This is a genomic window from Streptomyces sp. 17_S59 (assembly GCF_056930295.1).
In genome coordinates this window covers 4,886,178-5,802,385 of sequence record NZ_JBXOWD010000001.1, presented here as the reverse complement: position 1 = coordinate 5,802,385, position 916,208 = coordinate 4,886,178, and the positions used below count along the sequence as shown (strand labels likewise).

Below are 916,208 nucleotides of genomic sequence, written 5' to 3'. Positions count from 1 at the left end.
ATGACGAAGGTGAGGGCCCAGACGAGCACCGTCACGGCCGCCAGCACGGTCAGCGCGCTGGGGAAGACGAACCCCCGCTTCTTCTCCTCCTGCGGTTGCTCCTCCACGGCGGCACACCTCTCGGCACTGACGGGTGGTTATGTGTGCCGATTGTCGCGTACCGCTGTTTTCGCCCCTAGTCGCCACGCGCGGAGCTGCGGCGTCCCCCGTGGTTGAAGGCGAGGTTGAGCAGCACCGCCGTCAGACAGCCCGCGCTGACGCCCGAGCCCAGGATCGTCCTCAGGGTCTGCGGTATGGCGTCGTCGCCGTAGAAGGTCCCGGAGACCACCGGGATCATGCCGATGCCGAGGGAGGTGGCGGCGATCAGCATGTTGTCGCCCCGGTCGAGGCCGGCCTTCAGCAGGACGCCGATCCCGCTGGCCGCGACCGTCCCGAAGAGCACGATGCCCGCGCCGCCGAGCACCGGCCGCGGCACGAGCGCGATCAGCGAGGCGAAGGCGGGGCTCAGGCCCAGCAGCAGGAACATCACCCCGCACGCGGCCACGACGAAGCGGCTGCGGACGCGCGTGATGGCCACCAGGCCGATGTTCTGCGCGAAGGCGCTGTTGGCGAAGCCGTTGAACAGCGGGCTCAGGGCCGAGCCGAGGGTGTCCGCGCGCAGCCCGGCGGCGATCACCCGCTCGTCCGCCTGCCGCCCGACGATCTCGCCGAGCGCGAGCATGTCGGCGGTGCTCTCGGTCATGCACACCAGCATCACGACGCACATGGAGACGATCGCCGCGGGTTCGAAGAGCGGGTGGCCGAAGTGGAAGGGCACCGGGAAGCCGACGAGGGCGGCGTGCCGGGTGGCGCTGGTGTCCACGGCACCGGCCGGGATCGCGAGGAGGGTCCCGGCGACCAGGCCGAGCAGGATCGCGATCTGCCGCAGGAATCCCCTGAGCAGCCGCCGCAGCACGAGCACGATCGCCAGGGTCGCCCCGGCCAGGCCGAGGTTGGTGAGCGGGGCGGGGCGATCGGGCCGGCCGCCCTGGATCCAGCCGAAGGCGACGGGCAGCAGCGTGAGCCCGATCAGGGTGATGACGGTGCCGCTGACGACGGGCGGGAAGAAGCGGACGAGGCGGCAGAAGTACGGGGCGAGCAGGAAGCCCAGCAGCCCGGCGACCATGACGGCCCCGTAGATGGCGGGCAGGGCGTCGTGGCGGTCGGCCCGGGCGTCCGCGACGGCCAGCATCGGTGCGACGCCCGCGAAGGAGACGCCGTTGACGAAGGGCATGCGCGCGCCGACCTTCCAGAAGCCGACGGTCTGGAGGAGGGTCGCCAGCCCCGCCGTGAACAGGGCGGCTCCGACCAGGAAGGTGATCCCGTCCGGGGACAGCCCCACGGCGGCGCCGACGACGAGGGGCGGGGCGACCACGCCCGCGTAGCTGGCGGCCACGTGCTGGAAGCCGCCTGCGAGCAGCTGTCCGGGCCCGGGCAACTGGTCCACGGGGTGGACTCCGGTGCCGTCCCCGGCCGCCGGTTTCCGGTCGGACGGATCTGCGGGCCCGGGCGGGGCTGCGGTCACGGCGGGTTCCTCCTGGGGTGGGGGCGGAGAAGGACCGGGGTCGAGCGGAGAAGGACCGGGGTGCGGTTCGCTGCCCGCACCCCGGTCCGGCCCGGCCGAGGGCCGTCCCCCTCGGCGGGTCTGTGACGGGCGGGGTCGCGGCCGGGTTCAGTCGCCGGCCGCGATCCGGGCCAGCCGGCGGGCCTCGCGCCGGGCCTCCCGGGCGATGGCGTCCTCGTCGGCCGTGACCAGACGGCCGTCCTCGACCACCACCCTGCCGTTGACGAAGGAGAGGGCGACGGGCGCGGGCGGGCCGAGCACGAGGGCGGCGACCGGGTCGGCGATGGTGGAGTGGCCGAGCCCGTCGAGCTTCCACAGCACCAGGTCGGCGAGCTTGCCCGGCTCGAGCGAGCCGGTCTCCGCCGCCCGGCCGAGGACCTCCGCGCCGCCGCGGGTGCCCAGCCACAGGGCCCGGCGCACGTCCAGGGCCTGCGCGCCGCCCGCGAGCCGGTGCACGAGCAGGGCGTTGCGCAGCTCGGTGCGGAGTTCGCCGGACTCGTTGGAGGCGGTGCCGTCGACGCCCAGGCCGACGGGGACGCCCGCCCGGAGCAGGTCGGGGACGCGGGCGGTGCCCGCGCCGAGCCGGGCGTTGGAGGAGGGGCAGTGCGCCACTCCGGTGCGGGTGCGGGCGAAGGCGGCGATGTCGGAGTCGGTCATGTGGATGCAGTGGGCCATCCACACGTCGTCGCCGAGCCAGCCGGTGGACTCGAAGTAGTCGGTCGGCCCCATGCCGAAGCGCTCCTTGCAGAACCGCTCCTCCTCCGCGGTCTCGGAGCCGTGGGTGTGCAGGCGGACGCCCTTGCGCCGGGCCAGCGCCGCGGCCTCGCGCAGGAGTTCGGTGGTGACGGAGAACGGCGAGCAGGGGGCGACGCCCATGCGCAGCATGGAGTCGAAGGACGGGTCGTGGTGGGCGTCGATGGCCTCCTCGGTGGCGGCGAGGGCGGCCTCGGTGGACTCGACGGCGAAGTCGGGGGGCAGCCCGCCGGCCGACTCGCCGAGGTCCATGGAGCCACGGGTGGGGCTGAAGCGCACGCCCAGTTCGCGGGCGGCGCGGATCTCGGCGCCGAGGAGGTCGCCGGCGCCGCGCGGGAAGACGTAGTGGTGGTCCATGGCCGTGGTGACGCCGCCGCGGACCATCATCGCCAGGGAGCCGCGAGCGGCCGCGTGGACCATGGGTTCGTCGATGCGGGACCAGGTGGGGTAGAGGGCGACGAGCCAGTCGAAGAGGCCGGCGTCCTGGGCCAGGCCGCGGGTGAGCCACTGGTAGAAGTGATGGTGGGTGTTGACGAGGCCGGGGGTCGCCAGATGGCCGGAGCCGTCGACGCGCCGGACGACTCCGGTGAGCCCGGCGGGTGCGCGGCCCGGGCCGACGGACTCGATGCGGTTGCCCGCCAGGACGATGTGGCCCGAGGCGTGCTCGGTGCCGTCGGCGTCGACGGTGGCGACGGCGCAGTTGTCGATGACGATGCGGTCCGGGGTCCCGGGGGCTTCCGGGGTTTCCGGCGGTGCGGCCACGGTGTTTCCTCGCTGTCGGTTCACGGGAGGTTCGTCAGGTCCACCGGGATGGCGGCCTCGGCGCCGTCGCGCAGGACGGTCGCCTCGATGAGTCCGTACGGCCGGTCGGCGGCGAAGTACACCTCGTGGGTGTTCTTCAGGCCGAAGGGCTCCAGGTCGACGAGGAAGTGGTGCTTGTTGGGGAGGGAGAGGCGGATCTCGTCGATGCCGGGGTCCTCCTCTATGACGCGGGCTCCCATCCGGTGGAGGGTCTGCTGGAGGGAGAAGGAGTAGGTCCCGGCGAAGGCGCTCAGCAGTGCGCGGCGCGTCCGGGCGTATCCGGCGTTCCAGTCGGGCCGCTCTCCCCCGTCGTCCCGGGCGTGCCGCCAGCAGGCGTGGACGCTGGTGGCGAGGACGCGGTCGCGGGTCTCGGGGAGGGTGGTGTAGCGGTCCTTGAGGTAGCCGTGGAACTCGGAGTCGGTGGTGTTCATCAGCACCAGGCCCTTGAGCCCCGAGAGGACGCGGGTGCGCTCGCCGTCGTAGGCGATCTGTGCGGTGCGGATCTCCTGGTTGGCGCGGACGAACGAGTGGCCGCCCCCGCCGGGGGACTCGATGCGGTCCCAGGCGTACTCCTCGATGCGTATCCGGGCGGTGGTGATGGGCTCCTGGCCGTCGACGAAGTGCCGGGCGAGCAGGATGCCGAAGTCCTCGGCCGAGGTGATGCCGTGTTCCCTGGCGAAGGCGAAGACGGTGTTCTTGGTGGTGTCGGTGGGCAGGACGTTGGCGTTGGAGCCGGTGAGGTGCACCTCGTCCATGGCGCCGGAGAGGGCGACGGAGACGTTGAGGTCCTTGACGTGGTGGGTGGCGCCGTCGCGGGTGACCCTCAGGACGCGGGTTTCGGCCTTGCCGTACTGGTTCTGGCCGAGAACGGTGGGCATGCGCTAGCTCCCTCGGTATACGGAGTAGCCGAACGGACTGAGCAGCAGCGGTACATGGTGGTGCTCGCCGGGGGCGACGGCGAGGACGATCGTCACTTCCGGGAAGAACGCCTCGTCCCCCAGGTATGGCCCGGTCGCGAAGCGCAGCCGTACGTGCGTGGTGCCCGGCGGCGCTGCCGGGAGGTCCGGGCAGCGCCCGTCCTTGTCGGTGGCCGACGCACCGCGCACCGACCAGTCGCCGTCCGGGCCGCGTGCGGACAGCTCGACGGCAACGCCCGTGGCGGGGCGGCCGGCCGCGGTGTCCAGGACGTGGGTGGAGACCGAGGCGGTGGCGGTCCCGGTGGTCATGGCCGGGCCTCTCCTTCCTGGTCGGAGCGTGCTGCGAGGTGGGCCAGCCGGATGCGGTTGATCCTGCCGAGTTCCCTGCGCACGATCTCGCGTTCGTGTTCCGGCGTGTTGTCGATCCTGTTGCGGGCGGCGTCATACAGCTGTTCGCCGGAGAGTCCGGTGGCGCAGATCAGCAGGACGTGGCCGAACTTCTCCTGGTAGGCCAGGCCGAGTTCGAGCATCCGCTCCCGCAGGGCGGCGGGGGCGTCCGCCATACCGCGCTGCTCGCGGGCGGAGGCCGGGTCTCCGGGCGCGGGCCGGCCGATCGGCGGGTGCCCGGCCATGGCCTCGGCGAGATCGTCCGGGCCGAGGCGGGCCACGGCGGCGTCGCTGGCGGCGAGCAGCGCCTCGGCGTCGGGATACGGGCGCCGGGCGAGGACGGCGTCCGCCCAGGCGGAGCTGGTGCAGATGGCATGGAGGACGGCCCGGGCGTCGTCGCCCGGGGCCGCGTTGAACCGGGAGAGCCCCGGCGTCGAACTCGCAGTCACGGCAACCTCCGTGGCGCTTTCGCGGCGCTCGGATGAGCATGAGCTGCGCATAGCTAACGCCCCGGGGGAACGTGACGTCAACAGTTTGTTGAAAATCCGGGCGTGGGTGTGCCGAAACAACTGTGCCCACCCCGAGCGGAGTTGTCCGGGGCGGGCAGCCGATGCCTGTCAGGAGCTGGTGCGCCGGGCGGACCGGGAGGTGTCGGCGACCTTGGTCTGCTTGCGCCACTCGGGGTACTTGTCGCCGAAGATCTGCTGGGTCTTCCCCTCGCGCATGACGACGACGTAACCGCCCTTGGACATCTGGAAGGGCTTCTTGACGTTGCCGAGCCAGTCGAGCTTCTCGTCCGGGCCGGCCTGGGGATCGAACCAGTGGGGGGTGACGAAGTTGGACACGGTCACCGGCCCGGCGCCGGGCACGTCCACCGGGTAGGAGTCGGACTCGACCTCGTCGCAGACCTCCAGGGCGTAGGACTCGCCGTTGCTGTTGGAGGCCCACAGGTTCACGTGCGGGTCGACCAGCGTCTCGAGCACTTCGTGGCTGAGGACGCTGGAGACGGTGAGGTCTCCGGTGAGCACCTGGCCGCCGTTGTCGAGCACGGGTGCGGCGAAGACCCGGCCGTAGATCAGGTCGCCCTGTTCCTCGGTGTGCCAGCCGAGCGCGTCGGCCTGGTCCGGGTCGTCGAGGACCGCGATGACCCAGGCACCGGGAGGAGCCTCCTGCTCGCTGGCGGCATAGACGACCGGAATGGGCACCTGGCCCCACGCCGGCGCCGCGTGCTGCTGGACCTGGGAGGCGCAGGCGCGGGTCATGGCGCGCACCTCGTCGTCGGTGCAGCGGGTCGACTTGTTCACTACCGTAATCACGATCAACCCTCCTTGGCTTGCGGGGCCCGCATGCTGATTCCATGATGGGCAGGAGGATTGCGCTCCGCATCTTGTCGTCATCGCATCTTGCCGTCATCCTTGCCGGTTCAAGTAGTTGTAGACCGTGAAGCGGCTCACCCCCAGCGCGGCGGCGACCGTCTCCACGCCGTGCCGCAGCGCGAACGCGCCGCGCGCCTCCAGGTTGCGGACGACCGACTGCTTGGCTCTGCGGTCCAGTTGGTCGAGCGGCATGCCGTGGCGGCGCTCGAGGTCGGCGAGAATGTGCTCCAGCGAAGCGGACAGGTGCGGCAGCCGCACAGCGACGACCGGGCGGCCCTCCCAGGAGAGCACGACGTCGTCACCCCCGGCCTTCTCCGCATCGAGCAGCTCCGCACCCAGGGCGGCCACCAGCGGCCCGATGGCCTCGCGGAACGCTTGCCCGCTCACGCGCCACCCGCTTCCACGACGTTGACCTGCAAGGACACCCTCGTGGCACCGGCTGCCAGCGAACTGCGCAGCAGCTCGCCCACCGCCGCCAGCACGGCGTCGGCCCCGCCCTCGGCGGTGTTGCCGAACGGGCCGACGTCCACCGCGTCCAGCCCGGCGGACTGGACGACTTCGCGTGCCACCACCGCGTGCGGCGGGGGCTCGTCGAGGTCGAACGGCTCGGTCGTGAACTCCACTCTCAAACGCACCATGCCCCCACAGTAGGGTGGGCGGCGCGTGATCGACCTGGTGTGCGCGGAGGGGGCAGCGGCGGCATGGACATACAGCAGGGCGGCGGGGACCGAGGGACGCAAGAGGCCGCAGTGCAGGCGTACTTCGAGCGGAGCGGGCCGGACGGCTACGTTCCGACCCGGCACACCCAGGGCCCCTGGGACCCCCGGCACCAGCACGCCGGGCCCCCGGTCGCCCTGCTGGCCCGCTCCGTCGAGCAGTGCCTGGCCGGGAGCGGCGGCGCCCTGGACGTCGCCCGGCTCACCTGCGAGATCCTCAACCCCCTCACCCTCGACCCGGTGGAGGTCCGCGCCCGGGTGGACCGGCCGGGCAGGCGCGTCCGGCTCGTCCGGGCCGAGCTGCACCAGCACGGCAGACCGGTGCTGCTCGCCTCCGCATGGGCGGTGGCGCACGCTCCGGAGGACCTGCCGGTGCGCAGCGCGCCGTCCGTGGTGCCGCACTGCCCGCCGGACCGGCTGCGCGCCGAGGAGCCCACGCTGCGCCCGGAGTGGGACTGCGGCTTCATGGCCTCGGTGGAGTGGCGGTTCGCCAAGGGCGGTATCGCCCAGCGCGGCCCGGCGGCCGTCTGGGTGCGGCCCAGGATCCCGCTGCTCGCGGGGGAACCGCTCTCGCCCCTCCAGCGGGTGGTGCTCACCGCCGACTCGGCGAACGGCGTCAGCGCCGAACTGCCCATAGACCGCTGGCTGTCCATCTCCCCCGAGCTGACCGTGCACATGGTCCGCCCGCCGCGCGGCCCCTGGCTGTGCCTGGACGCCGAGACGAGCGTGGCCCCGGGCGAGACCGGGCTGGCGGTGGCCCAGCTGTGGGACGAGGAGGGGCTGGTGGCGCGGTCCACCCAGGCCCTGCTGCTGGACGGGCACGGCGGCGGGTGACGGAACGGTTCCGCACTGCCCCGGAGCGGAACCGACTGATTGAGATTGACTATTGGACGACCCCGCCGGAGACGACGACAATCGGACGCGCGTTCCCGGCCAGCGTACGTGTCCGGCCGTCGGCGACCGATCCACCATTCCACTCCGGCACGAGAGTTGTGTGGTCCGATGTCCAGCAAGTCCGGCGAGACAACAGTCACGAACGCCCTGCACCAGTACCGAGCAGAGGTCCTCACCGCACTGGCCGCCATGGAGCGGGCGGCCCCGCCCTCCCCCGAGTTCAGCCCCGGCCACGCACTGCCCCCGGAGGGCCCGGAGCTGACCGGCTTCCTGGCCGCCTCCGGCCTCGCCTTCCACGAACTCGGCCGCTACCGGGGCCGGACGCTGCGGCTCCTGGACCTGATGCGCAACCCCCGCACCCGCACCACCAAGACCTTCGCCTCGCTGCTGATCGTGGCGCGCGCCGCCGGGTACATCCGCCGCACGGGCGAGCGCATCATGATCCTCTCGCCGTCCTCCGGCAACAAGGCGGTCGCCCTGCGCGACGCGGTGCTGCGCGCCCACGAGTGCGGCCTGGCGGGCCCCGAGCAGCTCAGCATCCTCACCGTGGTGCCCCGCGCTGCCCGCAGGAAGCTCTGGGGCTCGCGCCTGTCCGACGACGAGTGGCTGCGCGCCCGCAACCCGGTGGCGGTGTACGACGGCGTCGAACGCTCGGACGTCAAGCCGCTGGCCCGGGCCGTGGTCGACGGCCACGCCGCCGAGCTGCGCGAGCAGTACGGGGTCAACCTCTGGTACACCCTGGACATCGGCAACTACAAGGCCGCGGACGTCGTGCGCGCCTGCGCCGAGTACGAGTTCCTGCCGCGCGCCGAGGGCCGGTTGCACGTGCACGCGGTGTCCAGCGCCTTCGGCCTGCTCGGGCACGACCTGGGGGCCCGGCAGCTGGCGGCCGCGCACGGCGAGCCGAGCGCCCGCTACTTCCTCGTCCAGCACCTCGACACCCCGGACATGGTGCTGAGCCTGCACTTCGGCTCCACCTCGCGGGAGCACCTGCCCGCCTACCGCTACGACGAGGCCACGGGCCTCTACCACCAGGACGCCGACCCCAGGTTCCCCGGCACCGCCTACCACCCCTGCGAGAACCTGGACCCCACCTTCTACACCCGCAACCCCACGACCTGCGCCGAGATGGAGGCGATCATCGGCAGCCGGGGCGGCGGCGGGATCGTGGTCTCCCTGCCGGAGTGCATCGACCGCTACCCGGTCCTGCGCGCCATGCTCGCCCCGGCGGGCGTGGACCTGCCCGCCGACCCGCGCGAGCTGCGCGAATGGTCGCTGGTCATGGCCCTCACCGGCATCCTCAACGCGATCGACCGCGGGCTGGTGGACGGGGACGACATCCTCGTCCACGGCTCCGGCAGCTACCAGGAGGCGGACTACACGCCGCTGCCCGCCCACCGGCTGGTGCCGGTGGCGGACGCCGCGGAGCTGGCCGACCTCGCCGTCCGCGCGGCGCAGGGCAAGGCGGCGGCCGGGCACACCGGGCGGGCCGGGTGAACGCCCTGCACCGATTACGGGCCCACGCCGGATTCGCCTGGGACTACACCTCCAGCCCGCCCGCCATGGCCGCCCGCACCGCCCTGGACACCAGGGTGCGCCCCTTCGTCGCGGTCGCCTCGGCCACCGCGGGCGATGCGCCCATCGTCGGCTACGCGGGCGTCGCCCGCGGCGTGGCCCTCATCCACCAGCAGCTGGAATGGCAGCGGGAGGAGCAGTTCCGGCAGCCCGTCACCCACCGCGTGGCGCGCCCGGCCGACCGCGCGGCGCTCCTGGCCGGGCGCTGGCTGCCGCCCGGCGACCTGGTCGCGGTGGCCTGCGCCCGGCGCCAGGCCGAGCGGCTGCCCCGGGCGGCGGCACTGCTCCTCCCGTACCGGCTGCACATGGTCGTGGACCTGGGCGAGGGGGACGGCTCGTGGCGGTCCCGGACGTCCCGCAAGGAGCGCCAGTGGTTCTCGGCCAAGCGCGCCAAGCACGGCTGGCGGCTGGAGACGGCCGGCGACGACGCCTCCTTCCGGTACTTCTACGAGCGGATGCACCTGCCCCTGGTCCGGCAGCGGCACGGCGAGCGGGCCCGCAGCGAGCCCGCGGACCGGGCGCACGCCTGCCTGTTCCGGCACGGGCTGCTGGCCTTCCTCACCGACCCCGACGGCGAACGGCTGGCCGGCGTGCTGTGCCACTGGGACGGGCCGCGGCGCACCCTCACCATGCGGCTGCTCGGCCTGCTCGACGGGAAGCCCGCCCTGCACGCCGCCGGGGCCCAGCGGGCGTGCGTCCACCTCCTGCTGGAGTGGGCGGACCGGCACGGCGTGCGGCACGTCGACTTCGCCGGGACCGAGGCGTGGATCAGCAAGGGCGGCTACCAGTGGAAGCGGAAGTTCAGGCCGCGGGTCACGCCGCCCCCCAACCACACGGCCGGCCTGGCGCTGTGGTGGCACGCCCGCCGGGACACCCCGGCGGTCCGCGATTTCCTCGTGGCCCAGCCGATCCTGGAGGCCGACCCCGGGAATCCGGGCGGGCTGCGGGCCGTCTACTTCCACGACGACGAGCGGCCGCCCCTGCACACCCTGCCCTACCGGTGCGCGAACGTGCTGTCGGCCCGCAGCGTGCACCTCGACGGCTTTCTGCGGGGGGCGGGCAGCGCCCGGCCGCCCGCGCAAGCGGAAGGGAACCGCTGAATGTGCGGCATCGTGGGCAGGCTGGACTTCGCGGGCGACCTGCGGCTGGAGCACGAGCGGGCCGTGCTGGAGGCCATGACGGAGACCATGCGCAACCGCGGCCCCGACGACGGCGGCACCTGGACCGGCCCGCACATCGGGCTCGGCCACCGGCGGCTGGCCGTCATCGACCCCGAGGGCGGCCGGCAGCCGATGACCGCCCGCACCGGTCCGCACCGGCTCCCCGTCGTCCTGGTCTACAGCGGTGAGGTGTACAACTTCACCGAACTGCGGGCGGAGTTGACCGGCCTCGGCCACTCCTTCGCCACCCGCTCGGACACCGAGGTGGTGCTGGCCGCCTACCTCCAGTGGGGAGCGGGCTGCGCCGAGCGGCTCAACGGCATGTTCGCGTTCGCCGTGTGGGACGGGGCGCGCGAGGAGCTGGTACTGGTCCGCGACCGGCTCGGCGTGAAGCCCCTCTACTACGCGCCGCGCCCGCACGGGGTGCTGTTCGCCTCCGAGCCCAAGGGCATCCTGGCCGACCCGGGCTTCACCCCGGCCGTGCCCGAGGAGGCGCTGCCCGTCCTGCTCGCGCCGCGGCTCGCGCTGCCGGGCGAGACCCCGCTGCGCGGGCTGCGGGAGGTCAAGCCCGGGCATGTGGTGCGGGTCGACCGCGCGGGCTGCCACGAGTACCCGTACTGGCGGCTCGTCAGCCACGAGCACCCCGACGACCTGCCGACCACCGTCGCCACGGTGCGCGACCTCCTCGCCGACACCGTCGACCGGCAGCTGACCGCCGACGTGCCCCTCGCCACCCTGCTCTCGGGCGGGCTCGACTCCAGCCTGATCACCGCCCTCGCCGCGCGCCGCACGGCCGGCGACGCCGAGGGGCCGCTGCGCAGCTTCGCGGTCGGGTTCGCCGGGGACGACCGGCACTTCCGGCCCACCGTCCTGCGCCCGGAGCGGGACACCCCCTACGCCGCCCTGGCGGCGGCGCACCTGGGGACGCGGCACACGGAGGTCGTGCTCGACCGGGACGAGGTGGAGCGGGCCCACGCTGCCGTGCTGAGGGCGCGCGACCTGCCGGCCTTCGGCCACTTCGACGCCTCCATGTATCTGATGTTCGCCAGGATGCGCGAGCACTGCACGGTGGCGCTCTCGGGGGAGGCGGCGGACGAGGTCTTCGGCGGCTACCCGTGGTTCCGGGACCCGGCGACCGTGTGGGGCGACACCTTCCCCTGGCTGGGCGGCGCGCCCCGGCTCGCCGGCTGCCTCGCCCCGGACCTGCGCAGGCGGCTGCGGCCGGACGAGGACGAGCGCGACCGGTACGCGACGCTGCGCGCCCGGGTGCCGCGGCCGGCCGGCGAGGGGGGCCTGGAGGCCCGCATGCGCGAGGTGCTCTTCCTCAGCCTCCAGGGCCCGCTCGCCGCGCTCCTGGACCGCAAGGACCGGATGAGCATGGCGCTGGGGCTGGAGGTGCGGGTGCCGTTCTGCGACCACCGGCTGCTGGAGTACGTGTGGAACGTGCCCTGGGCGATGAAGACCGCCGACGGCCGGGAGAAGAGCCTGCTGCGCGCGGCGGCGGACGGCCTGCTGCCGAAGGAGGTGCTCGACCGGCCCAAGAGCGCCTATCCGGCCGTGCACGATCCCGCGCACGAGAGCGCGACGCGCGCGGCGGTGCACGGGCTGCTCACGGATCCCGGATCACCGCTGAGCGGGCTGCTGGACCCGGTGCGGGTGCGGGAGTTCACGGACGGCGCGGGCACGGGCGCCACCATGACGCACGCGGGCCGGGCGCACCAGCTGCTGCCGCTGCTCGAAGTGGACCGGTGGCTGCAGGAGTACGGGCTGAGCGTGGGGTGAGGCAGATGGGGTGAAACACGTGGGGTCCGGCAGGGGACCCTCACGACCGGCGGCCGGGCGGGGCGTCCCTTACCGACGGCCGTGAGGGCCTTCCTTCCACCAGCGGCGACCATGAGGGGGATATGCGGTCACCAGCTGACGACTCCGGACAGCCCGGTCACCCCGGCTATCGCGAGCAGCAGCACTCCGGCGACGCTGTTCAGCCGTTTGGCCATATTCGGACGGGCGGCGAATCGGTCACCCGCACCACCGGTGCCGAACGCGACCGCTCCGTACACCAATCCGCAGAGCAGAATGTGCGTGACACCCATGACGGCCATTTGCACGGTCTCCGGCAGCGCCGCGCCCTCCCGAATGAATTGCGGTAGCAGTGACAAATAGACGAGCAGTCCCTTGGGGTTGAGCAGGCTGGTCAGTGCGCTCTGCCGCAGCACGGTGAGCGCGCTGTGCACGGGGGCCGAGGCGGTGGCGTCGGGGCCGCCGCGTGCCGCCATGAGCAGGCGTACACCGAGATACAGCAGGTAGACCGCGCCGCAGTAGCGCAATACGTCGAGCGTGGCCGGATTCGCCGCGATGAGGGCGGCCAGTCCGGCGACGGCCAGTACGGTGTGGGTCAGGTAGCCGAGCAGCAGCCCGGCCACGGCGATCAGGGCCATTCGCCGCCCCTGTCCCAGACCGCGGGCTATCACATAGAGCCAGTCCGGACCCGGGACGAAGACCAGGGCGAGGTCGACGGCGACGAACGACAGAAATGCCTCGAGCGGCAAGCTGTGTCACCTTTCGTGGAAGCTGCATACAGCCTAGCGAAATCGGTTGCGCACAGGATTGCGTAATTATCTGGAGTACGGCTTGAGTTGAGCATAAACTCCGGGCATGGACCGAATCGACCGCATGATATTGCGCGAGCTCCAGGCCGAGGGCCGGCTGCCCAACGCCGAACTGGCGGACCGCGTGGGGCTCACGCCCTCCCCCTGCCTGCGGCGGGTCCGGCAGCTGGAGGCCGACGGCGTCATCCGGCGCTATACGGCGGTCGTCGACCCGGCGAAGGTGGGGCGGGGCTTCGAGGTGTTCGTCTCCGTCGAGCTGCAGGTGGAGGACCGCGCCACGATCACGGCCTTCGAGGACCGGGTGCGCGACCTGCCCGACGTCGTGGAGGCCTACCGGCTGTTCGGCGGCGAGGACTACCTGCTGCGTATCGCGGTCGCCGACCTCGGCGCCTACGAGCACTGCTACACCAACGAGTTGGCGACCCTGCCCGGCGTCGCCCGGCTGACCTCGCACCTGGCGATGAAGGCGGTCGTCGCGGAGCGCCCGCGGCCCATCGAGCACTAGGGCGTGTCCCCGGGCCCGTCAGAGGCCGAGCCGCATGCCCGACTGGGCGAGCTTGTAGCCGAGCTGGGCGCGGCTGCGGCTGCCGAGCGCCAGGGCCGTCCGCCGCACGTGCGCCGCGACGGTGCGCGGGCTCACGCCCAGCCGCCGGGCGATGACCTGGTCGGTGTGGCCCTCGACCATCATCCGCAGCACGGCGTGCCGGGTCTCGTCCACGGGCCGCCCGCGCGGGCCCTCCGCAGGGTCGGCAACGGGCTGCGCGCCGCGCCAGGCGGTCTCGAAGGCCACCCTCAGGTGCCGGACCATCGCCGGGTAGCGGACCTCCAGGGAGGGTCCGCGCTCCTCGTCGTGGGCGGGCAGGAAGGCGACCGTCCGATCGCAGATGATCACGCGCTCGAGCAGCAGGTCGGCGACGCGGACCTCGGCGCCGGCGGCCAGCGCGTCCCGCGCGTCCCCCCGACCGGCCGCACCGGCACGTGAACTCCCCTGCAGATAGCGGATCCTGACGCCCCGCTGCTGCAGCGACCCGGTGTCGGGCGGCGCCAACTCCGCCCACTCTCCCCGCGGCCTGCGGCCGACGGGCTGGGCGATCAGCAGCTCCTCCCGGCAGGCGCCGACGGCGTCCCGGAGCGCGGATTCCGCGGGGTGCCGCCCCTCGATCGCCGCGATCGTCGCCTCGCTCCGCCGCCCGGCCGGGCGGTGCTCCCCGGCGGCCGGCTCCAGCGCGGACTTGATGGCCTCGATCGCGCCCTTCTGCACGGCGATGGAGTACTCCAGCGGGGCGACCAGGGCGGCCGCGGGGTGGGCCGGGGACGCCCGGCCCACCAGGTCCTCCACGAAACGGGACAGCAGCTCCAGGTTCACGGCGTGCCGGGCGCAGCCGGACACTTCACCGTGCGCACGCTCCCCGCCACATTCATGCGTATTGTCCGGATCCATCGGCGCATCGGCTCCTTTCATGTTCTTGCAGGTGCAGAAACATGAACCCTGGTGGACCCTGCGGCTTCGCCTGGGGAGGATGGGATTCAGCGCTTTTCAGCGTCTTTGCAGTACCTGGTTACGGGGCGTCAGGGGGCTTTATGCAAGGTCGCAGCGACATATTCCAGCACTCTGGGCTCAAGCCCGGTGAGTCGCATTCCGGTCGTGGTCCGGGGCCCGCGGCGCACCGCATCCCGTTCGGCGCCACCGCACCGGCGACGCGTACGGCGACCGGCGGGTGAGCCCGGACGTGCATGAGGACGGGGGAACACAGCAGTCGATCAGCGTATCCAGCACCCGTCTGCGCTATTTCGTCGCCGTCGCGGAGGAGTTGCACTTCGGCCGCGCGGCCGCGCGCGAATACATCGCGCAGCCGACCCTGAGCCAGCAGATCAAGTCCCTGGAGAAGGAGGTGGGTGCCGTGCTCCTGGAGCGCACCAGGAGGTCCGTGGCGCTCACCCCCGCGGGGCACCGTTTCCTGGCCGGCTCCCGGGAGGTCCTGGCCTCCCTCCACCGCACCGTCCGGGAGGCCCGCCAGGTCGCCCGGCACCCGGTCACCGGCATCCGGCTGGGCTACACCTTCGCCGACGAGGCCGGGCTGCTGGCCGCGATCCGGCGGATCGGCGAGATCTCGGGAGGGGTCGAGGTGGCTCCCGTGAATCTCCACTACGAGGAGCACCTGGACTGCGTGGCGGCCGGCCAGGCCGATGCCGTGGTGCTCCACCCGGCGGCCGGCCCGGACTGCGTACGGGGCATGGAACTGCGGCCGCTGGCCCGGGAACCCCGGGTCGCAGCGCTGCCGTGCCGGCACCGGCTGTCCCACCGGAAGGAGATTTCCCTCGGGCAGCTCGACGACGATCCCTTCATCGCACTGGGCAGTTCTCCCGGCAGGGCCTGGGGCAGACCCGGGCCCGCGCCGGGGGAATCCGGGGACGATTCGCGGGAGTCGCCGCCGGGGCACTTCGCCGTGGGCATCCGGGACGCACTGCTGGCCGTGGCCACCGGGAAAGGGGTGACCGTGGTCCCCAGGTCCGCCGCGCGCGGGCTCCAGGACATCGCCGAGGCACTGGACGTGCATTTCGTGGAACTCGGCGGAGCGGAGACGGCCCGTGCCTATCTCGGCTGGCGCAAGGGCCAGCTCGCGGAGGCGACGGCCGCGCTGCTCGTCCGGGGACTGCGCGATGCGTACGCGGACTGATTGTGTTTCCCTATTGGACAGCCGTCCCCGCCGCTGCCAACGTGGAGGAAGTCCCGAAAGCGGCAGGACAGTTGGGGAGCGATGGACGCCCTTACATGTTTGACGACCCGCCGTAGCATTCATCAGGTAACGGGCGCAGGGCCTTCGGAGGACGAATTCCGCATCATGCTGGAAGCGGCCGCCAGGGCTCCGGACCACGGCGGCCTGCAGCCCTGGCGGCTCCTGGTCTTCCGGGGCGACGCACGCCGCCGCCTGGGCGACGTGTTCGCGCAGAGTGCGCTGCTGGACGACCCGGACGCGAGTGCGGCGGCGGTCGGGCGGCTCCGGGAGAAGCCGTTGCGCGCCCCGCTGATCGTGGCGGTGGTGTGCCGGAGCCGGGAGCACCCGAAGGTCCCGGCATGGGAACAGCTGGCGTCCGCGGCCTGTGCCGCCCACAGCATCTCCCTCGCGGCCCATGCCCTCGGGTACGGGGCGGTCTGGCGCACCGGAGGACTCTGCGGCCATGAATTCGTGCGGAAGTCCCTCGGGGTGGAGGACGACGAACAGCTCATCAGCTGGATGTACATAGGCCGCCCCGACCGGCGGCCGGGAGCGGGGCAGAAACGATCCGTCATGGGCCGCGTGACCCATTGGCGGCCCGCAGAGCCGTCAAGCGCCTCCCTCACACCTGGATTCGGCCGGTCCGGCGACCCCGGACCCGGCCACCACTGAATTTCTCGCCGGCATCGGAGGAAAGAGTGAGCACGAGCATCGACCAGCTGGTGACGCGAATCCGCGAACACCGCTGCTACAGCCACCCGGTATTCGACCACTGGACCTCTGGCAACCCCACCGCGGACGTCGTGGGCGCGCTGTTCCACCAGATTCAGAATTTCTGCTCCGTGACCCGGCCCGGCGGCAGGTTCCCGGAGGCCCTCACCTCGTTCGACTTCTCGCGGGAGAGCAAGCTGCTCCAGGAGATCGTGGAGAGCGAGGAGGACCACGGTCCGGAACTCGCCACCATGGCGGGCTACATCCTCAATCGCGCCGCGGGCCGCCAGGTCTTCACCGACCTGCACAACCAGGAGCGGGTCGAGGCGGGCCTCAAGGAATTCTCCGACAAGCTCCTCGGCAGCCTGCCCGGCTACGACCCCAGGACCGGCCTGCTGGTGCAGACGCGCAAGGCGATGGCCGTGTTCGACGGGCGCCAGAAGGCGGACAAGGAGTCCACGCTGCGCAACCTCGGCACCGCGCTCGCCCTGGAGATGATCTCGAACCGCCAGCTGATCCCCGGCGAGAAGCGCGCCCTCGTCGACAGCGGCCTCTACCGGGCCACGATGGACGACCCCGAGATGCACTACCTCCTGGAGCACTGGGGGGAGATCGGGGCCGAGCAGATGCACGAGGAGAACGCGATCGCCGCGGTCGGGTCCGTCCTCACCGAGGAGAACGAGGCCCTGATCACCGAGGGCGTGGACGCCTTCCTCGACAACCTCGCCAACCTGTGGGACATACTCGACTCCGCGCTCCTGGCGTCGGGCCACCAGGCCCCGGCGCTCGCGGGGTCCTGAGCCGGAACCCGCACCCGGGCACGACCCGGCTCACCACCGAGAGGCCGTCACGCGACCGCGTGGCGGCCTCTCCGCATGCGCCGGGCCTTGACAGCACGACGGCGGGGCGGGCAGCCTGCTTTCCGTAAAGCAGAATATTTCTTCCGTCATACGGAAGTCGTGAAGCATGAAGCAATCATGAAGCCGTAAGGGAAGCAGAGGAGGGGCCGCCCCATGAGGCGCTTCGCCGTGAACCTCTCGATGCTCTTCACCGAACTCCCGCTCCTGCAGCGCCCCGCCGCAGCCGCCGGGGTGGGCTTCCGGGCCGTGGAGCTGTGGTGGCCCTGGCCGGGGGACCCGGTGCCGGAGCCGACCGAAGTCGACGCGCTCCGCGGCGCGTTGGAGGACGCCGGAACGCAGCTGGTGGCCCTCAACCTCTACGCCGGGCAGCTGCCGGGCCCGGACCGCGGCGCCCTGTCCCTCCCCGGCGAGGAATCGGAGCGCTTCCGCGCCAACGTGCCCGTGGCCGCCGCCTTCGCCCGCTCGCTGGGCTGCCCGGCCCTCAACGCGCTCTACGGCAACCGCGTACCGGGGACCGACCCCGGCGTCCAGGACGCGCTCGCGCTGGAGAACCTGGCCTTCGCGGCCCGCGCGGCGGACCGGGCCGGCGCCCGGCTGCTGATCGAGGCGCTCAACTCCCGCGAGTCGCCCGGCTATCCGCTCGTCCGGACCGCGGACGCGATGGCGGTCGTGGACGAGGTCAACGGCACCACGGGGCTCGGCAACGCGAGCCTCCTCCTGGACCTGTACCACCTGGCGGTGAACGGCGAGGACCTGTACGAGGCCATCGCCCGCCACGGGGGCGCCACCACGGGCCACGTCCAGATCGCGGACGCACCCGGGCGCGGTGCACCGGGCACGGGCGCCCTGGACCTCCCCGGCCTGCTCGCCCGCCTGGACGAGACGGGCTACGACGGCTGGATCGGCCTCGAGTACCAGCCCGCCGGGGCGAGCGCGGACAGCTTCGGCTGGCTAGGGGGTGTCCGCAGCACGACCCGCGCGTGAACCCGGCACACCGTCACAGAAGCCCGTCCCCACCGGAAGGACATGCAGTGGCACTCCCCCGCGTCGCCTGGATAGGGCTCGGCATCATGGGCTCCCCCATGGCCGAAAACCTCCTCAAGGCCGGCTATCCCGTCACCGGATTCACTCTCGAAGCGCACAAGCTCGACCGGCTCGCCGCCGCGGGCGGCACCGCGGCGCAGTCCGTCGCCGAGGCCGTGCGCGGTGCCGACGTCGTCGTGACCATGCTCCCGGCCGACCCCCAGGTCACGGCGGTCGCCCTCGGCGAGGACGGCATCCTCGCGCACGCACGGCCCGGCACGCTCCTCATCGACATGTCCACGGTCGCCCCGCGCACGTCCAGGGAGCTGGCCGAGGCCGGGGCCCGGCACGGCGTCCGCGTGCTGGACGCCCCCGTCTCCGGCGGCGAGGCCGGGGCGATCGAGGGCTCGCTGTCCGTCATGGCCGGCGGCGACCCGGCCGACTTCGCCGCGGCCCGGCCCCTGCTCGAGGCCCTGGGCACAACCGTGGTGCTGACCGGCCCGCACGGCGCCGGACAGACCGTCAAGGCGGCGAACCAGCTGATCGTGGCCGTGACGCTGCAGGCGTGCGCGGAGGCCGTGGTCTTCCTGGAGAAGTCCGGCGTGGACCCGGCCGGTGCCCTCGACGTCCTGGGCGGCGGCCTCGCCGGCTCGGCCGTACTCGCCCGCAAGAAGCACAACTTCCTCACCCGCGACTTCACCCCCGGCTTCCGGATCGACCTCCACCACAAGGACCTGGGCATCGTCACCGACGCCGCCCGCGCGGTAGGCGCCGCCGTCCCGGTGGGCGGCCTGGTCGCCGGGCTGGTGGCCGCGCTGCGGGCGCAGGGCGACGGCGGGCTGGACCACTCCGCGCTGCTGCGCGGGGTGGAGCGGCTGTCGGGCGGTGCGGTCCGGTGACGGCCGTCAGGATGCCCGCGATGCAGGCGGTCGTGCACATCCTCAAGGACGAGGGCGTCGACATCGCCTTCGGCTGCCCCGGCGCCGCCATCCTGCCCCTCTATCAGGCGATGGAAGCGGACGGCGGCATCGAGCACCTCATCGTGCGGCACGAGGAGGGCGCGACCCACATGGCGGACGGCTGGGCCCGTACCAACGGCCGGGTCGGCGTCGCCCTCGCGACGTCCGGGCCCGGCGCCACCAACCTCGTCACGGGCCTGTACACCGCCTTCGCCGACTCCGTGCCGATGCTGTGCGTCTCGGGCCAGGCCGTCTCCACCAAGCTGCACCAGGAGGCGTTCCAGGCGGTCGACATCGTGGAGATCGTCCGGCCGGTGACCAAGTGGGCGGTGCAGATCAGGGAGGCGGCGCAGATCCCCTGGGTCTTCCGCGAGGCGTTCCGCGTGGCGCGCGAGGGCCGCCCGGGGCCGGTGCTGATCGACATCCCCGTCGACCTCGCCCGGCGCGAGATCCGCTACGACGCCGGGACGGACGCCCGGCTGCCGGTGCGGACGGCCGAGCCGCACCCGCCGCGCGTGGCGGCCGCCCTGGACCTGCTGCTGGCGGCCGAGCGGCCGCTGGTCCTCGCGGGCGGCGGGGTCGTGCTGGCCGGTGCGGCGGACGAACTCCGCGCGCTGGTGGAGCACCTGGGGGTGCCGTTCCAGGTCACGCTCATGGGCAAGGGCGTCGTCGAGGACGACCACGGGCTGAACATGGGCACCACGGGCATCCAGACCTCGCAGCGGTACGCCAACGCCTCTTTCCTGGAGGCGGACTTCGTGCTCGCCGTGGGCGCCCGGTTCGGCGACCGGCACACGGGCGCGGACACCGCCGTCTACCAGGGCGGCCGGACCTTCGTCCAGGTGGACGTCGAGCCCACCCAGCTCGGCAAGGTCATCGAGCCCGACCTGGGGATCGTCTCGGACGCGAAGTCCTTCCTCGCGGCGCTGCTGGAGGCGGCGCGGGCGCGCGGGGCGGTGCCGCGCAGGGACTCCTGGGCCGCCTGGGCCGAGCGCTGCCGGGAGCTGAAGCGCACCCTGACCCGGCGCGAGGACTTCGACACGGTGCCGGTGAAGGCACCCAGGGTCTACAAGGAGATCAACGAGACGTTCGGCGAGGACGCGTACTTCGTCACCGCCATCGGCCTCTACCAGATCTGGGGCGGCCAGCATCAGAAGGCCCACCGGCCCCGCCACTACCAGGTGTGCGGCCAGGCGGGCCCGCTGGGCTGGGAGGTGCCGGCGGCGATCGGCGTGAAGAAGGCGCTTCAGGGCATGGGCCGGGGCGATGCCGAGGTCGTCGGCATCGTCGGCGACTACGGTTTCCAGTACACGGCCGGGGAGCTGGCCGTCGCCGCGCAGTACGACGTGCCGTTCGTGCTGATCATGCTCAACAACGAGTACCTGGGCCTGATCCGGCAGGCCTCGCTGGGCTACGGCATGAACTACCAGGTGGACATCCACTACGACGAGACCGGTACGGACAACGTCGCCCTGATGAGGGCCTACGGCTGCGCGGGGCGGCGCGTGCTGGACCCGGCCGGGATCCGGCCCGCGCTCGAGTGGGCCCGCGAGGAGGCGGTGTCGACCTCCCGGCCGGTGCTCGTCGAGATCATGATCGAGCGCGAGGCCAACACGCCGCACGGCACGGACATCGACGCCGTCGAGGAGTTCGAGCCGCTGCCGCCGTCCTGTCGTGACCTGACCTGACCTCCGGGCGGCGGCCCCGCTTTCCCGTACCGTCGCGCCCGCGGGGCCGCCGCCCGGAACCTCCCCCGCCGCGCCTTCGCGATTCCCTGCACGGCCGGCTCCGCATCGGGGACGATGGGGTACCCCACAACCCCTACGGAACCCCTCGCTGGAGCCAAGATGGCCAAGAGCGTGCCGGTGCACTGCCCCACCTGCCACCGGGAGCACTCCTTCACCCCGCCCACCTTCCCCTGCGCCTGCGGCGCACCGCTGACCGTGCCCGTACTGCCGGACGCGGCCCCCGAGTTACTCGGCCACCGGACCTGGCGGGACTCCTGGGTCGCCGTGCGCTGCCCGGCCTGCGACCGCCAGGGCCAGTGGCCGCGGCCCGAGTTCGGCTGCTCCTGCGGGGCGGTGGTCCGGCTGCCGGTCCCTCCGGTGTGCGAGGCCGAGCCCGGCCTGCAGCCCGCCTGCGAGGGCGGCAACGGCCCGTCCCCGCGGCGCGGCGGGGCTCTCGCCCGCCCGCCGTTCCGCCCGGTGACCATCCGCACCGAGCGGGACGCGGTCATGGCCGCCGAGCGCTATCTGCGCTGGCTCGGCTTCACCGACGTGCGCCGCTCGGGCAGCTGCCCGGCCCCGGCCGCGTCCGGCGTGGACCTGCGGGCCACCGGCCTGGTCGCCCGGGTGGACCCGACCACCCTGCCCACGACGCTGCGCGACATCGAGTGCCTGTGGCTGCACGGCATGCTCGACTCGGCGACGGGCACCTGCTTCTCGCTGGCGGGGTACGCCCGCGATGCGCGCTGCCGCGCGGACGACCTGCGGCTGCCGCTGTTCGTGATGGACCTGACGGGCATGCCGCAGGCGCTCAACGACTGCGCGGACGAGCTGGTGCGGCGCGGCGCGGTGTGAGTGGGCGCGAACCTCAATTCTTGCTCTGAACTGAGCGGCCGGTGTGGCGATGTGACGGTCCGTCGGATGAAACTGATACCGGGCCCGCGCTGCACGGGGGAACGCGGGCCGCGACGGGGGATGTGCCATTCACGGGGGTACGGGGGGCAAGGGGCGGGGCTGGGGGTTCCTTTCCCCCACCCCCGCCCCTTCCCGGCTGTATCGATGTGCGGCTCCGCCGCGTGGGGGGCTGCGCCCCAGACCCCGGACCGCGCTGCGCGCGCCGCGCGGCGGAGCCGCACATCGGGCGGAGCCTCAAACGCCGGACGAGCTGGAAAATCCAGCCCGTCCGGGGGCACCTCCTGGGGGCACCCCCAGCGGTAGCTGGGGGAGGTAGCTGGGGGAGTTTGAGGACCGGGGGCTCGGGGGCAGCCCCCGAGCCCTGCCCCCGCGCGAAGCGCGAGGGGCACGGGGGGGGGGGGCAGGGGGGCGCAGCCCCCGTCCTCAACCCCCGGGGGTCCGGGGGCAGAGCCCCCGGTTACGGGAAGGGGCGGGGCTGGGGAGAAGAAACCACCAGCTCAGCCCCCTCCTCCCGCAGCTCAACCTTCCGCACCTTCCCACTCACCGTCATGGGAAACCCCTCCATCACCCGCACATACCGAGGAACCTTGTAGCGCGCCAACCGCCCCCGGCAGTACGCCGCCACCTCCTCCCGCGTCAGCGATCCCGCAGGGTTCCGCAGCACCACACACGCCATGACCTCCTCGCCGTACTTCTCGTCCGGCACCCCGACGACCTGCACGTCCGCGATCCCGGGGTGCGTGTGCAGGAACTCCTCGATCTCGCGCGGGTAGATGTTCTCCCCGCCCCTGATGATCACGTCCTTGATACGGCCGACGATCCGCACGTACCCGTCCTCGTCCATCACCGCGAGGTCCCCGGTGTGCATCCACCCGTCGGCGTCCACGGCCTCGGCGGTCCGTTCGGGGTCGTTCCAGTAGCCGAGCATCACGGAGTAGCCGCGGGTGCACAGCTCGCCCGGCTCGCCGCGGTCCAGCGTGGCGCCGCCGTCCGGGTCGGCGATCTTCACTTCGAGGTGGGGCAGCACCCGGCCGACCGTGCCGGTGCGGCGGTCGAGGTCGTCGTCGCGCCGGGTCTGGGTGGAGACCGGGGAGGTCTCCGTCATCCCGTAGCAGATGGCCACTTCGGCCATGTGCATCTCGGTGACGACCCGCTTCATCACCTCGGCGGGGCACGGCGAGCCCGCCATGATGCCGGTGCGCAGCGAAGAGAGGTCGTAGGTGGCGAAGTCGGGCAGGCCCAGTTCGGCGATGAACATGGTGGGGACGCCGTACAGCGAGGTGCAGTGCTCGCGCTCGACGGCGTGCAGGGTGGCCGTGGCGTCGAAGGAAGGCGCCGGGATCACGACGCATGCGCCGTGGGTGAGAGCGGCGAGATTGCCCATGACCATGCCGAAGCAGTGGTAGAAGGGCACGGGCAGGGCGACCCGGTCGGCCTCGGTGTAGCCGAGGGCCTCCCCGACGGACCGGCCGTTGTTGAGGATGTTGCGGTGGGAGAGCGTGGCGCCCTTCGCAAAGCCCGTGGTCCCGGAGGTGTATTGGATGTTGATGGGGTCGTCGCAGGTCAGCCGGGACTCGCTCGCGGCGAGCAGCGCGGGGTCGGTGCCCTCGCCGAGCCGGAGGAGATCGTCCCAGCCCGCATCGCCGATGTGGACAACCTCGTGCAGCCCGGGGCAGTCGGGGCGCACCTGCCCGGCCATGGCCCGGTAGTCACTCGTGCGGTACTCGCACGAGGCGATCAGCATCTGGGCACCGGACTCCTGCAGTACGTAGGCCAGTTCGTGCGCACGGTAGGCGGGATTGACGTTGACCATGATCGCGCCGATGCGGGCGGTCGCGTACTGAACCATGACCCACTCGGGGCAGTTGACGGCCCAGAGGGCCACCCGGTCCCCCGCGGCCACTCCCTTGGCGAGCAGCCCCAGCGCGACCCGCTCCACCGCACACGCAAACTCGGCGTAGGTCCAGCGGCGCCCGCCCTGGACGTCCACGAGCGCGTCGCGGTCGCCGAAGCGCCCGACCGTCCGGGCCAGGGTGGCGCCGATGGTGTCGTCGAGCAGCGGGGTGGCGGTGGGGCCCGCTTCGTAGGCGGGGACACCGAGCGAAGGACAGTCGCTCAACGGTGGTCCTCTTCCCGGTACTCGGTGCCGCCGCCCTGCACGGTGCGCTCGCGCAGCTCGACGCGGCGGATCTTGCCCGACACGGTCTTGGGCAGCTCGGCGAACTCCAGCCGCCGGATGCGCTTGTAGGGGGCGAGCACGGCCCGCGAGTGGGCGAAGAGGGCCTTGGCGGTCACCGGTCCGGGCTCCCAGCCCTCGGCGAGGACGACGTACGCCTTGGGCACGCACAGCCGCAGGGGGTCGGGGGCGGGGACGACGGCGGCCTCGACGACCGCCTCGTGCTCGAGCAGGGCGCTCTCCAGCTCGAAGGGCGAGATCTTGTAGTCACTCGACTTGAAGACATCGTCCCCTCGACCGACATAAAACACGTATCCGTCTTCGTCCCGTCGGCCGATGTCGCCCGTGCGGTAGTAGCCGCCCGCCATGATCTCCGCCGTGCGCTCGGCGTCCCCCGCGTAGCCGGTCATCAGGCCGACGGGGCGCTCGCTCAGATCCAGGGCGATCTCGCCCTCGTCGGCGGGCTCGCCGGTGTGCGGGTCGAGGAGGACGACGCGGAAGCCGGGGCTGGGACGTCCCATGGAACCGGCCTTGAGCGGCTGGCCGGGCGGGTTGGTGATCTGGACGGACGTCTCGGTCTGGCCGAAGCCGTCCCGGACGGTGAGCCCCCAGGCCCGCCGGACGGCCTCGACGACCTCCGGGTTGAGCGGCTCGCCGGCCGCGACGGCCTCCCGGGGCGGGCGGCGCAGCGCGGTGAGGTCGGCCTGGATGAGCATGCGCCAGACGGTCGGCGGGGCGCAGAAGCTGGTGACGCCGCAGCGGTCCATCTCTGCCATGAGCCGGGCGGCGTCGAAGCGCGTGTAGTTGTGGACGAAGACCGTGGCCTCGGCGTTCCAGGGCGCGAAGAGGTTGGACCAGGCGTGCTTGGCCCAGCCGGGCGAGGAGATGTTGAGGTGCACGTCGCCGGGGCGCAGGCCGATCCAGTACATGGTCGTCAAGTGCCCGATCGGATATGAGACATGGGTGTGCTCGACGAGCTTGGGGCGGGCGGTGGTGCCGGAGGTGAAGTAGAGCAGGAGGGGGTCGTCGGCGCGGGTGGGGCCGTCGGGGGTGAAGTTCTCGTCGGCCGCGGCGGAGTCCTCGTAGGCGAGCCAGCCCGGTCCGGCCGTGCCGCCCACCGCGATCCTGGTGTAGTCGCCGGGGACGTCGGCGAACTTGCCGGTGTCCGCGGCGCGGGTCACCACGTGGCGGGCCCGTCCGCGCTCGATGCGGTCGGCGAGGTCGGCGGGGCCGAGCAGCGGGGTGGCGGGGATGACGACGGCGCGCAGCTTCATCGCCGCGAGGGCCGTCTCCCACAGCTCGGCCTGGTTGCCGAGCATCACGACGATGCGGTCCCCGGCCCGTACGCCCCGGTCCCGCAGCCAGTTGGCGACCCGGGCGGAGCTGCGGCGCAGCGCGTCGAAGGACAGCCGGGTCTCGCTGCCGTCCTCCTCCACGATCCACAGGGCGGTGCGGTCGTTCCCCTCCGCAATCGCGTCGAACCAGTCGATCGCCCAGTTGAATTCGGCGGGCCGGGGCCAGACGAACCCCTCGCACGCCGCCGCGTAGTCCTCGCGGTGGGCGAGCAGGAAGTCCCGCGCCGCCCGGAACTCGCCCGCCGGGCCGGCCGTACCGGTCGCGCTGGTTGCCGTCACTTGTCCTCCAGGTTGCCTGGGAGCGGCACCGACCCGCTGGTCAGCGTCCTGCGACGTTGATCCTGGAGCCGGGGGCCGGGCCGGTCAAGGGCCCCTGTGTGCCTAGGGGGTGTCCGGGGTCCTCCCGGAGTGCCGTAAACGCCCCGTCAACGCGCCGTCAAGGGACAGCCGGATGGGGTCAACGTGCTGTCAAGGAGGCGCTCGGCGGGGCGTGGGCCGGGCATAGCGTGACCGACACACCAGCTCGGCTTCGTCAGCTTCTTCCCGATCCCTCCCGGCCCCTCCCGAGGGCCCGGGGGCCTCCCCACCCGTCTCCACGGAATCCCACCGAGGATCGTCATGCATGTGAGCCGTACTCCCGCCGAAGCGGCGGCCGTAGCAGCCGTCACCAGCCCCGCCGCCGATCGCGCGGACCGCACGGGCGGCCTGCGGGCCGACGACGGCGAACCTTCCCATCCCGGCCCGGCAGGCGCGCTGTACGTGCCCGTGCGGACCTGCCCGAGCGGCTTCGCGCTGCGTCTCTTCCACACCCCGCTGGGCACGCGCACGGCCGTCGCCTTCACCACCGGGCGGCGGCTCGCGGACTGTCTGGGCACGGACGTCCCCTCGGTCCGCCTCGCCCTGTCCGCGGTCCGTGCGCTGGCGGCTCCGCTGGGCGTCACCGAGGTCTCGGTGGACCCGCAGCTGACGGCGCCTCCGGTGCGGCCGGGCCCGGAGGACCCGACGGAGCTGCTGCGGAGCCTGCCGGGCTGAGCGATCCGCCCCACGGGCTGCCGGGGGCGTGTCCCACGCCCCCGGCGGCCGGTCTTCCCACCCGAGCGCCCGAGCAACCGAGCCCCCGCACCGCAGGAGTTCACCATGTCCGTCCCCCTGGCCCCCCTGCCCCTGCCGCCCCGCCCCGGGGATCCGGCGCCCTCCCCCGTGTGGCCCGCCTCCACCCGTGTGCTGCCCTCCGGCGACCTGGCCGTCGGCGGCGTCGCCCTCGCCGAGCTGGCCGACCGCTTCGGCACCCCGTCCTACGTCGTCGACGAGGACGAGGTCCGGGCGCGGGCCCGCGCCTGGCGGGCGGCGCTGCCGGAGGCCGATGTCGCCTACGCGGGCAAGGCGTTCCTCTCCCGCGCCATGATCCGCTGGGTCGAGGAGGAGGGGCTGAGCCTGGACGTGTGCTCGGCCGGCGAGCTGGAGCTGGCCGCACTGGGCGGCTTCCCGGCCGAGCGCATGATCCTGCACGGCAACGCCAAGAGCCCGGACGACCTGCGCACCGCGCTGCGGCTCGGCGTGGGCCGGATCGTCATCGACGGCACCGGGGAGATCGCGCGGCTCGCCGCCCTGGTCCCGCCCGGCGCCCGGCAGCGGGTGCTGGTGCGGGTGGTACCGGGGGTCGAGGCGGGGGCTCATGCGGCGGTGCGGACCGGTGTGGAGGGCCAGAAGTTCGGGCTCTCCGTCGCGGGCGGGGAGGCGGAGGACGCGGTGGCGCGCGTCCTGGGCCAGCCCAGGCTGGAGCTGGTGGGCCTGCACTGCCACCTGGGCTCGCAGATCGCCTCGCTCGACCCGTACGTCACCGCCGTGCGGCGGCTGGTGCCACTGCTGGCCCGGCTGCGTGACCTGCACGGCGTGACGTTCCCCGAACTCGACCTGGGCGGCGGCTTCGCCGTGGCCTACCGCGACGGCGACCCGGTCCTCGACCCGCGCGCGTACGCGGCCCGCGTCGGCGGCGAGCTGGCGCAGCTGTGCGCCCGTGCGGACCTGCCGGTGCCCCGGCTGACCGTGGAGCCGGGCCGCTGGATCGCGGGCCCGGCGGGCGTGGCCCTGTACCGGGTCCTCGCGGTGAAGTGCTCGGGGGACCGCACGTTCGTGGCCGTCGACGGCGGCATGAGCGACAACCCCCGGCCGGCGCTCTACGGCGTCCGCTACACGATCCGGCTGGTGGGCCGCGCCGCCGAGGCGCCCGCGCGCCCGGTCACGGTGGTGGGCCGGCACTGCGAGGCGGGCGACGTGCTCGCGGAGGACGTGCCGCTGCCGGGCGACGTCCGGCCCGGCGACGTGCTGGCCGTGCCCGCGTCGGGTGCGTACCAGGTGTCGATGGCGTCGGCGTACAACCTGGTCGGGCGGCCGCCGGTGGCCGCCGTGGCGGGCGGCCGGGCGCGGCTGCTCGTACGGCGGGAGACGCTGGCGGACCTGCGGAGCCGCGACGTGGGGGACTAGGGGGTGTCCGGTGGGTCAGCGGCGGCCGGCGCGCTCCGGGGCGAACGGGATGCCGGAGGCCAGTGCGCGGGCCCCGATCACCAGCGCCTCGCCGAGGAAGCCGGCGCCGATCGACAACTGCATGGGCCGCGCCCCCTCGTGCATGCCCAGCGCCGCCGCGAGCACCCCGAAGCCGCCCATGACCGCGAGGGACAGCCCGAGGACGAGGAACGTGCGGCCGGTGTAGCGCTGCCACAGCACGCCCTCCTTCTCGAAGATGTGGATGGTCGTGCCGCGCAGGGCCCCGAAGGCGATGCCGAGGACGGTGCCGGACACGGTCCAGGCGATGTCGGTACCCGTGAGGCCGTGGGCCTTGGCGACCGTCCAGACGCCGATGCCGGTGAGCACCAGGGGCGGGACGAACAGGTCGCGTGCGTTGAGCGGTTCGCCCGTCACCCTCTTGACGATCACGCCGACGGCGACGACGGCGATGATTCCGGCGGTCAGCCAGGAGTTCACTTCCCCACCCCTATCAACTCCCACAACAACTTTTATAGCTCGGTCGTGCCAAAAAAGAATTTAGCCTGGTCGTGCTATAAAAGGCAACATGCCAAAGATCGTCGACCGCGAGGCCCGCAGGCAGGCCGTGGCGGACGCGGTGTTCCGCGTCGCCGCCCGCGACGGCCTGGAGCACGCCTCGCTGCGCAACATCGCGGACGAGGCGGGGCTCGCCATCGGCTCGGTGCGGCACTACTTCACCGGCCACGGCGAGCTGATGATCTTCGCCATGGACGAACTGGCCCGCCGCATCACGGAACGCGTGCGCGCCCACGCCGAGCGCCTCCTCGACCCGGCCCTGCCCGGCGCCGACCGCCGGGCGGGCACCGAGGCGCTGCTGGCGGAGTTCCTCCCCCTGGACGAGGCCCGGCACGAGGAGGCCGCCCTCTGGCTGGCCTTCACCACGGCCGCCCGCACCCGCCCCGAGCTCCGCCCCCGCGCCGAGCAGTCGCAGCAGGGCATGCACGACCTGCTGACCCGGGTGCTGAGCGAGATGCGCGGCGCGGACGGACTGGCGGAGGGCCTGGACGTCGAGGTGGAGGCGCTGCGGCTGTCGGCCCTGCTGGACGGGCTGACGCTGCAGGCCGTCCTGCAGCCCGGACACGTCACGCCGGAGGCGATGCGCCGGGTGCTGGTACGTCACCTGGCCTCGTTGAGGCCGTAACCAATCGCCCCCGCCGCCCCCTCGTTGCACACGCCGCCCCGGCGGACTTAGGTTGATCTGTCTTCCATCGATCCACCAGGCGATTGAGAGGGACGGCATGACGACGAACGCGCAACCGCCACACGACGACTCGCAGGCCCGGGCAGTCATCGCCCAGCTCATCTGGGGTCACAAGAGTTCCTGCATCGCAAGCACAGCGGTCCGCCTGGGCATCGCGGATCACCTCGGCGACGGCGAGCGGACGGCCGACGAGATCGCGGCGCGCTGCGGCACCCAACCCGAGCCCACGCGGCGGCTGTTGCGGACGCTCGCCTCGTTCGACCTGGTCACCGAGGTACGGGCGGGAGTGTTCAGGCTCGCACCCGCGGGGCAGCTGCTGCGCTCCGACCACCCGGAGACCCAGGTCTCCTTGGTGCGGCACTTCACCGGGCCCGCCATGGTGCGGACCTGGGAGCACCTGGAGGACAGCCTGCGCACAGGGCAGCCCGCCTTCGACGCGCTCTTCGGCCACGACTACTTCAGCCATCTCAAGGAAAACCCCGAGATGTCGGCCGACTTCAACGCCGCGATGAGCGAGAGCACCCGCCTGGTGGCCGAAGCCGTCGCCGCCCACTACGACTTCGGCCGGTTCGGCACCGTGGTGGACGTGGGGGGCGGGGACGGCACCCTGCTGTCGTATGTCCTGCGGGCACACCCCGGGCCCCGGGGGATCGTCTTCGACACCGCGGAAGGACTCGCCCAGGCCGGGGCCAGACTGGCCCGGGAGGGCCTGACCGACCGCTGCGATCTGCGGGCGGGCGACTTCTTCGCGGGTGCCCCGGACGGCGGGGACCTGTACCTGCTCAAGAGCGTCGTCCATGACTGGAGCGACGCCCGGTGCACGGACATCCTGCGCGGCATCCGCCGCGTCATTCCCCCCGGCGGCCGGCTGCTCATCGTCGAGCCCGTCCTGCCCGACGTGGTGGACCCGGCCACCGCGCAGCCCCACCTCTTCCTCAGCGACCTCAACATGCTGGTGAACGTGGGCGGCCGGGAGCGGACGCGCGGGGACTTCGAGGAGCTGTGCACCGGAGCCGGATTCTCCGTCACCCGGGTCGTCCCCCTGCCGTCACCCAACGCCTACGCACTCGTCGAGGCCGAGCCGGCCTGATCCGGGCGCGCCCCGCCCCTCACCACCGGGTGAACAGGTTCCGCACCCGGCGACGGCCCTGGCGTCCCCCGCCGTAGCCGTTGCCCGGCGTGCCGTTGTCGTCATCGTCGTCCGGGCCGCGCAGCACCGTCCAGCTCACCGCGGAGACGGCGGGCTCCAGGGAGAGCCGGCTCACTGCCTCCTCCAGGAGGCTGTCGTCCCGCCGCTCCGTGGTCAGCTCGGCCGCGACGGTCACCTTGCCCGGCGTGTCCGCGTCGCGGCTGTGCACCGAGCGCAGCCGGAAGCCGGGGCGGCCCACGGCCTGGACGACGAGGGTGCGGACGTGGGCCTCCTCCGGCTCCGTGCACACCACCTCGAAGTGGTAGTCCGTGGACACCTCGACACCACCGTGCGGCCCCCGGTCCAGGCCCCGGGCCAGCGGCCGCAGCAGCGTGTTGGCGCCGACCACCCCGATGGTGCCCAGCCCGGCGAGCACGTACAGGCCCGTGCCCGCGAGGGCACCCACGGCCGCCGAACACCACAGCGTGGCTGCGGTGTTGAGACCGCGGACGCTCAGCCCGTCGCGCATGATGACGCCCGCGCCGAGGAAACCGATGCCGGAGACGATCTGCGCGGCGACGCGCGAGCCGTCGTAGCCGGTGGTACTGGTCGCGCTGCTGAAGCCGTACGTCGACAGCAGGACGAAGAGGGCGGACCCGGCCGCGACGAGCGCGTTCGTACGGAGTCCCGCCATCCGGGCCCGCCACTGGCGCTCCAGGCCGATGACCGCGCCGAATCCCAGTCCGGCGCCGATGTTGGCCGCCAGGTGCCACTCGTTGACGTATGCCATGGTCCGCTCTCCTCCGTCTCTGCAGTCGCTCTCTTATCGGCGGGTCACCGCCACGTGCTGAACCGGCGGACGGGCCGGGGGCGGCCGACTGCGTGAGGCCTGTACGGGCGCGACCGTCACGGGGCGCGAAGAGGCCCCAAGGGCAGCCCGGTGAAGACTGAAAACTGAATGCTGAATAAGGCCGGGAAACACGGCCGGCTCAGGGAAATGCGCGCGACAGCGCCACGGGCGTCACGGCCCGGCTGCGTCGGCTGCTCAGGAACTCAGAGCGAGGCGAGTGCGCTGAGGCGAGGACTTCCCTCGGGACTCCGACTGGTCATCCCGATCACCTCCTCGCTCGTACGGACAGCGCGGGTGCCGGACGGCGGGCAAGCCGCAGCGGGCCGGAACGGCACCTTCGGCCACCCAGCATGCCATAGCTCGTACGGGTGACCACCCTGGGCGGGTAACAACGGCATGAAACGCGTCGTGGGCGGCAACGGGGTTCGTTGCCGCCCACGACGGACGCCGACCGGGGCCTCGACGGGCCGCGGCCTGCAGTCAGTTGGCCGACTGGACCAGCGGGGTCCAGGCGCCGAGGGCATCGGCGGTCGTGCCCTCGTAGAGCGAGGTCTCCCCGTCGGACCAGCGCACCAGCAGGTCGTCCGGCCGCCCGCTCGCGCTGAAGTCGCCGGCGGCCATGGCGGAGGGCCGGCCCCAGGCGGGGTTGGGGCCTTGGAGGCGGCTACGGGTGCCCAGACCGGCGCTCGTCACACTCCAGGAGTCCAGCGAGCCGTCGGCCTGGCGGACCAGCAGACCGGCACGCGGCTGCCCGGCGTACCGGGCGCCCGCGAGGGCGACGGTGCCCTTCCAGGCCGCCGATCCGGACGGGGCCAGCCGGGTCTCCTTGCCGGTGCTGTTGGCGGTCACGCCGCTGTAGAGGGACAGCTCGCCGTCGGACCAGCGGACGACGAGGTCGGCGGCCTTGTCACTGGAGTTGAAGCCGCCCGCCGTGATCTGGGTGGCATGCTTCCAGATCGAGCCGGATCCGGCGAGCGTGTACTCCTTGCCGAAGCCCGCCGTGCCGTCGACGCCGGAGAAGAGGCTGAGCTTGCCGGTGTCCCAGCGCACCAACAGGTCCGAGCGGCCGGTGCCGGTGAAGTCACCCCCGGTGACGGCCTCGGCGTGGGTCCAGAAGCTGCCCTTCCGGGCCAGTTGCGCCGGGGCGCCGAAGCCGCCCTTGCCGTCGCCCGGGTAGACGGTCACGGTGCCGTCGGCGCCGACGGTCAGGAGATCGTCCCGCCCGTCTCCGGTGTACTCGCCGGTGGCGACGTGCCGGACGCCCTGCCAGTCCGCCGGGGTGCCGGGCAGGCGAGGGGTGTCGGCGGGGGGCTGGTACGGGGTGGTGCGTACGGGCGTGCGGCCGGCGACGGCGTCCTGGTAGAGGGCCTGGATCTCGCCGTCGTAGACGGGCGAGTAGCTCACCCAGTCGTCGTTGCCCAGGTCCCCGCCGCCGTGGAAGCCGCCTATGTTGCCGATGACGTCCCCGGTGCGGGACTTGGCGTCGTAGTTGGCGATCCAGGGACTGCCGGAGACTCCGCTGTAGTAGCCGCCGCACAGCATCTGCAGCTGGCGGAAGCCCGCGAGCCGCGTGGTGGGCACGGTACAGCTGATGGCCTTCTGCCCGGGATTGTGCGAGATGGGGTAGCCGACGACGGTGACGGTGTCGGCCCAGCGGGGCGTGGGGGTCAGCCGGAGGGCGCCGGTGCGGTCCTCGACGTTCGCGCCCTGGGTGTCGGGAGCGAGGCGGGCGAAGGCGAAGTCCAGGTTGCCGTCGGGGCCGGTGCTGTTGGCGGTGTAGCGGGGGTCGGTGAACACCTTGTCCACGGGGAAGACGCCGTAGGGCTGGTGGGCGGCGTCCTTGCCCTTGACGTACTGGGGCACGAAGATGCGCTGCCCGCCGCGGGCCATGGCCTTGCCGCAGTGCCCGGCGGTGAGCACGAGGTTGCGCCCGGCACTGTGCACGACACTGGCGGTGCAGTAGGTGGCGCCGAACTGGCCGCCGCTGCTGAAGAACGTCCCGACCATGGGAATGCCGTCGCCGTAGGCGCCCTGGGGCGTCCCGGCCGGAGCGGGGGCGGCGACGCCGACACGGGGCGCCCCGGCGAGCCCGCCCCGCGGCTTCCCGATGGGCGCCTGGGCGTGCCCGGCCTCGACCGGCTGGGCGGCGGCCAGGCGCTCGGCGGTCCAGTACTTCGCGGCGGCGCGGGCGCCGTCGCCCTTGGGCGAGGGTTCGGCGGCGGCCACGGTGGCGGTGGCGGTCGTACCGCAGGCGGCCATGCAGAGGACGATGGCGAGGTGGCGGGCCCGGGGCCGGGTCCGGCCGGATCTGGAAGGCAGCAAGGTGACTCTCTGGGGGCGGCGGCATCGGTTGAACGGTTCGCACATTTGACCATGTGCAGATCAACCATCCGCTCGGGGGTGCCGGGTGCGGCGGTCGGACCCCGGGAAGAACTTCAGGGCCGGTCGTCGAGAGATAGCAGAAGTTTGCGCAACAGGGTTCCGAGAAGGGCGCGCTCGTCCGGGCTCAGCCCCTCGATGAGGCTGAGTTCGTTGGCGAGATGACCCTCGATGAGGCCGTCGGCCAGGCGGCGGCCCTCGGCGGTGAGGGTGGTGCGGACGAGGCGCCGGTTGCCGGGGTCGGTGGCACGGGTGACCAGCCCCTTGGCGACGAGGCGGTCGATCCGGTTGGTCAGCGCACCCGGGGAGATCATCGCCGCCCCGGCCAGGTCGCTCATCCGCAGGGTGCTGCTGTCGCCGGCCCGCAGCAGGGTCGCGAGCACGTCGTACTCCCAGGACTCCAGGCCGTGGGCCGCGAAGTAGTCCTTGATGCCCTGTTCCAGCAGCCGGGAGGCACGGAAGATCCGAAGCACTACGCCGATGGGCGAGGTGTCCAGGTCGGGCCGGACGGCACCCCATCGCTCGACGATCTCGTCCACTGCGTCTGCGTCGTTCACGCCGCCACTCTAACAAAGCTTCGACATCGAACTGTTTGACATCGACACCGGGCGGACCTAGCGTTCACTTCGGCGCACTCATTTCGACGTCAAAACATTCTCCATCGAAGGGTTAGCTCAGCTCATGTCTCTGCCTCTGCCTCTGCCTCTGCACTACGTGGTCATCACCCGGACCGACGACACCCCCGACAGCGACCTCGGGCACTACCTGGCCAACGTGGGCCAGACCCTGGAGCCTTTCCGCGGCCGCCTGCTGGCCTTCGATGCGCCGCAACGGCTGGAGGGTGCCAGGGAGTTCACGAAGACGGCGATCCTGGAGTTCCCGTCCGAGGAAGCGGCCCGCGGCTGGTACGGCTCGGACGCCTATCAGGAGCTGGCGGCCTGGCGCATCGCAACCATCGGCAGGCCGGTGGACTTCAGCCTCGTGAGCGGCGTACAGGCGTAGCGGACCGGGCCTCCGAGGCCCCTGCGTACCGCCGTGGCCGACAATCGATCACCCCCTGCCGACCTGGTCACGACCCGGCCCGGGGTTCTGCGAGACTCCCGGCGCAAGGTCGGAATCAATCATTCATCCATTCAAGGAGTCTTCGTGTCGCAACGCGCCTTACGCCTCGGTCTGGCCGCTCTGACCGTCGTCGGTCTCTCGGCCTCCGTGGCACCCGCGGCGTCGGCCTCCGACACCTCTGCGGTGAAGTGCCGGAAGGGCGACTTCTGCCTGTTCAGCGGCCCGCACCAGACCGGGAAGGTGCTCTACCGCCTCGACGTGAAGGTCACCCGGACCGGCTTCAGCTTCCCCGAGGTCGACGCCCTCGAGCCGCCGCTCCGACCGCTGTCGGCGCACAACCCGATCCCCGACTCCTTCGGCTGCATCGTGCGGCTCAACGACAAGGCGCACTTCGCGGGCGACGAGCAGGAGATCGTCGGCTTCGGCGACAAGGAACTGACCGGCGCGCCGGTCGCGTCGATGACGCCCGACTGCGGCTGACCACCCCGCCGGGGGCCGGGCCGGGTGGCCCGGCTCGCCCGTTACTTGTCGGCGGTGAGCTTCCCGGCCGCGCCCCAGCTGTCGGCGGGCACCTCGTGGATCCAGACCTGCACGCTCTCGGCCGGGACCCCGAGGGTGTCGACGAACGAGTCGGTGATCTGCTTGACCAGCTCGCGCTTCAGCTCGACGCTGCGGGGGCCCTGCTGAACGGTGACGATGGGCATGACGCTCTCCTCTTCGACAGCGGCGGTTCCCGGCCGTTCCGGGCTGCTCACCGCGTGACTCGCATGACTCCATCTCAGCGGGCGGCGGCCGCGGGTCCCAGAAGCAATTCGCGATGGGACCGATCACGAATCGAGATGACGGGCGGTTGGCGTGCGGAGGCGCCAGTCGATCGACACGTGATCGGCCGACCGCCGGGCCGCGGCGACGAACGCCCGCAGCCTGCCCGGGTCACAGAGACCCTGTTCGCCCTCGGGCGGCGTGAGGACCCAGTACGTGCCGGGCGGGTCGGCACGGTGCGGCGCAGGGACGGTAGTGGCCGGGACCGAGACCTTCGAAGCCGGGCTCGTCCCATGCGGCAACGGTACCGGGCGGCACGAGCGCAAAGTACCGACGGCGGTACGGGTCGGCGATGACGGCCTCGTCGATGCCGGCCTGGCGGAAGACGCACTCGACGGACTCGCGACTGTCGCCACCGGCGAGTTCATACACGGTGTCCGCGGGCAGGCGGACTGCTTCCACGTGGATGCCCATGCGGATCATTGCGGGCTCGTCCCGCATCCAGGCTTCCTTCGCGTCGCGGGGGTGGAGTTGGCGGGAGACCAGCCATTGGGCGGAGAGCGTGTGCATTGCGGGCTCCAGGTTGTCGCCGGGCGGATCGGCCAAGAGGCCATCTCTCCCAGCTTCGCCCTCATGGGGTGCCGCTACGAGGACTTCAATGGGGCGTCAAAAGGACCTCGATAGGGCGTCCGATGCACCAAAGGAGTGAACAACGCCCGTGCAGCAGCGTACGGTTGGAACCTCGCCACCATGTCCCGTGGGAGGCATTCATGTCACGGTCGGCTGGAAACACACGACTCAAGGCCGCACGCCTCGCGGCTGGCTATACGTCACAGCAGCAGCTCGCCGATGCCATCACGCACGTGGCGCCTCAACTGGGCCTGCGTGGCGTGACGATGGGAGTCCGGCAGGTCCGTCGCTGGGAATCACCCACTCCTCCGTGGCCGCAGCCCGACATCGGCAGGGTTCTGACTCACCTGCTCGGCCAGAGTCTTGAGGAACTCGGCTTCACGCCGCCTTGGGGGCCGGGTGAGGACCGGCCTGACCCAGTGCGGCGCAGCCTTGTCGCGGGTACAGCCGCAGCAGTGGGCCTCGCCGCTGTTCCTGTCCGAGCTGCTGCCTCTCCGCAGCCCGAGACGGTCGGACGTGACTTCAGCAGTGTGACTCGGTCCCACCGGCGGATGTACTGGAGCGTCGCTCCCGTCACGCTCCATCCAGCCGTGCTGGGGCACGCCCGTCTCGGCTGCGCTCTGCTGCCGGAAACGACGGGTGGATGCCACCGCGTTCTCGCCGCCTCGTTGGCTGAGTCGTTCCTCCTGGCAGGACGGATCGAGTTCTTCGATCTGCAACAGCCGGACCAAGCGGGTGAGACGCTTCTTCGCGCGCTGCAGGCAGCCGGGGAAGCGGATGATCCGCTCCTCGGCAGCGCGATCCTCGCGCACACCGCCTTCATCCCCGGTTGGGCCGGCCAGCAAGACGAAGCCGCCGAGCGTATGGTGGCCGCGCGTGCCTACGCTCGTCGCAGCCACGCCTCGGCCGAGTTCCTCGCCTGGCTCGACGCGGTCGAGGCCGAATGCGAGACACGTTGCGAAAACCACCGAACCGCACTGAATCTCATCGCCCACAGCGAGGACATCATCGCGGCGGGGTCCGACGTCCCGTCCCCTCCATGGCTGGACTGGTTCGACGCGACAAGGCTTGCAGCGTTCAAGGGCAACACCCAGCTCAAGGCCGGGCACCTTCCACAGGCCCGTGAAACGCTCCTCCACGTACTCGGCGAATTGCCGGTGGAGTCCGACAAGCAGCGTACGGTCGTACTCGGCGACCTCGCCGCCGTGGAAGTCGCCGCCGGTCATCCGGAGAAGGCATGCGCATACGCGATCCGTGCCCTCGACCAGCTTGCGGTCACTTGGTACGCCACGGGCATGGATCGGGTCCGGGAGGTCAGACGCTTGCTCGCCCCATGGCAGCATGAGCGATGCGTCCGCGACCTGGACGACCGACTGTACGGATGGGGTACGACGGTCAGCGCTCTCCGGCGTTGAACTTGTCGATCTTCTCGGGAAGCTCGGCAAGGCTGTCGATGCGGAACGTCGGCAGTTCCGTCGCTGCCGGGTCGCACTGCTGGATGGTGCCCCAGGGACCACGTCGGATCAGAGCCGTTCGCATCCCTGCGGCGACAGCGGGCCGGATGTCGTTGTCGAGCCGGTCACCGACGTACAGCGTTTCGTGAACCTCGAAAGGCACGACCTCCGCCACGCGCACGAAGAACTCCGTGTCTGGCTTGCTCGCCCCCCAGTCGTCGGACGTGCCGATGAGATCGACGTCTTGCGCGAACAGTTCCCGCAGCAGACTGCCTGCGCGCACCGTCTGGTTGCCCGCGATAGCAAGCCACAGACCGGCGTCCCGCAGCTCACGCAGTGCCGGACGCACATCGGGGTAGAGGTCGTCCTCGCCGAACCATTCCGGCTGCCCCGTAGCGGCCCGTTTCTCGCGTTCCTCGTACAGATCGAAGCCAGGCCGGAACACCTGAAACGTTTCCCGGTAGTCCTGGCCCCGTGCAATGACAGCACCGAACATCGCGGCGAACGTGTGCCGGGGCACGCCCAGCCAGTCGGCCCAAGTCCCGTACTCGCGGGTCTCGTCCACAAGGCACTCGCCGACGTCGAACACCACAGCCCTGATCACGCTGGGCATGGTAGAGCAGTTTGCAGGCGCTGGGCCACCTACCGCTGCCTCCTGTGCGCAGGCGGTCAGTATGTGCCGCCGGACGCCGTGTCCGTTCGCATGTAGCAAGAGCTGGCAGCGCTGCGCCAGGTGATGCAACCGTGGCACGATGCAACGATCGGGCAGGACCTCGACGAGGTGCTGGCGCCGGTGAGCGAGAGGGGATGACGTGGCCAAGGGTCCGCTCACACCACTGACGAACGAAGAGATCAGCCAGCGGCTGCGGAGTTCACCGGGTTGCGGGAACAGGACCGGATCACAAGGACGTTTGATATCCGCTACCACGGTGATGTCGCACTGATCGTTCACGTCGCGGACGCCGAACGTCTCATCGGTCATCACGCCGACATCGACCTCCGGTGGGACCACATCCGCTTCTCGATCACCACGCACGACGCCGGATACAAACTCACGGTCGCCGACTTCGATCTCGCCGACCGGATCGACGCCATTGCCCAGGCGCACGGGGCACAGCCTCATTGATCAAAGGCCCCCGTGCTCGCGGTGCGCCCCGGGCGAGAATCGGGTCGGGAGGTCAGGTGCCCAAGCTCCAGTCCAGCCCGGGGTGGAAATGACAACGCAGCTGGTCCTCTGGGACATCGACCACACTCTGATCGACACACGAGGGGTGGGGCGCTCGCTCTTCGCCGAGGCCTTTCAGCGAGTCACCGGCATGCAGCTGGAGCGGCAGCCCCGCATCGACGGACTGACCGAACCAGTGATCTTCCGCGAGACAGCGAAGATGCACGGACTGCGCACCGGTCGCGAAGAGTTCGAGGCTTTCGCCGACGCGCTCGCCGAAGTACATCTCCGGCACGCTGCCGAATTGCGCGAGCGAGGGTGTGCCCTACCCGGAGCCCCAGCGGTGCTCGAAGGGCTGGGGCAATTTCCCGGTGTCACGCAAACGGTGGTCACCGGCAACATCCGCGTCGCGGCCGAGATCAAGCTCGCGGCATTCGGCCTCGACGACCATCTGGACCTTGGGCTCGGCGCCTTCGGCGAGGATGCCGACGAACGGGCCTGTCTGGTGACATTGGCCCTGCAACGGGCAGGCTGCCCGTCAACCGACGCCGTCCTCGTCGGCGATACGCCGGCCGATGTACGGGCTGGGCTGTCGGCCGGGGTGCGTGTTGTAGCGGTCGCCACCGGACGGAGTACTGAAGAGCAGCTGCGTGCTGCCGGCACGAGGACGGTCCTCGCAGACCTGGCCGCGGCCCAGCATGTCATCAGCCTGATCATCTGACACTGGGCCTACCGGCGGCATGACGTGCTGGTATCCGTGACCGAGAGGGGACGACGTGGCCGAGGTTCCACTCACACCACTGACGGACGAAGAGATCAGTCAGCGGCTGCGGAGAACACCGGGTTGGCAGCGTGAACAGGACCGGATAACAAAGACGTTCGGGATCCGCTACCACGGTGGTGTCGCACTGATCGTTCATGTGGCGGACGTCGAACGACTCGTCGGCCACCATGCCGACATCGATCTCCGATGGGATCACATCCGCTTCTCGATCACCACGCACGACGCCGGACACAAGCTCACGGACGCCGACTTCGATCTCGCCGACCGGATCGACGCCATTGCTCGGGCTCACGGGGCACAGCCCCATTGAACCAGGACTGCCGTCAGCACGCTCCGGCGTTGAGCTTGCCGATTTCCTCGGGAAGCTCGGCAAGGCTGTCGATGCGGAACGTCGGCAGCTCCGTGGCTCCCAGGTCACCCTGCTGGATGGTGCCCCAGGGCCCGCGCCGGATCAGAGCGGTTCGCATCCCTGCGGCGCCCCGGTTGACGCAGCCGGTCGGGAGCCACCCCGCGCGTGGCCGTAACCGTACCCACCCCGTGGACGATCACGATCAACATCGCTACGGTCCGCCTCCGGGGGCGACGGCGCCCCCTCCCCAGAGAGGACACCCATGACCGCGATCACCGGCTTCCACACCCTGACCTCCGTCAAGAGCGGCAAGCTCCTGGACGTGGCCGGGGCCAGCACCCAGGACGGCGGCAACGTCTACCAGTGGGAAGCCAACGGAACCGACGCGCAGGCGTGGGAGTTCCTGCCCGGCGGCGAGGAGGGCGTCTACCTGCTGCGCGCCCGGTGCAGCGGCAAGGTCCTGGACGTGCACGACGGCAGCACCGAGAACGGCGCCAGCGTCATCCAGTGGACGGCCAAGGACGACCGTCCCGGCCAGAAGTGGCGGCTGACCCCGCTCGGCGGTGACGTCTACACGCTCACCAACGTCCACAGCGGCAAGCTCCTGGACGTCTACGACAACGGCCTGGACAACGGAACGAACGTCATCATCTGGGGCTCCAACAACGGAGACAACCAGAAGTGGCGGCTGACGGCCGTCAAGTAGTCGAGACAGCCGCAGCCCGGGGCACCGTGCGCCGACGGTGCCCCTCTTGCATGCCACCCGGGCTCCGACGGCGGCCGTTCAACTCGCCGTGCCGACGAGGCCGCCGTTGACGTAAACGGTCTGTGCCGCGATCCATTTCGCCTCGGGCGAAGCCAGGAAGCGGACGACCGGCACGACGTCGTCCGGGTCGCCGATGTCGCCGTTGCTGCTCATGCTCTTCAGCCAGGCGATGTTCTCGTCAGCGCCGAGCATCCAGCCGCCTCGGAAGGGCGGCAGGGCTAGGCCGGCGCGCCGTCCGTGACAGTGCTCGCGGTCTGAGGTGTTCTGCAGGCATCGTCACCGCCGGATGCCAGGGCTCGGCGCAGCGGAAAAGCAGTGAGCAGGACGAGGATGCCGAAGAGGGTGATCGGCAAAAGCCCGACCGGCCGGAGAAACGCCGCAGGATGCGCCAATACGGCCCTCCATTCGAGGACCCAGTTGCCGACCAGGTCCGCGAGCATGACCACGGCAGCGAGTAGTGGTCCACCTGGGCGGGCTCGAATACTCAACAGGGCGACCAGAGGATCCATCAGTAGGAGCGCATGGAAGAGCAGTTGGACGGGCATGGGCGCGTAGCTGTAGGCATGCAGACCGCCGGCCGCCAGACAGTACGCATGCCATCCGGTCCCTTCAAGGAATCCGATCGCGTAGGCTGCCGCCACGCACCGGACCCATACCGGATAAACCCCCCACCGCATGATGGTCACCATAGCGTGTTCTTGAACGTGGGCCTCGACCGACGACCCAAACGTGATCACCCGGGCGACTCCTACGCGTGCCTGACCGCATGGGGTGATGAACTGTCCGAGCTTGCCGAACGAGTTGCTGTGCGCGGACTGCCATGTGCAAGTACGACTCGCCGACAGGGTTGAAGAACAAGCGAGCAGAAGCCGACGTCGGCAAGGCCGACGCAAGTTGACCTTGACCTTGGGGCAGGGCTCACACTCGTCGCATGGCCGCTCTCGAAGGGGCCGGCAGCCGCCGTTGTGCTTTCGAGGTGCGCCGAACACGTACTGTCGTGAGACAAGGAATGACCATGGGTGAGTCCCTCCACACCGTCAAGAGCAACAGGGTCCGGATGCCGCTGGTCTTCCTGCGACTGGGGGTCACGGCGGTGGCGGTCACACTGCTGGCCGGGGTGGCCGCACCCGGCGTGGCCACCGCGGACAGCAGCGTGACCGTGCCGAAGGCCGCTGCCGAGCAGGATTACCCGGAACTGCAGAAGGCCCTCCAGGAGATCATCGATTCCGGCTTCGCCGGGGTGCAGCTGCGCGTGCACGATGAACGGGGCGAGTGGGTCGGCAGCGCCGGGGTGCGCAAGCTGGGCGAGGCCGCGAAGCCGCCGACGAACGGGCGGTTCTGGATAGGCAGCACCACCAAGACCTTCACCGCGACCCTGATGTTGCAACTGGTGGCCGAGGGCAGGATCGGGCTGGACGCCCCGGTGGCCGGCTATCTGCCCCGGCTCGGGCTGGACCGTCGGATCACGGTGCGGATGTTGCTGCAGCACACCAGCGGGTTGTTCAACTACGCAGGCGGCGAGCACTACGACGACGGGACGTTCGTGCCGGGGATCCCCGCGGCGGACAAGGAGTGGGTGGACAACCGGTTCCGCACCTACCGGCCGGAGGAACTCGTGCGGTTCGCGTTGTCCAAGCGGGCGCGGTTCGAGCCAGGGACGGGCCAGAGCTACTCCAACACCAACTACACGCTGGCCTTGCTGCTGATCGAGAAGGTCACCGGCCGCTCGTACGCCGAGGAGATGCAGCGGCGGATCCTGCGGCCGCTCGGACTGCGGGGCACCACTGTGCCGGGCAGCCGGACGTGGATCCCCGGGCCGCACGCCCACGGCTACTACCGCTACCAGGACGCAGGTCAGTGGAAGGTGGTCGACGCCACCCGCCAGAACCTCTCCCTCCTGGCCGGCGCCGGTGACATGATCTCGACCACCCGGGATCTCCACACGTTCTTCTCCGCGCTGCTGGGCGGCAAGCTCCTGCCGGCCCCGCTGCTGGCCGAGATGCGCAAGCCACAGGGGAAGCTCGGCTACGGTCTCGGATTGTGGGTGCAGGACGTGGGCCCGGGCTGCGGCGGCACCATCGTCCACCACAACGGCGGTGCCCCGGGGGGCTATGGGGCGCTGATGATCAGCACGGCCGACGGCAGGAAGACCTTGACCGCTTCGATAACCACCGGGGACGCCGCAATCGACCCGAAGACGGAGTTCGGGAAGGCGACGCAGAAGCTCATCAAGAATGTGTTCTGCGATACGCACGCCCACGGAGTCCACTGACGACATGACAGACGGCATCACCATCGGCCAAGCTGCGGCATTCGCCGGCGTCACGGTGAAGACCATCCGGCACTATCACCAGCACGGCCTGATCGACGAACCCCGCCGCGACAGGTCCGGCTACCGACGCTACGGATCGGCCGACCTGCTGCGGCTGATCCAAGTCCGGACGCTGGCCGGCGCAGGCGTACCGCTGGCCGGGATCGCGGCCATACTGGACGCCGATCCGGACCGGTTCGCCGCCGCGCTCGTCGACGTCGAACAGCAACTCACCAGCCGGATCGACGAACTAATCGCACGGCGCGACATGTTGCGCCGACTCGCCAACGGCGACCGGGCCCTGCTGCCCGACCGCGCCTGCGCGTTCCTGGACCGGATGCCCGGCCTCGGATACACCGCGGACGACGTGACCACGGTCCGAGAGGCCCTGGTACTGGTCAGGGCCTTGGTACCAGAAGGCTTCGACGGCTATCTCGCCCGGATCGAGCGCGGCCTCGACGACCCCCTGTACGTCTCCTTGATCCAACGCTGCTGGCGCGCCGGCGATTGGGAACCCGACGACCCCCGGATCGACGAACTCGCCTCAGCCCTGGCCGACCACTTCCTGGCCGATCCCTCCCTGCTGCCCGTCCTGACCGGACTCCAGGACCGCGACGACGGCACGGTCCGATACGAGCTGCTCACCCACCACGGAGAAGACCGGAAGCCGGCCTGGGCCCGACTGGCCGTGTTGATCGAGGCACATCTTCGCTCGGCGGGCATCGAAATCGCGTACCGGACTCCGACCGGCTGAGCCCTGCAGCCGCGCCCCTGGCTCGTCTTCACATCCGGCCACGAGAGAGCCGGAGGGCGCCGGGGATCAGAGAAATGCCCTCTCAGTAGACTTCACGACGCCGCCCAACCGGCCCCTTCAGTAACCCCATTGACTCCGAGAGGGAACGACATGCCCGAGCTGCGCCAGGCCCGCGTCTCCGACCACAGCACGATCGTCACATGCGTGCAGCAGTGGTGGGGAGACTCGCGTACCCCCACGCAGGCCCGCGAGCTTTCGCTGCTGCTCCCCAAGCTGTTCTTGCAGTTCTTCTCCAGCACAAGCCTGGTCCTGGAGGACGAAGCCGGTATCAGGGCGTTCCTCGTTGGTTTCCATGCCGGCGACAACGACGAAGAGGCGTACATCCACTTCGTGGGAGTTGACCCGGATCTTCGTGGGCAGGGGGCAGCCCGCCGTCTGTACACGGCCTTCTTCCAGCGTGCCGCCGAGGCAGGCCGCACTGAAGTGCGTGCGATCACCTCGCCGGGAAACACCGGATCCATCGCCTTTCACCGCGCTATGGGGTTCACCTTCGAAAGCGGGGACCGAGTGATCGATGGCCTCCCCCTGCACAGCAACTACGACGGTCTTGGTCAGGACCGGGTGTGCTTCTACAAGAAGATCGCCCGCTGATCCACAATCACCACCTTGCCGAACGCGACAACGTCAACTTCGTTGCTACGCTGACGCGGTGAGCCTCCCGACGCCCCACGTCATCCGCGCACTGCATGAGAAGTACGCACCCACACAGGAAGCGTTCGACCTCGTCTACACGCACTGCGAAGTGATCTGGGGCATCGCAGAACAACTCCTCGCCGCCAACGGCCACCAGCTCGACACACAGCTGGTGCGCGCAGGAGCCCTCCTCCACGACATCGGCGTCTACCGCCTCTACGACCGCTCAGGCCGGCTCGACCAGACCCGGTACATCCAGCACGGCGTCCTCGGACACGACATCCTGCGCGCCGAAGGCCTCCCAGAGCGTCTGTGCCGCTTCTGCTCCTGCCACACAGGAGTCGGCCTCACCAAAGCCGACATCCAGAAGCAGCAACTCCCGCTCCCCATCGCCGACTACCTCCCCGAAACCCCCGAGGAGCAGCTGGTCATGTACGCGGACAAATTCCACACCAAGACCACCCCGCCGAAATTTCTGTCGGCCGACACCTACGCCACATACGTCCGGAAATTCGGTCAAGACAAAGCCGATATCTTTCAGGCGCTACGCACCCGATTCGGCGAACCCGACCTCAAACCCCTCAGCACCCGATACGGCCACGTCCAGACCTGACCCAAACACAGTCCGGTTTGCCTGACGCCCGTCGGGATCAGCTGGCACTGCCGACGAGGCCACCGTTGACGAAAACAGTCTGCGCCGTAATCCACTTCGCTTCGGGCGAGGCGAGGAAGCGGACGACCGGCACGACGTCGTCCGGGTCGCCGATGTCGCCGTTGATGCTCATGCTCTTGAGCCAGGCGATGTTCTCGTCGGTCTCGGCGGGGTAGAAGAAGCTGGTCTTCAGCGGGCCCGGGGCAACGCAGTTGACGGTGATGCCACGGCCGCCGATCTCCTTGGCCAGAGCCTTTGTGTAGTGCTCCAGCGGGCTCTTGCTCCCGGCGTAGCCGCCGTACGTGGGGGCGGTCACGGCCACGATCGTGGTGATCAGGTTGAGGATGCGGCCGTGGTCGGCCATCTTCGTGGCCGCTTCCCGCATGAGGAAGAACGGGATCTTCGCATTGATGGCGAACATCCGGTCCCACTCGTCCTCGGTGAACTCCGCGATCGGTTTGCGGACGATCATGCCGGCCGTGTTGATCAGGATGTCCCACCGTCCGAACTGCTCCAGGGTCGCGTCCACCAGCGCAGTGACCCGGTCCACCCGGGTCAGGTCTCCCTGCCACGTCGCGGCCTTCACGCCCAGGGCGGCAAGGCCCTCGGCCACTTGCTCGGCCTGATCCCGCTTGTGGTCACTGTTGTAGTGGGCCATCACGTTGGCGCCGTCCCCGGCCAGAGCGGTGGCGAATTTCTGGCCCAGGTTGGCGGATGCGCCCGTGACGATGGCGGTCTTGCCGTTCAGTGCACCGGTCACCGCGTTCTCCTCACTCGGGTCATGGCCGGATTCCTGCTGGCTGAATGCAGCCACTCATCCAGGCTGAGGCGCCTGCTGGAAGGTCGCAAACGCACATGTCACCAATTTTTGTGGAACTGATCGATCCGATGAGACGTCCTGACTCATACCCGAGCACAATCAGGAAGGAACGAACGAACTTGGACGCCACCGGAGCACGCCTCTCGCGCCGCACCATTCTGACCGTGGGCACCGGCACCATGCTTGCCGCCGCCTTCTCCGCCGGAGGGAGAGCAAGCGCTTCGGAGCCCAGCCAAGACGCTTTGGTCCGGAAATTGGCGGAACTCGAGCAGAAGCACTCCGTGCGCCTTGGCGTGTTCGCGTACTCCACGGCCACGAAACTGTCCGTGGAGTACAACGCGGACAAGCCTTTCCCGATGTGCTCCGTCTTCAAGACGCTCGCCGCCGCGGCAATCCTGCAGCGGGATCAGGACGGAGAACTCCTCCGCAAGCGCATCCGGTACACGGAAGCACAGGTCAACGAGTCCGAATACGGTCCCGTCACCGGACTGGCCGGGAATCTCGCGCACGGCATGACCATCGAGCAACTCTGCGCCGCCGCCGTCAGTCAGAGCGACAATGCGGCCGCCAATCTCCTGCTCCACGAACTCAAGGGCGATCGTGGCCCCGAGGCCGTCACCGACTTCTGCCGGTCGATCGGGGACGACACGACCAATCTCACGCGGTGGGAGCCCAAACTGAACCTGGTGGACCCGGACGGCAAAGCCGACATCACCAGCCCCCGGGCCATCGGGCAGACCTACCAGAAGATACTTCTCGGCAACGTGCTCCCCCATGCAGACCGCAAACTGCTGACCGGCTGGCTGCTGGCCAACACCACCAACATCGAGCGCTTCCGCAAGGGCCTCCCCGGCTGGACCCTGGCCGACAAGACCGGCGGAGGGAAGGACTACGGGGTCGCCAACGACGTGGGTGTCGTCCGGCCTCCGCACGGGGAGCCGATCGTGCTGGCCGTGCTTTCCACGGGGCTGACCGCCACCGCGCCGACGGACAACGCGCTGGTCGCCGAGACCGCCGCACTCGTGGGTGCGGCGCTCAGCTGATTCCCCCTGCTCACGCCCCCGGCTCCTCCTGCCGGGGGCGCGAGCGCGTACCCGGCGTTACCGTGAGAACGAGGGGTGTCCGGCCACGTCGCCCGCCGGAAGAAGTGTCGTCCTCCCCGGAGCGGGTGGTGCCGTGCGCGCGGCGCAGAGCGCGGACACCGTCACCGATCGCACCCATCGCGATGGAGGACGTGCCATGCCACGCCAGGACGACTCCCACTTCCCCACCTTCGCCAAATTCATGGACTCCCTCGCCTCGACCCGATACGAGGAATTCTCCGCCAGGGCAGCCGGCAGAGCAGTGCCCATGGCGGCAAGCGAGGGCGAATTCGCGGCGATGACGCAGCATCTCAGGAGCCTCTACGAGGGAATCGAGGTCCCCCACAGCTTCGTCGACGACAACGGGCAGGTATTCGACTGCGTCCCCGTCGAGAGCCAGCCCGCGCTCAAGGGCACCACCGCCGTGCCCGCCACCCCGCCCGAGGCGCCGTCCGTTCCCACGCCCGGGAGCGATGCTCCGACTCTCCCGGTCCAGTCGCAGCTGCGGTCCGACCGCGTGGACAAGTTCGGGCACACGATGTCGTGCCCGCCGGGCACGATCGCCGTGCGCCGGATCACCCTCGAGGAGATGGCCCGGCAGGGCAGCCTCCAGAATTTTTTTCAAAAGGTCCCGGTGGGGAGGGGACGCCACCCAAGGCTCAGCCCTCCTGAAGTCGCGGCAGGCGTCCACAAGTACGCCCACGCCTACCAGACGGTGGACAACCTCGGCGGTCACAGCTTCGTCAACATCTGGGATCCGAACGTCGATTCGCAGATATTCTCGCTCTCCCAGCAGTGGTACGCCGGGGGATCCCCTGTGCAGACCGTCGAGTGCGGATCCCAGGTCTTCCCCGGAAAGTACGGCACCACCCAGCCGGTTCTCTTCATCTACTGGACGGCCGACGGCTACCAGAACACCGGGAATTACAATCTCGACAAGCCCGCGTTCGTCCAGACGAACTCCGCCTGGGCCATCGGCGGCACGCTGAGCCCCGTGAGCACCCCGGGCGGCGCGCAGTACGAGGTCGAGGTGACCTGGTACCTCAACGGCGGGAACTGGTGGCTCTACCTCGGTGGCACCACCGCGGCCAATGCCGTGGGGTACTACCCCGCGTCGCTGTACGGAAGCGGCCCGCTGGCCGGAAGCGCAGGGGACATCGACTACGGCGGCGAAGTGGTGGACCAGACCGCATGGCCTCCCATGGGCAGCGGCGCATTCGCCGACAGCGGCTGGCAGTTCGCCGCCTTCCACCGTGACGTCTACTACTTCGGCGTGGGCGGCGGCGCCCAGCAGGCGTCCCTGACCCTGTCCCAGCCGTCCCCGTCCTGTTTCACCACGGTCGTCGGCAATGCGCCCGACCCGTGGAACGAGTTCTTCTTCTTCGGCGGCCCGGGCGGCACCGACTGCGCCTGAGAAACAGCCACCCGCGGACCAAGGAGGCAAAGATGCCCAAGGAGCGCGAGTTCACCGTCGGTGTGGCGCCGACAGCCGATTTCGGCGCGCCGTCCGACGAGACCGCCGGCCCGAAGTCGGTGAGTGTGGCCCACCGGCCGGGAAAGGCAAGCTCGGCCGAGTTCGCCCCCGATTGGCCGGCGCAGTCCCGCACGCCGACCGGACGCGGGCCCGCCGTACGGCCGTCGTCCGGCCCCTCGGAGGGTTGAGCAGGGGAAGGAAAGAGCTGATGCTCCAGTTCGTCAACAACTACCCGCAGAATCTGAGCGTGACCATCATGTGGTTCACCCCCAACTGCCCGGACGGTGGCGACTGGACGAAGGAGGGGTGGTGGAACCTCGCCCCCAACCAGAGCGCCATCGTCTTCGGGGGTGACCTGGACGACGTCAACCGGTTCTGGTGCTTCTTCGCCCAGGCGGCGGACGGCAGGTTCTGGGCCGGTGACATCGCCCGTGACGTCCCGCCCGGGGCGTTCGAGTGGTGCGAGTGGACGAGCAGCACGGACGCCATCCGGATCGGCTACCGGGTTTTCGATGTCGGCGACAGTGACAACGTCAACGTCCTGCTGACACCCTGATGACGCGCCGGGGGGCACTGCGATCACTGCGATCAGGCCACCAGCGCCCTCCCCGCCTCGCGGTGAATGGGCCCATCCGCCCCCGTCAGCGGACCCCCCGTCCCTCCCCTCCGCGCCGCCACGATCTCCGCGGCGATGGACAGCGCCGTCTCCTCGGGCGTGCGGGCGCCCAGGTCGAGGCCGATCGGGGAGCGGAGGCGGGCCAGCCCTGCCTCGCTCACGCCCGCCTCCCGGAGGCGGGCCAGCCGGGCCTCGTGCGTGCGCCGCGATCCCATCGCGCCCACGTACGCAACCGGCAGCCGCAACGCCCGTTCCAGCAGTGGCACGTCGAACTTCGCGTCGTGGGTCAGGACGCACACCGCCGTGCGGGCGTCCACGTCCGTCGAGTCCAGGTAGCGGTGCGGCCAGTCGACGACCACCTCGTCCGCCTCCGGGAATCGCCTCGGCGTCGCGAAGACCGGCCGCGCGTCGCACACCGTCACCCGGTAGCCGAGGAACTTCCCCGCCCGCACCAGCGCCGCCGCGAAGTCGATCGCTCCGAAGACCAGCATCCTCGGCGGCGGCACGCTGCACTCGACCAGCAGCCGCACCGGCTCTCCCCCGCAGCGCGAGCCGTCCGTGCCCAGCTCCAGCATGCCCGTGCGGCCCGCGTCCAGGAGGGCTGCCGACTCGGCCGCCGCCGCGGCGTCCAGCCCGGGGCCGGCGCCCAGCGTGCCGAGCCGCGGCCCGTCGGGGCGTACGAGCAGGGCGCGGCCGGGCAGCCCGGGCGGGCCCGACACCACGCGGGCCAGGGCCGCGGTGCCGCCGCGCGCGGCGGTGGCCAGCGCCTCGGCCAGCACGCCGCGCTCCGGCCCGCCGGCCCGTACCGGCGCCACGAGGACGTCCACGGTCCCGCCGCACGTCAGCCCCACCGCGAACGCATCCTCGTCCGAGAACCCGAACCGTTCCAGCACCGGCTCCCCGGTCGACAACGCCTCGCGGCACAGCTCGTACACCGCGCCCTCCACGCAGCCGCCGGAGACCGAGCCGACCGCCGTGCCGTCGGCGTCGACGGCCAGCGCCGCGCCCGGCGGGCGCGGTGCGCTGCCGCGCACCGCCGCCACCGTGGCCACCGCGAAGTCGCGGCCCTCCGCGCACCAGTGGTGCAGTTCCCCGGCGATGTCCAGCATCACGCCCTCCCGCTCGGCTACTTGACTACTCGGCTACTTGGCACCGAGCCAGTGCTCGATGGGGTGCAGGGCGAAGTAGGCCGCGAAGACGGCGCTGAGCACCCACATGAAGAGACCCGGCTCGCGCCACTTGCCCTGTGCGGCCTTGATCGCGGTGTGGGCGATGACGCCCCCGCCGACGCCCGCCGTGATGGAGTAGGTGAAGGGCATCAGCACGACGGTCAGGAAGACGGGGACGGCCACCGCGCGGTCGGTCCAGTCGATGTGCCGGGCGTGGCTCGTCATCATCGCGCCGATCACGACGAGCGCCGCCGCCGCGATCTCGCCGGGCACGATCCTCGTCAGGGGGGTGAAGAACAGGCAGGCGGTGAAGAACAGGCCGGTCACCACGGACGAGAGCCCCGTGCGCGCGCCCTCGCCCACGCCCGTCGCCGATTCGATGAAGACCGTCTGGCCCGAGGCCCCGGCCGCTCCCCCGATCGCGCCGCCCGCGCCGTCCACGAGCAGCGCCCGGCTCAGGCCGGGCATCCGGCCCCGGTCGTCGGCCAGCCCGGCCTCCGTGCCGACGCCGATGATCGTGGCCATCGCGTCGAAGAAGCCGGCGAGGACGAGGGTGAACACGGTCATGCCGACGGTGACCGCGCCCACCGAGCCCCAGCCGCCGAACTCCACCCGGCCGAAGAGGGAGAAGTCCGGCATGGACACCGCGCCACCCTTGAGCGCGGGTGCGCCGTTCTGCCACGTCCGCGGGGGCAGTCCGCCGACCGCGTCGACGACGATGGCCAGGGCGGTGCCCACGACGATGCCGATGAGGATTGCGCCGGGGACCTCCCGGGCCTGGAGCATGAAGATCAGCAGCAGGGTGATGCAGAAGAGCAGCACCGGCCAGCCGGACAGCTCGCCCGCCGGGCCGAGGGTCACCGGGCCGCCGCCCTTCGAGGCGTGCACGAAGCCCGCCTTGACCAGGCCGATCAGGGCGATGAACATGCCGATGCCCATGGTGATGGCGTGCTTGAGCGCCAGCGGGATGGCGTTCATGACGCGCTCGCGCAGCCCGGTGAGGACCAGCAGCACGATGACCGCGCCGTAGATCACGCACATGCCCATCGCCTGCGGCCAGGTCATCTCGGGCACGACCTGCGTGGAGAGCACGCCGGACACGCCAAGCCCGGCGGCCAGGGCGAGCGGTACCTTGCCGACGAGGCCCATGAGGAGGGTGGAGACGGCCGCGGCGAAGGCCGTCGCGGTGATGAGCCCGGCCCGGCCGAGCGTGTGCTGCGCGGCGTCCGGGCCGGACAGGATCAGGGGGTTGAGCAGCAGGATGTAGCTCATTGCCATGAAGGTGGTGATGCCGCCGCGCACCTCCCGCCCCACCGTCGAGCCGCGTTCGGAGATGTGGAAGTACCGGTCGAGCCAGGACCGGCCGGCGGGTTGGCGCGAGCCCGCGCCCGCGTCGTCCGCCGTGGTCTCCGGCCGTACGGATGGCTGGGTCATGGTGCCTGCTCCCAGGGTCTGCTGAGGATTCCCGAATACACGACCCGGGGGACGGCCCGAGGCGGATTGCGTGGCGCCGTCCGGCCGCTGGGGGGTGCGCGGCCGGGAGGGCGGTCCTCAAGAGGGACGGCGATCCTCAAGAGGTACGTGGTCAGGTGCCCGTCAGGTGCTCCGGGCGGATCGGTACGCGGGTGAGGGCCAGGCCCGTGGCCCGGCGGACGGCCGCCACGACGGCCGGGGTGGCGGACAGCGTGGGCGCCTCGCCGACGCCCCGCAGGCCGTACGGGGCGTGCTCGTCGGCGAGTTCGAGCACGTCGACCGGGATGGCCGGGGTGTCGAGGATGGTGGGGATGAGGTAGTCGGTGAAGGAGGGGTTGCGGACCTTCGCGGTGACCGGGTCCACCACGATCTCCTCCATCACCGCAAGCCCCAGCCCCTGCGTCGAGCCGCCCTGGATCTGGCCCACGACGGACAGCGGGTTGAGCGCCTTGCCGACGTCCTGCGCGCAGGCCAGCTCCACGACCTTGACCAGGCCCAGCTCGGTGTCCACCTCCACGACCGCGCGGTGGGCCGCGAACGAGTACTGCACATGGCCGAAGCCCTGGCCGGTGCGCAGGTCGAAGGGCTGGGTGGGGCGGTGCCGCCACTCCAGCTCCACGTCCACGCACTCGCCCTCCAGGACGTCCGCGAGAGCGGCCAGGGCCTCGCCCCCGTCAGTGACGACCTTGCCGTCCTCCAGCAGGAGTCCGGCCGTCGCCCACGCCGGGTGGTACATGCCGAACCGGGCCCGGCCCAGCTCCAGCACGCGCTCGCGCACCGCCTCGCAGGCGTGCTTGACGGCGCCGCCGGTGACGTAGGTCTGGCGGGAGGCGGAGGTCGAGCCCGCCGAGCCCACCTCGGTGTCGGCGGGGTGGATGGTCACCCGGGCGACGCCCAGCTCGGTGCGGGCGATCTGCGCGTGCACGGTGATGCCGCCCTGGCCCACCTCGGCCATGGCGGTGTGCACGGTGGCCACGGGCTCGCCGCCGACGGCCTCCAGGCGGACCCGCGCGGTGGAGTAGTCGTCGAAGCCCTCGGAGAAGCCGACGTTCTTGATGCCCACCGCGTAGCCGACGCCGCGGACAACGGATTCGCCGTGGGTGGTGTTCGACAGCCCGCCGGGCAGCGCCCGTACGTCGGGGGCGCCGCCGGCCGTCTCCCACTGCCGCTCCGGCGGCAGCGGCAGCGCCTTGACCCGGCGCAGCAGCTCGGCGACGGGCGCGGGCGAGTCGACGACCTGGCCCGTCGGCATCACGGAGCCCTGGGACATGGCGTTGCGGCGGCGGAACTCCACCGGGTCCATGCCGAGCGCGTCCGCGAGCCGGTCCATCTGGGCCTCGTAGGCGAAGCACGCCTGCACCGCGCCGAAGCCGCGCATCGCGCCGCAGGGCGGGTTGTTGGTGTAGAGGGCGAGCGCCTCGATGCCGACGGCGTCGACGACGTACGGGCCGACGGACAGCGAGGCGGCGTTGCCGACGACGGCCGGCGAGGAGGACGCGTAGGCGCCGCCGTCGAGCACGATGCGGGCCTCGACGTAGCAGAGCCTGCCGTCGCGGGTCGCGCCGTGCTCGTAGCGGAGCTTGGCCGGGTGGCGGTGGACGTGGCCGAAGAAGGACTCGAAGCGGTTGTAAACAATCTTCACGGGCTTGCCCGTGCGCAGCGCGAGCAGGCAGGCGTGGGCCTGCATGGACAGGTCCTCGCGGCCGCCGAAGGCGCCGCCGACGCCGGACAGCGTCATCCGCACCTTGTGCTCCGGCAGTCCGAGGACGGGGGCGATCTGGCGCAGGTCCGCGTGCAGCCACTGGGTGGCGATGTAGAGGTCGACGCCGCCGTCCTCGGCGGGCACGGCGAGGCCGGACTCGGGGCCGAGGAATGCCTGGTCCTGCATGCCCATCTCGTACTCGCCGCCGACGACCACGTCCGCGCGGGCCTTCGCGGCGGCGAGGTCGCCCCGGACGACGGGCTGGCGGTGGACGATGTTGGGGTGGGGGACGTGGGGGGCGTGGTGATCCTCGCGGCCGGGGTGGAGGACGGGTGCGCCCGGTGCGGTGGCGCTCTTCTCGTCGGTGACGACGGGGAGTTGCTCGTAGTCGACCTCGATCTTCGCCGCGGCGCGGCGGGCCGTCTCGGGGTGGTCGGCGGCGACGAGGGCCACGGGCTCGCCGTGGTAGCGCACGACGCCGTCGGCGAGGACGGGCGTGTCCTTGATCTCCAGGCCGTAGCGGGTCGCGGCGGGCAGGTCGGCGTACGTCATGACAGTCTCGACGCCGGGCGTGGCGAGGGCGGCGGAGACGTCGACGGAGCGGATGCGGGCGTGGGCGTGCGGGCTGCGGAGGGTGAAGCCCCAGAGCATGTCCTCGTGCCAGAGGTCGGAGGCGTAGGCGAACTCGCCGGTGACCTTGAGGGTGCCGTCGGGGCGGAGGGTGGATTCGCCGATGCCGCCCTTGGTGGTGCTGCTCTGGCTGACTCCGGCGGAGGTCGCGTCGTGCATGGTCACGTCGTGCATGGTCATGTCGCCGCCTCCCCGGTGCGGGCGGTACGGGCGGCGGCCAGGCGCACTGCGTCGAGGATCTTCTCGTAGCCGGTACATCGGCACAGGTTGCCGGACAGGGCCTCGCGGATGTCGGCGTCGGAGGGGTCGGGGCAGTGCTCCAGCAGCTCGTCCGCGGCGACGAGGAGGCCGGGGGTGCAGAAGCCGCACTGCACCGCCCCCGCGTCGACGAACGCCTGCTGGACGGGCGCGAGTCGGCCCTGCGGCATCCCGGCGCGGGCGGCCAGCCCCTCGACGGTGACGACGTCGCGGCCCTCGGCCTGCCCGGCCGCCACCAGGCAGGCGCACACCGGGACTCCGTCCAGACGGACCGTACACGAGCCGCATTCGCCTTGCTCGCAGGCGTTCTTGGAGCCCGGCAGGCCGAGCCGCTCGCGCAGGACGTACAGCAGGCTCTCGCCCTCCCACACGTCGTCGGCCTGCTCCGGGCGGCCGTTGACCGTGAAGTTCACGCGCACAGCGCGCTCCTCTCCCCCGTGGTGCCGGTGGTGTACTCCTCCCAGACCCAGCCGAGGGTGCGGCGGGCCATGACGCCCACGGCGTGCCGCCGGTAGGCGGCGCTGCCGCGCACGTCGTCGATGGGGCTGCAGGCAGCGGCGGCCAGTCCGGCGAACTGCCCGGCGACGTCCGGCGGGATCGGCCGCCCCGACTCCCAGAGGCCGCCGTCGCCGAGGGCGGCCTCCAGGAACTCCTCGGCGGCCCGGGCCCGGACGGGCGTGGGGGCGGCCGAGCCGATGCCGGTGCGCACGGTGCGGCTGCCGGGGTGCAGGGCGATGCCGAAGGCGCAGACGGCGATGACCATGGCGTTGCGGGTGCCGACCTTGGAGAACTGCTGGGGTCCGGTGGCCTTGCGGATGCGGACGGCGCTGATCAGCTCGTCGGGGGCGAGGGCGTTGCGCTTGACGCCCGTGTAGAACTCCTCGACCGGGATCAGGCGGGTGCCCCGCACGGACTCGGCCTCGACCTCGGCGCCCGCGGCGAGCAGCGCGGGGTGGCTGTCCCCGGCCGGGGAGGCGGCGCCGAGATTGCCGCCGACGCTGCCGCGGTTGCGGATCTGCGGGGAGCCGACGGTGTGCGAGGCGAGGGCGAGACCGGGCAGCGGTCCGCGCAGGTGTTCGATGATGCGGGAGTAGGGGACGGCGGCGCCGAGCCGGACGTACGGCCCGTCCTCGTCCCACTCGTGGATTTCGCCGATGCGGTTCAGATCCAGCAGGTACTCCGGACGGCGGTGGTCGAAGTTGATTTCGACCATGACGTCCGTGCCGCCCGCTATGGGCACGGCCGTGGGGTGCTCGGCCTTGGCGGCGAGAGCCTCCTGCCAGCTGGTGGGGCGCAGGAAGTCCATGGATGTTCTCTTCTCGGGGGGAGGTCCAGGGGGCCGGGGGTCCGGGGGTCCGGTGAGGGCGCGGTTCCGGACAGCCGTCCGGCGCGTGGAGCCAGTACAGCGACGCGCCGGAGGGCCGGTGCAGTCACCGAAAACATGAAGCGGTTGGCTGGCCAGGGCACATGTCTTGTAGATTCGAACGAAAGGCGGGGTTCAAAAACCTCACGGCATTCCACTGGTTACAAGAAGACAGATCGGCGGCGACGACGATGCGGTTGCGCGCACTCCTGGAGACCGAGGCGCTGGGCCTTCGCCTGCTCGGCGGCGAGGACGAGCTGGACCGCACCGTGCGCGGCGTGATGACCACCGACCTGCGCGACCCCAGCCGCTACCTCTCCGGCGGCGAGCTGGTGCTGACCGGGCTCGCCTGGCGGCGCGAGCCGGCGGACTCGGAGCGGTTCGTCCGCATCCTCACGGCCGCCGGGGTGGCGGGGCTCGCGGCGGGCGAGGCGGAGATCGCGTCCACCCCCGACGACCTCGTCGACGCCTGCGCCCGGCACCGGCTGCCGCTGTTCTCGGTCGACGAGACCGTGTCGTTCGCGTCCATCACCGAGCACGTCGTCCGGCAGGTCTCCAGCGAGCGGGCCGGGGACCTGGCCGCGGTCGTGGACCGGCACCGCCGGCTGATGACGGGCGGCCCCGCGGGCGGCGGCTCCGAGGTCGTCCTGGACCTGCTCGGCTCGGACCTGGACCTGCGCGCCTGGGTGCTCTCCCCCACCGGCCGCAGGATCGCCGGCTCCTCCCTGGCGGGCGCCGGGCCCGACCTGCCCGCCTCGGTCGGCGCCGCCCTGGCCGGCGAGCACCTGGCCGCCGCCCGCACGGGCCGGCGCGGCCCGCACCGGGTCGCGGCCGGCGGAAGCACGTACTCCCTGTTCCCCGTCCACAGCAGCGGGCGGGCCGCGGCGGCGCGGGACGTGCGCGAGACGGTCCTCTCGGACTGGCTGCTGGCAGTCGAGGCCGACGCCGGGGAGTGGCCGGAGGAGCGGCTGGACCTGCTCCAGGGCGTCACCCAGCTGATCGCCGTCGAGCGCGACCGGCGCGACGCGGCCCGCACGGTGCGGCGCCGGCTCGCCCAGGAGGTCCTGGAGCTGGTCCAGGCGGGCGCCGCGCCCGCCGAGATCGCCGCCCGGCTGCGGGTGGCCGCGCCCGTGCTGCTGCCCGGCCTGGGCACGGCCCCGCACTGGCAGGTCGTGGTGGCCCGCGTCGAGTGGTCGGACAGCGACATTCCGGGCGGTCCGGTGGCGCAGTCGCTGCTGGAGGAGGTCCTGGTCGACCCCGACGCCGCCGGCGCGGAGCCCTCCGACCGCATCGCCGTGGCCCACACCGGCGACGAGGCCGTCGCCCTGGTGCCGCTGCCCGCCGTGCTCACGGGGGCACCGGGCGAGAGCGGGGCGGCGGGCCCGGCGGGCCTGCACGCCGACACGCTCCTCGCCGCGGTCCGCGAACCCCTCGCCCGGGGACTCGCGGACGACGGCCGCCTCACGTTCGGCGTCAGCGCCGCCGTCCACTCGGCGGAGGGCCTGCGCGGCGCCCTGGAGGAGGCCCGTCACGCCCGCCGCGTGGCCGCGGCCCGCCCGGGCCCCGTCTGCGCGGCCGGCCACCAGGAGCTGGCCTCGCACGTCCTGCTGCTCCCCTTCGTCCCCGACGACGTGCGCCGCGCCTTCACGGCCCGCCTCCTGGACCCCCTGCGCGACTACGACCACCGCCACCGCGCCGAGCTGATCCCCACCCTGGAGGCGTTCCTGGAGTGCGACGGCTCCTGGACGCGCTGCGCGACGCGGCTGCACCTGCACGTCAACACGCTGCGGTACCGGGTGGGCCGGATCGAGCAGCTGACGGGCCGGGACCTGTCGCGGCTCGAGGACAAGCTGGACTTCTTCCTGGCACTGCGGATGAGCTGAGGAGACGTCGGGTCGGGCTACGGCTTGTTGAGGTAGGTGAGGACGGCGCGGACGCGGCGGTTGGTGTCGTCGTCATCGCTGATGCCGAGCTTGCCGAACATCGAGGTCGTGTACTTGCCGATGGCGCTGTCGCTGAGGAAGAGGCGGCGTCCGATGGCCTGGTTGGACAGTCCCTCGGCCATGAGGCCCAGCACGGAGTACTCGCGCTCGGTCAGTCGCTCGAGCCCCCGGTTCGGGGAGCTGCCGGCCAGCAGTTTCGCGATGACGCCCGGGTCCAGGGCGGTCCCGCCGTCCGCGACGCGCTCCAGGGCGCCGATGAACTGGTCGGCGTCGAAGACGCTCTCCTTGAGGAGGTAGCCGACGCCGCCGGAGCCGTCGGCCAGCAACTCCCGGGCGTACAACTGCTCGACGTGCTGGGAGAGGATGAGAACCGGCAGTCCGGGCATTTCGCCGCGGGCGGCGAGGGCCGCCCGCAAGCCCTCGTCCGACTGGTTCGGGGGCATGCGGACGTCGATGACGGACACGTCCGGGCGGTACGTCCGCAGCGCGTCGAGGGTCTCGGGCCCGGTGGCCGCAGTCGCCACCACCTGGTGCCCGTAGGCCTCGATGAGGCGGACCATCCCGTCGCGCAGGAGGTAAAGGTCTTCGGCTACAACGATGCGCATGGCACCGCCATCCTGACACAGGTCGGGCCGCCCGGCGGGCTGTTGATCTCCAGGGTGCCGTCGAAGACCGCGAGGCGGCGGCGCAGGCCCGCGAGCCCGCCGCCGGCCCGGGCGTCGGCCCCGCCCCGGCCGTCGTCCTCGACCTCGGCGACGATGCCGGTGCCGGTGCCGTCCCGCGAGAGGGAGACGTGCGCCCGGGACGCCCGGGCATGCCTGACCGCGTTGGTCAGCAGCTCGGCGATGCCGAAGTAGACGGCGGACTCGATCGGCGGGTCCAGGCGCAGCGGGGGGTCGGCGCTGACGGCCACGTCGAGGGGCACGTCCAGGGCGAGGGCGCGGACGGCGTCGACGAGCCCCCGCTCGTTCAGCACGGGCGGGCTGATCCCCCGGACCAGCTCGCGGAGTTCGGCCAGCGAGGCGGTGGCGCCGGCCCGCGCGTCCCGCATCAGCGCCCTGGCCTGCTCGGGGTTGGTCTCCATCAGCTTCTCGGCGGTCGCCAGGGAGAGCCCGAGCGCCACCAGGCGGGCCTGTGCACCGTCGTGCAGGTCCCGCTCGATCCGGCGGATCTCGGCGGCCTGCGCGACCGTCACGTCCGCGCGCTGGGCGGTCAGCTCGTCCACCCGGTCCGCCAGCGCCATCGCGGGCGACGGGCGCAGGAAGCGGACGGCCACCGGCCCGACGGGCCGCCAGGCGTACGGGGCGGAGGCGACGGCCACGACCAGGCCGAGCGCACCGGCGAGGCGCGCGGCGGGCCCGGACTGGCCGAGCCCGAGGACCGCCGCGGCGACCCCGGTCGGCGGGAGGGACGCGACGACACCCGCGGTGAACGGCACGATCGCGATGAACCGCAGGTCACGCCAGTTGGCGGGGTCCTTCCAACGGACCCGCCACTTCTGGTCCATGAGGGCGTCGCGACGGCTGCGCTCGTAGGAGAAACCGTTCCACCAGTACCCGGTGGACAACCGCGTCACCGGCCCCGCCTGCCGGTATCCGTCGGGGATGACGGTGGCGGTCCAGCGCGCGACGAGGAAGCGGACGATCCGGCAGACGGGGCGGGACAGGGCGAGCGTGCCCACGCACACCAGCACGACCGGCGCCACCCACGACCAAGGGTTCCCGGCCCCCCACCGGATCCCCAGCGCCACGGCGCCGGCCCACACGGCCGGTACCAGCATGCTGACGGCCGCGACGACACACGCCCGTACGAACCCCACGCCGACGCGCGCCGGCCACGATCCCAGCTGTCTCATGTCTGTTCTTTCTTCCTCCGCTTGCCGTTCGGTGCTCCCACTGTGCACCGCGCGGAACCCGCTGCCGCCCTGGTCAGCCGGGGAGTGGGGCTAGCCCCACCCATGTGTGCGTCCAGACGGATACCGGGTCGGCCGGGTGCTTCGTAGCGTCGGTGGCATGGAAACCAACACGCACAGCAACACGTACGGCAACACGCACACCGCGGCCGGGATGGCGCTCCTCAACGACCCCCGCACCCAGGGAATCTTCGACAAGGCGAAGAGCAGCCTCAAGGTCTACGGCGCACTCGGCGCGGCCGCGCTCGTGGCGGTCGTCGTGGTGGCGAGCACCGGTCACATGGTGAACACGTTCATGTGGGTGCGTGCGGTCCTGCTGCCTGTGGTCGCCGTGCTGCTTCACCGGATGACCGTCTCCGCTTCCGGGGGATCCCGGCGGACCTTCGAGCGCGTGAGCACTCTCGCCGTCGTCATGCCGGTCGCGATCATCGGCGTGGACCTGATCCCGGGTGTCTGTCCGCCGTGGTACGCCGTGATGCAGGTCGTCTGCATGCTGCCCGTCATCCGGGTCGCGTTCATCACTCGCGGCTCGGCGCTGCGGGGCGTGTTTCCCAAGGGGCGTTGATCGCCGGTACGACGGCGGTGCCACCGATACGAACCAGCGGACCGTCCTCGCCCTGCCATGCGACGGCAGTGATGGTGGACGGACTGCCGAGGGGGCTACTTGCCGACGACGGGGAATACGACATCGGATCCCGCGCCGTTCCCCTGGACGAGGGCGTGCAGGTGCTGGTCGTGCCATCCGTCCACGTGCAGCAGTGCGCTGTGCATGGTCCCTTCGAGCGAGTACCCGGCCTTGTCCGCCACCCGGCAGGAGGCAGGATTGCCCACCGAGTGGCACAACCGCAGGCGATGCAGACCAAGGTCGTCCAGTGCCCACTGGCTGAGGCGCTTCACGGCCTCGACGACGACACCGGCACCGCGTGCGGCGGGCAGAACCCAGTAGACGATTTCGGCGCTGCCGTCTTCGAGGTCGATGTCGTTCCACCCGATGAGCCCCATGGCCTCGCCACCGCCCGCCGGTGCGATGGCCCACCCCCTCTTCACCGTCTGTACACGACGGGTCGCTCTGCGGGTCTAGCATCGGGCACAGTGGACGCGATGCAACGGCCAGTTGTGCAGGGGGAGTCAGGTTATGGCCAGTGGCGGTGGAGCCGGGCGGTTCGGGCGGGCCAAGTTCGGGTGGGAGTTCTTCGGTGACGAGCTGAAGCAGCGACGGGAGGCCGCCGGGCTGACGCAGCAGGCACTGGGCGCTCGCGTGTTCTGCTCCGCTTCGTACATCGGGCAGTTCAAGACCGCGATCCGCAAGCCTCAGCTCGATCTGTCCCAGCGGATCGATGTGGAGCTGGGTACCGACGGCATCTTCGGTCGTACCGGCGCGAGGTCGGTGGATCCGCGGTCATGCACGAGCAGCTGTGTCACATCGTGGACCTGGCGCTGAGGCGCCGCATTGTCCTTCAGGTGCTGCCCTTTTGTGCGGGCGCCCCTGCCCTCTCCGGGATGCTCACTCTCATGACCTTCGAGGACGCTCCCCCTGTGGCGTACCACGAGGGACCGAAGACGGGAAACCTCATCGACGATCCGGCCGCCGTCAAGCACTGCGAGCTGACCTACGATCACATCAGGGCCGCCGCACTGTCGCCGGAAGAGTCCCTGGTCCTGATCCAGTCAGCAGCGGAAGGTTACGCAAGATGAGCGTCCTGCACGACCTCACCACGGCGGCGTAGCGCAAGAGTACGTACAGCGACGGCGAGGGCGGTAGCTGCATAGCGATATCCGACGCCCTCCCCGACACAGTCCCCATACGCGACAGCAAGGCCCCGGCCGGACCCGCCCTGGCGGTCCCGGCCGGGGCCTGGTCATTGTTCATCGCGGCCGTCAAGGATGGCGCACTCACCGCCCGGTAGGCGCACACGCCGGGCTTCACACGGCACACGACCGTGCGACCAGAACCAGCCAGCCTCCCGCCGAGGTATGTCGACGTGCGCTCGACCACACCTAGGGTGTCCACCGATATGCGGGCGACGGCGCCCGGAATCCGACGGAGGTGGCGTCATGAGAAGCAGACGCGAGGTGCTCAAGGCGGCTTCGGCCGCCGCCGGTTTAGCAGCGGCGGGCGTGTTCACCCGGGCCGGTACGGCCGCCGCGGCGCCTCGATCGGCAGCACCTCCCGCACTCGGCGCAGCGCGCAAGGTGGCGGGCTTCAGTGACGCTTCGGGCCTGGTGAGCGTTGCCGTCTTCTCCTACCACGGAAGCCCGGCCCAGCAGCACTGGATCGACCAGACCGTGCGGGTGGGCGACGGGGACATGGTCGCCATCGGCGGTGGCGCCGTCGGGGCGGAGTTCCCGAACGGGGCGCTCCTGACGGCCTCGTACCCCAACGACGACCTGTCGGGCTGGACGGTCTCCACCAAGGATCATCTCTACGCCCAGGCCCACGAGTTGACGGCCTATGTCATCGGCCTGAAGATCGCCGGCATGAGCCGCTCCCAACTGCTGCAGTCCGTCCACGTCTCGCGCTCGGACAGCGGCACCGCCCCGCATCCGGAAGCCGAGGCGGGCATCCCGTCGTCGGCCGACTACGCACTCGTGGGCGGTGGGTTCAGGGTGAACTGGTACGGCGCCGGGAACCTGGCTACGGCTTCCTTCCCCGCCACCGACTATTCCTGGAAGGCCCGTTCCAAGGACCACCTGGTCTCCGACCCGGCGAGCATCAGCTCCTTCGCCGTCTCCCTCCGGCGCAACCTGCCCGTGGGGCGGGTCGCCGGCACCATCGCCCGTGCCGAATCCGGCCAGGCCCAGCACCCGGCCGCCGCGGCCACCCTGCCGCCGGGGTACGCCCTTACCGGTGGCGGCGCCGAGGTGCACTGGCGAGGCGCGGGCAGCCTCCTGTGGAAGCTCGAACCGTCCACCGCCTGGGCGCCCACCTTCAGCGCCGCCTCCAAGGACCACGGCGTCGCGGACCCTGCCACCCTCACGGCGTACGCACTCGGCATCCGGATCATCTAGCCGGCCCGGCCGCCGCCTCCCGCTCCCCGCTCACGGGGGGGGACGGGAGGCGTGCGCCGTCTACTACGCCCTCCCCAAATGCCGCAAGTACTCCGCCCTGTTGAGCGGATTCCCGTCCGTGCGCGGACGCCTGGGCGGAAGGCCCCGGCAGGGGCGTTCGTCGGTCGGGGCCGCCCACCAAACAGCTTCGCCCCTTGTCAGGCCCGGTAGGCGCTGTTCCAGTGCCGGGGTCGCGCGGGCCGGGATCACACCCTTCAGGGTGCAGGTGTCCGGGCCGGGGAGGGTCTCGTGGATGCCTGCGTCGTGTTCGGCCAGGGCCGCCGCCACCGTGCCCAGCGTGTCCGGCGGCAGTTCCAGTTCGTAGGCCAGGCACGGTTCGTACACCCGCGTACCCGCTGCCGCCAGGGCGCTCATCAGGACCAGGGGTGTCAGGGAGCGGAAGTCGGCGGCCGTGCTGACGGGGCTGGCGTAGCCGGAGCGGGTGAGGGTGACCGTGCAGTCGGTGACCGGCCAGCCGTGCAGGCCCTGCGTGAGGGTGCGGTGGACCGTGTCCTCGATGGCGCGGTCCAGTGCGTGCGGGAGGGCGCCCAGTTCGGTGTCCCGGCGGAAGGTCACACCGGTGCCGTGGGCGCCCGGCTCCACGCGCAGGCCCACCGTCGCCCAGAAGACGGGGGTGCCGCGCCGGTAGTCGATCTCCTCGTGTGCCTCGCCCGTGCCGACCGGCCGCTCCCGGTGGACCGTGCTGCTCGGCTCGAAGACGGCTTTCACGCCGAACTCCTCGGCCAGCGTTGCCGCGATGATCTCCTTCTGCACCTCGCCGTAGAGGAGGACGGACACCTCGCCGCCCGGCAGGGTGCGGGTGCCGATGAGGGGGTCCTGGTCGGCGAGGGCGGTGAGGGCCGAGTGCAGCCGGGCCGCGTCCTGCGGGCGTGCGGGGCGTACGACCGTTTCGAGGGTCGGGGGTGCGAAGTGCCGGTCGGCCGCCGGCTCCCGGTCCGGTCCCAGGCGGTCGCCCACACGGATGCCGGACAGGCCCCGGAGGCTCGCGATGCCTCCGGCGGTCAGGCGGGGCGGGGTGCCGGGCGGGGCTCCGACGACCGTCAGGGCGGTGATCCGGCCTGTGTGCTCCGCCGCCGTTCCGTCGGATTCCCGTCGATGGAGGGTGATGCGTTGACGTTGCGTCAATTGGCCTGTGGCCAGGCGGAGGTAGGCGGTTTTTTCGCCTGTTCCGGGGTCGCGGTGCACTGCGAAGACGGTGCCGGTCGGGTCGGCTTTCTCCGCTGCCGGTCTCGTCCGCGGGAGCCAGTCGGCGATGCCCGCGGTCAGGGCCGCCACCCCGTCGCCGGAGACGGCCGAGCCGAAGTACACGGGGTGCAGGTCGCCGCGCGCGACCGCGTCGCGGAGCCGGTGCCACAGTTCCTCCGGGGCGGGGATGCGGTCCTCGACGACGGCCGCGAGCATGTCGTCGTCGGTGTCGGCCAGCGTTTCGGCCACCTGGGCACGGAAATCCGGGTCCGTGAGGGAGAACGGCTGCGTTAGGGCTTCGGGGGTGCCGATGCCGCGGACCGTGGCCATGGGGAGGGCGGTGCGGGTCAGGCGGGTGCGGATGGCGTTCAGGGTTCCGGACTCGTCCGCTCCGGGGCGGTCCGTCTTGTTGACGAACAGCAGCGTGGGCAGGCGCAGTCGGTGCAGGGTCTTCATCAGGACGCGGGTCTGCGCCTGCACGCCCTCCACCGCCGACAGCACGAGCACGGCGCCGTCGAGCACGCCGAGGGCACGCTCGACCTCGGCGATGAAATCGCTGTGGCCGGGCGTGTCGATGAGGTTGACCTGGAGGTCGCCGATGGTGAACGGGGCCACGGCGGTGCGGATGGTGATGCCGCGGCGGCGTTCCAGTTCGCCGGAGTCCGTGCGGGTGCTGCCTTCGTCGACGCTGCCGAGGCGGTCGATGGCGCCGTTGTCGAAGAGCAGTCGCTCGGTGAGGCTCGTCTTACCCGCGTCGACGTGCGCGAGGATGCCGATGTTGAGGGTGCGGGGAGCCTGGCTGGGTGTGGGCATGGGTGAAGGAGTCCTCGGAAGTGTTCAGCCGGTCGGGGCGCTGGGGGTATCCGAGGCTCTGGCGCATGCCTGTCCCTTTCTCTTCCTGTCATGGATCAGTGACGGCGGTTCGCCGTGTCGTGCCCGCGCCATCCTTTCAGGGCGGAGGCTTCAGTTCGAGCGATTTTCGGCGCAGCTGTGGCCTGGGGTTTCTTCGGTAGCCTGCCGCCAGCCTGCCCCTTCGCGAGGAGCCCGCGGGCCGGCGGCCCGCAGGAGTTTGTGAATTGCTTCACACCTGCCCCTTGGCCGCGCCCGGGTCCTCGTGCTGAGATCGAGGCAGGCTTCCAGCTCGACGGCGCGCTTGGGGAGGGCACTGTGGCGGACACCGCCATGCGGAATTCTGGGTTGTCGGAGCCACAGGAACCTCGGGGACGGGATCCCCTGGACGACGATCCCCTGGAGCGGGCCGTGTGGCGGCTGCGTTCCCGGGCCTGCTGGGAGGACGCGGCGGCGCTGCTCGCCCCGCGGGCCGCCACCGAGCCGGGGCAGGCGCTGCGGCGGACGGCGGTGCTGATCGAGCGGTGCGTGTTCACGGCGGACGGCTGGCGGGCGGCCGAGGACTCGCTGCGGGCGGCCGAGGCGCTGGCCTCGGACGACGAGGAGCGCGGGGCGGCGGCCTGCGAACGCGGCCATCTCGCTTATGCGTTCACACTTTTGGGGGTACGGGACCGGGCCGACGAGGCGCGTTCCGCGCTGGGCAGGGCGGCGGCGCTGCTGAGTCCGCACTCGCCGACCCGGCCGCTGCTGGACTTCCGGCGGGGGCTGATCGCCCAGCACCTGTCCGACAATCCGTCCGACGCGACGGCCGCGTTCCGGCGGGCGCACGCGGGGGCGACGGCGCAGGGGCACCGGCTGCTGCTGTCGTTCACGTGGCGGCACGTGGCGGCGATGGCGGAGCACGCCGGGCAGCCGGCCGAGGCGCGGCACGGGTACGCGGAATCGCTGCGGATCCGGGAGGAGTTGGGCTACCTGGTGGGCATCGCGCCCGCGCTGGCCTCGCTGGCGGCGGTGCTGCCGGACGAGGCGGAGGCAGCGCGGATGCGGGCGGAGGCGGCGCGGCTGGTGCGGCTGCTGGGCGGGGTGCCGGCGTGGCTGGCGGAGCGGCTGCCGGCTGGAGGTGGGGGGTGACTTTTCCCCTGACCCGCCCCTTCCCGAAACTGGGGGCAAGCCCCCAGACCCCCGGATCGCGCCGGCGCGCGGGGCGAGATGCCTGAGGGGCTTCGCCCCCAGGCCCGGGCTCGGGGCGCGGGCGCCGCGCGGCGGAGCCGCACATCGAGCGCAGCCTCAGACCTCGGACAGGCCCCCGCAGTGCCGCGTCATCAGGGCCTCCACCCCGCACAGGTCCTGGACCGCCAGCAGGTCCAGCAGGGTCAGGTGCTCCGCCGCGTCCGCGATCAGGTCGGCGGTGCCTCGTGCAGCGGGCCGGGCTGCGGGCCACTGGGCGCGGCGGTGCAGCTCGTCCGCGATCAGCACCAGCTGGCGGTTGCCCGTCAGGCCGAGCAGCTCGCGGTGGAAGGAGCGGTCGGCCTCGGCGTAGGCGACGACGTCGCCCTCCGCCGCCACGGCAGCCGTGGCCTCGGCCGCCGGGCGCAGCTCGGTCCAGCGCCGGGCGGGGATCGTACGGGCCAGCCGCAGCAGGGCGGGCACCACGAGGAGCGCACGGACCTCGGCCAGCTCGGCCAGGTCGCGCGGGGTGCGGCTGGCGACCCGGAAGCCCCGGTTGGGCACGACCTCCACCGCGCCCTCCAGGGCCAGCTGCTGCATCGCCTCGCGCACGGGCGTGGCCGACACCCCGAAGCGCTCGCCGAGCACGGGGCCGGAGTAGACCTCGCCGGGTATCAGCTCGCCGCTGACCAGCGCTTTGCGCAGGGCGTCGAGGATCTGGCCCCGGACGGAATACCGCTGGGGCACCCGGCCCGCTGGCGGGCGGGCGCACGCGTCCTCGTCGTGGGTGTGCTCCCCCCGCGCGGACGGCGTGGCCTGCGCGGGCACACCGGCGTGCGGCCGCGATACTGCGGTGTGGGGTCTGCCCTGCTCCATGTGCGGTCCTCCTGTGTCCACCGGAACCATAGGCGGCACTTTCGGCAGTTCAAACCCCGACAGATCCGGGTAAGGTAAGGCTTACCTGCTAACGATCGCGATTCGGTGGTCCTCGCATGTCCACTGCCCAGGCCGCCCCGGCCGCCGCCCCGCACTCGCCGGACCCCCCTTTCGCGATCGCCTACGCCCGGCTCGGCGAGGCCCTGCCCGCACTGACGGTCCGGTGCGGGGCGCCGCACGGCGGTGACGGCTGGGTGACGGGCGGGGCGCTCGCGGCGGGCGGCGCCGGACTGGACGCCTTCCTGGTGTGGGACGAGGAGCAGGTGCTGCGCGACTTCGGGCAGCGGGCCCGCCCCGACGTCGTGGCGAGCCTCGGCCTCCACCGCTACACCTGGCACTTCTGCCTGCTGGTCACCGTGCCCTGGTTCCTGGAGCGCCGGGTGCCCCTGCTGCCCGCGGAGGCCGTCGCCTTCCACCGGGCCTCAGGCCGGATCACCGCCGCGGCCACCGGGTTCGCCTGCCTGCCCGGCGACCCGGCCGCCGCGCTGCCGGGCGCCCGGCCCGTGCCGGACGAGGAGGCGCTGCGCGCGGCGGTGCGGGCATCGGTGGCCGCGCACCTGGCGCCCGTGCTGGAGGGCTTCCGGCCCCGCATGCGGCGCGGGGCGCGCGCCCTGTGGGGCATGGTGACGGACGAGACCGCCGAGGGGCTGTGGCACGTCGGGCGGCTGCTCGGGGAGGAGCGGCGCGCGCGGCACGAGCTGGAGCTGCTCCTGCCGGGGTGCACCGCCCCGTTCGTCGGCGGCGCCGGATTCCGCGAACTGACGGGCCCGCAGGGGGAGTCGCTGCCCACGCGCGACCGCGCGAGCTGCTGTTTCTTCTACACTCTGCGCCCCAGGGAGACGTGCCTCACCTGCCCGCGCACCCGCGATGCGGACCGCATCGACCGGCTGTCAGCCGCGCGAATCGGCTAAGCCACCCGATCCAGTGGATTGAATAGAACCCAAATTCCTTTCCACTGAGGGGCGTTCGAATTTTTTCGTCGCTCTCCGTATATCCTTGCCGTCCATTGGCGGCGAGTTGCCGCGAAACCCCTTGGCTTCCGGTGCGGTTCCGTCAGGATGGCGCGCGAAACCCCGTACTGCATGCAAGGGAACGCAAGATGAGAGTGACCGACATACCGCTGAATTGGGCGCTCCCCAGTGCCGTGGCGCTCATCGGGGCAGTGGTGGCGGTGACGGTGTACGCGCGCGGCCGGCAGTCCGGCCCGGAGGACACGGCGGCCGGCACGGACTCCTGGGAGCGCAACGAGGAGCGCAGACGCCGCAAGGAAGCCATCTACGGCAGCGCCTCCTACGTACTTCTCTTCTGCTGTGCCGCGGTCGCCGCGGCCCTGTCCTTCCACGGCCTCGTCGGCTTCGGCCAGCAGAACCTGGGGCTGACGGACGGCTGGGAGTACCTGGTGCCCTTCGGCCTCGACGGGGCCGCGATGTTCTGCTCGGTGCTGGCGGTGCGGGAGGCGAGCCACGGCGACGCCGCGCTCGGCTCCCGGATGCTGGTGTGGACCTTCGCGGGCGCGGCGGCCTGGTTCAACTGGGTGCACGCACCACGGGGGCTGGACCACGCGGGGGCACCGCAGTTCTTCGCCGGGATGTCGCTGTCGGCCGCGGTGCTGTTCGACCGGGCGCTCAAGCAGACCCGCCGGGCGGCGCTGCGGGAGCAGGGCCTGGTGCCCCGTCCCCTGCCGCAGATCCGGATGGTCCGCTGGCTGCGCGCTCCGCGCGAGACCTTCGGCGCCTGGTCGCTGATGCTCCTGGAGGGCGTGCGGTCGCTCGACGAGGCCGTCGAGGAGGTCCGCGAGGACAAGCGCCAGCGGGCGCAGCACCGGCTGCGCCGCCGGGAGGCGGGCAAGCTGGAGCGGGCCCGGCTCAAGGCGTACAGCCGGCAGAACCGGATGTGGGGCCGGGTGCGCGGCGGCCGCCAGGTCGAGGTGGCCTCCCCCACCGCGGTGCCGGGGGCCGCCCAGCCCGCCCAGATCGGTGCGCAAGCCGGAGCGGAACCCTCCATAGTCGAGCCGGGGCAGCTTCCGGTGCGGTCCCGCCCGCTGCAGGCGGTGGGCAGTTCCGGTCCGATCGACCTCACCGCCGAGGACGACACCCAGGCCATCCCGCGGCTCGACTCGCTGGAAGCCAAGCTCGCCCAGATCGAGCGTCAGTTCGGCTGACGCCCGTGCAGAGCCCCGGTCCACCGCCGTAGGCGATCGGCCGGGGCTTTTGCATGCCCCCGGCGCCTCCCCCTGCCCCTGGCGCCTCCCCTTTGGGCGCTCCCCTGGGCGCTCCCCCTTGGGCGCTCCCCTGGGCGGGCGCGGCTCAGGACTCCTGGGCGTCCAGCTCGAACCACACCGACTTGCCCACCCCGTGGGCCCGTACGCCCCAGCCGTCGGCGAGGGAGTGGACGAGCAGCAGCCCGCGCCCGGAGGTGGCGGCCGCGTCGACATCGAGGGCAGCGCCCGGCCCGCCGTCGCTCCGGCTGCCGGGCAGCGGGGCACGCAGTGTGGGCTGCCGGGCGAGGAAATCCCGCACCTCGACCCTCAACCGCCCCTTGACCAGGGCGGCTTCGCCGCCCGCGAGCCGCGCCGTGACGACCGCCCCGCCGTCGGTGTGCACCAGTGCATTGGTGACCAGCTCGCTCACCAGCAGCTCGGCCGTCTCCGCCCGCCCGGGCGCTCCCCAGTCGACGAGGAGCCGCCGGAGCCCGGCCCGCACGTCGCGCACCGCGGTGAGGTCCCCGCTCCGGAGCCGCCGTTCCCAGCCCGGCGCCGCACCGAGCCGTTCCCCCTCCCCCGCCCCCTCCGGGACCATGGCGTCCGCGGACCCTCCGGTGCCCTCGCGCCTCTTGGCGCCCGTCCAGTGTGCAGTCCGCCGTTTCATCCTTCGCCGCCCCGACCCCTCCCCGGCGCCCCGGCATCGAACACGCTCACGGCGGATGCATGCCCCGGAGCCGACGAAACGACGCCTGTTGACGCATCAACATGGTTATACGACCGGAGTGCGAGAGCCTCTTGTGCACGCGGAGAATTCCTGTCCACGGCCCATCCGGAACCGCATTTCACGGGCGCGGTGAAACATCGGGAAGACGGGAAATAGTCGCGCCGCGAACGCCTCGGGTCGCGCGCGGTTCGGTCGGCGTTCTCCGGGCGCGCCCTATGCCTCCCAGACCGTGCAGGCCGTGCGGTCGTCCGCGTACCCCTTCACGCGCAGCTGCGTGTCCGCGAGGAACTCGGCCAGCCCCGGCGGCCCGGCCTGCGTCCACCGCTCGGCCAGCCGGATCCCCAGCTCGGGCTCGCCCCGCAGCGGGTCGGCGAGGCCCGAGGTGCACAGCAGCAGCGCGTCCCCGGGACGGGCGATCGACGCCCGGAAGCGGAACGGCTCGCCGGGGACCTCGTCCGGGTCTATGACGGGCGCGGTGCCGGGCGTCGGAATACCCAGGTCCACGGTGGGCCGGTCCGCGGCGCGGTGGTCGGCGCCATAGCCCACGACGGGCTCGCCCGCCGGTTCGGGCCGGTGCAGCTCGGGGTCCAGGTCCTGCCAGGAGCCCGCCCGCAGCCGGAACAGGCCGCCGGTGCCGACGCCGAAGAAGACCCGGGTGCGGCACCGGACGTCGGCGGGCAGCAGCAGGCAGCGCAGTCCCGCGGTGTACTCGGCGGGCTCGAGGCCGAGTTGGGCGGAACGGGTGCGCAGCCGCCCGTACGTGCGGTCGGTGAGCCGGTGCAGGCCGGACTTCAGCTCGTCGCGGCGGCCCGCGTGCAGGTCCTCGGCCAGCCGGGCGTGGCTGCGCCCCACGGCGCCCGCGATCCACTCGCAGACCTCCCGCGCCGCCCGGTGCGCGCCCTCGGCCGCGCGGGCGCCGCTCGCCATGGCGACGAGCAGCAGCGCCTCGTCGCCCGCCCCGAACCGGGCGGCGAGCAGGGCGTCCCGCCGGGGCTCGCCGCGGTAGCGGGCGGAGTCCCCGCGCATCGAGACGGCCCGCAGCGTCATGGCGCCGTACCGGGCGCCGTCCAGCACCGTGTCCGGGACCAGGCCGGCCAGGCCGCCGGGGTCGGCGGGCGGCCAGGCGGTCGGCTCGGCGTCGTAGGTGGGCGGCCGCGGGCCGACGAACTCGGGCCCGCGGAAGCGGTTTCCCCGCCGGGGCTCGGGGGCGGGCCGGGTGACGGGCCCGGAGGGGGGCGCCTCGGACACCTCGGTGGTGTCGAGCGGGGCGGCCCGCCGGACGGGCCGGACGACGTCCGGCGCGTCGGGGGCATCCGCGAGATCGGGGACGTTCGCGAAGTTCTGGATCTCCTGGATGTCGGGGAGGGAGCGGAAGTCCGGGATGCCTGCCAGACCCGGCAGGTCCGAACGGTCCGAACGGTCCGAGTGGTCCAGACGGTTCGAACGGCCCGAGCGGTCCGAGCGGTCCGTGATCCCCGGGGTGTGCGGGACATCGGGGAGGCCCGAGGTGGTCGGGGCTTCCGGGCGGGTCCGGCCGCGGCCACCCGGGGAGTCCGGGGCGTCCGCGCTCCGGGGCGCCGCCGGACTGCTGGTGTCCGGGACTCCGGGGGCTCCCATGGCGCTGGTGACGTCCGGGACTTCGGTGACACCGGAGGCGGGCGGCCCGCCCGCTTCGCCCGCGCCTTCGGTGCGGTGCGGACCGGCGGCCGGGGGCGGGGGCGTGGCGGCGCCGGCCGTGGTCCCGTACTCCTCTGCAGGCCCGGGCGTTCCCGGGTCCACGGAGGCGGGCGGCGGGGGCGAGACCCGGGTCCTCGGGTCGGGGGGCGGCGGGCCCTCGGGCATCCGTCCCGGCCCGACGGGCGGGCGCAGTTCGGGAGGGATGACCGGATCCGGGGGCGGGGGTGGCGGGGGCGGCTTGGGAGCCGGTACCGGCAGGGCTCCGTCACCGGGCGGCACCCAGCGCTTGGCCTGCCGCGGCACCCCGCGGGACAGGGCGGGCGAAAGGCCGGAAGGCGAGGCCGACGGGGGGCCGGGCAGGCCCGTCTGCCCCGTCTGCTCGGCGGTTCTGGGCGGCCGTTTGGGATCCGGCCGCCTGGATTCCGCCCTCGAACGTGGCGATTCCGGCCCGACGACCGCCGCGGCGGAGGAGAATCGTTCGTCGAGGCTGTCGCCGACGGCGCCGGATCCCGTGTCGGGTTCGCTCCTGCCGTACAACTCGCGCCACCAGGCGTCCTCTTGTTCGGCCTGCTGGTCCCCCTGCTGACTCATGCCCTTATTGTCCACACTCCGGGGCATACGGGAAGAGTGCACGGCGAACACCACCCCAGGGATGATGTCCCGAGTCGTAACGCGGTCGTGGGGATGGGGAGGGAAGTCGCGTGCTCGGTGCCATGGGGCCGGCCACCGTCCGGGAGGCGGTGGAGGCGGACGGACCAGCGTCGCAGCGGCTCGTCGGCCAGGGGACGGTGGAGGTCGTCACGGGAGCGGAGGCGGTCGCGCGACGGCTGCGGGGGCTGCGGATGAGCGCAGTGGAAGAAGTGTGCGCGATGTTGACGGGCAGCACACGTGAGTTGACGGAGAGACCCGGTTGGACGGGCGGCCCCGGGCCCGCCGGCGTCCGGGACGGCGGGGGCGTCCGGGGCGGCGGGGGCGTTCGGGACGGCGGGGGCGTCCGGGGCGGCGGGGGCGTCCGGGGCGGCGGGGGCGGTGGCTGCGGAAGGCCCGTACCGCACCGGACCGTGGTCGAGCGCGCCGCGCCGGGGCAGGTGGCGGTGGCTGTGGGCGGGCGGATACGGGTGGTCGACCGCATACCCGCCGAACTGGTCGTGGCCGACCGGCGGGTGGCACTGCTGCCGCTGGCATCCGGCACCGCCGACTCCGCCGCGCTGGTCGTGCACGCCGGGGCGCTGCTGGACTCGCTGATCGACCTCTTCGAGGACGTCTGGTACGAGGGCCGCCCCGTCCGGCCCGGCACCGGCGGCACGGGTGCCGGGCCGGACGGCCCCGACGCCCTCGACCTGGAGGTGCTGTCCCTCCTGCTGGCCGGGCTGACGGACGCCAGCGCGGCCAAGCAGCTGGGCCTCGGGCTGCGGACCGTGCAGCGGCGCGTGAAGCGGCTGATGGAGCTGGCCGGGGTCACCACACGGCTGCAACTGGGCTGGTACGCGGCCGAACACGGCTGGACCGTGCGGCACTGACCGCCACCCCCGGGGCCCGGGTGGCGCGTACCGGCCACCGTGACCGCAAATGTGCGGAAGCGCCGCCGACTGCGTTCCGGCAACCTTGGGGCATGGGGACGTGGCAGCTGCTTCTGGTCGGCCTCGTGATGCTGCTCGGCCTGCTCGGCGTCGTGACTCCCGGCGTGCCCGGGCCGCCGATCGTCTGGGCGGGCACGCTCTGGTGGTCGACGGCCGCGCACACGTCCTCGGCCTGGGCCGTGCTGGCGGGTGCGACGGCGGTTCTGCTGCTGAACCAGGCCGTCATCTGGCTGCTGCCGCCCCGCCGCCTGAAGTGTGCGGGCGTCACCCGCCGGACCTTCCTGGTGGCGGGGGCGGCGGGCATAGCCGGCTTCTTCGTCGTGCCGCTGGTCGGGGCGGTGCCGGGCTTTCTGGCCGGGGTCTACGGGGTGGAGCGGCGGCGGTTGGGCGGGCACGGGGAGGCTTGGGCGTCTACGCGGACGGTGATGCGGGCGTTGGGGACGAGTGTGCTGGTGGAGTTGTGCGCGTGTCTGCTGGTAGTGGGGGGATGGATCGGGGCGGTGGTGGTGGCGGGGTGACGGTGGCTTGGGGGGGCGCCTGCGGCGGGCCTTTCCCCACCCCGCCCCTTCCCGGCTGTATCGATTTGCGGCTCCGCCGCGTGAGGGGGCTCCGCCCCCGGACCCCCGCTCCTCAAACGCCGGACGGGCTGGATTTTTCCATCGCCAGCAGCCAACGCTTGCGCTCCAGACCCCCCGCATAGCCCGTCAACGACCCGTCCGCGCCGATCACTCGGTGGCAGGGGCGCAGGACCAGGAGCGGGTTCGCCCCGATCGCGCTGCCTACCGCTCGGACCGCGGCGCGGGAGGCGCCGATGCGGGCTGCCAGTTCGCCGTACGTCGTGGTGGCTCCGTACGGGATGGTGTCCAGGGCGTCCCACACCCTCCTGCGGAACTCCGTGCCCTCGACCGCGTATTCCAGCGAGAACTCCTTCGTCTCCCCCGCGAAGTAGGCCGCGAGCTGCCGCTCCGCCTCCGCGAAGGCAGTCGGCTCGTGCCGCCACCCGGGCTGCACGGCCGGGGCGTTCTTCTGGCCGGGCACGGACAGGGAGGCGAGGGCGGTGCCACCGGGGGCGGTGGCCGAGGGGCGGCCGGTGAGGAGCAGCCGGCCGAGCGGGCTGTCGATCTCCGTGTGGAGCAGGGCGTCGGTGTCGGGCATGTCAGCTTTCCTTCGGGGTGCGGCCGGGCGCGGGGGCAATGGCCCGGTTCCAGAGGTGGTGCACGGCGTACGAGCGCCAGGGCGCCCAGGCAGCGGCGTCGCCGGGCGCGGCGCCCAGGGCCGCGAGGCCGTGGCGGACCCCGGCGTCGCCGGGCAGGAAGACGTCCGGGTCGCCGAGGGCCCGCATCCGGATGTAGCCGGCCGTCCACGGGCCGATGCCGGGCAGGGCGCGCAGGGCCTGTTCGGCGTCGTCCCGGTCGGCGCCGGGGTCGAGCCGGACCGTGCCGTCGGCGAGTGCCCCGGCGACCGTGCGCACGGCGCTGCGGCGCGAGTTCGGCATGCGCAGCTCGTCGAGGGCGGCGTCGGCCAGGGTGCCGGGTTCGGGGAAGAGGTGGGTGAGTCCGCCGTCGGGTGCGGCCAGCGGCTTTCCGTAGGCGGCCACCAGGGTCCCGGCGAGCGTGGCGGCGGCCGCCACGGACACCTGCTGGCCCAGCACGGCGCGCACGGCCAGTTCCTCGGCGTCGGCGGCGCCGGGCGAGCGCAGGCCGGGCCGGGCGGCCACGAGGGCGCGCAGCCGGGGGTCGGCGCCGAGCCGCTCGGCGACGGCGTAGGGGTCGGCGTCCAGGTCGAACAGGCGCCGCACGCGCTGCACGGCGGTCGACAGGTCGCGCGGGTCGGTGAGGTGCAGGCGGCAGTCGAGCCAGGTGCCGTGGTCCGGCCCGGCGGGGACCGGTTCGCGGACCTCGGCCACGCCCGTGCCGTAGGGAAGGCGCAGGGTGCGGCGGTAGGTGCGGGTGCCGGGGGTGCCCGTCATCTCCTCGATGCCGGGAATCGCCCGGCGGCCGAGGAAGTCGAAGACCTCGCGGGCGGCGTACGGGCCCCGGTGCGCCAGCCGCAGCGGGATCCCGGCGGGCGCCGGGGCGTCCGCGGGCCGCCCGGCGGCGGCCCGGCCGCGCAGTTCGCTGGGCGTGCGGGCGTAGACGGCGCGGATCGTGTCGTTGAACTGCCGGACGCTCGCGAAGCCCGCCGCGAAGGCGATCTCCGTGACCGGCAGCCGGGTGGTCTGCAGCAGGACGCGTGCGGTGTGGGCGCGCTGGGCCCGGGCCAGAGCCACGGGCCCGGCGCCCAGCTCCTCGGTGAGCTGGCGGTTGACCTGGCGGGAGCTGTAGCCGAGGCGGGCGGCGAGGCCGGCGACGCCCTCGCGGTCGACGACGCCGTCGCCGATCAGCCGCATCGCACGGCCGACGAGGTCGGCGCGGGCGTTCCACTCGGCCGAGCCGGGCGCCGCGTCCGGGCGGCAGCGGCGGCAGGCGCGGAATCCGGCCCGCTGGGCGGCGGCGGCCGTGGGGTAGAAGCGGACGTTCTCGCGCTTGGGCGTCACCGCCGGGCAGCTGGGCCGGCAGTAGATGCCGGTGCTCGTCACGGCGGTGAAGAACTCGCCGTCGAAACGGGCGTCCCTGCTGCTCACCGCCTGGTAGCGGGAGTCGTCGAGTCGGCTCTCGGTGTCCGTCATGCGTTCCAGTCTGCGTCACCGGAGGGGGCGGGACTGGCGGGAATCGGACATGGCCCTGAGCCCGTGACCGGCGCCGCCCCGCGGGCCCCCGGACACCCGGGCTCCGGCTCAGCGGCCGCCGCGCTTCCGGGCGGCCGTCTCGCGGCCGGCCGCCGTCTTCTGCTTCCAGTCGCGGCGGATCTCGGCCCGCAGGCGGGCGTCCGTACGGGCCGCGATCCACGTGTTCTCGCGCACCAGCTTGCGGTAGCTGTCGAGGCGCCGCTGCGACAGCGCGCCGGAGGCGACCGCGGCCAGGACGGCGCACCCGGGCTCCGTGCCGTGGGCGCAGTCGTGGAAGCGGCAGTCCGCCGCCAGCCCGTCGATCTCGGAGAACGTCCGGGCGACGCCGCTCCCGGCGTCCCACAGGCCCACGCCGCGCAGGCCCGGCGTGTCGATCAGCACCCCGCCGCCGGGCAGCGGCAGCAGGTTGCGCGTGGTGGTGGTGTGCCGGCCCTTGCCGTCGCGGTCGCGGATGGCCTGCACGAGCTGGACATCGGCGCCCACGAGGGCGTTGGCGAGGGTGGACTTCCCGGCACCGGACGGGCCGAGCAGGACGGAGGTGCCGCCCGCGAGCACGGCCGCCAGCACGTCGACGCCCTCGCCGGTCTCGGCGCTGACGGCAAGCACCCGGGCGCCGGGGGCGGCCGCCTCGGTGTCGGCGAGCAGGTGGGCGAGGGCGGCTGCGTGCGGTACGAGGTCGGCCTTGGTCAGCACGACCACCGGCTCGGCGCCGCTCTCCCAGGCCAGGGCGAGGAACCGCTCGATGCGGCCCAGGTCCAGCTCGGCCGAGAGCGGGACCGCGACGAGGGCGTGGTCGACGTTGGCGGCGAGGACCTGCCCCTCGGAGCGCTTGGAGGAGGTGGAGCGGACGAACGCGGTCCGGCGGGGCAGCAGGGCCCTGACGCATCCCGCGGCGAGGTCGACGGCCGCCCAGTCCCCGGTGCACATGATGTTCAGCGGGTCGCCGGTGGTGACGGGCGAGGTGTCGGCCAGGACGGTACGCACGCCGCCGTCGCCGTCGGGGACGACGAGGTCGCAGCGGCCGCGGTCGACGCGGGTGATGCGGCCGGGGGTCAGGCCCCGGTCGGCGAAGGGGGTGAAGAGGTCAGCGAACGCCGCGTCCCAGCCGTAGTGGGACAGCGGGTACGACGGGTGCGAAGCGACGAGCTCGGGCTCGGACAAGGGAGGGATCCTTCGGGAAGGAGGGGGAGTGGATGGACTTCCGAGTGCGGGCAGTGCCCGTCGTCGTGACAGTCATGGTCCCGACCTCCTTCCTGAGTGCGCGTCCGTCGCGCGGGGCGATCGTAGGCGCGGTGCGCGCGGGGCCGCCAGCGGTTTTCCGGCGGCCCGTGCGCACCCGCCCGTGCGCACCCGTGGAACAGCCCCTAGTCGCGCCGGTGGGGCTTCGCGTGCTTCGGTCGTCCCTCCTGCTTCTGGAGCCGGGAGCGCACGTCGTCGTGGGGGAGGAAGTGGGACCAGCGCTCGGGGAACTCCGAGGGCGGCTCGCGGTCCTGGCCCATCACGCCCTCCTCGGCGGCCTCGTAGGGGTCGTCCTCGAGTTCGTGCACCAGCGCCAGCGCGGCCCGCTCGGCGGCGGCCTGCGCGGCCGCGGCCTCGCGCTGCCGGTCGACCTCGGCGCGGGCGGCGGCGGTGGCGACGGACGGCCACACCCGGTCCAGCGCGGCGTTGACCGCGGCGCCGACGAGCACCGCGAAGGCCGCCACGCCGATCCACAGCAGGACGGCCACGGGCGCGGCCAGGGAGCCGTAGATGGTGACGCCCTCGACGGTGTGGGTCAGGTAGATCCGCAGCAGGAAGCTGCCGACGACCCACATCGTCAGGGCGACGAGCGCGCCGGGGATGTCCTCCGCCCACGGCGACCGCACCGGCACCGACACGTGGTAGAGCGTGGTGAGGAAGGCGATGGACAGGATGATGACGACGGGCCAGTAGAGGATCGTGACGGCGTCCGCGCTCCACGGCACCACGTCCACCACGGTCTCCGGCCCGGCCACTATCAGCGGCAGGGCCACCGCGCCGATGAGCAGGGCGACGATATAGAGGAGGAAGGCCAGCAGCCGGGTCCGGACGATGCCGCGCTTGCCCTCCAGCCCGTACATGATCGTGATGGTTTCGACGAAGACGTTCACGGCCCGGGAGCCGGACCACAGGGCGACGGCGAAGCCCACCGAGATGAGGTCCGGGCGGCCCAGCTTGAGCACGTCCGCCACCAGCGGCTCGGCGATCTCCTTGACGCCCTTGTCGGACAGGACGGTCGCGGAGGCGGTGAGGATGTTCTGCTGGATGCTGCCGATGGTGTCGGTGCCGGTCCAGTCGTCCAGGTAGCGCAGCAGCCCGAGCAGGCCGAGCAGCAGTGGCGGCAGCGACAGGAGGGTGAAGAAGGCGGCCTCCGCGGCGAGCCCCGTGACGCGGTACTCCATGCAGGAGTTGACCGTGTCCTTCAGGAGCAGCCACACCATCCTGCGTTTGGAGACATTTCGGTACAGGGCCCGAGCCCTGTGGAGCCGGCCGTTCCGCCGACCCGAATGTTCTTTTGCTGCCTGCACGACCCAACCGTATCCGCCGCGGAGGGGTCGGTTCATCCGGCGGCCCGGGTACGGCCGGGCAGGGGCCGGTGCCTGTGGAGAGGGTGCGGAGGGTGGTGCTGCGCCGACTCGGCACCACCCTCCGGCCGCTCACCGTCACCTTCGGTCCCGAGCGGGGTCGTTCGCAAAGGTTGCATCGCGTTGCAATGTTCCGGATGCTCCGGCGTGCGGCCGTGCCCGCCGGGCACCATGACAGCGTGAAGCGCATACCAATCGACGCGGGGCAGCTTCCGGCGATCCGGGAGAGGGCCCTGGCGGGCTCCGCGCCCCCGGCGCAGCCGCGCCCGCTGATCGGCGAGTCCTGGACCCGGGCGCTCCGGCACGGGGTGAATCCGGACGCCGGCCGTCCGGCCTCGCTGATCTCCGCCGAGGAGCTGGCGCACCGCCGGCACACCTCCCAGCTGGCCTCGCTGCTGCCGCAGCTGCGGGAGGGGCTGACCGAGGCGGCGGACGCGGTGCGGCACCTGATGTGCGTCACCGACGCCGACGGGCGGGTGCTGTGGCGGGAGGGCGGCGCGGGGGTGTGCCGGAGCGCCGACCGGCTGGGCTTCCTGGTGGGCGCCTCCTGGACGGAGGACCTGGTGGGCACGAACGGCATCGGCCTGGCGCTGGTGGCGCGCCGCCCGGTGCAGGTGCACTCGGCCGAGCACTTCGTCCGCACCCACCACGCCTGGACGTGCGCGGCGGCCCCGCTGCACGACCCGCGCGACGGCCGGCTGCTGGGCGTGCTGAACGTCAGCGGCCCCGCGCCCGCCTTCAACCCGGCGACGCTGGCCCTGGTAACGGCCGTCGGCAAGGTCTCCGAGGCGGAGCTGCGGTCCCGGCACTGGGCGTCCGTCGACCGGCTGCGCACGATCGCCGCGCCGATGCTGGCCCGGATCGGCGGACGGGCGCTGGCGGTGGACCGGGACGGCTGGACGGCCGCGGTGACGGGCATGGCCCCGGTGGGCCGGGTGGTGCTGCCGCGGTCCGTGCAGCCGGGCCGGACGTGGCTGCCGTCGCTGGGCCCGTGCATGATCGAGCCGCTCCCGGACGGCTGGCTGGTGCGCGTCGACGGCGAGGACGGGCCGCGCGAGGCGCCGCCCAGCCGGCTGGTGCTGGACCTGCGGCGCCCGCGGACCTGGACAGTCACCGTGTCCGGCGAGGCGGGCCACTGGTCGCAGGTGCTCAGCCCGCGCCATGCCGAGCTGCTGTACGTCCTGGCCCGGCACCCGGCGGGGCGCACGGCCGCGCAGCTGGCGGCGGACCTGTTCGGGGACGCGTCCAGGACCGTCACGGTGCGGGCGGAGCTGTCGCGGATGCGGCGCACGCTGGCCGGGGTGCTGGGGCACCGCCCGTACCGCCTCGCCGACGGCCTGGACGTCCGGCTGCTGGTGCCGTCCGACCCCCGGGACCTGCTGCCCGCCTCGACGGCTCCGGCGGTGCTGGCCGCCCGCCGGGGGTGACCCGTCGGACACGCCCCGGCTTCCGGATCCGTGATTGGCTTCCGGCCATGAGCGACAGCACGACGACGACCGTGACCACCTGGTCCCTGGCGCAGACCTCGCCGGCCGACCTCGTACCCGCCCGTATCCCGGACCCCTCGTCCGGGATACGGATAGAGCGGGCGGAGGTGCCCTCGCCCGAGTTCAGCCGCTTCCTCTACACGGCGGTGGGCGGGGACGTGACCTGGACCGACCGGCTGTCCTGGCCGTACGAGCGGTGGCGGGCGTTCCTGGAGCGGCCGGGCGTGGAGACCTGGGTGGCGTACGAGCGCGGGACGCCGGCCGGGTACATCGAGCTGGAACCGCAGCCCGAGGGGGTCGTGGAGATCGTCTACTTCGGGCTGATCCCGGGGTTCCGGGGCCGCCGCATCGGCGGCCACCTGCTGTCCCACGGGACCGCGCGGGCCTGGGACCTGGCCGAGCGCTGGGCGGGGCGGGAGCCCACCACGCGCGTGTGGCTGCACACCTGCAGCAAGGACGGCCCGCACGCGCTGGGCAACTACGAGCGGCGCGGCTTCCGGGTGTTCGAGACGCGGACGGCGGAGGAGCCGGACGTCGCCCCGCCCGGTCCCTGGCCGGGCGCGTACGCCGAGGCCGGGCCCGGGGCCGGCACCGGGCCCGCCACCGGCGCCGCCGCCTGATCCGCACGTCCCGGGAGAGGCCCTGAGAACGGGCGTCCCCGGCCACCGTTCACCCGCAGTCCGTCTCGCTCAATCTCATTGAGCGAGACGGGCTGTCTCGTCATACGGACAAGTATGGACTGGCGCAATGACGCCGTGCCACGCTTCCGTCATGTCCCGAGCTGGAATCGCCTTGGTGAGTCGGCGTCACGTCGACCTCGGCCGCATGTCCAGCGCCATCTGTCCGGCGGGCTGACAGTCACAGCACCACCGTTCCTCCCCCTCGTCGCCGCTGCCGCCGACGAGTCCTCTCCTGCACCCCACTTCCCGTGCGCCCGGTCTCCGGCACCTGCGGAAGTGCCGTCGCGCACGCGGATTTTCGCAGATCTCAAGGACAACTCCTCATGGCTGACACCACTTCCTCCCCTCCTGCCGCCCCGCCGCGGCGCAAGACCGGCCGCCACCGCGGCGAAGGCCAGTGGGCCGTCGGCCACTTCACCCCGCTCAACGCCAATGAGCAGTTCAAGAAGGACGACGACGGTCTCAATGTGCGGACACGCATTGAGACGATCTACGCCAAGGCCGGCTTCGGCTCCATCGACCCCGCCGACCTCCGCGGCCGGATGCGCTGGTGGGGTCTGTACACCCAGCGCAAGCCGGGCATCGACGGCGGCAAGACCGCGATCCTGGAGCCGGAGGAGCTGGACGACGAGTACTTCATGCTCCGGGTGCGGATCGACGGCGGGCGGCTGACCACCGCGCAGCTGCGGGTCGTCGGCGAGGTCTCGGAGGAGTTCGCGCGCGGCACGGCCGACATCACCGACCGCCAGAACATCCAGTACCACTGGATCCGGATCGAGGACGTCCCGGAGATCTGGCGCAGACTGGAGGCCGTCGGCCTCTCCACCACCGAGGCCTGCGGCGACACACCCCGGGTGATCCTGGGCTCGCCCGTCGCGGGCATCGCCGAGGACGAGATCGTCGACGGCACCCCCGCCATCGAGGAGATCCAGCGCCGCTTCATCGGCAACAAGGACTTCTCCAACCTCCCCCGCAAGTTCAAGTCCGCGGTCTCCGGCTCCCCGCTGCTGGACGTGGCCCACGAGATCAACGACGTGGCCTTCGTGGGCGTGCACCACCCCGAGCACGGCCCCGGCTTCGACCTCTGGGTGGGCGGCGGCCTCTCCACCAACCCCAGGATCGGGGTGCGGCTGGGCGCCTGGGTGCCGCTCGCGGACGTGCCGGACGTCTACGGCGGCGTCATCGGGATCTTCCGCGACTACGGCTACCGGCGGCTGCGCAACCGCGCCCGGCTGAAGTTCCTCGTCGCCGACTGGGGCCCGGAGAAGTTCCGCCGGGTGCTGGAGGAGGAGTACCTGGGCCGCGCCCTCGCCGACGGCCCGGCCCCCGAGCAGCCCGTCGAGCGCTGGCGCGACCACGTCGGCGTCCACCGGCAGCGGGACGGCCGCTTCTACGTGGGCTTCGCCCCGCGCGTCGGCCGGGTCGACGGCGCCACCCTGACGAAGATCGCGGCACTGGCCGAGGAGCACGGCTCGGGCCGCCTGCGGACCACCGCCGAACAGAAGATGATCGTGCTCGATGTGGCCGAGGACCGCGTCGCCCCGCTGGTGGCCGGCCTGGAGGCACTGGACCTGCGGGTCTCGCCCTCCCCGTTCCGGCGCGGCACGATGGCCTGCACCGGCATCGAGTTCTGCAAGCTCGCCATCGTGGAGACCAAGGCGCGCGGCTCCTCGCTCATCGACGAACTCGAGCGCAGGCTCCCGGACTTCGACGAGCCCCTCACCATCAACGTCAACGGCTGCCCCAACGCCTGCGCCCGGATCCAGGTCGCGGACATCGGACTCAAGGGCCAGCTGGTCCTGGACGACGCCGGCAGGCAGGTCGAGGGCTACCAGGTGCACCTGGGCGGCGCGCTGGGCCTTGCGGCCGGGTTCGGCCGCAAGGTGCGCGGGCTCAAGGTCACCTCGGACGGGCTGCCGGACTACGTCGAGCGGGTGCTGCGGCGCTACCTGGAGCAGCGCGCGGACGGCGAGCGGTTCGCGCAGTGGGTCGCCCGGGCCGCGGAGGAGGACCTGTCATGAGCGGACGAGCGGCTCCCTTCTACTGCCCGTACTGCGGCGACGAGGACCTGCGGCCGGGCGAGCAGGGCCACGGAGTCTGGGAGTGCGGGGCCTGCAACCGCGCGTTCAAGCTGTCCTTCCTCGGGCTCCTGGCCCGCGGCCTGGCCAAGGGGGCACCGGATGACCGGACTTGAGCAGCTCGCCGAGCGGGCGGGCCGCGAGCTGGAGGACGCGCCCGCGCTCGAGATCCTGCGCTGGGCGGCCGAGACCTTCGGGGAGCGCTTCTGCGTGACCTCGTCCATGGCGGACGCGGTCGTCGCCCATCTGGCCGCACGGGCCGCCCCGGGCATCGACGTGGTCTTCCTGGACACGGGCTACCACTTCCCCGAGACCCTCGGCACCCGGGACGCGGTCGCGGCCGTGATGGACGTACGCGTCGTCACCCTCACCCCGCGCCGGACCGTCGCCGAGCAGGACGCCGAGCACGGGCCGCGGCTGCACGACCGGGACCCGGACCTGTGCTGCGCGCTGCGGAAGGTGCAGCCGCTGGCGGACGGGCTGGCCTCCTACGACGCGTGGGCGACGGGCCTGCGCCGCGACGAGTCGCCGACCCGGGCGGACACCCCGGTCGTGGGCTGGGACGCCCGGCGGCGCAAGGTCAAGGTCTCCCCCATCGCCCGCTGGACGCAGGAGGACGTGGAGGCCTACGTGGCCGAGCACGGCGTGCTCGTCAACCCGCTGCTGACGGACGGCTACGCCTCCATCGGCTGTGCGCCCTGCACCCGCCGGGTGCAGGCGGGCGAGGACGCGCGGGCCGGGCGGTGGTCGGGCACCGGCAAGACCGAATGCGGGCTGCACGGATGACGGAACGAACGACTGGGAGCAATCGGATGACGGGTGCCACCGTCTGGCTGACCGGCCTGCCCAGCGCCGGCAAGACGACGATCGCCCGCGCGCTCGCGGACGAGCTGCGCAGCGCGGGACGGCGGGTGGAGGTGCTGGACGGGGACGAGATCCGCGAGTTCCTCTCCGCGGGGCTGGGCTTCTCCCGCGCGGACCGGCACACCAATGTGCAGCGGATCGGCTTCGTCTCCCAGCTGCTCGCCGCGCACGGCGTGCTGGTGCTCGTCCCGGTCATCGCCCCGTACGCGGACTCCCGCGAGGCCGTGCGCAAGCGCCACGAGGCGCTCGGCACCGGCTATGCGGAGGTGCACGTGGCGACGCCGGTGGACGTGTGCTCCGCACGCGACGTGAAGGGCCTGTACGCCAGGCAGGCGGCGGGCGAACTCTCGGGGCTGACGGGCGTCGACGACCCGTACGAGGTCCCGGACCGGCCCGACCTGCGGATCGCCGCGCACGAGCAGGGCGTCGGGGAGTCGGTGGCGGCGCTGCGCGCGCTGCTCACGGAAAGGGGGCTGATATGACGGACAGTCCTTTTGCGCTCTCGCACCTGGACGCCCTGGAGTCGGAGGCGGTGCACGTCCTCCGGGAGGTGGCGGGCGAGTTCGAGCGGCCGGTGATCCTGTTCTCCGGCGGCAAGGACTCGATCGTCATGCTGCACCTGGCGCTGAAGGCGTTCGCCCCGGCGGCCGTGCCGTTCGCCCTGCTGCACGTGGACACCGGGCACAACTTCCCGGAGGTCCTCGACCACCGCGACCGCACGGTCGCCGCGCACGGGCTGCGGCTGCACGTGGCGTCCGTGCAGGAGTTCATCGACGACGGGCGGCTGCGCGAGCGGCCCGACGGCACGCGCAACCCGCTGCAGACGGTGCCGCTGCTGGACGCGATCGAGCGGCTGCGCGCCGACGCGGTCTTCGGCGGCGGGCGGCGGGACGAGGAGAAGGCCCGCGCCAAGGAGCGGGTGTTCTCGCTGCGCGACGAGTTCGGCGGCTGGGACCCGCGCCGGCAGCGCCCCGAGCTGTGGCAGCTGTACAACGGCCGGCACTCGCCCGGCGAGCACGTGCGCGTGTTCCCGCTGTCGAACTGGACCGAGCTGGACGTGTGGCAGTACATCGCCCGGGAGCGGATCGGACTCCCGGAGATCTACTACGCGCACGAGCGCGAGGTCTTCGCCCGCGACGGCATGTGGCTCGCCCCCGGCGAGTGGGGCGGGCCCCGGGACGGGGAGCGGCTGGAGAGACGGCTGGTGCGCTACCGCACGGTGGGCGACATGTCCTGCACCGGCGCCGTCGACTCCGACGCCGCCACCGTCGAGGCCGTCATCGCCGAGATCGCCGCGTCCCGGCTCACCGAGCGGGGCGCCACCCGGGCCGACGACAAGCTGTCGGAGGCCGCGATGGAGGACCGCAAGCGCGAGGGGTACTTCTAGCCATGCACACCGTGACCGACGAGGCCGCGACCTCGCTGCTGCGCTTCGCCACCGCCGGTTCCGTGGACGACGGCAAGTCCACGCTGGTCGGGCGGCTGCTGCACGACTCCAGGTCGGTGCTGGCCGACCAGCTGGAGGCCGTCGAGCACGCCTCCCGGAGCCGGGGGCACGAGGCCCCCGACCTGGCGCTGCTGACCGACGGGCTGCGCGCGGAGCGCGAGCAGGGCATCACCATCGACGTCGCGCACCGCTACTTCGCCACCCCCCGCCGCCGGTTCGTCCTCGCCGACACCCCCGGCCATGTGCAGTACACCCGCAACATGGTCACCGGGGCGTCCACCGCCGAGCTGGCCCTCGTCCTCGTCGACGCCCGCAACGGAGTCGTCGAGCAGACCCGCCGGCACGCGGCCGTCGCGGCTCTGCTGCGCGTGCCGCACGTCGTCCTGGCCGTCAACAAGATGGACCTCGTCGGCTATGCCGAACCCGTCTTCGCGAAGATCGCCGGGGAGTTCGCGGCGTACGCGGCCTCGCTCGGGGTGCCCGAGGTGACGGCCATACCCGTCTCCGCGCTCGCGGGCGACAACGTCGTCGTGCCCTCCGCGCACATGGACTGGTACGGCGGACCGACCGTGCTGGAGCACTTGGAGACCGTGCCCGTCGGCACCGACCCGACCGCCGAACCGGCCCGTTTCCCCGTCCAGTACGTCATCCGCCCGCAGACCGCCGAGCACCCCGACTACCGCGGCTACGCCGGGCAGATCGCCTCCGGCGTGCTGCGCGTCGGCGACCCCGTCACCGTCCTGCCGTCCGGGCGCACGAGCACGATCGCGGCCATCGACGCGCTGGGCGAGCAGGTGGACGTGGCCTGGGCGCCGCAGTCCGTGACCGTGCTCCTCGCCGACGACCTCGACATCTCGCGCGGCGATCTGATCGCCCCCGCCGCCGGGGCCCCCGCGACCACCCGGGACGTCGGGGCGACGGTCTGCCACGTCGCCGACCGGCCGCTGCGCGTCGGCGACCGGGTGCTGCTCAAGCACACCACCCGCACCGTCAAGGCGCTGGTGAAGGCCCTGCCGTCGCGGCTGGCGCTCGACGACCTGTCCCAGCACCCCTACCCGGGCGAGCTGGCCGCCAACGACATCGGGCGGGTGGTGCTGCGCACCGCGGAGCCGCTGGCGCTCGACGCCTACGCGGACTCGCGCCGCACGGGCTCGTTCCTGCTGATCGACCCGGCCGACGGGACCACGCTGACCGCGGGGATGGCGGGGGCGGCCTTCGGGGCGCAGGCGCCGCGCGCGGCCGCGGACGACGAGGGCTGGGACTTCTGACATGGCCGACGACATGGCCGGCGGGGCGGCGGGCCGGGACTTCTTCTCCTCCTTCGACAAGGAAGGGGGCCGCATCGGCAGCGGCTCCCTCGGCAGCGGTCAGGGCGGGGTCGGCCGATGTGCGCGCTGACGCCCGTACCGCTCGCCCGCCCCCGCCCTCCCCTCGAACGAGAGGAACCCCCCTCGTGCCGCCTGCCGTTCGCCGGATCATCCCGGCACTCGCCACCGTAGCCCTCCTGACCGGCCTCCTGGGAGGCTGCGGCTACGGCTCCCAGCGGGACTCCGGCTCCCTCGCCGCCGGGACCGGGGCCGCGAGCAAAAAGCTCTCCGCGGACACCGTCCGGATCGGCTACTTCCCCAACCTCACGCACGCCACCGCGCTGGTCGGCGTCCAGGAGGGGATCCTGCAGAAGGAGCTGGGCGGCACCGCGCTGCGCACGACGGCCTTCAACGCCGGGCCGTCCGAGATCGAGGCGCTCAACGCGGACTCCATCGACATCGGCTGGATCGGCCCCTCCCCCGCGATCAACGGCTACACCAAGTCCAGGGGCAGGAGCCTGCGCATCGTCTCCGGCTCGGCCTCGGGCGGGGTGAAGCTGGTCGTCGATCCGAAGAGGATCGGCTCGCTCGAGGAGGTCAAGGGCAAGCGGATCGCCACCCCGCAGAAGGGCAACACCCAGGACGTCGCGTTCCTCAACTGGGCGGCCGGGCAGGGCTGGAAGGTCGACCCGCAGAGCGGCAAGGGCGACGTGTCCGTCGTGCGCACCGACAACAAGGTGCTGCCGGACGCCTTCGCATCCGGCTCGGTGGACGGCGCGTGGGTGCCGGAGCCGACGGCCTCGAAGCTGGTGTCCGAGGGCGGGAAGGTGCTGCTGGACGAGAGTTCGCTGTGGCCGGACGGCACGTTCGTGATCACCAATGTGGTGGTGTCGCAGAAGTTCCTCGACCGGCACCCCGACGTGGTCGAGGCCGTGCTGCGCGGCTCGGTGCGCACCAACGCCTGGATCGCGGCCCACCCGGAGCAGGCCAGGGCCTCGGCGAACGCCGCGCTGAAGAAGCTCTCCGGAAAGGAACTGCCCGCGGACGTGCTGGATCCGGCGTGGCAGTCCCTGCGGACGACGGACGACCCGCTGGCCTCGACGCTGCGGGCCGAGGCGGACCACGCCGTCCAGGCGGGGCTGCTCGACAAGCCGGACCTCTCCGGCATCTACGACCTGACCCTCCTCAACAAGGTGCTCACGTCCCTCGGCAGGCCCACGGTCGGCGCGGCCGGGCTCGGGAGGCAGTGACCGTGTACGCGGCAGTGGGGGCGCGCATGCCCGTCCGTATTCCAGGAGGTGACCGGATGACCCCGGCGCTGACCACCGAGACCTCCGGCACGGCCGTCGCCGACGACGCGCGGCCGGCCGTCCGGATCGACCACGTCCACAAGGGCTTCGGCCGGGCGGCCACGGAGCGGCCGGTGCTCGAGGACATCAGCCTCGACGTGCGGCCCGGCGAGTTCGTCTGCCTCCTGGGGGCCTCGGGCTGCGGGAAGTCGACGCTGCTGAACCTGGTCGCGGGGCTGGACCGGCCGAGCGCCGGCACCATCGAGGTGCCGGGCGGCCGGCCGGCGCTGATGTTCCAGGAGCACGCGCTGTTCCCGTGGCTGACGGCGGGCCGCAACATCGAGCTGGCCCTGCGGCTGCGCGGGGTGCCGCGGGCCGCGCGGCGGGCGGAGGCGGAGCGGCTGCTGGAGCTGGTGCGGCTGGGCGGCTCGTACGGCAAGCGGGTGCACGAGCTGTCGGGCGGGATGCGGCAACGCGTCGCGCTCGCCCGGGCGCTGGCGCAGGACAGCCGGGTGCTGCTGATGGACGAGCCGTTCGCGGCGCTGGACGCCATCACCCGGGACGTCCTGCACCACGAGCTGACCCGGATCTGGGCGGAGACGTCGCTGTCGGTGCTGTTCGTCACGCACAACGTCCGCGAGGCGGTGCGGCTCGGGGAGCGGGTGGTGCTGCTGTCGTCCCGGCCGGGGCGGGTGGTGCGGGAGTGGGCGGTGGACCTGCCGCAGCCGCGCCGGATCGAGGACGCGGCCGTCGCCGAGCTGTCGGTCGAGATCACCGAGGAACTGCGTGGGGAGATCCGCCGCCATGGCCGGAACTGAGACGACCGGTGCCGGGACCGCCCGGGGCGCCGAGCCCGACCTCGCGGGCCTGGAGGCCGGGCTGGACGCGCTGGACGCGGTCCCCGTCGGGCGCACGCCGCTGCGCCGGGTGCTGCTCCACAAGGTGCTGCCGCCGGTGGTCGCCGTGCTGCTGGTGCTCGCCGCCTGGAAGCTGCTGGTCCTGGCGCGGGTGACCGACGACTACAAGCTGCCCGACCCGTCGGCCGTCTGGCACAGCCTGCGCGAGCTGTGGCTGGCCGGCACGCTGTTCGACATCGTGTGGACCAGCGTCTCGCGCGGCCTGCTGGGCTTCCTGGTCGCGCTCGCGATCGGCACTCCGCTGGGCCTGCTGGTCGCGCGCGTGCCGTTCGTGCGGGCCGGGCTGGGGCCGATCCTGTCCGGGCTCCAGTCGCTGCCGTCGGTGGCCTGGGTGCCGGCCGCCGTGATCTGGCTGGGCATCACGGACTCGGCGATGTACGCGGTGATCCTGCTGGGCGCGGTGCCGTCCATCGCCAACGGGCTGGTCTCCGGCATCGACCAGGTGCCGCCGCTGTACCTGCGGGCGGGCCGCACGATGGGGGCGACGGGTGTGCGCGGGGCGTGGCATGTGCTGCTGCCCGCGGCCCTGCCGGGCTACGTCGCCGGGCTCAAGCAGGGCTGGGCCTTCTCCTGGCGGTCGCTGATGGCGGCGGAGCTGATCGCGTCCTCGCCGGATCTGGGCCTGGGGCTGGGCCAGTACCTGGAGAACGCGCGCACCGACTCGGACATGCCGGGGGTGCTGCTGGGCATCATCCTCATCCTGTTCGTGGGCATCGCCATCGACCTGGCCGTCTTCAGCCCGCTGGAGCGGCGGGTGCTGCGCACGCGCGGCCTGGCGGCGCGGTAGGGCCCCGCATGGTGCTGCTCATCGTCGCCCACGGCAGCCGCGACCCGCGGCATGCGGCCACGGTCGCCGCGCTGCGCGCCCGGGTCGCGGCCCGGCGGCCCGGGCTGCGCGTCGAGGTGGGCTTCCTCGACTTCTGCGCGCCGAGCGTGCCCCGGGTGCTGGAGCGGCTGGTGGCGGAGGGCGTCCGCGAGGTGACGGCCGTCCCCCTGCTGCTGACCCGGGCCTTCCATGCCAAGTCCGACATTCCCTCCGTCCTGGCCGCGGCTACGGCCCGGCTGCCGGGCCTGACGGTGCGCCGGGCGGCGGTCCTCGGTCCGTCCGGCCTGCTGACGGCGGCCTTGGAGCGGCGGCTCTACGAGGCCGGGGTGCGGCCCGGGGAGCGCCGTTCGACGGGGGTCGTCCTGGCGGCGGCCGGCTCCTCCGACCCGGAGGCGATCGCGGTGATCGCAGAAATCGCGCGGGAGTGGCGGCACACCGGTTGGTGCGCCGTGCGACCCGCGTTCGCCTCCGCTTCCCCTCCCCGCACCGAGGACGCGGTCCGCGCGCTGCGCGCCGAGGGCGCGGCGCGGGTGGCCGTGGCCCCCTGCTTCCTGGCTCCCGGCCGTCTCCCCGACCGCGTTGCCGCGGGAGCCGCGGCCGGGGGCGCGGACGTCCTGGCGGAGGTGCTGGGGGCAGCGCCGGAGGTGGTCTCGCTGGTGCTGCGGCGGTACGAGGAAGTGGGGGCAGTGGGGGCGGCGGGGGCGGTGGACGGGGTCGTCGCCGCACTGCCCGCCTGAGAAGAGAGGCATGCGAGTGGCCGCCGCGCCCCGTGGGGGTTGGGCACGGCGGCCGTTCGCACGGGACCGTACCAGGGGTTACGCCGAAGGCCGAAGTTCGGCCTCGATGAGGTCGGCCGCGTACGGGGTTCCGCCCTCCGCCGCCAGCTCGGCCTTGAGGGCGGCGCAGCGCTCCGCCACGGCCGGGTCGGCCGTCAGGGAGAGCACCGCCTCGCGCAGCGTGGCCGCGGTGGCCTCCTCCATCGGGACGTGCCGGGCGACGCCCAGGCCCTCCAGGATCCCGGCGTTGCCGAACTGGTCGAAGGCCTGCGGCACGGCGACCATGGGCACGCCGCAGGCGAGCCCCTCCTGGGAGCCGCCCATGCCGGCGTGGGTGACGAAGGCGTCGGCCCGGCGGAGGACCGCCAGCTGCGGGACCCAGCGGTGCACCTCGAAGTTGGCGGGGATTTCGCCCAGTTCGTCCATGCCGACGTGCCTGCCGATCTGGAGGACGACGTGCCAGCCGGGCAGGTCGCCGAAGGCCGCGAGGCACTCGCGGTAGAAGGCGGGCCGCGCGGTCAGGGCCGAGCCGAGGGAGATCAGCAGGACCTTCGCCGCGTCCGCAGGGCGCTCCCAGGCGCCCTGTTCGGTGCGGTCGCCCTGGCAGGGGCCGGTGAAGGTGGTGACGGTCTCGTCCACGCGGTCGGCGTTGGCCTGCATGGCCCGGGGGATGACGGCGAGGATACGGTCGGGGCGGCCGACGAAGCGGTCGGGGTCGGTGTCGATGCCGTTCTCCGCGAGCCAGTCGGAGAAGCGCCGGTAGTACGCCTTGCCGCGCGGGGTCTGCTTGATGGGGTCGGCCATGGGGGCGCCCACCTCCTCCTCGTACCCCTTCCAGGCGACCATGTGCGGGCTGAGCTGGACGCAGGGCACGCCCCAGCGGTGGGCCAGGACGGGGGCGGCGTAGACCGTGCTGTCGTAGAGCACCAGGTCCGGCTCGTCGCCCTCGTACGCGGCGGCCATCTGGGGCATCGAGTGGAGGGCGTTGCCGAGGAACGTCTCCCAGATGCCGATCAGTTCGGAGCCCCATGCGTCGCCGTCGTCGGCTGCGGGGAGCGTGGACTCGTAGACCTTGGGCTCGGCCCCGGTGGCGGCGACGAGGTCCGCCATGGCCTGGGGTATCGCATAGGTGACGCGGTGCCCGCGGGCGACCAGCTCGCGCATGATGTCGAGGGTCGGGTGGACGTGGCCGTTGGCCGCGATGCTGAACATGGCTATGTGAGCCGGTCGGTGACCGTTCGTGGACGTCATGCGAGCAGACTAGGCGAGACGGACCGTATCGTTCAATTGATTTACGGGACACCGGGGACCGGCGGTGCCGGAGGGATACTTGCGTCGACCGGTTCTGACGACCGGTTCTGACGACCGGCTCGGACGACCGGCTCGGACGAATGGCCCGAAAGGTACGACGGAGTGAACCCCGCATTCACGGAAGAGCGCGCTCGCGAGCTGCTCACCGCCTCGGGGGCGGGGCTGCCCGCCGATGCGCGGCTGCTCGCGCTCGGCGAGAACGCGGTGTTCGCCGCGGACGGCCTCGTCGCCAAGGTGGGCCGGGACGGCTCCCTCGCCGACCGCGCCCGGCGCGAGCTGCGCATCGCCGCATGGCTCGCGGACAGCGACGTCCCCGCCGTACGGGCCGCGGAGCCCGGCGTACTGCTCGCCGACGGCCATCCGGTGACCCTCTGGCACCGTCTCCCCGACCCCCTGCGCCCGGCCGAGCCCGCGGACCTGGCCGGGCTGCTGCGCCGGGTGCACGCCCTGCCGGCGCCCGGCTTCGGCCTCCCGCAGCGCGACCTGCTCGGCGGCGTCGAGCGGTGGCTGCGGCTGGCGGGGGGCGCGATCGACCCGGCCGACGCGGACTACCTGCGCGAGCGCCGCGACGGCTACGCCGCCGCGGCCGCCGCGCTGACGCCCCGTCTGACCCCGGGGCCGATCCACGGCGACGCGCTCCCGCGCAATGTGCACATCGGGCCGGACGGACCGGTGCTGGTGGACCTGGAGACGTTCGCCGGGGACCTGCGCGAGCACGACCTGGTGGTGATGGCACTCGGCCTGGACCGCTACGGTCTGGACCCCGCGGCCTACCACGCCTTCGTGCACGCCTACGGGTGGGACGTGCGGGAGTGGGAGGGGTGTGCCGTGCTGCGCGGCGCCCGGGAGACGGCGAGCTGCGCATGGGTGGCCCAGCACGCACCGGCCAACCCGGCCGCGCGGGCGGAGTTCCGCCGCCGGGTCGCCTCCCTGCGGGACGGCGACCCTACGGTGCGGTGGTACCCCTTCTAGCCCCTTCCCTGTCGCCTCATGGTTGCCTCATGGGGAAGGACGAGCGCGGGCCGTCGAGGGTGGCGTCCATGCGCGCCAGCTGGCCGCTGGTGAACATGAACATGGCCGCGTCGTCGACGTAGTCCATGTAGTTCATGAACATGTCGCCGTCGGGGCCGTTCTTGCAGGTGAGGCTGGGGAAGTTCGGCTTGCCGAAGTTGGGGCCGCCCTGGTTGGGGGTGTCGGCCACGAAGTCGGTGCCGTTGCAGGCGGTGCCGTCGTCGCCCCAGATGTGGAACAGGTTGAGCCAGTGGCCCACCTCGTGGGTGGCGGTGCGGCCGAGGTCGAAGGGGGCCGCCGCGGTCCCGTTCGTGCCGAACGCGGAGTGCAGGATGACCACTCCGTCGGTCGCGGCCGGACCGCCGGGGAACTGCGCGTACCCGAGCAGCCCGCCGCCCAGCGCGCAGCTCCAGAGGTTGAGGTAGCGGTCGGCGGGCCAGGCGTCGGCGCCGCCGGTCTTCGCCGACTTCACGGCGTCGTCGGTGTCGAAGCTCGCCACGGCCGTCTGCGTGCGGGTGATGCCGTTCGTCGCCGCCCCGGAGGGGTCGGTGGTGGCCAGCTCGAACTCGATGCGGCAGTCGGCGGCGAGCGCCTGCCATACGGCCGGGACCTGGGCGACGTCCGCGTTGGCCTTGCGGTAGTCCCGGTTCAGGGCGTCGATCTGGCTGGCGACCTGGGCGTCGGAGATGTTCTGCGCGCCGTTCTGGTGCACGACGTGGACGACGACCGGGATGGTCGTCACTCCTGTCCGCTCGCTCCGCTCGTGCCCTCTCTCGTACGCGAAGGCCCTGTTCTCGAGGGCCGCCCGTGCGGCCGCGTAGGGAGGGTGCTCGGTGAGCAGCCTGCGGTGGACCTCCATGGCCCCGCACAACAGGCTTTCGGGTGGCCTTTCGGCTGCGGTGTTCTGCCGGTCCTGGGGCATACCGCACCTCCTCGAACCGTCGCGAAACGCGACACGTACTGGTGGGAGAGTCGGGCCCGATGGCGTCTACGGTAGAGCCGTTCGACGCGGACAGTGATGGGTTCGCAGAAACCATTTCCAACCGTAGTCCACCCTTCCGGAACCCGCTATTCGGGTGATTCCCGGCAATCGCTGAGGTGTTTGAGGAATGAACGAGCCGCCTCCCGCTCTCTTCCGGCGCTGGGTGCACTCCTTCGAGGAGGACTCCCCGGGCGTCACGGTCTACCGGCCCTTCGAGTACGCCTTCCCGCCCGCGCGCGGCCGGCGCGGCATGGAGTTCGCCGCCGACGGCACGTTCACCGACCGCCCCATCGGGCGCGGCGACGCCCCCGATGCCGTGCCCGGCCGCTGGCGGACCGAGGACGGCACCCGGCTGACGCTCTCCTTCCCGGAAGGCGGGCCGCCCGACCGGGAGCTGGAGATCCTCTCCTGCGACGGGGAGGTGCTCAGGGTCCGGGCCTGAGCGCCTCCTCCGGCGTCGCCGGTCTCAGCGGAGCGGCCAGGTCCCGTCCACCACCGCGCCCGGATCCCCCTGGCGCCGCAGCCACTTCTGATAGCCGGCCGCCCACTCCCCGTACCACCGCACCTGCTCGCGGTGGAGGTCCCAGGCGTCCGCCTCCGCCACCCGGCGGTGGCGCCCGGCGACGGCGCGGGCCACCCGCACCGCGGCCAGGGCGTCCGCACCCGCCTCGTGGGCGTTGTCCAGGACCACGCCGTACTCCGCGCAGACGGCGCCCAGGGTGCGGCGGCCCTTGCGGTAGCGGTCGACCGCGCGGTCGATGGTGAGCGGGTCGACGACGGGGCCCACCTCCGTACCGGCGCCCGCCGCGGCCAGGCGGTCGGCGAGCGGGGGCAGGCCGTGCCGCCGCAGCTCCGCCGACAGCAGCGAGAGGTCGAAGGCGGCGTTGTAGGCGACGACCGGGCGGCCCAGCGACCAGTGGTCCACCAGGGCGGCCGCGACCTCCTCCGCGACCTCGCGGGCGGGGCGGCCCTCGGCGGACGCGCGCTCGGTCGTGATGCCGTGCACCGCCGTGGCCCCGGCCGGTATCGCCACGCCGGGATCCGCCAGCCACTGGCGGCGGGCGGCCACTTCGCCGCCCTTGGTCTCCACGATCGCCGCCGTGACGATCCGTGCCGTCGCCGGGTCGGTGCCCGTCGTCTCCAGGTCGAAGCCGATCAGCGGCTCGCCGTGCCAGCCCATGGGCGGTTCCCCCCTCAGGTAGTGCTCCCCCGTGTGGTCCCCAGACTGCCACGGGCCACTGACAGTCCGGCCGGCGACGGCCCTTGCGGGGGGGGTGTCTCAGGAGACCGGTCGCGAGTCGGACCAGACGCCCTCGAACTCCTCGCGGTAGGTCTCGAAGAGCCCGCCGTCCGCGCCGTCCGCCGGCACGCCCTGGCGCAGCACGTCCCGTCCCCGGCTGCGCAGCACCAGCACCGGGGCCTCCATGCCCCGCGCCTTGCGCAGATAGGACTGCACCACGGCCAGCCCGTCCGAGCCGTCGCCGTTGACGAGGTAGGCCGTGAAGCGCGGGGTCTCGTCGAAGACGCGGATCTCGAAGGCGGCGGGGTCGCGGAGCCGGTCGCGCACGCGCCGCATGTGGATGATGTTCATCTCCACGGAGCGGCTCATCTCGCCCTTCTTGATGCCCAGTTCCCGCTCGCGGCGGCGCACCGAGCTGCTGGCCGGGTTGAGGAAGAGCAGCCGCGCCCGGCAGCCGGACTCCGCCAGCCGGACCAGGCGGCGCCCGGAGTAGTTCTGAACGAGGAGGTTGAGTCCTATGCCGACGGCGTCGAGGCGGCGCGCGCTGCCGAAGAGGTCCTCGACGGGCAGCTGGCGCTGGAGCCGCACCCGGTCGGGATGGACGCCCACGACGTCGGCGTAGCGGTCGCCCACGAGATCCTCGACGGCGTCTATGGGAAGCCGGTCGGCGGAGGGGGAGCCGCCGCCGAGGATGTCCAGCAGCCGCGCCGAGGCCCGTTCGGCCTGGGCGAGGACGGTCTGGGAGAGCGCGCGGTTGCGGGAGACGACGTTGCGGGTCACCTCCAGCTCGTCCAGTGCGAGTTCGAGTTCCCGGCGGTCGTCCAGATAGGGCTCGAAGCACGGCCAGTGCTGGACGAGCAGCTCGCGCAGCTGCGGCAGGGTCAGGAAGCTGAGGACGTTGTCGTCGGCCGGGTCGAGCAGATAGCCCTTGCGGCGGCTCACCTCCCGCACGGCCACGGCCCGCTGCACCCACTCCTGGCCGGCCGGCCCGGCGGCGGCGACCACCCACTCCTCGTCGCCGTGCACCGGCTCGTAGACCGGGCGCAGCACGGCGGCCACGACGGCCCGCAGGCGCTGTTCGACGAGGTTCAGCCATATGTAGGCGCGCCCGGCCCGGCGGGCCCGGGTGCGCACCTCGTCCCAGGCTCCGGCGTCCCAGTCCAGTTCGGCCCCGATCTCCCTGGGACGCGCCAGGGACACCACGCCCGGCGGGGAGTCCGCCGAGCCGTCCTCCTCCGGACAGCCGTCTCCAGGGGGCAGCTCCAGCCCGCCCGAGCTCACCAGTGCACCGCCTTCCGCCCCCGTCCAACGATCAAGGCAGACTACTGTGCGCGCGGGAGGGCCTGCACCCGCGTCGGGACGGCCTCCGGCCAACTGGGGTCGGCGACGTGCCGGTTGGCCGACGGCCTTGTGGCGGACGTGAGCTGATTCATAGCCAGAAGGGTGGCGGTCACCCGGTCGGACGAGCGGCGGGGCCCGGTGTGGGCCCGCGGCGGGCCCGGCTTTCGGGAAGATCTGCGGAAAGGGCGGCCCGGGGTGGAACACTCGGACCCATGCAGGTCTGGCCGGGACAGGCGTACCCACTCGGTGCCACCTACGACGGCGCCGGCACCAACTTCGCGGTCTTCTCGGAGGCCGCCGAGCGCATCGAGCTGTGCCTGCTCCACGAGGACGGCTCGGAGACGGCGGTGGAGCTGCGCGAGAGCGACGCCTTCGTGCGGCACGCCTACCTGCCGGGCGTCATGCCGGGCCAGCGGTACGGCTTCCGGGCGCACGGCCCGTACGAGCCGGAGCGGGGGCGGCGCTGCAATTCGGCGAAGCTGCTGCTCGACCCGTACGCGAAGGCGGTGAGCGGCCGGATCGACTGGGGCGAGGCGGTCTACGGCTACCACTTCGGGCGGCCGGAGCGGCGCAATGACATGGACTCCGCCCCGCAGATGATGACTTCGGTGGTGGTCAATCCGTACTTCGACTGGGGGGACGACCGGCCGCCGCGCACGGACTACCACCGGACGGTCGTCTACGAGGCACACGTCAAGGGTCTGACGATGCGCCACCCGGCACTGCCCGAGGAGATCCGCGGCACCTATGCCGGGCTGGCGCACCCGGCGGTGCTGGAGCACCTGACGGAGCTGGGGGTGACGGCCATCGAACTGATGCCGGTCCATCAGTTCGTCAACGACCACCGGCTGGTGGACGCGGGGCTGGCCAACTACTGGGGTTACAACACCATCGGCTTCTTCGCCCCGCACAACGCCTACGCCTCGTGGGGCGACCGGGGCCAGCAGGTGCTGGAGTTCAAGTCGGCGGTGCGGGCACTGCACCAGGCGGGGATCGAGGTGATCCTGGACGTCGTCTACAACCACACGGCCGAGGGCAACCACCTGGGGCCCACGCTCTCCTTCCGGGGCCTGGACAACACCTCGTACTACCGGCTGGCGGAGGACCGGCGGTACTACACGGACACCACGGGCACCGGCAATTCGCTGCTGATGCGCAGTCCGCACGTGCTCCAGCTCATCATGGACTCGCTGCGCTACTGGGTCACCGAGATGCGGGTGGACGGGTTCCGGTTCGATCTGGCGGCGACGCTGGCGCGGCAGTTCCACGAGGTGGACCGGCTGTCGTCGTTCTTCGACCTGGTGCAGCAGGACCCCGTGGTCAGCCAGGTGAAGCTGATCGCCGAGCCGTGGGACGTCGGCGAGGGCGGCTACCAGGTCGGCAACTTCCCGCCCCTGTGGACCGAATGGAACGGGAAATTCCGTGACACGGTGCGGGACCTGTGGCGCGGCGAGCCGGCCACCCTGGCGGAGTTCGGCTCCCGGCTCACCGGCTCCTCCGATCTCTACCAGGGCGACGGCAGGCGGCCGCTGGCCTCCGTCAACTTCGTCACCTGCCACGACGGCTTCACCCTGCACGACCTGGTCTCGTACAACGACAAGCACAACGAGGCCAACGGCGAGCACAACGCGGACGGCGAGCGGTACAACCGGTCGTGGAACTGCGGGGTCGAGGGTGACACCGGGGACCCCGAGGTGCTGGAGCTGCGCGAGCGGCAGATGCGCAACTTCATCGCCACACTGATGGTCTCGCAGGGCGTGCCGATGCTCAGCCACGGCGACGAGTTCGCGCGCACGCAGCGGGGCAACAACAACGCCTACTGCCAGGACAGCGAGCTGTCCTGGGTGCACTGGCCGGACCAGGACGACGAGGTGTCCGCGCAGGCGCGGCGGATGCTGCGCTTCACCCGCTCGCTGGTCTGGCTCCGCCGCGACCATCCGGTCTTCCGGCGCCGCCGCTTCTTCCACGGGCGCCCGGTCCAGGGAACGCATGATGAATTGTCGGACATCGCCTGGTTCACTCCTGAAGGAGAGGAGATGCGGGAGGGCGACTGGCAGGCCGCGCACGCCAAGTCGCTGACGGTCTTCCTCAACGGGAACGCGATCTCCGAGCCCGGCCCGCGCGGCGAGCCGATCAGCGACGACTCCTTCCTGCTGATGTTCAACGCGCACCACGAGCCGCTGGACTTCGTCGTGCCGGTGAACCACGGCCTGCAGTGGCAGGTCGTCGTCGACACCGCGGGCAGCGAGGGGGCGACGGCGGACGGCCCGAAGGTCCGGGCCGGGGAGCGGCTGACGCTCACCGGGCGGAGCCTGGCGGTGCTGCAGCGCCCTGCGTAGCGGCCGGGGGCGGCTGGGGGCGCGCGGCCCGGCGGATCCGGCCGGACGCCGGAGCCGGGCCCGGCGAACCGCGCCCCGCATGCGGATTGACCGCCTCTGGCGGGTACGTATTTTCCCGTGAAGCGCGACTGCTCCGCCCCGCCGACCGCCACCTACCGGTTGCAGCTCCAGCCCGGCTTCCCCTTCGCGGCCGCCGAGCGGGCCGTGCCCCACCTGGCCGGCCTCGGCGTCTCGCACCTGCACCTCTCGCCGGTCCTGGAGGCCGCCCCCGGCTCCGCCCACGGCTACGACGTCGTCGACCACACGGCCGTGCGCGCGGAGCTGGGCGGCGAGGAGGGCCTGCGCGCCCTCGCCCGCACCGCCCACGGGCACGGCCTCGGCCTGGTCCTCGACATCGTGCCGAACCACATGGCCGTGCCGGTGCCCGAGCGGCTCAACGGGCCGCTGTGGGAGGTGCTGCGGGACGGACCGGCCTCGCCCCGCGCCCGCTGGTTCGACATCGACTGGGCCGAGCACGGCGGCAAGGTGCTGCTCCCGGTGCTGGCCGGGCCGCTCGGCGAGGAGCTGCACCGCTTCACGGCCGCCGACGGCAAGCTGCGCTACGGCGACCACGTCCTCCCCCTGCGGCCCGGCACCGAGCGGCTGCCGCTCCCCGAGCTGCTCGACGCCCAGTGGTACCGGCCCGCCTGGTGGCGGCTGGCCCGTACGGAGCTGAACTACCGGCGGTTCTTCACCGTCTCCGAGCTGATCGCGGTGCGCACGGAGGACCCGGAGGTCTTCGCCGCCACCCACGGCACGGTGCTGCGGCTGCTGCGCGAGGGCGTCCTCGACGGGCTGCGCGTCGACCACCCCGACGGGCTCGCCGACCCGCCCGGCTACCTGCGGCGGCTGCGCGAGGCCACGGGGGGCCGGTGGACGGTCGTGGAGAAGATCCTCAGCGGGGACGAGCAGCTGCCCGCCGACTGGCCCGTCGCCGGCACGACCGGGTACGACGCCCTGCGCCGCCTCGACGGGCTCTTCACCGACCCGGTCGGCGCGGGGGAACTGGCCGCCGCCTACCGCGCCTTCGCGGACCCGCCCCCGGACCGCGGCGGCGACTGGTCCGCGACCGCGCGCCGGGCCGCCCACCGGGTGGTCGTCCACGAGCTGGCCGCCGAGGTCGAGCGGCTGGTCCGCACCGCGGGCCGGCTCTGCGAGGCCTCGCACCGGCTGCGCGACCACGCCCCGTGGGCGCTGCGCACCGCCCTGCGCGAGATCCTGGTCCGGCTGCCCGTCTACCGGCCGTACGCCCTGCCGGGGCGGGCCGCGGCACCGGGCGACGCCGCGCTGCTGGAGGAGGCGGCGCGCGGGGCCCGCGCGGCCTTCGCCGTGCCCGCGGAGGCGCGGGCGGTCGAGGTGGTACGGGACGCGGCCCTCGGCCGGCTCGGGGACGGCCCGGACGAGCGGGACTTCTGCGCCCGGTTCGCCCAGACCGCCACGGCGCTGCGGGCCAAGTCGGTGGAGGACACCGCCTTCTACCGCTATGCGCCGCTGCTGTCGGCGACGGAGGTCGGCGGCACGCCGGACCGGCCCGCGGTCGGCCCGGAGGAGTTCCACTCCTTCTGCGCCCGGTTGCAGCGCGACTGGCCCGCCACGGGAACGGTGCTCTCCACCCACGACACCAAGCGCAGCGCCGACGTGCGGGCGCGCATCGCGGCGCTGAGCGAGTACCCGGCGGAGTGGGCCGCGCTGATGGACCGGCTGTGGGCCGAGGTGCCCGCTCCGGACCGGCATGTGGCGTGGACCGCCTGGCAGAGCGCCCACGGCCTGGGCCCGTGCGAGGCCGCCGGACGGCTGGGCCCGGCCGTGCTGAAGGGAGTGCGCGAGGCGGCGCTGCGCACGACGTGGACCGAGCCGGACGCGGAGTACGAGGCGGCGGTGGAGGCGTTCGTCGCCGCCGGACCGGGCGGCTCCGCCGCCTGCCGGGCGCTGCTCGCGGCCTTCGCGCGGGAGGCGGAGCCGTCCGTGCGGGCGCACACGCTGGGGGCGGCGCTGCTGCACCTGACGATGCCGGGGGTGCCGGACCTCTATATGGGCACCGAGTGCGTGTACGCGGCGCTGGTCGACCCCGACAACCGCCGACCGCCGTCGTTCCCGGCGGAGCCGGGTGCCGGGCTCTCCGCCGAGAAGCTCCGCCTGACGCGGGCGGCGCTGCGGCTGCGGCGGGCGCACGCGGAGTGGTTCGGCGCGCAGGGCACGTACGTGCCTTTGCCTGCCCATGGTCCGGCCGCGAACCACTGCGTGGCCTTCACCCGCTCCGGCGAAGTGATCACGGCCGTGACCCGCCTGCCGCGTCGGCTGGCGGCGGAGGGCGGCTGGCGGGAGACGGTGCTGGAGCTGCCGCGGGGTGGTGGGGGGTGGCGTGAGGTGCTGACGGGGCAGGTGTGGGAAGGGCGGCGGGTGGCGCTGCGGGAGCTGTTGGGGGTGAGGGCGGTGGGGTTGCTGGTGCGGGGCAATGTCAGCCCCTCCGGCGTTTGAGGAGCGAGGGTCTGGGGGCAGAGCCCCCAGTTCTTCACCCGGGGTCTGGGGCGCAGCCCCAGTTTCGGGAAGGGGCGGGATTGGGGAAGAGAACCAGCGTGCTGTTCGAGGTATGGGCGCCGCGCGCCCGGACGGTGGTCCTGCACGCCGACGGCCGGACGCACCCGATGGAGCGCGACCCGGCACGCCCGGGCGCCTGGTGGCGGGCCACCGCCCCCGCCGCCGACGGCACCCGCTACGGCTTCGCCCTCGACGGCGGCCCCGTCCTGCCCGATCCCCGCTCGCGCCGGCAGCCCGACGGCCCCGACGGGCCGAGCGCCGTCGTCGACGCCGGCGCCTTCCCGTGGCGGCACGACTGGGCCGGGCGCCCCCTGCCGGGTGCAGTGCTGTACGAGCTGCACATCGGCACGTACACCCGCGAGGGCACCTTCGACGCGGGCGCGGAACGGCTCGGCCACCTCGCGGACCTGGGGATCACGCATGTGGAGCTGATGCCCGTCTGCCCCTTCCCGGGCCGGCACGGCTGGGGCTACGACGGCGTGGCCCCCTGGGCCGTGCACGAGCCCTACGGCGGGCCGGACGGTCTGCGGCGCTTCGTGGACGCGGCGCACGGCCTGGGCCTGGGCGTCGTCCTGGACGTGGTGCACAACCACCTGGGGCCCTCGGGCAACCATCTGCCCGCGTTCGGACCGTACTTCACGGACACCCACCACACTCCGTGGGGCGCGGCCGTCAACCTGGACGCGCCCGGGTCCGCCGAGGTGCGGGCGTATCTGACGGGGAGCGCGCTGGCCTGGCTGCGCGACTACCGGCTCGACGGGCTGCGTCTGGACGCCGTGCACGCGCTGGCCGACAGCGGCCCGAAGCACTTCCTCGCCGAGCTGTCGGCGGCCGTCGACGGGCTGGCCGCGCAGCTGGGCCGGCCGCTGTTCCTGATCGCCGAGTCCGACCTGTGCGATCCGGCCACCACGACCCCGCGCGAGGCGGGCGGCCTGGGCCTGCACGCGCAGTGGAACGACGACTTCCATCACGCCCTGCACACCGCGCTGACCGGGGAGTCCCAGGGCTACTACGCCGACTTCGCCGCCGACCCGGCCGCGGCCCTCGCCAAGACGCTGCGGGGCGGCTTCTTCCACGACGGCACGTACTCGGCGTTCCGGGGCAGACGCCACGGCCGTCCGCTGGACCCGCGCACCACGCCCGCCCACCGGCTGCTCGGCTACGCCCAGACCCACGACCAGGTGGGCAACCGGGCGCTGGGCGACCGGCTCTCGGCCCGGCTCTCCCCCGGCCTGCTGGCCTGCGCGGCCGCGCTGGTGCTGTGCGCGCCGTTCACGCCGATGCTGTTCATGGGCGAGGAGTGGGGCGCCCGGACGCCCTGGCAGTACTTCACCGACCACACCGACCCGGGGCTCGCCCGGGCGGTGCGGGAGGGGCGGCGGCGCGAGTTCGCGGCGCACGGCTGGGCGGCGGAGGAGATACCGGATCCGCAGGATCCGGCGACGCGGGAGCGCTCGTGCCTGGACTGGACCGAGCCCGGCCGCGAGCCGCACCGCGCCCTGTTGGCCTGGCACCGGCGGCTGATCGCGCTGCGGCACGCGGAACCGGCGCTGGCGGATCCGCGGTGGGAGTACGGCGCGCTGTCGGTCACCGCCGGGGGCACCGTGTACTTGCGGCGCGGTCCGCTCCACGTCGCGGTGAACCTCGCCGACCGCCCGGCCGTCGTGCGCCTGGTGGGTTCGGTGACGGAGGTCGTGGCGGCCTGGGGGCAGGTCGGCGCGCCGGATCCCGGGGGCAGCCTGTGGCTGCCGCCCGAGACCGCGGCCGTGCTGCGATAGGGGGCGTCCGACGGGTCGGTGCGGGCCCCGCTTGCGGCCCCGCGGCGGCGGGGCAGACCCTGAAAGGGACGCGGCCGTGCCCGAGGAGCGCGGCCGGAACGCCCCGCGCGGTCGCGCCGGCGAAGGAGTGAGGGCCATGCGCACGCTACTCAGGGCCCGGCTGGACACCCACGCGTCGAACGCGCACATCAGGGACGGCACGATGCCCAAGCTGATCGAGGAGGTCCTGGAGCAGCTGAAGCCGGAGGCGGCCTACTTCACGACGCTGGACGGCGGCCGCACCTGCCTGCTCGTCTTCGATCTGGAGGACTCCTCCCAGCTGCCGTCCGTCGTGGAGACGTTCTTCCTGGAGGCCGACGCGGAGGTCGAGCTGCATCCGGTGATGAACGCGGACGACCTGCGGAAGGGGCTCGCCGCCCTGGGCGGGGGCTGAGCCCGTTCCTCCCCCGGTCGGTCAGCATGCCTCGCTCAGGTCCGGCAGCCGGCCGAACGGGACCGGGGCCGGGCACGGCGGCACCTCGGCCGGCTCTCCCGTGCCGGCCGGGGCGTCCTCCGCGGCCAGGACGGTCGCCTGGAGCCGCCGCAGCGGGGGCGATGGCTCGATGCCGAGTTCCGCCACCAGGTTGTTGCGCAGCCTCAGATACGCCTCCAGGGCCTGGGTGCGCCGCCCGGACCGGTGGAGGGCCGTGATGAGCTGTGCGTGGAAGTTCTCGCTGAAGGGGTGGCGGTCCGCCAGATTGACGAGTTCGGGGAGGACTTCGTGGTGCCTGCCGAGCAGCAGGTCGGCGTTGATCCGCTGCTCGAGCACCCCGGTCCACCGCTCGTTGAGCTGGTTGGCCTCCAGGCGCAGCATCGGGCCGGCGTCCACGTCCTCGAAGGCGTCGCCGCGCCACAGGTCGAGTGCGGTCCTGAGCAGGGGCCCGGCCATGCGGGCCTCCGCCCGGGCCAGGGCCCTGGAGCCGTCGTCCGCCAGCCGGCGGAAGCAGTCGACGTCGAGTGCGGAGACGTTCAGCCGGTAGCCCCGGGGCCGGGTCTCCAGCAGGTCCTTCGGGTCGGCGTCCAGCCCCCGGGCACAGGCGGCCCGCCCCAGGAGCTTCCGCAGGTGCATGACGTGGGTCTGCAGGGTCGTCACCGCCGTCTTCGGCGGCTCCTCCTCCCACAGCTCCTCCATGAGGCTCGCGACCTGGACGGACCGGCCGGACGCCATGGCCAGCAGGGCGACGATCTTGCGTAATTTCGGTGCGGTCACGTCGAACGGTTTCCCGCCCAGCCGCAACTCCAATGGGCCCAGTACCGACACTTCGAGCATGATGAATTCCCCCATCTGCGGTGCTGCCGACGCAATTGACTTTCTCGACGGGCTCCTCACCGCTACGGAATGGCCGACCGGAGGCATCGTCCGCCGCCGCTCGCCTCGCGGCGTATGCACGGGCCAACAGGAATCTCTCGCACTCGGAACACCCCCGTTAGAATTTTGCGGGGCCAGGCATGCCCATGGCCTCGCGGAGATCATCAGGGGGAAATATCGCGCGAATCCCGACCGTCATCGAGTGGCTCCGCTCGGCCACTCCGCGGCAGCGAACCTCGGCTTCCGCACTGACGCCCGATCAATTGCCTGGCGCTGGCTGGAGAAATCCGCACATCCCCCTGGTACCCGCCGCGCCGTTCGGCCGGAATCTTTCGTTCGACATGGCGGATGACCTGGCCCTAACAGTGTTTGCTGGCGTTCGTGCCGCTGTCAACACTTTCCGGCCCCGACGGCGCGCGAGAAGCGCAGGAATACGCCATCGGAGAACCGCCCCCTGTCCCCACAAATCGGGTGTGCACAACGACTTCTGAAAACCCCTTCCATATTGACTGGAGGGGGTCCGGCTCGGTTCCGGAGGGCTACCGGCGGGTCGACCAGGGCTTATCCTGCTCTCCGTCGGCGAATTCACCCGGGGAGCGTCCGACGGGCATGGAACGGATCGCATGGAACACCCGAGTTGGATCTCGGCGAAAAGGCATCGGCGGTCGGCGGCGACAGCCCGGCAAATGCCGAGCAGTCGAACACATTAGGCCCTGAACGAAACACGGACGAGGTCGACTATGAACCCGGATCGGCAGTGTGACAATGCGGCCGTCGATCCTGGCGGAATCTTTACCGAGAACGACGGGAAAACGAAGAAGGCAAAAGGCCCGCCCCGGCGCGATGTCACGCACCGGGGCGGGCCTCGAAGGGGCCGGCCTGCAGGAGTCACGGGCTATCTGCCGACCGGCTCCCCCCGCACGGGCACGGCCACGGGGCCGAACTGCCGCCCGGCCCGGTAGCGGCGCTCCGCCCGCAACAGCAGCAGGGCGGGGACGACGGTGGCGGCGGTCGCCCCGGCGATCACCCAGTTGGTGACGCCGAACGCGTGGATCTGCTGGGCGGGCGACGGTCCGGCCGCGGCGAGGCGCTTGGTGAGGATGACGGTGAGCACCGCGGTGCCGAGGCTGCTGCCGGTCCGGTTGAGCATGTTCAACTGCGGTGTGGCGTGCGGAATCGCCTCCCGGGGCAGGACGGCGAAGGCCGCGGACATGGCCGTCACGCTGACGAGGCCGATGCCCAGCCCCATGGCGAACAGCAGGAACTCCACGTACCAGAACGAGGTGTGCACCCCGACCGTCGCGATCCCCGCTCCCGCGGCGCTCGAGATCACCAGGCCGAGCGTGGTGACCGGCCCGCCGCCGAAGCGGTCGGTCGCCCGGCCGCCCAGGGGCAGGGCGATGACGGCGCCGAGACCGTCGGCCAGCAGGGCCGTCCCGGCCTCCACCGCACTCTGCCCCCTGATCATTTCGAAGAACAGGGGCATCACGAGGAGCGGGCCGAACAGTGCACCGCCCGCGCAGAACATCGTGATGCCCGCGCACGTGTAGGGCAGGTTGGCGAACAACCTCAGGTCGAGCAGCGGCTGTTCGGTCCTCAGCTCGTGCACGGTGAAAAGGGTCAGCATGACGACGGCGCCGACGACCGGCCACAGCACCCGGCCGTCGGTGAAGCTGCCGGTGATGCCGATCTCGGCGACCCCGTAGGTGAGCGCGGGCAGGCCGATGACGACGAGGCAGGCGCCGAGCACGTCGAGGCGGCCCGCACCGCCCTTGCCGCCGGGCGGCAGCAGCCGCCGGCCGAGCACGAGGGCCACGACCCCGAAGGGGACGTTGATCCAGAACAGCCAGTGCCAGGACAGGTGGGTGCTCACCAGGGCGCCCACGGTGGGCCCCAGGATCGGGGCCAGGACGACGGGCACGCCGACGACGCTCATCACCCGGCCGATCCGCTTCGGCCCCGCGGCGGCGGCGAGGATGGCCTGCCCCGCGGGCACCAGGAAGCCTCCGGCGAGGCCCAGGACGCCCCGGCAGACGATGAGCGTTCCGGCGTTCGGGGCGAGGGCGCAGGCCACCGACGCGGCCGTGAACAGGGCGAGGGTGCCCAGCCACAGTACGCGCGGCCCGAGCCGCTTGGCCATCCAGCCGGTCATAGGGATGCCGGCCGCGAAGGCGATCAGATAGACGGTGGTGACCCAGCCGACCGTGCTGTCGGAGACTCCGAGAGCGTCGGTCAGCATCTGCCGGCCGGCGGAGACGATCGTGGTGGTGAGGGCGGTGGTGAAGCCGCCTAAGGCGATGACGACGGCAAGGGCCCAGGTTCTGCCCGGGATGCGGTCGTCGGTCGGCACCGCCGGGGTCTCCATGCGCAGGGACAAGCTCGGTTCACCTCATCCGTAGGAGGGAGGAGACAATGATTATGGGTAAAGTCAACGTTGGGAATCCCAGACTAACAGAAGCGGGCGCGCAACGGCCCCTGGGATACGGGGGATTCCCAGGGGCCGTTGCCGTACGGGGCCGGGCTCAGCGGAAGTCGTCCCGGTGGATCGCCCGCGACCGGGTCAGCAGCTCCCCGTCCCGGCGGACCAGCACGTCCTCGGTCACGGTGCAGGCGTCGACCGCCGGCGCACCGCCCGGCGGGGTCGCGAAGACCAGGGCGTAGTACCGCGTGGCGATCGTGCCGTCGCCGCGCGGGGCGACGGACAGCATGGCGAACCAGTGGCGCCGGACGATGCGTTCGGGCCGGATGTGCGAGGTGCTGCGGAGGATGGCCCCGAGGATCCCCGGGCGGCCCTCGACGGGCCGGTCCAGGAAGCTGATCCAGAAGCTGCCGTCCTCGGTGAACGTCTCGGTCCAGCGGCGCAGCGCCTCGCGGTCGTGCAGACCGGTGTCGAGGAGCATGGCCTGCCGGGCGTAGAACTGCTCGATTTCGGCGCGCAGTTCACCGGAGGCGGGGGCGGCTCCGGTGAACTGCACGCCGGAGGGGGTGGTGGTGGTCACGGGTGACGCCTCTCTGCCGTCTCAGCGGATCTCGTCGTGGCCCACCTTGCGGGACCGGGTCAGCAGGCGGCCGTCGGCACCGCGCACCAGGGTGTCGTGCACGACGCAGCTGGGGCCGATGACCGGGGTGCCGCCGGGCCTGGTGGTGATGACCAGCGCGTAGAACGTGGACCGTACGACGCCGTCGGACTCCGGCTGGATGTGCACCATGTCGAACCAGTGCCGACGCTGCACCGGGTCGTTCTCGAAGCGCTTGTTGAAGCCCAGGACGCCCTCCACGATCGCGGCGCGGCCGTGCATCGTGGGCTCGCTCGGGTTGTGGGAGAACTCCCCGTCGTCGGTGAAGGTCCCGGCGAACTCGTGGGCCTTCACATCGTCGAGCAGGTGGATCTGGGCAGCGTAGAACTGCAGCACTTCGGCGTGGAGTTCGCCGGATGCGGCTGTGGGCATGGGGTGTCCTCCGGGTTGTGGGAACCGGCGGGAAATGCCGCCGGCGGGGCTCGTACTGCCATGGGTGCGGCAGGTGCTGCCACTGGACCGGCAGACAGTGCCCGCCGGTTCGGCATCACTCTTGCGCGGGGCGCTAGAAGCGCCCTCAAAGCCCGCCAGCAGGTGCTGCCCGTGCAGTTCGGCCAGGCCCGCGCGCCACACCCGCAGGCCGTCACCGCCCGGCACGGGCAGCATCGGCACGACGGTGCTGCGCCCGGCGCGCACGGCGGCGTGGCCGCGGGCCGCGACCGACAGCACCTGCCCCGGCCCGCTCTCCACGAGCGTGTACCCGCCCTCGCCGAGCAGAGCGCACAGCGCCGGCCAGAACCGTACGGGCGAAGCCAGTTGACCCGCCCAGAACGCCGGATCGACGGCCTCTGCGGGAGTGACGCGGCGGGCGGTGCGCGTGGACAGGACCGGCACGGCGGGCGGGCGCAGCTCCTCGGCGGCGAAGGCCGCCGCGAGCCGACGCGCCGCCGGGGCGGCGGCGGGGCTGTGGAAGGGCTGGTGCGCGGGCACCCTGCGGACCGTCAGGCCATCGGCCCGCAGGGCCTGTTCGACCCGGCTCAGGGCGGGCTCCGGCCCGGCGAGCACGGTCTGCGCCGGGGCGTTGTGAGCGCCCACCGCGACTCCGTCGGCGAGGTCGCGGGGGCGCAGCCGACCCTCGAGGTCGGCGGGCCGGGCCGCCACGGCGAGCATGCCGCCGGGAGGCATGGCCCCGAGCAGCCGCCCACGGCGGCGCAGAACGCGGACCGCCGCCGGGAGGCTCAGGACGCCCGCCAGCGCGGCGGCGGCCAGCTCCCCCACGCTGTGCCCGAGCAGCACCGAGGGGCGCAGTCCGCGGCTCTCCAGCTCCCGGCCGACGGCGTAGTCCAGGGCGAACAGCATCGGCTGGGCGTGCAAGCCGTCGTCGAGCCGCGCGGCGGGCCCGGGGTCGAGCCAGTCGCTCCGCAGCCGCCTCCCCTCCGGCCCCATCAGGGCGAAGAACTCGTCGAGCACCGCGGTCAGCACCGGGGCATGGCCGTACAACTGCACGGCCATGCCCCGGTGCTGTGATCCCTGGCCGGGCAGCAGCAGGACGACGCGGCGGGGGGCCGCGTCGCCGTCCGGGGTGTCCATCAGTAGTTTCCGAGCCCGCCGCAGACGTTGATCGCCTGTGCGGTGACGGCGGCCGCGGCGTCCGAGACCAGGTAGCCGACCATGCCCGCCACCTCGTCGGGGCGCGTGTAGCGGCCCAGCGGGATCCTGGCCGTGAGGCGGGCCCTGGCCTCCTCGGGGCCCACGCCCCAGATGCGGCCGTACTCCTCGACCACGCCGTCGGCCAGCGGGGTGTCCACGAAGCCGGGGCAGACGGCGTTGACGGTGATGCCGGTCCTGGCCAGCTCCAGGCCCAGGGCCTTGGTGAAGCCGACGACGCCGTGCTTGGCGGCGGAGTACGGGGCGCCGAGGACCACGCCCTGCTTGCCCCCGGTGGAGGCGATGTTGACGATGCGGCCGCGACCCCGTGCCAGCATGCCCCCTTCGTTCAGCACCGCCCGGGTGACCTTGAAGACGCCGTCGAGGTTGGTGGCGAGGGTGTCCCGCCACAGCTCGTCGGTGAGCTGCGCCGTGACGCCACCGCCGCTGCGGCCGGCGTTGTTGACCAGGACGTCGACCGGTCCGTAGCAGTCGACGGCTGCGCTCACCCAGGCGCGGACCCGGTCGGTGTCGGTGACGTCGCAGGCGGTGCCGTCCGCCTCGGCGCCCTGCTCACGGAGCCGGTCCACGGTCTCCTTCACCGCGGTCCCGCGGCGGGAGCAGAGGAAGACGGCGTGTCCCGAGGCCGCCAGGGCCTCGGCGGTCGCGAGGCCGATTCCGCTGCTCGCGCCGGTGACCAGCGCGGTGCGGCGTGGTTGCCGTGCCATGTCCTGCCTCCTCTCCCCCGGGCGTCAGACGGCCGGGGCCGGATCGTTGACCTCGTCCAGCAGGGCGCGCGGACTGTGCAGTTCGCCCAGCCGGTCGTCGGGTATCCGCACGCCGTACTCCTGGCCGATCCGGGCCGCGGTCTCGAGGAGGGCCAGCGAGTCGTAGCCCAGTTCCGCGAACGGGACGTCGGCGACGTCGCCGCTCAGGTCGACGGACTCGTCCTCCCCCGCGCACTGGGCCAGGACGAGGAGCAGGTCCTCCAGGGTCATCGTGGGCATGTGGGTCACTCCTTCGGGTTCGGGGCGGTGCCGTCGCGGAGACGGTCGGGTGCGGGTGGGGTGCGGCGGGCGTCCGGGCCGACGGGGGCGCGCACCACCACGGCGGCGTTGAAGCCGCCGCGGCCGCGGGCCAGCACCAGGGCGGCGCGGACCGCGATCTCCCGGGGTGCCCCCGTGACCAGATCGATGCCGTACTCCCCGGGTACGTCGCGGACGCCCGCGGTGGCCGGGACCACGCCGTCGCGGATCGCCAGCAGTGCGGTGACGACATCGAGGGGCGGGCCGCCGGACAGCAGGCGGCCGGTCAGTGCCTTGGGGGCGGTCACGGGCACGCCGCAGGGGCCGAAGAGGGCGCGGAGGGCCTCGGCCTCGGCGCGGTCGGCCGCCGGGGTGCCCGCCGCGTCGGCGAACACCACGTCGATGTCGCCGGGCGCCAGCCCCGCGTCGTGCAGGGCGAGTTCGGCTGCCCTGCGCAGTCCGGGCGGGCGGCCGGTGCCCGGTGCGGGGTCGAAGGTGGCCGCGTAACCGGCGATCTCGCCGTAGACGCGGTAGCCGCCGCGGCGGTACGCGGCCCCGGCCTCCTCCATGATCAGCACGGCGCCGCCCTCGCCCGGTACGCAGCCGCCCGCCGAGCGGTCGAACGGCAGGTAGGCGCGGTGCGGGTCGGGTTCCCGGCTGAGGTCGCCGGCGGCGATGTGGTTCACCCAGCCCCACGGGTCGAAGGACGACTCCACGCCGCCGGTGACCATCAGCCCGGTGCCCAGCCTCAGGGTACGGCGGGCGTGCCCGATCGCGTCCAGGCCGCCGGCCTGGTCGGCGACGAGCACCCCGCTGGGGCCCTTCAAGCCGTGGCGGATGGAGATCTGTCCGGTGTTCACCGCGTAGAACCAGGCGAACGACTCGTAGACGCTGACGTGCTCGGGGCCCTTGTTGTAGAGCTTGTCGACCTCCCGGTGGGTGAACTCGAAGCCGCCGGAGGCATTGGAGGTGACCACTCCGGCGCCGTACTCGGGCAGCAGGCCCGGGTCGGTGCCGCAGTCGGCGAGCGCTTCCTGGGCGGCCACCAGGGCCAGCCGGGTCACCCGGTCGGTCTGCGGCAGGAGCCTGCCGGGCAGGTGCTCCTCGGCCTCGAACCCGGCGACCTGGCCGGCCAGCCGCACCGGGTAGGCCGAGGGGTCGAAGCGCGTCAGGGGGGCGATGCCGGAGCGGCCCGCCAGCGCGGCCTGCCAATATGCCTCGGTGCCGAGGCCGTTGGGGGCGGCCACGCCGATGCCGGTGATCACCGCGGTGCGGGTACGGGTCGCCGTCGTCATCGCGCGCCGCCTCCCCGGGGTGCGGCGAGCACCATGGCGCTCTGGAAGCCGCCGAAGCCGCTGCCCACGGTGAGCGCCGTGGTCACCGGGTGCTCCCGGGCCTCGAGCGGCACGTAGTCCAGGTCGCAGGCCGGGTCCTTCTCGTGCAGGTTGGCGGTGGGCGGCACCACGTCGTTCTCGATGGCCAGGACGCAGGCCGCGATCTCGAGGGAGCCGATGGCGCCGAGCGAGTGCCCGATCATCGACTTGATGGAGCTGACGGGGGTGCGGCGGGCGTGGTCGCCGAGGGCGCGCTTGAACGCCGCGGTCTCGTGCCGGTCGTTCTGCACGGTGCCCGAGCCATGCGCGTTGACGTAGTCGACGGCGGTCGCGGGGAGCCGGGACTCCGCCAGCGCCGCGCCGATGGCCGCGGCCATCTCCTGGCCGTCCGGCCGGAGTCCGGTCATGTGGTGGGCGTTGGCGCGGGAGGCGAAGCCCGTGATCTCGGCGCGGACCGTGGCGCCGCGGCGCCGGGCGTGCCCCAGCTCCTCCAGGACGAACACGGCCGCACCCTCGGCGATGACGAAGCCGTCCCGGGTGCGGTCGAAGGGCCGGGAGGCATGCTCGGGGTCGTCGTTGCGCGGGCTGGTGGCCTTGATGGCGTCGAAGCAGGCCACCGCGATCGGGGAGATGGGGGCGTCGGAGGCGCCGGCGATCATCACGTCGGCGCTGCCCTCCCGGATCAGCTGGGCGGCGTGGCCGACGGAGTCGAGGCCCGAGGTGCAGCCCGAGGAGGCGACCGCGACGGGGCCCTCCGCCCCCACCTCGCGGGCGACCTCGGCGGCCAGGGAGCTGGGCACGAACCAGTCGTAGAGGTGGGGGGAGCGGTAGGCGTCGTCCACGGTCCAGGCGCGGCCGTTGTCGGAGAGCACCCGGTACTCCCGCTCCAGGCTGGTCGTGGCGCCGACGGCGGTGCCGATGGTCACCCCCGTGCGGTGCGGGTCGGCCGCCGCGAAGTCCAGGCCGCTGTCGGCGATCGCCTCCCTGGCCGCGACCACGGCGAACTGGGCCGCGCGGTCCATGCGGCGGATCTCGCGCGGGGTCAGCCCGTGGGCGGCGGGGTCGAAGTCGATCTCGGCGGCCATCCGCGAGCGGAAGGGGGCCGGGTCGAAGAAGGTGATGCGCCGGGTGGCGGTCCGTCCGCCGGAGAGCAGGTCCCAGAACTGCTTGACGCCCTGCCCGCCCGGCGCGAGCACCCCCATCCCGGTAATGGCAACGCGTTTCACTTCTCACCTCGCGGTGTCGTCCGCATTCGCGGTCCTCGTTTCTCGGCTTTCTCGGCTTTCTCGGCAACGATTCCGGCGCAGTTGCGAGGCCGATACTGACGAGCACGTCTCAAAGGCCCCTAGAAAACGGACCGTGACCGCCACCGGGCGGGCTTCCAGAGGCTCGTGAGCGGATTTCTAGGCGGCCCCGCGATGCTCCGGGCAGCAGATGACGGGACAACGAGGGTGGTAAGTCCATGAAATTCGGCGTCAACTTCTTTCCGACCGTGGGGCCGAAGGAGAAGGCCGCCTCGCAGTATTACGCGGAGAACCTCCGGCTCGCCGAGCTGGCCGAGCGGCTGGGTTTCGAGCACATCAAGACGGTCGAGCACTACTTCTTCGGCTACGGCGGCTACAGCCCGGACCCGGTCACCTTTCTCGCCGCCGTCGCGGCGCGCACCAGCCGCATCCGCCTGGTGACGGGCGCCGTGCTCCCCGCGTTCACCCACCCGGTGAAGCTGGCCGGGAAGCTGGCGATGCTCGACAACATCTCGCAGGGCAGGCTCGACGCCGGCTTCGGGCGGGCGTTCCTGCCGGACGAGTTCGAGGCGTTCGGGGTGCCGATCGACGAGAGCAGGGCCCGCTTCGACGAGGGCCTGGCGGCGGTGCGCGCGCTGTGGACGGAGGAGAGCCTGACGTGGGAAGGCGACTTCCACCGCTTCGGGCCGGTGACGCTCATGCCGCGTCCGTACCAGCAGCCGCACCCGCCGGTGTTCGTGGCCACGGCGCTCAGCCCGGAGTCCTGCGAGGCGGCCGGGCGGAACGGCCACAACCTGCAGCTCGTCCCCTCGATCGGGTCACTGGAGCGGGCCCGGGAGATGCTGGGGGCGTACCGCGCGGCGTGGGCCGGGGCGGGGCATCCCGCGGGCGCGGAGCGCGTCCAGCTCAGCTACTCCTGCTACGTGGCGCCGACCGATGCCGAGGCGCTGCGGATGGGCGCGGAGTTCGAGGCCAACTACCGGGAGAAACTGGCCGAGGCGGTCGGCGCCTGGGGCCGTACGCGCAGCACCTCCTACCCCGGCTACGAGCGGCTGGTGCAGGCCGTGGCGGCGCAGTCCTTCGACGCGTCCGTGCGCGACAACAAGGTGCTGGTGGGCAGCCCTGAGCGGGTCCGCGAGCAGCTCGCGGCCATCCGCGAGTGGTTCGGCCCGAACCTGTCGGTCAGCCTCTCGGTCAACACCGGCACCCTGCCGGTCGAGCTGGCCGAGCGCACCCTGCGCATCCTCGCGGCCGAGGTGGCCCCGGCGGCCGCGGAGTGACACACCGGAGGGCCGGTGGGCGGGGGTTTTCCCCCACCCCGCCCCTTCCCGGCTGTATCGATGTGCGGCTCCGCCGCGTGGGGGGCTTCGCCCCAGACCCCGGGACCGCGCTGCGCGCGGCCGCGCGGCGGAGCCGCAAATCGAGCGCAGCCTCAAACGCCGGACGGGCTGAATTTCAGCCCGTCCGGGGGCACCTCCTGGGGGCACCCCCAGCGGTAGCTGGGGGAGGTAGCTGGGGGAGTTTGAGGACCGGGGGTCCGGGGGCAGAGCCCCCGCCCTGCGGCGGAGCCGCATATCGGATACAGCGGGAAGGGGCGGGATCGGGGAAGCACCCCTCGGCCCTCCGGCGTGTCAGGCCAGGCAGGCCGGCAGACTGCCGCCGTTGTACTCGACGATCTCCCCGAAGACGGCCACCACGTCCAGCGGCGCCCCCTCGGGCAGCCCGGCCTCCTCCGCGTACGCCCGGTGGAGATTGCCCACCAGCCGCTCCGGGTCGAGGAGTCCGGCGAACTCGCCGGGCCCCAGCTCCCGCGCCGCCTCCAGCGGCGACAGCCCGGCCCGCAGGCCCTGCCGGGCCAGCTCGCGCACGTACCGCAGATAGCGCTCGCACTCGTCGATCACGTCGGGGCCGCCCGGTTCGCCGTGCCCGCCGACGACCACCGCCGGGGCCAGCCCGCGCAACCGCTCCAGCGCCCGCAGGCTCCCGGAGACGGAGCCCATCTGCACGTACGGGGTGACCCCCGGCATGATCACGTCGCCGGCGAACAGCACCCGCTCGTGCGGCAGCCAGACCACGGTGTCGTTGGTGGTGTGGGCGGGGCCGACGTGCAGCAGCTCCACCACCCTCTCGGCGCCGTGCCGCAGGGTCAGCGCGTCCCGGAACGTCACCGATGGCAGGACCAGGGGCGTGTCTCCCCAGGCGACGTCCGGCCACAGCGTCTTCAGTCCCATGCCGGCCTCGGCCATCTCGGCGCGGGCCAGCTCGTGGGCGATCACCATGGCCTGCGGGGCGAAGACCGCGTTGCCGAAGTGGTGGTCGCCGTGGTGGTGGGTGTTGACGACGATGCGCACCGGCCCGCCGCCGCGGGCCGCCACGGTGTCGCGCAGCCGCTCGGCGCGCGCCCGGGTGGCCACGGTGTCGACGAGGAGCGTGGCGTCGGCTCCGAGCAGCACCCCCGCGTTGTTGAGGCACCACCCGCCGTCCGGCTGGATGTAGGCGAAGACGCCGTCGGCGAGTTCGGTCAGGCGGGGCTCCGCTGTGCGGTGCGGCGCCGGGCCGGGTGCGGGCCTCATCGCGCGCCCCGGGCCCCGGCGGCCACGGCCGCCGCGGCGTGCCGCAGCGTCGTCCGGCTGTTCGCGCCGAGCGTCTCGCGCACCAGGGCGTGGGCCGCGGGCAGCGGGCGGCCGCCGGGCGGGGCCGCCGGGTCCAGCAGCACCCGGTGCCGCGAGGTCACCCGGCAGCCCCCGGGCACGGCCCGGAACAGCCAGGTCCCGCTGTGGCCCAGCAGCCCCGCAGGCAGTGTCGTCTGCTTGTAGGCGATGCGGGCCACGGGCCCGTCCGGCAGGCAGACGCGCACCGACTCGGTGCGGTGGGTGGTGCCGTCGGGCGCGGCGGTGTGCATGGTCATGCGCTGGACGCCCGCCTCCTCGGCGAGGGTCAGCGAGGCCACATGTGGCAGCAGCTCCGGCCAGCGCCCGGCGTCGCGGATGAACGCGTACGCGTCCTCGGGCGGGCCGGGGACGTCCACGGAGTCCTCGAAGACGGCGGCGAGGCCGGCGGGGCGGTGGCCGGAGTCCAGCAGCCCGGCCAGCGCGCCCAGTTCGGCGCGGCTGTTGGCGTCGAGGGCGGTCTCGATCCACCGGACGGCGTCGGCGGCGCCGTCCACGGCCGTGAAGTGGTGGTCCAGGTCGATCCGGGTGTGCCGGGGCCCGAGCGGCGCGAAGGCCCACTCGCCGCCCATGGAGGCCACCGGCGGCCGGCTGCGCTCCTGTTCGAAGCGGATGCGCAGGGCAGCGGTGTCGACCGTGCGCCGCGACACCCAGTCGCTGACGACGCCGTTGGTCAGCGCCCAGATCCGGAACCGCTCCTGACCGCCGGGCCCGCGCTCGTCCAGGTACTCCACGTGGACGGTCGGTCCGAAGACGACGGGCCACCGCTCGGCGTCGGCGACCAGGTCGAAGGCGTCCCGCGCGGCCGCGGCGACGTCGGCGGAGTGCCTCATGCCGCCGCCCTCAGCCGGCTCTCGACACCGGCCAGCAGCGTGCGCGGCGTGGTCATGGCGTCGATGTCCTCGTCCGGGATGGCCACGCCTGTCCGCTCCTGAATGACCGTCACGGTCTCGTAGACGGCCAGGGAGTCGAACCCCAGCTCGGCGAACTCCGCGTCCAGCTCCGCCTCCTCCAGCCGGCTCGCCGCCTCGCGGCCGAGGCCCTGCTCGACCGCCGCCCGCAGATCCTCGAGCGTGAATGCCTGCTGCTCCATTGCCTCTCCCTTTGCGTCCTTATGGTCCTTGTGCTCCTTGTGCGAGCTGTCACGGGAAAGGTGGCCCAGCGGCCTAAAAGCGCGCTCAAATTCCGGCGGTAGACGGGCTTCCAGCGAATTTCTAGGAGCCGCTCCTACGGTTTCACCCGGCATGCGGAAACCGGTCGAGGGGACGATGTGTGCGGTACACGACTTTCGGGCGCTGCTCGGGCCTGCTGGTCTCCGAGTACGCACTGGGCGCCGGGACCTTCGGCGCGACCGCGGAGGGCGGCACGGATCCGGCCGAGGCCCGCCGCATCTTCGAGCGGTTCGCGGCGGCGGGCGGCACCTTCGTGGACACGGCCGACGCCTACCGGAACGGCGAGTCGGAGATCGTGACCGGCCGGCTGCTGGCGGGCCGGCGCGACGACTTCGTCCTCGCCTCCAAGTACGGCCTGGGGCCACCGTCGGATCCGGCCGTGCCCGTCGCGGGCAACAGCAGGAAGAACCTGGCCCGGTCGCTCGAGGCCAGCCTGCGCCGGCTGAACACGGACCACGTGGACCTGTACTGGGTGCACATGCCGGACGCCGTGACGCCTATGGAGGAGATCCTGCGTGCCCTGGACGACCTGGTCCGGGCCGGGAAGGTGCTGTACTGCGGCCTGTCCAACTTCCCCGCCTGGCGCACCTCGCGGGCCGTGACGCTCGCCGAGCTGCGGTACGCGCTGCCGCTGGTGGGCATCCAGGTCGAGTACAGCCTGGTGGCCCGGGACGCGGACCGGGAGCTGCTGCCCATGGCCGAGGCGCTGGGCCTGGGCGTCGCCGTCTGGTCGCCGCTGGGCGGCGGCCTGCTGACGGGCAAGTACCGCAGCGGGGCCGCCGCATCGGGCACCCGGCGGGGCCGTGCCCTGCACCGGGAGGACGACGCGCGGACGACCGCGGTGCTGGACGCCGTACTGGAGACCGCCTCGGAATTGGGCGTTCCAGCGGCCCGGGTGGCCATGGCCTGGCTGCGCCGGAGCGCCGCCGGGCGGACGACGGCCCTGGTGCCGGTCACCGGCCCGCGCACGGCGGTCCAGCTCGGCGACTACCTGGGTTCGCTGGACGTCGAGCTGACCGACGAGCAGTACGCCCGGCTCTCGGCGGCCGGTGCCGTGCCGCCCGGGGCGCCGCACGAAGCCGCGGCGACCGTCCGCGACGCGCTGCTCGGCGGCGACGCCGGGCGCGTCAGGATGCCGGTGCCGCCGGTCGCCTGAACCCGCCGATTCCCCTGTTTCCCCTTTCCGTTTTCCCTTTCCCCGACCGAAGGAGAGAGACCGTGGCCGAGCGCGCCGCCACCCAGCGGGACCTGTACGACGAGGTGCTCCAGTTCCACTCCCGCCAGCTCCACCTGCTCGACGAGGGCCTCTACGACGACACGGCCCTGCGCGCCTGGGCGGACTCCTTCACCGAGGACGGCGAGTACTGGGTGAACTCCAAGAGCGGGCCCGCCGTGGGTCGGGACGCCATCTACGAGCGCGCCCGCACCAACGTCCTGGCGGACGAGCTGATCCGGGCCGACAGCATGCGCCGGCACGCCATCACCAACCTCGTGGTCGAAACCGGCGACGACGGCCTCGTCCACTCGCTCTACTACGTCCTGTTGATCGACACCCCGCGCGGCGGACCGGCGCGGCTCGGCCCGTGCGCCGTGGCGCGGGAGGTGCTCGTGCGACGGGACGGACGGCTGTTGACCCTGCGCCGCAAAGTCGACCGGGACGACCTCCGGTGACCCCGGCCGGGGAGCCGCCCCGGCACACCCCGGCCTGTAGGATGAACCAATATTGGTGAGGTCAACAGTGGATCCCGTGCTCCGGGCGCCAGGATCCCGGACGCATGTCGATGGGGTTGCTCCTTGAACGGTCCGTCACATTCGGAAACGCTCCACTCCCTGCCGAGCTGGCTGCTGGGCGAGGCGGCCCGGCGCGGCTGGCGGTTGCTCGGCGAGCGGCTGGCCGGCGAGGGCCTCAGCCGCCACCACTACCTCGCTCTCAGCTGCCTCAGCGACGAGAACGGCCTGGTGCAGGCCGAGGTCAGTCGGCGCACCAAGATCGACGAGAGCGATCTGGTCAGCCTGCTCAACGACATGGGCGAGCGCGGGCTGGCCACACGCAGCAAGGACCCCACCAACCGGCGCCGCAACCTCGTCAGCCTCACCCCGGAGGGCCGGGCGCTGCTCAAGCACCTCGACGACGTCGTGCAGCAGGCCAACGACGAGATCCTCGAACCGCTGGAGCCCGCCGAGCGGGAGCAGTTCGTCGCCTCGCTGCGCCGCATCGTCGACGCGCGCTGAGCGGGCCGCGGGCAGGTCAGCTGCCCGCGGCGGGCCGGGTCGGGACACCCCCCAGGACCAGTGACACGATCTCGTGGACCGCGAGGGCGCCCGCCCCCAGGTCGGAGAACCGCGGTGCGGACGGCGGCCGTTCGGCCGCCCCCGTCTCCCCGGTGCGCTCCGGTTCGGTTGCCGCCCGCGTCGGGCCGTGGAGCGGGAATGCGCGGTGTCCCATCGTCTCTCCCCCGGTGTGATGCCGATCGGCGCCGTGCGCCGCCGGGACCGTTCTTCCTCTCTTCCTCGTGAATGTCGCGCCGTCTCCTCAAGCCGCGCTAAAACGGCGCTCAATTCACGGAAATACCGTTCGGCTGCCGTCCTTCGATCCGGTTTTTAGCGGTGTCGGAGATTCTCGGTCCGGCTTTGGAGAGGAGAGCAGCACATGGCGACACATATTGCGGCGGGCTCCCGCCGGTACAGCCGGATCCGGGGCGTCGGCGCCTACCGGCCGCGGCGCGTCGTGACCAACTCCGAGATCTGCGCGCGCATCGACAGCAGCGACGAGTGGATCGTCACGCGCACCGGGATCCGCACCCGGTGCTTCGCCGCACCGGACGAGACCCTGACGGCGATGGCGGCGGCCGCGGCGGGCAAGGCGCTGGCCGCCGCCGGCCTCGACGCCGCGGACGTCGACTGCGTGCTGACGGCCAGCACGTCCAGCCCGGTGGAGGTGACGCCGCTGGCCCTGCGCACCGCCCGGGAGCTGGGCGCCGGCCGGGCGGGCGGCTTCGACCTGGCCTCGGCCTGCGCGGGCTTCTGCCACGGCCTGGGGCTGGCCTCGGAGATGGTCGCCTCGGGCGAGGCGGAACACGTCCTGGTCGTCGGCGTGGAGCGGATGACTGACCTGGTCTCGCCCAACGAGCGCGGCACCGCGTTCCTGTTCGCGGACGGGGCCGGTGCCGTCGTCGTCGGCCCCTCGGCCAGGCCCGCCATCGGGCCGACGGTGCGCGGCGGGGACAGCGCGTCCGCCGCGGCGGTGCGGATGGTCCACGACGCCGAGGGCGCCTGGGACGCGGAGCAGGGCGGCACCGAACGCCCGCACATGGTCATGGACGGCCGCCGGATCTTCCGGTGGGCCGTGGAGACCGTGCCGCCGGCCGCCCGGCGGGCGCTGGACCTCGCGGGCCTGACGCTGGATCAGCTGGAGGTCTTCGTCCCCCACCAGGCCAATCTGCGGATGATCGAGACCGTCGCCAAGCGGCTGGGCGTCGGCCCCGGGGTGCGGATCGCCGACGACGTCACGGAGGCCGGCAACACCTCGGCGGCGTCCGTCCCGCTCGCCCTGGCCCGGCTGCTGGAGGAGAACCCCGCGTACAGCGGCCGGACCGCGCTGCTCATGGGCTTCGGCGCCGGTCTCGGCTACGCGGGCCAAGCCGTCCTGCTGCCCTGACCACCTGCCCCCGACCGCGGCTCCTGGAGGACCGATGGCTTCCCCGATCCCGCCCGTCCTGGCCGCAGCGCCGCCGGGCTTCACCGATGCAATGGCCCGCTTCGCCTCCGGCGTCACTGTCGTCACCACCCTCGACGAACACGGCGGCCCGCACGGCTTCACCGCCAGCTCCTTCTGCTCCGTCTCCCTCGACCCGCCGCTGGTACTGGTGTGCCTGGCCAAATCGGCGAGCTGCCGGGCCGTGTTCCTGACCGCAGAGCGGTTCGCGGTGAGCGTGCTCGGCGCCGGGCACACCGCCCTGGCCCGGCGGTTCGCCACCCGCGGCGCCGACAAGTTCGGCAGCGGCGGGTTCACCGCGACCCCGCACGGCCTGCCCGCCGTGGCGGGCGCGCTGTCCACGGTGGACTGCCGGCTGTGGGAACGGCACGACGCGGGCGACCACACGATCCTCGTCGGGCTGGTCCGCCATGCCGCCTCGGCGGACGGCGAGCCCGTCGTCTACGCCGACCGGTGCTTTCACGGGCTGGCCCGGCTCGACGGCCCGGCATGAGCGCGGCGCTGCTGGTGTGCACGCTGCACGACCCCGGCGCCGAGGACGCGGCCCGCACCGTGCTCGGGCTGCTGGACCCGGCCGAGCGCGCCCGGGTGCTGCGCCACCGCCTGCCCGGCGACCGCACCCGGTCCCTGCTGGCGCAGTGGCTCGCCCGGTACGGGGTGGCCCGCCGGGCGGGCGTGCCGTGGACCGAGGTGGCGATCGGGCACGACGGGCGGGGCAGGCCGCTCGTCGTCTCGCACCCGGAGTTCTCGGTGAGCCTCGCGCACAGCGGCCCGTACGCCGCGGCGGCCCTGGCCCCCGGCGGGCGGGTCGGCGTGGACGTGGAGCGGGCGGCCCGCGCGGCGCGGCTGCCGGTGCACGCGTTCCTGACCGCGGTCGAGCGTGGCGAACTGCCCGCGCCGCCGTACGACGCCGAGCGCCGCGCCGCGCTGTGGACGCTGAAGGAGGCCGCCGTGAAGCTGACCGGCCACGGCCTGGGGGCGGGGATGGGCCGGGTCGGCTTCCGCTGCCGGGGCGGTGCCGTGCCCACGGCGGCCCGGACGCCCTACACCCCCGGGGCGTTCCGGGCCTACCGGCTGCCCGGCGGGTGGCTGGCGGCCCTCGGTGTCTCCCCGGGCGCGCCGCCCGGGGAGCCGGAGTTCGTCGCGCCCGCCCGCACCGCGGTCAGCCCGCCCCGGGGTGCAGCCGCAGCGAGATGGAGTTGATGCAGTAGCGCTGATCGGTGGGGGTGGGGTAGCCCTCGCCCTCGAAGACGTGGCCGAGGTGCGAGCCGCAGCGCGCACAGCGCACCTCGGTGCGGACCATGCCGTGGGAGCGGTCCTCGATCAGCTCGACGGCCGCGGAGTCCTTCGGGTCGTAGAAGCTCGGCCAGCCGCAGTGGCTCTCGAACTTCTCGGTGGACCGGAACAGCTCCGCCCCGCAGGCCCGGCAGGCGTAGACGCCCGCCGTCCTGGTGTCGGTGTACTCACCGCGGAAGGCGGGCTCGGTGCCCGCCCGGCGGAGCACCTGGTACTCCGCCGGGGTCAGCTCCGCGCGCCACTGCTCGTCCGTCTTCTCGACCTCGTACGCCATGTCGTGCGCCCTCCGCGGTGTGTCGGTCAGCCCTCCAGGCGGGCCAGGATCTTCGGGCCGAGGTCCGTGACGTCGCCCGCGCCCATGGTCAGAACGAGATCGCCGGGCCGGGCCATTCCCGCGATCACGTCCGGGATCGCGGCCATGTCGTGCTCGGCGCGCACGTCGGCGCCCGCGGCCTGCGCCGCGTCGATGATCAGGGTGCTGGTGATGCCCGGGATCGGGTCCTCGCGGGCCGGGTAGATGTCGAGGACCACCGAGGCGTCGGCGAGGGCCAGGGACCGGCCCATCTCCGTGCCGAGTTCCTGGGTGCGGCTGAAGAGGTGCGGCTGGAAGACCACGAGGACCCGGGAGCCGGCCGCGGCACCCCGGATGGCCTCCAGGTCGGCGGTCATCTCGGTGGGGTGGTGCGCGTAGGAGTCGATGACCTGCACGCCGTTCGCCTCGCCCTTGAGCTGGAGGCGGCGGCCCACGCCGGTGAACTTGCCGAGCGCGGAGGCGAGGTTGTGCGCCGGGATGCCGAGGGCCACGCCCGCGGCGAGGGCGGCGACGGCGTTGTGCGCGTAGTGGCTGCCGGGCACGGAGACGGCGAAGGTGAGCATCTTGCCGTTCAGCAGGATGGTGACCTCGCTGGACAGGCCGCGCGGGGTGACCTTCAGGACGCGCACGTCGGCGTCCTCGGCCGTGCCGTAGGTGACGATCTCGATGTCGTTGCGGGCTGCGTTTTCGGCGACTCGCTCCGTGAGCTCGCGGGCGCCCTCCTGGTCGGCGGAGACGACCAGCGTGCCGCCGGGGCGGACACGGCCGACGAACGTCTCGAAGGACTCGTAGATCTCGTCCATCGACGCGTAGTTCGCGTGGTGGTCCAGCTCCACGTTGAGGACGATCGCGACCTCGGGCGCGTACTTGTGGAAGCTGCGGTCGCTCTCGTCCGCCTCGGCGACGAAGATCTCGCCGGAGCCGTGCCGGGCGTTGGTGCCGGGGCCGTTCAGGTCGCCGCCGATGGCGTACGACGGGTCCAGGCCCAGGGCGTCCAGGGAGACGGCGAGCATCGACGTCGTGGTCGTCTTGCCGTGGGTGCCCGCAACGGCGATCGGGCGCAGCCCGTCCATCAGGCGGGCCAGGGCGTCCGAGCGGTGGACGACGGGGACGCCGCGCTCGGCGGCGGCGGCCAGCTCGGGGTTGTCGGCGCGGATGGCGCTGGAGACGACGACGCAGGTGGCGTCGGCCGCCAGGTGGTCGGCGGCATGGCCGATGTGCACCGTGACGCCCAGCTCGCGCAGGGCCGCGGCGGTGGCGGAGTCCTTGGCGTCGCTGCCGGCGACGGCCGCGCCGCGCTGGGCGAGGATCTTCGCGATGCCCGACATGCCGGCGCCGCCGATGCCGATGAAGTGCGGTCGGTCCATCGTCGTGGGGACGGCCGGTGCCATGTGCGGTGCTCCCTGCGTCGTGTTGCTTTGTTCTAAACGAAGCGATTCTCGCACCCGCGCCAGCCGCCCCGTCACACCGCCCGGATCAGCCCCGCCGCCAGGCCCGCCGCGACCGCCGCCGTGCGGCTGTCGACGCCCAGCTTGTCGTAGATGTGCACGAGGTGGGTCTTGACGGTCGCCTCGCTGATGAAGAGCCGCTTGGAGATCTGCCGGTTGGCCAGGCCCTCGGCCACCAGCCCCAGGATCTCCGTCTCGCGCGGGGAGAGCGCGGGCCGGCCTCCGGCCCGGACCCGGCCCAGCAGGCGGGCGGCGACGGGCGGGGCGAGGACGGTCTCGCCGCGGGCGGCGGCGTGCACGGCGGCGGCGACGTCCTCGGGCGGGGCGTCCTTGAGGAGGTAGCCGGTGGCCCCGGCCTCGACGGCGGCGAGGATGTCGGCGTCGGTGCTGTAGGTGGTGAGGATCAGCACGGCGGGCGGGGACGGCAGCGCGGTGATGCGCCGGGTGGCCTCCACGCCGTGCATGCCGGTGCCCATCTGGAGGTCCATGAGGACGACGTCCGGGCGCACCCCCTCGGCGAGCAGCCGCAGGGCCTCGGCGCCGTCGGCGGCCTCGCCGACGGCCTCCAGGTCGGGCAGGTCGTCGACCATGGCGCGCAGCCCGCGCCGCACAACGGGATGGTCGTCCACGAGGAGGACCCTGATCACCGGATTCATGCCGATCAACGGATTCATGCCGCGCCCGCCTTCGCCCGGACGTCCGCGGGCGCCGGGCGCAGCGGCACGACGGCCGCCACGGCCGTGCCCTCGCCGGGGGCGGACTCGACCGTGAAGGTGCCGCCGAGTTCGGCGATGCGCTCGCGCATGCCGTGCAGGCCGAAGGTGCGGCGGCCGGGGGCGGGGCCGGCGGCCGGGGCGAAGCCGACGCCGTCGTCGTAGATGTCCAGGGTGACCTGGTCGTCGAGGTAGGCGAGGGTCACGGCGGCGTGGTCGGCCCGGGCGTGCCGGGCGACGTTGGCGAGCGCCTCCTGGGTGAGGCGGAGCAGGGCGACCTCGGTCTCCACGGGGAGCGGGCAGGGCTCGCCGTCGAGGCGGAAGGCGGCGCCGGGGACCGTGCGGGAGGTGACCCTGCGCAGCGCCTCGGGCAGGGGCGCGTCCTCCAGGGCGGGCGGGGTGAGGGCCCGGACGAAGCGGCGGGCCTCGGCGAGGTTGTCGGCCGCGGTCCGGCCGATCTCGCGCAGGCGCCCGGGCGCGGCCGAGGGGTCGGCGGTCTCGGCGGCGCGGGCGAGCAGGACGATGCTGGACAGGCCCTGGGCCAGGGTGTCGTGGATCTCGCGGGCCAGCCGCTGGCGCTCGGCGAGCCGGCCGGCCTCGCGCTGGGCGGCGGCGAGTTCGTCCCGGGTGCGTACGAGGTCGTCGATGAGCTGCTGGCGCCGGCGGCTCTCCTTGTAGAGCGCGGCGTATCCGTAGCCGGTGAGGATCGCGACCGCCGCCCCGGCGACCGGGCCGACGACCTTGGCGGCGGTGAGGCCGCCGGGCCCGGCGGCCTGCGCGGCCACCACGGCGGCGGTGGCCGCGGCGATGGCGGGATGGGACCGGCGCACCGGCATGGCGTGCAGGAAGAGGAAGAAGAGCGGGAAGGCGAGGTAGCTGAAGCCGCGGTCCATGGCCAGCAGCACCAGCCACAGGCCGGTGACGGCGGCGAGCCAGAGCCCGGGCCGCGGGCTGCGCCGGACGACGCCGAGCGCGTAGGCCGCGCCGAGCGCGAGCGCGGGCAGCAGGAGGCCCGCGGCGGCCGCGCCGCTGCCCGCGCCGGCCAGGGCGGGGACGAGGGCGATGCCGAGCAGCGCGTAGAAGGCGACGTGCAGTGCGATGCGGACGAGCCGCAGCGAGGGCACGTCGGATCCGGCGCGCACGGGCAGGGCGGTCGTGCCGGCGGCGTCGGGAGGGCTCGCGGGTCTCACCCCATCGAGCGTACGGGCCGGTGGGCGGGGCCCCGGCCACGAGGGCCATCAACCGTTCGATTGATTTCGGGGTGCACCGGACGTACGGGCCGGGAACCGCTCCTTGCCCCGATGGCGGGCGCGCGTCCGCACGCGACCGTGGAGGGGTCCACCGCCAGAGCTTCCCGGGAGGGTCCGTCTTGTTCGTCGCGCTCCGCGACATCCGCTTCGCCCGAGGGCGTTTCGCCCTCATGGGCACGGTCGTCGCGCTCGTCACCACGCTCGTGGTCTTCCTCTACGGCCTGACCGACGGTCTGGGCCGGGAGGCGTCGTCGGCCGTGGCCGGACTGCCCGCGGACCGGATCGTGTTCGGGGCGCCCGCGGGGGCGGAGCCGGAGGTGTCGTTCTCGAACAGCACGCTGGACGAGCGGCAGATCGCCGCCTGGCGCGGGGCGCCGGGGGTGCGGTCCGCCGAGCCGCTGGGCGTGGCGATGACGCGGCTGACGGCCCACGGTGCGGCCTTCTCCGTGAGCGTCTTCGGCAGCGCCGGGCGGCTGCGGCCCCCGCTGGTCACCGGGTCGGCGCCGGACGACGGGCAGGTCGCCGTGGGCCGCCGGACCGCCCGCGAGAAGGCGCTGCGGATCGGGGACCGGGTCACCCTCGGCACCCGGGAGCTGACCGTCTCGGGCATCACCGCCGACCGCGGCCACGGGCACGCGCCCGCCGTGTGGACGACGCTCGCCTCCTGGGCGGAGGCCGTCCACCAGCGGCAGCCGACCGCGCTCGCCGTGACCGGCGGGGGCGGCCCCTCGGGGACGGCGGCGCGGACCACGAAGGCCGTCGGGCTCGCGGACGCGCTGGACGGCATCGACGGCTACGCCGCCGAGCACGGCACGCTCCGGCTGCTCCAGGGGTTCCTGTTCGTGGTGAGCGCGCTGGTGGTGGGGGCCTTCTTCACGGTCTGGACGGTGCAGCGGCAGCCCGAGGTGGCGGTGCTCAAGGCGCTGGGCGCGAGCAGCGGCTACCTGGTGCGGGACGCCCTCGGGCAGGCGGCGGCGGTGCTGGCCGCCGGGGCCGCGCTGGGGGCGGGGGTCGGGGCGGCGGGCGGGGCGCTGGCGGCCTCGGCGGTGCCCTTCGAGCTGGGCGCGGCCACGGTGGCCGTGCCGGTGGCGGCGATGGTGCTGCTGGGCCTGGCCGGCTCCGCGCTCGCCGTGCGCCGCATCACGTCCGTGGATCCGCTGACCGCCCTGGGAGCCAACCGATGAACGCAACGACCGCGAAAGCCACTACGACGACCGCCCTGTCGCTGGAAGGCGTCGGCCTCACCTACCCGGACGGCGACCGCAGGCTCACCGCGCTGGACGGGGTGTCCCTGGCCGTGTCCCCCGGCGAGCTGGTGGCCGTCGTGGGCCCCTCGGGCTCCGGGAAGTCGAGCCTGCTGGCGGTGGCGGCGACGCTGCTGCGCCCGGATGCGGGGCGGGTGGTCGTGGCGGGGCAGGACACCTCGCGGATGACCGGCGGGGAGCGCACGGCGCTGCGCCGCGAACGGATCGGCATCGTCTTCCAGCAGTCCAACCTGCTGCCGTCGCTGACGGCGGAGGAGCAGCTGCTGGCGGTGGCGCACCTGCGGGGCGGCACGGTGCGGGCCGCGCGGGCCAGGGCGGCGGAGCTGCTGGAGTCGGTCGGGCTGGACGGGGCGAAGCGGCGCCGTCGTCCGCACCAGTTGTCCGGGGGCGAGCGGCAGCGCGTGAACATCGCCCGCGCGCTGTTCGGCGGCCCGTCCGTGCTGCTGGTGGACGAGCCGACGTCGGCGCTGGATCACGAGCGCGGCGAGCGGGTGATGGAGCTGCTGGCCGAGGTGACGCGGACGCACGGCACGGCGACGGTGCTGGTGACGCACGACCGAGGGCTGCTGGGCCGGGCGGACCGGGTGCTGTCGATGGGGGACGGGCGGCTGCGGCGGTGACACGGCGGTGCGGCGATGCGGGCCTCGACCGGGGCGTGGTGCCGGTGCGACCCTCATGGGCTCGGCCAGAGCCTTACGAGCCGGACCTCGACCAGGGCATGGGCGGTACCCGGACCGCCAGGGGGCCACGCCGCGGTGCCCACGGTCGGGGCTCGACCGGGCGCGGTGCCGGTACTGCACCGGGCTCGGCCACCGCGGAGCCCTGCGGGCCGGACCTCGGCCAGAGCGCGGGCGGCACCCGGAACGCGGGGACGGCCGTACCCCGGTGCCCGCGACCGGGCGCGGTACCCCGGTGCCCGGGCCGCCGGGGCGACCGTGGCGCCGGGCTCGCGGCCGGGCCGTGACGGGCCCGGGGGCGCCGTCCGCGGGTGTCGGCGCCCTCGCGGGCCCGCGCTCCTCCTGCCCGTACGCGGGCGCCGTCACGCCTCCGCGGCCGGCTGCTCCGTCTCCTCGTCGGCGTGGGCGTAGAGCTTGAGGACGGGCACGCCGACCTTGTGGCGGGCGCGCGAGGCCCAGTCGCGGTGGAAGAACTCCTCGACCAGGTGCGGGGCGGTCAGCACGATCACCTCGTCGGCGTGCGTCTGCTCGACGACCCCGCGCAGCACGTCCAGCGGATGGCCGCCGATGAGCTGGCCGACCGCCTCGGCGCCCGCCTCGCGGAGGCTGCGCAGCGAGTGCTCCAGGGCCAGGGCGGCGGGCCGGACGGCCGCCTCCCCCTCCGGCTCGTCGGCCTCGTGGACGGCCTGCTCAAGCTCGCCGAGGGCGACGTCGTCGATGGCGCGCAGCAGCCGGTCCTCGTCGCCTCTCGGCCGCATGAGGACCACGAAGGACATGTCGTCGTCGTGCAGGGTCGTGACGAAATCGACGTCCGCCGCGGACAGCGGCTGCTCGATCATCAATACGCTCGTGAACACGGTGGGCGCCCTTCTTCTCCGTGGGCCACCGGCCCAACAGAAACCATCCTGCGCGTGCTCCCCGTGAGCGCGCTTGTTTTCCTCCTGTGCCCACGGGGGAGCGTCCGACTCAATTCTGCCCGCCGAGCGCGAACCGGAACGGTAAATTCCGCCGATTGTCAGATCCTTTGCCGGAAGCTCGCCGGATCCCTGCCCGTCGGCTAGGCCCTGCGGTAGCTGGTGAACAGGAAGCCGCCGTCCTCCAGCACGGTCCCGAGGGCGAACCGCTCCGGCACCGCCAGCGGCGGGCCCGCCATGATCCGCGGCGCCGTGCCGGTGGCGACCACCGGGGCCAGCGACAGACACATCTCGTCCAGCACCCGCGCCGAGGCGAACTGCCCCAGCAGCCGCGGCCCACCCTCCGTGAGCAGCCGCGTCAGCCCGCGCCCGGCCAGCAGCTCCGGCACCCGGGCCGGGTCGACGCCCCGCCCCTCGCCCGCCACGACCACCTCGGCGCCCGCCGCCCGGGCGGCGGCGACCCGGTCCGCGGGGGCGTCGGAGCCGGTCAGCACCAGGGTGGGCACCAGCGGGGAGGTGAACAGCGGCATCGAGAAGTCCAGGTCGAGGCCCGCGCTCACCACGGCGATCACCGGCGCGGGCCCCTGCCCGAGCGCCGCACGGCGCGCCGCGAACGCCTCACGGGCCCGCGCGGGGCGGTACCCCTCCTGCCGTACGGTCTCGGCCCCGACCACCACCGCGTCGGCGAGGCCGCGCAGCGTGCCGAAGATCCGCATGTCGGCGGCGCAGGACAGCGGCTGCGAGCGCCCCTCGTGATGAGCCGCGCCGTCGAGGGAGGAGACCATGTTGGCCCTCAGCCACGGACGCCCGGCACCGGTCTCCGCCGGGTAGGCGTAGAGGTCGGCCAGCTCGTCCAGCCCCCATTCGCGGTCCTCGAGGTCGGCGGGGCTGAGCGGGGAGGGGAACAGGCGTCGCATAGGCGGCAGTGTGACATGGCTCGCCCCGCGCACGACGGCCACTGCCCGTTCGCGGGGCTAGGCTGGACCGCTGTGTCGTCCCAAACCGCATCGTCCCCAGGCGCCGCCGGCTCCACCGCCCCCGGCCCGATAGCCGACCGGCAGCCCGTCGCGCTCACCTCGCGCGCCCCGCACGTCCCGGCCGACCGCCTGGTCGCCGAGATGGTGCCGCCGCCGCGCTTCGGCACGGTGCGCTTCGACAACTACATCCCCGACCCCAACCAGGCCAGCCAGGCCGAGGCCGTCAAGCTGCTCGGCGGCTTCGCCGACGGCCTCGGCGGGACGGCCGGGAGCGGCGCGGGCCGCAAGCGCTGGTTCCGCCGCGAGGCCCGCCCGGCCGCGCCCACGGGCCCGCGCGGCGTCTACCTGGACGGCGGCTACGGCGTCGGCAAGACCCACCTGCTGGCCTCCCTCTGGCACGCCACCCCGGCCGCGCCCGAGCAGAAGGCCTTCGGCACCTTCGTGGAGCTGACGAACCTGGTCGGCGCGCTGGGCTTCCAGCAGACCGTGCAGACGCTCAGCGGCCACAAGCTGCTGTGCATCGACGAGTTCGAGCTGGACGACCCGGGCGACACGGTGCTCGTCTCCACCCTGCTGGGCAAGCTCGTCGACGCGGGCGTGGCGCTCGCGGCGACCTCCAACACGCTGCCGGGCAAGCTGGGCGAGGGCCGCTTCGCGGCCGCCGACTTCCTGCGGGAGATCCAGGGACTCTCCGCCCACTTCCGGCCGCTGCGCATCGACGGCGAGGACTACCGCCACCGCGGCCTGCCGCAGGCCCCGGCCCCGTACGACGACGCGACCGTCGAGCGCGTGGCCCACGCCACGGACGGCGCCTCCCTGGACACCTTCCCCGCGCTCCTCGACCACCTCTCCAAGGTCCACCCCAGCCGCTACGGCGCCATGTGCGACGGCGTGCAGGCCGTGTGCCTGACGGGCGTCGAGCCGGTGCCGGACCAGTCGACGGCCCTGCGCCTCGTGGTACTCGCCGACCGGCTGTACGACCGCGAGGTGCCCGTGCTGGCGTCCGGACGCCCCTTCGACGAGCTGTTCAGCGAGGAAATGCTGAACGGCGGCTACCGGAAGAAGTACTTCCGAGCCATCTCCCGTCTCACGGCTTTGGCCCGCGACGCGAAGCCGCTGGTAACGGAGTAGCTCCCCCCTCCCCGCCCCTGTCCCGGGGGAAAAGCCCCCTGCCCCGCAGCCCGCACCCGACCGGCTGGCACACTGACCCGGTGACCAGCACCGACATCCCCGTCCCGGAATACGTCCTGCCCCTCGTCGTGCGCATAGAAAAGACGGCACCCCCGTCCCGCACCGACGCCCTGGAGACGGCCGCCCGCGCGGTGCTGGAGCTGCTGTCGGACGAGCGCGCGGCCGCGCCGGACGGCGAGTGGGCGCAGGTCGTACGCGACTGGGAGGACTCCCGCATCCGCAAGGTCGTGCGCCGCGCCCGCGGCGCGGAGTGGCGCAAGGCCACCACCCTGCCCGGCATCACCGTGACAGGCGGCAGCGGGACAGGCAGCAGCGAAATGGCCGAGGTACGGGTCTTCCCGCCCGTCCCCCTCGACGGCTGGCCCAAGGAGCTGGTCAAGCTCCAGGTGTCGGGCACGGACCTGGACGATCCCGAACCGCCCGCCGCCCCGGACCCCGCCCGCCCGGTGCTGTGGCTCAACCCCGCCCTGAAGATGTCGGCCGGCAAGACCATGGCCCAGGCCGGGCACGGCGCCCAGCTGGCCTGGTGGAGGCTGGACGACGCGGCCCGCGCGGCCTGGCGCGCGGACGGCTTCGGGCTGTCCGTCCGCACCGCCTCCCCCGAGCGCTGGGCGGAGCTGACGGCCAGTGGGCTGCCGGTGGTGCGGGATGCGGGGTTCACGGAGATCGCCCCCGGGGAAACTCTTGCAGTCGAAGGAGGCAGTCGCTTCTGCCCTCTCCCCCGCCTGCGACGAACGTAGAGCATGCCCCGTAGGTCAGGGCAGTCTCACGCCGATGCCTGCGAAGCGCGTCGCCCGGTGGCGCTCAGCCACACCACGCTCGCCACGATGACCACAGCGAGGACGAGACTGACCGGCCCGGTGCCGAGGTCCAGGCCTCCGCGCTCGCGGCTGACGCCGGCCCAGTCGGCGAAGCACGCGCCGAGCGGCCGGGTGAGTACATAGGCCCACCAGAACGTCAGGACCGAGGACAGGCCGGAGAGGCGGTGGGCGAACGCGGGCAGGGCGATCAGGGCGGCGAACAACAGTCCGGAGGGCAGATAGCCCCAGCCCAGGGTGGCCGCGGCCAGGTCTCCGACCGCTGTGCCGAGCGCGAAGGTGGCCATGACCGTGCACCAGTAGAACACCTCCCGGCGACCGCCCGCGACCGTCTCCACGGCGAGCGTCCCCTCCACCCGGCGCCACAGGACGAACACCAGGGCGAGGGCCACGGCGAATGCCGTCGCGGAGGCGGCGTACGGCACGCCGAGGGCGACGTGCGCGACGTCGGCGGCCATGGTGCCGAACACGCTCACCATGACCACCGCCGCCCAGTACACGGCCGGGACATAACGGCGGGTGCGGGCCTGCGCCATCAGCGTGGCAGCCAGCAGCAGGGCGGCCGAGCCGACCGCCGGGACGGGCCCGAGTGTCCGGGCGAGATAGTCGGAGGTGGTCTCGCCCATGCCGGTGGTGAGGATCTTGACGATCCAGAACACCGCTGTCACCTGCGGGACCTTGCTCATGACCGGCCGCGCCGGCACAGCCTGGCGGCGCCGGGCCGCTCGGGTGGGTGTCGTGGCGCCCAAGACGACGGCGCTCCCTTCTGCACGGCGCGGCCCGGCCGCGCCCGGTCGGTGGGTCAGCCGCCCAGGACGGTGTTGCCGGTGATCGTGTTGCCGGCTCCGTCAATGGTCACCGCGTGCCGCACGCCGTCGGCGCCCAGGACCACGACCCGCCAGGCCCGGCCGCCTCCCTGCTCGGCGACCGGCCTCAGCGACTCCACCTTGCCGCCGGGCACCGCCGACGAGGCCTTGGCCAGCGCGTCGGCCGCGTTGACCGACGGCAATGGCGCGGACGCTGCGCGGACGGCCCGCCCGCTCTTCTGGCGGCCCTCATGGCCCCCTCGGCCCTCACGGCCGTCCCGGCCGTCCCGGCCGCCGTGCCGTCCCCAATCACCCGCAGCCGTCCTGCGGTCGTGACCGTGGCCGTGGCCTTCCTCGCCCTCGTGGTGGTGGTGGGCCACCGCCGCCGCGCCACCGCCGATCACCAGCACGGCCGCCCCGGCCGCGGCCCAGCGCGCCGACCGGCCGCGCACCCACCGGCCGGCACGGCCCGCACCCGTACGCGTCCTGCCCGCGCCCGCGGCCTTCGGCTCTTCCTGCGGCAACGTTTCACCCGTTCCCATGGGCTCGCTCATGGCACACCCCGATCCTCGGCAGGCCCGGGCCGTCCCCGGGCGACACCGGCAGGATGTCCGTGCGTTGCTGAAGATCAGCTGAAGACCGGCAGACGCGGTCGGCTGTCCGGCGCGGCGACCTGCGACCCTGATGGGCATGCGTGTACTGGTGGTGGAGGACGAACGCCGGCTGGCCCTGGCGCTGCGGCACGGGCTGACCGCCCAGGGATTCAGAGTCGACGTCGCCCACGACGGCCCCTCCGGCCTGGCCCGGGCCATGGACCACGCCTACGACGTGGTCGTGCTCGACATCATGCTGCCCGGTCTCAACGGCTACCGGGTGTGCTCACGTCTGCGGGCCAGCGGCAGCGACGTCGGCATCCTGATGCTCACCGCCAAGGACGGCGAATGGGACGAGGCCGAGGCGCTCGACACCGGCGCCGACGACTACCTGTCCAAACCGTTCTCCTTCGTCGTGCTCGTCGCCCGTCTCAAAGCGCTGGCCCGCCGCATCGGCAGCCGCGCGCCCCGACGCACCGTCCTGGGCGACCTCGTAATCGACTCCGCCGCCCGCACCTGCACACGCGCCGGCACCGCGATCCCCCTCACTCCCCGCGAATTCGCCATCCTCGACCACCTCGCCCGCCGGGCCGGCGAGGCCGTCTCCAAACGGGAGATACTCGACGCCGTCTGGGACAACGCCCTCGACAGCGACCCCAACACCGTCGAGGTCCACGTCAGCGCCCTGCGGCGCAAGATCGACACCCCCTTCGGGCGAGCAGCGGTCCAGACGGTCCGCGGCGCCGGCTACCGACTGGCGGCCGACGGTGGCTGACCGGACCCCCGCCGGTGCACCCGCCGGCACCGCACGCCACCGCCTGCGCGCGACTGTGCACCGCCACCTGGCGCGCCACCCCCGCGCCGCAGCCCTCGTCGAGCGCCTGACACCGCGGTCGGTCCGTGCCCGCACCACCCTTGCCGCCTGCGCCAGCGTCGCCGTCGTCCTCTGCATCGCCTCGGCCGCCGTCGTCTTCCTGTTGCGCGTCAATCTGGAACGCACCGTCGAGGCCGATGCCCGCGAGCAGGCCCGGGCTGTGGCCCGTCTCGCCACCGACGGTCACCTCGCCGGCCCGCTTCCCCTCGACCACGGCACCGGCTTCATCCAGGTCCTCGACGCGCACGGCACGGTGGTCGCCGCCAGCCAGAACCTCACCGGCCACCCCCCACTCGCCCCAGCCCGCCGCCCCAACGGCCACAGAACCTTCAACCTCGACGCCCCGGGTCACACACACCACCACCGCCAGCGTGTCACCACCATCAACGCCACCACCCCCACCGGCCCCGTCACCATCTACGTCGGCGCATCCCTGCGCACCGCCGACGCCGCCGAAGACCTCACCACCGCCGCCCTCGCCGTACTGAGCACGGTCCTGCTGTTCACCGTCGGCGCCCTCACCTGGCGCACAACCGGCCGTGCACTGCGGCCGGTCGAGGCCATCCGCGCCGAGGTCGCCGCCATCGGAGACCGTGACCTCGACCGCCGCGTTCCCGAACCCCGCAGCAACGACGAGATCGCCCGTCTCGCCGGCACCATGAACGCCATGCTCGAGCGCCTCGAAGCCGCAGGCACACGGCAGCGCCGCTTCATCGCAGACGCCTCCCACGAACTGCGCAGCCCCCTGACCGTCCTGCGCACCCAGCTCGAAGTCGCCCTCGCCCACTCCGACCCCGAGGTGCACACGGACCTGGTGGCCGGCGCCCTGGAGGACACCGAGCGCCTGCAAGCACTCGCCGCCGACCTCCTGCTGCTCGCCCGCCTGGACACCACCGACCACGACTGGCCCGACGAACCCGTCGACCTCGCCGACCTGGTACACACCACAGTCGCGGACCGCGGCGTCGAACCCCACCCGGTCGCCGTCCACGCCCCGATGGCGATCACCGTCCACGGCAACCGCTTGTGGCTGCGACGGCTGCTGACCAACCTGCTCGACAACGCCCAGCGCCACGCCCACAGTCACATCACCGTCCGCCTCACCACCGACCGCGCCTCCGGCCACGCCGTCCTGGACGTGACCAACGACGGCCCGTCGATCCGGCCCGCCGACCGCGAGAAAATCTTCGAACGGTTCGCCCGCCTCGACGACGCCCGCAGCCGCGACGACGGCGGCACCGGCCTCGGCCTCCCGATAGCCCGCGACATCGCGGCCATCCACAAAGGCACCCTCACCGTCCTCGACGCCCCGGGAGCAACCACCTTTCGCACCCAACTGCCCATCCCGCCCGAACCGCCCCAAGACGCACAGGCCGGCCGTCGGTGATGCCGGCACACCGACCAGGTGCAGAGAAATCGCGCCCGGTTCGTGCACCGTCGTCGCGGACCACCCGTTGCTGCGGACTTGTCACACAAGCCTGTGATACTGGCGCCGGAACATTTGTACTGGCGCCAGGGGAGTACCAAGTTGTCGAAGAGGTCGGTGTACGGTGCGACCGCCCTGGGCTCCGCGTGTGTCGTGGCAGCCCTCGTCGTCAGCCTGACGGGCGGCGGGTCCGGCGGGAACGACCGCAAGGAGTCCGCCGGCTCGTCCTCCGCCCGCGCGAAGGACGGGGCGAAGGACGGGGCGAAGGAGGAGGCGCAGGGCAGCAAGAAGCCGGAAGAGGTGTGGGACGGCAAGGTCCACGTCCTCGGCGACGGGTCGACGTCCTACACCGGCCCGCAGCCCAACGTGGCGAAGCCGGAGAAGCTCAAGCCGGGCGAGAAGCCGCCGCAGTTCGTCGTGTTCTCCTGGGACGGCGCGCTGGAGAACGACGACAAGCTGTTCTCCCACTTCCGCGAGGTCGCCAAGGAGAACAACGCTCAGATGACGTACTTCCTGAGCGGCATCTACCTGCTCCCGAACTCGGACCGCAAGAAGTACCAGGCGCCGCAGCACAAGGCGGGCGCGGCGGACATCGACTTCACCTCCGACGCCCACATCAAGGACACCCTGGAGCAGCTGCGCGCCGCGTGGCTGGAGGGCAACGAGATAGGCACCCACTTCAACGGCCACTTCTGCGGCAAGGGCGGCGGCGGTGACTGGAGCACGGAGGAGTGGAAGAGCGAGATAGACCAGGCCTACTCGTTCGTGCAGAACTGGAAGACGAACACCGGCTTCAAGAATGTCGACCCGCTGCCCTTCGACTACAAGAAGGAGCTGGTGGGCGGCCGCGCCCCGTGTCTGGAGGGGCAGAAGACGCTGATACCCGCGGCGAAGGAGCTGGGCTGGCGCTACGACGCCAGCTCCCCCGGCGACTTCCAGCTGTGGCCGTCGAAGATCGACGGCATCTGGAACTTCCCGCTCCAGCTGCTGCCGTACCCCAAGAGCGACCGCCAGGTGCTCTCGATGGACTTCAACTTCCTCTACAACCAGTCCGGCGACAACACCAAGGCCGATCCCGCCAAGTACGCGGAGTGGCGGAAGCTGACCCACGACGGCTACATGAACGGCTTCAACCGCGTCTACAACGGCAGCCGGGCGCCGCTCTTCGTCGGCAACCACTTCGAGACGTGGAACGGCGGCATCTATATGAAGGCCATCGAGGACGTCATGAAGGACGTGTGCCGCAAGGACGGCGTCCGCTGCGTGTCCTTCCGGCAAGTGGCCGACTGGCTGGACGCCCAGGACCCGAAGGTGCTGGCGAAGCTGCGCGGGCTGGACCCCGGGCAGGCGCCGGACTGGAAGACCTTCATCAAGTGAGCCGGAGCCGCCACGGCGGCTGACCGGCCCCGGCGGCCCGCGGACCCGAGGCCCCGCAGGCCCGCCGCTGCCGTCAGCCGTCAGCCGTCATTCGCCCGGCTTGCCCATGTACGCCGTCCAGATGTCGACCGGCAGCGGGCTGCCGGTCGCGGACTTGGCGGCGCCGCCCAGCCCGTCCAGCGGGAGCAGCTCCTGGGACTTGGGCTCGATGCGGGTGAGGGAGACCGCGGTGGAGACCTTGCCGCGGTAGCCCGCGAACCAGGCCGACTTGTTGTCCGGGCCGGTGCCCGCCTTGCCGGCCGCGTCGTCGCCCGCGGCCTTCGCCGCCGTGGCGCTGCCGCGCTTGACGGCCTCGTGCAGCGCGTCGTCCACGGACCCGGCGACGTTCGCGGTCAGCACCCGTTCCGCGGTGGGCTTCTCGACCTCCACCGCGTCGCCGTTGCGGCTGAGCCTGTCGACGGAGTACGGCTCGCTGTGCAGTCCCTTGGCGGCGAAGGTGGCGTAGGCACCGGCCATGCGGATGGCGCTGGGCGTGCTGGTGCCGAGGGAGAAGGCGGGCACCTGGGGACCGAGGCTCTCGGCCAGCAGCCCGGTCCGGACGGCGGTTTCGCTGACCCGGTCCAGGCCCACGTCCATGCCCAGCTGCATGATCGGCGAGTTGACGGACTGTGCGACCGCCTCCTTGAGGGAGACCCTCCCCCAGGACTTGCCGTCGTCGTTCACGGCCTTGACGATCTTCCCGGAGCGGTCCCAGTAGGGGCCCTCGGGCGTGCGTATCGCCACCTTGTTGTCGCCGTTGTAGAGGGTGGCGGGCGTGACCGGCTTGCGGGGGGCGCCGCGCTCCAGCTGGACGCCGTCGCGCAGGGCGGCGGCGTAGACGAAGGGCGCGAAGGCGGTGCCCGCCGGGACGACGGTGGAGTTGGCGTCGTTGAAGCCCTGCTTGAGGTAGTCGGGGCCGCCGTAGAGGGCGACGATGCGGCCGTCGGTGGTGACGGAGGCGGCGCCGATGCGGACGTTCTGGTCGGCTTCCCGCTGGTCGGGGTCGAGGTGGCTGCGCGCGCTGTCGACGGCCTTGGCGAGGGCCTCGACCTTGGGCCGCTCGAAGGTGGTGCGGATCTGGTAGCCGCCGAGGTCGAAGTCGGCCTCGGAGATGCTGGTGTGGGCGCTGACGTAGGCGCGGGCGGTGTCGACGAGGTAGCCGGTCTGCCCGGTGAGCCCGGCCGGCCTGGGCGGCGCCTTGGGCTCGGGGAAGGTGGTGTAGCGGGCCCGCTCCTGCGGGGTGAGCTTGCCGATGACGACCATGCGGTCGAGGGTCCACTTCCAGCGCTCGACGGCGCGCTCGTGGTTCTTGGCGCCGAGCGCCGGGTCGTACAGGGCGGCGCCCTTGAGCAGCGAGGCGAGGAAGGCGCCCTCGCTCACGTCGAGCTGGGAGACGTCCTTGTCGTAGTAGGCGTGGGCGGCGCGCTGGATGCCGTAGGTGCCGCGGCCGAACCAGCTGGTGTTGAGGTAGCCCTCCAGGATGTCGTTCTTGCTCATCTTGTTGTCGAGCTTGATGGCGATGAACATCTCGGTGAACTTGCGGCTGAAGGTCTGCCGCTGGTTGAGGTAGGCGTTCTTCACGTACTGCTGGGTGATCGTCGAGCCGCCCTGGGTGTCGCCGCCGCCGAGCATCCGGCCGACGGCGCGGGTGATGCCGCTCACGGAGATGCCGCTGTCGCTGTAGAAGGTCTCGTTCTCGGCGGCGAGCACGGTCCAGCGCACCTTCTCGGGGACCTTGTCCAGCGAGGCGTCCTGGCGGTTGACCGGCCCGGTGCGGGCCATCTCGGTGCCGTCGGCCCAGTAGTAGACGTTGTCCTGCTGGGTGGCGAAGGCGTTGAGGTCGGCGGGTATCTCGGTGCGCGCGTAGAGGATCAGGACGGTGCCGGTGAGGGTGCCGAGCACGATCCCGACGAGCCCCAGCGACTGGCGCCACGAGGGGACCCAGCGGCGGAAGCCGGTGCGCCCGGGGCGCGGGTAGGCGGGGCGGAGCTTCCTCAGCAGGGGGCGGAACCGCTCCAGGGCGGCGGGGCCGCGGCGTGGCGCCGCCCTCCTGCGGCCCCGGCCCCCGCCCCGGCCCTCCGCAGGGGCGGAGTGATTACGGTCGCCCGCCCTGCCGTGCCGTCCGTCCACCGTCGTGTACCCCCGACCTCGCCCGAACACCCGTCGTTCCGTCTATCGCTCGAATAACAAGAATTTCCCGCCGAGTCTGCCACAGTCCGAATTCTGAAGATCTGTCAGCTTCTGGGAGACCCCCGGAGTCCTTTACACTCCTGTAGAGGGATTTCAAGATCGACAACAGCCGGGCACGCAGGCCGGGCACGAAGGAACGCCGAAGACATGGACGCCGCCACCTCCACCGCCACCCCCGCCGTCGCCGTGCACCGCGGCCGGCGCCGGGCGAACGGAGCGCTGGAGGGCGAGGTCCTGGCCGCGCTCCAGCGGGCGGGCACCCCGCTGACCCCCCGCGAGGTCCAGGCCACGCTCCCGGGCGAGCTGACCTACAGCACCGTCGTCACGATCCTCTCCCGGCTGCACGGCAAGGAGGTGCTCACCCGCACCCCGCGCGGCCGCGCCTACGCCTACGCGCCCCTCACGGACGAGGCCGGGCTCGCCGCCCGCCGCATGCACAAGATCCTCGACGAGCGGGCCGACCGGGAAGTGGTCCTGAGCCGTTTCGCCGACGGCCTCGGCGAGGCGGACGGCGCCCTGCTGCGCCAGCTGCTGGGCGGCGGCTTCCCCCTCCCGCGCTAGACACACGCCACGGGCGGCTACGCCCGGAGCCACACGCGGCGGTTGCGCGCCACGGTGTGGATCCGGTCGACCCGGTGCGGGTGCAGCACGCCGCCCAGCGCGCCCAGCCCCGCCACGTCGCCTTCCTCCAGCACCCGGACGTCCTCCAGCGAGGGCGCCACCTCGATGCTCACGGGCCCCACCAGCACCAGGACCGGCAGCACCCGCACCAGGAACCCGCACCCCCGCGAGAGCACCGCCGAGGCCCGCACCGCGCTCTGCCGGGCCCTGCGCACATACGGACGGGGATGCCGCTCCCCCGCGACCCGCACCGCGGCCTCCCCCACCTCGACGTGCGCCCTGCGGGTCTGCTCGGGGGCGACGCCGAAGACCCCGCCGGGGCCGATCAGCAGGTGGGGGATCACGGCGTCCCCGGGCAGCGCGATCGAGTGCACCACTTCCCAGCCGCCCGCCGTCAGCTCCTCCAGCTCGGCCCCGACGAGCTGTTCGGCCGCCAGCGCCCGGCGCCAGGAGTCCTCCACGGGCCGCCGGCCGAGCAGCCGGGCGAGCAGCAGGCCCGCGCGGCCGGTCGTGGACGCCTCCAGCCTGGCCCGCAAGGTCTCCCCGGGGCGGTTCGGGGCGAGGTCGTCGTCGGGTGGGAGGAAGAGCCTCTCGGGGTCGTAGGGCTTTCCGTTCGCGCTCCTCTTCGCTTCCGGCCGCTCACCCACGCCCATCACCCCCACCCGCCATACTGCCGCAGAAGCGCGGGAACCAACCCATTCGACCGCATCGGGATGCCACGGCGGCCGATACCCGTCCCTGCCGCCCGGGCCCATTCGTACCCAATCCCCCGACATCGCTGCTCAGTGCTTTACTTCATCAACTGCTGACCTAATTATCCCTTTTGCCGTATTGCATATGAAGGGACGGGTCAGTGAGAGCAGCAGCCCTGTACGGAACCATCGGATCCCTGATCCTCACCGGGCTCACCGGCCTCCCCGCCTCCCCGGCCGGCGCCGCGGACGACGACCGTGCCGAGGCGCGCGGCGTCGCCCAGGCCGCGCAGCGGGCCGCCGCCAAGGGCATCGACTTCGGCGCCTGCCCCGCCGTCGAGGGCCTCGCCGCCCCCATCGAGTGCGGCACCTTCTCCGTACCGCTGGACTACGCGCACCCCGGCGGCAAGCAGCTCCGCCTCACCGTCAGCCGCGCCCGGGCGCTGGGCGACAGCGACGACCGGCAGGGCGCCATCGTGTTCAACCCCGGCGGCCCCGGCGGCAACGGCATGTTCTACCCCCTGCTCTCCCGCCTCCCGCAGTGGCGCAAGGTCGCCGACGAGTACGACCTGATCGGCTACGCCCCCCGCGGCGTCGGCCGCTCCGCGCCGCTGTCCTGTGTGAAGGCCGCGGGCTTCGGCAAGGGCCCCACCCAGGCGCCCGAGCACCCCTCCGCCGCATACAAGAAGGAGCAGATCACCAAGGCCCGGGCCTACGCGCAGGGCTGCGCGCGCCGGAACGGCAGCGGCCTGCGGCACTTCACCAGCCTCAACAACGCCCGCGACCTGGAAGTCCTGCGAGCGGCCCTCGGCGAGCGGAAGCTCAACTACATGGGGGCGTCCTACGGCACCTACTTCGGCGCCCTCTACGCCACGCTCTTCCCGCGGCACGTGCGCCGCATGGTCTTCGACAGCATCGTCAACCCGGACCCGCGCAAGGTCTGGTACGACAACAACCTCGACCAGTCACGGGCGTTCGAGCGGCGCTGGGGCGACTGGCGCCGCTGGGCGGCCCGGCACAACGCCGTCTACCACCTCGGGCGCACCGCCGAGGAGGTGCTGGACTCGTACCACAAGGCCGTGCGCAGCCTGTCCCGGCGGGCGGCGGGCGGCACGGTCGGCCCCGGCCAGCTCCAGGGCGTCTTCCTCAAGGGCGGCTACTCCGACAGCTTCTGGGCCCGGAGCGCCCTGGTCCTCTCGGCCTACCTGCGCGGCGACGACAAGCCGCTGCTCGCGCTCGCCGGGCCGGACGGGAACGGCGCGTGGGCGGCCGAGAACGAGAACGCCGTCTACACCGCCGTCGAGTGCAACGACGCATCGTGGCCGCGGTCCTGGGAGGACTGGGACCGGGACAACGACCGGCTGGCCGAGCGGGCCCCGTTCGAGACGTGGAGCAACGCCTTCATGAACCTGCCCTGCGCGTACTGGAAGGCGCCCCGGCAGCACCCGCTGGACGTCCGCGCGGGCCGGAAGTCCGGGCTGCCGCCCACGCTGCTGCTGGCCGCCGAGCGGGACGCGGCCACGCCCTACCGGGGCGCGCTGGAGCTGCAGCGCCGGCTGGCCGGCTCGGCGCTGGTCACCGAGCGGGACGCGGGCACGCACGGCATCGGCGGCGGCCCCAACGCGTGCGTCAACCGCCACCTGGAGACGTACCTGCTGACCGGGCGGCTCCCGGCACGGCGCACCTACTGCGCACCGCGCCCGGAGCCGCGGGCCACGAGCTGAACCGTCTCAGGGTCCGCCGCCCGGCGGGCCCGGAACGGGTCTCAGGCGAGCCCGGCGACCAGGTCCGCAACGGCCTTGCGGCGGCCCGTGCTGCATCTCCCGGGGGACAACCCCCGGACCCCCGGCCGAGACTCAGGGTCCCCCCTGACCTCAGGCGAGCCCGGCGACCAGGTCCGCCACAGCCTTGCGGCGGCCCGTGTAGAAGGGGATCTCCTCACGGACGTGCATCCGCGCCTCGGAGGCACGCAGGTGACGCATGAGGTCGACGATGCGGTAGAGGTCGTTGGCCTCGAACGCCAGGATCCACTCGTAGTCGCCCAGCGAGAAGGACGCGACCGTGTTGGCCCGCACGTCCGGGTAGCCGCGGGCCATCTTGCCGTGGTCGGCGAGCATGCGGCGGCGGTCCTCGTCGGGCAGCAGGTACCAGTCGTACGAGCGGACGAACGGGTACACGCTGACGTAGTCGCGCGGCTCCTCGTCGGCGAGGAACGCCGGGATGTGCGACTTGTTGAACTCGGCGGGGCGGTGCAGCGCCATGTTCGACCAGACGGGCTCCAGGGCGCGGCCCAGGCTGGTGCGGCGGAAGAGGTTGTACGCGTCCTGGAGGGCGTCCGAGGTCTCGGAGTGCCACCAGATCATCACGTCGGCGTCGGCCCGCAGACCCGACAGGTCGTAGGTGCCGCGCACCGTGACGTCCTTCTCGGCGAGCTGGGCGAAGAGCTCCTCGACCTCGTCGGCCCAGCCGGCGCGGTCCTGCGGCAGCACGTCGCGCAGCTTGAACACCGACCAGAGGGTGTAGCGGATGACCTCGTTGAGGTCCTTGGCCTTCTTGCCCGCGTTCGGGGTCTTCTGCGCGTCAGTCATGGTTCCTATTCTCCCCTGTCGTCCCGTGCGCCCTCGGCCAGGGTCGCCAGAAGCCCGTCGGCCGCGCGGTGCGCGCCGGCGATGCAGGCCGGGATGCCCACGCCCTCGTAGACCGCGCCGCAGACCGCCAGGCCGGGCAGGCGGGCGAGGTGCCCGCGGATGCTCGCGACGCGGGCGAGGTGGCCGACCGGGTACTGCGGCAGCCCGTCGTCCCAGCGGGTGACCCTGGTGTCCACCGGGGCGGCCGCGAGGCCCACGGCGTCGCCCAGGTCCTTGAGGGACATCGCGACCAGGTCGGCGTCGGGGCGCATCAGGTCCTCCTCGTCGTCGTACCGCCCGATCGAGGTGCGCAGGACGAACAGGTCCGGGTCGGCGTCGGCGTTCCAGCGCCACTTGTTGCTGGAGAAGGTGGACGCCTTGATCTTCCGGCCGTCGACGGGCGGGACGAGGAAGCCGCTGCCGTGCAGCAGGCCCTCGACCTCGGAGCGGCGGAAGGCCATGGTGACCAGCGCCATGGAGGCGTACTCAACGCCGGCGAGGGCGTCGACGGCGGCGCCCGCTCCCGCGGCGCGGGCCGCACGGGCGACGAGACGGGCCGTGTCGGGCGCGGGGGTGGCCAGGACGACGGCGTCCGCGGCCAGGAAGCCGTCCGCCAGCTCGACGCGCCAGCCGTCGCCGGTGCGCCCGATCTCCACGACCGGCGCGCCGGTGCGGATCGTGCCGCCCTTCGCGCGCACCGCGTCCGCGACGGCGAGCGGCAGCCGGCCGATGCCGCCCTCGATGCCCATGAAGACGGGACCGGTCTGCTGCCGGGCGGCGGCGCGGGCCTGGAGGTCCCGTACGCCCTCGGCCAGCGAGCGGTGGGTGCGGGCGGCCTCGAAGAGCGGGGGCACGGCGGCGCGCATCGAGATGCGGTAGGCGTCGCCCGCGTAGACGCCGCCGAGGAGCGGCTCGACCAGGCGGTCGACGACCTCGCGGCCCATGCGCTCGGCGACGTACGTGCCGATGGCGACGTCCTCGCCGAGTTCGGCGGGCGGCAGCTCGGCCTCGTGCGCGACGCGGGCGAGGCCGTCCGCGGAGAGGATGCCGGAGGCGGCGAGCGGGGCGAGGTCGCCGGGCACGCCCATGCTGTGGCCGGTCGGCAGGGGCCGCAGCTCGCCGCGGGTCCACAGCATGGCGGTGGCGGCGGGCGGCCGGAGGCTGTCGCCGAGGCCGACGGCGCGGGCCAGTTCCACGGCCTCGGGGCGGCGCGCGAGGACGGACTCGGCCCCCAGGTCCACCGGCATGCCGGCGATCTCGCCCGCGTGCAGCTTGCCGCCGACGCGGTCCCCGGCCTCCAGCAGCGTGACGCGGACGCCCGCCTCCGTCAGCCGGAGGGCCGCCGCCAGCCCCGAGATCCCGCCGCCGACGACGACGGCGTGGGGGGCCGCTTGCTGCCTGGAGGAGTCCGCTGCGCTCATGAGGCCACTCTCTCAAATGCCGCCGCGCGGTCCGCCGCCCGGTGTCCTGTCCGGCGTCCCGTCCGAACGGTCGGCCGGTTACCCATTGACAGCAGGCGGCGGCGGCCCGAAGACTCGGCAGCGGCCGACCACGAGGAGCAGCAGCAATGAGCGACCGCATCCGGGATGTCTACATCGTCGACGCCGTCCGCACCCCCGTCGGCAAGTACGGCGGAGCCCTCGCCGGGGTGCGCCCCGACGACCTCGCCGCGCACGTGGTGCGCTCCCTCGTGGACCGCAGCCCCGCCCTCGACCCGGCCCGCGTCGACGACGTCGTGCTGGGCAACACCAACGGGGCCGGCGAGGAGAACCGCAACGTGGCCCGCATGGCCGTGCTGCTCGCCGGGCTCCCCGTGTCCGTCCCCGGCGCCACCGTCAACCGGCTGTGCGCCTCCGGCATGGAGGCGGTCGTGCAGGCGTACCGCGCCATCGCCCTCGGGGACGCGTCCGTGGTCGTGGCGGGGGGCGTGGAGTCGATGAGCCGCGCCCCCTGGGTGCTGGCCAAGCCCGAGCGGGCGTTCCCCGCCGGTCACCAGCAGCTGTACTCGTCCACGCTGGGCTGGCGGATGACCAATCCGGCCATGCCGGAGCGCTGGACGGTCTCCCTCGGCGAGGGCGCCGAACTCGTCGCCGACAAGCACGGCATCAGCCGCGAGCAGCAGGACGCCTTCGCGCTCGCCAGCCACGAGAAGGCTGCGCGGGCGTGGAAGGACGGCGCGTACGACGGGGAGGTCGTGCCCGTGCCCGGGGTCGAGCTGCCGCGCGACGAGTGCATTCGCGACACCACGTCGGCGGAGGCCCTGGCCGCGCTGAAGCCCGCCTTCCGGACGCCCGGCGGCACGGTCACCGCGGGCAACTCCTCGCCCCTCAACGACGGCGCGGCCGCGCTGCTGCTCTGCGACGAGGAGGGCCTGCGGGCGACGGGCCGCGAGCCGCTGGCCCGGGTACGGTCCTCGGCCGTCACCGGCATCGAGCCGGACCTGTACGGGCTGGGGCCGGTCGAGGCGGTGCGGCGGGCGCTGGCCAAGGCCGGGCGAGGCTTCGGCGACCTCACGCACGTCGAACTGAACGAGGCCTTCGCCGCCCAGGCCCTGGGCTGCCTGGCCGAATGGCCCGACCTCGACCCGGCCGTCGTCAACCAGCGCGGCGGAGCGATCGCGATCGGCCACCCCCTGGGCTGCTCAGGCGCCCGCCTGACGGGCTCACTGGCCCACCAACTGGCGGCCGCGGGCTCGGGGACGGGCCTGGCGGCACTGTGCATCGGCGTGGGACAGGGCCAGGCGCTGCTACTGGAACGCTGAGGTCAAAATTCAGCCCCTCCGGCGTTTGAGGAGCGGGGGTCCGGGGGCAGAGCCCCCGGTTACGGGAAGGGGCGGGGTGGGGAAGAACCGCCGGAGGCGCCCCCACCCACACCGGTACCCGGTACCGCTACCGCGCCGTGCGCTCGTGCACGTACTCCACCAGCCGCGTCAACGCATCCGGATCCGTACTCGGCATAACCCCGTGCCCCAGATTGAAGACGTGCCCCTCCAGCCCCCGCGCAGCCGCAAGCACCTCGTCCGCCTTGGCCTCCACCGCCTCGCGCCCGGCGAAGAGCACCGCCGGATCCAGGTTGCCCTGGAGCGCCTTCCCGGGCCCGACCCGCCGCGCGGCCTCGTCCAGCGGGACCCGCCAGTCGACGCCGACGACGTCCGCACCGGCCTCGCCCATGAGGCCCAGCAGCTCACCGGTCCCCACACCGAAGTGGATGCGCGGCACCCCGTACCCGGCGACGTCGTCGAAGACCTTGCGGGAGGCCGGCATGACGTAGCGCCGGTAGTCCGCGGGGGCCAGGGCGCCCGCCCAGGAGTCGAAGAGCTGGACGGCGCTCGCACCGGCCTCGATCTGGACGCGCAGGAAGGCGGCGGTGATGACGGCGAGCCGGTCGACCAGGTCGGCCCACAGCTCGGGGTCGCCGTACATCATGGCCTTGGTGTTCTCGTAGGTGCGCGAGGGCCCGCCCTCGATGAGGTAGCTGGCCAGCGTGAAGGGCGCACCGGCGAAGCCGATGAGGGGCGTGCCGCCCAGCTCCGCGGTGAGCATGCCGATGGCCTCGGTGACGTACGGCACGTCGGAGGGGTCGAGGGCGCGCAGCCGGTCGAGGTCGGCGCGGGTGCGGACCGGCTCGGCGACGACCGGGCCGACGCCCGGCTTGATGTCGAGGTCGATGCCGATGGCCTTCAGCGGCACCACGATGTCGCTGAAGAAGATCGCGGCGTCGACGCCGTGCCGGCGCACGGGCTGCAGGGTGATCTCGGTGACCAGCTCGGGCCGCATGCAGGACTCGAGCATGGGGATGCCCTCGCGGACCTTGCGGTACTCGGGGAGCGAGCGGCCCGCCTGGCGCATGAACCAGACCGGGGCGTGGGGCACGGGCTCGCGGCGGCACGCCCTCAGGAACGCCGAATCGTATGCCGCTTCGTGTGCCGCGGTGCGGCCGGTCTGCCGGTGGCTGCGCTCACTCATGCCCCAAATCTTCGCACGGGCCGAACGAGTGACCCGCCCGTGTGGTGTCCCTACCCGGAACCGGGGGTCGTTCCGCCTAGTCTTCCGGGCATGGCTGCGGCGCAGGGACACCTCTCGGACGGTCCGGACGACGCGGATGGGGAGGGCACCCCGTCCGTCTTCCGGCAGGCGGTCGCGGGGCTGCAAGGAGTGCGCCTGCGGCCCGAGATCGAGCTGGACGCCACCCCGCCACCGCAACGGCTCGCCCCGTACTCGTACGCGCTGGAGGCCGCGGTCGTCGTGGACGACGAGGAACTGGCCGACGGGCGGCTGATCCTGCTGCACGATCCGGCCGGGCACGAGGCCTGGGGCGGCACGTTCCGGCTGGTGACGCTGGTGCACGCGGAGCTGGAGCCGGAGATGGCGGCGGACCCGCTGCTGCCGGAGGTGTGCTGGTCCTGGCTGACGGGCGCGCTGGAGGCGCGCCGGGTGCCGTACGCGGCGCCCAGCGGCACGGTGACCCGGGCGGGCTCGCACTACTTCGGCGGGCTGCAGGAGCGCGAGCCGTCGACACGGATCGAGATCCGGGCCTCGTGGTCCCCGGTGCTGCCGGGCGCGAAGCCCGGCCAGGGCGCGGCCGGGGTGCCGGACACGGCGGCGCACCTGTCGGCGTGGTGCGATCTGCTCTGCCAGATCGCGGGGCTGCCGCCGGGCGGCGCGCCAGAGGCGGGGATCGTGCCGCTGCCCCAGCGGCGGGGGCCGCACGGCCGCTGAGCATGCCGGGCAGGGGGTGCCGGGTGACCGGTTGGGGGGAATTTATTCGGTGGTCCACCTAATTGCCCGAATTGTTACTCACCAATTCGTGATCATTCCCTAAAGCCGGGCCGTTCGGCTGCCGAAGGACCTTGTGACCCTTCCCATACGGATCGCCCCGGCTTATCCCCAAGTCGGCACCCGTCCCCGCCACACCCCCACTGGAGGCCTGGTGTCCGTTCTCCTCGAGCAACCCGCTAGCCTCGCCTACCGCCCGAACAAACCCACCGCCATGGTCGTCGTCGCCGACCCCCGGGTCCGCTCCACCGTCACCCGCCATCTGTGGGCGCTGGGCGTACGCGATGTGATCGAGGCGTCGTCCATCGCGGAGGCCCGGCCGCGGATCGGCAACCCGCGCGACATCTGCGTGGCAGACGTCCACCTGCCGGACGGCTCCGGCCTGACACTGCTCTCCGAGACCCGCGCAGCGGGCTGGCCCAACGGCCTGGCCCTGTCCGCCGCCGACGACATCGGCGCCGTGCGCAATGCGCTCGCGGGCGGCGTCAAGGGCTATGTCGTCACCGGCACCCGCACCAACCTCGGCCTGCCCGGCCGGCCCGGGGCCGCCCCCATCGGCTCCGCCGCCGCCCGGATGCAACGCCGCCCCCCTGGCGCCCCGGGACACCCCGGCGGCTACCGGGAGCTGTCCGGACGCGAGGTCGAGGTCCTGCGGCTGGTTGCGGAGGGCCAGTCCAACAAGGCCATCGGCGTCTCCATGGGCCTCTCGGCGCTCACCGTCAAGAGCCACCTCGCCCGGATCGCGCGCAAGCTCGGCACGGGCGACCGGGCCGGAATGGTGGCCGTGGCACTGCGCACCGGCATCATCCACTGACCGCCCCGAAGACGCGCCGCGCCCGTCGCCGGAACGTTCCGGCGACGGGCGCTTGCCATACACAGATACCCTTGACCGGTGACCGACGCCCAAGAGACCGCAGAAGACACGACACTGCGAACCACCGGGGGCGGCCCCCCGGACGACGTCGATTCGGCGCCGATTCCCCTGCTGGAGCCACGCGAGGGCATCCCGCCGGTCGTCGCCGACGCCGACGCCCTGGCCCGGGTCGTCGCGGCCTTCGCCGCGGGCACCGGGCCCGTCGCCGTGGACGCCGAACGTGCCTCCGGATACCGCTACGGCCAGCGTGCCTACCTCGTCCAGCTGCGCCGCGAGGGCGCCGGGACCGCCCTGATCGACCCGGTCGGGTGCCCCGACCTCAGTGCGCTGGGCGAGGCCATCGGCGACGCCGAGTGGGTGCTGCACGCCGCCACCCAGGACCTGCCGTGCCTGCGCGAGATAGGGATGTCGCCCGCCCGGCTCTTCGACACGGAGCTGGCCGGACGGCTGGCGGGCTTCGCCCGCGTGGGGCTCGGCGCCATGGTCGAGAACGTCCTGGGGTACGCCCTGGAGAAGGGCCACTCCGCCGTCGACTGGTCCACCCGCCCGCTGCCCGAGCCCTGGCTGCGCTACGCCGCGCTGGACGTGGAGCTGCTGGTGGACCTGCGCAACACGCTGGAGCAGGAGCTGAACCGGCAGGGCAAGCTGGAGTGGGCCCGCGAGGAGTTCGACGCCATCGCCTCGGCCCCGCCCGCCCCGCCCCGCAAGGACCCCTGGCGCCGCACCTCCGGGATGCACAAGGTGCGCCGGCGCCGGCAGATGGCCGTGGTGCGCGAGCTGTGGACCGTGCGCGACCACATCGCCCAGCGGCGCGACGTCTCGCCCGGCAAGGTGCTGGGCGACGCCGCGATCGTCGAGGCCGCCCTCAACATCCCGCCGAACGCCCACGCGCTCGCGGCGCTCCCGGGCTACGGGCACCGGATGGGCCGCAAGCAGCTCGAGCAGTGGATGGCCGCGATCGACCGCGCCAAGGCCCTCCCGGACGCGGAGCTTCCGCAGCCCGGCCAGCCCCTGACGGGCCCGCCGCCGCCCCGCGCCTGGGCGGACAAGGACCCGGTCGCGGCGGCCCGGCTGTCGGCGGCGCGCTCGGCCGTCTCCGACCTGGCCGAGCGGCTCACGATGCCGCAGGAGAACCTGATCACCCCCGACACGGTCCGCAGACTGTGCTGGGAGCCGCCCCGGCACGTCACGGCCGAGGCCGTCGCCGAGGTCCTCGCGGCGCACGGGGCCCGCGCCTGGCAGGTGGAGCAGGTGACGCCGGTGCTGACCAAGGCCCTGACCGACACGGCGGCCTGAGCCGCCCTCCGCTCCTTCCTCTCCGCCTGAACCTTTCTCCGGAACCTCTTCGGGCCCGGGTCCCGCCACCGGCGGGGTCCGGGCCCGAAGAGGTTCTTCCGCATGTGACCTTCGCCGCTCCCGGAGGGGGCTGGGCAGCGTGGTTACCCGCAAGTAGCATGACGGGTGTCAGCCCGCACCGCGGCGGAGCCGTCTCGGCATGCCCGCGCGCAGCGATCCGCACCTGGAGGAGAGCCAACGTGCCTCGTACCGCTAGGGACGTCGTTTTCGTCGACGGCGTCCGCACCCCGTTCGGCAAGGCGGGCCCGAAGGGCATCTACCACGAGACCCGCGCCGACGACCTGGTCGTCAAGTGCATCCGGGAACTGCTGCGCCGCAACCCGGACCTGGACCCGGCCCGCATCGACGAGGTCGCCCTCGCCGCGACCACGCAGATCGGCGACCAGGGCCTGACCCTGGGCCGCACCGCCGGCATCCTCGCGGGCCTCCCCCAGTCCGTGCCGGGCTACTCCGTCGACCGCATGTGCGCCGGCGCGATGACCGCCGTGACCGCCGTGTCGGGCGGCGTCGCCCTGGGTGCGTACGACCTCGCCATCGCGGGCGGCGTCGAGCACATGGGCCGCCACCCCATGGGCGAGGGCGTGGACCCCAACCCGCGCTTCGTGTCGGAGAAGCTGGTCGACGAGTCCGCCCTGTTCATGGGCATGACCGCGGAGAACCTCCACGACCGCCTGCCGCACATCACCAAGCAGCGCGCCGACGAGTACGCGGTGCGCAGCCAGGAGAAGGCCGCCAAGGCCTACGCCGACGGCAAGATCCAGGCCGACCTGGTGCCGATCTCCATCCGCCGCACCTCCCCCGAGGGCGGCGAGACCGGCTGGGGCCTGGCCACCGCCGACGAGCCGATGCGCCCGGGCACCACGCTGGAGAACCTGGCGAACCTCAAGACCCCGTTCCGTCCGCACGGCCGGGTCACCGCGGGCAACGCGGCCGGTCTCAACGACGGCGCCACCGCCTCGCTCATCGCCGCCGAGGACGTGGCCCGCGAGCTGGGCCTGCCGGTCAAGATGCGCCTGGTCTCCTACGCCTTCGCGGGCGTCGAGCCCGAGGTCATGGGCATCGGCCCCGTCCCGGCGACCGAGAAGGCGCTGGCCAAGGCCGGTCTGACGATCGGCGACATCGGCCTCTTCGAGATCAACGAGGCCTTCGCCGTCCAGGTCCTCTCGCTCCTGGACCACTACGGCATCGCCGACGACGACCCGCGCGTCAACCAGTACGGCGGCGCCATCGCCTTCGGCCACCCGCTGGCCTCCTCCGGCGTCCGCCTGATGACGCAGCTGGCCCGGCAGTTCGAGGAGCAGCCGCACGTCCGCTACGGCATCACCACCATGTGCGTCGGCTTCGGCATGGGCGGCACGGTCATCTGGGAGAACCCGCACTTCGACGGAGGCAGCAAGTGAGCACCACCGCTGAGCTTTTGAAGGGCGCCGCAGAGCTCTTCCCCGACGAGGTCGTCACCCAGGCGCACGTCCGCCACCTCGACCTCCCGGCCGGCGCGGGCCGCTTCGCCCTCATCACGCTGGACAACGGCCTGGACCACACCAAGCCGACCACCTTCGGCCCGCAGTCCCTCGCCAACCTCAACACGGCGATCGACCAGGTCGAGGCGGAGGCCGAGGCGGGCGGGATCGTCGGCGTCGGCATCACCGGCAAGCCGTTCATCTTCGCCGTCGGCGCCGACCTCAAGGGCATCGAGCTGCTCAAGCGCCACGAGGACGCGCTGGCCATCGGCAAGGGCGGCCACGACGTCTTCAAGCGCCTGGCGGCCCTGGCGGTCCCGACCTTCGCGTACTACAACGGCGCCGCGATGGGCGGCGGCGTCGAGGTCGGCCTGCACTGCACCTACCGCACGGTGTCCAAGGCCATCCCGGCCTTCTCGCTGCCCGAGGTCTTCCTGGGCCTGGTGCCCGGCTGGGGCGGCTGCACCCTGCTGCCGAACATCATCGGCGCGGACCGCGCGGTCTCGGTCGTCGTCGAGAACTCCCTCAACCAGAACCGGCAGCTCAAGGGCAAGCAGGTCTTCGACCTCGGGATCGCCGACGCGATCTTCGAAGGCGCGGACTTCCTGGAGCAGTCCCTGATCTGGACGGCCTCCGTCCTGAAGGGCGAGACCGAGGTCGTCCGGGCCGAGGTGGACCGCGGCGAGGCCTGGGACCGTGCCGTCGAGCGCGGCCGCGCGATCGCCGACTCCAAGGTGCACGGCGCCGCCCCGGCCGCGTACCGCGCGCTGGACATCATCGCCGCGGCCAAGAACGGCGACCTGCGCCAGGGCTTCGAGGCCGAGGACCGCGCCCTCGCCGACCTGATCATGGGCGACGAGCTGCGCAGTGGCGTCTACTCCTTCAACCTGGTGCAGAAGCGCGGCAAGCGCCCCGCCGGCGCCCCGGACAAGTCGCTGGCCCGCCCGGTCAACAAGGTGGGCGTCGTCGGCGCCGGCCTGATGGCCTCTCAGCTGGCGCTGCTGTTCCTCCGCCGCCTGGAGGTGCCGGTCGTCCTGACCGACATCGACCAGGAGCGCGTGGACAAGGGCGTGAAGTACGTCCACGACGAGATCGACAAGCTGCTCCTCAAGGGCCGCATCAACCAGGACAAGGCCAACCGCCTCAAGGCCGCGGTCACCGGCTCGCTGGACAAGGCCGCCGCCTTCGGCGACGCGGACTTCGTCATCGAGGCCGTCTTCGAGGAGATGGGCGTCAAGCAGCAGGTGTTCGCCGAGCTCGAGGCCGTCGTGCCCGAGCACACGATCCTGGCGACCAACACCTCCTCCCTCTCGGTCACCGAGATGGCGTCGAAGCTGCAGCACCCCGAGCGGGTCGTCGGCTTCCACTTCTTCAACCCGGTCGCGATCCTGCCGCTGCTGGAGATCGTCCGCGGTGAGCGCACCGACGACGCCGCGCTGGCCACGGCCTTCGGCGTCGCCAAGAAGCTGAAGAAGACCGCGGTGCTGGTGAAGGACGCCCCGGCGTTCGTCGTCAACCGCATCCTGACCCGCTTCATGGGCGAGATCCAGAACGTCATCGACGAGGGCACCCCGGTCGCGGTGGCCGAGAAGGCCGTCGAGCCGCTCGGCCTGCCGATGTCGCCGCTGGTGCTGCTGGAGCTGGTCGGCCCGGCCATCGGCCTGCACGTCTCCGAGACGCTGGCCGCCGCCTTCCCCGACCGCTTCAAGGTCTCGCCGAACCTGGCCGCGGTGGTCAAGGCCGGCAAGCGCGGCTTCTACGTGTACGACTCCGGCAAGCCGGAGCTGGACCCCGAGGTGCTCGCGCTGATGACGCAGGGCGACTCGGTCCTGACGGAGGAGCAGGTCCGCGAGCGCGTCCTGGAGGCGGTCGCGCAGGAGATCGGCCTGATGCTGGACGAGGGCGTCGTCGCCGAGGCCCAGGACATCGACCTCTGCCTGATCACGGGCGCGGGCTGGCCCTTCCACCTGGGCGGCATCACGCCGTACCTGGACCGCGAGGGCATCTCGGAGCGCGCCGCAGGCCGCCGCTTCCTGCCGGTGGGCATGGCGAGCGTCCCGGCGTAACCGCCGAGGCACGGTTCCGCTGAGGGCCGTGCGGAAGGACTCGTTCGAGTCTTCCGCACGGCCCTTCGGCGTTTCCGCACGGCGGAGCGTCCGTCACTTCGCGTGCCGCCGTGTGTGCTTCTTGTGCGCGGCCTGGCGCGAGATGCCGAGCGGCTCGGCGATGTCCGCCCAGGCCCAGCCGCGCTCGCGCGCGCGGTCGACCTGGTGCGCCTCCATCTCCTCGACGAGCCGGCGCAGCGTGCGTACCGCGGCCAGCCCTTCGTGAAGGTCGTCCGCCGTCGCGAGCGCGACCAGTCGATTCACTTCCGCCTCGTCCATGACGTCAACCCAAGATGACATGAACTCCGCCTGTCAAGGCGACCGAAGGCTTGTCATCCAAGGTTGACGCAGGCTCGCTTGTCGCCCTAGGTTGACAAGCCCCGGGCGTGCACCGCGCCCGTCGCAAAGGAGGGGATGCCATGCCGCGCACCCGGTCGGTGCCCACCGCTGGAGCAGCCGAGCCGACTCCGTTACCGCTGCCCCACAGACAGGCGGTTCCGGTCTTCGCCGGTCTGATGCTCGCCATGCTGCTGGGCACCCTGGACACACAGATCGTGGCCACGGCCATGCCGACCATCAGCGGCGATCTCGGCGGCGTCGAGCAGTTCGCCTGGGTCGGCACCGCCTATCTGCTGACGTTCAGCGTGGCCACGCCGCTCTACGGGAAGCTCGGCGATCTCTTCGGCCGCAAGCGGGTCTTCGTCTTCGCCATCGCGACCTTCCTCCTCGGCTCCGCGCTGTGCGGTGCAGCCGGGTCGATGAGCCGGCTCATCGCCTTCCGTGCCGTGCAGGGCGTCGGCGGCGGAGGGCTCACCGTTTCGATCTTTGCGATCCTGGGCGATCTGTTCAGCCCCCGCGAAGGAGCCCGCTACCAGAGCTACGCCGCGGGCACGTTCGCCGTCTCCGGCGTCAGCGGTCCGCTGCTGGGCGGTCTGATCACCGACCACCTCGGATGGCGATGGACCTTCTACGTCAACATGCCGGTCGGCGCGATCGCGCTGGTGATGGTGATCGCCTTTCTGAAGCTGCCGGAACGCCGGGCGACCCCGCGCGTCGACTACGCGGGCATCTTCACCCTCGGCGGCACGGTGGGCTGCCTCGTACTGCTCACCAACTGGGCGGGCACCAAGTACGCGTGGGGCTCCGCCGTCGTCATCAGCCTGGCCGTCGCCGCACTCGCCCTGGGGCTGCTCTGGTACGCGGCGGAGCACCGGGCCGCCGAACCGGTCGTCCCGCTCCGCATGTTCGGCAACTCCACCTTCACCATCTCCAACATCGTGGCGTTCGTCGGCGGGTTCATCTCCATCGGCGCACTGAACTACCTGGCGCTCTACCTGCAGATGGTCACGGGAACCAGCCCGCAGAACGCCGGTCTGCTGATGCTCCCGATGACCGCCGGAATGCTCCTGGCCACCATGACCACCGGCCACTTCATGGCCAGGACGGGCCAGTACAAGTGGTATCCGGCCGCGAGCATGGCCGTGTCCGCCCTCGCCCTGTATCTGCTGTCGACGATGACGGACGGCACCGGCCTGGCCGTCGCCTCCGTCTTCATGGCCGTTCTCGGCCTGGGGGCCGGCCTTTCCCAGCAGGTGACGATCGTCGCCGCGCAGAGCGCGGTGCAGGTGCACGACATCGGCCCGGCCACCTCGACCGTCACCTTCGCCAGGATGCTCGGCACGTCGATCGGCGCCTCGGTCTTCGGCGCGATCCTCAACCACGGGCTCGCCGACCGCACGGCGAAGCTCAGCCACGGCACGTCCATAGGCCCCGAAGCCGTGCAACGGCTGCCGGAAGCCGCGCGGGACGCCTACACCTCGGCGTACGCCGACTCCCTGTCCACGGTCTTCCTCACCGCCCTGCCAGTCACCATCGCGGGCCTGGTGTGCGCGCTCTTCCTCAAGAAGATCCCGCTCCGCTCCGGCCGCGGACCGGGCGGCCCCTGAAGCGGCGCCGTCAGGCCCGCTCCCAGCCCCCCAGCGCCAGCCCCGGCTGATCCGTCCGCTGCCGGGCGACGCGCAGGGAGCCGTCCGTGCCGATGACGGCCAGGACCACGCGGTCGTGGGCGTCCAGGGCCAGGGCCGGGGCGCCCACGCACTCCTCGCCCGTCTCCGACCAGGCCGCGTCGGCCGCGTCCGGCGAGCCGTCGGGGTAAGCCGCCACAGCGGGCAGGCCGTTGGCCAACCGCTGGGCGAGGACCGTGGTGGTGTGGCCGTCCAGCGTGGTGCGGAGCGCGGCCACCGGGCCCGCGCCGTCGCCGCCCAGGGAGGGCAGGGCCACCGGGGCGGCGGCCTCGGCGCCTTCCTGGCTGCCGGGGCCGGTGGGGGCGTCGGGGCACTGGGTCTGGAGGACGGAGTCGGTGGCGTCCCGCCAGAAGTGGGTGACGCGGCCGTCGCCGGTCGCGACCGAGGCCGCGGAGCCGGCCAGCGGCTTGGCCGGGGTGTTGAGGACCCGGCGCAGCGGGCCGCCGGGCTCGTCCTGGCGCCAGCGCAGGACGTACTCGCCGGCGGGGCCCAGGAGTTCGACGCGGCCGTCGGCGGTCGCTGCGGCCGAGACGGTGTCGAGGAGGTGGCTGCCCTTCATGTCCGTCCACGGGCCCCAGATGCCGCGGACGTCCTGGCGGCGCCCGCAGACCCCGCCGCCGGCGTTGCGCACGAAGAGGTGGAGGCCGACGCTGTCGCGGACCGCCGTGGGGACGCCGATCTGGTCCGCCCGCTGCCAGTCCTGGCCGTAGGGGGTGCCGACCGACCGCCAGACCGTCATGGCGCGGCCCGACTGGAACTGCGTGGAGTAGACGACGTCGGTCTCGGCGCGGCCGTCGTCGTGGGCGCGGCGGCGCAGGCCGGCCACGCTGATGTAGCCCTCGGCGCCCTGGGTTATGGAGAGGTAGGGCTCCAGGCCGGGCACGTCCATGTGCTCGGGGCCCGTCCACTCCGGGCCGCCGGGGCGGGTCTCGGTCCAGCGGAGGAGGCCGCCCGCGACGGGTGCGTAGGCCGTCAGCCGGCCGTCCTTGCCCCTCAGCAACCAGCCGGTGGTGGGGGTGGACGTCCGCACTGCCATGACTCGCGCCAGCCTCTCTCGGAACGTGTGCGCCGGCTCGACCCACCGGCTCTTTGTTGACTCTCGACAATAACATTGCGCCTGGTCAGCGCGGTCTGCCGGACGGCGGTGAACGCGACGAACACGGCGAACCGGGGGGCGTGCAAGGCTGTGGGCATGGATGACGCGCTGCTTGTCGTGGATGCCGCGAATGTCGTCGGCTCGGTGCCCGACGGATGGTGGCGCGACCGCCTGGGCGCGGCCGAACGGCTGCGCGACCGGCTGGTGGCGTACGCGGCGGACGGGCTGCCGGAGGGCGCCGTCGAGCCGCGGCTGCCGGGGCCGCTGGAGATCGTTCTCGTGGTGGAGGGGGCCGCACGCGGGGCCGGGTCGGTGCCCGGGGTGCGGGTGGAGACGGCCGCGGGCAGCGGGGACGACCATGTGGTCGCGGTGGTGGCCGCGCGGACTCCCGGGCGGCGCTGTGTGGTGGTCACCGCGGACCGGGAGCTGCGCGGGCGGGTGGCGGCGCTGGGCGCCGAGGTGACGGGGCCGCGCTCGGTACGGCCGTGAGCCGTACCGGGCGCGGCCCCGTCGGACGCCCCCTGAGGGTCAGACCATGGGCGGCGGGTTCCGGTGGGCCGCGCTCACCCGGCTGTTCCTGCGCCCGTAGACGAAGTAGACGACGACGCCCAGGCACATCCAGGCGCCGAACCGCGCCCAGGTCTCCGCGGGCAGGTTGAGCATCAGCCACAGCGAGGCGGCGACGGACAGCACGGGGACGGTGGGCACGAACGGCGTGCGGAAGGCCCGCGGCAGGTCGGGCCGCGTCCGGCGCAGGATGATCACGCCGAGCGCGACGACCACGAAGGCGAACAGCGTGCCGATGTTGACGAGTTCGGCCAGCACGTCGATCGAGGTGAAGCCCGCCACGATCGCGACGACGCCCCCCAGCAGGAACGTCGAGCGGTAGGGCGTGCCGAAGCGCGGGTGGACGACGGAGAAGAACCGCGGCAGCAGCCCGTCGCGGCTCATCGCGAAGAACACCCGGCTCTGCCCGAGCAGCAGGATCATGCAGACGGAGGTGAGCCCGACGACCGCGCCGAAGCTGATGAGCCCGGCCCAGAACGGGTGGCCCTGGCTCTTGAAGGCGTCGGCCAGGGGCGCGTCCTTGGAGAGCATCGTGTACTTCTCCATGCCGGTGACGACGACCGACACGGCCACGTAGAGGAGGGTGCAGATGGCCAGCGAGCCGAGGATGCCCCGGGGGATGTCGCGCTGGGGATTGCGGGTCTCCTCGGCGGCGGTGGCGACGATGTCGAAGCCGATGAAGGCGAAGAAGACCACGGCGGCCGCAGTGAAGATGCCCATGACACCGAAGTTGGAGGGCGTGAAGCCGAAGATCAGCTGGATGAGCGGCGCGGAGAGCCCGCTGCCGCCCTTGGTGCTCTGCGCGTGCGGGATGAAGGGGGCGTAGTTGGCGCCGCTGATGAAGAAGGCGCCCACGATGATGACGATCAGCACGACGGTGACCTTCACCGCGACGATGACGGCCGTGACCCGCGAAGAAAGCTTTATTCCGGCGACGAGGATGCCGGTGAGCAGCACGACGAGCGCACAGGCGAGGATGTCGAAGCCGAAGTGGCCGTGCTGCGGTCCGGTGAGCCCTGCCGGCAGGTGCAGGCCGGCGTTGTCCATGAGCGAGCGGATGTAGCCGGACCAGCCGACGGCGACGACGGCGCAGCCCAGCGCCAGCTCCAGCACGAGGTCCCAGCCGATGATCCACGCGGGCAGCTCGCCGAGCGAGGCGTACGAGAAGGTGTACGCGGACCCGGCCACCGGCACGGTGGAGGCGAACTCGGCGTAGCAGAGCGCCGCCAGCCCGCACACCACGCCCGCGAGGACGAAGGCCAGCGCCACCGACGGGCCGGCGTTGTCCTTGGCCACCTTTCCGGTGAGGACGAAGATGCCGGTGCCGATGATGACACCGACCCCGAACACGGTGAGGTCGAGCGCGGAGAGGGCTTTCTTGAGCGAGTGCTCCGGTTCCTCCGTGTCCTGAATGGACTGCTCAACCGACTTGGTCCGGAACAGTCCGCTCTTGCCGCGGCCGCTCCGGACGGGTTGCTCTGTGGTCATCGGCTCACCTCCACCTGTTCGGCGTCGCTCGTTCCCCCTGAACTGAGCGAGTGTCCGCGATGACACGGGCCGTGCCCTGTCGGGCACAGCCGCCCCGGACCAGGATTCACCCGATGGAGGGCAGTGACACCCCATGCGGAAGGGCCGACCGGACCACCCGGAAACGGATGATCGACGGCCGGCCCCTGCGTGGTGCGGAGGTGCGCTCCCGAGTCCGCGTCAGTCGCGGACGGCCTCGGCAGGCTCGGTGGAATTCGTGGCCCCGGCCGCCCCGGCAGGCTCAGCGACCTCCACGGCCTCCACGGCCTCGGTCGTCTCGACCCGCTCCTCGAAGCGGCCGTCCAGCTTGGCGACCAGTCCGGTGACCTGACGGGCGATGTCCGGGGCGGTGAGCCCGATCTCGGCCATGATCTCCTTGCGGGAGGCGTGGTCGAGGAACTGCTGCGGGATGCCGAAGTCGCGCAGCGGCAGGTCGACGCCGGCGTCGCGCAGGGCCTGGGCGACGGCGCAGCCGACGCCGCCCACGCGGCCGTTGTCCTCGACGGTGACGACGACGCGGTGCCCGGCGGCGAGGCCGGGCAGCGCCTCGTCGACCGGCTTGACCCAGCGGGGGTCCACGACGGTCGAGGAGATGCCCTGCTTGTCCAGGAGGCCGGCGATCTCCAGGCACATCGGGGCGAGGGCGCCCACGGAGACGATGAGCACGTCCGGCCGGACGGTGCCCTCGGCGGGCTTGCGCAGCACGTCCATGCCGCCGATCCGGCCGACGGCCTCGACGGCCGGGCCGACGGTGCCCTTGGAGTAGCGCACGACGGTGGGCGCGTCCTTGACCTCGACGGCCTCGCGCAGCTGGGCGCGGACCTGGTCGGCGTCGCGCGGGGCGGCGATCCGCAGGCCCGGGACGACCTGGAGGATCGACATGTCCCACATGCCGTTGTGCGAGGCGCCGTCGTCGCCGGTCACACCGGCCCGGTCGAGGACGAAGGTGACGCCGCACTTGTGCAGGGCCACGTCCATCAGCACCTGGTCGAAGGCGCGGTTGAGGAAGGTGGCGTAGACGGCGAAGACCGGGTGCAGACCGCCCGTGGCCAGCCCGGCGGCCGAGGTGGCGGCGTGCTGCTCGGCGATGCCGACGTCGTAGACGCGCTCGGGGAAGGCCTTGGCGAACTTGCCCAGGCCGACGGGCTGCATCATCGCGGCCGTGATGGCGACGATGTCCTCGCGCTCCCGGCCCAGCTCGACCATCTCGTCGGCGAAGACCGAGGTCCAGCTGGCGCCGCCGGAGGCGACCGGCAGGCCCGTGTCGGGGTGGATGGCGCCGATGCCGTGGAAGCGGTCGGCCTCGTTCTGCTCGGCGTGCTTGTAGCCGCGGCCCTTCTGGGTGAGGCAGTGGACGAGCACGGGGCCGTTGAAGCGCTTGGCGCGCTGGAGCGCGGACTCCAGGGCCTCGATGTCGTGGCCGTCGATGGGGCCGACGTACTTCAGGCCGAGGTCCTCGAACATGCCCTGCGGGGCGATGAAGTCCTTCAGGCCCTTCTTGGCGCCGTGCAGCGTCTCGTAGAGCGGCCTGCCGACGACCGGGGTGCGCTCGAGCAGGTCCTTGCCGCGGGCCAGGAAGCGCTCGTAGCCGTCGGTGGTGCGCAGGGTGGCGAGGTGGTTGGCGAGGCCGCCGATGGTGGGCGCGTAGGAGCGCTCGTTGTCGTTGACGACGATGACGAGCGGGCGGTCCTTGGCGGCGGCGATGTTGTTCAGCGCCTCCCAGGCCATGCCGCCGGTGAGCGCACCGTCGCCGATGACGGCGACGACGTGGTCCTTCCGGCCGAGCACCTGGTTGGCCTTGGCGAGGCCGTCGGCCCAGCCCAGGACGGTCGAGGCGTGGCTGTTCTCGATCACGTCGTGCGGGGACTCCGCCCGGGACGGGTAGCCGGACAGGCCGTCCTTGGCACGCAGCTGCGAGAAGTCCTGGCGGCCGGTGAGCAGCTTGTGGACGTACGCCTGGTGCCCGGTGTCGAAGAGCACCTTGTCCTTGGGCGAGTCGAAGACCCGGTGCATCGCGATGGTCAGCTCGACCACGCCGAGGTTCGGCCCGAGGTGGCCGCCGGTCTTGGAGACGGCGTCGACGAGGAAGGTGCGGATCTCCGCGGCCAGCCGGTCGAGCTGCTCCGTGCTCAGCCGGTCCAGATCGCGCGGTCCCCTGATGCGGGTCAGCAGCGCCACCCGTGCCTCCTTCATCGAGCTGTCGGGCTTGTCGAGCCGTCTCGGGCCTGTAGATCCGTCGAGTCTAATGTTCCGCTCGCAGTGGCGGTGAACGGGTGATGCGACCTATGTCACGCGATCGGCGTAGCGAGGTCCCAAACCGTACGAAAGGCCAGTCGCAGACAGGCCGCGAGCGCCGGGTGCTCGATGTAGAGGGCGGTGGTGGAGGCGGTGCCCGCCATGGTGCCCGCCATGGGGTCGGGCATGTCGCACAGGACGAGCGAGGCGTCGGCGATCACCAGCTTGAGCGGCAGCTCGTCCGTGCAGCGCGCCTCCTCCCCCGCCTGGCCGAAGCGCAGGGCGCTCGCCCGCAGCTCCGGGTCGTCGAGCACCTCCCGGGTGTAGAGGGCGCGCACGGTGCCGCCGGCGCGGCTGATGCGGCGGGCGGCCCGGATGCCCTCGGCGTTGTCGGTGGGGGCGACGAAGGGGGGCCGGCAGAAGGTGAGCAGCTCGCGGGCGGCCTGGGTCTGGATGTCGGCGAACCGCTCGGCGATGGCGCCGGGCTCGCGGAGCACCTCGATGTAGTCCAGCGGGTCGGTGTGCGAGCGGCCGTCGGCCCAGAGCGGCAGCAGGGCGGCGGCCAGTCCCTCCGAGACGCGCTCCAGCCGTTCCAGGGACTCCCGGCGGCGGGCCAGCAGCCTGGCCAGGGCGGGCTCGGGGGCGGTGGCGGAGAAGGTGGCCACCCTGCCCCCGTGGGCGACGGCCAGCCCGCCCCGGACGAGCGCGTCCAGGACGTCGTAGACCCGCTGGCGGGGCACCCGGGCCTCGCGGGCCACCTGGGCCGCCGTGAAGGACTCGCGCCTGACCAGGGCGTGGTAGACGCGGGCCTCGTAGCGGGACAGCCCGAGCGCCACCAGGTCGGCCACGGCTCCCTCGTCCGGCTCCATGGCGGTACACGCTATACGGCCGTGATCAGCTCCGGGTACGGGCGCGGGCGATTTCCCGCCCAGGTCCGGACCAGGCCCGGACCAGGTCCGGTCGGCCCCCGTGACCGATAACAAGCCTTTGCCATAAGGCGCTTGTCCCTTGGGAGCGGGCGTCGCTACGTTCGATTCACTGCCACCACCCACCGGGGTGGCACTTTTCCGAGGCCGATCTTGTCATGCACGCGCCATTGCCTCGGCCTGCCCGCTCACGGGCATTCCCGACCCCCCATGGAGGGCACTTCCGTGCAGAAGAAGAGATCCTTCCACTCCAGACGGCCCCTCGGCCGCGCCTCCACCGGCCTGCTGTCCCTCGCCGCGCTCGTCACCGGCGGCCTGATCGCCGCCGCCCCCGCCGCCACCGCGGCCCCCGGCCCGGCCCCGCACTCCGCCGCCGCGTCCCCCGGCGGCACCCAGGCCCAGCGGCTCTGCTCCCGCCCCACCGCACCCGGCCGGATGGCCTGCCAGGCCCTGGCCCGCACCGACGTCCGCCAGCACCTGGGCATCACCCCGGACGCCGCGCCCTCCGGCTACGGCCCCACCGACCTGCGCAGCGCCTACGCCCTGCCGTCGAACGCGGGGGCCGGCGCCACGGTGGCGATCGTGGACGCGTACGACAACCCCAACGCCGAGCAGGATCTGGCCACTTACCGCGCCCAGTACGGCCTGCCCGCGTGCACCACGGCCAACGGCTGCTTCCGGAAGGCCGACCAGAACGGCGGAACCAACTACCCCACCGCCGACGCCGGTTGGGCCGGGGAGATAGCCCTCGACGTCGACATGGTCAGCGCCGTCTGCCCGCAGTGCCACATCCTGCTGGTAGAGGCGAACAGCGCGAGCATGGCGGACCTGGGCGCGGCCGTGAACCGGGCCGTGGCCATGGGCGCGAAGTACGTCTCCAACAGCTACGGCGGCAGCGAGGACAGCACCGACCCCACCTCCGACTCGGCCTACTTCGACCACCCCGGCGTCGCGATCACCGTCAGCTCCGGCGACAGCGGCTACGGCGTGGAGTACCCGGCCGCCTCCCGGTTCGTGACCGCCGTGGGCGGCACCTCCCTCAGCCGTGCGAGCAACAGCCGCGGCTGGAGCGAGAAGGTGTGGGGCACCAGCGCGGGCGGCCAGGGCGCGGGCTCCGGCTGCTCCGCCTACGACGCCAAGCCCTCCTGGCAGACCGACACGGGCTGCGCCAAGCGCACCGTCGCCGACGTCTCGGCCGTCGCCGACCCGGCCACCGGCGTCGCCGTCTACAACAGCTACCAGGCAAGCGGCTGGAACGTGTACGGCGGCACCAGCGCCTCGGCCCCGATCATCGCGGGCGTGTACGCCCTCGCCGGCACCCCCGCCGCGGGCAGCACCCCGGCCTCGTACCCGTATGCCCACGCGTCGGCGCTCAACGACGTCACCAGCGGCGCCAACGGCAGCTGCAGCCCCGCCTACCTGTGCACGGCGGGCGCGGGCTACGACGGGCCGACCGGCCTGGGCACCCCCAACGGCACGGCCGCCTTCGCGTCCGGCTCCACCGGCGGCAACACCGTCACGGTGACGAGCCCCGGCGACCAGACCTCGACGGCCGGCAACGCCGTGTCGCTGCAGATCAAGGCCACCGACTCAGACACCGCCCAGTCGCTGACGTACAGCGCCACCGGGCTGCCCGCCGGGCTCGCGATCAACGCCTCGACCGGCCTCATCAGCGGCACGCCCACCGCCGCGGGCACCGCGAACGTCACCGTGACCGCCCAGGACGCCACCAAGGCGAGCGGCAGCGCCTCCTTCACCTGGACCGTCAACGGGCCCGGTGGCACCTGCCAGCCCGCCCAGCTGCTCGGCAACCCCGGCTTCGAGACCGGCACCGCGAGCCCCTGGACCGCGACCTCCGGCGTGATCGACAACAGCTCCTCGCAGCCCGCGCACTCCGGCTCGTGGAAGGCATGGCTCGACGGCTACGGCAGCAGCCACACCGACACCCTCGCGCAGACGGTGACGATCCCGGCGAACTGCCACGCCACGCTGAGCTTCTGGCTGCACATCGGCACCAAGGAGTCGGGCGGCACCGCCTATGACAAGCTCACCCTCCAGGCGGGTTCGAGCACCCTGGCCGGCTGGTCCAACCTCGACGCCAACACCGGCTACGCGAAGAAGTCCTACGACCTGTCCGCGCTCGCCGGGCAGACGGTGACCCTCAAGTTCACCGGCACCGAGGACTCGTCCCTGGCCACGGACTTCGTCATCGACGACACGGCGGTCGACGTGAGCTGAGCCCCTCATATTGAGCACGGCAGTGGGCCCGGACCGAAACGGTCCGGGCCCACCGGCAGGTGCGTACGCGTGCGCCTACGCACGCCCCGCCGTCTTACGCACGGCCCGCTTACGCACGCCCCGCCGTCTTCTGCGTCCGGCGGGACACCGAGTCGATCACCACCGCGGCCAGCAGCACCGCGCCCGTGATCATGTACTGGACGGCCGAGGCGATGCCCAGCAGGGCCATGCCCGAGGCGATGGACTGGATCACCAGCACGCCCAGCAGCGCGGACCAGGTGCTGCCCCGGCCGCCGAAGAGGCTGGTGCCGCCGATGACGGCCGCCGCGATGGCGTTCATCAGCAGGCTGCCGGCGCCGGAGGACTGGTTGGCGGCGTTGATCTGCGAGGCGAGGAACATCCCGCCCAGCGCGGCCATCGTGCCGGACAGCGCGAAGACCGAGATCCGGACCGCCGCGACGTTGATGCCGGCGCGGCGGGCCGCCTCGACGCTGCCGCCCAGAGCGAAGACCTTCCGCCCGTAGGAGGTGCGGCGCAGCACGAAGTCCAGCGCGACCACCACCCCGAGGAAGATCACCACGGCCAGCGGCAGGCCCTTGTACTCGTTGAACAGCCACGCCACCACATAGGCGGGCACCGCGAGCGCGGCGGTCCGCAGGACGATCTCGCTGAGCGGGCGGCTGGGCACCCCGGCCGCCTCGCGCCGCTTGCTGTCGCGCCAGGAGACCAGGAAGAACGCCACGACGCTCAGCGTGGCCAGCCCGTACGCGGCGGAGACGTCGTCGAAGTAGTGGTTGGTCAGGCCGGCGACCAGCCCGGAGTCGTCCAGGTTGATGGTGCCGTTGGAGCCGAGCACCTCCAGCATCAGGCCGTTCCAGCCCAGCAGGCCCGCCAGGGTGACGACGAAGGCGGGCACACCGATGCGGGCGAAGAAGAAGCCGTGCAGCGCGCCGACCAGGGCCCCGGAGAGGAGCGCCAGGACGAACGCCTGCCACTCCGGCATGCCGTGGTTGACGTTGAGCACCGCGAACACCGCGGAGGCCAGGCCGCTCACCGAGCCCACCGACAGGTCGATCTCGCCGAGAATCAGCACGAAGACGATGCCGACCGCGATCAGACCGGTGCCGGCGGCGGTGACGAAGAGGTTGGAGAGGTTCTCGGCGCCCAGGAAGGCGGAGTCCTTCAGCTGGAAGACCAGGCCGATGACGATCAGCCCGACGACCACCGGCAGCGAGCCCAGCTCGCCGCTGCGCATCTTGCGGCGGAACTCGTCCCAGTAGCCGGCGAAGCCCTTCTCGCGGACCAGCAGGCGCGGGTCGACGGCGGTGACGGCGGCCCCGGCGGGGGGCGGGGTGTCCTGAGGCTCCTCGGTGGAGTCCTTGGAGAGGTCGGTGGTCACTTGGCGTCCTCCGCGGTGGTGCGCGCCTTGCGGCGCGTCACGGCGTTGTCCGTGGCACCGGTGATGGCGGAGATGATCTCTTCCTGCGAGGTCGTCTTCACGTCGAAGGTGCCGTTGTTGCGGCCGAGGCGCAGCACCGCGACCCGGTCGGCGACGGCCTTCACATCGGCCATGTTGTGGCTGATGAGGATGACGCCCAGGCCGCGCTCGCGCAGCCGCTCGACGAGGTCGAGGACCTGGGCGGTCTGCTCGACGCCCAGCGCCGCGGTGGGCTCGTCGAGAATGACGACCTTGGGGTCGCCGAGCAGCGAGCGGGCGATGGCGACGGTCTGCCGCTGCCCGCCGGAGAGCGAGGCGATGGGGATCCGCACACTGGGGATGCGGATGGAGAGGGTGGAGAGCAGCTCGCGGGAGCGGCGCTCCATCTCGACCTCGTCCAGCACCCCGGCCCGGACGATCTCCCGGCCGAGGAAGAGGTTGCCGACGACGTCGAGGTTGTCGCAGAGGGCGAGGTCCTGGTAGACGGTCGCGATGCCCAGCTCCTGGGCGGTGTGCGGCCGGTCGAGGGTGACGGCCTTGCCCTCCCACTCGATGACGCCCTCGTCGGCCGGGCCGACGCCCGCGATCGTCTTGACCAGGGTGGACTTGCCGGCGCCGTTGTCGCCGACCAGGGCGACCACCTCGCCGGGGTGGATCTCCAGCTCCACGTCGGTGAGCGCCTGGACGGCACCGAACCGCTTGGAGATTCCGCGCAACGCCAGCACGGGCGCAGCGGTCACGTGAATCATCTCCTTCACCGCCCGGGGGGGGGCGGCAACCTAAGGGCTTGCTTCAGTCCGGTCCGGTCCGGTTACTTCAGCCCGGCCTGGTCGCACTGCGCCTTGTACTTGTCGGTGCAGATCTCGTCCAGGGTGAAGAAGCCCTCCTTGCCCACGTACTGGCCGATGTCGGCCTTGGTCAGTGCGAAGGGGGTGACGATGATCGAGGGGATCTTCTTCTGGGAGCCGCTGTCGACGGTGCTCTTGGCGACCGAGTCGACGCTCTTGCCCTTGGCCAGGGCGACGGCCAGCTCGGCGGCGGCGTCGGCCTCGGGCTTGTAGGGCTTGTAGACGCTCATGAACTGCTCATCGGAGAGGATGCGCTGGACGGCCGACAGCTCGGCGTCCTGGCCGGTGACCGGGGGCAGCTTGTCGAAGCCGGCGCTCTTGAGGGCGGTGATGATGCCGCCGGCCATGCCGTCGTTGGCGGAGTAGACGCCGACGATGTTGTCCTTGCCGAGCGCGGAAATGGCGCCCTTCATGTTCTCGTTGGCGTTCTCCGGCTTCCACTCCTTGGTGTCGTACTCCTTGCCGATCTTGACCTTGCCGTCGAGTACGGAGTGGGCGCCGTCCTTGTACATCTTGGCGTTGGGGTCGGTGATCGCGCCGTTCATCATCACGATCTGACCCTTTTCGGCGTTGTCGCCCAGCTCCTTGAGCAGCGATTCGCCCTGGATCTTGCCGACGCGCTCGTTGTCGACGGAGGTGTAGGCCTTGACCGGGCCCTCGGCGAGCCGGTCGTAGGCGACCACGGGAATGCCCTTGTCGGTCGCCTTCTTCACCGAACTCGCTATCGACTTCGCGTCCACCGCGTCGACGATCAGCGCGTCGACCTTCTTGGTGATCATGGTGTCGACCTGCTGCTGCTGGACGGAGGCGTCCTGCTTCGCGTTCTCGTAGAGGACGGTGACGTCCGTGCCCGCGAGTTCCTTGATCTTCTTTTCGATCAGCGGCTTGTCGAAGCGCTCGTACCGAGCGGTCTGGTTCTCCGGCAGGAGCAGCCCGATGGTCAGCGAGCCCTTGCTCTCCTTCTTGGAGCCACTGTCGCCGGACTCCTTGGCCTTGCCACAGGCGGCGAGTCCGAGAGCCATGGAAACGGCAGCAACGGCAACGGCCGTACGACGCAGATGAGAATTCATGTGCAATACCTCCCTGACGTGGCCGCGTCGTTGCGGCCGAGGTGGCTGGAAGTCAACTCGGCCGCCAAGGAACCGTCAAGAAGTAAATTCTTAACGAGATGGCAACGATGCCATTCGTTATAACCATGAACGCAAGGACCGTAACAGGGGCGCGCGCTCAGCCGCCCGTTACGCCCGTTACACCCATTACGCCCGTGGACATGTGAGCGTGCCCGGACTCGTCCAGCAGGGTCGCGTCACCCATCTCACTGAGGACGAGCGCCAGCGCGCCCAGCACCTCGGCCCGGCCGCCGAGCGCACCGGGTACGACCTGCAACTGCCGTGCGGCGCTGGGGATCGCGTAGCGCGAGACGGATTCCCGGATGGGCGCCAGCACCAGCTCGCCGCAGTCGGCGAGGTCGCCGCCGAGGACGACACGGCTGGGATTGAGCAGATTGCACAGGTTCGCCACACCACTCCCGATATGCCGCCCGACATCGGAGATGACGCGCCGGCACCCAGGATCGCCGTCCTTGGCGAGCTGCACCATCCGCTCGACGGTCAGGTCGGTGCCGTGGGCCGAATGGAGCAGCGGCAGGACGTACCGGGCGGCGGTGAAGGTCTCCAGGCACCCGCGGTTGCCGCAGCGGCAGACGGGCCCGGACTCGTCGAGGGTGATATGCCCGATCTCGCCGGCGGTGCCGCCGGGCCCGCGGTAGATCTGCCCGTTGATCACCAGCCCGGCGCCGACGCCGCTGGCGACCTTGATGTAGGCGAGATCGGCAGCACCGCGCCCCGCACCCCAGACCAGCTCACCGAGTGCACCAAGATTGGCGTCGTTGTCGACGTGGACGGGCACGCCAAGGCGGGCGGCCAGCTCGTCACGGGGGTTGGTGCCGGTCCAACCAGGCAGGATCGAGGTGGAGCCGAGCACGCCGGACTCCACGTCGATGGGCCCGGGCACGCCCAGCCCCACACCAATGATCTTGTCAGGGCTGATCCCCACCATCTTGATCAGACTGCTGACCAGATGCTCGGCCCGCGCGAGCCCCTGCGCGGCGGAGGCATCGACATCAAGCGGCTCCGCATCCTCGGCAAGGACCCGCTGGGCAAGATTCCCGATGGCGACGCGAAGGTGCGTATGCCCGAAATCAACGCCGACGACAATCCCGGCATCCCCGGACAAGGACACACTCCGCGCCCGCCGCCCCCCGGAGGAGGTAGGCGTGACCTCGACGGTCCCGCTGTCCTTCAGCTCCCGGACGATATTGGAGACGGTGGCCGCCGAGAGCCCCGTGGACCGGGCGATCTCCGCCTGGGTGAGCGACCCGGCCATGCGCACGGCACGCACGACCCGCTCGAGGTTGGCCCGGTGCAGCGACGACTGCGACCCCGGAGTCTCCACGCCCATCCACTCCCGCCTCGCCGGACCGGCACGACCACCGGGCCCGGGGGCCGGACTACAGCTCTGGAGCCCGGCCATTCGTACAACATATGAACTCTATGCTGCGCTGCCCGGGGGAGATCCCGTCAAGGGCTTGAACCGCATTGAGGCCCCATCGTACGGAAGGGGGCGGCGGGGAAGCGGCGGGGCGGGGCAAGGCGACAGCAGCCCAAGTCGAACCCGTCAGCTGCCCGTATCGCCCACCGGAATCTCGTAGGCGATCTCCCAACGGGCGTCGGGGACCACGATGTCCGCGGTCTCGACAGGACGCCCGCCGGTGTCGTAATACGTGCGCTCGATCTCGGTGACCAGGTCACCGAGGCTGATGCCCAGCAGGTTCGCCTGCGCCTGGGTGGCCCGACCGGGGCGGGGTACCTCGACGGCGGTTTCGATGACCACACCGATGGATCGCATGCGCTCGACGACTCCCATGCCGGCGAACGGGCCGAGTTCGGGCAGGACGATCGGGGTGTCTCCGGTGATGGCCATTGGTTCCCAGCTCTCGGAGAGCTGTACGGGCTGGCCGTCACCCAGGAATTCGTAGAGGGTGCGCACGCACGGATCGCCGGGCTCGATGGCAAGCCGCTGCGCGATGTGCACGGGCGCCGGGACGCGGGCCTCCGAGTGGGATTCCCATGAGCCGAGCCGCCCCTGCTCCCGCATGTCGGAGCGGAAGGGAGAGTCACCACGCCGCTCCCGATGCCGGGTGCGGACCATCCGGAACCGCTCGCGGGGCTTGCGCACATACGTGCCGGACCCGGCGCGCCCCTCCAACAGCCCCTCGACGATGAGCCGTTCCTGGGCCTTCTGCAGCACATTCGGGCCGACGCCGTAGGCGGTGGCGAGTTGAGCGCGTGACGGCAACCGCTCCCCCACGGACCACTCACCCGCGGCGATCCGGCGGCGCAGGTCATCAGCAACGCGCATATAGGGCGGTTGTTCGGCCATGGGCCCTCTCCGTGCTGCCCGTAGGGCTGGGGTTACGGCGAGTTGACAACCTAATGCATCAGGTAGATTCTAATGCATTAGCAATACGCAAGGTGATCGATTGCTCACCCGGGGGATCCGTGTGCCTCGTGAAAGCCCAGGCCAAGGCACTTGCCGCCCTGTTCGCCGCAGCGACCGGAAGCACACCACGCACCGACGAGACACACGAACGGACCCGCGTCGAAGTCGACCTGCCTCCCGACCTGAGCGAACAGGCGCGCCGCGCCGTCCTCCTCAGCCTCACGAACGCCGACCGCTACGGACACGACCGCACCAAACACGGAGCAGTCGTCTGGGCCGAACTGGACCACAGGAGCAGCAAGTGACAACTCACGCCTCAACACCCCACTGGCTCGCCCTGGCGGCCGCCGACCCTCAAGCACCACCCGCTTCTGGCAGTCCGGCCGAAGCACCCAACTCGTCGTGGGCCGGCAGTGGGACGTGATCCAGCTCAACTTCACCCTCGCCACTGCCGCCGTCACCCACCTCAAGGCCCGGAAGCACCACATCGGCCCTTACCTGATGAGCGGCACGGAACGCACCATGTGGTGGCTGCTCCTCCTCGGCACCAGCTACCGGCTCACCAACATGCCCGGCGTCATCGTCTGCCCAGCGGGCTGGTCGTTCGTTGCCCCACCGCCCATCAAGTACGCGGGCAATCGCGTATGGGCCCTTCCGGAGCACGCACGGGAGGTGAATAGCCCTCGCCCGACCCTCACTTCGCCGGAGCACCTGCGCAACGCCGTCCACGTCGCCTACTACAGGCCCAGTCAGAAAGCAGCGGCCATCTCGCGCACATGAGCTGGACTGCATCGGGTCACAAGCATCGCGCCGGACATCCACCGACGCTTCACCGACGGCAGTGGACGGTGGCAGAGGCTCTCGGTAGACGGGATCGAACTGTTCGACCTCCAGGCGGTGACGGTCACCCGCTACTGCTACAGAGGCAACACGATCTCCAACCCTCAACCACGCCTGAACGGCAGAATCCGTGGAGAGCCCGGTACTAGGAGACGGATACGCCGGGTTCGGCGAGCGGTACGGAGAAACGGACCGGTGGCAACACCGGCACTGCGCTCCGTGCCGACTCAACAGGCAACCCCCAGCAAATCCGCAGATGGGCACGCTCGCTGTATGTGGCTCAGGACCGGGTGGCGGTCCCGCACTTGCCTTGGCCGCCTTCTTGCATGCGGGTGTCCATCGGCTTGCTCCGGTCGTACGGGTCGACCCGTTGGCCGCTTCCTTGTCCCGAGGCGTGCTCGGAGCTGAAGGTGGGGATGAAGTAGCCGGTGGTGTTGTCGCAGCCGCCGTTGGTCGTGTCCGACTTGTAGGAAACAAGGGAGAACGTTCCCGGCTCGGTGACCACCTTGGCGGGGTCGTCCCAGCTCATCACGAGTTCGCGGCGCACGATGGTCCGCGCGACGTCGTCGCTGCCTGCCGTGGCGTGTACGACCGGATACACATAGGTGACATCGGCCGTCACCTCAAGCGCGCCGCGCCGACCCTCCCGGTAGGTGATCCGGCCCCGGGTCTTGACGATATCTCCGACCAGCCGCGCCTTCGCCGGGGCGAAACGGCTGAACAGCAACAGCGGGTCACTGTCCCGGCCGGGCGTACGGAACGCGGCCGCCAGGTAGTCCTGGACATCACGCTGGTGCGGATTGATCAATGCGATCGCCTCCCCGGGCCGCTCCCCGCGCAGCACGCCGGGATCCAGGTTGGCTGCGGTGAGGAAGTCCTGCGTCCGGGCGAGCGCCCGCGCGACCTGTTCCTGGCTCATCCAGCCGGTCGCCTGCGCCAACGGCAGATGCACCCCCTCCGCCCCGTTGGCCCACTGCGCTGCGGGGGAACCCCTGAACGGATCTGCAAGGGTGGGCAGTTCGCCCAACCCCTGCGCGGGCGGCCCGTTGGGACGGTCCGTCTCCGCGGCCAGTGGCGTATTGTCACTTCCCCCGCCACCGAACCAGCCCACCACGCGCTGCGGGGCGACCGCTGTGAGCAGCAGTCCGAGCACGACCAGCACCCCGACCACATACCAGGTTGTGCGCCGACGCCGCCGGGCCGGTGAGTACGTCCGCCACCCCTGCGGTTGGCCGCTCTCCCCGCGCAGTCGCTCCGTCACCATCCGGGCCCGCGCCGAAGGCTCCTTCGGCGCCCCGGACGTGCCCGCCTCGGCCTCCCTCAGGAAGCGTTCCCACTCCTCGTCCGGTATGGACGCTCCACCCTTGCTCACAATCTCTTCCTCATTTTCCTCTCCCGTCCCCTTTCTCAAGGACGGTCATCACGGGTCTACCCTGCTCGAGCGAAGTGGAGAGCTTAGAGGCTGTCTCACGTGGTGGTGCTGCAGCTACTCGACCATGCTCGTGAAAAACGTGTGTATCTCGGCGGCGAGGTTTCGCATCTCTTCGCCGGCTGCGTGCACGGTGGTGGTCTCAAAGTGCCACTCCTCGGACGGAGGCCGGTCGTGGATGCCCCACGTCAGGTGGACGTAGCCGCCCGGGCGGTGTTCCGCCGAGATTGTCAGGTCGTGTTCCAGAGAGCGCCAGACGCGCGCTCCTTCCCAGCCCCGGAAGTCCTCGGCCAGCGAGGAGAGGAAGGTGTCGAGGCCGTCGCCGTCCCATGTCCGCACCAGGGTTTCGACGCTCACCCATTGCCCGCGAGCTTTCACGAGGAAGTCGAGTGTGGGGTCGTCCCCGAACGGTCTGGTCGGCTCGGAGAAGAGCAGGTGGACCGGTCTCGGTCTGGGGTCTCCCACGCGTACCGCGGGGCCATCTTCGATCATTTGAGCAGGTTAGAAGTCGTGGGAGTCGATGACCAACTGCAATTCCCTGCGCTGCCCCGGGCACGGGCCACAGCCGCCACTCGGGGCATGATCGTCCGCTATGGCTGTGGATCTTGCGCGGGAACTTGTCCCCGACGGACTGTGGAAGATAGCTGGGCCGCTGATACCACCGTTCCGGCCCAGACGGCAAGGTGGCGGGACGGTGCCGGTGGCAGACCGGAAGGTGTTCACAGCGGTGGTGTACGTCCTGACCAGCGGTTGCGCCTGGCGTCACCTGCCGCCGACGTTCGGTACCTCGCCTGCCACCGCACATCGCCGGTTCACGGCGTGGACCAAGGCCGGCCTGTGGCGCCGACTGCACCAGGCCATCCTGGACGAACTCGGTGCCAGGGGCGAGCTGGACTGGACCTCCGCGATCACCGACGCAGCGTCCGTCCGCGCGAAAAGGGGGGCTCGCTGACCGGACCGCACCCGGTCGATCGCGGCAAGAGGGGCAGCAAGCTGCATGTGCTGTCCGAAGCCCAGGGCATCCCGCTGGCCGTCGCGGTCTCCGGCGCGAACCTGCACGACAGCCTGGCGTTCAAGCCGCTGCTCCTGGGCATCCCCTCCGTACGCTCCCGGCGCGGGCCACGACGACGGCGACCGGTCAAGGTCCGCGCCGACAAGGCGTACTTCTCCGCCGAACACCTCGCCTGGCTCCGCTCACGAGGACTCATCCCGCGCATCGCGCGCCCGGGCATCGAGTCCGGGGAGCGGCTCGGCCGGCACCGCTGGAAGATCGAGAGATCGATCGCCTGGCTGTTCGGCTACCGCCCTCTCACCGTCCGCTATGAACGCAAGGGCAGCTACTTCCTCGCCTTCCTGGGCCTCGTGCCGCAGCCCTCACCTGCTACAAGAAACTCGCGAAACTCACCACGTGAGACACCCTCTTAGCAGTGCTGACGTCCAGGGTTCAGCGGCAGGTCAGGCAGACCCCGAAGCAGAGTTCGCACCTCATCCTTGGTGGCCCCTACGCGCGTATCAAAATCTCGGTCATCTCCGGTCTCGAGCGCCTCACTCATGAGCGACTGCACGAGAAAGAATTCTTCTCGACCCATTGTGAGCACGATTTCCGGTCCGCGATCCTCGACCTGCATATCATTTTCTCCCATTTCGCGGTCTGGGACGGAGGCTGTGCAGACCGCCTTCGTGGATAGACCTGGAGCCCTGCCAGATGCTGACAGGGCTCCAGGTAGGTGCATCCGGCCTTTAGCCCTGGGCCTTCATGTCCTTCAGTCGAGCCTCGAACTGACCGTCCTGGATGAAGGCAACCCGATCTGCCGCAGTACCCAGCAAAGCCGCCTTGCCCGCAGCCTTCACCGAGGGGCCCCCGAAGTAGATGATCCGCGAGATGTGCTCCTCGTTGTCCGAGTCCCGGGCCTTAAACTGCCCGCTCTGCAGAAAAGCAACCCGGTCCTCCAGAGTTCCCTTCAAGGCCGTCTTACCGGCCTCCTTCACCCCGTAGCCGCCGAAATAGATGATCTGTGAGACCAGAACCTCGTTGTCCGAGTCGCGGGCCTCGAACTGACCGGTCTCGAGGAACTTCCTCATATCAGCGGGAGCGCCGTTGAGCGCCGCCTTGCCGGCCTCCTTCGTCGAAGGGCCCCCGGTGCTGATGATGCGCTGGATCTCGGCCTTGTCCTTCTCCACTTGCTGGTCCTTGCCAGCCGGATCTTCACCCTTCTGCCCGGGAACCTGCACCACTGGAGCCTGGGCCGACCGCGTGGAGGGGGCCGGGGCGGCGCCGTCCGCGAAGGCCGACGAGGCGAGAAAGACGGCCGGGGCGATGCCAGTCGCGGTGACCACTGCGGCGATCCGGGATAACTTCAAGGTAGAACCCGCCCTTTCAAGGACCTGATCTTCTCTTACGTGGGCCAACTATAGAGGCCGTGCCCCAGTTTGATCCACGGGTTAAATCCAAAGCTGGAAGGCCCGAGCCCGCCGGACAGGAAGGCCGTCGTGCCTATGTGAGAGGAGGAGCGGTGCAGCGGGAGCCCCCTTTGGCTGCAAGCCCTCGGGAACTCCCGCTATTTGGCGAATCGCGGCACAGTGATCAGGGAGCCGACAAATCCTCGCCAAGCGCGGATACCAGCGCATGCGGCTCACGCCCAGCCGCCGCCAGGCTAGACAGCCTCGGAGTACTCTGCGAGTCAGCCTACGAGCTGGACCTCGCCGTGTGTGCCCGTGGCATCGACGCCAGGGTAGTAGCTCAGCGCCCCGGCGCCCCAACGGACGAGAACGTCGTTGGGGCGGTTGGTCGATGCGCTGAATGCGCCTGTCGAGAGGACCTCGGCGTACTTCCATGGAGAGCCGACGGGCCGGATGCTGGTCCTGTTGCGGTAGCCGGAGGCGTCCAGTGCAGTGAAGAGAGTGACCGAGCCATCCGACCAGCGAATGACCAGGTCAGCGGTCTTGCTGCCGGTGAACTCGCCGGAGCTGATCTGCGTGGCGTCGGACCAACCCTTGTCCAGCTGCTTCTGCTTGCCGATGCCGTTGACACCCAGGTCGACGTACAAAGTGGTGGAGCCGTCATTCCAGAGAACGAATAGGTCGTCCCGCAGGGAGTTGTCGCTGTAGCGGCCTGTAGTGATGAGGCGGGCGCCCTTCCAGTAGCTACCGACTGGACCAAACGTCCTCTCATCGTGGAAACCGTTTTCGTCAACGCTCATGTAGGTCGAAAGCGCGCCGTTGTTCCAGCGGACGGTGATCCCGTCGCTACCGCCCTCGGTGAAGCTGCCACCCGTAATGATGTCGGCGTTGCCCCAGTAGCTTCCCGCGCCTGCAAGCTTGTATTCCCTGGCGAAGGGGTAGTTGGGGTCATTGTGGTCGGCACCCTGGAAGAGAGAGGCTGAGCCGTTCTTCCACACGACGAACAGGTCCATGCGGCGCTTGCTACTGACCGACTTGCTGGTGAAGTAGCCGGAGGTGATGCGGGCTGCGTTCTTCCAGTCCGACCGCGGCAGGATGTTGCGGGAAGCGGTCTGCTGAATCCAGCCAGCGATGTCGTCGATACGGGTATCGACAGCGCTCTTTCGCGTCTCTGAAGCGTCTGTTCCGAGACAGCCTCCCTGCCAGGAGCGGCTGTTGATTCCAACCAGCTCGTACTGCCCACCGATGTCACGGAAGGCGGGTCCACCGGTGTCGCCCGAGCACACGACTGCCTCGTTGTCCTTGCTGGTGAGGCTGATCGTGGTGTCCTTCAAGGCGCCTACAGTGAACTTCCCGTAGTGCAGGCGCTCAGGAACCCACTCGTCCTTCGTACGGCCGAAGCCGGCGACCAACAAGTCTTCGCCGGGAAGGGCTTTGTTGAAGCCGATGTTGGCTGGGGGCAGCCCGTCGACCGGTTTGGCAAGCCGTGCCATGACCAGGTCGCGGTCAGTGCGGGGCACCAACTCCACGACCTCCACCACTGTGCCGGATTCGCGAGTGAGGTCCGAACGACCGATCGTAGCCATGGTCGTCAACTGGGGTTTACCGGCAGTGACCTGGAAACTCTGCGCCGGGTTGTCGGCGAAGCAACTGGCAGCGGTAACCAACCACTCCTGCTCGACCAATGCGGCGGAGCAGCTGCGCTGACCGCCACCGATGTCGAGCTTGGCAACGAACGGGTATGAGCCGTCCTTGGTGCTGTTGCCCACGACAGCATGCGCTGGAGCGGCACTCAGCGCATTCGCCGCCACAAGGGAGACAATGAGGCCCGTCACCCACGCGGCACGTGGACGTATTACATGCATGAGGTGTTCCTTTGAGGCTATGTGAGGTGCTGGCCCCAAAGCGGGCCATAGCGATGGCATCAAGAGCAATGATCAGGAGGTGACACGGAGTTCAACAAGAAGAGGCGGCGTGTTATCAGCGTCGATACCCCGGCCTACGAACGTGTAGTCGTTCCTGTTCAGAGGGATGTTCTCCGTCTTGCCATCAGCCTTGAGGCTGGCCCATGCGGCGAAGTCTCCTGTCCTTATGTTGTATACCTTGGGGATCGACAACTCGAGGTAGCCGCTCTTGCCAGTGCCGGTGACCTTAAAACAGAAGCTGTCCGCCTCAGGTTCGCCTGGGCGCCGTATCGCGGTCGCCACCACGATGTCCTTGGACACCTTGCAGTCGGCAAGGACGATGTGCCCATCGCCCTTGCGTAGGAACACTCCCTTCTCCTTAAGGATCTGGGCCGCGTTCGGGTACTCGAATGTCTCCACCGCTACGGGCGGGATGTCATCATCCGCAGGACCGGGGGCTGCCGTGGCTACTCCGTACACGGAGGCTCCGGCTACAACGGAGGCCACTCCGACGGCGGCAGCGACTATGAGTCTGCGCACGCGAGGTATCACCAGTATTCCTTTCCAGCATCCACAACGAACCGCACGCACTTAAGTGCGAAATAAAACGGCCGGAGAGGAACCTAGCATCTGCCGCCGCCCATCCAAGACATGATTACGAATCAGCCATTGAATGGCTCATTCTCTGCCGTTACTCGAGGAAACATCTCGGTGTCCGCGCACGCATGGCTGCATATCCGTCCAGGCTTCAAGCCCTGGTTCGCGCCTGCGCATACTTCAAGCCAGGCTGGCTCCAGCTGTCGCAGGCAACCGTTATGCTCGCGACGCGATGCTCGGCAACACGCAGCCAGGAGAAGGAATCTGGTAGTGAGACATAACATTCACTTGACACGGCCTGGTAGAAGAAAGGTGCGCGCCATACGCGGACTCTTCATACGCTTACTCCCGCTGGCGCTTCTGACCGGCCTGCTTGGCGCAAGTCCGGCTGGGGCAGAGGAGGGACCCAAACCCGCAGCGAATCGCAGCGAGCTACTTGATCTTTGGGCCAGCGGCGGTCCCAACATCAAGGCCGCCGCTGAAGTCGCCCTGGCGGGTACGGACGATGACGTCCGTATGTTTTTTGAGGCGGAAAAAGAGTTCAACGAGCGCCTTGATGACCGCTTCGATGCCGGACAGATCCACAGTGTTGGCGGCCCGGAGATTCGAGAGGCGGCCCGCAAGGCCCTTGACGGTTCCATCGAGGACGTACGCGCCTTCCTGAAGGAAGGCTGGAAGGCCCCCTACGAGACCGATCAGAAGACGAGAGTCTCTCAGATTGCCTACGCCGGGGGCCCTGAGGTCAAAGAGGCCGCCAAGGCTGCGCTGGACAGCGGAAGCCCTGAAGACATCTCCAAGTTCCTTGAGAAGGAACAGTTTACGGTCCGTGATGTCGATGATCGGATGAAGGTCTCTCAGATCTCCTACGCCGGAGGTCCCGCGACCAAAGAGGCCGCCAAGGTCGCCCTGGACGGATCGATAGATGACGTCCGGGAGTTCCTCAAGGTAGGTCAGTACATTGCGCGCTCACGTGACCAAGAGAGGGCAACCGTCGCGCAGTTGGCCAATCAGGCCAAAGAAGCAGGCGAGGAAGCCAAACGCGAGACAGAAGCCGCCAAGGAAGCATCGGACAGAGCAGTAACGGCTTCAACAAAGGCGAAGGAAGCGGCGAAGACAGCCGCTGCTGAGACCAAGGCAGCTGGCAAGGACGCTGCCCGTGCCGGAGCTGCCGCTGGCCGAGCAGCGAGGGCAGCATCCGATGCGGCAGATGCTGCTCAGGACGCCATCAATGCGGCACGGGCAGCCAACTACGCGGCACGTATGGCCGCCAACGCAGCAGCCAACGCGGCTGCCGCAGCTGCTGCGGCTGCCGAAGCGGCCTCGCGAGCACGTAGCGCAGCCGCGGCTGCGGCGACGGATGCTGGTCAGGCCGCTACTGCCCGTCAGGCGGCAGACGACGCATACTCGGCCGTCCGGGCAGCTCAGACGGCCAAGGAAGCAGCTGGCCAGGTAGCGATCGCCGCGCGCGCAGCGAGTGAGGCGGCCGGTGCGGCATACAGCGCCAGCGAGAACGCCGATGCGGCGGCCGGTGCGGCCGATGAGGCCGGCGGCTACGCAGATGAGGCCGGTGCGCAGTCGGCCGAGGCCAGGGCCTGGGCGGCAACGGCCCGAGCCCAGGCGAAGGAGGCCAACCGGGCGGCGAGGGCCTCCCAGCGTCTGGCCAATGAGGCAGCTGACGCAGCCGACGAGGCACGCGATGCAGCTGACAAGGCAGCCGAGCACGCAGAGAAGGCCGCCAAGGCAGCGGAAGAAGCAGCCAAGCATGCGGGGGACGCTGCGACCGCAGCTGACCAGTCCGGCGAACATGCCAAGGCTGCCAGAGACGCCGCTGACAGGGCGCGCAAGGCAGTGGAGACCGCGGGAAAGGTCGAGGCGCTCGCTCGCAAGGTAGAGGCCGAGGAACTCACCGCCCGAACTCAGACACGGATGGTGCAGGCCGCTGCCCTCAAGCAGCAGAACGACCTGCGCCGAGAGAACGCTGCCCGTAAGGTCAAGGAACGCAAGGAAACCGACGACGAGGCAGCTCGCCTTGCAGCAGAAGCCGCCAAGCCCGGCACCGATCTCAAGGAGGTGGCGGCCAAGGGGCGCAAGGTTGCTCTCTGGGCGATGAAGAACCGCGGGCCCTGGAGTCAAGCCGCCGCCAAGATCGCACTTGCTGGTGACGACACGGCCATCCGCGACTACATCGCCACCGGCCGCCAGCAAGCCGAGCAGGACGACGAACGCGCTGCCGTCCAACGCCTCGCTGATGAAAGCAGCCTGGACGACGTCAAGACAGCCGCCAAGGAAGCCCTCAAGGGCGACGCCAAGCAGATCAGTGACTTCCTCCGCACTGGCCAGCATCGGGCTGCGCTGACCGACTACAAGATGCGCGTAAGCCAGATCGCCAGCCAAGGTGGTCTAGAGGTCAAGGAAGCCGCACGCGACGCACTGGACGATGGATCCACTGACAGACTCCGTCAGTTCCTCAACCAAGACCAGTACGTCGCCCAAGAGGTTGACGAACGCACTCGTGCCAGCCAGCTGGCCAACAGCGGAGGCCCCGAGCTGTCAGCCGCCGCCAAGGTCGCCATCGAAAGCCCGCCGCAACTCCTGCACGCTTTCATACAGACCGGGCAGTACAGCGCAGCACGCCGGGACCAGCTCACGGCCACCCACGTGGCCTCTGTCAAGCAGCTCATCGCTGAAGCAGCTGTAGCCGCTGCCAAGGCGCAGGAGAACGCTGCAACAGCATCGGCTGTCGCAGCAACCGCCAAGCAAGCCGCCAAGGAAGCCGACGACTGGGCCAAGGCGGCCAAGGAGTCAGCCGGGCAGGCGAAGAACTTCGCTTCTCAGGCGCGTGGATTCGCTGTGCAGGCTGCCGCATCGGCAGCAGATGCAGCACGCTCAGCTCAGACAGCCCGGCAAGCTTCGGAAGCTGCCATGAGTGCCGCTGATGCGGCTGATGTTTACGCGGCCCAGGCGGAAGAGTCGGCCACGTGGGCGCGAGCCTCTGCCGACACTGCCTATTCCGCAGCTGCTGCGGCATATGTTTCAGCCGTCAACGCTGGACAAGACGCTGAAGCCGCAAAAATCGCCTCCGCAAACGTGAAGGCAAGTATTGCAGCGCTGTGGATAGAGGAACATCAGAAAGAGCTGGACCGACAGTTCACTGAGGAACAAAAGAATGGTCAACCTGAAGCTGCTCAGCGAAAAATTCAAGACATAAAGGAAATAGCTCACGGTGAACTGGAGTGTTCCAGGTACGATGCGCGGTGCTACGACGGCGCCGCTGGCTTCATGCTGGATCTCTCTGGAACCAAGGACGGTATTGAGTGTCTCGATAGCGATGATTGGGGACCCTGCAAGGAGTTCGCGGAAAACTTCGTTCCATGGAATAAGGGCGCCAAGGTACTCAAAGGCGTAAAAAAGGGCGGGAAGAGCGTAATAGGCATTGCCCGCAAATGGTTCAAGCGCGGCGGCTGCAAGTGCTTCCTGGCCGGCACTAGAGTTCTCATGGGCGATCACTCTGTTCGGAATATCGAAGATCTCAAGGTGGGAGACGAGGTCCTCGCAACAAATCCGACCACAGGAGTAACGTCGCCCCACAGAGTCACTCGACAGATCTCCACTGAAGATGACAAATACTTCAACGAACTAACGATCGCAACCTCGAGCGGCCCAAAGAAGATCACCGCCACCTTCGAGCATCCATTCTGGAGTCCGTCGGAGCACCGTTGGGTCGCCGCCGGCGAACTCAGACCGGGATCCACGCTCCTGACTAGTGATCAATCCGTTGTGCGTGTAGATGCCAACCGTGCATACGAACAGCATGCGCGTACTTACAACGTTACGGTTGAAGGGCTTCACACCTACTATGTACTGGCGGGCGAAACGCCAGTCCTTGTGCACAACTCGGAATGCCCCATAAAACCCTTGGGGCGAGGTTCCACCGGCCGCACCACGCCCCACAGCCTCAACGAGAAGCTGGCTATGGAGGAGGCCATGACGAACCCCGAGGCTGGTCGACAAATCCGCGTACCAATGACGGACCCACGCTGGGATCAAAAGGACGGGTGGGTGAAAATGGCGCAGAACGTTAATGGTACCGAGATCCACTACACTCGCAATACGCTCACGGGCGAAGTGGATGACTTCAAGTTCAAGTAGGAGGTCCAGTGATCGTTAGATGCATTGCAAATAAGGGGTCGGAAATTGGACCCTACCGTCGCGGCCTGTTTTACACTCCTGAGACCAGGTTTGAACTGGTCGTGGGCAAGTGCTACGAGGCTTACGGAATGGAGCTTGTGAGCGGCTCCTTGGTGGTGCTCGTAGCGGACGAGTACGAAAAACCGGCCTGGCTCCCGGTAGAGCTGTTTGAAGTCGAGGACTCGAGCCTTCCTGGCCACTGGGAATTTTCTAAGGGGGACACTGGCACGGATGCCTCAGCACCTGGAGAATTGATTAGCCAGGCGCGATGGGGGTACCGGGAGCTAGTTGAGTCTGATGCCCATCGTTGCGGCCTTGAGGAACGTGACAGCGAGGCGCTTCGCGTATTTGACGAGGAGCGTGCAAGGAGATCGCGTGGCTAAATCCGACCTGGTGAAAGGCTGGGACTCGGGGAAGCAGATGGGCGGTCAGTCGATCTAGTACGACATGAGTTACTGCCTGTGCAAACGCTCGGCTGGAAGACCAGCCGAGCGTTTGCACAGCACGACAACGACACTTCGTGACTGCGCTCTGGGCGTCTCGTTGTTGCCGGTGTGACGGTAGGGGTGGGCGATGGTTGGTCGGGGCTGTTCGACAAGTTCGTGGGGCAGTTCGCTGGGCGGTTCGGTCGTGTCGAGCCTCAGCGTCGGATGCGGTCCTACCTGCGGGGATTGCTCAGCGAGGTCGAGCGGAAGAACGGCTGGACGCTGGCCGAGGTGGTTGGTGACACCGGCCCGCAAGGCATGCAGCGCCTGCTGAACTCCTACTGCTGGGATGCCGACGGCCTCCGGGACGACGTACGTGCTGTCGCAGTGGGCGAGTTGGGGGATGATGTCGACGGTGTTTTGGTCGTGGACGAGACAGGGTTTCTGAAGAAGGGACGGAAATCTGCAGGTGTAGCCCGGCAGTATTCAGGCACCGCTGGGCGGATCGAGAACTCACAGATTGGTGTGTTCCTCGCTTACGCCTCGGAGCCCGGACGGGCCCTGGTGGACCGGGAGTTGTATCTACCGAAGGAGTGGACCTCCGATCGTGATCGGTGTCGCGCTGCTGGCATCGGGGACGATGTCGAGTTCGCCACGAAACCCGCCCTCGCACGTCGCATGGTCGAACGCGCGCTGGCGTCGGGGATTCCGTTCGGCTGGGTAACCGCGGACGCGGTATACGGGGGTGACGGAAAGTTCCGTCTCTGGCTCGAATCGCGGGACATACCTCATGTCCTGGCGGTGACCAAGTCGCGGTCCGTCGTTTCATTCGGTCTTCTCAAGGAGCGGGCCCATCACGTCATCGCCCGGCTGCCGGAGGATGCTTGGAAGTCGCTGAGCTGCGGGAACGGCGTCAGAGGGCCGCGTATCTACGACTGGACGGCCGAGCCCATCCGGCCCCTGCGCCGCTCTGGCTGGGATCATTGAGCCTCTTCGAGCTAGCCACCGACCAGGTGACGGTTCCGGAGCGCAACGAGCGAGGCCCCCGAGCTGTTGATCGAGATGTCTGACGTCTCAACCACGCTGCTCGGGGGCCTCGTTGGTCAACTATCCTGCCGCACTCAACCTGCCGCATGCGCTCGTGGAGTGGGTGACCACGCTCGTCGTCACCCATGAGGGCGACCGACGCTGCAAGCTCCGCCCGTCTCAACGCGCGATGGTGGCACTGGTGTACCTGCGCGAGCACACCACGCCGGCGAAGATCGCTGCCGGGTTCGGGATCAGCGAGTCCACCGCCCACGCCTACACCAGCGCCGTCATCCACCTGCTCGCCGAACGCGCACCGGGTCTGCTGAAGATCCTCCGCGAGGCCGAGGCGGACTTCGTCCTGCTGGGCGGCACGCTCGCCGAATGCGACCGGGTCGGCGACGGACGGGCCGACTACTCCCACAAGCACCGCCGGCACAGGGTGAACGTGCAGGTGCTCACCGATCCGGATGACCGACTGCTGTGGCTCTCACCCGCGTTACCGGGCCGAGCCCACGACCTGACCGCTGCCCGCACCCACCGGATCATCCGCATCTGCGAGCGCCAGGGCCTTCCCATCCTGGCCGATCTCGCCTACCAGGGCGGCGGCCCCTGGGTGACCACGGGCATCAAACGCAGGCCCCCGCAGGAACTCACCCTCACCGAAAAGACCGTCAACCGGGCCCTGGCCGTGGCGCGGGCGCCGGTCGAGCGCGGCGTCGCGCGCTTGAAGTCCTGGCGGATCTTCCACAGATCCCGATGCAGCCCAAACCGCATGACGTCAATCGCCAAAGCCATCCTCACCCTGGAGCGACAACGCTGAAGAAGCTCAGTGAAGGATAAGGTCATTCATTGTCCGCGCTCCTTACCAGCGTTGGGCCGTGCCCCCCGGACCGGTCGCTCGGTTGCGGGGGTTCCTTGCGTTCCTGCGCCCACCTGCCGCTATGGGCAGGAGGCAGCCAAGTAACGCACCACTCACGGCGTGTAGTTGGACAGCGACAGACTGGCCTATGCGACGACCAATTGGCAAGCCGCACAGAGAAGTTGGCAAACTTGCCAAACCTCGGACTGGTTCGCCTGTACGAGCATGCAGCGAGGGTGCGGCTGGCAGGGCAGCACGAGCCTGGACAGCAGGAGCGATGGGAGGTGGCGCAGGATGACAGCACCAACCGTGCGGCGTCGGCGACTTGGGGCTGAGCTGCGACGCTTGCGCGAACAGTCCGGCTTGACTTTGGAAGAGGTTGAGTCCCGGTCAGGTATCAGCACTTCGAAGGTTTCGAGGATCGAAAGCGCAGCTCAAGGCGCAAAGCCAGGCGACGTTGAGCAATTGCTTGACACCTACGGACTCAAGGACCCCGACGTTCGGGAACTCCTCCTCAGGATGGCGCGGGACGGTGGCCGCCGCGGCTGGTGGCAGACCTACAACCTGTCTCCCGTGTACTCGGACTTGATCAGCCTGGAGTCCGACGCTTCATCGGTCTGCACCTACGAGCCCCTGGTGATTCCGGGGCTGCTCCAAACATCCGCCTACGCTCGGGCGGTGATCGCCGCGCACAGCATGACAGCACCTCCCGCAGACGTGGACGCGCTGGTCGAGGTGCGGGTGGCGCGGCAGTCCGTATTGACCAAGCCGAACCCGCTGCGACTCCGGGCGATCATCCACGAAGCTGCATTGCTGGCCAGCGTTCCGGGAACAGGAGTCATGCGGGACCAGCTCCAGCGCTTGCTGGATGTTGCCGTATATCCGCATGTGACCATTCAGATCTTGCCGTTGGACGCAGAGCTTCATCCCGGAGTAACTGGCGGGTTCACTGCGCTTGGGTTCGGACAGCCCGGCTTGGAGGTGGTGCTGCTGGAGAACCTGGAAAGCAGTCTCTATGTCGAGGAGCCGGCAAACGTGGCACGCTACGCGGAAGCTTTCGAGCGGCTGACTGCTTCAGCCCTGCCGTTCGACAGATCACTTGCCCTGGTCGCCCAACTGAAGGAACGTCAAAGGTGAGCAAGGATGTCCACACCCCGATGAGGGGTATCGCGTGGCTCAAGTCCAGCCATAGCGCAAGCAATAGCAATTGCGTTGAGGTTGGGTCACTGAACACAAACATAGTGGTCCGCGACAGCAAGGACCCGAACGGCCCATCCCTGCACGTCGCCGCGAGGGCATGGGAGAGTTTCATATCGACCCTAAGGGCTTGCCGATGATTAAGCGCCACTCGAGCCGGAGCGCCGAGGGTCTCGGTGGATCAGCAGCTTCTGAGACTGCCACTGCCCGGAAAAGCCTCGGGAGTCCCCGCCGACTTCATGCCCGCGGGGACTCCCGATGCGATGCCTCACGCAGCCATCAGCTGTGACGCCTGCGGCAATGCGCCCGTCCTCGCACGGTGGCGACAACCGGAGGGATGGCAGTTGCGCCTGTCAAGCCTGACCGCGCAATTATGAAACGACCTCCAGAATCGCTCGAAACCATGTGGAAAGCTCAGTACCGTCATTTCGTGGATCATAAGAGGAACCAGCTTGTTCAATCCAGATGGCAGCTAGCTGATCCTCCGACCTCCCGGATGAAAGCATCTCCCTGATTGCAAGCTGCAATGACTCCACCGTCTCCGCAGGCTCAGCTTGACAGAAAGCCTCTACCACCTTAAGCGGTGTCTCGCCTTCCAGATCATAATCCTGATGGAAGTACGCCTGGGCTAGGTAGGAGATGGGCTCGATTAGCATCATAGCTCCGGGTAAGACGTGACAATATGATACCCATCCGGCATGGACGGGTTACGCTGAATGACCGTTCGCACCGTAGCCGGGCTCAGGAAGCTTTGCGTGGCACGCTCCTACACTCTGCCATCTGCCGGATCCATCGCATGAACAATAACACATCGATTCGAATTTCCGGAGATGCACTTACTCCAATCCCCAGAGAGCCATTGATTAATCGCCCCCTGGTTCGCCGCAAGACTATCACCTGTAGCCCGCTCAGCCGCAGCCAGGTCAGTAAATGTCGAAGAGCGCGGAATGTTGCGCGCCATTAGCTCCGCATCAGTTTTCGCGACATGCCGACCAACTGCATGCCCTCCCGCCCTCTCATGCAAAGCCAAATTACAGCTCGCATTGTGAACAAGAACAGGAGTCTGTCCTGCCAGCACATAGTACGTATGCAGGCCATCGACGGTCAGATTGTACGTTTTGGCGGTCCTTGCGAACGCGCGATTAGCCTCCACGCTGACCGAGCGCCCGTCAACGGTGCGGAGGGTCATACCAGCGCGCAGATCTGCGGCCTTGACCCAAGCCAGCTCGGACGGAGACCAGAAGGGGTGTTCGTACGTAGCCGTGAGCTTTTCCACACCTTGCGGTGTAGCTATGGACAGCTCGCTAAAGAGTTTGTCGTGCTCAGTGACGATAAGGTCAGTCACTGCGCGCCTATCCGTCTTGCCGCTGAAGGGATCGGTGGCAACTACCAGATCTCCGACCTTGACGGACTCGATATCCTTTCGCGAGTTGTCCGCCATGAGCACCTTGGTGCCCGCGAGGAAACACTTAAAACAATCTGCCGCTCTTGCGGCCCGCGATCCCTTGGAAACGCCTTCGACCCCCTTCCTGGCTAGTTTGTAAAATCTCCCATAGGGAAGGGCCAGTGCGACGGATACAGAGCACTTACCTGCTGAAGGGTGCTCGACACAATCCTTAGCGACGTCGTCCAGTCCCCAGCTGAACAACGCAAGCTTCATCACGGACAGGTCGGGCGGCGAGGTGTCGATTGTCCATTCGCCCGGTCCGCGAGTGCAGGCCATCCCGCTAAGCTCGTTTCCGGGGCGGTCTGGGACTGCCCAAGTTGCCCGATTGGTGCTGGCCTGTCGAGTCATGGGGCTACGCGAAAATCGATCCTGTCGGAAGATCAGGGTTCGACGAAATCGTCAAAGCGTCGGAACTTACGAATTCGGTAGGCGAGCGTTGCGGCATTCTTCTGGAATTCTCTGCAGCATTGCTGGTTATCAGGTCTGGGGAAGTTGTAACATGGGAGATCTCATCTAAGTAACTGAAGCAGTTGAATACAGATTCAGCCGCGAAGCCCTGCCGGATGACCCCGGTCAGGGCTTCTGCGCCCTGTAACGGACGGCGGTGACGTTGTATGGAGGTTTCATTGGTCAGCTGAGAACTGGATCACCTCACCATTCGTCCTGGTGCGTGCGCAAGCCAATCAAGGTCACCTCGCCCCCACCCGCAGTGCCCTCAGCAGCGCCGCCCACCCCGCAGCCCCGCAGCTGAGCACCACGCCCGGCTTCTGCCCCTCCCGTAGGCGCACCCGCCCACCCGGACCCGTCGCAACCTCCACACAGTCCTGCCCACCTCCGCTCCCCGAGTGGCTCGACTTCCGCCACACGAAGCCGGCCCCGGGCCCGGCAGCGGGGCCGGGCACCGCTATCTCTCCCCGCCCGGAGGCCGCGCCGCCCGCTCCCTGAGCATGTCGAGCGAGCACGCCGGATCCAGTGCCATGGCAGACAGCCCCCGGAACAAGTCCTCGTACCGCCGGACGTCCTCGTCCTTGTCGAGGTACGCCGCCGCAGCCAGGCTGTCCATCAGCACCACGTCCATCCCCGGCGCCGGAAGGCTGTGCAGGACGAAGGAACCGTCCAGGCCGCCATGCGCGCCCGCGCCGAACGGCATGATCTGCACCACCGCTCGGCCCTCCATCGCCACCGCCGCGATGTGCTCCAGCTGCCGGCGCATCACGTCAACGCCCCCGACCCCGGAGCACAACACCGCCTCGTACAGCACCACCCGGTAAGCGGGCGGGTCGTCCTTCGTCAGTACCCGCTGCCGCGACATACGGGCCTCCACGCTCTGCTCGACCTCCGCCTCGGTGTACGCGAAGCGTCCGCCCCCGAAGAGGGCGCGCATATAGTCGGGGGTCTGGAGCAGGCCGGGAACCAGGACGGTCTGCCAGGTGCGGATCGCGACGGCCTTGGATTCCAGGTGCGCCAGATCGGCGATGCCCGGAAAGGCCGCCCCGTAGTGGTTCCACCAGCCCTGCCGCCGGCTTTCCTTCGCCATGTCCACGAGGGCCTCGACCAGGGACTGGTCCGTCACCCCGTACGCCTTGAGCAGGCCGCGTAGCTCGAACGGGCGAATTCCGTTCACTCCGGTCTCGATCCGGCTGATCTTGGCTTGTCCGCACTCGAGCGCCGCCGCTGCATGTTCACCCGACATGCCCGCGGCTTCCCTCAGCTTGCGCAACTCCGCACCGAGGCGCTTCTGCCGGATAGTTGGGGGCTTCTGCGGCACGGCGGACCCCTCCCTTCGGTCGGGCAAGAAGTCTGCCTGCGTCCACCCCGTGCGCACAGTCACCCACAGGGACCAACGCCAGCCGAATTTATGCAGTGCCAGCCCCCATCAGCCCACGAGCCCATCAGCGAACGGAGTCCAGCGATCATGAGCGAGGTCCCTCACGGAGTCCCTCACGAGCCCCTTCCGGAGGACCCTCACCCCACCGGCACCGACTGGTGGTACACCCTCCGGATCCCGGCCGAGCCCTGGATGATCGGCCTGGTGCGCAGCTCGCTGCGGCTCGCGCTCGACCGGCACGGCCGGCCCGATCTCGTCGACACCGCCTGCCTGCTCGTCACGGAGCTGGTGACCAATGGCGTCGTGCACGCCAAGTCGCCCGTCACGGTCAATCTCAGCAGCCGCTCGCGCACCCTGCGCGTCGACGTCCACGACACCGGCCCCGACGCGCCCGCCCGGCGCAGCGCCGGCCTCGACGACGAGTCGGGCCGGGGGCTGACCCTCATCGACAGCTGCGCCACGGCCTGGGGAGTGGCCCCGGCCGCGCGGGGGCGGGGCAAGGCGGTGTGGTTCACCCTGGCGTGAGCCTCCCGGCCACCCCGCGCGCTATTTCAGCGCCCCCGCCGTCAGCCCTGCCTGCACCTGCCTCTGGAAGACGATGTACGCGGCCAGTACGGGCAGCATCGCGATCACCAGGCCCGCGAACAGTCCCGACCAGTCGCCCTTGTAGCCCTGCGAGGCCGCAAGCGCCACCAGGCCCTGGGGCAGCAGCTTCTTGTCCTCGTCGCCCACGTTCAGGACCGTGGGCAGCAGGTACTGGTTCCACTGGCCCAGGAAGTTGAAGATGCCCACGCTGATCAGGCCCGGCTTCGCCATCGGCAGCATGACCTGGAAGAAGGTGCGGGTGTGCGAGGCACCGTCGATCAGCGCTGCCTCGGCCACGGACGTGGGCAGTGTCCTGAAGAAGCCGCTCAGGAAGAAGACCGTGAACGGGAGTGAGTAGGCGATATAGACGAGGATCAGCCCGGGGTAGGTGTTGAGCAGCTGCATGTTCTTCATCACGAAGAACAGCGGGACGAGGGCCAGGATGATGGGGAAGCTCATCCCGCCGACGAAGAGGAAATAGACGAAGCGGTTTCCGGGGAATTCGAAGCGGGCCAGCACATAGGCCGCCATCGACCCGAGCAGCATCGTGCCGAAGAGCGAACCTGCCACGATCACAAGTGAGTTGAGGAAGTACTGGCTCATATGGGCCTGGGACCAGGCCCGGCTCCACGCGCCGAAGTGCAGGCCGTGCGGCAGCGCCCAGGGCGAGGTGAAGATCTCCTTGTCCGTCTTGAAGGCGCTCATCACCGCCCACAGCAGCGGCAGGGTGACCATCAGGCCCCACAACACGAGGACGCCGTGCGAGAAGACGTTGAGGAATCTGCCCTCGCTCCCCATCCGTCCCTGTCCCTTAACCTGTTCCCGGCCCTGCCCCCGGCCCCGGCCCTTCGACGGTCCGGTGGCGGTCTCCGAGGGCTCGGTTTGCGCGGTCACGGTGCTACCCCCAAGGTCCCCAGGTCGGTCGAAGTGCGTACGGGCGTCGGGCATCGGCTTGGCCCTCCGGCATCGCGCATCAGTACTCCAGCCGCTCGCGTCGGCCCAGCCGCATCACAACACCCGCGAAAATCATGGTGACGATCAGCAGCGCAACCCCCACCGCCGTGGCATATCCGGCCTGACCGTCCCGGAACGCCTTCGTGTAGAGGTAGAAGGAGAGCACCTCGGTCGAATAGTCCGGGCCGCCCGGCCCCATCGTCATGATCTGGACGACGGCGAATCCGTCGAGCGCCATGATGCCCATGTAGACCCAGCCGGTCTGAACGGTGTCCCACAGCAACGGCAGCGTGATCCGGAAGAAGGTCTGGACACGATTGGCGCCGTCCAGCAGCGCGGCCTCGTAGAAGTCCTTGGGGACGGAGGACATTCCGGCCGAGAACAGCACGACGTAGAAGCCGACATTGCTCCAGACCATCACCGCTGTCACGCACCACAGTGCGAGCCGCGGATCCCCCAGCCACGTGGGCTGCACCGAGTCCAGGCCGATCGCGCTCAGGAAGGAGTTGAGCGCACCGCTGTTGGGGTTGTACGCGAACTGGAAGAGCAGGGCCACGATCGCGATCGAGAGCACCTGGGGGAAGAAGTACACGATTTTGTAGAAGCCCGAGCCGCGGACGCCCGCCACGGCCGCGTTCTTCCGCCGACGGCCGCCGACGTTGAGCATGAACGCGAAGAACAGCCCGAGTCCCAGCGTCACCAGCGGCAGGACCAGGAGCAGCAGGACGTTGTGGCCCACCGCCTTCCAGAACACGTCGTCGTGCCACAGCCGCTGGTAGTTCTTGAGCCCGGTCATCTTGAAGTCCGGGCTCAGTCCCGTCCAGTCCGTGAAGGAGTAGTAAATCGCCTGGACGAAGGGCGAGATGACGAAGACGCCGTAGATCGCCAGGGGCAGGACCAGGAATCCCGCGATGAAGCGGTACTTACCGTGCTGCATGGCCCCCGCTCACTTGTGCTTGTACTTCTTGACGGAGTCGTCCTTCGCGGTGTCGTCGGCGTAGCGCTGGATCTTGGCGATCGCCTCGTCGGGGGTCAGCCGGCCCGCCATCATCTCGCCGATCGCGCCGACGCCGATCTTCTCCTTCTGGAGGGCGACGTACCAGTCCTGGATACGGGGGTTGACGACGTTCTTGCCGGCCTTGGCGAGGGCTTCCTGGGAGGAGGCGAGGCCCGGCGGCAGGGTGAGGCCGTCGGTGCCGCCGTTGAAGGACGTCAGTGAAGACACAGACTTGATGAAGTTCTGGGAGGACTTCTTGCCGAGCATGGTGCGCAGGAGTTCCATGCCACCCTGCGGATTCTTGGCGTTTCTGGGCACGATGAAGGGCTCGCCGCCCGAGGCCCAGATGGTCCCGAAGGGCATCTTGTCGCTCTTGTCGAGGCTGGAAGGAGCCCCCACCGCCATCCGGAAGTCCTGCGGCGTGGTCTTCTTCGACTCGTTCTCCACCCAGGAGCCGTTCGGGATGAACAGTGCCTTGCCCTCGTTCCAGGCCGTCTGCGACTCGATGTGGGTCAGGCCCGGCGTGCCCTGGAGGATGTAGCCCTTCTTGTACAGCTCGTAGTACGCCTCGAAGGCGGCCTTGACCGCGCGGTCCTTCCAGGCGTTGGGCTCGAGGTTGTCGATTTTGTCGAGCACCTGCACACCGCCGATCTTGGCGATGAACGGGTAGAGGCTGAAGGGCAGGTAGTAGGGGTACTTGCCCGCGTAGGTCCAGCCCGCGATGCCCTTCTTCTTTGCCGCCTCGCAGAGCTTGAGCATGTCGTCCCAGGTTTCCGGGTACTGCGCGTCGAGCTTCTGCAGATTGGTCTTCGAGTACCAGACGCCGTAGACGGTGTAGGCGTAGTAGAGGATCCAGGTCTCCTGGCCTTCGAAGCGGCCCATCTCCACGACGCCGGGGCGCAGGGTGTCGCGGACCTTCTTGGCCGGGTCGTCGAAGGAGGGGGCGTCCAGGAGGGCGTTGAGATCGGTCAGCTGGTTCTTGCCGACCAGGGTGCCCATGTCCATTTGCTTGGCACCGGAGTTGTCGATGAGGTCAGGTGGCGTGCCGCCGTTGAAGCGGGGCTGGAGTTCGGTCTGGATGTCCTGGGTGGAGGAGTGCTTCACCTGGGCGCCGGGGAACGCCTTCTTGTATTCGGCCTCGGCGTCTTTCGCGTACTGGTCGCCGAATCCGCCGTTGAAGATGACGACGTCGAGGGGGGCGCTCTCATTGACCGCGAGCGGGTTCTTGTCGGTCTTCTTGCCCTTGTCGACCTGCTTGTCGCCGCCGCTGTCGCCGCTGCTCGCGCAGGCGCTCAGTGCGCTCATCGCGGGAACCGCGATCAGTCCCATCGCCGCGGCCCGCTTGATCAGGTCGCGTCGGCTGAATTCCGGGGTGGATCCCATGCTCAAGTCCTCGCCTTCTCCAGGACTCAGGCGGTGCGGCGGTCTCCCCTTGTGCATGCGCCGTGGACGAAGGGCCCGTCACCGCGGGTCAGTTGAAGCTTGGTGCTGAAGCAGTGGTGCTGAAACGTGGTTCGGATGCGTGGTTCGGATGCGTGGTGCAGAAGCTCTGTGCTGCAGAAGCCTTGGTGCGCTCGCGTGCTGGATATGCGCCGGGGACGACCGCCGAGACGAACGCGTACGGCTTCGCCGCCCGCCGTTCTCCCCCGGATCCACACGGCGGACAGAACCGCCCCGGACGCCGACAGGTATAGTCCACTCTTCGCCAACTGGGCAAGATCAGAAGCAGCTTTGGCCGTGAGTCTTTCCCGAGTTGAGACCTCGCGACGACCGCGCGACGCCCTCACAGCGTCCCCACGACGACCCCACCACGCCCGCACGTTATCGGCCGCCGGCCGGACCGCGACACCAGACCCGAGACCCTTGACACCACTGGCCTCCCAAGCCCTACTTAACATGCTGCGACTCGGGTGACAACGTTGTCTGCTTCGTGGAGAGGGCAGGGATGCGACACAGACTCGGATACCGCCGATGGCGTACGCTCGCCCGTCCCCTGGCCCTCCTCGCGGCCACCGTACTGATGACGACGGCTCAGGTCCCGCAGGGCGCGGCCGCGTCGGCGGCACCGGGCGGACCGGAGGCGGCAGCCGTCGGCGAGCGCTTCCACTCCTCCTTCGAGCCCGGCGAGCCGCAGCCCGATTGGCGCAGTGCCGTCGAGACCGGCCCCGACGGGCGGCCCCGGGCGGCCGGGGTCGACGGCGAGGACATCAGCGGCATCCCCGGCGGCGTCACCGACAAGGTCGTCGCCGTCCGCGCCAGCGGCGAGCACACCGAGGCGGGCGAGGTCAAGGAGAACCTGGTCGACGGCGAGAGTGCCACCAAATGGCTTGATTTCGAGCGGACGGCCTGGCTGGAGTTCCAGCTCTCCGAGCCCGTCAAGGCCGTGCGGTACGCCCTGACCTCCGCGAACGACGCCCCCGGCCGCGACCCGCGGGACTGGACCCTCAAGGGCTCCGACGACGGCCACGACTGGACGGTCCTGGACTCCCGCCAGGACGAGATCTTCGAAAGCCGCCTCCAGACACGGGAGTTCTCCTTCGCGGGCACCGCCGCCTACCGGCACTTCCGCCTGGAGATAACCCGCAACAACGGAGAGCCCATCATCCAGCTGGCGGAGGTGCAGTTCGCAACCGGCGACTCGGGCGGCCCTCCGCCCGCCGACATGCGCACCTACGTCGACCGCGGCCCCACCGGCTCGCCCACGGCCAAGGCCCGGGCGGGCTTCTCCGGCACCCACGCGCTCCGCTACGGGGGCACGCACCAGGCCACCGGGCGCGGCTACTCGTACAACAAGGTCTTCGACGTGCGCACCAGGGTCACGCCGAGAACCGTGCTGTCGTACCGGGTCTTCCCCGCCATGCCCGAGCAGGACCCCCGCTATCCCGCCACACACGTCTCGCTCGACCTCGCCTTCACCGACGGTACCTATCTGAGCGAGCTGCCCGCCGTCGACCAGCACGGCGCCCGGCTGACGCCGCAGGGGCAGGCCGCCTCGAAGACGCTGTACGTGAACCAGTGGAACAACAAGGAGTCGGACATCGGGACCGTGGCCGCGGGCAAGACCGTGGCGCGGATCCTCGTCGCGTACGACTCGCCCGTGGGCCCCGCGAAGTTCCGGGGCTGGGTGGACGACATCTCGATCGCCCCCGCCCGGCAGGAGCGTCCCCCGGCGCACCCCGCGGACTGGGCGCTCACCACGCGCGGCACGAACTCCAGCTCGAACTTCTCCCGCGGCAACACCTTCCCCGCCACCGCCGTCCCCCACGGCTTCAACTTCTGGACGCCGGTCACCAACGCGGGCTCGACCAACTGGATCTACCAGTACGCGGCCGCCAACAACGCCGACAACCTGCCCACCGTCCAGGCCTTCGCCGCCAGCCACGAGCCCAGCCCCTGGATGGGCGACCGGCAGACCTTCCAGGTCATGCCCACGATCGCGGCAGGTACCCCGGACGCCGCGCGCGGGACCCGGGCGCTCCCCTTCCGGCACTCCCGCGAGACCGCGCGGCCCCACTACTACGGCGTGACCTTCGAGAACGGCCTCCAGGCCGAGATCGCCCCGGCCGACCACGCCGCGATGATGCGCTTCACCTTTCCCGGCGACAACGCCGCAGTGATCATGGACAACGTCAAGAGCCAGGGCGGCCTGGTCCTCGATCCCGAGCACTCCTCCTTCAGCGGCTGGTCGGACGTGCGGAGCGGGCTGTCCACCGGGGCGGGCCGGATGTACGTGTACGGGGTCTTCGACGCGCCCGTGACCGCGAGCGGCATGCTCAAGGGCGACGGCAAGGGCGGCGACGACGTGACCGGCTATCTGCGCTTCGCCCGCGACGACGACCGGACCGTCACCCTGCGCATCGCCACGTCCCTGATCGGCGCCGACCAGGCCAGGGCCAACCTGGAGCAGGAGATCCCCGACGGCACCTCCTTCGACCGCGTCCACGACCGCGCCCGCGCCGCCTGGGACGCCCTCCTCGGCCGGATCCAGGTCGAGGGCGCGAGCCGCGACCAGCTCACCACGCTCTACTCCAGCCTGTACCGCCTGTACCTGTATCCCAACTCCGGCTCCGAGAACACCGGCACGGCCGGCCGGCCCGTCCCCCGCTACGCCAGCCCCTTCTCCCCGCCGGTCGGCACGAGCACCCCCACCCGCACCGGGGCGAGGATCACCGACGGCGAGGTGTACGTCAACAACGGCTTCTGGGACACCTACCGCACCGCCTGGCCGGCGTACGCGCTCCTGACGCCCCGCCAGGCCGGGCGGCTGGTCGACGGCTTCGTCCAGCAGTACAAGGACGGTGGCTGGATCTCCCGCTGGTCCTCCCCCGGCTACGCGGACCTGATGACGGGCACCAGCTCCGACGTCGCCTTCGCCGACGCGTACGTCAAGGGAGTGTCCTTCGACGCGGAGGCGGCGTACGAGGCCGCGCTCAAGAACGCGACCGTCGCCCCGGACAGCCCCGGCACGGGCCGCAAGGGCATGGACACCTCGGTCTTCCTCGGCTACACGAGCACGAAGACCCGCGAGGGCATGTCCTGGGCCCTGGACGGCTACCTCAACGACTTCGGCCTGGCGAAGATGGGCCGGGCCCTGTACGAGAAGACCCACAAGCCCCGCTACCGCGAGGAGTCCGACTACTTCTTCAACCGCGCCCGCGACTACGTGAAGCTCTTCGACCCGCGGATCGGCTTCTTCCAGGGCAGGGACGAGCACGGCGGCTGGCGCCTGGCACCCGACGCCTACGACCCGAGAGTCTGGGGCTACGACTACACCGAGACCAATGGCTGGAACTTCGCCTTCACCGCCCCCCAGGACACCCGGGGCCTGGCCAACCTGCACGGCGGCCGCGCGGGCCTGGCCAAGAAGCTCGACGCCTTCTTCACCGTCCCCGAGACGGGCGGCCCCGAATTCGCGGGCTCGTACGGCGGCCTCATCCACGAGATGACCGAGGCCAGGGACGTCCGCATGGGCATGTACGGGCACAGCAACCAGCCCTCGCACCACATCGCCTACATGTACGACGCCGCCGGTCAGCCGTGGAAGACCCAGGAGAAGGTCCGCGAGGTCCTCTCCCGCCTCTACCTCGGCAGCGAGATCGGCCAGGGCTACCCGGGCGACGAGGACAACGGCGAGATGTCGGCCTGGTACGTCTTCGGTGCGCTGGGCTTCTACCCGCTGGTGATGGGCCAGGGGGAGTACGCGATCGGCTCGCCGCTCTTCACGAAGGCGACGGTCCGCATGGACAACGGCCGGGAGCTGACCGTCAGGGCCCCGCGCAACAGCGCCCGCAACGTCTACGTCCAGTCGGTGCGGCTGAACGGCCGGGACTGGGACTCCACGGCGCTGCCGCACGCGCTCCTGGCGAAGGGCGGCACGCTGGAGTTCACGATGGGCCCGCGCCCGTCGAACTGGGGCAGCGGCGAGAACGCGGGCCCGACGTCCCTCACGCAAGGGGACGCGATCCCGACGCCCCGGACGGACGTCACGAGCCCGCGGACGGAGGTGGTGACGACGGGCGGCGAGGGCGACGGCGCACGGCTGGTCGACGACACGTCGGCGACGGCGGCGACGTTCGCGACGGCAGAGCTGCGCCTGGCGCGCTCGGCACGGGCGCTCCAGTACACGCTGACGTCCGCGGACCGGGCGAAGGCGCCGACCGGGTGGCTGCTCCAGGGCTCGCGGGACGGCGTGACGTGGCAGGACGTCGACCGCCGCTCGGGCGAGCAGTTCGCGTGGGACAGACAGACACGCGTCTTCACGGTGGCGCACCCGGGCCCGTACGCGCGGTACCGGCTGGTGCCGGACGGGACGGCGACGCTGGCGGAGATCGAGCTGCTTGCCGAGTAGGCCCGCGGGGCGAACGCGACGGAGGCCGCACCCCGGATCGGGGTGCGGCCTCCGTCGTGCATTGCCGTACCGCTTACTTGCGGATCAGGTTTCGCAGCACGTACTGCATGATGCCGCCGTTGCGGTAGTAGTCCGCCTCACCGGGGGTGTCGATGCGGACGACCGCGTCGAACTCGATACCGGTGTCGGTGGTGACCTTGACCGTACGCGGCGTGGTGCCGTCGTTCAGCTCGGTCACGCCAGCGAAGGAGAAGGTCTCCTCGCCGGTCAGGCCGAGGGACTCCGCCGAGGCGCCCTCCGGGAACTGGAGCGGCAGGACGCCCATGCCGATGAGGTTGGAGCGGTGGATGCGCTCGTAGGACTCGGCGATGACGGCCTTGACGCCGAGCAGCGCGGTGCCCTTGGCGGCCCAGTCGCGGGACGAGCCGGAGCCGTACTCCTTGCCGGCCAGGACGACCAGCGGGATGCCCTGCTCGATGTAGTTGCGCGAGGCGTCGTAGATGAAGGAGACGGGGGCGTCGGCCTTCGTGAAGTCGCGGGTGAAGCCGCCCTCGGTGCCCGGCGCGATCTGGTTGCGCAGGCGGATGTTGGCGAACGTACCGCGGATCATCACCTCGTGGTTGCCTCGGCGGGAGCCGTACGAGTTGAAGTCGCGGCGCTCGACGCCGTGCTCCGTCAGGTACTGGCCGGCCGGGGTGTCGGCCTTGATCGCACCGGCCGGGGAGATGTGGTCGGTGGTGACCGAGTCGCCCAGCTTGGCCAGGACGCGGGCGCCGGTGATGTTCTGGACCGGGGCCGGCTCCATCTGCATGCCCTCGAAGTACGGGGGCTTGCGGACGTAGGTGGACTCGGTGTCCCACTCGAAGGTGTTGCCGGTCGGGATCGGCAGGGCCTGCCACTGGGCGTCGCCCGCGAAGACGTCCTGGTAGGACTTGTTGAACATGTCCTCGCCGATGGCGTTGGCCACGACCTCGTTGACCTCGGCCTCGGAGGGCCAGATGTCCTTCAGGAAGACCGGGTTGCCGTCCTGGTCGATGCCCAGGGCGTCGCGCGTGATGTCCACCTTCATGGAGCCCGCGAGGGCGTACGCGACGACCAGCGGCGGGGAGGCCAGGTAGTTCATCTTGACGTCGGGGTTGATCCGGCCCTCGAAGTTGCGGTTGCCGGACAGGACCGAGGTGACGGCCAGGTCGTGGTCGTTGACGGCCTTGGAGACCTCCTCCGGCAGCGGGCCGGAGTTGCCGATGCAGGTGGTGCAGCCGTAGCCGACGAGGTTGAAGCCGACCTTGTCGAGGTAGGGGGTCAGGCCCGCCTTGTCGAAGTAGTCGGTGACGACCTTGGAGCCCGGGGCGAGGGTGGTCTTGACCCACGGCTTGCGGGTCAGGCCCTTCTCGACCGCCTTCTTGGCCACGAGCGCGGCGGCGACCATGACGTAGGGGTTCGAGGTGTTGGTGCAGGAGGTGATCGCGGCGACGGTGACGGCGCCGTGGTCGATCTCGTAGGTGGTGCCGTCGGGGGCGGTGACGGTGACCGGGTTCGACGGGACACCGTCGGTGGTGGCCGGGGCGTCGGAGGCCGGGAAGGACTCCTCGCCCGCCTCGTCGGCGGTGGAGACGTAGTTGAGGACGTCACGCTCGAACTGCGCCTTGGCGTCGGCGAGGACGATGCGGTCCTGCGGGCGCTTCGGGCCGGCGATGGAGGGGACGACCGTGGAGAGGTCCAGCTCCAGCTTCTCGGAGAAGTCGGGCTCGGCGGCCGGGTCCAGCCACAGGCCCTGCTCCTTGGCGTACGCCTCGACGAGCGCGACCTGCTGCTCGGAGCGGCCGGTGAGCTTGAGGTAGTTCAGGGTCTCGCCGTCGATCGGGAAGATCGCGGCGGTGGAGCCGAACTCGGGCGACATGTTGCCGATGGTGGCGCGGTTGGCCAGCGAGGTGGCGGCGACGCCCTCGCCGTAGAACTCGACGAACTTGCCGACGACGCCGTGCTTGCGCAGCATCTCGGTGATCGTGAGGACGAGGTCGGTGGCGGTGGTGCCGGTGGGCAGCTCGCCCGTCAGCTTGAAGCCGACGACGCGCGGGATCAGCATGGAGACCGGCTGGCCGAGCATCGCGGCCTCGGCCTCGATGCCGCCGACGCCCCAGCCCAGCACACCGAGGCCGTTGACCATGGTGGTGTGCGAGTCGGTGCCGACCAGGGTGTCGGGGTAGGCCTGGCCGTTGCGGACCATGACGGTGCGGGCCAGGTGCTCGATGTTCACCTGGTGGACGATGCCGGTGCCCGGGGGGACGACCTTGAACTCGTCGAAGGCGGTCTGGCCCCAGCGCAGGAACTGGTAGCGCTCCTTGTTGCGGCCGTACTCCAGCTCGACGTTCTGGCCGAAGGCGTCCTTCGTGCCGAACTTGTCGGCAATAACGGAGTGGTCGATGACCAGCTCGGCCGGGGCCAGCGGGTTGATCTTCGCCGGGTCGCCGCCCAGCTCCTTCACGGCCTCGCGCATGGTGGCGAGGTCGACGACGCAGGGCACACCGGTGAAGTCCTGCATGATCACGCGGGCCGGCGTGAACTGGATCTCCTGCGACGGCTGGGCCTGCGAGTCCCAGTTGCCGAGGGCACGGATGTGGTCGGCGGTGATGTTCGCGCCGTCCTCGGTGCGGAGCAGGTTCTCCAGCAGGACCTTGAGGCTGTAGGGCAGGCGGGCCGAGCCCTCCACCTTGTCCAGCCGGAAGATCTCGTACGACTCGTCGCCCACCTGCAGCGTGCTGCGGGCGTCGAAGCTGTTCGCCGACACGACAGTCTCCTTCATGCATGAATTCGCGTACTGCGGCCATCCTGCCGCCCCGACACCGCGCAGATCCGCTAAGGTGTGCCTAAGTTAGGTACGCCTTACTGGCGCGACAGCGGTACGCCTCTCGGCAGATATCTCGATGTCGAGATAACTCTAGTACATCGCTGCGGCCCGGTCATGCCCTGATGGGCCACTAGGGGGGCCGGGCAGCCGGGAGACGCAGGTCACATGCGGTCATGTCACAGGGGCTCGGGCTGCCCCGTCTCATGGGTGTAGCCACCGACAACCACGGAGGAGCACCCCATGAACGCGCGACTGAACCTTCTCGCCGACCCGGCCGCCGGCAAGGCCATCAAGCACCTCATGGCAGCGGGCAAGGCGATCAAGGAGATGCCGCTGCCGGCCGCCACGCAGGAGCTGGTGGCGCTGCGCGTGAGCCAGATCAACGGCTGCGCCTTCTGCATCGACATGCACACCAAGGACGCCGCCGCTGCCGGCGAGACCTCGGTGCGGCTGAACCTGGTCGCGGCGTGGCGGGAGGCCACGGTCTTCACCGAGGCCGAGCGCGCCGCACTGGAGCTGGCGGAGCAGGGGACCCGGGTCGCCGATGCGGCCGACGGGGTCAGCGACGAGGTGTGGGCGAACGCCGCCAAGCACTACGACGAGCAGCAGCTCGCCGCCCTGGTGATGCTGGTCTCCTTCATGAACGCGGCGAACCGGATGAACATCATCAACCAGCAGCCTGCCGGCGACTACGTGCCCGGTCAGTTCCACTGAGCGGTAGCGGCAACCGGCTGGGGGCCCGCAGCGGGCCCCCAGCCCCCGGGTGAGAATCCTTCGAAGGATTCGAAAGGGAGGGGATTCCGGCGTGAGCAAGGTCGAGGAGTTCGAGGAGCTGCGGCCGCTGCTGTTCTCGATCGCCTACCGGATTCTGGGCAGTGTGGGTGAGGCCGAGGATGCGGTGCAGGAGACGTGGCTGCGCTTCGACGGCTCGTCGACCCGGCCCACGTCGACCAAGGCCTATCTGTCGGCCGCGGTGACGCGGATCTCGATCGACGTGCTGCGTTCCGCGCGGGTGCGGCGGGAGGAGTACGTGGGCCCGTGGTTTCCCGAGCCGCTGCTGAGCGATCCGTATCAGGATCCGGCGCGGGCGGTGGAGCTGGCCGACTCGGTGTCGATGGCGGCGCTGTTGCTGCTGGAACGGCTGAGCCCGCTGGAGCGGGCGGTGTTCGTGCTGCGGGAGGTGTTCGGCTTCGGGTTCGACGAGGTCGCCGCGGCGGTGGGGCGCTCGGAGTCGGCGTGCCGGCAGCTGCTGGTGCGGGCGCGGCGGCACATGCAGGCCGGGCGGCCGCGCTTCGAAGCGGTCCGCAAGGAGCGGGACGAGCTGGCGTCGCGGTTCTTCGACGCCCTCCGCGAAGGCGACGTCGCCGGCCTCCAGGAACTGCTCGCCGCCGACGTGTCGATGGTCGGCGACGGCGGCGGCAAGGCCCCGCAGCTGGCCAGGGCCGTCGTCGGCGCCGAGAAGGTGGCCCGGCTGCTCGCCGCCTTCGTCCCCCTGCTGGCCCGGGTCGACGTGGCGTTCGAGCCGCACGAGGTCAACGGCCAGCCGGGCGCGCTCTTCCGCGACCGGGACGGCAAGGTGCTCCACGCCCTGGCGCTCGACGTCCTCGACGGGCAGGTCCAGACGATCCGCTCGGTGATCAACCCCGACAAGCTCGGGCACCTGGGCCCGGTCGCGGACGCCTGGGCGATTCACCACGAAGTACGGCAGGCACGCCGGTCCGGGGCCCCCAGGGATTGACTCACCAGTACAAGTGATGTGTGGGCCGAATGGGTCGGTCCGCGATGCCGATTGCTGTAGACCCTGGACGGTCGTCATGCTGCTGTCACGATGTCCACGGGAGGACCGATGAGCGCACAGCCCCACGATTACGCGGCTGACGACCCCGAAGTCGCGCTGAAGTACGCGATCAAGCACCTCGAGGTGGACCGGGTGCAGATCGTCGAGGGGGTTATCACTTTGATGTCGCCGAGCTGGGGCCATGAAGCCGCAGCGAACTCGATCCGCAGGCAGCTCGATTCCACAGTGGACAAGCTGGGTTGCATCATGGGCTCGGGCGACCTGGATCTTCCCGGCACCCCCAACTGGTACGTCCCTGATGTGGCTGTCGTACCAGAGGAATTGGCCGAAGATGCAGGGGCCCTGCTTCCCGACCAGACCCTGCTGATCGTCGAAGTCACCTCGAACTCCAACGGCGACACCGACCGGATCGTCAAGCGCCGCCGTTACGCGGAATACGGCGCTCCGTTGTACCTCCTCGTCGACCGCCAGGAGCGTTCGTGCACGCTTTTCAGCGAGCCTGGCAAGCTCGGCTACACCGAGGTCGACGGCCCCCACCCCTTCGGCGCTCCCGTCCACCTCCCCGCCCCCTTCGACCTCGACCTGGACACCACCAAGTTCTGACCGCGCGCGGGACCCGGCCGATGGGGTCCCGCCTACGCCCCCGCCAGCCCCGTCCGCACCAGCTCCAGCACGTCCTCGTCCGACATCCCCAGCGCCCGCGCGTCCGAGACCAGTTCGTGGACGCCCTCCAGCAGCCGGGCCCGGCCCGCGGACATGCCGTCGGCGTTCACCACCGCGCCGCGGCCGCGGCGCAGCTCGATCAGGCCCTCCTCGCGCAGCCGCTGGTAGCCCCGCAGCACCGTGTGGACGTTGACCCCCAGCGAGTCGGCCAGGGCGCGGGCCGCGGGCAGGCGTTCGCCGGTGCGTACGGTCGCGTCGGCGATCGCGCCGCGCACGGCCGCGGCAATCTGGTCGCCCAGCGGGACGGAGGAAGCGTGGTCGAGACGGATCAGCACGTCAGCCCCCGCTCCCGGTACGGGCCCGGTCCGCGAGGGTGTTGAGCAGCGCGGCCGCCGTCGCCGCGTCGTCGACCGTCACGACGAACTCGCTGCCGGTGGTCAGCCGCGCCACCACTGCCTCGCCGGAGCGGAATGCGATGCCGCTGCGGCCGGGCACGGCGCGGTAGCCCCAGCCGCCCAGGTCCTTGAAGGGATCGATGCGCCGGCTCTCCGCCGATGCGATGCGGGCCAGGGGGATCCGCACCCGGGGCCTGGGCAGCCAGGGCAGGCCGGTGGTCAGGCCGTGGCGGTCGACGGTGACCCGGGCGGCGGACAGAGCCAGCGTCAGCAGCCCGCCGCCGAGCAGGCCGAGACCCGCGCCCCACTGCACGAGTGCCGCAAGTGCCGCGCCCAGTACGGTCAGTACCGCGCCCACGATGCGGAGGGGGCGGGAGCCGACGGACGCGGTCCACACCGCGCTCTCCCCCGCGCCCAGCGGCAGCCGGGAGGCGGGCGGCGCGGCGGTCTTCGGACCGGCCTCCGACGGTGCGGCGCGGCCCACGAGCCCCGCCAGCAGCCACCCCAGTCCCGCCGCCGCCACGGCCACGACCAGGGCCGCGAGCAGTTCCCACAGGGGCAGCCGGACCTGTTCGGCCGTGGCCGCCCCGGCGTTGCTCACGACTATCGAGGTGTCGACGAAGGCCATGAGCCCGGCCATCGCGTACGCGATGGCGACCAGCGGTCTCGTGCGCCCGCTTCCCGTCGCACAGGCGAACGCCACGAACAGCGCACCCGGCACGAGCAGCAGGGCCAGCGCCGTGTACGGGAACGAGTCCAGCGCGGAGTACCCGTCGGCGGCGCCTCCGCCGGAGAAGTGCACCGCCAGCGGGTCCGGCAGACGGTCACGGGATTTATTAAAAACAGTCATAAACACGGCTGTACCGACCACATACGGGGCGGCTACGACCACAGGTTGACGTGCGTTCTTCGCGAGCGATGCGGACACGTTCATGACACCTCCGAGTTATTCGCATAGTAGTAGAACAAGTGGGTAGCCATGCGCCGGGGCGAAGAAATCTCATATCTGAGATACCGTCTGACTCATGACAGACGCCTACCTCGGCCGCATCGGCAAGCTCATCCGTGACGCGCGCCAGCACCGCGGCTGGACCCAGAGCCAGCTCGCGGACGCGCTCGGGACCAGCCAGAGCGCGGTCAACCGCGTCGAGCGGGGAAATCAGAACATCAGCCTTGATATGATCGCCCGCATCGGCGAGGCGCTCGACAGCGAGATCGTCTCCCTCGGTTACGCGGGGCCGATGCATCTGCGCGTCGTCGGCGGACGCCGGCTCTCCGGCTCCATCGACGTCAAGACCAGCAAGAACGCCTGCGTTGCCCTGCTGTGCGCCACGCTGCTCAACGCCGGCCGCACCACGCTGCGGCGCGTCGCGCGGATCGAGGAGGTCTACCGGATCCTGGAGGTGCTCGCGAGCATCGGCGTCCGGCACCGCTGGATCAACGACGGCAACGACCTGGAGATCGTGCCGCCGGCCGAACTCGACCTGGCCGCCATGGACACCGAGGCCGCCCGCCGCACCCGCAGCGTCATCATGTTCCTGGGGCCGCTGCTGCACCGCATGGACCACTTCAAGATTCCGTACGCGGGCGGCTGCGACCTCGGCACCCGTACGGTCCAGCCGCACATGACGGCCCTGCGCCACTTCGGCCTGGAGATCACGGCCACCGACGGCACGTACCACGCCCAGGTCAACCGTTCGGTCGCACCCACCCGGGCGATCGTGCTGACCGAGCGCGGGGACACCGTCACCGAGAACGCCCTGCTGGCCGCCGCCCGCCACGACGGCGTGACCGTCATCCGCAACGCCAGCTCCAACTACATGGTCCAGGACCTCTGCTTCTTCCTGGAGGAGCTGGGCGTGCGCGTCGAGGGCGTCGGCACCACGACGCTCACCGTGCACGGCGTGGCCACCATCGACCGCGACGTGGACTACGCGCCCTCGGAGGACCCGGTGGAGGCCATGAGCCTGCTCGCCGCCGCCGTGGTGACCGAGTCCGAGCTGACGATCCGCCGGGTCCCGGTCGAGTTCATGGAGATCGAGCTGGCCGTCCTCGAGGAGATGGGCCTCGACCACGAGCGCAGCCCCGAGTACCGCGCGGACAACGGCCGCACCCGGCTGCTGGACCTGACGGTGCGCCCCTCCAAGCTGGTCGCGCCGATCGACAAGATCCACCCGATGCCGTTCCCCGGCCTCAACATCGACAACGTGCCCTTCTTCGCGGCCATCGCCGCCTTCGCCCAGGGCCAGACCCTCATTCACGACTGGGTCTACGACAATCGCGCCATCTACCTCACCGACCTCAACCGCCTCGGCGCGGACGTCAAGCTGCTCGATCCGCACCGGGTGCTCGTCGAGGGCCCGACCCGCTGGCGCTCCGCCGAGATGATGTGCCCGCCCGCGCTGCGGCCCGCCGTGGTCGTCCTGCTGGCGATGATGGCGGCCGAGGGCACCTCCGTGCTGCGCAACGTCTACGTCATCAACCGGGGTTACGAGGACCTGGCCGAGCGCCTCAACTCCATCGGCGCCCAGATCGAGACCTTCCGGGACATCTAGCACTCAATCGCCGCACCTTCCTTCCCAGCGGCCCCTCCGACCTGCCGAACCGGCCCGGTCAGAGGGGCCGTTGTCGTTCTCCGGCGGACATGCCTAAACTGCGACTGACCGATCGGTCAGAGTACTGACCACTAGGTCAGTCATGGCCGTGCGCTGAGGGGAGTGAAAGGCATGGAACGCACCACGTGCTGCGTGGTGGGGGGCGGACCCGCCGGCATGATGCTCGGACTGCTGCTGGCCAGGGCCGGCGTCGAAGTGACCGTCCTGGAGAAGCACAAGGACTTCCTGCGGGACTTCCGCGGGGACACCGTCCACCCGTCGACGCTGCGCCTGCTCGACGAACTCGGCCTGGGCGAGCAGTTCGCACAACTCCCGGCGCGCAAGCTGGAGGAGGTGCGGATGCACCTCGGCGACACCGTCCTCACCATGGCCGACATGCGGCGCATACCGGGCCCGCACAAGTACATCGCCATGGTCCCGCAGTGGGACTTCCTCGATCTGCTCGCGGCCTCGGCGGCCGACGAGCCCTCCTTCACCCTGCGCATGCGCACCGCCGTCACCGGCCTGCGCACCGAGGGTGCCCGGGTCACGGGCGTGCGCTACGTGGACGAGGGCGACGAGAACGGCGAGCCCGGCGAACTGGCCGCGGACCTCGTCGTCGCCTGCGACGGCCGCGACTCGGCGGTGCGCGAGGCGGCCGGGCTGCGCCCGGACTACGCCGACGTGCCCATGGACGTGTGGAACATCCGCGTCCCCGTGCAGCCCGACGTCACCAAGGACGGCCGGATCTTCATGCGGTTCCGCGGCAACCAGTTCGCGGTCACCATGGACCGGGGCGACTACTACCAGACCTCCTACCTCATCAAGAAGGGCTGCGACGCGCAGCTGCGCGCCAACGGCATCGAGTGGTTCCGCGAGCAGTTGGGCGAACTCTTCGGCTGGGGAACGGAGGTGACGGACGCGATCCGCTCCTGGGACGACGTCAAGCTGCTGGACGTGACCATGGGCATGCTGCGCCGCTGGTACCGGCCGGGCCTGCTGTGCATCGGCGACGCGGCGCACATCATGTCGCCCACCGGCGGCGTGGGCGTGAACCTCGCCGTGCAGGACGCGGTCGCGGCCGCCCGGATCCTCGCCGCACCGCTGCGGGAGGGCACCGTCTGCGTGCACGACCTGGCCCGGGTGCAGAAGCGGCGCATGATGCCGGCGGCGGCCGTGCAGAAGGCGCAGCAGAGCGAGCACGAGACGCTGCTGCGCGCCGCCCTCGACGGCACCCTCGACCCCGAGCGGCTGCCGGTACCGTTCCGGCTGATGCGGAGGCTGCCGTTCCTGGCCAGTGTCGCGGGCTACATCGGCGGCATGGGGATACGTCCCGAGCGCGCTCCCGCCTTCGCGCGGGGCTGAGCGGGGCAGCGATCGGGGTGCCGGGACCGGACGGGGGTCAGTCCCGGCGCCCGATGGCGTTCAGCGTGAACGCCACCAGCTCGTCCGTCGCGGCATCGAGGTCGTAGTCCGGGTGGACGAGCCAGTGCGAGATGACGTTGTCGAGCGCACCGCCGATCGCGAGCGCGACCGTACGGGTGTCGAACTCGCGCAGCGCGCCGGCCTCCTGCCCCGCGGCCAGGAGGCCGGCCAGGTGCTGCCAGCGGCCGCCGGTGTCGTGGGAGCCCGGCGTCTTCAGCTCGGTGCCGCCCTTGTCGTCCAGGAGCATCTCGGTGATCACGCGGACGTGGCGGCGGTTGGCCTGCTGGTAGCCGATCATGGCGCGGACGTACGCGACGACGGCCGCGACGGGGTCGGACTCCCCCGCCAGGCGCTCCTCGACGTACGCCCGGAACCGCTCCAGGACGTGCTCCAGCGTGGCCCGGGTGAGGTTGTCCTTCGACGAGAAGTGGTAGAGGACGGCGGCCTTGGAGATGCCGGCCTCCTCGGCGATCGCCGCCAGCGAGGTCGCCGGATAGCCCCTGGTGGAGATCAGGTCGATGGTGCACTCGACGATCTGCTGCCGGCGGGCCCGCTCCGTGAAGGTGAGCGTGCCGGGGTCGGCACTCCGACGAGGAGCCATCGAACCGCCACCCTGCCTTCGCTCGTCCCGGCCGGCCCTTGCCGCCGCTGTTTGTTGCCCGTCCGCGCCCTGCCCCTACGTGGCCGTGGACGCGGACCGGTACCGACCGTACACCGGCCCGAACGGTCAGGGGAGCACGGCCACCCCGTCCAGCTCGACCAGGGCCGCCTCGTCCCACAGCCGGGTCGTGCCGATCACGGCCATCGCCGGGTAGTCCCGGCCCGCCAAGCGCCGCCAGACCGCGCCGAGTTCCCGGGCGTGCGCGCGGTACGCCGCCACGTCCGTGGCGTAGACGGTCACCCGCGCCAGGTGCCGGGGCTCGCCCCCAACGGCCCGCAGCGCGGCGAGCAGGTTGGCCAGCGCCCGCTCGAACTGCTCGGGCAGGCCCCCCGCCACGACGTCGCCGCGCTCGTCGAGCGCCGTCTGGCCGGCGAGGAAGACCAGGCGGCCGCCGGTCGCGGTGACGGCGTGGGTGAAGCCGGTGGGCGGCGACAGGTCCGGGGGGTTGGTGCGCTCGACGGTCATCGGCGCGGCTCCTCGCGCAGTTCCCCAGTCGGTCGCCCGCCTCGTTCCCGGTACAGCTCGCGGGCGATGATCGTGCGCTGGACCTCGCTGGCCCCCTCGTAGATGCGCGGGGCGCGCACCTCGCGGTAGAGGTGCTCCAGGAGGTGCCCGCGGCGGAGGGCCCGGGCGCCGTGGATCTGCACGGCCGCGTCGACGACGTACTGGGCGGTCTCGGTGGCGAACAGCTTGGCCATCGCGGAGCGGCGGGCGACGCGGGGCTCCCCCGCGTCGTAGGCCGCCGCGGCCGCGTGGACGAGCAGGGCGGCGGCCTCGGTGCGGGTGGCCATCTCGGCCAGCCGGTGGGATACAGCCTGGAGGTCCTTCAACGGGCCGCCGAACGCCCGGCGTTCGGCGGCGTGGGCCAGTGCCGCGTCGAGGGCGGCCCGCGCCATGCCGACCGCGAACGCCCCGACGCTCGGGCGGAAGAGGTCCAGCGTCGCCATCGCGACCCGGAAGCCGCCGCCCACCTCGCCGAGCACGTCCTCCGGGCCCACCGGGACGGCGTCGAGGACGAGCGTGCCGACCGGGTGCGGGCTCAGCAGCTCCAGCGGCTCGCCGCCGAGGCCGGGGCGGTCGGCGGGGAGCAGGAAGGCGGTGACGCCCGCGGCGCCGGGCGCCGGGCCGGTGCGGGCGAAGACGGTATAGAGGTCGGCCTCGGGGGCGTTGGAGATCCAGCACTTCTCGCCGGTGAGCCGCCAGCCGGGCACGCCGGGCTCCGGCTCGGCCCGCAGGTCGAGGGCCGCCGCGTCGGAGCCCGCGCCGGGCTCGCTGAGCGCGAAGGCGGCGACCGCCCGGCCGGCCGCGACCTCCGGCAGCCAGCGCGAGCGCTGTGCGGGGGTGCCGGAGCGGGCGACGGGGTGTGCGCCGAGGCCCTGGAGGGCGAGGGCCGTCTCGGCCTCCGTGCACTCCTGCGCGAGCGAGGCTCGCAGCAGGCACAGGTCCACGGCGCGTACGGGCCCGTCGGCGGGCAGGACCCGCTCCAGCAGGCCCAGTTCGCCGAGGGCCGCCACGAGCGGGCGGTTGACGCGGCCGGGCTCGCCCTTGCCCGCCAGGGGCCGCAGCCGCTGCGCGGCGAGCGTGCGCAGCTCGGCGCACCAGGCCAGCTGCTCGGGGTCCAGTGCGAACGGTGTGGTCACCGGCCCACCCCTCCCGGCGCGCAAGGCCGTGGCCTTGTGGCGATCACCCCTGCGCCCGTTATCGCGCTCTGTTGACTGCCGTCACCATCTCGCTACGCTGACAGCGGAGCCACGCCGCTGGCAAGACCCTGGTTCACCTCCCTCTTCCGCTCGGCTCCACGTGTTCTTGCTCGCCTCTGCTCACTTTCGCTCATTTCTGCCCGTTACCGCTCGTTTCCGCTCGGCTCCCGAAGCAAGGGGGCGCATCCGCGATGGAACTCAAGCCGTCGGCCCATGTCGACACCTTTCCCCGCGACCACCTCCCGCCCGCCGGGCAGTGGCCCGATCTCCGCTTCGATCTCGCGGGCTCGCCGGGGCTGCACTACCCCGACCGGCTCAACTGCGGCGCCGAGCTGCTCGATTCGACGGTGCGGCGGCTGGGGCCGGGCCGCCCGGCCGTGCTGGACGGCGCGGGCCGCGTGTGGTCGTACGGGGAGCTGAAGGCGTGCGCCGACCGGATCGCGCACACGCTGACCGGGGAGCTGGGCGTCGTCCCGGGCAACCGGGTCCTGCTGCGCGGCCCCACCACGCCCTGGCTGGCGGCCTGCTGGCTCGCGGTGATGAAGGCGGGCGGGGTGGCGGTGACCGTCCTCGCCGCGCACCGCCCGCACGAGCTGGCGGAGGTCTGCCGGCTGGCACGCGTCCGGCACGCGCTCTGCGACACCCGATCGGCCGACGACCTGGTCGCCGCCAAGGTGCCACACTTAAGGATTACGTTGTACGGCGGTATGACACCCGACGACCTTCTGCGACAGTCGGCAAACAAACCCGCATCCTATGTGGCGTTGGACACCTCCGCCGACGACGTCGCGCTCATCGCCTTCACCTCCGGCACCACCGGACGCCCCAAGGGCTGTGTGCACTTCCACCGCGACGTGCTCGCCGTCGCCGACACCTTCTCGGCCCGGGTGCTGCGCCCTCACCCCGAGGACGTCTTCGCGGGCAGCCCGCCGCTCGGCTTCACCTTCGGCCTCGGCGGGCTCCTCGTCTTCCCGCTCCGGGCGGGCGCCGCGACCCTGCTCACCGACTGGCGCGGACCCGACCGGCTCCTCGCCGACGTCCAACGGCACCGCGTCTCGGTGCTGTTCACCGCGCCCACTGCCTATCGCGCGCTGCTCGAGCGGCTGGGCCCGTACGACATCTCGTCCCTGCGAAGATGCGTTTCCGCAGGCGAGCATCTGCCCGCGGCTCTGTGGCACGAGTGGCGGCGGGCGACCGGGCTCCGCCTGATCAACGGCATCGGCGCGACCGAGATGCTGCACATCTTCGTCTCCGCCGCGGACGGCCTGGTGCGCCCCGGCGCGACGGGCCTCCCCGTGCCCGGCTACGAGGCGCGCGTCATCGGCCCCGACGGTGCGCCCGTGCCCGACGGCACCCCCGGGCTGCTGGCCGTGCGCGGCCCCACCGGCTGCCGCTACCTCGCCGACGAGCGCCAGCGCGAGTACGTGCGCGACGGCTGGAACCTGACGGGCGACACCTATGTCCGCGAGCCGGACGGCTACTTCCGCTTCGTGGCCCGCGCCGACGACATGATCGTCTCGGCCGGTTACAACGTCGCCGGGCCCGAGGTGGAGGAGGCGCTGCTGCGCCATCCCGACGTCCTCGAAGCGGCCGTCGTGGGCCACCCGGACGAGCGCCGGGGCCAAGTCGTCGTGGCGTACGTGGTGTTGCGGGCCGGAGTGCCGTGCACCTCAGAAACCGCTGCTTGCCTGCGGGAGTTCACCAAAAAGGAGCTGGTGCCGTACAAGTGCCCTCGCGAAATCGAGTTCCTGGCCGCCCTTCCCCGCACGCCCACCGGCAAAGTGCGCCGATTCCTGCTGCGCGCGGGCCCTTTACAGTTTCCCCGTGACTGACCAGCAACCGCCTCACACTCCCCGGTCCCTCATCGTCACCTTCTACGGCGCGTACGGACGCGGTGGCGTCGGCGCCCCCGTCGGCCCGGTGCCGATCGCGGCGCTGATCCGGCTGCTGGGAGCGGTGGGCGTCGACTCGCCGTCGGTGCGGTCCGCCGTCTCCCGGCTCAAGCGGCGCGGCCTGCTCGTCGCGGGCCGCACGACGGACGGGGCGGCGGCGTACGGGCTGTCGGACGCCGCCCGGCAACTGCTCGACGACGGCGACCGGCGCATCTACGGCCGCCCCGCCGCGCGGCAGGGCCACGGCTGGCTGCTCGCCGTGTTCTCCGTTCCCGAACAGGAGCGGCACAAGCGGCACTTGCTGCGCTCCCGGCTGGCGCGGCTGGGCTTCGGCACGGCGGCGCCGGGCGTGTGGATCGCCCCGGCCCACGTCCACGAGGAGACGCGGCACACGCTGGAGCGGCTCGGCCTGGACGGCTACGTCGACCTGTTCCGGGGCCGGCACCTGGGCTTCGAGCCGACTGCCGAGGCCGTGGCACGGTGGTGGGACCTGGAAGCCCTGGCGAAGCAGCACCGGGCGTTCCTGGAGACCCACGAGCCCGTGCTGCGCCGCTGGTCGCGCCGCCGCCCCGTGCCGCCGGAGGCGGCCTACCGCGACTACCTGCTGACGCTGGACTCGTGGCGGCGGCTGCCGTATGCGGACCCGGGACTGCCGGCGTCGCTGCTGCCGGCGGAGTGGCCGGGGAGCCGGGCGGCGAGGGTCTTCGCGGCGCTGCATGCACGGCTGCGGGATGCCGGGGCGCAGTTCGTACGGCCGGCGCTGGTGTAGGGCGGGGGGTCCTTTCCCCGATCCCGCCCCTTCCCGAAACCGGGGGCTCTGCCCCCGGACCCCCGGTCCTCAAACTCCCCCAGCTACCGCTGGGAGGTGCCCCCAGACGGGCTGAAGTTCAGCCCCGCCCCGTCGGCGGTCTGCGGCTGCCCGCCCCGTACGGCACCGGCCACCCCACCCCCGGCCCCGCATACCCCTGCTCCGCCGCCGCGTGCAGCGTCCAGTTCGGGTCGTACAGATGCGGCCGCCCCAGCGCGCACAGATCCGTCCGTCCCGCCAGGATCAGCGAGTTCACGTCGTCCCACGACGAAATCGCACCCACCGCGATCACCGGCATCCCCACCTCCCGCCGGATCCGGTCCGCGAACGGTGTCTGGTAGGAACGCCCGTACGCAGGGCGCTCGCCGAACACGACCTGGCCGGTCGACACATCCACCGCATCCACCCCATGCGCCGCGAAGGCCCGCGCCACGACCACGGCGTCCTCCGCGGTCATGCCCCCGTCGGCCCAGTCCGTGGCCGAGATGCGCACCGTCATGGGCCGCTCCGCGGGCCACGCGGCCCGTACCGCGTCGAACACCTCCAGCGGAAAGGCCAGCCGCCCGGCGAGCCCGCCCCCGTAGGCGTCCTCGCGGCGGTTGGTGAGCGGCGAAAGGAAGCCGGACAGCAGATAGCCGTGCGCGCAGTGCAGCTCCAGCAGATCGAATCCGGCCCGGGCCGCCGACTCCGCCGAGCGGACGAACTCGTCACGTATCGAGCCGAGTTCGGGGACGGTCAGGGCGTGCGGGACCTGGCTCACGCCGGGACGGTACGGCAGCGCCGAGGCCGCGGCGACCGGCCAGTTCCCGCCGGGCAGCGGCAGGTCGATGCCGTCCCACATGCGGCGCGTGGAGCCCTTGCGGCCGGAGTGCCCGAGCTGTACGCCGATCGCCGCGCCGGGCGCCTCGGCGTGCACGAAGTCGGTGATGCGGCGCCAGGCCCGTTCGTGCTCGGGGGCGTAGAGACCGGTGCAGGCGGGGGTGATGCGGCCCCGGGCGCTGACGCAGACCATCTCGGTCATGACGAGCGCGGCGCCGCCGAGGGCCCGCGCGCCGAGGTGGACGAGGTGGAAGTCGCCGGGTGTGCCGTCGGTGGCGGAGTACATGTCCATCGGGGAGACCACGACCCGGTTGCGCAGGGTCAGGCCGCGCAGCCGGAACGGCGTGAACATCGGGGGCGTGCCGGGCGGGATGCCGGCCTCGTGCTCGACGGCGGCGACGAAGCCCGGATCGCGCAGGCGCAGGTTGTCGTGGGTGACGCGGCGGCTGCGGGTGAGGAGGTCGAAGGCGAAGCGGTGGGGCGGCCGCCCGACGTGCCCGGCGAGTTCCTCGAACCATTCCAGGCTGGCGCGGGCGGCGCGCTGCGTGGACTCCACGACGGGGCGCCGTTCGGCCTCGTACGCGGCCAGGGCCTCGGCCACGGCGGGGGCGCGGTCCAGGTGGCCGGCGAGAGCCAGGGCGTCCTCGACGGCGAGCTTGGTGCCGGAGCCGATGGAGAAGTGCGCGGTATGGGCGGCGTCGCCGAGCAGGACCGTATTGCCGTGCGACCAGCGTTCGTTGACGACGGTGCGGAAGGCCGTCCAGGCGGAGTGGCCGGAGCCGAGCAGGGTCCGGCCGCGGAGGGTGGCGAAGTGGCGGGGGCACCGGTCGAGGGGGTCGCCCGCGTCGAGGCCGGCCCGGCGCCAGACCTCCTCGTGCATTTCGACGATGACGGTGCTGGCCTGCGGCCCGTAGGGGTAGGCGTGCAGCTGCATGACGCCGTGCGGGGTCTCGGCGATCTCGAAGCGGAAGGCGTCGAGGGCGAAGTCGGCGGCGAGCCATATGTAGCGGCAGCGGTGCATGGTGAGGGTGGGGCGGAAGACGTCCCGGTGGGCGTCGCGGGTGCGGCTGTGCACCCCGTCCGCGGCGACGACCAGGTCGTACGAGCGGGCCAGCTCGGCGGCGGGCGGGGCCTCGGTGCGGAAGTGCAGCGTGACGCCGAGGTCGCGGCAGCGCTCGTGGAGGATCTCCAGGAGCCGGTGACGGCCGAGGGCGGCGAAGCCGTGGCCGCCGGAGGTGAGCGTGCGGCCCCGGTGGACGACGTCGATGGCGTCCCAGCGCACCAGCTCCTTGCGCAGTGCGGCGAAGACGACCGGGTCGGCGCTCTCGATGCCGCCGAGGGTCTCGTCGGAGAGGACGACGCCGAAGCCGAAGGTGTCGTCGGGGGCGTTGCGCTCCCAGAGGGTGATGTCGCGGCCGGGGGCGAGCCGCTTGAGCAGTGCGGCGGCGTAGAGGCCGCCGGGGCCGCCGCCGATGACGGCGACGCGGGCGGCCGTGGGCGTGGTCACCGCCCCTGCCACTCGGGGGGCCGTTTCTCGGTGAAGGCGGTGTGGAATTCGGCGTAGTCGGCGCTGTTCATCAGGAGGGCCTGGGTGGCCGCGTCCAGCTCGATGGCGGCGGAGAGCGGCATGTCGAGTTCGGCGGTGAGCAGCGCCTTGGTCTGGGCGTGGGCGAGGGCGGGGCCGGTGGCGAGGCGGCGGGCGAGGGCCTGTGCGGCGGCGGGCGCGGCGCCCTCCGCGGCCAGCTCGCTGACGAGGCCGATGCGCTCGGCCTCGGCGGCGCGCACGGGCTCGCCGAGCATGAGGAGCCGGGTGGCGTGGCCGAGGCCGACGACACGGGGCAGGAGGTAGGCGGCGCCCATGTCGCCGCCGGAGAGACCGACCTTGGTGAAGAGAAAGGCGAAGCGGGCGGTCGGGTCGGCCACCCGGAAGTCGGCGGCGAGGGCGAGCACGGCCCCGGCGCCCGCGGCGACCCCGTGCACGGCGGCTATCACGGGGAAGGGGCAGTCGCGCAGGGCCCGTACGACCTGTCCGGTCATGCGGTTGAAGTCCAGGAGCCGGCCGGTGTCCATGGCCAGGGTGGCGCCGATGATGTCGTCGACGTCGCCGCCGGAGCAGAAGCCGCGCCCTTCCCCGCCGAGCACGAGGGCCCGTACGGAGCCGTCGCGGGCCAGCTCGGGGAGGAGGTCGCGGAGGTCGGCGTAGGCGCCGAAGGTGAGGGCGTTGAGCTTCTCGGGGCGGGCGAGGGTGACGGTGGCGACGCCGGAGTCGACGGCCAGTCGCAGGTGCCGCCATTGCTCGGTGCGGGACGCGGAGCCGGTGAACGGGCTCATGAGCACGGCCTCCTTCAGCCGGGAGGGGCTGGTGCCTGCCCGGTGAAGTTATCACCGCTCTGTGACTGTCGTCACGAGTGCGCGATAGGGAACGGGCAGCACGGTCCCGCGGGCCACCCGTCCCCTTGTCGCGCACTCACGCCGGGCGTCAGTCGGCCAGCGTCGCCACCAGCACGGCCTTGATGGTGTGCATCCGGTTCTCGGCCTCCTCGAAGACGACCGAGTGGACGGACTCGAAGACCTCGTCGGTCACTTCGAGGGAGGTCAGCCCGTGCCGCTCGTGGATCTCGCGGGCGATCGAGGTGCCGAGGTCGTGGAAGGCCGGCAGGCAGTGCAGGAACTTCACCGCGGGGTTGCCGGTCGCACGCAGCACGTCCATGGTGACGGCATAGGGCCGCAGCAGGGCGATCCGGGCGTCCCAGACCTCCTTGGGCTCGCCCATCGAGACCCAGACGTCGGTGGCGACGAAGTCGGCGCCGCGCACGCCCTCGGTGACGTCGTCGGTGAGGGTGATCCGGGCGCCGCTCGTCTCGGCCAGGCTCCGGGCCTGCGCCACGACCTCGGGCGCCGGCCAGAGGTCCTCCGGCGCCACGATGCGGACGTCCATGCCGAGGAGGGCTCCGGTGATGAGGTAGGAGTTGCCCATGTTGTAGCGGGCGTCGCCGAGGTAGGCGTAGGCGACGTGTTCCAGGGGCTTGGCGGTGTGCTCGGTCATGGTGAGCACGTCGGCGAGCATCTGGGTGGGGTGCCACTCGTCGGTGAGGCCGTTGAAGACGGGGACGCCGGCGTTCGCGGCCAGCTCCTCGACGACGTCCTGGCCGTGGCCCCGGTACTCGATGCCGTCGAACATCCGGCCGAGCACCCGCGCGGTGTCCTTGACCGACTCCTTGTGCCCGATCTGGGAGCCCGCCGGGTCGAGATAGGTCGTGCGGGCCCCCTGGTCCGCGGCGGCGACCTCGAAGGCGCAACGGGTGCGGGTGGAGGTCTTCTCGAAGATCAGGGCGATGTTGCGGCCCCGGAGCCGGGGCTCCTCGACGCCCGTCCGCTTGGCGGCCTTCAGCTCCGCGGCCAGCTCGATCAGGCTGCGGAACTCCTCGGCGGTGAAGTCCGTCTCCTTGAGGAAGTGGCGGCCCTTGAGGTCTGTCGCCATGGGTGGGCTCCTAGGTGCGTGCTCCGGAATTCTATACGAGCATTCGTATCATTATGCGAGGGGTGCTGGCTACGCCCCCGGTACGGGGTCCCGCTCGACCGGGCAGCTCATGCAGCGCGGCCCGCCCCTGCCCCGCCCCAGCTCGCTGCCCGGAATGGTGATGACCTCGATGCCGTGCTTGCGCAGGAACGTGTTGGTCGTGGCGTTCCGCTCGTAGGCGACCACCACGCCCGGCTCTATGGCCAGCACGTTGCAGCCGTCGTCCCACTGCTCGCGCTCCGCCGCGTGCACATCCTGCCGTGCGATGAGCACCCGGATCGAGTCGAGCCCCAGGGCGGCGGCGATGGCACGGTGCATGTGCTCCGGCGCGTGGTCGGTGACCTTCAGCTCGCGCTCGCCGGCCCCCGGCTCGATGGTGTACGAGCGGAGCATGCCCAGCCCCGCGTACTGGGTGAAAGTGTCGCCGTCCACCATCGTCATCACGGTGTCCAGGTGCATGAACGCGCGCCGCTTGGGCATGTCCAGCGCCACGATCGTACGGGCCGAACCGGCCGCGAACATGCCCCGGGCCAGCATTTCCACGGCCTGCGGGGTGGTCCGCTCGCTCATTCCTATGAGCACCGCGCCCTCGCCGATGACCAGCACGTCGCCGCCCTCGATCGTGGACGGGTAGGCCGCCTGCCCCTCGCACCAGACGTGGAAGCCGCCCTGCGCGAAGAGCGGGTGGTGCCGGTAGACCGCCTCGTAGTGGACGGTCTCGTGCCAACGGGCGGGCCAGCGCATGGCATTGATGGAGACGCCGTCGTAGATCCAGGCCGAGGTGTCCCGGGTGAAGAGGTGGTTGGGCAGCGGATTGAGCAGGAAGTCGTCCAGGTCCATGACGTGGAAGCGGACCGAGACCGGCTCGGCGTACCGCTCCAGGAACTCCCGCTTGGTCATCCCGCCGACCAGCCAGGAGGCCAGCTCGGCCACGGGCATCGCGTCGAACGCGGCCCGCAGGTGGCCGGTGGCGAGCGGCCCGTACTCCTTCTCCGAGAAGACGCGGTCCAGTACCAGCTCCCGCGCGGCCGGCACCCGCAGGCTCTCCTCCAGCAGGTCCTGGAAGAGGTACACCTCGACCCCGCGCTCGCGCAGCACGTCGGCGAAGCCGTCGTGCTCGGCACGGGCGCGGCGCACCCAGAGCACGTCGTCGAAGAGCAGGGCGTTCTTGTTGGACGGCGTGAGCCGCTTCAGCTCCAGGTCGGGGCGGTGCAGGATGACGCGGCGCAGCCGCCCGGCCTCGGAATCGACATGGAATCCCATTCCCCCATCCTGACCCCGATGCGCCGTGATCACTCGGCACGCGGGGCACGGAGTGCCGCCGCGCGCCGAGCGACCCGGGGCCGGGGCCGGGCGGCCCGGGCCCCGGGGACACCCCCTACAGGCGCGGGTCCACCGGCTCGGACTCCAGGGCGAGGACCGCGAAGACCGCCTCGTGGACGCGCCACAGCGGCTCCCCGGCCGCCAGCCGGTCCAGCGCCTCCAGGCCCAGCGCGTACTCGCGCAGTGCGAGCGAGCGCTTGTGGCCGAGGTGGCGTATGCGCAGCCGGGAGAGGTTGTCCGGGCGGGTGTACTCGGGGCCGTAGATGATGCGCAGGTACTCCCGGCCACGGCACTTGATGCCGGGCTGGACGAGCCGGCCGTCGGCCCCGCGCGTGTACGCCTGGAGCGGCTTGACGACCATGCCCTCGCCACCGGCGGCCGTGAGGTCCAGCCACCACTGGATTCCCTCGGCGACCGACGCCTCGTCCTCGGTGTCGACCAGCAGCCGCCGGGTGGTGGCGAGCAGGCCGGGGGTGCCGTCGGGACCGGTGGCGTCCTGCTCGACGAGCCGGTCGATCAGGGCGAGCTGCTCGTCGTGCGGCAGCGTGGCGAGGCTGCGGCCCTCGGCGGCGAGGATCTGGAACGGCGCCAGCCGGATGCCCTCCAGGCCGTCCGCCCCGCCGCCCTCGACGGGCCAGCAGTAGCGCCCGTACGCATCGGTGAAGGCCGCCGCGTCCGTGGCGCGCTCGCGCTGTCGGTCGAGCAGACCGGAAACGTCGACCCCGCGCGCTGCGGCCGACTCCAGGGCCGCGAGGGCGCCGGGGAAGACCGCGCGGGAGGCCGCGCCGACCGCCGCGTACTGGTGCCGCAGCAGGCCGGTGGCCTTGAGGGACCACGGCATCAGCTCGGCGTCCAGCAGCAGCCAGTCCGTGTCCTGCTGCTCCCACAGGCCGGCCGCGTCGACGCACCGGGCGAGCCGCTCGAGCATGCTCCGGGCCGTCCGGGGGTCGTCGAAGAACGGGCGGCCGGTGCGGGTGTAGACCGCGCCAAGCACGCCGTCGGCGGTGCCGAAGCGCTCCCCGGCCACGTCCGCGTCGCGGCAGACGAGGACGACGGCGCGGGAGCCCATGTGCTTCTCCTCGCAGACCACCTGGCGGACGCCGTCGGCGCGGTGGGCGGCGAAGGCCTCCGCCGGGTGCTCCAGGTAGCCCTCCTCCTTGGAGGTGGCGCAGGGGGCCATCGTCGGCGGGAGGTAGACCACCTGACGGGGATCGACGGCGAAGCGGCTCATGACCTCCAGGGCCGCCGCGGCGTTCTCCTCGCGGACGGCCACGCGGCCCAGGTGGCGGGTCTCCACGACCCGGCGCCCGGTGACGTCGGCGAGGTCGAGCGGCCGGCCCTCGGCGCCGCCCGGCGCCTCGGGCACCAGCGGCCGCACCGGCTCGTACCAGACCTGCTCGGCCGGCACCTCCACCAGCTCGCGCTCGGGCCAGCGCAGCGCGGTCAGCTTGCCGCCGAAGACGGCGCCGGTGTCCAGGCAGATGGTGTTGTTGAGCCAGGTGGCCGTGGGGGTCGGGGTGTGGCCGTAGACCACGGCTGCCCGGCCGCGGTAGTCCTCGGCCCAGGGGTAGCGCACGGGCAGGCCGAACTCGTCGGTCTCCCCCGTGGTGTCGCCGTACAGGGCGTGCGAGCGGACCCGGCCGGAGGTGCGGCCGTGGTACTTCTCGGGCAGCCCCGCGTGGCAGACCACCAGCCGGCCGTCGTCCAGGACGTAGTGGCTGACCAGGGCCGTGATGAACTCCCGCACCCGCTCGCGGAACGCCGGGTCGTGCTCGTCCTCCCGCGCCAGCTGCTCGATCGTCTCGGCGAGGCCGTGCGTGGCCTTGACCTGGCGGCCGCCCAGGTGGCGGCCGAGCTTGTTCTCGTGGTTGCCGGACACGCACAGGGCGTGCCCCGCGGCGACCATGCCCATGACGAGCCGCAGCACGCCGGGGCTGTCCGGCCCCCGGTCGACGAGGTCGCCGACGAAGACGGCGGTGCGCCCCTCGGGGTGCACGGCGTCGACGGGACGGCCGGCCTCGTCGCGGACGAGGTCGTAGCCGAGGCGGGCCAGCAGGCTCTCCAGCTCGGAGCGGCAGCCGTGGATGTCGCCCACGATGTCGAACGGGCCGGTGAGGTGCCGCAGGTCGTTGAAGCGGCGCTCCCGGACGACCTCGGCGGCCTCGACCTGCTCGACGCCCCGCAGGACGTGCACCTTGCGGAAGCCCTCGCGCTCCAAGTGACGCAGGGAACGGCGCAGTTCGCGCTGGTGGCGCTGAATGACCCGGCGCGGCAGGCCGGCCCGGTCGGCCCGGTCGGCGTTGCGCGCGGCGCACACCTCCTCGGGCACGTCGAGCACGATGGCGACGGGCAGGACGTCGTACTCGCGCGCCAGCCGGACGAACTGCTTGCGGGCGTCGGACTGGACGTTGGTGGCGTCCACGACGGTGAGCCGACCGGCCGCCAGCCGCTTTCCGGCGATGTAGTGCAGGACGTCGAAGGCGTCCTTGCTGGCGCTCTGGTCGTTCTCGTCGTCGCTGACCAGGCCTCGGCAGAAGTCGGACGAGATGGTCTCGGTCGGCTTGAAGTGCCGCGCGGCGAAGGTGGACTTGCCGGAGCCCGTGGAGCCGATGAGGACCACAAGGGACAGGTCGGGAACGCCGAGGCGACTGCGCTCGCCGGTCATGCCGCCATCTCCTTCTTCTCGTTCGCGGACTTCTCAGACTTCTCGGACTTCGCGGCCTCGCCGCGGTTCTCGCCGCGGTTCTCGCCGCGGTTCTCGCCGGACGGCTCGCTGCCGTTCCTGCTGTGCTTGTTCTCGTTCACGTCGTTCACGTCGTTCTTGCGGAAGACCGCCATCTGCGTGGGCGGCCCCACCTCGGGGTCGTCCGGTCCCACGGGCTTGAACTCCACTCCGTACCCGTGCCGCCCGGCAACCCGCCCGGCCCAGTCGCGGAACTCCTCGCGGGTCCACTCGAAGCGGTGGTCGGCATGGCGCACATGGCCTGCCGGGAGGGACTCCCAGCGGACGTTGTACTCCACGTTGGGCGTGGTCACCACCACGGTGGCGGGCCGCGCCGAGCCGAACACCGCGTATTCCAGGGCGGGCAGTCTGGGCAGGTCCAGGTGCTCTATGACCTCGCTGAGCACGGCGGCGTCGTACCCGGCCAGCCGACGGTCGGTGTAGGCGAGCGAACCCTGGAGCAGGGTCACCCGCGCGGACTGCCGCTCCGTCATCCGGTCCAGGCGCAGCCGGCGCGAGGCCTCCTTCAGCGCGCGCATCGACACGTCGACACCGACGATCTCGGTGAACCGCACGTCCTGGAGCAGCGCCCCGACCAACTGGCCCTGGCCGCAGCCGAGGTCCAGCACCCGCTCGGCCCCGGCCGCGCGGAGGACGGCGAGGATGGCCTCACGCCGCTGCACGGCCAGCGGCAGGGGCCGCTCGTCGGTGTCGTCCTTCTCGTCCACCGCGTTGTCGAGGTCCTCGGCAGCGCTGTCGTCGGTCTCGGCCAGCCGGGCGAGGGCGAGCCGGTCGAGCGCATCGCGGGTCAGGGACCAGCGGCGGGCGAGGTAGCGGTTGGTGATCAGCCGCTGCTCGGGGTGGTCCTCCAGCCAGCCCTCGCCGTGCCGCAGCAGCTTCTCCACCTCGTCCGGCGCCACCCAGTAGTGCTTGGCGTCGTCCAGTACCGGCAGCAGGACGTAGAGGTGCCGCAGGGCGTCGACGAGCCGCAGCTCGCCTTCGAGCACCAGCGACACATACCGGGACTCGCCCCACTCGGGGAACCGTTCGTCGAGCGCCACCGGCCGGGCCTCCACGGCCCAGCCCAGCGGCTCGAAGAGCCGCTCCACCAGCGCGGCCCCGCCCTTCGCGGGAAGCACCGGCACCTCGATGCGCAACGGCCGTGCCTTCCCGGGAAGTTCGGGACGGGCCGCACACTGCCCCTTGATGGCGCTGGAGAATACGCTGCCGAGCGCGACGGCCAGCAGCGAGGACGCGGCGTAGGGGCGGTCGTTGACGTACTGCGCCAGCGCCGAGTCGGGCGCTCCCCCGCGCCCCTTGTCCTTGCCCCGCCGGACCAGCGCCACGGGATCGACCTCCAGCAGCAGCGCCGCCGTGCAGCGCTGCGCATCCGCCTCGGGGTAGAGGACATGCGCGGTGCCGTGGGCCGTGGAGAACTGCTGCGCCTTGTCAGGATGCTTGTGCAGCAAGTACCCGAGGTCGGTGGCCGGGTTTTCCGGGGTGCCGGTCGTACTGATTGTCAGAAACACACTGAAGAGTATCTACCCCCTTGTGCCCCGATTCCTACTGGTTTTTGATCACTTTCGCCAGCTTGGCGATCGTTTCCGGACCGACCCGGCAGCAGCCGCCGATGAGCCGGGCCCCGGCGGCCCGCCAGCCCGCGACCAGGGCGGGGTCGAAGGTGGGCCGCCCCGCCCAGCTCCGCAGCCGTGCGTCCCAGCCTTCCCCGCTGTTCGGGTAGACCACAACCGGTTTCCCGGTGACCCGCGCCGCGATCTCCACGGCCCGGTCCACGTCGCCCGGCTCGCAGCAGTTGACGCCCACGGCGATCACCTGGTCGTTCCCCGCGGCGAGGGCGAACGCCTCCGCCAGCGACTGCCCCGCACGCGTGGTCTCCCCCACCGCGCTGTACGAGAGCCACACGGGCACCCCGCACCCCGCCACCGCCCGCAGCAGCGCCTCGCCCTCCTCCGCATCCGGCACCGTCTCCAGCGCGAGCACATCGGGGCCAGCCCCCGCCAGGGCCTCGATCCGCGGCCGGTGGAACCGCTCCAGCTCCGCCACGCTCAGCCCGTACCGCCCCTTGTACTCGCTGCCGTCCGCGAGCATCGCCCCGTACGGCCCGACCGAGGCGGCCACCCAGACCTCTCCCTCCCCGGCTTCGGCGGCACCACGGGCCAGGGCCACGCTGCGCCGGAGCAGCTCCTCCGCTTCGTCCCGCCCCAGGCCCCGGCGGGCGAAGCCCTCGAAGGTCGCCTGATAGCTGGAGCCGATGAGGACCTGGGCGCCTGCCCGGACATACGCCCGGTGGGCCTCCTCGATCTGCCGGGGATCGTCGGCCAGGAGCCGGGCCGACCACAGCTCGTCGGAGAGATCACAGCCCTGGGCGGCCAGCTGGTTGGACAGCCCGCCGTCCAGGACGAGCGGGCCCCGCGCAAGCGCGGTGGCAAGTGGGGTGCTGGGCGCGGACATCAGGGGCGCTCCCGTGCTCGTAGCAGTGCCGGTCTTGGTGCCGGTGTCGGTACCGGTCTCGGTGCCATCCTGCACTTTTCGAGCACACGTCAACCAATCGCCCCCTGTTCCGTACGAATCGGCCCTGCAGGGTGAAATTCCACCGCCCCGACCGGCCTACGGAGTACCGGCCAGTGTCCGGGCACGCCCGGTGATCGTTGGCTCGGGCGGAGCCGGACCGCCCGGCCCGCGCACCGGTTTCCCCTGCCGGAGGCGACGATCGCAACACCGCCCGCCCGCACCGGGAGGGCGAGGGCCGAGGAGGCCACCATGACGCAGGAAGCCGCGCCCGACGAGGCCGTGCCCACCCAGGCCGGCCCCCAGCAGCAACAGGGCGCGCCCAAGGGCCTGCTCCAGCAGATGGAGGAGCTGATGGCAGCACTCAACGCGGACCTGACCCAGCTCGACGCCGACCTCCAGTCGTCGGCCCAGTCGACCGCCGAGCGGCCGACCTCCCAGGGCGGAGACGGCAGCGCCTGACCTACCCGCCCGCTCCCTTCGGCGCCTCATGCCGCGCCTCCCCGCTCCCTCAGGGCGAGCCGTCTCAGCAGCCCGCTGACCCGGTCGCTCGTCTCGTCGGCGGCATCGATCGCCTCGATGCACTGCCAGTAGACGGTGTCCTCCTCGCAGGCACAGGCAATGCCCACCAGGGCTATGCCGACCTCGCCGAGCAGCTCGCCGAGATCCGTCAACGCCCCCCATGGGTCGCGCACTTCGGTGAGCTGCGCCGCCCGTAAGCCTCCGGCGCGCAGCGCGATCCGGCACAGCGCGCCGGAGGCCCGGCCGCCCGCCTCGCTGAGGCCGCGGGCCGCAGCCCGCGCCTCGAAGGGCCCGTGAAGTGCGAGATGGCTGCCGACGGCCTCCGCCAGAGCCTGTGCCTGCCATGCCTCGACGACGATGTCCTCCACCGCCCCGGCGCCTGCCAGGGCGTGCCTTGTGGCCTCGATCAGCCGCGCCGCGTCCATGCCCGTCCCCCATGTTTTCCGTCTGCCCGCTCTCACTACCCAGAGTGATGACTAACCGCCGGAAAAGCCAGGGGAATTCAGAAATCTGTGGATACCAAATGCGCTGTGGACAACTCAATCACTCCGGAGAGTGACGATCGTCCGGTTCGTGACGCCGGATGTCCGACTCGCCCGGTACCGGAAACCGCCGCTCGTTGCGGTCGATCTTCGCCGACAGCGCCGCCAGCGGGTCGATCCCCAGCACCTCGCAGAACTGGAGCAGGTACGCCAGCACGTCCGCGACCTCGTCCTCCACCCGTCCCGCCGTCGCGGGCGCGTCCATCACGCGCGCCGACTCCTCGGGCGTCAGCCACTGGAAGATCTCGACCAGTTCGGAGGCCTCGACGCTCAGCGCGGCGGCGAGGTTCTTGGGCGTGTGGAACGGCTGCCAGTCGCGTGCCGCCGCGAACGCGACCAGGCGGCGCTGCAGCCCCGCAAGATCGTGTGCGTTGCCCCGGCCGTCGGCATCCAGGTCGTTCTTGCCACTCTTGCTGCTCTTGCTGCTCTTGCCGTTCATATCGTTCATGTCTTCGGTCACGACCCCAGATCTACCATCGAGGCCCCCGCTACCTCCTCCACAGCCTCCGCCGCCGCACCGCGCACCGTCCCCACCAGTCTGATGTGCCCCCGCTCGCACATCCGCGCCGCGAGCCCCAGGAGTTCCCGGGCCTGACGGCCGTCCAGGCACCGGTCGAAGCCGTCCGCCAGGACGGTCAGCACCTGCCGGGCCGGCAGCACCTCGGCCGCCGGGTCGACCGCCAGGACTCCGGGCCCCGTCAGCAGCACCAGGCAGAGCGCGAGATACCGCAACTCCCCGTCGCCCAGCCGCTCCAGGGGCGTCGTCCCACCCGCGCTCCGCGTCAGCACGGCGCGTACGAGACCGCCGTCGAGACTCTGCACCCCCAGCCCCTCGACCTGTCCGCGGCATCCGGCACCCGCCGCCGAGACCAGCAGTGCGTGCCGCGTCACGCACTCGTTGCGTGTGCGCCCCAGAACCGCGGCAACGTTGTCACACGCGCTCCGCAGCAGCCCGTCGCGCGCGGCCACCGGGGTGCGCATCAGCTCGGGGCGCGGGTCGCAGGGGAAGACCGAGCGGAGTGCGACCACGACCTGTTCGGCGGCATCGAGCACCATCCGCTGCCCGGCCGTCTTGCCCGCGACGCGCAGGGGCAGCAGCGAGGTGCCGAGCCGGTCGTCGGGCAGCGGGGCGCGGGTGACGGGCACCGAGCCCGCGGTGTGCCAGGCGGCCTCGACCTTGCGCAGCCCCGGGTCCCGCAGCGCCGTGGAGAGAAGGGTGCACCCCGAACCCGTCAGCCGCTCGCCGACCACCCGCAGCTCCGGCTCGGCCTGCACGGCGACGTCCAGCCGGACCGGCCCCACCGGTCCCGCCACGGTGCAGCCGATCCGGAAGCCGCGCCGCCCCTGGGCGTCGGGCCTGGCCGACTGCGGTACGCACGCGTCGGCGCCGCCGGCCACGGGGGCGAGGGCCTCGTCGAGGGAGTCGCCCCCCGCGAGCCGTGCGAGCGTCTCGTACGCCTCCAGGGCACTGGACTTGCCGCTGCCGCTCGCGCCGCGGAAGAGGGTCAGCGGGCCGAGCGAGTAGACGGCGTTGCGATGCGATTTGAAGGCGGAGAGCCGCAGTTCGGTCACGACGGGGCGCTGGGGCTGGATGGCGGCGTCCATGCCCCGGACCGTATGCGGCACATCCTCAGCCAAACCGTTTCATCTGATCATTCTTCCTACGATCGGAGTACCCTGAGGCCACCTCCGTCCCTTCGGGGGTGAGGAGAAAGACATTGGTGTCGACGCGGTGCATGGCACTGCACAGCCCGAAGACGACGCCGCTGGAGAAGTCCAGGATCCGCTTGGCGACGTCGGAGTCGGCGCTGGTGAGGTCGAGCAGCACCGGGATACGGGCCATCAGATGCTCGGCGACCTCGCGTGCGTCCGCGAACACCTGGACGCGGAGCACGACCATGCGCCGCCGGCTCTCCTCCGGCTCCTCTTCCGGCAGGGCCCGGTGATCGGGCCAGGACGGCCAAGTCTGGTGGCCTCGCAGCGGGACGACCTCGGCCAGTCCCTCCCACTGCTCATCGGTGGCCTCGGACCTGTTCACCGGATCACCCCTCCGGGGAACGTGCTGGATATGTACATCCCGCGATTCTAGGGATAAACACGCACCGTTAGGCTGAATGACACGCGCGACGCACGTATCGGGCGACATCACCCGCACCCGTCCGGGGTGCCGGGCACGGCGACCCCTACCCCGCTCAGACCACACTCGAACACACGCTTTTACAAGCGAGCGCGCAAGCGATCGGCAAGCAGCCAATATGAGACACACGTCTCGGCTGTTTGCCGCTTTGTCGACCTCAAACCTCCAAGCCCAGGGCAGGTCGCACTCCCCCACCGAAGGTTTTCAGCCATCCTCACCAGTACATCCTCGGCCGGGGCGATTACCATCACCGCACGAAGCACTGGTCCGGCGGTGTCAGGGAGAGGGCAATGTCGCAGAGTTCACGCGTCCCCGAGGAACATGATCTCTCGCGTGGGCCCGGGGACGCGGCCGGGGCCCGGACCGCGGGAAGGGAGTAACCTTCCACCGTGGCCTCAGACTCCCGGGCGCAGCACCAGGTCCGCAAGGGAGACCTCAAGCGTCTGCGTCGGGCTTCGGAAGCGATCCTTGCCCGCCTGGACCTGCCCGACGGGTGCAGCATCGCCACGCTCACGGAACGCATCGGCAAGGACCGCGGACGCCCCATCCAGCTCGTACCGCTCCCGCTGGGAGCGGAGACGCCCTGCGGCATGTGGCTGGCCACGGACGTCGCCGACATCATCATCGTCGAGGCGAACACCAGCCGCCTGCACCGTGACCACATCATCGCCCACGAACTCGCGCACATGCTGTGCGAGCACTCGGACTCGACGGGCCCCGACCCCACGGGAATCGGGCGCCTGCTGCCCAACCTGGATCCACGGCTCGTCCGTGAGGTCCTCGGACGAACCAGCTACTCCACCGAGGAGGAGCAGGAAGCGGAGATCGTCGCCTCGCTCATCCTCGAACGCGTCACCCGCCCGCCCGTGGAATCCGTGTGGGCGGTACCGTCCACCGACGCCGACACCATCGCGCGTATTAACAATTCACTCAATCCGGGCTGAGGTTTCGCCGACCGCTGCCCTCTCGAAGCCGAGCGGCGAGGGCAGGAGGTCTCCAGGTCTCATGGGCGATGTGAAGGCCGTGGTGTTCCCGGCGTGCGCGATCCTGTGCGCGCTGGCCTTCCTCTACAAGCTGCGCGATCTGCGTCACCGGCGCGGCGACCCGTCGTTGCTGGCGCTGCTCGTCGCGTTCTCCTGCAAGGGGATCTCCTTCTCCCTCTCCACACCGAAGGTCTCGGCGTGGGTGGACGCCCGGCTGGGCGTGGCCGACCTGGGGGCTCTGGGCATCCACCTCTTCGGGGGCGTGGCCTCCAGCGCCGCCTTCCTGATCGCGATCGTCCACTGGGTGTACCCGCGCGAGGAGGCCCGCCGCCAGGCCCTCACCAGGCTGCTCGTCGCCGTTCTGGTGGCCGTCGTCATGATCGGGCTGTGGATCACAGCGAAGGCCGGAACGCACCAGCGCAGCGCGCACTATCTGCTGCAGAACGCGAACCGTCCCGTGGTGGCCGCCTACCTGCTCCTCTATGTCAGCGCCTTCGGCTCCGGAATGATCGAGATCATCCGGCTGTGCGTGCGGTACGGGCGGGTGGCCGGCCGGCAGTGGCTGCAGAGGGGGCTGTACACGACAGCGATCGGCGCGAGCGCCTGCCTGGTCTACGTCCTCAACAGGCTCCTCTCCCTCATCACGGTGCAGTGCGGCCTCGACCCGCTGGAGTGGGAGCTGCTGACCCCCGTGGCCAATGGCACGGGCATCTTCTTCCTGGTGGCGGGGCTGACCATGCCGTCGTGGGGCCCGCGGGCGTCCGATGCGCGGCGCCTGGTCCGCAACTTCGTCATGTACCAGCGGCTGCACCCCTTGTGGCGGGCGCTGTCCACCGCGCTCCCGGACATCGCGCTGACGCCCGCGCCCGCCAACCGCCTCGCCCACCTGGCGCCGGGCGACATCAACTTCCGGCTCTACCGGAGGGTCATCGAAATCCAGGACGGCCTGCTCGCGCTGCGCCCGTACACGGACCCGGCCGTCGTCGCGGCGGCGCGCCGGTCGGCCGAGGAGGCGGGGCTGACGGGCGACCGGCTGCGCGCGACGGTACAGGCCGCTTCGCTGGCGGCGGCCCTGCGCGCGAAGCAGGACGACCGGCCGCCGGCCGGGGATCCCCCGGCTCTCGGCCCGGACAGCACCGAGGGCGGCGACTACACGGCCGAGGTCGCATGGCTGCTGAAGGTCGCCCGGGCCTACGCCGCGCTACCACCACTACCGACTGCACCGACTACCGGACCGTCCGCCGGCCCATCCGCCGGACCGTCCACTGGGAGGACCACCCGATGAAGTACCGCAGACTCGGTGAGACCGGCCCCGAGGTCTCGGCGATCGGCCTGGGCTGCATGGGCATGTCTATCGCCTACGGAGTCCCGGACGAGGAGGAGTCGCAACACACGCTGGACCGCGCCCTGGAGCTGGGCGTCACCCTGCTGGACACCGCGGACGCCTACGGGCAGGGCGTCAACGAGGAACTGGTCGGCCGCTGGCTGCAGCGGCACCCCCGGGAGCGGGACGCGATGGTGGTGGCGACCAAGTTCGGCCTCCGCCACGACCCGGTGACCGGCCGGGTGGACCAGGTCGACACCTCCGCCTCCTACGTCCCGCAGGCCTGCCGCGCCTCCCTGCGCCGGCTCGGCGTCGACCACATCGACGTCTACTACGCACACCGCCGGAACCCGCAGACCCCCATCGAGGAGACGGTCGGCGCGCTGGCCGAGCTGGTGCGGGAAGGCCTCGTACGCCACATCGGCCTCAGCGAAATCAGCGCCGCCACGCTGCGCAAGGCGCACGCCGTCCACCCCGTCAGCGCGGTACAGGTCGAATACTCCCTCTTCACCCGGAACGTGGTGGAAGGGGAACTGCTGGCAGCATGCCGCGAATTGGGCGTGGCGGTAGTGGCGTACTCCCCGCTGGGACGGGGCATGCTCACAGGTTCCGTCACGTCCCGGGACGACCTCGGCCCGGACGACAACAGACTGCGGTGGCCGCGCTTCGCCGACGAGAACATCGACCGGAACCTGACGCTGGTGCGGACGGTGCAGGACGTCGCCGCACAGATCGGCTGCACACCGTCCCAGGCGGCCCTCGCCTGGCTGCTCGCCCAGGGCGACGACATCGTCCCGATTCCGGGCACCAAGCGCCGCCGCTACCTGGAGGAGAACGCGGGGGCGGCGGAGCTGGAGCTGAACGCCGAGCAGCTGGAGCTGCTGCGGGGGGCGGTGCCGGAGGAGGCGGTGGCCGGGGAAAGGTATCCGGTGCAGGCGCTGGAGAGGCTGGGGCATTGAGGGAAGGGCCGCCCGTCCGCGCAGAGAGCCGGAAACGGAGATAAACAGCTCTCACCCATTCCGCCCCCGTGCCCCGGACTTCGTAGCAGCATGTCCGGTGGCCGCCACGTCTGTGGGGCCGGGGGACTCAGGGAGCGGGGATGGCGCAGGAATCCGATGAGACGACTGAGACAACCGGAACGACGACGGGAACGACGACCGGAACGACGGCCAGACTGACGCCCAAGGATCTGGTGCCCGGCGCCGTGATCGCACAGTCGCTGGACAACCAGTGGGTGAGCGCCGAGCTGACGCAGCAGATGGTCACCGAGGGAAAGTCGCTCCAGGAGGTGGCGGGTTCACGGGACAAGGAAGTACGCGCCGAGTACTTCCGCAGCCTGATCAACACCCGGCAGCTCGTGGCGAACCGGGTGTTCTTCTACAACAACCCCGCCGTGAGCTGCGACCCTCTCGAAGGCGGCACGGCCCGCCGAGCCCTCCAGAAGCTGCTCGCGCAGGGGGTCGTCGTTCCCTACCTGCTCAACGAACGCGACCCGGGCGAACGTCCGCGTCCCGGCCTCGACTTCGACGAGACCGCATTCGCCGCCTGGCAGGAGACCCTTGAGGGAATGCGCTCCGGCGAGCGGGTGAAGTGCGTCCGGTTCTCCTGGGACGACCAGGAGAACCGGGATGCCACCAGGAGCGCGCTCTTCAACGCCTTCGCCGGCCGGGTGCAGAGTCTGACCGCCAAGGACATCCCCCTGCTCGCCAAGGACGTCGGCGTTCCCCCGCACCATCACCGGGCATTCGCCGAGCGGATCGGCGAAGTCGTCCAGCGCAGCAACGAACTCAGCGTCAGCGGCGAGTTCGTGACCCGGAACCTGCTCTACGAGGAGTTCGTCTCCGTCCCGGGCACGCCCGTCTCCGAGGGCCGCTACGACCGGAGCAAACCGTTCTCCGCGGAGATCAAACAGCTCCTCGACCTCATCTACAGCGTCAATCTCGCCGACGCCCTCGGCATGTACCCGCTCACCCCGGCCGACAGCCTGCGGAGGATCGCGCTCCAGGAGTGGCGGGACGTCCGTACGAACCCGTCCGGCACGGTCACGGACCCGGATGAGCTGATGAAGTTCCTGTGCAGACAGGTCTTCGACACCGTCCAGTCGCGGCTTCACCTCACCCCCGCCACCATCGACGCCCTCGCCCTGGGGGACATCTGCAGCCTCCGTGAGAGCGATCCCTGGCACGAATACATCCATGCCTTCGACAGACTGATCTCCCGGCCGGACGACTTCGCACAGCGCGTGGAGGACGTCTTCACGACCTACGTCGCACTCAACTCCGAGATCGTGCGCATCGCGGCCGCCCGCGGGGACCGGCGCGTGCGCGCCACCAAGTGGCTGCCGGTCGTGGAGGTCGTCGTCACCATAGGCGGGGCCGTCTTCACCGCGGTCACCGGCGAGGAGTTCTGGAGCATTGCCGGCAGCGTCGGGGGGATGACGGCCAACTACGGGGGTTCCGTCCGGTTGGTGCTCCGCAACCGGGTGGCGGGCAAGCGCGAGCAGAAGTTCGCCCGGGAAATGGCCGCCGTGCGGTTCGACAGCGTCCGTGAGTGGGCAAGGTTCCACGACATGGTGCGCAAGCTGCCCGGATACCGGGAGGAGGAACTCAGCGTCCCCGCCGCCGCCACCGGCTCGACCACCGTCCAGGACGCCCCGGAGGAGTACTGAGAACCGTGCCAGACCAGGCCCAGACACCGTACGACCGCCTGCGCGCCACCCGGCCCGAGCTGTTCGTCAACACGCCGGGCGGGATAGACATCCTCCTCGATCCCGCAGAGGTCGAGGAGGCACGGCGCAGCGCGGGGGGCGATGCACCGATCGGGGTCGTGTACGCCGATCCGTACGTCACCCTCGTCCGGGACGCGGTCCGGTTCCCCGGAGGATCCCTGGGCCTGTATGTACGGACGATCGCCAGCGCCGACAGCCCCGGTGCGGTCGTCCTGCCCTTGACGGCCGACGGCGACATCGTCCTCGTCGAGCACTACCGCCACGCCACCCGGGCCTGGCACTGGGAGGTGCCGCGCGGCTTCGGTGAGCCTGGCGCGACGGGCGCGCAGAATGCCGCCCGAGAGCTGGCGGAGGAAATCGGGGCGGAGGCCGCAGAGCTGATCCCGCTGGGACGGCTGCATCCCGACACCGGTCTGCTGGGCGACCACGTCGAGTTGTTCGCGGCCCGCGTCCGGGGAATCGGCACCCTGGACACCGCCGAAGGCATCCGCCGGACGGTCGTCCTGCCGGCACAGGCCGTGGAGGAGATGATCGCGACGGGGACGATCACCTGCGCGTTCACGATCGCGGCCGTCACCCGGGCTCGGCTGAAGGGCCTTCTTGCGGCCTGGTGATGTGTACTGCGCGCTGCCCGCTGCGACCATACGCGGACGGTCCGACCGGCCTCCCCCGGTCGGACCGTTTGCCCCGCATTCCCCCGATTACGGGGCGGCCTGGGTGGGGCTGTCAGGAGTCGTACCAGACGACTCCGTCACCCCCGTCGTGCCCGATGGTCTGCGTCATGACATTGCCGTCCTGCCAGTACTTGGGGTGCTGGTTCAGGAAGCCGCTGATGGACTGGAGTGAGGTGGCGTCGCACACGCCGTCGGTGCGGATGCAGAATCGCTGCACCGGGACGCCCTCGAGCTTTGCCGGGCCGGCGCCGGGCGAAGTGAATCCCAGGGCGCTCCAGCCCTTCGGGAGCTTGGCCCAGATGCCGGTGTCGGGCTGCATGGGGTCGGCGTACAGCATGCCGTTCACCTGCGAGCGGGGTATGTCGGTGCCACCGTTGGCTATCGTCTGAAGCACCTGGTCGGCCACTTGCGCGCCCTGGGAGTAGCCGACGATCGTGAAGCGGGCGCCGGGATCGCGGCGGTAGGTGTCCTCGGCGGCGGCCAGCAGATTGCGGTATCCCTCCTGCACGCTGGCGTCGAAGCTCGGTGCGCTCAGGTCCGGGAGGTTGTTGCCGTTGAGCCAGGGGCCAGCGCTCGCCGGGTAGCAGACCGGCACCGGGATGCCGCCGTTGAGGTGCTTGTTGGCGAATGCGAAGGTGCCGGTGCAGTCGGGTGCGGGCAACGCCGAGGCCGTGCCGCCGACCTCCAGGTAGTAGTGGTGCACCGGATCCGCGTGGGCGACGGCGGGTGCGACGGCGGTGACGGCCACCATGGCTGCCGCCGTACCGGCAAAACCGATCGCCTTCTTCCATCTGCTGACCAAAGTCATCGCTCTGCTTCTCCTCCGGTTGGAACAAGCGCACACAACTGCTGTGGTCGGCATGGACGTTAGCCACGGGTGTTGAAATAGCGATGAAACGGCCGGTCGACGCATTCAGATCATTCGACTCTTCGGCTCGTGTCGTCATGAGCACGCGCCGCCGCCGGTTCGAAGGTGCTCGACGAGTGCGCGGAAGACGAAGAGATTCGGGATCCCGGAGGCCCTGGGCTCCAGTTCGTGCCACTTCCCGGCGATGCCGAGCTTGATGACGTCATTCCGGATTTGCATCTGCTGCACCTGTGGCCAGCTCGCGGACACCTCTCCGGACCGGAGCCCCTCCCTGGTCAGCCAGATGTCCCCGAAGGTGAGTCGCAGGCTCTTGTCGAGCGCGGCCAGGGCAAGGGGCAGTTGGGCGTGGGTGACGGCCCGTTGGATCTCGGGGCCCCAGCCTTCCGCGTAGCTGTCCTCGTCCTCCGGCCTGGCGTGGAGTACGACCCGCTCCCCGTCGACGTCGGTGAGCGTGTAGACGGGAACAGTGGCCGTCTGGAAGACCGAAGTGGTGTCGTAGCGGACGACGTGGATCCGCCCCCTGACGGCAACCGTCATTCCGCGCTCGTACAGGTCCAGCCGCGCATCCGTGCCCTCCTTCGCGGCGTAAGGTCGCCAGTTTCGGGCCAGGGCCAGCAGGCCCTGGAGCCCCCGCGTCCGTCCGGCGTTCGCGTGGGGCGCCGGGTACGCGGCGGCCACCACGTAAGTGGCGCGTCGCCTGCCGATGTGCGCGCGGCCTGCCGCTGCGGAGATTCTCGCCAGCATCAGCTCCTCGCCGCGTCTGTGCGGCGTCGGCCCCGTCACGGCGCGGTACGGGCGAGGCCGAGGTCGGCGTCGTACCCGCGCAGGATCATCTGGTGCGTCCGCCGCAGCATCTGGCCCGGAGAGACCCCCAGGTCCTCGACCAGACGGCGGCGGGTGCGGTCGAACACGGTCAGCGCGTCGGCCTGACGGCCGCTCCGGTACAGCGCGCGCATGAGCATCGCAGCGACGGGTTCGTTCAGGGGCTGGGCCACGGCCAGGGCCCACAGCTCGGCGATCGCCTCGGAATGTCGCCCGAGCCGCAGCTGCCAGTCCAGCTTCCGCTGTACGAGGGCGATCCTGCGCTCGGTGAGCCGCAGTCGTTCCAGTTCGGCGAACGGCCCCGGTAAGCCGGACAAGACTTCCCCGCGGAACAGGTCCAGTGCCTGGGAGCAGACGCGGACGGCCTCGGCCGGTTCGCCGGCTCGCTCGGCCTTCCCGGCGGCCGTGACCAGTTCCTCCATGCGCGCCACGTCCACCTCGACCGCGCCGGGGATCAGCCGGTAGCCGCACCGATCGCGCTCGATCGCTGAATCACCAGGGCCGTCCCCGATGCGGAGGACCTTGCGCAGCCGGTAGATGTACACCGGCACGACCTTGGTGATCGGCGGCTCCATCCCCCATACCCCGTCGAGCAGTTCCTGCTGGCTGACCGTCCGGTCGGAGCACAGAGCCAGTGCTGCCAGTACGGCCTGCTGGCGGAGCGGCCCCAGGTCCACGGGCCGGCTGTCGCGCCATGCCTGCAGCGGACCGAGTACGGAGATCCGTAAGCGCGGCGGTTCCGGGTTCGGGTGGGCGGCGGTTCGCGGTACCGAGCCCGTCGCCTTCCTGCGGGGCCCGCGGCCGGGGACGACCAGGCCGCAGTCGAAGGCGTGGACGATGGCGGCGGCCCGGTCGCGCAGCCCGAGTTCGGTGAGGATCCGCGCGAGATGTCCGGCCACGGCCTCCTTGGGGATGGCGAGGGCGGCGGCGATCTCGGTGTCTTTCAGGCCGCATCCGACTGCGTAGAGCACCTCGCGCTCTTGCTGCGTGAGTGTGGTGACGGTCGGCTGGGCGGCGGTGGCTGTCGTCGGCATCGCGGCTCCCCGGGCTTCGGAGTGGTCGGTCTGACGGATGCCGTCGACGCTGTCCCCGGCGGCGGTTTACGGACAGGCCAGCGGACCGGCCGTATGCGGCCGGTTGCCGCGCTAGAGTCCCTCACCTGGGGAAATGGACAAGTCCGGGGGGAAGGCCGTGACCTGTGGCGAGTGAGTTCAGCGAGCTGTTACGGCGGCTGCGGCGCGCGGCGGGGATGACTCAGGAAGCCCTGGCGGAGCGCGCCGGAGTGGGGGTGCGCACCATCCGCGGGCTGGAGACGGGCGAGCGGGCCGACCCCCGGGTGACGACGGTGCGGCTGCTGGCCGATGCGCTCGGGCTGGGGCCCGAGGAGCGCGAGGAGTTGTTGGCGGCCGCCATTCGGCGGGACGGGGACGGGAGCGGGAGCGGGTCTGATGTCCCGGCCACGGACGGGAAGGGTCCGGACGGCCCGAGCTCGGACGGGAACGGTCCGGATGGTTCGACCGTCCACATCGAACCGGTCACCCGGCAGCCGATGCCGACATCGGCATTGAACGAAACCCTGGCCGACGTCGCCGAGCAGCTCGCGCAAGCAGTGACCACCCGCTGGCAGCGCGAGGAGGAGCAGCGGCAGGTCCACGATCCCTACCCGCTGCCCGTGCGCTGGCGATCGGTCCCCGAGGAGCTGACCGACCACTGGGCCAACATCCGCCGCCTGCCCGCCGGGGCTTCGCACGGCCCGCTGGATCTGGGCGGGCAGCTGGACGAGATCGTAGGCGTGTACCGGCGGATCCCGTCCGGGCGGCTGGTGGTGCTGGGCCGGTCCGGCTCCGGAAAAACGATTCTCGCGGTGCGGTTCGTCCTGGACTGTCTCAAGTCGAGGGCCCGGGCCGAGCCCGTACCGGTGATCTTCAGCATCGGCTCGTGGGATCCCACCGCCATCACGTTCCGGGACTGGCTGACGGCGCAACTGATACGCGACCACCCCGGACTTGCCGCCCCGGGGCCCGGCGGGTCGAGTCTGGCCGCCGCGCTGGTCGAGAGCGGCCGGGTGCTGCCCGTGCTGGACGGCTTCGACGAGATCGCCGACGGTCTGCGCCGCCCCGCGCTGGAGGCGCTCAACGCCACGACCCTCTCGCTGCTGCTGACGAGCCGGCCGTCCGAGTACGCCGCCGCAGTGGCGGAGACGGACGTGCTCACCTCCGCTGCCGCAGTGGACCTGACCGATCTCACCCTGGACGACCTGGCCGACTACCTGCCGCGCACCGCGCGCAAGGCCCGCGGAGGGGACCCCGCAGCGACGGCCTGGGACCCGGTGCTGAAGGAGCTGCGCGAGCGGCCGCACGGCCGGGCCGGTGCGAACCTCGCCGCGGTGCTGACCACTCCGCTGATGGTCACGCTCGCCCGCGCCGTCTACAGCGACACCCCCGGCCAGGACCCGGCCGCGCTCCTGGACACCCGGCGGTTCGCCGGCCCCGAGGAGCTGGAGGACCACCTCCTCGACAACTTCACCGCCGCTGTCTACCGCCCTCGCCCCGAGCACCGCCCGCCCGGCAAGCCGCGCAGCGGCTTCGACCCGGAACGTGCCCAGTACTGGCTCGGCTACCTGGCCCACCACCTGACCCGGCTCGACACCCCCAACCTGGAGTGGTGGCGGCTCGGTTGCGGACTGCGCCGCTCCACGCGCACGCTGGTGACGGCAATGGTGGTTTGTCTGCTCGTCGGGCTCGTCGACTGCGCCGTCGGCATCTTCAGGGACTCCTTCCGCTTCCAGCTCGTGGACGGGCTGGTGGCGGGTCTCCTCGCCGGGGTCATGTTCGGGCTCGCGTACTGGTTCATGTTCGCGGCAAGGGGCGTGGCAGTGGCGCCGTCCAGCATGCGTATGAAGATATTCGACAGGGCGGGCAGGCCAGGCAAGACGACGAGGACCTGGCGGAGGGCTACCCTCCGCCTCGCGCTCGGGATAGTGTGCGGGCTCGTCTTCGGCTTTGGCTTCGGCTTCGTGCGCGCAGTGTTCTTCGGCATCCTCTACAGCGTCAGCCTCCCGATCATCCTCCGCGGCGGCCTCGACGACGGCATCGTCTTCGGGCTCGTGTTCGCGCTGGGAGCCGGTATCGCCTTCGGCCTCCTGGCCGTCCTCGAAACCCCTCTCGACATCCGGTCCGCCGTCAACCCGGTCGGCCTGCTGCGCACGAACTGCCGAACGGTCGTCACCCAGCTCCTCGTCTGGGCACCCGCCTTCGGTCTCCTAGTCGGCTTCGGAGCCGGGGTGGTGATCGGGCTCCTGTCGGCGCTGCTGGGCCCGCTCACCTGGAACCTCACAGCCGCGATCAAGCTGGGCGTCACCAGCGGCCTCGGCGGCGGCCTCGGCTACGTGCTCACCCTGACCGCCTGGGGCCAGTGGGTGGTCTTCTCGCGGCTCTGGCTGCCGCTGACGGGGCGGCTGCCCTGGCCCGTTGTCGCCTTCCTCGAGGATGCGTACGAGCGGGGGGTGCTGCGTCAGGCGGGGGCGGTGTATCAGTTCCGGCATGCCCGCCTGCAGCACCATCTCGCCCGGGCCTACCGGGCACACCAGGCGCAGCCGACCGGACAAGGCGACGGCGCGCCCGCCCCGTAGTCGTTGCCCGCGTCCCGGGCTCAGGCACCCGCCGGGCCCCGGTCCACGGCTCCGACCCGTAGGCGCTCGTCCGGACAGGCACCGGTCCGCGTCGGACGGCGCGGGTCGCGGTGTCCGGGCGCCGACCGGACGAACTGCCCCACCAGCGGCGGAATCCGGTACCGGGGCAGTGCCCCCGGGCCCCTTTCGTCACGCTGCACCAGCCGCAGATCGCAGAGGTGGTCCAGCAGGTACTCGGCCCGTGCGGGCGAGAACTCCAGCAGCTCCGCCGCCTCGCGCGGGGTGAACCCCGCCACCAGGCCGGCAAGCTCGGCGGTGACCCGCAGGTCGCCGGGGCGGGCGCCGGAAAGGCCACGGGCCAGGCTCGCCGTCATGTCGAGCCCGGGCACCACGAGTTCGGCCAGGCCGTCCGGGCCCTCCAGGAGTTCCGCGAGTCGCATGAGCGACCAGTGCGGACGGGTCGCCAGGCGGGCGCCCGCTATGCGGACGGCCAGCGGCAGCAGGCCGCAGGCCCGTACGAGCCTGGCGGCAGCCGTCGGCTCCGCGGCCACCCGGCGCTCGCCCGCGACGCGGCCGAGCAGTTCCACGGCCTCGTGAGGACGCAGCTCGCCGACCTCCACCGCCCAGGATCCGCTGAGCCCGGCGAGGCGGGAGCAGCTGGTGACCACCGTGGCGCAGCCTCCGGTGGTCGGCAGCAGGGGGCCGACCTGGGCCTCGTCCACCGCGTTGTCGAGCACGACGAGGACCCGGCAGCCGTGCAGCCGCTCCCGGTAGAGCCGGATCCGGTCGGCCGGCGACTCGGGCACGGCCCTGCCCGGCAACCCGGTGGCGCGCAGCAGCTCGGTGAGCGCGTCGGCCGGCTGGCAGGGGGTGCCGACCGGGGTCCGCAGGTCGGCGTAGAGCAGGCCGCCGGAGTAGCGGTCGCAAACGGTCCGCGCCACCCGGTTGACGAGGGTGGACTTCCCCGCCCCGACCGGGCCGGAGACGACCGCGAGCGTCCAATCCCGGGGCGCGCCGCCGGGGTCCAGCAAGGCAGTGAGGCGGGCGGAGACGGCCTCCCGGCCCACGAAGTCGGCCGCGCCGGACGGCAACTGGCTGTCATTGCCCCGGAGCCTGACCTTCCGTGCCGCCGCGGCCGCCCCGAAGGACGCCCCGCCGAAGGCCGCCCCCGGGGCGTCGACCTCGCTCCTCCCCTCCAGCACGGCCTGCTGCAACCGCTGGAGGACGACGCCGGGTTGCAGCCCCAGCTCCTCGACGAGCATCCGCCGCACCGAGGCGAAGACGAAGAGCGCCTCCGCCTGGCGACCCGCCCGGTAGAGCGCGACCATCTGCTGGGCACGCAGGCGCTCCCGGAACGGGTTGTCCGCCACAAGCGGTTCCAGGTCGCGAAGGGCCTCGTCGTGGAGTCCGAGGGCGAGCCTGGTGTCGACGGCCGCCTCTGCGACCACCAGCCGCCGCTCGGCCAGCCGGATGCACTCCCGCTGTATCACGGGCGAGCACTCCAGCCCGTCGAAGGGGCGGCCCCGCCACAGGGCGAGCGCCCGCCGGAACAGCTCGTCGGCACGCTCGAGTTCGGCGCGGCGCACCGCGGTCGCCGCCTCGGACGCGAGCTGCTCGAAGCGGCCGACGTCGGTCTCCTCCCGGTCCGCGGCGAGCAGATAGCCGCCGGGTCTGCTCAGCACCCGGGGCCGGTCGCCGTCGACGCGCAGCGCCTTGCGCAGGTGGCACACGTTCACCTGGAGGTTCTTGGCTGCCGTGCGCGGCGGGTTCTCCCACCACAGCGCCTCGGTCAGGCGCCCGGTGGACACCGTCCGGTCGGGGTGGCACAGCAGCGCCGCCAGCAGGAAGCGGGGCTTGCCCCGGCCCAGTGCCACCCTTTCGCCCTCGGCCCGCACCTCCAATGAGCCCAGCACGCCGAACTCCATGGCCGCCCCCCTTGTTTTCGCAATTCGCGTGTAGATTCCGCGGATTGATGTGGTCAGTCAACGGTGGTGAAGGAACCGGAAGCGGCCTTCTCCGGAAGCCTTCGGCCACCGCGGGACGGTGGTGTGGGCACCGTCCCGGGTCAGGGCCCGGTCCGCAGTGCCCCGGCCAGTGCCTGCAGCAGGGTGCGGCCCGCCGCACGGCGGTCCGCCGGCAGCGCGGAGAAGGCCCGGACGACCTCCACCACCTCGGCGAGTTCGGCGGAGGTCTCGCCGTGCAGCACCCGGCGCGCCGTCCGGGCCCGCTGGACCAGCGCGAGGGCGTGCGCGGCCTGCGCCGCGAAGAGGCCCAGCCAGTCGAGGTCGCGCAGGGCCGACCGGTGCCCGGCGTCCCGGTCGAGGACCTCCAGGACCCCGAGGACGCGATCGCCGTGGACCAGGGGCGCTGCCATCAGGGCCCTCGGCACGTACCGGGTGGACTCCGCGAAGTCCCGGTCGAAGACGGCGTGATCCGTGAGGTCGTCGACGACCATGGGCTCCGCCGACGTCAGCACCCAGCCCGCAATGCCACGCCCGGCGGAGAAGCGCCCACCGACCAGGAACTCCTCGCCCTCGCCGGAGACGGCCTCGAAGACCAGCTCGTCCGTGGCGGGGTCGAGCCCGGTGATGGAGCAGGCCCGGGCGCCGAAGACGCCACGGGCGGTGTCGACGACCGAACGCAGCAGCTCCTGGTGGCCGGTGTCGGAGCCGGCCACGGCGAGTGCGGCGGCAAGCTCCTCCTGACGGTTCATGGGGTACTCCTGACGTTCGCCGACGCGAGGTGCAGCAGGCCCTTCACCTGGAAGGGCGTGAGGCCCGGATGGGCGCCGAGGAACCGGGCGCAGAGCCCGGCGACGTGCGGGGTGGCGAAGCTGTTGCCCGTGCATCGGCGGGTGGCGCCGTCCAGCCAGGCCACCGGGACGTCCGCCCCGCGCGCGAAGAACTCGACGGGCGGCACCGGGTTGTAGAGGATGTGCAGCGGATCCGGCAGGTCGTGGCTGCCCACCGAGACGACGGAGGAGAACCGCCACGGGAAACTCTCGACGCGCAGGTTGTGTGCCGAGGCGACCAGCACCGTGCCGGCGAAGTAGGCGGCGTCGGCAAGCTCGTGCAGCCGGGGTACGAACTCCCGGCGGGCCGTCGACAGGCTCATGTTGACCACGTGGAACCGCTGGTCGATCGCCCAGCGCAACCCGGCGAGCAGCGCTTCTCCGGTGCCGGAGAGGCCCGAGCCGAGCACCCGGAGGCCGACCAGCTCGCAGTCGGGTGCGAGCGAGCGGATGATGCCCGCGCAGGCCGTTCCGTGGCCGCAGGTGTCGCCGGTCCCGTCCGGCTCGACCACTTGCTGCCCGTCGGGCCCGGTGGTGACGGCGTAGGCGCCGTCGAGCCGCCCCACGGCCGGGTGGTCCGGCGCCACGCCGCTGTCCAGGACGCAGACCCGCACGCCCGCACCGCTGCTGACGACCGGCGGCGCGGGGGGCGGCGGGCCGGGCCAGGCGCTGTGGAGGGTCAGTGCCTCTCCGTCGGCCGGCACATCCGTCAGCCGCCAGGCGAGCCGCTCGCCGGGGTGGCCACGGTGCGAGGCGGTCATCGCGGCCCTGCTCCGTCCCGCAGCTCCGCGGCCCACCCCGCGCCGACCCGGTGGCCCTTTTCCGTGAAGGCGCGCGCGGCGCGGTCGGCCACCGCCCGCCCCTCGGCCCGGTCGCCGCCGGCCGTCATCACCCGGGCGAGGCCGAGCAGCGCGTGGGCCTGCCCCGCCGGGGAGTCGGTACGGGCGGCCGCCCCGACCGCCTCGGCGGCCAGGCGCCGGGCCCGCTCATGGTCCCCGCGCAGGGCCGCCAGCCGGGCCCGGACGGAGAGCCCCTCCGCCAGTTGCAGCGGTGACTCCAGGCCGGTCTCCCTGCCCGCGAGGCGGAGCAGTTCCGCGGCCTCCTCCGGCCGTCCACGGTCGAGCAGCACGGCGGCCGCGCCATTGCCGGCGGTCACGACGGCGTCCCGGTCGCCGGTCCGGGCTCCGATCTCGCAGGCGAGCCGCAGCCGTCGTTCGGCGGCCTCGTCCTCGCCGGCGAGCGTCTCCACGAGGCCCGCGAAGGTCTGGATCGCCGCCTTCGGCGCCGCCACCCCCAGCTCGTCGGCGATCCGCTCCGCCTCCGACACCAGGTCGCGGGCCTCCGTGAAGCACTCGCGCATGGCCAGCAGCACCGCGAGCGGGCAGCAGAGCGCCGCCCGGACCGCGGGCCGCTCCACCGCGTGTCCGGCCAGCAGGGCGCGGCAGCGGGCGATCGCCGCCGGGGCGGGCTCCGGTCCCAGCCACAGGGTCACCGCCAGCCCGCCGAGCGCGGTCGCCTGCTCGAGGACGGCACCCGAGCGGCGGGCCGCCTCCAGGGCCGCCTCGAAGTCGCGGGTCGCCTCGCCGTAGCCGCCGCCGGCCTGCCGCCCGTGCGCCACATAGAGCCGGGCGCGGGCCCGGCCCAGCTCGTCGCCGGCCGAGGAGAAGACCGGAAGCGTGCGCCGGGCGGTGGCGACCAGTTGTGCCATGCCCCGTTCGGGCACATCCAGGTAGGCCAGGAGCAGCCGGGCGTGCGCCGCCGGGCACGGGTCGCCGGTGGTCGTCGGGTCGCGGCGGGGTCCCGGTCCGGGGAGCGGTTCCACGAGCGGGGCCAGCAGTTCCCGGGCGCGGGCGGGCGTCCCGGTGGCGATCAGTGCCTCGGCCAGCCGCAGCCGGGCGGGAGCGTCGGGCTCCGCCAGCTCGGCCGCCTGGCCGAGGAGTTCCGCCGCCCAGGAGCACTCGCCGCGCGCCAGCGCCCCTTCCCCGGCGAGCCGCAGGTGCCGGGCCGCGTCCGCCCCGAGCCGCGCGGTGTCCTCGCCACCCGCCCCGTCCGGGTCCGGTGCCGGGCCCAGCGGGCCCAGGACATCCCCCAGTTCCCGGTGGTGGCGGTGCGCCTCGGCGAGGTGCCGCCCGATCAGCTCGTGACGCCCCGGTTCCGCCGTCTCCAGCCATCCCGCGTACCGCCGGTGCAGCAGGGACCGTTGACGCTTGGCGAGCCCCGCGTAGCAGACCTCGCGGACGAGCAGATGGACGAACCGGTACGCCGCCCCGCCGGGGCGCCGGCCGACCGGCTCCACCAGCCCGCGCCGCACCAGCGACTGCAGGAGCCGGGCGAGCCGGCCGCCGTCGGCGGGTTGCTCCAGGGCCCGCAGCCCGGCCACCGTGAACTCGCGCCCGACGACCGAGGCGCGCTCCAGCAGCTCCCGCTCGGCCGAGGGCAGTCGGTCCAGCCTCGCCTCCAGCAGTGCCTGGACGGTCGGGGGCAGTTCGTCCGGCGCACCGCCGTCCGTCAGCACCTCCACCAGCTGCTCGGCGAAGAGCGGATTCCCCTCGGCGACCTCCGCGACCCGGCGCACGGCAGCCGTCTCGGCTTGGGCCTCCCCGTGGAGCGCGACCTCCGCCCGGGCGGCCACCAGCGCTGCGCAGTCGGCGTCCGACAGCGGCCCCAGCACCAGCGAGGTCGCCGACAGCTTGCCGCTCCCCCACTGCGGGCGCAGGTCGAGCAGGTCGACCCGGGCCAGGCAGAGCAGGAGCAGCGGGGTTCCGGCGGTCCAGTCGGCGAGGTGGTCGATCAGGTCGAGCAGCGTCGGCTGCGCCCACTGCAGGTCGTCGAGGACGAGGCACACGGGGCGGTCCGCGCCGAGGTTCTCCAGCAAGCGGCCCGTGGCCCAGAAGATGTCGTCGGCGGTGGGGGGCTCGGCGGCGGGGGCGGCGCCGTTCAGCACGTCCGCCAGCAGCCGCGCGGCGGCCGCGCCGTCCCGGCCCGCCAGCAGCTCCCGCAGCGCGGCACCCGCGTCCACCGGCTGCCCGAGCAGCTGCCGTACCAGGTCGGCGAGGAGCTGCAGGGCACCACCGCCGCCGTAGGGCTGGCAGCGGACGACCGCGACGGACGCGCCCCGCTCCCGCAGTCCGCCCGAGAACTCCGCCGCCAAGCGCGACTTGCCCACCCCGGGGTCGCCGAGCAGCGTGAACAGGTGGCAGCCGCGCCGATCGTGGCAGCGTTCCCAGACGAACTCCAGCTGACGCAGCTCCTGTTCGCGTCCGATCAACGGGACCGCGGCGGCCCGCCGATCCCGGCGGGGGTCCGGGCCGGGGGCGACCAGCCGCCACACGGACAACGGCCGGGACTTCCCCTTGACGGTCAGCGGCGCCACCGGCTCGGTGGTGACGTACGGCGCGACCACCTGGTGGGTCACCTCGCCGAGCAGGATGCCGCCGTCGGGGGCGTGCTGCTGGAGCCGGGCGGCGACGTTGACCGTGTCGCCGGAGACCATCGCATGCCCCTCGCCGAACTCCCGCGAGTAGAGCACCTCCCCGGTGTTGACGCCGACCCGGAGATACAGGCGGGCCCGGAGCCCGGAGCCGAGCGCATCGTTGAGCCCGGCCATCGCGCACTGCATGTCCCAGGCCGCCCGGACGGCGCGCAGGACGTCGTCCTCCTGCACCCGGGGCACGCCGAACACCGCCATGACCGCGTCGCCGATGAACTTCTCCACCGTTCCGCCGTGCCGTTCCAGGCAGTCGCGCATCAGGGCGTAGTACCGCAGCATGACCTCGCGCAGCGCCTCCGGGTCGAGCCGTTCGCCCAGCACGGTGGAGCCCGCCAGGTCGCCGAAGACCACCGTCACCGTGCGGCGGCTGCGCACGGCCCGGTCGCCGGCCCCGAGCGGGCGTCCGCAGGCCGCGCAGAACCGGGCGCCGGCAGTGTGCGGTGCGTCGCACGCCGGGCAGACCATGGCCCCTCCAGAAAGCGTCGCAAGGGTCAGAAAGGGTCAGAAAGGGTCAGAATCGCCGCGAGGTCAGAAGAACAGGCCGCCGACCATGTGGTGGGCGACGACGTCGGGCTCGACCTCGTCGAGTCGCCGCTTGATGCCGGCGAGCACCGCGAGTTCCTCCGCCGACAGCGCGGCGAGCACCTCACACTCCTCGGCGGTCAACGCCTCGACCGGGAGTCCGGCGGCGATCAGCGCGCCGAACGTGGCGTCGGATTCCATCGGGGTCTCCTCCTGTAGTCCTCCGGTGCCGGGTCCGGCGCGGGGCAAGGCCACCACGCCGGACCCGGTGGGCCGGGCCTGCTACCAGACGAAGTAGCCGTCGCCGGCTTCGTGGCTGACGACCTCGCCGTTCAGCCTCGCCTTGACGGAGTTGAGAACGTCCACCTCCTCCGGAGTGAGCGCCGCGATGACGGCCATCTGCTCCGGGGTCGCGCCCGTGAAGTCGTGCCCCTGCTCGGTCAGTGCGTCGATCGGGTTGAAGGCCATGACGGTTTCGTCCTTTCCTGAGTGTTTTTCTGACTGTTTTCCTGGCGGGGCAGGACGCTCGGGCCGAGTCGGCCCGGCGTCGTCTGAGGGATCCGTGGCCGGCTCCGCCGGGCGCCGCCACAGGAAGAGGGCGCCCAGGGCGGCCAGTCCGAGACCGGCACCGGCGAGCACCCAGCCAAGGCCAATCCAGGCGGCGAGGGCGGCCCCCACCAGCGGCGCCGAGATCTGCAGCACCGTGGGCACCACGTTGACCACCGCGGTGACCCGGCCCATCAGCTCCTGCGGGGTCGACCGCTGCACGAGATAGCCGAAGACCACGAGGATGCCGGCCGAGCAGAGCCCGATGCCCACGGCGACCGGCGCCCAGAACACGGCGGCCGTCCGGAGGCCGGTCAGCGCTGCCACACCGACCAGAGCGACCAGCACACCGGTCGCCGCCTGGGAGACCGCGAGCACCGCGAAGACGTTCCAGCGCTGTCCCCACTGCCCCACCACCACGGTCCCGGTGACAGCGCCTACCGCCACCGCCGCGATGGCGGCCCCGTAGAGGGAAGGCGACACCCCGAGCCTGACGAGGACCAGGGGCGAGAGCGTGTCGAAGGCGAGAACCAGGAACACCGTGGCCGAGAGGCCGGTGACGGCGGTCCGCAGGGTACGGCTGCCGAGGACGAACGCAACGCCCTCGCGCAGTTCTCCGGCGAACCGGCCCCGCCGGGGATCGGCCGCCGCGGCCGGGCCCCGCCGGCCCGTACGGGGCGGCAGGGTGAGCCGGGAGAGGATCAGCGCCGAGGCGACGAAGGTCGAGGCGTCCGCCACGAAAGCACCGCCGGTGCCCGACACCGCGAGCAGCACCCCGCCCAGAGCCGGCCCCACCACCTTGCAGACCTGACCGGCGAAGCCGCTCAGCGAGTTGGCGGCCAGCAGGGACGACCGGGGCACGATCAGCGTGAGCGCCGACTGCTGGACGGGAGAGAAGAGGGTGCTGAGCGAGATCTTGGCGAACACCAGCGCCAGGAGCACGGGGAGGCCGGGGGCGAGCGGGTAGCACAGCACCAGCGCGGCGCGGAGCAGATCGCAGGCGATCAACGTGCGCTTCTGCGGCAGCCGGTCCGCCCAGACCCCCGCCACCGGCGCCACCAGGAGCCAGGGCGCCGCCGCGGCGGCCGCGACCGCTGCCAGCCCCCCGGCTCCGGCCTGCCACCCGTACGCGACGAGTGACACCAGGGCGACGAAGTCGGCCCAGTCACCGAAGCCGGAGAGCAGCTGACCGGCGAAGAGCAGCCGGTACTGACGGTTCCGGATTGGGGTGAAGAGTCCGGCGGCGCGAGGCTTCCGCATGCTCCGCCTCCCTCACACCGGCTCGGCCGAGGCGGCGAGCAGGTCCTCGACGAGCACCGACACCTTCTGGACCGTGTGGAAGGCGCTGACCCCGATGGCACAGTGGTGATCGGCGGTGAGCGGCAACCGGTCCAGGATGTGGAAGAGTTCGTCCCGGTGGCGGACGTCGAGCGCAGCGTGCCGGTGCAGAGTCCGGAACGCCTCGGCCGGATAGCCGGTCCGCTCCCGGAGGAGACCGGGGAGTTCCCTCGACGGCGGATAGCCCTCGAGCACCGCGATGTGGCCGAGGAGGCAGACGGGGTGGTGGTGGCGGATCCAGTAGTACTGCGCCCCCACCAGCTCCGCGACCATGGGCCCGGGCATCTCCTGCAGCAACGCGTCCGCGTCGCACCCCAGGACGCGCAGGTCCTCGCGGACCCATTCGTCGTGGCCCTGCTCCTCCCGCCGGTGCCGGGCGAGGTACTCGAGCAGTCCCTCGGCGACCGGATCGACGGAGGCCAGTGCCCGGGAACGCTCCAGGGCGAGGTCCATGAGCGGCACCGTGGCACGGATGGCGGTGTGCAACAGGCACAGATAGCGGGGGTAGAGTCCGCCCACTGCCGGGGAGTTCCACGCCTTTCTGGTGAGAGCGAAGAAGCGGGGCATCACCAGGTCGATCTTGCCGCGCACCAGCTCGCTGTTGCGGCGCAAGCCGTTGCTGTTGGCGTTGCCGTTGCCGTTGCCGTTGCCGTTGCCGTTGCCGTTGCCGTCGGAATTGTTGCGGTCGGAACCGTTCCGGTGGTACGGGCCTGCAGCCGCCCGTAACGCGTCCCCGGTCATGCGCGCATCCCCTTCTCCAGGAGTCCGATCGCCCGCAGCAGTGCGTCGTCCTCGGCGGCCCCGGCCCGGCGGGTCATCGTCCAGCAGAGCCCGCAGATGTCCGTGAACCGCCGGTCCGCCAGATCACCGAACCGGGGAAGAGCGGTCAGCGGTCCGCCGCCGACCGTACTCAGCGCCCGGAAGAGCGGGACTCGGCCGAACTCCTCGATCGCCGCCCTCACTTCGGGCCCACTGGCACAGTCCCGGCGCAGCGCCGCCGGACCGCCACCCATCAGCACCGTCTCGTTGCAGCAGGCGGTCACCCGCCCGTCGTAGCGGACCACCGGCGAGTCGACGGCCCCGCAGCGGCCCAGCTGCCGCCCGGCAACTCGCCGGTCCCGCGAGAAGAGCCCCGCCCCCCGCCCGTGCGGGAGCCCCTCGGTGGGCACCAGCTCTGCATGCTCCTGCCAGGCGGAGCCGAATGCGGCCCGCAGCAGCTCCTCGGCCCGCGCGAGCGCGCCGCCCTCGTCCACCACCTGCACGATGATCGGCAGTCCATGGCCGCCGATCGCGCGGGCGGCACCGACGAACCGGTCCGGTCCGGTGCCGGCTTCGTGGTAGGCATCCGTGCTGAGGTAGACGCAGCGGCAGCGGTCGAGGACCTCGTGGATCCAGCGGGGCGGGTCGGCCACCGCGCCCCACACGCCGCTGGTGTACACGACGAGGTCCTTTCCTGCTTCCGTGATCCGCCGGGCGGCAAACGAGAGCCCACGCCGCTCGACGAACGGCTCGCCCCCCGAGACACCGATCATGGTGCTGACGGGGTCGGCGCAGAGCAGGTCGACGATCTGCTCGAAGAGGACGAAGTCCGTGATCCTCGGGCTGTCCGGGCGGGAGTCCACCGAGCAGTGCGCACATCCGACGGGGCAGCGGTCGGTGATGAAGAGCAGCAACGTCGCCCCCGGCGTCCGCCGGATCCGCAGGATCTCGTCGTGCGTCAGCCGGTGCATGTCAGGTCCCGTTCGCTCGGGCCGCCCAAGGTGACGAGGTCGGCGTAGCGATCGATCCCCCAGCGCCGGGCGAACCCGACCGCCCCGGCGTCCGCCGTCATCCGTTCCACGGCCCCCCGCACCACCGCGGCAGACGGAAGCAGCACCAGCTCCTGTACCTTTTCCCGCATTCCGGGCGTCTTTGCCATCTTCCAGCAGCTGGCGCAGTACCCCTCACAGGTGCGCTCCCCGGAGAACCGTTCCATCAGGTGCTCCGGTCCGTACGTCCGGATCGCCTCCAGCATCGGCGAGCCCAGCGCCCGCTGTCGCACGGTCTCCCAGTCGTCACGGGCGATGTGGCCGAGGAAGAGATGGGGCGGCATGGGCACCGCCCCGTCCATCACGTCCTGGTTGCCGCAGGCGGTGACCTGCCCGTTGAAGCCGATGACGGGCCAGCAGGCCAGCGAACAGGGCGCGGCAGTAAGCGGGTAGGCCGCCGGTGGCCGCTGCTCCATCCACTCCCTGGCCCGTCCCATCGGCACGAGCGGCACCACCAGCATGGGGACGCGGTCACCGAACTCCCGGCGGAACGCCGAGGTGACGTCGGCGAGGTAGGGATCGTCCGGCCCCTCCCCGGTGATCTGCACGCTGACGTCCTTGCCGTCGTCCAGCAACTCGTGCAGCACCCGGAAGACGGCCGCCCGGTCCACCTCCTCCTCGTGGAACCGGTCGGTGCTCACGGAGAAGTGGTCCAGTGCATCAATGGCTTCCCGGATCGCCCGGGGTATGCGGGGCTTCCCTGCGAAGAACAGTCCCGACAGCGCTTGGCTGCGCGACCCCACCGCCCTGGCCCGCTCGGCGATCCCGCGCACCAGCCGGGGCCGGAGCATCACCTCGCCCCCCGACATCAGGGTGAGTTCGGGCCGGTTCTCGGGAGTGAAGGTGTCGGCGAACCGCAGGAACATCCGGGCCGAGTACTGCTCACTGTCCATCAGCGAGTCGGTGGAGCAGTGCCGACAGTGGAGCGGGCACCTGCGGGTGAGCCCGAAGTAGACCCCGGCGGCCGGGACCGGCCTGAGCCGAAGGATCTCCGTCAAATGCACGTGAGCACTCCCCTCCCGTCACCGCAACCGGTCTCTCCCGGCCGCACACCGATCGTGGCGCGGGCGGGTTGCGGTCCGGTTTGAATGGGGTTTGGGAACGGCTGTCTCCGGGGCGCGGGGCGAGGAACACCTCATCCATGCGAAAGGGAACGCGCCTTCAGGCCTGCCGCGCACGGTTCTCGCCGGAGCAGGAATCGGCGTTCCACAGGACTTGCAACGGGGGGGGACGGCGGGGCATTGCGGTGAGTCACAGGCGTTCGTTCCTAGCGCCAGGGATCGAGGGCGTGCTTGCCATGGGTCCGGCCCGCTTCGAGTTGCTGCAGCACTGCCGCCCCCTCGGCCAGGGGGTGAACCTGGGGAGTGCCGGGCGGGTACACGCCTTGGGCGATCAGTGCCTCGATCTCGACGAGCAACGACTGGTAGAGGGACGGGGCTGCGGCTGCCAGCGCACCGATGTGCAGGCCCTTGACCTGGACCTGGTGGGTGAAGACCAGGTCGTGCGTGGTCAGAGTGGCGTCGCCGGAAGCGGCACCGAACACGACGATGCGTCCGGTGAAGGGTTTGGTGACCGACAGGCTGACCCCGAACATGGCCTGTCCCACCGATTCCAGGACCAGGTCGACCCCGCCGGTCAGGCGGGTGATCTCTTCGGCCAGGTCGGGGCGCGCACTGTCCAGGACCTCGTCGGCGCCCAGTGCTTTGACGGTGTCGTGCTTGGCCGGTGACGCCGTGGCGATCACGCGTGCACCGTAGTGGCGAGCGAGGCGGACGGCGGCTTGCCCCACGCCTCCGGCCGCGGCATGAATGAGCACCGCGTCACCAGTTTTGATCTCGCCCAGCGGCTTCAGTGCCGCCAAGGCGGTTGCCCAGTTCAGCACAAGGCCGAGAGCCTCGGCGTCGCTCCAACCGTCAGGCACGGGGAGGACGCCCGCGGCCGGCATCGTCATGTACTGCGCGAAGGCGCCCGGGCCAGTGCCGACGACGTGGGTCCCGAGCGGAAGCGGGCTCTCGACGGCCGGGCCGACACCCACGATCTCGCCGGCGGCTTCGAAGCCCGCCACATAGGGCGCCGTCGGGCCGCCTCCATAGGTGCCATGGGTCTGCATGACGTCAGCGAAGTTGACCCCGGCGGCGCCCACGCGGATCAGGTACTCGCCGGGCCCCGGGGTGGGGCGGCGCCGATCGGTCGTGAGAGTCAGATCCTTCGGCCCCCGGTGCGACTGCTGGACCAGCGCTCGTACTGTCTGCTCGGCGGTGTGCTGCTGCTCGTTGATCTCCATGTGCTGAACGTAGGAGTCTCACACTTACGTCAAGGTCAAGTGACGGTCATTGATCAGCGCGGCGGGCCTCTCGCAGGTAGGTGTCGAGTGCCGCCTGCTGGTCGCTGAGAACGGCGATACGTGCAGCGAGTCGATCGCGATAGCTCTGCACCTCCTGCAGGAACTCCGCGCACACCGCATCAGTGTCGGCATCGGTGCCCGCACCAGGCCCGTCAGCAAGACGGGGCAGAACTTCCCTGATCAACCGCACGGGCAGCCCGGACTCCAGCAGCGAGCGGATGGCGAGCACCCGGTCGACAGTGGACTGGCAGTAGTCGCGGAACCCGTTGCTGCAACGACCAGGGACGATCAAGCCCTCGTCCTCGTAGTACCGCAACGATCTCGCACTCACGCCGCTGACTCTGGATGCTTCGCTGATCTTCACGCCTGGAGACAACGTCCAGGCAGACCCTGATCTTCCAGCACTCATTGCTACGACGACTCTGTTGGTACGCGGGCGACGATCCGCCGCCCTTCCACTTTGCGCCACCTGTCTTGTCGTGTACCCCACCAACCTCTACCGTTCCTCACCTTGATACCGCTGCCCGAGCCCCCGAACAACGGCGCAACCTGGACGACAGCGGGAACGCCGTTCAGCGGGATCACCGCGCCGTCGGGCAGGTACGCCAACACCACTTTCCGGGACGGGATCGAGAACACCTTCACCGTCGGCCCCAAGGCGGTGAACGGTCACTACCCGCTCTACACGGCGTACGAGGACTACAGCACCGGTGTCGGCAACATCCTGCTCACCGCGTCCTACGACGGCGGGGCAACCTGGAGCTCCCCGATCCAGGTGAACGACAATGCCTCCCCGGTGGACGAGTTCCAGCCCAGCCTGACGGCCGCCCCCGACGGCACGGTGAGCGTTGCCTTCTACGACCGACGCCTCGCTTGCCCTGTATCCGGAACCCCGGAGGCAAACGCGGCAGGCATTGCCCTCGACCGGTCCAACCCCAACTACTCGGGCAGCCTGCCCCCTTACGGCGCGACCAACTACTGCGTCAACACCGCGATCCAGTTCTACCGCCCTGCTCTCAGCCCGATCGGACACAACGTCCGGCTCTCGATGCACGCCTTCGATCCCCAGCTGAACGCGCCGAGCGAATCGGGCACCGGCAACCCCACCTTCATCGGTGACTACTTCGGCAACACGGTGGCGGCATCGGGTAACGGCCAGGTGGACTACACCACGTCGGTGACCACCTACGATGACGGCACCAACCCGTCCCACCGCCAGCAGCAATTGGTAACGTCCGTGCCTGTGCCGTAGCACCGACCGTACGCTCGGCGGGCAGATGTTCCCCGCCAGCCGCTTGGGCAACACGGCGTCATACTGACGTGATGCTGCTTTTGTTACCGGAACCCAAATCTGTGAGACTCCCAACTTCACCCGCCCACGCCACGGCTCATCGGCCAGAATGACCGTGCGATGTCCCCGACACCCGAGCCCCCGGCACCGACCCGGTACGCCCCCTTCGCCCACCTCACCGCGCCCAACTCCGCCCTCTACCGGCGGATAATGCGAACGTTCCTCACTGCCAAGGAGCGCTTCGCGGTGCATCTGCGCCCCGAGGACGTGCACGCCGCCCTGCCCGCCGACGGGCGTCCGACGGAACTCGACACCGTGGTCAAGGCGCTCGACAGCCTGGTCGAATGGGGAAATCTGCGCGCCGATCCCGATACGGCCCGCGTCACCGCTGTCGAGGACTTCTACCGCAAGCGGTTCGTCTATCAGCTCACCCAGGCGGGAGAGGCGGCGGAGGAGGCGCTTTCCGCATACGACGAGGCGCTCGGCCGGCGGGGCGCGCTCCAGGCGGTCGCGCTGCACGACATCGTCACCCAACTGCGTGCTCTCCTCGTCCTGGGGGCCGAAGAGATACCGGACCCGGCCAAGACCTACCTCGCGCTCGACGCGCTGACCAGCCGGTTCGCGGCCCTTGCCGACAACGCCCGGGCCTTCATGGGATCCCTGCAGCGCACCATCGACCTGCACGACGTCGAGGAGGAGGTCTTCCTCGCCTACAAGGACCGGCTCATCCAGTATCTGGAGCGGTTCATCCAGGACTTGATCACTCTCGGCGGACGCATCGCCCAGCTGATCCTGGAGCTGGAAGGCGGCGGCGTGATCGCACCGCTGCTCCGGACCGCCGCCGCTCGCGAGGCCGCCGACGCCTCGCCGGAGGACGCGGAGCACGCCGAGCAGGAGGCGTACGCGCGGTGGACCGGGCGCTGGGACGGGCTCGCCGCCTGGTTCATCAGCAGGAACGGACGGGAATCGCAGGCGCGGCTGCTGCGCGGCCGGGCTCTCGGGGCGATTCCCCAGCTTCTGGCGGTCGTACGGTCGCTGAACGAGCGCAGAGCCGGGCGCTCCGACCGTTCCGCCGACTTCCGTACGCTCGCCCGCTGGTTCGCCGAGGCACCCGACGACGACGCCCGGCACCGTCTGTGGCGCACCGCTTTCGGGCTCTACCCCGCCCGTCATCTCACCGTCGACGCCGACACCCTCGCCACCCGCACGGCCCGGCCGGTGCCCGCCGCCACCCCGTGGGCCGAGGCCGAATCCCTGTGCATCAGCCCGCAGTTGCGGCGCACCGGCAGTTATGAACGGCGCGGCAAGCCCCGCAAGGTCGAGGACCGCTCCGAGGCGCGCCGCCACCTCGCCGAGATCGCCGCCAAGCAGGCCGCCGAGACCGAAGCTGCGCGGGCGCGGCTCGCCACCGGCGGCGTCACCCGGCTCTCCGCCCTCGGTGACCTCGATCCGCTGGCGTTCGGCCTCTTCCTCCAGCTCCTGGGTGACGCCCTCGCCACGTGGCGGCCCGGCATGACGCACACGTCCGCCACCAGCAACGACGGCTCCATGGAGATCCGCCTCGCAGCGCTCGGCGACGGTACGACCGCAGAGATCACCACCCCCGGGGGCACGTTCCGGGGCCCCGACCACACCGTCGAGATCATCGACCTGGCCGAGAGGGACAGCAGGCGATGAGCACCCCGCTCGCCGAGATCCTGGAGGGGCAGCACTCCGCCGAGCTGCGCAGGGCCGCACGCGCGCTGCTCAAGGAGCCTCTCCTGCTCGCTCGCGGACCGCGCTCGGACGACTTCCGGCTCGTCCGCCGCCACGCCTCGGAACTGCGCGCGTGGTTCGACCGCAACACCGGCTGGTCCCTCCACGTGGACGCCGAAGCCGCCCGCCTGTGCAAGATCCCCGGCCTTCTCACCGACCCGACGCATCCCGCTCGTGAGGCCAGCCGGACGGGCGCCCCCTTCACCCGCCGACGCTATGTGCTGCTCTGTCTCGCCCTCGCCGCCCTGGAACGCGGCGAGGCCCAGGTAGCGCTCGGCCGCCTCGCCGATCAGGTCGTCCTCGACGCGGCGGACCCACACCTCACCGCCGCCGGCGTCCACTTCACCCTGGACCGCCGCGACGAGCGCCTCGACCTCGCCGCCGTCGTCAGGCTCCTGCTCAGGCTCGGCGTTCTGCGGCGGGTCGCCGGTGACGAGGAGGCGTACGTCAGCGGGGCGGGCGACGTCCTGTACGACGTCGAGCGCCGTGTGCTGGCCGGTCTGCTCGCCACCCGCCAAGGCCCTTCCACCGTGCGTGCCGGCACTCTCGACGAGCGTCTGGCCGAGCTGGTCACCGAAACCGCCCTGGACAGCGACGACTTGCGGTTCCGTGCGATGCGCCGCGCGCTGACCCGCCGCCTGCTCGACGATCCGGTGCTGTACTACGACGAACTGACCGACGCGGAACTCGCCTACCTCACCCGGCAGCGCGGCTTCCTCACCGCCCGTATCACCGAGCTGACCGGACTCGTCCCCGAGGTACGGGCCGAAGGCATCGCCATGGTCGACCCCGACGACGACCTCACCGATGTCCGCATGCCCGAACAAGGCACCCACGGCCATGTCACTCTGTTGCTCACCGAGCATCTCGCGGCAGCGGACGGGCCCGTCACCATCGGCGATCTCCAGCAAAAGGTCCGTGAATTCGCCGCTGCGTACGGCGGTTTCTGGGCCAAGTCCGCCAAGGAGCCCGGCGCAGAAGGCGAACTGGTCGAGCAGGCCCTCGCCAAGCTCACCGCGCTGGGACTGATCACCCGTCGGGGCGATCGGATCGCGCCACGTCCGGCCCTCGCCCGGTACGCCGTCGGCGAGACCGTCGTCCTCGAACCCCGCACCCCACACACCCCACGCATGCCCCAGCAGCGAAAGGCGAGCCGGCAGTGACCGCCCTCCCCGTCCCCACCCGCTCCCGCTGGCAACCGATGCGCATCGGGCTCGTCGACCTCTTCCACTACGACGAGGAGGAGTTCCATTTCCACGACGGACGACTGCTGCTGCGCGGCAACAACGGCACCGGCAAGTCCAAGGTCCTCGCCCTGACCCTGCCCTTCCTGCTGGACGGGGATCTCACCCCGCGCCGTGTCGAGCCCGACGGCGACCCGGGCAAGCGCATGGAGTGGAACCTGCTCCTCGGCGGCGAACACCCTCATCCCGAACGGCTCGGTTACACCTGGATCGAGTTCGGCCGACGGGATGCGACGACCGGCGAGGATCACTTCCGTACCCTCGCCTGCGGGCTCAAGGCCGTCACCGGGCGCGGTATCGCCCGCCACTGGTACGCGGTCACCGACCAGCGGGTCGGCCGGGACCTCAGCCTGCTCGACGCCACCCGCACTGCTCTGTCCCGTGACCGGCTCGCCGAGGCGATCGCCGGGCACGGGATGGTGTACGACCAGGCCAAGGCCTACCGAAGGGCCGTCGACGAAGCACTGTTCGGGCTCGGCGAGCAGCGGTACGCCGCCCTCGTGGACCTGCTCATCCAGTTGCGTCAGCCCCAGCTGTCGAAGCGGCCCAACGAGGCTGCCCTCTCCCGGGCGCTGACCGAAGCGCTGCCGCCCATGGACCAGGCGGTCGTCGCCGACGCGGCGGAGGCCTTCCGCTCCCTGGACGAGGAGAAGGAGGAGCTGCGGGCCGCCGCCGAGGCCGAGCACGCCGCCTCGGCGTTCCTGGACCACTACCGGCGCTACGCCCGCGTCGCCTCCCGGCGGCGGGCCCGCCTCCCGCGCAGCGAGCACTCCCGGTACGAGCACCTCCAGCGGGATCTCGCGGAAGCGCAGGCGCACAAGGCCCGCGCGGAGGAGGACCGGGCAACCGCCGAGGGACGCATCGGCGTTCTGGAGGAGACCGAGACACGGCTGCGGGCCCAGGACGCCGCCCTGCGCGCGGGACCCGAGATGCGCAGCGCCCGTGAGCTGGAGCAGGCGGCCACGGAGGCGGCCCGCACGGCGCGGGAACGGGAACGCGCGGAAGCCGACCACGGGCAGACCACGCGCCTCCACCGGCGGGCACTGGAGCGGCTCGGCGCGGCCGAGAACCGGCTCGCCTCGGCCCGGCACCAAGCCGGCACCATCCTCGCCCGGGCCCGGGAGGCGGCAGGCGATGCCCTGGTCGCCCTGCCGGACGAGCCGACCCGGCAGGCGGCCGAGGAGGCGACGGACCGCGGGCGGCGCAACCTCACTCACGTGGAACGCCTTGCCGACCGGGCCGACCGGACCGCGAGCGAGCGTCGAGCGGCCTCCCGGCGGCTCGACGAGGCCGAGTCCGACCTCGCCCTCGCGACCGAGGCGCAGCAGCAGGCGGAGGAGGCCGCGGCGGCAGCCGGCCGGGCACTGCTGGATGCCGTACGCCGGCACGCCGAGGAGTGCCACGAGCTGGCGTACCCGGATCCGGTCGGCCTCCTCGACGAGCTCCAGGAGTGGACGCGGCACCTCGACGGGCCCTGCCCGGCCCATACCCATGCCTCGCGTGCCCACCGGGCCACGTCGGCGCGGCTCGCCGACCATGCCGCCGGCCTGGCGCATCGCAAGGCCGGACTCCGGTCGCGGGTGCGGGACATGGAGCAGGAGCTGGCCGCGCTCGAAGCCGGCGGCCAGCGCGGGCCTAAGGCCCCGTACACCCGCACCCCGGGCCTGCGCGAGGGGGCGACCGGCTCCCCCTTGTGGCGGCTCGTCGACTTCCGGGACGGGCTCGGCGCTACCGAACGCGCCGGGCTGGAAGCGGCCCTGGAGGCATCCGGCCTGCTGGACGCCTGGGTGCTCCCGGACGGCACGGCCCTCGACGCCGACGGGCACGATGTGCTGCTCGCACCCCGGACCGGGCCCGTGACCGGGCCGTCCCTGGCCGATGTACTGCGTCCGGCCGTCGACCACGGCGACGCGCGGGCCACGGCGGTAGGTGAAGAGACGGTGACGCGGCTGCTCACGGCGATCGGGCTGGGCGAGGCGGGCGGCGGTGCGGACAGCTGGGCAGCGACTGACGGACGTTTCCGCGTCGGTGCGCTCACCGGCCGATGGGCCAAGACCTCCGCGGAATACATCGGCGAGGGCGCCCGTGAAGAGGCGCGCCGGTCCCGCATGGCCACCTTGCGCACCGAACTCGCCTCGCTTCACGATGATCTGGCCGCCACCGTGGCCGAGACCGAGGCCGTCGTGGCGCGCCGCAACGGGCTCGACGCCGAGCTGGCCGCCGTACCCGACGACGCGCCTCTCAGGCAGGCGTACGCCCGTGTGGCAGCGGCCGCCGACGTCGTGCGCCGGGACCGTGTCCGGCGCGACGAACGGACCGCCGATCTCACCGAGGCGGCCCAGGAGGCCGAGCAGGCCGCGGCGGAACTCGGCACGACCGCCGCCGACCTGGGCCTGCCCTCCGACCGGGCCGGGCTCGCCGCCGTACGTCAGGCCCTCACCGGCCTCACCCTCGTCCTCGCCGACCTGTGGCCCGCCCTGCGCGAGCGCGCCGAGGCGGCCCGTCAGACGGACGAGGAACGCGACGAGGCCGAGCAAGCGGGGCAGCGGGCCGAGGAGCACGCGCTGCGGGCAGCGGACGCAGCCCGCGAGGCCACCGTCGCCGCCGAACACCACAGCACCCTGCGCTCCACGGTCGGCGCGGCCGTCGCCGACCTCCAGCACCGCCTGGCCGAGACCACCGAATCCCTGCGCGAGTGCGGAGCCGAGCAGCGCCGAACCCGTGAGCGGCACACCGAGGCGGACCGGCGGGCCAGCAGGGCCGAAGGCCGCATCGAGCAGCTCGAACAGGGGATCATCGAGGCGGCCTCCGCCCGTGCCGAGGCGATCGCGGGTCTCCAGCGGTTCGCCGGAACCGGCCTGATCGCGGTGGCCCTGCCAGGTCTGACCGTACCGCCAGCTGGCGAAGGTCCATGGGCGGCCACCCCCGCCATCGCGCTGGCCCGTTCCATCGAGACCGAGCTGTCCGGGACGGATGACTCCGACGGGGCCTGGGAGCGGGTGCAGAGGCGGCTGAGCGAAGAGTTCAAGACCCTGCAGGACGCTCTGTCCCGGCATGGACACACCGCGTCCGCGCGCGTGATCGAGGACGGAATGGTCGTCGACATCGTCTACCAGGGCCGTGAACAGGCCGTACCCGAACTCGCCGAGGCACTGGCCACCGAGGTCGGTGAACTCACCCGCATACTGTCCGCACACGAGCGGGAGGTCCTGGAATCCCACCTCATCACCGAGGTGGCGGGCACCCTGCAGGAACTGATCGGGGCGGCGGAGCGGCACGTACGGGCCATGAACGCCGAGCTGGAGGAACGCCCGACCTCGACCGGAATGAAGCTCCGTCTGGTGTGGCGGGCCTCGCGCAAGGCCCCGGTGGGTCTCGACCGGGCGCGGGAACGCCTGCGCCAGTCCGCCGACGCCTGGACCCCTGAGGACCGGGCGGCAGTCGGCGAGTTCCTGCAGGCACAGATCGCCCAGCAGCAGTCCGGCGACGCCGCCGGCAGCTGGCTCGAGCACCTCACGACGGCCCTCGACTACCGCACCTGGCACGAATTCGGCATCGAACGGCAGCAGCAGGGCCGCTGGGTCCCGGCCACGGGACCGGCCTCGGGCGGCGAGCGCGTCCTCACCGTGTCTGTCCCCCTGTTCGCCGCCGCGTCTTCGCACTACGCGAGCGCAGGCAACCCGCACGCACCACGCCTGGTGACCCTCGACGAGGCGTTCGCAGGCGTCGACGACGACTCGCGGGCCAAGTGCCTGGGCCTGCTCCACGCCTTCGACCTGGATGTGGTGATGACCAGCGAACGGGAGTGGGCCTGCTACCCACAGGTGCCCGGCATCGCCATCGCGCAGCTCTCACGGACCGACGATGTCGCGGCGGTCCTGGTCACCCGCTGGGAGTGGGACGGCTCGGCGCGCGTGCGGCGTGAGGATCCGGTGTACGAGCGGGACCGGTCCGGTGCGGGAGCAGACGGGCAGGACCTGCTGTGGACATGAGCGCCCTGCCCCCCGGTGGGATACCCGGTGGGATCGACCTCGACCGCCTCCGCCGACTCCTCGGCGCCCCCGACCTCACGTGGCTGGTCGAGCGCGTAAGACGGCGTCTCGAACGCGAGCAGCCCCTCACCGGGCCCGTCTCGCTGACCGCCCCCACCGAAGCCCAGCGCACTGCCGTCGAACGCCTGCTGGGCCGCGCGCCGCGCCCCGGCCGGTCGCTGTCCCTCCGGCTCGACGCAGTGGATGACGTCCTGCGCCGCTCCGGCGTCAGCCCCGACGGTCTCGCCGTGGCCGTGGAAGCCCTGACCGGTCCCGTCATCCCCGTCCTACAGGCACGCCAGGACGAGTCCCGCGCATGGCAGGAGGCATATCAGCCGCTCCAGGCGCTGGCCCGCAATCGGCCCCGCCTCGCCGACTGGGCCACCGGGCCACGCACCGAGAGCCGTGTACGGCGCCTTGCCCGTACCCCCGAAGCCGCCGGTCGGCTGTCCTCCGACGCCGCGAAGGTGCTCCGGAAAGTCCCCGCCGAACCCGCCGTCTCCCTGCCCGCTTTCGCTGCCCGTGTACTCGGCAGCGCGCATGCCCTGGACGACGGAACACCCCTGGCCACGCTCGCTCTGTCCGGCATCCGGGCGCTCACCGGCTTCCCCGACGGCAACGGCGCCGCGTGGCGGCGAGACGCATGGGCATCGGCGGGACTGCTGCGCGACGATCTGTCCTCGACGGTCCTCACCTTGAACCTTCGCGGAACTCCCGCACTGGACTGGATGGCCGAAACCGGCGAACCATGTGTCCTAACCCTCCGGCAACTCACTCACCAACGCCCCCGGGCTACGCCTCCGGTGGTACGGATCTGCGAGAACCCGGCCGTCCTGGCGGCCGCCGCCGACACCCACGGCGCCAGTTGCCCACCCCTGGTCTGTCTCCAGGGCCAACCGTCCGCAGCCGCCCTTGCCCTCCTGCGACGCCTGCACGTCGGCGGAGCAGCCCTCCTCTACCACGGCGACTTCGACTGGGGCGGCCTCCGGATCGCGAACGTACTGCTGAGCCATGTGCCATGGCACCCATGGCGGTTCACGGCCACCGACTACCGCGCCCTGGCTGCCACCACGCTGCAGCTGCTACCCCTGACGGGCACGCCTACCGCATCCCCTTGGGATCCCGCACTGGCACAGGCCTTGACCGAGCTCGGAGTACGCGTCGAGGAAGAGGTGGCTTTGGCGGACCTTCTCGCGGATCTCGCCTGATCGCACGTGTCGGCTCCGCGCATCGCCATCGGGCGGGCGGATGCTCCCGGATGGGGTCTGGCGGCACATCCGGTCGAGCAAAGCGCAGGAGCCACCCTCAAGCAGAGCACGCATTCTTCGCTCAGGAGATCCGGTGAACGTGCGCATGTTCATTGAGGCGGAGAAGCAGGCGGGTCACGGCGTCAAACCGAATCAAGCCCAGGTCGAAATCATTTCTCGTAAGTTGGCCCGCTGCTACGGTCGCCCACATGACGGTCTCGATGCCTTCGGCGCGTGCCAGCGACTTGCGAGTCGAACCGGTTGACGACGTTCTCGATCGTGTAGAGCGATCCCTTCAAGTCAGTTTGGACCGGGACACGACCGTTCGTAAACGGCGCTCTGTCGGGGCGCGGACGGACCGGGACACCTGGGTGCGCATCGAGAGGCGGGTACTCGACAAGATCGGCGTTCAGGGTTGGAACGGCACGGAGTGCGCCGCGCGTCTGGAGGCGATCGCCCAGCCTCTGTGGCAGGCGTGTGTGGTCTGGCGGGACGCGGGCAAGCCAGTGATGTGGCGGGCCGACGAGACCGAGCTCCTACCGGGGACGCCAGTTGGTACCGCCGTACTGAGCGAAGACCCGGAGCTGCCGAATGAGTGGTGGCAGGCCTTCAGCGCATCACTGGACGCGCTCGCGGCACAGGACACGAGACGCGTCGCCACGCCGGACACCATCACCATCACGCAGGCTCTCGTCACCGAGTCCATCCGCAGCGTGTTCTCCGGTGACTTCGAAACGACTGTTGAGCGGTGGGTGCCGGCCCACGCGGATCTGAACTGGGCCAATGTGACCACGCCAACGTTCTGTCTCTTCGACTGGGAGGACTGGGGGAACGCGCCGCAGGGTCTGGACTCCGCTTCACTATGGGGAAGTTCCCTTGCTGTCCCGGCTCTGGCCGATCGCGTCTGGCAAGAGCGGCGCCGTGACTTCGAAAGCCGGGACGGCAAGCTGATGACGCTGTTTGTGTGCTCGAAGATCCTGGGGTCGGAATCACACCCCGAGGACCCTCGGCTGGAGCCCGCACGCCGCGTGGCGGAGCAGATCGTCTCGGAGCTTCAGAAGGACTGACCGCGCGACCGCTCTCGAAGGAGGCTCCGATACTGGTGGATGGTCTGCTCGTCAACCTCACCAGCCAGGGCGCCGATCAGTTCGCCCAGATGAGCGGGGACGTCGGTGCCCACGGCCACAGTGTCGACCCTGGGGAGGTGGTAGGAGGCCCGGAAGGCCGCCTGCACGCGGGAGAGTCCGGCGCTGCCCCGGAGGAAGACACGGGGGTCGATCCTGTCCCACACTGGGGCGCCTGTACTGCCCCCGAAGGGACTCATGCCCCACACCATGCCGCCGCTCATGCCCAACGCCTCAGCCAGGGCATCCACGGCGTCGAGTGTTCTGATGCCGACCAGCAGACCGGCTCGGGCCATGAGGACGGATGGCTTCAGCGTGACCTTGTCGATCATCTCAAGCAGCGGGGACGGGTCCCAGGACGTGATGCCCCAGGCCCCACACACCCCTTTCGCCTCGGCGTCGGCGAGGGCAGCGCATGCGAAGGCCAGGGCATCCCGGTTGTGAGGGGTGGACTCTTGGAGCGAGTGTTCCGGGTTGTGCAGGAAGACAACGTCCGGCTCGCGTCCGAGATCCTGGGCCGCTCGTTCTACGGCGCGGAACAGCCGAACGGGGTCCAGGGAGTGCTCCGCCCGGTCCGCCCTCGGGAAGTAGCCAACCTTGGTGGAGAGGGTGAACTTCGGCAGCAGATCGCCAGCTGTCCGCGCCAAGACTTCGTGGGAGCGGAAGCCGAGGTAGCTGGCGCTGGTGTCGATCGCGGTGATACCGACGTCCAGCGCCCCGGTCAGGAGACGGCGTTCGTGACGAGACCGGTATAGCCCGAGGACAACTCGGGGGTCAGCGCCGCGCATATCTCCTCCTTCACCAGAATCTCGGCGACCTCCGCCACTTCGGCCCCTACGACGGCCGCCGCCTGCTCCAGCGGGACAGGCCTACCGCTCAGCAGCAGACGCAGCGCGGGCATGGCCTTGGCCATGAGAGTGAGCTTCTTCCCCGGGGCCAGGATGTCGACGGTGTCGCCGTTCTCCCTGATCTGGGGAGGGAAGTGGGCGGTGCACACCACGGCGTCGAGCAGACTCAGGATGTCCAGGAATGGTACGTGCCGGGGGAGCGCCATTGCCTGCTCGTACGCGGCCAGGAAATCGGCCGGGGAGCGCTCGCCGATCAGCCTGACGGCAGCCTCGGTCAGGGCCTGAGTGCCGCTCCCGTGCACGCGATCCAGGTCGTGCCGGAAGATCTCGCGCTCACGGCACCAGTCGCCGAGCCATGCGAACCAGCTTGCTCCCGTGCGCTTGGTGATCCCGAACGTGACATGGAGGCTCTTCCCCGATCCTTGGCCGTTGCGGGTCGCCTGGTGCCAGTGACCTCGGGGGATGTGCATCACGTCGCCGGTCTTCATGACGCCGGCCCAGGCGATGTCTTCGGTCGGAATGCTGTTGGGGTCGGAGTCGCGGTACATGGGAACCTTGCGAGAGGTTCCGCGTACTTCCCATTCCTTCTCACCAGCGAGCTGGATGATCACAACGTCGTGGTCGTCCCAATGCAGCGGGAAGCCCGCGGCGTCGTTCGTCGTCAGGTACGCGTTGACCTGCACCCGCTCGTGTGACCACCACTGCAATGCGCGGCAGGCGACTTCCATCGTCGGGTCGAAGACGTTGACCTGATCGAGGATGAGCGTCGCGCCTTCTCCCAGCAGCCTACCCAGGCTGCGCATGTTGACCATGGGGATGCTCTGGCCCCGGGGGCTGACGGTGTCGGTGTAGTAGATGGCCGGGTGGACTTCCTCGCCTTTCTGGAAGCACCGGAACTGCGGGCGATTCAGGCTCCTGCGCATGGCGATATCGAGCAGACGGTTCGGGGTCAGAATGCGGGAGGTGAGAGCGGGGTCGTCCATGCTCCCCCATGCGAAACCCTTACCAAGCTCGTCCGCTCCGTTCCACCCGAGCGCCGTCTCGATGGCGTTGATCAATTGATGTTCCATCACTGCCTCCTTATGAGCTCGACCAAGTGACACAGCTGCGGCGGGGGCCCGCACAGTGGACTGCGCGGGCCCCCGCCGCCTGGTGCTACTCGATGTCGGTCAGGTTGCCGTCCCCGCCTGGCCACGGGGCATCGCCGGAACTCCCGGCGTTGTCAGACCGGAGGCTGTCGTACCGGTCTTGGACGGCGGTCAGTTCTTCTACCGCCACGAGTAGGCCGCTCGGGGCCTGCGACAGTGTCGTGCTATCTGCCACTTCGTGCTCCTTCCTTTCGGTCCTCCCGGCCATGCCCGGCCGGGTTCGGCTGGTGGAGCTACGCTGCGCATGGCGCGGGGGCACCTCGAGGGAAATGCCCCCGGCGCCGTTCCCGGCTGATGCTGTCCTTCAGTCGTTGACCGGGAGCCTGTGGGTTACAGGAAGTACGCAGGCCCTCCATGACACAGGGGAGAAGTGCCACGTCATGGGTGAGCGAGTCGACGACTGCCTGGCCCCCTTCGGACCACCAGCTGAGGAGTTGACCCCACGTAGCCTCGATGCGGAGGCCTTCCATGCGGACCGCGCCGAGCCAGGTCGGCCTCGTCCACTGCCGCCGACGCGGGGAGTTTAGGCCTTCCCGGCGACGCCCACGACCGTACGAGAGCCGTGGGATCGGGCTCAACGAAATTGCGGGTTATTGCGGAACGTCATCCGAGGAGGCTGATCGCCGAGTTGATAAGGGTGCGGGCGCGGGCGCCGTACACGGCCATCTTCGCGAGTTCGGCGAACGCCTGGCGGTAGTCGGCGATTTCGCGGGGCTGCCTGATGTTGATCTCGGCGGTCAAGGTCTCCACCACGGCGTGGGCGTCATCGAAGATGTAGAACGCCTCCAGGGGCCAGATGACGCGCTGGGCCGTGAAGGGGATGACACCGAGTGAGACCGAGGGCAGCGGCAAGACGTCAAGCAGGTGCCGGAGTTGGTTGGTCATCGTCTCCCGGTCACCGATCCGAGAGCGCAGAACCCACTCCTCCATCAACACGACGAAGCGGCGACCTCCCTCATACAGGAAGCGGTTACGGGCAAGGCGGGCGGCAACGGCCTCGGCGACGTCGTTGGGCGTTCCCTGGAAGTCGGTGATCGACTGCATGAGGGCAGTGGCGAAGTCGGCGGTCTGGAAGAACCCGGGAACAGCGTTGGAGGAGTACACACGACACACGGCTGCTTGCTCGTGGAGGGTGTAGAAGTCCTCCTGAACCTTGCGCATGCCGTTTTTGTGGATGCGCCGCCACTCCACATACATGGAGTCGACCGCCCGCGCCGTGGCGATCAGATCCTCTGTCTGGTCCTCCGCTCCGCAGGCCGCGCACCAGGCCCTGATGTCCTTGTCGGAGGGTGTGGTATCGCCTTTCTGGATGCGGGTCGTCTTCGCCGGATGCCAGCCGCACCGGGTGGAAAGCTCCTTCCCGGTGAGGCCGGCGTCCTGACGAAGGTGCTGCAAGCGCTTCGCGAGGGCTTCACGCGCCGCCTGGGCGCTGGAGGAGGGAGAGACGGGCATGGAGGTCGTGCGGGGATCAGACGGTGAACTTCTCGTGATCGATGGCGCGCTCCCACACAGTCTCGAACGCGGCAACGACCATCTTCACCACGTCGGGGGCCTCGGTGAACTCATGCCCTGCCCAATCGCCGTCACCGGTGAACCAGTGGAACATCACCCGCCGGTCGTCGATCAGCCATAGGTCGTTTCCGGGGAGAGCGATGTCGGAGGCGAGGCGGCGGGGTAGCCAGCGGACCTGCTCACCGACAGCGACGTTGACCGGGGTCAGGGCGTGCTCCCACCGGATGTAATCGGTCACCGGCTCGGAGACGACCCGAGCCCGGCGCATCTGGACGCCCCTGGCGATAGTCTCGCGCACCAGCGGGGTCCAGCCCTGCCAGAACGGCGAATCGGGGTCGAGGTCGGTCCTACCCGTCCTTAGGAACTCCTCGAAGCTCTCCTTCTCACCGCCGACGCTGTAAACGTCGCGCATCTCCAGGTGGACGGCGGTGCGCCGAGCGGACCGCAGCAGCTCAGCGAAGTCCGGCACGCCGTTCTGCGACATCACACGCCTCCCTCAGGATCGGCACCATACGGGCCGGGATGCGGATCACCGTCTCATGCGCGGGAATTCCCGTGTCGTGCCCAGCGACCCATTCCGTCTCGGACACTTGGGCCTTCAACAGCTTGTCGGCTTCCTCTCCTTGGAGGATGAGGTCGGCCGTCTCCTCCTCCACCCACACAGTCGGCGAGCCGCCCCCGGTGGTCTCCGGGTCGATTCCGACAAACTCTAGGGTCATGATGCCCTCCCGTTTCAAGTCGGTTGCGGATTCTTGCGTTGCAACGCTTCCGGAGCACTTGCGCCGGATCAAGGGATCGATGCGTTCTTTGTGCCAAAATGGCTTGTTCGCACAGATATACAGTGCGTCGATCACTCAGCCCGCGTCCCGGGTCAAGCCGCCGCGTCATCCAGCACCTCGTACCTGCCTACTGGCACCCGTCGTCCGGGCCGTCACGCCGTACAGCGGGCCCGACCTGCTGTCCGGAAGGTTCGCTCCGTAGCGGAGGACAAGGGCCTGGCGTAGACGCGGCGTCAGGGAGCGCCCCGGCAGGAAACCTGCAAATTCCGCAAATGGATTGCAGCGGCCTACATTTCGTTAAACTCACCCATGGTAGCGCCTCCGAGGAAAGCCTCCCACTCTTGCTTAGTAAAGCAAAGCGCTGCGCAATCAGGGTTCTTTGAATCACGTATCGCGACAGCACCCCCACCCAGGGAAGCAACTTCGACGCACTGCTGGTTGTTGGCGGTTAAGCTGCTCTTCCGCCAGTTCAGCGAGGCGGGGTCGATCTCGTAGAGGTCCTGCTTCTCCATCACTCACTCCTGTTCTTGATCTGCGCGATCAGGTCACGGCTCTCACCTGGGGCGAGAGCTACGCGTGAGAGGTTTTGGAACAGTCGGTGCAGGCGGCGTAGGTCACGCGGGTCATCCACAGTCAGGCTGCCAACGACGGACTCACTGAACGCGACATCCGGCATGTCGTCAGCGAACTGGAAGATGGTGAAGGCCGCGATGTTCAATCCCTCCTCCCCAGTACCGTAGGGGATCACCTGAAGCCGCAGGCTTTCACGCTCGGACAGCTCGATCAAGTGCTGGAGTTGCCGTCTGTGCGCCTCCGAACCACCCACTTGGAACTCAAGTGCCGCTTGAGTGATCACATAGGCACACCTCAACGGCTCCTCACAGTCCAGCCGATGGCGCTGACGCAGCATACGCACCTCTACCAGGACTTCCACCTGATCAGGGCTGAGCGATGCAAACCCGACGGCAGTGACAGCCTTGGCGTACTCTGCAGTCTGCAACAGGCCAGGCAAGATGCCCAGTTGATACTCACACAGACTCACTGCCGCGTTTTCGAAGCCAATGAACCTCTGATAGCTGGCTGTGACCGTCTCGCTGTACCGACCCCACCAAGGTTGCTTACGCTCTCTTCCCGCCACGAGCAGCTCTGCCAGCTCGTCACGCTCTTCCGAGGCGACCTTGTAGAGGTCCATGAGCCGGGCGAAGTGCTTCTGCGAGCACAGCCTCTTGCCGTTCTCGATTCGACTGATGAGCGAAGGGTCGCATCTTAGCTTCGCTGCGGACTCCGCGACGGTCAGCCCTTCTGCCTCGCGCAGCCTCCGCAGCCTTCGTCCAAGGGCCATGAGCGACATCAATGTGGTGCTGTGCGACATACCAGAGCTCTCCTCCCATGCACGAGCCCCGAGGCTATACCGACCGACACAGTCGGCGAACCACCCTCATCCGCACTCCAGTTCGCCGATTGCCACTTGCCTTGTCAATTGACATGGCAAGTGACTTGACGGGCTCTGAGGCCAGGCCCATGGTGGTCTTTGTCACACGACGTATCTGACGGGTGACACAAGACGACCAACTCTGCCCGGGCAGAGCCCTGTCCGGACTTGGAGGGGACATGGCGATCCACACACGGCACTCCGACCGTCAACTCACGATGGAACTCGTGTTGAGACCGGCAGAACTGGCCATAGCGCGCCGGATCGCACGCGCCCAACTCCACCGCTGGGGCTTGATGGCATACGCCGACGACGTGGTGACCGTGGTCAACGAGCTGCTGACCAACGTCCTGGATCACGTCCAGGGCGCCCATTGCGTCCTGACCATGGAACGCAAGGCGTACCTCCTGCACCTACGCGTGAGTGACAACTGCCGCGCCAAACCAGTCAGGCGGAATCCCAGAACAGGACGGACAACCGGTCGCGGCTTGACACTGATTGACGCACTCACTCACGGGTGCTGGAAAGTGGTGGTGCCGCCACCCGACCAAGGCCGGCTCAAGGGCAAAGAGATCCAGTGCCTGTTCGACGTCTCACAGGCGGTATCGCCGACATCCACGGTCAGAGGAGCGGACATCGTCCGCGAGATCTTCCGCTACGGGCTCACAAGCCCCGGAAAACTGGCGGGCGTCATCCGCTACACCCACGCCACGTGCGACCACCTGGCGACCGGGGAACCCTGCACCCGTCGCTGCCTCGCGGTCACCATCGGCTCAGTCCTGCACTCCAGCGGCCTGGTGCGTCTGCTCAGCGGGCCGCTGACACGACAGGACGACTCACCGGCGGCCGCGGCCCACAGAATCACCACCGAGCGGACCGGACTGCAGCTCGTCCACGAGGAGCCGACCCCACCGCTGTGGATCGAACAACGCCGGTCCGGCCCCCACGACGGATTGCACAGGGACCGGGTGCGCTTCTGGTACTTCTTCGAGGCCCCACCAGGCTCTCCGGAACTGTCGCCGGACCGAACCACGTGGATGCCCGTCACTGACATCCTGCCCACTCCCCTGCAGGACCTTGTCCCCACGGCTTCGTCGAGGGGGCGCCGATGTACGGCGTAGGCCGCCTCGTCAACAACTGCCCACACCTGTCGGGCTGGGATACGGCCGATGGCGAAGAACGCTGCCGCTCCTGCGGAACCCGCCGCTTCACCCACTACGGCGCCCTGCGCCCTCCGGGGCTGCCGGTGGCCCTAATGCCGCGACCTCGCGACGCGGCCAGGGCGGACCGCTCCGCCGCCGTCGCGATCTCGCGCGCGGTGTGTCGCCGCCTCGGCCGCTGGGCACTCGGAGGCCCGGGGCTCCGCCCGGTCGCCTGACGGACGGCTCGATGCCTCCAGGCCACACGGGCAGTCTGGCGGCATCGAGACCCGCACTCCTCATACATGATCCATGCCCTGTCCTAGGATGGCAGAGACCATCTCAGCGGCCCGACGGGCTTCCGCTCCACTTCCGTGGAACGTAAGGACATGCCCCCACCCGCACGAGTTACTTCGTGCTGCCTGGGGGCATTTCCTTGCTGTTCCGTGAGTCCGCGGCGTCGTTGGCCAACCGCACCCACCTTGAAGGACGGCTGGCAGAGCTCCTGACCGAGAACTTCTTGCACAAGCACGGCCACCGACCCCATCCGTCCGAGCAGCGTTCCTGGGAGCGAAGCATCCCGGCGCTCACCAACGCGCTGGTCGAAGCCGGGCTCGGGGACGTCGAGGTGCTGCTGGAATACGGACTGCCGCTGACCAGCAAGCGCGCAGACGTCATACTGGCCGGCGTCCACCCGACCACTGGTGGGCCGTCCTACGTGGTCGTGGAACTGAAGCAGTGGAGCAGCGCACACCCGGAGGACGACGACCCGCTGCGGTGCCGCATCGACGCGTATCCGGCCCCCGTCCTGAACCCCATCGAGCAGGTACGGGGTTACTGCGACTACCTGGTGTCGTTCAACGGAGCGCTGGAGCAGGCCCCGGAGTCGATCGCCGGGGTGGCCTACCTGCACAACGCCACCGAGTTCGGGGTCGCAGGGCTGCGGGCCGTCCCGGAGGATGACCGAGGCCGGATGTACACCGGTGAGCAGCGCGGCGCCTTTCTGAAGTACCTACGCTCGAAGCTCGCCCCGAAGCCCGGGGCCGACGCGGCTGACGCACTGTTGCAAGGCAAGGTCCGGCCGTCCAAGCAACTAATGGCCATCGCTGCCGAAGAGGTCCGCAACAGGGAACAGTTCGTCCTGCTCGACGAGCAGCGGCTCGCCTACGAGACGGTGATGGCAGCGGTCCGGAAGGCACGGCGGTCCAACCACAAGCAGGTCGTCGTGGTGGCCGGCGGGCCGGGCTCCGGCAAGAGCGTGATCGCTTTGTCCCTCTTGGGTGAGCTCTACCGTCGCGGGGTGCCCGCCTTGCACGCGACCGGTTCGCAGTCGTTCACCAAGACGATGCGCAAGGTAGCGGGCGCTCGTAAGCCCGAGGTCCAGCGGCTCTTCCGCTACTTCAACAGCTTCATGGAGGCTGAGCCCAACGACCTCGACGTGCTCGTCTGCGACGAGGCCCACCGGCTCCGCAAGACTTCCGCCAACCGCTACACCAAAGCCGCGCTGCGCACTGGCCGACCCCAGGTAGCAGAGCTGATCGACGCAGCCCGCGTGCCGGTTTTTCTGCTGGACCAACACCAGGTGGTGCGCCCTGGCGAGATGGGCAAGGTGAAGCAGATCCAGAAAGCCGCGACGGAGCTGGGGCTGGAGTGCACGGTGGTGGAGCTGGACAGCCAGTTCCGATGCGGTGGCAGCGACGCGTACCTGCGATGGGTAACCAGCCTGCTGGGGCTGGAGGGCGACGGCCCCACCATGTGGGAGCCTGACGGCAAGGTCCGGCTGCTGATGGCGGACAGCCCCCAGGAGATGGAGGACTTCTTGGCCGCCCGGCGCGCCGAGGACTACGGCGCCCGGATATCGGCGGGCTACTGCTGGAAGTGGACGACGAAGATCACCCCGAGCATGGCGTCACTGCCCGCAGATGTGACCATCGGCGACTGGGCCAGGCCGTGGAACCTCTACGGGGATCGCTCCCTCCTCGGTGCGCCACCGGCACCGCTGTGGGCCACCGACCCCGCCGGCTTCGGCCAGGTCGGATGCGTCTACACCGCGCAGGGCTTCGAGTACGACTGGTCGGGCGTGATCATCGGCCCAGACCTGGTCTGGCGCACCGACCGCTGGTTGGTCGACCGCACCGCGTCGAAGGACCCCGCCTTCACCAAGGCGACCCCGGATGACGAGATCGACCAACTGGTCCGCAACACCTACAAGGTGCTGCTGACCCGAGGCATGATCGGAACGATCGTCTACTCAACGGACCCGGAGACACGCGAGAAGCTGCACTCACTTATCTCTTCTGCAACGGAAGACCAGGCAGCCTCTTGAACAAGCTGACTACGACCACCAGGCGCGCGATATCGGACCACTGTTACGTGCACGGCCGGCCTGCTCCTGCAGATCTGGCCAGCGGATACAGATGGGCGTGAGGTGCCCAGTTCGGGGCCTCACAACCATGCCATACCAGAGCTGCGCGACCGCTTGTCACTAATCCGACATCGGAACAGGATTTGGCTCGTCGCCCGGCCCCGCCAACCTCCACCGCGTACCGGAAAGGAGAACCGACCGAACCGTCCCCTCTTCTTCTGTCACGGGTGCCAGGCGGACGCTGACCCATACCCCTTTTTCCGGAACCGGCAGCCCCAAAGTTCTGGCGACTTCCGGATGAGAGCCCTGATGGCCGAGGATGAGGATGCCCTCCAATGCCAGCGCCCTGCGCGCGTCTCGCACCCGCTTCGGCGCGTCCACCTGTCCCGAGACCGTAGTGACGGCGGTGCGCGTCACGAGCTGACGCTGCGCCATGCGGAATAGTTGGTTCACGCGCTGTTGTCCAGTCGCTTCGGCGAAGATCGCGCGTGCCGCATCGCTTGGAAGCCGATCAAGGGTGTTTACGAGCAGAGGGACGTCACGGTGGATCCATTCGATTGCCGCCTGCCCCGCTCGGCTCAGCATCCGCTTGCCATCGCGATTGCTACCGCTCGATAGCACCTCCTCGGTCGCCTTGACCACGCCCAAACTCCAGGTCTCCTTGTGGTGGTCGAGCCGTACCAATAGGCAAACGCCATCCTGTGATTCTCTCGGGATCATCCAGGTCCCGCTGGCCGTCGCCTTGATGTCCACATCAACCCCGGCGATGCGGAAGTCAAGATTTTGACCACGCTCGAACTGGAAGTCGTGCCGCAGCAAGTTCTCGATGACCTGTCCCGCCATTGTCTTCTCGGCCTTGGTAAGGTCGGTCCACCGAAAACGCCCTGTGTGCAGCCCGTCGAGCAGCCGATCCGTGGCCTCGTTAAGCACAGCTGTCATACGGCGCCCCTGGGGGTCAAGCCTCAGGAGCTCCTCTCGTACCACCGCCAATTCGTCCCTCTGGCTGGACCCTTCCTGCTCCAACTGGGGCTTCTCAGGCATCTCTTGCGCCGGCGTGGACCTGGCAGTGGCGACCAGCGCTTCCAGGACCGCGATCCGTTGTGCTGCCTCACGCGCTGATTGCCGTGCAGCATCTCGCTCGCCGATAACCTCCAGCAGCTTACGTTGCAAGGCCGCGAGTTCGTCGTGGCGAGCGTTCATGCGAGAGTCGAGTTCGGCCTCAGCCCGTTCCTTGTCCTGAACGGCTTGGGTAAGGGCTGTGGTGATTTCCAGCAACTGCTCTTGCACCTGGACCAGTTTTGAGAGGTGCACGGTGCAATCGCCGTCCGGTTCGGGCTCGGCTCTGACGGGCTGCTGACAAGCTCTTCGTAGGAGGTCGAGAGCCCTTTTCTTGGCCTTGGCCGCTTCACTCGCATCTACAACGCATATCTCGACCACGGCCTCCACCAGGGGGCGCTGAATCTTGAGGTTAGCTCCCCTCAGCCGTCGGTGCAGGGTCGACAGCGCCGGTTTGTCGGCAATCCCCAACTTGTCAGGGAGCAGAGCGTGCAGCTGTTCCACCGACAGGCCAGCAGCGTCCCGAAGGTCACGAAGAAACAAGACGAGCTGGTTCTCCGCGTCGGACCCACCGCACGGAGCGCCAGCAGGGCGCCCACCCTTTGCTCGTAGCCGTCCTTGCATCAGCACCTGTTCTCTCGTGAACATCGTGGTTCTCTCTGATACTACGAGAAAAGGATACCCGGATGATCGTCGGCACGGCACGCTCGATTCCGTCACCCAAGGCAGAAGAGGAGTTCAGCCGCCATGCGCCCACGCGCCCCGTTCCCCCGCCACTCCACGTACGACTTCGCAGCCCTTGTGGCCGTGCTCGCCACAGGCGTGGCACTCGTGGCCCTCGGCGTCGAACCTGAATCACTCGCCGCGGTAGCCATCGCCCTGTCGGGCCTCTACTCGACGTGGCGCATGGGGCCGGGCGGCAGGAGTTCAGAGCAGGAGACCGGAACGGAGAAGCAGCCGGAGGAGCTGAGCGATCGGGACCCGGGCATTGGAGCCGCAGAGAAGAAAGGGGCCTCGTCCATGCCTGTCGACTGAGCCAACAGGGACCCACGACTACTGGAACAGCGCCTTCCAGTGGACACACGGGGATGGCACCTGCCCCGAAGCGGCGGCTGGCTCCGCCAACGCCGTGCGGTGCATGGCCTCATACGGGCCCGCCCGCCATGTGTCGTACCCCTGCGACCTCAGCGCCGGATACAACCGCCCCTCGGTGAGCAGGCACAGGGCCAACCGGGCGGCTTCCGCCCACGCGGTCACGGACGGGTCCTGCACCGGCTCACCGGAGGCCACGCCGAGCAGTGCGGGCACCGCCACCGCGACCGCCACGGCCCAACCCTCCACCACGCGCTGACGTACGCCTCTCCCGTGCGGCAGGACCAGCTCGGCACAGGCGGGGGCGATCCCCTGCGGCAGCCCGCCCGACGGCGCTGCCCGGTGCGCCGAGCCAGGGCGCCACAGCAGCAGACGGCCATGGCGGGCAGGCTCCTCGGGCAGAAACACCACTGCCCAGCCGTCCGCCAGCAGCGCGCCCGCACGCCGCACGGCCGTCCGGCAGCGCCAACAGCGCCTGCTCTCCCGCTGATTGGCTCCTACCGCACTGCTGAGTACGCGGGCCATCACGCCAACGCCCCTCCCAGGTCCCGATTCCGGCGCCCCGCCCCATACACGTCGACGACGCCACCGCAGCACCTCACCCAGCGGAGGCAAACCATGGCCATGGCTCCGAAGCGAGTGGTGCCGAATCCCGTACACCACTTCAAGGCTCACGCCGATCCGGGCCCCGCGAAGCGGGCCAGACCGTCCAAGAGGGACGGCAGCCACGTGTTCTTCGAGGATCGCCGTGCCGCGCTCACTGAGGTCCGGTGACAGACAGGCGGCTGACGCGGTGTGCCCGGTAGCCCGTCCGGCGAGTCGAGTGTCAGGCTCCCCTGCGGATCGTTCCGTGGCCAGCTTTGCCCTGGCCTGTCGGGCCACCCTTGCCTAACACGGATTCCACAGCGCGCTCGGCTCATATCGCAACTGGTAGGAACGAACCCCAGCTCCGTTCATGCGGTAGATGGTGATCGCGCTCAGAAACTGTGTCTTGATCTCCGAGGTGCGCTGCTGCTCTTTTTCCTCAACCCCACTGATCCACTGCTCGATGTGCTCCGGCAACTTGAAGGTAAGCCGGTAGGCATCCTCCTCAGCGCCCCACGGAGACAGGGTCCACTCAGCAGCCTCACCGTGCCCAGTCCGCCGGAGCCGAACCGAGTGGTCCGGACTGACATCGGCGTACTTCAAGAACTTCTGTTTGTCATCGGCGGCCAGCGGCAGGATGAACGGAGCAGCGGGGAATCCCAACAGCAGCTCGGCCTCACTGTGCTCCTCGAGCACAGCAACGAAGTCCGCGAGGAGCTGGCTGGCCACGCCCTCGAACTGCGTCGCGCTGGTACCCACCTCAGGCAAGAGGCCGGCGGGGCCCATGCCCAGAGCTTTTCTCAGCTTGTTCCGCATCCAGGACACGGGGAAGGACCTAAGGTGGTACGTATTCTGGGCGTCGAACAGCGCACGCGCCGTTGCGTAGAGCGCGTTGCGGAGCCAGTCGAAGGACTCGCCCGACAGGTCCACGAGCGATATCTGGTGAGCCAGGGCGTACTTCTGGGCATCGGTGGTGAAACCGTTGGCCGAGAACAGAGCGTACGAATATTGATACCGCTGGCGAGGACGGGTACTCGGCAGAGTCATGAAGTTCTCGTTGACGTCGTGAAGCACTCCGTGGGCATTGCGCACGACCTCCAGCCGACACGGCGTACGGTAAAACTTGGCCTCCAGGAACAGTCGGACCGGCAGCGAAAAGGCCGGCGTGAAGGCGAACTCTCCCAGCACATCTACCTGATGCAGAGCACCACGCCCACGGACCCGGAGCGTGTTCCCTTCTGAAACGAGCTCTACCGGGTCCTGCCGAGCGTCAACCAACAGCCGGTAGCCGCTGTGCCGAAGCAACCACGCCAGCGACTCTTCCAACAGATAGCCCCTCAACGTGGCACGCGTGGCCATGCCGCCCTCCTCTAGTCAGCCTGCCGAGCAACGGGAAATCAGTCTGCGATCATCTCATTCAACTGCTCCTGAGCCGCGCCAACTTGTCCATTGATGCCGCCCTTTATCAGGCCACTGGCACTAGACCGCGCAATCCAAGCTGGACGCGTTCACAAGTTCAGTTCTGGGGCTCGATGGGGTACGGGATTGCCAACTCGTGCTCTTCCAGACTGCGCAGCACCGCCGTGTCATCCAGCACCTCCGGGCGTGTGGGTGCGGGCAGGCAATCGGAGCGCCGTAGCACGGTGAACGGCAAGGCAGCGCTGCCATATTCGGACGTCTTGGAGTCTCCGCGAAGAAGATCCGTGAGCGACCAGATATGCCTGGAAAGCTGCGTCCCCGAATCACTCATGGCGTTCCCCTCCGGCCACCCGGACCCTCCCACGCTCAAGGTTGATCTTCACACAGTCAACGGACCTTACGCCCGGAGGGCATCACCGCGACGGCCCGTTCCTGCCTGCCGCTCCCCCAGCAGCCGGTGGCGCATGGGCGCCGCTCTGACATCGCCGCGTCAGCCATCGTTGCGACACAAGGCATAACGTCACCGTGTACGGCGACACGATCGCCGGCCCCGCAACTCACCGCTTCATCCGTACATGCATCGGCTCGGCGCCGCCACGGCTGAAATCACTCTGGTCCGCCTGGCCGAATCCCTTCGCCGTGCGCTCCGCCCCGGTGCATCGCCGCCAGGTCTGGGCTGCAGGGCCTCTGCCGTAGCTAGCTCAGGCTGCCCTTGGCGTCAGTATCACCCTTTAAGATTCCTCCGAGGGTTGAGCCCGGGCTTTCTGACACCCTGTCAGGAAGTCGGCAGCACACACGCGCACAAGCAGACACAGGCGGGGGGCCGCATGCTGGAAGGCCGGTGGACAACGGTCACCGAGTCCGAGTACGAGCATGAGCGCCGCGGTCTTGAGGCAATCCGCAAGCGCCTGCCGGACGAGGAACCGTGGCGCGCCTGGGCGAACTTCCAGTTCACCGCGAACAGCGGGCACGTCCGTGAGGTCGATCTTCTGGTCGTGGCGCCGGCCGGAGTGTTCCTGGTCGAGTTGAAGGACTGGCACGGCTCGGTCCACGGCGGCGGCAACGACTGGGTGCAGACCACAGCCAGCGGGATCAACCGTCGGCACGGCAACCCGTTGCACCTGTCGAACCGGAAGGCCAAGGAGCTGTCGGGTCTGGTCAACGGTGTCTCCGGTCGGCCTGCGGACCGAACGAAGATCTGGGTGGGTGAAGCGGTCTGCTTCACCGACGACAAGCTTCGGGTGAACCTTCCGGCCGCCGATATGAACGGCGTGTTCACGGTCAAGCAGCTCGTGGAGATGCTGGCCGTACCGCCGGGTGACGCCCGGTACCAGACCACAGCCGCGACGTCCCGTCTTGTCGATACGGCCCTGAAGAAGCTCCGTATCGCGCCGATCCGCCGTCAGTACGAGGTGGGCTCCTACCTCTTGGAGGCGAAGGCGTTCGACTCCGGGCCCACCTGGGCCGACTATCTGGGCCGCCATTCCCAGCTGCACGATCTGGCGCGGGTACGGGTCTTCCTCAGCGAACGTGGCGCCTCCGAGGACGAGCGGCGCTCGGTGGAGCGAGCCGCCGCCCGCGAGGCATCGGTGCTCAGCCGGTTTCGTCATCCGGGCGCAGTGCAGCTGAAGAACTATCTGCCGTCGGGGCACCCCGCCGGCCCCGCGATCCTCTTCGACTACCACCCGGAGACGCTGCGCCTGGACGACTACCTGGTCCAGCACGGGGACGGTCTGGACCTGAAGGCTCGCCTCGCTCTGGTGCGGCAGCTTGCCGAGACGGTGCGCTCCGCGCACTCCCGGCGGGTCCACCACCGCACGCTCTCGGCACACGCGGTGCATGTGATGCCGCGCGACCGCGGCCCTCGCGGGCGGGAGCTCAGCGAAGAGCAGCGCTGGCTGCGCCCGTGGCCGCAGATCGCGGACTGGCAGATCGCCACTGGGGAAAGCGCCAGCCGCGGTCGGCCGCTGACCTTGGCTCCGACCAACGTGTCGGGGTTCCATGTCGCGGAGCAGGCCGATCCATATCTGGCTCCGGAGCTGAAGATCCCGAAGGCCGATCCGGTGCGCCTCGATGTATACGGGCTCGGCGTGCTCACGTATCTGCTGGTCACCGGGCAGGCGCCGGGCGCGAGCCAGAGCGAGGTCATGGCACGCCTGGAGGCCGGCGAGAGTCTGCGTCCGAGCGCGCTGGTCGACGGCCTCCATCCGGACGTCGACGATCTGGTGGAAGCATCCACTGCATACGAACCCGGTCGGCGTCTGTCCACGGTCGACGATTTCCTGGAGATGCTGGAGTACGTCGAGCAGGCGTTCGTCGAGGAGGTCCCGGAAGGCAGGGATACGGCTGCAGGTGCAGGCGGGGACGGTGGTTCGGCCACAGCCGGTGGCGAGGAGTGGTCCGAGCCGGAGAAGGATCCGCTGGAGGCGGTGTCCGGGGATGTGCTGGCCGGGCGCTGGGAGGTCCTGCGCCGACTCGGTACGGGCTCGACCGCGCGGGCGTTCCTGGTGCGTGACTTGGAGGGCGAGCCGCGGCGTAGCGGCGCTCTGCCGGTGGCGGTGCTGAAAGTCGCGCTGAGCGAGGCCAAGCACGCAGTCCTGGATCGGGAGGCGCAGGTCCTGGGCCGTATCCACCGGGATTCCAGCATCATCTCGCTGTACGAGCCCGAGCCGCTCACGCTGGCCAGGCGCCGGGTCCTGGCCCTGGAGTACGTGGGCGACAGTCGGGAGCTGAAGGACCAGGACGGCGGGACGGTCAAGGGGCCGCGACGCCGTGAGGACACCGTCGCCCGCCAGCTGCGGGACAACGGCCGCCTGGGCATGGACCAGCTGGAGGCGTACGGGAAGTACCTGTTCGGCGCGGTGGAGCACCTGGAGGCGGAGGGGATCTGGCACCGGGACCTGAAGCCGGACAACGTCGCCATCCGGATCCGCCCCAACGGCACCCGGCAGCTGGTGCTGATCGACTTCTCGCTTGCCGGATATCCGGCGAAGGAGATCGAGGCAGGCACCGAGGGCTATCTCGACCCCTTCGTAGGGATCATCACGCGCGGCTCGTACGACGGACACGCCGAACGGTATGCGCTGGCCGTGACACTGCACGAGATGGCGTCGAACGAGCTGCCCCGCTGGGGCGACGGCTCGGTCACGGCGCGGCAGACGGATCCGAAGGAGTGGCCGTACCCGCAGCTTGTGGCCGACGCCTTCGAGCCGGCCGTGCGGGATGGCCTCGTGGCGTTCTTCCGTAAGGCCCTGGCCCGGGACGTGAAGGACCGCTTCCCGGATCTGAAGCCGATGGAACGTGCCTGGCAGAAGATCTTCCTGGACGCACAGCAGACGACGGCGCCGAGCACCGGTCACGGTGAAAAGTCGGCGCGCGGAGCGAAGAGCGGCACGGAGACGGTTGCCGGGTCAGCGGCGGAGCCGCGGATCGGGCGGGAGGACGACGACGTCTCCGCTGAGCAGGTCCGCGACCAGCAGGCCGAGCGCGCCGACCGGAAGACACCGCTGTCGGTGGCCGGTCTGACGGTCGCGGCGCAGTCGCAGCTGTTCGCGATGGGGCTGAACACCGTCGGGGACGTCCTGGAGTACTCGGCGAAGAAGTTCCTCACTGCGCCGGGCATGGGCTCGCGTACCCGGGAGGAGATCCAGCGCCGACAGAAGGAATGGAACGCACGCCTGGGCAAGGCGGCTCCCGCGCCGCTCAGCGCGGAGGCTCGCAAGGCGGCGGGCCAGGAGCTCTCCGACCTGGAGCGGGCGGTCGCGGAGTCGATCGCCGCAGCCGACGGAGACGTCACCGACCCGCAGGTGCTGGGTGGCCTGAGCCTGGACGCGCTCGCCGCCCGCCTGGTGCCGAAGCCGTCCAGCGGCAGCGCCCGCTCCAATGCCAAGGAGCGCGAGGCGGTCCGGCTGCTGCTGCGGCTGCCCGACGAGGCGGGCACGCTGCCCGGGGGCCTGGCGTGGGTCCGGCAGCGGGACGTCGCCGATGCGGTGGGTCTCACTACGGGCCGAATCCCGCAGATCGTGAAGAAGGCGCGCGAGCGCTGGTACAACGACCCCGCCCTCGCGCTGTTGCGTGAGCAGGTGGTGGAGCTCCTCGCCGAGCGCGGCCGGGTGGCCCCGGTGATCGAGCTCGCCGACGCGCTCATCGCCCGGCGCGGCACCCAGCACGTGGAGCGACGCGACCGGCGCGCGCTCGCCTTGTCGCTGTTACGTGCTGTGGTGGAGCGTGAGAGTTACGACAATGAGTCCCCGCCGCTCTTCCGTTACTTCCACGCCCGGATGCCCAAGGGCGCCGATCCGGTACTCGGCCTGCTCGCCCTGGATGTCCGGGAGCACGTGGACGGCCCGGACACCCCGGCGCTGCCGGCCCTGCAGGAATACGCGCTGAACCTGGGCATGCGGGCCGACCGGCTCGCGGCACTCGAGTCCCTGCCGACGGCGAGCACGGTCCTCACCGACCTGGACGCGGTGCGACGGCCGCCGGGCAGCCTGGGCTGGGACGAGCGGCGCACCGCCGAGATCGCGGTTGCCGCGTCCACCCGGGCCGCTCTCACCCCGCGCCTGGAAATCTACCCGCGCGACCTGGACCTGGTGCGTGCGCTGCGGATCACCCAGGCCGGTGTGGTCGCCGTGCAGCCGGGCGTCGAGGAGGAGCGGCAGCCTGGCCTGACGGTGGACGCCCTGCACAAACGGGTCGCCACCCGCTTCCCCGACCTGGGCACCGATCCACTGGCTCCGCGCGAGCTGCCCACGGGCAGCGCCCTGGTCCGCGACCTGAAGCAGGCCGGCTTCGAGCTGAAGCTGGCGACCCGCTACGACAAGGTACTCCGGCTCGTCCCGGACCGCCTGTACGGAGACACCACCGCCGGGCTGACCTCGGCGAGTTGGGGTGCCTCGGCGGCGCGCCGCTCTGCTCCCACCCAGTACGACGCAGACGCGGCCGTCGCCGCTGCCGTCAAGGCCGAGCAGCGGCTCGCGCACTCGGCACGGCAGGACGGCTTCCGGGTCCTGACCGTGCCTCAGCGGCGTGCCGAGGATGCGGTGCGGTGGCTGGCCGACGAGCCGTACGGGGCTCGGCCGGTGTCGCTGACCGGACTGTTCGTGGACGAACTGCGTGGCGTGGTCGGCGAGGCGGCCCGTCCGACCTGGGAGACCGTCCTCAAGGCGGACGCCGCCGAGCCGGGCAGCCGGGCCCACCAGCAGCTACGGATCCGCACCGACAAGGCGTGGGGGCGGATCGAGCCGCGATTGCGGGAGCGGCTGGCGGAGGGGCATGGCCCGCTGCTGCTCACCGACACCGCGGCCCTGGCCCGGTACGACGCGCTGGACCTGCTCGGGCGGCTCGCGGAGGAGGCTCGGCAGGGCGGCAGCCCGCTGTGGCTGCTCGTCGCCCAGTCGGATCCGGCGCGGGCGCCGCGGCTGGCCGGGCAGAGCGTTCCGTACCAGGCGGGGTTCGACGAGTGGATCGTCGTGCCCGACGCCTGGGTCGCACGCAAACACATCACACCGAACGCCTGACTCATTTCCCTCTTCCGACCTTGCTTTCTTCCGTCCTCTCCCTTTTCTCCACAGGAGCCGTTCGTGATCGACCGCAAGAGCCTCCTCGCCGATCTGCAGAAGCAGGTCAAGGCGGCAGAGACCGACCTTGAGCAGCAGGTCAAAGCCGTCTCGGAGGTCGGAACGCGGCTGCGCGGCGAGTACGACCAGGCCCGGAAGCTAGGCCGCACGGCGGCGACATGGAATGCCTGGCTCGGCGAGCGGATCACCCAGGTCGCGGTGGCCTGGGTGCTCGGCACGGTCTTCGTGCGGTTCAGCGAGGACAACCTGCTGATCGCCGAGCCATACATCACCTCCCCCGACGTAGCGGGGCGGGAGACCGCGCAGGCTCGGTACGAGGAGTACCTGGAGAAGGACGCCGACCCGACGTACCGAGGGTGGCTGGAGACGGCATTCGCCGAGTTGGGCGCCGGACAGGCCGGGCGGCTGCTCTTCGACCGCGACCACAACCCGCTCTACCAGATCCCGCTCTCGCACGACGGAGCGGGCGCGCTGCTGGCGTTCTGGCGGGAGCAGCGCGCCGGCGAGGGCAGCGGGGACGAAGGTGAAGGCGGTCCGGTCCTCGTGCACGACTTCCGCGACCCGCTGAGCGAGGACGGCACCGAGGGCTGGGACACCCGGTTCCTGGGCGACCTGTACCAGGACCTGAGCGAGGCGGCCCGCAAAACGTACGCGCTGCTGCAGACGCCGGAGTTCGTGGAGGAGTTCATCCTCGACCGGACCATGACCCCGGCGTTACGGGAGTTCGGCTTCGAAGAGCTGAAGATGATCGACCCGACCTGCGGTTCCGGACACTTCGTGCTCGGCGCATTCCGGCGCCTGGTACGGATGTGGGCTGAGCAGCGGCCTGAGTTTGGCTCTTACGAGCGGGTACGAGCGGCCCTCAACTCAGTACACGGGGTAGACCTCAATCCGTTCGCGGTCGCAGTGGCCCGTTTCCGGCTGTTGGTCGCGGCGATGGCCGCGAGCAACATGCGGACCTTCGAGGAGGCGCGGCGCTACGAGTGGCCCATCCAGCTCGCAGTCGGCGACTCGCTGCTGCCGACGGAGCACCGGCAAGAGGGACTCTTCGGCGACGAGCAGCTGAGCCTTGGCGACAGTGTGGAATCGGGCGACGCCGAAGACCCGTACTACGCGCTGAGCACGGAGGACGTGTTCGAGTACCCGCAGATCCTGAACCGGGGCCGCTACCACGTAGTGGTGGGGAATCCTCCGTACATCACAGTCAAGGACAAAACACTCAACGAGCTGTATCGCAAGCTGTACGACGCCTGCGCGGGTACGTACGCACTGTCGGTCCCGTTCGCACAGCGCTTTTTCGAGCTTGCAGTTCGGGGCGAGGCCAAGTCCGTGCTCGGCTATGGCATGGTCGGCCAGATCACGGCGAACTCGTTCATGAAGAGGGAGTTCGGGACGAAGCTGATCGAGAGCTTTTTCCGGGATCAGGTCGAACTGACAGAGGTCATCGACACGTCGGGAGCGTACATCCCGGGGCATGGGACGCCGACGGTCATCCTCGTCGGCCGCCCACTGGATTACACGGGCCCTCGCCGGGCCACCATCCGCACGGTCCGGAGCGTTCAGGGCGAGCCCGCGGCACCGGTGAAGGCAGAGGACGGACTCGTCTGGCAGGCGATTACTCAGCAGACTGACCACCCAGGCTCCGAAAGCAATTGGATCAGCGTACGTGACACACCACGCGAAGACCTGTCAAAGCACCCATGGAGCCTTGTAGGAGGTGCCGCACCAGACATTCTGAAAGTGATCGAGAGTGCGGGAAAGCGACTGCGGGCCGCGTCACAGGAGATCGGGCTATCGATCGTTACCGGCGAGGATAATGCCTTTGCTTCGGCCAACACTGAGGCCGGGCGTTCGCGAGGCGCCAAGCCCACCGCTGTCGCTAATGGTGATGACGTACGGGATTGGGCACTGGCAGGCACGACGTGGCTCGCCTGCCCGTACGACCAGGAAATGAAGCTCCTCGAAGGTGAAGAGATCGAGGATTTGCTGCGCTTTATGTGGCCACTGCGCCACGTACTGGAACTTCGCAAACACTTCAGCATCACCATGCTGGAACGTGGAGTCCCCTGGATTTCATGGCGGGAAGTCTACGCCTCCCGCGCCAAGGCACAGAAGTTGCTCGTTTACGCAAAAGTAACGACGCACAATCACTTCTACCTCCAGACCGGTCCACTCCCGGTTAAGGACTCAGCACAGGTAATCAAGCTCCGCGAGGACGCTACGGAGCAAGAGCATCTGGAACTGCTTGGACTGCTGAATAGCTCCACGGCTGGGTTCTGGCTCAAGATGGTGAGCCACGCGAAGGGAGGTAGCGGCCTGGGGCGCGGAATTCAAAGTGAAGCCTGGGAGGAGCGCTACGAGTTCACGGGGAGCAATCTGGAAGATTTCCCTCTCCCCGCTAAATATCCCACCGCCCTCGCCATGGAGCTCGACGCTCTTGCCCAGCGGCTCTCCGCAACAGCCCCCGCCGCTCTCATCCACGAGGCCGTCCCCATCGCCTCCGCCCTCCGCGAAGCCCAAACCCACTACAGCTCCACCCGCGCTCGCATGATCGCCCTTCAGGAGGAGCTGGACTGGCAGGTGTACTCCCTCTACGACCTTCACTCCGAGGATCTGCGCCTGCCTGATGCCGCCGCTGTGCCCGAACTCGCCCTCGGTGAGCGGGCCTTCGAGATTGTGCACGCTCGGCGGGTCGTCGCTGGTGAGGCCAGTGACGTGTGGTTCAGGCGGCACGGGTCTATCCCCATCACGGAGATCCCCGCGCATTGGCCAGCCGACTACCGCGCCCTCGTGCAGAGGCGGATCGAGGTCATCGAGTCGAACCGTGCCATTGGCATGGTGGAGCGTCCCGAGTACAAGCGGCGCTGGGCCACCGAGGGCTGGGACGCAATGCGGCAGAAGGCGCTGAAGTCCTGGCTACTCGACCGGGTCGAAGACCGGGCGCACTGGTTCGACGCCAGCGGCAATCCCACCGTCACCACCCTCGCTCGCCTCGCCGAAAACCTGTCCACCGACGAGAACTTCGTGTCCGTCGCCGAGCTATACGCGCCCCGGCAAGACCTCGTAAAGACCGTACGGGAGCTGCTGTCCGAGGAGCACGTTCCGTTCGTATCCGCACTGCGGTACAAGCCCGCCGGGCTGAAGAAGCGCACCGACTGGGAGCACGTCTGGGACCTCCAGCGGGAGGAGGATGCAGCCCCCGACGAGCCCGCGAAGCGGAAGGTCCGTGAGCGGACGCCCCTGCCGCCGAAGTACACCTCGGCGGACTTCCTGAAGCCGAGCTACTGGCGTGCACGCGGCAAGCTGGATGTGCCCAAGGAGCGTTTCGTGTCGTACGGCACGGTCAACGCGCAGTCGCCGGAGCTGTACGGGTGGGCCGGCTGGGATCACCTGGAGCAGGCCCTCGCCCTCGCCTCGTACATCCAGCAGGCCGGGCTCAGTGACGAGGACCTCGTGCCCTACCTGGCCGGACTACTTGAGCTGCAGCCGTGGCTGGAGCAGTGGTACGGCGAGTACGACCCGGAGTTCGGGGCGTCGCCGGCCACCGAGATCCTGGCGTTCCGGCAGCAGAAGCAGGGCGAGCTCGGGTTGACCGACGATGTGCTTCGGGCCTGGCGTCCGTCTGCGGCCACGCGCGGACGCGGCGCGAAGAAGGCCGCTGTGCCGAAGCAGCGCACGAGCACGAAGGCCGCCGTCCAGACGTCCTTCACCGACGTCGACACGAACACCGTCACCGATGCCGCCAGCGGCACAGAGTCCGCCTGAACAGGCGAGGAGTTAAGACACCATGGCGTTCATGAGCAGGAACAACCCTCGCCCCGAAGACCGCCCGCTGCTGCGGGAGTTGATCGACATCCCGGAGTCGGTGTCCACCTCCGACTTCGTGTTGAAGCTGAACGAAGCGGTCACCCCTGAGGGGGCCGAGGCGGCACTGAAGGACTACGTCGTCACCGACCGGCTGCTCGGCAACTTCGACGAGGCACTCGACTTGATCAAGTCGGCACTGGACAGCCGCTCGTCGAAGGCTGCCTACCTGCACGGCTCGTTCGGCTCCGGTAAGTCGCACTTCATGGCGGTGCTTTACGCGCTGCTGTCGCGGAACCAGACCGCCCGGGCGCGCGGCGACCTCGACCCGGTGCGGGCCCGGCACTCCTGGCTGGATACAGACGACCGCAAGTTCCTGCTGGTGCCGTACCACATGCTGGGCTCCAAGTCCCTGGAGCAGCGCGTGCTCGGCAAGTACGTGGAGCACGTACGCAAGTTGCACCCCGGATGCTCGCTGCCGCAGGTCTACCGGACCGACGGACTCTTCGAGGACTTCGCCGAGCAGCGCCGTCGCAACGGCGACAACCGGGTGATCGAGCAGCTCGCCGACGCCGGCGACGGCCAGGAAGACGAGTGGGGCGACTCCTTCGCCTGGACCACCGAGCTGCTCGACCAAGCAGTGAACGCGCCGGAGGAGCACGAGAACACCAAGGACCTCGACCTGGAGAACCCCTCCACGCCACGGGAACTGCGGGCCCGCCTCGTGCAGGACCTCACCCAGACCCTGTTCCCCTCCTTCTCGCGCAGCGCCTCCGAGGATGCCGACGGGTTCGTCTCGCTGGACAAGGGGCTCGGCATCATAGCCGCGCACGCCAAGTCCCTCGGCTACGACGGTCTCGTTCTCTTCATGGACGAGCTGATCTTGTGGCTGGCCTCCCGCATCCACGACCAGAAGTTCGTCTCACGCGAAGCCGACAAGATCACGAACTTCGTGGAGGGCGGCGACGAGCGGCGCGCCATCCCGGTGGTGTCGTTCATCGCCCGCCAGCGCGACTTGCGTGAACTCGTTGGCGAGGAGATGTCGGGGGCCGCCGAGGCTGCCGTCCAGGACAGCCTGAAGCTCAGTGGCGGACGGTTCGACAAGATCGTCCTGGAGGACCGCAACCTCCCGCAGATCGCGCAGGCCCGTCTGCTCAAGCCCACCGCCCCCGAGGCCGAGGCGAAGGTGGAGGCTGCGTTCGCCGAGGCCAAGAGGCTCGGCCCGGACGTCTGGGACACCCTGCTCGGCCACGACAAGTCCACCACCGGCGCGGACGAGGACGCCTTCCGGCGGACGTACCCGTTCCCGCCGGCGTTCATGGACACCCTGGTGCACATCTCCGCCGCGCTGCAGCGCTCCCGCACCGGCCTGAAGCTGATGAGCCAGCTGCTCGTCGACCACCGCGACGACTGGCGGCTCGGGCAGCTCGTACCGCTGGGCGATCTGTACCCGGCGATCGCGGGCGGCGGTGACAAGGCGTTCAGCGGCGAGACCAGTGTTCACTTCGAGGCCGCCGACAAGCTGTATCGGGACAAGGTTCGCCCGTACCTGCTGAAGACCAACCAGCTCACCGAGGATCAGGTCGAGGCGTACCGGCGTCGCCCGGATGCCCTCGATGACCCGCAGCTCGCCGCCCGTTGCCGCGACTTCACCGGAGACAGTCGGCTGTTTCAGACCCTGCTGCTCTCCGCACTCGCGCCCAGCGTCCCGGCGCTCGCCGATCTCACCCTGGCGCGGCTGCACGCCCTGAACCACGGCTCCATCACCACCCGTATCGCAGGCACCGAGGTCGGTCGGCTCGAGCAGAAGGCGAAGGAGTGGGCGGCGACCTTCCCTGAAATCAAGGTGACCGGTACCGGGCCGGGTGCGGTGGTGCGTCTGGAGCTCACCGGTGTGGACCTGGACGCCGTCCTCGCGAACGCCCAGGTCCACAACAACCAGGGCAATCGGCGTGCCAAGATGCGAGGCCTGCTCAAGGAGGCGCTCGGCGTCAGCGATGGGCCCGGCGGCTTCGACGCGTACGACGTGCTCAACTTGGTGTGGAGGGGGACCGAACGGCAGGTTGAGGTGGTCTTCGGTAACGTCGCCGAGGTCGACTCGCTGCCCGAGGCAACGCTGCGGCCCAGCCAGGACGACGCTTGGCGACTCGTTGTCGACTTCCCGTACGACGAGGGCGAGTTCGGTCCGATGGACGACCTGCAGCGGCTGCGCGCTCTGCGGGAGAAGCCGGGCGGCGACTCGCGCACCCTGGCCTGGCTGCCCACCCACCTGACCGATGCCTCCCGCGGCGACTTCGAGCGCCTCGTCGTTATCGACAAGGCGCTCGCCGACGAGGTCCGCTTCGACTCCGACTTCGCGCGCAGCCTCAACTCCGACGACAAGGCACGCGCCAAGGGCATGCTTCAGTCGCAGCTGGCCATCCTTACCGAGCGCGTCACCCAGGCACTGCGGCAGGCGTACGGACTGGCGCAGAAGCAGGAAGGGGTCGTCGACCTCAGCTTCGATACCCATCTGGTCGCCCAGCAGGATGTCCCCGAGCTGCGGCTTCCGCTCGGCGCCTCCCTGGATGCCGCCGCCCGCGACTTGGCCGGCAAACTGCTCGCCCACCAGTACCCCGCCCACCCTGACCTGGACCCCGACGGCACGGGCAAACCTGTGAAGCCTGCCGAGATCAGGGCCGTCTTCGAATACGTGCGCAAGGCCGCCGAGGACCGCGACGGACAGGTCGAGGTCGACTCCAAGGACCGCAAGACCATGACGCGGATCGCGGGCGGCATCGGGCTCGGCGCCATGCGGGAGGCGTACTACCGGCAGTCCACGGCCTGGCCCGACCACTTCAACGCCCAGGCACGCCGGAACAGCATCGCCGAGCCGACCCTGGTCAAGCTCTCCGACTGGAGCGATCATCCCGAGCCGCGCGGACTGCCCGAGCCCCTGCGCCGACTGCTCGCCGCTGCGTACGCGGAGATGACCGACCGGGTGTGGGTGCGCGGCGGCGTTCCCGTCGAACCCGCGCCGGCACCGCACGAGCTGAAGCCGGACTACGCCCTGCGCGAGCAGCAACTGCCCGACGAGAGCGACTGGGCGGAAGCGCGCAAGCGCTTCGAGACCGTGCTCGGCGACCGGGCGCCGCAGCTGCGGCGCGGGCGGATCGTCAACCAGTTCGCCGGGCAGATCAAGCGAGCCGCCGCCGCGCTCGCCCAGGACGCCGGACGGCTCGTCGGGGAGCTGGAGAAGCATCGCGACTTCCTCCAGCTGAATGACGGTTCACCCCGGCTCGTCCTCGCTCGGCGGGCACAGGAGCTGGTCAAGGAGGTGACGGAAGCGGGCATCGAGGCGAAGACCGTCGTGGAGCGGCTCGCCCGCTTCGACCTCGGCGATTTCACCGCCCACCGGTGCGGCATGTCGTTGAAGAGCGCCGGGAAGGTCGCCAGCGCGCTGCAGAGCACCAGCTGGGACCAGCTGAGCCTGGCCGACACCCTCGGCGTGGACGGCGCGGCCGTCCTGGAGCGGGTGCGGGATGCCGCCGCCGGCGACCCGGGTGACTACCCCGACCTGCCGGGCGTGTTGAACGCCAGCGGCCGGGAGGTGCTGTCTTTGCTGAGGTCTCGCCAGAACACGGCTGACCCCCAGCCATCGCCCACTCCGCCGCCGAGCTCCGACAGCGTGGACTTGAACGGCGGTTCCGCCCACCCGCTGGTGCTGCCGGAGTCGACGCAGCGGCCGGGCCCGCGCACATCGTCGCCGCTCGCAGCCCGCTCCGGCGGCAGGCGGACCACCGCCGCACGGGCCGCCGCCGAACTGCAGGCGGAGATCGCGGCGCTCGCGGCCGAGCAGCCGAATGCCACCGTCGAGGTCATCTGGAAGGTCATCGACTGATGTCCGACACCGTCACCACAGCTTCCGCGACTGCCGGCCCCGCCCGACTGTCCGCGGGAACCGTCCGCCAGTACCTCGCCGCCCGCAGCCGGCTCGGCGACGGCGCGGTTCGCGTACTGCTGCTGCGGGCCGCTCCCATCTGGGACGGGCCCACCGTGCAGCGGACAGCGGGCGGGCTGCAGGCGCGGGTGGCCGTCGCGCCGTCGGTACTGGCCGTGCACGAACAGATCCTGGGCCACCTCGACGCGGCGACGCCTCCCGACCCCAAGGTCCTGGTCGTCCTCACCGACCGCGAGGACACCGACCTCGACCCGGGGCTGCTCGCCCGCGTCTACGGCGGAAGGATACGGTCCGTCGACAACTGGGAGGTCGTACAGGAGGCATTCGACGCGCGCGGTCTCGACGGGCGGCTGCGCAGCGAGACCTGGGCGGCCGAAGCGCTCCTCGACGCAGCGGCAACCCGCGGCTGGCCCTCGCTCGGCAAGGGACTACTCTCCCGCGACGAGGCCCTCACGCGGCTGGCCAGGCGACGGCTGAGGCTCGACCGCCACAACACGGACGCGTTGGGCAGGCCGGCCGCACACGACGACGGAGACCGCATCGACCCCGTCGCACTGTTCCGGTGGACCCTCACCTCCGGCGGCCCCGACCTCCTGCGTGACCTGCGCGGACCGGAACGGGCCGGCCTGACCCGCTTCCTCGCCGAACCCGAGCACGGAGGCTCCACCGGCAGGATCGTCACCGCCTTGGTGGCCGCCGAGCACGGTGCGGACGCGGCCGCATACGCGGTCGTCTGCGCGGCCCTGTGGGAGCACGCAGAGGCCGACCACGACTTGTACCGGGCACGCGGTCGCGCCGAGCGATGGCTCGGCGACCAGCCACCCGCCCAAGGCGACGAACTCGACAGACTCCTGACGTCCTTCGGGCGCAACGGCGAGGCTTACGTCCGCGGCCTCGTCGACCGGGGCGAGCACCGGCTCGCCGACCCGGTCCTGAGCCGGGCCGCACAACTCGTCGCCCAGTTCGGGGCGCAGACCGCCGCCGCTGCCAGCCCGCTGCTCACGGCCGGACTCGACGCCCGCTTCACCGCCGCTGGACGCGCCCTCGCCGCCGGCGGTACCGAGACGGTCACGGCCACCATCACCGCGCTGGCCGAGCACGCCCTGGCCGCCGACGGCGCCACCCACGCCCGTATCGAACGGGTACGGATGGCAGCGCGGCTGCGGCGGTGGCTCGCGTCCCAGCCTGACTCCGACATCGCCTCGGTGGCCGACGGTACCGCCCGCCAGATCCGCGAACTCGGCTGGGTAGACAGGGCATTGGAACACCTGGACGCGGGTGGCGACGCGGACAACGCACTCGCCGACGCCTACAGCCAGATCGGCGCGCAGGTGCAGGCCAAACGCCGGGAGCTGGACCGTGCGTTCTCCGAGCGGCTCGCAGTGTGGACTGCGGACGGCACCGTCCCCGGCGCCATGCTCACCGTGGAAAGCTTCCTGGACCGAGTCGTCGCGCCCGTCGTGGCCTGCCCCGGCCGGCGCGTCCTGCTCCTCCTCGTCGACGGGATGAGCGCAGCGATCGCAGCCGAACTGGGTGAGGAACTGCACGGACACTGGTCCGAGTTCGATCCGCTGCAGGACGCGGCCGGAGCACCGGCCCGGCGTGCCGTGGCCGCTGCGCTGCCCACCCTGACCGCCGTCTCCCGCACCTCGCTGTTCGCAGGCACCCTGATGAGGGGCGACCAGAGCGACGAGAAGCGCCTGTTCCCCCAGCACTCCTGCTGGAACGGGGCCCCGGCAGCCGTCTTTCACAAGGACGACCTGCGCAGCCCCGACACCGGTTCGCCCTTCTCCACCGCTCTCACCGAGGCGCTCGCTGACGGGCACACCCATGTCGCGGTCGTCCTCAACACCGTGGACGACCGGCTCGCCAAGGAGCAGAAACTCGGCGACGGCACCTGGGAGGCGAAGGAGATCGGCGGCCTGGAGCCGCTGCTGCGGGCCGCCCGCGCCAACGACATGACCGTGCTCCTCACCTCCGACCACGGCCACGTGATCGAGCGACGCAGCAGCAAACTCGATGTGACCGGTGCCACCATCGGCTCGGCCCGTCACCGCAACCCCGGTGGTCCCATTACACCGGCCGAGATCGAGCTGGCCGGACCGCGGGTGGTCTGGCCGGAGCCCGGATCACAGATCGTCGCGCTACGGGACCATGACACCCGGTACACCGCGCTGAAGGCCGGCTACCACGGCGGGGCAACCCTCGCCGAGTTCACCATCCCGCTGCTCGCCCTGCTGCCGTTCGGCGCCGAGCCGCCCACGGGGTGGCGGGAGTTGGGCGACCCGGCGCCCTCGTGGTGGGTGGAGAACGCTGAAGCCGGTGCCGAAGCGGAGACCAAGGCCATCGGAGCCGACGCCGGCGCCATGCCCGACACCTCTGTAACGCGGCCACGTCGCAAGCAGACCACGAAGGCAGCCCCGCCCGTATCCGAAGGAGCCATCAGTCTCTTCGGCGAGGACGAGGTTGCGCTCCAGGCAGAACAGGAAACTGCCTCCCCTGCGGTGGAGCCTGTGACCGTACCGGCGTCCGCCGCAGCAGAGAACGCGGCCGCCGCTCTGGTGGAACGCCTCATGGCCACCGAGCTGTACCAGGCACAGCTGGACCTGCTCGCCCGTAAGCCACGCGACAAGACGGCCCTCCCGAAGGCTCTGGCCGCGCTCGTCGAAGCGGGCACCCTGCCGATGACCGCCCTCGCCGAACGCGCCGGCCAACCCGCCACCCGCGCCCCTGGCTTCGCCGCGACCCTGGCCCAGCTCCTCAACTACGACGGCACCCAGATCCTGGAGATCCTCCCCGACAACCGCACCCTGCGCCTGCACCGAGCCCAGCTGGTCGAGCAGTTCGGGCTGTGAACCGGAGTTCTGCGACCGCGACGGGCGGGGCGGTTTGCCAGGCCGCCTGGCCCGCGTGCCGGCGACCCGGTGCTTGCATCGGCCTCCGGCCAGGTGGGCGGCCGGATGGGAGACTGTTCGGGTGAACGCGTTTGGATCTTCAGCATCGGGGGCCGCCGCCCCGGTCGGCGCCGTGCGGCGGAGGGCCGTGGTGGACGCGCTGCGGCGCGGTGCCGTCCCCGAGAGCGGCCTCGACCTGCTCGCCACCGGACTTGGCCGCTTCGAGCAGGCAGTCGACGAGGAACTGGACACCGTCGCCGCCGGCGGCTCGGTGTTCAAGGCCGTGCGCGGCGAATACGGCTCCGGCAAGACCTTCTTCACCCGCTGGCTCGGCGAGCGCGCCAAACGGCGCACCTTCGCCGTGGCCGAGGTGCAGGTGTCGGAGACCGAGACCCCACTGCACAAGCTGGAGACTGTCTACCGGCGACTCACCGAACGTCTGACCACCGCTAGCTTCCCGCCCAGCGCCCTGCGCCCGGTCGCCGACGCCTGGTTCTACGCACTGGAGGAGGACGCACTCGCCGACGGCGCGAGCGAGAGCGAACTGCCGGAGGCCGTGGACAGACTGCTCACCGCCCGCCTGGCCGAAGTCTCCCGACACGCCCCCGCGTTCGCCACCGCCCTGCGTGGATACAAGCAGTCGCTGGACGCGGGCGATGAGGCCACCGCCTCTGCGGTGATGTCCTGGCTCGGCGGCCAGCCGCATGTCGCCGCAGCCGCCCGGCGCAGCGCAGGCGTCCGAGGCGACCTCGACCATTTCGGCGCCTTCGGCTTCCTGCAGGGCCTGCTCACCGTGCTCCGGGACGCCGGGCACGCCGGGCTCGTCCTCGTCCTGGACGAAGTCGAGACCCTGCAACGGGTCCGCTCCGATGCCCGAGACAAGGCGCTCAACGCGCTGCGGCAGCTTATCGACGAGGTCCACTCCGGCCGCTTCCCCGGCCTGTACCTCGTCATCACCGGCACGCCTGCCTTCTATGACGGACAGCAGGGCGTACAGCGCCTCGCACCTCTCGCCCAGCGTCTCGCCACCGACTTCACCACCGCCCCCCGCTTCGACAACCCCCGGGCCGTCCAGATCCGGCTGCCCGGATTCACCGAGGAATCGCTGACCGGCCTGGGCGCCACCATCCGTGACTTGTACGCCGAGGGCTCCCAGTCTCCCGACCGGATCAAGCAGCTCGCCGACGACGCGTACCTCACGGACTTGGCACGGGCCGTGGGCGGGGCTCTCGGCGGAAAGGTCGGAGTAGCACCGCGGCTGTACCTGAAGAAACTGGTAGGCGACGTACTCGACCGGATCGACCAGTTTCCCGACTTCGACCCGCGCACGCACTACAAGCTGACCGTGGGCAGCGGTGATCTCACCGCCACCGAACGGAACTTCGCCGCGCGGGCACTGGCCGCCTCGGCGGACGACCTCGAACTCGAACTCTGAAGACCCATTTTCCAAAGTCCCGAACTCTGAAGACCAGCGCAGGAGTCACAGACGTGCAGGAGCAGCCGCGCGACACCGACCCGGTGGAACGCCTCGACCCGGTAGTCCTGCACCACATCGTCAACACGCTCGGCTGGCCCGATCTGCGCCCCCTGCAGAAGGCCGCCGTGCATCCGCTGATGGACGGCGAGGACGCGGTCCTCCTCGCACCGACGGCGGGCGGGAAGACGGAGGCCGCCACCTTCCCGCTGCTGTCCGCCATGCGTGAGAAGCGTTGGACCGGCACCTCCGTCCTCTACCTGGCCCCGCTCAAGGCGCTCCTGAACAACCTGGTGCACCGGGTCGACAGCTACGCCCAGTGGCTGGGGCGCCGAGCTGCCCTCTGGCACGGCGACACCTCCGAGTCCGTACGCCGTCGCATCCGCATCGAGTCCCCCGACTTCCTGCTCACCACGCCCGAGTCTCTTGAAGCCATGCTCATCAGCGTCAAGACCGACCACACGCACATGTTGGGCCGGGTGCGTGCCGTCGTCGTCGATGAAGTGCACGCCTTCGCCGGAGACGACCGCGGCTGGCACCTGCTCGCCGTACTCGAACGCCTGGAGCGACTGACAGGCCACCGCATCCAGCGCATCGGCCTCTCTGCCACCGTGGGGAACCCCGACACCCTGCTCACCTGGATCCAGGGCGCGAGCCCCGCCAAACGCCCCGGCCGGGTCGTCGCCCCCGGCGTCACTCTGCCCGCCGTTACCAACACCGTCAGCGGCACCGAACTCCCGCGGCCTGCAGGAGAGGTGGAGTTCGACTACGTCGGATCGCTCGCCAACGCCGCCAAGGTGATCTCCGCCCTGCACCGGGGCGAGAAACGGCTCGTCTTCTGCGACTCCCGCAAACAGGTGGAAGAACTCGGCGCGGCACTGCGCGTCCGCGACGTCACCGTGTTCCTCTCCCACGCCTCACTCTCCACCGACGAACGCGCACGCTCCGAGCAAGCATTCGCCGAAGCCCGCGACTGCGTCATCGTCTCCACCTCCACTCTCGAACTCGGCATAGACGTCGGCGATCTCGACCGCGTCATCCAGATCGACTCGCCCAGCACTGTGGCCTCCTTCCTGCAGCGCATCGGCCGCACCGGACGCCGCACCGGAACATCCCGCAACTGCCTATTCCTCGCCACCCGGCCCGACACCCTGCTCCAAGCCGCCGGCCTGCTCACCCTGTGGGCCCGCGGCTGGGTGGAACCCGTCACCCCGCCACCCGCGCCCCGCCATCTCGTCGCACAGCAACTTCTCGCCCTCACCTTGCAAGAACACCGCGTCGGCGACCGGCTGTGGCCCGAGCAGTGGAACGGCCTCGCGCCTTTCGATCAGTCCGCCGCCCCCCTTCTGTCCCACCTGGTCGCAGAGGGCTTCCTCGACAGCGACAGCGGCATGCTGTTCATCGGCCCCGAAGCCGAGAAACACTTCGGCCGCCGACACTTCATGGAGCTGACCGCTTCTTTCACCGCACCCCCCGAGTTCACCGTGCTCGCCGGGCGCACCGAGATCGGCACCACCGATCCCACCGTCCTCACGGAGGAACGCCAGGGCCCGCGCCGACTGCTCCTGGCCGGTCGCAGCTGGCAGGTCACCTTCATCGACTGGGCCCGACGCCGCGCCTTCGTGGAACCCGTCGAGGACGGCGGCATCGCCAAATGGCAGGGCAGCGAAGCCCGCGGCCTGTCGTACGTCCTCACCCGCGCCATGCGCGACGTCCTCCTCGGCACAGACCCCGACGTACGCCTCACCCGCCGCGCCACCGCGGCCCTCGCCGAACTTCGCATGGACCGCGCCCCCCACGAAGTACACCCGGCGGGCACCCTGCTGGTCCACGACGCGGACGCCGCCCGCTGGTGGACCTGGGCCGGGTACCGCGCCAACGCCACTCTCGCCGCCTCCCTCGGCAACCTCGCCGACCCCGTGCAGCGCCCAACCGACACCCACGTCCGGCTCCGCCAGGACCTCTCCCCCGCCGACTGGAAGACCGCCCGCGCCGAACTCCCCGACTCCCTCACCCTGCCCACCGTCGACCCGCGAGCCGTCCGCGGCCTGAAGTTCTCGGTGGCCCTCCCTCCCCGCATCGCCACCACCACCCTCGCCGAACGCCTCGCTGACCTCGACGGCGCCCTCGCCGCGGCCCACGAGCCCGTACGAGTGGAATGGAGTACCTGAACAACCAGGTACGCGGCTCGCCGGTCCTCAGCAACAACCACAGCCCACTCCCGCAAGAGCCCATCAGGGGGCGCCACTCCGGCCTCGCACTTCTCCGCCTGCGTCATCGGGCACACGTCGAGCGACACGCTCCAGTCAGCCGATCCACGTCTCGCGTAGGCGGTTGTTGAGTTCGTTCGACGGCGACAGCGCCAAGGTGGGGCGCGGGTACGGTCAGACAGGTTCGTTCCTCCGCCTGATCTACGCAGTCGGGGCACGAATGTCATAGCGAGACATCGGCCTTGCAGCGAGACCCTCCCGAAGCGGCACCACCAGACCTTTACCCCTGCTTTACTTCGCGCAGACGCTGGATGCGATCATGCAGGTCATGAAGGATGCACGAAGAGTAGTGGCTGCGGTGAGCCTGACGATCTCCGTGATGATGGTCGCTGGGTGTGGGAACGGTGATGGAGCAAGGGCACGACCATCGGAGTCAGCGGCTGCATCGACAGCATCTGTGACACGACCGTCGACGGAGCAGAGGGCCAGCACGTCGCCTCCAACTACACCGGAGGCGAAGCTGAATGCTGAGGCAAAGGCCAAGGGGTGGAAGGTGGCTTCCCTCTACCCGGAGCCGTCCGCCTACGTGAAGGACATGTGCGTTTCGATGGGGGACGACAACCCCGCGATGAAGCAGTCGACTCGGGGCCAGTGGCTAATGGAAGCCCAGGCACCTGACGAGGACGAGGCGAACGTGCTGCGAGCAGGGATGCCGACGCTGTGCCCGAGATGGTGGCCGGAGGTCAAGGAAGCTCTCGGTGGCAAGTTCGTGCGCTGGTATGGCAACGGCACATACAAGGTGGGGTCGGGAACGGGCACTGAAATCATCGCACCCGGCACCTATAAATCGCAGGGCGAGATCCGCAACTGCTACTGGGAACGTACCAGCAAGAGCGGGGACATCATCGACAATAAGGCGGCTACGGCCGCTCAAGAGATGACGGTGACCATCGCCGAGTCAGACGGCAGCTTCACGTCACGGAGCTGCGGTACATGGAAGCCCGCCGGCTGACGACGCACCCCTCAGGCAGTTGTTCCGAGCCGAGCCCCGGGCAGTTCCTTAAGCTCCTGGTCCTGCTACTGATCGCTCTGTGCATCCTGCTTCTCACCGGGCATTACAGCCCCGGGCAGCTCGGAGAGCTCTTGGGGGCACACTGGTGGCTGTTCTGGCCCCCCAGCGCGGTCAGGGTCAGGGCACGAAGCATGTAGCCATGCGGTGGTGGCCTTCGGGCCACCACCGCCAGCGACGCAACCAGCACGGCATCGGGCGTCACCCCGAGCACGCCGCCGTCGAGATCACCGTCGCCAAGATCATTGACACCGTGACGCCGCTGGCATATCGGTCCCCTTACCGATGATGACGGCGGGTCACCTGTGCCAGCTTCCACCCCATGTAGCGCGGGATCGCCGGTTAGCCAAACCGGTGAGCCGCTGGACCATGGAAGTCCACCGCCATCCCCATCGGCCACCACGAAAGGGTTCCGCCACAACACACCCACAACACCAAACAGGCGACGCCCACCCCTACGAGACACAGCCCCAGGGCGCGGTTGCGCTACGCGGCCTCGTAGCTCAGCCGGAACAGGTCTCCGGCGCGCTCCAGGTCCGCCTCGGAGCGCAGGCGCACCTCAAGCGCCCCGGTGCCATGGTGGCCGATCTCCCGTACGTCCCGAGTGAAGCCGGGGACGAGGTCGAGCGTGTCCGGGTCCGCCTTGAGGTAGACGACGACCTCGCGCTGCTGCGTGCGGCCGACACAGGCAAAGTTCTTCAGCCGCCGGTAGGCGAGGTACTGCTTGCGCTCCACCTGCGTCACGTCATCTCCGAGCGCCACCAAGACGTCGTCCAGGGCCGATCGCAGCTCCTCCAGCGGTCCGCCGGCGGCACAGGGCTGCACGCTCGTCATCTCGGCACGATCCCGCTTGCGCACGGCACGCCGCTCCTTGGGCGGCGACGTTACGGAGACGACCGTCTCCAGGGCGAGCAGCTCGTGGCCGAAGTAGCGGTAACGGACGAGGTCGATGTTGCGCTGGATCTCACGGACGGCGTGGACGTCGTACCGGGTGAAGCTCTCCGCGACGCAAATCAGCCTGGGCGCGCTCCACAGCACCTGAGCCGCCGCCGCTGCCCCGAGGCGTTCGCGGACCAGAAGCTGGAACTCGGCCCGGTGGTCGGCCAGCCAGGAAAGGTAGAAGAGACCCTGGGGGAGCACACCTGCGCTCTGTCCACGCTTGTATTCCACGATGACGGGCGAGCCGTTCTCATCCAGGCCCAGCGAGTCGATCCGACCACCGTGCCGGGGACCGGTGCTGTACTCGCTCGCGAGAAAGCGCACGCCCAGCAGCGCCTCCATGTTCCTCTCGACCAGCTCCTGCAGATGCCGCTCACGCACCGCCGTGGCCGATACCACCTCTGCCGCGCCACCACCCGCGACGTTGAACAACCTCAGACTCGACACCCGTCCCCCTTGTCCTCGCGGATCACAACGATCCGCGAGGGCAGGATTGTTTCCGGAGGCGTGAGCGCACGTCAAAGGACTTCGGGAACAGCGTCGTGCACCCTTGGGCAGGCCCTTCGCCCTGCCCAACACAACCGCCCGCCGACCGGACTCAAAGCCCAGTCGACGGGCGATTTTGTGCCCTCTGACCACCCTCCCGACGAGCGTCACACGAGCGTCAGGAGAGCGTCACGAGCGTCATTTCAGCGTCAGAAATTCGCCCCTAACGCCCATAGCGCACATAATGCACACCAGGTAAAACCGCAGGTCAGATGCGGTTTCCCGTGGGCTTGAGGATCGCGACGCACTCCACGTGATGGGTCATCGGGAACAGGTCGAACGCCCGCAGCTTCACCGGCTCGTAGCCCTCCTCCGCGAAGTACTTGAGGTCCCGCGCCAGGGCCGCCGGGTCGCACGCCACGTACGCGATGCGGCGGGCGCCCAGCGTCGCCAGATGCCGCACCGTCTCCTTGCCCGCACCAGCCCGCGGCGGGTCCAGAACAATAATGTCGGCGCTGTCGATGCGGGTGCGCGGGAGGACAGACTCGACCTTGCCCTGTTCGATGCGGACGCGGTCCAGGTCGCGCAGGTTGTGGCGGGCATCCTCCACCGCGCGCTTGCCCGACTCGATGCCCAGCACTGCGCCCTTCTCCCCCACGCGCTCGCCCAGGGCGCCCGCAAACAAACCCACGCCGCAGTAGAGATCGAGGGCCATGTCGCCCTTGCGCGGCATCAGGCCCTGCATGACGGCCTTGACCAGGGTGTCGGCGGCCTGGGGGTGGACCTGCCAGAAGCCGCCGGCGCCGACGCGGTACGTGCGGCCGTCCGAGCGCTCGCGGACGAAGGCGCGGCCGTGGACGGGGTGGACCTGCTTGTCGCGCTCGCCGATGCGCATGACGGAGACCGGCTTGTCGAGTTCGACGATGGGGAGGCGGCCGCCCGGCTTGGGGGTGAGGATGACCTGGCGGTCGTTGGAGCCCGTGGCGGCGATGGCCTCGACCGAGGCGATCTGGGGCCACTCGCGCTTCTCGATGCCGAGCTCGGTGACGCCCGGGGCCGCGATCATGCAGTGGTCGATGACCTGGACCTCGTGCGAGCGGTGCTTGCGCAGGCCCGCGTGGCCCTCGGCGTCGATCGCGTACTGGACGCGGGTGCGCCAGGCCGGGACCTGGCCCGCCGGGAGCTTGTCGCCCTCCGCCGGCATCACCGTACCGTCCCAGCCGGCCTCCTCCGGGGTGAGGCCCGCGAGGCGCATGAGCTGCTCGGCGATGACCTCGCCCTTGAGACGGCGCTGGGCGCCCGGCTTGGCGTGCTGCCAGTCGCAGCCGCCGCACTTGCCGGGGCCGGAGAAGGGGCAGGGGGCCGGGACGCGGTCCTTCGACGATTCCAGGATCTTCACCGCGTCCGCGCGGAGGAAGCGGGACGTTTCCTCGCCCTCCGTCACCTTCGCCACCACTCGCTCGCCCGGGAGCGTGTGGCGGACGAACAGGACGCGGCCCGAATCCGTGCGGGCCACGCAGTGGCCGCCGTGGGCCACCGGGCCGACCTCGACCTCGTACTCCTGGCCGACCAGCGATGCGTCGGTTTCGTGCTGCATGCGGGTCGACTCCAGAAAAGAAAAGGGGTGAGGCGGGACAGCCGTTCAGTTTACGTGCTGTCCCGCCTCATCAGCGACATCAGGTGACGTCACAAGTGCTTCACAAGCGCCTTGGCGCCCGTGTCACTTCTTTGTCGTCGCCTTTTCCTTCTTTTCCTTCTTCGGCTGCGTCACCGGGCCCCGCCGCACCGAACCCGGCGCGTTCCACTCCGCCCGCTTGCGGGCGCGTCGCTTCGCGGCCTCCGAGGAGTCCAGCTGCCAGGGCACCGAGGTCACCATCACGCCCGGCGTGAACAGCAGGCGGCCCTTCAGGCGCAGCGCGCTCTGGTTGTGCAGCAGGTGCTCGTACCAGTGGCCGACCACGTACTCGGGGATGTAGACGCTGACCGCGTCGCGCGGGCTCTCCTTGCGCAGGCCCTTGACGTACTCGATGACGGGCCGGGTTATCTCGCGGTACGGCGAGTCCAGGACCTTCAGGGGGATGTCGATGCCGCGCCGCTCCCACTCCTCCTTGAGCGCCTTGGTCTCGGTCGCGTCGACGTTGACGCTCACGGCCTCCAGCGTGCCGGAGGACCGCATCAGCTTGGCGTACGAGACGGCGCGCAGCGTGGGCTTGTGGATCTTCGAGACGAGGACGATGGAGTGCACGCGGGAGGGGAGCACCATGTCGTCGCCGCCGTCCTCCTCGGCTGCGATCTCCTCGGCGACCCGGTCGTAGTGGCGCCGGATGGCGGTCATGATCGCGTACCAGCCGACCATGCCGATCACCGCGACGTACGCGCCGTGCGTGAACTTCGTCAGCAGGACGACGACGAGGACGAGGGCGGAGAAGATCATGCCGAAGGCGTTGATCGCCCGCGCGCGGTGCATGCGGCGCCGGGCCGCGGGGTCGGTCTCGCCGGCCAGGTGGCGGTTCCAGTGCTTGACCATGCCGCCCTGGCTGAAGGTGAACGACACAAAGACGCCCACGATGTACAGCTGGATCAGCTTGGTGGAGTCGGACCCGAAGGCGTACACGAGCGCGCCCGCGAGCAGGGCGAGCAGCACGATGCCGTTGGAGAACGCGAGGCGGTCGCCGCGGGTGTGCAGCTGTCGCGGCAGGTAGCGGTCCTGGGCGAGGATCGAGCCGAGCACCGGGAAGCCGTTGTAGGCGGTGTTCGCGGCGAGGAAGAGCACCATGGCCGTGGCGGCGGCGAGGAAGACGAAGGCGACCGAGCCGTTGCCGAAGACGGCCTCCGCGACCTGGGCTATGACGGGGTTCTGGTTGTAGTCGGCGCCCGCCGGGCTGCCGTTGATCAGCAGGTCGGTGGCCGGGTTCTCGGCCATCTTGACCTTGGTGGTCATGGCGAGCGCCATGATGCCGACGAACATGACGATCGCCAGGACGCCCATCAGGGACAGGGTGGCGGCGGCGTTCTTCGACTTCGGCTTGCGGAAGGCGGGCACGCCGTTGCTGATCGCCTCGACACCGGTCAGCGCGGCGCAGCCGGAGGAGAAGGCGCGCAGCAGCAGGAAGACGAGCGCGAAGCCCGCCAGGCCGGCGTTCTCGGCGTGGATCGTGTAGTCGGCGGTGGGGGCGCGCATGGTGTCGCCCATCACCAGGCCGCGGAATCCGCCCCAGAGAACCATCAGGATCACGCCTCCGACGAAGGCGTAGGTCGGGATGGCGAAGAGGGTGCCGGACTCCTTGACGCCGCGCAGGTTCATGACCATCAGCAGGGCGATGATCACCAGTGCGCAGAGCACCTTGTGCTGGACGGCGAAGGGCCAGGCGGAGCCGAGGTTCTCCACGCCCGAGGCCACGGACACCGCGACCGTGAGGACGTAGTCGACGAGCAGCGCGCTCGCCACGGAGAGCCCGGCCTTCCGGCCCAGGTTCTTGGTGGCCACCTCGTACGCGCCGCCGCCGCCCGGGTAGGCGTGGACGGTCTGCCGGTAGGAGGCGACGACCGTCACCATCAGGGCGACGATGGCGAAGGTGATCCAGGGGCTGTAGTGGTAGGCCGACGCTCCTGCCACGGACAGGACGAGCAGCACCTCGCCCGGCGCGTACGCCACGGAAGAGAGGGGGTCGGAGGCGAAGACGGGGAGCGCAATGCGCTTGGAGAGAAGGGTCTCTCCCAGCTTGTCGCTGCGCAGCGCCCGGCCGATGAGGATCCGTTTCGGCAGGTCGGTCAGTTTGGACACGCAGAGGATCGTAAGCGTTTCGCGTGAACGTCGCCCAACCGGCTACCCGCGGGAGCCCGGATGCGTTAAGGGCTCGTTAAGAAGCCCCCTGATCGGCTCCGGCGGGTGCCGGGTGGGCGTATGGCCGGGCTCAGGGGCGCAGCCGGACGGGCAGCGAGCGGTGGCCGTTGGAGATGAAGGAATCCACCTGTTCCAGCTCGTCAGGGGCCACGGCCAGGGTCATGCCGGGGAACCGTTCGAAGAGCGCGGGCAGGGCGATCGAGGCCTCCAGCCGGGCGAGCGGGGCGCCCAGGCAGAAGTGGACGCCGTGCCCGAAGGAGAGGTGTTCCTTGGTGGCACGAGTCACATCGAATCGGGCGCCGTCGTCCCCGTACAGCTCGGGGTCGTGGCCGGCCGCGGCGTACGAGGCGAGGATCGCGTCGCCCGTGCGCAGCACCACTCCCCCGTCCAGCTCGATGTCCTCGACGGCGTAGCGCAGCGGGAGGTTGGCGACGGGCGCCTGGGCGCGCAGTGTCTCCTCGATCACATCGTTCCAGCCGGCCTTGCCGTCGCGGACGAGGGCGAGCTGCTCGGGGTGGGTGAGGAGGGCGTGGATGGCGTTGTCGAGGAGGTTGACGGTGGTCTCGTGGCCCGCGCCGATCATGAGCAGCAGGGTGTCGGTGAGTTCCTGCTCGGTGAGCTGGTCCTCCTCGTCACGGGCGGAGATCAGGACGCTGGTCATGTCGTCGCCGGGCGTCTCGCGCTTGTCGGCGACGATCGCGCCGAGGATCCGGTAGAGCTCGGCGTAGTTGGTGGTTACCTCCTCCGGGTCGGCGGAGGTGTGGAAGATCGAGTCGACGCAGCGGCGCAGGCCCTCGCGCGTGGTCTCGTCGTCCACGCCGAACAGCTCGCAGATCACCTGGATCGGGATGGGGTAGGCGTACTCCTCGCGCAGGTCGACGACCTCACCCGCGGGGACGGCGGCGAGGCCGTCGAGAAGATCCGCCGCCATCTTCTCGATGCGGGGGCGCAGGGCGGCGGTGCGGCGGGCGGTGAAGGCCTTGGCCACGAGGGTGCGCAGCCGCTTGTGGTCGCTGCCGTAGGCGGTGAACATGTTGGTCACCGCGACCCAGGTGTACAGCGGCCACTCCTGCGAGATCTCGCCGTTGATCCACGCGGGCCAGTGCCGGCGCGGGTCCTTGGAGACGCGGGGGTCGGTGAGCAGCCGCCTGAGGAGCGACTGGCTGGTCACCGACCATGCCACCACGCCACCAGGGAGTTCCACGGGGACCGCCGGCCCGTGGGCGCGGATGCGGGCGGCCTCGGCGAGGATGTCGCGGCCGGTGGGGTCGATGGTGACGGGGCAGGACTGGCGTTCCATCGGCTGTCTCCAGGGGTAGGGGCGAGGCCGGGACGGTGGTGGTCCGCACTCTGCTGCTGCGGGGTGCCGGGGTGTACGGGCCGGGGCGCCGGTACGGGCACGGGTACGGGCGGGAAGCGCACGGGGAGCGCGGTGAGCGCACGGTGGAAGGGGCCGGGGCGCCAGACGAGCCGGTCGGCGGGCACGGCCAGTTCCAGGTCGGGGAGCCGGTCGAGGAGCTTCTCCACGGCGGTGGAGGCGATGAGCCGGGCCGGGTCCTTGGCCGGGCAGTGGTGCGGGCCCGCGCTCCAGGCGAGGTGGGCGCGGTTGCCGGTGCGGCGGTCGGAGCGGAGGGTGGGGTCGGTGTTGGCGGCGGCGAAGCTGACGACGACGGGCTCGCCCGCGCGCAGCGGCACCCCGCCGAGGTCGGTGTCGTCCGTGGGGTAGTGGACGGCGTAGTTGGCCATCGGCGGGTCGAGCCAGAGGACCTCGTCCAGGGCGTCGTCGACGGGCATGCTGCCGCCGGCCAGGTCGCCGGCGAAGCGGTCGTCCGAGAGCAGCAGCCGCAGCGCGTTGGCGATGAGGTTCTGCTGGGGCTCGGTGCCGGCGCCGATGAGGACGACGAGCTGATGGAGCATCTCCTCGTCGGTGAGCTGCACCGGATGGGCCATCAGCCAGGAGGTCATGTCGGCGCCGGGCTGCTCGCGCTTGAGGGCGATGAGTTCCGCCAGGCAGCTGGTGATCAGCGCGTTGGCCCGCTCCGCGTCGACGCCGTCGAAGATGCCGGAGAAGCCCTGGACCAGGCGGTCGCCCAGCTCGGGCGGGCAGCCGAAGAGCTGCTGGAAGACCAGCAGCGGCAGCATCTTGGCGTACGAGCCGAGCAGGTCGGCCTCGCCGAGCGCGGTGAACCGGTCGATGAGGCTGTCGGCGCTGCGCTCGACGTAGCCGCGCAGGGCGTTGGGGTCGATGCGGGCGAGGCTGTCGTCGACAGCCTGGCGGTAGCGGTGGTGGTCGTCGCCGTCGGAGAACAGGCAGTTGGGCCGGTAGGCCATCATCGGCACGACGGGGTTGTCCGGCTCGACCCGGCCCTCGGCCAGGGCCCGCCAGCGGCGGGCGTCCTTGGCGAACCGGTCCGGGCTGCGCAGCACTTCGAGCGCGGCCCGGTAGTCGGTGACGAGGGTGGCCCGCACCCGGGGCGACAGCTCCACGGGCGCGGCGGGCCCGTACCGGCGCAGCCGGTGGTAGACGGCCTGCGGGTCGGCGGCGAAGTCGGGGCCGTAGAGGGGGGTGACGGGCCCCTGGTGCGCGGGGCAGCCCGGTGGCGGCGGGGGGCCGGCGTCGGGGCGGTGGGTCACGCGTACTCCTGGGCGGGGCGGGTCCGGAGGTATTCCACGAGGGTGATCAGGGCGCGGGTGGAGGAGATCCGGTCGCGGGCGTCACAGGTGATCAGCGGGGTCTCGGGGAGCAGGTCGAGGGCTTCGCGGATCTCCTCCTCGGGGTGCACGGGGGCGCCGTCGAAGTGGTTGACGGCGACCGCGTAGGGCAGTCCGTGCTCCTCCAGCAGGCCCATCACCTCGAAGGACTGCTCCAGGCGCCGGGTGTCGGCGAGGACCAGCGCGCCGAGCGCGCCCTGGGTCATGTCCTGCCAGAGCCGGGTGAAGCGCTGCTGGCCGGGGGCGCCGAAGAGATAGAGGACAAGGCTGTCGCTGAGGGTGAGCCGGCCGAAGTCCATGGCGACGGTCGTGGTGGTCTTGCCGTCGATGCCGGCCAGGTCGTCGACGAGCGCCCCGGCCTGCGTCATGGTCTCCTCGGTGCGCAGCGGACGGATCTCCGACAGCGAGCCGACGAAGGTGGTCTTGCCGACCGCGAAGTGCCCCACGACGAGGATCTTGGCGGCGGTCCGCACGGTTTGCGGCAGGTAGACGGCTCCGTCAGAGGCGAGCGCGGAGTCCATCGAGCACCTCCTGGAGGATCTGGGCCTCGGGCAGCTCTGCCGAGGGGATGGGGGCCCGGGTGGAGAGGTGGCCGCTGTCCACGAGATCGCCGAGCAGCACCTTGGTCACGCTGACGGGCAGCATCAGATGGCCGGCGATCTCGGCGACGGACAGGGCGCCGCCGAGGCAGAGTTCCATGAGCGCCTGCTTCTCGGGGCTGAGTCCGCCGAGGGGCCGGTCGCCGTGCGCCATGACCAGGGTGACCAGGTCGAAGGTGTTGCGCGTCGGGTGGGAGCGGCCTTCGGTGACGACGTACGGACGGACCAGCCCTTTGTCGCGTCGTGACGCCGGCGGGGTCACGCCGGGCCCTGCCAGCCGGCCTGCCGGGGCGGGCTGATCAGCTCCTTGCCGAGCCGGTCGACCGTCTTCTGCATGCGGTAGGTGACGGCTTCCATGTCGACGTTCTCGCCTGCGGAGACGGCGAGGTAGGCGCCGGGTCCGGCGGCGATGAGGAAGACGTAGCCGTGGGCGAACTCCACGAGCGTCTGCCGCCAGGGGCTCTCGTGGTGCTGGGGGTGGGTGCAGAACTCGGCCGTGGAGCGGCTGATGGACTGGAGGCCGGAGAGGGCGGCGGCCTGGCGCTCGGCCTCGTCGCGGTCGATGCCCTGGGAGTGGCCGCGGAGCATGCCGTCGGCGGAGAGCAGGATCGCGTGCCGGGCCTCCGGCATCTTCACGACCTCGTCGAGCATCCAGCCCAGCTCTTTGTTCATGTGGTCGTTCACGCGTGGGGGTTCCCTTCGTCTTCTGCGGGGGCGGGGCCGGGTTCTGCGGGGCCGGGGAGGTTCGGGAGGTAGTGGTTGCCGGTCCGGCCGGACCGGGTGCCGCGCGCGAACGCGCCCATGCGCCGGGCGGTCTCCTCGGCGGTGCGCTCGCCGGGGGTCTCGGCGGGCGGCGGGGCGGCGGGCCTGGCGTGCGGGCCGGTGCCGGCCTGCCGGCGGCGGCGCTTGGGCAGGCCGCCGACGGTGGTCCCCGTGACGGGTGGCGGGGGCGGAGGCGGAGGCTGAGGCTGAGGCGACTGCGGCGGAACGGTTCCTCCGGCCGGCGGGGCGGGCGGGGCCTGCTCCTCGGCGGGGTGCGTCCGCTCCGGGCGGGCGTGCGCGCGGCCCGCGCGGACGCCGCCGCCCGCGGCGTGGGCGCCGCGCCCGTGCCGGGCGCCCAGCGGCGTGGTGCTCGGGCCGTCGATATCGAGCTGCGTCAGCAGTGCGCTGGGGAGGAACAGGACGGCCCGTACGCCGCCGTAGGGCGAGCGGGTGTCGACGGAGACGCTGAACCCGTAGCGCGCGGCGAGCACGCCGATGACGGGGAAGCCGAACTGCGGGGGGTCGCCGAGGCGGGAGACGTCCACGGGCCGTACGCCGGACAGCATCGCGACGGCCTGCTGGATCTCCTTGCCGTCCATGCCCACGCCCGCGTCGTCGATGACGACGCAGGCGCCGTTGTGCACGGGCTGGAGGCTGACCTCGACGGTGGTGTTGGGCTGGGAGTGCCGGGCGGCGTTGTCGAGCAGCTCGGCGACGGCCAGCACCACCGGTTCCACGGCGCGGCTGACGACGGCCAGGCCGGCCGGGCCGCCGTGCACGCGGACGCGGCGGTAGTCGCGGATGCGGGAGGTGGCCCCGCGCACCACGTCGGTGAGCGGCGAGGAGACGCGCTGCCGGCCGGGCCAGGAGCCGCAGAGCACGGCGATGGCCTGGGCGCGGCGGCCGAACTGGGAGTTGGCGTGGTCGATCTCCAGCAGGTCGCGGAGCACATCGGGGTTGTCGTGCCGGTCCTGCATGTCGGAGATGGCCAGTTGCTGCTCGTGCGCGAGGCCCTGGAGGGCGCGCATGGACGCCTTGAGCGCGGCCTTGGCCGACTGGTCGGCGCGGGTCTGCGCCTTCTCCGCGGCCTGGGCGACGGCCTGGGTGAAGATTTCCGTCACGGAGCGGAGGTGGTGGGCGAAGGCGGTGCCGGTCAGCCGCTCGTCGAGCGGTCCGGGCACCGGCGTCTCCTGGCCGACGGCGTCCGCCACGGCGGGCAGCCGGACCCCTACGAGATGGGCCACTTCCTCGTCACGCGCCCGGAGGCTGTCCTCCAGCTGGGCGACGCGCCTGCGCACCCCGTTGGCGATCGTCCGCTGGCGCGCCAGCAGGACCGCGACGACGGTCAGCGCTATGGCCAGGCACCAGATCACCGCCTCCGATATGTGATGTGACATCAATTCCTCTTGGGCGAACGGGCATGCAGTGCGGAGGGACAGGTCGGCGTCCTGACGTCCCGTCCAGAAGCGGAATACTCAGATCATCCTAACCACGCACATGACTGTCTGTCCGATCTTCGTCACGAACACCGAACAGACTTGCGCATAGGGCCGGTACCGCGCACGACGGCGACTGGAGGCAAGGAGGAATTCAGCCGTAATTCCCCTGCGGGGCAAGCCTTTGTGACGGCCCGTTCGCCTGTCTTCTTGCCGGTCAGCCCACCGGCTCGTCCACCGGCTGATCGGCTGCGACCGTGCCGCCCAGTTCGATCGATCCGTCGGCGCACGGCCGGGTGAGGATCCGCGAGCCCGTCCCCTGCCGGATGTCGAGCGGGCGGCCCAGCTCGCGCGTGAGCACCAGGGCCGCGGCGCCGGTCGCCTCGTCCTCCGCGATGCCGTCGCCGCGCCGCGGGAAGCCGCGGGCCCGGACGATGCCCGCCCGCTCGTCCTGCCAGGCCCAGGCGTAGAGCCAGCCCTCCCCCGCGGGCGGGGCGGGCAGCGCCTCGACCTCGGCGACGGAGCCGAACCGCTCGGTGCGGCGCCCGGCGGCCCACTCGGCGCGGCCGCGGATCCAGGTGACGCCCTCCTCGTGGCGCACGGGCACCTCGCCGGCGGGCGGCCGCAGCACGGTCACACGGGGGCCGAGCAGCCAGGCCACGCCCACCAGCGGGTGCCCGGCGAAGCCGAGCCGGACGCTGGGCGTGTGGATGTCGACGACTCCGCGTTCGGCGTCGTCGACGAAGACCGTCTCGCTGAAGCCGAGCCGCGCGGCGAGCGCCCGGCGCGCCTCCTCGCCCGGGCAGGCGGCGCCGTCCGGGACGACGCCGAGCGGATTGCCGCCCCGGCCACCGGGGCCGCGGAAGACATGGAGGACACGGAGGGCGGGGGTGCTCTCGGCGGAGAGCCCGGAGGATGCCGTCATCGCGGCATTCAAGCATCTGGCACCCCCCAACCCCGGTCGGGCGGTCCGGGGGCCCGGTCGGTGAGGGGATGCGGCTACGGTGGTTCCAAGCGCGGCACGCGGACGGGGCCGGCCCGGCTTGCGTGGGCGGGTCGCGCCGTACCCGCGGGGCGAGCACCCCGTGGGGCCGCGATTTTCGAAAAGGAAGATGTGAGCAGGGTGTTTGTGCAGGTCAGCGCGGTAGTCCGGAGCATGGGGTAAGCGTCGTGCACATCGTGATCATGGGGTGCGGGCGAGTGGGCTCGGCCCTCGCACAGACCCTGGAGCAGCAAGGCCACACGGTCGCCGTGGTCGACCAGGACCCGACCGCCTTCCGGCGCCTGGGCTCCGGTTTCAACGGCCGCCGGGTGACCGGCGTCGGCTTCGACCAGGACACCCTGCGCGAGGCGGGCATCGAGGAGGCGGGCGCCTTCGCCGCGGTGAGCAGCGGCGACAACTCCAACATCATCGCGGCCCGGGTGGCCCGCGAGATGTTCGGCGTCCAGAACGTGGCGGCCCGCATCTACGACCCCCGCCGCGCCGAGGTCTACCAGCGCCTCGGCATCCCCACCGTGGCCACCGTCCGGTGGACCGCGGACCAGATGCTGCGGCGGCTGCTGCCGTCGGGCGCCGAGCCGCTGTGGCGCGACCCCAGCGGCGGCGTCCAGCTCGCCGAGGTGCCCATCGCCGAGGCCTGGGTCGGCCACAAGGTGAGCGTTCTCCAGGAGGAGACGGGCGTGCGGGTGGCGTTCCTCACCCGGCTGGGCGAGGCGATCCTGCCGACGTCCTCCACGGTGTTGCAGGAGGGCGATCTGGTGCACGTGATGATGCGCACCGACGAGGTCGAGAAGGTCGAGGCGGCGTTTGCGTCCGGCCCTGAGGAGGCGCACTGATGAGGGTCGCTATTGCTGGTGCCGGGGCCGTCGGCCGTTCCATCGCGGGCGAGCTGCTCGAGAACGGGCACGAGGTCCTGCTCATCGACAAGGCCCCGTCCGCCATCTCCGTGGAGCGGGTGCCGCTTGCCGAGTGGCTGCTGGCCGACGCCTGTGAGATCACCTCGCTCGACGAGGCCGCGCTGCAGCGCTGCAACGTGGTGATCGCGGCGACCGGTGACGACAAGGTCAACCTCGTCGTCTCGCTGCTCGCCAAGACCGAGTACGGAGTGCCCCGGGTCGTGGCCCGGGTGAACAACCCCAAGAACGAGTGGCTGTTCAACGAGTCCTGGGGCGTCGACGTGGCCGTCTCCACGCCGCGCCTGATGTCGGCGCTGGTCGAGGAGGCCGTGAGCGTCGGCGACCTGGTGCGCCTGCTGCGCTTCAGCCAGGGCGACGCCAACCTCGTGGAACTGACCCTCCCGCCGGAGTCCGCCCTGGCCGGCACCCGGGTCGGGGACGTGGACTGGCCCGAGGACACCTCGCTGGTCACCATCATCCGCGGCAACCGCGTCCTCACCCCGAACCGGGAGGACGCCCTGGAGGCCGGTGACGAGCTGCTGTTCGTGGCCGCCCCGGCCCGCGAGGAGCAGCTGGAGGACCTGCTGTCGGTGCGCCGCGAGGAGACGGCCGACTGAGCGACTGGCTGCTCGGCGACTGGCTGAGCGGGCGGCCGGGTTCGCGCGTATGAGTGAAGGGCCCCGGGATTCCTTCCCGGGGCCCTTCACTCTTGCGTGAACGCTTCTTTGAACGGATCAGGTCTCCGCCGTGGCCTTCGCCTCGCGCTCGGCGGCCTCGGCCGCCTCCATCTCGGCGAACACGTCGATCGGCGGCGGCGCCTTGGCCAGGAAGATCCAGGTCAGATAGACCGACAGCAGCATCGGCGGAATGCCGAGCGCCACCTTGACCCAGCCCAGCTGCGTGGCGTCCCCCCACCAGTAGAGGGGGAAGAGGACGGCCGACTTGGCCAGCAGGATCAGGCCCCAGGCCCAGCTGGCCTTGGTGTAGGCGACCTTGCGGCCGGGGTTGCGCGTCCGCCAGGAGAGGTTCTCCTTGAAGACCGGGCCGAGGATCAGGCCCAGCAGCGGGTAGCCGGCGATCGAGGAGACGATGTACGCCACGGCGAGCCCGAGCGTGTAGAGCATGCCCGGCAGGTAGAAGTTCTTGGCGTCGCCGGACATCATCGCGAAGACGGCGCCGAAGGCCACCCCGAAAACACCGCTGAAGGCGTGCTTGACGGTGTCCTTGCGCACCAGCCGGGCGACGCCGAGCACGAGGGACAGGCCCAGCGCGGCGATCGCCGCGAAGTGGATGTCCCGCTTGACGGTGTAGATGGCGACGAAGACCAGGCCGGGCACGGTGGTCTCCACCATGCCCCGCACACCGCCGAAGGCCTCGAACAGGGCGGCCTCGGTGGCCGCGCGCGAATCCGCGCCCTGTGTCGTCGCTGGATCCGTCGGCTTGTCGTAGGACGACAACGGCTACTCCTGTCCGAGCGGTCGGAGTTCGTATCGGGGGTTGAACAGCACTCGCCGGCCGCGGCTCATGGAGATCCGGCCGGAGGCGATCAGCTTACGGCCGGGTTCGATGCCGGCGATGGAGCGGCGCCCCAGCCAGACGACGTCGAGCGCCCCCGAGCCGTCGAACAGCTCGGCCTCCAGCGCGGGCACCCCGGCCCGCGGCCGCAGCGTCACGGTCCGCAGCGTACCGGTGACCTGGACGATCTGACGGTCGTCGCAGTCGCAGATCCGCGTGCAGCCCACGGCCTCCGTGTCCTGCTGGAGCTCGGCGTGGTGCAGCTCCTCCTGGGAGGAGGAGAGCCGGTCGAGCATCCGGCGGAAACGGCCGGTCGGCTTCTCGGAACGGGGTACGGCACTCATGCACCCAGCGTACCGGGGCCCGGTTACCGCCGGATCAGCCCCGACGGGCCCCGGAGCCAAGCCCCGGGGCCGGGCCCGGCAGCCCGCCGGTCACGCCTCGAACCGGTAACCCATCCCCGGCTCCGTGATGAAGTGCTTGGGGTGCGAGGGGTCCTGCTCCAGCTTCCGCCGCAGCTGGGCCATGTACACCCGCAGGTAGTTCGTCTCCGTCCCGTACGACGGGCCCCAGACCTCCTGGAGGAGCTGCTTCTGGCTCACGAGACGCCCCGTATTGCGGACCAGCACCTCCAGCAGGTGCCATTCCGTCGGCGTGAGGCGTACGTCCTTGCCGCCCCGGTTGACCTTCTTCGCCGCGAGGTCGACCGTGAACGCCTCCGTCTCGACGATCGCGTCGTCGCCCGCGGCCGAGGGCCCGGTCGGCTCCGCGCGGCGCACGGCGGCCCGGAGCCGGGCGAGCAGCTCGTCCATGCCGAACGGCTTGGTCACGTAGTCGTCGGCGCCCGCGTCGAGCGCCTCGACCTTCTCGTCGGAGGTCTGCCGGGCCGAGAGGACCAGGATCGGCACCCGGGTCCAGCCGCGCAGGCCCTTGATGACCTCGACGCCGTCCATGTCCGGCAGGCCCAGGTCCAGGATGACCACGTCGGGATGGCGCGCGGCGGCGAGCTGGAGTGCGGTGGCGCCGTCGGGCGCGGCATCGACCTCGTACTTCCGCGCCTTGAGGTTGATCACGAGCGCGCGGACGATCTGCGGCTCGTCATCCACCACGAGCACCCGGTTCATGCTGAACCACCTCTGCTGTTCGTCCGGGCCCTGCGACGGGGCCCGGGGTCCTGATCCGATTCGTTCTGTGCGGCGGGGGCGGCGGGGGCCGGTGTCACGTCGTGACCTGCGCCGGGAGGTCCGGTCGTACGGGCGGGCGGCCCGCGGCGGCCCGCAGGGTGAGCACCATGGTCATGCCGCCGCCCGGGGTGTCCTCGGCGGTCAGCGTGCCGCCCATGGCCTCGGCGAAGCCCCGGGCGACCGCGAGGCCGAGGCCGACCCCGGCGCCGCGCGGCGCGTCCCCGTAGCGCTGGAAGGGCTCGAAGATCCGGGCCTTGGCGCTGTCGGGGACGCCGGGCCCGCGGTCCGCGACGCGCAGCTCGACGCGGTCGCCGAGGGCACTGGCGGAGACGAGCACGCGCTGGTCGCCGGGGCTGTACTTGACCGCGTTCTCGACGATGTTCGCGACGCTGCGCTCCAGCAGGCCGGGGTCGACGGCGACCATGGGCAGCGTCTCGGGGATGTCCAGGCTGACGCTGCCCTCGGGGACCCCCACCAGGGCCATCGGGACGACCTCGTCCAGGTCGATCTCCCTGATCAGCGGGGTGACGGTGCCGGTCTGCAGCCGGGACATGTCGAGCAGGTTGCCCACGAGGTGGTCGAGCCGGTCGGCGCCCTCCTCGATGCCGGCCAGCAGCTCGGCCTCGTCCTCCTCCGACCAGGCCACGTCGTCGGAGCGCAGGGAGGTCACGGCCGCCTTGATGCCGGCGAGCGGGGTGCGCAGGTCGTGGCTGACGGCGGCGAGCAGGGCGGTGCGGATGCGGTTGCCCTCGTCCAGCTCCCTGGCCCGCTCGGCCTCGCCGACGAGGCGCTGCCGGTCCAGGACGACCGCGGCCTGCGCGGCGAAGGCGGCCAGCACGCGCCGGTCCTCGGCGGGCAGCACCCGGCCGGCCAGCGCGAGCGCCATGTTGTCGCCGACGGGCATGTCGACGTCGGCGTCCTCGGGGCGCAGCAGGGGCTTGCCGGAGTTGGTGACGACGCTGCTCGCGCAGGTCCACGGGTCGACCTCGCTGGCACGCTCCAGCAGGGCCACGGAGTCCATCGCGAAGGTCTCCCGGACCCGCTCCAGCAGCGTCTCCAGACTGTTGTCACCGCGCAGGACGCTGCCCGCGAGGAAGGAGAGGATCTCCGACTCGGCGCGGAGCCTGGCCGCCTGGTGGGTGCGGCGGGCGGCCAGGTCGACCACGGAGGCGACGGCGACCGCGACGAACACGAAGATCACGATGGCGACGATGTTCTTCGGGTCCGTGATGGTCCACTCGTGGACCGGCTCCACGAAGTAGTAGTTGAGCAGGAGCGAGCCGACAGCCGCCGACGCCAGGGCCGGGAACACGCCGCCGAGCAGTGCCGCGCCGACCGTGAGGCACAGGAACAGCAGCATGTCGTTGGCGAGGCCCACCTCCGGCACGACGGTCGTCAGCAGCAGGCAGAGCAGGGCGGCGCCGGCCACGCCGACCAGCCAGCCGGCCACGAGCCGCCCCCGGCCCAGCCGGGCGCCGCGCGCCACCGGCAGCCCGCGGCCCTTGGCTACCTCCTCGTGGGTGACGATGTGCACGTCGAGGTCGGGCCCGGAGTCCCGGGCCACGGTGGCCCCGACGCCGGGGCCGAAGATGTACTGCCAGGTCTTGCGGCGGCTGGAGCCCAGCACGATCTGGGTGGCGTTGACGCCGCGCGCGAACTCCAGCAGGGACGCCGGCACGTCGTCCCCTATGACGTGGTGGAAGGTGCCGCCCAGGTCCTCGACCAGGGTGCGCTGGACCGCCAGCTCCTTCGGGGAGGCCGAGGTCAGCCCGTCGCTGCGGGCGATGTACACGGCGAGGATCTCGCTGCCCGAGCCCTTGGCGGCCATCCGGGCGGCGCGGCGGATGAGGGTACGGCCCTCGGGGCCGCCGGTGAGGCCGACGACGATGCGCTCGCGCGCGTGCCAGATGGTCGAGACGTCGTGCTCGGTGCGGTACTGGCGCAGGTACTCGTCGACGCGGTCGGCGGTCCACAGCAGGGCCAGCTCGCGCAGGGCGGTGAGGTTGCCGGGGCGGAAGTAGTTGGAGAGGGCGGCGTCGACCTTGTCGGGCTTGTAGATGTTGCCGTGCGCCATGCGGCGGCGCAGGGCCTGCGGCGACATGTCGACCAGCTCTATCTGGTCGGCCCGGCGGACGACCTCGTCGGGCACGGTCTCGCGCTGCCGGACGCCGGTGATCGACTCGACGACGTCGCCGAGTGACTCGAGGTGCTGGATGTTGACGGTCGAGACGACGTCGATGCCGGCCTGGAGCAGTTCCTCGACGTCCTGCCAGCGCTTGGTGTTGCGGGAGCCGGGGACGTTGGTGTGGGCCAGCTCGTCCACGAGGGCCACGCGCGGCCGGCGGGCGATGAGCGCGTCCACGTCCATCTCGGTGAAGACGGAACCGCGGTAGGTCAGTTCCCGGCGGGGCATTTCCTCGAGACCGTGCAGCATGACTTCGGTGCGGGGCCGGTTGTGGTGCTCGACGAACCCCACGACGACGTCGGTGCCGCGCTCCATGCGGCGATGCGCCTCGGAGAGCATCGCATAGGTCTTGCCGACGCCCGGTGCCGCGCCGAGATAGATCCGAAGGTTGCCGCGTCCCATGGCCCCATTGTCTTTCATGCTGTGCGGCGGCGTGTCGGGCCGGTTCTCCGTCCTGAGATTGCGCACTGCCGCGTAGGGCCGACCTTACGGCCAAGGTTTTGGACAAATCGGGCGGTGAGCGGTCAGACCTCAGGTATTGACGCAGTCCTGACGCCCGTCGCCCGTAACACCCCGGATGACCTCGCGATTCTGTGAGGATGGGGACATGCCGCACATACGGACGGTCCACACCTCCGAGCTGACCCCCGCCGGACTGACCGCGCTCCGCGACCTCCTGGACGAGGCCTTCGAGGGCGACTTCACGGACGACGACTGGGACCACACCGTGGGCGGCATGCACGCCACGGCCTTCCGCCGCGGCAAGCCCGTGGCCCACGGAGCCCTGGTGCAGCGCCGCCTGCTGCACGGCGGGCGCTCGCTGCGCACCGGCTACGTGGAGGGAGTGGCCGTACGGGCGGACCACCGCCGCCAGGGGTACGGCTCGGCCGTCATGGCCGCCCTGGAACGGGTCCTGCGCGGCAGCCGCTGCCATCTGGGCGCGCTGTCCGCCTCGGACGGGGCGGTGCCGCTGTACACCGGGCGGGGCTGGCAGCGGTGGCGGGGCACGACGTCGGTCCTCGCCCCCTCGGGCATCGTGCGCACGCCGGAGGACGACGACTCGGTGTTCGTCCTGCCGGTGGGGGCGCGGCTGGTGCCGGAGGGGGAGCTGATCTGCGACTGGCGGCCGGGGGACGTGTGGTGACGCGCTCCCCCGGCCCGGCGAACGGCGCGCGCCACTGGGCGGGTTGAACGGCCGGGCCCGCTCACCGCATGTCCGGGTGCGGCACCGCGCGCCGGGCCAGCAGGTCGGCGAGGCCCTGCCGGGTGGCCGCCACCACCACGCGGACGCCGGGGCCGAGCAGGTGCCCGGGGTGGGGGTCCCACAGCAGCCCCGCGCCCGGCCCGGGCTCCAGCGCCAGCACCCGCCACGCGCCCGGCCGGAACGACTCCGCCACCGTGCGGCCCTCCAGGGCCGTGTGGCCGTCCGCCTCCAGCGCGGCGATGAGCAGCACCTTGCGCTCGACCGGCACGGCGCCCAGGATCTGACGGCCCATCATGGCGCCCGCGAAGGCCGGGGCGACCAGCGAGGAGACGCTCCGGCTGCGGGTCAGCGCCTGGGGGTGGGAGTCGCGCAGGGTGCGATACACCGCGCCCGCGAACCGGTCGTCGTACAGCCGCATGACCACACGGACGGCCGGCTTGACCGCCCGTGCGTACAGGGCCGCCTCCAGGTTCGTGGTGTCGCTGCTGGTGAGCGCCAGCAGGGTCTGGCTGTCGGCGATCCTGGCCGCCTCCAGCACGCCCTCCTCCGTCACGTCGCCGACGACCGTAGGGACGCGCAGCGAGCGGGCCAGGGCGACGCCCCGGGCCTGGGGGTCGCGCTCCACGCACACCACGGGAATGTTCAGCTCGCGCAGCCGCGCGAGCACGCGCGCCCCGATCTTGCCGAGGCCCAGCAGCACCACATGACCGGACATGCCGCGCGGCGGCCGCCTGAGCGTCGAGGCGGAGCGGAACGTGCCGAGGCCCTCCAGCGCCGCCGCCACCAGCAGCGGCAGCAGCAACAGGCCCAGCAGGCCGGAGAGCAGCTGGAGTATCTGCCGTCCCAGCGGCTGGCCGATCGCCGGGTCGTCGATGGCGAACAGGTCCAGTAGCGACAGGTACGCCGCGTGGACCGGGTCGTCGCCCGTCACCAGCCACGACGCCACCGCCAGTCCGAACACGGCCGCGGTCAGGCCCACCAGCGCCCAGCGCAGCCGCCGGGAGAAGAACGACCCCAGCGGGATGCTGCGGGCGGCCGCCAGGCGGGAGGCGGGCAGGGGCGGGGGCCCGGCGTACCGGACCGACTCCAGCACGATGCGGCCCCGCGTGCCCGCCCGTGCCGCCTCCGCCTCGTCGGGCAGCAGCACGGGCCCGTCGCCGTCGGACGACAGGAGCGCGAGGGTGCGGGTGCCCGGCGGCACGTCGCCGTCCGGGCCCGGTGCGGGCCGTTCGGCGGCGCGCAGGAGCAGGCCGCCCACGTCGATCGCCTTGCTGGTGCCGGTGACGGCCGCGGCGACCAGCGCCGGGGCCGCGGTGTCGGCGTCCGACAGGACGGTGGTGCTCGCGTCGGCGGCGCCCACCGGGGCGGCCTGGTCGAGGAGTTGCTCCAGGTGCTGGCCGAGCCTGCGGTTGTAGAGGCGGATCACCAGCCGCAGCCGGGGGTTGATGCGGCGCGCCCGCAGGGCCGCGTGGATGTTGGTGCCGTCGTCGTCGTAGACGAGCGCCAGTGCGGTGGCCCGCTCGATCCCGGCCTCGGCCAGCGCCTCGTCGTCCGGCTCGACCGCCTCCACCACGCGGACGGTCTCGGCGGGGGCGCCGTTCCGGTCGGCCGAGCGCCCCACCGCGCCCGTCATCCGGCCGAACAGCGCGGCGGCCCGGCCCGCCATGTCCGGGGGGCGGCGGCGGTCGGCGCGCGCGGGCGGCAGCACGAGGGTGACCCGCTCGCCGTAGACGCCGGACAGCTCGGCGGCGAGCCGGTGGACGAGGCCGTCGTCGCCGCATACGACCATATGAGGTGCGGGCGCGGCGACTTGAGGCTGCTGAGGCAAGGAGACCACGCACCCAGAGTGCCCTGCCCGGGCCCGTACGTCGCGTGAATACGCCGACGGCACAGTGCGCGGAAAAGCGCTGCGGGGACCCGGTCAGGGCCCCGCAGCGCTTCGGTGGGCCGGCGGCGGTCGGCGTCAGCCCTTGGCCGCCAGCTCCTTCAGTGCCACGTTGAGCTTGAGCACGTTCACGCGCTCCTCGCCCATGAAGCCGAGGAGACGGCCGTCCACGTGGTCCTCGACCAGCTTCTCGACCTTGTCCTCGGGAAGGTGGTTGGCCTTCGCGACGCGCTTCGCCTGGAGGCGGGCGTAGTCCGGCGAGATGTGCGGGTCGACGCCGGACCCGGAGGCCGTCAGGGCGTCCACCGGCACCGAGGACGGCGACACGCCGTTGAAGTCGGCGACGTCCTGGCGGCGCTGCTCGACCGAGGTCAGCAGGACCTTGCTGTCGGCGGCCAGGTTGGAGGCGCCGGACACCAGGAGCTTGTACTGGGTGTTCTCGGTGTTGGCGCCGGCCGCCGAGGGGCGCGGCTGGAAGAACTTCGGGTCCGGCAGCGGGTTGCCGTCCTTGTCCTTCTGGTCCTCGAGGTTGTAGCTCTGGCCCAGCAGTTCGGAGCCGACCGACTTGCCGTCGACCTTCACCTCGGAGCCGTTGGCCTTGTCGTTGAGGACCGCCTGCGCGATGCCGGTGACGACCAGCGGGTAGATCACCCCGCAGACCAGCGTGAGGACGAGCAGGGCGCGGAGCCCTGCACCCACCAGGCGGGCCGTGCTGCTTACGGAGTTGTTCATGACGTCACCCGATGCCAGGGATGAGGGAGATGAGAAGGTCGATGATCTTGATGCCGATGAACGGGGAGATCAGGCCGCCCAGTCCGTAGATCAAGAGGTTGCGCCGGAGCATGGCGTCCGCGCTCATCGGCCGGTAGCGCACGCCCTTGAGGGCGAGCGGCACCAGGGCCACGATGATCAGCGCGTTGAAGATGACGGCCGACAGGATCGCGGACTGCGGCGAGTACAGGCCCATGATGTTGAGCTTGTCCAGGCCGGGGTAGGCCACCGCGAACATCGCGGGGATGATCGCGAAGTACTTGGCGACGTCGTTGGCGATCGAGAAGGTGGTGAGCGCGCCGCGGGTGATGAGCAGCTGCTTGCCGATCTCGACGATCTCGATGAGCTTGGTGGGGTTGGAGTCCAGGTCCACCATGTTCCCGGCCTCCTTGGCGGCCGAGGTGCCGGTGTTCATGGCCACGCCCACGTCCGCCTGGGCCAGCGCCGGGGCGTCGTTGGTGCCGTCGCCCGTCATCGCGACGAGCTTGCCGCCGGCCTGCTCGCGCTTGATGAGCGCCATCTTGTCCTCGGGAGTGGCCTCGGCGAGGAAGTCGTCGACACCCGCCTCCTCCGCGATGGCCTTCGCCGTCAGCGGGTTGTCACCCGTGATCATGACGGTCTTGATGCCCATGGCACGCAGCTCGTCGAAGCGCTCCCGCATGCCCTCCTTGACGACGTCCTTGAGGTGGATGACACCGAGGACGCGGGCGCCCTTCTCGTCCTCCGCGGCCACCAGCAGCGGCGTGCCACCTGCCTGGGATATCGCGTCGGTGAGCTTCGTGGCGTCCTCGGCGACGCTGCCGCCGCGCTCCTCGACCCAGGCGACGACCGAACCGGTCGCGCCCTTGCGGACCTTGCGGCCGTCGACGTCGACGCCCGACATACGGGTCTGGGCGGTGAACGGGATCCACTCGGCGCCGACGAGCTCGCCCTCGTGGCGCTCGCGCAGGCCGTACTTCTCCTTGGCGAGGACGACGATCGAGCGGCCCTCGGGCGTCTCGTCGGACAGCGAGGACAGCTGGGCGGCGTCGGCCACCTCGGCGGCCATGGTGCCCTTGACGGGCACGAACTCGGCAGCCTGGCGGTTGCCGTAGGTGATGGTGCCGGTCTTGTCGAGCAGCAGCGTGGAGACGTCGCCCGCCGCTTCCACCGCGCGCCCGGACATCGCCAGCACATTGCGCTGGACGAGCCGGTCCATGCCCGCGATGCCGATCGCGGAGAGCAGCGCGCCGATGGTGGTCGGGATGAGGCAGACCAGCAGGGCGGCCAGCACGATCATCGTCTGCTCGGCGCCCGCGAAGATCGCGAAGGGCTGGAGGCTGACGACGGCCAGCAGGAAGACGATAGTGAGCGAGGCCAGCAGGATGTTGAGGGCGATCTCGTTCGGCGTCTTCTGCCGGGCCGCACCCTCGACCAGGTTGATCATCCGGTCGATGAAGGTCTCGCCGGGCTTCGTCGTGATCTTGATGACGATGCGGTCGGAGAGGACCTTGGTGCCGCCGGTGACGGCCGAGCGGTCGCCGCCGGACTCGCGGATGACCGGGGCCGACTCGCCCGTGATGGCCGACTCGTCGACGGAGGCCACGCCCTCGACGACGTCGCCGTCGCCCGGGATGACGTCGCCGGCCTCGCAGACGACGAGGTCGCCCACGCGCAGCTCGGTGCCGGGCACCGACTCCTCGGAGCCGTCGCCGGTCAGTCTGCGGGCGACGGTGTCGGTCTTGGCCTTGCGCAGGGTGTCGGCCTGCGCCTTGCCGCGGCCCTCGGCGACGGCCTCGGCCAGGTTGGCGAAGATCACGGTCAGCCAGAGCCACACCGTGATCGCCCAGCCGAACCAGTCGCCCGGGTGCTTGAGCGCCAGCCCGGTGGTCATCACCGAGCCGACCTCGACCACGAACATGACCGGGGACTTGACCATCACCCGGGGGTCGAGCTTCCGGAACGCGTCCGGCAGCGACTTGATCAGCTGGGCGGGGTCGAAGAGACCGCCGGAGACGCGGCCGGACTCCTGGTGACCGTGCGGATGCTGGTCCTCGGGGTCCTCGGAGGCGGTACGGACAGGTGTGGTCGTGCTCATGAGAGTCCCTCCGCCATCGGGCCAAGGGCCAGGGCCGGGAAGTAGGTCAAGCCGGTGATGATGACGATCGCGCCCACGAGCAGGCCGGCGAAGAGCGGCTTCTCGGTGCGCAGGGTGCCCGCGGTCTCCGGGACGGGCTTCTGCTCGGCGAGCGAGCCGGCCAGCGCCAGGACGAAGACCATCGGCAGGAAGCGGCCGAGCAGCATGGCGAGGCCGATCGTGGTGTTGTACCACTGCGTGTTGGCGTTCAGGCCGCCGAAGGCGGAGCCGTTGTTGTTGGCGCCGGAGGTGAAGGCGTAGAGGACCTCGGAGAAGCCGTGGGCGGCGCTGTCGTGCACCGAGTTGGCGGCCGTGTTGAGGATCGAGTTCGGCGGCGTCGCCATCACCATGGAGACGGCGGTGAAGCCGAGCACCAGGGTCGGGGTGATGAGGATGTAGCACGCGGCGAGCTTGATCTCGCGGGTGCCGATCTTCTTGCCGAGGTACTCGGGCGTGCGGCCGACCATCAGGCCCGCGATGAAGACCGCGATGACCGCCATGACGAGCATGCCGTAGAGGCCGGAGCCGACACCGCCGGGGGCGATCTCGCCGAGCATCATGCTCAGCAGCGCGATGCCGCCGCCCATTCCGGTGAAGGAGGAGTGGAAGCCGTCCACCGCACCGGTGGAGGTGAGCGTGGTCGAGGTCGCGAAGATCGCGGAGGCGCCGACGCCGAAGCGCTGCTCCTTGCCCTCCATCGCACCGCCGGCCGCCTGGAGCGCGGCACCGTGGTGGGCGTACTCGGTCCACATCATCAGGGCCGTGAAGCCCAGCCAGATGACGCCCATGGCGGCGAGGATCGCGTAGCCCTGCTTGACGTTGCCGACCAGCCTGCCGAACGTGCGGGTGAGCGCGAACGGGATGACGAGGATCAGGAAGATCTCGAAGAGGTTGGTGAAGGCGTTGGGGTTCTCGAACGGGTGGGCGGAGTTGGCGTTGAAGTAGCCGCCGCCGTTGGTGCCGAGTTCCTTGATGACCTCCTGCGAGGCCACGGCGCCGCCGTTGACCTGCTGGGTGCCGCCCGCGAGCTGGCCGATGTCGTGGATGCCGGAGAAGTTCTGGATGGCGCCGCACGCGACGAGGATCAGCGCGCCGACCACCGAGAGCGGGATCAGGATGCGGACCGTGCCGCGCACCAGGTCGGTCCAGAAGTTGCCCAGCTCGCCGGTGCGGGAGCGGGCGAAGCCCCGGACGAGGGCGACGGCGACGGCCATGCCGACCGCGGCGGAGACGAAGTTCTGCACCGCCAGGCCGAGCGTCTGCACGGCGTGGCCCATGGCCTGCTCGCCGGAGTACGACTGCCAGTTGGTGTTGGCGACGAACGAGGCGGCGGTGTTGAACGCCTGGTCCGGGCTGATCGAGGAGAAGCCCAGCGACAGCGACTTGGGCAGCGAGCCCTGGATCCGCTGGAGCAGGTAGAGGAAGAGGACGCTGACCGCGGAGAAGGCGAGGACGCCGCGCAGATAGGCGGGCCAGCGCATTTCGGCATTCGGGTCCGCACCGACCAGGCGGTAGATCACCTTCTCGGTGCGCAGGTGCTTCTCGGAGCCGTACACCCGGGCCATGTAGTCGCCGAGCGGGACGTAGACCAGGGCCAGCGCCGCTATGAGCGCGGTGAGCTGAAGAATTCCGGAGAGAACGGGGCTCATAACAGTGCTCAGAACCTCTCCGGGAAAACGAGGGCGAGGATCAGGTAGCCCAGCAGGGCGACGGCCACGACCAGGCCGACGATGTTCTCGGCGGTCACAGCTTGGTCACCCCCTTGGTGACGAGAGCCACCAACGCGAAGACCGCGATCGTGGTGACGACGAAGGCCACGTCGGCCATCGTGTGCTCCTAGAGAGGTGCGGATGAATGGACCCCTAGAGGAAACATCCGTTACCGACGGGTACGGCTCGCGTTGACGCCTCCCTTACGGCCATTAGCGCGCCCTTGACGGAATTCATACGCAGACGTCCCGGACCTGCGAAAACGCCACTGGGCCGGAACCCGCAATACGGGTTCCGGCCCAGTGAAACGGCCTATTCCGGCCGCTCGGCGGCCTTGACCGGGGGTCCGGCCAGAGGTCCGGCCGGAGGTCTGATCAGCGCACCTCGGAGATCTCGGGGCCGCGCTCCAGGCGGTCCACACCGCCCGCGAAGCGGGAGCCCGGCTCCTGCTGCTGGAGCCCCTCGGCCACCATCTGGGCGTCGTCGGGCAGCTTCAGGACGATCGGGTCGCGCGGCGCCATCGGGGCCGCGCCCCGCACCACGACGGTGTCCCGGAAGATCTGCTCCAGCAGCCCGGCGGTCTGCGGCTGCACCGCGCCCTGGCCGGAGATCACACCGCGCAGGAACCAGCGCGGCCCGTCACAGCCGACGAAGCGGACCAGCTGCACGCCCTGGGTGCCGTCCGGCAGCGCCACGGGCACCTGGGCCCGCAGCTCCCAGCCCAGCGGGCCCTCGACCTCGTCGACGACACCGCCCTGCTGGGTGATGCCGGACGCGATCTCCTCGCGGACCTCGCCCCAGATGCCCTCGCGCTTGGGGGCGGCGAACGCCTGGAGCTGGACGGCGCTGTCGCGCAGCACCACCGTCGCGGCGACGATCGCGTCCCCGGCGACCTCGACGCGCAGTTCCATGCCCTCGACGCCGGGCACGAACAGGCCGCCCAGGTCCACCCGGCCCTCGGTGGCGTCCCTGACCTCGGAGACGTCCCACGGCCCGTCGGGGCGCGGCTCGGGCTCCAGCCGGATCCGGCTCTCGGCCGCGCTGGCCCCTTCGGCCGGGGAATCCCCGGCCAACTCCTCGGAGGTCACGTCGTCGAGGCGATCGGCCTGATCGACAACGTCCTCGCTGCGCTTGCGGCGACGACCGAACACGTCACTGTCCTTCCCGGTCGGCTACGACCGAAGCGAATTCATTCCCCACGGCAGCGTGGCCACCGGTGGACCCGAAGCCCCCTTCGGCCCGCGCCGAGCCGGGAAGCTCCGCCACCTCGTGGAAGCGGACCTTCTCGACTTGCTGGACAACCAGTTGGGCGATGCGGTCGAACCGCTCGAACCGGACGCTCTCGCGCGGGTCCAGATTGACCACAATCACCTTGATCTCTCCACGGTACCCGGCATCGATGGTGCCCGGGGCATTCACCATGGAGACCCCGCACCGGGCCGCGAGGCCCGACCGGGGGTGGACGAACGCGGCGTACCCGTCGGGCAGCGCGATCGAGATGCCGGTGGGCAGCACCATCCGCTCACCGGGCGCCAGCTCGGCGGCCTCGGTGGTGACCAGGTCGCACCCGGCGTCGCCGGGGTGGCCGTAGGCCGGGACCGGCACTTCGGGGTCCACACGGCGGATGAGGACATCGACGGGCTGACGCACTAGGGGTTCACCTCGAATGCTCGCGCGACCCTCACCTGGTCGGGGTCGGCCAGTACCGCCTGGATCTCTTCCTTGCGGCCGTTCTCGATGAAGTGGTCGATCTTGACCTCGACGAACATCGCGTCCGCGTGCACCGCGACCGGCCCGTCGGGGCCGCCGATGCGGCCCGTGGCCGTGCAGTAGATCTTGCGTCCGTGCACCGCGACGGCCTCGGCGGCCAGGTGCAGCACCGTGCCCACCGGGACCGGACGCACGAAGTCCGTCTCCAGCCGGCCGGTCACCGCGATCACCCGCAGCATCCAGCCCAGCGACCCGAGCGTCTCGTCCAGGGCCGTGGCCAGCACACCGCCGTGCGCAAGGCCCGGGGCGCCCTGATGGGCCTCCCTGACCGTGAACTCGGCGGTGACGTTCACACCCTCGCCGGCCCGCGTCTCCAGGTGCAGCCCGTGGGCCACACCCCCGCCGCAGCCGAAGCAGTACTCGTAGTGCGACCCGATGGTCTCCCCGGGCGCGGGGGCATCGGGGTGCCGAACCGGTGGCCCGGCGTCCGCCGGCGGTGTCAGCGCTGTTGTTCGTCCACTCACAGGGGCTGACCTTACCCGCGACGGCGGCACCCGGTCCTGTCCGTGCCAAGCTTGTGCGCATGCAGCCTTACGAAGAACGCCTGACCGCGCCCCGTTCCTGGTGGTTCATCGCGGTTCTCACCGGGGTGGCCATGGCGCTCATCCTGCTGCCGCTGGGCACCCTGCCCATGCTCGGGGGCCTGATCGGCGGCAGCGCGCTCGCCGCGGTCGCGGTCAGCTCGTACGGCTCGGCACGCATCCGGGTGGTGGGCGGCGCGCTCGTCGCGGGTGACGCGCGGATCCCGGTGGAGGCGCTGGGCGCGGCCGAGGTCCTGGACGCGGAGGAGGCCCGCGCCTGGCGCAGCCACAAGGCGGACCCGCGCGCGTTCATGCTGCTGCGCGGCTATGTGCCCACCGCGGTGCGGATCGAGGTGACGGATCCGGCGGACCCCACCCCGTACGTCTATCTCTCCACCCGCACTCCCGAGCGCCTGGCAGCCTCTCTCGCGGCCGTACGGGCCTGAGGGGCGGGACAGGGGGCTAGGCGAGGCCCAGGCCCTCGTCGGGCTCGCCGGGGGGCTCGGGGAGGGCGTCCCAGGGCACCTGCCGGCTGCGCAGGTCGTCGCGGACCTTCCGGGCGAGCCGCTTGGTGTCGCGGCGGTTCATCACCGCGCCGACCGTCGCACCGATCATGAACGGGGCGAGGTTGGGCAGGTTGCGGAAGGTGCGCTTGAGGACGCGCTGGCGCAGCTCACGCCGCATCTGGACGCCGAGGGCGGCATTGACGGTCAGCGGGGCCGTGACGTCGATGCCCCGCTCGTCGGCCCAGGCGCCGAGGTAGGCGATCGCCCGCTCGCGGGCGCCGCCGGGCGCCGGCCGGCCGTACACCTCGTGCAGCTCCGCGATCAGCTTGAACTCCACGGCGGCGACGCCGACGATCTCCGCCGCCAGCTCGGCGGGCATGGCGGGCGGTACGGGCAGCATGGCCGCCGCCCCGATGCCGGCGCCCACGGTGGACGTACCGGCGGCGGCGCCGGCCACCAGCTTGTCCGCAAGCTCCTCCGGACCCAGGCCGGGGAACTGGGCACGGAGGGTCGCGAGATCGCGCACGGGAATGCGCGGGGCGTTCGCGATGATCCGGTCGGCGACGGCGGTCAGCCCCGCCAGCGCTCCCCGGCCGCCCTTCTTCGCCGTCTCACCGGCCAGGCCGGCGCCGCGGCCCACGACAGCGGCGAGCGAGGCCCGGCGGCCTCGCTCGACCGCGGAGTCGGCAGAGGCGCCGGCCTGGTCGCCGCTCCCGCTCCCGTCCCGCCCGCCGGTCAGCTCGGGCTGTCGGGAGTGCCGCTTCCGGAACGGGGTCGAGCCTGCCATGGCAGACCCTGCCTCATTCGCAGTCGCGGCAGATGGGCTGGCCGTTCTTCTCACGCGCCAGCTGGCTGCGGTGGTGCACGAGGAAGCAGCTCATGCAGGTGAACTCGTCGGCCTGCTTGGGCAGGACCCGGACGGCCAGCTCCTCGTTGGAGAGGTCCGCGCCGGGCAGCTCCATGCCCTCGGCGGCCTCGAAGTCGTCCACGTCGACCGACGACGAGGACTTGTCGTTCCGCCGGGACTTCAGCTCTTCAAGGCTGTCGCTGTCGACGTCGTCATCGGTCTTGCGTGGGGTGTCGTAATCCGTTGCCATGTCGCTCTCCCCCTCTGGGTGTCTGCGGTATCTCCAGCGCACGTAACGCGTGGGAGGCCGGACTTGTGCCCGACCCGAGGCGGAGATTTTGCCTCACATCAAGGTCTGTTACTCAATCGACACCCAACTGCACACCTGAAGAGGTGATCGGGTTGGGTGGCGAAGGGGACCGTACACGGCCGGAAAGCCGGGCGCGGCCATGCCATCCCGTGTACTTCCCGTGATCAGGACCCCTGGAAACCCCCATTTTTCAGGCGTTCCCCGGGGGTCTGTGGTCACGGAGAGTAGATGGCCGGAACTTGGCGCATGTGATCGATCACACAGATCCACAGCGCCGGGCGGACCGGATGAATTCCGCCCAAAGCGAACCAGCGGCCGCCATTGTCGCAGACTCCGCCGGAACCCGCTCGGTCCGCTCAGATGGGCAGCACCACCCGCATGACCAGGCCACCTCCCTCGCGCGGCTCCGCGGTGATCCGCCCGCCGTGCGCCCGGGCCACCGAGCGCACGATGGACAGGCCGAGGCCGACGCCCTTGTCGCTGCCCGTACGCTCCGTGCGCAGCCGGCGGAACGGCTCGAAGATGTTGTCCACCTCGTAGGCCGGGACGACCGGCCCGGTGTTCTCCACCACCAGCACCGCCTGGCCCGGCTGGGCGAGGGTGGTGACCTCCACCCAGCCGTCCGGGGTGTTGTAGCGCACGGCATTCTGCACCAGGTTCAGCGCGATCCGCTCCAGCAGGACGCCGTTGCCCTGGACCACCGCGGGCTGCCGGGTGCCGCGCAGCTCCACGCCCTTGGCCTGGGCCTCGGCACGGGTCTGGTCGATGGCCTGGGAGGCCACCTCGGCGAGGTCCACGGGCTTGCGGTCCACGATCTCGTTGTCGCTGCGGGCGAGCAGCAGCAGGCCCTCCACGAGCTGCTCGCTGCGCTCGTTGGTGGCCAGCAGCGTCTTGCCCAGCTGCTGCAGCTCCGGGGAGGCGCCCGGGTCGGAGAGGTGGACCTCCAGCAGCGTCCGGTTGATCGCCAGCGGGGTGCGCAGCTCGTGCGAGGCGTTGGCGACGAAGCGCTGCTGGGCGGTGAACGCCCGCTCCAGGCGGTCGAGCATCTCGTCGAAGGTGTCCGACAGCTCCTTCAGCTCGTCGTCCGGCCCGCCCAGCTCGATGCGCCGGGACAGGTCCGTGCCGGCCACGCGGCGGGCGGTGCGGGTGATCTTGCCGAGCGGCGAGAGGACCCGGCCGGCCATGGCATAGCCGAAAGCGAAGGCGATCACGGCCAGGCCGAGGAGGGCGAGGAGCGAACGGCGCAGCAGGCTGCTGAGAGCCATGGTGCGCTGATCCGCCATGCACTGTTCCAGCCCGTGCATGAAGGCGCTGCTGTCCGCCGTGCCCCGCAACTTGTCACAGCTGCCCGGAGTGACCTGCACCTGTGCGTTGAGAATCTGGAAGGGCAGCACATTGCCCTGGCGCAGCGCATCGGCCGCCAGCAGGTAGATGATCGTCAGCAGCAGCACGCCGGCCATCAGGAACATGCCGCCGTACAGCAGGGTGAGGCGTATGCGGATGGTCGGGCGCAGCCAGGGGAACGGGCGCACGACGGGCTGGCGCGGGTCCCAGCTCGGCTTGGGGGGCGCGGCGGGCGGTGCGGGGGTGGAGGCGGTCATCGCGCGATCAGATCCGGTATCCGGAGCCCGGCACCGTGACGATCACGGGGGGCTCGCCGAGCTTGCGGCGCAGGGTCATGACGGTGACCCGGACGACGTTGGTGAACGGGTCGGTGTTCTCGTCCCAGGCCTTCTCCAGCAGCTGCTCGGCGGAGACCACGGCGCCCTCGCTGCGCATCAGCACCTCCAGCACCGCGAACTCCTTGGGCGCCAGCTGCACCTCGCGACCGTCGCGGAAGACCTCGCGGCGGTTGGGGTCGAGCTTGATCCCGGCCCGCTCCAGCACGGGCGGCAGGGCGACGGTGGTGCGCCGGCCGAGGGCCCGCACGCGCGCGGTCAGCTCGCTGAACGCGAAGGGCTTGGGCAGGTAGTCGTCGGCGCCGATCTCCAGGCCCTCCACGCGGTCGCTGACGTCGCCGGAGGCGGTCAGCATCAGGACGCGGGTGGGGATGCCCAGTTCGACGACCTTGCGGCAGACGTCGTCGCCGTGGACGACGGGCAGGTCGCGGTCGAGCACGATGACGTCATAGTCGTTGACGGCAATACGCTCCAGAGCGGCGGCTCCGTCGTACACGACGTCGACGGCCATGGCCTCCCGGCGCAGTCCGGTGGCTACGGCGTCTGCGAGCAGCTGCTCGTCCTCGACGACGAGTACGCGCACGGCGCTGATCCTTCCTGTTGGGCCCCTGCGGGCAGCGTGAATGACCCCGATGGGTCCCTCCATCCTGCCTCGGATGTCGATAAACCGGCCGTAAGGGGTGCCGACCGGCCAAGCAGGGAAGGGATTCCGGATTGCTCGCGCATCGCAGGTTTCCCTCCGGACGGGGGTGGGGAAGACGACTGCACACCCGCGATCACGCCTCCCCGTACCTTCGCGTACGCGGAACACCCTGCGCGTGATCGTTTTCGCCGTGGCACACCCCCGTGCCGCCTACCCACGACGAGGGGGCGCAGCACCATGGACGCGTTCACCGCTGGCATTCTGCAGCGCATAGAGAGGACCCGTTCCGACCTCGACCACGCCCGCCGAACGGGCGACGACTTTCTCGCCGATGTGGAACAGGCGGAGCTGGACGACCTCCACCGCCTGGCCGCCGAACACGGCGTACGGATCAGCGCAGCCTGATCTCTGCAGTACGGCGCCCCGGTGCGGCCTCCGCACCGGGGCGTCCTGCGTTCCCCGCCGGGTCGGGTCTCCGGCTAGTCGTGCCAGGCCCCCAGCTCCTCCAGGCGGGCCTGCAGCGGCTCGAAGACGCCCTGCGGCGCGGCGACCGTCAGCTCGCCCGAGGCGGGGGCGCCGGGCCGTCCGCCCGTGAGCGCGCCCGCCTCCCGGGCGATCAGCGCACCGGCCGCGAAGTCCCAGGGGTTGAGGCCGCGCTCGTAGTACCCGTCGAGCCGGCCGCAGGCCACGTCGCACAGGTCGATGGCGGCCGACCCGCCGCGCCGGATGTCGCGCACCTCGGGCAGCAGGGACCGCAGCACCTCCGCCTGCGCGGCCCGGCGGGCCGTGAGGTAGCCGAAGCCCGTGCCGACGAGGGCCTGCCCGAGGCTCGCGGGCGCGGGCCGCACGGCCAGCCGCCGCTCGCCCTCGAACGCGCCCTGTCCCAGGACCGCCCGGTACGTCTCCCGCCGCATCGGCGCCGCGACGACGCCGACGACGGCCTCGCCGTCCACCTCGGCGGCGATCGAGACCGCCCAGGAGGGCAGCCCGTACAGGTAGTTGACGGTGCCGTCGATCGGGTCGATCACCCAGCGCACCCCGCTGGTGCCCTCGGTGCTGGCGCCCTCCTCCCCCAGCAGGCCGTCCTCGGGGCGCCGTTCCGCGAGGAAGCCGGTGATCAGCTTCTCGGCGGCGATGTCCATCTCGGTGACGACGTCGATGGCGCTGGTCTTGGTCGCGGCCACGCCCAGGTCGGCCGGGCGGCCGTCGCGCAGCAGCGTGCCGGCCCGCTCGGCGGCTTCCAGGGCCACGCTCAGGAGTTCGGCCTTGAGGGCGTCGGTGGCGGTCACGGTGGGGGGCTCCTTACGCATAGGGGCTGTCGGCTCCGGCCGCGGCCGGGCGCGGAGCCCGGGCAGGGCAGCAGCCGACGGGACAGAGGTCGTGGGAGGGACCGAGCGCACCCAGTGCGCAGCGCTCGGGGTGCTCGCCGCGCTCGGTCGCGGCGCGCTCCAGCACCAGCTCGCGGACGGCGGCGGCGAAGCGCGGGTCGGCCCCGACCGTGGCGGCCCGGGCCACCGGCAGGCCCAGCTCCGCGGCCTTGGCCGTGGCCTCGGTGTCGAGGTCGTACCTGACCTCCATGTGGTCCGAGACGAAGCCGATGGGCACCATCACCACGCCCGGTGCACCCTCGCCGTGCAGGGCCTCCAGGTGGTCGCAGATGTCGGGCTCGAGCCAGGGGATGTGCGGGGCGCCGCTGCGTGACTGGTAGACGAGGCGCCAGGGGCGGTCGATGCCGGTCCGCTCGCGCACCGCGTCCGCGATCAGCCGTGCGACGTCGAGGTGTTCGGCGACGTATGCGCCGCCGTCGCCGTGCGCCTCGGCCGGTCCGGAGGTGTCCGCGGCGGCGGTGGGGATGGAGTGCGTGGTGAAGGCGAGGTGCGCGCCGGCCCTGGCCTGCTCGGGCAGCGCGTCGAGTGCGGCGAGGGTCGCCTCGACCATGGGGCCCACGAATCCGGGGTGGTTGAAGTAGTGACGCAGCTTGTCCACGCGGGGCAGCGGCAGCCCCTCGGCGGCCAGGGCGGCCAGCGACTCGGCGAGGTTCTCGCGGTACTGGCGGCAGCCGGAGTAGGAGGCGTAGGCGCTGGTGGCCAAGGCCAGGACGCGGCGGTGCCCGTCGGCCACCAGCTCGCGCAGGGTGTCGGTCAGGTAGGGCGCCCAGTTGCGGTTGCCCCAGTAGACGGGCAGGTCCATGCCGTGGGCCGCGAACTCGGCGCGCAGCGCGGCCAGCAGCTCGCGGTTCTGGTCGTTGATCGGGCTGACCCCGCCGAAGAGGAAGTAGTGCTGCCCGACCTCCTGGAGCCGCTCGCGGGGGATGCCGCGGCCACGGGTGACGTTCTCCAGGAACGGGACGACGTCGTCCGGTCCCTCGGGCCCGCCGAAGGAGAGCAACAGCAGGGCGTCGTAGGGGGCGTGGGCTGGCTGATCCGACATGCGTCCGATCCTGCCACCCGGCACCGGCAGCCGGAAATTCCGGTGCGTCGTACGAAGGTTCCCTCGTAAGCTGTATCGGCCACCTACGTTCCTTACGGCACCCTCGATCCGTCGCCGTTTCCCGACCCCTCCGGGAGCCGTCTTTGTCCAGCCCGTCCAGTTCGTACGGCGCGATATTCGCCGCGCCCGGTGCCAAGCTCTTCTCCGCGGCCGGTTTCCTGGGCCGGATGCCCCTGTCGATGCTGGGCATCGGCGTGGTCACGATGATCTCGCAGATCACCGGGCGGTACGGACTGGCCGGTGCGGTGTCCGCGGTGCTGGCGCTCTCGGCGGCCGCGCTCGGCCCGCAGGTGTCCCGGCTGGTCGACCGGTACGGGCAGCACCGGATCATGCGCCCGGCGACGGTGCTGGCGCTCTTCGCCCTGGCGGGGCTGCTGCTGAGCGCCCAGCAGCGGTGGCCGGACTGGACGCTGTTCGTCTTCGCGGCGGGCGTGGGCTGCGTGCCCAGCGTGGGGTCGCTGGTGCGGGCGCGCTGGGCGGCGCTGTACGAGGGCTCCCCGCGCCGGCTGCACACGGCCTACTCCGCCGAGTCCGTCATCGACGAGGTGGTCTTCATCGTCGGGCCGATCCTGTCGATCGGCCTGTCCACCTCCTGGTTCCCGGAGGCGGGCCCGATGCTGGCCGCCTGCTTCCTGGCCGCCGGGGTGTTCTGGCTGGCCTCGCAGCGGGCGACCGAGCCGGTGCCCCGCCCGAGCGATGACCACGCGGGCGGCTCCGCCCTGCGCTCCCCGGGGCTCCAGGTGCTGGTGGTGACCTTCGTGGCCACCGGGGCGATCTTCGGCTCGGTGGAGGTCGTGACCGTGGCCTTCGCCGAGGAGCAGGGCCACAAGGCGGCGTCGAGCCTGGTGCTGGCGGTGTACGCGCTGGGGTCCTGCCTGGCGGGGGCGGTTTTCGGACTGCTGGACCTCAAGGGCGCCCCGGCCCGGCGCTGGGTTCTGGGCGTCTGCGCGATGGCCGTGAGTATGATCCCCCTCCAACTGGTCGGGAGCCTGCCGTTCCTGGCCGTGGCGCTCTTTGTCGCGGGCCTGTCCATCGCGCCGACGATGGTCACCACGATGGCCCTCGTCGAGCAGTACGTACCGCGCGCGAAGCTGACCGAGGGCATGACCTGGACGAGCACCGGGCTCGCGGTCGGCGTGGCACTGGGCTCGTCCGCCGCCGGCTGGGTGGTGGACGCCGCCGGTGCCGCGACGGGGTACACGGTGCCCGGCACGGCGGGGGTGCTCGCGGCCGCCGGCGCGTTCCTCGGGTACCGCCGGCTCCGGCCGGCGCCTGAGCGGGTGGGGGTTGCCACTGATGACGGCGACGACGCGGACGACACGGGCGACACAGGCGAGCGGTGCCTGGCGTAACTGGGCGGGGAACGTCAGCGCCCGGCCCTCGCGGACGGTGGCCCCGGCCACCGCGGAGGAGCTGGCGGCAGCGGTGGCCCGGGCCGCCGCGGACGGGCTCAGGGTGAAGGCGGTCGGCACCGGCCACTCCTTCACCGCGGCCGCCGCCACGGACGGCCTGCTGATACGGCCGGACCGGCTGACGGGCGTGCGGGCGATCGACCGCGAGGCCGGGACCGTCACGGTCGCCGCGGGCACCACGCTCCGCAGGCTGAACGGGACGCTGTCCGCGCACGGTCTGTCCCTGACGAACATGGGCGACATCATGGAGCAGACGGTCTCGGGCGCCGTCAGCACCGGCACCCACGGCACGGGCCGGGACTCGGGCTCGCTCGCCGCCCAGATCCGGGCGCTGGAGCTGGTGACCGCCGACGGCTCCGTGCTGACCTGCTCGGCGGACGAGAACCCGGAGGTCTTCGCGGCGGCCCGGGTGGGGCTGGGGGCGCTGGGCGTCATCACCGCGATCACGTTCGCGGTGGAGCCGGAATTCCTGCTCCGCGCCCGGGAGGAGCCGATGCCGTACGGGCGGGTCACCGCCGAATTCGACCAGCTGGTCGCCGAGAACGAGCACTTCGAGTTCTACTGGTTCCCGCACACCGACCGCTGCATCACCAAGCGCAACAACCGCAGCACCGGCCCCGCGGCGCCGGTCGGCCGTCTCGGGGCCTGGTTTGAGGACGAGTTGTTGTCCAACGGTGTGTTCGGAGCCGTCTGCGCGCTGGGCCGGGCCGTGCCGGCCGCCGTCCCCGCCATCGCCCGGCTGTCGAGCCGGGCACTGTCGGCCCGTACCTACACCGACATCCCGTACAAGGTCTTCACCAGTCCGCGCCGCGTCCGCTTCCTGGAGATGGAGTACGCACTGCCGCGTGCGGCTGCCGTGCCGGCGCTGCGCGAACTGCGGGCGGTGATCGAGCGCAAGGGGCTGGGGATCAGCTTCCCGGTGGAGGTACGGACCGCCCCGGCGGACGACATCCCGCTCTCCACGGCCTCCGGGCGGGACACCGCCTACATAGCGGTACACCTGTACAAGGGCACGCCGCACGGCGGGTACTTCACCGCCGCCGAGCAGATCATGCTCGCCCACGGGGGACGGCCCCACTGGGGGAAGCTGCACAGCCGGGACGCCGCCTGTCTGGCGGGGGTCTATCCGCGCTTCGCGGAGTTCGGCGCGGTGCGGGACCGGCTGGACCCGCACCGCGTGTTCGGCAACGACTATCTGCGACGTGTCCTGGGCGAGTGACCCGGGACGGCGGGCACCCCCGTCAGGAGGTCTTGCCCGTGCCGGAGCCGGCAGTCGTGCCCGCCGCCGCGTTCTGACCCTGCGGCGGCGGGGTGGACGAGCCACCGGAGCCCGTGCCGCCGGTGGTGCCGCCGCCCGTGCCGCCCTTGCCGTCGCCCTGCGACTGGCTCGGGCTCGGCGTCGGATTCGGCGAGGGCTTGCCGCCGCCCGAGGAAGGGGTCGGCGCCGGGCTCGGCGACTGCTTGCCCGCATCGCCGCCCTGCTGCGACCCGCCGCCCGTGCCTGCGGACGGGGTCGGGCCGCCGGGGGTCTCCTCCCCGCCGCTCCCGCCCTGGGAGTGGCCGGGCCGGGGCGAGTGCGAAGGAGCCCGGTCCTGATCCTGGTCCTGCTGCTTCTCCTCCTTGCCCGGCTGGAAGATCCGGCTGACCGTGATCCCGTCCTTGCTGCCGTCCGCGCTGGTGCCGGACACCAGCTCCACGACCGTCACCGTGCCCATCGCCAGGGCGAACACGGCACCGGCCGCCAGCAGCGGGCGCTTCCAGCCGCGCAGCCGGGTGCCGTGGGTGGTGCCCGGCGTGTATTCCTCGGAAAGCCCCGGGAAGCCGTCGAAGCGCGCGTGATCTTGCGCGCCGGTGTACGCACCGGCGTGCGCCTCCTGCTGCGCCGGATTTGCGCCCGGGTGGGACGCCTGGGGCAGCAGTTGCGTGGCGTCCTCGCCCTGCGACAGCTGCGGCAGCATCCGGGTCGCGTCGTACCGGCCGACCGGCTGCGCACGGTCGGGGTCCTGCCGGAGGCGCGGTACCGGCTGGGGAGCGGCCGCTTCCCGGATCTGCTCACCCGTACGTTTGAACAGGTGTTGAAAGACCGTGCCACCCGTGGTGGCCACCACGCTCACCACACCGGCACCGAGCACCGTGCCGTACACACCGAGCTTGCCCGCGAGCAGGGCGGCGATCACCGCCGCGAGGGCGCTGCTGGCGACTTGCACCACACTCAGGTCAAGGCGCCCGCCCTTGGGTTTTGCCTCGCTTTCGGCTTTGTCGTCCATCTCCAGCCTCTGTTGTTCCCTTCAGCCCCTCTTGCGAACAGAAGAGACATTCGATAGTGACGAACAGTTCCGAATCGGGCGATTGTGTGAACCACGCCACCCATGGGACGGTCGCTCGATCCGAGGGGCGCGTTTCAACTCCCTTGTCCCGGGTGAACTTCCCTGGCGTGCCGATCCACGTCCAGTGGCCCGAATGGAGTACTGTGGCGAGCCCTGGCCCCAGTAATCCCCGTCCGGCTGCCCGGATCCAACGGAGAGGGGGCCCGGGCGGCTCTCGCCCCGTCAACTCGGCAATGTTGTGGCAGGCTGCTACCCGGGCAGGCCACACTCGACTAGCGGAAGCAGCGACGCAGGTGACGTCGGCAGGCACCACCCGGGAGGTCCCCATGCCCGAACTGCGTGTCGTGGCAGTCTCCAACGACGGCACACGGCTGGTGCTCAAAGCTGCGGACAGCACGGAGTACACGCTTCCCATCGACGAGCGGCTCCGCGCCGCCGTGCGCAACGACCGTGCGCGTCTCGGCCAGATCGAAATCGAGGTGGAGAGCCACCTCCGGCCCCGGGACATCCAGGCCCGCATCCGGGCCGGGGCGTCCGCGGAAGAGGTGGCGCAGCTCGCGGGCATCCCCGTGGAGCGGGTGCGGCGCTTCGAGGGCCCCGTCCTCGCCGAGCGCGCCTTCATGGCCGAGCGCGCCCGCAAGACCCCCGTGCGCCGTCCCGGCGAGAACGCCGGCGGCCCGCCGCTGGGCGAGGCCGTCGCGGAGCGTCTGCTGCTGCGCGGCGCCGACAAGGACACCGCCCAGTGGGACTCCTGGCGCCGCGACGACGGCACGTGGGAGGTGCTGCTCGTCTATCGCACCGCCGGTGAGCCGCGCGCGGCGAGCTGGACGTACGACCCGCCGCGCCGGATCGTTCAGGCGCTGGACGACGAGGCGCGGTCACTGATCGGCGAGACCGACGACACGCCCGAGCCGAGCTTCCCGTTCGTACCGCGCATCGCGCGGCTGCCGCGGGACCGGCCGCTGGACCGCGTGGGCACGGACCGCCAGGCCCCCGGCGCCGACGGCGGCGATGCCTCCTCCACCGACTCCTCGCCGGAGGAGCCGGGCGGCAAGGAGAAGGAGCGCGACTCCCTGACCAGCCTGCTCGAGGCGGTGCCCAGCTTCCGGGGCGACATGGTCGTCCCGGAGCCCTCCTCGCCGATGCCGTCCGTGGCGCCGGACGCCTCGGCGGAGGAGCCGGAGGCGGTGGAGCCGCCGGCGCCTGCGGCGAGTGCGGGGTCGGCGTATGCGGATGTGCTCATGCCGCGGACGGTGGCCGGTCATCGTGACCGCCTGATCGGCACCACGGACCGGCAGGCCGAGGCGGACGGGGTCCGGCCCGGGCGGCGGGCGGCGGTGCCGAGCTGGGACGAGATCGTCTTCGGGACGAGGCGGAAGAAACAGGACTGAGGGCGGGGGTTTTCTTTCCCCACCCCGCCCCTTCCCGCTGTATCCGATATGCGGCTCCGCCGCAGGGCGGGGGCTCCGCCCCCGGACCCCCGGTCCTCAAACTCCCCCAGCTACCTCCCCCAGCTACCGCTGGGGGTGCCCCCAGGAGGTGCCCCCAGACGGGCTGGAAATCCAGCCCGTCCGGCGTTTGAGGACTTTCGGGAAGGGGCGGGGTGGGGAAAAGAACCCCCGGTCCTCAGCCCGGCAGCGCCCCCGTCGCCACCGGGCGCGCCGGGTCCGACGACCACTCGCTCCACGAGCCCGCGTACAGCGCCGCCGGGATGCCCGCCACCGCCAGTGCCAGCACCTCGTGCGCGCCGGAGACGCCCGAGCCGCAGTAGACGCCCACCTCCGTGCCGTCCACCGCGCCGAGGCCCGCGAAGCGGGCGGCGAGTTCCGACGGGGAGCGGAAGCGGCCGTCCTCCATCACGTTCTCGGTCGTGGGGGCCGACACCGCACCGGGAATGTGGCCCGCGACCGGGTCGATCGGCTCCACTTCGCCCCGGTACCGCTCCCCCGCCCGCGCGTCGAGCAGCACGCCCCGGCGCGCCAGCGCAGCCGCGCCGTCCGCGTCGAGGAGCGGCAGCGCACCCGGCGACGGCACGAAGTCACCCTCCGTAGGAGGGGCGGAGGGCCCGGTCACCAGCCGTCCGCCGCTCGCGGTCCACGCGGCGAGCCCGCCGTCGAGCACCCGTACGTCCGGGTGCCCCGCCCAGCGCAGCAGCCACCAGGCGCGGGCCGCGGCCCAGCCCTGCCCGCCGTCGTGGACGACGACCGCGCGGTCCGCGCTCACGCCCGCACGACGCATGGCGGCGCCGAACACGGCGAGGTCCGGCAGCGGGTGACGGCCTCTCTTCCCGGCAGGCCCGGCCAGTTCGGTCTCCAGGTCGACGTAGACCGCGCCGGGGAGGTGCCCGGCCTCGTACTCCGGCCGTCCGGGCGGGCCCCCGAGCTGCCAGCGGATGTCCAGCAGGGCCGGGGGCCGCTCGCCCGCCGACTCCTTCGCCCATTCCGTTGCGGTGATGATGGCGTCCATGCCCCCATCCTGGCGTAGTCGGCGTTGCGCCGGACGGCACCCTGGCCAGACGCCTCGATGCTGATCGATACTGGACCGCGACGACGCGGACACCGAAGCGGAACGCGAATTCGGGCATTCTCCTGCGGGAACGCACAACGCCCGGCGCGGCCGGGGGGCGTGTCACCTCCGGTGGTGCAAACATCTGCTCAGACACGTCCCGTACCACCCCGCGCGCGACCGGAGCGGGGCGCGTGGCCACCACGATGGTCCGAGGAGAGGCTGACGATGACCGAGGTATGGGGATCCTCCGAGCCGACCGAGGAGGAGGCCCGGCCGCAGACGCCGGGCACCCCTTGCTGGACCAGTCTCCTGGTGCACGACCTGGAGGCGATCACGGAGTTCTACAGCAGCCTGTTCGGCTGGTCCTTCTACAGCCCCGGGCCGCGCCAGCTGGGCCCGTACGTCCGTGCCGCGCTCGACGGCCACGACGTGGCCGGCATCGGGGAGCTGCCGCCCGACCGTCAACTGGCCAACGCCTGGACCACCTATCTGGCGAGCGACGACGCGGACGTGTGCGCGGACTGGATCCACTGCTCGGGCGGCACGGTGGGAGTGGGTCCGCTGGCGGCCGAGAATGCGGGGCGGCTCGTCCTCGCCTCCGACCCGGCGGGTGCGCTCTTCGGGGTCTGGCAGGGGCAGAAGTTGACGAGTCCTCAGTTGAGCGGCGCGCCCGGCACGCCGGTCTGGCACGAGCTGGTGACCCACGAGGCCGCCACCGTACTGAAGTTCTACCGCGCTTTGTTCGGGTACGACGCCAAGGCGGCCGGTGCGGTGGACTCGGACGCGCTCACGCTGTACGTGGACGGGCATCCGGTCGCCGCGATCAAGGGGGTCGGGCCCGAGCTGCGGAACCCGCACTGGATGACGTACTTCGAGGCCGCGGACGTCGACGCGGCGGCCCGGCGGGTGGCCGAGCTGGGCGGCCGGGTCGTGACCGCCCCGCACGAGACGGCCACCGGGCGGACGGCCACGGTGGCGGACCCGCAGGGAGCCGTCTTCGCCCTGCGGCGGACGGCGCGCTAGCCGGACCGGCGCACCGTTCCGGTCAGCCGGATTCCTCGGCGTCCACGGGCAGTACGTCCGGGGAGAGCGCGGCCGCCCGGGCCGCGGCCGCCGTCAGCCGGCGGCGGTGGTGGCGCCGGCACAGCACCTCGTAACCGACCACGGTCTCCGGCTGGTTGACGTCGCCGACGACGACCTGCTCGCCCTCCACGACCATCTGCCCGCCGATCGTACGGGCGTTGTGGGTGGCCCGCGCCCCGCACCAGCACAGCGCCTCGACCTGGAGCACCTCTATGCGGTCGGCGAGTTCGACGAGCCGCCGGGAGCCGGGGAAGAGCCGGGTGCGGAAGTCGGTGGTGATGCCGAAGGCGAAGACGTCGAGTTCGAGGTCGTCGACGATCCGGGCCAGCTGGTCTATCTGCTCCGGCGCCAGGAACTGGGCCTCGTCGCAGATCACATAGTCCGCGCGGCCGCCCGCCGAGAGGTGCGCGACGAGGTGCGCGTAGAAGTCGAACCCCTCCCCCGCCTCGACGGAGTCGGTCACCAGGCCCAGCCGGGAGGAGAGCTTGCCCTCGCCCGCGCGGTCGTTGCGGGTGAAGATCATGCCTTGCAGACCGCGGGCCGAGCGGTTGTGCTCGATCTGCAGAGCCAGTGTGCTCTTTCCGCAGTCCATGGTTCCGGAGAAGAACACCAGCTCGGGCATGGGAAGGCCAATGCCTTTCGTTTCTAGATCAGTCGACGTAGATCAGTCGACGGGGAGGTGGGGGCGGAGCGGGGGGGCGAGGGCGCGTCAGGTGCGCACTTCGAGGAGCGGCACCAGCTGCTCGACGGGCGTCATGGAGCCGTGGAGGCCGACCATCGTCGATTCGTTGGGCTCGGTCTCCGTGGCGACGATCGCCACGTCGTCGCGGGCCGCGGCCACGACGTCGCCGATCCGCCCGTACACCCGGTCGTCGACGCCCACGCCGGGCGGGCCGAACCAGCCCGCCTCGATCGCCTCGTCGCGCCCGGCGACCCACATCTGCTCCCCGAGCACCTCGCGCCACACGGCGAGCACGTCGTCGGCGGCACCGGGCACGGCGTAGACGTGCCGGGCGCGGGCCTCGCCGCCGAGGAGCGCCACGCCCGCGCGCAGCTCCCAGTCCTCGTCGAAGTCGATGCGCGACTCCGGGTCGAAGGGGATGTCGATCATGCCGTGGTCGGCGGTGACGTACAGCGCGGAGCGCGGCGGGAGCTGCTCGGCCAGGCGCTGGGCGAGCAGGTCGACGTACATCAGCTGGCCGCGCCACTCCTCGGAGTCGACGCCGAAGCGGTGGCCCTTGCCGTCCACCTCGCTGTAGTAGGTGTAGACGAGCGAGCGGTCGGCGGCGCCGAGCCGCTCGGCGGCCAGGTCCATCCGGTCCTCGCCGGAGAGCCGGCCGTGGAAGGTGCCGCCGCTCAGCGCGATCTGCGTGAGCGGGGTGTGCTGGAAGTCGGGGGCGGAGACCTGGCAGGTGGCGATGCCCGCCGCGTCCGCCAGCCGGAAGACGGTGGGGTACGGCTGCCAGACCTGCGGGTCGGTCCACGGCCGCCAGCGCAGCTGGTTCATCAGCTGCCCGGTGGCCGGGTCGGCGACCGTGTAGCCGGGCAGGCCGTGGGCGCCCGGCGGCAGGCCGGTGCCGACCGAGGCCAGGGAGGTGGCGGTGGTGGACGGGAAGCCCGCGGTCATGGGCCGACCGGTGCCGTTCATGGACGTCGGCAGCAGCGAGTGCAGGAACGGGGCCTCGGCCGGGTGGGCGCGCAGCAGCTCCCAGCCCAGGCCGTCGATCAGGAAGACGCACACCCGGTCGGCGGGCTCCAGCTCCATGGCGGAGGACAGCCCGGGGACGCCGAGGCCCGCGGCCACGGTGGGCAGCAGGTCGGCGAGCGACCCGGTGCCGTAGCGGGGCAGCGGCGCGGAGCGGGGGTCGAGCGGGGCCGGCTCGGGCCAGGCGTGGCCCGCCGCGGTGGGATGGGACATCAGCGGGCGGTCGCCACGGTCGCTTCGGAGAGTGCCTGGGCGAAGGCGAGGGCCTGCCGGACGGTGTCCGGGCCGTCACCGGCCTCGCTGACCCGCAGGCTCAGGTCGTCGGCGGTGGAGGAGCCGGTGTAGCCGTGGTCGGCGTCGCAGTTGGGGTCGCCGCAGGCGGCGGGCTCCAGGTCGATGCGGGAGACCGCGCCCCAGCCGATGGTGAGGACGACCTCGCGGGGCAGGGTGCCCGGGGTGTACGCCTCGGGGTTGGCGACGACCCGGCTGAGCACGACCGAGGAGATGCGGTCGAGCTTGACCGACTCGGTGGAGGTGGTCGCGTACGGCGAGGGGGAGGTGTTGTCGGCGGCCTGCTCGTCGGTGTGGCTGACGATGAATCGGGTGCCGGTGAGGACGAGGACCGTGACGTGGCGGCGGACCTCGTTCGAGTCGAAGGTCGTCTCCTGGTGGACCAGGTACGACACGACCGGCTCCCCGCCCACGGCGGCCTCCACCGCCTCGGCCACGAGAGCCGGGTAGTAGCCGCTGCGCTCGATGGCCGCTCGCAGCCCCTGGGTCGTCGTACCGGTCTTCGCCATACCCACCATCCTACGGGGCGTACGGAGCCCTGTTGCCGGGGCCGTCCGGCCGGGAGACCGGACTCGGCGGGTCCGGGCCCCTCTGTCCGGGCCCCTCTAGTAGAGGGGCAGGCTGCGCGGGCCGAGGTCGGTGCGGGCCGGGGGCGGGGCCAGGCGGATGGACGCGCCGAGGACGTGCACGCCGTGCGGGGCGACGATCACCGGCTCCAGGTCGGCGCCCACGACCTCGGGGTGGTCGTCGACCAGCCGGGACACGCGCAGCAGCAACTCCTCCAGGGCCGGGGTGTCGACGGGCGTGGAGCCCCGCCAGCCGAAGAGCAGGGGGGCGGTGCGGACCGAGCGGATCAGGTCGGACACGTCCCGGTCGGTGGCCGGGATCAGGCGGTGGGCGGTGTCGCCGAGGAGCAGGGAGGGCGCGCCCGCCAGCCCGAAGGAGAGCACGGCGCCCGCCGCGGGGTCGATCGCGGCCCGGACGACCGTGTCGACGCCGCGCGGGGCCATCGACTGCACGACGAGCCGGGTCTCCTCGGGCTTGCCGAGCAGCTCGGTCAACTCGGCGTAGGCCCGGCGCAGTTCCGCCTCTCCGCCGAGGTCGAGCCGGACGCCGCCTAGGTCGGCGCGGTGCCGCAGGTGGGGGGCGGTGGGCTTGAGCGCGACGGGGAAGCCGAGCCGGCCGGCGGCCCGGACGGCACTGTCGGCGTCGGGTGCGGGCAGCGCGGGCAGCGCGGCGATCCCGTACCGGGCGAGGAGGCGCTGGGTGTCGGCGGCGGACAGGGTGACGGCCCGGGGCGCGGCGCCGCCGGGCGCCGGGGCGTGCGCGCCGTGCGCCTCGAGCAGCACGTCGATGTCGGCGGCGGCGCCCGCCTCGTCGATGTCCTCGTACTCGGGCACCTTGCCGGGCTCGGCGGCCTGGCGGCGCCACTGCGCGTACCGGACGGCCTGGGCGAGCGCGCGCACGGCCCGCTCGGCGGCGGGGTAGGCGGGTATGCGGACGGCGGGCTCGCCCGCGGAGGGGGCGGCGGGGCCGGTGCGGTCGTGCGGCGGGAGGGCCGGGGGCTGTCCGGCGGGCCGGGGCGGGTCCTGCGGTGTCTGGTGCGGTGGATCGCAAGGCGGAGCATCACCCGCGTACTGGGCGTACTCGGGTGATGCGACAACGCGGCGAGGCGCCGTGCCAGGCGCCGCAGGACCCGTGTCGGCCCGCCGGACAGCCCCCAGGGCCTCGGCGAGGCCGGGGATCTCCAGGTGGACGACGACCACGGGCTTGGCGTTGCGGGAGCGGGCGACGGCGTCGCGGAGGGCGTTCGCGAGGTCCGCGGCGGAGGCGTCGCCGACCCAGGGGATGGCGGTGACGACGACGGCGTCGCTCGCCCGGTCGGCGAGGGCCTCGGCGAGGGCGGCGCGGAAGTCCTCCGGCGCCGCGGCCGTGGTCAGGTCGTGCGGGGGCAGGGGGCGGAGCCCGTCCGTGAGGCAGGCGTCGTAGGTGAGGAGGGCGAGGGACTCGGAGTTGCCGAGGATGGCCACGCGCGGGCCGGCGGGCGGCGGCTGGGTGGCGAGGAGCAGCCCGGCGTCGCCCAGCTCGGTGACCGTGTCGACGCGGATGACGCCGGCCTGGCGCATCAGGTCGGTGACGGTGGCGTCGGGGATCCGCGTGGTCGGGACGGCGTGCCCGGTGGGCGCGGCGACGGCGCCGTGCCGGGCGCCCTTGACCACGACCAGCGGCTTGCGCGCCGCCGTCCGGCGGGCAAGGCGGGTGAACTTGCGCGGGTTGCCGATCGACTCCAGGTACATCAGGGCGACGTCGGTGTCCGGGTCGTCGTGCCAGTACTGGAGGAAGTCGTTGCCGGAGAGGTCGGCGCGGTTGCCCGCGGAGACGAAGGTGGAGACGCCGGCCAGCCCGGCCGCGCGGCGGTGCAGGCCGCCCAGCAGGGCGATGCCGATCGCGCCGGACTGGCTGAACAGGCCGATCCGCCCGGCGGTGGGCAGCTCGGGGGCCAGGGAGGCGTTGAGCCGGACGCCGGGGGCGGTGTTGACGAGGCCGAAGGCGTTCGGCCCGATGACGCGCATGCCGTAGGAGCGGGCCTGGCGGACCAGCTCGCGCTGGCGGTCACGGCCGTCCGGCCCGCTCTCGGCGTACCCGGCGGAGAGGACGACCAGGCCCTGGACGCCGTGCTCGCCGCAGTCGGCGACCACCGACGGCACCTGCCCGGCGGGCACGGCGACGACGGCGAGGTCGACGGTGTCCGGGATGTCCAGGACGGAGCGGTGGGCGGGCACACCCTCCGGCTCCAGCACCGAAGCCCCTTCGGGAAAGGCGCGGTTGACCGCGTAGGTGCGCCCGGTGAAGCCGCCCGCGAGGATATTGCGGAGCACGGTGCGGCCCATGCCGCCGGGCTCACGGCCGGTGCCGACGACGGCGACGGAGCCGGGGGCGAGGAGGCGCCGGACGGAGCGGGCCTCGGCGCGCTGCTCGCGGGCGCGCTGGACGGCGAGGGAGCGGTCGGTGGGTTCGAGGTCGAGTTCGAGGCGGACGACGCCGTCCTCGAAGCTGCGCTTCTGGGTGTACCCGGCGTCCGTGAAGACTTTGATCATCTTTGTGTTGGCGGGCAGCACCTCGGCCGCGAAGCGGCGGATCGACCGCTCGCGCGCGACGGCCGCGATGTGCTCGAGGAGGGCCGAGGCGACGCCCCGGCCCTGGTGTGCGTCCTGGACGAGGAAGGCGACCTCGGCCTCGTCGGCGGGTGCGGAGGCGGGCAGGCCGCGGGCGTCGATGCGGTCGTAGCGGACGGTGGCGATGAACTCGCCGCCGACCGTGGCCGCCAGGCCCACGCGGTCGACGTAGTCGTGGTGGGTGAAGCGGTGCACGTCCCGGTCGGACAGCCGGGGGTAGGGGGCGAAGAAGCGGTAGTACTTGGACTCGTCCGAGACCTGCTCGTAGAAGCTGACCAGGCGCCGCGCGTCGTCGGGGGTGATGGGACGGATCTGTGCCGTGCCGCCGTCGCGCAGCACGACGTCGGCTTCCCAGTGGGCCGGGTACACATGCTCGGACTGCTCGGACGGCGTCTGCATGGGGCCAGGGTAAGGCCGGGCACCGACAGGGCGGCCTGGGCCGTCCGGCTCCCGTGGGGGCTGGATCTCCCAGGGCCGGGACCGGGCACGGGCATCGCGCACCGCGTGCCACAATGGTCTAGACAACCGCTTTCGATTCGAAGGGCAACACCATGGTTGAGCGCCGCGTAAACGTCGGCTGGGCCGAGGGCCTGCACGCCCGGCCTGCGTCGATCTTCGTCCGTGCGGCGACCGCCGCCGGCGTCCCCATGACGATCGCCAAGGCGGACGGCACCCCCGTCAACGCCGCCTCCATGCTCGCCGTGCTGGGCCTGGGCGCCCAGGGTGGCGAGGAGATCGTCCTCGCCAGTGAGGCGGAGGGTGCCGAGGCCGCGCTCGACCGGCTTGCCAAGCTCGTCGCCGAGGGGCTCGAGGAGCTTCCGGAGACCGTCTGATCCACCGGGCCCGCCTCTGACACAGGCCCGCGCTCGCTCCGGCGGGCCGAAGGATCCGCGGCGGGGCCGCGGCGGCTGACAGGTGCCGCCGCGGCCCTCTTGCGTTTCGCTCCGCGTTCCCGCCGCGCGGCATCGCGGATTACCCGCGTCATCCGCGCCCGTATGCGCAATTGCGCGTGCCGTGCGCGGCACCGCTGCCGCGCACGGCACGCCGACCGGAAACCGCCACGATTTCCCGGCCTATTTCCCCAGTAATAGCGGCGCGTTGTTAAGAGCGAAAACCGGCGGTGTTTACAGCGTGTTTCGGGTGGTCCGCCCGGCGCATCCGGTAGGTGCCGGGCGAGCGCCCGGCGCGCACCGCGGCGAGGGCGCGCGCCCGCTCCGCGTCCCGGCGGGCCACGGCGTCCACGAGCGCCCCGCACGTCTCCCAGTCCGCCACCGGGTGCAGCGGCGCCTCGGGCGCGTACACCCAGGCGATCTTGCGGCGCAGCTGGGTGAGCAGCGTGGCGAGGCTGGGGCTGCCGGAGGCCTGGGCGAGGGTCTCGTCGAACCAGTCGCCCAGGGGGCGCAGATCGCCCGTGCGGCCCGTGCGGGCCCGGTCCCGGCCCAGCCGGACCAGCCCGCGCAGGACCTTGAGGTGGGCGTCGGTGCGCCGCTGCGCGGCCCGCGCGGCGCCCAGCGGCTCCAGCAGGGCGCGAACGTCGAGCAGGTCGGCGGCCTCCTGCTCGGAGGGCTCCGCCACGCAGGCGCCGGCGTGCCGGCGGGTGGTCACGAAGCCCTCGGAGGCCAGGGTGCGCAGGGCCTCGCGGACGGGCACCCGGGAGACGCCGTAGCGGCGGGCGAGGAGTTCCTCGACGAGCCGGCTGCCGGGCGGGAAGACGCCGGAGACGATGTCGTCGCGAATCGCCGTGCACACGGCGTGCGTGGAAATCCGGCCGCCCTCACGCCTGTCTTCGCCCTCGCCGTTCACGCACGCGACTCTATGGCAAACTCCGGGAATTTCCGACGGCGCCTTATGGCCAAGGATATTTTCCGGCCAATGCGGCTGCCGGGCCGCTGGATATGAGCCGCCATCGGACAAGCCTGAGCCCGTACCGGACACGGACCGACGGAAAGGACCCCGGCCGGGGCCGGGGTCCTTCGCAAGCTCGTGTGCGGCTCCGCCGCGCGCCGGCTACAGGTCGACGCCGTGCGAGCGCAGGTAGGCGACCGGGTCGATGTCGGAGCCGTAGGTGGGGGCCGTGCGGGCCTCGAAGTGCAGGTGCGGGCCGGTGACGTTGCCGGTGGCGCCGGAGAGGCCGATCTGCTGGCCGGGGGTGACCGACTGGCCGACGGACACGTCGATCGACGACAGGTGGCCGTACTGGGTGTAGGTGCCGTCGTTCATCTTGATGACGACGTTGTTGCCGTACGCGCCGCCCCAGCCGGCCTCGACAATGGTGCCCATGCCCACGGCGTGCACGGAGGTGCCCGACTCGGCGTGGAAGTCGACGCCGGTGTGGCTGCCGGAGGACCACAGGCCGCTGGAGGCCTTGTAGCCGGTGGAGACGTAGGAGCCGTCGATCGGCATCACGAAGGTGTTGAGGCGCTTGCGCTCGGCCTCGCGGGCGGCGCGCTCCTTGGCGGCGCGCTCCTCCTCGATCTTGCGCTTGGCCTCTTCGGCGCGCTGCTTGGCGTCGGCGGCCTTCTGCCGGGCGGAGACCTCGGCCTGGTGGCGGGCGGCGGCCTCGTCGGCGGCGCTGCGCTGGGTCTCGGCCTGGGCGTCGACGTTGTCGGCCATGACGTCACCGATGACGATGGCCTGGTTGAGGCCGGTGTCCTCGGGGCGGTGGGTGTCGTCGGAGGCGGCGAAGGCCGGGGCGGCGACTCCGGCGACGACGCCGGCGGCCGTGAGGGTGGCTATGCCCGCCACGTTGGCGCCCACGCGAACGGCGCGGCCCGGACGACGGTGTTTCCCGGTGGGACGGGTGAACGACATGGCTGTCGCTATCCTTTCCTTCCTTCTCGCCTACCGGGTTAGCTGACGGGTTCGGAGCAGGAAGGTCTCCTACGGCTCCCTCGTGAAAGGGGGCCGATTCACCCCAGGGGACGTGTGGGTCCCCGGCTCCCCTTGCTCGCGCTCGGGGACTCGGCGATGACTGCCCGGGGCCGCGGTTGCGGCTCCGATCTGACGGACAGCCGCCCTGACGCTAATCCGCGTCAGATTCGAACGGCAAACAGAACGCAGCTTTTATGACGTACGCCACACGACCAACACGCAACCACTGCCTGAAATTGGACATAAGGGAGGCGCGTGGGACTCGGTGAGCCCACGCGCCTCCCTGGTGCGCCGGGGTACGGCTGCCGGCTTGAGCAGCCGTCAGGCCGTGACGACCGTCACGGGGCCGATGCCCAGCGCCTTGACCGGCTCCGTGATCTCGGCCGCGTCGCCGACGAGGACGGTGACCAGGCGGTCGGCCGGGAAGGCGCTCACGACGGCCGCGGTGGCCTCCACCGTGCCCGTCTCCGCGAGGCGTTCGTACAGCCGCGCCTGGAAGTCGTCCGCCAGGTGCTGCTCGACCTGGTCCGCCAGCGTGCCCGCGACGGCCGCCGCCGTCTCGTACTTCAGCGGGGCGACCCCGACCAGGTTCTGCACGGCCACGTCGCGCTCGGCCTCGGTGAGGCCCTCGGCGGCGAGCGTGCGCAGGACCGTCCAGAGGTCCTCCAGCGCCGGCCCGGTGTTGGGGGTGTCCACGGAGCCGCTGATGGCGAGCAGCGCGGTGCCCGTGCCCTCGGGGCCGGAGCGCAGCACCTGGCCGAAGGAGCGGACGCCGTAGGTGTAGCCCTTCTCCTCGCGCAGGACCTTGTCCAGACGGGACGTCAGGGTGCCGCCGAGGCAGTAGGTGCCGAGCACCTGGGCGGGCCAGACGCTGTCGTGCCGGTCCGGTCCGGTGCGGCCGATGAGCAGCTGGGTCTGGACCGCGCCGGGCCGGTCCACGATGACGACGCGGCCGGTGTCGTCGCCGCCGACCGCCGGCACGGGCCGGGGCTCGGCGGGGGCGCCCGTCCAGGCGCCCAGGGTGTCGGCCAGGACCTGGTCGAGGTCGATGCCGGTGAAGTCGCCGACGACCACCGCGGTCGCGGTGGCGGGGCGGACGTGCGCCTCGTAGAAGGCCCGCACGGCGGCGGCGTCGATGCGCTCGACGGTCTCCTCGGTGCCCTGCCGGGGACGGGACATCCGGGAGTCGGCCGGGAACAGCTCGGCGGACAGGGCCACGGCCGCGCGCCGGGCGGGGTTGGCCAGCTCGTGCGGGATCTCGTCCAGGCGGTTGCGGACGAGGCGCTCGATCTCGTCGTCCGGGAACGCGGGGGCGCGCAGGGCGTCCGCGAGCAGGCCGAGGGCCTTGGCCAGCCGGGAGGCGGGGACCTCCAGGGAGAGGCGGACGCCGGGGTGGTCGGCGTGCGCGTCGAGAGTGGCGCCGCAGCGCTCCAGCTCGGCGGTGAAGTCCTCCGCGCTGAGCTTGTCGGTGCCCTCCGAGAAGGCGCGCGCCATGATCGTCGCCACGCCGTCCAGGCCCTCGGGCTCGGCGTCCAGCGGGGCGTCCAGGCTGACCTCGACCGCGATGACCTGCTGGCCGGGGCGGTGGCAGCGGAGCAGGGTGAGGCCGTTGGACAGCTGCCCGCGCCCGGGGGCGGGGAAAGCCCAGGGGGTCGGCAGGCCGGGCTGGGGCTGGGGGTGGAATTCCATCGAGGGGCCTGCGGTCTCCGTGGTGCTCGGGGCTACGGCGTCGTTCACTGGGCCGTCTCCTCTTCCTCGTTCGTCTCGGCGGCGGTGGGGGCTCCGGTGCCCTCGGCATCGGTGTCCTCGGCGCCGTGGACGGCCTCGGCCTCCTCGGCCACGCCGTCGGCCGGCCCGGGCGTCGGCTCGTAGACCAGCACCGCGCGGTTGGCCGGGTGCAGCCGGGCCTTGGCGACCGCCTGCACCTCCTCGGGCGTGACCTCCAGGGCGCGGTCGACGGCCGTGAGGGCCAGCTTGGGGTCGCCGAACAGCACGGCGAAGCGGCACAGTTCGTCCGCCCGGCCGCTGACGGTGGCGAGCCGGTCCAGCCACTCGCGCTCCAGCTGGGCCTGGGCGCGCTCCATCTCCTGCGCGGTGGGCCCCTCGACGGCGAAGCGGGCCAGCTCCTCGTCCACGGCGGCCTCGATGGCGGGCACCTCGACGCCCCCGGACGCCTTGACGTCCAGCCAGCCGAGCGAGGGGGCGCCCGCGAGGCGCAGCAGGCCGAAGCCGGCCGCGACAGCGGTGCGGTCGTGGCGGACCAGGCGGTTGTGGAGGCGGGAGGACTCGCCGCCGCCGAGGATGGTGAGGGCCAGGTCGGCCGCGTCGGCCTCACGGGTGCCGTCGTGCGGGAGGCGGTAGGCGGCCATCAGCGCGCGGGAGGGCACCTCCTCGCGCACGACCTCGCGCAGCTCCTCGCCGAGGGTGTCGGGCAGCGAGCCGTCGCGCGGGGGCTGCTTGCCGTCGTGCGACGGGATGGAGCCGAAGTACTTCCCGATCCAGGCGAGCGTCTGCTCGGTGTCGATGTCGCCGACGACCGTGAGAACGGCGTTGCCGGGGGCGTAGTACGTGCGGAAGAAGGCGCGCGCGTCCTCCAGGGAGGCGGCGTCCAGGTCGGCCATCGAGCCGATCGGGGTGTGGTGGTACGGGTGGCCGTCGGGGTAGGCCATGCCGGTCAGCTTCTCGAACGCGGTGCCGTAGGGCACGTTGTCGTACCGCTGGCGGCGCTCGTTCTTCACGACGTCGCGCTGGTTCTCCATGGACTCGTCGTCGAGCGCGGTGAGCAGCGAGCCCATCCGGTCGGCTTCCAGCCACAGGGCCAGCTCCACCTGGTGGGCGGGCATGGTCTCGAAGTAGTTGGTGCGCTCGAAGCTGGTGGTGCCGTTGAGCGAGCCGCCCGCGCCCTGCACCAGCTCGAAGTGGCCGTTGCCCTTGACCTGGGCCGAGCCCTGGAACATCAGGTGCTCGAAGAGGTGGGCGAGGCCGGTGCGGCCCTTGACCTCGTGGCGTGAGCCGACGTCGTACCAGAGGCAGACAGCCGCGACGGGAGTCAGGTGGTCCTCGGAGAGCACCACTCGCAGACCGTTGGCCAGGCGGTGCTCGGTCACTGTCAGGCCGCCGGAACCGGCCTGTTGCATGGCCGTGTGTCCCATGGGCATGTACGTCCCTTCGATCGCTGGAGATCTCGCGGTGCCTCGCGACGACGCGCGTGATGAACAGTCGTGATGAACAGTGCTGTCACTGTATGCAAGCGCACTGACGTCTGGCGAAGTTCCCGGGCCGGTTTCGCGACCTGCGCGGGGCCCCCGGACGGGTCGCGGTCGGCGTTGTCGGTGGGGCGGGCCACAATGGTCGGCGTCAGTACCCGCCCCGGCAACCGATCGAAGGAGCCGCAGCCGCGATGGCCCGCCGCAGCACGAAGACCCCGCCGCCGGAAGAGTTCGAGGAGCGCATCCTCGACATCGACGTCGTCGACGAGATGCAGGGCTCCTTCCTCGAGTACGCCTACTCCGTCATCTACTCCCGCGCCCTGCCCGACGCCCGCGACGGCCTCAAGCCCGTCCAGCGGCGCATCCTGCACCAGATGAACGAGATGGGCCTGCGCCCCGACAAGGGCTATGTGAAGTGCGCCCGGGTCGTCGGCGAGGTGATGGGCAAGCTCCACCCGCACGGCGACGCCTCGATCTACGACGCCCTGGTGCGCATGGCGCAGCCCTTCTCGATGCGCCTGCCGCTGGTGGACGGGCACGGCAACTTCGGCTCGCTGGGCAATGACGACCCGCCCGCGGCCATGCGGTACACCGAGGCCCGGATGGCGGCGCCGACGTCGCTGATGACCGAGTCGATCGACGAGGACACGGTCGACTTCACGCCGAACTACGACGGCAGCGAGCAGGAGCCGGTGGCCCTCCCCGCCGCCTATCCGAACTTGCTGGTCAACGGCGCCTCCGGGATCGCGGTCGGCATGGCGACGAACATGCCGCCGCACAACCTCGGCGAGGTGGTCGCCGCCGCCCGGCACCTGATCCGGCACCCGGGCGCCGACCTCGAGACCCTGATGAAGTACATCCCGGGCCCCGACCTGCCCACGGGCGGCCGGATCGTCGGCCTGGGCGGGATCCGGGACGCTTACGAGACCGGCCGCGGCACTTTCAGGATCCGCGCGACGGTGTCCGTGGAGAACGTATCCACCCGCCGCAAGGGCCTGGTGGTGACCGAGCTGCCGTTCACGGTGGGCCCGGAGAAGGTCATCTCCAAGATCAAGGACCTGGTCGGCTCGAAGAAGCTCCAGGGCATCGCCGATGTGAAGGACCTCACCGACCGCGCCCACGGCCTGCGCCTGGTCATCGAGGTCAAGAACGGCTTCAACCCCGAGGCCGTGCTCGAGCAGCTCTACAAGCTGACGCCGATGGAGGAGTCCTTCGGCATCAACAACGTCGCGCTGGTCGACGGCCAGCCGCTGACGCTGGGCCTGAAGGAGCTGCTGGAGGTCTACGTCGACCACCGCTTCGAGGTGGTGCGGCGCCGCAGCGAGTTCCGGCGCGGCAAGCGGCGCGACCGGCTGCACCTGGTCGAGGGTCTGCTGGTGGCGCTCGTCGACATCGACGAGGTCATCCGAATCATTCGATCGAGTGAGAACGCAGCGGAGGCGAAAGCTTCACTCGTCGAGCGCTTCTCGCTGTCCGAGGTGCAGACGCAGTACATCCTCGACACCCCGCTGCGCCGCCTGACGAAGTTCGACCGGATCGAGCTGGAGGCGGAGCGGGACAAGCTCACGGCGGAGATCGCGGAGCTGACCAGGATCCTCGAGTCCGACGCCGAGCTGCGCAAGCTCGTCTCGGCAGAGCTGGCCGACGTGGCGAAGAAGTTCGGCACCGACCGGCGCACGGTGCTGCTGGAGTCGGCGGGCGCCCCGGCGACGGCGGTGCCGCTCCAGGTCGCGGACGACCCGTGCCGGGTGCTGCTCTCCTCCACGGGGCTGCTGGCCCGTACGGCCACGGGCGAGCCGTCCCCGCCCGGCGCGGGCGAGGCCAAGCGCGTCAAGCACGACGCGATCGTCTCGGCGGTGCCGGCCACGGCCCTCGGCGAGGTGGGCGTGGTGACCTCGGCCGGGCGGCTGCTGCGGCTGCGGGTGATCGACCTGCCGCAGCTGCCGGAGACGGTGGCCGCGCCGAACCTGTCGGGCGGCGCCCCGGTCGCGGAGTTCCTCTCGCTGGAGGAGGGCGAGCGGGTGGTCTGCCTGACGACGCTGGACGAGTCCTCGCCGGGCCTGGCGATCGGCACGGAGCAGGGCGTCGTCAAGCGCGTGGTCCCCGACTACCCCGCCAACAAGGACGAGCTGGAGGTCATCTCCCTCAAGGACGGCGACCGTATCGTCGGCGCGGTCGAGCTGCGCACGGGCGAGGAGGACCTGGTCTTCATCACGGACGACGCCCAGCTGCTGCGCTACCCGGCCGCGCAGGTCCGCCCGCAGGGCCGGCCCGCGGGCGGCATGGCGGGCATCAAGCTGTCGTCCGGCGCGAAGGTCATCTCGTTCACGGCCGTCGACCCCGCGGAGGACGCGGCGGTGTTCACGGTCGCCGGGGCCCGGGGCGGGCTGCCCGGCACCGAGTCCGCGGGCACGGCGAAGCTCACGCCGTTCGACCAGTACCCGCGCAAGGGCCGGGCGACGGGCGGCGTGCGCTGCCAGCGCTTCCTCAAGGGCGAGGACTGCCTGGTGCTCGCCTGGGCGGGAGCGGTCCCGGCCCGGGCCGCCGCCGCCAACGGCGCCCCCGTCGAGCTGCCGGACGCCGACCCGCGCCGCGACGGCTCGGGCACGCCGCTGGCGAAGCCGGTGGCCGTGGTGGCGGGGCCGGTGTAGGACGCAGGACCGCGCAGGCTCAGGCCTGCGCGTACCGCAGGACGCCCCACATGCTGTCGGCGGTGGCGTCCTGCGGTGCGAAGTCCCGGCAGGCCTCGAGCCCGTCCCGCAGGGCCCGGGCGTCGATCCCGCTGCCGATCATGACGAGCTGGGTGGCGCGCCGATCGGAGCGCGCCCACGGCGAGCGGTAGAAGCGCAGGAAGTCGCCGACCGCGTGCAGGGTGAACTTGTCCCGGTGCCCGGCGACGCCGAAGTGGACGAAGCCCTTGATGCGGTAGAGCCCCTTGGGCCTGCTGTCCAGGAAGTCCATCAGCCGGCGCGGGTTCATGGGCTCGTCGGAGGTGAACTCGACGCTGTCGTAGGCGGCGTGCAGATGGCCGTGGTGACCGTGGCCGTGGTCATGGCCGTGGTCATGGTCTTCGTCGGCGTCCGCCCGGCAGAGGTCCTCGAAGGACAGCTGGCGTATCGCCTCCAGGTGGTCCTCGCGCAGCTTGCGGTCGAAGAGCAGCTCCGGGTCGACCCGCCCGTACGACGCCGGGACGACGGGCGTGCCGGGCGCGAGTTCCGCGAGGGTCTCCAGCAGGCTCTCGCGGGCGTCGTCGGCGATCCGGTCGGCCTTGTTGAGGACCACGAGGTCGGCGATGCCCACGTGCCGGTCGATCTCCGGGTGCCGGGCGCGCGTCTCGGGGAACTCCGCCGCGTCGACCACCTCGACCAGCCCGCCGTAGACGACGCTGGCGTTGTCGCTGGCCAGGATCATCCGGATGATCTCCTGCGGCTCCGCCAGCCCGCTGGCCTCGATGACGATGACGTCGATGCGGGCCGCCGGGCGGGCCAGCCGGTCCAGGAAGCCGTCCAGCTCGCTGGTGTCCACGGCGCAGCACAGGCAGCCGTTGCCCAGCGAGACCATGGAGTCGACCTGTCCGGCGACGCTCATGGCATCGATCTCGATCTTGCCGAAGTCGTTGACGATCGCCCCGATCCGGCTGCCTCCGCTCCTGCCGAGCAGATGGTTGAGCAGGGTCGTCTTGCCGGATCCGAGAAAGCCCGCGAGCACGATGACCGGGATCTGTCGTTTGGCCAAGGGGGCGCCTCCATCGTCTCCGTCGTCAGTCTGCGCCGTCGGTCTCCGCCGTCGGCCGGAAGCGGGTGGACGACTGCCGGGGCCCTCCCGCCCGGTCCAGGATATGGGCGCGCTCCGACCACGCCCGGACGGTGTGCGATTGTCCTACGAGACGGCCGGTTCCGGCGTGCTGCACGGGGCGGGGTCAGGTTAGGCTCACCTATGTGAGTACGTGCGCGACCGCCTCCCGACTGTTGACCGAGCCCCTGGCCGGCACCGCCGCGACCGCGCGGACGTGGCTGCTGATCGAGCAGCCCGGCCCGTGGGGGGCCGACGCCCTCGCCTCCAGCCACCTCGACCCCGGCGTGGGCCGCGCCCTGGACACGGCCGCCGCGGGCACCGGGGTGCGGATCGCCCTCATCCGCCGCCCCGGCCGGCACGCCGACTGCCACGAGCCGGGCAGCCGGCGGATCTTCGCCGCCCACACCGCCCCCGGCCGCTCCTGGATCCGTACGACCCGGACGGCCGATCCGGCCTCGCTGCCGGAGCTGGACTTCGCGGCGCTGGGGGCCGGTGAGCACGGCGGCCTGTGGGACGCATACGACGGCGACCCGCTGGCCATGGTGTGCACCAACGGCAAGCGCGACCGCTGCTGTGCCCTGCTCGGCCGCCCGCTGGCCGCGGAGCTGGCCGCCTCGGGCGGCACCGAGGTCTGGGAGGTCACCCACATAGGTGGTCATCGCTTCGCGCCGACGCTGTTCGTCCTGCCGTACGGCTACGCGTACGGGCGGGCCACCGCGCAGGCGGTGAAGGAGGCGCTGGAAGCGGCGCGCGAGGGCCGGATCGCGACCGGCAACTGCCGCGGCCGGTCGGCCTGGGACCGCCCGGGGCAGGCCGCCGAGCTGGCCGTCCGCGCCCTCACCGGCGAGGAGGGCGCGGACGCGCTGGACGTGACGGCGACCGCGGGCGCGGCCCCCCGCTGGAGCGTGACCGTCTCCCACACCGACGGCCGCTCCTGGCGGGTGGAGGTCGAGCAGGGCAGGGCGGAGCCGCCCCGCCCCGAGAGCTGCGGCAGGGCGCTCGGCACGCCCGCCCGCATGGACGTCGTGGCCCTCACACGCCTGCCGTGAGGCGGCCGACCGTCGTCGCCGGTCCGGCCGGTCAGCCGGACTTCTTGACGAACTCGGTGGTGTAGGTCTTCTCCAGGTCCACCGAGGCGTTCTTCAGGGTGGGGTTGAAGGACTTGAGGACGTCGAGGACGGTCTTCGGGCCGTCCGCGGGCATCACGCCGTCCTTGGTGAACATCGGCAGCGTGCTCTCGATGGACTGCACGTAGAGGTCCTTGCCGCCCTTCGCGTAGTCCTCGGGCATCTTGGCCGCGATCTCCTGGGGCGAGTGCTCCGACATCCACTTCAGGGTCTTGACCATGGCGTTGGCAAGCTTCTGCACGGTTTCCCGGTGGCTGTCGACCCAGCTGCTGCTCATGTAGAGGCTCGACGAGGGGTAGAGCCCGCCGAGCGCCGCTCTGGAGCCCTCGGGGGTGCGCATGTCGACGAGCACCTTGCCCGCGCCCTTGTCGACGATCTGGGCGGCGGTCGGGTCCGTGGTCATGCCGGCGTCGATCGACCCCTGCTGGAGGGCGGAGATGAAGGTCTGGCCCGCGCCGACGGCCACCGGGGTGACGTCGCCGACCTGCACTCCGTTCTTCACCGCCAGGTACTTCGTCAGGAAGTCGGTGGACGAGCCCAGCCCGGTGATCCCGAGCTTCTTGCCCTTGAAGTCCTTGGGCGAGGCGATGTCCCCGGCCGCCTGCTTGGAGACGACCTCGACCTCGCCCGGCGTCTGCGCCAGCTGGACCACGGACTCCAGCTGCTTGCCCTTGGCCTGGATGTCGAGCGTGTGGTCGTAGAAGCCGACCACGCCCTGCACGTCCCCGGCGATGAGGGAGGTGGTGGCCTGCACGCCCGCGGGCTCGCTGAGGAGCTTGACGTTGACGCCTTCCTCCTGGAAGTAGCCGAGCTGCTGGGTGAGGATCGCCGGGAGGTAGATGACCTTGTCGAGGCCACCCACCATGATCTTCACGGTCTCGCCGTTGAGCGCCTCGTTGCGGGCGCTGGTGGCTTGCTTGCCGGACGAGTCGTCGGCGCAGCCGGAGAGGGCGAGGCACATCGCCCCCGCGGCGGCCGTCGCGGTGATCTTGGCGAAGGTATGCATGGTCCGTTCCTTACATTCGGTCCCCAAGTCGGGGGTGTCGGGGGGGGGAGTCAGTGGGTGCCGGAAGGAGTTGGCAGGTGTTGGCGGGCGACGCTCGGGCGATGCCCCGGCTGTCAGCGGTCGCTGTCGGCAGAGCCCGGCTTCCAGCGGAAGAGCCGCCTCTCCACGAAGGTCAGCAGCCCCTCCGCGAGGAGGGCGACGACGGCGAGGATGGCCATGGCCGCATAGACCCCGGCGGTGTTGAACGCGCCCTGGGCCTGGGAGACGAGCAGGCCGATGCCCTTGTCCGCGCCCATGTACTCGCCGACGATCGCGCCGATGAGGGCGAAGCCGAAGCTGATGTGCAGGCTGGTGAAGATCCACGAAGTGGCGGACGGGATGACGACCCGGAGCGTCACCTGCCGGTTGCTCGCCCCCAGGATGCGGGCGTTGGCCACCAGGTTGCGGTCGACCTCGCGGGCGCCCTGGAAGGCGTTGAAGAACACGGGGAAGAAGACCAGCACCACGGCCGAGGCGACCTTGGAGGCGGGGCCGAGCCCGAACCAGATGACGAAGATCGGCGCGAGCACGATCCGCGGCAGCGCGTTGAGGACCTTGACGTACGGGCCGAGAACCTCGGCGAGGAAGCGCACGCGCCCCAGGACGATGCCGAGCAGCACGCCGCCCGCCACCCCGATGCCCCAGCCCAGCAGGGCCTCGTACAGCGTGCACCAGATCTGCTCGCCGAGCGATCCCTGCGCAGTACCGTGCATCGTCCACTGGACGATCTGGTCCCAGACCTTCGACGGCATCGAGAAGTTGAAGGGGTCGATGGTCTCGGTGCGGGCGAGGATCTCCCAGGCGGCCAGCAGGGCGGCGAGCAGCAGGATCCGCGTGGCGAGGACCAGGAGCCTGCGCCGACGGGCGGCCTTTGCACGGGTTGCGGAGAGGAAGGTTCCCACGCGCAGAGCGGTGGGAGCGCCCACGGACTCGGCGGACTCAAGCGACACGGGACGCACCCCTCTCGCGGGTGATGCGGACTTCCTCGCCGAGGGAGGCCCAGATCTCCCGGTAGATCTCGATGAACTCCGGCTCCAGGCGGACGGATTCGACCTTGCGAGGCCGGGGCAGCCGGATCGGGAAGATTTCTTTGACGGTGGCCGGCCCCGCGGTCATGACCACGACCTTGTCGGCGAGCGCGATGGCCTCCTCCAGGTCGTGGGTGACGAAGACGACGGAGGCGGCGGGCTGGGCATCCGCGCCGTCGCCGGAGCGGAACCCGCCCCACAGCTCCAGGAGTTCGTCCGACATCAGCGCCCGGGTCTGCACGTCCAGCGCCGAGAACGGCTCGTCCATCAGCAGGATGCGCGGGTTGTTGACGAAGGTCTGGGCGAGGGCCACGCGCTTGCGCTGGCCGCCGGAGAGCTGGTGCGGATAGCGGTCCGCGAAGCCCGCGAGCCCCACCCGGCCGAGCCAGTCGCGGGCCCGCTCGCGCGCCTCGGCCTTCGGCACGCCGCGGAAGCGCGGTCCGGCCGTCACGTTGGACAGCACGGTCCGCCACGGGAAGACCGCGTCCTGCTGGAAGACGAAGCCGACCTCGGGCCTGATGCCGGTCACCGGCTCGCCGCCGATCAGCACCTGGCCCTCGGTGGGCTCCTCCAGGCCGCTCACCAGGGTGAGGGTGGTGGACTTGCCGCATCCGGTGGGCCCGACGACGGCGACGAACTCACCTTGCTCGACAGCGAGATCAAGATCGCGTACTGCCGTGTGCTCCGCGCCCGAGGGCGTACGGAAGGTCTTGCTCGCGCCGCGCAACTCGATCACCGGAACACTGGCCGGTGGGTTGCCGCGTGGGGTGCCGCTCTTCATCCGTACGCCTCCGCTGCCGATGTCTCCATCCGTTCCGGTCGCCGCCGCGGGGAGCGGGACGACCGGGCTGGAGGCTAGATCGGCACGGCGCGGCGGGCAGCCTTGTGATCGCTGTGCGGCTTCCGCGCGTGAAGCCTGTTCTGCTCGTTTTGCTCGCGATAAGGCAACAAAAGTGACACGGGAGCACCACAAGCGGGCACCGTCCGACTACGTTCGGTCCGCACCGGTGGCTCGGAAAGCAGCTGTCCGGCAATCGGCAACCGGTACTCCACGCATCGGAGTACGGCAGCCATGAATCGGCAGTCCGCACGACGAAGAAGACGAAAGGGACAGATATGCGCCCCCGGTGGCCCCGTCGCGTCTTCGCCCATGTCCTCTCCGCCCAGCTTCTGATCACCGCCGGGGTCACCGCGCTCACCACCGGCCTGTTCCTCGCGCCCCTCGGCGCCCAGCTCGACGACCAGGCCGAGCACCGGGCGCTGGCCATCGCCCAGGCCACCGCCGCCCAGCCCGGCATCGCCCACGACGTGCTCGCCGGACCGCCGAGCCCGGACGGCCCGGTGCAGGCCGCAGCCGAGCGCATCCGGCTGGCCACGGAGGCGAGCTACGTCGTGGTGGTGGACACCCGGGGCATCCGCTACTCCCACACCAACCCCGCGGAGATCGGCAGGCACGTCAGCACGGACCCGGCACGGGCGCTGAGCGGGCACGAGTGGACGGGCATCGAGAGCGGCACCCTCGGCCGCTCGGCACGCGGCAAGGTGCCGCTGCGCGACACCGAGGGCGCCATCGTGGGCGCGGTGTCGGTCGGCATCGCCTACGGCGACGTGCGCGACCTGCTGCTGCACTCCCTGCCCGGCATCCTGATGGCCGCCGGGGCCGCGCTGGCGGCCGGGGCGCTGGCCGCGTTCGCCGTCTCGTGGCGGCTGCGCAAGCGCACCCACGGCATCGAACTTTCCGAGATCTCCGCCCTGCTCGACGAGCGCGAGGCCGTGCTGCACGGGATCCGCGAGGGCGTGGTCGCCCTCGACCGGCGCGGGCGGGTGCGGCTGCTCAACGACGCGGCGCAGCGGCTGCTGGGGCTGGGCCCGGAGGCCGTCGGGCAGCCGCTGGAGGCCGTCCTCCCCGCGGGGCGGACCACGGACGTGCTGAGCGGGCGGGTGACCGGTACGGACCTGCTGATCGTCCGCAACGGCCGGGTGCTGGTGGCCAATCGGATGGACACCGCCGACGGCGGCACCGTCGCGACGTTGCGCGACCGCACCGAGCTGGAGCAGCTGGGGCGCGAGCTGGACGGCACCCGTGGGCTGACCGAGGCGCTGCGCGCCCAGGACCACGAGCACGCCAACCGGCTGCACACCATCGTGGGCCTGCTGGAACTGGGGCTGTACGAGGAGGCGGTGGACTTCGTCGCCGAGGTCACCGGCGCGCACCGGGCCACGGCCGAGCAGGTCACCGAGCGGGTGCACGAGCCCCTGGTGAGCGCGCTGCTGGTGGGCAAGAGCGCGGTCGCGGCGGAACGGGGTGCGGCGCTGCGGGTGAGCACGGGGACGCACCTGCCCGACGGCGTGGTGGACCCGCGGGACCTGGTCACCGTGCTCGGCAACCTCGTGGACAACGCACTCGACGCCGCCGGAGCCCGCCCGGACGCATTCGTGGAGGTCGAGCTGCGGACCGTGGGCACCACGGCCGTGCTAAGCGTCTCGGACAACGGGCCGGGCGTCCCGGCGGAGCTGCGGGAGCTGGTGTTCGCCGACGGCTGGTCCACCAAGGAGGCCGCGCCGCACCGCCCGCGGGGGCTGGGTCTGTCGCTCGTGCGGCGGCTGGCCGAGCGGTACGGCGGCTCGGCCCGGGTCGGTGAACGGCCGGGCGGCGGCGCGGTGTTCACGGTGGAGCTGCCGGAGGCGGTGCGTCCGGCGGAACTGCGAGCGGGGGAACCACCGGGGGAATCAGACTACGAAGGGCCGCCGCCCGCACCGAGATCGCTCGAAGGGGTGAACCAATGATCGAAGTCATGGTCGTGGACGACGACTTCCGGGTCGCCGAGATCAACGCCGCGTACGTCGCCAGGGTGCCCGGCTTCCACGTCCGGGCCCGGGCCCACAACGCTGCGGAGGCGCTGGCGGTGCTGGAGCGCGGCGGCATCGACCTGGTGCTGCTGGACCACTACCTGCCGGACGAGACGGGGCTGTCGCTGGTCCGCCGCATCCGCCAGCTCGGCCACCACACGGACGTCATCATGGTCACGGCCGCCCGCGATGTGGCGACGGTGCAGACGGCCATGCGGTACGGCGCACTCCAGTACCTGGTGAAGCCGTTCACCTTCCCCGGGCTGCGGGTGAAGCTGGAGGCGTACGCGCAGCTGCGCCGGACCCTGGAGGGGGCCGAGGAGGCGGGGCAGGACCAGGTCGACCGGATCTTCGGCGCCCTGCGCACGGCGGCCACCACCACTCCCCTGCCGAAGGGCCACTCGGCGCCGACCGCCGCCCTGATCCGCAGGGTGCTGTCGGACGCGTCGTGTCCGCTGTCGGCGCACGAGGTGGCGGAGCGGTCCGGGCTGAGCCGTTCGACCGCCCAGCGCTACCTCAAGCGGCTGGAGGAGTCGGGCCGGCTGAGCCTCACCCTCAAGTACGGCGAGACGGGCCGCCCCGAGCACCGCTACGCCTGGGCCGGGCGCTGAGCGCTGACGCCGAAGCGCCCTGTCCGGTGCCGGGCCGCTCCGGCGCCCGTGAGCGAGCGGCCCTTCACCCCGTCAGGTGACGGGCGCCTCCGGGGGCCGGGCGATCCCGTGCCGGAAGGCGTACCGCACCGCCTGGGCCCGGTCGCGCACCCCGGTCTTGGCGAACAGGTTGTTGATGTGCGTCTTCACCGTCGCCGTGCTCACCTGAAGCCGCCGGGCGATTTCCGTGTTCGACAGGCCCTCGGCGACGAGGGAGAGCACCTCGGCCTCGCGCGCGGTGAGCCCGTCCGGCAGCTCCCGGGGCACCGGGGACCCGGTCTCCGGCCGTTCGGCCCCGGGCGCGGAGAGCCTTTCCAGGAGCCGCAGTTGCACCTTGGGCGACAGCCCCGCCTCCCCCGACATCACATGCTCGACGGCCCGTACGATCTCCTCCCCGCCGGCGTCCTTGGTGAGGTAGCCGCGCGCCCCGGCCCGGAGCGCGGGGAAGAGCGAGTCGTCGTCGGCATAGGTGGTGAGGATCACGACCTGCGTACCCGGGTGCTCGGCGCGGATCCGCCGGGTCGCCTCCACTCCGTCGCAGCGCGGCATCCGGAGGTCCATCAGCACCACGTCCGGGGCTTTCTCGGCGACCAGCCGCACGGCTTCCAGCCCGTCGGCCGCCGCACCGACGACCTCGATGCCGGGCAGCAGCCCCAGCAGCATCACGATCCCCTCGCGCACCACGGTCTGGTCATCGGCCACAACCACCCGCGCGGGCCCGCGCCCCGCGCCGTGCGTGCCGTCGGCGCCCGCGCCGCCCCCTGCATCCACAGCGCTCCCTGTCACGCCGGCACCCGCAGACACACCACGAATCCCTCCTGGTCGGGGCCGACCGGCCCGGCCTCCAGTGTGCCGCCGAGCAGCTCGGCGCGCTCCCGCATCCCGAGCAGACCGTACCCGGCGCCGGAGGCCGCCAGACCGCCCGTTTCCCCGCGCGCCCCTCCGTCACGGACCCACAGCTCCACCTCTCGCTCCAGATAGGTGAGTCTTATGTCCACGAACGCCCCCGGCGCGTGCTTGCGCACATTGGTCAGCGCCTCCTGGGCGACCCTGCGCACCGCCAGCCCGGCCTCCGCCGGCAGTGTGCGCGGCTCCCCCGTCACCTCCAGCCGTGCGCCCTCCGTCGCCGCGACCTCCCTGAGGAAGTCCTCGACCCGCGTCATCTCCCCCCTCAGGGCGGACAGCGCCTGCCGGGTCTCGGCCAAGCCCTCGCGCGCCATGCCCCGGGCCGCCGCCACCCGCTCCAGGACCCGCTGCCGGTCCGCCCCGCTCTCGATCAGCAGCCGCGCCGCCTCCAGGTGGACGAGCTGTGCGGAGAGGCTGTGCGCGAGCACGTCGTGGATCTCCCGGGCGATCCGGGCCCGCTCGGCCAGCGCCGCGGACTCCGCCTCCGCCCGGCGGGCCGCCTGCTCCTGGGCCAGCAGCCGGAACCCGGCCCCCCGCGCCTCCTCGTCCAGCCGCAGTGAGTAGCCGATGAGCAGGACCCCGGCCACCGTGCCGAGGGTGGCCAGCGGACGCTCGGCGGCGACGGAGGCGTACGCCCCCAGGGCCACTGCCGCGAAGGCGAGACCGTAGCCCAGCGGGAGCCGCTCCACCGCGATGGCCGCAGCGACGCACCACAGCCCGGTCGCTCCCGCCCCGGAGCCCGCCCAGTGCGCGGCGGCCCCCACCGCCACCGGCACGGCCAGCAGTCCCAGCGACGGCCACAGCCGCTGGTCGAGCGTCGTCCGGTAGGCGCGCCACACCGCGCCGGCACAGAGCAGGAACCCCGCGGCGAGCAGGGCGTAGCCCCACCCGTGGAAGACGCCGTCCCGCAGCACCGTCCAGAGGAAGATCCCGATCAGGACCAGCCGCACCGTCCAGGTCAGCACCCGGCGGCGGCGCGGAATCCCCACGTGGGAGAGGGCCTCGCGGACGGGCCACTCGGTCAGGGTCTCGCTCGGCACGTACCATCCCTCCGCCCCGGCGTGGGCACGATCCGCTCGGGCGCGGATCAACGACGCATCCGACGCTACGGAATCGGTGCCCACCCAGGATCGGAGCACGGGTGGGTTCCGGGTGGAGAACGGGTGGAGATCCTCTCCCCGCCCCGCCTCCACCCGGGGGTGGAGACGGGCTCAGGCGTCGATGCGCGAGCGGTCCAGCATGGCGGCGGAGTTGGTGATGAACTCCTTGCGCGGCGCGACCTCGTTGCCCATCAGCAGGTCGAAGGCGCGCTCAGCCGCCTCCAGGTCGCTGATGTTGATCCGGCGCAGGGTGCGGTGGCGGGGATCCATCGTGGTCTCCGCGAGCTGGTCCGCGTCCATCTCACCGAGGCCCTTGTAGCGCTGGATGCCGTCCTTGTACCGGACGCCCTTGCGCTGCAGCTCCAGCAGCGTCTCCCGCAGCTCGCTGTCGGAGTAGGTGTAGATGTACTTGTCCTGCCCCTTCTTGGGGTTGATCAGCTCCACCCGGTGCAGCGGCGGCACCGCGGAGAAGACCCGGCCTTCCTCCACCATCGGCCGCATGTAGCGCTGGAACAGCGTCAGCAGCAGGCAGCGGATGTGTGCGCCGTCGACATCGGCGTCGGCGAGGAAGATGACCTTGCCGTAGCGCGCCGCGTCGATGTCGAAGGTGCGGCCCGAGCCCGCTCCTATCACCTGGATGATCGCTCCGCACTCGGCGTTCTTGAGCATGTCGGAGACCGAGGACTTCTGCACGTTGAGGATCTTGCCGCGGATCGGCAGCAGCGCCTGGAACTCGGAGTTCCGCGCGAGCTTCGCGGTGCCGAGCGCCGAGTCTCCCTCGACGATGAACAGCTCGCTCCGCTCGACGTCGTCGCTGCGGCAGTCGGCGAGCTTCGCGGGCAGCGACGAGGACTCGAGGGCCGTCTTCCGGCGCTGGGCCTCCTTGTGCTGCCGGGCCGCGATGCGGGTGCGGGCGGCGGCGACGACCTTCTCCAGCACGGCCCGCGCCTGCTGCTTGGCGTCGCGCTTGGTGGAGGTCAGGAACGCCTTGAGTTCCTTGGCGACGACGTTGGCCACGATCCGGGAGGCGGCCGAGGTGCCCAGCACCTCCTTCGTCTGGCCTTCGAACTGCGGCTCGGCCAGCCGGACAGTGACGACCGCCGTCAGGCCCTCCATGGCGTCGTCCTTGACGACGTCGTCCTCGGCGACCCGGAGCAGCTTGGCCGAGCGGAGCGCCTCGTTGACCGTCTTGGTCACGGCGCGCTCGAAGCCCGCCACATGCGTGCCGCCCTTGGGGGTGGCGATGATGTTGACGAAGGACTTCACCGCGGCGTCGTAGCCCGTGCCCCAGCGCAGCGCGATGTCCACGCCCAGCTCACGGGTGACCTCGGTGGGGGTCATGTGGCCACGGTCGTCGAGGACCGGCACGGTCTCCTTGAACGTGCCCTGGCCGGAGAGGCGCAGCACGTCGCAGACGCCCTTGTCCTGGGCGAGGTACTCGCAGAACTCGCTGATGCCGCCGTCGTAGTGGAAGACCTCCTCGGTGGCGCCCTCACCCTCGAGGCCGCGCTCGTCGCGGACGACGATCGTCAGGCCCGGGACGAGGAAGGCGGTCTGCCGGGCGCGGCCGTAGAGGGTCTCCAGGGAGAGCTTGGCGTCCTTGAGGAAGATCTGCCGGTCCGCCCAGTAGCGGACGCGGGTGCCCGTCCGGGCCTTGGGTACCTTCTTGCCCTTGAGGAGGCCGTTGGCCGGGTCGAAGGGGGCGTCCGGGCCGGACTCCGTGAAGATGCCCGGGACGCCGCGGCGGAAGCTGATCGAGTGGGTCCGGCTGTTCCGGTCCACCTCGACGTCCAGCCGCGCGGAGAGCGCGTTGACGACGGAGGCGCCCACGCCGTGCAGACCGCCGGACGCCGCGTACGAGCCGCCGCCGAACTTGCCGCCCGCGTGCAGCTTGGTCATCACGACCTCGACGCCCGAGAGCCCGGTCTTGGGCTCGACGTCCACGGGGATGCCGCGGCCGTTGTCGCGCACCTCCACCGAGCCGTCGTCGTGGAGGATCACCTCGATGCGGTCGCAGTAGCCGCCGAGGGCCTCGTCGACCGAGTTGTCGATGATCTCCCAGAGGCAGTGCATGAGGCCGCGGCTGTCCGTCGAGCCGATGTACATGCCGGGGCGCTTGCGGACGGCTTCGAGACCCTCGAGGACGAGCAGGTGCCGCGCGGTGTAGTTGGATCCGTCCCGGTCTGCCCCGGTCAGCAATGCAGTGGACGGCACGGACGTATCGGCGGTCACGCGGTTCGCTCCTCGCTGAATTTCTGTCTGACCCGAGTTCGGGCACATGAGTGGCTCGGTCGCCGTTCAGAGGGTACCGAGGCCAGATAGAGCCTTTGTGCCGCCACCCGTAAGAACAACCATGCTAATCGAGAGTCGATCAATTGTTCGATCCCCCGATGGGGTGACGTGCACATCACGTTCCCTTCGAGGCATGAACCATTTAGGCTCCGGGCACGTCCTCAAGAACAACCCGGCAAGCCGGCCGGGGAGGACGACAGCCCCCAGCGATGTGAAACCGTAAGCCCACGCAATACGGCTCATTCGCCGCCAACCGTCAAGATCCGGCTCACTCGGAAGGAAGTTTCGAGAAAAAGCCACGAGCGGGAACGTTTTCGGCCTGGTTGGATGTTGACCCTGGTACGACAGCTCGTCGAGCTAGAGAAGAGGCGACGTGACTACTGTTCTGACCCCCGCGAGCCCGCTGACGGCCGCTGACCGCTGCGACCGGTGCGGCGCCCAGGCATACCTGCGCGTCGTTCTCATGAGCGGCGGTGAACTGCTCTTCTGCGCCCACCACGGCCGCAAGTTCGAGCCAGAACTCAAGAAGATCGCCGCGGAGATACAGGACGAGACGGAGCGGCTCACCGCCGTCCCGGCGTCCGCGTCCGACGAGGACCGCTGAGTCCGCGCCCCACGCTGACACATCGCATCCGACGACGAGCGAGGTCCCGTCATCCAGGACGGGGCAGCCGCGGGCGGCCACCCCACCGTGGGAGGCCGCCCGCTCTCGTACTCTCCTTCACCCGCAAGTGATCCTCTTGGGCCCACCTGACCCGCCACGAACCCGTCACGACGGCCGCCCGGGCCGCGCCACGGGCAGGGGGTGAGGTGCGCCCTGCGCGGGAGCAGGTGACGCACCGGGCTGCTGTGCGGGCGGCGGCACGGCAGGGGCGGCAGACGGCGGGGCCTGCGACGGCGCGGGATGCGCCGCCGGGGGCTGCGCCGGAGCAGCGGCAGGTGGCGGGGCAGGAGGCCGTGCCGCCGCCGGAGGCGCCGCTCCCGGTGCCGGGATGTCGGCACTGTGGCCCCGCACCAGCGCGGCCACGGACGAAATCCGCGTGTACACGCCCGGATGCCCGGGCTCCGCACAGCCACTCCCCCAGGACACCAGGCCCACCAGCCGTCCCCGGGCCACCAGCGGCCCCCCGCTGTCCCCCTGGCAGGCGTCGCGCCCGCCGAGGGGCACGCCTGCGCACAGCATGGTCGCCGGGTTGTACGTGCCCTCCGGGCCGCCCGGATAGGCCCGTCGGCACATCGTGTCGGCCAGCACCATCACCCTGGCGGCGTGCAGCGTCTTCGCATAGGTGCCCGCGCCGGTGGTGTCGCCCCACCCGTAGACACCGGCCGCGGTCCCCGGCTCGTAGGCAGGGTCCCCCGCCGGCGCCATGGGGATCACATGGGCGGCGGTCAGCGGGTGGTCCAGGGTGAGGACGGCCACGTCCCCGGCATTGGTCTCCATGCTGAAGGCCGGGTTCACCCAGATCTTCTTGATCGGCACTTCGTCGCCGGTGTCACCGTGCAGGTCGACCCGCCCCACGATGACCCGGAGGTCCTTGGCATCGGCCAGGTCCACGCCGAGCACCTCACGGGCCAGGCAGTGCGCAGCCGTGACGACCGTTGCAGGCCCCACCACGGCCCCGCCGCAGAACTGCCCGGACCGCTGGCCACCGAACCGCTCACGGCTCGCCAGAGCCACCACCCAGGGCGCGTCGGCCACCTTCACGGTCTGGCCCCCGACCACCCTGCGCCCCGTGGCACCGACCGGGGAGGGGATCGCGGGCAGCAGCGCAACCGCCACAGCCAGCAGGTAACTCAGGGCACGCATGCGGTCTCCTGACGGAACGAATTTCTCTGCTCACCCAGCGTCAGACGAATTGCCGGTGCCCGCATCCGGAGAGACCGCAGGGCCCGGCCCCTCCGGAGGAGGAACCGGGCCCTGCGGGCGGCACTGTGAGCAGTCTTAGTCGAGGTAGTCGCGCAGAACCTGCGAACGCGACGGGTGGCGCAGCTTGGACATCGTCTTGGACTCGATCTGACGGATGCGCTCACGCGTCACACCGTAGACCTTGCCGATCTCGTCGAGCGTCTTCGGCTGGCCGTCGGTGAGGCCGAAGCGCATGGAGACGACGCCCGCCTCGCGCTCGCTGAGCGTGTCCAGGACGGAGTGCAGCTGCTCCTGCAGGAGCGTGAAGCTGACGGCGTCGGCCGGGACGACCGCCTCGGAGTCCTCGATGAGGTCACCGAACTCGCTGTCGCCGTCCTCGCCCAGCGGGGTGTGCAGGGAGATCGGCTCGCGACCGTACTTCTGGACCTCGATGACCTTCTCGGGGGTCATGTCGAGTTCCTTGGCCAGCTCCTCCGGGGTGGGCTCGCGGCCCAGGTCCTGGAGCATCTGGCGCTGGACGCGGGCGAGCTTGTTGATGACCTCGACCATGTGCACCGGGATGCGGATGGTGCGGGCCTGGTCGGCCATCGCGCGCGTGATCGCCTGGCGGATCCACCAGGTCGCGTACGTGGAGAACTTGTAGCCCTTGGTGTAGTCGAACTTCTCCACCGCGCGGATCAGACCGAGGTTGCCCTCCTGGATGAGGTCCAGGAAGAGCATGCCGCGGCCGGTGTAGCGCTTGGCCAGGGAGACCACCAGACGGAGGTTGGCCTCCAGGAGGTGGTTCTTGGCGCGCCGGCCGTCCTCGGCGATGATCTCCAGCTCGCGCTTGAGCTTCGGGGCAAGCTTGTCGGAGTTCGCCAGCTTGTCCTCGGCGAACAGACCGGCCTCGATGCGCTTGGCCAGCTCGACCTCCTGCTCGGCGTTGAGCAGGGGGACCTTGCCGATCTGCTTCAGGTAGTCCTTGACCGGGTCGGCGGTGGCGCCGGCGACCGCGACCTGCTGCGCGGGGGCGTCGTCCTCGTCCTCGTCGGAGAGGATGAAGCCCTTGTTCTCGCCGCTCTCGTCCTCGTCGTCGCCCTTGCCGGGGGTCGGGGTCTCGTCGAGAAGCTCGTCGTCGAGAAGCTCGTCGGCGTCCTTCTTGGCGGCGGTCTTCTTGGCCGTCGTCTTCTTGGCGGTGGTCTTCTTGGCCACCGTCTTCTTGACTGCCGTCTTCTTGGCGGCGGCCTTCTTGGCAGGCGCCACGCCCTCACCGGCCTCGTCGTACGCGGCCTGGGCGGCCCCCGAGGACGCCGTGGCGGTGGTGGACGACTGCCGGGCCGTGACCGTCTTGGAGGAGACGGCCTTGGTGGCGGTGCGCTTTGCCGGGCTCTTCGCTGCGACGCTCTTGCGGGTGCGCTTGGGCGCCTCTGCGGCACTGACCATCAGCGTCACACCCTCCTCGTCGAGGACCTGGTTGAGGCTGCGCAGAACGTTCTTCCACTGGGTTGGCGGAATCTGGTCAGCCTCGAAGGCCCGACGCACGTCGTCGCCGGCGATCTGCCCCTCGGCCTTTCCCTGCTCGATGAGCGCCATCAGAGACTCGGATTCGGCGATCTCCGGCGGGAGCGTACGGGATGTGCTGGCCGACACGAACAACCTCTCGGAACGATGGAAACGGCTTCCGGCCCCGTCCGCGCTGGACCGGGCCGACGACCGTCGGCAAGGATGAACCGACGGCGCGGGCGGTAGTGCAGAGCAACACAGCGCCTCGAACGAGGCTCGTATTCCCTCCGCGGCTACCACCTCTTTAGTCATCGCGCTGCCCCAAGGAGCGTTACGCCCATTCCTCGTGGCCCGAGTCACACCGCATATCGGAGTGAAAGGCGCTTGAAGCGGACAGATCGCCGCCATGTCCGTACTCGCGGCCGCGCGGAACGGCTCTTCCGGCTCGCGCGTACCTCCGTACCCGCGCGCTGGGCAAGCGGTCCCGCACGCACCGCCCCGTCCGTGGGGTCCGCCCCGCTCAGTGCTCGCGCGGCGCGGGGACCACGCGCTCGACCTCTGGGTGGGCCACCAGCAGTTGACGCATCGCGGCCTCCGCGCCGGCCGCGTCGCCCGACGCCACGGCGTCGACGATCCGCAGGTGCTGGCCGACTCCTGCCTCGGTGGGGCGGTCGCACCCGCCGGCCGAGGCGCCCGAGACATGCAGGGCGGCGGAGACAATCCCCGAGAGGTGCTCCAGCATGCGGTTGCCGGCGACCTGAAGGAGGAGGGAGTGGAACTCGGCGTCGGCGCGCGCGAAGGTGAGGGAGTCTCCCTGGGCCAGGGCGTGACCCATGATCTCGGTCATGTCGGCGAGCCGCTGCTGCACTTCCTCACGACCATGCCCGGCGGCGAGCCGGGCGGCGAGCGGCTCGATGGTCCAGCGCAGCTCGCACAGCTCGCGGCGCTGGTCCTCGCGCTGCGGCCCGAAGGCCCGCCATTCGATGATGTCCGGGTCGAGGAGGTTCCAGTCGCTGACGGGACGCACCCGGGTGCCGACGTTCGGCCGGGCGCTGACCAGGCCCTTGGCCTCGAGGACGCGCAGGGATTCGCGGACGACGGTGCGGGAGACCTCGAAGCGCTGCCCGATCTCCTCCGGGACCAGCGGGCGGTCGGCGCCCAGGTCCCCGGAGACGATCATCTGGCCCAGCTGCTGTACGAGCTGGCCGTGCAGCCCTCGGCCACGGCTGCCGGCGGCGCGGCGCCCGGCCCGGCTCAGCTCCGCGTCGCCGTCCCAGGCGGAGGCGGCGCCGCGGTCGGCCCCGGGGGCCTCCGCATAGGAGTAACGGTCAAGCTCGCCCGGGCCTGCGAGGCCGGAGTCGGCGGGGCGAGCCGCGGTCATCATGGTGTGCGCAAGGGTACTCACGCTTCCTTTGTCGGCGACACCTCGAAGGCCCTTGAGGTCTTTGGTGAAAAGCACACGAAAGGGTGATCGCCCATTACCGCATAATTGACGCCCAAACGGACAGAATCGGGCGCATCTCAAGGCCGCATGAATACGGAGGGTGACATCACCCCCTTCTCTCCCGCAGCCCCTGCAGACCGATTGTCACTCTGCGTTCGCTCCCGTCCGGCGCGGTGCCATAGCACAGACGTCATCTCGGCCGCCCCCGGAACACCGTGAGGACATAGGCCCCGAGCAGCCCGGCCAGGGACAGGGCGAGCGCCCATCCGATGGGCTGGACCATCAGCCGCACCGCCGACGACACGCCCCGGTCCACGCCGGACGGCCAGCGCACCAGCGCGGCCGAGCGCAGCCGCTCCGGCAGCCCGAGCAGGGACCGGGCGGCGGGCCGGGAGAGCACACTGCCCAGCAGCGGCACCACCAGCGCGGGCACCGCCAGCACGGCCACGAGCCCCAGGGACGTGGACCGGAACAGACCCGCGGCGAGCAGTCCGGCCCAGCCGCAGCCGAGGGTGAGGCCGAGCCAGCCCGCGAGCGTGGCCCAGCCGTCGGTGAAGCGCACGGCGGACTCGCCGAAGATCAGCTGCACGACGAGCACGTCGAGGGCCATCGACACGAGGGCGAGCAGGATCGCCGCGGCGCCCGTGACCGCCAGCTTGGCGCCGAGCAGGCCCATGCGGCGCGGCACGGCGCCCTGGTCCGGGGCGAGCGCCGGGTAGCGGAACTCCTGGCCGAAGGAGAGCGCCCCGAGCAGCCCGGCACCGAACGCGGCGGGGGGCAGCGGCAGCCACATCGGCCAGCCGGTGAGCAGGCGCAGCGTGGGAGGGGCGCCGTTGCGGGCGAGGACCACGGAGGCGAGCAGCGCGGCGGCGATGGCGACGGCGGCCGCGTTCCAGCCCGTCCGCACACCCGTGGCGCGGCGCAGCTCGTACCGCAGCGGCCGGACGGGGCCGGGGGCGGGCAGGCGGGGCTGGAGGCGGCCGAGGGGGTCCGCGTCACGGGCGGCCGCGGGCTGCGGCTCGTCGGGGCCGCGGCCGTCGGCGCGCTGCAAGGGAGCGACCGGGCCGGCGTCGGGGGCCTCTTCCACCAGGCGGTGCACGAGGATGCCGTGGCGGTAGGCGGTCTCCCCGACGGCGGCGCAGGTAGTGCCGTAGACGGAGATCCGGCTGCCGTCCTCCTGGACCACTTCGAGGGGCGGGCCGCCGGTGTGCTCGCTCGCGGCCTCGGCCTCCTCGGCGAGCACATGGGCGAGCCGGTTCGCCAGGGGCGACTGGACGGAGACCCGCGGGCGGAGCCGGGAGCCGGCGAACGCGCTCGCCTCCTGGTCGGCGACGAGCCGGCCCTGGTCGATGGTGACGACGCGGTCGGCGATCCGGGCCGCCTCGCCGGGGTCGTGCGAGGTGACGAGAACCGCGCCGCCCTGGTTCGCATAGCCGCGCAGCAGTCCGTGGAGCCAGGTCGCCTCGCGGGGCGACAGGCCCTCGGCGGGCTCGTCGAGCACGAGGGTGTGGGGGTCGCCGAGGAGCGCCGAGGCGAGGCCGAGGCGGCGGTCCATGCCGAGCGAGAAGCCGCCGAGGCGCTGGTCCGCGAGGCCGGTGAGGCCGACGACCTCGAGGACGTCGTCGGCGCGCTCGACGGGGACGCCGGCGGCGGCACTGAGCATGCGCAGGTGGCCGCGGGCGGTGCGGGCGGGGTGGCCGGGGACGTCGCCGAGGAGCACCCCGATCTCGCGGATGGGGTGCGGGATCCGGTCGAGGGTGCGCCCCCGGAAGAGGGCGACCCCGCGTCCCGGGTCGAGCCGCAGCATGAGGCGCAGGGCGGCGGTCTTGCCCGCGCCGGACTCCCCCAGCAGGACGGTGACGCGGCCGGGGTGGGCCTCGAAGGTGAGGTCGTCGACGGTGGGCGGCTGGTTGCGGCGGGAGGCGCTGGTGAGTCCGATGGCCTGGATCATGGGCTTCGCTCGCGGGACGGCGGGACGTACCGGAGCACCGTAACCCGATATGTCCTATTTGCTACGCAATGCAGTCATTCACGGCGCGTGTCATGAGCCGGGGAGGCGGCAGTCCTCCCCGACCGGCCCTCCCCCGGGCCCCTATGCCTCGGGCCGCAGCATGGGCGGGTTGAGCAGAGTGGCGCCGCCGGCCCGGAAGAGCTGTGCCGGGCGGCCGCCCTGGCGCGTCGTGGTCCCGCCCGTGGGCACCAGGAAGCCAGGGGTGCCGGTCACCTTGCGGTGGAAGTTCCGCGGGTCCAGGGCCACGCCCCACACCGCCTCGTAGACCCGGCGCAGCTCGCCGACGGTGAACTCCGGCGGGCAGAAGGCGGTGGCGAGCGAGGAGTACTCGATCTTCGAGCGGGCGCGCTCCACACCGTCCGCGAGGATCCGGGCGTGGTCGAAGGCGAGCGGCGTCACCTGCTCGCCGTCGCGGCCGTACCCCACCTCCTGGTCCAGCAGGTCCTCCACGGGCGCCCAGCGCACGCTGTGGGCGTCCCCGCCCGGGCGCGGCGCCGGCAGGTCGGGCGCGAGCGCCAGGTGGGCCACGCTGACCACGCGCATGCGGGGGTCGCGCTTCGGGTCGCCGTAGGTGGCGAGCTGCTCCAGGTGCGCGGCGTTGGGCAGCACGGGCCCCGCCGGGTCCGCGGCGTGCAGCCCGGTCTCCTCGGCCAGCTCGCGGGCCGCCGCGGTCGCCAGGTCCTCGTCGCCCCGCACGAAACCGCCGGGCAGCGCCCACCGGCCCTGGTACGGGGGCTCGCCCCGCCGGACGGCCAGCGCGCAGAGCGCGTGCCGCTGCACGGTGAGCACGACCAGGTCGACGGTGACAGCGAAGGGCGGGAAGGCCGACGGGTCGTAGGGCATGAGGCGATCATAGTCGTCTGCCTGACGATAAACAGGGTCTTCGGGACCGCCGCCGGACGAACACCCGGACAACTCGGCCGCCATGACGCTCACACCCCCAGCTGCAGACCGTCCGCGGCCTCCTCGACCATGCCGAGCCCCAGCCTGCTGACCCTGACCGAGAACGGCCGCTCGGCCACGCGCAGCCCCGTGAACCGCAGCTCGCCCAGCGGTACTGAGCGCGGCGGCCGCACCACCACGCTGCCCGCCGGTACGTCGGGCAGCACTCCGACGAGCGTGGTCAGCAGCTGGACGGCCCCCGCGGCCGCGACGGCGGCGGGCCGGCAGGCCGCCGGGTGCGGCAGCGGCGCGCTGCCCGCGGTGCGCTGCTCCCCCGCGTACATCTCCGGCAGCCGGTGGCCGAACGTCTCGGCGGCGTCCAGCACTCCGCGCAGCAGCCCGGCCGCCTCCCGCTCGTAGCCCGCCACCATCAGCCCGGCGACGGCCACGGCCGTCTCGTGGACCCGCACGGCGCCGCTGCGGTACCCGAACGGATTGTGGCCCGCTTCCTTGGCACCGAGGCTGCGCAGGCCCCAGCCGGAGTCGAGGGCGGGGCCGCCGAGCAGCCGGGCCAGCTGCTCCGTCTGCACCTTGTCGAGCAGGCCGGGGGCGTACCGGCCCGAGCCCAGCAGTCCCGTGTCCAGCAGGTGGGCGGCGGCGCACCCCAGGTGCGGTATGCGGCGGCCGTCGGGCGTGCGGGCGGCCATGGGACGGCCGCCGCTCAGGTCGTCGATCCAGAAGTCCTCCCGGAAGCGGCTCCGCAGCGCGGCCGCCCAGTCCCGCAGCTCGCCCGCGCCGGGCCGCCCGCAGTCCTCCAGCAGGTCCGCGCCGAGCAGCGCGGCGCGGTGCGCGTGCGCCTGGACCTCGCAGCGGTACGGCCCGCCGGGCGCCGGGTCCGCGAGGTAACCGCCGTCGTCGGTGGCCGCGCGCAGCCAGCCGAGGCACCGCTCGGCGGCCGGCAGCAGTGCCTCCGTCTCCCGCTCGGGCAGCCCCCAGCGCCGGGCCTCGGCGAGCACGACGGGGAACAGCAGCGTCGCCTCCACCCCGGTGCAGCCCGGCGGCAGGTGTGCCCCCGCGTGGCGCAGCGCGCCGAGGAGGCGGCCGCCGTCGGGCCCGGGTCCGGGCAGCTGGGTACGGGCCAGGGTGCGCAGCGTCCCGGCCGCCAGGCGGACGCCCAGGGGCAGGGTCATGCGGGCGGCCCACAGGGCTTCGGCGGGGGCGAGACGGCCGCAGCGCCAGGGCACGGCGGCGGCGAGGTGGAGATCGCCCGGGTGGACGGGGTCGCGCACCAGCAGCGCCCGGAGGTCGTCCAGGCTCGTGGCCAGCAGCGCGGCCGCCCGCGGGTCGTCCCCATCGGTCCCGGCCTCCCCCCAGGGCGCTGAGGCCCTCCGCCCGCGGACCGCCTGCTCCGGCCCTCCGGGCCTGCCGGACGCCTCCTGCCGCACCCGGAGCTCGAGGGTCCGGGAGTCGCCGGGCGGCAGTCGTATCTCCCAGCACAGCAGTCCGGCAGAGGCGAGGACATCGCTGGGCGCCGGGTCGGCCGTGACAACGGACTGCGCGCCGGGCACCGACCACCGCAGCCCCGAGGCGTGCACACCCGCCGGGATCTCCGGGCTCGCGAGACCGGCGGCCACCGCGCCCAGCTCGGCGAGGTCGGTGCCCAGCGAGACCTCGACCACGAGCCGCAGCTCGTGGGCGGCCGCGCTGCGCAGCGTGATCCGCTCGATGCCCTCGGCCTCCCGGATGCGCTCCACCACGACGGCCGGGTCGGGCCCGGGATCGCCGACGGGGCGCACCGTCCCGACGAATCGCGCCCGGTCCGCGGCGAGCATCCGCCCCTGCACGGGCACGGGCTCGGCCCCGCCGACCCGCACCCGGCAGCGGGCCAGCAGCCTGCGCCCGCCGCGGTAGAAGCCGTCGAGCCCCTGCCCGGTGAGCTGTCCCTGGGCATCCGAGATCACCAGGGCCGGCAGGGCCACGCAGATCAGTGCCTCGTGCACGGCCTGCGGGCCGGGGGCCCGGGCCGGTCCGGCGCGCCGGGGCTCCGGCGGTCGGTGCGGACGGTGGGTGGAAGGGGCGTCGGGGGCGATGCCTTGCACTGTGTCTGCGCTCCCTGGGGACGTCACGGACCGGGGCGACCGTCGACGATTGCGGGCCACACAGGTGAACGGCGCGGGGCCCGCCGAGGTCACGGTGGTGTGGGTCACCGCCGGCCGCGCACTCCTCGCGGTCCGGGGCGCCGCCGGGGGCGCGCCCTTCCCGCGGGTCCGTTCGCCCCGGCGGGGCCGCTCGGATGCCTGGCCGCTCCGGTCCGGGGCCGGGCCGCGCGGTGTTCGCGAACCACCGGGGCCGTCCTCGCCGGGCACCGGGCAGAGCGCGGAGGCGCCTCCGGCCCCGGCATTGCGCAGGGCTCCCCGTCGGCCGGAGGCGCCTCCGCCGCTGCTTCCGCGCCCGCTCCCGCCTGCACGGTGTCGGTGCGGTCCGTCTCCGCCCGCATGGCCTGTTCCAGGGCCCGGCCGGCCCGCTCGCGGCGTAGGCAGCGGCGCAGCAGCTCCGGGTCCATGCCTTCGTTGCAGGCGCGGTGCAGGAGCTGGGCGAAGAGGTATTCGGGGTCCACTGCCAGGGCCCGGCTCAGGGCGACCCGGGCCTCCGGGTGGTCGCCGGTCGACCAGGCGACCCAGCCGGCGAGGGTGAGGGGCGCGGCGGCGTGCTCCGTGTAGGGCGGCACGCAGCGGCGGGCGAGGGCTCGCCAGACGCGCAGCGCGGCCGGGGCCTCCGGTCCCTCCATCCACTCCGCCGCCTGGTCGCGCGTGGTGCGGTCCTGCAAGCCGAGCAGGATGGCCGCGGCTTCGTCGCAGGCGAGGAGGGTGTCGTCCATCGCGTCGGCTTCCTCGTTGCTCGCGGGCGGAGGCGTCTCGTGGAAGCGCGCGATCACCAGCTTCGCGAGGTCCAGGGTCTCCTCGCGGACGGTCTCGGAGTCGGCGCCGATCAGGATGCGGGGGACGAGGTCCGCGGCGCCCGCGTCCAGCGCGGTCTCCTGCTGCTCGGCCCGGTCGCCGCCGAGCGGTGCGTACCGGCCTTCCATCTCGCGCAGGCTCCCCCGCACCCTGATGCCCGCGTAGGCGGCGGCCGCGGCCATGACCGACGTGCCGGGCAGGGCCAGCGGCGTGCCCTCGGGCGGGCAGCAGCGCGCGTCGGGGCAGCAGTAGGACCAGAACCGACCGTCGGAGATGCACAGGGCCTCGTAGACGGGCACGTCGAGACGCCCGCAGGCGAGGCGCAGGTGCTGGGCGAACGGGCGGAGCCGCTCCGTCACCTCGCGCCCGGTCTCGCCGTCGGCGGGGTCCTGGCAGAGGAAGAGGACGATGCTGTCGGGGCGGGTGCCCCGCTTGCTGCTGCCCGTGACGAGGGTTTCGGCGAGCTGCTCGCTGACGTCGGGCCATTCCTCCCGGCTGTCGGGGATGCCGAGCCTGAGGCGGCCGCCGAAGCGGCCGCGGTCGCCGTGCAGCGCGAGCAGGACCACGCTGTCCGTCGGGTGAAAACCCATCAGATAGGGGAGGGCGTCGGCCAGTTCGGCGGGGCTGCGGAGCGTGATCTGCGTTTCGGGCCGGGGCTCCCGGGAGGCGGACGAGGTGGCGGGCGGCTGCGCTGATTCGTTGTGCTGCGTCATGGCCCGAGAGTCCCGTGGGTCCGGCGATCTCCGCCAGCCCTGTGGATAACCCCTGGATGATTGTCGTACTACTCCTGTGGACAGCGCCCACCACAGGCCTTTCCCCGCAGGGGCGCACCCACCTCGTTCGCGCATTGTCAGTGCCCTCGTGTTGCATGGGGGCATGACCAACGAAGCCCTCCGCACCTCGGCGGACACCGTCCTCGCCCGTCTCGTCGGAGACCCCACGGGCACGGCGAGACTGCGCGAGGACCAGTGGCGCGCGATCGAAGCCCTCGTCGCCGACCGCCGCCGCGCGCTGGTCGTGCAGCGCACGGGCTGGGGCAAGTCCGCGGTGTACTTCGTCGCGACCGCGCTGCTGCGCGAGCGCGGCAGCGGCCCGACCGTGATCGTCTCCCCGCTGCTGGCGCTGATGCGCAACCAGGTCGAGGCGGCCGCGCGCGCGGGCATCCACGCGCGCACGATCAACTCCTCCAACACCGAGGAGTGGGACACCGTCCAGGCGGAGGTCGCCGCAGGTCAGGTGGACGTTCTGCTGGTGTCGCCGGAGCGGCTCAACAACCCGGACTTCCGCGATCAGGTCCTGCCCAAGCTCGCCGCGGCCACCGGGCTGCTGGTCGTCGACGAGGCGCACTGCATCTCCGACTGGGGCCACGACTTCCGGCCCGACTACCGCCGGCTGCGCACCATGCTGGCCGAGCTGCCGCCGGGCGTGCCCGTGCTCGCCACGACCGCCACCGCCAACGCCCGCGTCACCGCCGACGTCGCGGAGCAGCTGGGCACCGGCGAGGGTACGGAGCAGGCGCTCGTCCTGCGCGGGCCGCTGGACCGGGAGAGCCTGAGCCTGAGCGTCCTGCGGCTGCCGGACGCCGCCCACCGGCTGGCGTGGCTGGCCGACCACCTCGACGAGCTGCCGGGCTCCGGCATCATCTACACCCTCACCGTCGCCGCCGCCGAGGAGGTGGCGGCCTTCCTGCGCCACCGCGGGCACACCGTGGCCTCGTACACGGGGAAGACCGAGAACGCCGACCGGCAGCAGGCGGAGGAGGACCTGCTCGCGAACAAGGTCAAGGCGCTCGTGGCCACGTCCGCGCTGGGGATGGGCTTCGACAAGCCGGACCTGGGCTTCGTGGTCCACCTGGGTTCGCCCTCCTCGCCCATCGCCTACTACCAGCAGGTGGGCCGCGCCGGGCGCGGTGTGGAGCACGCCGAGGTGCTGCTGCTGCCCGGCCGCGAGGACGAGGCGATCTGGAAGTACTTCGCCTCGCTCGCCTTCCCCCCGGAGGACCAGGTCCGCCGGACCCTGGACGTGCTCGCCGCCGCGGACCGGCCGCTCTCGCTGCCCGCCCTGGAGCCCCAGGTGGAGCTGCGGCGCTCCCGGCTGGAGACCATGCTCAAGGTCCTCGACGTGGACGGTGCGGTGCACCGGGTGCGCGGCGGCTGGACGGCCACGGGGCGGCCGTGGACGTACGACGCGGAGCGGTACGCCTGGGTCGCGCGGCAGCGCGAGGCCGAGCAGCAGGCCATGCGGGAGTACGCCACGACGGCGGAGTGCCGGATGGAGTTCCTGCGGCGGCAGTTGGACGACGAGCAGGCGGCCCCCTGCGGCCGGTGCGACAACTGTGCGGGGGCGAGGTTCGCCGCCGAGGTGTCCGCCGGGGCGCTGGATGCCTCGCGCGGTGAGCTGGGGCGCCCGGGTGTGGAGGTCGAGCCGCGGCGGATGTGGCCGACGGGCCTGCCCGCGGTCGGGGTGGACCTCAAGGGCCGTATTCCGGCGGGCGAACAGGCCGCGCCCGGGCGGGCCCTCGGCCGCCTCTCGGACATCGGCTGGGGCAACCGCCTGCGGCCGCTGCTGGCGCCGCAGGCCCCGGACGCTGAGGTTCCAGACGATGTGGCGGATGCAGTGGTGACCGTGCTGGCCGACTGGGCCCGAGGGCCCGGTGGCTGGGCGTCCGGGGCTCCGGACGCGCCGGCCCGGCCGGTGGGCGTCGTCACCGTCGCCTCGCGCACCCGGCCGCTGCTGATCCGGTCGCTCGGCGAGCGCATCGCGGCGATCGGCCGCATGCCCTTCCTCGGCACCGTCGAGTACCGCGACAACGGGGCGGACACCAGGGTTCCGCGCACCAACAGCGCCCAGCGCCTGCGGGCGTTGGACGGGGCCCTGACGGTGCCGGCCGGGCTGGCCGGTGCCCTGGCCGGGTCCGCGAAGGGGCCCGTGCTGCTCGTGGACGACCTGGCCGAGACCGGGTGGACCCTCGCCATGGCGGCGCGACTGCTGCGGCGGGCCGGGGCTCAGGAAGTCTTTCCCCTGGTCCTGGCCGTGCAGGGGTAGCGGCGGGCTGGGGCCGGCACGGCAAAGCGGAATTCGGTCGGCGGACCGCCGGATACCGGTCAGTGGCGCCAATTGATCGTTGCCGCACGGCAGGTGGGACCGCGAGAATTGGGCCGGATCCCCGCTCCCGCCCGTTCCCGGTCCGCCGGGATGATGCGCCGCGGTGTGCGCGCCCTTGCCCGACCCTCCCGCCCGTCCCGCGGGCGTGCGGACGAAGGGAGAAATATGGCCCCCGGCTTCGCCCCACCGCCGCCCGGCCGCTCCGCTCGCCGAACGGGCAGGCTGCTGGAACCGACCGCGTGGGCCGCGGCGGGAGTGCCGCTGCTGCGCAACCCCCGGGAAGTCGTCACGGGGCTGCACCACCGGCATCGCCCGACCCCGTCCACGGCGGTGGTCGCGGTGCTCCACCCGGACGAGAGACTCGCGGCGAGCGCCTCGTTCGTCCGTCACGGGGAGGCGGCAGACGGCTGGGAGCTGCGGAACGCCCTCCTCGATCAGCTGCGCCGGGTGATTCCGCACGATCTGCGGCTGCGCGCGCCGATCCGTACGGCCGTGCTCCTCTACTGCCGTGAGGGCGAGGGCCATTGGACCGAGGAGGACGGGGCCTGGATGTGGGCGCTGCGCGACGCGTGCCTCCTGCACGGGCTGCGCTGCGGCGCCTACATCACCCTCACGGGGGCCGGCTGGCAGATCCTCGGCGAGGGCAGGAGCGGACGGCAGCCGTGCTCCCCCACCACCTCGGTCTGCCGGACGGCGGCGACGATCACCCCTGTCAGCGGGGCGCCGGGAGCGCTCCGGCACTCGGTCGCCCGGTGACGAAACGGAATGACGAAACGGAATGTGGTGGCCGACGGCCCCGGAGAGGAGCGGCCGGCCATCACTTCCGTGCGTCAGGCGCCCGTGGAGAGAAGGGCGTTGACCCGCTGGGGGTCGCCGCAGACGACCAGCAGCGCACCGGCCCGGCGCATCGCCGCGGGGAGCGCGCTCGTCACCGCGGCGTCCGAGCCGCCGTTGACGGCGACGACCACGACCGGGCGCGGCGCCGTGCGGTCCGTGTCGGCGGCCGCGTAGAAGACGTCGTCACCGGCGTCGTGCTGGGCCCAGTAGGACGCTTCTCCGAAGGACAGCTCGTGGGCCGCCCACGGGTGCGGGTCGCCAGTGGTGAGGACCAGGACCTCGCCGGGCGCCCGGCCGGTGTCGAGCAGCAGGTCGACGGCCTCGTCCGCGGCGTCCAGGGCGCCCTGCACGGAGGCGGGGATCAGCTGGATCTGCGGGGTGGCCGACTGCTTGTTCGCCGCGGTGTCGTGCGGAGCGCGCGGGGACGGAACCGCGGCGGCCGGGCCGGGACGCGCACCGGGGCGCGGCGGGGCCGGGCGGGGGCCGGGACCAGGGACGGGACGGGGGGTCGCCGCGGTGCGGCCGGCGGCCGCAACTGCGCTGGGACCCGGGACACTCTCGTGAATCTGAGGCTCCTCGGGGATGAGAGGCATGAGTTGATGTTTATCAAACGCCGGTGCGAGTCGTGTCGGCGGGTGGCGTTTCGCGCCACTCGGAAGTCGGGATTCAGAAGTCGAAGCCGAGCTGACCACCGGCCTCCAAGGCAACGTTCTCGGGGGTGAGACGGGCCCGCTTGAGGTGCTGCCAGCGGGGCAGCGCGTCAAGGTAGGACCACGACAGCCGGTGGTGCGCGGTGGGCCCCAGCTCCTCCAGGGCGGCGCGGTGCACCGGCGAGGGGTAGCCGGCGTTGTCGCAGAAGCCGAATTCGGCGTGGTCGGCGCCGAGTTCGACCATCATGGCGTCCCGCCGGACCTTGGCGAGCACGGAGGCCGCGGCGACGACCACGCAGGACTGGTCGCCCTTGATCACCGTGCGGACCTTCCAGGGCTCGCCCAGGTAGTCGTGCTTGCCGTCGAGGATCACCGCGTCGGGCCGTACCGGTAGGGCCTCCAGGGCCCGGGTCGCGGCCAGCCGCAGCGCCGCCGTCATGCCCAGCTCGTCGATCTCCTGCGGGCTGGAGTGGCCCAGGGCGTAGGCGGTGACCCACGACTCCAGCTCCGTGGCGAGCGCCGTGCGCCGCTTGGGGGTCAGCAGCTTGGAATCGGTGAGTCCGGCCGGTGGGCGGCGCAGGCCGGTGACGGCCGCGCACACCGTGACCGGTCCGGCCCAGGCGCCCCGGCCGACCTCGTCCACACCGGCGACGATCTTGGCTCCGGTCGTCGCTCGGAGAGAGCGTTCGACGCTGTGGGTAGGCGGTTGGTAGGGCATGGCGCAAGCAAGGTTACGCTCCCCGGGGCGAACTGTCCCGCCCCGCCCCCTCCGCTCCGTCCGCTCAGCGCGCGACGTCCGGAAGCCATGCCGGCAGGGCCTCGGTGCCCCGGAGCCAGCCGTCCGGCGGAGCGCCTCGTTCCGCTGCAGCGACCACTCCGCCCGCGATGGCCGACGTGGTGTCCACGTCCCCGCCCGCCTGCGCGGTCGTCCAGAACGCCTCCTCGAAGGAGCCGAGATGGCGGGCGGCGGCCCAGAGCGCGAACGGCACGGTGTCGTGGGCGCTGGTGCGGCGGCCGCAGCCGAGGACGGCGGCAACGGTGCCGGCGTCGCCGTAGTCGAGCATGTCGCGGGCGCGGCGCAGGCCCTGACCGACCGCGCTGCGCGGCACGAGCGCGATCACGCCGTCCAGCAGGGACTCCGGGGTCACTCCGCCCGCCGGGGCCGCGGCGATGGCGGCGGCGGCCGCCACGGCCATGGTGCCGACCACCGCCTCCCGGTGCTGGTGGGTGGTGTAGGCCGAGATCTCCGCCTGGTGGGTGGCCTGCTCGGGGTCGTCCGCGTACCAGGCGCCCAGTGGGGCGATGCGCATGGCGGCGCCGTTGCCCCAGGACCCCTGCCCCTTGAACAGGGCGGCCGCCAGCTCGCGCCAGTCCCCGCCCTCCCTGATCAACTGCAGCATGCGGTTGACCGCCGGGCCGTATCCTCGGGCGGGGTCCTGGCGCTCGGCGAAGGAGCGCGCGAGGGCGTCCTGGTCGATGCGGCCGTGCTCGGCGAGGACGGCCAGCACGGAGCAGGCCATCTCGGTGTCGTCGGTCCACCGCCAGGGGCCTGGCGGCAGCTCGCGGCGTTTGAGCGCCGGATAGTTGGAGGGGACGAAGAACTGGGAGCCGAGGGCGTCACCCACGGCCAGCCCCCGCAGGCTCGCCAGGGCTCGGTGGAAACGGTCAGCGTTCATCGCAGCGAACTCTAATAGGTGAAGCCGTACGACTCCGGTGTACACCAGCGCTCGAACGGCCTGTCCAGGTGATACTTGCCGTCCGACCCGAGCAGGAGCATGCGGGTCTCGGCGTTGCCGGGGTTCGACAGACACTCGAACTCGGCGACGGTCCAGTGCAGCCACCTCATGCAGAAGAGCCGCATGGTCAGGCCGTGCGTGACCAGCAGGACGTTCGGCGGGTGGTCGGGGGCCTCGAAGCTGCGCCACAGGCTCTCCAGGAAGGAGCCCACCCGGTCGTACACGTCGGCGCCCGACTCGCCCTGGGCGAAACGGTAGAAGAAATGGCCGTAGGCGTCCCGGTACGCCTTCTGACGCCGGACGTCCTCGCGGTCCTGCCAGTTCCCCCAGTCCTGCTCGCGCAGCCGCGGCTCCTCGCGGACCCGCACCCGGCTCGGGTCGAGCCGCAGCGCGTGGAAGGTCTGGTGGGCCCGCCGATAGGGCGACACATAGGCGGAGACCCGCTCCTCCCCGAACAGCTCCCGCAGGTAGGCGCCGGCCTTCTCGGCCTGACTGCGCCCGTTCTCGGTGAGACTCAGGGCATGGTCGGGCTCCCGCTCGTACACCGTGTCGTCGACGTTGCCCTCCGACTCTCCGTGCCGGAGGAGGACGATGCGCCGGGGCCTTGCCATGCCGCCACCCTAGATCGAGCGGTGGCCGGCCGCCTCAGGCTCCGCCGTGATCAGCGCCCGGCCCGCCCGTATCTCGCACCGCGCGCCCGCGAACCGCTCCCGCAAGGCCCGGTCGTGGGAGACGACCACCAGGGCGCCGGACCACTCGGCGAGGGCCTGCTCCAGCTCCTCGACCAGCCCGAGGGCGAGGTGGTTGGCGGGCTCGTCGAGCAGCAGCAGGTCCGCGGGACGGGCCAGCAGCCGGGCGAGCCCGAGTCGGCGGCGCTGCCCCGCCGAGAGCGAGCCCACGGGGACGTGGAGGTCGCTCTCGCGGAAGAGGCCGTACGACAGCAGGAGCGCGTGGTGCTCCTCCGGCGTGCCGGGCAGCCCCCGCCGGAAGGCGTCCAGCAGCCGCTCCGCGGGCCGGCCGACGGGTATCTCCTGGGCGAGGTAGCCGATGCGGCCGCGCCTGGCGACCGTCCCGGCATCGGGCTCGGCCACGCCTGCCATCAGCCGTAGCAGGGTGGACTTCCCGGCGCCGTTGGCGCCGTGGACGAGCAGCCGGTCGCCCGCGCCGATCCGCAGCGAGTCCACCGCGAGCCGGTCGCCGACCCGCACCCCGTCGAGGGAGACGAGGGCGCCTGCGGCGGTGCCCGCCGCAGGCAGGGCAGCGAAGCGCAGCGGCTCCGGCGGCCGGGGCACCGGCTCCTCCCGGAGCCGGCGCAGCCGCTCCTGTGCGTTGCGCACGCGGCTGGACACCGAGGACTGGACGCGCCCCTTGTCGCGGTCGTACGCCATCTTGTTGCCGTCCTTCCGCGCCCGCCCCACCGCGACGCTGCGGGCCGTGGTCGCGGCCGTCTCGGCGAGCGCCGCCGTCTCGGCGCACCAGCGCTCGTACGCCTGCTCCCAGCGGCGGCGGGCCGCGGCCCGCTCGGCGACGAAGCCCTCGTAGCCCCCGCCGTAGCGCACGAGGGATCGGCGGTCGGCGTCGACCTCGACGACCGCGGTCGCGACGCGCTGGAGGAACACCCGGTCGTGCGAGACGGCGAGCACCGTGCCGTGGTGGGCCCGCAGGGTCTCCTCCAGCCAGGCCAGCGCGGTGCCGTCCAGGTGGTTGGTGGGCTCGTCGAGGAGCATGACCTCGGGGGCTGCGGCGATAAGGCACGCCAGGCCGAGCCGGGCCTGTTCGCCGCCCGAGAGGCTGCCCAGGGTCCGCTCCCGGCCGACGTGGGCCAGGCCCACGCCGTGCAGGGCCTTGTCGACCCGGGCGTCCGCCTCGTAGCCGCCGCGGGCCTCGAAGGCGGTGAGCACGTCCCCGTACTCGGCGAGCGCCTCGGGCCCGGCCGTCCCCAGCCCGGCCTCGAGTTCGCGCAGGCGGCGCTCCATGGTGCGCAGGTCTGCCAGGGCCGCGTCGATCGCGTCGGCGACCGTGCGGTGCGGGGGCAGGGCGGGGGTCTGGCGCAGGTGGCCGACGCCGCCGTCGGCCGCCGCGACCACCGTGCCGACGTCGGGCCGCTCGATCCCGGCCAGCAGCTTCAGGAGCGTGGACTTCCCGGCGCCGTTCTCCCCGACGATCCCGATCCGCTCGCCGGGCCGCACCGAGAGGGAGACGCCGTCGAGCAGTAGTCGCTCGCCACGGGTGACGGACACATCATGCAGTGAGAGCTGAGTGGGCATACGCACGGCCTCCAAACCAAAAGCAACTGAAGTTGCGTTACGCTCAGCATGACAGACCCACCCGCTTAACGCAACAGGAGTTGCAGTTGCCTTCGGAAGCCCCCACCCCCAGCGCCCCGGGCACGGTCCGGCCCGGCGGGCGCACCGCCCGCACCCGCGCCGCGGTCCGCGACGCCGTCCTCGCCGGCCTGACCGAGCACGGCTACCCCGGCCTCACCGTCGAGTACGTCGCCGAGCACTCCGGCGTCCACAAGACCACCCTGTACCGGCGCTGGGGCGGCGTGGAGGGGCTGGTGGCGGACGCCCTGGACCTCGCCGGCGAGGACAGCTGGACCCCGCCCGACACCGGCAGCCTCCATGGCGATCTGCGGGCGCTCGCCCACGAGGTCGCCGACACCTTCGCGGATCCGGCGGTCGCCGCGGCCCCCGCCGCCTTCATCGCCGCCGCGTTCCAGTCCGGACGCGCCGCGGAGGCGCTCGGCCGCTTCTACGCCGAGCGGTTCGCCCGCTGCGAGCCGCTGATCGACCGGGCCGTCGAGCGCGGCGAGGCCCCGGCGGGCACGGACGCCGGGGCGGTCGCGCGCGCCGTCTCCGCCCCGCTGTTCTTCCGGCTCTTCATCACCCGCGAGCCCGTCGACGCCGTCACGGCCGACCAGGCCGCCGACGCGACGCTCGCCGCCGTCCACGCGGGGGTCTACGCACCGCCCTCGTAAGGCCCCGATGCACCACCCGCACGGAGACCGGCCCGGGCCCCGCTGGGCCGGGCCGGGCCGCCGCGCCCGGCGCCCCGGCCGTCACACCGTCCAGGACGGCTCTATCTCCACGACGTCGCCCGTGATGGCCGCGACGTCCGCCTCGGTCTGCGCCCGCAGCGCCAGCCGCTCCACCCGGTCCGCGCGGTACTTGCCGTGCTCCGCCCCGGAGTTCCACATCGACAGCACCAGGAACTCCTGGCCGGGCGCCTCGCCGAAGACACCGCGCAGCATCCCCGGGGAACCGGCCATCGCCGGGTTCCAGACCTTCTCCTGCATGAGGACGAAGTGCTCCGCCCGGTCCTCACGAACGCGGCAGTGGGCGAAGCGCACCACATCGGCGTCGCTGAACTGCGGCCGGAAGCCGACCTTCACGTCGAAGCGGTGCTCGAAGAGCCTCACCTGGGCGTTCCTGAATGTGCCGACCTGCGAGGCGGCCAGCCGGTCGTGCGAACGCGCCATGAAGGAGTCGTAGAAGGCCCGGCTCTCCCAGAAGCCGAAGAGGTGCACCACGTCGGGACGCGCCCTGCTCCAACCGCCCCCCTGCCCGCGGAAGCCCGGCTCCCCGAGCAGCCCCGCCCACTTCCGCTGCCCCCGCTCGAAGCCCCGGCGGTCCACCACGGTGCAGCGAATCCACTTGACCAGCACCGGGCCATCGTACGGGGGCGAACAGTGGCGTGGGTCACCTACCGGAGGAGTACACGCGGGCGAGCGTCGCGGCCTCCTCCTCGTCCAGCTCGATCCGGAACTCGCTCTTCAGCACCTCGCGCAACTCCCCTATGCCGACTTCCCGTTGCTCCTTGGAGCCGTCGGCACGCGTGGTCGCGAGCACCGGACCCACGAGGGTCCGCCGTAGACCGGACTCCGTCTGCTGGACGACGACGCGGGAGACGAACGGTGAACGGGGGTGCGTCGAGATGTAGTGGTTCATGAGGACGTAGTCGACCGGGAAGCGGTCCTCCGGACCGATCGCGTACAGGTCCACCCAGCCCTCGGCCCGGAGCGTCCGCAGGACGTGCACACCCTTGTCCTCGCCCACGAGGGCGAAGCTCCACTCACCCTGCCGGACCTCTACGCCGTCCCGCAGCGGCAGCGGCTCCAGCAGCCCCTCGCCGCCGAAGCCGACGTCGCACAGCCAGTCCTCGCCGTCGGCCCGGACCTTCAGGGCCATGTGCGTGACCGGGCGCAGCTGGTCGGCGCCGGCCCGCACTCGGGCGCCCAGCCCGGCCACGGCGAAGCCGATGCGCTCAAGCGCCGCAGCCAGCAGCGAGTTCTGTTCGTAGCAGTAGCCGCCGCGCCGGTGGGCCACCATCTTGTCCTGCAGCGCCTTGACGTCCAGCAGGACCGGCCGGCCGAGCTGGACCTCGAGGTTCTCGAACGGGAACGCCGCCACATGGCCGCGGTGCAGCGCCCGCAGCGTCTCCAGATCGGGCCGGGGAACGCCCTGGAACCCGATGCGCGCCAGATAGGCATCGAGGTCCAGCTCGTCACCGCTCCACAGGGAATCGCTCATTCCTGTACCACCGCCTCCGCAAGCTCAACTGACTGTCTTTCATAACATCGGAAGTGGCCGGAATATGCCAATGGGGAGCGGGCACTTGCCCGCTCCCCATCGGTCACACGACGGTCAGCCGCTCAACAGCAGATCATCAGCAGCGGATCAGCTGCAGCCGCTGGTCGACCCGCAGCCCTCGCAGAGGTAGCAGCTGCCCGCGCGGCGCATCTTGGTGCCGCAGGAGAAGCACAGCGGGGCGTCCGCGTTCAGGCCGAGCTGCATCTCCGCCAGCTCGGTGGAGTTGTGCGCCTGCTTGGGGGCGGGGGTCGCCGCGGGCTGCGCCGGGACGTCCGGCTTGGGGGTGTCGACCTGGCGCGGGGCGGACTGGGCCAGCCCCTCCACGTCGACATCCTCGTCGGCCGGCTCGTACGAACCGGTGTCCAGGTGGCGCTGGCGCTCCTCGGCGGAGTGGATGCCCAGGGCAGAGCGGGTCTCGAAGGGCAGGAAGTCCAGCGCCAGGCGGCGGAAGATGTAGTCGACGATCGACTGCGCCATCCGCACGTCCGGGTCGTCCGTCATGCCGGCCGGCTCGAAGCGCATGTTGGTGAACTTCGAGACGTAGGTCTCCAGCGGGACGCCGTACTGCAGGCCGACCGACACGGCGATCGAGAAGGCGTCCATCATGCCCGCGAGGGTCGAGCCCTGCTTGGACATCTTCAGGAAGACCTCGCCGAGGCCGTCGTCCGGGTAGGAGTTGGCGGTCATGTAGCCCTCGGCACCGCCCACCGTGAAGGAGGTGGTGATACCCGGGCGGCCCTTGGGGAGGCGCTTGCGGACCGGACGGTACTCGACGACCTTCTCCGCGACGGCGGGGGCGGCCTCGGCCTTCTTCTCCTCCTCCTTCTTCTTGGCGGAGAGCGGCTGGCCGACCTTGCAGTTGTCGCGGTAGATCGCGAGGGCCTTCAGGCCCATCCTCCAGCCCTCGAAGTAGACCTCCTCGACCTCCTCGACCGTGGCCGACTCCGGCAGGTTCACGGTCTTGGAGATGGCGCCGGAGAGGAACGGCTGCGCGGCGGCCATCATGCGCACGTGGCCCATGGCGGAGATCGCGCGCTCGCCCATGGCGCAGTCGAAGACCTCGTAGTGCTCGCGCTTGAGGCCCGGGGCGTCGATCACATTGCCGTGCTCGGCGATGTGAGCGACGATCGCCTCGATCTGCTCGGCCTGGTAGCCGAGGCGCTTGAGGGCCTTGGGGACCGTGTTGTTCACGATCTGCATCGAGCCGCCGCCGACGAGCTTCTTGAACTTGATCAGCGCCAGATCCGGCTCGACGCCCGTGGTGTCGCAGTCCATCATCAGGCCGATGGTGCCGGTGGGGGCCAGCACGGAGGCCTGGGCGTTGCGGAAGCCGTCCTTCTCGCCGAGGCGGAGCACGTCCTGCCACGCCTCGGTCGCGGCGGCCCAGACCGGGGAGTCCAGGTCGTCCATGCGCCGGGCGGCGGCGTTGGCGTCCGCGTGCTGCTTCATGACGCGCTTGTGGGCGTCGGCGTTGCGGGCGTAGCCGTCGTAGGCGCCGACGACCGCGGCCAGCTCGGCGGAGCGCCGGTAGGAGGTGCCGGTCATCAGCGAGGTGATGGCGCCGGCGAGCGCGCGGCCGCCGTCGCTGTCGTACGCGTGGCCGGTGGCCATCAGCAGGGCGCCGAGGTTGGCGTAGCCGATGCCCAGCTGGCGGAAGGCGCGGGTGGTCTCACCGATCTTCTCGGTCGGGAAGTCGGCGAAGCAGATGGAGATGTCCATCGCCGTGATGACCAGCTCGACGACCTTGGCGAAGCGCTCGGCGTCGAACGACATGTTGCCCCCCGCGCCGGAGGCGCTATCGGACACAGTGTCGTCGCGCAGGAACTTCATCAGGTTGAGGGAGGCGAGGTTGCACGAGGAGTTGTCCAGGTGCATGTACTCGCTGCACGGGTTGGACGCGGTGATCCGGCCCGTCTCCGGCGAGGTGTGCCAGTGGTTGATCGTGTCGTCGTACTGGATGCCCGGGTCGGCGCACTGCCAGGCGGCCTCGGCCATCTTGCGGAAGAGGGACTTGGCGTCGACCTCCTCGATGACCTCGCCGGTCAGCCGGGCGCGCAGGCCGAACTTCGAGCCCGTCTCGACGGCCTTCATGAACTCGTCGTTGACGCGGACGGAGTTGTTGGCGTTCTGGTACTGGACGGACGTGATGTCGTCGCCGCCCAGGTCCATGTCGAAGCCCGCGTCCCGCAGGGCGCGGATCTTCTCCTCCTCCTTCACCTTGGTGTCGATGAAGGCCTCGACGTCGGGGTGGTCGACGTCGAGGACGACCATCTTGGCCGCACGGCGGGTGGCGCCGCCCGACTTGATCGTTCCTGCGGAGGCGTCGGCGCCGCGCATGAAGGAGACCGGGCCGGAGGCGTTGCCGCCGGAGGAGAGCAGCTCCTTGGAGGAGCGGATGCGGGAGAGGTTCAGGCCGGCGCCGGAGCCGCCCTTGAAGATCATCCCCTCTTCCTTGTACCAGTCGAGGATCGACTCCATGGAGTCGTCGACGGAGAGGATGAAGCAGGCGGAGACCTGCTGCGGCTGCTTGGTGCCGACGTTGAACCAGACCGGGGAGTTGAAGCTGAAGACCTGGTGCAGCAGGGCGTAGGCCAGCTCGTGCTCGAAGATCTCGGCGTCTGCCGGGGAGGCGAAGTACCCGTGCTCCTCGCCCGCCTTGCGGTAGGTCTTCACCACGCGGTCGATGAGCTGGCGGAGGCTGGACTCGCGCTCGGGGGAGCCGGTGGCGCCACGGAAGTACTTGCTCGTGACGATGTTGACCGCGTTCACCGACCAGAAGTCGGGGAACTCCACGCCGCGCTGCTCGAAGTTGATCGAGCCGTCGCGCCAGTTGGTCATGACGACGTCACGGCGTTCCCAGACGACCTCGTCGTACGGATGCACGCCGGGGGTCGTGTGGATGCGCTCGATCCGCAGCCCCTTGCCGCCCTTGTTTCCCTTGGAGCGGGAACCTCGCGCAGAGCCGCTCGTCGTCTCGGTCATGCCGCCTCCCTCTACGGGCAAAACGCCCTAATGCGCCTAATTCTTCCGGGGCGCGATGTGTGTCTGTCGCCCGGCAGCGCTCCGCGCGCCGGGCAGGTCTTGATATGCCGCCGCTCAGTCGACGGCGGCGGTGGGCGCGGGGACTTGGGCGTCCCCGTCGCGATCACCGGAGTCCGTCGCGGGCGCGCGCTCGTCCTCCGCACGGCGGAGTCCCTCGCACAGCTCGGCGACGGCGGCCTCGAAGTCCTCGAGCGAGTCGAACGCCTGGTACACGGAAGCGAACCGGAGATAGGCGACGAGATCGAGATCCTTGAGCGGGCCGAGTATGGCCAGCCCGACGTCATGGGTGGAGAGCTCGGCGCTGCCCGTGGCGCGCACCGCTTCCTCGACCCGCTGCCCGAGGAGCGCCAGCGCGTCCTCGGTGACCGGGCGGCCCTGGCACGCCTTGCGCACTCCGGAGATGACCTTGTTGCGGCTGAAGGGCTCGGTGACCCCGCTCCGCTTGATCACCATGAGTGACGCCGTCTCCACCGTGGTGAAGCGGCGGGAGCAGTCGGGGCACTGGCGGCGCCTGCGGATCGAGCAGCCGTCATCGGTGGTCCGGCTGTCGACGACCCGGCTGTCGGGGTGCCTGCAGAAGGGGCAGTGCATGGCTCTCCACCCTCCTTCACCCTCGAAAAATTGTGCACGTTCACCGGCTCCGGCAAACCCCGCGGAGGGGTCTTCCCGAGCAGCCCCCAGCATAGGTGATGGCAAGGACAGCGAATGACCCGACCCCACCCCGGACCACAACTTGTGGGTAGCCTGCGCCATCAAACCACTAGATCTGGTGCCGGGCAGCCAAGCATCCCCTGCTCGCGTGTCGCGCCGGAGGGACGGGACACGAGCCCGTGCGAGCGGCCCCGGGGCGGGCTCACGGGCCCGCGGATGCCACACTGGAGCCAGGCAGCCACAGCGCCGCGCACCCCGGGAGGCCCCTCGGCCGGACCGCCCGGACGAGCCGCTTCCGGCTCCTGGCCCACCGGCCCGGACAGGTACGATCCAGTCGGATTTCGCACCGAAGCGTACCGCAATAGGGCGAATTGATCTTCGCCTGTACACCCTGTCACCTGATCACGTCAGCGAATCCTCGATATTTCACTCGAACGTGTGTTTGGCGCAACCTTTCGAAAGCAACTACCGTTGTCCAGCTAGGGAGAACATCTCGAGAGGGGCCGACGTGACCACCACCGCAGACAGCGCCACCATCACCGCCCAGGACCGCTCCCAGAACCGACTCGACCAGGCACACCCGATGAATGACGCAGCCATGAACGCAGAGGGCCAGAAGCCGGCCCGCTCGCTCCCGGGACGGCCGCCGGGAATCCGGGCGGACAGCTCCGGCCTCACCGACCGGCAGCGCCGCGTGATCGAGGTGATCCGGGACTCCGTCCAGCGTCGGGGCTACCCACCGTCCATGCGCGAGATCGGACAGGCGGTGGGGCTGTCCAGCACCTCCTCCGTCGCCCACCAGCTGATGGCCCTGGAGCGCAAGGGCTTCCTCCGCCGGGACCCGCACCGGCCCCGCGCCTACGAGGTGCGCGGCTCCGACCAGCCGAGCACCCAGCCGACCGACACCACCGGCAAGCCCGCCGCCTCGTACGTACCGCTGGTCGGCCGCATCGCCGCCGGTGGCCCGATCCTGGCCGAGGAGTCCGTCGAGGACGTCTTCCCCCTCCCCCGCCAGCTCGTGGGCGACGGCGAGCTGTTCGTCCTGAAGGTGGTCGGCGACTCCATGGTCGAGGCGGCCATCTGCGACGGCGACTGGGTGACGGTGCGCCGCCAGCCCGTCGCGGAGAACGGCGACATCGTGGCCGCCATGCTCGACGGCGAGGCCACGGTCAAGCGCTTCAAGCGCGAGGACGGCCATGTCTGGCTGCTCCCGCACAACGCCGCCTACCGGCCGATCCCCGGTGACGAGGCCACCATCCTGGGCAAGGTCGTGGCGGTGCTGCGGCGCGTTTGAAAGAAGCGCCGAAAGGGCCGGGCCCCGGAACCACTGCGCCGGTTCCGGGGCTCCCTTATGCCGCTGAGCCGCGGCCGCTCTCGCGGAGGTGGCTGATCGCCATGGGGGTTGCTCAATTGATGGTTGCGGTCCGTCAAGGGCCCCACCTGCGGTAGGCCCGCGCGGCTATTTACCCTCCGCCTTCGCCGCCTCGTCGATCGCCGCCAGTGAGCGGCGGACCTGGTTACGGTCCGTGGTGTACCAGAAGTCCGGCATCGAAGCCCGCAGGAACGAGCCGTAGCGGGCCTTCGCCAGCCGGGGGTCGAGCACCGCCACCACGCCCCGGTCCCCCGAGGCCCGGACGAGCCGCCCCGCGCCCTGCGCCATCAGCAGAGCCGCATGCGTGGCGGCCACGGCCATGAAGCCATTGCCGCCGCTCTCCTCCACCGCCCGCTGCCGGGCGCTCATCAGCGGATCGTCGGGCCGCGGGAAGGGCACCCGGTCCATGACCACCAGCTGGCAGCTCGGCCCGGGCACGTCCACGCCCTGCCACAGCGACAGAGTGCCGAACAGGCACGTACGGGGGTCGGCGGCAAAGGCCTTGATCAGCTCTCCCAGGGTGTCCTCCCCCTGAAGCAGGATCGGCACGTCCAGCCGCCCGCGCAGCTCCTCGGCGGCCGCCTGCGCCGCCCGCATCGAGGAGAACAGGCCCAGCGTGCGGCCGCCCGCGGCCTCCACCAGCTCGGCCAGCTCGGCCAGCATGTCGGTGCGGTTGCCCTCGCGGCCGGGCTGGGCCAGGTGCTGGGCGACGTAGAGGATGCCCTGCTTCGGATAGTCGAAAGGCGAGCCGACGTCGACGCCCTTCCACTCCGGGAGGTCGTCCCCCGTCACCCCCTCGGGGGCCAGGCCCAGCGAGGCCCCGACGCCGTTGAAGTCGCCGCCGAGCTTGAGCGTGGCCGAGGTGAGGACCACCGAGCGCTCGCTGAAGAGCTTCTCGCGCAGCAGCCCGGAGACCGAGAGCGGGGCGACGCGCAGTGAAGCCCCGAAGCGGTCATGGCGCTCGTACCAGACGACGTCGTACTCGGAGCCCGTCACGATGCGCTCGGCGACCGCGTGGACGTTCTCCACGGAGGCGAGGGCCTGCTTGCGGACGGAGTCCTCATCCTGGACGGACTTGTCGCGGGTGTTGCCCAGGGCCGTGATGACCGTGCGCGCGGAGTCGCGCAGGGCCATCAGGCAGTGCGCGAGGTCCTCGGGGATCTGCTCCAGACGGCCGGGCAGGGCCAGCTCCATCAGGCGCTCGAAGCTCTCCGCAGCGGTCTGCAGGGCGTCCGCCGCCTTCTCGTCCACCAGCTTCGCGGCTCGCCGCACGGCCCGGTTGACCTGGCCCGGGGTGAGTTCGCCGGTGGCCACGCCGGTGACGCGGGAGACCAGCTCGTGGGCCTCGTCGACGATCAGCACCTCGTGCCCCGGCAGGACCGGGGCGCCCTCGATCGCATCGATGGCGAGCAGCGCGTGGTTGGTGACGACGACCTCGGCGAGCTTGGCCCGCTCCCGGGCCGCCTCGGCGAAGCACTCGGCGCCGTACGCGCACTTCGAGGCGCCCACGCACTCCCGCGACGTGACCGAGACCTGGGCCCAGGCGCGGTCGGAGACGCCGGGGGTCAGGTCGTCGCGGTCGCCGGTCTCCGTCTCGTCCGACCAGTCGCGAAGGCGCAGCAGGTCCTTGCCCAGCTTGCTGGTCGGCGCCGCGGCCTCGAACTGGTCGAAGAGGCCCTCCTCCTCTTCCTGCGGCATGCCCTCGTGCAGCCTGTGCAGGCACAGGTAGTTGGAGCGGCCCTTGAGCATGGCGAACTCCGGGCGGCGGCGCAGCTGCGGATGCAGTGCGTCCACCGTCCGGGGCAGGTCGCGCTCGACGAGCTGGCGCTGGAGCGCGAGCGTCGCCGTCGCCACGACCACGCGCTCGCCGTGGGCGAGGGCGGGCACGAGGTAGCCGAGCGACTTGCCGGTGCCGGTGCCCGCCTGCACGAGCAGGTGGGAGCCGTCGTCGATGGCCGCTGCGACGGCTTCGGCCATGGCGACCTGGCCGGGCCGCTCGGTGCCGCCGACGGCGGAGACGGCGGCGTGCAGCAGGTCGGTGAGGGAGGGCGTGGAGGTGGCAGTCATAGCTCTGTCAGCCTACGGTGCCGCACTGACATCGCGGGCCCCGATGGACTTCCCGGCGGACGTGCCCTACAGCACGCCCCGCAGAACACGGTCCCGCATCATCAGCGCCGCCCGCTTGTCGGGCAGCTCCACCTCGCCGGTCAGCCGGAAGCCGGCGCCGAGGAACGCGGCGACGCACGCGGTGTTGCGCAGGTCGGGTTCCCCGATCACCCTGCCGCAGGAGGACCGCCGGTCCAGGACGAGGTCGGCGACCGTGCGCAGCAGCCGGGTGCCCAGGCCGCGGCCCCGGTCGGCCACCCTGCCGATGACGAGGTGCAGCCCGGTGTCGTGCGGCCGGGCCGGGTAGTGGCGGGCGAGCGGGTCGAGGTCGGCGCGGTAGACCTCCCAGTAGCTCATGGGCACGCCGCCGAGCACCCCGAGGCAGGGGACGCTGCGGCCGTCGCCGTCGAGCTGGGCGCGCAGGTGCCCGGCGGTGACGGCGTCGGGTCCGGCCAGGCCCCAGAAGGCCGCGACCGCCGGATCGTTCATCCACCGGGCGATCAGCGGCAGGTCGCGCTCGATCCGCACCGGGACGATCCGGAAGGGCCCGGCCTCCGTCGCCACCGGCCCCCAGTCGGCGAGGCCGTCGAGGAGTTCGGGGTCGCCGGGGGTCCCCGGCCGGCCGGGGGCCGGGGCCGTGACGGCCGGGTCGTCGTGGCCGGCGAACTCGAGGAGTTCGCCGGTCAGCCGCAGGTCGATCGTGTCGGCGCCGTCGTCGGCGTGCCCCACGACATCAGCGTGTCCCACGACATCGGCGTGCCCCACGACATCATCAGCGTGTCCCACGGCGCCGGGGAGCCCGTCCCACTCGCCGGTCTTCTCCATGTTCATGCCGCCTCACCCCGCCGACGTGACGAGGGGGTTGGCGATGTCGACGTACACCGACTGGGTCTCCACCGGGCCGACCAGCTCGTCGAGCCCCCGCAGCCTGGTCAGCATGTTGGCCTTGCAGCGCAGGCTCGGCGCTTCGAGGAAACGCTCCGGCAGGGACGAGCGGGTGCGGGCGGGGCCGGAGGCGGCCTCCCGCAGGAAGCGCCGCAGCGCGGCGAGCAGCACCTGCTCGTCCGCGAGCCGCTGCGAGCCGAACGCGCCGATCAGGCCGAGGACGTTGTTGATGCCGAGGTAGTAGCCGAAGCGCTCGTCGGCGACCTCGTCGGAGACGAAGGTCTCGCTCTCCTTGCCGATGCCCGGCAGCTGCTGTTCGAGCGCGGGGCGGCGGGACTCGCGGTAGTAGTAGCCCTGGTTGTCGCGGTAGCGCCCGCCGACCGGCCAGCCGTCCGGGTCGAGGAGCACAAGGGTGTTCTGCTGGTGGGCCTCCAGGGCGATGCCCGCCTCGCCGTCCAGCCAGAGGACGGGCCGTACGACCGTCTCCAGATAGCGCAGGAACCACTCCGCGGCCACCGCCCCGGAGGGCCGCCCGGTGCGGTAGGCGAGCCGGGCCACCGTGTCGGCCAGGCGGGAGCACACGGCGGGCCGCCCCTCGGCGCCGGAGTCCGGCCCGCCCGGCCAGGGGCGGGGCGAGACCAGTCCGGCGACGCACACGGCGTCGTCGCCCGGACCGAAGGGGTTGTGCCGGATGACGGCGTCGAGCCCGGGCAGTGGGGCGCCGTCGGCCGCGTCGACCGCGAGCCAGGCCGGGTCGCGCACGATGTCGAAGCCGAGGCCGCCGCCGCAGGCCGCCCGCCACCGCTCGGCGAGGCCGCTGCGCAGCAGCCGGTGCACCTCGACGCCGCGCCGCAGCTCCTTGCGGAGGTTCTCCCGGCGGGAGTTGGTGATGCGCAGGCCGAGGGAGAGCTTGAGCATCGCGGGCGAGCCGGGCCGGTGCACGGTGCGGACGGAGGAGGTGGGGTACCAGGGGTCGCCGTGGGGGCCGAGGTCGTGGAGCAGCCCGGCCTCGAAGCAGGCGGCGACGGCGGGGCGGTGGCGGATGTCGCGCGCCTGCCAGGGGTGCAGGGGCAGCGCCACGGTGTCCGGCGGGAGCCGCAGCTCGGGCCCGGCGAGCCGGGCCGCCAGGGTGGGGGCGTCGATGGCGCGGCCGCGCTCGGTCCAGGCCGAGTCGGTGGCCAGGACGGACCGGTGGACGGCCAGCCAGTGCAGGGGAAAGCGGCCGCGCAGCTCGGGCGAGCAGTCGGCGGCCTCGGCCTCGGAGAGTCCTTCGCGGCTCTTGGGCGCGGGGTGGTGGGGGTGCCCGAGCAGCAGCGACTGCTCGCCGTAGAGGAAGAGTTCGCCGCCGTCCGGGTCGGCGGGACGGACCCGGCGGGCCCTGAGGAAGCCGGCCGTGCGGCGCGCGGAGTCCGCCACCCGGCCGGTCAGGTCGGCGCCGTCCCAGCCGGGGGCGTGGCCCAGCAGCGCCGCGCGGTGCGCCGCCTCGTGGCCGAGTAGGGCGGCCAGGGTGACGGCGTCGAAGGCGGGGCCGTCGTCGGGGCCGCCCGTGAGGGTGACGGGGCCGAAGCGGTGCCAGCCGGTGGCGGACCAGTACCGGACCCGGACGCTGAGCGGGGTGCCGCTCGCGTTGAGCGGCAGGTACAGGATGTCGCCGTGGGGGCGGGCGATGCCGTTCTCCCGTACCCAGCAGCGCAGCAGGTTCTCCACCGCCGCGGCGTCGGCCGCGGCGCGCGGGTCGGGGTGGTCCAGGGGTTCGGTGCCGGTGTACGCACCGGAGGCGGCCGGCGGCTCGCCGCGGTGGCCGGCCTGGTGGGGCACCACGGCGGTCCGGCCCTGGCCGGCTGCGGACCCACCGGTGGGGAGGGATGCGCTCATGCGGTGTGCGGCGTGCAGGTCACGGCGTTCCCGCCGGGGCTGCGGCGCCTGCCTCCTTCGGCGTTCGGGGGGTGGGGATGCGGTGGCCCGTGCGGGAGACGGCGGCGACGGCGTCGGAGAGCCGGTCGAGGACCGCCTCCGCCTGTCCGTCGGTGATGGTGAGGGGCGGCAGCAGGCGGACGACGCACGAGTGGCGACCGCCCAGTTCGACGATGAGCCCCCGGCGCAGGCACTCCTGCTGCACGGCGGCGGCCAGCGCGGGCGCGGCCGGGCGCGGCCCCGGGGCGGCGGCCGCGTCCGCTGCGGCCCGGGGGCCGGGGGCGGCGTCGGCCTCGGGGTCGACGAGTTCGACTCCGATCATCAGCCCGCGCCCGCGCACGTCGCCGACGCAGTCGTGTTCCTGCGCAAGGGTGCGCAGTCGGGTGAGCATGCGCTCCCCCAGTTCGGCCGCGCGCCGGTCCAGACCGTTCTCCCTGACGTGCCGGAGGGTCGCGGTGCCGGCCGCCATGGCGAGCTGGTTGCCGCGGAAGGTGCCCGCGTGGTCGCCGGGCCGCCAGGCGTCGAGGTCGGCGCGGTAGACGACGACGGCGAGCGGCAGGCTGCCGCCGATGGCCTTGGACAGCACCATCACGTCGGGAACGATTCCGCTGTGCTCGACGGCCCAGAACGCCCCGGTGCGCCCCACGCCCGTCTGCACCTCGTCGGCGATCAGCGGGATCGAGCGGGCGGCGGTGATGTCGCGCATCCGGCGCAGCCAGCCGTCCGGCGCCGGGAGCACGCCGCCCTCGCCCTGCACGGGCTCGAGGATCATCCCGGCCGGGGCGGGCACGCCGCCGCCCGGGTCGTCCAGCAGGCTCTCGGTCCAGTGGGCGGCCAGCGCCGCCCCGGTCTCGCCGCCGACCCCGAACGGGCAGCGGTAGTCCTGTGGGAACGGCAGCCGGGTCACCCGCACGCTCGGCGCCCGGCCGGAGACGGCGAGCGCGCCCGCCGTCATCCCGTGGTACGCGCCGGAGAAGGCCAGCAGCCCGTCGCGGCCGGTGGCGGTCCGTACGAGCTTGAGCGCGGCCTCCACCGCATCGGTGCCGGCCGGCCCGCAGAACTGGATGCGGGCCGAATCGGCCAGTTGACGCGGGAGGGTGGCGAACAGCTCGCTGGTGAAGGCGTCCTTCACGGGCGTGGCCAGGTCGAGGACGTGCAGCGGTGCGCCGGAGTCGAGGACCGAGCGGATGGCCTCCAGCACGACCGGGTGATTGTGGCCGAGGGCGAGCGTGCCCGCCCCGGAGAGGCAGTCGAGGTAGCGGCGGCCGTCGGCACCCTCGATGGTCAGGCCCCGGGCGCGCACCGGGACGATGGGCAACGAGCGGGCGTACGTCCGGGCGGCCGACTCACGGGCCGACTGCCGCCGCAGGATGCCCTCGTGGGCCGTCGGCGACGCCCCGGAGGGCGCCGTGGGCGGTCGCTTGGTCAAGGCCACGGGCTCGGGTCCTCCTCCTGCTGCTGAACGCCGGTCGGCTGTCCCCCGTACGTACCAACGACGCCGCGAGCTGCGGATCACGGCCCGGAGTCAAGATCCTTCGAAACGGAACCGGGGACCCGCTCGCGCCCGTCTCTCTCGGCACCCGGCATAGTGTGGCCCTGCCCCGCACTGGGGCGGTGCATGACAAGTTCATAACTTTCCGCGACACAACGGGCATTCATGCTCAACGCGTACAGATATCCAGGGGGATCCCACTCCATGCCATCGAACCGCAGGCCGGCCCTCGCCGCGGCCGCTCTCACCGCCGCGCTGGCGCTGACCGCCACCGCGTGCGGCCCGTCCGACGACCAGGCGGCGGGAGGTGACACCAAGGCCAGCGCGTCCGCGAAGCAGAAGGGCGACGACTTCCCCAGCCTGCCCAAGGGCATCCCGGCCAAGGACCTGGAGAAGTGGAAGCAGAAGTGGAAGGACGGGGCCTGGAAGAACTGGGACAAGGACCAGTGGATGCGTGAGGCCCGCGACTTCATCAACCCCATCATCGAGGGCCACTGGAAGCCCGACACGATGAAGGACGCGCGCTCCAGCGACAAGACGCTCGCCACCCAGGGCGCCCCCGGCACAGCCCCCGGCAGCAGCGGCGACCAGGGCGTCACCGACCCCGTGCCCGCCCCGGTCCCGGCCAAGCCCGTCAACCTGCCGTACCACAACAACGCCGCCCCGGTGGGCAAGGTCTTCTTCGACAGCCCCGAGGGCCACATGGTCTGCTCGGGCACGGTCGTCAAGGACCCGGCACACCCCGGCAAGTCCAACATGGTGTGGACCGCGGGCCACTGCGTGCACGCCGGCAAGAGCGGCGGCTGGTACCGCAACATCGCCTTCGTGCCGTCCTACAACGACAAGGGCCTGCCGGGCACCCAGGTCAACAGCGCGCCGGTGCAGGACGTCGCCCCGTACGGCGTGTGGTGGGCCGACTGGGCGCAGACCTCGTCCCAGTGGATCACCCAGGGCGCCGAGACCGGTGGCGCGGGCGCCCCGTACGACTTCTCCGTCCTGCACCTGAAGTCGGAGACGGGTGGCGGCAAGTCCCTGGAGGAGACGGTCGGCAACGCCCTCAGCATCGATTTCAACGCGCCTCAGGTGAAGTCGATCCAGTCCATGGGCGCTTGGGGCTACCCGGCGGCCCCGCCCTTCGACGGTCAGAAGATGTACGACTGCATCGACCGGCCGAGCCGCCTGACCATCGAGCCCTCGCAGCCGACGATGTACCGCATCGGCTGCACGATGACCGGTGGTTCCTCCGGTGGCGGCTGGTTCGCCACGGGCCCCGACGGCAAGCCGGTGCTCGTCTCCAACACCTCGATCGGCCCCTCCAACAGCACCTGGCTGGCGGGTCCGCACCTCGGTCCCGAGGCGAAGGGCGTCTTCGACGCCCTCAGCCAGAAGTTCGCGAACCAGCAGTAGTCGAACAGGCAAGCATCAGGCCGGTAACGGCAGAGGCCCGCCTCCGACAGCGTCGGGGGCGGGCCTCTGCATTCTGCCCGGCCGTGCCTCAGGCGCGCGCGGCCGGTACGTACTGCTGGAACTCGGCGGCCAGCTCCTCGTGCACCCGCGCCCTGATCAGGGTGCCCTCCGGGGTGTGCTCCTCGGAGATCACCTCGCCGTCGGCGTGCGCCCGGGCGACCAGGGAGCCATGGGTGTACGGCACCAGGGCCTCGACCTCGACGGCGGGCCGCGGCAGCTCGGTGTCGATCAGCGTGAGCAGCCGCTCGATGCCCTCGCCCGTCCGCGCGGACACCGCGATCGAGTGCTTCTCGATGCGCAGCAGCCGCTGGAGGACGAGCGGATCGGCCGCGTCCGCCTTGTTGATCACCACGATCTCGGGCACGTCGACCGCGCCGACGTCGCGGAACACCTCGCGCACGGCCGCCAGCTGCTCCTCCGGCGCCGGGTGCGAGCCGTCCACCACGTGCAGGATCAGGTCGGAGTCGCCGACCTCCTCCATGGTGGAGCGGAAGGCCTCGACGAGGTGGTGCGGCAGGTGCCGGACGAATCCGACGGTGTCGGCGAGGGTGTAGACGCGCCCGGAGGGCGTCTCGGCCCGGCGCACGGTGGGGTCCAGGGTGGCGAACAGGGCGTTCTCCACCAGCACCCCGGCTCCCGTGAGCCGGTTGAGCAGCGAGGACTTGCCGGCGTTGGTGTACCCGGCGATGGCGACCGACGGGATCTTGTTCCGCCTGCGCTCCTGGCGCTTGATGTCGCGGCCGGTCTTCATCTCCGCGATCTCCCGGCGCATCTTCGCCATCTTCTCGCGGATCCGCCGCCGGTCCGTCTCGATCTTGGTCTCACCGGGACCACGCGTGGCCATGCCGCCGCCGGAGGAGCCGGAGCCACCACCACCCATCTGCCGGGACAGCGACTGGCCCCAGCCGCGCAGCCTCGGCAGCATGTACTGCATCTGGGCCAGCGAGACCTGCGCCTTGCCCTCCCGGGACTTGGCGTGCTGGGCGAAGATGTCGAGGATCAGGGCGGTGCGGTCGACCACCTTGACCTTGACGACGTCCTCCAGGTGGATCAGCTGGCCGGGGCTCAGCTCACCGTCGCACACGACGGTGTCGGCGCCGCTCTCCAGGACGATGTCCCGCAGCTCCTGCGCCTTGCCGGAGCCGATGTACGTGGCCGGGTCGGGCTTGTCGCGGCGCTGGATCACACCGTCGAGGACGAGCGCACCGGCCGTCTCGGCGAGGGCGGCCAGCTCCGCCAGGGAGTTCTCGGCCTCCAGGACCGTGCCGGACGTCCAGACGCCGACCAGCACCACGCGCTCCAGGCGCAGCTGCCGGTACTCGACCTCGGTGACGTCCTCCAGCTCGGTGGAGAGCCCCGCCACGCGGCGCAGGGCCGCACGCTCGGAGCGGTCGTACTGATCGCCGTCGCGCTCCCCGTCGATCTCGTGGCTCCAGGCGACGTCCTCTTCCATCAGGGCGTCGGCCCGAAGGCTCTCCGGGAGGCTCTGCCGGTCCTGCCGGTCCTGGGGAAGGGAAGAAGAGGAGGTCATTTGATCCTTTACGTCGTTGGCGTCATGGGCCGCGCGGACCCCCGCACCGGGGGCGCGCTCAATGCCGACAACGTCCGGCGGAGCCCGGAGATTCCCGGGCCGGCCCGCTTGCCGACCCGTCGATGTTCCCATGCCGCCGCCCGGGCGTCACCCGGGTTTCCGCCCGGTCTGCCAGTCGGGGTGCCCGGGCATGGGCGGGGTGTGCTCCCCGTAGAGCCAGGGGCGCAGGAAGCCGGACTGGTCCCGGCCGGAGACCTCGGAGGCCAGGGCCGTGAAGTCGGCCGTGCCGGCGGTGGAGTCGTGGTACCGGGAGACCCACCGGCGCTCCAGGCGCTCGAAGGCGGACGCCCCGATCCGCTGCCGGAGGGCGTAGAGGACCAGCGCTCCCCCGTCGTAGACGACCGGCCGGAAAATGCTGATCTTCCGGCCCGGGACCGGCTCCCTGGGCGCCGCGGGCGGGCCGCCCTCGGCACGCCACTGGTCGGACATGGCGTAGGCGGCGCGCATGCGGTCGGCCAGCGACCGGCCGGCCTTCTCCTCCGCGAAGAGCGCCTCGTACCAGGTGGCGTGGCCCTCGTTGAGCCAGAGGTCGGACCAGAGGCGCGGGCTGACGCTGTCGCCGAACCACTGGTGGGCCAGCTCGTGGACCATGATCGATTCGAGGTACCAGGGGGGCAGGGAGGCCCTGGTGAACAGGTCACGCTCGAAGAGGGAGAGGGTCTGGGTCTCCAGCTCGAATCCGGTGGAGGCCTGGGCCATGAGCACGCCGTAGTTCTCGAAGGGGTACGGCCCGACCTTCTTCTCCATCCAGGTGATGTGGTCCGGCGTCTTCGCCGTCCACGGCTCCAGGGCCTTGCGGTCGTCGGCGGGCACCACGTCCCGCAGCTGGAGGCCGTGCGGCCCGGCGTGCTCCGGCACGGCGAAGCGGCCGATGGCGACCTGGGCCAGTTCGGTCGCCATGGGGTGGAGCGTGCGGTAGACCCAGGTGGTGTTCGCGCCCTCCGTGGTGCGCCCGGCGGGCCGCCCGTTGGCGACCACGGTCAGGTCCTTGGGGGCGGTGACGCGGAAGGTGAACAGCGCCTTGTCGGAGGGGTGGTCGTTGCCGGGGAAGACCCGGTGCCCGGCGTCGGCCTGGTTGGCCATGACGAGCCCGTCGGTGGTGCGCACCCAGCCGCCCTCGCCCGCGCCGCGCGGGTCGCTGGTGTGGTGGACGGTGACGGTGAACCTGGCCCCGGACGCCAGGGGGCGCTGCGGGGTGACGACCACATCCTCCCCCACGGGGGTGAACTCGGCGGTCAGGCCATTGACGTCGATCGAGGCGATCGTGCCGTGGGTGAAGTCCAGGTTGAACCGCTCCAGCGGCGCGGTGGCCCGGGCGACGAACCTGGTGACGGCGTTGAGCGGCTCGTCGTTGGCCCGGTAGGCGACGGAGATGTCGTACGCGCCGATGTCGAAGCCGGGATTGCCGAGGGTCGGGAAGAGCCGGTCGCCGATCCCCAGGGGGGCGGCGGCGGGCGGGGCGGCCGCACCGACGACCAGGGCGGCCGCGGCGGCGACGAGGGCGGCACGGCGGCGCAGGAACCGCCGCCGGGGCTGGGAGGAGCGCTCCCCGGGTGAGTACGGCATGCCCCACGGCTATCAGCGCGCGGCCGCGCATCGGTGGCGGCGCGCGCCACCCCACCCGTACGAGCGTCTCGGATGGTGGTATGGGTGTCGTACCGCCCGGCCGGGCACGGGCCCGGGGCGACCCGGGCCTGCGCCCACGGCTACAGCGGTGCCGCGGCCACCGAGCGCCCTGCCCGCTCGACGTCGTAGACGCCCGGTACGCGCCGCATGGCGCGCATCAGCTCCGGCAGCTGCGCGGCGTCCGGCAGCTGAAGGGTGTAGGTGTGGCGCACCCGCTGCTCGTGCGGCGGCTCGACGGCGGCGGAGATGACGGCGGCGCCCTCGGCCGCGATGACCTCGGTCAGGTCGGCGAGCAGGTGCGGCCTGCTGAAGGACTCGGCGCGCAGCGTGACCCGGTAGTCGGCGGGGCCCTCGGCGTCCGTGCTGTGCCAGCGCACGCCGACCCGCTGCCGGCCCGCGGCGGTCATCTTCTCCGCCAGGGGGCACTGGGCGCGGTGCACGGTCACCGTGCCCCCGCGCACCGCGAAGCCGGTGACCTCGTCGGGCGGCACGGGGGTGCAGCAGCCCGCGAGCCGTACGCCCGCCCCGGCGAGCCCGGCGTCGTCCGCGACGGCGGCGACGGACCGCCGCCCGGCGGGGGCGGCCGCGCGGGACGCCTCCCTCGGCGGCCCCGGGGCGGGCGGCGCGGGTGGTGCCGGGAGGGCGGGGTCGGGCGCGGGGTGGGTGGCCAGCCAGCGGCCGATGGCGATGCGGGCGGCCGGGGTGCGGGCGTGGTCGAGCCAGTCGGGGGACGGGCCGGAGGCGGTGTCGGGGGACATCAGCAGGTGCAGGGTGTCCCCGTCGCGCAGCACCGTGCCGAGGGCGGCCAGCCGGCCGTTGACGCGGGCGCCGATGCAGTGGTGCGCGCCCTCGCCGTGCAGGGCGTACGCGGCGTCGACGCAGCTGGAGCCCGCCGGGAGGCCGACGGTGCCGCCGTCGGCGCGGAAGACGGTGACCTCCCGGTCCTGGGCCAGGTCGTCGCGGAGGGAGGTCCAGAAGGTGTCGGGGTCGGGGGCGGCCCGCTGCCACTCCAGCAGCCGGGAGAGCCAGCCGGGGCGGGTGGGGTCGGCGCGCTCGCCGTCCGCCGCGTCGGGGCCGTCGGGGGGTGCGTAGGGATTGCCGAGGGCGATCACGCCGGCCTCGGCGACCCGGTGCATCTGGTGGGTGCGGATGAGGACTTCGGCCGCGCCGCCGTCGTCCGCGGCGACGGCCGTGTGCAGCGACTGGTAGAGGTTGAACTTCGGTACGGCGATGAAGTCCTTGAACTCCGAGATGAACGGGGTGAAGCAGGTGTGCAGCTCGCCGAGGACGGCGTAGCAGTCGGCGTCCTCGGCCACCAGGACCAGCAGCCGGCCCAGGTCCGAGCCGGTCAGCTCGCCGCGTTTGAGGTGGACGCGGTGCACGGAGACGAAGTGCCTGCGGCGGACGAGCACTTCGGCGGCGATGCCCGCCTCGCGCAGGACGGCCCGCACCTTCGCCGCGGTGGCCTCCAGCGGGTCGGGGCGGCCCGCGTGGGCGAGGACGACGTCGCGGGTGCGGGCGTACTCCTCGGGGTGGAGGACCGCGAAGACCAGGTCCTCCAGCTCGGTCTTGAGGGCCTGGACGCCCAGCCGCTCGGCGAGGGGGATGAGCACGTCGCAGGTGACCTTGGCGATGCGGGCCTGCTTCTCGGGGCGCATGACGCCCAGGGTGCGCATGTTGTGCAGCCGGTCGGCGAGCTTGATGGACATCACGCGGACGTCGTTGCCGGTGGCCACCAGCATCTTGCGGAAGGTCTCGGGCTCGGCGGCGGCGCCGTAGTCGACCTTCTCCAGCTTGGTGACGCCGTCGACGAGGTAGCGCACCTCCTCGCCGAACTGCTCGCGCACCTGATCCAGCGTCACCTCGGTGTCCTCGACGGTGTCGTGCAGCAGCGAGGCGGTCAAGGTCGTCGTCTCCGCGCCCAGTTCGGCGAGGATCAGGGTGACGGCCAGGGGGTGGGTGATGAACGGCTCGCCGCTCTTGCGGGTCTGGCCGCGGTGGGAGGACTCGGCGAGGACGTAGGCGCGGCGGAGGATGTCGAGATCGGACCCGGGGTGATGGGCGCGGTGGACCTTGGCGACGTGGTCGATGGCATCGGGGAGGCGGCCGCGTGCCCCGGAGCCGCTGAGCGCCGCACGCCCGAGCCGTCTCAGGTCGATGCGGCGGCCGCGCCTGCGGCCGGGAGCACCGGTGTTCCTGGCCTCTGCGCTCATGGGCACCTCCGGCAGCGTCGACCGGCGGTCGGCTCGCGCCTCCAGACCGGTGCTTGATGCTACCGACCCCATCACGCAGCGCTCACCCGCTCTCGCCCAGAGTGAAACGGATCACCCATTCGAGGGAGCCCGGCACCGGAAAGCGGGCGCGGGACGCCGCGCTTCGCTCCGTCAGGCGGCGTCCGGGGCCGCTTCGACGCCGGCCCAGGCGGCGTCGAACACGCCCTCGGCGACGATCACGGCGGGCCCGGTCATCTCGACCGTGCCGTCGGGGCTCTCGCTGATCACCAGGCGCCCGCCGGGCAGGTCCACGGTGTAGGTGACGGGGTGGCCGAGGACGGCCGGGTCGGCGCCGTCCCGGCGGGCGGCCGCGACCATGACGGCGCAGGCGCCCGTGCCGCAGGAGCGGGTCTCGCCGGAGCCGCGCTCGTGCACGCGCAGGGCGACGTGGCGCGGGCCGCGGTCGACGACGAACTCGACGTTGGTGCCGTCCGGGTACGCGGCGGCGGGGCTGACGGCGGGGGCGGTGAACAGGTTCCCGGCGTCGGCGAGGTCGTCGACGAAGGAGACGGCGTGCGGATTGCCCATGTTGACGTTGCGTGCGGGCCAGCTGCGCCCGTCGACGGTGACGGTGACCTCGCCCTCGGGGAGCACCGCGCGGCCCATGGAGACAGTGATGTCGCCGGGCTCGCCGTCCGGGCCGGCCTTGGCGATGTGGGCGCGGCGCACGCCCGCGCGGGTGGCGATCGCGAGGTCGCCCTCCTCCGCCAGGCCCGCCCGGTGCAGGTGGTGCGCGAAGACGCGGACGCCGTTGCCGCACATCTCGGCGATGCTGCCGTCGCTGTTGCGGTAGTCCATGAACCACTCGGCCTCGTCGGCCATGGCGCGCGCCTCGGGGTGGGCGGCGGAGCGCACCACCCGCAGCACGCCGTCCGCGCCGATGCCGGCGCGCCGGTCGCACAGCCGGGCCACGGCGGAGGGGGACAGCTCGAGGCGGCCGTCGTGGTCGGGGATGATCACGAAGTCGTTCTCGGTGCCGTGACCCTTGAGGAAGGCGATCTGCGCGGTGCTCACGCTTCGATGGTACGGGGCCCTGCCGACAGCGCTCTTCCGGGCCCGGGGCACCCCCTACCGCAGGCGCGCCACGCGCCAGACGGCGAGGACGACCACCAGGGCGACGAGGGCGGCGTACCCGCCCACGTACCGCCAGTCCGGGCGGCGCCCGGAGCCGCGCGGCGGGAGGCCCGGCCAGGTGTAGCCCACGCGGCGGGCCGCCATGACGCCCCAGCCGGCCGCGCAGCAGCTGATGAGCAGGCCGAGCATGGCGACGACGGGGCCGCCGTCGCCGAACTCGAAGGCGAGCGGGAAGGCGAACATCAGCGAGCCGAGCGCGGCCAGCACGACAATCGGCGCGAGCTGCCAGGCACGCAGCCTGCGCGGGGGCCGCAGCTCCCGGAACGACGCGGGCTCCGCGCCCTCGGGCGCACCCCCGCCGTCCTCCTCCCCCGGACCGTCCGGAGTCAGGGCATCCGTTTCTCCCCCGGCCACCACCGGGAAGTGCCCCCGGCGCGGCGGCTGCTGCGATCTGTCACGAGGGCCGGCCTCCATCGCCACGCGCCCTCCCAACTCGGACTTCACGGCTCGATCGAAGGTCGATGATGGCACGTCGGACGAGGTCGGCAGGGCGCACGGAGCGTCCCGATGCCATCACGTGATCAGGCTGTAATCGCCCGTTCGACCAACGCCAGCGCTTGCCCGGGGAGTTCCGCGCGCCGGTCGGCCGCGCCGCTCAGCCAGTGGACGCGCGAATCCCGCCGGAACCACGAGTCCTGCCGCCGGGCGAACCGCTTGGTGGCCCGTACCGTCTCGGCGCGGGCGTCCTCCTCGGTGCACTCCCCCGCGAGGAAGGCGAGCACCTGCTGGTAGCCGAGCGCGCGGGAGGCCGTGCGGCCCTCGCGCAGGCCCTCGCGCTCAAGGGCGCGCACCTCGTCGACCAGCCCGGCCTCCCACATGCGGTCCACCCGCAGGGTGATCCGCTCGTCCAATTCGGGGCGCTCGACGTCGACGCCGATCTGGAGGGCGTCGTACACCGGCTCCTCGCCGGGCAGGTTGGCGGTGAACGGCCGGCCGGTCAGCTCGATGACCTCCAGGGCCCGGACGATGCGCCGGCCGTTGCCCGGCAGGATGGCGCGGGCGGCCTCCGGGTCGGCGGCGGCGAGCCTGGTGTGCAGCGCGCCCGGGCCGTGCTCGGCCAGCTCGCCCTCCAGCCGGGCCCGCACGTCCGGGTCGGTGCCGGGGAAGTCGAGGGCGTCGATGGTGCCCTTGATGTAGAGCCCCGAACCGCCGACGAGCACCGGGGTGCGGCCCTCGGCGAGCAGCCGGTCGATCTCGGCCCGGGCCAGCCGCTGGTACTCGGCGACGCTGGCGGTCTCCCGGACGTCCCAGATGTCGAGCAGGTGGTGCGGGACGCCCTGCCGCTCCGCCATGGTCAGCTTGGCCGTGCCGATGTCCATGCCGCGGTACAGCTGCATGGAGTCGGCGTTGACCACCTCACCGCCCAGGTGCCGGGCGAGTGCGACGCCGAGATCGGACTTGCCGGCCGCGGTGGGACCGACGACGGCGATGACTCTGGGGGCGGGAGCTGCGTTTCTCACCGGATCAGTGTCCCAAACCTCCGGGCCGCCCCACGAACGAGCGACGTGACGGGGCGACGGCGGGTTCGTTGCCTGTTGCGAGGTTCCGAGAGCCGGTTCGCGGACCGGTGCCCGTGAGCGACCCCCTGGGACGCCCCGGGCGACGCGGGATTTCGCTCACACCAGTAAGGTAATGGAGTAGATATGGGCGTGTTTTCAAGGATTCTCCGTCGGTCGTCCTCGACGTCAACGGAAGAGGTCTCGGTCGGCACCCAGACGGCGGAATCCACCGACGCGGCGGAGACGGCCGAGGCGAAGCCGGAGGAGACGGCTGCCGAGGACAAGGCCGAGGACACCGCGGAGGAGCCTGCGGCCGAGGGAGTGGAGATTCCCAAGCAGCAGTCGGCCGAGAAGGCGGCCGACAGCGAGGCCGGTGAGGGCGCCCGCAAGTAGGTTTGGCAAGGAAAGACGAGGGGCGGTCACCATGGGCCTGATGGACAATCTCAAGGCCAAGCTCGGTCCGTTGAAGGACAAGGTCGGCGATCTCGCGCAGCAGCACGAGGGCAAGATCGAACACGGGCTCGAAAAGGCCGCGAAAATGGTCGACGAGAAGACCAAGGGCAAGTACAGCAGCCAGATCCAGACCGGCACAGGCAAGGCCAAGGACGTCCTCGGCCGCCTCGCCGAGAAGGACGACAAGGCCGGCGGTACGGACTCCAAGACCCCGTGACACCTCGTCGGCGGCCGGCCGTGGAGCCTGCTCCACGGCCGTCGCCGCGCCGGGGCGCCGCCTCCCCGAAGGCTGTCCGCTACGACCAGGCGGCCACGAAGTACCCCACGCCGTACGGAGCCCCGTCGTACAGCAGCGCCCCGGTCAGCCCCGCGCCCTTCCCCGCGCCCGCCAGCACCTGCCAGGGCGCGCGCCCGGCCGCCTTCAGCTCGTGGGCCAGCGCCTCGTCCAGCGCGGCCAGCGCGGTCGTGTCGGCGGCGCCCAGCGCCCGGGCGGCCTCCGCGTCGAAGGCCTCGGCGCGCTCGTCGAGGTAGCCGGGCGCCTTCACGGTCCGGCAGGCGCTGCCGTCGCCCATCACCAGCAGCGCGACCCGCTCGTCCTCCTCGGCCAGCTTCCGGCCGACGCCCAGGCAGCGCTCGGCCTCCAGCGGCTCTCCCACGCCCAGGCCCTCGACGGGCGCGGCGGACCAGTCCGTGCGCCCCAGCAGCCAGGCGGCGACGGCCAGGGACTGCGGCAGCTCGCGCTCACCGGCCGGACCACCGGAGCCCAGGCGGACGTCGAGGTCCACCCCGAGGCTCCGGAACGACCCCACGGCACCCTGCGGGTGCGGGCCGCGGCCGGACAGCGGGGCGGGGCCCACCACCACGAGCCGGTCGGGCCGGGCGGCCGCCAGCACGGCCACGGCGTCGAGACAGGCGGCCCGCAGGTCGTCCAGCTCGGCGGCGGCCCCGGCGGCGACCTCCGGGACGAGCAGCGGCGGACAGGGGCATACGGCAGCGGCGACGAGCATGGCGGCACCCTAGCAATTCGGGGGCTCGGGACTTCCCTCGTTCTGCAGCCACTTCTCCGCGGGGTCCCACGGCTGGACCTCCGGCTCGGGGGCGGGCCGCGGGGGCTTCAGGACGGGCAGCGGGAAGGGCCTGGCGTGGGGGTTGGCGGCGTAGGGGTCGGGCTCGGGCGCCGGCTCGGGATCCGGCTCCACGTACGGCTCGACGGGCGGTCCCGCGGCGCTGTCGTGCAGCAGCTCCCCCACGGTGAAGCGGGTGAGGAAGCTGTCCCACGCCCCGTCCACCACCAGCGCGAACCCCTCGGCGGTCCGCAGCAGCCGGGTGCGCCGGGGGCTCACCGGGTGCCAGGGCGCATAGCGCCGGGCACGCGCCTCCAGCTCCTGCAGGGCCTCCTCGCGCGTGCCCTCCACATGGGCCACGACCGTGGCCGTCCAGTGCTTGCGCTCACCCGTCCCCACCGTCGTCTCGACGATGAGCCCCCATGTCGTCACGCAGCCCCCCTTCGTGCGATCGCTCAGTCGCAGCTGCCGCAGCCCGGAGCGGCCGGGGCCGGACTCGGCGCCGGGGCCCCGATCGTCGGGATGCCCAGCATCACGCCCGCCGGCTTGGCAGCGGCCGCGGCGTTGCGCTTCTCCCAGGCGTCGCCCGCCCGCGTGCGGCGGACCTCCTTGACCAGGCCCTCGGCGAGGAGGTGGTGCGGGGCGGCGTAGGTGATCTCGACGGTCACCACGTCGCCGGGGCGCACGTCCTCGTCCGGCTTGGTGAAGTGGACCAGGCGGTTGTCGGCGGCACGGCCCGACAGACGCTGCGTGGCGCCGTCCTTGCGGCCCTCGCCCTCGGCGACCATGACCTCCAGGACCCGGCCGACCTGCTTCTTGTTCTCCTCCCAGGAGATCTCCTCCTGGAGGGCCACCAGACGCTCGTAGCGCGCCTGCACGACCTCCTTGGGGATCTGCCCGTCCATCTCGGCCGCCGGGGTGCCGGGGCGCTTGGAGTACTGGAAGGTGAAGGCGTTCGCGAAGCGCGCCTCGCGCACCACGTGCATGGTCTGCTCGAAGTCCTCCTCGGTCTCGCCGGGGAAGCCCACGATGATGTCGGTGGAGATGGCGGCGTCCGGCATGGCGGCGCGCACCTTCTCGATGATGCCCAGGAAGCGCTCCTGGCGGTACGAGCGGCGCATCGCCTTGAGCACGGTGTCCGAGCCGGACTGGAGCGGCATGTGCAGCTGCGGCATCACGTTCGGCGTCTCGGCCATCGCGGCGATCACGTCGTCGGTGAAGTCGCGCGGGTGCGGCGAGGTGAAGCGGACGCGCTCCAGGCCCTCGATGTTGCCGCAGGCGCGCAGCAGCTTGGAGAAGGCCTCGCGGTCGCCGATGTCGGAGCCGTAGGCGTTGACGTTCTGGCCGAGCAGGGTGATCTCGCTGACGCCCTCGGCGACCAGCGCCTCGACCTCGGCCAGGATGTCGCCGGGGCGGCGGTCCTTCTCCTTGCCGCGCAGGGCCGGGACGATGCAGAACGTACAGGTGTTGTTGCAGCCGACCGAGATGGAGACCCACGCGGCGTACGCGCTCTCGCGGCGCGTCGGCAGCGTCGAGGGGAACGCCTCCAGGGACTCGGCGATCTCGACCTGGGCCTCTTCCTGGACCCGGGCGCGCTCGAGCAGCACCGGCAGCTTGCCGATGTTGTGGGTGCCGAAGACGACGTCGACCCACGGCGCCTTTTTGACGATGGTGTCGCGGTCCTTCTGGGCGAGGCAGCCGCCGACGGCGATCTGCATGCCGGGCCGCTGCGTCTTCATGGGGGCCAGCCGGCCGAGGTTGCCGTAGAGCTTGTTGTCGGCGTTCTCGCGCACCGCGCAGGTGTTGAAGACGACGACGTCGGCCTCGCCCTCGGCGGCTCCCTCGGGGGCGCGGACGTAGCCCGCGTCCTCCAGCAGGCCGGAGAGCCGCTCGGAGTCGTGGACGTTCATCTGGCACCCGTAGGTACGAACGAGATAGGTCTTGGAAGAACGCACGGCAGGGCTCCGGTCGGTGCTGGTCATGGAACCAGGGTAGGTGGTCCGCCGGGAAACCCCCGCCGCAGGAGTCCCGGCAGGATCACGGACCGCTGCAGGCGGGGGCAGGGCGCCGCGGAGCCGGGTCAGGCCTTCTTGACCACGCTGGACTTGAGCTGCATGTGGCCGAATCCATCGATCTTGCAGTCGATGTCGTGCCCGTCCTCGCCCTCCACGAGGCGGATGTTGCGCACCTTGGTGCCCGCCTTGATGCCGGTCGGGTGGCCCTTGACCTTCAGGCCCTTGATCACCGTGACCGTGTCGCCGTCGGCGAGGACGTTGCCGACCGAGTCCTTGATCACGCCGGCCTCGGCGTCACCCGCGGCCTCGGCGGATGCGGGCGACCACTCGTGGCCGCACTCCGGGCAGACCAGGAGCGCACCCATCTCGTAGGTGTACGCGCTGGAGCACTGGGGGCACGGAGGAAGGTTCTCGGTCATGGGAAAAGTATATTTCGGCCGGCGACCGCCGGCGGCCCCGGCCCCGGGCGGCGCCCCGGGCCCGGGGCCGCCGGTTCCGAAAGGCCACCGCCCCCTGTCTTCCCGGGGGCCCGGAGTGCTGGCAGTATCCGGCCATGGCTCCCCGACTCCCGCTCCCCGGCAGGCGCCGCGCCGTGCAGGCGGGCGTGGTGGCCGCGGCCGTGTTCGCGCTGCTGGCGTGGTGGCTGCTGCCCCTGCACGGCACGCCGGAGCCGAGCGGGCGGCTGTGGTTCTCGACGGGCGTGCCCACCGGGGTGTACGCCAAGTACGGCGATCTCCTCAAGGACGACCTGGCCCGCGACCTGCCCGGCCTGGACGTGCGGCTCACCCGCAGCCAGGGCGGCGTGGACAACCTGCGGCAGCTCACGTCCGGCAGGGCCGACTTCACGCTGGCCACGGCGGACGCCGTGGCCACCTACCTCGAGGAGCGGCGGGCGGGCGCGGAGCAGCTGCGCGCGTGTGCGCGGCTGTACGACGACTACATGCAGCTGGTGGTGCGCGAGGGCTCGCCCGTGAAGTCCGCGATGGACCTCAGGGGGCTGCGGGTCGGCGTGGGGGCGGACGAGTCGGGCGTACAGCTGATCACCCGGCGGCTGCTGAAGGCCGCCGGGCTGGACTTCGAGCGGGACATCACGCCGGTGCGGGTCGGTATCGACCGGATGCCGGAGCTGCTGGAGAAGGGCGAGCTGGACGCCTTCTTCTGGTCCGGTGGGCTGCCGACCAACGCGATCACGTCGCTGGGGCGCCGGCTGCCGATCCGGCTCGTCCAGCTCGGCGACCTGATCGGGCCGCTGCACGCGCTCGGCCGGCAGATGGACTACTACCGGGCGGCCACGATGCCGGAGGACGCCTATCCCATGACGCACTCCGGGCATGCAGTGCGGACCATCGCGGTCGCGAACCTCCTGGTGACCATGGAGGACACCGACCCCGGGCTCACGGAGAGCATCACGCGCACCGTCATCAGGAGCCGGGACCGCATAGGGACCAAGGTGCACGCCGCGCAGAACGTGGACCTGCGGACGGCCGTCTTCACCAACCCGCTGCCGCTGCACGAGGGTGCGCGCCGCTACTACGTGTCGGTCAAGCCGTGAGTGGCGGGCCGGCGGCCCGGCCCGTCAGCCGCCCGTGCGCGGCACCGCGATCGTGACGCACAGGCCGTTGGGCCGGTTCGGCGCGTAGGAGAGGGTGGCGCCGCCCGCGGTGAGGAGGGCGCGGGAGATCGACAGGCCGAGGCCGGAGCCGGAGACGTTCTGGTGGCGGCTGCTGCGCCAGAAGCGGTCGCCGATGCGGGTGAGTTCCTCCTCGGTGAGGCCGGGGCCCTCGTCGGTGACGGTGATGTGGACGTGCTCGCCCACGACGGCGACGGCGACGTCGACCCGGGCCTCTCCGGGGGTGAACTTGAGGGCGTTGTCCACGACCGCGTCGAGGGCGCTGGAGAGGGCGACGGGGTCGGCCCAGCCGGTCACCGCGGCGGGTCCCGCGTAGGCGAGCCGGACGCCCTCGCGCTCGGCGACCGGGGACCAGGCGTCGACGCGGTCGGTGACGATCTCGGCTATGTCGGTCAGCTGGGGGCTGCCGGCGGCGTGCTCGGCCAGGGCCAGGTCCAGCAGGTCGTCCAGGACGCGGGCGAGCCGCTTGCCCTCGGCGCGCACGGAGGCGATCTCCGCGTGGCCGCCGGGCAGGTCCAGGGCGAGCAGGTCGATGCGCAGCAGCAGGGCGGCGAGCGGGTTGCGCAGCTGGTGCGAGGCGTCGGCGACGAAGGCGCGCTGCTGCTCGAGCACCTCCTCGACGTTGTCGGCCATCTCGTTGAACGAGCGGGCCAGGCGGCGCAGTTCCGGTGGCCCGATGTCGGCCACCACACGGGAGTTGAGCGTTCCGGTGGCGATGTCGTGGGCGGCGGCGTCGAGGGTCCGTACGGGCCTGAGCACCCAGCCCGTGAGCCGGACGGCCGCGCCGACGGCGACCAGCATCGCGGCGGTCTCGCCCGCCGCGAGCAGCAGCCACTGGTGCAGGATCCGGGAGCGCAGCGGGCCGGTGGGCGAGTCGGTGAGGACGACCGCGACGACGTCGCCGTCGCGGATGACGGGCGAGGCCACCGCGAGCCGGCCGTGCCGCCAGGGCCAGACCTGGCTCGGGTCGTGGCTGCGGCGCCCGACGAGGGCCTCCTCGAACGCCTGCCTGCCCTCGCCTTCGCGGGGCAGCGTCCAGCCGGCCGGGGCGGCGGTCAGGGCCCTGCCGTCGCGCGCGAAGATCCCGGCCCTGATGCCGTAGAGGTCCTCGTAGCGGACGAGTTCGGAGCGCAGTGTGGCGAGGCGCTCGTCGGCGTCCCCGCCGTCGGGCGGCTCGAAGGGCCGGGAGCTGACGAACTGGGCGATCGAGGCGAAGCGTGCGGCGTCGTCGATGCGGTCGACGACCACCCGCTGCTGCTGCACGGCGGCCATGCCCGCGGCGAGCGGGAAGCCCAGGGCCAGCAGGACGCCCGCCAGGAGGACGATGAGGAGGGGGAGGAGTCGGGAGCGCACGGTGTCGTACGGCCCTCACTCCGGCACGATGATCTTGTAGCCGACGCCGCGGACCGTCTCGATCAGCGCGGGCTGGCGCAGTTTGGCGCGGAGCGAGGCGATATGCACCTCCAGGGTGCGCCCCGTGCCCTCCCAACTCGTGCGCCACACCTCGCTGATGATCTGTTCACGGCGGAAGACCACGCCCGGGCGCTGGGCCAGAAGTGCCAGCAGGTCGAACTCCTTGCGGGTGAGGGGGACGGCGATGCCGTCCACGGAGACGCGGCGGTTGGGGAGTTCGATACTGACGGGGCCGAGGCGCAGGCTGTGCGGGGCCTCGGGGGCGGACGGGCGCCCGGGGGCGCCCCCGGTGGGCGGCGTGCGCCGGGCCACCGCGTGAATGCGGGCGAGCAGTTCACCGGTGTCGTACGGCTTGACCACGTAGTCGTCGGCGCCGAGGTTCAGGCCGTGGATCTTGGAGCGGGTGTCCGAGCGGGCGGTCACCATGATGACGGGCGTGCCGGTGCGTTTGCGGATCTTTCCGCAGACCTCGAAGCCGTCCTGGTCGGGCAGGCCCAGGTCGAGCAGGACGACGCCGAACGGCGCGCCCCCGGCGGGCAGCAGCGCCTGGAGGGCCTCCTCGCCGCTGCGGGCGTGGGTGACGTCGAAGCCGTGCCGGCCCAGCACCGCCGACAAGGCCGCGGCGACGTGGTCGTCGTCCTCGACGAGCAGCAGTCTCATGGCGCCCTCCGGGCAACTGGTGCGGCAACACCGCATCCACGCCGATGGACGGCCGGTGCGTCAAGGGGTATCTGCCCGCCGGAGGCCTTCCGTTATGCAGCCGGTACGACCGTGCGCCCCCGGAGCGGCTGTTGACGCAGAGTGTCCGCTTGAGGCCGGATCGTTATGCTCAATTTCAGCTCAGATGTAATGACGCTGGTCGTTGCGGCTCATAAGGTCCTCTCCAACCGAGGAGGACGGAGCGAGGAACGCCGATGAGCGAGATATCGGTGACCAAGGACGCGGCGCCCGCCGCGGACGCACTGGTCGTCCTGGACAAGGTCAACAAACACTTCGGCGCGCTGCATGTGCTCCAGGACATCGACCTGACGATCGCACGCGGCGAAGTCGTGGTCGTCATCGGGCCGTCGGGGTCCGGCAAGTCGACGCTGTGCCGCACGATCAACCGGCTGGAGACGACGGACTCCGGCACCATCACCATCGACGGCAGGCCCCTGCCGCAGGAGGGCAAGGAGCTGGCGCGGCTGCGGGCCGACGTCGGCATGGTCTTCCAGTCCTTCAACCTCTTCGCGCACAAGACCGTGCTGGAGAACGTGACGCTGGGGCAGATCAAGGTCCGCAGGAAGGACCGCAAGGCGGCCGAGGACAGGGCCCGCACCCTGCTCGACCGGGTCGGGGTGGGCGCCCAGGCGGACAAGTACCCCGCCCAGCTGTCCGGCGGCCAGCAGCAGCGCGTGGCCATCGCCCGCGCGCTGGCCATGGACCCGAAGGTGATGCTCTTCGACGAGCCGACCTCGGCGCTGGACCCGGAGATGATCAACGAGGTGCTGGAGGTCATGCAGCAACTCGCCCGGGACGGCATGACGATGATCGTCGTCACGCACGAGATGGGCTTCGCGCGCTCGGCCGCGAACCGCGTGGTGTTCATGGCGGACGGCCGGATCGTCGAGGAGGCGCGGCCGGACCAGTTCTTCAGCAACCCCCGCAGCGACCGGGCGAAGGACTTCCTGTCGAAGATCCTGCACCACTGAATTCCGGCATCGCCCGGCATCACCGAATTCCGGCATCCACTTCCGGCACCGCCGGCCCACCGCCACCCGCCACAACGCCCCGCAGACGCAAAGGATGTCCTCCATGAAGCTCCGCAACACCGCCGCGGCGGCCGCCGTGGTGCTGGCGCTCGCCGCGACCTCGACCGCGTGCGGCAAGTCGGGCAGCCCCGACGACAAGAGCGACAAGACCGGCGACGGCTCCTCGGCCCCGGCCGTGCCGGCGTACAAGGTGAACACCGCCGCCGACGTCAAGGACTCGCCGGTCTTCGAGAAGATCAAAGGCAAGAAGATCACCATCGGCACCAAGGCCGATCAGCCCGGCCTCGGCTACGAGAACCCCGGCACCAAGAAGCGCTCCGGCTTCGACGTGGAGATCGCCCGCATGATCGCGGCCGACCTCGGCTTCGACGAGGACCACATCGTGTTCAGGACAGTGCCCTCCGAGGGGCGCGAGACGCAGATCGCCAGCGGCGGCGTCGACCTGTACGTCGGTACGTACACCATCAACGACGAGCGGAAGAAGCAGGTCGGCTTCGCCGGCCCGTACTACATCGCCGGCCAGGACCTGCTGGTGAAGGCGGACAGCAGCATCAAGGGCCCGGACGACCTCAAGGGCAAGAAGGTCTGCTCGGCGACCGGCTCCACCCCGCTCAAGCGGATCAAGGATGCCAAGTACGGCGTCGCCGAGGCCAAGGCCCAGCAGGGCTACCAGCTGTGCGTCCAGGACCTGGTCAACGGCTCGGTCGACGCCGTCACCACGGACGACTCGATCCTCAAGGGCTACGCGGCCGAGAACAAGGGCGCACTGAAGGTCGTCGGCAACCCCTTCTCCAAGGAGCCGTACGGCGTCGGCCTGAAGAAGGACGACGCGGCGCTGCGCGAGGCCGTCAACAAGGCCATCGAGGCGCACGAGAAGAACGGCGACTGGCAGAAGGCGTACGACGCCACCCTGGGCCGTTCGGGATCCGCCGCCCAGACCCCGCCGCCGATCGACCGCTACTGACCGGCGCGGGACCCGGAGAGTTGACGTGAACGTTCTCTCGGACAACTTCGCGATGTTCCGCGAAGGTTTCATCGGCACGGTCGAACTGACGGCGCTCAGTGCGCTGCTCGCCCTGGTGCTGGGCACCTTGGTCGCGGCGTTCCGCGTCTCTCCGGTGCCCGCGCTGCGCGCGTTCGGCACGGCGTGGGTGACGCTGCTGCGCAACACCCCGCTGGTGCTGCTCTTCCTGGCGGTCACCCTGGGGCTGCCCGCGCTGGGCCTGAAGGGCTGGGACTCCTTCTGGCTCGCCGTGCTGGCCCTGGGGTGCTACACCTCCGCGTTCATCTGCGAGGCCGTCCGGTCCGGCATCAACACCGTGCCGGTCGGCCAGGCGGAGGCCGCGCGCTCCCTCGGCATGACCTTCGGCCAGACCCTGGGCCAGATCGTGCTGCCGCAGGCCGCGCGCACCGCGATACCCCCCATAGGCAGCCTGCTGATCGCCCTCGCCAAGAACACCGCGATCGCCTCGGGCTTCAACGTGACCGAGCTGGGCTCGGTGCAGAAGTCGCTCAACGCCGACGCGGGCTACAACATTTACGTGATCTTCCTCTGGATCGCGCTCTGCTACATCATCATCACATTCGCGATCAGCGGCCTGTTCCGGCTGCTGGAGAACCGGCTGGCGGTGGCCCGATGAGCGGAAGCGTGCTGTACGACGCCCCCGGCCCCAGGGCCCGGGCCCGCAACCGGATCTACGGCGCGGTCTCCGTGGTGGCGATCCTCGGCCTGATCGCCTTCGTGGTCTACCGCCTGGACGACACCGGGCAGTTCCAGGCCGGGCTGTGGGACGCCTACGAGTACACCGATACCCAGCAGCGCATCGTCGACGGCCTGCTGACGACGCTCAAGACCTTCGCCCTCGCGGCGGCGTTCTCGCTCGTGCTGGGCGCCGTGCTGGCCGTCGCCCGGCTCTCCGACCACCGGCCGGTCCGCTGGGCGGCGACGGTCGCGGTGGAGTTCTTCCGGGCCATGCCGCTGCTCATCATGATCTTCCTGCTGTACGCGGCGGTGTTCACCTCCGACCCGATGTGGGCGCTCGTCATCGGGCTGACGCTCTACAACGGCTCGGTCCAGGCGGAGATCTTCCGGTCCGGGATCAACGCCGTGCCCCGGGGCCAGAGCGAGGCCGCGTACGCGATCGGGCTGCGCAAGACGCAGGTGATGACGAGCGTGCTCGTCCCGCAGGCAGTCCGCTCGATGCTGCCGTCGATCATCAGCCAGCTCGTGGTGACCCTCAAGGACACCTCGCTCGGCTTCATCATCCTCTACGAGGAGCTGCTGTTCGTCGGCAAGGCGTTCGCCCAGCAGACGCCGCCGGTGAACGGGGTCTACGCCTTCATCCCGATGGTGATCGTCTTCGGTTCCATCTACATCCTGCTGTGCCTGGCGCTCTCCTCCCTGGCCACCTGGGTCGAACGGCGCACGAAGCGCTCGCGCAAGGGCACTCCGCCCCGGCCGCGGCCCACCGGCGCGGCGCTGGAGAGCGAGGCGTCGGCGGGCGCCTCCGGCGTGGACGGCACCGGCACCGGCTGAGCACCGGGTGCTGACGCCCCGTCGGTCCGGCCGGGCCGGCGGGGCGCACGCTTCCGGCGCGCCGTGGAACGACCGCTTATCACTTGACGCACGCAGCGGCAATGGGTTGCATACGTTCTGTGATCGCGCATTTTCCCCCCGGCAGTCCCCGTACGTCCCGTACGCACCACGCGCACGGTGTGACCGCCGTCGCCGTCCGCCGCGGGGGCGAGGGAGCCGTGCCGTGGACCCGGTGATCGTCGTCGGTGCCGGGCCGGTGGGGCTCACCCTGGCCCTGGCCCTGGCCACGTACGAAGTGCCTGTGACCGTCCTGGACGAGTCGCCCGCCGGTGGCGGGGGCGCCGAGGAGCGGCGGCTGGCCCGGACTGCCGTGCTGCGGCCGGAGACCGCCGCCCTGCTGAAGCGGCTCGGGTGCGCCACGACGGAGGGCGCCCACTGGACGGGCTGGCGCACCCTGCGCCGCCGGTCGGTGGTGGCCCGGGCGCCCCTCACAGCGCCGGGGGCGGCCGGTGCGGACGAGAAGCCCGAGGAGGCCGGGGACGCGGCGGACGCCCGAAGTGCCGCGCCGGACGGGGACTTCGGCGGTGCGGCAGCAGAACCGTCTCCGCTGCACCTGCCCCAGCACGCGCTGACGCGGGAGCTGTGCGCGGCGCTCGCGGACGAGGCGGACGTGCGGATCGTCCGGGACAGCCGGCTGACCCTCCTCAAGCAGGACGCCTCGGGCGTCACCGTGCACACCGGGGGCGGAAACGGCACGGTGTGGCGGGCGAGTTACCTGGTCGGCTGCGACGGGGCGCGGTCCGTCGTGCGCAAGCTGGTCGGGGCGCGCTTCCCGGGCCGTACGGCCGTGGAGCGGCACGCGGTGGCCGCGCTCCGGGCCGAGCTGCCCTGGCCCGGCGAGGCGGTGCTGCACCGTTCGCCGCCGCGTGGCGGCGAGGTGACGGCCCGTCCGCTGCCGGGCGGTGCGTGGCGGCTGGACTGGCCGCTCCCGGCCGACGGCCAACTGGTCACTCCCGACGCCCTGATCGCACGGGTGCACGACGCGCTGGCCGTGTGGTGCGGCGAGGTACCGGCGTACGAGCTGCTGGACACCGGGGTGTACGCCGTGCACCACCGCCTCGCGCGCCGCTGGCGCAGTGGGCGCGCCTTTCTCGCCGGGGATGCCGCGCATCTGCTGGGGGCGCTGGGGAGCCAGGGACTCGACGAGGGGCTGCGGGACGCCGAGAATCTCGCCTGGAAGCTGGCACTGGCCTGGCACCACGGCTCCTCCGAGGCGCTGCTCGACAGCTACCAGGCGGAGCGCAGGGGCGCAGTCGCGGCCCGGCTCCGCGCCGCCGACCGGGCGCTGCCGACCGTGCGCGGCGAGGGCGGCTGGCGCACGGTGCGGCGCGCGCTCGTGCCGGGCACCGCGCGGAACCAGGACACTTTGCTGACAGAGGGTCATCTGGGGCGCGGGCCGCTGGGCGCGCCCCCCGTGTACGTCCGTACGCCCCTCACTCCCGGGGCGCCGCCCGCGAGTTCGGTTCCGGTGGGCACGGCCGTGGGGGCACAGGTGGCGGACGTGCCGGTGACCGCGCCGGACGGCTCGGAGTCCTGGCTGCGGGACAGGCTGGGCGGCGAGCTGCTGGTGGTGCTGGTCGCGCCCGGGACGGGCGTGTGGGAGCGGCGGCACTGGCTGGGCGCCGGGCTCATGCCGCGGCTGTCGGCGGCGGTCTCGGCGCTGCCCATGGCGGCAGAACTGCTGGTCGCCGAGGGGTATCCGGGTGCCGATGCCCACACGGTCCTGGTGGTGCGGCCGGACGGGCACCTGGTGGCGGCACTGGCCGGAGTGCGGCCCGCCGAGCTGTACGCGTGCGCCGACGCGGCGCGCGGCGGGGCCGCGGGCACGGTGACGGCGGTGGCGTCCGACGAGGGGGCGCCCGACGCGGACGCTCCCGATACACGCGCGCACGATGCGGCTGCATCCGGTCCGGCGGCTCCGGACGCGGCTGCCAGTGAGGCTACGGCCAACCGTTGACCGCCCGTTCGGGACATGGTTGACTCCGGAGCGTGACTGACAGCGGCGTGCGCTTCTGGCGGAGGGTCCATCTGGACCTCGTCCGCTACGCGGGCTGCGTCTGTCGTCCGTCCTGCTGATTCGCCTCGTTCCCTCCCGCGCTGCCGGGCGCCCTGCTGCGCCGCGCGCGGTCAGCTTCGCGATCTCCCAGGACGGTTCTCCGTGTCTTTCGCCAAGACGTTCTCCAGGGCTTTCTCCGTGCGCGCCGCCTCCGCGGCCTCCTCGTCTGCTTCCTCCGGTTCCGCCGGTTCTGCCGATTCCGCCTCGGCCACGGTGCCGGGCCCGCCCTCGGAGGCGGATCTGCTGGCCTTCGTGCGCCGCACGGCGGCCGACGCCCGGCTCGTCGCCTCGCTCCCCCTGGATCCCGGGGGCCGCACCTGGATCCGGCTGAACGGGCCGGGCGGCAGCGAGGCCTGGCTGATCGGCTGGCCGCCGGGGGCGGGCACCGGCTGGCACGACCACGGGGGCTCGCACGGCGCCTTCGCCACGGCCGCCGGACGGCTGACCGAGCAGTCGCTGGCCGCCCGACTGCCCACCGAGGGCTGGAAACTGCTGGAACTGGCCGACGGCGTCGACCGCGAGCGGCGGCTGGCCGAGGGGCAGGGCCGGGCGTTCGGCCCGCACCATGTGCACCAGGTCTTCAACGCCTCCGCCGAGCGGCACGCGGTGTCCGTGCACGCCTACTATCCGCCGCTGCCGATGATGCGGCGGTACGGACGCAGCGGGCAGGTGCTGCGGCTGGAACAGGTCGAGTGGGCGGACGAGTGGGCATGAGGGTGGAGGAGCTGCTGGCCGCCGCCCGGGCGGGCCTCGACCGCATCGGCCCGGCGGAGGCCGCCGCCGTGCAGGCGGAGGGCGGGCTGCTGGTGGACATCCGCTACGCGGCCCTGCGGGAGCGGGACGGGGCGATTCCCGGCGCGCTCGTCGTGGAGCGCAACGAGCTGGAGTGGCGGCTGGACCCGGCCTGTGAGCACCGTGCGGCGGAGGCGACGGGCCATGACCTGCGGGTGGTGGTGATCTGCGACGAGGGCTACGCCTCGTCGCTGGCCGCGGCCTCCCTGCGCCTGCTGGGCCTGCACCGGGCCACGGACCTGGTGGGCGGCTTCCGGGCGTGGCGGGCGGCGGGCCTGCCGGTGGCGCACCGAGCCGGGGCGGGCACGCCCTAAGCGGGTCGGGCGAAGTTCACTGCGGTTCGGCAGCGCCCCGAAGGGGCGCGGGGAACTGCGCGACCGGCCACGACGGCGCCGCGGTCGACCGACGACCCGGCACGGCACTTCCAGCGGAGCGCTTAGGTGTCCGACGGGCCGGTGCGGGCATCCCCTAGAACTCCGGCAGGTACCGCTCCAGCAGCTCCGGGTCGTCGCCCTCCTCCTCCAGGGCCCGGCGCACCACGCGCAGGGCGAGGCCCTCGGAGTAGCCCTTGCGGGCCAGCATCCCGGCGAGGCGGCGGAGCCGCTTCTCCCGGTCCATGCCTCGGGTCGACCGGAGCTTGCGCTCGACCAGCTCACGGGCCGTGCGCTCCTCCTGCTCCGCGTCGAGCTGCCCGACGGCCTCGTCGATCAGCGCGGAGTCCACTCCCTTGGTGCGCAGCTCGCGCGCCAGGGCGCGGCGGGCCAGCCCCCGGCCGCGGTGCCGGGACTCCACCCAGGCGTCCGCGAAGGCCGCGTCGTCGATCAGGCCGACGTCCTCGAACCGGGACAGCACCTCCTCCGCGACCTCCGTGGCTATCCCCCGCTTGGCCAGCGCGTCCGCCAGCTGCCTGCGGGTGCGCGGGGCGCCGGTGAGCAGGCGCAGGCAGATGGCCCGCGCCTGCTCCTCCGGCGGCGGTGGCGCTCCCGCCCCGGCCCTCGACGGGGAGAGGGCGCCATCGCCCGTACGGTCGTCCACACGCGGCGCACCCGCGTCGCGCGGCTCGGGCGGTCCGCCCTGCCACGCCTCCGGACCGGACACGGCGGGCTAGCCCTTGGCCGCGGCCTTGGCGGCCTTCCCGGTGGACTTCGCGGGGGCGGGGACCGACTTGGCGGCCTCCTCCGCAGCGGGACCCGCCGCGTCCGCGCCGGGCTCGCCCGCCGCGGCGTCGGCCTTGACGCCCACGCCCAGCTTGTCCTTGATCTTCTTCTCGATCTCGTTGGCGAGGTCGGGATTGTCCTTGAGGAAGTTGCGGGCGTTCTCCTTGCCCTGGCCGAGCTGGTCGCCCTCGTAGGTGTACCAGGCACCGGCCTTGCGGATGAAGCCGTGCTCGACGCCCATGTCGATCAGGCCGCCCTCGCGGCTGATGCCCTGGCCGTAGAGGATGTCGAACTCGGCCTGCTTGAAGGGCGGGGCGACCTTGTTCTTGACGACCTTGCATCGGGTGCGGTTGCCGACCGCCTCGGTGCCGTCCTTCAGCGTCTCGATGCGGCGGATGTCGATGCGCACCGAGGCGTAGAACTTCAGGGCCCGGCCACCGGTCGTGGTCTCCGGGGAGCCGAACATCACGCCGATCTTCTCGCGGAGCTGGTTGATGAAGATCGCGGTGGTCTTGGACTGGTTGAGCGCGCTGGTGATCTTGCGGAGGGCCTGGCTCATCAGGCGGGCCTGGAGGCCCACGTGGGAGTCGCCCATCTCGCCCTCGATCTCCGCGCGCGGCACCAGGGCGGCCACGGAGTCGATGACGATCAGGTCGAGCGCGCCGGAGCGGACCAGCATGTCGACGATCTCCAGAGCCTGCTCGCCGTTGTCCGGCTGGGACAGGATCAGGTTGTCGATGTCGACGCCGAGCTTCCTGGCGTACTCGGGGTCGAGCGCGTGCTCGGCGTCCACGAAGGCCACCGTGCCGCCGGCGCGCTGGGCGTTGGCCACGGCGTGCAGGGTCAGGGTCGTCTTACCGGAGGACTCCGGTCCGTAGATCTCCACCACGCGGCCGCGCGGGAGGCCGCCGACGCCGAGGGCGACGTCGAGAGCGGTGGACCCGGTGGAGATGACCTCGATGGGCTCGTTGGGCCGCTCGCCGAGGCGCATGACGGCGCCCTTGCCGAATTGCCGTTCAATCTGTGCGAGCGCGGCGTCCAGGGCCTTCTCGCGGTCGGTGCCTGCCATGGGTTCCACCCGGTTTGCTTGAGTCGATCGCTTCACGTCCACGACGCTAACGCCTGCCACTGACAATGCGCCCGGGCGTCGCCCCGACCCTGTGGATAACTCGCTCCCACGGGCCCGGGACACCCATGAGAATGGATGTTCGATTTTGCTGTCAAACCGCCACGGCGTACGTCTTCACACCCGATGAGGAGCGCCGAGGAGAAGGCGGGAAGAGGGCGGGAGAGCCGTGGGAGGACGGCGGGAAGAAGACGATCAAGCCGACGGTCAAGCCGGCGATCAGGCCGCCGGGCCGCCCGGGATCAGCGCCTGTCCTCGGGGATCTCCACCGCCCTGCACACGGCCCGCCACACCTCCTTGGCCCCCCAGCCGGCGTCCAGCGCCTGGCGCACGGTCCTCCCGCCCAGCTCGGACATCACGTGATCGCTCGCGAACGAGTCGGCGTACGCCGCTCCGAAGTAGTCCGCCATTCGCTGCCAGAAGACCGTCAACCGCATGGTCCAAGTATCCCGCCCCTGAGAGTGCAGCCGCGCACGAGCCGCTGACCGGGGCCGCCGCGCACCCTACGGTCTTGTCCATGGCCCCATCCGGAGCATCCGCCGTAGCCCGCGCCGAGCACTTCGTGTGGCTCACCGCCCGCGTGCTGGAGCAGCGCAGATTCGCCTACCACTTCCTGGGCGGCGGCCCCGACGCCGTCGAGGCGGCCCTGACCGCCTACCGGGGCGACGACGGGGGCTACGGCCACGCGCTGGAGCCCGATCTGCGCGGCCCGGTGAGCCAGCCCCTGCACACCGCCCACGCGCTGCGCGTGCTGGACGAGATCGGCCGCTGCCGGGACCGCCGCATGGAGCCCGTGTGCCGCTATCTGACGGCGGTCTCCACCCGGGAGGGCGCGCTGCCCGCGCTCCACCCCTCGCTGCGGGGCTACCCCTCGGCCCCCCGGATCCCGGTGGTGGACGACCCGCCGAGCGATCTGCTGGCCACCGGCCCCGTGGTCGGCCTGCTGCACCGCAACGAGGTGTGGCACGCGTGGCTGTTCCGGGCCACCGACTTCTGCTGGACCGCCGTCGAGGCGCTCGGCAAGGGGGCGCGCACCCACCCGTACGAGGTCGAGGCCGCCGTCGCCTTCCTGGACGGGGTGCCGGACCGGCAGCGGGCGGAGGCGGCCGCCGAGCGGCTGGGCCGGGCCGTGCGGGAGCAGCGGCTGGCGGTGCTGGACCCGCCGCGGGCCGCGGACTTCCCGCTGCCCGAGGGGTACGCGCCGGGCGAGCACCGCTTCCCGCACGACTTCGCGCGGACGCCCGGCTCGGTGGCCCGTGCGTGGTTCACCGACGCCGAGTTGGAGCGCTCGCTGGACCACCTCGCCGCCGAGCAGCGGGAGGACGGCGGCTGGCCCGTCAGGCGGCGGGCGTGGGCGCCGGGCACGGCCCTGGAGAGCCGGCCGATGGCGACCCTCGACGCCCTCCTCACCCTGCGCGCATACGGGCGGAACATCTAGGGGGTGTCCGGTGGGTCAGCACAGGCCCCGCGACTCCCCCAGCTACCGCTGGGAGGTGCCCCCAGCACCAGACGCCGCGGGGCCCGCACCGACCCACCGGACACCCCCTAGCTCCGCGCCCCCCGCCACAGCCCGGAAACCCCCGCTGACCTGCGCGTCCGGGGCGTTGTCAGTGGTGCGGTGCACGATGGGGGGCATGGCGACCGACAAGGCGGACGGCAGGGCGGCAGCGGCGGATCCCGCGGCGGCCCTCGCCGCGTTCTCCCCCGCGACCCGCTCCTGGTTCACGGGGGCCTTCAGCGCACCGACGACCGCCCAGGCGGGCGCCTGGCGGGCGATCGGCGCAGGGTCGGACGTGCTGGTCGTCGCGCCGACCGGCTCGGGCAAGACCCTGGCCGCCTTCCTCGCCTCCCTGGACCGGCTGGCGAGCACCCCGCCGCCCGCCGAGCGCCGCAGGCGCTGCCGCGTGCTCTACGTCTCCCCGCTCAAGGCCCTCGCCGTGGACGTCGAGCGGAACCTGCGCAGCCCGCTCACGGGGATCCGGCAGGAGTCCGTGCGGCTCGGGCTGCCCGAGCCGGACATCCGCGTCGGCATCCGGTCCGGCGACACCCCGGCCGCCGAGCGCCGCGCGCTGGTCACCCGGCCGCCGGACATCCTGATCACCACTCCCGAGTCGCTGTTCCTCATGCTGACCTCCGCCGCGCGGGAGGCTCTCGCGGGTGTGGAGACGGTCATCCTGGACGAGGTGCACGCCGTCGCCGGGACCAAGCGCGGCGCCCACCTGGCCCTGTCCCTGGAGCGGCTCGACACGCTGCTCCCCCGCCCCGCCCGGCGCATCGGCCTGTCCGCGACGGTGCGTCCGGTGGACGAGGTGGCGCGCTTCCTCTCGCCGCAGCGCAAGGTGGAGATCGTCCAGCCGCCGTCCGGCAAGGAGTTCGACCTGTCGGTGGTCGTGCCGGTCGAGGATCTCGGGGAGCTGGGCGGCTCGCCCGTGCAGGAGGCCGGCGACGGCAAGGAGCGGCCCTCGATCTGGCCCCATGTCGAGGAGCGCATCGCCGACCTCGTCCAGGCCCACCGCTCCACGATCGTGTTCGCCAACTCCCGCCGCCTCGCCGAGCGGCTGTGCAACCGGCTCAACGAGATCGCCCACGAGCGGGCCACCGGCGAGCCGCTGCCCGAGCACCACTCCCCCGCCGAGCTGATGGGCGGGTCCGGCCCCGCCAAGGGGGCCGCCCCGGTCCTCGCCCGCGCCCACCACGGCTCGGTCTCCAAGGAGCAGCGGGCGCTGGTCGAGGAGGACCTGAAGGCGGGCCGGCTGCCGGCCGTCGTCGCCACCTCCAGCCTGGAGCTGGGCATCGACATGGGCGCGGTCGACCTGGTCGTCCAGGTCGAGTCGCCCCCGTCCGTGGCCTCCGGGCTCCAGCGCGTGGGCCGCGCCGGGCACCAGGTGGGCGCGGTCTCCACGGGCGTCGTCTTCCCCAAGTACCGGGGCGACCTGGTGCAGGCGGCCGTGGTGACGGAGCGGATGCGGCAGGGAGCCATCGAGTCGCTGCGCGTCCCCGCCAACCCGCTGGACGTGCTGGCCCAGCAGATCGTCGCCATGGCGGCGATGGACGACTGGGACGTGGACGAGCTGCTGGCCCTGGTGCGGCGCGCCGCGCCCTTCGCCGCCCTGCCCGAGTCCGCCTACACCGGTGTGCTCGACATGCTCGCGGGGCGCTATCCCTCCGACGCCTTCGCGGAGTTGCGGCCGCGCCTGGTCTGGGACCGCGTCGCGGGTACGGTCTCGGGGCGCCCGGGCGCGCAGCGGCTGGCCGTCACCTCCGGCGGCACCATCCCCGACCGCGGTCTGTTCGGCGTCTTCCTGGCGGGCGCGGACCCCAAGAAGGGCGGCGGCCGTGTCGGGGAGCTGGACGAGGAGATGGTCTACGAGTCCCGGGTCGGCGACGTGTTCACCCTCGGCACCACCTCCTGGCGGATCGAGGACATCACCCGCGACCGCGTCCTGGTCACCCCCGCCCCCGGCGTGCCCGGGCGGCTGCCCTTCTGGAAGGGCGACCAGCTGGGCCGGCCGCTCGAACTCGGCCGTGCCCTGGGGGCGTTCCTGCGCGAGGTCGGCGGCATGCCGCCGGAGGCCGCCCGCGGGCGGCTGACCGCCGCCGGGCTCGACACCTGGGCCGCGGACAACGTCCTGTCGTACCTCGACGAACAGCGCCGCGCCTGCGGGCACGTGCCCGACGACCGGACCATCGTCGTCGAGCGGTTCCGCGACGAGCTGGGCGACTGGCGCGTCGTCGTCCACTCCCCCTTCGGCGCCCAGGTGCACGCCCCCTGGGCCCTGGCCCTGGGCGCCCGGCTCGCCGAGCGGTACGGCATGGACACCCAGGTCATGCACGCCGACGACGGCATCGTGCTGCGGCTGCCCGACGCGGACCTGCTCGGCCTCGACCCGGCCCTCGCCGACCCGGCCCGGCAGGGCACGGAGTACGACGGCGAGCAGTCGCCCGTCGGCGCCTCCGACGTCACCTTCGACAAGGGCGAGGTCGGCGGGATCGTCACCGACCAGGTCGGCGGCTCGGCGCTGTTCGCCTCCCGCTTCCGGGAGTGCGCCGCCCGCGCCCTGCTGCTGCCCCGCCGCAACCCCGGCCGCCGCACCCCGCTGTGGCAGCAGCGGCAGCGCGCCTCCCAGCTCCTCCAGGTCGCCGGGGAGTTCGGCTCGTTCCCGATCGTCCTGGAGGCCGTCCGCGAGTGCCTCCAGGACGTCTTCGACGTCCCCGGCCTCGCCGAGCTGATGGGCGACGTCGAGGCCCGCCGGGTGCGGCTGGTCGAGGTGACCACCCCCGAGCCCTCCCCGTTCGCGCGCTCGCTGCTCTTCGGCTACGTCGCCCAGTTCCTCTACGAGGGAGACTCCCCGCTCGCCGAGCGGCGGGCCGCCGCGCTCTCCCTCGACTCGCGGCTCCTGGCCGAACTGCTGGGCCAGGCCGAGCTGCGCGAGCTGCTCGACGCCGAGGTGCTGGCGGAGCTGGAGCGGGAGTTGCAGTGGCTGACCGAGGACCGCCGGGCCAAGGACGCCGAAGGCGTCGCCGACCTGCTCCGGCTGCTGGGCCCGCTGACCGACGGCGAGCTGGCCGAGCGCGGCGCCGAGCCTTCCTGGGCCGGGGAGCTGGCGGGGGCCCGCCGTGCCCTGCGCGTCCGGATCGCCGGCCGGGACCACTGGGCGGCGGTCGAGGACGCCGGGCGGCTGCGCGACGCGCTGGGCACGGCCCTGCCCGTGGGCGTGCCCGAGGCCTTCACCGAGCCCGTCAAGGATCCGCTCGGCGACCTCCTCGCCCGCTATGCGCGCACCCACGGCCCGTTCACCTCGGCCGAGGCGGCGGCCCGCTTCGGCCTCGGCACGGCGGTGACCGACGGCGCCCTGCACCGGCTGGCCGCGGGCGGGCGCATCGTCCAGGGGGAGTTCCACCCCGCGGGCATCGGCCAGGAGTGGTGCGACGCCACCGTCCTGCGCAGGCTGCGCCGCCGCTCCCTGGCGGCGCTGCGGCACGAGCTGGAGCCGGTGCCCCCGGCCACCCTCGCCGCGTTCCTCCCCAAGTGGCAGCACATCGGCGCCGACGGCCTGCGCGGCACCGACGGCCTGCTGCGGGCCGTCGAGCAGCTCCAGGGCGCCCCGGTGCCCGCGTCGGCCCTGGAGAAGCTCGTCCTGCCGGCGCGCGTGACGGACTACTCCCCGGCCATGCTGGACGAGTTGACGGCCTCGGGCGAGGTCGTCTGGGCCGGTGCGGGCGCCCTCCCCGGCAAGGACGGCTGGGTCTCCCTGCTGCTCGCCGACGCGGCCCCTCTGCTGCTGCCCGCCCCGCACCCGCTCGAACTCTCGCCCCTGCACCGGGCCGTGCTCGACGCGCTCTCCGGCGGATACGGCCTGTTCTTCCGTCAGATCGCCGAGCGGGTCCGCGCCGCGGAGCCCGAGTCCGGCGACCCGTCCGGCACGGACGCCCGGATCGCCGAGGCCGTCTGGGACCTCGCCTGGTCCGGCCGGCTCACCAACGACACGCTCGCCCCGCTGCGCTCGCTCCTCGGCTCGGGCCGCACCGCGGGCTCCACCGCCCACCGCGCGCGGCGCCCGGTGCCCCGCGGGCGGTACGGATCCGCGCTCGCCTCCCGCACGGGCCTGGCCGGAGCGATACGGCCCACCGCCTCCCGCGGCGGCCCGCCGACGGTCGCGGGCCGCTGGTCGCTGCTCCCGGAGCGCGAGCCCGACCCCACCCACCGCGCGCACGCCCTGGCACGCACGCTGCTGGACCGGCACGGCGTGGTGACCCGCGGGGCCGTCGCCGCCGAGGGCGTGGAGGGCGGTTTCTCCGCGGCCTACCGCGTGCTCTCCGCCTTCGAGGAGAGCGGCCTGGCCCGCCGCGGCTATGTGGTCGAGGGCCTGGGCGCCGCACAGTTCGCCATGGAGGGCGCGGTCGACCGGCTGCGGGCGGCCGGCACGGCCCGCGAGCGGTCCGGCGGGGTCCCCGAGGCGCCCTGGGCGCCGTCGAGCAGCACCCCCCGGCCCGCCGGGAGCCGCGCGGTCGTCCTCGCCGCCGCCGACCCCGCCAATGCCTACGGCGCCGCCCTGCCCTGGCCCGAGCCGCCCGCCGGGGCGGCCCACAAGCCCGGCCGCAAGGCGGGCTCCCTGGTGGTGCTGCTCGACGGCGCCCTGGCGCTCTATGTGGAGCGCGGCGGGAAGACCGTCCTGGCCTGGCCCCAGCAGGAGGGCGCCGAGGCCGCCGATGCGGACGACCCCGGGCTGCACGAGGCGGCCGCGGCCCTGGCGGAGGCGGCCCGCGCGGGCGCGCTGGGCACCGTCACGGTCGAGCGGGTCAACGGCGCCCCGGCGCTGACCTCCCCGCTGGGCGCGCTGCTGGAATCCGTCGGATTCCACGCCACACCGCGCGGTCTCCGCCTGTGCGCCCCCTGAACCACGCGACATCATTGATCACATGCCCGAAGGAGACACCGTCTGGCGCACCGCGCGGAACCTCCACGACGCCCTGGCGGGCGAGCCGCTGGTCCGCTGCGACCTGCGCGTACCCAGGCTCGCGACGGTCGACCTGACCGGCCGCAGGGTGACCGAGGTCGTGCCCCGCGGCAAACACCTGCTCACCCGCTTCGAGGGCGGCCTCACCCTCCACTCCCATCTCGGCATGGACGGCTCCTGGCAGATCCGGGGCCCCGGCGGGCCGCGCGGCAGCGGCGTCCCGCAGCACCAGGTCCGCGCCGTCCTGGCCAACGCCGGGCACACCGCGTTCGGCTACCGCCTCCCCGTGCTGGAGCTGCTGCGCACGGGTGACGAGTCCACGGTCGTCGGCCATCTGGGCCCCGACCTGCTCGGCCCCGACTGGGATGCGCAGGAGGCGCTCGACCGGCTGCTGGCCGACCCCGGCCGGGCCGTCGGCGAGGCCCTGCTGGACCAGCGCAACCTGGCCGGCATCGGCAATGTCTACAAGTCCGAGCTGTGCTTCATGCTCCACGTCTCCCCCTGGGCGCCGGTGGCGGCCGTCCCCGACCCCGAGCGCCTGGTGGTCCTCGCCAAGAAGCTGCTGGAGGTCAACAAGGCCCGCACCGCCCGCATCACGACGGCCGATGCCCGCCCGGACCGCCGGCTGTGGGTGTACGGGCGCGCCGAGCACCCCTGCCGCCGCTGCGGCACCCCGGTCCTCGCCGCCGGCCAGGGCACTCCGGGCCAGGAGCGCACCACCTACTGGTGCCCCCACTGCCAGCCGGGTCCCCCGCCCGCCGACCTGTGAGCCACGGACCGGGTACGAGCAGGGCCTGGGCGGGGTGCGGCACCCGCACGGCTGAGCCGGGCGGGTGAAACTACCGCTTCACCACAGCGCCTTCATCACAGGACCTTCGCCAAAGCACCGCAGCCACACAGCGCGCCACAACGCCCGCCCGGAACCCCCGGGCCACACGGCCCCTCACAGCCCCCGGCGTCCGCCCGCATGCCGCCCCCGTCCCCGTCCGGCGGCCCCCGCCGCCCGGGTCCCCCCGGGCCTCCGGCGCGTCCCCTTGGCGCCCCGCTCCCGGATGCCCCGGCCCGCACGCCCCTGGTGCCGACCCTCGCTCCGCGCACGCCTGCGCCCCCTGGTCCATGGCACGCAGTGCACCGGCAGCAGGCTCAGCCCCCACCCCCCGGATGCGACCAGCCCCTCCACGAACCCCGTCCGCCCCGGCTGCACCAGCAGCCGGAACACCGCCCAGCACCACAGCGCGCCGAGCGCGCACACCAGCACCCGCTCCGCCGGGCTCAGAGCAGGCCCCAGGGCCTCGCCGCGGTCGGGTATCCGGGCCTCTCGGCGGCCCCAGCCTTCGTGCCGGACCATCGTTGCCTCCTTCGGCCGGGGCGGGGGGCGGGCGTCGGCAGGGCGCCCGCCGCGCGTCAGTCGGGGGGCTCTCCACGCAGCATGGCCAGCTCCCGCTCCAGTTCGACGATCGTGCGGTCGCGCCGGTGCAGCTCGACGATGACCCGCTGCTCCCCCTCGTGCATGCCCTCCTGGTAGACCGACCGCACGAAGGCACCCGCCGTGGCCTGGTCGAGGTCCGAGACCATCATCAGCTCGTTCGTGAACCGGATCACCGGATGCTCGCGCATGTCTTCAGGAGACCGCGCCCGGCCCGCCTCCGCCACCCGGCCGCACGCGGGCCGCCCGTACGCCGTGTGCTCAGGCGTTCTCCGCCTGGAACATCCAGTGGTGCTTCTCCAGGTCACCCGTGAGGCCGATGAGGATGTCCTGGGTGACCGGGTCCGGATCCGCCGTCGCCAGGACGCGCTCGCGCATCCTCGTGATCACCGCACCGAGCGCCTCGACCATGGTCCGGACCGCTTCGGGGTCCTTGATCCAGCCGCCGCCGACCGTGCCGATGCCGCTCGTCCTGGCAACCGTGTCGGCCCGCCCGTCGGGCGTGATGCCGAGCGCGGAGGCGCGTTCGGCCACGGTGTCCGCATGGGTCCGGGCGCTGGCGACGACCTCGTCGAGCTGGAGATGCACGGAGCGGAAGCGCGGGCCGATGACGTTCCAGTGGACCTGCTTGGCCACGAGGGAGAGGTCCACGAGGTCGACGAGCGCCCCTTGGAGGGCATCACCGACGATCTTGCGGTCCGGCTCGGACAGCGGGCTCTTGACGACGGACATCCGCTTCCTCCTGTTCCACACCCATCAGGGATGTTTCCATCAGGAATGTTCCGTCCCAGTCTCTCCGCCCGGGCACCAGGGCGCGAAACGGGCGGAAAAACACAAGGATCCCGGTCGGGCCTGCCGACCGGGATCTCCCAGGTGAAACAAGTGAAACAACGCTTCCGGACTGTGCCGGGCGGACCGCTCCGGTCCGGACCCGGGGCCCGGGCCGTCCCGGCCCGTCTCAGGCCGCGACCACGTCCACGGCCTCCGCCGGTGCCTTGATGGTCACGCGCTCCCCCGGAACGCCCGTCACGGAAGTGACGGACACCGAATTGAACATCGGCCGCATCGGCGCGGGTACCGGCTCGCTCGCCGCCGCCGACTGCGCCAGCTCGGCGAGCGACAGTTCGTCACTCACCTCGCGCATGACCTCGGACATCCGAACGTCCAGAGCGTCGCAGATTGCGGAGAGAAGCTCGGAGGACGCCTCTTTCTGCCCGCGCTCGACCTCGGAGAGATAACCGAGCGAGACCCGTGCCGACGAGGAGACCTCGCGCAGAGTGCGGCCCTGGCGTTGGCGCTGCCGACGCAGCACGTCACCCAGCAGGCGACGGAGCAGAATCATCGGTGGCTCCCTCCTTGGACCGCGAATCCGGTTCCTTCACGCCCCACCGTACCGCCTCGGGGTGCGGCCGTGCGGGGAGCTATGTCGTGTTCACTCAGGGCTGCAAACATCAATTCCCCCCGTGCTGTTCCGTATCCTTTGCCCCCGCGTTCCCCGTGAGTTCGCGCATGAGCAGCGCGAGGACCGCTCGTACGCTCTGCGCCCGGATGCCGTCCCGGTCGCCGTCCAGCGACAGCTCCCGCACGGCGCCCGCGCCGGCCGGCCCGGCGACGGCGACGAACACCGTGCCGACGGCCTTGCCGTCCTGTGCCTCGGGGCCGGCGACCCCGGTCGTGGCGACCCCCCAGTCGGCACCCAGCAGCGCCCGGACGCCGCGCGCCATCTGCCGGGCCACCTCGGCGTCCACCGCCCCGCGCCCGGCGAGCAGCGGCCCGTCGACACCCAGCACGTCGCGCTTGACCTCACCGGCATACGCCGTGACGGAGCCCCGCACCGCACGGGAGGCCCCCGGCACGGCCGTCAGCTCGGCGGCGACCAGACCGCCCGTGAGCGACTCGGCGGCGGCGACCGTCTGCCCCCGCTCCACCAGCGCAGCGAGCACTTCGGGGGCGCCGCCGACCGCCGCGCTCACCGTGCGGACCCCCCGGTCCGCGCGGCCCGCCGCAGCCGGAAGGCGTGCCGGATGTAGTCGAGCCCGGTGGAGACGGTCAACACCACGGCGACCGCCATCACCCAGAAGCGCAAGGTGGCCAACGGGCCCTCGAGGGGCAGGATGTACATGCCGACGCCCACGCCCTGGGCCAGCGTCTTCAGCTTGCCGCCGCGGCTGGCCGGGATGACCCCGAGCTTGATGACCCAGAACCGCATCAGCGTGATGCCGACCTCGCGGAAGAGGATCAGGCCCGTCACCCACCAGGGCAGGTAGTGGAGGGCGGACAGGCAGATCAGCGCCGCGCCCATGATCGCCTTGTCGGCGATGGGGTCGGCGATCTTGCCGAAGTCGGTGACCAGGTTGTAGGTGCGCGCCAGGTGCCCGTCGAACAGATCGGTGATCATGGCGACGGCGAACGCCGCCCAGGCGAAGGAGCGCCAGGCCGGGTCGGAGCCGCCGCCGTGCATCATCAGCAGGACGAATCCGGGCACCAGGAGCAGCCGCACCATGGTGAGGATGTTGGCGATGTTCCACAGCCCGGCCGGCCGCGCGCCCGTCGCCGAGGCCGGGCCTCCAGCGGCGGAGGCCGGGAGTCCGCTCATCTGCCCGCCTCCTCGGTACACCCGCCCTCGAAGCCCAGCGGCTCCGCGACGAGGTCCACGCCCTCGCTGCCGACCACCTTCGCCGTGATCATGCTGCCGGGCACCGGTGCGTCCGCCCCGTCGGCCATGACCAGCAGGGTCTGGCCGTCGGTCTCGGGCGCCTGGTGGGCCGCTCGGCCGATCACGCCGTCCTCGTCGTCCACGCGGTCGACGAGTACTTCGATCGTCTCACCGATGCGCTCCTCCGCGCGCTGCGCGGTCAGCTCCTCGGCCAGCCGGGAGATGTGCGCCAGGCGCTCGGCGACGACCTCGGGGTCGAGCTTGTCCTCGTAGGTGGCCGCCTCGGTGCCCTCCTCGTCCGAGTAGCCGAACACGCCGATGGCGTCCAGCCGGGCCCCCACCAGGAAACGTTCCAGCTCGGCGAGGTCCTCCTCGGTCTCACCGGGGAAGCCGACGATGAAGTTGGAGCGGGCGCCGGCCTGCGGCGCCTTGCCACGGATGGTGTCGAGCAGCTCCAGGAAGCGGTCGGTGTCGCCGAAGCGGCGCATCGCCCGCAGCACGCCGGGGGCCGAGTGCTGGAACGACAGGTCGAAGTAGGGGACGACCTTCTCCGTGGAGGTGAGCACGTCGATCAGGCCGGGCCGCATCTCGGCGGGCTGGAGGTAGCTGACGCGGATGCGCTCCAGGCCGTCCACGGCCGCCAGCTCCGGCAGCAGGGTCTCCAGCAGCCGGATGTCGCCGAGGTCCTTGCCGTAGGAGGTGTTGTTCTCGGAGACCAGCATGATCTCCTTCACGCCCTGCTCCGCCAGCCAGCGCGTCTCGGAGAGCACGTCGGAGGGGCGGCGGGAGATGAAGGAGCCGCGGAACGAGGGGATGGCGCAGAAGGAGCAGCGCCGGTCGCAGCCGGAGGCGAGCTTCACCGAGGCGACGGGGCCGCCCTCCAGGCGGCGGCGCAGCGGCGCGCGCGGACCGGAGGCCGGGGCGACGCCGTCGGGCAGGTCTTCCGGGGCGGCCGTCTCCTGGGCGGGCGCCTCCTGGGCGTGGCCCGGGAGGGCGATCTTTCCGGAGTCCCCCGCACCCTGCCGCTCGGCGGGGCTGATCGGCAGCAGCTTGCGCCGGTCGCGGGGGGTGTGGGAGGCGTGGATGCCGCCGGAGAGGATGGTCCGGAGGCGGTCCGAGATGTCGGTGTAGTCGTCGAAGCCGAGCACGCCGTCGGCCTCGGGGAGGGCCTCGGCCAGCTCCTTGCCGTACCGCTCGGCCATGCAGCCGACGGCCACGACGGCCTGGGTGCGGCCGTGCTCCTTGAGGTCGTTCGCCTCCAGGAGGGCGTCGACGGAATCCTTCTTGGCGGCTTCGACGAAGCCACAGGTGTTGACGACGGCCACATCGGCATCGGCGGCGTCCTCGACGAGGTCCCAGCCATCCGCCGCCAAGCGGCCTGCCAGCTCCTCCGAGTCCACCTCGTTACGGGCGCAGCCAAGTGTGACAAGAGCGACGGTACGGCGTTCGGGCATAGGGCTCAGCCTACTTTGTCCCGGACCCGCATCGGCTGCCGAGTGGCATGCGGGCGCGGAGAGCCTGGTCACCCGGTGGCTCTCCGCGCCCGCTCGTGCGCCGTCGTACCGTGCCGGCCGTTCCCGCTGATCAGCGCCCGGGCCCCGTGCCCACCGGGCCCGGCACCGCCCGGTCAGCCCGCCGCGGGGTCCCCGCGGGTGTAGCTCAGGCGCTGCACCTGGCCGTCACCGCCCAGGTTCTTGACCTCCTTGCCGTTCACGAACAGTTGCACGGCCCCGGCGTTGCCCAGCACCAGGTCGATGCGCTTGCTGTCCGTGAAGGTCTTGGAGGCGCCCTGCTTGAGCACGCCCTCGTCGAGCACCTGGCCGTTGTGGTCCTTGGCGGACATCCAGGTCTGGCCGTTCTCGGCGGTGAGCTTGACGGTCACCTTGTTGGCCGGGACGCCGGCGATGGCGCTGGCCGAGGCCTCCGCCTTGGGGTCGGCCGAGGCCTTCCCGGCCTTGCCGGAGCCCGGCTTGTGGCTGGGGGCCGCGGAGGGCTTGGCGGAGGCCGGGTCGGCGGTGACCGAGCCGGCCTTGCCGCTGCCGTTGAAGAGCGTGAACCCCACGAAGCCGACGACCGCCACGATCGCGGCGACCATGGCCGCCGTCCAGTTGGGGCGGCGCGGCTCGGGCCGGATGCGCTCGGCGTCGAAGAGCGGGGCCGCCGGGGTCGGCGCGGGCCGGCCGCCGTGGTCCGCGTCGTACTGGGCGACGAGCGGGGCCGGATCGATGCCTACGGCACGCGCGAGCGTACGGATATGTCCTCTGGCGTAGACGCGCCCACCGCAGCGGGTGAAGTCGTCCTGTTCGATCGCGTGCAGGATCGGGATGCGTACACGGGTGGTCGAACTGACTTCGTCTACCGTCAGTCCGGCACTGATGCGGGCCTGCTGGAGGGTTCGTCCGACGGAGGGGCGGTCGTCCTCTGGAGACTCTGGAGAGTTGCCGATGGACACGTGGGCGCCTTTCGAGCGTGCAGCCACCTGCTGGAGATTCAGTCTAGGGGGGATACGAAACGGTCAAGCAAGCGGGAAGCCGGACTTTGTAGGCCATCAGAAGGCTCTGTGGTAACGGCGGTGGCACATCGCCCCTCCCCCCTCGCTCAACTGCGCTCCCGCTCGAGAGAAACGGTTGACCGGGGACCCTTTCCAGTGGTTACGGATCCCGGCGGATCACATCCCGCCGTCCCCGCGGATGACCGCGAGCACCCCGTCCAGCTCGTCGGGCTTCACCAGCACGTCACGCGCCTTGGAGCCCTCGCTGGGCCCCACGATGTTGCGCGACTCCATCAGGTCCATGAGTCTGCCCGCCTTGGCGAATCCCACACGCAATTTCCGCTGGAGCATCGAGGTCGAGCCGAATTGGGTGGACACCACCAGTTCGGCCGCCTGGCACAGCAGATCGAGGTCGTCCCCGATGTCCTCGTCGATCTCCTTCTTCTTCGCCGAGCCGACCATGACGTCGTCGCGGAAGACGGGCGTCATCTGGTCCTTGCAGTGCTTGACCACCGCCGCGACCTCGCCCTCGGTCACGAAGGCGCCCTGCATGCGGGTGGGCTTGTTGGCCCCCATGGGCAGGAAGAGGCCGTCGCCCTTGCCGATGAGCTTCTCGGCGCCGGGCTGGTCGAGGATGACCCGGCTGTCGGCCAGCGAGGAGGTGGCGAAGGCGAGCCGCGAGGGCACGTTCGCCTTGATCAGGCCGGTGACGACGTCGACGGACGGCCGCTGGGTGGCCAGCACCAGGTGGATGCCGGCGGCGCGGGCGAGCTGGGTGATGCGGACGATGGAGTCCTCCACGTCGCGCGGGGCCACCATCATGAGGTCCGCCAGCTCGTCCACGATGACCAGCAGGTACGGGTACGGGGACAGCTCGCGCCCGCTGCCCTCCGGCGGCTTGACCTTCCCGGCGCGCACGGCGGCGTTGAAGTCGTCGATGTGCCGGAAGCCGAAGGCGGCCAGGTCGTCGTAGCGCAGGTCCATCTCGCGCACGACCCACTGGAGGGCCTCGGCGGCCCGCTTGGGGTTGGTGATGATCGGCGTGATCAGGTGCGGGATGCCCTCGTAGGCCGTCAGCTCGACCCGCTTGGGGTCGACCAGCACCATCCGCACGTCCTCGGGAGTGGCGCGGATCATGATCGAGGTGATCAGGCAGTTGATGCAGGACGACTTTCCGGAGCCGGTGGCGCCGGCGACCAGGATGTGGGGCATCTTCGTCAGGTTGGCCGTCACATAGCCGCCCTCGACGTCCTTGCCGAGGGCCACGAGCATCGGGTGCTCGTCCCCGGCCGCGTCCGCGAGGCGCAGGACGTCGCCGAGGTTGACCATCTCCCGGTCGGTGTTCGGGATCTCGATGCCGACGGCGGACTTGCCGGGGATCGGGCTGATGATCCGCACGTCCGGGCTGGCGACGGCGTAGGCGATGTTCTTGGTGAGCGCGGTGATGCGCTCGACCTTCACGGCCGGGCCCAGCTCCACCTCGTAGCGGGTGACCGTCGGGCCGCGGGTGAAGCCGGTGACGGCGGCGTCGACCTTGAACTCCGCGAAGACGTTGGTCAGCGAGGCCACTATGGCGTCGTTCGCAGCACTGCGGGTCTTGCCGGGGCCGCCGCGCTCGAGCAGCTCGAGCGAGGGCAGCGCGTAGGTGATGTCCCCGGCGAGCTGGAGCTGCTCGGCCCGCGGGGGCAGCCCGGCCGGGGGCTCGGGGGCGGGCTTGGTGAGGTCGGGGACCGCCCCGGCGGGCCGCGGGGTCCGCTCCTCCACGGCCGGGGTGCGGCGCGCGGCGCGGGTGGTGGGCTGCTCGTCCGCGCGCCCCCCGGCCGTGGCGATGCCACTGCTGAGGTCGGCGACGAGCGGGGAGGGCTGGACGCCGTGCAGCACGGCGCCGTCCAGTGCGGCAGCGGCGGCCGCCGCGAGGTCCACCGCGTCCGGCTCGCGGCCGGGCGGGGGCTCCACGGCCGCCGGGCGGCGGGGCCTGCGGCGCTTCTCGAGGGCCTCTTCCTCGGCCCGGCCGGGGTCGGCGGCGGGCGCGCGGCGCGGCCGCCGGGCGGGGGCGGGGGCCTCGCGCCACTCGTCGTCGTACTCGGCCCAGCCGGCTTCCGGCTCGTACTCGTCGGGGTGCGGCTCGACGACCCCCAGCCGTATGCCGAGCTGCCGCAGCCGCCGCGGGATGGCGTTGACGGGCGTCGCCGTGACCACCAGCAGACCGAAGACGGTGAGCAGCATCAGCAGCGGTACGGCCAGTACCTCGCCGACGGTGAGGACGAGGGGTTGGGAGGCGGCCCAGCCGATCATCCCGCCGGCGTCCTGAAGGGCCTGGGAGCCGTCGCCGCGCCCGGGGGATCCGCAGGCCACGTGGACCTGCCCGAGGACGCCGAGGACCAGCGCCGACAGGCCGATGACGATCCGTCCGTTGGCCTCGGGCCGCTCGGGATGGCGGAACAGCCGGAACGCCATGATGCCCAGCAGTATCGGCACCACCAGGTCGAGGCGGCCGAAGGCGCCGGTGACCAGCATCTTGACGAGGTCGCCCACGGGCCCCTCGAGGTGCGACCAGGTGCCCGCGGCGACGACCAGCGCCAGGCCGAGGAGCAGCAGGGCGAGCCCGTCCTTGCGGTGTGCGGGATCGAGGCCCTTCGCGCCCCGTCCGACGCCGCGGAAGAGCGCTCCGGCGCCGTGCGCCAGCCCGCGCCCCGCCTTGCGGGCGCCGCCCGCGGGGCGCTTGGCGGCGGCCTTCTTGGCGGGTGCCTTGCGTGCGGGAGCCCGGCCCGCTGGCTTGGGCGGCGCCTTCTTCGCGGGCGCCTTGGCGGGTGCCTTCCTGGGGGCGCTCCCGGATCGTCCGGCGCGCTGCTTCGAGGTGCCCGCCGTGCTCTGGGAACCCTTGCCGGACGTACGTGAGGCCATGGTGCCGAGATTACCGTTGTCCGCCGTTCGGTACACGTGCGGGCAGGCGTTCACCCGTTCGTGTCGTGATGCGGCGGTGAAGCCGGTGACGCGGCGTCAAACGGCCGCCCGGCAAGGGCGCGGGACCGGCGGGGCCGTCAGCTCTGGGTGGGCACCGGGCTCGCGCCGCTGCCCGCTCCCGGCTCCAGGGCGTCGAGGGCCCGGCGGAGGCCGGTGAGCTTGCGCTCGAGGTGGGCGGCGGTGGCCACGGCGGCCGCGTCGGCGGACTCGTCCAGCTGCTTGGAGAGGGCCTCGGCCTGCTCCTCGACGGCGGCGAGCCGCGCGGACAGCTCCGCGAGCAGCCCTGCGGGCTCCTGGGGCTCGACGGCGCCGGCCCGTCCGTTCTCCAGCTGGAGGCGCAACAGGGCGGCCTGCTCGCGGAGCTGGCAGTTCTTCATGTACAGCTCGACGAACACGGAGACCTTGGCGCGCAGCACCCACGGGTCGAAGGGCTTGGAGATGTAGTCCACGGCACCGGCCGCGTAGCCCCGGAAGGTGTGGTGCGGGCCGTGGTTGATGGCCGTGAGGAAGATGATCGGGATGTCCCGGGTCCGCTCCCGCCGCTTGATGTGCGCGGCCGTCTCGAAGCCGTCCATGCCGGGCATCTGCACGTCCAGCAGGATCACCGCGAAGTCGTCCGTCAGCAGCGCCTTGAGCGCTTCCTCCCCTGACGATGCCCGCACCAGTGTCTGATCGAGCGCCGAGAGGATGGCCTCCAGCGCCAGCAGATTTTCCGGCCGGTCATCGACCAGGAGGATCTTGGCCTTCTGCACCATGCCCCGTCCTCCTCGTCCCGGCTTGGGGTCTCCCCGGCTCACGGAGCCGGGGGAAGCACCGGGCGCCGCCCCAGGGGACGACTCCCTCGCGCCGCCCGTCCTTGTGCCGGTCATGGTAGCCGCACCCCGCCTGTCACCACACCCTGTCACCGCGATGTCACCGTGCACGTAGCAGAAACGCGGTGGGGGACCAGAAGGTTCCCCGAATACCGCGGTCCCACACGCCTTCGGCCACACTCAGTCAGCAGATCGTCAAATAGTGAACGAGATTCCGTCACTCTGCGCGCATCCACTGCTCCATCACCGTCAGAAGATGATCCGTGTCGACCGGCTTGGTGACATAGTCGGACGCTCCGGCCTCGATGCTCTTCTCCCGGTCGCCCTTCATCGCCTTCGCCGTCAGCGCGATGATGGGCAGCCCCGCGAACTGCGGCATCCTGCGGATCGCCGCCGTCGTGGCATAGCCGTCCATCTCCGGCATCATGATGTCCATCAGGACCAGCACGACGTCGTCGTGCTGCTCCAGCACCTCGATCCCCTCACGGCCGTTCTCCGCGTAGAGCACCGAGAGCCCGTGCTGCTCCAGCACGCTGGTGAGGGCGAACACATTGCGGATGTCGTCGTCGACGATCAGCACCTTCTCGCCGTTGAAGCCCCCGCTGAAGCCCTCGTGGACCGGCTCGCCCCGGTCGCCGTACACGTCGAACGGCACCGTCCCGGGCCCGGCGAAGGCGGTGCGCCCCGTCCACGCGCCCTGCGCCGCGGCGCCGCCGGCCCCGGCCTCGGGGAACGCCTGGGCCTGCCGGGCGGCCTGGGCGGCGCGCCGGCGGCGCAGGAAGAGCCCGGCGGCCTGGCGGGCGGGCGAGCCCTCCTCCGCCGCGCCGGTCCCCTCGGCGGCCGGCTCCTGCGGCAGCGCCGCGGTGCCGTCGGCCTCGGGCTGGGGGAAGCCCTGGGGCGGCAGCTCGCCCGGGCTCAGCGGCAGGTAGAGGGTGAAGGTCGAGCCGCGGCCGGGCTCGCTCGCCGCGTCGATCTCGCCGCCGAGCAGCCGGGCGATCTCCCGGCTGATGGACAGCCCCAGGCCCGTGCCGCCGTACTTGCGGCTGGTCGTGCCGTCCGCCTGCTTGAACGCCTCGAAGATGACCCGCATCTTGCTCTGCGCGATGCCGATGCCGGTGTCCGTGACCGAGAAGGCGATCAGGTCGGCGTCGGCGTCGCGCAGCGAGCCCGCCTCCAGCAGCTGCTCGCGGATGCTGTCCGGCACGTCCGCGCCGGCCGGCCGGATGACCAGCTCGACGGCGCCGGTGTCGGTGAACTTCACGGCGTTGGACAGCAGGTTGCGCAGCACCTGGAGCAGCCGCTGCTCGTCGGTGTGCAGCGTCGCCGGCAGCTCCGGCGAGACCCGCACCGAGAAGTCCAGGCCCTTCTCCGCCGTCAGCGGCCGGAAGGTCGCCTCCACGTAGTCCACGAGCTGGACCAGGGCGATCCGGGTCGGGCTGACGTCCATCTTGCCCGCCTCGACCTTCGACAGGTCCAGGATGTCGTTGATCAGCTGGAGCAGGTCCGAGCCCGCGCCGTGGATCGTGTCGGCGAACTCGACCTGCTTCGGGGAGAGGTTGCCCTCCGCGTTGTCGGACAGCAGCTTGGCCAGGATCAGCAGGGAGTTGAGCGGCGTGCGCAGCTCGTGCGACATGTTGGCCAGGAACTCGGACTTGTAGCGCATCGAGACCGCGAGCTGCTCGGCGCGCTCCTCCAGCACCTGCCGGGCGTCCTCGATCTCGGTGTTCTTCACCTCGATGTCACGGTTCTGCCGGGCCAGCCGCTCGGACTTCTCCTCCAGCTCGGCGTTGGAGATCTCCAGGGCCTTCTGCCGGTTCTCCAACTCCGCCGAGCGCTCGCGCAGTTGCTCGGTCAGCTCCTGCGACTGCTTGAGCAGCACCTCCGTCTTGGTGTTGACGCTGATGGTGTTGACGCTCGTGCCGATCATCTCGGCGATCTGGCTGAGGAAGTCCTTCTGGATCTGGGCGAACGGCTGGAAGGACGCAAGCTCGATGACGCCGAGGACCTGCCCCTCGAACAGCACCGGCAGAACGATGACGTGCGCCGGGGGCGCCTCGCCCAGCCCGGAGGCGATCTTCAGGTAGCCCGGCGGCACGTTCTCCACCAGGATGGTGCGCTTCTCCTTGGCCGCCGTGCCGATGAGCGACTCGCCCGGGCGGAAGGAAGTGGGCATCGAGCCCGAGGAGTAGCCGTACGAGCCGAGCATCCGCAGCTCGTACGCGCCCTCGGTGCCCTCGGCGCCCTCGCCCTCCTGCTGCTGCCCGGTCGGCATCGCCAGGAAGAACGCGCCGTGCTGGGCGGAGACCACCGGGGTCAGCTCGCTCATGATCAGCCCGGCGACGTCCTCCAGGTCCCGGCGGCCCTGCATCAGGCCGGAGATCCGGGCGAGGTTGCCCTTGAGCCAGTCCTGCTCCTTGTTGGCGAGCGTGGTCTCGCGGAGGTTGGCGATCATCGTGTTGATGTTGTCCTGGAGTTCCAGGATCTCGCCGGCCGCATCCACGTCGATCTTGAGGTTGAGGTCGCCGCGGGTCACGGCCGTGGCGACCTCGGCGATGGCCCGCACCTGGCGCGTCAGGTTCCCGGCCATCTCGTTGACCGACTCCGTCAGGTCGCGCCAGGTGCCGTCCACGTCCCGCACCCGGGCCTGACCGCCCAGCTGGCCCTCGGTGCCCACCTCTCGGGCCACACGCGTGACCTGGTCGGCGAACGAGGACAGCTGATCCACCATCGTGTTGATGGTCGTCTTCAGCTGGAGGATCTCGCCGCGCGCATCGATGTCGATCTTCTTGGTGAGGTCGCCCTGGGCGATGGCGGTGGTCACCATCGCGATGTTGCGCACCTGGCCCGTCAGGTTGGAGGCCATCGAGTTGACCGACTCGGTGAGGTCCTTCCAGGTGCCGCTCACGCCCGGGACGCGCGCCTGGCCGCCGAGGATGCCGTCGGTGCCCACCTCGCGCGCCACCCGCGTGACCTCGTCCGCGAAGGACGACAGCGTGGTCACCATGGTGTTGACGGTGTCGGCCAGCTGCGCGACCTCGCCACGCGCCGCCACCGTGATCTTCTTGGTGAGGTCGCCGTTGGCGACCGCGCCTGCGACCTGCGAGATGTTGCGGACCTGGCTGGTCAGGTTGTTGGCCATCAGGTTGACGTTGTCGGTGAGGTCCTTCCAGATGCCGGTGACGTCGCGCACCCGCGCCTGGCCGCCCAGCCGACCCTCGGTGCCCACCTCGCGGGCCACCCGCGTGACCTGCTCGGCGAAGTCCGACAGCTGATCCACCATCGTGTTCACGGTCGTGACGAGTTCGAGGATCTCGCCCTTGGCGTCGACGGTGATCTTCTTCGACAGGTCGCCCTTGGCCACCGCCGTGGTGACCTCGGCGATGTTCCGCACCTGGGACGTCAGGTTGTTGGCCATGAAGTTGACCGACTGGGTGAGGTCCTTCCAGGTGCCCGAGACGCCCTGCACCTCCGCCTGGCCGCCCAGGATGCCCTCGGTGCCCACCTCGCGCGCCACCCGCGTGACCTGGTCGGCGAACGACGAGAGCTGATCCACCATGGTGTTGAGGGTGTTCTTCAGCTCCAGGATCTCGCCCCGGGCGTCCACGTCGATCTTCTGCGAGAGATCGCCGCGTGCCACCGCCGTGGCCACCTGGGCGATGTTGCGGACCTGGGCGGTCAGGTTGCCCGCCATGCTGTTGACGGAGTCGGTGAGGTCGCGCCAGACGCCGGCCACGCCCGGCACCTGCGCCTGCCCGCCGAGCCGTCCCTCCGTGCCCACCTCGCGGGCCACGCGCGTGACCTGGTCGGCGAACGAGGACAGCTGGTCGACCATCGTGTTGATGGTGTTCTTCAGCTCCAGGATCTCGCCGCGCGCATCCACGTCGATCTTCTGCGACAGGTCGCCGCGCGCGACCGCCGTGGTCACCTGGGCGATCTGCCGCACCTGCGAAGTCAGGTTCCCGGCCATGAAGTTGACGGAGTCGGTCAGCTCCTTCCAGGTGCCGCTGACGCCGTCCACCCGGGCCTGGCCGCCGAGCCGACCCTCCGTGCCCACGTCCCGCGCCATGCGGGTGACCTGGTCGGCGAAGGAGGAGAGCTGGTCCACCATCGTGTTGACGGTGTTCTTCAGCTGGAGCATCTCGCCGGAGACGTCGACCGTGACCTTCTGCGAGAGGTCGCCGTTGGCGACGGCCGTGGTCACCTGCGCGATATTGCGGACCTGGCCGGTGAGGTTGCGGAAGGCCGTGTTCACCGAATCGGTCAGGTCCTTCCACGTACCCGCCGCACCCGGCACCTGCGCCTGACCGCCCAGCTCGCCCTCGACGCCGATCTCCCGCGCCACACGTGTCACTTCGGCACCGAAGGACTGGAGTTGGTCCACCATCCCGTTGACAGTGTTCTTCAGCTCCAGCATCTCGCCGGAGACGTCGACCGTGACCTTCTGCCCCAGATCGCCGTTGGCGACGGCCGTCGTCACCTGCGCAATGTCCCGCACCTGGCCGGTGAGGTTACGGAAGGCCGTGTTCACCGAATCGGTCAGGTCCTTCCACGTACCCGCCGCACCCGGCACCTGCGCCTGACCGCCCAGCCGGCCCTCCGCGCCGACCTCGCTCGCCACCCGCGTCACCTCGTCGGCGAACGTGCGCAGCGTCTCCGTCATCTGATTGATCGTCTCGGCCAGCTGCGCGACCTCGCCGCGCGCGCTCACCGTGACCTTCTGCGACAGGTCGCCGTTCGCGACCGCCGTCGTGACCTGCGCGATCCCGCGCACCTGGGCCGTCAGATTGCCGGCCATGAGGTTCACCGAGTCGGTGAGGTCCTTCCAGACCCCGGCCACACCGGGCACCTGGGCCTGCCCGCCCAGCTCGCCCTCGGTGCCCACCTCGCGGGCCACACGCGTGACCTCGGAAGCGAAGGAGGAGAGCTGGTCCACCATCGTGTTGACGGTGTTCTTCAGCTCCAGCATCTCCCCCGCCACGTGCACCGTGACCTTCCGGGAGAGGTCGCCCTTGGCGACGGCCGTGGTCACCAGCGCGATGTCACGCACCTGGGCGGTCAGCCGGGAGGCCATCGTGTTGACGGAGTCCGTCAGGTCCTTCCACGAACCCGACATACCGCGCACCCGAGCCTGCCCGCCCAACTTGCCCTCGGTGCCCACCTCGCTGGCGACGCGCGTCACCTCGTCGGTGAACGCCGACAGCTGGTCCACCAGGCCGTTGACCGTCCGCCCCACCTTGAGGAACTCGCCGCGCAGCGGGTGCGCCGCCCCGTCCGCCCCCACGGAGCGCAGGTCCATCCGCTGCTCCAGGTCGCCCTCGGCGACCGCCGACAGCACCCGGCCCACCTCGGACACCGGCCGCACCAGATCGTCGACCAGCGCGTTCGAGGCGTCGATCGCCGAAGCCCAGGCCCCCTCGCAGGCGCCGACCTCCAGCCGCTCGGTGAGCTTTCCCTCCCGGCCGACCACCCGCCGCACCCGGGCCAGCTCCCCCGTGAGCTGCAGATTGCGGTCGGCGACCTCGTTGAAGACGGCGGCGATCTCGGCCATGACCCCGTCGCCCGAGACCGTCAGCCGCTTGCGGAAGTTCCCGTCCCGCATCGCCTCCAGCGCGGACCGCAGCCGGTTCAGGGCCGCGGTGTCCACCTCCGTCGTCCCATTGGGCCGGGACCGTCCGCTCTTCGCACGCGTGCTCACGCCCCGCGCCGCCGCGCCAGACTCCACCGTGTCCCTCCCGCTGGGTCGATCTTCCTCGCCGGGCTTCCGCTCCGAGCTTTCCCAGTGTTTCACCTCGGCCCGAGCAGGCCATAACAGTCGGCAGCATCGCACACGGTCCACCGGCACCCCCAAGTGTGGAATCCCTGTGCACCGGCATCCGCGCACCCGGCGGAGGTAAGTAACCTGGCATCCGGCCAGGGCAATGGAGGGGCGCTGCACATGGGTGAGCAGATCGCCGAGACGCAAACGAGGAGACCTGTGATCACCGCGCGGGCTGCCGCCACCTTCGAGCCGGTCGGACGCTCGGTCGCCGCCGCCCGGGCCTTCGTCCGGGACACCCTCCAGGGCTGGGGCTTCCCCGACGTCATCGACGACGCCGTCGTCCTCACCAGCGAGCTGGTCACCAACGCCGTCGTGCACGCCGGCACCGCCGCCGACGTCCTGTGCGCCCGCATGGCCACCGGCGTGCGCGTCGAAGTCGCCGACCGCTACCCCGAGCGCGAGCTTCCGCTGCAGAGCCCCGGCGCCCGCTTCGGCGGCGTCGACCGCGAGGGCGGCCGCGGCCTGCTGCTGTGCGGCGCCCTGGCCTCCCGCTGGGGCGTCGAGTACAGCGCCGCCCGCAAGACCGTCTGGTTCCGCCTCGACCTGCCCGAGCGCCCCGCCGGCACCAGGTCCGCCGGCCCTGCCCTGCCCGCCGAGGCACTGCCGGTCGCCGACACCCGCGTCCGGGTGGCCGTCGTGCAGATCGACCGCACCGGCACCATCAGCTCCTGGAACGACGACGCCCAGGAGCTGTTCGGCTTCACCGCCGACCAGATCACGGGCAAGCCGCTCGCCGACCTCGCCGCCTGGCCGCACACCCCCGGCACCTCCACCGGCATCGCCGAGGCCCTGCGCCTGTCCCGCTGGGAGGGCTCCTACGGCATAAGGGGCGCGGACGGCCGCGTGGTCCCCGTCTACGCCTCCCACCTGCGCGTCCGCGACAACGCCGGAGCCCCCTCCACCGTCTGCCTGCTGGTGCGCGACGAGGAGCGCGCCGTCCTCCAGAGCCCGCCCCGGTCCGCGGCCGCCGACTCGGGCGGCACCGACCGCGGCGCGGTCGCCGACCCGTTCGAGGTCTTCATCGGCTCCCCCGCCCCGGACGACCTGGACGGTCTCCTCCAGCGCACCGTCGAGCGCGCCCGCGACATGCTGGACGGCGACGCCGCCTACCTGCTGCTCGCCACCGACGACGAGACCGAGCTGGAGGTGCGCGCCTCCACCGGCCTCCCCTCCGCCCGCCAGCGCTTCGCCCGCGTCCCCGTCGAAGCGGGCACCGGCCGCTACGGCTCCGCACGGATGCCCGCCGTCCACGACGACCTCAGCGCCGTCCCGGGAGCGGTCCCCCTGCTCGCCGACACCGGCATGCGCTCGGTCGTCACCGTTCCGCTCAAGGTCGAGGGCCGGCTCACCGGCTCCCTCGGCGTGGCCGCCGAGGCGCCCTGCCGCTACGGCAACGAGGAGGCCCTGCGCCTCCAGTTCGCCGCCGACCGCATCGCCCTGGCCGTCGAGTCCGCGCGGCTGGGCGAGCTGGAGCGGCTGCGCCGCGGCTCGCTCTCCTTCCTCGTCGAGGCGTCGGACCTGCTCGCGGGCACCCTCGACCGGGACCAGACGCTGGCCCTCATGGCCCAGATGACGGTCCCCACCCTGGCCACCTGGTGCGCGGTCTACACCATCGCCGACCAGAGCTCGGATCCGGAGCTGTCCTACGTCCTGCACGAGGACGAGGACCGCATCGACGGCCTCAAGGCCCTGCTCTCCAAGGTCGCCCCGCCGGACCCGGTCCCCACCCCCGGCGCCCGCGTCTGGACCGCGCCCTCCGAGGCCGCCCACTCGGCCGCGCTCCGCACCTCCCTGCGCAGCCTCGGCCTCACCGACGCCACGGGCCGCATCCCCGGCCCGGGCGCCTCCCTGGCCACAGCGGCCGCTGTCGGCGGCGAGACGGTCGTCCTGCCGCTGGTGGCCCGCAACCGCGTCATCGGCATGCTGACCCTCGGCAAGCCGACCGACGACCACTTCCGCCAGGAGATCCTCGAACTCGCCGAGGACCTCTCCCGCCGCGCCGCCCTCGCCCTGGACAACGCCCGCCTCTACAGCGAGCGCACCGCCATCAGCCAGAGCCTGCAGCGCAGCCTCCTCCCGCCCGAACTGCCCGACGTCCCGGGCGTGGAGGTCGAGGTCATCTACCGCGCGGCCGGCGAGGGCAACGAGGTCGGCGGCGACTTCTACGACCTCTTCCCCATCCGCGACGGCGCCTACGGCTTCGCCATCGGCGACGTGTGCGGCACGGGCCCGGAGGCGGCGGCCGTCACCGGCCTCGCCCGGCACGCGCTGCGCCTGCTCGCCCGCGAGGGCTTCGGCGGCCCGGCGGTCCTCGAGCGCCTCAACACCGCCATCCTGGACGAGGGCGCCCGCAGCCGCTTCCTCACGCTCCTCTACGGCGAGCTGTGGCCGCAGTCCGACGGCAGCGCGATCCTCAAGGTCGTCTGCGCGGGCCACCCGCTGCCGCTGCGCCTGCGGCAGGACGGCACGGTGGCGCCCGCGGCCGACCCCCAGCCGCTGCTGGGCGTCATGGACGACCTGGAGCTGTACGAGCAGACGGTCACGCTCGCCCCGGGCGACGTCCTGCTCTGCGTCACGGACGGCGTCACCGAACGCCGCGAGGGCACGCGCATGCTGGGCGACGACGGGCTGACGGACGTCCTGGCGACGTGTACGGGCCTCACCGCGGGCGCCGTCGCGGCACGCGTCCTGCGCGCGGTCGAACGTTTTGCTGCCGAGCCGGCCTCGGACGACATGGCCATTCTCGCCATGCGGGTGCCGGAGCATCAGGAGTCCTGAAGGCCTTGCGGACCTGAGGGCCCGCAGGCCTGACGGTCAGGCATGTACCGAGGGGAAATGAAGAAGGCCCCCGCCATAGGGCGGGGGCCTTCTCTTCATGGAGCCCCAAAACGGAATCGAACCGTTGACCTTCTCCTTACCATGGAGACGCTCTGCCGACTGAGCTATTGGGGCCGGCAACGAGATAAAGCATACCCGATGTTCGGACGTACTTTTGACCACCCGGCGGCCCGGCGGCCGACGGCTCAGGCCGCGACCGCCGGCATGAGCCCGCCGAGGGCGTTGCAGGCCGACACCACCCGGTGCAGCTCGCGCCGGGACATCCCCGCGCCCACGGGAAGCGCCAGGCATTCGTCGGCCGCCCGCTCGGTCTCCGCCAGCCACAACTCCCGCCGGAACGGCGGCATTCGGTGGACGGGCGTCCGTACGGGCACCTGGCAGTCCACGCCCCGCGCACGCAGAGCACGGGCGAAGGCGTCCCGGTCGGGGCGGCCGTTGCCCGGGACGCGAACGACGTAGGAGTCGTAGCGGTGCCTGACTCCGGCGGGGGCGGTGGGAGTCGTCACACCGGTGAGGCGGGCGTCGAGGTAGGCGGCGTTCGCCCGGCGGGCGTCGGTGTCCGGGTCCGGCTGCCCGTCCGGCGCGGAGTGCTCGACGAGGAGCAATGCCTCGCGGGTCGCAATGGCTTGGAGGGCCGGGAGATCGGCGGGGTGACCGAAGAGGTCTACGGGCACGATGGCGACCGTCCGCCGGCTCACGGCGTCGGCCACCGAGGCCGGGTCGAGACAGAAGGTGAAGGGGTCGATGTCGGCGAACACGGGCCGAGCACCCAGGCCCAGAACCGCCTCGGCAGGCCCGGACGTTGTGTAGGAGGGGACGATGACCTCGTCACCGGCTCCCACACCGGCCGCCGCCAGCTTCTCCTGAGTCAGCATGCTGCGGATGGTGCCCAGGCCATGTGAACGGGGTGTGACGCTCCGCAGCGCAGCACAAAAACAAAAAAGCTCTGGCGCATGAACCGAGGTTCATACACCAGAGCTTTTTCTCAAAGATAGTTCGGCGGCGTCCTACTCTCCCACAGGGTCCCCCCTGCAGTACCATCGGCGCTGAAAGGCTTAGCTTCCGGGTTCGGAATGTAACCGGGCGTTTCCCTAACGCTATGACCACCGAAACACTATGAAGTTAACCAACCGGAGCATGACTCAACAGTCGTTACTTCAGAACCTACACAGTGGACGCGAGCAACTGAGGACAAGCCCTCGGCCTATTAGTACCAGTCAGCTCCAACCGTTACCGGTCTTCCACACCTGGCCTATCAACCCAGTCGTCTACTGGGAGCCTTACCCCATCAAGTGGGTGGGAGTCCTCATCTCGAAGCAGGCTTCCCGCTTAGATGCTTTCAGCGGTTATCCCTCCCGAACGTAGCCAACCAGCCATGCCCTTGGCAGGACAACTGGCACACCAGAGGTTCGTCCGTCCCGGTCCTCTCGTACTAGGGACAGCCCTTCTCAAGACTCCTACGCGCACAGCGGATAGGGACCGAACTGTCTCACGACGTTCTAAACCCAGCTCGCGTACCGCTTTAATGGGCGAACAGCCCAACCCTTGGGACCGACTCCAGCCCCAGGATGCGACGAGCCGACATCGAGGTGCCAAACCATCCCGTCGATATGGACTCTTGGGGAAGATCAGCCTGTTATCCCCGGGGTACCTTTTATCCGTTGAGCGACGGCGCTTCCACAAGCCACCGCCGGATCACTAGTCCCGACTTTCGTCCCTGCTCGACCCGTCGGTCTCACAGTCAAGCTCCCTTGTGCACTTACACTCAACACCTGATTGCCAACCAGGCTGAGGGAACCTTTGGGCGCCTCCGTTACCCTTTAGGAGGCAACCGCCCCAGTTAAACTACCCACCAGACACTGTCCCTGATCCGGATCACGGACCCAGGTTAGACATCCAGCACGACCAGAGTGGTATTTCAACGACGACTCCACACACACTGGCGTGCATGCTTCACAGTCTCCCACCTATCCTACACAAGCCGAACCGAACACCAATATCAAGCTGTAGTAAAGGTCCCGGGGTCTTTCCGTCCTGCTGCGCGAAACGAGCATCTTTACTCGTAGTGCAATTTCACCGGGCCTATGGTTGAGACAGTCGAGAAGTCGTTACGCCATTCGTGCAGGTCGGAACTTACCCGACAAGGAATTTCGCTACCTTAGGATGGTTATAGTTACCACCGCCGTTTACTGGCGCTTAAGTTCTCAGCTTCGCCCCGTCGAAACAGAGCTAACCGGTCCCCTTAACGTTCCAGCACCGGGCAGGCGTCAGTCCGTATACATCGCCTTACGGCTTCGCACGGACCTGTGTTTTTAGTAAACAGTCGCTTCTCGCTGGTCTCTGCGGCCACCCCCAGCTCAAGCAGCAAGTGCTATCACCAGGAATGGCCCCCCTTCTCCCGAAGTTACGGGGGCATTTTGCCGAGTTCCTTAACCATAGTTCACCCGAACGCCTCGGTATTCTCTACCTGACCACCTGAGTCGGTTTAGGGTACGGGCCGCCATGAAACTCGCTAGAGGCTTTTCTCGACAGCATAGGATCATCCACTTCACCACAATCGGCTCGGCATCAGGTCTCAGGCTGCATGTTGTGCGGATTTGCCTACACAACGCCCTACACCCTTACCCCGGGACAACCACCGCCCGGGCTGGACTACCTTCCTGCGTCACCCCATCGCTTACCTACTACAAGTCTGGTCCGTCGGCTCCACCACTCCCCTTCACCCGAAGGATCCAGGGCGGCTTCACGGACTTAGCATCGCCTGATTCGATATTGGGCGTTTCAAAGCGGGTACCGGAATATCAACCGGTTGTCCATCGACTACGCCTGTCGGCCTCGCCTTAGGTCCCGACTTACCCTGGGCAGATCAGCTTGACCCAGGAACCCTTAGTCAATCGGCGCACACGTTTCCCACGTGTGTATCGCTACTCATGCCTGCATTCTCACTCGTGAACCGTCCACAACTCGTTTCCACGGCTGCTTCACCCGGCACACGACGCTCCCCTACCCATCCACACACCCGTTGAGGCTGTTGTGTGAATGACACGACTTCGGCGGTACGCTTGAGCCCCGCTACATTGTCGGCGCGGAATCACTTGACCAGTGAGCTATTACGCACTCTTTCAAGGGTGGCTGCTTCTAAGCCAACCTCCTGGTTGTCTCTGCGACTCCACATCCTTTCCCACTTAGCGTACGCTTAGGGGCCTTAGTCGATGCTCTGGGCTGTTTCCCTCTCGACCATGGAGCTTATCCCCCACAGTCTCACTGCCGCGCTCTCACTTACCGGCATTCGGAGTTTGGCTAAGGTCAGTAACCCGGTAGGGCCCATCGCCTATCCAGTGCTCTACCTCCGGCAAGAAACACACGACGCTGCACCTAAATGCATTTCGGGGAGAACCAGCTATCACGGAGTTTGATTGGCCTTTCACCCCTAACCACAGGTCATCCCCCAGGTTTTCAACCCTGGTGGGTTCGGTCCTCCACGAAGTCTTACCTCCGCTTCAACCTGCCCATGGCTAGATCACTCCGCTTCGGGTCTTGGGCACGCTACTCAAACGCCCTGTTCGGACTCGCTTTCGCTACGGCTTCCCCACACGGGTTAACCTCGCAACATACCGCAAACTCGCAGGCTCATTCTTCAAAAGGCACGCAGTCACGACCGCCAAGCAAGCTTGACGGCGACGCTCCCACGGCTTGTAGGCACACGGTTTCAGGTACTATTTCACTCCGCTCCCGCGGTACTTTTCACCATTCCCTCACGGTACTATCCGCTATCGGTCACCAGGGAATATTTAGGCTTAGCGGGTGGTCCCGCCAGATTCACACGGGATTTCTCGGGCCCCGTGCTACTTGGGTGTCTCTCAAACGAGCCGCTAATGTTTCAGCTACGGGGGTCTTACCCTCTACGCCGGACCTTTCGCATGTCCTTCGCCTACATCAACGGTTTCTGACTCGTCTCATGGCCGGCAGACCATGAAAGAGAGATCCCACAACCCCGCATGCGCAACCCCTGCCGGGTATCACACACATACGGTTTGGCCTCATCCGGTTTCGCTCGCCACTACTCCCGGAATCACGGTTGTTTTCTCTTCCTGCGGGTACTGAGATGTTTCACTTCCCCGCGTTCCCTCCACACTGCCTATGTGTTCAGCAGCGGGTGACAGCCCATGACGACTGCCGGGTTTCCCCATTCGGACACCCCCGGATCACAGCTCGGTTGACAGCTCCCCGGGGCCTATCGCGGCCTCCCACGTCCTTCATCGGTTCCTGGTGCCAAGGCATCCACCGTGCGCCCTTAAAAACTTGGCCACAGATGCTCGCGTCCACTGTGCAGTTCTCAAGCAACGACCAGCCACCCATCACCCCCGATCAGCAGACCGGAGTTCACTGGGGCCGGCATCGCGAAGGTTCGAGCAACGCTCGCACCCTCAGATACCCAACAGCGTGCCCGGCCCAGCCACTCACCCCACTGTGTTCCACGCCGAAGCAGTACTAACAGGGAGATCCTGAACTGTGCCGAATAGTCAACGTTCCACCCATGAGCAACCGTGCAAGACATTCGCTTGCAGCCGGCTATGTGCTCCTTAGAAAGGAGGTGATCCAGCCGCACCTTCCGGTACGGCTACCTTGTTACGACTTCGTCCCAATCGCCAGTCCCACCTTCGACGGCTCCCTCCACAAGGGTTGGGCCACCGGCTTCGGGTGTTACCGACTTTCGTGACGTGACGGGCGGTGTGTACAAGGCCCGGGAACGTATTCACCGCAGCAATGCTGATCTGCGATTACTAGCAACTCCAACTTCATGGGGTCGAGTTGCAGACCCCAATCCGAACTGAGACCGGCTTTTTGAGATTCGCTCCACCTCGCGGTATCGCAGCTCATTGTACCGGCCATTGTAGCACGTGTGCAGCCCAAGACATAAGGGGCATGATGACTTGACGTCGTCCCCACCTTCCTCCGAGTTGACCCCGGCAGTCTCCTGTGAGTCCCCATCACCCCGAAAGGCATGCTGGCAACACAGAACAAGGGTTGCGCTCGTTGCGGGACTTAACCCAACATCTCACGACACGAGCTGACGACAGCCATGCACCACCTGTACACCGACCACAAGGGGGGCACTATCTCTAGCGCTTTCCGGTGTATGTCAAGCCTTGGTAAGGTTCTTCGCGTTGCGTCGAATTAAGCCACATGCTCCGCTGCTTGTGCGGGCCCCCGTCAATTCCTTTGAGTTTTAGCCTTGCGGCCGTACTCCCCAGGCGGGGCACTTAATGCGTTAGCTGCGGCACGGACGACGTGGAATGTCGCCCACACCTAGTGCCCAACGTTTACGGCGTGGACTACCAGGGTATCTAATCCTGTTCGCTCCCCACGCTTTCGCTCCTCAGCGTCAGTATCGGCCCAGAGATCCGCCTTCGCCACCGGTGTTCCTCCTGATATCTGCGCATTTCACCGCTACACCAGGAATTCCGATCTCCCCTACCGAACTCTAGCCTGCCCGTATCGAATGCAGACCCGGGGTTAAGCCCCGGGCTTTCACATCCGACGCGACAAGCCGCCTACGAGCTCTTTACGCCCAATAATTCCGGACAACGCTTGCGCCCTACGTATTACCGCGGCTGCTGGCACGTAGTTAGCCGGCGCTTCTTCTGCAGGTACCGTCACTTTCGCTTCTTCCCTGCTGAAAGAGGTTTACAACCCGAAGGCCGTCATCCCTCACGCGGCGTCGCTGCATCAGGCTTTCGCCCATTGTGCAATATTCCCCACTGCTGCCTCCCGTAGGAGTCTGGGCCGTGTCTCAGTCCCAGTGTGGCCGGTCGCCCTCTCAGGCCGGCTACCCGTCGTCGCCTTGGTAGGCCATCACCCCACCAACAAGCTGATAGGCCGCGGGCTCATCCTGCACCGCCGGAGCTTTCCACCCGCCAAGATGCCTCGGCAGGTCGTATCCGGTATTAGACCCCGTTTCCAGGGCTTGTCCCAGAGTGCAGGGCAGATTGCCCACGTGTTACTCACCCGTTCGCCACTAATCCACCCCGAAGGGCTTCATCGTTCGACTTGCATGTGTTAAGCACGCCGCCAGCGTTCGTCCTGAGCCAGGATCAAACTCTCCGTGAATGTTTACCGGGCTGCGTTTAATTAAAAACTGCCGGTCACACTCGCGTTGAGCGGAACAGCCAGGCGGAATAAGCCCGGCCGTTCACAGCGTCCTCGCTGTGTAATCGCCTACCCGATCCGATACGGACCCGGCAGGACTTTTAAAGGAACCTCATCCATCGAGATGGACGGGGTGTCAACATATCTGGCGTTGACTTTTGGCACGCTGTTGAGTTCTCAAGGAACGGACGCTTCCTTTGTACTCACCCGCAGTGACATTCACTGGGGCTTTCCTCCGGGCGCTTCCCTTCGTTGTTTCCAACCTTACCAGATCCGTTTTCCGTTCCTTCGCTTCTAAAAGAAGCTGCCGGTTCGGAATTTCATTTCCGGTCCCCGTTGGCGGGGGTTTCCGACTTTATCAGACTTTCTCTGAGTCGGATTTCCATCCGCTTTCCGGTTCGGCCTCACGCTCAAGCGTGGGGGCGTTCCCGCTGCGGTGGAGCCGTAAACGTACTGGACGGCCGCACCCGGATGCAAATCGGCACCGGGGCGGCCGTCCAGCCTGCTGATACGACGTCAGACCTCGACGACCACAGGGAGGATCATCGGGCGGCGGCGGTAGCTGTCCGACACCCACTTGCCCACCGAGCGGCGCACGAGCTGCTGGAGCTGGTGCGGCTCGGCAACGCCGTCGGCGGCGGCCTTGGCGATGGCTTCCTCGATCTTCGGGACCACGGCGGTGAACGCCGCGTCCTCGATGCCGGAACCACGCGCCTGGATCTGGGGGCCGCTGACGACCTTGCCGGTCGTGCTGTCGACCACCACGTGGACGAAGATGATGCCCTCGTCGCCGAGGATGCGGCGGTCCTTGAGGGATGCCTCGGTGACGTCGCCGACCGAGAGGCCGTCCACGTACACGTACCCGGCCTGGACCTTGCCGACGATCTTCGCCTTGCCGTCCACCAGGTCCACGACGACGCCGTCCTCGGCGATGACGATGTGGTCCTTGGGGACGCCCGTCAGCGCGCCCAGCTCGGCGTTGGCGCGGAGGTGGCGCCATTCGCCGTGCACCGGCATCAGGTTCTTCGGCTTGCAGATGTTGTAGAAGTACAGCAGCTCGCCCGCCGAGGCGTGGCCGGAGACGTGCACCCGGGCGTTGCCCTTGTGCACGACGTTGGCACCCCACCGGGTGAGGCCGTTGATCACGCGGTAGACCGCGTTCTCGTTGCCCGGGATGAGGGACGAGGCCAGGATGACGGTGTCGCCCTGGACGATGCGGATCTGGTGGTCCCGGTTGGCCATGCGGGACAGGGCCGCCATCGGCTCGCCCTGGGAGCCCGTGCAGACCAGCACGACCTCGTCGTCCGGCAGGTCGTCGAGGGTCTTGACGTCCACGACGAGGCCCGCGGGAACCCGCAGGTAGCCGAGGTCGCGGGCGATGCCCATGTTGCGGACCATCGAGCGGCCGACGAAGGCCACCCGCCTGCCGTACTCGTGCGCGGCGTCCAGGATCTGCTGGATGCGGTGCACATGGCTGGCGAAGCTGGCCACGATGATGCGCTTCTGGGCGCCCGCGAAGACCTGGCGCAGCACGCCGGAGATGTCGCGCTCCGGCGGGACGAAGCCGGGGACCTCGGCGTTGGTGGAGTCCACCAGCAGCAGGTCGATGCCCTCCTCGCCGAGCTTGGCGAAGGCGGGCAGGTCGGTGAGGCGACGGTCCAGCGGGAGCTGGTCCATCTTGAAGTCACCGGTGTGCACGGCCATGCCGGCCGGGGTGCGGATCGCGACGGCGAGGGCGTCCGGGATCGAGTGGTTGACCGCCACGAACTCGCAGTCGAAGGGGCCGATGCGCTCGCGGTGGCCCTCCACGACCTCGAGGGTGTACGGGCGGATGCGGTGCTCCTGGAGCTTGGCCTCGATCAGGGCGAGGGTCAGCTTGGAGCCGATCAGCGGGATGTCCGGCTTCTCGCGGAGGAGGTAGGGGACACCGCCGATGTGGTCCTCGTGACCGTGGGTGAGCACGATGCCGTCGATGTCGTCGAGGCGGTCACGAATGGACGTGAAGTCGGGCAGGATCAGGTCGACTCCGGGCTGCTCCTCCTCGGGGAAGAGCACTCCGCAGTCGACGATCAGCAGACGGCCGCCGTACTCGAAGACCGTCATGTTGCGACCGATCTCGCCCAGGCCGCCGAGCGGGGTGACGCGCAGGCCTCCCTCGGGAAGCTTCGGCGGCGGACCGAGTTCAGGGTGCGGGTGGCTCAAAAGACTCTCCTCACCACGCGCGCCACATGCCCTCCCGGGACACATGGCGCGCGTGACATTCGTGCACATGCAGTTGTTTGCGATCTTGAGTTGTCGCGCTGTGCAGTTGTCGACTAGGTATTCAGTTCTTCGGTTCCGCTTCGTATTCAGTTGTGAAGTCTGTGGCGGGCCGACGTGCGGTCCCGGTGTTACAGCTGTACCCCGCCTGCCGCGAGATCGCGCTTGAGCTGCTCGGTCTCTTCGTCCGTGAGTCCGATGAGCGGGAGCCGCAGCGGGCCGGCCGGGAGGCCCTGGAGGGCGAGGGCGGCCTTGGTGGTCATCACGCCCTGGGTGCGGAACATGCCGGTGTAGACCGGGAGCAGCCGGCGGTGGATCTCGGCCGCCTTGGTGACGTCGCCGGCCCGGTGGGCCTCGACGAGCGCGCGCAGCTCGGGGGCGACGACGTGGCCGACGACCGACACGAATCCGACGGCGCCGATCGACAGCAGCGGCAGGTTGAGCATGTCGTCGCCGGAGTACCAGGCGAGGCCGGAGCGGGCCATGGCCCAGCTCGCGCTCGCGAGGTCGCCCTTGGCGTCCTTGTTGGCGACGATGCGGGGGTGCTCGGCCAGCCGGACCATGGTCTCGGTCTCGATCTGGACGCCGCTGCGGCCGGGGATGTCGTAGATCATCACAGGCAGGTCGGTGGCGTCGGCGACGGCGGTGAAGTGCCGGCGGATGCCCTCCTGCGGGGGCTTGTTGTAGTAGGGCGTCACGACGAGGAGGCCGTGGGCGCCCGCCTGCTCTGCCGCGCGGGCCAGCTCGACGCTGTGGCGGGTGTCGTTGGTGCCGGCTCCGGCGACGACGTGGGCCCGGTCTCCGACGGCTTCGACCACGGCCCGGACGAGCTGGGCTTTCTCCGCATCGCTGGTGGTGGGGGACTCGCCGGTGGTGCCGTTGACGACGATGCCCTCGTTGCCTGCGTCCACGAGGTGGCGGGCGAGTTGCTGGGCGCCGTCGAGGTCGAGGGCGCCGTCAGCGGTGAAGGGCGTGACCATGGCGGTCAGGACCCGCCCGAAGGGGGTTTGCGATGTGGAGATCGGAGCCATGGGGGCCACGCTACTCGTTGCTCACCGTGAGGTGCTCCCTCGGGGGAGCGTGAGAAGGGATCCCGGCACTGCCTGCTCGGGGGTTCAAGCAGTGCCGGGTCCGTTTTTTCAGCCTAGATGAAGGTGATGAAACGCCGCAATACGGACACCTGACTCGGGGGTCCGGGGTAGCAGCGCGTGACCATCACTGTCACCGTACGCATGCGTCACAAAAGCGTTGCGTTACGGGGCGATGCGGCCGTTCTTGTTGAAGGCGGCGTAGGTGAGCGGCATGAGCTTCGCCCACTCCGCCTCCATCTTTTCGCCGACCATCTCGATCTCCCGCTGCGGGAAGGAGGGGACCTTCGCCAGCTCGTGCTGGGTGCGCAGGCCGAGGAAGTGCATCAGCGAGCGGGCGTTGCACGTGGCGTACATCGAGGAGAAGAGGCCGACGGGAAGGACGGAGCGGGCCACCTCGCGCGCGACGCCCGCGGCGAGCATCTCCTGGTACTTCTCGTACGCCTGCCGGTAGCTGTCCTCCATGAGGCGGCTGGTCAGCTCGTGCTGCTCGGGGGTGCCCTCGACGAAGACGTACTTGCCCGGGCGGCCCTCCTGCACCAGCTTGCGGGACTCGCCCGGCACATAGAAGACAGGCTCCAGCTCGCGGTAGCGGCCGGACTCCTCGTTGTACGACCAGCCCACGCGGTGGCGCATGAACTCGCGGAACACGAAGATCGGCGCGCTGATGAAGAAGGTCATCGAGTTGTGCTCGAAGGGGCTGCCGTGGCGGTCGCGCATCAGGTAGTTGATGAGCCCCTTGGACCGCTCGGGGTCCTTGGTGATCTCTTCCAGGGACTGCTCACCGGCGGTGGAGACACGGGCCGCCCACAGCACGTCGCTGTCCGCCGCGCTGTGCTTGACCAGCTCGACGGTCACGTCGCTGCGGAACGTCGGCTTGGCGTCCTTGACGTCCTCGGTGGGGGTGTCGGTCACCGGCGGGGTCCTTCCAATTGCAGTGCTTGGCCGCCGTCAAGCCTAAGGGCCACCACTGACAGTCGGCCGACGGCGGGCCCGCGGGCCCGCTCCGCACAGGAGGTAGTGGGACGCCAGTTGATATTTTTCACAGAAGTTACGGAAAACGGGCACGCGCGGGCGAGTTCGAGCGTCCTTATGTGTAACAGCCCACTTCGAGGTTCCTAGGAGAGCCCTTCATGTTCCGCCGGCGAGAGCCCGTGCCGTTCGCCTTCGTCGCCGAGGCCGAGCGCTACCGCAGCAACATCACGCCGCCGCCCCGAGAACGCGCCAGCCGCTCGCAGATAGCGGGCCGGGCCCTGATGGGCCTCACGGTCGCGGCGGGGCTCGTCGGGGCGCTGCTGTTCGGGATGCCGTCGCTGGAGGCGGGTCCGCAGAACGCCCACCACACCCAGCAGTCCGAGGCCAACGCCGGTCGCTGACCGGTAGCCGCCGACAGGGGTCCGGCGGACGGCAGGTAACCTCACGCGCCACAGCCATTCGAGCATGTTTGCGAGCGAGGAACCGTCGTGCCCCTGCCCTTCCTGACAGCCGACCGCGACGGCGACAACCGCGCGACCACCAGTGCCGCGCCTCCGCCCGGCCGGGAGCCCGAGAACCAGTACGAGAGCCGTGATCGCTGGCGGCGTCCGTACCACCCGGGCCCCGGACGGGTCGGTGGCGCGGCCTTGCTGCTTCTGCTGGCCGCGTACGTGCTCTGCTCGGCCGTCATCGCCACGGTGGCCGGCGCGCCGGTCGCGGCGGGTGTCTGCGGGATCATCGCCGTGCTGCTGATCACGCTCGCGGTGCGGCTGGTGCGGGTGGGCATCTGGGTGAGCCCGCGGGGGCTGCGGCGTGCGGGGCTGCTGTCCAGCACGACGTTGTCCTGGGACGCGGTGGCTGAGGTGCGGATTGTGCAGCAGCCGGTGCGGGTGTTGGGGGTGGCGCGGGTTGTGCAGGGGCAGGCGCTTGTCGTGCGACGGGAGCGAGGTGGGGAACTGCCGGTCGTGGTCACCGACCACAGCATCGATTTTCTGGGGCGCCCCCAGGCGTTCGAGGCTGCGGCGGATGCCGTTGAGGACTGGGTGGTGGAGTTCAAGGGGTGACGGGTGGTGGGGCGGACGGGGTTTTCTTTCCCCACCCCGCCCCTTCCCGTAACCGGGGGCTTCGCCCCCGGACCCCCGGTCCTCAAGCGCCGGACGGGCTGGAGAGTCCCTTGCCGTCGTGGAGGGCGATGGCCCGCTGCATGGCCTTGCGGGCTCTGGGGGTGTCGCGGGCGTCGTGGTAGGCGACCGCCAGGCGGAACCACGAGCGCCAGTCCCCGGGGGCCTGCTCCGTCTCCGCGCGGCGGCGGGCGAAGACGGCGTCCGCCGAGTCTCGGTCGATGCGGCCGCTCGGGGTGCGTTCCAGCTCGTCGACCGGCAGGCCGCCCTCGGACTCCAGCTCCCGCGCCAGCCGGTTGGCGTCCCGCGCGAACTTGGTGGTCTGGTAGAGGAACCAGGCACCGATGAACGGCAGGACCAGGACCGCCAGCCCGAAGGCCACGGTGATCGCGGTGCCCTGCTCGATGAGCATGATGCCGCGGCTGCCGACCAGGACGAAGTAGACGACCAGGACGGCGGCCAGGGCGAAATAGACGATCTTTGCGCGCACCGTACTCAGCCCAGGTCCAGGAAGTGTTCCAGGCCGAAGGTCAGGCCCGGGGTGCTCACCACGCGGCGCGCGCCGAGCAGGATGCCCGGCATGAAGCAGCTGTGGTGCAGCGAGTCGTGCCGGATGGTGAGCGTCTCGCCGGTGTCGCCGAACAGCACCTCCTGGTGGGCGAGCAGGCCGCGCAGCCGCACGGCGTGCACGGGCACCCCGTCGACGTCCGCGCCGCGCGCGCCCTCCAGGGCCGTGGTCGTGGCGTCGGGCTGCGGGGGGCAGCCCGCCTCGCGCCGCGCCGCCGCGATGAGCTGGGCGGTGCGGGTGGCCGTGCCGGAGGGGGCGTCGGCCTTGTTCGGGTGGTGCAGCTCGACGACCTCGACGGACTCGAAGAAGCGGGCGGCCTGCTGGGCGAAGGCCATGGTGAGGACCGCGCCGATGGAGAAGTTCGGGGCGATGAGCACGCCAGTGCCGGGGGAGGCGGCCAGCCAGGAGTTCAGCTTCGCCAGCCGGTCCTCGGTCCAGCCGGTCGTGCCGACCACGCCGTGGATGCCGTTGCGGACGCAGAACTCGAGGTTGTCCATCACCGAGTCCGGGTGCGTCAGCTCGACCGCGACCTGGGCGCCCGCCTCGGTCAGGGCGTCCAGCTTGTCGCCCCGGCCCAGTGCGGCCACCAGTTCCATGTCGTCGGCGGCTTCCACGGCCCGTACCGCCTCGGAGCCGATCCGGCCCTTGGCGCCGATGACCGCGACGCGCAGCTTGCTCATCGTCCCTGCTTCCTTACAGCGGTGAACTTCCAGCGGTGAACTTCGGGGGTGAACTCAGGAAACGGCCTCGTGCAGGCGTGCGGCCTGCTTGTCCTTCAGCGGGCCGATGACGGACAGCGAAGGACGCTGTCCCAGGACGTCGCGCGCCACCTCGCGGATCTCGTCCGGGGTGACGGCGGCGATGCGGGCCAGCATGTCGTCGACCGACATCTGGTCGCCCCAGCACAGCTCGCTCTTGCCGATGCGGTTCATCAGCGCGCCCGTGTCCTCCAGGCCCAGCACCGTGGAACCGGAGAGCTGGCCGATGGCGCGGCCGATCTCCTCGTCCGACAGGCCCTCCGCGGCGACGCGGTCCAGCTCGTCGCGGCAGATCTTCAGCACGTCGTGGACCTGGTTCGGGCGGCAGCCCGCGTAGACGCCGAAGAGGCCGCAGTCGGCGAAGCCCGAGGAGTAGGAGTAGACCGAGTAGGCCAGTCCGCGCTTCTCCCGGACCTCCTGGAAGAGCCGCGAGCTCATGCCGCCGCCCAGGGCGGTGTTGAGCACGCCGAGCGCCCAGCGGCGGTCGTCGGTGCGGGCCAGGCCCGGCATGCCGAGGACGACGTGCGCCTGCTCGGTCTTGCGGCCGAGCAGCTCCACGCGGCCCGCGGTGCGGATCGTCCGGGAGCCGCCGCGCGGGGCCACCGGGACGGCGTCCGTGCGGGTGAGGGCGCCGGCCCGCTCGAAGGCCGCGCGGACCTGGCGGACGACCTTGGCGTGGTCGACGTTGCCCGCGGCGGCCACGACCAGGCGGGTCGGGTCGTAGTGCTTCTTGTAGAAGCGGGCGATCCGGTCGCGGGTGAGCGCGTTGATCGTGTCGACCGTGCCCAGGACCGGGCGGCCGAGGGGGGTGTCGCCCAGCATGGTGTGCGCGAACAGGTCGTGCACGCAGTCACCGGGGTCGTCCTCGGTCATGGCGATCTCTTCGAGGATCACGCCCCGCTCGGCGTCCACGTCCGCGGCGTCGATCAGCGAGCCCGTGAGCATGTCGCAGACGACGTCGATGGCCAGCGGCAGGTCGGTGTCGAGCACACGCGCGTAGTAGCAGGTGTACTCCTTCGCCGTGAACGCGTTCATCTCGCCGCCGACCGCGTCGAGGGCGGCGGAGATGTCGAGCGCGCTGCGCCGGGCCGTGCCCTTGAAGAGCAGGTGCTCCAGGTAGTGGGTGGCGCCGTTGAGCGAGGGCGTCTCGTCGCGGGAGCCGACGTTCGCCCAGATGCCGAAGGTCGCGGAGCGTACGGAGGGCAGGGTCTCGGTGACGACGCGCAGGCCGCCCGGGAGGACGGTCCGGCGGACCGTGCCGATGCCGTTCTCGCCCTTGAGAAGCGTTTGGGTACGGGCGACGGCCCGCCCCTCCGAAGAGGTGCGGGCCGTCTTCCGTGTACTACGGGACGTCACTTGGCGGACTCGTCCTTAGCAGCCTCGTCGGCCTCCTCGCCCTCGATCACGGGGATCAGGGAGAGCTTGCCGCGCTGGTCGATCTCGGCGATCTCGACCTGGACCTTGGCGCCCACGCCCAGCACGTCCTCGACGTTCTCCACGCGCTTGCCGCCGGCGAGCTTGCGGATCTGGGAGATGTGCAGCAGGCCGTCCTTGCCCGGGAGCAGGGAGACGAACGCACCGAAGGTGGTGGTCTTGACGACCGTGCCCAGGTAGCGCTCGCCGACCTCCGGCATGGTCGGGTTGGCGATGCCGTTGATCGTGGCGCGGGCGGCCTCGGCGGAGGGGCCGTCGGCGGCACCGATGTAGATGGTGCCGTCGTCCTCGATCGTGATCTCGGCGCCGGTGTCCTCCTGGATCTGGTTGATCATCTTGCCCTTGGGGCCGATGACCTCACCGATCTTGTCCACCGGGATCTTGACGGTGATGATCCGCGGGGCGTGCGGGGACATCTCGTCGGGCCGGTCGATGGCCTCCATCATCACGTCGAGGATGTGGAGACGGGCGTCGCGGGCCTGCTTGAGGGCCGCGGCCAGGACGGAGGCCGGGATGCCGTCCAGCTTGGTGTCGAGCTGGAGGGCGGTCACGAACTCCTTGGTGCCGGCGACCTTGAAGTCCATGTCGCCGAAGGCGTCCTCCGCACCGAGGATGTCGGTGAGGGTGACGTAGTGGGTCTCGCCGTCGATCTCCTGGGAGATCAGGCCCATGGCGATACCGGCGACCGGGGCCCGCAGGGGCACACCGGCGTTCAGCAGCGACATGGTGGAGGCGCAGACCGAGCCCATGGAGGTGGAGCCGTTGGAGCCGAGCGCCTCGGAGACCTGGCGGATGGCGTACGGGAACTCCTCGCGGGACGGCAGCACCGGCATGAGCGCACGCTCGGCCAGGGCGCCGTGGCCGATCTCGCGGCGCTTCGGGGAGCCCACGCGGCCGGTCTCGCCGGTGGAGTACGGCGGGAAGTTGTAGTTGTGCATGTAGCGCTTGCGCGTCACCGGCGAAAGGGTGTCGAGCTGCTGCTCCATGCGGAGCATGTTCAGCGTGGTGACACCCAGGATCTGGGTCTCGCCGCGCTCGAACAGCGCCGAGCCGTGGACGCGCGGGATGGCCTCGACCTCGGCGGCGAGGGTGCGGATGTCGGTGACACCGCGGCCGTCGATGCGGACCTTGTCCTTGATGACGCGCTCACGGACCAGGGTCTTGGTCAGCGAGCGGTACGCGGCGGAGATCTCCTTCTCGCGGCCCTCGAACTGCGGGAGCAGCTTCTCGGCGGCGACCTCCTTGATGCGGTCCAGCTCGGTCTCGCGCTCCTGCTTGCCGGCGATGGTGAGCGCCTGGGCCAGCTCGGTGCGGACGGCGGCGGTGAGGGCCTCCAGGACGTCGTCCTCGTAGTCGAGGAAGACCGGGAACTCGCCCTCGGGCTTGGCGGCCTTGGCGGCCAGCTCGGACTGGGCGCGGCAGAGCACCTTGATGAAGGGCTTCGCGGCCTCGAGACCGGCGGCGACGACCTCCTCGGTGGGGGCCTCGGCGCCGTCCTTGACGAGCTGGATGGTCTTCTCGGTGGCCTCGGCCTCGACCATCATGATCGCGACGTCGCCGTCCTCGAGGACGCGGCCGGCCACGACCATGTCGAAGACGGCGTCCTCGAGCTCGGTGTGGGTCGGGAACGCCACCCACTGGCCCTTGATCAGGGCGACGCGGGTACCGCCGATGGGGCCGGAGAAGGGCAGGCCCGCGAGCTGCGTGGAGCAGGAGGCGGCGTTGATGGCGATCACGTCGTAGAGGTGATCGGGGTTGAGGGCCATGATCGTCTCGACGATCTGGATCTCGTTGCGCAGGCCCTTCTTGAAGGAGGGGCGCAGCGGGCGGTCGATCAGGCGGCAGGTGAGGATCGCGTCCTCGGAGGGGCGGCCCTCACGGCGGAAGAAGGAGCCGGGGATCTTGCCGGCCGAGTACATCCGCTCCTCGACGTCCACCGTGAGGGGGAAGAAGTCGAGCTGGTCCTTGGGCTTCTTCGACGCGGTCGTGGCCGACAGCACCATGGTGTCGTCGTCCAGGTAGGCCACGGCGGAGCCGGCGGCCTGACGGGCCAGACGGCCGGTCTCGAAGCGGATGGTGCGGGTGCCGAAGGCGCCGTTGTCGATGACGGCCTCGGCGTAGTGGGTCTCGTTCTCCACCAGGGATATCTCCTCAGTTACGTCCCGCCCGTGTGGCGTGGACGGTGGTGGAGGGCGCCGCTGTGCTCTGTGCGGGCCGGTCTTCGATCGAAGCACCCGGAATTCCCTGTTCCGGGGGCCACTACCGAGGACCGGCGGAGAGAACGGCGTCCCTCCCATCAGGTATGTCGTTCGTTATGCCGTTGTGGGACCAGACTACAAAGCTTCTGCCGTTCCCGGCTCCCCACCGGACGCGCGCGGGACCGCGCGGCCTGGGCATACACGAAGGGAGCGGCCCCCAGATGTGGGAACCGCTCCCTTCACGGCGTCTTACTTGGCGCCCGCGGCACCGCGGCGGATGCCGAGGCGCTCGACCAGGGCGCGGAAGCGCGTGATGTCCTTCTTGGCCAGGTACTGCAGCAGGCGACGACGCTGACCGACCAGGAGCAGCAGACCACGACGGGAGTGGTGGTCGTGCTTGTGCATCTTGAGGTGCTCGGTCAGGTCAGAGATGCGGCGGGTGAGCATGGCCACCTGGACCTCGGGGGAACCGGTGTCGCCCTCCTTGGTGGCGAACTCGGCCATGATCTGCTTCTTCGTAGCGGCGTCGAGCGACACGCGGTACTCCTTCTGGATGTCTTTTGGCCACCGAGTGCCCCTGGTCTCTTTCTCAGGGGAGCTTCCGTGACTCGGAAGGCGGGGTCCGCTGGGCGCTGTCCCCAGACCACCCTGGCGGGCGGTCCGGAGGCGCGTACACAAACGGCCACGGGACACAGTACCAGCCCTGACCGGCGGTACGGCCCTGGGCCCGGCGTCACGAGCCGGCCAGGCCCCGCACTGTCGCGTACACGTCCAGGACGGCCAGGCACAGCGGCACCAGCGCCAGCAGGAAGGCGCTCTCCGCTATGTCCGAGAACCTCCCCCAGAAGGGTGACAGGCCCTTGCGCGGGACGATCAGGGCGACGGCGGTGAGCAGGCCCCCGACGGCGGCGACCGCGGCGGACAGCCAGACGGTGCGGACGTCGAGCGGGCCGTGGTCGTGCTCCAGCAGGGACCGTACGGCGCCGGCGGGCGGGTTCAGGGCCAGGCCGAGGGCGAGGAGGGCGAGGGCGGCGAGGCCCGCGCCGAGGACGGTCGCGACCTGGGCGGTGTAGCGGAAGAGCCGGGCGCGCAGCAGCATGGCGAGGCCCGCGGCCAGCGCGAGGAGCTGCGCCCAACCGTTCGCGGCGAACCCCAGCACGGCGGCGGCGCCGACGACCACGGCGGAGAAGCCGCCGACGAGGCCCAGCAGCAGCTCGTGGCCGCGGCGCGCCTGGGCGGCGATGCGGTCGGCGTCGACGGGCTCGGCGGCGGGGGCGTCGGAGTGCGGGTCGAGGTCGGAGGCGGCCGCGGAGCGGGGGGCCGCGTAGCCGATGGGCAGCCGGGCCACCCGGGCGGACAGCCCCGGCAGGAAGGCGATGGCGCCGATCGCGACGACGGCGCACACGGCGGCGGTCGCGGTGGGCCCGGCCTCGGTGAGGATCGCGCAGAAGGTCGCGAGCGTGCCGACGGCGGAGGCCACGACCGCGGCCACGAAGGGGGCGTCGCCGCTGGGCATGAGCGCGACGAGCGCGACGGAGACCACGAGGACCGCGACGCAGCCGAGCAGGAACTGGAGGCGGCCGACCCCCTCGCCGTGCGCCGGGGCCAGGATCCCGGACCCCGCGATCATCAGGTGCGGCAGGGCCGCGAGGCCGAGGGCGACGGCGGAGGCCCGGTCGCCGTAGATGCGGGCGCGCACCCCGGAGAGGGCGGCGAGCAGCAGGCCGGCGACTCCGGCGACGATGCCCGGCAGGCCGTGCATGTCGTGCCGCACCGGGTCCGCGAACCAGAGGACGAAGCCGAGCAGGACGAACAGCAGGGAACCCGCGAACAGGCCGCATATCCGCAGCAGTTGGTCGTTCCACAGGGTGCGGTCGCGGGCCACGGCCGTCGCAACGGCGTCGGCAACGTCGTCGAAGACGGCGGGCGGGAGGGACTCGGCGAAGGGGGTCAGCCGCAGCAGCGAGCCGTCCAGGACGCGCTGCGCGCCCAGGGAGCGGTCGGGGTCCAGCACGGCGCCGTCCCGCCCGGTGAGGTGGTAGCCGGGTGGCGCGCCCTCCGGTGTGCTCTGCCCCGTCATGCGCAGGATCTCCGGCAGCAGATCGGCGACGGCGACATCATCCGGAAGAGCGACGTCGATCCGGCTGTCGGGCGCGATCACCGTCACTCGGCAGAAACCGGTCACTGCAGTCGAACTCACCTGATGGGCCCCCTCAATTACCTGCCGCCCCTTCAGCGGTGGCGCAGTCGGACGGGGCGCAACCCTACCGGGAGCCCCCAGGGGGCGTCTGACGGGTCGGCACAGACCCTGGCTCCGTCATGCACGTAGGATCATCGTCGCGCGGAGGCTGCCCGCCGCCGGCAGGGGGCCGGTGCCACAGCTGTCCAGCCTAAAAGGGATTGATACGCCGGTGAGCCAGATCATCGTCAAACGTCCGCCTCGGGTCATGCCGCCCGACATATCCACGGACGAGCTGCAGCTCGAGTCCCCTCCGGAACTGCCCCGCGGGCAGCAGGAGGGCATGGCCATGCAGCTGCTGCCGATGCTCGGCATGGGCTCCTCGGTGGTCTTCTTCTTCATGCCCGGCACCCAGCCCGTCATGAAGATCATGGGCGTGCTGATGCTGCTGTCCACGGCGGCCATGGCCGTCGCCCAGGTGGTCCGGTACCGCAGGGGGTCCCAGGGCGCGGCGGTCGACAGCCGCCGCGACTACCTGAAGTACCTCGCCCAGACCCGGCAGAAGGTGCGCCGCACGGCGCGGGCGCAGCGCGACGCCCAGTTCTATCTGCACCCGTCGCCCGAGCAGCTGTGGTCCCTCGTCGCCGAGGGCAGCCGGCTGTGGGAGCGGCGCGTCTCCGACAAGGACTTCGGCCAGGCCCGCATCGGCCTGGGGCCGCAGCAGCTGTGGACGCCGCTGGTGGCGCCGACCACGGCGCCGGTGGACGAGCTGGAGCCGCTGTCGGCCAGCGCGATGCAGCGGTTCCTGGCCGTGCACGGCTCGCTGGACGGGCTGCCGGTGGCGGTCTCGGTCCGCGCCTTCTACCACGTGGTGGTCTCCGGTGAGCGCGAGGCCGTGCGCGGTGCGGCCCGGGCGCTGGTGGCGGGCCTGGCCGCGCTGCACTCCCCCGAGGACCTCGTGGTCGCGGTGGTCGCCGGGCAGGGTGCGGCCGAGTCGTGGGACTGGTGCAAGTGGCTGCCGCACACCCAGGTGCCCGGCTCCGCCGACGGGGCCGGCACCAAGCGGCTGTTCGGCGACGACTTGGCCGAGGTGGAGGACCTCCTCGGCAGCCGACTGCAGGGCCGCCCGCGGTTCGGCCGCGACGGGCAGCCGCTCCTGGACCAGCCCCACGTCGTGGTCGTCCTCGACGGCGGCGTCGTGCCCCCGGACTCCCTCCTGGCCTCCCCCGAGGGGCTCCAGGGAGTGACCGTGCTCGAGATCGTGCCGGGCGAGCTGGACGAGACCCGGGGCGGGCTGTCCGTGACCGTACGTCCGGGCCGACTGCGGCTGGAGTCGGCGACGGCCACGTACGAGGGGGTGCCCGACTTCCTGTCGGTGCCCGCCGCCGAGGCCCTGGCCCGGCAGCTGGCGCCGCTGCGCATGGGCGGCGGCGGGGACGACGACGAGCCCCTGCTCGCCAATCTGGACTTCACCGACCTGCTCGGCCTCGGCGACCCCGCCTCGGTGGACGCCGGCACCACCTGGCGCCCCCGCTCGACGGCCGAGCGGCTGCGCGTGCCCATCGGCGTCGGCGAGGACGGCTCCCCCGTGATGCTGGACCTCAAGGAGGCGGCGCAGGACGGCATGGGCCCGCACGGGCTGTGCGTCGGCGCGACCGGCTCCGGCAAGTCCGAGCTGCTGCGCACGCTGGTGCTGGGCCTGGCGGTCACCCACTCCTCGGAGACGCTGAACTTCGTCCTCGCCGACTTCAAGGGCGGCGCGACCTTCGCGGGGATGGCGGAGCTGCCGCACGTCGCCGCGGTCATCACCAACCTCGCGGACGACCTCACGCTCGTCGACCGCATGCGCGACTCAATCACGGGTGAGCTGCAGCGGCGCCAGGAGCTGCTGCGAGCGGCCGGCAACTACGCCAACCTCACCGACTACGAGAAGGCGCGCGCGGCGGGCGCTCCCCTGGAGCCGCTGGCCTCGCTCGTCCTGGTCATCGACGAGTTCAGCGAACTCCTCACCGCCAAGCCCGACTTCATCGAGATGTTCATCCAGATCGGCCGCATCGGCCGGTCGCTGGGCGTGCACCTGCTGCTGGCCTCGCAGCGGCTCGAGGAGGGCAGGCTGCGCGGCCTGGACACCTATCTGTCGTACCGCATCGGTCTGCGGACCTTCTCCGCGGCCGAGTCGCGCACGGCCCTGGGCGTGCCGGACGCCTACCACCTGCCCTCGGTGCCCGGCTCGGGCTATCTGAAGTTCGGCACGGACGAGATGACGCGGTTCAAGGCCGCCTATGTCTCGGCCACCTACCGGGGCGGCGTCACCACGACGGCGGAGCCCGGCGCGCTGCCGACCGACCGCCGGCCGGTGCTGTTCACGGCGGCCCCGGTGCCGGTGCGCTACGCCGAGCCCGACGAGCGCTTCTCGCTCACCGCGCCGGGCGCGGGCGACGACGCGCTCGCCGACACGGTCCTGGACGTCATCGTGCGCCGGCTGGAGGGCCAGGGCCCGGCCGCCCACCAGGTGTGGCTGCCGCCGCTGAACGAGTCCCCGTCCCTGGACCAGCTGCTGCCCGGTCTGGCCGTCTCCCCCGAGCGGGGACTGCACGCCGCGGGGACCCCGCGCGGCGGGTTGCGGGTGCCGCTCGGCCTGGTGGACAAGCCCTTCGAGCAGCGGCGCGACGTCCTCTTCCGGGACTTCTCGGGAGCGGCGGGCCACCTGCTCGTCATCGGCGGCCCCCGCTCCGGCAAGTCCACGCTGCTCCGCAGCCTCATCGGCTCCTTCGCGCTCACCCACACCCCGCACGAGGTGCAGTTCTACGGGCTGGACTTCGGCGGCGGCGGGATGAGCGCCGTCGACGGCCTGCCGCACGTGGGCGGCATCGCCTCCCGGCTGGACCCGGAGAAGGTCCGGCGGGCGGTGGCCGAGGTCGCGGGCGTCCTCCACCGGCGGGAGGAGTTCTTCCGCGACAACAACATCGACTCGATCACCACGTACCGCCAGCTGCGGGCCGCGGGCAGGCTCCCCGACGAGCCGTGGGGCGACGTCTTCCTGGTCATCGACGGCTGGCAGTCCTTCAAGACGGACTACGAGATGCTCGAGCCCGTCGTCGCCGACATCGCCGCGCGCGGCCTCGGCCTCGGCGTCCACCTGGTCGTCACCGTCTCCCGCTACATGGAGATGCGGGCGGCCATGAAGGACCAGATTCTCGGCCGGCTGGAGCTGCGCCTGGGCGACGCGCTCGACTCGGAGTTCGACCGCAAGATCGCGGCGAACGTGCCGGTGGGCGTGCCCGGCCGCGGCCTCACCGCCGAGAAGCTGCACTTCCTGGGCGGCCTGCCGCGCGTCGACGGCGCCTCGGGCGGCGGCGACGACCTCTCCGAGGCCACGGCCGCGTTCGTCAAGGCGTCCGTCGAGAACTGGCCCGGCCCGCACGCCCCGCAGGTGCGCATGCTGCCGCGGGTGCTGTCCGTGCGCGAACTGCCGGACGGCCACACCGAGCCGCACCGCGGTGTCGCCATCGGCATCGACGAGATGAACCTGGCGCCGGTCTTCATCGACTTCGACACCGACCCGCTGTTCGCGGTCTACGGGGAGAGCGAGTCGGGCAAGACGGCCCTGCTGCGCCTGCTCATCAAGCAGCTCACCGAGCGGTACACGCCGGAGGAGGCGCTGTTCTGCGTCGGTGACTACCGGCGCAGCCTGCTGGAGTGCGTGCCCGAGCCGTACCTGGCCGGCTATGCGACGTCGCAGAACGCCTTCGAGCCGTTCATCGCGGACATGAACGCCCTCATCGCCAGCCGGACGCCCGGCTCCGACGTGACCCCGCAGCAGCTGCGCACCCGCAGCTGGTGGCGCGGCCCCCGGGCGTTCATCATCGTCGACGACTACGACCTGGTGGCGACGTCGTCCGGCAACCCCATGGCCCAGCTGGTGGACAACCTGCCGTACGCCCGGGACACCGGCGTCAACATCATCCTGGCCCGCAGCAGCGCGGGCGCCGGCCGCTCCTCGTACGAGCCGTTCATCCAGCGCTTCAAGGAGCTGGGCGCCCAGGGCGTCGTGCTCTCCGGCGACCGCGCGGAGGGCGAGCTGCTGGGCAGCGTGAAGCCCCAGCAGCTGCCGCCGGGCCGAGGCATCTTCGTGTCCCGGAAGCGGGGCACGGCACTGGTCCAGACGGGGTGGCTGCCGACGGACTGAGCGGCACGCGCACTCGAAACGGTGTGAGTGCGCCGCTTGTACCATCGCTCGTAGCAGGAGTCGCGCCCGTCCCATGCGTGGGGCGGGCGCGATTGCGCGAAGTCACGGCAGGGTCAGGGTCAGGGGGACGAACGAGTGGCGACGCCGGAACCGCTGCGCTACGACGATCCGCGGCAGATCGGCCCGTACTCCGTCGTGGGCCGGTTCGAGCCGCCGGATGGGGAAGTCCCGGCTCCGGAGAACCGTTTCATCGGGCGGAGTGCCGACGGGGACCACACCGTCCTGATCTGTACTCCGCTCGCCGGTGCGGATGCAGCGCACTTCGCTGAGGAAGCCGAGGGGGCCCGGCGGCTGTTCGGGCCCTGGGTCGCGCCCGTCGTCGACGCGGGTGCCGGGGCCACCGGCCCGTGGTACGCCCACGCCTACCTTCCCGCCCTGCCGCTGCCCGACGCGCTGGCCGCGTACGGCGGGCCGCTGCCGGAGCACACGGTCCGTGCGCTGGGGGCCGCCCTCGCGGAGGCGCTCGCCGCTTTCCATGCCGACGGTGTCACCCACGCGGGGCTCTCCCCCGCCGCCGTGCTGCTCGCGGCGGACGGCCCCCGGCTGACGTGCTTCGGCGCGCTGCGGTGCGCGACCGCGCCCCGACCCATCGGACACCCCCTACCGCCGGAGCAGGACGCGGGCGGTCCGGCGCAGCCGCCGGGCGACGTCTTCGCGCTGGGTGCGGTGCTGGCCTACGCGGCCACGGGGCACACGGTCCCCGGGCGGGGCGAACTGCCGGAGGGGCTGCGCAGCACGGTGTCGACGTGCCTGGCCCGGGACCCGGCGAGCAGGCCGCACGCACGGCAAGTTCCTGACTTGCTGACCGGTGCCGCGGCATCGCACGGGCTGCTCGGGCCCGGCTGGCTGCCCGGCCGTGTCGTCGCGGCGCTGGCCCGGCAGTCGGCGGAGCTGCTGGCCGCAGAGAACCCCGTCCGCTGACCCCGCAGCCCTCCCTTTCCCTTCCTCGTGGACTGGACCGATGCCCTCTCCCCTCGCCCATGACGACCCCCGGCAGCTCGGCGCGTACCGGCTCGTGGCCCGGCTCGGCAGCGGCGGCATGGGCACCGTCTACCTCGGCCGGTCCCCCGGCGGGCGCACCGTCGCGCTGAAGACCATGCACGCGCGGCTCGCCTCCGACCCCCGGCTGCGCGCCCGGTTCCGGCTGGAGGCCGACGCCGCCCGCGTCATCGGCGGGGAGTACGGCGCGGCCGTCGTCGACGCCGATCCCGTCGCGCCGGTTCCCTGGCTGGCCACCGAGTACGTCCTGGGGCCGCCGCTGGACGAGGCGGTGTCCCTCTGCGGCCCGCTGCCGGAGGCGACCGTTCGGGCGCTGGGCGCCGTGCTGTGCGAGGCGCTCGGCCAGCTGCACCGCTCGGACGTCGTGCACCGCGACCTCAAGCCCTCCAACATCCTGGTCACCGCCTTCGGCCCGAAGGTCATCGACTTCGGCATCGCGCGCGCCGCCGGCGACGAGCGGCTGACGCGCACGGGCACGGCGGCCGGTACGCCCGCGTTCATGTCGCCGGAGCAGGCGGGCGGGCTGGAGCACACCGCGGCGGGTGACGTGTTCGCGCTCGCCGGCGTGCTGGTCTTCGCGGCCACCGGGCGCGGCCCCTTCGGCGGGGGCCGGGCAGCCGACCTGCTGTACCGGGTGCGGTACGCCGAGCCGGACCTGTCGGGGGTGCCCGGCGGGCTGGCGGCCGTGCTCGCGGAGTGCTTCGACAAGGACCCCGCGCGGCGGCCGGGCACGGCGGAGCTGGCGCACCGGCTCCTCGGAGGTGCCGGGGGCGGGGACTTCGCGGACCGGCTGCCGGACGTGCTGCTCGCCGAGATCGCGCGGCGCGCGGCGGAGGTGTGGCAGATCCAGCCGTACCGGCTGCCGGCGCCGCCCGAGGAGCGGAGCGATCCGGTGGTCCCCGCGGGGACGGCCGGGATGTCCCGGCGCGGGCTCCTGGGGGTGACGGCCGGGGCGGTACTCGGGCTGGCCGGGGCCGGTGCGGGGTGGTGGGCGTGGTTCGGCGGGGGCAACAGCGGCAAGGACGGCGGGGCGGGCAAGGGGGGCGGGCATGCCCTGGCATCGGCGTCGGGGTCCGATTCAGGGTCTGCTTCGGGCTCCTCTTCCTCCGGTGCCGCGCCGGTGGTTCCCGCACGGGCGAAGTGGCCGGCACAGCTGGAGCAGATCAACGACCTGCTGCCGCCGATGCCGGTGGGCGACCAGATCGTCGTCCTCGCGAAGAAGGGCCTCGTCGGACTCGACGCGAAGACCGGCAAGGAGAAGTGGACCTGTACGCAGGTGAGGGATCCGTGGCAGGCCACGACGGACGGCGAGCGGGTGTACGCCTTCCTGCCGCCCGCCGCGGGTGCGTCGACGCTCACGCTGTGCACCGTCGACCTGGGCAGCGGCCACCCGGAGCCCCTTGCCCAGGGGATCGCGGTCTCCACCGCCGCCAACACCTCGGCCCAGCTCCTCGCCGCCGCGGACGGCGTGCTCTACCTGGTCGCCCAGACGGGCAGACCCGGTGACACGGCCACGGAGAAGGCGGCGGGCTGGCGCGTACTGGCGGTCGACGCGCGCACCGGCAAGGAGCACTGGCGGCAGCCGGTCGGCGAGGGGAGCCCCTACCAGCCGCAGACCCCCAACGCGCACTTCGTCGCCAAGCCCCTGGGCGGCCTGCTCCTCCTCGACCGGCCCCAGTTCAGCGGCAAGGCGGACAACCTCCAGGCGTGGCGGACCGACCAGGGCGGGACGGGCTGGAACCGCACCCTGCCCCGGGAGGACGCCGACCGCTCGTTCCTACTACCCGGCCGACTCGCCGCGGACGACGAGCGCGTCTACTTCGGCAGCGGCAGCCTCACCGCGAGCGGGCTCTCCGGCGGCAGGCAGCTCTGGGAGTTCGGGGGCGGCCGCGATGCGGGCCGGGTCGCCAAGGGCTCCCGCCGCTACGGCAGGCCCGCGGTCAAGGGCGGTGTGGTGTACGCGGCGGAGGGCACGCGCGGCATCGTCGCCGTGGCCGCGGGCAGCGGGACGCTCCTGTGGGAGTCGCTTTTCGACGGCATGTCGCCCGGGCTCGACGTGCCGCCGGTCGTCGGGGAGAAGTTCCTCTACGCGCACGCCACGACGGCGGACGGCAAGGACAAGGTCGTGGCCGTCGACCTCGACAGCCACCGGAAGGCCTGGGACATGGACGTGCCCGGTGGCCTCGGCAACAACCTCATCGCTCACGAGCGCGCGCAGGTCGTGGTCTGGGCCCACGGCAGTCTCGTGGCAGCCATCCCCTTCGAATAGCGCCAGGCGTCTACGTATCCAGGCATCCAGGCATTCCGCCCCCTCAGGAGACACCCGCACCATGAAACCCCTTGGCACCGGCGACCCCATCCGCCTCGGCCCTTATCGCCTCATCGGCGTGCTCGGCGCGGGCGGCATGGGCAAGGTCTACCTCGGGCAGGACGCCCACGGGCAGGCGGCCGCCGTCAAGGTCCTGCTCCCCGAGCTGGCGCACGACCAGCAGCTGTCCCAGCGCTTCGTCCGCGAGGCGCAGACCGCACAGTCCGTCGACAGCCCGGGCGTCGCGCGCGTGCTGGGCGCGTGGACCGAGGGCGGGCGGCCCTGGATGGCCACCGAGTTCCTGGCCGGGCCGACGCTCCACGAGGCGATCGAGCAGTACGGGCCCCTCGACGAGGCGAGCGTGCGTCAGCTCGGCGCCGAACTCGCCGCCACGCTCCGGGACATCCACGCCGCGGGCCTCGTGCACCGCGACATCAAGCCGTCCAACATCGTGCTGACGTCCCGGGGCGCGCGGGTGATCGACTTCGGCATCGCGCGCCCGGAGCACGGCATGACGCTCACCTCCACCGGCCAGGCCCCGGTGACGCCGGGCTACGGCGCGCCGGAGCAGGTGCTGGGGCGCCGGGTGGGACCGCCGGGGGACGTCTTCTCGCTGGGCGCGGTGCTGGCCTACGCAGCCGGCGGGCGCCGTGCCTTCGACGGCACGAACGTGGCGGCCGTGCAGTACAAGGTGGTGCACGGCGAGCCGGACCTGGAGGCCCTGTCCGAGCCGGTCCGCGCGCTCGTCGAACCGTGCCTGGCCAAGGACTCCGACCGGCGCCCGCTCCCGGCCGGGATCGTCGCGGCGATGGCGCCGCCGAAGGGCGCCGGGCGGGTGTGGCGGAAGGGGCCGCTGGCCGACGACATCGCACGGCGCGAAGCGGAAGCGGAGCGGACGACCACGCTTCCCCACACGAGCCCGTACACGGTCCCCTACACGAGGGCCGCCGCACCGGCCGGCACGTCCCGGCGGCGCTTCGTGACCGCCGCCCTGGCGGCGGGCGGCGGGGCGGTCCTGGCCGCGGGCAGCGGCGGAGCCGTCTGGTGGCTGCGCGACCGAGGCCGCAAGCGGGACCCCCGGCCCGTCGAGAAGGAGGCCACGCCGCGGCCGCAGCCCTGGGACGCCGAGCGCCAGGCGCCCCCGGGCACCTCGGGTACCTCCGGCGTCACGGCGCCGCGGCCGCTGTGGGGGCCGGTGGACGGGCCCTTGGGGCTGGCCGTTCCGGCGCTGCCGGTGCGCGATGTGGTCGTGACCCTTTCGAAGGGCGGGCCGACCGCCTTCTCCGTGACCGACGGACAGGTGAAGTGGAAGTCCGACGGTGATACGTGGGCGCAGTGCGTGGCCGCCTCGGACGAACTCGTCGTCACCGCGAACCTTCTGGGGAAGCTCATAGCCCTCGATACGTTGACCGGCGCGGAGAAGTGGTCCGCCGACGTGGCCGCGACGGCGTGCGTCGCGGCGGACGCGAGCACCGTCTATTTCACGGCGAAGGAGCCGGACCAGGGCCCGGGCGCACCGGTCTCGAAGCTGTGCGCGTTCGACATCGCCTCCCGCACGGTCCGCTGGACCGTACGCGTGCCCGTGAAGGTGGACCTGGTCCACACGGCCGTGGGAGCACTGGGCGAGGGACGGCTCGTGATCTGCGGCCCGGACGGCGACGCCGTGGGCATCGACACCCGCACCGGCCGGGAGATCTGGCGGCTGCATCAGCGGCCGGGGGCCCGGGAGGCCATGGCCCCCGTGGTCGTGGGCGACGTCGTCTACCTGGGCGGGAAGACCCTCACGGCGCGGCGCCTCGACGACGGCGGCGAGGTGTGGTCCGTGCCCACGAGGAGCGGGTTCAGGAAGTCGTTCGGCGGTTGGGGCCCGCCGACCGTCGACGGCGACGCCCTGTACGCCATGGACGGCCCGGAACTCTGCCGCCGCAACAGGCACGACGGCAAGCTCGACTGGAAGCGCGCCCCCGAGAAGAAGTCCGACGTCGCCCCACTGGTGGCCCCCGTGGTCCAGGGCAAGAGCGTGTGGATCGTCCCCTCGGTACTGGGCGCGCGGGGAGTGCTGGCCCTGCACAAGGACTCAGGGAAGCCGGCGTGGAACTACACGCGGGGCGGCGGCGATCTGTGGACGATCTCGGGGGCGGGGAATCGCGTGTTCGTGGTGTGCGGGGGGACGTTGACGGCGCTGCCGGTGTTCTGACGGGGGCGGGTTGTTCCCCGTCGCCTATTGGCTACCGGGGCGGTTTGCCGTACTTGCGCCGGTAGGCGGCAGTCCCGTGCCGCCGCTCGGCCCGGTTGTTGGGAATCAGGGCCGCGGCGTCGGCGGCCTCGCGCTCGCGGTCGTTCTCGTACTCGCGCACGCGGCGTTGGTAGTCGAGGCGGGCGCCGAGTTCGGCTGGGGTGTGGAGCACGAAGATCGTTGCCACTATCTGGCCGAAGGCGAACGCCAGCAGGGCCGGGAGAATCGGCGCACCTACGATAAGGATCCAGCGGCCGTTCATTCCATCGCCAACTGCGTTCCTTCGTCGGCGCCTATACGGCTGCCACGCTTCCTTGGGCGTCAGCATCTCCACCGGTCGGCGCCGTTGCCGGACCACACCCCAGGCGAACGCGCCACACGCCGCGAGGGCTTGCGTTACGTCCAATGCGTGATGAACGGAATGGGAAAAGTGAAGTGAGGAGGTGGCGCCCTCATAGCACGCCACCCCAACCGGCCCGACGAGAGCAAGAATGAGTAGCTGCAGGAGTCCCATGGAAAATCGGCGAACCCAGTAGGCGACACTTCGCTTGACCCAAGTGGTACCCCACAGGGGAATCGCCTCGGGTTCCACGGCCTCATGAAGCGCGAACCGCATCTGATTACTCATCTCAGAAGAGGCTCTTTATCCCGTGCCACACGCTCTTGGATTTGCCGCCCACCCAATGTGCCGAACTGCTCACTATGTTCTTCGTAGAGCTCCACGCCCCTGAATGACCTCCTGGCAGCCGCTCGCGAAGGGGCTGAGTCGTTCCCTGAGTCACAGATCGTTGACCAGTTTTGCGGCTTCGGTCAGCGGGAGCATCGGGTACTGACGCTTGAGTTCGTGGATGACACCCGCACGCCCTCTTTCTTCTCGTATTTGCCTCAACACCGCCACGTCAACTGACGACTTCAGCTCATCGAGCGACGAAAATCGACTCATGTACCAATCACGTTGCCGCCGCCTGACCGCGTAAGCCTCAGCAAAGCCGGGACATACGATGCCCACAACAAGAAGAGTCGCGAACAAGGGCCGGTTCAGGTCGCTCGCCTGGAAAATCCATGCAGCCAACGCGAATGATGTGGCCGCCGCGCACCAAAGAGCGATCCGAGGTCCGTACATGAGATGGCCATCCCTCACTGTCACCTGGTAGCGGTCGGCCACTGGCCCCCGGGGAAGGCACTGTTGTCGTGTGCCTCGCCCTCGACCACCGCCATCTGCTGGGCCTGAACGGCGAGCGCGGCCGTCAGGCCTGCCACCGCCCCACCGATAACAGCGTAGCCAACCGCCGTTTCACCCACCATAAGTCCGGCGCCAGCCCAAGAAAAGACCACGGAACCGGCAGCGGCTATAGCAGCAATCACAGCCGCAATGAGCTGCACCAGAAAGACAGCCAGCGCAATGTAGAATGCGACTCCCGCGACCGCAGAAGCGGTAAGCGCACCGGCAATCTTGTCCGAGCTTGTTTCAATCTGGGTGGCAGCCGTCGGCTGCCCCTTGACGGCCCCGGTGTACGCGTCGGCCCCTTCCCCCTTCCAATGCTTGGGAGCCTTGAGCGCCTCAGGAGCGGTGTTGCCCGCGATACTTGAAGCTACCCCGCGTATTCCTCCCCCTTGCCACTCCTTCGCATCGAAGAACATGATCACGGGTGCCGCAGCACCCTTCAAGAACTCCCCTACCTTATTGATCACCCAAGAGCCCACCTCGATGACCTTGTTCACTGCCCATATCAGCGCCTTCCCAACAGCGCTCGGCACGTACCACTTGTTCGCAGTCGAATTTGCCGCAGTGGCAAGCTCCTCGAGCTTCTTCCTCAGCTTCTCAAGCCCCGAATCCAGCTTGTCGATTGTTGCCTGATGCTGTGCAGCATTAAAACTCATCGTCATCCCCGTTTCTCAGTACGCGCCTTCGATATGCTGCTTGGTGTCGGCTTCGTGATTGTCGTAAGCCTTCGCATTTTTCACCAGCGCATCTGCAACTTCCTTCATCCGCTTCTCCCCCTCGGCGCATCGAGCCGAAATCTGGTTGATGGCAGATTCGTACGCAGAGTAGATGACCTGGAACAGGCCGGCTTCGATGCGGCTGATACGCATGCCATCGACCTTGTGGGCCACACCCCCGATCGCCGAACTCTGCTTGTCCCACATGTCCGCGTCGGTCCGCAACCCGTCGGTTATTACCTTCAGATCGGCATCGCCCATGTTCGCGCCCCTCCAGATATCAGTCGATGAAATTCTGCGGATTCTGCATTATGGCCAGCGCTTCATTGAGAAGGCCGTTCAGGTGCAAGTGCGAGAGGTCGGTATTCGTGTCTGCTTCCGCACTGGCAAGTGCTGCCCGCGCCGACGCAAGCGCTTCAGAGAGTGCCTGATTCAACCCGACCGAGGACTGCTGGGCAGCCCACTGGGGGTCCACTTCACAGGAGACCAAAGAGTCTTTGGTGACCGTGATGACAACTCGACGCCCTGCGGACTTACCTGAGGCTTGCAGCGGTACGGAAGACTGCACCTCCAACTGGTCAAGCGCGTCGAACGCCGACAGCGCGTCCTCAGCCACCTCGTCGAGACGTCGCGGAATCACATATCGCAGATCCCGTTCGGGGAATGGGGGCTCAGCTTCACCATGAGAACCGGTCTCCGCCGCCTTGCCAACGTTGTTGTTCCCTGCCAACTGCTCGGCCTTGCGCTGCCAGTCCGTCTTCTCAAAGGCGCGTGCCCAAACGGCCATCCGCTCGGCCGTAGCCGAACCATACGCCTCGGCTACGGCGGCGCCGATACGTTCCGGCGATTGCCGACGCTGCCAGTCTGTCGACACCTTGATGAGATCAGGAAGTCCATCGACGCCCAGCCGCACTGTGACGGCCCCCTGAGAGTCGGATCCATCGGCACACTGCGGTATTCGTTCCTGCATGCTTGACATCGCCCGCTGCAGGTTCTCTGCATACTGCTGAAGCTGCCGAAGTTCCTTGAGGAGATGGTCTGTCATGCTTCCCCCTTATAGGTTTTCACGGTGTCGCCCTTGACCAGTCAGCGCCTGGCCCTGCGGCGGAGAAGAACAAAACACCCGGCTCCGATAGCGGCCACAACCAGTGCGCCGACGACTGCCCAGGGGAGGACGCTGCTGCTTTTCTTGCCGTCCACGTCCTTCGGCTGGGCGCCTGCCGGGGGCTGACTCGGTGCAGCCGAGTCTCCGGCGGACGGTGACGGCGACTGCGACTGCTTCGCTTTGGCGGCCACGAGCGGATTGACATCGGCCGGGCCCGGGTCGCCCTTGCCTTCGAGGACGGGGATACGGGGGCGGATGGAACCCCAGCCGATGTAGTCGCTGGGAATCTTGCCGGTGGTGGGCCTGCCCGCGGTATCCATCAGTACGCGGAGGACTTGATTGCCGGTCCAGTCCGGGTGCATCGACCAGACGAGGGCGGCGCTGGCAGAGGCCAAGGCGGTGGCTTGGCTGGTACCGTTGCTGCGGCAGTAGCCAACCTCACCCTTACTGCAGGGAATGGGAATTTCGTCACCAGGCGAGCCAAATGCAACTTGCGGCCCGTAGGTTGACGACTTCGTTACAGTGTAGTCCTTGTCAATGGCCCCGACACCGGCTACACCGGTGTTTCCAGACGGGAAGGAAACGATGTTGGTGTCCTTGCCGTCGTTGCCTGTCGCCGCAAAAATCAGCTTGCCGCGCTTGAGCGCATAATCCACGGCCTCTTGAATCTCAGGCTTCTGATATGGCCGAACCGTAGGTTCAGGGACTCCGATGGAAATGCTGATGATCTTTGCATCGCTGTCGGCTGCATAGCGGAGTCCTGCAACAAGAGACCCGACGCTGCCCAGCTTCGGGTCGGCACCCTCTCCGGTCACCTTTACCGGCAAGATCTTGGCCCCCGGAGCGAGGCCCTTGACGCCCTGATCGCTCAGGCCGCTCCCGGTGATCAGCGTGGCCATGGCCGTGCCATGCTCGCCGGTACTGTCACTGCCGTCTTCCGAACCGTGCAGGGTGAAGTTCTTCCCCGGCAGGATTTTTCCTTCAAGTTCCGGCTGAGACGCCTTCAGTCCGTCGTCGAGAAGCGCAACGGTGACACCCGAACCGGTAGTGACCTTCCACATTTGTTCGGCCTGCATCGTTTCCAGATACCACTGCCGCTCGCGCATGGTGTCCGCAGTCGCTGACGGCGCAACAGCCCCGCCGATGACGAGCAAAGAGCCGAGGGCGGACACCACGGACAGTCCTCGCTTACGCATCTGCTTGACCGTTGAACTCAATGTCATCCACTCATTCTTCACTCGCCATCGACTTCCGCTGTTTCGGAGCCTCTGCTACTCGATCACAGGCGGCACAGCTTTGTGCTCACCCGTCGACCAGGTTTCCTCGTCCTCGGTCAGGTAGTCCGGAACACCGGCACCGTCATGCTGATCGTCCGATGTGCGCTGAGCACTTCGGGGCGCGCCCGCCATGGGACCGACACGGCCAGCCGAATCCGCCCTGTCGCGAACCAGTCCCGACCCGCCTGGCGTGAACTCCTTGCGCGCACCCTGGGAACCACGCGGCGCACCCACGACTCCCCCGGGTTCGGAAATCAGCCTCCGCGATCCACCGGCGTAGCCGGAGCCGCCGGTTCCCGAACGCATGCTTCCCGGAACTCCGCCACCTGCCGTTCCCCGGCCCATCGACTGTGCCGATTCGCCGCCGATGACCGTGCCCCGGGGCATACCTCGCGAGGGACCTGCCGTACCGGGCTGCCCCTGGCTCGGCATACCGCCGATGATGCCCGTATCGGCTCGCGGGATGTTGGGCCGTATCGTGCCGAAGTCGCCGATCTTGCTCATGCCACCACTGGGCATTTTGGCGGTACCGCCACCTGTACGGGGGCCAGTCGTCCCCATGGTCGAGGGACCGATCACAGTGGGCAGCGGCGGCACGACGGGCATTCCGGCAGGGCCCGTGGTGTGACGCGTAGGAAGCGGGCCCGGGCCGGAAGGGATCGGTGACGTGGGCACCGTCGGCATCGGAGTGCCATCGATGTTCGTTCCGGTGGAATCCGGCATCGGAGTGCGGTCAATGTGTCCCGGAGTGTGCGGGACGACCACCGAGCCCGGTCCCGAAGACGGATCCACGGCGTGGTGTGCAGCAGAAACCGTGCTGTGTGCGCCAGAAGAGCCGACACTGCCCGATGCGCTGGCATGCACCAATGGCATTGCGCCACCAGAACCTCCGGAGGGCCCGCCGGAGTGAACTCCCGAAGCACCGTATGCCTCGGAGTTGTCCGAATAGCCGGGCATCACCGTGCCAGGTGGCGGCTCAAGCCTCGGCAGCTCCGCATTCGAGATCTGCCAAGTCGAAGATCGGTACGAGGAAGCAATCCTTGCCATCTGCTGGGACGCCTCGCCGCGGAGCTTCTCCAGCTCAGCCACCCTCGCCTTTTCCTTGTCGGCGTCGGCAAAGCACTCATTCATCGTCCCCGCAGGAGCCTTCGGCATCGCGGTGAGCGCATCCCTGAGGTCCACGCCAGCCTGATGCATGTACTTCCCGGCGGTACCCGAGTAGTCGGCGAGCTTGAGGATCTGCTTGGAGAAGTTGTCACCCCATTCATGGAAGGCCGATCCACCCTGGCCCTCCCACGTCGTCCTGGTGACATGCCCCTTGAGGTCGTTACCGATCTTCTCGATCTCGTCCTTGGCGTTGAGCAGGGCCTGGCCCTTGTTTATCAGCTCGTTGGGATCGGCCCCCTGGATGCAAGCCATCATCACTTCGAACGACATGTGCTCGAAGTTCGTGGGACCAGAATTAGCCATTGTCCATACCCCCGTTCTTCTGAACTCCGGTCACTGCACGCCCGTACCGCCGGGCGTACCCCCACCATCGCCCTTGCCCTGATCCTCGGGCTTGGGCGTCTTGGCCAAGGTGTCGCCCCACTTCTGCTGCTGCTGCCAGTACTCCTGGCTGCGCTTCTGAATGGCGGCCAGCTGGCGGCCGTGCTCGCCGTCGACGTGCTGGTAACCCTTGTCCGCCGCGGAAACAGCGATACCCATCGCCTCGAGGTTGTCGCCGAGCGCCCTCGACAGGAGTTCCAGGTAGCCGTGGACCATGTCGTAAGCCGAGGACAGGGCGTGCGCCTCGTCGAAATTCCCGTAGGCGCCGCCCTTCACCTTCTGGTCGGCTATTTTCGTGTGCGAAGCAGCCGACGCATCGAGCTTCTCCAGCAGGCCGTCGACTCGCTTCTTGAAGTCCTGCAGCGACTCGCTGGGAGCATTCAGATCCGACGATCCGGATCCCATGAAGCACCTCCCCTAGTGCTCTAGTGCCATAACGCAACAGGCGTGGGTGCGGTCCGCGGCATAAGCCGGAGCCCGCATCCCACACCCGGGTGCGACGGTGCGCTGTGCGCTTGCTTGCGTCCTAGTGGTGGCCGAAACGACCGGCCTGCGCCTTGTCGTTGGCCTGGTAGTCCTCGGTGGCACCCTTCATCGCCTTCGCGATGTCGACCAGCGTGGTGTGCATGTGCTCCACGTTGGTGTCCCAGTTGCGGTGCCGCTCGTGGAACGCCTGCTTGGTCTCACCGTCCCAGCTGTTGACGACGTCCAGAACCCGGCGGTTGAGGTCCTGCAGCTGGGTGTGGATGGTGTCCGCGGTGGACTGGACCTGATTCGCAGCCTCGACGACCGCGGAGTACGTAATCTCCATTGACGCTTCTCTCCTGACGCGAATGCGAACGAGCTACTAGCCGCTGAACCGGCCCAGGATGCTGCCCCCGGCACCGACACCCTTGAACTTGTTGAGCTGGTTGTGCTCCTCCTGGGTGAAGCCCTTGTCGCTCGCCTCAACGGCTTCCTTGGTGAAGGCCAGCAGCTCCTTCAGGCGGCGGACATCGTCATTCACCTGGCGCTGCAGTTCGTTGTACGCATTCGCCGCGATGCCCTTCCAGTGACCCTCGACCGCGTCGATCACGCCATTCAGGGCAGCGACCCTGCCCTCGAGCGTGTCGTGCATGTGGCCAAGATCCTTGGCCAAGCCGCTGAGCCGATCGTCTTCAAGCTTCAGCTTGTCGCCCATTGCGCACCTTCCCCCCATGAATCGGATGTAGTGCGACAGTCCACCCGAGCGGCCGTCGTATACATCGGACCGAAGTTGTCAACCGTCACTCTATCCACTCGTACGAACGGCTTCCAACCGACAAAGCGTCCGCTCAACTTCTGTGACGAGAACGGGAAGAAGCCCTGCCGCCCATCGCCCTCGATTGCTAGCGTCGGCCTTCGTTACCTGCCCGTACCGTCATCGAACGAGGAGCCCCGGCCAGTGGCTACTGAACAAGAGAAGACCGAGCTGTACGCCATGGACATCTCGGACGCCGAGTGGCTCAGTGCGCCCGGCGACACCTCCGAGGAGCGTGTGGAGATCGCGTACCTGCCCGGCGGAGCCGTCGCCATGAGGTCCTCCGTCGACCACGACACGGTGCTGCGGTACACCAAGGCGGAGTGGGACGCCTTCGTCCTCGGCGTGCGCGACGGCGAGTTCGACCTGGAGCCCTGAGATTCCGTCCGTGGGGGCGGAAAATCGCCCCCACAGCACCCCCCCACCGGCCCCCACGGCGCTCGTCAGCCGCGGCTGCCCTCCGGCGCGTTGAACGCCAGGATCACGCCGTCGTTCTCGTCGACGAGCGTGCCGTCGTTGATCAGGAGCAGCCGCCCGTTCGCCAACCGGGGGAAGCCCGCGACCTTGCCCATGATTGACTCGTTCTTGCGGTCCCGCGCCGCGTCAGAGTGGTCGACCGTGCTCAGGGCCTTGCCACTCGCTGTGGAAACGTAGGCCAGCCGGCCGGGGCGGTCCTGGGTCGCGGACGTGTAGACGGCCAGCCTGCCGTCGTGCACGGCGACCGGCGCGGTGGTGCGATTGGTGTCGCCCTTGTAGGTCCAGCGTTCTTTCCCGCTGGTCAGGTCGTAGGCGACCGTGACACCTTGGCCCGCGACGTAGAGGCTGTCCTTGCCGACGAGCGCTCCCGTGCAGCCGGACGTCGCGAGGAAGCAGTCCCCCAGGCGCCAGTAGCTGTTGTAGGGGATGCGCATCTGCTCCTTGCCGGTAGCCGGGTCCAGGGTGACGAAGTCGAACCGGTTGTCGGAGCCTCCCTTGCCGGGGCTCTGCGTGATGATCAACGGCCGGGTCGAGACGATCGAGAGGAATCCGTCATTGCGCGGAACCGTCGTACTCCACCGCGGTTTGCCCAGCTTTCCGGGGTCGAGCGAGCGGATCGTGATGTCCTTCTCGCCGCAGTAGGTGATGGAGATGAGCTGGGCGCCGCCCGCCGCGTCGACCCAGTCGCAGGCATTCTGCTTCTGCTCGTCCACGCGCTGTCCGTCGGAGAGCCTGCGCGTCTGCTCTCCCGAGTTCCAGGTCATGTAGACGTGGCCGTCATGGAGGGCGATGCGCGGATCCGCCTTCCCCCACTTGTCGGGATTGAGCGTGTCTCCCAGTCCGAAGTCCTCGAGGACGTCCTCCTCCCATATCCGGTGGCCGTCGCGGAGGTCGAAGGCCCTCAGGCCGATGCAGTGGCTGCCGTACATGGTCGCAACCACGGCCACGTTGCCCTCGGACTCGCGGGAGGCCGCGCACAGCGTGCCGGAGAGGAGGCTGGACCACTTCTTCTCGCCGGACCGTATGTCATAGGCCGTCACCATGTCCGGTTCGGCCTTGACGACAAGGTCCGGGGTGAACCAGGTGCCCAGGGCCCTGTTGAGCTTCCCCTCCGGCTTCGTGCGGGACTGGGCCAGCCACGCCACCGTGCCCGCCGCTGGGCCCTGCTGCGCCTTCGCGGGCTTCTTGGACCCCGATGCGTCGCCCCCGGTGAAGTACCACGTCCCCCAGCCGCCCGCGGCGAGCAGGAGGACGAGCACCAGGCCGACGAGGAGCGGCTTCCGGCGCCCCGGGCCGCCTCCGTCCCCGCGGCCGGAGGACAGGCGGCTCGCCGTGAACTGCGACTTCACCGGTGGCGGTAGCGGCACCGACGGCGTCTGGGAGGGTTGGCCGTAGTCCGGTGACTGCGACACTGGGTTGGCTCCTGCCTTGTGGTCTGTCGGTGGTCTGTCAGTGGAAGGCCATCATCATGGTCTTGTCGGTCATGCCGTGGTCCGTGACCACATACAGGTGGCCGTCGTGGAAGTACACGGATCCGTAGCGTGCGAGGGCCAGTTCCCGCTCGGCGGATTCCTGCGGCAGCTTCATGTAGACGGTGGAGCTGCCGTTGGCGGGGTCGAGGGCGAGCACCCGCCCGCTTTCGTCCTTCGTGGCCTGCTGGTACACGAGCAGCTTTCCGTCCTGCACGGCCACCGGCCGGCTGCCCCGGGTACCGCCCAGCGGAACGCTCCACCGCGGCTTGCCCGTCTCCAGGTCCACCGCGGTGATCGCGTTGGGGCTGGCAAGGTCCTCGGTCACCCGGTCATTGCGCGTGGGGAGGTAAAGGGTTTTGCCCTCGACCACTGCCTTGCGGCAGGTCAGCCAGTCCCACTTGTGGCAGTCCTGGAGGTCGTACGGGCCCGACGCGACGGAAATCAGGTTCTGCAGACGGCCGTTCTCGTCCAGGTGCACGATCTCCGTGGGCTGGGTTTCGTTCTCCTTGGCCATGACCAGCACCGCGGGCTCCGCGGAGATGACGTTCTGCACCTCGAGGCCGTCCGGGACCTTCCACGTCCACTTCTCCCGGCCGGTCTTCGCGTCGACGTTCATGACGAACCGCCGGTTGAGGTGGCGGCATTCGGACATCATGAGCCGCTGTGCACCGTCCACGACGGAACCGCGCTCTTGGCAGCCGTAGTCCCGAGGCTTCTGCTGCGCTCCGCTGTCGGCCGAGTAGACCAGCGGTTCGCTGATGTCCGCGACCGACACGAGGCCGTGGTCCACGGTGATGGTGGCCATGTCGTGCACGTTGGTCTGGCCCTTGGCGTCCAGCAGCTTCTTGGTCCAGAGCAAGCGGCCGTGCTCCACGTCGACCACCATCAACGAGTCGCAGGCGAACTCCGCCTCGCCGTAGATGACCGCCGCCGTGCCGTCGCTCGCGGCGGGAGAGCTCTTGCAGGCGATTCCGGGAACGGGCACGGTCCAGTTGGATTTGCCGCTGTCGACGTCGTACCCGGTGACAGCCTTCGTCGTGGTCAGCACGACGTTGCCCTTGGTGAACCACGGCCTGGGCATGTCGCTGACGCTGCTTTTGTCGGCGTCGGGTACCTGCGCGACCCAGTCCAGCTTCGCCTCGGCCGAGTGCGGGGCGGGCTTGGGCTTGGGCGCGGGGTGGTCGTTCCCGCGCCCCCAGAGCAGCCAGCCTCCCGTCCCCGCACCCGCCACCACCAGCAGCAGGCCAAGCCCGAGGATCAGTCCCTTGCGCCGCCTGCCACCATTGTCGGAACCTTTCTTCGGATGTGGCGACGGGGCAGCTGTCTCCGGGCCGAACGGCTGTGGCGCCGGTCCGAAGCCCTGGGGTGGGCTCTGGTTGTACTGCGGCGTCTGAGGTATCGGTGGCTGCTGAGTCATGGGTTAGTCCCCGGGTTCCTTGAGTCCGGTACCGCGTCACAGATCACAGAAGGCTTCACACCCCGCGCCGCCGCCTGTGGTCCCGCGCCACCACCGCAAACCCGGCAATCATGGCGACCAGCACCCCTCCCCCGCCCAGCGCGTACGTCGCCAGGCGCTCCTTGCGTTCCTGCGGCGTCTCGCCCAGGGCGAGCGGGGCCGGGGACGGGGGGCGGATGTCGCGGGCCGGGTTCCTGTCCAGGGTCACCGCGTCGATGGGGTGGTCGTCGTCCGTCAGGGCGCGGACCGGGTCGACGACGCCCCAGCCGACGTAGCGGTCGTGGGCGTTGACGGCGCGTTCCGCGGTCTGCTCGATCTGGGCGACGACCTGGTGCTGCTTCCAGTCGGGGTGCTTGGCGCGGATCAGGGCGGCCACCCCGGCGACGTACGGGGCCGAGAAGCTGGTGCCGTTGTCGACGCACTGGCCGCCCTTGGGGACGGTCGAGACCATCTCGACGCCCGGAGCGGCGACCCCGATGAAGTCGCCGGGCTGGGAGAAGACGGCGCGTTCGTTGTTGCGGTCGGAGGCGGCGACGGCGAGGACGCCCTTGTACGCGGCGGGGTAGGTCTCCTTGACCGTGCCGTCGAGGCCGTCGTTGCCCGCGGAGGCGACGACCACGACGTCCTTGGCGAGGGCGTCCTTGACCGCCAGCTCCAGGTCGGAGTCGGGGCGCAGCGGCTGCGCGGTGTCCTGGGAGATGTTGATGACGTCCGCGCCGTCCGCCACGGCCTTGGCGATGCCCTGGGCGAGAGTCTTGGAGGTGCCGGTGCCCTTCTCGTCGTTCTGCCGGATGGAGATGACGACGGATTCCGGTGCGAGGCCGACGAATCCGGTGTCGGGCTGGGGGCGGGCGGCGATGATGCCGGCGACCTTGGTGCCGTGCCCGACGACGTCGTTGGTCTGGCCCTTGTTCTGGTCCTTGGCGTCGGAGATCAGGTCGGCGCCGCTCTTCGCGTCGACGGCGTCCTTGAGCTGGGGGTTGGCGATGTCGACGCCGGTGTCGATGACGGCCACGCGCACGGGGCGGCCCTTGGTGTTCCTGCCCTTGGTGTCCTGCCAGAGCTGGTCGAGGATGACGCGCTGGAGCGACCAGGGGGTGCCCTTGATCGGCTTGGCGGGGTAGGTGCACTGGCCGCTGCCCGCGAGCGTCAGCGAGGGCTGCGGGGCGGGCCGGAGCGGGGGCGCCGGGGCGGCGGCACCGGCCCCGGCTCCGGCGCCGGTGAGGGCGGTCGCCGCCAGCAGGGTCAGGGCGGTCCTCAGCGGGGCGCGGCGGAAGGTGGTCACGGGCGGTGTCCTGCGTGGTGTCCTGCGTGGTGTCCTCATGCCGGTCCTACGACCCCTGCGGCTGGGCGGCGCTGTTGGGGTCCAGGCGCGGTCCGGTCGGCAGGAACCCCGACCAGTTGGCCGGTACGGGCACGGGGTCCACGTTCTGGTAGCCGAGCCGGATCTGGGCCTTGTTGACCTCCTGCTGCGCGGCGGAGGGGGCGGGGCTCTCGTCCCCCTGTCCGGCGTCGTCGCCCGCCTTGCCCTTGTCCTTGTCGTCGTTGCCGATCTTCGACTTGTCCGTGCCGCTGTCGTTGTTGGACTGGACCGCGTAGCGCAGCCCGGTGTCCGTGACGAGGAAGAGGGACCCGCTCTTGGTCTGACGACCCGTCACCTGGCGGTAGAGGATGCCGGAGCCGGGGGTGACGTACGCACTGGTGGCGCCGTCGGGGATGGTGGCCGGGTAGTCGGTCCCGGCCCAGGTGCCCAGGTCCGGAGTGCCCTTGGCGTCGAGGCCGCCGAAGATGCTGCACACGGTGCCGGCGGCCGCGCCGCCCGTGGCCGGCTCCAGGGAGTTGGCCTGCCGGGGGACGCGCGAGGGCCAGCGGTACTGGCCGTAGAACTCGCTGTCGTCGGGGGTGAAGGCCGAGGCGTTGACCTTCTCGGGCACGCCCGCCTGGTTGAGCGGGGCCTGCGCCTTGCCGTTGAGGAGCAGCTTGGCGACGAACTCGGAGACGCGCTGCACCTTGCCGGGCAGTACGACGTAGTTCTGGGTGCCGTTGCCGGTGGGGGCCTCCAGGACCATGCCCACCTTGTTCGCCTTGGGCGGCAGGGTGCGCAGTCCGGCGTCCGAGCCGATCCGGCCCTGGATCTCGGGGAAGGTGATGGGCGCGCCCTCGGTGAAGGTGGCCAGCCAGTCCTTGGTGACGCGCTGCGGCTGGGCTCCGTCCTTGAAGATCGAGCGGAGCAGCAGGTTGTAGTCGGAGGACTCGCCGGTCTTCAGCTCGGCGGCGCCCAGCTGGTACCTGGTGCCCTGCGGGTCGATCAGGTAGCGGGTGTCGTCGGGGCCCTGCACGTACAGGGCCTGGTTGTCGTGCAGCCGCTGGGAGCCGGTCAGCTTCTTGAGCTTGGGGTCGCGGTCGGCGAAGAGGAAGACGGCCTTCTGTGTGGTCTTGCCGTTGCCGCCGGGCTGTTCGCACACGGCCCAGTGCTTCTTCCTGCCCGCCTCGGCGGCGCTGGGCATGCGGTCGGGGGCGTAGGGGATGCCGAGCGTGGGGCCGCGCGAGATGCGGCCGCTGTCCAGCTCGGACTCCTTCACCTTGATGACGGAGGAGTTCTCCTTGAGGAGCAGCTTGGCGGAGGCGAGGTTGAGGACGGGGTGCAGCTGCTTCTTGCCGTCCGTCTTGAGCACGACGTAGCGGGTGGTGGACTCGCTGCCGACGATGACGTGGGCGGCCTCGTCGTCCCAGCCCTTGGGGGCGGTGGGCTTGAACATGCCCCAGGCGCCGAAGCCCGCGACGAGCAGCGCGCCGACGACGATGCCGGGCAGAACGGTGCGCAGCGGGCGCGGAGCACCCTCTTCCGTGCCGGTGGGCGAGGGTTGCAGAAAGGCGGCGACCGTCCGCTTCCTGGCGAAGGTGTAGGCGTTGAGCTCATCCCGCCGTGATGCCATGTCGAGCCGTTTCTCCCCCGATTGATGCGCTTGGTCCGCCCCGGTCGGTCGGCGCCGCCCTGTCGGTCCCGGTGTCGTACCGAGCCTCTACTATGCCCGTAGGTGATCGGCACACGACGCCGGGGACTGTACCGGCACGGAGCGCGGCCGGTTCCCGAGGGTGTGTTCCGGGATATTTGAGGGGGCTTGAGGCATGGCTGCCGCGACGCGCGTACGGGCTGCGAGCGGCCCGGGGGCCGGTGCGGAGGCTGTTGTTCCGCGGTCCGCTCCGGGGCGCGGGGCGCTGGGGCCGGTGCGCCTCCAGCAGCTCGTCCTGATCGAGGTGGCGGCGGCCGTGGTGCTCGCCGCCTGGGCCGTCGACAGGCTGCTGCTGGCGCCCGCCGCGGTGCTGGCCGTGGTGCTGCTGCTGGCGGCGCTCGTGCGCAGGGGCAGCCGGCCGATCACGGAGTGGCTGACCTCGGCCGTGGCGCTGCGGCGGCGCGAGCGGAGGGCGGCCGCGACGCCTGTGGCCCCGGGCACGGATCCGCGCCTCGCCCCCGTCGTGGAGTGCGAGCCGGCGCTGCGGACCGCTTCCTTCACCGACCGCGAGCGGCGCACCGTGGGTCTGGTCGGGGACGGCACGTTCCTGACGGCGGTGCTGCGGATCGACGCGGTCGACCGGCCGCTGCGCGCGGACCGGGCGGCGAAGGCCCTGCCGCTCGCCGTGCTGCGGGACGCGCTGGACGTGGACGACATCCGCCTCGAGTCCGTCCAGGTGGTGCAGAGCGCCCTCCCCGCGCCCGCCCCGCACCTGCCCGAACAGGCCCTGGCGGCCCGCAACTACGCGCCGCTGCAGGAGCTGACGGGCTCCCCCGCCGTGCGGCAGACGTGGGTGGCGCTCAAGTTCGACCCCGAGCTGTGCCCGGAGGCCGTCGAGGCCCGCGGCGGCGGCGCCGAAGGGGCGCGGCTGTGCGTGCTGCGCGCGGCCAACCAGCTGGCGAGCCGCCTCGAGGCGGCCGGCTTCACCACCACGGTGCTGTCCGAGGATGCGCTGATCGGCGCGCTGTCGACGGCCGCGGACATCAACCCCGCCGCCACCGCCCAGGCGGGCCGCACCGGCGCGGCCACGCGCCGGACGGCCGAGACGGCCCGGGCCTGGCGGTGCGACGACCGCTGGCACACGAGCTACTGGGTGGGCCGCTGGCCCCGCCTGGGGGCCGGGGCCGCCTCGCTGCCGCAGCTGGCCGCGCTGCTCACCTCGCTGCCCGCCCTGTCGACGACGCTGAGCCTGACGCTCGGCCGTGGGCGCACGGTGGCGGGGCGGCATGCACCGACCCTGACCGGACACGTCCGGATATGCGGGCGCAGTGCGGACGAATTGGGCACGGTGCGGCGCGAGTTGGAGCGGGCGGCCCGGGCCGTGAAGGTCGGGCTGGTGCGGCTGGACCACGAGCAGGTGCCGGGCGTTCTCGCCACGCTGCCGCTGGGAGGGACACGTTGACGACCACATCCACGCCTGCTCAGGCGCCCGCGCCCGCCGCGCGCCGGTCCCGTCCGGGCTTCGGCCTGCTCGGGCCGCGGCGCGGACGGCACGAGCTGTCGCCCGAGCAGTTCGAGGCCCTGGCCCTGCCCGTCGGCGACGACGGGGTGGTCATCGGCGCGGACCAGCAAGGTGCGCCCGCTGTGCTCGGCCTCGGCCGGCCCCTGCCGTTCGACGTCGTCCTCGTCGGCGGCGCCTGGACGGCGCAGGTGATCGCGCTGCGCACGGTCGGTACGGGCGCGCGGGTCGCGGTCGAGACCGGGCGCCGGGAGCTGTGGACGGGCCTGGCGCAGGCGGCGAACGGCGGCCAGCAGTGCATCACTCTGCACGATGTCGGCCGGGTGCCGCCGCAGGGGCCGTCGGTGCACAGCCCCGTGCTCGTCGTCCGCGACTGCGGCATGCGGCCCCCGCGCGGCCGGGTCGCCGCCGCCCCGTGGCAGTCCGTGCTGACGCTCCTCCCCTATCTGAGCCCCGTCGCCCCGCGCCTGATGGCCCACGCCGACCTCGTCGGCATCCAGCGCGTCTCCCCCGACGAGGCGCGGCAGATCGGCCGCACCATGCGGCTGCCGGCGGCGGACGTCGATGCGCTGTCCACCCTCCCCGACGGGGTCACGCTGTGGTGCACGCGCACGTCACGGTTGTATGTCGCCACCCAGCCGACCGAGCCGGAGACGGGGCTGCTGGGCGCGGCGCGGCGCATGGACTGACAAGTCCGGTGTGACCCGATGCGGGGTGCCGTGTCCACGGCGCGAAGGCCGTGGACGTCGCGCTCCGTCAACCGCCGTTGCCGCGGTGTGCCGACTCCGTTGCTGGGAAGGCTTGTTCCGCCGGGGGCGGTTGGTGGGGCGGTTGGTGGGGCGGGGGCGGGCCTTGCCGCAGTGATGCGGATGACGATTAGTCTGTATGAACGTACGCACTGGAGAACCCGACGTCGGGCCTGTCACGTGACAGACAGACAGGGACATCCGGGCCATCGGGCGACACGAACGGTCGGCCCCGCACACGGATCCATGGGCGCCGGACCACACCAGCAGGAGGCATTGTGAGCAGCGATCGGGACGAGATCCGCGCGGCCGGGAAGACAGCCGGCGAGGTCCGGTCCGACGCCGGTCATGATCTTGAACACGAGCACGAACCCGAGCACACGGGTGAGTTCACGATCGACTACACACCGCCCGCGTGGTACACGCAGAGCGCGCCGCCGGCCGACGCCGTCTCCTCCCCCGCCCCTCCGCCGCCCACGGGCGACCCGCTGCCCGCGGCACCGACCGCGCCGGTGGCGCCCGCCCCGGTCGACGGCGAGGTGAAGAGCCCCGCCACGATGCGGTTCTCCGCCGCCGCGCTGCACGACAGGATCGCGGAGCGCGCGGACGGGGCCGCCGCACAGGCCGAGTCCACCGCGCCGGAGGCCTCCGCCCCGGCTCCGGCCGAGCCTGCGCCGCCGACTCCCGCACCGGCCCCCGCTCCGGCCCCTGTCGCTCCGGCGCCGCCGGCTCCCGAACCCGCTCCGGCGCCCGCCGAGTCCTGGACCCCGCCGGGGGCGCCCCAGGCCCCGCTGCCGCCGCTGCCGCCCAACTTCCCCCCGGCGGTTCCGGCCTCGGCCCCGGCCCCGGGCGGCTCGGCCGCCTGGCCGACGCCTGCTCAGGCGCCCGCGCCGGGCGGCCCGTACGCATACCCGGGCGCCACGCCGCCGCCCGCTCCGTACGGCAACGGCCTCCCGCACCCGGAGGCGCAGGGCCACCCCGCCGCACCTCCGGTCGCGCCCGCCCCTGCGCCCGCCGTCACCGAGGCCGCCCCGGTCGCGCCGGTCGACGCCCCGGCACCCGACATCGCGGAGACCGCGCCGGCCGAGGCCGTCCCGGCCGTCGAGCCGAGTGCCGTGCCCGAGCCCCCCGTCACCGAGCCGGAGCCCGGGCCCGAGCCGCAGGACGCCGCCCCGGCGACCGCAGAGGGCACCGGCGGCCCGGAGGCCCAGCCGGCGCCGCCGGCCGGCGGTCACGACACCCCGGCCCCGGAGGTCAGCGCTCCCGAGCTGGCCCCGGAGGCCCTCAACTCCCCTGCCCCGCAGGAGGGTTACAGCCTCCCTGCGCCCGCGCCGGTCGCCCCCGCGCCGCAGCACGGCTACGGCTACCCCGCGCCGGCGGCCAACGCCCCTGCCCCGGCCCCTGCCCCGCAGCACGGCTACGGCTACCCGGGCCCGGGCACGCCCGCCGCGCCCGCCACCCCGCAGGGCGGTTACGACTACCCCGGCACCGGTATGCCTGCCGCGGCCCCGGCTCCCAACCCCGCCGTCCCGCAGGGCGGTTACGGCTATCCGCAGCCCGGCGGTCCCGCTGCCGCCCCGCTGCCGCCCGCCGCGTTCCCCGGCCAGCCGATGCCCGGACAGCAGGTCCCCGCGCAGCCGGCGCCGGCCCAGCAGGGCCCCGGCCTGCCCGCTCCCGCGCAGCCGATGCCCGGTCAGCCGATGCCGGGTCAGCCCGCCCCCATGCAGCAGGCCCCCGCGCAGCCCTTCCCCGGCGCCCCCGGCCCGTATGCCCCGCAGCCGGGCGCGCAGGCCCCCGCCCCGCCACAGCAGCCGCAGCCCGGTGCGCTGCCGCCCGTCGCACAACCCGAGGCGCCCGCCCCGGCCCCCGTGCCCCAGGCCGACCCGCAAGCCGCGAGCGGATACCCCGTCGACCCCCGGACCGGCGGCTGGCCCACCGTCACGCCGGAGCAGCGGCAGCGTTCCGTGCACGGGGCGCCGCTCGGGTTCACGGCGGCCGTGGAGCTGTCCTCGGAGCGGCTGCTCAAGAGCAAGCCCAAGCCGAAGAAGCAGAGCGCCGCAAACCGGTTCAAGTTCGGCGGGAAGAAGGAGGAGGCCGAGCGGCAGCGCAAGCTGGAGCTGATCCGCACGCCCGTCCTCTCCTGCTACCGCATCGCGGTCATCAGCCTCAAGGGCGGCGTCGGCAAGACGACGACCACCACCGCCCTCGGCTCCACGCTCGCCAGCGAGCGGCAGGACAAGATCCTCGCGATCGACGCCAACCCCGACGCCGGCACGCTCGGCCGCCGGGTGCGCCGGGAGACGGGTGCGACGATCCGCGACCTCGTCCAGGCGATCCCGCACCTCAACAGCTACATGGACATCCGCCGTTACACCTCGCAGGCGCCGTCCGGGCTGGAGATCATCGCCAACGACGTGGACCCGGCCGTCTCCACGACCTTCAACGACGAGGACTACCGGCGCGCCATAGACGTGCTGGGCAAGCAGTACCCGATCATCCTCACCGACTCGGGCACCGGTCTCCTCTACAGCGCCATGCGCGGAGTCCTGGACCTGGCCGACCAGTTGATCATCATCTCCACGCCGTCCGTCGACGGCGCGAGCAGCGCCAGCACCACGCTCGACTGGCTCGCCGCGCACGGCTACGGCGAGCTGGTCTCGCGCAGCATCACCGTGATCTCGGGGGTCCGGGAGACCGGAAAGATGATCAAGGTCGAGGACATCGTCTCCCACTTCGAGACCCGCTGCCGCGGCGTCGTCGTCGTGCCCTTCGACGAGCACCTGGCGGCGGGCGCCGAGGTCGACCTCGAGATGATGCGGCCCAAGACCCGCGAGGCCTACTTCCACCTCTCCGCGATGGTGGCCGAGGACTTCGTCCGGGCCCAGCAGCAGCAAGGGCTGTACGCGGCGCCGCACCAGGCCGCGCCGATGCCCGGCGGGATGCCCGGAGGAATGCCCGGCGGGTTCGCGCCGGAGGCCGCCCAGCCCGCGCCGGGTGCCTACCACCCCTACGGCGCGGCCCAGCCGCAGCCCCAGGCCCAGCCCGGCCCGTACCCCCAGCAGGACGGCGGCTGGCCCATGCCCCCGCAGCAGTAACAAAGCGGACGCAACAGGGCCCCGGGCGCGATCACCGCGCCCGGGGCCCTGCCCTATGCGTTCCCGGCTACTGCGCCGGGCGTCGTCCGCTCAGCCCGCGACGACCGCGGCCTCGTGCGCCGCGACCAGCTCGCGCGCCCGCTTCACGTCGTCCGCCATGCACTCCAGCAGCGCCTCGATGGACTCGAACTTCTCCATGCCGCGCAGATAGGCCAGGAAGTCCACCGCCGCGTGCATCCCGTACAGCTCCAGGCCGACCCGGTCGATGGCGTACGCCTCCACCGTGCGCTCGGTGGCGTCGAACTGCACGTTCGTGCCGACCGAGATCGCCGCGGGCATCGCCTCGCCCTCGGCGGTCAGCCAGCCCGCGTACACCCCGTCGGCCGGGATCGCGGTGTGCGGCAGGGTCTCCACATTGGCCGTGGGGAAGCCCAGTTCACGGCCGCGCTGCGCGCCCCGGACCACGACGCCCTCGACGCGGTGCGGACGGCCGAGGATCTCCATCGCGCCCGCGACGTCGCCCTCGGCGACCAAACGGCGCGTCAGGGTGGACGAGAACGGCAGGCCGCCGCCCGCCTCGCCGGTCACATAGAGGTCGACGACCTCGACGTCGTAGTCGTACGTGGTGCCCAGGTCCTTCAGGAAGGCCACGTCGCCGGCCGCGCGGTGGCCGAAGCGGAAGTTGGGGCCCTCGACGACGAGCTTCGCGTGCAGCTTGTCGACCAGCACCTTCACCACGAAGTCGGCGGGCGAGAGCTTCGAGAACTCCGCGGTGAACGGCAGGATCAGCATCGCGTCCACGCCCAGCTCCGCCATCAGCTCCGCACGCCGGTGGTGCGGCGCCAGCAGCGGCGGGTGGCTGCCCGGCCGGACGACCTCGCTGGGGTGCGGGTCGAAGGTCACCACGACCGAGGGCACCCCCAGCTCGCGCGCCCGGTCCACCGCACGCCCGATGATCAGCTGGTGCCCGCGGTGCACCCCGTCGTACGAGCCGATGGTGACGACGCTGCGCCCCCAGTCCTGGGGGATGTCCTCCAAGCCACGCCAGCGCTGCACTGTGCCCGCTCCTCGCCCGAACCCGAACCTTTGTCTGTCACACTTACGCAGGACTAAGAGTGCCATGCCGGTTCCCGGCGTCCGGCATCGGCCGGTGCGCCGACGGTCAGGTCGGCCGGGTCGGCGGGTTCCTTCCCGTCCCCCGAGGCCCTTGAGTCTCCCTTCTCCCGCCCTGCCGTCAACCGGATGCGGGCGCTCGGGCCCACGACCACGGCCCACTGGGCGGGGGCGGATTTCAGCCAGCCGCGAACCTGGTCGCCGAACACCGGCACCTCCCGGGCCAGCTGGGTCAGCCGCCGGTCGAAGCACGCGGCGCCCTCGGGGGTACGGGCCATCAGCAGCCCCGAGCGGTGGACGAGGTCCCGGGTACGGGCCTCGGTGCGCTCCGCGGCGCCCTCGGCCACGGCGCGCAGCAGCGCGTCCAGCACCGTGACGTCGCGCTCGTACGGCCCGTACTCCTCGCGCTCCATCAGCACCTCCAGCAGCTCCTGCCGCAGCGGGCGCGACAGCGGGGTGCCGGGGGAGGCGAGGACGGGCGCCAGGGCCCGGCGGACCCGGGGCGGCCGGGTGCGCACCAGGTCCACGACGAGCGGGAAGAGGACGGCGCGGGCGGCGGGGCCCTCCTCCAGCCGCCGGTCGACGAAGTCGGCCGCGTTCTGCGCGCCTTCGGGGCGGTGCTCGACGTGCTCCAGCACGAGCGTGGCGACCCGGCGGGCCAGGGTGGGCGCGGCGACCTCGGCCAGGGTGCGCAGGACGGCCGCGGGCCGCTCCCCCGGCTCGTACAGGCGCGCCCGGAAGGCGGCGAGCACGGGGTCGGGGTGGGTGGCCAGGGCGGGGCCGAGCGCGGGGGGCGGCAGGTGCGGGTCGCCCGCGGCGAACCGGGCGAGGGCGGCCGGCAGGTGCTTGCCGCGCGTCTCGGGGTCGCGGACGAGCAGGGCGAGCGCGGTGCCGTGCAGGGCGATCTCGGAGGGGCGGTCGAGCAGCGCGAGCGCGGAGTAGCGGAGCAGCTCGCGGTCGGCCTCCGTGCTGACGTGGGGGGCCGTCCGGAGCCCGTACGCGGCGGCTGCGACGTGGCGCTCGACGCGCTCGTCGTGGGCCCAGCGGTCGACGGCCCGGCAGAGCGCCGAGGGCTCGTCCTCGGCGAGGTCGGACAGCAGCTCGTCGGCGCGCGGGTGCGCGGCGTCCACGAGCGCCTCGGCGAGGTCGTCGATGGCGCGCCGGCGGTGGGTGTGGAGCAGGGCCTGGGCGGCGGTGGAGACCGTGGGCCGGACGGCGTCGCCGTCGGGGGCGGTCTGCAGCGGGCGGTCGTCGCCGAACCAGCGGCAGATCAGGGGCTGTGCGGCGCAGGGGTCCGCGTCGAGCAGCGTCGCGACGGCCGTCAGGAAGCGCTCCGCCTGCGGCGCGGCGGCCGGGCGGGCGGCCTCCCGCGGCTCGGCGGTGCGGGGCCCGGGGACGGTCGCGCGGCGCGCCGGACCGCCGTCGTCGGCCCGCCGCGCGCCTCCGGCGCCCCTGCTCTGCCCGGGCACCCGGGCCGCCGCGGCGGCCGGGCCGCCCGCACCCCGGCCGGGGCCGTGCGCGCTGCCGTCCGCACCGTCGGGCGTCCCCGCTCCCGGGACGGCGCCCGCGGCCGCGGCCCGGGTCCGTCCACCGCGCGCTGCGGCAACGGCAGCCGCTGCCTGACCGGGCACCCGCTTCCCCGCGGCGGCCCCCGCGGGCGAGCCGCCCGCCTCCCCGCCGCTCCGGCCCGGCGTCCGTGCCCCGGCGGCGCCTTCCGCGGCCGCGCCGTCGCCCCCGCGGGCGTCCGGGGCGGAGCCCGCCGCCGTCCATGCCTCCTCCGACACCTGCGGCCCGGCAGGGTCGCCGTCCGGCTCCGCCGCCTCGGGCCGCCTCGGCAGCGACCGCTGCCCGGCGTCCTCCTCCGACGCCTGCTCCGCCGGGGTCGGCCCCGGCGGCGGGCCGTCGGCCGGGAGCAGGATGCGCAGCAGCTCCAGCCGGTCGGAGAGGCCCAGCGGCAGCCGGAGCCAGAACCACGGGCCGAACTCCGCGAGGCCGCCCAGCTTGTGGGCCCCCTCGCCGTCGAAGCCGCCGACGGCCAGCGAGCGGGCGGTGACGCTCTCGGCGAGCAGGCGCAGCACGCACAGGTAGGGCGTGGCGTCCGGCACGCGCAGCAGCGCTTCGCCGAGCAGATGCGCGGCCCACCAGGAGGGGTCGCCCAGCGAGGGTCCGGCGGACTGGTGCTGGTCGTGCGATGTCCGAGGGGCGGCCGGGGCAGGAGCGCCCTCGGACCCGGCGTCCTTGGGCGAGGCGACGCTGCGGCCGGTCGGCGCGGGGCCCGGGCCGGCCCACCGGGCAGCCGCGGGGGGCCGGGCGCCGCCGTCCTGCCGCTCCCCCGCCGTGCGGGGCTCCGCGGCCCGGGACCCGGCCTGCTGGGCGAGCGTCTCGACCGCGTGGACCAGGGCGCTCAGGCGCCGGGACAGCTCGGTCGGCCCCGAGCGCCGGGACAGCAGGAGCAGCGCCTGGAGCACGGGCCCGATGCGGTGCCGCGGCACGGGCAGGGGCTTGGGCGGCTCGGCCCGGTCCCCGCCGCGCTTGCGGCGGCGGGCCGCCGAACCGCCGCGGGCGGCGCCCGCGGAGCCGGGCGGGGGCGGTACATGGCCCTCGGGCGCGTGCGCCGGGCCGCTGCCCGCGCGGGACGGCAGCCGCACGGCGGCCTCGGCGGGCGGCCCCTCGGGCTCGTACCAGCGGTGCACCAGCGCATGCAGCGCGGCGTCCAGGTCGAGGTGGGTGCCCTGCACCCAGTCGGCGAACTCCTCGTGGGCGAAGCGGTAGCCGGAGCCGGCCGGGACGAGCAGGCCCTCCGTGAGCACGGCGGAGGCCCAGCCCGTGCGCCAGGGGAACAGCTCCTCGAATGCCTCCCGCTCCAGCTCGCCCTGCCCCGGCCCCAGGCACCGCCGGGCCGCCTCGTGGACCTGCCCGGCCACGCGCGCGGCGAGGCGGCGCACGGCCTCGCCGCGCAGCGGTGGCCGGCGCGCGGCGGCCAGCCGTACGGCGATGCGCAGGCAGACGAGGTCGAGGTAGGCGGCGAAGACGTCCCACCGGGCGGGGGCGGCCTCGCCGGTGCCGCCCACGCCCTCGGTGCCGTCCGGGAGCGCGGCGCGGACCTCCGCAAGGAGGCGCAGGGCGAGGGGGTGGGCGGCATCGGCGGGGTCGATCGCGCCCGGCGGGACGGCGTAGGAGGCCCGGACCTCGGCGGCCTGGCCCGGGGTGAGGTCGGCGATGCGGGCGCAGGGCGGCAGCGCGCGGCCGGAGGCGGAGGGCACCGCGGCGCCGCCGGGGGTGTGCAGGGCCTCGGCGGGGAAGAGGGCGCCGGCGGTCTCCCAGTGCTCCGGGCGGCAGGCGACGATCATCTTCGTCCGGTGGGTGCGCAGCCACTCGGCGGTCGCGGCGGTCCAGGCGGGCAGCCCGTGGGCGAGGACCGGCGGCATCTCCTCGGGGCCGTCGAGGAGGACGAGCAGCGGGCGGCCCATGCGGCGGGCCAGCTCGGCGACGGACTCGGGGGTGGCCGCCGAGGTGTCGCCGATGGTGCCCTGGGGGGCGGCGGAGGCGGTGACGATCCGCCCGGCGGCCTTCAGGGCCCGGCCGACGGCGTCCCGCACGCTCTCGTCCCCGGCCTCCAGGTCCGCGCCGCGCAGCCAGAGCGTGGGCGCGGGCTCGGCGCCGCGCGCCCGCCGCCCGGCCAGTGCGCCCAGCTCCGTCGTACGGCCCGTGCCCGGGTCGCCGACCAGCCCGAGGACGTAGGACTGCGCGCCCTCGTCGCCGGGGTCCGCATCAAGGAAGCGGGCGAACTCCCGCTCGGTCTCGGGGCGTTCGACGGGATCGCGCCAGACGCGCGGGGTGACGACGGAGCCCAGGGCCGTCGCGGTGAGCTGGAGGGCGCCCGCGAGGTTGAGGTCGGGGCCGTAGGCGGGCACGGTGGCGGCGTTGCGGTCGAGGGCCGCGGCGAGGGCACCGGCGGGGGCGGTCGCGACGGCGGCGCGCAGCGGGATGGCGAAGCCGGAGGCGCGGCGCTCGGCCTGGAGCGCGGTACCGAGGACGGCGACGACCGCCCCGGTGGCGGCGTCGAAGACGGGGCCGCCGGTGGCCTCCTCGCCCAGGCGCAGGCCGCCGCGGTCGGCGAGCGACAGCTCGAGGGCGGTGCCCAGCAGGTGGTAGCGGTCGGTGGCGGTGTAGGTGACCGGGACGTCGCCGACGACCCGGGCCCGCTGCCAGCGGCCCGCGCGCAGCCGGACCTCCTTGCCGCTCGCCACCCGGTCGGCGGCCGCAATGGGCAGCGGGGGCACGCAGAGCCCCTCGGTGCGCACCAGGGCCAGGTCGAACTCGGGCAGCGGGGTCACGCACTCCGCGCCGACTACGCAGGTCAGCTCGCCCTGGGCGTGCAGGACGAGCCGGGCGAGGCCGTCGACCGCCTCGTGGCTGGTGATGAGCGTGCCGCGGTCGTCCAGGAGGAAACCCGTGCCCCTCGCCCGTCCGGCGAGGTCGCGGATGCGTACCAGCGACTCTTCCGCATCGGCCCGCCGACCGTTCATCCGTCGAACCTCCCCGCCGTGCTCGTACACACGACGGTAGGCAGCGGATGATCGGCGAAACCAGATCACATCCTGAACGCGCCCCCTTCCACCCCCCTGATTCACTCCGAGCGCCTGCCCGTTGGGGTGAATCACCCGTCCCGGATGGATAGAGATCCAGGGGGAGGGGGATCGTGGGGCGGGGAACGCGTGGGAAGACGCGGTCCCCGCCCCACGGTGTGCGGTGCGGGGCGCTGCCGTCAGGCGAAGACGGCCAGGCTCTTGGCCTTGCCGCCCTGGTTCTCGATCAGCACCAGGAAGCGGCCGTCCGGTCCGTAGACCGCGATGGGGCCCGTGGTCTCGAAGGGCGGCACCTTGATGCGGACGCCGTTGGCCAGCAGGCGCGCCTGCTGCTCGTTGACGTCCCAGCGGTGGAAGGCGGCCGCGGCCGCCTCGGCGACGGGCATCACGGTCAGCTCCTGCTGGAGCTGGTCGAGCGTGTGCGCGTCGCCGATCCGGTACGGGCCGACGCGCGTGCGGCGCAGCGCCGTGAGGTGGCCGCCGACTCCGGTGTCGGCGCCCAGGTCGCGCGCGAGGGCGCGGACGTAGGTGCCGGAGGAGCAGACGACCGAGACCAGCAGGTCCTGCACCGGCGTGCCGTCCTCCGCCTCGGCGGGGTGCACGGCGTGCACGGTGAAGGAGGACACCGTCACCGGCCGGGCGGGGATCTCGAAGTCCTCGCCCTCGCGCGCCCGCTTGTACGAGCGCTTGCCGTCGATCTTGATCGCGCTGACCTTGGACGGGACCTGCATGATCGCGCCGGTGAGCTTGGCGATGCCCGCGTCGACGGCCTCCCGGGTGACCCCGGAGGCGTCGGTGGAGGAGGTGATCTCCCCCTCCGCGTCGTCGGTCACCGTGTTCTGCCCGAGGCGGATGGTGGCCACGTACTCCTTCTCGGTCAGCGCGAGGTGACCGAGCAGCTTGGTGGCCCGCTCGATGCCGAGGACGAGCACACCGGTCGCCATCGGGTCGAGCGTCCCCGCGTGACCGACGCGCCGGGTGCGGGCGATGCCCCGCATCTTGGCGACGACGTCGTGCGAGGTGAAGCCGGCCGGCTTGTCGACGATGATCAGGCCGTCCGGACCGCTGTACTTCTCCTTCATTCGGCGGTCGCGTCCCCGTCGTTCTCGCCCGGCTTGCGGTACGGGTCGGCCTCGCCGGCGTACTCGGCGCCGGAGGAGGCCTGACGCACCTGGGCGTCGGAGGCACGGGCCCGGTCGAGGAGGTCCTCAATGGTCCGGGCGTTCTCCGGCAGGGCGTCCGCCACGAAGGTCAGCGTGGGCGTGAACTTGATGCCCGCGGCCCGGCCGACCTCGGAACGCAGGATGCCCTTGGCGCTCTCCAGGCCCGCAGCAGCGCTGGCGCGCTCCTCGTCGTCGCCGTAGACCGTGTAGAAGACCGTAGCCTCCCGCAGGTCGCCGGTGACCCGGGTGTCCGTGATGGTCACGTGCGAGCCGAGCCGCGGGTCCTTGATTCCGCGCTGCAGCTTCTGGGCGATCACCTCGCGGATGAGGTCCGCCAGCCTCTTCGCCCGCGCGTTGTCGGCCACTGGTCCGTCTCCTTCTCGTCTTCCAGCATGGTGCGTGCGGCGTCCGCCGACGACTTCAGTCGTCATCGTCGCCGTGGAACCGCCGCCGTGCCGACAGCAGCTCCACTTCGGGCCGTGCGGCGACCAGGCGCTCGCAGCGGTCCAGTATGTCCGTGAGGTGCCCCGCGTCCCCGGACACCGCCGCCACACCGATGGTGGCCCGGCGGTAGAGGTCCTGGTCGCCGACCTCCGCCACGCTCACCGCGTATTTGCGGTGCAGCTCGGCGACGATCGGACGGACGACGGAGCGCTTCTCCTTCAGCGACCGGACGTCGCCGAGGAGCAGGTCGAAGGACAGGGTCCCTACATACATATGGTGCGGGTGAAGCCCACCCGGGAGGCGTGAGGTGTACGTGAGGTACGAACCCTTCGACCGTACACGCAACGGCCGGGGCCGATCGACGGAAATATGATCCGCCGACCGGCCCCGGCTGCAGCTACGCGGTTCAGCCTCGCGGCTTCTCGCGCATCTCGTACGTCGCGATGACGTCGTCGATCTTGATGTCGTTGAAGTTTCCGAGGTTGATACCACCCTCGAAGCCCTCGCGGATCTCGGTGACGTCGTCCTTGAAGCGACGCAGACCGACGATGGTGAGGTCCTCCGCGATGACCTTGCCGTCGCGGATGAGGCGCGCCTTGGTGTTGCGCTTGACCTCGCCGGAGCGGATGAGGACACCCGCGATGTTGCCCAGCTTGGACGAGCGGAAGATCTCGCGGATCTCCGCCGTACCCAGCTCGACCTCTTCGTACTCCGGCTTCAGCATGCCCTTGAGGGCCGCCTCGATCTCCTCGATCGCCTGGTAGATGACCGAGTAGTACCGGACGTCGACGCCCTCGCGCTCGGCCATCTGCGTGGCACGGCCCTCGGCGCGGACGTTGAAGCCGATGACGATCGCGTCGGAGCCGGACGCCAGGTTGATGTCGGACTCGGTGACCGCACCCACGCCGCGGTGCAGCACGCGGATGTCGACCTCCTCGCCCACATCGAGCTGGAGCAGCGAGGACTCGAGAGCCTCGACCGAACCGGACGCGTCGCCCTTGATGATGAGGTTGAGCTGCTGGATCTCGCCGGCCTTGAGCACCTTGTCCAGGTCCTCGAGGGACACCCGGCGGGTGCGCTTGGCGAAGGCGGCGTTGCGCTCGCGCGCAGCGCGCTTCTCGGCGATCTGGCGGGCCGTACGGTCCTCGTCGACGACGAGGAAGTTGTCGCCGGCGCCCGGGACGTTGGTCAGACCGAGGACGAGGACCGGGGTCGACGGACCCGCCTCCTCCACGTTCTGGCCCTTGTCGTCGAGCATCGCGCGGACACGGCCGTAGGCGTCACCGGCGACCATCGTGTCGCCGACGCGGAGGGTACCGCGCTGGACGAGGACGGTGGCCACGGCGCCGCGACCGCGGTCGAGGTGGGCCTCGATCGCGATGCCCTGCGCGTCCTGCTCCGCGTTGGCGCGCAGGTCGAGCGCGGCGTCGGCGGTGAGGACGACGGCCTCGAGCAGCTTGTCGATGTTCAGACCCTGCTTGGCGGAGATGTCGACGAACATCGTGTCGCCGCCGTACTCCTCGGCCACCAGGCCGAACTCGGTCAGCTGACCGCGGACCTTGGTCGGGTCGGCGCCCTCGACGTCGATCTTGTTGACCGCGACCACGATCGGCACGTCGGCCGCCTTGGCGTGGTTCAGGGCCTCGATCGTCTGCGGCATGACACCGTCGTTGGCCGCCACCACGAGGATCGCGATGTCGGTCGACTTCGCACCACGGGCACGCATGGCGGTGAACGCCTCGTGACCCGGGGTGTCGATGAAGGTGATCCTGCGGTCCTCGTCGTTGACCTCGGTCGCGACCTGGTAGGCACCGATGTGCTGGGTGATGCCACCGGCCTCGCCCGCGACCACGTTGGTCTTGCGGATCGCGTCGAGGAGTCGGGTCTTACCGTGGTCGACGTGACCCATGACGGTCACGACCGGCGGACGCGCGACGAGCATTTCCTCGCCGCCCTCGTTCTCACCGAACTCGATGTCGAACGACTCGAGGAGCTCGCGGTCCTCCTCCTCCGGGCTGACGATCTGAACCGTGTAGTTCATCTCGTCGCCGAGGAGCTGCAGCGTCTCGTCGGAGACGGACTGCGTGGCCGTGACCATCTCGCCGAGGTTCATCATCACGGCGACGAGCGACGCCGGGTTGGCGCCGATCTTCTCCGCGAAGTCGGTGAGGGAGGCACCACGCGACAGGCGAATGGTGTCGCCGTTGCCGCGCGGCAGCATCACGCCGCCCACGGACGGGGCCTGCATGGCCTCGTACTCCTGGCGACGCTGACGCTTGGACTTGCGGCCGCGACGGGCCGGACCGCCGGGACGGCCGAAGGCGCCCTGCGTGCCGCCACGGGCACCCGGGCCACCGGGACGACCACCGAAGCCGCCACCCGGACGACCGCCGAAGCCGCCGCCACCGCCACCGGGGCCACCGCCACCGGGACGGCCGGCGAAGCCGCCGCCGCCACCGCCCGGACGACCGCCGCCGCCCGGACCGGCCGGACGACCGGCGAAGCCGGGACGGGCACCGCCGCCGGGACGACCGGCACCGCCGCCGGGACCGCGACCGCCGCCACCGGGGCCCGGACGCGGGCCGGCAGCCGGACGCTGCGGCATCATGCCCGGGTTCGGGCGGTTACCGGCAGGAGCGCCACCGGGACGCGGGGCGCCACCGGGAGCCTGCGGACGGGGCATGCCGCCGGGGGTCGGACGCGGAGCGCCGCCCTGCGGACGGGGAGCACCGCCGGGACCGCCCTGCGGACGGGGAGCACCCGGGCCGGCCTGGCCGGGACGCGGGGCGCCACCCGGACGGGGGGCCTGCGGACGGGCCATGCCGGTGGAGCCACCGGAGGTGAAGGGGTTGTTGCCCGGACGGGGACCGGCCGGACGGGCGCCACCGGGACGCGGGGCGCGCTCGCCGGGACCACCCGGACGGGGGGCGCGCTCGCCGGGGCGGCCGCCCTCACGCTGACCGGCGGGACCCGGACGGGCGCCGGGGCGCGGGGCACCGGGACGCGGCGCGGCGGGACGCTCCTGGGAGGGAGCGGCCGGGGCCGAGAACTCCGCGGCGGGCACCGGGGTGACCGGCTTGGCCGGAGCGGCCGGGCCGGGCTTGGGACCCGGGCGCGGGCCGGGCGTGGGCGCGGCACCGGCGGGCTTGGGGGTGGGGGCCGCGGCCGGCTTGGGCGCCGGGGCGGCGGGACGGGGTGCCTGGGCGCCCGGAGTGGGGGCACCAGGCTTCGCGGGCGCAGCCTTGCGCGGCGCCGCGGGCTTCGCAGTCTTGCCGGCGTTGCCACCGGGCCCCTGCAATGCGTCAGTCAACTTGCGGACGACCGGCGCCTCGATGGTCGAGGACGCCGAACGGACGAATTCACCAAGTTCTTGGAGCTTGGCCATGACGACCTTGCTCTCCACTCCGAACTCCTTGGCGAGTTCGTATACCCGGACCTTAGCCACTTCGCTCCTTCTAGGTCCGGGTGTCCACCGGACCGTCGCTACTTCATGGGCGTACTCATCGCGTACTCATCGAGTGCTCATCGCAATCTCGACCTACTTCCAACTCGCGAGGTACCTGACCGCACGGTTGCCCGTGCCGTTCTTCTTACAGTGGGGCCATCCCCGCGCATGCGGGGCCGATCTACTGCTGGTCGGCCTGTTCGACATACCGGCGCAGCTCCGCGGTGTCGAGCGGCCCCTGGACCCGGAAGGCCCGGGGGAACGCCCGGCGGCGTACCGCCAGATCGAGACAGACCAGTGTGGGGTGCACGGAGGCACCCCGGCCGGGCAGCGTACCGCGAGGGTCGGGGACACAGACGTCCTCGATCACCACGGTCCGCAGCAGTTCGCCCTTGGCCGCTCGCTCCCGGCACCCCACACAGGTGCGCTCAGGGCATGCGCGGGCATGCGTCCGGCCAGACACTGGATAAGTCTACCTCCCCACGCCGACCTCACCCCTTCGGGGCAGTGGTCGTGCGCGTATGCGTTTCGGCCATGATCGGCCAGGGACAGCGGCCCCGATCGGGCCCGGCGCCGGGCGGCGGCGGCCCGGCATGGTCGTTTTACGGACCTTCCGAACCGCTCGGGACCGCCTTCGCGCGCCCCTCGCCGCTTCCGTGCGCCGTTCAGTCGGCCTGCTGCTGCTCGGTGTCCGGGCGGATGTCGATCCGCCAGCCGGTGAGCCGGGCCGCGAGCCGGGCGTTCTGGCCCTCCTTGCCGATGGCGAGGGAGAGCTGGTAGTCGGGCACCGTCACCCGGGCGGAGCGGGCGGCGAGGTCCACGACCTCCACCTTGCTCACCCGTGCGGGGGACAGAGCGTGCGCCACCAGCTCGGCGGGGTCGTCCGACCAGTCGACGATGTCGATCTTCTCGCCGTGCAGCTCGGCCATGACCGCGCGGACCCGGCCGCCCATCGGGCCGATGCAGGCGCCCTTGGCGTTCAGGCCGGAACGGGTGGACCGGACGGCGATCTTGGTGCGGTGGCCGGCCTCGCGGGCGATGGCGGCGATCTCCACGGAGCCGTCCGCGATCTCCGGGACCTCCATGGCGAACAGCTTCTTCACCAGGTTGGGGTGGGTGCGCGAGAGCGTCACGGACGGGCCGCGGACACCCTTCGCCACCCGGACGACATACGTCCGCAGACGCGTGCCGTGCTTGTACTCCTCGCCGGGCACCTGCTCCTGCACCGGCAGGATGGCTTCCAGCTTGCCGATGTCGACCAGGACGTTCTTGGGGTCCTTGCCCTGCTGCACGATGCCCGCGACGACGTCGCCCTCGCGGCCCGCGAACTCACCGAAAGTGATCTCGTCCTCGGCGTCCCGCAGACGCTGGAGGATGACCTGCTTGGCGGTGGTCGCGGCGATCCGGCCGAAACCGGACGGCGTGTCGTCGAACTCGCGGGGCTCCTCGCCCTCGGCGAGGTCCTGCGGGTCCTCCTTGGCCCACACCGTCACATGACCGCTGGACCGGTCCAGCTCCACGCGGGCGCGGCGCCGGCTTCCCTCGGTGCGGTGGTAGGCGATGAGGAGGGCCGACTCGATCGCCTCGACCAGCAGGTCGAAGGAGATCTCCTTCTCTCGCACCAGACCCCGCAGGGCACTCATGTCGATGTCCACGGCTACGCCTCCTCTTGAATCTCGTCGGATTCGTCTGCGGCCTCGTCGGCCTTACGGTTGAACTCGATCTCCACGCGCGCCTTCGCGATCTCCGCGAAGGCCAGCCGGCGAGCCGTGGGCTTGCGGCCCTTCACGCCCGGCACCTCCAGGTCGAGCCCCTCGTCGTCCACGGCGACGATCCGGGCGACCAGCTCGCCGCCCTCGGCGAGCTGGGCCTTGATCAGCCGGCCGGCGGCACGCACGTAGTGGCGGTGCTGGGTGAGGGGGCGGTCGGCGCCGGGAGAGGTGACCTCGAGGACGTAGGGAGCGCCGCCCATGACGTCGGTCTCGTCGAGCTTCGCGGAGATGTCGCGGCTCAGGTCGGCACACGCGTCCAGCTGGACGCCCTCGTCGGAATCGACCACGATGCGCAGCACACGCCGCTTTCCGGCCGGCGTCACCTCGACCTCTTCCAGGTCCAGCTCTCGCGCGCTCACGAGAGGGGCCAGCAGCTCGCGCAGCCGCTCGCTCTGGGTGGTGCTCATCCGGGTGACTCCTCGGCCGCGTGTGCTGTTGTGGGAAAGACGCGTGTCAGGTCAAAGCCTATCTGTTCCGGCAGCCGGCTGACGATTCGGTGCCCGGTCCCCGGCGGGCCCGCCGAACGCCGGTACGCTCACGGGCGGTGGATCATGCCCGGACCAGGACGACGGCCGGCGGGGCCGACCGGGACACGGACGAGGCGGAAAGAGGATCGTGCCGCTCACGACGACGACGCGGGGCCCCGGCGGCCCGCGCAGACGCAGGGTACTGGCCCAGGGCGCGGCGGCCCTGCTGACCGGTGGCGCCGGCGCGCTGCTGACCGGATGCTCCTCCGGCGACGGCGACGCCCGTTCCCGAGCGCGCTCGCAGGCCGCCGCCCGGCGGCTGCAGGAGGACGCCGCGCGGGACTCGGCGGCGCTGCTGGAGCAGTACGACGCAGCCCTCGCCGCGCACCCGGCCCTGGCGCCGCGGCTGCGGCCGCTGCGGGACGAAGTCGCCCGGCACGCCGAGGCGTTCGGGGCCCCGCGGCCCTCCGCCTCCCCGTCCGGCTCCGCCTCGCCGTCCGCGGGTGCCCCCTCCCCCGCTCCCGCGCCGTCGGCCGGCGGTACCCCCACCGACGAGAAGACGGCGCTCGCCGCGCTTGCCGACGCCGAGCGCCGCACCGCCGACGCCCGGACCGCCGCGCTCGGCGACGCCGCGCCCGGGTTCGCCCGGCTGCTGGCCTCCGTGGCGGCGGCCGGCGCGGCCCACGCGTACCTGCTCTCCGGAGGCGGCTCGTGAAGGCGGCACGCGAGACGCTCGCAGCGGTCCAGGCCGCGCTCGCGGCCGAGCACGCCACCGTCTACGGCTACGGCGTGGTGGGCGGACGCATCGAGGACGCCCGGACGACCGAGGCCCGGGAGGCGTACGACGCCCACCGCGCGCGGCGCGACGCGCTGAGCCGCGCCGTGCGCGACCTGGGCGCCGAGCCCGAGGCGGCGGCGCCCGCGTACACGCTGCCCTTCCCCGTCCCGGACTCCGCGGCGGCGGTCCGCCTCGCGGCGGAGCTGGAGAGCCGTCTGTCGGCCGTCTACGCCGACCTCGTACGGGCCTCGACGGGCCCGCTGCGCCGCGAGGCGGCGACGGGGCTGCGGGACGCGGCGGTGCGGGCGGTGCGCTGGCGCGGCGGCAGCGTAGCCTTCCCTGGGCTCCCGGAGCGGGCCTGACCAGCCAAAGCACCGTAAACGGCGCCGGACGGCGCGAGCACGAGCACGAGCGCGAGCACGACGAGAGGGACAGCTCAGGGACATGGCCACTGCGTACGACAGCCTCGAACCGCCGCAACGGCTGGTTCGGACCCTGAGCTCGGACCCCGCCGACGGAGCCGGGGCGCGCGTCTGGCTCGCGACGCTGCCGGACCGCGCGCGGGAGGTCCTCGCGCGCTGGGAACTGACGCCCGAACGGGTGCAACAGCCCGGCGGGCGGACCAGCATGGTCGTCCTCGCCCGCGACGCCGACGGCACCCCCGCCGCGCTCAAGCTCTGCTTCCCCGCCGGCGACGCCGCCCTCGAACACGCCGCGCTCGCGCACTGGAACGGCCGCTGCGCGGTGCGTCCGCTGCGCGTGGACGCGGAGGCCGGGGCCCTGCTGCTGGAGCGGCTGCACGGGGACGTCAGCCTGCGCTCCCTGGCCGAGACCAAGGCCCAGCTGGAGGCGTCGGCGACGCTCCAGCGGCTGTGGGTGCCGCCCGCCGAGGGCCACCCCTTCGCGACGGTGGCCGACCACACGGCCGCGGCGGCCGGCGTGCTCCGGGCGGGCCGCCAGGAACCGTGGGCGGCGGACGTCCGGGCGCTGCTCGACGAGGCGCTGTCCCTCAGGGACGGGCTGGCCGAGGGCTCCGGGGAGCCCGGTGTGCTGCTGCACGGCGAGTTCCACCAGGGCAATGTGCTGGCCGGGGACCGGTCGCCCTGGCTGGCGATCGGTCCCCGCCCGCTGGTGGGCGAGCGCGCGTACGACCTGGCGTGGCTGGTCCGCGACCGGTTCGACACCCTGCTGGCCTCCCCCGGCGCGGCCGCGGCGGCGCGGCGCCGGGTGGCGAAGCTGGCGGAGTCCCTGGACGTGGACCGCGAGCGGCTGCGGGGGTGGACGGTCTTCCGTGCGGCGGAGGCGGGGGCGCGGGCGCTTGCGCGCGGGGAGCGGGGCCAGGGTGAACTGCTGCTGGAGTTCGCGGGGTTGCTGTAGGGGGTTCCTTTCCCCAATCCCGCCCCTTCCCGAAACCGGGGGCAAGACCCCGGCCCCCCGGACAGGGAGCGGGGGCTGCGCCCCCTGCACCTCGGGGCCCCTCGCGCTGCGCGCGGGGGCACGTCTCGGGGGCTCCGCCCCCGGACCCCCGCTCCTCAAACGCCGGAGGGGCTGAAATCGCCCCCCGAAACGGGGGTCTGGGGCGCAGCCCCAGTTTCGGGAAGGGGCGGGGTGGGGAAAAAATCACGCACCCACCAGCCGCGCCACCGCCTCCTCCACGTCCAGCTCCTCGCGCTCCCCCGTGCGGCGGTCCTTCAGCTCCACCACGCCGTCCGCCGCGCCCCTCCCCACGATCAGGATCGCCGGCACCCCGATCAGCTCCGCATCCGTGAACTTCACGCCCGGCGACACCCCCGCCCGGTCGTCCAGCAGGACCCGCACCCCCGCCTCCGCCAGCCGCTCAGCGAGCGCCGTCGCCAGTTCCGTCTGGCGGGCCTTGCCCGCAGCCACGATGTGGACGTCCGCCGGGGCGACCTCGCGCGGCCAGCACAGGCCGGCCCCGTCGTGCGTCTGCTCGGCGAGCGCCGCCACCGCGCGCGAGACGCCGATGCCGTACGAGCCCATCGTGACCCGGACCGGCTTCCCCTGCGGCCCCAGGACGTCGAGGCCGAACGCGTCCGCGTACTTCCGGCCGAGCTGGAAGATGTGGCCGATCTCGATCGCCCGCCCGATCTCCAGGCCCGCCCCGCAGCGGGGGCAGGGGTCGCCCGGCTCGACCACCACCACGTCGAGGTAGCGGCCCACCGTGAAGTCCCGTCCGCACACCACGTCGCGGGCGTGCGTGTCCGGCTTGTTGGCGCCGGTGATCCAGGCCGTGCCGGGCGCCACCCGCGGGTCGGCGATGTAGGGCACGTCCAGCCCGTCCAGGCCCTGCGGGCCGACGTAGCCGCGCACCAGCCCCGGCCGGGCGGCGAAGTCCTCGGCGGTCGCCAACTCCACGACGGCGGGCGCGAGATGCTCCGCCAGCTTGCCCAGGTCCACCTCGCGGTCGCCCGGCACCCCGACCGCCGTGAGCTTGCCGTCGATCTTCACCAGCAGGTTCTTGAGCGTGGCCGAGGCCGGCACGCCCAGGTGCTCGGCCAGCGTCTCGATGGTGGGGGTGCCGGGCGTGTCCAGCTCCGTCACCGGCCCGTGTGCCACGGCCGGTCCGGCGGGAGCCACGGCCGTCGTCACCGCCTCCGTGTTGGCGGCGTAGTCGCACGCGGGGCAGTCCACGAAGGTGTCCTCGCCGGCCGCCGCCGGGGCCAGGAACTCCTCGGACTCCGAGCCGCCCATCGCGCCCGAGACCGCGGAGACGATCCGGTAGTCCAGGCCCAGGCGCTCGAAGATGCGCGTGTAGGCGGCGCGGTGCAGCCGGTAGGACTCGGCGAGGCCCTCGTCCGTGGTGTCGAAGGAGTAGGAGTCCTTCATCTGGAACTCGCGCCCGCGCAGCACGCCCGAGCGGGGCCGGGCCTCGTCCCGGTACTTGGTCTGGATCTGATAGAGGATCACCGGCAGGTCCTTGTAGGACGTGCACTGGTCCTTCACCGTCAGCGTGAAGATCTCCTCGTGGGTGGGCCCGAGCAGGTACTCCGCGCCCTTGCGGTCCCGGAGGCGGAACAGGAGGTCGCCGTACTCCTCCCAGCGCCCGCTGGTCTCGTAGGGCTCCTTGGGCAGCAGCGCGGGCAGCAGGACCTCCTGGCCCCCGATGGCGTCCATCTCCTCGCGCACGACGCGCATGACGTTGTCGAGCACCCGCTTGCCCAGCGGCAGCCAGGTCCAGACGCCCGCCGAGGAGCGGCGGACGTAGCCCGCGCGCACCAGCAGCCGGTGGCTGGCGGTCTCGGCGTCGGACGGATCGTCGCGCAACGTCCTGAGCATCGTCGTGGACATGCGCTGGACTCGGGCCATGGGGGTCTCCTGCGGGCGTGCTCGCGTGCGGAATTGCGAGGAGACTAGCGGCAGGTCAGGGCGGCGCGAACCGATTTTTCAGTCCAGCAGCGGAAGAGTCGCCCCCATCACCGCATACGGACTCGGTGCGCTCGGGAACACGACGTGCCGCGCCAGGTCCCGGTAGCCGAGCTTCCGGTACAGCGCCCGTGCCGGGCTCTCCTTGTCGATGGCCGAGAGGATCGAGCGCGGCTCCCGGGCTGTCGCCGTGATCCGTGTGATCAGGGTCCGGCCGATGCGCCGGTTCTGGAAGCGGGGATGGACGTGCAGCTCGGTGATGACGAAGGAGTCGTCCAGCCACTCCTCGCAGCCGTTGGCGCGCAGATACGGTTCGACGACCGTGGACCACCAGTGCGCGCGGTCGTTCGGCATGCCGTAGACGAAGCCGACGAGCCGGCCTTCCGGCGTGGTGGCCCCCAGGGCCCGCGCGCCGGGGCAGGTGAGGTGCCGGAGCACGATGTGGCGCCGTACGCCGACCTCCTCCGGCGTGAGCCCGAAGGCGAGCGCCTGTACGGCGAGCGCCTCGTCCACCCGCGCGGCGAGGTCGAGCGGTCCGACCGCGATGTCATCCATGCCCGGAGGCTACCCGCAGGTCCGGCCGGGTCTCAGCACAACGCCCGCCCATGATCGGAACAGCGTGCACGATCGGACACCTGCTCGGACACGCGCTCGGCCGCCTGGTCAGAACAGCACGCTCATGAACGCGCCGACCTCGCGGAAGCCCACCCGGCGGTAGGCCGCGCGCGCGGCGGTGTTGTAGTCGTTGACGTAGAGGCTCACGACCGGGGAGACCTCGCGCAGGGCGTACCCGAGCACGGCCGCCATGCCGGTGACGGACAGGCCGCGGCCCCGGTGCTCGGGGGCGACCCAGACGCCCTGGATCTGGCACGCGCGGTCGGTGGCCGCGCCGATCTCGGCCTTGAAGACGACGCGGCCTTTCTCGACGCGGGCGAAGGAACGGCCGGAGCCGACCAGCTCGGCGACGCGGGCCTGGTAGAGCAGCCCGCCGTCCCCGGCGAGCGGCGAGACGCCCACCTCCTCGGTGAACATCGCCACGCACGCCGGCATGATCACGTCCATCTCGTCCCGGTGGACGCGGCGGACGAGCGGGTCGGGCTCGACGTCCGGGGGCATGGTCTCGGTGACCATGAGCGGCTGGTGGGCGCGGACCTCGCGGGCCGGGCCCCAGTGGGGTTCGAGGAGCGACCACAGCTCGGCGGTGGGCCCGGCGGGGCCGACGATGGAGGAGCAGCGGCGCCCGGCCCGGCGGGCACGGTCGGCGAAGGCCCGCACGGCCTCGGGACCGGCGCAGATGGGGACGAGGTTGGCGCCCGCGTAGCAGAGCGACTCCAGACGGCCGCCCGCGTACCAGCCCCACATCTCGCCGCCGAGCCGCCACGGGTCGAGTCCGGCGATCCTGACCCGGGCCGCGACGAAGGCGTTGGCCACGGGGTCGCGGTCGAGGACGGCGAGCGCGGCGTCGAGATCGGCGGGTTCCAGGACCTTGGTGGTGGTCGTCGTCAACACGTGTCGGAATGCCTCACCGTCGCGGGCCGGAAACCGGGGAAAACAGGTCCTGGAACTGTACCTCCCGTGTCCTGTGCGCACCTGCCAAGTGGGTGGATACGACGGTGCCCCGCTCCCTGGGGGGCGGGGCACCTGAGCGCGGATGCGTCAGCCGGCGACGCTGACGGTGGGCTCGCCGGAGGCGACGCCGTCCTTCTCCATCTGCTCGGCGAGCTTCATGGCCTCGTCGATGAGGGTCTCCACGATCTTCGACTCGGGCACGGTCTTGATGACCTCGCCCTTCACGAAGATCTGACCCTTGCCGTTACCCGAGGCCACACCGAGGTCGGCCTCCCGGGCCTCGCCCGGACCGTTGACCACACAGCCCATGACCGCCACGCGCAGCGGTACCTCCATGCCCTCCAGGCCCGCCGTGACCTCCTCCGCCAGCTTGTACACATCCACCTGGGCGCGGCCGCAGGAGGGGCAGGAGACGATCTCCAGGCGGCGCTGGCGCAGGCCCAGGGACTCCAGGATCTGGATGCCGACCTTGATCTCCTCGGCCGGCGGGGCGGACAGCGAGACGCGGATGGTGTCGCCGATGCCCTCGCTGAGCAGGGCGCCGAAGGCGACCGCGGACTTGATGGTGCCCTGGAAGGCCGGGCCCGCCTCGGTGACACCCAGGTGCAGCGGGTAGTCGCACTGCGCGGCCAGCTGGCGGTACGCATTGACCATCACGACCGGGTCGTTGTGCTTGACCGAGATCTTGATGTCACGGAAGCCGTGCTCCTCGAACAGCGACGCCTCCCACAGAGCCGACTCCACCAGCGCCTCGGGCGTGGCCTTGCCGTACTTCTGCAGCAGGCGCCGGTCCAGTGAGCCCGCGTTCACACCGATACGGATCGGGGTGCCCGCATCCGAGGCCGCCCTGGCGATCTCCCTGACCTTGTCGTCGAACTGCTTGATGTTGCCCGGGTTGACCCGGACCGCGGCGCAGCCGGCGTCGATGGCGGCGAAGACGTACTTCGGCTGGAAGTGGATGTCCGCGATCACCGGGATCTGCGACTTCCTGGCGATGACTGCCAGCGCGTCCGCGTCGTCCTGCGTCGGACACGCCACACGCACGATCTGGCAGCCGGACGCGGTCAGCTCGGCGATCTGCTGCAGCGTGGCACCGATGTCCGACGTCCGCGTCGTCGTCATCGACTGCACGGAGACGGGGGCGTCGCCGCCGACGGCCACGGATCCGACCTGGATCTTGCGGCTGACCCTGCGGTCGGCGAGCTTGGTCGGAACGGAAGGCATTCCAAGCGAAATCGCAGTCATCTGGCGAGCAACCCCAAGGTGTGGATCAAGGTCCCGAGATCGGCGGGCTCCGGCATCCGAGGTTACGGCACCGGATCCCCTCGGGGCACATCAGCCGGTACGGCTGCGGGGGTGCGGGGCGCCTGCGGCGGGCTGTGCCCCGGTCCCGCCCTTTCACCGTTTCTCAGGGGGCTGCGCCCCCTCACACCCCCGCGGACGGGCCTTCAAGCCTGTCCGGCGTTCGAGAACCGGGGGCTCCGGGGGCGGAGCCCCCGAAAGCAGGGGGGTACGGGGGGCCGCAGGCGCCCCCAACCCCCTACGTCAGCCGAACCGGATTCACCACATCAGCGATGAGCACCAGCAGGGTGAAGCAAACGAAGATCCCTGCGACCACATAGGCGACCGGCATCAGCTTCGCCACGTCGAACGGGCCCGGGTCCGGGCGCCGGAAGACCTTGGCGACGGCCCGCCGCACCGACTCCCACAGCGCCCCGGCGATGTGCCCGCCGTCCAGCGGCAGCAGCGGCAGCATGTTGAACAGGAACAGCGACAGGTTGAAGCCCGCGACCAGGAACAGCATGGTCGCGATCTGCTGCGACGGCGGGATGTCGAGGTTGAACACCTCGCCGCCCACCCGGGCCGCGCCGACGACGCCCATCGGCGAGTCCGCCTTGCGCTCGCCGCCGTCGAAGGCGGCGTTCCAGAGGTCGGGGATCTTGCCGGGCAGGGCGACCAGCGACTCGACGCCGGACTGGACCATATCGCCCATACGGTCGACCGACTGGCCGAACGACTGCCTGACGACGCCGGTGGCGGGCGTGAAGCCGAGGAAGCCCGCGGTGACGTACTGGCCCTTGATGGGGGCGCCCTTGCTGTCGTACTTCTGGACCTGGTTGGAGATCAGGTCCGCGGAGAGGGTCTTCTCCTGCCCGTCCCGGACGACGGTGATCGTGGCGGGGCCGGTGGTCTTGCGGATGTCCTTCTGGAGGGTGGACCAGTCGCCGGCCTTGTGGCCGTTGAAGGCCACGATCCGGTCGCGCGGCCTGAGCCCGGCGGCCTTGGCCGGGGAGTCCTTGTCGCCCTTGTTGCACTTGTCCGTCTGCGCGCTGGCCTTCACCACGCAGTCCGAGACGGCGGAGACCGTCGTGGTTTGCGTGTTCACGCCGAAGGACATCATCACGCCCAGGAACACCGCCACAGCGAGGACCAGGTTCATGAACGGTCCCGCGAACATCACGATGACGCGCTTCCAGGGCTTGCGCGTGTAGAACATCCGCGTCTCGTCGCCGGGGCGCAGCTCCTCGTAGGCGGCGGAGCGGGCGTCCTCGATCATGCCGCGCCAGGGCGAGGTGGAACGCGCGCTGATCTTGCCGTCCTCGCCGGGCGGGAACATGCCGATCATGCGGATGTAGCCGCCGAGCGGGACGGCCTTGATGCCGTACTCGGTCTCGCCCTTCGTCCGCGAGAAGATCGTCGGCCCGAAGCCGACCATGTACTGCGGCACCCGGATGCCGAACAGCTTCGCGGTCGAGAGGTGGCCCAGCTCGTGCCAGGCGATGGAGAAGAGCAGGCCCACCACGAAGACGACTATCCCGAGGATGGTCATCAGTGCTGTCATGCGCGGGCCTCCGATGTCGCTTCCGCCGTACGGGCGGCCGTGCGGGCCGCCAGTTCGCGGGCCCGGGCACGTGCCCAGGTCTCCGCTTCCAGGACGTCCGAGAGGGTCAGCCGGGTTCCCGTGGCCGGGGTGCCGTGCTCCGCCACCACCTCGGCGACTGTGTCCACGATCCCATTGAACGGCAGGTGTCCGCCGAGGAACGCGTCGACGCACTCCTCGTTGGCGGCGTTGAAGACGGCCGGGGCGGTGCCGCCGAGGGCACCCACGTGCCGGGCCAGGCCGACGGACGGGAACGCCTCGGTGTCGAGCGGGAAGAACTCCCAGGTGGAGGCCTGGGACCAGTCGAAGGCCGGGGCGGCGTCGGGCACCCGCTCGGGCCAGCCGAGGCCGATGGCGATCGGTCCGCGCATGTCCGGCGGGGTGGCCTGGGCGAGCGTGGAACCGTCCGTGAATTCCACCATCGAGTGGACATAGGACTGCGGGTGGACGACGACCTCGATGCGGTCGAAGGGGATGTCGTAGAGCAGGTGGGCCTCGATCACCTCGAGCCCCTTGTTGACCAGGGTGGCGGAGTTGATCGTGATCACCGGGCCCATGGACCAGGTGGGGTGGGCCAGGGCGTCCCGGGGGGTGACCGTGGCCAGCTCCGCCTTCGTACGGCCGCGGAAGGGCCCGCCGGAGGCGGTGACCACCAGCTTGCGGACCTCGGCGCGGGTGCCGCCGAGCAGCGCCTGGAAGAGGGCGGCGTGCTCGGAGTCGACGGGGATGATCTGGCCGGGCTTGGCGACGGCCTTGACCAGCGGGCCGCCGACGATCAGGGACTCCTTGTTGGCCAGGGCCAGGGTGCGACCCGCCTCCAGGGCGGCCAGGGTGGGGGCCAGGCCGATGGAGCCGGTGATGCCGTTGAGCACCGTGTGGCACTCGCTGCGGGCCAGCTCGGTGGCCGCGTCGGGGCCCGCGAGGATCTCGGGCAGCGGCTCGGTCCCGTACTGCGCGGCCAGGGCCTCGCGCAGCGCGGGCACCTTGTCCTCCTGCGCGACCGCGACCGCGCGCACTCTCAGCTGCCGGGCCTGCTCGGCGAGGAGTTCCACGCGGCCGCCGGCGGCGGACAGCGCGGTCACCGTGAAGCGCTCGGGGTTGCGCAGCACCAGGTCGATGGCCTGGGTGCCGACCGAGCCGGTCGAGCCGAGGATCACGATCTCGCGCGGGCCGCCGTCGGTGCGGTGCGGTGCGGAGTAGCGCAGGTGGGGGTCAGCGAGGGAGTCCGTCATCCCCCCATTGTGGCCGCACCGGCGGGCGCGCCCGACAGGGCGTCCCGGCGATGCGGCATTCGTCCGCCCGGGGGGCGGCCTGGGGTCAGCGGATGGGACGGTGGACGTTGTCGGCCTTGGACGGGCCGGGGGTGGCGTCGGCGATCCAGGGGCCCTCGCCGCTGGGGTCGACGATGCCGCCCTCCAGCCACTCGAACGACCCGGCCATCACCCCGGAGACGACCTTGCGGTCGAGTTCGTCGGTGTTGGCCCACAGCCGGCGGAACAGCTCCTCCACACGGATGCGGGACTGCCGGCAGAAGGCGTCGGCCAGCTCGTACGCCTCGCTGCCGTGGTCGCCGCGGACCCGCAGGTGCTCGGCGCGCACGCACGCCGCGCTCATGGCGAACAGCTCGGCGCCGATGTCGACGATGCGGCCCAGGAAGCCCTGCTTGGTCTCCATGCGGCCCTGCCAGCGCGACATGGCGTAGAAGGTGGAGCGGGCGAGCCTGCGGGAGGCGCGCTCGACGAAGCGCAGGTGGCCGGAGAGGTCGCGGTGCCCGGCCGGGTGGAACTCGGAGTAGCTGCGGGGCAGCTGGCCGGGCCCGGCGACGAGCTTGGGCAGCCAGCGGGCGTAGAAGCCGCCGGCCCGGGCGCACGCCCTGGTCTTGTCGCCGAGGGACTTGTCGGGGTCGATGAGGTCACCGGCGACGGACAGGTGGGCGTCCACGGCCTCGCGGGCGATGAGCAGGTGCATGATCTCGGTGGAGCCCTCGAAGATGCGGTTGATGCGCGAGTCGCGCAGCATCTGCTCGGCGGGCACGGCGCGCTCGCCGCGGGCAGCGAGGGAGTCGGCGCTCTCGTAGCCCCGGCCGCCGCGGATCTGGACCAGCTCGTCGCTGATCAGCCACGCCATCTCGCTGGCGTAGAGCTTGGCGAGGGCGGCCTCGATGCGGATGTCGTTGCGGTCCTCGTCGGCCATCTGGCTGGAGAGGTCGAGGATGCCCTCCAGGGCGAAGGTGGTCGCGGCGATGAAGGAGATCTTCGCGCCGACGGCCTCGTGCCGTGCGATGGGCTTGCCCCACTGCTCGCGGGCGGTGGACCACTCGCGGGCGATCTTCAGGGCCCACTTGCCGTTCGCGACGCACATCGCGGGGATGGACAGCCGGCCGGTGTTCAGCGTGGTCAGCGCGATCTTCAGGCCGGAGCCCTCGGGGCCGATGCGGTTGGCGGCCGGGACCCGGACCTGGTGGAAGCGGGTGACGCCGTTCTCGATGCCGCGCAGGCCCATGAAGGCGTTCCGCCGCTCCACGGTGACGCCCTCGGCGCCCGCCTCCACGACGAAGGCGGTGATGCCGCCCTTGTGGCCCTCGCTCCGCGGCACCCGGGCCATCACGACGAGCAGGTCGGCGACCACGCCGTTGGTGGTCCACAGCTTGACGCCGTCGAGGACGTAGTCGTCGCCGTCGGGCACCGCGGAGGTGGCCAGCCGGGCCGGGTCGGAGCCCACGTCCGGCTCGGTGAGCAGGAAGGCGGTGATGTCGGTGCGGGCGCAGCGGGGCAGGAAGGCGTCCTTCTGCTCCTGGGTGCCGAAGAGCTTCAGCGGCTGGGGCACGCCGATGGACTGGTGGGCGGAGAGCAGGGCGCCGACGACGGGGCTGGCGGAGCCCACGAGGGCGAGGGACTTGTTGTAGTAGACCTGGGTGAGGCCGAGGCCCCCGTACTTGGTGTCGATCTTCATGCCGAAGGCGCCGAGCTCCTTGAGCCCGTTCACCGTCTCGTCGGGGATCTGCGATTCGCGCTCGATGCGGGCGCCGTCGATGCGCGTCTCGCAGAAGTCGCGCAGCTTGGCGAGGAACTCCTCGCCGCGCCGGACGTCGTCCGGCGCCGGGGTGGGATGCGGGTGGATGAGGTCGAGGCGGAACCGGCCGAGGAAGAGCTCCTTGGCGAAGCTGGGCTTCTTCCAGTCCTGCTCCCGGGCCGCTTCGGCGACCTGGCGCGCTTCGCGCTCGGAGACCGGTCGTACGGATGGTGCGGACATCAGGCACCTCACCGCGTGAGTCGGGGCGGGTCTCCCGGTCGACTACCGACCGGTGCTACTCGACCGTATGTACCCGATCCGGTGGGGGTCTACCAGACCCCGCGCACGGTTCCGGCCCGGGTGGTGTGCGGGGGCGCGGGGTCAGTGCTGTGCGCCGGGGGTGACCAGGCCGCTCTCGTAGGCGACGACCACCGCCTGGGCGCGGCTGGCCAGGCCGAGCTTGGCCATGGCCCGGTTCAGGTGGGTCTTGACCGTGGCCTCGCTGATGACCAGCTCGGCGGCGATCTCGAGGTTCGACAGGCCGCGCGCGGTGCAGCGCAGCACCTCCAGCTCGCGGCCGGTGAGCGCGTCCAGGCCGGCGGCGGGCGGCGGCCCGGGGTCGGCGTGCCGCCGGGCGAACGCCTCGACGAGGCGCCGGGTGACGGAGGGTGCGAAGAGGGTGTCGCCGCCCGCCACGGCCGCGATGGCGGCCAGCAGCCGCTGCGGGCTCGCGTCCTTGAGGAGGAAGCCGGAGGCGCCCGCGCGGAGCGCCGCGTAGACGTACTCGTCGAGGTCGAAGGTGGTCAGGACGAGGACCCGGGGCGCGGGTTCGGGGGCGGCCGCGAGGATGCGCTCGGTGGCGGCGATGCCGCTGAGGCCGGGCATGCGGATGTCCATGAGGATCACGTCGGGGCGGTACTCGGCGGCCAGCGCGACGGCCTCCGCGCCGTCGGCGGCCTCGCCCACGACGCTTGTGCCGGGCGCGGCGCGCAGCAGGGCGGCGACGCCCGCCCGGATGAGGATCTGGTCGTCCACGACGAGGACGCGTATGCCGGGCGCCGCGTCCGCCGCGGCGCCCGGGTCGCCGTTCACGGTCGTCCCGGTCATCCCCCGTCCCCCTTCTCCCGTGCCGCCGCCGACTGGAGGGGGAGGGTCAGTCTGACCTCGAATCCGCCCCCGTCGCGGGGCCCGGCGGCCAGGGTGCCCCCGTAGATCCTGGCCCGCTCGCGCATGCCGATCAAGCCGTGTCCGGCCGACGGCGCGTGGATGGCCGGAACCGTTCCCCGCCCGTCGTCGGTGACCCGGACGGCCAGCCGGCCGGGCCGGAACTCGACGCGGACGGTGGCGGCGGCGGGCCGGGCGTGCTTGATGACGTTGGTGAGGGCCTCCTGCACCACGCGGTACGCGCACAGGTCGGGGCCCGGCGGCAGCGGCCGCCGCTCCCCCACCACCTCCAGCTCCACGGCCACGCCCGCGGCCCGTACGCGGGCGGCCGTCTCCTCCAGCCGGTCGAGCCCGGGCGCCGGCTGGTACGGCGCGTCGCCGGTGCCGTCGACGGCGCCCTCGGGGTCCACGCGCAGAACGGCCAGCAGGCGGCGCATCTCCTCCAGGGCCTCGCCGCTGGTGGCCGAGATGGTCCCGAGCGCGTTCCGGGCGGTGGCGGCGTCGCTGGTGAAGACGTAGTGGGCGAGCCCGGCCTGCACGGAGATGACGGAGATGTGGTGGGCCACCACGTCGTGCAGCTCGCGGGCGATCCGGACCCGCTCCTCGGCCACCGCGCGCCGGGCGTTCTCCGCCTGTTCGCGGCGGAGCTGCTCGGTGACGGCGGACAGCTGGGCGTTGCGCTCGGTCAGGCGGTGGGCGGTGCGGCCGAACCACCACAGGGCGAGGGGGGTGATGGTGGAGTGCACGGTCGCGGTCCACACGTCGGGGTGCGCACTCGACATCGCCGCGACCATGCAGGCCGCCCAGCCCACGAGCGCGCACACGACCGTGACGGCCAGGGTGCGTTCGGCCGCGACGGTGTAGGCGGCGAGCATCATGACGTTCGAGTCGACGACGGGCCAGTAGCCCAGGGCGATGTGGAGCAGCCACAGCGCGGTGACGATCAGGAAGACCGTGGCCGGGGCCCGCCTGCGCGCCGCCACGGCCATGTTGGTCACGGCGGTGAGCACGTAGCCGTGCGCGTCCAGCGGCGCCCAGCCCGCCGGAGGCTGCACTCGTCCCAGATTCAGTGCCACAACCGTGCAGCAGACCGCCATCGACACGTCCAGCGTCGCCCGCGGCCACCTCCCGGCATGCCGTTCCAGCGCCCGCAGCTTCTGCATCGCCGCAGCGTAACGGCGCGCTGGGAGGCGGGACATCGATCGAGCGGAGTCAGTCCTGCCTACTGCGCTGGTTGGAGACCGGGTGGTCGGGGGGCCGCCCTACCGCGGGAGTTCGGGGCGGAACTCCACCCGTTACGGGACGACCGCGGCCGCCGTCCCCGCGTAGCGTCCTCCGTGTCGGTGCGAGCGGATGTGCGGGGATGCACAGGGGACGCACCGGCGGACGGGGGAGCAACGGGGGAACGCAGTGCGCTCCGGCCGCACCGAGGGTGCCGACCGGAGCGCACTGCGGCGACCGTTTGACGCTGTTACAGGTTCAAACCCGTGTCACGGGCTCAACCCGTCCCACAGGTTCAGTCCCGTCCTACAGGTTCAGTCCCGTCAGGATGAGAACCCGCTCGTAGGTGTAGTCGTCCATCGCGTAGCGCACGCCCTCGCGGCCTACGCCGGACTTCTTGGCACCGCCGTACGCCATCTGGTCCGCGCGGTAGGACGGCACGTCGCCGATGACCACGCCACCGACCTCCAGCGCGCGGTGCGCACGGAAGGCGGTCTGGACGTCGTGCGTGAAGACGCCCGCCTGGAGGCCGTACGGGGAGTCGTTGACCGCGGCGAACGCGGCTTCCTCGCCGTCCGCCTTGCTGATGGTCAGGACCGGGCCGAAGACCTCCTCGCAGGCGATCGTCACATCGGCCGGGACGTCCGCGAGCACGGTCGGGGCGTAGGTGGCGCCCTCGCGCTTGCCGCCCGCGAGGAGCTTGGCGCCCGCCGCGACGGCCTCGTCCACCCAGGACTCGACGCGCTTGGCGGCGTCCTCGCTGACCAGCGGGCCGACGTCGGTGGCGTCGTCCGACGGGTCGCCCGTCACCTGCGCCTCGACGGCGGCGACGACCTTCGGCAGCAGCCGCTCGTAGAGCGAGGCGTCGGCGATGACGCGCTGCACGGAGATGCAGGACTGGCCGCCCTGGTAGTTGGAGAAGGTGGCGACGCGCTGCGCCGCCCAGTCCAGGTCGGCCTCCGAGGACCAGTCGGCGAGGACGACGGCCGCGGCGTTGCCGCCCAGCTCGAGGGTCACGTGCTTGCGCGGCACGGAGTCGAGGATCGACCAGCCGACCGGGCCGGAGCCGGTGAAGGAGATGACGGGCAGCCGCTCGTCCTGGACGAGGGCGGGCATCCGGTCGTTGGGCACCGGCAGCACGCTCCAGGAGCCGGCCGGCAGGTCCGTCTCGGCGAGGATCTCGCCCAGGACGAGGGAGGAGATCGGGGTCGCCGGGGCGGGCTTGAGGATGATCGGGGCGCCGACCGCGATGGCCGGGGCGACCTTGTGGGCGCCCAGGTTGAGCGGGAAGTTGAAGGGCGCGATGCCGAGGACGGTGCCGCGCGGGATGCGGCGGGTGAGTGCGAGGCGGCCGGTGCCGCCGGCGTCGGTGTCCAGGCGCTGGGCGTCCCCGGCGTTGAAGCGGCGGGCCTCCTCGGCGGCCCAGCGGAACACGGAGACGGCGCGGGCGACCTCGCCGCGGGCCCACTTGATGGGCTTGCCGTTCTCGGCGGAGATCAGCTGGGCGATCTCCTCGGTGCGCTCGGTGAGCCGCTTGGCGACGTGGTCGAGGGCGGCGGTCCGCACGTGGGCGGGGGTGGCCGCGAACTCGTCCCGCACGGCGTGCGCGGCGGCCACGGCCTCCTCGACCTGGGCCTCGGTGGGCACGCTGACGGTGCCGACGAGGCGGCCGTCCCAGGAGTTCGTGACGTCGAAGGTCTCCTCGCCGGTGGCCTCGCGGCCGGCCAGCCAGAACGCGTGGGGAGCAGTCACGGATTCCCTCCGGGGGGTGCAGACGAATGTGGCTCCCCCACGGTAGGTGGGGGACGGGGTGGGGGTGCTTGTCCGTCATGGAGCGCTGTCCGGTGCGGGTGCGCCGCAATGGCGCGGTGCGGAGGGGGTGGGTTCGGCACCGCCGAGTCCCCCGGTGGGGGTTGCGCGCCGTCGCGGCGGAGAGAGAAGCCCCGGTCCCGCCCCTTCCCGGCTGTGTCGATTTGCGGCTCCGCCGCGCGAGGGGGGCAAGCCCCCAGACCCCCGGGGAGGGTGGGAACCAGGGCTTCACCCACCCACCCCGGGGTCCGGGGCGGAGCCCCGGTTTCGGGAAGGGGCGGGACTGGGGACAAAACCCCGCCGCAACGGCGATCAGCCACCGGCTTCGCACCCGGCGGTGCCGAACCGGCCGCGACCCGAACCGGCCGCAACCCCGGCCGGCCGAGGCCTACGCCGGTTCCGACGTCGCCTTCAGCGCCAGCCACAGCTCCATCCGGACGTCGGGATCGTCCAGCGACCGCCCCAGAATCTCCTCCACCCGCCGCATCCGGTAGCGCAGCGTATGCCGGTGCACCCCGAGATCCGCCGCCGCCGCGTCCCACTGCCCGTGCCGGGCGAGCCAGGCCCGCAGCGAGGCGACCAGGTCGCCGCGCCCGGTCGCGTCGTGCTCGCGGAGCGCCCGCAGCATGCCGTCCGCGAACGCCCGCACCGCGTCGTCGGCCAGCAGCGGCAGCACCGACCCCGTGGCCACCTCCTCGTGCTCGACCAGCACCCGGCCGCGGCGGCGGGCCACGGACAGGGCCTGCTCGGCCTGGCGGAAGGCGGCCCCGGCGGCCGGCGGGGCGACGGGGGCGGAGAGGCCCAGGGCCGTCCCGGGGGCGACGGGCTCGGGGGCCGCCACCCGGCGGGCCTCGGCCCCGGACGCGTACCCGGTCACCGCGGCCACCCCGGCCCCGCCGTCCGGCAGGAGGGCGACGAAGCGGTTCCCCTCGGGCACGGCCAGCACCGCCTCCGCCGCCCGGCTCGCCGCGGTCTCCACCGCATCGGCCAGCTCACCCAGCACCGCGTCGGCGTCGGCCGCGCCCTCGGTCGCCTCCGCGACGAGCATCCGGAAGGGGGCGTCCAGCAGGCTCCCGTACAGCTCCCCGGCGACGGCCCGCGCATGCTCCGGCTCGCCCGCCAGCAGCATCCGCAGCACCGCCGCGCCGAGCCGCTGCTCGGCGTCCTGGAGGGTGCGGGAGCGCTCGGTGGTGAGCGTGAGCAGGGCGACCGCGGAGTGCACGGCGTAGCGCCCGGCGGTGCCCAGCGGCTCGTCCGTGCCGACGGCGAGGACGCCCCGGGCGCGCCGACCCGAGCCCAGGGACTGCAGTTCGACCCGGTCGCCGCCCTCCGCCTCGGGGTCCGGGCCCACGACGGCGCTGGCCGGTGCCGGGCGCTCGCGCAGCCGCGCGACGTCGTCGCTCAGCCGGGCGGCCCGGCGTGCGGCCCACTCGGGGGCCGCGGCGACGACCGCGCCCGAGGCGTCGTAGAGCGCGGCCCAGCCGCCGAGGTGCGCGGCGAGCCGGGCGAGCAGCGCGGCGGGCCCCTCGGGGGCGAGCGCGGCCCGGGTCAGCTCGCGCTGGGCCTCGAAGCCGGCGGTCACCGCGCGGTACTGGTCGGCGGCGAGGGCCGCGGAGACGGCCTTGGTGATGGCGAGGAAGGGGGTGCGGCGCGGCACCTCCAGCAGCGGCAGCCCCTCCTCCTCGGCCGCGCCGACCAGGGCGTGCGGCACCTGCTCGTAGTTGACGCCGACGCCGAAGCCGAGCCCGGCCACCCCGGCCCGGACGAGCCGGCGCACGTACCGGCGCATGGCCTCGGGGTCCTCGGCGTCGATCTTCATGGCGGTGATCAGCAGCAGCTCGCCGCCGTCCATCCACGGCACGGGGTCGGCCAGCTCGCTGACGTGCGCCCAGCGGACGGGGGTGTCCAGCCGGTCCCCGCCCGCGAGCACGGTGAGCTTGAGCGCGGAGTGATGGACGAGTGAGGCGAGCGTGGGGGGCATGGCACCTTCGGGTGGAGCGGGTCGTCGGCGGGTCGTCGTGGGAAACCGACAAGTGCCGTCGCGTATGAACGGCTGTGACCGATTCTGCCTCAGTGGAGCGCTCGGTTCCCCAGGTCGACCAGGACCGGCGGCGTACTGCCGCCCCGTACGGACGTCACGGAGAGCACCGCGTGCCCGGCGGGGACGGAGTGCGCCAGCTCGGACGCGGACCAGCGCTCGCGCTCCACCTTGCGCACGGTCACGGACTGGGCGGTGACCGCGCGGCCGGTGATCACGCGCCGCACGACGTGGGTGACCCGGGTGATGGGCTCGTGGGCGATGACCTGCCGGTCGGTGACGTCGCGGGTCTCGACCCACTCCTTGCCCCAGACCTCGGCGAAGCGGGCCCCGTCCCAGGTGGTCACCCCGGAGAACGCCATCCGGCAGCCGACCGAGCCGAGCAGCGCGCTGCGCAGCCCCTCGGGCACGTCGTCGAGGGTGCGCAGGGTGAGCACGGCGCCCGCATGGGCGGAGCGCAGCCGCTGGAGGCCGCGCACGGTCTCCGGGGTGACGGCGTGGGTGGCGTCGTCGAGGACGAGGCAGGCGAACAGCGAGCGGTCGCCGCGCCCGACGGCGCACTCGGTGAACTGGGCGAGGACGAGCCGGGCCAGCATCCGGGAGGCCTCGGCGTGCCCGCGTTCGGGCAGGTCGATCCGGACCCTCAGCGGGTGTTCGAGGCTGCGCAGGGAGAAGGTGCGGCCGGGCCGGGCGGTGTCGAAGAAGCCGGCGAAGGCGGGCCGGTCGAGCAGGGCGAGCCGGTCGGCCAGCAGGGGTCCCGGGTCGCCGGGCCGGTGCGCCTGGCGCTCGCGGGCGTCCAGCTCGCGGGCGAGGGACTCGTGCCCGCCCTTCTCCAGGGCGGCCCGCAGCGCGCCGACGGCGGAGGGCGAGCCGTCGAGGAGTTCCCGCAGCTCGGGTACGGACGGGAAGCGGCCGTGGGCGGCCCGCCAGGGGCCGAGGAGCTGGGCGAGGGCGGTCGCGGCCCGCCGGCCGTCGGCGCCGGGGAGCCCCGCGGCGAGGTCGCCGACGAGCCCTTCGGCGAGGACGGCCGCTGCTTCGTCGGGGTCGTCGGTGCCGCCGTAGAGGTCGAGGTCGTAGGCCGAGTCCGGCCGGCCGATCCGCACCACGACGTCGAAGGCCTCGTCCGGTGCGAGCCCGGCGCCCGCCGCGCCCACGGCGACGACGGCCGCCCGCCCGGCGAGCGCCTGGAGGCACAGCGACTCCAGGACGGGCCGCACCAGGCGGTCGGTCTTGCCGCAGCCGGGCGGTCCGACGGCGAGCAGCGAGGTGCCCAGCAGGCCCGGGTCGAGGGCGCAGCCGGTGCCCCGGTGCCCGTACGGATTGCGCTCGTCGTCGGGGGCCGTGCCGAGCCGGACCTGGCCGGTGACGAGGTCGTGCTCGGCGGCGCGCACGGGCAGGTCGCGGGTGCCCGAGGGGTGGGCGCAGGCGGCGGCGCCGTGCCGCAGCACGGTGTCGGTGAAGGACGCGAGGCGGCCGGGGCGGGTGCGCACGGTCTGCCAGGCGCGCTCGATGCGGGCGAGGTCGACGTCGTTCATCAGCCCGGCGCGGGCGTCCGCGGCCAGCCGGTCGGCGGCGTCGTGGGCCCCGGCGGCGCGGAGCGCGGGCCACTCGACGGGGTCCTGCTGCGGCTCGGGGACGGGGGGCGGTGCGTCGCCGGAGTCGTCCCACAGGCGGCCCAGGGCGGGGACGGCCCAGCGGCGCCAGACCTGGGTCCAGCGGCCGAGCCGGCCGAAGACGACGACCAGGACGAGGGCGCACAGCGTGTAGTAGCCGTACACGACCCACACGGCGAGCATGCCGCCGTGCCGCCAGGAGTCCGGGGTCAGGGCGAACAGCGGCCAGATCCAGTAGTGGCCGAGGTAGCCGTTCCACAGCAGCGACCACAGCAGCCAGCCGCAGAGCAGGGAGATGATCGCGCCGCTGAGCAGCTGCCGCCCGGGGATGCGGTCGGGCTCCTCCGGCGGCCGGGGGCGGTGGCCGAACTTCCAGATGCCGGGCCCGGCGGGCGGGCGCGGGGTGCGCAGCCAGGCCAGGAACGGCGGCTCGGGGCCGGTCCCGGCCGCGGGCGGGGCGGCGGGGCGGGGCGGTACGGGCGGCGCGGCGGGCGGCCGGGCGGGCCCGGCCTGGCGCGGCAGCCGGCCGTCCGCCGTGCCGGGCGCCTCGTACGCGCTCCCGGTGGTGCCCTCCGTGTCCATCTGCCCCTCGCCCCCAGCCAGCTGTGCCTGACGTGTCCGACCGGCTCAATCTAGTGGTCCGAGACGGGGAGTTCAGCGTCCCCGGCGTTGCCACGCCCGTCGCATGGACATGATCACCTCCGGGGTGTCCGCCGCCCCGCCCGGGTCCGGCCTCGGGGCCCGCCATGTCCGCTGCGGACAATGGCGGGGGCGCACTTCTCCCCAACGGAGCATGCCCCGTCTCCTCCCCCGCCCCTAGCCTGCGACTAAAAGCCCCCATATCTTTCTGTCTGGAGCTCTACATGACCGCACTGTCCGGAGGCGCCGCCCTCCCCCAGGAGCGCCGCGTCGTCACCGCCATCCCCGGCCCCAAGTCGCTGGAGCTCCAGGCCCGCCGGACCGCCGTGGTCGCCGGTGGCGTGGGCTCGGTGCTGCCGGTCTTCACCACGCGTGCGGGCGGCGGTGTCATCGAGGACGTCGACGGCAACTCCCTGATCGACTTCGGCTCGGGCATCGCCGTGACCTCGGTCGGCGCCAGCGCGGAGGCCGTGGTGCGCCGCGCGTCCGCCCAGCTCGCCGACTTCACCCACACCTGTTTCATGGTGACCCCGTACGAGGGCTACGTGGAGGTCTGCGAGCAGCTCGCCGAGCTGACCCCGGGCGACCACGCCAAGAAGTCCGCGCTGTTCAACTCGGGCGCCGAGGCCGTCGAGAACGCCGTCAAGATCGCCCGCGCGTACACCAAGCGCCAGGCCGTCGTCGTCTTCGACCACGGCTACCACGGCCGCACCAACCTGACGATGGCGCTGACCGCCAAGAACATGCCGTACAAGCACGGCTTCGGCCCGTTCGCGCCCGAGGTCTACCGGGTGCCGGTGGCCTACGGCTACCGCTGGCCGACCGGCCCGGAGAACTGCGGCCCCGAGGCCGCGGCCCAGGCCATCGACCAGATCACCAAGCAGATCGGCGCCGACAACGTCGCCGCGATCATCATCGAGCCGGTGCTCGGCGAGGGCGGCTTCATCGAGCCCGCCAAGGGCTTCCTGCCCGCGATGGTCAAGTTCGCCAACGACAACGGCATCGTCTTCGTCGCGGACGAGATCCAGTCCGGCTTCTGCCGCACCGGCCAGTGGTTCGCCTGCGAGGACGAGGGCATCGTCCCGGACCTGATCACCACCGCCAAGGGCATCGCGGGCGGTCTGCCGCTCGCCGCCGTCACCGGCCGCGCGGAGATCATGGACGCCGCCCACCCGGGCGGCCTGGGCGGCACCTACGGCGGCAACCCGGTGGCCTGCGCCGGTGCCCTGGGCGCCATCGAGACCATGCGCGAGCTGGACCTCAACGCCAAGGCCAAGCGCATCGAGGAGGTCATGAAGGGCCGCCTCGCCGCGATGCAGGAGAAGTTCCCGGTCATCGGCGACATCCGCGGCCGCGGCGCGATGATCGCCATCGAGCTGGTGAAGGACCCGGCCACCAAGGAGCCCAGCCCGGAGGCGGCCGGCGCGCTCGCCAAGGCATGCCACGCCGAGGGCCTGCTGGTGCTGACCTGCGGCACCTACGGCAACGTGCTGCGCTTCCTGCCCCCGCTGGTCATCGGCGAGGACCTGCTCAACGAGGGCCTGGACATCATCGAGGGCGCGTTCACCCGCCTGTGAGCCCGCTTTCACCCCCCTGTGCGCCGGTGAAGAACCTGTGCGGGGCGGGTGGTGGAGGGGTGAGCCGACTGCCGGAGCCGCCTTACCTGCCGTACGGTTGCTCCGAATGAACGAAACACCCCGCCCGCAGGGGACTGCGGGCAATGCCGGGCCGGGACTTCCCCAGTCCTGTCCCGGCCGTGCCTTCGCGCACACCGCTGGAGCCTCCGGCTCCGGACATCCTCACCGATCGGACGGCCGCCCGCCCCACACCCCCCGGGGCGCGCGGCACGCCGACCGGATCGTCGGCCCCGGAACCTCCCCCCTGTTCCCGGGGCCGACGGCTGTTTCCCGCGCCCTTCTCCCGGCGCTGTGCGCGCTGCTGTTCGTCCTCGTCGCGTGGCAGGTGGCCGCGCACGGTCCGCTGCGGACGCTCGACGAGCGGCTGAGCCGGTCCGTCCCGCTGCCGCCGGGCGCGGCCGCGTTCCTCGCCGACCTCGGCAACACGACGGTGGCGCTGCCGGTGCTCGGGGCCGCCGTGCTGTGGTCGCTCGTGCGCTCCGGGGCGCCCCGGCGGTGGGTGCCGCCGGTGGCGGCGGGGCTGGCCATGGCCGCGGTCCCCGCGCTGGTCGTCCCGCTCAAGACCTGGATCGCGCGGCCGGCCCCGCCGGGCCCCCTGGCGGGCGTGCCGCACGACGGCTTCTTCCCGTCGGGGCACGCGGCGACGGCCGCGGTGGCGTACGGGGCAGCTGCGCTGCTGGTTTTCCGTACGCGGCGGTGGGTGCCGGCGTATGTCCTGCTCAACGTGGGGGTGGGGCTCGGACTGGTCCGGTGCGGGTATCACTGGGCGCTGGATGTAGTGGGCGCTTGGTGCCTGGGGGGCATGGTCCTCTGGGGGTTGTGGGCAGTCGTTCCGCAGGGCGATGGGGGTACCTCCCATGCCGTTCAGGCAATGGGGGAGGGTGGGCACAACCCCCCACCGGGCCGCACCCGGCAAACGACCGTCAGCTGTCGAAACCGATCCCGAACCGGTCCATGGCGCGGAGCCAGAGGTTGCGGCGGCCGTCGTTCTCGTCGGCGCGGGTCATCGCCCACTGCGTGATGCCGATGCCCACCGACCGCACCGGCTCCGGCGGAAACGGCAGCGGCTTGCTGCGCACCATTTCCAGCGCCGTCCGCTCGGTACGCTCACCGCCGAGCAGGTCGAGCATGACGTCGGCGCCGAAACGGCTGGCACCGACACCGAGGCCCGTGTACCCCAGCGCATAGGCGACGCGGCCCCCGTGGGCCGTGCCGAAGAAGGCGGAGAAGCGGGAGCAGGTGTCGATGGCACCGCCCCAGGTGTGCGAGAAGCGCAGTCCGTCGAGTTGGGGGAAGCAGCGGAAGAAGTGCTCCGCGAGCCGCTGGTAGGTGGCCGGGTGGTGGTCGTACTCGGCGCGGACGCCGCCGCCGTAGCGGTAGACGATGTCGTAGCCGCCCCACAGGATGCGGTTGTCGGCGGTGAGCCGGAAGTAGTGGAAGTGGTTGGCGCTGTCGCTCAGCCCCTGGCGCCGCTTCCAGCCGAGGGAGGCGAGCTGCTCGCCGCTGAGGGGCTCGGTCATCAGGGCGTAGTCGTAGACGGGCACGACGTACGGGTTCAGGCGCCTGACGAGCGAGGGGAAGGCGTTGGTGCAGAGCGCGGCCCGGCGGGCGAAGACGCGGCCGTAGGGGGTGCGGACGGCGAGGGAGGCGGGGCGCGCGGAGAGCCGGGTGCCGGGCGTGTGCTCGTAGATGCGCACGCCGAGGCGGAGGCAGGCCCGCTTGAGGCCCCAGGCGAGCTTGGCGGGGTGCAGCATGGCGACGCCGGTGCGGTTCCAGAGGCCGGCCAGGAAGGTCGGGGAGTCGACCTCGGCCCGTAAGGCGTCACGGTCGAGGTACTCGTGGCCGGCGACCCCGGCGGCGGCCGCCTCCTCGGCGGCCCGGGCCAGCTCGCGGAGCTGGTGAGGCGCGGTGGCGACGTCGATCTCGCCGGTGCGCTCGAAGTCGCAGTCGATGCCGTGGCGGGCGACGGCGGCCTCGATGGCGTCGAGGTTGCTGTGGCCGAGCCGTTCGAGGGCGGGGAGTTCGGCGGGCCAGCGGGAGAGGCCGTTGGCCCAGCCGTGGGTGAGGGAGGCGGCGCAGAAGCCGCCGTTGCGGCCGGAGGCGGCCCAGCCGGTCTCCTGGCCCTCGATGAGGACCACGTCGCGGCCGGGGTCGCGCTCCTTGGCGTTGAGAGCCGTCCACAGGCCGGAGTAGCCGCCGCCGACGACGAGCAGGTCGCAGTGCTCGTCGCCGACGAGCGCGGGGAGCGCCTCCGGCCGGGAGGGGTCGTCGAGCCAGTATGGACGGGGAGTTGCGTCGGAGAGTGCTTTGACAGGGTTCGGGTTCATGGCACGGGTGGCCATGGGTCTCAGCTCCTTTTTCGGCGTCTCCCGACCAGTTGAGCCGCGAGGACGCACAGCACGGCGACGGCGAACATCGCTGTTCCGATGACATTGATCTGCACGGGGGTGCCCCGCTGTGCCGCTCCCCAGACGTACATGGGGAAGGTCACGGTCGAGCCCGCGTTGAAGTTGGTGATGATGAAGTCGTCGAAGGACAGGGCGAAGGAGAGCAGGGCGCCCGCGACGATGCCGGGGGCGGCGATCGGGAGGGTGACCCTGAGGAAGGTCTGCAGCGGGGTGGCGTAGAGGTCCTGGGCGGCCTGTTCGAGCCGGGGGTCCATGCTCATGACCCGGGCCTTGACGGCGGTGACCACGAAGCTCAGGCAGAACATGACGTGGGCGATGAGGATGGTCCAGAAGCCGAAGCTGACGCCCATGTTGAGGAAGAGGGTGGCCAGCGAGGCGGCCATGACGACCTCGGGCATGGCCATGGGCAGGAAGATCAGCGTGCTGACGGACGAGCGCGCCCGGAAGCGGTAGCGGGCCAGCGCGAAGGCAATCATCGTGCCCAGGACGGTGGCGCCGAGGGTGGCCCACAGGGCGATGCGCAGGCTCAGCGAGAGTGAGCCGCACAGGTCGGCGACACCGCACGGGTTCGTCCACGCGTCGGTGGAGAAGCGCTGCCACTGGTAGTTGAAGCGGCCGTTGGGTTTGTTGAAGGAGAAGACCGTCACGACGACGTTCGGCAGGAGCAGATAGGCGAGGGTGCCCAGTCCTGCGATCACCACGAGGTTGCGGCGCAGCCAGCGCGTCACAGTGGCCATCAGACCAGCTCCTCCGTCCCGGACTTGCGGATGTAGACGGTGACCATGGCGAGGATGACGGCCATGAGGATGAAGGACAGGGCGGCGGCGGTCGGGTAGTCCAGGACGCGCAGGAACTGGGACTGGATGACGTTGCCGATCATCTTCTGGTCGGTGGAGCCGAGCAGCTCGGCGTTGATGTAGTCGCCGGCGGCGGGGATGAACGTCAGCAGCGTGCCCGCGACGACGCCCGGCATGGACAGCGGGAAGGTCACCTTGCGGAAGGTGGTGAAGGGCCGGGCGTAGAGGTCGCCGGCGGCCTCGTGGAGACGGCTGTCGATGCGCTCGAGCGAGGCGTACAGGGGCAGGATCATGAACGGCAGGAAGTTGTAGGTCAGGCCGCAGACGACGGCGAGGGGGGTGGCGAGCAGCCGGTGCCCCTCGGTGGCGCCGAGCGCGTCGGTGAGGCCGAGGACGCCCAGGGAGTCGAGCGTGGAGACGACGAGGCCGCCGTCGGAGAGGATCGTCTTCCAGGCGAGGGTGCGGATCAGGAAGCTGGTGAAGAACGGCGCGATGACGAGGACCATCAGCAGGGTCCGCCAGCGGCCCGCCTTGAAGGCGATGAGGTAGGCGAGCGGGTAGCCCAGCAGCAGGCAGAGCGCGGTGGCGGTGGCCGCATAGGCCACGGAGCGCAGGAACTGCGGGTAGTACTCGGTCAGGGCGTCCCAGTAGGTGGCGAAATGCCAGGTGACGCGGAAGCCCTCCTCCAGGGAGCCCGTCTGCACGGACGTCGACGCCTGGTAGACGAGGGGTGCGGCGAAGAAGACCAGCAGCCAGAGGATGCCGGGGAGCAGCAGCCAGTACGGCACGAGCTTCTTGCGGCGGACGGCCTTGTGAAGGGGGCTGTCTGCGGGGGGTGCGGGGGGCTCGTCGGTGGTGACGGTCGTGGTGATCATGCCGCGCCTTTTGTTCGCTTCTCCGCCCGCAAGGCGCAGAGGTGCGGCTTTCGTGTTCGGCTGCGGCCCGGTGGCCTTGCGTGCGTCGCTCACGTGCCCTCGGCTTCCACGTCCGTGCCCGCCTCGACGTTCTGCGCGGCGTCCAGGCCGAAGCTGTGGCCCGGGTTCCAGTGCAGGACGACATCGGCGCCGGGGACGAGCCGGGAGTCGCGCTCGATGTTCTGCGCGTAGACGGAGAGACCGGCCGCGGCCGGGGCGTCGACGAGGTACTGGGTGGAGACGCCCGTGAAGCTGGACTGGGCGATGCGGCCGGTGATGCGGTTGCGGCCGGCGGGAACGGTCCCGGCGTCGTCGGCGTGCGTCAGGGTGATCTTCTCCGGTCGTATGCCGACCAGGAGCTTCTCGCCCGCGCGGGCGGTGGCTGTACATCGTGTCGCGGGCAGGCCGAGTTTGGTATCGCCGGCGCTCAGCAGGATGTCGTCGCCCGTCGCCTCGAGGACGTCAGCGGTGATGAGGTTGGAGGTGCCGAGGAAGTTGGCGACGAAGGTGGTGCGCGGGGTCTCGTAGAGGTCGGCGGGGGCGCCGAGCTGCTCGACCCGGCCGGCGTTCATGACCGCGACCGTGTCGGCCATGGTCATGGCCTCCTCCTGGTCGTGGGTGACGTGGATGAAGGTGATGCCGACCTCGGTCTGGATGCGCTTCAGCTCCAGCTGCATCTGGCGGCGCAGCTTGAGGTCGAGCGCGCCCAGGGGCTCGTCGAGGAGCAGGACGTCCGGGTGGTTGATGAGCGCGCGGGCGACGGCGACGCGCTGCTGCTGGCCGCCGGAGAGCTGGTGGGGCCGGCGGCGGGCGAGGTCGCCGAGCTGGACGAGGTCGAGCATCTCGCCGACCTGCTTCTTGACGGACTTGATGCCGCGCCGGCGCAGGCCGAAGGCGACGTTCTCGTAGACGTCCAGGTGCGGGAAGAGCGCGTAGCTCTGGAAGACGGTGTTGACGGGCCGCTTGTGCGGGGGGAGGGCGGTCACGTCGCGGCCGCCGAGCAGGACGGTTCCGGTGCTGGGCTCCTCGAGTCCGGCGATCATGCGCAGCGTGGTGGTCTTGCCACAGCCGGAGGCACCGAGCAGGGCGAAGAACGAGCCCGCGGGCACGGACAGGTCGAGCGGGTGCACGGCGGTGACGTCGCCGAAGGTCTTGCTGATGCCGGCGAGGCGGACATCGGTGCCGGTGGTGGCGGTTGCTGTCATGGGTCCGGTTCCAGGGTTCGTGTGGACGTGAGCGCGTGGACGGGAGCACGTAACAGTGACATACGGACGGGCCCGGTCCGGTACTGGCCGTGCCCTACCGCTCCACGCGGGCCGTCATACGGCTACGAGCCGTGTCGTGGGCACCAGAAGATTGTCGCCGCTGTCCGGACCGCTCCTGCACCACGCGCCCGCCCCGCGCGGGGCGGGCGGGCCTCCGGCGAATCGTTCCGCCGCATCGAGATGCCGATCCATCGCGCACTCCTCCGCCGACCGCCTACCTGTGGACAGGTGTAGCTCCAACCGGAATGTCTGCCGATCCTGGCAGAGGCCGACGCTCGCAACAAGGGATTCCGTCGCGGTCATTTGACTGTGCGACGGATTCGGTGTGCTGTCGTGGCCGATTCGGATCGGGCCGGGGGCCCGCTGTCAGTGCCCCCGGCCAGAATGACGGCATGGCACAACGGGGGAGGTCGGACGTGAGCACATGCGCGGTCACCGCCGACGGTCCGCGCTCGGTTCCCGAGCTGACGGCGGCCGAGGCGCGGGGCGAGCGGTTCAAGTACGTGTACTTCTGGGGGCACCGCCCGCCCCGCGACGGCGGCGTGGGATCCGGCTGCTTCAGCCAGTGGTGGCCCTCGCCCTTCACGGTGGACGGCATCGAGTACGCGACCGCCGAACACTGGATGATGGCAGGCAAGGCCCGGCTCTTCGGGGACGCGGAGGCCGAGGCCCGGGCGATCGCGGCGACCCATCCCAAGCAGGCCAAGGACGCCGGCCGGGCCGTGCGCGGCTTCGACGAGGAGGAGTGGCGGCGGCACCGCTTCGCGCTCGTCGTCGAGGGCAGCGTGCACAAGTTCGCCGGGCACCCCGGGCTGGGCGCGTATCTGCTCGGCACAGGGCGCAGAGTGCTGGTGGAGGCCAGCCCCCTGGACCGCGTCTGGGGCATCGGGCTCGCCGCCGACGACGCCCGGGCCGGGGGCCCGGAGCGCTGGCGGGGGCTGAATCTGCTGGGCTTCGCCCTGATGGAGGCGCGTCAGCGACTGGCGGCGAGCGAGAGCGGGAGCGGGCCGGGGCCGGGCGGCGCCGCCATATAGGCGCCGTAGGTGTCGTCGTCGGGGTTGTCGTCGAAGCCGCTGCCGTCGTCGCCCGTCGCGATGTAGACGGCGAGGAAGACGGCGGAGGCGATCAGACCCACGACACCGCAGATCAGCCCGGCGAGGGCCTGGCCGCCGTTGGTGGCCTCGCCCGAGTTCGCCTTGCTGCGGCCGATGGCGCCGAAGACGATCGCGAGGATGCTGAGCAGGCCCAGGAAGACGGTCCAGGACAGCGCGCAGCCCACGATGCCGAGCACGAGGGCGGCCACGCCCAGTCCGTTGTTCGGCGCGAAGGCGGGCACCGGCCAGCCGGGCCCGTAGCCCGGCGCGGGCCCGGGGTAGCCGTAGGCGCCGGTGGCGTAGGCGGTCTGCCCGTAGGGGACCTGGCCGTACGGGGCGGCGCCGTAGGGGGCCTGCTGCTGGTACGGGGCCTGGTACGCGCTGGGGGTGCCCGGGCCGGTCGGCGCCAGGGGGATAGGCGGCACCCCGCCGTGGTCGGGAGCCGCGCCCGGCGGCGGCACCGGGGGCAGGGGAGCCGTGCCGGGCACGGCGAAGTCCGGCATGGCGGCGGAGGCCACGGTGGCCTGCGGCGGCACCGCGAAGGGAGGCATCGCGCCCGCGGGCGGCATCGCGGAAGCCGTCGTGGCCCCCGGGCCCTGTGCGGTCTGCGGCGGCATGGCGGGCGGGGGCGGCAGCGGCCCGGCGCCCTTGTCGAGCGACACCGGCCGCTCGGGCGGAGCCCCGGACTCCAGGTCCTGCGGCTCCGGCTGTGCGTCGTCCTTGTCGGACATGGCCCTCCCCAGTGGTTACCCCGTCATGCTAAGGCCTGAGGACAGGCCCGGAACCCGCCGTGCATACGATGATCCGCAGCATTGACCGGTCAGTACGAACAGCCTTGGAGGCCCTGCATGTCCGCACTCGATCCGTTCATCGCCGGGCTCCCGAAAGCCGAGCTGCACGTGCACCACGTCGGCTCCGCGTCGCCGCGCATCGTGGCCGAACTGGCCGCCCGGCACCCCGACTCGCCCGTGCCCACCGACCCCGAGGCCCTGGCCGACTTCTTCACCTTCCGGGACTTCGCGCACTTCGTCCAGGTCTACCTGTCGGTCGTCGACCTGATCCGCGACGCCGAGGACGTGCGCCTGCTGACGTACGAGGTCGCCCGGGACATGGCCCGGCAGAACATCCGCTACGCCGAACTGACCGTGACCCCCTACAGCTCCACCCGCCGCGGCATCCCGGACGCCGCGTTCGTGGAGGCCATCGAGGACGCCCGCAAGGCGGCGGAGTCGGAGCTGGGCGTGGTGCTGCGCTGGTGCTTCGACATCCCCGGCGAGGCCGGGCTGGCAGCCGCCGAGGAGACGGCCCGCATCGCCTGCGACCTCAGGCCGGAAGGCCTGGTCTCCTTCGGCCTCGGCGGTCCCGAGATCGGGGTCCCCCGGCCGCAGTTCAAGCCTTTCTTCGACCGCGCCATAGCAGCGGGCCTGCACAGCGTCCCGCACGCCGGCGAGACCACCGGACCGCAGACGATCTGGGACGCCCTCACCGAGCTGCGCGCCGAGCGCATCGGCCACGGCACCAGCGCCACGCAGGACCCGAGGCTGCTGGAGCACCTCGCCGAGCACCGCATCCCGCTGGAGGTCTGCCCCACCTCCAACCTCGCCACCCGCGCCGTCGCCGACCTGGAGCAGCACCCGGTGAAGGAGATGGTCTCGGCGGGGGTGCTGGTCACCATCAACAGCGACGACCCGCCCATGTTCGGCACCGACCTCAACACCGAGTACGCGGTGGCGGCCCGCCTGCTGGACCTCGACGCGCGGGGCCTCGCCGATCTGGCCAAGAACGCGGTGGACGCCTCCTTCATGGACGCGTCGGGCAAGGCGGCGCTCCGCGCGGAGATCGACGCCTACACCGCGGCCTGGCACGGCTGATCACCTCCGCCCCGGCCCTCCCGACCGCCACAATGGGCCCATGGCCAACCGGGACACCGCCCTGCACTCCCCCGCCGTGCACATCCACGCGGGCTTCACCGCCGTCGCCCACCGCGGCGATCCGTACGTCCACCGGGAGAACACCCTCCCCTCGATCCGTTCGGCGCTGCGGGCCGGGGCGGGGGCGGTGGAGATCGACGTCCGGCTGACCCGCGACGGCGTGCCCGTGCTGCTGCACGACGCGACGCTGGAGCGGCTGTGGGGCGTCGAACGGCCGCTGTCCGCCTTCTCGGCCGCCGAGGTGGCCGAGCTGACGGGCGGCGGGGTGCCGACGCTGCGGGAGGCCCTCGCCGAGGCGGCGGGGGCCGGTCCGGGCCGGCTGTTCGTCGACCTGCCCGACCCCTCCGCCGCGGACGCCTCCGTGGCCGGGGTGCGGGAGCAGGGGGCGGCGGAGCGGGTGTACTACTGCGGCGGCCCGGCGGCCATGCTGCGCGTCCGCCGCGCGGATCCGGACGCGGAGATCGCGCTCACCTGGACGACACTCGCCCCGCCCCGCGCCTCCCTGCTGGCCGAGGTGCGGCCGCACTGGCTCAACTACCGCTTCGGGCTGGTCTCCCCGGAGCTGGTGGCCCGCAATCACGCCGACGGCCTGCGGGTGTCCGCCTGGACCGCCGACACCCGGTACACCATGCGGCGGCTGCTGCGCGCGGGCGTCGACTCGATCACCACCAACCGCATCGGGACCCTGCGTTCGCTGCTTCCGCGCTGAGGCGCGGGGCGGCCGGGCGGGGCGGGCGGCGGGTCAGAGCCCGACGATCTCGTTCCACTCCTTGCTGAAGCCGGGGCGCTCCCGGGCGGTCATGTCACGGGCGGTGTGCAGCCGCGCGCGCATGTCGTCGCTGGGGAAGACCAGCGGGTTCTCGGCCAGCTCGGCGAGTTCCTTTTCCTTGCTCCCGGCCAGCACCTCGCGCGCGGCCGGGACCGGGCAGACGTAGTTGACCGCGGCCGCGAGCCGGGCGGCGACGTCGGGCCGGTAGTAGTAGTCGATCAGCTGCTCGGCATTGTGCTTGTGCCGGGCGAGGTTGGGGATCATCATGCTCTCGGCCCACAGCTCGGCCCCCTCCTCCGGCACCACGAACTCGATGTCGGGGTTGTCGGCCTGGAGCTGGATGATGTCGCCGGAGTACGCCTGGCAGGCCAGGACGTCGCCGGAGGAGAGGTCCTTGATGTAGTCGTTGCCGGTGAAGCGGCGGATGTGCCGATTGCGGACCAGCCGGCGCAGCTGGTCGGTCATGGTGTGGAAGTCGTCGGCGGTCCACCGGGTGACGTCCGCGCCGTTGCCGAGCATGAGCAGGGCGAACGCCTCGTCCATGCCGGAGAGCAGGGTGACCCGGCCGCGCAGGTCGTCGCGCCACAGGTCCGAGGTGTGCCGGATCTCGCGGCCGAGCTTCTTGCGGTTGTACGCGATGCCGGTGATGCCGGACTGCCAGGGCACGGTGTGCCGTCGCCCGGGGTCGAAGGTCGGCTTGCGCAGCAGCGGGTCGAGCTGCCGGTCGACGTTCGGCTGGGCGGCCCGGTCCATCTCCTGGACCCAGCCGAGCCGGACGTAGCGGGAGGCCATCCAGTCGCTGACGACGATGATGTCCCGGCCGGTCTCCTGATGGTTCATCAGGGCCGGGCTGATCTTCCCGAAGAACTCGTCGTTGTCGTTGATCTCCTCGGTGTACTTCACCGAGATGCCGCTGAGCTTCTCGAAGTCGTCGAGGGTGGGCCGCTTCTCCGGCTGCTTCTCGTCGGTGTCGATGTACAGCGGCCAGTTGGCGAAGACGAGCCGCTTGTCCTGCGCCGAACGGTCCGGGGCGGACCGGTCGCCCGGCGCGACGTACGCGGCGGGCACCCCGCAGCCTGCGAGTGCTGCGGCCCCCGCGCCGGCGCCCAGTGCGCGCAGCAGGGTACGGCGGGACAGGGGCTTCACGGGCGTCTCGCATTCGGGGAGGTCGGAGGGGCCCGGCCGGGGCCGGGGAGCGGTCGATGATACCGGGACGGGCAACGCCGTCCCGGCCCCCGGTCCCCGGCCCCCCCGGGCCTAGCCCAGCGACGTCATCACGTGCTTGATGCGCGTGTAGTCCTCGAAGCCGTAGGAGGAGAGGTCCTTGCCGTAGCCGGACTTCTTGAAGCCGCCGTGGGGCATCTCGGCGACGAGCGGGATGTGGGTGTTGATCCACACGCAGCCGAAGTCGAGGGCCTTGGACATCCGCATGGCCCGGCCGTGGTCCTTGGTCCATACCGAGGAGGCCAGCGCGTACTCGACGCCGTTGGCGTAGGCGACGGCCTGCTGCTCGTCGGTGAAGGACTGGACGGTGATGACGGGCCCGAAGACCTCGTGCTGGATGATCTCGTCGTCCTGCTTGAGGCCGGAGACGACGGTCGGGGCGAAGAAGTAGCCCTTCTCGCCGACGCGGTGGCCGCCCGCCTCGACCTTGGCGTGGGCGGGCAGCCGCTCGATGAAGCCGGTGACCTGCTTCAGCTGGTTGGCGTTGTTGAGCGGCCCGTAGAGCACGTCCTCGTCGTCCGGCCGGCCGGTCTTGGTGTCGGCGGCGGCCTTGGCGAGGGCGGTGACGAACTCGTCGTGGACCGACTCGTGGACGAGGACGCGCGTGGCGGCCGTGCAGTCCTGGCCGGCGTTGAAGTAGCCGGCGACGGCGATCTCCTCGACGGCCTTGGCGATGTCGGCGTCCTCGAAGACGACGACCGGGGCTTTGCCGCCCAGCTCGAGGTGGACGCGCTTGAGGTCGCGGGAGGCGGACTCGGCGACCTGCATGCCGGCGCGCACGGAGCCGGTGATGGAGGCCATCGCGGGCACCTTGTGCTCGACCATCAGCCGGCCGGTCTCCCGGTCGCCGCAGATGACGTTGAAGACGCCCTTGGGGTGGCCCAGCTCCTCCAGCACCCCGCCGATGATCTCGGCGAGGAGGACCGTGGAGGCCGGGGTGGTGTCGGAGGGCTTGAGGACGACGGTGTTGCCCGCGGCGAGCGCCGGGGCGAACTTCCACACGGCCATCATCATCGGGTAGTTCCACGGCGCGACCTGCGCGCAGACACCGACCGGCTCGCGCCGGACGATGGAGGTCATCCCCTCCATGTACTCGCCGGCGGAGCGGCCCTCGAGCATCCGGGCGGCGCCCGCGAAGAAGCGGATCTGGTCCACCATCGGCGGGACCTCCTCGCTGCGGGTGAGCGCGAGGGGCTTGCCGGTGTTCTCGGACTCGGCGGCGATCAGCTCCTCGGCGCGCGCCTCGATGGCGTCGGCGATCTTGAGGAGGACCTTCTGGCGCTCGCCGGGGACCAGGTCGCGCCAGACGGGGAAGGCGGCCTCGGCGGCGGCCATGGCGGCGTCGACGTCGGCGGAACCGGACAGCGGGGCGGTCGCGTACGCCTCTCCGGTGGCCGGATTGACGACCTCGGTGGTCCGGCCGTCGGCGGCGTCCCGGAACTCCCCGGCGATGTAGTTGCGCAGGCGGCGCAGCTCGGTGGTCACGATGTGCCACCCCTTCTGTCGGATGTCCAATGGCTGAGACGGCCAAGCCTAGTCACTGAGGCCACGCTTTCGACATACCCATGAGCTACGAACAACGGAATCAGTTATTCATAAGGTCGTCCACAACGAATTTCATTGCGCAAGCCTTGTCAGACCACCGAGTCCTCATGCACAGTGGGTGCCGTGGCCACTCGTAGTGCAGAACCGAAAGGCGCAACCGGCGCACAGCCGATCGACGCCGTCTCCCTGGCGATCATCGAACAGCTCCAGGAGGACGGCCGCCGCCCCTACGCGGCAATCGGCAAGGCCGTCGGACTGTCCGAAGCGGCGGTCCGGCAGCGTGTGCAGAAGCTGCTCGACCAGGGCGTGATGCAGATCGTCGCCGTCACCGACCCACTGACCGTGGGATTCCGGCGGCAGGCGATGGTCGGCGTCAACGTCGAGGGCGACCTCGACCCCGTGGCGGATGCCCTGACCGCGATGGACGAAGTGGAGTACGTGGTCGTGACCGCGGGCTCCTTCGACCTCCTCATCGAGATCGTCTGCGAGGACGACGACCATCTCCTCGAAACGATCAACAAGCGCATCCGGACGCTGCCGGGCGTGCGCTCGACGGAGAGCTTCGTCTATCTCAAGCTCCGCAAGCAGACCTACACTTGGGGAACCCGATAGCCGTGAGCAAGGACCTCAGCAGGACGGCGTACGACCACCTGTGGATGCACTTCACCCGCATGTCGTCGTACGAGAACGCCCCCGTGCCCACCATCGTGCGCGGCGAGGGCACGTACATCTTCGACGACCAGGGCAGGCGCTACCTCGACGGACTCGCCGGCCTGTTCGTGGTCCAGGCGGGCCACGGCCGTGCCGAGCTGGCCGAGGCAGCCGCCAAGCAGGCCCAGGAGCTGGCCTTCTTCCCGGTGTGGAGCTATGCCCACCCCAAGGCCGTCGAGCTGGCCGAGCGGCTGGCCCACTACGCCCCGGGCGACCTGAACAAGGTCTTCTTCACCACGGGCGGCGGCGAGGCCGTGGAGACCGCCTGGAAGCTGGCCAAGCAGTACTTCAAGCTGACCGGCCGGCACACAAAGTACAAGGTCATATCCCGGGCCGTCGCCTACCACGGCACTCCGCAGGGCGCCCTGTCCATCACCGGGCTGCCCGCGCTCAAGGCCCCCTTCGAGCCGCTGGTCCCCGGCGCGCACAAGGTGCCCAACACCAACATCTACCGGGCGCCGGTGCACGGGGACGACCCGGAGGCCTTCGGCCGCTGGGCCGCCGACCAGATCGAGCAGCAGATCCTCTTCGAGGGCCCGGACACCGTCGCCGCCGTCTTCCTGGAGCCGGTGCAGAACGCGGGCGGCTGCTTCCCGCCGCCGCCCGGCTACTTCCGGCGGGTGCGCGAGATCTGCGACCAGTACGACGTGCTGCTGGTCTCCGACGAGGTCATCTGCGCCTTCGGGCGGCTCGGCACCATGTTCGCCTGTGACAAGTTCGGCTATGTGCCGGACATCATCACCTGCGCCAAGGGCATGACCTCCGGCTACTCCCCGATCGGCGCCGCGATCGTCTCCGACCGGATCGCGGAGCCCTTCTTCAAGGGCGCCAACACCTTCCTGCACGGCTACACCTTCGGCGGGCACCCGGTCTCGGCCGCCGTCGCGCTCGCCAACCTCGACATCTTCGAACGCGAGGGCCTCAACCGGCACGTGCTCGACAACGAGTCCGCGTTCTTCGCGACGCTGTCGAAGCTGCACGACCTGCCGATCGTCGGCGACGTGCGCGGCAACGGCTTCTTCTACGGCATCGAGCTGGTGAAGGACAAGGCCACCAAGGAGTCGTTCACGCCGGAGGAGTGCGAGCGGCTGCTGTACGGCTTCGTGTCCAAGAAGCTGTTCGAGAGCGGTCTGTACTGCCGCGCGGACGACCGGGGCGACCCGGTCATCCAGCTGTCGCCGCCGCTGATCGCGGACCAGTCGACGTTCGACGAGATCGAGCAGATCGTACGGGCCGTCCTCACGGAGGCGTGGACGAAGATCTGACGGAATCCGCAGCCGGCCCGGCCCCGGCGACCACCTGCACCACCACTGACGGGCACCCCCCAGGAAGACCGACGGCCCGTCACCCACCGCGGCCCACGCACGTGCATCACTCCCCCGCGCGCGCGTGGGCCGCGGCATGTCCGGGCAAACCTCGGCCGATGAGCCCGATGGGAGGAAAGTGGGGCATGCAGCGCCGAGCCTGGACGAGGGCTAGGATCCCGGTTCCGTACGGTGCCAGTGACCCAATGGCCTCCGGTTCGTTCACCCGGACAGGGGAACGGACCCTTTCAGCGACCCGAGGTGCTCGATATGGTGGCCCCGCCGGACAACGACGTGCTCTGGGCACGCGGTCTGCACTACTCGTACAACGGTTCCCCCGCCCTGACCGGCGTTTCGGTCGGTGTGCGCGAGGGCGAGATCCTCGCGGTGACCGGGCCCCGGGGGGCCGGTAAGACGACGCTGCTGAAGTGCCTGTCGGGGCAGCTGCTCGCGGACCCCGGCGAGGTGTGGTTCAACAGCGCACCCGTACACACGCTCTCCCGCTCCGCGCGCGAGCGGCTGCGCCGGGAGCGGTTCGGCTGGATCGACTCCGAGCCGCACCTGCTGCCCGAGCTGACGGGCTGGGAGAACACCGCCCTGCCCCTGCTCGCCCGCGGCATCGGGCACCGGGCCGCCAAGCGGACGGCGACGGAGTGGCTGGAGCGCCTCGACGTCGGCGACTGCGCCCGCAGGCGCCCGGCCGCCCTCACCCGGGCCCAGTGCCAGCGCATCGCCATCGCCCGGGCCCTGTCCGCCGAGCCCACCGTGGTCTTCGCCGACGAGCCCACCGCGCCCCTGCACGCCACGGACCGCGCACAGGTGCTGCGCACGCTGACCACGGCCGCGCGCTCGCACCAGATCACGGTCGTCCTCGCGACGCTCGACGAGGAGAGCGCGGCCCTCGCCGACACCACCATCACGCTCGTCGACGGACGCCGGGGCGGCGCGATCCCGGCACCCGACGCACCCGGCGGAGAGGGCAGGGCCGCGTGCTCAGTCTCCGCCTGACCCGCGGCGCGCATCCGCTCGTCCTGCTGCGGCGGCTGCTGGTGACGGCCGCGGCGGCAGGGGTCGGCTTCCTGCTGCTGTGCACGCTGGGGTACGCGGTGGCGCACCCCAAGGCGACCGAGGAGTCGGTCGTCAGACTGCTGTGGTGCGCGGTGCCGCTGGCCGCCGTGGTCCAGTTCGCGCTGACCGTGGCCCGCAGCGACCCCGCGACGAGACCCCGCGACGGCCTGGACGCCATCGGTTTCGGCCCGGCGCGGATGGCGTTCCTCGCGGCGTCGACGGCCGCCCTCTTCTGCGGACTCGGCAGCGTGGCGGCGCTGCTGGCCTACCTCGAGCTGCGCGGGGACCTCGGTGGCACGCCGCTGAGCGGCACCGCCGCCGGGCTGCTCGACGGGGACGCGCCGCTGCCCTGGGCCGCGACGCTGACGCTGCTGGGGCTGCTCCCGGCGCTGGCGGCCGGCGTGTGCGCCGTCGCACTGCGCCCGCGCAAAAAGCGCGGAAACAGGGCCACCGCGCCCGCACCCGCCGACGGCTCCGCGCCCGCGCCGGAGGAAGCGGGCCCCGGGCGCGCGGGGCTGCCCTGGGGCGTCGCGATCATCGCCTGCGGCCTCGCCCTGGAGGCGTACGTCGGCCGCGCCCCGGCGCCCCGGCCCGCCGAGCTGCTGGCCCTGCCCGGCCGGGACGGCGGCGCCTCCCCCGGCCTCCTCGGCGGCTGGCTGCTGGCCTCCTTCGGCCTGGTGCTGGCCGGCCCCGGGCTGACCCACTGGTGCGGCACGCTGCTGGCCGCCGGGCGCCCCGGGCCCGTACGCATGCTGGCCGGGCGGATACTGCAGGACGCCGCGACGCGGCTGGGGCGGCCGCTCGGCGTGCTGTGCGCCACGGCCTCGGGCGCGCTGGCCGCCGTCGAGCTGTACGGCGCGGCCTGGGACCAGCCGGACTCCGGGCCCTTCGGGCCGCTCACCGGCCTGGGCGCGGCAGTCGTCATGTCGTGCGTGACCGCCACCGCGATCACCGCCGCCATGGAGAGCCGTCAGGCCCGCTCCGAGACCGTCGCCGCGCTGCTGCGCCTGGGGATCCCCGCCTCCCTGCTGCGCGGTGCGGCAGCCGTGCGGACCTGTGTGCTGCTGGCCGTGCTCGCCCCGCTGACATGGGTGATCGCCGAGCTGACCACGCTTCCGCTGACCCGCTGACACATACTCATTTGACTAATCCTTGACCCAAGGCAACTCCGCCGCCCGAAAGCCCGTCCTCTGAGAAGTACGTCTGCTTCAGAAGCAGGACGGGCCAACAGGCGAACGGAGCATTTGGTGATCATCGGCCTTCTCACGGCTGTCGCGGCCTCGGTGTGCTACGGCACCGGATCGGTGCTGCAAGCCGTCGGCTCGCGGAAGTCGGCCCGCAGGGAAGCCGCGGCGGCCTCCACCACGGGCACCACCCAGCACGGCGGACCCAGCCTGTCCTCCACCGCGAAGGCCGCCGTGACCTGGGAGTTCATGGTCGGCACCGTGCTGGACTTCTTCGGCTTCGGGCTCGGCGCGCTCGCCGCCCGCCTGCTCCCGCTGTTCCTCTCCCAGACGGTCATCAGCGCCAACCTCATCGTCACCGCCCTGCTCAGCGTGAAGCTGCTCGGCCTCCGGCTGACCCGCCGGGAGTGGACGTCCATAGCCGTGGTCTGCGCGGCGCTCGTCCTGCTCGCCACCGCGGCGGGCCACGAGGGCAGCGGCGACGCCGCCAGGTCCACCCACTGGTGGCTGCTGATCATCTCGGTCGTGCTGATGGCCGGCGGCACCGTGGCCGTGCGCCTGCTGGGTTCCCGGGCCGCGATCCTGGCCGGTCTGCTGTCCGGTCTCGGCTTCGGCGCGATCGGCGTGGGCGTGCGCATCCTCGACGGCATCGACCCCTTCGACCTGCCCACCATGCTCGCGGACCCGGCCCTCTACGCCATCCTCGTCTCCGGCGCGATCGGCATGTACCTGCACACGGTCGCGCTCCAGATCGGCTCGGTCAACGGCGCCACGGCGGCGCTCGTCGTCGGCGAGACGGTGCTGCCGGGCATCATCGGCGTGCTGTGGCTGGGCGACGCCTCGCGCGAGGGCTTCGCGTGGCTGGCGATCGTCGGCTTCCTGCTGGCGGTGGCGGGCGCGGTGGCGGTGGCGTGGTTCGGCGAACCGGACACCCACGGGGCGGCGCCGGCGCCGCGAACCGAAGAACCGGAACGCACGCCGGTGGGCTAGGCCTGGTCTTTCCCGTAACCGGGGGCAAATTTCAGCCCCTCCGGCGTTTGAGGAGCGGGGGTCCGGGGGCGGAGCCCCCGCCCTGCGGCGGAGCCGCATATCGGATACAGCGGGAAGGGGCGGGATCGGGGAAGAAAACCCCCGTCAACCGCCCAGCACCGTCACCTCGTCCACCGAAAACGCCACCCCCACCCGCGCCCCCACCTCCGGCGCACCCGACAGCGCACACGTCGCCTCCAGCGCAGGCCCCGGCCCACCCTCCGGCTGGAGAAGCACCACCACGTGGTCCCCCCGGAACGTACGCCCGGCCACGGTGCACGGAAGCCCCGCCGCCCCCAACCGCACCCCCGCCGGCCGCACCAGCACCTTCGCCTCCCCCGCCCGGCTCCCCGCCGGCACCGGCACCCGGCCCCACACCGTGTCCGCGTACCCGTCCCGCACCACCCCGTCGACCACGTTGTCGAAGCCCAGGAAGCGCGCCACGAACTCCGACGCGGGCCGCTGCCACACCTCCAGCGGGGTGCCGCTCTGGGCGATGCGGCCGTCGCGCATCACCACGACCCGGTCGGCGAGCGCGAAAGCCTCGCCCTGGTCGTGGGTGACGGCCAGCACGGTCGTCCCCAGCCGGCCGAACAGCTCGCGCAGCTCCACCACGAGGCGCTCGCGCAGGCTCCGGTCGAGCTGGCCGAGCGGCTCGTCCAGCATCAGCAGCCTCGGCTCCGGGGCCAGCGCGCGGGCCAGCGCGACCCGCTGCTGCTCACCGCCCGACAGCGCCCCCACCTGCCGCTTCTGCGCACCCGGCAGGCCCACCAGGTCGAGCAGCGCGGCGACCCGCCGCGCCGACTCCGCCCGCCCGGTGCCGCGCATGCGCAGGCCGAAGGCGACATTGCCGCCGACGTCCTTCTGCGGGAAGAGCTGGTGGTCCTGGAACATCAGGCCGACCCCGCGCCGGTGCGTGGGCACCCCGCCCTGGTCCCGCCCGCCGAGCAGCACGCGCCCGGCGTCGGTGTGCTGCAGCCCGGCCACGGCCCGCAGCAGCGTCGACTTTCCGCTGCCGCTCGGACCGAGCACGCAGACGATCTCGTGCTCGGCGACCTCGAGGTCCACGGCGTCCAGCACCGTGCGCTCGCCGAACCTGACGGTCACCCCGTCGAGCCGAAGCATCTAGAACTCTCCCGTGCGGTCGGTGCGAATGCGCTCGAGCAGCAGCAGCGCCACCGCGCACACCACCATCAGAATCGTGCTGAGGGCCATGGCCTGGCCGTAGTTGAACTCGCCGGGCCGGCCGAGCAGCCGGGCCACGGCCACCGGCAGCGTGGGGCTGTCGGGACGGGCGATGAAGACCGTGGCGCCGAACTCGCCCAGCGACACCGCGAACGCGAAGCCCGCCGCCACCGCCAGCGCCCGTCCGACCAGCGGCAGGTCCACTTCCCGCCACGCACGCAGCGGGGACGCGCCCAGCACGGCCGCCGCCTCGCGCAGCCTGCTGTCCACCGCGCGCAGGACGGGCAGCATGGTCCGTACGACGAAGGGCACACCCACCAGGGCCTGCGCCAGCGGCACCAGGATCCAGGACGTCCGCAGGTCCAGCGGCGGCTCGTCGAGGGCGATGAGGAAGCCGAAGCCGACGGTCACGGCGGAGGTGCCGAGCGGCAGCATCAGCAGCGCGTCGAAGCCGCGCACCAGCCGGCCTTCGCGCCGGGTGAGCGCCGCGGCCGCGAGACCGCCGACGACCACGGCAATGGCCGTCGCGGCCAGCGCATAGGACACGGAGTTGCCGATCGCCTCCAGCGGGGCGACGACGAGCGTGCCGCCGCCCGCGCCCGCGGTGCCCAGGGCGCGGTAGAAGTCCGTTCCGTAGCCGTGCGGCCCGTCGAAGGAGCGCAGCACGAGCACTGCGAGCGGCAGGAGCAGCAGCACGGCGACGACGGCCAGGACGGACCACAGCAGCGCCCACTGGGCCGCGCCCCGCGGCCGCCGGGCGGTGCGGGCGGCGTCCACGAGCCGCAGGGTCGCCTCGCGGCGCCGCACGGTGCGGGCGTGCACGGCCAGCAGCGCGGCCACGGCCGTGAACTGCACCAGGGTGAGGACGGCGGCCGTGGGCAGGTCGAGCAGCTGCGCGGTCTGCTGGTAGATCTCCACTTCCAGCGTGGCGTAGCGGGGGCCGCCGAGGATCTGGACGGCGCCGAAGGAGGTGAAGGTGAAGAGGAAGACCATCAGGGCGGCCGCCGCGACGGCCGGGGCGAGCGCCGGGAGGGTCACCCGCCGCCAGGCCGCGAACCGCCCGGCGCCCAGCACCCGGGCCGCCTCCTCCTGGCGGGGGTCCAGCTGTGCCCAGAGGCCGCCGACGGTCCGCACGACCACGGCGTAGTTGAAGAAGACGTGGGCCACGAGGATGGCCCAGACGGTCGAGTCCAGGCGCACCCCCCACAGCTCGTCGAGGAGTCCGCCGTGCCCCAGCAGGGCCAGGAAGGCCGAGCCGACGACGACGGTGGGCAGGACGAAGGGGACGGTGACGACGGCTCGAAGCAGCCGCTTGCCGGGGAAGTCGAAGCGCGCGAGGACGTATGCGCCGGGGAGCGCGAGCGCCAGCGTGAGCCCGGTGGAGGCGGCCGCCTGCCAGGTGGTGAACCACAGGACGTGGCCGATGTACGGGTCGGTGACCACCTCGCCGATCCGGGCGAGCTGCCACTGCCCGCCGTCCGTGAGGCCCCGGGAGACGATCGCCGTGACGGGATAGGCGAAGAAGACGCCGAAGAAGGCGAGCGGCAGGGCCATCAGGCCGAGCCGCGTCGCCGTCCGGCGGGCTCCCGTCCGGCGGACTCCCGCGCTCCGGGCCCGGGAGGAGCCGGCGGCCGTGCCGGTGGTCGCCTCGGCCGCCGCTCCGTCGGGGGTCACTTCAGGACGAGCGAGGACCATTCCTTGACCCACTGGTCGCGGTTCTTGGCGATCTTCTCGGGGGCGAGGGTCTGCAGATCGGTGATCTGCGCGCCGTACTTGGTGAAGACCTCGGGCAGCTTGGCGTCCTGGTTGGCGGGCTTGACGAACATCTGGAGGGGCATGTCCTCCTGGAACGTCCGGCTCAGCAGGAAGTCGATCAGGGCCTTGCCGCCCTCGGTGTTCTTCGCACCGTTCAGCAGGCCGGCGAACTCGATCTGCCGGAAGCAGGTGCCGGTCGCGACGCCGGTGGGGGCCTCCGCGGGCAGCGGGTCGGCGCCCACGACCTCGGCGGGCGGGCTGGAGGCGTAGGAGACCACGAGCGGCTTGTCGCCCTTGGCCTTCTTGCCGCCCGCGGAGCCGGAGAAGCGCTCGTTGTAGGCCTGCTCCCAGCCGTTGACGACCTCGACGCCGTTGTCCTTCAGCTTCTTCCAGTAGTCCTGCCAGCCCTCGTCGCCGTACTTGGCGATGCTGGCGAGCTGGAAGCCGAGGCCCGGGGAGGAGGTCGCCGCGTTCTCGGTGACCAGGAGGTCCTTGTACTCCGGCTTGATCAGGTCGTCGAGGGACTGCGGCGGGGTCAGCTTGTGGTCCGCGAAGTAGGCGCGGTCGTAGTTGACGCAGATGTCGCCGGTGTCGACGGGCGTGACGCGGTGCTGCGCGGCATCGGCCTGGAGGTCCTTGGGCACCCGGTCCAGGCCCTTGGCCTCGTACGGGGTGAACAGGTCCTTGTCGAGCGCGCGGGAGAGCAGCGTGTTGTCGACGCCGAAGAAGACGTCGCCCTGCGGGTGGCTCTTGGACAGGATGGCCTGGTTGACGGCCTGGCCGGCGTCGCCGCTCTTGATGACCTTGACCTTGTAGCCGGTCTGCTCGGTGAATGCCTTGAGGACCGGGTCCGAGGTGACGAAGGAGTCGTGCGAGACGAGGGTGACGGTCTTGCTGCCGCCCGGCTCCCCCGCGCTGCTCTTGTCGGCGGATCCGGATCCGCCGCAGGCGGCGAGGGCCGGCAGGCCCAGGGCGGTGACGACGGCCGCGCCCAGGGCACGCCGAAGACTGGTGTTCATGATGGTGCTGACTCCCTACGCCGGTACTAACCGGATCAGGTCCGAGGGTCTGCGGGCCGTGCCGCACTCTCAGCGCTCGTGCGCTCCCCTGTCGGATTGTTCATTTGTGCGAAAGGCACCGTATCAGTGCCGGTGGTGCCGGTGAGCGGGGTGCTCAGCGCTCCGTGGCGGCGAGCTGCCCGCAGGCTCCGTCGATCTCCTGGCCGCGGGTGTCCCGCACGGTCACGGGGACGCCGTGCGCGGCGATCGCCTCGACGAAGGCCCGCTCGTCCTCCGGGCGGGACGCCGTCCACTTGGAGCCCGGGGTGGGGTTGAGCGGAATGAGGTTGACGTGCACCCGCTTGCCCTTGAGCAGCCGGCCGAGCAGGTCACCACGCCACGCCTGGTCGTTGATGTCCCGGATCAGGGCGTACTCGATGGAGATCCGGCGGCCGGACTTCTCCGCGTACTCCCAGGCGGCGTCGAGGACCTCGCGGACCTTCCAGCGGGTGTTGACCGGCACCAGGGTGTCGCGCAGCTCGTCGTCGGGCGCGTGCAGCGAGACGGCAAGGCGGCACTTGAAGCCCTCGTCGGCGAAGCGGTGCATCGCCGGGACCAGGCCGACGGTGGAGACGGTGATGCCGCGCTGGGAGAGCCCCAGGCCGTCGGGCTCGGGGTCGGTCAGCCGGCGGATGGCGCCGACGACGCGCTTGTAGTTGGCCAGCGGCTCGCCCATGCCCATGAAGACGATGTTCGACAGGCGCGCCGGGCCTCCGGGCACCTCGCCGTCGCGCAGGGCGCGCATGCCGTCGACGATCTGGTGGACGATCTCGGCGGTCGACAGGTTGCGGTCGAGGCCGGCCTGGCCGGTGGCGCAGAACGGGCAGTTCATGCCGCAGCCGGCCTGGGAGCTGATGCACATCGTCACCCGGTCGGGGTAGCGCATCAGCACGGACTCGACGAGCTTGCCGTCGTGCAGCCGCCAGAGGGTCTTGCGGGTGGTGTCGTTGTCGCACGAGATGTGCCGCACCACGCTCATCAGGTCCGGCAGCAGTTCGCCCGCGAGCTTCTCGCGGGCGGCCGCCGGGATGTCCGTCCATGCCGCCGGGTCGTGGGCGTACCGGGCGAAGTAGTGCTGGGACAGCTGCTTCGCGCGGAAGGGCTTCTCGCCGATCGCGGCGACGGCCTCGCGGCGTTCGGCGGGCGAGAGGTCGGCGAGGTGCCGCGGGGGCAGCTTGGCTCCGCGGGGGGCGACGAAAGTGAGTTCTCCAGGTGCAGGCATGGTCCTACCAGTGTCGCAGACGGACGGAGGGGGCCCGCCGTCCTGTGGACGACGGGCCCCTCACGTTTCGAACACCTACCGAAAACCCCAGGTCAGGAGCTAGGAGCCGACGAACGCCACCATCAGCAGCCACACCACCGGCGCCGTCGGCAGCAGCGAGTCCAGCCGGTCCATGCTGTGCCGATATGCGGCTACCGCCGCGTGGCGCCGTGTCAGCCGCTCCCCACGAACGCCACCATCAGCAGCCACACCACCGGGGCGGTCGGCAGCAGCGAGTCCAGCCGGTCCATGATCCCGCCGTGGCCCGGGAGCAGGGCGCCCATGTCCTTGATGCCCAGGTCCCGCTTGATCATGGACTCCCCGAGGTCGCCCAGTGTGGCGCTGACCGCGACCGCGAGGCCGAGCAGCAGGCCCTGCCACCACGCCCCGTCGTCGATCAGGAACTGCATGCACAGCGCGCCCGCCACCATCGCGAACAGCACCGCGCCGACCAGGCCCTCCCGGGTCTTGCCGGGGCTGATGCGCGGCGCGAGCTTGTGCTTGCCGAACCGCCAGCCCACCGCGTACGCCCCCGTGTCGCTGACGACCGTCAGGACGAGGAAGGTCAGCACCCGCCAGGCGCCGTCCCCGGCGGAGAGCATCAGCGCCACGAAGGTGGCGAGGAACGGCACGTAGAAGGCCGCGAAGATGCCCGCCGTGACGTCCTTGAGGTAGTCGTCCGGAGACTCCGTCATGCGCCAGACGAGCACGGCGAGCGCGGTGAAGGCCATGGCCACCCACGCGCCCTCGGAGCCGTTGACATAGCCCGCGACGATCATGGCGGCGCCGCCGATGGCCAGGGGCACCAGAGGAGCCTTGATGCCCTTGCGCTCGGCGAGGCGGGAGGTCAGCTCCCACAGCCCGACCACTACGGCGAGCACGACCACGCCGAGGAAGACGGGCTTGTAGACGAACAGGGAGGCGAGGATCACCGCGCCGAGACCCACGCCCACCCCTATCGCGGCACGCAGATCGCGGCCCGCGCTCTTCTTCGCCTTGCCCCCCTGGGGGGCGGCAGGCTCCTGAGGCCGGATGTCGGGCTCCTGTTCATCGCGGAACAGGGGGCCGCCGATGTGCGCGGCCCCCTGGTCACGGTCGTCTCCGTCGTCCTGGTGTCCGCCGGCTCCGGTCACGATGGGCATGGGCCGAGTCTGCGCCGCATAGCCCGCCTTGTGCAGAGGACCCGCCGGAGCGAATCCGTCCACGGGGGCACCTCCCAGCGGGCCGGGGGCGGTTCCCCGGTCGGCGGACCCCCAGTGGCCGGCGCGCGGCGGGGCTCCCCAGGATGCGTCGTTCATCAGACCTCGAGCAGCTCGGATTCCTTGTGCTTGAGCAGCTCGTCCACCTGCGCGACATACTTCGCGGTGGTGTCGTCGAGCTCCTTCTCCGCGCGGCGCACGTCGTCCTCGCCGGACTCCTTGTCCTTCACCAGCTTGTCCAGGGCGTCCTTCGCCTTGCGGCGGACGGACCGGATCGAGACCTTCGCGTCCTCGCCCTTGCCCCGGGCGACCTTGATGAACTCCCGGCGGCGCTCCTCGGTGAGCTCCGGGAAGGTCACCCGGATGATGTTGCCGTCGTTGCTCGGGTTCACACCCAGGTCGGAGTCCCGGATGGCCTGCTCGATGTTGCGCAGTGCGCTCTTGTCGAACGGCGTGACCACGGCCATGCGCGGCTCGGGCACCGAGAACGACGCCAGCTGGTTGATGGGCGTCAGGGCACCGTAGTAGTCCGCCACGATCTTGTTGAACATCGCCGGGTGCGCACGCCCGGTGCGGATCGCCGCGAAGTCCTCCTTGGCGACCACAACGGCCTTCTCCATCTTCTCCTCGGCCTCGAGGAGGATCTCTTCGATCACCACTTGCTCCTGGTGTTATCAGTAAGCAGAGCCTCGCCCCTGCGCGCGTCTACTCCTGCACGGTGTCCGACCGGCAGGCAGTTGTCCATCCCCGTGCCGAGGTCTTCCCCCGGCACGGAGTTGCCGTCCGCGACCGCCTGTTCGCCGGTCCGGACGGCTACGGGCCTGGTCAGGCCCGCGTGCCCTGGTCGCTCACGAGCGTGCCGATCTTCTCACCCTTCACCGCGCGGGCGATGTTCCCCTCGGCCAGCAGTTCGAAGACGAGAATGGGCAGCTTGTTGTCCATGCACAGACTGATCGCGGTGGCGTCGGCGACCTTGAGGCCGCGGGCGAGCACCTCGCCGTACTCGAGGGCGTCGAACTTCACCGCGTCGGGGTTCTTCTTCGGGTCCGAGTCGTAGACCCCGTCGACGCCGTTCTTGCCCATGAGGATCGCCTCGGCGTGGATCTCCAGGGCGCGCTGGGCAGCGGTGGTGTCGGTGGAGAAGTAGGGCATGCCCATGCCCGCGCCGAAGATCACGACGCGGCCCTTCTCCAGGTGGCGCACGGCGCGCAGCGGAATGAACGGCTCGGCGACCTGGCCCATGGTGATGCCGGTCTGGACCCGGGTCTCGACCCCTTCCTTGGACAGGAAGTCCTGGAGGGCGAGGCTGTTCATCACGGTGCCGAGCATGCCCATGTAGTCCGAGCGGGCCCGGTCCATGCCGCGCTGCTGCAGCTCGGCGCCGCGGAAGAAGTTGCCGCCGCCGATGACCACGGCGATCTCGTAGCCCTCGCGGACCACGGCCGCGATCTCGCGCGCGATGGCGTGCACGACATCGGGGTCGACGCCGAGCCCACCGCCGCCGGCGAAGGCCTCACCCGAGAGTTTCAGCAGGAACCGACGGCGATTGCCCTGGTCGGCGCTGGTGTCGTCGGCGGCCTGCATGGCGTCCGCACCCTGGTTCATTGGAGTTCTCCTCGTGCACATACCAAGAAGGCCATTGCCGGATGGATCCTTGCGGTTCCTCTGCGGCAATGGCCTCCTCGTCACATCAGCGGCCGGCCGGTGGACGGACGGCTGCATACGACCCTAGCGGGTCGCGGGTCATTCGCTGCCCTGCGGACGGCTCAGGCGCCGACGCGGATGCGGGCAAAGCGCTTCAGGGTGACCCCGGCCTCGTCCAGAATCTTCTGGACGGTCTTCTTGTTGTCCTTGGCGAACGGCTGGTCCAGCAGGACCTGCTCCTTGAAGAAGCCGGTGACGCGACCCTCGACGATCTTCGGCAGGGCAGCCTCGGGCTTGCCCTCCTCGCGAGCGGTCTCCTCGGCGATGCGGCGCTCGTTCTCCACGACGTCGGCCGGGATGGCGTCACGGGAGAGGAACTTCGGCGCGAAGGCGGCGATGTGCTGCGCAACGTCCTTGGCGACCTCGGCGTTGTCCTTGTCCAGCTCGACCAGGACGCCGACCTGCGGGGGCAGGTCCGCAGCGGTGCGGTGCATGTAGGCGTAGACCTTGCCGTCGGCGAAGTGCGCGAAGCGGTCCACGACGATCTTCTCGCCGAGGGTGGCGTTGGCCTCGTCCACGAACGCCTGGACGGTCTTGCCGGCCTCGATCTCGGAGGCCATGAGGGCGTCGACGTCCGCCGGGGCGGTCTTGGCGATGTGGGCGGCCAGGGCGTCGGCCACGGCGACGAACTTCTCGCCCTTGGCGACGAAGTCCGTCTCGCACTTCAGCTCGACGATGACACCGGAGGTGTTGTCGTCGGCGATGAGGTTGGCGACGGCGCCGTTCTCGGTGGTGCGGCTCTCGCGCTTGGCCACACCCTTCAGGCCCTTGACGCGGACGATCTCGATGGCCTTCTCGAGGTTGCCCTCGGCCTCGTCGAGCGCCTTCTTGCAGTCCATCATGCCGGCGCCGGTCTGCTCACGGAGCTTCTTGACGTCAGCGGCGGTGTAGTTCGCCATCCTTGAATCCTTCTTCTGCGCTACGCCTCGCCGTCCCGCGCGGGGCGGCGGTGAGGGCTGGTCCGTCTTGAGGTCACCACAACCGTCGGTTCCCGTCCCGCTGACGGGGTCCGACAGTGGATCCACCAGGCGACGGCGGGGGGCATGCGCACCCCCGCCGTCCGGTAGGGCAGGGCGTCAGGCCTGCTCGGCGTCCGCGGCCGGCTTCTCGGCCTCGGCGGCCGGAGCCTCGGCGGCGGCCGGAGCCTCGTCCGCCTTCTTCTCGCCCTCGAGCAGGTCGCGCTCCCACTCGGCGAGCGGCTCGCCGGCGGCCTTCTCGCCCTTGCCCTCGCCGGCAGCGCCGGAGCGGGCGATGAGGCCCTCGGCAACGGCGTCGGCGATCACGCGGGTGAGCAGGGTGACGGAGCGGATGGCGTCGTCGTTGCCCGGGATCTTGTAGTCGACCTCGTCGGGGTCGCAGTTGGTGTCGAGGATCGCGACGACGGGGATGCGCAGCTTGCGCGCCTCACCGACGGCGATGTGCTCCTTCTTGGTGTCCACGATCCAGACGGCGCTGGGCACCTTCTGCATCTCGCGGATACCGCCGAGGGTCTTCTCGAGCTTGGCCTTCTCGCGGGAGAGGACCAGGAGCTCCTTCTTGGTGAGGCCGGAGGCGGCCACGTCCTCGAAGTCGATGAGCTCGAGCTCCTTCAGGCGCTGCAGGCGCTTGTAGACGGTCGAGAAGTTGGTGAGCATGCCGCCCAGCCAGCGCTGGTTGACGTAGGGCATGCCGACACGGGTCGCCTGCTCGGCGATGGCCTCCTGGGCCTGCTTCTTCGTACCGACGAACATGATGGAGCCGCCGTGCGCGACGGTCTCCTTGACGAACTCGTAGGCGCGGTCGATGTACGACAGCGACTGGAGCAGGTCGATGATGTAGATGCCGTTGCGCTCGGTGAAGATGAAACGCTTCATCTTCGGGTTCCAACGACGGGTCTGGTGACCGAAGTGGACGCCGCTCTCCAGCAGCTCCCGCATCGTGACGACGGCCATGGCCGCGCTCCTTGAGGTACTCGGTTTCCACGGCGGCCGGGCGGCCGCCGCTCCTGACGCCCCGACGCGCCTGCCAGGACACTCCGTAGGGGGCTCTGGACCGAGGGACACGACCACCGGGACCCGGTGGCGGGGCGTGCGAAGTCGACCCGGTGACCCGGATCGCCATGAGAAGTGTACGGGACCGGAGAACCGCCGGGTGACGGCGTTGTCCACAACCCGCCGGTAGTCCACAGATCCCGGTCAAGATCCCCGCGGAGCGGCGGGGCCGCGCCACGGTGGGGGCATGACCGTGCGACGACGGCGGGCCGCGACCCTGCACACGCTCACGCTCCGTGTCCTCCTGCTCCTCCCCCTCCTGCTCTTATTGCTCGGGCTCCCCTGCGGCACGGCCGCTGCGGACTCCGCGGACGCGCGGGCCTGGCCCGTGCCCGGGGCGCACGGCGCGCGGCCGCTGGTCCTGCGGGGCTGGCAACCGCCCCCGGTGCGCTGGGCGGCGGGGCACCGGGGGGTGGACCTCGCCGCGGGCCCGGGCACGCCGGTGCGGGCCGCCGCGGCCGGGACGGTGTCCTTCGCAGGCACGGTGGCCGGGCGGGGCGTGGTGTCGGTGGAGCTGTCGGGGACGGGCAGCCCGCCGCTGCGCACGACGTACGAGCCCGTGCGGGCGACGGTGCGGGAGGGTGCGCGGGTGGCGGCGGGCGAGGTGGTGGGAGTGCTGGAGGCGGGGGCGTTCCACGCCCACTGCGCGGCGGGCGGCGCGGCGGGCTGCCTGCACTGGGGCCTGCTGCGCGGGCCGGACTACCTGGATCCACTGAGCCTGCTGCCCCCGTGGATACTGCGCCGGGCACCATCACGGCTGCTGCCGCTGGTGGGGTAGGGGGTTGTTTTCCCCCACCCTGCCCCTTCCCGAACTGGGGCTGCGCCCCAGACCCCGGACCGCGCTGCGCGCGCCGCGCGGCGGAGCCGCAAATCGAGCGCAGCCTCAAACGCCGGACGGGCTGGATTTTCCAGCCCGTCCGGGGGCACCTCCCAGCGGTAGCTGGGGGAGTTTGAGGACCGGGGGTCCGGGGGCAGAGCCCCCGAGCTTCGCCCCCGCGCGCAGCGCGAGGGGCCCGGGGGTCTGGGGCGCAGCCCCAGTTCGGGAAGGGGCGGGTAGGGGAAAGCCCCGCAGGGTCCCTTACCCCCGTACCCCCCGCAAAGTCATCGCCACCGCCGCCTCCGTGATCCGGTCCGGCTCCTCCGCCGCGCCCAGCTCGATGCGCCGCACCGCCGCATCGACCACGCCCTGCAGCAGCATCGCCGTCAGCCTGGGCTGATCATGGCCGAGGGCCTCCAGCGCCTCGACGACCATGGCGACCAGGCCCCCGTGCGCAGCGCGGATCTTCTCGCGGGCCCCCGCATCCAGCTCTCCGGCGGAGATGGCGACGACGGCACGGTGCCGGCGGTCGCCGACGAGCGCCAGCTGCTGCCGCACATACGCCTCGATCTTGGCCTCGGGGGTGCCGGCGCGCTCCATGGCCGCCTCGACCTCGGCCGCCCAGACGGGGAAGTCGACAGCGCACAGCTCCTCGACCACGGCGGCGCGCGAGCGGAAGTACTCGTAGACCGAGGACCGCGCGAGCCCGGTGCGCTCGGCGAGGGCGGGGAAGGTCAGCGCCTCCGTACCGCCTTCGGACAGCAGGGAGCGGGCGGCGTCCAGCAGGGCGCCGCGCTGCATCGTCCGGTGCTCGGCCACTGAGGCCGCTCGAATCCTGGGCACGGTCCCACTTTACGGACCGGCCCGCCCGCGGACGACGCTGGAGGGACGATTCAGCGTCCGACGTCCGCCAGCTTGGCCCTGAGCTGGAGGACGGACTTGGTGTGGATCTGGCTGACCCTGCTCTCGGTCACCCCGAGGACGTGCCCGATCTCGGCGAGCGTGAGGCCCTCGTAGTAGTAGAGGGTGACGACGGTCTTCTCGCGGTCGGGGAGCGTGTTGATGGCGCGGGCGAGCAGCCTGCGCAGCTCGTGGTCCTCGGCCACCTCGACGGGGTCGTCGGCGGCGGTGTCCTCGAGGGTGTCCATCAGGCTCAGCCGGTCGCCGCCCTCCCCGCCCGCGTGCAGCAGCTCCTCCAGCGCCACGACGTTGGCCAGCGACAACTGACTGAAGACGGCGTGGAGTTCGTCGATCGGGATGCCCATCTCGGCGGCCACCTCGGCCTCGGAGGGGGTGCGGCGGAGCGCGGCCTCCAGGGTGGCGTACGCGCGCTCGACGGCCCGGGCCTTCTGGCGGACCGAGCGGGGGATCCAGTCGAGCGCCCGCAGCTCGTCGATCATGGCGCCGCGGATGCGGGTGATGGCGTAGGTCTCGAACTTGATGGACCGCGCGGGGTCGAACTTCTCGATGGCGTCGATGAGTCCGAAGATCCCGGAGGAGACGAAGTCGGCCTGTTCGACGTTGGACGGCAGCCCGACGCTGACGCGGCCCGCCACGTACTTCACCAGGGGCGAGTAGTGAAGGATCAATTGCTCCCGCAACCGGTCGTCACCCGACGCCTTGTACGACCGCCACAGCTCGTCGAGCGTCGAGGGCGCGGGAGGTCGCTCGGCGCCGCGTGCCGCGGGCGGCGCCGGCGCGCGGTCGGACCCGGAGGTGTGCTGGGGCATTCGTCGTCTTGAGCCGTTCTGCCGTGTGCGTGGATCGGTTGGTACGAATGGATGGAATCCCGTGAGCGTAGCGTGACTGGAGCGCTGCGGTGAGCGAGGAAACCCCTTCGATATACCCGGAGACTTCGATGTACGCGATGTACGACTGCGATGTGCGCGGAGCCGTCGGAGCCGTACGCGGAGACGCTCCGCGGGCCGCGCCCTGCCGCGGCGGCCGCCGCGGCGCCCGTCGGCCGCGCGGGGTCCGCCGTATCGGCCACCGCGGTCACCGCCTTAACCCTTTCACCCGATCACCCCGAATCAAGCACCGCCTCGCCGCACACCGCTGCGTCGTCCGGGGGGCTTGGGGGTGCCGGGTGTTGACGCGCTGTCAGCCAGCTGCCAGAGGTCGCCCCGCCGTTCGACGAACCCCAGGGCCTGGAGTTCGTACAGTTTGGCGAGGGCCCGGGGCCCGGCCATGCCCGCTTCGCGGGCGATGAGCCCGGCGTCCGCGCCGCCCCGGCCGGGCACGGCCTCCAGCGCCGCGGCGGCCGCGGGGTCCAGCAGGTCCCGGGCCAGGACGGGGCCCCGCCGCTCGGGGGCGAGGTCGCCGATGGCGCCGACCAGCTCGGCGATCTCGTCGGCGTCGGTCACCAGGCACGCCCCCGTGCGCAGGAGTTCGTGCACCCCCGCGGAGAGCCCGGAGGTGACCGGCCCCGGCACCCCCATGGTGTGACGGCCCAGCTCGCCCGCCCGGCGCGCCGTCACGAGCGAGCCGCTGCGGTACTCGGCCTCGACGACCACCGTCCCCCGCGTCAGCGCGGCGATGACGCGGTTGCGCAGCACGAAGCGGCTCCGGGTGGGGTGCCCGCCGGGTGGCAACTCGGCCAGGACCAGGCCCTGTTCCGTGATCCGCTCGATCAGCCCGCCGTGCCCGCGCGGATAGGGCACGTCGATCCCCGAGGCCAAGACGGCCACCGTCGCCCCGCCCGCGGCCAGCGCTCCCCGGTGCGCCGCCCCGTCCACCCCGTAGGCAGCCCCGGAGACCACCACCCAGCCGCGCTCGGCCAGCCCGGCACCGAGCCCGGCGGCCACGTGCGCCCCGTACTCGGTGCAGGCGCGGGCACCCACCACGGCCACGGAGCGCAGCGCCCACAGCCGCACGTCCGGGCTGCCGCGCACCCAGAGCCCGACGGGCCTTGCGTCGCCCAGGTCGTCGAGCTGGCCCGGCCATTCGAGGTCTCCGGGGCAGACGAAGCGCCCGCCGAGCCGGCCGACGGCAGCGAGGTCGCCCTCCGGGTCGAGGCCGATCGCCCGGGCGCGGCAGCCGGCGAGGCGGTCGGCCCGTGCTCCGGCCGGCGGCGGCCCCGCGCCGGTCAGCCCGCGCACCAGCCCGACCGGGCCCAGCTGCCGCAGCCACCGGCCCACGGTCTCGTCGCCCGGCTCGGTCAGCCGCGTCAGCGCCGCCCGGGCGAGCCGCTCCTCCTCGCTCACTCCCCCGGCCACGGCCCGCCCCCGCCCGCCGGGACGGCCACGGGCACCGGCGGCCCCGGCAGCGGGGCGCCCCTGGCGATGCCGGTGCGCAGTTCCAGGGCCAGGGTCACGTCGGCCGCGTCGGGGCGGTCCCGGCCGGCGAGGTCCGCAAGGGTCCAGGCGACCCGCAGGACCCGGTCCAGCCCACGGGCCGTCAGCAGGCCGCGCTCCAGGTCGCGCTCGGCGGCGGCGAGCGCTCCGGGTACGGGCTGCCAGCGGGTGCGCAGCTCGTGGCCCGGCACCTCGCTGTTGGCGGTCCAGGGCGTGCCCGTCAGCCTGGCGGCGGTCCGCTCCCTGGCCCGGGCCACCCGCTCGGCGACCACGGCCGTGGGCTCGCCGCGGCCGCCCTGCCCCATCAGGTCGGCGCGCTGGACCGGCTCGACCTCGACCCGCAGGTCGACCCGGTCCAGCAAAGGCCCGGAGAGCCGGGCCTGGTACCTGCGGATCACGGACGCGGGGCATTCGCAGCCCGCCCCGTGGAGGGTGTGCCGACCACAGGGGCAGGGGTTGGCCGCCAGCACCATCAGGAACCTGGCGGGCAACCGCACCACCCCGGCGGTGCGCGCCACCACCACGTGCCCCGATTCCAGCGGCTGACGCAGGGCGTCCAGGGCTTTGGTACTGAATTCGGGGGCTTCATCCAGAAAAAGCACTCCACGATGGGCGAGCGAGACCGCGCCCGGCCTGGGCAGGCCGTTGCCCCCGCCGACCAGCGACTGCATCGTCGCGGAGTGGTGCGGCGCGCAGTAGGGCGCCGTCGCGACCAGCGGCTCGCCCGGTGGCAGCATGCCCGCCACCGAGTGGACGGCGGTCACTTCCAGGGACTCCTGCCGGGTGAGCGGCGGCAGGATCGCGGGCAGGCGCTCCGCAAGCATGGTCTTGCCCGCGCCCGGCGGCCCGGAGAGCAGCAGGTGGTGGCGGCCGGCCGCGGCGACCTCCAGGGCGAGCCGGGCCAGGCGCTGACCCGCCACGTCGGCGAGGTCGGGCCGGTTGCGCTCCCCGTCCCCGGCGGCGAGGCCGCTGCCCACCCCGGCGCCCGGCACCATCAGCCCGGCCAGCATCGCGTCGGGGCTCCCCTCCGGCGCCGGCTCCTCCTCCGGGACCGGGGCGTCGGTGAGCACCGCGATCAGCTGGCGCAGGCTGCGCACCCCGAGCACCGAGACACCCGGCACCAGGGCGGCCTCCGCCGCCGTCCGCTCCGGTACCACGACCTGCCGGTATCCGGCCTCGGCCGCCGCCAGGACGGCCGGGAGCACGCCGCGCACCGGCCGGACCCTGCCGTCCAGACCCAGCTCGCCGATCATCACCAGGTCGGCGATGGCCGCGGGGTCGATGCACTCCGCCGCTCCGAGCACGGCGACGGCCACGGCGAGGTCGAACCCGCTGCCGCCCTTGGGGACGGAGGCCGGGCTCAGCCCCACGGTCAGCTTCTTCTGCGGCCACTCGGCCCCCGAGTTCACCACGGCCGCGCGCACCCGGTCGCGGCTCTCGGTGAGGCTCTTGTCCGGCAGCCCGACCAGGGTGAAGGCCGCGACGCCCGGCTCCAGGTCGGCCTGGACCTCGACCACCACCCCCTCGACCCCGACCAGGGCGACCGAGCACGTACGGGCGAAGCCCATCAGGCCACCCCCTTGGCGTGCTCCACGACGGGCGCGCCCCGGCCGGGCAGCACCACGCCCACCAGGTCGATCCGCACCCCGCCCGGCGGCGCCGCCCCGCCGTGCCGCGCCAGCCAGTGCCCGGCGAGCGTGCGCAGCCGCTCGGCCTTGGCCGGCGTGACGGCCGCCATCGGATGTTCGTACGACCCTGTGCGCCGGGTCTTGACCTCACAGATCACCAGGACGTCACCGTCCGCGGCCACGATGTCGACCTCGCCGGCCCGGCACCGCCAGTTGCGGGCCAGCACGGTCATCCCGGCCTCGGTCAGCCGGCGCGCCGCCAGCTCCTCCCCGTACCTGCCGAGCCCCCCTCGGGCGTTCATCGGCACCACCTCCGGTGCCGACTATGGGCCCGTCCGCCCAAGCCGTTGGATCTTGGTGGACAACCGGCCGGTTGTGGAAAACCCCGTCACCCGAACGTGAGGGTCAGGTGGGTCAGGTCCCCGGCAGGTCGAGGTCGGTCTTGTTCAGCTCCTCGATGTTCACGTCCTTGAACGTGAGCACCCGGACCTGCTTCACGAAGCGCGCCGGGCGGTACATGTCCCACACCCAGGCGTCGGCCATGGAGACCTCGAAGAAGACCTCGCCCTGCACGGAGTGGACCTGCATCTCGTAGTCGTTCGTGAGGTAGAAGCGCCGCTCGGTCTCGATCACGTATTTGAACAGCCCGACGACGTCGCGGTACTCCCGGTAGAGCTTCAGCTCCATCTCGGTCTCGTACTTTTCGAGGTCCTCGGCGCTCATGGCATGTTCCCCTTCAGCCGTGCGTCCCCCCATTGTGCGTCAGGCGCGCTCGGTCTCCAGGAGCACCGGCGTACTCGGGGGCCCCTCGTCGAGCAGTGTGCGCAGCAGCTCGGCGAGCCTGGTCGGGTACACCGTCTCACGGGTCGCGAGCAGTTCCTCGCAGGTCCACCAGCGCAGGGCCGTCAGGCTGCGGCGCTCCAGCTCGGTCCGGCCGCCGGTGAAGGCCGGGGCCTGCTCGGTACGGGCCAGGAAATAGCGTTCGTCCTGGTCCCAGCGCTGCCCGGCGAAGGGGAAGGAACAGGTCCGCTGCCACAGCACCGGGCCCAGTTCGGCCCGTGTGATTCCCGTCTCCTCGGCCAGCTCCCGGCGCGCCGCGGCCTCCCAGCCCTCGTCGCCCTCCAGCCCGCCGCCCGGGGTGAACCACCAGGTGGTCGCCGGGTCGTCGGGCTCGTAGCCCTTCAGCAGCAGGATCCGGTCGGCGGGGTCGAGGAGGACCACCCGCGCGGCCCGGCGCAGCCCTCCGCCGCCCGCCTCCGGACCGCCCTCAGTCACCGGACCGCCCTCAGTCATGGGGCACCGCCACCTTCCCGCGGCGCGTCAGCCTGCTCGCGACGGGCCCGTACGCCGCACCTCCCAGGATGAGCACGGCGCCCGCGATCACGCACGTCACCGTCAGCGGCAGCGGTCCCGGCGCGGAGGTGCCGCCGGGCAGGTCGTCGAAGGAGGCGGGCCGGCTGAGCATCCCCCAGCCGGACGCGGGCCAGGCTATGGCCTCCACCCGGGCCCTGACCGCCTCGCGCGGCACCGAGCCCTGGGCGCCGTCGGTCAGGTGGGTGCGGGAGTCCACCGAGTCGTCGCGGTGGTCGCCGAGGAGGAAGAGCTGGCCGTCCGGCACGGTGGCGGAGAAGCCGGTGGGCGAGGCCGGTGCCCCGCGCGCCAGGTAGGGCTCCTCGACCGGCCGGCCGTTGATCGTCAGCCGGCCGTCCTTGTCGCAGCACTCGACCTTGTCGCCGCCGACGCCGACGACCCGCTTGACCATCGGGACGTCGCCCCAGACCTTGTCGTGGAAGACCACCACGTCGCCCCGGTGCACCCGGTCGCCGTCGATGCGCTGGGCGAGGACATGGTCGCCGCGCACGATGGTCGGCGCCATCGAGTCGGTGGGCACGGTGTACGGCTTGTACAGCACGGCGGCCCAGGCGAAGCCACCGAGGAAGAGCAGAAAGCCGACGGCCACGGCCAGCCCGGACAGCAGTCTGCCCGTGCGGCCGTGGCCGTCGTCCTGTGCGTCCCGGGTTCTCTCCTCGGGTACCGCTGTGCTCATTCCGCCCCCGCCGCGCGTCAGGATCCGCGTGGCGGCGCCACGCAGAAGATCGGATTCCGCGTGCCCGGGGGCACGTGGCATCGCACACTACCCGGCGGTACGGGCTGAGTCAGCCCTTCGTGGCGGCCGGCGTCGGACCCGCCTGCGTCGCGTCCTTGCGCAGGATCCGGCGGCGGCGCCACAGCACCAGCGGCACGGCGCCCGCAAGCCCGAGCGCGGGGGGCGCGGCGGCGGCAGCGGCGCCCAGGCCGGGCTGGTCGAAGGTGTCCGGGACGGGCAGCGTGGACCAGCGGTTCAGCGGCCAGGCGACGACGATGGCGCGCCCGACGACCTCGTCCTCCGAGACCGTGCCCTGGTACTTGTCCAGGTCCTGGTGGTAGCGGGAGTCGAGGGAGTCCTGGCGGTGGTCGCCCATCACCCAGATCCGGCCCTTGGGCACCTTGATGGGGCCGAAGGGCTTGTCGCCGCAGGGCGTGTTGCCGGGGAAGATGTACGGCTCGTTCAGCGCCTTGCCGTTGACCAGCACCGGGTCGTTGTTGCCCTTGCACTCGACCGTGTCGCCGCCGACCGCGATGACGCGCTTGATCAGGTCCTTCTCCTCGGCTGAGGGCATCAGGCCGATGAAGCTGAGCACCTTCTGGATGCCGCCGGCCACCGGCCCGTTGTCGGCCGCCGGGCTCTCGCCGAGCCAGCCGCCCGGATCGTGGAAGACCACCACCTCGCCGCGCTGGGGCTTGGAGCCGAACCAGGGCGTCAGCTTGTCCACCAGCACCCGGTCGCCGCGCTGGAGGGTGTTCTGCATCGACTCGGAAGGGATGGAGAACGCCTGCACCAGGAAGGTCTTGATGAGCAGCGCGAGCAGGAGGGCGATGCCGATGAGGATCGGCAGCTCCTTCCAGAAGGACCGCTGCTTCTTCGGCTCGTCGCCGCGGGCCCGGTCGGCACCGCCCGGCGGCACCGGGGCGCCGTCGTCCGCCGGAGAGGCCGGCCCGGGCGTCGTGTGGGACCCGGCCCCCTCCGGCGCTTCACCCCCGGGCGTCTCCCGGGGCGGCTCCTCCGCCGGTCCGGGACGCTTCTCGGGCTCTCCGTGACCGGAACGGGCGCCGACCGCCAAATCCCCCACATCCACTCCTTATTCCAGGCTGCCGCCTGTCGTGCATACGACGCAGGCCCACCACTCCCATAACGAGCGGGAGTTCCGCAGGGGTCGGGAGCCGGATCATTCCTTCCTGATCCATGGGGGACACACTATGCGCCGGAGCGTCAGCACGCGTGCCTGTGCCCGGCGCGTCTCGCACCGAAGCGAAGGTGTCCGGTTCGCCGAGTCCGCGCCAGTGGCCGAACGGCCAGGCGATCGCCACCGCACGCCCCACCACCAGGCCTTCCGCGACGGTGCCGTGTCCGGGCTCGTCCAAGTGGTAGCGGGAATCGGCGGAATCGGAACGGTGGTCGCCCATCACGAAGATCCGGCCCGCGGGGACCTTCACCTCGAACTTCAGCAATGAGGGCGGATTTCCGGGATGAAGATAGGGCTCGTCGAGCGGCGTTCCGTTGACCGTGATTTTGCCGTTGTCATCGCAGCACTTGACCGTATCGCCGCCGACGCCGATCACGCGCTTGATCAAATCCCGTTCGTCGGCGGACGGCAAAAGCCCTATGAATGTCAGCCCTTGTTTGAGCTGCCGGATCCCCACCGGGTCCCCGCCCCCGGACGACTGGTCGCCGTCGAGCCAGCCCCCCGGGTCCTTGAAGACCACCACGTCCCCGCGCTCGGGCCTGGCGCCGAACCAGGGCGTCAGCTTGTCCACCAGCACCCGGTCGCCGATGCGGATGGTCTGCTCCATCGAACCTGACGGAATGACAAACGCCTGCACCAGGAACGTCTTCAGCACCAGGGCGATCAGCAGTGCCACGCCTATGAGGATCGGCACCTCCTTGGCGGCGGACCGCTGGCGCCTCCGCCGCTTCACCCGCCGCGCGGCCTTCCGCCGCGCCGCCCGGCCCCCGGTGCCGCGGCCCGTCTCCCGTCCGCCCCCGGGCCCGTTCCGGTCCGGCGTGGCCCGGACCGGGGTGCGCGCGTGGCTACCCATGCGGGCCCCCTCCGTGGCCGGTTCCGTGGCCCGGATCCGGTACGTCCGCGAACGCATCGGTCCGTGCCAGCGAGGTCATCCGGCCCAGCGGCCAGCCGATCCAGTCGGCCCGCCCGACGACCCGGTCCACCGGGACCATGCCGCCGCCGGGCTCGCCCAAGTGGTCGCGGGAATCGCGGGAGTCGCTCCGGTGGTCGCCCATGACCCATAGCCTGCCCTCCGGGACCACGATGTCGAACGGCACCCGTGAAGGAGCGTCCCCCGGGAAGAGATAGGGCTCCAGCACCGGGCGGCCGTTGACCTCCAGCAGCCCGCGCTCGTCGCAGCATCTGACCCGGTCGCCGCCGACGCCCACGACCCGCTTGATGTAGTCGGTCTGCGCGGTCCGCATCAGGCCGACCGCCGAGGCGCCCTTGCGCACCAGCGCGGTCACCGGGTTCTCGGCCGGGACGTCGTGGACGAAGGAGTCCGTGCCGTCGAAGACGATCACATCGCCGCGGCGGGGCTGCTCGCCGAAGCGGTAGGCGAGCTTGTTGACCAGCACCCGGTCGCCGACCCGGAGCGTGCCGCGCATCGAGCCGCTGGGGATCAGGAAGGGCTGTACGACATAGCTGCTGACCAGGAGCAGGACGACCACGCAGGTGAGCAGCAGCAGTCCCGCCCTGCGCAGCGGCCCGCCCCCGGTGACCCACATGCGCGCGGCGGTCCATGCCGCGCGCGCACGGCCCGGGTCCCGGGCGGGAAAACGCGAGGAGCGCGACCCCTGCTCCTCCCCCTGTCCGGGTTCTGGAGAGCGGTCGCGCTCCGAAAGCTGTGCGTCGGTGTCCATCGAGCCGAGAGCCTATCCGGCCGGGCCGGGACGCCGGCGGGAAGCTTACTTGTCGCGCTTCTCCTTGATCTTCGCGGCCTTGCCGCGCAGCTCACGGAGGTAGTACAGCTTGGCGCGGCGGACGTCACCGCGGGTGACCAGCTCGACCTTCTCGAAGATCGGGCTGTGCACCGGGAAGGTGCGCTCGACGCCGACGGAGAAGGAGACCTTGCGAACCGTGAAGGTCTCGCTGACGCCCGCGCCCTGGCGGCGGATGACGACACCCTTGAACTGCTGGATGCGGGAGCGGTTGCCCTCGATGACGCGAACGTGGACGTTCACGGTGTCACCCGGGCGGAAGGCCGGGACGTCGGTGCGCAGCGAAGCGGCGTTGACGCCGTCGAGCAGGGAAGACATATTCGTCTGCTTCCTCGCCGATGCCACAGGTCATCGGCGGAATCCGTACGGAAAGTGGGATGGCTGCCGGAAACGCCGGGCGAACGTCGTTCCCCCTGTGGCAGGGGCGCACGCCGGGCGTAAGGCAACGGCTTATTCTTCCACGTCCTGGGCCACTCGCCCAAATCGGCCGTCCTCGCCCGGGCCCCAGCCCAGGATCGAGAGCATCTCGCGGTCCTTCTTGTCGAACGCGGCCGGGTCGGCCCGCTCGATCAGGTCCGGCCGGTTGGCGGTGGTGCGCCGGAACGCCTCGTCGCGGCGCCACCGGGCGATCTTCCCGTGGTGGCCGCTGACCAGCACCTCCGGGATGCCCCGGCCGCGCCACTCCGGCGGCTTGGTGTAGACGGGCCCCTCGAGCAGGTCGGCCATGGCGCCGGGCGCGAAGGAGTCGTCGCGGTGCGACTCGGCGTTGCCGAGCACGCCGGGCAGCAGCCGGGCGACGGCCTCGACCATGACCAGGACGGGCGCCTCGCCGCCGGCGAGCACGTAGTCGCCGATGGAGACCTCGCGCACGTCGAGGCGGTCGCCGTACTCCTCGATGACGCGCCGGTCGATGCCCTCGTAGCGGGCGGGGGTGAAGACCAGCCACGGCTTCTCGGACAGCTCGACGGCCAGCTGCTGGGTGAAGGGCCTGCCGCTCGGGGTGGGCACCACGATCGTGGGCGCGCCCTCGCCCGACTCGATGATCGAGTCCAGCGCCTCGCCCCAGGGCTCGGGCTTCATGACCATGCCGGGGCCGCCGCCGTACGGGGTGTCGTCGACGGTGTTGTGCTTGTCGTGCGCCCAGTCGCGCAGGTCGTGGATGCGCACGTCCAGCTGCCCGCGGGCCCGGGCCTTGCCGACGAGGGAGACGTTCAGCGGCTCCAGGTACTCGGGGAAGATCGTGACGACGTCGAGGCGCATCAGGCTTCGCCCTCCGCGCTCTCGTCGCGGCTGCTCGCGACCTCGGCCTCGGCGCCGTCCAGCAGCCCGCGCGGCGGGTCGATCACGGCCCGCTGCCCGTCCAGGTCGATCTCCGTGACGATCTCGGAGACGAAGGGGATCATGACCTCGGTGCCGTCGGGCCGCTCGACGATGAACAGGTCCTGGGAGGGCAGGTGGGAGATCTCGGCGATCCGGCCGACGGCGGTGCCGTCGACGGTGACGACGTCGAGGTCCATCAGCTGGTGGTCGTAGTACTCCTCGGGGTCCTCGGGAGTCTCGTCCGGATCCACCTCGGCGATCAGCAGGGTGTTGCGCAGCGCCTCGGCGGCGGTGCGGTCGGCGACGCCGGTGAAGCGCAGCAGCAGCCGCCCGCTGTGCACCCGGCCGGACTCGATGGTCAGCGGCCCCGTACCGGCGGGGTCCGTGGCCAGCACGGCACCCGGTCCGAGCCTCAGCTCCGGCTCGTCCGTCCGTACCTCGACGGTGACCTCGCCCTTGATGCCGTGGGCGCGGCCGATCCTCCCGACTACCAGCTGCACGCTACCTATCCTTCACAACACGCTTCTTCAATGAACATAGTCGTACGAACGCGACAACGGGCCGGGAAGGGGAACCCTTCCCGGCCCGTGCCGGTGCTCAATCGCTGCTCAGCGGACCTGGTCCACGTCGACGAGGTCGACGCGGATGCCACGGCCGCCGAGGGCGCCCACGACGGTACGCAGGGCGCGGGCGGTGCGGCCGTTGCGGCCGATCACCTTGCCGAGGTCGTCGGGGTGGACCCGGACCTCCAGCACGCGCCCCCGGCGCAGGTTGCGCGAGGCGACCTGCACGTCGTCGGGGTTGTCGACGATGCCCTTCACGAGGTGCTCAAGGGCCTCCTCGAGCATCCTCAGGCCTCGGTCGACTCGACGGACTCGGCAGCCTCGGCCTCGTCCTTCTTCTCCGACTTCTTCGCCTTCGGGGTGATGGCCTCACCCTTCGCCTCGCCGGCGGCGTTCACGGCGGCCTCGAAGAGACCGCTGTGGTCGGCCTTGGGCGCGGCGACCAGCATCGGGGCCGGGGCCGGCAGACCCTTGAACTTCTGCCAGTCGCCGGTGACCTTCAGGATGGCCAGCACGGGCTCGGTCGGCTGGGCGCCGACGCTCAGCCAGTACTGGGCGCGCTCGCTGTTGACCTCGATGCGCGAGGGGTTCTGCACCGGGTGGTACAGACCGATCTCCTCGATGGCCCGGCCGTCACGGCGGGTGCGGGAGTCGGCGACGACGATGCGGTAGTGAGGCGAACGGATCTTGCCCAGACGCTTCAGCTTGATCTTGACTGCCACGGGAGTGGTGTCTCCTGGTCTTGACGTGGTTGGGCACAACGAGATGCCACGTGGGGTTGCGGTACTCGGGTGCCCGATGGACGCGTCAGTCGGAGGAGAGAGGGTTCCTGTGCGACTGTCGAGTACAGCCACTCATTGTGCCATACGGTTCCAGGTCAGCCGACCGAGACGGTCTCGGGGATCCGGAAGGGCTGGCCGCAGCCGCCGCACATGATGGGCGCCTGGGCGAGCACCGACGGCACGACCCGGACGTTGCGCCCGCAGTCGCAGACCGCCTTCACCCGCACGCCGCCACCGGAGGAGCCGTGCCGGGCCGCCGGGCCCCGGAACGACCGCGAGGTGTCGGCCGCGGTGGCGACGGTGTGCGCCTTGAGTGCCCGCTGGAGTCTGTCGATGGTCGGGCGGTAGCGCTTGCGCGCCTCCGGGTTGAGCACGACCAGCGAGAAGCCACTGCTGGGATGCGGCTCATCGCTGTGGTCGAGCCCCAGCTCCTCGGCGATCGCCAGGAACCGCCGGTTGTGGTAGCGGCCGGCGCGCGAGGTGTCCCGGACACCGCGGGCGGCCGCGATGCCGTGCACTGCCTCGTGCAGCAGCCTTTCGAAGGAGAGCTCGGCGCCACAGGCGGACGACGACTCCCCGATCAACGATTCGGGCGCGGCTAGATCCGGCAGCTCGGGGTGGAACCGCTGAATGTCGGCCCACGCCTGTGCCAGCTCTGCGGCGAGAACAGGTGGTGTCGTGCTCACGTCGTGACAACGAGCCGGGACGGCTCGGTGTTCCGATACCGGGCCATCCCAAATATTTTGCACGTACCAGTCAGTTTCCCGACTGATGCGTCCTGACGAGGGCGGGTGCGCAGAACTGCGGAGAAGGCGGATGAGTCGCGCAGCTGTTCGCAAGGTGGGACGTACTGACTCATGAGTAAGTCTCCCGTCGCAGCGCAAACCCCCGGGCACGCGCCGTGCGGCGCACGCCCGGGGGCATGGGAATCAGTAGGCGCGCGCGACGATCGCGACCGCGCCCGGGGCGTCGTCGGACTCCGGCACCGAGCCGTCCTCGCCCACCAGGCAGCGCACGGTCACGGCCTGCTCGGCCAGCTCGGCCTCGCCCTCCGCGCCCAGCGTCGCCCACGGAATGCGCGCCCAGCCGCCGGCGACGGCGGCCTCGGCGGCCTCCCCGATGGTCTTGACGTCCGTCGTGCGGGACTCGCGGCGCTCCCGCGACTGGCGCAGCAGCAGCTCCTGGTCCTCCTCCAGGACCTTCGGCAGCAGCGCGGCCAGCTCCTCGATGCGCACCGGCTCCTTGCCGCCCGGAATGCGGCGGGCCAGCATCGCGGTGCCGTTCTCCAGGTCGCGCGGGCCGATCTCGATGCGGACCGGGACGCCCTTCAGCTCCCAGTCCACGGCGCGGCGGCCGAAGGGGGTGTCGGTGCGGTCGTCGACCTGCACCCGGATCCCGGCAGCCTTCAGCTGGTCGCCGATCTCCCGGACCTTGGCGAGCACGGCGTCGTCGCCCTTGATCGCCAGCACCACGGCCTGCACGGGGGCGAGGCGCGGCGGCACGCGGAGGCCGCTGTCGTCGCCGTGGGACATGATCAGACCGCCGACCATGCGGGTCGACACACCCCAGGAGGTCTGCCAGACCAGCTCCTGGTGCCCGTCCTTCGACAGGTACGAGGTGTTGAACGCCTTGGCGAAGTTCTGGCCCAGCTCGTGGCTGGTGCCCAGCTGGAGCGCCTTGCCGTCGCCCATCATGCCCTCGAGGGTGAGGGTGTTGATCGCGCCCGCGAAGCGCTCCTTGGGCGTCTTGCGGCCGAGGACGACGTCGATGCCGAGGACGTTGACCATGAAGTCGTAGTACACGTCCCGGTGGATGCGGGCCGCGTAGTCGCGCGCGTCCTCGTACGTGGCGTGGGCCGTGTGGCCCTCCTGCCAGAGGAACTCGCTCGTCCGCAGGAAGACGCGCGGGCGCATCTCCCAACGCACCACGTTCGCCCACTGGTTGATCAGCAGGGGCAGGTCGCGGTAGCTCTGCACCCACTTCGAGAAGTACTCGTTGATGATCGTCTCGGACGTCGGCCGGACGACGACCGGCTCCTCCAGCTCCTTGCCGCCGCCGTGCGTGACGACCGCCAGCTCCGGGGCGAAGCCCTCGACGTGCTCCGCCTCCTTCGTCAGGTAGGACTGCGGGATGAAGAGCGGGAAGTACGCGTTGGAGGCGCCCGCGTCCTTGATGCGGGCGTCCATCTCCTGCTGCATGCGCTCCCAGAGCCCATAGCCGTACGGGCGGATGACCATGGTGCCGCGCACCGGGCCGTTGTCGGCCAGCTCGGCCTTGTTGATCAAGTCCTGGTACCAGCGCGGGAAGTCTTCCGCCTGGGGGGTGAGAATGGGAGCCTTTGCCATGCTGCGAATGGTACGGGGCGCGTACGGCCGAGTGTGAATCCGTCGGTCCGCAACCCCGCCTTCCCGGCCTTTCCGCGCGACGGACACGAGCCGCGGCCGGCACCCGGCACATGCCCCCGTGAAGCCCGCGCGAACTTCTCGCGTCACCCCCTGGACTGGGGGACGGAAGCGGAGTTCTCTGGCATCGGGGGGTGCTTTCCGCAGCGCGCACGACGGCACCACGGCACCGGAACGCACGACAGCACGGCACATGGGGGCGGCAGCTACTGGACCAGGACTCGTCTTCGGCGGATTGGGGCGCATTCGATGACACCAACGCTCGTACGGCGGCACCGGCCGTCCTCGACCTCGCCCGAATCCCGGGCCCGCGACTGGGCGGAAATCCAGGAACGGATGCTGGTGCCGCTCTACGAAGCGGTGTACGAGCGCCTGGACGTCGGCCCCGGGACCCGGTTGCTCAGCCTCGGCTGCGGATCCGGGCTCGCCCTCCTGATGGCCGCGGCCCGCGGCGCCCGGGTGCGCGGCGTCGACCGGGACGGCCGCCGGCTGGAACTGGCCCGCGAGCGGCTCCTGCCCGAGGGCTCCCCCGGCAACGGCACCCGCCTCGGCCTCGGCGGCCCCGAGACCGTCCTCGGCCCCGGCGACCCGCCCTTCAACCTCGTCACCGCCTTCGACCCGCTCTTCTGCGCGGGCGGTGACCCCCGCGGCCTGGCGGAGACCCTCTCCCGCGCCGCCCGGCACGCCGAGCACGGCGCCCCCGTCGTCCTCGCGGGCTGGGGGCCCCAGGAGCGCTGTGCGGCCTCCGCCGCCCTGCGGGTGGCGGCCCGCCTCGCCGACCCGATGTGTGCCCCGGCCCGCTGGCGCCCCAGCGGGCGGGACGACCTGGAGAACCTGGCCCGCGACGCGGGCCTCGCGCCCGACGGCTCCGGCCGCGTCTCCTGCCCGTACGGCTACGCCGACATGAGCAGCGCGGTGCGCGGCCTGCTGGCCACGGGGGCCTTCGACGCGGCCGCCCGCGCGACCGACGAGGAACAGGTCACCAAGGAACTCGCCGAGGCCCTCCACCCCTATCTGCGGCGCGACGGCACGGTGTGGATGCCGAACGTCTTCCGCTATCTGATAGCCCGGGCCTGAACGGGCCCGCGGGCGGACGCGAAACAGCCCCCCGACTTCCGTCGAGGGGCTGCTTCCGCCGCCTTGCCGAGCCGCTCCGGCGGCTCAGCCCATGAACTTCTTGAATTCCTCGGGCAGTTCGAAGTCCTGACCGTCCTGCCCGGCCGGGAGGCCCAGCGGATTTCCGGCCTGCGCCTCCTCGCGGCGGGCGGCCGCGGCCTGCTCCTCGGCCTTGCGCTTCATCGGGTTGCCGCTCTTGCGCTTGCCCTTGGCCTGCTTCTGCTGCTTCTTCTGCCGGCCCGGGCCGCCGCCCATGCCCGGCATCCCCGGCATCCCCGGCATGCCGCCGCCCTGGGCCATGCGGGACATCATCTTGCGGGCGTCGAAGAACCGCTCGACCAGGTTCTTCACCGCGCTGACGTCCACGCCCGAGCCCTTGGCGATGCGGGCCCGGCGGGAGCCGTTGATGATCGTCGGGTCCTGGCGCTCGGCCGGGGTCATCGACTTGATGATCGCGGCGGTGCGGTCGACGTCGCGCTCGTCGAGGTTGTTGATCTGGTCCTTGATCTGGCCCATGCCCGGCAGCATGCCGAGCAGCTTGCTGATGGAGCCCATCTTGCGGACCTGCTCCATCTGCGACAGGAAGTCGTCGAGCGTGAACTCCTTCGGGCCCTTCGCCAGCTTGGCCGCCATCTTCTCGGCCTCGGCCTGGCTGAAGGTCTGCTCGGCCTTCTCGATCAGGCTGAGCATGTCGCCCATGCCGAGGATGCGGGATGCCATGCGGTCCGGGTGGAACGCGTCGAAGTCGTCCAGCTTCTCGCCGTTGGAGGCGAACATGATCTGCTTGCCGGTCACGTGCGCGACCGACAGCGCGGCACCGCCGCGGGCGTCGCCGTCGAGCTTGGAGAGCACCACGCCGTCGAAGCCCACACCGTCGCGGAAGGCCTCGGCGGTGTTGACCGCGTCCTGACCGATCATCGCGTCGACGACGAAAAGGATTTCCTGCGGCTGGACCGCATCACGGATGTCGGCGGCCTGCTGCATCATCTCGGCGTCGATGCCGAGGCGGCCGGCGGTGTCGACGATGACGACGTCGTACTGCTTGGTGCGGGCGTACTCGATGGAGTCCTTGGCGACCTGGACCGGATCGCCCACGCCGTTGCCCGGCTGCGGCGCGTACACGCCCACGCCCGCGCGCTCGGCGACGACGCTCAGCTGGTTCACGGCGTTGGGGCGCTGGAGGTCGCAGGCGACCAGCAGCGGCGCGTGGCCCTGCGTCTTCAGCCAGCGGCCGAGCTTTCCGGCGAGCGTGGTCTTACCGGCACCCTGGAGACCGGCCAGCATGATCACCGTCGGCGCGGTCTTGGCGAACCGCAGGCGGCGGGTCTCGCCGCCGAGGATGCCGATCAGCTCCTCGTTGACGATCTTGATCACCATTTGGGCAGGGTTCAGGGCCTGCGAGACCTCGGAGCCGAGTGACCGCTCCTTGACCTGCTTGATGAACGCCCGCACCACGGGCAGAGCAACGTCTGCCTCCAGTAGGGCGATGCGGATCTCGCGCGCCGTGGCATCGATGTCGGCCTCGCTCAGCCGCCCCTTGCCACGCAGGGATTTGAAGGTCGCGCTGAGGCGGTCGGAGAGAGTATCGAACACGGCGCTCGTCGGTCCTCGAAGGTCGGGGGCGGTATGAATCAGCCTCCAGGGTATCCGGCCGGGAAAGCTGGGCGGCCCTTGCCCGGAAAGATGCCGGGCAAGGACCTCTTACCCCCGCACCTGCGGGGAACACGCCTTGGCGGTCTTCATGACCTGCTGTGCGGGTGGACCACCCCCGCATCGGCGGGGAGCACACCCCACTCAACGCCCCGCCGCCCAGCTGGGTCACGCCAGCACGTCCTCCACCGCCTTCACCACCGCCGCCGCCTCCGCTTCCAGCAGAAGCGACCCGTCACCCCGCGTCACATAGAACGCGTCCACCGCACTCGCCCCCAGCGTCGAGACGTGCGCGCTGCGTACCCGTACGCCGGCGTCCTCCAAGGCGCGGCCGATGCGGTGGAGCAGGCCCGGGGCGTCCTGGGCGCGGACTTCGAGGACGGTGGCGTCCGTCGCGCCGTCGGGGGCGACCGTAACCCGGGGCGGGGCGTGAACGGTCCGCCGCCGCCCGTACGCAGCCTCCCGCTCCGCCAGCCGCCCGGCGACGTCCAGGGTGCCGTCCAGGGCCCGGACGAGGTCGTTGCGCAGCCGGGCGGCCTCCGGCAGGGAGCCGTACTCGGCGGCCACCCGCCAGCTCAGCACCAGCGCGCCGCCGAGCGCCGGGTCCGGGGCGACCGTGCGCAGCTCCGCCGCGCGGACCGTCAGCCGGTTCAGGGCGAGGACGCCCGCGGTGGCGGGCAGCACGCCGGACCGCTCCGGGAGGGCGACGAGCAGCTCGGCGCCCACGGGGGCGTCGACGGCCTCGCCCTCCGGCCGGGTGCGCAGCACGACCACCGGGCCCGCCGTGCGCAGCGCCTCGACCGCCAGCCGCTCCTCCTCCGCGCTCGGCGGCGCCGGTGCCGCGCGGTCGGCGACCGGCGCCCCGGCGAGCGCCGCCGCGGCGCGCCGGACCAGCTCGGCCACGAGGGAGGCGCGCCAGTTGCTCCAGGCCGCCGGGCCCGTGGCGAGGGCGTCGGCCTCGGTGAGGGCGTGCAGCAGCTCCAGGGTCCCCGCGTCGGTGACGGCGTCCGTGACCGTGCGGACGGTCGCCGGGTCGTCGAGGTCGCGCCGGGTGGCGGTCTCGGCGAGCAGCAGGTGGTGGCGGACGAGCGTGACGAGGACGGCCGTGTCGGCGGGGCCGAAGCCGAGCCGGGGGGCGATGTCGCGGGCGAGCGCCGCACCGGCCTCGGAGTGGTCGCCGGGGTGCCCCTTGCCGAGGTCGTGCAGGAGGGCCGCGACGAGCAGCAGGTCGGGGCGGTCGACGCGGCGGGCGAGGGCGGCGGCCCGGACGGCCGTCTCGACGAGGTGCCGGTCGACGGTCCAGCGGTGGACGGGGTTGCGCTGCGGGCGGCAGCGCGCGTGGGCCCACTCGGGCAGCAGCCGGGAGACGAGCCCTTCCGCCTCCAGGGCCTCCCAGACGGCCACCGTGGGCTCCCCCGCGCCCAGCAGCGTGACGAGCTGCTCGCGGGCCTCCGCGGGCCAGGGCACCGGCAGCGGGCCGGCGGCGGCGAGTCGGCGCACGGTGTGCGGCGACAGCGGGAGCCCGGCCTGGGCGGCGGCCGCGGCGGCGCGCAGCGGCAGGACGGGGTCGCTCTCGGGGCGGGCGGTGCGGGCCAGGACGGCCTCGCCGTCCTGTTCGACGACGCCCTCGGCGAGCGGGATGCGCTCGGGCTCCACGAACCCGCCGCGGCCCCCGCGCCCGCCGAGGATGCGGCGCAGCCGGGGCCGTCCGGAGCGGCCGCGCAGCACGCGGCCGACCTCGCGCCAGGTGACGTCGGCGGCGTAGGAGACGGTGTGGGCGGCCTCGTAGACGGTGCGCAGCAGGGCGTCGGCGTCGGGGAGGCCGAGGCCGGCGGCGACCTGGTCCTGCTCCTGGAGGGCGAGCCGGTCGGTGGCACGGCCGGTGGCGAGGTGGAGGGCGTCGCGGGTGTCGAGGAGGAGGGCGCGGGCGCGGTCGAGGCCCTCGCGGGGGGCGTCGGCGAGCCAGGAGGCGGCGACGGCGCGCAGGGCGGTGGCGTCGCGCAGCCCGCCGCGGGCCTCCTTGAGGTCGGGCTCCAGGAGGAAGCGCAGCTCGCCCTGGCTGCGGGCGCGCTCCTCGCACAGCTCGCGCAGTTCGGGCAGGCGGGCGGGGGCCTGGGCGCGCCAGTCCTGGTAGGCGGTGGTGCGCAGGGCCGTGGTGAGGGCGGGGTCCCCGGCGAGGTGGCGGGCGTCGAGGAGGCCGAGCTGGACCTTGAGGTCGCCCGCGGCGGTCCTGCGGGCCTCGGCCGGGGTGCGGACGGAGTGGTCGAGGGCGAGGCCCATGTCCCAGACGGGGTACCAGACGCGGTCGGCGAGGGCGGCGATCTCGGGTGCCCCGGCGGTGCCGTCGTGGAGCAGGAGGACGTCGAGGTCGCTGCGCGGGGACAGCTCGCCGCGCCCGTAGCCGCCGACGGCGACGAGCGCGACGCCCCGGGCGGGCCCGAGGAGCGCGCCGAGCCAGCCGTCGGTGAGTCTGGCCAGCTCGGCGCGGAGGGGTGCGCCGGACAGGGCGCGGTGGTGCAGGAGCCGCAGCCGGGCCGCCGCGTATCCGCCGTGCTCCGCGCGGGCGGTGCGGGTGGTGTTCTCCGTCACTGGGGCTCCCACATCTTTCAGAGCGCGTCCGGGCCGCGCTCGTTGGTGCGTACGCGGACGACGGTCTCGACGGGGACGACCCAGACCTTGCCGTCACCGATCTTGCCCGTGCGGGCGGTCTTGACGATGACGTCGACGATGTCGTCCGCGTCGGCGTCCTCGGCGAGGACCTCTATGCGGATCTTGGGGACGAAGTCGACGGTGTACTCGGCGCCGCGGTAGACCTCGGTGTGGCCGCGCTGACGGCCGTAGCCGCTGACTTCGGTGACGGTCAGGCCGTGGACGCCGAAGGCCTGGAGGGCGGTCTTGACCGCGTCGAGCTGGTGGGTCTTGACGACCGCGGTGATGAGCTTCACGCGTCCACCTTCTTGTCGGACTTGTTGTTCGGGTGCTGCGGGTCGGGGGTGTGCTGCGCACCGCGGGAGGCCGGGGCGCCGCCGACGGCGCTGAAGTCGTAGGCGCTCTCGGCGTGGAAGGCCTGGTCGACGCCGCTGATCTCGTCGTCCTCGGCGGCCCGGAAGCCGATGGTCTTGTCGACGAGCTTGGCGAGGAGCCAGGAGACGGTGAAGGAGTAGGCCAGCACCGAGAACGCCCCGGCGGCCTGGCGGCCGAGCTGGGTGAGGCCGCCGATGCCGTCGGTGGCGAGGAGGCCGACGAGCAGGGTGCCGATGACGCCGCCGACGAGGTGGACGCCGACGACGTCGAGGGAGTCGTCGAAGCCGAGCTTGAACTTCAGGCTCACGGCCCAGGAGCAGACGGCCCCGGCGACCAGGCCGATGAGGATGGCACCGAAGGCGTTGACGGCGGCGCCGGAGGGGGTGATGGCGACGAGCCCGGCCACGGCGCCGGAGGCGGCGCCCAGGGTGGTGAACGCGCCGTGCCGGATGCGCTCGTAGGCGAGCCAGCCGAGCATGGCGGCGCCGGTGGCGACCTGGGTGTTCATGGCCATGTTGGCGGCGGTGCCGTTGGCGGCGAGCGCGGAGCCGGCGTTGAAGCCGAACCAGCCGAACCACAGCAGTCCCGCGCCGAGCACGACCAGGGGCAGGCTGTGCGGGCGCATGGGGTCCTTCTTGAAGCCGATGCGCTTGCCGACGACGAGGACGGCGGCGAGCGCGCCGATGCCGGCGTTGATGTGGACGGCCGTGCCTCCGGCGAAGTCGATCACCTTGAGCTTGAAGAGCCAGCCGTCGGACTGCCAGACCCAGTGCGCGACCGGGAAGTAGACGATGCTCACCCACAGGGTGATGAACAGCGACCAGGCGCTGAACTTCACGCGGTCGGCCAGGGCGCCGCTCATCAGGGCCGGGGTGATCACGGCGAACATCATCTGGAAGAGCGCGAAGGCGAAGACCGGGATGCCTTCCTTGCCGCCGGTCAGGGTCTCGGGGCGGATGCCCTTGAAGCCGATGTGGTCGAGGTTGCCGAGGAGGCCACCGCCGATGTCGTCACCGAAGGCGAGCGAGTAGCCGTAGAGCACCCACAGGACGCTGACGATGCCGAGCGAGACGAAGGACATCATCAGCATGTTGAGGACGCTCTTGACGCGCACCATGCCGCCGTAGAAGAAGGCTAGGGCCGGTGTCATCAGCATCACGAGCGCGGCACTGATCAGTACGAATGCGGTATCTGCGCCATTCAATGTCGATGTCTCCTCGCGGCGGCGGCCCATGCCCCCGTGCGGGCCGGTGTTACCGATGGGCCGGTGTGGCCACGAGGTTGACGCAGCGCGGTTTCAGTCGATGGAGTCGGCTGTTTCACGCCAGTGACGAAGGGAGCGGCAGTGTTACGCAGGGGTGAACTGCCGGAGATCGCCGAGCCCTCCGCCGCCCGCCGCGGCGGGCACGAACCGACCGCGACGACCCGCCCTGTGTGACCTGGCGTGGGGGAGCCGAGTCGGGCTGTACGGGATGGCCGTCGCGGCCGGGCACGGGGGCCGGGGGCGTCAGACCGCGTGGGCGGCCTCCACCGGTTCCGGCAGGTGGGCGGCGAGTTGCTCGCTCAGCTCCTGTACGGCGGGCACGTCGCCGAAGTCGCGGAGGGCGGTGTCCACGGTCTTGCGGAGCCGGTTGTTCACCCGCTCGGAGCGGACCTGCCTGGCGATCCTGAGGGCCTGCTCGACGGGGGCGGTGGACTCCTCCGGCTCACGCTGCATCAGGTGGACCGTGGCCATGCCGATGAGGTTGAGTGCATACGACCGCCGGTGATCGTTGTCGCTCGAGAACAGCTCGACCGCGCGCTCCATCTTGGGCCGCGCCAGCTGGGCGTAGGTCGGGCTGCGCCCGGCCACATAGGCGAGGTCGCGGAAGGAGTGGGCGTTCTCCGCGTTCAGCTCGGCCTCCGAGAAGAAGCGGATCCAGTCCGGGTCGGCGTCGCCGGGGCTGCAGTCGCCGAAGCAGTCCTCGGCCATGCCGACCGCGCGCTTGACCTTGGCGGGCTGGCCCATGTTGGCGTAGGCGCGGGCCTCCATCGCATACAGCATGGCCTGGGTGCGCGGGGTGGCCGTCTCGCGCGAGCCGTACTGGCCGAGGTGGATCAGCTCCAGCGCATCGTCGGACCGGTCCAGGTGGATCATCTGCCGGCTCATGCTGGAGAGGATGTACGAGCCCAGGGGGCGGTCCCCGGCCTCCTTGGCGGCGTGCAGGGCGAGCACGAAGTACTTCTGGGCGGTGGGGTGCAGCCCGATGTCGTAGCTCATCCAGCCGGCCAGCTCGGCCAGCTCGGCGGCGACCCGGAACAGGCGCCTGGAGGTCTCCTCCGGCTGCGGCTCCTGGAGCAGGTCGGTGACCTCGTGGAGCTGGCCCACCACGGCCTTGCGGCGCAGCCCGCCGCCGCACTGGGCGTCCCACTGCCGGAACATGACGGTCGTGGACTCCAGCAGCTCCAGCTCGGGCAGGGAGAGCCGGGACCTGCGGGAGCGGTCCCGCTCGCCGCCCCGCTGGGCCTTCTCCCGGCCGGTGGGGCCGGGGACCAGCCAGCGCTGCATGGGCTCGATGAGGGCGGGGCCGGCGGAGAGGACCAGCGATGCACCGAGGAAGCCGCGGCGGGCCAGCATCAGGTCGCTGCGGGAGAACTCGCTGAGCAGCTCCACGGTCTGGGGGGCGGCCCAGGGCAGGTCCACCCCCGACACCGACGGCGACCGGTGCACGGGGCGCAGCCCGATGTCCTCGATGCCCACGACACAGCCGAAGCGCTCGGAGAACAGCTCGGAAAGGATCTTCGGGATGGGCTCGCGCGGCTGCTCGCCGTCGAGCCAGCGGCGCACGCGGGAGGTGTCGGTGCTGATGTGATGGGCGCCCAGCTGGCGGGCCCTGCGGTTCACCTGGCGGGCCAGCTCGCCCTTCGACCAGCCGCTGCGCAGGAACCACGAGTTCAGTTGCTCGTTCGGGCGCTTCGCCGAGGGCGCCGAGGATTCCGCCTTCTCGGCCCTGCCGTCGGTCCTGTCTGCTTTCTCGGCCCTGTCGGCACCACCGGTACCGCTGACACTGCCGCCCACGGGTACGCCCCCATCCGAAGCTCTGCAACAGCCTGCACATCCACGCGCCTTGTGCGCACACGCCACGCGCCCTACTCCACGCGCTGCGTGCGGCATGCATCCCGCGTCCTGCGCGTCCGCGCGTCAACCACCGGCAGCCCGCCGCCACTTGCGGCCGCGAATCCGGCAGTCGTCCGGCGGGGTTCCTGCACCGAAAGTAATCCTACGATCACCGGTCCCGCGAGAGCAGTCCAGTAAACGCCACCATTCGCCACCCCAACGAATGAACCACTCCGGCCCTCATCGCGCTTGACTTGACACGGGACGACCGAACGAAAACCAGCGGAACGGTGGACCGGTGTACGCCACGGCGCGCGGATCGCGCCGCACCACCCATCGCGCACCGTCGCGCCGCCCAGAAGGACGAGCCCGCGACCGTACGTGTCCGAGACACTCCGACACGTAACCATCTGCGAGCACGACCCGTTGGAGGGGGCATGGGCTTCACAATCGGCGGCATCCGGGATCTGCGCTCGAGCTCTCGACGCCGAGGCCGCGCGTCGGATCCGGTGACCACGGTCGCGGAGTACACCGGCCTGTGGGGGTGGGACGTCGTGGCGGGCGCCCGGGCCTCCCGCGGCGGCCGGGTGAGCTGCTCGTGCGGCGCCGCCGGCTGCCCCTCCCCCGGCGCCCATCCGCTGTCCTTCGCCGTACCCGTCCCCGCGGGCTCCACGCTGGACGAGGCCGCGGCCGCGTGGGCCGAGGTGCCGGGCGCGGCCGTGCTGCTGCCCGTCGGGCGGTCGTTCGACGTCCTGGAGGTCCCGGAGGCGGCGGGCCGGCACGCGCTGGCGCGGCTGGAGCGGATGGGGCTGCCGCTCGGCCCGGTGGCGCTCACGCCGCACGGGCGGGCGCTCTTCTTCGTCGCCCCGGGGGCCGCGGCGGAACTCCCCCAGCTGCTGTACCGGATGGGCTGGGACGACGCCCGGCTCGACCTGCGCGGCCTGGGCCGCGGCGACCATGTGACGGCGCCGCCCTCCGACTTCGCGGGCCTCGGCCCCATGCGGTGGCTGCTGCCGCCCGCTCTGGACACCGCGGGGCGGCCGCCGGAGGCGCGGCTGCTGCTGGGGACGCTGGCGTACGTGTGCCACCGGTCGGCCGGGGCGTAGGGGCGGCCCGGCCGCCCGGGGCCGGTTGCTGGTTGTCGGCTGTCGGCTGTCGGCTGTCCGAGTACAGAGCGAGCCCCGTCGCAGTTGCTGCGACGGGGCTCGTTCGGTTGCCGGTCAGGCGGTGACGGTCAGCCCAGCAGGGCGTCGACGAACGCCTCCGGCTCGAACGGAGCCAGGTCGTCCGCGCCCTCGCCCAGGCCCACCAGCTTCACCGGCACGCCCAGCTCGCGCTGGACCGCGACGATGATGCCGCCCTTGGCGGTGCCGTCCAGCTTGGTGAGCACGATGCCGGTGATGTTCACGACCTCGGCGAACACCCGCGCCTGCATCAGGCCGTTCTGGCCCGTCGTGGCGTCCAGGACCAGCAGGATCTCATCGACCGAGCCGTGCTTCTCCACGACCCGCTTGACCTTGCCCAGCTCGTCCATGAGACCGGTCTTGGTGTGCAGGCGGCCGGCGGTGTCGATCAGGACGACGTCCGCGTTCTCGGCGATGCCCTCCTTCACGGCGTCGAAGGCGATCGACGCCGGGTCGCCGCCCTCCGGGCCGCGGATCGTACGGGCGCCCACGCGCTCGCCCCAGGTCTGGAGCTGGTCCGCGGCGGCCGCGCGGAAGGTGTCGGCCGCACCGAGGACGACGGACTTGCCGTCGGCCACCAGGACGCGGGCGAGCTTGCCGGTGGTGGTGGTCTTGCCGGTGCCGTTGACACCGACGACCATCACGACGCCGGGCTTCTCCTCGCCGTTCACGCCGACACCGGGCTCGGTGTGGACGCTGCGGTCCTGGTCCCGGCCGATGAGCGCGATCAGCTCCTCGCGGAGCAGCTCGCGCAGCTCCTCCGGGGTGCGGGTGCCGAGCACCTTGACGCGCTCGCGCAGCCGCTCCACCAGCTCCTGGGTGGGGGCGACGCCGACGTCGGCGGTCAGCAGGGTGTCCTCGATCTCCTCCCAGGTGTCCTCGTCGAGGTGCTCGCGGGAGAGCAGGGTCAGCAGGCCCTTGCCGAGGGAGTTCTGCGAGCGGGACAGCCGGGCGCGCAGGCGCACGAGGCGGCCCGCGGTGGGTTCCGGAACCTCGATCCCGGGCTCGGCCGGGGCGGCGGGCGCCGCCGTCTCCGGCTCGACCACGGGTGCGGTCTCCTCCGGGGCCGGGGCCTCGGGAAGCTCCACTTCCTCTATGGTGCGGCGCGGCTGCGGCCGCGCGGTTTCGGCCTCCTCGCCGACGTGCGGTTCGGCGGGCGGCGCGGTGACGGACGGGCTGCTCGGCGGCGGAGCGGGGGGCAGCTGCTTCTTCTTGCGGCTGCTGACCACGAGCCCGCTGATCGCGCCGAGCGCGACCACAGCGATGACTACAGCAAGGATGACGATGTCCATAACGCACCCAGTATCGGACACCTCGGCGCGAGGGCGCTGCCCCGCAGGTTCGCGGGTCGTCTTTGTCGTTTTCCACAAGGACCAATGGCACTAACCGGCCAAAGTTAGAGCAAAGTACGATGGCGTGGGCTCACGCGACGCGCGTAGAGTCCCAACGTCCCTTTCTGCCCAGGCCCCGCCCTGTTCGATCTGCACGGAGCCCCCCGACATGGCCCCACACATGGACGACGCTGCCAACGGCGCCAACGCGTCCAGCACTGCCGCCGGCGCCGACAGCGCCATCGAGACCCGCGGCATCGAGCCCGTACCCGATCACGAGCGGCACGGCCGGGTGCGGGAGCTCTTCCCGACCTGGGTCGCCGCCAACATCAGCGTGCTGCTGCTCACCATGGGTGCGGCCCTGGTGGTCTTCAACAAGCTGAACTTCTGGCAGGTTCTGATCGTCGCCGCGTGTGCCGCGGTCGTCTCGTTCGGCCTCGTCGGCGTTCTGTCCGTCTCCGGCAAGTGGGGCGGCGCGCCCGGCGCGATGCTCTCCCGGGCCACGTTCGGCGTGCGCGGGAACCTCTTCCCCGGCGCGATCCTCTGGGTCGCCCGCTTCGGCTGGGAGACCATCAACGCGGTCACCGGTGCGTACGCCGTGCTGACCGTGCTCGACCTGGTCTTCGGCGTGAAGAGCAACAACGTGCTGATCGTGATCACGCTGTTCGTGTTCGTCGCCTGCACGTTCCTGGTGAGCGGCATGGGGCGCAAGGCGCTCAACGTGTGCAACAAGTGGTCGACCTACCTGTTCGGCATCTTCAGCGTGCTGGTGCTCGGCTACCTGATCACCCACATCAAGTGGGACGACGTCTTCTCCAAGCCCGCCGGCACGACCGCGATGATGATCGCCGGCATCGGCACGATCGCCGCCGGCGGCATCAGCTGGGTGCCGACCGGGCCCGACTTCGCCCGCTACCTGCCGCACGCCGCCTCGGGCAAGAAGATCGTCGGGGCCACCGTCTCCGGTGCGGGCATCGTCATGGTGCCGATGGTGCTCATGGGTGCGGTGATGGCCGTGGCCACGCCCGGTCTGGCCGACGCCCCGGACCCCGTGTCCTTCCTCGGCGACATCCTGCCGACCTGGCTGGCCGTTCCCTACCTCGTCACCGCGATCGTGGGCATGCTGCTGATCAACAGCCTCTCCATGTACTCGGCCGGCTTCACCGCCCAGACCATGGGCGTCAAGCTGCCGCGCGCGATGGCCGTGAGCATCAACGCGATGATCTCCCTGGTGGGCGGTCTGATGCTGATGCTCGTCGCCAAGAGCTTCCTCAGCTCGTTCATCACCTTCCTGATCCTGCTGGCCGTCTCCTTCTCCGCGTGGATCGGCGTCTACTCTGTGGACATGCTGCGGCGGCGCAAGCGGGCCGTTCGGTACGACGCCGAGGCGCTGATGGACACGGGCCGCACGAGCAAGTACTGGTACGTGGGCGGCTTCTGCTGGCAGGCGATGACGGCGTGGGCCGTGGCGCTGGCGGCGGGCATCTCCTTCACGGAGTGCGCCTGGTTCAGCGGGCCGCTGTCGTCGACGTTCGTCGGCAAGTACGGCCTGGGGTGGGCGGCGACGATCGTCATCTCGGCGGTGGTGATGGCTGTGCTTCCCGCTCCGCGCGAGAACGTGGTTTCGGCGGCTGCGCCTGAGCGCGAGCGCGAGAAGGTTGCCGCGTAAGTGTCCTGACGGACCGTGTTGAGGGCCCCCGGTTTCGGGGGCCCTCTTCGTTTGTGCGGTGCGCGGGGCGCGGGGCGCGGTGCGCTGTGGGTGGGTCGGGGGCGGGGTGGGGTGGGCACTTCCGGGGCTGTAATATTTACGGCCCGTTGCCCCAAGTTGCCTTCTTCACCCGGAACTTGGGCCGCAAATATCACTCACGCCCCCGAAGCACCCACCCCACCCCGCCCCCTCCCGCCGAAGCGCGTCTGCAGGCGGTTTGTGGGCAGGCGTTCCGCAGGGCGATGGGGGTGCCCCCATGCCGTTCAGGCAATGGGGGAGGGTGGGCACAAACCAGCCCACCGGGCAGCAACCAATGGGGGCCTGGGGGCGAAGCCCCCAGTTCGGGAAGGGGCGGGGTGGGGAAAGGCCCGCGCAGCGCAAAAAGGGCGCTGCCCCCGGCTCGCGTGAGCCGGGGGCAGCGCCCTTCGAGGAGAGGAGCGGCGGGGTATTAGCCCATCTCCTCCAGCGCCTTGCCCTTGGTCTCCTTCACGAACTTCATCACGAAGGGAATCGAGAGCACGGCGAAGACCGCGTAGATGACGTACGTACCCGACAGGTTCCAGTCCGCCAGGCTCGGGAAGCTCGCCGTGATGACCCAGTTCGCCACCCACTGCGCGGCCGCGGCCACACCGAGCGCCGCAGCGCGGATCCGGTTGGGGAACATCTCGCCGAGGAAGACCCAGACCACCACGCCCCAGGAGAGGGCGAAGAAGAGCACGAACGCGTGGGCGGCGACCAGCGCCACCGTGCCCTGGGTGGTGGGCAGCGAGCCGTCGGCGGCCTTGGAGGCGAAGGCCCATGCCTCAAGGGCGAGGGAGATCGCCATACCGGCGGAGCCGACCAGCGCGAGCGGCTTGCGGCCGACGCGGTCGACGAAGATCATCGCGATCACGGTGCCGACGATGTTGATGATCGACGTGGTGAACGAGTAGAGGAACGAGTCACTCGGGTCGATGCCCACGGACTGCCACAGGGTCGCCGAGTAGTAGAACGCGACGTTGATGCCGACCAGCTGCTGGAAGACGGAGAGGCCGATGCCGACCCAGACGATGGGCAGCAGGCCCGCCTTGCCGCCGAGGAGGTCCTTGAAGGTGGACTTCTGCTCGTTGTTCATCGCGTGCTCGATCTCGGCGACGCGCGCGTCGAGGTCGGTGCCCTTGCCCTCGACATCGGCCAGGACGGCCTTGGCCTTGTCGAGCTTGCCGACCGAGATCAGGAAGCGGGGGGACTCGGGGATCACGAAGGAGAGCAGGCCGTAGAGGACGGCCGGGACGACCATGACGCCGAGCATCAGCTGCCAGGCCTCGATGCCCATGACCTTGCCGCGCTGTTCGCCGTCGGCGAGGTTGAGGATGCCCCAGTTGACGAGCTGGGAGATGGCGATGCCGACGACGATCGCGGCCTGCTGGAAGGAGCCGAGGCGGCCGCGGTAGGCCGGCGGCGAGACCTCGGCGATGTAGGCCGGGCCGATGACCGAGGCCATGCCGATCGCGATGCCGCCGAGCACGCGCCAGAAGGCGAGGTCCCAGAGCGAGAAGGGCAGGGCCGAGCCGACGGCGCTGATGGTGAAGAGCGTGGCGGAGATCTGCATCACGCGGATGCGGCCGATCCGGTCCGCGACGCGGCCCGCGGTGGCAGCGCCCACCGCGCAGCCGATCAGCGCGATGGCGATGACCTGGGCGAGGGCGGCGGAACCGATGTCGTACTTCCCGCGGATGCCCTCGACCGCACCGTTGATCACGGAGCTGTCGTAGCCGAAGAGGAAGCCACCCATGGCCGCGGCCGCGGTGATGAAGATGACGTGGCCGAGGTGGTCCGGCTGGGCCTTGCGGCCCTCGGTCCCCTGCGCCGTCGCAGTGCTGGTCAACGTGTACTCCTGGAGCCCGGCCACGTTGCCGGGGTGGGGGGGCCTTTCCCGTGGGGCACAAGATCGAAACGACCACCACTTGAAGGCGTAAGCAACGTGGGAGACCCTATGCCTTCAATTCTCTAAGTCAATAGGTTGTGACCAAGTTGTTTGTGTGGGGTTTTTCTGTTGTTGGCTTCAGGAGTTGAAGACTTCGGGGTTCAGTGCAGGCGCTGGCTGATCACCTTTGACACTCCGTCGCCCTGCATCGACACCCCGTAAAGGGCGTCGGCCACTTCCATGGTCCTTTTCTGGTGAGTGATCACGATCAGCTGGGAACTCTCCTGGAGTTCCTTCATGATCCCGATCAGGCGCTGGAGATTGGTGTCGTCCAGCGCCGCCTCCACCTCGTCCATGACGTAGAAGGGGCTCGGGCGCGCCTTGAAGATCGCCACGAGCAGGGCCACCGCCGTCAGCGAGCGCTCGCCGCCCGAGAGGAGCGACAGGCGCTTGACCTTCTTGCCCGGCGGGCGGGCCTCCACGTCCACGCCGGTGGCCAGCATGTCGTCCGGGTCCGTGAGGACCAGCCGGCCCTCGCCCCCGGGGAACAGCCGGGAGAAGACGCCCTCGAACTCGCGCGCCGTGTCGTGGTACGCCGCCGTGAAGACCTCTTCGACCCGCTTGTCGACGTCCTTCACCACCTGAAGGAGGTCGCTGCGGGTCTTCTTGAGGTCCTCCAGCTGTTCCGAGAGGAACTGGTGGCGTTCCTCCAGTGCCGCGAACTCCTCCAGGGCGAGCGGGTTGACCTTGCCCAGCTGCTGGTAGGCGCGCTCGGCCGCCTTCAGACGCTTTTCCTGCGCCGTGCGGTCGTAGGGGACGGGCCGGTTGCGGGGGTGCTCCGGGTCGTCCGGCAGCTGCTCCCCCTCCGCCGGGGGCGAGGGGGGTACGGGCTGGTCGGGGCCGTACTCGGCCACCAGGACGGTGGGTTCGACGCCCAGCTCCTCCAGCGCCTTCGCCTCGAGCTGCTCGATGCGCAGCCGCTTCTCCGCGCCGAGGACCTCGCCGCGGTGCACCGAGTCGGTGAGCTTGTCCAGCTCGGCCTTGAGATCGCGGGACGCGTTGCGCTCGGCCGTCAGCTCCCGCTCCCGCTCGGCCTTGGCCGACTCGGCGGCCTGCCGCTCCTCGTCCGCCCGCAGCACCGACGCCTCGACATGGGCGAGCAGCTGACGTGCTCCCGCCGCCACCGCGGAGGCGACCTCGGCCTCGTGGCGCAGCCGGGCCCGGCGCTGCTCGGCGCGGGCCCGTGCCTCCCGCTCGGCGCGGGCGGCGCGGTCGAGCCCGTCCGCCCGCCCGGCCAGCGCCTTGACCCGCTCCTCGTGGGTACGGACCTGGAGCCGCGCCTCCATCTCGGTCTGGCGTGCGTTGGCGCCGTCGGCGGCCAGGCGGTCGCGGACGGAGGTGTCGGGCTCGTCGCCCTCGTCGTCGAGGCCCAGCTCCTCGGCCGCGGCGAGGCGCTCGGCCAGTTCACGGGCCTCCTCGGTGGCCTGTTCCAGGGCCTCGCGGGCCCGGTCGGCCGCCGCGGCCGTGCGCTCGGCCTCGCCCGCCGCGGCCTTCGCCTGGCCGGCGAGCCGGCCCAGCACCTGGGCGGCCTGCGACTTCTCGCGGTCCGCGGCGCTGCGCCGGGCCGCCAGCTCGTCGACGAGCGCGGCACAGCGGGCCCGGTGCTCGACGGCGGCCTGCCGGGCCGCGGCCAGCTCGGTGCAGCGCGCGTCCAGCTCGGTCAGCTCGGCCGCCGCCTCGTCGACGGCCGCCTGCACCTCCAGCAGGCTGGGTGCGCTGTTCGAGCCGCCCTGGGCGAAGTGGGCGCCGAGCAGGTCGCCCTCGGCCGTCACGGCGGTCAGCTCCGGGTGCAGGGCGACCGTGTGCTCGGCGTCCTCCAGGGTGTCGACGACCACGATGTCCCGCAGCAGCCTGCGGACCGCGGGCATCAGCTCGGCGGGGCCCCGCACGAGGTCCGCCGCCGGGGGGCGGCCGCCGGGGGCCGGGCCGACCGAGGGCTCGGGGGCGTCGGTGAGGAGCAGGGTCGCGCGGCCCGCGTCCTCCTTCTTCAGCAGGCGCAGTGCCTCGGCGGCCGCCGCCGGGGTGGTGACGGCGAGGGCGTCGGCGGCCGTGCCCAGGGCTGCGGCTACGGGGAGTTCGTATCCGGGGGTGACGGAGAGGAGTTCCGCGGCCGGGCCCAGGAGGCCGGCCAATCGTTCCTTCGCAGACAGCAGCGCGCCCGTGCCGTCCTTGCGACGGAGGCCGAGGGCCAGGGCGTCGTGACGGGCGGTGATCGCGGCGCGGCGGCGTTCGGCCTCGGCGGCGGCCTCGCGGGCCTCGTTGAGGGCGGTCTCGGCCTCGACGAGGGCGGCTCTGGCGTCCTGGTGACGTCCGGTCAGCTCGGCGTCGTCGGCGTCGGTGCCGTCGGCTTCGGCCTGGTGGCGCTCGTACTCCTCGGCGGCCGCCGCCGCGCGCTCGGCGGCCTCGTCCCGGGCCGCGGCGAGGCGGCCGATCTCGGCCTCGGCGGAGGCGGCCCGGCCGCGGGCCGCGGTGACCCGGCCCTGCAGCCGGGCGAGCTGTTCGCGGCGGTCGGCGATCGCCCGGGCGGCGTCCCGGAGGCGGCGTTCCTCCTCGGCCAGTCGGCGTTCGAGGTCGGCGCGGTGCCGGGAGGTGTCCTCCAGGGCGCGGCCTGCCGCCTCCAGCGCGGCCTCGAGTTCGGCCTCCTGCTCGCGGATGCGGGCGGCCTCGCGCTCCAGGTCCTCGGGGTCGCGACCGCGGCGCTCCTCGGCGGGGGCGCCGGTCGCGCTGGTGACGCGGGCGTCGGCGAGGCCGATCGTGCCGCGCACGCGCTCGGCGAGGCGGGACAGCTCGTACCAGGTCTGCTGGGCCTCGGCCAGGCGCGGCGTCAGCCAGCGGACCTGTTCCTCCAGGGCGGCCTCGCGGCGGGCGGCCTCGCGCAGCTCCGTCTCGGCCGCCTCCTTGCGGGTCTTGAGGGCGGCTTCGTCGGCGATCTCGGAGCGCAGCGCCTCGCGCAGGGCGACCAGGTCGTCGGCGAGCAGCCGCAGCCGGGCGTCGCGGAGGTCGGCCTGGATGACGGCGGCGCGGCGGGCGACGGCGGCCTGCCGGCCGAGCGGCTTGAGCTGGCGGCGCAGCTCGTCGGTGAGGTCCTGGACGCGGGCGAGGTTGGCCTTCATCGCGTCGAGCTTCCGCAGCGCCTTCTCCTTGCGCTTGCGGTGTTTGAGGACGCCGGCGGCCTCCTCGATGAAGGCGCGGCGGCCCTGGGGGTCGGCGTGCAGGACGGAGTCGAGCTGGCCCTGGCCGACGATGACGTGCATCTCGCGGCCGATACCGGAGTCGGAGAGCAGCTCCTGGATGTCGAGGAGGCGGCAGGTGTCACCGTTGATCTGGTATTCGCTGCCGCCGTTGCGGAACATGATCCGCGTGATGGTGACCTCGGCGTACTCGATGGGCAGCGCCCCGTCGGAGTTGTCGATGGTCAGGGAGACCTCGGCGCGGCCCAGCGGGGGGCGGCCGGTCGTCCCGGCGAAGATGACGTCCTCCATCTTGCCGCCGCGCAGCGACTTGGCGCCCTGTTCCCCCATGACCCAGGAGAGGGCGTCGACGACATTGGACTTCCCGGAGCCGTTGGGGCCCACGACACAGGTGATGCCGGGTTCGAAGCGCAGCGTGGTGGCAGAGGCGAAGGATTTGAAGCCGCGCAGGGTCAGGCTCTTGAGGTGCACGCGGAAGGACTCTACCGTTCATCTCGGTTTCACCCCGGAAGCTCCAGGGCACATCATGCGTGAGGCGACGGCGATTTTTCGGGGGGCGGCCGGGATACGACGAAGGGACGCCGAAGCGTCCCTTGCAACTGCTAACTCTCTAGCGGCTGACGGTTCAGCCCGACCTCTGGGTCCCCGGGGCAGGGCACAGGTCAGGCGAGCGCAGGCTCCGCCTTCGATACGTCGATGCTGTCGAGCAGCGAGTCACCGTGGTGAGCGGCGGCAGTCAGCGCGTCGTTCTCGGCCTGCATCCGGATGAGCTCGGATTCGAGGTCCTGGACACGCTGCTGGAGCCGTCGCATCTCGGAGAGGACTCGGGGGTCGGAGCCGCCGACGTAACCGAGAAGCGCCTTTGCCATGATGGATGGTCCTCCACACTGAGTGACCGACCGAAGCGGTGTGGGTCGTGAGGGATTCGCACCCGCGGTGTCTGCCATCGTGACGTGCGGTGTTTCAATGCCAAACAGCTAAGGTGCGCGGGGCTTCCAGAGTCTCACCAAATGGTTTGACGGTCAACACGATCACACCCCGTATCCGCAGGCGTCCCGGGGGTGCGCACGGTTATCCGTGCCGCATTCCGCACCCGGGGCCCGAGGGGCGTAGAGATCATCCGTTGAGAGGCAGCCTTCCACGATGCAGCCGAGTTGGCAACCATCAGGCAATATCCGTTCTTCGCATATGCCAGCGGCATATTAATCGCGACTCCCCGGACACTCCCCCGTCGTACCGGAATCCGATTTTCGTGCCGCATGCTCATCGCATCTCGAAGCCGTCGTAGCCCCCCTTGGGGGTCGCCCAGAGTTCCGTGACGCCGTCCACGCGCCCGGGCGTGTCGCCCGTCCGCAGCCAGTCGAGCAGCTGTTCGCACTCCTGGCGGGAGCCCTCGGCAACCACCTGGACGCGGCCGTCGGGCAGGTTCGAGGCGAAGCCGATGAGATCACCGATGCGCAATGCGTTGGCCCGAGTGAACCAACGAAAGCCAACACCCTGCACATGTCCACGGACCCACGCCGTGAGACGGACATTCTCGTTCATGTCTGCACGTTAACCGGCCAATTACATAAGCAGCACTTCGGCCCCGCGTCCCGTGCCGTACAGTCGCGGCCACATAAGGCTCCCCCGTACGAGTGACGCATTTTGCCGCCGAACACGTGAGGAAGACAGCGGATGGGTCGCCATCGACGCTCTGCCCGCGCGACCGCCGACGACCCGGCAGTCCCCGCCCATAAAGTCCGGCCTCCTCTGACGAGCAAACCGGCCGGCGTGCCCGCCCCCGAGGACCCGGCCGAGGCGATCACCCAGCCCATCCCCGTCATTCGCACCGGCCCCACGGGCGCCGGGCGTCACCGCAGCCCCCACAGACCCAGGCGGGCCAAGGCGGGCCGGACCGCCAAGACCGTGGCCGAGAAGGGCAAGGCGCTCCGGACGGCTCCGGCCGCCCGCCGGACGGGCCTGCTCGGGGCCTCGGCCGCGGTGGCGATGAGCGCCGTCGCCATGGTCTCCGGCCTGCTGCCCGGCAGCGTCTTCTTCGTCGACGGCGGCGCCGGACCCTCGACCGGCCTGGGCGCCAGCGGTCAGGTGCGGGCCGACGGCCCGCACGCCGAACCCGAGCGGCCCTCCCGGCCCACCACGGCCGCCGACCGCGCCGGCGCGCAGCAGCAGGACCGGCAGGCACGGCCGGAGCGGGCGGCGCAGGCCGTGCCTGCCGGCTCCGACGCCCGGGCCGCGGCCCCGGACCGGGCCGCTCCGGAGGACCGCGGGGACGTCCCCGTGAGCAGGAGCGCCGAGCGGCCGCCGCCCTCGGTACCGTCCTCCGCGCCGCCCCCGTCCGGGAGCACCGGCCCGGCCGGCCGTCCGGGGCACGGGGCCCCCCGGACCGCCGGCTCGGTCGCCGCCGCGGCAGCCGTCACCGCGGTCACGGAGCGCGGCTCCGCCGCCGACGACGGCACGGCCGTGCGGGCCGCGGCGCTGGCCGACCCCCATTCGGCCGCGGCGCACCTGGTGCTGACGCTGGTCAACGCCGAGCGGGCGAAGGCGGGCTGCCGCCCGCTGCGGGCCGACTCCAGGCTGAGCAGGCTCGCCCAGTCGTTCAGCGACGACATGGCCAAGCGCAGCTTCTTCGACCACACCGACCCGGACGGCAAGTCCCCCTGGGACCGGGCGGCCAGGCGCGGCATCAAGAACCTCGGCGGCGAGAACATCGCCCGCGGCCACCCGGACGCGCAGACCGTGATGGACGCCTGGATGCACAGCAGCGGCCACCGCGCGAACATCCTCAACTGCGACTACCGGAGCATCGGCGTCGGTGTGCAGCACGGGGGCAACGGCCCTTACTGGACCCAGGACTTCGGCTACTGACGCGTATGCCGCGAGCCGCGGTGCCCGGGCCGGGCACCGCGGCTCGCGGCATACGGACGGTCAGACGGCGGCGCGGCCCGCGGCGTAGATCCGGGCCTGCTCGGCGACGCGGCGGCCGAGCTGCTCGGCGGTGGCTATGTCGGCCTTGTGCACACCCTCAGGGCCCTGGTCGTTGTCGGTCTGGGCACCGGCGCCGAGGAAGAAGCCCAGGCGGTTGAGGTCGTTCTCGGAGGCCGTGGAGCTGTTCCAGCCGGGCAGCATGCCCAGGCCGACCCAGTGCATGCCGTGCTGGGCCGCGAGGACCGAGAAGAACTGCAGGGTGTGCAGCTTGTCACCGCTCTTGGAGGCGGAGTTGGTGAAGCCGGCGGCGATCTTGTCCTGCCAGGCGCGGGTGAACCAGCGCTTGGCGGTGGCCTCGGCGAAGACGTGGAAGGCGCCCGAGGCGGTGCCCATGTAGGTGGGCGAGCCGAAGACGATCGCGTCGGAGGCGTCGAGCTGCTCCCACTGCGCGTCGGTGATCTCGGCAACGTTGATCAGGCCGGCGGTCGCGCCGGCCTCGGCCGCACCGGCCCGGACGGCCTCGGCGAGCACGGCGGTGTGGCCGAAGCCGGAGTGGTAGGCGATGGAGACGACGGGCGTGGTCACAAGGGGCTCCTGAAAAGCTGGGGCGCTGACTGGGTGACGAAAGGAAAGCACTAACTTTTGGAAAGCGCAACCCTCGGGTTAGCGCTGTGCAGGAGTATGGTGTTTCCATGACGACGACCGACGGGACCACGGGGGAAGCCCGCCACTGCGGAGCCGACGAGCAGCTGCCCTTCGACGTCTTCGCGCGCAACTGCCCGTCGCGCGAATCCCTGGGACACATCACCGGGCGCTGGGGCAGCCTCACCCTCGGCGCCCTCGCCGAGGACACCCTGCGCTTCAACGAACTGCGCCGCCGCGTCGAGGGCGTCAGCGAGAAGATGCTCTCCCAGACCCTGACCGCGCTGGAGCGCGACGGCCTCGTCCACCGCGAGGCCCAGCAGACCAATCCCCCACGCGTGGACTACCGGCTGACGCCCCTGGGGCAGGAGGTCACCGCGCGCCTGATGGGGCTGATCGGTCTCGTGGAGGCGAAGATGCCGGAGATGCTGGCCGCGCAGCAGCAGTACGACGCCGGGCGCGCCTGAACTCCCGCCCGGCGCAGGTCAGGAGGCGGTGCGCGGCGGGCGCTGGCAGCGCGGGCAGAAGTAGCTGGAGCGGTTCATCCACGGGCGCCTGCGGATGGGCGTCCCGCAGCGGCGGCACGGCTCGTCCTCGCGCCCGTAGGCGTCCAGCGACCGGTCGAAGTAGCCCGACTCGCCGTTCACGTTCACGTAGAGGCTGTCGAAGCTGGTGCCGCCGGCGGCCAGCGCCTCGTTCATGACCTCGCGGATGTGGGTCAGCAGCTCGGCGGTGCGCGGGCGGGTCAGGCCCGCGGTGGGACGGTCGTAGTGCAGCCGGGTGCGCCACAGCGCCTCGTCGGCGTAGATGTTGCCGATCCCGCTGATCAGCGACTGGTCGAGCAGGGCCCGCTTGATCGTCGTCCGGCGCCGGCGCAGCGCCGTGTGGAAGGCCGCGTCGTCGAAGGCCGGGTCGAGCGGATCCCGGGCGATGTGCGCGATGACGTCCGGAAGGCTCTCGGGATCCCCCGGCACCGTGTCGTGGAGCGACAGGCCCCCGAAGGTGCGCTGGTCGACGAAGCGCAGCTCGGTGGCCTCGGCGTCGGCGAAGCGCAGCCGGACGCGCAGGTGCTTCTCGTCGGGCGAGCCCTGGGGCTGGACGAGCAGCTGACCGCTCATGCCGAGGTGCGCCAGCAGGGCGCGGTCGGGCACACCCCCCATGGGCTCGACGGGCAGCCAGAGGTACTTGCCCCGGCGCCGGGCCGGGCCGAGCCGGTGCCCGACGAGCCGGGCGGCGAAGTCCTGCGGCCCGGCGAGGTGCCGGCGGACGGCCCTCGGGTGCAGGACCTCCACCGCGGCGACCGTACGACCGCAGACCCAGCGCTCCAGGCCGCGCCGTACGACCTCGACCTCGGGCAGCTCGGGCACGGCAGTCCTCCGGAGGGAAGAAGAGAGAAGAGAAAAAGGGCGGGCCCGCGGTGCATGTGCACCGCGGGCCCGCCCGGGGTTCAGCTCGCCGCGCCCTGCGCGCCGGAGGACTTGCCGTCCCCCGCCGTGCCGGCTTCGGCCGCGGCCTTCTCGGCCGCGATGCGGGCTTCCGCCGCGCCGTTGATGGCGCGCCAGGCGGACTCCGCCGCCTGCTGCTCCGCTTCCTTCTTGCTGCGGCCGGTGCCGGTGCCGTACGCGACACCACCGACGCGGGCAGCAGCCGTGAAGGTCTTCTCGTGGTCGGGACCGGTCTCGGTGACCAGGTACTCCGGCACGCCGAGGCCCTCGGTGGCGGTCAGCTCCTGGAGGCTGGTCTTCCAGTCCAGGCCGGCGCCGAGGTTCGAGGACTTCTCGATCAGCGGGTCGAAGAGCCGGTGCACCAGCTCCGCGGCCGCGTCGAGACCCTGGTCGAGATAGACCGCGCCGATGACGGCTTCCAGGGTGTCCGCGAGGATCGATGCCTTGTCCCGGCCGCCCGTGCCCTCTTCGCCCCGGCCGAGCCGGATGAAGGAGCCCAGGTCCAGACCGCGGCCGACCTCCGCCAGTGCGCGGGAGTTGACCACGGCCGCCCGGAGCTTGGCCAGCTGGCCCTCGGGCAGGTCGGGGTGAATGCGGTAGAGCGTGTCCGTGACCACCAGGCCCAGCACGGAGTCCCCGAGGAACTCCAGCCGCTCGTTGGTGGGCAGACCGCCGTTCTCGTACGCGTAGGAGCGGTGCGTCAGTGCACGCACCAGAAGGGCGGTCTCGAGTTTGTACCCGAGCCGCCCTTCCAGAAGCGTGTGAGACGAGGCCGCGTCCGTCGGCGCCGATCCTGATTCAGATCCGGATCCATTCCCGCGGCTGCGGGACGGTGTAGTGGCGTCTGACATGAAGCCTGTCACCCGCCGATCAGACCGCGAGGACCTGGCGCTTGTTGTAGGTGCCGCAGCTGGGGCACGCGATGTGCTGCTGCTTCGGCTCGTGGCAGCGCTCGCACGCCACCAGGGGGGTGACCGCAGCCTTCCACTGCGACCGGCGGTGGCGCGTGTTGCTGCGCGACATCTTCCGCTTCGGAACAGCCACGGCTACTTCTCCTGTGAGTCATCCCCGTTGGCACGGGGTGCGTTGTCCTTCTCGCCGTCCATCTCGGATACGGCGAGTCCCTGCAGTGCCGCCCAACGGATGTCGAGGGCGTCGTGGTGGTGGTCCGGGTCGTCCGCCAGCCGCGCCCCGCACTCGGAGCACAGGCCGGGGCAGTCTTCCCGGCACACCGGCTGCAGCGGCAGTGAGAGCACCACCGCATCCCGCAGCACGGGTTCGAGGTCGAACAGGTCGTCCTCGAGGAAGAGCATGTCCTCCTCATCGTCCTCGGCGTCGTCGTCCGTGGCCACGATGCGGCCCCGGGCGTCGGCGTCGGGGTAGGAGTACATCTCCTGGAAGTCCGCTTCGAACTCTCGCTCCAGCGGCTCCAGACACCTTACGCACTCCCCGGTGAGCGGTGCACGGGCGGTGCCTGTGACGAGCACCCCTTCCATGACCGACTCAAGCCGGAGATCGAGCTCCACAGTCGCGCCCTCGGCCACACCGATGACCTCGATGGCGAGGTCACGGGGGGCCGGGACCGAGCGGGAGAGCCTCTTCAGCGCACCGGGACGCCGGCCCAGCTCGCGTGTATCGAACACGAGAGGGGAACGGGGATCAAGGCGGGCGTTCAGGGCTTCCTGCTTTCTACGCTGCGGTGACGGCGACCACCGGTGTGACACGCGGTGGGCAGCCCGGATCGCGGACGTACGCGCGACCGAAGAGCCAGGATACTGGACGGGCCGCCGTGGGCCCAATCCGCACCCGGGTGGGAGCGGGGTGGGGACGGGGTCCTTGCCGCTCAGGCAACCACCTACTAGTTACTAGCAGGTGGTTGCCTCACCCAACGTAACCAGTAGGTGACGTTCAGTGCCCCTGCTCATACCTGCGGAGCTGCTCCAGGTCGATCATGCTCGTGTCGAAGAAGCTCGTCTCGTCCAGCGCTCCCGCGCCCGTGCGACCCGGCACGGGCTGCTGCTGGTGGGGGGCGTGCTGGGGCTGGTGGGGGTGCTGCTCGGCGTAGCCGCCGCCCCCGTAGCCCTGGACGGCGTCCTGGGCGGGCCAGGCGTAGGGGTCGTGCTGTGCGTAGCCGCCCTGGACCGCGTACGGGTCCGCCTGGGGCGGGTAGTGCTGCTGGGGTGCCTGCGGATAGCCGTACGCGGGCTGCTGACCGTACTCGGCGGCGGGGGCGGCGTAGGCATCCCAGGCCGGCTGCTGGGGCTGCTGCGGAGCGCTCACGGGCTCCTGGGGGGCGGCCAGCTCGGCAAGGAAGTCGGCGTCGCTGGTGCGGTGGCCCTGTGCCGGGCCGGCGTGCTCGGCCAGAGCGCCCAGCTCGTCCGTGGGGCGGGCGCCCAGCAGCTTCTCCCGGCCCTTGCCGACGGCCTCCAGGGTCTTGGCCAGCACGGCCGAGACGGCGCTCAGCTTCGCGTCCACGTAGGCGTCGGCGCCGTGCCGCTGGGTCCCGGGGTCGGTGCTGCGCTCGGGGGCGTCGGCGGCCAGGCCCTCGGGGTCGGGCACGTCGGCGCCGGGCAGGCCGAGCAGCTTCTCGCGGCCGCGCTCCACGGAGCCGATGGTCTTGGTGAGGACGACCTCGAAGTTGGCGAGCTTGCTGTCGACGTAGTCGTCGGCCCCGGCCCGGATCTCCTCGGCCTCCCGGCGGGCCTCGGCGAGGATGCGGTCGGCCTCCTCCTGGGACTGGCGGGCGACCTCGGTGCCGGAGATCAGCGAGCCGCGCTCGGCCCGCGCGGACTCGAGGATCCGCTCGGCCTCCACGCGGGCGTCCGCGACCAGCTGCTCCCGGCCGCCGATGACCTCCCGGGCCTGGGCGAGGGAATTCGGAAGGGCGGCGCGGACCTCCTCCAGCAGCGCGAGCAACTCGGCCCGGTTGAGGACGCAGGAGGCCGACATGGGCATGGAACGGGCGCCGGCGACGGTCGTGACGATCTCGTCGAGCTTCTTCTGGACGTCCACCTTGGCGATCGCCGCCTTCTTGAATTCCGAGGGGCCTCGCGGCCGACGGGAACGAACGGGCACGACTGTACGCCGCCGGACTGCCGCCGAACGTCACCGACGGTCAGTCGGATTCCCGTCGCTGCGCGAGCCGTTCGTTCAGTGCGCCCAGGACCTGCGGCGGCACCAGGTGCGAGACGTCGCCGCCCCAGGCCGCGACCTCCTTGACCAGGCTGGAGGAGAGAAAGCTGTAGGTGGGGTTGGTGGGCACGAACAGCGTCTCGACGCCCGAGAGGCCGTTGTTCATCTGGGCCATCTGCAGCTCGTAGTCGAAGTCGCTGACGGCCCGCAGGCCCTTGACGATGGCGGGGATGTCGCGCTGCTTGCAGAAGTCGACGAGCAGGCCGTGGAAGGACTCGACCTGCACGTTGCCGTACTCGGCCGTGACCTGCCGCAGCAGCTCTATCCGCTCGTCCACGGTGAACAAGCCCTGCTTGGACTTGTTGATCATCACGGCCACGTGCACGACGTCGTACAGCCTGGAAGCGCGGGCGATGATGTCGAGATGTCCATTGGTGACGGGGTCGAACGACCCCGGACAGACGGCGCGGCGCAACGGTGGTTCCTCGCTCTCCGGTCCATTCATGACGTGCCTGTTCCCGGTGCGGCAGGGCACGCCGAGGCGGCGCGACCGTACCAAAGCGTCCCCTCGCCGTAGCGACGGGCCCTCAGTGCGTCGAAGCCGTCGGGCCAGCGGAATTCCCCGCCCCTGGTGCTCCGCTCCACAGTGACGAGCGCATCGTCGGCGAGCCACCCCCTGGTGCGGAGTGTGAGCAGGATCTCCCGAAGATCATCATCGGTGACGGCGTACGGCGGGTCGAGGAAGACCACGTCGTACGGGGCTGCCGGGGGCGGACCGGCCACGGTCTGCTCGGCCTTGCCGGTGCGCACCTCCGCGCCGGGCAGGCCGACGGCGCGCACGTTCTCCCGGATGACGCGGACCGCGCGGGCGTCGGCCTCGACCAGCAGGACGTGCTCGGCGCCGCGCGAGAGGGCCTCCAGGCCGACCGCGCCCGAGCCGCCGTACAGGTCCAGGACGCGGGTGCCCGCCAGGGTGCCCAGCACGGACACCCAGGTGGAGAAGAGGCCCTCGCGCGCCCGGTCGGACGTGGGGCGGGTGCCGGTGCCGGGCGGTACGGCCAGGCGGCGGCCGCCGGCGGCGCCGGCGATCACGCGGGTCATGGGTCTTGGCGTCCTTCGCGGTGTGGTGACGGGGCGGCGGCCCGGCATGGAGGCGCCGCCGCCCCATCAGCCTATGGCGTCGACGGTCGGGCGGCGCCACGCGGGCGCGGGGCGCGGGGCGGGCTCAGCCCTTGTCCAGGAACTGCTCCCGCTCCTCGTCGAGCAGCGCGTCCAGCGCCGTGCGCAGCGCGGGCAGCCGCTCCAGCTCGGGGTCGTCGGCGACGACCGCGGCGGCCTCCTCGCGGGCCGCCGCGATGACCTCCTCGTCGTCGATGACCGCGAGCATCCGCAGGGAGGACCGGACGCCGGACTGCGCCTGGCCGAGCACATCGCCCTCGCGGCGCTGCTCCAGGTCGATCCGCGACAGCTCGAAGCCGTCCAGCGTCGCCGCGACCGCGCCCAGCCGGGCCCGCGCCGGGCTCGCCTCCGGCATCTCGCTCACCAGCAGGCAGAGGCCGGGCGCGGAGCCGCGGCCGACGCGGCCGCGCAGCTGGTGGAGCTGGGAGACGCCGAAGCGGTCCGCGTCCATGATCACCATGACGGTGGCGTTCGGGACGTTGACGCCGACCTCGATGACGGTCGTGGCGACCAGCACGTCCACCTCGCCCGCGGTGAACCGGCGCATCAGCTCGTCCTTGGCGTCCGGCTGCATCCGCCCGTGCAGGACCTCCACCCGCAGGCCCCGCAGGGGGCCCCGGGCCAGCTGCTCGGCGACGTCCAGGACGGCCAGCGGGGGCCGCTTCTCGGCCTCGTCCTCGGCAGACTTCTTCTTCGGCTCCTCCTCGTCGCCGATGCGCGGGCAGACGACGTACGCCTGGTGGCCGCCCTCGACCTCCTCGCGCACCCGCTCCCAGGCGCGGGCCAGGAAGTGCGGCTTGTCCTTGGCGGGCACCACGTGGCTGGCGATGGGCGAGCGCCCGGCGGGCAGCTGGTCGAGGACGGAGGTCTCCAGGTCGCCGAAGACCGTCATGGCGACCGTGCGCGGGATCGGTGTGGCGGTCATCACCAGCAGGTGCGGCGGTTGCCTGCCCTTGGAGCGCAGCGCGTCGCGCTGCTCGACGCCGAAGCGGTGCTGCTCGTCGACCACGACCAGGCCGAGGTCGTGGAACTGGACCTTGTCCTCGATCAGCGCATGGGTGCCGACGACGATGCCCGCCTCGCCCGTGACCAGGTCGAGCAGCGCCTGGCGGCGGGCGGTCGCGCCCATGGAGCCGGTGAGCACCACCACCTTGGTGCCCTGCTCGGCGCCGCCCAGCATGCCGCCCTCGGCCAGCTCGCCCATCATCTCGGTGATCGACCGGTGGTGCTGCTGGGCGAGCACCTCGGTGGGGGCGAGCATCGCGGCCTGGCCGCCCGCATCGACGACGCCGAGCATGGCGCGCAGGGCGACCATGGTCTTGCCGCTGCCGACCTCGCCCTGCAGCAGCCGGTGCATGGGGTGCTCGCCGGCCAGGTCGTCGAAGATCTCGGCGGAGACCTTGCGCTGCCCGTCGGTGAGGGTGAAGGGCAGCTTCGCGTCGAAGGCGTCGAGCAGGCCGCCCTCGACGGGCTTGCGGGGCACGGCGGGCAGCTGGGCGTCCGCGTGCCGGCGGCGGGCCAGGGCGACCTGGAGGACGAACGCCTCGTCCCACTTCAGCCGGGCCCGGGCGTCCTCGATGTCGGCCTTGGTGCGGGGCCGGTGGACCTTGCGGAAGGCGTCCGGCAGCGGCAGCAGCCCGCGGCCCTCGCGCAGGGCGGCGGGCAGTGGGTCGACCAGGCTCTCCCAGCCGCTCGCCTCCATGGAGGCGAGGAGGACGTCGACGGCGTTGGAGATCTTCCAGGACTCCATCTTGGAGCAGGCCGGGTAGAGCGGGATCAGCTGGTTGGCCCACGCCTCCACGGTGTCGGCGCCGCTGTCGCTGCCGAGCATCTCGTACGCGGGGTGGGAGAGCTGGCGGATGTTGCGGAAGGTGCCGACCTTGCCCGCGAACATGCCGCGCCGCCCGGGGACCAGCTCCTTCTGGTGGTGGTAGATCGACCGGCCGAAGAAGACCAGCTGGAGCCGCCCGCTGCCGTCGGTGAGGGTGACCTCCAGGCGCTGCCCGCGGCCGTTGTTGAACTTGTGCACCCGGGCGTCGGAGACCTGTGCGACGACGGTGACGTGCTCGTCCAGCGGCAGGTCGGCGAGCCGGGTCAGCTCGCCGCGCTCGGCGTAGCGGCGCGGGTAGTGGTGCAGCAGGTCGCCGGCCGTGTGCAGGCCGAGGTGCTCGGCCAGCACCTTCGCGGTGTTGCCGCCGAGGGTCTTCTTGAGGGGTTCTTCGAGCGCGGGCACGAGACCCATTGCACACCACGCCGCTGACAACCGGGCCTATTCGATGCCGATGAGCAGCGGCGCCGACTGCTGTCCGCCGCGGTAGACCACCGTGTCCACGGCGAGGTGACCGCGGCGCACGTGCCTGCGCAGGCGGTCGGCGACGGCGTCCGGGACGCCGGCGCCCAGGACGAGCGTGACCATCTCGCCGCCCGCGGCGAGCATCCGGTCCAGCACGGTCTCCGCGGTGGCGGCCAGCTCCGTGCCGATGACGGCCACGTCGCCGTCGATCAGGCCGAGCACGTCCCCGGCCTGGCACACGCCCGCCATGGTCCAGGACTGCCGCTCGGCCACGCACAGCTCGGCGTAGCGGGTGGCCCCGGCGGCGGAGGTCATGGCGACGACGTCCTCGTCGAAGCGCCGGTCGGGCTCGTGGACGGCGAGCGCGGCGATGCCCTGCACCGGGGAGCGGGTGGGGATCAGGGCGACGCGCACGCCCTCGGCGCGGGCCTGCTCGGCGGCAGCGGCGGCGGTGTGCCGCAGCTCGGCGTCGTTGGGCAGCAGCACCACCTCGTGGGCGTGGGCGCGCCGGATCGCCTCGACCAGCTCGCCACTGGCCGGTGGCTCGTGCGGCCGTACGGGCACCACGGTCGCCCCGGCCTCCGTGCAGAGCCCGGCCAGGCCCTCGCCCGGCACGAGGGCGACGACGGCCCGCTGGGCGCGCTCGCGGACCGTGCGTTCCTGCCGGGCGGCGCCGAAGTGGGTGATGCGGATCCGGTGCGGCCGGCCGGCCTCGATGCCCGCCTCGACGGCGGCGCCCGCGTCGTCGACGTGCACGTGGACGTTCCACAGGCCGTCGCCGCCGACGACGACGAGGGACTCGCCGAGGGCGTCGAGCCGGTTGCGCAGCCGGGTCACGGCCGCGTCGTCGGCGTCCAGCAGGTAGATCACCTCGAAGGCGGGCCCGTCGCCCTTGGCCCCCTCGCCGCCCGCGCCGGTGCCGAGGTCGGCGGGGCAGCCGGTGTGCGCCCACGCGCGCTCGCCGCGCTGCGGGGCCGCCACGGCGGGCGGGTGCGGGGCGGGCGCTCCGCCCGCCAGCGCGCCCGCCAGCGCGCCCAGGACCTCGACCAGGCCCATGCCGCCCGCGTCGACCACTCCGGCTTGCCCGAGGACGTCGAGCTGCCCGGGGGTGGCCGCCAGGGCCGTGCGGGCCGCCTCGTACGCGGCGCGGGCGACGGCCGCCCCGTCGCCCGCGGCGGCCGAGGCGGCGTCGGCGGCCGCCGCGGCCACGGTGAGCACGGTGCCCTCGACCGGGCGGGCCACGCCCTCGTAGGCGGACTCCACCGCGCGCCGCAGGGCCCGCCGCAGCAGCCCGGCGTCGCGGCCGCCGGTGCGGTGATCCTCGTCACCGGGGGCCGCGAGGACCTCGGCCATGCCGCGCAGGAGCTGCGCGAGGATCGTGCCGGAGTTGCCGCGGGCCCCTATGAGCGCGCCGTGGGCCATGGCCAGGACGGCCTCGGCGAGGCCGGGGCGGGAGCCCGGGCCGGTGGTGGCGTGCCCGTCGAAGACGGCCTCCACGGCGCGGGCGGCGGACTCGACGGTCAGGTAGAGGTTGGTGCCGGTGTCCCCGTCCGCGACCGGGTAGACGTTGATCGCATCGATCTCCTCACGCGCGCGGCCCAGCGCGTCGAGCGCCAGCGCGCACCAGGCGCGTACCGCCTCGGCGTCGAGGGGGCACCCCCGGACCGAGTCTGGGGGAGTGTGCGGCACCTGTGTCCTCCTCGGACTCTCGGGCTGTGGGCAGTGCTGGAGCAGAGTAGTCCCGCCGGGTCCGGGGCCGGGGCGGCCGGGCGGGGTCCGGGGCGGTCATGGTAGTTTCGTTGTCCAGGAGCGGTCGTTGTATGCTGCTCCGGTTGCCTGACGAGAGTCAGGCGTTCCCCTGGCAAGCCAGTCACCTACGACCCGGCACGCCGGGATTTCCCGTAAGTGCATCTGAAGTCTTTGGAGTGACCCGTGGCTGCCAACTGCGACGTCTGCGGCAAGGGGCCGGGCTTCGGCAACAACATTTCGCACTCGCACCGCCGTACGTCCCGTCGCTGGAACCCGAACATCCAGCGTGTGCGTGCCGTGGTCGGTCGGACGCCGAAGCGCCTCAACGTCTGCACCTCGTGCATCAAGGCCGGCAAGGTCTCGCGCTAACTAGCTAGTAGCGCGGCAGCCTCGCCGCCCTTGAAAGCCGGTTCACCTTGGTGGACCGGCTTTTTGCTTTTCCCCACCCCGCCCCTTCCCGTAACCGGGGCTTCGCCCCGGACCCCATTGACAGATTCTGGGGGCTCCGCCCCCAGCCCCCCCGTTCCGGGGTCAAATTCAGCCCCTCCGGCGTTTGAGGAGCGGGGGTCCGGGGGCGGAGCCCCCGCCCTGCGGCGGAGCTGCATATCGGTTACTGCGGGAAGGGGCGGGGCTGGGGAAAGAGCCAGCCGTGGTGCACCGGGCCGATGCCCGCACCCAGGGGGAAGCCCGCCGCTATCGCGCCGGTGACGTAGTCCTTGGCCGAGGCCACCGCCGTCGGCACCGCGTGCCCGTGCGCCAGCCCCGCCGCAATGGCGGAAGCCAGCGTGCACCCCGTCCCGTGCGTATGCCGGTTGTCATGCCGCGGCGCCCGCAGCCAGTGCTCCTCCGAGCCGTCGGTCAGCAAGTCCACCGCATCGCCCGCCGCCAGGTGCCCGCCCTTCACGAGCACCCACCGCGGCCCGTACGCCAGCACCGCCTCCGCCGCCCGCCGCAGGTCCGCCTCGGACGTCACGCGTACGCCCGTCAGCCACGCGACCTCGTCGAGGTTGGGCGTGGCCACCGTCGCGACCGGCAGCAGCTTCGTGCGGACCGCGTCGAGCGCGGACGCCGCCAGCAGGGCGTCGCCGTGCTTGGAGATGCCCACGGGGTCGACGACGACGGGGGCGGTCACGTCCGCGAGCAGCCCGGCCACGGTCTCCACCAGCTCCGCCGAGGCGAGCATGCCCGTCTTCACGGCCTGGACGCCGATGTCGTCGACGACGCTGCGGAACTGGGCGCGCACGGCCTCGGCGGGCAGCGGCCAGGCCCCCTGGACGCCCAGGGAGTTCTGGGCGGTGACGGCGGTGAGCACGCTCATGCCGTGGGTGCCGAGCGCGAGCATCGTCTTCAGGTCGGCCTGGATGCCCGCACCGCCGCCGGAGTCGGATCCGGCGACGGTCAGCACCCTGGGGGGTAGGGAAGGCATCCCCCGAATCTACTCGCCCGGCTCCAGGTCCCCGAAGTGGTCCCAGCCGCCCGCCTTGTCCCAGGGGGCGCCGTCCACGGTCACCTGCGGCAGGGCGGAGGGGTTCACCACCTCGCCGATCACCTTCCAGCGGGCGGGCAGCTTCACGTCCGGCGGGAAGGTCGCCACGATCGCGTGGTCCTCTCCCCCGGTCAGCACCCACTGCAGCGGGTCGACGCCGACGGCCTGCCCGATGTCGGACATCTGCGTGGGCACGTCGATGGCGGCGGTGCGCAGGTCGATGCGGACCTTGCTGGCCTCGGCGATGTGCCCGAGGTCGGCGATCAGGCCGTCGCTGACGTCCGTCATGGCGGTGGCGCCGAGCGCGGCCGCGGCGGGGCCCGCGTGGTACGGGGGCTCGGGCCGGCGGTGGGCCTCGACGAAGGCCCGCGGGGAGCGGAAGCCGCGGGAGAGCACGGCGAGGCCGGCCGCGGACCAGCCCAGCCAGCCGGTGACGGCGACGACGTCGCCCGCGCGGGCGCCGGAGCGGGTGACCGGCTCGTGGTTGCGCAGGTCGCCCAGGGCCGTGATGGCGACGGTGATGGTCTCGCCCCGCACCACGTCGCCGCCGACCACGGCCGCGCCGGCCACCTGGCACTCGTCGCGGATGCCGTCCATCAGCTCGGTCGGCCAGGTCGCGGGCAGCTCGGCGGGCACGACGAGGCCCAGCAGCACCGCCGTGGGCACCGCGCCCATGGCCGCGATGTCCGCGAGGTTCTGCGCCGCGGCCTTGCGCCCGACGTCATAGGCGGTGGACCAGTCGCGGCGGAAGTGCCGCCCCTCCAGAAGCACGTCCGTACTGGCCACGACCCTGCGGTCGGGCGCTGCGACCACCGCGGCGTCGTCGCCCGGCCCGAGCCGGACCGCCGGGGTGGTGGTGAGCCGGGAGGTCAGCTCTCTGATGAGCCCGAACTCCCCCAACTCGCCCACGGTGCCTTTCACTGAGCTCCTCCTCGGAGTGTCGGTTGCCCTGTTCCTGACTGTTCCTGGCATGTCTCCGCGCCGCGCAGGCCGCGCGGGTCTCCCCGCACCGTGCGACGACGCGGTACCGTGGCGTCTCTTCTCCCCACATGATCCTCGTAGCCGCCCTGGAGGTTCCGTGGTACAGGCGTACATCCTGATCCAGACCGAGGTCGGCAAGGCGTCGACCGTGGCCGAAGTCATCGGAAAGATCGCGGGGGTGATCCAGGCCGAGGACGTGACCGGGCCGTACGACGTCATCGTGCGCGCCCAGGCGGAAACCGTCGACGAACTCGGTCGCATGGTGGTCGCGAAGGTCCAGAAGGTGGAGGGCATCACCCGCACCCTGACCTGCCCGGTCGTCCACATCTAGCTCCCCCGTATGCTCGGCCGGTGAAGTCCTCGCTCCGCCGGCCCCTCGGCCTGCCCGCAGCCGCCCTGCTCCTCGCCTCCGTGGCCGCCTGCTCGGGCACGGACGACAAGGCTGCACTGGCCGTCCCCACACCGGCCGGGCAGCAGGCGGCGGACTGCCGGGCGCTGCACGGCGCGCTGCCCGGGACGGTGGGGGACCTCAAGAGGCGCCCCACCGATCCCGAGTCCGACTACACCGCCGCCTGGGGCGACGGCCGCTCGGTCACGCTGCGCTGCGGCGTGCCCAAGCCCGAGCTGCTCAAGCGCGACCCGGGCACGAACACGGTGGAGATCGACGGCGTCGAGTGGCTGCCCGAGCAGCAGCCGGACGGCTCCGTCCGCTGCACCACCGTGAAGCGGGAGGCCTGGGTGCAGGTCACCCTCCCGAAGGACGTGGCGGGCGGCTTCGGCGCCCTCTCGGATCTCGCCGAAGCCATCCGCAGGACGATCCCGGAGGGGATCATCGACTAGCTCCGGGGCCAGGGGATGTCCGGTGGGTCAGCGCAGGCCCGTGGGCCGGCGCAGGGCGGCCTGGATCAGCCGGTCCACCAGCTCGGGGTAGCTCACGCCGCTCTCCTGCCACATCCGCGGATACATGGAGATGGGCGTGAAGCCGGGCATGGTGTTGATCTCGTTGATCACGAACTCGCCGTCCTCGGTGAGGAAGAAGTCCGCGCGGACCAGTCCCTCGCAGGAGGCGGCCTCGAAGGCGAGTACGGCCAGCTCCTGGATCCGGCGGGTCTCGTCCTCGCTCAGCGGGGCGGGCACGATGCCGGAGGCGGAGTCGATGTACTTGGCCTCGAAGTCGTAGAAGTCGTGGGCGCTGACCGGCGGGATCTCGGCGGGCACGCTGGCGCGCGGGCCGTCCTCGAACTCCAGCACGCCGCACTCGATCTCACGGCCGCGCAGCAACGATTCGACCAGGATCTTCGGGTCGTGGCGCTGTGCCTCGGCGATGGCCTCGTCGAGCCCGGAGAGGTCGTCGACCTTGGTGATGCCCATGGAGGAGCCGGCCCGGGCGGGCTTCACGAACAGCGGCCAGCCGTGCTCGCCGGCGAAGTCCACGATCTTCTTGCGGGCGGCGGCCGGGTCGGCCTGCCACTCGCGCGGGCGGATCACCTCGTACGGGCCGACGGGCAGTCCGAAGGAGATGAAGACCCGCTTCATGTACTCCTTGTCCTGGCCGACGGCCGAGGCGAGGACGCCCGCGCCGACGTAGGGGATGCCGGCCAGCTCGAGCATGCCCTGGAGGGTGCCGTCCTCGCCGAAGGGGCCGTGCAGCACCGGGAAGACCACGTCGACCTCGCCCAGGGCCTTGGGCACGGCGCCGGGCTCGGTGTAGACGACCTCGCGGCTGGCGGGCGTGACGGGCAGCAGGACGCCGCCGTCGGCGGAGTCCGCGAGCTGCTCGACGCTCGGCAGCTGCCGGTCGGTGATGGCCATCCGCTCGGGTTCGTCGGCGGTGAGCGCCCAACGGCCGTCGGTGGTAATGCCGATCGGCAGCACGTCGTACTTGCTGCGGTCGATGGCGCGCAGGACGGCGCCCGCGGTGACCACGGAAATGGCGTGCTCGGAACTGCGGCCGCCGAAGACGATCGCGACACGCGGCTTCCGGGCAGGGCTCTGGGGGGAGGTCTCGCTGCTCATAACGGGTTGAGAGTACCTGGTGGTAGCGGGTGGGTCAGTGCCGCTCGGGCTTGGCGCTGCGCGACATCAGCTCCTTGAGGGCCACCATGGGGGGCTTGCCCTCGTGCACGATGCCGACGACGGTCTCGGTGATCGGCATGTCGACATGGTGACGCCGGGCCAGATCGAGCACGGATTCACAGGACTTGACGCCCTCGGCGGTCTGCTTGGTGACGGCGATGGTCTCGTCGAGGGTCATGCCGCGGCCCAGGCCGGCGCCGAAGGTGCGGTTGCGGGAGAGCGGCGAGGCGCAGGTGGCCACGAGGTCGCCCATGCCGGCCAGGCCGGCGAAGGTGTGGGCGTCGGCGCCCATCGCCAGGCCGAGCCGGGTGGTCTCGGCCAGGCCGCGGGTGATGAGGGACGCCTTGGCGTTGTCGCCCAGGCCCATGCCGTCGGCGATGCCCACGGCGAGGGCGATGACATTCTTGACGGCTCCGCCGAGTTCGCAGCCGACCACGTCGGTGTTGGTGTACGGGCGGAAGTACGCGGTGTGGCAGGCGGCCTGGAGCCGCTTGGCCACGGCCTCGTCGCGGCAGGCCACGACGGCCGCGGCGGGCTGCCGGGCGGCGATCTCCTTGGCGAGGTTGGGGCCGGTGAGGACGGCGACCCGGTCCGGGGAGACCTTGGCGACCTCCTCGATGACCTCGCTCATCCGCTTGGCCGTGCCCAGTTCGACGCCCTTCATCAGGGAGACGAGCACGGTGCCCTCGGCGAGCAGGGGGGCCCACTCGGTGAGGTTGCCGCGCAGGGTCTGGGAGGGCACGGCGAGCACGGTGAAGTCCGCGCCGCGGGCGGCCTCGGCGGGGTCGGTGGTGGCCCGCACCGCCGCGGGCAGCTCGGTGCCGGGGAGGTAGTCGGGGTTGGTGCGGCCGGTGTTGATGGCGTCCACGAGGGCGGCGCGGCGGCCCCACATGGTCACCTCGCAGCCGGCGTCGGCCAGGACCATGGCGAATGCCGTGCCCCAGGAGCCGGTGCCGAATACGGCGCAGCGCGTCACTTGCCGTCCTCCCCCACGGGCGATTCCGGCCTGCGGCGGGCGGCCGCCCGGGCCTTCTTGAAGTTGTAGGGCTCGGCGGGGGCGGGCTCGCCCCGGAGTTCGGCGAGGAGTTCGGTGATGGCCCGCATGATGGCCTCGGTGGCCTCGCGCAGCACCTCCGCCGTGGGCTCCTTGCCGTAGAAGGCGGAGAGGTCGACGGGCGGGCCGGCCAGCACCTTGAGGGTCTTGCGGGGGAAGAGCCGCAGCTTCTTCTCCTTGGCGTACGGCGGCATGGCCTCGTTGGCGCCCCACTGGGCGACCGGGATGACGGGGGCGCGGGTGAGCAGGGCGACGCGGGCGGCGCCCGTCTTGCCCTCCATGGGCCACATGTCGGGATCGCGGGTGAGGGTGCCCTCGGGGTAGAAGGCCACGCACTCGCCCTTGTTGATGGCGTCGACGGCGGCCCGGAACGCGGTGGCCGCGTCGGCGGACTCGCGGTACACGGGGATCTGGCCGGTGCCGCGCAGGATCGCGCCGACGAAGCTGCCCTTGAAGAGGGCGGCCTTGGCCAGGAAGCGGGGGACGCGCCCGGTGTTGTACTGGTAGTGGGCGTAGGAGAGCGGGTCGAGATACGAGTTGTGGTTGACGGCGGTGATAAAGCCGCCGTCGGCCGGAATGTGCTCCATTCCCCGCCAGTCCCGCTTGAAGAGAACCACGAGCGGCGGTTTTGCCAACACCGCGGTAAAGCGGTACCAGAAGCCGATTCTGTGGCGGGACACTCGGACACCCTTCTGTTGGGACCTGGAAGCTGCGTCGGGCCTGCTGCTCACCCGGGGGCCGGACAAGTGTCGCCCCAGGTACCCGGTCTGTCGAGAACACCGTAACCCCGCGCTCCGCTCGTGGCTGCGGCAGCGGGTGACAATGGGGAGGTCGGAGGGAGAAAGGGGGCGGATGTGTTCTGGACACTGCTGGTGCCGGTGAAACCGCCGGCCGTGGCCAAGAGCCGCCTCACGGTGGGCGGCCGCTTGCCGGGCCCGGCCCTGGCGCTGGCCTTCGCCCTGGACACCGTGGCCGCGGCACTGGCCTGTGAATCCGTCCGGAATGTGGTCGTCGTCACGGACGACCGGTCGGCCGGCGGGCAGCTGGCCGCGCTCGGCGCCCGGGTGCTGCCCGAGCCTCCGGGGGGCGGCGGGCTGAACGCGGCGCTGGCGCACGGGGCGCGGGCCGTGCGGGCCCGCCGGGGCGGGTGCGGGGTGGCCACGCTCAACGCCGACCTGCCGGCACTGCGGCCGGCGGAACTCGGCCGGGTGCTCGATTCCGCCGCCGAATTCCCGCGCGCATTTCTCGCGGATGCCGCCGGAATCGGTACGACTCTGCTGGCGGCGGCCCCGGGAATGGAATTGGCTCCGGCGTTCGAGGGCCGTTCGCGCGCCCGTCACCGGGCTTCCGGCGCCCATGAGATCGAGCTGTCCGGCATCGATTCCGTGCGCCAGGACGTGGACACGGAAGCGGATTTGCGGGCCGCCCTGACGCTGGGCGTGGGGCCCCGCACGGCGGCCCTGGCGAACGGGCTGCTGCCCGGCCCGGCGGACATCACCTAGGCTGCTGGCCATGCAGGCGACCGCGTACACCTTCGACCCCCAGACCCGCTCCGGGAGCGTGCTGCTGGACGACGGCACCCCGGTGCCCTTCGACGCGGCGGCGTTCGACGCAGGCGGGCTGCGGCTGCTGCGGCCCGGGCAGCGGGTGCGGATCGAGTTCGCGGAGCCGGGCGAGGGCGCCGCGGAGGTGCCGCCCGCGGAGCGCCGCGTGACGCTGGTGACACTCCAGACCTTCTGAAGACCTACCGGACCTTCTGAAGACCTACCGAACCTACCGGGCCTTCCGACCGGCCGGGCCCCGCAGGGGCCGTGGCCGCCCTTTCGCGCACACACCGCGGGCCGGGCTCCCCGAGGGGAGCCCGGCCCGGCGCGTGACGCCGCGGAACGCTGCCTTACTTCTTCTTGGCGGCGGTCTTCTTGGCGGTGGTCTTGCGAGTGGTGGCCTTCTTGGCGGGCGCGGTCTTCTTCGCCACGGCGGCCTTCTTGGCCGGAGCGGCCTTCTTCGCCACAGCCGCCTTCTTGGCCGGAGCGGCCTTCTTCGCCACAGCCGCCTTCTTGGCCGGTGCCGCCTTCTTCGCCACGGCGGCCTTCTTGGCCGGTGCCGCCTTCTTCGCCACAGCGGCCTTCTTGGCCGGTGCCGCCTTCTTCGCCACAGCGGCCTTCTTCGCCGCCGCCTTCTTGGCGGTGGCCTTCTTGGCCGCGGCCTTGGCGGTCACCTTGCCGCCCGTGAGGCTGCCCTTGGGCGCCTTCTTGACGGCGACCTCGCCGCCCTTCGGGAGCTTCTTCGTGCCGCTCACCAGGTCCTTGAAGCCCTGGCCCGCACGGAAGCGCGGCACCGAGGTCTTCTTGACCCGAACCCGCTCGCCCGTCTGCGGGTTGCGGGCGTAACGGGCCGGACGGTCGACCTTCTCGAACGAACCGAAACCGGTGACCGAGACCCGGTCGCCGGCGACGACCGCACGGACAATCGCGTCGAGCACCGCGTCGACGGCGTCTGCGGCCTGCTGACGGCCACCGAGCTTGTCGGCAATCGCTTCAACGAGCTGCGCCTTGTTCACGTCTTCCCCTTCGGAGACATTGGCTGGAATGTGCTCCAGCTTTTTCGCACGTTAGGCAGATATATACCGCAAATCAAACACGAAACGGTCTAATCACCCTTGTGCCGCAACGAACTCGACCCATCACGGAGTTCCGTCGGTGTCGGGCTCTTGGGGGAAACGGCCCTCGTCGAGGTCGTTCATCAGCCGGTCCAGACGCCTTGCCGCGCCTGAGAGATCGTGCTTCGCCGAGGCCGTAATGGCCAGCAGCTGCCGGGACAGCGCCATCCGTACGCCCTCCGGGACTTGCAGTGTGCGCACTCTTGCGTGCGCTTCCTTCAGTTGGTCCGCGACCAGCCGGTAAAGCTCGAGTTGGCTGTCGCGTTCCATGCACCGATTGTGCCATCTGAGGCGAGTTGTCGCTTCACGGGCCCTCAACAAAGCAACACGCCCCCTGTCCGAAGACAGGGGGCGCATCATGCCAAACCCTGGGTGAGCAGCGAAAATCCGGGGCCCTCGAAAGCCCTCCGGAGCCGTCCGACACTGGGCCAAACGAGCCGGAATCGGGCTCAGATCAGGGCCGTGGACGGCTTGAACGAGGGCCTGCGGGTCTCGTACGCGGCGATGTCCGCCTCGTGCCGGAGGGTCAGACCGATGTCGTCCAGACCCTCCAGGAGCCGCCATCGGGCGTTCTCGTCAAGCTCGAAATCGGCCGTGATGCCCTCGGCCCGCACCTGGCGGTCCACGAGATCGACCGTCACCTCGGCGGTGGGGTCGGCCTCGGTCAGCTCCCAGAGCCGCTCCACGGTCTCCTGCGGCAGGACGACGGTCAGCAGGCCGTTCTTGAGCGAATTGCCCCGGAAGATGTCGGCGAAGCGGGACGAGACCACGGCCTTGAAGCCGTAGTTCTGGAGCGCCCAGACCGCGTGCTCGCGCGAGGAGCCCGTGCCGAAGTCGGGACCGGCGACCAGCACGGAGGCGCCGGCGCGCTCGGGGCGGTTGAGCACGAACTCGGGGTCCTTGCGCCAGGCCTCGAAGAGCCCGTCCTCGAAACCGTCGCGGGTGACCTTCTTCAGCCAGTGCGCGGGGATGATCTGGTCGGTGTCGACATTGCCCCGGCGCAGCGGGACGGCCCGGCCGGTGTGCGTGGTGAAAGCTTCCATCGGACTCAGACCTCCACGGGGGTGCGTACGTCGGCGGCTCCGGCCAGGTCGGCCGGGGAGGCCAGGTGGCCCAGGACCGCGGTGGCGGCGGCGACCTGCGGCGAGACCAGGTGGGTGCGGCCGCCCTTGCCCTGCCTGCCCTCGAAGTTGCGGTTGGACGTGGACGCCGAGCGCTCGCCGGGCGCGAGTTGGTCGGGGTTCATGCCGAGGCACATCGAGCAGCCCGCGTGCCGCCACTCGGCGCCGGCCGCGGTGAACACCTTGTCCAGGCCCTCCTCGACCGCCTGGAGCGCCACCCGCACCGAGCCCGGCACGACCAGCATCCGGACGCCGTCGGCCACCTCGCGGCCCTCGAGGAGGGCGGCCGCGGCACGCAGGTCCTCGATCCGGCCGTTGGTGCAGGAGCCCACGAAAACGGTGTCCACGCGAATGTCGCGCAGCGGCTGACCCGCCGTCAACCCCATGTACTCCAGGGCCTTTTCGGCTGCGAGCCGCTCCGAGGGGTCCGGGTACGAGGCGGGGTCGGGAACCGCCGCCGACAGGGGTGCGCCCTGCCCCGGGTTGGTGCCCCAGGTGACGAACGGGGACAGCTCGGTGGCGTCGATGACGACCTCGCGGTCGAAGACCGCGTCGTCGTCGGTGCGCAGGGTGCGCCAGTAGGCGACGGCCTCGTCCCAGTCCTCGCCCTTGGGGGCGTGCGGGCGGTCCTTGAGGTAGGCGAAGGTGGTCTCGTCGGGGGCGATCATGCCGGCCCGCGCGCCCGCCTCGATGGACATGTTGCACACGGTCATCCGGGCCTCCATCGAGAGCTTCTCGATGGCGGAGCCGCGGTACTCGAGGACGTAGCCCTGGCCGCCGCCGGTGCCGATCCTGGCGATGATCGCGAGGATCAGGTCCTTGGCGGTGACGCCCTCCGGCAGCTCGCCCTCGACGGTGATCGCCATGGTCTTGAAGGGCGCCAGCGGCAGCGTCTGGGTGGCCAGCACGTGCTCGACCTGGCTGGTGCCGATGCCGAACGCGAGCGCGCCGAAGGCGCCGTGGGTGGAGGTGTGGCTGTCGCCGCAGACGACCGTGGTGCCGGGCTGGGTCAGTCCCAGCTGCGGTCCCACCACGTGGACGACGCCCTGCTCCACATCGCCCAGCGGGTGCAGGCGGACGCCGAACTCGGCGCAGTTGCGGCGCAGGGTCTCCAGCTGGGTGCGGGAGACCGGGTCCGCGATGGGCTTGTCGATGTCGAGCGTGGGGGTGTTGTGGTCCTCCGTGGCGATGGTCAGGTCCAGCCGGCGGACCGGCCGGCCGGCCTTGCGCAGACCGTCGAACGCCTGCGGGCTGGTGACCTCGTGGAGCAGGTGCAGATCGATGAAGAGGAGGTCGGGCTCACCTTCGGCGCGCGTGACGACGTGATCGTCCCAGACCTTTTGCGCGAGTGTGCGTCCCATCGCTGTCCCTCCGGCCGGCGGCGATGCCGGCCTACTCGTGTGGATGTGGGGTGCCGTCCGACAAGGTTGGCGCTTCTCCGGGAAAATTGAACTTGCGTTTCACACTGTGAGACGGGAGTATCGTTTCATGGACAACTCTAGTGGCGCCTCGAGCGGAGTGGGCGTTCTCGACAAGGCGGCGCTGGTACTGAGCGCTCTGGAGTCCGGTCCGGCGACGCTCGCCGGGCTGGTCACGGCCACGGGTCTGGCGCGCCCGACGGCGCACCGGCTGGCGGTGGCCCTGGAGCACCACCGGATGGTGGCGCGCGACATGCAGGGCCGGTTCATCCTCGGCCCCCGGCTGAGCGAGCTGGCGGCCGCGGCGGGCGAGGACCGGCTGCTGGCCACGGCCGGCCCCGTGCTCACGCACCTGCGGGACGTGACGGGCGAGAGCGCGCAGCTCTACCGCCGCCAGGGCGACATGCGCATCTGCGTGGCCGCGGCCGAGCGGCTGTCCGGACTGCGGGACACCGTGCCGGTGGGCTCGACGCTGCCGATGAAGGCGGGCTCGGCGGCCCAGGTCCTCATGGCCTGGGAGGAGCCGGAGCGGCTGCACCGCGGGCTCCAGGGCGCCCGCTTCACGGCGACGGCGCTCTCGGGCGTGCGGCGCCGGGGCTGGGCCCAGTCGATCGGCGAGCGCGAGCCGGGTGTGGCGTCGGTCTCGGCGCCGGTGCGCGGGCCCTCGAACCGCGTGGTGGCGGCGGTCTCGGTCTCCGGCCCCATCGAGCGCCTCACGCGCCACCCGGGCCGCATGCACGCCCAGGCGGTCCTGGACGCCGCGATCCGCCTCACGGAGGCCCTGCGACGCAACGGCTGAGGCCGGGGCGGGATTTTTCCCCCACCCGCCCCTTCCCGGCTGTATCGATTTGCGGCTCCGCCGCGTGGGGGGCTTCGCCCCAGTCCCCGGGACCGCGCTTCGCACGGTGTCCTCAAACGCCGGACGGGCTGAATTCGCTCCCCGAACCGGGGGTCCGGGGGCTTGCCCCCTCCGGTTACGGGAAGGGGCGGGGTGGGGGAGAACACACCCCCGGGCCCGCGATGCGCAAGGTGATGCGCGTCAGTCCGCCCCTCGCCCGGATCTCCAGCGATTCGCTCAGCGTGCGCGCCAGCCACAGTCCGTCCTCCGGGCGTGCCTCCGGCCCCGGCGGGTGGAAGCCCGCGAAGGCCGGCACGGGCGGCGCCCCCGCCCCCGCCCGCAGCAGCTCGTACAGCAGTGCCCCCGGCTCCTCCCAGGCCCGCACCGCGACCCGCGCCCCCGCCTCCCCCAGCAGATACCCCGCCGCCTCGCAGACGGCCAGCACGGCCAGGGCCAGCCGCTCGCCGGTCAGGCCGGCCGCCGCGGCCCGCTCGTGGGCGAAGAGCCGCAGGCCGGGGAGAGCAGCCGTCGGGCCGACGCGTACGGCCCCGGCGGGCGCAGGGGCGCACGGCGGGGCCACCCGGGCCGCGTAGGCGCCGGGATCGGCGTACGCGGCGCAGGGGGTCAGCCGCCGCCCGTCCAGCCGCGCCGGATGCGTGGCACAGGCCGCCCGCGCCACGTCCGCGGGCACGCACCGGGTGTCGTACGGGCAGATCATCCACAGCGGCAGCCCGGCCAGCAGCACGTTGAGCCCCGACTCCATCCGCTTCCACTCGGCGACCTGACGGGCGGACCGCCCTGCCCACACCGGCTCGGCGAGCATGCGCGTCCGCCGGCCGGGCCGGGCCCGGAGGTCGAGGTAGCGCAGGAAGGCGGAGACCCGCTCCACGGGGCGGCGGCCGAAGTACGCGGTCTCGGCGGTGTCCAGCGCCCGGGCGGCCTCCCCCAGCTCCCGCCGCAGCAGCTCGATGTTGGCGGGGGTGGTGGCGGCCAGCACGGGCTCCCCCGCGGCCAGCCCGTCCCGGACGAAGGGCACCGCCGTGGCCAGGAACTCCGCGTCCGTCCCGTACAGGCAGGCATGGTGGACGAAGCCGGGGAAGCCGGGGTCAGCGGCAGGCATGCGCGGTCCCCAGCCGGAGCCCGGGCGTCCGGTCCCAGCCCACGACGGTGATGACCTGCATCAGGTGCGGCAGCAGCCCGGCCAGCTCGACGGTGCAGTGGCGGGCGGCGCGGGCCCGCGCGAAGGTCATCAGCAGCCGCAGGCCGCCGAGGTCCAGGAACTCCACCCGGGACATGTCCAGCCGCACGTCGCCCCGGACCCCCGCGACGGACCGCAGGGCGTCCCGCAGGCACCGGTGCGCGTCCGCGTCGACGGCGCCCTCGATACGCAGGCCCTGGGGGCGGTAGGTGCGCACGACGACCAGCTCGGCCGTGCGTACCAGCGGATCCGCCTCCACGCTGCGGGCGTGCGCCGAGGCGAAGGCGTCCAGCGCGGCCGGCTCACAGCGGCGGATGTCGTACTGGCAGACGGCCAGCGCCCCGCCCGCGCTGAAGTCCTCCGCGAACTCCTCCGCCAGCAGGGCCTCGTACCGCAGCAGCGGGCGGACGTCCCGCCGGTCGTGCAGGGCGGCGCACAGCTCGCCCGCGACCCGCAGCGCGCGATAGCCCTCGCGGCGCGACCGCAGGGAGGCGCTGCGCAGCCGGCGCAGCAGGGCGGCGGGCTCCAACTGCCCGTGGTCCGAGAGGAATTCGGCGATCTGCACCACCTCCACCCGCTCGGCCGTGCCGCAGGGCAGGCCCGCGGGCCGGCACTCGGCCGGCAGGGCGTCGGGGCCGGCCGGGTCCTCCGCCCCGCTCAGGTAGAGGATCTTGTCCTCGGCCGCCAGGCCGCCGAGCACGAAGTCCCGCAGGATCGACGCCCGCTCCTCGTCCGACTCGAACAGCAGGCACGCATGGTCACCTGGCCGCAGGTCACCGACGTGGACCCGGCCGCGCAGGCCGTTGGGTTGGACCATGCCCGGATTATCGCGCCGCCTCTCGGGTGGCGGAAGGACGCATGAAAAAATGCCCCTCGCCGAAGCGAAAGGCATTTTTCCCTCTTGTACCCCCGACCGGATTCGAACCGGCGCTACCGCCTTGAGAGGGCGGCGTGCTAGGCCGCTACACAACGGGGGCTTGCTTTTTTTGCTGTTGCAGACTCAAAAAGCAATCTGCGCTGGGCTACCAGGACTCGAACCTAGACTAAATGAACCAGAATCACTCGTGCTGCCAATTACACCATAGCCCATGGTGGTTTTATAACCAGTACCCCCGACCGGATTCGAACCGGCGCTACCGCCTTGAGAGGGCGGCGTGCTAGGCCGCTACACAACGGGGGCCCTAGCGATCCCGTCCGGGAATCATCCCTTCCGGAATCCGTACCCCCGACCGGATTCGAACCGGCGCTACCGCCTTGAGAGGGCGGCGTGCTAGGCCGCTACACAACGGGGGCTTGCACTTCGCTTTTGCGCTTTCGCGCGCTTCCTACTTTATCAGTAGTTTTGCGAGAGAATTTCGGCGAAGAATTTCTCTTGCTGGGGTACCAGGACTCGAACCTAGACTAAGTGAACCAGAATCACTCGTGCTGCCAATTACACCATACCCCACCGTAACTCCACCCCCCGGAAGGGGTCTTGTCCGGCTTGCGCCCTCCGCTCCGGCCTCTCGGCCCTCTCGGGCGGCGCAGGAAGAACATTACCCGAAGGTGGACGGGGGTCCAAAATCGATAAGCCGCCACCGGAGCGGGGACGGCCCGGCAGGCCGTTCGAGGCCGAGTTCACGGCTCCGGCAGGGCCGCTGCACGGCCCTGGAAACACCGCTGCACGGCCCCGGAAACGGGGACGGGGCCCGGCGGCCCCCATGAGGAGGCTGCCGGGCCCCGTGGGCCGGAGAGCGCCGGGCGTCAGCCCGCGAGCTTCGCCAGGGCGGCGTCGACGCGCGCCAGGGTGCGCTCGCGGCCGAGGACCTCGAGGGACTCGAAGAGCGGCAGGCCGACCGTGCGGCCCGTGGCGGCCACGCGGACGGGGGCCTGGGCCTTGCCCAGCTTGAGGCCGTGCTCCTCGCCCGCGGCCACTACGGCGGCCTTGAGGGCGTCCGCGTTCCACTCGACCTCGGCCAGCTTGGCGCGGGCCGTGCGCAGCAGCGCGTCCGAGCCCTCCTTCATGGCCTTCTGCCAGGACGCCTCGTCCTCGACCGGCTCGTCGAGGAAGAGGAAGTCGACATTGGCGGTGATGTCGGAGAGGACCGTGAGGCGGGTCTGGGCGTGCGGGGCGATCGCCTCCCAGGCGGCCCGGTCGAAGTTCTCCGGCGCCCAGTTGGCGTGCGGGGCCGTCAGCCAGGGCTCGCAGGCCTCGGCGAACGCCTTCGGGTCGAGGCGGCGGATGTGGTCGGCGTTGACGGCCTCGGCCTTCTTGAGGTCGAAGCGGGCCGGGTTGGCGTTGACGTCCTTGATGTCGAACGCCGCCACCATCTCCTCGATCGAGAAGATGTCCCGGTCGGCGGAGAGGGACCAGCCGAGCAACGAGAGGTAGTTGAGCAGGCCCTCGCGAAGGAAGCCGCGCTCCCGGTAGAGGTTGAGGGAGGACTGCGGGTCGCGCTTGGAGAGCTTCTTGTTGCCCTCGCCCATGACGTAGGGCAGGTGACCGAAGGACGGGGTGGTGCCGTTGCCCACGCCGATCTCCGCCAGCGCCCGGTAGAGGGCGATCTGCCGCGGGGTGGAGGACAGCAGGTCCTCGCCGCGCAGCACGTGCGTGATCTCCATCAGCGCGTCGTCGACGGGGTTGACGAGCGTGTAGAGCGGGGCGCCGTTGGCGCGCACGATGCCGAAGTCCGGCACGTTCTCCGGGGTGAAGGTCAGCTCGCCGCGGACCAGGTCCGTGAAGGTGATCGCCTCATCGGGCATCCGGAAGCGGACGATGGGCTCACGGCCCTCGCGCTCGTACTCCGCCTTCTGCTCGGCGCTCACCTCGCGGCACTTGCCGTCGTAGCCGGAGGGCCGGCCCGTCGCACGGGCGGCCTCGCGGCGCTCGTCCAGCTCCTCGGTGGTGCAGTAGCAGCGGTACGCGTGGCCGGCGTCGAGCAGCTTGGCCGCGACGTCCTTGTAGAGGTCCATGCGCTGCGACTGGCGGTACGGCGCGTGGGGGCCGCCCACCTCGGGGCCCTCGTCCCAGTCGAGGCCCAGCCAGCGCATGGCGTCCAGCAGCTGGAGGTACGACTCCTCCGAGTCGCGGGCCGCGTCGGTGTCCTCGATGCGGAAGACCAGGGTGCCGCCGTGGTGGCGGGCGAACGCCCAGTTGAAGAGGGCGGTGCGGACCAGACCCACATGGGGGTTGCCGGTCGGCGAGGGACAGAAACGTACGCGGACGTTCGCGTTAGCCACGCTTGATCACCTTGTTGGTGAGAGTGCCGATGCCTTCGATGGTGACGGCGACCTCGTCGCCGACGTTGAGCGGTCCGACTCCGGCCGGGGTGCCCGTCAGGACGACGTCGCCGGGGAGCAGCGTCATCGCCTCGGTGATGTGGACGATCAGGTCCTCGATGGAGCGCACCATGTCGCTCGTGCGGCCCAGCTGGCGCTGCTGGCCGTTGACGGTGCACATGATGCCGAGGTCGCGGGGGTCCAGCTCGGTCTCGACCCAGGGGCCGAGGGGGCAGGAGGTGTCGAAGCCCTTGGCCCGGGCCCACTGCTTCTCCCGCTGCTGGACGTCGCGCGCGGTGACGTCGTTGGCGCAGGTGTAGCCGAGGATCACGTCCTTGACGCGCTCGCGCGGGACCTCGCGGCACATGCGTCCGATGACCACGGCCAGCTCGGCCTCGTGGTGCAGCTCGCTGGAGAAGGACGGGTAGGCGATGGGGTCGCCGGGGCCGATGACGGAGGTCGACGGCTTGAAGAAGGTGATGGGCACCTCGGGCACGTCGTTGCCCAGCTCCGCGGCGTGCTCGGCGTAGTTGCGGCCGATGGCGACGACCTTGTTGGGCAGCACGGGCGGCAGCAGCCGCACCTTGCTCAGCGGGATCTTCTGCCCCGAGCGCTCGAATTCCGCGAAGGGGTGGCCCTTGATGATGTCCAGGACGGGGCCGCCCGCGGTGGCAGCGTCCCCTTCCACGACACCGAAGGCGACGTTTCCGTCGATGGAGAACCTGGCGATGCGCACGGGAAGCCGTTGCCCCTTTATGTGTAATGGCCGGAGTCTGACACCTCAGGCTATCGCGGGGGGCGTGCGGCGGCCCGTGCGCCGCCGCCGGTCACAGGAGCGTCAGTCGCGGGGCGCCAGCGGGGCGGGCGCGGTCATCAGGACGGTGCGGCGCGGGTTGGCGGTGACCGTGGGCAGCTCTGCCGCGTGCTCCGGGCGCTCGGTGCCGAAGAGGCTCAGCGCCTCGGCCTTGCCCAGGTGCGCGAGCGTGGTGCGGCGCGGGTTGGCGGTGCTGCGGGAAGTCATCGACGTCACTGGGTGCCTCGCGGTGTCGGTGCGGTGTCGGTTCTTGGCGTTCTTGGCGTTTCAGCCCTTGTGTAAAGGACCAGGCTAGGCGCGCCTATCCCCATCGGTACGGGGAAGAAGTCGCGACCCTCCTGTGAGTTTCCTCACGACTCAACCGAAAAATGCGACATAGCGGACGACCGACTGGTCGCCGCGAAACGGACATTGCAGTGCTGAACCTGACGTTCCGCTCCTGATCATGGAGAACGGGACACCCCGGAGGTGCCGGGCCCGGCGGTGCGACTCATGGATATAAGTCCGACATATGGGGTCAGATGTTCTACACCCCGTCACTCTTTCGGTCACCCAGGGTCACTGCTGTCCCGGTTGGGTCCACCGGCCTTGTTGGGAGATCCGGCACTGTGCTGGAATTCCCGGGACCGCCAGGGGGGCAACGCGGTCCCCCCACGACTCGACACCGTCCCTCCGCTTGCGGCGGGACGCCTGGTCCAGAGGTTGCGACGCTAGTGCAGGGACGTTTCAAGAGGGATGGCAGCGCTGCGGCGGAGCCGGAGCCGCGCGGTGCGACCGACCGCGGCACGCCCGTCGGCTCGCCCGTCGAGGCGGCTAAGGGCAGTGAGCCCGCCGCCGCCGAGCCGACGAAGGCGAAGCTGAAGGCGAAGACGAAGGCGAAGGCCAAGTCGAAGGCGCCAGGCCAGCCCGTCGGGCCGGGCTCACGAATAGCCCTGCGCAACTGGCGCATCTCCACCCGACTGGTCTCCCTGCTCGCCCTCCCCGTCGTCGCCGCGACGACCCTGGGTGCCCTGCGCATCGACGAATCGCTCACGAACGTCGACCAGCTGGACCACATGAAGCTCCTCACGGAGATGACGAGCCAGGCGACCAAGCTCGCCGACGCGCTCCAGGAGGAGCGCGACCGCTCGGCGGGTCCGCTGGTCTCCAAGAACCCCTCGGACGACCAGATCACCGCGGCACGGCAGAAGACCGACCGCGAGATCGACGCGTTCACGCAGACGACGGCCAAGGTCAAGCCGAGCGACCCGACGATGGTCGGCGTGCAGACCACCCTGGTCGAGATCAGCAGGCAGCTGAAGAAGATCAAGGACGTCCGGTCCAAGCCGTACCAGGACGAGACCTACATCTCGCAGACCGTCAGCAACTACGACGCCCTGATCACCTCGCTGCTGACCCTGTCCCAGGACATGGCCCAGGCCACCAGCAACAGCGACATGATCACCGCAACCCGTGCGCTGGCGACGTTCTCCTCCGCCAAGGAGTACGCGTCGATCCAGCGAGCGGTGATCAGCGCCGCGCTGGCGAACCCCAAGGGCGCCCAGCTCAGCGCCAACGACCTCCAGTACGGTCTGACCGCGCGCGAGAACGAGGACGAGGCGCTCAAGCGATTCGCCTCCATCCGCGCCGGCGACTCCCAGGAGCTGCTCAAGGGCCTCAACGGCGGTATCGCCGACATCACCGAGGCGACCACCTTCGCGGAGCGGGTCTTCGGCAAGACCGACGCCCTCAAGTCCGAGAAGAAGAGCTACCGCGACTGGTACGACCAGGACTCGATCAAGCTCAGCGAGATGGGCAAGATCGAGCAGACGCTCCTCACGGAGATGGACCAGAAGGCCCGTGAGCTGCGTGACGACGCCAACTCCGAAGCCATCCTCAACGGTGCCCTGATCGTCCTCGTCCTCGGCATCTCGCTCGTCGGCGCCTTCGTCGTGGCCCGATCCATGGTGCGCTCGCTGCGACGGCTGCAGGACACCGCCCAGAAGGTCGCCCAGGACCGCCTCCCCGAGCTGGTCAAGCAGCTGTCCGAGTCCGACCCGCAGGACGTCGACACGTCCGTGGAGTCGGTCGGTGTGCACAGCCGGGACGAGATCGGCAAGGTGGCCGCGGCCTTCGACGACGTGCACCGCGAGGCGGTCCGCCTCGCCGCCGAGCAGGCCCTCCTCCGGGGCAACGTCAACGCGATGTTCACCAACCTCTCGCGCCGCAGCCAGGGCCTCATCCAGCGTCAGCTGTCGCTCATCTCCGAGCTGGAGAGCCGCGAGGCCGACCCGGACCAGCTGTCCGCGCTCTTCCGCCTCGACCACCTCGCCACCCGTATGCGCCGTAACGGCGAAAACCTCCTCGTCCTCGCGGGTGAGGAGCCGGGCCGCCGGTGGACCCGCCCCGTCCCGCTCGTCGACGTGCTCCGCGCCGCCGCGTCCGAGGTGGAGCAGTACGAGCGCATCGAGCTGAGCGGCGTGCCGCCGACCGAGGTCGCCGGCCGCGTCGTCAACGACCTCGTGCACCTCCTCGCCGAGCTGCTCGAGAACGCCACCTCGTTCTCCTCGCCGCAGACCAAGGTCAAGGTCACCGGTCACGCGCTGCCCGACGGGCGGGTGCTGGTCGAGATCCACGACACCGGCATCGGCCTCTCCCAGGAGGACCTTGCGGCGATCAACGAGCGGCTCGCCAGCCCGCCGACGGTGGACGTCTCCGTCTCCCGGCGCATGGGTCTGTTCGTGGTCGGCCGCCTGTCCCTGCGACACGGCATCCGCATCCAGCTCCGTCCGTCGGACTCCGGCGGCACCACCGCACTCGTCATGCTGCCGGTCGACGTCGCCCAGGGCCACAAGAAGCCGGCTCCGGGCGTCCCGGGCGCCGGTGGCGCCCCCGCGGTGGCCGGCGGCCCGGCCGGTGGCCAGCAGCGCCGTCAGATCCCGGCCTCCGGCCCGCGCCCCGCGCCGGCGCCGATGCCCCGTCCCGGCACCACGCCGGGCACCGCGCCGGGCGGCCTGCCCCAGCGGCAGGGCGGCCCAGGCGCCGGTCCGAGCGGCGGTGCCGCGACAGGCAGCCTCTTCGACACCGCGCCGCGCGGCAAGGGCGCCCCGGGCGCCGGCGGTCCGGCTCCGCTGCCGCCGCAGGGCAACGGCGGTCCGGCCGCGATGCCGCCCGCCGGTCAGGGCGGCCGCCCGCAGCTGCCCGCCCGCGGTGCCGCAGGCAACGCCCCCGCGGCCGACGGCCCGGGCTGGGCCGGGCAGCAGCAGCCTCCGGTCCGTGGCCGCAAGGCGAAGCAGGCCCCGGTCGACGACTGGCCGCTGTCCTCCGACAGCTCCCCGCGCGCTGCGCAGGACGCCCCGCGCGGCCACGAGGACGTCGAGAGCTCGTCTCCGTTCGGCGCTCCGGTCACCCCGGTCGCGCGCCTGAGCGGCGGCCCGGGCGACACGGCCCAGATCCCGCCGATCACCAGCGCGACCGAGCCGCAGTCCGGCAGCACCGGCCAGTTCCCGCTGCCCGGCGGCCCCGGCGACACGGCGCAGTTCCCGCCGGTCCCCGCGGACGCCTCCGCCGACGGCCCGAGCAGCACGAGCGGTCAGTTCGCCCGTCCGCAGACCGACGGCCCGAGCAGCACCAGCGGCCAGTTCGCCCGTCCGCAGACCGACGCACCGGCCCACACCACCGGCCAGTTCGCCGTCCCCGCGCCCGGCAACGACCTCAACAGCACCACCGGCACCGGCCAGTTCGCGATGCCGACCAACACGCCGAACACCGGCGGCTCGACGGGGCAGTTCGACCTGCCCTCCCGTCCCGCCGACGGCCCGAGCAGCACCAGCGGCCAGTTCGCCCGTCCGCAGACCGACGCACCGGCCCACACCACCGGCCAGTTCGCCGCGCCCGCGCCCGGCAACGACCTCAACAGCACCACCGGCACCGGCCAGTTCGCCATGCCCGCCCCCACTGCCGGGGCCGAGCGCGGCGAGCAGGGCGGGGAGCAGGCGGGCACCCCGCTGTTCCAGGAGCTGGAGTCCCACTGGTTCCGCGGTGCCGCCGGTGAGACGGCCGTGCCCGAGCAGCCCGTGGACTCCGCGCGTCCGGCGCCCCAGGAGGAGACGCAGGGCGGGTCGCAGAACAGCTGGTCCTCCCCCAACGACGAGCGCTGGCGCCGGGCCGAGCAGGTCCGGGAGCCGGCGGCGGGCGGCATCACCTCGTCCGGGCTGCCGCGGCGCGTGCCGCGTGCCAACCTCGTCGAGGGCACCGCACAGACCGAGCAGTCCACCACTCCCACCGGTCCGCAGGTCTCGCGTGCGCCCGACGACGTACGCGGCCGACTGACCAATCTCCGCCGGGGCATCCAGCAGGGACGTCAGGCCGGAAACAGCTCGACCACCGGCAGCCACAATGTTGGCCCCACTTACCAGCAGGAGCGTTAGTTGAGTCCGATGAGCCAGGCGGCGCAAAATCTGAACTGGTTGATCACCAACTTCGTGGACAACACCCCGGGGGTGTCGCACACGGTGGTGGTGTCCGCCGACGGACTCCTTCTGGCGATGTCCGAAGGGTTTCCGCGGGACCGCGCCGACCAGCTGGCGGCCGTGGCCTCCGGCCTGACCTCGCTGACCGCGGGTGCCTCGCGCATCTTCGAGGGCGGCACGGTCAACCAGACGGTGGTGGAGATGGAGCGCGGCTTCCTCTTCATCATGTCGGTCTCCGACGGTTCGGCACTGGCCGTGCTGGCGCACCCGGAGTGCGACATCGGCCTCGTGGGCTACGAGATGGCGCTCCTGGTCGACCGTGCGGGCACCGTCCTCACGCCCGATCTCCGCGCCGAACTGCAGGGAAGCCTGCTGAACTGACCCCCGTTCCACGCAATTTCCGTCCAACCGTGCGGCCGAAAACCCCCCACCGGCCGCCGCTCGACGGCATTATTGCCATCCTGCTGTCCCGTCCGGAGGATTCATGACCCCGCCCGCCTCGCCCGGCCCGTACGGCGCCTCTCACCATGCGCCGTACGGGAGTGAAGAAGGTGACCAGCCGCTGGTCCGCCCGTACGCCATGACGGGTGGCCGGACCCGGCCGCGCTACCAGCTCGCCATCGAGGCACTGGTCAGCTCCACGGCCGACCCGGCCCACCTGGGAGGGCTGCTCCCCGAGCACCAGCGGATCTGCCACCTGTGCCGCGAGGTCAAGTCGGTCGCGGAAATCTCCGCGCTGCTGGGCATGCCGCTGGGCGTGGCACGGATCCTGGTCGCGGACCTGGCAGAGGCCGGCATGGTGGCGATCCACCAGCCCGGCGGCGGCACCGAGGCCGGCGGTACGCCGGATGTGACACTGCTCGAAAGGGTGCTCAGTGGACTTCGGAAGCTCTAGCGGAGGCGTCGGCCGCTCCACCACCTCGGCGAAGATCGTGGTGGCGGGTGGCTTCGGCGTGGGCAAGACCACGTTCGTCGGCGCGGTCTCGGAGATCAGCCCGCTCCGCACCGAAGCGGTCATGACCTCCGCATCGGCCGGCATCGACGACCTGAGCCACGTCCAGGACAAGACCACGACGACCGTGGCGATGGATTTCGGTCGAATCACCCTTGATGACGACCTGATCCTGTACCTGTTCGGCACGCCCGGCCAGGACCGCTTCTGGTTCATGTGGGACGACCTGGTCCGCGGCGCCATCGGCGCCGTCGTCCTCGTCGACACCCGCCGCCTCGCCGACTGCTTCCCCGCAGTCGACTACTTCGAGAACAGCGGCCTGCCCTTCGTCATCGCCCTCAACGGCTTCGACGGACACCAGCCCTACGCCCCCGAAGAAGTCCGCGAAGCCCTCCAGATCGGCCCGGACGCCCCCATCATCACCACCGACGCCCGCCACCGGAACGAGGCCAAGAGCGCCCTCATCACGCTCGTGGAGCACGCACTCATGGCGCGGCTGAAATAGTGTTTGCCCGCCCGCTTGTTATGACGGTGCGTAAGTTGTGGCATTGACCACGACTCACTTCGGGCTTCATAACGTTTCGACAGAGAATTGGCCGGACGCGACCACTCGTTGCGTCCGGCCAACTTCGCTCTGCACACAAACCGCTCGGCTTTTGGCGTGGCTCGGCCTTAATGCCCGTTTTATGTCGGGCAAATCGTGGCCTTCACCGGCTCTGTCCGTTGTTTGGAATGCGCCTGCCGGACGTGCTGGAATTCCCGGACTGAGCAGTCACGGCTCAGTGGATAAACGGCACAGCACAGGTGCAGACGCCGAGAGGTTGTTGGTCGAGTGAGGCGAAGAAAGACGGGCGCCGCGCAGCAGACGCGGAACGCGCGGGGCAACTTCACCCCGCCGTCGCGCGAAGCGGCGCCGCCTTCCGACATGCCCGAAGCCCCCGCTCCCGCCACGGGAGGCGGCGGCAGATTCTCGCCCAGCAACTGGCGCGTGCCCACCCGCCTGAACGCGATCCTCATGATCCCGGTGGTGGTCGCCCTCGTCTTCGGCGGTTTCGACGTGAAGAACTCCGTCGACACCTGGCTGGAGGCGGAGGACGCCCAGAACACCGCGCGGGTCGTCCAGGCGGCCGCCACGTACGCGCACGCCGTCATCGACGAGCGTGACGTGAGCGCCAAGCCGCTGCTCGAGGGCAACCGCGACGACGCGAACGTCAAGAAGGCGCAGGACGCCACGGACGCCGCCCGCGCGGACTTCGACCAGCGCGTCAAGAAGATGCCGGACACCCCGAGCCTGAAGCGCCGTCTGAAGGCCGTCCGGGACGCGGAGCCGACGCTGCCGAAGGTCCGTGCGGCCGCCTACACGCCTGCCCTGGACGGTGCGAAGACCGAGGACGGCTACGGCGCCATCCAGCGCCCGCTCATGGCCTTCGCCAACGAGCTGGGCCTGGGCACCGGCAACTTCACCTCGTACGGCCGCATGGTCTACGCGGTGTCCCTGGCCAAGGCCGCCGAGTCGCTCCAGCGCTCCATCGGCACCCACCTGCTGCTGAAGCCGGGCGACGCCCAGGAGCGCACAACGCTGCTGACGGCGTTCTCCTCGTACAACTTCCTCGAGTACATCGCCCGCGGCGAGTACGAGTCCGGTGGTACCGACGACGACATCAAGCGTCTGAAGACCGCGCTGGGCTCCCAGGCCCAGGTGGAGGAGCAGGACAAGATGGCCGCCGCCATCATGTCCGGCGCCACCGCCACGCAGCTGAAGGCCAAGGGCATCACGGCCGACTCCTGGTTCACCACGTCCACGGGCAAGTTCAACGCCTACCGCGACGTCGAGGAACACCAGATCGACAAGGCCGTGTCCGAGGCCGAGAAGATCGCCTCGCAGGCGCAGCAGGACGCCATCGTCAACTCGTCCATCATGGTGTTCGCCCTTCTGATCGCCTTCCTGGTGGCCGGCAAGATGGCGCGCTCCATGAGCCGCAACATGGGCCGGCTGCGCACCGCCGCCTTCGAGGTGGCCGAGCAGCGGCTGCCGGCCCTGGTCGACCAGCTCTCGCGCACCAACCCCGGTCACGTGGACACCCGCACCGAGCCCATCCCGATCACCACCCGGGACGAGATCGGCGAGGTCGCCCGCGCCTTCGACCAGGTGCACCGGGAGGCCGTGCGGCTCGCCGCCGAGCAGGCGCTGCTCCGGGGCAACGTCAACGCGATCTTCACCAACCTCTCGCACCGCAACCAGACGCTGATCGAGGGCCAGCTGAACCTCATCACCGACCTGGAGAACAACGAGGCGGACCCGGACCAGCTGGAGAACCTCTTCAAGCTGGACCACCTGGCCACCCGTATGCGCCGCAACGGCGAGAACCTGCTGATTCTCGCGGGCGAGGAGCCCGGCCGCCGCTGGGACCAGCCGATCCCGCTGGTCGACGTGCTGCGCGCCGCGTCCTCCGAGGTGGAGGCGTACGAGCGCATCGAGCTGAGCGGCGTCCCGGATGCGGAGATCCACGGCCTGGCCGTGACCGACCTCGTGCACCTGCTCGCCGAGCTGCTGGAGAACGCCACCACGTTCTCCTCCCCGCACACCAAGGTCCGCGTCACCGCGACCCGGCTGCCCGACGGCCGCGTGATGGTGGAGATCCACGACAAGGGCATCGGCCTGACCGCCGAGGACTTCGCGGACATCAACCACAAGCTGGCCAACCCGCCCACCGTGGACGCGGCCATCTCCCAGCGCATGGGTCTGTTCGTGGTCGGCCGCCTGTCCCTGCGCCACGGCATCCGCGTCCAGCTGCGCCCCTCGGGCGAGCAGGCGGGCACCACCTCGCTGGTGATGCTGCCGGACGCGATCACGCACGGCGGTGGCGGCGACGAGCTGCCCGAGGGCGACTTCCAGGTCTCCCAGATGATGCCCGAGCAGCAGATGATGCCCGAGCAGCAGCAGGCCGCTCCGGTCGGCGGCATGCGGACCGCCGCAGAGCTGGGCTTCGACGACTCCCGATACGAGCAGCAGCGGCCGGAGGCCGGCACCCACGAGGCGGCGCCGCAGCACGAGCAGTCGTACGCCCCGCAGCAGGAGCACATACCGGCGCCGCAGCAGGCCGATCCGACGGAGGACGGGTACCCGGTCGGGTCCCAGCAGGCCTACGCCGGCGACGGTTACCCGGAGTCCGGCTACGCGGAACCCGCCTACCAGGCCCCGGCCGTTGACGGTCAGCAGGGCTACGGCGACTACAACTCCCCCGGTCACCAAGGGGAGTGGAGCGAGGCAGGTCCGTACCAGCACGGGTACGGGCAGGGTTACGCAGCGGAACCGGAATCCCAGCCGTCCGCTGACACGGCCCAGCCGGAGCGCGTAGAGTTCCACCGTCCGGGCCCCGCCTCGAGCGGCTCCCCCTCGCTGACCGGGTCCGGTCTGCCGCGCCGCGACAAGCGGTGGCAGCAAGCCGAGACGGGCGAGGAGGCCAGGAGGGACGGCGCAGAACCGGAGCAGTCCCGGCAGGCGGTCTCCGAGCGGCCTCAGGAGGGTGACGACTCCGCATGGCAGTCGGCGAACGACGAGCGCTGGCAGCGTGCCGGTCAGCTCCGGACGCCGAAGGCCGGCGGGGTGACCTCCTCGGGTCTCCCCCGACGGGTCCCCAAGGCCAATCTGGTCGAGGGCTCGGCGAGCCAGACCGCCCAGACGGGCCCCCAGGTCTCCCGCGCACCGGAGGACGTCCGCGGCAGGTTGGCCAACCTGCGCCGTGGCATCCAGCAGGGGCGCAACGCGGGGACGGATTCCGCGGAGCAGTCCGCGAACTCCCCGCACCAGCAGCATGAGCAACACGACCAGGGCTTCGGCCCCGGCAGCACCTACGATCAGGAGCGTTAGTGTGAGCCCGATGAGCCAGGCGGCGCAGAACCTGAACTGGTTGATCACCAGTTTCGTGGACAACACCCCAGGGGTGTCCCACACCGTCGTGGTCTCCGCCGACGGACTCCTTCTGGCGATGTCCGAAGGGTTTCCGCGGGACCGCGCCGACCAGCTGGCGGCCGTGGCCTCCGGCCTGACCTCGCTGACCGCGGGTGCCTCCCGGATCTTCGAGGGCGGCACGGTCAACCAGACGGTGGTGGAGATGGAGCGCGGCTTCCTCTTCATCATGTCGGTCTCCGACGGTTCGGCACTGGCCGTGCTGGCGCACCCGGAGTGCGACATCGGCCTCGTGGGCTACGAGATGGCCCTTCTCGTCGACCGCGCGGGCAACGTGCTCACGCCGGACCTCCGCGCCGAACTGCAGGGGAGCCTTCTCAACTAACGGAGAGACAGTGCGTTTCGCGCCATCGCGCCATAGGGTGCGGTGGCGCGACCGGCAGCAGACAGGCAAGTTGGAGGAGGAGACGTGGCAACGCCCCCAGGCGGTTACCCGTATGGCAACGACCAGCAGGCTCAACCCCCGTTGAACCGCTACAACTTCCCCTCCGCGCCAAGCCACCAAGCCATGCCGGAGCAGCAGCGCCCTCCGCATGTGCCGCCCCAGTCGCACTCCCGGCGCGCAGCCACCCCGCCCGCGGGCGGCAAGAAGACCAACCCGCTGGTCCGTCCCTATGCGATGACCGGCGGCCGGACGAGGCCGCGTTACCAGCTCGCCATCGAGGCGCTGGTGCACACCACGGCCCAGCCCTCCCAACTCCACGGGCAGTTGCCGGAACACCAGCGCATCTGCCACCTGTGCCAAGAGATCAAGTCGGTCGCGGAGATCTCGGCACTCCTCTCCATCCCGCTCGGCGTCGCCCGAATCCTCGTCGCCGACCTGGCGGAGGCCGGACTCGTCGCCATTCATCAGCCCGGCGGCGACGCGGCCGCCGGCGGCCAGCCTGACGTGACACTGCTCGAAAGGGTGCTCAGTGGACTTCGGAACCTCTAGCGGCGAGGCAGCCCGCTCCACCACCTCCGCAAAGATCGTGGTGGCGGGTGGCTTCGGCGTGGGCAAGACCACTTTCGTCGGCGCGGTCTCGGAGATCAACCCGCTGCGCACCGAAGCCGTCATGACCTCCGCCTCGGCGGGCATCGACGACCTCACCCATGCGCCGGACAAGACCACGACCACCGTGGCGATGGACTTCGGCCGCATCACCCTGGACCAGGACCTGATCCTGTACCTGTTCGGCACGCCCGGCCAGGACCGCTTCTGGTTCATGTGGGACGACCTGGTCCGCGGCGCCATCGGCGCCGTCGTCCTCGTCGACACCCGCCGCCTCGCCGACTGCTTCCCCGCAGTCGACTACTTCGAGAACAGCGGCCTGCCCTTCGTCATCGCCCTCAACGGCTTCGACGGACACCAGCCCTACGCCCCCGAAGAAGTCCGCGAAGCCCTCCAGATCGGCCCGGACGCGCCCATCATCACCACCGACGCGCGCCACCGGAACGAGGCCAAGAGCGCCCTCATCACGCTCGTGGAGCACGCCCTGATGGCGCGGCTGCGCTAGTACGGATGCGAAAAGGTCCCCGCACTCCTCGGGAGTGCGGGGACCTTTTCGTTTGCGCTGCGCGCGGGCGGCTCGGGCGTCAGCCCTGCCAGCTGTGCGGCGCCCTGAAGCCGGACGCGCGCTCCAGGCGGCGCCAGCGGGCCTGGGTGCGGCGCGGGCGGGCGGCCTGGGCGGCGTGGCTGGTGCCGGCGGCGGCACGGGCCATGAGAACGGCGGTGACGGCGGCCAGCTCCTCGGCGTCCGCCATGCCCTTCTCGACGCGTACGAACGTGTCGTTCATGCGATGTCTCCGGTTGCTGAAGTTCTGGACGTTTGTTACTGGGGCGGGTTGCCGTGCTTGCGGGACGGCAGGTCCGCGTGCTTGTTGGCGAGCATCGCCAGCGAGCGGATCAGCACCGACCTGGTCTCGACGGGGTCGATCACGTCGTCGACCAGACCGCGCTCGGCCGCGTAGTACGGGTGCATCAGCTCGGCCTTGTACTCCTTGACCATGCGCGCCCGCATCGCCTCCGGGTCGTCCGCCTCGGCGATCTGCCTGCGGAAGATCACGTTGGCCGCGCCCTCCGCGCCCATGACCGCGATCTCGTTGGTCGGCCAGGCGAAGGTGAGGTCGGCGCCGATGGACTGCGAGTCCATGACGATGTAGGCACCGCCGTAGGCCTTGCGCAGGATCACCGAGATCCGGGGCACCGTGGCGTTGCAGTACGCGTACAGCAGCTTTGCACCGTGCCGGATGATTCCACCGTGCTCCTGGTCCACGCCGGGGAGGAACCCGGGTACGTCCAGAAGAGTGATGATGGGGATGTTGAAGGCGTCGCACATCTGGATGAACCGCGCGGCCTTCTCGGAGGCCTCGATGTCGAGGACGCCGGCGAGGGACTGCGGCTGGTTGGCGATGATGCCGACGACCTGGCCGTCCAGGCGGGACAGGGCGCAGATGATGTTGGTCGCCCAGCGCTCGTGCACCTCGAGGTACTCGCCGTCGTCGACGATCTCCTCGATGACCTTGCGCATGTCGTAGGGGCGGTTGCCGTCCGCCGGCACCAGGTCCAGGAGCGCCTCGCCGACGCGGTCGGCCGGGTCGTCCGAGACGACGCGGGGCGGGTTCTCCCGGTTGTTCTGGGGCAGGAGGGAGAGGAGGTACCGGACCTCCTCGAGGCAGGTCTCCTCGTCGTCGTAGGCGAAGTGGGCCACACCGGAGGTCTCCGCGTGCACGTCCGCACCGCCCAGACCGTTCTGGGTGATCTCCTCACCCGTCACCGCACGGACCACGTCCGGACCGGTGATGAACATCTGCGAGGTCTCCCGGACCATGAACACGAAGTCCGTCAGGGCCGGGGAGTAGGCCGCACCACCCGCACACGGGCCCAGCATCACACTGATCTGCGGGATCACACCCGAGGCCTTCGTGTTGCGCTGGAAGATCCCGCCGTACCCGGCGAGCGCCGAGACGCCCTCCTGGATGCGGGCGCCCGCACCGTCGTTCAGGGACACCAGCGGCGCCCCGGCGGCGATCGCCTTGTCCATGATCTTGTGGATCTTCGTGGCATGGGCCTCGCCCAGCGCACCACCGAAGATCCGGAAGTCGTGTGCGTAGACGAACACCGTCCGCCCGTGCACGGTCCCCCACCCGGTGATCACACCATCGGTGTACGGGCGCTTCTCCTCCAGCCCGAACCCCGTGGCACGATGCCGCCGCAGCGGCTCCACCTCGGTAAAAGAGCCCTCGTCGAGCAGCAGATCTATACGCTCGCGAGCCGTCAGCTTCCCCTTGGCCTTCTGCGCCTGGGTAGCCCGCTCGCTCGGACCTCGCCGAACCTGCTCGCGGATGGCGTGCAGCTCGGCGACGCGCCCGCGGACGTCACTCGCCTCTACGGGCGCACCTTCGAGATTGCTCATGGATAGACGGTACGTGGCGAGGGCGCCGGAACATCATGTTGATTCCGTACAACGTCCTGCACGATTTGGTGGGCAGGCGGGACAGAACTGCACAGCCCCCTTATCAGTTGTGGCCGTTCGACCGGGCTTCCCACGCTGTGGGGGCTCCACAAAACTCCCGGGGTCGAAGGCATGGTATGTGCAGCTTGACCAGTACGGCCGTTCGGGTGACCCCGTCCATCAGTCCGCCTCCACCCGGCAGCCGTGCGCCGCGCACGCCGTTCCGGGAGCGATCCGCAGCCGCAGGGAATTCCCGGTGCCGAGCACTTGCACAGAGGGGTCGCGGGATGTGACTTCGCTCACAGGGCGGGCCCAGGTGAGGTCCAGGGGGGCGCCGGTGCGGAGGGGTTCCGCGAGGTGGACGGTGGCGGTGCGGGTGTGGTGGCGGACGAGCACGGAGGCGGGCGCGGTGACGGTGAGGGGGCCGGCGGTGCCCGGGGACCAGAAGTTGGCGGCGGTCAGGCCCAGTGCGGGGATGCACACGGCCTGGCAGTCGGGGGTGTTGGCGAGGACCGTGAGCCAGCCGGGATCGGCGGCCCGCTCGGCGACGGCACCGGGGGTGGCGCCGGGCATCAGGAGGTAGGCGTAGGCGGCGTCATCGGGGTCGGTGCCGTGGGGGTGGACGAGGGTGAGGTAGCGCCGGGTGACGGGGTCGGGGGCGCCGCCCGCGTTGATGTCCCGCCAGGAGCCGGTGCGGGTGTGGCGCAGGGCCTCCAGCGGGGCGCCGCCGGGGAAGACCCAGCCGCCGTGCCCGGCGAGATGGGCCCACTCGGCCTGCTCGAAGGACTCGGACCAGGTGCCGGCGGGGCAGGGCTGGGGCTCACCGTCGATCAGCAGCAGCGGGGTGCCGTGGGCGCCGAGGTTGCGGTTGTCCACGACGGTGACCACCTCGGCGCCGTCCCGTGCGCGGATCCCGGCGCCGAGGCAGACGACGGCGCCCGCCGTGCAGAACCAGGACTTCCGCGCCTCCAGCGTCGAGGCGAGCCCGTTGAGGTGCTGCCCGACCGCCGCGTACTCCCCGTCGGTGACGCCGCCCACCCAGCGGACGCCGGGCCTGGAGGCGCCCCAGGCGCCGCCCTCGTTGTCGGCGAGGGGGCGGGCGGAGACGGTGGTTCCGGGGAGTCGGCAGGGGTCCACGGTGGGCCAGAAGCCGTCGGAGTACTGGTCTCCGCCGGAGGAGGCGCCCCACCAGGTGAGCATTCCGGCTCCGGTGTGCCAGCCGCGCGGGTTCTCGCCGTTGCCGTTCTCGTAGTGGGCGATGCGGTCGGAGGCCATGGCGATGGCGGCGGCCCAGCCGGGGCGGCGGTGCACGGCCCGGTCCATGGCGCAGAACAGCCGGTGGCCGACGGGCTGGGGCGCGGCCGGGGCGGGGCCCGCGACGACGGCGGCGAGGCGGGCCAGGTCGGCCACGCCCAGCCGGGGGTCGGTGAGCACGGGGCTGGTGGTGTCCCGGGCGGCCCAGCCCTTGATCAGCGCATGCCAGCGTGCCCGCTCCGCCGGGCTCGCGGCCTCGGCGAGCAGGGCGATGGCGGCGATGAGGGCGTGGCCGCGCTGGTGGTCGCTCTGCGGCGGGCCGGGCGGATCGGCGGCCTGCACGCCGCGGCTGGTGGCCCGGCCGGAGACGCAGTCCATCACGAGCCCGTTGTGGATCAGCGGGGCGTAGGCGTGCTCGACGCCGTCGAACACGAGCTGCCGCTGGGGATCGGTGACCTCCCAGTCGGAACCGGAGAGCAGGGCGAAGAGCCGGGCGAGCCCGTCGAGCAGCACACAGCCGTACGTACCGGTGTAGGCGACCCAGGTGTGCTGGACGAAGGAGCCGTCGGCGTAGAGCCCGTCGCCCTTGGTGACGTGCGGGAAGACGGGCGAGAGGGCGTCGCGGGCGAGGGCCGTGCGGCCGGGGTGGGCGCCGAGGACGCCGCGCAGGGCGACGACGCGGCAGAGGTCGACGCGGTTGGCCCCGGTGCTGGTGCCGGTGTAGGCGCCGAGCGCGGACTCCGGCACGAAGTGGTCGACGGCGGCGAGCAGGCGGGCCCGCCGGTCCTCGCCGGCCCGGTCGTGGAGGAGGGTCAGGGTGTCGAGGAGCAGCCGGGGGCTGCCGATCTGCCATTCCCACCAGTTGCCGTAGCGGGCGGCGCCGGAGTGGTAGACGCGGTCGTGGAGGTGGTCGAGCCCGGCCAGGACGCGGGCCGCGAGGGTGTCGTCGCCGGTGAGGCCGGTGCCGGGCTGGGCGTGGGCCTCGGCCATGGTGAACAGCCGGGCGAAGCTGAGGGTGATCCCGGCGGGCGGGTCGAAGGGCGCGTCGGGCCAGAGCGAGGCGGGGCCGGGCCGCATGCTCGCGCTGTGGGCACGGGCGAGGTCCCCGATGCGGCGCAGCGCCGAGGCGTAGGGCTCGGCGCCGGGCTCGAAGCCGGTACCGAGCAGAAGCCCGCGCCAGCGCTGCCGCAGAACGTCGAATTCGTCCCCCTGCCGCCCGGCCGCCGCCACGGCCCCGGCGCTGCCGAGCCCGAGTGCACCCGCCGTGGCGGCGGCGAGAAAGACACGACGGGTCCAGGCGGGCACGGACGACGGCACGGCGTTTCCTCCCGACGGACGCGAGGGACGGTGGCGGTGCGGTGCGGTGCGTGAGGCTCACGGTGGCACGGGGGACGGGGAGAGGCAATGACGGTGGTCGGCCTTTCTTGGCCGGCGCTCCGCCTGGGGCCCTCCCCTCCCCCTCCCGCCCCCACCTCCCCCAAGCGAAAATTCCCCCGCCTCAATCTGTTGAATATTGAACTAGATCGCGCTACGGTAATTCTCGTTGAACATTCAACCACTCCGATCCCCCCTCGGAGTGCTCGAACCCCGAAGCACAGGAGCAGTCATGGGCCTCTTCAGCCGCAAGCAGAACACCGTCGCCGCCACGCCCGCCGCCACCGCCGTCCTCGATGTGAACCCCGCCCTGGCCGCCCTCACCGGCGACTACTCCATCGACGCGGCCCACAGCAGCATCGGCTTCACCGTGCGACACGCGATGGTCACCAACGTCAGGGGCTCCTTCCTCCAGCACGAGGGCACCCTCCAGCTCGACGGATCCGCCCCCTCCCGTTCGACCGCCGCCATCGACGTCAAGATCGACAGCATCGACACCGGCATCGCGGACCGCGATGCCCACCTGAAGAGCGGCGACTTCTTCGACGCCGCCGCCTTCCCGGTGATGTCCTTCCGCTCCACCTCCGCCGAGCAGCTCGGCGGCGACCGTTACCGGATGACCGGCGACCTCACCATCAAGGACGTCACCCGCCCGCTCACCATCGACCTGGAGTTCAACGGCTCCGCCACCGACGTCTACGGCAACGAGCGCGTGGGCTTCGAGGGCAGCGCCGAGATCCTGCGCTCCGACTGGGGCCTGACCTGGAACGCGGCCCTGGAGACCGGCGGCGTCATGGTCAGCGACAAGGTGAAGCTGACCTTCGACATCTCCGCCGTCAAGACCGCTCCCCAGGCCTGACCCCCGTGCGGATCAGCGACCGAGGCGCTTCAGGCAGTCGATGACATCGGCGCCTCGGTCCGCCGCCGCACTCAGCGCGATGTAGTTGTCGGGGCGTACGAGCACCAGCCCGTCACCCTCGATCCCATAGGCCCGCCGGGCGTGGCCCTCGCGGTCCTCGATCCCCTCCCCCGGCCCGTCGATCAGGCACGTGCGCACCCCGTCCCCGTACTCGGCCGCCACCTGCGTCAGTGCTGCAGCACTGTCCGCGCCGAAGCCGAGCAGGGTGAAGCGCGGCCCCGCGAAGACTTCGAACAGCCGCACCGGCGCACCGGTCACGGCATCCCGGCAGGGCGCGTCGGGAGCCCGCTCCCCCGCCTTGGGGCCGCCCCACGCCAGACCGCTCCAGCCGTAGCCGATCCCCAGCGTGGTGACGTCGTCCGTGACCACCGCTTCGGTGCCGACGCCCGCCTTCCGGACGCCTTCGAGCACCGCGCGCAGCCGTTCGTCCGTGAGGTCGAGCGTCCACGCCGCGATGGGCAGCCGCTCCTCCTCGTAGGTGTCCAGCAGCCCGGGGCCGGCCAGCCCGCGCACCACGAACGCCAGCTTCCAGCCCAGGTTGAACGCGTCCTGAATACCGGTGTTCATGCCCAGCCCGCCCGCTATCGAGTGGACGTGCGCCGCGTCCCCGGCGAGGAAGACCCGGCCCACCCGGAAGCGGTCGGCCATGCGCACGTTGATGCGGTAGGTGGAGAACCAGGTGGGGTCGGTGAGGCGCACCCCCGGTATGCGGGCGCACCGGTCGAAGAGCCGCTGGAAGACCTCCAGCGAGGCCGGCAGGAGCCGGCCCTCGGCATCACGCTCGGGAGACCCCTGCAACTGCCAGTGCGAGCTGCCCGGGAAGGGGCAGAGCATCAGCGCGGCGTCCTCGTCGAACCACTGGTGCCAGTAGCCGGTGTCGAGGCCGTCGGCCCGGACGTCCCCGATGATCATGCACTCCTCGGCCTCCGTCCTGCCCTCCAAGCGCACTCCGAGCGCCTTGCGCACGGGGCTGTGGCCGCCGTCGCAGCCCACGAGATACCCGGCCCGGATGCTGCGGCCGTCGGCGAGCACGGCCGTGACCCCGTCCTGGCCCTGCTCGAACTCCGTCAGCTCGCTGCCGAGTTCGACCTGGACGCCGTACTCGGCGAGCCGCTCCCGCAGGATCTCCTCGGTGCGCCACTGCGGGATGAGCAGCCCGCTGGCGTAGGGGGTGTCGGGGGTGGGGACGCGGTCCCCGAAGGAGACCGTGTCGGCGATCGGCGTCCCGTTGCGGTACTTGCGCAGAGTGATGTGCTCGGTCCCCGAGGCGGCGAGCCGCTCCCCCAACCCGAGGTCGTCGAGCAGCTCGCGGCTGCGCTGGTTGAGTCCTTTGCCGCGTGACGTCCGGTGGAACTCAGGGGACTTGTCGATGATCCGTACGGATACTCCCGCACGGGCGAGCGTGCAGGCGAGCGTGAGCCCGGTCGGCCCGGCGCCCGCGATCAGCACGTTGGTGGTGGCAATGGTGGTGGCAGTGGCCGTCGCCGTGGCAGTCATGCGATTCCCCTCCGTTGTCGGTGGTCCCATGAAAGACCCGATCTCAAGAAAATGCAACTGAGTAACGAAAGAGTCCGGGTAACGTCACCTGCTAGAGTGACACCGTGGACGACGTGAGCAACGCAAACAACGTGGACGAGCAGCCCGGTCTGCGGGAACGCAAGAAGCAGCGCACACGCCAGGCGCTCTCGGACACCGCCGTGGAGCTGTTCCTGAAGCGCGGCTTCGACCAGGTGTCCGTGGCGGACGTCGCGGCAGCGGTCGAGGTGTCGAAACCGACGCTGTTCCGCTACTTCCCGGCCAAGGAGGATCTGGCCCTCCACCGGATCGCCGACCACCAGGGCGAGGCCGCGCGTGTCGTGCGCGGCCGGGCGGCAGGCCAGTCACCGCTGGGCGCGCTGCGTGCGCACTTCCACGCGCGCCTCGACGCCCACGACCCGATCACGGGCCTCAACGAGAACGCCACCGTGCGGGCGTTCAACGACATGCTCTACACGACGCCCAGCCTGCTGGCCCGGCTGGTGCGCTACGCCGAGCGGGACGAGGAGTTGCTGGCCGGAGCGCTGGTGGAGGCGGGTGGGGACGGTGGCGACGACGGGGGCGGCGTCGCCGACGCGCTGACGGCCGGGCTGGCGGCGGCGCAGATCATCACCGTTCATCACCGGCTTGCGCAGGAGAACTGGCGGAAGCTGGCCGGGGGGCGGGGGGTTGCGGATGCGCTGGCGGAGGCGCATGCGGATGCGGATCGGGCGTATGACTTGCTGGGGGGCGGGTTCGGGGCGGTGTACGGGGGCTAGGTCCCAGTGGGTTCTTTCCCCCACCCCGCCCCTTCCCGGCTGTGTCGATTTGCGGCTCCGCCGCGTGGGGGGGGCTCCGCCCCCAGACCCCGGGTGGGTGCGGGCCGGTGGTCCGGTTGTGCCCACCCTCCCCCATTGCCTGAACGGCATGGGGGCACCCCCATCGCCTGGGGGCACCTCCCAGCGGTAGCTGGGGGAGGAACGATTGCCCACAACCGGGACGGCATCCCGGATTACTCCTGCGGCTCCACTCCCGCTCGCCTCAGGCCGTAGGCGAAGGCGTCGTCCAGGGCCTGCCAGGAGGCCGCGATGACGTTTTCGCCCACCCCTACCGTCGACCACTCGCCCCGCTCGTCGCTCGTCGAGACCAGGACCCGGGTGATCGAGCCCGTGCCCCGGCTGCCCTCCAGGATGCGGACCTTGTAGTCCGTCAGCTTCAGCGAGGCCAGCTGCGGATAGATGCGCTCCAGCGCCACCCGCAGGGCGCGGTCGAGGGCGTTGACCGGGCCGTTGCCCTCGGCGGTGGCGACGATGCGCTCGCCCTTGGCCCACAGCTTCACAGTCGCCTCGTTGGCGTGCGTGCCGTCGGGGCGGTCCTCGGCGATCGCGCGCCAGGACTCCACGCGGTAGTAGCGGCGGGCCCGGCCCTCCACCTCGGCGCGCAGCAGCAGCTCGAAGGAGGCGTCGGCGGCCTCGTACGTGTAGCCGGCGAGTTCACGCGCCTTGACGCGCTCGACGACGCGGCCGATCAGCTCGCGGTTCCCGCCGAGGTCGATGCCGAGTTCCTTGCCCTTCAGCTCGATCGACGCCCGGCCGGCCATGTCGGAGACCAGCATCCGCATGGTGTTGCCGACCCGCTCGGGGTCGATGTGCTGGTAGAGGTCCGGATCGACCTTGATGGCAGAGGCGTGCAGGCCCGCCTTGTGCGCGAAGGCGGAGAGGCCCACGTACGGCTGGTGCGTGGACGGCGTGAGGTTGACGACCTCGGCGATGGCGTGCGAGATGCGGGTCGTCTCGGCCAGCTTCCCGGGCGGCAGCACGCGGCGGTCGTACTTCAGCTCCAGGGCGGCGACCACGGGGAAGAGGTTGGAGTTGCCCACGCGCTCGCCGTAGCCGTTGGCGGTGCACTGCACGTGCGTGGCGCCCGCGTCCACGGCGGCCAGGGTGTTGGCCACGGCGCAGCCGGTGTCGTCCTGGGCATGGATGCCCAGGCGGGCGCCGGTGTCCTCGAGCACGGTGCGGACGACGGCCCCGACCTGGGCGGGGAGCATGCCGCCGTTGGTGTCGCAGAGGACGACGACGTCGGCGCCGGCCTCGTGGGCGGTGCGGACGACCTGGGTGGCGTAGCCGGGGTTGGCGCGGTAGCCGTCGAAGAAGTGCTCGCAGTCGACGAAGACGCGGCGGCCGCGGGAGCGCAGGTGGGCCACGGTGTCGCGGACCATCGCGAGGTTCTCGTCGAGCGTGGTGCGCAGGGCGAGTTCCACGTGCCGGTCGTGGGACTTGGCCACCAGGGTGATCACGGGGGCCCCGGAGTCGAGCAGGGCGGCGACCTGGGGGTCGTCCTCGGCCCGTACGCCCGGCTTGCGGGTGGCGCCGAAGGCGACCAGCTGCGCGTGCCGGAAGTCGATCTCCTTGCCCGCGCGCCGGAAGAACTCGGTGTCGCGGGGGTTGGCGCCGGGCCAGCCGCCCTCGATGAAGCCGACGCCGTAGTCGTCCAGGTGCCGGGCGATCGTCAGCTTGTCCGCGACGGTGAGGTTGATGCCCTCGCGCTGCGCGCCGTCGCGCAGGGTGGTGTCGAAGACGTGGAAGGCGTCGTCGACGCGGTCCCCGTCGTGGGGGCGGCCGGAGCAGTCGTCGTGGCCGTCGGTTGCGTCCGTCATTGCTGATCTGACTCCTGTGAGGATGTCGGTCTACCGGAATGACCGGTTCCACCGTCCCCCTATGATCCCTCGCCCTGCGTCCCCGGCGGGGTGGGCCGGAAAACGCAAAGACCCCTCGCGGGTGCGAGAGGTCTGCGCGCGGGTCTGGGACGACGGTGTCCGCGTCGTACGGGGTGGTACGAGGCGGTCACTGCGGACCGGCGCGCCTGTCACCAATAATCATGGCGAACGGGAGCATGGGGGCATCCTGGCACAGGTCCGGTCCTTGGTGCGGAAGAGTCTCAGGATGCGGGCACCCCAGGTCGGGGCGGGGTGCCGCTTTCGGCCACGCCCTCGGCCCGCTCCCCTGCGGCCTGCTCTCCGTCAGCCGCCGCCCGCGCGAGATCGACGTCCTTCGTCTCCCGCATCGTGAGGTAGACGACCAGCGAGACCGCCGCGCAGCCCGCCACGTACCAGGAGAAGCCCGACTCCAGGCCGCCCTTCTTGAACCACAGGGCCACGTATTCCGCCGTCCCGCCGAAGAGCGCATTGGCGATCGCGTACGGCAGGGCGACCCCCAGCGACCGCACGCCCGTGGGGAACAGCTCCGCCTTCACGCACGCGTTGATCGACGTGTAGCCGGTGACGACGACCAGGGCGAACAGCGACAGGCCCAGGGCGGGCCAGAAGGACCCGGCGTGCTTGAGCAGCGTCATGATCGGCACGGTCAGGAAGGTGGAGCCGACCGCGAAGGTGATCAGCAGCGGGCGCCGCCCGATCCGGTCCGAGAGCGCGCCCGCCAGCGGCTGGAGGCAGGCGAAGACCAGCAGCGCGCAGAAGCTGACCAGGGTGGCGGTCTGCTTGGACAGGCCCGCGCTGTTGGAGAGGTACTTCGTCAGGTAGGTGGTGTACGTGTAGTACGCCACCGTGCCGCCCATGGTCAGCGCGATCACCAGCAGCGCCTCGCGTCTGTGCCGCCACAGCGCCCTGATCGTGCCCCGGTCCTCGGCGGCCGTCCCGTCGGACTCCTCGTAGACCTCCGTCTCCAGCATGGTGCGCCGCAGGTAGAAGATGACGGCCGCGCCGAGGGCGCCGACGGCGAACGGAATGCGCCAGCCCCAGCTGTGCAGTTCCGCCCCGGTGAGCGTGTGCTGGAGCAGGATCAGCAGCGCCAGGCCGAGGAGCTGGCCGGCGGTCATGGAGACGTACTGGAAGCTGGAGGCGAAGCCCCGGCGGCCGGGCGCGGACGCCTCGGTGAGATAGGTGGCACTGGCCGCGTACTCGCCGCCCACCGAGAGTCCCTGGAGGAGCCGGGCGACGAGCAGGACGGCCGCTCCCCCGTAGCCGGCGACCGCGTAGGTGGGGGCGACGGCGATCAGCACGGCCGACGCGGACATCAGGGTGACGGTCAGCGTGAGCGCCGCCTTGCGGCCGCGCCGGTCGCCGATGCGGCCGAGCAGCCAGCCGCCCACGGGCCGCATGAAGAAGCCGACGGCGAAGATGCCCGCGGTGTTCATGAGCTTGGCGGTGTCGTTGCCCGACGGGAAGAAGGCGCCCGCGAAGTAGGTGGCGAAACTGGCGTAGACGAACCAGTCGAACCACTCGACCATGTTCCCGGCCGAGCCGACCCAGATCTTCTTCCAGTGCCCCGTTGACGTTTCCATGAGGGGAAACGGTGGCGGAGCGAAGGGTCCCGGGCAAGGGTCCGGCCACAACGATCACGCGTACTTTCGTGCGTTGCGGTCACGGGCCCTTGCCCGGGCCCTCAACTGCCTTAGCCCAGCGGGTGCATCCAGCCGTGGATGTCCTCGACGGCACCGGTCTGGATGTCCAGCAGCGCCTTGCGGAGCTTCATGGTCACCTCGCCCGGCCGGCCGTCCCCGACGGTCCAGTTCGCCCGGGTCGACTTCACCGAACCGACCGGCGTGATGACGGCGGCCGTACCGCACGCGAACACCTCGGTCAGCGAGCCGTCCGCATTGCCGCTCTTCCAGTCGTCCACGGAGATGCGGCCCTCGGACACCTCGTAGCCCAGGTCCTCGGCGATCTGCAGCAGCGACTTGCGGGTGATGCCCGGCAGCAGAGAACCCGTCAGCTCAGGGGTGACGATCCGGTTCCCGAACACGAAGTACAGGTTCATGCCGCCCATCTCCTCGATCCAGCGGCGCTCCACCGCGTCGAGCCAGACGACCTGGTCGCAGCCGTGCTCGGCGGCCTGGGCCTGGGCGACCAGGGAGGCGGCGTAGTTGCCCGCGCACTTGGCGGCGCCGGTGCCGCCGGGGGCGGCACGGACGTACTCCTCGGAGAGCCACACGGAGACCGGCTTGACGCCACCGGGGAAGTAGGGACCGGCGGGCGAGGCGATGACGACGAAGAGGTACTCGTTGGACGGGCGCACACCCAGCCCGACCTCGGTAGCGATCATGAACGGGCGCAGGTAGAGCGACTGCTCGCCGGTGCCCGGCACCCACGCGTTGTCCTGCTTCACCAGGGCGTCGCACGCCTCGATGAAGGTCTCGACGGGCAGCTCCGGCATGGCCAGCCGGCGGGCCGAGGCCTGGAAGCGCCTGGCGTTCTCCTCCGGGCGGAAGGTGGCCACCGTGCCGTCGGGCTGCCGGTACGCCTTGAGGCCCTCGAAGATGGCCTGGGCGTAGTGGAGCGTCATGTTCGCCGGGTCGATCGACAGCGGCGCGTACGGAACGAGCTGGGCGTCGTGCCAGCCGCGGCCCTCGGTCCACTTCACGGTCACCATGTGGTCGGTGAAGTGGCGGCCGAAGCCGGGGCTGGCCAGGATCTGCTCCCGCTCCGCGTCGGACAGCGGGTGCGAGGAGGGCTTGAGCTCGATCGTGGGCGTCGTCATGAGATGCGTGTCCTTCACCTTGGTGTGTGGCGGACCGCGCTCACTCCGTCCCGATCGGTTGAGGACGTTCGAGCTTCGCCTCTTTCGCGGCCCCACGTTCGATTATCGCTCGTGAGGGGCCTGACGGAAAACGTGCGCGCGGCCGGTAATCGATGGTGGCATCCGACCGCGCGCTGGGCACAGCCGTCCGGTCAGTCGGCTACGGAGGCGGCCAGTACCCGGGATACGAGCGCGTCGCCCACCTGGTCCGTGCTGCGCTGCGAACCGTCCCTGGAGGTGACGTCCTCCGCCACCGCCGTCTCGATGCGCTCCGCCTCCGCGGTGTAGCCGAGGTGGCGCAGGAGGAGGGCGACGGAGAGGACCGTGGCCGTGGGGTCGGCCTTTCCGGTGCCCGCGATGTCGGGCGCGGAGCCGTGCACCGGCTCGAACATCGAGGGGAACGCGCCGCCGGGGTTGATGTTGCCGGAGGCGGCGAGCCCGATGCCGCCGGTGACGGCGGCGGCGAGGTCGGTGAGGATGTCGCCGAAGAGGTTGTCGGTGACGATCAAGTCGAAGCGCTCGGGCTGGGTGACGAAGAAGATCGTCGCGGCGTCGACGTGCAGGTAGTCGGTGGTGACCTCGGGGTACTCGCGGCCGACCCGGTCGAAGATGTTCTTCCAGAGATGGCCGGCGTACACCAGGACGTTGTTCTTGTGCACGAGAGTCAGCTTCTTGCGCGGGCGGGCCTGCGCGCGCTCGTAGGCGTCGCGGACCACACGCTCCACGCCGTAGGCGGTGTTGACGCTGACCTCGGTGGCCACCTCGGCGGGGGTGCCGGTGCGCAGCGAGCCGCCGTTGCCGGTGTACGGGCCCTCGGTGCCCTCGCGGACGACGACGAAGTCGATCTCGGGTCGGCCGGCCAGCGGGGTGGGCGTGTTGGGCAGCAGCTTCGACGGGCGCAGGTTGACGTAGTGGTCGAAGGCGAAGCGCAGCTTCAGCAGCAGTCCGCGCTCGAGGACGCCGGACGGCACGGAGGGATCGCCGATCGCGCCGAGGAGGATGGCGTCGTGCTGCTTGAGCGACTCCAGCTCGGCGTCGGGCAGGGTCTCGCCCGTCGCGTGCCAGCGGCGGGCGCCGAGATCGTACTCCCGGGTCTCCACCTTCACGTCCGAAGGGAGCACGGCCGAGAGCACTTTGAGGCCCTGGGCCACGACTTCGGGGCCGATTCCGTCCCCGGGGATCACTGCGAGGCGAATGCTGCGAGACATACCCGGACCGTACTCCCCCGTCCCGCTTTATGACACGCACAGTCCATCATGTGGACACATTGCGAGCCGGACAGGCCACGTTCATACAAAGTACGTGTCCTCTTCGCCGATCCCTGGCACTTTTCCCGGCATGGACACACCACGGGTAGGAATCCCCGAACGCCTCGCGGCCCGCATGACGATGCCCGAACAGCACGAGTACCTCCGCGGCAAGTTCACCCGGCGCGGGATGCTGCGCGCCGGTGCCGCCGGCGCCGGAGCCGTCGCAGGCACGGGCCTGCTGGGCGCCGGCCCCACCGCGTACGCCCGGCCGCTCTCGCCCACGCTGATCACCTCGCCGGCCACGGCCAAGGTCGACGGCTCGCTCGTCGCGCCCTTCGGCCGGCACCTCGCCTTCGGCGCCGACCCCAAGACCCAGATGCGGATCTCCTGGCAGGTGCCGTTCGCGGTCCGGCGCCCGTACGTCCGTGTGGGGCTGAAGCCCTGGGACCTCAGCCAGAAGATCCCGGCCGAGGTGCGCGACCTGCACACTCCCGCCCTGTCCAAGAAGCTCCCCGCCGTCGACCAGGTCTACCTGCACGCGGCCCTCGACAACCTCCGCCCCGGGCAGACCTACTACTACGGCGTCGGCCACGACGGCTTCGACCCCGCCGACGGCCGGCACTTCTCGACCATCGGCACCTTCAGCACCGCACCCGCGCGCCCCGAGAAGTTCGTCTTCACGGCCTTCGGCGACCAGGGCGTCAGCTACCACGCCCTCGCCAACGACCAGGTGATCCTCGGTCAGAACCCGGCGTTCCACCTGCACGCGGGCGACATCTGCTACGCGGACGACAGCGGCGCCGGCAAGCCCTCCGACGTCTACGACGCCCGGTCCTGGGACCAGTTCCTGGCCCAGACCGAGTCGGTGGCCAAGTCCGTGCCGTGGATGGTCGCCACCGGCAACCACGACATGGAGGCCTGGTACTCCCCCAACGGCTACGGCGGCCAGAGCGCCCGCTGGGCCCTGCCGGACAACGGCTTCGACCCGCGGCACTCGCCGGGCGTCTACTCCTTCACCTACGGCAACGTGGCCGTGGTGTCGCTGGACGCCAACGACGTCTCGTACGAGATCACCGCCAACACGGGCTACAGCAGCGGCCGGCAGACCAGATGGCTCGACCGGCGGCTGCGGGAGCTGCGCGGGCAGCGCGACGTCGACTTCATCGTGGTCTTCTTCCACCACTGCGCCTACTCCACGACGAACGGGCACGCCTCGGACGGCGGAGTGCGCGACCAGTGGCTGCCGCTGTTCGAGAAGCACCAGGTCGACCTGGTGATCAACGGCCACAACCACGTCTACGAGCGCACCGACGCGATAAAGCACGGCCGCGTCGGGCGGAAGGTCCCGATCGGCGCCTCCACCGACTCCTCCCGCGACGGCATCGTGTACGTCACCGCGGGCGCCGCCGGGAAGTCGCTGTACGACTTCCCCGCGCCGGACAGCTACGAGGGCCACGTGAAGAACGTGGACAGCATCGACAGCTACCACTGGACCGAGGGCAAGGCGAAGAGCCCGGAGAAGGTGGAGTGGTCACGGGTGCGCTACACGGGCTACTCGTTCCTCGCCGTCGAGGCCGAGCCCGGCCGCCACCCCAGGCTGCGGGTGACGGCCCTGGCGGAGAGCGGGGAGCGGATCGATCACTTCGAGGTGACGCGGAGCGGAACCGAGAAGGAATAGCACAGCGACGTCACACGGCCGGGTGCGCGCGGGTCCGAGGGCCACGACTCGGACCGGTGACGCCGGGCCGGTGACGCCGGGCCGGCCCTCCCGGCTCAGTGACCGGTCACGCCGCCGTTGTCGCGACGGTCGAGCGCGCGCTGGAGCGCGGCGGCGGCGTTGGCCCGGTCGGCCTGGCGTTCGGCGTTCTCGGCCCTGCGGGCGCGGCGGATCCTGCGGACGGCGGTTTCGGCCATGGGTCACGTCTCCTCTGCTGAACCGGGCACAAGGGGCCGGACGAGCGGGAAATGAGAAGGATCGAAGCCGGGAGAAGGGGCGGGGGCCGGGTTGCCGCAGGGGTCACCTGCACTCGGGCACCGGGCCGCGACCGCCGTCGCTCGATGGAGCGGAACGTTCGGCTTCTTCCACGCTAGGTCAAACCGGGCGTGCTGTCTCCACTATTACTCGGACTTCCTACTATCTGAGACAACGACACCGCCCCCGGCCGGCTGGTGGGCCGGACGGGGGCGGGGCTCACATGGGAGGGCCGGGAATCAGCCCATGTGCGGGTAGCCGTACTCGGTCGGCGGGACCAGGGTCTCCTTGATGGAGCGGGTCGACACCCAGCGCTGCAGGTTGCTCGCGGCGCCGGCCTTGTCGTTGGTGCCGGAGGCGCGGCCGCCGCCGAAGGGCTGCTGGCCGACGACGGCGCCGGTCGACTTGTCGTTGATGTAGAAGTTGCCCGCGGCGAAGCGGAGCTTCTCCATCGCGTCGGCGGCCGCGGCGCGGTCGGCGGCGATGATCGAGCCGGTCAGGGCGTACGCCGAGACGGACTCCATCTGGGCCAGCATCGCGTCGAAGTCGGCGTCCTCGTAGACGTGGACGGCCAGGATCGGGCCGAAGTACTCGGTCGTGAAGACCTCGTTCTCCGGGTCCGTGCACTCGATGACGGTCGGCCGGACGAAGTAGCCCACCGAGTCGTCGTACGTGCCGCCCGCGACGACCGTGCAGGTGGGGTCGGCCTTGGCGCGGTCGATCGCGGCCTTGTTCTTGGCGAAGGCGCGGTCGTCGATGACGGCACCGATGAAGTTCGACAGGTCGGTGACGTCACCCATGGTGATGCCGTCGACCTCGGCCGCGAACTCCTCCCTGAAGCCGTCCTCCCAGATGGAGCGCGGGACGTAGGCGCGGGAGGAGGCCGAGCACTTCTGGCCCTGGAACTCGAAGGAGCCGCGGGTCAGCGCGGTCTTGAGCACGGCGCGGTCGGCGCTCGGGTGGGCGACGACGAAGTCCTTGCCGCCGGTCTCGCCGACCAGGCGCGGGTAGGAGCGGTACTTCTCGATGTTGGTGCCGACCGTCTTCCACAGGTACTGGAAGGTCCTGGTCGAGCCGGTGAAGTGGATGCCCGCCAGCTCCGGGTGGTTCAGGGCCACCTCGGAGACCGCGACGCCGTCGCCGGTCACCAGGTTGATGACGCCCTTGGGCAGGCCGGCCTCCTCCAGGAGCTGCATCAGCAGCACGGCGGAGTGGGTCTGCGTCGGGGACGGCTTCCAGACGACCACGTTGCCCATGAGGGCCGGGGCGGTCGGCAGGTTGCCGGCGATGGCCGTGAAGTTGAACGGCGTGATCGCGTAGACGAAGCCCTCGAGCGGGCGGTGGTCGCTGCGGTTCCACACACCGGCGGAGTTGGCGACCGGCTGCTCGGCGAGGATCTGGCGCGCGAAGTGCACGTTGAAGCGCCAGAAGTCGACCAGCTCGCAGGGTGTGTCGATCTCGGCCTGCTGGGCGGTCTTGGACTGGCCCAGCATGGTGGAGGCGGCCAGCGTCTCGCGCCACGGGCCGGCCAGCAGCTCGGCCGCGCGCAGGATGATCGCGGCGCGGTCGTCGAAGGACATCGCGCGCCAGGCCGGGGCGGCGGCCAGCGCGGCGTCGATCGCGTCCTGCGCGTCCTGCTGGGTGGCGTTGTTGAAGGTGCCGAGGACGGCCGCGTGGTTGTGCGGCTGGACGACCTTGAACGGCGCGCCGCCGCCCATCCGCTTCTCGCCGCCGATGGTCATCGGCAGGTCGATGGGGTTGTCGGCCAGCTCCTTGAGCTTGGCCTCCAGCCGGGTGCGCTCGGCGGAGCCGGGGGCGTAGGTGTGCACCGGCTCGTTGACCGGCGCGGGGACCTGGGTCACAGCGTCCATGGGTTCCGTTTCTCCTTCGGGGCTCGGGGGGATCGGGGTGGTGCTCAGCCCTTGGTGAGGATGGAGCGGGCGAAGAACATCAGGTTCGCGGGCTTCTCGGCCAGGCGGCGCATGAAGTAGCCGTACCAGTCGGTGCCGTAGGCCGTGTAGACGCGCATGCGGTGGCCCTCCGCGGCCAGGCGGACGTGCTCGTCGCTGCGGATGCCGTACAGCATCTGGAACTCGTACTCGTCCAGCTTGCGCCCCGCCTTCAGCGCCAGCTCCTGGGCGATGGCGATCAGACGCGGGTCGTGCGATCCGATCATGGGGTAGCCCGAGCCGGCCATGAGGATCTTGAGGATGCGGACGAACGCCTTGTCGATCTCGGCCTTGTCCTGGTACGCGACGGAGGCGGGCTCCTTGTAGGCGCCCTTCACGATGCGCACGCGGCTGCCGGCAGCGGCCAGCCGCCGGGCGTCGTCCTCGGTCCGGAAGAGGTACGCCTGGATGACGCAGCCGGTCTGCGGGAAGTCCTTCCGCAGCTCCTCGTGGATGGCGAACATCGAGTCGAGGGTGGTGTGGTCCTCCGCGTCCAGCGTAACCGTGGTGCCGATGGCGGCGGCGGCCTCGACGACCGGGCGGACGTTGGCGAGGGCCAGCTCGTGGCCGCCCTCCAGGGCTTGGCCGAACATGGAGAGCTTGACGGACATCTCGGCCCGCGCGCCCAGGTCCAGGTCCTTCAGGCGCTCGATCAGCTCCAGGTAGGCGTCGCGCGCGGCGTAGGACTGCTCGACCGTGGTGATGTCCTCGCCGACCACGTCCAGGGTGACCTCCAGCCCCTTGGCGGCGGCGTCCTTGACGATCGGGATGACCTGGTCGACGGTCTCGCCCGCGATGAAGCGGTCGACGACCTGCTTGGTGCCCGGGGCAGCCGAGACGAAGCGGCGCATCTTGTCGCTGCGCGACGCAGCGAGGATCACGGGACCCAGCACGGGCACCTCCACGATGACGGCCGTTCCCACCTGGGATGACGGCATAAGTAACTCAACGTGAAACGTAGGGTTCACGCCACCGCGGAGCCATCGACAGCTGTCACGCATTCGTGGCCGGGATCTCAGACAGATGTATGACAATGAGGACCGGCGGATACCGGAGGGAGTGAGGCGCGGCATGCGAGGCGAGTATCAGCAGCTCGTGGACGAGATCTCGGCGGCGCTCGGCGCCCCTGCGACGCTGGAGGACCGCGATTTCGTGCTGATCGCCTTCGGCGCCCACGGCGGGGACGACGACCTCGAGCTGACGATGGACCCGGTGCGCACCAGGTCGATCCTCCAGCGGCGGTCGACGGCGGCGGTGCGGGCGTGGTTCGAGGCGTTCGGCATCGCGCGGGCGCAGGCGCCGCTGCGGATCCCGCCGGATCCGGCGGCGGGCGTCTTCAAGGGCCGCATCTGCCTGCCCGTGCGTCACCGGGGCGTGGTGCATGGGTATGTGTGGCTGCTGGACGACGGGCACCTGGCGGAATTGGACCTGCGCGTGCCGCATGCGGACCCCGGGCTGGCGCAGGCCATGGAGAGCGCGGCCCGGATCGGTGCGCTGCTGGCCGCCGAGGCACGGGCCGGGGCCGAGCTGGGCGAGCTGCTGCGGGATCTGCTGACCGCCCGGCCCGCCGGCCGGGAGGTGGCGCGGGCCGCGCTGCGGGAGGCGCTGGGGGCGGCGGCGGACGGGCCGCTGACGGTGGTGGCGGTCGCGCCGTGGCACACGGCGGCGGAGGGCGAGGGCGAGGCGGAGCAGTCCGGCCCGGACGGTACGGGCTCGGCGCTGGCCGCCCAGTCGGGGGTGGCGGCGCTGTGCGCGGTGCCGGGCTCGCTGCCCGACGGCTCGGCGGCGCTGGCCGCGCTGATCCGGCTGCGGGCCACGTCGTCGCCGGCCCCGGCGCAGACGGCCGCCGACCGGCTGCTGCGCTCGCCGCGGGCGGGCCGCCCGGGCCCCGCGCAGGCGGCGGCCGGGATCGGCACGCCCCGGCGGGGGCTGGCCGAGCTGCCGGAGGCATGGGCGGAGGCGCTGTCCGCGGCGCGGGCGGCCATGGCGGAGCGGCGGCTGGGGCCGGTGGCGGAGTGGGCGGGCATCGGCCCGTACCGGGTGCTGACCGGGCTGACGGCCGGGCGGGCGGCGGACCCGGCGGTGCTGCCGCTGCTGGAGCGGGCGCACACCGAGCTGGCCCGCACGGCCGAGGTCTTCCTGGACTGCGCGGGTCAGGCGGGCCGCGCGGCGTCGGCCCTGGGCATCCACCGGCAGACGCTGTACTACCGGCTCAACCGCGTCGAGCAGCTGACGGGCCTGGACCTGGACAGCGGCGAGGACCGCCTGCTGCTGCACATGGCGCTCAAGGCGGACCGCCTGCACCGCCCCTGACACCGGTTCACTCCCGTCGGCTCACTCCTGCCGGACGGTGATGGCCTGCACCGGACAGGAGCGCGCGGCCTCGTGGACGAGCGGGTCGCCCGCTCCGTCCTCGCGGCCGGGCAGGACGGTGCCGTAGCCGTCGTCGTCCTGGGTGAAGACGGCCGGGGCGGTCAGGGCGCACATGCCCGAGCCGATGCAGACCTCGGAGTCGATGCTGACGCGCATGGCGGTGCTCCGTTTCTCCGGTCACCAGGTGACCGGGAGGGCGTAGAGACCTTGCAGGGTGCCGCCGGGTTTGATGGGCACCTCGTCCGCCGGAACGGCGAGGCGCAGGGTGGGAATTCGGGTGAGGAGGGAGACCAGGGCGGTCTCCAGCTCCGCGCGGGCCAGGTTCTGGCCCAGGCACTGATGGACACCGTAGCCGAAGGCGAGGTGGTGGCGGGCGGAGCGCGTGACGTCGAGGGTGTCGGCCTCCTCGTACGCGGCCGGGTCGAGGTTGGCCACCGAGTTGGCGAGCAGGACGCCCTCGCCCGCGCGGATCGTCCGCCCGCCGAGTTCGACATCCTCGGTGGCGACACGCGCGAGGGTGTCGGCGATGGTCAGGTAGCGCAGCAGCTCCTCGACGGCACGGGGCGCCAGGGCGGGGTCGGCGCGCAACGCGGCGAGCTGGTCCGGGTGTTCGAGGAGGGTGTACGTGCCGAGGGCGATCATGTTGGACGTGGTCTCGTGGCCCGCGACGAGCAGGACGAGGGCCATCAGGACGAGTTCCTCGCGGTCCAGGCGGCCGTCGGCGAGCTGTTCGGCGATCAGTTCGTCGAGCAGCCCGGGGTGGCGGCCGGGGCCCCGGTCCCGCTTGTCGTCCACGAGCCCGAGCAGGTAGTCCCGCAGCTCGCTGCGGGCCGCGCGCACTTCGTCCGCGGTGTCCGCGGCGAGCAGGGCCCGGGAGCGGGCCTCGAAGAACTCGTGGTCGGCGTAGGGCACGCCGAGGAGCGAGCAGATGACCATGGACGGCAGGGGCAGGGCGTAGGCGGAGACGAGTTCGGCCTCCGGGCCCCCGGCGAGCATCGCGTCGATGAGGCCGCGGGCCGTGGCCTCGACCTGGGGGCGCATGGCGGCGATGCGCTTGACGGTGAAGCGCGGGATGAGCATCCGGCGCTGGCGGGCGTGGCGGGGGTCGTCGACGCCGACGAGCGGGATCTCGTTGGCGGCCTGGTCCTCGGCGCGGGGCTGGACGACGGGGAAGGCGGGGTTGCGCCGGTCCGAGGAGAACCGCGGGTCGGCGAGCACGGCCCGGGCCTCGGCGTGACCGGTCACGAACCAGATCTCGCTGCCGTCGTACAGCGTGACCCGGGTGACCGGTCCGTGTTCCGCGAGCGAGTGGTGCCCGGCGGGCGGGCGGTACGGACATGTGCGGTTCTGGGGGTAGGCGGGGGCGGTGGTGGGGTGGCTTCCGGCGGTTGTGGTCATGGGAGACCTCCCGGCGAACGAACTGGTGTCCTCGGGCAACCAGTACACCGAAGCCTCCCGCTTGCGTCCAGTACGCACCGTCGGAATGCGGCCACCCGGCGCCGCTATGCGCCCTCCGGCTCCAGCACGGTGCCCGCGACGATGCGGCGCAGGCCTTCGACGACATCCTTGCCTTTCGGCACCTGCCGCGGGTCGACCAGCCACAGCACCCACAGCCCGGTGAAGAGCGAGTAGTACACGTGACCGCTGGTCCGCGTCGCCACGTCGGGGACCTCGGTGTCGTCGACGCCTTCGAACACGGCAACCAGGCCCTCGCGCCCGTACGGCAGCATCTCGGAGAACCGCTTCTTGAGCTCGGGGTGGTTGTCCAGCTGACCCATTACCTCCAGCTGCGCCGACCAGAACTGCCGGTCCTGCGAGAAGTTGGCGACGATGCCGTCGACGACCGCGGCGAGCCGCTCCTCGTGCGAGGCGTTGGCCTCGACGGCTCCCGCCAGCGTGCGGGTGATCCCCTCCCCCCAGTCCTCGGTGAGCTTCAGGAAGCCCTCCATCATCAGCGCGTCCTTGGACCCGTAGTGGTAGCCGATCGAGGCGAGGTTGGCGCCGGAGGCCGCCACGATGTCGCGCGCGGTCGTGCGCACCCAGCCCTTCTCCATCAGGCAGCGCTTGGCGCCCTCGAGCAGATCTTCGCGATGTCCCATGCCGGAAGCCTAGCGCGGCGCCATACGGCCGTCCCAGACAATCGTCCTAGACGCTCGTCATAGACAAGCGTCTAGGACATCCGTATATTCATGGCCATGACGAACCCCAGCACCCGCGCCGGGCGCCGGGAGTGGACGGCCTTTGTCGTGCTCCTGCTGCCCCTCCTCCTGGTCTCGATGGACGTCTCCGTCCTCTTCTTCGCCGTTCCGGCCATCACCAAGGACCTGTCCGCGACCAGCACCCAGCAGTTGTGGATCTTCGACAGCTACGCCTTCGCGCTGGCCGGGCTGCTGATCACGATGGGGTCGCTCGGCGACCGGATCGGCCGCCGCAAGCTCCTGATGCTCGGCGCCACCGCCTTCGGCGCCGCCTCGGTCGCGGCCGCCTACGCGCAGAACGCCGAGATGCTCATCGCGGCGCGCTTCGTCCTGGGCATAGGCGGCGCAACGCTGATGCCCAGCACCATGGGACTCGTGCGCAACATGTTCCGGGACGACGCACAGCGCACCAAGGCCGTCGGCATCTGGTCCGGCGCCATGGCCGGCGGCATCGCGCTCGGCTCGGTGCTCGGCGGAGTGATGCTCAAGCACTTCTGGTGGGGCTCGGTCTTCCTCGTCAACGTGCCCGCGATGCTGATGCTGCTGGTGTTCGTGCCGCTGCTGGTGCCCGAGTTCAAGGACCCCGCCCCCGGCCGGTTCGACCTGCCGAGCATGGTGCTGTCGATGGGCGCGGTGCTGCCCGTCATCTACGGGGTCAAGCGGATGGCCGCCGACGGCTTCAGCCTGCCGCTGCTGCTGTGCGTCGCCGTCGGCCTGGTGCTCGGGGCGGTCTTCGTCCTCCGGCAGCGCAGCACGCGGGACGCCATGATCAGCCGTGAGCTGTTCCGGAACCGCGCCTTCGGGGCGGGCATCGGGCTCAACACGCTCGCCATGTTCGGCATGATGGGCTCCACCTACTTCACCACGCAGTACCTCCAGTCGGTGCTGGGCAAGGGCCCGCTGGAGGCGGCCCTGTGGAGCACGCTCCCCTCGCTCGCCGTCGGCGCCGCGGGTCCGGTGGCCACCGTCATGGGCCAGAAGGTGAACAAGGCCCATGTGATCGCCACGGGCTTCATCGTCGCCGCGGCCGGGTTCGTCCTGCTCATGGGCGCCGGTACGGACTCACTGGTCCTGACGCTGATCGCCTGTGGCGTCATCGCCTGCGGCATCGTCACCGTGATGGCCCTGATCTCCGACATGGCGCTCGCCGCCGCCCCGCCGGAGAAGGCCGGTTCGGCCGCCTCGCTGGTGGAGGCCGGGCAGGAGTTCGGCGGCGCCATGGGCATGGCCGCCTTCGGCAGCATCGGCATGGCCGTCTACCGCCACGACGTCACCGGCAACGCTCCCGCCGGACTGCCGCACGGTGCACTGGAGTCGGCGCGCGAGACCGTGGTGGGCGCGGCCACGGTCGCGGCCCGGATGCCCGGCCGCACGGGCGAGGCGCTGCTCTCCGCGGCCCGCGACGCCTTCGTCCACGGCATGCACATCGCCGCCGCGGGTGCCACGGTGGTTCTGGTCCTCGGTGCGGCCGTGGCGGTGGCGGCTCTGCGCGGCCACGGCGGCGCGCAGCAGCCGCAGCCGGAACCGCAGCCGGAGCTTGCGGTGTCCGTCGAGCACTGACCGGCTCAGCAGGAGCGGCGCCCCGCCCGGGCACTCGGGCCGGGGCGCCGCTCCGTCATGAGCGGGGCCAGCCCGTCCAGCAGCCGGGCCAGCCCGAACTCGAGCAGCGCGTCGGGGCCCAGGTCGACGCCCTCGCCGGCCAGGGCGCGCTCGCACACCGGATAGCGTCCGGCCGCCGGGATCTCCGGAAGCCCCGCGTCCGCGTCGAGGTTCACCGCGACGGCACGCACGAACGCGGCGAGCATGACGGCCGTGTGCAGCAACTCGGCTGCCTCCAGCCCCAGTTCCGCGGCCGGGGCCACGGTCCACTCCAGCAGCTCCAGCGCGTGGGGCGACAGCAGCAGGCCGGTGGCCGGCACCGACGCCGCCAGCCAGGGATGCGCACGGTGGAGCGCCCACTGCGCCCGGGCCGACGCCTCCATCCGCCCCCGCCAGTCCGCGGGCGCGCGCTCCGGCAGTCCGGCCTCGCCGAAGACGGCGTCCGCCATCAGCCCGACCAGCTCGTCCTTGCCCGGCACATGGCGGTACAGCGCCATGGTGGAGACGCCGAGTTCGGCCGCGATGGCCCGCATGGACAGCGCGCCCGGGCCGCCGGAGTCGGCGATCGCGACGGCCGTGCGCACCACGCACTCGCGCGAGAGCCCCGGCTCCCGCCGCACGCCCCGGCCCCGCGGCCGCCGCACGGGCGGCCCGGCCGGGGCGCCGGGTGCGCGGACGACCGTGCCGACGCCGGGCACGGCCCGCACCAGCCCCTCCTGCCGCAGCGCGGCCAGGACCTTGGCGGCGGTGGCGGGCGCCACGCCCCACTCCCGGGTGATGCGCCGCGTGGAGGGAACCTTCTCGCCCGCGCGCAGCTCGCCGGAGGCGATGCGGCCGCGGAGTTCGGCGGCGATGCGGAGATACGGAGGATCGACCGACTGCCCCGGTGCACCCATGCCCAGGAGCGTACGCCCGGTGGACGACGCGCCGCCCGGTAATCCGCACGCACGGCACGGGCACGGTACGGGCACGGTACGGGCACGGTACGAGCACGAACGCGGGCCCGGCCGCACCCGCGTGGGGTGCCGCCGGGCCCGCGTCCACCAGGGAGTGTCAGGCGGTCAGGTCCACCGCACGCGCCGAGGCCGCCCCGATCTCCGCGGCGATCTCGGACAGCACCGTCGCCGGAATCGACTCGTCGATGGTCAGCGCAACCAGCGCCTCGCCGCCCTCCGTGGCGCGCGACACCTGCATGCCCGCGATGTTGATGCCCGCCTCGCCGAGAATGCGGCCCAGGGTGCCGACGACGCCCGGCCGGTCCTCGTACCGCAGGAAGGCCATGTGGTCGGCGAGGGCGAGGTCGACGTCGTGCTCGCCGACGGCGACGATCTTCTGGAGGTTCTTGGGCCCGGCGAGCGTGCCGGAGATCGACACCTCGTCGCCCCCGGCGAGCGTGCCGCGCACGATGACCACGTTCCGGTGGTCGGGCGACTCGGAGCCCGTGGTGAGCCGCACCTCGACGCCGCGCTCCTGGGCGAACAGCGGGGCGTTCACATAGGAGACGGTCTCGTCGACGACGTCCTCGAACACGCCCTTGAGCGCGGAGAGTTCGAGCACCTTCACATCGTGCTGGGTGATCTCGCCGTACACCTCGACGTCGAGGCGGACCGCGACCTCGCCGGCCAGCGCGGTGAAGATCCGGCCGAGCTTCTCGGCGAGCGGCAGGCCCGGCTTGACGTCCTCGGCGATCACACCGCCCTGGACGTTGACCGCGTCCGGCACCAGCTCGCCGGCGAGCGCCAGCCGTACCGACTTGGCCACGGCGATGCCGGCCTTCTCCTGGGCCTCGCCCGTGGAAGCGCCCAGGTGCGGGGTGGCCACGACGCTGTCGAACTCGAAGAGCGGGGAGTCGGTGCAGGGCTCGGACGCGTACACGTCCAGGCCGGCGCCCGCGACGCGGCCCTCCTTCAGCGCGGCGGCGAGGGCCGCCTCGTCGACGATCCCGCCGCGCGCGGCGTTGACGATGCGCACGCTCGGCTTGACCTTGTGCAGCGCCTCGTCGCCGATCAGGCCGATCGTCTCGGGGGTCTTGGGCAGGTGCACGGTGATGAAGTCGGCGGTCTCCAGCAGCTCGTCGAGGGAGAGCAGCTTGACGCCCATCTGCGCGGCCCGGGCGGGCTGCACATACGGGTCGTAGGCGACGACCTTCATGCCGAAGGCGGACATCCGCTGGGCGACGAGCACGCCGATGCGGCCCAGGCCGACCACACCGAGCGTCTTCTCGGACAGCTCGACGCCCGTGTACTTGGACCGCTTCCACTCGCCGTTCTTGAGCGCCGAGTTGGCCTGCGGGATGTTGCGGGCGGTGGCGATCAGCAGACCGCACGCCAGCTCGGCGGCGGTGACGATGTTGGACGTCGGCGCGTTGACGACCATGACGCCGGCCTTGGTGGCGGCGGAGACGTCGACGTTGTCCAGGCCGACGCCGGCCCGGGCGATGACGCGCAGCTTCTTCGCGGCCGCGATGGCCTCGGCGTCCAGCTTGGTGGCGGAGCGGACCAGGATCGCGTCGACGTCGGCGACGGCGGGCAGCAGCTCGGCGCGGTCGGCGCCGTTGCAGTGCCGGATCTCGAAGTCGGGACCGAGGGCGTCGACGGTGGCGGGCGACAGCTCTTCGGCGATGAGTACGACAGGTTTACGAGACGAGGGAGCAGTGCTCACGTTCAGTCCTCACTAGTCCTTCGCGGACGGCCGTCCCGACGGCCGAAGGCGGTGAAGGGTGCAGCCGCGTGGAAGACGCACGACGCTGTGAGCCTGACGCGCTTGTGCAGAGCAGTGTAACGGCGCATCCGGGCCGGTATTCCGCCTGCGCGGAAGGATCACGCCATCGGGGCCGTACGGAGTGGACAAAGGGGCCGCGGCGGGTGCCGCGGCCCCGGTCCCGGGTTACTCCTTGTCGTCCACCCAGCTCATGAGCTTGCGCAGCTTCTTGCCGGTGGTCTCGAGCAGGTGGTCCTGGTCGGCCTTCTTGTACTCGTTGTACTTGGGCAGGCCGGCCTGGTACTCCTTCATCCAGTTGTTGGCGAAGGTGCCGTCCTGGATCTCGCCCAGGACCTTCTTCATCTCGGCCTTGGTGGCGTCGGTGACGATGCGCGGGCCGGTGACGTAGTCGCCCCACTCGGCGGTCTCGGAGACCGACCAGCGCATCTTCTCCAGGCCGCCCTCGTACATCAGGTCGACGATGAGCTTCAGCTCGTGGAGGCACTCGAAGTAGGCGATCTCGGGCTGGTAGCCGGCCTCGACCAGGGTCTCGAAGCCCGCCTTGACCAGCGCGGAGGCGCCGCCGCAGAGCACGGCCTGCTCGCCGAAGAGGTCGGTCTCGGTCTCCTCGGTGAAGGTCGTCTTGATGACGCCGGCCCGGGTGCCGCCGATGGCCTTGGCGTAGGAGAGGGCGAGCTGGAAGGCGCTGCCGGTGGCGTCCTGCTCGACGGCCGCGATGCAGGGGACGCCGCGGCCCTCCTCGTACTGACGGCGCACCAGGTGGCCCGGGCCCTTGGGGGCGACCATGCAGACGTCGACGCCGGCCGGGGGCTTGATGAAGCCGAAGCGGATGTTGAAGCCGTGGCCGAAGAAGAGGGCGTCGCCGTCCTTGAGGTTGGCCTGGACGGCCTCCTCGTAGACCTTGGCCTGGATCGGGTCCGGGACCAGGATCATGATGACGTCGGCCTCGGCCGCGGCCTCGGCGGGGGTGACCACGCGCAGGCCCTGCTCCTCGGCCTTCGCCTTGGACGTGGAGCCCTCGTGCAGGCCCACGCGGACGTCGACGCCCGAGTCGCGCAGGGACAGCGCGTGGGCGTGGCCCTGGCTGCCGTAGCCGAGGACCGCGACCTTGCGGCCCTGGATGATGGACAGGTCGGCGTCGTTGTCGTAGAACAGCTCGGCAGCCACGTGGGGTATCTCCTTGAGTGCGGTTGTGCGTCCCACCGTATGACGGGCGGACGGGGGAAGGTCTTCGGGTATCGCTATTCGGAAACCGAACGGCTGGATAGGGCGCTCGGCGTCGGGGCTCAGGCCGAGCGGTCCAGCGCCCGCAGGCTGCGGTCCGTGATGGACCGCGCGCCGCGGCCTATGGCGATCGTGCCGGACTGCACCAGCTCCTTGATGCCGAACGGCTCCAGCATCTTGAGCATCGCGCCGAGCTTGTCGCTGCTGCCGGTGGCCTCGATCGTGACGGCCTCGGGGGCGACGTCGACGGTCTTGGCGCGGAAGAGCTGGACGATCTCGACGATCTGGGAGCGGGTCTCGTTGTCGGCGCGGACCTTCACCAGGACGAGTTCGCGCTGGATGGCCGCGCTGTCCTCCAGCTCGACGATCTTCAGCACGTTGACGAGCTTGTTGAGCTGCTTGGTGACCTGTTCCAGCGGCAGCGACTCGACGTTGACGACGATGGTGATGCGGGAGATGTCGGGGTGCTCGGTCACCCCGACCGCCAGCGAGTCGATGTTGAAGCCGCGGCGGGAGAACAGCGCGGCGACTCTGGCCAGGATGCCGGGCGTGTTCTCCACCAGGACGGAGAGCGTGTGCTTGGTCATGGAATCGGTCTCTCGGCTTTCTCGGCGGGGCGGGTCAGTCGTCGTCGATGCCGTCGAAGTCCGGGCGCACTCCGCGGGCCGCCAGGATCTCGTCGTTGGAGGTGCCCGCGGCGACCATGGGCCAGACCATGGCGTCCTGGTGGACGATGAAGTCCACCACGACGGGGCGGTCGTTGATCGCGTTCGCCTGCTCGATGACGGCGTCCAGCTCCGCCGGGTCCTCGCAGCGCAGGCCCACGCAGCCCATGGCCTCGGAGAGCTTGACGAAGTCGGGGACGCGGGTGCCGGCGGCGGGCTCCTTGCCGTCGGCGTCCGGGCCGGAGTGCAGGACGGTGTTGGAGTAGCGCTGGTTGTAGAAGAGCGTCTGCCACTGGCGGACCATGCCCAGGGCGCCGTTGTTGATGATGGCGACCTTGATGGGGATGTTGTTCAGCGCGCAGGTGACCAGTTCCTGATTGGTCATCTGGAAGCAGCCGTCGCCGTCGATGGCCCAGACCGTGCGGTCGGGCATGCCGGCCTTGGCGCCCATCGCGGCCGGGACCGCATAGCCCATGGTCCCGGCGCCGCCGGAGTTGAGCCAGGTCTTGGGCTGCTCGTAGTCGATGAAGTGGGCGGCCCACATCTGGTGCTGGCCGACGCCCGCGGTGTAGATGGTGTTCTCCGGGGCGAGCTGGCCGATGCGCCGGATGACCTGCTGCGGGGAGAGGCTGCCGTCCTCGGGCTGGTCGTAGCCGAGGGGGTAGGTGTCCCGCCAGCGGCTGAGGTCGGCCCACCAGTCGGTGTAGTCGCCGACGTGGCCCTCGGCGTGCTCGGTCCGGACTGCGACGATCAGGTCGGCCAGCACCTCGCGGGCGTCGCCGACGATGGGCACGTCGGCCGTGCGGTTCTTGCCGATCTCCGCCGGGTCGATGTCGGCGTGGACGATCTTGGCGTGCGGGGCGAAGCTGTCCAGCCTGCCGGTGACGCGGTCGTCGAAGCGGGCGCCGAGGGCGATGATGAGGTCGGCCTTCTGCAGCGCGGTCACCGCGGCCACCGAGCCGTGCATGCCGGGCATGCCGAGGTGCAGCGGGTGGCTGTCGGGGAACGCGCCCAGGGCCATCAGGGTCGTGGTGACAGGGGCGCCGGTCAGCTCGGCGAAGACCTTCAGCTCGGCCGTGGCGTCGGCCTTGAGCACGCCGCCGCCGACGTAGAGCACCGGTCGGCGGGCCTGGGTGAGCAGCTTGGCGGCCTCGCGGATCTGCTTGGCGTGCGGCTTGGTGACCGGGCGGTAGCCGGGCAGGTCGGTGTGCGGCGGCCAGACGAAGGTCGTCCGGGCCTGGAGGGCGTCCTTGGCGATGTCCACCAGCACCGGGCCGGGTCGTCCGGTGGAGGCGACGTGGAAGGCCTCGGCGATCGTCCGCGGGATCTCCGCGGGGTCCGTGACCAGCCAGTTGTGCTTGGTGATCGGCATGGTGATGCCGCAGATGTCCGCCTCCTGGAAGGCGTCCGTCCCGATCGACTTCGACGCCACCTGCCCGGTGATCGCCACCAGCGGCACCGAGTCCATGTGGGCGTCGGCGATGGGGGTCACCAGGTTGGTCGCACCGGGCCCCGAGGTCGCCATGCACACGCCCACCTTGCCGGTGGCCTGCGCATAGCCCGTCGCCGCGTGGCCCGCGCCCTGCTCGTGCCGGACCAGGACGTGGCGGACCTTCGAGGAGTCCATCATCGGGTCGTACGCGGGGAGGATCGCGCCGCCGGGGATCCCGAAGACGATCTCGGCCCCCACCTCTTCGAGCGACCGGATGAGGGACTGCGCGCCCGTGACCTGCTCCACGATGGCGGGCTGCTGCGCTCCGCCGCTGCGGGCCCGCGGCTGCGGATGATGGTGGGGCCCGGTGGCCTGCTCTGTCATCGACATTCTCTTCTCGAAGGGTTTCGCCGAAGGTTTCGACGTTCGACAGATGAACGATTTGGGAGGGTTTGTGAGTGCCGTCGGCGGTGCCGGTGCAACAAAAAACCCCTCGTGCCGTGAGGCAAGCGAGGGGAGCGCGCCGGTGTGGTCAGCAGGCTGTCTGGGCGGCCTGCTTCAGCCGACGCGCTGTCCAAGTACGAGAATTCGGGTGCGCATGGCATCGACCCTCCCTCTGCCGCATACGCAGTGTCAAGTGGGTGGGACGGGCGTCTCATTATTTGAGCGCAATGGAGCATGTGCGAGTGCTCCCGCACCACCCACCGCTCCGGATCGTACGGGCAGCGCGCCGCCGACGAGGACCTGGTTTCCGCCATCCGTGGGATCACCCGGAAGTGCGTACGGGCTGCGGTCGAGGGCGTGCCGCAGCCGGTGCTCGTCGAGGGGGCCGCCGAAGGCCAGGCCCTGGCCGTGGGTGCAGCCCATCGCGCGCAGCACCCGGGCCTGCTCGGGCTCGTCCACGCCGTCGGCCACCGACTCCATGCCGAGGTCGTTGGCGATGCGCAGCAGCCCTGCGGTGATCTTGTGCAGCCGGGCGGAGTCGGCGACCCCGTCGACCAGCCCCCGGTCGAGCTTGAGCACGTCGATGGGCAGCCGCCGCAGGGCGCTCATGGCGGCGTAGCCGCTGCCGAAGCCGTCCAGGGCGATCCGGACGCCGAAGCGGCGCAGGGAGATCAGCCGCCGCTCCAGCTCGTCCAGCGGCACGCGCGGATCACTGCCGGACAGCTCCAGGACGAGCGCGCCGGAGGGCAGGCCGTGCCGCAGGACGAGCGCCTCGACGCTCTTGGGCGGCAGCGACCTGTCGAGCAGCCGGGCGGCGGGCAGCCGGACGAACACGGGCGCGGCGTGGCCGGCACGGCCGCGCTGGGCGGCCTGCTCGACCGCCTTCTCCAGCGTCCACCGGCCCAGCTCGGCGGTGCGGGCGCTCTCGTCGCCGAGGGCCGGCTCGGCCACCCTGAGGAACTCGTCGGGGGTGAAGAGGATGCCCTGGGGGGAGCGCCAGCGGGCCTGGGCGCAGACGGCCGTGATCCGCCCGGTGGCCAGCTCGACGACGGGCTGGTGCAGCAGGGCGAACTCGCCGTCGTGCAGGGCCGTGCGCAGCCGGGAGGCCAGCTCGGTGCGGCGCACGACGTCGGCCTGCATCTGCGGGGCGTACAGCTCCACGCGGCCCTTTCCGGCCTGCTTCGCCCGGTACATCGCGAGGTCGGCGTTGCGCATGAGGGTGCCGGGGGTGATGTCGGGCTCGGCGAAGGCCACGCCGATGCTGGCGGCCACGCGCACCTCGGTGCCGCCCTCGACCAGGTAGGGCTGGGAGAGGGTGACCCGCAGCCGGTCCGCGATCTCCAGGATGCGGTACTCGCGGGCGGCGGGGTCGCGGGTGCCGTCGCCGATGATGAGCGCGGCGAACTCGTCGCCGCCGAAGCGGGCGGTGGAGTCCCCGGCGCGCACCGAGTCCTGGAGCCTGCGGGCGGCCTGGACGAGGAGTTCGTCGCCGGCCTGGTGGCCGACGGTGTCGTTGACGGCCTTGAAGCCGTCGAGGTCGATGAAGAGCACGGCGGTGCCGGCGTCGGTCACTCTCCGGCCGGCGAGGGCCTGCTGGACCCGCCTGGTGAACAGGGCGCGGTTGGGCAGGTCGGTGAGCGGGTCGTGCTCGGCGGTGTGCTGCAACTGGGCCTGGAGCCGGACGCGTTCGGTGACGTCGCGGCTGTTGAAGATCAGCCCGCCGTGGTGGCGGTTGACGGTGGACTCGACGTTGAGCCACTCCCCGTCGCCGGAGCGGAAGCGGCACTCGATGCGGGTGGTGGGCTCGTCGGCGGGCGGCGCGGCGAGGAAGCGGCGCACCTCGTGGACGACCCGGCCGAGGTCCTCGGGGTGGATGAGCGAGGCCAGTTCGGAGCCGACCAGCTCGTCGGCGTCGCGCCCGTAGACGCCCGCGGCGGCGGGGCTGACGTAGCGCAGTATGCCGGTGGGCGCGGCGATCATGATGACGTCGCTGGAGCCCTGCACCAGGGAGCGGAAGTGGTTCTCCTTCTGGGCCAGTTCCTGGGTGAGGGAGATGTTGTCGAGCAGCATGATGCCCTGCCGGACGACGAGCGCCAGGACGACCGTGCAGCCCGTGAAGAGCACGACCCGGTCGACGTGGTGGCCGTCCAGGACGTTGTAGAGGATGCCCAGGGTGCAGACGGCGGCGGCGAGGTACGGCGTGAGGGCGGCGAGCGAGCCGGCGATGGGCCGGCCGGAGTGCAGGACGGGCCGCCCGCGCCGGGCGGGGCCCTCGTCGCCGTGCTCGCGGGCCACCCAGGGCGCGTAGGCCATCAGCATGTAGCCGGCGAACCAGCCGGCGTCGAGGATCTGGCCGGAGCGGTAGTTGGCGCGCAGCAGCGGCGACGTGAACAGGGCGTCGCACAGGACGGTCAGGGCGAGGGCCGCGATGGCGGTGTTGATGGCCGAGCGGTTGGCGGACGAGCGCTTGAAGTGCAGGGCCAGCACCATGGACACCAGCACGATGTCCAGCAGCGGGTAGGCCAGCGAGAGCGCGGCGTGCGCCACCGTCTCCCCGGCGAAGTGCGCGGTGTGGGCGAGGGCCAGGCTCCAGGAGAGCGTCAGCAGCGAGCCGCCGATGAGCCAGGAGTCGAGGCCGAGGCAGACCCAGCCGGCCCGGGTGACGGGACGGCGGGCGAGCACCAGCAGGCCGATGATGGACGGCGGCGCGAACAGCAGGAAGCAGAAGTCGGCCGGGGAGGTGCTCGGCACGGGCCGGCTCAGCACGACCTCGTACCAGCCCCAGACGGCGTTGCCGAAGCCGGCCATCGCGGAGGAGACGGCGAACAGCAGCCAGGCGGGCCGGAAGCGGGTGTTGTGCGTGCGCGCGTACCAGAAGCAGGAGGCGGCGGCGAGGCCGGCGGCGCCGCTCAGCCCGAAGTCGCCCATGGCGGTGGCCAGCTCGGCGGAGCCCCAGCCGAAGAGGGCGCCCGTGGCGTAGCCACCGCAGACGAGGGCCAGCAGGAGCTGGGGCACCACCCCGGGACTTCCGGCGGTGCCGGGCCGGCGGGGCAGGGCCGCTCCGGGGGCGCTCACCGCGCCGCCGTCCGGAGCAGGCCGATCCAGGGCAGCCAGAGGGCGAGGGTCGCCATGCAGAGGGCGTGCCGGTGCGGCGACGGACTCCGGTGCGGCAGCTCCCCCCGCCGGGACCGGTGCATGCGCGGTCGGTGCCTGAGCCGCGTCGGGTAGATCGTCCATTGGCCGTGCATCGCCCGTCGCCCCCCTCGAGTGCAGGTACCTCGCTGCGTCCGTATGTGCGCGGCGCAGCCCCCGGTCGGGACGATACACCAGAGTCGTCACTCAGGGACATAGCTCATATACATAGCGTAACTAGCTACGGGAATACGGATACACAGCGCAGCCGAATGATGCCTCTACGTGCTAGCAGTCCGCAGCCGCTACGCCGTCGCTACGACATTCCGCAGAGGCTCGTCCAGTACAAATCTGGCCAGTTGATCGCGCAAGAGGGCCTTGGCACGCGGAGTGAAGGCCGAGGAGGGCCCGCCCACATGGGGGGTGACGAGCACTCCAGGGGCCGTCCACAGCGGATGGCCGGGGGGCAGCGGCTCCGGGTCGGTGACGTCCAGCGCCGCCCGCAGCCGGCCGATCTGCAGCTCGGCCAGCAGCGCCCCGGTGTCGACGACCGCACCGCGCGCGACGTTGACCAGCAGCGCGCCGTCCTTCATCCGGGCCAGGAACGCCGCGTCCACCAGGCCCCTGGTCTCGTCGGTGAGCGGGGTCGAGAGGATCACCACATCGGCGCCGGGCAGCAGTTCGGGCAGGTCGGCCACCCCGTGGACCGGGCCGTGTGCTGCCATGCGCGGGGAGCGCGCGACGCGCGCCACCCGCGCGCATTCAAAGGGAACGAGCCGGCTCTCGATGGCGGCGCCGATCGAGCCGTAGCCCACCACGAGCACCGACTTGTCGGCGAGCGCGGGCCGGAATCCCTGCCGCCACTCCCCCGCGTCCTGGGCCCGGACGAAGCCCGGGATGTCCCGCAGGGCGGCCAGGGTGAGGGTCAGCGCCAGCTCGGCCGTGCTCGCGTCGTGCAGGCCGCGCGCATTGCACAGCCGCGCGCCCGGCGGCAGCAGGGACAGGGCGGGCAGGATGTCGTCCACGCCGGCCATCAGCGACTGCACGACACGCAGCCGCGGCATCAGCGGCAGCGGCCGGAGGGCCACTTCGGCGCCCTTGAGGTAGGGCACACCGTAGAAGACGCAGCGGGCGGGGTCGGCGGGGAACTCCGGCTCGCCGTCCCAGTAGGCGTACTCCAGCTCCCCGGGCAGCCCCTCGATCTCCTCGGGGGGCACCGGAAGCCAGGCCTGGGGGCGGGTGGAACCGCTGTGATCTGCACTCATGTCTGGAGGCTATGCGAAGGCAGCCCGAACGCAGACGTTAGTTTGGGGGCCGAAGAACGGGAGGGTGCGGCGGGTGGAGCGCAGGAGAATCGGTGCGACGGCGCTCGAGGTGGGGGCGGTCGGTCTCGGGTGCATGCCGATGCACTGGGCGTACTCCGCCTCCCAGCAGAGCGGCGAGGGCGCGCTGCGCACGGTCCACGCGGCCCTGGACGCCGGGTCCACGCTGCTGGACACCGCCGACATGTACGGGCCCTTCACCAATGAGCTGCTGGTGGGGCGGGTGCTGCGGGAGCGTCGCGCGGAGGCGTTCGTGTCGACCAAGTGCGGGCTGCTGGTGGGCGATCAGCACATCGTGGCCAACGGCCGGCCCGGCTATGTGAAGCGGGCCTGCGACGCCTCCCTGCGCAGGCTCCAGACCGATGTCATAGACCTCTACCAGCTGCACCGGCCCGACCCGGAGGTGCCGGTCGAGGAGACGTGGGGGGCGATGGCGGAGCTGGTCTCCGCGGGCAAGGTCCGGGCGCTGGGGTGGTGCGCGGTGGGCGCCCGCGCCCAGCGCAGATTCGGTTCCTCGGCGGGGGCGAGGGGCCGGACCGGGATGTACGACGCGACGATCGGCCACCTGGAGCGGGTGCAGCAGGTCTTCCCGGTGAGCTGTGTGCAGGCCGAGCTGTCGGTCTGGTCGCGCGAGGCGCTGGACCGGCTGGTTCCGTGGTGCACCTCGCGGGGCGTGGGGCTGCTGGCCGCGATGCCGCTGGGGAATGGTTTCCTCAGTGGCACGCTGACCCCCGGTCAGGGCTTCGAGCCGGAGGACGTCCGGGCCCGGCACCCGCGCTTCACGGCGGAGATGATGGCGGCCAACCAGCCGATAGTGGCCGGGCTGCGGCGGGTCGCGCTGCGCCACGACGCCACGGTGGCCCAGGTCGCCCTGGCCTGGGTGCTGGCGCAGGGGCGGCACGTGGTGCCGGTGCCGGGGACGAAGAAGGCGGACTGGGCGGTGCAGAACGCGGGCGCGGCCGGACTGCGCCTGACGGGTGAGGACTTGGCCGAGATATTGGCACTTCCGCAGGCGATGGGGTCCTGGGACTGACGGGGTGTCCGCGGGGTGTATGAAGGAGCGGTGACCGTCCTGTCCCGTTCCGCCCCGTCCCGGCGAGAGGATCACACCGTGCGCACCGTGCGACGACACCTGGGTACCCGCGCCGTCAGGGCCGTGCCGGCCGCCGCTGCCGTGCTGGCGGCCCTCGCGGGATGTGCGGACGGCGGGTCGCCGGGCCCGTCCCGGAGCGGCGGTACGGGCGCTTCCGGGGCGCCTGCCGAGGGCTCGGCCGAGGTGGTCCGGACGGTGGCCACCAAGCTCGACTCCCCGTGGGGCGTGGCCGTCCTGCCCGGCGGCGACCTGCTGGTCGGCTCGCGCGACACGGGCCGCGTGGTGCGGGTCGGGGCGGCGGACGGGCGGCAGAGCGAGCTGGGCACGGTGCCGGGCGTCGCGGCGGCGGGCGAGGGCGGCCTGCTGGGCCTGGCCCTCTCCCCCGGCTACGCCGCCGACCACCTGCTGTACGCCTATCTCACGACCGGTTCCGACAACCGCATCGTCCGCATGCCCGTCGACGAGCAGCGGCCCGAGGGCCGGCGGCTGGGGTCGCCGGACACCGTCCTGACCGGCATCCCCAAGGGCCAGATCCACAACGGCGGACGGATCGCCTTCGGCCCCGACGGGATGCTCTACGCCGGCACGGGCGAGGGCGGCCGCCGCACCCCCGCCCAGGACCTGGGCTCGCTGGGCGGCAAGATCCTCCGCATGACCCCCGACGGCCGCCCCGCGCCCGGCAATCCCCGCGCCGGCTCGGTCGTCTACAGCTACGGCCACCGCAACGTCCAGGGCCTGGCGTGGGACGCGGACAAGCGGCTGTGGGCCTCGGAATTCGGCCAGGACACCTGGGACGAGCTGAACCTGGTGCGGCCGGGCGGCAACTACGGCTGGCCGGAGGCCGAGGGCAGGGCCGGGAAGTCCCAGTACGTGGACCCCGTCGAGCAGTGGCACCCCGCCGACGCCTCGCCGAGCGGCCTGGCCTACGTGCGCGGCTCGCTCTGGATGGCCGCCCTGCGGGGTGAGCGGCTATGGCGGATTCCGCTCCGTGGCGAGCGCCCCGCGGCGGCCCCTCGGGCATTCTTCGAAGGTGAGTACGGGCGGCTGCGTACGCTGGTTGCGGCGGACGACGGCGGTCTGTGGCTGACGACCAGCAACACGGACGGGCGGGGCAGGCCGAGCGCTTCCGACGACCGCCTGCTGCGGTTGCGGGTGAGCTGACGGGGACGGGAGTGCGGGATGTTCAACGCGATCGAGGAGCTTTTCGCGCCGGCGCGCAGGCATACGGAGGAGGAGCGGAATCGGCTGGAGCTGTGCCGTGACGATGTGGGGGACGGGGATCCGGGCGAGGGGCCCATCGACCTGGACTCGGGGCATGTGGTGATCCGGCCGCGGCGGGGGTGACATTCCCCAATCCCGCCCCTTCCCGGCTGCATCGATTTGCGGCTCCGCCGCGTGGGGGGCTGCGCCCCAGACCCCGGACCGCGCTGCGCGCGCCACGCGGCGGAGCCGCACATCGAGCACAGCCTCAAACGCCGGACGGGCTGAAAAATCCAGCCCGTCTGGGGGCACCTCCTGGGGGCACCCCCAGCGGTAGCTGGGGGAGGTAGCTGGGGGAGTTTGAGGACCGGGGGTCCGGGGGCGGAGCCCCCGCCCTGTGGCGGAGCCGCATATCGGATACAGCGGGAAGGGGCGGGGTGGGGAAAAGTCACCCCCGGGCACGCGCCGGTACTCGCTCCGGTGTCGGCGGGTCCGGCAGCAATTCCTCCGCCGGTTCGATGCTGATGCGCGGCAGCCGGCGGTCCAGCCACCGCGGCAGCCACCAGTTCGCCCCGCCCAGCATGTGCATCAGCGCCGGAACCAGCAGCGTCCGCAGGACGAACGCGTCCAGGGCCACCGCCGCCGCCAGGCCGATGCCGAACATCGAGATCACCCGGTCCCCGCTCAGCACGAACGCCAGGAAGACCGAGATCATGATGACCGCCGCCGAGTTGATCACGCGGCTGGTCTCGGCCAGGCCGACCCTGACCGCCCGGCGGTTGTCGCGGGTGGCCAGCCACTCCTCGTACATCCGGCTCACCAGGAACACCTGGTAGTCCATGGACAGCCCGAAGAGGACCGACACCATCACCACCGGCAGGAACGGCTCGATCGGGCCCGCCCCGCCCAGGCCGAGCGCTTCGCTGCCCCAGCCCCACTGGAAGACCGCGACGATCAGGCCGAAGGAGGATGCGACGGCCGCGATGTTCATCACCGCCGCCTTCAGCGGTATGCCGATGCTGCGGAAGGCCAGGAGGAGCAGCACACAGCCCAGCCCCACGACCGTCCCGACGAACAGCGGCAGCTTGCCGAGGATGACTCCCGCGAAGTCGTCGTAGCTCGCGGTCACGCCGCCGACGTGGACGTCCAGGCCGGTGCCCTCGGTGGCCTTCGGCAGCACGGTCGTGCGGAGCCGCTCGACGAGGTCGCTGGTGGCGCGGGACTGCGGGGAGGTGGTGGGGACGACCGTGATGACGCCGGTGTCGCCGCTCGGGCTCAGCGTGGAGTGGCCGGCGGAGGCGATGCCCGGGGTGTGCCGGAGGGTGTCGGGGAGCTTGTTGAAGGCGAGGCGGTCGGCGGCGCCGTCGAGCGGGGTCACCAGGGTGAGGGGGCCGTTGACGCCGGGGCCGAAGCCGCGGGCGACCATGTCGTAGGCCTGCCGGGTGGTGCTGGTGGCGGGGTTGTTGCCCTGGTCGGAGGTGCCGAGGTGGAGGGAGAGCGTCGGCAGGGCCAGGACGAGCATCACGGCCGCGGCCACCGCGCCCAGCAGCTTGGGGTGCCGCTCCACGAACGCGGCCCAGCGGGCGGCCAGGCCCGTGGGCGTCTCGGGGCTCGGGCCCGTGTCCGCGAGGCGGCGGCGCTCGCGGCGGCTGAGGGCCCGGGGGCCGATGACGCCGAGCAGCGCGGGCAGCAGGGTGACGGAGGCGGCGACGGTCAGGACGACGGTCAGCGACGCGGCTATCGCTACGCCGTTGAGGAAGCCGAGCCGCAGGACGAGCATGCCCAGCAGCGCCACGCACACGGTTCCGCCCGCGAAGACCACGGCGCGCCCGGTCGTGGCGACGGCCCGCTCGGCCGCCACCGCGACGGGCAGGCCCTGCCGGAGGCCCTTGCGGTGCCGGGTGACGATGAACAGGGCGTAGTCGATGCCCACGCCGAGCCCGATGAGCGTGCCCAGCATCGGCGCGAAGTCGGCGACCTTGAGGAGGTGGCCGAGCAGGACGGTGCCCATGGCCGCCGTGCCCACGCCGACGACGGCCGTCGCGATGGGCACCAGGCTGGCGGCGAGGGAGCCGAAGACGAGGAAGAGGACGACGGCCGCGACGGCCACGCCGATGATCTCGCTGAGGTGGCCGCTGGGGCTCTCGGTGCCGCCGATGCCACTGCCGCCGAGGGCGACCTCGAGGTTGCCGGTGGCGGCCTGCCGCGCGGTCTCGACGACCTTGCGCACCTGGGCCTTGTCCGGGGGGCCGCCGTGGGTCTCGAAGGTCACGGAGGCGTAGGCGGTGTGCCGGTCACGGCTGATGCGGTCCGCGCCCTCGCTGCCGTAAGGGCCGGTGACGGAGGTGACCCCGGGCAGCCGGGCGATCTTGTGCAGGGTGGCGGTCATGCGCTGCTCGACGGCGTCGGCGCGCACGGTGCCGTGCTCGGTGTGCCAGACGATGCGGTCGTCGCCGCCCGCGCCCGGGAACGCCTTCTCCAGGAGGGCGGTGGCGCGCTGGGACTCGGTCCCGGGGACGCCGTAGTCGTTGCTGTAGGCGGAGCCGCTGAGGGTGGCGGCGGCGGTGGTGCCCGCGAGGGCGACCAGCCAGAGAACGATCACGGCGAAACGGCGGCGCAGGCACCACCGGGCAAGTGAGGTCATGAGCCGCTTCCCGGGTATCGCGTCGTTCTCGCCGGGGAGTGACCCGTGGTTCCGAGCGCTGAGCAACTGGGCAGAAGGGCCCCGCCGGGCCCTGCCGACCTACTCTGGCAGCCGGAAGAGATCCTTTGTCCTCTTTGTGGGTTAAACCACAAAGAGGACAGGAATGCGGACGGTACCGAAGGGTTCGAGCGGCCGGCTCAGTGGAAGCCGTGCCGGTCGTGGGCGACGTCCACGATCACGTGGTTGCCCCACTGGAAGACCCGGAACGGCAGCCTGCGGCGCACGCCCAGGCCGATCTGGCTGTAGCCCTCGAAGCTGCCCCCGAAGCGGGTGTCGCGGAAGGCCCGGTAACCGCGGAGGTTCACCTCCGGCAGCGGCTCCCGCGCCCTGCCGTCGTAGATGGCCTGGCCCGTCTCGGGGTCGCAGCTCGGCGCGGCCACCCGCACCTCCAGGACGGCCCCGCCGCCGATGGGGATGACCTCTCCCGAGCCCTCCTGCCGCAGCTGGTCGACGTAGCCGACGCGGAAGCCGATGGGGCCGTGGACGTCCGGGCCGAGGACGTCCAGCACCATGCGGTCGTAGCAGGCGTGCCGACTGGTTCTGATGTCCCTGAGCGGCTTGTAGTCGGTCTCGGTGCTGACCTTGGGGCGGCTTCCCCAGTGCGTGGCGCAGCCCGCGCCCTTCGGGGCGGGCCGGGCCGCCTCGGCCGCGCCCACCGTGCTCGTCGGCAGCGCCACCGCCAGCCCCGCGCCCGCCAGCAGGAGCGCCGCCAGCCCCTTACTCAACCGTCGCATTGCTACCCCCGGCCTTTCCCAGCCTTTCTCGTGCGGGCACGTGGTCCGGGCCCGCTGCCGGGATCATGCCGGACCGATGCGGAGCATGGGGGGCGTACTACCGAATTCAGGCCGTCCCGGGGTAATCGGGGCAGCCCCAGGCTGACTTGGACCCTCGATCATCGGGCTGTCGGGCCATCCGGCCGTGCACTGATACGACGACGGCCGCCCCTCTTCGCAGATGAAGAGGGGCGGCCGTCGTCGTACGGGACCCGGAGGCGTCAGCCCTCGACGCCCAGCTTCTCCAGGCTGTGCTGATTATTCTTTCGCGCCAAGGCGCTCAAGAATGAGCTCGCGCACACGCGCCGCGTCCGCCTGGCCGCGCGTGGCCTTCATGACCGCGCCGACGAGCGCACCCGCCGCCGCGACCTTGCCGGCGCGGATCTTGTCGGCAATGGCGGCGTTGGCCGCGATGGCCTCGTCCACGGCCGCGCCCAGCGCGCCCTCGTCCGAGACGACCTTGAGGCCGCGCTTCTCGACGACCTCGTCGGGGCCGCCCTCGCCCGCGAGCACGCCCTCGATGACCTGGCGGGCCAGCTTGTCGTTGAGGGAGCCCTCGGCGACCAGCGCGCACACCCGGGCGACCTGCTCCGGGGTGATCGCCAGCGCGGCGAGGTCGACGCCGTCCTCGTTGGCGCGGCGGGACAGCTCGCCCATCCACCACTTGCGGGCGGAGGCGGAGTCGGCGCCGGCCTCGACCGTGGCGACGATCAGGTCGACCGCGCCCGCGTTGAGGATCGACTGCATGTCGTGCGCGGAGACGCCCCACTCCTCGCGCAGCCGGTTGCGGCGCACGCGCGGCAGCTCGGGCAGGCCCGACCGCAGCTCCTCGACCCACTCACGGGCGGGGGCCACCGGCACCAGGTCCGGCTCGGGGAAGTAGCGGTAGTCCTCCGCCTCTTCCTTGATCCGGCCGGAGGTCGTGGAGCCGTCCTCCTCGTGGAAGTGACGGGTCTCCTGGACGACCTTTTCGCCCGCGTTCAGCACGCCGGCGTGGCGGCTGATCTCGTAGCGCACGGCGCGCTCCACGGAGCGGAGCGAGTTGACGTTCTTCGTCTCGGAGCGCGTGCCGAACGTCTCGCTGCCCTTGGGCATCAGCGAGAGGTTGACGTCGCAGCGCATCTGGCCCATCTCCATGCGGGCCTCGGAGACGTCGAGCGCCTTGATCAGCTCGCGCAGCTCGGCGACGTACGCCTTGGCGACCTCGGGAGCGCGCTCGCCCGCACCGGTGATCGGCTTGGTGACGATCTCGATGAGGGGGATGCCGGCCCGGTTGTAGTCCAGCAGCGAGTGCAGGGCGCCGTGGATGCGGCCGGTGGCGCCGCCCACGTGCGTGGACTTGCCGGTGTCCTCCTCCATGTGGGCGCGCTCGATCTCCACGCGGAAGACCTCGCCGTCCTCCAGCTGGACGTCCAGGTAGCCGTTGAAGGCGATCGGCTCGTCGTACTGGGAGGTCTGGAAGTTCTTCGGCATGTCCGGATAGAAGTAGTTCTTCCGGGCGAAGCGGCACCACTCGGCGATCTCGCAGTTCAGCGCGAGGCCGATCTTGATCGCGGACTCGACGCCGGTCGCGTTGACGACCGGGAGGGAGCCGGGCAGGCCGAGGCAGGTGGGGCAGGTCTGCGAGTTGGGCTCGGCGCCCAGCTCGGTGGAGCACCCGCAGAACATCTTGGTCTTGGTGCCGAGTTCGACGTGCACCTCGAGGCCCATGACGGGCTCGTAGGCGGCAAGCGCGTCCTCGTACGACACCAGTTCAGTGACGGTCACGGAAAACTAACCTCTCAAGTCCCGGTTCAGCCCGCGAGGACGTCGTCGCTGTTCATGCGGCGCAGCTCGCGGACGAGCAGGGCGACGCCGGTGACGATGGCGGCGGCCGAGACGACGGCGTCGACCAGCTGGAGCGTGTCCTGCTCGACGCGTGCCTTCTTGGCCTGCTTGGCGACGCTGAGGGCGCCGAACAGGGTGGTGCCGATGGACAGGTACGTGCCGGCCTTGGACTTCTTGAAGCCCTTGGCCTTCTTCAGCGCACTCTGCTTGTCGTTGCTCACAGCGACGGTGCCTCCTCCAGCAGCGGGTGGCCCCAGCGGGCGGTGAAGGCGGCCTCGACCGCGGCACCGACCTTGTAGAGCCGGTCGTCCTTCATGGCGGGAGCGATGATCTGCAGACCGACGGGCAGCCCGTCCTCCGGGGCGAGGCCGCACGGCAGCGACATGGCCGCGTTGCCCGCCAGGTTGGTCGGGATGGTGCACAGGTCGGCGAGGTACATCGCCATCGGGTCGTCCACGCGCTCGCCGATCGCGAAGGCGGTGGTCGGGGTGGTCGGCGAGACCAGCACGTCGACCTGCTCGAACGCCTTCTCGAAGTCCCGGGTGATGAGCGTGCGGACCTTCTGGGCCGAGCCGTAGTACGCGTCGTAGTAGCCGGAGCTGAGGGCGTAGGTGCCCAGCATGATCCGGCGCTTGACCTCGGCGCCGAAGCCCTCCTCACGGGTGAGGGCGGTGACCTCCTCGGCGGACTTCGAGCCGTCGTCGCCGACCCGCAGGCCGTAGCGCATGGCGTCGAAGCGGGCCAGGTTCGAGGAGCACTCGGAGGGCGCGATCAGGTAGTACGCGGCGAGCGCCAGGTCGAAGGAGGGGCAGTCCACCTCGACGATCTCGGCGCCCAGCTCCTTGAGCAGTTCGACGGACTCGTCGAAGCGCTGGACGACGCCGGCCTGGTAGCCCTCGCCCCGGAACTGCTTGACGACGCCGATGCGCATGCCCTTGACGTCGCCGTTGCGGGCCGCCTCGACGACCGGCGGGACCGGGGCGTCGATGGAGGTGGAGTCCAGCGGGTCGTGGCCCGCGATGACCTCGTGCAGCAGGGCCGCGTCGAGGACCGTGCGGGCGCAGGGGCCGCCCTGGTCCAGGGAGGACGAGAAGGCCACCATGCCGAAGCGGGAGACCGCACCGTAGGTCGGCTTGACGCCGACGGTGCCGGTGACGGCGGCGGGCTGGCGGATGGAGCCGCCGGTGTCCGTGCCGATGGCCAGCGGGGCCTCGTAGGAGGCGAGGGCGGCGGAGGAGCCGCCGCCGGAGCCGCCGGGGATCTTGGTGAGGTCCCAGGGGTTGCCGGTGGGGCCGTAGGCGCTGTTCTCGGTGGAGGACCCCATGGCGAACTCGTCCATGTTGGTCTTGCCGAGGATGACGACGTCCGCGTCCTTGAGGCGCTTGGTGAGCGTCGCGTCGTACGGCGGGATCCAGCCCTCGAGGATCTTGGAACCGACGGTGGTCGGGATCCCCTTGGTGGTGAAGATGTCCTTCAGCGCCAGCGGGACGCCGGCCAGCGGGCCGAGCTTCTCGCCGCGCTCCCGCTTGGCGTCCACCTCGCGGGCCTGGGCGAGCGCGCCCTCGCGGTCGACGTGCAGGAAGGCGTTGACCTTCTCGTCGACGGCCTCGATGCGGGCCAGGTGGGCCTCGGCGACCTCGACTGCGGTGAGTTCGCCGGTGGCGACCTTGGCCGCGATCTCGGCGGCGGTGAGCTTGATGATGTCCGTCATGCGGGTCAGTCCTCCCCCAGGATCTGCGGCACCTTGAAACGCTGCTGCTCCTGGGCGGGGGCGCCGGAGAGCGCCTCCTGGGGGGTCAGCGACGGGCGGACTTCGTCCGCCCGCATGACGTTGGTCAGGGGCAGCGGGTGGGAGGTCGGCGGTACGTCCTCGTCGGCCACATCGGAAACGCGGGCGACCGCGCCGATGATCACGTCGAGCTGTTCGGCGAAGTGGTCGAGCTCTTCGGCCTTCAGCTCCAGACGTGACAGCCGGGCGAGGTGGGCGACCTCCTCGCGCGTGATGCCAGGCATGCAGCGATCCTCAGGGTGGGTGTGTAAGTTTCGCCCCAATCCTATGGCGCGGGGGTGTGTGCCTGCGAAACGGATTCGCTGGGCGGGGTGGATCTTTCCCCGATCCCGCCCCTTCCCGGCTGTATCGGGGAAAGAAAGCCACCGGCACCCCTACGTGACCGGCTGGTCGGCGTCTTCCTCGGCGGTGGCCGGAGCGACCGCCACGGGCGGCGCGTCCTCCCGGCGCCAGCCGGACTCGCGGAGGCGCAGCCACGCCGTCGTCTCGTCCGGCGGCATCGCCGCAGCCACCAGCCACCCCTGCACCGCATCGCAGCCCAGGTCCCTCAGCCGCTCCCAGGTCTCGTCGTCCTCGACGCCCTCGGCGACGACGAGGAGGCCCAGCGAATGGGCGAGGTCGAGTGTGCAGCGGACGATCTCCGCGTCCTCGTTGTCGATGGCGAGGCGGGCCACGAAGGAACGGTCGATCTTCAGCTCGCTCACCGGCAGGCGGCGCAGGTGGACGAGGGAGGAGTAACCCGTGCCGAAGTCGTCGAGGGACATCTTCACGCCGTGGCCGGTGAGCCCGGCGAGCGTGTCGGCCGCGCGCTGGGGGTCCTCCAGGAGGACGTGCTCGGTTATCTCCAGCTGGAGCGCCCCCGGGGGCACGCCGTGCCGGGCGAGGCGCGCGGCGACCGAGCCGGCGAAGCCGGGGGTGTGCACGTCGCGCGGGGAGACGTTCACCGCGACCGGCACCTCCAGGCCCATGGCCCGCCACTTCGCGACCTGGCAGAGCGCAGTCTCCAGGACGTACTCGGTGAGCCGGGGCATCAGCCCCGAGGACTCGGCAATCGCGATGAACTCGTCCGGCGAGACCCGGCCCCGCTCCGGGTGGACCCAGCGCACCAGCGCCTCCAGGCCCTCGACATGGCCGTCGAAGCCGACCTTGGGCTGGTAGTGCAGCTCGACCTCGCCCGCGTCGAGCGCCCGGCGCAGATCACCCAACAGGCCCAGCCGGTCGGGGGTGTTGCCGTCCCGGCGGGCCTCGTAGACCTCGACCCCACTGCGGTCGCGCTTGGCCTGGTACATCGCCACGTCCGCGCGGCGCAGCAGCCCTTCGGCGTCCAGCGCGTGGTCGGGGTAGACGGCGACGCCGGCGCTGGCCTCCAGCACGAGGGTGAGGCCGTCCAGGTCGAGGGGCGAGCCGAGGTCGGCGACCATCGAACGGGCCACGCGCTGGGCGCTGGTGAGGGAGTCGGCGAGGGGGAGCAGCACCGCGAATTCGTCGCCGCCGAGGCGGGCGGCCTCCGCGTCGCGCGGGAGGGCGAGGCGCAGCCGCTCGGCTATCTGGAGGAGCAGCCGGTCCCCGGCAAGGTGTCCGAGAGTGTCGTTGACGGACCGGAAGCGATCGAGGTCGATCAGTACGAGCGCGGCCCGCGCCCCGGCCTGTTCGGCCTCGTCCAGGGCGGTCCAGGTGCGCTCCAGCAGCCACTGGCGGTTGGGGAGGCCGGTGAGGGGGTCGCGCAGCTGTTCCTCGGCGCGGGCGCGGGCGATCCAGAGCGTGGAGTCGAGGGCGATGAGCGGGACCGCGAAGAGCGGGAGGAGGAGGGGCGCGTGGTCGGCGACGACGGCGATGAGCGGGGCGATGCCGAGCAGGGCGCCGCCGACGAGGGCCTGCCGCATGAGGGCGGTGCGGGCGATGCTGGTCAGCGCGGCGCGCGGGGCCACGGAGTACCAGAGCAGGGCGCGGGTGACGGCGAGGTAGAGGAAGGCGGCGAGGGCGATCTTCGGGGCGTCGGAGGGCTGCCAGCCGTCGGGCAGCCAGGGGTCCTCGACGCTCGGATGGATGCCCCAGCCGGCCAGACCGAGCCCGGCGGCGGCGATGCCGAGGATGTCGACCGCGCCGTGGAGTAATGCCTGCCGCCAGCGGTGCCGCCGGGCGGTGGCCACGAGGGCCACCACGGCGATGCTGATCAGCACGGCCGGCAGCCAGCCGTAGAGCAGCAGGACGGCCAGGGTGAGGGCGGCGCCGGAGCCGGTGCCGCCCCACCAGCGGTCGCGTCCGAGGGCGACGAGATGGGCGACGATGAGCGCGGTGAGCGTCGCCAGGGACCAGCCGGCGGCGTGGCCTGGGAAGAGGGCGCGGCCCGAGCCGACGGCGCGGAACGTCCCGGCCACGAGGGCCAGTGCCGCCGAGGCCACGCAGACCGTCGGCAGCGCGGGCGGGAACAGCCGGCGCAACCGCGATGCTGGTTCGGCGCTGTCGGTGGGTTTCATGCCCGTCCCTCTCACAGCCGGCGGTGCCCGCGCCACGGCAGGCGCACATCTCAACAGTAGGCCGCAGAAGGCTACGGCGGGCAGCGATCGGCAGGGGTTGCCCGAATGCGATCCGGCCTCAAGTAGCCATCTGCTATGCGCTGTAGGGGTAATGCCCACTGACTATGCGGGCATTACTCCGCTGGGGTGGCCTCCTGGGGCACGGCGGCCTCGCGCGCCGCCTCGGGCCCTTCGTTCAGGAGTACGACGAAGCCGTCCTCCTCCAGCACGGGAACCTTCAGCTGCATCGCCTTGTCGAACTTCGAACCGGGGTTGTCACCCACGACCACGAAGTCCGTCTTCTTCGACACCGAGCCGGTCACCTTCGCGCCCCGGCTCTGCAGCGCCTCCTTGGCCGCGTCGCGGGTGTAGCCGGTGAGGGTGCCGGTGACGACGACGGTCAGCCCGGCCAGCGGCCGCGGCCCCTCGTCCACGGCGGCCTCCTCCTCCATCCGGACGCCCGCGGCCCGCCACTTCTCGATGATCTCGCGGTGCCAGTCCTCGGCGAACCACTCCTTGACGGCGGTGGCGATGGTGTCGGAGACGCCGTCCACGGCGGCGAGTTCCTCCTCGCTCGCCTCGGCGATGCGGTCGACCGACCGGAACTCGCGGGCCAGCGCGGCCGCGGCGACGGGGCCCACATGACGGATGGACAGGCCGTTGACGATCCGGGCGAGCGGGCGCTGCTTGGCGGCCTGGATGTTCTCCAGCATGGCCAGGGCGTTCTTCTTCGGCTCGCCCTTCTGGTTGGCGAAGAAGGTGACGACCTTGGGCTCGCCCGTCTTGGGGTCGATCTTGGGCAGGCCGCTGTCCGGGTCCCGCACATACGACTTGATGGGCAGCAGTTCTTCGATCGTCAGATCGAAGAGGTCGCCCTCGTTCGCCATGGGCGGGGTGGCGGGCTCCAGGGGCTGGGTGAGGGCCGAGGCCGCGACATAGCCGAAGTTCTCGACGTCGAGGCACTCGCGGCCCACCAGGTAGTAGAGCCGCTCGCGGATCTGGCCGGGGCAGGAGCGCGCGTTGGGGCAGCGGAGGTCGATGTCGCCCTCCTTCATCGGGCGCAGCCCCGTGCCGCACTCCGGGCACTCGGCGGGCATCACGAACTCCCGCTCGGTGCCGTCCCGCAGGTCCACCACGGGGCCGAGGACCTCGGGGATCACATCGCCCGCCTTGCGGATGACGACGGTGTCGCCGATGAGGACGCCCTTGGCCTTGACGACCTCCTGGTTGTGCAGGGTGGCGAACTCGACCTCGGAACCGGCGACCGTGACGGGCTCGAAGACCGCCTGCGGGGTGACCCGCCCGGTGCGGCCGACGCCCACGCGGATGTCGAGGAGCTTGGTGTTGACCTCCTCCGGCGGGTACTTCCAGGCGATGGCCCAGCGCGGGGCGCGCGCGGTGGAGCCGAGCCGCCCCTGGAGGGGGATCTCGTCGAGCTTGACGACGACGCCGTCGATCTCGTGCTCCATGGAGTGCCGGACCTTCGGCTGGCCGTAGTGCGCAATGAACTTCCGTACGGCGTCCAGCGAGTCGAACACCTCGGCGTGCGCGGCCGTCGGCAGGCCCCACTCGCGCAGCAGCTCGTAGGCGTGCGACTGGCAGTCGATGTCGAAGCCCTCGCGGGCGCCGACGCCGTGCACCACCATGTGCAGCGGGCGGGTGGCGGTGACGCGCGGGTCCTTCTGGCGCAGCGAACCGGCCGCCGCGTTGCGCGGGTTGGCGAAGGGGGCCTTGCCCGCCTCCACCAGGCGGGCGTTCAGCTCCTCGAACTTCTCCATCGGGAAGTAGACCTCGCCGCGCACCTCGACGAGGGCGGGGATGCGGTCGCCCTTCAGCCGGTCGGGGACGTCGGAGATGGTGCGGACGTTCGGCGTGATGTCCTCGCCGGTGCGGCCGTCGCCGCGGGTGGCGGCGCGGGTGAGGCGGCCGTTCTCGTACGTCAGGTTGACGGCGAGGCCGTCGACCTTCAGCTCGCACAGGAAGTGGTAACCCGCGCCCCCGCCCAGGTCCTTGGCGATGCGCTCGGCCCAGGCGGCCAGTTCCTCGTCGTCGAAGGCGTTGTCGAGCGACAGCATGCGCTCGCGGTGCTCGACGGCCGTGAACTCCGTCTCGTACGCGGCCGCGACCTTCTGGGTCGGCGAGTCGGGCGTGCGCAGCGGCGGGTACTCCTCCTCCAGGGCCTCCAGCGAGCGCAGCAGCTTGTCGAACTCGGCGTCGCTGATGACGGGGGCGTCCTTCACGTAATACCGGAAGCGGTGCTCCTCGACCTGCTCGGCCAGCAGAGCGTGCTTCTCCCGCGCCTCGGCGGGCACCGCCGCCTGCGCCGCGAACTCTTCGAGCGCTTCGCCTCGCCGTTCGACAGCCACCGTCTCGTCCTCCCGTTGTTCCATGAGCGCCGTCACTCAGGGTTGTCTGCGAGTGATTTCGCCGCCCGGACGCAGTGCGCGAGGGCCATGCGGGCATATGCGGGCGAAGCGCCCGCGAGTCCGCACGAGGGAGTCACCACCACGGACTCCGCGAGGGTCCCCGGTGCCAGCCCCAGCCTGCGCCACAGCGTCCTGACACCCATGACGCTACCGGCAGGGTCTGACAATGGGCCGTCCACGCCGGGCACCACACCGGCGAAGAGGGTCGTGCCCGCCTCTACCGCCTCACCGATCGCATCCTCATCACGCTCGGTGAGCAGCGAGAAATCGAACGAGAGCCCTGCGACCCCCGCGCGCCGCAGCAGCGCGAAGGGCACGCCAGGGGCGCACGAATGTACGACGAGCGCCCCGCCCGGTGCCTCCTCCGCCACCGCCGCCAGGTCCCGCAGGGCGTCCTCGACGACGGCCCGGTCCACGGCGCGGTAGGTGCGGTAGCCGCTGGCCGAGCGGACCCGGCCGGCCAGCACGGCGGGCAGGGAGGGCTCGTCCAGCTGGAGCACGACCCGGGCCCCCGGCACCCGGCGCCGGACCTCCGCCAGGTGCCCGCGGAGCCCCTCCGCGAGCGAGGCGGCCAGGTCACGGCAGGCCCCGGCGTCGTTCAGCGCCGCCTCGCCGCCGCGCAGTTCCAGCGAGGCCGCCAGCGTCCACGGCCCCACGGCCGAGACCTTCAGCGGGCCCTCGTACCCCTGGGTGAACTCCTCGAGCGCATCGAGGTCCTCGCCCAGCCAGGACCGGGCCCGCCGGGTGTCGCGCCCCGGCCGGTCACTGATCCGCCAGCCGCTGGGCTCCACGTGCGCGAAGACCTCCACCAGCATCCCGGCGGTCCGGCCGATCATGTCCGCGCCGGGGCCGCGCGCGGGCAGCTCCGGCAGGTACGGCAGGGCCTCCAGCGACCCCGTGACGGTCTTCGCGGCCTCCCGGGCGTCTCCCCCGGGCATCGAGCCGACGCCGGTGGCAACCCCGGCGCCCGGGCTCACGGACTTGTTCTTCTCGCTCACCGGTGAAGCGTACGAGACCGGGGGCGCGCGCCGGTCCCCGAGGGCGTGTCCCCTCGGCCCCCTCAGTCCCCTCTCGCTCCCCCCCAGTCCCCCGAGTAACCCGGCCGGACGGAGAGGTCGTGGATCTCCGCATCGCGCGGCAGGTCGATCGCGAGCAGCACGGTGGCCGCCACCGACTCCGGGTCGATCCACCGCCCGGGCTCGTACTCCTTGCCCTCCTGCTGGTGCACCTTCGCCTGCATCGGCGTGGCGACGCGGCCCGGGTAGACGCTCGTGACCCGCACCCCGTTGGTGTGCTCCTCCCCGCGCAGGGAGTCCGCGAGCGCCTTCAGCCCGTGCTTGCTCGCCGCGTAGGCGCTCCACTCGGGGTTCGCACGCAGCCCGGAACCGGAGTTGACGAAGACCACGTGGCCCTTCGCCACCCGCAGCTGCGGCAGCAGCAGCCGCGTCAGCTCGGCGGGCGCGACCAGATTGACGGCGAGCGTGCGCTGCCACGCCTTCGGGGTCAGCTCGCCGACGGTGCCTAGGTCCACGACGCCCGCGATGTGCAGCAGAGAGTCGACGCGGTCGGGCAGCGCCTGGTGGCCGAACGCCCACGACAGCCGGTCTGGGTTCTCCAGGTCGCCCACCAGCGTGCGGGCGCCGGGGAAACGCGCGGCCAGCTCCTTGGCCCGGCCCGCGTCGCGTGCGACGAGCCACAGCTCGTCGCCCCGCTCGTGCAGCCGACGGGCGACCGCCTCGCCGATGCCGGAACCGGAGCCGGTGATCACATGTGTAGCCATGCCCCCCAGCTTGCCCTATCGCCCTCTTGCTCCAGCGCCCTCTTGCCCCATCGCCCTCTCGCTCTAGCGCGCTCGGGCGGACTTCTCCAGGTACGCCATGGCGTCGGCCCCGTCCTCGGCGAAGAACACCAGATCGGCGAGCGGCAGCGGCAGGAAGCCCTCGGCCTCCATCCGCTGGAACTGCTGCTTCAGCCCGTCGTAGAAGCCCGCCGCGTTCAGCAGCACCACGGGCTTGTCGTGCAGCCCGTGCTTCTTCAGCTCCAGGATCTCCGTCGCCTCGTCCAGCGTCCCCGTCCCGCCGACCATGATGACGACCGCGTCGCCGCGCGCGAGCAGCTGCGCCTTGCGCTCGGCGAGGTCCTTGGTGACCACCATCTCGTCGGCGTTCTTACGGGCCTTGGCGGCGAGGAACTCCACGGACACGCCCACGAGCCGTCCGCCGTGCTCCTGCACCCCGTCGGCCATGACCTTCATCAGCCCGGACTCCGAGCCGCCCCACACCAGCGCGTGCCCGCCCCTGCCGATCAGCGCGGCGAACTCGCGGGCGGGGGCGGTGTAACGGTCGTCGAGGTCGGCGGCGGAGCAGAAGACGGTGATGTTCATGGGGCTACGGTACGCGCGCGGCCCGCTCCGTCGCGGCGATGGTCGCCGAGCCGACGACGCGCGTGCCGTCGTAGAGGACGATCGCCTGGCCGGGGGCCACGCCGCGGACGGGCTCCGCGAAGCGGACGTGCAGCTCGTCACCGAAGAGTTCCGCCGTCACCTCGGTCTCGCCGCCGTGCGCGCGGAGCTGGGCCGTGTACGTGCCCGGGCCGTCCGGGGCCACCCCGCACCAGCGGGGCCTGATGGCCGTGAGCGCCGTGACGTCCAGGGCCTCCACCGGGCCCACGGTGACCGTGTTGTTCACCGGGGAGATGTCCAGGACGTAGCGCGGCTTGCCGTCCGGGGCCGGGTGGCCGATGCGCAGGCCCTTGCGCTGGCCGATGGTGAAGCCGTACGCACCCTCGTGGGTGCCCACCTTGTTGCCGGTCTCGTCGACGATGTCGCCCTCGGCCGTGCCGAGGCGCTTGGCCAGGAAGCCCCGGGTGTCGCCGTCGGCGATGAAGCAGATGTCGTGGCTGTCGGGCTTCTTCGCCACCGCCAGGCCGCGGCGCTCCGCCTCCGCGCGGATCTCGTCCTTGGTGGTGAGGGTGTCGCCCAGCGGGAACATCGCGTGGGCCAGCTGCCGCTCGTCCAGGACGCCCAGGACGTAGCTCTGGTCCTTGGCCATGTCGCTGGCGCGGTGCAGCTCGCGGGTGCCGTCCGGGTTGGTGACGACCGTCGCGTAGTGGCCGGTGCAGACCGCGTCGAAGCCGAGGGCGAGGGCCTTGTCCAGCAGCACCGCGAACTTGATCTTCTCGTTGCAGCGGAGGCAGGGGTTGGGGGTGCGGCCGGCCTCGTACTCCGCGACGAAGTCCTCGACGACGTCCTCGCGGAAGCGCTCGGCGAGGTCCCAGCAGTAGAAGGGGATGCCGATGACGTCGGCGGCGCGGCGGGCGTCGCGGGAGTCCTCGATGGTGCAGCAGCCGCGGGCGCCCGTGCGGAAGGACTGGGGGTTGGCGGACAGCGCGAGGTGCACGCCGGTCACGTCGTGGCCCGCTTCGGCGGCGCGGGCGGCGGCGACGGCGGAGTCGACGCCGCCGGACATGGCGGCGAGGACGCGGAGCCTCTTGCGAGGCGCCTGGGAATCGGGGGCACCCGGGAAGTCAGTCATAACCCTTCCAGGGTACGGGGCGCGTGGGCGGGGTTTCTTTTCCCCACCCCGCCCCTTCCCGCTGTATCCGATATGCGGCTCCGCCGCAGGGCGGGGGCTCCGCCCCCGGACCCCCGGTCCTCAAGCTGGATCGTCAGCTCAGCCCCGCGCTCCGTGCCCGTTCCACCACCGGGCCGATCGCCCCCAGCAGCGCATCCACGTCCGCCCGCGTCGACGTGTGCCCCAGCGAGAAGCGCAGCGTCCCGCGTGCCAGCTCCGGGGTCGTCCCCGTTGCCAGGACGACGTGGCTCGGCTGGGCCACGCCCGCCGTGCAGGCCGAGCCCGTCGAGCACTCGATGCCCTGGGCGTCCAGCAGCAGCAGCAAGGAGTCCCCTTCGCACCCCGGGAACGAGAAGTGCGCATTGGCGGGCAGGCGGCCCTCCGGGGCGGGGTCGCCGCTCAGGACCGCGTCCGGCACGGCCGCGCGGACGCCCTCGATCAGCGCGTCCCGCAGCGCCCCGACCTCGCGGGCGAACTCCTCGCGCCGCTCCGCGGCAAGCGCGCCCGCGACGGCGAAGGCGGCGATGGCGGGCACGTCCAGCGTGCCGGAGCGCACGTGGCGCTCCTGGCCGCCGCCGTGCAGCAGCGGCACGGGCGCGTACTGGCGGCCCAGCAGCAGGGCGCCGATGCCGTACGGGCCGCCGACCTTGTGCCCGGTGACGCTCATCGCGGCGAGCCCGGAGGCCGCGAAGCCGACGTCCAGCTGGCCGAAGGCCTGCACCGCATCCGCGTGCAGCGGGACGTCGAACTCCGCGGCCGCGTCGGCCAGTTCGCGGACCGGCATGATCGTGCCGATCTCGTTGTTGGCCCACATCACCGCGGCGAGGGCCACGTCGTCGGGGTTGCGGGCGATGGCCTCGCGGAGGGCATCGGCGTGGACGCGCCCGTAGGAGTCGACGGGAAGGTACTCGACGGTCGCGCCCTCGTGCTCGGCGAGCCAGTGGACGGCGTCGAGGACGGCGTGGTGCTCGACCGGGCTGGCCAGGACGCGGGTGCGGCCCGGGTCGGCGTCGTGGCGGGCCCAGTACAGGCCCTTGACGGCGAGGTTGTCGGCTTCGGTACCGCCCGCGGTGAAGACCACCTCGCTGGGGCGCGCGCCGAGCGAGGCGGCGAGCGACTCGCGCGCCTCCTCGACGGTGCGGCGCGCGCGCCGCCCGGCGGCGTGCAGCGAGGAGGCGTTTCCGGCGAGGGGCAGCTGGGCGGTCATCGCCTGCACCGCCTCGGGGAGCATGGGGGTGGTGGCGGCGTGGTCGAGGTAGGCCATGGTGGGCACGATTCTACGAGGCCGGGTGCGGGGCCGTACCGGGCGTTCCCGGCCTCCGGCGGCAGGGGCGGCAGGGAGCGCCTCAGCAGGTCGGGCGAAGTTCACTGCGGTTCGGCAGCGCCCCGAAGGGGCGCGGGGAACTGCGCGACCGGCCACGACGGCGCCGCGGTCGATCGACGACCCGGCACGGCACTTCCAGCGGAGCGCCTAGGCGGCGTCCTCGATGGCCGCGCTGCGCCGGTGCCAGGCGCGCGGGGCCCGCCAGTGGTAGCGCATGGCCAGCAGCCGCAGGACGAACGCGGTCGCCGCGGACAGCACGCTGGTGGAGGCGTCGAGCGCGTCGTAGCGGATCAGCAGGGCGGCCATGGTGGAGCCCACCATGGCCGGCACGGCGTACAGGTCGCGGTCCCAGCGCAGCAGCGAGGGCACCTCGTGGGCGAGCACGTCGCGCAGCACTCCGCCGCCGACCGCCGTGGCCAGGCCGAGGGTGGCGGCGAAGGTGAGGCCGAGCCCGTGCCCGTACGCCTTGACCGTGCCCGCCACGCAGAAGAGCCCGAGGCCGGCGGCGTCGAAGACGTTGACCGCCTTGGTGATCCGCTCCACCTCCGGGTGGAGGAAGAAGACGATCACGGTGGCGACCAGCGGGGTGAGGAAGTAGCCGAGGTCGGTGAAGGCGGCGGGCGGCACGGCCCCGATGATCAGATCCCGGAACAGCCCCCCGCCCAGCGCCGTGACCTCGGCGAGTACCGCCAAGCCGAAGACGTCGAAGTTCTTTCGGACGCCGAGCAGGGCGCCGGAGATCGCGAAGACGAAGATCCCGGCGATGTCCAGCGAGTGCTGGACGGTGGGGCTGAACAGATCGGTGAGCACGCGACATTCTTACTCGTCACGCCCACAAGTGCTCACGCGTCTCACGAGCACCTATGAGCCGAGCACCTATGAGCGCTGCGGCAGCTCCGGCCTGGTGCGCGAGGAGAGCCAGGTGCCGAAGAGACCGTCCAGGTCCTTGTGGGAGACCGCCTCGGCGAGCGCGGTGAACTGCGCCGTGCGGGCGTTGCCGTGCCGGTGCAGCTTGGTCCACAGGGGCAGCAGCTTGAAGAAGGCCCGGTCGCCGATCCGCTCCCGCAGGACCTGGAGGGTCATGGCGCCGCGGAAGTACACGGCGCGGGAGAACATCGTGTCGCGCTGCGGGTCGGCGACGTCGATCTTCCAGAAGGGGTCCTCGGCCTTGCGTGCGTTGTACGCCTCCAGGAAGGACTGGTGGGTGCTCTTGCGGCCCTTGTACTCGTCCCACAGCCACTCGGCGTAGGTGGCGAAGCCCTCGTTGAGCCAGACGTCCTTCCAGCGCTCGACGGAGACCGAGTCGCCGAACCACTGGTGGGCCAGTTCGTGGACGATCGTCGACTCGTCCCGCACGGCCGAGTAGACGGGCTTGGTCTGGGTCTCCAGCGAGAAGCCGGCCTCGGGCATGTCGTCGACGATCGCGCCGGTCTCCTCGAAGGGGTACGGGCCGAAGACCTTCGACCAGTGGTCGGTGGCCTCGGCGGTGATGCCGTAGACGTCGAGGCCGCCGGTGGGCAGGGCGGGGTCGGCGGCGACGTAGATCGGGGTGCCGCCGGGGGTCACGCCCTGCCGGACGTCGAACTTCCCGATGGTGGCGGTGGCGAGGTAGGGCGCCATGGGTTTGTTCTCGCGCCAGTGGCTGACGGTGGTGGTGCCGCGGTCCTGGGTGGCGAGGAGCCTGCCGTTGGAGACGGCGGTGAGGCCCTTGGGGGCCCTGATGCGGATGTCGAAGGTCGCCTTGTCGGAGGGGTGGTCGCTGGAGGGGAACCAGGTGGAGGCGGCGTTGGGCTCGCAGGCCACGAAGACGCCGTCCTTCGTCTTCATCCACCCGTACTTGGAGCCGAAGACGATGGGGCCGGAGAGCGGCTGGGGTATGCCGCCGTAGATGACGGTGGCGGTGAAGGTGCGGCCCTTCATCAGCGGGAGGACGGGGCGGATCCGCAGCTCGTCGCCGTCGCGGCTGAAGCCCGCCCGTATGCCGTTCACCTCGACCGAGGCGACCTTGAGCCCGTGCAGGTCGAGGTCGAAGGAGTAGAGCGAGCGGAGCGCCTTCGCGGTGACGGTCGTGCGCCCGTCGAGGCGGCCGCTCTCCGGGGCGTAGCGGACATCGAGGTCGTAGTGGCGGACGTCGAAGCCGCCGTTGCCGAGGCCGGGGAAGTAGGTGTCCCCGATGCCGGGCGCGCCGGCCTCGGGGAGGCCGGAGTCCGGGAGTCCGGAGGCCGGTGCCGCGGATATCACCCAGGTGGACACGGCCGCCGTGGCGAGGGCGAGGCGCCGGGCCGTCCGGCGGCGGAGGGGACTCCGCCCGGTCCCTGCCTGCCGGTCCGGTGTCGCGGGATGTATCGCGTGGTTCCGTATCGAGCGGGAGAGTGCCATGAGCCGTCCCTTCGAACGCGCGAGCCCCTTGCAGGCGGACGCGCCGACTCTGCACCCTCCCGTCTCGCCCTGCTCACGTCTTTGCGAAGTTGTCACGCTTGTCATGGACAACAGCACGGAGCTTTCACGGGCAACAGCTCCCTCAGCTTCGCACGGCTATCCCACGGCCGCACCTTGCGCTGCGGAGTCGGGAACGTTCTCAGGGTGATGGCAGGCCACCCGGTGGCCGGCCTGCAGGGCCACCAACGGCGGCTCCTGCTGCTTGCAGACGTCCGTCGCCTTCCAGCACCTGGTGTGGAAGCGGCACCCGGACGGCGGGGAGATCGGCGAGGGCACGTCGCCCTTGAGCAGAATGCGCTCGCGCTTGGCGCGCCGCGCGGGGTCCGGCACGGGCACGGCCGAGAGCAGGGCTTTGGTGTACGGGTGCATGGGCGTCTCGTAGAGGGCCTTGCGGTCCGCCAGCTCCACCAGCTTGCCGAGGTACATCACCGCGATCCGGTCCGAGACGTGCCGGATGACCGACAGGTCGTGGGCGATGATCACGTACGTCAGGCCCAGCTCCTCCTGGAGGTCGTCCAGCAGGTTGACCACCTGGGCCTGGATCGAGACGTCCAGCGCGGAGACCGGCTCGTCGGCGACGACCAGCTTCGGTTTGAGGGCCAGTGCGCGGGCGATGCCGATGCGCTGCCGCTGGCCGCCGGAGAACTCGTGCGGATAGCGGTTGTAGTGCTCGGGGTTGAGGCCCACCAGCCCCAGCAGCCGCTGGACCTCCTTCTTCACCCCGCCCTCCGGTGCGATGCCCTGGAGCTTGAACGGCGCGCCGACGATCGTGCCGACCGTGTGCCGCGGGTTCAGCGAGGAGTACGGGTCCTGGAAGATCATCTGCACGTCGCGGCGCAGCGGTCGCATCCCGGCCACGCCGAGGTGGGTGATGTCCTTGCCCTCGAACTCGATCCGCCCGGAGGTCGGTTCGAGCAGCCGGGTGATCAGCCGGCCCATGGTGGACTTGCCGCAGCCGGACTCGCCCACCACGCCCAGGGTCTCCCCCGCGCGGACCTCGAAGGCAAGGCCGTCGACGGCCTGCACGGCGCCCACCTGGCGGCGCAGCAGCCCCTTGGTGATCGGGAAGTGCTTGACCAGGCCCTCGACCTTGAGGAGCGGGGCCGCCGCGCCGGGCGCCGGGGGCTGCTCGGGGATCGTCATCTCGTGGTCCTTCACAGCTTCGGGGCGATCTCTTCGGTCCAGATGCGCGTCCGCTCCTCGTGCGTCATGTGGCAGGCGGAGTGGTGCCGTTCGCGGCCGGGCACCGGGCGCAGTTCCGGCCGCTCGGTGCGGGTGACGCCGCCCTGGGGGACGTCGGCGTACGGGCAGCGCGGGTTGAAGGCGCAGCCGGACGGCACGTTGATCAGGCTGGGCGGCGAGCCCTTGACCGGGATCAGCCGCTCGGTCTGCTCGCGGTCGATGCGCGGCATCGAGCCCAGCAGGCCCCAGGTGTAGGGGTGCTGGGGGGAGCGGAAGACCTGCTCGGCCGGGCCGCGCTCGACGCAGCGCCCGGCGTACATCACCAGGATGTCGTCGGCCAGTTCGGCGACCACGCCCAGGTCGTGGGTGATGATGACGACGGCCGAGCCGAACTCCTTCTGAAGGTCGCGGATCAGGTCGAGGATCTGCGCCTGGACGGTGACGTCGAGGGCGGTGGTGGGCTCGTCCGCGATGAGCAGCTCGGGGTTGTTGACCAGCGCCATGGCGATCATCGCGCGCTGCCGCATGCCGCCGGAGAACTGGTGGGGGTAGTCGTCGACCCGGCGGTCGGGCTGCGGGATGCCGACGCGGTCGAGCAGCTCGATCGCGCGCTTGCGGGCCGTCTTCTTGTCGACGTCGTTGTGGACGCGGTACGCCTCGACGATCTGGGCGCCGACGGTGAAGTACGGGTGCATGGCCGACAGCGGGTCCTGGAAGATCATCGCCATGTCGCGGCCGCGCAGCCGGCGCACCTTCTCGGGGTCGGCGCTCATCAGCTCGGTGCCGTCCAGCCAGATCTCGCCGCTGATGCGGGCCTTGCGGCGACCGTACTGGCCGACGGTGTGCAGGCCCATGATGCCCAGCGAGGTGACGGACTTGCCGGAGCCGGACTCGCCGACGATGCCGAGGGTGCGGCCCTTCTCCAGCCGGAAGGAGAGCCCGTCGACGGACTTCACCAGGCCGTCGTCGGTGGGGAAGTGGATGCGCAGGTCGCGCACGTCGAGGTAGGCGGCCGGGCCGCCGGGGCCGCCGGCGACGGGCTCGCCGACGGCGGCGTCCTCGGCCGCCGGGGGCGGGGGGGTGTCCTCGGGGACGGGTGCGGTCGTCATGAGAGCCTCACTCGGGGGTCGATCACGGCGTACAGGAGGTCCACGACGAGGTTGGCGACGACGACGGCGGTCGCGGTGATGAGCGTGACCCCGAGAATCAGCGGCAGGTCGCGGTCGCTGATGGCCTTGACCGCCGCCTGGCCGAGACCGGGCAGGTTGAAGGCGGTCTCGGTGAGGATCGCGCCGCCGACCAGGGCGCCGAGGTCCATGCCGAGGATGGTGATGATCGGCGTCATGGTGGAGCGCATGGCGTGCTTGCCGATGACGACCGGCTCCCGCAGGCCCTTGGCGCGGGCGGTGCGGATGTAGTCCTCGCCCAGGATCTCCAGCATCGTGGCGCGGGTGAGCCGGGCGTACATGGCCGCGTAGAGGAAGGCCAGCGTGAACCACGGCAGGATCAGGTTGCTGAACCACTCCCCGGGGTTCTCGGAGAAGTCGACGTAGTCGGCGCTCAGCCAGCCCAGCCAGTAGTGGAAGACCGCCAGCGCCAGCAGGGCCGTGAAGTAGATCGGCAGCGAGACGCCGGCGAGGGCCGTGGTCATGGCGGTACGGTCGATCGCGGTGCCGCGCTTGAGCGCGGAGACCACGCCGGTGGTGACGCCGCCCAGCAGCCACAGCACGCAGGCGCCCCCGGCGAGCGAGAGCGTCACCGGCAGCCGGTCCGTCAGCACCGGCCAGATGTCCTGCTCGGTGCGGAAGGAGTAGCCGAAGCACGGCACCGAGCAGTGCGTGGTGGTGCCGCCCCCGCTGTAGTCCCGGCCGGCGAAGATGCCGGAGACGAAGTGCCAGAACTGCACGAGGATGGGGTCCGAGAGCCCCAGCTTCTGCCGGATGCCCTCGATGGTGGCCGGATCCGCCTGCTTGCCGACGTACAGCGCGGCGGGGTCGGATCCCGAGAGCTTCGGGATCGCGAAGAAGATGCCGAAGGTCACCAGGGTGACGACGAGCATCATCACGATGACGGCGAACAGCCGCCTGACGAGGTAAGCGAACACTGCGGTCGGCCCGGTGGCGGGCCCGGGAGGCCCCTCGTCCCCGAGGGGCCCGCCCGGACCGGCCACCCACGGCCCTCACCTGCCCTTCGGGCCTAGCGGCGGGTGCGCCTGGCGGAGCGGACGGACTGTCACTTGGCGACGCCCAAAGAGGCGTAGTCGTAGCGGCCGTTGTACGCGTCGGACGTGTAGACGTTGGTCAGCCGGGAGCTGCGCCAGATGATGTTCTTCTCGTAGGTGAAGGGCAGGTACCAGGCGCCCTCGGTGAGCTTCTTGTTGGCCTCCTGGTAGATCTTGGCGGCCTTGTCCGGGTCGGTCTCCGCGATGGCGTCGTCGAAGGCCTTGTCGATCGCCGGGTCGTTGACCTCGGGGAAGTTCTGGTTGCCGCTCTCCTGGATGAAGCGGCTGTCCGCGATCGGCTGGAGGAAGCCCTGGCCGCTGGGGAAGTCGGCGCCCCAGCCCATGATGATGATGCCGTAATTGTGGTCCTTCACGTACTTGGGTGCGCCGACGATGCTGGAGTACTGGGCGCCGTCGTACTGCTCGATCCGGACCTCGATGCCGATCTTCTTGAGGGCCGCCTGCATGGACTCGGCGGTGGCGACCTCGGCGGGCTTGTTGTTGCGGACGGCGATGGTGGTCTTGAAGCCGTCCGGCTTGCCGCAGGCCTTCAGCTCCTCCTTGGCCTTGGCCTCGTCGGGCTTGCCCTGCTTGAGCTGGAAGGGGTCGTAGGCCGGGTCGTAGCCCTTCACGGCGGGCGGCAGCATGCTGGTGCCGATGTCGCCGCCGGCCTCGGGGCCGCCGCGCGCGGTCTGGAGCGAGGTGTGGTCGGCTCCGTAGACGACCGCCTTGCGGCAGTGCTCGTTGTCGAACGGGGCGACGGACTTGGGGAACGCCGCGAAGCGGATGAAGCCGGTCAGCGGGTTGTCGACATTGGCCTTGCTGGACTGGAGGGCCTTCTGGCGGCCGGCCGAGCCCATGCCGGTGGCGTTGATGTCGAGGTCGTACTCGCCGGCGATGAGCTTGTTGTCCATGTCGTCGGCGTTGGTGGTGAACTTGACCGTGATCTTGTCGGGCAGCGCCTTGCGGACCGGGTCGGTGGCCTTGTTCCACTTGTCGTTGCGGGTCAGCTCCAGGCCCTTGTTCGGGGTGTAGGAGACGAACTTGTACGGGCCGTTGGCGAAGGGCCGCTGGCCGTACTTCTCCACGGTGTCCTTGTCCGGGCGGACGGGGGCGGCCGCCGGGATGGCCAGCATCTGGAGGAAGTCGCCGTTGGGCTTGGGCAGATGGAAGACGATCGTCTTCTCGTCCGGCGTCTCGATCGCCTTCAGGCCCAGCTTGTCCTTGGTCTCGTCCTTGTACGGGCCCTTGTACTCCTTGCCGGGGTCGAGGGTCTGCATCAGCCAGAGCGGGCCGCCGGAGATCTTGTCGGTGGCCCAGGTGCGCTCGATGCCGTACTTGACCTGCTGGGCGGTGACCGGCTGGCCGTCCTCCCAGGTGACGCCGTCACGCAGCTTGAAGGTGTAGGTCTTCTTGTCGGCGGAGATCTGGCCGGTGTCGGTGGCCAGGTCCGGCACGACCGTCGCGCTCTCGCCGCCGGGGGCGGGCTTGGGGGTGACGAGCGTACGGGTGAAGAAGCGCGAGAAGTCCCAGCCGAAGCCGTAGTAGCCGCGCTGGGGGTCCCAGCTGTCGGCGTCCTGGGTGCCGATGAACTTCAGCTCGCCGCCCTTCTTGTCGGACGCGCTGGCCAGCTTGCCGAAGGCGGCGTTGAAGCCCGGGGCCTTCTTGCCGCCCTTGTCGTCCTTGTCGCCGCCACCGCAGGCGCTGGTGCCGACCAGGGCCGCGACCACGAGGGCCGCGCCTGCGGCCAGTCTGCGCCTCGAAGCTCGTTGGGTTGTCAAGATGTCGCGACCTCCGTGATAGTCGCCGCCCGGGAAGCGGGCCGGCGGTTTTCGGGAACGGCCTCCTGACGTATCGACAGGGGCTGGGAAAACCAAGGGAGTTGGAATCGGGTGGGCCTGCGGTGGCTAGCGCGAGCCCTTCGGGTCGAGCGCGTCCCGCACCCCGTCGCCGAAGAGGTTGAAGGCCAGCACGGTGACGAAGATGGCGAGACCGGGGATGATCATGAAGAGCGGGTCGTTCTCGTAGGTCGACACGGCCTTGGAGAGCATCTGCCCCCAGGACGAGGTCGGCGGCTCGACGCCGGCGCCCAGGAAGCTCAGCGCGGCCTCGGTCAGCACATTGGTGGGAATCATCAGCGTGGCGTACACGGTGATCGGCGCCACCAGGTTGGGCAGCAGCTCGCGGAAGAGGATGTACAGCCGCCCCGCGCCCAGGCTGCGCGCCGCCTCGACGTATTCGCGCTCCCTGAGCGACAGGGTCTGGCCGCGCACGATGCGGCCCACATAGGGCCAGCCGAAGAAGCCGATCACCGAGACCAGGACGACCAGCCGCACGCCCGAGCCGGACAGCCCCCACATCTCCTTGGGCACCACGGAGATCAGCGCGATGATGAACAGCAGCTGCGGGAAGGCCAGCAGCAGGTCCATGATGCGGCTGATGAGCGCGTCGATCCAGCCGCCGAAGTACCCGGCGACGATGCCGAACACCGTGCCGATCACCACGGCGACGACCGCCGACAGGAAGGCCACCAGGAGCGAGACCCGGGCGCCGTAGACGACGCGGCTGAAGACGTCCCGGCCGTTGACGGGCTCGACTCCGAACAGGAAGTCCGAGTTGATGCCGCCCCAGGAGCCCTTGGGGGTGCCGAACAGGGCGTCGATCTGGTCCTCGTGGTACTCGTTCGGCGGATGGCCGAGCAGCCCCACGATCACCGGCGCGAAGATCGCGACCAGGATGAGAAGGAGGACGACGACGCCGCCGGCGAGCGCCACCTTGTCGCGTCTGAGCCTCAGCCAGGCGATGCGCCACGGGGAGCGGCCCTCGATGGACTTCGCCGGGAGGTCGGCGGGCACGGCTCCCACACCGTCGACGGCGGTCCCGTCCGCGCCCGTGTCGTGCAGTGGTGCCGTCATCGTCTGGTGGACCCCTCTCGGCCGGCGGCGACCGGCCCAACGCCCGCCGCTGCGGAGGCGGCTGGTTCACATCACTGATGCGCTTGAGTGCGCTTGAGTGCGAAGTGCGTGGAGCGAGTGGAGCGTGGGTACGGAATGCGCGAGTACGGAAATGGCACAGGTGCTGGAATGGCAAGCGTGCGTACACGTGGAACAGGTCGAACACGTGGAGCGGGCCGTACACAGGACCGAGAGTCCTTGTTGGCGGGAGTCTTCATCGGGCCCGCGATCACCCGCCAGCCCCCACCCGCAATGTATGCGCAACCGTGATGTACGGAGGGGGCTTCCGTTATACGGACGGTCGTGCTCCGTGAGCGGAGCAGTGACTCCGGGGTCAGTACGCCCCGGCCTGCCACCCCTGCTGCGGTTGCGGCGGGTAGCCGTAGCCGGCCGTCGGGGCGGGCGCGGCGCCCCCGTAGCCGTCGCGGTCGAAGAAGGGGCGCGTGTTGGCGCGCATCCACATGGCGACCGGGTCGTACTGGTCGGCCATCGACACCGTCGACACCGGCAGCCCCTCCGGCACCACTCCGACCGACTGCTGCATCATCAGCCGCACCGATTCCACGGCGGCCGCGGAGGTGTCGTAGAGGTCGAGCCCGATCGCCAGGTACGGGCTGCCGAGCGCGGGCTGCACCCAGGCGCGGCGCAGCGCCCGGACCGCAGGGGTGCGATGGGCGTTCTGCCCGAGAAGGGCGTAGAACTGCGGAATGTCCAGGGACGGTTCGCTCAGCTGGAGCGGGCCCGCGGGCAGCCGGTCGAGCCCGGCGGCGATGCGGCGCAGGTCGAGCCAGGGGATGCCGACGCCGCCGCCGGGCGCGTGCGGGTTGAGCCACAGGCCCCAGCGGTCGGGGTAGAGGGAGGCGGCGACGGTGCGGCCCGCGACGACCTCGTGGGCGCGGTTCCAGCCGCTGGCGGCCAGCTCCTGGGCGGAGGTCACACAGGGGGCGTAGCCGAGGCCGTCGACCTCCATGTTCCCGTACTGGGCGTCGGGCGAGCCCGCCTGCCCGTGCCAGAGCAGCATCCAGACCCGGCCCTCCGCGAGGGCGTGCAGCAGCGACTCGTAGCTGTCGTACCGGCCGGGCGCCACTTGGCTCAGCACCTGCTCCAGGCCGCTCTCCGCGCCCGCGCTCACCTGGGTCCGCCTCTTCTCTCGGCCGTCACGACGTCAGCCCGCCACGGGGTGGGTCCGTTCACCCCGTGCGGTCATCCAACCAGCTTACGAGCCCGCGGCGGCGGGCACCGGGGCAGTCACAGGTCACGGTCGTGGAACGGACGCACCCGCTCGCGCAGCCAGTCGCCCACGGGGTCCTGTGCGACGTCCAGGAAGACCAGCTGTACGGGCCAGGGGACGGGCGCCCTGCCCAGCGCCCGGCCGAGGGCGTCCAGGGCGGCGGTGCGGCTGCCCGGGTCGGGCAGGTCCAGCTCGACCCCGACGAAGAGGGCGGGGTGGGCGCCCTCCACGCTGGCCAGCGCGCGGCGGGCGGTCCGGACGGCTCCGGCGGCCGCGAACTCCTCGCCCGCGGCGGCCAGGAAGGCCGTCGGCTCGTCCTGCCAGTCCGGCTGGAAGAGCCGCACCCGGCCGCCGGTGGCGTCGCCGTCCAGGGTCGTGCGCCCGGCCCGGCACAGCTCCGCGACGGCGGGCGGCGGCAGCGGCACGGCGACCGTGCCCTCCGGGTTGACGGCGATACCGACCTGCGGGGGCAGACCGCGGGCGAACTCGACGGCGGGCGCGACGGCGAAGGACATCGTTCCGCCCGCCACGCGCAGGAACTCCGCCTCGGAGCTGAACACCGGCACGTAGGCGGCGCCGTCCAGCTCCAGGGTGGGCAGGTCGAGGTCGGGGCTGCCGGGGCCGCCGCCGTTGGGGAGCGGGATCCACAGCTCGCTGCGGCCGAGCGCGTCGAGGATGCGGGGGCCGGCGTCCGGGGTGCCGAGGGAGGCGGTGAGCACGGCTTCGAGCTCGTTGGCGGGCCAGCCGCCGGCTCCGCCGTACTGCTCGGGCATGTTCATCCGTCCCACCTGCCGTTCCGTCACCACCGCGCACCCGCACTTTAATGGCTGCGCGGGGGTGGGGGCGGCGGCGGGTTGCCTGCGGCGCCGTTCCCCACCCCGCCCCTTCCCGCTGTATCCGATATGCGGCTCCGCCGCAGGGCGGGGGCTCCGCCCCGGACCCCGGGTAAAGAACTGGGGGCTTCGCCCCCAGACCCCCGTTCCGGGGACAACTACCCGAAGCCGATCAGCCGCACCCTGTCCGCCCCCGCCCTGTCCAGCACCACCATCGACGCCGTGCCCCGCGGCACACGCCCCGCGCCGACCAGCCCCGTCAGCCGCCCCATCGCCCGCCGATGCCGCCCGAACGCCCGCGCCGACACCCGCCGCCCCCGCGCCGCCTGGCCCGCCAGCGCCACCCCCGGCTCCACGGCGAGCAGCAGCACGTGCACCGCCCCGCCCCGCCGCCGCGCGTCCCGCGCGAGCCAGCGCCGTACCCACGCCCGCTGGCCGCAGTCGTGCACCACCACGCTCGCGTCCGACCGCAGCGCCCGCCGCAGCGCGGCGAAGTGCACGACCCGCACCAGCGGCCGGTACGCCCCGTACGGCAGCCACGGCGGAATGCGGCGTTCGAGGCGCTCGCGGGAGTCCTGGGAGTCCACGCAGTGGATCGCCTCGCCCCGGCCGTCGAGCGCGGCCACCGCCCGCCGGATGAGCGTGGACTTCCCGCTTCCGGGCAGCCCGGAGACCACCAGGAGGTCCCCGAGCGGATAACGCAGCTCCACCGGGTCCGCCGTCCCGCCCCGCAGGTCGAGCACCCCCTCCGGTCCGGCGGAAGCGGGCGCCCGCCGCACCGGCGCGGCCGCCTCCCCGTCGACGTCCGTACGCACCGTGATCGCCTTCCCTCCCCCGTCCGTAAAGGAAAGGTAATCGAATTGATGGCAGAGCGGGCAGTCCGTCGTACGCCCGTACGTGCAATGATGTGCGCGCCAACGGCACTGCACGTCGACACTGCGCTCGGCGCTGCACAACCGGCGTTCCATGCTCGACATGCACGACCAACTGCATACCGGCCGCTCGAATCCGCGCGGGAGAGTCCCGGTGCCGTGTGCACCGGGCGCCGAAGGAGCAAGTTCCTCCCTTGAATCTCTCAGGCCCCGTACCGCGCGGGTGAGGCAGATCTGAAAAGCGGGCCGCCCCGGCGGTCCCACCCAAGGTGCAAGCCGGGCCCTCGGCGCAATCGAGGACTCCCGGTGAACCTCTCAGGTTCCGATGACAGATGGGGAGGCAGCCGCTTGCGGCATTCCTCCGCGACTCACTGCCCGGGAGCCTGACCATGACCGAAGCCCCCCGCCGTACCGCCCTCGACGCCGTGCACCGCGCCCTGGGCGCGACCATGACCGACTTCGCGGGCTGGGACATGCCGCTGCGCTACGGCAGCGAGCGCGACGAGCACGTCGCCGTCCGCACCCGCGCGGGCCTCTTCGACCTCTCGCACATGGGCGAGATCACCCTCACCGGCCCGGAGGCCGGCCGGGCGCTCGACCACGCGCTCGTCGGCAACCTCTCCGCGCTCGCGGTCGGCCGCGCCCGCTACACGATGATCTGCGACGCCGAGGGCGGCATCCTGGACGACCTGATCGTCTACCGCCTGGCCGAGCAGGAGTACATGGTCGTGGCCAACGCCTCCAACGCCCAGGTGGTGCTGGACGCGCTCACCGAGCGCGCGGCGGGCTTCGGGACGGCCGTCCGGGACGACCGGGACAACTACGCGCTGCTCGCCGTCCAGGGCCCGGCCGCCCCCGGCATCCTGGCGGCCGTCACCGACGCGGACCTGGACGGCCTGAAGTACTACGCGGGCCTGCCGGGCACGGTCGCGGGCGTGCCCGCGCTGATCGCCCGTACCGGCTACACCGGCGAGGACGGCTTCGAGCTGTTCGTCGCCCCCGGCGACGCCGAGAAGCTGTGGCAGGCCCTGACGGAGGCGGGTGCGGACGCGGGCCTGGTGCCCTGCGGCCTCTCCTGCCGCGACACGCTGCGCCTGGAGGCGGGCATGCCGCTGTACGGGCACGAGCTGACCACGGACACGACGCCGTTCGACGCGGGCCTGGGCCGGGTCGTGAAGTTCGACAAGGCCGGCGACTTCGTGGGCCGCGAGGCACTGGAGGCCGCCGCCCGGCGCGCCGAGAGCGCGCCGCCGCGCAAGCTGGTCGGCCTGATCGCGACCGGCCGCCGGGTGCCGCGCGCCGGTTACCCCGTCACGGTCGGCGGTGAGGTCGTCGGCGAGGTGACCTCCGGCGCCCCCTCCCCCACCCTCGGCAAGCCGATCGCGATCGCCTACGTCGACGCGGCGCACGCCACGCCGGGGACGGAAGGCGTATGTGTGGACATTCGCGGCAGCCACGAGCCGTACGAGGTCGTCGCCCTCCCCTTCTACAAGCGGGAACGCTGAGTCCCCCTCATCCCACCTGTCAAGACCCGTTGCACAAGCACCCACGCGCGTACAGGAGAATCTAGGCATGAGCAACCCCCAGCAGCTTCGCTACACCAAGGAGCACGAGTGGCTGTCGGCCGCCGACGAGAACGGTGTGGCGACGGTCGGGATCACCGAGTTCGCGGCCAACGCGCTCGGCGACGTCGTCTACGCCCAGCTCCCGGCGGTCGGCGACACGGTGACCGCGGGCGAGACCTGCGGTGAGCTGGAGTCGACCAAGTCGGTCAGCGACCTCTACGCCCCCGTCACGGGCGAGGTCGTCGAGGCCAACCAGGACGTCGTGGACGACCCCGCGCTGGTGAATTCCGCCCCCTTCGAGGGCGGCTGGCTGTTCAAGGTGAAGATCACGGACGAGCCGGCGGAGCTGCTGACCGGCGACGAGTACACGGCCTTCACCGCAGGCTGACCCCGCCCGCTCCCTCCCGCCCAGGAAGAACTCATGTCGCTTCTGAACAGCTCCCTCCATGAGCTCGACCCCGACGTCGCCGCCGCTGTCGACGCCGAACTCCACCGCCAGCAGTCCACCCTGGAAATGATCGCCTCGGAGAACTTCGCTCCGGTCGCGGTCATGGAGGCCCAGGGCTCGGTCCTCACCAACAAGTACGCCGAGGGCTACCCGGGCCGCCGCTACTACGGCGGCTGCGAGCACGTCGACGTCGTCGAGCAGATCGCGATCGACCGCATCAAGGCGCTCTTCGGTGCCGAGCACGCGAACGTGCAGCCGCACTCCGGCGCCCAGGCCAACGCCGCCGCGATGTTCGCCCTGCTCAACCCGGGCGACACCATCCTGGGCCTGAACCTGGCGCACGGTGGGCACCTGACCCACGGCATGAAGATCAACTTCTCCGGCAAGCTCTACAACGTGGTCGCCTACCACGTCGACGAGAAGACCAACCTGGTCGACATGGAGGAGGTCGAGCGCCTCGCCAAGGAGCACCGCCCGAAGCTGATCGTCGCGGGCTGGTCCGCCTACCCGCGCCAGCTGGACTTCGCGGCCTTCCGCCGGATCGCCGACGAGGTCGGCGCGTACCTGATGGTCGACATGGCCCACTTCGCGGGCCTCGTCGCCGCCGGGCTGCACCCCTCCCCGGTGCCGCACGCGCACGTGGTGACCACCACCACGCACAAGACCCTGGGCGGCCCCCGCGGCGGTGTGATCCTCTCCACGGCCGAGCTGGCCAAGAAGATCAACTCTGCCGTCTTCCCCGGTCAGCAGGGTGGTCCACTGGAGCACGTGATCGCAGCCAAGGCCGTCGCCTTCAAGGTCGCCGCCACGGAGGAGTTCAAGGAGCGCCAGCAGCGTACGCTGGAGGGCGCGAAGATCCTGGCCGAGCGCCTCGTCCAGCCGGACGTGGCCGAGGCCGGCGTCTCCGTCCTCTCCGGCGGCACAGACGTGCACCTGGTCCTGGTGGACCTGCGCAACTCGGAGCTGGACGGCCAGCAGGCCGAGGACCGCCTCCACGAGGTCGGGATCACGGTCAACCGGAACGCCATCCCGAACGACCCGCGTCCCCCGATGGTCACCTCGGGCCTGCGGATCGGCACCCCGGCGCTGGCCACCCGTGGCTTCCAGGCGGAGGACTTCCGTGAGGTCGCCGACATCATCGCCGAGGCGCTGAAGCCGTCCTACGACGTCGAAGCGCTGCGCGCCCGGGTCACCGCCCTGGCCGAGAAGCACCCGCTGTACCCCGGGCTGAAGTAGCACCGAGACACCGCATTAACCCGCCGGTACGGGGCGCCCTGCACACTGGAAAGTGAGCCGGGCGCCCCGCACCGCGTCGGAGCACCGCCGTAAGACCCGTAATACCGACAAGTAGGGAGCAGCCACCGTGGCCATCTCCGTCTTCGATCTCTTCTCGATCGGCATAGGCCCGTCCAGCTCCCACACGGTCGGCCCGATGCGCGCGGCCCGCATGTTCGTGGGCCGCCTCAAGAACGAGGGCCTGCTGGCCCACACCACCTCCGTCCGCGCCGAGCTGTACGGCTCCCTCGGCGCCACCGGCCACGGCCACGGCACCCCCAAGGCCGTCCTGCTGGGCCTGGAGGGCCACTCCCCGCGCACCGTCGACGTGGAGATCGCCGACGACGAGGTCGAGCGCATCCGCACCACCAAGCGCCTCAAGCTCCTCGGCGCCGAGATCGGCTCGGCCCACGAGATCGACTTCGACGACTCCACCCAGCTGATCCTGCACCGCCGCCGCGCCCTGCCGTACCACGCCAACGGCATGACCCTCTTCGCCTACGACGAGTCCGGCGCGCCCCTGCTGGAGAAGACCTACTACTCGGTCGGCGGCGGCTTCGTCGTCGACGAGGACGCCGTCGGCGCCGACCGGATCGTCCTGGACGACACCGTCCTGAAGTACCCCTTCCGCACCGGTGACGAGCTGCTGCGCCTCTCCCGCGAGACCGGCCTGTCGATCTCCGCGCTGATGCTGGAGAACGAGAAGGCCTGGCGCACGGAGGAGGAGATCCGCACGGGTCTGCTGGAGATCTGGCGCGTCATGGAGGCGTGCGTCTCCCGCGGCATGTCCCGCGAGGGCATCCTCCCCGGCGGCCTCAAGGTCCGCCGCCGCGCCGCCAGCACCGCCCGCCAGCTGCGCGCCGAGGGCGACGCCCAGGCCCGCGCCATGGAGTGGATCACGGTCTACGCCATGGCTGTCAACGAGGAGAACGCGGCCGGCGGCCGCGTGGTGACCGCGCCGACGAACGGCGCCGCCGGCATCATCCCGGCCGTCCTCCACTACTACAAGAACTTCGTCCCGGGCGCGGACGAGGACGGCATCGTCCGCTTCCTGCTCGCCGCGGGTGCGATCGGCATGCTCTTCAAGGAGAACGCCTCGATCTCCGGCGCCGAGGTCGGCTGCCAGGGCGAGGTCGGCTCCGCCTGCTCGATGGCCTCCGGCGGCCTCGCCGAGGTCCTCGGCGGCACCCCCGAGCAGGTCGAGAACGCCGCCGAGATCGGCATGGAGCACAACCTGGGCCTCACCTGCGACCCGGTCGGCGGCCTGGTCCAGATCCCCTGCATCGAGCGCAACGGCATGGCGGCCGCGAAGGCCGTCACGGCGGCCCGCATGGCCCTGCGCGGCGACGGCCGGCACCACGTCTCCCTCGACAAGGTCATCAAGACCATGAAGGAGACGGGCGCGGACATGAAGGTCAAGTACAAGGAGACGGCGCGGGGCGGGCTCGCGGTGAACGTCATCGAGTGCTGATCAGGTCCTGATCGAGCCCTGCCTGATCGAGCCTTGAGAACGATCTGAAGGGCGGCGCCGTCCGGGGAACCGGACGGCGCCGCCCTTCACTTCTGCCCCCGCGCCCCCTACAGGCTCTCGACCGGCCCCTGGATGCGGAAGTGGCTGCCGTTGCGCGTCCCGAGCCTGGCGCGCATGTAGACCTTGCCGCCCGACTCGGCGAGCGTGATCTCCTTGCCCGCCTCGCCCAGCCTGGTCCGCGTCTGGCCGCGGTAGCGGAAGTACACGTTGAGGCGGCGGGGGCCCGGGGGCACCTCGATGTCCTGGATCCCCCACCGCGCGGGTCGCTCCTCGCCGTCCACTTCGATGACCGGGCGGGTGAGCAGGTGGTGGAACCAGGCCGCGACGGGCGATGGCTTCACAGTGATCTCGACAGTGGTCACGTCGTTACCGCTTCCTGCATCTCGATGGCACTCATTGTTTCGCTTGGTTCACCGGGTTCACTTGGTCTGTCGCGATCCGGCTTCGTACGGTCCGGTATGGAGCACACGATCGCAGAGCCGATCATCACCGCGCCGAAGCTCCACAGTCCCATGGTGATGATGATCGAGCCGTGCAGGGCGATGTCCATCGCGAGGCCGGCTTTGCGCCAGCGCGGAGAGGCCAACAGGCATACGGCAATGGCGATTTCCACGACCAGCGCACCCCAGGTCATGGCCAGCACCATGAAGGAGTTCTTGGACAGCCACAGGGCTGCGGAGGCCACGGGGTCCGCGGCGCCGAACATGTTGTCCCGCAGGAAGTAGTACTCCGCCGTCCCGTTGGCCCAGTCGGCCACGCCGAACTTGGCGATCGCGCTGTCGAGGTAGACGTACGCGATCTGCACCCTGATCGCCCAGTGGGCCACGAACGAAACCGTGCGCCAGGACGCGCCGATCTCGTCGGCCGGCGCCTCCCAGTGCCATCTGCGGTTGTCGGCGAGCCCGATCGGAATCATCAGCAGAGCGACGATCAGGCCGACCGACTCGCCGCCGTCGGGCAGCGCGATGCTCACCGACACGGAGAACATCGCATACGCCTGGGGAATGCAGGTCCAGCGCGGCCGGTAGCCGCTCGCGGCGACCAGGAGAACAGCGATCAGAAACCAGCGCCTGATCTCGTCGTCGATCGAGGAGCCGCCGACGCACAGGGCCGATGCCGCGCGGATCGAATCGCACTTGGCCCCGCTTCCCATACCGGGAACCGGCACCAGCAGAGCCTTGATCGGAGTGAACAGCAGGACGCTGAGCGCGGCCGAGGCGAGGACAGTGCGCCCGACGCCGAGCCATTTGCTGCGCGGATCGTGTTTCTCCACCCGCTTGTTCAGGCTTTCGGCCAGCGAGTACAGAGCCTTCGTCACAGCGTTCACCGGGGAATTCGTCGCTGTCGTCATTTGTCGCACCGGACGTCCACGTGGGCGATTTCCTCGACGCGCTTGGTGTAGTCGACGCCGTTCCGGTAGGCCCACGGCACCGTCCGCTCGTGCGAGATGTAGGCGTCACCGCACACGGTCGGCACCGGGCTGTGGTTCTCCACCTTCTGCGCCGGTTCGCGCGATGCGGCATCCAGGCACGCGCGCGACTCGCCCGAGCACGGCGACCAGTGCGTCACCGCTCCGTTCAGGAACCCCAGCTCCGGGCCCTGGGCGCGCTGTGTGCGCGACAGCCCGAAGAGGTTGGACATGTCGCCCTGCGGTGTGCGCAGCAGATTGCCGACCTCTCCGTCCTCGCTCAGCGAATAGACGGAGACCTGGACGCTCTGCGGATTGCGGGTGAAGAACGCCCAGTTCTGCGGCGTGACGATATTGAACACGGGGCGGGCGCCCTTGTCGTGGCGGCTGCTCAGGGGGTTACTCGGCAGCGTGTAGAAGAGCGACAGGCCGAGATATCCGAAAATGACGAAGCAGGCTACGGCGAACAGCGCGAGCTGCCGCAGCGAAGCCGGCCGGGGGGCCGAAGCTGTGGGGTTCTTGTCGGTATTACCGGTGTCCGTGCTGGCCATACGGCGCGTTTTCCTCAAGCGGTGAAGAGCTGGAAGGTGCCTTGGGGCGACGGCCCCGCCTCGTCACGCAGTCGAGGTGACGGTGACGAGGCAGGACGCGTGCTCACGGTCTCGGGGCGATGTGCCCGTCAGATCGTTCAGAGCGCCTTGGCAACCGCCGCCACCAGGTTGTCGCGGTCGAGGTTGTTGGACTTGTCCATCTCGAAGCCGTAGCTCACGGCGGAGGGGACCACGACGAGGGCGACGACCGCCTCGGTGGCACCGGCCACGTTCGCGTAGACCGCGCCATTGATGAAGGCCAGGGCGTTGATCTCGGTCAGGACGTTGGCGTCGTGCCAGACGATGCCGCGGGGGGACATCATGACCCCGTGCTTCACGTTGGTCTGGGCCATGTACTTCTTGAGGTCCTCGTTGAGCCGCTCCATACCGGCCTTGGCCTGGTACGGGTCGTTGATCTGCACGGCGACGGTGACCGCGTCGTGGAAGCCCGGGTCGATCTCGCGCAGCTTCTTCGCAAGCTCCGCTATCTGCCCGTCGGTCGGCTGCGGGCTGCCCTTCGGACGCTGTGCCTTGATCTTGTCGGCCAGGTCCGGGTGCTCCTCGGCCGCCTTGCCGGTGCCGAAGAGGAGCAGCGCGATGATCTCCTCGTCCGAGTACTTCACCTTGTGCTGGGTGTGCTTCGCCGTCTTGCCCGCCGACACGGCGGTGGTGCCGCTGTGCGCGGAGGCGCTGGCGATCGCCGGCGCGGCCGCGCCGGTGCCGACGGCGGTGAGGGCGACCGCACCGATGACGGTGGAGCGGGTCCACGACAGTTTCATGTGCCAACCTTCCAAAAAAATTCTCATGCAAATGAGCTGGGCCGAGCGAGTAGATCACGCACCCATCGGCGCCACTAGATCCATTGACGGGGGCTTGACGGCGGAGGTGGCGGATCCTGACGTTCCGTCAACACGACCCCGTACGGCCCTTTACCAGCCGGACCCCACTGACGGGTACAGCTTCCGTGAATGCCGATCCCCGTGCGCATTCACTCGCTACAGTGCCCGCACATTGCCCGGAGAGGGGTGGGAGGACTCATGCCCAACTTACTGAGAGTGCCGCTCGAAAGCGGCGGAGCCGTCCTGGTCGAGATCGAGGACGACCCCCAGGCCGTCGTGCGGGTCGCCCGCGGCGGCGGTGGCGGGGCCGTGACGCACGCCGCGCAGACCCTGGAGCGCGGGCTGGACAGTGTGCGGGAGGCCGCCCACGCCGTCGTCGGCAGGCTCACCGACCTCCCCCGGCAGCCGAACAAGATCACCCTGGAGCTGGGGCTGAAGCTCTCGGCGGAGACGGGCGTCTTCCTTGCCAAGACGGCGGGCGAGGCGTCCCTGACGCTCACCCTCGAGTGGGACAAGCAGCGGCCCGAGGCCCTGCCGGTCACCAGGGCCGTGACCGCGAACGGCGCCGCGAACGGCACCGCCAACGGCACGGCGGCCGCGGCGAGCTGACCACCGCACGGCAGAAGGAAACGCACGGCAGAAAGAGACCAGCTCCATGCCCGGACCCGTGCCCAACCGAGGTATCGCCCGGCTGTGGGCGCACGGCGCGCCACAGGGTGCGGGCTTCCTGGCCGCCCCGCGCACCGTGCTGACCTGCGGGCATGTCGTGTCGGCCATCGCAGGAGAGCACGAGTCGGCACCCCTGCCGCCCGGGCTGGCCGTCGAGCTGGACTTCCCGATCACCGGAGGACGGACGGCACAGCGGCAGACCGCGACCCTGCTCCGCCACATACCCGTCGCCCCCGACGGCACGGGCGACATCGCCGTCCTCTCGCTCGCCGAGGGCCCGCCGGCCGGGGCGGAGCCCGTACGGCTGCTGGACGTGGACACGGTGCGGGACCACCCGTTCACGGCCTTCGGTTTCCCGGCCGGTGACGACGACGGCGTCTGGGCGTCCGGCAGGATCGTCGACGACCGCGGCCGGGGCTGGGTGCAGATCGAGAGCACCGGGGCCTGCGAGATCCTCCAGGGGTTCAGCGGCACGCCGCTGTGGGACGAGCGCATCAAGGCCGTGGTCGGCATGGTCGTCGCCACCGACCGCCGGTTCCTGGGCCGCGCGGCCTACGCCATCACGGCCGACGCCCTGATCGAGGCCCACCCCGAGCTGCGCCGCTACGCCTCGCTGCCGACCCCGTTCCGGGGGCTCCTGCCGTTCCGGGAGCAGGACACCGCGCACTACTTCGGGCGCGCCGTGCAGATCAGGGAGCTGACCGAGGCGGTGACGACGTCCAGCGTCGTCCCCGTCGTCGGGACCTCCGGAGTCGGCAAGTCCTCGCTCGTCCAGGCGGGGCTCGTCCCCGAGCTGCGGCGGCGCGGGGACTACAGCGTGGCGACGCTCGTCCCCGAACCGGCCGTGCGCGCGGAGCACATGCTCGCCTCGGCCCTGCTGCCGCTGCTCGACGCGCCGCCGCCGGGAGACGGAGATCCGAAAGACGGAGATGCGGTGCAGCGGCTCGCAGAGCTGGCAGCACACTTACGGGAGGGCGCCGCCGCACCCGCCGTCAAGGAGGCGATCCGCCGCGCCGGGACCTCACAACTCCTGCTGTTCATCGATCAGTTCGAGGTACTGTTCCGCTGCTCACCGGATGCGGCGGACGCGCTGGTCGAGCAGGTCGTCCGGATGACCGAATGGCGGACCGCGGACGGCGGCCCGCTCGTACGCCTGGTCTTCACGCTGCGGCTGGACTTCCTGACGTCCATGCGCCGGTTCCCCGTACTGGGACGGGCCTGCGAGACGTCGGCCTTCTTCGTCAACAAGCTGTCGGGCGAGCAGCTGCGCGAGGTGGTGCTGTCACCGGTCGGCTCCTTCCACGGCGCCGTGCGGTTCGAGGAGCGGCTGGCGGAACGCCTGCTCTCGGATGCGGGGAAGAGCCCGGGGGCGCTGCCCCTCCTCGAATTCGCCCTCACCCTCCTGTGGGAGCACCAGCTCCGGGGAGTGCTGACGCACGCGGCGTACGAGGAGATCGGCCGCGTGGCAGGCGCCCTCGCGACGCACGCGGAACGGGCCGTCAAGGAACGGCTGGGCGACCGCAGGGACGCGGTGCGGCGGCTGTTCGTCCAGCTCGTCCGCCCGGGCGACGGCGCCGCGGACAGCCCGGTCGACACCGGTCGCACCGCACGCCGTCCCGAGCTGCATCCCGCGTGCTGGGAGGCGGCACAGCTGCTGGGCGGCCAGCGGCTGGTCCACCTCGACCACGCCTCCGACGGCGTGGAGACGGTCTCGCTCGCCCACGAGGCGCTGCTGGAGCACTGGCCCGCGCTGCGGTCCTGGGTCGACGCGGACCGGGACTTCCGCACCTGGCAGGAGCACCTCCGCGCGCGGATCGACCGCTGGGAGCCGAGCGACCGCGACCGGGCGCTGCTGATGCGTGGCTCGGAGCTGAGCGCGGCGGAGAAGCGGCTGCGCGAGCGGCAGGACGACATCTGCGAGGGCGAGCGCGCGTACATCCGGGCGAGCGCGGAGTGGCGGCGGCGCCGGCGGTTCCGCGGGGCCCTTGCGGCGACGGCCGTCGTCACGGCGATGGCGGGCCTCGCCGGGGCCAGCCTGTATTCCGTACGGGACAACAGGGCGGCGGAGCTGTCGAGCGGGCTGGTGCAGGAGGCGCAGCGCCAGGCGAACGCGCGGCTGGAGCCCTCGGCCCTGCTGTCGGTCGCGGCCTGGCGGACGGCGGCCACACAGCAGGCCCGCGACAACCTCTTCGAACGCTACCTGGCCGACGCCCGCTACGACGCCGTCCTGCCCGCGAGCGGTGACGTCGCGGAGACGGCGGTGGACGACTCGGGTCAGGTGATCGCCGTCCGGACCGGCGGCGGCAGGCTGACGGTCTGGCGCGTGGCGGCGCAGGGCGGGATCTCGCCGCTGACGCAGCTGGACGGCGTCTCGGCCGTGGCAGTGAGCCCCGACGGCACGCGGCTGGCGCTCGGCGGCGAGGGCAACCGCATCGGGGTGTGGGACGTACGCGGCGGCAAGATGCTGCTGACGCTGCAGGGCGCGGCGAGCACCGCCAGCATGGAACAGAAGGTGGACGGGCTGCGCTTCGACCGTACGGGGCACCGGCTCGTGTCGCACCCTCCGGCGGACGCCACGGCCCAGGTGTGGGATCTCGACCGGCCCGCTTCTCCAGCGGTGGCGCTGCAGGCTCCGACCGGGACCGAGGGGGAGGCCAGGGAGTTCGCCTTCGACGCGAGCGGCGAGCACGTCGTGGCCTCCCACATCGGGGACGACTACCACGTGTGGGACGCGCGCAGTGGCCGTGTCGTGCCGAAGAAGGGTCCGGCCGAGGGTCCGGGTCTCCCCGTGGTGTCCTTCCTCAGCGGGACCCACCCGGTCGTGGCCCAATGCGTGGACGGAGTATGGCACTTGACCGACCCGGCGGACGGGGCGACCGACGCGCACCTCGCCCGGACGATCCCGTGCGGCGACGGGAGCGAGCTGGCCGCCGTGTCCGACCAGGTGGTGCTGGAGCGACAGAAGGGCACGGTGACGGTCTACGACGCGCACGCCGGGCAGCAGCTCGCGCAATTCCCCGAGGACGAGGCCTCAGGCGGCCGCTTCACCAAGTACGCGATGGCGAACGGGAGTCGGCGCGTGTCCTTCGCCCGTGGCGCGGAAGTCCTGGCCATGACCGCTCCGGCAGCGGGCTCCCTCGGGACGGTGAGCTGGATGGGCGGGTCGTCCCCGGCGAGCGAGCTGGGCGACGCGGACGTGGCCCAGTTCTCTCCGTCGGGCCGCTACCTGGTGACGGTGGGCGTCGGCGAACCGGTCTCGGTCTGGGATCCGGCGACGGGGCGGCGCACGGCCACCGCGGGGAACAGCGGGGGCCCGGGCCACGCGGTCGTCGACCCCACGGAGAAGATCCTCGCGGTGAGCGACCGGACGGACCCGGCGGTGACGCTCTACAGCCTGCCCGGCCTCCGCGTTCTGCGTCAGCTCCGCATCGGCCTCCCCACCGGAACGCCCCCGCGTGCGGGAGCAATCGCAGGAATGGGATTCGGCGCACAGGGCCGCTTGACGACCCTGGCGGGCGGCGCGGTCTCGCAGTGGGACACGGCCACCGGCCGGGAGATCGGGCAGGCGCTGCTCTTCGGGGGAGGTGCACCCACCGAGGAACACCAGTATGCGGCGACCATGACGGCGCGCCCGGGTTCCCCGCACGTCGCCTTGACCACCCCGGACCGCCGTGGCGTCGAGGTCTGGGACCTCAAGGACCGGCGCCGGGTCAGCGTGCTCGTCCCCGAGTTCAAGTCGCCGCTCCTCGACTGGCAGCGGGCCGTGCGCTACAGCGCGGACGGCAAGCGGCTCATGCTGGTCGGCGAGGACGGGGAGACGGAGATCCGGGACGCGGAGAGCGGACAAAAGCTGATCGCCATCCCCGCGGCCGCCTCCCGCTACACGGCCTTCCTGGCCCGCTCCGCCCAAGTGGTCAGCATGCGGCAGGGCGCCTTCGAACTGTGGGGCCCGGAGGGCCTGATCGCCCGGACGCGCACACCCGCGGCCGCCCAAGTGCGAGCGGTCGTACCATCACCCGACGGCGAGCGGATGCTCCTGACCACCGGCAAGGAACTGGACGTGAGATTTCAACTCGGACCGGCGTCGCCCGACGCCTGGGCCACAGGCCTGTGTTCGCGGGTCACGCGCGACATCACGCGGAGCGACCTGGGCACGGTGCGCTACGGAACGGTGGAGCGCTATCTGCTGGGGGTGTCGGCATGCGATCGCGGATAAGGGCCGTGGCGGCAGCGGCCGCGTGCCTGCTGCTGACGGCCGCGTCGACATCCTGCTCGTCGTCGAAGAACGCGGAAGGCTCACCGAAGCCGACCCCGTCGGTGGCGTTGTGGAGCCCCTCGGCGGGACACCCCGCACCGTCGTCGGCCGCCGCGGGCCCCTTCGACCTGGATGCCGCGACGCTGCGCATCAAACGCCTGGGCTACACGCCCGATGACGAGCCGAACGTCCTGAAGAACCTCCGCGGCCCCTTCCGGGCCATTCACGGCCACTGCACGGGCAGCGTCGACGGCCGCTGCGTCAGCATCTTCTTCTTCCAGGGCAACGACTACCTGGGCTACGACGCCCCCGGCGTCACCGAATCCACGATCGTGAACCAGGACGGGACGACGGCCACCATCTCGTACCCCATCTTCACGGTCACGGACGCGATGTGCTGCCCGACGGGCGGCAAGAGGGAGATCAAGGCGCGCTGGAAGGACGGGAAGGTGGACTTCTCACCGCCGCTGCCGGGAAATCCGAACGGGCCGGCGACGTGAACCAACGCTCGCACCGGCAGTGTGCGAGTGATGATCTTTGTGCTACCTTCTGCGCAGCCGTGCACCACTGCACATTCGAGGAGGTGAGTCCGATCAGCACTGTGACACGTCGGGACTCCCTCCTTTGCATGGCCTAGCCAGGGAGCGCCCGCGCAAGGCATCCCGAAAGGCTCGAAACGCTGATGCGCTTCACCTCCCAGACGTCGTCGGACGGCGTCACCGAACAGTTCTTCACCCTCGACGAGATCCCCGGCGTGCTCTGGACGCCGGAAGGCGCCTGCGGCACTCGTCCCCTGATTCTGCTGGGCCACGGCGGCGGGCAGCACAAGACGGCCCCCAACACCCTGTCCCGCGCGCGCCGCATCGCCGCCGAGGGTTTCGCGGTCGTCGCGATCGACGCACCCAACCACGGAGACCGGCCCCAGGACGAGGAGTTCGGCCGGATAGCGGCCCGGATGCGGGCCGGCATGGCCGCCGGTGAGAATCCGGGCGCGCTGGTCGCCGGCATGCACAGCCACCTGGCCCGTCAGGCCGTCGCGGACTGGCAGGCGGTCCTGACCGCGGTCCAGCGCCTCGACCACGTCGGCGCCGGCCCGGTGGGCTATTGCGGCATGTCGATGGGCTGCGGGCTCGGCATCCCCCTCATCGCCGCGGAGCCCCGGATCCGCGCCGCGGTGCTGGGCCTGCTCGGTGTGCACGGGCTGGCCGAGGACGCGGCGCGGATCACCGTGCCGGTGCAGTTCGTGGTCCAGTGGGACGACCGGATGGTTCCGCGGGACCAGTGCCTGGCGTTGTTCGACGCCCTGGCCTCGTCCGAGAAGACGCTGCACGCCAACCCCGGCAATCACGGGGATGTGCCGTCGTTCGAGGTGGACAGCTCGCTGCAGTTCTTCGCCCGGCATCTGAGCTGACGCGGGATCACCGGTCCCGGGCGTCTGCCGCGCTCTCCAGCAGGGCTTCGAGCAGCGCCCGGGCATGCGGTTGCGGTCTCCTCCGGCGGGCGGTGGCCACGCCGATGTAGCGAGCAGGGCGGGGCGGTGCGATCGGGATGACGGCCAGGTCCGGGGTGGGCGGCCCGAGCGCGACGCTGGGTACGAGCGAGATGCCCACACCCGCAGCGACCAGGGTCTGGGCGAAGAAGTAGTCCGTCGTCGCGGCCGCCACGCGCAGTTCGCAACCGGCCAGGGCCGCGTACCGCTCCAGGAACGCCTGGGTCTTCATGCAGCCCAGCACCCAGCGCTCGCCGAAGAGTTCGGCCATGTCCAGGCTGTCGCGGTCCGCCAGGCGGTGCCCGGGCGGGAGGACGGCCGACAGGGGATCGTCCATCAGCGGTGTCCACTCGAGCACGGACCGGCCGTCGGTCCCCACCGGCAGCGGCCCGTCGAAGTGGTAGGCCAGCGCGATGTCGGCGCGGCCTTCGCGGACCAGCGGCAGGCTGTACTCCGGCTCCCGTTCCAGCACGGTCAGTTCCACGTCGGGGTGCCCGGCGACGAAGCGGGTCAGCGCCGACGGCAGCAGGTGCCGGCCGCCGCTGCCGAAGGTCGCGACCGTGAGCCGGGGGCTGCCCGCGGACAGCCGGTCTATCTGCTCCCGGGCGTGCGACAGTTCCGCGTCGACCGTCTCCGCCGCCTCCACCAGCAGCCGGCCCGGCTCGGTGAGCGAGACGCCGCGCGTACTGCGGTTCACCACCGATGCACCGAGCGTGCGCTCCAGGGAAGCGATCTGCTGGGACACGGCGGAGGGGGTCAGCAGGAGAGCGGCGGCCGCCTTGTTGAAGCTGCCGTGCCGGGCCACCTCGCGGAGGGTGCGCAGGCGCTGGACGTCGATCATCAGTTTTCCTAACGACGGATTAAGCAAGTCGCCACTTCTGCTGTTGATCGTAATCCGGCACGCTCAAGGCACGTCACGAGCGAGGCAAAGGAACGAGGGGGAGACGTGGTGCAGGAGATTGCCGTCATCGGTGGCAGCCGGTACTTCGGCAGGCAGGTGGTCGAGCGGCTGCGCGACGCGGGAGCACGGGTCACCGTCATCAACCGGGGTTCCGTTCCGGCCCCGACGGGCGTGACCCATCTGATCGCCGACCGCGACGACCCCGAGGCCCTCGGCTCGGCGCTGGGCGAGCGCACTTTCGACGCGGTGCTCGACCAGGTCTGCTACACCCCGCGGCAGGCCGCCGTCGCACGGGACGTCTTCCGCGACCGCACCGGGCGCTATGTGATGACCTCCACCATCGAGGTCTACGACCCGGCCACTTCCACGACCGTCCGCCGGGCCGCCGCGCCGTCCGTCCCGCTCGCAGAGGACGCCGTCGACCTGGCCGCCCAGCCCGTCGACCAGGACCTTCCCTGGCACGAGCCGGATTTCCTCAACGGGCACTACGCCGAGGGCAAGCGCCAGGCCGAAGCGGTCTTCACCCGCGATCCCGCCTTCCCGTTCGCCGCCGTGCGGTCGGCTCACGTCGTCTGCAGCAGCGGCGCCGACTTCACCGGGCGCCTGCGGCATTACGTCGAGCGGGTGGGAGCGGGGCGGCCCGTGTCCGTACACCGTGAGAACCACGCGTCGTCCTTCATCAGCGCGCACGAGATCGCGGACTTTCTGGTCTGGGCGGTGGGTGCGGACTTCACCGGCCCCGTCAATGCGCGCTCGCACGGCGAGTTCACCGTGACCGACCTGTGCGAACGCATCGCGGACCGGACCGGGAAACCGCCCGTCTACCGGACCGTCGAGCCGGGATCCGAGGCGTCCCCCTTCGCCTTCGACCGCTACTACGGAATGGACAACTCCAGAGCGGAACGGATGGGGTACCGCTTCTCTCACACTGCCGATTGGCTGCCCCAGGCCATCGCCGAAGAACTCACGAAGGGTTTCTGACATGCGTATGCGTCAACGCAAGCTGGGCGACACGGCAGTGAGCGCGATCGGCCTCGGCGCCATGCCGCTCTCCATCGAAGGGCGCCCCGACGAGGCACGGGCGATCGCCACGATCCACGCCGCGCTGGACGCCGGAGTCACCCTGATCGACACGGCCGACTCCTACCACCTCCTGCCCGGTGAGACCGGGCACAACGAGTCGCTCATCGCCCGTGCGCTGTCCCGCTACGGCGGCGACAAGGACGACGTACTGATCGCCACCAAGGGCGGCCGGGGCCGGCCCGGTGACGGCTCATGGACGGTGACGGGAGACCCGGAGCACCTCAAGCGGGCCTGCACGGACTCGCTCAAGCGACTGGGCGTCGAGGCCATCGGCCTCTACCAGCTGCACAAACCCGACCCTTCGGTGCCCTGGGCGGACTCCGTCGGCGCCCTTGCCGAACTGCTGGACGAGGGCAAGATCCACGCGGCCGGCATCTCCAATGCGGACACCGATCAGATCGCAGAAGCCGCCCGGATCCTCGGTGACCGCCTCGTCTCCGTACAGAACCGCTTCTCGCCGGCCGTCCGCGACGGCGAGCCCGAACTCCGGCTGTGCGAACGGCTGGGAATCGCCTTCCTGCCGTGGAGCCCGCTCGGCGGCATCTCCCGCAGCGCGCTCGACGAGGACGCGGAACGGGGACCGGAGTTCCCGGAATTCCACCGGGTCGCGCGGAGCCGCGGAGTGAGCCCGCAGCAGGTCTGCCTGGCCTGGCTGCTGGCGCTGTCACCGATCGTCGTCCCGATCCCGGGCGCCTCGCGGCCGGAATCGATCCGCGATTCGGCGGCTGCTGCGGAACTGACGCTCACGGCGGAGGAGATTGCCCGGCTTACGGGCGATGTGGGTTGATGTTGCTCGACGTCAGTCGGCTTGGACGTCCTTGGAGACGAAGGAGCCGAGGCCGGGCTCGGTATAGATGAGGCCCTCCGCCCGCAGCGCCCGGTGCACCTTATGTGCTGTTTGGGTGGCGATGCCGAACTCTTCCATGAGCTGGACGACCGACGGCACCCGTGATCGAGGCGTGTACGTACCGTCCTTGATGCGCTGTCGGATCACTTCGGCCACTTGACGCCAACGCGGAATGTCAGGAGCGAATTCGATCACATGAGCACGCTACGTGCGCCATGTCTTTCGTGCAACGTGCGCATTGGTTCCGACTCTTGGCATTGCGAGCGTTCTACACCATTGCACTGTTAGGGTCCGGGATCACGGAAGACCCCGGCGACCGCTGCAACCGGTCCCGGGGCACGGCCAACGCTGAGTCAGGAGCGCCGACATGAAGAAGGTTATCCGCCGCTGGTTCCGTTGGGCGAGGTCCCTGCCCGCGCCGCCCGGCAAGCCCCACCGCTGCACCACAGCCCCACCGACCCAGCCTCCCCTCCCCGCCACCTTCCTATGGGTCACCGCCCACGGCATCGACATCCGTCCTAGGCAGGAGGTTGTCCGATGACGGAACTCCCAGCAGTGGGCACCCTCGTCCTCGACGCGCGCCGCGACCGCGTAGGCGAGGTCACGGCCGCCGTCGGCGGACGCGTACACCTGCGCGCACCCGGCGGCGGAAAGGAATGGGAAGCCCTCCCCTGCGACATCCGCCCGGCGACCACCACCGAAACACTCCGCGCCAAGGTCGCCAACGCCAACGAACGCAGCAGGCAAGGCCGCGGGCAACCCGAAACCGCTCCCGCGCTCCCCCGATGCGAAACGTGCCAGGACATCAAACGCCGCAGATACCAAGCCCTCGAAGCCGGCAACCGGCAAGAAGCCACCCGCCTCACCACCGCCATGGGCGTCCACCTGCGCGAAGCCCACCCGGCGTAGCAGGAGGCCGGGCCTTCACGTGCCCGAAACAACCCCCCGGCACAATCCACAGCCATGAAGATCAAACAAGTCCCCTGGACCGCCCCCGACGCCACCGCGCTGCGCGCCCGGCAGCGGGCCGAGATCGCCTCCCCATACCGGCGGTCGGCCATACGGGCTTGTGGGCTGACGCGGACGAGCGAGGGGCGCTACTGTGGTCGTGAAGCGGCCCCCGCCCGAGTCGGCAAACTCACGGGCGAGGACCGAGCCGGGACAGTTAGTCCGCCCCTAGCAATCCTGGGGGCGGACTAGTCATATCCGTCACCGGCCCCGCATCCACCTCCACAGCTCCCGGATCACCGAGGCGATCCGCTCGTGCAGAGGCTTCTTGCGGTGGCGCCCCATGGACGCTCCCCTCCAGCGGGTGCGGCCATTGCCGGTGGCCGCTCCGGAGGAGGCCCGGATCGGACCCCCTGGGCGAGAAGCCCGAGCCTGAAAAAGGGACTCCTCGTGGAGGGGAGCGCACCGCAGTGCGCCTGCAGGAGACATTAGCGGCTCCCGGCAGTCGAGTTGGCTTTTCGTACTGAGAACCACCCTGTGGGGAAAGGTGCTTGGCGGGGCCAGGTCAGAGAAGCGAACCCCCGGAGACCCGCGCCCTCTCCCGCAGCTCCCTCCGCAGCACCTTCCCCCCATTCGCCGTCCGCGGAATCGCCTCCACGAACTCGACATGCCGCAGATGCTCGTAATACGGCAGCTGCCCGGCGACGAACTCCGCCACCTCCTCCGCGCTCACCCCTCCCCGCGGCACGACCAGCCCGTACGCCACCGCCCCGCTGAAGTGGTCCGGGCAGTCCACCACCGCGCAGTCTGCGACGCCGGGATGCCGCATCAGCACCCGTTCGATCTCCGTCGGCGACACCAGCCAGTTGTCGCACTTGAAGACGTCCTTGATGCGGTCGACCACGAACAGATAGCCCTCCTCGTCGAGCCGCCCGATGTCGCCGGTCGCGAACCAGCCGTCCGCCTCCACGTCCAGGGCGCGGTCCCGGCCCAGGTAGCCGCGCATCAGCTGCGGGCCGCGGATCTCGATCTCACCGAGGTCGCCCAGCGGCACCACCGCCCTGGACTCCGCGTCCACGATCCGTACCTCCGTCCCGGCGACCGGCCGTCCGCTGGAGCGCAGCTTCGGGCGGTCCGGGGTGTCGCAGGCGGCCAGGGGCGAGGCCTCGGCCAGCCCGTAGCCCTGGACGACCGGCACCCCGAAGTGCTGGCCGATCGCCATCGTGACCTGCGGCGGCACGGCCGAGCCGCCGGAGAGGACGGCCCGCAGGGATGGCGCCTCCAACTCGCCGAGGCGGGGGTCGGCGGCGAGGCGGGCCAGTCGGACGGGGAGGCTGTAGAAGTGGGTGGCCCGGCAGCGGGCCGCCACGGCGAACGCCGATGCGGCGTCGGCGTCCGTGCACAGCACCAGCGTCGCACCCGCGGCGACGGATGCCGTGAGGTGCATGAGGTGGAAGGTCGGCAGATAGTCGAACAGCACCGAGGACGGCTCCAGCCGGTGCGCGTACGCGGTCTGCGCGGCGTTGACGATCAGATTGTGATGTGTGAGGCGGACGGCCTTGGGCGCTCCGGTGGTCCCGTTGGTGAACTGCAGGCAGGCCACGTCCGACGCCGCCTTGTCGCGCGCGGGCACCGCCCCGTGGGCATCGGCATCGGCCTCCGCCAGTGCCTCGGCCGGCGTGGGCAGCCCCGTCCCCTCCACGGGGCCGCTCAGCACGATCGTCTCCAGTTCCGGCAACCTCTCGCGCACCAGGGCGAGTTCGCGGTAGCAGTCCGGCGGGACGATCGCCACCCGCGCGCCCGACGTGCGCAGTACGTGCACCAGCCCGTCGCCGCGCAGCAACGGGCTGATCAGGGCGCTGGTGAGGCCGGCCCGCGCGGTGCCGTAGAAGGCCACCGGGTAGGCCGCGTCCAGGGCCTGGGCGACAGCCACGACCGCGTCCGGGCGCCCGCCCGCCATCCGCCGCAGCGCACGGGCGCAGCGCGTGACCTCGTCGTCGAGTTCCGCGTACGTCATGTCGCGGTCCGCGGTGCGCAGCGCGAGCCGCTCCGGGGTGCGGGCCGCTTGGGCCGCAAGGACCTGGTCGATCCGCTCGGCCCCCAGGAACGGGGCGAGTACGTCCGTCGGTTCGCCCACCGCGACGCTCGGCTTGCCGCTGCCCGTCGTCATGAGCGCGGCAGGTCGTCGCGGAGCACCGAGCGGTGGCGTACGAGCAGCGAGCCGCCCTCCCGCACCAGCACGTCGTCGCAGCTGGTGGAGAGGCACACGCCGGCCTGTCCGCCCAGAGCGGTCTCGATGACCAGGGCGTACGTACGGGCGGTGACGGTCCCGTCCGCCTCGGGCCGGACCTCGAGCATGCCCAGCCAGTGGCGGCGCTGCTTGCCCTGCTGCCGCAGCGCCCCGGTGGCGCGCCGGGCGCTCTCCTCGATGACGGCGCGGCCCTCCTGCGGGGCGGGGTGCCCGTTGGCGGCGAAGACCCCCTTCTCGGTGAAGGTGCGGGCCCAGCCCGCCACGTCCCCCTCGTCGAGGAGGCGCATCTGGCGTGCGTAGAAGTGCTGCACCTCCTGGTAGAGGGCTGTGTCCGGCGATGCCGTGAGGTCTGCCTGCGAAGTCATGGCGCGTCGTCTCCTGTTCCCGGTCGGTGTTGGCTGCCGGGACAGGCTGGCAGCGGGGGCTCGAAGACCGGTGGAGCGAGGACTCGGGTCCGGTAGAGGGGAGCGGGGGACTTGAGGCCGGTCCGACTACCGGTCGAGCGGTGCCGGGGACGGTGGGCGGACCCAGACGACCAGAGAGGACGGGCGATCGACCATGTCCCCGATGTCCCTGCCGAACCCCTCGGGCACGCACCACACCCGGCACGAGGCCGAGATCCACGCCCCGGCCGACGTGGTCTACCGGATCGTCGCCGGAGCCGCCGACTGGCCCCGCCACTTCGCCCCCGCCGTGCACGTCGAGCGCAGCCTCCTGGAGTCCGGCCGCCCGGGCCTCGCCCAGGAGCGCCTCGCGATCTGGGCCGTCGCCAACGGCGAGATCCGCACCTGGACCTCGCGCCGCGAGCTGGACGAGACGCGGCTGCGCGTGCGGTTCCGGCAGGAGGTCTCCTCGCACCCGGTGGCGGCCATGGGCGGCGAGTGGATCGCCGAGCCCGTCGGGGAGAACCGCACCCGGCTCGTACTGCTCCACGACTTCGACGCGGTGGACGACACCCAGGAGAACGTGGCCTGGGTGCAGCGGGCCACCGACCGCAACAGCGAGACCGAGCTGGCCAACATCAAGGCCGTCGCCGAGAGCTGGGACCGGCAGCGCGAACTGGTCTTCTCCTTCGCCGACTTGGTGCTGATCGACGGACCGGCCGAGCGGGTCTACGACTTCCTGCACGACGTCAAGGCATGGCAGGAGCGCCTGCCGCACGTGGGCCGGCTGGACCTGCGCGAGGACGGGACGGACGGGACGGACGGGACGGACGGGACGGACGGGACGGACGTCCAGTGGATGGACATGGAGACGGTGACGAAGGACGGCGCGTCGCACACCACGCGGTCGGTGCGGCTCTGCTTCCCCGAGTCCCGCCGGATCGTCTACAAGCAGACCGTGCCGCCCTCGCTGATGACCGCCCACCTCGGCGAGTGGACCGTCGAGGAGACGCCGTACGGGGTGCGGGCCACGTCCGCGCACACCGTCGTCGTCAACGAGGCCAACATCGCCCCCGTGCTCGGCCCGGACGCGACCGTCGCGACGGCCCGCGCGGCCATCCGCAAGGGGGCGGGCGGCAACAGCCTGGCCACGCTGACCCTGGCCAAGCAGTTCGTCGAGGCCAGCCGTGGCTGACGGCGCTGCGACCGGCGGCGTCGAGGTGCTGGTCGTCGGGGCCGGCCCGGTCGGCCTGACGGCGGCGCACGAGCTGCTGCGGCGCGGGGTGCGGGTCCGGCTGGTGGACCGGGCCGCGAGCCCCGCGCCCACCAGCCGGGCCCTGGCCACGCACGCCCGGACCCTGGAGGTCTTCCACGCGATGGGGGTGGCCGGGGCGCTGCTGCCTCTGGGCCGCCGGGTCGAGCACTTCAGCCTGCACCACAACGGCCGCCGCCTGATCCGCTTCGACACCAACTACCGCACCATGCCCACGGTTTACCCCTTCTCCCTGATGGTCGACCAGGTGGTGACGGAGCGGGTACTGCGGGAGGCGGTGGCGGCGCTGGGCTGCGAGGTGGAGTGGGGCGTCGCCCTGGAACAGCTGACGGCGGGCGCGAAGGCCGTACGCGCCCGGCTGCGCCACGCGGACGGCTCCGCCGAGGACGTCACCGTCCCCTGGCTGGTCGGCGCCGACGGCGGCCGCAGCACCGTACGCAGGCAGCTGGGCCTGCGGCTGATCGGCGACTCCGCGCAGGTGTGGCTCAACGCCGACGTCGAGCTGGACGCGGACCTGCCGCAGAACAGCAACCACCTGGTCCGCAGCGGCGCAGGGTCCCTCCTGCTCGTCCCGTTCCCGGAACCCGGGAAGTGGCGGGTGATCGACACCGAGGACATCGGCGGGGCCGACGACCCGGAGGCCGTACGCACCCGCCTGTCCGGCAAGCTCTCCCGTGCGCTGGGCAAGCCGGTGGCGGTCACCGTGCCGACGTGGATCTCGGTCTTCACCGTCCAGCAGCGCATGATCGAACGGATGCGGGTGGGCCGCTGCTTCGTCGCGGGCGACGCGGCGCACGTCCACAGCCCCGCGTCCGGGCAGGGCATGAACACGGGCATCCAGGACGCGTACAACCTGGCGTGGAAGCTGGCGGAGGTGGTCCGCGGCCGCGCGGACGAGCGGATCCTGGACAGCTACGACGCGGAGCGCATGCCCATCGGCAGGGCGCTCCTGGGCTCGACGCGCAAGGCGACGGCCCTGGTGGCCCTGCGCAACGCGGCGGCCCCGGTGGCACTCCCGCCGGTCCTGGGCCTGCTCAATGCGGTGCCTCTTGTGAAGCGCAGGGTGGAGCACCGGATCGTACGCGGCTTCTGCGGCCTGGCCCTGCACTACGCGGACAGCCCGCTGACGCTGCGGTCGGCGGGGGCGGGGCGCCGGGTGGCGTGCCCGACGGATACAGGGGCGTGGGCGGGCCTGCGTACGGAACTGGGCGACCCTCGCTGGTCGTTGCTGGTGTTCGGGGGTGTTGGGGAGGGGGTGCTGAAGGAGATCGACCGGCGGTATGGGGAGGCGGTTTCGGTCCGGGTGGTCGGTGTGGGGTTGGGCTTGCACCCGTTGCCCGATCCGCTGGAGGAGCTGCAGAGGGGGCTGGGGGTGGCCCCGGGTGAGTTCGTGCTGATCCGGCCGGACGGTTATGTGGCGGCGGTGGGGGCGGCCGGTGGGGCGGAGGAGCTGGCGGGGGTGCTGCGGGGAAGGGGGCTGCTGCCGCAGTGGTAGGGCGGGCTCAGCGCCAGTGACGAACATGACTAGTCCGCCCCCAGAAGTACTAGGGGCGGACTAACTGTCCCGGCTCGGTCCTCGCCCGTTGAGTTGAGGTTGCCAGCCTCGGGCGGGGACCACTCCACGGCCCACAGTAGCGCCCCGCCCTCGTCCGCGTCAGTCCATAAGCCCATGCGGCCGTCAGTCGAATGGTCAGCGCGAAGTCGGCCCGTCAGCGGAAGAATGGCACTCGTCTGCCGCCTAGTAGTCCAGCGCCACCCCCCACTCCCCCAGCCACCGGTTCAGCCACAGCACCATCTCCAGGCTCCCCCGGTCGTACGACCTGCTGACCTCCCCCACCGGCCGCTCCAGCGCCCGCCGCGCGCGCCCCGCATCCAGGAGCGGCAGCACGGGCGCTTCCGGGTCGGACAGGACCGCGGCCAGTTCCGTCCGCAGCGCGCGTTCGTAGCCGGGGTCCTGCGTGGCCGGGTACGGGGACTTCACCCGGTCCACGACGGACGCCGGCAGCAGATCCGCCGTGGCCGCGCGGAGCAGGCTCTTCTCCCGGCCGTCGTGCTTCTTCATTGCCCAGGGGGCGTTGAAGACGTACTCCACCAGCCGGTGGTCGCAGAACGGCACCCGCACCTCCAGGCCGACCGCCATGCTCATCCGGTCCTTCCGGTCGAGCAGGGTCTGCACGAAGCGGGTCAGGTTGAGGTAGGTGATCTCGCGCATCCGGCGGTCCTCGGGGGGCTCGTCCGGCAAGGCCGGTACCTCAGCCAGGGCCTCGCCGTAGCGCTGCCGCCGGTAGCCGGCGATGTCCAGTTTCTCCAGCAGGCCGCGGTCCAGCAGCGCCAGGCCGCCGAAGTAGCGGGCCGAGCCCGAGGTGAGCCAGGGGAAGGTGTCCGCCTGCAGGGCGCCGGGGTTGTGGAACCAGCGGTAGCCGCCGAAGAGTTCGTCCGCGGACTCTCCGGACAGCGCCACCGTCGAGTTGCGCCGCACCTCCTTGAACAGCAGGAGCAGCGACGGCCACATGTCGCCCCAGAAGGCCGGTGGCAGGTCCGTGGCGCGCAGCACGGCCGCGCGGACGTGCGGTTCGGTCAGCTCCGCGCTGTCCAGCAGCACCTCGGTGTGGTCGGCGGCGACGTACGCGGCCAGTTCCCGGGCGTAGGGCGTGTCGGCGGAGCCGCGTACGGCGTCGGGCGCGAACTCCCCGCCGTCGGCGAAGTCCACGGAGAAGGAGCGCACCCGGCCCTCGCCGCGCTCCCGCAGCGAGCGCGCCGCGAGCGCGGTGACGGCCGACGAGTCCAGGCCGCCCGAGAGCAGCGTGCACAGCGGGACGTCCGCCACGAGCTGCTGTTCGACGATCTCCTCCAGCAGTCCGCGCACCGTGCCGATGGTCGTCCGTAGGTCGTCGGTGTGCGGCCGGGCCTCCAGCTGCCAGTAGCGGGAGGTCGTCAGGCCCTGCTCGGTGACGCGGACGAGGCCGCCGGGACGGACCTCGCGCATGCCCTGGTAGACGGCTTGCTCCGGGGTCTTCACCATGTCCAGGGCCTCGCACAGGCCCTCCGCGTCGACGCGTGGGACGACGGCCGGGTGGGCAAGGATCGCCTTCGGCTCGGAGCCGAAGAGCACCCCGTGCGGAGTGGACTGGTAGTAGAGCGGTTTGATGCCCATGCGGTCGCGGACGAGCAGCAGTTCCCGGGCACGGGTGTCCCACAGCCCGAACGCGAACATGCCGCGCAGCCGCTCGGCCGCGCCGGCGCCCCACTCCAGGCAGGCGGCCAGCACGACCTCGGTGTCGCTGCGGGTGCGGAAGCGGTGCCCGCGGGCGGCCAGTTCCGTGCGCAGCTCGCGGAAGTTGTAGACCTCCCCGCAGAAGGTCAGGACGGCGAGCGTCTCGCCGTCGCGGACAGCCGCCATGGGCTGGCGGCCGCCCTCCGGATCGATGATCGACAGCCTGCGGTGGCCGAGGGCCGCATGGCGGTCGAGCCACAGGCCCTCGGCGTCCGGTCCGCGGCAGGCCATGGTGTCCGTCATCGCCCGTGCGGTGGTCCTCTCCTCGGCGAGATCACGCTGGAAGTCCACCCAGCCCGCGATTCCGCACATGTCGACAGCCTTTCGCTCGCGCCGGCAGCCGCCGGGGTCGGGGTCGGGTACGCGTCAGCCCTGGACGGTCGGTCCGGTCAGGGACGCCTCGATGCGGGCCAGCAGGTCCCGCGGCGTCTTCGACTCGTTCACCACGTCGTCCGGGAAGGTCACCGCGTACTCGCGCTCGATCCTGCTGAGCGTGTTGAACAGGGCGAGCGAGTCGTAGCCCAGGTCCTCGAAGGTGCGGTCGAGGATGTCGCCGTCGAGGTCGACTCCCTCGTCCTCGCCTGCGCACTCGCGGAGCAGCCGGGTCAGGTCGGTGAGGGTGAAGGCGGTGGTCATGGGTGGTCCTGCCTTTCTCGGGTCGGGGTACGGGGCCGGTACGGGCCTGGTACGTCTTGCTCCGTGGTCGGTCAGTCGGTGCGCCTGACGATCAGCGCCGAGTTGAATCCGCCGCGGCCGCGCGCCACCACCAGCGCGGTGCCCAGCCGCGCCGGGCGGGGCTCGCCCGTGACGAGGTCGATCGCGTCCCGGTGGGCCTGCCGTTCGACGTGCACGGTGGGCGGGATCACGGAGTCGCGCATCGCCAGCACCGCCGCGGCGACGTCGAGCGGGCCGCCGCCGGCCAGCAGCCGGCCGGTCATCGTCTTGGGGGCGGTGACGGGCACGCCGCGCGGGCCGAAGATCCGGGCGAGGGCCTCGGCCTCCGTCCGGTCGTGCTCGGGAACGCCGGAGGCGTCGGCGAAGACGACGTCGACGTCGGCCGCGGTCAGCCGGGCGTCGTCGAGCGCGAGCCCGATCGCCCGGAGCACGCCCGGCACGGCCCCCGCGGTGCCGGGCCGGGCGTCGAACGCGGTGCCGTACCCGGCGACTTCGCCGTACCCGGTCCGTACGCCCCGCGCCCGGGCGGCGTCCGCGTCCTCCAGCACCAGCAGCGCGCCGCCCTCGCCCGGTACGAAGCCCCGGGCCCCGGTGTCGAACGGCAGGTAGGCGCGCCGGGGGTCGCGGGCCGTGCTGAGGCCGCCGGAGCGGATCAGGCAGATCCACGACCAGGGGCACAGCGAGCCGTCCACCCCGCCGGTGAGCATCAGCGGGGTGCCCTCGCGGACGTGGCGGCGGGCCTTGGCGACGGCGTCCAGGCCGCCCGCCTGGTCGGCGACGAGGGCGCTGCCCGGGCCGCGCATGCCGTGCCGGATGGAGATCTGGCCCGAGTTGACCGGGTAGAACCAGGCGAAGGACTGGTAGGCGCTGACGTACTGGACGCCCTTGCTCCACAGGGCCTCCAGTTCCTTCTGGCCGAACTCGAAGCCGCCGGCCGAGGCCGCGGTCACCACTCCGGCCGCGAAGTCCGGCATGGTGCGCGGGTCGGCCCCGGCGTCGGCGAGGGCCTCCTCGGCGGCGACCAGGGCCAGCCTGGTCATGCGGTCGGTCTGCGGCACGAGCCGGCCGGGGACCCTGGCGGTGCCGTCGAGGTCGGTCTGGCCCGCCAGCCGGGCGGAGTAGCCGGAGGTGTCGAAGCGGGTGACGGGGGCGATGCCGCTCTCGCCGCGCAGGGTGGCGTCCCAGTAGGCCTTGGCGCCACGCCCGTTGGGGGCGACGACGCCGAGGCCGGTGATGACCGCGGCGCTCATCGGACCGCGCTCCGTGCCGGATCGGTGAGGACCATCGCGCTCTGGAAGCCGCCGAAGCCGCTGGCGACGGTGAGGACGGTGGACACCTTCTGCTCCCGGGCGACCAGCGGCACGTAGTCCAGGTCGCACTCGGGGTCCTTCTCGTGCAGGTTGGCGGTCGGCGGGATCACCGAGTGCTCGATGGCGAGGGCGGACGCGGCCACCTCCAGGGCGCAGATCGCGCCGAGGGAGTGGCCGATCATCGACTTGATGGAGCTGACGGGCGTCGCGTAGGCGTGGTGCCCGAGGCTCGCCTTGAACGCCTCGGTCTCGTGCCGGTCGTTCTGCTTGGTGGACGAGCCGTGGGCGTTGACGTAGTCGACGGCGGTGGGGTCGAGGCGGGAGCGTTCCAGGGCGGTGCGGATCGCGTCGGCCATCTCCAGGCCGTCGGGGCGGAGGCCGGTCATGCTGTATGCGTTGCAGCGGGAGCCGTGCCCGGCGATCTCGGCGTAGAGCCGGGCGCCGCGCTGCCGGGCGTGCGACAGCTCCTCCAGGACCAGGACGGCGGCGCCCTCGCCGAGGACGAAGCCGTCGCGGGTGCGGTCGAAGGGCCGGGAGGCGGTGCCGGGCTCGTCGTTCCGCGGGGAGGTGGCCTTGATGGCGTCGAAGCAGGCGACGGTGATCGGGGAGACGGCCGCGTCGGAGGCGCCCGCGACCATCACCTCGGCGGATCCCTCACGGATGAGGTCGGCCGCGTGGGCGATGACGTCGATGCCGGAGGTGCAGCCGCTGGAGAGGATGCCGACCGGGCCCTGTGCCCCGGCGGTCCAGGCGATCTCGGCCGCCAGGGAGGAGGGGACGAAGTAGTCGTACAGGTAGGGGCTCGCGTGCGCCTCGTCGACGAGCCAGGCGGATCCCTCGTCGCTGACGACCGCGTACTCGCCGTCCAGGCTCTGGGTCATCCCGCACGCGGTGCCCATCATGACCCCGGTGCGCAGCGGGTCGGCCTCGCCGGTCACCCCGCTGTCCTCCAGGGCCTCGCGGGCGGCCACCACGCCGAATTGGGTGGTGCGGTCCCACTTCCTGATCTGCTGCCGGGTCAGGCCGGCCGCGATCGGGTCGAAGTCGCACTCGGCGGCCATGCGCGAGCGGAATGGCGAGGCGTCGAACAGGGTAATCGGGCGGGTCGCCGTGCGGCCGGAGGTGAGCAGTTCCCAGAAAGCCTTGGTACCGGCATTTCCGGGGGCCACCACGCCGATCCCGGTCACTACGACACGACGAGTGCCTGTATTGGCTGGCACCGCAGTCCTCCTTGCGATATTCGCTGCCGCCGGCCGGGGGCGCGCCGGTTTTACCGGTGCCGACAATGGCCGGGCGGGCTCGAGACGGCCTCGAATCCGTGTGGACCGGGCCGGGGCGGAGCCGGGTCGGAACGGCTCCGCCCCGGCAGGCGGGCGGGCCCGCGGCGGCCGGTCAGGCGGCGGCGAACAGGTCGAGGACCTGCTGCCGGTGCGCGGCGCAGTGCTCCAGGGCCGGGTCGGAGGCGAGCACGGCCTGGTGGAGGCGCTGGAGGCGGGGCGAGGGCTCGAGGCCGAGTTCCTCGACGAGCCGCTCGCGCAGGACCTGGAAGACGCGCAGGGCCTGCCAGGAGCGTCCGGAGCGGTACAGGGCGACCATGCACTGGGCGTGGAGGCCCTCGTGGAGGGGGTGCCGGCCGGCGAGCGCGGTGAGTTCGGTGAGCAGCGCGGCGTGGCGGCCGAGCCGCAGGTCCGCCTCGATGCGCAGTTCCAGGACGCCCAGCCGGCTCTCGTCCATGCGGGCCAGCTCGATGTCGAGGATCGGGCCGGTGGGGACGTCCACCAGGGCCCGGCCGCGCCAGAGCCCGAGGGCGGCGCGGAGCAGCCCGGCGGCGGTGGCGTCCTCGCCGCGGTCGAAGGCCTCACGCCCGGCGGCGGCGAGCCGGTCGTGCTCGTGGACGTCCACGCCGCCCGGCGGCACCCGGAGCAGGTAGCCGCCGTGCCGGGTGATCAGGACGTCCTTGGCGCGGGCCGCGCCGCCGGGCCCGTAAGCGCCGGCGAGCCCGCGGCGCAGCAGCAGGATGTAGGTCTGCAGGGTGGTGGCCGCGCTGCGGGGCGGCTCGGTGCCCCAGATCTCCTCCATGAGCAGGGACACCGGCAGCACCTGGTTGGCGTAGAGCGCGAGCAGCGCGAGGATCTGCCGGGGCTTGCCTGCGCTCGGGACGATCGACCGCCCGTCGACCTCGGCGCTCAGCGGGCCGAGCACTTTGACGTCCGGGCCCGTGGTCCTGATGTCCACCGTCTTGATGTCCATGTCCGTTCCCCCGTTCGTTTTCTGCCAGTTGCACAGTTCCGGCCAGTTGCACAGGGCCGGTCGCCCCCGGATTCGACGCATCCGCGAGGCTTCCACGAGCGTCGCCCGGCAGGGGGTCCGGGGGCCAGTGCCCCGATACCGAAGTCACGTGTGGTGCTCAACCGGTCCGGAGGGTGACGCATGCACGGGGCGGAATATGAACGGTGCACTGGTGGCATCCCGGCCATTCGCCGTAGACTGAATAACATCCCCGCGCAATTTCTTGAACTGTCAAGCGGCGAAGGCGTGTTGCCGCTCCGCACCATCCCCCGCGGATCACCATGCGCTGGCAAAATACTTCTCTGCCACTTCCAGCGTGCGGTGAAAACTCAATAAACTCGCGAGAGATCGCCTGAGATCGTCTTTCGGTCCGGGGTAATGGGGGAATTTGTGCGGGGGAATTTCTTTTCGAGCAAACGGGTGTGCGCCCCTGCCGGGCAGCATGCCGATCTCGCGCCGCGAATGGCCGTTTCCGTCACCGTGTGCGTCCACGCCATGGCCTTCGGAGTTGCGCTCGTCATCACCGCCGAGGCGGGGCACACCCCGCCGGAGCTGGCGGGCGCCGTCGTCCTGCTCCTGCTGCTGAGCGGGTTGCAGTTCCTGCACGCCTTTCCGCGGCTCATGCCGTTCGGGCCGGCGCCCTGTCTGTGGACGCTGCTGGCCCAGGCGCTGCTGACCTTCGTTCCCTATCTGCACTACGGGCAGGGGTGGTTGGGCATGCCCGGCTTCCTCGCCGGCTCGGCGGCGCTGGTGCTGCCCGAGCACCTGGCGTGGCCCGTGTTCGCGGCGGTCGTCGCGGGCACGGGCGCGCTGCGCTGGGAGTCGGCGCACAACATGCTCGTCGTCGCCCACACGACGTGCGCCACCACGCTGGTCGGGCTGGTGGTCTTCGCGCTGTCCCGGCTGACGTCCCTGGTCGACGAGGTGTACCGGTCCCGGCCCGAGGTGGCCCGGCTCGCCGTCGCCCACGAGCGGCTGCGCTTCGCCCGCGACCTGCACGACCTGCTCGGCTACAGCCTCTCCGCCATCACCCTCAAGACCGAGGTGGCCTTCCGGCTGACGCCGCCGCAGGGGGTCCGCGCCCGCCAGGAGCTGACCGAGATCCTGCAGACCTCCCGGCAGGCCGTCGCCGACGTCCGCGAGGTGGCCCGGGGATACCGCCGGATGTCCCTGCTGACCGAGGCCCAGTGCGCGGAGTCCCTGCTGGCCGCCGTGGGCATCCGCACCACGCTGCGCATGCGCTGCGGCGCGCTGCCGGATCCGGTGGACACCGTGCTGGCGACGGTGCTGCGCGAGGGCCTGACCAATGTGCTCCGGCACAGCAGGGCGAAGCACTGCGTCATCGAGGCCGAGCGGCGGAACGACTGCGTGCGGATGCGGCTGCTGAACGACGGCGTGCCGCGGGGGTACGACGCGATGGGCCCCCGGGACGGGAGCGGCATCGGGAACCTCCACTTCCGCGTGGCGGAGCTGGGGGGTGGGCTCAGCGCGCGGGTGCGGGCGGATGGGCGCTTCCAGCTGATGGCGGAGATTCCGGTGCCGGCGTCGGGGCGGGGAGCGGTGGGGGGTGAGGTGCCGGGGGGCAGTGACGTGCGGTTGTCGCCGACGGGGTGAGGGTGGGGGTGGGTGGGGTTTTCTTTCCCCGATCCCGCCCCTTCCCGAAAGTCCTCAAACGCCGGACGGGCTGAATTTTCAGCCCGTCCGGCGTTTGAGGACTTTCACCCCCTCAGTAATTCCCCAGCCCCCCGCACACGTTCATCGCCTGCGCCGTAATCGCCGCCGCCCCGTCCGAGACCAGGTACTCCACCAGCCCCGCCACCTCCTCCGGCGCCGTATAACGCCCCAGCGGAATCTTGGCGTTGAAGCGCTCCAGGACCTCCTCCGACGTGATGCTCCACGTCTCCGCGTACGCGTCCCGCACCCGCCCCGCCATCGGCGTCTCCACATAGCCGGGGCAGACGGCATTGACCGTGATGCCGGTCCTGGCCAGCTCCAGGCCCAGCGCCTTGGTGAAGCCGACGACTCCGTGCTTCGAGGCGGAGTACGGGGCCCCGAGGACCACGCCCTGCTTGCCACCGGTCGAGGCGATGTTGACGACGCGGCCCCAGCCCGCCTCCAGCATGCCGCCGGAGGTCAGGGCCTCCCGCGTCATCCGGAAGACGCTGTTGAGGTTGGTGTCGATGACGTCGTCCCACAGCTCGTCCGGGATCCGCGCGGTGACACCGCCCCCGCTGCGGCCCGCGTTGTTGACCAGGACACCCAGCGGGCCGTACCGCTCGACCGCCGCGGCCACCAGGGCGCGTACGTCCTCGACCGAGCGGACGTCCGCGTGGGCACCGGCCGCGTCGATGCCCACGGCCGTGAGCTGCTTGACGGTCCGCTCGACGTGCCCGGCGTCGCGCGAGCAGAGGAAAACCCGGTGGCCCGCGGCGCCGAGGCGTTCCGCCACGGCCAGGCCGATGCCACTGGTGGCGCCGGTGATCAGGCAGGTGTGCGCCGTCCGCCGGGGCGCGGCCGCCGAGGGTGCGGGAGGTGCCTGGGAGGTCATGGGTGGTGTCCTTCCGGTTCGCGGTGCCGTCCGCGGCCCGCCGGAGTCCGCCGGCCGCCCGGGGATCGTCGCGCCCCTCGGTGGAGGCGGTCTCGAGCCGGGCCGGAACCGGGGAACGACCACCGGGCAGGACACACGAAAGGGCGGTGCCCGCTCCCCGGGGGAACGGGAGCGGGCACCGCGTCCGTGGGATCCGTACGGCTCAGGCGGGCTGCTGCCGGAGCCTGCGCTGGACCCGGATCAGCACCAGGATGGGCAGCGCGGCCAGCACGGTCGCGCCCACCACCCACCAGTGGGTGTAGCCGAAGGCGTCCAGCGTGTGCGCCGCGGACCCGCCGCCCAGCGCGGCCAGCCGGTGCTGGAAGACCACGGTGAGGATGGCGATGCCCGTGGACCCGCCGACCCGCTGGAACACGTTGAGCATCGGCGTCGCGTGCGGCACCTGGGACTTGTCGATGACGGCGTACGCCGTGGCCATCGCGGGCATGACCGCCATGCCGATGCCGAAGCCGCGGACCACCAGGACCGCCGACAGCCACCAGTAGCTGTCGGACGCCCCGGCCAGCGCCAGCGGCAGCGCGCCGATCAGCGCCAGCACCAGGCCGGCGAGGATGACGGGGCCACCGCCCTTGCGGTCGGTGAGCCGCCCGGACAGCGGCAGCGCGAGCACCGTGCCGAGGCCCTGCGGCGCCATCAGCAGACCCGCCATGACAATGCTCTCGTGCCGCACGTTGAGGAAGTACAGCGGCATCACGATGAGTGCGCCGAACAGCGAGACGCCCAGGCAGAAGGTGCTGACGCAGGCCGATGCGAAGGCGGTGTTCTTGAAGAGCCGCAGATTGAGCAGCGGCGTGGGCGTCCGGAGGGCGTGCCAGGAGAAGGCCGCCATCAGCGCCAGCCCGCACAGGGTGGGGACGAGCGCCCCGGTCGCGGTGAAGCTGCCGCGCTCCGCGATCTGGGCCACGCCGTAGGTCAGGGCCGGCAGCCCGAGGGCGATCAGAACGGCGCCCACGGTGTCGAAGCGGCCCGGGTCCCGGGGCTCGGAGCGGGGCAGCAGCCGCAGCCCGGCCACGAGGCCGATGACGCCGAAGGGGACGTTGACCAGGAAGAGCCACTCCCAGCTGAGGTGCTGGAGCACCACGGCGCCGAGGGTCGGGCCCAGCACGGGGGCCAGCACGACGGGGATGCCCACGATGCTCAGCACCCGGCCCATGCGCCGGGGGCCCGCCTCCGCGGCCAGCATCATCTGGCCGGTCGGCACGATCAGGCCGCCGGACAGGCCCTGCAGGATGCGGAGGACGATCAGCAGCTCGACCGAGTCCGCGGCGGCGCAGGCGACGGACGCCAGGGTGAAGACGGCGACCGCCGCCAGCCACTGCTTCTTGGCGCCGATCCGCTTGGCCGTCCAGCCGCTGACCGGGATGGCGGCGGCCAGGGCGACCAGATATCCGGAGGCCACCCACTGAACGGTGTTCATCGAGGTGCCCAGCTCGTCGCCCAGGCGCTCGAGGGCCACGTTGACGATCGTCGCGGTCAGCGTCGACATGAATGCGCCGACGACAATGACCAGCCCCAGTAGCCAGATACGTGCGGTGATGCGGTCGTCGTCGGGCACGGTCGCGGCGCCGGACCGCAGCGTTCCGTCGACCGGCCGGCTCTGCTTGAGACCCATGCCATTCCCCTAACACTGTTCAACCTGACACTGTTAAGGATGCACCTGGCCCTGTCGGCCGTCAAGCGACCCGCGTCCATCAGCGAAAATGTGCTGGTCACCTTGTTGGGCCCTCCCGAACGGCGTTAACCTGGGCCCTGCGGGGGCGGCTCGACACAGGGAAAGGAGAGGCATGGCTCTTCGGCAGGAGACCGTGGTGCGCACCGCGCTCAGGCTGCTGGACGAGGTGGGGCTGGACGGGCTGAGCCTGCGCCGCCTCGCGAAGGACCTGGGGGTCCAGGCGGCATCCCTCTACTGGCACTTCAAGGACAAGCAGGAGCTTCTCGACCGCATGGCGGAGGAGATGCTGTCCGACGAGTTCGCCACCTACCGGCGGGCGCCCGAGCAGCACACCTGGGACGAGTGGCTGCGGGAGCTGATGTGGCGGCTGCGGAGGTCGCTGCGGACCCATCGGGACGGGGCGCGGCTGTTCGTCATCGCCCGCCCCGCGAAGCAGGCCCTCTTCCTCCAGGAACAGACGATGCAGGTGCTGCTCGGCGCCGGCTTCTCCAGCGAGGAGGCGATGCGCAACGCCAATGTCGTCGTCAACTACACGATCGGCTTCGTGCTCAACGAGCAGGCGGCGGAGCCGCGGGCGGCGAGCGGGGAATCGCCGGCGGCGATTCTGCGGGAGCTGCTGGCGAGTGGGGACTATCCGGCGTTGCAGATGTCGCTGGAGGAGTTGGGGAGGCCCAATCCGGATGCGGAGTTCCGGCACGGGACGGAGGTTGTGCTCGGGGGGATAGGGCGGCTGCTGGTGGGTGGGTAGGGGGGGTCCTTTCCCCACCCCGCCCCTTCCCGAAACTGGGGCTTCGCCCCAGACCCCGGACAGCGCTTCGCGCTGTGTTCTCAAACGCCGGACGGGCTGAATTCGCTCCCCGAACCGGGGGTCCGGGGGCTTGCCCCCGGTTTCGGGAAGGGGCGGGTAGGGAAAAGGCCCCCCTCACGCCTCGCACGCCGGCAACCCCCCGTGGTACTCCACCATCAACCCGAACGCCGCCACCTCATCCAGCACCCGCCCCTCCTCCCCACCCCGCACCTCGTCATACGCCCGCACAAGATTCGGCACCAGCCGTTCCGGGTCCAGCAGTTCGTCCCACTCCCCCGGCTCCGCCGACCGCGCCGCCTCCAGTGGGCCGACCCCCGCCGTCACCCCCGCCGCGGCCAGCCCCTGCACCCACCGCAGGTAGCCCGCGCAGCGGTCGAAGACCTCGGGGCCGCAGACCTCGCCGTGGCCGGGCACCACCGTCAGCGGGGCCAGCTCCCGGAGGCGGTCGAGCGTCCGCAGCGAGCCCGCGATGGAGCCCGTCACGCAGAAGGGCGTCACGCCGTTCATCACGATGTCGCCCGTGAACAGCACCCTGCGCGCAGGGATCCACACCACCGCGTCGCCCGTCGTATGCGCGGGCCCGAAGTGCAGCAGCTGCACCTCCGGACCGTCGTCCCCCGCATGCAGGGTCAGCCGGTCCGTGAAGGTCACCTGCGGCAGGGTGAGCCGCACGTCGCCCCAGTCCACGTCCGGCCACAGCTGCCGCAGACCCAGGCCCACCCGGGCCATGTCCCGCCGTGCGCCCTCGTGCGCCACGAAGACGGCGTCCGGGGCGAAGACGCAGTTGCCGAAGGTGTGGTCCCCGTGCTGGTGCGTGTTGACGACGGTCAGCCGCCCCGGGCCGCGCCCCGCCACCGCGTCGACGTGCGCGCGCAGCCGCCGCGCCCGGGCGACCGTCGCCGCGGTGTCCACCACGACCGTCGCATCCCCGCCGAGCACCACGCCTGCGTTGTTCAGGCACCAGCCGCCCGCGGGCTGCACAAAGGCGAACACGCCGTCGGCGATCTCCTCGAACCTGTGGGCTTCTCCGCTCATGCCGCGAGCCTCCCCCGCGCCGCTCGACGCCGGCTCGAGGCCCTGTCGAGCCCGGCCGCGGATGCTGCGGAAGACAGCGACACGGATCGCAAGGAGCAGAACATGGCACCCGCACTCACCGCACCGGACTTCACCGCGGGCCTGATGACCGTCAACACCTTCACCCTCAAGGACCCCGCCGACGCCCCGGTGTTCGAGAAGGAGTTCACCGAGCACGTCGTCTTCATGCGGGAGCAGGAGGGCTTCCTGGCCCACCAGACGAGCCGTTCCACCGGCCAACCGCACGTCTACGTGAACTCCGGCTGGTGGCGCTCCCCCGAGGACTTCGGGAAGATCACGGAATCTGCCGCCTTCCGCCGCCACGCCCGGCGGTTCCACGAGCTGGTGGAGGTCGCCGTGACACCCTCGCGGGCCGTGCACACCGCCGAGGCGGCAGCCCCGGTCGGCGCGCCCCTGCCGGACTTCCCGCTCGTGGTGACGGAGCGCTTCACGGTCACCGGGAGCGCGGCCCGGCTCGCCGCGTTCCCCGGCCTGTTCGCCGCCCACCTCGCCGCCGTCCCCGCCGGGGCGCTGGGCTGGGCGGTGCTGGGCGTCTCGCTGCCCGATCCGGCCGTCCACACCGTGATCAGCCGGTGGCGGTCCGCCGACGCGTACGCACGGGCCTGCGGCTCGCAGACGTACGGGGCGCTCGCGGCCGTCGCCGACGTGCGTTCCGACCCCGGTTCCGCGGTCGCGGAGAGCCGCTCGCCGCTCGCCCCAGGAACCGGCTCGTGAGCACGCCCCGCAAGGCCGTGGTGACGGGCGGCACCCGGGGCGTCGGCCTGGCCGTCGCCCGCAGGCTGTGCGCCACCGGTACCGATGTGCTCCTGGTGTACGGGCACGCCGACGACGCCGCGCGCCGCGCCCTCGACGAGCTGGCGCCGCTGCCCGGCGCGGCCGGCACGGTCAAGGCCGACCTCGCCGCGCCCGGCGCCGTCGGCGCGGTGCTCGACCGGGTCGCGGCGGACTGGGGGCGGCTCGACGTCTTCGTGCACAACGCCGCCTCCTGGCACCCGGCCCCGGCCGTCGGCGCGCCGCCGGAGGGCGTCCGGGCCGACCTGGCCGTCGCCCTGGAGCCGCTGCTGGCCGGCGCGCCCCGGATCGCCGACCTGATGGCCGGGGCAGCGGCGGGCCGGATCGTCGTCGTGTCCAGCCTGGGTGCGCGGCGCGTGGTCGACCGGTACGTCGGCGCCGGGCTCGCCAAGGCGGCGCTGGAGAGCCTGGTGCGCTATCTGGCCGTCGAGCTGGCGCCGCGCGGCATCGCCGTCAACGGCGTGACCACGGCCAAGCTCGACAAGGGCCCGGCGGCCGGGGCCCCGGAGGCCGTCCGGGCGCTGGCGCGGCGCACCCCGGCGGGGCGGCTGACCACGCCCGAGGACGTGGCCGCGGTGGTGTCGCTGCTGTGCCACCCGGACGCCGGGTGGCTCCACGGCCAGATCGTCACCGCCGACGGCGGACTCTCCCTGCTCGTCTGACCGCTCCCCTCCCCCGAGTAGAGATGGCGGATCGCATGAACGACACTCAGGACCGCACCACCGACGTGTGCGTCGTCGGCGGTGGTCCCGCCGGGCTCGTCCTGGCCCTGTTGCTGCTGCGCTCGGACATCGCCGTCACGGTGGTGGAGAAGGCGGGCTCCGCCGGGCGGGAGTACCGGGGCGAGATCCTCCAGCCCGGGGCGATGGCCCTGCTGGACGAGCTGGGCGTGCTCGGCGACGCCCGGGCGCGCGGGGCGCACGAGCACGACCGGTTCCAACTGGTCGACGGCGGGCGGGTGTTGCTGGAGGCCGACTACCGCAGGCTGCCCCGCCCGTACGACCACCTGCTGAGCGTCCCGCAGCCGCACGTCCTGGAGGCCCTGCGGGCCCGGTGCGAGAAGTACGAGCACTTCGCCCACCTCGGCTCGACCCGCGCGGGCGGGCTGCTGCGGGAGGACGGGGCGGTGGCCGGGGTGCGGGTGGACGGCCCGGGCGGGCCAGGGACGGTGCGGGCGCGGTGCGTGGTCGGGGCCGACGGGCGGTACTCGAAGGTCCGGCGGCTCGCGGGCATCGGGTTCACCCGCCGGGACGTCTTCGACCTCGACGTGCTGTGGTTCAAGGTCCCCGCCCCGGGCACGGGCGCGGTCCGCCGGGACGTGCGGGTGTACCGGGACGGCGGCGGCCCCGCGATGATCTACCACTCGTATCCGGACCGGCTGCAGATCGGCTGGATGCTCCCGCACGGCGGCTACCGGCAGCTGGCCGCCCGGGGCCTGTGCCACGTCAAGGAGCAGATCGCCGCGGCACTGCCCCGCTACGCGGACGTGATCGACGAGGAGGTGCGCAGCCTGCGGGACCTGAGCCTGCTCGACGTGTTCTCGGGCCGCGCGGACCGGTGGGCCGACGACGGCCTGCTGCTGATCGGCGACAGCGCCCACACCCACAGCCCCATCGGCGCACAGGGCATCAACCTCGCCGTCCAGGACGCGGTGGCCGCCCATCCGGTGCTGGTGGACGCGGTCCGGCGGCGGGACGCGAGCGCCCGGGTCCTGGGGGCGTTCGAGGAGCGGCGGGCCGCGGACGTCGACGGCGTGACGCAGCTGCAGGTCGCGCAGAGCAGGGCGATGCTGTCGCACGGCGCGCTGGCCACCCGGGTCCGGCCCGCAGCGGCCCGGCTGCTCGTGCACACGCCGCTGTACCGCAAGGTGCTGCACCGCATCGCCTACGGCAACCGGCGGGTGCGCGTACGGACCGATCTGTTCCGGCTGCCCTGAGGCGCCCCGGGAAGCGTCGAGGTGCCCTGGGAGACGTCCCAGGAGGCGTCCCCGCCGGCGCCTCCAGCCGCGCTCGAGCGGGCGCGCCGACAGTGTCCCCATGGATCTGGGACTGACACGACGCACCGTTCTGGTCACCGGCGCCACGGGCGGCATCGGCGAGCCGCTCGCGCGCGCCTTCGCCGCGGAGGGGGCCCGGGTCGCCGTGGGCTACCGGCACCGGCACGAGGCCGCCCGGAAGCTCGCAGCCGACCTCGGGGAGGCCGATGACCTCGCCTTTCCCGTCCCGTACGCCTTGGACGAGCCGGGCTCGCCCGCTCGCGCGGTGGCGGCCGTGGAGGAGCGCTGGGGCTCCCTCGACGTCCTGGTGGCGAACGCCTTCCGGTGGGGGGTGCGGCGGCCGCCGGGCGGCCGCTTCGAGGACGTGCCGGAGGACGACTGGTACCCGCTCGTCGAGCACAACCTCGCACCCGTGCTGCGCACCGTGCAGCACGCGGTGCGGGGGATGCGCGCCCGCGGCTGGGGCCGGATCGCGCTGGTCTCCTCGCACAACGCGCTGGGCGGCAACCGCGGCCAGGAGTTCTACGGGGCGGTCAAGGCCGGGCTGCACGGGCTGGCCCGGAGCCTGATGTGGGACCTGGGCGGGGACGGGGTGCTGGTCAATGTGGTGGCGCCCGGGCTCACCACCACCGAGCGGGTGTGCACCGGGCTGCCGGAGCCGGTGCTGGCGCGGGAGCGGGGTGCCACGCCGACGGGGCGGCTGAGCGCGCCCGAGGATGTGGCACGAGCGGTGGTGTTCCTGTGCTCGGGCGCCAACGGCAACGTCACCGGGGAGACGCTGACGGTGGCGGGCGGCCGCTGAACTCCTTCGAACTCCCCTGAACATCGCGGAACTTGACCCCGACGCACCGCCCCGGAGGAACACCGTGCGCGTCCTGTTCACCACCTGGAACGCCCCGTCCCACCTCTTCCCGATGGTCCCGCTGGCCCGGGCCCTGCGGGCGGCGGGCCACGACGTACGGTGCGCCGTGCCGCCCGCCGCCGCGCCCGCGGTCCGCGCGGCCGGCCTGTCCCCGGTCGCGGTGGGCGAGGACGTCCCGGCCGGTCCGCCGGGCCCGCCCCCGCCGGACCCGGCGGGCTGGCCGGCCGACTGGCCCGTACGTCCCGAGCTGCTCGACGACGGTCAGCGGCAGGTCCTCGCGGCGCTGGGCGGGAAGCAGTTGCGCGCCGCGGAGGCGATGCTGCCGGACCTCGCGGCGTACGCGCGCGAGCTGCGGCCGGCGCTGATCGTCCACGATGCGGCCGCCCATGCGGGTGCGGCGGTGGCCGCGGCGCTCGGTGTCCCGGCCGTCAGCCACCTGTGGGGCAGTGCGGCGGTGGTGCGGCTGGAACTGGAGGGGCTGCGGGGGCGGCGGCTCCCGGCGCACCGCGCGCTCTTCGCGAGCGTGGGCGCCGATCCGGACCACGAGGCCGCGCTGTGGCTCGACCCGTGCCCGCCGGGCCTTCAACTGCCGTCCGCCACCGCGCGCTCGGCGTTCCGGCCCGTCCCGTACGGGGTACCGGACCGCGTCCGCGTCGAATGGGACGGCGCGGCGGGACTTCCCGTGGAGGCCGTGGCCGTGGGCGGCATCGAGGTGGTGTGCGGGAGCCGGGTCGTGGTGCATCAGGGCACCGGCACGTCGGTGGCGGCCGTGGCGTCGACGGGGGTGCCCCAGCTCGTGGTCGCGCCCCGGCCGGAGCAGCTCGTGACCGGGCGGCGGCTGGCCGCCGCCGGGGCGGGCCGGTGCACGACGCCGGGCGCCGCCGACGCGGACCGGCTGGCGGCGGAGGTACGGGCGCTGGCCGGCGATCCGGCGTACCGGGCCGGGGCGGCCCGGCTGGCGGCGGAGCTGCGCGCCCTGCCGGGCCCGGCGCAGCTGGTACCCCGACTGGTGGAGCTGGCACAGGCGTCTTAGAGCCAGCCGGATTCGCGGGCGATGCGGACGGCGTCGACGCGGTTGCGGGCGCCCAGCTTCATGACGACCGTCGCGAGGTAGTTGCGCACCGTGCCGACGGACAGGAACAGCCGGGCGGCGATCTGCCGGGCGCCGTCCCCGGCGGCGGCCAGCTGGAGCACCTGGAGTTCCCGCGGGGTGAGCGGGGAGAGGCCGCCGTCCAGGGCGGCGAGGGCCAGCTGGGGATCGACGACGCGCTCCCCGCGGACGATCCTGCGGATGGCGTCCACCAGGTGGTCGGGCTCGGCGTCCTTGGGCATGAACCCGGAGGCGCCGGCCGCCAGCGCCTGGCGCAGCCTGCCGGGGGCGGCGAGGTTGGTGAGCATCAGCACCCGGCACTCGGGCACTTCGCCCCGCAGCAGTTCGGCCGCCTTGATGCCGTCGATGCCGGGCATGGCGATGTCCAGGACGGCCACGTCGGGCTTCAGCTCCACGGCCTTCGCGGCGACTTCGTCACCGCTGGCCAGCTCGGCCACCACCTCGAAATCCGGCTCCAGTTCGAGCAGGGTGACCAGTGCCTTGCGGAGCATCCGCATGTCGTCGGCGATCAGGATCCTGATCATGTTCGTCCCCCGTGATGAGCAGTGCCTGCAGCGCGCCCCAGGAGCGATTATGTCCGCGGCCGCCCGCCGAATCGACTCACTTTCGGACATTGATTCCGTTTGTCCGGGGTGCGGGAGCGCACGGCTACGGACGCGTCTCCGCCCGCAGCCACTCCAGGTACTCCGCGCTGCCCGCCGTCACCGGCAGCGCAAGGATCTCCGGCACGTCGTACCCGTGCCCGTCCTTGATGTGCGCCTCGAGCGCTTCGTAGCGGTCGGCCGCGGTCTTGAACAGCACCCGCCACTCCGCGGCGGTCTCGACCGCGCCCTCCCAGCGGTACACGCTCGTGACCGGCCCGTCGATCTGCGCGCACGCGGCCAGGCGGCGCTCGACGGCCCCGGCGGCCAGGCGGCGTGCCGCGCCCTCGTCGGACGTGGTGGTCATGACGGTGAGGTACTGGGGGTCCGGCATGGCGCCGACCGTACACCGGAGTCCGCGTGGCGGGCGTTGTCAGTGGCGGGGCGTACGCTCGCGGGCATGAGTTACGCAGACCTGCGCGAACTGAGGAGCGCGCTCAGCAGCGCCTCGGACATCGCCTTCTCGCTGGACGCGGAGCCCGCTCCGCACGAGGCCGAGCAGCTCGTGGACGCGCTGCGCCGCGCGCTGACGGCGGCCGCGGCGCTGGGGGCCTCGGCGGGGTCCACGGGGTGCGCCGAGCATCCGAAGGGGGCGGTCGATCCGCTGTACGGGGACAAGGACAATCCGCTGCCCCCGGGCTGGGGCCGCTGCCTGCTGTGCAACGACCGGCGGCGACGGGCCGGCGCCCAGCGGCGCGGCTGGCGCTGACCCGGCCCGTCGGCTGCCCGGTCAGCCGTTCATGGAGGCCCAGAACTCCTCGAAGGAGAGCACGCCGTCGCCGTTGCCGTCCTTCTTGTTGATGATGGCCTGGGCCACGGTCACGGTGACGTTGTGGTCGCCGAGCTGAGCCATCACGCTCTTGTATTCCTCAGCCGTGATGAACCCGTCGCCGTCGATGTCGAAACGGGCAAAAGCCTTACGGGCTTCCTCGATGTCGGCCATGTGAGCCTCCCCTTGAGTGCTTGGTGGACCGGCACAGATTAGCCGCCGGTCACCAGCTCCAGATAACGGTCCCAGTCCCAGTACGGACCGGGGTCCGTGTGCGTGGAGCCGGGCACCTCCACATGGCCGATGATGTGCTCGCGGGTGACGGGGATGCCGTAGCGCGCGCAGACGGCCGCCGCGAGCCGGGCGGAGGAGCGGTAGAGGGCGTCGGTGAAGTACTCGGGCCGGTCGATCCAGCCCTCGTGCTCGATGCCGATGCTGCGGGTGTTGTAGTCCCAGTTCCCGGCGTGCCAGGCGATGTCCTTCTCGCGCACGAACTGCCCGATGTAGCCGTCCTCGGACGCGACCATGTAGTGCGCCGAGACCTTGGCCGCCGGGTCCTGGAAGATCCGCCGGGCGTCCGGGAAGGTCTCCTGGGTCACATGGACGACGACGAACTCCACCGGGTAGGCGCGAGGGCGGGCCGAAACCGTGTAGTTGGCGCTGCTCGCCGGTATCCAGTGGGTGGCCGGGTAGGGGGGCTGTTCCATGGGGACTCCCGGGTCCGGGGCTCGTCGGGTACATGAGACCCGCGGAGGCAGCGCTCCGCAAGGACTTCGACGACTCCGTATAAAAATAAGACAGACCCCGGATTAATTCATGGAATGCAAGGCGCGTGGTACAGGTCACCTTGGATTGAAGAGGGCTCGCTTTGGATTCGGCGTACTCCGCATGTCATAGTCGAGCCCAGCGACCCCCATTGACCCGGGCCAGGTCGTCATCACCGCCGCGGAACACACCCCATTTCTCCGCGGCGCATTCGAAGAGGCCCCCGGCCCGCCCGATCGAGGCGGATGGGGGCCTCTTCGTATGTGTGGACCGGATATCCGCACGGACGGACCGACCCGCTCAGCGGTCCACCACGCGCATCTCGAACCACGTGGTCTTCCCCCGCGCCAGCAGGTCCACCCCCCACCGGTCCGAGAGCCGGTCCACCAGGAACAGGCCCCGGCCGCTCGTGTCCGTCTCGCGCACCGGCAGCAGGCACGGCAGCCCCCGCGAGGGGTCGCGCACCTCCACCCGCAGCCATCCGCGCCGCCGCACCATCCGCAGCCCGAAGTAGCGGGCCCCGGTGTGCCGGACGGCGTTGCCGACCAGCTCGGAGACGAGGAGCACCGCGTGCTCCGTGAGCTGGACCGACAGCCCCCAGTGCCGCAGGACCACGGCCTGGGTGAGCCGGCGGGCCGCTACGGCGGACTCGGGGCGGGAGGGCAGCCGGACCTCCCCCAGGGTGGGATTGCCGAACAGTTCGAGCGCATTGAGCGCCAGTTCATCCTCAACGGACGGGCTCCACCGGGCCGGGGCCGTACCGGCCCGTTGCCGCGGCTGCCCCGTCCCCTCCAGGCCCGCCATGCCCCCCATCATGGCCGTCACCAAGGCGCCACGGAGTGGAACGGCGGGATTCGATTCAGCGGAGCGTGACGTTCCGGGGGTATGTGACGGCATATGCCAGCGGCTCCGCGGCGCCCAGCAAACACGGACTGACCTGCGGCGGATCCGGCCGCACAAAAGATCGCCGAGCGCGTGGGGGAAGCCCTGTCACGGGTCGGCACACTCCTGACAGAATTCCCCCACAAGAGTAAACACGCGGAGGACTTCCCTCCGGGCAATTCACCCTTAATCGCCCATGGTTCAGCCGAACTTGGCCTTCCCCGGGCCGTCCTCGACAAAACTGCGCATACCGATCTCCCGGTCCTCGGTGGCGAACAGCCCCGCGAACCAGTTGCGCTCGATGGCGAGGCCGGTGTCGATGTCGGTCTCCAGGCCCGTGTCCACCGCCTCCTTCGCCGCGCGCAGCGCGAGCGCCGGGCCGGCGGCGAGCCGGGCCGCCCAGGCGTGGGCCTGCTCGTAGACCTCCTCCACCGGCACGACGCGGTCGACGAGGCCCATGGCGAGCGCCTCGTCGGCCTTGACCTGACGGCCGGTGAAAATGAGGTCCTTGGCCTTGGCCGGGCCGACGAGCCGGGACAGCCGCTGGGTGCCGCCCGCACCGGGGATGAGGCCCAGCAGGATCTCGGGCTGGCCGAGCTTGGCGGTGTCGGCGGCGATCCGGAAGTCGGCGCAGAGCGCCAGCTCGCAGCCGCCGCCGAGGGCGTAGCCGGTGACGGCGGCCACCACGGGCTTGGGGATGCGGGCCACGGCGGTGAAGGAGTCCTGGAGGCCCCGGGACCGCGCCACCATGGCGGCGTGGTCCATCTTCTGCATCTCCTTGATGTCCGCGCCGGCCGCGAACACCTTCTCCCCGCCCCAGAGCACCACGGCGCGCACGTCCGGGCGGTGGGTGATCTCCTCGGCGAGTTCGCGGAGCCGGTCCTGGGTGGCGATGTCCAGCGCGTTCATGGGGGGACGGTCCAGCCGGACGGTCCCGACGCCCTCGGCAACCTCAAGATGCACAGTCATGACAGCAGGTTAGCGGCCGCTAACGCACCGCGGCCCGGTGCACTTTGTCACAGTGCACCGGGCCGCGGGGTGTTCGAGCCGGCGGCTCAGCTGTCCTTGCCGCCGCTGTCCTTGATCCACTCGGACCAGGGCATGTTCCAGCCGTTCAGACCGTTGTCCGGCTGGATCGTTTTGTCCTGGGAGTTCTTGACGACCACGACGTCGCCGATCAGGGAGTTGTTGTAGAACCAGGAGGCCGGCGTGGACGGGTCGCCGCCGCCGCGCTGGTCGAACAGGCCGACGCAGCCGTGACTGACGTTCTCCGAGCCGAAGGTGCTCTCACCGGACCAGTAGTTGCCGTGGATGAACGTTCCGGAGGTGGACAGGCGCATCGCGTGCGGCACGTCGGAGATGTCGTACTCGCCGCCGAAGCCGACCGTGCGGCCGTCCATGCGCGTCACTTCGTACTTCTCGGTGATGACCATCTGACCGTTGTACGTGGAGTGGCCCGGGCCGCCCGCGGAGATCGGGACGCTCTTGAAGGGCTTGCCGTCCCGCTCGACCGACATGGTGTGGGCGCTGGCGTCGACGGTGCTCACCTGGCTGCGGCCGATTGTGAACTTCACCGTCTTGTTCTGGGTGCCGTACACGCCCTCACGGCCCTGGACGCCGTTGAGGTTCATGGTCATCGTCACCTTGGTGCCGGCCGCCCAGTACTTCTCGGGCCGGAAGTCCAGGCGGTCGTTGCCGAACCAGTGGGGCTTGATCTCCACGGCCGGCTCGGCGGTCACCTTGATGGCCTTCTCGACGGCCTTGGGGTCCGTGATGCCCCGGCTGAAATTGAGCGACACGGGCATGCCCACGCCGACCGTGCTGCCGTCCTCCGGCGTGAAGTAGCCGACGAAGGTGTTCTGCGGGGTGAGGGTGGTGAACGCCGCGTGCTTGGCGGACGTATGCCCCTTCTTGTCCTTGGCTATCGCGTCCACCGAGTACTTGGTGGAGGCACCGAGGTGGGTCGACGGCTCCCAGGAGGCGCCGTCGCCGGAGATCTTGCCCTCGATCGTCGCACCCTTGTCGTCGACGACCTTCACGGACGTCAGGGCGCCCTTGTCCGCGGTGACCTTGAGCGCGCCGCTGGTCGCCACGTCGGTCGCACCGTCGTTGGGGGCGATGTTCACGACCGCCTGCGACGCACCGCCGTCATCGCCCTTGACGCTCTTGCCGCTGTCGCCCTTGTCGTCCCCGCCGCCGCAGGCGCTGACCAGCGTCAGCACCGACCCGAGCAGCAGAGCGGACATACCGGCGCGGCGTCGGCCCCGGGCCCGGGATATCCGGCCCCGGGACCTCGATATCGGGTGCACGTTCACAACGGTTTGACTCCCCTCGCACGGCCCGCGGCCACGCGGCGCCCCCTGAGCGCGCCTCACGCGCTTGTCGATAGATAACCACACGCCACCGACATCGCTGAGCTCTCGAATGTCACCGTTCAGTCCCAAATGGGAGCGGTGATACGAACCGTGCGTCTGTGGTGAATGCGGTGACCGAAGTGAAGCGGCTGTTTCCGGCCAGGTCAAACTGATGTTCAGTCAAGCGCCGGGCGGTGTTTTCCGGCAGACGCCCCGCCAGGCCCCCGAGGGGTGGCGGACGGCCTCACCGGGCGACCCCGGCGGACGGCTCACCGGAGGGCGGAGCCCGCCCGCCAGGCGGCCCAGGACATGTTCCAGCCGCCCAGCCCGTTGTCCGGCGCGACCAGCCGGTCCCCGGAGTGCACCACCTCGACGACGTCCCCGATCAGCGAGTTCCCGAAGAACCAGCCTGCCGGGCTGGTCGCGCTGCCGCCCTGGGCGTCGCGCAGCCCGATGCAGCCGTGACTGGTGTTCGCGGCGCCGAAAGCGCCCGGGGCGGCCCAGTAGTTGCCGTGCAGGAACGTTCCCGTGGCGGTGAGCCGCATCGCATGCGGCACGTCCGAGATGTCGTACTCGCCGCCGAAGCCCACCGTGTCGCCGTTCATCCTGGTCATGTCGAACTTCTCACTGATGACCATTTTGCCGTTGTAGGTCTCGTTGCCCGGGCCGCCCGCCGTGACGGGCAGCGTCACCGGGCGGCTGCCGTCGCGGACGACCGTCATGGTGTGCGCGGCGGCGTCGACCCTGCTGAACTGGCGGCGGCCGACGACGAACCGCACGGTCTTCTGCTGGATCCCGTAGACCCCCGCCCCGCCCCGCACGTCGCGCAGCCGCAGGCCGAGCGTGACGACCGTGCCGGGCCGCCAGTAGGTGCGCGGCCGGAAGTCCAGGCGCGCCGGGCCGAACCAGTGCGCGGCGATCTCGGTGGGCGGCTGGGCGGTGACCCGGATGGCGCGTTCGACGGCGGCGCGGTCGGCGATCGGCCGGTTGAAGCCGAAAGAAACGATCATTCCGGTGCCGACGGTGGTCTGCGGCTCGGGGGTGAAGTAGCCGATGAAGCGGTGCTCGGGCACGTAGGTGGTGAAGCCGGAGTGCCGGGCGGTGCTGCGGCCGGCCGGGTCGCGGGCGACGACGTCCACGGAGTAGCGGGCGCCGAGTGCCAGCCGGCCGGGCGTGGCGGGGCGCCAGCTGTGCCTGTCCGCGGAGATCCGTCCCGGCACGGTCAGCTGCTCGCCGTCGCGGAACTCGGACACCCGTACCCGCTCCAGCCGCCCGGCCGGCGCCCGCACCTCGAACCGCTGCCCGGCGGGCACGTTACGGGCGCCGTCGTGCGGGACGACCTGGATGAGGGCGCCCACGGGGCGGTCGTCGTCGGTCAGCGTGGTCTTGGGCGAGACGGTGGCGCACCCGGCGAGCGCGGCCAGGGACGCCAGCAGGGCCAGTCTCCGTGCCGCGCGCTTGAGGCTAGATGTCGTCACACCCGGCCCAACGACGCGGTTCGCCGGGAGAAACGTGACTGCACTCGCTTGCTGCGGGCGATCACACGGGTGAGCGCATGGGCGGATCCGGGAAGAAAGGCGGGAAGGGCGAAATCGCCGGGCACCCCGGCCCCGGGACCCCGGGTGCCCGGCGCGCTGGTCGAGAGCCGCCGGAGGCGAACACGTGTCGAGTGCAGCCGAGCAAGGGGCGGAGCGGGGCGCCGAGTTCACGACCGGCCGGGTGCCCCGGCCGCCGTCCCCCGCGGGCGGTCCGGAGCGTACGGGCGTGACGTCCGGTGTGAACGGCCACGCCAGGGGCGTGGCCCGGGTGGTGGCGCCGGCGCCCGTGTGGCCCGGCAGTCCGGAGCCGCTCGGCGCGCGGTACCGGGCGGCGGCCGGGGGCGGGACCGCCGGGACCAACTTCGCCCTGTGGGCCGGCGGGGCGGAGGCCGTCGAGCTGTGCCTCTTCGACGAGGACGGCAGCGAAACCCGGCATGCGCTGACGGAGTTGACGCACGAGATATGGCACGGCTTCCTGCCGGGCGTGCGGCCCGGCCGACGCTACGGCTATCGCGTGCACGGCCGCTGGGACCCCTGGACGGGGGCCCGCTGGAACCCCGCCAAGCTGCTCCTGGACCCGTACGCCCGCGCGGTGGACGGCGACTTCGCGGGCCCGGGGACCGCCCCCGGGGTCCTGGGGGCGCTGCCGCCCCAGGTGTACGGGCACGTCCGCGACTGGCCCCAGCAGCACGTGGCCGACACCGTCCGCGACGAGCGCGACTCGGCCCCGTACGTGCCCAAGGGCGTGGTGGTCGCCGATGACGACGACTGGAGCGACGACCGGCGGCCCAAGACGCCGTGGCCCGACACCGTCATCTACGAGCTGCACGTGCGGGGCTTCACCATGCGGCACCCGGGCATCCCGGAGCGGCTGCGCGGCACGTACGCGGGGCTCGCGCACCCGGCGGCCGTGGAGCACCTGGTGAGGCTGGGCGTGACGGCCGTGGAGCTGCTGCCGGTGCACCAGTTCGCCCACGAGGACCACCTGCTGCGGCGGGGGCTGCGCAACTACTGGGGCTACAACTCCATCGGCTACTTCGCCCCGCACGCCGCCTATGCGGCCTCCGGGACGCGGGGCGAGCAGGTGGGCGAGTTCAAGCGGATGGTCCGGGCGCTGCACGAGGCGGGCATCGAGGTCATCCTCGACGTGGTCTACAACCACACCGCCGAGAGCGGCGAGCTGGGCCCGATGTTCTCGCTGCGCGGCATCGACAACCGCCGCTACTACCGGCTCCAGGCCGACCCCCGCCGCTACGCCGACTACACGGGCTGCGGCAACACGCTGCACGTGGTCCAGCCGAACGTGCTGCGGCTGATCACCGACTCGCTGCGCTACTGGGTGACGGAGATGGGCGTCGACGGCTTCCGCTTCGACCTGGCGGCCGCGCTGGCCCGGTCGATGCACGACGTGGACATGCTCTCGCCGTTCCTGGCGGTGATCGCGCAGGACCCGGTGCTGCGGCGGGTCAAGCTGATAGCCGAGCCGTGGGACGTGGGCTCGGGCGGCTACCAGGTCGGCGCCTTCCCGCCGCTGTGGACGGAGTGGAACGACCGCTACCGGGACGCGCTGCGCGACTTCTGGCGGGGTGCCCTGCCGGACGTGCGCGACCTGGGCTACCGGCTCTCCGGGTCCAGCGACCTCTATGCGTGGGGCGGCCGCCGCCCGTACGCCTCCATCAACTTCGTGACCGCGCACGACGGCTTCACCCTGCGCGACCTGGTCAGCTACGAGCGCAAGCACAACGAGGCCAACGGCGAGGGCAATCGCGACGGGACGGCCGACAACCGCTCCTGGAACTGCGGCGTGGAGGGGGAGACCGCGGACGCCCGGGTTCCGGCGCTGCGCCGGCGGCAGATCCGCAACCTGCTGACGACGCTCCTGCTGTCCGCGGGCGTGCCCATGCTGGTGGCGGGCGACGAGATGGGCCGCACCCAGGGCGGCAACAACAACGCCTACTGCCAGGACAACGAGACCGGCTGGATCGACTGGTCGCTGCTGGAGGACCCCGGCTGGCGGGCGGCGGCCGACCTGTGCGCCCGGCTGCTGGCCCTGCGCCGCGCCCACCCGGTGCTGCGCAGCCGCTCCTTCTTCTCCGGGCACCCGCAGAGCGCGGACGGCCTGCGGGACCTCGCCTGGTTCACCCCGGCGGGCACGGAGATGACCGAGGCCGACTGGTACGCACCGGCCGGTGCGCTGGGCATGTACCTCTCGGGGCGGGACATCCCCCAGCGCGGCCCGCAGGGCGCACCGGTGACCGACGACAGCTTCCTCGCCGTCCTGCACGCCGGCGCGCGCCCCCTTCGCTTCACTCTGCCGGGTCCGCCGTGGGCGCGGTCGTACGAACTCCTGGTCAACACGGCTCTGGAGGACCAGAGCACGGCCCCCGGGCTGTGCCGGGACGCGGGCAGCCGGATCTCCGTACGGGCACGGTCGGTGCTGCTGTGGCGGGTGGTACCGGATGAGGCGGGTCCGGGGGCCGCTCCCCCGGACCCGGGCCGGACCGCCGGGTGAAAACCGAGTGAGCGCTGTCAGTGGCCGGTCGTACGCTCGCCATTGATGTCCAGAAGACCTGAAGTGCCGTCCCCGCCCGGGCGCCGGTCGGCCGTGCGCTCGCTGCTCCGCCTCCGGCCGTACGTCAGACCGGTGCGCCTCAGACTCGTCGCCGCCGCGCTCGTCGCCGTGGTGGCCTCCTGCCTGTCCCTGGTCATTCCGCTGGCGCTCAAGTGGACGGTGGACGGGCCGGTGGCCGACCGCGACCCGTCCGGGGTGTGGCTGGGCGGGCTGCTGGTGCTGGCGCTCGGGACGGCGGAGGCGGGGCTGTTCGGGGTGCGCCGGCTGGTGGTGGCGCGGCCGCTGGCGCGGGTCGAGGCGGACATGCGCGCGGACCTCTACCGGCACCTCCAGCGGCTGCCCGTCTCCTTCCACGACCGCTGGCCCTCGGGGCAGTTGCTCTCGCGCGGCACGACCGACCTGATGCTGGTGCGCATCTTCCTCTCCTTCCCGCTGACCTTCCTGTTCGTCAACGCCGTGACGATCGTGGTCGGCTTCGCGATCCTGGTGCAGCAGGAGTGGACGCTGGGGCTGGTGCTGCTGGCGCCGGTCGTGCCCCTGGTGGTGCTCTGCTCGGTCTTCGAGCACCGCTACTCGGTGGTGGCGCGGGCCTCGCAGGACCGGATCGGCGATCTGACGACGGTCGTCGAGGAGAGCGTCCTCGGCATCCGCATTCTCAAGGGCTTCGGCCGGCACCGCGCCCAGGAGCGCGCCTTCGCCGGGCTGTCCAGGACGCTGCGGGCGACGGAGCTGCGCAAGGCGGGGCTGCTGGGCACGCTGTGGGCGATGATCATGATCCTGCCCGAGCTGGCCGTCGGCGCGGCCCTGGTGCTGGGCGTGGTGCGGGTGGGCGACGGCGAACTGTCGGCGGGCGCGCTGGTGGCGTTCCTGTCCACGGCCCTGGCGCTGCGCTGGCCGGTCGAGTCCATCGGCTTCCTCCTCGCGGTGACGAACGACTCGGCCGCGGCCACGGACCGCTTCTTCGAGGTGCTGGACGCCCCGGTGACGGAGGATTTGGTGGCAGGGGCCCCGGTGGCGGGGGACCCGGAGCCCGCCGCGCTGCGCACGGCCGCCGGGCCGGATGTGCAGGCAGGCACCGGGCTGGGCGGCGGATTACGCATGGAGGGCGTCGAGTTCCGCTATCCCGACGCGCCCCCGGGCGCCCCGCCCGTCCTGCACGGTGTCGACCTGCACATCCGGCCCGGCGAGACCATGGCCCTCGTCGGCACCACGGGCAGCGGCAAGACCACCCTCACCGCACTGATCCCCCGGCTCCACGAGGCCACCGCGGGGCGGATCACCCTCGACGGGCAGGACATCGCCGCCCTGCCCCGCGAGCGGCTGCGCGAGCTGGTCTCGGTGGCCTTCGAGGACCCCACCCTCTTCTCCGCGACCGCCGGGGAGAACGTCCTGATGGGCGCCGAGGGCGCCGCCGAGGACGACCTCCTGCGGGCCCTGGCCGTCGCCCAGGCCGACTTCGTGCACTCCCTGCCCGACGGCCACCGCACCCAGGTCGGCGAGCAGGGCCTGAGCCTGTCCGGCGGTCAGCGGCAGCGGCTCGCGCTGGCCCGCGCGATCGTCGGGAACCCGCGCTTCCTGGTCCTGGACGACCCGCTGTCCGCGCTCGACGTGCACACCGAGGCCCTGGTCGAGTCGGCGCTGCGCGAGGTGCTGGCCGGCACGACGGCCCTGGTCGTCGCCCACCGCCCGTCCACGGTGCTGCTCGCCGACCGCGTGGCGCTGCTGTCCCGGGGGCGCATAGCCGCGGTGGGCACCCACCACGAACTCCTGTACACCAACCGGGAGTACGCGTCGCTGATGTCCGGCCCCGAGGGGCGCGAAGGGGGCGATCCACGATGACCACCACCGTCTCCGGCCGCCCGGCCGCGGAGGACGACGACGGACCCGACGAACCCACGGCACCCACCGGGGCCGCCGGGCCGGCTCGGCGGCCCGGCGAACCGGACAGACCCGACGAGCCGACGGACCCCTTCGACCGGGACGTCCTGCCCGCCTCGAAGGGCGCCTCCCGCGCGCTGCTGCGCTCCCTGCTCGCCCCCGCGCGCGGACGGGTGCGGCTCGCAGTCGTCCTGCTGCTGCTCCAGCAGGCCGCCGTGCAGGCCGGTCCGCTGCTCGTCGCGTTCGCCATCGACCGGGGTGTGCCGGCCGTGCGGCGGCACGACTACGGTCCGCTGACCGCCGTCGGCGCCGTCTATCTGGTGTGTGCGCTGGCCTCCGGGCTGCTCCAGCTCGCCTTCATCCGGCTCTCGGCGCGCATCGGCCAGGACGCGCTGCTGGACCTGCGCGGCAGGATCTTCCGCCACGCGCAGTCCCTGAGCGTCGACTTCCACGAGCGCTACACCTCCGGCCGGCTGATCTCCCGGGCGACCACCGACGTCGAGTCCATCCGCGAACTCCTCAACGAGGGCCTCCAGGAGCTGATCGGCGTCGCCCTGTCCGTGCTCTACGTCTCGGCGACGCTGCTCTACCTGGACTGGGGCATCGGTGCCGCGGCCGTGCTCTCCTTCGCGCCGCTGTACGTGATCGTGCGCTCCTACCGGCGCCGCGCCTCGACCGTCTACGGCAGACGGTCCACGGCGATCGCGGCGGTCATCGTGAAGTTCACCGAGACCATGAACGGCATCCGGCCCGTGCAGGCGTTCCGCCGGGAGCGGGCCAACGAGGCGCACTTCCACGAGCTGAACGCCGTCCACGAGCGGACCAACGGCGACGCCTCGCTGGCCATGGCCCGCTATGTGGTCTCCTCCCGGCTGGTCGCCAACGCCGTGGTGGCCGCCGTCGTGGTGTGGGGCGCGTACCGGGTGGCGTCCGGCGGGCTGGGCCTGGGCGCGCTCGCGGCCTCGGTGCTCTACCTGCGCCGCCTGTACGACCCGATCGACCGGCTCGGGATGTTCCTCAACTCGTACCAGTCGGCGGCCGCTTCGCTGGAGAAGATCGCGGGGCTGCTGGACCGGCGTCCCTCCGTCCCGGAGCCGGCCGAGCCCGTGCCGCTGCCCCCGCGCCCGGCCGGCTCGCCCGGCCGCGAGGCGGTCTTCGAGGGCGTGCGCTTCTCCTACCGCACGGGCGGCGAGGTGCTGCCCCGCTTCGACCTGACGCTGCGCGCCGGGGAGACGGTGGCGGTCGTGGGTGCGACGGGCGCCGGGAAGTCCACGCTGGCCAAGCTCCTGGCCCGGTTCTACGACCCGACCGAGGGCCGAGTGCTGCTCGACGGGGTGCCGCTGCGCGACCTGGCCGGGCCGGAGCTGCGGCGCGGCGTGGTCATGGTGACGCAGGAGTCGTTCCTCTTCTCCGGCACGGTGGCCGAGAACATCGCCATCGGCCGCGCCGGGGCGAGCCGCGCGGACGTCGAGCGCGCGGCCCGGGCCATCGGCGCCCACGAGTTCATCGCGGCCCTGCCGGACGGCTACGACACGGACGTCCGCAAGCGCGGCGGCCGGATCTCCGCGGGCCAGCGCCAGCTCGTGGGCTTCGCCCGCGCCCTGCTCGCCGACCCGGCCGTGCTGATCCTGGACGAGGCGACGTCCTCGCTGGACATACCGGGCGAGCGGGCGGTGCAGCACGCCATGCGCACGGTGCTGCGCGGGCGGACGGCCCTGGTCATCGCGCACCGGCTGTCCACGGTGGAGATCGCGGACCGGGTGCTGGTGATGGACGGCGGCCGCATCGCCGAGGACGGCCCGCCCGGCGAACTCACAGCGGGCTCCGGGCGGTTCGCGGACCTGCACAAGGCCTGGCGGGACAGCTTGGTCTAGCGGGTTCGCGATCACGCCCCCTAGTGCGCGGTGAGCGCGCCGAGCCCCGCCGTGAGGTCCTCCTTGAGGTCGTCGAGGTCCTCGAAGCCGGCGTGGACGCGCAGCAGCGGGCCCCGGCCCGCCCAGGTGCCCGGCAGCCGGTGCCCGACGGGGTCGGACGGCACGATCAGGCTCTCGTAGCCGCCGTAGCTGTGACCGAGCCCGAACAGCCGCAGCCGTCCCAGCAGCGCGTCCACGGCGGGCTTGCCGAACCGGGGCTCCAGCTCCAGCCCGAACAGGCCCGCGGCGCCCGAGAAGTCGCGGCGCCACAGGTCGTACCCCGGGTCGCCGGGCAGCGCCGGGTAGACCACGCCGCGGACGCCGTCCTGCCCGCGCAGCCATGTGGCGAGGGCGACGGCCTGCTGCTGGTGCTGCCGCAGCCGGACGCCCAGGGTCCGCAGGCCGCGCAGCCCCAGGTAGAGGTCGTCCGCACCGGCGCACTGGCCGAGCCGGATCGCCGCGGAGCGGACCGCCGGGTAGGTGTCCTCCGTGCACACGATGGCGCCGAGGATGCTGTCGGCGTGGCCGGTCAGGTACTTGGTCGCGGAGTGCACCACGACGTCGGCGCCCAGGTCCAGCGGCCGGCAGAAGGCGGGCGTGGCCCAGGTGTTGTCGATGACGGTCACGACGCCCCGGGACCGGCAGACGGCGGTGATCGCCGGGACGTCCTGCACCTCGAAGGTCGTGGACCCGGGCGACTCCAGGTAGACCAGCCGGGTCTCGGGGCGGATCAGCTCCTCGACGCCCTTGCCCGCGCACGGGTCGTAGTACTCGGTCACGACGCCCAGCCCGGCGAGGGAGTCGCAGAACTTCCGGGTGGGGAGGTAGACGGAGTCGCTGACAAGGATGTGGTCGCCGGCCCGGACGAAGGCCAGGACCGCCGTCGTGATCGCGGCGAGCCCCGAGCAGGTGGCGACGGCCGCGTGCCCGCCCTCCAGCTCGGTCAGCGCGGCTTCGAAGGCGCGCCCGGTGGGGGTGCCGAAGCGCCCGTAGACCGGCATCTCGCGCTTGAGGGGGTCGGCCTGCGAGGCGTCCATGGCCGCGACGTCCTCGTAGAGGACGGTCGAGGCCCGGTAGACGGGCGGGTTGACGTAGCCGTGCTGCTGCCGGGGGTCGGCGCCGGCGTGCACGAAGCGGGTGTCCGGTGCGGTGGGTCCGTCGGTCACGACGCCACCTCCAGCGCGGGGTCGGCGGCCGGCTCCGTACGGGCCGCTGCGCGCCGGCCGCCGAGCAGCAGGGCCACGGCGGCGGCCGCCGCGCACTGGACGGCGACGACGGCCCAGAAGAGGTCCGGGTCGCCCGCGTCCTTGCAGTGGGCGAAGAGGAAGCCGCCGACGACTCCGGCGAGCAGCCCGCCGACGCCCGCGGTCAGCCGCTGGACGCCGAAGGCGAAGGCCGGGTTGCCGGGCACGCGGTCGACGAGTTCCAGGTCGCAGCGGAGGAAGAGGAACACCTCGCCGAGGGTGAACAGGGCCGTGCCCAGGAGCAGGGCGGCCGTGTGCCCCAGGGACATCACGGCCGTGCCCGCCGCCATCAGCACGAACGAGCCGGTGAGCAGCCGCCGGTAGTCGGCGCGGGCTATCCGGCCGGACAGCGGCGGCTGCAGGAGCACCACCAGCGCGCAGTTGACGAGCATGGCCCAGCCGAGCACGCGGATGTCGGAGACGGCCGCCGCGTACAGGCCCATGAAGCTCTGGAAGAAGAAGTAGAGGTAGAAGGCCAGGGCGGTGAACAGCACCGGCCGCAGTGCGCTGCGCAGCGCCGCGCGCCGGCCGGCCGGGGCGGGCACCCCCTCGGGGCCTGCGGAGGCGGTCCGTGCCACGGGCCGCATGGTGATCTGGTGGGCCGCGGTGACGATGCCGAACAGCGCGGCTGCGCCGATGAGCAGGGCCACCGGGTCGGCGTCGATCAGCAGGGCGGCGAGCAGCGGCCCGATGCCCATGCCGGCGTTGAGGGCCGCGCTGCTGACCCCGAGGAACAGCGGCCGCAGGTCGTCGGAGACGCAGGTGACGATGTACGCCTTGTTCGCCGGGAGGTACAGGGCGGGGCCCGCGGCGACGAGGACCACCGCCGGGTAGGCGACCCAGGGGACCTTGACGGCGAGGCCGAGGAGGACCAGGCCCGCCGTGCGCAGCCCGAGCGAGCAGACCATCGTCCGCTTGAGCCCGAGCCGGTCCACGACGGACCCGCCCAGGATGCTGCCGCCGAACTGGATGAAGGTGGCGACGGCCACGAGCACTCCGGCCACGCGCACGTCGAGCCCGACCCCCTCGACCATGAGCACGCCGATGAACGGGGTGACCATGTAGCTGCCGAGGGCGACGACGAAGGACAGGACGATCAGGGACTTCAGGCTCGGCGACAGCCCGGTGAAGGTGCGCCACTTGGCGGCGAGGCCGGAGCGGGGGCTCGTCACTGCACCGGGCCTCCGCTCTCCGCGCCGGTGGCGACCGGCAGGTCCGAGGGCAGGCCCCACTCGCTCCAGGACCCGTCGTAGACGGACAGGTCGCGGTACCCGGCCAGGTCTGCGCCGAGCGCCAGGACGCACGCGGTGACGCCCGAGCCGCAGCTGAAGACCAGTCTCTGCCGGTCCCCGGCGACGGCGGAGAAGGCGGCGCGCAGCTCGGCGGCCGGGCGCATCAGCCCGTCGTGCTGGAGGTCGCCGAAGGGCAGGTTGAGCGCGCCGGGCATGTGGCCGCTGCGCAGCCCCGCGCGGGGCTCGGGGGCGGTGCCCGCGTACCGCTCCCGGGTGCGGGCGTCGAGGACGGCCGCGGCGGGGTCGGCGAGGGCGGAGGTGACCTCGGGGGTGCCGACGACCATGCCGGGGCGGGGCCGGGCGGTGAAGTCGCCGCGGCGCGCCGCGGGGGCGGGCTCGCCGGTCTCGACGGGCAGGCCGGCCGCGATCCAGGCGGGCAGGCCGCCGTCGAGCACCGCGGCCCGGCCTGCGCCCATCGCCCGCAGCATCCACCAGGCGCGGGCGCTGGAGTAGATGCCCGCGCCGTCGTAGACGACGACGGTGTCGGCGTCGTGCACGCCGAGGGCGCGCAGCTCCTCGGCGAACCGGTCGGGGCCGGGCATCGTGTGGGGCAGCGGGACGGAGTGGTCGGACAGCGCCCCGTCGATGTCGAAGGGCCGGGCGCCCGGTATCCGGTGGTCGGCGCCGCGGTGCGCGCCGACGGAGGCGTCGAGGACGACGAGTCCCGGCTCGCCCAGCCGGGGGGCGAGCCAGTCGGTGCCGACCAGGGGGCCGGGGAGGGTGCCGAGGGGTTCGGGTGCGTGCGCTTCGCGTGCGTTCACAGGGTGTCTCCCGCCGTTCCGGTGGGGCGCCAGCCGGCCTGCTCGGAGAACCAGGACGCCACCTTCTCCAGGTTGTCGGCCACATCCTCCTCGCTGTCCCCACCGACCACGTAACCGGCCAGGTAGAGGCCGGATTTCACGCCGCCGTGGTACTCCCGGCCCGCCGCCCCGGTGAGCGACACCTCGAGCACGCAGCCGGGCTCCCCGCCGTCGGGCAGGTGTTCCAGGACGCCGTTGGACGGCGGGATGCAGAGGCCACCCGCGGGGCGGTAGGCGGGGGTGCCGAGCGTGGCGGGCAGGCCGCACTCGGCGTACAGCCACTCCTTGTCCAGGTCGATCCCGAAGGCGTGCCGGACGAGGTAGCTGATCACGCCGCCGCCGGTGCGGCTGGCGATCTCGCAGAACACCGTCCGGTCGTCGGGGGTGATCCACAGCTCGCAGTGGAACGCGGTGTGCGCCGGGGTGGGCAGCTCGGCGAGGACCGCCGTCGCCGCCTTCACCAGCCGGTCGTACAGCGGGTCCTGCGGGCTCAGCGGCAGGTTGGCCACCCAGTCATTGGCGCGGAAGGACAGGCAGTCGTTGAGGTAGCGGAAGGGGTGGACGAAGACCACCTCGCCGTTCACGACGAGGCCGTCGACGTGGTACATCTGCCCCGGGACGAAGGTCTCGATCTCGCTGGTGCCGCGCCAGGGGCGGGCGAGCCAGGCGTCCAGCTCCGCCTCGTCGCGGATGACGGCGGCGCCCAGGGATCCGGACTCGGACACCGGCTTGATCACCACGGGGTAGCCGTGCTCGGCGACGAACTCCACGGCGGTGTAGGCGGAGTCGAGGCGCCGGTAGGCGGGGATCTCCACCGGCCCGCCGGCCAGGTGGTCCTTCATGACCACCTTGTCGCGGAAGGCGAGCGCGCTCGCGGTCCGCTGGCCGGGCAGGTCCAGCAGGTCCCGCAGCTGGGCGGCGCGCACCACGTCCGCCTCGGCCCGGGCGAAGACGGCCTCGACAGCGTGGTCGCGGGCCAGCCACAGCGCCGTCTTCTCGACGAGCTGGTTGGTGTCGTAGTCGTCGAAGGCGTACACGTGCGGCAGATGGGCGTAGCCCGGCGCGTACTCGGTCGTGGTCAGGACGACCGGTTCGATCCCGGTGCCCGCCAGCCAGCGGTCGTACGGGGTCCGGTCGTGGGGCGTCTTGGCGAAGACGAGGACGTGGCGCATGGTCGGCTTTCCCCTCAGGCCGTCTGGACGACGGGCAGGCGGCGGCGCTGGGGGACGCGGGAGACCAGCCCCAGCTCCTCCGACAGCTCCGTGGCGAAGCAGCCGTCCTTGTAGGCGCCGGAGAGGCGCTTGGCGGTGAACGCCTCGATCTCGTCGTGGTCGAACTCGAGGCCGTAGCTCACGCTCTCGCCGCCGTCGGCGACGGTGCGGACGAGGATGCCGAGGTGGGGCTCGAAGGTGTTGACGCAGCCGACGATGTCGCCGATCTTCTCGCGGCGGCCCTCCGGGGTCTCGGAGAGGACCTGCTGCTCGGCGGGGATGGCGGCGAAGAGCTGGCGGCCGGCCCGGCACCAGCCGACGTGGCCGGGGAAGCCCATGGCCTTGATGCCGGAGGTGCCGAAGTCCTCGCTGACGCCCAGCTGGAAATTGAGCTGAACGTTGTCGTGCAGCCACTTGAAGTCGAGGTAGGCCTGCGCGATCTCCTCGCGGGTGAGCCGGAGTTCCGGGTGGCGGCCGCCGTGGTCGGTGAAGTTGTTGAAGCGGACGGTGTCGACGCCCAGCTTGTTGAAGTAGTGGGCGTAGCGCTCCAGGTTCACGCGGCCGTGGTTGTGGCGGCCGATGGTGACGCCGATGTTGACGCGGAAGGCGTCGGAGGTGTCGGCGCCCTCGGGCAGTCCGGCCCGGTACTGCTCGTTGTAGCGGTCGATGCGGCGCAGCACCTCCTCGGTGTCCGCGCCGCTGAAGACGCCCTTGATCGGGTAGCTGCCGTCGTCGACGACGGCGTGGTCCTCGTCGATCAGCCCGTGGTAGGTGATGGAGACCGTGCCGTAGCCGTTCTCCCGGGCGAGGTCGAGGAGTTCGGCGTAGTTGTCGGCGAGGAGCGGGCGGCCGCTGGTCCAGGCGTCGCCCTTCTCCATGGTCTCGGTGGGCTTGTGGTCGGACTCCTGGCGGAACTCGCGGTTGTTGGCGGGGCCGTAGAGGCGCATGAACTCGCCGTCGTACGCGAAGCTGTCCACGTACCGCGGGTAGACGTGGTAGCCCTGCGACTGGAGGCCCGAGAGGATCAGCGGGCCCTCCTCCATCGCGAAGGACTTCTCGTACACCTTCTCGTAGTTGACGAACCAGCAGTGCGTACATTTCTGTCCGCAGGTGTTCTTCCCGACCTTGGTGTCCAGGTCGAGGTAGATGTGGATGTCCTCGGGGCGGAGGTCCCGGAAGGGCATGGTGAACGGCGCATCGCCGTGGAAATCATAGGAAATCGGCGCGTTCTCGGCAGACATGTTTTCCCCCCAAGGGTGAAGCCGGCGAAGGTGTGAGGTGCACGCGGACGCGCGGAGGCGCCCGGCGGCACAAACACGAGCGGAGATCCGGAGAAGGGAGCGTGGCGCGGCGCTGCGCCGGGGCTCAGTGGTCGGGCTGCGTGGTGACGATCGGCAGGGCGGTCAGCTCGGCCACGGCCGCGGCGCACTGGGCGCCGTTCGCGGCGGTGACGACGGCCATGCCCAGCCGGTCGTCGGAGGATCTGAGGGGGCGGACCGGGTCTCCGGGCCGCACGGTGACGTCCCACTCCACGATGGTTCCGTGGGCGAGGGACGGCCGGGGTGCGACGGCCGTCACGCGGCCGGGCTGCGCGGTGAAGAAGACGGTGGCCGCGGAGGCGGCCGCGGCCGGCTCCCGGCGCAGGCCCGCGCCCACGGCCCAGCCGAGGGCGGCGCGCCGCCAGTCGATGCCGGTGGTGAGCCGGACGAGGTCGGCGATGCCGTCCCCGCCGAGGCGGTTGTGGGTCTCGATGACGACGACCCGGTCGCCGTCGACCTTGACCTCGGTGTGGCTGGGGCCGTCCGTGAGGCCGAGGGCGTCGAGCAGTTCGCCGACGGCGGCCTCCACCAGGCGCTGCCGGCGGGCGTCCAGGCCGGGCGGCGGCATCATGTGGCTGACCTCGACGAATCCGCCGGTCGTGCCCTTCTGGGCGATGCCCACGACGGTGTGCCGCCCGCCGGAGGAGAGCGCCTCGACGCTGAACTCCAGCCCCCCGGCGAACTGTTCCAGCAGGGTGGCGGCGGTCCGGCGGTCCTGCGGCAGGTCGGCGAGGTCGTCCAGGAGCACGACCGCGTTGCTGCCGACGCCGTCCACGGGTTTGGCGACCACCGGCTTCCGCTCGGCGAACAGCCGCGCCACGGCGTCCGGGTCGTCGCCCGGCGCGAAGGCCGGGTTGAGGCGGGGCGCCTTGCGCTCGAGGACGCGCCGCATCTCCAGCTTGTCGCGGATGGCCCGGACGACGCCCGGGGCGGTGCCCTTGACGCCGAGCTGCGCCGCCGCGGCGGCGGCGGGCTCCAGGCCCGGCTCGGTGAGCGAGACGACGGCCGTGGGCGACAGCGGCCTGAGGACCTCGTCGGTGAAGGCGCGGAAGGCGGGGGCCTCCCGGAAGTCGACGGTGTGCACCGTCCGGGCCCCGGGGGCGTCGAGGGCGTCCGGGCCGAGGGCCGGGGCGCCGGGCAGCTGTACGTGGATCAGGTCGACCGGCAGTGTCGCGGCCGCCCGCGCCACCGTGGGGTTGGCCCCGATCACCACAAGGGGGTGCCCGGCGGGTGGGTGCGGGTCCTGCGGTGTCTGGTGCGGTGCATTGCAAGGCGGAGCATCACCCGCGTACTGGGCGTACTCGGGTGATGCGACAACGCGGCAAGGCGCCGTGCCAGGCGCCGCAGGGCCCGTGCCCACCCGCCGGGCACCCCCTTGGATCACGAGGTGGTCTTTCGCGCTTGCGCATTGCGGTACAACGACGGCCCCACGCTTTCTGTCGAACAGGACGCACGGACTCCGCGCGGCAGCTCGCTCGGGGCGACCGGCCGCTCGCGGAGAGCGATCACAAGATCGCAGCGCCACTCGCCCGCTGTCAACAGATCGGTGAAAGTCCTGCTGAGCGCGGTGCTTTGACACTTGCTGATATCCGGACACCGATCTTCGGCCAACGAACATTTTCCGGCCAACTTTTTGACGCGCCCCTGACACTCTGCGGGCCGCGGTGGCACTCTTCACCACGACTGCCGCGGCACACCCCCACACCCCCACTTACCGCATTCCGCGGCGGACCGACAGCTCGTTTCCCCCCTTTCTCCACTGTTCTGCCGTGCTCAGCCCGGACGGTCGCCTCAGGCCCGTCCGGCAGCCCATCGGCCACGCCCACCCCAACGTGGGCCACCGCAGAAGGAGTCAGAGTGAGACCCACCCCCCATCGCCGTGCCACCGCCACCGGCGCGCTCGTGGCCGTGACGGCCATGCTCGCCGTGGGCGTGCAGGCAGGCTCGGCCAGCGCACGCACGGACGACGGCCACGCGGCCCCCGGCAAGGTCACCGCCAAGGCGGACCCGGGCGCCGTGCCCGTCAAGCTGACCCCGTCCCAGCGCGCGGAGCTGATGCGCCAGGCCGACGCGGCCAAGGCGGAGACCGCCAGGACGCTGGGGCTCGGAGCCGATGAGCGGCTGATCGTCAAGGACGTCGTCAAGGACGCCAACGGCACCGTGCACACCCGCTACGAGCGCACCTACCAGGGCCTGCCCGTGCTCGGCGGCGACCTCGTGGTCGACGCGACCCGGGGCAACCAGGTCAGGACCGTCGCCAAGGCGAGCAAGGCGCGGCTGGCGGTGGCGACCACCGCCCCGTCGTTCGCCGCGGCGGCCGCCGAACGGGACGCGGTCAAGTCCGCGCAGGCGCAGGGTTCCACGGCCACCAAGGCGGACAAGGCGCCCCGCAAGGTCATCTGGGCGGCCCAGGGCACCCCGGTGCTGGCCTACGAGACCGTGGTCGGCGGCCTCCAGGACGACGGCACGCCCAACGAGCTGCACGTCATCACGGACGCGCGCACCGGGAAGAAGCTCTTCGAGTACCAGGGCGTCAAGCAGGGGACCGGCAACAGCCAGTACAGCGGCAAGGTCACCATCGGCACGTCCCAGTCGGGCGGCTCGTACCAGCTCAACGACACCACGCGCGGCGGCCACAAGACGTACAACCTGAACCACGGCTCGTCCGGCACCGGCACGCTGTTCACCAACTCCAGCGACGTCTGGGGCAACGGGAGCACCAGCGACCCGGCCACCGCGGGTGTGGACGCGCACTACGGCGCCCAACTCACCTGGGACTACTACAAGAACGTCCACGGACGCTCCGGCATCCGCGGCGACGGACAGGGTGCGTACAGCCGGGTCCACTACGGCAACAGCTACGTCAATGCCTTCTGGTCCGACGACTGCTTCTGCATGACCTACGGCGACGGGCAGAACAACGCCAAGCCGCTGACGGCGATCGACGTGGCCGCGCACGAGATGACGCACGGCGTCACCTCGGCCACCGCCAACCTCACCTACAGCGGGGAGTCCGGCGGCCTCAACGAGGCCACGTCCGACATCATGGCCACCGCCGTCGAGTTCTGGGCCAACAACCCCAGCGACCCGGGCGACTACCTCATCGGCGAGAAGATCGACATCAACGGCAACGGCACGCCGCTGCGCTACCAGGACAAGCCCAGCCGGGACGGCCGTTCCAAGGACGCGTGGTACTCCGGCATCGGCGGCATCGACGTGCACTACTCGTCGGGCCCGGCCAACCACTGGTTCTACCTGGCGTCCGAGGGCAGCGGCCCCAAGGACATCAACGGCGTGCACTACGACAGCCCCACCTCGGACGGGCTGCCGGTCACCGGCATCGGCCGGGACAACGCCGCGAAGATCTGGTACAAGGCGCTGAGCGAGCGCATGCAGTCCAACACCGACTACGCGGGTGCGCGCGACGCGACGCTGTGGGCCGCGGGCCAGCTGTTCGGCGTCGGCAGCGAGACGTACAACAACGCGGCCAACGCGTGGGCGGCGATCAATGTCGGCAGCCGGGTCTCGACCGGTGTCTCGGTCACCCCGCCCGGTGACCAGACCTCCATCGTGAACACCGCGGTCTCGCTGCAGATCAAGGCGAGCAGCTCGACCACCGGTGCGCTGACCTACTCGGCCACCGGCCTGCCCGCCGGCCTGTCGATCAACGCCTCGACGGGCCTGATATCCGGCACCCCGACGGCCACCGGCACCAGCAACGTGACCGTGACGGTGAAGGACGCGGCCGGCAAGACCGCCTCCGCCTCCTTCAAGTGGACCGTGAACACCACGGGCGGCGGCAGCGTCTTCGAGAACACCACCCCGGTCGCCATCCCGGACGCGGGCCCGGCGGTCACCTCGCCGATCGTGGTGACCCGCAGCGGCAACGGCTCCGCCGCCCTCAAGGTGGACGTGAACATCACCCACACCTACCGCGGCGACCTCCAGATCGACCTGGTCGCCCCGAGCGGCAAGACCTGGCGGCTGAAGGACTCCGACGCCTGGGACTCGGCGGCGGACGTCAAGGAGAGCTACACCGTGGACGCCTCGGCGGAGTCCGCGAACGGCACCTGGAAGCTGCAGGTGCAGGACGTCTACTCCAGTGACGAGGGCACGATCAACAGCTGGAAGCTCACCTTCTGAGTGAACGCCGGCTGAACGGGGCGCCGCCCGGGGCGAGTACGACTCCCCGGGCGGCGCCTCAGCACTGCCTAGCGCATCAGCACTGCCTAGCGCATCAGCACTCCGGCGGCCTCCCCCGTCGCCTCCGACGGCACCGCCACCAGCCCCAGCTCCGCCCCGCTCGCCAGCAGGGGGTGCGCGGGCAGGATGCGCACGGTGTAGCCGAAGGGGCCGGTGCGGTCCAGGGTGAGCGGGCCCTCGTAGAGCCGGCGGCCGTCGAGCCCCGGGGCGCCGGTCGGCTTGAGCGGGAAGACGCTCGTCCCGGTGAGCCGGTCGGAGTGGTCGGCGCGGCCCGCGACGACCTGCACCTCCACGTCGGAGGGGTCCAGCTCGCCGAGCGTGACAGTCACCCGCAGCGAGAGGGTGGTGCCCAGCTCGACCTTGCCGTTGATGGCGGTGTCCGACACGGTCTCGACGTGGTCCACGGCCACCGCGTGCCAGGCTCCCCGCACCCGTGCCTTCCACGCGGCCAGCTCCCGCGCCGCGACCGGGCCGAGCGCACGCTGGGCCTCGGCGGCGGGCCCGTAGAGCCGCTCGACATACTCGCGCACCATGCGTCCGGCGAGCACCTTCGGCCCCAGGGTGGCCAGGGTCCGGCGGACCATCTCGATCCAGCGCCCGGGCAGACCGCCCGTGCCCCGGTCGTAGAAGCGCGGCGCCACCCGCTGCTCCAGCAGGTCGTACAGCGCCGCCGCCTCCAGGTCGTCGCGGCGCTCCTCGTCCATGGCGGCGCCGTCGGCGGTGGGAATGGCCCAGCCGAAATCCGGCTCGTGCCACTCGTCCCACCAGCCGTCCAGGACGGAGAGGTTGAGGCAACCGTTGAGGGCGGCCTTCATCCCCGAGGTGCCGCACGCCTCCAGGGGGCGCAGAGGGTTGTTGAGCCAGACGTCGCAGCCGGGGTAGAGCTTCTGGGCCATCGCCATGCCGTAGTCCGGGAGGAAGACGATGCGGTGGCGGACGCGCGGGTCGTCGGCGAAGCGGACGAGTTCCTGGACGAGCCGCTTGCCGCTGTCGTCCGCCGGGTGGGCCTTGCCCGCGACGACGATCTGGACGGGGCGCTCGGGGTGCAGCAGCAGCCCGGTCAGCCGCTCGCGGTCGCGCAGCATCAGTGTGAGGCGCTTGTACGAGGGGACGCGCCGGGCGAAGCCGATGGTGAGGACGCCGGGGTCGAGCACCCCGTCGATCCAGCCGAGTTCGGCGGTGCCCGCACCCCGCTCCCGCCAGGAGGCGCGCAGCCGCTCCCGCACCTCCTCCACCAGCTGCTCGCGCAGGGTGTTGCGCAGCTCCCAGACGTCGGCGTCGGGGATGTCGGCGACGGTGTCCCAGTGCTGCTTGCCGCCGACGGAGAGCAGGTCCTCGGCGCGCCCGGCGCCGATCCGCCGGGCGCCGAGCCGGAAGACCTCGGGGGCGACCCAGGTGGGGGCGTGGACGCCGTTGGTGACGGAGGTGATCGGCACGTCGTCGGCGTCGAAGCCGGGCCAGAGGCCGGCGAACATCTCCCGGCTGACCTGGCCGTGCAGGGTGGAGACGCCATTGGCGCGCTGGGCGAGCCGCAGGCCCATGACGGCCATGTTGAACAGGGCGGGGTCGCCGCCGGGGTAGTCCTCCCGGCCCAGGTCGAGGATCCGCCCGGCGTCGATGCCGGGCAGCTCGCCGTCCTCGGCGAAGTGCCGGGCGATCAGTGCGGCGTCGAAACGGTCGATGCCGGCGGGCACAGGGGTGTGGGTGGTGAAGACGGCGCCCGCGCGCACGGACTCAAGAGCGGCATCGAAGTCGGCACCCTGATCCACGAGTTCACGCATGCGCTCAAGCCCCAGGAACCCCGCGTGGCCCTCGTTGGTGTGGAAGACCTCGGGCTCTGCGTGACCGGCCAGCCGGCAGTACGTGCGCACCGCGCGGATGCCGCCGATGCCCAGCAGCATCTCCTGGAGCAGCCGGTGCTCGCTGCCGCCGCCGTAGAGCCGGTCGGTGACGTCGCGCTCGCCGGGGGCGTTCTCCTCGACGTCGGAGTCGAGCAGCAGCAGCGGCACCCGTCCCACCTGCGCCTTCCAGATGTGGGCACGCAGAGCGCGACCGCCGGGAAGAACGAGGGTGACACGGCTGGGCGTGCCGTCGGCCTCGCGGAGCAGGGACAGCGGCAGCTCGTTGGGGTCGAGCAGGGGGTAGTGCTCCTGCTGCCAGCCCTCGCGGGAGAGGGACTGCCGGAAGTAGCCGTGCCGGTAGAGCAGTCCGACGCCGATGAGAGGCACGCCAAGGTCGCTGGCGGATTTCAGATGGTCCCCGGCGAGGATGCCGAGGCCGCCGCTGTACTGCGGGAGGGCGGCGGTGATGCCGAACTCGGGCGAGAAGTAGGCGACGGCGGCGGGCAGCCCCTCCGGCTGCTCCTGGTACCACCGGCGACCGGTCGTGTAGTCGTGCAGATCATCGGAGGCCGCCGCCAGCCGCCGGCGGAACCGGCGGTCGTCGGCGAGGGCGGCCAGCCGGTCGGCGGAGACGGAGCCCAGCAGCCGCAGCGGGTCGCCGCCGGTGGCCCGCCACCCCTCGGGGTCGATGCACTGGAAGAGCTCGCGGGTCTCGGGGTGCCAGGACCAGCGCAGATTGCGCGCCAGTTCGCTGAGCGGTCGTAGGGGCTCCGGAAGGACGGGACGCACGCTGAATCGACGAATGGCCTTCACGCCCACGACGTTAGCGGCGAGGGGCACACCCGTCGGCGCCCCGCAGCTTTTTTCCCCCGCCCCACTCCCCAGGACCCTGACGAACGGAGAAATCCCCTCCGGTGACGGAGCAGAGCTGATGCCATCGCTATAGGCGGAAAGTACTAGGCAGAATTACGCTGCGCGTACAGCACCACTCTCCAAGGCCAAAAGCCGCTACGGCCTTGGAAGGCGGCGTCCGGCGCCGCTTCGCCCGTCCGGCCAAGGACGGGGCTGCCGTGCCGCATTGCACGCGATCGGCCCAGCGAGGAGACTCCGTACGGGTGACGGAGGAACGGCCGCCCGCCACGTGCGATGCCACCGGAACTACGCACGAGTAGTTCATTCGGTCCGGGCATGCCCGGGCGGGCCCGGTGGGAAAGCTCACCCGGTATACCGACGCGGCCCTCCGTCGCCCTGCTCATGATGCTTTTCCCGTCCTCCCGCACCGCCTTGTTCCCGCCGAAGTCGACTTTCCGCCCACCGAGTGAACGCGGACAGGAGCCGTCATGCCCGCACCCTCCCGACCCCCGACGGAGCGGATAGAAAGGACAGAACCCACCAGATCCCGACCCGTCGCATCGTCAGGTGATCCCATGATCGGTCGCATTCCCGTGCTGGACCTCGGCCCGCTCGTCGACTGCGGCCGAAGGCCCGTCAAGGCCGTCGTGGGCGAGGCGTTCGAGGTCACCGCCACCGTGTTCCGCGAGGGCCACGACGCGATCGGGGCCAACGTGGTGCTGCGGGGCCCGGCCGGGCAGAGCGGGCCGTGGACGCCGATGCGGGAGCTGGCCCCGGGCACCGACCGCTGGGGCGCGGAGGTGACCCCGGATGCGGAGGGCCGCTGGAGTTATGCGGTGGAGGCCTGGGGCGACCCGGTCGGCACCTGGCGGCGGCACGCCCTGATCAAGATCCCGGCGGGGATCGACACCGAACTCGTCCTGGAGGAGGGCGCCCGACTGCTGACGCGGGCGGCCGCCGGGGTACCCAAGAGCGAGGGCCGGGAGGCGGTGCTGGCGGCGGCGGACGCCCTGCGTGACACCGTCCGCCCGGCCGAGGACCGGCTCGAGTCCGCGCTCGCCCCCGAGGTCACGGCCGCCCTCACCGACCACCCGCTGCGCGAACTGGTCAGCAGCTCGCGGCCGGTACCCGTGCTGGTCGAGCGCGAACGGGCACTGTACGGCTCCTGGTACGAACTGTTCCCACGCTCGGAGGGCGCGCTGGTGCGCGGGGGCCGACGGCCGCTGAGCGGGACGTTCCGGACGGCGGCGCAGCGGCTGCCGGCGGTCGCGGCCATGGGCTTCGACGTCGTCTACCTCCCCCCGGTCCACCCCATCGGCACCTCCCACCGCAAGGGCCCCAACAACGCGCTGACCGCGGGCTCCTACGACGTGGGCAGCCCCTGGGCGATCGGCTCGACCGACGGCGGGCACGACGCGCTCCACCCCGACCTCGGCACCTTCGCGGACTTCGACCACTTCGTCTCCCGCGCCCGCGAGCTGCGCATGGAGGTGGCCCTCGACCTGGCCCTCCAGTGCTCCCCGGACCACCCGTGGGTCGGCAAGCACCCCGAGTGGTTCCACCACCGTGCCGACGGCTCCATCGCGTACGCCGAGAACCCGCCCAAGAAGTACCAGGACATCTACCCTCTGGCCTTCGACGAGGACTTCGACGGCCTGGTCAAGGAGACGCTGCGCATCCTGCGCTTCTGGATGGCCCGGAGCATCCGCATCTTCCGCGTGGACAACCCGCACACAAAGCCAGTGGTCTTCTGGGACAGAGTGATCTCCGAAATCAATCGCACCGACCCCGACGTCATCTTCCTGGCCGAAGCCTTCACCAAACCGGCCATGATGCACACGCTGGGCGCAATCGGCTTCCAGCAGTCCTACACCTACTTCACCTGGCGCAACAGCAAGCACGAGATCACGGAATACCTCACGGAACTCTCCCGGGACTCCGCCGCCTGCATGCGCCCGAACCTCTTCGTCAACACCCCCGACATCCTCCACGCCTACCTCCAGGAGGGCGGCCGGCCTGCCTTCGAGGTGCGCGCGACCCTGGCTGCAACACTCTCCCCCTCATGGGGGGTGTACGCGGGCTACGAGCTGTGCGAGAACACCCCGGCCCACCCGGGCAGCGAGGAGTACCTGAACTCGGAGAAGTACCAACTCAGGCCCCGGGACTGGGAGTCGGCCGAGCGCGAGGGCCGCAGCCTGGCCCCGCTGATCTCCGTGCTCAACAGGCTGAGGAGGCGTCAGCCGGCGCTTCGCCGCCTGCGCAACCTGCGCTTCCACCACGCGGACAACGACGCCGTCATCGCCTACTCCAAGCGCTCTGGACCCTCCTGTGTCCTGACGGTCGTCAACCTCGACCCCCACCACACCCAGGAGGCGACGGTCTCGTTGAACATGCCGGAACTCGGCCTCGGCTGGCACGAGTCCGTCCCGGTGCGCGACGAGCTCACCGGAGAGACCTATCACTGGGGCAGGGACAACTATGTGCGCCTTGAGCCGGGCCGCTCCTTGGCGCCCGCGCACGTGTTCTCGCTGCGACCGTCCTCACAGATCGGAGGGTCACCCACACCATGATCGTCAATGAACCCGTCCAGGACACCTTCGAGGACACTCCCGCAAAGGACCTGGATCCGGACTGGTTCAAGCGCGCCGTCTTCTACGAAGTCCTCGTACGGTCCTTCCAGGACAGCGACGGCGACGGCATCGGCGACCTCAAAGGGCTCACCGCGAAGCTCGACTACCTCCAGTGGCTCGGCGTCGACTGCCTGTGGCTCCCGCCGTTCTTCCAGTCGCCCCTCCGGGACGGCGGCTACGACGTGTCCGACTACACCTCGGTGCTGCCGGAGTTCGGTGACCTGGCCGATTTCGTGGAGTTCGTGGACGCGGCGCACCAGCGCGGCATGCGCGTCATCATCGACTTTGTCATGAACCATACGAGCGATCAGCACGAGTGGTTCCAGCAGTCCCGCGCCGACCCCGACGGCCCCTACGGCGACTACTACGTCTGGGCCGACGACGACAAGCAGTACCAGGACGCGCGCATCATCTTCGTCGACACGGAGACCTCGAACTGGACCTTCGACCCGGTGCGCAAGCAGTACTACTGGCACCGCTTCTTCTCGCACCAGCCGGACCTCAACTACGAGAACCCGGCGGTCCAGGAGGAGATCCTCGCCGCCCTCCGCTTCTGGCTGGACCTGGGGATCGACGGCTTCCGCCTGGACGCGGTGCCGTACCTCTTCGCGGAAGAGGGGACGAACTGCGAGAACCGCCCCCGCTCGCACGAGTTCCTGAAGCGCGTCCGCGCAGAGATCGACGCCCACTACCCGGACAAAGTACTCCTCGCCGAGGCCAACCAATGGCCGGAAGACGTGGTGGACTACTTCGGCTCGTACGAGAAGGGCGGGGACGAGTGCCATATGGCGTTCCACTTCCCCGTGATGCCGCGCATCTTCATGGCGGTCCGCAGGGAGTCCCGCTACCCGGTCTCGGAAATCCTGGCCAAGACCCCGGCGATCCCCTCGCGCTGCCAGTGGGGCATCTTCCTCCGCAACCACGACGAACTCACGCTCGAAATGGTGACGGACGAAGAGCGCGACTACATGTGGGCGGAGTACGCCAAGGACCCGAGGATGCGCGCGAACATCGGCATCCGCCGCCGCCTGGCGCCGCTCCTGGACAACGACCGCAACCAGATCGAACTCTTCACAGCGCTCCTCCTCTCTCTCCCCGGCAGCCCGATCCTCTACTACGGCGACGAGATCGGCATGGGGGACAACATCTGGCTGGGCGACCGGGACGCGGTACGCACGCCGATGCAATGGACACCGGACCGGAACGCAGGCTTCTCCTCCTGCGACCCGGGAAGGCTGTACCTCCCCACGATCATGGACCCGGTCTACGGCTACCAGGTCACAAACGTGGAAGCCGCAATGAGCAGTCCATCCTCCCTGCTCCACTGGACCCGCCGGATGATCGAGATCCGCAAGCAGAACCCGGCCTTCGGCCTCGGCTCGTACACGGAGCTGCAGTCGAGCAACCCGGCGGTCCTGGCGTTCCTCCGTGAGCACGGCGACGACCTCGTCCTCTGCGTGAACAACTTCTCCCGCTTCGCCCAGCCCACCGAGCTGGATCTGCGGGCCTTCAACAGCCGCCACCCGGTGGAGCTGATCGGCGGTGTCCGCTTCCCCGCGATCGGCGAACTGCCGTACCTGCTGACGCTCGCGGGCCACGGCTTCTACTGGTTCCGCCTGCGCCACAACGCAACGGCCCAGTGAACGACCCCCGTGTGCGGCACCCCGCGCACGGGCGGTTTCTGCACCGCACACAAGGGCACGCGCACTGATGGGCACCCCGCCGGCGAGAGGGGGACCCACCGACGGGAGGGGCCGGGGCGATGGGGGTCCCCCCATCGCCCCGGCCCCGCACGCGACAGACGGCATCAGCCACGACACGACACAGCACGCACCCGCACCAAAGCTCGCACACAAAGCCGCAATCCGGGACACTTCACCCAGACTGGCCGTGTGCCCCGGGGAAAGGACGCGACGCCATGTCGGACGCTGCACCGTCCCACCGGGGGACGAGCCCCGGTCTCCTGACGCCAACACCGTCGGCCGACGCCGCGCTGCTGGCCTCACTGACCCCGCTGCTCCTGGAGTGGCTCCCCCGCCAGCGTTGGTTCGCAGGCAAGGGCCGCCCCATCACCGGCCTCACCCTCGTGACGGCCACCGAGCTGCTGCCCCGCCCCCACGGCGGCACGGCCCCGGGCCTGCTCCACCTCCTCCTGCGCACCCACCAGACGGGCCCGACCGACGACTGCTACCAACTGCTGCTCGGCATCCGCGACGTACTGCCTCCACCCCTCGCCCCCGCACTCATCGGCTGCCCGCAGGGCGGTCCACTGCACGGCCGGACGGTGTACGAGGGGTTCGCCGACCCCCGGCTGGCGACCCTGCTCCTGGAGCGGCTGAGGGTGCCGGGACGCCTGGGCCCGCTCCGTTTCAGCCGCGAACCGGACACGCAGATTCCGCCCGGTCTGACGCCGCGCCTCCTGGGGGCCGAGCAGTCCAACTCCTCGGCGGTCTACGGCGAAACGTATATTCTCAAGCTCTTCCGACGGGTCGGCCCCGGCATCAATCCGGACCTCGAATTGCCGCGCGCACTCGCGAAGACGGGCTGCTCCAGGGTCCCGGCGCCGGCCGCCTGGTTCGAGACGGAGGCCGGTCCCGGCGGGGAGCCGATGACGCTGGGTGTGCTCCAGCCCTATCTGCCGGGTTCCGCGGACGGCTGGCAACTGGCTCTGGGCGCACTCGCGGTGCAGGCCGACTTCACGGCCTCGGCGCGCGCCCTCGGGCATGCCACTGCGGAGGTGCACCTGGCCCTGGCGGAGGCCCTGCCGACGGTCGACCTCGACCGCCCCCGGCTGGAGCGCCTGGCCGCCGCCATGGCTCGGCGCCTGGACGCCGCGGCGGAGGCGGTCCCGGCGCTGCGCCCCTACCGGGCGGCACTGCGCAGGGCGTACGAGGAACTGGCCACCACCTCGGGGCGGTCCACCCAGTCCGGGCACCCGCGAAACGCGCAGCGCATCCACGGCGACCTGCACCTGGGCCAGACACTGCGCACGGCGGCGGACGGCCGCTGGAGCCTCATCGACTTCGAGGGCGAGCCCGCGCGCCCGCTGGCGGAACGGCGCCGCCCGCAGCCGGTGGCCCGGGACGTGGCGGGCATGCTGCGCTCGTTCGACTACGCGGCGGCCGTGGGCCACGCGTCGGGCACGGGCTGGGCGGACGCGGCGCGCACGGCGTTCTGCGAGGGCTATGCCGCGGTCCACCACGACCCGCGCGAGGACCCCCGGCTGCTGCGCGCGCACGAGACGGACAAGGCCGTCTACGAGGTGCTCTACGAGGCGAGGCACCGCCCGGACTGGCTGTCGGTCCCGATGTCGGCGATCCACAAACTCGCAAGGGCGGACGACCGGCACCCGACCGAAGAGCCCACGACATGACCCACCCACGCCCCCGCACCCACACCCACGCCCACACCCGCCCCCCGAACGCCCCCTGGAGGACCACCCCGTGACCGCACGCCCCCCGACCGGCCCCCCGCCGCCGCTCCCGGAGCCGGGCGGCATCCCTGCCACGTTCCTGCCCGCCCGCCGGGGAGCACCGCCCAGGCCGAAACGGAAGCCGCTGGCGCTACCACACCCGAGCACGGAAGCACCCCCCAAAATCGCCCCCACCCCAACACCCACACCCACACCACCCCCCGCCCCCGCACCCACACGCACCACCGAGCCCATGGACGAAGCCGCCCGCTCCCGCCTCCTGGCCGGAACACACCACGACCCGCACGCTCTGCTGGGCGCGCACCACGTGCCGGGCGGTGTGGTGTTCCGGGCACTGCGCCCGCGCGCTCGATCGGTGGCGGTCGTGGCCAAGGGCCTGCGCGCGGAGCTGCGGGACGAGGGGGACGGGCTGTTCGCCCGGGTGCTGCCGCTGAGGGAGATCCCGGCGGGCTACCGCCTGGTCGTAAATTACGACACAGGCGACACAGACGACACAGACGCCGACACCGAGCTGGAGGTCCACGACCCGTACCGCTTCCTTCCCGCGCTGGGCGAGCTGGACCTGCACCTGATCGGCGAGGGCCGACACGAGGAGCTGTGGCGGGCGCTGGGCGCGCGGCCGATGACGCACGAGGGGGTGGCGGGCACCCGGTTCACGGTGTGGGCGCCGAACGCGCTGGGGGTCCGGGTGGTGGGGGACTTCAACCACTGGGACGGCACCGGCCATCCGATGCGCTCGCTGGGCGGCACGGGGGTGTGGGAGCTGTTCCTGCCGGGGATCGGCGAGGGGGCCCTGTACAAGTTCCTGCTCACGCGCCCGGACGGCTCCCAGACGATGCGGGCGGACCCGATGGCGCGGCGCACCGAGGTGCCGCCCGCGAACGCCTCGATCGTGGAGGCGTCGCGCCATGTGTGGCGGGACGAGGCGTGGCTGGAGCGGCGCTGTGTGCGGCCGGTGCACGAGGCGCCGTTCTCGGTCTACGAGGTGCACCTGCCGTCCTGGCGCCCGGGGCTGGGCTACCGGCAGCTGGCCGAGCAGCTCCCGGCGTACGTCAAGGACCTGGGCTTCACGCACGTGGAGCTGATGCCGGTCGCGGAGCATCCGTTCGGCGGCTCCTGGGGCTATCAGGTGACCGGCTTCTACGCCCCGACGGCCCGGCTCGGCACGCCGGACGACTTCAGGTGTCTGGTGGACGCGCTGCACCGGGCGGGCATCGGGGTGCTGATGGACTGGGTGCCGGCGCACTTCCCGCGGGACGACTGGGCGCTGGCCGAGTTCGACGGCCGTCCGCTGTACGAGCACCAGGACCCAACGCGGGCGGCGCACCCGGACTGGGGGACGCTGGAGTTCGACTACGGGCGCAAGGAGGTCCGCAACTTCCTGGTGGCGAACGCGGTCTACTGGTGCGAGGAGTTCCACATCGACGGTCTGCGGGTGGATGCGGTCGCGTCGATGCTCTACCTGGACTACTCGCGTGAGACGGGCCAGTGGACGCCGAACGAGCGCGGGGGCCGGGAGAACCTGGACGCGGTGGCCTTCCTCCAGGAGATGAACGCGACGGTCTACCGGCGCTGCCCGGGCGTGGTGACGATCGCGGAGGAGTCCACCGCGTGGGACGGCGTCACGCGGGAGACCCACCAAGTCGGCCCGAGCGGCTTCGGGGGGCTGGGCTTCGGCCTGAAGTGGAACATGGGCTGGATGCACGACTCGCTGGTGTACATGGAGAAGGAGCCGGTGCACCGCAAGTACCACCACGGCGAGATGACGTTCGCCATGGTCTACGCGTACAGCGAGAACTACGTCCTGCCGATCTCGCACGACGAGGTGGTGCACGGTAAGCGCTCGCTGGTCTCGAAGATGCCGGGCGACTGGTGGCAGCAGCGCGCGAACCACCGGGCGTTCCTCGGTTTCATGTGGGCCCACCCAGGCAAACAACTGCTCTTCATGGGCCAGGAGTTCGCGCAGGGAGCGGAGTGGTCCGAGGCGCACGGCCCGGACTGGTGGCTGCTGGATCCCTCGTACGCCGCCGAGCCGGACCACCGGGGCGTACGGGACCTGGTGCGCGATCTGAACGCCCGCTACCGGGTGATGCCCGCGCTGTGGCAGCGGGACACGGTGCCGGAGGGCTTCGCGTGGGTGGCCGGGGACGCCGCGGAGGACAACGTCCTGGCTTTTCTGCGCTTCGCCGAGGACGCGGACCGCTCGCCGGTGCTGGCGGTCAGCAACTTCTCCCCGGTGGTGCGGCACGGCTACCGGCTGGGCGTGCCGTCGGGGCATCCGGTGTGGGAGGAGTTCCTGAACACGGACGCGGCCCGCTACGGCGGCAGCGGGGTGCTCAACCCGGATCCGCTGAAGGCGGAGCAGCCGGGCAGCCACGGCCACGGGGCCGCTCTCACGCTGACGCTGCCGCCGCTGGCGACGGTGTGGCTGCGGGCGGTGTGAGACACAAGGCGATTGTGGAGCGGCAGCGCACTGTTCAGTGCGCTACGGTGGACCGCATAGGGAAGCCCGCCGCAGGGACTGGAGCCAGCGACGGGCAGCCAAAGAGGTTGGCCGTACGGGGCCTAATGGTTGTAGGCCCCGCCGGTCACACCTTGCTGATCAAGATCAGGACAAGCCCGATGACGGCGACGAGCAGTTCCACCCACGGCGTCACTGCTTTCACCCGGTGCTTCGTCCGATCCCAGTCGATCGGCGGCTTTGGCTTCCTATGACGCGACATAGTGCGCCTCTCCTCGGGTCGGAGCTCGCCGGCTGCGAGGCTCCACGAGGGAACCTCGGACCAGACACGGCAAGCGCCGGCCCCGTCCGAGGCCCCCGGATGGAGTCCCGAACGCGACGAGCCGACCCGAGGGCCAGCTTCAGCGCTGTTGCGTCACATGGGTGACCTTATCGCCCCTGGCGCCCAACTGGGCGCCGTTTGCGCGGATTTACGAGCGACAAGCAATCGCATCACGTTGACGCCGGAACACACCTGCACCGGTAAAACCCGACGGTTCTGACGCCCCGCGGCACCATCACTCACCGTGGTCCACGCGCCAACATGGCTCCTGCGCCTGCTCCGGCGCGGCATGCCGAGCCGTGGCACCGAGTCCGGTGATGCCGACCCGCACCCCGGCGGTGAGCAGTCGGCGCAGCAACCGGAAGGCGTCCGGACCGAAGACCCGGAAGGCCAATATGACCTCGAACCACTGTGCCGCGATGCCATGGTGCACTTGCTCCTCCTGAGCTGGATGGTGTGGTGGTGCGGGAGACACGGGGCCCATGCGGAACCGGAGTTGGGCCGCTGCTCCGAGGTCTCTCATGTCACGTTTCGTTCACCGATACGAGACCAACCGGGTAAACTCCCGTGTTCCGTCCCGGAGTTACGCGAAGTCCGCGGCGTGCGAGGAAGCATGGAAGCATGCTTCAGTAGATTCATCGAGAGACTCCCAGCGGATTCCGTTTCGGGGCCGACGCCACCGCGCGCCCTGATCCGAGGTTCGCCTGCCGGAACGACCCCGGTCCACTTGTCCGGGCCGCCGGACGGACAAGTGCGGACAAGCTCAGTTGCCATTGCGAACGTAAGGAGAGCCCACATTGAGCGCTGGAGGGAGGCGGACAAGGCCCTGGGGGCAGCTGCAGGGCTCCTCGGAGCACGCCAACGCGCTCGCCCGGCTGCTCCGTCGCTGGATGGACGAGGCGGGGCTGCGCCTGGGCGACCTGCTCGAGGAGCTGAAGCCCGATCACTTCTCGGACGGCCGCGTCCCGCGCCGCTCGACGGTCGGGGAGCGGCTGGCGGGCGTGAACCCGCAATGGGACTTCGTCGAAGCCGTGGCCGACGTGTGCTCCCGCAACAACGCTGCGGCGCAGGCCCGCCTGCTGGACGAGGCCCGCCCCCTGTGGAAACGCATCTGCGCGGCCCAGGAGCAGCAGAGCGGCCCGGACCTGACCGGACAGGACGAGCCGGGTGCGTCCGGCCCTGCGGTTGACACGTCACGGTTCGCCGCGGAATTACAGAGGATCCGCGTCCAGTCCGTGGAGACCAACGAGAAGCTGCAGCGCGCGTGGGACCGCGTCGCGGAACTCGAACGGGCCCGCAGCAACGCGAGCAGCGTGGCGATACTGCTCCTGGCCACGGTGGACAGGCTGAAGCGCGACATCGAGGCGCTGCAGGCCGAGCGGACCCGGTTGCGTCCCGCCGGCACGGAGGCGGAGTTGCTGCGGAAGGTCCACAAGCGGCTGGAGCGCAGCGAGGCCCAACGGGCCCAGGCCCAGTACGCGTTGCGGCGCGCGCAGAAGGAGCGGGAGAAGGCCGCGCAGCTGGCCGAGCAGGCCCAGGGCCAGGTCCGCGTCCTCATGGCGGAGCTGGACCGGCTGCGCCGCTGGCGCCCCGGCCCGGGCGACGAGGGCCCGTCCGCCGTCCCGGACAGCAGGGTGGTCTCCCCCGACGAGGGGCCGGGCGAGGCGGCCGGAGACGACGTGGAAGAAGTCCTGGCGAAGCTGACCTCGCGCCTGGACGACGGAGACGACCGACTCGACCGGCTCGCCGACGAACTCCGGCAGAACGACTCGGGCACGGACGGTCGGACGGGCAGCCGGACAGGCCGCCGGACGGCCGACCGAACAACCAGCCGGATAGCCGACCGGACAACCACAGAACGCCGGCCGGACAACCGCCGCGTTCCGCAGCCGCTCCCGGCGGACAGGTCTCCCCTGGCCACGGCGCAGGCCATGGCGGAGGCGCGGACGGCGGGCCAGGAGGTCGCCGCCATGCGCATCGCGACGGCGGTGGGGCGGGAGGGGAGCCCCGAGTACGTCCGGAGGGTGCTCGCCATGCTGCACGCCGGCGGACACGATGCCGATGTCGAGCGGGTGCTGGCGGCCGTGGCCCGGGTCCGGCCGCCGAAAATGGTGCCGCCGGTGCTGGAGGTGCTCCGCAGGGCCGGGCAGGAGCCGGACAACTTCCGGATCCGGGACACCATCGGGCGGACCCGGCCCGCTGCGCGCCTGCTGGAGGTGGTGGCCGAACTGCGGCGGGCCGGATACGACTCCGAGGCCTATCTGGTCCTGTCGGCCGCGGGCCGCCTCCGGGCGGCGGCGGGAATTCCCGCTCTGGTGGCGGCCCTCCACAAGGGCGGGCAGCACAGCGACGTGGACTGGGTCCTGAGCAGGGTCCGGGACAAGCGGCCCTGGGTCGAGGTGCTGACCGTGGCGGAGATCCTGCGCCGGGCCAACTACCCCGACGAAGCCGCGCACGTGCTCACGGGCCGGAGCGCGGGCAGGACCGAGGTGGCGCTTCCGTACTGCCTTCCGGGGAGGGCCGCGTCGGCGGACGGGCTGGAGCCGGTGCCCGCTCTTCCGCTGCGGCACCCGGGCCAGTCCGGGCTCGCGGTCCGGTTCCACATCAGCATCCCGGGCCCCCGGCCCCTGCCGCCCCCGATCGCCTCCGGGCCGTGACGGAGCACGCCGGAATACGGGTGCGCCCCGCGCCCCGATGAGGGACGCGGGGCGCATGCGGCGCAGCGAGGTCAGACCCCGGCCGTCTCCTTCTCCGCCGCCGACACGCCATCGGCCACACCATCCGCCGCGGCCTGCGCGGAGCGCCCCGGCAGCAGGAAGGCGACCAGCACCGTGCCGACGCCGAGGACGATCGCGCCGACCACGCTGGTGTGGGCCACGGCGTCCGCGAAGGCCTTGTGGACGGCGGCCACGACCGTCCCGGCCTGCTGTGCGCCGAGCGCCGCGGCCTTCTCCGCGCCGACCTTCGGCGCGGCACCGGCGGCCACCTGCTTGCCGACCTCCTTGGCCACGTACAGGCCGGCGCCGACCGAGTCCTGCGCGGCGGACAGCGCCTTCTCCGGCAGCTTCGGCCCGCCCGCGGCGGCCGCCTCGGCAGCGGCGTCGCCGAGGTTGGACGAGTAGGTCTTCGCCAGCACCGTGCCGAGGATCGCGATGCCCAGCGAGCCGCCCATCTCGATGGAGGTGCTGTTGACGGCGCCGCCGACGCCCAGCTGGTCCTCCGGGAAGGAGCCCATGATGGCGTTGGTGCAGGGCGACAGGGACAGGCCGATGGCCAGGCCCAGGATGATCAGCGGCAGCACGAAGTCGCCGTAGCCCGAGTGCTCGTCGACGCGCGCGAGCAGCGCGATGGCGACCGTGCCGACGGTCATGCCGAGCGCCACCGTGACCTTCATGCCGAACTTCGGCGTGAGCAGCGCGGTCAGCGCACCGCCCACGAACACCGCGCCCGCCAGCGGCAGCATCCGGATGCCCGTGTCCAGCGGCGAGTAGCCGAGGACGAACTGGAGGTGCTGGGTGAGGTAGTAGAAGGCGCCGAAGACGGAGAGGAAGAAGAGCGCGACGGCCATCGTCGAGCCGGCGAAGGCGCGCTTGGTGAAGCGGCGCACGTCCAGCACCGGGCTCGGGTGGCGCAGCTCCCACAGGATGAAGCAGACCAGGCCGACGCCCGCGGCCACGGCGGCGCCGATCGCCTTGGCGCCCCAGCCGAAGTGCGGCCCCTCGATGATCATGTAGATCAGCGAGCCGACCCAGATGACGGACAGCAGGCCGCCGACGTAGTCGATCGCGCCCTTGGCGGCCGCCTTGGACGGCGGTACGAGCAGCAGCGCGCCGATGATGCCGAGGGCGGCGATGGGCACGTTGATGAGGAACGTCGAGGCCCAGCCGTGGTCCTCCAGCAGCGCACCGGCCACGAGCGGGCCGACGGCGATGGCCAGGCCGGCGGTGGCGGTCCAGATGGTGATCGCCTTGGCGCGCTCGGCGCGCGGGAAGGTCGCGGCGAGCAGCGAGAGCGTGGCCGGCATGATCATGGCCGCGCCGACGCCCATGACCGCGCGGGCGGCGATGACCGCGCCCGCGCTGTGGACCAGCGAGCCCGCGACGGAGGCGGCGCCGAAGACGAAGAGGCCGAGGACGAGCGCGCCACGGCGGCTGTACTTGTCGCCGACCGCACCCAGGATCAGCATCAGCGCGGCGTACGGGACGGTGTAGCCGTCGATGACCCACTGGAGGTCGGAGCTGCCGAGACCGAGGTCCTGGACCATGTCGGGCGCGGCCACCGTCAGGGACGTGTTGGCCATGACGATGATCAGCAGGCTGATGCAGAGCACCCCGAGCGCCGCCCAGCGCCTCTTGTACGGACCGTCCATCTCGTCGACCGGGGTCGACAACGCGAGGCCCATCGGCCACCCCTTTCGAAACTTGCACATGGCTGTGCAATTACACACTGGTGTGCAAATTACGGGACGGCGCGGCGGTGTGCAAAATGAAGGACCGTCCACAGGACCCGCCACCGTCCGGGACCCGATCGAGAAGAGAACCGATGACTGGCAGAGCGGGCGCCAATCGCCGCCGCATCATGGACATCGCGCTCGCCGAGCTGCTGCGCGACGCGGATGCGAGCATGGACCAGATCGCCCGCGCGGCCGGCGTCGTCCGGCGCACGGTCTACGGCCACTTCCCCAGCCGCGACGCACTGATCGGCGCCCTGGTGGACGATGCGGCGGAAACGGTGGCGGCGGCGCAGGCGGAGGCGCTGCACGGGGTGGCCGACCCGGCGGAGGCGCTGGCGCGCTCGATGCTCGCGGTCTGGGAGATCGCCGACGGCTACCGCCTGCTGATCTCGCTCGCGCAGCGGAGCGTCACGGTGGAGGGCATCCACCGCCGTCTGGAGCCGGTGCGGCGGGAGTGCGCGGCGATGCTCCAGCGGGGCCTGGACGAGGGGGTGTTCACCTCACCGCTGCCGGCGGAGGCGCTGGCGTACGTACGCGAACAGGTCCTGTTCGGCCTGATGCAGGCCGTCAACGACGGCATCCTGGCCCCGGCGGATGCGGGCCGCAGCGCGGCGGTGACGGCACTGACGGCGGCGGGGGTCCCGACGGCGGATGCGGTGGCGCTGGTGGGGCGGCTGGCGGTCTAGGGCACCGATTCTGAACTGTCCGAGAAGCACCGATCTCTCGGACTGCACTCGCCCGGCGTCCATGTCGGGGCGCTCCCGTCACCCGCCGTGAGGAATTCGACCGGGCAATGTCGCTGATCGGCTTGTCTGCTCTTACCTGGTGTCGGCACTCTCCTTCTGTCTGTGTGTCGGGCCCGCTGCCGGTGTCCGCCGGTCAGGAGATGGAGGGTTGGGCTGAGTGAAGAGTCTTCTCGGCAGGGGAGCGGTGGTCTGCGCGTTGGTCACGGTGCTCGGGAGTCCGCTGGGCGGCGGGGTGGCGCTGGCCGACGGGGCGGCCGGCGCTCCTGCGGGGGCGGTGCGCCATGGCGGAAGTGCAGTGGGTAACCCCAGTCCGGTGACGGTCAGGTCCGCGCGGGTCTACGCCTCGGAGGCCACACTGAACATCCTGACGCGTCAGCTGGAAAACCTGGGCGCGCTGGTCACGGACGCCGAGACCGGTCAGCCCCTGGCGGGCAAAGCGGTGAAGTTCTACCTGGCTAGCGGGAAGTCGCTCGGCACGGCCTACACCAACGGCGGGGGGACGGCGACGCTGAACGTGCCTTTGGACATCGGCACCTCGACCGTCCAGGCGGTTGCCGGCGGCGGCTACTACGCCGACCTCGTCGGAGACGGGACGTACGGCAGGGCCCAGGGCCACGGCAGCATCGGGCTGGGCACCGTCTGACCGGGAATCCGTGCCGGGGCGGTCAGTACGCGTGCCGGTCCGCCTTGTTCATCCACGCATCGTAGGCCTGGGCGCCGAGTTCGGGGTGGATCTGCTCGACCTTGATCCTCCGCTCACTGAAAGGCTTCGTGAAGTCCTCGTACTGGTAGGCGTCGTCGAAACCGATCCGACGGGTGTCCTCCAGGTCACGGCTGAAGTACACGGCGTCGATCCGCGACCAGTAGATGGCGCTCATGCACATCGGGCACGGGGCGCCGCTGATGTAGATGGAGCAGCCCTGAAGCATCCGGGCCCGCTCGGGGACCGGGTCCGGTGAGCCCTCGGGGCGGGGCACGTACTCCAGAATGCTCTCGTTCTGGTGCTCCTCGGAGACCGACGGCGCTTCGGGATTGAGGCGTTGCACGGCCTTGCGGATGCTCTCCATCTCCGCGTGGGCCGTGGGATCGCTGGTCAGGAGGACGCGGTTCTGCCCGCGCGCGATGATCTCGCCGTCGCGGGTGATCACCGCGCCGAACGGACCGCCCCAGCCGTTCTCGACCGACTCGGTGGCGAGTCGTACTGCTTCGGCCATGAACTCTTTGTGTCCCATCACGCAGTCTCCGATCGGCATCGCTGAATGAGACTGAACGGGCACGCACCCATGACGAGCGCACCTGCACCAAGGAGCCCGATTTGCCCTATAAGTTGTATATGCACTAGCCTAACCCGGGTGGGTTCCCGTGCAAGCCGTGACGCCGGGGCTGACCACGCCACCGTCGTGATCTCGCTGAAGGTGCACGCAGACCGCGTCGAGGCCTACCGGCGCTGGCAGGACAGGACGAACGAGGCCGCCGGCGAATTCGCTGGTTTCGAGGGCGCCGAGGTCTACTCGCCCGAAACCGGCGAAGAGAACGAATGGGTGGCCGTCTTCCGCTTCTCCGGGATCGACAGCCTGACCGCCTGGTTGAACTCGCGCCGGAGGCAGGAACTGCTCGCCGAAGGGCAGGAGCTGTTCGACGGGCCCCCGACCCAGGAAGTGCTCCGCGGCGGTGCCGCTCCCGAGCGGGCGCCGGAGGCCGTCACGGCCGTCATCGCGCACGAGGTGAAGCCCGGACAGGAACAGCGGTTCCTGCGCTGGCAGGCGAAGACCCTCAAGGCGCAGGAGAAGGCACCCGGATTCATGGGGTCCGAATTGTTCAGTCCGGTCCAGGGGGTGCAGGAGCGCTGGGTCGTCGTCTTCCGCTTCGACACGCGCGAACACCTCGACGCATGGCTCGCCTCCGATGTCCGCGCGGCGCTGCTGGAGGAGGGGCGTAACTATTTCGCCTCCTACGACGTGCGCAAGGTCGGCTCGGCGTTCAGCGGCTGGTTCCGTTTCGGCGAGGGAGCGCAGGGCCGTGCTCCGCCCAACTGGAAACAGGCCATGTCGGTGCTCCTGGCCCTCTATCCCACCGTGACGGTGCTGAACCTGACCGTGGGCGCCGAGCTGAACGGTCTCGGTGTTGCCGGATATATCGGCCTGTTCATCGGGAACATGCTGAGCGTCAGCGCGCTGACCTGGCTGCTGATGCCTCTGGTGAACAGGGCGCTCGCCTTCTGGCTGGTGCCCGCGCGCGCATGCGGCCGCCGCGTCGACCTGGCGGGCGCGGCCGTGGTGGTGCTCTGTTATCTGGTGGCCATCGCGGTCTTCGGACTGGTGACGCACTGACCGCTCTGATGACGCACTGACCGCTTCCCACACCGGCCGAGCGAGGAGGCCATGATGTCCGAAGGAGCCGTGGAAGGAGCCGTCGAAGGGACACTGATCCGGCGCGGCGATCCCGGCTACGAGCGCGCCAGGACCGGCGCGGTCTGGAACGGGCTCAAGCCCGGGCGGTTCCCCGCCGCCGTCGTGCGGCCCGCATCCGAAGCGGACGTTTCCCACGCCCTGGCCTACGCCCGAACCCACGGGCTGCGGGTGTCGACAGTCTCCGGCGGCCACAACTGGTCCGGATCCCAGCTCCGGGACGGCGGGCTGCTGATGGACCTGTCCCGGCTCGCGGAGTGCCGTGTCGGCCCCGGGTCGGCGACTGCCACGGTGGGGCCCGCCGCCACCGGCCGGGACCTGGTCGCGGCGCTCGCCCCCCACGGGCTCGCCTTCCCCGTGGGCCACTGCCCCTCCGTCGCTGTGGGCGGATACCTGCTCAGCGGCGGGCTGGGCTGGAACTCCCGCGCGTGGGGCGCGGCATGCGCCGACGTCCGGGAGATCCGGGCCGTCACGGCCGACGGCCGCACGGTGATCTGCTCCGGGACGGAGAACAGCGATCTCTTCTGGGCCGCTCGGGGCGCGGGGCCCGGCTTCTTCGCCGTCGTCACCCGCTTCCGGCTCCGCCTGCACGCCCAGCCGGCATCCATCATGACGACGAGCCTGGCGTTCCCGCTGTCCGACGCCGGCCGCGTGACGCGCTGGGCGGAACGGACCGCGCGCGAACTCCCGCCGAACGTCGAGACGGCCCTTGTCCTGAAGGCCTCCGCCACTGCCGCGTCCGGCGCACCGGACCCGGCGGGAGCACAGGTCGTGGTCGGGGCCACCGCGTTCGCCGCGACACCGGAGGAAGCGCTCGCCTCACTGGCACCCGTGGCCGGCTGCCCCTTCGCCACGAGCGCCGTTTCCCGGCAACCGCCCGAGCCCACCTCCTTCGCCGCCCTGCACGCGGGCGCCACCGAACTGTGGCCGCCCGAGCGCCGCTACGCGGCGGACACGCTGTGGTCGGCGGAGAGCTACGAGACCCAGCTGACCCGGACGGCCGACGCGATCGCGCACGCCCCCTCCGGCCGGTCCCTCGTACTGGCCCCGGTACAGCCGGTGTCCGAGGAGCCGGCCCTGCTGCGCGGCATGGCCTTCTCCCCGCTCGGTGAGTCGTATCTCGTCTGCTACGCGATCTGGGACGACGCGGCCGAGGACGAGGCCAACGCCCGCTGGCTGCGGGAGGCGATGGGCGCGGCGGACCCATCGGGGCGCGGCGGCCACTACATCGCCGAGGCCGACCTGGAGGCCGGCGCGGCCGCAGTCCGGCGCTCGTACGCCCCCGCCGCCTGGGACCGCCTGCAGGAACTCAAGGCGCGATGGGACCCGGAGAACCTGTTCCACTCCTACCTCACGCCGTGACGGGCCGACCGCCGCCCGGGTGCCGGCCCTACTTGGCGGCGGTGCGGAGCTTGTCGAGCTGCTTGTTGACGGTGTCCTCTCCGGGCATGCCGGGGTCCTTGAGGGCCGAGTTGGAGACCAGGGTGATGACGTCGCCGGTGCGGACGGCGACGTAACTGCGGGTCTCGCACGCGCCGTCGCCGCAGTCGGGCGAGCTGAACGTCGCCATGAGCGCCAGCGTGGCGTCACCGGTCGCCTTGTAGGTGGCCTTGCTGAAGGTGACCTTGGTGGCGGGGTGGCCCGACTCGGTGGCCGTGAAGGCGGCGCAGGATCCGACGGCGGACTCGGCGGAGGTCATGGCCTTGGCCGCCTGACCGGTGCCGAACTGGGTGAGCTGGATGACGGAGTACTCACGGCCGTTGGTGCCGAAGTACGCGCCGGTGGCGGAAGCGGGCGGCGGCGTGGCCGCGTTGCGGACGTCGGCCAGGTCGAGCAGGGGCTGGCAGGCGGGCTTGTCCGCGGTGAGCTTGCGCCCCCAGATTGCCGTACCCCAGCATCCGCAACGTCCAGTTCATCGGCAGCGGCGCCGGCCGCGGATCCAGCCGTCCTCGTCACTCCGCGCCATGGGCGGCCTGATCACGACTCGATGCGCGCCCTGGAAGCCGTGTCGGCCTGGAGCGACGCGTCCTCGTGGCGCCTGGTGCGCCGGGCTCCGGCCAGCAACAGACCGGCCGCGACCAGGAGGAGCAGCAAGGGCGAGGGCCCGTCGACCACGAAGCCGACGACGACCCACGCCACCATGGCCCACGGGATGAACAGTGGCGGCGTCATAGCGCGGCGGTCCAGCCACAGCACGGTCAGGCCGATCAGGAGAAGCGGCGGTCCGAAGCTGTACCCCGAGTACCACCACGCGACGCCGGCGTCGCTCATCTCGGGGTAGTCCCCCAAGTTCCACCCGCCAAACCATGTTCCAGCATGGTCCGGGGCCGCTTCGACGAGGCTGCCCAGCGTGTGCCCGATTCCGGCGATGGTGATGATCCAACCTGCCCACTTGACCATCTGATTTCTCCGTTCAGCCATGACCCTCTTTGGTTATACAGTCATGTACAAGTCGAGGCTAGACCGGTTGTACAGCCATGTACAACCAAGAGAAAGGCGAGGTGGATCACACGATGGGCAGTCTGCGCACACCGCGCGGGATGTGGGTCGAAGAGGGACTGCGAGCGCTGGCCACAGGCGGCGTGGATGCGGTGCGTGTCGAGGCCCTGGCCAAGACGCTGGGCGTCACCAGGGGCGGGTTTTACGGCTACTTCGCCAACCGTGACGCGCTGCTGACGGAGATGCTAGACGCCTGGGAGCGAGAGAGCGTCGACGACATCCTCGACCGGATCGAGCACGAGAGCGGCGACGTTCTGGACAAGGTTCGGCTGGCCGGGCAACTCACCTTCTCCAGCGACCGCCTGCTGCCCATAGACCTGGCCGTCCGCGACTGGGCCCGCCGCGACCAGGCGATCGCCGACCGCCTGCGCCGCGTGGACAACCGGCGGATGCAGCTGCTGCGCGACGCACTCAGCACTGTCTGCACAGACCCCGATGAGGTCGAGGTCCGCAGCTTGCTCGCCTTCTGCATGGCCATCGGCAGCCACTTCCTCGCCGCCGACCACCCCGGCCGCACCCGCGCCCAGGTTCGCGCCCGTGCCAGCGAGTTCATCTTCAACCGCCCGCCCGGCAAGGCCGACCCCACGGACCCGCCGGCGAGCTAGGCGTTCTGCCCAGGGAGAGTTGTGGACGGTCGGCCAACACACGCCCTAGCTGGGCGAGCCGATCGGAGAGCACGGTGGCATCCAAAGAGGTCACGATTCGTTCGCTTCGGGACCCTTGCCCGGCTCAGACCGCACACGGAGGGAGATCGTGGTGGGAGGCTCCGAGTCCCCATGGCCGACCTTCAGCACCACCCGGTCCTCCTCCCGACCGGCCCGCAGCGCGGGGAGCGCGGCCCGGCCCCGGGCGTCCGTAGTCAGGAGGGTTTCTGTCGTTCCGTCGTTGAACGTCGTGCCACCGTCGGAGACCACACGGCAGGTGAGCGGCACGCCCGGGATGGGCAGGCCCTTGCTGACGTACTGCACCACGCCCGACATTCCGGTGAGCTGCCCCGGCGCTGTCTCCGTCACCAGTTGGGACACGAACCGGGTTTTCCCGCAGGCACTTTCGGGGTCATCGGGAATCGGGTATTGCCCGATCGACATGTTGGTCGGGTTGGTGTACCAGACCCATTTACCGTGCTTGTCCACGCACAGCCCCAAGGCGTCGCCGCCGTTCGGCAGGGACGGGCCCGGCAGCTCGGTAATGCTCTTGTCCGTACGGAAGCGTGAGATCCCGTTGCTGCACGCCACCCAGAGATTTCCGTCCGTGCCCAGCATCATTTGCCGAGGCGTGCCGCCTCGGGAGATGTACCGTTGCGTCCAGCTGCGGAGGGCTGTGTCGTACCGGCAGATCTGGTTCGGATTTTCGGTGCCTATCCATACCGCGTCCCCATTGGGGCTGGCGACGACGTGAACCGGCTTCTGACTGCTTCCCCCGGGGAGCGGAATGGGCTCGGGTTGCTCGTCATTGGCCGGGGTATACCTGTACAGGCTGTTCGTTTTCCGCGGGTAGTCTCCTGTGCTGGCCTGGCCCGTCGCCCAATAGGTGCAATCGCTAAGCGATTTCGCGTTCACCGGAGCGGTGACGGCCACGGACCAGAGCCAGGTGTCGTAGACGGGGTTCTGCTGGGGGTCGGGAAACGGATACATGCCGGGAGTGCCGGACTCGTCTTCCGGGTCACAGTATCCGACCATGATGTACACGGGTTCGGCGAACATGACCCAATAGGAATACACGGGAGTCCCGGCGGCACCCGTATCGATCAGGAGCCACGTGAGGGTCTGGGCCCTGGATTCATAGCCGAGCTTGAACTCGGTGAGTCGCTTCTGGTTCACGATGTCGTATTTGATGATCGGGTCTTCGTCCGAATCCGAGAGAGAGGCGAACCATACGGCCTTCCTCCCGTCCGTCCCCTTCGGGCTGGGGTCCGGAATGATCCCGGCGGTGGGGATGGGGACGTCGTTACGGACCGGGAGTTGGCTGGCAAGGCTTGTCGGATTCACCTGGACGAGCTTGCTGTCCTGGGTCGTCACCCAAAGATATCCGTCCGGTCCGACGGTGACGGAGTGCGGAGTAACCACGCCGTTGAGGAGAGGGTATTCTTCGGGTTCGCCAGTGCCCGGCATTCTGGACCACTCCTTCGATGCGTCACTCAAGAGCGAAGGATCTCCCGGCCGAAATTGATTGATATCGGATGCTATCGGCCCGGCGCGGGTGCCGCGCAAGTGGCCGCTGGAAGATTGGCTTGAACACACGACGTGAGGTGCGCGTTCAAGCATTTCTCAGGCGGCCGGCATTCGGTGGTGGTGAAATGATTCCTCTGCACCTTTGCAGCCCTCTGTGCGGCATATCCATCACACGTGCTGCTGTGAATGTTGTGTCAGAGTACGGCTCCGGGTGTGTGAGGCCCTTGGGCGTAGCTGTCCCGCCAGAGCGAACAGGGGACATGAGGATTGACCCTGCGGCATGGGCCTGGACGTCGCCTCCGCGGCGGCGTGCTCGTCCACACGGCCGGTGGAGACGATCGAGGCCGTCCGCGCGCTGCCGGTACGGCACAACTAAAGGGGCGAGGGAGAGACGTGAGCGACAACCTCCAGCAGGCGGCCGAGGCCCGCGCGGCATCCGTGGTGGAGCTGGCGAGCGAACTGATCCGGGTGATCGCCGCCTTCCTCTGGTGGGTCGTCCGGCGCAACGCCCGCGCCGACGGGGCAATCCTGCGGTGGATGCGCCCGCTGGACAAGCCGCTGTGGGTGAAGACGGACGGCTCGTCGGTCCGGAACTTCCACCGCTACTACCACCGCAACATCACCCACCGCGGACATGGGCCAAGCGAGGGTGAGGAGTGCTGAACGGCCCGTACGACCGTCGCCGCGACTCTACGATCCCCCACGCCTTGCAGCCGTTGTGGTTGCCGGTGACCGGCCTGCCGAGGGCGACGACGAGCCGGGTGTCGGGATCGATGACGACCTGGTGGTCAGCCGAGTACCGATAGTTCTTCGGCTGCCCGGCAACCGTGTGATCCCGCGGGGGGACCAGGATGCCGAGGTGACGGCTGAACTCGCCCCTGAATGAGGAGGTGCGGGCTCTGGTGGAGGCCGCCCACGACCGGGCGGCCAAGGCTCTGGGCCTTACGTGCACAGGGCCGCTTGCATGGGGGTTCCTCGGCGTCACGCTCGGGCGGCGCGCGGGGACCGGTGGCTGAGGGTGGGCCGCACGGCCAGAGCCAACGCGGGAAGGAAGCCGGGGGAAGGCATCCTCGGAGCCGCCGACTTGGTACCTGACGGTGTGCCGCGTCCGCACCTGCACGGCGTCCATGACTGGACCGACGGGGAGTGGGCTTTCGAGGTGGAAGTCTCGGACTACGTAAACGGCTCAACCGGTCCCAACACGGCTGGACCGGTGCGACGGATCGACTCGTCGCCCATGTCGTTCGGGCAGAGGATGACGTAGGCAGCACGTCGCCGAGGAGCTGTTCAACAAGCAGATGGGCGCCGGGTGCAGGGCGTCAATGACCGTCGTCAGCCCGTTTGACGCACATACACGCGCGAGCAGCGCATTGCCCCCTGCGAGGGGTGAAGGCTGGCTTTGGTGCGGAATGGCCGAATCCCTGGTTCCTCTGTGCCCCCACCAATAGGCAGGCTGCTCCGCGTCCACTTGGTCAACTCTAGGGGGAACGCCAGTGACGACCCATGCCAGAACGAAGAGGTGGAGAGCGGCAGTTCTTTCTGTCGCAGCCGTGAGCGCGTCCGTACCACTGATCGTCAATTCGCCGTCAGCTGGTGCAGTGACCCCGCATCGGGCGGCTCCAGACGCTCGCCTGCTGGAGATCCAGCAGCAGCAGCGCGTGCTCGATGAGGTGGCGGGCGACATCACCGAGGGCCTCTCGGAGTACGACCGTGCCAAGCTCGCCGGCTTTACCGAGGTCGAAGTCGACCCAAAGCACAATCACCTGCGGCTCTATTGGAAGGGAACGCCGCCCCAGCGGGTCCGGCAGATCCTTGCACACCTGCCCAGCGGGGTGACGGCGGAGGTCCTGTCGGCCCGGTACTCCAAGGCCGAGCTCCACGAGGCACGCGCCAAGCTGCTCGAGGGCGGGAAGCCGATCGGCCTGCGGCCGTCCTCCACGGCGGAGCCGATACGGATCACCAGTATCGCGGGGGCGAACGACGGCAGGGGTCTGGAGGTCACCTACGACGAGGACCGGGGTACGGGAATGCAGGACCGCGTCGACCCGCTGGTGCGTTCCGAGCGCCAGCACAGGTCAATCGATGTCAAAGCCCTCGCTGACCGGCTGACCGGCATCAACACCGCGGCAATCTACAAGCCCCTGAGCGAGGTCCCCGCGCCCAGCGCCGCCCCCTCCGCACAGCTGGCGTTCGGCCCAGCGGCACACGGCGGCACGCGGAAGAACGACACGGCCCCCTGGACCGGCGGCGCGGCCCTGAAGAACCCCACGGGCGGGATCTGCTCCAGCGGCTTCGCGGTCAAGGACCGTCTCGGGAAATTCATGCTCTCCACCGCGAAGCACTGCGACGGCAGCGAAGGGTACTGGCGGACCTGGGAAGGCGGTGACGACGTCGGAGTCAGCGACCGCCTGCAGAGCAACAGCCTCGTGGACACCATCGGCATCGCTCTGCACGACAACGCCCGCGGAGCCTTGTACGACGGCGAGGCGAACAGGACAGACGGGTACGCAAAGCCCGTCGTCGGGTTCGGCCACAACTTCGTCGGCGACTACGTGTGCACCGACGGCGCCAACGGTGGGGTCCACTGCAACGTCGTCCTGGACAAGGTCGACATCGGTGTCACCGGAGCGGACGGCGGATACCGGCCCATCACCGACCGGGGATACGCGACCGACTGGCCCTCGCACGGCGTCGCGGCAGTCAACGGCGACAGCGGCGGACCAGTCTTCGTCGAGGCAAACAACTGGACCGCAGACGAGGCACGAGGAACGATCACCGCACTCGACAAGACAGTCACCTGCCCCTCAGAGCTGAACGAAAACACCGTCCTCGACGGGCACCAGCGCAAACCGTGGTGCCTAGGCGGGGTGTACTACGTTCCCATCGCCCAGACCCTGGCCGTCATGAAGTGGACCCTTGTCACCGGGTGACGAACCCGGCAGGAGCGGGCTGGCGCCAGCATGACGACGTCGGCCCGCCGCACTTCCCCGACCCGGCGAAAGGTGCCAGGCTCGGGCCCGCCCCGTCACCGTCCAACCGTGGAGCAGAGCGTGGAACCGCAGCAGCTGAAGCGCGTCATACGCACGCTGTGGATCACCGGCACAGTCGCCGTGGTCATCGTCGCTGCAACCGCATGGTGGTTGGGCGAACGGCACCACCACACCCATCGCGATGACGCGGCGGTCCTCGGCGACGTCCTGGTGAGCCGGGACGGCCGCACCTTGACCACCGCAGCCAGATGGGCCCCGTGTCAGAGTGAACGCCCCCAGCTGCAGGCCCGCGAGTTCGCGGACACCGTGACCGTGGTACTCAGGGAAACATCCGCAGACCTGCGGCACCAGTGCACGAGCACCGATCAGCAGATCTCCATCACCCTGGCAGCACCGCTAGGTACGCGGCGGCTCGTCGACGCCGGCACCGGCGCGACCATCACGCCCTTCGACGGTGTCCGGCTCGTCGGCCCCCGCTACTTGCCTTCGGGCTACGCACAGACCGACGAGATCTACGACGAGCCGTCAACTGAACACTGCGCACCGTCGCCATTCAACCGAACAGGCAGGGCCGCATGGACACGGTTCTACCGGAAGGGCTCCGCGCGGCCCTCCCTAGCCATCGCTCAAGTCGCCAAGGGCGCACCAGACGACGCTGGTGACGCTACCGCCTGGGTCGACGGGCATCCGGCCCACCTGCGCGAGCAAGCCTCCTCCCGATGCCTGACCTGGTACAACGGCAAATACAGCATGGCTGTGCTCAGCAAAGGTCTACAGCTCCCGACGGCCGAGTTACTGCGGATCGCCGAGCAGCTCGACCGCTGACCATCGGGCCATGCGTAGGGGGACCCCGCACGGCAGTGGCGGTTGGAAGGACACGGTGGACGTCCGTCCGTACGAGGTGGTGGAGGTGCTGGTGCGGTTCGTGGGGTACAAGGGCCGCTACATGCTGCACTGCCACAACCTCGAACACGAGGACATGGCGATGATGGCCAACTTCGAGGTGGTGTAGGGGGTTGTCGGTCCAGCGCCGACGTGCCGGCCTCGGGCCGACCAGGCATCGCACTTCAGCTGACGAGGCGATCAGTGAGCAGGAGGGCCAGGGGACCTGCCGGGAGGAGGAAGCGCCCTTCGGTGGCGGCGGTGATGGCGTCCGGCATGGACCACCAGGACAGCTTGAAGTCTTCCTCGGTGGGCGTGAGCTGCTGCGGCCCCAGGGTCAACGGCGTGATGCCCCCTACAGTCGCCGCTCTCGTGGCAGTACGGTGGCTTGCTCACGCGATGGGGATACGGACTTCGGGGCTTCCAGTGGCGGGGGACGCACTGACGCTCGAAGAGGATTCCCGACTGCTTGGTGGAGTCCGACCCGCCGAAGCGACCCAAGAAACCGAAGCACGGCTTCGCCGCGGGCCGTCAGTCGGCCGCCCGTTCATACCATGGGTTCGCGAGCGCTGCGGCCGCCGAGTACAAGAAGTGCCGCCCCAAGGTCGTGTACCGGAGCGACACCCGGGAACCGGACGAGATCTTCAAGATAGGGTTCGAGCCACGCGGGTCGAACATGGATCTGATGGAGCACGCTTCCGGCTGGTCGAAGGACTCGGGATATGTGGCGACGACCAAGTATGAGTCCATCGCCAAGGGCCGTGGCGGCAACGTGTACCACATCGACGAGATTTTCGGGATCGACGTGAACGAAGCATGGCCGGAGAACGTATATGCCGACGAAGAGGAGATCGCCGTTCCAGGGCGCATCGACCCGGGCCGGATCATCGGCGTGCGGCTACGCAACGGAACGTGGCTGCCCAACCCCAACTACCGTCCCCTGGGACTGTGATGGAGGAAGTGCGTCTGATCGCTGCCGGTGATGACGGCCGCCAGGAGACTGTGGTCCTCGAAGTCGAAGACTCGGGCACACCGGGCGTCAAGCTGGTCCGGGCCGACGGGACGGCTACCGTTCATCCGGACGTGGATCTCTTCGAGTGTCTCAAGGAAGTGCGCCGCACGCTTGAGGAGGAAGGGCTCCTCCTCTGCTGCCAGGGATCGCGTCCCATGGTCTTCCCGTCGGGGATGGGCCGCCAGATGTCTAACGGCCGGCTCGCCTACACCTTGCGGCGGGACCCGCCGTTGACCGATGCCGATCTGGTGGACATCTTCGCACCGGCTCTGTTTTCCGAAGTGGGCACGCTCGAAGACCAGCGCCGTGCGGTGATGAGGTTCTTCGGGTTCTCGCACAAGTAGCCATGAGGCCCCGCCGGTTCGCTTCCGGTGGGGCCTCTTCGAGCTGTGGTGATGCTGTCGTGGCACTGATCACCGCGGCCGCACCACCACATACGCCCAGCACCCGCTTCGCCGACGTCACCAGCGCTGACCGCGCTACGTCCGCCAGCTGCTCCGGGGTCGCTTGTGTCACGGCCACGCCAGACGCTCCAAGTTCGCGTGCTTGCACGCGACTTCCCCTCACGAGGCGTGACAGCTTCGGCGCGGGCAGGGCGCCCTTCCACTGCAGAGTGATCTGTTCGTAGGCAGCCGCCCGCTCACGCGCAGCCGCCGCGCCAGCCGCAGCCGCCTGCGCCTCCGCACGCTTGGCCGCCGCAGTACGGGCCTCGGCCTCCGCCCGGGCCCGTGCCTGCGTGGCGTTGTCGCGCTCGCGCCCGTCAGGCCGTGGCCCACCTGGCGCTCGGCGACGTGGACGCGGCCGTCGTCATCGCCGAGCGCGCTGTTGAGCAGCTGGGCGGCGCGGACTCCGCCCGGGGCACGAGCACCCTGGCCACCCTCCGCGGACAACTCGCCGCCCACCGCCGAGTCCGGGCTGTCGCCGACTTCCTCGACCTCACCGCATAGCCCCGTCCGGCGAGAGCAGGCGTGAGGGTCGGGGCCGTACGCTCGCCGTCTCGGGGCCAGGGTGTGAAACACGGCAGTTCGGTAGGTCATGATCGCCACATGACACATCTCGGACTGGTGGCCCTCGTCGTGCGCGACTACGACGAGGCCATCGCCTTCTACGTGGACGCCCTCGGGTTCGAACTCGTCGAGGACACCCGTCTTGACGAAGAGAAGCGCTGGGTGGTTGTCGCCCCGCCGGGAGCGCGGGAGACCGCGTTGCTCCTCGCGCGGGCCGTCACGCCTGACCAGGAAGCGCGCGTGGGCGACCAGACGGGCGGACGTGTCGGGTTGTTCCTGAACACCGATGATTTTGACCAGGACCATGCGCGGATGCGGGCGGCCGGAGTGAAGTTCGAGGAGCCTCCCCGGACCGAGCCCTACGGCACGGTGGCCGTCTTCCAGGACCTCTACGGGAACCGCTGGGACCTGATCCAGCTGAACCGGAGGTCGGTCCGATGAGTGACGCATACGCGTACCTCGGCCCGCTCCAACTGCCCCGGATCGGGACCGGAGTGGACATCCACCCGTTCGCGGCGGGGCGGCCGTTGCGGCTCGCGGGACTCGACTGGCCGGACGAGCCCGTGGGGCTGGCAGGGGAGCCCGACGGTGACGTCGTGGTTCACGCAGCGTGCAACGCGCTGCTGACGGCCGCCGACCTCGGCGACCTGGGTGCCCACTTCGACACCTCCACGCCGGAGTGGGAAGGCGCCGCTCCGACCGCGCTGCTGGTCGAGACCGCCCGGCTGGTCCGGGAGGCCGGGTTCGCGATCGGCAATGTGTCGGTCCAGCTGATCGGGGAGCGGCCCAAGCTCGGGCCCCGTCGCGCCGAGGCGCAGAAGGTGCTCGCCGCCGCCCTCGGCGCGCCCGTGTTCCTGGGGGCCGCCACCCCCGAGGGCCTGGGCTGGATCGGCAGCGGCGAGGGGCTGGCGGCCATCGCCAATGCGCTGATCATCGGCGATCCGGCGGGTGGTACGGGTCGCTGACCCGCCGGAAAACCCGGAAGATCACGCCCAGTCTCGCCCGGGCCCGGGTGATGATTGGTGGAGTAGCGGTAGTTCTTCGACTGCTCGGCCACTGTGTGATCGCGCGTGGAGATCAGAGTTCCGTCATGGTTCTGACGCCGTGATCACACCAGCCATGCGACAGATCATTTCAGTTGCCGACACTCCTCCCCACGGCTGATCATGGGCACCAAGCAAATGAGGAGGACAGGATGGGGCTCATGCTCTGCCCCGCAGACGATGAAGCGACCAGCCCGGATATCTCCTGGTCGCACTACGGGTTCAACCTATTCAGGGAGTGGCTGGCTCAAACCGAGGGATTCGCCCTCCCTGAGATGGTCGGCTTCGGGGGAAACCGTTTGTGGAGCAGCGTCACCACCACGCTGGCACCACTGCTCGACCATCCAGACCACGAGGGCGACCTCGCACCCGCTCGATGCGCGGCCATGCTGCCCCGGCTGGAAGCAATCATCGACGAGCGGCCGAACGCTGCCGACGATTCCATTCTCCAACGACGTATTGATGACACCCGTCAGCTGGTCGCCGTCATGAAGTACTGCGTGGACAAGGACGTCACGCTCGACTTCTGCTGACCACCGGACCACAGGTCCGTCCCCGCCAGGGATGGCCAGCAGTTACGGAACAGCCTGTAGGCGAGAGCAGCCCGCTGCTGCCCTGCTGAACGCCCCAGGCCCATCCCAAGTTTCTCCCGGCATCACCTGGCTCATCCCCCGGCAGAGGCGCCCAGCGTCCGTCCTCCTGCGCGCCCTGTGCGCCCCGCTCGCCTCCCTCCCGTCCCGCTTTCCCGTTTTGGAAACCGCTACCCCTTGCGGCTCGCCCTGCAAGGTCGGAAGCATCGAACCGGATACGACGGAGCAGACTGGGGAGGAGCCGCGTGAAGGTCACCAAGCTCGTGAGCACGTGCGACATCAAGGACTGCCCGACCATCTACGCCACGGACAGGGACACCCTCTTGGTACAGGGGAGACACCTACCGATCACGGGTTGGAGATTCCCGCACACGAGACCCTCGTGGAGATCCCGACGCAGCTTGTGTTCGACCTGATCCGGAAGGGCCTTCGTGACGCCTAAGACTCTCGGAGAGCTGTTCGACACCTTCGAGCGAGAAGCATTCAGGCTCGAGACCCTCGCCGACTACAGCGGGTCGGGCAACGTGGACGCCTATCGAGCTTTTCCTCGCTGGGCAGCCACAGCCCGACGACTACAACGAAGCCTGGGTCTCGGAGCTTCGGACTCTTACGGACCTCGGTAAGCGCGTGTACCGCGTGCACATTCTGGCGCGCCCCATCACACCGTATCTACGGTTCGAACTGGGCTGGGGGTACCGGAAGAACGCGGCTGGGGGCGAAGAGTTCTTCATCCTCGACACAACGGACAAGCCCAACCCGCTCGAAGCGGCAGAAGACTTCTGGCTCTTTGACGAGAGGACCGCCGTCGTCATGCATTACGACGACGCGGGAGTCGTCACGGGGCGGGAGACGATGCCTGACAGCCGGGCACAAGACTTCGTCACCATCCGGGATACCGCGCTGGCGCACGCCGAGCCATTCTCCGACTGGTGGGAGAAGCACGTCGGCGCGTGAACAGAGGGCAGCTGGGGGCAGCGCTGCGGGTACTCCGGCAGGCATCTGGGAAGGAAGCCAAGACCGCTTTAGGTGGATGCTCTCGGGTTCGGGCTCGTCAGCTCATGGGGTGCTGCCGGACGGTGCCATGCCGGAACGGATGACGAGCAGTGCGGCCTGTGGCTGACCTCGGTAGAAGTTCTCGATCGCCTTGATCTCCTCCGGCAGGCATGCAAGGAGGACCTTGATCTCAGCGTTCCTCTTGAGCGGGTCCACGGTCGCGACCACGCCGACCACACCCGGTTGCTTCGCGCTGCCGCGCCAGATGTCGACGCCTTCGCCGTCACCGCCCTGGGTGCCTTCGAGGTATCCGTAATCAACCGGGTAGACGTACTGGGGGAAGCGCGGATGCGCGCTGCCTTTCGGTCGGTCGATCTTCAGCTCGGCGCCCAGGACGAAAGCATCCAGCTCCTGCCAGAAGCGGTCCCCGTAGGCGGCACCCCATGAAGTGCCGGACATCAAAGGGTCGTCCTCGTCGCCCCGTGCCATGGGCCCACATCGTACGCGTGCCGGCGCTCGTGGTAGTCGGTCTTGTCGAGCGTTGGCGGTCGGCCGCCGTGGGAAGCGCGCTTCTTGCGGATGCGGACGCGATCGGCCGTGTCCGGGATGATGCAGCGGATCCCGCGCCGACGCAGGGGCACACGAGAACCCTGAAGCTTGATCTTTAGTCCATCACGGGAATATTGCTGGTGCAGCATGGACGGCCGGTGCCGGGCCTGCCTAACGTCGAGGCCAGATGACCCAACCAGGGTCGGACTCCAAGGGAGTTGACATGGCGCTTACGCGGCTCACGGGCAGCGGACAGGGCGAATGCGGCAAGCAGGACTGCCCCAACGTCTACCGCGACGAGTCGGACGGCGGGTTCCTCGTCCAGGGCGAGACGTCCCACGCGTTCCAGCCCCCAGCCGGTGAGGCACTGGTCAAGATCCCTGAGAGCGTACTGAGGGAGGCATTCCGTGCTCTTGGCTGGTGACGCCTGGGACGCCAAGTTCCGGGACTTCACAAAGGAAGCGTGGCGACTCGAAACCTTGCCACAGTACATCGTCCCGCAGGAAGCCGAGGAATTCTCCCGGTTCCTTTCCGGTCAACCGGTGGAAATTCCCGACGAGGACGACGAGTGGTTTGAACTGATCCGCCGGCATCGGGAAACCGGCGGCAGCATCGGACGAGTCCACATCGTCACGCGGCCACTCTCGGACTATCTCCGGTTTGAGTTCGCACAGTATTATGCTCCGCAGTTCGAAGCAGGCGAAGACATCCGTATCCTCGACGTAACGGACCGGCCCAACCCGCTGGCAGGCGTCCAGGACTTCTGGATGTTCGACCGATCGACGGTCGTGCTCATGAACTACGAGCCGGACGGAAAGCAGATCAACCGGGAAGTGTTCGACGGCCACCCTGCACCATTCGTGGAATACCAGCGAATCGCCCTCGCTGAGGCCACGCCATTCTCGGAGTACGTGAAACAGCTTGACGTTTGAACCCGTAGAGCTGGGGCAGAGCAAGGCTGACCTGGCAGAGACACTGAGAGAGCTACGCAAGCGGGCCGGCCTTACAGGGGACCGGCTCGCTCGGCGTTGTTCCATGAGCCAATCCAAAATCAGCAAGATTGAAACTGGTAAGCGAACCCCGTCGCTTATGGACGTGGAGCGAATCTTGAGGGCGCTGGAGGCGCCACCCAGCCTCATCGCCGAGGTAACAGCGCTGGCCAGGATCGCCAACACCGAGTGGCAGGACTCGCGGTCGCTTCTCCGAAAGGGTCTGGACAAAGGCCAGGTCGAGCTGGCCGAGGTGGAGAAGATCACGACCGAGTTCCGGTTTTTCCTGCTATCCATGATTACCGGCCTGCTCTCGACGCCCGAATACATCAGAGCCAGCCTTGACGACGTACAGGGCGACCTCGGGAAGGTAATAAACAAGAAACTAGAGCGACAGGCCGTGCTCTACGACGAATCGAAATCATTTACGTTCGTCCTCACCGAGCAAGCCGTACGGTTCGCGAAGATCCCCCCGCATGCTATGGCTATCCAGATCGACCGCCTGGTGTCGCTCTCGCATCTGCCCGCGGTGAAGCTCGGTGTTATTCCCGTAGATACATACCTGCCAGGATGCCCGCTAACCACGTTCACGGTCTACGACGAACGCATGGCAACCGTGGAGGCTTCCACAGGGGTCATGATGTTCCGTGACCCTCGTGACGTCACCGCGTACCTCGAAGAGTTCGCCGGCTACGAAGAACGTGCGCTATTCCAAGATGACGCCCGGGAACGTCTGTCCGCATGGGCCGACGCCTACCGTTCATGATCTTTAGTACATCACGGGAATGTGGTTCGTATTCGCTCGATTCATGCACCACAATCTCTCTCCATGACCGCGGACATCGAGGCAGCCGCACAGCAAGCCGACGCCTGGCGAGGTGTCCGTACCCACCTATCAGGAAGGCTCATCATGACCGACCTGTACAGCCTCACCATCGACGGCGCCCAGTTCGCCAAGGCATGCGGGGGCAACACCCACCCGGACGGCGAATCGTGCGTCACCCTCGCCCGCATCGCTGAGGACGTCTACGCCCTCGGCGACAGCAAGCGGCCGAACGCCGAGCCGCTGAGGTTCACCACCGCCGAGCTGAACGCGGCGGGCATCGACCCGGCCCGCTTCGGCCTCACGGCCTGACCGGCCCCACCACAGCAGCCCCCAGCCGGCTGCGCCTGTGACTGGCGGCCTCTGCCTTCTGGGGAAGGTGGGGGCCGCCTCCAACCTTCCTGGACAGGACGACCAGTTGCACGTTCACGGGTACCTCTGGACCGGCGAGAAGAAGGACTTCGACAAGGAGAGCATCCGTCGCCCACCGTCGTCCGTCACACCGACCGCTACCAGTCCCGACGACGTCCAGGAGCGGTACCGGGAAGCCGTCTCGGAATGGAAGACCACTGGCGTACCGCCGATCGAGACCGCCCTGTGGCTACTGAAGCCGCCCCGGCTGATCCAGGGCACATGGGACGAGCCGAAGGAAGCCGCGGAATGGCTGGGGGAGCAACTGACCGAACACGCGCTCCGGTTCGCCTCCGCCCACGACCAGGACACGACCCGGCTCGCTATCCTCACCACCTCCGCCGCCGAGCGGCTGGCACAGGGTGGTGACGTGTCACTCGGGTTCTACTTGCGAGGGGCCTTGTTCCTGTCGTTGGCATTGGTGACATGCTCTCCGAACCGGGCGGAGCCGGGGCTCAGCTGCCCTACCCGCTGACGACCCCGATCAGCCGACCTGCATGGCATCGACCCCGAAGAAACCCACCGCCACGGCTGGACCGACGCGGCTTCGTCATCGCATCACTGGGCGCGCTCGCGGCGCCCTGGGCCCGAGTTTAATGGGTCATGATCGCTGCATGACTCATCTCGGACTGGTGACCCTGGTCGTGTGCGACTACGACGAGGCCATCGCCTTCTATGTGGACACCCTCGGGTTTGAACTCGTCGAGGACACCCGTATTGATGAAGAGAAGCGCTGGGTGGTCGTCGCCCCGCCGGGAGCCCGGGAGACCGCGTTGCTTCTCGCGCGGGCCGTCACGCCTGACCAGGAAGCGCGCGTGGGCGACCAGACGGGTGGACGCGTCGGCCTGTTCCTGAACACCGATGATTTCGAGCGGGACTACCAGCGGATGCGGTCGGCCGGGGTGAGGTTCGAGGAGCCTCCCCGGACCGAGCCTTACGGCACGGTGGCCGTCTTCCAGGACCTGTACGGGAACCGCTGGGACCTGATCCAGCTGAACCGGGGGTCGGCCTGACTGGGGTGTGGACGTCCGGCCTTTCGGTCACTCCCAGCGAGTGGACTCGCGCCCCTTGGTGTTGGACAGCATGCCTCGCAGTTGGCCGGGGGTTGCCCTGATGACGGTGCCGGGGGTGTCGCTCTCGCGGAGGAGTATTCGACCTGCCGGGTTGGCGAGTTCTAAGCAGTCGCCCACCGTATCCGAAGAGAACGACGACTTCTGCCACTGGATGCCCATGACCTTCGAGTCCTTCACGTCTGCTGTGCCACCTTGCTGATGAAGTCACGTGAGCGCTCAGAGCTGAGCGCGATTTCTTCGGCCCGATCCAGCACCGCCCGGTAGTTGGTGAGCTGCGATTCCCCGTCCAGGAACGCGGAACCGGTCGGTGTGTCGACGTGAACCGTATCGAGTCGCGTCACAGCTCCCCGCACATAGAGCATTGAACTCCCGGCACTGGCAAAGCCGCCAGAGGAGAAGGGGATAACCCGCACGGTGATGTTCTCGCGTTCGGATTCGTGCAAGAGGTGCCTGAGCTGCGCACGGGCAATGCTCGGGCCGCCGAACTGCATGAGCAGAGCCGCCTCATGCATGAGGTACGTACAGATGGGCGGCTGCGGACGGTCGAGGACGTCGCGTCGCCTCATACGGTGGGACAGCCTGCGCCGCAGCTCCGCGGGGCTGAGGGTCGGCACCGCCGTACGGAAGACGGCCCGGGCGTATTCCTCGGTCTGCAGCAGTCCTGGCAAGTGCATGATCTGCAATGCGCGAAAGCCGACCGCATGGTGCTCCAGCTCGGCGAGATCGAGCGCCGCGACCTGGATGGTTCCGCGGTACTCCTCCCACCACCCCTTGCCGCGCTCCTCGGCCATGGCGACAAGCGCATCCACGTAGGCGAGGTCCGGGCAGCCGTAGGAGGTGGCCCAGACGCGGACCCGTTCACCGCTGACGCCATGACGGCCCGACTCGATGTTGCTCATGCTCGAACGTTCGGTACCCAGCAGTCCGGCGGCCTGAGCAATGGACAACCCTGCCTGCTCGCGCATCCTGCGGAGTTCCGTACCCAGCCTCCGCTGCCGGACGGTTGGGGCCTTTCTCGCTGGCATCCGTTCCCCTCCTGTCGGCACTCAGTGTGGCGCGTGACCGGACGAGGGTCCACTCGTTCCAGTGATTGAACCCGTTCCGTAAACGTTTAGAACTCTCATGCTCTACCGTCGACGGAGACGAACTCCGGTAAGAGCCACGCGAGTTGGAGGGATCATGTACCGCAAAGGCGCCTACGTAGTCGACGTACGCGACAACAAAATCGCCCAAGTGATCGGGCGCACCGACACCCGCGCGCAGCTGCAGAGCCCCGACGGTGCCCTGCAATGGGAAGTGGACTTCTCCGCACTGCGGTTGGCCACCCGTGACGAGCGCGAAGAAGCCGGGCTGCGGCCCTACCTCAGCACCTGCCCCGACTGCGTCAGCCTCGCCGCGCGCCGTCGCGACGCGCCGCCCGGGCAGCGGGCCAAGGCCACCGCCGACGCCAACCACCACTGGATCATGGCCCACTCCACCCCCGGGGCGAGCCGATGACCACCTGCACTCACCCCTCCGGCTTCGAACCCGTCAACGGCGCCAACGGCGCCCCCGGCGAAGAGCGCTGCCCGCGCTGCGGGACCCGCCGGTTCACCGAGTACAGCGCCCTGCGGCCCCCGGGGCTGCCCGTGGCGGTGAAGCCGTCGCCCCGCCCGTGGCAAAAGGCCGACCGGATGGCCGCCGTGCTGATCTCACTAACCATGCCTCGCCTCAGCCACTGGGGCGGCGGCGCCGCCTGCGCCTGATGCGGCGGTAACAGCCCAGTCGTACCGTGGAAAGTGGTTACGTACGCACGCCAGGGAAAGGGGAGTCCGATGGCCGCGAGATCAACCGCTGTCACCCTGGACAACCAGGCCGGCACCGTGAACCTCAGACTCACCGCATCAGAACTCGAGGGTGATTGGACCAGTCCGCCACCGGATCTCATCGGTGACCGAGGAGACTGGGGGTCGGAGTCCGACGGGTTCGCATCCGGCACCGAAGGCCGCGTCACCTACCAGATCGAGGATGTCGACGGGAATCGCCTGGGCCAGGTCGACCTCCACTGGGACAATCCCTTTGTCGGCTCCAACTCCTATGACGAGAGCGTGGATCCTCAGGCCGACGATGCGACCAGCGACGGATTCTCGGTCGGGCACATAGGGGGCGACGGCGACGATGCGGCCGTGACCTTCGTGCTGCTGAGCGGATTCTGCACGGTCGACTCCGATACCGGCGAGATCGTCTGCTCGCAGGCCGAGCCGTGACCGCATGAAACACCAAACCCCCACGGCGCGGCCCGGCGGTGCCGTACCGGGCCTGGGGCCGCGTGGGGGCGGCCCCGCCGTGGGGGTGGTTCTGAGGGGGCTCAGGCCCCGGCCGGCTCCTTCTCGCCGCCCCGCGGGGCAGGAACCGCACCGTCACCGTGCCCGTCATCGGCCAGCGCCGCCTCGTCGAACGGCAGGCGTCCGGCCAGCACCTCCGTCATCCGGCCCCGGTCGATCTCCTTCGTCCACGTGCCGATCAGCACCGTGGCCACCGCGTTGCCAGCGAAGTTCGTCATCGCGCGCGCCTCGCTCATGAAGCGGTCGATGCCGACGATCAACCCGACGCCGTCGACCAGTTCCGGCCGGTGCGACTGGAGGCCGCCCGCGAGCGTGGCCAGCCCTGCGCCCGTGACGCCCGCCGCGCCCTTGGACGCCACGATCATGAAGAGCAGCAGCGACACCTGCTGGCCCACCGAGAGCGGGTTTCCCATCGCCTCGGCCACGAACAGCGAGGACATCGTCAGGTAGATGGCCGTGCCGTCCAGGTTGAACGAGTAGCCCGTGGGCACCGTGATGCCGACGACCGGCTTGCTCACGCCCAGGTGCTCCATCTTCGCGATGAGCCGCGGCAGCGCCGACTCCGACGACGACGTCGACAGGATCAGCAGGAACTCCCGGCCCAGGTACTTCAGCAGGGCGAAGATGTTCACCCCGGCCACCAGCCGCAGCAGTGCGCCCAGCACCACCACCACGAAGATCAGGCAGGTGGTGTAGAAGCCGATCATGATGACGGCCAGGGACTTCAGCGCGTCCACGCCCGTCGCGCCGACCAGCGCGGCGATCGCGCCGAACGCGCCCACCGGGGCGGCCCACATGACCATGGAGAGGATCCGGAAGACCAGCTTCTGGATGTGTCCGATCCCGCGCAGTACCGGCTCGCCCGCCGGGCCCATGGCCTGCAGGGCGAAGCCCGTGAGGAGCGCGACGAGCAGGGTCTGGAGGACCTGGCCGCCGGTGAAGGCGGAGACGATCGTGGTCGGGATCATCCCGAGCAGGAAGTCGGGCGTCGACTGGTGCGCGCCCTTCGCCTGCGCCTCCCCCGCGTGCCGCAGCGCGTCCGTCAGGTGCAGCCCACTGCCGGGCTCCAGCACGTTGCCGACCACCAGGCCGATCGCCAGCGCGACCGTCGACATCACCATGAAGTAGCCGAGCGCCAGCCCGCCGACCGCGCCGACCTTCGCTGCCTTCCGCACGGAGCCGATGCCCAGCACGATCGTGCAGAAGATGACGGGCGAGATCATCATCTTGATGAGGTTGACGAAGCCCGTGCCCAGGGGCTTCAGCTCCTTGGCAAAACCGGGCGCGGCGAAGCCCACCGCGATGCCGACGAGCACCGCGGCGATCACGGCGAGGTAGAGCCAGTGGGTCCGGTCCGCCTTGCGGACCGGTTGCTGCTGTGGTGGCGGTGACTGCGCTGTCACGGTGCTCTCCTTGTCTTCCCTCGTCGTCGCGGCTTCTGACGCTCCCGACCCGGAGACTATGCACGGCCTTGTGACGGCGGTCACCCTTGCGTTCATTACGTACACGAACAAGCCAAGAGGCACACTGTCGGCCATGCGCACACCCCGCATACGCCGCATACGCCGCCCCCGCAGCCTCGCCGGCCAGCTCTTCGCGATGCAGATCGTGCTGGTCGCCGTCGTGGTGGCCGGCTGCGCGGTCTTCGCCTACCTCGCCGACCACCGGCAGGCCGAGGAGGCGGCCCGCCGCCAGGTGACGGCCGTGGCCGCCTCGGTCGCCGCGTCCCCGGCCGTACGGGCGGCGGTCCTGGACCGGGACCCGTCCGCTGCTCTCCAGCCGTACGCCGAGCGGGTCCGCCGCGACACCGGGGTGGACTTCGTGACGATCATGAGCCCGGGCGGCATCCGCTGGACGCACCCCGACCCGGCCCGCATCGGCGAACGCTTCCTCGGCCACACCGGCCCCGCCCTGGAGGGCCGGACGTTCTCGGAGACGTACACCGGCACGCTGGGCCCGTCGGTGCGGGCCGTGGCGCCCGTACGGGATGCCGACAAGGGCCAGGTCACCGGCCTCGTCAGCGCCGGGATCACCGTCGACGCGATCAGCGCGGAGGTGAGCGGCCAGGTCGCCGCCCTGCTGGGCGTGGCGCTCGCCGCGCTGGCCCTCGGCGGCGCCGGGACGTACCTCCTCAACGCCCGCCTGCGCCGCCACACCCACGGCATGAACGCCGCCGAGCTGGCGCGGATGCACGACTACCACCAGGCCGCGCTGCACGCCGTCCGCGAGGGCCTGCTGCTGCTCGACGGGCAGCGGCGCGTCGCGCTCGTCAACGACGGCGGCCGGGCCCTCCTCGGCCTGCCCAAAGAGGATGTCGTAGGCCGTCCCGTCACCGAACTCGGCCTGCCGCAGGCCCTCACGGAGGCGCTCCTCGCGCCCGGGCCGCGCGTCGACGAGGTGCACCTGACCACCGAGCGGGTCGTCGTCCTCAACACCTCGCCCGTGTCGGGCGGGGAGCAGCACGGCACCGTCGTCACCCTGCGCGACCACACCGAACTCCAGGCGCTCTCCGGCGAGTTGGACTCCGTACGCGGCTTCGCCGAGGCCTTGCGCTCGCAGGCGCACGAGGCGGCCAACCGGCTGCACGCGGTGGTCTCCCTCATCGAACTCGGGCGCGCCGACGAGGCCGTCGACTTCGCCACCGCGGAGCTGGAACTCGCCCAGGCCCTCACCGACCAGGTCGTCGCCGCCGTCGCGGAACCGGTGCTCGCTGCGCTGCTCCTGGGCAAGGCCGCCCAGGCCAACGAGCACGGCGTGGAGCTGACGATCACGGACGACACCCGGGTCGACGACGGCCTGCTGCCGCCCGGCCTGCCCGCCCGCGACCTGGTGACGATGCTGGGCAACCTGATCGACAACGCGGTGGACGCGGCGGCCGCGGGCGGGACCCGGCCGCCGAGGGTCACCGTCACCGTGCGGGCGGACACACCGGCGGACGGCGGCGAGCTGATCCTGCGCGTCGGGGACACCGGGCCGGGCGTGCCCCCGGAGGCGGCCGACGAGGTCTTCCACCGCGGCTGGTCGACGAAGTCCGCGGAGGCCACGGAGGCCACGGGGGCCACGGGGGCCACGGGGGCCGTAGGCTCCGCGGAGTACGGGGAGACCCCGGGGGCCGGCCGGGGCCTCGGGCTGGCGCTCGTCCGGCAGGCCGCCCTCCGCAACGGGGGCACGGTCGGCCTCGGCCGCTCCCCCTTCGGCGGGGCCGAGTTCACCGTCCGGCTGCCGCTGCACGCGCGCACCCCCGAAGGAGCCACCCCATGAACCCCGCGCAGCCGAACCCGGAACAGCCGGACCCCGCGCAGCCGAATCCCGCACAGCCGATCCGCGTGCTCGTCGTCGAGGACGATCCCGTCGCCGCCGACGCCCACGCGCTGTACGTGCGGCGCGTGCCCGGCTTCACGGTCGCCGGGGTGGTGCACTCGCGGGGCGACGCGGTCCAGTTCCTCAAGCGGACGGCCGTCGATCTCCTGCTGCTCGACCTGTACCTGCCCGACGGGCACGGCCTCCAGCTGGTGCGCTCGCTGCGCTCCGCCGGGCACGGCGCGGACGTCGTCGCCGTGACCTCGGCCCGCGATCTGGCCGTGGTCCGGGAGGGCGTCTCGCTGGGCGTCGTCCAGTACGTGCTCAAGCCCTTCACCTTCGCCACCCTCCGCGACCGCCTCGTCCGGTACGCGGAGTTCCGCGGCGCCGCCGGGGAGGCGAGCGGCCAGGAAGAGGTGGACCGGGCGCTCGCCGTGCTGCGCGCCCCGCAGCCCGTGGCGCTGCCCAAGGGGCTGGCCGTGGCCACCCTGCGGGCGATCACCGACACCCTGCGGGCCGCCGGGCCCGAGGGCGTCTCCGCGGCCGCGGCCGCCACCGCCATGGGCATCTCCCGGATCACGGCCCGCCGCTATCTGGAGCACCTGGTGGACACCGGGCGGGCCGTCCGCGCCCCGCGCTACGGGCAGGTCGGCCGGCCGGAGCTGCACTACCGCTGGCTCAGCGGGCGCTGACGGGAACGGGACCCGGCGCACGGGTGCGCGGGCGGTTGCCCACGCGTGCCGCGCGGCGCCCGGGGGAACGTACGACTCGACACCACAAGGTGCAGGAGGTCGAGCCGTGCGCCCCACCAGCCCCGTACTCCTCGTCGCCATCGCCGTCACCGCCCTGTCCCTCACCTCGTGCGGGGAATCGGGCGGGGATCCGGACACCGTCAAGGTCGCCTACCAGCGCAGCACGGACAACAAGTACCGGATCATGGACGACTATCTGGCGGGCATCAAGAAGCAGTTCGAGCGGGCCCACCCGGGGAAGAAACTCCGGCTCCTCCCCGTCCAGGCCGCCGAGGACGACTACTACGCCAAGATCCAGCAGATGATGCGGTCCCCGAAGACCGCACCGGACCTCGTCCACGAGGACACCAGCCTGATCGGCTCCGACGTCGAGAGCGGCTATCTGAGACCGCTCGACGACAAGCTGGCGGGCTGGGCGCAGTGGGGCCGGTTCGCCGCGAGCGCCAAGTCCTCGGTGCGGGCCCGGGACGGCCGGACGTACGGGGTGCCGGACGGCACCGACACCCGCGGCCTGTGGTTCAACAAGCAGGTCTTCGCGGCGGCCGGGCTGCCGACCGACTGGCAGCCGCACACCTGGAAGGACGTCCTCGACGCCGCCCGCACGATCAAGCGGAAGGCGCCGGGGGTCGTCCCCCTCAACGTCTACACGGGCAAGGGGCCGGGCGAGGCCGCCTCGATGCAGGGCTTCGAGATGCTGCTGTACGGCACGGGGGCCGATCCGCTCTACGACCCGGCGGCGAAGAAGTGGCGGGCCGGCACCCGGGGGTTCGAGGACTCCCTCGCATTCGTCCGCACCGTCTATGCGGAGAAGCTCGGCCCGGACCCGTCCGATGCGCTCGACCCCAACGTCTCCACGCGCGTGGCCGGCGAGTGGATTCCGTCCGGCAGGCTGGCCATCGCCCTGGACGGCTCCTGGCTCGCCAAGAACTGGCTGCCGAACGGCGTCCGGCCGTGGCCCGAGTGGTCGCGGACCATGGGCCGGGCGGCCTTCCCGACGCAGGACGGCCGAGCGCCGGGGCGCGTCAGCCTCTCCGGCGGCTGGGCCTGGTCGATCGCCGCGAAGTCCGCGAGGGCCGACCTCGCGTGGCAGGCCCTGGAGCTGCTGCAGTCGCCGGAGAACGCCACCGAGTGGACGGTGCGCGACGGGCAGATCGCGGTGCGGGAGGACGTGGCGGCGGACGACAAGTACCGCGCGTCCGTCCCCGGCATCGCGTTCTTCACCGACCTGGTCGCCGTCACCCACTACCGCCCCGCCCTGCCCGTCTATCCCCGGGTGTCCAGCGCCATCCAGGAGGCGATGGAGTCGGTGACGACCGGCGACGCGAACGCGGCACAGGCGGCCCGGCGCTACGACGACCGGCTGCGGTCCGTCGTCGGCGTCGGCGGTGTGACCGCCTCATGACGGCCACGGCGCGCGGGCTCATGACGACCACGGCGCGCGGGCGGACGGCCGCCCGCTGGCTCCCCCTCGCCCCGGCGACCGTGCTGCTCCTGCTCTTCCTCGCCGGGCCCATCGGCTACTGCGTCTGGCTCGCCTTCACCGACACCCAGCTCACCGGCCAGGCGTCGGCGTCCTTCGTCGGACTCGCCAACTTCCGCCGGGCGTTCGGGGATCCCGACTTCCGCAATGCGGTACTGCTGACGCTGCTCTTCACCGTGCTCTCGTCGATCGTCGGCCAGAACACCCTGGGCTTCGTCCTGGCGGCGCTCATGCGGCGCGCGTCGCGGGCGGTGCGGACGACGGTGGGGGCGGTGGTGATCACGGCGTGGGTGCTGCCCGAGATCGTGGCGGGCTTCCTGCTCTACACCTTCTTCAACCGGCGCGGCACGCTCGACGCGATCCTGGCGTGGCTCCATCTGCCGCAGCAGAACTGGCTGTTCACGCTGCCGATCCTCGCCGTCTCCTTCGCCAACGTCTGGCGCGGCACGGCCTTCTCGATGCTGGTCTACTCCGCCGCCCTCGCCGAGATCCCCCAGGACGTCACCGAGGCGGCGGAGGTCGACGGGGCGAGCGGCGCGCGCCGCTTCTGGCACATCACGCTGCCGATGATCCGCCGCTCGATCGGCACCAACCTGATGCTCAACACCCTCCAGACACTGTCGGTCTTCGGCCTCATCTGGGCCATGACGCGCGGCGGCCCCGGCAACCGCAGCCAGACGCTGCCGGTGTTCATGTACGACCAGGCGTTCCTGAAGGCGCTGATCGGGTACGGGACGGCGGTGGCGCTGCTGCTGTTGCTGGTGGGGGCGATGTTCTCGGCGGTGTACGTGCGCTTGCTGAAGGAGGACGTCTGAATGGCTGTCAGGGAGTGAGGGAAAACCCTGATCGAGGTCGGGGGTGGCTCAGGGCCGGAATGGGGGCCGCTCCCTGATGGCGGCGATGTCCCGCCGCGACACCATGATCAACATGACTTCCTCGCTTCCCTCCCGCCGTGTCCTCTCCCGCCGCGCCCTCGCCGGAACCGTGCTGGCCGGCTCCCTGCTCCTGACCGTGGGCGTCCCCGCGGGCACCGCCCTCGCGGCAACCGGATCCCCGTCCTCCGCGTCCGCCCCGGCGTCCTCCCAGGCTCTCCCGCCGCTCGACACCCAGGCCCTCCGGGCCGCCATCGCCGACCTCGGCGACCCGCAGCTGACTGCCGCTCAGATACGGGTCGGCGGCAAGGCGGGCCAGTGGTACGGCACGTCGGGCGTCGCCGACCTGCGCACGGGCCGGGCCGTACGGGCGGACGACAAGGTCCGGATCGGCAGCATCACCAAGGTCTTCGTCGCCACGGTCGTGCACCAGCTGGCCGCCGAGGGCAAGCTGGACCTGAACGCACCGATCCAGCGCTACCTGCCCGGCCTGCTGCCCGCCGACTTCCCGCCGATCACGGCCACCCAGCTGCTGAACCACACCAGCGGCCTGCCCGCCGAGAGCGGCCCGGACGCGCCGGACATGAGCACCCCGGAGGACGTGCTCCGGCACCGCAACGACCAGTGGACGCCGGAGAAGATGGTGTCGCTGGTGACCCACGGCACGATGAAGTTCGAGCCCGGGACCAAGCAGGAGTACCGGGGCATCAACTACGTGCTGGCCGCGATGCTCGTCGAGAAGGTGACCGGCCGCCCGTACGGCGAGGAGATCGGCAAGCGCATCCTTCGCCCGCTGCACCTCGACCACACCTCCGTCCCCGGCAACGACCCCCGGATCCACGGCCCGCACGTGCACGGCTACCTGGCCATGTCGGACGGGACGCTGAAGGACGCCACCGAGTTCAACCAGTCGGAGGCGTGGGGCGAAGGGGAGATGATCTCCACGACCAAGGACCTGGACCGCTTCACCGAGGCGCTCTTCGCGGGCAAGCTGCTGCCGAAGGCCGAGATGGACAAGATGTTCGAGATGCCGTCCAAGGACGTCCGCATGCTCAAGGGCGGCGGCCCGGCCCAGTACAGCGCCGGTCTCCAGACGATCACCGTGAACGGTGTGACGCTGTGGGGCAAGACGGGCGAGCGCTGGGGCTACAACTCGGCCATGGTCTCCACGCGGGACGGACAGCGCCGCGTCGTGTACTCGTTCAACCCGACCCACCGGGACGACAGCCAGCAGAAGGTGACGCTGCGAATCGCGAACGCGATCACGAAGCAGCCGTCCCGGTAACCTTCCGGGCCCGCAGAACGGCCGGAAGGGCCGTTCCCGGACCGCGGTAGGGGTGCCACGGTGCACTGTGCACGAACGCCAGGGAAAGCACACCCTAAGAGCACGAGAGCACGAGAGCACCCCCCATGCGGAGGCACGCACCATGACGACCACCACGGGCGCACGCGTAGAGGTCTTCTCCAACGGGCCGCTGTCGTCCGGCAGTTCGATCGCGGTCTCGGCCCGCTTCGTCATCACCGTCGACGCCCCCGAAGCCACCGTCGACCTGACCGGTGAACTCCGGGAGCTGGTGGCCGGATCGGGCGTCTCCGAGGGCACGTTGCACGTGTACTGCGGCCACGCCGCCTGCGGCCTGATCGTCGGGCCGATGCCCGGCGATCACCGTCACCCGGAGCTGCGCATCCCCGTCGCGTCGGGCGCGCTGCGCCTCGGCCGGCGGCAGGCGGTCGCACTGGCCGAGCACGACGGGCCGGGCACCCGGGAACTGCTGGTGCGCGTCCACCACGCGTAGCCGGACGGGCCTTGCCGGGCTTTGTCGGGCCCTAGCGGCCCAGGAGGGCCGGGCGGCCGGGGCGGTCCGTCGCCAGCCGAGCGTGCAAGTGCGAGTCGTGCCGCTCACCGGAGGTCTCGACGAAGGACTCCCGCATCACGCCCTCCGCCGGGAAGCCCGCCTTGGTGGCGGCGCGGCACGACGCCGTGTTGACCAGGGCGTGGTCGAGGACGAGGCGGTGCAGACCCAGCCCGCCGTCCTCCGGGGCGGCGAACGCCCAGCGGGCGGCGGCGTCCAGCGCGACGGGGGCCACGCCGCGGCCGCGGGACCGGGGCGAGATCCAGTAGCCGGCGACGCCCTGGTCCGGGAGGCGGTTGACCTCCCGGATGCCCATCGCCCCGTGCAGGACGCCCGACTCCGCGTCGGTGACGGCGAAGACGGCGGCGCCGGACGCCCAGCCGGCGATGCGGGCGCGCAGCCAGACGGCCGCGCGCTCGTGCTCCGGCGCCGCGTTGACGGCGATGCCGGCCGCCCACCGGAGAATCCCGGTGTCGCGCAGCGCCTCGGCGACGGCGGCTTCGTCGGACTCGTCGAACGGGCGGAGGAGCAGGCCGTCGGCGGCGATCGTCGTCCGGGCTATGCCCTGGGGCGTCTCATTGGTGAAGGTGGTCACCGGTCTGTTCTAACCGATGGCCCCACCCGGCTCCCCCGCGGGATCGAGCAGTTGCCCCGGGGCCAGGCGCTTACGGGATCAGGTAGTTGTAGACCTCCAGCACCTTCGAGTCGAAGGGCGGGGCCCCCAGCTCCTGTGCCGCGGGGTAGACCGCCGTCTCGAGGAAGGCGCGGAACGCGTCCTCCGACTCCCAGATGTCGATGACCTGCCAGCCGCCCTCGTCCCTCGGCAGGGCGAAGTGGGCGAGCAGCCCGGCGGGCGGGTTCGAGGTGTCGGGGATCGCCTTGTCGAATGCCGCCTGGTACAGCTCCTTGTTCCAGGCCGCGCCGCGACTGTGCACCATGACCGCCATGTACCGCTCCCTCCGCACCGGGGACGCCCTCACTTCAACGCTACGTCCCCGGCTCCGGCAGGGACGAGTGGTGCCGGAGGCAGACCACGGCCCGGCCCCGCGCCGGAGCGCGGAAGCGGCGCGTGCCGGTCCTCAGCCCTCAGCCCTCAGCCCGCTGGGTGACGGGGGCCTCGGTGCGGTCGCCCAGGAACTCGTACCAGCGGCGCTGCAGGCACACGTACCGCGTGTCCGCCTCGACGAGGCGGAGGAAGGCGTTCACCGTCTCGGTCAGCCGCTCCTGAAGCCCCGGGTCGGCCAGCCGCCCGTCCTCGGTGAAGCCCTCGTGGGACCTGGCGAGGCTGAACATGTCCGGGTAGACGCGGGTGCCCAGGTGCTCCAGCGGAATCCGCAGCGACCACAGGCCGCGGTTGCCGCCGACCATGGAGGGGGAGGCGGAGAGGAGCAGTGCCTGCTTGTCCTTGAACGGCTGGGGGCGGACGCGCGAGACCCAGTCGATGGCATTCTTCAGCACGCCCGGCACGGAGGCGTTGTACTCGGGCGAGGAGATCACGAGGGCGTCGCACTTCTCCAGCCGCCCGTGCAGCGCGACGGCACCGTCCGGCAGCCCTTTGGCATCCTCGAGGTCGCCGTCGTACAAGGGCATGTCGAACTCGCGCATGGTGGCGTGGTCGACGGTGGCACCGGCCTCGGTGACCAGGCGGGCCGCGAGGGAGGCGAGGCGGGCGTTGGTGGATTCGGCCCTCAGGGCGCCGCCGAAGACGAGCACTCGCAGCGGGACGGGCTGGGCGTCATTGGCCATGACCGTGTCCGTGTCCTTCCGGCGCGTGTCGAGTACGTGCCCCTCCGGGCGCCGCGCCCCGCGGACCAGTCTGGCCCGGTCCGGGGCGCGGCGCGACGGGGCGTGATCCTTCCGGGTTCCCCGGCGGCCGGCCGCCCGTGCGGCCTCAGGCGGCGACGCGCTCGGCGGCCGCCTTGGCCTTGCCGACCGCGTCCTCGTGGGCCTTGGCCCGGGAGGCCTCGGCGAGCGGGACCAGCTCGGCCATCGCCGGGTTGGAGTGGGCCATGGTCAGCTCGGGGACGATGAAGTCGACCTCCATGCCGAGCATGTCTCCGAGGACGGCCTTCAGGTAGTTCTGCACGTACTCGAAGCCCTCGCGCGGCGTACCGGGGCCGTAGGAACCGCCGCGGCTGGCGACCACGTACACCGGCTTGCCCTTGACGGAGGGCTCGCCGCCCGCGGTGCGGCCCATGAGGATCACCTGGTCCAGCCATGCCTTCAGCGTGGAGGGGATCGTGAAGTTGTACATCGGGGCGCCTATGAGCACGGCGTCCGCGCTCTCCAGCTCCTCGATCAGCTTGACGCGCTCGGCGAAGGCGGCGGCCTGCTCCGGGGTGTGGGTGGCGGGGTCGGCGAAGCCCGCGGACGCGGTGACGGCGTCGAGGTGCGGCACGGGGTCGGCGGCCAGATCGCGGTGGATCACGGTGCCGTCCGGGTGCTGTTCCTCCCAGGTCTTGCGGAAGAGCGCGGTGACGGCACGGGAAGCGGAGGCGGACTCGGGCCAGACGGAGGTGTCGAGGTGCAGCAGCGTGGCCATGGGAGGACTCCAATGATCAACGAGAAGGACCTGTTGTTCAGTGCGCAACTATTAATAGCACAGCCGCTTACTTTTTTATAGCCGCTTGCGGCGGGGTAGTACCCTTGATCCATGACAGAACGGGCGGCGGCGCACTCCGCAGAGGCATGCCAGAAGGTCGGCAGCGGCATCACGCGCGTCTTCACGCTGCTCGGAAAGCGCTGGACGGGACTGATCGTCGCCGTGCTGATGCAGCGCCCCGCATACTTCGTCGAGCTGCGCCGGGCCATCCCCGGCATCAGCGAGCGCATGCTCTCGGACCGCCTCACGGAGCTGGCCGCGGCCGGGCTGGTCGTCCGCGAGGTGGACGAGGGACCGCCGCTGCGGGTCACGTACAGCCTGACGGAGGCGGGCGCGGCGCTGGAGCCCGCACTGAAGGCGCTGGGCGCCTGGGCGGAGAAGCACCTGCCGGAGGGCGGGCAGTGCCCGGAGGCACTCCGGGGCTGAGGGCGGGCTTCGGCCGCTCCCCGGCCGACCGAGCCGACGGGCAGAGCACCGTTCCGCCGTCAAGGCGCTTTGGCCGACAGGGAGTTATCGACCGGATCCTGCCGGTCCGGCGGCGCGCCGCACTCCTCACTTGTGTGACCATGCGGTGATCGTGGGTAGTCCGGATCCGACCGGGCAGCGGCCCGGCCAGTCGTGCGACGGGACGTCATCGCCGAGGCGAGTCCCGTCCGGCCCTGGGGGGCAATATTGGCTGAGCAGACCCAGCCCGCGCTCCAGCCGTGGGGCTTGCTCGCGCCGCCGCCGCGGCCGAGGACCGCGCCCGCACCGCCTCCGGATGCGGAGTGGGCCCTGCCGGGCGGCAAGGCGTGGGTGTACTACGGAAAGGGCAATCGCCGCCTGACGAGACCGGTCGTTCTCTCGGACGGGTTCGACACCGGGCCGACGCAACTCGACGAGTGCTGGGACCATCTGAACAGGGCCGGATTCGCGTTCGCCACCGAGCTGCGCGATCGCGGCTACGACCTGATCGTGCTCGGCTACGACGAGCGCAGTACCTCGATTCTCGAGAATGCCAAGGCCGCCGAGGAGTGCATCAAGCGGGCGGCCGCTGATCGCAGCGGCGATGCGCCCCTGACGGTGGGCGGCTTCAGCCTGGGCGGTCTGGTCACCCGCTATGCCCTCGCACACATGGAGAGCCGGAAACAGACCCACGAGGCCGGGCTGTATGTCTCGTTCGACAGCCCGCACCGTGGCGCCTGGCTCCCGATTGCGCTCCAGGGACTGGCCCACTTCCTCTGGGCCGCCCCGGCCCTGTCGCGCCAGATCAACAGCCCGGCCGCCCGCCAGCTGCTGTGGCGTCACATCGAGACCGCCGACGGCGAACACCGTGAGGACCCGCTGCGCACCCGGTTCCTCTCCGCCCTGCGGGACGTCGGCTGGTGGCCGAGGGCCCCCCGGCTGATCGGTGTCGCCAACGGCAGCGGAAACGGGGTCGGCAACGGCGCGAAGGCCGGTCTCGACGCGATCAGGGTCAACTCCGGCTGGTTCACCGGAACCACCCTGCGGACGCAGACCCTGGGCTCCCGGCAGGAAGCGGCCCAACTCAAGGGCCTGTTGTCGAAGAAGACAGTGGTCACCGACAACCTGCCCGAACTGGACGGCGCACCCGGCGGCACGCTGGAGACCTTCGGCAGCGCCGGACGCCAGCTGCGGGCCACCGGCGCGGTCGACATCGAGCCCAGCAGCGAGTCGACCTGCTTCGTCCCCGCCGTCAGCGCGGTGGATATCCGCGACCTCGACCGGCAGGAGGACGTCTACGCCGACATCAACGCCCTGAACCCGGAGGAGAGCGGCCTGGACGAGTTCCTGGTCTCGTCCGGCAATGGCCCGCACTCGTACGTGAGCGAAGAGCTCGGCCGCTGGGTCCTGGACCGCCTGCCGCAGTAGTCCTGTGCGCCTGCCGCCCCTACACCACCTCGAAGTTGGCCATCATCGCCATGTCCTCGTGTTCGAGGTTGTGACAGTGCAGCATGTAGCGGCCCTTGTACCCCGCGAACCGCACCAGCACCTCCACCACCTCGTACGGACGGACATCCACCGTGTCCTTCCAACCGCCGTCCCCCGCCGCCGGCGGTCTGTCGCCACGCGCCACGACCTGGAACTGGGCCAGGTGGACGTGCACCGGGTGGTGGAAGTCGCTGCTGAACCGCCAGCGTTCCACGCTGCCCAGGCGTGGGGTGGCCAGGGTCCTCGATGTGCTGAACGGCTTTCCGTTGATGGTCCACATCTGACGGTCGTCACCGTGGTTCGTACGCCGGAAGTCGAACGTACGCACAGGCATCGCCGCGGTCGGGGCGAGCCTCTCGAACGACCTGGACAGGCGGGCCGGGATGTGGCTGTCGTCCTTCTCCGCCCGGACGACGTCGAAACGCATGACGTTGCGCATGCCGCCGTCCGCCGCCTCGTTGCGCAAGGTGATGCGGCTGCCCACCGGGAATTCCGAGAAGTCGACGACCACGTCGAAGCGCTCGCCGGGTGCCATGTCCACCCTGTCGAGCGGGCGCGGTGCGGCCAGCAGGCCTCCGTCGCTGCCGATCTGGAGGAATCGGGCCCGTCTGCCGTCGTCGGCTGCCAGTCGCAGCTCGTAGCGGCGTGCGTTGGACGCGTTGAGGAGGCGGAGGCGGTAGCGGGTGTTGGACACGTCCAGTGCGGGCCAGGGTGCCCCGTTGACCAGTTGGACGTCGCCCAGGACTCCGGCCGGGTAGGCGTCGTGGGCGTGGGCGGGGTAGCGGAAGGAGCCGTCCGCCTCGAAGGAGCGGTCGCACAGCATCAGCGGGACGTCGCGCCCGCCGCCCGGCAGGGGCAGCGCGTCCTCCTCCGCGTCGCTCACGAGGAAGAAGCCGGCCAGACCTCGCCAGACCTGCGGGGCGCTGAAGTCCATGCGGTGGTCGTGGTACCAGAGGGTCGCGGCCTGCTGCGGCAGCGGGTATGCGTAGGTGCGATACCCCTTGGCCGTCCGGCCGTCGTGGGCGGTGTCCATGGCCATACCGTCATCCGCCCGACCCGGTGCGCACCGCGTCGGCAGCAGCAGATCCGTGGGGTAGCCGTCCGACTCCGGCGGGGTGACGCCGCCGTGCAGGTGCGTGACCGTGGGCACGGTGAGGTTGTTGCGGACCTGGACCACGGTCCTGCGCCCGGAGCGGGCGGTGAAAGTCGGGCCGGGGAAGGTGCCGTCGTAACCCCACACTGTCGTCGGGCGGCCGGGCAGGATCTCGACCTTGCCCTCCCGCTGCTCGACCTCGTAGTAGTCGGCGTCCCGCTCCGTCCTGACCGGCCGGGCCGCGCGCGGTACCGGCAGCGGGACGGCGAAGGGCTCGGGCAGCGGCCCCGCGCCGTTCAGGACGCGGCCGGTGGAGGCCCCGGCGACTCTCGACCACCCGGCCGCGCCCAGGGTGACCGCCGCCCCGGCGCCGGCCGTCAGGCCCAGGAATCCGCGTCGGCTCAGCACGGGCATGCGCGGGGGCCTCATGCGGTCGCCCCGGACGGCACCACGGCTGCGGGACGGTGGGCGAACGCCCAGCACACCATGGCCGTGGCGCAGCCGAAGATCGCCATGCCCAGCGGCATGTGACCGGCCAGGATGCGGGCCTCGCCCAGGCCGCGCTGCACACCTACCAGGGCGACGAGCAGGGCGCCCACGGCCGTCGGCCAGGCGGGCCCGCGCTGCAGGCGCCACACCAGCACCGCGGCGGCCGTCTGGACGACGGTCAGCGCGCCCAGCAGCGCGGCATTCGCCGCGTGCCAGGTCAGCAGGTCGAGATCGCCGGTGACGAACAGCCCGGCCAGGGCCGCCTGGACGAGGGTGTCCAGGAGGACCAGCACGGCCGTGGCCCGCAGGAGGCGCATCGGCCAGGCACGATCGTGCTGTCTCATCGGGCCGTGCCCTCCGCCGCCAGCCCCCGCTCGTACGCCTGGAAGCCGTCCTCGACCCCCAGGAAGACGTCGTTGAAGGCCAGATAGCCCTCGCTGATGACCGGCGAATCGCGCAGCGCCTCGACGAGGAAGTAGTACGCACCCAAGTCCTCGGTCTCCAGCACCGCGAAGTCCGAGAAGCGGCCGTTGAACGCCTCGGCGTCGAAGAAGCGCGCCTTGACGCGGTCCGCGTAGGCGGCGAAGACCGGCTCGATGTGCTCGGCGCGCATCGCGTTGCGTTCCTCGCGGGAGAGCGCCAGCCAGCGCGGTGTGACGGTGTACGTCAGGACGATGCCGTACTTCATGAGATGCCCCCGGAGCCAATTGCTAACACCGTTAACTTTCGGCAGAAGCTAAAGTTATAGGTGTTCACTTTGTCAAGCGGGAAGGCCACCGTGACCAGCACTCCAGGAACCCCTGCCCGCGGCCGCCGCCACCGCGTCCGCGAGGAAGCGCTGGCCGAGATCCTCCGCACCGCCCGACGGCTGCTGATCGAGGAGGGGCCCGCCGCCATCACCCTGCGGGCCATCGCGTCCGAGATGGGCATGACGGCGCCCGGGCTCTACCGCTACTACGCCAGCCGCCGCGACCTCATCCAGGCGCTGACCTCGCACCTCTACGAGGAGCTGGCCGCCGCCCTGGCCGCGGCGCGCGACCGGCACCAAGCCGCCGAGACCGGGGAGCAACTTCGATCCGTGTGCGGCGAGTTGCGTCGCTGGGCGCTGGACAACCCCCGGGAGTTCGCGCTGCTGTTCGTCAAGCCGGTGATGGGCGCCGACACCACGCCCGGCACCGCCGCGCACGACTCCAGCTGGCGCTTCGGCAGCGTCGTCCTGGACCTGATGGTGCAGCTGTGGCACCAGGGAGGTGTCCGTCCCCCCGAGGACCTCGATCCGGCCTGGATCGTTCAACTCGAGGAAGTGCGCGAGCACTTGGCGGGCGAGCCCGTGCCGCTCGAAGTCATCTACGTCTTCGTGTCCTGCTGGGCCCGGCTGTACGGGGCGGTCGCCGTCGAGGTGTTCGGTCACCTCGACTTCGCCCTGACCGACGGCGAGCCGCTCTTCGAACGCACCGTCCAGGACGTCCTGGCCGCCCTGGGTCAGCCTGCGGGCTGACCCGCTCCGCCCCGCCGAGGCTCACCGTGCGCGAGTGCCTACGAGGTTGTAATCGAAGTCGACCACGTTCATCGTGAGCGTGTACGACGGCGAACCGCCCGTGCCACCGGTGAACTTCCCGTTCAGCTTGTAGTCCACGGGGATTGTGGCGGGATGGGAGGGGGTGGTGTCGACGAGGGTGGTGTATCCGGACCCTTGGACCGTGCCGTCCTGGGCAAGCGAGGCGTTCATCGGGCCGATCTTCCCGTTCACCTTGCTGGCCACGCCGGTGAACGCCGGCGTCCAGTCCACGGTGGTGAACGTCACGGCGACCTTCCCGGCCTCGTCGGGGCCGGGACCCGACGGGTCGGCCACCTTCGTCACGGTGACGTAGCACTCGGGCTTCGCACACGCTGCTCCGTTCGCGGTCCCGTTGTAGTCCCCGTTGATGTCGAAGGAGGCCGGCGCGGGAGCGGCCGGCTGCTGCGGAGGCTGACCGCCGGGCTGCTGCGGGGCGGTGGGGGCGGAGGGGGGTGACGACGGATGCGAGGTGAAGTGGGTGTAGGCCCAGTAACCGCCTATCGCCAGACCGCCGATGATCACAAGCCCCACGAGCACCCTGCCGAGACGCGAAGCGCCCACGAGTTCGGCCCCGGCGCCCGCGGCCGCGTCACCGCCTGCGATGACTTCTTCGCCCGCGGCGACAGGTGCGACCGGCGGAGGCTCGGGGGGCAGGGCGACTCCGCCGCCCGGGGGGACCTCGGGGGGCACGCCGACGCCGCCAGGAGGGACCTCGGGAGCCGCACCGACGCTCCCGGGCGGCACCTCGGGAGCCACGCCGGCGCCCCCGGGCGGCACCTCCGGGCCCGCACCCACGCCACCGGGCGCCTCGGCGGCCTGTGCGGCAGGGAAGTCGCCCGTAACGGCATCGGCCGCCGCGCGACGGGCGCCGGCCGGCCGTACGACCCCTCGCTTGGGGGGTTGGGGCCGCCCGGCCGTGTACGCGTCGAACTGATTCTGAATCGCTGTGCGCTGAGCCTGCAGCCCACGGCAGGCCTGCGGCCCCTGCGCCAAAGCCTCTTGCGTCTTCTCGATGGTCTGCAGCTCGACCTCCACGCTCTCCTGGAGCATTTGGATCTCGCGTCTTGCATCCGCCGCGGAGGCCAGTCCGTGGGAACCCCATTCGCCTGCCGAGAGTTCCCGTTCTTTGTTCGCCAGGATTCTTTGCAGAAGCTCCAGATAATTCTTACTGCTCTTTATCCGCTCCTGCGCCTTCTCCATCTCCATGAGGTCGTCGAACATCTGCCAGTTGTTCACGGCTGCTCCTCACGCCCCTCATCGCGCTCCTGCCCGGCGTCCGGCAGGCTCTCGGCCGACAGCGGCACGTGGCGAAGGCCGATGCCGTCGTAGCAGTGCCAGCCGCTCGCGAAGTCCCAGATCCACGCTTCTTCGTCGCGCAGGACGAGTCCGGCACGGAACGCCCGGCTGCGGAAGGTCTCGGCGTCGATCCGCCCGTCCTTCAAGTCCCCGAGCAGCTGTGAGCAGGTCGACAGCGCGCCCTGCAGCTGCGACGTCAGCTCCACGGCATCGGCGTCCGCGGACTCCTCGGACGGGATCGCCTCCAGATGGCGCCCGTCGGTCCATCCGGGCGGACCGCCGCGGGCCGTAAGGCGCACCCAGCCGTCGGGCCGCCGCTCGACGACGCACACTTCCGTACCGCCCGGGAGCTGGGCGACGGGCTGTTGTTCCGGATCCGGCAGGCTCCACAGATCCGCGCCCCAGGCGGGGACCGTATGGGTGGCAACGAATTCGCCATTCACGCTGGTCATGGCATGGACCTTCCGACGCGTCCCCTGAATTCAGCCTTGCACTGCGGGCCCAGCGGATCAAGAGAGTACGGACGGGACGAACCCCGGCCTGCGGCGCAGTATGGAATCAGGGAGCACGATCCTTCCGGCACGCGTATTTCCGTATTCCATCGAGTACATCGAATCCGTCGAATCATCGAATTCGTCGAAGGGAAGCATGGTGAGCGGGCAGGGCGGCCTCGGAACCGGTGAGAGCCCCGGGCCGGGCCGCGGAGCGGAAGGGCTGCTGGCCGGCCGGTACCGGCTGGGCGAGGCGCTCGGCAGCGGTGCGACGGGCACGGTCCGGCGGGCCGCGGATGTCGGGCTCGGCCGCGAGGTGGCGGTCAAGGAGGTCGCCTTCAGCGGTCTGCCGCCCGAAGAGCTGACCACGCTGTACTCGCGCATCCTCCAGAAGGCCCGGGCAGCGTCCCGGGTCCGGCACGCCAACGCCGTCACCGTCTTCGACGTGCTGGAACAGGACGGCCGGCCGTGGATCGTGATGGAGCTGGTCGACGGGCGTTCCCTGGCCGACGTTCTCGCCGAGGAGGGGACGCTGCGGCCGCGTGACGCCGCCCGCCTCGCCCAGCCGCTGCTGGGCGCCCTGCAGCAGGCCCATCGGGTCGGCGTGCTCCACGGGGACGTCACACCGGCGAGCGTGCTGCTGGAACGCGGCGGCAGGGTGGTGCTCACCGGCTTCGGCCTCACCGCGTTCGAGGGACCGGCCGACCTGGCCCGCCTCGTCAGCGCCACCGGATCGGCCGCGTATGTGGCGCCCGAGCTGGCCGCGGGCCCGCCCGGCCCCCCGTCGGATCTGTGGTCGCTGGGCGCCACGTTGTACAGCGCCGTGGAGGGCCGGCCCCCGTTCCGGGGCGCCACGGACGCCGAGACCCTGCGGGCGGCGGCCACCGGCCCGCTTCCGCCGCCCCGGCACGCCGGACCGCTGGCCCCGGTGATCGAGGCGTTGCTGCGCAAGGACCCGGAGCAGCGGCCCGACGCCGAGCAGGCCCGGCAGATGCTCGCCGACGTGGTGGCCGGGCCGTCCGGCCTCACGGCGACGCAAACGATCGCTCCGCCCCCGCATCCACCTCCTCCGCCCCCTCCGCCGCCTCCGCCTCCGCCTCCGCAACGCGGGACGCGCGGGCCCCGCCCGCCGCCGACCGTCCGCGTACCACCGGTCCCCGCGGCGGGAGGCACCGGCGCAGGCCCTCAGGCCCCTCGGCCTCCGGGCACACCGGGCGGCGGCCGGCCCAGGCGCAAGGCGCGCATGCGTGCACTGATCACCGCGGCCTCCCTCCTCATGGCACTCATCGGCGGCGGCCTCACGGTGTGGAAACTGACCAGCAGCCCGCACCACGCTCCGCAGTCCGTTCCCGCCACGGCGCCCAGTACCCCGCCCTCCGCGCCACCGGCGCCTCCCCGGCCGGCCCAGCCGCCCGGCAACACGCCCGCCGCCGCTCCCCAGCAGGTGGTGCGGGACTACTACGCGGCCATCACCAGCCGTGACTACGCACGTGCCTGGCAGCTCGGAGGCAAGAACCTCGGAGGTTCCTACGAGACGTTCGTCAAAGGTCTCGCGGCCACCGCCTCGGACTCCGTCACCGTCACTTCCGTGTCCGGCAACACCGTGGGCGTCCAGCTCGACGCGGCACAGACCGACGGATCACACCGGTACTTCTCCGGCACGCTCACGGTGAACAACGGCGAGATCGTCTCGGCCGACATGCAGCGGCGCTGAGTGCGCGGGCGCTCGGCGTGCATCGCCATGTCGTCTTCTCCGCGAAAGCTACCGAGACCCCTTCTCGTCCAGCTGATCCAGCACCAGCGGCCACGCCTCCGCATGCCGCCGGCAGGCTTCCTCCGTCGCGAACCCCACGTGGGTGAGCCGCAGTTGCGTGCCCATCGGCTGTGCGGTCAGCTCCACCGTGACCACCGTTTCCACGCCGTCCGTGCCGCCGGGGCCCGTGACCCAGGTCAGCTCGACCAGGCGGCCCGGGTCCAGGCGCAGGAAGCGGCCGTAGTGGGGGTGCCGGACGGGCTCCTGGCCGCCCTCGGGCACGTGCTCCGTCATGAAGTGGAACGGCTCCCCCTCCTCCGCCCGCATCCGTACGGACCCCGGCACCGCGAACCACTCGTCGATCCGCTCCGTCCACGCGCGGTACAGCGTGCCCGGCGCGGCGCGCATCGTGCGCTCGACGGTCAGCAGGTGGAGCGGAACGGACGACACCGTGTGGCCCTCGGGTCCTCAGGCCGTCGCGGGCGAGCTGGGCTTGATGACGGCGAACGGGGCGCCGAAGGGGTCGGCGAGCCGAGCCATGCGGCCCACATCGGGGACATCCACCGCCGGGATGATCACCGAGCCGCCGCTGCCCTGCGTGTCGGTGACGACCGCGTCGACGTCCTCGACGCCGAAGTACGGGATCCAGCGCGGGGTCTCGCCCTCACTGCGGATAGGGACGACGCCGCCGAAGGCCGCCTCGTGCAGGTCCTCGCCGTCGGCTGTGGAGAGGACGGTGTAGACCATGCCGGGGACCCTCATGTCGTCCGAGCGCCAGCCGAAGATGCCCCGGTAGAAGGCCTTGGCCGACGTGGGGTCGGCGGTGTGCAGCTCGGCCCAGCACAGGGAGCCTGGGTCCATGACCTTCTCCAGGCCCTGGACGGCGGCGGGCTGCCAGACGTTGAACTCCGCGCCGCCCGGGTCCGTGAGGCAGGCCATCCGCCCGGCCTCCATCACGTCGAAGGGCTCCACGCGCACCGTGCCCCCGCCCTGCTCCACGGCCTTGGCCGTGGCGTCGGCGTCGGACGTGCGGAAGTACACCGTCCAGGCGGAACTCGCGCCCTCCTCGTCGAGCGGGCCGAGCGCGCCGACCGTCCTGCCGTCCTTCTTGAAGAATCCATAGCCCCCGGAGTCCGGCCCGGCCGACACCAGCTCCCAGCCGAAGACCGAGCCGTAGAAGGCGGCGGACGCCGCCGCGTCGGGGCTGCCGAGGTCCAGCCAGGTGGGAGAGCCGTTGACGAAGTCAGTGGTGAGCATGGTGGTGTGCTCCTTCGACGGATTCCGCCGGGTGGCCCCGGTCGGATTCAGTCTGGCACCGCCCACTGACAATCGCCCGGCACGGATGTTCGTACGCCCCGGGCGCGCGGGGGCACGGGAGCCGGGACCTGCGAGACCGGGGCTCACCCGATTGGAGCAGCCCTCCGATCGCCGGAGTCCGCCGGGAGGGAGAGGATGGGAGTGCTGTCAGGAGAGGCCACCTACGTACCCAGGAGGCAGATCATGACCGTGGCCAGGGACATCATGCACCCGGGCGCCCATTGGATCACCCGCGAGGAGAAGCTGGACCGCGTGGCCCAGCTGATGCGGGACCACAACGTGGGGGCGCTGCCCGTCGCCGACGCCAACGAGCGGCTGTGCGGGATCATCACGGACCGCGACATCGTCGTGAAGTGCGTGGCCGCAGGGCTCAACCCGGCGAACTGCACCGCGGCAGACCTCTGCGAGGGCACGCCGCGCTGGATCGACGCCAACGCCGACGTCGAGGCGGTGCTGAACGAGATGGAGAGCCACCGCATCAAGCGGCTCCCGGTGATCGAGAACAAGCGGCTCGTCGGCATGATCAGCGAAGCGGATCTGGCCCGGCACCTCTCCGACGACCAGATAGCCGAGTTCGCGGGCATGGTCTACGCCCGCGCATGAGCCCAGCACGACCCCGCACGACCGAGCGGGGTCGGCAGGGGCAGAGGTCGGGAGGCACCTCATGACCAAGGCCAAGGACATCATGCATCCGGGCGCCCAGTGGATCACCCGCGACGAGACCCTGTCCCGCGCGGCCCAGGTGATGCAGATGCTCAACGTGGGCGCCCTGCCGGTCAGCGACGAGAACAGCAGGCTCTGCGGGATCATCACGGACCGGGACATCGTCGTGAAGTGCCTCGCCCAGGGGCGCGATCCCGCCAAGACCACGGCGGGCGAGCTGTGCGAGGGCACGCCGCGCTGGATCGATGCCAACGCCGACGTCGACGACGTCCTGCACGAGATGGAGAGCCACCGCATCCGGCGGCTGCCGGTGATCGAGAACAAACGCCTCGTCGGCATGATCAGTGAGGCGGACGTGGTCCGGCACCTGCCGGACAACCTGGTGGCGAACTTCGCGGGCGCGATCTACTCGCCGGCCCAGTGAGGACGGGCCGAGGGCGGACCGAGGACGGGCCGAGGGCGGGCGCGCCCGTGTCCGTCCCGCGCCGCACCCCACCCTGCCCCGCCCCCGGGTGACCGCACGGCCCGCGGCCTGTCGGCCCGCCCCCCGTGCGCGCTAACCTCCCTGTTGGCCGTGCCGGCCGTCCGCGCACCGCCGCGCAGGGAGGTGCCATGCGCCCGCTCCTCGCCCGCCGCACCCGTCACCGGCTGGCCGCCGACGCCGCCCTGCTCGCGCTGGGGCTGGCCTTCGCCGTGCCGCTGGTGTGGCTGCTGCTGGCCTCCGTCGACTCCGAGGCCGGGCTGAGCGTCCGCACGCCCTCCGGGCCCACCCTGGAGAACTTCTCCGCGGTGCTGACCGACGAGATCACCTTCACCCCCATGCTCAACAGCCTCCTGCTGTGCGGCGGGGCCACCCTCCTGACCATCGCCTGCGCCGCCCTGGCCGCGTATCCGCTGTCGCGCTACCGGTCGCGCTTCGCCCGGCCGTATCTGCTGGGGGTGCTGTTCACGACGTGCCTGCCGATCACGGCGGTGATGGTCCCGGTGTATGGGCTCTTCGTGCGGATCAACCTCATCGACACCGTCTACGGCACCGCGCTCTTCCTCGCCACGGCCCAGCTGCCGTTCGCCATCTGGCTGATGAAGAACTTCATGGACGGCGTGCCGGTCGTCCTGGAGGAGGCCGCCTGGACGGACGGCGCGAGCAGGACGCAGACCCTGGTGCGGGTCATCCTGCCGCTGATGGGGCCGGGCCTGGCGGTCGTGACGACCTACAGCTTCATCATGATGTGGGGCAACTTCTTCGTCCCGTTCATGCTGCTGCTCTCCCCGGACCAACTGCCTGCGTCCGTCAGCATCTTCACGTTCTTCGGCAACTACGGTCAGGTCGCCTACGGGCAGCTGGCGGCCTTCTCGATCCTCTATTCCACCCCGGTCGTGCTCCTCTACGCCCTCATCGCACGCCGCCTGGGCGGCGGGTTCGCGCTGGGCGGGGCGGTGAAGGGATGACGGGCCGGGCGTGTGGCCCCTGAGGACGACGCCGTCCGTCTGAAGTACTACGCCGGACCGGCACCACAGCCCCAGAGTCCGACGCCGTATTCCGGCCTGACGGCTGACGTCCGGCCGCATCGCCGCACCAAGAATTGGAACCGCTGATTCCAACAGCTCCAAGCCCCCCCGCCCTCCAGAGGAGACCCCGTGCCGTACACGGCTGCCCACTCGGCTCCCCCCGCGCCCGCCCGCTCCGTCGCCGCTCGTGCCACCGGGCTCAGCAAGGTCTACGGGCACGGCGAGACCCGTGTGGCGGCCCTGGACTCGGTCTCCGTGGAGTTCCGCCGCGCCGAGTTCACCGCGATCATGGGCCCCTCGGGCTCGGGCAAGTCCACGCTGATGCACTGCATGGCGGGCCTCGACACGGTCTCCTCCGGCTCCGCCCGGATCGGCGAGGTCGAGCTGAGTTCGCTCGACGACCGCCGGCTGACGAGGCTGCGCCGGGACAAGGTCGGCTTCGTCTTCCAGGCGTTCAACCTGCTGCCCACCCTCACGGCGCTGGAGAACATCACGCTGCCGATGGACATCGCGGGCCGCAAGCCGGACCCCGAGTGGCTGCAGCAGGTCGTGGCGACGCTCGGCCTGTCCGGCCGGCTCGCGCACCGGCCCGGTCAGCTGTCCGGCGGCCAGCAGCAGCGCGTGGCCGTGGCCCGGGCGCTCACCGCCCAGCCGGAGATCATCTTCGCGGACGAACCGACCGGCAACCTCGACTCCCGCTCCGGCGCCGAACTGCTCGGCTTCCTGCGCGAGTCCGTCCAGGCGCTGCAGCAGACGATCGTCATGGTGACGCACGACCCCGTCGCCGCCTCCTACGCGGACCGCGTGATCTTCCTCGCCGACGGCCGCATCGTCGACAAGATGCGTGAGCCGACCGCGGAGGCCGTCTTCGATCGCATGAAGGCGTTCGACGCCAAGGGCCGTACGAACTGATCCCCGCCGGATTCGATCTTCAGGACTAGACACCGTGTTCCGTACCGCCCTGCGCAACCTCCTTGCGCACAAGACCCGGCTGATGATGACCGCCCTCGCGGTCCTCCTCGGCACCGCCTTCGTCTCCGGCACCCTGATCTTCAGCGACTCCGTCGGCAGCGCCTACCGCAACCGGATGGCCAAGAGCCTCGACGACGTCGCCGTCTCCGTGACCGCGGGCGGCCCCAGCACCGACGCCAAGGACCAGGCCGCCCTCGACTCCCGCCTCGTGCAGCGGATCGGCGCCCTGCCGGGCGTCGCCTCCGTGCGGCCCTCCGTCACCGGCCTCCCGATGATCGCGGACCGGCACGGCGACCCCGTCGGCGGCGAGTGGGGCAGCGACGGCGTCAACTACGTTCCCGGCAAGGACGGCAAGGACCGCCGCTACCCGCTCGTCAAGGGCCGCGGCCCGGCCGGCGAGGACGAGATCGCCCTGGACGTGAAGACCGCCGGGAAGCTCGGCGCCACCCTCGGCGGCACCGTACGGATGGCCGTCGACGGGCCGGTCATGACCAAGAAGCTCGTCGGTGTCGTGAAGACCGACAACCCCCGGGTCAGCGCGGGTGCCGGGCTGGCGCTCTTCGACACCGCTACCGCGCAGAAACTCTTCGGCAAGCCCGGGGAGTTCAGCGAACTCGTCGTCACCGCCGCCCCCGCCACCGACCAGGCGGCGCTGACCGCCAAGGTCCGCGAGATGCTGCCGAAGTCCTTCGAGGTGCAGAGCGGCAAGCAGCTCGCGGCCACCCAGTCGAAGATGATCGACGAGCAGACCGGCTCGATCCGCAAGACCCTGCTCGTCTTCGCGGGCATCGCCCTCTTCGTCGGCGTCTTCATCATCGCCAACACCTTCACCATGCTGATCGCCCAGCGCAGCCGGGAGATCGCGCTGCTGCGCGCCGTGGGCGCCTCCCGCCGCCAGGTCGTGCGCTCGGTGCTGATCGAGGCGGGTCTGCTGGGCCTGGTCGCCTCCGCCCTGGGCCTCGTCCTCGGCATCGGCATCGCCACCGGGCTGCACCCGGTGCTCAACGCGACCGGCGCGAGCCTGCCGGACGGCCCGCTGGTCGTCGCGCCCCCGGCCGTCCTGTCCGCCCTCGGCGTCGGCGTCGTGGTGACCGTGCTCGCCGCATGGCTGCCCTCCCGGAAGGCCGCAAAGATCGCCCCTGTCGAGGCGCTGGCCTCCGCCGACCAGCCGCCGGCCCCCCGCGGCCTGCTCCTGCGCAACTCCCTCGGCGCGGCGCTCACCGGCCTGGGCGTGGCGGTCATGCTGTACGTCACGACGTTCAAGGACAGCAGCGGCCTGCAGTACGCGATGGCGGGCTCGGCGCTCACCCTCGCGGGCGTGATCGTCCTGGCCCCGCTGCTCTCCCGCCCGTTCGTGCGCCTCTTCGGCCGCCTCGCGGTCCGGCTCTCCGGCGTCAGCGGCAAGCTGGCCCAGGAGAACGCGCTGCGCAACCCGCGCCGCACCGCCGCCACCGCCTCCGCGCTGATGATCGGCCTCACGCTGATCACCGGGCTGACCGTGGCCGCCGTGTCGGCGGACCGGGGCATGGCCAAGCTGGGCAAGCAGGACCTGACGGCCGACTACAAGGTCAGCTCCACGAGCTACCTCGGCCTCTCCCCCGAGATCGCGAAGACCCTCGCCGGGCAGCCCGGCGTCGAGGAGGCCGTGGCGCTGCGCACCGCCGGCTTCCAGTCGGACGAGCGCCCGGCGCTGGCCACGGCGGCCGACCCGGCGGCCCTCGGCAAGGTGGTCGACGTGCGCACGGTCGGCGGCTCGCTCGCCGACGTGCGCGGCACGTCCGCCGTCGCCGTGTCCGACAAGTTCGCGGCGGAGCACCGGCTGAAGGTCGGCTCCACGGTGCCGATGTCGTTCTACGACGGCAAGAAGGCCGCACCGCGCGTCGTCGCCGTCTACAAGGACAACGACGTCCTGTCCTCCGTCCTCACCGCCCCCGCCCTCGTCGACCCGCACCTGGACAAGGTGCGCGACGAGCAGGTGCTGCTGAAGGCCGGCCCGGGCCGGGCGAAGGACCTCCCCGCCAAGATCAAGGAGACCCTCGGCGGCAACCCGCTCATCAAGGTCCAGAGCCAGGACGACCTGCGCCGCGCCGAGGCCGGCAACATCGACGACGTCCTCTACCTGATGTACGGGCTGCTGGGCATGGCCGTCGTCATCGCGGTCGTCGGCGTCGTCAACACCCTTGCCATGTCCGTCTTCGAGCGGACCCGCGAGATCGGGATGCTGCGCGCGATCGGCCTGGCCCGGACCGGGGTCAAGCAGATGGTGCGGCTGGAGTCGGTGATGATCGCGATGTTCGGCGCGGCGCTGGGCATCGGCGTCGGTATCTTCCTCGCCTGGTCGGGCGGCCATCTGCTGCGGTCCTCGTTCCCGCAGTACGAGATGGTCGTGCCGTGGGGCCGGATCGCGGTCTTCCTGCTGATCGCCCTCGCCGTGGGCGTCCTGGCGGCGGTCTGGCCGGCCCGCCGGGCGGCGAAGCTGAACGTGCTGGAGTCGATCGGGGCGCAGTAGCCCTGTGGTGCCCCAGGCACTTGGGGTACCCCAGGGCACTCACCTCCGGGTAAGCACCCACTTATTTGTGCGTACTTGGCGTGGCGCGCCCCATCGGAAACCCTGATGGAGGCGCGCCACAGCCGAGTTCACCCGCACCTCTGGAGTCCGTACACCATGAACAGCCCCGCCTCCTCCCCCGTCACCGTCCTCGGCCTGGGCGCGATGGGAAAGGCCCTGGCCACCGCATTTCTGACGGGTGGCCACCCCACGACCGTGTGGAACCGCACCCCTGAGAAGGCCGAGCCCCTCGTCGCCCTGGGCGCCGGCCGTGCGGCCGGTGTCGCCGAGGCGGTCGCGGCGAGCGAGCTGGTGGTGGTGTGCCTGCTGGACGACGCAACGGTCCACGCCGTCCTGGACCCGGTCGCCGAGGAGCTGCGCGGCCGCACCCTGGTGAACCTCACCAACGGCACCCCCGCGCAGGCCCGGGAGACGGCCGCCTGGGCCGCCGGTCATGGCATCGCCTACGTCGACGGCGGCATCATGGCCGTCCCGCCGGGCATCGGCACGGACCAGGCGTTCGTCCTCTACAGCGGCGACGAGAACGCCTTCGGGGCGCACCGCCCCGCGCTCGAGCGGCTGGGCGCGGCGCGCTTCGTCGGCACCGACCCGGGGCTGGCCGCGCTGTACGACATCGCGCTGCTCAGCGGGATGTACGGGCTGTTCTCGGGCGTCTTCCACGCCCTGGCCCTGGTGGGCACGGAGCAGGTGCCGGCGGCCGAGTTCGCGCCGCTGCTGAGCACGTGGATCGGCGCGATGGCGGGCAACATCCCGCACTACGCCCACCAGATCGGGACGGGCGACTACGCGCAGGGCGTCGTCTCCAGCCTCGCCATGCAGGCCGCGGCCTTCGGCAACCTGATCACGACCGCCGAGGACCAGGGCATCCGGCCCGACTTGTTCCGGGCTCTCCAGTCGCTCATGGAGCAGCGGGTGGCCGACGGGCACGGCGCGGAGGACGTCTCGGGCATCGTGGAGCTGCTCAAGAAGTGAGCCGGAAGTGAGCCGAAGCAGTGAACGGCACAGAAAGGCGGCGGGCCACCCTCGGGGGGGTGGCCCGCCGCCTTTCTGCGTCCGGGTGCGCCGACGGCGCTACGCCTGCACGCTTCAGAAGACCGACTCGGCCTCGTCCATGCGGTTCTCCGGCACGCGCTTCAGCTCGGTGACGGCCTGGGCGAGCGGCACCATGTGGATGTCCGTGCCCTTGAGCGCGGTCATCTTGCCGAAGTCGCCGCGGTGGGCGGCCTCGACGGCGTGCCAGCCGAAGCGGGTGGCCAGGACGCGGTCGTACGCGGTGGGCGTGCCGCCGCGCTGGACGTGGCCGAGAATGATCGAGCGGGCCTCCTTGCCGAGGCGCTTCTCCAGCTCGTGGGCGAGGGCGGTGCCGATGCCCTGGAAGCGCTCGTGACCGAACTGGTCTATGGCGCCCTTCTGGTAGTCCATCGACCCCTCGGCGGGGTGCGCGCCCTCGGCGACGCAGATGACGGCGAACTTCTTGCCCCGGGCGAAGCGTTCCTCGACCATCTTCACCAGGTCTGCGGGGTCGAAGGGGCGCTCGGGCAGGCAGATGCCGTGGGCACCGCCGGCCATGCCGGACTCCAGGGCGATCCAGCCGGCGTGGCGGCCCATGACCTCGACGACCATGACGCGCTGGTGCGACTCGGCGGTGGTCTTCAGCCGGTCGATGGCCTCGGTGGCGACGCCGACGGCCGTGTCGAAGCCGAAGGTCCGGTCGGTGGAGGAGATGTCGTTGTCGATCGTCTTGGGTACGCCGACGACGGGCATGCCCGCGTCCGACAGCATGCGGGCGGCGGTCAGCGTGCCCTCGCCGCCGATGGGGATGAGGACGTCGATGCCGTACTCGCGGGAGAAGTCCTTGGCGCTCTCGCAGGCCTCGCGCAGCCGGGCGCGCTCGAGGCGGGCGGAGCCGAGGATGGTGCCGCCGCGCGCCAGGATGCCGCTGACCGCGTCGAGGTCGAGCTTGCGGAAGCGGCCGTCGAGCAGGCCCTTGAAGCCGTCCTCGAAGCCGATGACCTCGTCGCCGTGGCCGACGAGCGCCCGGTGCACCACCGAGCGGATGACAGCGTTCAGGCCAGGGCAGTCGCCGCCCGCGGTGAGGACTCCGATGCGCATCGTGCTGTGTCTCCTGCTCGCTACTGGTACTTGTGAGCCAGGCCGATTGTTTCACGGGCCGGCGGGTAGTGCCGCATTCCCTTGCCACCCTCCTGACGCGCGCCTTATCCACGGGCGCAGGTATTGTCAAGAGGTCAGACCCACCCTATCGGGTCTATTTTCATCGGGAGAACTGCGGCGGAGCCACTGCCGGGGCACTTCCGGCAGCACGGCGAAGGATCAAGGAGAGCACGCGTGACGCGCAGCGTGTACGTGACCGGGACCGACCGGGGCGACGGGCGCCAGGTCATCGAGCTGGGAGTCATGGAGCTCCTCACCCGTCATGTGGAGAAGGTGGGCGTCTTCCGTCCCCTCTTCCACGGCGACGGCCCCGACCGGCTGGTCGACCTGCTGCGTTCCCGCTACCGGCTGACGCAGCCCGCCGAGAGCGTCGTCGGCATGACCTACGGCGAGGCGGCCGCCCTCCAGGCCGAGCGCGGCACGGACGAGCTGGTCTCCCAGCTCGTCGAGCGCTTCCACGCGGTCGCCCGGGACTACGAGTACGTGATCGTCCTCGGCACCGACTTCGCCGGCTCCACGCTCCCCGACGAGCTGGCCCTGAACGCGCGGCTGGCGAACGAGTTCGCCGCCTCCGTGATCACCGTGGTCGGCGGCCAGGAGCAGTCGGCCGAGTCCGTGCGCGCCGAGGCCCGCAACGCCTACCGCGCCTACCAGTCGCTGGGCTGCGACGTCGTCGCCCTCGTCGTCAACCGCGTGGCCGCGGCCGACCGCGAGGCCGTCGCCGAGCGGCTCTCGGCGGGCCTGCCGGTGCCCTGCTACGCGCTGCCCGAGGACCCCTCGCTGTCGGCGCCGACCGTGCGCCAGATCGTGCAGAAGCTGAACGCCGAGGTGCTGCTGGGCGACGACTCCGGGCTCTCGCGCGACGCGAAGGACTTCGTCTTCGGCGGCGCCATGCTGCCCGCCTTCCTGCCCGCCCTGACCGAGGGCTGCCTGGTGGTCACCCCGGGCGACCGGGTGGACCTGATCGTCGGCGCGCTGGCCGCGCACAGCGCGGGCGCCCCGCCGATAGCCGGTGTGCTGCTGACCCTGGACGAGCGCCCGGGCCCGGACATCCTGGCCCTCGCGGGCCGGCTGGCCCCGGGCACGCCGGTCGTCTCGGTGCCGGGCGGCTCCTTCCCGACCGCGGCCGAGCTGTTCGCGGTCGAGGGCAAGCTGGAGGCGTCCTCGCCGCGCAAGGCGGAGACCGCGCTGGGCCTCTTCGAGCGCCACGTGGACACCGCCGAGCTGACGGACCGCATCTCGGTGGCCCGCTCCGAGCGCGTCACGCCGATGATGTTCGAGCACGAGCTGATCGAGCGCTCCCGCTCCGCCCGCCGCCGGGTGGTGCTGCCCGAGGGCACCGAGGAGCGCGTGCTGCGCGCGGCCGACGTGCTGCTGCGCCGCGACGTCTGCGACCTCATCCTGCTGGGCGAGGAGGAGGCCATCCGCAAGCGCGCCGCCGAGCTGGGCATCGACCTGGCCGACGCGCAGCTCATCGACCCGCAGACCTCCGCGCTGCGGGACCGCTTCGCGGAGATCTACGCCAAGGCCCGCGCGCACAAGGGCATGACCGTGGAGCTGGCCCACGACGTGGTCGCCGACGTCTCCTACTTCGGCACCCTGATGGTCCAGGAGGGCCTGGCCGACGGCATGGTCTCCGGCGCGGTGCACTCCACCGCCGCCACCATCCGCCCCGCCTTCGAGATCATCAAGACCGCGCCGGGCGCGCAGATCGTCTCCTCGGTCTTCTTCATGTGCCTGGCCGACCGGGTCCTGGTCTACGGCGACTGCGCGGTCAACCCCGACCCCAACGCCGAGCAGCTCGCGGACATCGCCATCCAGTCCGCCGCGACGGCCACCCAGTTCGGCGTGGAGCCGCGGATCGCGATGCTGTCGTACTCCACCGGCACCTCCGGCTCCGGCGCGGACGTCGACAAGGTCCGCCGGGCCACCGAGCTCGTCCGCGAGCGCCGTCCCGACCTGCTGGTCGAGGGCCCGATCCAGTACGACGCCGCCGTCGACGCGGCCGTGGCGAAGACCAAGCTCCCCGGCTCCGAGGTCGCGGGCAAGGCCACGGTGCTGGTCTTCCCCGACCTGAACACCGGCAACAACACCTACAAGGCCGTGCAGCGCTCGGCCGGTGCGGTCGCGGTCGGCCCGGTCCTGCAGGGTCTGCGCAAGCCCGTCAACGACCTGTCGCGCGGTGCGCTGGTCCAGGACATCGTCAACACCGTGGCGATCACCGCCATCCAGGCCCAGGGCGAGCAGCGCGGCGAGCGCACCGAACCCTGATCCGGCTCCGGGGCCGGGGCGCGTGCCCCGGCCCCGTACTCGTAAGCCCCCGGCCCCGAATCCGCACCCCCCGAAATTCCCGAAGACGCCCCCCACACGGAAAGCCCAGATGACTTCCAACGCCGCCACCCGAGTCCTCGTCCTCAACTCCGGCTCCTCCTCGGTCAAGTACCAGCTGCTCGACATGGCCGACGGCGCCCGGCTGGCCGCGGGCCTGGTCGAGCGCATCGGCGAGGAGACCTCGCGGCTGGCGCACACCCCGCTGGCGACGGGCGGCGAGAAGCGCGAGCGCGTGGCGCCGATCGCCGACCACGCGGCCGCCCTGAACGCCGTCGCCGAGGAGCTGACCGCCGACGGGCTGGGCCTGGACTCGCCGGAGCTGGCCGCGATCGGGCACCGCGTGGTGCACGGCGGCAGCGAGTTCACCGAGCCGACCCTGATCACGGACGAGGTCGTCGCCCACATCGAGCGGCTGATCCCGGTCGCCCCGCTGCACAACCCGGCCAACATCACCGGCATCCGCACCGCGCAGGCGCTCCGCCCCGACCTGCCGCAGGTCGCGGTCTTCGACACCGCCTTCCACACGACGATGCCGGAGTCCGCCGCGCGCTACGCCATCGACACCGCGACGGCCGACGAGCACATGATCCGCCGCTACGGCTTCCACGGCACCTCGCACGCCTACGTCTCCCGCGAGACCGCGAAGCTGCTGGGCAAGGACCCCGCCGAGGTCAACGTGATCGTGCTGCACCTGGGCAACGGCGCCTCGGCCTCCGCGGTGCGGGGCGGCCGCTGCGTGGACACCTCCATGGGCCTGACCCCGCTGGAGGGCCTGGTCATGGGCACCCGCTCGGGTGACCTCGACCCGGCGGTGATCTTCCACCTGGCCCGCAACGGCGGGATGTCCGTCGACGAGATCGACTCGCTCCTGAACAAGAAGAGCGGTCTGATCGGACTGTGCGGCGACAACGACATGCGCGAGATCCGCCGGCGCATCGACGAGGGCGACGAGCGGGCGGCCCTGGCCTTCGACGTCTACGTGCACCGGCTGAAGAAGTACATCGGCGCCTACTACGCGGTCCTGGGCAAGGTCGACGCGATCGCCTTCACCGCGGGCGTGGGCGAGAACGCGGCCCCGGTGCGGGAGGCCGCCGTCGCCGGCCTGGAGGAGCTGGGCCTGGCCGTGGACGCCGGCCTGAACGAGATCCGTTCGGGCGAGCCGCGGCTGATCTCCCCCGAGTACGCGCGGGTCGCGGTGGCAGTGGTCCCGACCGACGAGGAACTGGAGATCGCCACCCAGACGTACGCGCTGGTCGGCCGGTGATGGCCCCATGATCACCGACTGTTACTTGGTTGTTCCCACAGCTCGAATATTCCGCTCCGAAACAAACCGATAGGATCTGCCCCATGCGCCGTTCCAAAATCGTCTGCACCCTGGGCCCCGCCGTCGACTCCTACGACCAGCTGAAGACGCTGATCGAGGCCGGTATGAACGTGGCCCGCTTCAACATGAGCCACGGGTCCCACGCGGAGCACGAGGAGCGGTACGTCCGCCTCCGCAAGGCCTCGGAGGAGACCGGCCGCGCCGTCGGCGTCCTGGCCGACCTCCAGGGCCCGAAGATCCGCCTGGAGACCTTCGCGGACGGCCCCGTCGAGCTGGTGCGCGGCGACGAGTTCACCATCACCGCCGAGGACGTCCCCGGCGACAAGACCATCTGCGGCACGACCTACAAGGGCCTGCCCGGCGACGTCGTCAAGGGCGACCAGGTCCTGATCAACGACGGCAACGTCGAGCTGCGCGTGACCGAGGTCGACGGCCCCCGGGTCAAGACCATCGTCATCGAGGGCGGTGTCATCTCCGATCACAAGGGCATCAACCTGCCCGGCGCGGCGGTGAACGTCCCGGCCCTGTCCGAGAAGGACATCGAGGACCTGAAGTTCGCGCTCGCCATGGGCTGCGACATGGTCGCCCTGTCCTTCGTCCGCGACGCCAAGGACGTCCAGGACGTCCACCGCGTCATGGACGAGGTCGGCCGCCGCGTGCCGGTCCTCGCCAAGGTCGAGAAGCCGCAGGCCGTCGAGAACATGCATGAGGTCGTCATGGCCTTCGACGGCGTGATGGTGGCCCGCGGCGACCTGGCGGTGGAGTACCCGCTGGAGCGCGTGCCGATGGTGCAGAAGCGCCTCATCGAGATGTGCCGCCGCAACGCCAAGCCGGTCATCGTCGCCACCCAGATGATGGAGTCGATGATCACCAACTCCCGTCCCACGCGTGCGGAGGCGTCCGACGTCGCCAACGCCATCCTGGACGGCGCGGACGCGGTCATGCTCTCCGCGGAGTCGTCGGTCGGCGCCTACCCGATCGAGACCGTCAAGACGATGTCCCGCATCGTCGAGGCGGCCGAGCAGGAGCTGCTCTCGAAGGGCCTCCAGCCCCTCGTCCCCGGCAAGAAGCCGCGCACCCAGGGCGGCTCGGTCGCCCGCGCGGCCTGCGAGATCGCGGACTTCCTGGGCGGCAAGGCCCTGGTCGCCTTCACCAAGTCCGGCGACACGGCCCGCCGCCTGTCCCGCTACCGCACGGAGCAGCCGATCCTGGCCTTCACGACGGACGCCTCGACCCGCAACCAGCTCACGCTGAGCTGGGGCGTCGAGACCTTCGTCGTGCCGCACGTGGACAACACCGACGCGATGGTCGACCTGGTGGACGCGGAGCTGCTGAAGCTCAAGCGCTACACCGCGGGCGACACCATGATCATCACCGCGGGCTCCCCGCCCGGCGTCCCGGGCACCACCAACATGGTGCGGGTGCACCACCTGGGCGAGAACAACCGCTAGGTTCCGCGCAGCGCACAGGCGCAGGCATACGTACGGCCGTGGCCGCCGCTCCCGGATTCGGGGAGTGGCGGCCACGGCCGTAGGTGTATGCAAGGGGATTGCGGGGCGACCGAACCGGCCTGCCCGACACAGTGTGACAGCCGGCGCCCTTCCGAAGAGCTACCGGATCGTCCTCAGCCGCCCACGATGCAGCCTCATCAGCGTGAGGCCGCCGAAGACCGCCGCGCCGGCGAACACCAGCAGCGGCAGCTTGAACGAGGCGGCGGCGAGGCCGCCGCCGAGGAGCCCGGACAGCGACTCCGCCCCGACCTGCATCGCCTGGTTGTTTCCCATCACCTGGCCCTGCACGCTGTCGTCGGCAGCGAGCGACAGCATCGTCGCGCTTGAGGGAAGACACACCGCGAGCGCCAGCGCCGTCGATCCCAGCGTGAACCACAGCGAGGTCTGCGAGTTCGTCAGCACGATCACCGCCATGAACACCCCGGTGGCCAGCGCGCTGACGATCGCGAGCGTCCGCGGCGCCAGCCGTCTGGAGAGCGCGCCCACAAGCCACGCGTTGGCGAACACGATCGGCACGGCGACCCATGCGATGAACTCCGATACTCGGCCGACGCGCAGGTGGAACTGGTCGACCAGGTACATCGGGTAGACACGGAAGAACCCGAAGATCGCTACGTACAGGACAAAGTTCACCAGGTACAGCGGGCGCAGCCGTCGATCGGTGATGATCTGCGCCAGGTTCGTGAACGCCTCCAGGTAGCGCGATTGCCCGCCGGTCGGGCGGTGCGTCTCCCGGAACCCCGACAGGATCCCGAGCAGCAGAACGAGCAGCAGGATCGCGACTGCCCAGTACGGCGTTTCGTAGGTGAACCAACTGGCAAGAGAGTGATCCGCCAGTTTGCCACCGCCGAGCGGGCCGAAGACGTAGGCGAGGCTCGCGCTCAGGTAGATGTAGCCGAACAGCCGCTGGCGGTCCTCGCGCGGGGCGGTGTCGGCGATCGCCCCCTGAGCGATCACGGCGTTGGCCTCGGACAAGCCGGCGAGGAATGAGGCAGCCATCAGCAGGGCAAGGCTCTGGATCGCGAGTGCCGTGCCGATCACGGCGTACAGCACCGTGGTGGCGGTGAGCGAGCAGAGCAGGACCGGGCGGCGCCCGTAGCGGTCGGACAGCGCGCCGAGGACCGGCGAGCCGAGGAACTGGCCGAACGGATACAACGCCAGCAGCACTCCCAGAACGATGCTTCGTTGGGCGGTGCTCGAGGACGCCGGCAACATCCCGTTGTCGTTGCGCAAGATCATCGGTGTGAACACCGCGATCATCAGGCTGTAGCCGAGGAAACTGATGAACACGACCAGGTAGAGCGGCAGCAGCCGACGGACACGCGTCCCCATCCCTGCAGCGTAGGGCACCTGCCAGAACCGAGAAGCGGGGCTTCGATCCGGCCTCCGCGTTCATCGTTTCGGCCAGTGCCCCGGACACGGTGCTCTGCGGAGGTGGGTACGGGCTCAAATGCAGAGGCAGTTCGGGCGTGTCGTTCTGACGGATTCACGTAGTAAATCTGCAGCAGAACGCGGGCTGGTCCGGTCGACTGTGCACGACCGCGTGGACACGATCGCCCGCTGCACTCACCACACATAGCGGACGACCACCAAGGCGGCTGGCGCATGGGAGCAAGTGATGACGATGCCAGTACACCAACCTGTTGCCCGACTCTCAGTCCGCCACAACGGGACCTCCAGGTGCGGGGACCTCGATAGAGCCCCATGGTGGAAGAGACGCGTCCATTCTCAGCCAGCCCTCGGGGCATACCCCGCATCCGGAATCCACGTCACTGGACGAGGCAGTCAGATGCCAAACGAAGAGTTCGAGGTATTTCTGCATTATCTGGCAGACAGATATCTGGAGCCGCGCCTGCATCAAATCCGTGAACGCTACCTGCGCCACATGGGCGAAGGGATCGACTGGCCGCTGGAAAGACTTCGAACCGCAGATCACACGCTGAGAGCCGTTCAAGCCATTTCCTACCGCGAGGACATTCGCGAAGTTCTCACGCAAGATGCGCTGGAGAAGGCCCTCAATGACGCCCAGTATGGACTGCGCGAGCACAACCGGCTGGCCGAAGATTCCGGCCTCATGGAGATCATGGACGAATACTTCTTCGACATCGCCTGCAAACTGCGCAGCGATCACCTTTCCTCGGGCGAAGCGGAGGTTCTCATCGCCCTGGGGTTCCCGCAGGCTGCCGCCCACTTGCCCGCTTTGGTCTACACGACAAAATTGTTTGCCGAGCAGCATCAACATCATCGCAGTAATCTACCCGTGGGCCGTCTCCTCCACGATTTGGTCGATCAACTGGAAACGGCAGCGAGTCAGCTCGAGGCGTCCAGACGAAAGCGCAAGTGGTGGACGGGACTTGGCGAGATCGTTACTGGAACGGCTATTTCCCTAGCAGACATCGGGTTGGGCGCTGGGCTGATACCCGTAGCAGTACCTGCCGCCCCTTGGGTAGCGATCGGCTCTTCGGCAACCGGTGTCGGACAAATACTCAAAGGCATCGGGGCAATCCGTGGTGAATAAGCAGCCCGCACCAGCGCCACAGCCACCCCAACCGGTCTCGAGCCGAGATCGTGCCCACTGCAGTGGTCCATGAGCGCCACATCGCGCCACGGCAGCACGTGCGCGGACGGGAACATTTTGCCGCCAGTCGCACGAGAGGCCAGGGCATGGCTTCTGGTGGAGCGAACCGCTAGGTTCCGAACCGCCTGCATCTTTGGCTATGTCCGCCGCCTCCAGGCCCCGGGATGGCGGCCACAGGCATCTCGTACTGTGGTGTGAACCGCTGCATTTCCCGGCAGGATCATTGCCATGACGAAGTCAGTACTGGTGATGGGCGGCTCGCACTTCCTCGGGCGCGCGGTGGCGGAGCAGGCGTTGCGGCGAGGCTGGCAAGTGTCGGTCTTCAACCGCGGCAGGACAGGAACCGACCCCAACGGGGTGACTTCCCTGCGTGGCGATCGGACCGATGAGGCCGACCTTCGACGGCTGGCAAAGGCCGGCCCGTGGGACGCCGTGATCGACACCTCGGGGATGACGGCCGCAGCCGTCGATGCCTCAACTCGCTCCCTGGCTGCCATGACGGCCCGCTACGTGTACGTCTCCACGGTTTCCGTGTACGCCGGCTGGCCGCTGCAGCCGCTCACCGAGGATGAGCCCACCCTGACCGAGTCCGGACCGGCTTCGGGCATGCCATCGGACGTGAACGTGCCCTATGGGGTCGACAAGGCCGAGTGCGAGCGAGCAGCGCGCGCCAACCTCAACGGCAAGCTGACGATTCTGCGTCCAGGAGTGATCCTCGGTCCGCACGAATACGTCGGCCGTCTGCCATGGTGGTTGCGTCGGATCGAGCGAGGCGGGCGCGTCCTCGCCCCCGGACGGCCGGATCGGCCGATCCAGCCGGTTGACGTCCGGGATGTGGCGACGTTCGCTTGCCGTCGTATCGAGAACGCCCGTGCCGGTGAGGTCTTCAACGTCACCGCGCCCGACCGGCATTCGACGATGGGCGACTTCCTGAACGCATGCGTTCATGCCGCCGGCACCAAGAGCGTCGAACTCGAATGGGTCGACGGGGATTTCCTGCTGGGCCGGGGAGCCAGGCAGTGGACCGAGATCCCACTGTGGCGTACGTACCCCGGCACATGGCGAGTGTCCGGCAAACGAGCACACGATGCCGGGCTGGTATGCCGTCCGCTCGAAGAGACCGTCACGGATACCTGGGCATGGATGACCGACGGCAATGCAGCCGTTGCCCACGAGCGGGCATCCCTGCACGGGCTGGACGCCGACAAGGAACATGCGATCCTGATCGAGTGGAGCGCATCACAAGCAGGTCGGCGCTAACCAATGAGTTGTGTTCATCCTGAACGTGCAGGTCGCGGGGGTGGCGTGAGTGAGTGTTGTCGTGCTCGCGCTGGTCGTCGGGGCCTGTCTGGCGTGAAGATCGTCGGTCAGCGGGCGATTTCGTGCTGGGTGAGGATCATCAGGGCCCGGACGAGTCGGGTGGCCCACTTCACGTCGAGGCGGAGCCTGGTCAGCACGCGCCAGTTCTTCAAATGCGCGAACGCGTGCTCGCATACTGCTCGTTCCGCCGCGATCAGCTGGTTTACCAGCTTCTTCGCGGGCGGGAGCTTCTTGCCCTTCGGCTTCTTGTAGCCGGTGATGACCGCCGGGTCACCGGCCTCGTCGTCGAGGCCGACGAAGCCGAGGTCGGCGATCGCGGCCAGGCCCGCCTCGCGGAGCCGGCCGACCAGGCCGTCGTGCCGGCAGGCGGTGATCTCCGAGCCGCGGGCCGGGCGGGCGGTGGAGGTCCACAACAGCCGCCCGCGCACGTCGGTCAGGGCGATGACCAGCAGCCCGTGCCGTTTGTGCTTGGCCGACCAGCGGCGCCTTGTGGGCAGGCCGGTGCGGCGCTCGGTGGGTATCAGCGATCCGTCGAGCAGGACGACGCTGCCACCCTCGCGGGCGATTTTCGCCAGCACCCGCTGAAGCCGCGGCGCCTTCGCGGCCAGCAGTTGGGTCATCTCCTTCAGCCACCGGTCCACCGTCGTGCGCGAGATGCCGTTGCCGCCGGCGAGGTCGGCCAGGCGCTGGTCATGCCGCAGCGCGGCCAGCACGATCACCGCGATCCGCCCGGCCGGCAGCTTGCGCCAGCGGGAGCGGATCTTCTTCAGACGGGCGGCCAGCAGCGACGTCAGGTAGCGCAGGGTCTGCGTGGACAGCGGCAGCCTGCACTGGTAGACAAGCTCGGTGTGGTCCCCGGCCGGGGACGTCTTGGTAGGCATACCTGACCAACCCGGGCCGGGGGCCGCCTGGTTACGGCCCAGGAGACGGGTGTGTCACAGCCTGGTGGTGAAGGTGCCGTTCGGCAGCTTGTGCAGCCAGCCCCTCCCGGCGAGTTTTGACAGCTTCCCGCGCAACGGCTCCAGCCGGCCGGGCACCGAGGCGTCGATCCCGAGCTCGGCGCCGACCTCCTTGACCATCACCGGCCCGCCCGCGGCCTTCACGATTCTCAGCATCCGCTGGTAGTCGCCCGGCAGCACGGACGCATCCGGCACCTCACTGCGGTGCGGCACCTTCAACACCGACCGGCCCGCGACCTGCACTCGCTGCGGTGCCCCGGTGTCCTGCCCGGCGCCATCCCCGGCTTCCTGCCCGTACAGCCGCCGCAACACCCGCTCCGCGACCACGAGTTCCTCACGCTCGGCTTCGGCCTCGGCCAGCTGCTTGGCCAGGGTCTCCGCGAGCTCATCCAGCTCGGCACGGCGAGCTGCGATCTTCTCCAGCGACGACACGATTCCCCTCCCAAACGACCAGGCACCGCCCGCGATCGTAGGAACCACTCCGCCCGCGGCGCGGGCAAAGCCGGAAACGCCCATCCCCGACGCGTCAGATGATCTACGCTCCAGACTCCCGCCTCCGACCAGCGTGAGTACACCACCGATCTCCCACGCCAGCACCGCTGACCAGCACGGATTCAGGTTGTGCAGCTCTCAATGGCTCGAGGGCCCGGAGAAGGAAGAAGTGCGCTGGCAGATTGGATCCCGAACTCTTCGATCTGCTGGCCTAGTTCACTTGCGGTCCGCGAGCCCTGAAACGGGGGTGCGAGCAGGGCTATACGTACGCTCGACATGCGGTGCATGAGCCCGTCCACCCGCTGCTCCGGTGGCAGCCGGAACACCTCTCCAAGGCTTTCGGCTGCTGCCTCGAGTTCCCGGCTGAGCAGGAGGCCCAGCGCCAGATCGGCCAAGGCTTCAGACTCGACCTTCAGCGAACGTTCTACCGCCGGTCGCGACCGGGCCAGCTCAATGGCCCGGCCGGACCACGTCACGGCCTCCTCGCCACGCCCCAGGACGACCCATGAGGTTCCGGCCGACATCGCAACGCGCTCCGGAGGGAAGCCGAACTCTCCACCAACACCGTCATGCAACTCGTCGCGGGTGTCACGGTCGGCCTGCTCGGCCGCATCGAGTTCGCGCTGCGTTGCCTCGGCACGGCCGAGATATGCGAATGCGCGTGCTGCGATGCTGTGCAAACGCGCGCGGGCCGTGCCCGAAGTGGCAATCTGCTGCGCTGCCTGTACGTGCCCCAACGCCTCAGCAGGGCGGTTGCTCCAATAAGCCAGCAACGCGAGGTTGCCGCCGCCCCAAACCAGTAGTGGATGATGGTCGACAGGCCGCGCGTAGGCGAGCGCGGCATAGGTGAGGGTCCGGGCTGCATCCCGAGAGCCGAGGTCAAATGCCGCACACGCCATCAGTGCACATGCCTGACCAGCGATGACGTACAGCTCCGCACATTGGTCCGGCCGCTGGGTCAACGGCATGCGCCGCTCCACCATGTCGCGGACACCCTTCGCTGCCCGGAACGCTTCGTGTGGGGCCCTGCGGTGATACCCCTGGGCGGCTGCCGCCACCTGGGTGTGCAATAGCTCGATCGCTTCCGGCGAGAGTGCTTGGGAGGCGGCTTCGCCCGCGTGCGATGCGGCATCGTCTGCTGTCATCAGTAGCTCTTCTTCCGTGATGTGTGGGTACGGCCTGGAAGCCGCGTCCGCAAGCCTTACGGGTGGAGCAACCGGCGGTGCGGGTGCGAGGAGTTCACGGGCAGGCCGACCGAACATGAAACGCAGCACGCGGCATGCGACGGGGTGTGGTTCTTCCTTCAACCCTCCGGCCAGCCACCGGCCGTATTGACGTTGGCCAACGGTGGCTTGGCGAACATCCGGATCGTCATCCCGCTCCCCCAGGATCCGGGCGGATCGCTCGAACTCCGGCCGGAACAACGCATGCGGCTCGATGCCGCGCTCTCGGACCAGCTGACGCAGCAAGGTTTCCGGCTCACCGTTCACTCAGCTCTCCCATCGCCAGGTCCAGGAACACCTGCTGACCGGGATACCACTGACCCGAGCCGGATCGGCCCCCGAGACAGAGGATGTCCGCGAGAAGTCGTCCGTAGTCGCTCACGGACTTACGCGTCACCCGATCGCGACGCCAAAAGACGCTTGGACGACCTCGATAGGTCACGGCGTACCACCGAGGCTGGTGAACACACCAACCGCCGTACTCACAAGGAGGGTTGCGCGTGAGGTTCAAGCACTCACAGCACCACGCGCGAGGGCAAGGAAGCGATACCGGTCGGAAAGCTCGGCCGACAGCACAAGGGGGATCGTGATGCCCTTCCGGCCCGGCACGGCCATGGTGGGCTCGGTGTTCCTGTCGTCGGATGACGTCCGTGAGCCTAAGCCGGTCGATGGCTGCGACGAATGCATCTGGCTGGACAACGTACGAAACGATGCGCCGACGCCACGCAGACGATCAGACGTCAACTTCCTGATGCGTCGGCACTTCCAGGAGCATCGGTGACAGTCTCCAGCACCTGCGAGAGCAGCCGTCCCATATGGGAGGTCGCCGGAGCGCCGCCAGGAACCCCTCGAACAAAGCCGGCAAGGAGCACGCCACCCGGCCCGCACATCCGCTGTCGGCACACCGTCGGGTGGCTCTGCGGAGTGGGCGTCACGACCTGTGAGACCTGCGGTACGAGGCGGGTTGTGGACTACCGGGGCGTGTGGTCGGCCACCGCCTACCCGGCGGAAGCCGAGCCGCTGTGGCCCAACGACCCGGTTGACGAATCCGTGGATCACTTCGAAAAGGACACGAGGAGGAAGGCTGTGAACGAGTTCACCCCGCCGCCGAAGCGCACCACCACCCGTTTCGAGGAGCTATTCACGACGAAGGCGCATCGCCGGGTACAGACGCCGTTCGAGTCACACGAGTACAAGAAGGTCTCGGGTTCTTCGGACGGCGCCAAGACGTACGACACCACCGCCACCTGATCACGTCCGCTCTCCGAGGGCATGGTCCGCCATGCCCTCGGATTCCTCGGGAGGAAACTTTGATCAAGTTGCGCCTGACCCCGTATAGGGACAACTCGTGGGCGTGGAGCGGCTGCCGCTACGCCACAGCTGACGGCACCAGTGAGATCGTCCCGTTCGAGCACCCGATGCTGGAGCACACCGCCGTCACGGACGGTGCCCGCACCTTGCTCGTGGTGCGTGAACGAATCGCAGGCAGGCGCGCTGCCCATCCAGGGCCACGCATGGTCAGCCCGGGCGAGTTCACCGACGTCCGTGCGCTGGTCGAGCAGTGGCCCGCCGACTACGTGCTGGTGGAGACGACACCGGATCTACCGGCCCGCGTCGCCACCGGGCCGTGCGGCATCGCTCCCCTCTACATCGCACATGACGCCACAAGCCTCTACGGTTCATGGGACATGGCGGACCTCGCCGCACGCGCCAAACGTCTGAGCCCTCGCGAAGTCGCCCGACTGCTGATCTACCGGCCCCGGTACAGCACCGAGACCGTATTCCACGACATCCATCGCGTCACCGAGCGCACCACCGCGACCTTCGGCGGCCACCTTTTCCTCCGCTATCCGGAGCCGGCCCTGCACAGCGGCCCCCGCACCCTTGCCCCGGATGCCGATGTACTCGGCGCCTTTGTGACGGCCATGGACGAGGCACTCGACCTTCGGCCTCTGGACCCGGAGACGACTGCCCTCCACCTGACGGGCGGCTTTGATTCCGGCACAGTGGCCACCCGTCTGGCGGAGCGCTACCCCGGCCGGTTCTCCACCGCGGCACTCCTCATCGGAGGGCCGGGGCGCGCACACCAGATCCGGCGGCGCAAGGAGATCCTCAAAACGCTGTCCTTCGCAGAACCGGATCACCTCGTCGACGCCATGGCGTATCCCCCTCTCGCAGCGCATTGCGCACGTGTGCAGGGTGCCAAGATCAGCCCGTACGAAGAGCCTCTGCATCATCCGTTCTCCCGCTTGACGGCAGCGCTCGCCGAGCACGGGGCGAGGGTGGTCGTGACGGGACTCGGTGGCGACGAGATGGTGGCGCTCTCCCAAAAGGAGTACCCGCACAAATCCATGGGCGAGGTCAGCGACGCCCTGCCTTGGCTCGGGTGTCAGGCACGACAGGCGCTTGAGTTCGCAGACGACAACATCGCCCCGCCTGCCGCAGTCAACTCCATGACGCTGTTGTCATTGGAGACCACAGCTCCTGTGCTGATGCGGGCCGGCATCTGGCCAGTGCACCCCTTCGCCGATCGCGGCATGGTCCAGCTCGGCGAGTGGCTGCCCATGCACTGGCGCGAACTCAAGCAGCTCCAGCGTCGTCGGCTCGCCTCACTCGGTCTCAGCCCGGACGTCACCGAATCACGGCAGCGAGAGTCCTTTGCAGAAGTGGTCCAGCACACGCTGACGGGCCACGCCCTGCCGCTGTTCGAGCAGATGCTGCACGAAGGATCAGCGCTCTTCGATGAACAACTGGTGGACCCGGATGGCCTCTGCCGTGCTGTCCAGCGACTCTCGGCGGGTCCATACCGAGAAGATGGGGACGCCCAACTCCTCGAAGTCCTCGACCTGCACTTGGCGATCCGCGCCTTCCTGTAAGGGCCGATAGGGCCGAATGGCGGCGAGAGGTGTCTCCTCTCGCCGCCACGCCTGACTGCACAAGGAGACTTGTTGTTCACCATGCGTCCAGCCACCGCCGCCGACGGCCCCGCCGTCGAAATCATGGTCCTGGCCCGCTCGGCCTGGCTGGAGGAACGTGGAATGCCGAGCTGGCGTGGCAGCGCAGCCGACATTGCCGGACAGACGGAGAACTCCGACGGATCCATGTGGGTCCTCGTGGAGAACAGCAGTCGCATCGTCGGCTGCACCACCGTGCAGGACGAAACACCACGCTGGGGGTGGACGGAGGACGAACTGGCCGAGCCCGCCCACTACCTCTACACAACGGTGACGGACCCGGCCTGCCGTGAGCACAAGCCGGGAACGCTCATCGCGCTGTGGGCCGTGGACCGTGCCGCGCGGGAAGGCCGGTTTTGGGTACGGCGAGGGTGCATGTTTCCGGGCCTTGTCCGGTACTACCGGACGCAAGGCTTTGCCTTGTTGCACACGGTGCAGCGCACGCACAATCGCGTCTACCTGATGGCGCGCCGTGCCGAGCGCATGGCCGTCCTGCCACGTTTGGCACAGCCGCACTGAGAGTCCACGGGCGGTCGAAGGCCGCAGGAGACCCGGCCCCATCCTCCTAGGGAGAGGCCATTCCAATGCAGGCCGCTTCCGCCCGGCTCCCTATGCTCTCCCTGAACGCAACATGGGCAGGAGAGGGTTTTGGGCTCGATGGGCGGAATGCCGCTGGTGGAACCGCAGTGGGTCGGCCGCTACCGGGTGCTGCGGACGCTGGGCGAGGGCGGCATGGGCCAGGTCTTCCTCGCGCGGTCGGAGGGCGGGCGCACGGTGGCCGTGAAGGTGATCAGGTCGGAGGTCGCGCACGAGCCCGAGTTCCGGCGCCGGTTCCGGCTGGAGGTCGAAGCGGCGCGCAAGGTCGGCGGGGCCTGGACGGCGCCCGTGCTGGACGCCGACACGGAGGCCGCCGTGCCCTGGGTGGCCACCGGGTACGTCGCTGGGCCCTCCCTCCACTCGGTGATCGCGGAGCAGTACGGTCCGCTGCCGGAACACTCCGTACGCGCCCTCGCGCACGGTCTGGCCCTGGCGCTGCAGGACATCCACGGTGCCGGACTGGTCCATCGCGATCTCAAGCCCTCCAACGTCCTGGTCACCGTCGACGGCCCGCGCGTCATCGACTTCGGGATCGCCCGCGCCCTGCACCCGGTGGCGGGTGGCCCCGCGACACAGACCGGGGCAGTGCTCGGTTCGCCCGGGTTCATGTCGCCCGAGCAGGTGCGCGGCCAGCGCGTCACCACGGCCTCCGATGTCTTCTGCTACGGCGCCGTCCTCGCCTTCGCCGCCACCGGGCGGCTGCCCTTCGGCACCCCGGACAGCGGGCTGCACGCGCTGATGTTCCGGGTGGCCGAGGAGGAACCGGACCTGACCGGACTCGCCGACGGCCCCCTGCGCGATCTGATCGTGCGCTGCCTGGCCAAGGACCCCGCGCTGCGGCCCGGTGTCGCCGAGCTGGTGCAGCTCACCTGGCAGGACGCGCCTGCCGGCCGGCCCTGGCTGCCCGGCGAGGTCCTCGCGGGACTCGGCCGGCACGCGGCACAGCTGCTGGACGCCGAGTCACCGGCCCCTGCGCCGACCCCGACCGTTGCCGTCGCCCCGGCGGCCGTGGGAGCGGCCCCCGCACCAGCTCCCGCACCGGCCCCCGTCGCACCCTACGGCCCGTCCGTGCCCGGATTCGGGCCGCTGCAGCCGCAACTGCAGCCGCCCGTTCCGCAAGAGGCCGGCGACATGACCGAGTCGCCCCGCGGCATGGCGATCGCGCTCCAGGCCCTGCTGGTGCTCCTGGCCGTGCTGATGCTCGTCTATCTCGGCTTCCAGATAAGCATGCTCCGCACCCTGACGCAGGCCGTCGACGCCGGCACAGACGTGCCTGCCGCGGAAGCCGACCGAGCCGAGTCACTGTTCACGTGGCTGGAAGGCCTCGGGGAGCTGGTGACACTCCTGGCGATGGGGATGTGGCTCCTGTGGTTCTGGCGGGTTCGGATCAACGCCGAGTTCTTCGCACCGGGCGGCCACCGATACCGCCGCGGCTGGGCACTCGGTGGCTGGTTCACTCCTGTTGCCAGCCTCTGGATACCCAAGCTCGTCACGGACGACGTCTGGGTTGCCAGCGACCCGTACGGGCGCAGCAGGCGACGCGCACCCCGCGGATTCCTGAACGCCTGGTGGGCCTGCTGGGTCGCCGACCTGGTCTTCGAGCTGCTCAGTCTGTCCGACCTGTACAACTGGTACGACTCCAGCGACCCGGCCGAATCGAGGACTCTGCTCCTCCCCAGCCTCGTCAACAACCTCCTGACCATCGCGGCCGCCGGCTTCGCCATCGCGGTGGTGCGGCGCATCACCGCGATGCAGGAGCGTCGGCGTTCCGTGTCGCCGGCCTCGGCATAGGTGGGGCCTCACGGCTGGATCGTCAACTGCGCGTCGCCACTGCTTCCGTCGAGGCCGGAGGAGAGGCACTGCTTTGGGCTGCGGCCGCCGCCTCCGGGGTTCCGGGGGTGGCGGCCGCGGTCGTTTCCGGGCCCCGCCGAAGGCTCAGCCCAGCAGCTCGCGAGCCGCCAGCGCCGTGCCCTCGACGCGGGCGCGGATCTTGGCGAAGGCGGTCTCGCGCGAGGTGGAGACGTCGTCGGCGAACGGCGCGAAGCCGCAGTCGTCGCATGTGCCCAGGCGGTCGACGGGCAGGTGGCGGGCGGCCGCCAGGACGCGGTCGCGGACCTGCTCCGGGGTCTCGATGCAGGGGTCGATCGGGTCGGTGACGCCGATGAACGCCCGGGCGTGGGCGGGCAGTTGATCGGCCAGGATGCCCAGCACCTTGTCCGGATCCGGCTCACTGGCCAGCTGGACGTAGAAGGCGCCCGCCTTCAGGCGCAGCAGTCCGGGCAGCAGGGCCGCGTAGTCCACATCGAGGCTGTGGGTGGAGTCCTGGTCGCCGCCGGGGCAGGTGTGCACGCCGATCCTGGCCTGTTCGGCGGCGGAGAAGCGCTCCAGGACCCGGTTGTTGAGCGCGATGAAATCCTCCAGCACGCCCCCGGACGGGTCCAGCTTCAGCGCGAGGCGGGCCTCGGTGAAGTCCAGCTGGACGACGTGGGCGCCTGCGTCCAGGCAACCGCGGATGTCGGCCTCGGCCTCGGCGGTGAGGTCGTCGAGGAAGGCTTCGCGGGGGTAGCCGTCGATGCCGTCGGGCGGGTAGAGCAGGCTGAGTGCCGAGGGGGCGATGACGGCCTGTTTGACGGGGACGGTGGCGTGTTGGCGGGCGGCGCGCAGGTAGTGGTCGGCGTGGACGGCGTAGCGCAGCGGTCCGGCCGTCAGGCGGGGCAGCTGCCGCTGGTGGCCGTCGGCGAAGGGGATGACGACGCCGTCGGGTGCCAGGTGGTCGAGGCCCGCCAGGGGGTAGGTGGCGAAGCTGGGCTTGGACTGTTCGCCGTCGGTGACGACCGGGGAGCCCGTCGCCTCCAGGCGGCTGATGGTGTCCCGGACTGCGCTGTCCTGGGCCTCGGCGAGCGTGTCGGCGTCGATCCGCCCGGCGGCATGGTCCGCCATGGCCGCGAGCAGCTCGGGAGGGCGCGGAATGCTGCCGATCGGTTCGGTGGGGATGCCCACGCCGGCCGCCGTCACCGCTGGATCTCCAGCTCCGCCTCGCCGTTGCTTCCCTCGATGCCGGAGGAGAGGCACTCCGTGGGCAGCTGACGGGGCAGCGCGATCAGGATGGTCCGGTGCACCTGCTGTCCTTCGCCGCGTCCCTTGACGACCTGCCCCGACATCGTGACGGTGAGGACGCCGGCGGCACGGGCGACGGTGCCGCCGGTGTAGTCGATCAACGACCATGTGCCGTCGGCGTACTTGACGTGCTCCCGGCCTCGGTGGCTGTTCAGCTGGTCACAGGACGCTCCCGGCGACACGGCTTCGAAGTGCCCGGTGGCCGGTTCTTTCTCACCGGGCTCCACATCACACTCGTACCGGGCCAGCGCCCGGATGCGGGTCGTGTGTGACGCCAGGGTCAGAGGCGGGTCGTAGGTGCTCTCGCTGGGGCCCGTGCACGCCACGCGCTCTCTGTGTCCACCCCCGTCGGCCTGCCCGCTCGGGGCCCACACCAAGGACGATCCCACCAGGGCCAGGGAACCCAACGCCACCGCCGCACCACGCCCGCCGACCACGTGCCCTCCAGACAGTCCGAATCCGTTCCGCTACCGGACCCTCACTACCCCCGGGCACCCTCGGCTCCCCCGGCTCCTTGGAGCAGAACAGCCACCCGCGCGCACCCCGCGCGCGGGGTGTTCGCCACCTGCACCCATCCGTGCGGCGCGAGCTGCCCGAGCTGCCTTGAACTCCGGGATGCCGGGTAGGACAGCCGAACCGACCCAGCAGAAGGGACTCTTGTGGACGAAACAGCCGCGAAGCGCCTCGTCTTCGCCATGCTGGACACCGACGGGGACGGGATCGTCTCCCAGGACGAATACGCCGCGCGGGCCGAGCGCGTGGCACAGGCGACGGGCCGCGCCCCGGACGACCCCCTCGTCATCACCGCCCGCAAGGCCGGCGAGCAGGCGTGGGCCTCGATGGACGCGAACGGCGACGGAGGCATGACCTTCGACGAGTACGCGGCCTGGGCGGGCGCCGAGGCGTTCGACACCGTCTGCGAGCCCGTGCTCGGCGCGCTCTTCGACCTCGCCGACACCGACGAGGACGGCACCCTGAGCCTGACCGAATTCACGATGCTGCGCACCGCGCTCGGCAATCCGGCCGGCAACGCCGAGGCGGCGTTCGCCGCACTGGACGCCGACGATGACGGCCGCATCCTCCGCGACGACTACATCGCCTCCATCCGCGCCCATGTCACCGGGGAGGACTCCCCCATGGGCGAGGCGCTGTACAGCAGGGATCAGGGATAGGTGCCCTCCGTTATGTACTGATGCAGGTTCGGGATGTGCAGCGTCCCGCCGAACTGGCCCGCCTGGCGGATCTTCACGTTCGTGAAGAAGATCGGGATCGGCAGCTTCACGCCGGGGATCAGCGGGGGCGGACTCGTCGGGGACTGCGTGGACGGGATCAGTCCGAGCAGGTTGCCCTTCAACTCCTCCGTGTACATGGTGATCTTGGCGCCCGTGACCGTCGAGGTCGTCCCGATGCCCGCGACGTGGTACTCCTTGCCCCCGCTGTTGACGATCTGGTGCAGGTCCTTGATCGCCAGCGAGTCCGCGGTGAACTTCAGCACCTGCTTCTGCTGACCGTTCACCGTCGTGATCTTCTTCATCCCCTCGTAGGTCAGGCCCGTGAGGGTGAGGCGGTCGGCCTCCAGGTACCAGGGCTGGTTGGGGAACGCGTGCTTCTCGTTCTCGTCCACAACCGTGCCCTTGGGGCAGGGCGGCAGCTCGCCGGTGCCCGTGGCGGATGCGGAGGGGGACGGGGACGCGGACGCGGACGGGTCGGGCGAGGGCGTGGCCGTCGCCGTGGACGTGGGCTGCGGGGTCGCGCTCGCGGACGGGGCCGGGGTGTCCTTGGGCGCCGCGGCCTTGGGCTTGTCCGGCTGCGCGGGCGCCGGGGACTTCGACGACGGTGAAGCCGAAGGGGACGGGTTGGGCTGGGGCGCCTTCTCGTCGGGCTTCGCGCCGGGCGTCGCTCCGCTGCCGAGCAGGCCGCCACCCGTCAGGACGTCGTGGAGCTTGTCGCCCAGGCCCAACGGGTCCAAGGGGGCCAGGGGGTTCGTCGCCTTGGACGGGGAGGGGGACGGGGACGGGCTCGGAGTCCCCGAGGGGGACGGAGCCGGTGCGGGCAGGGGCTTGGCCTGCGTCACGGCAGGCTCGTCCGCCTTCGCCGGCTCGTCCGCCTTCGCGGGCTGATCCGGCTTCGGCTTCTCCTCCGGCTTCTGCCCGGCATCCTTCGTCGGCCCCGGCGACGGCGTCTGCGCCTCCGGCGACGGGCTCGTCCCCGCGCTCGGCTCCTCCCCCACCACCTGGTCCTGAGCCGTCGCACACGCCCCGTCGAAGAGCTGCTTCGGCGCCGGCTTCGCCGCGGCCAGCGTCGGCGTGAGGCCCATCCCCATCAGCACCGCGCCCGGCATGGCCGCCAGGGCCACCGCCTTGCCCGCCGGCATGTGCAGCCGGGACAGCAGCGGCTTCCGCGGGGCGGCGTGCCGGGGGCCGGTGCGGTCCTTTCCGGTCCGGTCCTTCCCGGTGCTGCCCTCGCGCTCTTCGTCAGTCGCCACGGTGGCTCCCCGCAGACTCCTCGGTCGAGGCCGACACCGGCGTCTCGGGCAGCGGCTTCCCCGGCATCCAGGACACGCTGAGCCCTCCGCCGATCAGCGCCAGCAGGAAGCCGACCAGGAAGGCACCGAAGTTCGAGACGACCAACGAGACGAGCGCGAGCAGGATCGCGGCGACACCCGCGAACACCCGCGACTGCGGCTGGTACCACATGGTCAGGCCGAGCACGACCAGCAGCACTCCTATGATCAGCGAGCCCGCGCCCGCCGTGGTCGCCAGCCGGATGCTCAAGTCGCCCAGGGTCACGGTCTGGTACGGGATGTACATGATGGGGATGCCGGCGAGAATGCACAGCAGCCCGCCCCAGAACGGGCGTCGGCCCCGCCAGTCCCAGAATGAACGGCGGGTACGGCCGAGAGTGTCGATCAACCGTGGTCGCGTGTCGGCGCTCATGGTGTACAGCTCCTCGGGACTGGCGAATCGGTGGTACGCAGAGCAGGGCGTGCGGCTCGGGCACAGGTACGGGCACAAGTGCGGACACGGCTACGGGCACGGGCACGGGAGTGCTGATTGCCTCCCCGCGCCCGCCCGTTCACCGCGTCAGTCGTTCTTGCACACTGAGCTGCCCAGGCTGATCCCCATGTGGAGACCGGGCAGGGTGAACGTTCCGGCCGAGGTCGCCCAGGCCCGCTGGTCGACGTCGGTGAACTCGACCCGGTCGGCCTGCTGGGCGAACGAACCGGGCACGTACGCACCACGGCCGTCCTTGCCCGGCGCAGCGGGGCCGGGGCCCTTGCCGCCCTTGTCGTGGCCGGTCTCGTCGACCGCCACACCGATGTCGACGTTGTGGAACGTGGCATTGGCCTTCATGTCGTCGGCGTCGATGAACAGCTTCTGCGCCTCGACCTTGGTGCCGCCGCCACCGGCCTCCAGCTTCATCGACACATCGCCGAGCGGGGTCGGGATGGTGACCGCCTGGCACAGCTTGGTGATCTTCGCCGAGTCGAGGCCGACGACCGCGACCGGCTTGGCACCCTTCCTTGTCTGGTCCACGGCTCCGTACTGGACGAATCCCTCGCCCTCGAGGGTCTTGGCCGTCACCTGGAACTGCTGGCCCGACACACTGAACGACGCCGCGAGGGCGCCCTGCGCGATGGCCACGCCGATTGCGGCCGTCGCCGCGACGCTCGGCACCATGACGACGGCGAACCGCCGCCATCTGGTCCCACCACGAGTCTGGGACTTCACGACTTTCCTCCTTCTCGGACGTACATCTCCGGCACGGGCCCGTTCGTGATCGAACACAGCCGTGCCCGGGATGGGAGAAGTGCTACGTCCTCGGGAAGGAGAGCGCCGCCGCATTCGGTGGCGCCAACCGCACCCGACACACCGGCGTTCACCCCCGAGCGACAACCACTGGCCGCGCCTTCGCGCAACCTCCTGGACAGGCCCCGCCGCCGTGGCGGGGACCCCCCTGTCCCAATGCCACCGGCACGGCTCGCGCCGTACCGGCCGCCCGGTGGGGACCCACGACCCCGGGCGCCGGCCGGATGCCGGGCGCGGGAATGGACCGAGCGTGCGGCCGATCGTGGTGCATTCACGGCCGGGGCACAAGAGGTTGATTACTCGCGAGTAACGGACGCATAACCGAAGAGCGTCCGGTCGGCATCAACCGGAACGGCGAGGGTGCCGGAGCGTGCTCACCCAAAGAAGGGGGAAAGCAGAAGAACCCGGACGAATGCCCGGGTTCTTCTTACTGGCAGTAACAGACCGACCGTTTACCAAGATTTGGCAAAGTGCAGCCGTGTGCCCCCTGGGGCACGGGTGAGGCGAGGGTCTGTCAGAACAGCGCGCGCGACAGCGCGGTGCGCGCGGCCGTCACCCGCGGGTCCTCGGGACCGACCACCTCGAACAGCTCCAGCAGCCGCACGCGGGCCGCGTCGCGGTCCTCGCCGGCCGTCCGCTTCACCGTGTCGACCAGGCGCCCGAAGGCGTCCGCGACGTGGCCGCCGACCAGATCCAGGTCCGCCGCCGCGATCTGCGCCTGCACATCGCCGGGCTTGTCGGCCGCGTCCCTGCGGACCTGCTGGGCGTCCATGCCCTGGACGCGCCGCAGCAGCTCGGCCTGGCCCAGGCCCAGCTTCGCCTCGGCGTTGCCCGGGTCGTCGGCCAGCACGTTCTTGTACGCCTGCACGGCGCCGCCCAGATCGCCCGCGTCCAGCGCGTCGTGCGCGGCGCTCAGGGCGTTGTCGTAGGGGCTCGCGGGCCTCGCCGGCGCGACCGGCTCACCCTCACCGGCCTCGCCCGGCGCGACCGGGGCGCCCACGATGCCGAAGCGCTGCTCGGCCACCGCGATGAGCTGGTCCAGCACCTGGCGGATCTGCGCCTCCGGCGCGGCGCCCTGGAACAGCGGCAGGGCCTGGCCGGCCACGACCGCGAAGACCGCGGGGATGGACTGCACACCGAACTGCTGGAAGAGCAGCTGGTTGGCCTCGACGTCGACCTTGGCGAGGACGAAACGGCCGGCGTACTCCTCCGCCAGCCGCTCCAGCAGCGGGCCGAGCTGCTTGCACGGCTCGCACCAGTCGGCCCAGAAGTCGATGACGACGGGCACCTCTGCGGAGCGCTGGAGGACCTCCGCCTCGAAGCCCGCCTCGTCGACGTCGAAGACGAGAGGGCCCGCGGCGGGGGCGGATCCATGGCGCGCCGCCTCGGCACGCGCCTGCTCGGCCTTCTGCTTCGCCTCCCCGGCCGCCTTCACGGCGGCGAGGTCGACCACTCCACTCATGGACATGTTCCGTGGCTGCATGGGCCCATCCTCCCCCCTCCGTGCCGGTGATCGGAAAAAGTGCGCTCTCGGCGTGATTCCGTACGGCGGTTCACCGAACCTGTAGCGGTTCGCGGATGACGCCGGGTCCCCACCTGGCGTCCGTGGTTGTCGCTCTTACGCTACGAGTCGTAGCGTAACTGGATCCCGGCCGCCGCCGACAGGACGGTCCGGTGATCTGACTCACACCGATGACCCCACTCACCGCCCTACCCGGCGGTAAGGTCGCCGCCATGACCGCCGCCACTCCCCCCGCGCGCCGCACCCGCGGCACCCGCACGGGCCGCCCGCGCAGCGTCGAGGCCGACCGCGCGATCCTCGAGGCGACCCGGGCCGCGCTGGTGGAACTGGGCTGGGGGAAGCTGACGATGGGCGACGTGGCGGCCCGCGCCGGAGTGGCCAAGACGACCCTCTACCGCCGCTGGGCAGGCAAGAGCGAGCTGGTCGTGGACGCGGTGGCGGCGCTCTTCGACGAGCACCTGGAACTCCCCGACCTGGGCAGCCTCCAGGCCGACGTCGAGGGCGTGGTGCTGCAGTTCGCGGCGCTGCTGGAGCGGCCGGAGACGAAGACGGCGCTGATGGCCGTGGTCGCGGAGTCCACCCGGGACGACGCCCTGCGCGACCGCATCCGCTCGGCGATCGTGGACCGGCAGAAGACGCTCGTCCTGGTGGGGCGGGAGCGCGCGCAGGCGCGCGGCGAGCTGCCCCACGAGCCGGATCCGTCGGCGGCGGCGCGCAATGCGGACCTGATCTTCGACGTGATCGCGGGCGCGGTGGTCCACCGCACGCTGGTGAGTGCGGAGCCGGTGGACGCGGAGTGGGCCCGCGGCTTCAGCGCCCTGCTCGTGGGCGGTCTGACGGCCGCCTACGCGTCCGGGGCGCATCCCCCGGGCGCATAGGCGGCCGCACTCCTGCCTGCTGCCGGATGCGTCCCGTCAGACCCGCCCGCGCGTGGACCGCAGGTGCTTGGCCACCGGGGCCAGCGCCTCGTACAGCGCCTTGAGGTCCTCCGCCGGCAGCAGGTCGATGAAGTGCTCGCGCACCGAGGCGACATGGTGGGGCGCGACGTTCCGCATGGTCTCCCAGCCGTGGTCGGTGAGGACGGCGAAGAGCCCGCGCCGGTCGGACTCGCAGTTCTCGCGCCGCACCAGCCCGGCGTTCTCCATGCGGGTGATCTGGTGCGAGAGCCGGCTCTTGGACTGGAGCGTCGCGGTCGCGAGGTCGCTCATCCGCATCCGGTGGTCCTCGGACTCCGACAGGTTGACCAGGATCTCGTAGTCGTTGTTGGTGAGACCGAACGGCTGAAGGTCCCGTTCGAGCTGGTGCATGAGCAGCCGACTGACCTCCAGGTGGGCTCGCCAGGTGGCTTGTTCCTCGTCGCTGAGCCAGCGCGTGCCGTTCTCGGTGTCCATAGAGGGATTCTACCTAAGAAGTTGAAAGATTAACTAACGTGGGTGCGGAACAGGCAGAACGAAAGGTCATGCGTTCGACGTCACACTCCGCAGAGTACCGCTCACAGCCCGAAGCGGCGCTGGAGGTCGCCCAGCTGACCCGGCAGACGCGATGTCATTGTCTGATTTCCATGGCTTGCCTGGGGCACACCTTCCTGATCCGGCGGACCCTCGCCGGTGTCGATCTCCTCCATCAGCTGCTCGGTGGACTGCAGCAGCACGGTGCCGGCGCCGACGAACTCGAACTGGTGCTCCTCGCCGGACGCACCCCCCAGCCCGGTCAGCCGCCGCACCCCGCCCATGACGCCGCGCAGGTACTGGTGGTCGTAGTGGTGGCAGGGCGACGGGCAGTCGGCCCACCCCACCAGCGCCTGCGGGTCCACCCGGATCGGCGGCTCGACGAAGACGACCGGGCCGTTCGAGGCGGCCACGAACTTGCCGGTGCCGATCAGCGTGAGGAAGCCCGGGATGATGGACTGCTTCAGCGACAGCGACGGCTCGAAGGCCAGCAGATTGCCCGAGCGGACGGTGAGGTTGCCGTCCTCCAGATCGTAGGAGTTGACGTCGAAGGACCGGTCCGCCAGCAGCATCTTGCCGTGGCCCTCCGCCACCACCCAGTCCGCCGCGTGCAGCGGGGAGTGGAAGCTGCCGGCGATCAGCCGGTCGAGCGGGCCGTGCCCGATGCCGTGGAAGTCGATCCGCCCGTAGTAGGCGATCATCTTCCCCTTCTGCAGGAACCACTGCCCCTTGAGGTCGACGCAGAAGGCGTACGGATTGACGTTGTCGTTGCCGGGCAGCGTGTTCGCGTCGTGGGTGACCGGGCCGTTCACAGCTTTTCCTCCGACGCCTGTACGTACACCGTGCCGTTGCCCGACAGTTCGAGCCGGAACGCCTCTCCGCTGCCGCGGCCGACCACTTCGCGCCAGCCGATCGCGGCCGACAGCTTGTTGCGGACCTCACCCCTGTGGGCGACATAGGCCTGCGGGTCGACGACCACGGGCCGCTGCGGAGTGATCGGCAGCTCGATGAAGCCGCCGTGGGCCATCACCGCGACCGAACCGTGCCCCTTGAGGGTGGTGGTGAAGAGGCCCTGGCCGGTCACCTGCCCGCGCACCATCCCCATCACACCTCCCTGGGACCCCATGAACATCGTCCCCTGCTGGAGCGTCCCGTCGAAGGCGAGCAGCCGGTCGGCCTCCACGTACAGCGTGTCGCCGGACAGGTCGATCACCTGGACGTGATGGCCGCCGTGGCCGAACATCACGGTGCCGCTGCCCTCCACGGTCATCAGCGGCGTGGCCTCGTTGGCGATGCGGCGGCCGATCATTCCCATGACGCCGCCCTGCCCGCCCGTGATGCTCGGGGTGAAGGAGACCTCGCCCTTGTAGGCGAGCATGGCCCCGCGCTGGCTGAACAGCCGCTGCCCCGGCACGACCTGGGCCTCGACCATGCGCGAGTTCAAGAGCCGGAAGGGCATCAGATGTCACCCCCGATGGTGTTGCGCTCGCTGGGCTGCACGTACACCAGCCCGTCGCCCTCGAAGCGGATCTGGAATGCCTCGCCCGAGCCCTCGCCGATGAAGGTCCGGAAGTTCACGCCCGACTGGAAGTGCTGCTTCAGCCGCCCGGTGTGGGCGATGTACGCGCCCGGGTCGACCTGCAACGGCATCTGCGGGGTCACCCGCAGCACGATCGCCGTGCCGTCGGAGAGGATCGCCGCCTGGCCCGTGCCCTCCACGGTGGTGGTGAACAGGCCGTTGCCCTGCGAGGCGCCGCGCAGCCCGGTGAACGAGGTGCCGGTGCGCAGCGACGCGTCCGTGCACAGGAGGTTGCTGGCCTCGACGTACAGCGTCTCGCCGTGCAGCATCACGAGGTTGATCTCGCTCGCACGGTCGGCGAAGTAGCAGGTGCCGTGCCCCTTCACCTCCATCACCGCCATCTGCTCGCCGGTCAGCCGGCGCGTGACCATGCCGCGCAGGCCGTCCCCGCCGCCGGTCATCTTCTTGAACGACATTTCGCCTTCGTACGCGACCATCGAGCCGTTCTTGGCCTTGACCGCGTCTCCCGCCATGTCGACGGCGAGAACCTTGCTCCCGTGGAGCCGAAACTGAGCCACGCCCCGACGCTAGCGGGCGGACGCGCGCCTCCGACAGGCCCCAAGGTCCGGAATCGTCCCGGAACGGACGGACCCGGATCGGATGATCGGCGGCCGGGCTGCGACAATGGAGCGGCTTGTGAATGCCATCACAAGCGGTGACCGTTCCACCACTCCCGACCGAAGGTGCCCCGTGGACCTCAAGACCGCCGAAACCCTGCGCCGGCTCCGACTGGTCTCCGCCCCGGAGGCCTGCTCCTTCCTGCTGCTGCTCCTGTGCTCCGTGCTCAAGCGGACCACCGACTTCAACGCCGTGCCGGTGATGGGCGCCGTGCACGGCATCCTCTTCGTCCTCTACGTGCTCTTCTGGCTGGACGCCTGGAACAAGACCAAGTGGCCGCTGAAGACCGCCGCCCTCTACTTCGCCCTCTCCGTCCTGCCCACGGGCGGCTTCTTCGCCGACCGGATGCTGCGCCGCGAGACCGAGGCGAGCGTGATCGCCGCCCGTGCGCGCAAGGAGAGCTACCAGAAGGCGGCCAACGCATGATCGTCGCCTTCTCCGTCTCCCCGATCGGCGCCGGCGAGGACGTGGGCGAGTACGTCGCCGACGCGGTGCGCGTGGTCCGCGAGTCCGGGCTGCCGAACCGCACGGACGCGATGTTCACCTCCGTCGAGGGCGAGTGGGACGAGGTCATGGACGTGGTCAAGCGCGCCGTCGCCGCCGTCGAGGCCCGCTGCGGCCGGGTCTCCCTGGTGCTCAAGGCCGACATCCGGCAGGGCGTCACGGACGGTCTGACCTCGAAGGTGGCCACGGTCGAGCGGTACCTGACGCAGGGCGAGTCCGCTTCCCAGTAGTGCCCCGCAGGGGTCCGGCGGCCGCATCCCGATATCCGAGATGACGCGGATCGCGATGTGGCCGCCGGGTAGGCTCGAGGCGTGCCGAAGCCCCTCAGCCTCACGTTCGATCCGATCGCCCGCGCCGACGAACTCTGGAAGCAGCGCTGGGGATCCGTGCCGTCCATGGCCGCCATCACCTCGATCATGCGGGCCCAGCAGATCCTGCTCGGCCAGGTCGACGCGGTCGTCAAGCCGTACGGGCTGACCTTCGCGCGGTACGAGGCGCTGGTGCTGCTGACCTTCTCCCGGGCGGGCGAGCTGCCGATGTCGAAGATCGGCGAGCGGCTGATGGTGCACCCCACGTCGGTCACCAACACCGTGGACCGGCTGGTCAAGTCGGGCCTGGTGGCCAAGCGGCCCAACCCCCACGACGGGCGCGGCACGCTCGCCTCGATCACCGACAAGGGCCGCGAGGTGGTCGAGTCGGCCACGCGCGACCTGATGGCGATGGACTTCGGGCTGGGCGCGTACGACGCGGAGGAGTGCGGGGGCATCTTCGAGATGCTCAGGCCTTTGCGGGTGGCGGCCGGGGATTTCGAGGACACGGCCGAGCCTGCGGAATAGCGTGAGTCCTGGGTCGGCGCGGTGATCCCTGCCGACACGGAGTGGCCCCTGTCCGGGGCGGCGAAGATCGCCCCAGAACGGGCCGTTACGCTCGTGGGCATGAATAAGTCCGTGCTGACCCGCTACCGCGCCATGGCCTACACCACGGGTGTGCTGCTGCTCCTGCTGACGATCGGCATGATCGCCAAATACGGGCTGGACATGGACGTCTCGGGTCCGGTCCGCATCATCGCCATCGCGCACGGCTGGCTGTTCGTCGTGTATCTGGTCTTCGCCTTCGACATGGCCTCCAAGGCCAAGTGGTCGTTCGGCCGACTCGTGTGGACGCTGGTCGCGGGCACGATCCCGCTGGCCGCTTTCTTCGTCGAGCGCAAGGCCACGCGTGACCTGGAGCCGCTGGTCGCAGCGCAGGCCGCCCCCGCGCAGGCCTGACGCCGCCCCGACACCGCCCCGGACAACCCTTGTGTCCGGGGCGCTCTTGCGCGAAAATTTAGTAGGACGTCCTAGTAAATTTTGGCAGGGCCCCGGACGGGGCGGCGGAGAGGCGGGCGGCACCACATGGACGCAGCAGCGATCGAGGCGGGGCGCAAGCGCTGGCAGGCCCGGTTCGACAAGGCGCGCAAGCGCGACGCCGACTTCACCACGCTCTCCGGCGACGAGGTCGAGCCGGTCTACGGCCCCCGCCCGGGCGACGCCTACGAGGGCTTCGAGCGCATCGGCTGGCCCGGCGAGTACCCCTTCACCCGCGGCCTCCACGCCACCGGCTACCGGGGCCGTACGTGGACCATCCGCCAGTTCGCCGGCTTCGGCAACGCCGAGCAGACGAACGAGCGCTACAAGATGATCCTGGGCAACGGCGGCGGCGGGCTGAGCGTCGCCTTCGACATGCCCACCCTCATGGGCCGCGACTCCGACGACGCGCGCTCGCTGGGCGAGGTCGGGCACTGCGGCGTGGCCATCGACTCCGCCGCCGACATGGAGGTCCTGTTCAAGGACATCCCGCTGGGCGACGTCACGACGTCGATGACGATCAGCGGCCCGGCGGTGCCGGTCTTCTGCATGTACCTCGTGGCCGCCGAGCGCCAGGGCGTCGACCCGTCCGTGCTCAACGGCACGCTGCAGACCGACATCTTCAAGGAGTACATCGCGCAGAAGGAGTGGCTCTTCCCGCCCGAGCCCCACCTGCGCCTGATCGGCGACCTGATGGAGCACTGCGCCCGCTCCATCCCGGCGTACAAGCCGCTGTCCGTCTCCGGCTACCACATCCGCGAGGCCGGGGCCACGGCCGCGCAGGAGCTGGCGTACACGCTGGCCGACGGCTTCGGCTATGTGGAGCTGGGGCTCAGCCGCGGGCTCGACGTGGACGTCTTCGCACCCGGCCTGTCCTTCTTCTTCGACGCACACGTCGACTTCTTCGAGGAGATCGCCAAGTTCCGCGCGGCCCGCCGCATCTGGGCGCGCTGGATGAAGGAGGTCTACGGCGCGAAGACGGACAAGGCGCAGTGGCTGCGCTTCCACACCCAGACGGCGGGCGTCTCGCTGACCGCCCAGCAGCCGTACAACAACGTCGTCCGCACGGCCGTGGAGGCGCTGGCGGCGGTGCTCGGCGGCACCAACTCCCTGCACACCAACGCCCTCGACGAGACCCTCGCGCTGCCCAGCGAGCAGGCCGCCGAGATCGCCCTGCGCACCCAGCAGGTGCTGATGGAGGAGACCGGCGTCGCCAACGTCGCCGACCCGCTGGGCGGCTCCTGGTACGTGGAGCAGCTCACCGACCGGATCGAGGCCGCCGCGGAGAAGATCTTCGAGCAGATCAAGGAGCGCGGCCTGCGCTCCCACCCCGACGGCCGCCACCCCATCGGCCCCGTCACCTCCGGCATCCTGCGCGGCATCGAGGACGGCTGGTTCACCGGGGAGATCGCCGAGAGCGCCTTCCGCTACCAGCAGGCGCTGGAGAAGGGCGCCAAGCGCGTCGTGGGCGTCAACTGCCACGAGGGCTCGGTCACCGGCGACCTGGAGATCCTGCGCGTCAGCCACGAGGTGGAGCGCGAGCAGGTCCGCGTGCTGGCGGAGCGCAAGGCCGGGCGGGACGACGCCCGGGTGCGGGCCTCGCTGGAGGCGATGCTGGCCGCCGCCCGGGACGGCTCGAACATGATCGAGCCGATGCTGGAGGCGGTGCGGGCCGAGGCCACGCTGGGCGAGATCTGCGACGCGCTGCGCGACGAGTGGGGCGTCTACACGGAGCCGGCGGGCTTCTGAGGCGCCGCGCACCGACCGCTATCCGGTCACGCGTCCCTTCATAACGAACGGGACGCGTGGCCGTTCGTGCTGTGCGCCCGCGTTGTCCGGAAGCGGGTGTTCCGTGCGCGGTCCGGCTGTCTTACGGCCGTGGCGCATTCCTTGTTCCCCCGGCCCTGCCTGCGGCATCGGCGGCTGCAGTGCCCCCGCCCGGCGGAAAACGGCCGCCACCGTGGAATCGGCCTGTTTGGCGCACTTGCCGGAGGCAGGTCATCTGCGGGAATGGGACGGGTTGAAAGCCGGACCTTCCTCTCCGCACGCTGACCCGAACTCCCCTGTTCGGTGATGCCGCGATCACCTAGGTTCCCAACGGGGCTCAGGCCTCCGGCAATTGCGGGAATTCCCCGCCATGCAGCCAAGGGAAAGGAAAGCGCATGCCGAAAACCAGGAAGATCGCGCTCAGTGTCGCCACGACGGGTCTTCTCGCGGGCGCCCTCGCGCTCACCGCGATGCCGGCCGCCCAGGCTGCGCCCGTCTCCAAGTCCGTCCAGGTGTACAGCGACGACACCAACCTCGACGAGTACTACGGCGTCGACGTGCTCACGCGGGACGCCCACCACTCCTTCCAGGTGTGGGACTTCAACCAGCTGGACGACGGCACCTACACCATCAGAGGCCGTTACCACGGCAAGTGCCTCACCGCGGTGGCCCGCGGCGCGAAGGTGACCCAGAGCCCGTGCAACAGCGGGAACCTGGCCCAGCGCTGGATCGTCGACACCACCGCGGACACCACTGCGATAGAGAGCCGGAAGTTCCGCGGCGACGTACTCCAGGGCCATGGTGTGGACCGGGCGGTGACCCTGGAGGCCAAGGGCACGGGCCGGGCCGCCCAGCAGTGGGGCCTGTACAACAAGTAAGGAATTCCGCCCAGGCATTCAGCCGAGGAATTCATTCGCCGCCGAATCCGGGCGGAGACCCTCCCCGCACAAGAATGAGCCCGGCGAATGCGCATTCGCCGGGCTCATTTCCCTTCGGAAAGATTCAGCTGGAGGCCGCGGCCTCCGTGAGGCTCGCCACGAGTTCGTCCGCCGCCGCATACGGGTCGACCTCCCCGGCCACCACGCGCTCCGCGAGGGCGGCCAGGTGGCGGTCGCCGCGCAGGTCGCCGATGCGCTCGCGCAGCGCCGTGACGGCAATGGTCTCGACCTCGTGCGCCGCCCGCCGGCGGCGGCGCTCCGCGAGGACGCCGTGCTCCGCCAGCCATGCGTGGTGCTTCTCCAGGGCCTCGACGAGCTCGTCCGTGCCCTCGCCGCGCGCGGCCACGGTCTTGACGATCGGCGGCCGCCAGTCCCCCGCGGCGCGTGCCTCGCCCAGGCCGAGCATGTGGTTCAGCTCGCGGGCCGTGGCGTCCGCGCCGTCGCGGTCGGCCTTGTTGACGACGTAGACGTCGCCGATCTCGAGGATGCCCGCCTTCGCGGCCTGGATGCCGTCGCCCATCCCGGGGGCGAGGAGCACCACGGAGGTGTCGGCCTGGGAGGCGATCTCCACCTCCGACTGGCCCACGCCCACGGTCTCGACGAGGACCACGTCGCAGCCGGCCGCGTCCAGCACCCGGATCGCCTGCGGGGCGGCCCAGGCGAGCCCGCCCAGGTGGCCGCGGGTGGCCATCGAGCGGATGTAGACGCCGGGGTCGGACGCGTGCTCGGACATCCGCACCCGGTCGCCCAGCAGGGCGCCGCCCGAGAAGGGCGAGGAGGGGTCGACGGCGAGCACGCCGACCCGCTTGCCCATCCGCCGGTAGGCGGTCACCAGGGCCGAGGTGGAGGTGGACTTGCCCACGCCGGGCGAGCCGGTCAGGCCCACCACATAGGCGTTGCCGGTGAGCGGCGCAAGCGCCGCCATCACCTCGCGCAGCTGCGGGGACGCCCCCTCCACCAGTGAGATCAGCCGGGCCACGGCGCGCGGCCGGCCCTCTCGCGCCTGCTCGACCAGGGTGGGGACGTCCGCCATGACTGCTCCGTTCTCACAGGACCTGTCGGTGCCGCTGGGACCCGTCGGGTGTCAGTTGCCCGGTACGCGCAGGATCAGTGCGTCGCCCTGACCGCCGCCGCCGCACAGCGCGGCCGCGCCGATGCCGCCGCCGCGCCGCTTCAGTTCCAGGGCGAGGTGCAGCACGAGGCGGGCGCCGGACATGCCGATGGGGTGGCCGAGCGCGATGGCGCCACCGTTGACGTTCACCTTTTCCGGCGATACGCCCAGATCCTTCATTGACTGCACGCAGACGGCCGCGAATGCCTCATTGATCTCGATGAGGTCGAGATCGTCGGCGGTGATCCCTTCCTTGCCGAGCGCGTGGTTTATGGCGTTGGAGGGCTGGGACTGGAGGGAGTTGTCCGGGCCGGCCACATTGCCGTGGGCGCCGATCTCGGCGATCCAGGCGAGGCCCAGCTCCTCGGCCTTGGCCTTGCTCATCACGACCACGGCGGCGGCGCCGTCGGAGATCTGCGAGGACGTGCCGGCCGTGATCGTGCCGTCCTTGGCGAAGGCGGGGCGCAGCTTGCCGAGGGTCTCCACGGTGGTCTCGGCGCGGATGCCCTCGTCCTTGCTGAAGACGACGGCCTCGCCCTTGCGCTGCGGGATCTCCACGGGGGTGATCTCGGCCTCGAAGATGCCGTTCTTCTGGGCGGCGGCGGCCCGCTGGTGGGAGAGGGCCGCGATCTCGTCCTGCTCCTGGCGGCGGATGCCGAGGCGGGTGTTGTGCTTCTCGGTGGACTCGCCCATGGCGATGTGCTCGAAGGGGTCCGTCAGCCCGTCGTACGCCATCGCGTCGAGCATCTCGACCGCGCCGTACTTGTAGCCCTCGCGGGACTTGGGCAGCAGGTGCGGGGCGTTGGTCATGGACTCCTGGCCGCCGGCCACCACGATGTCGAACTCACCCGCGCGGATGAGCTGGTCGGCCAGGGCGATGGCGTCCAGGCCGGAGAGGCACACCTTGTTGACGGTCAGGGCGGGCACCGACATGGGGATGCCGGCCTTGACGGCGGCCTGGCGGGCCGGGATCTGGCCCGCGCCGGCCTGCAGGACCTGGCCCATGATCACGTACTGCACCTGGTCGCCGCCGATGCCGGCCCGGTCCAGCGCGGCCTTGATGGCCACACCGCCCAGATCCGCGGCGGAGAAGGTGCGCAGCGAGCCCAGCAGCCGTCCCATGGGCGTCCGGGCGCCCGCGACGATGACGGACGTGCTGCGGGTGTTGCCGTTCGTTGCAGACATGGGCTCGGCCCTTTCGAGCGGAGGGGTGGTGTCGACGGTTCCCGTCAATGTACTGAGCGGTACCCGCCCGGTCACCGGGCGGAAGGTGTGATCGCGCGCACGTTGCGTGACCACCCTCTCCGGCGGTGCACTGGATCCATGCTGACGCGCATCGACCACATCGGGATCGCCTGCTTCGACCTCGACAAAACCGTCGAGTTCTACCGTGCCACGTACGGCTTCGAGGTGTTCCACAGCGAGGTCAACGAGGAGCAGGGCGTCCGCGAGGCCATGCTCAGGATCAACGGGACGGACGACGGCGGGGCCTCCTACCTGCAGCTTCTGGAGCCGGTCCGGGAGGACTCCCCGGTCGGCAAGTGGCTCGCCAAGAACGGCGAGGGCGTTCACCACATCGCGTTCGGCACGGCGGATGTGGACGGGGACGCGGAGGCGATCCGCGGCAAGGGGGTCAGGGTCCTCTACGACCAGCCGCGCACCGGTTCCATGGGCTCTCGCATCACTTTTCTCCACCCGAAGGACTGCCACGGAGTGCTGACCGAACTGGTCACCTCCGCGCCCCACCCGGAGGCGGAGCACTGACCCTCCCCTTCCCCGGCCGGTAGAGTGCAGGTTCGGCCGGGGTACGGGTGGGCCCCGGACCGGGCTGTGCCGATGATCTGACACCATTTCTTCGGAAGGGCGGGCTCCGGGTTTCACCACCTACGCAGTACGGGGCCGGCCGCCGACGCGACCAGGGGACGGATGGACCGCGCTGTGCGGGGGTACGACCGCTACGAGGCTGACGACCACCTCTCGAAGTTCGAGGCCGAGATGGAGCGGCTGCGGACCGAGCGGGAGAAGGCGGTCCAGCACGCCGACGACCTCGGCTACCAGGTCGAGGTGCTGCGCGCCAAGCTGCACGAGGCGCGCCGCAATCTCGCCCACCGTCCCGCCTATGACTCGGCGGACATCGGGTACCAGGCCGAGCAGCTGCTGCGCAATGCCCAGATCCAGGCCGAGCAGCTGCGCACCGACGCCGAGCGGGAGCTGCGCGAGGCCCGGGCCCAGACCCAGCGGCTGCTCCAGGAGCAGGCCGAGCGGCAGGCCCGGATGGAGGCCGAGCTGCACGCCGAGGCGGTGGCCCGCCGGCAGCGCCTCGACGAGGAGCTGAACGAGCGCCGCCGCACCGTCGAGTCGCACGTCAACGAGAACGTGGCCTGGGCCGAGCAGCTGCGCGCCCGCACGGAGTCGCAGGCGCGCCGGCTGATGGAGGAGTCGCGGGCCGAGGCCGAGGCGGCCCTGGCCGCCGCGCGGGCCGAGGCCCAGCGGCTGACCGAGCAGGCCAGCGGCCGGCTCGGGGCGGCCGCCGAGGAGGCCCGTGCCGAAGCCGAAGCGATCCTGCGCCGGGCGCGCACGGACGCCGAGCGGCTGCTGACCGCCGCCTCCGCGCAGGCGCAGGAGGCCACCGACCACGCCGAGCGGCTGCGCTCGGAGGCGGGCAGCGAGGCCGACCAGGCCCGCAGCACCTCGACCGAGCTGACGCGGGCCGCCGAGGCGCGCATCCAGGAGGCCGACGCGGCGCTGCGCGAGGCGCGGGCCGAGGCCGAGAAGCTGGTCACCGAGGCGAAGGAGGCCGCCGCCCGGCGGCTGGCCGACGCCGAGTCCGACAACGAGCAGCGCACCCGTACCGCCCGGGCCGAGATCTCCCGGCTGGTGAGCGAGGCCACCAAGGACGCCGAGGCGCTCAAGGCCGAGGCCGAGCAGCTGCGTGCGGACGCCGCGGCCGAGGCCGAGCGGCTGGTGGCGGAGGCCGCCGAGAAGGCGCGCAGCGCCGTCGCCGAGGACTCCGCGGCCGCGCTGGCCAAGGCCGCGCGCACGGCCGAGGAGGTGCTGGCGAAGGCGTCCGAGGACGCCCGGGCCGCGACCAGGGCCGCCGCCACGGAGGCCGAGCGGATCCGCCGCGAGGCGGAGGCCGAGGCCGAGCGGCTGCGGGCGCAGGCCGCGGACACCGCCGAGCAGCTCAAGGGCGAGGCGAAGGACGACACCAAGGAGTACCGGGCCCGGACCGTCGAGCTGCAGGAGGAGGCGTCGCGGCTGCGCGCCGAGGCCGAGCAGCTGCGCGCGGAGGCCGTCGAGGAGGCCGAGCGGCTGCGCAGCGAGGCCCGCCGGGAGGCGCTCCAGCAGATCGAGGTGGCCGCCGGTACGGCCGAGGAGCTGCTGGTCAACGCCAAGGCGGAGGCCGAGGAGACGCGCAGCGGCGCGACCGCCGAGAGCGAGCGGGTGCGCACCGAGGCCGCCGAGCGCGCCGCGGCCCTGCGCAAGCAGGCCGAGGAGGCCCTGGAGCGGGCGCGCACCGAGGCCGAGGAGATGGCCGAGGAGGCCGAGGACCACTCCGAGCGGGTGCGCACGGAGGCCGCCGAGGCGGCGCGTGCGCTGCGCGAGGAGGCCGAGAAGGCGGCGGAGGCCCGCCGCGCCGAGGCCGGCGCGGAGCTGACGCGGCTGCAGACGGAGGCCGCACAGCGGGTCGAGGCCGCCGAGGAGGCGCTGCGCGATGCCCGCGCGGAGGCCGAGCGGCTGCGCAAGGAGGCCGCCGAGGAGGCCGAGCGGCTGCGCACGGAGTCCGCGGAGCGGGTGCGCACGCTGCAGTCGCAGGCCGAGACGGAGGCGGAGCGGCTGCGCGCGGAGGCCGCCGCGGAGGCGTCCGGTGCCCGCGCGGAGGGCGAGGCCACGGCCGCGCGGCTGCGCGCGGAGGCCGAGGCGGAGGCGGAGCGGCTGCGCACGGAGGCGCAGGAGGCCGCCGACCGGGTGCGTGCCGAGGCGAACGCCGCCGCCGAGCGGACGGCCGCGGAGGCCGCCGAGGCGCTGGCCGCCGCGCAGGAGGAGGCCGCGCGCCGCCGCCGTGAGGCGGAGGAGCTGCTCGGGGGCGCCCGTACGGAGGCGCAGGCGGAGCGCGAGGCGGCGCACGAGCAGAGCGAGGAGCTGCTGGCCGCGGCGCGCAAGCGGGTCGCCGAGGCGCAGGAGGAGAACCGCCGCCTGGTCGAGGAGGCCGAGCAGCGGGCGACCGAGCTGGTCGCCGCCGCCGAGCAGACCGCCCAGCAGGTGCGGGACTCCGTCGCCGGGCTGCGCGAGGAGGCCGAGGAGGAGATCGCCGGGCTGCGCTCGGCAGCCGAGCACAACGCCGAACGCACCGTCACGGACGCCCAGATCGAGGCGGACCGGGTGCGTGCCGAGGCGTACGCCGAGCGCGAGCGCGCCGACGAGGACGCGGCGCGCCTGCGTGCCGAGGCCAAGGCCGCCGTGGACACCGCCCGGGAGCAGGCGGAGCGCACGCTCGCCGAGGCCGCGGACGAGGCGCAGCGCGTGGAGGAGACGGCCGCCCGGACCCTCGACGAGGCCCGGGAGGCGGCCAACGCCCGCCGTTCGGATGCCGCCCAGCAGGCCGACGACCTCATCGCGGAGGCCACCTCCGAGGCGGAGCGCCTGGTCGCCGAGGCCGGCCGCACCGTGGAGGAGGCCCGCGAGGCCGCCGACGCCCAGCGGGGCGAGGCCGCCGAGGAGGCCGCGCGCACCCTGGCCGAGGCGGAGACGGAGGCCGAGCGGCTGCGTGCCGAGGCGGCCCGTACGGTCGACGAGGCCCGCGAGGCCGCCGGCGCCCACCGGGCGGAGGCGGCGCGGCAGGCGGACGAGCTGATCGCCGAGGCGACGGCCGAGGCGGAGAAGATGGCCGCCGCGGCCGCCCGCACCGTGGAGGAGGCCCGCGAGGCCGCGGACGTGCACCGCGCCGAGGCGTCGGCCGACGCCGACCGGCTGATCGCCGAGGCGGCCGAGATGGTCGAGGCCGCCCGGGTGGAGGCGGCCCGCTTCGAGGAGCAGGCCCGCGAGGCCGCCGACGCGCACCGCGCCGAGGCGGACGCGGACGCCGAGCGCCTGCGCGCGGAGGCCGCCCGTACGGTCGACGAGGCCCGGGAGGCGGCCAACGTCCGCCGTGCGGAGGCCGCCCAGCAGGCCGACGACCTGATCGCCAAGGCGCAGGAGGAGGCCGACCGCCTGGTCGCCGAGGCGAACCGGACGGTGGAGGAGGCCCTCGAGGCCGCCGAGGCGCTCCGCGCCGAGGCCAAGGCCGAGGCGGAGGCGCTGCGCACGGCCGCCACGGAGGTCAAGGCCAAGGCGGACGAGAAGGCCGACGCGGTGGTCGCCAAGGCGACCGCCGAGGCCGAGCGGATGGTGGCGGACGCGTCCGCCAAGGCGCAGCAGATGCGCACCGACGCCTCCGACGCGCTGGCGTCGGCGGAGCAGGACGCGGCGCGCACCCGGGCGGATGCCCGCGAGGACGCGAACAAGATCCGTTCCGAGGGCCGGGCCGAGGCCGAGCGGATCGTCAACGAGGCCGCGGAGCTGACGTCTTCCGCGCAGGACGACGCGGACCGCATCGTGGACAAGGCCCGCGAGGCGGCCAACGCCCGCCGCGCGGAGGCCGCCCAGCAGGCCGACGACCTCATCGCCAAGGCCACGGCCGAGGCCGAGAAGATGGCCGCGGAGGCCGTCCGCACGGTGGAGGAGGCGGGCAAGGCCGCCGACGCGCACCGCGCCGAGGCCGCCGAGCAGGCCGCGCGCGCCCTGGCCGAGGCGGAGGCGGAGGCGGAGCGGCTGCGCGCCGACGCCGACGCGACGCTCGAGGCCGCCCGGGACGAGGCGACCCGTACCACCGACGAGGCCCGCGAGGCGGCCAACGCCCGCCGCGCGGAGGCCGCCCAGCAGGCCGACGACCTCATCGCCGAGGCGACGGCGGAGGCCGAGCGGATGGCCACGGAGGCCGCCGAGGCGCTGGCCGCGGCGCAGGAGAACGCCAACAGCACGCGTGCCGATTCGGCGAAGCTGAAGGCCGATGCCGTCCTGGAGGCGGAGCGGCTGCGCGAGGAGGCCCGTGCCGAGGGCGAGCGGACGGTCGACGAGGCGCGGGACGCGGGCGCCAAGCGGCTGTCCGACGCCGCCGAGCAGGCCGATGCGCTCGTCGCCCAGGCCCAGGAGGAGGCCGTGCGTGCCGCGGCGGCCGCCGAGGAGCAGGCCGACGCGATGGTGGGCGCCGCCCGCCGGGAGGCCGAGCGCCTCGTCGCGGAGGCCGGCGCGGAGGGCAACGCCCTGGTCGAGCAGGCCCGTACGGACGCCGACACCCTGCTCGCCGAGGCGCGCGGGGACGCGACCGGGATAAGGGACCGGGCGGAGGAGCTGCGGTCCCGCATCGAGAGCGAGGTCGAGGAGCTGCACGACCGCGCCCGCCGGGAGGCGGCCGAGGCGATGCAGTCGGCCGGCGAGCGCTGCGACAAGCTGGTCCAGGCGGCCACCGAGCAGCTCGCGGACGCCGAGAAGAAGGCGGACAAGCTGCGCTCGGAGGCGGCCGGCGAGGCCAACAAGGTGCGGATCGCCGCCGTGAAGAAGGCGGAGGGCCTGATCAAGGAGGCGGAACAGAAGAGGGCCACGGCCGTACGCGAGGCCGAGCGCCTGCGCACCGAGGCTCAGGAGGAGGCCACGGGTCTTCTCGAGGAAGCGAAGCGGGAGTTGGAGGTGCTGGTTCGCCGCCGCGAGGACATTCAGGCCGAGATTTCCCGTGTCCAGGACGTGTTGGAAGCGTTGGAATCATTTGAGTCCCCCGGGGCGGGCGGCTCCAAGGACGGCGGGGTGAAGGCGACGGCCGGTGTGGGCGCTACTCGATCGGGTGGCAAGCAGGACCGGAAGTAGCCACTCAATCGAGGGGTCGTTTTCCGGATTCCCCAACTGTCTTAAACCATCTGCTCGATGACACGCCGCTCACGCCCCTAGGATTCCCTCTATCACCTCACAGGTCTCCAATGACAGGAACCCCATGAGCGACACTTCCTCCCCCTTCGGCTTCGAGTTGGTGCGGCGTGGATACGACCGCGGCCAGGTGGACGACCGCATTACGAAGCTCGTAGCGGACCGTGACAGCGCCCTGGCCCGGATCACCTCTCTGGAAAAGCGGATCGAGGAGCTGCACCTCGAGACGCAGAACGCTCAGGCACAGATCAACGACGCCGAGCCGTCCTACGCGGGGCTCGGCGCGCGGGTGGAGAAGATCCTCCGGCTGGCCGAGGAAGAGGCCAAGGACCTGCGGGAAGAGGCCCGGCGCGCGGCCGAGCAGCACCGCGAGCTGGCCGAGTCGGCCGCCCAGCAGGTGCGCAACGACGCCGAGTCGTTCGCCGCCGACCGCAAGGCGAAGGCGGAGGACGAGGGCGCGCGGATCGTCGAGAAGGCGAAGGGCGACGCGGCATCGCTGCGTGCCGAGGCGCAGAAGGACGCCCAGTCCAAGCGCGAGGAGGCGGACGCCCTCTTCGAGGAGACCCGCGCCAAGGCCGCCCAGGCCGCCGCGGACTTCGAGACCAATCTGGCCAAGCGGCGCGAGCAGTCCGAGCGCGACCTGGCCTCCCGTCAGGCCAAGGCCGAGAAGCGGCTGGCGGAGATCGAGCACCGCGCGGAGCAGCTGCGCCTGGAGGCCGAGAAGCTGCGCACGGACGCCGAGCGCCGGGCCCGCCAGACGGTGGAGACCGCACAGCGCCAGGCCGAGGACATCGTGGCCGACGCCAACGCCAAGGCGGACCGCATCCGCAGCGAGTCCGAGCGCGAGCTGGCGGCGCTCACCAACCGCCGCGACAGCATCAACGCCCAGCTGACCAACGTCCGCGAGATGCTGGCCACGCTGACCGGCGCGGCGGTGGCCGCGGCCGGGGTCCCCGGGGACGACGAGCCGATCACCCGCGGCGTCCCGGCCCAGCAGAGCCGCTGACACCGGGGGCGCGTACGACGCTTACGACAGCACGTCATTCGTTCGGGGGATCCTGTGCTCGGCGCGCCCCGCGCGGCCCGGAGGCCGACGCGCGGGCGCGCCGGGTTGTTCCGGGGCGTTGTTCCGGCGGGATCCGCGGAGTCGGTGCCACCGGTGGCGGGGCCGGGCGGGCGCGCTTACCGTGACGGAATGATCGAGCTTGAGGGGCTGACCAAGCACTACGGCGACGTACGCGCCGTCGATCACCTCACCTTCACCGTGCGCCCCGGCATCGTCACCGGCTTCCTGGGGCCCAATGGCGCGGGCAAGTCGACGACCATGCGGATGATGCTGGACCTGGACAATCCGACCAGCGGGACGGTCCGTATCGACGGCAGGCACTACCGGCAGCTGCAGGAGCCGCTGCGGGCCGTCGGCGCCCTGCTGGACGCCAAGGCCATGCACGGTGGCCGCAGCGCCTACAACCACCTGCTGTGCCTGGCGCAGAGCAACGGCATCCCGGCCGGGCGGGTGCGGGAGGTGCTGGACACCGTCGGTCTCACCTCGGTGGCGCGCAAGCGCACCAAGGGCTACTCCCTCGGCATGGGGCAGCGCCTGGGCATCGCGGGGGCGCTGCTCGGCGACCCGCAGATCCTGATGTTCGACGAGCCGGTCAACGGCCTCGACCCCGAGGGCATCCACTGGATCCGCAACCTGATGAAGAGCCTTGCCGCGCAGGGCCGTACGGTCTTCGTCTCCTCGCACCTGATGAGCGAGATGGCGCTCACGGCCGACCACCTGGTGGTCATCGGCCAGGGGAAGCTGCTGGCGGACACGGGCATGGCGGAGTTCATCAAGGAGAACTCCCGCTCCTTCGTGCGCGTCCGCTCGCCCGAGCCCGAGCGGCTGCGGGACGTGCTGCACGGCGTGGGCATCGACTTCACGCCCGGGGAGGGCGGTGCGCTGGAGGTGACCGGAGAGGACAGCGAGCACCTGGGCGAGCTGGCCGCGCGGCACCGGATCGTGCTGCACGAGCTGAGCCCCCAGCAGGCGTCCCTGGAGGAGGCGTTCATGCGGCTGACTGCCGGGTCCGTGGAGTACCACGCCCACGCCAATCACCAGGGCGCGCCGCCGGCTGCCGCCCCGGACTGGGGGGCCGACTGGCGGAAGAGGAAGGGGTCCTGACGATGGCTGCGGTGGCCCGGGTCCTCCAGTCGGAGTGGACGAAGATCAAATCGGTGCGGTCCACGGTGTGGACGCTGGGGATCGCGGTCGTGGTGACCGTCGGGCTGGGCGCCCTGATCAGCGCTTTGACGTCGAAGGACTTCGGCAATCTGTCGGAACGGGAAAGGATCCGCTTCGATCCGACGTATATCAGCTTTGCCGGGATGGGGCTGGGCCAGCTGGCATTGATCGTTTTCGGGGTGCTGGTGGTCTCCAACGAATACAGCACCGGAATGATCCGGACGTCGCTGGCGGCCGTTCCGCAGCGCGGCACGTTCCTATTCAGCAAGATCACTATTGCGGGGCTGCTGGCATTCGCCATCGGCATGATCACCAGCTTTGTGACCTTCTTCGTCGGGCAGGCGATGCTCGGCAGGTACAAGGCGTCGCTCGGCGACCCGGGAGTGCTGCGCGCGGTCATCGGCGGGGGCCTCTATATGACGCTGATCGCGGTGTTCTCGATGGGCGTCGCCACGATGCTGCGCAGCCCGATGCTGTCGCTCGGCATTCTGATGCCGTTCTTCTTCCTGATCTCGGCGATCCTCGGGAATGTCTCGGCGACGAAGAAGGTGGGGCGCTACCTGCCGGATCAGGCGGGACAGAAGGTGATGCAGGTGGTGACGGCGGGGGACGAGGCGCCGTACGGCCCGTGGGGCGGCTTCGCGATCATGGTGTTGTGGGTGGTGGCGGCGCTGGCGGGGGGCTATGCGGTGCTGCGCCGCCGGGACGCGTAGCCCTTGGCCGGGCGGGGGTGCGTAGCCCTTGACCGGGCGGGGGTGCGGGGGCGGTGGCGGGTGCGTCTTCCCCGATCCCGCCCCTTCCCGAAACCGGGGGCTCCGCCCCCGGACCCCCGCTCCTCAAACGCCGGAGGGGCTGAATTCGGGCGGGGTGGGGAAGGACAACCCCCATGACCCGGCGAACCCTGCATGCCCTCGGCATGGACGTCGTGCCCGCCCGGGCACCCCTCGCCTACCCCGGGCGCCCCGCCACCGAGCCCACCCTCCTCACCGGGGACGAGCTGCTCCCCCTCACCGTCGCACCGGAACCGCTCGGCCGCTGGCCGGTCACCACCACCGCCACGCCCCTCGACCATGCCCTCGCCGCCCTCGGCGGGCCCCCTGCCGGCCACCGCCACCCCGTCCTCGCCGTCGGCTCCAACGCCGCGCCCGCCCAGCTCGCCCACAAGCTCACCGGCCGGGGCCTGTCCGCCGCCGTCCCCCTGGTGCCCGTGCGCGTGCGCGGCGTGGCCGTCGGCTGCTCCGGGCACATCGGCCGGGCCGGCTACGTGGCCGCCGCCCCCTACCCCGACCCGGCCGCCGACCTCACGCTCGTCGCCGGCTGGCTGGACGCGGCGCAGCTCGCCGCCGTCGACGCCACCGAGTTCAACTACCTGCGCGTCCTGCTGCCCGGGGACGTCTTCCCCGTGACCCTGCCCTCCGGGGAGCGGCTCGGCGGCGCGTACCTCTACGTCAGCCGGTGGGGCGTCCTCACCGACCCGGACAGCGGGCTGCCCCGGCCGGGCGGCGGCGACCAGGGCACACTCCTCGCCGCGCTGCTGCGGGGCTCGCCCCGGCTCCGCGGGCTGCTCGGGCCCGATCCGGGCAGCTGGGTGGCGCGCGCGGCGGCGGACGAGGCCGCGCGGGCCGAGGGCACCCGGCTCCTCGCCGCCGAGGGCTGGGTCCGGGCCGTGGGCGGCTTCCCGGCGCACGACGGACGGGCGGGTACGCTCCGTTACGACGACCTCACGCGGCCGCGCCCCCGCTGACTTGCCGTTCTCGGGGAACCGTCAACCCCTCGTCTATCCTCCTTACCCTTACGGGGGCTTTTGCCCCGAGCCAGCTGCGAGGGGCGGAGAATGATCGAGGCAGTCGGCCTCACGAAGCGCTACGGCGCCAAGACGGCCGTGCACAACCTGTCGTTCCAGGTGCGGCCGGGTACGGTCACCGGCTTCCTGGGACCGAACGGCTCCGGCAAGTCGACGACCATGCGCATGATCGTCGGTCTGGACGTGCCCACGTCCGGCCAGGTGACGATCGGCGGTCTCCCGTACCGCAAGCTGCCCAACGCCCCGCGCCAGGTCGGCGCCCTCCTCGACGCCAAGGCCGTGCACGGCGGCCGCAGCGCCCGCGCCCACCTGCTGTCCCTCGCCCAGCACTCCGGCATCCCGGCCCGCCGCGTCGACGAGGTCCTCGGCGTCGTCGGCCTCCAGGAGGTGGCGAAGAAGCGCTCCAAGGGCTTCTCGCTCGGCATGGGCCAGCGGCTCGGCATCGCCGCCGCGCTTCTCGGCGACCCGCAGGTGCTGCTCTTCGACGAGCCGGTCAACGGTCTCGATCCCGAGGGCATCCTCTGGGTCCGCAACCTCATGAAGCGGCTGGCGGCCGAGGGCCGCACGGTCTTCGTCTCGTCCCACCTGATGAGCGAGATGGCGCTGACCGCCGACCACCTGATCGTCATCGGCCGGGGCCAGCTCATGGCCGACATGAGCGTCAAGGACTTCATCTCCGCGAACTCGGCGGACTTCGCCCGGGTCCGTACGCCCGAGGGCGCGCCGGAGGCGCGCGAGAAGCTCACGTCGGCGCTGGTCGAGGCGGGCGGTCAGGTGCTGCCCGAGCCGGACGGCGCCCTGCGCGTCACCGGGCTGCCCCTGCCCCGGATCAGCGACGTGGCCCACGGCGCGGACGTCCGTCTCTGGGAGCTGTCGCCGCACCAGGCGTCCCTGGAGGAGGCGTACATGCGCATGACCCAGGGCGCGGTCGACTACCGCTCGACGGCGGACCAGCGCGCTGGCTTCCAGCCCCCGGCCCCCGTGCCGGCCCCGGGCTGGCAGCAGCCCGCCGCGCCGCCCGCGGGCTGGGGCGAGCAGGCGTACCCGGTCCTCGCGGGCGAGCGCCCGAACCCGTACGCGCAGACGCAGGCGCAGGCAACCGCACCGGTACCGCCCGCCCCGCCGGCGCAGGCCCCCGCAACGGCACCGCCCGCCGCGCAGGCCGCCCCGCCCGCCCCGCACCAGCCGACCGTGATCGCCGGCGCCCCGGCGCAGCCGCCCGCCCCGGCCGCGCCCGCCGATCTGACCAAGCGCGACAGCGAGGACGCCCGATGACCACCCCGCAGCAGCACCCCGCGCCCCCGCAGCACGCCCCGCAGCAGCCGCCGCTGCCCCAGCCGCCCGCGCCGCCGCAGGCGCCTCCGGCGGCCGCCGTGCCCCAGGCAATGCAGGCACCGCAGGCGCACCCGGCACCCCAGGCGCCGCAGGGCTACTGGCCCGGCCAGGCCCCGGTGGGCGGCGGCTACGTATCACCCATCCCCCTGCGCAGGGCCACCCTCGGCAACGCCCTCGCCGCCGAGTGGACCAAAATCCGCTCGGTCCGGTCCACGATGTGGACCCTCGGCATCATGATCCTGCTGGTCCTCGGCGGCGGTCTGCTGATCGCCGCGCTGACCGACTCCGCGGGCGACTCGCTGGGCACCTCGACCCCGCTGCTGACCCTGGGCCTCTACGGCGTGCTGCTCGGCATCCTGTGCGTGATCACGCTCGGGGTGCTGAGCATCACGACCGAGTACGGCACCGGGCTGATCCGGACGACCCTGACCGCCTGCCCCAGCCGCCCCCGCCTGCTGACCGCCAAGGCGATCGTGTTCGCCGGGCTGGTCTTCACGATCACGCTGGTCTGCACCACGCTGGTGGCCATGGCCGACTCGGCCCTGGTCGGCGATCAGGCGGCCTGGGACCCGAGCGCGTCGGAGTGGCTGCGGGCGACGCTCGGGGTGAGCCTGTTCGTCGCCGCGCTGGGCCTGCTGTCGCTCGCCGTCGGCACCCTGCTGCGGCACTCCGCCGGGGCCATCACAGTCATGCTAGGCGTGCTGCTGCTGCCGTACGTGATCGCGATGTTCATGTTCTCCGAGAGCCTGACGGACCTGCGGTCGGCGCTCATCGACTACTCGATCCCGATCCAGCTGATGGGCCTCTACGTCACCGATGACAGGACGGCCGTCGGCTTCGACGGCGTCACCGGCTGGACCCCGGTGTGGATCATGCTGGGCGTGGCCGCGGCCGCGCTGGCCGGCGCGTACGCCTCGCTGCTCAAGCGGGATGCCTAGGCCTTAATACCTCAATACCTCGACTCAGTGCCTCGGCGCGTTGCGAGACCGCTGGAGCCGTGCGCTCCGGCGGTCTCGTGCGTTCCAGCACGCCTTGTGCCAGTGGCGCCGGTCCTCGACTCCCCCGCCGAACTGCGGCCAGGCGACCACGTGCGGCATCCCGGGCGGGATCTCCTGGTCGCAGCCCGGACAGCGGTAGTGCTTGGCCGCCGCGCCGCCGCCGATCATGCGGACGTTCCACTCCTCGCCCTGCCAGGAGTCCGTGCGCTCCAGCCCGAAGCGCGCACCGCTCTCGTCGCGCGGGAGGGGGGTCTGTTTGTCGGCGCCGCCTCGCGGGCGGTTTCGGCGCGGAGACACGGGGCACCTCGGTGGGTCTGGGGCTACGGGTCGTGACCAGCGTACGCGGCACGGTCACCACCATGGTCCGGCGTCCCCGTGGAGCTATGGCGCTTACTCTCCGATCATCATGAAAACTTCATGCCCAGCCGTACCTTTGGCACGTGTCAGGCGTTATTGCCTCCAGGGGGATGCCGCGTCGGTCGCTAGGAGGTACAAGAGCGATGCGCGTTGGAGCCTTTGTCCTGGCCGCCCAGTTTCCGGGCCAGGGCCATGGGGAGGCGCTGTACAGGGCCGTGCGGTCGGCCGAAGTCGCCGAGGAGGCCGGGCTGGACGCGGTCTGGCTCGCGGAACACCACTTCGTACCGTACGGCGTGTGCCCGTCGGCGGTGACGCTCGCCGCCCTGCTGCTCGGCCGCACGCGCACCCTCGGGGTGGGCACGGCCGTCAGCGTGCTGCCCAATACTCACCCGGTGATTCTGGGCGAGCAGGCGGCGCTGCTGCACCTGACGTCAGGCGGAAGGTTCACTCTGGGGGTGGGCCGCGGCGGGCCGTGGGTCGACCTGGAAGTGTTCAACTCCGGCCTGGGGGCGTACGAAGAGGGGTTCCCGGAGTCGCTCGAATTGCTGATGCGCTGGCTGCGCGAGCCACGGGTGGGCAGCGACGGCAAGCGGTTCGCGTTCCGTGAGGTCCCGGTCGTGCCGCGCCCCGACGAACTGCTGGACGCCAGCGGCGACTCCACCGGCCCGGGCGTGATCGTCGCCTGCACCTCGCCCGCCAGTGTGCGGCTGGCCGCGGCGCACGGGCTGCCGATGCTGCTCGGCATGCACAGCACGGACGAGGAGAAGGCGGAGATGGTGACCCTGTGGCGCAAGTGCGCGCTGGAGGCGGGGAGTTCACCCGAGGAGGTCGCGGCGGCCGGTCATGTGGCGGCCGGAGTGGTCCAGATCGCGGACCGGCGGCAGGAGGCGGCGGAGATGCTGCTCAAGGCGATGCCGGGGTGGCTGCACCACGGGCTGTCGGCGCATGTGACGGTGGACGGCAGGCACCGCGCGATGCGGGACCCGCTGGCGTACACCGAGTTGCTGTGCGACCTCCATCCGGTGGGGCCGCCCGGGCTGTGCGCGGACCGGCTCTCGGCCACCTCCGAGCGGACGGGCATCAGCCGCTTCGCCCTCCTGGCCGAGGGCTCGGGCGATCTGGCGGCCACCGAGGAGAACCTCCGCCGGCTGGGCGCGGAAGTGCTGCCGCTGCTCGCCTGATCCCGTCCCCTGTGCCCCCTCCCCCCTTGCCCGTACGGCACGGGGGTTCCCCGTCGTCCGGCGGGGCTGCCGCCCCCGCTGTCGTCGCACCTCCCGCGTCCCGGAGCGGCAGCACGGACTCGTCAGCAGTCGCGCAGCTCCGGCGACTGGTTCAGCAGCTGGCCACGGATCGAGGTGAAGCGGGCCAGTCGCTCGTCCGCCTCGGAAGCCAGGGGGAAGACCGCCACCCGGTGGCAGTTCTGGAACGCCAGCCGGACCTCGAAGTGTCGCTGCAGTGCACCGCGGATCGCATCACTCGCCAGCGCGCGCAGCAGCTGCCCGCGCGCCTGCTCGTCCGGCGGAGGCGTCCGGTTGTCGGCGAACTCACCGCCGTCGGCCTTGAGCCGGTCCACCAGGGAGCTGATCGTCTCCCATGCGTAGGGCAGGGAGGTCCGGACGCAGTCGACAAATGCGGCTTCGTCGACCTCGCCTCGCTCGGCCTGTTCAAGGAGGGCCGGTGAGACGTCGAGCGACATGGGTTCTCCTCTCGCGACCCCGCGAGCGGGGTCTCAGGGATGGGCGAGCGGACGACGACGCCCCGTACCCGTACGGCGACCGCCCGGTTCAACGGTAATCCGGCCACTGCGGCCCCACCAGGAGAACACCGACAACTGGCCAAAGCCGGAGGGCCCCTTCCAGGGCGAATCGCGTGAAGTGGCAGGAGTCGAGTAGCGTGGCTCACCATGCGTCTCGTCATCGCCCGTTGCTCCGTGGACTACGCGGGCCGGCTCACCGCCCACCTGCCCTCCGCCCCCCGCCTGATTCTGGTCAAGGCGGACGGCAGCGTCTCGATCCACGCGGATGACCGGGCCTACAAGCCCCTGAACTGGATGTCCCCGCCGTGCACCCTCAAGGAGGGCGACGACGTCTGGACGGTGATCAACAAGGCGGGCGAGAAGCTCATCATCACGATGGAGGAGATCCTCCACGACTCCTCGCACGAGCTGGGCGTCGACCCCGGTCTGATCAAGGACGGCGTGGAGGCACACCTCCAGGAGCTGCTCGCGGACCGCATCGAGACCCTCGGCGAGGGCTACACCCTGATCCGCCGCGAGTACCCGACGGCCATCGGCCCGGTCGACATCCTCTGCCGCGACGCGGACGGGGGGACGGTGGCCGTGGAGCTGAAGCGGCGCGGCGAGATCGACGGCGTGGAGCAGCTGACGCGGTACCTGGAGCTGCTGAACCGCGACCCGCACCTGGCGCCGGTGCGCGGGATCTTCGCGGCGCAGGAGATCAAGCCGCAGGCGCGGGTGCTGGCGGCGGACCGGGGGATCGGCTGCGTGGTGCTCGACTACGACGGGCTGCGCGGCATCGAGGACGACAAGCTGCGCCTGTTCTAGGGCGGGGTGCCTTTTCTCTAACCGGGGGCTCCGCCCCCGGACCCCCGGTCCTCAAACTCCCCCAGCTACCGCTGGGAGGTGCCCCCGGACGGGCTGGATTTTCCAGCCCGTCCGGCGTTTGAGGCTGTGCTCGATTTGCGGCTCCGCCGCGCGGTCGCGCGCAGCGCGGTCCCGGGGTCTGGGGCGCAGCCCCCCACGCGGCGGAGCCGCAAATCGATACAGCCGGGAAGGGGCGGGATCGGGGAAAGGAACCCCCCTCACGCCACCGGCGCGCCCGACCCCGTCCCGCCCGCCGTCGGCTGGCCCCCCGGCGCCGGGCCGGAGGCCGACGTGGAGCTGCCCCCGGCCGGCGGCTGCGACGGCTGCACCGTCGGCGGCTTCGGCACCGGCGTGGGCGACGTCCCGCCCCCCGTCTTCGTGGGCGACGGCTGCGACGGCGTCGGCTTCGGCGACTCCCCGCCCCCCGGCGTCCGCGTCGGACTCTGCGACGGCTTCCCCGACGGAGTCGGCGACTGCGTGGCCTGCCCGCCGTCGCCGGGCGACGCGGACGGCGAGGGCCCGGAGGACTCCGCAGGCCCGCTCGGCGCACCGCTCGGCCCCGGCTTCTCCCCCGGCGCCGGCTTGCGCTTCTTGCCGCCCGGCACTCCCGGGCGCCGGTCGTCACCGGCCGCCGGCTCGTCCGCGCTCAGCCCGTGGTCGCCGTCCTGCTGCGACGCGGACTGCCCGGGCTTCACCGTGTCCGAGTGCTTGCCCGTGCTGCCGCCGGACGCGGCGCCGAGCGTCACCACGGTGCCGAGCACGGCGGCAAGCAGCGCACCGGCGCCCGCCGCGGCGAGGTTCCGCTTGTTACCGCCCGCCATCAGCTTCTGGAGCCACGTCTGCCGCACCGCAGGGCGGGCGGCGGCGGGGGCCGCCGGAACCCGGCCGAGGACGGTGGTGGTGGCCGCCGGGTCGGTGGCCGGCCGTACCGGCCGCACCGGCCGCCCCCCGAGCGTGCCGGGCGCCTTCGCGGGCGGCGCCGCCGACTCCTCGCTGCGGGCGTCCGGGACCTCCTCGCCCGCGGACGTCCGGCTGTCCGGCAGCGGAGGCATCTTCGCAGCGGCAGCAGCAGCGACGGCGGCGGCACGCTGCGGTGTGGAGCGCGCCCCCATCGACAGGCCCGAGCGGTCGGCGACCAGCGCCAGGGCGCGCCTCCCGGCGACCGCGCCGCGCTTGTCCGCGAGCACGCCCCGCAGCCCGATGGACGCCTCCAGCTCGGCGCGGGCACGGTCCAGATTGCCCGTGCACAGCGCCAGTACGCCCAACTCGTGGTGGAAATACGCTTCTTCGCCCACCTCGCCCGACAGCCGCGCGGCCTCCTGGCCGAACCGGAGGCTGCGCTCCCAGGCGCCCCAGTGCAGCGCCGCCGCGAAGGCCGGGGCCGCCGTGCGCGCGAGCTGTACGGCGGCCGCGCGGTGGCCGGCGGCGGAGTCGCCGGTGAGGGTGCTCAGCGCGGCGAGGACGGCATCGACCTCGACGGCGATGCGCTCGGGGGTGACGGAGGGGTGCCCGGCCCACCAGGCGTAGTGCCGGGCGGCGGTGTGCGCCTTGTCGGCGGCCTCGCTGCCGTAGTCGGCGGCGAGCAGCTGGTCGGCGACGCCGGCCGCGAGCCGGTAGTGGGAGCCGACCGCGGTGATCAGCCCGCAGGCGAGCAGTTCGCCGACGGCGGCGTCCGCGTGGGTGTCCCCGGCGAGCGCGGGCAGGTGCGCCTGGTGGGGCAGCTCGCCGCCGAGGGCGACGGCGAAGCGCAGGGTCTCGCGGGCCGCCTCGCCGAGCCGGGAGGCGAGCATGACGACGGGGGCCGCGGCCTGGGCGAGGGTGGGCAGCGGCACGGCGGCCCGCTCGGCCCCGTCACCGGAGCCGTCGGCGCCTCCGGAGCTGCTGGAGCTGCTGGAGCTGCTGGAGTCACCCGCGCCCCGCGGCACGCCCGCCCCGTCGGCGTCGCCCGCCGCATCCGCGTACGGCCGCTCGGCGAAGACGCCGAACTCCTCGACGGCGTCCGGCGCGGCGGCCAGCACGTCCCGGTGCCGCAGCAGCGCCCCGGCCTGGACGAACCGCAGCGGCAGGCCCTCGGACTCGAACCACAGGTCCGCCGCCCAGTTGGCCTCCTCGTCGGTGAGCGGCCGGTCCACGGCCCGCTCCAGCAGCTCCAGGCAGCCGGTGCGGTCGAGCCCGCCGAGGAAGACCTCCTCCACATGGGAGTCGGCGGACGGGGCGGCGACGTCCGGGGTGGCGGCGAGCAGGAAGGCGCACTCGGGGGTGGCGTCGAGCAGCTCGTCGAGCGCGCTGCCGCCGAACTCGAGGTCGTCCAGGACGACGACGGCGCCGATCTCGTGCACCGCGGCCAGCAGCTCGGCGCGGTCGAGGCGGTGCAGGGGCGCGTGGTGGACGGCGGCGAACAGCTCGTACAGCAGGTCGGCGGCGGTGCGGTGGTGGCCGTTGAGCCGGACGATGCCGTCGGGGGCCAGGTCCGCGCAGTCCTCGGCGACAGCGGCCAGCAGGGCCGTGCGGCCGGAGCCGGAGGGGCCGGTGAGGCGGACGGAGCGGCCGCGCGAGATCAGCCGGCCCAGTCTCTCGCGCTCCTCCTCGCGGTGCAGCAGGGGCAGCTCGGGGCCGGCCTGGCGGGCCGGGAGCGGCGGGGCGGCGGCGCGGCGCAGCTCGGCGCGCTCCTCGGGGCCGTGGCGCTCCGGGCGCGCGGGCAGCGCGCCGGGCGGGCAGGGCTCTATCTCGCTGCCGTCCACGGGATTGACGGTGAGCAGGTAGTCGCCGGTGACGAGCTGGACGACACGGACCGGGCCCTGGGCGGTTTCCGGGGCCGGGAGTCCCTCGCGGGGCGGGCGGCGCTTGCCGCCGCCGTCGGCGGCGGGAGTGCGCTCGTCGTCGCGGAGTTCGCCGGATCCCGGGTTCGTCGGGTCCATGGTTGTTCAGCCCCCCATGATGCGTGGCGTGCCGTCGTGCCCTCGGCCTGTCCGCACTCCTTCGACCTCCGGCCGGGAGCTGCCCGGGCCGTCGCTTCACGGTCCGGTGCCCGCCGTGGGCTTCTTGGGCGGCGGGAAACCGAACAGACCTTGGCACAGTATCTACGACCCGGGGGGTGGGTCGGCGCCACGGGACGTCACAGTCTCGTGAGAATCGGGGTACTCGCGCCGCAGGGGGCTCACCGGGCCCATCCGGCGCCCCGTCTCACACGCCGTCCGATCGGTGGGCTCACCCGTGGGTCTCACACGGGAGGTCTCACACGTGGGGCAGGGACTGCCGCCGTTCCGGGCCGGTGGAGTCCTCGATGGCGAGGATGCGGTGCAGCCGGGTGGCGACCAGGACCCGCTGCATCCGGTCCGGCACCCCGCGCAGGACGAGCCGTCGGCCGGCGCGCCCGGCGCGGCGGTGGGCGCTCATGATGACGCCGAGCCCGGTGGCGTCCCAGGAGTCCAGCTCGGTCAGGTCGAGGACGAGGTCGCCCCGGCCGGCGTCGAGGGCGGAGTGCAGGACCGTTCGGGCGTCCGCCGCGCTTCGGACGTCGAGGCGTCCCCCGACGACCAGTTCGGCGTGGTCGCCCCTGATGTGCATATGCGCTCCCGGGAGTGGTGCGGTGCGTGATGTGGTCGTGGCTCTAAAGAACTGACTGCCTCTCACACGACAAAGTTGCCGCTTGTAAGCGATCCGATACCGAAATCACCCTGAGGGGTGACTCCGGTGGACGGTGCAGCCTCAGTGCTGATAGAAGCCCTGCCCGCTCTTGCGGCCGAGGTCACCCGCGTCGACCATGCGGCGCATCAGCTCCGGGGCGGCGAACTTCTCGTCCCGGCACTCGGTGTAGATGTTGTCCATGGCGTGCAGCAGGATGTCCACGCCCGTCAGGTCGACGGTCGCCAGCGGGCCCATGGCGTGCCCGAAGCCCAGCTTGCAGGCGATGTCGATGTCCTCGGCGCTGGCCACACCGGACTCGTACAGCTTCGCGGCCTCGGCTACGAGCGCCGCGATGAGCCGGGTGGTGACGAAGCCCGCGACGTCGCGGTTGACCACGATGCAGGTCTTGCCGACGCCCTCGGCGAACTCACGGGCCGTCGCCAGGGTGGCGTCGCTGGTCTTGTGACCGCGCACCAGCTCGCACAGCTGCATCATCGGCACCGGCGAGAAGAAGTGCGTGCCGACGACCCGCTCCGGGCGCCGGGTCGCCGCCGCGATCTTGGTGATCGGGATGGCGGAGGTGTTGGAGGCGAGCACCGTCTCGTCCTTCACGATGCCGTCCAGGGTGCGGAAGATCTCCCGCTTGACGTCGACGTCCTCGAAGACCGCCTCGACGACGATGTCGGCGTCGGCCACGGCGTCCAGGTCGGTGGTGGGCGTGATCCGGCCGAACGCCTGCTCGGCGTCCTCGGCGGCGAGCTTGCCCTTGGAGACGAACTTGTCGTACGAGGCCCGGATGCCGTCCGTGCCGCGCCGCAGCGCCTCGTCGGTGACGTCCCGCAGCACGACGTCCCACCCGGCCTGGGCGGAGACCTGGGCGATTCCGGAGCCCATCAGTCCGGCCCCGATGACGGCGAGCTTCTTGGCCACGGCTGTCCCCTTACTCCCTGTGCAGGTGTCTGTGCGTTGCGGCTCTCGGCCGGACCTTAGCGCCCGGGGAGGCGCCCGTGGGGGGTAAGAGATGCGCGTCACGTCCCATTTGACGGACATCACACCGGGACGGCCACCGGCTGTGCCCCGGGGAGCAGTTGGGGCGCGTATGCCCCGTACGCCCCGCGCCCCCGCCGGGCCCGGTCGGCCCGTCAGCCGGTCAGCCGGTCACGGCGCCGGGGTGTAGGACAGCAGCCGCTCGCTCAGCAGGTCCTCGATCTCGTCCAGCAGGACGAGCGCCTCGCGGGACGTCTTCGCCACCGGGCGCCCCGCCACCAGCTCGCGCTGGACGAACTCCACGACGTGGGCCTGGACCCAGCCCAGCTGACTGGCCACCAGCGCGGGCAGCGGCCCGGCCCTCTCCCCCGCCTCCTCGGCGAGCAGCCCGGCGAGCCGGTCGGTGGCGCGGCGCCGCATGTCGAAGACCCGGGAGCGGAGCGACTGCGACTCCTCGATGACGCGGACGAACCGGTCGTACCCCTCGACGAGCCCCACCCGCGGCGAGACGGCTACCACCTCGGCGCGCAGGGCGCGCAGCACGGCGCGGGCCGGGGGCTCGCCCGCGGGGCGGCCGCGGACGACCGACGCGAGCCAGTCGACGGCGTCGTCCTCGCGGTCGAGGAAGAGGTCCTCTTTCGTCCCGAAGTAGTTGTAGACGGTGTTGACGGAGACGTCCGCGGCCGCGGCGACGTCCGCGATCGTCACGGCGTCGAAGCCGCGCTCCAGGAACAGACCGGTCGCCACGTCCGAGATGTGCTGCCTGGTCTGCCGTTTCTTGCGTTCCCTGAGCCCTTCCGCCATGCCCTCATCGTAGCTTCGCCGCACTCCCTGAAAATTTGGAGTCATTGCAAACTTTCAGAGACTCTGCTTTTCTTGCCGTCATGAGCACAGACCTGGACCCGGCCCCGAACCCGAACCCGCTCAGCATCAGCACCTCCGGGCTCGCCCGGACCTTCGCGACCCCGCGCGGGCCGGTCGAAGCCGTGCGCGGCATCGACCTGGCCGTCCGGCGCGGCGAGATCCTCGGCCTCCTGGGCCCCAACGGCGCGGGCAAGACCACCACCCTGCGCATGCTCACCACGCTGCTCGCGCCCACCGGGGGCAGCGCGACCGTCGCCGGGCACGACCTCGTCCGCGACCCTGTGGGCGTGCGCCGCCGCATCGGCTACGTCGCCCAGTCCGGCGGCGTCGACCCCACGGTGTCGGTCCGCGAGGAACTCGTGACCCAGGGCCGCCTCTACCGGCTCCGCAAGCCCGAGGCCGAGTCCCGCGCCGAGGAGCTGGCGGCCGGACTCGGCCTGACGGAGCTGCTGGAGCGGCCCTGCGCCGCGCTCTCCGGCGGCCAGCGGCGGCGGCTCGACATCGCCATGGCCCTCACCCACCGGCCCGAGGTCCTCTTCCTCGACGAGCCGACCACCGGCCTCGACCCCGGCAGCCGCGCCGACCTCTGGGACCTCGTCCGGCGCATCCGCGCCGAGCGCGGCACGACCGTCCTGCTCACCACCCACTACCTCGACGAGGCCGACGCGCTCGCCGACCGGCTGGTCGTCGTCGACCGCGGCACGGTCGCGGCCGCAGGCACCCCGGCGGACCTCAAGATCCGGTACGCGGGCTCGGCCACCGCCCCGCTCCAGGACGCGTTCCTGGCCATCACCGGGCGCGGCCCGGCGCAGCAGGAGGCGGCTCCCATAGCCGTCTAGACAGTCCTCTTCATCCCTCCCAGCCGCACAGGAGCCCCGACCGTGCCTGCCGTCCCCTCCGGTTTTCTCTCCGACACCGCGCTCGTCTTCGGCCGCTACGCACGCCAGACACTGCGCTCCAAGGCCGCCATGACCTTCGGCGCGCTCATGCCCACCCTCTACCTCGTCCTCTACGGACCACTGCTCACCGACGTGCCGCTGGGCGGCCGGGGCTCGTCCTGGCAGGTCCTGGTACCGGGCCTGCTCCTCCAACTCGCCCTCTTCGGGGCGACCTTCGCCGGCCTCGGCCTGATCATCGAAAAGCAGCACGGCATCGTCGAGCGGATGCGAGTGACCCCGGTCAGCAGGCTCGCCCTGCTCCTGGGCCGGGTGCTGCGGGACGCGGCGGTGCTCACCGCGCAGTCGGTGCTGCTGGTCCTCGTCGCCCTCGCCCTGGGGCTGCGCGCGCCCCTGCCCGGCGTGCTCATCGGCTTCGTCTTCACGGCCGCGCTGGCGCTGTCGCTGGCCGCCCTGTCGTACACGCTGGCCATGAAGGCCGCCGCGCCGCAGTCCTTCGCGCCGGTCGTCAACGCGCTCAACATGCCCGCGATGCTGCTGTCCGGCCTCCTGCTGCCCATGTCCCTCGCGCCCGGCTGGCTCGACACGCTCTCGCACGCGATGCCGCTGCGCTATCTGGTGGACGCGGTGCGGGCGGCGTTCGTCGGCGACTACGGCGGGACGGCCGTGCTGCGCGGCGCCCTGTGCGCGGCTGCGCTGGTCACCGTGTCCGTGGCGGTGGGCACAAGGTACTTCCGCCGGGCCGGGGCGTAGCTAGGCTCGTACACATGGTCCATCTGACGCGCATCTACACCCGCACCGGCGACGACGGCACGACCGCCCTCGGCGACATGAGCCGCACCGTCAAGACCGACACCCGCATCGCGGCGTACGCCGACGCAAACGAGGCGAACGCCGCGATCGGGGTGGCCATCGCGCTCGGGCAGCTGCCACCGGAGGTCGTGAAGGTCCTCGTACGGGTCCAGAACGACCTGTTCGACGTGGGGGCGGATCTGGCGACGCCGGTGGTGGAGGAGCCGCCTTCTTCCAAAAAGACAACGGCCCCGCCGCTGCGGGTGGAGCAGTCCTACATCGACAAGCTGGAGGCGGACTGCGACCACTTCCTGGAGCCGCTGGAGAAGCTCCGCAGCTTCATCCTGCCCGGCGGCACGCCGGGGGCCGCGCTGCTGCACCAGGCGTGCACGGTGGTGCGGCGGGCGGAGCGGTCGACGTGGGCGGCGCTGGAGCTGCACGCGGACATCATGAACCCGCTGACGGCGACGTATCTGAACCGCCTCTCGGACCTGCTCTTCATCCTCGCGCGGGTGGCGAACCAGGAGGTGGGGGACGTGCTGTGGGTGCCGGGCGAGAACCGGTAGGGGGGCCGCCCTGCGGGGCTTTTCCCCCACCCCGCCCCTTCCCGGCTGTATCGATTTGCGGCTACAGCGGGAAGGGGCGGGGTGGGGTGGGGAAAGGCCCGCCGCAGGCGCCCCTACCCCAAACCCCCCTCCACCGCCGACATCAGCGTGCCGCTGTCACCCGACATCTCCCAGATCATCACCCCGCCCAGCCCCTTCCCCTTCAGCCAGGCCGTCTTCTTGCCGATCGACCACACGTCGTCGAAGGTCCACCACTGCCCACCGTCCCCGGTGTACCCGTACGTCGCCACCGCCTGCTCGTCGTGATACACCGTCAGATTGGCAACAGACGCAAGCAGGTTGTCGTAGCCCCGCGTGCCCGACTCCTCCGGGAACTGGCCGGGGGCCGCGCCGCCCGCCTGCTGCCAGGTGCCGTGTGTGCCGCCGTCCGCGACCTGCTGCCAGCCGCGGCCGTAGAAGGCCAGGCCCAGCATCAGCTTCCGGGGGTCGACCCCGGCGTCGAGGTAGGTCTGGACGGTCTTGTCCACGCTGAACTTCGTGGCGTACGGGTCCTTGGCGTCCTGGTAGAGGTTCCCCTGGTGCCCCGTGCGGTTGGGCTCCCAGCTGTTGTCGCTGCCGGAGCCGTGGAAGTCGTAGCCCTGGACGTTGGCGAAGTCCATGTAGTCGAAGACGCTGGGCGTGCCGTCCTTCGTGGTGATGTCCCAGCCCGCGTCGATCTTCGCCGGGTCGGCCGGGGTGAAGGCCGTGAGCAGGTACTTCTTACCCGTCGTCGCACTCAGCGCATCGAGCTGCCTGCGGAACTCCGCGAAGAGCAGCGTGTTGCCTGCCTTGTCGTCCTTGGAGACGTGGTTGCCCGCATGCCCATCGGAGCCCGGCCACTCCCAGTCGATGTCGAAGCCGTCGAAGATCCCCGCGGCCGTGCCCGCGCCGCCGCGTCCGTTGCCGGCCGGCAGGTTGCCCTTGATGTACATGTCGATGCAGGACTGGACGAACTTCTTCCGCGAGGCGTCGGTCTTGACGACATCGGAGAAGTACTTGCTGTAGGTCCAGCCGCCGATGGAGATGTTGACCTTCAGCTTGGGGTACTTGACCTTGAGCTTCTTCAGCTGGTTGAAGTTGCCCGCCAGCGGCTGGTCCCAGGTGTCGCCGACGCCGTCGACGGACTCCCCGGCACCGAAGCCCTTCTCGTAGTCGGCCCAGGAGTCGCCCGCGCCGTCGCCCTGGCTGGGGTCCTGGGGGTTGGAGCCGGTGGCCTTGGTGACGCCGTTGAGGCAGGTCAGATTGGCCGGATCGATATTGGAGAAGGCGTAGTTGAGGTGGGTGAGGCGCGAGGCGGCGCCCGTTGCGTCGAGGGACTTCACGGTGTACCCGCGGCCGTAGATGCCCCACTGCACGAAGTAGCCGACCTTGGCGTGGTCGCCGCCCGGCTGGGGGTCGCCGCCCCCGCCCGTGGTGCGCACGGTCAGCGGGCCGCTGGCCGGGCCCGTCCGGTCGGCGGTGTCACGGGCGACGACCGTATAGGTGTACTCGGTGCCGGCCGTCAGGCCCGTGTCCGTGTAGGCCAGCTTGGCCACCGTCGCGACCTTGGCCGTGCCCCGGTAGACGTCGTAGTTCTTGATGCCCTTGTCGGCCGTGGCGGCCGCCCACTTCAGCGAGACGCTGGTGGCGGTGACGGCCGTGGCGACCGGCGTGCCGGGGGCGCCGGGCGGCTGCCCCGTCGAGGAGCCGTCGCACGCGCCGCCGTTGAGCCTGCAGCCCGCCGGGGCGCCGTCGCCGGCCGCCACGAAGCCGAAGGTGACGCTGGCACCGGGGGCGATCGTGCCGTTGTACTCGCGGTTCCTGGCCGTGTAGTGGGTGCCGGAGGAGGTGACGAGGGCGTCCCAGTACGAGCCGACCGTCGTCGTGGCGGGGAAGTCCCACTCCACGGTCCAGCCGTCGATGTTGGCGGTGCCGGTGTTCTTCACCGTCCACTCGCCCTGGAAGCCGGTCCCCCAGTCGGAGGTCTTGACGAATGCCGCCGTGGCCGAGGGCGCGGCGTGCGCCGGGGCCGCGAGGCCGATGAGGGCGGCGGCGGGGAGCAGCAGCGCGGCGAACGCCGCGGTCACGGCTCTCGGCACGGCTCCGGGTATGAGGCGTCTGCGATGTCCTGACGTTCCTGTGCTCAAGGGTGCTCCTCGAGTGAGGTCCGGACTGGTGGGGGGTGCGCGTTGTGAGGGGAGCGTAAAAAGGTCCGTACCAATGGTCAAGAGGTCTGGACCAGGCCGCGACTAGACCCGGGTCAGACCCAACTCCTGTGCCAGCACGGCCGCTTGGACCCTGCTGCGCAGTTCCAGCTTCGCCAGCAGCCGGCTCACATGCGTCTTCACCGTCGCCTCGGCCATGCCCAGCCGCCCCGCCAGCTCCGCGTTCGACAGCCCCTGCCCCAGGCAGACCAGCACCTCGCGCTCCCGGCGGGTCAGCGCGTCCAGGACCGCCGGGTCGGGACCGTCCGCCCGGCGTACGGGCGTGGGGCGGGCGAACTCCGCGATGAGGCGGCGCGTGACGGCCGGGGAGATCAGGCCCTCGCCGCGCGCCACGGTCCGCACCGCCTCGACCAGGTCGGCGGCCTCGCTGTCCTTCAGCAGGAACCCCGCCGCCCCCGCGCGCAGCGCCCCGAAGACGTACTCGTCCAGGTCGAAGGTGGTCAGTACGAGCACATCGGCGAGCCCCTCGCCGGTGATCCGCCGGGTCGCGGAGACGCCGTCCAGCCGTGGCATCTGAATGTCCATCAGCACGAGGTCCGGGCGCAGCCCGCGGGCCAGCCGCACGGCCTCCTCCCCGTCCGCGGCCTCCCCCACGACCTCGATCCCGGCCGCCGAGCGCAGGATGAGCACCAGCCCGGACCGCACGGCGGCCTGGTCCTCGGCCACGACGACGCGGACGGTCCGCGCCGGGCCCTCCTCCTGCTCGCCGTGAGTCCCGATTCCGTCCGCCGTCAACGCTTCCGCTTCCTCCGTCACGCTTCCTCCTCGGACACGGGCAGCACCGCCCGCACCTGCCACGTCTTCCCGCCGTCCCCCTCCACCGGCCCGGCGCCGAACTCCCCGCCCAGCAGCGCCACCCGCTCCCGCATGCCGACCAGGCCCGCCCCCGCCCCCGGGGCGCGCGGGCCCGAGCGGTCGCCCAGCGGGCTGACCACCCGCACCGTCAACGGCCCCGCGCCGCCCCTCCCCCGGGTCAGCTCCACCGTGACGCCGCCCGGCGCCGCGTGCTTCACCGCATTGGTCAGCGACTCCTGCACGATCCGGTACGCCGCCAGCTCGACCGGCGCCGGCAGCCGCCCCGTGCCGCGCCTGTCGTACAGGCCGAAGGAGAAGCGCTCGTCCGCCACGGCGGAACGGGCCTGGGCCAGCAGCACGTCCAGACCCGCGAGGGTGGGCGTGGCGGCCGGCTCGTCCTGCCCGCCGGCCTGCCGCAGCAGGCCGATCAGGCGGCGCATCTCGGCGAGGCCCTGCACGCTGTTCTCCCGGATGACGCCCAGCGCCTCGCGGGACGCCCCCGGCTCGTCGATGGAGAGCGCCGCCGAGGAGTGGATGGCGATCGCCGACAGGTGCCCGGCGACCATGTCGTGCAGCTCGCGCGCCATCCGGGCGCGCTCCGCGCCGACCGCCTCGCGCCGGTCCAGCTCGGCCAGCAGCGCGGTCCGCTCGGCGGCCAGCCGCGCCGCCTCCGCGGCGTCCCGGTGCACGCGGACGCCCACCCCGGTCCAGGCGGGCGCCACGGTGACGACGCCCAGCCCGATGCCGACCAGCAGCGCCGCCGGCTCGCGCATCAGCGCCACGGCCAGCAGCGTGCCCAGCACGGTGAGCACCTCGGTGGCGCGCGGAATGCGCCGGTAGGCGGCCGGGGACCCGTAGAGCACCGCCGCGTAGACGAGGTCGGTGAACATGCCGACGTTCGCCACCAGGCTGCCCGCGCACACGTCCAGCGCGAGCGCCCCCGTCCCGACGGCGAGACCCGTCAGCGGGGCGATGCGGCGGAGCAGCTCGGCACCGGCCATGACGGCCAGCGCCACCAGCGCCACCCGCTTCGGCACCGCCGGCAGCGCCGGGGCGCTGCTCAGCCCGAGCGCGTACAGCAGGATCCCGCCGAGCAGCCCGGAGAGCGCGATGAGGATCGCGGTCCGGTCGGGCGGACGGAGCGGGAGACGGCCGGGCATGGGTCCATCTCAGCACGCCGGAGCGGATGGGGACGTCCGCCGGCCGGGCCGCCGCCGGGGCCCGCAGTACATCGAAGGATGCAGTCGCGGATCGTCGTGCGCGACGACGAATCGGCGCCCGGCGGACGTGACTCTGGTGCGGAGGGAAGGGAGAGTTCCGTGATCGTCACGCTGATCGTCGCCTGTGAGGTCGGCTTCTGGATCCTGCTGGCCGCCGGGCTGAGCCTGCGCTACCTGGCACGTATGCCGCGCACGGGGGTCGCGGTGCTGCTGCTGGAGCCGGTGCTGGAGCTGGTGCTGCTGATCGCCACGGCCGTCGATCTGAAGAACGGCGGCGAGGCCGACTGGAAGCACGGCCTGGCCGCGGTCTACATCGGCTTCTCGGTGGGGCTGGGCCACTCCACGATCACGTGGGTCGACCAGCGCTTCGCCCACCGCTTCGCCGGGGGCCCGCCGCCGGTGAAGCCGCCGAAGTACGGCGTGGCGCGCACCGTGCACGAGTGGAAGACGGCCGCCCGCTGGATCGTGGCGGCGGCGGTGGCCCTGGGACTGCTCCAGGGCGCGGTCTGGTACGTCGGCGACTCGGGCGACATCAGCTCGCTGCGGAACTGGCAGAGCAAGATGCTGCTGGTGATCGGCATCAACCTGGTCATCGCCGTGAGCTACACGCTCTGGCCGAAGCAGCCGAAGGACAGCACGGCCGAAGGCTGATCAAGCGACGTTGACGCGCTGCCCGGGCGGGGCCGCCTCGAGCCAGGCCAGGAAGCCGGTGAGGGCGTCCTCGCTCATGGCCAGTTCCAGGCGCGTCCCGCGGTGGAGACAGGCCAGCACGGTCGCGTCCGAGAGGAGCGCCAGCTCCTCCTCGCCCTGGGGCGTGCGGCGCTGGAGCACCTCGATGGAGTCCCGCTCCAGCACCCGGCGCGGCCGCGGCGCGTACGAGAAGACCCGGAACCACTCGATCCGGTCGCCGTTGTAGCGCGCCACCCCGTACACCCAGCCCTTGCCGACGGGCTCCGGGTCGTCCTCGGGAACGTTCCAGCGCAGACTGCAGTCGAATGTGCCGCCCGAGCGCTGGATGAGCCGTCTCCGCAGTCCGAAGACGAACAGCCCCACCAGCACCAGCAGGACGACGATGCCGCTCACGAGCAGCGCGAGGACCATCTCCACCGACCTCCTCGCATCATCTAGAGCAACCGCACCTGCGTGATTGCCTCAGCCGCGGACCGCCCTGGAGTTCCAGTGCGGTCCGCGGCTGAGGGACGTACTCGTAGCGGGTCTCGGGCTAGTGAACGCCCGTGACCGCCCTCAAGCGGACGTCCGCACGCCGCTCGGCGGCGGCGTCGGCCTCCGCCTTCGCGCGCTCGAGCGCCCGCTCCGCACGCTGGACGTCGATCTCGTCGGCAAGCTCCGCGATCTCGGCCAGCAGCGAGAGCTTGTCGTCGGCGAACGAGATGAAGCCGCCGTGCACCGCGGCGACGACATTGCCGTCGGCGGTCTTGATGGTCACCGGGCCGGACTCCAGCACACCGAGCAGCGGCTGGTGGCCGGGCATGACGCCGATGTCACCCGATGTGGTACGCGCGATGACCAGAGTGGCCTCGCCGGACCAGACGCTTCGGTCCGCCGCGACCAGCTCGACGTGCAGCTCAGCAGCCAACGTGGCTCCTCGGGTCTCCACCCGCCGGGTGCGGCGGGTGTTGGGTCAAAGAATAGGGGACGTGACGTCCGGGGGCGGGAGTGCCCCACCCCCGGACGTCAGAGCACAAGGGCTCAGGAGACGCCCAGCTCCTTGGCGTTCTTCTTGAGGTCCTCGAGACCACCGCACATGAAGAAGGCCTGCTCCGGGAAGTGGTCGAACTCACCGTCGCAGATCGCGTTGAACGCGGCGATGGACTCGTCCAGCGGAACGTCCGAACCGTCGACACCGGTGAACTGCTTCGCCGCGTGGGTGTTCTGCGACAGGAAGCGCTCGACGCGACGGGCGCGGTGGACGACCAGCTTGTCCTCTTCGCCCAGCTCGTCGATACCGAGGATCGCGATGATGTCCTGGAGGTCCTTGTACTTCTGCAGGATCCCCTTGACGCGCATGGCGGCCTCGTAGTGGTCCTGCGCGATGTAGCGCGGGTCCAGGATGCGGGACGTCGAGTCCAGCGGGTCGACCGCCGGGTAGATGCCCTTCTCCGAGATCGGACGCGACAGAACGGTGGTGGCGTCCAGGTGGGCGAAGGTGGTCGCCGGGGCCGGGTCGGTCAGGTCGTCCGCGGGGACGTAGATCGCCTGCATCGAGGTGATCGAGTGACCACGGGTCGAGGTGATGCGCTCCTGCAGGATGCCCATCTCGTCGGCCAGGTTCGGCTGGTAGCCCACCGCGGAGGGCATGCGGCCGAGCAGGGTCGAGACCTCGGAACCGGCCTGGGTGAAGCGGAAGATGTTGTCGATGAAGAACAGCACGTCCTGCTTCTGCACATCGCGGAAGTACTCCGCCATGGTCAGACCGGCCAGGGCGACGCGCAGACGGGTGCCCGGGGGCTCGTCCATCTGGCCGAAGACCAGCGCGGTCTTGTCGAGAACGCCGGCCTCCTCCATCTCCGCCATGAGGTCGTTGCCCTCACGGGTGCGCTCACCGACACCGGCGAAGACGGAAACACCCTCGTGCAGCTTCGCCACACGCATGATCATTTCCTGGATCAGAACGGTCTTGCCGACACCGGCACCACCGAACAGACCGATCTTGCCGCCCTTGACGTACGGGGTCAGCAGGTCGACGACCTTCAGGCCGGTCTCGAACATCTCGGTCTTGGACTCGAGCTGGTCGAAGGCCGGGGCCTTGCGGTGGATCGACCAGCGCTCGGCGCCCTCGACCGTGGACGGGTCCTCGTTGAGGACCTGGCCCAGGGTGTTGAACACCTTGCCCTTGGTCACGTCACCGACCGGGACGGTGATGCCCGTGCCCGTGTCGGTCACCGTGGCCTGGCGGACCAGACCGTCGGTGGGCTGCATGGAGATGGAGCGCACCAGGCCCTCGCCGAGGTGCTGCGCGACCTCGAGCGTCAGGGTCTTCTTGCCGCCCTCCACCGCCGGGTCGTCGACCTCGACGTGCAGGGCGTTGTAGATCTCGGGCATCGCGTCGACGGGGAACTCCACGTCGACGACGGGGCCGATGACCCGCGCGACGCGGCCCGTGGCGGCGGCCGTCTCAACAGTGGTCGTCATTACTTGTCACTCCCCGCGGTCGCGTCGGCCAGAGCGCTGGCGCCACCGACGATCTCGCTGATTTCCTGGGTGATTTCGGCCTGTCGGGCCGCGTTGGCAAGCCGCGAGAGCGACTTGATGAGCTCTTCCGCGTTGTCGGTCGCGGACTTCATCGCACGGCGGCGGGCGGCGTGCTCGGAAGCGGCGGCCTGCAGCAGCGCGTTGTAGATCCGGGACTCGACGTACCGCGGCAGCAGAGCGTCGAGCACACCCTCGTCGGACGGCTCGAAGTCGTACAGCGGAAGGATCTTGTCCTTGACCGCCTCCGACTCCTCGGCCGTCGCCTCGAGGCTCAGCGGCAGCAGCCGCTTGTCCACCGGCGTCTGCGTCATCATCGACACGAACTCCGTGAAGACGATGTGCAGCTCGTCGACACCGCCCTCGGCCGTGTCCTGCTGGACGGCCTCGATCAGCGGCCCGGCGACCTTCTTGGCGTCCGCGTAGGTCGGGCTGTCCGTGAAGCCCGTCCAGGACTGGACGACCGGGCGCTCACGGAAGCCGTAGTACGCGACGCCCTTGCGGCCGACGATGTACGTGACGACTTCCTTGCCCTCGGCGCGCAGGCGCTCGGCGAGCCGGTCCGCCGCCTTGATCGCGTTGGAGGAGTAGCCGCCGGCCAGGCCGCGGTCGCTCGTGACGAGCAGCAGCGCGGCCCGGACCGGGCTCTCCACCTCGGTGGTGAGGGCGTGCTTGGTGTTGGAGCCGGTGGCAACCGCGGTCACTGCCCGGGTGAGCTCACTGGCGTACGGAGTGGACGCGGCCACCTGGCGCTGTGCCTTGACGATGCGCGAGGCGGCGATCATCTCCATCGCCTTGGTGATCTTCTTGGTCGCGGAGACGGACTTGATCCGCCTCTTGTAGACCCGGAGCTGGGCACCCATATGCTCAGCCCTCGCCCAGCAGCTTGCCGTCCGAGGTCTCGAACTGCTGCTTGAAGGACGCGATCGCGTCGCCCACGGCCTGCAGCGTGTCGTCGGACATCTTGCCGCCCTCGCGGATGGAGGTCATCAGGCCCTTGTGCTCGCGGTGCAGGTAGTCCAGCAGCTCGCGCTCGAAGCGGCGGATGTCCTCGACCGGGACGTCGTCCATCTTGCCGGTGGTGCCGGCCCAGATGGAGACGACCTGGTCCTCGGTGGAGTACGGGGCGTACTGCGCCTGCTTCAGCAGCTCGACCATGCGCTTACCGCGCTCCAGGGCGGCCTTCGAGGCAGCGTCCAGGTCGGAACCGAAGGCGGCGAACGCCTCCAGCTCGCGGAACTGGGCGAGGTCCACACGGAGGCGGCCGGAGACCTGCTTCATGGCCTTGTGCTGGGCGGAGCCACCGACACGGGAGACCGAGATACCGACGTTCAGCGCGGGGCGCTGACCGGCGTTGAACAGGTCCGACTCCAGGAAGCACTGGCCGTCGGTGATGGAGATGACGTTGGTCGGGATGAACGCCGAGACGTCGTTGGCCTTGGTCTCGACGATCGGCAGACCGGTCATCGAGCCGGCGCCCATCTCGTCGGAGAGCTTGGCGCAGCGCTCCAGCAGACGGGAGTGCAGGTAGAAGACGTCACCCGGGTAGGCCTCACGGCCCGGCGGACGGCGCAGCAGCAGGGAGACGGCACGGTAGGCGTCGGCCTGCTTCGACAGGTCGTCGAAGACGATCAGGACGTGCTTGCCCTGGTACATCCAGTGCTGACCGATGGCCGAGCCGGTGTACGGGGCCAGGAACTTGAAGCCCGCCGGGTCGGACGCCGGGGCGGCGACGATCGTCGTGTACTCCAGGGCGCCGGCCTCCTCCAGCGCGGCGCGGACGCCGGCGATGGTGGAACCCTTCTGGCCGATGGCGACGTAGATGCAGCGGACCTGCTTCTTCGGGTCGCCGGTGCGCCAGTTGTCGCGCTGGTTGATGATCGTGTCGACGGCCAGCGCGGTCTTGCCGGTCTGGCGGTCACCGATGATCAGCTGACGCTGGCCACGGCCGACCGGGGTCATCGCGTCGACGGCCTTGTAGCCCGTCTCCATCGGCTCGTGGACCGACTTGCGCTGCATGACCGTGGGGGCCTGCAGCTCGAGGGCGCGGCGGCCCTCAATGCCGGTGATCTCGCCGAGGCCGTCGATCGGGTTGCCCAGCGGGTCGACGACGCGGCCGAGGTAGCCCTCGCCCACCGCGACGGAGAGCACCTCACCGGTGCGCTGCACCGGCTGGCCCTCCTCGATGCCGCTGAACTCGCCGAGGACGACCGCACCGATCTCGCGCTCCTCGAGGTTGAGGGCGAGACCGAGGGTGCCGTCCTCGAACCGCAGCAGCTCGTTCGCCATGGCCGAGGGAAGACCCTCGACCTTCGCGATGCCGTCGCCGGCAACGCTGACCGTACCGACCTCCTCGCGCGAGGCCGCGTCCGGCTTGTACGCCTGGACAAAGTTCTCCAGTGCGTCCCGGATCTCCTCCGGCCGGATCGTGAGCTCCGCCATCTGGGTTCCCTGCTCTCCTTGTTGGGCCCGAAGTAATTCTGGGGGGTCTGGGGGACACACCCCCCAGGGACACCGTCGGCCCAACTCGGGCCGTCAGTACATGCTCTTGAGTTGGTGGCTGGTCAGCCGGCCATCCGGCGGCTCGCCTCGGCGAGCCGGTCCGCGACGGAACCGTTGATGACCTCGTCGCCGATCCGCACCTGGACACCGCCGATGACCTCGGGGTCGACGTCCAGGTTGAGGTGGACACGGCGCCCGTACAGCTTGGCCAGCGCATCACCGAGACGCTGCTTCTGCCGGTCGTCCAGCGGCACCGCGGAGACGACCTCCGCGACCATGCGGCCCCGGCGGTCCGCGGCCAGCTTGGAGAGGGCGTTGAGCCCCGCTTCCAGACTACGGCCACGCGGTGCGGTCACCAGCCGGAGGACGAGGCGCTCGGTGACCGGGTTGACCCGGCCGCCCAGCAGCTCGCGCACCAGACCGGCCTTGGCGGCCCGGTCGGCGACGCGGTCGGTCAGCGCGGAGCGCAGCCCGGGGTTCGCGTTGACGATCCGGCCGAAGCGGAACAGCTCGTCCTCGACGTCGTCCAGGTCACCGGCGCGCTCGGCGGCGACCAGGTCGGCGGCGTCCGCCAGCTCCTCGGTCGCGTCCACCAGGTCGCGCGAGCGCGACCAGCGGGAGCGCACCATGCCGGCGACGAGGTCGGCGCACTCGCCGCCCACCTGACCGGCCAGCAGGCGCTTGGCCAGCTCGGCCTTGCCCTCGCCGGACTGCGCCGGGTCGGTGAGGACCCGACGCAGCGACACCTCACGGTCCAGCAGGGCGGTGACGGCGGCCAGTTCCCCGGCGAGCTTCGCCGCGTCCACGGACGTGTTGTCCGCGAGCGCGTCGAGGCTCTCCCGTGCGGAGGCCGTGGCCTCCCGGCTCGCAAGGCTCATCGGGCAGCCTCGGCCTTCGTCACGTCCACCGACTTCGCCGCGACCTCGTCGAGACCGTCGAGGAAACGGTCGATGGTCCGGCTCTGCCGGGCCGAGTCCGCCAGGGACTCGCCTACGATCCGGCCGGCCAGGTCGATGGCCAGCTGGCCCACGTCCTGACGCAGCACGGCCTCGGCGGCCTTGCGGTCGGCCTCGACCTGGGCGTGGCCGGCAGCGATGACCTCGTCACGCTGCCGCTCGCCCTCGGACCGCATCTCGGCGATCAGCGCGACGCCCTGCTCCTGAGCCTCCTGGCGCAGACGCGCAGCCTCGTGGCGTGCGTCGGCCAGCTGAGCCCGGTAGTCCTCGAGGACCTGCTGAGCCTCGGCCTGGGCGGCCTCGGCCTTCTCCATGCCGCCCTCGATGGCCGCCCGGCGCTCGTCCAGAACCTTGTTGATGTTCGGGAGGAGCTTCTTGCCGAGGAACAGGAAGACGATGAGGAAGGCGATCAGGCCGATGATGAGCTCTGGCATCGGCGGGAGGAGAGGGTTCTCCATCTCCTCGGACGCCAGCTGCGTCAGGGCGTACACATCAGTGCCTTTCGTCGAAAAGGGGGTTGTCGCAGGGTCGGTTTACTTGTAAACGAAGCCCATGACGATGCCGATCAGGGCGAGCGCCTCACAGAAGGCGAAACCCATGATCTGGTTGGCGCGGATCAGACCGGCCGCCTCGGGCTGGCGGGCCAGCGCCTGGGTGCCGTTGCCGAAGATGATGCCGACGCCCACGCCGGGGCCGATCGCGGCGAGGCCGTAGCCGATCGCAGCAACGTTGCCGCTGACGGTGTCGGTGGCGGCAAGGGTCTGGAGAGCGGACATGCCGGTTCTTCCTTCTCTTTCACGGACCGGTGGGGGTTGGCCACCGGACGTCTGTTGGACTGGGGGCGGGGAGGCGGGCTGCTCAGTGGTGCTCGGCGAGCGCGCCCTGGACGTAGTTGCAGGCCAGGAGGACGAAGACGTACGCCTGCACTGCCTGGATGAAGAGCTCGAAGGCGGTCATCACGATCGTCATCACGAAGGACGCGCTCGCGTAGGCGATGCCGATCCCGTTCAGCAGGTACCAGCTCGCGACCGTGAACATCACGATCAGCATGTGACCGGCGAACATGTTGGCGAAGAGCCGGACCGCGTGGGTGAAGGGGCGGATGATCAGGTTCGAGAAGAACTCGAGCACTACGACCAGGGGCAGGATCCCGCCGAGCGACTTGTCGTAGCCGGTCATGTTCTTCCAGGCGCCGACGAAGCCGTGCTTCTTGAACGTCAGGCCGACCCACAGGACGTACACGACCAGCGCGAGGCCCGCCGGGTAGGCGATGATCGACGTCACCGGGAACGAAGCCACCGGGATGATCGACCAGATGTTCATCATCCAGATGAAGAAGAACAGGGAGACCATGAGGGGGACGTACTTCTCGCCCTCCTTCTTCCCCAGGGCCTCGTAGACGAGCCCGCGCCGGACGAAGTCGTAACCGGCCTCACCGATCATCTGCAGCTTGCCGGGGACGACCTTGGCCCTGCCGAAGGCGGCCCAGAAGAACCCCACGACGATCAGCGAGCCAAGGATGGCCAGCAGCATCGGCTTGTTGAACTCGAAGCCACCGATCGTGAAGAGCGGCTCGAAGACGAACGAGTGGAGGCCCGGGGCCGGGAAGCCGCACCCTTCGAAGATGTGGCAATCGGTCTCGAAGGCGAGCAGCGTCTGGTCAGCACTCACCGCGAGCTCCTTCAGCGTGGCGCATAGGTACGGCAACCTCGTTGTGTCGGCGCGGCATGCAGCCACGGAACGGCACTGGACTGGTCTTACGGATAGGGGTGCAGGCCGGCGAGCGGCCGGAAGTCATCGCGGGCGCCGGCTGCACGGCAGGCCGATTCTCGCCCGTGAGAGCCGGGGGTTCGGCCACCTGCGTCCGCTGCACCTCAGATGGCACCGGACGATAGCAGGTGAGCGCGCGAGCATTTATTCCGGCCCTACCTGTCATGACGGAGACCCGGTCGGCGCGGACTTCTTCGCGTCTCCGGACTCCGGATCCACATAAAGGATCTTCGCCTTCAGGAACGAACGCGTCTGCGCCCCGATCCACACGAGGGTCGCGGCGAGCAGAGAGAAGGCAAAAGTCTTGGTGTCGAACAGCGTGGTGTTCTTGAACACCAGCAGGAACACCGCCACCAGCAGAATCTGCGTCGTGTAGAGCACCAGGCCCATCATCTGGAACAGATGGGGCAGGTGCCGGGCGGTGCGGTTCAGGATGACGAGCCCCGTGGCCATGACGCCGACGGCGAGGATCACGCCGACGGCGGCACCGATCCCACCCTTGCCTCCGGCGAGCACCGAGCTGATGACGACGGCGAGGAAGCCGGCCACGGCGGTCGGGACGGCGCACTGCACGAGCGTTCGGGCGTCGTTGGACTGCATGAAGGGTTTCTCCGGCGAGAGGTCGGAAGCAACGATTCGTCGTGGACGAGCGTATCCCCGGGATGAGACATGACTCGCGACGAAGGGCCGTCGCACTACGGTCCTTCGGCTCTAGCACCGGGTTTCGTGAACGGTATCACAAACTATTTGATGAGGTCTTTACCTGCATCGTGTGCCGCATGTCACACGCAGGGGTCAATGCCCAGGTCATAAGGCTGACGCAGGGCCGATTTCTCTGCTAGAGCGGTCCGGATTTTCGTCTCTCGCCCACTGCCGCGCCGCCTACTGACGGGTGCCGATCTCCCGGCCCTGCGCGAAGCGCGAGCGGTCGCCGATGGCCGTCGCGCCGTGCAGCCCGGCCGGCACGGCCTCCCGGCCGCGCTCGTCCGCACCGGCCGCGGCGGGCGCTTCCGCAGGGGCCTCGACGACCTTGCGGCGGTAGCGGGGCGGCACGAAGCGCTCGGCCCAGCGGGGGGCGCGCGGGGTGAAGCGGGGCATCAGCAGCAGCACCAGGCCCACCGCGCTCAGTGCGGTGATCAGCAGCAGGATCCACACGCTCGCCGAGTTCACGGAGTAGGCGACGGTGCCGAAGGCGATGAGCCCCGACCAGAAGTACATGATCAGCACGGCGCGGCTGTGCGAGTGGCCGAGTTCCAGCAGCCGGTGGTGCAGGTGGCCGCGGTCGGCGGCGAACGGCGACTGCCCCTTCCAGGTGCGCCGCACGATCGCCAGCAGCAGGTCCGCGACCGGCACCGCGATCACCGTCAGCGGCAGCAGCAGCGGGATGTACACCGGCACCGTGGCATGCACGGCGGCCCGCTCGGATCCCGCCCACAGCTTGAGCGCGTCCGGGTCGACCTGCCCGGTGATGGAGATCGCGCCCGCCGCCAGCACCAGCCCGATGAGCATCGAGCCCGAGTCGCCCATGAAGATCCGGGCGGGGTGCATGTTGTGCGGCAGGAAGCCCAGGCACATGCCCATCAGGACGGCCGCGAAGAGGGTCGCGGGGGCGGCCGCCTCCAGGCCGTGCCCGAACCACATCCGGTAGGCGTACATGAAGAACGCGGCGGCCGCGATGCAGACCATGCCGGCCGCCAGGCCGTCCAGGCCGTCGACGAAGTTCACCGCGTTGATGGTGATCACCACCAGCGCGACCGTCAGCAGCGTGCCCTGCATGGGCGTCAGCGAGACCGTGCCCACGCCGGGGATCGGGATGAAGAGGATCGTCAGGCCCTGGAGCACCATCACGCCGGCGGCGATCATCTGGCCGCCCAGCTTCACCAGGGCGTCCACGCCCCACTTGTCGTCCAGCACCCCCAGCAGCCAGATCAGCCCGGCGCCGGAGAGCAGCGCGCGCGGCTCGTTGGAGAGCTGGAAGACGGCCTTCAGGTTGGACAGGTGGGCCGCCACCAGCAGCCCCGCGCACAGCCCGCCGAACATCGCGATGCCGCCGAGCCGCGGGGTGGGCTCACGGTGCACGTCCCGCGCGCGGATCTCCGGCATCGCGCCGGCCACGATCGCGAATTTCCGCACCGGTCCCGTCAGCAGGTAGGTGACCGCCGCGGTGACGCACAACGTCAGCAGGTATTCACGCACGGGCTGCCCCAGGGATCGCGCTGGACATCACAGCCCCACACCATATTCTCGTCGGCCCCCAAACCGTGAACGCGGGAGTAGACGCCCGCCACCCCCCGGCGGTTGCAAATGATCACATGTGGGATCGATAGGGCGGGAACTTTCCGGCCAGCTCGGCGACCGCGACCCGGGCCTCGCCCGCACTGACGGCGCCGCGCAGCACGCGGCCCATCATCCGGCCCACCTCGTGCATCTCGGCCTCGCCCATGCCCTGGGTGGTGACCGCCGCCGTGCCCATCCGCAGCCCCCGCGCGCTGCCGTGGGCGAGCCCGCAGGTGTCCAGGACGATCGCCGCGGCGGCGAGCCGCCCGCGGGCCGTGACGGCGTCCAGGGCGAGCGGGGAGACGTCGACGGTCACCAGGTGCGTGTCCGTCCCTCCCGTGGCCACCAGGAGCCCCTCGGCGGCCAGGGCGGCGGCAAGCGTGCGGGCGTTGGCCACGACCTGGTGGGCGTACGCGACGAAGGCCGGGGTCGCGGCCTCGCCGAAGGCGACGGCCTTGGCCGCGATCGTGTGCATCTGGGCGCCGCCCTGCGTGAACGGGAACACCGCCCGGTCCACCCGCTCGGCCAGCCGGCTGCCGCACAGGATCAGCCCGCCGCGCGGCCCGCGCAGCACCTTGTGCGTGGTCGCGCAGACCACGTCGGCGTACGGGACGGGGCTGGGCGCCGCTCCCCCGGCGATCAGCCCTATGGGGTGGGCGGCGTCCACGATCAGATGGGCGCCGACCTCGTCGGCGATCTCGCGGAAGGCGGCGTAGTCGGGGTGCCGGGGGTAGGAGATCGAGCCGCAGACGACGGCCTTGGGCCGGTGCTCGCGGGCCAGGGCGCGCACCTGCGCGTAGTCGATGAGGCCGGTGTCCTCGCGCACGCCGTAGCCGACGAAGTCGAACCAGCGGCCCGAGAAGTTCGCCGGGGAGCCGTGGGTGAGGTGGCCGCCCTGCCGGAGGGCCATGGCGAGCACGGTGTCGCCGGGGCTCAGCAGCGCGGCGTAGGCGGCCAGCACGGCGGCGGTGCCGGAGTGCGGCTGGACGTTGGCGTGCTCGGCCCCGAAGAGGGCCTTGGCGCGGTCGAGGGCGATGCGCTCGGCGAGGTCGACCATCTCGCAGCCGCCGTGGTGCCGGGCGCCCGGGTAGCCCTCGGCGTACTTGTTGGTCAGTGGGGAGCCCAGGGCGGCGAGGACGGCGGGCGAGGCGAAGTTCTCGGCGGCGATGAGCTGGAGGCCGGTGGACTGGCGCTCGGTCTCGCCGAGGAGCAGGCCGGCGATCTCGGGGTCCTGCCGCAGCAGCGAGGTGAACCCCGGCTCCCAGGCGGCGTGCGGCCCCGGCGGCCGGGTGGTGCGGGCGGTACGGGCACGGGCCGGCGTGCCGGTACCGCGCGGGGGCGCTGGGCTGACGGGCATCGCGGACTCCGGGCTGTGCGGTGCGATGACGCAGGGGGACGACGCGGGGCGGTGTGCTGCGCTGTGCGGCGGTGCGGTGCGGTGTCTCGGGTGTCTCAGCACCAATGTAGGCCCGCCACTCCCCATACGCCCGATATGGAGCCATTTGCCGCTGTCCGGCTTCGGTCCGCCCCTCCCGGCGCGGCGCCCGGGACGGGCCCTCAGGCCCGGGAGGATACGCCGGTGAGCGCCGTCACGACGGGGTCGAGCGCCTGGTTGATCTCGTCGCCGATGGAGCGGAAGAAGGTGATCGGGGCGCCGTACGGGTCGTGGACCTCGTCGGCCTCCGGGTTCGGGGCCAGCAGCCAGCCGCGCAGCGCCGCGGCGGCCTGCACCAGGGCGCGGGCGCGCTCGACCACCCCGCCGACCCGCTCCGGGTCCGGCAGCGTCGCGGGGTCTATGGCCCGCACCAGCCGGGTGAACTCCTTCAGGGTGAAGGTGCGCAGCCCCGCGGAGTGGCCCATGGAGATGACCTGGGCGCGGTGGTCGCGGGTGGCGGTCAGCACGAGGTCGGCGCGGATGACGTGCTCGTCCAGCAGCTCCCGGCCGATGAAGCCGTGCGGATCGGCCCCGAAGTCCGTCAGGACCGTCGCGGCGTGCGCCTCCATGGGCGCGCCCTCGTGGCCCCAGGTGCCCGCGCTCTCCACCACCAGGCCGCCCGCGTACGGGTCGCCGAGGCGGCGGGTGAGGGCGTGCCGGGTCAGCCGCTCGGTGATGGGCGAGCGGCAGACGTTGCCGGTGCTGACGTGGAGGATGCGGAAAACGTCGCTGGAGGGTTCCGGTCCCGCTATGCCACGCCCCTGCGTGGCGATCAATTCGCCACCTCGAGGTCGGGTACCACCTCGCGGAGCTGCTCGGCGCTGATGGCGCCGGCGCGCAGCAGGACGGGCACCTTGCCGGTGACGTCCACGATGGAGGACGGCACGTCGGCCGGGGTGGGGCCGCCGTCGAGGTAGACGGAGACGGAGTCGCCCAGCATCTCCTGGGCGGCGTCGCAGGTCTGCGGGGCGGGATGGCCGGTGAGGTTGGCGCTGGAGACGGCCATGGGGCCGAACTCGGTGAGCAGCTCGATGGCGACCGGGTGCAGCGGCATGCGCACCGCGACGGTGCCCCGGGTCTCGCCGAGGTCCCAGGTCAGCGACGGCTGGTGCTTGGCGACGAGGGTCAGCGCGCCGGGCCAGAAGGCGTCGACCAGCTCCCAGGCCTGCTCGGAGAAGTCCGTGACGAGCCCGTGCAGGGTGTTCGGGGAGCCGACGAGGACAGGCGTGGGCATGCCCCGGCCGCGGCCCTTGGCCTGGAGGAGGTCGCCGACGGCCTGGCTGCTGAAGGCGTCCGCACCGATGCCGTAGACGGTGTCGGTGGGCAGCACGACCAGCTCGCCGCGGCGGACCGCGGCCGCGGCCTCGCGCAGGCCGGTCTTGCGGTCGGTCGCGTCGCTGCAGTCGTAACGCCGTGCCATTTAACGGACCTCCTCGGGCTGTGCCTCTGTCTGGAAACGATCGGTCCGGGACCGATCGGCCTGGTGCGGGTCGGCGGCCGTCACGGCATGGCCTTGCGGGCGGTCGCGAAGCGCGGGCGGTTGTTCAGGTCGGGGTGGTCGGCCGCGTCGGCCCAGCCCCGCTCCTCGGTGAAGATCCACGGCACCTGGCCGCCCTGGGTGTCGGCGTGCTCGATGACGACGACGCCGCCCGGGCGCAGCAGGCGGTGCGCGGTGCGCTCCAGGCCGCGGATGGTGTCCAGACCGTCCTCGCCGGAGAACAGCGCCAGCTCGGGGTCGTGGTCGCGGGCCTCGGGGGCGACGTACTCCCACTCGGTGAGCGGGATGTACGGCGGGTTGGAGATCACCAGGTCGACCTGGCCGTCCAGCTCGGGCAGGGCGGTGAGGGCGTCGCCGTGGTGCAGCTCCACCCGGGAGCCGGCGACGTTCTTGCGGGCCCAGCCGAAGGCCGTCTCGTCCAGCTCCACGGCGTGCACGCGGGAGCGCGGCACCTCCTGGGCGAGGGCGAGGGCGATGGCCCCGGAGCCGGTGCACAGGTCGACGATGAGCGGTTCGACGACGTCCATGGCCCGGACGGCGTCTATGGCCCAGCCGACGACCGACTCGGTCTCGGGCCGGGGCACGAAGACGCCGGGGCCCACCTGGAGTTCCAGGTAGCGGAAGAAGGCGCGGCCGGTGATGTGCTGGAGCGGCTCGCGCGCCTCGCGGCGTGCGACGGCCTCCCAGTAGCGGGCGTCGAAGTCGGCGTCCTTGACGTTGTGCAGCTCACCCCGCTTGACGCCGTGCACGAAGGCGGCCAGCTCCTCCGCGTCGAAGCGCGGAGAGGGTACGCCGGCGTCGGCCAGCCGCTGAGTGGCCTGCGCCACCTCTGCGAGCAGCAGGTTCACGTTGATCCTCTCGCGTCGTCGTCGCGACCGGCCGCCCGCGGCCCCCGGGCCGGTCCCGCAGCGGGGTCCGTCCGGCATCCGGGGGCACGCCGTACGCCGTGCAACAGCAGTCTTCCAGTCGGTCGGGCGGGTCAGCCCGTGGCCGCGAGCTTCGCGGCGGAGTCGGCGTCGACGCATGCCTGGATGACCGCATCCAGCTCGCCGTCGAGCACCTGGTCCAAGTTGTACGCCTTGAAGCCGACCCGGTGGTCCGAAATGCGGTTCTCCGGGAAGTTGTAGGTCCGGATCTTCTCGGAGCGGTCGACCGTGCGGACCTGGCTGCGGCGCGCGTCCGCGGCCTCGGCCTCGGCCTTCTCCTGCGCCGCGGCCAGCAGCCGGGAGCGCAGGATGCGCAGGGCCTGCTCCTTGTTCTGGAGCTGGCTCTTCTCGTTCTGGCAGGAGGCGACGACACCAGTCGGCAGGTGGGTGATGCGCACCGCGGAGTCGGTGGTGTTCACGGACTGGCCGCCGGGGCCGGACGAGCGGTAGACGTCGATCCGCAGGTCGTTCATGTTGATCTCGACCTCGACCTCCTCCGCCTCGGGCGTGACGAGCACGCCGGCGGCGGAGGTGTGGATGCGGCCCTGCGACTCGGTGGCGGGCACCCGCTGGACACGGTGCACACCGCCCTCGTACTTCATCCGGGCCCAGACGCCCTGGCCGGGCTCGGTGGCGCCGTTGCCGCCCTTGGTCTTGATCGCGACCTGGACGTCCTTGTAGCCGCCCAGCTCGGAGTCGGTGGAATCGATGATCTCGGTCTTCCAGCCGACGCGCTCGGCGTAGCGCAGATACATGCGCAGCAGGTCGCCGGCGAAGAGCGCGGACTCGTCGCCGCCCGCGCCCGCCTTGATCTCCAGGATGACGTCCTTGTCGTCGCTGGGGTCGCGCGGGACGAGCAGCAGGCGGAGCTTCTCGGTCAGCTCTTCGCGGTGCTTCTCCAGGTCCTTGGCCTCGGCGGCGAAGTCCGGGTCGGCCGCGGCGAACTCGCGCGCGGTCTCGATGTCGTCGGCGGCCTGCTTCCAGGCGCGGTAGGTCCCGACGATCGGGGTCAGCTCGGCGTAGCGCTTGTTGAGCTTGCGGGCGTTCGCCTGGTCCGCGTGCACGGCGGGGTCGGCGAGCCGCTTCTCGAGGTCGGCGTGCTCACCGATCAGTTCCTCGACTGCCTCGAACATCGTGTTTCCCTAGCTGCTGGAAGTGACGGGCCTGCGCGCCCGCGGTGTCGTGGGGCTGCTGGACGACAAAGCGCCGGTCCGGTCGCCCAGCCGTGACTGGGCGACCGAGGACCGGCGCCTGCGGGTCGCTACTTCTTGGCCGACCCGGCGTTCTTGCCGAAGCGGGCCTCGAACCGCGCCACACGGCCACCGGTGTCGAGGATCTTCTGCTTGCCCGTGTAGAACGGGTGGCACGCGGAGCAGACCTCGGCACGGATGGTGCCGTCGGCGATGGTGCTACGCGTGGTGAAGGAGGCGCCGCAGGTGCAGCTGACCTGGGTCTCCACGTACTCCGGGTGGATGTCGCGCTTCAAGGGTTCTCCTAGGTTCGGGAGGGCACCGGGTCGTAGAGGCGGGATTGCCTTACGTGAACCGGGGCCGACGTACCAGTTTGCCAGTACTGGCCGCATCCCCCAAAACGGGGTGCCGCTGCCCGTTATTCCCGGGCTTCCGGCGGGCGGCCTAGGGCCTACCTGACGACGTCGTCGGCCTCGGTCTTGGCACCGTCGCCCGCCTTGAGGGCGGTCTCCGGGACCGGCTTGTCGTCGTGGAGGGCCTGCCAGAGCTGGTCCGTCGCGGCCTTGAGCGGGACCACCCGGTCCTTGTCCAGGGGGTCGGGGCCGACCGGGAGCGTCACCATGTGCATGTCGTCGGCGCCGATGCCCTTGAGGCTGTTGGCGAAGCCGTAGAGCTTGTCGACCGAGGCGAGGTCCTTGTCGGTGGTCAGCGACTTGGTGGCGGCGTCCGCGATCCCGTAGAGCTTGGTGGGGCTGGTGAACAGGCCGATGGACTTCACCTGGTTGATCAGCGCCTTGATGAACGCCTGCTGGAGCTTGATCCGGCCCAGGTCGCTGCCGTCGCCGACACCGTGCCGGGTGCGGACGAGGCCGAGGGACTGCTCGCCGTCGAGCTTGTGGGTGCCCGCGGGGAGGTTGAGGTGGCTCCACTTGTCGTTGATCGGCTTGGTGGTGGTGACCTCCACCCCGCCCAGCTTGTCGATCAGCTTCTGGAAGCCGGCGAAGTCGACCTCCAGGTAGTGGTCCATGCGGATGTTGGTCATCGCCTCGACGGTCTTGACCGCGCAGACCGCGCCGCCGATCGAGTACGCCTCGTTGAACTGCTCCCGCTTGACCGCGGGGACGGTCTTGCCGGAAGGCGCGGTGCACTCGGGGCGGGAGACCATGGTGTCGCGCGGGATGCTGACGACACTGGCCTCCTTGTGACCCGCGTAGACGTGCACGATCATCGCCGTGTCGGAGCGGGAGCTGCCCTCGTCGCGGCCGTACTTGCCGTTGTCGCCGGCCCGCGAGTCGGAGCCGAGGACGAGGATGTCCATCGAGCCGTTGTCGACATTCTCCGGCCGGTTCTTGCCCAGGGCCGCGTTGATGTCGACGCTGGTGAGGTTGCCGTTGAGCTTGTAGTAGAGGACCCCGGCGCCCGTGCCGGCGATCAGCACCAGGGCGCCGGCGCTCCAGAGGGCTATTCGGCCCTTGCGGCGGACCGGGGGCTTGCGACGACGGCCTTTCCCGCCGGCACGGCGACGGCGCGTATCCGCCTGCGTGCTCCTGCTGTCGTCGGCCATGCGCTCCTCAGTCCTTCGCTGTGTCCCCGGAGCCCTCTGCGTCTCCGGCGCCCCCTGCTGGTTGACGGGGAAGTCTGCGACAGGGTTGCACAGCGGTTTCTGAGGAAGGTCTTAGAAAATCCACGCCCGATGCAGTACGCGCACGGCCCGCTCATCCCCTCCGACCTGCGGTTTCGACCGATCGGAAGGCGGGGATCCGGGCTGGCCCGGTCGACACCGGCTGTGGCGCAAATCTCAGATTGTCACAGGAAGATCACGATCTGGGCGGCGAAAGATCACGGCCGGGGGCAAGGGGGGCGCAAGAGGGGCGCAGCCCGCAAAAACGGCAGCCTCCCCGCCACTCACGTGACGGGGAGGCTGCCGGTGGTGCGGTGTGTGCCGCGGATCAGTCGTTGCCGTTGCCCGGGGCGGGCGTGGTCTTCGCGATCTGCATCAGGAACTCCGCGTTGGACTTCGTCTGCTTCATCTTGTCGAGGAGCAGCTCGATGGCCTGCTGCGAGTCCAGCGCGTGCAGCACCCGGCGGAGCTTCCAGACGATGTTCAGCTCCTCGCCGCTGAGGAGGATCTCCTCCTTGCGGGTGCCGGAGGCGTCCACGTCCACGGCCGGGAAGATGCGCTTGTCGGCGAGCTTCCGGTCGAGCTTGAGCTCCATGTTGCCGGTGCCCTTGAACTCCTCGAAGATCACCTCGTCCATGCGCGAGCCGGTCTCGACCAGCGCGGTGGCCAGGATGGTCAGCGAGCCGCCGTCCTCGATGTTCCGCGCGGCACCGAAGAACTTCTTCGGCGGGTACAGCGCGGTCGAGTCGACACCACCGGACAGGATGCGGCCCGAGGCCGGGGCGGCCAGGTTGTAGGCGCGGCCCAGGCGGGTGATCGAGTCCAGCAGGACGACGACGTCGTGGCCCAGCTCCACCAGGCGCTTGGCGCGCTCGATGGCCAGCTCCGCGACCGTGGTGTGGTCCTCGGCCGGGCGGTCGAAGGTCGAGGAGATGACCTCGCCCTTGACCGACCGCTGCATGTCGGTGACCTCTTCCGGACGCTCGTCGACGAGGACGACCATCAGGTGGCACTCGGGGTTGTTGATGGTGATCGCGTTGGCGATCGCCTGCATGATCATGGTCTTGCCGGTCTTCGGCGGGGCCACGATCAGACCGCGCTGGCCCTTGCCGATGGGGGCGACCAGATCGATGATCCGGGTCGTCAGCACACCCGGGTCGCTCTCCAACCGCAGGCGGTCCTGCGGGTAGAGCGGGGTGAGCTTGTTGAACTCCGGGCGGCCGCGGCCGGTTTCGGGCGCCATGCCGTTCACCGAGTCCAGACGCACGAGGGCGTTGAACTTCTCGCGCCGCTCGCCGTCCTTCGGCTGCCGGACCGCGCCGGTGACGTGGTCACCCTTGCGCAGGCCGTTCTTGCGGACCTGGGCGAGGGAGACGTAGACGTCGTTCGGGCCCGGGAGGTAGCCGGAGGTCCGGATGAAGGCGTAGTTGTCGAGGATGTCCAGGATGCCCGCGACGGGGATCAGGACGTCGTCCTCGGAGACCTGCGGCTCGCCCGCGAACTCGTCGCGGCCACGGCGGCCACGGCGGTCGCGGTAGCGGCCACGGCGGCCGCGGCGGCCGCCCTCGTCGTCGAAGCCGTCGTCCTGCGGGCGGTTGTCCCGCTGCTGCCGGCCCTGGCCGCCCTGCTGGCCGGCCTCGCCCTCGCGGTTGCCGCGGCGGTCGCGGTCGCGCTGGCCGCGCTCACGGCGCTCGCCCTTCTGGCCGCGCTCACCACGGTCCCCGCGGTCCTGGCGCTCGCCGCCCTTGGCGGCCTTGCCCTCGGCGGTGTCCAGCGCCGCCTCGCCCTTGGCTTCGGCGCGCTCCTCGGTGCGCACCTCGGTCTTGACCTCGGCGCGGGCCTCGGCGGCGGGCGCCTCGGGGCTGCCGGCGGGCGCGGTGGCGCGACGGCGGCGGCGCTCGCCGGCCGGGGCCTCGTCGGCACCCGGCTGACCCGGGATCTCGATCTGCTGCTGGGCGGCCTTGTCGGCGGCCTTCGCGGCAGCGGCCTCACCCGTACGGGTCCGGGAGGTCGTGCGGCGCTTGGGCTTGGTCTCGGCGGCCTCGGACGCGGCCGGGGCCTGCTCGGCCTTGGCGGGCGCGCCGCCGGCCTGCTTCTCCTTGATGACCTCGATCAGCTGGCCTTTGCGCATCCGCGCGGTGCCCTTGATGCCGAGGCTGGAGGCGAGCTGCTGGAGCTCGGCCAGGACCATGGCGTCGAGGCCCGTGCCCGAGCGGCGCCGCTTGGGGGCGGTGGCACCGGTGGCAGGCGCGGCGGGAGCGTCCGTGGCGGGCGCGGAGGCATTGCCGACGGGAGTGTCGGCGGTCACGCCCATCAGATCGGTGGTGTCGCTCACGAAGGGGTCCTTCCCTGGAGCGGGCGTCGGCCTGTCTGGCTCGGCGACCGGTTGTGCTGTCCGGCTGCGGTCCTGGTGTGCGGACCGGGCCGGGGCGGTGGTCCGCCGGAGTTACGGCGGAAGAATCAATTCATTGGTTCCGGCGTGAAGAAACAGAAGGAAGGGCACGACATAACGCTTCACTCATGTCGCCCACGCCGATTCCGGAGCGTGCTCATATCTGCTCAGGCAGGCTGCTCAGGCAGTTTGGGAGGCTCCCGGAAGAAAAGCGGTCCCTGATCGGGACACAGCGCACCGAGCCGATGTGGCTTCGGGTGCAGACTTGAGGTTAACACTACCGGATCCCACAAACATTCCCCCTCTCAAAGAACGGCAACCGCGTTTTTCGTGGGCCCGGGGCCGTACCCCGGACACCACTGGTCAGGCGAGCGGCAGCACGCTCGTCCCCCCGGCGTCGAGGGACAGCCGGTTGGCCGCCCATCCCTCGCCCGCCAGCCGTGCGACCTTGTCGGCCGCACTGTCCTCGACCAGCGCGAGCACCGTGGGGCCCGCGCCGGAGATGACTGCGGGCACGCCGTCCGCCCGCAGTCGGTTGACCAGGGCCACGCTCTCCGGCATCGCCGGAGAGCGGTACTCCTGGTGGAGCCGGTCCTCGGTGGCCGGCAGCAGCAGCTCGGGGCGCCTGGTCAGGGCCTCGACGAGCAGCGCCGCGCGCCCGGCGTTGGCGGCCGCGTCCACATGGGGGACGCTGCGCGGCAACAGCCCGCGCGCGGTTTCGGTCAGGACGGGTCTGGACGGCACGAAGACCACCGGAACGATGGAATCCGCGGGGTCCATACGAATGGCCCGCGCGACCCCCGACTCCATCCAGGCCAGGGTGAAGCCGCCCAGCAGGCAGGCGGCGACGTTGTCGGGGTGCCCCTCGATCTCGGTGGCCAGCTCCAGCATGGCCGCCTCGTCGAGCTTCTCGGCCCCGCCTATGGTCACCGCGCGGGCGGCGAGGATGCCCGCGCAGATCGCGGCGGAGGAGGAGCCCAGGCCCCGGCCGTGCGGGATGCGGTTCGCGCAGACGACCTCCAGGCCGCGCGGCTGGCCGCCGAGCAGGTCGAAGGTGGTGCGCAGGGACCGTACGAGCAGATGGCTCTCGTCGCGCGGCAGGGTGTCAGTACCCTCGCCGGCAATGTCCACGTGCAGCCCCGAATCGGCCACCCGGACCACGACGTCGTCGTAGAGCCCCAGGGACAGACCGAAGGCGTCGAAACCGGGGCCGAGATTGGCGCTGGTGGCGGGGGTGCGCACGCGGACGGCGGCGGCGCGGAAGGCGGGACCGGCCATCGCTCGATGACTCTCCTTGGTGTGGCCGTGGATGGTGGCGTGACGTGCGATTTCCGCAAGGGCCGCGACGGCTCCGCCGCGTGGGGGGCGGCGGCGGTCAGCGGCGGGGCGGTGTGATGCACAGCCTATCGAAGGAAGGTTCTGTGGCGACATAGGGCGCACTGGGGCGCACGACGCGTGTCGCCTGCGGTTAGCGGGGTTTGGGGGTGTTTTCCCCGATCCCGCCCCTCCCCGAAACCGGGGGCTCCGCCCCCGGACCCCCGGTCCTCAAACGCCGGACGGGCTGATTTTCAGCCCGTCCGGCGTTTGAGGACTTTCGGGAAGGGGCGGGGTGGGGAAAACCCCCTACGCCAAGCCCAGCCGCTGCGCCGCAATGCCCGCATCCACCGGCACCGTCACCGGCTGCGGCGTCCCCGCCACCGCCCAGTCCGGGTCCTTGAGCCCGTTGCCCGTGACCGTGCAGACGATCCGCTGCCCCGGGTCCACCAGCCCCAGCTCCGCCGCCTTGAGCAGGCCCGCGACGCTCGCCGCCGAGGCGGGCTCCACGAAGACGCCCTCCTGAGCGGCCAACAGCCGGTACGCGGCCAGGATCTGGCGGTCGGTCACCTCGTCGATGAGGCCGCCGGACTCGTCCCGCGCCTGCTCCGCGTACTGCCACGACGCGGGGTTGCCGATGCGGATCGCGGTCGCGATGGTGTGCGGCTCCTTCACCGGCTCGCCGCGCACGATCGGCGCCGAGCCCGCGGCCTGGAAGCCCCACATCCGGGGGTTGTGCGAGGAGAGGCCGTCGGCCGCGTACTCGCGGTAGCCCCGCCAGTAGGCGGTGATGTTGCCCGCGTTGCCCACCGGCAGCACATGGATGTCGGGAGCGTCGCCGAGCGCGTCGACGATCTCGAAGGCGGCGGTCTTCTGCCCCTCGATGCGTACCGGATTGACCGAATTGACCAGCGCCACGGGGTAGTTCTCGGACAGTCCGCGCGCAAGCGTCAGGCAGTCGTCGAAGTTTCCGTCGACCTGGAGGATCCGCGCACCGTGGATCAGCGCCTGGCCCATCTTGCCGAGCGCGATCTTCCCCTGGGGCACCAGCACGGCGCAGACCATGCCGGCCCGTACGGCATAGGCCGCGGCGGAGGCGGAGGTGTTGCCCGTGGAGGCGCAGATGACCGCCCGTGCGCCTTCTTCCTTCGCCCGGGTGATGGCCATGGTCATACCGCGGTCCTTGAAGGACCCCGTCGGGTTGGCACCCTCCACCTTGAGGTGGACCTCGCAGCCGGTGCGCTCGGAGAGCACCTGGGCGGGCACGAGCGGCGTGCCGCCCTCGCGCAGGGTCACCACCGGGGTGTCGGCCGTCACCGGCAGGCGGTCGCGGTACTCCTCGATGATGCCGCGCCACTGGTGGGTGCGGGCGCCGGGCGCCTGGCGGCCGTTGTTGGCAGACATTGCTTTCGTTTCTCCTCGATCGCCTTGATCGCCTTACTCGACTACCGACTACTCGCCCTCGACCCGCATGATGCTGGCGACCCCGCGGACGGTCTCCAGCTTGCGCAGCGCGCCGACCGTGGCCGAGAGCGCCGCGTCGGTGGCCCGGTGGGTGACCACGACCAGGGCGGCGTCACCGTCCTTGCCCTGCTGACGGACGGTGTCGATGGACACCCCGTGCTCGGCGAAGACCGTGGCGACCTGGGCCAGCACACCGGGCTTGTCGGCCACGTCGAGGCTGATGTGATAGCGCGTCACCACGTCGCCCATCGGGCTCACCGGCAGCCTGGCGTAAGCGGATTCACCGGGTCCGGTGGACTCGGCGAGCTTGTTCCGGCAGACCGCGACGAGGTCGCCGAGGACGGCGGAGGCGGTCGGCGAGCCGCCCGCGCCGGGCCCGTAGAACATCAGCTGGCCGGCCGCGTCGGCCTCCACGAACACCGCGTTGTACGCCTCGCGCACGGAGGCCAGCGGGTGGCTGAGCGGAATCATCGCCGGGTGCACGCGGGCGGTGACCGACTTCCCGTCCTCGGCCCGCTCGCAGATGGCCAGCAGCTTGATGGTGCAGCCCATCTGCTTCGCGGAAGCGAAGTCCGCGGCGGTGACCTCGGTCATGCCCTCACGATGGACGTCGTCGAGGCGCACCCGGGTGTGGAAGGCGATGCCGGCCAGGATCGCGGCCTTGGCGGCGGCGTCGAAGCCCTCGACGTCGGCGGTCGGGTCGGCCTCGGCGTAGCCGAGCGCGGTGGCCTCGTCGAGCGCCTCGGAGTAGCCGGCGCCGCTCGTGTCCATCTTGTCGAGGATGAAGTTGGTCGTGCCGTTCACGATGCCGAGCACCCGGTTGACCTTGTCACCCGCCATGGACTCGCGCAGCGGCCGGATCAGCGGGATCGCACCCGCGACGGCGGCCTCGTAGTAGAGGTCCACCCCGTGCTGCTCGGCGGCGGCGTGCAGGGCGGCACCGTCCTGGGCGAGCAGCGCCTTGTTGGCGGAGACCACGCTCGCGCCGTGCTCGAAGGCGGTGGTGATCAGGCTGCGGGCCGGCTCGATGCCACCGATGACCTCGACGACCACGTCGATGTCGCCGCGTTTGACCAGCGCGGTGGCATCGGTGGTGATCAGCTCCTCGGGCACCCCGGCCCGTACCCGGCCGGTGCGGCGGACCGCGATGCCGGCCAGCTCCACGGGGGCCCCGACGCGCTGGGCGAGGTCGTCCGCGTGCGTCGTCATGATGCGCGTCACCTCAGAGCCGACCACTCCACAGCCCAGCAGCGCCACCTTCAGCGGACGCGTACGCATCATCCGACCTCGTTTCCTCATGCATCTACGGTGGACAACAGTCTCACTCACCGGCCGGGGAATTCCTTCCCCGGGTCCAGTATCCGAGATCTGTGTTTCGGTCAGCCGACGTCGAGACGAAGAAGGTCTTCTTCCGTTTCGCGTCGGACGATCACTCGCGCCTCGCCGTTCTCCTGCACGGCGACGACCGGCGGGCGCAGCGCGTGGTTGTAGTTGCTCGCCATCGAGCGGCAGTAGGCGCCGGTGGCGGGCACGGCGAGCAGGTCGCCGGGGGCCGTGTCGGAGGGCAGGAAGGCGTCGCGCACCACGATGTCGCCGGACTCGCAGTGCTTGCCGACCACGCGGACCAGCACCGGCTCGGCGGTGGAGGCGCGGGAGGCCAGCGCGACGGAGTACTCCGCGTCGTACAGCGCGGTGCGGATGTTGTCCGACATGCCGCCGTCGACGCTGACGTACGTCCGCAGGCCCGCCAGCTCCTTGACCGTGCCCACCTCGTACAGCGTGAAGGCGGTCGGGCCGACGATCGCGCGCCCCGGCTCGACGGAGATGCGGGGGACGGCCAGGCCGGCCGCCGCACACTCGCGGGTGACGATGGCGCGCAGGGCCGTCGCGATCTCGTGCGGCTCGCGCGGGTCGTCGTCGGAGGTGTAGGCGATGCCGAGGCCGCCGCCGAGGTCGATCTCGGGCAGCTCGACGCCGTGCTCGTCGCGGACCTGGGCGAGCAGCCCGACGACCCGGTGCGCGGCGACCTCGAAGCCGGAGGTGTCGAAGATCTGCGAGCCGATGTGGGAGTGGACGCCGACCAGCTCGAGCCCGTCCAGCTTGAGCGCCCGGCGCACGGCCTCGGCGGCCTGCCCGCCCGCGAGCGGGATGCCGAACTTCTGGTCCTCGTGGGCCGTGGCGATGAACTCGTGGGTGTGCGCCTCGACGCCCACGGTCACCCGGATCTGGACGCGCTGCCGCTTGCCCAGCCGCTCGGCGATGTGGGCGACGCGCACGATCTCCTGGAAGGAGTCGACGACGATCCGCCCGACGCCCGCCTCCACGGCCCGGGTGATCTCCTCGGTGGACTTGTTGTTGCCGTGCAGCGCGATGCGCTCGGCGGGCATGCCCGCGGCGAGGGCGGTGGCCAGCTCCCCGCCGGAGCACACGTCGAGGTTGAGCCCCTCCTCGGTGAGCCAGCGCACGACGGCGCGGGAGAGGAACGCCTTGCCGGCGTAGAAGACGTCCGCTTCCGTGCCGAACGCCTCGCGCCAGGCGCGGCAGCGGGCGCGGAAGTCGCTCTCGTCGAGGAAGTAGGCGGGGGTGCCGAACTCGGCGGCGAGGTCGGTGGCCTTCCGGCCGCCGACGGTGATCACGCCGTCCGCGTCCCGGGTGACCGTGCGGGCCCACACCCGCGGGTCGAGGGCGTTGAGGTCGGCGGGCGGTGGCGAGTAGTGGCCCTCGGGCAGGACGTCGGCGTAGCGGGGCCCGGCGGGGTGGGCGGAGCGGCTCATGAGTGGCGATCCCCTCAAAGACGTGCGGGTGCGGTGATGCCGAGCTGGGTCAGGCCGTCGGCCAGCACCTTGCCCGTGGCCTCGGCGAGGGCCAGGCGGGCTCGGTGGACGGCCGAGGGTTTCTCGTCCCCGCGGGGCAGCACGGGACATTCGGCCTGCCACCGCAGGAATGCGTCGGCGGTCCGCTCCAGGTGCCGGGCGAGGCGCTCGGCGGCGCGGGCGGCCGAGATGCGGGGGTGGTCGGCGAGGGCGGCGAGCAGCCCGGCCGCGTGCTCGTCGAGATCGCCCGGGGCGGGCTCGAAGCCCAGGTCGCGGGCGTTGCGCAGCAGGGCCCGGGTACGGGCGTGGGCGTACCGGACGCGGAAGAGGGGGTTGGCCTCGCGCTGGACGAGCAGCAGGTCCCGGTCGAGGCCGGGGGGGCAGAGGAGGCTCCACCGGGCGGCGTCGGAGCCGAGCCGGGCGAGCGATTCGGGCGCGGGCCGCAGGTCGAAGGCGTCCGGGTGCGGCTGCGCGCGCAGCGCCTCGCGGACGATCTCCCGCTGGGAGGTGCCTTCGAGGGTGATGTTCAGGAACCCGGGCCCGGCGATGTCGACGCGGGCGATGCCGGGCCGGCGGACGAGCCGCCGCCGCAGCACCTCGGCGATCTCCCGGGCGGGGCGCCCGGTGTCCTTGGCCAGCCGCAGGGCGACGTTGGTGGCGTAGTCCCCGCACCCCGGCCGGGGCGGCACCCGCACGGTGACCCGCGTCGGCTCGGCCGCGGGCAGCTCCTCGGCCTCGACGGCGCTGCGCACGGCGTGCAACACGGTGCGGGTGAGATCGGCGGGGGTCACAGGGCAAGCCTAGGGGAGAAGGGGGTGCCTTCTGCGAGCCGGTTTCACCCTGCGGGACGCACGACCGTTTCGGCATCCCCCGGGGTCACGGCCCCGGGCAGCCCCTCGCCGTCCTCCCCGATGCCCCGCCGGGCGAGTCTCCGGACGAGCCGCACCATCTCCGCCGGCTCGAAGGGCTTCGCCAGGAAGGCATCCACCCCGACCGACCGTCCGCTGTCCATTTCCAGCCGGGTGCAGGCGCTGATGATCGCTACGGGGATGTGCCGCGTCCGTGCGTCGGCCCGCAGCCGGGCGGCGGTGAGCAGCCCGTCGAGCCGGGGCATCACGACGTCCAGCGTCACCACGTCGGGGCGCACCCGGTGCACGATCTCCAGGCACTCGGCACCATCGGCCGCGGTCACGACCTCGAAGCCTTCGAGCTCGAGGTTGACCCTGATCAACTGCCGGATGACCTTGTTGTCGTCGACAACGAGGACCCGGCCGGGCAAGCCAGGCACACCCCGAGAGTAGGTGCGCTCCCCTCTCTGCGTCCGGGTTTTGCCCACTTCCACCCCGTGCGAGCGAGCTTCCCCGACCGCCCCCGCCGCCGTTTTCGATCACCGGGTGCCGGACACCCCCCCGGGAGCTGGTAGTGTTCTATCCGTCGCCGCGAGCGAGAGCGAACCGGACGACACGCCCCCGTAGCTCAGGGGATAGAGCAACGGCCTCCGGAGCCGTGTGCGCAGGTTCGAATCCTGCCGGGGGCACTTCGCAGAAACCAGCACGTTAGTCCGCTGACCTGCGTAAGTGCCGTGACCAAAGGGCCGGACTCAGTCCCACTGAGTCCGGCCCTTTGTCGTTCTCTATCGCTGGTCGCGAGTGAGTGGCGAGTGAGCCTCCGACGGGCGACCAAGCCCCACCGAGCCCTGCCTTTCCTTCCTCAGGGTTCCTCGCCCCACCCCATTTCCCTCTCGATCTTCTTGTTGTTCAGCTCCTCGTGCCCGTCGATGCATCCCTCGTAGCGGCGGTGGATGACCTCCGGCGAGTTGCCCGCACGGCGGGCGACCTCGGCCACCGGTACACCGGCGTTCAGCCAGTTGGTGATGCAGGTGTGCCGCAGGTCGTACGGTCGGTGGGCGAGCGGCGAGGCCACCTTGTCCGGAGGCAGCGCGATGGGCCGCGCCTCTTGCCAGACACGCCAGTAGCTGGAGGTGCCCAGCACTCCCCCACGCTCGTTGGCGAAGAGCCGGCCATCCTTGGCCGTGCCGAACTCCCTGATGTGCTCCCGGAGCATGGCAACCAGCGGCGGCGGAATCGGCACGGGTCTGTCTGTCCCGGCTTCACGGGACTTGAGTCCCCGCTTGTCGTGACGCTTACCCGAATCGGTCCATTTCTTGCCGGATACCGGGCGCGTCTCGCGGAGGGTAAGGGTGCCCCATCCCTTCTCGGGCAGGTAGCAGTCATCTTCCCGAAGCCCGACTGCTTCCGCGGGCCGGAGCGCCGCATAAAGCTGGCAGCCGAAAAAGGCAACAAGCCGACGTCCACGGTTGCGATGAACCGACCCCACATAGGAGACGGAGGTAAGGAGCTGGATTCCTTGCGTGGCGTTCACCAGAACGCGTGGGTCCACTGCGTCACCGCCCCGAGACCCGGACTTTTTCATTCCCGAAAGGGGATTGCCATCGAGATAGCCGGACTCGATGGCGTATTCCATAGCGGTGTTGAAGCCACGGCGACGACGTCTGTACGTCTCCCTGGCAGCCGGGGTGTCGTCCAGCTTGAAGGAGAGCCGGTACTGGACATCCCGGAGCACCTTTGGCTCCGCGAGGGCCGACAGGCGTAAGGAGTGGCTGGCAAGCCAGGTGCAGGCGGTCTGCAGCTCGAGCGGGGGCTCTTTGTCCTTGTGAGCCGGTACGACAGCCCAGCGTATGGCCAACCGCACCTCGTCCGGTGTGGGCGCCTTGGCGTCCTCGCCCATCATGGCGAGGGCGACCGTGGCAAGGCTGTCGGCAATCCCCTCGCGCGTCTTTGCCGCGGTAGTACGCCACCGCGCCGCCATGTACTCGCGGGAGAACTCCCACCATGAGGGGTCGGGGCTGGTGTTCTCCTTCGCTGCGATGGCCCTGAGTTCGGACTCGGGCAGGCCCGTTTTCACATCGAATGCCTCACCACGACGCATGGCCTGCCACAGCTCCGAGCGGCGGCTCACTGCGAGCGCATTCGTGGTGAAGCTGGCGGTTTTTACACGGCCCGCGACTGTCCAACGAAGCTGGTAGGGAGCCTTTTTACTTCTTACCGTGTTCACCTTCCACACCCGTACATCGGTGGAAAGGGTGGGAGATGTCTCAGGCTCGGGCGGGCGCCCGCCATTGCGGGCGCCCGAGGTCTCACTGGTCTTGCGTTGGTTCACGCGCTTTCCTCTCGAGTTGCGATCCAACGCTCCAATTCGGAGCGCCGGATACGAACCGAGCCGTTGGGGAGCTTGATTGCCTTGGGGCCTTTCCTGAGCTGCCGCCAGCGGTAGAACGTTGCTCGTGGGACGCCGATCTCTTCGATCACTTGGGGGATGGTCAACATCTCGTCTCGGACCTTGGCCACGGCTTCGGCTCCTTCGTCACACGGTTGTTGTGGCACATGGGCCGGGATCGCTGACAGAACTGACAGAACCTGGCTTGCAGGGCTGTGACCTGCTGTTTTGGGTTCAGATTCGGTCGTGACAGAACTCGCGGAAACTCTGACAGAACCTCGTGGGAGGCAGTTCTGTCACGGCGGGGCCCGTTGGGGGCGGGTTGGGTTCTGTCAGAGTTTCCGGAGGTTTTGTCACAGCAGCCGATTCAGCTGTTCTTGCAGGTCATAGGACCTCTCCGGAGGTTGTGTCAGTTCTGTCAGTCCGGCGGGGGTTGTGTCAGGTGCCCCGGGTGAGGCGGGGGTGGGTTTCGTAGCGGGGAGAGGGGGGCCGGCCGCCGCGTCCCGTGCGTGGGGGTGGGGGCTGCTGGCGGACCCAGCCGTGTTCCTCAAGCAGGGCGAGGGCGGGGTCGAGGTCGGCGATCGCGGGGAAGTAGCCGCGGGAGAGTTGCCGGAACAGTTCCCGCTTGGTGAAGGCCGTCGACCGGGTGTCCCGGAGGT

The 916,208-nt window shown here is 71.4% G+C and carries 799 protein-coding genes, 7 tRNA genes, 3 rRNA genes, 10 pseudogenes and 3 riboswitches (2 of these 822 cut by a window edge); of the genes and pseudogenes, 320 read left to right on the top strand and 499 right to left on the bottom strand.

All coding sequences use genetic code 11. The features are described 5' to 3' along the window. The 9 genes from AC1Z4A_RS26420 to AC1Z4A_RS26380 all read right to left on the bottom strand — a co-directional run. Positions 1–107 carry the 5' end (the start) of a YfcC family protein gene (locus AC1Z4A_RS26420; RefSeq protein ID WP_483682364.1) on the bottom strand. It extends 1,399 nt beyond the left edge of the window, so only the first 107 of its 1,506 coding nucleotides appear in the window; the start codon lies at positions 105–107; its stop codon lies beyond the left edge, outside the window. A gap of 68 nt (positions 108–175) precedes the next feature. Beyond that, on the bottom strand, positions 176–1,564 hold the full coding sequence (locus AC1Z4A_RS26415) for a nucleobase:cation symporter-2 family protein (RefSeq protein ID WP_483682363.1): 1,389 nt from the start codon (positions 1,562–1,564) through the stop codon (positions 176–178). A 147-nt stretch (positions 1,565–1,711) separates the two neighbouring features. Then, positions 1,712–3,118: an 8-oxoguanine deaminase gene (locus AC1Z4A_RS26410; RefSeq protein ID WP_483682362.1), complete on the bottom strand. Its 1,407-nt coding sequence runs from the start codon at positions 3,116–3,118 to the stop codon at positions 1,712–1,714. Positions 3,119–3,138: 20 nt separating this feature from the next. Beyond that, complete coding sequence (gene pucL / locus AC1Z4A_RS26405) at positions 3,139–4,035, bottom strand: factor-independent urate hydroxylase (protein WP_483682361.1); 897 nt, start codon at positions 4,033–4,035, stop codon at positions 3,139–3,141. 3 nt (positions 4,036–4,038) lie between these two features. Further along, positions 4,039–4,383 (bottom strand): hydroxyisourate hydrolase, encoded by a 345-nt coding sequence (gene uraH / locus AC1Z4A_RS26400; protein ID WP_483682360.1) that lies wholly within the window; start codon positions 4,381–4,383, stop codon positions 4,039–4,041. Then, the gene (gene uraD / locus AC1Z4A_RS26395) at positions 4,380–4,910 is read right to left on the bottom strand and encodes a 2-oxo-4-hydroxy-4-carboxy-5-ureidoimidazoline decarboxylase (protein WP_483682359.1); all 531 of its coding nucleotides are present in this window, start codon (positions 4,908–4,910) and stop codon (positions 4,380–4,382) included. Before uraD ends, uraH begins: the two co-directional genes overlap by 4 nt. A 168-nt stretch (positions 4,911–5,078) precedes the next feature. Next, positions 5,079–5,777, bottom strand: a complete 699-nt coding sequence (locus tag AC1Z4A_RS26390) for a hypothetical protein (protein WP_483682358.1) — start codon at positions 5,775–5,777, stop codon at positions 5,079–5,081. A 93-nt stretch (positions 5,778–5,870) separates the two neighbouring features. Beyond that, positions 5,871–6,224 (bottom strand): helix-turn-helix domain-containing protein, encoded by a 354-nt coding sequence (locus tag AC1Z4A_RS26385; protein WP_483682357.1) that lies wholly within the window; start codon positions 6,222–6,224, stop codon positions 5,871–5,873. After that, positions 6,221–6,472: a YkoF family thiamine-binding protein gene (locus tag AC1Z4A_RS26380; protein WP_483683732.1), complete on the bottom strand. Its 252-nt coding sequence runs from the start codon at positions 6,470–6,472 to the stop codon at positions 6,221–6,223. The genes AC1Z4A_RS26385 and AC1Z4A_RS26380 overlap by 4 nt, the downstream gene beginning before the upstream one ends. Positions 6,473–6,538: 66 nt before the next feature. Here AC1Z4A_RS26380 and AC1Z4A_RS26375 point away from each other — a divergent pair, with 66 nt between their 5' ends. From AC1Z4A_RS26375 to asnB (AC1Z4A_RS26360), 4 genes are all read left to right on the top strand, one after another. Further along, complete coding sequence (locus tag AC1Z4A_RS26375; protein ID WP_483682356.1) at positions 6,539–7,387, top strand: thioesterase family protein; 849 nt, start codon at positions 6,539–6,541, stop codon at positions 7,385–7,387. Positions 7,388–7,555: 168 nt separating this feature from the next. After that, the gene (locus AC1Z4A_RS26370) at positions 7,556–8,944 is read left to right on the top strand and encodes a DUF6002 family protein (RefSeq protein WP_483682355.1); all 1,389 of its coding nucleotides are present in this window, start codon (positions 7,556–7,558) and stop codon (positions 8,942–8,944) included. Further along, a complete protein-coding gene (locus AC1Z4A_RS26365) occupies positions 8,941–10,122 on the top strand; it encodes a hypothetical protein (RefSeq protein ID WP_483682354.1) in 1,182 nt (393 codons plus the stop codon). The genes AC1Z4A_RS26370 and AC1Z4A_RS26365 overlap by 4 nt, the downstream gene beginning before the upstream one ends. Then, positions 10,123–11,964, top strand: coding sequence for an asparagine synthase (glutamine-hydrolyzing) (asnB, locus tag AC1Z4A_RS26360; RefSeq protein WP_483682353.1), 1,842 nt, complete (start codon positions 10,123–10,125; stop codon positions 11,962–11,964). Between the two features lie 128 nt (positions 11,965–12,092). On the opposite strand, the gene AC1Z4A_RS26355 is transcribed toward asnB (AC1Z4A_RS26360), so the two are convergent. After that, complete coding sequence (locus AC1Z4A_RS26355; RefSeq protein ID WP_483682352.1) at positions 12,093–12,731, bottom strand: LysE family translocator; 639 nt, start codon at positions 12,729–12,731, stop codon at positions 12,093–12,095. Between the two features lie 106 nt (positions 12,732–12,837). Between AC1Z4A_RS26355 and AC1Z4A_RS26350 the strand changes: the two genes are divergently transcribed. Next, positions 12,838–13,296, top strand: coding sequence for an Lrp/AsnC family transcriptional regulator (locus tag AC1Z4A_RS26350; RefSeq protein ID WP_483682351.1), 459 nt, complete (start codon positions 12,838–12,840; stop codon positions 13,294–13,296). 18 nt (positions 13,297–13,314) lie between these two features. Here the strand turns inward: AC1Z4A_RS26350 and AC1Z4A_RS26345 are convergent, their stop codons facing one another. Beyond that, positions 13,315–14,181, bottom strand: a complete 867-nt coding sequence (locus AC1Z4A_RS26345; protein WP_483682350.1) for a helix-turn-helix transcriptional regulator — start codon at positions 14,179–14,181, stop codon at positions 13,315–13,317. 340 nt (positions 14,182–14,521) lie between these two features. Between AC1Z4A_RS26345 and AC1Z4A_RS26340 the strand changes: the two genes are divergently transcribed. The 7 genes from AC1Z4A_RS26340 (at position 14,522) to AC1Z4A_RS26310 (ending at position 21,640) form a co-directional block, all read left to right on the top strand. Further along, positions 14,522–15,469: a LysR family transcriptional regulator gene (locus AC1Z4A_RS26340; protein WP_483682349.1), complete on the top strand. Its 948-nt coding sequence runs from the start codon at positions 14,522–14,524 to the stop codon at positions 15,467–15,469. Between the two features lie 81 nt (positions 15,470–15,550). Further along, positions 15,551–16,180 carry a nitroreductase family protein gene (locus AC1Z4A_RS26335; RefSeq protein WP_483682348.1) on the top strand — a complete coding sequence of 210 codons (630 nt, stop codon included), beginning with the start codon at positions 15,551–15,553 and terminating at the stop codon, positions 16,178–16,180. 26 nt (positions 16,181–16,206) lie between these two features. Continuing rightward, a complete protein-coding gene (locus tag AC1Z4A_RS26330) occupies positions 16,207–17,019 on the top strand; it encodes a hypothetical protein (protein ID WP_483682347.1) in 813 nt (270 codons plus the stop codon). A 213-nt stretch (positions 17,020–17,232) separates the two neighbouring features. Continuing rightward, positions 17,233–18,063: a TIM barrel protein gene (locus AC1Z4A_RS26325; RefSeq protein ID WP_483682346.1), complete on the top strand. Its 831-nt coding sequence runs from the start codon at positions 17,233–17,235 to the stop codon at positions 18,061–18,063. Beyond that, positions 18,060–19,001 carry a 2-hydroxy-3-oxopropionate reductase gene (locus tag AC1Z4A_RS26320; RefSeq protein WP_483682345.1) on the top strand — a complete coding sequence of 314 codons (942 nt, stop codon included), beginning with the start codon at positions 18,060–18,062 and terminating at the stop codon, positions 18,999–19,001. Before AC1Z4A_RS26325 ends, AC1Z4A_RS26320 begins: the two co-directional genes overlap by 4 nt. A 20-nt stretch (positions 19,002–19,021) precedes the next feature. Continuing rightward, positions 19,022–20,749 carry a glyoxylate carboligase gene (gene gcl / locus AC1Z4A_RS26315; protein WP_483683731.1) on the top strand — a complete coding sequence of 576 codons (1,728 nt, stop codon included), beginning with the start codon at positions 19,022–19,024 and terminating at the stop codon, positions 20,747–20,749. A 159-nt stretch (positions 20,750–20,908) separates the two neighbouring features. Further along, positions 20,909–21,640, top strand: coding sequence for a hypothetical protein (locus AC1Z4A_RS26310; RefSeq protein WP_483682344.1), 732 nt, complete (start codon positions 20,909–20,911; stop codon positions 21,638–21,640). Between the two features lie 517 nt (positions 21,641–22,157). Here the strand turns inward: AC1Z4A_RS26310 and AC1Z4A_RS26305 are convergent. Together AC1Z4A_RS26305 and AC1Z4A_RS26300 are read right to left on the bottom strand one after the other, a co-directional pair. Next, positions 22,158–23,819, bottom strand: a complete 1,662-nt coding sequence (locus tag AC1Z4A_RS26305) for an AMP-binding protein (protein ID WP_483682343.1) — start codon at positions 23,817–23,819, stop codon at positions 22,158–22,160. Beyond that, positions 23,816–25,510, bottom strand: coding sequence for an AMP-binding protein (locus AC1Z4A_RS26300; RefSeq protein WP_483682342.1), 1,695 nt, complete (start codon positions 25,508–25,510; stop codon positions 23,816–23,818). The genes AC1Z4A_RS26305 and AC1Z4A_RS26300 overlap by 4 nt, the downstream gene beginning before the upstream one ends. Positions 25,511–25,855: 345 nt before the next feature. Here AC1Z4A_RS26300 and AC1Z4A_RS26295 point away from each other — a divergent pair, with 345 nt between their 5' ends. Further along, on the top strand, positions 25,856–26,263 hold the full coding sequence (locus AC1Z4A_RS26295) for an SAV_915 family protein (protein ID WP_483682341.1): 408 nt from the start codon (positions 25,856–25,858) through the stop codon (positions 26,261–26,263). A 105-nt stretch (positions 26,264–26,368) separates the two neighbouring features. Next, a complete protein-coding gene (gene lysA, locus AC1Z4A_RS26290) occupies positions 26,369–27,715 on the top strand; it encodes a diaminopimelate decarboxylase (protein ID WP_483682340.1) in 1,347 nt (448 codons plus the stop codon). Positions 27,716–27,730: 15 nt separating this feature from the next. Here lysA (AC1Z4A_RS26290) and AC1Z4A_RS26285 read toward each other — a convergent pair whose 3' ends face one another. Next, positions 27,731–28,213, bottom strand: a complete 483-nt coding sequence (locus AC1Z4A_RS26285) for a DUF1453 domain-containing protein (RefSeq protein WP_483682339.1) — start codon at positions 28,211–28,213, stop codon at positions 27,731–27,733. A gap of 88 nt (positions 28,214–28,301) precedes the next feature. Between AC1Z4A_RS26285 and AC1Z4A_RS26280 the strand changes: the two genes are divergently transcribed. Next, a complete protein-coding gene (locus AC1Z4A_RS26280; protein WP_483682338.1) occupies positions 28,302–28,916 on the top strand; it encodes a TetR/AcrR family transcriptional regulator in 615 nt (204 codons plus the stop codon). Between the two features lie 97 nt (positions 28,917–29,013). Further along, on the top strand, positions 29,014–30,066 hold the full coding sequence (locus tag AC1Z4A_RS26275; RefSeq protein ID WP_483682337.1) for a methyltransferase: 1,053 nt from the start codon (positions 29,014–29,016) through the stop codon (positions 30,064–30,066). A gap of 19 nt (positions 30,067–30,085) precedes the next feature. Here the strand turns inward: AC1Z4A_RS26275 and AC1Z4A_RS26270 are convergent, their stop codons facing one another. The 3 genes from AC1Z4A_RS26270 to AC1Z4A_RS26260 form a co-directional block, all read right to left on the bottom strand. Continuing rightward, positions 30,086–30,895: an MgtC/SapB family protein gene (locus AC1Z4A_RS26270; RefSeq protein ID WP_483682336.1), complete on the bottom strand. Its 810-nt coding sequence runs from the start codon at positions 30,893–30,895 to the stop codon at positions 30,086–30,088. 540 nt (positions 30,896–31,435) lie between these two features. Beyond that, a complete protein-coding gene (locus AC1Z4A_RS26265) occupies positions 31,436–33,277 on the bottom strand; it encodes a trypsin-like serine protease (RefSeq protein ID WP_483682335.1) in 1,842 nt (613 codons plus the stop codon). A gap of 113 nt (positions 33,278–33,390) precedes the next feature. Beyond that, positions 33,391–33,891, bottom strand: coding sequence for a MarR family winged helix-turn-helix transcriptional regulator (locus AC1Z4A_RS26260; protein WP_483682334.1), 501 nt, complete (start codon positions 33,889–33,891; stop codon positions 33,391–33,393). Positions 33,892–34,015: 124 nt separating this feature from the next. Between AC1Z4A_RS26260 and AC1Z4A_RS26255 the strand changes: the two genes are divergently transcribed. Further along, positions 34,016–34,336, top strand: coding sequence for a DUF1330 domain-containing protein (locus tag AC1Z4A_RS26255; protein ID WP_483682333.1), 321 nt, complete (start codon positions 34,016–34,018; stop codon positions 34,334–34,336). 144 nt (positions 34,337–34,480) lie between these two features. After that, on the top strand, positions 34,481–34,876 hold the full coding sequence (locus AC1Z4A_RS26250) for a hypothetical protein (RefSeq protein ID WP_483682332.1): 396 nt from the start codon (positions 34,481–34,483) through the stop codon (positions 34,874–34,876). A gap of 41 nt (positions 34,877–34,917) precedes the next feature. Here AC1Z4A_RS26250 and dmpI read toward each other — a convergent pair whose 3' ends face one another. Further along, a complete protein-coding gene (gene dmpI / locus AC1Z4A_RS26245) occupies positions 34,918–35,100 on the bottom strand; it encodes a 4-oxalocrotonate tautomerase DmpI (protein WP_483682331.1) in 183 nt (60 codons plus the stop codon). Between the two features lie 229 nt (positions 35,101–35,329). After that, on the bottom strand, positions 35,330–35,764 hold the full coding sequence (locus AC1Z4A_RS26240) for a hypothetical protein (protein WP_483682330.1): 435 nt from the start codon (positions 35,762–35,764) through the stop codon (positions 35,330–35,332). A 164-nt stretch (positions 35,765–35,928) separates the two neighbouring features. Between AC1Z4A_RS26240 and AC1Z4A_RS26235 the strand changes: the two genes are divergently transcribed. Beyond that, entirely contained in the window at positions 35,929–37,203 is a 1,275-nt protein-coding gene (locus AC1Z4A_RS26235) for an NsdA family TPR-like regulatory protein (protein ID WP_483682329.1), read from the top strand. On the opposite strand, the gene AC1Z4A_RS26230 is transcribed toward AC1Z4A_RS26235, so the two are convergent. Next, positions 37,184–37,855 carry an HAD family hydrolase gene (locus AC1Z4A_RS26230; protein WP_483682328.1) on the bottom strand — a complete coding sequence of 224 codons (672 nt, stop codon included), beginning with the start codon at positions 37,853–37,855 and terminating at the stop codon, positions 37,184–37,186. The genes AC1Z4A_RS26235 and AC1Z4A_RS26230 overlap by 20 nt on opposite strands. Positions 37,856–38,054: 199 nt before the next feature. On the opposite strand from AC1Z4A_RS26230, the pseudogene AC1Z4A_RS26225 reads away from it, so the two are divergent. The 3 genes and pseudogenes from AC1Z4A_RS26225 to AC1Z4A_RS26215 all read left to right on the top strand — a co-directional run bounded on the left by AC1Z4A_RS26225 (position 38,055) and on the right by AC1Z4A_RS26215 (position 39,501). After that, a pseudogene (locus AC1Z4A_RS26225) lies at positions 38,055–38,368 on the top strand (4a-hydroxytetrahydrobiopterin dehydratase). 88 nt (positions 38,369–38,456) lie between these two features. Then, positions 38,457–39,128, top strand: coding sequence for an HAD family hydrolase (locus AC1Z4A_RS26220; RefSeq protein WP_483682327.1), 672 nt, complete (start codon positions 38,457–38,459; stop codon positions 39,126–39,128). A 55-nt stretch (positions 39,129–39,183) separates the two neighbouring features. Beyond that, positions 39,184–39,501 carry a 4a-hydroxytetrahydrobiopterin dehydratase gene (locus AC1Z4A_RS26215; RefSeq protein WP_483682326.1) on the top strand — a complete coding sequence of 106 codons (318 nt, stop codon included), beginning with the start codon at positions 39,184–39,186 and terminating at the stop codon, positions 39,499–39,501. Positions 39,502–39,514: 13 nt separating this feature from the next. On the opposite strand, the gene AC1Z4A_RS26210 is transcribed toward AC1Z4A_RS26215, so the two are convergent. Beyond that, positions 39,515–39,658, bottom strand: coding sequence for a hypothetical protein (locus tag AC1Z4A_RS26210; protein WP_483682325.1), 144 nt, complete (start codon positions 39,656–39,658; stop codon positions 39,515–39,517). A gap of 144 nt (positions 39,659–39,802) precedes the next feature. On the opposite strand from AC1Z4A_RS26210, the gene AC1Z4A_RS26205 reads away from it, so the two are divergent. Continuing rightward, positions 39,803–40,246, top strand: a complete 444-nt coding sequence (locus AC1Z4A_RS26205; protein WP_483682324.1) for an RICIN domain-containing protein — start codon at positions 39,803–39,805, stop codon at positions 40,244–40,246. Positions 40,247–40,324: 78 nt separating this feature from the next. Here AC1Z4A_RS26205 and AC1Z4A_RS26200 read toward each other — a convergent pair whose 3' ends face one another. Then, a complete protein-coding gene (locus AC1Z4A_RS26200; RefSeq protein ID WP_483682323.1) occupies positions 40,325–40,498 on the bottom strand; it encodes an SDR family oxidoreductase in 174 nt (57 codons plus the stop codon). A 26-nt stretch (positions 40,499–40,524) separates the two neighbouring features. Next, the gene (locus AC1Z4A_RS26195; protein WP_483682322.1) at positions 40,525–40,995 is read right to left on the bottom strand and encodes a hypothetical protein; all 471 of its coding nucleotides are present in this window, start codon (positions 40,993–40,995) and stop codon (positions 40,525–40,527) included. A gap of 326 nt (positions 40,996–41,321) precedes the next feature. On the opposite strand from AC1Z4A_RS26195, the gene AC1Z4A_RS26190 reads away from it, so the two are divergent. From AC1Z4A_RS26190 to AC1Z4A_RS26175, 4 genes are all read left to right on the top strand, one after another. Further along, a complete protein-coding gene (locus AC1Z4A_RS26190; RefSeq protein ID WP_483682321.1) occupies positions 41,322–42,578 on the top strand; it encodes a serine hydrolase domain-containing protein in 1,257 nt (418 codons plus the stop codon). A 4-nt stretch (positions 42,579–42,582) separates the two neighbouring features. Beyond that, positions 42,583–43,371 (top strand): MerR family transcriptional regulator, encoded by a 789-nt coding sequence (locus AC1Z4A_RS26185; RefSeq protein ID WP_483682320.1) that lies wholly within the window; start codon positions 42,583–42,585, stop codon positions 43,369–43,371. 150 nt (positions 43,372–43,521) lie between these two features. Further along, complete coding sequence (locus tag AC1Z4A_RS26180; RefSeq protein WP_483682319.1) at positions 43,522–44,022, top strand: N-acetyltransferase family protein; 501 nt, start codon at positions 43,522–43,524, stop codon at positions 44,020–44,022. Between the two features lie 58 nt (positions 44,023–44,080). Continuing rightward, positions 44,081–44,677 (top strand): HD domain-containing protein, encoded by a 597-nt coding sequence (locus AC1Z4A_RS26175; RefSeq protein WP_483682318.1) that lies wholly within the window; start codon positions 44,081–44,083, stop codon positions 44,675–44,677. 37 nt (positions 44,678–44,714) lie between these two features. Here the strand turns inward: AC1Z4A_RS26175 and AC1Z4A_RS26170 are convergent, their stop codons facing one another. After that, complete coding sequence (locus tag AC1Z4A_RS26170; RefSeq protein WP_483682317.1) at positions 44,715–45,476, bottom strand: SDR family oxidoreductase; 762 nt, start codon at positions 45,474–45,476, stop codon at positions 44,715–44,717. A gap of 179 nt (positions 45,477–45,655) precedes the next feature. On the opposite strand from AC1Z4A_RS26170, the gene bla reads away from it, so the two are divergent. From bla to AC1Z4A_RS26150, 4 genes are all read left to right on the top strand, one after another. After that, entirely contained in the window at positions 45,656–46,579 is a 924-nt protein-coding gene (bla, locus tag AC1Z4A_RS26165) for a class A beta-lactamase (RefSeq protein WP_483682316.1), read from the top strand. A gap of 196 nt (positions 46,580–46,775) precedes the next feature. Then, complete coding sequence (locus AC1Z4A_RS26160) at positions 46,776–48,032, top strand: neprosin family prolyl endopeptidase (RefSeq protein WP_483682315.1); 1,257 nt, start codon at positions 46,776–46,778, stop codon at positions 48,030–48,032. 32 nt (positions 48,033–48,064) lie between these two features. After that, on the top strand, positions 48,065–48,280 hold the full coding sequence (locus AC1Z4A_RS26155; protein ID WP_483682314.1) for a hypothetical protein: 216 nt from the start codon (positions 48,065–48,067) through the stop codon (positions 48,278–48,280). 20 nt (positions 48,281–48,300) lie between these two features. Beyond that, positions 48,301–48,648 carry a DUF1036 domain-containing protein gene (locus AC1Z4A_RS26150; RefSeq protein ID WP_483682313.1) on the top strand — a complete coding sequence of 116 codons (348 nt, stop codon included), beginning with the start codon at positions 48,301–48,303 and terminating at the stop codon, positions 48,646–48,648. A 32-nt stretch (positions 48,649–48,680) separates the two neighbouring features. Here the strand turns inward: AC1Z4A_RS26150 and AC1Z4A_RS26145 are convergent, their stop codons facing one another. From AC1Z4A_RS26145 to AC1Z4A_RS26125, 5 genes are all read right to left on the bottom strand, one after another. Next, on the bottom strand, positions 48,681–49,817 hold the full coding sequence (locus tag AC1Z4A_RS26145; RefSeq protein WP_483682312.1) for an XdhC family protein: 1,137 nt from the start codon (positions 49,815–49,817) through the stop codon (positions 48,681–48,683). Positions 49,818–49,850: 33 nt separating this feature from the next. Further along, positions 49,851–51,311, bottom strand: a complete 1,461-nt coding sequence (locus tag AC1Z4A_RS26140; RefSeq protein WP_483682311.1) for an NCS2 family permease — start codon at positions 51,309–51,311, stop codon at positions 49,851–49,853. Between the two features lie 151 nt (positions 51,312–51,462). After that, positions 51,463–53,856: a xanthine dehydrogenase subunit D gene (pucD, locus tag AC1Z4A_RS26135; RefSeq protein WP_483683730.1), complete on the bottom strand. Its 2,394-nt coding sequence runs from the start codon at positions 53,854–53,856 to the stop codon at positions 51,463–51,465. Positions 53,857–53,858: 2 nt separating this feature from the next. After that, positions 53,859–54,359, bottom strand: a complete 501-nt coding sequence (locus AC1Z4A_RS26130; RefSeq protein WP_483682310.1) for a (2Fe-2S)-binding protein — start codon at positions 54,357–54,359, stop codon at positions 53,859–53,861. Then, positions 54,350–55,246, bottom strand: a complete 897-nt coding sequence (locus AC1Z4A_RS26125) for an FAD binding domain-containing protein (protein ID WP_483682309.1) — start codon at positions 55,244–55,246, stop codon at positions 54,350–54,352. The genes AC1Z4A_RS26130 and AC1Z4A_RS26125 overlap by 10 nt, the downstream gene beginning before the upstream one ends. Before the next feature lie 248 nt (positions 55,247–55,494). Between AC1Z4A_RS26125 and AC1Z4A_RS26120 the strand changes: the two genes are divergently transcribed. Further along, positions 55,495–57,186, top strand: a complete 1,692-nt coding sequence (locus tag AC1Z4A_RS26120; protein WP_483682308.1) for a PucR family transcriptional regulator — start codon at positions 55,495–55,497, stop codon at positions 57,184–57,186. Positions 57,187–57,203: 17 nt separating this feature from the next. Here AC1Z4A_RS26120 and AC1Z4A_RS26115 read toward each other — a convergent pair whose 3' ends face one another. Next, on the bottom strand, positions 57,204–57,851 hold the full coding sequence (locus AC1Z4A_RS26115; RefSeq protein ID WP_483682307.1) for a response regulator transcription factor: 648 nt from the start codon (positions 57,849–57,851) through the stop codon (positions 57,204–57,206). Beyond that, a complete protein-coding gene (locus AC1Z4A_RS26110) occupies positions 57,836–59,101 on the bottom strand; it encodes a sensor histidine kinase (protein WP_483682306.1) in 1,266 nt (421 codons plus the stop codon). Before AC1Z4A_RS26110 ends, AC1Z4A_RS26115 begins: the two co-directional genes overlap by 16 nt. 157 nt (positions 59,102–59,258) lie before the next feature. On the opposite strand from AC1Z4A_RS26110, the gene AC1Z4A_RS26105 reads away from it, so the two are divergent. Continuing rightward, a complete protein-coding gene (locus AC1Z4A_RS26105; protein WP_483682305.1) occupies positions 59,259–59,723 on the top strand; it encodes a hypothetical protein in 465 nt (154 codons plus the stop codon). Between the two features lie 95 nt (positions 59,724–59,818). Here the strand turns inward: AC1Z4A_RS26105 and AC1Z4A_RS26100 are convergent. Further along, positions 59,819–60,193, bottom strand: a pseudogene (locus tag AC1Z4A_RS26100) (GNAT family N-acetyltransferase); the annotation flags it as partial. A 100-nt stretch (positions 60,194–60,293) separates the two neighbouring features. Between AC1Z4A_RS26100 and AC1Z4A_RS26095 the strand changes: the two are divergent. The 4 genes and pseudogenes from AC1Z4A_RS26095 to AC1Z4A_RS26080 all read left to right on the top strand — a co-directional run bounded on the left by AC1Z4A_RS26095 (position 60,294) and on the right by AC1Z4A_RS26080 (position 62,167). Then, positions 60,294–60,599: a helix-turn-helix domain-containing protein gene (locus AC1Z4A_RS26095; protein ID WP_483682304.1), complete on the top strand. Its 306-nt coding sequence runs from the start codon at positions 60,294–60,296 to the stop codon at positions 60,597–60,599. Further along, positions 60,560–60,853, top strand: a complete 294-nt coding sequence (locus tag AC1Z4A_RS26090) for a Scr1 family TA system antitoxin-like transcriptional regulator (RefSeq protein WP_483682303.1) — start codon at positions 60,560–60,562, stop codon at positions 60,851–60,853. Before AC1Z4A_RS26095 ends, AC1Z4A_RS26090 begins: the two co-directional genes overlap by 40 nt. Positions 60,854–60,897: 44 nt before the next feature. Beyond that, a pseudogene (locus AC1Z4A_RS26085) lies at positions 60,898–61,065 on the top strand (DUF397 domain-containing protein); the annotation flags it as partial. A gap of 148 nt (positions 61,066–61,213) precedes the next feature. Next, the gene (locus tag AC1Z4A_RS26080) at positions 61,214–62,167 is read left to right on the top strand and encodes a hypothetical protein (protein ID WP_483682302.1); all 954 of its coding nucleotides are present in this window, start codon (positions 61,214–61,216) and stop codon (positions 62,165–62,167) included. Between the two features lie 63 nt (positions 62,168–62,230). On the opposite strand, the gene AC1Z4A_RS26075 is transcribed toward AC1Z4A_RS26080, so the two are convergent. Further along, positions 62,231–64,225, bottom strand: coding sequence for a GTP-binding protein (locus AC1Z4A_RS26075; protein ID WP_483682301.1), 1,995 nt, complete (start codon positions 64,223–64,225; stop codon positions 62,231–62,233). 369 nt (positions 64,226–64,594) lie between these two features. On the opposite strand from AC1Z4A_RS26075, the gene AC1Z4A_RS26070 reads away from it, so the two are divergent. After that, positions 64,595–65,392, top strand: coding sequence for a hypothetical protein (locus AC1Z4A_RS26070; protein WP_483682300.1), 798 nt, complete (start codon positions 64,595–64,597; stop codon positions 65,390–65,392). Positions 65,393–65,548: 156 nt separating this feature from the next. Here the strand turns inward: AC1Z4A_RS26070 and AC1Z4A_RS26065 are convergent, their stop codons facing one another. Beyond that, positions 65,549–66,304, bottom strand: a complete 756-nt coding sequence (locus AC1Z4A_RS26065) for a GntR family transcriptional regulator (protein WP_483682299.1) — start codon at positions 66,302–66,304, stop codon at positions 65,549–65,551. Positions 66,305–66,420: 116 nt separating this feature from the next. Between AC1Z4A_RS26065 and AC1Z4A_RS26060 the strand changes: the two genes are divergently transcribed. Then, positions 66,421–67,275: a (2Fe-2S)-binding protein gene (locus AC1Z4A_RS26060; protein WP_483682298.1), complete on the top strand. Its 855-nt coding sequence runs from the start codon at positions 66,421–66,423 to the stop codon at positions 67,273–67,275. A 188-nt stretch (positions 67,276–67,463) separates the two neighbouring features. Beyond that, entirely contained in the window at positions 67,464–68,525 is a 1,062-nt protein-coding gene (locus tag AC1Z4A_RS26055; RefSeq protein ID WP_483682297.1) for a DUF2637 domain-containing protein, read from the top strand. Between the two features lie 145 nt (positions 68,526–68,670). Here the strand turns inward: AC1Z4A_RS26055 and AC1Z4A_RS26050 are convergent, their stop codons facing one another. Beyond that, positions 68,671–69,162 carry an ATP-binding protein gene (locus AC1Z4A_RS26050; RefSeq protein ID WP_483683729.1) on the bottom strand — a complete coding sequence of 164 codons (492 nt, stop codon included), beginning with the start codon at positions 69,160–69,162 and terminating at the stop codon, positions 68,671–68,673. 342 nt (positions 69,163–69,504) lie between these two features. Further along, positions 69,505–71,559 (bottom strand): protein phosphatase 2C domain-containing protein, encoded by a 2,055-nt coding sequence (locus AC1Z4A_RS26045; protein WP_483682296.1) that lies wholly within the window; start codon positions 71,557–71,559, stop codon positions 69,505–69,507. 110 nt (positions 71,560–71,669) lie between these two features. Here AC1Z4A_RS26045 and AC1Z4A_RS26040 point away from each other — a divergent pair, with 110 nt between their 5' ends. Together AC1Z4A_RS26040 and AC1Z4A_RS26035 are read left to right on the top strand one after the other, a co-directional pair. Then, the gene (locus AC1Z4A_RS26040; protein ID WP_483682295.1) at positions 71,670–72,488 is read left to right on the top strand and encodes a helix-turn-helix domain-containing protein; all 819 of its coding nucleotides are present in this window, start codon (positions 71,670–71,672) and stop codon (positions 72,486–72,488) included. A 92-nt stretch (positions 72,489–72,580) separates the two neighbouring features. Then, positions 72,581–73,066, top strand: a complete 486-nt coding sequence (locus AC1Z4A_RS26035) for a DUF456 domain-containing protein (RefSeq protein WP_483682294.1) — start codon at positions 72,581–72,583, stop codon at positions 73,064–73,066. 112 nt (positions 73,067–73,178) lie between these two features. On the opposite strand, the gene AC1Z4A_RS26030 is transcribed toward AC1Z4A_RS26035, so the two are convergent. From AC1Z4A_RS26030 to AC1Z4A_RS26015, 4 genes are all read right to left on the bottom strand, one after another. Next, positions 73,179–73,703 (bottom strand): methylated-DNA--[protein]-cysteine S-methyltransferase, encoded by a 525-nt coding sequence (locus AC1Z4A_RS26030; RefSeq protein ID WP_483682293.1) that lies wholly within the window; start codon positions 73,701–73,703, stop codon positions 73,179–73,181. A gap of 1 nt (position 73,704) precedes the next feature. Next, positions 73,705–75,216, bottom strand: coding sequence for an AlkA N-terminal domain-containing protein (locus tag AC1Z4A_RS26025; protein WP_483682292.1), 1,512 nt, complete (start codon positions 75,214–75,216; stop codon positions 73,705–73,707). A 108-nt stretch (positions 75,217–75,324) separates the two neighbouring features. Continuing rightward, positions 75,325–76,437: a ribosome small subunit-dependent GTPase A gene (gene rsgA, locus AC1Z4A_RS26020; RefSeq protein ID WP_483682291.1), complete on the bottom strand. Its 1,113-nt coding sequence runs from the start codon at positions 76,435–76,437 to the stop codon at positions 75,325–75,327. A gap of 203 nt (positions 76,438–76,640) precedes the next feature. After that, positions 76,641–77,822, bottom strand: a complete 1,182-nt coding sequence (locus AC1Z4A_RS26015; protein WP_483682290.1) for a YihY/virulence factor BrkB family protein — start codon at positions 77,820–77,822, stop codon at positions 76,641–76,643. Between the two features lie 236 nt (positions 77,823–78,058). On the opposite strand from AC1Z4A_RS26015, the gene AC1Z4A_RS26010 reads away from it, so the two are divergent. The 14 genes from AC1Z4A_RS26010 to AC1Z4A_RS25945 all read left to right on the top strand — a co-directional run bounded on the left by AC1Z4A_RS26010 (position 78,059) and on the right by AC1Z4A_RS25945 (position 89,511). After that, a complete protein-coding gene (locus AC1Z4A_RS26010; protein WP_483682289.1) occupies positions 78,059–79,306 on the top strand; it encodes a GAF domain-containing protein in 1,248 nt (415 codons plus the stop codon). A 47-nt stretch (positions 79,307–79,353) separates the two neighbouring features. Continuing rightward, the gene (locus AC1Z4A_RS26005) at positions 79,354–79,986 is read left to right on the top strand and encodes a GNAT family N-acetyltransferase (RefSeq protein ID WP_483682288.1); all 633 of its coding nucleotides are present in this window, start codon (positions 79,354–79,356) and stop codon (positions 79,984–79,986) included. 127 nt (positions 79,987–80,113) lie between these two features. Next, positions 80,114–80,221: a putative leader peptide gene (locus AC1Z4A_RS26000; protein WP_483682287.1), complete on the top strand. Its 108-nt coding sequence runs from the start codon at positions 80,114–80,116 to the stop codon at positions 80,219–80,221. Positions 80,222–80,369: 148 nt separating this feature from the next. Further along, on the top strand, positions 80,370–82,067 hold the full coding sequence (locus AC1Z4A_RS25995; protein WP_483682286.1) for a nitrite/sulfite reductase: 1,698 nt from the start codon (positions 80,370–80,372) through the stop codon (positions 82,065–82,067). Then, positions 82,064–82,240, top strand: coding sequence for a hypothetical protein (locus tag AC1Z4A_RS25990; protein ID WP_483682285.1), 177 nt, complete (start codon positions 82,064–82,066; stop codon positions 82,238–82,240). The genes AC1Z4A_RS25995 and AC1Z4A_RS25990 overlap by 4 nt, the downstream gene beginning before the upstream one ends. Further along, the gene (locus AC1Z4A_RS25985; protein WP_483682284.1) at positions 82,227–82,910 is read left to right on the top strand and encodes a phosphoadenylyl-sulfate reductase; all 684 of its coding nucleotides are present in this window, start codon (positions 82,227–82,229) and stop codon (positions 82,908–82,910) included. Before AC1Z4A_RS25990 ends, AC1Z4A_RS25985 begins: the two co-directional genes overlap by 14 nt. A gap of 26 nt (positions 82,911–82,936) precedes the next feature. Then, the gene (gene cysC, locus AC1Z4A_RS25980; protein WP_483682283.1) at positions 82,937–83,470 is read left to right on the top strand and encodes an adenylyl-sulfate kinase; all 534 of its coding nucleotides are present in this window, start codon (positions 82,937–82,939) and stop codon (positions 83,468–83,470) included. Further along, positions 83,467–84,375: a sulfate adenylyltransferase subunit CysD gene (gene cysD, locus AC1Z4A_RS25975; RefSeq protein WP_483682282.1), complete on the top strand. Its 909-nt coding sequence runs from the start codon at positions 83,467–83,469 to the stop codon at positions 84,373–84,375. The genes cysC and cysD overlap by 4 nt, the downstream gene beginning before the upstream one ends. 2 nt (positions 84,376–84,377) lie before the next feature. Continuing rightward, positions 84,378–85,703 carry a sulfate adenylyltransferase subunit 1 gene (locus AC1Z4A_RS25970; RefSeq protein ID WP_483682281.1) on the top strand — a complete coding sequence of 442 codons (1,326 nt, stop codon included), beginning with the start codon at positions 84,378–84,380 and terminating at the stop codon, positions 85,701–85,703. Position 85,704: 1 nt separating this feature from the next. Next, positions 85,705–85,833 (top strand): hypothetical protein, encoded by a 129-nt coding sequence (locus tag AC1Z4A_RS25965; protein WP_483683799.1) that lies wholly within the window; start codon positions 85,705–85,707, stop codon positions 85,831–85,833. A 55-nt stretch (positions 85,834–85,888) separates the two neighbouring features. Further along, positions 85,889–86,992, top strand: coding sequence for an aliphatic sulfonate ABC transporter substrate-binding protein (locus tag AC1Z4A_RS25960; RefSeq protein WP_483682280.1), 1,104 nt, complete (start codon positions 85,889–85,891; stop codon positions 86,990–86,992). 56 nt (positions 86,993–87,048) lie between these two features. Further along, positions 87,049–87,849 carry an ABC transporter ATP-binding protein gene (locus AC1Z4A_RS25955; protein WP_483682279.1) on the top strand — a complete coding sequence of 267 codons (801 nt, stop codon included), beginning with the start codon at positions 87,049–87,051 and terminating at the stop codon, positions 87,847–87,849. After that, on the top strand, positions 87,836–88,735 hold the full coding sequence (locus tag AC1Z4A_RS25950; protein WP_483682277.1) for an ABC transporter permease: 900 nt from the start codon (positions 87,836–87,838) through the stop codon (positions 88,733–88,735). Before AC1Z4A_RS25955 ends, AC1Z4A_RS25950 begins: the two co-directional genes overlap by 14 nt. 8 nt (positions 88,736–88,743) lie before the next feature. After that, entirely contained in the window at positions 88,744–89,511 is a 768-nt protein-coding gene (locus AC1Z4A_RS25945) for a sirohydrochlorin chelatase (RefSeq protein WP_483682276.1), read from the top strand. A gap of 78 nt (positions 89,512–89,589) precedes the next feature. Here the strand turns inward: AC1Z4A_RS25945 and AC1Z4A_RS25940 are convergent, their stop codons facing one another. Further along, the gene (locus tag AC1Z4A_RS25940; protein WP_483682275.1) at positions 89,590–90,801 is read right to left on the bottom strand and encodes a macrolide family glycosyltransferase; all 1,212 of its coding nucleotides are present in this window, start codon (positions 90,799–90,801) and stop codon (positions 89,590–89,592) included. Positions 90,802–90,963: 162 nt separating this feature from the next. On the opposite strand from AC1Z4A_RS25940, the gene AC1Z4A_RS25935 reads away from it, so the two are divergent. Then, positions 90,964–91,833, top strand: coding sequence for a phosphotransferase enzyme family protein (locus AC1Z4A_RS25935; RefSeq protein ID WP_483682274.1), 870 nt, complete (start codon positions 90,964–90,966; stop codon positions 91,831–91,833). A gap of 16 nt (positions 91,834–91,849) precedes the next feature. On the opposite strand, the gene AC1Z4A_RS25930 is transcribed toward AC1Z4A_RS25935, so the two are convergent. Further along, positions 91,850–92,794: a zinc metalloprotease gene (locus AC1Z4A_RS25930; RefSeq protein ID WP_483682273.1), complete on the bottom strand. Its 945-nt coding sequence runs from the start codon at positions 92,792–92,794 to the stop codon at positions 91,850–91,852. Positions 92,795–92,981: 187 nt separating this feature from the next. On the opposite strand from AC1Z4A_RS25930, the gene AC1Z4A_RS25925 reads away from it, so the two are divergent. Further along, positions 92,982–93,296, top strand: a complete 315-nt coding sequence (locus AC1Z4A_RS25925; protein WP_483682272.1) for a hypothetical protein — start codon at positions 92,982–92,984, stop codon at positions 93,294–93,296. A 24-nt stretch (positions 93,297–93,320) separates the two neighbouring features. Here the strand turns inward: AC1Z4A_RS25925 and AC1Z4A_RS25920 are convergent, their stop codons facing one another. Further along, positions 93,321–94,034 (bottom strand): exonuclease domain-containing protein, encoded by a 714-nt coding sequence (locus AC1Z4A_RS25920; protein WP_483682271.1) that lies wholly within the window; start codon positions 94,032–94,034, stop codon positions 93,321–93,323. Positions 94,035–94,133: 99 nt separating this feature from the next. Then, positions 94,134–95,375 carry an SAV2148 family HEPN domain-containing protein gene (locus AC1Z4A_RS25915; protein ID WP_483682270.1) on the bottom strand — a complete coding sequence of 414 codons (1,242 nt, stop codon included), beginning with the start codon at positions 95,373–95,375 and terminating at the stop codon, positions 94,134–94,136. A gap of 272 nt (positions 95,376–95,647) precedes the next feature. Here AC1Z4A_RS25915 and glgX (AC1Z4A_RS25910) point away from each other — a divergent pair, with 272 nt between their 5' ends. From glgX (AC1Z4A_RS25910) to AC1Z4A_RS25895, 4 genes are all read left to right on the top strand, one after another. Beyond that, positions 95,648–97,774, top strand: coding sequence for a glycogen debranching protein GlgX (glgX, locus tag AC1Z4A_RS25910; RefSeq protein WP_483682269.1), 2,127 nt, complete (start codon positions 95,648–95,650; stop codon positions 97,772–97,774). A gap of 117 nt (positions 97,775–97,891) precedes the next feature. Then, positions 97,892–100,291, top strand: a complete 2,400-nt coding sequence (gene treY, locus AC1Z4A_RS25905; protein ID WP_483682268.1) for a malto-oligosyltrehalose synthase — start codon at positions 97,892–97,894, stop codon at positions 100,289–100,291. A gap of 98 nt (positions 100,292–100,389) precedes the next feature. Continuing rightward, entirely contained in the window at positions 100,390–102,129 is a 1,740-nt protein-coding gene (gene treZ, locus AC1Z4A_RS25900) for a malto-oligosyltrehalose trehalohydrolase (RefSeq protein WP_483683728.1), read from the top strand. A gap of 136 nt (positions 102,130–102,265) precedes the next feature. Then, positions 102,266–102,562, top strand: a complete 297-nt coding sequence (locus tag AC1Z4A_RS25895) for a hypothetical protein (protein ID WP_483682267.1) — start codon at positions 102,266–102,268, stop codon at positions 102,560–102,562. Positions 102,563–102,583: 21 nt separating this feature from the next. On the opposite strand, the gene AC1Z4A_RS25890 is transcribed toward AC1Z4A_RS25895, so the two are convergent. The 8 genes from AC1Z4A_RS25890 to AC1Z4A_RS25855 form a co-directional block, all read right to left on the bottom strand. Then, complete coding sequence (locus tag AC1Z4A_RS25890) at positions 102,584–103,438, bottom strand: AfsR/SARP family transcriptional regulator (RefSeq protein ID WP_483682266.1); 855 nt, start codon at positions 103,436–103,438, stop codon at positions 102,584–102,586. A gap of 934 nt (positions 103,439–104,372) precedes the next feature. After that, the gene (locus AC1Z4A_RS25885) at positions 104,373–105,854 is read right to left on the bottom strand and encodes a DHA2 family efflux MFS transporter permease subunit (RefSeq protein WP_483682265.1); all 1,482 of its coding nucleotides are present in this window, start codon (positions 105,852–105,854) and stop codon (positions 104,373–104,375) included. A 145-nt stretch (positions 105,855–105,999) separates the two neighbouring features. Next, the gene (locus tag AC1Z4A_RS25880) at positions 106,000–106,476 is read right to left on the bottom strand and encodes a nuclear transport factor 2 family protein (protein ID WP_483682264.1); all 477 of its coding nucleotides are present in this window, start codon (positions 106,474–106,476) and stop codon (positions 106,000–106,002) included. A gap of 21 nt (positions 106,477–106,497) precedes the next feature. Beyond that, a complete protein-coding gene (locus AC1Z4A_RS25875) occupies positions 106,498–108,084 on the bottom strand; it encodes a nuclear transport factor 2 family protein (protein ID WP_483682263.1) in 1,587 nt (528 codons plus the stop codon). Then, a complete protein-coding gene (fabG, locus tag AC1Z4A_RS25870; protein WP_483682262.1) occupies positions 108,084–108,869 on the bottom strand; it encodes a 3-oxoacyl-ACP reductase FabG in 786 nt (261 codons plus the stop codon). Before fabG ends, AC1Z4A_RS25875 begins: the two co-directional genes overlap by 1 nt. A gap of 24 nt (positions 108,870–108,893) precedes the next feature. Next, positions 108,894–109,148 (bottom strand): acyl carrier protein, encoded by a 255-nt coding sequence (locus tag AC1Z4A_RS25865; RefSeq protein WP_483682261.1) that lies wholly within the window; start codon positions 109,146–109,148, stop codon positions 108,894–108,896. 5 nt (positions 109,149–109,153) lie between these two features. Beyond that, entirely contained in the window at positions 109,154–110,461 is a 1,308-nt protein-coding gene (locus AC1Z4A_RS25860) for a ketosynthase chain-length factor (protein ID WP_483682260.1), read from the bottom strand. Then, on the bottom strand, positions 110,458–111,726 hold the full coding sequence (locus tag AC1Z4A_RS25855) for a beta-ketoacyl-[acyl-carrier-protein] synthase family protein (RefSeq protein WP_483682259.1): 1,269 nt from the start codon (positions 111,724–111,726) through the stop codon (positions 110,458–110,460). The genes AC1Z4A_RS25860 and AC1Z4A_RS25855 overlap by 4 nt, the downstream gene beginning before the upstream one ends. Before the next feature lie 236 nt (positions 111,727–111,962). On the opposite strand from AC1Z4A_RS25855, the gene AC1Z4A_RS25850 reads away from it, so the two are divergent. After that, positions 111,963–113,024: an LLM class flavin-dependent oxidoreductase gene (locus AC1Z4A_RS25850; RefSeq protein WP_483682258.1), complete on the top strand. Its 1,062-nt coding sequence runs from the start codon at positions 111,963–111,965 to the stop codon at positions 113,022–113,024. Positions 113,025–113,375: 351 nt separating this feature from the next. Here the strand turns inward: AC1Z4A_RS25850 and AC1Z4A_RS25845 are convergent, their stop codons facing one another. The 3 genes from AC1Z4A_RS25845 to AC1Z4A_RS25835 are packed head-to-tail and all read right to left on the bottom strand — an operon-like array spanning position 113,376 to position 115,506. Next, on the bottom strand, positions 113,376–114,317 hold the full coding sequence (locus AC1Z4A_RS25845; protein ID WP_483682257.1) for an MBL fold metallo-hydrolase: 942 nt from the start codon (positions 114,315–114,317) through the stop codon (positions 113,376–113,378). Next, entirely contained in the window at positions 114,314–115,246 is a 933-nt protein-coding gene (locus AC1Z4A_RS25840; protein ID WP_483682256.1) for an aromatase/cyclase, read from the bottom strand. Before AC1Z4A_RS25840 ends, AC1Z4A_RS25845 begins: the two co-directional genes overlap by 4 nt. Next, complete coding sequence (locus tag AC1Z4A_RS25835) at positions 115,243–115,506, bottom strand: acyl carrier protein (RefSeq protein WP_483682255.1); 264 nt, start codon at positions 115,504–115,506, stop codon at positions 115,243–115,245. The genes AC1Z4A_RS25840 and AC1Z4A_RS25835 overlap by 4 nt, the downstream gene beginning before the upstream one ends. Positions 115,507–115,685: 179 nt before the next feature. Here AC1Z4A_RS25835 and AC1Z4A_RS25830 point away from each other — a divergent pair, with 179 nt between their 5' ends. The 3 genes from AC1Z4A_RS25830 to AC1Z4A_RS25820 all read left to right on the top strand — a co-directional run bounded on the left by AC1Z4A_RS25830 (position 115,686) and on the right by AC1Z4A_RS25820 (position 117,817). Next, positions 115,686–116,741, top strand: a complete 1,056-nt coding sequence (locus AC1Z4A_RS25830) for an aldo/keto reductase (protein ID WP_483682254.1) — start codon at positions 115,686–115,688, stop codon at positions 116,739–116,741. A gap of 62 nt (positions 116,742–116,803) precedes the next feature. Next, positions 116,804–117,256 carry a nuclear transport factor 2 family protein gene (locus AC1Z4A_RS25825; RefSeq protein WP_483682253.1) on the top strand — a complete coding sequence of 151 codons (453 nt, stop codon included), beginning with the start codon at positions 116,804–116,806 and terminating at the stop codon, positions 117,254–117,256. Positions 117,257–117,379: 123 nt separating this feature from the next. After that, positions 117,380–117,817: a MarR family winged helix-turn-helix transcriptional regulator gene (locus AC1Z4A_RS25820; RefSeq protein WP_483682252.1), complete on the top strand. Its 438-nt coding sequence runs from the start codon at positions 117,380–117,382 to the stop codon at positions 117,815–117,817. A 16-nt stretch (positions 117,818–117,833) separates the two neighbouring features. Here AC1Z4A_RS25820 and AC1Z4A_RS25815 read toward each other — a convergent pair whose 3' ends face one another. After that, positions 117,834–118,031, bottom strand: a complete 198-nt coding sequence (locus AC1Z4A_RS25815; RefSeq protein ID WP_483682251.1) for a hypothetical protein — start codon at positions 118,029–118,031, stop codon at positions 117,834–117,836. A 204-nt stretch (positions 118,032–118,235) separates the two neighbouring features. Here AC1Z4A_RS25815 and AC1Z4A_RS25810 point away from each other — a divergent pair, with 204 nt between their 5' ends. The 3 genes from AC1Z4A_RS25810 to AC1Z4A_RS25800 are packed head-to-tail and all read left to right on the top strand — an operon-like array spanning position 118,236 to position 120,503. Continuing rightward, positions 118,236–119,243, top strand: a complete 1,008-nt coding sequence (locus AC1Z4A_RS25810) for a beta-ketoacyl-ACP synthase 3 (RefSeq protein ID WP_483682250.1) — start codon at positions 118,236–118,238, stop codon at positions 119,241–119,243. A gap of 34 nt (positions 119,244–119,277) precedes the next feature. Continuing rightward, on the top strand, positions 119,278–119,793 hold the full coding sequence (locus AC1Z4A_RS25805; protein WP_483682249.1) for a flavin reductase family protein: 516 nt from the start codon (positions 119,278–119,280) through the stop codon (positions 119,791–119,793). Further along, the gene (locus tag AC1Z4A_RS25800) at positions 119,790–120,503 is read left to right on the top strand and encodes a 4'-phosphopantetheinyl transferase family protein (RefSeq protein ID WP_483682248.1); all 714 of its coding nucleotides are present in this window, start codon (positions 119,790–119,792) and stop codon (positions 120,501–120,503) included. Before AC1Z4A_RS25805 ends, AC1Z4A_RS25800 begins: the two co-directional genes overlap by 4 nt. On the opposite strand, the gene msrB is transcribed toward AC1Z4A_RS25800, so the two are convergent. The 4 genes from msrB to AC1Z4A_RS25780 all read right to left on the bottom strand — a co-directional run bounded on the left by msrB (position 120,463) and on the right by AC1Z4A_RS25780 (position 124,260). Further along, positions 120,463–120,870 (bottom strand): peptide-methionine (R)-S-oxide reductase MsrB, encoded by a 408-nt coding sequence (gene msrB / locus AC1Z4A_RS25795; RefSeq protein WP_483682247.1) that lies wholly within the window; start codon positions 120,868–120,870, stop codon positions 120,463–120,465. The two genes, AC1Z4A_RS25800 and msrB, sit on opposite strands and share 41 nt — an antisense overlap. Before the next feature lie 26 nt (positions 120,871–120,896). Next, complete coding sequence (gene murC, locus AC1Z4A_RS25790) at positions 120,897–122,300, bottom strand: UDP-N-acetylmuramate--L-alanine ligase (RefSeq protein ID WP_483682246.1); 1,404 nt, start codon at positions 122,298–122,300, stop codon at positions 120,897–120,899. A 71-nt stretch (positions 122,301–122,371) separates the two neighbouring features. After that, complete coding sequence (locus AC1Z4A_RS25785; protein ID WP_483683727.1) at positions 122,372–123,013, bottom strand: response regulator; 642 nt, start codon at positions 123,011–123,013, stop codon at positions 122,372–122,374. A gap of 14 nt (positions 123,014–123,027) precedes the next feature. Further along, a complete protein-coding gene (locus tag AC1Z4A_RS25780; protein ID WP_483682245.1) occupies positions 123,028–124,260 on the bottom strand; it encodes a sensor histidine kinase in 1,233 nt (410 codons plus the stop codon). A gap of 179 nt (positions 124,261–124,439) precedes the next feature. Between AC1Z4A_RS25780 and AC1Z4A_RS25775 the strand changes: the two genes are divergently transcribed. Continuing rightward, positions 124,440–125,504, top strand: coding sequence for an FtsX-like permease family protein (locus AC1Z4A_RS25775; RefSeq protein ID WP_483682244.1), 1,065 nt, complete (start codon positions 124,440–124,442; stop codon positions 125,502–125,504). Further along, complete coding sequence (locus tag AC1Z4A_RS25770; protein WP_483682243.1) at positions 125,501–126,205, top strand: ABC transporter ATP-binding protein; 705 nt, start codon at positions 125,501–125,503, stop codon at positions 126,203–126,205. Before AC1Z4A_RS25775 ends, AC1Z4A_RS25770 begins: the two co-directional genes overlap by 4 nt. 419 nt (positions 126,206–126,624) lie before the next feature. On the opposite strand, the gene AC1Z4A_RS25765 is transcribed toward AC1Z4A_RS25770, so the two are convergent. Together AC1Z4A_RS25765 and AC1Z4A_RS25760 are read right to left on the bottom strand one after the other, a co-directional pair. Then, positions 126,625–127,119 (bottom strand): indole-3-glycerol phosphate synthase, encoded by a 495-nt coding sequence (locus AC1Z4A_RS25765; RefSeq protein ID WP_483682242.1) that lies wholly within the window; start codon positions 127,117–127,119, stop codon positions 126,625–126,627. 200 nt (positions 127,120–127,319) lie between these two features. Further along, positions 127,320–128,093, bottom strand: a complete 774-nt coding sequence (locus AC1Z4A_RS25760) for a pyrimidine reductase family protein (protein WP_483682241.1) — start codon at positions 128,091–128,093, stop codon at positions 127,320–127,322. A 72-nt stretch (positions 128,094–128,165) separates the two neighbouring features. Here AC1Z4A_RS25760 and zapE point away from each other — a divergent pair, with 72 nt between their 5' ends. Together zapE and AC1Z4A_RS25750 are read left to right on the top strand one after the other, a co-directional pair. After that, positions 128,166–129,284 carry a cell division protein ZapE gene (zapE, locus tag AC1Z4A_RS25755; RefSeq protein ID WP_483682240.1) on the top strand — a complete coding sequence of 373 codons (1,119 nt, stop codon included), beginning with the start codon at positions 128,166–128,168 and terminating at the stop codon, positions 129,282–129,284. Positions 129,285–129,364: 80 nt separating this feature from the next. Continuing rightward, positions 129,365–130,084: a peptidyl-tRNA hydrolase gene (locus AC1Z4A_RS25750; protein WP_483682239.1), complete on the top strand. Its 720-nt coding sequence runs from the start codon at positions 129,365–129,367 to the stop codon at positions 130,082–130,084. A gap of 26 nt (positions 130,085–130,110) precedes the next feature. Here the strand turns inward: AC1Z4A_RS25750 and AC1Z4A_RS25745 are convergent, their stop codons facing one another. Next, complete coding sequence (locus AC1Z4A_RS25745; RefSeq protein ID WP_483683726.1) at positions 130,111–130,848, bottom strand: COG4705 family protein; 738 nt, start codon at positions 130,846–130,848, stop codon at positions 130,111–130,113. Positions 130,849–130,964: 116 nt separating this feature from the next. Then, positions 130,965–131,522, bottom strand: a complete 558-nt coding sequence (locus AC1Z4A_RS25740; RefSeq protein WP_483682238.1) for a hypothetical protein — start codon at positions 131,520–131,522, stop codon at positions 130,965–130,967. A 136-nt stretch (positions 131,523–131,658) separates the two neighbouring features. On the opposite strand from AC1Z4A_RS25740, the gene AC1Z4A_RS25735 reads away from it, so the two are divergent. The 3 genes from AC1Z4A_RS25735 (at position 131,659) to AC1Z4A_RS25725 (ending at position 135,238) form a co-directional block, all read left to right on the top strand. Continuing rightward, positions 131,659–132,336 carry a response regulator transcription factor gene (locus AC1Z4A_RS25735; protein ID WP_483682237.1) on the top strand — a complete coding sequence of 226 codons (678 nt, stop codon included), beginning with the start codon at positions 131,659–131,661 and terminating at the stop codon, positions 132,334–132,336. Further along, the gene (locus AC1Z4A_RS25730; protein WP_483682236.1) at positions 132,329–133,822 is read left to right on the top strand and encodes an ATP-binding protein; all 1,494 of its coding nucleotides are present in this window, start codon (positions 132,329–132,331) and stop codon (positions 133,820–133,822) included. Before AC1Z4A_RS25735 ends, AC1Z4A_RS25730 begins: the two co-directional genes overlap by 8 nt. 141 nt (positions 133,823–133,963) lie before the next feature. Further along, complete coding sequence (locus tag AC1Z4A_RS25725; protein WP_483682235.1) at positions 133,964–135,238, top strand: hypothetical protein; 1,275 nt, start codon at positions 133,964–133,966, stop codon at positions 135,236–135,238. 87 nt (positions 135,239–135,325) lie between these two features. On the opposite strand, the gene AC1Z4A_RS25720 is transcribed toward AC1Z4A_RS25725, so the two are convergent. Next, the gene (locus AC1Z4A_RS25720; RefSeq protein WP_483682234.1) at positions 135,326–137,407 is read right to left on the bottom strand and encodes a transglycosylase domain-containing protein; all 2,082 of its coding nucleotides are present in this window, start codon (positions 137,405–137,407) and stop codon (positions 135,326–135,328) included. A gap of 207 nt (positions 137,408–137,614) precedes the next feature. Between AC1Z4A_RS25720 and AC1Z4A_RS25715 the strand changes: the two genes are divergently transcribed. Beyond that, positions 137,615–138,028: a BlaI/MecI/CopY family transcriptional regulator gene (locus tag AC1Z4A_RS25715; RefSeq protein ID WP_483682233.1), complete on the top strand. Its 414-nt coding sequence runs from the start codon at positions 137,615–137,617 to the stop codon at positions 138,026–138,028. Positions 138,029–138,045: 17 nt separating this feature from the next. Here AC1Z4A_RS25715 and AC1Z4A_RS25710 read toward each other — a convergent pair whose 3' ends face one another. After that, positions 138,046–138,735 (bottom strand): nuclease-related domain-containing protein, encoded by a 690-nt coding sequence (locus tag AC1Z4A_RS25710; protein ID WP_483682232.1) that lies wholly within the window; start codon positions 138,733–138,735, stop codon positions 138,046–138,048. Between the two features lie 206 nt (positions 138,736–138,941). On the opposite strand from AC1Z4A_RS25710, the gene AC1Z4A_RS25705 reads away from it, so the two are divergent. Further along, on the top strand, positions 138,942–140,504 hold the full coding sequence (locus AC1Z4A_RS25705) for an alpha/beta hydrolase (protein ID WP_483682231.1): 1,563 nt from the start codon (positions 138,942–138,944) through the stop codon (positions 140,502–140,504). A gap of 150 nt (positions 140,505–140,654) precedes the next feature. Here the strand turns inward: AC1Z4A_RS25705 and hemQ are convergent, their stop codons facing one another. Beyond that, the gene (gene hemQ / locus AC1Z4A_RS25700; protein WP_483682230.1) at positions 140,655–141,368 is read right to left on the bottom strand and encodes a hydrogen peroxide-dependent heme synthase; all 714 of its coding nucleotides are present in this window, start codon (positions 141,366–141,368) and stop codon (positions 140,655–140,657) included. Between the two features lie 5 nt (positions 141,369–141,373). Next, on the bottom strand, positions 141,374–142,828 hold the full coding sequence (hemG, locus tag AC1Z4A_RS25695) for a protoporphyrinogen oxidase (protein WP_483682229.1): 1,455 nt from the start codon (positions 142,826–142,828) through the stop codon (positions 141,374–141,376). 146 nt (positions 142,829–142,974) lie between these two features. On the opposite strand from hemG, the gene AC1Z4A_RS25690 reads away from it, so the two are divergent. Beyond that, positions 142,975–144,168, top strand: coding sequence for a thiolase family protein (locus AC1Z4A_RS25690; protein ID WP_483682228.1), 1,194 nt, complete (start codon positions 142,975–142,977; stop codon positions 144,166–144,168). A gap of 127 nt (positions 144,169–144,295) precedes the next feature. On the opposite strand, the gene hemE is transcribed toward AC1Z4A_RS25690, so the two are convergent. Further along, positions 144,296–145,372 carry a uroporphyrinogen decarboxylase gene (gene hemE, locus AC1Z4A_RS25685; protein WP_483682227.1) on the bottom strand — a complete coding sequence of 359 codons (1,077 nt, stop codon included), beginning with the start codon at positions 145,370–145,372 and terminating at the stop codon, positions 144,296–144,298. Positions 145,373–145,462: 90 nt separating this feature from the next. On the opposite strand from hemE, the gene AC1Z4A_RS25680 reads away from it, so the two are divergent. From AC1Z4A_RS25680 to AC1Z4A_RS25660, 5 genes are all read left to right on the top strand, one after another. Next, the gene (locus AC1Z4A_RS25680; RefSeq protein WP_483682226.1) at positions 145,463–146,125 is read left to right on the top strand and encodes a DUF3000 domain-containing protein; all 663 of its coding nucleotides are present in this window, start codon (positions 145,463–145,465) and stop codon (positions 146,123–146,125) included. Between the two features lie 211 nt (positions 146,126–146,336). Further along, on the top strand, positions 146,337–146,996 hold the full coding sequence (locus AC1Z4A_RS25675; RefSeq protein WP_483682225.1) for a LuxR C-terminal-related transcriptional regulator: 660 nt from the start codon (positions 146,337–146,339) through the stop codon (positions 146,994–146,996). A 78-nt stretch (positions 146,997–147,074) separates the two neighbouring features. Continuing rightward, positions 147,075–148,352, top strand: coding sequence for an HRDC domain-containing protein (locus AC1Z4A_RS25670; protein WP_483682224.1), 1,278 nt, complete (start codon positions 147,075–147,077; stop codon positions 148,350–148,352). A gap of 239 nt (positions 148,353–148,591) precedes the next feature. Then, positions 148,592–149,812 carry a thiolase family protein gene (locus tag AC1Z4A_RS25665; RefSeq protein WP_483682223.1) on the top strand — a complete coding sequence of 407 codons (1,221 nt, stop codon included), beginning with the start codon at positions 148,592–148,594 and terminating at the stop codon, positions 149,810–149,812. Further along, positions 149,809–151,938, top strand: a complete 2,130-nt coding sequence (locus tag AC1Z4A_RS25660; RefSeq protein WP_483682222.1) for a 3-hydroxyacyl-CoA dehydrogenase NAD-binding domain-containing protein — start codon at positions 149,809–149,811, stop codon at positions 151,936–151,938. The genes AC1Z4A_RS25665 and AC1Z4A_RS25660 overlap by 4 nt, the downstream gene beginning before the upstream one ends. A 93-nt stretch (positions 151,939–152,031) precedes the next feature. On the opposite strand, the gene AC1Z4A_RS25655 is transcribed toward AC1Z4A_RS25660, so the two are convergent. Further along, entirely contained in the window at positions 152,032–152,277 is a 246-nt protein-coding gene (locus AC1Z4A_RS25655; RefSeq protein WP_483682221.1) for a helix-turn-helix domain-containing protein, read from the bottom strand. Positions 152,278–152,396: 119 nt separating this feature from the next. Between AC1Z4A_RS25655 and AC1Z4A_RS25650 the strand changes: the two genes are divergently transcribed. After that, positions 152,397–153,923, top strand: a complete 1,527-nt coding sequence (locus AC1Z4A_RS25650; RefSeq protein WP_483682220.1) for an MDR family MFS transporter — start codon at positions 152,397–152,399, stop codon at positions 153,921–153,923. 10 nt (positions 153,924–153,933) lie between these two features. Here the strand turns inward: AC1Z4A_RS25650 and AC1Z4A_RS25645 are convergent, their stop codons facing one another. Continuing rightward, on the bottom strand, positions 153,934–155,037 hold the full coding sequence (locus AC1Z4A_RS25645; protein ID WP_483682219.1) for a PLL family lectin: 1,104 nt from the start codon (positions 155,035–155,037) through the stop codon (positions 153,934–153,936). Positions 155,038–155,193: 156 nt separating this feature from the next. Between AC1Z4A_RS25645 and AC1Z4A_RS25640 the strand changes: the two genes are divergently transcribed. Beyond that, positions 155,194–155,586: a PIN domain-containing protein gene (locus AC1Z4A_RS25640; RefSeq protein WP_483682218.1), complete on the top strand. Its 393-nt coding sequence runs from the start codon at positions 155,194–155,196 to the stop codon at positions 155,584–155,586. 39 nt (positions 155,587–155,625) lie between these two features. On the opposite strand, the gene AC1Z4A_RS25635 is transcribed toward AC1Z4A_RS25640, so the two are convergent. The 3 genes from AC1Z4A_RS25635 to AC1Z4A_RS25625 all read right to left on the bottom strand — a co-directional run bounded on the left by AC1Z4A_RS25635 (position 155,626) and on the right by AC1Z4A_RS25625 (position 160,295). Next, complete coding sequence (locus AC1Z4A_RS25635) at positions 155,626–157,152, bottom strand: amino acid permease (protein ID WP_483682217.1); 1,527 nt, start codon at positions 157,150–157,152, stop codon at positions 155,626–155,628. A 219-nt stretch (positions 157,153–157,371) separates the two neighbouring features. Further along, the gene (gene dxs, locus AC1Z4A_RS25630) at positions 157,372–159,384 is read right to left on the bottom strand and encodes a 1-deoxy-D-xylulose-5-phosphate synthase (protein ID WP_483682216.1); all 2,013 of its coding nucleotides are present in this window, start codon (positions 159,382–159,384) and stop codon (positions 157,372–157,374) included. A 95-nt stretch (positions 159,385–159,479) separates the two neighbouring features. Continuing rightward, positions 159,480–160,295 (bottom strand): TrmB family transcriptional regulator, encoded by an 816-nt coding sequence (locus tag AC1Z4A_RS25625; RefSeq protein ID WP_483682215.1) that lies wholly within the window; start codon positions 160,293–160,295, stop codon positions 159,480–159,482. 282 nt (positions 160,296–160,577) lie between these two features. Between AC1Z4A_RS25625 and AC1Z4A_RS25620 the strand changes: the two genes are divergently transcribed. Further along, entirely contained in the window at positions 160,578–162,590 is a 2,013-nt protein-coding gene (locus AC1Z4A_RS25620; RefSeq protein WP_483682214.1) for a putative Ig domain-containing protein, read from the top strand. Positions 162,591–162,699: 109 nt separating this feature from the next. Here AC1Z4A_RS25620 and AC1Z4A_RS25615 read toward each other — a convergent pair whose 3' ends face one another. The 5 genes from AC1Z4A_RS25615 to AC1Z4A_RS25595 form a co-directional block, all read right to left on the bottom strand. After that, a complete protein-coding gene (locus AC1Z4A_RS25615) occupies positions 162,700–163,989 on the bottom strand; it encodes a sugar ABC transporter permease (protein WP_483682213.1) in 1,290 nt (429 codons plus the stop codon). Further along, positions 163,986–164,777: an ATP-binding cassette domain-containing protein gene (locus tag AC1Z4A_RS25610; RefSeq protein WP_483682212.1), complete on the bottom strand. Its 792-nt coding sequence runs from the start codon at positions 164,775–164,777 to the stop codon at positions 163,986–163,988. The genes AC1Z4A_RS25615 and AC1Z4A_RS25610 overlap by 4 nt, the downstream gene beginning before the upstream one ends. 62 nt (positions 164,778–164,839) lie before the next feature. After that, on the bottom strand, positions 164,840–165,946 hold the full coding sequence (locus AC1Z4A_RS25605) for a substrate-binding domain-containing protein (protein WP_483682211.1): 1,107 nt from the start codon (positions 165,944–165,946) through the stop codon (positions 164,840–164,842). Between the two features lie 157 nt (positions 165,947–166,103). Continuing rightward, positions 166,104–167,330 (bottom strand): ROK family transcriptional regulator, encoded by a 1,227-nt coding sequence (locus tag AC1Z4A_RS25600; RefSeq protein WP_483683725.1) that lies wholly within the window; start codon positions 167,328–167,330, stop codon positions 166,104–166,106. 222 nt (positions 167,331–167,552) lie between these two features. After that, complete coding sequence (locus AC1Z4A_RS25595) at positions 167,553–168,317, bottom strand: GntR family transcriptional regulator (protein WP_483682210.1); 765 nt, start codon at positions 168,315–168,317, stop codon at positions 167,553–167,555. A gap of 119 nt (positions 168,318–168,436) precedes the next feature. Between AC1Z4A_RS25595 and AC1Z4A_RS25590 the strand changes: the two genes are divergently transcribed. Then, positions 168,437–168,682 carry a hypothetical protein gene (locus AC1Z4A_RS25590; RefSeq protein WP_483682209.1) on the top strand — a complete coding sequence of 82 codons (246 nt, stop codon included), beginning with the start codon at positions 168,437–168,439 and terminating at the stop codon, positions 168,680–168,682. A gap of 97 nt (positions 168,683–168,779) precedes the next feature. After that, entirely contained in the window at positions 168,780–169,157 is a 378-nt protein-coding gene (locus AC1Z4A_RS25585; protein ID WP_483682208.1) for a hypothetical protein, read from the top strand. Between the two features lie 340 nt (positions 169,158–169,497). On the opposite strand, the gene AC1Z4A_RS25580 is transcribed toward AC1Z4A_RS25585, so the two are convergent. Further along, entirely contained in the window at positions 169,498–170,589 is a 1,092-nt protein-coding gene (locus AC1Z4A_RS25580) for a hypothetical protein (RefSeq protein WP_483682207.1), read from the bottom strand. Positions 170,590–170,703: 114 nt separating this feature from the next. Further along, the gene (locus tag AC1Z4A_RS25575) at positions 170,704–171,138 is read right to left on the bottom strand and encodes a DUF6228 family protein (protein WP_483682206.1); all 435 of its coding nucleotides are present in this window, start codon (positions 171,136–171,138) and stop codon (positions 170,704–170,706) included. Positions 171,139–171,238: 100 nt separating this feature from the next. Here AC1Z4A_RS25575 and AC1Z4A_RS25570 point away from each other — a divergent pair. After that, a pseudogene (locus AC1Z4A_RS25570) lies at positions 171,239–172,058 on the top strand (IS5 family transposase). A 328-nt stretch (positions 172,059–172,386) separates the two neighbouring features. Here AC1Z4A_RS25570 and AC1Z4A_RS25565 read toward each other — a convergent pair. The 3 genes from AC1Z4A_RS25565 to AC1Z4A_RS25555 all read right to left on the bottom strand — a co-directional run bounded on the left by AC1Z4A_RS25565 (position 172,387) and on the right by AC1Z4A_RS25555 (position 175,502). Further along, entirely contained in the window at positions 172,387–172,983 is a 597-nt protein-coding gene (locus tag AC1Z4A_RS25565) for an ALF repeat-containing protein (protein WP_483682205.1), read from the bottom strand. Between the two features lie 344 nt (positions 172,984–173,327). After that, positions 173,328–174,815: a S1 family peptidase gene (locus AC1Z4A_RS25560; RefSeq protein WP_483682204.1), complete on the bottom strand. Its 1,488-nt coding sequence runs from the start codon at positions 174,813–174,815 to the stop codon at positions 173,328–173,330. Positions 174,816–174,983: 168 nt separating this feature from the next. After that, the gene (locus AC1Z4A_RS25555; RefSeq protein ID WP_483682203.1) at positions 174,984–175,502 is read right to left on the bottom strand and encodes a hypothetical protein; all 519 of its coding nucleotides are present in this window, start codon (positions 175,500–175,502) and stop codon (positions 174,984–174,986) included. Between the two features lie 357 nt (positions 175,503–175,859). Between AC1Z4A_RS25555 and AC1Z4A_RS25550 the strand changes: the two genes are divergently transcribed. From AC1Z4A_RS25550 to AC1Z4A_RS25530, 5 genes and pseudogenes are all read left to right on the top strand, one after another. Continuing rightward, positions 175,860–179,696 (top strand): polymorphic toxin-type HINT domain-containing protein, encoded by a 3,837-nt coding sequence (locus tag AC1Z4A_RS25550; RefSeq protein WP_483682202.1) that lies wholly within the window; start codon positions 175,860–175,862, stop codon positions 179,694–179,696. 605 nt (positions 179,697–180,301) lie between these two features. Beyond that, positions 180,302–181,144, top strand: a pseudogene (locus tag AC1Z4A_RS25545) (IS701 family transposase); the annotation flags it as partial. Positions 181,145–181,259: 115 nt separating this feature from the next. Beyond that, positions 181,260–182,009 carry a transposase gene (locus tag AC1Z4A_RS25540; RefSeq protein WP_483682201.1) on the top strand — a complete coding sequence of 250 codons (750 nt, stop codon included), beginning with the start codon at positions 181,260–181,262 and terminating at the stop codon, positions 182,007–182,009. A 333-nt stretch (positions 182,010–182,342) separates the two neighbouring features. Further along, positions 182,343–183,185: a helix-turn-helix domain-containing protein gene (locus AC1Z4A_RS25535; protein WP_483682200.1), complete on the top strand. Its 843-nt coding sequence runs from the start codon at positions 182,343–182,345 to the stop codon at positions 183,183–183,185. 20 nt (positions 183,186–183,205) lie between these two features. Beyond that, entirely contained in the window at positions 183,206–183,385 is a 180-nt protein-coding gene (locus AC1Z4A_RS25530; protein WP_483683724.1) for a DUF397 domain-containing protein, read from the top strand. 231 nt (positions 183,386–183,616) lie between these two features. On the opposite strand, the gene AC1Z4A_RS25525 is transcribed toward AC1Z4A_RS25530, so the two are convergent. The 4 genes from AC1Z4A_RS25525 to AC1Z4A_RS25510 form a co-directional block, all read right to left on the bottom strand. Then, a complete protein-coding gene (locus tag AC1Z4A_RS25525; protein ID WP_483683723.1) occupies positions 183,617–183,901 on the bottom strand; it encodes a contact-dependent growth inhibition system immunity protein in 285 nt (94 codons plus the stop codon). A gap of 110 nt (positions 183,902–184,011) precedes the next feature. Then, positions 184,012–184,968, bottom strand: a complete 957-nt coding sequence (locus AC1Z4A_RS25520) for a polymorphic toxin-type HINT domain-containing protein (protein ID WP_483682199.1) — start codon at positions 184,966–184,968, stop codon at positions 184,012–184,014. Between the two features lie 413 nt (positions 184,969–185,381). Then, a complete protein-coding gene (locus AC1Z4A_RS25515; RefSeq protein ID WP_483683722.1) occupies positions 185,382–185,558 on the bottom strand; it encodes a DUF397 domain-containing protein in 177 nt (58 codons plus the stop codon). Positions 185,559–185,596: 38 nt separating this feature from the next. After that, positions 185,597–186,460 (bottom strand): helix-turn-helix domain-containing protein, encoded by an 864-nt coding sequence (locus AC1Z4A_RS25510; protein WP_483682198.1) that lies wholly within the window; start codon positions 186,458–186,460, stop codon positions 185,597–185,599. A gap of 147 nt (positions 186,461–186,607) precedes the next feature. On the opposite strand from AC1Z4A_RS25510, the gene AC1Z4A_RS25505 reads away from it, so the two are divergent. After that, positions 186,608–187,045 (top strand): ATP-binding protein, encoded by a 438-nt coding sequence (locus AC1Z4A_RS25505; RefSeq protein WP_483682197.1) that lies wholly within the window; start codon positions 186,608–186,610, stop codon positions 187,043–187,045. A gap of 21 nt (positions 187,046–187,066) precedes the next feature. Here the strand turns inward: AC1Z4A_RS25505 and AC1Z4A_RS25500 are convergent, their stop codons facing one another. The 3 genes from AC1Z4A_RS25500 to ngcE are packed head-to-tail and all read right to left on the bottom strand — an operon-like array spanning position 187,067 to position 190,439. After that, positions 187,067–188,053: a carbohydrate ABC transporter permease gene (locus AC1Z4A_RS25500; RefSeq protein WP_483682196.1), complete on the bottom strand. Its 987-nt coding sequence runs from the start codon at positions 188,051–188,053 to the stop codon at positions 187,067–187,069. A 25-nt stretch (positions 188,054–188,078) separates the two neighbouring features. Further along, a complete protein-coding gene (locus AC1Z4A_RS25495) occupies positions 188,079–188,996 on the bottom strand; it encodes a carbohydrate ABC transporter permease (protein WP_483682195.1) in 918 nt (305 codons plus the stop codon). A gap of 9 nt (positions 188,997–189,005) precedes the next feature. Then, positions 189,006–190,439, bottom strand: a complete 1,434-nt coding sequence (ngcE, locus tag AC1Z4A_RS25490) for an N-acetylglucosamine/diacetylchitobiose ABC transporter substrate-binding protein (RefSeq protein WP_483682194.1) — start codon at positions 190,437–190,439, stop codon at positions 189,006–189,008. Positions 190,440–191,001: 562 nt separating this feature from the next. Between ngcE and AC1Z4A_RS25485 the strand changes: the two genes are divergently transcribed. Next, positions 191,002–194,904: a GH92 family glycosyl hydrolase gene (locus AC1Z4A_RS25485; protein WP_483682193.1), complete on the top strand. Its 3,903-nt coding sequence runs from the start codon at positions 191,002–191,004 to the stop codon at positions 194,902–194,904. A gap of 73 nt (positions 194,905–194,977) precedes the next feature. Here AC1Z4A_RS25485 and acnA read toward each other — a convergent pair whose 3' ends face one another. After that, positions 194,978–197,692, bottom strand: coding sequence for an aconitate hydratase AcnA (acnA, locus tag AC1Z4A_RS25480; protein WP_483682192.1), 2,715 nt, complete (start codon positions 197,690–197,692; stop codon positions 194,978–194,980). A gap of 300 nt (positions 197,693–197,992) precedes the next feature. Here acnA and AC1Z4A_RS25475 point away from each other — a divergent pair, with 300 nt between their 5' ends. The 3 genes from AC1Z4A_RS25475 (at position 197,993) to AC1Z4A_RS25465 (ending at position 200,153) form a co-directional block, all read left to right on the top strand. Next, positions 197,993–198,466 (top strand): carboxymuconolactone decarboxylase family protein, encoded by a 474-nt coding sequence (locus AC1Z4A_RS25475; RefSeq protein WP_483682191.1) that lies wholly within the window; start codon positions 197,993–197,995, stop codon positions 198,464–198,466. 91 nt (positions 198,467–198,557) lie between these two features. Continuing rightward, complete coding sequence (locus AC1Z4A_RS25470; protein ID WP_483682190.1) at positions 198,558–199,490, top strand: RNA polymerase sigma-70 factor; 933 nt, start codon at positions 198,558–198,560, stop codon at positions 199,488–199,490. A gap of 108 nt (positions 199,491–199,598) precedes the next feature. Then, positions 199,599–200,153 (top strand): Uma2 family endonuclease, encoded by a 555-nt coding sequence (locus tag AC1Z4A_RS25465; RefSeq protein ID WP_483682189.1) that lies wholly within the window; start codon positions 199,599–199,601, stop codon positions 200,151–200,153. A 32-nt stretch (positions 200,154–200,185) separates the two neighbouring features. Here the strand turns inward: AC1Z4A_RS25465 and AC1Z4A_RS25460 are convergent, their stop codons facing one another. Both AC1Z4A_RS25460 and AC1Z4A_RS25455 read right to left on the bottom strand, forming a co-directional pair. Continuing rightward, on the bottom strand, positions 200,186–200,548 hold the full coding sequence (locus AC1Z4A_RS25460; RefSeq protein ID WP_483682188.1) for a GntR family transcriptional regulator: 363 nt from the start codon (positions 200,546–200,548) through the stop codon (positions 200,186–200,188). 1 nt (position 200,549) lies between these two features. Further along, entirely contained in the window at positions 200,550–201,542 is a 993-nt protein-coding gene (locus AC1Z4A_RS25455) for a hypothetical protein (RefSeq protein WP_483682187.1), read from the bottom strand. A gap of 91 nt (positions 201,543–201,633) precedes the next feature. Between AC1Z4A_RS25455 and AC1Z4A_RS25450 the strand changes: the two genes are divergently transcribed. Continuing rightward, on the top strand, positions 201,634–203,163 hold the full coding sequence (locus AC1Z4A_RS25450; RefSeq protein ID WP_483682186.1) for a helix-turn-helix domain-containing protein: 1,530 nt from the start codon (positions 201,634–201,636) through the stop codon (positions 203,161–203,163). Between the two features lie 171 nt (positions 203,164–203,334). Then, the gene (locus AC1Z4A_RS25445; protein ID WP_483682185.1) at positions 203,335–204,567 is read left to right on the top strand and encodes an FAD-dependent oxidoreductase; all 1,233 of its coding nucleotides are present in this window, start codon (positions 203,335–203,337) and stop codon (positions 204,565–204,567) included. 37 nt (positions 204,568–204,604) lie between these two features. Here the strand turns inward: AC1Z4A_RS25445 and AC1Z4A_RS25440 are convergent, their stop codons facing one another. The 3 genes from AC1Z4A_RS25440 to AC1Z4A_RS25430 form a co-directional block, all read right to left on the bottom strand. Next, positions 204,605–205,228, bottom strand: coding sequence for a TetR/AcrR family transcriptional regulator (locus AC1Z4A_RS25440; RefSeq protein WP_483682184.1), 624 nt, complete (start codon positions 205,226–205,228; stop codon positions 204,605–204,607). A 126-nt stretch (positions 205,229–205,354) separates the two neighbouring features. Then, positions 205,355–205,753, bottom strand: a complete 399-nt coding sequence (locus AC1Z4A_RS25435) for a RidA family protein (protein ID WP_483682183.1) — start codon at positions 205,751–205,753, stop codon at positions 205,355–205,357. Next, entirely contained in the window at positions 205,750–206,928 is a 1,179-nt protein-coding gene (locus AC1Z4A_RS25430) for an acyl-CoA dehydrogenase family protein (protein ID WP_483682182.1), read from the bottom strand. The genes AC1Z4A_RS25435 and AC1Z4A_RS25430 overlap by 4 nt, the downstream gene beginning before the upstream one ends. Before the next feature lie 251 nt (positions 206,929–207,179). Between AC1Z4A_RS25430 and AC1Z4A_RS25425 the strand changes: the two genes are divergently transcribed. Both AC1Z4A_RS25425 and AC1Z4A_RS25420 read left to right on the top strand, forming a co-directional pair. Beyond that, the gene (locus tag AC1Z4A_RS25425) at positions 207,180–208,820 is read left to right on the top strand and encodes an AMP-binding protein (RefSeq protein WP_483682181.1); all 1,641 of its coding nucleotides are present in this window, start codon (positions 207,180–207,182) and stop codon (positions 208,818–208,820) included. After that, on the top strand, positions 208,813–209,649 hold the full coding sequence (locus AC1Z4A_RS25420) for a PaaX family transcriptional regulator (protein WP_483682180.1): 837 nt from the start codon (positions 208,813–208,815) through the stop codon (positions 209,647–209,649). The genes AC1Z4A_RS25425 and AC1Z4A_RS25420 overlap by 8 nt, the downstream gene beginning before the upstream one ends. 118 nt (positions 209,650–209,767) lie before the next feature. Here the strand turns inward: AC1Z4A_RS25420 and AC1Z4A_RS25415 are convergent, their stop codons facing one another. From AC1Z4A_RS25415 to mmuM, 7 genes are all read right to left on the bottom strand, one after another. Next, positions 209,768–212,014 carry a bifunctional salicylyl-CoA 5-hydroxylase/oxidoreductase gene (locus AC1Z4A_RS25415; protein ID WP_483682179.1) on the bottom strand — a complete coding sequence of 749 codons (2,247 nt, stop codon included), beginning with the start codon at positions 212,012–212,014 and terminating at the stop codon, positions 209,768–209,770. Beyond that, on the bottom strand, positions 212,011–212,838 hold the full coding sequence (locus tag AC1Z4A_RS25410; RefSeq protein ID WP_483682178.1) for an enoyl-CoA hydratase family protein: 828 nt from the start codon (positions 212,836–212,838) through the stop codon (positions 212,011–212,013). The genes AC1Z4A_RS25415 and AC1Z4A_RS25410 overlap by 4 nt, the downstream gene beginning before the upstream one ends. A gap of 148 nt (positions 212,839–212,986) precedes the next feature. Beyond that, positions 212,987–213,988, bottom strand: a complete 1,002-nt coding sequence (gene argF, locus AC1Z4A_RS25405; RefSeq protein ID WP_483682177.1) for an ornithine carbamoyltransferase — start codon at positions 213,986–213,988, stop codon at positions 212,987–212,989. Positions 213,989–214,057: 69 nt separating this feature from the next. After that, on the bottom strand, positions 214,058–215,290 hold the full coding sequence (locus tag AC1Z4A_RS25400; RefSeq protein ID WP_483682176.1) for an arginine deiminase: 1,233 nt from the start codon (positions 215,288–215,290) through the stop codon (positions 214,058–214,060). A gap of 115 nt (positions 215,291–215,405) precedes the next feature. Continuing rightward, a complete protein-coding gene (locus AC1Z4A_RS25395) occupies positions 215,406–218,015 on the bottom strand; it encodes a polynucleotide kinase-phosphatase (protein WP_483682175.1) in 2,610 nt (869 codons plus the stop codon). Next, a complete protein-coding gene (locus tag AC1Z4A_RS25390; RefSeq protein WP_483682174.1) occupies positions 218,012–219,601 on the bottom strand; it encodes a 3' terminal RNA ribose 2'-O-methyltransferase Hen1 in 1,590 nt (529 codons plus the stop codon). Before AC1Z4A_RS25390 ends, AC1Z4A_RS25395 begins: the two co-directional genes overlap by 4 nt. Positions 219,602–219,635: 34 nt before the next feature. Then, a complete protein-coding gene (gene mmuM / locus AC1Z4A_RS25385; protein WP_483683721.1) occupies positions 219,636–220,544 on the bottom strand; it encodes a homocysteine S-methyltransferase in 909 nt (302 codons plus the stop codon). 309 nt (positions 220,545–220,853) lie between these two features. On the opposite strand from mmuM, the gene AC1Z4A_RS25380 reads away from it, so the two are divergent. Beyond that, positions 220,854–221,063, top strand: coding sequence for a hypothetical protein (locus tag AC1Z4A_RS25380; protein ID WP_483682173.1), 210 nt, complete (start codon positions 220,854–220,856; stop codon positions 221,061–221,063). 26 nt (positions 221,064–221,089) lie between these two features. Here the strand turns inward: AC1Z4A_RS25380 and AC1Z4A_RS25375 are convergent, their stop codons facing one another. The 4 genes from AC1Z4A_RS25375 to AC1Z4A_RS25360 all read right to left on the bottom strand — a co-directional run bounded on the left by AC1Z4A_RS25375 (position 221,090) and on the right by AC1Z4A_RS25360 (position 223,703). Continuing rightward, positions 221,090–221,548 (bottom strand): DUF6099 family protein, encoded by a 459-nt coding sequence (locus AC1Z4A_RS25375; protein WP_483682172.1) that lies wholly within the window; start codon positions 221,546–221,548, stop codon positions 221,090–221,092. A 118-nt stretch (positions 221,549–221,666) separates the two neighbouring features. Beyond that, a complete protein-coding gene (locus AC1Z4A_RS25370; protein WP_483682171.1) occupies positions 221,667–222,125 on the bottom strand; it encodes a nucleotide pyrophosphohydrolase in 459 nt (152 codons plus the stop codon). Continuing rightward, positions 222,122–223,270: an AAA family ATPase gene (locus AC1Z4A_RS25365; RefSeq protein WP_483682170.1), complete on the bottom strand. Its 1,149-nt coding sequence runs from the start codon at positions 223,268–223,270 to the stop codon at positions 222,122–222,124. Before AC1Z4A_RS25365 ends, AC1Z4A_RS25370 begins: the two co-directional genes overlap by 4 nt. Before the next feature lie 25 nt (positions 223,271–223,295). Continuing rightward, complete coding sequence (locus AC1Z4A_RS25360) at positions 223,296–223,703, bottom strand: cell division protein SepF (RefSeq protein WP_483682169.1); 408 nt, start codon at positions 223,701–223,703, stop codon at positions 223,296–223,298. Positions 223,704–224,191: 488 nt separating this feature from the next. Between AC1Z4A_RS25360 and AC1Z4A_RS25355 the strand changes: the two genes are divergently transcribed. The 5 genes from AC1Z4A_RS25355 to AC1Z4A_RS25335 all read left to right on the top strand — a co-directional run bounded on the left by AC1Z4A_RS25355 (position 224,192) and on the right by AC1Z4A_RS25335 (position 229,451). Further along, positions 224,192–224,746 carry a hypothetical protein gene (locus AC1Z4A_RS25355; RefSeq protein ID WP_483682168.1) on the top strand — a complete coding sequence of 185 codons (555 nt, stop codon included), beginning with the start codon at positions 224,192–224,194 and terminating at the stop codon, positions 224,744–224,746. A 61-nt stretch (positions 224,747–224,807) separates the two neighbouring features. Next, positions 224,808–226,070 (top strand): MAB_1171c family putative transporter, encoded by a 1,263-nt coding sequence (locus tag AC1Z4A_RS25350; RefSeq protein WP_483682167.1) that lies wholly within the window; start codon positions 224,808–224,810, stop codon positions 226,068–226,070. Next, the gene (locus AC1Z4A_RS25345) at positions 226,067–227,068 is read left to right on the top strand and encodes an aldo/keto reductase (protein WP_483682166.1); all 1,002 of its coding nucleotides are present in this window, start codon (positions 226,067–226,069) and stop codon (positions 227,066–227,068) included. The genes AC1Z4A_RS25350 and AC1Z4A_RS25345 overlap by 4 nt, the downstream gene beginning before the upstream one ends. 140 nt (positions 227,069–227,208) lie before the next feature. Then, the gene (locus AC1Z4A_RS25340) at positions 227,209–228,777 is read left to right on the top strand and encodes a hypothetical protein (RefSeq protein WP_483682165.1); all 1,569 of its coding nucleotides are present in this window, start codon (positions 227,209–227,211) and stop codon (positions 228,775–228,777) included. A gap of 5 nt (positions 228,778–228,782) precedes the next feature. Continuing rightward, entirely contained in the window at positions 228,783–229,451 is a 669-nt protein-coding gene (locus AC1Z4A_RS25335) for an NUDIX hydrolase (RefSeq protein WP_483682164.1), read from the top strand. A gap of 112 nt (positions 229,452–229,563) precedes the next feature. Here AC1Z4A_RS25335 and AC1Z4A_RS25330 read toward each other — a convergent pair whose 3' ends face one another. The 3 genes from AC1Z4A_RS25330 to AC1Z4A_RS25320 all read right to left on the bottom strand — a co-directional run bounded on the left by AC1Z4A_RS25330 (position 229,564) and on the right by AC1Z4A_RS25320 (position 232,235). Beyond that, on the bottom strand, positions 229,564–230,319 hold the full coding sequence (locus AC1Z4A_RS25330) for a PE-PPE domain-containing protein (protein WP_483682163.1): 756 nt from the start codon (positions 230,317–230,319) through the stop codon (positions 229,564–229,566). 135 nt (positions 230,320–230,454) lie between these two features. Continuing rightward, positions 230,455–231,123, bottom strand: a complete 669-nt coding sequence (locus AC1Z4A_RS25325) for a DUF6585 family protein (protein WP_483682162.1) — start codon at positions 231,121–231,123, stop codon at positions 230,455–230,457. A 35-nt stretch (positions 231,124–231,158) separates the two neighbouring features. Continuing rightward, positions 231,159–232,235, bottom strand: a complete 1,077-nt coding sequence (locus tag AC1Z4A_RS25320) for an AfsR/SARP family transcriptional regulator (protein WP_483682161.1) — start codon at positions 232,233–232,235, stop codon at positions 231,159–231,161. Positions 232,236–232,399: 164 nt separating this feature from the next. Here AC1Z4A_RS25320 and AC1Z4A_RS25315 point away from each other — a divergent pair, with 164 nt between their 5' ends. Then, positions 232,400–234,832 (top strand): helix-turn-helix domain-containing protein, encoded by a 2,433-nt coding sequence (locus AC1Z4A_RS25315; protein WP_483682160.1) that lies wholly within the window; start codon positions 232,400–232,402, stop codon positions 234,830–234,832. Between the two features lie 20 nt (positions 234,833–234,852). Here the strand turns inward: AC1Z4A_RS25315 and AC1Z4A_RS25310 are convergent, their stop codons facing one another. From AC1Z4A_RS25310 to AC1Z4A_RS25260, 11 genes are all read right to left on the bottom strand, one after another. After that, complete coding sequence (locus AC1Z4A_RS25310) at positions 234,853–236,757, bottom strand: AfsR/SARP family transcriptional regulator (protein ID WP_483682159.1); 1,905 nt, start codon at positions 236,755–236,757, stop codon at positions 234,853–234,855. Positions 236,758–236,897: 140 nt separating this feature from the next. Further along, the gene (locus AC1Z4A_RS25305) at positions 236,898–237,545 is read right to left on the bottom strand and encodes a GAF domain-containing protein (RefSeq protein ID WP_483682158.1); all 648 of its coding nucleotides are present in this window, start codon (positions 237,543–237,545) and stop codon (positions 236,898–236,900) included. Next, positions 237,542–238,384, bottom strand: a complete 843-nt coding sequence (locus tag AC1Z4A_RS25300) for a S8 family peptidase (RefSeq protein ID WP_483682157.1) — start codon at positions 238,382–238,384, stop codon at positions 237,542–237,544. Before AC1Z4A_RS25300 ends, AC1Z4A_RS25305 begins: the two co-directional genes overlap by 4 nt. Further along, on the bottom strand, positions 238,381–241,578 hold the full coding sequence (locus AC1Z4A_RS25295) for an ATP-binding protein (protein WP_483682156.1): 3,198 nt from the start codon (positions 241,576–241,578) through the stop codon (positions 238,381–238,383). The genes AC1Z4A_RS25300 and AC1Z4A_RS25295 overlap by 4 nt, the downstream gene beginning before the upstream one ends. Positions 241,579–241,641: 63 nt before the next feature. Then, positions 241,642–241,836, bottom strand: a complete 195-nt coding sequence (locus AC1Z4A_RS25290; RefSeq protein ID WP_483682155.1) for an aroma-sacti cluster domain-containing protein — start codon at positions 241,834–241,836, stop codon at positions 241,642–241,644. Between the two features lie 81 nt (positions 241,837–241,917). Further along, positions 241,918–243,441 carry an MFS transporter gene (locus AC1Z4A_RS25285; protein ID WP_483682154.1) on the bottom strand — a complete coding sequence of 508 codons (1,524 nt, stop codon included), beginning with the start codon at positions 243,439–243,441 and terminating at the stop codon, positions 241,918–241,920. Positions 243,442–243,453: 12 nt separating this feature from the next. Beyond that, complete coding sequence (locus AC1Z4A_RS25280) at positions 243,454–244,260, bottom strand: iron-containing redox enzyme family protein (RefSeq protein ID WP_483682153.1); 807 nt, start codon at positions 244,258–244,260, stop codon at positions 243,454–243,456. Further along, positions 244,257–245,249, bottom strand: a complete 993-nt coding sequence (locus AC1Z4A_RS25275; protein ID WP_483682152.1) for a radical SAM protein — start codon at positions 245,247–245,249, stop codon at positions 244,257–244,259. The genes AC1Z4A_RS25280 and AC1Z4A_RS25275 overlap by 4 nt, the downstream gene beginning before the upstream one ends. Then, positions 245,237–246,220, bottom strand: coding sequence for a radical SAM protein (locus AC1Z4A_RS25270; RefSeq protein ID WP_483682151.1), 984 nt, complete (start codon positions 246,218–246,220; stop codon positions 245,237–245,239). Before AC1Z4A_RS25270 ends, AC1Z4A_RS25275 begins: the two co-directional genes overlap by 13 nt. 374 nt (positions 246,221–246,594) lie before the next feature. Beyond that, positions 246,595–247,611, bottom strand: a complete 1,017-nt coding sequence (locus tag AC1Z4A_RS25265) for an NADPH:quinone oxidoreductase family protein (protein ID WP_483682150.1) — start codon at positions 247,609–247,611, stop codon at positions 246,595–246,597. Between the two features lie 46 nt (positions 247,612–247,657). Beyond that, positions 247,658–248,035, bottom strand: a complete 378-nt coding sequence (locus tag AC1Z4A_RS25260; protein WP_483682149.1) for a MerR family transcriptional regulator — start codon at positions 248,033–248,035, stop codon at positions 247,658–247,660. Positions 248,036–248,182: 147 nt separating this feature from the next. On the opposite strand from AC1Z4A_RS25260, the gene AC1Z4A_RS25255 reads away from it, so the two are divergent. From AC1Z4A_RS25255 to AC1Z4A_RS25230, 6 genes are all read left to right on the top strand, one after another. After that, the gene (locus AC1Z4A_RS25255) at positions 248,183–248,923 is read left to right on the top strand and encodes a sialidase family protein (protein ID WP_483682148.1); all 741 of its coding nucleotides are present in this window, start codon (positions 248,183–248,185) and stop codon (positions 248,921–248,923) included. 159 nt (positions 248,924–249,082) lie between these two features. Next, positions 249,083–250,639, top strand: a complete 1,557-nt coding sequence (locus AC1Z4A_RS25250) for a TIGR02677 family protein (protein WP_483682147.1) — start codon at positions 249,083–249,085, stop codon at positions 250,637–250,639. Continuing rightward, on the top strand, positions 250,636–251,880 hold the full coding sequence (locus tag AC1Z4A_RS25245; RefSeq protein ID WP_483682146.1) for a TIGR02678 family protein: 1,245 nt from the start codon (positions 250,636–250,638) through the stop codon (positions 251,878–251,880). Before AC1Z4A_RS25250 ends, AC1Z4A_RS25245 begins: the two co-directional genes overlap by 4 nt. Continuing rightward, a complete protein-coding gene (locus tag AC1Z4A_RS25240; RefSeq protein ID WP_483682145.1) occupies positions 251,877–255,953 on the top strand; it encodes a TIGR02680 family protein in 4,077 nt (1,358 codons plus the stop codon). Before AC1Z4A_RS25245 ends, AC1Z4A_RS25240 begins: the two co-directional genes overlap by 4 nt. Continuing rightward, positions 255,950–257,200 carry a TIGR02679 family protein gene (locus AC1Z4A_RS25235; protein WP_483682144.1) on the top strand — a complete coding sequence of 417 codons (1,251 nt, stop codon included), beginning with the start codon at positions 255,950–255,952 and terminating at the stop codon, positions 257,198–257,200. The genes AC1Z4A_RS25240 and AC1Z4A_RS25235 overlap by 4 nt, the downstream gene beginning before the upstream one ends. A 248-nt stretch (positions 257,201–257,448) precedes the next feature. Next, positions 257,449–258,306, top strand: coding sequence for a hypothetical protein (locus AC1Z4A_RS25230; RefSeq protein WP_483682143.1), 858 nt, complete (start codon positions 257,449–257,451; stop codon positions 258,304–258,306). Here AC1Z4A_RS25230 and AC1Z4A_RS25225 read toward each other — a convergent pair. The 7 genes from AC1Z4A_RS25225 to AC1Z4A_RS25195 all read right to left on the bottom strand — a co-directional run bounded on the left by AC1Z4A_RS25225 (position 258,294) and on the right by AC1Z4A_RS25195 (position 264,022). Beyond that, positions 258,294–259,151, bottom strand: coding sequence for an aldo/keto reductase (locus AC1Z4A_RS25225; RefSeq protein ID WP_483682142.1), 858 nt, complete (start codon positions 259,149–259,151; stop codon positions 258,294–258,296). The two genes, AC1Z4A_RS25230 and AC1Z4A_RS25225, sit on opposite strands and share 13 nt — an antisense overlap. Further along, a complete protein-coding gene (locus AC1Z4A_RS25220) occupies positions 259,085–260,281 on the bottom strand; it encodes a JmjC domain-containing protein (RefSeq protein ID WP_483682141.1) in 1,197 nt (398 codons plus the stop codon). Before AC1Z4A_RS25220 ends, AC1Z4A_RS25225 begins: the two co-directional genes overlap by 67 nt. A 681-nt stretch (positions 260,282–260,962) precedes the next feature. Then, positions 260,963–261,811 (bottom strand): helix-turn-helix domain-containing protein, encoded by an 849-nt coding sequence (locus AC1Z4A_RS25215; protein ID WP_483682140.1) that lies wholly within the window; start codon positions 261,809–261,811, stop codon positions 260,963–260,965. A gap of 16 nt (positions 261,812–261,827) precedes the next feature. Next, positions 261,828–262,355, bottom strand: a complete 528-nt coding sequence (locus AC1Z4A_RS25210; RefSeq protein ID WP_483682139.1) for a DUF6879 family protein — start codon at positions 262,353–262,355, stop codon at positions 261,828–261,830. Then, complete coding sequence (locus AC1Z4A_RS25205) at positions 262,324–262,590, bottom strand: hypothetical protein (RefSeq protein WP_483683720.1); 267 nt, start codon at positions 262,588–262,590, stop codon at positions 262,324–262,326. Before AC1Z4A_RS25205 ends, AC1Z4A_RS25210 begins: the two co-directional genes overlap by 32 nt. A gap of 347 nt (positions 262,591–262,937) precedes the next feature. Continuing rightward, positions 262,938–263,162, bottom strand: a complete 225-nt coding sequence (locus AC1Z4A_RS25200) for a DUF397 domain-containing protein (protein ID WP_483682138.1) — start codon at positions 263,160–263,162, stop codon at positions 262,938–262,940. Further along, entirely contained in the window at positions 263,162–264,022 is an 861-nt protein-coding gene (locus AC1Z4A_RS25195) for a helix-turn-helix domain-containing protein (protein ID WP_483682137.1), read from the bottom strand. Before AC1Z4A_RS25195 ends, AC1Z4A_RS25200 begins: the two co-directional genes overlap by 1 nt. Positions 264,023–264,261: 239 nt before the next feature. Between AC1Z4A_RS25195 and AC1Z4A_RS25190 the strand changes: the two genes are divergently transcribed. The 3 genes from AC1Z4A_RS25190 to AC1Z4A_RS25180 all read left to right on the top strand — a co-directional run bounded on the left by AC1Z4A_RS25190 (position 264,262) and on the right by AC1Z4A_RS25180 (position 267,547). Beyond that, positions 264,262–265,203: an ATP-binding protein gene (locus AC1Z4A_RS25190; protein ID WP_483682136.1), complete on the top strand. Its 942-nt coding sequence runs from the start codon at positions 264,262–264,264 to the stop codon at positions 265,201–265,203. Continuing rightward, the gene (locus tag AC1Z4A_RS25185) at positions 265,191–265,460 is read left to right on the top strand and encodes a DUF6255 family natural product biosynthesis protein (protein WP_483682135.1); all 270 of its coding nucleotides are present in this window, start codon (positions 265,191–265,193) and stop codon (positions 265,458–265,460) included. Before AC1Z4A_RS25190 ends, AC1Z4A_RS25185 begins: the two co-directional genes overlap by 13 nt. A 197-nt stretch (positions 265,461–265,657) precedes the next feature. Beyond that, on the top strand, positions 265,658–267,547 hold the full coding sequence (locus AC1Z4A_RS25180) for a DNA/RNA helicase domain-containing protein (RefSeq protein WP_483682134.1): 1,890 nt from the start codon (positions 265,658–265,660) through the stop codon (positions 267,545–267,547). Positions 267,548–267,706: 159 nt separating this feature from the next. On the opposite strand, the gene AC1Z4A_RS25175 is transcribed toward AC1Z4A_RS25180, so the two are convergent. After that, on the bottom strand, positions 267,707–269,146 hold the full coding sequence (locus AC1Z4A_RS25175; protein ID WP_483682133.1) for a NaeI family type II restriction endonuclease: 1,440 nt from the start codon (positions 269,144–269,146) through the stop codon (positions 267,707–267,709). 243 nt (positions 269,147–269,389) lie between these two features. Between AC1Z4A_RS25175 and AC1Z4A_RS25170 the strand changes: the two genes are divergently transcribed. After that, positions 269,390–269,677: a hypothetical protein gene (locus tag AC1Z4A_RS25170; protein ID WP_483682132.1), complete on the top strand. Its 288-nt coding sequence runs from the start codon at positions 269,390–269,392 to the stop codon at positions 269,675–269,677. Between the two features lie 18 nt (positions 269,678–269,695). On the opposite strand, the gene AC1Z4A_RS25165 is transcribed toward AC1Z4A_RS25170, so the two are convergent. The 3 genes from AC1Z4A_RS25165 to AC1Z4A_RS25155 form a co-directional block, all read right to left on the bottom strand. Continuing rightward, positions 269,696–270,259, bottom strand: coding sequence for a hypothetical protein (locus AC1Z4A_RS25165; protein WP_483682131.1), 564 nt, complete (start codon positions 270,257–270,259; stop codon positions 269,696–269,698). Positions 270,260–270,622: 363 nt separating this feature from the next. Continuing rightward, entirely contained in the window at positions 270,623–271,678 is a 1,056-nt protein-coding gene (locus tag AC1Z4A_RS25160) for a hypothetical protein (protein WP_483682130.1), read from the bottom strand. A gap of 157 nt (positions 271,679–271,835) precedes the next feature. Beyond that, positions 271,836–272,069 carry a type I restriction-modification system subunit M N-terminal domain-containing protein gene (locus tag AC1Z4A_RS25155; protein WP_483682129.1) on the bottom strand — a complete coding sequence of 78 codons (234 nt, stop codon included), beginning with the start codon at positions 272,067–272,069 and terminating at the stop codon, positions 271,836–271,838. A 496-nt stretch (positions 272,070–272,565) separates the two neighbouring features. Between AC1Z4A_RS25155 and pglW the strand changes: the two genes are divergently transcribed. The 8 genes from pglW to AC1Z4A_RS25115 all read left to right on the top strand — a co-directional run bounded on the left by pglW (position 272,566) and on the right by AC1Z4A_RS25115 (position 292,997). Next, positions 272,566–277,257, top strand: coding sequence for a BREX system serine/threonine kinase PglW (pglW, locus tag AC1Z4A_RS25150; RefSeq protein ID WP_483682128.1), 4,692 nt, complete (start codon positions 272,566–272,568; stop codon positions 277,255–277,257). A gap of 63 nt (positions 277,258–277,320) precedes the next feature. Then, positions 277,321–281,082 (top strand): BREX-2 system adenine-specific DNA-methyltransferase PglX, encoded by a 3,762-nt coding sequence (gene pglX / locus AC1Z4A_RS25145; protein WP_483682127.1) that lies wholly within the window; start codon positions 277,321–277,323, stop codon positions 281,080–281,082. A gap of 22 nt (positions 281,083–281,104) precedes the next feature. Continuing rightward, on the top strand, positions 281,105–285,001 hold the full coding sequence (gene pglY / locus AC1Z4A_RS25140; RefSeq protein WP_483682126.1) for a BREX-2 system ATPase PglY: 3,897 nt from the start codon (positions 281,105–281,107) through the stop codon (positions 284,999–285,001). Then, positions 285,001–287,916, top strand: coding sequence for a BREX-2 system phosphatase PglZ (pglZ, locus tag AC1Z4A_RS25135; RefSeq protein WP_483682125.1), 2,916 nt, complete (start codon positions 285,001–285,003; stop codon positions 287,914–287,916). Before pglY ends, pglZ begins: the two co-directional genes overlap by 1 nt. A 121-nt stretch (positions 287,917–288,037) precedes the next feature. Then, on the top strand, positions 288,038–289,390 hold the full coding sequence (gene brxD, locus AC1Z4A_RS25130) for a BREX system ATP-binding protein BrxD (protein ID WP_483682124.1): 1,353 nt from the start codon (positions 288,038–288,040) through the stop codon (positions 289,388–289,390). Between the two features lie 53 nt (positions 289,391–289,443). Next, positions 289,444–291,600 (top strand): DEAD/DEAH box helicase, encoded by a 2,157-nt coding sequence (locus AC1Z4A_RS25125; protein WP_483682123.1) that lies wholly within the window; start codon positions 289,444–289,446, stop codon positions 291,598–291,600. A gap of 592 nt (positions 291,601–292,192) precedes the next feature. Beyond that, on the top strand, positions 292,193–292,651 hold the full coding sequence (locus tag AC1Z4A_RS25120; RefSeq protein ID WP_483682122.1) for an Rv1352/Rv1906c domain-containing protein: 459 nt from the start codon (positions 292,193–292,195) through the stop codon (positions 292,649–292,651). A gap of 199 nt (positions 292,652–292,850) precedes the next feature. Then, positions 292,851–292,997, top strand: coding sequence for a hypothetical protein (locus AC1Z4A_RS25115; protein ID WP_483682121.1), 147 nt, complete (start codon positions 292,851–292,853; stop codon positions 292,995–292,997). A 197-nt stretch (positions 292,998–293,194) separates the two neighbouring features. On the opposite strand, the gene AC1Z4A_RS25110 is transcribed toward AC1Z4A_RS25115, so the two are convergent. The 10 genes from AC1Z4A_RS25110 to AC1Z4A_RS25065 all read right to left on the bottom strand — a co-directional run bounded on the left by AC1Z4A_RS25110 (position 293,195) and on the right by AC1Z4A_RS25065 (position 304,411). After that, a complete protein-coding gene (locus AC1Z4A_RS25110; RefSeq protein ID WP_483682120.1) occupies positions 293,195–294,094 on the bottom strand; it encodes a DUF5655 domain-containing protein in 900 nt (299 codons plus the stop codon). A gap of 307 nt (positions 294,095–294,401) precedes the next feature. Then, entirely contained in the window at positions 294,402–295,730 is a 1,329-nt protein-coding gene (locus tag AC1Z4A_RS25105; RefSeq protein WP_483682119.1) for a class I SAM-dependent RNA methyltransferase, read from the bottom strand. 123 nt (positions 295,731–295,853) lie between these two features. After that, positions 295,854–297,917, bottom strand: coding sequence for an APC family permease (locus AC1Z4A_RS25100; RefSeq protein ID WP_483682118.1), 2,064 nt, complete (start codon positions 297,915–297,917; stop codon positions 295,854–295,856). 130 nt (positions 297,918–298,047) lie between these two features. Continuing rightward, complete coding sequence (locus tag AC1Z4A_RS25095) at positions 298,048–299,163, bottom strand: cytochrome P450 family protein (protein WP_483683719.1); 1,116 nt, start codon at positions 299,161–299,163, stop codon at positions 298,048–298,050. Next, positions 299,145–300,611 carry a cytochrome P450 gene (locus tag AC1Z4A_RS25090; RefSeq protein WP_483682117.1) on the bottom strand — a complete coding sequence of 489 codons (1,467 nt, stop codon included), beginning with the start codon at positions 300,609–300,611 and terminating at the stop codon, positions 299,145–299,147. Before AC1Z4A_RS25090 ends, AC1Z4A_RS25095 begins: the two co-directional genes overlap by 19 nt. After that, positions 300,608–301,210, bottom strand: coding sequence for a GTP-binding protein (locus AC1Z4A_RS25085; RefSeq protein ID WP_483682116.1), 603 nt, complete (start codon positions 301,208–301,210; stop codon positions 300,608–300,610). The genes AC1Z4A_RS25090 and AC1Z4A_RS25085 overlap by 4 nt, the downstream gene beginning before the upstream one ends. Beyond that, the gene (locus AC1Z4A_RS25080) at positions 301,188–301,550 is read right to left on the bottom strand and encodes a DUF742 domain-containing protein (protein ID WP_483682115.1); all 363 of its coding nucleotides are present in this window, start codon (positions 301,548–301,550) and stop codon (positions 301,188–301,190) included. Before AC1Z4A_RS25080 ends, AC1Z4A_RS25085 begins: the two co-directional genes overlap by 23 nt. Next, entirely contained in the window at positions 301,547–301,960 is a 414-nt protein-coding gene (locus AC1Z4A_RS25075; RefSeq protein ID WP_483683718.1) for a roadblock/LC7 domain-containing protein, read from the bottom strand. The genes AC1Z4A_RS25080 and AC1Z4A_RS25075 overlap by 4 nt, the downstream gene beginning before the upstream one ends. Before the next feature lie 8 nt (positions 301,961–301,968). After that, complete coding sequence (locus AC1Z4A_RS25070; protein WP_483682114.1) at positions 301,969–303,447, bottom strand: ATP-binding protein; 1,479 nt, start codon at positions 303,445–303,447, stop codon at positions 301,969–301,971. A gap of 256 nt (positions 303,448–303,703) precedes the next feature. Then, on the bottom strand, positions 303,704–304,411 hold the full coding sequence (locus AC1Z4A_RS25065; protein WP_483682113.1) for a PhzF family phenazine biosynthesis protein: 708 nt from the start codon (positions 304,409–304,411) through the stop codon (positions 303,704–303,706). Between the two features lie 245 nt (positions 304,412–304,656). Here AC1Z4A_RS25065 and AC1Z4A_RS25060 point away from each other — a divergent pair, with 245 nt between their 5' ends. Continuing rightward, entirely contained in the window at positions 304,657–305,322 is a 666-nt protein-coding gene (locus AC1Z4A_RS25060) for a potassium channel family protein (RefSeq protein ID WP_483682112.1), read from the top strand. Beyond that, the gene (locus AC1Z4A_RS25055) at positions 305,322–305,999 is read left to right on the top strand and encodes a potassium channel family protein (RefSeq protein ID WP_483682111.1); all 678 of its coding nucleotides are present in this window, start codon (positions 305,322–305,324) and stop codon (positions 305,997–305,999) included. The genes AC1Z4A_RS25060 and AC1Z4A_RS25055 overlap by 1 nt, the downstream gene beginning before the upstream one ends. Positions 306,000–306,116: 117 nt before the next feature. On the opposite strand, the gene AC1Z4A_RS25050 is transcribed toward AC1Z4A_RS25055, so the two are convergent. The 4 genes from AC1Z4A_RS25050 to AC1Z4A_RS25035 form a co-directional block, all read right to left on the bottom strand. Next, on the bottom strand, positions 306,117–306,839 hold the full coding sequence (locus AC1Z4A_RS25050; RefSeq protein WP_483682110.1) for a DUF3159 domain-containing protein: 723 nt from the start codon (positions 306,837–306,839) through the stop codon (positions 306,117–306,119). Between the two features lie 3 nt (positions 306,840–306,842). Beyond that, positions 306,843–307,241: an OB-fold nucleic acid binding domain-containing protein gene (locus AC1Z4A_RS25045; RefSeq protein WP_483682109.1), complete on the bottom strand. Its 399-nt coding sequence runs from the start codon at positions 307,239–307,241 to the stop codon at positions 306,843–306,845. 90 nt (positions 307,242–307,331) lie between these two features. Continuing rightward, complete coding sequence (locus AC1Z4A_RS25040; protein ID WP_483682108.1) at positions 307,332–308,021, bottom strand: response regulator; 690 nt, start codon at positions 308,019–308,021, stop codon at positions 307,332–307,334. A gap of 94 nt (positions 308,022–308,115) precedes the next feature. Next, positions 308,116–310,668: a DUF4118 domain-containing protein gene (locus AC1Z4A_RS25035; RefSeq protein WP_483682107.1), complete on the bottom strand. Its 2,553-nt coding sequence runs from the start codon at positions 310,666–310,668 to the stop codon at positions 308,116–308,118. A 175-nt stretch (positions 310,669–310,843) separates the two neighbouring features. Between AC1Z4A_RS25035 and AC1Z4A_RS25030 the strand changes: the two genes are divergently transcribed. Next, positions 310,844–311,410 (top strand): GNAT family N-acetyltransferase, encoded by a 567-nt coding sequence (locus AC1Z4A_RS25030; protein ID WP_483682106.1) that lies wholly within the window; start codon positions 310,844–310,846, stop codon positions 311,408–311,410. A 61-nt stretch (positions 311,411–311,471) separates the two neighbouring features. Here AC1Z4A_RS25030 and AC1Z4A_RS25025 read toward each other — a convergent pair whose 3' ends face one another. The 8 genes from AC1Z4A_RS25025 to AC1Z4A_RS24990 all read right to left on the bottom strand — a co-directional run bounded on the left by AC1Z4A_RS25025 (position 311,472) and on the right by AC1Z4A_RS24990 (position 320,185). Further along, positions 311,472–313,259, bottom strand: coding sequence for an NAD-binding protein (locus tag AC1Z4A_RS25025; protein WP_483683717.1), 1,788 nt, complete (start codon positions 313,257–313,259; stop codon positions 311,472–311,474). Positions 313,260–313,433: 174 nt separating this feature from the next. Beyond that, a complete protein-coding gene (kdpC, locus tag AC1Z4A_RS25020) occupies positions 313,434–314,087 on the bottom strand; it encodes a potassium-transporting ATPase subunit KdpC (RefSeq protein WP_483682105.1) in 654 nt (217 codons plus the stop codon). Positions 314,088–314,091: 4 nt separating this feature from the next. Beyond that, positions 314,092–316,203 carry a potassium-transporting ATPase subunit KdpB gene (kdpB, locus tag AC1Z4A_RS25015; protein ID WP_483682104.1) on the bottom strand — a complete coding sequence of 704 codons (2,112 nt, stop codon included), beginning with the start codon at positions 316,201–316,203 and terminating at the stop codon, positions 314,092–314,094. Next, positions 316,200–317,891 carry a potassium-transporting ATPase subunit KdpA gene (gene kdpA / locus AC1Z4A_RS25010; RefSeq protein WP_483682103.1) on the bottom strand — a complete coding sequence of 564 codons (1,692 nt, stop codon included), beginning with the start codon at positions 317,889–317,891 and terminating at the stop codon, positions 316,200–316,202. Before kdpA ends, kdpB begins: the two co-directional genes overlap by 4 nt. 8 nt (positions 317,892–317,899) lie before the next feature. Continuing rightward, positions 317,900–317,989: a K(+)-transporting ATPase subunit F gene (gene kdpF / locus AC1Z4A_RS25005; RefSeq protein ID WP_043188605.1), complete on the bottom strand. Its 90-nt coding sequence runs from the start codon at positions 317,987–317,989 to the stop codon at positions 317,900–317,902. Between the two features lie 336 nt (positions 317,990–318,325). Then, a complete protein-coding gene (locus tag AC1Z4A_RS25000; RefSeq protein ID WP_483683716.1) occupies positions 318,326–319,024 on the bottom strand; it encodes a DUF3710 domain-containing protein in 699 nt (232 codons plus the stop codon). A gap of 79 nt (positions 319,025–319,103) precedes the next feature. Then, positions 319,104–319,601 (bottom strand): dUTP diphosphatase, encoded by a 498-nt coding sequence (gene dut, locus AC1Z4A_RS24995; protein ID WP_483682102.1) that lies wholly within the window; start codon positions 319,599–319,601, stop codon positions 319,104–319,106. Then, positions 319,601–320,185, bottom strand: coding sequence for a PaaI family thioesterase (locus AC1Z4A_RS24990; RefSeq protein ID WP_483682101.1), 585 nt, complete (start codon positions 320,183–320,185; stop codon positions 319,601–319,603). The genes dut and AC1Z4A_RS24990 overlap by 1 nt, the downstream gene beginning before the upstream one ends. Before the next feature lie 59 nt (positions 320,186–320,244). On the opposite strand from AC1Z4A_RS24990, the gene AC1Z4A_RS24985 reads away from it, so the two are divergent. Next, complete coding sequence (locus tag AC1Z4A_RS24985) at positions 320,245–320,688, top strand: DUF3093 domain-containing protein (protein ID WP_483682100.1); 444 nt, start codon at positions 320,245–320,247, stop codon at positions 320,686–320,688. 16 nt (positions 320,689–320,704) lie between these two features. On the opposite strand, the gene AC1Z4A_RS24980 is transcribed toward AC1Z4A_RS24985, so the two are convergent. The 4 genes from AC1Z4A_RS24980 to AC1Z4A_RS24965 all read right to left on the bottom strand — a co-directional run bounded on the left by AC1Z4A_RS24980 (position 320,705) and on the right by AC1Z4A_RS24965 (position 324,167). Then, positions 320,705–321,535 carry a hypothetical protein gene (locus AC1Z4A_RS24980; protein ID WP_483682099.1) on the bottom strand — a complete coding sequence of 277 codons (831 nt, stop codon included), beginning with the start codon at positions 321,533–321,535 and terminating at the stop codon, positions 320,705–320,707. Positions 321,536–321,548: 13 nt separating this feature from the next. Beyond that, complete coding sequence (locus tag AC1Z4A_RS24975; RefSeq protein ID WP_483682098.1) at positions 321,549–321,845, bottom strand: DUF4193 domain-containing protein; 297 nt, start codon at positions 321,843–321,845, stop codon at positions 321,549–321,551. Positions 321,846–322,261: 416 nt separating this feature from the next. After that, complete coding sequence (locus AC1Z4A_RS24970; protein ID WP_483682097.1) at positions 322,262–323,506, bottom strand: sensor histidine kinase; 1,245 nt, start codon at positions 323,504–323,506, stop codon at positions 322,262–322,264. A 7-nt stretch (positions 323,507–323,513) separates the two neighbouring features. Continuing rightward, positions 323,514–324,167 (bottom strand): response regulator transcription factor, encoded by a 654-nt coding sequence (locus AC1Z4A_RS24965; RefSeq protein ID WP_483682096.1) that lies wholly within the window; start codon positions 324,165–324,167, stop codon positions 323,514–323,516. A gap of 297 nt (positions 324,168–324,464) precedes the next feature. On the opposite strand from AC1Z4A_RS24965, the gene AC1Z4A_RS24960 reads away from it, so the two are divergent. Further along, positions 324,465–324,632 carry a hypothetical protein gene (locus tag AC1Z4A_RS24960; protein ID WP_483682095.1) on the top strand — a complete coding sequence of 56 codons (168 nt, stop codon included), beginning with the start codon at positions 324,465–324,467 and terminating at the stop codon, positions 324,630–324,632. A gap of 74 nt (positions 324,633–324,706) precedes the next feature. Here the strand turns inward: AC1Z4A_RS24960 and AC1Z4A_RS24955 are convergent, their stop codons facing one another. Next, positions 324,707–325,537, bottom strand: coding sequence for an inositol monophosphatase family protein (locus AC1Z4A_RS24955; RefSeq protein ID WP_483682094.1), 831 nt, complete (start codon positions 325,535–325,537; stop codon positions 324,707–324,709). Continuing rightward, the gene (locus AC1Z4A_RS24950; protein WP_483682093.1) at positions 325,530–326,657 is read right to left on the bottom strand and encodes a ferrochelatase; all 1,128 of its coding nucleotides are present in this window, start codon (positions 326,655–326,657) and stop codon (positions 325,530–325,532) included. The genes AC1Z4A_RS24955 and AC1Z4A_RS24950 overlap by 8 nt, the downstream gene beginning before the upstream one ends. Positions 326,658–326,800: 143 nt before the next feature. Between AC1Z4A_RS24950 and AC1Z4A_RS24945 the strand changes: the two genes are divergently transcribed. Further along, the gene (locus AC1Z4A_RS24945) at positions 326,801–328,069 is read left to right on the top strand and encodes an MFS transporter (RefSeq protein WP_483682092.1); all 1,269 of its coding nucleotides are present in this window, start codon (positions 326,801–326,803) and stop codon (positions 328,067–328,069) included. Beyond that, positions 328,014–329,348, top strand: a complete 1,335-nt coding sequence (locus tag AC1Z4A_RS24940) for a D-arabinono-1,4-lactone oxidase (protein ID WP_483682091.1) — start codon at positions 328,014–328,016, stop codon at positions 329,346–329,348. The genes AC1Z4A_RS24945 and AC1Z4A_RS24940 overlap by 56 nt, the downstream gene beginning before the upstream one ends. Positions 329,349–329,370: 22 nt before the next feature. Here the strand turns inward: AC1Z4A_RS24940 and AC1Z4A_RS24935 are convergent, their stop codons facing one another. After that, positions 329,371–330,336, bottom strand: coding sequence for a hypothetical protein (locus AC1Z4A_RS24935; protein ID WP_483682090.1), 966 nt, complete (start codon positions 330,334–330,336; stop codon positions 329,371–329,373). 413 nt (positions 330,337–330,749) lie between these two features. Here AC1Z4A_RS24935 and sepH point away from each other — a divergent pair, with 413 nt between their 5' ends. Then, a complete protein-coding gene (gene sepH / locus AC1Z4A_RS24930) occupies positions 330,750–331,847 on the top strand; it encodes a septation protein SepH (RefSeq protein WP_483682089.1) in 1,098 nt (365 codons plus the stop codon). 235 nt (positions 331,848–332,082) lie between these two features. Here the strand turns inward: sepH and AC1Z4A_RS24925 are convergent, their stop codons facing one another. Continuing rightward, a complete protein-coding gene (locus tag AC1Z4A_RS24925) occupies positions 332,083–332,922 on the bottom strand; it encodes a sulfurtransferase (protein ID WP_483682088.1) in 840 nt (279 codons plus the stop codon). Between the two features lie 267 nt (positions 332,923–333,189). On the opposite strand from AC1Z4A_RS24925, the gene AC1Z4A_RS24920 reads away from it, so the two are divergent. After that, positions 333,190–333,987, top strand: coding sequence for a VOC family protein (locus tag AC1Z4A_RS24920; RefSeq protein WP_483682087.1), 798 nt, complete (start codon positions 333,190–333,192; stop codon positions 333,985–333,987). A gap of 22 nt (positions 333,988–334,009) precedes the next feature. On the opposite strand, the gene AC1Z4A_RS24915 is transcribed toward AC1Z4A_RS24920, so the two are convergent. The 4 genes from AC1Z4A_RS24915 to AC1Z4A_RS24900 form a co-directional block, all read right to left on the bottom strand. Then, entirely contained in the window at positions 334,010–334,669 is a 660-nt protein-coding gene (locus AC1Z4A_RS24915; RefSeq protein ID WP_483682086.1) for a thymidine kinase, read from the bottom strand. 87 nt (positions 334,670–334,756) lie between these two features. Next, a complete protein-coding gene (locus AC1Z4A_RS24910) occupies positions 334,757–335,965 on the bottom strand; it encodes an alkaline phosphatase family protein (protein WP_483682085.1) in 1,209 nt (402 codons plus the stop codon). Then, a complete protein-coding gene (locus AC1Z4A_RS24905; RefSeq protein ID WP_483682084.1) occupies positions 335,965–336,552 on the bottom strand; it encodes a DUF5998 family protein in 588 nt (195 codons plus the stop codon). The genes AC1Z4A_RS24910 and AC1Z4A_RS24905 overlap by 1 nt, the downstream gene beginning before the upstream one ends. 96 nt (positions 336,553–336,648) lie before the next feature. After that, on the bottom strand, positions 336,649–339,618 hold the full coding sequence (locus AC1Z4A_RS24900) for a bifunctional acetate--CoA ligase family protein/GNAT family N-acetyltransferase (protein ID WP_483682083.1): 2,970 nt from the start codon (positions 339,616–339,618) through the stop codon (positions 336,649–336,651). A gap of 152 nt (positions 339,619–339,770) precedes the next feature. Between AC1Z4A_RS24900 and AC1Z4A_RS24895 the strand changes: the two genes are divergently transcribed. Then, the gene (locus AC1Z4A_RS24895) at positions 339,771–340,052 is read left to right on the top strand and encodes an HPr family phosphocarrier protein (protein ID WP_483682082.1); all 282 of its coding nucleotides are present in this window, start codon (positions 339,771–339,773) and stop codon (positions 340,050–340,052) included. Positions 340,053–340,320: 268 nt separating this feature from the next. On the opposite strand, the gene AC1Z4A_RS24890 is transcribed toward AC1Z4A_RS24895, so the two are convergent. The 4 genes from AC1Z4A_RS24890 to AC1Z4A_RS24875 form a co-directional block, all read right to left on the bottom strand. After that, complete coding sequence (locus tag AC1Z4A_RS24890; RefSeq protein WP_483682081.1) at positions 340,321–341,022, bottom strand: GntR family transcriptional regulator; 702 nt, start codon at positions 341,020–341,022, stop codon at positions 340,321–340,323. A 204-nt stretch (positions 341,023–341,226) separates the two neighbouring features. Continuing rightward, positions 341,227–342,030, bottom strand: coding sequence for a M23 family metallopeptidase (locus AC1Z4A_RS24885; protein ID WP_483682080.1), 804 nt, complete (start codon positions 342,028–342,030; stop codon positions 341,227–341,229). A gap of 13 nt (positions 342,031–342,043) precedes the next feature. Then, a riboswitch (cyclic di-AMP (ydaO/yuaA leader) is annotated at positions 342,044–342,196 on the bottom strand. 215 nt (positions 342,197–342,411) lie between these two features. Further along, positions 342,412–343,779 (bottom strand): M16 family metallopeptidase, encoded by a 1,368-nt coding sequence (locus tag AC1Z4A_RS24880; protein WP_483683715.1) that lies wholly within the window; start codon positions 343,777–343,779, stop codon positions 342,412–342,414. A gap of 44 nt (positions 343,780–343,823) precedes the next feature. Further along, positions 343,824–345,242: a M16 family metallopeptidase gene (locus tag AC1Z4A_RS24875; protein ID WP_483683714.1), complete on the bottom strand. Its 1,419-nt coding sequence runs from the start codon at positions 345,240–345,242 to the stop codon at positions 343,824–343,826. A 248-nt stretch (positions 345,243–345,490) separates the two neighbouring features. On the opposite strand from AC1Z4A_RS24875, the gene AC1Z4A_RS24870 reads away from it, so the two are divergent. Next, positions 345,491–347,950 (top strand): DNA gyrase/topoisomerase IV subunit A, encoded by a 2,460-nt coding sequence (locus AC1Z4A_RS24870; RefSeq protein WP_483682079.1) that lies wholly within the window; start codon positions 345,491–345,493, stop codon positions 347,948–347,950. A 19-nt stretch (positions 347,951–347,969) separates the two neighbouring features. Here AC1Z4A_RS24870 and AC1Z4A_RS24865 read toward each other — a convergent pair whose 3' ends face one another. After that, positions 347,970–349,034, bottom strand: coding sequence for a CobW family GTP-binding protein (locus AC1Z4A_RS24865; protein ID WP_483682078.1), 1,065 nt, complete (start codon positions 349,032–349,034; stop codon positions 347,970–347,972). A gap of 203 nt (positions 349,035–349,237) precedes the next feature. Between AC1Z4A_RS24865 and AC1Z4A_RS24860 the strand changes: the two genes are divergently transcribed. After that, on the top strand, positions 349,238–350,143 hold the full coding sequence (locus AC1Z4A_RS24860; RefSeq protein WP_483682077.1) for a sucrase ferredoxin: 906 nt from the start codon (positions 349,238–349,240) through the stop codon (positions 350,141–350,143). Positions 350,144–350,174: 31 nt separating this feature from the next. Here AC1Z4A_RS24860 and AC1Z4A_RS24855 read toward each other — a convergent pair whose 3' ends face one another. The 3 genes from AC1Z4A_RS24855 to AC1Z4A_RS24845 all read right to left on the bottom strand — a co-directional run bounded on the left by AC1Z4A_RS24855 (position 350,175) and on the right by AC1Z4A_RS24845 (position 353,075). Next, complete coding sequence (locus AC1Z4A_RS24855) at positions 350,175–351,227, bottom strand: ABC transporter substrate-binding protein (protein WP_483682076.1); 1,053 nt, start codon at positions 351,225–351,227, stop codon at positions 350,175–350,177. Positions 351,228–351,340: 113 nt separating this feature from the next. Next, positions 351,341–352,192, bottom strand: a complete 852-nt coding sequence (locus AC1Z4A_RS24850) for an ABC transporter permease (protein ID WP_483683713.1) — start codon at positions 352,190–352,192, stop codon at positions 351,341–351,343. A 13-nt stretch (positions 352,193–352,205) separates the two neighbouring features. Further along, the gene (locus AC1Z4A_RS24845) at positions 352,206–353,075 is read right to left on the bottom strand and encodes an ABC transporter ATP-binding protein (protein ID WP_483682075.1); all 870 of its coding nucleotides are present in this window, start codon (positions 353,073–353,075) and stop codon (positions 352,206–352,208) included. 335 nt (positions 353,076–353,410) lie between these two features. Here AC1Z4A_RS24845 and AC1Z4A_RS24840 point away from each other — a divergent pair, with 335 nt between their 5' ends. Beyond that, positions 353,411–355,081 (top strand): sensor histidine kinase, encoded by a 1,671-nt coding sequence (locus AC1Z4A_RS24840; protein WP_483682074.1) that lies wholly within the window; start codon positions 353,411–353,413, stop codon positions 355,079–355,081. Then, entirely contained in the window at positions 355,078–355,755 is a 678-nt protein-coding gene (locus AC1Z4A_RS24835; protein ID WP_483682073.1) for a response regulator, read from the top strand. Before AC1Z4A_RS24840 ends, AC1Z4A_RS24835 begins: the two co-directional genes overlap by 4 nt. A gap of 72 nt (positions 355,756–355,827) precedes the next feature. Here the strand turns inward: AC1Z4A_RS24835 and AC1Z4A_RS24830 are convergent, their stop codons facing one another. The 3 genes from AC1Z4A_RS24830 to AC1Z4A_RS24820 form a co-directional block, all read right to left on the bottom strand. Then, a complete protein-coding gene (locus AC1Z4A_RS24830) occupies positions 355,828–356,565 on the bottom strand; it encodes a response regulator transcription factor (protein ID WP_483682072.1) in 738 nt (245 codons plus the stop codon). An 11-nt stretch (positions 356,566–356,576) separates the two neighbouring features. Continuing rightward, positions 356,577–357,740, bottom strand: a complete 1,164-nt coding sequence (locus tag AC1Z4A_RS24825; RefSeq protein WP_483682071.1) for a sensor histidine kinase — start codon at positions 357,738–357,740, stop codon at positions 356,577–356,579. A gap of 171 nt (positions 357,741–357,911) precedes the next feature. Then, a complete protein-coding gene (locus AC1Z4A_RS24820) occupies positions 357,912–360,032 on the bottom strand; it encodes a DNA gyrase/topoisomerase IV subunit B (RefSeq protein WP_483682070.1) in 2,121 nt (706 codons plus the stop codon). 433 nt (positions 360,033–360,465) lie between these two features. Here AC1Z4A_RS24820 and AC1Z4A_RS24815 point away from each other — a divergent pair, with 433 nt between their 5' ends. Next, a complete protein-coding gene (locus AC1Z4A_RS24815) occupies positions 360,466–360,696 on the top strand; it encodes a DUF7455 domain-containing protein (RefSeq protein ID WP_071961820.1) in 231 nt (76 codons plus the stop codon). 402 nt (positions 360,697–361,098) lie between these two features. Here the strand turns inward: AC1Z4A_RS24815 and AC1Z4A_RS24810 are convergent. The 7 genes and pseudogenes from AC1Z4A_RS24810 to AC1Z4A_RS24780 all read right to left on the bottom strand — a co-directional run. Beyond that, a pseudogene (locus AC1Z4A_RS24810) lies at positions 361,099–361,899 on the bottom strand (S1 family peptidase); the annotation flags it as partial. 135 nt (positions 361,900–362,034) lie between these two features. After that, entirely contained in the window at positions 362,035–363,591 is a 1,557-nt protein-coding gene (locus AC1Z4A_RS24805; protein WP_483682069.1) for an RNA polymerase sigma factor, read from the bottom strand. 373 nt (positions 363,592–363,964) lie between these two features. Further along, positions 363,965–364,903: a FadR/GntR family transcriptional regulator gene (locus tag AC1Z4A_RS24800; RefSeq protein ID WP_483682068.1), complete on the bottom strand. Its 939-nt coding sequence runs from the start codon at positions 364,901–364,903 to the stop codon at positions 363,965–363,967. Between the two features lie 175 nt (positions 364,904–365,078). Then, a complete protein-coding gene (locus AC1Z4A_RS24795) occupies positions 365,079–366,839 on the bottom strand; it encodes an ABC transporter ATP-binding protein (RefSeq protein WP_483682067.1) in 1,761 nt (586 codons plus the stop codon). A gap of 141 nt (positions 366,840–366,980) precedes the next feature. Then, the gene (locus AC1Z4A_RS24790; protein WP_483682066.1) at positions 366,981–367,742 is read right to left on the bottom strand and encodes an NUDIX hydrolase; all 762 of its coding nucleotides are present in this window, start codon (positions 367,740–367,742) and stop codon (positions 366,981–366,983) included. 89 nt (positions 367,743–367,831) lie between these two features. Further along, positions 367,832–369,880 carry a glycogen debranching N-terminal domain-containing protein gene (locus tag AC1Z4A_RS24785; RefSeq protein ID WP_483682065.1) on the bottom strand — a complete coding sequence of 683 codons (2,049 nt, stop codon included), beginning with the start codon at positions 369,878–369,880 and terminating at the stop codon, positions 367,832–367,834. 104 nt (positions 369,881–369,984) lie between these two features. Then, the gene (locus AC1Z4A_RS24780) at positions 369,985–371,451 is read right to left on the bottom strand and encodes a DUF4192 domain-containing protein (RefSeq protein ID WP_483682064.1); all 1,467 of its coding nucleotides are present in this window, start codon (positions 371,449–371,451) and stop codon (positions 369,985–369,987) included. A gap of 163 nt (positions 371,452–371,614) precedes the next feature. Between AC1Z4A_RS24780 and AC1Z4A_RS24775 the strand changes: the two genes are divergently transcribed. Both AC1Z4A_RS24775 and AC1Z4A_RS24770 read left to right on the top strand, forming a co-directional pair. Continuing rightward, the gene (locus AC1Z4A_RS24775; RefSeq protein ID WP_483682063.1) at positions 371,615–373,783 is read left to right on the top strand and encodes a RecQ family ATP-dependent DNA helicase; all 2,169 of its coding nucleotides are present in this window, start codon (positions 371,615–371,617) and stop codon (positions 373,781–373,783) included. A gap of 225 nt (positions 373,784–374,008) precedes the next feature. Beyond that, positions 374,009–374,599, top strand: coding sequence for a hypothetical protein (locus tag AC1Z4A_RS24770; RefSeq protein WP_483682062.1), 591 nt, complete (start codon positions 374,009–374,011; stop codon positions 374,597–374,599). Between the two features lie 74 nt (positions 374,600–374,673). Here the strand turns inward: AC1Z4A_RS24770 and AC1Z4A_RS24765 are convergent, their stop codons facing one another. The 5 genes from AC1Z4A_RS24765 to abc-f form a co-directional block, all read right to left on the bottom strand. After that, positions 374,674–375,273 carry a hypothetical protein gene (locus AC1Z4A_RS24765; RefSeq protein WP_483682061.1) on the bottom strand — a complete coding sequence of 200 codons (600 nt, stop codon included), beginning with the start codon at positions 375,271–375,273 and terminating at the stop codon, positions 374,674–374,676. 73 nt (positions 375,274–375,346) lie between these two features. Further along, entirely contained in the window at positions 375,347–376,048 is a 702-nt protein-coding gene (locus AC1Z4A_RS24760; protein ID WP_483682060.1) for a ribonuclease HII, read from the bottom strand. 64 nt (positions 376,049–376,112) lie between these two features. After that, positions 376,113–377,006 carry an ADP-ribosylglycohydrolase family protein gene (locus AC1Z4A_RS24755; protein WP_483682059.1) on the bottom strand — a complete coding sequence of 298 codons (894 nt, stop codon included), beginning with the start codon at positions 377,004–377,006 and terminating at the stop codon, positions 376,113–376,115. 11 nt (positions 377,007–377,017) lie between these two features. Continuing rightward, entirely contained in the window at positions 377,018–377,677 is a 660-nt protein-coding gene (locus AC1Z4A_RS24750; protein ID WP_483682058.1) for a histidine phosphatase family protein, read from the bottom strand. Between the two features lie 9 nt (positions 377,678–377,686). Beyond that, entirely contained in the window at positions 377,687–379,333 is a 1,647-nt protein-coding gene (gene abc-f, locus AC1Z4A_RS24745; RefSeq protein ID WP_483682057.1) for a ribosomal protection-like ABC-F family protein, read from the bottom strand. A gap of 86 nt (positions 379,334–379,419) precedes the next feature. Here abc-f and AC1Z4A_RS24740 point away from each other — a divergent pair, with 86 nt between their 5' ends. Continuing rightward, a complete protein-coding gene (locus tag AC1Z4A_RS24740; protein ID WP_483682056.1) occupies positions 379,420–380,046 on the top strand; it encodes a TetR/AcrR family transcriptional regulator in 627 nt (208 codons plus the stop codon). Positions 380,047–380,127: 81 nt separating this feature from the next. Here AC1Z4A_RS24740 and AC1Z4A_RS24735 read toward each other — a convergent pair whose 3' ends face one another. From AC1Z4A_RS24735 to nrdR, 4 genes are all read right to left on the bottom strand, one after another. Beyond that, positions 380,128–380,733, bottom strand: coding sequence for a YdbC family protein (locus AC1Z4A_RS24735; RefSeq protein WP_483682055.1), 606 nt, complete (start codon positions 380,731–380,733; stop codon positions 380,128–380,130). 34 nt (positions 380,734–380,767) lie between these two features. Next, entirely contained in the window at positions 380,768–381,598 is an 831-nt protein-coding gene (locus AC1Z4A_RS24730) for an arylamine N-acetyltransferase family protein (RefSeq protein ID WP_483682054.1), read from the bottom strand. Positions 381,599–381,745: 147 nt separating this feature from the next. Beyond that, positions 381,746–384,640: a vitamin B12-dependent ribonucleotide reductase gene (locus tag AC1Z4A_RS24725; protein WP_483682053.1), complete on the bottom strand. Its 2,895-nt coding sequence runs from the start codon at positions 384,638–384,640 to the stop codon at positions 381,746–381,748. Between the two features lie 114 nt (positions 384,641–384,754). After that, entirely contained in the window at positions 384,755–385,291 is a 537-nt protein-coding gene (gene nrdR / locus AC1Z4A_RS24720; RefSeq protein ID WP_483682052.1) for a transcriptional regulator NrdR, read from the bottom strand. A 568-nt stretch (positions 385,292–385,859) separates the two neighbouring features. Here nrdR and lexA point away from each other — a divergent pair. Next, a complete protein-coding gene (gene lexA, locus AC1Z4A_RS24715) occupies positions 385,860–386,645 on the top strand; it encodes a transcriptional repressor LexA (protein WP_483682051.1) in 786 nt (261 codons plus the stop codon). Positions 386,646–386,810: 165 nt separating this feature from the next. Here the strand turns inward: lexA and AC1Z4A_RS24710 are convergent, their stop codons facing one another. The 4 genes from AC1Z4A_RS24710 to AC1Z4A_RS24695 all read right to left on the bottom strand — a co-directional run bounded on the left by AC1Z4A_RS24710 (position 386,811) and on the right by AC1Z4A_RS24695 (position 393,063). Further along, complete coding sequence (locus tag AC1Z4A_RS24710; protein WP_483682050.1) at positions 386,811–388,790, bottom strand: ATP-dependent DNA helicase; 1,980 nt, start codon at positions 388,788–388,790, stop codon at positions 386,811–386,813. A gap of 66 nt (positions 388,791–388,856) precedes the next feature. Further along, entirely contained in the window at positions 388,857–389,654 is a 798-nt protein-coding gene (locus tag AC1Z4A_RS24705) for a GNAT family N-acetyltransferase (RefSeq protein ID WP_483683712.1), read from the bottom strand. 12 nt (positions 389,655–389,666) lie between these two features. After that, positions 389,667–391,589, bottom strand: a complete 1,923-nt coding sequence (locus AC1Z4A_RS24700) for an IucA/IucC family protein (RefSeq protein WP_483682049.1) — start codon at positions 391,587–391,589, stop codon at positions 389,667–389,669. A 19-nt stretch (positions 391,590–391,608) separates the two neighbouring features. Continuing rightward, entirely contained in the window at positions 391,609–393,063 is a 1,455-nt protein-coding gene (locus tag AC1Z4A_RS24695) for a diaminobutyrate--2-oxoglutarate transaminase family protein (protein ID WP_483682048.1), read from the bottom strand. 261 nt (positions 393,064–393,324) lie between these two features. Here AC1Z4A_RS24695 and AC1Z4A_RS24690 point away from each other — a divergent pair, with 261 nt between their 5' ends. Next, positions 393,325–394,527, top strand: coding sequence for a trypsin-like serine peptidase (locus tag AC1Z4A_RS24690; RefSeq protein ID WP_483682047.1), 1,203 nt, complete (start codon positions 393,325–393,327; stop codon positions 394,525–394,527). Positions 394,528–394,615: 88 nt separating this feature from the next. Here AC1Z4A_RS24690 and hflX read toward each other — a convergent pair whose 3' ends face one another. From hflX to miaA, 6 genes are all read right to left on the bottom strand, one after another. Then, positions 394,616–396,118, bottom strand: coding sequence for a GTPase HflX (gene hflX / locus AC1Z4A_RS24685; RefSeq protein ID WP_483682046.1), 1,503 nt, complete (start codon positions 396,116–396,118; stop codon positions 394,616–394,618). A 147-nt stretch (positions 396,119–396,265) separates the two neighbouring features. Further along, the gene (locus AC1Z4A_RS24680) at positions 396,266–397,744 is read right to left on the bottom strand and encodes a M1 family metallopeptidase (protein WP_483682045.1); all 1,479 of its coding nucleotides are present in this window, start codon (positions 397,742–397,744) and stop codon (positions 396,266–396,268) included. 140 nt (positions 397,745–397,884) lie between these two features. After that, entirely contained in the window at positions 397,885–400,017 is a 2,133-nt protein-coding gene (locus AC1Z4A_RS24675; RefSeq protein ID WP_483682044.1) for a RelA/SpoT family protein, read from the bottom strand. 171 nt (positions 400,018–400,188) lie between these two features. Beyond that, a complete protein-coding gene (gene dapF / locus AC1Z4A_RS24670; protein ID WP_483682043.1) occupies positions 400,189–401,091 on the bottom strand; it encodes a diaminopimelate epimerase in 903 nt (300 codons plus the stop codon). 54 nt (positions 401,092–401,145) lie between these two features. Next, positions 401,146–401,625, bottom strand: coding sequence for a hypothetical protein (locus AC1Z4A_RS24665; protein WP_483683711.1), 480 nt, complete (start codon positions 401,623–401,625; stop codon positions 401,146–401,148). A 107-nt stretch (positions 401,626–401,732) separates the two neighbouring features. Next, a complete protein-coding gene (gene miaA / locus AC1Z4A_RS24660; protein WP_483682042.1) occupies positions 401,733–402,671 on the bottom strand; it encodes a tRNA (adenosine(37)-N6)-dimethylallyltransferase MiaA in 939 nt (312 codons plus the stop codon). A gap of 183 nt (positions 402,672–402,854) precedes the next feature. On the opposite strand from miaA, the gene AC1Z4A_RS24655 reads away from it, so the two are divergent. Both AC1Z4A_RS24655 and AC1Z4A_RS24650 read left to right on the top strand, forming a co-directional pair. Further along, positions 402,855–403,103, top strand: coding sequence for a hypothetical protein (locus AC1Z4A_RS24655; RefSeq protein ID WP_483682041.1), 249 nt, complete (start codon positions 402,855–402,857; stop codon positions 403,101–403,103). 31 nt (positions 403,104–403,134) lie between these two features. Next, positions 403,135–403,380 (top strand): antitoxin, encoded by a 246-nt coding sequence (locus tag AC1Z4A_RS24650; RefSeq protein WP_483682040.1) that lies wholly within the window; start codon positions 403,135–403,137, stop codon positions 403,378–403,380. 79 nt (positions 403,381–403,459) lie between these two features. Here the strand turns inward: AC1Z4A_RS24650 and AC1Z4A_RS24645 are convergent, their stop codons facing one another. The 4 genes from AC1Z4A_RS24645 to AC1Z4A_RS24630 form a co-directional block, all read right to left on the bottom strand. Further along, positions 403,460–404,170 carry a class III extradiol dioxygenase subunit B-like domain-containing protein gene (locus AC1Z4A_RS24645; protein ID WP_483682039.1) on the bottom strand — a complete coding sequence of 237 codons (711 nt, stop codon included), beginning with the start codon at positions 404,168–404,170 and terminating at the stop codon, positions 403,460–403,462. 9 nt (positions 404,171–404,179) lie between these two features. Then, positions 404,180–404,659: a hypothetical protein gene (locus AC1Z4A_RS24640; RefSeq protein WP_483682038.1), complete on the bottom strand. Its 480-nt coding sequence runs from the start codon at positions 404,657–404,659 to the stop codon at positions 404,180–404,182. 23 nt (positions 404,660–404,682) lie between these two features. Next, complete coding sequence (gene miaB, locus AC1Z4A_RS24635) at positions 404,683–406,209, bottom strand: tRNA (N6-isopentenyl adenosine(37)-C2)-methylthiotransferase MiaB (protein WP_483682037.1); 1,527 nt, start codon at positions 406,207–406,209, stop codon at positions 404,683–404,685. 98 nt (positions 406,210–406,307) lie between these two features. Continuing rightward, positions 406,308–406,661 carry a zinc ribbon domain-containing protein YjdM gene (locus AC1Z4A_RS24630; RefSeq protein ID WP_483682036.1) on the bottom strand — a complete coding sequence of 118 codons (354 nt, stop codon included), beginning with the start codon at positions 406,659–406,661 and terminating at the stop codon, positions 406,308–406,310. A gap of 134 nt (positions 406,662–406,795) precedes the next feature. Between AC1Z4A_RS24630 and AC1Z4A_RS24625 the strand changes: the two genes are divergently transcribed. Continuing rightward, positions 406,796–407,794 (top strand): TAXI family TRAP transporter solute-binding subunit, encoded by a 999-nt coding sequence (locus tag AC1Z4A_RS24625; RefSeq protein WP_483682035.1) that lies wholly within the window; start codon positions 406,796–406,798, stop codon positions 407,792–407,794. Positions 407,795–407,818: 24 nt separating this feature from the next. Here the strand turns inward: AC1Z4A_RS24625 and AC1Z4A_RS24620 are convergent, their stop codons facing one another. After that, the gene (locus AC1Z4A_RS24620; RefSeq protein ID WP_483682034.1) at positions 407,819–409,225 is read right to left on the bottom strand and encodes a sensor histidine kinase; all 1,407 of its coding nucleotides are present in this window, start codon (positions 409,223–409,225) and stop codon (positions 407,819–407,821) included. 15 nt (positions 409,226–409,240) lie between these two features. Next, on the bottom strand, positions 409,241–409,945 hold the full coding sequence (locus AC1Z4A_RS24615; RefSeq protein ID WP_483682033.1) for a response regulator transcription factor: 705 nt from the start codon (positions 409,943–409,945) through the stop codon (positions 409,241–409,243). Between the two features lie 254 nt (positions 409,946–410,199). Between AC1Z4A_RS24615 and AC1Z4A_RS24610 the strand changes: the two genes are divergently transcribed. The 8 genes from AC1Z4A_RS24610 (at position 410,200) to AC1Z4A_RS24575 (ending at position 416,794) form a co-directional block, all read left to right on the top strand. Beyond that, on the top strand, positions 410,200–410,976 hold the full coding sequence (locus tag AC1Z4A_RS24610; RefSeq protein WP_483682032.1) for an amino acid ABC transporter ATP-binding protein: 777 nt from the start codon (positions 410,200–410,202) through the stop codon (positions 410,974–410,976). A 103-nt stretch (positions 410,977–411,079) separates the two neighbouring features. Continuing rightward, complete coding sequence (locus tag AC1Z4A_RS24605; protein WP_483682031.1) at positions 411,080–412,000, top strand: glutamate ABC transporter substrate-binding protein; 921 nt, start codon at positions 411,080–411,082, stop codon at positions 411,998–412,000. 25 nt (positions 412,001–412,025) lie between these two features. Continuing rightward, positions 412,026–412,676, top strand: coding sequence for an amino acid ABC transporter permease (locus AC1Z4A_RS24600; RefSeq protein WP_483682030.1), 651 nt, complete (start codon positions 412,026–412,028; stop codon positions 412,674–412,676). Next, positions 412,673–413,572, top strand: coding sequence for an amino acid ABC transporter permease (locus AC1Z4A_RS24595; protein WP_483682029.1), 900 nt, complete (start codon positions 412,673–412,675; stop codon positions 413,570–413,572). The genes AC1Z4A_RS24600 and AC1Z4A_RS24595 overlap by 4 nt, the downstream gene beginning before the upstream one ends. 223 nt (positions 413,573–413,795) lie before the next feature. Further along, positions 413,796–415,589 (top strand): FAD-dependent monooxygenase, encoded by a 1,794-nt coding sequence (locus AC1Z4A_RS24590; RefSeq protein WP_483682028.1) that lies wholly within the window; start codon positions 413,796–413,798, stop codon positions 415,587–415,589. A 32-nt stretch (positions 415,590–415,621) separates the two neighbouring features. Continuing rightward, positions 415,622–415,708, top strand: coding sequence for a putative leader peptide (locus tag AC1Z4A_RS24585; protein WP_361280649.1), 87 nt, complete (start codon positions 415,622–415,624; stop codon positions 415,706–415,708). A gap of 193 nt (positions 415,709–415,901) precedes the next feature. Beyond that, the gene (locus AC1Z4A_RS24580) at positions 415,902–416,402 is read left to right on the top strand and encodes a cupin domain-containing protein (protein WP_483683710.1); all 501 of its coding nucleotides are present in this window, start codon (positions 415,902–415,904) and stop codon (positions 416,400–416,402) included. Next, on the top strand, positions 416,399–416,794 hold the full coding sequence (locus tag AC1Z4A_RS24575; protein WP_483682027.1) for a rhodanese-like domain-containing protein: 396 nt from the start codon (positions 416,399–416,401) through the stop codon (positions 416,792–416,794). Before AC1Z4A_RS24580 ends, AC1Z4A_RS24575 begins: the two co-directional genes overlap by 4 nt. Before the next feature lie 154 nt (positions 416,795–416,948). Here the strand turns inward: AC1Z4A_RS24575 and recX are convergent, their stop codons facing one another. The 3 genes from recX to AC1Z4A_RS24560 all read right to left on the bottom strand — a co-directional run bounded on the left by recX (position 416,949) and on the right by AC1Z4A_RS24560 (position 419,200). Next, complete coding sequence (gene recX, locus AC1Z4A_RS24570; protein WP_483683709.1) at positions 416,949–417,515, bottom strand: recombination regulator RecX; 567 nt, start codon at positions 417,513–417,515, stop codon at positions 416,949–416,951. 69 nt (positions 417,516–417,584) lie between these two features. Continuing rightward, positions 417,585–418,706, bottom strand: a complete 1,122-nt coding sequence (gene recA, locus AC1Z4A_RS24565; protein ID WP_483682026.1) for a recombinase RecA — start codon at positions 418,704–418,706, stop codon at positions 417,585–417,587. 299 nt (positions 418,707–419,005) lie between these two features. Then, positions 419,006–419,200, bottom strand: a complete 195-nt coding sequence (locus tag AC1Z4A_RS24560) for a DUF3046 domain-containing protein (RefSeq protein WP_483682025.1) — start codon at positions 419,198–419,200, stop codon at positions 419,006–419,008. 80 nt (positions 419,201–419,280) lie between these two features. Between AC1Z4A_RS24560 and AC1Z4A_RS24555 the strand changes: the two genes are divergently transcribed. From AC1Z4A_RS24555 to AC1Z4A_RS24545, 3 genes are all read left to right on the top strand, one after another. Continuing rightward, positions 419,281–420,201 (top strand): hypothetical protein, encoded by a 921-nt coding sequence (locus AC1Z4A_RS24555; RefSeq protein ID WP_483682024.1) that lies wholly within the window; start codon positions 419,281–419,283, stop codon positions 420,199–420,201. Between the two features lie 196 nt (positions 420,202–420,397). Then, on the top strand, positions 420,398–425,161 hold the full coding sequence (locus tag AC1Z4A_RS24550) for an ATP-dependent helicase (RefSeq protein ID WP_483682023.1): 4,764 nt from the start codon (positions 420,398–420,400) through the stop codon (positions 425,159–425,161). Between the two features lie 22 nt (positions 425,162–425,183). Further along, positions 425,184–425,990, top strand: a complete 807-nt coding sequence (locus AC1Z4A_RS24545; protein ID WP_483682022.1) for a DNA-formamidopyrimidine glycosylase family protein — start codon at positions 425,184–425,186, stop codon at positions 425,988–425,990. Positions 425,991–426,164: 174 nt separating this feature from the next. Here the strand turns inward: AC1Z4A_RS24545 and AC1Z4A_RS24540 are convergent, their stop codons facing one another. The 11 genes from AC1Z4A_RS24540 to AC1Z4A_RS24490 all read right to left on the bottom strand — a co-directional run bounded on the left by AC1Z4A_RS24540 (position 426,165) and on the right by AC1Z4A_RS24490 (position 441,292). Then, positions 426,165–426,569, bottom strand: coding sequence for a hypothetical protein (locus tag AC1Z4A_RS24540; RefSeq protein WP_483682021.1), 405 nt, complete (start codon positions 426,567–426,569; stop codon positions 426,165–426,167). A 56-nt stretch (positions 426,570–426,625) separates the two neighbouring features. After that, complete coding sequence (locus tag AC1Z4A_RS24535; RefSeq protein ID WP_483682020.1) at positions 426,626–426,838, bottom strand: hypothetical protein; 213 nt, start codon at positions 426,836–426,838, stop codon at positions 426,626–426,628. Positions 426,839–426,908: 70 nt separating this feature from the next. Then, positions 426,909–427,379: a Dps family protein gene (locus AC1Z4A_RS24530; RefSeq protein WP_483682019.1), complete on the bottom strand. Its 471-nt coding sequence runs from the start codon at positions 427,377–427,379 to the stop codon at positions 426,909–426,911. Positions 427,380–427,605: 226 nt separating this feature from the next. After that, positions 427,606–427,989 (bottom strand): helix-turn-helix domain-containing protein, encoded by a 384-nt coding sequence (locus AC1Z4A_RS24525; protein ID WP_086566431.1) that lies wholly within the window; start codon positions 427,987–427,989, stop codon positions 427,606–427,608. A gap of 109 nt (positions 427,990–428,098) precedes the next feature. Continuing rightward, entirely contained in the window at positions 428,099–428,620 is a 522-nt protein-coding gene (locus tag AC1Z4A_RS24520) for a CinA family protein (protein ID WP_483682018.1), read from the bottom strand. Continuing rightward, positions 428,617–429,243, bottom strand: coding sequence for a CDP-diacylglycerol--glycerol-3-phosphate 3-phosphatidyltransferase (gene pgsA / locus AC1Z4A_RS24515; RefSeq protein ID WP_483682017.1), 627 nt, complete (start codon positions 429,241–429,243; stop codon positions 428,617–428,619). Before pgsA ends, AC1Z4A_RS24520 begins: the two co-directional genes overlap by 4 nt. Beyond that, positions 429,240–430,757 (bottom strand): 30S ribosomal protein S12 methylthiotransferase RimO, encoded by a 1,518-nt coding sequence (rimO, locus tag AC1Z4A_RS24510; RefSeq protein ID WP_483682016.1) that lies wholly within the window; start codon positions 430,755–430,757, stop codon positions 429,240–429,242. Before rimO ends, pgsA begins: the two co-directional genes overlap by 4 nt. A 173-nt stretch (positions 430,758–430,930) precedes the next feature. After that, a complete protein-coding gene (locus AC1Z4A_RS24505) occupies positions 430,931–431,755 on the bottom strand; it encodes a helix-turn-helix domain-containing protein (protein WP_483682015.1) in 825 nt (274 codons plus the stop codon). A 216-nt stretch (positions 431,756–431,971) separates the two neighbouring features. Then, positions 431,972–434,698: a DNA translocase FtsK gene (locus tag AC1Z4A_RS24500; protein ID WP_483682014.1), complete on the bottom strand. Its 2,727-nt coding sequence runs from the start codon at positions 434,696–434,698 to the stop codon at positions 431,972–431,974. A 137-nt stretch (positions 434,699–434,835) separates the two neighbouring features. After that, on the bottom strand, positions 434,836–435,513 hold the full coding sequence (locus AC1Z4A_RS24495; protein WP_483682013.1) for a response regulator: 678 nt from the start codon (positions 435,511–435,513) through the stop codon (positions 434,836–434,838). Between the two features lie 274 nt (positions 435,514–435,787). Continuing rightward, positions 435,788–441,292, bottom strand: coding sequence for a HAMP domain-containing protein (locus AC1Z4A_RS24490; protein WP_483682012.1), 5,505 nt, complete (start codon positions 441,290–441,292; stop codon positions 435,788–435,790). A gap of 213 nt (positions 441,293–441,505) precedes the next feature. Between AC1Z4A_RS24490 and AC1Z4A_RS24485 the strand changes: the two genes are divergently transcribed. Next, positions 441,506–444,166, top strand: coding sequence for a SpoIIE family protein phosphatase (locus tag AC1Z4A_RS24485; protein WP_483682011.1), 2,661 nt, complete (start codon positions 441,506–441,508; stop codon positions 444,164–444,166). A gap of 98 nt (positions 444,167–444,264) precedes the next feature. On the opposite strand, the gene AC1Z4A_RS24480 is transcribed toward AC1Z4A_RS24485, so the two are convergent. The 8 genes from AC1Z4A_RS24480 to thyX all read right to left on the bottom strand — a co-directional run bounded on the left by AC1Z4A_RS24480 (position 444,265) and on the right by thyX (position 454,638). Next, positions 444,265–444,340 (bottom strand) — tRNA-Thr (locus tag AC1Z4A_RS24480). Positions 444,341–444,411: 71 nt separating this feature from the next. After that, positions 444,412–445,101, bottom strand: coding sequence for a DegT/DnrJ/EryC1/StrS family aminotransferase (locus AC1Z4A_RS24475; protein ID WP_483682010.1), 690 nt, complete (start codon positions 445,099–445,101; stop codon positions 444,412–444,414). A gap of 119 nt (positions 445,102–445,220) precedes the next feature. Beyond that, positions 445,221–445,337, bottom strand: a 5S ribosomal RNA gene (gene rrf / locus AC1Z4A_RS24470). A gap of 76 nt (positions 445,338–445,413) precedes the next feature. Beyond that, positions 445,414–448,534 (bottom strand): 23S ribosomal RNA (locus AC1Z4A_RS24465). Between the two features lie 279 nt (positions 448,535–448,813). Then, positions 448,814–450,337 (bottom strand): 16S ribosomal RNA (locus AC1Z4A_RS24460). The 16S, 23S and 5S rRNA genes sit together here, the layout of an rRNA operon. Before the next feature lie 555 nt (positions 450,338–450,892). After that, complete coding sequence (locus AC1Z4A_RS24455; protein ID WP_483682009.1) at positions 450,893–452,578, bottom strand: ribonuclease J; 1,686 nt, start codon at positions 452,576–452,578, stop codon at positions 450,893–450,895. Positions 452,579–452,766: 188 nt separating this feature from the next. Continuing rightward, entirely contained in the window at positions 452,767–453,666 is a 900-nt protein-coding gene (dapA, locus tag AC1Z4A_RS24450; protein ID WP_483682008.1) for a 4-hydroxy-tetrahydrodipicolinate synthase, read from the bottom strand. 222 nt (positions 453,667–453,888) lie between these two features. Then, positions 453,889–454,638 carry an FAD-dependent thymidylate synthase gene (gene thyX, locus AC1Z4A_RS24445; RefSeq protein WP_483682007.1) on the bottom strand — a complete coding sequence of 250 codons (750 nt, stop codon included), beginning with the start codon at positions 454,636–454,638 and terminating at the stop codon, positions 453,889–453,891. Positions 454,639–454,856: 218 nt separating this feature from the next. On the opposite strand from thyX, the gene AC1Z4A_RS24440 reads away from it, so the two are divergent. Both AC1Z4A_RS24440 and AC1Z4A_RS24435 read left to right on the top strand, forming a co-directional pair. Continuing rightward, positions 454,857–455,099, top strand: coding sequence for a hypothetical protein (locus tag AC1Z4A_RS24440; RefSeq protein WP_483682005.1), 243 nt, complete (start codon positions 454,857–454,859; stop codon positions 455,097–455,099). Positions 455,100–455,186: 87 nt separating this feature from the next. Then, positions 455,187–455,762 carry a hypothetical protein gene (locus tag AC1Z4A_RS24435; RefSeq protein WP_483682004.1) on the top strand — a complete coding sequence of 192 codons (576 nt, stop codon included), beginning with the start codon at positions 455,187–455,189 and terminating at the stop codon, positions 455,760–455,762. A gap of 82 nt (positions 455,763–455,844) precedes the next feature. Here the strand turns inward: AC1Z4A_RS24435 and AC1Z4A_RS24430 are convergent, their stop codons facing one another. From AC1Z4A_RS24430 to eccD, 6 genes are all read right to left on the bottom strand, one after another. Beyond that, complete coding sequence (locus tag AC1Z4A_RS24430) at positions 455,845–456,309, bottom strand: hypothetical protein (protein ID WP_483682003.1); 465 nt, start codon at positions 456,307–456,309, stop codon at positions 455,845–455,847. A 5-nt stretch (positions 456,310–456,314) separates the two neighbouring features. Further along, complete coding sequence (dapB, locus tag AC1Z4A_RS24425) at positions 456,315–457,067, bottom strand: 4-hydroxy-tetrahydrodipicolinate reductase (RefSeq protein WP_483682002.1); 753 nt, start codon at positions 457,065–457,067, stop codon at positions 456,315–456,317. A 54-nt stretch (positions 457,068–457,121) separates the two neighbouring features. Next, positions 457,122–458,501, bottom strand: coding sequence for a M16 family metallopeptidase (locus tag AC1Z4A_RS24420; protein ID WP_483682001.1), 1,380 nt, complete (start codon positions 458,499–458,501; stop codon positions 457,122–457,124). Beyond that, positions 458,498–460,717 carry a polyribonucleotide nucleotidyltransferase gene (locus tag AC1Z4A_RS24415; protein ID WP_483681999.1) on the bottom strand — a complete coding sequence of 740 codons (2,220 nt, stop codon included), beginning with the start codon at positions 460,715–460,717 and terminating at the stop codon, positions 458,498–458,500. Before AC1Z4A_RS24415 ends, AC1Z4A_RS24420 begins: the two co-directional genes overlap by 4 nt. 309 nt (positions 460,718–461,026) lie before the next feature. Continuing rightward, a complete protein-coding gene (gene rpsO, locus AC1Z4A_RS24410; RefSeq protein ID WP_168094146.1) occupies positions 461,027–461,314 on the bottom strand; it encodes a 30S ribosomal protein S15 in 288 nt (95 codons plus the stop codon). A 196-nt stretch (positions 461,315–461,510) separates the two neighbouring features. Further along, complete coding sequence (eccD, locus tag AC1Z4A_RS24405) at positions 461,511–462,977, bottom strand: type VII secretion integral membrane protein EccD (RefSeq protein ID WP_483681997.1); 1,467 nt, start codon at positions 462,975–462,977, stop codon at positions 461,511–461,513. A gap of 211 nt (positions 462,978–463,188) precedes the next feature. On the opposite strand from eccD, the gene eccCa reads away from it, so the two are divergent. The 4 genes from eccCa (at position 463,189) to AC1Z4A_RS24385 (ending at position 472,709) form a co-directional block, all read left to right on the top strand. Continuing rightward, positions 463,189–467,145, top strand: coding sequence for a type VII secretion protein EccCa (eccCa, locus tag AC1Z4A_RS24400; protein ID WP_483681995.1), 3,957 nt, complete (start codon positions 463,189–463,191; stop codon positions 467,143–467,145). Positions 467,146–467,280: 135 nt separating this feature from the next. Continuing rightward, the gene (locus tag AC1Z4A_RS24395; protein WP_483681994.1) at positions 467,281–468,126 is read left to right on the top strand and encodes a protein kinase family protein; all 846 of its coding nucleotides are present in this window, start codon (positions 467,281–467,283) and stop codon (positions 468,124–468,126) included. A 40-nt stretch (positions 468,127–468,166) separates the two neighbouring features. Beyond that, positions 468,167–470,473 (top strand): protein kinase domain-containing protein, encoded by a 2,307-nt coding sequence (locus AC1Z4A_RS24390; protein ID WP_483681993.1) that lies wholly within the window; start codon positions 468,167–468,169, stop codon positions 470,471–470,473. A gap of 61 nt (positions 470,474–470,534) precedes the next feature. Next, complete coding sequence (locus AC1Z4A_RS24385) at positions 470,535–472,709, top strand: protein kinase domain-containing protein (RefSeq protein ID WP_483681991.1); 2,175 nt, start codon at positions 470,535–470,537, stop codon at positions 472,707–472,709. Positions 472,710–472,740: 31 nt separating this feature from the next. Here the strand turns inward: AC1Z4A_RS24385 and AC1Z4A_RS24380 are convergent, their stop codons facing one another. The 10 genes from AC1Z4A_RS24380 to AC1Z4A_RS24335 all read right to left on the bottom strand — a co-directional run bounded on the left by AC1Z4A_RS24380 (position 472,741) and on the right by AC1Z4A_RS24335 (position 479,799). Further along, complete coding sequence (locus AC1Z4A_RS24380) at positions 472,741–472,920, bottom strand: hypothetical protein (RefSeq protein ID WP_483681990.1); 180 nt, start codon at positions 472,918–472,920, stop codon at positions 472,741–472,743. Positions 472,921–473,526: 606 nt separating this feature from the next. Further along, on the bottom strand, positions 473,527–473,871 hold the full coding sequence (locus tag AC1Z4A_RS24375) for a hypothetical protein (RefSeq protein WP_483681988.1): 345 nt from the start codon (positions 473,869–473,871) through the stop codon (positions 473,527–473,529). A gap of 20 nt (positions 473,872–473,891) precedes the next feature. Further along, positions 473,892–474,635, bottom strand: coding sequence for a hypothetical protein (locus AC1Z4A_RS24370; RefSeq protein WP_483681986.1), 744 nt, complete (start codon positions 474,633–474,635; stop codon positions 473,892–473,894). A 9-nt stretch (positions 474,636–474,644) separates the two neighbouring features. Then, on the bottom strand, positions 474,645–474,950 hold the full coding sequence (locus AC1Z4A_RS24365; RefSeq protein ID WP_483681984.1) for a hypothetical protein: 306 nt from the start codon (positions 474,948–474,950) through the stop codon (positions 474,645–474,647). A gap of 19 nt (positions 474,951–474,969) precedes the next feature. Continuing rightward, on the bottom strand, positions 474,970–475,734 hold the full coding sequence (locus AC1Z4A_RS24360; protein ID WP_483681983.1) for a hypothetical protein: 765 nt from the start codon (positions 475,732–475,734) through the stop codon (positions 474,970–474,972). 41 nt (positions 475,735–475,775) lie between these two features. Then, positions 475,776–476,969 (bottom strand): S8 family serine peptidase, encoded by a 1,194-nt coding sequence (locus tag AC1Z4A_RS24355; RefSeq protein ID WP_483681982.1) that lies wholly within the window; start codon positions 476,967–476,969, stop codon positions 475,776–475,778. A 96-nt stretch (positions 476,970–477,065) separates the two neighbouring features. Beyond that, positions 477,066–478,508: a WXG100 family type VII secretion target gene (locus AC1Z4A_RS24350; protein ID WP_483681981.1), complete on the bottom strand. Its 1,443-nt coding sequence runs from the start codon at positions 478,506–478,508 to the stop codon at positions 477,066–477,068. Positions 478,509–478,571: 63 nt separating this feature from the next. Next, positions 478,572–479,024: a hypothetical protein gene (locus AC1Z4A_RS24345; RefSeq protein ID WP_483681979.1), complete on the bottom strand. Its 453-nt coding sequence runs from the start codon at positions 479,022–479,024 to the stop codon at positions 478,572–478,574. Between the two features lie 121 nt (positions 479,025–479,145). Beyond that, positions 479,146–479,430, bottom strand: coding sequence for a WXG100 family type VII secretion target (locus AC1Z4A_RS24340; protein ID WP_483681977.1), 285 nt, complete (start codon positions 479,428–479,430; stop codon positions 479,146–479,148). A 36-nt stretch (positions 479,431–479,466) separates the two neighbouring features. Further along, the gene (locus tag AC1Z4A_RS24335; RefSeq protein ID WP_483681976.1) at positions 479,467–479,799 is read right to left on the bottom strand and encodes a WXG100 family type VII secretion target; all 333 of its coding nucleotides are present in this window, start codon (positions 479,797–479,799) and stop codon (positions 479,467–479,469) included. A 207-nt stretch (positions 479,800–480,006) separates the two neighbouring features. Between AC1Z4A_RS24335 and AC1Z4A_RS24330 the strand changes: the two genes are divergently transcribed. Then, positions 480,007–480,276 carry a DUF397 domain-containing protein gene (locus AC1Z4A_RS24330; protein WP_483683708.1) on the top strand — a complete coding sequence of 90 codons (270 nt, stop codon included), beginning with the start codon at positions 480,007–480,009 and terminating at the stop codon, positions 480,274–480,276. 65 nt (positions 480,277–480,341) lie between these two features. Here the strand turns inward: AC1Z4A_RS24330 and AC1Z4A_RS24325 are convergent, their stop codons facing one another. Genes AC1Z4A_RS24325 through eccB form a run of 4 tightly spaced genes read right to left on the bottom strand, consistent with a single transcriptional unit; the run spans position 480,342 to position 486,239 of the window. Continuing rightward, complete coding sequence (locus AC1Z4A_RS24325; RefSeq protein WP_483681975.1) at positions 480,342–481,787, bottom strand: outer membrane protein assembly factor BamB family protein; 1,446 nt, start codon at positions 481,785–481,787, stop codon at positions 480,342–480,344. Between the two features lie 37 nt (positions 481,788–481,824). Next, positions 481,825–483,264, bottom strand: a complete 1,440-nt coding sequence (locus AC1Z4A_RS24320) for an outer membrane protein assembly factor BamB family protein (RefSeq protein ID WP_483681974.1) — start codon at positions 483,262–483,264, stop codon at positions 481,825–481,827. A 55-nt stretch (positions 483,265–483,319) separates the two neighbouring features. After that, positions 483,320–484,627, bottom strand: coding sequence for a type VII secretion-associated serine protease mycosin (gene mycP, locus AC1Z4A_RS24315; RefSeq protein WP_483681973.1), 1,308 nt, complete (start codon positions 484,625–484,627; stop codon positions 483,320–483,322). 7 nt (positions 484,628–484,634) lie between these two features. Further along, positions 484,635–486,239, bottom strand: coding sequence for a type VII secretion protein EccB (gene eccB / locus AC1Z4A_RS24310; protein WP_483681972.1), 1,605 nt, complete (start codon positions 486,237–486,239; stop codon positions 484,635–484,637). Positions 486,240–486,432: 193 nt separating this feature from the next. Between eccB and eccE the strand changes: the two genes are divergently transcribed. The 3 genes from eccE (at position 486,433) to AC1Z4A_RS24295 (ending at position 491,617) form a co-directional block, all read left to right on the top strand. Further along, positions 486,433–487,719 carry a type VII secretion protein EccE gene (gene eccE / locus AC1Z4A_RS24305; protein WP_483681971.1) on the top strand — a complete coding sequence of 429 codons (1,287 nt, stop codon included), beginning with the start codon at positions 486,433–486,435 and terminating at the stop codon, positions 487,717–487,719. Then, on the top strand, positions 487,716–488,465 hold the full coding sequence (locus tag AC1Z4A_RS24300; RefSeq protein WP_483681969.1) for a hypothetical protein: 750 nt from the start codon (positions 487,716–487,718) through the stop codon (positions 488,463–488,465). Before eccE ends, AC1Z4A_RS24300 begins: the two co-directional genes overlap by 4 nt. Positions 488,466–488,800: 335 nt before the next feature. Continuing rightward, positions 488,801–491,617 carry an SCO5717 family growth-regulating ATPase gene (locus tag AC1Z4A_RS24295; protein ID WP_483681968.1) on the top strand — a complete coding sequence of 939 codons (2,817 nt, stop codon included), beginning with the start codon at positions 488,801–488,803 and terminating at the stop codon, positions 491,615–491,617. Positions 491,618–491,707: 90 nt separating this feature from the next. Here the strand turns inward: AC1Z4A_RS24295 and AC1Z4A_RS24290 are convergent, their stop codons facing one another. The 9 genes from AC1Z4A_RS24290 to rimP all read right to left on the bottom strand — a co-directional run bounded on the left by AC1Z4A_RS24290 (position 491,708) and on the right by rimP (position 504,550). Then, positions 491,708–492,673, bottom strand: a complete 966-nt coding sequence (locus tag AC1Z4A_RS24290; protein ID WP_483681967.1) for a bifunctional riboflavin kinase/FAD synthetase — start codon at positions 492,671–492,673, stop codon at positions 491,708–491,710. A 53-nt stretch (positions 492,674–492,726) separates the two neighbouring features. After that, positions 492,727–497,259 (bottom strand): trypsin-like peptidase domain-containing protein, encoded by a 4,533-nt coding sequence (locus tag AC1Z4A_RS24285; protein WP_483681966.1) that lies wholly within the window; start codon positions 497,257–497,259, stop codon positions 492,727–492,729. 239 nt (positions 497,260–497,498) lie between these two features. Beyond that, positions 497,499–498,401, bottom strand: a complete 903-nt coding sequence (truB, locus tag AC1Z4A_RS24280; RefSeq protein WP_483681965.1) for a tRNA pseudouridine(55) synthase TruB — start codon at positions 498,399–498,401, stop codon at positions 497,499–497,501. Beyond that, the gene (gene rbfA / locus AC1Z4A_RS24275) at positions 498,398–498,847 is read right to left on the bottom strand and encodes a 30S ribosome-binding factor RbfA (protein ID WP_483681964.1); all 450 of its coding nucleotides are present in this window, start codon (positions 498,845–498,847) and stop codon (positions 498,398–498,400) included. Before rbfA ends, truB begins: the two co-directional genes overlap by 4 nt. A gap of 55 nt (positions 498,848–498,902) precedes the next feature. Continuing rightward, on the bottom strand, positions 498,903–499,199 hold the full coding sequence (locus tag AC1Z4A_RS24270) for a DUF503 domain-containing protein (protein ID WP_483681963.1): 297 nt from the start codon (positions 499,197–499,199) through the stop codon (positions 498,903–498,905). A gap of 133 nt (positions 499,200–499,332) precedes the next feature. After that, positions 499,333–502,371 carry a translation initiation factor IF-2 gene (gene infB, locus AC1Z4A_RS24265; RefSeq protein WP_483681962.1) on the bottom strand — a complete coding sequence of 1,013 codons (3,039 nt, stop codon included), beginning with the start codon at positions 502,369–502,371 and terminating at the stop codon, positions 499,333–499,335. A 181-nt stretch (positions 502,372–502,552) separates the two neighbouring features. Then, positions 502,553–502,834, bottom strand: coding sequence for a YlxR family protein (locus AC1Z4A_RS24260; RefSeq protein WP_483681961.1), 282 nt, complete (start codon positions 502,832–502,834; stop codon positions 502,553–502,555). 202 nt (positions 502,835–503,036) lie between these two features. Next, positions 503,037–504,026, bottom strand: coding sequence for a transcription termination factor NusA (nusA, locus tag AC1Z4A_RS24255; protein ID WP_483681960.1), 990 nt, complete (start codon positions 504,024–504,026; stop codon positions 503,037–503,039). A 2-nt stretch (positions 504,027–504,028) separates the two neighbouring features. Continuing rightward, positions 504,029–504,550 carry a ribosome maturation factor RimP gene (rimP, locus tag AC1Z4A_RS24250; RefSeq protein ID WP_483681959.1) on the bottom strand — a complete coding sequence of 174 codons (522 nt, stop codon included), beginning with the start codon at positions 504,548–504,550 and terminating at the stop codon, positions 504,029–504,031. A gap of 208 nt (positions 504,551–504,758) precedes the next feature. Between rimP and AC1Z4A_RS24245 the strand changes: the two genes are divergently transcribed. The 3 genes from AC1Z4A_RS24245 (at position 504,759) to AC1Z4A_RS24235 (ending at position 506,765) form a co-directional block, all read left to right on the top strand. Continuing rightward, positions 504,759–505,325 (top strand): hypothetical protein, encoded by a 567-nt coding sequence (locus tag AC1Z4A_RS24245; RefSeq protein ID WP_483681958.1) that lies wholly within the window; start codon positions 504,759–504,761, stop codon positions 505,323–505,325. After that, positions 505,322–505,750, top strand: a complete 429-nt coding sequence (locus AC1Z4A_RS24240) for a ferritin-like domain-containing protein (RefSeq protein ID WP_483681957.1) — start codon at positions 505,322–505,324, stop codon at positions 505,748–505,750. The genes AC1Z4A_RS24245 and AC1Z4A_RS24240 overlap by 4 nt, the downstream gene beginning before the upstream one ends. Before the next feature lie 82 nt (positions 505,751–505,832). Beyond that, the gene (locus AC1Z4A_RS24235) at positions 505,833–506,765 is read left to right on the top strand and encodes an aminoglycoside phosphotransferase family protein (RefSeq protein WP_483681956.1); all 933 of its coding nucleotides are present in this window, start codon (positions 505,833–505,835) and stop codon (positions 506,763–506,765) included. Between the two features lie 243 nt (positions 506,766–507,008). Here AC1Z4A_RS24235 and AC1Z4A_RS24230 read toward each other — a convergent pair whose 3' ends face one another. The 12 genes from AC1Z4A_RS24230 to AC1Z4A_RS24175 form a co-directional block, all read right to left on the bottom strand. Next, on the bottom strand, positions 507,009–508,715 hold the full coding sequence (locus tag AC1Z4A_RS24230; protein WP_483681955.1) for a proline--tRNA ligase: 1,707 nt from the start codon (positions 508,713–508,715) through the stop codon (positions 507,009–507,011). 78 nt (positions 508,716–508,793) lie between these two features. Beyond that, positions 508,794–509,327: a GNAT family N-acetyltransferase gene (locus AC1Z4A_RS24225; protein WP_483681954.1), complete on the bottom strand. Its 534-nt coding sequence runs from the start codon at positions 509,325–509,327 to the stop codon at positions 508,794–508,796. Between the two features lie 108 nt (positions 509,328–509,435). After that, complete coding sequence (locus AC1Z4A_RS24220) at positions 509,436–510,281, bottom strand: GNAT family N-acetyltransferase (RefSeq protein WP_483681953.1); 846 nt, start codon at positions 510,279–510,281, stop codon at positions 509,436–509,438. Between the two features lie 147 nt (positions 510,282–510,428). Further along, a complete protein-coding gene (gene ispG / locus AC1Z4A_RS24215) occupies positions 510,429–511,586 on the bottom strand; it encodes a flavodoxin-dependent (E)-4-hydroxy-3-methylbut-2-enyl-diphosphate synthase (RefSeq protein ID WP_483681952.1) in 1,158 nt (385 codons plus the stop codon). A gap of 295 nt (positions 511,587–511,881) precedes the next feature. Next, positions 511,882–513,183, bottom strand: a complete 1,302-nt coding sequence (locus AC1Z4A_RS24210) for a M50 family metallopeptidase (protein WP_483681951.1) — start codon at positions 513,181–513,183, stop codon at positions 511,882–511,884. Continuing rightward, complete coding sequence (dxr, locus tag AC1Z4A_RS24205; RefSeq protein ID WP_483681950.1) at positions 513,180–514,454, bottom strand: 1-deoxy-D-xylulose-5-phosphate reductoisomerase; 1,275 nt, start codon at positions 514,452–514,454, stop codon at positions 513,180–513,182. The genes AC1Z4A_RS24210 and dxr overlap by 4 nt, the downstream gene beginning before the upstream one ends. Before the next feature lie 85 nt (positions 514,455–514,539). Further along, on the bottom strand, positions 514,540–516,474 hold the full coding sequence (locus AC1Z4A_RS24200) for an acyl-CoA dehydrogenase family protein (RefSeq protein WP_483681949.1): 1,935 nt from the start codon (positions 516,472–516,474) through the stop codon (positions 514,540–514,542). 141 nt (positions 516,475–516,615) lie between these two features. Next, complete coding sequence (locus AC1Z4A_RS24195; protein WP_483681948.1) at positions 516,616–517,341, bottom strand: response regulator; 726 nt, start codon at positions 517,339–517,341, stop codon at positions 516,616–516,618. Next, positions 517,338–518,561 (bottom strand): sensor histidine kinase, encoded by a 1,224-nt coding sequence (locus AC1Z4A_RS24190; RefSeq protein WP_483681947.1) that lies wholly within the window; start codon positions 518,559–518,561, stop codon positions 517,338–517,340. Before AC1Z4A_RS24190 ends, AC1Z4A_RS24195 begins: the two co-directional genes overlap by 4 nt. Before the next feature lie 364 nt (positions 518,562–518,925). After that, the gene (locus AC1Z4A_RS24185; RefSeq protein ID WP_483681946.1) at positions 518,926–520,371 is read right to left on the bottom strand and encodes an aldehyde dehydrogenase family protein; all 1,446 of its coding nucleotides are present in this window, start codon (positions 520,369–520,371) and stop codon (positions 518,926–518,928) included. Between the two features lie 445 nt (positions 520,372–520,816). Next, positions 520,817–522,409, bottom strand: a complete 1,593-nt coding sequence (locus AC1Z4A_RS24180; protein WP_483681945.1) for a PucR family transcriptional regulator — start codon at positions 522,407–522,409, stop codon at positions 520,817–520,819. Positions 522,410–522,498: 89 nt separating this feature from the next. Continuing rightward, positions 522,499–524,661, bottom strand: coding sequence for an ATP-binding protein (locus AC1Z4A_RS24175; protein ID WP_483681944.1), 2,163 nt, complete (start codon positions 524,659–524,661; stop codon positions 522,499–522,501). A 281-nt stretch (positions 524,662–524,942) separates the two neighbouring features. On the opposite strand from AC1Z4A_RS24175, the gene gabT reads away from it, so the two are divergent. Both gabT and AC1Z4A_RS24165 read left to right on the top strand, forming a co-directional pair. Then, positions 524,943–526,295, top strand: a complete 1,353-nt coding sequence (gabT, locus tag AC1Z4A_RS24170) for a 4-aminobutyrate--2-oxoglutarate transaminase (protein WP_483681943.1) — start codon at positions 524,943–524,945, stop codon at positions 526,293–526,295. 106 nt (positions 526,296–526,401) lie between these two features. Beyond that, a complete protein-coding gene (locus AC1Z4A_RS24165; protein ID WP_483681942.1) occupies positions 526,402–527,376 on the top strand; it encodes a phosphatase PAP2 family protein in 975 nt (324 codons plus the stop codon). On the opposite strand, the gene AC1Z4A_RS24160 is transcribed toward AC1Z4A_RS24165, so the two are convergent. From AC1Z4A_RS24160 to AC1Z4A_RS24145, 4 genes are all read right to left on the bottom strand, one after another. Continuing rightward, positions 527,279–528,697 carry an NAD(P)/FAD-dependent oxidoreductase gene (locus AC1Z4A_RS24160; RefSeq protein ID WP_483681941.1) on the bottom strand — a complete coding sequence of 473 codons (1,419 nt, stop codon included), beginning with the start codon at positions 528,695–528,697 and terminating at the stop codon, positions 527,279–527,281. The two genes, AC1Z4A_RS24165 and AC1Z4A_RS24160, sit on opposite strands and share 98 nt — an antisense overlap. A gap of 5 nt (positions 528,698–528,702) precedes the next feature. Next, positions 528,703–529,500: an ABC transporter permease gene (locus tag AC1Z4A_RS24155; protein ID WP_483681940.1), complete on the bottom strand. Its 798-nt coding sequence runs from the start codon at positions 529,498–529,500 to the stop codon at positions 528,703–528,705. Next, positions 529,500–530,435 (bottom strand): ABC transporter permease, encoded by a 936-nt coding sequence (locus AC1Z4A_RS24150; RefSeq protein WP_483681939.1) that lies wholly within the window; start codon positions 530,433–530,435, stop codon positions 529,500–529,502. The genes AC1Z4A_RS24155 and AC1Z4A_RS24150 overlap by 1 nt, the downstream gene beginning before the upstream one ends. Positions 530,436–530,524: 89 nt before the next feature. Next, positions 530,525–531,679 carry an ABC transporter ATP-binding protein gene (locus tag AC1Z4A_RS24145; RefSeq protein ID WP_483681938.1) on the bottom strand — a complete coding sequence of 385 codons (1,155 nt, stop codon included), beginning with the start codon at positions 531,677–531,679 and terminating at the stop codon, positions 530,525–530,527. Between the two features lie 476 nt (positions 531,680–532,155). On the opposite strand from AC1Z4A_RS24145, the gene AC1Z4A_RS24140 reads away from it, so the two are divergent. Beyond that, complete coding sequence (locus AC1Z4A_RS24140; protein WP_483681937.1) at positions 532,156–532,773, top strand: NADAR family protein; 618 nt, start codon at positions 532,156–532,158, stop codon at positions 532,771–532,773. On the opposite strand, the gene AC1Z4A_RS24135 is transcribed toward AC1Z4A_RS24140, so the two are convergent. Next, positions 532,713–533,564, bottom strand: coding sequence for a DUF4190 domain-containing protein (locus AC1Z4A_RS24135; RefSeq protein ID WP_483681936.1), 852 nt, complete (start codon positions 533,562–533,564; stop codon positions 532,713–532,715). The genes AC1Z4A_RS24140 and AC1Z4A_RS24135 overlap by 61 nt on opposite strands. Positions 533,565–533,681: 117 nt before the next feature. Here AC1Z4A_RS24135 and AC1Z4A_RS24130 point away from each other — a divergent pair, with 117 nt between their 5' ends. Then, positions 533,682–534,704, top strand: coding sequence for an adenosine deaminase (locus AC1Z4A_RS24130; protein WP_483681935.1), 1,023 nt, complete (start codon positions 533,682–533,684; stop codon positions 534,702–534,704). A 40-nt stretch (positions 534,705–534,744) separates the two neighbouring features. Next, positions 534,745–535,473: a glycerophosphodiester phosphodiesterase gene (locus AC1Z4A_RS24125; RefSeq protein ID WP_483681934.1), complete on the top strand. Its 729-nt coding sequence runs from the start codon at positions 534,745–534,747 to the stop codon at positions 535,471–535,473. A 33-nt stretch (positions 535,474–535,506) separates the two neighbouring features. Here the strand turns inward: AC1Z4A_RS24125 and AC1Z4A_RS24120 are convergent, their stop codons facing one another. Then, a complete protein-coding gene (locus AC1Z4A_RS24120; RefSeq protein WP_483683707.1) occupies positions 535,507–536,670 on the bottom strand; it encodes a polyamine ABC transporter substrate-binding protein in 1,164 nt (387 codons plus the stop codon). 120 nt (positions 536,671–536,790) lie between these two features. Further along, positions 536,791–538,242 (bottom strand): gamma-aminobutyraldehyde dehydrogenase, encoded by a 1,452-nt coding sequence (locus AC1Z4A_RS24115; protein ID WP_483681933.1) that lies wholly within the window; start codon positions 538,240–538,242, stop codon positions 536,791–536,793. A gap of 174 nt (positions 538,243–538,416) precedes the next feature. On the opposite strand from AC1Z4A_RS24115, the gene AC1Z4A_RS24110 reads away from it, so the two are divergent. From AC1Z4A_RS24110 to AC1Z4A_RS24090, 5 genes are all read left to right on the top strand, one after another. Continuing rightward, a complete protein-coding gene (locus AC1Z4A_RS24110) occupies positions 538,417–538,914 on the top strand; it encodes an Lrp/AsnC family transcriptional regulator (protein WP_483681932.1) in 498 nt (165 codons plus the stop codon). Continuing rightward, positions 538,899–540,278 (top strand): aspartate aminotransferase family protein, encoded by a 1,380-nt coding sequence (locus AC1Z4A_RS24105; protein WP_483681931.1) that lies wholly within the window; start codon positions 538,899–538,901, stop codon positions 540,276–540,278. Before AC1Z4A_RS24110 ends, AC1Z4A_RS24105 begins: the two co-directional genes overlap by 16 nt. A 309-nt stretch (positions 540,279–540,587) precedes the next feature. Continuing rightward, on the top strand, positions 540,588–541,325 hold the full coding sequence (locus tag AC1Z4A_RS24100; RefSeq protein WP_483681930.1) for an ABC transporter ATP-binding protein: 738 nt from the start codon (positions 540,588–540,590) through the stop codon (positions 541,323–541,325). Continuing rightward, positions 541,307–542,515 (top strand): hypothetical protein, encoded by a 1,209-nt coding sequence (locus AC1Z4A_RS24095; protein WP_483681929.1) that lies wholly within the window; start codon positions 541,307–541,309, stop codon positions 542,513–542,515. The genes AC1Z4A_RS24100 and AC1Z4A_RS24095 overlap by 19 nt, the downstream gene beginning before the upstream one ends. Before the next feature lie 117 nt (positions 542,516–542,632). Beyond that, positions 542,633–543,559: a hypothetical protein gene (locus AC1Z4A_RS24090; protein WP_483681928.1), complete on the top strand. Its 927-nt coding sequence runs from the start codon at positions 542,633–542,635 to the stop codon at positions 543,557–543,559. A 144-nt stretch (positions 543,560–543,703) separates the two neighbouring features. Here the strand turns inward: AC1Z4A_RS24090 and AC1Z4A_RS24085 are convergent, their stop codons facing one another. From AC1Z4A_RS24085 to rpsB, 9 genes are all read right to left on the bottom strand, one after another. Beyond that, entirely contained in the window at positions 543,704–544,723 is a 1,020-nt protein-coding gene (locus AC1Z4A_RS24085; protein WP_483681927.1) for an ABC transporter ATP-binding protein, read from the bottom strand. Next, complete coding sequence (locus tag AC1Z4A_RS24080) at positions 544,724–546,337, bottom strand: ABC transporter permease (RefSeq protein WP_483683705.1); 1,614 nt, start codon at positions 546,335–546,337, stop codon at positions 544,724–544,726. It lies immediately after the preceding gene. 116 nt (positions 546,338–546,453) lie between these two features. Further along, on the bottom strand, positions 546,454–547,557 hold the full coding sequence (locus tag AC1Z4A_RS24075; protein WP_483681926.1) for a thiamine ABC transporter substrate-binding protein: 1,104 nt from the start codon (positions 547,555–547,557) through the stop codon (positions 546,454–546,456). Beyond that, positions 547,553–547,657: riboswitch (TPP riboswitch) on the bottom strand. (Overlaps the previous gene by 5 nt.) Positions 547,658–547,711: 54 nt before the next feature. Continuing rightward, entirely contained in the window at positions 547,712–548,818 is a 1,107-nt protein-coding gene (gene rlmN, locus AC1Z4A_RS24070; protein ID WP_483681925.1) for a dual-specificity RNA methyltransferase RlmN, read from the bottom strand. A 212-nt stretch (positions 548,819–549,030) separates the two neighbouring features. Next, complete coding sequence (locus AC1Z4A_RS24065; RefSeq protein ID WP_483681924.1) at positions 549,031–550,155, bottom strand: phosphatidate cytidylyltransferase; 1,125 nt, start codon at positions 550,153–550,155, stop codon at positions 549,031–549,033. Beyond that, on the bottom strand, positions 550,155–550,712 hold the full coding sequence (frr, locus tag AC1Z4A_RS24060; protein ID WP_483681923.1) for a ribosome recycling factor: 558 nt from the start codon (positions 550,710–550,712) through the stop codon (positions 550,155–550,157). The genes AC1Z4A_RS24065 and frr overlap by 1 nt, the downstream gene beginning before the upstream one ends. A gap of 169 nt (positions 550,713–550,881) precedes the next feature. Beyond that, the gene (pyrH, locus tag AC1Z4A_RS24055; protein WP_483681922.1) at positions 550,882–551,661 is read right to left on the bottom strand and encodes a UMP kinase; all 780 of its coding nucleotides are present in this window, start codon (positions 551,659–551,661) and stop codon (positions 550,882–550,884) included. A gap of 161 nt (positions 551,662–551,822) precedes the next feature. After that, positions 551,823–552,659 (bottom strand): translation elongation factor Ts, encoded by an 837-nt coding sequence (gene tsf, locus AC1Z4A_RS24050; RefSeq protein WP_483681921.1) that lies wholly within the window; start codon positions 552,657–552,659, stop codon positions 551,823–551,825. A 177-nt stretch (positions 552,660–552,836) separates the two neighbouring features. Further along, positions 552,837–553,691 carry a 30S ribosomal protein S2 gene (gene rpsB, locus AC1Z4A_RS24045; protein WP_483681920.1) on the bottom strand — a complete coding sequence of 285 codons (855 nt, stop codon included), beginning with the start codon at positions 553,689–553,691 and terminating at the stop codon, positions 552,837–552,839. 286 nt (positions 553,692–553,977) lie between these two features. Between rpsB and AC1Z4A_RS24040 the strand changes: the two genes are divergently transcribed. Beyond that, positions 553,978–554,568 carry a murein hydrolase activator EnvC family protein gene (locus AC1Z4A_RS24040; protein WP_483681919.1) on the top strand — a complete coding sequence of 197 codons (591 nt, stop codon included), beginning with the start codon at positions 553,978–553,980 and terminating at the stop codon, positions 554,566–554,568. Between the two features lie 300 nt (positions 554,569–554,868). Here AC1Z4A_RS24040 and AC1Z4A_RS24035 read toward each other — a convergent pair whose 3' ends face one another. The 18 genes from AC1Z4A_RS24035 to proS all read right to left on the bottom strand — a co-directional run bounded on the left by AC1Z4A_RS24035 (position 554,869) and on the right by proS (position 569,582). Continuing rightward, the gene (locus AC1Z4A_RS24035; protein ID WP_483683704.1) at positions 554,869–555,426 is read right to left on the bottom strand and encodes a TetR/AcrR family transcriptional regulator; all 558 of its coding nucleotides are present in this window, start codon (positions 555,424–555,426) and stop codon (positions 554,869–554,871) included. Between the two features lie 74 nt (positions 555,427–555,500). Next, positions 555,501–556,337, bottom strand: a complete 837-nt coding sequence (gene whiG / locus AC1Z4A_RS24030) for an RNA polymerase sigma factor WhiG (protein WP_483681918.1) — start codon at positions 556,335–556,337, stop codon at positions 555,501–555,503. Between the two features lie 300 nt (positions 556,338–556,637). Beyond that, on the bottom strand, positions 556,638–557,822 hold the full coding sequence (dprA, locus tag AC1Z4A_RS24025) for a DNA-processing protein DprA (protein WP_483681917.1): 1,185 nt from the start codon (positions 557,820–557,822) through the stop codon (positions 556,638–556,640). Beyond that, positions 557,807–559,468, bottom strand: coding sequence for a YifB family Mg chelatase-like AAA ATPase (locus AC1Z4A_RS24020; RefSeq protein ID WP_483681916.1), 1,662 nt, complete (start codon positions 559,466–559,468; stop codon positions 557,807–557,809). The genes dprA and AC1Z4A_RS24020 overlap by 16 nt, the downstream gene beginning before the upstream one ends. Beyond that, entirely contained in the window at positions 559,468–559,830 is a 363-nt protein-coding gene (locus AC1Z4A_RS24015) for a YraN family protein (RefSeq protein WP_483681915.1), read from the bottom strand. The genes AC1Z4A_RS24020 and AC1Z4A_RS24015 overlap by 1 nt, the downstream gene beginning before the upstream one ends. Positions 559,831–559,942: 112 nt before the next feature. After that, on the bottom strand, positions 559,943–560,251 hold the full coding sequence (locus tag AC1Z4A_RS24010) for a DUF2469 domain-containing protein (protein ID WP_126916304.1): 309 nt from the start codon (positions 560,249–560,251) through the stop codon (positions 559,943–559,945). A gap of 39 nt (positions 560,252–560,290) precedes the next feature. Continuing rightward, entirely contained in the window at positions 560,291–560,821 is a 531-nt protein-coding gene (locus AC1Z4A_RS24005) for an NUDIX hydrolase (protein ID WP_483681914.1), read from the bottom strand. Next, entirely contained in the window at positions 560,814–561,575 is a 762-nt protein-coding gene (lepB, locus tag AC1Z4A_RS24000; protein ID WP_483681913.1) for a signal peptidase I, read from the bottom strand. Before lepB (AC1Z4A_RS24000) ends, AC1Z4A_RS24005 begins: the two co-directional genes overlap by 8 nt. A gap of 109 nt (positions 561,576–561,684) precedes the next feature. Then, positions 561,685–562,698, bottom strand: coding sequence for a signal peptidase I (lepB, locus tag AC1Z4A_RS23995; RefSeq protein ID WP_483681912.1), 1,014 nt, complete (start codon positions 562,696–562,698; stop codon positions 561,685–561,687). Then, entirely contained in the window at positions 562,601–563,488 is an 888-nt protein-coding gene (gene lepB, locus AC1Z4A_RS23990; protein WP_483681911.1) for a signal peptidase I, read from the bottom strand. Before lepB (AC1Z4A_RS23990) ends, lepB (AC1Z4A_RS23995) begins: the two co-directional genes overlap by 98 nt. 169 nt (positions 563,489–563,657) lie before the next feature. Further along, a complete protein-coding gene (gene lepB, locus AC1Z4A_RS23985) occupies positions 563,658–564,494 on the bottom strand; it encodes a signal peptidase I (RefSeq protein WP_483681910.1) in 837 nt (278 codons plus the stop codon). A gap of 45 nt (positions 564,495–564,539) precedes the next feature. Further along, positions 564,540–564,890, bottom strand: coding sequence for a 50S ribosomal protein L19 (gene rplS / locus AC1Z4A_RS23980; RefSeq protein WP_483681909.1), 351 nt, complete (start codon positions 564,888–564,890; stop codon positions 564,540–564,542). Positions 564,891–565,022: 132 nt separating this feature from the next. Beyond that, a complete protein-coding gene (gene trmD / locus AC1Z4A_RS23975; RefSeq protein ID WP_483681908.1) occupies positions 565,023–565,832 on the bottom strand; it encodes a tRNA (guanosine(37)-N1)-methyltransferase TrmD in 810 nt (269 codons plus the stop codon). Then, positions 565,832–566,392, bottom strand: a complete 561-nt coding sequence (rimM, locus tag AC1Z4A_RS23970) for a ribosome maturation factor RimM (RefSeq protein WP_483681907.1) — start codon at positions 566,390–566,392, stop codon at positions 565,832–565,834. Before rimM ends, trmD begins: the two co-directional genes overlap by 1 nt. Before the next feature lie 108 nt (positions 566,393–566,500). Further along, positions 566,501–566,740, bottom strand: coding sequence for an RNA-binding protein (locus tag AC1Z4A_RS23965; RefSeq protein ID WP_030267150.1), 240 nt, complete (start codon positions 566,738–566,740; stop codon positions 566,501–566,503). Between the two features lie 2 nt (positions 566,741–566,742). Continuing rightward, a complete protein-coding gene (gene rpsP / locus AC1Z4A_RS23960) occupies positions 566,743–567,177 on the bottom strand; it encodes a 30S ribosomal protein S16 (protein WP_483681906.1) in 435 nt (144 codons plus the stop codon). Positions 567,178–567,332: 155 nt separating this feature from the next. Continuing rightward, positions 567,333–567,923 (bottom strand): hypothetical protein, encoded by a 591-nt coding sequence (locus AC1Z4A_RS23955; protein WP_483681905.1) that lies wholly within the window; start codon positions 567,921–567,923, stop codon positions 567,333–567,335. Positions 567,924–568,166: 243 nt separating this feature from the next. Beyond that, positions 568,167–569,582, bottom strand: coding sequence for a proline--tRNA ligase (gene proS, locus AC1Z4A_RS23950; protein ID WP_483681904.1), 1,416 nt, complete (start codon positions 569,580–569,582; stop codon positions 568,167–568,169). Between the two features lie 306 nt (positions 569,583–569,888). Here proS and AC1Z4A_RS23945 point away from each other — a divergent pair, with 306 nt between their 5' ends. Continuing rightward, entirely contained in the window at positions 569,889–570,716 is an 828-nt protein-coding gene (locus AC1Z4A_RS23945) for a class I SAM-dependent methyltransferase (RefSeq protein ID WP_483681903.1), read from the top strand. 84 nt (positions 570,717–570,800) lie between these two features. On the opposite strand, the gene ffh is transcribed toward AC1Z4A_RS23945, so the two are convergent. The 5 genes from ffh to nsdA form a co-directional block, all read right to left on the bottom strand. Further along, positions 570,801–572,348: a signal recognition particle protein gene (gene ffh, locus AC1Z4A_RS23940; protein ID WP_483681902.1), complete on the bottom strand. Its 1,548-nt coding sequence runs from the start codon at positions 572,346–572,348 to the stop codon at positions 570,801–570,803. Positions 572,349–572,573: 225 nt separating this feature from the next. Then, a complete protein-coding gene (locus tag AC1Z4A_RS23935) occupies positions 572,574–574,994 on the bottom strand; it encodes a [protein-PII] uridylyltransferase (RefSeq protein ID WP_483681901.1) in 2,421 nt (806 codons plus the stop codon). A 17-nt stretch (positions 574,995–575,011) separates the two neighbouring features. Next, positions 575,012–575,350: a P-II family nitrogen regulator gene (locus tag AC1Z4A_RS23930; protein WP_483681900.1), complete on the bottom strand. Its 339-nt coding sequence runs from the start codon at positions 575,348–575,350 to the stop codon at positions 575,012–575,014. Continuing rightward, positions 575,347–576,633, bottom strand: coding sequence for an ammonium transporter (locus AC1Z4A_RS23925; RefSeq protein WP_483681899.1), 1,287 nt, complete (start codon positions 576,631–576,633; stop codon positions 575,347–575,349). The genes AC1Z4A_RS23930 and AC1Z4A_RS23925 overlap by 4 nt, the downstream gene beginning before the upstream one ends. A gap of 303 nt (positions 576,634–576,936) precedes the next feature. Continuing rightward, complete coding sequence (nsdA, locus tag AC1Z4A_RS23920; RefSeq protein ID WP_483681898.1) at positions 576,937–578,487, bottom strand: transcriptional repressor NsdA; 1,551 nt, start codon at positions 578,485–578,487, stop codon at positions 576,937–576,939. A gap of 476 nt (positions 578,488–578,963) precedes the next feature. On the opposite strand from nsdA, the gene AC1Z4A_RS23915 reads away from it, so the two are divergent. Next, positions 578,964–579,632 (top strand): bifunctional DNA primase/polymerase, encoded by a 669-nt coding sequence (locus AC1Z4A_RS23915; RefSeq protein ID WP_483681897.1) that lies wholly within the window; start codon positions 578,964–578,966, stop codon positions 579,630–579,632. A 128-nt stretch (positions 579,633–579,760) separates the two neighbouring features. On the opposite strand, the gene ftsY is transcribed toward AC1Z4A_RS23915, so the two are convergent. After that, on the bottom strand, positions 579,761–581,002 hold the full coding sequence (ftsY, locus tag AC1Z4A_RS23910; protein ID WP_483681896.1) for a signal recognition particle-docking protein FtsY: 1,242 nt from the start codon (positions 581,000–581,002) through the stop codon (positions 579,761–579,763). 208 nt (positions 581,003–581,210) lie between these two features. Between ftsY and AC1Z4A_RS23905 the strand changes: the two genes are divergently transcribed. After that, a complete protein-coding gene (locus tag AC1Z4A_RS23905) occupies positions 581,211–582,710 on the top strand; it encodes a purine-cytosine permease family protein (protein ID WP_483681895.1) in 1,500 nt (499 codons plus the stop codon). A 487-nt stretch (positions 582,711–583,197) separates the two neighbouring features. On the opposite strand, the gene AC1Z4A_RS23900 is transcribed toward AC1Z4A_RS23905, so the two are convergent. The 4 genes from AC1Z4A_RS23900 to AC1Z4A_RS23885 form a co-directional block, all read right to left on the bottom strand. Then, complete coding sequence (locus AC1Z4A_RS23900) at positions 583,198–584,616, bottom strand: sugar porter family MFS transporter (RefSeq protein WP_483681894.1); 1,419 nt, start codon at positions 584,614–584,616, stop codon at positions 583,198–583,200. A gap of 200 nt (positions 584,617–584,816) precedes the next feature. Continuing rightward, on the bottom strand, positions 584,817–588,377 hold the full coding sequence (smc, locus tag AC1Z4A_RS23895) for a chromosome segregation protein SMC (protein WP_483681893.1): 3,561 nt from the start codon (positions 588,375–588,377) through the stop codon (positions 584,817–584,819). Positions 588,378–588,568: 191 nt separating this feature from the next. Continuing rightward, entirely contained in the window at positions 588,569–588,775 is a 207-nt protein-coding gene (locus tag AC1Z4A_RS23890) for a hypothetical protein (protein ID WP_483681892.1), read from the bottom strand. Between the two features lie 394 nt (positions 588,776–589,169). Further along, a complete protein-coding gene (locus AC1Z4A_RS23885; protein ID WP_483681891.1) occupies positions 589,170–589,451 on the bottom strand; it encodes an acylphosphatase in 282 nt (93 codons plus the stop codon). A 228-nt stretch (positions 589,452–589,679) separates the two neighbouring features. Between AC1Z4A_RS23885 and AC1Z4A_RS23880 the strand changes: the two genes are divergently transcribed. Further along, positions 589,680–590,774: a CAP domain-containing protein gene (locus tag AC1Z4A_RS23880; RefSeq protein WP_483681890.1), complete on the top strand. Its 1,095-nt coding sequence runs from the start codon at positions 589,680–589,682 to the stop codon at positions 590,772–590,774. 60 nt (positions 590,775–590,834) lie between these two features. Here AC1Z4A_RS23880 and AC1Z4A_RS23875 read toward each other — a convergent pair whose 3' ends face one another. Next, positions 590,835–591,419 carry a flavodoxin family protein gene (locus AC1Z4A_RS23875; RefSeq protein WP_483681889.1) on the bottom strand — a complete coding sequence of 195 codons (585 nt, stop codon included), beginning with the start codon at positions 591,417–591,419 and terminating at the stop codon, positions 590,835–590,837. Positions 591,420–591,526: 107 nt separating this feature from the next. On the opposite strand from AC1Z4A_RS23875, the gene AC1Z4A_RS23870 reads away from it, so the two are divergent. After that, entirely contained in the window at positions 591,527–591,943 is a 417-nt protein-coding gene (locus tag AC1Z4A_RS23870; RefSeq protein WP_483681888.1) for a winged helix-turn-helix transcriptional regulator, read from the top strand. A gap of 18 nt (positions 591,944–591,961) precedes the next feature. Here the strand turns inward: AC1Z4A_RS23870 and mutM are convergent, their stop codons facing one another. From mutM to AC1Z4A_RS23825, 9 genes are all read right to left on the bottom strand, one after another. Beyond that, positions 591,962–592,843 carry a bifunctional DNA-formamidopyrimidine glycosylase/DNA-(apurinic or apyrimidinic site) lyase gene (gene mutM / locus AC1Z4A_RS23865; protein WP_483681887.1) on the bottom strand — a complete coding sequence of 294 codons (882 nt, stop codon included), beginning with the start codon at positions 592,841–592,843 and terminating at the stop codon, positions 591,962–591,964. An 80-nt stretch (positions 592,844–592,923) separates the two neighbouring features. Then, positions 592,924–593,772 (bottom strand): ribonuclease III, encoded by an 849-nt coding sequence (gene rnc, locus AC1Z4A_RS23860; RefSeq protein ID WP_483681886.1) that lies wholly within the window; start codon positions 593,770–593,772, stop codon positions 592,924–592,926. Positions 593,773–593,791: 19 nt separating this feature from the next. Further along, positions 593,792–593,965, bottom strand: coding sequence for a 50S ribosomal protein L32 (gene rpmF / locus AC1Z4A_RS23855; RefSeq protein WP_086575354.1), 174 nt, complete (start codon positions 593,963–593,965; stop codon positions 593,792–593,794). Between the two features lie 2 nt (positions 593,966–593,967). Then, entirely contained in the window at positions 593,968–594,564 is a 597-nt protein-coding gene (locus tag AC1Z4A_RS23850; protein WP_483681885.1) for a YceD family protein, read from the bottom strand. Positions 594,565–594,829: 265 nt separating this feature from the next. Beyond that, a complete protein-coding gene (locus AC1Z4A_RS23845) occupies positions 594,830–595,933 on the bottom strand; it encodes an ATP synthase F0 subunit B (RefSeq protein ID WP_483683703.1) in 1,104 nt (367 codons plus the stop codon). Between the two features lie 103 nt (positions 595,934–596,036). Beyond that, positions 596,037–596,528, bottom strand: coding sequence for a pantetheine-phosphate adenylyltransferase (gene coaD / locus AC1Z4A_RS23840; protein ID WP_483683702.1), 492 nt, complete (start codon positions 596,526–596,528; stop codon positions 596,037–596,039). Positions 596,529–596,554: 26 nt separating this feature from the next. Continuing rightward, on the bottom strand, positions 596,555–597,154 hold the full coding sequence (gene rsmD / locus AC1Z4A_RS23835) for a 16S rRNA (guanine(966)-N(2))-methyltransferase RsmD (protein ID WP_483681884.1): 600 nt from the start codon (positions 597,152–597,154) through the stop codon (positions 596,555–596,557). A gap of 124 nt (positions 597,155–597,278) precedes the next feature. Next, positions 597,279–599,474: an ATP-dependent DNA helicase RecG gene (gene recG, locus AC1Z4A_RS23830; protein ID WP_483681883.1), complete on the bottom strand. Its 2,196-nt coding sequence runs from the start codon at positions 599,472–599,474 to the stop codon at positions 597,279–597,281. A gap of 27 nt (positions 599,475–599,501) precedes the next feature. Continuing rightward, positions 599,502–601,214, bottom strand: a complete 1,713-nt coding sequence (locus tag AC1Z4A_RS23825) for a DAK2 domain-containing protein (RefSeq protein ID WP_483681882.1) — start codon at positions 601,212–601,214, stop codon at positions 599,502–599,504. 243 nt (positions 601,215–601,457) lie between these two features. On the opposite strand from AC1Z4A_RS23825, the gene rpmB reads away from it, so the two are divergent. Next, entirely contained in the window at positions 601,458–601,643 is a 186-nt protein-coding gene (gene rpmB / locus AC1Z4A_RS23820; RefSeq protein ID WP_003957616.1) for a 50S ribosomal protein L28, read from the top strand. A gap of 241 nt (positions 601,644–601,884) precedes the next feature. Here the strand turns inward: rpmB and thiD are convergent, their stop codons facing one another. Continuing rightward, on the bottom strand, positions 601,885–602,700 hold the full coding sequence (thiD, locus tag AC1Z4A_RS23815) for a bifunctional hydroxymethylpyrimidine kinase/phosphomethylpyrimidine kinase (RefSeq protein WP_483681881.1): 816 nt from the start codon (positions 602,698–602,700) through the stop codon (positions 601,885–601,887). Between the two features lie 9 nt (positions 602,701–602,709). Continuing rightward, positions 602,710–603,681, bottom strand: coding sequence for a thiamine-phosphate kinase (locus AC1Z4A_RS23810; RefSeq protein WP_483681880.1), 972 nt, complete (start codon positions 603,679–603,681; stop codon positions 602,710–602,712). A 157-nt stretch (positions 603,682–603,838) separates the two neighbouring features. Here AC1Z4A_RS23810 and AC1Z4A_RS23805 point away from each other — a divergent pair, with 157 nt between their 5' ends. Both AC1Z4A_RS23805 and AC1Z4A_RS23800 read left to right on the top strand, forming a co-directional pair. Beyond that, a complete protein-coding gene (locus AC1Z4A_RS23805; protein ID WP_483681879.1) occupies positions 603,839–604,072 on the top strand; it encodes an Lrp/AsnC ligand binding domain-containing protein in 234 nt (77 codons plus the stop codon). Positions 604,073–604,092: 20 nt separating this feature from the next. After that, entirely contained in the window at positions 604,093–604,581 is a 489-nt protein-coding gene (locus AC1Z4A_RS23800; RefSeq protein WP_483681878.1) for a DUF3515 domain-containing protein, read from the top strand. Positions 604,582–604,608: 27 nt separating this feature from the next. On the opposite strand, the gene AC1Z4A_RS23795 is transcribed toward AC1Z4A_RS23800, so the two are convergent. From AC1Z4A_RS23795 to AC1Z4A_RS23785, 3 genes are read right to left on the bottom strand one after another with little or no spacing between them, the layout of a single operon-like run. Next, the gene (locus tag AC1Z4A_RS23795) at positions 604,609–605,757 is read right to left on the bottom strand and encodes a D-alanine--D-alanine ligase family protein (RefSeq protein ID WP_483681877.1); all 1,149 of its coding nucleotides are present in this window, start codon (positions 605,755–605,757) and stop codon (positions 604,609–604,611) included. 34 nt (positions 605,758–605,791) lie between these two features. Continuing rightward, positions 605,792–606,793, bottom strand: coding sequence for an NAD(P)H-dependent glycerol-3-phosphate dehydrogenase (locus AC1Z4A_RS23790; protein ID WP_483681876.1), 1,002 nt, complete (start codon positions 606,791–606,793; stop codon positions 605,792–605,794). Beyond that, entirely contained in the window at positions 606,790–607,551 is a 762-nt protein-coding gene (locus tag AC1Z4A_RS23785; RefSeq protein WP_483681875.1) for a lysophospholipid acyltransferase family protein, read from the bottom strand. Before AC1Z4A_RS23785 ends, AC1Z4A_RS23790 begins: the two co-directional genes overlap by 4 nt. 174 nt (positions 607,552–607,725) lie before the next feature. Here AC1Z4A_RS23785 and cofC point away from each other — a divergent pair, with 174 nt between their 5' ends. After that, positions 607,726–608,373, top strand: a complete 648-nt coding sequence (gene cofC, locus AC1Z4A_RS23780; protein ID WP_483681874.1) for a 2-phospho-L-lactate guanylyltransferase — start codon at positions 607,726–607,728, stop codon at positions 608,371–608,373. A gap of 10 nt (positions 608,374–608,383) precedes the next feature. Continuing rightward, on the top strand, positions 608,384–608,611 hold the full coding sequence (locus AC1Z4A_RS23775; RefSeq protein WP_483681873.1) for a hypothetical protein: 228 nt from the start codon (positions 608,384–608,386) through the stop codon (positions 608,609–608,611). Positions 608,612–608,765: 154 nt separating this feature from the next. On the opposite strand, the gene AC1Z4A_RS23770 is transcribed toward AC1Z4A_RS23775, so the two are convergent. From AC1Z4A_RS23770 to leuC, 4 genes are all read right to left on the bottom strand, one after another. Further along, positions 608,766–609,431: an HU family DNA-binding protein gene (locus AC1Z4A_RS23770; RefSeq protein ID WP_483681872.1), complete on the bottom strand. Its 666-nt coding sequence runs from the start codon at positions 609,429–609,431 to the stop codon at positions 608,766–608,768. Positions 609,432–609,554: 123 nt separating this feature from the next. Further along, positions 609,555–609,800: an SCO5555 family protein gene (locus tag AC1Z4A_RS23765; RefSeq protein WP_483681871.1), complete on the bottom strand. Its 246-nt coding sequence runs from the start codon at positions 609,798–609,800 to the stop codon at positions 609,555–609,557. A gap of 179 nt (positions 609,801–609,979) precedes the next feature. Then, positions 609,980–610,573 (bottom strand): 3-isopropylmalate dehydratase small subunit, encoded by a 594-nt coding sequence (gene leuD, locus AC1Z4A_RS23760; protein WP_483681870.1) that lies wholly within the window; start codon positions 610,571–610,573, stop codon positions 609,980–609,982. 5 nt (positions 610,574–610,578) lie between these two features. Beyond that, positions 610,579–612,012 (bottom strand): 3-isopropylmalate dehydratase large subunit, encoded by a 1,434-nt coding sequence (gene leuC, locus AC1Z4A_RS23755; RefSeq protein WP_483681869.1) that lies wholly within the window; start codon positions 612,010–612,012, stop codon positions 610,579–610,581. A gap of 127 nt (positions 612,013–612,139) precedes the next feature. Between leuC and ndgR the strand changes: the two genes are divergently transcribed. Further along, positions 612,140–612,868, top strand: coding sequence for an IclR family transcriptional regulator NdgR (ndgR, locus tag AC1Z4A_RS23750; protein WP_099201022.1), 729 nt, complete (start codon positions 612,140–612,142; stop codon positions 612,866–612,868). A 175-nt stretch (positions 612,869–613,043) separates the two neighbouring features. Here the strand turns inward: ndgR and AC1Z4A_RS23745 are convergent, their stop codons facing one another. The 10 genes from AC1Z4A_RS23745 to AC1Z4A_RS23700 all read right to left on the bottom strand — a co-directional run bounded on the left by AC1Z4A_RS23745 (position 613,044) and on the right by AC1Z4A_RS23700 (position 618,384). Then, complete coding sequence (locus AC1Z4A_RS23745) at positions 613,044–614,027, bottom strand: anti-sigma factor RsbA family regulatory protein (RefSeq protein WP_483681868.1); 984 nt, start codon at positions 614,025–614,027, stop codon at positions 613,044–613,046. Further along, on the bottom strand, positions 614,014–614,922 hold the full coding sequence (locus AC1Z4A_RS23740) for an MEDS domain-containing protein (protein ID WP_483681867.1): 909 nt from the start codon (positions 614,920–614,922) through the stop codon (positions 614,014–614,016). Before AC1Z4A_RS23740 ends, AC1Z4A_RS23745 begins: the two co-directional genes overlap by 14 nt. Positions 614,923–615,009: 87 nt before the next feature. After that, a tRNA-Glu gene (locus AC1Z4A_RS23735) sits at positions 615,010–615,082 on the bottom strand. A 40-nt stretch (positions 615,083–615,122) separates the two neighbouring features. Then, positions 615,123–615,194, bottom strand: a tRNA-Gln gene (locus AC1Z4A_RS23730). Positions 615,195–615,212: 18 nt separating this feature from the next. Then, positions 615,213–615,285 (bottom strand) — tRNA-Glu (locus AC1Z4A_RS23725). A 40-nt stretch (positions 615,286–615,325) separates the two neighbouring features. Beyond that, a tRNA-Glu gene (locus tag AC1Z4A_RS23720) sits at positions 615,326–615,398 on the bottom strand. 82 nt (positions 615,399–615,480) lie between these two features. Next, positions 615,481–615,552: transfer RNA gene (locus AC1Z4A_RS23715), tRNA-Gln, on the bottom strand. 296 nt (positions 615,553–615,848) lie between these two features. Beyond that, a complete protein-coding gene (gltX, locus tag AC1Z4A_RS23710) occupies positions 615,849–617,324 on the bottom strand; it encodes a glutamate--tRNA ligase (protein ID WP_483681866.1) in 1,476 nt (491 codons plus the stop codon). Then, positions 617,317–618,099 (bottom strand): fumarylacetoacetate hydrolase family protein, encoded by a 783-nt coding sequence (locus AC1Z4A_RS23705; RefSeq protein ID WP_483681865.1) that lies wholly within the window; start codon positions 618,097–618,099, stop codon positions 617,317–617,319. Before AC1Z4A_RS23705 ends, gltX begins: the two co-directional genes overlap by 8 nt. Positions 618,100–618,201: 102 nt before the next feature. Next, complete coding sequence (locus AC1Z4A_RS23700; RefSeq protein ID WP_483681864.1) at positions 618,202–618,384, bottom strand: hypothetical protein; 183 nt, start codon at positions 618,382–618,384, stop codon at positions 618,202–618,204. A gap of 506 nt (positions 618,385–618,890) precedes the next feature. Between AC1Z4A_RS23700 and AC1Z4A_RS23695 the strand changes: the two genes are divergently transcribed. The 8 genes from AC1Z4A_RS23695 (at position 618,891) to AC1Z4A_RS23660 (ending at position 629,046) form a co-directional block, all read left to right on the top strand. Continuing rightward, entirely contained in the window at positions 618,891–622,586 is a 3,696-nt protein-coding gene (locus tag AC1Z4A_RS23695) for a sensor histidine kinase (RefSeq protein WP_483681863.1), read from the top strand. Between the two features lie 9 nt (positions 622,587–622,595). Next, entirely contained in the window at positions 622,596–623,009 is a 414-nt protein-coding gene (locus AC1Z4A_RS23690) for a roadblock/LC7 domain-containing protein (protein ID WP_483683701.1), read from the top strand. Positions 623,010–623,112: 103 nt separating this feature from the next. Continuing rightward, positions 623,113–623,523, top strand: coding sequence for a DUF742 domain-containing protein (locus AC1Z4A_RS23685; protein WP_483681862.1), 411 nt, complete (start codon positions 623,113–623,115; stop codon positions 623,521–623,523). Beyond that, positions 623,504–624,085, top strand: coding sequence for a GTP-binding protein (locus tag AC1Z4A_RS23680; RefSeq protein WP_483681861.1), 582 nt, complete (start codon positions 623,504–623,506; stop codon positions 624,083–624,085). Before AC1Z4A_RS23685 ends, AC1Z4A_RS23680 begins: the two co-directional genes overlap by 20 nt. 327 nt (positions 624,086–624,412) lie before the next feature. Beyond that, positions 624,413–627,451: a sensor histidine kinase gene (locus tag AC1Z4A_RS23675; protein WP_483681860.1), complete on the top strand. Its 3,039-nt coding sequence runs from the start codon at positions 624,413–624,415 to the stop codon at positions 627,449–627,451. A 10-nt stretch (positions 627,452–627,461) separates the two neighbouring features. Further along, positions 627,462–627,875: a roadblock/LC7 domain-containing protein gene (locus tag AC1Z4A_RS23670; protein ID WP_483683700.1), complete on the top strand. Its 414-nt coding sequence runs from the start codon at positions 627,462–627,464 to the stop codon at positions 627,873–627,875. A gap of 84 nt (positions 627,876–627,959) precedes the next feature. After that, positions 627,960–628,484 (top strand): DUF742 domain-containing protein, encoded by a 525-nt coding sequence (locus AC1Z4A_RS23665; protein WP_483681859.1) that lies wholly within the window; start codon positions 627,960–627,962, stop codon positions 628,482–628,484. Next, positions 628,465–629,046 (top strand): GTP-binding protein, encoded by a 582-nt coding sequence (locus AC1Z4A_RS23660; RefSeq protein WP_483681858.1) that lies wholly within the window; start codon positions 628,465–628,467, stop codon positions 629,044–629,046. The genes AC1Z4A_RS23665 and AC1Z4A_RS23660 overlap by 20 nt, the downstream gene beginning before the upstream one ends. Positions 629,047–629,125: 79 nt before the next feature. Here AC1Z4A_RS23660 and AC1Z4A_RS23655 read toward each other — a convergent pair whose 3' ends face one another. From AC1Z4A_RS23655 to AC1Z4A_RS23645, 3 genes are all read right to left on the bottom strand, one after another. Then, complete coding sequence (locus tag AC1Z4A_RS23655) at positions 629,126–629,326, bottom strand: acyl-CoA carboxylase subunit epsilon (RefSeq protein WP_483681857.1); 201 nt, start codon at positions 629,324–629,326, stop codon at positions 629,126–629,128. Between the two features lie 35 nt (positions 629,327–629,361). Further along, complete coding sequence (locus AC1Z4A_RS23650; RefSeq protein ID WP_483681856.1) at positions 629,362–630,945, bottom strand: acyl-CoA carboxylase subunit beta; 1,584 nt, start codon at positions 630,943–630,945, stop codon at positions 629,362–629,364. Positions 630,946–631,164: 219 nt separating this feature from the next. Further along, the gene (locus AC1Z4A_RS23645; protein WP_483681855.1) at positions 631,165–633,555 is read right to left on the bottom strand and encodes a polysaccharide lyase 8 family protein; all 2,391 of its coding nucleotides are present in this window, start codon (positions 633,553–633,555) and stop codon (positions 631,165–631,167) included. Positions 633,556–633,844: 289 nt separating this feature from the next. Here AC1Z4A_RS23645 and AC1Z4A_RS23640 point away from each other — a divergent pair, with 289 nt between their 5' ends. Continuing rightward, positions 633,845–634,471, top strand: a complete 627-nt coding sequence (locus AC1Z4A_RS23640; protein ID WP_483681854.1) for a YceI family protein — start codon at positions 633,845–633,847, stop codon at positions 634,469–634,471. 12 nt (positions 634,472–634,483) lie between these two features. On the opposite strand, the gene AC1Z4A_RS23635 is transcribed toward AC1Z4A_RS23640, so the two are convergent. Then, complete coding sequence (locus AC1Z4A_RS23635) at positions 634,484–636,028, bottom strand: FAD-dependent monooxygenase (protein WP_483681853.1); 1,545 nt, start codon at positions 636,026–636,028, stop codon at positions 634,484–634,486. Positions 636,029–636,159: 131 nt separating this feature from the next. On the opposite strand from AC1Z4A_RS23635, the gene AC1Z4A_RS23630 reads away from it, so the two are divergent. Further along, a complete protein-coding gene (locus AC1Z4A_RS23630; RefSeq protein ID WP_483683699.1) occupies positions 636,160–636,825 on the top strand; it encodes a TetR/AcrR family transcriptional regulator in 666 nt (221 codons plus the stop codon). 233 nt (positions 636,826–637,058) lie between these two features. On the opposite strand, the gene cimA is transcribed toward AC1Z4A_RS23630, so the two are convergent. The 4 genes from cimA to AC1Z4A_RS23610 form a co-directional block, all read right to left on the bottom strand. Next, the gene (cimA, locus tag AC1Z4A_RS23625; RefSeq protein WP_483681852.1) at positions 637,059–638,705 is read right to left on the bottom strand and encodes a citramalate synthase; all 1,647 of its coding nucleotides are present in this window, start codon (positions 638,703–638,705) and stop codon (positions 637,059–637,061) included. A gap of 281 nt (positions 638,706–638,986) precedes the next feature. Further along, positions 638,987–640,348 (bottom strand): MFS transporter, encoded by a 1,362-nt coding sequence (locus AC1Z4A_RS23620; RefSeq protein WP_483681851.1) that lies wholly within the window; start codon positions 640,346–640,348, stop codon positions 638,987–638,989. Positions 640,349–640,458: 110 nt separating this feature from the next. After that, on the bottom strand, positions 640,459–641,544 hold the full coding sequence (locus AC1Z4A_RS23615; RefSeq protein ID WP_483681850.1) for a branched-chain amino acid aminotransferase: 1,086 nt from the start codon (positions 641,542–641,544) through the stop codon (positions 640,459–640,461). Between the two features lie 191 nt (positions 641,545–641,735). Next, complete coding sequence (locus tag AC1Z4A_RS23610; RefSeq protein ID WP_483681849.1) at positions 641,736–642,791, bottom strand: 3-isopropylmalate dehydrogenase; 1,056 nt, start codon at positions 642,789–642,791, stop codon at positions 641,736–641,738. Between the two features lie 130 nt (positions 642,792–642,921). Between AC1Z4A_RS23610 and AC1Z4A_RS23605 the strand changes: the two genes are divergently transcribed. Beyond that, positions 642,922–644,511 carry a purple acid phosphatase family protein gene (locus AC1Z4A_RS23605; protein ID WP_483681848.1) on the top strand — a complete coding sequence of 530 codons (1,590 nt, stop codon included), beginning with the start codon at positions 642,922–642,924 and terminating at the stop codon, positions 644,509–644,511. A gap of 95 nt (positions 644,512–644,606) precedes the next feature. Here the strand turns inward: AC1Z4A_RS23605 and AC1Z4A_RS23600 are convergent, their stop codons facing one another. The 3 genes from AC1Z4A_RS23600 to AC1Z4A_RS23590 all read right to left on the bottom strand — a co-directional run bounded on the left by AC1Z4A_RS23600 (position 644,607) and on the right by AC1Z4A_RS23590 (position 647,647). Further along, positions 644,607–644,747: a hypothetical protein gene (locus AC1Z4A_RS23600; protein WP_483681847.1), complete on the bottom strand. Its 141-nt coding sequence runs from the start codon at positions 644,745–644,747 to the stop codon at positions 644,607–644,609. Between the two features lie 297 nt (positions 644,748–645,044). Continuing rightward, entirely contained in the window at positions 645,045–646,676 is a 1,632-nt protein-coding gene (gene pruA, locus AC1Z4A_RS23595) for an L-glutamate gamma-semialdehyde dehydrogenase (protein WP_483681846.1), read from the bottom strand. A gap of 44 nt (positions 646,677–646,720) precedes the next feature. After that, complete coding sequence (locus AC1Z4A_RS23590) at positions 646,721–647,647, bottom strand: proline dehydrogenase family protein (RefSeq protein WP_483681845.1); 927 nt, start codon at positions 647,645–647,647, stop codon at positions 646,721–646,723. 178 nt (positions 647,648–647,825) lie between these two features. On the opposite strand from AC1Z4A_RS23590, the gene AC1Z4A_RS23585 reads away from it, so the two are divergent. Next, positions 647,826–649,067 carry a PucR family transcriptional regulator gene (locus tag AC1Z4A_RS23585; protein ID WP_483681844.1) on the top strand — a complete coding sequence of 414 codons (1,242 nt, stop codon included), beginning with the start codon at positions 647,826–647,828 and terminating at the stop codon, positions 649,065–649,067. 21 nt (positions 649,068–649,088) lie between these two features. Here the strand turns inward: AC1Z4A_RS23585 and AC1Z4A_RS23580 are convergent, their stop codons facing one another. From AC1Z4A_RS23580 to AC1Z4A_RS23570, 3 genes are all read right to left on the bottom strand, one after another. Beyond that, the gene (locus tag AC1Z4A_RS23580) at positions 649,089–649,283 is read right to left on the bottom strand and encodes a ferredoxin (RefSeq protein ID WP_483681843.1); all 195 of its coding nucleotides are present in this window, start codon (positions 649,281–649,283) and stop codon (positions 649,089–649,091) included. Between the two features lie 21 nt (positions 649,284–649,304). Further along, positions 649,305–650,525, bottom strand: a complete 1,221-nt coding sequence (locus tag AC1Z4A_RS23575) for a cytochrome P450 (RefSeq protein WP_483681842.1) — start codon at positions 650,523–650,525, stop codon at positions 649,305–649,307. 104 nt (positions 650,526–650,629) lie between these two features. Next, positions 650,630–651,226 (bottom strand): TetR/AcrR family transcriptional regulator, encoded by a 597-nt coding sequence (locus tag AC1Z4A_RS23570; RefSeq protein ID WP_483681841.1) that lies wholly within the window; start codon positions 651,224–651,226, stop codon positions 650,630–650,632. Between the two features lie 96 nt (positions 651,227–651,322). On the opposite strand from AC1Z4A_RS23570, the gene AC1Z4A_RS23565 reads away from it, so the two are divergent. Beyond that, positions 651,323–652,885 carry an MFS transporter gene (locus tag AC1Z4A_RS23565; RefSeq protein WP_483681840.1) on the top strand — a complete coding sequence of 521 codons (1,563 nt, stop codon included), beginning with the start codon at positions 651,323–651,325 and terminating at the stop codon, positions 652,883–652,885. 5 nt (positions 652,886–652,890) lie between these two features. On the opposite strand, the gene AC1Z4A_RS23560 is transcribed toward AC1Z4A_RS23565, so the two are convergent. The 8 genes from AC1Z4A_RS23560 to AC1Z4A_RS23525 all read right to left on the bottom strand — a co-directional run bounded on the left by AC1Z4A_RS23560 (position 652,891) and on the right by AC1Z4A_RS23525 (position 663,807). Then, positions 652,891–653,820, bottom strand: coding sequence for a GntR family transcriptional regulator (locus AC1Z4A_RS23560; protein WP_483681839.1), 930 nt, complete (start codon positions 653,818–653,820; stop codon positions 652,891–652,893). Positions 653,821–653,977: 157 nt separating this feature from the next. Continuing rightward, positions 653,978–655,585: a phosphoglycerate dehydrogenase gene (gene serA, locus AC1Z4A_RS23555; RefSeq protein ID WP_483681838.1), complete on the bottom strand. Its 1,608-nt coding sequence runs from the start codon at positions 655,583–655,585 to the stop codon at positions 653,978–653,980. Between the two features lie 225 nt (positions 655,586–655,810). Then, positions 655,811–656,812, bottom strand: coding sequence for a ketol-acid reductoisomerase (gene ilvC, locus AC1Z4A_RS23550; protein WP_483681837.1), 1,002 nt, complete (start codon positions 656,810–656,812; stop codon positions 655,811–655,813). A 119-nt stretch (positions 656,813–656,931) separates the two neighbouring features. After that, positions 656,932–657,456 (bottom strand): acetolactate synthase small subunit, encoded by a 525-nt coding sequence (gene ilvN / locus AC1Z4A_RS23545; RefSeq protein ID WP_483681836.1) that lies wholly within the window; start codon positions 657,454–657,456, stop codon positions 656,932–656,934. A gap of 34 nt (positions 657,457–657,490) precedes the next feature. After that, positions 657,491–659,356 (bottom strand): acetolactate synthase large subunit, encoded by a 1,866-nt coding sequence (locus AC1Z4A_RS23540; protein WP_483681835.1) that lies wholly within the window; start codon positions 659,354–659,356, stop codon positions 657,491–657,493. A gap of 243 nt (positions 659,357–659,599) precedes the next feature. Continuing rightward, on the bottom strand, positions 659,600–662,485 hold the full coding sequence (locus AC1Z4A_RS23535) for a putative bifunctional diguanylate cyclase/phosphodiesterase (RefSeq protein WP_483681834.1): 2,886 nt from the start codon (positions 662,483–662,485) through the stop codon (positions 659,600–659,602). Then, positions 662,482–662,607, bottom strand: coding sequence for a hypothetical protein (locus tag AC1Z4A_RS23530; RefSeq protein ID WP_483681833.1), 126 nt, complete (start codon positions 662,605–662,607; stop codon positions 662,482–662,484). The genes AC1Z4A_RS23535 and AC1Z4A_RS23530 overlap by 4 nt, the downstream gene beginning before the upstream one ends. 240 nt (positions 662,608–662,847) lie before the next feature. Beyond that, the gene (locus AC1Z4A_RS23525) at positions 662,848–663,807 is read right to left on the bottom strand and encodes a 2-hydroxyacid dehydrogenase (protein WP_483681832.1); all 960 of its coding nucleotides are present in this window, start codon (positions 663,805–663,807) and stop codon (positions 662,848–662,850) included. A gap of 73 nt (positions 663,808–663,880) precedes the next feature. Between AC1Z4A_RS23525 and AC1Z4A_RS23520 the strand changes: the two genes are divergently transcribed. From AC1Z4A_RS23520 to AC1Z4A_RS23510, 3 genes are all read left to right on the top strand, one after another. Continuing rightward, entirely contained in the window at positions 663,881–664,897 is a 1,017-nt protein-coding gene (locus AC1Z4A_RS23520) for an aldo/keto reductase (protein WP_483681831.1), read from the top strand. A gap of 87 nt (positions 664,898–664,984) precedes the next feature. Continuing rightward, complete coding sequence (locus AC1Z4A_RS23515) at positions 664,985–666,118, top strand: PQQ-dependent sugar dehydrogenase (RefSeq protein WP_483681830.1); 1,134 nt, start codon at positions 664,985–664,987, stop codon at positions 666,116–666,118. Positions 666,119–666,136: 18 nt separating this feature from the next. Continuing rightward, the gene (locus AC1Z4A_RS23510; protein WP_483681829.1) at positions 666,137–666,301 is read left to right on the top strand and encodes a DUF6191 domain-containing protein; all 165 of its coding nucleotides are present in this window, start codon (positions 666,137–666,139) and stop codon (positions 666,299–666,301) included. A 304-nt stretch (positions 666,302–666,605) separates the two neighbouring features. Here AC1Z4A_RS23510 and AC1Z4A_RS23505 read toward each other — a convergent pair whose 3' ends face one another. The 23 genes from AC1Z4A_RS23505 to AC1Z4A_RS23395 form a co-directional block, all read right to left on the bottom strand. Further along, positions 666,606–668,801 carry an MMPL family transporter gene (locus AC1Z4A_RS23505; RefSeq protein ID WP_483681828.1) on the bottom strand — a complete coding sequence of 732 codons (2,196 nt, stop codon included), beginning with the start codon at positions 668,799–668,801 and terminating at the stop codon, positions 666,606–666,608. A 197-nt stretch (positions 668,802–668,998) separates the two neighbouring features. After that, positions 668,999–669,595, bottom strand: coding sequence for an AMIN-like domain-containing (lipo)protein (locus AC1Z4A_RS23500; protein WP_483681827.1), 597 nt, complete (start codon positions 669,593–669,595; stop codon positions 668,999–669,001). Between the two features lie 297 nt (positions 669,596–669,892). Next, positions 669,893–671,401: an Asp-tRNA(Asn)/Glu-tRNA(Gln) amidotransferase subunit GatB gene (gatB, locus tag AC1Z4A_RS23495; RefSeq protein WP_483681826.1), complete on the bottom strand. Its 1,509-nt coding sequence runs from the start codon at positions 671,399–671,401 to the stop codon at positions 669,893–669,895. Positions 671,402–671,427: 26 nt separating this feature from the next. Next, entirely contained in the window at positions 671,428–671,682 is a 255-nt protein-coding gene (locus AC1Z4A_RS23490; protein ID WP_483681825.1) for a hypothetical protein, read from the bottom strand. After that, complete coding sequence (gene gatA, locus AC1Z4A_RS23485; protein ID WP_483681824.1) at positions 671,679–673,172, bottom strand: Asp-tRNA(Asn)/Glu-tRNA(Gln) amidotransferase subunit GatA; 1,494 nt, start codon at positions 673,170–673,172, stop codon at positions 671,679–671,681. Before gatA ends, AC1Z4A_RS23490 begins: the two co-directional genes overlap by 4 nt. A 5-nt stretch (positions 673,173–673,177) precedes the next feature. Further along, complete coding sequence (gene gatC / locus AC1Z4A_RS23480) at positions 673,178–673,474, bottom strand: Asp-tRNA(Asn)/Glu-tRNA(Gln) amidotransferase subunit GatC (RefSeq protein WP_086568054.1); 297 nt, start codon at positions 673,472–673,474, stop codon at positions 673,178–673,180. A 150-nt stretch (positions 673,475–673,624) separates the two neighbouring features. Then, entirely contained in the window at positions 673,625–675,727 is a 2,103-nt protein-coding gene (locus AC1Z4A_RS23475) for a putative bifunctional diguanylate cyclase/phosphodiesterase (protein ID WP_483681823.1), read from the bottom strand. 173 nt (positions 675,728–675,900) lie between these two features. Next, positions 675,901–678,156 carry an NAD-dependent DNA ligase LigA gene (gene ligA / locus AC1Z4A_RS23470; RefSeq protein WP_483681822.1) on the bottom strand — a complete coding sequence of 752 codons (2,256 nt, stop codon included), beginning with the start codon at positions 678,154–678,156 and terminating at the stop codon, positions 675,901–675,903. Between the two features lie 8 nt (positions 678,157–678,164). Continuing rightward, positions 678,165–679,190, bottom strand: coding sequence for a methionine synthase (locus AC1Z4A_RS23465; RefSeq protein ID WP_483681821.1), 1,026 nt, complete (start codon positions 679,188–679,190; stop codon positions 678,165–678,167). A gap of 62 nt (positions 679,191–679,252) precedes the next feature. Beyond that, positions 679,253–679,972, bottom strand: coding sequence for an SDR family oxidoreductase (locus AC1Z4A_RS23460; RefSeq protein WP_483681820.1), 720 nt, complete (start codon positions 679,970–679,972; stop codon positions 679,253–679,255). A gap of 63 nt (positions 679,973–680,035) precedes the next feature. After that, positions 680,036–680,575, bottom strand: a complete 540-nt coding sequence (locus AC1Z4A_RS23455) for an LOG family protein (RefSeq protein WP_483681819.1) — start codon at positions 680,573–680,575, stop codon at positions 680,036–680,038. Positions 680,576–680,579: 4 nt separating this feature from the next. After that, entirely contained in the window at positions 680,580–681,725 is a 1,146-nt protein-coding gene (gene mnmA, locus AC1Z4A_RS23450) for a tRNA 2-thiouridine(34) synthase MnmA (RefSeq protein WP_483681818.1), read from the bottom strand. 133 nt (positions 681,726–681,858) lie between these two features. Then, on the bottom strand, positions 681,859–683,028 hold the full coding sequence (locus tag AC1Z4A_RS23445; protein ID WP_483681817.1) for a cysteine desulfurase family protein: 1,170 nt from the start codon (positions 683,026–683,028) through the stop codon (positions 681,859–681,861). A 207-nt stretch (positions 683,029–683,235) separates the two neighbouring features. Beyond that, on the bottom strand, positions 683,236–683,898 hold the full coding sequence (locus AC1Z4A_RS23440; protein WP_483681816.1) for a trimeric intracellular cation channel family protein: 663 nt from the start codon (positions 683,896–683,898) through the stop codon (positions 683,236–683,238). Between the two features lie 66 nt (positions 683,899–683,964). Further along, positions 683,965–685,467, bottom strand: a complete 1,503-nt coding sequence (locus AC1Z4A_RS23435; protein ID WP_483681815.1) for a M1 family metallopeptidase — start codon at positions 685,465–685,467, stop codon at positions 683,965–683,967. A 156-nt stretch (positions 685,468–685,623) separates the two neighbouring features. Further along, complete coding sequence (locus AC1Z4A_RS23430; RefSeq protein WP_483681814.1) at positions 685,624–686,670, bottom strand: ABC transporter ATP-binding protein; 1,047 nt, start codon at positions 686,668–686,670, stop codon at positions 685,624–685,626. Between the two features lie 11 nt (positions 686,671–686,681). Beyond that, on the bottom strand, positions 686,682–687,818 hold the full coding sequence (locus tag AC1Z4A_RS23425) for an ABC transporter ATP-binding protein (RefSeq protein WP_483681813.1): 1,137 nt from the start codon (positions 687,816–687,818) through the stop codon (positions 686,682–686,684). Beyond that, positions 687,815–688,813 carry an ABC transporter permease gene (locus AC1Z4A_RS23420; protein ID WP_483681812.1) on the bottom strand — a complete coding sequence of 333 codons (999 nt, stop codon included), beginning with the start codon at positions 688,811–688,813 and terminating at the stop codon, positions 687,815–687,817. Before AC1Z4A_RS23420 ends, AC1Z4A_RS23425 begins: the two co-directional genes overlap by 4 nt. A 128-nt stretch (positions 688,814–688,941) precedes the next feature. Next, positions 688,942–690,711: an ABC transporter substrate-binding protein gene (locus AC1Z4A_RS23415; protein WP_483681811.1), complete on the bottom strand. Its 1,770-nt coding sequence runs from the start codon at positions 690,709–690,711 to the stop codon at positions 688,942–688,944. Between the two features lie 126 nt (positions 690,712–690,837). Continuing rightward, a complete protein-coding gene (locus AC1Z4A_RS23410) occupies positions 690,838–691,845 on the bottom strand; it encodes an ABC transporter permease (RefSeq protein ID WP_483681810.1) in 1,008 nt (335 codons plus the stop codon). 373 nt (positions 691,846–692,218) lie between these two features. Continuing rightward, positions 692,219–693,016: an enhanced serine sensitivity protein SseB C-terminal domain-containing protein gene (locus AC1Z4A_RS23405; protein WP_483681809.1), complete on the bottom strand. Its 798-nt coding sequence runs from the start codon at positions 693,014–693,016 to the stop codon at positions 692,219–692,221. A gap of 116 nt (positions 693,017–693,132) precedes the next feature. Next, positions 693,133–693,894 (bottom strand): enhanced serine sensitivity protein SseB, encoded by a 762-nt coding sequence (locus tag AC1Z4A_RS23400; protein WP_483681808.1) that lies wholly within the window; start codon positions 693,892–693,894, stop codon positions 693,133–693,135. Between the two features lie 212 nt (positions 693,895–694,106). Then, positions 694,107–694,763, bottom strand: a complete 657-nt coding sequence (locus AC1Z4A_RS23395; protein ID WP_483681807.1) for an AAA family ATPase — start codon at positions 694,761–694,763, stop codon at positions 694,107–694,109. Between the two features lie 188 nt (positions 694,764–694,951). Next, positions 694,952–695,048: riboswitch (glycine riboswitch) on the top strand. A 161-nt stretch (positions 695,049–695,209) separates the two neighbouring features. Between AC1Z4A_RS23395 and gcvT the strand changes: the two genes are divergently transcribed. From gcvT to AC1Z4A_RS23375, 4 genes are all read left to right on the top strand, one after another. Further along, on the top strand, positions 695,210–696,325 hold the full coding sequence (gene gcvT, locus AC1Z4A_RS23390; RefSeq protein WP_483681806.1) for a glycine cleavage system aminomethyltransferase GcvT: 1,116 nt from the start codon (positions 695,210–695,212) through the stop codon (positions 696,323–696,325). A gap of 67 nt (positions 696,326–696,392) precedes the next feature. Next, positions 696,393–696,773, top strand: coding sequence for a glycine cleavage system protein GcvH (gcvH, locus tag AC1Z4A_RS23385; RefSeq protein ID WP_483681805.1), 381 nt, complete (start codon positions 696,393–696,395; stop codon positions 696,771–696,773). A 33-nt stretch (positions 696,774–696,806) separates the two neighbouring features. Continuing rightward, positions 696,807–698,069 (top strand): serine hydroxymethyltransferase, encoded by a 1,263-nt coding sequence (glyA, locus tag AC1Z4A_RS23380; RefSeq protein ID WP_483681804.1) that lies wholly within the window; start codon positions 696,807–696,809, stop codon positions 698,067–698,069. Positions 698,070–698,196: 127 nt separating this feature from the next. Continuing rightward, on the top strand, positions 698,197–699,579 hold the full coding sequence (locus AC1Z4A_RS23375) for an L-serine ammonia-lyase (RefSeq protein ID WP_483681803.1): 1,383 nt from the start codon (positions 698,197–698,199) through the stop codon (positions 699,577–699,579). 107 nt (positions 699,580–699,686) lie between these two features. Here the strand turns inward: AC1Z4A_RS23375 and AC1Z4A_RS23370 are convergent, their stop codons facing one another. From AC1Z4A_RS23370 to AC1Z4A_RS23355, 4 genes are all read right to left on the bottom strand, one after another. Further along, a complete protein-coding gene (locus tag AC1Z4A_RS23370; RefSeq protein ID WP_483681802.1) occupies positions 699,687–700,001 on the bottom strand; it encodes a hypothetical protein in 315 nt (104 codons plus the stop codon). Then, positions 699,998–700,990, bottom strand: a complete 993-nt coding sequence (locus tag AC1Z4A_RS23365; RefSeq protein WP_483681801.1) for a sporulation-delaying protein SdpB family protein — start codon at positions 700,988–700,990, stop codon at positions 699,998–700,000. Before AC1Z4A_RS23365 ends, AC1Z4A_RS23370 begins: the two co-directional genes overlap by 4 nt. Next, positions 700,987–701,598, bottom strand: a complete 612-nt coding sequence (locus tag AC1Z4A_RS23360; RefSeq protein ID WP_483681799.1) for an SdpA family antimicrobial peptide system protein — start codon at positions 701,596–701,598, stop codon at positions 700,987–700,989. The genes AC1Z4A_RS23365 and AC1Z4A_RS23360 overlap by 4 nt, the downstream gene beginning before the upstream one ends. A 137-nt stretch (positions 701,599–701,735) precedes the next feature. Beyond that, complete coding sequence (locus AC1Z4A_RS23355; RefSeq protein WP_483681797.1) at positions 701,736–702,416, bottom strand: sporulation delaying protein family toxin; 681 nt, start codon at positions 702,414–702,416, stop codon at positions 701,736–701,738. 258 nt (positions 702,417–702,674) lie between these two features. Here AC1Z4A_RS23355 and AC1Z4A_RS23350 point away from each other — a divergent pair, with 258 nt between their 5' ends. The 4 genes from AC1Z4A_RS23350 (at position 702,675) to AC1Z4A_RS23335 (ending at position 708,811) form a co-directional block, all read left to right on the top strand. Further along, complete coding sequence (locus AC1Z4A_RS23350) at positions 702,675–703,085, top strand: CU044_2847 family protein (protein ID WP_483681795.1); 411 nt, start codon at positions 702,675–702,677, stop codon at positions 703,083–703,085. 46 nt (positions 703,086–703,131) lie between these two features. After that, a complete protein-coding gene (locus tag AC1Z4A_RS23345; RefSeq protein WP_483681793.1) occupies positions 703,132–707,361 on the top strand; it encodes an nSTAND1 domain-containing NTPase in 4,230 nt (1,409 codons plus the stop codon). Then, on the top strand, positions 707,346–707,900 hold the full coding sequence (locus AC1Z4A_RS23340; RefSeq protein ID WP_483681791.1) for an LppP/LprE family lipoprotein: 555 nt from the start codon (positions 707,346–707,348) through the stop codon (positions 707,898–707,900). The genes AC1Z4A_RS23345 and AC1Z4A_RS23340 overlap by 16 nt, the downstream gene beginning before the upstream one ends. Positions 707,901–708,082: 182 nt before the next feature. Next, a complete protein-coding gene (locus tag AC1Z4A_RS23335; protein WP_483681789.1) occupies positions 708,083–708,811 on the top strand; it encodes a dienelactone hydrolase family protein in 729 nt (242 codons plus the stop codon). 7 nt (positions 708,812–708,818) lie between these two features. On the opposite strand, the gene AC1Z4A_RS23330 is transcribed toward AC1Z4A_RS23335, so the two are convergent. Continuing rightward, the gene (locus AC1Z4A_RS23330) at positions 708,819–709,730 is read right to left on the bottom strand and encodes a LysR family transcriptional regulator (RefSeq protein WP_483681787.1); all 912 of its coding nucleotides are present in this window, start codon (positions 709,728–709,730) and stop codon (positions 708,819–708,821) included. Between the two features lie 105 nt (positions 709,731–709,835). Between AC1Z4A_RS23330 and AC1Z4A_RS23325 the strand changes: the two genes are divergently transcribed. Beyond that, positions 709,836–710,771: an NAD-dependent epimerase/dehydratase family protein gene (locus AC1Z4A_RS23325; protein ID WP_483681784.1), complete on the top strand. Its 936-nt coding sequence runs from the start codon at positions 709,836–709,838 to the stop codon at positions 710,769–710,771. Positions 710,772–710,778: 7 nt separating this feature from the next. Next, on the top strand, positions 710,779–711,660 hold the full coding sequence (locus tag AC1Z4A_RS23320; RefSeq protein WP_483683698.1) for an aldo/keto reductase: 882 nt from the start codon (positions 710,779–710,781) through the stop codon (positions 711,658–711,660). Between the two features lie 12 nt (positions 711,661–711,672). Here the strand turns inward: AC1Z4A_RS23320 and AC1Z4A_RS23315 are convergent, their stop codons facing one another. Next, positions 711,673–711,915 carry a winged helix-turn-helix domain-containing protein gene (locus AC1Z4A_RS23315; RefSeq protein ID WP_483681782.1) on the bottom strand — a complete coding sequence of 81 codons (243 nt, stop codon included), beginning with the start codon at positions 711,913–711,915 and terminating at the stop codon, positions 711,673–711,675. A 342-nt stretch (positions 711,916–712,257) separates the two neighbouring features. On the opposite strand from AC1Z4A_RS23315, the gene AC1Z4A_RS23310 reads away from it, so the two are divergent. After that, entirely contained in the window at positions 712,258–712,629 is a 372-nt protein-coding gene (locus AC1Z4A_RS23310) for a hypothetical protein (RefSeq protein WP_483681781.1), read from the top strand. Between the two features lie 604 nt (positions 712,630–713,233). Here AC1Z4A_RS23310 and AC1Z4A_RS23305 read toward each other — a convergent pair. Continuing rightward, the gene (locus AC1Z4A_RS23305; protein WP_483681779.1) at positions 713,234–714,838 is read right to left on the bottom strand and encodes a class I adenylate-forming enzyme family protein; all 1,605 of its coding nucleotides are present in this window, start codon (positions 714,836–714,838) and stop codon (positions 713,234–713,236) included. Then, positions 714,835–715,284, bottom strand: a complete 450-nt coding sequence (locus tag AC1Z4A_RS23300; RefSeq protein ID WP_483681777.1) for a nuclear transport factor 2 family protein — start codon at positions 715,282–715,284, stop codon at positions 714,835–714,837. The genes AC1Z4A_RS23305 and AC1Z4A_RS23300 overlap by 4 nt, the downstream gene beginning before the upstream one ends. Before the next feature lie 202 nt (positions 715,285–715,486). Here AC1Z4A_RS23300 and AC1Z4A_RS23295 point away from each other — a divergent pair, with 202 nt between their 5' ends. Together AC1Z4A_RS23295 and AC1Z4A_RS23290 are read left to right on the top strand one after the other, a co-directional pair. Then, on the top strand, positions 715,487–716,497 hold the full coding sequence (locus AC1Z4A_RS23295) for an aromatase/cyclase (RefSeq protein ID WP_483681776.1): 1,011 nt from the start codon (positions 715,487–715,489) through the stop codon (positions 716,495–716,497). Further along, positions 716,490–718,070, top strand: coding sequence for an FAD-dependent monooxygenase (locus AC1Z4A_RS23290; RefSeq protein WP_483681774.1), 1,581 nt, complete (start codon positions 716,490–716,492; stop codon positions 718,068–718,070). Before AC1Z4A_RS23295 ends, AC1Z4A_RS23290 begins: the two co-directional genes overlap by 8 nt. A 243-nt stretch (positions 718,071–718,313) precedes the next feature. On the opposite strand, the gene asnB (AC1Z4A_RS23285) is transcribed toward AC1Z4A_RS23290, so the two are convergent. The 5 genes from asnB (AC1Z4A_RS23285) to AC1Z4A_RS23265 all read right to left on the bottom strand — a co-directional run bounded on the left by asnB (AC1Z4A_RS23285) (position 718,314) and on the right by AC1Z4A_RS23265 (position 724,084). Further along, on the bottom strand, positions 718,314–720,161 hold the full coding sequence (asnB, locus tag AC1Z4A_RS23285) for an asparagine synthase (glutamine-hydrolyzing) (protein WP_483681773.1): 1,848 nt from the start codon (positions 720,159–720,161) through the stop codon (positions 718,314–718,316). Positions 720,162–720,215: 54 nt separating this feature from the next. Further along, positions 720,216–720,485 carry an acyl carrier protein gene (locus tag AC1Z4A_RS23280; protein ID WP_483681771.1) on the bottom strand — a complete coding sequence of 90 codons (270 nt, stop codon included), beginning with the start codon at positions 720,483–720,485 and terminating at the stop codon, positions 720,216–720,218. 71 nt (positions 720,486–720,556) lie between these two features. Beyond that, positions 720,557–721,774 (bottom strand): ketosynthase chain-length factor, encoded by a 1,218-nt coding sequence (locus tag AC1Z4A_RS23275; protein WP_483681770.1) that lies wholly within the window; start codon positions 721,772–721,774, stop codon positions 720,557–720,559. Continuing rightward, complete coding sequence (locus tag AC1Z4A_RS23270; RefSeq protein ID WP_483681768.1) at positions 721,771–723,054, bottom strand: beta-ketoacyl-[acyl-carrier-protein] synthase family protein; 1,284 nt, start codon at positions 723,052–723,054, stop codon at positions 721,771–721,773. Before AC1Z4A_RS23270 ends, AC1Z4A_RS23275 begins: the two co-directional genes overlap by 4 nt. A gap of 172 nt (positions 723,055–723,226) precedes the next feature. Further along, positions 723,227–724,084, bottom strand: coding sequence for an AfsR/SARP family transcriptional regulator (locus AC1Z4A_RS23265; protein ID WP_483681766.1), 858 nt, complete (start codon positions 724,082–724,084; stop codon positions 723,227–723,229). A gap of 501 nt (positions 724,085–724,585) precedes the next feature. On the opposite strand from AC1Z4A_RS23265, the gene AC1Z4A_RS23260 reads away from it, so the two are divergent. After that, complete coding sequence (locus AC1Z4A_RS23260; protein ID WP_483681765.1) at positions 724,586–725,737, top strand: sensor histidine kinase; 1,152 nt, start codon at positions 724,586–724,588, stop codon at positions 725,735–725,737. A 112-nt stretch (positions 725,738–725,849) separates the two neighbouring features. Here the strand turns inward: AC1Z4A_RS23260 and AC1Z4A_RS23255 are convergent, their stop codons facing one another. Further along, positions 725,850–726,671 (bottom strand): SDR family NAD(P)-dependent oxidoreductase, encoded by an 822-nt coding sequence (locus tag AC1Z4A_RS23255; protein WP_483681763.1) that lies wholly within the window; start codon positions 726,669–726,671, stop codon positions 725,850–725,852. A gap of 202 nt (positions 726,672–726,873) precedes the next feature. Next, complete coding sequence (locus tag AC1Z4A_RS23250; protein WP_483681761.1) at positions 726,874–728,343, bottom strand: DHA2 family efflux MFS transporter permease subunit; 1,470 nt, start codon at positions 728,341–728,343, stop codon at positions 726,874–726,876. Between the two features lie 172 nt (positions 728,344–728,515). On the opposite strand from AC1Z4A_RS23250, the gene AC1Z4A_RS23245 reads away from it, so the two are divergent. After that, complete coding sequence (locus tag AC1Z4A_RS23245; RefSeq protein WP_483681760.1) at positions 728,516–729,151, top strand: TetR/AcrR family transcriptional regulator C-terminal domain-containing protein; 636 nt, start codon at positions 728,516–728,518, stop codon at positions 729,149–729,151. Positions 729,152–729,325: 174 nt separating this feature from the next. On the opposite strand, the gene AC1Z4A_RS23240 is transcribed toward AC1Z4A_RS23245, so the two are convergent. Next, entirely contained in the window at positions 729,326–730,246 is a 921-nt protein-coding gene (locus tag AC1Z4A_RS23240) for an MBL fold metallo-hydrolase (protein ID WP_483681758.1), read from the bottom strand. A gap of 102 nt (positions 730,247–730,348) precedes the next feature. Here AC1Z4A_RS23240 and AC1Z4A_RS23235 point away from each other — a divergent pair, with 102 nt between their 5' ends. The 5 genes from AC1Z4A_RS23235 (at position 730,349) to AC1Z4A_RS23215 (ending at position 734,989) form a co-directional block, all read left to right on the top strand. Next, on the top strand, positions 730,349–731,020 hold the full coding sequence (locus tag AC1Z4A_RS23235) for an antibiotic biosynthesis monooxygenase family protein (protein ID WP_483681757.1): 672 nt from the start codon (positions 730,349–730,351) through the stop codon (positions 731,018–731,020). Then, complete coding sequence (locus AC1Z4A_RS23230) at positions 731,017–731,760, top strand: SDR family oxidoreductase (protein WP_483681756.1); 744 nt, start codon at positions 731,017–731,019, stop codon at positions 731,758–731,760. The genes AC1Z4A_RS23235 and AC1Z4A_RS23230 overlap by 4 nt, the downstream gene beginning before the upstream one ends. Positions 731,761–731,795: 35 nt before the next feature. Then, positions 731,796–733,034, top strand: coding sequence for an FAD-dependent monooxygenase (locus tag AC1Z4A_RS23225; RefSeq protein ID WP_483681754.1), 1,239 nt, complete (start codon positions 731,796–731,798; stop codon positions 733,032–733,034). Between the two features lie 100 nt (positions 733,035–733,134). Beyond that, positions 733,135–733,896, top strand: a complete 762-nt coding sequence (locus AC1Z4A_RS23220; RefSeq protein ID WP_483681752.1) for an SDR family NAD(P)-dependent oxidoreductase — start codon at positions 733,135–733,137, stop codon at positions 733,894–733,896. Between the two features lie 64 nt (positions 733,897–733,960). Further along, complete coding sequence (locus AC1Z4A_RS23215) at positions 733,961–734,989, top strand: nucleotide disphospho-sugar-binding domain-containing protein (protein ID WP_483681750.1); 1,029 nt, start codon at positions 733,961–733,963, stop codon at positions 734,987–734,989. On the opposite strand, the gene AC1Z4A_RS23210 is transcribed toward AC1Z4A_RS23215, so the two are convergent. Together AC1Z4A_RS23210 and cutA are read right to left on the bottom strand one after the other, a co-directional pair. Beyond that, the gene (locus tag AC1Z4A_RS23210; RefSeq protein WP_483681749.1) at positions 734,986–735,591 is read right to left on the bottom strand and encodes a response regulator; all 606 of its coding nucleotides are present in this window, start codon (positions 735,589–735,591) and stop codon (positions 734,986–734,988) included. The two genes, AC1Z4A_RS23215 and AC1Z4A_RS23210, sit on opposite strands and share 4 nt — an antisense overlap. 124 nt (positions 735,592–735,715) lie before the next feature. Next, positions 735,716–736,042, bottom strand: coding sequence for a divalent-cation tolerance protein CutA (gene cutA / locus AC1Z4A_RS23205; protein ID WP_483681748.1), 327 nt, complete (start codon positions 736,040–736,042; stop codon positions 735,716–735,718). Positions 736,043–736,108: 66 nt separating this feature from the next. On the opposite strand from cutA, the gene AC1Z4A_RS23200 reads away from it, so the two are divergent. After that, the gene (locus AC1Z4A_RS23200; RefSeq protein WP_483681747.1) at positions 736,109–736,417 is read left to right on the top strand and encodes a hypothetical protein; all 309 of its coding nucleotides are present in this window, start codon (positions 736,109–736,111) and stop codon (positions 736,415–736,417) included. Between the two features lie 21 nt (positions 736,418–736,438). Here AC1Z4A_RS23200 and AC1Z4A_RS23195 read toward each other — a convergent pair whose 3' ends face one another. From AC1Z4A_RS23195 to AC1Z4A_RS23170, 6 genes are all read right to left on the bottom strand, one after another. Then, entirely contained in the window at positions 736,439–736,651 is a 213-nt protein-coding gene (locus AC1Z4A_RS23195; RefSeq protein WP_483681745.1) for an EF-hand domain-containing protein, read from the bottom strand. 38 nt (positions 736,652–736,689) lie between these two features. Beyond that, a complete protein-coding gene (locus AC1Z4A_RS23190) occupies positions 736,690–737,184 on the bottom strand; it encodes an N-acetylmuramoyl-L-alanine amidase (RefSeq protein ID WP_483681744.1) in 495 nt (164 codons plus the stop codon). Positions 737,185–737,542: 358 nt separating this feature from the next. Then, positions 737,543–738,058, bottom strand: a complete 516-nt coding sequence (locus AC1Z4A_RS23185) for an ATP-binding protein (protein ID WP_483683697.1) — start codon at positions 738,056–738,058, stop codon at positions 737,543–737,545. A 267-nt stretch (positions 738,059–738,325) separates the two neighbouring features. Next, entirely contained in the window at positions 738,326–739,093 is a 768-nt protein-coding gene (locus tag AC1Z4A_RS23180) for an enoyl-CoA hydratase/isomerase family protein (RefSeq protein ID WP_483681743.1), read from the bottom strand. A gap of 86 nt (positions 739,094–739,179) precedes the next feature. Beyond that, positions 739,180–740,439 carry a L,D-transpeptidase gene (locus AC1Z4A_RS23175; RefSeq protein ID WP_483681742.1) on the bottom strand — a complete coding sequence of 420 codons (1,260 nt, stop codon included), beginning with the start codon at positions 740,437–740,439 and terminating at the stop codon, positions 739,180–739,182. A 308-nt stretch (positions 740,440–740,747) separates the two neighbouring features. Next, complete coding sequence (locus AC1Z4A_RS23170; RefSeq protein WP_483681741.1) at positions 740,748–741,956, bottom strand: L,D-transpeptidase; 1,209 nt, start codon at positions 741,954–741,956, stop codon at positions 740,748–740,750. Positions 741,957–742,242: 286 nt separating this feature from the next. Here AC1Z4A_RS23170 and glgX (AC1Z4A_RS23165) point away from each other — a divergent pair, with 286 nt between their 5' ends. From glgX (AC1Z4A_RS23165) to AC1Z4A_RS23155, 3 genes are read left to right on the top strand one after another with little or no spacing between them, the layout of a single operon-like run. After that, positions 742,243–744,528: a glycogen debranching protein GlgX gene (gene glgX / locus AC1Z4A_RS23165; protein WP_483683696.1), complete on the top strand. Its 2,286-nt coding sequence runs from the start codon at positions 742,243–742,245 to the stop codon at positions 744,526–744,528. 45 nt (positions 744,529–744,573) lie between these two features. Next, positions 744,574–746,427 (top strand): ABC transporter ATP-binding protein, encoded by a 1,854-nt coding sequence (locus AC1Z4A_RS23160; protein ID WP_483681739.1) that lies wholly within the window; start codon positions 744,574–744,576, stop codon positions 746,425–746,427. After that, positions 746,424–748,340, top strand: a complete 1,917-nt coding sequence (locus AC1Z4A_RS23155) for an ABC transporter ATP-binding protein (protein WP_483681737.1) — start codon at positions 746,424–746,426, stop codon at positions 748,338–748,340. The genes AC1Z4A_RS23160 and AC1Z4A_RS23155 overlap by 4 nt, the downstream gene beginning before the upstream one ends. Positions 748,341–748,360: 20 nt before the next feature. On the opposite strand, the gene metC is transcribed toward AC1Z4A_RS23155, so the two are convergent. The 6 genes from metC to AC1Z4A_RS23125 form a co-directional block, all read right to left on the bottom strand. Beyond that, positions 748,361–749,545 (bottom strand): cystathionine beta-lyase, encoded by a 1,185-nt coding sequence (gene metC, locus AC1Z4A_RS23150; RefSeq protein ID WP_483681736.1) that lies wholly within the window; start codon positions 749,543–749,545, stop codon positions 748,361–748,363. Continuing rightward, positions 749,542–750,795: an MFS transporter gene (locus AC1Z4A_RS23145; RefSeq protein ID WP_483681734.1), complete on the bottom strand. Its 1,254-nt coding sequence runs from the start codon at positions 750,793–750,795 to the stop codon at positions 749,542–749,544. The genes metC and AC1Z4A_RS23145 overlap by 4 nt, the downstream gene beginning before the upstream one ends. After that, a complete protein-coding gene (locus AC1Z4A_RS23140) occupies positions 750,792–751,676 on the bottom strand; it encodes a sulfurtransferase (protein WP_483681732.1) in 885 nt (294 codons plus the stop codon). Before AC1Z4A_RS23140 ends, AC1Z4A_RS23145 begins: the two co-directional genes overlap by 4 nt. Further along, a complete protein-coding gene (locus AC1Z4A_RS23135) occupies positions 751,673–752,887 on the bottom strand; it encodes an ATP-grasp domain-containing protein (protein WP_483681731.1) in 1,215 nt (404 codons plus the stop codon). Before AC1Z4A_RS23135 ends, AC1Z4A_RS23140 begins: the two co-directional genes overlap by 4 nt. A gap of 14 nt (positions 752,888–752,901) precedes the next feature. Continuing rightward, positions 752,902–754,167, bottom strand: coding sequence for a radical SAM protein (locus AC1Z4A_RS23130; RefSeq protein ID WP_483681729.1), 1,266 nt, complete (start codon positions 754,165–754,167; stop codon positions 752,902–752,904). A gap of 124 nt (positions 754,168–754,291) precedes the next feature. Continuing rightward, positions 754,292–755,455: an ATP-grasp domain-containing protein gene (locus AC1Z4A_RS23125; protein WP_483681727.1), complete on the bottom strand. Its 1,164-nt coding sequence runs from the start codon at positions 755,453–755,455 to the stop codon at positions 754,292–754,294. A gap of 647 nt (positions 755,456–756,102) precedes the next feature. On the opposite strand from AC1Z4A_RS23125, the gene AC1Z4A_RS23120 reads away from it, so the two are divergent. Then, complete coding sequence (locus AC1Z4A_RS23120) at positions 756,103–758,388, top strand: M4 family metallopeptidase (protein ID WP_483681726.1); 2,286 nt, start codon at positions 756,103–756,105, stop codon at positions 758,386–758,388. Between the two features lie 86 nt (positions 758,389–758,474). On the opposite strand, the gene glgP is transcribed toward AC1Z4A_RS23120, so the two are convergent. Continuing rightward, complete coding sequence (gene glgP, locus AC1Z4A_RS23115; protein WP_483681724.1) at positions 758,475–761,102, bottom strand: alpha-glucan family phosphorylase; 2,628 nt, start codon at positions 761,100–761,102, stop codon at positions 758,475–758,477. Positions 761,103–761,716: 614 nt separating this feature from the next. On the opposite strand from glgP, the gene AC1Z4A_RS23110 reads away from it, so the two are divergent. The 4 genes from AC1Z4A_RS23110 to glgB all read left to right on the top strand — a co-directional run bounded on the left by AC1Z4A_RS23110 (position 761,717) and on the right by glgB (position 769,647). Beyond that, a complete protein-coding gene (locus tag AC1Z4A_RS23110; RefSeq protein WP_483681721.1) occupies positions 761,717–763,711 on the top strand; it encodes an alpha-1,4-glucan--maltose-1-phosphate maltosyltransferase in 1,995 nt (664 codons plus the stop codon). Beyond that, the gene (gene treS, locus AC1Z4A_RS23105) at positions 763,708–765,414 is read left to right on the top strand and encodes a maltose alpha-D-glucosyltransferase (RefSeq protein WP_483681719.1); all 1,707 of its coding nucleotides are present in this window, start codon (positions 763,708–763,710) and stop codon (positions 765,412–765,414) included. Before AC1Z4A_RS23110 ends, treS begins: the two co-directional genes overlap by 4 nt. Before the next feature lie 275 nt (positions 765,415–765,689). After that, a complete protein-coding gene (locus AC1Z4A_RS23100; RefSeq protein ID WP_483681717.1) occupies positions 765,690–767,144 on the top strand; it encodes a maltokinase N-terminal cap-like domain-containing protein in 1,455 nt (484 codons plus the stop codon). A gap of 292 nt (positions 767,145–767,436) precedes the next feature. Continuing rightward, positions 767,437–769,647, top strand: a complete 2,211-nt coding sequence (gene glgB / locus AC1Z4A_RS23095) for a 1,4-alpha-glucan branching enzyme (protein WP_483681715.1) — start codon at positions 767,437–767,439, stop codon at positions 769,645–769,647. A 575-nt stretch (positions 769,648–770,222) separates the two neighbouring features. On the opposite strand, the gene AC1Z4A_RS23090 is transcribed toward glgB, so the two are convergent. Then, on the bottom strand, positions 770,223–770,420 hold the full coding sequence (locus AC1Z4A_RS23090; RefSeq protein ID WP_483681713.1) for a hypothetical protein: 198 nt from the start codon (positions 770,418–770,420) through the stop codon (positions 770,223–770,225). Positions 770,421–770,784: 364 nt separating this feature from the next. On the opposite strand from AC1Z4A_RS23090, the gene AC1Z4A_RS23085 reads away from it, so the two are divergent. Further along, positions 770,785–772,644, top strand: a complete 1,860-nt coding sequence (locus tag AC1Z4A_RS23085) for a hypothetical protein (protein ID WP_483681711.1) — start codon at positions 770,785–770,787, stop codon at positions 772,642–772,644. 71 nt (positions 772,645–772,715) lie between these two features. Here AC1Z4A_RS23085 and AC1Z4A_RS23080 read toward each other — a convergent pair whose 3' ends face one another. After that, complete coding sequence (locus tag AC1Z4A_RS23080; protein WP_483681710.1) at positions 772,716–774,389, bottom strand: MFS transporter; 1,674 nt, start codon at positions 774,387–774,389, stop codon at positions 772,716–772,718. Between the two features lie 140 nt (positions 774,390–774,529). Between AC1Z4A_RS23080 and AC1Z4A_RS23075 the strand changes: the two genes are divergently transcribed. Together AC1Z4A_RS23075 and AC1Z4A_RS23070 are read left to right on the top strand one after the other, a co-directional pair. Continuing rightward, positions 774,530–775,126 (top strand): TetR/AcrR family transcriptional regulator, encoded by a 597-nt coding sequence (locus AC1Z4A_RS23075; RefSeq protein ID WP_483681709.1) that lies wholly within the window; start codon positions 774,530–774,532, stop codon positions 775,124–775,126. Positions 775,127–775,343: 217 nt separating this feature from the next. Next, entirely contained in the window at positions 775,344–775,829 is a 486-nt protein-coding gene (locus AC1Z4A_RS23070; protein ID WP_483681708.1) for a hypothetical protein, read from the top strand. A 22-nt stretch (positions 775,830–775,851) separates the two neighbouring features. On the opposite strand, the gene AC1Z4A_RS23065 is transcribed toward AC1Z4A_RS23070, so the two are convergent. Continuing rightward, complete coding sequence (locus AC1Z4A_RS23065) at positions 775,852–776,400, bottom strand: nucleoside deaminase (protein ID WP_483681706.1); 549 nt, start codon at positions 776,398–776,400, stop codon at positions 775,852–775,854. A 186-nt stretch (positions 776,401–776,586) separates the two neighbouring features. On the opposite strand from AC1Z4A_RS23065, the gene AC1Z4A_RS23060 reads away from it, so the two are divergent. Further along, entirely contained in the window at positions 776,587–777,516 is a 930-nt protein-coding gene (locus AC1Z4A_RS23060; RefSeq protein WP_483681704.1) for an antibiotic biosynthesis monooxygenase, read from the top strand. 51 nt (positions 777,517–777,567) lie between these two features. Continuing rightward, complete coding sequence (locus AC1Z4A_RS23055; RefSeq protein ID WP_483681702.1) at positions 777,568–778,956, top strand: FAD-binding oxidoreductase; 1,389 nt, start codon at positions 777,568–777,570, stop codon at positions 778,954–778,956. A gap of 28 nt (positions 778,957–778,984) precedes the next feature. Here the strand turns inward: AC1Z4A_RS23055 and AC1Z4A_RS23050 are convergent, their stop codons facing one another. Both AC1Z4A_RS23050 and AC1Z4A_RS23045 read right to left on the bottom strand, forming a co-directional pair. Further along, on the bottom strand, positions 778,985–779,293 hold the full coding sequence (locus tag AC1Z4A_RS23050) for a hypothetical protein (protein ID WP_483681700.1): 309 nt from the start codon (positions 779,291–779,293) through the stop codon (positions 778,985–778,987). Between the two features lie 278 nt (positions 779,294–779,571). Next, positions 779,572–779,994, bottom strand: a complete 423-nt coding sequence (locus tag AC1Z4A_RS23045) for a DUF6463 family protein (RefSeq protein WP_483683695.1) — start codon at positions 779,992–779,994, stop codon at positions 779,572–779,574. Positions 779,995–780,107: 113 nt separating this feature from the next. On the opposite strand from AC1Z4A_RS23045, the gene AC1Z4A_RS23040 reads away from it, so the two are divergent. Then, the gene (locus tag AC1Z4A_RS23040) at positions 780,108–780,698 is read left to right on the top strand and encodes a TetR/AcrR family transcriptional regulator (protein WP_483683694.1); all 591 of its coding nucleotides are present in this window, start codon (positions 780,108–780,110) and stop codon (positions 780,696–780,698) included. A 90-nt stretch (positions 780,699–780,788) separates the two neighbouring features. On the opposite strand, the gene AC1Z4A_RS23035 is transcribed toward AC1Z4A_RS23040, so the two are convergent. Continuing rightward, positions 780,789–782,204 (bottom strand): NHL repeat-containing protein, encoded by a 1,416-nt coding sequence (locus tag AC1Z4A_RS23035; protein WP_483681698.1) that lies wholly within the window; start codon positions 782,202–782,204, stop codon positions 780,789–780,791. A 453-nt stretch (positions 782,205–782,657) separates the two neighbouring features. On the opposite strand from AC1Z4A_RS23035, the gene AC1Z4A_RS23030 reads away from it, so the two are divergent. Continuing rightward, a complete protein-coding gene (locus AC1Z4A_RS23030) occupies positions 782,658–782,927 on the top strand; it encodes a hypothetical protein (RefSeq protein ID WP_483681696.1) in 270 nt (89 codons plus the stop codon). 37 nt (positions 782,928–782,964) lie between these two features. Here the strand turns inward: AC1Z4A_RS23030 and AC1Z4A_RS23025 are convergent. After that, positions 782,965–783,120 (bottom strand): annotated as a pseudogene (locus AC1Z4A_RS23025) (IS5/IS1182 family transposase); the annotation flags it as partial. Positions 783,121–783,862: 742 nt separating this feature from the next. On the opposite strand from AC1Z4A_RS23025, the gene AC1Z4A_RS23020 reads away from it, so the two are divergent. The 3 genes from AC1Z4A_RS23020 to AC1Z4A_RS23010 all read left to right on the top strand — a co-directional run bounded on the left by AC1Z4A_RS23020 (position 783,863) and on the right by AC1Z4A_RS23010 (position 786,266). Beyond that, positions 783,863–785,194 (top strand): chymotrypsin family serine protease, encoded by a 1,332-nt coding sequence (locus AC1Z4A_RS23020; protein ID WP_483681694.1) that lies wholly within the window; start codon positions 783,863–783,865, stop codon positions 785,192–785,194. 108 nt (positions 785,195–785,302) lie between these two features. After that, entirely contained in the window at positions 785,303–786,079 is a 777-nt protein-coding gene (locus AC1Z4A_RS23015; protein ID WP_483681692.1) for a hypothetical protein, read from the top strand. A gap of 10 nt (positions 786,080–786,089) precedes the next feature. Further along, positions 786,090–786,266, top strand: coding sequence for a multicopper oxidase domain-containing protein (locus AC1Z4A_RS23010; RefSeq protein ID WP_483681690.1), 177 nt, complete (start codon positions 786,090–786,092; stop codon positions 786,264–786,266). Positions 786,267–786,321: 55 nt separating this feature from the next. Here the strand turns inward: AC1Z4A_RS23010 and AC1Z4A_RS23005 are convergent. Continuing rightward, positions 786,322–786,477 (bottom strand): annotated as a pseudogene (locus AC1Z4A_RS23005) (NUDIX hydrolase); the annotation flags it as partial. Between the two features lie 131 nt (positions 786,478–786,608). On the opposite strand from AC1Z4A_RS23005, the gene AC1Z4A_RS23000 reads away from it, so the two are divergent. The 8 genes and pseudogenes from AC1Z4A_RS23000 to AC1Z4A_RS22965 all read left to right on the top strand — a co-directional run bounded on the left by AC1Z4A_RS23000 (position 786,609) and on the right by AC1Z4A_RS22965 (position 790,742). After that, a complete protein-coding gene (locus tag AC1Z4A_RS23000) occupies positions 786,609–787,088 on the top strand; it encodes a scabin-related ADP-ribosyltransferase (protein WP_483683693.1) in 480 nt (159 codons plus the stop codon). Further along, entirely contained in the window at positions 787,085–787,492 is a 408-nt protein-coding gene (locus AC1Z4A_RS22995; RefSeq protein ID WP_483681688.1) for a hypothetical protein, read from the top strand. Before AC1Z4A_RS23000 ends, AC1Z4A_RS22995 begins: the two co-directional genes overlap by 4 nt. A 423-nt stretch (positions 787,493–787,915) precedes the next feature. After that, entirely contained in the window at positions 787,916–788,095 is a 180-nt protein-coding gene (locus tag AC1Z4A_RS22990) for a hypothetical protein (protein WP_483681686.1), read from the top strand. A gap of 99 nt (positions 788,096–788,194) precedes the next feature. Beyond that, positions 788,195–788,596 (top strand): VOC family protein, encoded by a 402-nt coding sequence (locus tag AC1Z4A_RS22985; protein WP_483681684.1) that lies wholly within the window; start codon positions 788,195–788,197, stop codon positions 788,594–788,596. Beyond that, positions 788,593–789,120 (top strand): 2-C-methyl-D-erythritol 2,4-cyclodiphosphate synthase, encoded by a 528-nt coding sequence (gene ispF, locus AC1Z4A_RS22980; protein WP_483681682.1) that lies wholly within the window; start codon positions 788,593–788,595, stop codon positions 789,118–789,120. Before AC1Z4A_RS22985 ends, ispF begins: the two co-directional genes overlap by 4 nt. A 230-nt stretch (positions 789,121–789,350) precedes the next feature. Then, on the top strand, positions 789,351–789,731 hold the full coding sequence (locus AC1Z4A_RS22975; RefSeq protein WP_483681680.1) for a hypothetical protein: 381 nt from the start codon (positions 789,351–789,353) through the stop codon (positions 789,729–789,731). Between the two features lie 302 nt (positions 789,732–790,033). Continuing rightward, positions 790,034–790,230, top strand: a pseudogene (locus tag AC1Z4A_RS22970) (hypothetical protein). Next, a pseudogene (locus tag AC1Z4A_RS22965) lies at positions 790,220–790,742 on the top strand (DUF6879 family protein). Before AC1Z4A_RS22970 ends, AC1Z4A_RS22965 begins: the two co-directional pseudogenes overlap by 11 nt. Before the next feature lie 102 nt (positions 790,743–790,844). Here the strand turns inward: AC1Z4A_RS22965 and AC1Z4A_RS22960 are convergent. Beyond that, positions 790,845–791,270, bottom strand: a complete 426-nt coding sequence (locus AC1Z4A_RS22960) for an inorganic pyrophosphatase (protein WP_483681678.1) — start codon at positions 791,268–791,270, stop codon at positions 790,845–790,847. Between the two features lie 283 nt (positions 791,271–791,553). On the opposite strand from AC1Z4A_RS22960, the gene AC1Z4A_RS22955 reads away from it, so the two are divergent. The 6 genes from AC1Z4A_RS22955 to AC1Z4A_RS22930 all read left to right on the top strand — a co-directional run bounded on the left by AC1Z4A_RS22955 (position 791,554) and on the right by AC1Z4A_RS22930 (position 794,566). Beyond that, the gene (locus AC1Z4A_RS22955; RefSeq protein ID WP_483681676.1) at positions 791,554–791,754 is read left to right on the top strand and encodes a hypothetical protein; all 201 of its coding nucleotides are present in this window, start codon (positions 791,554–791,556) and stop codon (positions 791,752–791,754) included. After that, the gene (locus AC1Z4A_RS22950; protein ID WP_483681674.1) at positions 791,738–792,262 is read left to right on the top strand and encodes a DUF6879 family protein; all 525 of its coding nucleotides are present in this window, start codon (positions 791,738–791,740) and stop codon (positions 792,260–792,262) included. Before AC1Z4A_RS22955 ends, AC1Z4A_RS22950 begins: the two co-directional genes overlap by 17 nt. Further along, positions 792,252–793,085 (top strand): Scr1 family TA system antitoxin-like transcriptional regulator, encoded by an 834-nt coding sequence (locus AC1Z4A_RS22945; protein ID WP_483681672.1) that lies wholly within the window; start codon positions 792,252–792,254, stop codon positions 793,083–793,085. Before AC1Z4A_RS22950 ends, AC1Z4A_RS22945 begins: the two co-directional genes overlap by 11 nt. 144 nt (positions 793,086–793,229) lie before the next feature. Then, positions 793,230–793,454, top strand: coding sequence for a DUF397 domain-containing protein (locus AC1Z4A_RS22940; RefSeq protein ID WP_483683692.1), 225 nt, complete (start codon positions 793,230–793,232; stop codon positions 793,452–793,454). Between the two features lie 106 nt (positions 793,455–793,560). After that, positions 793,561–794,028, top strand: coding sequence for a hypothetical protein (locus tag AC1Z4A_RS22935; RefSeq protein ID WP_483683691.1), 468 nt, complete (start codon positions 793,561–793,563; stop codon positions 794,026–794,028). A gap of 139 nt (positions 794,029–794,167) precedes the next feature. Beyond that, a complete protein-coding gene (locus tag AC1Z4A_RS22930) occupies positions 794,168–794,566 on the top strand; it encodes a VOC family protein (protein ID WP_483681670.1) in 399 nt (132 codons plus the stop codon). Between the two features lie 27 nt (positions 794,567–794,593). Here the strand turns inward: AC1Z4A_RS22930 and AC1Z4A_RS22925 are convergent, their stop codons facing one another. Together AC1Z4A_RS22925 and AC1Z4A_RS22920 are read right to left on the bottom strand one after the other, a co-directional pair. After that, positions 794,594–794,803: a DUF397 domain-containing protein gene (locus tag AC1Z4A_RS22925; protein ID WP_483681668.1), complete on the bottom strand. Its 210-nt coding sequence runs from the start codon at positions 794,801–794,803 to the stop codon at positions 794,594–794,596. Further along, positions 794,800–795,651, bottom strand: a complete 852-nt coding sequence (locus tag AC1Z4A_RS22920; protein ID WP_483681666.1) for a helix-turn-helix domain-containing protein — start codon at positions 795,649–795,651, stop codon at positions 794,800–794,802. The genes AC1Z4A_RS22925 and AC1Z4A_RS22920 overlap by 4 nt, the downstream gene beginning before the upstream one ends. A gap of 154 nt (positions 795,652–795,805) precedes the next feature. On the opposite strand from AC1Z4A_RS22920, the gene AC1Z4A_RS22915 reads away from it, so the two are divergent. From AC1Z4A_RS22915 to AC1Z4A_RS22905, 3 genes are all read left to right on the top strand, one after another. Then, positions 795,806–796,123, top strand: a complete 318-nt coding sequence (locus tag AC1Z4A_RS22915; RefSeq protein ID WP_483681664.1) for a hypothetical protein — start codon at positions 795,806–795,808, stop codon at positions 796,121–796,123. Continuing rightward, positions 796,120–796,371: a DUF6255 family natural product biosynthesis protein gene (locus tag AC1Z4A_RS22910; RefSeq protein WP_483681662.1), complete on the top strand. Its 252-nt coding sequence runs from the start codon at positions 796,120–796,122 to the stop codon at positions 796,369–796,371. The genes AC1Z4A_RS22915 and AC1Z4A_RS22910 overlap by 4 nt, the downstream gene beginning before the upstream one ends. Positions 796,372–796,440: 69 nt before the next feature. Continuing rightward, positions 796,441–796,872, top strand: coding sequence for a hypothetical protein (locus AC1Z4A_RS22905; RefSeq protein WP_483681660.1), 432 nt, complete (start codon positions 796,441–796,443; stop codon positions 796,870–796,872). Between the two features lie 101 nt (positions 796,873–796,973). Here AC1Z4A_RS22905 and AC1Z4A_RS22900 read toward each other — a convergent pair whose 3' ends face one another. Then, entirely contained in the window at positions 796,974–798,353 is a 1,380-nt protein-coding gene (locus AC1Z4A_RS22900; RefSeq protein WP_483681658.1) for a cation:dicarboxylate symporter family transporter, read from the bottom strand. A 133-nt stretch (positions 798,354–798,486) separates the two neighbouring features. On the opposite strand from AC1Z4A_RS22900, the gene AC1Z4A_RS22895 reads away from it, so the two are divergent. The 6 genes from AC1Z4A_RS22895 (at position 798,487) to AC1Z4A_RS22870 (ending at position 805,150) form a co-directional block, all read left to right on the top strand. Next, entirely contained in the window at positions 798,487–800,211 is a 1,725-nt protein-coding gene (locus tag AC1Z4A_RS22895; RefSeq protein ID WP_483681656.1) for a sensor histidine kinase, read from the top strand. After that, positions 800,208–800,942 (top strand): response regulator, encoded by a 735-nt coding sequence (locus tag AC1Z4A_RS22890; RefSeq protein ID WP_483681654.1) that lies wholly within the window; start codon positions 800,208–800,210, stop codon positions 800,940–800,942. Before AC1Z4A_RS22895 ends, AC1Z4A_RS22890 begins: the two co-directional genes overlap by 4 nt. Before the next feature lie 106 nt (positions 800,943–801,048). Beyond that, positions 801,049–802,404: an extracellular solute-binding protein gene (locus AC1Z4A_RS22885; RefSeq protein ID WP_483681652.1), complete on the top strand. Its 1,356-nt coding sequence runs from the start codon at positions 801,049–801,051 to the stop codon at positions 802,402–802,404. Further along, entirely contained in the window at positions 802,401–803,297 is an 897-nt protein-coding gene (locus tag AC1Z4A_RS22880; protein ID WP_483681650.1) for a carbohydrate ABC transporter permease, read from the top strand. The genes AC1Z4A_RS22885 and AC1Z4A_RS22880 overlap by 4 nt, the downstream gene beginning before the upstream one ends. 112 nt (positions 803,298–803,409) lie before the next feature. Further along, positions 803,410–804,639, top strand: a complete 1,230-nt coding sequence (locus tag AC1Z4A_RS22875; protein ID WP_483681648.1) for a serine hydrolase domain-containing protein — start codon at positions 803,410–803,412, stop codon at positions 804,637–804,639. Positions 804,640–804,781: 142 nt separating this feature from the next. Beyond that, the gene (locus tag AC1Z4A_RS22870; RefSeq protein WP_483681646.1) at positions 804,782–805,150 is read left to right on the top strand and encodes a YjbQ family protein; all 369 of its coding nucleotides are present in this window, start codon (positions 804,782–804,784) and stop codon (positions 805,148–805,150) included. 31 nt (positions 805,151–805,181) lie between these two features. On the opposite strand, the gene AC1Z4A_RS22865 is transcribed toward AC1Z4A_RS22870, so the two are convergent. From AC1Z4A_RS22865 to AC1Z4A_RS22850, 4 genes are all read right to left on the bottom strand, one after another. Next, on the bottom strand, positions 805,182–805,802 hold the full coding sequence (locus tag AC1Z4A_RS22865) for a GNAT family N-acetyltransferase (protein ID WP_483681644.1): 621 nt from the start codon (positions 805,800–805,802) through the stop codon (positions 805,182–805,184). A gap of 70 nt (positions 805,803–805,872) precedes the next feature. Then, positions 805,873–806,154 (bottom strand): antibiotic biosynthesis monooxygenase, encoded by a 282-nt coding sequence (locus AC1Z4A_RS22860; protein ID WP_483681642.1) that lies wholly within the window; start codon positions 806,152–806,154, stop codon positions 805,873–805,875. A gap of 139 nt (positions 806,155–806,293) precedes the next feature. Beyond that, entirely contained in the window at positions 806,294–806,953 is a 660-nt protein-coding gene (locus AC1Z4A_RS22855; RefSeq protein WP_483681640.1) for an NADPH-dependent FMN reductase, read from the bottom strand. Between the two features lie 145 nt (positions 806,954–807,098). Beyond that, positions 807,099–807,749, bottom strand: coding sequence for an FMN-dependent NADH-azoreductase (locus AC1Z4A_RS22850; RefSeq protein ID WP_483681638.1), 651 nt, complete (start codon positions 807,747–807,749; stop codon positions 807,099–807,101). Between the two features lie 111 nt (positions 807,750–807,860). Here AC1Z4A_RS22850 and AC1Z4A_RS22845 point away from each other — a divergent pair, with 111 nt between their 5' ends. Beyond that, a complete protein-coding gene (locus AC1Z4A_RS22845; RefSeq protein WP_483681636.1) occupies positions 807,861–808,235 on the top strand; it encodes a winged helix-turn-helix transcriptional regulator in 375 nt (124 codons plus the stop codon). 246 nt (positions 808,236–808,481) lie between these two features. Beyond that, the gene (locus AC1Z4A_RS22840; RefSeq protein WP_483681634.1) at positions 808,482–809,681 is read left to right on the top strand and encodes an esterase/lipase family protein; all 1,200 of its coding nucleotides are present in this window, start codon (positions 808,482–808,484) and stop codon (positions 809,679–809,681) included. A 19-nt stretch (positions 809,682–809,700) separates the two neighbouring features. On the opposite strand, the gene AC1Z4A_RS22835 is transcribed toward AC1Z4A_RS22840, so the two are convergent. From AC1Z4A_RS22835 to AC1Z4A_RS22825, 3 genes are read right to left on the bottom strand one after another with little or no spacing between them, the layout of a single operon-like run. After that, positions 809,701–811,248: a multicopper oxidase family protein gene (locus AC1Z4A_RS22835; protein ID WP_483681632.1), complete on the bottom strand. Its 1,548-nt coding sequence runs from the start codon at positions 811,246–811,248 to the stop codon at positions 809,701–809,703. A gap of 11 nt (positions 811,249–811,259) precedes the next feature. Continuing rightward, positions 811,260–811,667, bottom strand: a complete 408-nt coding sequence (locus AC1Z4A_RS22830; RefSeq protein WP_483681630.1) for a hypothetical protein — start codon at positions 811,665–811,667, stop codon at positions 811,260–811,262. Then, positions 811,664–812,011, bottom strand: a complete 348-nt coding sequence (locus AC1Z4A_RS22825) for a darcynin family protein (protein WP_483681629.1) — start codon at positions 812,009–812,011, stop codon at positions 811,664–811,666. The genes AC1Z4A_RS22830 and AC1Z4A_RS22825 overlap by 4 nt, the downstream gene beginning before the upstream one ends. A gap of 90 nt (positions 812,012–812,101) precedes the next feature. Between AC1Z4A_RS22825 and AC1Z4A_RS22820 the strand changes: the two genes are divergently transcribed. Next, positions 812,102–812,821, top strand: a complete 720-nt coding sequence (locus AC1Z4A_RS22820; protein WP_483681628.1) for a TetR/AcrR family transcriptional regulator — start codon at positions 812,102–812,104, stop codon at positions 812,819–812,821. 21 nt (positions 812,822–812,842) lie between these two features. Here AC1Z4A_RS22820 and AC1Z4A_RS22815 read toward each other — a convergent pair whose 3' ends face one another. Together AC1Z4A_RS22815 and AC1Z4A_RS22810 are read right to left on the bottom strand one after the other, a co-directional pair. Continuing rightward, entirely contained in the window at positions 812,843–814,117 is a 1,275-nt protein-coding gene (locus AC1Z4A_RS22815; RefSeq protein WP_483681626.1) for a coiled-coil domain-containing protein, read from the bottom strand. Then, positions 814,114–814,629 (bottom strand): SH3 domain-containing protein, encoded by a 516-nt coding sequence (locus AC1Z4A_RS22810; protein ID WP_483681624.1) that lies wholly within the window; start codon positions 814,627–814,629, stop codon positions 814,114–814,116. Before AC1Z4A_RS22810 ends, AC1Z4A_RS22815 begins: the two co-directional genes overlap by 4 nt. Before the next feature lie 196 nt (positions 814,630–814,825). Between AC1Z4A_RS22810 and AC1Z4A_RS22805 the strand changes: the two genes are divergently transcribed. Further along, positions 814,826–816,382 carry a serine/threonine-protein kinase gene (locus AC1Z4A_RS22805; protein WP_483681622.1) on the top strand — a complete coding sequence of 519 codons (1,557 nt, stop codon included), beginning with the start codon at positions 814,826–814,828 and terminating at the stop codon, positions 816,380–816,382. A 48-nt stretch (positions 816,383–816,430) separates the two neighbouring features. Here AC1Z4A_RS22805 and AC1Z4A_RS22800 read toward each other — a convergent pair whose 3' ends face one another. Both AC1Z4A_RS22800 and AC1Z4A_RS22795 read right to left on the bottom strand, forming a co-directional pair. After that, positions 816,431–816,871 carry an SRPBCC family protein gene (locus tag AC1Z4A_RS22800; RefSeq protein WP_483681620.1) on the bottom strand — a complete coding sequence of 147 codons (441 nt, stop codon included), beginning with the start codon at positions 816,869–816,871 and terminating at the stop codon, positions 816,431–816,433. An 18-nt stretch (positions 816,872–816,889) separates the two neighbouring features. After that, positions 816,890–817,678, bottom strand: coding sequence for a VOC family protein (locus AC1Z4A_RS22795; protein ID WP_483681618.1), 789 nt, complete (start codon positions 817,676–817,678; stop codon positions 816,890–816,892). A gap of 243 nt (positions 817,679–817,921) precedes the next feature. Here AC1Z4A_RS22795 and AC1Z4A_RS22790 point away from each other — a divergent pair, with 243 nt between their 5' ends. From AC1Z4A_RS22790 to AC1Z4A_RS22765, 6 genes are all read left to right on the top strand, one after another. Beyond that, positions 817,922–818,341: a CBS domain-containing protein gene (locus AC1Z4A_RS22790; RefSeq protein ID WP_483681616.1), complete on the top strand. Its 420-nt coding sequence runs from the start codon at positions 817,922–817,924 to the stop codon at positions 818,339–818,341. A 61-nt stretch (positions 818,342–818,402) separates the two neighbouring features. Further along, the gene (locus AC1Z4A_RS22785) at positions 818,403–818,825 is read left to right on the top strand and encodes a CBS domain-containing protein (protein WP_483681614.1); all 423 of its coding nucleotides are present in this window, start codon (positions 818,403–818,405) and stop codon (positions 818,823–818,825) included. A 188-nt stretch (positions 818,826–819,013) separates the two neighbouring features. Next, positions 819,014–819,850: a carbohydrate ABC transporter permease gene (locus AC1Z4A_RS22780; RefSeq protein ID WP_483681612.1), complete on the top strand. Its 837-nt coding sequence runs from the start codon at positions 819,014–819,016 to the stop codon at positions 819,848–819,850. 189 nt (positions 819,851–820,039) lie between these two features. Then, positions 820,040–820,822 carry an ABC transporter ATP-binding protein gene (locus tag AC1Z4A_RS22775; protein WP_483681610.1) on the top strand — a complete coding sequence of 261 codons (783 nt, stop codon included), beginning with the start codon at positions 820,040–820,042 and terminating at the stop codon, positions 820,820–820,822. Between the two features lie 34 nt (positions 820,823–820,856). Further along, positions 820,857–823,391, top strand: coding sequence for an ABC transporter permease (locus AC1Z4A_RS22770; protein ID WP_483681608.1), 2,535 nt, complete (start codon positions 820,857–820,859; stop codon positions 823,389–823,391). Between the two features lie 156 nt (positions 823,392–823,547). Further along, positions 823,548–824,423 carry an NAD(P)-dependent oxidoreductase gene (locus tag AC1Z4A_RS22765; protein WP_483681606.1) on the top strand — a complete coding sequence of 292 codons (876 nt, stop codon included), beginning with the start codon at positions 823,548–823,550 and terminating at the stop codon, positions 824,421–824,423. 114 nt (positions 824,424–824,537) lie between these two features. On the opposite strand, the gene AC1Z4A_RS22760 is transcribed toward AC1Z4A_RS22765, so the two are convergent. Then, complete coding sequence (locus AC1Z4A_RS22760; protein WP_483681604.1) at positions 824,538–825,563, bottom strand: ATP-dependent 6-phosphofructokinase; 1,026 nt, start codon at positions 825,561–825,563, stop codon at positions 824,538–824,540. 234 nt (positions 825,564–825,797) lie between these two features. Here AC1Z4A_RS22760 and pta point away from each other — a divergent pair, with 234 nt between their 5' ends. The 3 genes from pta (at position 825,798) to pyk (ending at position 830,729) form a co-directional block, all read left to right on the top strand. Further along, the gene (gene pta, locus AC1Z4A_RS22755) at positions 825,798–827,894 is read left to right on the top strand and encodes a phosphate acetyltransferase (RefSeq protein WP_483681602.1); all 2,097 of its coding nucleotides are present in this window, start codon (positions 825,798–825,800) and stop codon (positions 827,892–827,894) included. A 109-nt stretch (positions 827,895–828,003) separates the two neighbouring features. Next, on the top strand, positions 828,004–829,218 hold the full coding sequence (locus AC1Z4A_RS22750) for an acetate kinase (protein WP_483681600.1): 1,215 nt from the start codon (positions 828,004–828,006) through the stop codon (positions 829,216–829,218). Between the two features lie 83 nt (positions 829,219–829,301). Continuing rightward, on the top strand, positions 829,302–830,729 hold the full coding sequence (gene pyk, locus AC1Z4A_RS22745; protein WP_483681598.1) for a pyruvate kinase: 1,428 nt from the start codon (positions 829,302–829,304) through the stop codon (positions 830,727–830,729). Between the two features lie 159 nt (positions 830,730–830,888). On the opposite strand, the gene AC1Z4A_RS22740 is transcribed toward pyk, so the two are convergent. Then, positions 830,889–832,121 (bottom strand): MFS transporter, encoded by a 1,233-nt coding sequence (locus tag AC1Z4A_RS22740; protein ID WP_483681596.1) that lies wholly within the window; start codon positions 832,119–832,121, stop codon positions 830,889–830,891. A 457-nt stretch (positions 832,122–832,578) separates the two neighbouring features. On the opposite strand from AC1Z4A_RS22740, the gene AC1Z4A_RS22735 reads away from it, so the two are divergent. Both AC1Z4A_RS22735 and AC1Z4A_RS22730 read left to right on the top strand, forming a co-directional pair. Then, entirely contained in the window at positions 832,579–833,307 is a 729-nt protein-coding gene (locus AC1Z4A_RS22735; protein WP_483681594.1) for a hypothetical protein, read from the top strand. A 288-nt stretch (positions 833,308–833,595) separates the two neighbouring features. Continuing rightward, the gene (locus tag AC1Z4A_RS22730) at positions 833,596–834,627 is read left to right on the top strand and encodes an NAD-dependent epimerase/dehydratase family protein (protein ID WP_483681592.1); all 1,032 of its coding nucleotides are present in this window, start codon (positions 833,596–833,598) and stop codon (positions 834,625–834,627) included. A 107-nt stretch (positions 834,628–834,734) separates the two neighbouring features. On the opposite strand, the gene AC1Z4A_RS22725 is transcribed toward AC1Z4A_RS22730, so the two are convergent. The 3 genes from AC1Z4A_RS22725 to AC1Z4A_RS22715 all read right to left on the bottom strand — a co-directional run bounded on the left by AC1Z4A_RS22725 (position 834,735) and on the right by AC1Z4A_RS22715 (position 837,628). Continuing rightward, positions 834,735–835,568: a transposase family protein gene (locus tag AC1Z4A_RS22725; protein WP_483676202.1), complete on the bottom strand. Its 834-nt coding sequence runs from the start codon at positions 835,566–835,568 to the stop codon at positions 834,735–834,737. A 54-nt stretch (positions 835,569–835,622) separates the two neighbouring features. Then, positions 835,623–836,078, bottom strand: coding sequence for a hypothetical protein (locus AC1Z4A_RS22720; RefSeq protein ID WP_483676201.1), 456 nt, complete (start codon positions 836,076–836,078; stop codon positions 835,623–835,625). A 182-nt stretch (positions 836,079–836,260) separates the two neighbouring features. Continuing rightward, complete coding sequence (locus AC1Z4A_RS22715) at positions 836,261–837,628, bottom strand: NsdA family TPR-like regulatory protein (protein ID WP_483681590.1); 1,368 nt, start codon at positions 837,626–837,628, stop codon at positions 836,261–836,263. Positions 837,629–837,950: 322 nt separating this feature from the next. Between AC1Z4A_RS22715 and AC1Z4A_RS22710 the strand changes: the two genes are divergently transcribed. The 5 genes from AC1Z4A_RS22710 to AC1Z4A_RS22690 all read left to right on the top strand — a co-directional run bounded on the left by AC1Z4A_RS22710 (position 837,951) and on the right by AC1Z4A_RS22690 (position 842,703). Then, positions 837,951–838,142 (top strand): hypothetical protein, encoded by a 192-nt coding sequence (locus tag AC1Z4A_RS22710; protein ID WP_483681588.1) that lies wholly within the window; start codon positions 837,951–837,953, stop codon positions 838,140–838,142. After that, positions 838,139–838,612 carry a DUF6255 family natural product biosynthesis protein gene (locus AC1Z4A_RS22705; protein WP_483681586.1) on the top strand — a complete coding sequence of 158 codons (474 nt, stop codon included), beginning with the start codon at positions 838,139–838,141 and terminating at the stop codon, positions 838,610–838,612. The genes AC1Z4A_RS22710 and AC1Z4A_RS22705 overlap by 4 nt, the downstream gene beginning before the upstream one ends. Positions 838,613–838,671: 59 nt before the next feature. Next, complete coding sequence (locus AC1Z4A_RS22700; RefSeq protein WP_483681584.1) at positions 838,672–840,237, top strand: asparagine synthase-related protein; 1,566 nt, start codon at positions 838,672–838,674, stop codon at positions 840,235–840,237. 81 nt (positions 840,238–840,318) lie between these two features. Continuing rightward, positions 840,319–840,834, top strand: a complete 516-nt coding sequence (locus AC1Z4A_RS22695; RefSeq protein WP_483683690.1) for a GNAT family N-acetyltransferase — start codon at positions 840,319–840,321, stop codon at positions 840,832–840,834. 138 nt (positions 840,835–840,972) lie between these two features. After that, positions 840,973–842,703: a protein kinase domain-containing protein gene (locus AC1Z4A_RS22690; protein WP_483681582.1), complete on the top strand. Its 1,731-nt coding sequence runs from the start codon at positions 840,973–840,975 to the stop codon at positions 842,701–842,703. 144 nt (positions 842,704–842,847) lie between these two features. Here the strand turns inward: AC1Z4A_RS22690 and AC1Z4A_RS22685 are convergent, their stop codons facing one another. Together AC1Z4A_RS22685 and AC1Z4A_RS22680 are read right to left on the bottom strand one after the other, a co-directional pair. Continuing rightward, the gene (locus tag AC1Z4A_RS22685) at positions 842,848–843,912 is read right to left on the bottom strand and encodes a cobalamin-independent methionine synthase II family protein (RefSeq protein ID WP_483683689.1); all 1,065 of its coding nucleotides are present in this window, start codon (positions 843,910–843,912) and stop codon (positions 842,848–842,850) included. A gap of 11 nt (positions 843,913–843,923) precedes the next feature. Further along, positions 843,924–844,355, bottom strand: a complete 432-nt coding sequence (locus AC1Z4A_RS22680; RefSeq protein WP_483681581.1) for a hypothetical protein — start codon at positions 844,353–844,355, stop codon at positions 843,924–843,926. A gap of 333 nt (positions 844,356–844,688) precedes the next feature. On the opposite strand from AC1Z4A_RS22680, the gene AC1Z4A_RS22675 reads away from it, so the two are divergent. Continuing rightward, positions 844,689–845,201, top strand: a complete 513-nt coding sequence (locus AC1Z4A_RS22675) for an EF-hand domain-containing protein (RefSeq protein ID WP_483681579.1) — start codon at positions 844,689–844,691, stop codon at positions 845,199–845,201. On the opposite strand, the gene AC1Z4A_RS22670 is transcribed toward AC1Z4A_RS22675, so the two are convergent. The 4 genes from AC1Z4A_RS22670 to AC1Z4A_RS22655 form a co-directional block, all read right to left on the bottom strand. Further along, the gene (locus AC1Z4A_RS22670; RefSeq protein WP_483681577.1) at positions 845,192–846,514 is read right to left on the bottom strand and encodes a hypothetical protein; all 1,323 of its coding nucleotides are present in this window, start codon (positions 846,512–846,514) and stop codon (positions 845,192–845,194) included. The genes AC1Z4A_RS22675 and AC1Z4A_RS22670 overlap by 10 nt on opposite strands. Then, positions 846,504–846,965, bottom strand: a complete 462-nt coding sequence (locus tag AC1Z4A_RS22665; protein WP_483681575.1) for a DUF6114 domain-containing protein — start codon at positions 846,963–846,965, stop codon at positions 846,504–846,506. The genes AC1Z4A_RS22670 and AC1Z4A_RS22665 overlap by 11 nt, the downstream gene beginning before the upstream one ends. A gap of 147 nt (positions 846,966–847,112) precedes the next feature. After that, positions 847,113–847,760, bottom strand: a complete 648-nt coding sequence (locus tag AC1Z4A_RS22660) for a DUF6230 family protein (RefSeq protein ID WP_483681573.1) — start codon at positions 847,758–847,760, stop codon at positions 847,113–847,115. 592 nt (positions 847,761–848,352) lie between these two features. Next, positions 848,353–849,321 carry a tetratricopeptide repeat protein gene (locus tag AC1Z4A_RS22655; protein WP_483681571.1) on the bottom strand — a complete coding sequence of 323 codons (969 nt, stop codon included), beginning with the start codon at positions 849,319–849,321 and terminating at the stop codon, positions 848,353–848,355. Positions 849,322–849,572: 251 nt separating this feature from the next. Between AC1Z4A_RS22655 and AC1Z4A_RS22650 the strand changes: the two genes are divergently transcribed. Next, positions 849,573–850,238, top strand: coding sequence for a TetR/AcrR family transcriptional regulator (locus tag AC1Z4A_RS22650; protein WP_483681569.1), 666 nt, complete (start codon positions 849,573–849,575; stop codon positions 850,236–850,238). A 36-nt stretch (positions 850,239–850,274) separates the two neighbouring features. Here AC1Z4A_RS22650 and AC1Z4A_RS22645 read toward each other — a convergent pair whose 3' ends face one another. From AC1Z4A_RS22645 to AC1Z4A_RS22630, 4 genes are all read right to left on the bottom strand, one after another. Beyond that, the gene (locus AC1Z4A_RS22645; RefSeq protein ID WP_483681567.1) at positions 850,275–850,751 is read right to left on the bottom strand and encodes a MarR family winged helix-turn-helix transcriptional regulator; all 477 of its coding nucleotides are present in this window, start codon (positions 850,749–850,751) and stop codon (positions 850,275–850,277) included. 101 nt (positions 850,752–850,852) lie between these two features. Further along, a complete protein-coding gene (locus AC1Z4A_RS22640) occupies positions 850,853–851,620 on the bottom strand; it encodes an AIM24 family protein (RefSeq protein ID WP_483681565.1) in 768 nt (255 codons plus the stop codon). Next, positions 851,617–852,267 carry an AIM24 family protein gene (locus AC1Z4A_RS22635; RefSeq protein WP_483681563.1) on the bottom strand — a complete coding sequence of 217 codons (651 nt, stop codon included), beginning with the start codon at positions 852,265–852,267 and terminating at the stop codon, positions 851,617–851,619. The genes AC1Z4A_RS22640 and AC1Z4A_RS22635 overlap by 4 nt, the downstream gene beginning before the upstream one ends. Then, complete coding sequence (locus AC1Z4A_RS22630) at positions 852,267–852,905, bottom strand: AIM24 family protein (RefSeq protein WP_483681561.1); 639 nt, start codon at positions 852,903–852,905, stop codon at positions 852,267–852,269. Before AC1Z4A_RS22630 ends, AC1Z4A_RS22635 begins: the two co-directional genes overlap by 1 nt. Positions 852,906–853,077: 172 nt before the next feature. Here AC1Z4A_RS22630 and AC1Z4A_RS22625 point away from each other — a divergent pair, with 172 nt between their 5' ends. From AC1Z4A_RS22625 to AC1Z4A_RS22600, 6 genes are all read left to right on the top strand, one after another. Beyond that, complete coding sequence (locus tag AC1Z4A_RS22625; protein ID WP_483681559.1) at positions 853,078–853,431, top strand: DUF3817 domain-containing protein; 354 nt, start codon at positions 853,078–853,080, stop codon at positions 853,429–853,431. Continuing rightward, positions 853,428–853,739, top strand: a complete 312-nt coding sequence (locus AC1Z4A_RS22620) for an MTH1187 family thiamine-binding protein (protein WP_483681557.1) — start codon at positions 853,428–853,430, stop codon at positions 853,737–853,739. The genes AC1Z4A_RS22625 and AC1Z4A_RS22620 overlap by 4 nt, the downstream gene beginning before the upstream one ends. Before the next feature lie 81 nt (positions 853,740–853,820). Beyond that, positions 853,821–854,345 (top strand): MarR family winged helix-turn-helix transcriptional regulator, encoded by a 525-nt coding sequence (locus AC1Z4A_RS22615; RefSeq protein ID WP_483681555.1) that lies wholly within the window; start codon positions 853,821–853,823, stop codon positions 854,343–854,345. Between the two features lie 99 nt (positions 854,346–854,444). After that, positions 854,445–854,777, top strand: coding sequence for a DUF3817 domain-containing protein (locus AC1Z4A_RS22610; protein ID WP_483681553.1), 333 nt, complete (start codon positions 854,445–854,447; stop codon positions 854,775–854,777). Between the two features lie 126 nt (positions 854,778–854,903). Next, positions 854,904–856,604 carry a coenzyme B12-dependent isobutyryl-CoA mutase large subunit gene (gene icmA / locus AC1Z4A_RS22605; protein WP_483681551.1) on the top strand — a complete coding sequence of 567 codons (1,701 nt, stop codon included), beginning with the start codon at positions 854,904–854,906 and terminating at the stop codon, positions 856,602–856,604. Between the two features lie 413 nt (positions 856,605–857,017). Next, positions 857,018–857,500, top strand: coding sequence for a ricin-type beta-trefoil lectin domain protein (locus AC1Z4A_RS22600; protein WP_483681549.1), 483 nt, complete (start codon positions 857,018–857,020; stop codon positions 857,498–857,500). Between the two features lie 124 nt (positions 857,501–857,624). Here the strand turns inward: AC1Z4A_RS22600 and meaB are convergent, their stop codons facing one another. Together meaB and AC1Z4A_RS22590 are read right to left on the bottom strand one after the other, a co-directional pair. After that, the gene (gene meaB, locus AC1Z4A_RS22595; protein ID WP_483681547.1) at positions 857,625–858,593 is read right to left on the bottom strand and encodes a methylmalonyl Co-A mutase-associated GTPase MeaB; all 969 of its coding nucleotides are present in this window, start codon (positions 858,591–858,593) and stop codon (positions 857,625–857,627) included. 51 nt (positions 858,594–858,644) lie between these two features. Further along, positions 858,645–859,856: an acetyl-CoA C-acetyltransferase gene (locus AC1Z4A_RS22590; RefSeq protein ID WP_483681545.1), complete on the bottom strand. Its 1,212-nt coding sequence runs from the start codon at positions 859,854–859,856 to the stop codon at positions 858,645–858,647. 138 nt (positions 859,857–859,994) lie between these two features. Here AC1Z4A_RS22590 and mce point away from each other — a divergent pair, with 138 nt between their 5' ends. The 8 genes from mce to AC1Z4A_RS22550 all read left to right on the top strand — a co-directional run bounded on the left by mce (position 859,995) and on the right by AC1Z4A_RS22550 (position 871,935). Continuing rightward, on the top strand, positions 859,995–860,435 hold the full coding sequence (gene mce, locus AC1Z4A_RS22585; RefSeq protein ID WP_483681543.1) for a methylmalonyl-CoA epimerase: 441 nt from the start codon (positions 859,995–859,997) through the stop codon (positions 860,433–860,435). A gap of 162 nt (positions 860,436–860,597) precedes the next feature. Further along, a complete protein-coding gene (scy, locus tag AC1Z4A_RS22580; protein ID WP_483681541.1) occupies positions 860,598–865,571 on the top strand; it encodes a polarized growth protein Scy in 4,974 nt (1,657 codons plus the stop codon). A gap of 124 nt (positions 865,572–865,695) precedes the next feature. Further along, positions 865,696–866,634: a cellulose-binding protein gene (locus AC1Z4A_RS22575; RefSeq protein ID WP_483681539.1), complete on the top strand. Its 939-nt coding sequence runs from the start codon at positions 865,696–865,698 to the stop codon at positions 866,632–866,634. A 189-nt stretch (positions 866,635–866,823) separates the two neighbouring features. Beyond that, a complete protein-coding gene (locus AC1Z4A_RS22570; RefSeq protein ID WP_483681537.1) occupies positions 866,824–867,798 on the top strand; it encodes an ABC transporter ATP-binding protein in 975 nt (324 codons plus the stop codon). 2 nt (positions 867,799–867,800) lie between these two features. Beyond that, positions 867,801–868,571 carry an ABC transporter permease gene (locus tag AC1Z4A_RS22565; protein WP_483681535.1) on the top strand — a complete coding sequence of 257 codons (771 nt, stop codon included), beginning with the start codon at positions 867,801–867,803 and terminating at the stop codon, positions 868,569–868,571. Positions 868,572–868,744: 173 nt separating this feature from the next. Next, positions 868,745–869,602 (top strand): hypothetical protein, encoded by an 858-nt coding sequence (locus AC1Z4A_RS22560; protein WP_483681533.1) that lies wholly within the window; start codon positions 868,745–868,747, stop codon positions 869,600–869,602. Between the two features lie 90 nt (positions 869,603–869,692). Then, positions 869,693–870,937: an ABC transporter ATP-binding protein gene (locus AC1Z4A_RS22555; protein WP_483681531.1), complete on the top strand. Its 1,245-nt coding sequence runs from the start codon at positions 869,693–869,695 to the stop codon at positions 870,935–870,937. A 110-nt stretch (positions 870,938–871,047) separates the two neighbouring features. After that, positions 871,048–871,935: an ABC transporter permease gene (locus AC1Z4A_RS22550; protein WP_483683688.1), complete on the top strand. Its 888-nt coding sequence runs from the start codon at positions 871,048–871,050 to the stop codon at positions 871,933–871,935. Positions 871,936–871,959: 24 nt separating this feature from the next. Here AC1Z4A_RS22550 and AC1Z4A_RS22545 read toward each other — a convergent pair whose 3' ends face one another. Beyond that, a complete protein-coding gene (locus tag AC1Z4A_RS22545) occupies positions 871,960–872,292 on the bottom strand; it encodes an ATP/GTP-binding protein (protein WP_483681529.1) in 333 nt (110 codons plus the stop codon). 203 nt (positions 872,293–872,495) lie between these two features. On the opposite strand from AC1Z4A_RS22545, the gene AC1Z4A_RS22540 reads away from it, so the two are divergent. Further along, positions 872,496–873,533 (top strand): LLM class flavin-dependent oxidoreductase, encoded by a 1,038-nt coding sequence (locus AC1Z4A_RS22540; protein ID WP_483681527.1) that lies wholly within the window; start codon positions 872,496–872,498, stop codon positions 873,531–873,533. 122 nt (positions 873,534–873,655) lie between these two features. On the opposite strand, the gene AC1Z4A_RS22535 is transcribed toward AC1Z4A_RS22540, so the two are convergent. Continuing rightward, positions 873,656–874,048, bottom strand: coding sequence for an SCO5389 family protein (locus tag AC1Z4A_RS22535; protein WP_483681525.1), 393 nt, complete (start codon positions 874,046–874,048; stop codon positions 873,656–873,658). A 207-nt stretch (positions 874,049–874,255) separates the two neighbouring features. On the opposite strand from AC1Z4A_RS22535, the gene nucS reads away from it, so the two are divergent. Further along, the gene (nucS, locus tag AC1Z4A_RS22530) at positions 874,256–874,915 is read left to right on the top strand and encodes an endonuclease NucS (RefSeq protein WP_483681523.1); all 660 of its coding nucleotides are present in this window, start codon (positions 874,256–874,258) and stop codon (positions 874,913–874,915) included. Positions 874,916–875,172: 257 nt separating this feature from the next. On the opposite strand, the gene AC1Z4A_RS22525 is transcribed toward nucS, so the two are convergent. The 4 genes from AC1Z4A_RS22525 to AC1Z4A_RS22510 form a co-directional block, all read right to left on the bottom strand. Then, on the bottom strand, positions 875,173–877,872 hold the full coding sequence (locus tag AC1Z4A_RS22525) for an ATP-binding protein (RefSeq protein WP_483681521.1): 2,700 nt from the start codon (positions 877,870–877,872) through the stop codon (positions 875,173–875,175). Positions 877,873–878,188: 316 nt separating this feature from the next. Further along, positions 878,189–878,521, bottom strand: a complete 333-nt coding sequence (locus AC1Z4A_RS22520; protein WP_483681519.1) for an STAS domain-containing protein — start codon at positions 878,519–878,521, stop codon at positions 878,189–878,191. Positions 878,522–878,662: 141 nt separating this feature from the next. Next, positions 878,663–879,511, bottom strand: a complete 849-nt coding sequence (locus AC1Z4A_RS22515) for a 3-hydroxyacyl-CoA dehydrogenase family protein (protein ID WP_483681517.1) — start codon at positions 879,509–879,511, stop codon at positions 878,663–878,665. Positions 879,512–879,739: 228 nt separating this feature from the next. Then, the gene (locus AC1Z4A_RS22510; RefSeq protein WP_483681515.1) at positions 879,740–880,372 is read right to left on the bottom strand and encodes a TetR/AcrR family transcriptional regulator; all 633 of its coding nucleotides are present in this window, start codon (positions 880,370–880,372) and stop codon (positions 879,740–879,742) included. Between the two features lie 80 nt (positions 880,373–880,452). Between AC1Z4A_RS22510 and AC1Z4A_RS22505 the strand changes: the two genes are divergently transcribed. From AC1Z4A_RS22505 to AC1Z4A_RS22495, 3 genes are read left to right on the top strand one after another with little or no spacing between them, the layout of a single operon-like run. Further along, positions 880,453–881,271: an ABC transporter ATP-binding protein gene (locus tag AC1Z4A_RS22505; protein ID WP_483681513.1), complete on the top strand. Its 819-nt coding sequence runs from the start codon at positions 880,453–880,455 to the stop codon at positions 881,269–881,271. Positions 881,272–881,313: 42 nt separating this feature from the next. Next, positions 881,314–882,081: an ABC transporter permease gene (locus AC1Z4A_RS22500; protein ID WP_483681511.1), complete on the top strand. Its 768-nt coding sequence runs from the start codon at positions 881,314–881,316 to the stop codon at positions 882,079–882,081. Positions 882,082–882,095: 14 nt separating this feature from the next. Beyond that, the gene (locus AC1Z4A_RS22495; protein ID WP_483681509.1) at positions 882,096–882,686 is read left to right on the top strand and encodes a cob(I)yrinic acid a,c-diamide adenosyltransferase; all 591 of its coding nucleotides are present in this window, start codon (positions 882,096–882,098) and stop codon (positions 882,684–882,686) included. A gap of 113 nt (positions 882,687–882,799) precedes the next feature. Here the strand turns inward: AC1Z4A_RS22495 and AC1Z4A_RS22490 are convergent, their stop codons facing one another. From AC1Z4A_RS22490 to AC1Z4A_RS22480, 3 genes are all read right to left on the bottom strand, one after another. Further along, positions 882,800–884,803: a glycosyl hydrolase family 18 protein gene (locus tag AC1Z4A_RS22490; RefSeq protein WP_483681507.1), complete on the bottom strand. Its 2,004-nt coding sequence runs from the start codon at positions 884,801–884,803 to the stop codon at positions 882,800–882,802. A 150-nt stretch (positions 884,804–884,953) separates the two neighbouring features. Beyond that, positions 884,954–885,649, bottom strand: a complete 696-nt coding sequence (locus AC1Z4A_RS22485; RefSeq protein WP_483683687.1) for a response regulator — start codon at positions 885,647–885,649, stop codon at positions 884,954–884,956. A gap of 32 nt (positions 885,650–885,681) precedes the next feature. Then, positions 885,682–886,884 carry a sensor histidine kinase gene (locus AC1Z4A_RS22480; RefSeq protein ID WP_483681505.1) on the bottom strand — a complete coding sequence of 401 codons (1,203 nt, stop codon included), beginning with the start codon at positions 886,882–886,884 and terminating at the stop codon, positions 885,682–885,684. 159 nt (positions 886,885–887,043) lie between these two features. Here AC1Z4A_RS22480 and AC1Z4A_RS22475 point away from each other — a divergent pair, with 159 nt between their 5' ends. Continuing rightward, a complete protein-coding gene (locus AC1Z4A_RS22475; RefSeq protein WP_483681503.1) occupies positions 887,044–887,595 on the top strand; it encodes a hypothetical protein in 552 nt (183 codons plus the stop codon). On the opposite strand, the gene AC1Z4A_RS22470 is transcribed toward AC1Z4A_RS22475, so the two are convergent. The 25 genes from AC1Z4A_RS22470 to AC1Z4A_RS22350 form a co-directional block, all read right to left on the bottom strand. Then, positions 887,596–888,045, bottom strand: coding sequence for a DUF2550 domain-containing protein (locus AC1Z4A_RS22470; protein ID WP_483683686.1), 450 nt, complete (start codon positions 888,043–888,045; stop codon positions 887,596–887,598). It lies immediately after the preceding gene. A 121-nt stretch (positions 888,046–888,166) separates the two neighbouring features. Continuing rightward, on the bottom strand, positions 888,167–888,541 hold the full coding sequence (locus tag AC1Z4A_RS22465) for a F0F1 ATP synthase subunit epsilon (protein WP_483681501.1): 375 nt from the start codon (positions 888,539–888,541) through the stop codon (positions 888,167–888,169). Between the two features lie 113 nt (positions 888,542–888,654). After that, positions 888,655–890,097, bottom strand: coding sequence for a F0F1 ATP synthase subunit beta (gene atpD / locus AC1Z4A_RS22460; RefSeq protein WP_483681499.1), 1,443 nt, complete (start codon positions 890,095–890,097; stop codon positions 888,655–888,657). Beyond that, entirely contained in the window at positions 890,097–891,017 is a 921-nt protein-coding gene (locus tag AC1Z4A_RS22455; protein WP_483681497.1) for a F0F1 ATP synthase subunit gamma, read from the bottom strand. Before AC1Z4A_RS22455 ends, atpD begins: the two co-directional genes overlap by 1 nt. A 4-nt stretch (positions 891,018–891,021) precedes the next feature. Beyond that, on the bottom strand, positions 891,022–892,596 hold the full coding sequence (gene atpA, locus AC1Z4A_RS22450) for a F0F1 ATP synthase subunit alpha (RefSeq protein ID WP_483681495.1): 1,575 nt from the start codon (positions 892,594–892,596) through the stop codon (positions 891,022–891,024). A 122-nt stretch (positions 892,597–892,718) separates the two neighbouring features. Further along, entirely contained in the window at positions 892,719–893,534 is an 816-nt protein-coding gene (locus AC1Z4A_RS22445) for a F0F1 ATP synthase subunit delta (protein ID WP_483681493.1), read from the bottom strand. Beyond that, positions 893,531–894,103, bottom strand: a complete 573-nt coding sequence (locus AC1Z4A_RS22440; RefSeq protein ID WP_483681491.1) for a F0F1 ATP synthase subunit B — start codon at positions 894,101–894,103, stop codon at positions 893,531–893,533. The genes AC1Z4A_RS22445 and AC1Z4A_RS22440 overlap by 4 nt, the downstream gene beginning before the upstream one ends. Before the next feature lie 42 nt (positions 894,104–894,145). Then, complete coding sequence (locus AC1Z4A_RS22435) at positions 894,146–894,388, bottom strand: ATP synthase subunit c family protein (RefSeq protein WP_071964963.1); 243 nt, start codon at positions 894,386–894,388, stop codon at positions 894,146–894,148. Between the two features lie 82 nt (positions 894,389–894,470). Beyond that, complete coding sequence (gene atpB / locus AC1Z4A_RS22430; RefSeq protein ID WP_483681489.1) at positions 894,471–895,283, bottom strand: F0F1 ATP synthase subunit A; 813 nt, start codon at positions 895,281–895,283, stop codon at positions 894,471–894,473. 261 nt (positions 895,284–895,544) lie between these two features. Then, positions 895,545–895,982 carry a Cg1360 family ATP-synthase-associated protein gene (locus AC1Z4A_RS22425; protein ID WP_483681487.1) on the bottom strand — a complete coding sequence of 146 codons (438 nt, stop codon included), beginning with the start codon at positions 895,980–895,982 and terminating at the stop codon, positions 895,545–895,547. 282 nt (positions 895,983–896,264) lie between these two features. Next, positions 896,265–897,590 (bottom strand): MraY family glycosyltransferase, encoded by a 1,326-nt coding sequence (locus AC1Z4A_RS22420; RefSeq protein ID WP_483683685.1) that lies wholly within the window; start codon positions 897,588–897,590, stop codon positions 896,265–896,267. 100 nt (positions 897,591–897,690) lie between these two features. After that, entirely contained in the window at positions 897,691–899,016 is a 1,326-nt protein-coding gene (locus tag AC1Z4A_RS22415; RefSeq protein ID WP_483681485.1) for a serine hydroxymethyltransferase, read from the bottom strand. A gap of 200 nt (positions 899,017–899,216) precedes the next feature. After that, positions 899,217–899,870 (bottom strand): arsenate reductase/protein-tyrosine-phosphatase family protein, encoded by a 654-nt coding sequence (locus AC1Z4A_RS22410; protein WP_483681483.1) that lies wholly within the window; start codon positions 899,868–899,870, stop codon positions 899,217–899,219. Further along, positions 899,867–900,514: an L-threonylcarbamoyladenylate synthase gene (locus AC1Z4A_RS22405; RefSeq protein ID WP_483681481.1), complete on the bottom strand. Its 648-nt coding sequence runs from the start codon at positions 900,512–900,514 to the stop codon at positions 899,867–899,869. Before AC1Z4A_RS22405 ends, AC1Z4A_RS22410 begins: the two co-directional genes overlap by 4 nt. Before the next feature lie 80 nt (positions 900,515–900,594). Then, a complete protein-coding gene (prmC, locus tag AC1Z4A_RS22400; RefSeq protein ID WP_483681479.1) occupies positions 900,595–901,440 on the bottom strand; it encodes a peptide chain release factor N(5)-glutamine methyltransferase in 846 nt (281 codons plus the stop codon). Positions 901,441–901,571: 131 nt separating this feature from the next. Beyond that, positions 901,572–902,651 carry a peptide chain release factor 1 gene (gene prfA / locus AC1Z4A_RS22395; protein WP_483681477.1) on the bottom strand — a complete coding sequence of 360 codons (1,080 nt, stop codon included), beginning with the start codon at positions 902,649–902,651 and terminating at the stop codon, positions 901,572–901,574. A gap of 128 nt (positions 902,652–902,779) precedes the next feature. Beyond that, on the bottom strand, positions 902,780–903,004 hold the full coding sequence (gene rpmE, locus AC1Z4A_RS22390; protein WP_483681475.1) for a 50S ribosomal protein L31: 225 nt from the start codon (positions 903,002–903,004) through the stop codon (positions 902,780–902,782). 155 nt (positions 903,005–903,159) lie between these two features. Continuing rightward, positions 903,160–904,272 carry an LCP family protein gene (locus AC1Z4A_RS22385; protein ID WP_483681473.1) on the bottom strand — a complete coding sequence of 371 codons (1,113 nt, stop codon included), beginning with the start codon at positions 904,270–904,272 and terminating at the stop codon, positions 903,160–903,162. A 385-nt stretch (positions 904,273–904,657) separates the two neighbouring features. Continuing rightward, positions 904,658–906,664, bottom strand: coding sequence for a transcription termination factor Rho (gene rho / locus AC1Z4A_RS22380; RefSeq protein ID WP_483681471.1), 2,007 nt, complete (start codon positions 906,662–906,664; stop codon positions 904,658–904,660). Positions 906,665–907,084: 420 nt separating this feature from the next. Next, positions 907,085–907,999, bottom strand: a complete 915-nt coding sequence (gene thrB / locus AC1Z4A_RS22375; protein ID WP_483681469.1) for a homoserine kinase — start codon at positions 907,997–907,999, stop codon at positions 907,085–907,087. A 345-nt stretch (positions 908,000–908,344) separates the two neighbouring features. Next, entirely contained in the window at positions 908,345–909,439 is a 1,095-nt protein-coding gene (thrC, locus tag AC1Z4A_RS22370; RefSeq protein WP_483681467.1) for a threonine synthase, read from the bottom strand. A 48-nt stretch (positions 909,440–909,487) separates the two neighbouring features. Beyond that, on the bottom strand, positions 909,488–910,780 hold the full coding sequence (locus tag AC1Z4A_RS22365; protein WP_483683684.1) for a homoserine dehydrogenase: 1,293 nt from the start codon (positions 910,778–910,780) through the stop codon (positions 909,488–909,490). 98 nt (positions 910,781–910,878) lie between these two features. Further along, positions 910,879–912,273, bottom strand: coding sequence for a diaminopimelate decarboxylase (gene lysA / locus AC1Z4A_RS22360; protein WP_483681465.1), 1,395 nt, complete (start codon positions 912,271–912,273; stop codon positions 910,879–910,881). A gap of 14 nt (positions 912,274–912,287) precedes the next feature. Then, the gene (gene nrtL / locus AC1Z4A_RS22355) at positions 912,288–913,103 is read right to left on the bottom strand and encodes an ArgS-related anticodon-binding protein NrtL (protein ID WP_483681463.1); all 816 of its coding nucleotides are present in this window, start codon (positions 913,101–913,103) and stop codon (positions 912,288–912,290) included. Between the two features lie 44 nt (positions 913,104–913,147). Beyond that, a complete protein-coding gene (locus AC1Z4A_RS22350; protein WP_483683683.1) occupies positions 913,148–913,591 on the bottom strand; it encodes a response regulator in 444 nt (147 codons plus the stop codon). Positions 913,592–913,777: 186 nt separating this feature from the next. On the opposite strand from AC1Z4A_RS22350, the gene AC1Z4A_RS22345 reads away from it, so the two are divergent. After that, positions 913,778–913,849: transfer RNA gene (locus AC1Z4A_RS22345), tRNA-Arg, on the top strand. 173 nt (positions 913,850–914,022) lie between these two features. Here AC1Z4A_RS22345 and AC1Z4A_RS22340 read toward each other — a convergent pair. The 3 genes from AC1Z4A_RS22340 to AC1Z4A_RS22330 all read right to left on the bottom strand — a co-directional run. Continuing rightward, entirely contained in the window at positions 914,023–915,492 is a 1,470-nt protein-coding gene (locus AC1Z4A_RS22340; RefSeq protein WP_483681461.1) for a tyrosine-type recombinase/integrase, read from the bottom strand. Then, positions 915,489–915,680: a helix-turn-helix transcriptional regulator gene (locus tag AC1Z4A_RS22335; protein WP_483681458.1), complete on the bottom strand. Its 192-nt coding sequence runs from the start codon at positions 915,678–915,680 to the stop codon at positions 915,489–915,491. Before AC1Z4A_RS22335 ends, AC1Z4A_RS22340 begins: the two co-directional genes overlap by 4 nt. 307 nt (positions 915,681–915,987) lie before the next feature. After that, positions 915,988–916,208 carry the 3' portion of a YfjI family protein gene (locus tag AC1Z4A_RS22330; protein WP_483683682.1) on the bottom strand. Its footprint extends 1,264 nt past the window's final position, so 221 of the gene's 1,485 nt are visible here — the last part of the coding sequence; its start codon lies beyond the right edge, outside the window; its stop codon occupies positions 915,988–915,990.

Bases quoted from the DNA above. Each gene is read 5' to 3' on its own strand.
- pucL (WP_483682361.1), bottom strand. From the start codon at position 4,035: ATGCCCACCGTTCTCGGCCAGAACCAGTACGGCAAGGCCGAAACCCGC.
- uraH (WP_483682360.1), bottom strand. From the start codon at position 4,383: ATGACCACCGGGACCGCCACCGCCTCGGTCTCCACCCACGTCCTGGAC.
- AC1Z4A_RS26375 (WP_483682356.1), top strand. From the start codon at position 6,539: ATGGACATACAGCAGGGCGGCGGGGACCGAGGGACGCAAGAGGCCGCA.
- AC1Z4A_RS26370 (WP_483682355.1), top strand. From the start codon at position 7,556: ATGTCCAGCAAGTCCGGCGAGACAACAGTCACGAACGCCCTGCACCAG.
- asnB (WP_483682353.1), top strand. From the start codon at position 10,123: ATGTGCGGCATCGTGGGCAGGCTGGACTTCGCGGGCGACCTGCGGCTG.
- AC1Z4A_RS26350 (WP_483682351.1), top strand. From the start codon at position 12,838: ATGGACCGAATCGACCGCATGATATTGCGCGAGCTCCAGGCCGAGGGC.
- AC1Z4A_RS26335 (WP_483682348.1), top strand. From the start codon at position 15,551: ATGGACGCCCTTACATGTTTGACGACCCGCCGTAGCATTCATCAGGTA.
- AC1Z4A_RS26325 (WP_483682346.1), top strand. From the start codon at position 17,233: ATGAGGCGCTTCGCCGTGAACCTCTCGATGCTCTTCACCGAACTCCCG.
- gcl (WP_483683731.1), top strand. From the start codon at position 19,022: ATGCAGGCGGTCGTGCACATCCTCAAGGACGAGGGCGTCGACATCGCC.
- AC1Z4A_RS26310 (WP_483682344.1), top strand. From the start codon at position 20,909: ATGGCCAAGAGCGTGCCGGTGCACTGCCCCACCTGCCACCGGGAGCAC.
- lysA (WP_483682340.1), top strand. From the start codon at position 26,369: ATGTCCGTCCCCCTGGCCCCCCTGCCCCTGCCGCCCCGCCCCGGGGAT.
- AC1Z4A_RS26280 (WP_483682338.1), top strand. From the start codon at position 28,302: ATGCCAAAGATCGTCGACCGCGAGGCCCGCAGGCAGGCCGTGGCGGAC.
- AC1Z4A_RS26275 (WP_483682337.1), top strand. From the start codon at position 29,014: ATGACGACGAACGCGCAACCGCCACACGACGACTCGCAGGCCCGGGCA.
- AC1Z4A_RS26270 (WP_483682336.1), bottom strand. From the start codon at position 30,895: ATGGCATACGTCAACGAGTGGCACCTGGCGGCCAACATCGGCGCCGGA.
- AC1Z4A_RS26255 (WP_483682333.1), top strand. From the start codon at position 34,016: ATGTCTCTGCCTCTGCCTCTGCCTCTGCACTACGTGGTCATCACCCGG.
- dmpI (WP_483682331.1), bottom strand. From the start codon at position 35,100: ATGCCCATCGTCACCGTTCAGCAGGGCCCCCGCAGCGTCGAGCTGAAG.
- AC1Z4A_RS26235 (WP_483682329.1), top strand. From the start codon at position 35,929: ATGTCACGGTCGGCTGGAAACACACGACTCAAGGCCGCACGCCTCGCG.
- AC1Z4A_RS26230 (WP_483682328.1), bottom strand. From the start codon at position 37,855: ATGCCCAGCGTGATCAGGGCTGTGGTGTTCGACGTCGGCGAGTGCCTT.
- AC1Z4A_RS26220 (WP_483682327.1), top strand. From the start codon at position 38,457: ATGACAACGCAGCTGGTCCTCTGGGACATCGACCACACTCTGATCGAC.
- AC1Z4A_RS26210 (WP_483682325.1), bottom strand. From the start codon at position 39,658: ATGCGAACCGCTCTGATCCGGCGCGGGCCCTGGGGCACCATCCAGCAG.
- AC1Z4A_RS26205 (WP_483682324.1), top strand. From the start codon at position 39,803: ATGACCGCGATCACCGGCTTCCACACCCTGACCTCCGTCAAGAGCGGC.
- AC1Z4A_RS26200 (WP_483682323.1), bottom strand. From the start codon at position 40,498: ATGCTCGGCGCTGACGAGAACATCGCCTGGCTGAAGAGCATGAGCAGC.
- AC1Z4A_RS26195 (WP_483682322.1), bottom strand. From the start codon at position 40,995: ATGGTGACCATCATGCGGTGGGGGGTTTATCCGGTATGGGTCCGGTGC.
- AC1Z4A_RS26190 (WP_483682321.1), top strand. From the start codon at position 41,322: ATGGGTGAGTCCCTCCACACCGTCAAGAGCAACAGGGTCCGGATGCCG.
- AC1Z4A_RS26185 (WP_483682320.1), top strand. From the start codon at position 42,583: ATGACAGACGGCATCACCATCGGCCAAGCTGCGGCATTCGCCGGCGTC.
- AC1Z4A_RS26180 (WP_483682319.1), top strand. From the start codon at position 43,522: ATGCCCGAGCTGCGCCAGGCCCGCGTCTCCGACCACAGCACGATCGTC.
- AC1Z4A_RS26160 (WP_483682315.1), top strand. From the start codon at position 46,776: ATGCCACGCCAGGACGACTCCCACTTCCCCACCTTCGCCAAATTCATG.
- AC1Z4A_RS26155 (WP_483682314.1), top strand. From the start codon at position 48,065: ATGCCCAAGGAGCGCGAGTTCACCGTCGGTGTGGCGCCGACAGCCGAT.
- AC1Z4A_RS26150 (WP_483682313.1), top strand. From the start codon at position 48,301: ATGCTCCAGTTCGTCAACAACTACCCGCAGAATCTGAGCGTGACCATC.
- AC1Z4A_RS26145 (WP_483682312.1), bottom strand. From the start codon at position 49,817: ATGCTGGACATCGCCGGGGAACTGCACCACTGGTGCGCGGAGGGCCGC.
- AC1Z4A_RS26140 (WP_483682311.1), bottom strand. From the start codon at position 51,311: ATGACCCAGCCATCCGTACGGCCGGAGACCACGGCGGACGACGCGGGC.
- pucD (WP_483683730.1), bottom strand. From the start codon at position 53,856: ATGCACGACGTGACCATGCACGACGCGACCTCCGCCGGAGTCAGCCAG.
- AC1Z4A_RS26125 (WP_483682309.1), bottom strand. From the start codon at position 55,246: ATGGACTTCCTGCGCCCCACCAGCTGGCAGGAGGCTCTCGCCGCCAAG.
- AC1Z4A_RS26120 (WP_483682308.1), top strand. From the start codon at position 55,495: ATGCGGTTGCGCGCACTCCTGGAGACCGAGGCGCTGGGCCTTCGCCTG.
- AC1Z4A_RS26115 (WP_483682307.1), bottom strand. From the start codon at position 57,851: ATGCGCATCGTTGTAGCCGAAGACCTTTACCTCCTGCGCGACGGGATG.
- AC1Z4A_RS26110 (WP_483682306.1), bottom strand. From the start codon at position 59,101: ATGAGACAGCTGGGATCGTGGCCGGCGCGCGTCGGCGTGGGGTTCGTA.
- AC1Z4A_RS26105 (WP_483682305.1), top strand. From the start codon at position 59,259: ATGGAAACCAACACGCACAGCAACACGTACGGCAACACGCACACCGCG.
- AC1Z4A_RS26095 (WP_483682304.1), top strand. From the start codon at position 60,294: ATGGCCAGTGGCGGTGGAGCCGGGCGGTTCGGGCGGGCCAAGTTCGGG.
- AC1Z4A_RS26090 (WP_483682303.1), top strand. From the start codon at position 60,560: ATGCACGAGCAGCTGTGTCACATCGTGGACCTGGCGCTGAGGCGCCGC.
- AC1Z4A_RS26080 (WP_483682302.1), top strand. From the start codon at position 61,214: ATGAGAAGCAGACGCGAGGTGCTCAAGGCGGCTTCGGCCGCCGCCGGT.
- AC1Z4A_RS26075 (WP_483682301.1), bottom strand. From the start codon at position 64,225: ATGCCCACACCCAGCCAGGCTCCCCGCACCCTCAACATCGGCATCCTC.
- AC1Z4A_RS26070 (WP_483682300.1), top strand. From the start codon at position 64,595: ATGCGGAATTCTGGGTTGTCGGAGCCACAGGAACCTCGGGGACGGGAT.
- AC1Z4A_RS26065 (WP_483682299.1), bottom strand. From the start codon at position 66,304: ATGGAGCAGGGCAGACCCCACACCGCAGTATCGCGGCCGCACGCCGGT.
- AC1Z4A_RS26060 (WP_483682298.1), top strand. From the start codon at position 66,421: ATGTCCACTGCCCAGGCCGCCCCGGCCGCCGCCCCGCACTCGCCGGAC.
- AC1Z4A_RS26055 (WP_483682297.1), top strand. From the start codon at position 67,464: ATGAGAGTGACCGACATACCGCTGAATTGGGCGCTCCCCAGTGCCGTG.
- AC1Z4A_RS26050 (WP_483683729.1), bottom strand. From the start codon at position 69,162: ATGGTCCCGGAGGGGGCGGGGGAGGGGGAACGGCTCGGTGCGGCGCCG.
- AC1Z4A_RS26045 (WP_483682296.1), bottom strand. From the start codon at position 71,559: ATGAGTCAGCAGGGGGACCAGCAGGCCGAACAAGAGGACGCCTGGTGG.
- AC1Z4A_RS26035 (WP_483682294.1), top strand. From the start codon at position 72,581: ATGGGGACGTGGCAGCTGCTTCTGGTCGGCCTCGTGATGCTGCTCGGC.
- AC1Z4A_RS26030 (WP_483682293.1), bottom strand. From the start codon at position 73,703: ATGCCCGACACCGACGCCCTGCTCCACACGGAGATCGACAGCCCGCTC.
- AC1Z4A_RS26025 (WP_483682292.1), bottom strand. From the start codon at position 75,216: ATGACGGACACCGAGAGCCGACTCGACGACTCCCGCTACCAGGCGGTG.
- AC1Z4A_RS26005 (WP_483682288.1), top strand. From the start codon at position 79,354: ATGAGCGACAGCACGACGACGACCGTGACCACCTGGTCCCTGGCGCAG.
- AC1Z4A_RS26000 (WP_483682287.1), top strand. From the start codon at position 80,114: ATGACGCCGTGCCACGCTTCCGTCATGTCCCGAGCTGGAATCGCCTTG.
- AC1Z4A_RS25995 (WP_483682286.1), top strand. From the start codon at position 80,370: ATGGCTGACACCACTTCCTCCCCTCCTGCCGCCCCGCCGCGGCGCAAG.
- AC1Z4A_RS25990 (WP_483682285.1), top strand. From the start codon at position 82,064: ATGAGCGGACGAGCGGCTCCCTTCTACTGCCCGTACTGCGGCGACGAG.
- AC1Z4A_RS25985 (WP_483682284.1), top strand. From the start codon at position 82,227: ATGACCGGACTTGAGCAGCTCGCCGAGCGGGCGGGCCGCGAGCTGGAG.
- cysC (WP_483682283.1), top strand. From the start codon at position 82,937: ATGACGGGTGCCACCGTCTGGCTGACCGGCCTGCCCAGCGCCGGCAAG.
- cysD (WP_483682282.1), top strand. From the start codon at position 83,467: ATGACGGACAGTCCTTTTGCGCTCTCGCACCTGGACGCCCTGGAGTCG.
- AC1Z4A_RS25970 (WP_483682281.1), top strand. From the start codon at position 84,378: ATGCACACCGTGACCGACGAGGCCGCGACCTCGCTGCTGCGCTTCGCC.
- AC1Z4A_RS25965 (WP_483683799.1), top strand. From the start codon at position 85,705: ATGGCCGACGACATGGCCGGCGGGGCGGCGGGCCGGGACTTCTTCTCC.
- AC1Z4A_RS25955 (WP_483682279.1), top strand. From the start codon at position 87,049: ATGACCCCGGCGCTGACCACCGAGACCTCCGGCACGGCCGTCGCCGAC.
- AC1Z4A_RS25950 (WP_483682277.1), top strand. From the start codon at position 87,836: ATGGCCGGAACTGAGACGACCGGTGCCGGGACCGCCCGGGGCGCCGAG.
- AC1Z4A_RS25945 (WP_483682276.1), top strand. From the start codon at position 88,744: ATGGTGCTGCTCATCGTCGCCCACGGCAGCCGCGACCCGCGGCATGCG.
- AC1Z4A_RS25940 (WP_483682275.1), bottom strand. From the start codon at position 90,801: ATGACGTCCACGAACGGTCACCGACCGGCTCACATAGCCATGTTCAGC.
- AC1Z4A_RS25930 (WP_483682273.1), bottom strand. From the start codon at position 92,794: ATGCCCCAGGACCGGCAGAACACCGCAGCCGAAAGGCCACCCGAAAGC.
- AC1Z4A_RS25925 (WP_483682272.1), top strand. From the start codon at position 92,982: ATGAACGAGCCGCCTCCCGCTCTCTTCCGGCGCTGGGTGCACTCCTTC.
- AC1Z4A_RS25920 (WP_483682271.1), bottom strand. From the start codon at position 94,034: ATGGGCTGGCACGGCGAGCCGCTGATCGGCTTCGACCTGGAGACGACG.
- glgX (WP_483682269.1), top strand. From the start codon at position 95,648: ATGCAGGTCTGGCCGGGACAGGCGTACCCACTCGGTGCCACCTACGAC.
- AC1Z4A_RS25895 (WP_483682267.1), top strand. From the start codon at position 102,266: ATGCGCACGCTACTCAGGGCCCGGCTGGACACCCACGCGTCGAACGCG.
- AC1Z4A_RS25890 (WP_483682266.1), bottom strand. From the start codon at position 103,438: ATGCTCGAAGTGTCGGTACTGGGCCCATTGGAGTTGCGGCTGGGCGGG.
- AC1Z4A_RS25875 (WP_483682263.1), bottom strand. From the start codon at position 108,084: ATGGACACCCCGGACGGCGACGCGGCCCCCCGCCGCGTCGTCCTGCTG.
- fabG (WP_483682262.1), bottom strand. From the start codon at position 108,869: ATGGCACGGCAACCACGCCGCACCGCGCTGGTCACCGGCGCGAGCAGC.
- AC1Z4A_RS25865 (WP_483682261.1), bottom strand. From the start codon at position 109,148: ATGCCCACGATGACCCTGGAGGACCTGCTCCTCGTCCTGGCCCAGTGC.
- AC1Z4A_RS25860 (WP_483682260.1), bottom strand. From the start codon at position 110,461: ATGACGACGGCGACCCGTACCCGCACCGCGGTGATCACCGGCATCGGC.
- AC1Z4A_RS25850 (WP_483682258.1), top strand. From the start codon at position 111,963: ATGAAATTCGGCGTCAACTTCTTTCCGACCGTGGGGCCGAAGGAGAAG.
- AC1Z4A_RS25845 (WP_483682257.1), bottom strand. From the start codon at position 114,317: ATGAGGCCCGCACCCGGCCCGGCGCCGCACCGCACAGCGGAGCCCCGC.
- AC1Z4A_RS25840 (WP_483682256.1), bottom strand. From the start codon at position 115,246: ATGAGGCACTCCGCCGACGTCGCCGCGGCCGCGCGGGACGCCTTCGAC.
- AC1Z4A_RS25835 (WP_483682255.1), bottom strand. From the start codon at position 115,506: ATGGAGCAGCAGGCATTCACGCTCGAGGATCTGCGGGCGGCGGTCGAG.
- AC1Z4A_RS25815 (WP_483682251.1), bottom strand. From the start codon at position 118,031: ATGGGACACCGCGCATTCCCGCTCCACGGCCCGACGCGGGCGGCAACC.
- AC1Z4A_RS25810 (WP_483682250.1), top strand. From the start codon at position 118,236: ATGGCGACACATATTGCGGCGGGCTCCCGCCGGTACAGCCGGATCCGG.
- AC1Z4A_RS25805 (WP_483682249.1), top strand. From the start codon at position 119,278: ATGGCTTCCCCGATCCCGCCCGTCCTGGCCGCAGCGCCGCCGGGCTTC.
- AC1Z4A_RS25800 (WP_483682248.1), top strand. From the start codon at position 119,790: ATGAGCGCGGCGCTGCTGGTGTGCACGCTGCACGACCCCGGCGCCGAG.
- msrB (WP_483682247.1), bottom strand. From the start codon at position 120,870: ATGGCGTACGAGGTCGAGAAGACGGACGAGCAGTGGCGCGCGGAGCTG.
- murC (WP_483682246.1), bottom strand. From the start codon at position 122,300: ATGGCACCGGCCGTCCCCACGACGATGGACCGACCGCACTTCATCGGC.
- AC1Z4A_RS25785 (WP_483683727.1), bottom strand. From the start codon at position 123,013: ATGAATCCGGTGATCAGGGTCCTCCTCGTGGACGACCATCCCGTTGTG.
- AC1Z4A_RS25770 (WP_483682243.1), top strand. From the start codon at position 125,501: ATGAACGCAACGACCGCGAAAGCCACTACGACGACCGCCCTGTCGCTG.
- AC1Z4A_RS25760 (WP_483682241.1), bottom strand. From the start codon at position 128,093: ATGCGACGCCTGTTCCCCTCCCCGCTCAGCCCCGCCGACCTCGAGGAC.
- AC1Z4A_RS25745 (WP_483683726.1), bottom strand. From the start codon at position 130,848: ATGAGCAAGGTCCCGCAGGTGACAGCGGTGTTCTGGATCGTCAAGATC.
- AC1Z4A_RS25740 (WP_483682238.1), bottom strand. From the start codon at position 131,522: ATGAGCGAGCCCATGGGAACGGGTGAAACGTTGCCGCAGGAAGAGCCG.
- AC1Z4A_RS25735 (WP_483682237.1), top strand. From the start codon at position 131,659: ATGCGTGTACTGGTGGTGGAGGACGAACGCCGGCTGGCCCTGGCGCTG.
- AC1Z4A_RS25715 (WP_483682233.1), top strand. From the start codon at position 137,615: ATGGACGCCGCCACCTCCACCGCCACCCCCGCCGTCGCCGTGCACCGC.
- hemQ (WP_483682230.1), bottom strand. From the start codon at position 141,368: ATGACTGACGCGCAGAAGACCCCGAACGCGGGCAAGAAGGCCAAGGAC.
- hemG (WP_483682229.1), bottom strand. From the start codon at position 142,828: ATGAGCGCAGCGGACTCCTCCAGGCAGCAAGCGGCCCCCCACGCCGTC.
- AC1Z4A_RS25690 (WP_483682228.1), top strand. From the start codon at position 142,975: ATGAGCGACCGCATCCGGGATGTCTACATCGTCGACGCCGTCCGCACC.
- hemE (WP_483682227.1), bottom strand. From the start codon at position 145,372: ATGAGTGAGCGCAGCCACCGGCAGACCGGCCGCACCGCGGCACACGAA.
- AC1Z4A_RS25680 (WP_483682226.1), top strand. From the start codon at position 145,463: ATGGCTGCGGCGCAGGGACACCTCTCGGACGGTCCGGACGACGCGGAT.
- AC1Z4A_RS25655 (WP_483682221.1), bottom strand. From the start codon at position 152,277: ATGTCATCTTGGGTTGACGTCATGGACGAGGCGGAAGTGAATCGACTG.
- AC1Z4A_RS25650 (WP_483682220.1), top strand. From the start codon at position 152,397: ATGCCGCGCACCCGGTCGGTGCCCACCGCTGGAGCAGCCGAGCCGACT.
- AC1Z4A_RS25645 (WP_483682219.1), bottom strand. From the start codon at position 155,037: ATGGCAGTGCGGACGTCCACCCCCACCACCGGCTGGTTGCTGAGGGGC.
- AC1Z4A_RS25640 (WP_483682218.1), top strand. From the start codon at position 155,194: ATGGATGACGCGCTGCTTGTCGTGGATGCCGCGAATGTCGTCGGCTCG.
- AC1Z4A_RS25635 (WP_483682217.1), bottom strand. From the start codon at position 157,152: ATGACCACAGAGCAACCCGTCCGGAGCGGCCGCGGCAAGAGCGGACTG.
- dxs (WP_483682216.1), bottom strand. From the start codon at position 159,384: ATGAAGGAGGCACGGGTGGCGCTGCTGACCCGCATCAGGGGACCGCGC.
- AC1Z4A_RS25625 (WP_483682215.1), bottom strand. From the start codon at position 160,295: ATGGAGCCGGACGAGGGAGCCGTGGCCGACCTGGTGGCGCTCGGGCTG.
- AC1Z4A_RS25610 (WP_483682212.1), bottom strand. From the start codon at position 164,777: ATGATTCACGTGACCGCTGCGCCCGTGCTGGCGTTGCGCGGAATCTCC.
- AC1Z4A_RS25605 (WP_483682211.1), bottom strand. From the start codon at position 165,946: ATGAATTCTCATCTGCGTCGTACGGCCGTTGCCGTTGCTGCCGTTTCC.
- AC1Z4A_RS25595 (WP_483682210.1), bottom strand. From the start codon at position 168,317: ATGGCCGAACAACCGCCCTATATGCGCGTTGCTGATGACCTGCGCCGC.
- AC1Z4A_RS25575 (WP_483682206.1), bottom strand. From the start codon at position 171,138: ATGATCGAAGATGGCCCCGCGGTACGCGTGGGAGACCCCAGACCGAGA.
- AC1Z4A_RS25535 (WP_483682200.1), top strand. From the start codon at position 182,343: ATGACAGCACCAACCGTGCGGCGTCGGCGACTTGGGGCTGAGCTGCGA.
- AC1Z4A_RS25530 (WP_483683724.1), top strand. From the start codon at position 183,206: ATGAGGGGTATCGCGTGGCTCAAGTCCAGCCATAGCGCAAGCAATAGC.
- AC1Z4A_RS25525 (WP_483683723.1), bottom strand. From the start codon at position 183,901: ATGCTAATCGAGCCCATCTCCTACCTAGCCCAGGCGTACTTCCATCAG.
- AC1Z4A_RS25520 (WP_483682199.1), bottom strand. From the start codon at position 184,968: ATGGCCTGCACTCGCGGACCGGGCGAATGGACAATCGACACCTCGCCG.
- AC1Z4A_RS25505 (WP_483682197.1), top strand. From the start codon at position 186,608: ATGAGCGAGGTCCCTCACGGAGTCCCTCACGAGCCCCTTCCGGAGGAC.
- AC1Z4A_RS25500 (WP_483682196.1), bottom strand. From the start codon at position 188,053: ATGCCCGACGCCCGTACGCACTTCGACCGACCTGGGGACCTTGGGGGT.
- AC1Z4A_RS25495 (WP_483682195.1), bottom strand. From the start codon at position 188,996: ATGCAGCACGGTAAGTACCGCTTCATCGCGGGATTCCTGGTCCTGCCC.
- ngcE (WP_483682194.1), bottom strand. From the start codon at position 190,439: ATGGGATCCACCCCGGAATTCAGCCGACGCGACCTGATCAAGCGGGCC.
- AC1Z4A_RS25485 (WP_483682193.1), top strand. From the start codon at position 191,002: ATGCGACACAGACTCGGATACCGCCGATGGCGTACGCTCGCCCGTCCC.
- AC1Z4A_RS25475 (WP_483682191.1), top strand. From the start codon at position 197,993: ATGAACGCGCGACTGAACCTTCTCGCCGACCCGGCCGCCGGCAAGGCC.
- AC1Z4A_RS25465 (WP_483682189.1), top strand. From the start codon at position 199,599: ATGAGCGCACAGCCCCACGATTACGCGGCTGACGACCCCGAAGTCGCG.
- AC1Z4A_RS25455 (WP_483682187.1), bottom strand. From the start codon at position 201,542: ATGAACGTGTCCGCATCGCTCGCGAAGAACGCACGTCAACCTGTGGTC.
- AC1Z4A_RS25450 (WP_483682186.1), top strand. From the start codon at position 201,634: ATGACAGACGCCTACCTCGGCCGCATCGGCAAGCTCATCCGTGACGCG.
- AC1Z4A_RS25445 (WP_483682185.1), top strand. From the start codon at position 203,335: ATGGAACGCACCACGTGCTGCGTGGTGGGGGGCGGACCCGCCGGCATG.
- AC1Z4A_RS25440 (WP_483682184.1), bottom strand. From the start codon at position 205,228: ATGGCTCCTCGTCGGAGTGCCGACCCCGGCACGCTCACCTTCACGGAG.
- AC1Z4A_RS25435 (WP_483682183.1), bottom strand. From the start codon at position 205,753: ATGACCGTCGAGCGCACCAACCCCCCGGACCTGTCGCCGCCCACCGGC.
- AC1Z4A_RS25425 (WP_483682181.1), top strand. From the start codon at position 207,180: ATGGAACTCAAGCCGTCGGCCCATGTCGACACCTTTCCCCGCGACCAC.
- AC1Z4A_RS25410 (WP_483682178.1), bottom strand. From the start codon at position 212,838: ATGAGCCCGTTCACCGGCTCCGCGTCCCGCACCGAGCAATGGCGGCAC.
- argF (WP_483682177.1), bottom strand. From the start codon at position 213,988: ATGGCGACAGACCTCAAGGGCCGCCACTTCCTCAAGGAGACGGACTTC.
- AC1Z4A_RS25400 (WP_483682176.1), bottom strand. From the start codon at position 215,290: ATGGGATTCCATGTCGATTCCGAGGCCGGGCGGCTGCGCCGCGTCATC.
- AC1Z4A_RS25395 (WP_483682175.1), bottom strand. From the start codon at position 218,015: ATGACCGGCGAGCGCAGTCGCCTCGGCGTTCCCGACCTGTCCCTTGTG.
- mmuM (WP_483683721.1), bottom strand. From the start codon at position 220,544: ATGTCCGCGCCCAGCACCCCACTTGCCACCGCGCTTGCGCGGGGCCCG.
- AC1Z4A_RS25380 (WP_483682173.1), top strand. From the start codon at position 220,854: ATGACGCAGGAAGCCGCGCCCGACGAGGCCGTGCCCACCCAGGCCGGC.
- AC1Z4A_RS25375 (WP_483682172.1), bottom strand. From the start codon at position 221,548: ATGGACGCGGCGCGGCTGATCGAGGCCACAAGGCACGCCCTGGCAGGC.
- AC1Z4A_RS25365 (WP_483682170.1), bottom strand. From the start codon at position 223,270: ATGGACGCCGCCATCCAGCCCCAGCGCCCCGTCGTGACCGAACTGCGG.
- AC1Z4A_RS25350 (WP_483682167.1), top strand. From the start codon at position 224,808: ATGGGCGATGTGAAGGCCGTGGTGTTCCCGGCGTGCGCGATCCTGTGC.
- AC1Z4A_RS25345 (WP_483682166.1), top strand. From the start codon at position 226,067: ATGAAGTACCGCAGACTCGGTGAGACCGGCCCCGAGGTCTCGGCGATC.
- AC1Z4A_RS25340 (WP_483682165.1), top strand. From the start codon at position 227,209: ATGGCGCAGGAATCCGATGAGACGACTGAGACAACCGGAACGACGACG.
- AC1Z4A_RS25330 (WP_483682163.1), bottom strand. From the start codon at position 230,319: ATGACTTTGGTCAGCAGATGGAAGAAGGCGATCGGTTTTGCCGGTACG.
- AC1Z4A_RS25325 (WP_483682162.1), bottom strand. From the start codon at position 231,123: ATGCTGGCGAGAATCTCCGCAGCGGCAGGCCGCGCGCACATCGGCAGG.
- AC1Z4A_RS25320 (WP_483682161.1), bottom strand. From the start codon at position 232,235: ATGCCGACGACAGCCACCGCCGCCCAGCCGACCGTCACCACACTCACG.
- AC1Z4A_RS25310 (WP_483682159.1), bottom strand. From the start codon at position 236,757: ATGGAGTTCGGCGTGCTGGGCTCATTGGAGGTGCGGGCCGAGGGCGAA.
- AC1Z4A_RS25305 (WP_483682158.1), bottom strand. From the start codon at position 237,545: ATGAACCGTCAGGAGGAGCTTGCCGCCGCACTCGCCGTGGCCGGCTCC.
- AC1Z4A_RS25300 (WP_483682157.1), bottom strand. From the start codon at position 238,384: ATGACCGCCTCGCACCGTGGCCACCCCGGCGAGCGGCTCGCCTGGCGG.
- AC1Z4A_RS25295 (WP_483682156.1), bottom strand. From the start codon at position 241,578: ATGGTCTGCCCGGCGTGCGACGCACCGCACACTGCCGGCGCCCGGTTC.
- AC1Z4A_RS25290 (WP_483682155.1), bottom strand. From the start codon at position 241,836: ATGGAATCCGACGCCACGTTCGGCGCGCTGATCGCCGCCGGACTCCCG.
- AC1Z4A_RS25285 (WP_483682154.1), bottom strand. From the start codon at position 243,441: ATGCGGAAGCCTCGCGCCGCCGGACTCTTCACCCCAATCCGGAACCGT.
- AC1Z4A_RS25280 (WP_483682153.1), bottom strand. From the start codon at position 244,260: ATGACCGGGGACGCGTTACGGGCGGCTGCAGGCCCGTACCACCGGAAC.
- AC1Z4A_RS25275 (WP_483682152.1), bottom strand. From the start codon at position 245,249: ATGCACCGGCTGACGCACGACGAGATCCTGCGGATCCGGCGGACGCCG.
- AC1Z4A_RS25270 (WP_483682151.1), bottom strand. From the start codon at position 246,220: ATGGACAGTGAGCAGTACTCGGCCCGGATGTTCCTGCGGTTCGCCGAC.
- AC1Z4A_RS25265 (WP_483682150.1), bottom strand. From the start codon at position 247,611: ATGGAGATCAACGAGCAGCAGCACACCGCCGAGCAGACAGTACGAGCG.
- AC1Z4A_RS25250 (WP_483682147.1), top strand. From the start codon at position 249,083: ATGTCCCCGACACCCGAGCCCCCGGCACCGACCCGGTACGCCCCCTTC.
- AC1Z4A_RS25245 (WP_483682146.1), top strand. From the start codon at position 250,636: ATGAGCACCCCGCTCGCCGAGATCCTGGAGGGGCAGCACTCCGCCGAG.
- AC1Z4A_RS25235 (WP_483682144.1), top strand. From the start codon at position 255,950: ATGAGCGCCCTGCCCCCCGGTGGGATACCCGGTGGGATCGACCTCGAC.
- AC1Z4A_RS25230 (WP_483682143.1), top strand. From the start codon at position 257,449: ATGACGGTCTCGATGCCTTCGGCGCGTGCCAGCGACTTGCGAGTCGAA.
- AC1Z4A_RS25225 (WP_483682142.1), bottom strand. From the start codon at position 259,151: ATGCGCGGCGCTGACCCCCGAGTTGTCCTCGGGCTATACCGGTCTCGT.
- AC1Z4A_RS25220 (WP_483682141.1), bottom strand. From the start codon at position 260,281: ATGGAACATCAATTGATCAACGCCATCGAGACGGCGCTCGGGTGGAAC.
- AC1Z4A_RS25215 (WP_483682140.1), bottom strand. From the start codon at position 261,811: ATGCCCGTCTCTCCCTCCTCCAGCGCCCAGGCGGCGCGTGAAGCCCTC.
- AC1Z4A_RS25210 (WP_483682139.1), bottom strand. From the start codon at position 262,355: ATGTCGCAGAACGGCGTGCCGGACTTCGCTGAGCTGCTGCGGTCCGCT.
- AC1Z4A_RS25205 (WP_483683720.1), bottom strand. From the start codon at position 262,590: ATGACCCTAGAGTTTGTCGGAATCGACCCGGAGACCACCGGGGGCGGC.
- AC1Z4A_RS25200 (WP_483682138.1), bottom strand. From the start codon at position 263,162: ATGGAGAAGCAGGACCTCTACGAGATCGACCCCGCCTCGCTGAACTGG.
- AC1Z4A_RS25195 (WP_483682137.1), bottom strand. From the start codon at position 264,022: ATGTCGCACAGCACCACATTGATGTCGCTCATGGCCCTTGGACGAAGG.
- AC1Z4A_RS25190 (WP_483682136.1), top strand. From the start codon at position 264,262: ATGGCGATCCACACACGGCACTCCGACCGTCAACTCACGATGGAACTC.
- AC1Z4A_RS25185 (WP_483682135.1), top strand. From the start codon at position 265,191: ATGTACGGCGTAGGCCGCCTCGTCAACAACTGCCCACACCTGTCGGGC.
- AC1Z4A_RS25170 (WP_483682132.1), top strand. From the start codon at position 269,390: ATGCGCCCACGCGCCCCGTTCCCCCGCCACTCCACGTACGACTTCGCA.
- AC1Z4A_RS25165 (WP_483682131.1), bottom strand. From the start codon at position 270,259: ATGGCCCGCGTACTCAGCAGTGCGGTAGGAGCCAATCAGCGGGAGAGC.
- AC1Z4A_RS25160 (WP_483682130.1), bottom strand. From the start codon at position 271,678: ATGGCCACGCGTGCCACGTTGAGGGGCTATCTGTTGGAAGAGTCGCTG.
- AC1Z4A_RS25155 (WP_483682129.1), bottom strand. From the start codon at position 272,069: ATGAGTGATTCGGGGACGCAGCTTTCCAGGCATATCTGGTCGCTCACG.
- pglW (WP_483682128.1), top strand. From the start codon at position 272,566: ATGCTGGAAGGCCGGTGGACAACGGTCACCGAGTCCGAGTACGAGCAT.
- pglY (WP_483682126.1), top strand. From the start codon at position 281,105: ATGGCGTTCATGAGCAGGAACAACCCTCGCCCCGAAGACCGCCCGCTG.
- pglZ (WP_483682125.1), top strand. From the start codon at position 285,001: ATGTCCGACACCGTCACCACAGCTTCCGCGACTGCCGGCCCCGCCCGA.
- AC1Z4A_RS25115 (WP_483682121.1), top strand. From the start codon at position 292,851: ATGCGGTGGTGGCCTTCGGGCCACCACCGCCAGCGACGCAACCAGCAC.
- AC1Z4A_RS25105 (WP_483682119.1), bottom strand. From the start codon at position 295,730: ATGCAGCACGAAACCGACGCATCGCTGGTCGGCCAGGAGTACGAGGTC.
- AC1Z4A_RS25085 (WP_483682116.1), bottom strand. From the start codon at position 301,210: ATGGACTCCGCGCTCGCCTCTGACGGAGCCGTCTACCTGCCGCAAACC.
- AC1Z4A_RS25075 (WP_483683718.1), bottom strand. From the start codon at position 301,960: ATGAACAAAGAGCTGGGCTGGATGCTCGACGAGGTCGTGAAGATGCCG.
- AC1Z4A_RS25070 (WP_483682114.1), bottom strand. From the start codon at position 303,447: ATGTCACATCACATATCGGAGGCGGTGATCTGGTGCCTGGCCATAGCG.
- AC1Z4A_RS25065 (WP_483682113.1), bottom strand. From the start codon at position 304,411: ATGACGGCATCCTCCGGGCTCTCCGCCGAGAGCACCCCCGCCCTCCGT.
- AC1Z4A_RS25055 (WP_483682111.1), top strand. From the start codon at position 305,322: ATGAGGGTCGCTATTGCTGGTGCCGGGGCCGTCGGCCGTTCCATCGCG.
- AC1Z4A_RS25045 (WP_483682109.1), bottom strand. From the start codon at position 307,241: ATGAGTGCCGTACCCCGTTCCGAGAAGCCGACCGGCCGTTTCCGCCGG.
- AC1Z4A_RS25040 (WP_483682108.1), bottom strand. From the start codon at position 308,021: ATGAACCGGGTGCTCGTGGTGGATGACGAGCCGCAGATCGTCCGCGCG.
- AC1Z4A_RS25035 (WP_483682107.1), bottom strand. From the start codon at position 310,668: ATGGGACGCGGCAACCTTCGGATCTATCTCGGCGCGGCACCGGGCGTC.
- AC1Z4A_RS25030 (WP_483682106.1), top strand. From the start codon at position 310,844: ATGACCTCGCGATTCTGTGAGGATGGGGACATGCCGCACATACGGACG.
- AC1Z4A_RS25025 (WP_483683717.1), bottom strand. From the start codon at position 313,259: ATGGTCGTATGCGGCGACGACGGCCTCGTCCACCGGCTCGCCGCCGAG.
- kdpC (WP_483682105.1), bottom strand. From the start codon at position 314,087: ATGAACAACTCCGTAAGCAGCACGGCCCGCCTGGTGGGTGCAGGGCTC.
- kdpB (WP_483682104.1), bottom strand. From the start codon at position 316,203: ATGAGCACGACCACACCTGTCCGTACCGCCTCCGAGGACCCCGAGGAC.
- kdpA (WP_483682103.1), bottom strand. From the start codon at position 317,891: ATGAGCCCCGTTCTCTCCGGAATTCTTCAGCTCACCGCGCTCATAGCG.
- AC1Z4A_RS24985 (WP_483682100.1), top strand. From the start codon at position 320,245: ATGCAGCCTTACGAAGAACGCCTGACCGCGCCCCGTTCCTGGTGGTTC.
- AC1Z4A_RS24980 (WP_483682099.1), bottom strand. From the start codon at position 321,535: ATGGCAGGCTCGACCCCGTTCCGGAAGCGGCACTCCCGACAGCCCGAG.
- AC1Z4A_RS24975 (WP_483682098.1), bottom strand. From the start codon at position 321,845: ATGGCAACGGATTACGACACCCCACGCAAGACCGATGACGACGTCGAC.
- AC1Z4A_RS24970 (WP_483682097.1), bottom strand. From the start codon at position 323,506: ATGACCGCCTCCACCCCCGCACCGCCCGCCGCGCCCCCCAAGCCGAGC.
- AC1Z4A_RS24960 (WP_483682095.1), top strand. From the start codon at position 324,465: ATGGACGCGTTCACCGCTGGCATTCTGCAGCGCATAGAGAGGACCCGT.
- AC1Z4A_RS24955 (WP_483682094.1), bottom strand. From the start codon at position 325,537: ATGCGTAAGGAGCCCCCCACCGTGACCGCCACCGACGCCCTCAAGGCC.
- AC1Z4A_RS24950 (WP_483682093.1), bottom strand. From the start codon at position 326,657: ATGTCGGATCAGCCAGCCCACGCCCCCTACGACGCCCTGCTGTTGCTC.
- AC1Z4A_RS24940 (WP_483682091.1), top strand. From the start codon at position 328,014: ATGACGGCGACGACGCGGACGACACGGGCGACACAGGCGAGCGGTGCC.
- AC1Z4A_RS24925 (WP_483682088.1), bottom strand. From the start codon at position 332,922: ATGGACGCCATCATCACCGCAACGGAATGGGCGAAGGAGTCGGCGGGC.
- AC1Z4A_RS24920 (WP_483682087.1), top strand. From the start codon at position 333,190: ATGACCGAGGTATGGGGATCCTCCGAGCCGACCGAGGAGGAGGCCCGG.
- AC1Z4A_RS24915 (WP_483682086.1), bottom strand. From the start codon at position 334,669: ATGCCCGAGCTGGTGTTCTTCTCCGGAACCATGGACTGCGGAAAGAGC.
- AC1Z4A_RS24910 (WP_483682085.1), bottom strand. From the start codon at position 335,965: ATGTCCCATCCCACCGCGGCGGGCCACGCCTGGCCCGAGCCGGCCCCG.
- AC1Z4A_RS24905 (WP_483682084.1), bottom strand. From the start codon at position 336,552: ATGGCGAAGACCGGTACGACGACCCAGGGGCTGCGAGCGGCCATCGAG.
- AC1Z4A_RS24900 (WP_483682083.1), bottom strand. From the start codon at position 339,618: ATGCAGACGCCGTCCGAGCAGTCCGAGCATGTGTACCCGGCCCACTGG.
- AC1Z4A_RS24895 (WP_483682082.1), top strand. From the start codon at position 339,771: ATGGTTGAGCGCCGCGTAAACGTCGGCTGGGCCGAGGGCCTGCACGCC.
- AC1Z4A_RS24885 (WP_483682080.1), bottom strand. From the start codon at position 342,030: ATGTCGTTCACCCGTCCCACCGGGAAACACCGTCGTCCGGGCCGCGCC.
- AC1Z4A_RS24880 (WP_483683715.1), bottom strand. From the start codon at position 343,779: ATGGAATTCCACCCCCAGCCCCAGCCCGGCCTGCCGACCCCCTGGGCT.
- AC1Z4A_RS24875 (WP_483683714.1), bottom strand. From the start codon at position 345,242: ATGGGACACACGGCCATGCAACAGGCCGGTTCCGGCGGCCTGACAGTG.
- AC1Z4A_RS24870 (WP_483682079.1), top strand. From the start codon at position 345,491: ATGGCCCGCCGCAGCACGAAGACCCCGCCGCCGGAAGAGTTCGAGGAG.
- AC1Z4A_RS24855 (WP_483682076.1), bottom strand. From the start codon at position 351,227: ATGCATACCTTCGCCAAGATCACCGCGACGGCCGCCGCGGGGGCGATG.
- AC1Z4A_RS24845 (WP_483682075.1), bottom strand. From the start codon at position 353,075: ATGAAGAGCGGCACCCCACGCGGCAACCCACCGGCCAGTGTTCCGGTG.
- AC1Z4A_RS24840 (WP_483682074.1), top strand. From the start codon at position 353,411: ATGCGCCCCCGGTGGCCCCGTCGCGTCTTCGCCCATGTCCTCTCCGCC.
- AC1Z4A_RS24835 (WP_483682073.1), top strand. From the start codon at position 355,078: ATGATCGAAGTCATGGTCGTGGACGACGACTTCCGGGTCGCCGAGATC.
- AC1Z4A_RS24795 (WP_483682067.1), bottom strand. From the start codon at position 366,839: ATGATCCAGGCCATCGGACTCACCAGCGCCTCCCGCCGCAACCAGCCG.
- AC1Z4A_RS24790 (WP_483682066.1), bottom strand. From the start codon at position 367,742: ATGCCCTACGACCCGTCGGCCTTCCCGCCCTTCGCTGTCACCGTCGAC.
- AC1Z4A_RS24780 (WP_483682064.1), bottom strand. From the start codon at position 371,451: ATGACGCAGCACAACGAATCAGCGCAGCCGCCCGCCACCTCGTCCGCC.
- AC1Z4A_RS24775 (WP_483682063.1), top strand. From the start codon at position 371,615: ATGACCAACGAAGCCCTCCGCACCTCGGCGGACACCGTCCTCGCCCGT.
- AC1Z4A_RS24770 (WP_483682062.1), top strand. From the start codon at position 374,009: ATGGCCCCCGGCTTCGCCCCACCGCCGCCCGGCCGCTCCGCTCGCCGA.
- AC1Z4A_RS24765 (WP_483682061.1), bottom strand. From the start codon at position 375,273: ATGCCTCTCATCCCCGAGGAGCCTCAGATTCACGAGAGTGTCCCGGGT.
- AC1Z4A_RS24760 (WP_483682060.1), bottom strand. From the start codon at position 376,048: ATGCCCTACCAACCGCCTACCCACAGCGTCGAACGCTCTCTCCGAGCG.
- AC1Z4A_RS24755 (WP_483682059.1), bottom strand. From the start codon at position 377,006: ATGAACGCTGACCGTTTCCACCGAGCCCTGGCGAGCCTGCGGGGGCTG.
- AC1Z4A_RS24750 (WP_483682058.1), bottom strand. From the start codon at position 377,677: ATGGCAAGGCCCCGGCGCATCGTCCTCCTCCGGCACGGAGAGTCGGAG.
- abc-f (WP_483682057.1), bottom strand. From the start codon at position 379,333: ATGCCCACTCAGCTCTCACTGCATGATGTGTCCGTCACCCGTGGCGAG.
- AC1Z4A_RS24730 (WP_483682054.1), bottom strand. From the start codon at position 381,598: ATGAGCGATTCCCTGTGGAGCGGTGACGAGCTGGACCTCGATGCCTAT.
- AC1Z4A_RS24725 (WP_483682053.1), bottom strand. From the start codon at position 384,640: ATGACCGAGACGACGAGCGGCTCTGCGCGAGGTTCCCGCTCCAAGGGA.
- nrdR (WP_483682052.1), bottom strand. From the start codon at position 385,291: ATGCACTGCCCCTTCTGCAGGCACCCCGACAGCCGGGTCGTCGACAGC.
- AC1Z4A_RS24710 (WP_483682050.1), bottom strand. From the start codon at position 388,790: ATGACTGCCACCTCCACGCCCTCCCTCACCGACCTGCTGCACGCCGCC.
- AC1Z4A_RS24705 (WP_483683712.1), bottom strand. From the start codon at position 389,654: ATGGAGAAGACCGGCGAGTGGGACGGGCTCCCCGGCGCCGTGGGACAC.
- AC1Z4A_RS24700 (WP_483682049.1), bottom strand. From the start codon at position 391,589: ATGAGCGCATCCCTCCCCACCGGTGGGTCCGCAGCCGGCCAGGGCCGG.
- AC1Z4A_RS24690 (WP_483682047.1), top strand. From the start codon at position 393,325: ATGCCATCGAACCGCAGGCCGGCCCTCGCCGCGGCCGCTCTCACCGCC.
- hflX (WP_483682046.1), bottom strand. From the start codon at position 396,118: ATGACCTCCTCTTCTTCCCTTCCCCAGGACCGGCAGGACCGGCAGAGC.
- AC1Z4A_RS24680 (WP_483682045.1), bottom strand. From the start codon at position 397,744: ATGCCGTACTCACCCGGGGAGCGCTCCTCCCAGCCCCGGCGGCGGTTC.
- AC1Z4A_RS24675 (WP_483682044.1), bottom strand. From the start codon at position 400,017: ATGAGCGCAGAGGCCAGGAACACCGGTGCTCCCGGCCGCAGGCGCGGC.
- AC1Z4A_RS24665 (WP_483683711.1), bottom strand. From the start codon at position 401,625: ATGGAGGCCGGCCCTCGTGACAGATCGCAGCAGCCGCCGCGCCGGGGG.
- AC1Z4A_RS24655 (WP_483682041.1), top strand. From the start codon at position 402,855: ATGGGCGTGTTTTCAAGGATTCTCCGTCGGTCGTCCTCGACGTCAACG.
- AC1Z4A_RS24650 (WP_483682040.1), top strand. From the start codon at position 403,135: ATGGGCCTGATGGACAATCTCAAGGCCAAGCTCGGTCCGTTGAAGGAC.
- AC1Z4A_RS24645 (WP_483682039.1), bottom strand. From the start codon at position 404,170: ATGCTCGTCGCCGCTGCCGTATGCCCCTGTCCGCCGCTGCTCGTCCCG.
- miaB (WP_483682037.1), bottom strand. From the start codon at position 406,209: ATGACCAGCACCGACCGGAGCCCTGCCGTGCGTTCTTCCAAGACCTAT.
- AC1Z4A_RS24630 (WP_483682036.1), bottom strand. From the start codon at position 406,661: ATGACCGAGAACCTTCCTCCGTGCCCCCAGTGCTCCAGCGCGTACACC.
- AC1Z4A_RS24625 (WP_483682035.1), top strand. From the start codon at position 406,796: ATGGCTCCCCGACTCCCGCTCCCCGGCAGGCGCCGCGCCGTGCAGGCG.
- AC1Z4A_RS24615 (WP_483682033.1), bottom strand. From the start codon at position 409,945: ATGAGACTGCTGCTCGTCGAGGACGACGACCACGTCGCCGCGGCCTTG.
- AC1Z4A_RS24610 (WP_483682032.1), top strand. From the start codon at position 410,200: ATGAGCGAGATATCGGTGACCAAGGACGCGGCGCCCGCCGCGGACGCA.
- AC1Z4A_RS24605 (WP_483682031.1), top strand. From the start codon at position 411,080: ATGAAGCTCCGCAACACCGCCGCGGCGGCCGCCGTGGTGCTGGCGCTC.
- AC1Z4A_RS24595 (WP_483682029.1), top strand. From the start codon at position 412,673: ATGAGCGGAAGCGTGCTGTACGACGCCCCCGGCCCCAGGGCCCGGGCC.
- AC1Z4A_RS24575 (WP_483682027.1), top strand. From the start codon at position 416,399: ATGAGGGTGGAGGAGCTGCTGGCCGCCGCCCGGGCGGGCCTCGACCGC.
- recA (WP_483682026.1), bottom strand. From the start codon at position 418,706: ATGGCAGGCACCGACCGCGAGAAGGCCCTGGACGCCGCGCTCGCACAG.
- AC1Z4A_RS24560 (WP_483682025.1), bottom strand. From the start codon at position 419,200: ATGCGGTTGACGGTCTTCTGGCAGCGAATGGCGGACTACTTCGGAGCG.
- AC1Z4A_RS24555 (WP_483682024.1), top strand. From the start codon at position 419,281: ATGGCCCCATCCGGAGCATCCGCCGTAGCCCGCGCCGAGCACTTCGTG.
- AC1Z4A_RS24550 (WP_483682023.1), top strand. From the start codon at position 420,398: ATGGCGACCGACAAGGCGGACGGCAGGGCGGCAGCGGCGGATCCCGCG.
- AC1Z4A_RS24545 (WP_483682022.1), top strand. From the start codon at position 425,184: ATGCCCGAAGGAGACACCGTCTGGCGCACCGCGCGGAACCTCCACGAC.
- AC1Z4A_RS24540 (WP_483682021.1), bottom strand. From the start codon at position 426,569: ATGGTCCGGCACGAAGGCTGGGGCCGCCGAGAGGCCCGGATACCCGAC.
- AC1Z4A_RS24535 (WP_483682020.1), bottom strand. From the start codon at position 426,838: ATGCGCGAGCATCCGGTGATCCGGTTCACGAACGAGCTGATGATGGTC.
- AC1Z4A_RS24530 (WP_483682019.1), bottom strand. From the start codon at position 427,379: ATGTCCGTCGTCAAGAGCCCGCTGTCCGAGCCGGACCGCAAGATCGTC.
- AC1Z4A_RS24525 (WP_086566431.1), bottom strand. From the start codon at position 427,989: ATGATTCTGCTCCGTCGCCTGCTGGGTGACGTGCTGCGTCGGCAGCGC.
- pgsA (WP_483682017.1), bottom strand. From the start codon at position 429,243: ATGAGCGGACTCCCGGCCTCCGCCGCTGGAGGCCCGGCCTCGGCGACG.
- rimO (WP_483682016.1), bottom strand. From the start codon at position 430,757: ATGCCCGAACGCCGTACCGTCGCTCTTGTCACACTTGGCTGCGCCCGT.
- AC1Z4A_RS24500 (WP_483682014.1), bottom strand. From the start codon at position 434,698: ATGGCCTCACGTACGTCCGGCAAGGGTTCCCAGAGCACGGCGGGCACC.
- AC1Z4A_RS24495 (WP_483682013.1), bottom strand. From the start codon at position 435,513: ATGGTGCAGAAGGCCAAGATCCTCCTGGTCGATGACCGGCCGGAAAAT.
- AC1Z4A_RS24485 (WP_483682011.1), top strand. From the start codon at position 441,506: ATGGGTGAGCAGATCGCCGAGACGCAAACGAGGAGACCTGTGATCACC.
- AC1Z4A_RS24475 (WP_483682010.1), bottom strand. From the start codon at position 445,101: ATGCTGACTCAGGAGAAGCTGGCGGCGGCCGGTGTGGGAGCCGGTGAC.
- dapA (WP_483682008.1), bottom strand. From the start codon at position 453,666: ATGGCTCCGATCTCCACATCGCAAACCCCCTTCGGGCGGGTCCTGACC.
- AC1Z4A_RS24440 (WP_483682005.1), top strand. From the start codon at position 454,857: ATGTTCCGCCGGCGAGAGCCCGTGCCGTTCGCCTTCGTCGCCGAGGCC.
- dapB (WP_483682002.1), bottom strand. From the start codon at position 457,067: ATGAGCAAGCTGCGCGTCGCGGTCATCGGCGCCAAGGGCCGGATCGGC.
- AC1Z4A_RS24390 (WP_483681993.1), top strand. From the start codon at position 468,167: ATGCCCTCTCCCCTCGCCCATGACGACCCCCGGCAGCTCGGCGCGTAC.
- AC1Z4A_RS24385 (WP_483681991.1), top strand. From the start codon at position 470,535: ATGAAACCCCTTGGCACCGGCGACCCCATCCGCCTCGGCCCTTATCGC.
- AC1Z4A_RS24375 (WP_483681988.1), bottom strand. From the start codon at position 473,871: ATGTACGGACCTCGGATCGCTCTTTGGTGCGCGGCGGCCACATCATTC.
- AC1Z4A_RS24370 (WP_483681986.1), bottom strand. From the start codon at position 474,635: ATGACGATGAGTTTTAATGCTGCACAGCATCAGGCAACAATCGACAAG.
- AC1Z4A_RS24365 (WP_483681984.1), bottom strand. From the start codon at position 474,950: ATGGGCGATGCCGATCTGAAGGTAATAACCGACGGGTTGCGGACCGAC.
- AC1Z4A_RS24360 (WP_483681983.1), bottom strand. From the start codon at position 475,734: ATGACAGACCATCTCCTCAAGGAACTTCGGCAGCTTCAGCAGTATGCA.
- AC1Z4A_RS24350 (WP_483681981.1), bottom strand. From the start codon at position 478,508: ATGTCGTTCGAAGTGATGATGGCTTGCATCCAGGGGGCCGATCCCAAC.
- AC1Z4A_RS24345 (WP_483681979.1), bottom strand. From the start codon at position 479,024: ATGGGATCCGGATCGTCGGATCTGAATGCTCCCAGCGAGTCGCTGCAG.
- AC1Z4A_RS24340 (WP_483681977.1), bottom strand. From the start codon at position 479,430: ATGGAGATTACGTACTCCGCGGTCGTCGAGGCTGCGAATCAGGTCCAG.
- AC1Z4A_RS24335 (WP_483681976.1), bottom strand. From the start codon at position 479,799: ATGGGCGACAAGCTGAAGCTTGAAGACGATCGGCTCAGCGGCTTGGCC.
- AC1Z4A_RS24320 (WP_483681974.1), bottom strand. From the start codon at position 483,264: ATGACTCAGCAGCCACCGATACCTCAGACGCCGCAGTACAACCAGAGC.
- mycP (WP_483681973.1), bottom strand. From the start codon at position 484,627: ATGAGGACACCACGCAGGACACCACGCAGGACACCGCCCGTGACCACC.
- eccB (WP_483681972.1), bottom strand. From the start codon at position 486,239: ATGGCATCACGGCGGGATGAGCTCAACGCCTACACCTTCGCCAGGAAG.
- eccE (WP_483681971.1), top strand. From the start codon at position 486,433: ATGGCTGCCGCGACGCGCGTACGGGCTGCGAGCGGCCCGGGGGCCGGT.
- AC1Z4A_RS24285 (WP_483681966.1), bottom strand. From the start codon at position 497,259: ATGAACGGTCGGCGGGCCGATGCGGAAGAGTCGCTGGTACGCATCCGC.
- truB (WP_483681965.1), bottom strand. From the start codon at position 498,401: ATGAAGGAGAAGTACAGCGGTCCGGACGGCCTGATCATCGTCGACAAG.
- AC1Z4A_RS24270 (WP_483681963.1), bottom strand. From the start codon at position 499,199: ATGTATGTAGGGACCCTGTCCTTCGACCTGCTCCTCGGCGACGTCCGG.
- rimP (WP_483681959.1), bottom strand. From the start codon at position 504,550: ATGAGCACCACCCAGAGCGAGCGGCTGCGCGAGCTGCTGGCCCCTCTC.
- AC1Z4A_RS24235 (WP_483681956.1), top strand. From the start codon at position 505,833: ATGGCCACTGCGTACGACAGCCTCGAACCGCCGCAACGGCTGGTTCGG.
- AC1Z4A_RS24230 (WP_483681955.1), bottom strand. From the start codon at position 508,715: ATGGCCCGAGTCCAGCGCATGTCCACGACGATGCTCAGGACGTTGCGC.
- AC1Z4A_RS24225 (WP_483681954.1), bottom strand. From the start codon at position 509,327: ATGGATGACATCGCGGTCGGACCGCTCGACCTCGCCGCGCGGGTGGAC.
- ispG (WP_483681952.1), bottom strand. From the start codon at position 511,586: ATGACTGCGATTTCGCTTGGAATGCCTTCCGTTCCGACCAAGCTCGCC.
- AC1Z4A_RS24210 (WP_483681951.1), bottom strand. From the start codon at position 513,183: ATGACAGCACTGATGACCATCCTCGGGATAGTCGTCTTCGTGGTGGGC.
- dxr (WP_483681950.1), bottom strand. From the start codon at position 514,454: ATGACGGACTCCCTCGCTGACCCCCACCTGCGCTACTCCGCACCGCAC.
- AC1Z4A_RS24200 (WP_483681949.1), bottom strand. From the start codon at position 516,474: ATGTCCGCACCATCCGTACGACCGGTCTCCGAGCGCGAAGCGCGCCAG.
- AC1Z4A_RS24195 (WP_483681948.1), bottom strand. From the start codon at position 517,341: ATGACCGGGACGACCGTGAACGGCGACCCGGGCGCCGCGGCGGACGCG.
- AC1Z4A_RS24190 (WP_483681947.1), bottom strand. From the start codon at position 518,561: ATGCAGAAGCTGCGGGCGCTGGAACGGCATGCCGGGAGGTGGCCGCGG.
- AC1Z4A_RS24180 (WP_483681945.1), bottom strand. From the start codon at position 522,409: ATGCCCCCCACGCTCGCCTCACTCGTCCATCACTCCGCGCTCAAGCTC.
- AC1Z4A_RS24175 (WP_483681944.1), bottom strand. From the start codon at position 524,661: ATGGACACGGAGGGCACCACCGGGAGCGCGTACGAGGCGCCCGGCACG.
- gabT (WP_483681943.1), top strand. From the start codon at position 524,943: ATGACCGCACTGTCCGGAGGCGCCGCCCTCCCCCAGGAGCGCCGCGTC.
- AC1Z4A_RS24165 (WP_483681942.1), top strand. From the start codon at position 526,402: ATGAACGAAACACCCCGCCCGCAGGGGACTGCGGGCAATGCCGGGCCG.
- AC1Z4A_RS24160 (WP_483681941.1), bottom strand. From the start codon at position 528,697: ATGGCCACCCGTGCCATGAACCCGAACCCTGTCAAAGCACTCTCCGAC.
- AC1Z4A_RS24155 (WP_483681940.1), bottom strand. From the start codon at position 529,500: ATGGCCACTGTGACGCGCTGGCTGCGCCGCAACCTCGTGGTGATCGCA.
- AC1Z4A_RS24150 (WP_483681939.1), bottom strand. From the start codon at position 530,435: ATGATCACCACGACCGTCACCACCGACGAGCCCCCCGCACCCCCCGCA.
- AC1Z4A_RS24145 (WP_483681938.1), bottom strand. From the start codon at position 531,679: ATGACAGCAACCGCCACCACCGGCACCGATGTCCGCCTCGCCGGCATC.
- AC1Z4A_RS24135 (WP_483681936.1), bottom strand. From the start codon at position 533,564: ATGTCCGACAAGGACGACGCACAGCCGGAGCCGCAGGACCTGGAGTCC.
- AC1Z4A_RS24130 (WP_483681935.1), top strand. From the start codon at position 533,682: ATGTCCGCACTCGATCCGTTCATCGCCGGGCTCCCGAAAGCCGAGCTG.
- AC1Z4A_RS24125 (WP_483681934.1), top strand. From the start codon at position 534,745: ATGGCCAACCGGGACACCGCCCTGCACTCCCCCGCCGTGCACATCCAC.
- AC1Z4A_RS24100 (WP_483681930.1), top strand. From the start codon at position 540,588: ATGGTGGCCCCGCCGGACAACGACGTGCTCTGGGCACGCGGTCTGCAC.
- AC1Z4A_RS24085 (WP_483681927.1), bottom strand. From the start codon at position 544,723: ATGCTTCGGCTCGACGGGGTGACCGTCAGGTTCGGCGAGCGCACGGTG.
- AC1Z4A_RS24080 (WP_483683705.1), bottom strand. From the start codon at position 546,337: ATGGCCCTGCCGCTCGCCTTCTTCGGCGTCTTCTTCGCCTATCCCGTC.
- AC1Z4A_RS24075 (WP_483681926.1), bottom strand. From the start codon at position 547,557: ATGAACACCAGTCTTCGGCGTGCCCTGGGCGCGGCCGTCGTCACCGCC.
- rlmN (WP_483681925.1), bottom strand. From the start codon at position 548,818: ATGCCTGCACCTGGAGAACTCACTTTCGTCGCCCCCCGCGGAGCCAAG.
- AC1Z4A_RS24065 (WP_483681924.1), bottom strand. From the start codon at position 550,155: ATGAACGACGCATCCTGGGGAGCCCCGCCGCGCGCCGGCCACTGGGGG.
- pyrH (WP_483681922.1), bottom strand. From the start codon at position 551,661: ATGAACCAGGGTGCGGACGCCATGCAGGCCGCCGACGACACCAGCGCC.
- tsf (WP_483681921.1), bottom strand. From the start codon at position 552,659: ATGGCGAACTACACCGCCGCTGACGTCAAGAAGCTCCGTGAGCAGACC.
- rpsB (WP_483681920.1), bottom strand. From the start codon at position 553,691: ATGGCCGTCGTCACGATGCGGGAGCTGCTGGAGAGCGGCGTCCACTTC.
- AC1Z4A_RS24040 (WP_483681919.1), top strand. From the start codon at position 553,978: ATGACCGTGCGACGACGGCGGGCCGCGACCCTGCACACGCTCACGCTC.
- whiG (WP_483681918.1), bottom strand. From the start codon at position 556,337: ATGCCCCAGCACACCTCCGGGTCCGACCGCGCGCCGGCGCCGCCCGCG.
- AC1Z4A_RS24020 (WP_483681916.1), bottom strand. From the start codon at position 559,468: ATGGGCTTCGCCCGTACGTGCTCGGTCGCCCTGGTCGGGGTCGAGGGG.
- AC1Z4A_RS24015 (WP_483681915.1), bottom strand. From the start codon at position 559,830: ATGAACGCCCGAGGGGGGCTCGGCAGGTACGGGGAGGAGCTGGCGGCG.
- AC1Z4A_RS24010 (WP_126916304.1), bottom strand. From the start codon at position 560,251: ATGAGCGCCGAGGACCTCGAAAAGTACGAGACCGAGATGGAGCTGAAG.
- AC1Z4A_RS24005 (WP_483681914.1), bottom strand. From the start codon at position 560,821: ATGACTGAGGGCGGTCCGGTGACTGAGGGCGGTCCGGAGGCGGGCGGC.
- lepB (WP_483681913.1), bottom strand. From the start codon at position 561,575: ATGAGCACAGCGGTACCCGAGGAGAGAACCCGGGACGCACAGGACGAC.
- lepB (WP_483681910.1), bottom strand. From the start codon at position 564,494: ATGGACACCGACGCACAGCTTTCGGAGCGCGACCGCTCTCCAGAACCC.
- rplS (WP_483681909.1), bottom strand. From the start codon at position 564,890: ATGTCTTCCCTGCTCGACGGCGTCAACGCCGCTTCGCTGCGCACCGAC.
- trmD (WP_483681908.1), bottom strand. From the start codon at position 565,832: ATGCGCCTCGACGTCGTCACGATCTTCCCCGAGTACCTGGAGCCGCTG.
- AC1Z4A_RS23965 (WP_030267150.1), bottom strand. From the start codon at position 566,740: ATGCTCGAGGAGGCCCTTGAGCACCTCGTGAAGGGCATCGTCGACAAC.
- proS (WP_483681904.1), bottom strand. From the start codon at position 569,582: ATGGCAAAGGCTCCCATTCTCACCCCCCAGGCGGAAGACTTCCCGCGC.
- AC1Z4A_RS23945 (WP_483681903.1), top strand. From the start codon at position 569,889: ATGACACCAACGCTCGTACGGCGGCACCGGCCGTCCTCGACCTCGCCC.
- AC1Z4A_RS23915 (WP_483681897.1), top strand. From the start codon at position 578,964: ATGGGCTTCACAATCGGCGGCATCCGGGATCTGCGCTCGAGCTCTCGA.
- ftsY (WP_483681896.1), bottom strand. From the start codon at position 581,002: ATGGACATCGTCATCCTTGCTGTAGTCATCGCTGTGGTCGCGCTCGGC.
- AC1Z4A_RS23905 (WP_483681895.1), top strand. From the start codon at position 581,211: ATGGCCCCACACATGGACGACGCTGCCAACGGCGCCAACGCGTCCAGC.
- AC1Z4A_RS23890 (WP_483681892.1), bottom strand. From the start codon at position 588,775: ATGGCAAAGGCGCTTCTCGGTTACGTCGGCGGCTCCGACCCCCGAGTC.
- AC1Z4A_RS23885 (WP_483681891.1), bottom strand. From the start codon at position 589,451: ATGAACGAGAATGTCCGTCTCACGGCGTGGGTCCGTGGACATGTGCAG.
- AC1Z4A_RS23870 (WP_483681888.1), top strand. From the start codon at position 591,527: ATGACGACGACCGACGGGACCACGGGGGAAGCCCGCCACTGCGGAGCC.
- rnc (WP_483681886.1), bottom strand. From the start codon at position 593,772: ATGTCAGACGCCACTACACCGTCCCGCAGCCGCGGGAATGGATCCGGA.
- rsmD (WP_483681884.1), bottom strand. From the start codon at position 597,154: ATGACCCGCGTGATCGCCGGCGCCGCCGGCGGCCGCCGCCTGGCCGTA.
- recG (WP_483681883.1), bottom strand. From the start codon at position 599,474: ATGGGTCTCGTGCCCGCGCTCGAAGAACCCCTCAAGAAGACCCTCGGC.
- thiD (WP_483681881.1), bottom strand. From the start codon at position 602,700: ATGCCTTCCCTACCCCCCAGGGTGCTGACCGTCGCCGGATCCGACTCC.
- AC1Z4A_RS23795 (WP_483681877.1), bottom strand. From the start codon at position 605,757: ATGAGCAGCGAGACCTCCCCCCAGAGCCCTGCCCGGAAGCCGCGTGTC.
- AC1Z4A_RS23775 (WP_483681873.1), top strand. From the start codon at position 608,384: ATGCAGGCGACCGCGTACACCTTCGACCCCCAGACCCGCTCCGGGAGC.
- AC1Z4A_RS23765 (WP_483681871.1), bottom strand. From the start codon at position 609,800: ATGGAACGCGACAGCCAACTCGAGCTTTACCGGCTGGTCGCGGACCAA.
- leuD (WP_483681870.1), bottom strand. From the start codon at position 610,573: ATGGAAGCTTTCACCACGCACACCGGCCGGGCCGTCCCGCTGCGCCGG.
- leuC (WP_483681869.1), bottom strand. From the start codon at position 612,012: ATGGGACGCACACTCGCGCAAAAGGTCTGGGACGATCACGTCGTCACG.
- ndgR (WP_099201022.1), top strand. From the start codon at position 612,140: ATGGACAACTCTAGTGGCGCCTCGAGCGGAGTGGGCGTTCTCGACAAG.
- AC1Z4A_RS23745 (WP_483681868.1), bottom strand. From the start codon at position 614,027: ATGCCTGCCGCTGACCCCGGCTTCCCCGGCTTCGTCCACCATGCCTGC.
- AC1Z4A_RS23740 (WP_483681867.1), bottom strand. From the start codon at position 614,922: ATGGTCCAACCCAACGGCCTGCGCGGCCGGGTCCACGTCGGTGACCTG.
- AC1Z4A_RS23700 (WP_483681864.1), bottom strand. From the start codon at position 618,384: ATGACTTCCCGCAGCACCGCCAACCCGCGCCGCACCACGCTCGCGCAC.
- AC1Z4A_RS23690 (WP_483683701.1), top strand. From the start codon at position 622,596: ATGAGCCAGGCGGCGCAAAATCTGAACTGGTTGATCACCAACTTCGTG.
- AC1Z4A_RS23685 (WP_483681862.1), top strand. From the start codon at position 623,113: ATGACCCCGCCCGCCTCGCCCGGCCCGTACGGCGCCTCTCACCATGCG.
- AC1Z4A_RS23670 (WP_483683700.1), top strand. From the start codon at position 627,462: ATGAGCCAGGCGGCGCAGAACCTGAACTGGTTGATCACCAGTTTCGTG.
- AC1Z4A_RS23655 (WP_483681857.1), bottom strand. From the start codon at position 629,326: ATGAACGACACGTTCGTACGCGTCGAGAAGGGCATGGCGGACGCCGAG.
- AC1Z4A_RS23650 (WP_483681856.1), bottom strand. From the start codon at position 630,945: ATGAGCAATCTCGAAGGTGCGCCCGTAGAGGCGAGTGACGTCCGCGGG.
- AC1Z4A_RS23640 (WP_483681854.1), top strand. From the start codon at position 633,845: ATGGGCCTCTTCAGCCGCAAGCAGAACACCGTCGCCGCCACGCCCGCC.
- AC1Z4A_RS23635 (WP_483681853.1), bottom strand. From the start codon at position 636,028: ATGACTGCCACGGCGACGGCCACTGCCACCACCATTGCCACCACCAAC.
- cimA (WP_483681852.1), bottom strand. From the start codon at position 638,705: ATGACGGACGCAACCGACGGCCACGACGACTGCTCCGGCCGCCCCCAC.
- AC1Z4A_RS23620 (WP_483681851.1), bottom strand. From the start codon at position 640,348: ATGGAAACGTCAACGGGGCACTGGAAGAAGATCTGGGTCGGCTCGGCC.
- AC1Z4A_RS23615 (WP_483681850.1), bottom strand. From the start codon at position 641,544: ATGACGACGCCCACGATCGAGCTCAAGCCCTCCTCGCACCCGCTGTCC.
- AC1Z4A_RS23610 (WP_483681849.1), bottom strand. From the start codon at position 642,791: ATGTCTCGCAGCATTCGCCTCGCAGTGATCCCCGGGGACGGAATCGGC.
- AC1Z4A_RS23605 (WP_483681848.1), top strand. From the start codon at position 642,922: ATGGACACACCACGGGTAGGAATCCCCGAACGCCTCGCGGCCCGCATG.
- AC1Z4A_RS23600 (WP_483681847.1), bottom strand. From the start codon at position 644,747: ATGGCCGAAACCGCCGTCCGCAGGATCCGCCGCGCCCGCAGGGCCGAG.
- pruA (WP_483681846.1), bottom strand. From the start codon at position 646,676: ATGGACGCTGTGACCCAGGTCCCCGCGCCGGTCAACGAGCCGGTGCAC.
- AC1Z4A_RS23585 (WP_483681844.1), top strand. From the start codon at position 647,826: ATGCGAGGCGAGTATCAGCAGCTCGTGGACGAGATCTCGGCGGCGCTC.
- AC1Z4A_RS23580 (WP_483681843.1), bottom strand. From the start codon at position 649,283: ATGCGCGTCAGCATCGACTCCGAGGTCTGCATCGGCTCGGGCATGTGC.
- AC1Z4A_RS23575 (WP_483681842.1), bottom strand. From the start codon at position 650,525: ATGACCACAACCGCCGGAAGCCACCCCACCACCGCCCCCGCCTACCCC.
- AC1Z4A_RS23570 (WP_483681841.1), bottom strand. From the start codon at position 651,226: ATGGGACATCGCGAAGATCTGCTCGAGGGCGCCAAGCGCTGCCTGATG.
- AC1Z4A_RS23565 (WP_483681840.1), top strand. From the start codon at position 651,323: ATGACGAACCCCAGCACCCGCGCCGGGCGCCGGGAGTGGACGGCCTTT.
- AC1Z4A_RS23560 (WP_483681839.1), bottom strand. From the start codon at position 653,820: ATGGGTGCACCGGGGCAGTCGGTCGATCCTCCGTATCTCCGCATCGCC.
- ilvN (WP_483681836.1), bottom strand. From the start codon at position 657,456: ATGACCAAGCACACGCTCTCCGTCCTGGTGGAGAACACGCCCGGCATC.
- AC1Z4A_RS23540 (WP_483681835.1), bottom strand. From the start codon at position 659,356: ATGTCGATGACAGAGCAGGCCACCGGGCCCCACCATCATCCGCAGCCG.
- AC1Z4A_RS23530 (WP_483681833.1), bottom strand. From the start codon at position 662,607: ATGCACCGGTCCCGGCGGGGGGAGCTGCCGCACCGGAGTCCGTCGCCG.
- AC1Z4A_RS23525 (WP_483681832.1), bottom strand. From the start codon at position 663,807: ATGAGTGCAGATCACAGCGGTTCCACCCGCCCCCAGGCCTGGCTTCCG.
- AC1Z4A_RS23510 (WP_483681829.1), top strand. From the start codon at position 666,137: ATGTTCAACGCGATCGAGGAGCTTTTCGCGCCGGCGCGCAGGCATACG.
- AC1Z4A_RS23505 (WP_483681828.1), bottom strand. From the start codon at position 668,801: ATGACCTCACTTGCCCGGTGGTGCCTGCGCCGCCGTTTCGCCGTGATC.
- AC1Z4A_RS23500 (WP_483681827.1), bottom strand. From the start codon at position 669,595: ATGCGACGGTTGAGTAAGGGGCTGGCGGCGCTCCTGCTGGCGGGCGCG.
- gatA (WP_483681824.1), bottom strand. From the start codon at position 673,172: ATGACGGACATCATCAAGCTCACCGCCGCCGAGATCGCGGCCAAGGTC.
- gatC (WP_086568054.1), bottom strand. From the start codon at position 673,474: ATGCCTGGCATCACGCGCGAGGAGGTCGCCCACCTCGCCCGGCTGTCA.
- AC1Z4A_RS23475 (WP_483681823.1), bottom strand. From the start codon at position 675,727: ATGAAACCCACCGACAGCGCCGAACCAGCATCGCGGTTGCGCCGGCTG.
- ligA (WP_483681822.1), bottom strand. From the start codon at position 678,156: ATGGAACAACGGGAGGACGAGACGGTGGCTGTCGAACGGCGAGGCGAA.
- AC1Z4A_RS23460 (WP_483681820.1), bottom strand. From the start codon at position 679,972: ATGGCTACACATGTGATCACCGGCTCCGGTTCCGGCATCGGCGAGGCG.
- AC1Z4A_RS23455 (WP_483681819.1), bottom strand. From the start codon at position 680,575: ATGAACATCACCGTCTTCTGCTCCGCCGCCGACCTCGACGACCGTTAC.
- mnmA (WP_483681818.1), bottom strand. From the start codon at position 681,725: ATGACTGACTTCCCGGGTGCCCCCGATTCCCAGGCGCCTCGCAAGAGG.
- AC1Z4A_RS23445 (WP_483681817.1), bottom strand. From the start codon at position 683,028: ATGGCCTACCTCGACCACGCCGCCACCACCCCCATGCTCCCCGAGGCG.
- AC1Z4A_RS23435 (WP_483681815.1), bottom strand. From the start codon at position 685,467: ATGGCACTCTCCCGCTCGATACGGAACCACGCGATACATCCCGCGACA.
- AC1Z4A_RS23430 (WP_483681814.1), bottom strand. From the start codon at position 686,670: ATGACGATCCCCGAGCAGCCCCCGGCGCCCGGCGCGGCGGCCCCGCTC.
- AC1Z4A_RS23425 (WP_483681813.1), bottom strand. From the start codon at position 687,818: ATGACGACCGCACCCGTCCCCGAGGACACCCCCCCGCCCCCGGCGGCC.
- AC1Z4A_RS23410 (WP_483681810.1), bottom strand. From the start codon at position 691,845: ATGACGGCACCACTGCACGACACGGGCGCGGACGGGACCGCCGTCGAC.
- AC1Z4A_RS23400 (WP_483681808.1), bottom strand. From the start codon at position 693,894: ATGAACATGCCCGAGCAGTACGGCGGAGCCGGCGGCTGGCCCGCCAAC.
- gcvT (WP_483681806.1), top strand. From the start codon at position 695,210: ATGACCGAAGCCCCCCGCCGTACCGCCCTCGACGCCGTGCACCGCGCC.
- gcvH (WP_483681805.1), top strand. From the start codon at position 696,393: ATGAGCAACCCCCAGCAGCTTCGCTACACCAAGGAGCACGAGTGGCTG.
- glyA (WP_483681804.1), top strand. From the start codon at position 696,807: ATGTCGCTTCTGAACAGCTCCCTCCATGAGCTCGACCCCGACGTCGCC.
- AC1Z4A_RS23365 (WP_483681801.1), bottom strand. From the start codon at position 700,990: ATGACGACAGCGACGAATTCCCCGGTGAACGCTGTGACGAAGGCTCTG.
- AC1Z4A_RS23360 (WP_483681799.1), bottom strand. From the start codon at position 701,598: ATGGCCAGCACGGACACCGGTAATACCGACAAGAACCCCACAGCTTCG.
- AC1Z4A_RS23355 (WP_483681797.1), bottom strand. From the start codon at position 702,416: ATGAAACTGTCGTGGACCCGCTCCACCGTCATCGGTGCGGTCGCCCTC.
- AC1Z4A_RS23350 (WP_483681795.1), top strand. From the start codon at position 702,675: ATGCCCAACTTACTGAGAGTGCCGCTCGAAAGCGGCGGAGCCGTCCTG.
- AC1Z4A_RS23345 (WP_483681793.1), top strand. From the start codon at position 703,132: ATGCCCGGACCCGTGCCCAACCGAGGTATCGCCCGGCTGTGGGCGCAC.
- AC1Z4A_RS23340 (WP_483681791.1), top strand. From the start codon at position 707,346: ATGCGATCGCGGATAAGGGCCGTGGCGGCAGCGGCCGCGTGCCTGCTG.
- AC1Z4A_RS23335 (WP_483681789.1), top strand. From the start codon at position 708,083: ATGCGCTTCACCTCCCAGACGTCGTCGGACGGCGTCACCGAACAGTTC.
- AC1Z4A_RS23330 (WP_483681787.1), bottom strand. From the start codon at position 709,730: ATGATCGACGTCCAGCGCCTGCGCACCCTCCGCGAGGTGGCCCGGCAC.
- AC1Z4A_RS23320 (WP_483683698.1), top strand. From the start codon at position 710,779: ATGCGTCAACGCAAGCTGGGCGACACGGCAGTGAGCGCGATCGGCCTC.
- AC1Z4A_RS23310 (WP_483681781.1), top strand. From the start codon at position 712,258: ATGACGGAACTCCCAGCAGTGGGCACCCTCGTCCTCGACGCGCGCCGC.
- AC1Z4A_RS23305 (WP_483681779.1), bottom strand. From the start codon at position 714,838: ATGACGACGGGCAGCGGCAAGCCGAGCGTCGCGGTGGGCGAACCGACG.
- AC1Z4A_RS23300 (WP_483681777.1), bottom strand. From the start codon at position 715,284: ATGACTTCGCAGGCAGACCTCACGGCATCGCCGGACACAGCCCTCTAC.
- AC1Z4A_RS23295 (WP_483681776.1), top strand. From the start codon at position 715,487: ATGTCCCTGCCGAACCCCTCGGGCACGCACCACACCCGGCACGAGGCC.
- asnB (WP_483681773.1), bottom strand. From the start codon at position 720,161: ATGTGCGGAATCGCGGGCTGGGTGGACTTCCAGCGTGATCTCGCCGAG.
- AC1Z4A_RS23280 (WP_483681771.1), bottom strand. From the start codon at position 720,485: ATGACCACCGCCTTCACCCTCACCGACCTGACCCGGCTGCTCCGCGAG.
- AC1Z4A_RS23275 (WP_483681770.1), bottom strand. From the start codon at position 721,774: ATGAGCGCCGCGGTCATCACCGGCCTCGGCGTCGTCGCCCCCAACGGG.
- AC1Z4A_RS23265 (WP_483681766.1), bottom strand. From the start codon at position 724,084: ATGGACATCAAGACGGTGGACATCAGGACCACGGGCCCGGACGTCAAA.
- AC1Z4A_RS23260 (WP_483681765.1), top strand. From the start codon at position 724,586: ATGGCCGTTTCCGTCACCGTGTGCGTCCACGCCATGGCCTTCGGAGTT.
- AC1Z4A_RS23255 (WP_483681763.1), bottom strand. From the start codon at position 726,671: ATGACCTCCCAGGCACCTCCCGCACCCTCGGCGGCCGCGCCCCGGCGG.
- AC1Z4A_RS23250 (WP_483681761.1), bottom strand. From the start codon at position 728,343: ATGGGTCTCAAGCAGAGCCGGCCGGTCGACGGAACGCTGCGGTCCGGC.
- AC1Z4A_RS23245 (WP_483681760.1), top strand. From the start codon at position 728,516: ATGGCTCTTCGGCAGGAGACCGTGGTGCGCACCGCGCTCAGGCTGCTG.
- AC1Z4A_RS23240 (WP_483681758.1), bottom strand. From the start codon at position 730,246: ATGAGCGGAGAAGCCCACAGGTTCGAGGAGATCGCCGACGGCGTGTTC.
- AC1Z4A_RS23235 (WP_483681757.1), top strand. From the start codon at position 730,349: ATGGCACCCGCACTCACCGCACCGGACTTCACCGCGGGCCTGATGACC.
- AC1Z4A_RS23225 (WP_483681754.1), top strand. From the start codon at position 731,796: ATGAACGACACTCAGGACCGCACCACCGACGTGTGCGTCGTCGGCGGT.
- AC1Z4A_RS23220 (WP_483681752.1), top strand. From the start codon at position 733,135: ATGGATCTGGGACTGACACGACGCACCGTTCTGGTCACCGGCGCCACG.
- AC1Z4A_RS23210 (WP_483681749.1), bottom strand. From the start codon at position 735,591: ATGATCAGGATCCTGATCGCCGACGACATGCGGATGCTCCGCAAGGCA.
- cutA (WP_483681748.1), bottom strand. From the start codon at position 736,042: ATGCCGGACCCCCAGTACCTCACCGTCATGACCACCACGTCCGACGAG.
- AC1Z4A_RS23200 (WP_483681747.1), top strand. From the start codon at position 736,109: ATGAGTTACGCAGACCTGCGCGAACTGAGGAGCGCGCTCAGCAGCGCC.
- AC1Z4A_RS23195 (WP_483681745.1), bottom strand. From the start codon at position 736,651: ATGGCCGACATCGAGGAAGCCCGTAAGGCTTTTGCCCGTTTCGACATC.
- AC1Z4A_RS23190 (WP_483681744.1), bottom strand. From the start codon at position 737,184: ATGGAACAGCCCCCCTACCCGGCCACCCACTGGATACCGGCGAGCAGC.
- AC1Z4A_RS23185 (WP_483683697.1), bottom strand. From the start codon at position 738,058: ATGATGGGGGGCATGGCGGGCCTGGAGGGGACGGGGCAGCCGCGGCAA.
- AC1Z4A_RS23180 (WP_483681743.1), bottom strand. From the start codon at position 739,093: ATGACTGTGCATCTTGAGGTTGCCGAGGGCGTCGGGACCGTCCGGCTG.
- AC1Z4A_RS23160 (WP_483681739.1), top strand. From the start codon at position 744,574: ATGTCCAGAAGACCTGAAGTGCCGTCCCCGCCCGGGCGCCGGTCGGCC.
- AC1Z4A_RS23155 (WP_483681737.1), top strand. From the start codon at position 746,424: ATGACCACCACCGTCTCCGGCCGCCCGGCCGCGGAGGACGACGACGGA.
- AC1Z4A_RS23135 (WP_483681731.1), bottom strand. From the start codon at position 752,887: ATGCGCCACGTCCTCGTCTTCGCCAAGACGCCCCACGACCGGACCCCG.
- AC1Z4A_RS23130 (WP_483681729.1), bottom strand. From the start codon at position 754,167: ATGTCTGCCGAGAACGCGCCGATTTCCTATGATTTCCACGGCGATGCG.
- AC1Z4A_RS23110 (WP_483681721.1), top strand. From the start codon at position 761,717: ATGATCGGTCGCATTCCCGTGCTGGACCTCGGCCCGCTCGTCGACTGC.
- treS (WP_483681719.1), top strand. From the start codon at position 763,708: ATGATCGTCAATGAACCCGTCCAGGACACCTTCGAGGACACTCCCGCA.
- AC1Z4A_RS23100 (WP_483681717.1), top strand. From the start codon at position 765,690: ATGTCGGACGCTGCACCGTCCCACCGGGGGACGAGCCCCGGTCTCCTG.
- glgB (WP_483681715.1), top strand. From the start codon at position 767,437: ATGGACGAAGCCGCCCGCTCCCGCCTCCTGGCCGGAACACACCACGAC.
- AC1Z4A_RS23080 (WP_483681710.1), bottom strand. From the start codon at position 774,389: ATGGGCCTCGCGTTGTCGACCCCGGTCGACGAGATGGACGGTCCGTAC.
- AC1Z4A_RS23075 (WP_483681709.1), top strand. From the start codon at position 774,530: ATGACTGGCAGAGCGGGCGCCAATCGCCGCCGCATCATGGACATCGCG.
- AC1Z4A_RS23065 (WP_483681706.1), bottom strand. From the start codon at position 776,400: ATGGCCGAAGCAGTACGACTCGCCACCGAGTCGGTCGAGAACGGCTGG.
- AC1Z4A_RS23055 (WP_483681702.1), top strand. From the start codon at position 777,568: ATGATGTCCGAAGGAGCCGTGGAAGGAGCCGTCGAAGGGACACTGATC.
- AC1Z4A_RS23050 (WP_483681700.1), bottom strand. From the start codon at position 779,293: ATGACCTCCGCCGAGTCCGCCGTCGGATCCTGCGCCGCCTTCACGGCC.
- AC1Z4A_RS23045 (WP_483683695.1), bottom strand. From the start codon at position 779,994: ATGGTCAAGTGGGCAGGTTGGATCATCACCATCGCCGGAATCGGGCAC.
- AC1Z4A_RS23040 (WP_483683694.1), top strand. From the start codon at position 780,108: ATGGGCAGTCTGCGCACACCGCGCGGGATGTGGGTCGAAGAGGGACTG.
- AC1Z4A_RS23035 (WP_483681698.1), bottom strand. From the start codon at position 782,204: ATGCCGGGCACTGGCGAACCCGAAGAATACCCTCTCCTCAACGGCGTG.
- AC1Z4A_RS23010 (WP_483681690.1), top strand. From the start codon at position 786,090: ATGCGTAGGGGGACCCCGCACGGCAGTGGCGGTTGGAAGGACACGGTG.
- AC1Z4A_RS22985 (WP_483681684.1), top strand. From the start codon at position 788,195: ATGACACATCTCGGACTGGTGGCCCTCGTCGTGCGCGACTACGACGAG.
- ispF (WP_483681682.1), top strand. From the start codon at position 788,593: ATGAGTGACGCATACGCGTACCTCGGCCCGCTCCAACTGCCCCGGATC.
- AC1Z4A_RS22975 (WP_483681680.1), top strand. From the start codon at position 789,351: ATGGGGCTCATGCTCTGCCCCGCAGACGATGAAGCGACCAGCCCGGAT.
- AC1Z4A_RS22960 (WP_483681678.1), bottom strand. From the start codon at position 791,270: ATGGCACGGGGCGACGAGGACGACCCTTTGATGTCCGGCACTTCATGG.
- AC1Z4A_RS22955 (WP_483681676.1), top strand. From the start codon at position 791,554: ATGGCGCTTACGCGGCTCACGGGCAGCGGACAGGGCGAATGCGGCAAG.
- AC1Z4A_RS22940 (WP_483683692.1), top strand. From the start codon at position 793,230: ATGACCGACCTGTACAGCCTCACCATCGACGGCGCCCAGTTCGCCAAG.
- AC1Z4A_RS22930 (WP_483681670.1), top strand. From the start codon at position 794,168: ATGACTCATCTCGGACTGGTGACCCTGGTCGTGTGCGACTACGACGAG.
- AC1Z4A_RS22920 (WP_483681666.1), bottom strand. From the start codon at position 795,651: ATGCCAGCGAGAAAGGCCCCAACCGTCCGGCAGCGGAGGCTGGGTACG.
- AC1Z4A_RS22915 (WP_483681664.1), top strand. From the start codon at position 795,806: ATGTACCGCAAAGGCGCCTACGTAGTCGACGTACGCGACAACAAAATC.
- AC1Z4A_RS22910 (WP_483681662.1), top strand. From the start codon at position 796,120: ATGACCACCTGCACTCACCCCTCCGGCTTCGAACCCGTCAACGGCGCC.
- AC1Z4A_RS22905 (WP_483681660.1), top strand. From the start codon at position 796,441: ATGGCCGCGAGATCAACCGCTGTCACCCTGGACAACCAGGCCGGCACC.
- AC1Z4A_RS22895 (WP_483681656.1), top strand. From the start codon at position 798,487: ATGCGCACACCCCGCATACGCCGCATACGCCGCCCCCGCAGCCTCGCC.
- AC1Z4A_RS22890 (WP_483681654.1), top strand. From the start codon at position 800,208: ATGAACCCCGCGCAGCCGAACCCGGAACAGCCGGACCCCGCGCAGCCG.
- AC1Z4A_RS22880 (WP_483681650.1), top strand. From the start codon at position 802,401: ATGACGGCCACGGCGCGCGGGCTCATGACGACCACGGCGCGCGGGCGG.
- AC1Z4A_RS22875 (WP_483681648.1), top strand. From the start codon at position 803,410: ATGACTTCCTCGCTTCCCTCCCGCCGTGTCCTCTCCCGCCGCGCCCTC.
- AC1Z4A_RS22870 (WP_483681646.1), top strand. From the start codon at position 804,782: ATGACGACCACCACGGGCGCACGCGTAGAGGTCTTCTCCAACGGGCCG.
- AC1Z4A_RS22860 (WP_483681642.1), bottom strand. From the start codon at position 806,154: ATGGCGGTCATGGTGCACAGTCGCGGCGCGGCCTGGAACAAGGAGCTG.
- AC1Z4A_RS22855 (WP_483681640.1), bottom strand. From the start codon at position 806,953: ATGGCCAATGACGCCCAGCCCGTCCCGCTGCGAGTGCTCGTCTTCGGC.
- AC1Z4A_RS22850 (WP_483681638.1), bottom strand. From the start codon at position 807,749: ATGGCCACGCTGCTGCACCTCGACACCTCCGTCTGGCCCGAGTCCGCC.
- AC1Z4A_RS22845 (WP_483681636.1), top strand. From the start codon at position 807,861: ATGACAGAACGGGCGGCGGCGCACTCCGCAGAGGCATGCCAGAAGGTC.
- AC1Z4A_RS22835 (WP_483681632.1), bottom strand. From the start codon at position 811,248: ATGCCCGTGCTGAGCCGACGCGGATTCCTGGGCCTGACGGCCGGCGCC.
- AC1Z4A_RS22830 (WP_483681630.1), bottom strand. From the start codon at position 811,667: ATGAGACAGCACGATCGTGCCTGGCCGATGCGCCTCCTGCGGGCCACG.
- AC1Z4A_RS22825 (WP_483681629.1), bottom strand. From the start codon at position 812,011: ATGAAGTACGGCATCGTCCTGACGTACACCGTCACACCGCGCTGGCTG.
- AC1Z4A_RS22810 (WP_483681624.1), bottom strand. From the start codon at position 814,629: ATGACCAGCGTGAATGGCGAATTCGTTGCCACCCATACGGTCCCCGCC.
- AC1Z4A_RS22805 (WP_483681622.1), top strand. From the start codon at position 814,826: ATGGTGAGCGGGCAGGGCGGCCTCGGAACCGGTGAGAGCCCCGGGCCG.
- AC1Z4A_RS22795 (WP_483681618.1), bottom strand. From the start codon at position 817,678: ATGCTCACCACTGACTTCGTCAACGGCTCTCCCACCTGGCTGGACCTC.
- AC1Z4A_RS22790 (WP_483681616.1), top strand. From the start codon at position 817,922: ATGACCGTGGCCAGGGACATCATGCACCCGGGCGCCCATTGGATCACC.
- AC1Z4A_RS22785 (WP_483681614.1), top strand. From the start codon at position 818,403: ATGACCAAGGCCAAGGACATCATGCATCCGGGCGCCCAGTGGATCACC.
- AC1Z4A_RS22780 (WP_483681612.1), top strand. From the start codon at position 819,014: ATGCGCCCGCTCCTCGCCCGCCGCACCCGTCACCGGCTGGCCGCCGAC.
- AC1Z4A_RS22765 (WP_483681606.1), top strand. From the start codon at position 823,548: ATGAACAGCCCCGCCTCCTCCCCCGTCACCGTCCTCGGCCTGGGCGCG.
- AC1Z4A_RS22760 (WP_483681604.1), bottom strand. From the start codon at position 825,563: ATGCGCATCGGAGTCCTCACCGCGGGCGGCGACTGCCCTGGCCTGAAC.
- AC1Z4A_RS22750 (WP_483681600.1), top strand. From the start codon at position 828,004: ATGACTTCCAACGCCGCCACCCGAGTCCTCGTCCTCAACTCCGGCTCC.
- pyk (WP_483681598.1), top strand. From the start codon at position 829,302: ATGCGCCGTTCCAAAATCGTCTGCACCCTGGGCCCCGCCGTCGACTCC.
- AC1Z4A_RS22740 (WP_483681596.1), bottom strand. From the start codon at position 832,121: ATGGGGACGCGTGTCCGTCGGCTGCTGCCGCTCTACCTGGTCGTGTTC.
- AC1Z4A_RS22735 (WP_483681594.1), top strand. From the start codon at position 832,579: ATGCCAAACGAAGAGTTCGAGGTATTTCTGCATTATCTGGCAGACAGA.
- AC1Z4A_RS22730 (WP_483681592.1), top strand. From the start codon at position 833,596: ATGACGAAGTCAGTACTGGTGATGGGCGGCTCGCACTTCCTCGGGCGC.
- AC1Z4A_RS22725 (WP_483676202.1), bottom strand. From the start codon at position 835,568: ATGCCTACCAAGACGTCCCCGGCCGGGGACCACACCGAGCTTGTCTAC.
- AC1Z4A_RS22710 (WP_483681588.1), top strand. From the start codon at position 837,951: ATGCCCTTCCGGCCCGGCACGGCCATGGTGGGCTCGGTGTTCCTGTCG.
- AC1Z4A_RS22695 (WP_483683690.1), top strand. From the start codon at position 840,319: ATGCGTCCAGCCACCGCCGCCGACGGCCCCGCCGTCGAAATCATGGTC.
- AC1Z4A_RS22690 (WP_483681582.1), top strand. From the start codon at position 840,973: ATGGGCGGAATGCCGCTGGTGGAACCGCAGTGGGTCGGCCGCTACCGG.
- AC1Z4A_RS22665 (WP_483681575.1), bottom strand. From the start codon at position 846,965: ATGAGCGCCGACACGCGACCACGGTTGATCGACACTCTCGGCCGTACC.
- AC1Z4A_RS22655 (WP_483681571.1), bottom strand. From the start codon at position 849,321: ATGCAGCCACGGAACATGTCCATGAGTGGAGTGGTCGACCTCGCCGCC.
- AC1Z4A_RS22650 (WP_483681569.1), top strand. From the start codon at position 849,573: ATGACCGCCGCCACTCCCCCCGCGCGCCGCACCCGCGGCACCCGCACG.
- AC1Z4A_RS22645 (WP_483681567.1), bottom strand. From the start codon at position 850,751: ATGGACACCGAGAACGGCACGCGCTGGCTCAGCGACGAGGAACAAGCC.
- AC1Z4A_RS22635 (WP_483681563.1), bottom strand. From the start codon at position 852,267: ATGCCCTTCCGGCTCTTGAACTCGCGCATGGTCGAGGCCCAGGTCGTG.
- AC1Z4A_RS22620 (WP_483681557.1), top strand. From the start codon at position 853,428: ATGATCGTCGCCTTCTCCGTCTCCCCGATCGGCGCCGGCGAGGACGTG.
- AC1Z4A_RS22610 (WP_483681553.1), top strand. From the start codon at position 854,445: ATGAATAAGTCCGTGCTGACCCGCTACCGCGCCATGGCCTACACCACG.
- icmA (WP_483681551.1), top strand. From the start codon at position 854,904: ATGGACGCAGCAGCGATCGAGGCGGGGCGCAAGCGCTGGCAGGCCCGG.
- AC1Z4A_RS22600 (WP_483681549.1), top strand. From the start codon at position 857,018: ATGCCGAAAACCAGGAAGATCGCGCTCAGTGTCGCCACGACGGGTCTT.
- meaB (WP_483681547.1), bottom strand. From the start codon at position 858,593: ATGGCGGACGTCCCCACCCTGGTCGAGCAGGCGCGAGAGGGCCGGCCG.
- AC1Z4A_RS22590 (WP_483681545.1), bottom strand. From the start codon at position 859,856: ATGTCTGCAACGAACGGCAACACCCGCAGCACGTCCGTCATCGTCGCG.
- mce (WP_483681543.1), top strand. From the start codon at position 859,995: ATGCTGACGCGCATCGACCACATCGGGATCGCCTGCTTCGACCTCGAC.
- scy (WP_483681541.1), top strand. From the start codon at position 860,598: ATGGACCGCGCTGTGCGGGGGTACGACCGCTACGAGGCTGACGACCAC.
- AC1Z4A_RS22575 (WP_483681539.1), top strand. From the start codon at position 865,696: ATGAGCGACACTTCCTCCCCCTTCGGCTTCGAGTTGGTGCGGCGTGGA.
- AC1Z4A_RS22570 (WP_483681537.1), top strand. From the start codon at position 866,824: ATGATCGAGCTTGAGGGGCTGACCAAGCACTACGGCGACGTACGCGCC.
- AC1Z4A_RS22565 (WP_483681535.1), top strand. From the start codon at position 867,801: ATGGCTGCGGTGGCCCGGGTCCTCCAGTCGGAGTGGACGAAGATCAAA.
- AC1Z4A_RS22560 (WP_483681533.1), top strand. From the start codon at position 868,745: ATGACCCGGCGAACCCTGCATGCCCTCGGCATGGACGTCGTGCCCGCC.
- AC1Z4A_RS22555 (WP_483681531.1), top strand. From the start codon at position 869,693: ATGATCGAGGCAGTCGGCCTCACGAAGCGCTACGGCGCCAAGACGGCC.
- AC1Z4A_RS22550 (WP_483683688.1), top strand. From the start codon at position 871,048: ATGCAGGCACCGCAGGCGCACCCGGCACCCCAGGCGCCGCAGGGCTAC.
- AC1Z4A_RS22540 (WP_483681527.1), top strand. From the start codon at position 872,496: ATGCGCGTTGGAGCCTTTGTCCTGGCCGCCCAGTTTCCGGGCCAGGGC.
- AC1Z4A_RS22535 (WP_483681525.1), bottom strand. From the start codon at position 874,048: ATGTCGCTCGACGTCTCACCGGCCCTCCTTGAACAGGCCGAGCGAGGC.
- nucS (WP_483681523.1), top strand. From the start codon at position 874,256: ATGCGTCTCGTCATCGCCCGTTGCTCCGTGGACTACGCGGGCCGGCTC.
- AC1Z4A_RS22525 (WP_483681521.1), bottom strand. From the start codon at position 877,872: ATGGACCCGACGAACCCGGGATCCGGCGAACTCCGCGACGACGAGCGC.
- AC1Z4A_RS22520 (WP_483681519.1), bottom strand. From the start codon at position 878,521: ATGCACATCAGGGGCGACCACGCCGAACTGGTCGTCGGGGGACGCCTC.
- AC1Z4A_RS22510 (WP_483681515.1), bottom strand. From the start codon at position 880,372: ATGGCGGAAGGGCTCAGGGAACGCAAGAAACGGCAGACCAGGCAGCAC.
- AC1Z4A_RS22505 (WP_483681513.1), top strand. From the start codon at position 880,453: ATGAGCACAGACCTGGACCCGGCCCCGAACCCGAACCCGCTCAGCATC.
- AC1Z4A_RS22495 (WP_483681509.1), top strand. From the start codon at position 882,096: ATGGTCCATCTGACGCGCATCTACACCCGCACCGGCGACGACGGCACG.
- AC1Z4A_RS22480 (WP_483681505.1), bottom strand. From the start codon at position 886,884: ATGCCCGGCCGTCTCCCGCTCCGTCCGCCCGACCGGACCGCGATCCTC.
- AC1Z4A_RS22470 (WP_483683686.1), bottom strand. From the start codon at position 888,045: ATGGTCCTCGCGCTGCTCGTGAGCGGCATCGTCGTCCTGCTGGTGCTG.
- atpD (WP_483681499.1), bottom strand. From the start codon at position 890,097: ATGACGACCACTGTTGAGACGGCCGCCGCCACGGGCCGCGTCGCGCGG.
- AC1Z4A_RS22455 (WP_483681497.1), bottom strand. From the start codon at position 891,017: ATGGGTGCCCAGCTCCGGGTCTACAAGAGGCGGATCAAGTCCGTCTCC.
- atpA (WP_483681495.1), bottom strand. From the start codon at position 892,596: ATGGCGGAGCTCACGATCCGGCCGGAGGAGATCCGGGACGCACTGGAG.
- AC1Z4A_RS22445 (WP_483681493.1), bottom strand. From the start codon at position 893,534: ATGAGCCTTGCGAGCCGGGAGGCCACGGCCTCCGCACGGGAGAGCCTC.
- AC1Z4A_RS22435 (WP_071964963.1), bottom strand. From the start codon at position 894,388: ATGTCCGCTCTCCAGACCCTTGCCGCCACCGACACCGTCAGCGGCAAC.
- AC1Z4A_RS22425 (WP_483681487.1), bottom strand. From the start codon at position 895,982: ATGCAGTCCAACGACGCCCGAACGCTCGTGCAGTGCGCCGTCCCGACC.
- AC1Z4A_RS22415 (WP_483681485.1), bottom strand. From the start codon at position 899,016: ATGCCCGTCAGCCCAGCGCCCCCGCGCGGTACCGGCACGCCGGCCCGT.
- AC1Z4A_RS22405 (WP_483681481.1), bottom strand. From the start codon at position 900,514: ATGGCACGGCGTTACGACTGCAGCGACGCGACCGACCGCAAGACCGGC.
- prfA (WP_483681477.1), bottom strand. From the start codon at position 902,651: ATGTTCGAGGCAGTCGAGGAACTGATCGGTGAGCACGCCGACCTCGAG.
- AC1Z4A_RS22385 (WP_483681473.1), bottom strand. From the start codon at position 904,272: ATGGCCGACGACAGCAGGAGCACGCAGGCGGATACGCGCCGTCGCCGT.
- thrB (WP_483681469.1), bottom strand. From the start codon at position 907,999: ATGGCCGGTCCCGCCTTCCGCGCCGCCGCCGTCCGCGTGCGCACCCCC.
- thrC (WP_483681467.1), bottom strand. From the start codon at position 909,439: ATGTCTGCCAACAACGGCCGCCAGGCGCCCGGCGCCCGCACCCACCAG.
- AC1Z4A_RS22365 (WP_483683684.1), bottom strand. From the start codon at position 910,780: ATGATGCGTACGCGTCCGCTGAAGGTGGCGCTGCTGGGCTGTGGAGTG.
- lysA (WP_483681465.1), bottom strand. From the start codon at position 912,273: ATGAGCCGCTCCGCCCACCCCGCCGGGCCCCGCTACGCCGACGTCCTG.